Origin of the sequence: Promicromonospora sukumoe (assembly GCF_014137995.1) — a bacterium.
GTDB classification, from domain to species: domain Bacteria; phylum Actinomycetota; class Actinomycetes; order Actinomycetales; family Cellulomonadaceae; genus Promicromonospora; species Promicromonospora sukumoe.
In genome coordinates this window covers 2,505,372-3,428,117 of the sequence record NZ_JACGWV010000001.1, presented here as the reverse complement: position 1 = coordinate 3,428,117, position 922,746 = coordinate 2,505,372, and the positions used below count along the sequence as shown (strand labels likewise).

811 protein-coding genes, 11 tRNA genes, 2 pseudogenes and 1 riboswitch (2 of these 825 running past the window's edge) are annotated in these 922,746 nt (G+C 72.8%); of the genes and pseudogenes, 505 read left to right on the top strand and 319 right to left on the bottom strand.

What is annotated here, in order from left to right; translation table 11 throughout:
- Together ctaD and FHX71_RS15160 are read left to right on the top strand one after the other, a co-directional pair.
- Positions 1-203, top strand: the final stretch of a protein-coding gene (gene ctaD, locus FHX71_RS15165; protein WP_182617698.1) for an aa3-type cytochrome oxidase subunit I. It extends 1,612 nt beyond the left edge of the window; 203 of the gene's 1,815 nt are visible here — the last part of the coding sequence; its start codon lies off the left edge, out of view; its stop codon occupies positions 201-203.
- Positions 200-601, top strand: coding sequence for a cytochrome c oxidase subunit 4 (locus FHX71_RS15160; protein WP_182617696.1), 402 nt, complete (start codon positions 200-202; stop codon positions 599-601). Before ctaD ends, FHX71_RS15160 begins: the two co-directional genes overlap by 4 nt.
- 90 nt (positions 602-691) lie before the next feature.
- Here FHX71_RS15160 and trpD read toward each other — a convergent pair whose 3' ends face one another.
- Positions 692-1,741 (bottom strand): anthranilate phosphoribosyltransferase, encoded by a 1,050-nt coding sequence (gene trpD, locus FHX71_RS15155; RefSeq protein WP_182617693.1) that lies wholly within the window; start codon positions 1,739-1,741, stop codon positions 692-694.
- On the bottom strand, positions 1,738-2,199 hold the full coding sequence (locus tag FHX71_RS15150; RefSeq protein ID WP_182617691.1) for a response regulator: 462 nt from the start codon (positions 2,197-2,199) through the stop codon (positions 1,738-1,740). Before FHX71_RS15150 ends, trpD begins: the two co-directional genes overlap by 4 nt.
- Before the next feature lie 178 nt (positions 2,200-2,377).
- Between FHX71_RS15150 and ctaE the strand changes: the two genes are divergently transcribed.
- The 6 genes from ctaE (at position 2,378) to qcrB (FHX71_RS15120) (ending at position 9,466) form a co-directional block, all read left to right on the top strand.
- Entirely contained in the window at positions 2,378-3,031 is a 654-nt protein-coding gene (gene ctaE / locus FHX71_RS15145) for an aa3-type cytochrome oxidase subunit III (protein WP_182617689.1), read from the top strand.
- Positions 3,032-3,136: 105 nt separating this feature from the next.
- Complete coding sequence (gene qcrC, locus FHX71_RS15140) at positions 3,137-3,916, top strand: cytochrome bc1 complex diheme cytochrome c subunit (RefSeq protein ID WP_182617687.1); 780 nt, start codon at positions 3,137-3,139, stop codon at positions 3,914-3,916.
- Positions 3,913-4,983 carry a cytochrome bc1 complex Rieske iron-sulfur subunit gene (gene qcrA / locus FHX71_RS15135; protein ID WP_182617685.1) on the top strand — a complete coding sequence of 357 codons (1,071 nt, stop codon included), beginning with the start codon at positions 3,913-3,915 and terminating at the stop codon, positions 4,981-4,983. The genes qcrC and qcrA overlap by 4 nt, the downstream gene beginning before the upstream one ends.
- Positions 4,980-6,692: a cytochrome bc1 complex cytochrome b subunit gene (gene qcrB, locus FHX71_RS15130; RefSeq protein ID WP_182617683.1), complete on the top strand. Its 1,713-nt coding sequence runs from the start codon at positions 4,980-4,982 to the stop codon at positions 6,690-6,692. The genes qcrA and qcrB (FHX71_RS15130) overlap by 4 nt, the downstream gene beginning before the upstream one ends.
- Before the next feature lie 165 nt (positions 6,693-6,857).
- A complete protein-coding gene (locus tag FHX71_RS15125; RefSeq protein ID WP_182617681.1) occupies positions 6,858-7,487 on the top strand; it encodes a superoxide dismutase in 630 nt (209 codons plus the stop codon).
- Between the two features lie 191 nt (positions 7,488-7,678).
- A complete protein-coding gene (gene qcrB / locus FHX71_RS15120) occupies positions 7,679-9,466 on the top strand; it encodes a cytochrome bc1 complex cytochrome b subunit (RefSeq protein ID WP_182617678.1) in 1,788 nt (595 codons plus the stop codon).
- A 49-nt stretch (positions 9,467-9,515) separates the two neighbouring features.
- On the opposite strand, the gene FHX71_RS15115 is transcribed toward qcrB (FHX71_RS15120), so the two are convergent.
- Both FHX71_RS15115 and FHX71_RS15110 read right to left on the bottom strand, forming a co-directional pair.
- Positions 9,516-9,797, bottom strand: coding sequence for an Lrp/AsnC family transcriptional regulator (locus tag FHX71_RS15115; protein ID WP_182617676.1), 282 nt, complete (start codon positions 9,795-9,797; stop codon positions 9,516-9,518).
- Positions 9,791-11,674, bottom strand: coding sequence for a DEDD exonuclease domain-containing protein (locus tag FHX71_RS15110; RefSeq protein ID WP_182617674.1), 1,884 nt, complete (start codon positions 11,672-11,674; stop codon positions 9,791-9,793). Before FHX71_RS15110 ends, FHX71_RS15115 begins: the two co-directional genes overlap by 7 nt.
- Positions 11,675-11,769: 95 nt before the next feature.
- Between FHX71_RS15110 and FHX71_RS15105 the strand changes: the two genes are divergently transcribed.
- The gene (locus FHX71_RS15105) at positions 11,770-14,289 is read left to right on the top strand and encodes a hypothetical protein (protein ID WP_182617672.1); all 2,520 of its coding nucleotides are present in this window, start codon (positions 11,770-11,772) and stop codon (positions 14,287-14,289) included.
- A 68-nt stretch (positions 14,290-14,357) separates the two neighbouring features.
- On the opposite strand, the pseudogene FHX71_RS15100 reads toward FHX71_RS15105, so the two are convergent.
- The 7 genes and pseudogenes from FHX71_RS15100 to FHX71_RS15070 form a co-directional block, all read right to left on the bottom strand.
- Positions 14,358-15,194 (bottom strand): annotated as a pseudogene (locus FHX71_RS15100) (phosphoribosylaminoimidazolesuccinocarboxamide synthase); the annotation flags it as partial.
- A gap of 70 nt (positions 15,195-15,264) precedes the next feature.
- Positions 15,265-16,869, bottom strand: a complete 1,605-nt coding sequence (locus FHX71_RS15095; RefSeq protein WP_182617668.1) for an alpha-amylase family glycosyl hydrolase — start codon at positions 16,867-16,869, stop codon at positions 15,265-15,267.
- Between the two features lie 106 nt (positions 16,870-16,975).
- Positions 16,976-18,586 carry a glucoamylase family protein gene (locus FHX71_RS15090; protein WP_182617666.1) on the bottom strand — a complete coding sequence of 537 codons (1,611 nt, stop codon included), beginning with the start codon at positions 18,584-18,586 and terminating at the stop codon, positions 16,976-16,978.
- A gap of 84 nt (positions 18,587-18,670) precedes the next feature.
- The gene (locus FHX71_RS15085) at positions 18,671-19,858 is read right to left on the bottom strand and encodes a glycoside hydrolase family 1 protein (protein WP_182617664.1); all 1,188 of its coding nucleotides are present in this window, start codon (positions 19,856-19,858) and stop codon (positions 18,671-18,673) included.
- A gap of 63 nt (positions 19,859-19,921) precedes the next feature.
- Positions 19,922-20,818 (bottom strand): carbohydrate ABC transporter permease, encoded by an 897-nt coding sequence (locus FHX71_RS15080; RefSeq protein WP_182617662.1) that lies wholly within the window; start codon positions 20,816-20,818, stop codon positions 19,922-19,924.
- Complete coding sequence (locus tag FHX71_RS15075; RefSeq protein ID WP_182617660.1) at positions 20,818-21,708, bottom strand: carbohydrate ABC transporter permease; 891 nt, start codon at positions 21,706-21,708, stop codon at positions 20,818-20,820. Before FHX71_RS15075 ends, FHX71_RS15080 begins: the two co-directional genes overlap by 1 nt.
- A gap of 3 nt (positions 21,709-21,711) precedes the next feature.
- Positions 21,712-22,992, bottom strand: a complete 1,281-nt coding sequence (locus FHX71_RS15070; RefSeq protein ID WP_312877059.1) for an extracellular solute-binding protein — start codon at positions 22,990-22,992, stop codon at positions 21,712-21,714.
- A gap of 261 nt (positions 22,993-23,253) precedes the next feature.
- Here FHX71_RS15070 and FHX71_RS15065 point away from each other — a divergent pair, with 261 nt between their 5' ends.
- Entirely contained in the window at positions 23,254-24,261 is a 1,008-nt protein-coding gene (locus FHX71_RS15065) for a LacI family DNA-binding transcriptional regulator (protein ID WP_182617656.1), read from the top strand.
- 86 nt (positions 24,262-24,347) lie between these two features.
- Here the strand turns inward: FHX71_RS15065 and FHX71_RS15060 are convergent, their stop codons facing one another.
- Entirely contained in the window at positions 24,348-25,112 is a 765-nt protein-coding gene (locus tag FHX71_RS15060; protein ID WP_182617654.1) for a lysophospholipid acyltransferase family protein, read from the bottom strand.
- 55 nt (positions 25,113-25,167) lie between these two features.
- Here FHX71_RS15060 and FHX71_RS15055 point away from each other — a divergent pair, with 55 nt between their 5' ends.
- Positions 25,168-25,944 carry a hypothetical protein gene (locus FHX71_RS15055; RefSeq protein ID WP_182617652.1) on the top strand — a complete coding sequence of 259 codons (777 nt, stop codon included), beginning with the start codon at positions 25,168-25,170 and terminating at the stop codon, positions 25,942-25,944.
- A 177-nt stretch (positions 25,945-26,121) separates the two neighbouring features.
- Here the strand turns inward: FHX71_RS15055 and FHX71_RS15050 are convergent, their stop codons facing one another.
- The gene (locus FHX71_RS15050; protein WP_182617650.1) at positions 26,122-27,066 is read right to left on the bottom strand and encodes an ROK family glucokinase; all 945 of its coding nucleotides are present in this window, start codon (positions 27,064-27,066) and stop codon (positions 26,122-26,124) included.
- 165 nt (positions 27,067-27,231) lie between these two features.
- Between FHX71_RS15050 and FHX71_RS15045 the strand changes: the two genes are divergently transcribed.
- Positions 27,232-29,064, top strand: coding sequence for an AMP-dependent synthetase/ligase (locus FHX71_RS15045; protein ID WP_182617640.1), 1,833 nt, complete (start codon positions 27,232-27,234; stop codon positions 29,062-29,064).
- Positions 29,065-29,133: 69 nt separating this feature from the next.
- Here FHX71_RS15045 and FHX71_RS15040 read toward each other — a convergent pair whose 3' ends face one another.
- A complete protein-coding gene (locus tag FHX71_RS15040) occupies positions 29,134-29,670 on the bottom strand; it encodes a GNAT family N-acetyltransferase (protein ID WP_182617638.1) in 537 nt (178 codons plus the stop codon).
- 251 nt (positions 29,671-29,921) lie between these two features.
- On the opposite strand from FHX71_RS15040, the gene FHX71_RS15035 reads away from it, so the two are divergent.
- Entirely contained in the window at positions 29,922-31,148 is a 1,227-nt protein-coding gene (locus FHX71_RS15035; protein WP_182617636.1) for a pyrophosphate--fructose-6-phosphate 1-phosphotransferase, read from the top strand.
- Between the two features lie 46 nt (positions 31,149-31,194).
- Entirely contained in the window at positions 31,195-32,556 is a 1,362-nt protein-coding gene (locus FHX71_RS15030) for a class II 3-deoxy-7-phosphoheptulonate synthase (RefSeq protein WP_182617634.1), read from the top strand.
- A 74-nt stretch (positions 32,557-32,630) separates the two neighbouring features.
- Here the strand turns inward: FHX71_RS15030 and FHX71_RS30070 are convergent, their stop codons facing one another.
- Positions 32,631-32,996, bottom strand: a complete 366-nt coding sequence (locus FHX71_RS30070; protein ID WP_312877058.1) for an Rv2175c family DNA-binding protein — start codon at positions 32,994-32,996, stop codon at positions 32,631-32,633.
- A 118-nt stretch (positions 32,997-33,114) separates the two neighbouring features.
- On the opposite strand from FHX71_RS30070, the gene pknB reads away from it, so the two are divergent.
- Complete coding sequence (gene pknB, locus FHX71_RS15020) at positions 33,115-35,016, top strand: Stk1 family PASTA domain-containing Ser/Thr kinase (protein ID WP_182617632.1); 1,902 nt, start codon at positions 33,115-33,117, stop codon at positions 35,014-35,016.
- A gap of 81 nt (positions 35,017-35,097) precedes the next feature.
- Here the strand turns inward: pknB and FHX71_RS15015 are convergent, their stop codons facing one another.
- Positions 35,098-36,258 (bottom strand): polyprenyl synthetase family protein, encoded by a 1,161-nt coding sequence (locus FHX71_RS15015; RefSeq protein ID WP_182617629.1) that lies wholly within the window; start codon positions 36,256-36,258, stop codon positions 35,098-35,100.
- A 9-nt stretch (positions 36,259-36,267) separates the two neighbouring features.
- Entirely contained in the window at positions 36,268-36,870 is a 603-nt protein-coding gene (locus tag FHX71_RS15010) for a hypothetical protein (protein ID WP_182617627.1), read from the bottom strand.
- 182 nt (positions 36,871-37,052) lie between these two features.
- Between FHX71_RS15010 and FHX71_RS15005 the strand changes: the two genes are divergently transcribed.
- The 4 genes from FHX71_RS15005 to FHX71_RS14990 all read left to right on the top strand — a co-directional run bounded on the left by FHX71_RS15005 (position 37,053) and on the right by FHX71_RS14990 (position 42,966).
- Complete coding sequence (locus FHX71_RS15005) at positions 37,053-38,582, top strand: DUF4192 domain-containing protein (protein WP_182617625.1); 1,530 nt, start codon at positions 37,053-37,055, stop codon at positions 38,580-38,582.
- Positions 38,583-38,622: 40 nt separating this feature from the next.
- Complete coding sequence (locus FHX71_RS15000; RefSeq protein WP_182617623.1) at positions 38,623-38,988, top strand: universal stress protein; 366 nt, start codon at positions 38,623-38,625, stop codon at positions 38,986-38,988.
- Between the two features lie 551 nt (positions 38,989-39,539).
- Entirely contained in the window at positions 39,540-41,228 is a 1,689-nt protein-coding gene (locus tag FHX71_RS14995) for an RNA polymerase sigma factor (RefSeq protein WP_376770130.1), read from the top strand.
- A 154-nt stretch (positions 41,229-41,382) separates the two neighbouring features.
- Positions 41,383-42,966, top strand: coding sequence for a SpoIID/LytB domain-containing protein (locus FHX71_RS14990; protein ID WP_182617618.1), 1,584 nt, complete (start codon positions 41,383-41,385; stop codon positions 42,964-42,966).
- A 142-nt stretch (positions 42,967-43,108) separates the two neighbouring features.
- On the opposite strand, the gene FHX71_RS14985 is transcribed toward FHX71_RS14990, so the two are convergent.
- A complete protein-coding gene (locus FHX71_RS14985) occupies positions 43,109-43,315 on the bottom strand; it encodes a DUF7455 domain-containing protein (RefSeq protein ID WP_020014335.1) in 207 nt (68 codons plus the stop codon).
- A gap of 231 nt (positions 43,316-43,546) precedes the next feature.
- Between FHX71_RS14985 and FHX71_RS14980 the strand changes: the two genes are divergently transcribed.
- From FHX71_RS14980 to FHX71_RS14865, 24 genes are all read left to right on the top strand, one after another.
- A complete protein-coding gene (locus FHX71_RS14980; RefSeq protein WP_182617616.1) occupies positions 43,547-45,670 on the top strand; it encodes a DNA gyrase/topoisomerase IV subunit B in 2,124 nt (707 codons plus the stop codon).
- A gap of 43 nt (positions 45,671-45,713) precedes the next feature.
- Positions 45,714-46,151, top strand: a complete 438-nt coding sequence (locus FHX71_RS14975; protein ID WP_182617614.1) for a DUF4430 domain-containing protein — start codon at positions 45,714-45,716, stop codon at positions 46,149-46,151.
- Complete coding sequence (locus FHX71_RS14970) at positions 46,130-46,828, top strand: DUF6580 family putative transport protein (protein ID WP_182617612.1); 699 nt, start codon at positions 46,130-46,132, stop codon at positions 46,826-46,828. The genes FHX71_RS14975 and FHX71_RS14970 overlap by 22 nt, the downstream gene beginning before the upstream one ends.
- Before the next feature lie 206 nt (positions 46,829-47,034).
- Positions 47,035-48,447, top strand: a complete 1,413-nt coding sequence (locus FHX71_RS14965; RefSeq protein WP_182617610.1) for a lipase family protein — start codon at positions 47,035-47,037, stop codon at positions 48,445-48,447.
- Between the two features lie 198 nt (positions 48,448-48,645).
- A complete protein-coding gene (locus FHX71_RS14960) occupies positions 48,646-48,942 on the top strand; it encodes a WXG100 family type VII secretion target (RefSeq protein ID WP_182617607.1) in 297 nt (98 codons plus the stop codon).
- 4 nt (positions 48,943-48,946) lie between these two features.
- Complete coding sequence (locus FHX71_RS14955; protein ID WP_121383829.1) at positions 48,947-49,228, top strand: hypothetical protein; 282 nt, start codon at positions 48,947-48,949, stop codon at positions 49,226-49,228.
- A gap of 69 nt (positions 49,229-49,297) precedes the next feature.
- Positions 49,298-50,734 (top strand): hypothetical protein, encoded by a 1,437-nt coding sequence (locus tag FHX71_RS14950; RefSeq protein ID WP_182617605.1) that lies wholly within the window; start codon positions 49,298-49,300, stop codon positions 50,732-50,734.
- Positions 50,731-51,456 (top strand): hypothetical protein, encoded by a 726-nt coding sequence (locus FHX71_RS14945; RefSeq protein WP_182617603.1) that lies wholly within the window; start codon positions 50,731-50,733, stop codon positions 51,454-51,456. The genes FHX71_RS14950 and FHX71_RS14945 overlap by 4 nt, the downstream gene beginning before the upstream one ends.
- Positions 51,453-52,157, top strand: coding sequence for a hypothetical protein (locus tag FHX71_RS14940; RefSeq protein ID WP_182617601.1), 705 nt, complete (start codon positions 51,453-51,455; stop codon positions 52,155-52,157). The genes FHX71_RS14945 and FHX71_RS14940 overlap by 4 nt, the downstream gene beginning before the upstream one ends.
- A gap of 86 nt (positions 52,158-52,243) precedes the next feature.
- Positions 52,244-52,540 (top strand): WXG100 family type VII secretion target, encoded by a 297-nt coding sequence (locus tag FHX71_RS14935; RefSeq protein ID WP_182617598.1) that lies wholly within the window; start codon positions 52,244-52,246, stop codon positions 52,538-52,540.
- Positions 52,541-52,547: 7 nt separating this feature from the next.
- Positions 52,548-52,832: a hypothetical protein gene (locus tag FHX71_RS14930; RefSeq protein WP_182617596.1), complete on the top strand. Its 285-nt coding sequence runs from the start codon at positions 52,548-52,550 to the stop codon at positions 52,830-52,832.
- A gap of 56 nt (positions 52,833-52,888) precedes the next feature.
- Positions 52,889-54,265: a hypothetical protein gene (locus FHX71_RS14925; protein WP_182617594.1), complete on the top strand. Its 1,377-nt coding sequence runs from the start codon at positions 52,889-52,891 to the stop codon at positions 54,263-54,265.
- Positions 54,265-54,966, top strand: coding sequence for a hypothetical protein (locus tag FHX71_RS14920; protein WP_182617592.1), 702 nt, complete (start codon positions 54,265-54,267; stop codon positions 54,964-54,966). Before FHX71_RS14925 ends, FHX71_RS14920 begins: the two co-directional genes overlap by 1 nt.
- Entirely contained in the window at positions 54,963-55,718 is a 756-nt protein-coding gene (locus tag FHX71_RS14915; RefSeq protein WP_246402585.1) for a hypothetical protein, read from the top strand. The genes FHX71_RS14920 and FHX71_RS14915 overlap by 4 nt, the downstream gene beginning before the upstream one ends.
- Positions 55,719-55,809: 91 nt before the next feature.
- Complete coding sequence (locus FHX71_RS14910; protein WP_182617589.1) at positions 55,810-57,510, top strand: LysM peptidoglycan-binding domain-containing protein; 1,701 nt, start codon at positions 55,810-55,812, stop codon at positions 57,508-57,510.
- 28 nt (positions 57,511-57,538) lie between these two features.
- On the top strand, positions 57,539-59,362 hold the full coding sequence (locus FHX71_RS14905) for a discoidin domain-containing protein (protein ID WP_312877057.1): 1,824 nt from the start codon (positions 57,539-57,541) through the stop codon (positions 59,360-59,362).
- 1 nt (position 59,363) lies between these two features.
- Positions 59,364-63,866, top strand: coding sequence for an FtsK/SpoIIIE domain-containing protein (locus FHX71_RS14900; protein ID WP_182617587.1), 4,503 nt, complete (start codon positions 59,364-59,366; stop codon positions 63,864-63,866).
- 169 nt (positions 63,867-64,035) lie between these two features.
- Complete coding sequence (locus FHX71_RS14895) at positions 64,036-65,310, top strand: HupE/UreJ family protein (protein WP_312877056.1); 1,275 nt, start codon at positions 64,036-64,038, stop codon at positions 65,308-65,310.
- A gap of 156 nt (positions 65,311-65,466) precedes the next feature.
- Positions 65,467-67,917, top strand: a complete 2,451-nt coding sequence (locus FHX71_RS14890) for a purple acid phosphatase family protein (protein WP_246402583.1) — start codon at positions 65,467-65,469, stop codon at positions 67,915-67,917.
- A gap of 182 nt (positions 67,918-68,099) precedes the next feature.
- Positions 68,100-69,521 (top strand): COG1361 family protein, encoded by a 1,422-nt coding sequence (locus tag FHX71_RS14885; protein ID WP_182617566.1) that lies wholly within the window; start codon positions 68,100-68,102, stop codon positions 69,519-69,521.
- 131 nt (positions 69,522-69,652) lie between these two features.
- Positions 69,653-70,207: a BMP family ABC transporter substrate-binding protein gene (locus FHX71_RS14880; RefSeq protein WP_246402582.1), complete on the top strand. Its 555-nt coding sequence runs from the start codon at positions 69,653-69,655 to the stop codon at positions 70,205-70,207.
- 42 nt (positions 70,208-70,249) lie between these two features.
- Positions 70,250-70,618 carry a DUF2200 domain-containing protein gene (locus FHX71_RS14875; protein ID WP_182617562.1) on the top strand — a complete coding sequence of 123 codons (369 nt, stop codon included), beginning with the start codon at positions 70,250-70,252 and terminating at the stop codon, positions 70,616-70,618.
- Positions 70,619-70,990: 372 nt separating this feature from the next.
- Entirely contained in the window at positions 70,991-72,952 is a 1,962-nt protein-coding gene (locus tag FHX71_RS14870; protein ID WP_182617559.1) for an HNH endonuclease signature motif containing protein, read from the top strand.
- Between the two features lie 445 nt (positions 72,953-73,397).
- The gene (locus FHX71_RS14865; protein WP_182617556.1) at positions 73,398-74,786 is read left to right on the top strand and encodes a family 43 glycosylhydrolase; all 1,389 of its coding nucleotides are present in this window, start codon (positions 73,398-73,400) and stop codon (positions 74,784-74,786) included.
- Between the two features lie 100 nt (positions 74,787-74,886).
- Here FHX71_RS14865 and FHX71_RS14860 read toward each other — a convergent pair whose 3' ends face one another.
- The 3 genes from FHX71_RS14860 to FHX71_RS14850 form a co-directional block, all read right to left on the bottom strand.
- Complete coding sequence (locus FHX71_RS14860; protein WP_182617554.1) at positions 74,887-76,518, bottom strand: type 2 periplasmic-binding domain-containing protein; 1,632 nt, start codon at positions 76,516-76,518, stop codon at positions 74,887-74,889.
- An 89-nt stretch (positions 76,519-76,607) separates the two neighbouring features.
- Complete coding sequence (locus FHX71_RS14855; protein WP_246402581.1) at positions 76,608-77,564, bottom strand: carbohydrate ABC transporter permease; 957 nt, start codon at positions 77,562-77,564, stop codon at positions 76,608-76,610.
- Positions 77,561-78,595: an ABC transporter permease gene (locus tag FHX71_RS14850; RefSeq protein WP_246402580.1), complete on the bottom strand. Its 1,035-nt coding sequence runs from the start codon at positions 78,593-78,595 to the stop codon at positions 77,561-77,563. Before FHX71_RS14850 ends, FHX71_RS14855 begins: the two co-directional genes overlap by 4 nt.
- A gap of 503 nt (positions 78,596-79,098) precedes the next feature.
- Between FHX71_RS14850 and FHX71_RS14845 the strand changes: the two genes are divergently transcribed.
- From FHX71_RS14845 to FHX71_RS14830, 4 genes are all read left to right on the top strand, one after another.
- The gene (locus FHX71_RS14845) at positions 79,099-80,178 is read left to right on the top strand and encodes a LacI family DNA-binding transcriptional regulator (RefSeq protein ID WP_182617552.1); all 1,080 of its coding nucleotides are present in this window, start codon (positions 79,099-79,101) and stop codon (positions 80,176-80,178) included.
- Between the two features lie 173 nt (positions 80,179-80,351).
- Complete coding sequence (locus FHX71_RS14840) at positions 80,352-83,201, top strand: AAA family ATPase (RefSeq protein WP_182617550.1); 2,850 nt, start codon at positions 80,352-80,354, stop codon at positions 83,199-83,201.
- A gap of 45 nt (positions 83,202-83,246) precedes the next feature.
- The gene (locus FHX71_RS14835) at positions 83,247-84,827 is read left to right on the top strand and encodes a multicopper oxidase family protein (protein ID WP_182617548.1); all 1,581 of its coding nucleotides are present in this window, start codon (positions 83,247-83,249) and stop codon (positions 84,825-84,827) included.
- Positions 84,828-84,915: 88 nt separating this feature from the next.
- Positions 84,916-85,614, top strand: a complete 699-nt coding sequence (locus FHX71_RS14830; protein ID WP_182617546.1) for an SRPBCC family protein — start codon at positions 84,916-84,918, stop codon at positions 85,612-85,614.
- 109 nt (positions 85,615-85,723) lie between these two features.
- Here FHX71_RS14830 and FHX71_RS14825 read toward each other — a convergent pair whose 3' ends face one another.
- Both FHX71_RS14825 and FHX71_RS14820 read right to left on the bottom strand, forming a co-directional pair.
- The gene (locus tag FHX71_RS14825) at positions 85,724-86,932 is read right to left on the bottom strand and encodes a glycosyltransferase (RefSeq protein ID WP_182617544.1); all 1,209 of its coding nucleotides are present in this window, start codon (positions 86,930-86,932) and stop codon (positions 85,724-85,726) included.
- A gap of 64 nt (positions 86,933-86,996) precedes the next feature.
- Entirely contained in the window at positions 86,997-87,611 is a 615-nt protein-coding gene (locus FHX71_RS14820) for a TetR/AcrR family transcriptional regulator (RefSeq protein ID WP_182617542.1), read from the bottom strand.
- Between the two features lie 118 nt (positions 87,612-87,729).
- Between FHX71_RS14820 and FHX71_RS14815 the strand changes: the two genes are divergently transcribed.
- The 4 genes from FHX71_RS14815 (at position 87,730) to FHX71_RS14800 (ending at position 91,369) form a co-directional block, all read left to right on the top strand.
- Positions 87,730-88,431 (top strand): cytochrome b, encoded by a 702-nt coding sequence (locus FHX71_RS14815; RefSeq protein ID WP_182617540.1) that lies wholly within the window; start codon positions 87,730-87,732, stop codon positions 88,429-88,431.
- A gap of 107 nt (positions 88,432-88,538) precedes the next feature.
- Positions 88,539-90,083, top strand: a complete 1,545-nt coding sequence (locus tag FHX71_RS14810) for a peptide MFS transporter (protein WP_182617538.1) — start codon at positions 88,539-88,541, stop codon at positions 90,081-90,083.
- Between the two features lie 51 nt (positions 90,084-90,134).
- Positions 90,135-90,776, top strand: coding sequence for a LysE family translocator (locus FHX71_RS14805; RefSeq protein ID WP_182617536.1), 642 nt, complete (start codon positions 90,135-90,137; stop codon positions 90,774-90,776).
- Positions 90,777-90,790: 14 nt separating this feature from the next.
- Positions 90,791-91,369: an AAA family ATPase gene (locus FHX71_RS14800; RefSeq protein ID WP_312877055.1), complete on the top strand. Its 579-nt coding sequence runs from the start codon at positions 90,791-90,793 to the stop codon at positions 91,367-91,369.
- Between the two features lie 345 nt (positions 91,370-91,714).
- Here the strand turns inward: FHX71_RS14800 and FHX71_RS14795 are convergent, their stop codons facing one another.
- The 4 genes from FHX71_RS14795 to FHX71_RS14780 all read right to left on the bottom strand — a co-directional run bounded on the left by FHX71_RS14795 (position 91,715) and on the right by FHX71_RS14780 (position 96,711).
- Entirely contained in the window at positions 91,715-92,665 is a 951-nt protein-coding gene (locus FHX71_RS14795) for an HlyD family secretion protein (RefSeq protein ID WP_182617534.1), read from the bottom strand.
- Between the two features lie 94 nt (positions 92,666-92,759).
- On the bottom strand, positions 92,760-93,989 hold the full coding sequence (locus FHX71_RS14790) for an MFS transporter (RefSeq protein WP_182617532.1): 1,230 nt from the start codon (positions 93,987-93,989) through the stop codon (positions 92,760-92,762).
- A gap of 61 nt (positions 93,990-94,050) precedes the next feature.
- Entirely contained in the window at positions 94,051-95,760 is a 1,710-nt protein-coding gene (gene ilvD, locus FHX71_RS14785) for a dihydroxy-acid dehydratase (protein WP_182617530.1), read from the bottom strand.
- 150 nt (positions 95,761-95,910) lie between these two features.
- Positions 95,911-96,711, bottom strand: coding sequence for an alpha/beta fold hydrolase (locus tag FHX71_RS14780; RefSeq protein WP_312877054.1), 801 nt, complete (start codon positions 96,709-96,711; stop codon positions 95,911-95,913).
- Positions 96,712-96,869: 158 nt separating this feature from the next.
- Between FHX71_RS14780 and FHX71_RS14775 the strand changes: the two genes are divergently transcribed.
- From FHX71_RS14775 to FHX71_RS14760, 4 genes are all read left to right on the top strand, one after another.
- The gene (locus tag FHX71_RS14775; protein ID WP_182617528.1) at positions 96,870-97,886 is read left to right on the top strand and encodes an aldo/keto reductase; all 1,017 of its coding nucleotides are present in this window, start codon (positions 96,870-96,872) and stop codon (positions 97,884-97,886) included.
- Positions 97,887-98,048: 162 nt separating this feature from the next.
- Positions 98,049-99,587 carry a sugar ABC transporter ATP-binding protein gene (locus FHX71_RS14770; protein ID WP_312877053.1) on the top strand — a complete coding sequence of 513 codons (1,539 nt, stop codon included), beginning with the start codon at positions 98,049-98,051 and terminating at the stop codon, positions 99,585-99,587.
- Positions 99,584-100,573 (top strand): ABC transporter permease, encoded by a 990-nt coding sequence (locus FHX71_RS14765; protein WP_182617524.1) that lies wholly within the window; start codon positions 99,584-99,586, stop codon positions 100,571-100,573. Before FHX71_RS14770 ends, FHX71_RS14765 begins: the two co-directional genes overlap by 4 nt.
- A 69-nt stretch (positions 100,574-100,642) precedes the next feature.
- Positions 100,643-101,647, top strand: coding sequence for an ABC transporter substrate-binding protein (locus tag FHX71_RS14760; RefSeq protein WP_182617522.1), 1,005 nt, complete (start codon positions 100,643-100,645; stop codon positions 101,645-101,647).
- 82 nt (positions 101,648-101,729) lie between these two features.
- Here the strand turns inward: FHX71_RS14760 and FHX71_RS14755 are convergent, their stop codons facing one another.
- From FHX71_RS14755 to FHX71_RS14745, 3 genes are all read right to left on the bottom strand, one after another.
- Positions 101,730-102,428 carry a FadR/GntR family transcriptional regulator gene (locus FHX71_RS14755; protein WP_182617520.1) on the bottom strand — a complete coding sequence of 233 codons (699 nt, stop codon included), beginning with the start codon at positions 102,426-102,428 and terminating at the stop codon, positions 101,730-101,732.
- Positions 102,415-103,806: an enolase C-terminal domain-like protein gene (locus tag FHX71_RS14750; RefSeq protein ID WP_182617518.1), complete on the bottom strand. Its 1,392-nt coding sequence runs from the start codon at positions 103,804-103,806 to the stop codon at positions 102,415-102,417. Before FHX71_RS14750 ends, FHX71_RS14755 begins: the two co-directional genes overlap by 14 nt.
- Positions 103,807-103,930: 124 nt before the next feature.
- On the bottom strand, positions 103,931-105,214 hold the full coding sequence (locus tag FHX71_RS14745; RefSeq protein ID WP_182617516.1) for an amidohydrolase: 1,284 nt from the start codon (positions 105,212-105,214) through the stop codon (positions 103,931-103,933).
- A 42-nt stretch (positions 105,215-105,256) separates the two neighbouring features.
- Here FHX71_RS14745 and FHX71_RS14740 point away from each other — a divergent pair, with 42 nt between their 5' ends.
- The gene (locus tag FHX71_RS14740) at positions 105,257-105,928 is read left to right on the top strand and encodes a GntR family transcriptional regulator (RefSeq protein ID WP_182617513.1); all 672 of its coding nucleotides are present in this window, start codon (positions 105,257-105,259) and stop codon (positions 105,926-105,928) included.
- Between the two features lie 250 nt (positions 105,929-106,178).
- On the top strand, positions 106,179-106,940 hold the full coding sequence (locus tag FHX71_RS14735; protein WP_182617511.1) for a DUF899 family protein: 762 nt from the start codon (positions 106,179-106,181) through the stop codon (positions 106,938-106,940).
- Between the two features lie 18 nt (positions 106,941-106,958).
- Here the strand turns inward: FHX71_RS14735 and FHX71_RS14730 are convergent, their stop codons facing one another.
- Positions 106,959-107,849, bottom strand: a complete 891-nt coding sequence (locus FHX71_RS14730; RefSeq protein WP_182617509.1) for an NAD(P)H-binding protein — start codon at positions 107,847-107,849, stop codon at positions 106,959-106,961.
- A gap of 80 nt (positions 107,850-107,929) precedes the next feature.
- On the opposite strand from FHX71_RS14730, the gene FHX71_RS14725 reads away from it, so the two are divergent.
- The 3 genes from FHX71_RS14725 (at position 107,930) to FHX71_RS14715 (ending at position 109,909) form a co-directional block, all read left to right on the top strand.
- Positions 107,930-108,895 carry an AraC family transcriptional regulator gene (locus FHX71_RS14725; RefSeq protein ID WP_182617507.1) on the top strand — a complete coding sequence of 322 codons (966 nt, stop codon included), beginning with the start codon at positions 107,930-107,932 and terminating at the stop codon, positions 108,893-108,895.
- 74 nt (positions 108,896-108,969) lie between these two features.
- Positions 108,970-109,491, top strand: a complete 522-nt coding sequence (locus tag FHX71_RS14720; RefSeq protein ID WP_182617505.1) for an NUDIX domain-containing protein — start codon at positions 108,970-108,972, stop codon at positions 109,489-109,491.
- Between the two features lie 43 nt (positions 109,492-109,534).
- Positions 109,535-109,909 (top strand): L-rhamnose mutarotase, encoded by a 375-nt coding sequence (locus FHX71_RS14715; protein ID WP_312877052.1) that lies wholly within the window; start codon positions 109,535-109,537, stop codon positions 109,907-109,909.
- Between the two features lie 5 nt (positions 109,910-109,914).
- Here the strand turns inward: FHX71_RS14715 and sigJ are convergent, their stop codons facing one another.
- The gene (gene sigJ, locus FHX71_RS14710) at positions 109,915-110,847 is read right to left on the bottom strand and encodes an RNA polymerase sigma factor SigJ (protein WP_312877051.1); all 933 of its coding nucleotides are present in this window, start codon (positions 110,845-110,847) and stop codon (positions 109,915-109,917) included.
- A gap of 234 nt (positions 110,848-111,081) precedes the next feature.
- On the opposite strand from sigJ, the gene FHX71_RS14705 reads away from it, so the two are divergent.
- Positions 111,082-111,840, top strand: coding sequence for an SDR family oxidoreductase (locus FHX71_RS14705; RefSeq protein ID WP_182617500.1), 759 nt, complete (start codon positions 111,082-111,084; stop codon positions 111,838-111,840).
- 30 nt (positions 111,841-111,870) lie between these two features.
- Here the strand turns inward: FHX71_RS14705 and FHX71_RS14700 are convergent, their stop codons facing one another.
- Complete coding sequence (locus FHX71_RS14700) at positions 111,871-112,398, bottom strand: cold-shock protein (RefSeq protein WP_182617498.1); 528 nt, start codon at positions 112,396-112,398, stop codon at positions 111,871-111,873.
- Between the two features lie 620 nt (positions 112,399-113,018).
- Here FHX71_RS14700 and FHX71_RS14695 point away from each other — a divergent pair.
- The gene (locus tag FHX71_RS14695; RefSeq protein WP_182617496.1) at positions 113,019-113,768 is read left to right on the top strand and encodes a tetratricopeptide repeat protein; all 750 of its coding nucleotides are present in this window, start codon (positions 113,019-113,021) and stop codon (positions 113,766-113,768) included.
- Between the two features lie 79 nt (positions 113,769-113,847).
- Here the strand turns inward: FHX71_RS14695 and FHX71_RS14690 are convergent, their stop codons facing one another.
- Together FHX71_RS14690 and poxB are read right to left on the bottom strand one after the other, a co-directional pair.
- Positions 113,848-114,249, bottom strand: coding sequence for a RidA family protein (locus FHX71_RS14690; RefSeq protein WP_182617494.1), 402 nt, complete (start codon positions 114,247-114,249; stop codon positions 113,848-113,850).
- Positions 114,250-114,330: 81 nt separating this feature from the next.
- Positions 114,331-116,064, bottom strand: a complete 1,734-nt coding sequence (gene poxB, locus FHX71_RS14685; RefSeq protein ID WP_182617492.1) for a ubiquinone-dependent pyruvate dehydrogenase — start codon at positions 116,062-116,064, stop codon at positions 114,331-114,333.
- Positions 116,065-116,186: 122 nt separating this feature from the next.
- Here poxB and FHX71_RS14680 point away from each other — a divergent pair, with 122 nt between their 5' ends.
- Positions 116,187-117,242: a squalene cyclase gene (locus FHX71_RS14680; RefSeq protein ID WP_182617490.1), complete on the top strand. Its 1,056-nt coding sequence runs from the start codon at positions 116,187-116,189 to the stop codon at positions 117,240-117,242.
- A gap of 25 nt (positions 117,243-117,267) precedes the next feature.
- Here FHX71_RS14680 and FHX71_RS14675 read toward each other — a convergent pair whose 3' ends face one another.
- Positions 117,268-118,128, bottom strand: coding sequence for a LysR family transcriptional regulator (locus tag FHX71_RS14675; protein WP_182617489.1), 861 nt, complete (start codon positions 118,126-118,128; stop codon positions 117,268-117,270).
- A gap of 177 nt (positions 118,129-118,305) precedes the next feature.
- On the opposite strand from FHX71_RS14675, the gene FHX71_RS14670 reads away from it, so the two are divergent.
- Positions 118,306-119,169 carry an oxidoreductase gene (locus FHX71_RS14670; protein ID WP_312877094.1) on the top strand — a complete coding sequence of 288 codons (864 nt, stop codon included), beginning with the start codon at positions 118,306-118,308 and terminating at the stop codon, positions 119,167-119,169.
- Positions 119,170-119,277: 108 nt separating this feature from the next.
- Here the strand turns inward: FHX71_RS14670 and FHX71_RS14665 are convergent, their stop codons facing one another.
- The 6 genes from FHX71_RS14665 to FHX71_RS14640 form a co-directional block, all read right to left on the bottom strand.
- Entirely contained in the window at positions 119,278-120,954 is a 1,677-nt protein-coding gene (locus tag FHX71_RS14665; RefSeq protein WP_182617487.1) for a cation:proton antiporter, read from the bottom strand.
- 72 nt (positions 120,955-121,026) lie between these two features.
- A complete protein-coding gene (locus FHX71_RS14660) occupies positions 121,027-121,551 on the bottom strand; it encodes a 2'-5' RNA ligase family protein (protein WP_182617484.1) in 525 nt (174 codons plus the stop codon).
- A gap of 79 nt (positions 121,552-121,630) precedes the next feature.
- The gene (locus FHX71_RS14655; RefSeq protein ID WP_182617482.1) at positions 121,631-122,740 is read right to left on the bottom strand and encodes a class I SAM-dependent methyltransferase; all 1,110 of its coding nucleotides are present in this window, start codon (positions 122,738-122,740) and stop codon (positions 121,631-121,633) included.
- A gap of 81 nt (positions 122,741-122,821) precedes the next feature.
- Positions 122,822-125,011: a hypothetical protein gene (locus FHX71_RS14650; RefSeq protein ID WP_182617479.1), complete on the bottom strand. Its 2,190-nt coding sequence runs from the start codon at positions 125,009-125,011 to the stop codon at positions 122,822-122,824.
- Between the two features lies 1 nt (position 125,012).
- A tRNA-Ser gene (locus FHX71_RS14645) sits at positions 125,013-125,081 on the bottom strand.
- A 4-nt stretch (positions 125,082-125,085) separates the two neighbouring features.
- Positions 125,086-125,155, bottom strand: a tRNA-OTHER gene (locus FHX71_RS14640).
- A gap of 348 nt (positions 125,156-125,503) precedes the next feature.
- On the opposite strand from FHX71_RS14640, the gene FHX71_RS14635 reads away from it, so the two are divergent.
- The 4 genes from FHX71_RS14635 (at position 125,504) to FHX71_RS14620 (ending at position 131,239) form a co-directional block, all read left to right on the top strand.
- On the top strand, positions 125,504-128,905 hold the full coding sequence (locus tag FHX71_RS14635) for a CARDB domain-containing protein (RefSeq protein WP_182617477.1): 3,402 nt from the start codon (positions 125,504-125,506) through the stop codon (positions 128,903-128,905).
- A gap of 96 nt (positions 128,906-129,001) precedes the next feature.
- Complete coding sequence (locus tag FHX71_RS14630) at positions 129,002-129,454, top strand: GNAT family N-acetyltransferase (RefSeq protein ID WP_182617475.1); 453 nt, start codon at positions 129,002-129,004, stop codon at positions 129,452-129,454.
- A gap of 160 nt (positions 129,455-129,614) precedes the next feature.
- Positions 129,615-130,760, top strand: coding sequence for a DUF4190 domain-containing protein (locus FHX71_RS14625; RefSeq protein WP_182617473.1), 1,146 nt, complete (start codon positions 129,615-129,617; stop codon positions 130,758-130,760).
- A gap of 98 nt (positions 130,761-130,858) precedes the next feature.
- Complete coding sequence (locus FHX71_RS14620; protein WP_182617471.1) at positions 130,859-131,239, top strand: hypothetical protein; 381 nt, start codon at positions 130,859-130,861, stop codon at positions 131,237-131,239.
- A gap of 3 nt (positions 131,240-131,242) precedes the next feature.
- Here FHX71_RS14620 and FHX71_RS30065 read toward each other — a convergent pair whose 3' ends face one another.
- Entirely contained in the window at positions 131,243-132,070 is an 828-nt protein-coding gene (locus FHX71_RS30065; protein WP_220489691.1) for a DUF4253 domain-containing protein, read from the bottom strand.
- Positions 132,071-132,181: 111 nt separating this feature from the next.
- The gene (locus tag FHX71_RS14610; protein ID WP_220489690.1) at positions 132,182-132,439 is read right to left on the bottom strand and encodes a hypothetical protein; all 258 of its coding nucleotides are present in this window, start codon (positions 132,437-132,439) and stop codon (positions 132,182-132,184) included.
- Between the two features lie 26 nt (positions 132,440-132,465).
- On the opposite strand from FHX71_RS14610, the gene FHX71_RS14605 reads away from it, so the two are divergent.
- The 4 genes from FHX71_RS14605 to FHX71_RS14590 all read left to right on the top strand — a co-directional run bounded on the left by FHX71_RS14605 (position 132,466) and on the right by FHX71_RS14590 (position 136,140).
- The gene (locus FHX71_RS14605; protein ID WP_182617469.1) at positions 132,466-132,987 is read left to right on the top strand and encodes a CGNR zinc finger domain-containing protein; all 522 of its coding nucleotides are present in this window, start codon (positions 132,466-132,468) and stop codon (positions 132,985-132,987) included.
- Positions 132,988-133,101: 114 nt separating this feature from the next.
- The gene (locus tag FHX71_RS14600; RefSeq protein ID WP_182617467.1) at positions 133,102-134,091 is read left to right on the top strand and encodes a phosphodiester glycosidase family protein; all 990 of its coding nucleotides are present in this window, start codon (positions 133,102-133,104) and stop codon (positions 134,089-134,091) included.
- Positions 134,088-135,254, top strand: coding sequence for a glycosyltransferase (locus tag FHX71_RS30060; protein WP_182617465.1), 1,167 nt, complete (start codon positions 134,088-134,090; stop codon positions 135,252-135,254). Before FHX71_RS14600 ends, FHX71_RS30060 begins: the two co-directional genes overlap by 4 nt.
- Entirely contained in the window at positions 135,247-136,140 is an 894-nt protein-coding gene (locus FHX71_RS14590; protein ID WP_182617462.1) for a VOC family protein, read from the top strand. The genes FHX71_RS30060 and FHX71_RS14590 overlap by 8 nt, the downstream gene beginning before the upstream one ends.
- 20 nt (positions 136,141-136,160) lie before the next feature.
- Here the strand turns inward: FHX71_RS14590 and FHX71_RS14585 are convergent, their stop codons facing one another.
- Positions 136,161-139,421, bottom strand: a complete 3,261-nt coding sequence (locus FHX71_RS14585) for a family 78 glycoside hydrolase catalytic domain (RefSeq protein ID WP_182617459.1) — start codon at positions 139,419-139,421, stop codon at positions 136,161-136,163.
- Positions 139,422-139,681: 260 nt separating this feature from the next.
- Positions 139,682-141,076: an FAD-binding oxidoreductase gene (locus FHX71_RS14580; RefSeq protein WP_182617456.1), complete on the bottom strand. Its 1,395-nt coding sequence runs from the start codon at positions 141,074-141,076 to the stop codon at positions 139,682-139,684.
- Between the two features lie 114 nt (positions 141,077-141,190).
- Here FHX71_RS14580 and FHX71_RS14575 point away from each other — a divergent pair, with 114 nt between their 5' ends.
- The gene (locus FHX71_RS14575; RefSeq protein WP_182617454.1) at positions 141,191-142,171 is read left to right on the top strand and encodes a pyridoxamine 5'-phosphate oxidase family protein; all 981 of its coding nucleotides are present in this window, start codon (positions 141,191-141,193) and stop codon (positions 142,169-142,171) included.
- A gap of 31 nt (positions 142,172-142,202) precedes the next feature.
- On the opposite strand, the gene FHX71_RS14570 is transcribed toward FHX71_RS14575, so the two are convergent.
- From FHX71_RS14570 to FHX71_RS14560, 3 genes are read right to left on the bottom strand one after another with little or no spacing between them, the layout of a single operon-like run.
- On the bottom strand, positions 142,203-143,237 hold the full coding sequence (locus FHX71_RS14570; RefSeq protein ID WP_220489689.1) for an NAD(P)-dependent alcohol dehydrogenase: 1,035 nt from the start codon (positions 143,235-143,237) through the stop codon (positions 142,203-142,205).
- Complete coding sequence (locus FHX71_RS14565) at positions 143,234-143,965, bottom strand: iron-sulfur cluster assembly protein (protein ID WP_182617452.1); 732 nt, start codon at positions 143,963-143,965, stop codon at positions 143,234-143,236. The genes FHX71_RS14570 and FHX71_RS14565 overlap by 4 nt, the downstream gene beginning before the upstream one ends.
- Complete coding sequence (locus tag FHX71_RS14560; protein ID WP_182617450.1) at positions 143,962-145,011, bottom strand: amidohydrolase family protein; 1,050 nt, start codon at positions 145,009-145,011, stop codon at positions 143,962-143,964. The genes FHX71_RS14565 and FHX71_RS14560 overlap by 4 nt, the downstream gene beginning before the upstream one ends.
- A 173-nt stretch (positions 145,012-145,184) precedes the next feature.
- Between FHX71_RS14560 and FHX71_RS14555 the strand changes: the two genes are divergently transcribed.
- Positions 145,185-146,714, top strand: coding sequence for an AAA-type ATPase lid domain-containing protein (locus tag FHX71_RS14555; protein ID WP_182617448.1), 1,530 nt, complete (start codon positions 145,185-145,187; stop codon positions 146,712-146,714).
- Positions 146,715-146,736: 22 nt separating this feature from the next.
- Here the strand turns inward: FHX71_RS14555 and arfB are convergent, their stop codons facing one another.
- From arfB to FHX71_RS14535, 4 genes are all read right to left on the bottom strand, one after another.
- Positions 146,737-147,183, bottom strand: coding sequence for an alternative ribosome rescue aminoacyl-tRNA hydrolase ArfB (arfB, locus tag FHX71_RS14550; protein WP_182617446.1), 447 nt, complete (start codon positions 147,181-147,183; stop codon positions 146,737-146,739).
- A 47-nt stretch (positions 147,184-147,230) separates the two neighbouring features.
- Positions 147,231-148,106: a YwqG family protein gene (locus tag FHX71_RS14545; protein ID WP_182617444.1), complete on the bottom strand. Its 876-nt coding sequence runs from the start codon at positions 148,104-148,106 to the stop codon at positions 147,231-147,233.
- Between the two features lie 73 nt (positions 148,107-148,179).
- Complete coding sequence (locus tag FHX71_RS14540; protein WP_182618725.1) at positions 148,180-149,763, bottom strand: HNH endonuclease; 1,584 nt, start codon at positions 149,761-149,763, stop codon at positions 148,180-148,182.
- Between the two features lie 260 nt (positions 149,764-150,023).
- Positions 150,024-150,563: a DinB family protein gene (locus tag FHX71_RS14535; RefSeq protein WP_182617442.1), complete on the bottom strand. Its 540-nt coding sequence runs from the start codon at positions 150,561-150,563 to the stop codon at positions 150,024-150,026.
- A 59-nt stretch (positions 150,564-150,622) separates the two neighbouring features.
- Between FHX71_RS14535 and FHX71_RS14530 the strand changes: the two genes are divergently transcribed.
- From FHX71_RS14530 to FHX71_RS14520, 4 genes and pseudogenes are all read left to right on the top strand, one after another.
- On the top strand, positions 150,623-151,552 hold the full coding sequence (locus FHX71_RS14530) for an alpha/beta fold hydrolase (protein ID WP_182617439.1): 930 nt from the start codon (positions 150,623-150,625) through the stop codon (positions 151,550-151,552).
- A 65-nt stretch (positions 151,553-151,617) separates the two neighbouring features.
- Positions 151,618-151,758 (top strand): annotated as a pseudogene (locus tag FHX71_RS30300) (NUDIX hydrolase); the annotation flags it as partial.
- Positions 151,759-151,858: 100 nt separating this feature from the next.
- Positions 151,859-152,101, top strand: a complete 243-nt coding sequence (locus FHX71_RS30295) for a hypothetical protein (RefSeq protein ID WP_376770140.1) — start codon at positions 151,859-151,861, stop codon at positions 152,099-152,101.
- Between the two features lie 45 nt (positions 152,102-152,146).
- Positions 152,147-153,388: a hypothetical protein gene (locus FHX71_RS14520; RefSeq protein ID WP_182617437.1), complete on the top strand. Its 1,242-nt coding sequence runs from the start codon at positions 152,147-152,149 to the stop codon at positions 153,386-153,388.
- A gap of 87 nt (positions 153,389-153,475) precedes the next feature.
- Here FHX71_RS14520 and FHX71_RS14515 read toward each other — a convergent pair whose 3' ends face one another.
- Positions 153,476-154,129 carry a hypothetical protein gene (locus FHX71_RS14515; RefSeq protein ID WP_182617434.1) on the bottom strand — a complete coding sequence of 218 codons (654 nt, stop codon included), beginning with the start codon at positions 154,127-154,129 and terminating at the stop codon, positions 153,476-153,478.
- 39 nt (positions 154,130-154,168) lie between these two features.
- Between FHX71_RS14515 and FHX71_RS14510 the strand changes: the two genes are divergently transcribed.
- Positions 154,169-154,597, top strand: coding sequence for a YunG family protein (locus FHX71_RS14510; RefSeq protein WP_312877050.1), 429 nt, complete (start codon positions 154,169-154,171; stop codon positions 154,595-154,597).
- Here the strand turns inward: FHX71_RS14510 and FHX71_RS14505 are convergent.
- The gene (locus FHX71_RS14505; RefSeq protein ID WP_182617432.1) at positions 154,578-156,434 is read right to left on the bottom strand and encodes a LamG-like jellyroll fold domain-containing protein; all 1,857 of its coding nucleotides are present in this window, start codon (positions 156,432-156,434) and stop codon (positions 154,578-154,580) included. The two genes, FHX71_RS14510 and FHX71_RS14505, sit on opposite strands and share 20 nt — an antisense overlap.
- A 188-nt stretch (positions 156,435-156,622) precedes the next feature.
- Here FHX71_RS14505 and FHX71_RS14500 point away from each other — a divergent pair, with 188 nt between their 5' ends.
- The 3 genes from FHX71_RS14500 to FHX71_RS14490 all read left to right on the top strand — a co-directional run bounded on the left by FHX71_RS14500 (position 156,623) and on the right by FHX71_RS14490 (position 159,141).
- The gene (locus FHX71_RS14500; RefSeq protein ID WP_182617430.1) at positions 156,623-157,108 is read left to right on the top strand and encodes a DUF1269 domain-containing protein; all 486 of its coding nucleotides are present in this window, start codon (positions 156,623-156,625) and stop codon (positions 157,106-157,108) included.
- Between the two features lie 64 nt (positions 157,109-157,172).
- Complete coding sequence (locus tag FHX71_RS14495) at positions 157,173-157,670, top strand: YfbM family protein (RefSeq protein ID WP_182617427.1); 498 nt, start codon at positions 157,173-157,175, stop codon at positions 157,668-157,670.
- A gap of 571 nt (positions 157,671-158,241) precedes the next feature.
- Complete coding sequence (locus FHX71_RS14490) at positions 158,242-159,141, top strand: 1-aminocyclopropane-1-carboxylate deaminase/D-cysteine desulfhydrase (protein WP_182617424.1); 900 nt, start codon at positions 158,242-158,244, stop codon at positions 159,139-159,141.
- Here the strand turns inward: FHX71_RS14490 and FHX71_RS14485 are convergent.
- On the bottom strand, positions 159,126-160,169 hold the full coding sequence (locus FHX71_RS14485; protein ID WP_182617422.1) for a hypothetical protein: 1,044 nt from the start codon (positions 160,167-160,169) through the stop codon (positions 159,126-159,128). The genes FHX71_RS14490 and FHX71_RS14485 overlap by 16 nt on opposite strands.
- Positions 160,170-160,368: 199 nt before the next feature.
- Here FHX71_RS14485 and FHX71_RS14480 point away from each other — a divergent pair, with 199 nt between their 5' ends.
- Both FHX71_RS14480 and FHX71_RS14475 read left to right on the top strand, forming a co-directional pair.
- Complete coding sequence (locus FHX71_RS14480; protein WP_246402575.1) at positions 160,369-161,232, top strand: HAD family hydrolase; 864 nt, start codon at positions 160,369-160,371, stop codon at positions 161,230-161,232.
- Positions 161,233-161,253: 21 nt separating this feature from the next.
- A complete protein-coding gene (locus tag FHX71_RS14475) occupies positions 161,254-161,907 on the top strand; it encodes a TetR/AcrR family transcriptional regulator (protein WP_182617420.1) in 654 nt (217 codons plus the stop codon).
- Here the strand turns inward: FHX71_RS14475 and FHX71_RS14470 are convergent.
- On the bottom strand, positions 161,868-162,275 hold the full coding sequence (locus FHX71_RS14470; protein WP_182617418.1) for a RidA family protein: 408 nt from the start codon (positions 162,273-162,275) through the stop codon (positions 161,868-161,870). The genes FHX71_RS14475 and FHX71_RS14470 overlap by 40 nt on opposite strands.
- 140 nt (positions 162,276-162,415) lie before the next feature.
- Between FHX71_RS14470 and FHX71_RS14465 the strand changes: the two genes are divergently transcribed.
- From FHX71_RS14465 to FHX71_RS14450, 4 genes are all read left to right on the top strand, one after another.
- Positions 162,416-164,026, top strand: a complete 1,611-nt coding sequence (locus FHX71_RS14465) for an ABC-F family ATP-binding cassette domain-containing protein (protein WP_312877049.1) — start codon at positions 162,416-162,418, stop codon at positions 164,024-164,026.
- A 169-nt stretch (positions 164,027-164,195) separates the two neighbouring features.
- On the top strand, positions 164,196-165,017 hold the full coding sequence (locus FHX71_RS14460) for an IclR family transcriptional regulator (RefSeq protein WP_182617416.1): 822 nt from the start codon (positions 164,196-164,198) through the stop codon (positions 165,015-165,017).
- Between the two features lie 221 nt (positions 165,018-165,238).
- Positions 165,239-166,315 carry a glycosyltransferase family protein gene (locus FHX71_RS14455; protein ID WP_182617414.1) on the top strand — a complete coding sequence of 359 codons (1,077 nt, stop codon included), beginning with the start codon at positions 165,239-165,241 and terminating at the stop codon, positions 166,313-166,315.
- A 4-nt stretch (positions 166,316-166,319) separates the two neighbouring features.
- Positions 166,320-167,546 (top strand): MFS transporter, encoded by a 1,227-nt coding sequence (locus FHX71_RS14450; protein WP_182617412.1) that lies wholly within the window; start codon positions 166,320-166,322, stop codon positions 167,544-167,546.
- Between the two features lie 19 nt (positions 167,547-167,565).
- On the opposite strand, the gene FHX71_RS14445 is transcribed toward FHX71_RS14450, so the two are convergent.
- Positions 167,566-168,369 carry a helix-turn-helix transcriptional regulator gene (locus tag FHX71_RS14445; RefSeq protein ID WP_182617410.1) on the bottom strand — a complete coding sequence of 268 codons (804 nt, stop codon included), beginning with the start codon at positions 168,367-168,369 and terminating at the stop codon, positions 167,566-167,568.
- Between the two features lie 55 nt (positions 168,370-168,424).
- Between FHX71_RS14445 and FHX71_RS14440 the strand changes: the two genes are divergently transcribed.
- The 4 genes from FHX71_RS14440 (at position 168,425) to FHX71_RS14425 (ending at position 173,299) form a co-directional block, all read left to right on the top strand.
- On the top strand, positions 168,425-170,044 hold the full coding sequence (locus tag FHX71_RS14440; RefSeq protein WP_182617408.1) for an FAD-dependent oxidoreductase: 1,620 nt from the start codon (positions 168,425-168,427) through the stop codon (positions 170,042-170,044).
- 86 nt (positions 170,045-170,130) lie between these two features.
- Positions 170,131-171,456: an ABC transporter substrate-binding protein gene (locus FHX71_RS14435; RefSeq protein ID WP_182617406.1), complete on the top strand. Its 1,326-nt coding sequence runs from the start codon at positions 170,131-170,133 to the stop codon at positions 171,454-171,456.
- Positions 171,457-171,467: 11 nt separating this feature from the next.
- Positions 171,468-172,451: a carbohydrate ABC transporter permease gene (locus tag FHX71_RS14430; RefSeq protein WP_182617404.1), complete on the top strand. Its 984-nt coding sequence runs from the start codon at positions 171,468-171,470 to the stop codon at positions 172,449-172,451.
- On the top strand, positions 172,448-173,299 hold the full coding sequence (locus FHX71_RS14425) for a carbohydrate ABC transporter permease (protein ID WP_182617402.1): 852 nt from the start codon (positions 172,448-172,450) through the stop codon (positions 173,297-173,299). Before FHX71_RS14430 ends, FHX71_RS14425 begins: the two co-directional genes overlap by 4 nt.
- Positions 173,300-173,304: 5 nt before the next feature.
- Here FHX71_RS14425 and FHX71_RS14420 read toward each other — a convergent pair whose 3' ends face one another.
- The 5 genes from FHX71_RS14420 to FHX71_RS14400 form a co-directional block, all read right to left on the bottom strand.
- Positions 173,305-174,369 carry an AraC family transcriptional regulator gene (locus FHX71_RS14420; protein ID WP_182617400.1) on the bottom strand — a complete coding sequence of 355 codons (1,065 nt, stop codon included), beginning with the start codon at positions 174,367-174,369 and terminating at the stop codon, positions 173,305-173,307.
- A 133-nt stretch (positions 174,370-174,502) separates the two neighbouring features.
- Entirely contained in the window at positions 174,503-177,265 is a 2,763-nt protein-coding gene (locus FHX71_RS14415; RefSeq protein ID WP_182617398.1) for a PKD domain-containing protein, read from the bottom strand.
- Between the two features lie 14 nt (positions 177,266-177,279).
- Positions 177,280-178,506: a sugar phosphate isomerase/epimerase family protein gene (locus FHX71_RS14410; RefSeq protein WP_182617396.1), complete on the bottom strand. Its 1,227-nt coding sequence runs from the start codon at positions 178,504-178,506 to the stop codon at positions 177,280-177,282.
- A 77-nt stretch (positions 178,507-178,583) separates the two neighbouring features.
- Entirely contained in the window at positions 178,584-181,907 is a 3,324-nt protein-coding gene (locus FHX71_RS14405; protein ID WP_246402574.1) for a 3-keto-alpha-glucoside-1,2-lyase-like domain-containing protein, read from the bottom strand.
- A gap of 279 nt (positions 181,908-182,186) precedes the next feature.
- Positions 182,187-183,227 (bottom strand): LacI family DNA-binding transcriptional regulator, encoded by a 1,041-nt coding sequence (locus FHX71_RS14400; RefSeq protein ID WP_182617394.1) that lies wholly within the window; start codon positions 183,225-183,227, stop codon positions 182,187-182,189.
- Positions 183,228-183,365: 138 nt separating this feature from the next.
- Between FHX71_RS14400 and FHX71_RS14395 the strand changes: the two genes are divergently transcribed.
- From FHX71_RS14395 to FHX71_RS14365, 7 genes are all read left to right on the top strand, one after another.
- A complete protein-coding gene (locus FHX71_RS14395; RefSeq protein WP_182617391.1) occupies positions 183,366-183,659 on the top strand; it encodes an adenine nucleotide alpha-hydrolase family protein in 294 nt (97 codons plus the stop codon).
- 218 nt (positions 183,660-183,877) lie between these two features.
- The gene (locus FHX71_RS14390; RefSeq protein WP_182617389.1) at positions 183,878-184,756 is read left to right on the top strand and encodes an ABC transporter permease; all 879 of its coding nucleotides are present in this window, start codon (positions 183,878-183,880) and stop codon (positions 184,754-184,756) included.
- A gap of 65 nt (positions 184,757-184,821) precedes the next feature.
- On the top strand, positions 184,822-185,880 hold the full coding sequence (locus FHX71_RS14385) for an ABC transporter substrate-binding protein (RefSeq protein ID WP_182617386.1): 1,059 nt from the start codon (positions 184,822-184,824) through the stop codon (positions 185,878-185,880).
- Positions 185,877-186,707 (top strand): ABC transporter ATP-binding protein, encoded by an 831-nt coding sequence (locus FHX71_RS14380; RefSeq protein ID WP_312877048.1) that lies wholly within the window; start codon positions 185,877-185,879, stop codon positions 186,705-186,707. Before FHX71_RS14385 ends, FHX71_RS14380 begins: the two co-directional genes overlap by 4 nt.
- 16 nt (positions 186,708-186,723) lie before the next feature.
- Positions 186,724-187,800 (top strand): Gfo/Idh/MocA family protein, encoded by a 1,077-nt coding sequence (locus FHX71_RS14375; RefSeq protein ID WP_312877093.1) that lies wholly within the window; start codon positions 186,724-186,726, stop codon positions 187,798-187,800.
- Positions 187,801-187,943: 143 nt separating this feature from the next.
- On the top strand, positions 187,944-190,544 hold the full coding sequence (locus FHX71_RS14370; protein WP_182617381.1) for a hypothetical protein: 2,601 nt from the start codon (positions 187,944-187,946) through the stop codon (positions 190,542-190,544).
- A gap of 81 nt (positions 190,545-190,625) precedes the next feature.
- Positions 190,626-191,507: a hypothetical protein gene (locus FHX71_RS14365; RefSeq protein WP_182617380.1), complete on the top strand. Its 882-nt coding sequence runs from the start codon at positions 190,626-190,628 to the stop codon at positions 191,505-191,507.
- Between the two features lie 42 nt (positions 191,508-191,549).
- On the opposite strand, the gene FHX71_RS14360 is transcribed toward FHX71_RS14365, so the two are convergent.
- Together FHX71_RS14360 and FHX71_RS14355 are read right to left on the bottom strand one after the other, a co-directional pair.
- Positions 191,550-192,089 (bottom strand): flavodoxin domain-containing protein, encoded by a 540-nt coding sequence (locus tag FHX71_RS14360; RefSeq protein WP_182617377.1) that lies wholly within the window; start codon positions 192,087-192,089, stop codon positions 191,550-191,552.
- Between the two features lie 175 nt (positions 192,090-192,264).
- Complete coding sequence (locus FHX71_RS14355; protein ID WP_182617375.1) at positions 192,265-192,510, bottom strand: hypothetical protein; 246 nt, start codon at positions 192,508-192,510, stop codon at positions 192,265-192,267.
- Between the two features lie 80 nt (positions 192,511-192,590).
- Here FHX71_RS14355 and FHX71_RS14350 point away from each other — a divergent pair, with 80 nt between their 5' ends.
- Positions 192,591-192,857: a glycine zipper domain-containing protein gene (locus FHX71_RS14350; protein ID WP_182618782.1), complete on the top strand. Its 267-nt coding sequence runs from the start codon at positions 192,591-192,593 to the stop codon at positions 192,855-192,857.
- Positions 192,858-192,884: 27 nt separating this feature from the next.
- Here FHX71_RS14350 and FHX71_RS14345 read toward each other — a convergent pair whose 3' ends face one another.
- Positions 192,885-194,177, bottom strand: a complete 1,293-nt coding sequence (locus FHX71_RS14345; protein WP_182617373.1) for an exonuclease domain-containing protein — start codon at positions 194,175-194,177, stop codon at positions 192,885-192,887.
- A 145-nt stretch (positions 194,178-194,322) separates the two neighbouring features.
- Here FHX71_RS14345 and FHX71_RS14340 point away from each other — a divergent pair, with 145 nt between their 5' ends.
- Positions 194,323-195,183: a phosphotransferase gene (locus FHX71_RS14340; protein ID WP_182618719.1), complete on the top strand. Its 861-nt coding sequence runs from the start codon at positions 194,323-194,325 to the stop codon at positions 195,181-195,183.
- 53 nt (positions 195,184-195,236) lie between these two features.
- Positions 195,237-195,470 carry a hypothetical protein gene (locus FHX71_RS14335; protein ID WP_182617371.1) on the top strand — a complete coding sequence of 78 codons (234 nt, stop codon included), beginning with the start codon at positions 195,237-195,239 and terminating at the stop codon, positions 195,468-195,470.
- A 43-nt stretch (positions 195,471-195,513) separates the two neighbouring features.
- On the opposite strand, the gene FHX71_RS14330 is transcribed toward FHX71_RS14335, so the two are convergent.
- The 3 genes from FHX71_RS14330 to FHX71_RS14320 all read right to left on the bottom strand — a co-directional run bounded on the left by FHX71_RS14330 (position 195,514) and on the right by FHX71_RS14320 (position 199,051).
- Entirely contained in the window at positions 195,514-196,890 is a 1,377-nt protein-coding gene (locus tag FHX71_RS14330) for an LCP family protein (protein WP_312877047.1), read from the bottom strand.
- Positions 196,891-197,019: 129 nt separating this feature from the next.
- Entirely contained in the window at positions 197,020-198,384 is a 1,365-nt protein-coding gene (locus FHX71_RS14325; protein ID WP_182617369.1) for a sensor histidine kinase, read from the bottom strand.
- Entirely contained in the window at positions 198,374-199,051 is a 678-nt protein-coding gene (locus FHX71_RS14320; RefSeq protein ID WP_182617367.1) for a response regulator transcription factor, read from the bottom strand. Before FHX71_RS14320 ends, FHX71_RS14325 begins: the two co-directional genes overlap by 11 nt.
- Before the next feature lie 264 nt (positions 199,052-199,315).
- Between FHX71_RS14320 and FHX71_RS14315 the strand changes: the two genes are divergently transcribed.
- The 4 genes from FHX71_RS14315 to FHX71_RS14300 all read left to right on the top strand — a co-directional run bounded on the left by FHX71_RS14315 (position 199,316) and on the right by FHX71_RS14300 (position 202,569).
- Positions 199,316-199,975, top strand: coding sequence for a DedA family protein (locus FHX71_RS14315; RefSeq protein WP_182617365.1), 660 nt, complete (start codon positions 199,316-199,318; stop codon positions 199,973-199,975).
- Positions 199,976-200,091: 116 nt separating this feature from the next.
- On the top strand, positions 200,092-200,781 hold the full coding sequence (locus FHX71_RS14310) for a GOLPH3/VPS74 family protein (protein WP_182617363.1): 690 nt from the start codon (positions 200,092-200,094) through the stop codon (positions 200,779-200,781).
- Positions 200,782-200,854: 73 nt separating this feature from the next.
- The gene (locus tag FHX71_RS14305) at positions 200,855-201,775 is read left to right on the top strand and encodes an aminoglycoside phosphotransferase family protein (protein WP_182617360.1); all 921 of its coding nucleotides are present in this window, start codon (positions 200,855-200,857) and stop codon (positions 201,773-201,775) included.
- The gene (locus tag FHX71_RS14300; protein ID WP_182617358.1) at positions 201,772-202,569 is read left to right on the top strand and encodes a YdcF family protein; all 798 of its coding nucleotides are present in this window, start codon (positions 201,772-201,774) and stop codon (positions 202,567-202,569) included. Before FHX71_RS14305 ends, FHX71_RS14300 begins: the two co-directional genes overlap by 4 nt.
- Positions 202,570-202,594: 25 nt before the next feature.
- Here the strand turns inward: FHX71_RS14300 and FHX71_RS14295 are convergent, their stop codons facing one another.
- Positions 202,595-203,464, bottom strand: coding sequence for an SDR family oxidoreductase (locus tag FHX71_RS14295; RefSeq protein ID WP_182617356.1), 870 nt, complete (start codon positions 203,462-203,464; stop codon positions 202,595-202,597).
- Between the two features lie 65 nt (positions 203,465-203,529).
- On the opposite strand from FHX71_RS14295, the gene FHX71_RS14290 reads away from it, so the two are divergent.
- Entirely contained in the window at positions 203,530-203,913 is a 384-nt protein-coding gene (locus tag FHX71_RS14290) for a MerR family transcriptional regulator (RefSeq protein WP_182617354.1), read from the top strand.
- A gap of 10 nt (positions 203,914-203,923) precedes the next feature.
- Here FHX71_RS14290 and metH read toward each other — a convergent pair whose 3' ends face one another.
- The gene (gene metH, locus FHX71_RS14285; RefSeq protein ID WP_246403170.1) at positions 203,924-207,469 is read right to left on the bottom strand and encodes a methionine synthase; all 3,546 of its coding nucleotides are present in this window, start codon (positions 207,467-207,469) and stop codon (positions 203,924-203,926) included.
- A 151-nt stretch (positions 207,470-207,620) separates the two neighbouring features.
- Between metH and FHX71_RS14280 the strand changes: the two genes are divergently transcribed.
- Together FHX71_RS14280 and FHX71_RS14275 are read left to right on the top strand one after the other, a co-directional pair.
- On the top strand, positions 207,621-208,400 hold the full coding sequence (locus tag FHX71_RS14280) for an SDR family NAD(P)-dependent oxidoreductase (protein ID WP_182617350.1): 780 nt from the start codon (positions 207,621-207,623) through the stop codon (positions 208,398-208,400).
- Between the two features lie 398 nt (positions 208,401-208,798).
- Positions 208,799-209,656, top strand: coding sequence for a DUF554 domain-containing protein (locus FHX71_RS14275; RefSeq protein WP_182617347.1), 858 nt, complete (start codon positions 208,799-208,801; stop codon positions 209,654-209,656).
- A 2-nt stretch (positions 209,657-209,658) separates the two neighbouring features.
- On the opposite strand, the gene FHX71_RS14270 is transcribed toward FHX71_RS14275, so the two are convergent.
- Complete coding sequence (locus tag FHX71_RS14270) at positions 209,659-210,600, bottom strand: LacI family DNA-binding transcriptional regulator (RefSeq protein ID WP_182617344.1); 942 nt, start codon at positions 210,598-210,600, stop codon at positions 209,659-209,661.
- 160 nt (positions 210,601-210,760) lie between these two features.
- Between FHX71_RS14270 and FHX71_RS14265 the strand changes: the two genes are divergently transcribed.
- From FHX71_RS14265 to FHX71_RS14245, 5 genes are read left to right on the top strand one after another with little or no spacing between them, the layout of a single operon-like run.
- Positions 210,761-211,582, top strand: a complete 822-nt coding sequence (locus tag FHX71_RS14265) for an ABC transporter permease (RefSeq protein WP_182617342.1) — start codon at positions 210,761-210,763, stop codon at positions 211,580-211,582.
- The gene (locus FHX71_RS14260) at positions 211,579-212,412 is read left to right on the top strand and encodes an ABC transporter permease (RefSeq protein WP_220489688.1); all 834 of its coding nucleotides are present in this window, start codon (positions 211,579-211,581) and stop codon (positions 212,410-212,412) included. The genes FHX71_RS14265 and FHX71_RS14260 overlap by 4 nt, the downstream gene beginning before the upstream one ends.
- A complete protein-coding gene (locus tag FHX71_RS14255; protein WP_182617340.1) occupies positions 212,409-213,473 on the top strand; it encodes an ABC transporter ATP-binding protein in 1,065 nt (354 codons plus the stop codon). Before FHX71_RS14260 ends, FHX71_RS14255 begins: the two co-directional genes overlap by 4 nt.
- The gene (locus FHX71_RS14250; RefSeq protein ID WP_182617338.1) at positions 213,470-214,543 is read left to right on the top strand and encodes an extracellular solute-binding protein; all 1,074 of its coding nucleotides are present in this window, start codon (positions 213,470-213,472) and stop codon (positions 214,541-214,543) included. The genes FHX71_RS14255 and FHX71_RS14250 overlap by 4 nt, the downstream gene beginning before the upstream one ends.
- 29 nt (positions 214,544-214,572) lie before the next feature.
- The gene (locus FHX71_RS14245) at positions 214,573-215,682 is read left to right on the top strand and encodes an adenosine deaminase family protein (protein WP_246402570.1); all 1,110 of its coding nucleotides are present in this window, start codon (positions 214,573-214,575) and stop codon (positions 215,680-215,682) included.
- Between the two features lie 13 nt (positions 215,683-215,695).
- Here the strand turns inward: FHX71_RS14245 and FHX71_RS14240 are convergent, their stop codons facing one another.
- Positions 215,696-216,379: an SDR family NAD(P)-dependent oxidoreductase gene (locus tag FHX71_RS14240; protein ID WP_182617336.1), complete on the bottom strand. Its 684-nt coding sequence runs from the start codon at positions 216,377-216,379 to the stop codon at positions 215,696-215,698.
- A 48-nt stretch (positions 216,380-216,427) separates the two neighbouring features.
- Here FHX71_RS14240 and FHX71_RS14235 point away from each other — a divergent pair, with 48 nt between their 5' ends.
- The 3 genes from FHX71_RS14235 (at position 216,428) to FHX71_RS14225 (ending at position 219,717) form a co-directional block, all read left to right on the top strand.
- A complete protein-coding gene (locus FHX71_RS14235; RefSeq protein WP_182617333.1) occupies positions 216,428-217,315 on the top strand; it encodes a helix-turn-helix domain-containing protein in 888 nt (295 codons plus the stop codon).
- 72 nt (positions 217,316-217,387) lie between these two features.
- Positions 217,388-218,491 (top strand): GNAT family N-acetyltransferase, encoded by a 1,104-nt coding sequence (locus FHX71_RS14230; protein WP_182617331.1) that lies wholly within the window; start codon positions 217,388-217,390, stop codon positions 218,489-218,491.
- Between the two features lie 65 nt (positions 218,492-218,556).
- Positions 218,557-219,717, top strand: a complete 1,161-nt coding sequence (locus FHX71_RS14225) for a GNAT family N-acetyltransferase (protein ID WP_182617329.1) — start codon at positions 218,557-218,559, stop codon at positions 219,715-219,717.
- Positions 219,718-219,817: 100 nt separating this feature from the next.
- Here the strand turns inward: FHX71_RS14225 and FHX71_RS14220 are convergent, their stop codons facing one another.
- Together FHX71_RS14220 and FHX71_RS14215 are read right to left on the bottom strand one after the other, a co-directional pair.
- Positions 219,818-220,630 (bottom strand): TrmH family RNA methyltransferase, encoded by an 813-nt coding sequence (locus FHX71_RS14220; RefSeq protein WP_182617327.1) that lies wholly within the window; start codon positions 220,628-220,630, stop codon positions 219,818-219,820.
- A 186-nt stretch (positions 220,631-220,816) separates the two neighbouring features.
- Positions 220,817-221,611, bottom strand: a complete 795-nt coding sequence (locus FHX71_RS14215) for an enoyl-CoA hydratase-related protein (protein WP_182617325.1) — start codon at positions 221,609-221,611, stop codon at positions 220,817-220,819.
- A 60-nt stretch (positions 221,612-221,671) separates the two neighbouring features.
- On the opposite strand from FHX71_RS14215, the gene FHX71_RS14210 reads away from it, so the two are divergent.
- Positions 221,672-222,847 (top strand): acyl-CoA dehydrogenase family protein, encoded by a 1,176-nt coding sequence (locus FHX71_RS14210; RefSeq protein WP_220489687.1) that lies wholly within the window; start codon positions 221,672-221,674, stop codon positions 222,845-222,847.
- Here the strand turns inward: FHX71_RS14210 and FHX71_RS14205 are convergent.
- Positions 222,813-223,421, bottom strand: coding sequence for a TetR/AcrR family transcriptional regulator (locus FHX71_RS14205; RefSeq protein ID WP_182617323.1), 609 nt, complete (start codon positions 223,419-223,421; stop codon positions 222,813-222,815). The two genes, FHX71_RS14210 and FHX71_RS14205, sit on opposite strands and share 35 nt — an antisense overlap.
- 72 nt (positions 223,422-223,493) lie before the next feature.
- On the opposite strand from FHX71_RS14205, the gene FHX71_RS14200 reads away from it, so the two are divergent.
- The 3 genes from FHX71_RS14200 to FHX71_RS14190 are packed head-to-tail and all read left to right on the top strand — an operon-like array spanning position 223,494 to position 228,014.
- The gene (locus tag FHX71_RS14200; protein ID WP_182617321.1) at positions 223,494-225,053 is read left to right on the top strand and encodes a carboxyl transferase domain-containing protein; all 1,560 of its coding nucleotides are present in this window, start codon (positions 223,494-223,496) and stop codon (positions 225,051-225,053) included.
- Positions 225,053-227,050, top strand: coding sequence for an acetyl/propionyl/methylcrotonyl-CoA carboxylase subunit alpha (locus FHX71_RS14195; RefSeq protein ID WP_182617319.1), 1,998 nt, complete (start codon positions 225,053-225,055; stop codon positions 227,048-227,050). The genes FHX71_RS14200 and FHX71_RS14195 overlap by 1 nt, the downstream gene beginning before the upstream one ends.
- Positions 227,043-228,014 carry a hydroxymethylglutaryl-CoA lyase gene (locus FHX71_RS14190; protein WP_182617317.1) on the top strand — a complete coding sequence of 324 codons (972 nt, stop codon included), beginning with the start codon at positions 227,043-227,045 and terminating at the stop codon, positions 228,012-228,014. Before FHX71_RS14195 ends, FHX71_RS14190 begins: the two co-directional genes overlap by 8 nt.
- Here the strand turns inward: FHX71_RS14190 and FHX71_RS14185 are convergent.
- The 3 genes from FHX71_RS14185 to FHX71_RS14175 all read right to left on the bottom strand — a co-directional run bounded on the left by FHX71_RS14185 (position 228,011) and on the right by FHX71_RS14175 (position 231,148).
- On the bottom strand, positions 228,011-228,607 hold the full coding sequence (locus FHX71_RS14185) for a hypothetical protein (RefSeq protein WP_182617315.1): 597 nt from the start codon (positions 228,605-228,607) through the stop codon (positions 228,011-228,013). The two genes, FHX71_RS14190 and FHX71_RS14185, sit on opposite strands and share 4 nt — an antisense overlap.
- 28 nt (positions 228,608-228,635) lie before the next feature.
- Positions 228,636-230,168: a WXG100 family type VII secretion target gene (locus FHX71_RS14180; protein WP_182617313.1), complete on the bottom strand. Its 1,533-nt coding sequence runs from the start codon at positions 230,166-230,168 to the stop codon at positions 228,636-228,638.
- 89 nt (positions 230,169-230,257) lie between these two features.
- Positions 230,258-231,148 (bottom strand): LysR family transcriptional regulator, encoded by an 891-nt coding sequence (locus tag FHX71_RS14175; RefSeq protein ID WP_182617311.1) that lies wholly within the window; start codon positions 231,146-231,148, stop codon positions 230,258-230,260.
- 92 nt (positions 231,149-231,240) lie between these two features.
- Here FHX71_RS14175 and FHX71_RS14170 point away from each other — a divergent pair, with 92 nt between their 5' ends.
- Positions 231,241-232,464, top strand: a complete 1,224-nt coding sequence (locus tag FHX71_RS14170) for an MFS transporter (RefSeq protein WP_182617308.1) — start codon at positions 231,241-231,243, stop codon at positions 232,462-232,464.
- A gap of 67 nt (positions 232,465-232,531) precedes the next feature.
- Entirely contained in the window at positions 232,532-233,533 is a 1,002-nt protein-coding gene (gene fgd, locus FHX71_RS14165) for a glucose-6-phosphate dehydrogenase (coenzyme-F420) (protein WP_182617306.1), read from the top strand.
- Positions 233,534-233,551: 18 nt separating this feature from the next.
- Here fgd and FHX71_RS14160 read toward each other — a convergent pair whose 3' ends face one another.
- Positions 233,552-234,211 carry a response regulator transcription factor gene (locus tag FHX71_RS14160; RefSeq protein ID WP_182617304.1) on the bottom strand — a complete coding sequence of 220 codons (660 nt, stop codon included), beginning with the start codon at positions 234,209-234,211 and terminating at the stop codon, positions 233,552-233,554.
- A 5-nt stretch (positions 234,212-234,216) separates the two neighbouring features.
- On the bottom strand, positions 234,217-235,377 hold the full coding sequence (locus FHX71_RS14155; RefSeq protein ID WP_182617302.1) for a sensor histidine kinase: 1,161 nt from the start codon (positions 235,375-235,377) through the stop codon (positions 234,217-234,219).
- A 131-nt stretch (positions 235,378-235,508) separates the two neighbouring features.
- On the opposite strand from FHX71_RS14155, the gene FHX71_RS14150 reads away from it, so the two are divergent.
- From FHX71_RS14150 to FHX71_RS14140, 3 genes are read left to right on the top strand one after another with little or no spacing between them, the layout of a single operon-like run.
- Positions 235,509-235,937 carry a hypothetical protein gene (locus tag FHX71_RS14150; RefSeq protein ID WP_182617300.1) on the top strand — a complete coding sequence of 143 codons (429 nt, stop codon included), beginning with the start codon at positions 235,509-235,511 and terminating at the stop codon, positions 235,935-235,937.
- Positions 235,934-237,484 (top strand): multicopper oxidase family protein, encoded by a 1,551-nt coding sequence (locus FHX71_RS14145; protein WP_182617296.1) that lies wholly within the window; start codon positions 235,934-235,936, stop codon positions 237,482-237,484. The genes FHX71_RS14150 and FHX71_RS14145 overlap by 4 nt, the downstream gene beginning before the upstream one ends.
- Before the next feature lie 20 nt (positions 237,485-237,504).
- On the top strand, positions 237,505-238,194 hold the full coding sequence (locus tag FHX71_RS14140) for an HAD hydrolase-like protein (RefSeq protein ID WP_182617287.1): 690 nt from the start codon (positions 237,505-237,507) through the stop codon (positions 238,192-238,194).
- Here FHX71_RS14140 and FHX71_RS14135 read toward each other — a convergent pair.
- Both FHX71_RS14135 and FHX71_RS14130 read right to left on the bottom strand, forming a co-directional pair.
- Positions 238,184-238,708 (bottom strand): O-acetyl-ADP-ribose deacetylase, encoded by a 525-nt coding sequence (locus FHX71_RS14135; RefSeq protein WP_182617285.1) that lies wholly within the window; start codon positions 238,706-238,708, stop codon positions 238,184-238,186. The genes FHX71_RS14140 and FHX71_RS14135 overlap by 11 nt on opposite strands.
- Complete coding sequence (locus tag FHX71_RS14130) at positions 238,705-239,169, bottom strand: GNAT family N-acetyltransferase (protein WP_182617283.1); 465 nt, start codon at positions 239,167-239,169, stop codon at positions 238,705-238,707. The genes FHX71_RS14135 and FHX71_RS14130 overlap by 4 nt, the downstream gene beginning before the upstream one ends.
- A gap of 283 nt (positions 239,170-239,452) precedes the next feature.
- On the opposite strand from FHX71_RS14130, the gene FHX71_RS14125 reads away from it, so the two are divergent.
- Positions 239,453-241,153 (top strand): HNH endonuclease signature motif containing protein, encoded by a 1,701-nt coding sequence (locus FHX71_RS14125; protein ID WP_182617281.1) that lies wholly within the window; start codon positions 239,453-239,455, stop codon positions 241,151-241,153.
- A gap of 18 nt (positions 241,154-241,171) precedes the next feature.
- Here FHX71_RS14125 and FHX71_RS14120 read toward each other — a convergent pair whose 3' ends face one another.
- From FHX71_RS14120 to FHX71_RS14110, 3 genes are all read right to left on the bottom strand, one after another.
- On the bottom strand, positions 241,172-242,410 hold the full coding sequence (locus FHX71_RS14120; protein WP_182617279.1) for a DUF6596 domain-containing protein: 1,239 nt from the start codon (positions 242,408-242,410) through the stop codon (positions 241,172-241,174).
- Positions 242,411-242,788 carry a YciI family protein gene (locus FHX71_RS14115; RefSeq protein ID WP_182617277.1) on the bottom strand — a complete coding sequence of 126 codons (378 nt, stop codon included), beginning with the start codon at positions 242,786-242,788 and terminating at the stop codon, positions 242,411-242,413.
- Between the two features lie 90 nt (positions 242,789-242,878).
- Positions 242,879-245,356 (bottom strand): DNA gyrase/topoisomerase IV subunit A, encoded by a 2,478-nt coding sequence (locus tag FHX71_RS14110; RefSeq protein ID WP_182617275.1) that lies wholly within the window; start codon positions 245,354-245,356, stop codon positions 242,879-242,881.
- Positions 245,357-245,498: 142 nt separating this feature from the next.
- On the opposite strand from FHX71_RS14110, the gene FHX71_RS14105 reads away from it, so the two are divergent.
- From FHX71_RS14105 to FHX71_RS14085, 5 genes are read left to right on the top strand one after another with little or no spacing between them, the layout of a single operon-like run.
- On the top strand, positions 245,499-245,954 hold the full coding sequence (locus FHX71_RS14105; RefSeq protein WP_182617273.1) for a hypothetical protein: 456 nt from the start codon (positions 245,499-245,501) through the stop codon (positions 245,952-245,954).
- A gap of 25 nt (positions 245,955-245,979) precedes the next feature.
- Positions 245,980-248,757, top strand: a complete 2,778-nt coding sequence (locus tag FHX71_RS14100; protein ID WP_182617261.1) for a bifunctional acetate--CoA ligase family protein/GNAT family N-acetyltransferase — start codon at positions 245,980-245,982, stop codon at positions 248,755-248,757.
- Between the two features lie 33 nt (positions 248,758-248,790).
- Positions 248,791-249,369 (top strand): DUF5998 family protein, encoded by a 579-nt coding sequence (locus tag FHX71_RS14095; RefSeq protein ID WP_182617259.1) that lies wholly within the window; start codon positions 248,791-248,793, stop codon positions 249,367-249,369.
- On the top strand, positions 249,366-250,571 hold the full coding sequence (locus FHX71_RS14090) for an alkaline phosphatase family protein (RefSeq protein ID WP_182617257.1): 1,206 nt from the start codon (positions 249,366-249,368) through the stop codon (positions 250,569-250,571). The genes FHX71_RS14095 and FHX71_RS14090 overlap by 4 nt, the downstream gene beginning before the upstream one ends.
- A gap of 8 nt (positions 250,572-250,579) precedes the next feature.
- On the top strand, positions 250,580-251,212 hold the full coding sequence (locus FHX71_RS14085) for a thymidine kinase (protein WP_182617255.1): 633 nt from the start codon (positions 250,580-250,582) through the stop codon (positions 251,210-251,212).
- Positions 251,213-251,237: 25 nt separating this feature from the next.
- On the opposite strand, the gene sepH is transcribed toward FHX71_RS14085, so the two are convergent.
- Positions 251,238-252,407, bottom strand: coding sequence for a septation protein SepH (gene sepH / locus FHX71_RS14080; protein ID WP_182617253.1), 1,170 nt, complete (start codon positions 252,405-252,407; stop codon positions 251,238-251,240).
- Positions 252,408-252,527: 120 nt separating this feature from the next.
- Here sepH and FHX71_RS14075 point away from each other — a divergent pair, with 120 nt between their 5' ends.
- Positions 252,528-253,400, top strand: coding sequence for an inositol monophosphatase family protein (locus FHX71_RS14075; RefSeq protein ID WP_182617251.1), 873 nt, complete (start codon positions 252,528-252,530; stop codon positions 253,398-253,400).
- A 313-nt stretch (positions 253,401-253,713) separates the two neighbouring features.
- Positions 253,714-254,013, top strand: coding sequence for a DUF4193 domain-containing protein (locus tag FHX71_RS14070; RefSeq protein ID WP_020014531.1), 300 nt, complete (start codon positions 253,714-253,716; stop codon positions 254,011-254,013).
- 184 nt (positions 254,014-254,197) lie between these two features.
- Here the strand turns inward: FHX71_RS14070 and FHX71_RS14065 are convergent, their stop codons facing one another.
- Positions 254,198-254,641, bottom strand: a complete 444-nt coding sequence (locus tag FHX71_RS14065; protein WP_182617249.1) for a DUF3093 domain-containing protein — start codon at positions 254,639-254,641, stop codon at positions 254,198-254,200.
- Between the two features lie 77 nt (positions 254,642-254,718).
- On the opposite strand from FHX71_RS14065, the gene dut reads away from it, so the two are divergent.
- The 4 genes from dut (at position 254,719) to FHX71_RS14045 (ending at position 257,232) form a co-directional block, all read left to right on the top strand.
- The gene (gene dut, locus FHX71_RS14060; RefSeq protein WP_182617247.1) at positions 254,719-255,195 is read left to right on the top strand and encodes a dUTP diphosphatase; all 477 of its coding nucleotides are present in this window, start codon (positions 254,719-254,721) and stop codon (positions 255,193-255,195) included.
- Between the two features lie 151 nt (positions 255,196-255,346).
- Positions 255,347-256,072, top strand: coding sequence for a DUF3710 domain-containing protein (locus FHX71_RS14055; protein WP_182617245.1), 726 nt, complete (start codon positions 255,347-255,349; stop codon positions 256,070-256,072).
- 15 nt (positions 256,073-256,087) lie between these two features.
- Positions 256,088-256,474, top strand: coding sequence for an OB-fold nucleic acid binding domain-containing protein (locus FHX71_RS14050; RefSeq protein ID WP_182617243.1), 387 nt, complete (start codon positions 256,088-256,090; stop codon positions 256,472-256,474).
- A gap of 5 nt (positions 256,475-256,479) precedes the next feature.
- The gene (locus FHX71_RS14045) at positions 256,480-257,232 is read left to right on the top strand and encodes a DUF3159 domain-containing protein (protein ID WP_246402568.1); all 753 of its coding nucleotides are present in this window, start codon (positions 256,480-256,482) and stop codon (positions 257,230-257,232) included.
- Between the two features lie 22 nt (positions 257,233-257,254).
- Here the strand turns inward: FHX71_RS14045 and FHX71_RS14040 are convergent, their stop codons facing one another.
- Together FHX71_RS14040 and FHX71_RS14035 are read right to left on the bottom strand one after the other, a co-directional pair.
- A complete protein-coding gene (locus FHX71_RS14040) occupies positions 257,255-257,920 on the bottom strand; it encodes a potassium channel family protein (protein ID WP_182617240.1) in 666 nt (221 codons plus the stop codon).
- Complete coding sequence (locus FHX71_RS14035) at positions 257,920-258,573, bottom strand: potassium channel family protein (RefSeq protein ID WP_182618713.1); 654 nt, start codon at positions 258,571-258,573, stop codon at positions 257,920-257,922. The genes FHX71_RS14040 and FHX71_RS14035 overlap by 1 nt, the downstream gene beginning before the upstream one ends.
- Before the next feature lie 95 nt (positions 258,574-258,668).
- On the opposite strand from FHX71_RS14035, the gene FHX71_RS14030 reads away from it, so the two are divergent.
- The 4 genes from FHX71_RS14030 to acnA all read left to right on the top strand — a co-directional run bounded on the left by FHX71_RS14030 (position 258,669) and on the right by acnA (position 265,918).
- Positions 258,669-260,666, top strand: a complete 1,998-nt coding sequence (locus tag FHX71_RS14030; RefSeq protein WP_182617239.1) for an APC family permease — start codon at positions 258,669-258,671, stop codon at positions 260,664-260,666.
- Positions 260,667-260,752: 86 nt separating this feature from the next.
- Positions 260,753-262,156 (top strand): class I SAM-dependent RNA methyltransferase, encoded by a 1,404-nt coding sequence (locus FHX71_RS14025; protein WP_220489684.1) that lies wholly within the window; start codon positions 260,753-260,755, stop codon positions 262,154-262,156.
- 58 nt (positions 262,157-262,214) lie between these two features.
- Complete coding sequence (locus FHX71_RS14020; RefSeq protein WP_182617237.1) at positions 262,215-263,024, top strand: SGNH/GDSL hydrolase family protein; 810 nt, start codon at positions 262,215-262,217, stop codon at positions 263,022-263,024.
- Positions 263,025-263,155: 131 nt separating this feature from the next.
- Positions 263,156-265,918 carry an aconitate hydratase AcnA gene (acnA, locus tag FHX71_RS14015; protein ID WP_182617235.1) on the top strand — a complete coding sequence of 921 codons (2,763 nt, stop codon included), beginning with the start codon at positions 263,156-263,158 and terminating at the stop codon, positions 265,916-265,918.
- A 91-nt stretch (positions 265,919-266,009) separates the two neighbouring features.
- On the opposite strand, the gene FHX71_RS14010 is transcribed toward acnA, so the two are convergent.
- From FHX71_RS14010 to FHX71_RS13985, 6 genes are all read right to left on the bottom strand, one after another.
- Complete coding sequence (locus tag FHX71_RS14010; RefSeq protein ID WP_182617233.1) at positions 266,010-266,897, bottom strand: arginase family protein; 888 nt, start codon at positions 266,895-266,897, stop codon at positions 266,010-266,012.
- Positions 266,898-267,033: 136 nt separating this feature from the next.
- On the bottom strand, positions 267,034-268,935 hold the full coding sequence (locus FHX71_RS14005; protein WP_182617230.1) for a cupredoxin domain-containing protein: 1,902 nt from the start codon (positions 268,933-268,935) through the stop codon (positions 267,034-267,036).
- Positions 268,936-268,964: 29 nt separating this feature from the next.
- A complete protein-coding gene (locus tag FHX71_RS14000; RefSeq protein WP_220489683.1) occupies positions 268,965-272,939 on the bottom strand; it encodes a ThuA domain-containing protein in 3,975 nt (1,324 codons plus the stop codon).
- Between the two features lie 37 nt (positions 272,940-272,976).
- On the bottom strand, positions 272,977-274,047 hold the full coding sequence (locus FHX71_RS13995; protein ID WP_182617227.1) for a multicopper oxidase domain-containing protein: 1,071 nt from the start codon (positions 274,045-274,047) through the stop codon (positions 272,977-272,979).
- Between the two features lie 354 nt (positions 274,048-274,401).
- On the bottom strand, positions 274,402-275,019 hold the full coding sequence (locus tag FHX71_RS13990) for a hypothetical protein (RefSeq protein ID WP_182617225.1): 618 nt from the start codon (positions 275,017-275,019) through the stop codon (positions 274,402-274,404).
- A 118-nt stretch (positions 275,020-275,137) separates the two neighbouring features.
- Positions 275,138-276,058 carry an alpha/beta fold hydrolase gene (locus FHX71_RS13985; RefSeq protein ID WP_182617223.1) on the bottom strand — a complete coding sequence of 307 codons (921 nt, stop codon included), beginning with the start codon at positions 276,056-276,058 and terminating at the stop codon, positions 275,138-275,140.
- An 80-nt stretch (positions 276,059-276,138) separates the two neighbouring features.
- On the opposite strand from FHX71_RS13985, the gene FHX71_RS13980 reads away from it, so the two are divergent.
- From FHX71_RS13980 to FHX71_RS13965, 4 genes are read left to right on the top strand one after another with little or no spacing between them, the layout of a single operon-like run.
- Positions 276,139-276,771 carry a TetR/AcrR family transcriptional regulator gene (locus tag FHX71_RS13980; protein WP_182617221.1) on the top strand — a complete coding sequence of 211 codons (633 nt, stop codon included), beginning with the start codon at positions 276,139-276,141 and terminating at the stop codon, positions 276,769-276,771.
- Between the two features lie 51 nt (positions 276,772-276,822).
- The gene (locus tag FHX71_RS13975; RefSeq protein ID WP_182617219.1) at positions 276,823-277,605 is read left to right on the top strand and encodes an alpha/beta fold hydrolase; all 783 of its coding nucleotides are present in this window, start codon (positions 276,823-276,825) and stop codon (positions 277,603-277,605) included.
- 56 nt (positions 277,606-277,661) lie between these two features.
- Positions 277,662-278,348 carry an NUDIX hydrolase gene (locus FHX71_RS13970; RefSeq protein ID WP_182617217.1) on the top strand — a complete coding sequence of 229 codons (687 nt, stop codon included), beginning with the start codon at positions 277,662-277,664 and terminating at the stop codon, positions 278,346-278,348.
- Between the two features lie 17 nt (positions 278,349-278,365).
- The gene (locus FHX71_RS13965; protein WP_182617215.1) at positions 278,366-279,298 is read left to right on the top strand and encodes a threonine/serine dehydratase; all 933 of its coding nucleotides are present in this window, start codon (positions 278,366-278,368) and stop codon (positions 279,296-279,298) included.
- Between the two features lie 28 nt (positions 279,299-279,326).
- Here FHX71_RS13965 and FHX71_RS13960 read toward each other — a convergent pair whose 3' ends face one another.
- Positions 279,327-280,025 (bottom strand): DUF4241 domain-containing protein, encoded by a 699-nt coding sequence (locus tag FHX71_RS13960; RefSeq protein ID WP_182617213.1) that lies wholly within the window; start codon positions 280,023-280,025, stop codon positions 279,327-279,329.
- A gap of 61 nt (positions 280,026-280,086) precedes the next feature.
- Positions 280,087-280,983, bottom strand: coding sequence for an aminoglycoside phosphotransferase family protein (locus FHX71_RS13955; protein ID WP_182617211.1), 897 nt, complete (start codon positions 280,981-280,983; stop codon positions 280,087-280,089).
- Positions 280,984-281,240: 257 nt separating this feature from the next.
- Here FHX71_RS13955 and FHX71_RS13950 point away from each other — a divergent pair, with 257 nt between their 5' ends.
- Positions 281,241-281,669: a DUF1801 domain-containing protein gene (locus FHX71_RS13950; protein ID WP_182617209.1), complete on the top strand. Its 429-nt coding sequence runs from the start codon at positions 281,241-281,243 to the stop codon at positions 281,667-281,669.
- A 64-nt stretch (positions 281,670-281,733) separates the two neighbouring features.
- Positions 281,734-283,782 (top strand): HelD family protein, encoded by a 2,049-nt coding sequence (locus FHX71_RS13945; protein WP_182617206.1) that lies wholly within the window; start codon positions 281,734-281,736, stop codon positions 283,780-283,782.
- Positions 283,783-283,803: 21 nt separating this feature from the next.
- Here FHX71_RS13945 and FHX71_RS13940 read toward each other — a convergent pair whose 3' ends face one another.
- Entirely contained in the window at positions 283,804-285,255 is a 1,452-nt protein-coding gene (locus FHX71_RS13940; protein ID WP_182617204.1) for a GuaB1 family IMP dehydrogenase-related protein, read from the bottom strand.
- A 173-nt stretch (positions 285,256-285,428) separates the two neighbouring features.
- On the opposite strand from FHX71_RS13940, the gene dxs reads away from it, so the two are divergent.
- A complete protein-coding gene (dxs, locus tag FHX71_RS13935) occupies positions 285,429-287,324 on the top strand; it encodes a 1-deoxy-D-xylulose-5-phosphate synthase (protein WP_182617202.1) in 1,896 nt (631 codons plus the stop codon).
- An 8-nt stretch (positions 287,325-287,332) separates the two neighbouring features.
- Positions 287,333-288,424 carry a carboxylate-amine ligase gene (locus FHX71_RS13930; RefSeq protein ID WP_182617200.1) on the top strand — a complete coding sequence of 364 codons (1,092 nt, stop codon included), beginning with the start codon at positions 287,333-287,335 and terminating at the stop codon, positions 288,422-288,424.
- A 130-nt stretch (positions 288,425-288,554) separates the two neighbouring features.
- Here the strand turns inward: FHX71_RS13930 and FHX71_RS13925 are convergent, their stop codons facing one another.
- Complete coding sequence (locus FHX71_RS13925; protein WP_182617198.1) at positions 288,555-288,926, bottom strand: helix-turn-helix domain-containing protein; 372 nt, start codon at positions 288,924-288,926, stop codon at positions 288,555-288,557.
- Between the two features lie 356 nt (positions 288,927-289,282).
- Here FHX71_RS13925 and FHX71_RS13920 point away from each other — a divergent pair, with 356 nt between their 5' ends.
- Entirely contained in the window at positions 289,283-289,951 is a 669-nt protein-coding gene (locus FHX71_RS13920) for a GNAT family N-acetyltransferase (protein ID WP_182617195.1), read from the top strand.
- 33 nt (positions 289,952-289,984) lie between these two features.
- On the opposite strand, the gene FHX71_RS13915 is transcribed toward FHX71_RS13920, so the two are convergent.
- The gene (locus FHX71_RS13915) at positions 289,985-290,662 is read right to left on the bottom strand and encodes a hypothetical protein (RefSeq protein ID WP_182617193.1); all 678 of its coding nucleotides are present in this window, start codon (positions 290,660-290,662) and stop codon (positions 289,985-289,987) included.
- Between the two features lie 72 nt (positions 290,663-290,734).
- Positions 290,735-291,379: an MSMEG_1061 family FMN-dependent PPOX-type flavoprotein gene (locus FHX71_RS13910; protein WP_182617190.1), complete on the bottom strand. Its 645-nt coding sequence runs from the start codon at positions 291,377-291,379 to the stop codon at positions 290,735-290,737.
- Positions 291,380-291,442: 63 nt separating this feature from the next.
- Here FHX71_RS13910 and FHX71_RS13905 point away from each other — a divergent pair, with 63 nt between their 5' ends.
- The 4 genes from FHX71_RS13905 to FHX71_RS13890 all read left to right on the top strand — a co-directional run bounded on the left by FHX71_RS13905 (position 291,443) and on the right by FHX71_RS13890 (position 298,030).
- Positions 291,443-293,647 (top strand): DEAD/DEAH box helicase, encoded by a 2,205-nt coding sequence (locus FHX71_RS13905; protein WP_182617188.1) that lies wholly within the window; start codon positions 291,443-291,445, stop codon positions 293,645-293,647.
- A 150-nt stretch (positions 293,648-293,797) separates the two neighbouring features.
- Entirely contained in the window at positions 293,798-296,272 is a 2,475-nt protein-coding gene (locus tag FHX71_RS13900) for a tetratricopeptide repeat protein (protein WP_182617186.1), read from the top strand.
- Between the two features lie 156 nt (positions 296,273-296,428).
- Entirely contained in the window at positions 296,429-297,214 is a 786-nt protein-coding gene (locus tag FHX71_RS13895; protein WP_182617184.1) for a hypothetical protein, read from the top strand.
- Between the two features lie 63 nt (positions 297,215-297,277).
- Positions 297,278-298,030 carry a metallophosphoesterase family protein gene (locus FHX71_RS13890; RefSeq protein ID WP_182617182.1) on the top strand — a complete coding sequence of 251 codons (753 nt, stop codon included), beginning with the start codon at positions 297,278-297,280 and terminating at the stop codon, positions 298,028-298,030.
- Positions 298,031-298,048: 18 nt separating this feature from the next.
- Here the strand turns inward: FHX71_RS13890 and FHX71_RS13885 are convergent, their stop codons facing one another.
- Positions 298,049-298,726 carry a class I SAM-dependent methyltransferase gene (locus FHX71_RS13885; RefSeq protein WP_182617180.1) on the bottom strand — a complete coding sequence of 226 codons (678 nt, stop codon included), beginning with the start codon at positions 298,724-298,726 and terminating at the stop codon, positions 298,049-298,051.
- 639 nt (positions 298,727-299,365) lie between these two features.
- Between FHX71_RS13885 and FHX71_RS28840 the strand changes: the two genes are divergently transcribed.
- Positions 299,366-299,581, top strand: coding sequence for a helix-turn-helix domain-containing protein (locus FHX71_RS28840; protein WP_220489680.1), 216 nt, complete (start codon positions 299,366-299,368; stop codon positions 299,579-299,581).
- Between the two features lie 154 nt (positions 299,582-299,735).
- Here the strand turns inward: FHX71_RS28840 and FHX71_RS13875 are convergent, their stop codons facing one another.
- Together FHX71_RS13875 and FHX71_RS13870 are read right to left on the bottom strand one after the other, a co-directional pair.
- Entirely contained in the window at positions 299,736-300,368 is a 633-nt protein-coding gene (locus FHX71_RS13875; protein ID WP_182617175.1) for a metallophosphoesterase, read from the bottom strand.
- Between the two features lie 76 nt (positions 300,369-300,444).
- Positions 300,445-302,298 (bottom strand): hypothetical protein, encoded by a 1,854-nt coding sequence (locus tag FHX71_RS13870; RefSeq protein ID WP_182617172.1) that lies wholly within the window; start codon positions 302,296-302,298, stop codon positions 300,445-300,447.
- A 122-nt stretch (positions 302,299-302,420) separates the two neighbouring features.
- On the opposite strand from FHX71_RS13870, the gene pdxR reads away from it, so the two are divergent.
- Complete coding sequence (pdxR, locus tag FHX71_RS13865; RefSeq protein ID WP_182617171.1) at positions 302,421-303,872, top strand: MocR-like pyridoxine biosynthesis transcription factor PdxR; 1,452 nt, start codon at positions 302,421-302,423, stop codon at positions 303,870-303,872.
- Here the strand turns inward: pdxR and FHX71_RS13860 are convergent.
- The 7 genes from FHX71_RS13860 to FHX71_RS13830 all read right to left on the bottom strand — a co-directional run bounded on the left by FHX71_RS13860 (position 303,817) and on the right by FHX71_RS13830 (position 313,774).
- Positions 303,817-305,175 carry an APC family permease gene (locus tag FHX71_RS13860; RefSeq protein WP_182617169.1) on the bottom strand — a complete coding sequence of 453 codons (1,359 nt, stop codon included), beginning with the start codon at positions 305,173-305,175 and terminating at the stop codon, positions 303,817-303,819. The two genes, pdxR and FHX71_RS13860, sit on opposite strands and share 56 nt — an antisense overlap.
- Positions 305,176-305,224: 49 nt before the next feature.
- Positions 305,225-307,003, bottom strand: a complete 1,779-nt coding sequence (locus FHX71_RS13855; RefSeq protein ID WP_182617167.1) for a potassium channel family protein — start codon at positions 307,001-307,003, stop codon at positions 305,225-305,227.
- Positions 307,004-307,078: 75 nt separating this feature from the next.
- The gene (locus FHX71_RS13850) at positions 307,079-309,232 is read right to left on the bottom strand and encodes a 3-hydroxyacyl-CoA dehydrogenase NAD-binding domain-containing protein (RefSeq protein ID WP_182617165.1); all 2,154 of its coding nucleotides are present in this window, start codon (positions 309,230-309,232) and stop codon (positions 307,079-307,081) included.
- A gap of 3 nt (positions 309,233-309,235) precedes the next feature.
- The gene (locus FHX71_RS13845) at positions 309,236-310,486 is read right to left on the bottom strand and encodes a thiolase family protein (protein ID WP_182617163.1); all 1,251 of its coding nucleotides are present in this window, start codon (positions 310,484-310,486) and stop codon (positions 309,236-309,238) included.
- 277 nt (positions 310,487-310,763) lie between these two features.
- Positions 310,764-311,816, bottom strand: coding sequence for a lipid II:glycine glycyltransferase FemX (locus FHX71_RS13840; RefSeq protein WP_182617161.1), 1,053 nt, complete (start codon positions 311,814-311,816; stop codon positions 310,764-310,766).
- Positions 311,817-311,849: 33 nt separating this feature from the next.
- Positions 311,850-313,115 carry an HRDC domain-containing protein gene (locus FHX71_RS13835; protein ID WP_182617150.1) on the bottom strand — a complete coding sequence of 422 codons (1,266 nt, stop codon included), beginning with the start codon at positions 313,113-313,115 and terminating at the stop codon, positions 311,850-311,852.
- On the bottom strand, positions 313,112-313,774 hold the full coding sequence (locus FHX71_RS13830; RefSeq protein WP_182617147.1) for a DUF3000 domain-containing protein: 663 nt from the start codon (positions 313,772-313,774) through the stop codon (positions 313,112-313,114). Before FHX71_RS13830 ends, FHX71_RS13835 begins: the two co-directional genes overlap by 4 nt.
- Before the next feature lie 206 nt (positions 313,775-313,980).
- Here FHX71_RS13830 and gnd point away from each other — a divergent pair, with 206 nt between their 5' ends.
- The 5 genes from gnd to zapE all read left to right on the top strand — a co-directional run bounded on the left by gnd (position 313,981) and on the right by zapE (position 319,221).
- Positions 313,981-315,375 (top strand): NADP-dependent phosphogluconate dehydrogenase, encoded by a 1,395-nt coding sequence (gene gnd, locus FHX71_RS13825; protein ID WP_246403161.1) that lies wholly within the window; start codon positions 313,981-313,983, stop codon positions 315,373-315,375.
- Complete coding sequence (locus FHX71_RS13820; protein ID WP_312877046.1) at positions 315,372-316,673, top strand: carboxylate--amine ligase; 1,302 nt, start codon at positions 315,372-315,374, stop codon at positions 316,671-316,673. Before gnd ends, FHX71_RS13820 begins: the two co-directional genes overlap by 4 nt.
- Positions 316,674-316,854: 181 nt before the next feature.
- Entirely contained in the window at positions 316,855-317,343 is a 489-nt protein-coding gene (locus FHX71_RS13815; protein ID WP_220489678.1) for a DUF805 domain-containing protein, read from the top strand.
- Positions 317,344-317,422: 79 nt separating this feature from the next.
- Positions 317,423-318,085 carry an SDR family oxidoreductase gene (locus FHX71_RS13810; RefSeq protein ID WP_182617143.1) on the top strand — a complete coding sequence of 221 codons (663 nt, stop codon included), beginning with the start codon at positions 317,423-317,425 and terminating at the stop codon, positions 318,083-318,085.
- 53 nt (positions 318,086-318,138) lie between these two features.
- Positions 318,139-319,221, top strand: a complete 1,083-nt coding sequence (gene zapE, locus FHX71_RS13805; RefSeq protein WP_182617140.1) for a cell division protein ZapE — start codon at positions 318,139-318,141, stop codon at positions 319,219-319,221.
- A gap of 34 nt (positions 319,222-319,255) precedes the next feature.
- Here the strand turns inward: zapE and FHX71_RS13800 are convergent, their stop codons facing one another.
- From FHX71_RS13800 to glgX, 3 genes are all read right to left on the bottom strand, one after another.
- A complete protein-coding gene (locus tag FHX71_RS13800) occupies positions 319,256-320,203 on the bottom strand; it encodes a PPK2 family polyphosphate kinase (RefSeq protein WP_182617130.1) in 948 nt (315 codons plus the stop codon).
- A 56-nt stretch (positions 320,204-320,259) separates the two neighbouring features.
- The gene (locus FHX71_RS13795; RefSeq protein ID WP_182617128.1) at positions 320,260-322,017 is read right to left on the bottom strand and encodes an alpha-amylase family protein; all 1,758 of its coding nucleotides are present in this window, start codon (positions 322,015-322,017) and stop codon (positions 320,260-320,262) included.
- Positions 322,018-322,087: 70 nt separating this feature from the next.
- Positions 322,088-324,238, bottom strand: a complete 2,151-nt coding sequence (gene glgX, locus FHX71_RS13790) for a glycogen debranching protein GlgX (protein WP_182617127.1) — start codon at positions 324,236-324,238, stop codon at positions 322,088-322,090.
- Between the two features lie 140 nt (positions 324,239-324,378).
- On the opposite strand from glgX, the gene FHX71_RS13785 reads away from it, so the two are divergent.
- Positions 324,379-324,624, top strand: coding sequence for a hypothetical protein (locus tag FHX71_RS13785; protein WP_182617125.1), 246 nt, complete (start codon positions 324,379-324,381; stop codon positions 324,622-324,624).
- Between the two features lie 21 nt (positions 324,625-324,645).
- On the opposite strand, the gene FHX71_RS13780 is transcribed toward FHX71_RS13785, so the two are convergent.
- From FHX71_RS13780 to FHX71_RS13760, 5 genes are all read right to left on the bottom strand, one after another.
- Positions 324,646-324,903 (bottom strand): hypothetical protein, encoded by a 258-nt coding sequence (locus FHX71_RS13780; protein ID WP_182618708.1) that lies wholly within the window; start codon positions 324,901-324,903, stop codon positions 324,646-324,648.
- A 123-nt stretch (positions 324,904-325,026) separates the two neighbouring features.
- Positions 325,027-326,202 carry a cystathionine gamma-synthase gene (locus FHX71_RS13775; protein WP_182617123.1) on the bottom strand — a complete coding sequence of 392 codons (1,176 nt, stop codon included), beginning with the start codon at positions 326,200-326,202 and terminating at the stop codon, positions 325,027-325,029.
- Between the two features lie 37 nt (positions 326,203-326,239).
- The gene (locus FHX71_RS13770) at positions 326,240-327,607 is read right to left on the bottom strand and encodes a cystathionine beta-synthase (protein ID WP_182617121.1); all 1,368 of its coding nucleotides are present in this window, start codon (positions 327,605-327,607) and stop codon (positions 326,240-326,242) included.
- A gap of 123 nt (positions 327,608-327,730) precedes the next feature.
- Positions 327,731-328,054 carry a DUF2277 domain-containing protein gene (locus FHX71_RS13765; RefSeq protein ID WP_182617119.1) on the bottom strand — a complete coding sequence of 108 codons (324 nt, stop codon included), beginning with the start codon at positions 328,052-328,054 and terminating at the stop codon, positions 327,731-327,733.
- A gap of 96 nt (positions 328,055-328,150) precedes the next feature.
- Positions 328,151-329,602 carry an MFS transporter gene (locus tag FHX71_RS13760; RefSeq protein WP_182617118.1) on the bottom strand — a complete coding sequence of 484 codons (1,452 nt, stop codon included), beginning with the start codon at positions 329,600-329,602 and terminating at the stop codon, positions 328,151-328,153.
- Between the two features lie 116 nt (positions 329,603-329,718).
- Between FHX71_RS13760 and FHX71_RS13755 the strand changes: the two genes are divergently transcribed.
- The 3 genes from FHX71_RS13755 to FHX71_RS13745 all read left to right on the top strand — a co-directional run bounded on the left by FHX71_RS13755 (position 329,719) and on the right by FHX71_RS13745 (position 331,807).
- A complete protein-coding gene (locus tag FHX71_RS13755) occupies positions 329,719-330,177 on the top strand; it encodes a MarR family winged helix-turn-helix transcriptional regulator (protein ID WP_182617116.1) in 459 nt (152 codons plus the stop codon).
- A 129-nt stretch (positions 330,178-330,306) separates the two neighbouring features.
- Positions 330,307-330,897 carry a GNAT family N-acetyltransferase gene (locus FHX71_RS13750; protein WP_220489676.1) on the top strand — a complete coding sequence of 197 codons (591 nt, stop codon included), beginning with the start codon at positions 330,307-330,309 and terminating at the stop codon, positions 330,895-330,897.
- 13 nt (positions 330,898-330,910) lie between these two features.
- On the top strand, positions 330,911-331,807 hold the full coding sequence (locus tag FHX71_RS13745) for an LLM class flavin-dependent oxidoreductase (protein WP_312877045.1): 897 nt from the start codon (positions 330,911-330,913) through the stop codon (positions 331,805-331,807).
- Positions 331,808-331,820: 13 nt separating this feature from the next.
- On the opposite strand, the gene FHX71_RS13740 is transcribed toward FHX71_RS13745, so the two are convergent.
- Both FHX71_RS13740 and FHX71_RS13735 read right to left on the bottom strand, forming a co-directional pair.
- The gene (locus tag FHX71_RS13740; RefSeq protein WP_182617111.1) at positions 331,821-332,288 is read right to left on the bottom strand and encodes a VOC family protein; all 468 of its coding nucleotides are present in this window, start codon (positions 332,286-332,288) and stop codon (positions 331,821-331,823) included.
- Between the two features lie 77 nt (positions 332,289-332,365).
- Positions 332,366-332,755: a helix-turn-helix domain-containing protein gene (locus tag FHX71_RS13735; protein ID WP_182618706.1), complete on the bottom strand. Its 390-nt coding sequence runs from the start codon at positions 332,753-332,755 to the stop codon at positions 332,366-332,368.
- A 202-nt stretch (positions 332,756-332,957) separates the two neighbouring features.
- On the opposite strand from FHX71_RS13735, the gene FHX71_RS13730 reads away from it, so the two are divergent.
- The 5 genes from FHX71_RS13730 to FHX71_RS13710 all read left to right on the top strand — a co-directional run bounded on the left by FHX71_RS13730 (position 332,958) and on the right by FHX71_RS13710 (position 337,922).
- Positions 332,958-333,647 carry a FadR/GntR family transcriptional regulator gene (locus FHX71_RS13730; RefSeq protein ID WP_182617109.1) on the top strand — a complete coding sequence of 230 codons (690 nt, stop codon included), beginning with the start codon at positions 332,958-332,960 and terminating at the stop codon, positions 333,645-333,647.
- Positions 333,644-334,411, top strand: a complete 768-nt coding sequence (locus FHX71_RS13725; RefSeq protein ID WP_312877043.1) for a creatininase family protein — start codon at positions 333,644-333,646, stop codon at positions 334,409-334,411. Before FHX71_RS13730 ends, FHX71_RS13725 begins: the two co-directional genes overlap by 4 nt.
- A gap of 107 nt (positions 334,412-334,518) precedes the next feature.
- Positions 334,519-335,580: a CE1 family esterase gene (locus tag FHX71_RS13720; protein ID WP_246402565.1), complete on the top strand. Its 1,062-nt coding sequence runs from the start codon at positions 334,519-334,521 to the stop codon at positions 335,578-335,580.
- A complete protein-coding gene (locus tag FHX71_RS13715; RefSeq protein WP_182617107.1) occupies positions 335,577-337,130 on the top strand; it encodes an AbgT family transporter in 1,554 nt (517 codons plus the stop codon). The genes FHX71_RS13720 and FHX71_RS13715 overlap by 4 nt, the downstream gene beginning before the upstream one ends.
- A gap of 75 nt (positions 337,131-337,205) precedes the next feature.
- Positions 337,206-337,922: a DUF1361 domain-containing protein gene (locus tag FHX71_RS13710; RefSeq protein ID WP_182617105.1), complete on the top strand. Its 717-nt coding sequence runs from the start codon at positions 337,206-337,208 to the stop codon at positions 337,920-337,922.
- Positions 337,923-337,926: 4 nt separating this feature from the next.
- Here FHX71_RS13710 and FHX71_RS13705 read toward each other — a convergent pair whose 3' ends face one another.
- The 4 genes from FHX71_RS13705 to FHX71_RS13690 all read right to left on the bottom strand — a co-directional run bounded on the left by FHX71_RS13705 (position 337,927) and on the right by FHX71_RS13690 (position 342,405).
- Positions 337,927-339,132, bottom strand: a complete 1,206-nt coding sequence (locus tag FHX71_RS13705) for a sialidase family protein (RefSeq protein WP_182617104.1) — start codon at positions 339,130-339,132, stop codon at positions 337,927-337,929.
- Between the two features lie 72 nt (positions 339,133-339,204).
- On the bottom strand, positions 339,205-340,521 hold the full coding sequence (locus tag FHX71_RS13700) for an ABC transporter substrate-binding protein (protein WP_182617102.1): 1,317 nt from the start codon (positions 340,519-340,521) through the stop codon (positions 339,205-339,207).
- A gap of 35 nt (positions 340,522-340,556) precedes the next feature.
- Positions 340,557-341,456, bottom strand: a complete 900-nt coding sequence (locus tag FHX71_RS13695) for a carbohydrate ABC transporter permease (RefSeq protein ID WP_182617100.1) — start codon at positions 341,454-341,456, stop codon at positions 340,557-340,559.
- Positions 341,446-342,405, bottom strand: a complete 960-nt coding sequence (locus FHX71_RS13690) for a carbohydrate ABC transporter permease (RefSeq protein ID WP_182617091.1) — start codon at positions 342,403-342,405, stop codon at positions 341,446-341,448. Before FHX71_RS13690 ends, FHX71_RS13695 begins: the two co-directional genes overlap by 11 nt.
- 238 nt (positions 342,406-342,643) lie before the next feature.
- Between FHX71_RS13690 and FHX71_RS13685 the strand changes: the two genes are divergently transcribed.
- Entirely contained in the window at positions 342,644-343,663 is a 1,020-nt protein-coding gene (locus FHX71_RS13685) for a LacI family DNA-binding transcriptional regulator (protein WP_182617089.1), read from the top strand.
- On the opposite strand, the gene FHX71_RS13680 is transcribed toward FHX71_RS13685, so the two are convergent.
- Positions 343,569-344,642 (bottom strand): AraC family transcriptional regulator, encoded by a 1,074-nt coding sequence (locus FHX71_RS13680; RefSeq protein ID WP_220489675.1) that lies wholly within the window; start codon positions 344,640-344,642, stop codon positions 343,569-343,571. The two genes, FHX71_RS13685 and FHX71_RS13680, sit on opposite strands and share 95 nt — an antisense overlap.
- Positions 344,643-344,718: 76 nt before the next feature.
- Here FHX71_RS13680 and FHX71_RS13675 point away from each other — a divergent pair, with 76 nt between their 5' ends.
- Positions 344,719-345,759, top strand: a complete 1,041-nt coding sequence (locus FHX71_RS13675) for an SDR family NAD(P)-dependent oxidoreductase (RefSeq protein WP_182617085.1) — start codon at positions 344,719-344,721, stop codon at positions 345,757-345,759.
- Here FHX71_RS13675 and FHX71_RS29760 read toward each other — a convergent pair.
- A complete protein-coding gene (locus FHX71_RS29760; RefSeq protein ID WP_182617083.1) occupies positions 345,734-346,228 on the bottom strand; it encodes a GNAT family N-acetyltransferase in 495 nt (164 codons plus the stop codon). The two genes, FHX71_RS13675 and FHX71_RS29760, sit on opposite strands and share 26 nt — an antisense overlap.
- A 52-nt stretch (positions 346,229-346,280) precedes the next feature.
- On the opposite strand from FHX71_RS29760, the gene FHX71_RS13665 reads away from it, so the two are divergent.
- A complete protein-coding gene (locus tag FHX71_RS13665) occupies positions 346,281-347,255 on the top strand; it encodes a GlxA family transcriptional regulator (RefSeq protein ID WP_182617080.1) in 975 nt (324 codons plus the stop codon).
- 215 nt (positions 347,256-347,470) lie between these two features.
- Positions 347,471-348,469, top strand: coding sequence for a type I glyceraldehyde-3-phosphate dehydrogenase (gene gap, locus FHX71_RS13660; protein ID WP_182617078.1), 999 nt, complete (start codon positions 347,471-347,473; stop codon positions 348,467-348,469).
- 159 nt (positions 348,470-348,628) lie between these two features.
- On the opposite strand, the gene FHX71_RS13655 is transcribed toward gap (FHX71_RS13660), so the two are convergent.
- The gene (locus FHX71_RS13655; RefSeq protein WP_182617076.1) at positions 348,629-349,066 is read right to left on the bottom strand and encodes a protein-tyrosine phosphatase family protein; all 438 of its coding nucleotides are present in this window, start codon (positions 349,064-349,066) and stop codon (positions 348,629-348,631) included.
- Between the two features lie 84 nt (positions 349,067-349,150).
- Between FHX71_RS13655 and FHX71_RS13650 the strand changes: the two genes are divergently transcribed.
- Both FHX71_RS13650 and FHX71_RS13645 read left to right on the top strand, forming a co-directional pair.
- A complete protein-coding gene (locus tag FHX71_RS13650; RefSeq protein ID WP_182617073.1) occupies positions 349,151-349,732 on the top strand; it encodes a dihydrofolate reductase family protein in 582 nt (193 codons plus the stop codon).
- A gap of 24 nt (positions 349,733-349,756) precedes the next feature.
- Entirely contained in the window at positions 349,757-350,116 is a 360-nt protein-coding gene (locus FHX71_RS13645; protein WP_182617070.1) for a hypothetical protein, read from the top strand.
- 124 nt (positions 350,117-350,240) lie between these two features.
- Here the strand turns inward: FHX71_RS13645 and FHX71_RS13640 are convergent, their stop codons facing one another.
- The 6 genes from FHX71_RS13640 to FHX71_RS13615 form a co-directional block, all read right to left on the bottom strand.
- Positions 350,241-351,869, bottom strand: a complete 1,629-nt coding sequence (locus tag FHX71_RS13640) for a beta-1,3-glucanase family protein (protein WP_182617068.1) — start codon at positions 351,867-351,869, stop codon at positions 350,241-350,243.
- 190 nt (positions 351,870-352,059) lie between these two features.
- On the bottom strand, positions 352,060-352,314 hold the full coding sequence (locus FHX71_RS13635) for a hypothetical protein (RefSeq protein WP_182617066.1): 255 nt from the start codon (positions 352,312-352,314) through the stop codon (positions 352,060-352,062).
- 212 nt (positions 352,315-352,526) lie between these two features.
- The gene (locus FHX71_RS13630; protein WP_182617064.1) at positions 352,527-353,477 is read right to left on the bottom strand and encodes a heparin lyase I family protein; all 951 of its coding nucleotides are present in this window, start codon (positions 353,475-353,477) and stop codon (positions 352,527-352,529) included.
- Positions 353,478-354,087: 610 nt separating this feature from the next.
- Positions 354,088-356,226: an AAA family ATPase gene (locus FHX71_RS13625; RefSeq protein WP_182617061.1), complete on the bottom strand. Its 2,139-nt coding sequence runs from the start codon at positions 356,224-356,226 to the stop codon at positions 354,088-354,090.
- Between the two features lie 50 nt (positions 356,227-356,276).
- Positions 356,277-359,798: an SIR2 family protein gene (locus FHX71_RS13620; RefSeq protein WP_182617059.1), complete on the bottom strand. Its 3,522-nt coding sequence runs from the start codon at positions 359,796-359,798 to the stop codon at positions 356,277-356,279.
- Positions 359,799-360,218: 420 nt separating this feature from the next.
- Complete coding sequence (locus FHX71_RS13615) at positions 360,219-360,758, bottom strand: hypothetical protein (RefSeq protein WP_182617056.1); 540 nt, start codon at positions 360,756-360,758, stop codon at positions 360,219-360,221.
- Between the two features lie 322 nt (positions 360,759-361,080).
- Between FHX71_RS13615 and FHX71_RS13610 the strand changes: the two genes are divergently transcribed.
- Entirely contained in the window at positions 361,081-362,073 is a 993-nt protein-coding gene (locus FHX71_RS13610) for a hypothetical protein (RefSeq protein ID WP_182617054.1), read from the top strand.
- Between the two features lie 56 nt (positions 362,074-362,129).
- Here the strand turns inward: FHX71_RS13610 and FHX71_RS13605 are convergent, their stop codons facing one another.
- The 5 genes from FHX71_RS13605 to FHX71_RS13585 form a co-directional block, all read right to left on the bottom strand.
- Complete coding sequence (locus FHX71_RS13605; protein ID WP_220489674.1) at positions 362,130-362,678, bottom strand: hypothetical protein; 549 nt, start codon at positions 362,676-362,678, stop codon at positions 362,130-362,132.
- Positions 362,679-363,686: 1,008 nt separating this feature from the next.
- On the bottom strand, positions 363,687-364,601 hold the full coding sequence (locus FHX71_RS13600; RefSeq protein ID WP_182617052.1) for an aminoglycoside phosphotransferase family protein: 915 nt from the start codon (positions 364,599-364,601) through the stop codon (positions 363,687-363,689).
- Positions 364,602-364,630: 29 nt separating this feature from the next.
- Positions 364,631-365,095, bottom strand: coding sequence for a glycine-rich domain-containing protein (locus tag FHX71_RS13595; RefSeq protein ID WP_182617049.1), 465 nt, complete (start codon positions 365,093-365,095; stop codon positions 364,631-364,633).
- 122 nt (positions 365,096-365,217) lie between these two features.
- Positions 365,218-366,339, bottom strand: a complete 1,122-nt coding sequence (locus FHX71_RS13590; protein ID WP_182617047.1) for an HAD family hydrolase — start codon at positions 366,337-366,339, stop codon at positions 365,218-365,220.
- Positions 366,336-366,635 (bottom strand): hypothetical protein, encoded by a 300-nt coding sequence (locus FHX71_RS13585; RefSeq protein ID WP_182617044.1) that lies wholly within the window; start codon positions 366,633-366,635, stop codon positions 366,336-366,338. The genes FHX71_RS13590 and FHX71_RS13585 overlap by 4 nt, the downstream gene beginning before the upstream one ends.
- 162 nt (positions 366,636-366,797) lie before the next feature.
- Between FHX71_RS13585 and FHX71_RS13580 the strand changes: the two genes are divergently transcribed.
- The gene (locus FHX71_RS13580; RefSeq protein WP_182617042.1) at positions 366,798-367,298 is read left to right on the top strand and encodes an NUDIX domain-containing protein; all 501 of its coding nucleotides are present in this window, start codon (positions 366,798-366,800) and stop codon (positions 367,296-367,298) included.
- Positions 367,295-368,506 carry a helix-turn-helix domain-containing protein gene (locus tag FHX71_RS13575; RefSeq protein ID WP_182617040.1) on the top strand — a complete coding sequence of 404 codons (1,212 nt, stop codon included), beginning with the start codon at positions 367,295-367,297 and terminating at the stop codon, positions 368,504-368,506. The genes FHX71_RS13580 and FHX71_RS13575 overlap by 4 nt, the downstream gene beginning before the upstream one ends.
- Positions 368,507-369,586: 1,080 nt before the next feature.
- Here FHX71_RS13575 and FHX71_RS13570 read toward each other — a convergent pair.
- The 5 genes from FHX71_RS13570 to FHX71_RS13550 form a co-directional block, all read right to left on the bottom strand.
- Positions 369,587-370,729 carry a tyrosine-type recombinase/integrase gene (locus FHX71_RS13570; RefSeq protein ID WP_182617038.1) on the bottom strand — a complete coding sequence of 381 codons (1,143 nt, stop codon included), beginning with the start codon at positions 370,727-370,729 and terminating at the stop codon, positions 369,587-369,589.
- A gap of 167 nt (positions 370,730-370,896) precedes the next feature.
- Positions 370,897-370,971: transfer RNA gene (locus tag FHX71_RS13565), tRNA-Val, on the bottom strand.
- A gap of 82 nt (positions 370,972-371,053) precedes the next feature.
- The gene (locus FHX71_RS13560) at positions 371,054-371,902 is read right to left on the bottom strand and encodes an aminotransferase class IV (RefSeq protein ID WP_182617036.1); all 849 of its coding nucleotides are present in this window, start codon (positions 371,900-371,902) and stop codon (positions 371,054-371,056) included.
- Positions 371,903-371,915: 13 nt separating this feature from the next.
- Positions 371,916-372,506 carry a dihydrofolate reductase family protein gene (locus FHX71_RS13555; protein WP_182618702.1) on the bottom strand — a complete coding sequence of 197 codons (591 nt, stop codon included), beginning with the start codon at positions 372,504-372,506 and terminating at the stop codon, positions 371,916-371,918.
- Positions 372,507-372,570: 64 nt separating this feature from the next.
- The gene (locus FHX71_RS13550) at positions 372,571-373,647 is read right to left on the bottom strand and encodes a chorismate-binding protein (protein ID WP_182617034.1); all 1,077 of its coding nucleotides are present in this window, start codon (positions 373,645-373,647) and stop codon (positions 372,571-372,573) included.
- 191 nt (positions 373,648-373,838) lie between these two features.
- Here FHX71_RS13550 and FHX71_RS13545 point away from each other — a divergent pair.
- The 4 genes from FHX71_RS13545 (at position 373,839) to FHX71_RS13530 (ending at position 375,416) form a co-directional block, all read left to right on the top strand.
- Positions 373,839-373,910: transfer RNA gene (locus FHX71_RS13545), tRNA-Gly, on the top strand.
- A 64-nt stretch (positions 373,911-373,974) separates the two neighbouring features.
- Positions 373,975-374,045, top strand: a tRNA-Cys gene (locus FHX71_RS13540).
- Between the two features lie 11 nt (positions 374,046-374,056).
- Positions 374,057-374,128 (top strand) — tRNA-Val (locus FHX71_RS13535).
- A gap of 379 nt (positions 374,129-374,507) precedes the next feature.
- Positions 374,508-375,416, top strand: a complete 909-nt coding sequence (locus FHX71_RS13530) for a S1 family peptidase (RefSeq protein WP_246402559.1) — start codon at positions 374,508-374,510, stop codon at positions 375,414-375,416.
- On the opposite strand, the gene FHX71_RS13525 is transcribed toward FHX71_RS13530, so the two are convergent.
- The 3 genes from FHX71_RS13525 to FHX71_RS13515 form a co-directional block, all read right to left on the bottom strand.
- Positions 375,407-376,234, bottom strand: a complete 828-nt coding sequence (locus FHX71_RS13525) for an MBL fold metallo-hydrolase (RefSeq protein WP_182617032.1) — start codon at positions 376,232-376,234, stop codon at positions 375,407-375,409. The two genes, FHX71_RS13530 and FHX71_RS13525, sit on opposite strands and share 10 nt — an antisense overlap.
- Before the next feature lie 49 nt (positions 376,235-376,283).
- Positions 376,284-376,850, bottom strand: a complete 567-nt coding sequence (locus FHX71_RS13520) for a dihydrofolate reductase family protein (RefSeq protein ID WP_182617029.1) — start codon at positions 376,848-376,850, stop codon at positions 376,284-376,286.
- 116 nt (positions 376,851-376,966) lie between these two features.
- Positions 376,967-377,365, bottom strand: a complete 399-nt coding sequence (locus FHX71_RS13515; RefSeq protein ID WP_246402557.1) for a PPOX class F420-dependent oxidoreductase — start codon at positions 377,363-377,365, stop codon at positions 376,967-376,969.
- 272 nt (positions 377,366-377,637) lie between these two features.
- Here FHX71_RS13515 and FHX71_RS13510 point away from each other — a divergent pair, with 272 nt between their 5' ends.
- The 4 genes from FHX71_RS13510 to FHX71_RS13495 all read left to right on the top strand — a co-directional run bounded on the left by FHX71_RS13510 (position 377,638) and on the right by FHX71_RS13495 (position 378,953).
- Positions 377,638-378,519: a S1 family peptidase gene (locus FHX71_RS13510; RefSeq protein ID WP_182617026.1), complete on the top strand. Its 882-nt coding sequence runs from the start codon at positions 377,638-377,640 to the stop codon at positions 378,517-378,519.
- Positions 378,520-378,709: 190 nt separating this feature from the next.
- A tRNA-Gly gene (locus tag FHX71_RS13505) sits at positions 378,710-378,781 on the top strand.
- 25 nt (positions 378,782-378,806) lie between these two features.
- Positions 378,807-378,877: transfer RNA gene (locus FHX71_RS13500), tRNA-Cys, on the top strand.
- Between the two features lies 1 nt (position 378,878).
- Positions 378,879-378,953, top strand: a tRNA-Val gene (locus FHX71_RS13495).
- Positions 378,954-379,020: 67 nt separating this feature from the next.
- Here FHX71_RS13495 and FHX71_RS13490 read toward each other — a convergent pair.
- Complete coding sequence (locus FHX71_RS13490; protein WP_182617024.1) at positions 379,021-379,731, bottom strand: tyrosine-protein phosphatase; 711 nt, start codon at positions 379,729-379,731, stop codon at positions 379,021-379,023.
- A 9-nt stretch (positions 379,732-379,740) separates the two neighbouring features.
- Positions 379,741-381,510 (bottom strand): cation:proton antiporter, encoded by a 1,770-nt coding sequence (locus FHX71_RS13485; RefSeq protein WP_182617022.1) that lies wholly within the window; start codon positions 381,508-381,510, stop codon positions 379,741-379,743.
- A gap of 189 nt (positions 381,511-381,699) precedes the next feature.
- Here FHX71_RS13485 and FHX71_RS13480 point away from each other — a divergent pair, with 189 nt between their 5' ends.
- The 15 genes from FHX71_RS13480 (at position 381,700) to FHX71_RS13410 (ending at position 402,141) form a co-directional block, all read left to right on the top strand.
- Positions 381,700-381,885 carry a hypothetical protein gene (locus tag FHX71_RS13480; protein ID WP_182617020.1) on the top strand — a complete coding sequence of 62 codons (186 nt, stop codon included), beginning with the start codon at positions 381,700-381,702 and terminating at the stop codon, positions 381,883-381,885.
- 130 nt (positions 381,886-382,015) lie between these two features.
- Positions 382,016-384,046, top strand: a complete 2,031-nt coding sequence (gene thrS, locus FHX71_RS13475) for a threonine--tRNA ligase (RefSeq protein WP_182617018.1) — start codon at positions 382,016-382,018, stop codon at positions 384,044-384,046.
- Between the two features lie 25 nt (positions 384,047-384,071).
- On the top strand, positions 384,072-384,644 hold the full coding sequence (locus tag FHX71_RS13470) for an HIT family protein (protein ID WP_182617016.1): 573 nt from the start codon (positions 384,072-384,074) through the stop codon (positions 384,642-384,644).
- A complete protein-coding gene (gene pgsA, locus FHX71_RS13465) occupies positions 384,644-385,312 on the top strand; it encodes a phosphatidylinositol phosphate synthase (RefSeq protein WP_182617014.1) in 669 nt (222 codons plus the stop codon). Before FHX71_RS13470 ends, pgsA begins: the two co-directional genes overlap by 1 nt.
- Complete coding sequence (locus FHX71_RS13460; RefSeq protein WP_182617012.1) at positions 385,312-386,259, top strand: phosphatidylinositol mannoside acyltransferase; 948 nt, start codon at positions 385,312-385,314, stop codon at positions 386,257-386,259. Before pgsA ends, FHX71_RS13460 begins: the two co-directional genes overlap by 1 nt.
- A 29-nt stretch (positions 386,260-386,288) precedes the next feature.
- Positions 386,289-387,485: a glycosyltransferase family 4 protein gene (locus FHX71_RS13455; protein WP_182618700.1), complete on the top strand. Its 1,197-nt coding sequence runs from the start codon at positions 386,289-386,291 to the stop codon at positions 387,483-387,485.
- Positions 387,482-388,069, top strand: a complete 588-nt coding sequence (locus tag FHX71_RS13450; RefSeq protein WP_182617010.1) for a hypothetical protein — start codon at positions 387,482-387,484, stop codon at positions 388,067-388,069. Before FHX71_RS13455 ends, FHX71_RS13450 begins: the two co-directional genes overlap by 4 nt.
- A 138-nt stretch (positions 388,070-388,207) precedes the next feature.
- Entirely contained in the window at positions 388,208-389,122 is a 915-nt protein-coding gene (gene pdxS, locus FHX71_RS13445) for a pyridoxal 5'-phosphate synthase lyase subunit PdxS (RefSeq protein WP_312877042.1), read from the top strand.
- 156 nt (positions 389,123-389,278) lie between these two features.
- The gene (locus FHX71_RS13440; RefSeq protein WP_182617008.1) at positions 389,279-389,938 is read left to right on the top strand and encodes a hypothetical protein; all 660 of its coding nucleotides are present in this window, start codon (positions 389,279-389,281) and stop codon (positions 389,936-389,938) included.
- A 187-nt stretch (positions 389,939-390,125) separates the two neighbouring features.
- On the top strand, positions 390,126-392,849 hold the full coding sequence (locus FHX71_RS13435; RefSeq protein ID WP_182617005.1) for a fibronectin type III domain-containing protein: 2,724 nt from the start codon (positions 390,126-390,128) through the stop codon (positions 392,847-392,849).
- A 67-nt stretch (positions 392,850-392,916) separates the two neighbouring features.
- Complete coding sequence (locus FHX71_RS13430; protein ID WP_182617003.1) at positions 392,917-393,528, top strand: hypothetical protein; 612 nt, start codon at positions 392,917-392,919, stop codon at positions 393,526-393,528.
- Between the two features lie 87 nt (positions 393,529-393,615).
- Entirely contained in the window at positions 393,616-394,677 is a 1,062-nt protein-coding gene (locus FHX71_RS13425; protein ID WP_182617000.1) for a COG1470 family protein, read from the top strand.
- A gap of 45 nt (positions 394,678-394,722) precedes the next feature.
- Positions 394,723-399,414, top strand: a complete 4,692-nt coding sequence (locus FHX71_RS13420; RefSeq protein WP_182616998.1) for a glycoside hydrolase domain-containing protein — start codon at positions 394,723-394,725, stop codon at positions 399,412-399,414.
- Positions 399,415-399,679: 265 nt separating this feature from the next.
- Complete coding sequence (locus FHX71_RS13415) at positions 399,680-401,605, top strand: polymorphic toxin-type HINT domain-containing protein (RefSeq protein WP_182616995.1); 1,926 nt, start codon at positions 399,680-399,682, stop codon at positions 401,603-401,605.
- A complete protein-coding gene (locus FHX71_RS13410) occupies positions 401,602-402,141 on the top strand; it encodes a hypothetical protein (RefSeq protein WP_182616993.1) in 540 nt (179 codons plus the stop codon). Before FHX71_RS13415 ends, FHX71_RS13410 begins: the two co-directional genes overlap by 4 nt.
- A gap of 217 nt (positions 402,142-402,358) precedes the next feature.
- Here the strand turns inward: FHX71_RS13410 and FHX71_RS13405 are convergent, their stop codons facing one another.
- Positions 402,359-403,858: an SDR family NAD(P)-dependent oxidoreductase gene (locus FHX71_RS13405; RefSeq protein WP_182616991.1), complete on the bottom strand. Its 1,500-nt coding sequence runs from the start codon at positions 403,856-403,858 to the stop codon at positions 402,359-402,361.
- A 150-nt stretch (positions 403,859-404,008) separates the two neighbouring features.
- Here FHX71_RS13405 and FHX71_RS13400 point away from each other — a divergent pair, with 150 nt between their 5' ends.
- The gene (locus FHX71_RS13400) at positions 404,009-405,415 is read left to right on the top strand and encodes an FAD-dependent oxidoreductase (protein ID WP_182616989.1); all 1,407 of its coding nucleotides are present in this window, start codon (positions 404,009-404,011) and stop codon (positions 405,413-405,415) included.
- Positions 405,416-405,483: 68 nt separating this feature from the next.
- On the opposite strand, the gene FHX71_RS13395 is transcribed toward FHX71_RS13400, so the two are convergent.
- Positions 405,484-406,197 carry a hypothetical protein gene (locus FHX71_RS13395; protein ID WP_182616986.1) on the bottom strand — a complete coding sequence of 238 codons (714 nt, stop codon included), beginning with the start codon at positions 406,195-406,197 and terminating at the stop codon, positions 405,484-405,486.
- The gene (locus tag FHX71_RS13390; protein WP_182616984.1) at positions 406,194-407,057 is read right to left on the bottom strand and encodes a hypothetical protein; all 864 of its coding nucleotides are present in this window, start codon (positions 407,055-407,057) and stop codon (positions 406,194-406,196) included. Before FHX71_RS13390 ends, FHX71_RS13395 begins: the two co-directional genes overlap by 4 nt.
- Positions 407,058-407,100: 43 nt before the next feature.
- Between FHX71_RS13390 and hrpB the strand changes: the two genes are divergently transcribed.
- The 13 genes from hrpB (at position 407,101) to FHX71_RS13325 (ending at position 421,611) form a co-directional block, all read left to right on the top strand.
- On the top strand, positions 407,101-409,665 hold the full coding sequence (hrpB, locus tag FHX71_RS13385) for an ATP-dependent helicase HrpB (protein ID WP_312877041.1): 2,565 nt from the start codon (positions 407,101-407,103) through the stop codon (positions 409,663-409,665).
- Entirely contained in the window at positions 409,662-410,246 is a 585-nt protein-coding gene (locus FHX71_RS13380; protein ID WP_182616981.1) for a DUF6000 family protein, read from the top strand. Before hrpB ends, FHX71_RS13380 begins: the two co-directional genes overlap by 4 nt.
- 85 nt (positions 410,247-410,331) lie before the next feature.
- Positions 410,332-410,874: an NUDIX hydrolase gene (locus tag FHX71_RS13375; RefSeq protein WP_182616979.1), complete on the top strand. Its 543-nt coding sequence runs from the start codon at positions 410,332-410,334 to the stop codon at positions 410,872-410,874.
- 215 nt (positions 410,875-411,089) lie between these two features.
- Positions 411,090-411,749 (top strand): pyridoxal 5'-phosphate synthase glutaminase subunit PdxT, encoded by a 660-nt coding sequence (gene pdxT / locus FHX71_RS13370; RefSeq protein WP_182616977.1) that lies wholly within the window; start codon positions 411,090-411,092, stop codon positions 411,747-411,749.
- Between the two features lie 68 nt (positions 411,750-411,817).
- On the top strand, positions 411,818-412,579 hold the full coding sequence (locus tag FHX71_RS13365; protein WP_182616975.1) for a YebC/PmpR family DNA-binding transcriptional regulator: 762 nt from the start codon (positions 411,818-411,820) through the stop codon (positions 412,577-412,579).
- A gap of 69 nt (positions 412,580-412,648) precedes the next feature.
- Positions 412,649-413,215 carry a crossover junction endodeoxyribonuclease RuvC gene (gene ruvC, locus FHX71_RS13360; RefSeq protein ID WP_182616973.1) on the top strand — a complete coding sequence of 189 codons (567 nt, stop codon included), beginning with the start codon at positions 412,649-412,651 and terminating at the stop codon, positions 413,213-413,215.
- Positions 413,216-413,288: 73 nt separating this feature from the next.
- Positions 413,289-413,915, top strand: coding sequence for a Holliday junction branch migration protein RuvA (gene ruvA, locus FHX71_RS13355; protein ID WP_182616971.1), 627 nt, complete (start codon positions 413,289-413,291; stop codon positions 413,913-413,915).
- The gene (gene ruvB / locus FHX71_RS13350) at positions 413,908-414,987 is read left to right on the top strand and encodes a Holliday junction branch migration DNA helicase RuvB (protein WP_182616968.1); all 1,080 of its coding nucleotides are present in this window, start codon (positions 413,908-413,910) and stop codon (positions 414,985-414,987) included. The genes ruvA and ruvB overlap by 8 nt, the downstream gene beginning before the upstream one ends.
- A gap of 145 nt (positions 414,988-415,132) precedes the next feature.
- Positions 415,133-415,564 carry a preprotein translocase subunit YajC gene (gene yajC / locus FHX71_RS13345; RefSeq protein WP_182618697.1) on the top strand — a complete coding sequence of 144 codons (432 nt, stop codon included), beginning with the start codon at positions 415,133-415,135 and terminating at the stop codon, positions 415,562-415,564.
- Between the two features lie 81 nt (positions 415,565-415,645).
- Complete coding sequence (gene secD, locus FHX71_RS13340; protein WP_220489673.1) at positions 415,646-417,514, top strand: protein translocase subunit SecD; 1,869 nt, start codon at positions 415,646-415,648, stop codon at positions 417,512-417,514.
- The gene (secF, locus tag FHX71_RS13335) at positions 417,514-418,602 is read left to right on the top strand and encodes a protein translocase subunit SecF (protein WP_182616966.1); all 1,089 of its coding nucleotides are present in this window, start codon (positions 417,514-417,516) and stop codon (positions 418,600-418,602) included. Before secD ends, secF begins: the two co-directional genes overlap by 1 nt.
- A gap of 23 nt (positions 418,603-418,625) precedes the next feature.
- Positions 418,626-419,198 carry an adenine phosphoribosyltransferase gene (locus FHX71_RS13330; RefSeq protein WP_182618695.1) on the top strand — a complete coding sequence of 191 codons (573 nt, stop codon included), beginning with the start codon at positions 418,626-418,628 and terminating at the stop codon, positions 419,196-419,198.
- A gap of 76 nt (positions 419,199-419,274) precedes the next feature.
- Positions 419,275-421,611 carry a RelA/SpoT family protein gene (locus FHX71_RS13325; protein ID WP_182616963.1) on the top strand — a complete coding sequence of 779 codons (2,337 nt, stop codon included), beginning with the start codon at positions 419,275-419,277 and terminating at the stop codon, positions 421,609-421,611.
- A gap of 51 nt (positions 421,612-421,662) precedes the next feature.
- Here the strand turns inward: FHX71_RS13325 and FHX71_RS13320 are convergent, their stop codons facing one another.
- Together FHX71_RS13320 and FHX71_RS13315 are read right to left on the bottom strand one after the other, a co-directional pair.
- Positions 421,663-422,823: an ATP-dependent DNA ligase gene (locus FHX71_RS13320; protein WP_182616960.1), complete on the bottom strand. Its 1,161-nt coding sequence runs from the start codon at positions 422,821-422,823 to the stop codon at positions 421,663-421,665.
- A gap of 15 nt (positions 422,824-422,838) precedes the next feature.
- Positions 422,839-423,402, bottom strand: coding sequence for a dihydrofolate reductase family protein (locus FHX71_RS13315; protein ID WP_182616958.1), 564 nt, complete (start codon positions 423,400-423,402; stop codon positions 422,839-422,841).
- Between the two features lie 110 nt (positions 423,403-423,512).
- Between FHX71_RS13315 and FHX71_RS13310 the strand changes: the two genes are divergently transcribed.
- Entirely contained in the window at positions 423,513-423,782 is a 270-nt protein-coding gene (locus FHX71_RS13310; protein WP_182616956.1) for a DUF7218 family protein, read from the top strand.
- Positions 423,783-423,791: 9 nt separating this feature from the next.
- Here FHX71_RS13310 and FHX71_RS13305 read toward each other — a convergent pair whose 3' ends face one another.
- From FHX71_RS13305 to FHX71_RS13290, 4 genes are all read right to left on the bottom strand, one after another.
- Positions 423,792-424,895: a DNA polymerase domain-containing protein gene (locus tag FHX71_RS13305; RefSeq protein ID WP_182616954.1), complete on the bottom strand. Its 1,104-nt coding sequence runs from the start codon at positions 424,893-424,895 to the stop codon at positions 423,792-423,794.
- A gap of 9 nt (positions 424,896-424,904) precedes the next feature.
- Positions 424,905-425,519 carry a hypothetical protein gene (locus FHX71_RS13300; protein WP_182616952.1) on the bottom strand — a complete coding sequence of 205 codons (615 nt, stop codon included), beginning with the start codon at positions 425,517-425,519 and terminating at the stop codon, positions 424,905-424,907.
- 65 nt (positions 425,520-425,584) lie between these two features.
- Positions 425,585-427,597: a DUF349 domain-containing protein gene (locus FHX71_RS13295; protein ID WP_182616949.1), complete on the bottom strand. Its 2,013-nt coding sequence runs from the start codon at positions 427,595-427,597 to the stop codon at positions 425,585-425,587.
- Positions 427,594-428,373: a peptidylprolyl isomerase gene (locus FHX71_RS13290; RefSeq protein WP_182616947.1), complete on the bottom strand. Its 780-nt coding sequence runs from the start codon at positions 428,371-428,373 to the stop codon at positions 427,594-427,596. The genes FHX71_RS13295 and FHX71_RS13290 overlap by 4 nt, the downstream gene beginning before the upstream one ends.
- A 204-nt stretch (positions 428,374-428,577) precedes the next feature.
- Here FHX71_RS13290 and FHX71_RS13285 point away from each other — a divergent pair, with 204 nt between their 5' ends.
- The 7 genes from FHX71_RS13285 (at position 428,578) to FHX71_RS13255 (ending at position 435,201) form a co-directional block, all read left to right on the top strand.
- Entirely contained in the window at positions 428,578-429,240 is a 663-nt protein-coding gene (locus tag FHX71_RS13285; RefSeq protein ID WP_312877040.1) for an MBL fold metallo-hydrolase, read from the top strand.
- Positions 429,241-429,344: 104 nt separating this feature from the next.
- Positions 429,345-430,715, top strand: coding sequence for a histidine--tRNA ligase (hisS, locus tag FHX71_RS13280; protein WP_182616943.1), 1,371 nt, complete (start codon positions 429,345-429,347; stop codon positions 430,713-430,715).
- Positions 430,716-430,860: 145 nt separating this feature from the next.
- Complete coding sequence (locus FHX71_RS13275; RefSeq protein WP_182616941.1) at positions 430,861-431,484, top strand: hypothetical protein; 624 nt, start codon at positions 430,861-430,863, stop codon at positions 431,482-431,484.
- Positions 431,485-431,573: 89 nt separating this feature from the next.
- On the top strand, positions 431,574-432,695 hold the full coding sequence (locus tag FHX71_RS13270) for an Rv2578c family radical SAM protein (RefSeq protein WP_182616939.1): 1,122 nt from the start codon (positions 431,574-431,576) through the stop codon (positions 432,693-432,695).
- Positions 432,695-433,726 (top strand): phosphotransferase family protein, encoded by a 1,032-nt coding sequence (locus FHX71_RS13265; RefSeq protein WP_182616936.1) that lies wholly within the window; start codon positions 432,695-432,697, stop codon positions 433,724-433,726. Before FHX71_RS13270 ends, FHX71_RS13265 begins: the two co-directional genes overlap by 1 nt.
- A gap of 103 nt (positions 433,727-433,829) precedes the next feature.
- On the top strand, positions 433,830-434,570 hold the full coding sequence (locus FHX71_RS13260) for an ALF repeat-containing protein (protein ID WP_220489672.1): 741 nt from the start codon (positions 433,830-433,832) through the stop codon (positions 434,568-434,570).
- A 31-nt stretch (positions 434,571-434,601) separates the two neighbouring features.
- Positions 434,602-435,201: a GNAT family N-acetyltransferase gene (locus FHX71_RS13255; RefSeq protein WP_182616934.1), complete on the top strand. Its 600-nt coding sequence runs from the start codon at positions 434,602-434,604 to the stop codon at positions 435,199-435,201.
- 132 nt (positions 435,202-435,333) lie between these two features.
- On the opposite strand, the gene FHX71_RS13250 is transcribed toward FHX71_RS13255, so the two are convergent.
- Both FHX71_RS13250 and FHX71_RS13245 read right to left on the bottom strand, forming a co-directional pair.
- Positions 435,334-436,548 (bottom strand): pyridoxal phosphate-dependent aminotransferase, encoded by a 1,215-nt coding sequence (locus tag FHX71_RS13250; RefSeq protein WP_182616932.1) that lies wholly within the window; start codon positions 436,546-436,548, stop codon positions 435,334-435,336.
- 35 nt (positions 436,549-436,583) lie between these two features.
- Positions 436,584-437,054, bottom strand: a complete 471-nt coding sequence (locus FHX71_RS13245; RefSeq protein WP_182616929.1) for a PPOX class F420-dependent oxidoreductase — start codon at positions 437,052-437,054, stop codon at positions 436,584-436,586.
- A gap of 121 nt (positions 437,055-437,175) precedes the next feature.
- On the opposite strand from FHX71_RS13245, the gene aspS reads away from it, so the two are divergent.
- From aspS to FHX71_RS13220, 5 genes are all read left to right on the top strand, one after another.
- A complete protein-coding gene (gene aspS, locus FHX71_RS13240) occupies positions 437,176-438,963 on the top strand; it encodes an aspartate--tRNA ligase (protein ID WP_182616927.1) in 1,788 nt (595 codons plus the stop codon).
- Between the two features lie 175 nt (positions 438,964-439,138).
- Positions 439,139-439,777 (top strand): DUF4190 domain-containing protein, encoded by a 639-nt coding sequence (locus FHX71_RS13235; RefSeq protein WP_182616925.1) that lies wholly within the window; start codon positions 439,139-439,141, stop codon positions 439,775-439,777.
- 130 nt (positions 439,778-439,907) lie between these two features.
- The gene (locus FHX71_RS13230; RefSeq protein ID WP_182616923.1) at positions 439,908-440,501 is read left to right on the top strand and encodes a DUF4190 domain-containing protein; all 594 of its coding nucleotides are present in this window, start codon (positions 439,908-439,910) and stop codon (positions 440,499-440,501) included.
- A gap of 127 nt (positions 440,502-440,628) precedes the next feature.
- On the top strand, positions 440,629-441,381 hold the full coding sequence (locus tag FHX71_RS29755) for a DUF4190 domain-containing protein (RefSeq protein WP_182616922.1): 753 nt from the start codon (positions 440,629-440,631) through the stop codon (positions 441,379-441,381).
- Positions 441,382-441,478: 97 nt separating this feature from the next.
- Positions 441,479-442,192 (top strand): DUF4190 domain-containing protein, encoded by a 714-nt coding sequence (locus tag FHX71_RS13220; protein WP_182616920.1) that lies wholly within the window; start codon positions 441,479-441,481, stop codon positions 442,190-442,192.
- A gap of 27 nt (positions 442,193-442,219) precedes the next feature.
- On the opposite strand, the gene FHX71_RS13215 is transcribed toward FHX71_RS13220, so the two are convergent.
- Positions 442,220-443,656, bottom strand: coding sequence for an FAD-dependent monooxygenase (locus FHX71_RS13215; RefSeq protein ID WP_182616918.1), 1,437 nt, complete (start codon positions 443,654-443,656; stop codon positions 442,220-442,222).
- 107 nt (positions 443,657-443,763) lie between these two features.
- Here FHX71_RS13215 and FHX71_RS13210 point away from each other — a divergent pair, with 107 nt between their 5' ends.
- The 6 genes from FHX71_RS13210 (at position 443,764) to FHX71_RS13185 (ending at position 450,818) form a co-directional block, all read left to right on the top strand.
- On the top strand, positions 443,764-444,336 hold the full coding sequence (locus FHX71_RS13210) for a TetR/AcrR family transcriptional regulator (protein WP_182616916.1): 573 nt from the start codon (positions 443,764-443,766) through the stop codon (positions 444,334-444,336).
- 114 nt (positions 444,337-444,450) lie between these two features.
- Complete coding sequence (locus tag FHX71_RS13205) at positions 444,451-444,930, top strand: DoxX family protein (protein WP_182616914.1); 480 nt, start codon at positions 444,451-444,453, stop codon at positions 444,928-444,930.
- 269 nt (positions 444,931-445,199) lie between these two features.
- On the top strand, positions 445,200-446,885 hold the full coding sequence (locus FHX71_RS13200; RefSeq protein WP_312877039.1) for an ATP-binding cassette domain-containing protein: 1,686 nt from the start codon (positions 445,200-445,202) through the stop codon (positions 446,883-446,885).
- Between the two features lie 87 nt (positions 446,886-446,972).
- Positions 446,973-447,986, top strand: a complete 1,014-nt coding sequence (locus FHX71_RS13195) for a glycoside hydrolase family 18 protein (RefSeq protein ID WP_182616909.1) — start codon at positions 446,973-446,975, stop codon at positions 447,984-447,986.
- A 226-nt stretch (positions 447,987-448,212) separates the two neighbouring features.
- Positions 448,213-449,559 carry a ricin-type beta-trefoil lectin domain protein gene (locus FHX71_RS13190; protein WP_246402555.1) on the top strand — a complete coding sequence of 449 codons (1,347 nt, stop codon included), beginning with the start codon at positions 448,213-448,215 and terminating at the stop codon, positions 449,557-449,559.
- Positions 449,559-450,818, top strand: a complete 1,260-nt coding sequence (locus FHX71_RS13185; protein ID WP_220489670.1) for an alginate lyase family protein — start codon at positions 449,559-449,561, stop codon at positions 450,816-450,818. Before FHX71_RS13190 ends, FHX71_RS13185 begins: the two co-directional genes overlap by 1 nt.
- A 100-nt stretch (positions 450,819-450,918) precedes the next feature.
- Here FHX71_RS13185 and FHX71_RS13180 read toward each other — a convergent pair whose 3' ends face one another.
- Positions 450,919-451,365 carry a DUF6314 family protein gene (locus FHX71_RS13180; RefSeq protein WP_182616906.1) on the bottom strand — a complete coding sequence of 149 codons (447 nt, stop codon included), beginning with the start codon at positions 451,363-451,365 and terminating at the stop codon, positions 450,919-450,921.
- Positions 451,366-451,444: 79 nt separating this feature from the next.
- Here FHX71_RS13180 and FHX71_RS13175 point away from each other — a divergent pair, with 79 nt between their 5' ends.
- Entirely contained in the window at positions 451,445-453,568 is a 2,124-nt protein-coding gene (locus FHX71_RS13175) for a M3 family metallopeptidase (RefSeq protein ID WP_182616904.1), read from the top strand.
- Between the two features lie 60 nt (positions 453,569-453,628).
- The gene (locus FHX71_RS13170; protein ID WP_312877038.1) at positions 453,629-454,966 is read left to right on the top strand and encodes a M20/M25/M40 family metallo-hydrolase; all 1,338 of its coding nucleotides are present in this window, start codon (positions 453,629-453,631) and stop codon (positions 454,964-454,966) included.
- Positions 454,967-455,063: 97 nt separating this feature from the next.
- Here the strand turns inward: FHX71_RS13170 and FHX71_RS13165 are convergent, their stop codons facing one another.
- Positions 455,064-455,279, bottom strand: a complete 216-nt coding sequence (locus FHX71_RS13165; protein ID WP_020014707.1) for a DUF5703 family protein — start codon at positions 455,277-455,279, stop codon at positions 455,064-455,066.
- Between the two features lie 117 nt (positions 455,280-455,396).
- On the opposite strand from FHX71_RS13165, the gene FHX71_RS13160 reads away from it, so the two are divergent.
- A complete protein-coding gene (locus tag FHX71_RS13160) occupies positions 455,397-455,717 on the top strand; it encodes a primosomal protein (protein WP_182616902.1) in 321 nt (106 codons plus the stop codon).
- A gap of 37 nt (positions 455,718-455,754) precedes the next feature.
- Here FHX71_RS13160 and FHX71_RS13155 read toward each other — a convergent pair whose 3' ends face one another.
- Complete coding sequence (locus FHX71_RS13155) at positions 455,755-456,729, bottom strand: aldo/keto reductase (protein WP_182616900.1); 975 nt, start codon at positions 456,727-456,729, stop codon at positions 455,755-455,757.
- 68 nt (positions 456,730-456,797) lie between these two features.
- On the opposite strand from FHX71_RS13155, the gene FHX71_RS13150 reads away from it, so the two are divergent.
- The 3 genes from FHX71_RS13150 (at position 456,798) to FHX71_RS13140 (ending at position 459,430) form a co-directional block, all read left to right on the top strand.
- Positions 456,798-457,718, top strand: coding sequence for an undecaprenyl-diphosphate phosphatase (locus FHX71_RS13150; RefSeq protein WP_182616898.1), 921 nt, complete (start codon positions 456,798-456,800; stop codon positions 457,716-457,718).
- A 63-nt stretch (positions 457,719-457,781) separates the two neighbouring features.
- Positions 457,782-459,092 (top strand): cysteine--1-D-myo-inosityl 2-amino-2-deoxy-alpha-D-glucopyranoside ligase, encoded by a 1,311-nt coding sequence (gene mshC, locus FHX71_RS13145; protein WP_182616896.1) that lies wholly within the window; start codon positions 457,782-457,784, stop codon positions 459,090-459,092.
- A gap of 122 nt (positions 459,093-459,214) precedes the next feature.
- Positions 459,215-459,430, top strand: a complete 216-nt coding sequence (locus tag FHX71_RS13140; protein WP_182616894.1) for a hypothetical protein — start codon at positions 459,215-459,217, stop codon at positions 459,428-459,430.
- 99 nt (positions 459,431-459,529) lie between these two features.
- Here FHX71_RS13140 and FHX71_RS13135 read toward each other — a convergent pair whose 3' ends face one another.
- A complete protein-coding gene (locus FHX71_RS13135) occupies positions 459,530-460,408 on the bottom strand; it encodes a PAC2 family protein (protein ID WP_182616892.1) in 879 nt (292 codons plus the stop codon).
- 129 nt (positions 460,409-460,537) lie between these two features.
- On the bottom strand, positions 460,538-460,825 hold the full coding sequence (locus tag FHX71_RS13130; protein ID WP_182616890.1) for a hypothetical protein: 288 nt from the start codon (positions 460,823-460,825) through the stop codon (positions 460,538-460,540).
- Positions 460,826-460,951: 126 nt separating this feature from the next.
- On the opposite strand from FHX71_RS13130, the gene FHX71_RS13125 reads away from it, so the two are divergent.
- On the top strand, positions 460,952-461,713 hold the full coding sequence (locus FHX71_RS13125; RefSeq protein WP_182616888.1) for a helix-turn-helix domain-containing protein: 762 nt from the start codon (positions 460,952-460,954) through the stop codon (positions 461,711-461,713).
- Entirely contained in the window at positions 461,713-462,186 is a 474-nt protein-coding gene (locus FHX71_RS13120) for an NUDIX hydrolase (RefSeq protein WP_182616886.1), read from the top strand. Before FHX71_RS13125 ends, FHX71_RS13120 begins: the two co-directional genes overlap by 1 nt.
- Positions 462,187-462,195: 9 nt before the next feature.
- On the opposite strand, the gene FHX71_RS13115 is transcribed toward FHX71_RS13120, so the two are convergent.
- From FHX71_RS13115 to FHX71_RS13105, 3 genes are all read right to left on the bottom strand, one after another.
- Complete coding sequence (locus tag FHX71_RS13115; RefSeq protein ID WP_220489669.1) at positions 462,196-462,855, bottom strand: HD domain-containing protein; 660 nt, start codon at positions 462,853-462,855, stop codon at positions 462,196-462,198.
- Positions 462,856-462,883: 28 nt separating this feature from the next.
- Positions 462,884-463,285 carry a hypothetical protein gene (locus tag FHX71_RS13110; protein WP_182616884.1) on the bottom strand — a complete coding sequence of 134 codons (402 nt, stop codon included), beginning with the start codon at positions 463,283-463,285 and terminating at the stop codon, positions 462,884-462,886.
- A gap of 485 nt (positions 463,286-463,770) precedes the next feature.
- Positions 463,771-463,998: a hypothetical protein gene (locus FHX71_RS13105; RefSeq protein ID WP_182616881.1), complete on the bottom strand. Its 228-nt coding sequence runs from the start codon at positions 463,996-463,998 to the stop codon at positions 463,771-463,773.
- Between the two features lie 116 nt (positions 463,999-464,114).
- Between FHX71_RS13105 and FHX71_RS13100 the strand changes: the two genes are divergently transcribed.
- Together FHX71_RS13100 and FHX71_RS13095 are read left to right on the top strand one after the other, a co-directional pair.
- Positions 464,115-465,806: a serine/threonine-protein kinase gene (locus FHX71_RS13100; protein WP_182616879.1), complete on the top strand. Its 1,692-nt coding sequence runs from the start codon at positions 464,115-464,117 to the stop codon at positions 465,804-465,806.
- A 79-nt stretch (positions 465,807-465,885) separates the two neighbouring features.
- On the top strand, positions 465,886-466,428 hold the full coding sequence (locus FHX71_RS13095; protein WP_182616877.1) for a hypothetical protein: 543 nt from the start codon (positions 465,886-465,888) through the stop codon (positions 466,426-466,428).
- A 47-nt stretch (positions 466,429-466,475) separates the two neighbouring features.
- On the opposite strand, the gene FHX71_RS13090 is transcribed toward FHX71_RS13095, so the two are convergent.
- The gene (locus tag FHX71_RS13090) at positions 466,476-467,036 is read right to left on the bottom strand and encodes an HD domain-containing protein (RefSeq protein ID WP_182616875.1); all 561 of its coding nucleotides are present in this window, start codon (positions 467,034-467,036) and stop codon (positions 466,476-466,478) included.
- A 74-nt stretch (positions 467,037-467,110) separates the two neighbouring features.
- Here FHX71_RS13090 and FHX71_RS13085 point away from each other — a divergent pair, with 74 nt between their 5' ends.
- Positions 467,111-467,797 carry an HAD family hydrolase gene (locus FHX71_RS13085; protein ID WP_312877036.1) on the top strand — a complete coding sequence of 229 codons (687 nt, stop codon included), beginning with the start codon at positions 467,111-467,113 and terminating at the stop codon, positions 467,795-467,797.
- Between the two features lie 63 nt (positions 467,798-467,860).
- Here the strand turns inward: FHX71_RS13085 and FHX71_RS13080 are convergent, their stop codons facing one another.
- Complete coding sequence (locus FHX71_RS13080; RefSeq protein WP_182616871.1) at positions 467,861-468,778, bottom strand: RecB family exonuclease; 918 nt, start codon at positions 468,776-468,778, stop codon at positions 467,861-467,863.
- Between the two features lie 92 nt (positions 468,779-468,870).
- Here FHX71_RS13080 and FHX71_RS30055 point away from each other — a divergent pair, with 92 nt between their 5' ends.
- The 26 genes from FHX71_RS30055 (at position 468,871) to FHX71_RS30050 (ending at position 501,716) form a co-directional block, all read left to right on the top strand.
- A complete protein-coding gene (locus tag FHX71_RS30055; RefSeq protein ID WP_182616869.1) occupies positions 468,871-470,052 on the top strand; it encodes a site-2 protease family protein in 1,182 nt (393 codons plus the stop codon).
- Positions 470,053-470,110: 58 nt separating this feature from the next.
- On the top strand, positions 470,111-471,124 hold the full coding sequence (locus FHX71_RS13070) for a tRNA (adenine-N1)-methyltransferase (protein WP_312877035.1): 1,014 nt from the start codon (positions 470,111-470,113) through the stop codon (positions 471,122-471,124).
- Between the two features lie 141 nt (positions 471,125-471,265).
- Positions 471,266-472,927, top strand: coding sequence for a proteasome ATPase (gene arc, locus FHX71_RS13065; protein ID WP_182616868.1), 1,662 nt, complete (start codon positions 471,266-471,268; stop codon positions 472,925-472,927).
- Positions 472,928-473,029: 102 nt separating this feature from the next.
- A complete protein-coding gene (dop, locus tag FHX71_RS13060; protein ID WP_182618688.1) occupies positions 473,030-474,691 on the top strand; it encodes a depupylase/deamidase Dop in 1,662 nt (553 codons plus the stop codon).
- A 138-nt stretch (positions 474,692-474,829) separates the two neighbouring features.
- Positions 474,830-475,027 (top strand): ubiquitin-like protein Pup, encoded by a 198-nt coding sequence (locus FHX71_RS13055; RefSeq protein WP_121383395.1) that lies wholly within the window; start codon positions 474,830-474,832, stop codon positions 475,025-475,027.
- Positions 475,024-475,863, top strand: coding sequence for a proteasome subunit beta (prcB, locus tag FHX71_RS13050; RefSeq protein ID WP_182616866.1), 840 nt, complete (start codon positions 475,024-475,026; stop codon positions 475,861-475,863). Before FHX71_RS13055 ends, prcB begins: the two co-directional genes overlap by 4 nt.
- Positions 475,860-476,828, top strand: coding sequence for a proteasome subunit alpha (gene prcA, locus FHX71_RS13045; RefSeq protein WP_182616864.1), 969 nt, complete (start codon positions 475,860-475,862; stop codon positions 476,826-476,828). The genes prcB and prcA overlap by 4 nt, the downstream gene beginning before the upstream one ends.
- Positions 476,829-476,859: 31 nt before the next feature.
- On the top strand, positions 476,860-478,221 hold the full coding sequence (gene pafA / locus FHX71_RS13040) for a Pup--protein ligase (protein ID WP_182616863.1): 1,362 nt from the start codon (positions 476,860-476,862) through the stop codon (positions 478,219-478,221).
- A gap of 141 nt (positions 478,222-478,362) precedes the next feature.
- Positions 478,363-479,319, top strand: coding sequence for an FKBP-type peptidyl-prolyl cis-trans isomerase (locus FHX71_RS13035; protein WP_312877034.1), 957 nt, complete (start codon positions 478,363-478,365; stop codon positions 479,317-479,319).
- Entirely contained in the window at positions 479,319-480,089 is a 771-nt protein-coding gene (gene hisF / locus FHX71_RS13030; RefSeq protein ID WP_182616861.1) for an imidazole glycerol phosphate synthase subunit HisF, read from the top strand. The genes FHX71_RS13035 and hisF overlap by 1 nt, the downstream gene beginning before the upstream one ends.
- A 217-nt stretch (positions 480,090-480,306) precedes the next feature.
- On the top strand, positions 480,307-482,169 hold the full coding sequence (locus FHX71_RS13025; RefSeq protein ID WP_246403141.1) for an ABC transporter ATP-binding protein: 1,863 nt from the start codon (positions 480,307-480,309) through the stop codon (positions 482,167-482,169).
- A complete protein-coding gene (locus tag FHX71_RS13020) occupies positions 482,166-484,049 on the top strand; it encodes an ABC transporter ATP-binding protein (RefSeq protein ID WP_246402552.1) in 1,884 nt (627 codons plus the stop codon). The genes FHX71_RS13025 and FHX71_RS13020 overlap by 4 nt, the downstream gene beginning before the upstream one ends.
- Before the next feature lie 82 nt (positions 484,050-484,131).
- Positions 484,132-484,563 (top strand): phosphoribosyl-AMP cyclohydrolase, encoded by a 432-nt coding sequence (gene hisI, locus FHX71_RS13015; protein WP_182616859.1) that lies wholly within the window; start codon positions 484,132-484,134, stop codon positions 484,561-484,563.
- Positions 484,560-486,179: an anthranilate synthase component I gene (locus FHX71_RS13010; RefSeq protein ID WP_182616857.1), complete on the top strand. Its 1,620-nt coding sequence runs from the start codon at positions 484,560-484,562 to the stop codon at positions 486,177-486,179. The genes hisI and FHX71_RS13010 overlap by 4 nt, the downstream gene beginning before the upstream one ends.
- Positions 486,176-486,883, top strand: coding sequence for a Trp biosynthesis-associated membrane protein (locus tag FHX71_RS13005; RefSeq protein ID WP_182616855.1), 708 nt, complete (start codon positions 486,176-486,178; stop codon positions 486,881-486,883). The genes FHX71_RS13010 and FHX71_RS13005 overlap by 4 nt, the downstream gene beginning before the upstream one ends.
- Before the next feature lie 61 nt (positions 486,884-486,944).
- Entirely contained in the window at positions 486,945-487,205 is a 261-nt protein-coding gene (locus FHX71_RS13000; RefSeq protein ID WP_182616853.1) for an HGxxPAAW family protein, read from the top strand.
- A 4-nt stretch (positions 487,206-487,209) separates the two neighbouring features.
- Entirely contained in the window at positions 487,210-487,503 is a 294-nt protein-coding gene (locus tag FHX71_RS12995) for a DUF4190 domain-containing protein (RefSeq protein ID WP_182616851.1), read from the top strand.
- The gene (locus FHX71_RS12990; RefSeq protein WP_182616849.1) at positions 487,487-487,918 is read left to right on the top strand and encodes a DUF2752 domain-containing protein; all 432 of its coding nucleotides are present in this window, start codon (positions 487,487-487,489) and stop codon (positions 487,916-487,918) included. Before FHX71_RS12995 ends, FHX71_RS12990 begins: the two co-directional genes overlap by 17 nt.
- Positions 487,919-488,109: 191 nt before the next feature.
- Positions 488,110-488,925, top strand: coding sequence for an indole-3-glycerol phosphate synthase TrpC (trpC, locus tag FHX71_RS12985; RefSeq protein WP_182616847.1), 816 nt, complete (start codon positions 488,110-488,112; stop codon positions 488,923-488,925).
- Between the two features lie 11 nt (positions 488,926-488,936).
- A complete protein-coding gene (gene trpB, locus FHX71_RS12980) occupies positions 488,937-490,235 on the top strand; it encodes a tryptophan synthase subunit beta (RefSeq protein ID WP_182616845.1) in 1,299 nt (432 codons plus the stop codon).
- Complete coding sequence (gene trpA / locus FHX71_RS12975; protein ID WP_182616843.1) at positions 490,232-491,152, top strand: tryptophan synthase subunit alpha; 921 nt, start codon at positions 490,232-490,234, stop codon at positions 491,150-491,152. Before trpB ends, trpA begins: the two co-directional genes overlap by 4 nt.
- Entirely contained in the window at positions 491,149-492,225 is a 1,077-nt protein-coding gene (lgt, locus tag FHX71_RS12970) for a prolipoprotein diacylglyceryl transferase (RefSeq protein WP_376770129.1), read from the top strand. Before trpA ends, lgt (FHX71_RS12970) begins: the two co-directional genes overlap by 4 nt.
- Before the next feature lie 115 nt (positions 492,226-492,340).
- On the top strand, positions 492,341-496,924 hold the full coding sequence (gene gltB / locus FHX71_RS12965) for a glutamate synthase large subunit (protein WP_182616841.1): 4,584 nt from the start codon (positions 492,341-492,343) through the stop codon (positions 496,922-496,924).
- The gene (locus FHX71_RS12960) at positions 496,917-498,395 is read left to right on the top strand and encodes a glutamate synthase subunit beta (RefSeq protein ID WP_182616838.1); all 1,479 of its coding nucleotides are present in this window, start codon (positions 496,917-496,919) and stop codon (positions 498,393-498,395) included. Before gltB ends, FHX71_RS12960 begins: the two co-directional genes overlap by 8 nt.
- 71 nt (positions 498,396-498,466) lie before the next feature.
- Complete coding sequence (pyk, locus tag FHX71_RS12955) at positions 498,467-499,903, top strand: pyruvate kinase (RefSeq protein ID WP_182616835.1); 1,437 nt, start codon at positions 498,467-498,469, stop codon at positions 499,901-499,903.
- A 136-nt stretch (positions 499,904-500,039) separates the two neighbouring features.
- A complete protein-coding gene (locus tag FHX71_RS30050; RefSeq protein ID WP_182616833.1) occupies positions 500,040-501,716 on the top strand; it encodes a RyR domain-containing protein in 1,677 nt (558 codons plus the stop codon).
- Between the two features lie 8 nt (positions 501,717-501,724).
- Here FHX71_RS30050 and FHX71_RS12945 read toward each other — a convergent pair.
- Positions 501,725-501,808, bottom strand: a tRNA-Leu gene (locus FHX71_RS12945).
- A gap of 81 nt (positions 501,809-501,889) precedes the next feature.
- On the opposite strand from FHX71_RS12945, the gene FHX71_RS12940 reads away from it, so the two are divergent.
- Entirely contained in the window at positions 501,890-502,552 is a 663-nt protein-coding gene (locus tag FHX71_RS12940) for an ANTAR domain-containing response regulator (protein ID WP_020014751.1), read from the top strand.
- Between the two features lie 145 nt (positions 502,553-502,697).
- Positions 502,698-503,354 carry a GNAT family N-acetyltransferase gene (locus FHX71_RS12935; RefSeq protein ID WP_182616832.1) on the top strand — a complete coding sequence of 219 codons (657 nt, stop codon included), beginning with the start codon at positions 502,698-502,700 and terminating at the stop codon, positions 503,352-503,354.
- 172 nt (positions 503,355-503,526) lie between these two features.
- Here FHX71_RS12935 and FHX71_RS12930 read toward each other — a convergent pair whose 3' ends face one another.
- Positions 503,527-503,910: a PaaI family thioesterase gene (locus FHX71_RS12930; protein WP_182618683.1), complete on the bottom strand. Its 384-nt coding sequence runs from the start codon at positions 503,908-503,910 to the stop codon at positions 503,527-503,529.
- Positions 503,911-504,091: 181 nt separating this feature from the next.
- On the opposite strand from FHX71_RS12930, the gene polA reads away from it, so the two are divergent.
- Positions 504,092-506,731: a DNA polymerase I gene (gene polA, locus FHX71_RS12925; protein ID WP_246402549.1), complete on the top strand. Its 2,640-nt coding sequence runs from the start codon at positions 504,092-504,094 to the stop codon at positions 506,729-506,731.
- Between the two features lie 59 nt (positions 506,732-506,790).
- On the opposite strand, the gene FHX71_RS12920 is transcribed toward polA, so the two are convergent.
- The gene (locus FHX71_RS12920; protein ID WP_182616827.1) at positions 506,791-507,588 is read right to left on the bottom strand and encodes a class I SAM-dependent methyltransferase; all 798 of its coding nucleotides are present in this window, start codon (positions 507,586-507,588) and stop codon (positions 506,791-506,793) included.
- A gap of 215 nt (positions 507,589-507,803) precedes the next feature.
- On the opposite strand from FHX71_RS12920, the gene FHX71_RS12915 reads away from it, so the two are divergent.
- The 6 genes from FHX71_RS12915 (at position 507,804) to FHX71_RS12890 (ending at position 518,173) form a co-directional block, all read left to right on the top strand.
- Positions 507,804-509,450, top strand: coding sequence for an ABC transporter substrate-binding protein (locus tag FHX71_RS12915; RefSeq protein ID WP_182616825.1), 1,647 nt, complete (start codon positions 507,804-507,806; stop codon positions 509,448-509,450).
- A 123-nt stretch (positions 509,451-509,573) separates the two neighbouring features.
- A complete protein-coding gene (locus FHX71_RS12910; RefSeq protein ID WP_182616823.1) occupies positions 509,574-510,581 on the top strand; it encodes an ABC transporter permease in 1,008 nt (335 codons plus the stop codon).
- Between the two features lie 56 nt (positions 510,582-510,637).
- A complete protein-coding gene (locus FHX71_RS12905) occupies positions 510,638-511,540 on the top strand; it encodes an ABC transporter permease (RefSeq protein ID WP_312877091.1) in 903 nt (300 codons plus the stop codon).
- Positions 511,537-513,294, top strand: a complete 1,758-nt coding sequence (locus FHX71_RS12900) for a dipeptide ABC transporter ATP-binding protein (RefSeq protein WP_246402547.1) — start codon at positions 511,537-511,539, stop codon at positions 513,292-513,294. The genes FHX71_RS12905 and FHX71_RS12900 overlap by 4 nt, the downstream gene beginning before the upstream one ends.
- Positions 513,295-513,487: 193 nt before the next feature.
- On the top strand, positions 513,488-514,966 hold the full coding sequence (gene rpsA / locus FHX71_RS12895; RefSeq protein ID WP_182616821.1) for a 30S ribosomal protein S1: 1,479 nt from the start codon (positions 513,488-513,490) through the stop codon (positions 514,964-514,966).
- 228 nt (positions 514,967-515,194) lie between these two features.
- On the top strand, positions 515,195-518,173 hold the full coding sequence (locus tag FHX71_RS12890) for a tetratricopeptide repeat protein (protein ID WP_182616819.1): 2,979 nt from the start codon (positions 515,195-515,197) through the stop codon (positions 518,171-518,173).
- 14 nt (positions 518,174-518,187) lie between these two features.
- Here FHX71_RS12890 and FHX71_RS12885 read toward each other — a convergent pair whose 3' ends face one another.
- The gene (locus tag FHX71_RS12885; protein ID WP_182616817.1) at positions 518,188-519,111 is read right to left on the bottom strand and encodes a cation diffusion facilitator family transporter; all 924 of its coding nucleotides are present in this window, start codon (positions 519,109-519,111) and stop codon (positions 518,188-518,190) included.
- Positions 519,112-519,142: 31 nt separating this feature from the next.
- Positions 519,143-521,032: an ABC transporter ATP-binding protein gene (locus tag FHX71_RS12880; RefSeq protein ID WP_182618680.1), complete on the bottom strand. Its 1,890-nt coding sequence runs from the start codon at positions 521,030-521,032 to the stop codon at positions 519,143-519,145.
- Positions 521,033-521,272: 240 nt separating this feature from the next.
- Here FHX71_RS12880 and FHX71_RS12875 point away from each other — a divergent pair, with 240 nt between their 5' ends.
- Positions 521,273-522,505, top strand: a complete 1,233-nt coding sequence (locus tag FHX71_RS12875) for a cytochrome P450 family protein (RefSeq protein ID WP_182616814.1) — start codon at positions 521,273-521,275, stop codon at positions 522,503-522,505.
- A 71-nt stretch (positions 522,506-522,576) separates the two neighbouring features.
- Here FHX71_RS12875 and FHX71_RS30045 read toward each other — a convergent pair whose 3' ends face one another.
- A complete protein-coding gene (locus FHX71_RS30045; RefSeq protein WP_182616811.1) occupies positions 522,577-523,599 on the bottom strand; it encodes an alpha/beta hydrolase in 1,023 nt (340 codons plus the stop codon).
- A 235-nt stretch (positions 523,600-523,834) separates the two neighbouring features.
- On the opposite strand from FHX71_RS30045, the gene coaE reads away from it, so the two are divergent.
- From coaE to FHX71_RS12845, 5 genes are all read left to right on the top strand, one after another.
- Positions 523,835-524,464 carry a dephospho-CoA kinase gene (gene coaE / locus FHX71_RS12865; RefSeq protein WP_182616808.1) on the top strand — a complete coding sequence of 210 codons (630 nt, stop codon included), beginning with the start codon at positions 523,835-523,837 and terminating at the stop codon, positions 524,462-524,464.
- Positions 524,465-524,495: 31 nt separating this feature from the next.
- On the top strand, positions 524,496-525,182 hold the full coding sequence (locus FHX71_RS12860) for a pyroglutamyl-peptidase I (protein WP_182616806.1): 687 nt from the start codon (positions 524,496-524,498) through the stop codon (positions 525,180-525,182).
- Positions 525,183-525,263: 81 nt separating this feature from the next.
- Positions 525,264-527,372, top strand: a complete 2,109-nt coding sequence (gene uvrB, locus FHX71_RS12855) for an excinuclease ABC subunit UvrB (protein ID WP_182616803.1) — start codon at positions 525,264-525,266, stop codon at positions 527,370-527,372.
- A gap of 105 nt (positions 527,373-527,477) precedes the next feature.
- Positions 527,478-528,449: an NAD(P)-dependent alcohol dehydrogenase gene (locus FHX71_RS12850; protein WP_182616801.1), complete on the top strand. Its 972-nt coding sequence runs from the start codon at positions 527,478-527,480 to the stop codon at positions 528,447-528,449.
- Positions 528,450-528,703: 254 nt separating this feature from the next.
- The gene (locus FHX71_RS12845) at positions 528,704-529,738 is read left to right on the top strand and encodes a TerC family protein (RefSeq protein ID WP_182616799.1); all 1,035 of its coding nucleotides are present in this window, start codon (positions 528,704-528,706) and stop codon (positions 529,736-529,738) included.
- A 142-nt stretch (positions 529,739-529,880) separates the two neighbouring features.
- On the opposite strand, the gene FHX71_RS12840 is transcribed toward FHX71_RS12845, so the two are convergent.
- Both FHX71_RS12840 and FHX71_RS12835 read right to left on the bottom strand, forming a co-directional pair.
- Complete coding sequence (locus FHX71_RS12840; protein WP_182616797.1) at positions 529,881-530,747, bottom strand: hypothetical protein; 867 nt, start codon at positions 530,745-530,747, stop codon at positions 529,881-529,883.
- Positions 530,748-530,886: 139 nt separating this feature from the next.
- Entirely contained in the window at positions 530,887-531,168 is a 282-nt protein-coding gene (locus FHX71_RS12835; RefSeq protein ID WP_182616795.1) for a YciI family protein, read from the bottom strand.
- 88 nt (positions 531,169-531,256) lie between these two features.
- On the opposite strand from FHX71_RS12835, the gene sthA reads away from it, so the two are divergent.
- Positions 531,257-532,675 (top strand): Si-specific NAD(P)(+) transhydrogenase, encoded by a 1,419-nt coding sequence (gene sthA, locus FHX71_RS12830; RefSeq protein ID WP_182616793.1) that lies wholly within the window; start codon positions 531,257-531,259, stop codon positions 532,673-532,675.
- 100 nt (positions 532,676-532,775) lie between these two features.
- Here the strand turns inward: sthA and FHX71_RS12825 are convergent, their stop codons facing one another.
- Positions 532,776-533,012, bottom strand: a complete 237-nt coding sequence (locus FHX71_RS12825) for a hypothetical protein (RefSeq protein ID WP_182616791.1) — start codon at positions 533,010-533,012, stop codon at positions 532,776-532,778.
- 219 nt (positions 533,013-533,231) lie between these two features.
- Between FHX71_RS12825 and FHX71_RS30040 the strand changes: the two genes are divergently transcribed.
- From FHX71_RS30040 to FHX71_RS12705, 24 genes are all read left to right on the top strand, one after another.
- Positions 533,232-536,042 (top strand): tetratricopeptide repeat protein, encoded by a 2,811-nt coding sequence (locus FHX71_RS30040; protein WP_182616788.1) that lies wholly within the window; start codon positions 533,232-533,234, stop codon positions 536,040-536,042.
- 81 nt (positions 536,043-536,123) lie between these two features.
- Positions 536,124-539,069, top strand: coding sequence for an excinuclease ABC subunit UvrA (uvrA, locus tag FHX71_RS12815; RefSeq protein ID WP_182616785.1), 2,946 nt, complete (start codon positions 536,124-536,126; stop codon positions 539,067-539,069).
- Between the two features lie 82 nt (positions 539,070-539,151).
- Positions 539,152-539,637 (top strand): OsmC family protein, encoded by a 486-nt coding sequence (locus FHX71_RS12810; protein ID WP_182616783.1) that lies wholly within the window; start codon positions 539,152-539,154, stop codon positions 539,635-539,637.
- 97 nt (positions 539,638-539,734) lie between these two features.
- Complete coding sequence (gene uvrC, locus FHX71_RS12805) at positions 539,735-541,726, top strand: excinuclease ABC subunit UvrC (RefSeq protein WP_182616781.1); 1,992 nt, start codon at positions 539,735-539,737, stop codon at positions 541,724-541,726.
- A gap of 19 nt (positions 541,727-541,745) precedes the next feature.
- On the top strand, positions 541,746-542,684 hold the full coding sequence (rapZ, locus tag FHX71_RS12800; protein WP_182616779.1) for an RNase adapter RapZ: 939 nt from the start codon (positions 541,746-541,748) through the stop codon (positions 542,682-542,684).
- A complete protein-coding gene (locus tag FHX71_RS12795; RefSeq protein ID WP_182616777.1) occupies positions 542,681-543,691 on the top strand; it encodes a gluconeogenesis factor YvcK family protein in 1,011 nt (336 codons plus the stop codon). The genes rapZ and FHX71_RS12795 overlap by 4 nt, the downstream gene beginning before the upstream one ends.
- A 450-nt stretch (positions 543,692-544,141) precedes the next feature.
- A complete protein-coding gene (locus tag FHX71_RS12790) occupies positions 544,142-545,821 on the top strand; it encodes an ABC transporter substrate-binding protein (protein WP_182616775.1) in 1,680 nt (559 codons plus the stop codon).
- On the top strand, positions 545,821-546,786 hold the full coding sequence (locus FHX71_RS12785; protein WP_182616772.1) for an ABC transporter permease: 966 nt from the start codon (positions 545,821-545,823) through the stop codon (positions 546,784-546,786). Before FHX71_RS12790 ends, FHX71_RS12785 begins: the two co-directional genes overlap by 1 nt.
- On the top strand, positions 546,783-547,607 hold the full coding sequence (locus FHX71_RS12780; RefSeq protein WP_182616769.1) for an ABC transporter permease: 825 nt from the start codon (positions 546,783-546,785) through the stop codon (positions 547,605-547,607). Before FHX71_RS12785 ends, FHX71_RS12780 begins: the two co-directional genes overlap by 4 nt.
- Positions 547,604-549,298: a dipeptide ABC transporter ATP-binding protein gene (locus FHX71_RS12775; protein ID WP_182616767.1), complete on the top strand. Its 1,695-nt coding sequence runs from the start codon at positions 547,604-547,606 to the stop codon at positions 549,296-549,298. The genes FHX71_RS12780 and FHX71_RS12775 overlap by 4 nt, the downstream gene beginning before the upstream one ends.
- The gene (locus FHX71_RS12770) at positions 549,295-550,239 is read left to right on the top strand and encodes a DUF1684 domain-containing protein (RefSeq protein WP_182616765.1); all 945 of its coding nucleotides are present in this window, start codon (positions 549,295-549,297) and stop codon (positions 550,237-550,239) included. Before FHX71_RS12775 ends, FHX71_RS12770 begins: the two co-directional genes overlap by 4 nt.
- Complete coding sequence (locus tag FHX71_RS12765; RefSeq protein WP_182616762.1) at positions 550,236-550,862, top strand: GNAT family N-acetyltransferase; 627 nt, start codon at positions 550,236-550,238, stop codon at positions 550,860-550,862. The genes FHX71_RS12770 and FHX71_RS12765 overlap by 4 nt, the downstream gene beginning before the upstream one ends.
- Positions 550,844-551,971: an amino acid ABC transporter permease gene (locus FHX71_RS12760; protein WP_246402546.1), complete on the top strand. Its 1,128-nt coding sequence runs from the start codon at positions 550,844-550,846 to the stop codon at positions 551,969-551,971. The genes FHX71_RS12765 and FHX71_RS12760 overlap by 19 nt, the downstream gene beginning before the upstream one ends.
- A complete protein-coding gene (locus FHX71_RS12755) occupies positions 551,968-552,732 on the top strand; it encodes an amino acid ABC transporter ATP-binding protein (protein ID WP_281383709.1) in 765 nt (254 codons plus the stop codon). The genes FHX71_RS12760 and FHX71_RS12755 overlap by 4 nt, the downstream gene beginning before the upstream one ends.
- A gap of 62 nt (positions 552,733-552,794) precedes the next feature.
- Positions 552,795-553,805 (top strand): ABC transporter substrate-binding protein, encoded by a 1,011-nt coding sequence (locus FHX71_RS12750; RefSeq protein ID WP_182616760.1) that lies wholly within the window; start codon positions 552,795-552,797, stop codon positions 553,803-553,805.
- Between the two features lie 5 nt (positions 553,806-553,810).
- Complete coding sequence (locus FHX71_RS12745) at positions 553,811-555,121, top strand: LLM class flavin-dependent oxidoreductase (RefSeq protein WP_182616757.1); 1,311 nt, start codon at positions 553,811-553,813, stop codon at positions 555,119-555,121.
- On the top strand, positions 555,121-556,251 hold the full coding sequence (locus FHX71_RS12740; protein ID WP_182616755.1) for an LLM class flavin-dependent oxidoreductase: 1,131 nt from the start codon (positions 555,121-555,123) through the stop codon (positions 556,249-556,251). Before FHX71_RS12745 ends, FHX71_RS12740 begins: the two co-directional genes overlap by 1 nt.
- Positions 556,248-557,450: an LLM class flavin-dependent oxidoreductase gene (locus tag FHX71_RS12735; RefSeq protein ID WP_182616753.1), complete on the top strand. Its 1,203-nt coding sequence runs from the start codon at positions 556,248-556,250 to the stop codon at positions 557,448-557,450. Before FHX71_RS12740 ends, FHX71_RS12735 begins: the two co-directional genes overlap by 4 nt.
- 91 nt (positions 557,451-557,541) lie before the next feature.
- Positions 557,542-558,522 carry a DNA-binding protein WhiA gene (gene whiA / locus FHX71_RS12730; protein WP_182616751.1) on the top strand — a complete coding sequence of 327 codons (981 nt, stop codon included), beginning with the start codon at positions 557,542-557,544 and terminating at the stop codon, positions 558,520-558,522.
- A 273-nt stretch (positions 558,523-558,795) separates the two neighbouring features.
- Positions 558,796-559,800 (top strand): type I glyceraldehyde-3-phosphate dehydrogenase, encoded by a 1,005-nt coding sequence (gene gap / locus FHX71_RS12725; RefSeq protein ID WP_182616748.1) that lies wholly within the window; start codon positions 558,796-558,798, stop codon positions 559,798-559,800.
- Positions 559,801-559,927: 127 nt separating this feature from the next.
- On the top strand, positions 559,928-561,127 hold the full coding sequence (locus FHX71_RS12720) for a phosphoglycerate kinase (protein WP_182616745.1): 1,200 nt from the start codon (positions 559,928-559,930) through the stop codon (positions 561,125-561,127).
- Positions 561,128-561,198: 71 nt separating this feature from the next.
- Positions 561,199-561,969, top strand: coding sequence for a triose-phosphate isomerase (tpiA, locus tag FHX71_RS12715; RefSeq protein ID WP_220490040.1), 771 nt, complete (start codon positions 561,199-561,201; stop codon positions 561,967-561,969).
- A gap of 254 nt (positions 561,970-562,223) precedes the next feature.
- Complete coding sequence (gene secG / locus FHX71_RS12710) at positions 562,224-562,466, top strand: preprotein translocase subunit SecG (protein ID WP_020014806.1); 243 nt, start codon at positions 562,224-562,226, stop codon at positions 562,464-562,466.
- A 54-nt stretch (positions 562,467-562,520) separates the two neighbouring features.
- Positions 562,521-562,883, top strand: a complete 363-nt coding sequence (locus FHX71_RS12705; RefSeq protein ID WP_182616741.1) for an RNA polymerase-binding protein RbpA — start codon at positions 562,521-562,523, stop codon at positions 562,881-562,883.
- Positions 562,884-563,010: 127 nt separating this feature from the next.
- Here the strand turns inward: FHX71_RS12705 and pgl are convergent, their stop codons facing one another.
- The 5 genes from pgl to tkt are packed head-to-tail and all read right to left on the bottom strand — an operon-like array spanning position 563,011 to position 569,578.
- Positions 563,011-563,784 carry a 6-phosphogluconolactonase gene (pgl, locus tag FHX71_RS12700; protein ID WP_182616739.1) on the bottom strand — a complete coding sequence of 258 codons (774 nt, stop codon included), beginning with the start codon at positions 563,782-563,784 and terminating at the stop codon, positions 563,011-563,013.
- On the bottom strand, positions 563,784-564,713 hold the full coding sequence (gene opcA / locus FHX71_RS12695; protein WP_182616737.1) for a glucose-6-phosphate dehydrogenase assembly protein OpcA: 930 nt from the start codon (positions 564,711-564,713) through the stop codon (positions 563,784-563,786). Before opcA ends, pgl begins: the two co-directional genes overlap by 1 nt.
- Positions 564,710-566,272 carry a glucose-6-phosphate dehydrogenase gene (gene zwf / locus FHX71_RS12690; protein WP_182616735.1) on the bottom strand — a complete coding sequence of 521 codons (1,563 nt, stop codon included), beginning with the start codon at positions 566,270-566,272 and terminating at the stop codon, positions 564,710-564,712. Before zwf ends, opcA begins: the two co-directional genes overlap by 4 nt.
- A complete protein-coding gene (gene tal / locus FHX71_RS12685; RefSeq protein WP_182616733.1) occupies positions 566,269-567,420 on the bottom strand; it encodes a transaldolase in 1,152 nt (383 codons plus the stop codon). Before tal ends, zwf begins: the two co-directional genes overlap by 4 nt.
- 52 nt (positions 567,421-567,472) lie before the next feature.
- A complete protein-coding gene (tkt, locus tag FHX71_RS12680; RefSeq protein ID WP_182616731.1) occupies positions 567,473-569,578 on the bottom strand; it encodes a transketolase in 2,106 nt (701 codons plus the stop codon).
- A gap of 333 nt (positions 569,579-569,911) precedes the next feature.
- Between tkt and FHX71_RS12675 the strand changes: the two genes are divergently transcribed.
- The 11 genes from FHX71_RS12675 to FHX71_RS12625 all read left to right on the top strand — a co-directional run bounded on the left by FHX71_RS12675 (position 569,912) and on the right by FHX71_RS12625 (position 581,736).
- Positions 569,912-570,892 (top strand): heme o synthase, encoded by a 981-nt coding sequence (locus tag FHX71_RS12675; RefSeq protein ID WP_312877033.1) that lies wholly within the window; start codon positions 569,912-569,914, stop codon positions 570,890-570,892.
- A gap of 209 nt (positions 570,893-571,101) precedes the next feature.
- Positions 571,102-571,953, top strand: coding sequence for an HpcH/HpaI aldolase/citrate lyase family protein (locus tag FHX71_RS12670; protein ID WP_182618676.1), 852 nt, complete (start codon positions 571,102-571,104; stop codon positions 571,951-571,953).
- A 133-nt stretch (positions 571,954-572,086) separates the two neighbouring features.
- Positions 572,087-573,007: a site-specific tyrosine recombinase XerD gene (gene xerD / locus FHX71_RS12665; RefSeq protein ID WP_182618675.1), complete on the top strand. Its 921-nt coding sequence runs from the start codon at positions 572,087-572,089 to the stop codon at positions 573,005-573,007.
- Positions 573,008-573,131: 124 nt separating this feature from the next.
- Positions 573,132-574,031 (top strand): ParA family protein, encoded by a 900-nt coding sequence (locus tag FHX71_RS12660; RefSeq protein WP_182618674.1) that lies wholly within the window; start codon positions 573,132-573,134, stop codon positions 574,029-574,031.
- Positions 574,015-575,040 (top strand): segregation and condensation protein A, encoded by a 1,026-nt coding sequence (locus tag FHX71_RS12655; RefSeq protein WP_376770128.1) that lies wholly within the window; start codon positions 574,015-574,017, stop codon positions 575,038-575,040. Before FHX71_RS12660 ends, FHX71_RS12655 begins: the two co-directional genes overlap by 17 nt.
- A complete protein-coding gene (gene scpB / locus FHX71_RS12650; protein WP_182616729.1) occupies positions 575,037-575,702 on the top strand; it encodes an SMC-Scp complex subunit ScpB in 666 nt (221 codons plus the stop codon). Before FHX71_RS12655 ends, scpB begins: the two co-directional genes overlap by 4 nt.
- A 72-nt stretch (positions 575,703-575,774) precedes the next feature.
- Complete coding sequence (locus FHX71_RS12645; RefSeq protein ID WP_182616727.1) at positions 575,775-576,737, top strand: pseudouridine synthase; 963 nt, start codon at positions 575,775-575,777, stop codon at positions 576,735-576,737.
- Between the two features lie 72 nt (positions 576,738-576,809).
- Positions 576,810-577,544, top strand: a complete 735-nt coding sequence (gene cmk, locus FHX71_RS12640) for a (d)CMP kinase (RefSeq protein ID WP_182616725.1) — start codon at positions 576,810-576,812, stop codon at positions 577,542-577,544.
- Between the two features lie 64 nt (positions 577,545-577,608).
- Complete coding sequence (gene der / locus FHX71_RS12635) at positions 577,609-579,153, top strand: ribosome biogenesis GTPase Der (RefSeq protein ID WP_182616723.1); 1,545 nt, start codon at positions 577,609-577,611, stop codon at positions 579,151-579,153.
- Positions 579,154-579,237: 84 nt separating this feature from the next.
- A complete protein-coding gene (gene lgt / locus FHX71_RS12630) occupies positions 579,238-580,323 on the top strand; it encodes a prolipoprotein diacylglyceryl transferase (protein ID WP_182616721.1) in 1,086 nt (361 codons plus the stop codon).
- A 159-nt stretch (positions 580,324-580,482) separates the two neighbouring features.
- The gene (locus tag FHX71_RS12625) at positions 580,483-581,736 is read left to right on the top strand and encodes an MFS transporter (RefSeq protein WP_182616719.1); all 1,254 of its coding nucleotides are present in this window, start codon (positions 580,483-580,485) and stop codon (positions 581,734-581,736) included.
- A gap of 16 nt (positions 581,737-581,752) precedes the next feature.
- Here the strand turns inward: FHX71_RS12625 and FHX71_RS12620 are convergent, their stop codons facing one another.
- Both FHX71_RS12620 and FHX71_RS12615 read right to left on the bottom strand, forming a co-directional pair.
- Entirely contained in the window at positions 581,753-582,445 is a 693-nt protein-coding gene (locus FHX71_RS12620; protein WP_182616717.1) for a hypothetical protein, read from the bottom strand.
- A gap of 129 nt (positions 582,446-582,574) precedes the next feature.
- Entirely contained in the window at positions 582,575-583,258 is a 684-nt protein-coding gene (locus tag FHX71_RS12615) for a DUF4232 domain-containing protein (RefSeq protein WP_182616715.1), read from the bottom strand.
- A gap of 238 nt (positions 583,259-583,496) precedes the next feature.
- Here FHX71_RS12615 and FHX71_RS12610 point away from each other — a divergent pair, with 238 nt between their 5' ends.
- Positions 583,497-584,411, top strand: coding sequence for a glycoside hydrolase family 43 protein (locus FHX71_RS12610; protein WP_182616713.1), 915 nt, complete (start codon positions 583,497-583,499; stop codon positions 584,409-584,411).
- A 26-nt stretch (positions 584,412-584,437) separates the two neighbouring features.
- Here the strand turns inward: FHX71_RS12610 and FHX71_RS12605 are convergent, their stop codons facing one another.
- Genes FHX71_RS12605 through FHX71_RS12595 form a run of 3 tightly spaced genes read right to left on the bottom strand, consistent with a single transcriptional unit; the run spans position 584,438 to position 589,978 of the window.
- On the bottom strand, positions 584,438-587,812 hold the full coding sequence (locus FHX71_RS12605; protein WP_182616711.1) for an ATP-binding protein: 3,375 nt from the start codon (positions 587,810-587,812) through the stop codon (positions 584,438-584,440).
- On the bottom strand, positions 587,809-588,486 hold the full coding sequence (locus FHX71_RS12600) for a DUF4194 domain-containing protein (RefSeq protein ID WP_182616709.1): 678 nt from the start codon (positions 588,484-588,486) through the stop codon (positions 587,809-587,811). Before FHX71_RS12600 ends, FHX71_RS12605 begins: the two co-directional genes overlap by 4 nt.
- Positions 588,479-589,978 (bottom strand): DUF3375 domain-containing protein, encoded by a 1,500-nt coding sequence (locus FHX71_RS12595; RefSeq protein WP_182616707.1) that lies wholly within the window; start codon positions 589,976-589,978, stop codon positions 588,479-588,481. Before FHX71_RS12595 ends, FHX71_RS12600 begins: the two co-directional genes overlap by 8 nt.
- 109 nt (positions 589,979-590,087) lie before the next feature.
- Between FHX71_RS12595 and FHX71_RS12590 the strand changes: the two genes are divergently transcribed.
- The 3 genes from FHX71_RS12590 to FHX71_RS12580 are packed head-to-tail and all read left to right on the top strand — an operon-like array spanning position 590,088 to position 594,098.
- Positions 590,088-590,909, top strand: coding sequence for an ABC transporter ATP-binding protein (locus FHX71_RS12590; protein ID WP_182616705.1), 822 nt, complete (start codon positions 590,088-590,090; stop codon positions 590,907-590,909).
- A gap of 32 nt (positions 590,910-590,941) precedes the next feature.
- Positions 590,942-591,967 (top strand): ABC transporter substrate-binding protein, encoded by a 1,026-nt coding sequence (locus FHX71_RS12585; RefSeq protein ID WP_182616703.1) that lies wholly within the window; start codon positions 590,942-590,944, stop codon positions 591,965-591,967.
- 4 nt (positions 591,968-591,971) lie between these two features.
- On the top strand, positions 591,972-594,098 hold the full coding sequence (locus FHX71_RS12580) for an iron ABC transporter permease (protein ID WP_182616701.1): 2,127 nt from the start codon (positions 591,972-591,974) through the stop codon (positions 594,096-594,098).
- Positions 594,099-594,102: 4 nt separating this feature from the next.
- On the opposite strand, the gene FHX71_RS12575 is transcribed toward FHX71_RS12580, so the two are convergent.
- The gene (locus FHX71_RS12575; RefSeq protein ID WP_182616699.1) at positions 594,103-594,936 is read right to left on the bottom strand and encodes a class I SAM-dependent methyltransferase; all 834 of its coding nucleotides are present in this window, start codon (positions 594,934-594,936) and stop codon (positions 594,103-594,105) included.
- Positions 594,937-595,116: 180 nt separating this feature from the next.
- Here FHX71_RS12575 and FHX71_RS12570 point away from each other — a divergent pair, with 180 nt between their 5' ends.
- Positions 595,117-595,998, top strand: coding sequence for an LLM class F420-dependent oxidoreductase (locus FHX71_RS12570; RefSeq protein WP_182616697.1), 882 nt, complete (start codon positions 595,117-595,119; stop codon positions 595,996-595,998).
- 54 nt (positions 595,999-596,052) lie between these two features.
- On the opposite strand, the gene FHX71_RS12565 is transcribed toward FHX71_RS12570, so the two are convergent.
- The gene (locus FHX71_RS12565; RefSeq protein WP_182616695.1) at positions 596,053-596,916 is read right to left on the bottom strand and encodes a UbiA family prenyltransferase; all 864 of its coding nucleotides are present in this window, start codon (positions 596,914-596,916) and stop codon (positions 596,053-596,055) included.
- A gap of 67 nt (positions 596,917-596,983) precedes the next feature.
- On the opposite strand from FHX71_RS12565, the gene FHX71_RS12560 reads away from it, so the two are divergent.
- The 7 genes from FHX71_RS12560 to FHX71_RS12530 all read left to right on the top strand — a co-directional run bounded on the left by FHX71_RS12560 (position 596,984) and on the right by FHX71_RS12530 (position 602,919).
- Positions 596,984-598,081 carry a type III polyketide synthase gene (locus FHX71_RS12560; protein WP_182616693.1) on the top strand — a complete coding sequence of 366 codons (1,098 nt, stop codon included), beginning with the start codon at positions 596,984-596,986 and terminating at the stop codon, positions 598,079-598,081.
- A gap of 1 nt (position 598,082) precedes the next feature.
- Positions 598,083-598,610, top strand: coding sequence for an isoprenylcysteine carboxyl methyltransferase family protein (locus FHX71_RS12555; protein ID WP_182616691.1), 528 nt, complete (start codon positions 598,083-598,085; stop codon positions 598,608-598,610).
- A gap of 5 nt (positions 598,611-598,615) precedes the next feature.
- Entirely contained in the window at positions 598,616-599,710 is a 1,095-nt protein-coding gene (locus tag FHX71_RS12550; RefSeq protein WP_182616689.1) for an NAD(P)/FAD-dependent oxidoreductase, read from the top strand.
- A 106-nt stretch (positions 599,711-599,816) separates the two neighbouring features.
- Positions 599,817-600,347, top strand: coding sequence for a YlcI/YnfO family protein (locus tag FHX71_RS12545; RefSeq protein ID WP_182616687.1), 531 nt, complete (start codon positions 599,817-599,819; stop codon positions 600,345-600,347).
- A gap of 107 nt (positions 600,348-600,454) precedes the next feature.
- Positions 600,455-601,294 (top strand): DUF4097 family beta strand repeat-containing protein, encoded by an 840-nt coding sequence (locus FHX71_RS12540; RefSeq protein WP_182616685.1) that lies wholly within the window; start codon positions 600,455-600,457, stop codon positions 601,292-601,294.
- 33 nt (positions 601,295-601,327) lie between these two features.
- Positions 601,328-602,158, top strand: coding sequence for an ABC transporter ATP-binding protein (locus FHX71_RS12535; protein ID WP_182616682.1), 831 nt, complete (start codon positions 601,328-601,330; stop codon positions 602,156-602,158).
- Positions 602,155-602,919, top strand: coding sequence for an ABC transporter permease (locus tag FHX71_RS12530; protein WP_182616680.1), 765 nt, complete (start codon positions 602,155-602,157; stop codon positions 602,917-602,919). Before FHX71_RS12535 ends, FHX71_RS12530 begins: the two co-directional genes overlap by 4 nt.
- Before the next feature lie 117 nt (positions 602,920-603,036).
- On the opposite strand, the gene FHX71_RS12525 is transcribed toward FHX71_RS12530, so the two are convergent.
- Complete coding sequence (locus FHX71_RS12525; RefSeq protein ID WP_182616678.1) at positions 603,037-603,756, bottom strand: ABC transporter permease; 720 nt, start codon at positions 603,754-603,756, stop codon at positions 603,037-603,039.
- 54 nt (positions 603,757-603,810) lie between these two features.
- Positions 603,811-604,710, bottom strand: a complete 900-nt coding sequence (locus FHX71_RS12520) for an ABC transporter ATP-binding protein (protein WP_182616676.1) — start codon at positions 604,708-604,710, stop codon at positions 603,811-603,813.
- Positions 604,711-604,873: 163 nt separating this feature from the next.
- Between FHX71_RS12520 and FHX71_RS12515 the strand changes: the two genes are divergently transcribed.
- On the top strand, positions 604,874-606,055 hold the full coding sequence (locus FHX71_RS12515; RefSeq protein ID WP_182616673.1) for a sensor histidine kinase: 1,182 nt from the start codon (positions 604,874-604,876) through the stop codon (positions 606,053-606,055).
- Here FHX71_RS12515 and FHX71_RS12510 read toward each other — a convergent pair.
- The 3 genes from FHX71_RS12510 to FHX71_RS12500 are packed head-to-tail and all read right to left on the bottom strand — an operon-like array spanning position 606,000 to position 608,879.
- Entirely contained in the window at positions 606,000-607,202 is a 1,203-nt protein-coding gene (locus FHX71_RS12510) for a GDSL-type esterase/lipase family protein (protein ID WP_246402544.1), read from the bottom strand. The genes FHX71_RS12515 and FHX71_RS12510 overlap by 56 nt on opposite strands.
- The gene (locus FHX71_RS12505) at positions 607,199-607,786 is read right to left on the bottom strand and encodes a TetR/AcrR family transcriptional regulator (protein WP_182616671.1); all 588 of its coding nucleotides are present in this window, start codon (positions 607,784-607,786) and stop codon (positions 607,199-607,201) included. The genes FHX71_RS12510 and FHX71_RS12505 overlap by 4 nt, the downstream gene beginning before the upstream one ends.
- A 31-nt stretch (positions 607,787-607,817) precedes the next feature.
- Positions 607,818-608,879: a DUF418 domain-containing protein gene (locus FHX71_RS12500; protein WP_182616669.1), complete on the bottom strand. Its 1,062-nt coding sequence runs from the start codon at positions 608,877-608,879 to the stop codon at positions 607,818-607,820.
- A 257-nt stretch (positions 608,880-609,136) separates the two neighbouring features.
- On the opposite strand from FHX71_RS12500, the gene FHX71_RS12495 reads away from it, so the two are divergent.
- On the top strand, positions 609,137-610,345 hold the full coding sequence (locus tag FHX71_RS12495; RefSeq protein ID WP_182616667.1) for a TerC family protein: 1,209 nt from the start codon (positions 609,137-609,139) through the stop codon (positions 610,343-610,345).
- A gap of 7 nt (positions 610,346-610,352) precedes the next feature.
- Here FHX71_RS12495 and FHX71_RS12490 read toward each other — a convergent pair whose 3' ends face one another.
- Both FHX71_RS12490 and cynS read right to left on the bottom strand, forming a co-directional pair.
- Positions 610,353-611,165, bottom strand: a complete 813-nt coding sequence (locus FHX71_RS12490) for a formate/nitrite transporter family protein (RefSeq protein ID WP_182616665.1) — start codon at positions 611,163-611,165, stop codon at positions 610,353-610,355.
- A 26-nt stretch (positions 611,166-611,191) separates the two neighbouring features.
- Positions 611,192-611,644, bottom strand: a complete 453-nt coding sequence (gene cynS / locus FHX71_RS12485; protein WP_182616663.1) for a cyanase — start codon at positions 611,642-611,644, stop codon at positions 611,192-611,194.
- A gap of 218 nt (positions 611,645-611,862) precedes the next feature.
- On the opposite strand from cynS, the gene FHX71_RS12480 reads away from it, so the two are divergent.
- Entirely contained in the window at positions 611,863-612,654 is a 792-nt protein-coding gene (locus FHX71_RS12480; protein WP_182616661.1) for a helix-turn-helix domain-containing protein, read from the top strand.
- On the opposite strand, the gene FHX71_RS12475 is transcribed toward FHX71_RS12480, so the two are convergent.
- From FHX71_RS12475 to FHX71_RS12440, 8 genes are read right to left on the bottom strand one after another with little or no spacing between them, the layout of a single operon-like run.
- Positions 612,651-614,747 (bottom strand): FAD/NAD(P)-binding protein, encoded by a 2,097-nt coding sequence (locus tag FHX71_RS12475; protein ID WP_182616659.1) that lies wholly within the window; start codon positions 614,745-614,747, stop codon positions 612,651-612,653. The genes FHX71_RS12480 and FHX71_RS12475 overlap by 4 nt on opposite strands.
- Positions 614,744-616,771 (bottom strand): hydantoinase B/oxoprolinase family protein, encoded by a 2,028-nt coding sequence (locus tag FHX71_RS12470; RefSeq protein ID WP_182616657.1) that lies wholly within the window; start codon positions 616,769-616,771, stop codon positions 614,744-614,746. Before FHX71_RS12470 ends, FHX71_RS12475 begins: the two co-directional genes overlap by 4 nt.
- Before the next feature lie 3 nt (positions 616,772-616,774).
- The gene (locus tag FHX71_RS12465) at positions 616,775-618,907 is read right to left on the bottom strand and encodes a hydantoinase/oxoprolinase family protein (RefSeq protein WP_220489667.1); all 2,133 of its coding nucleotides are present in this window, start codon (positions 618,905-618,907) and stop codon (positions 616,775-616,777) included.
- Positions 618,908-618,922: 15 nt separating this feature from the next.
- Positions 618,923-619,747: an ABC transporter permease gene (locus FHX71_RS12460; protein ID WP_312877032.1), complete on the bottom strand. Its 825-nt coding sequence runs from the start codon at positions 619,745-619,747 to the stop codon at positions 618,923-618,925.
- Entirely contained in the window at positions 619,740-620,609 is an 870-nt protein-coding gene (locus FHX71_RS29290) for an ABC transporter permease (RefSeq protein WP_182616653.1), read from the bottom strand. The genes FHX71_RS12460 and FHX71_RS29290 overlap by 8 nt, the downstream gene beginning before the upstream one ends.
- 1 nt (position 620,610) lies before the next feature.
- Positions 620,611-621,648, bottom strand: coding sequence for an ABC transporter ATP-binding protein (locus tag FHX71_RS12450; RefSeq protein WP_182616651.1), 1,038 nt, complete (start codon positions 621,646-621,648; stop codon positions 620,611-620,613).
- Positions 621,648-622,766, bottom strand: a complete 1,119-nt coding sequence (locus FHX71_RS12445) for an ABC transporter substrate-binding protein (protein WP_182616649.1) — start codon at positions 622,764-622,766, stop codon at positions 621,648-621,650. The genes FHX71_RS12450 and FHX71_RS12445 overlap by 1 nt, the downstream gene beginning before the upstream one ends.
- The gene (locus tag FHX71_RS12440; protein ID WP_182616647.1) at positions 622,763-624,175 is read right to left on the bottom strand and encodes an amidase; all 1,413 of its coding nucleotides are present in this window, start codon (positions 624,173-624,175) and stop codon (positions 622,763-622,765) included. The genes FHX71_RS12445 and FHX71_RS12440 overlap by 4 nt, the downstream gene beginning before the upstream one ends.
- Positions 624,176-624,354: 179 nt before the next feature.
- On the opposite strand from FHX71_RS12440, the gene FHX71_RS12435 reads away from it, so the two are divergent.
- From FHX71_RS12435 to FHX71_RS12395, 9 genes are all read left to right on the top strand, one after another.
- Entirely contained in the window at positions 624,355-625,749 is a 1,395-nt protein-coding gene (locus FHX71_RS12435; RefSeq protein WP_182616644.1) for an aminotransferase class I/II-fold pyridoxal phosphate-dependent enzyme, read from the top strand.
- 92 nt (positions 625,750-625,841) lie between these two features.
- Positions 625,842-626,642, top strand: coding sequence for a DeoR/GlpR family DNA-binding transcription regulator (locus FHX71_RS12430; protein ID WP_246402542.1), 801 nt, complete (start codon positions 625,842-625,844; stop codon positions 626,640-626,642).
- 301 nt (positions 626,643-626,943) lie between these two features.
- Complete coding sequence (locus tag FHX71_RS12425; protein WP_182616641.1) at positions 626,944-628,320, top strand: ABC transporter substrate-binding protein; 1,377 nt, start codon at positions 626,944-626,946, stop codon at positions 628,318-628,320.
- Between the two features lie 81 nt (positions 628,321-628,401).
- Positions 628,402-629,346, top strand: a complete 945-nt coding sequence (locus FHX71_RS12420; protein WP_182616639.1) for a carbohydrate ABC transporter permease — start codon at positions 628,402-628,404, stop codon at positions 629,344-629,346.
- Complete coding sequence (locus FHX71_RS12415; RefSeq protein WP_182616637.1) at positions 629,343-630,161, top strand: carbohydrate ABC transporter permease; 819 nt, start codon at positions 629,343-629,345, stop codon at positions 630,159-630,161. Before FHX71_RS12420 ends, FHX71_RS12415 begins: the two co-directional genes overlap by 4 nt.
- A gap of 2 nt (positions 630,162-630,163) precedes the next feature.
- A complete protein-coding gene (locus FHX71_RS12410) occupies positions 630,164-631,594 on the top strand; it encodes a mannitol dehydrogenase family protein (protein WP_182618669.1) in 1,431 nt (476 codons plus the stop codon).
- Between the two features lie 69 nt (positions 631,595-631,663).
- The gene (locus FHX71_RS12405) at positions 631,664-633,121 is read left to right on the top strand and encodes a serine hydrolase domain-containing protein (protein ID WP_182616635.1); all 1,458 of its coding nucleotides are present in this window, start codon (positions 631,664-631,666) and stop codon (positions 633,119-633,121) included.
- Positions 633,118-634,152, top strand: a complete 1,035-nt coding sequence (locus FHX71_RS12400; protein ID WP_182616632.1) for a sensor histidine kinase — start codon at positions 633,118-633,120, stop codon at positions 634,150-634,152. Before FHX71_RS12405 ends, FHX71_RS12400 begins: the two co-directional genes overlap by 4 nt.
- On the top strand, positions 634,149-634,805 hold the full coding sequence (locus tag FHX71_RS12395) for a response regulator (RefSeq protein ID WP_182616630.1): 657 nt from the start codon (positions 634,149-634,151) through the stop codon (positions 634,803-634,805). Before FHX71_RS12400 ends, FHX71_RS12395 begins: the two co-directional genes overlap by 4 nt.
- A 26-nt stretch (positions 634,806-634,831) precedes the next feature.
- On the opposite strand, the gene FHX71_RS12390 is transcribed toward FHX71_RS12395, so the two are convergent.
- Entirely contained in the window at positions 634,832-635,011 is a 180-nt protein-coding gene (locus FHX71_RS12390) for a CsbD family protein (protein WP_182616628.1), read from the bottom strand.
- A gap of 171 nt (positions 635,012-635,182) precedes the next feature.
- On the opposite strand from FHX71_RS12390, the gene FHX71_RS12385 reads away from it, so the two are divergent.
- Both FHX71_RS12385 and FHX71_RS12380 read left to right on the top strand, forming a co-directional pair.
- Positions 635,183-635,620: a DUF4383 domain-containing protein gene (locus FHX71_RS12385; protein ID WP_182616626.1), complete on the top strand. Its 438-nt coding sequence runs from the start codon at positions 635,183-635,185 to the stop codon at positions 635,618-635,620.
- A 121-nt stretch (positions 635,621-635,741) separates the two neighbouring features.
- On the top strand, positions 635,742-636,266 hold the full coding sequence (locus FHX71_RS12380) for a DUF2127 domain-containing protein (RefSeq protein WP_312877031.1): 525 nt from the start codon (positions 635,742-635,744) through the stop codon (positions 636,264-636,266).
- 3 nt (positions 636,267-636,269) lie between these two features.
- Here FHX71_RS12380 and FHX71_RS12375 read toward each other — a convergent pair whose 3' ends face one another.
- Complete coding sequence (locus FHX71_RS12375) at positions 636,270-636,857, bottom strand: TetR/AcrR family transcriptional regulator (protein WP_182616624.1); 588 nt, start codon at positions 636,855-636,857, stop codon at positions 636,270-636,272.
- A 122-nt stretch (positions 636,858-636,979) separates the two neighbouring features.
- Between FHX71_RS12375 and FHX71_RS12370 the strand changes: the two genes are divergently transcribed.
- From FHX71_RS12370 to FHX71_RS12360, 3 genes are read left to right on the top strand one after another with little or no spacing between them, the layout of a single operon-like run.
- Entirely contained in the window at positions 636,980-638,809 is a 1,830-nt protein-coding gene (locus FHX71_RS12370) for a flavin-containing monooxygenase (RefSeq protein ID WP_182616622.1), read from the top strand.
- Positions 638,806-639,825: an SMP-30/gluconolactonase/LRE family protein gene (locus FHX71_RS12365; protein WP_182616619.1), complete on the top strand. Its 1,020-nt coding sequence runs from the start codon at positions 638,806-638,808 to the stop codon at positions 639,823-639,825. The genes FHX71_RS12370 and FHX71_RS12365 overlap by 4 nt, the downstream gene beginning before the upstream one ends.
- A gap of 40 nt (positions 639,826-639,865) precedes the next feature.
- Positions 639,866-642,751 (top strand): cation-translocating P-type ATPase, encoded by a 2,886-nt coding sequence (locus FHX71_RS12360; protein ID WP_312877030.1) that lies wholly within the window; start codon positions 639,866-639,868, stop codon positions 642,749-642,751.
- Here FHX71_RS12360 and FHX71_RS12355 read toward each other — a convergent pair.
- Positions 642,741-643,397: a response regulator gene (locus FHX71_RS12355; protein WP_182616617.1), complete on the bottom strand. Its 657-nt coding sequence runs from the start codon at positions 643,395-643,397 to the stop codon at positions 642,741-642,743. The genes FHX71_RS12360 and FHX71_RS12355 overlap by 11 nt on opposite strands.
- 4 nt (positions 643,398-643,401) lie before the next feature.
- Entirely contained in the window at positions 643,402-644,871 is a 1,470-nt protein-coding gene (locus tag FHX71_RS12350; RefSeq protein ID WP_182616615.1) for a sensor histidine kinase, read from the bottom strand.
- A gap of 113 nt (positions 644,872-644,984) precedes the next feature.
- Between FHX71_RS12350 and pstC the strand changes: the two genes are divergently transcribed.
- The 23 genes from pstC (at position 644,985) to FHX71_RS12235 (ending at position 675,488) form a co-directional block, all read left to right on the top strand.
- Positions 644,985-646,121 (top strand): phosphate ABC transporter permease subunit PstC, encoded by a 1,137-nt coding sequence (gene pstC / locus FHX71_RS12345; RefSeq protein WP_182616613.1) that lies wholly within the window; start codon positions 644,985-644,987, stop codon positions 646,119-646,121.
- A gap of 7 nt (positions 646,122-646,128) precedes the next feature.
- Entirely contained in the window at positions 646,129-647,409 is a 1,281-nt protein-coding gene (gene pstA, locus FHX71_RS12340; RefSeq protein WP_182616611.1) for a phosphate ABC transporter permease PstA, read from the top strand.
- Positions 647,406-649,169 carry a phosphate ABC transporter substrate-binding protein PstS gene (locus FHX71_RS12335; RefSeq protein WP_182616609.1) on the top strand — a complete coding sequence of 588 codons (1,764 nt, stop codon included), beginning with the start codon at positions 647,406-647,408 and terminating at the stop codon, positions 649,167-649,169. The genes pstA and FHX71_RS12335 overlap by 4 nt, the downstream gene beginning before the upstream one ends.
- A gap of 416 nt (positions 649,170-649,585) precedes the next feature.
- Positions 649,586-652,276 (top strand): hypothetical protein, encoded by a 2,691-nt coding sequence (locus FHX71_RS12330; protein WP_182616607.1) that lies wholly within the window; start codon positions 649,586-649,588, stop codon positions 652,274-652,276.
- Positions 652,277-652,440: 164 nt separating this feature from the next.
- A complete protein-coding gene (locus tag FHX71_RS12325; RefSeq protein ID WP_182616604.1) occupies positions 652,441-653,643 on the top strand; it encodes a substrate-binding domain-containing protein in 1,203 nt (400 codons plus the stop codon).
- A gap of 157 nt (positions 653,644-653,800) precedes the next feature.
- Positions 653,801-655,171, top strand: coding sequence for an Ig-like domain-containing protein (locus FHX71_RS12320; RefSeq protein WP_182616602.1), 1,371 nt, complete (start codon positions 653,801-653,803; stop codon positions 655,169-655,171).
- Positions 655,172-655,325: 154 nt separating this feature from the next.
- Positions 655,326-656,189, top strand: a complete 864-nt coding sequence (locus FHX71_RS12315) for an Ig-like domain-containing protein (protein ID WP_182616600.1) — start codon at positions 655,326-655,328, stop codon at positions 656,187-656,189.
- A gap of 166 nt (positions 656,190-656,355) precedes the next feature.
- Complete coding sequence (locus tag FHX71_RS12310) at positions 656,356-656,640, top strand: hypothetical protein (protein ID WP_182616597.1); 285 nt, start codon at positions 656,356-656,358, stop codon at positions 656,638-656,640.
- Between the two features lie 323 nt (positions 656,641-656,963).
- Positions 656,964-658,169 (top strand): DUF916 domain-containing protein, encoded by a 1,206-nt coding sequence (locus FHX71_RS12305; RefSeq protein WP_182616595.1) that lies wholly within the window; start codon positions 656,964-656,966, stop codon positions 658,167-658,169.
- Positions 658,166-659,014: a hypothetical protein gene (locus tag FHX71_RS12300; RefSeq protein ID WP_182616593.1), complete on the top strand. Its 849-nt coding sequence runs from the start codon at positions 658,166-658,168 to the stop codon at positions 659,012-659,014. The genes FHX71_RS12305 and FHX71_RS12300 overlap by 4 nt, the downstream gene beginning before the upstream one ends.
- Complete coding sequence (locus tag FHX71_RS12295) at positions 659,014-660,054, top strand: sortase (protein ID WP_182616591.1); 1,041 nt, start codon at positions 659,014-659,016, stop codon at positions 660,052-660,054. Before FHX71_RS12300 ends, FHX71_RS12295 begins: the two co-directional genes overlap by 1 nt.
- Before the next feature lie 227 nt (positions 660,055-660,281).
- Positions 660,282-661,055, top strand: coding sequence for a phosphate ABC transporter ATP-binding protein PstB (pstB, locus tag FHX71_RS12290; protein WP_182618666.1), 774 nt, complete (start codon positions 660,282-660,284; stop codon positions 661,053-661,055).
- Positions 661,052-663,478, top strand: coding sequence for a serine/threonine protein kinase (locus FHX71_RS12285; RefSeq protein ID WP_182616588.1), 2,427 nt, complete (start codon positions 661,052-661,054; stop codon positions 663,476-663,478). The genes pstB and FHX71_RS12285 overlap by 4 nt, the downstream gene beginning before the upstream one ends.
- Before the next feature lie 346 nt (positions 663,479-663,824).
- Positions 663,825-665,915, top strand: coding sequence for an HNH endonuclease signature motif containing protein (locus FHX71_RS12280; protein ID WP_246402540.1), 2,091 nt, complete (start codon positions 663,825-663,827; stop codon positions 665,913-665,915).
- A gap of 381 nt (positions 665,916-666,296) precedes the next feature.
- Entirely contained in the window at positions 666,297-667,220 is a 924-nt protein-coding gene (gene phnD, locus FHX71_RS12275; RefSeq protein ID WP_182616586.1) for a phosphate/phosphite/phosphonate ABC transporter substrate-binding protein, read from the top strand.
- A 2-nt stretch (positions 667,221-667,222) separates the two neighbouring features.
- Entirely contained in the window at positions 667,223-668,038 is an 816-nt protein-coding gene (locus tag FHX71_RS12270) for a phosphonate ABC transporter ATP-binding protein (protein ID WP_312877029.1), read from the top strand.
- Positions 668,019-668,828, top strand: a complete 810-nt coding sequence (gene phnE, locus FHX71_RS12265; RefSeq protein ID WP_182616584.1) for a phosphonate ABC transporter, permease protein PhnE — start codon at positions 668,019-668,021, stop codon at positions 668,826-668,828. Before FHX71_RS12270 ends, phnE begins: the two co-directional genes overlap by 20 nt.
- A complete protein-coding gene (locus FHX71_RS12260; RefSeq protein ID WP_182616582.1) occupies positions 668,825-669,628 on the top strand; it encodes a tyrosine-protein phosphatase in 804 nt (267 codons plus the stop codon). Before phnE ends, FHX71_RS12260 begins: the two co-directional genes overlap by 4 nt.
- On the top strand, positions 669,625-670,230 hold the full coding sequence (locus tag FHX71_RS12255; protein WP_182616580.1) for a TetR/AcrR family transcriptional regulator: 606 nt from the start codon (positions 669,625-669,627) through the stop codon (positions 670,228-670,230). Before FHX71_RS12260 ends, FHX71_RS12255 begins: the two co-directional genes overlap by 4 nt.
- Positions 670,231-670,241: 11 nt before the next feature.
- Positions 670,242-671,123 carry a helix-turn-helix domain-containing protein gene (locus tag FHX71_RS12250; RefSeq protein ID WP_182616577.1) on the top strand — a complete coding sequence of 294 codons (882 nt, stop codon included), beginning with the start codon at positions 670,242-670,244 and terminating at the stop codon, positions 671,121-671,123.
- Positions 671,124-671,253: 130 nt separating this feature from the next.
- Complete coding sequence (locus FHX71_RS12245) at positions 671,254-672,309, top strand: iron-siderophore ABC transporter substrate-binding protein (RefSeq protein WP_182616575.1); 1,056 nt, start codon at positions 671,254-671,256, stop codon at positions 672,307-672,309.
- Positions 672,302-673,363, top strand: a complete 1,062-nt coding sequence (locus tag FHX71_RS12240; RefSeq protein WP_182616573.1) for a peptidase C39 family protein — start codon at positions 672,302-672,304, stop codon at positions 673,361-673,363. Before FHX71_RS12245 ends, FHX71_RS12240 begins: the two co-directional genes overlap by 8 nt.
- A 112-nt stretch (positions 673,364-673,475) precedes the next feature.
- Positions 673,476-675,488: an MDR family MFS transporter gene (locus FHX71_RS12235; protein ID WP_182616571.1), complete on the top strand. Its 2,013-nt coding sequence runs from the start codon at positions 673,476-673,478 to the stop codon at positions 675,486-675,488.
- On the opposite strand, the gene FHX71_RS12230 is transcribed toward FHX71_RS12235, so the two are convergent.
- From FHX71_RS12230 to FHX71_RS12210, 5 genes are all read right to left on the bottom strand, one after another.
- The gene (locus tag FHX71_RS12230; RefSeq protein WP_220489666.1) at positions 675,439-677,049 is read right to left on the bottom strand and encodes a sensor histidine kinase; all 1,611 of its coding nucleotides are present in this window, start codon (positions 677,047-677,049) and stop codon (positions 675,439-675,441) included. The two genes, FHX71_RS12235 and FHX71_RS12230, sit on opposite strands and share 50 nt — an antisense overlap.
- Positions 677,042-677,803, bottom strand: a complete 762-nt coding sequence (locus tag FHX71_RS12225) for a response regulator transcription factor (protein WP_182616569.1) — start codon at positions 677,801-677,803, stop codon at positions 677,042-677,044. Before FHX71_RS12225 ends, FHX71_RS12230 begins: the two co-directional genes overlap by 8 nt.
- A 69-nt stretch (positions 677,804-677,872) precedes the next feature.
- Positions 677,873-678,169 (bottom strand): hypothetical protein, encoded by a 297-nt coding sequence (locus FHX71_RS12220; RefSeq protein WP_182616567.1) that lies wholly within the window; start codon positions 678,167-678,169, stop codon positions 677,873-677,875.
- The gene (locus tag FHX71_RS12215) at positions 678,169-679,461 is read right to left on the bottom strand and encodes an inorganic phosphate transporter (protein WP_182616565.1); all 1,293 of its coding nucleotides are present in this window, start codon (positions 679,459-679,461) and stop codon (positions 678,169-678,171) included. Before FHX71_RS12215 ends, FHX71_RS12220 begins: the two co-directional genes overlap by 1 nt.
- A gap of 152 nt (positions 679,462-679,613) precedes the next feature.
- The gene (locus FHX71_RS12210; RefSeq protein ID WP_182616563.1) at positions 679,614-680,081 is read right to left on the bottom strand and encodes a VOC family protein; all 468 of its coding nucleotides are present in this window, start codon (positions 680,079-680,081) and stop codon (positions 679,614-679,616) included.
- A gap of 113 nt (positions 680,082-680,194) precedes the next feature.
- Here FHX71_RS12210 and FHX71_RS12205 point away from each other — a divergent pair, with 113 nt between their 5' ends.
- Positions 680,195-681,298 (top strand): helix-turn-helix transcriptional regulator, encoded by a 1,104-nt coding sequence (locus FHX71_RS12205; RefSeq protein ID WP_182616561.1) that lies wholly within the window; start codon positions 680,195-680,197, stop codon positions 681,296-681,298.
- Here the strand turns inward: FHX71_RS12205 and FHX71_RS12200 are convergent.
- Positions 681,222-681,482 carry a zf-HC2 domain-containing protein gene (locus FHX71_RS12200; RefSeq protein WP_182616559.1) on the bottom strand — a complete coding sequence of 87 codons (261 nt, stop codon included), beginning with the start codon at positions 681,480-681,482 and terminating at the stop codon, positions 681,222-681,224. The two genes, FHX71_RS12205 and FHX71_RS12200, sit on opposite strands and share 77 nt — an antisense overlap.
- Positions 681,483-681,682: 200 nt before the next feature.
- Between FHX71_RS12200 and FHX71_RS12195 the strand changes: the two genes are divergently transcribed.
- Positions 681,683-682,648, top strand: a complete 966-nt coding sequence (locus FHX71_RS12195) for an endonuclease/exonuclease/phosphatase family protein (protein WP_182616557.1) — start codon at positions 681,683-681,685, stop codon at positions 682,646-682,648.
- Here the strand turns inward: FHX71_RS12195 and FHX71_RS12190 are convergent.
- The 7 genes from FHX71_RS12190 to FHX71_RS12160 all read right to left on the bottom strand — a co-directional run bounded on the left by FHX71_RS12190 (position 682,618) and on the right by FHX71_RS12160 (position 691,004).
- The gene (locus FHX71_RS12190) at positions 682,618-684,078 is read right to left on the bottom strand and encodes a hypothetical protein (RefSeq protein ID WP_182616555.1); all 1,461 of its coding nucleotides are present in this window, start codon (positions 684,076-684,078) and stop codon (positions 682,618-682,620) included. The two genes, FHX71_RS12195 and FHX71_RS12190, sit on opposite strands and share 31 nt — an antisense overlap.
- Positions 684,075-685,469 (bottom strand): CHAT domain-containing protein, encoded by a 1,395-nt coding sequence (locus FHX71_RS12185; protein WP_182616553.1) that lies wholly within the window; start codon positions 685,467-685,469, stop codon positions 684,075-684,077. The genes FHX71_RS12190 and FHX71_RS12185 overlap by 4 nt, the downstream gene beginning before the upstream one ends.
- Positions 685,466-686,881, bottom strand: a complete 1,416-nt coding sequence (locus FHX71_RS12180; RefSeq protein WP_182616551.1) for a hypothetical protein — start codon at positions 686,879-686,881, stop codon at positions 685,466-685,468. Before FHX71_RS12180 ends, FHX71_RS12185 begins: the two co-directional genes overlap by 4 nt.
- 42 nt (positions 686,882-686,923) lie before the next feature.
- Positions 686,924-688,276, bottom strand: a complete 1,353-nt coding sequence (locus FHX71_RS12175) for a hypothetical protein (RefSeq protein ID WP_182616549.1) — start codon at positions 688,274-688,276, stop codon at positions 686,924-686,926.
- Positions 688,277-688,370: 94 nt separating this feature from the next.
- Positions 688,371-689,795 (bottom strand): copper resistance CopC/CopD family protein, encoded by a 1,425-nt coding sequence (locus FHX71_RS12170; protein ID WP_182616547.1) that lies wholly within the window; start codon positions 689,793-689,795, stop codon positions 688,371-688,373.
- A gap of 61 nt (positions 689,796-689,856) precedes the next feature.
- Positions 689,857-690,411: a DUF305 domain-containing protein gene (locus FHX71_RS12165; RefSeq protein WP_182616546.1), complete on the bottom strand. Its 555-nt coding sequence runs from the start codon at positions 690,409-690,411 to the stop codon at positions 689,857-689,859.
- 104 nt (positions 690,412-690,515) lie between these two features.
- A complete protein-coding gene (locus FHX71_RS12160) occupies positions 690,516-691,004 on the bottom strand; it encodes a hypothetical protein (protein WP_182616544.1) in 489 nt (162 codons plus the stop codon).
- An 84-nt stretch (positions 691,005-691,088) separates the two neighbouring features.
- Here FHX71_RS12160 and FHX71_RS12155 point away from each other — a divergent pair, with 84 nt between their 5' ends.
- Both FHX71_RS12155 and FHX71_RS12150 read left to right on the top strand, forming a co-directional pair.
- On the top strand, positions 691,089-691,475 hold the full coding sequence (locus FHX71_RS12155) for a VOC family protein (RefSeq protein WP_182616542.1): 387 nt from the start codon (positions 691,089-691,091) through the stop codon (positions 691,473-691,475).
- Positions 691,476-691,650: 175 nt separating this feature from the next.
- Entirely contained in the window at positions 691,651-692,475 is an 825-nt protein-coding gene (locus FHX71_RS12150) for an alpha/beta fold hydrolase (protein ID WP_182616540.1), read from the top strand.
- On the opposite strand, the gene FHX71_RS12145 is transcribed toward FHX71_RS12150, so the two are convergent.
- Positions 692,462-693,448 carry an Acg family FMN-binding oxidoreductase gene (locus FHX71_RS12145; RefSeq protein ID WP_182616538.1) on the bottom strand — a complete coding sequence of 329 codons (987 nt, stop codon included), beginning with the start codon at positions 693,446-693,448 and terminating at the stop codon, positions 692,462-692,464. The genes FHX71_RS12150 and FHX71_RS12145 overlap by 14 nt on opposite strands.
- Before the next feature lie 129 nt (positions 693,449-693,577).
- Here FHX71_RS12145 and FHX71_RS12140 point away from each other — a divergent pair, with 129 nt between their 5' ends.
- The 3 genes from FHX71_RS12140 to FHX71_RS12130 all read left to right on the top strand — a co-directional run bounded on the left by FHX71_RS12140 (position 693,578) and on the right by FHX71_RS12130 (position 695,834).
- On the top strand, positions 693,578-694,165 hold the full coding sequence (locus tag FHX71_RS12140) for a flavodoxin family protein (protein ID WP_220489665.1): 588 nt from the start codon (positions 693,578-693,580) through the stop codon (positions 694,163-694,165).
- 2 nt (positions 694,166-694,167) lie between these two features.
- Positions 694,168-695,103, top strand: coding sequence for a universal stress protein (locus FHX71_RS12135; RefSeq protein WP_182616535.1), 936 nt, complete (start codon positions 694,168-694,170; stop codon positions 695,101-695,103).
- A 68-nt stretch (positions 695,104-695,171) separates the two neighbouring features.
- Positions 695,172-695,834 carry a hypothetical protein gene (locus tag FHX71_RS12130; protein ID WP_182616533.1) on the top strand — a complete coding sequence of 221 codons (663 nt, stop codon included), beginning with the start codon at positions 695,172-695,174 and terminating at the stop codon, positions 695,832-695,834.
- A 25-nt stretch (positions 695,835-695,859) separates the two neighbouring features.
- Here the strand turns inward: FHX71_RS12130 and FHX71_RS12125 are convergent, their stop codons facing one another.
- Both FHX71_RS12125 and FHX71_RS12120 read right to left on the bottom strand, forming a co-directional pair.
- The gene (locus tag FHX71_RS12125) at positions 695,860-696,462 is read right to left on the bottom strand and encodes a response regulator transcription factor (protein ID WP_182616531.1); all 603 of its coding nucleotides are present in this window, start codon (positions 696,460-696,462) and stop codon (positions 695,860-695,862) included.
- Positions 696,459-697,700, bottom strand: a complete 1,242-nt coding sequence (locus FHX71_RS12120) for a sensor histidine kinase (RefSeq protein ID WP_182616528.1) — start codon at positions 697,698-697,700, stop codon at positions 696,459-696,461. Before FHX71_RS12120 ends, FHX71_RS12125 begins: the two co-directional genes overlap by 4 nt.
- Positions 697,701-697,856: 156 nt before the next feature.
- On the opposite strand from FHX71_RS12120, the gene FHX71_RS12115 reads away from it, so the two are divergent.
- Together FHX71_RS12115 and FHX71_RS12110 are read left to right on the top strand one after the other, a co-directional pair.
- Positions 697,857-698,405: a small multidrug efflux protein gene (locus FHX71_RS12115; RefSeq protein WP_182616525.1), complete on the top strand. Its 549-nt coding sequence runs from the start codon at positions 697,857-697,859 to the stop codon at positions 698,403-698,405.
- Positions 698,402-699,355, top strand: coding sequence for a CPBP family intramembrane glutamic endopeptidase (locus tag FHX71_RS12110; RefSeq protein WP_182616523.1), 954 nt, complete (start codon positions 698,402-698,404; stop codon positions 699,353-699,355). Before FHX71_RS12115 ends, FHX71_RS12110 begins: the two co-directional genes overlap by 4 nt.
- Positions 699,356-699,382: 27 nt before the next feature.
- On the opposite strand, the gene FHX71_RS12105 is transcribed toward FHX71_RS12110, so the two are convergent.
- Together FHX71_RS12105 and FHX71_RS12100 are read right to left on the bottom strand one after the other, a co-directional pair.
- Positions 699,383-700,045, bottom strand: coding sequence for a GntR family transcriptional regulator (locus tag FHX71_RS12105; protein WP_182616521.1), 663 nt, complete (start codon positions 700,043-700,045; stop codon positions 699,383-699,385).
- 63 nt (positions 700,046-700,108) lie between these two features.
- Positions 700,109-701,110 (bottom strand): ornithine cyclodeaminase family protein, encoded by a 1,002-nt coding sequence (locus tag FHX71_RS12100; protein WP_182616518.1) that lies wholly within the window; start codon positions 701,108-701,110, stop codon positions 700,109-700,111.
- A 276-nt stretch (positions 701,111-701,386) separates the two neighbouring features.
- On the opposite strand from FHX71_RS12100, the gene FHX71_RS12095 reads away from it, so the two are divergent.
- From FHX71_RS12095 to FHX71_RS12060, 8 genes are read left to right on the top strand one after another with little or no spacing between them, the layout of a single operon-like run.
- Complete coding sequence (locus FHX71_RS12095; RefSeq protein ID WP_182616516.1) at positions 701,387-702,307, top strand: ABC transporter permease; 921 nt, start codon at positions 701,387-701,389, stop codon at positions 702,305-702,307.
- Positions 702,304-703,134, top strand: coding sequence for an ABC transporter permease (locus tag FHX71_RS12090; protein WP_182616514.1), 831 nt, complete (start codon positions 702,304-702,306; stop codon positions 703,132-703,134). The genes FHX71_RS12095 and FHX71_RS12090 overlap by 4 nt, the downstream gene beginning before the upstream one ends.
- Positions 703,135-703,141: 7 nt before the next feature.
- The gene (locus FHX71_RS12085; protein ID WP_220489664.1) at positions 703,142-704,173 is read left to right on the top strand and encodes an ABC transporter ATP-binding protein; all 1,032 of its coding nucleotides are present in this window, start codon (positions 703,142-703,144) and stop codon (positions 704,171-704,173) included.
- Positions 704,170-704,973: an ATP-binding cassette domain-containing protein gene (locus FHX71_RS12080; RefSeq protein ID WP_182616512.1), complete on the top strand. Its 804-nt coding sequence runs from the start codon at positions 704,170-704,172 to the stop codon at positions 704,971-704,973. The genes FHX71_RS12085 and FHX71_RS12080 overlap by 4 nt, the downstream gene beginning before the upstream one ends.
- A 38-nt stretch (positions 704,974-705,011) precedes the next feature.
- Complete coding sequence (locus tag FHX71_RS12075; RefSeq protein WP_182616510.1) at positions 705,012-706,238, top strand: ABC transporter substrate-binding protein; 1,227 nt, start codon at positions 705,012-705,014, stop codon at positions 706,236-706,238.
- On the top strand, positions 706,220-706,534 hold the full coding sequence (locus FHX71_RS12070; RefSeq protein ID WP_182616508.1) for a periplasmic substrate-binding domain-containing protein: 315 nt from the start codon (positions 706,220-706,222) through the stop codon (positions 706,532-706,534). Before FHX71_RS12075 ends, FHX71_RS12070 begins: the two co-directional genes overlap by 19 nt.
- A gap of 43 nt (positions 706,535-706,577) precedes the next feature.
- Entirely contained in the window at positions 706,578-707,786 is a 1,209-nt protein-coding gene (locus tag FHX71_RS12065) for an amidohydrolase family protein (RefSeq protein ID WP_182616505.1), read from the top strand.
- The gene (locus tag FHX71_RS12060) at positions 707,783-708,568 is read left to right on the top strand and encodes an aspartate/glutamate racemase family protein (RefSeq protein ID WP_220489663.1); all 786 of its coding nucleotides are present in this window, start codon (positions 707,783-707,785) and stop codon (positions 708,566-708,568) included. Before FHX71_RS12065 ends, FHX71_RS12060 begins: the two co-directional genes overlap by 4 nt.
- Here FHX71_RS12060 and FHX71_RS29285 read toward each other — a convergent pair.
- The gene (locus tag FHX71_RS29285; protein ID WP_182616503.1) at positions 708,555-709,154 is read right to left on the bottom strand and encodes a TetR/AcrR family transcriptional regulator; all 600 of its coding nucleotides are present in this window, start codon (positions 709,152-709,154) and stop codon (positions 708,555-708,557) included. The two genes, FHX71_RS12060 and FHX71_RS29285, sit on opposite strands and share 14 nt — an antisense overlap.
- Positions 709,155-709,229: 75 nt before the next feature.
- Here FHX71_RS29285 and FHX71_RS12050 point away from each other — a divergent pair, with 75 nt between their 5' ends.
- The 10 genes from FHX71_RS12050 (at position 709,230) to FHX71_RS12005 (ending at position 721,759) form a co-directional block, all read left to right on the top strand.
- The gene (locus FHX71_RS12050) at positions 709,230-710,102 is read left to right on the top strand and encodes an SDR family oxidoreductase (RefSeq protein ID WP_182616501.1); all 873 of its coding nucleotides are present in this window, start codon (positions 709,230-709,232) and stop codon (positions 710,100-710,102) included.
- 99 nt (positions 710,103-710,201) lie between these two features.
- Positions 710,202-710,313: riboswitch (SAM riboswitch) on the top strand.
- A 27-nt stretch (positions 710,314-710,340) separates the two neighbouring features.
- Entirely contained in the window at positions 710,341-711,510 is a 1,170-nt protein-coding gene (locus tag FHX71_RS12045) for an LLM class flavin-dependent oxidoreductase (protein WP_182616499.1), read from the top strand.
- 63 nt (positions 711,511-711,573) lie between these two features.
- The gene (locus tag FHX71_RS12040; protein WP_182616497.1) at positions 711,574-713,241 is read left to right on the top strand and encodes an ABC transporter substrate-binding protein; all 1,668 of its coding nucleotides are present in this window, start codon (positions 711,574-711,576) and stop codon (positions 713,239-713,241) included.
- The gene (locus tag FHX71_RS12035) at positions 713,238-714,242 is read left to right on the top strand and encodes an ABC transporter permease (RefSeq protein ID WP_312877027.1); all 1,005 of its coding nucleotides are present in this window, start codon (positions 713,238-713,240) and stop codon (positions 714,240-714,242) included. The genes FHX71_RS12040 and FHX71_RS12035 overlap by 4 nt, the downstream gene beginning before the upstream one ends.
- Complete coding sequence (locus FHX71_RS12030; RefSeq protein ID WP_182616496.1) at positions 714,239-715,144, top strand: ABC transporter permease; 906 nt, start codon at positions 714,239-714,241, stop codon at positions 715,142-715,144. The genes FHX71_RS12035 and FHX71_RS12030 overlap by 4 nt, the downstream gene beginning before the upstream one ends.
- Entirely contained in the window at positions 715,141-716,841 is a 1,701-nt protein-coding gene (locus tag FHX71_RS12025) for a dipeptide ABC transporter ATP-binding protein (RefSeq protein ID WP_182616494.1), read from the top strand. Before FHX71_RS12030 ends, FHX71_RS12025 begins: the two co-directional genes overlap by 4 nt.
- Positions 716,838-717,911: an alpha-hydroxy acid oxidase gene (locus FHX71_RS12020; RefSeq protein WP_182616492.1), complete on the top strand. Its 1,074-nt coding sequence runs from the start codon at positions 716,838-716,840 to the stop codon at positions 717,909-717,911. The genes FHX71_RS12025 and FHX71_RS12020 overlap by 4 nt, the downstream gene beginning before the upstream one ends.
- Entirely contained in the window at positions 717,908-719,398 is a 1,491-nt protein-coding gene (locus FHX71_RS12015) for an LLM class flavin-dependent oxidoreductase (RefSeq protein ID WP_182616490.1), read from the top strand. The genes FHX71_RS12020 and FHX71_RS12015 overlap by 4 nt, the downstream gene beginning before the upstream one ends.
- On the top strand, positions 719,395-720,729 hold the full coding sequence (locus FHX71_RS12010) for an NtaA/DmoA family FMN-dependent monooxygenase (RefSeq protein WP_182616488.1): 1,335 nt from the start codon (positions 719,395-719,397) through the stop codon (positions 720,727-720,729). Before FHX71_RS12015 ends, FHX71_RS12010 begins: the two co-directional genes overlap by 4 nt.
- 4 nt (positions 720,730-720,733) lie before the next feature.
- Positions 720,734-721,759 (top strand): LLM class flavin-dependent oxidoreductase, encoded by a 1,026-nt coding sequence (locus FHX71_RS12005; protein WP_182616486.1) that lies wholly within the window; start codon positions 720,734-720,736, stop codon positions 721,757-721,759.
- Between the two features lie 28 nt (positions 721,760-721,787).
- Here FHX71_RS12005 and FHX71_RS12000 read toward each other — a convergent pair whose 3' ends face one another.
- Positions 721,788-722,474, bottom strand: coding sequence for an ABC transporter ATP-binding protein (locus FHX71_RS12000; RefSeq protein WP_182616484.1), 687 nt, complete (start codon positions 722,472-722,474; stop codon positions 721,788-721,790).
- A 41-nt stretch (positions 722,475-722,515) separates the two neighbouring features.
- Positions 722,516-723,580 carry an ABC transporter permease gene (locus FHX71_RS11995; RefSeq protein ID WP_220489662.1) on the bottom strand — a complete coding sequence of 355 codons (1,065 nt, stop codon included), beginning with the start codon at positions 723,578-723,580 and terminating at the stop codon, positions 722,516-722,518.
- Positions 723,581-723,788: 208 nt separating this feature from the next.
- Between FHX71_RS11995 and FHX71_RS11990 the strand changes: the two genes are divergently transcribed.
- From FHX71_RS11990 to FHX71_RS11975, 4 genes are all read left to right on the top strand, one after another.
- Complete coding sequence (locus FHX71_RS11990; protein WP_312877026.1) at positions 723,789-725,036, top strand: sensor histidine kinase; 1,248 nt, start codon at positions 723,789-723,791, stop codon at positions 725,034-725,036.
- A complete protein-coding gene (locus FHX71_RS11985) occupies positions 725,033-725,653 on the top strand; it encodes a response regulator (RefSeq protein ID WP_182616477.1) in 621 nt (206 codons plus the stop codon). Before FHX71_RS11990 ends, FHX71_RS11985 begins: the two co-directional genes overlap by 4 nt.
- A gap of 57 nt (positions 725,654-725,710) precedes the next feature.
- Positions 725,711-726,031: a hypothetical protein gene (locus FHX71_RS11980; protein ID WP_182616475.1), complete on the top strand. Its 321-nt coding sequence runs from the start codon at positions 725,711-725,713 to the stop codon at positions 726,029-726,031.
- A 108-nt stretch (positions 726,032-726,139) separates the two neighbouring features.
- Entirely contained in the window at positions 726,140-727,411 is a 1,272-nt protein-coding gene (locus FHX71_RS11975; protein WP_182616473.1) for a hemolysin family protein, read from the top strand.
- A gap of 24 nt (positions 727,412-727,435) precedes the next feature.
- On the opposite strand, the gene FHX71_RS11970 is transcribed toward FHX71_RS11975, so the two are convergent.
- The gene (locus tag FHX71_RS11970; RefSeq protein WP_182616471.1) at positions 727,436-729,973 is read right to left on the bottom strand and encodes an MMPL family transporter; all 2,538 of its coding nucleotides are present in this window, start codon (positions 729,971-729,973) and stop codon (positions 727,436-727,438) included.
- Positions 729,974-730,057: 84 nt separating this feature from the next.
- Here FHX71_RS11970 and FHX71_RS11965 point away from each other — a divergent pair, with 84 nt between their 5' ends.
- Entirely contained in the window at positions 730,058-730,636 is a 579-nt protein-coding gene (locus FHX71_RS11965) for a TetR/AcrR family transcriptional regulator (protein WP_182616469.1), read from the top strand.
- A gap of 80 nt (positions 730,637-730,716) precedes the next feature.
- The gene (locus FHX71_RS11960; RefSeq protein WP_182616467.1) at positions 730,717-731,370 is read left to right on the top strand and encodes a PAS and ANTAR domain-containing protein; all 654 of its coding nucleotides are present in this window, start codon (positions 730,717-730,719) and stop codon (positions 731,368-731,370) included.
- A 33-nt stretch (positions 731,371-731,403) separates the two neighbouring features.
- Here the strand turns inward: FHX71_RS11960 and FHX71_RS11955 are convergent, their stop codons facing one another.
- The 9 genes from FHX71_RS11955 to FHX71_RS11915 form a co-directional block, all read right to left on the bottom strand.
- A complete protein-coding gene (locus tag FHX71_RS11955) occupies positions 731,404-732,012 on the bottom strand; it encodes a PAS and ANTAR domain-containing protein (RefSeq protein ID WP_312877025.1) in 609 nt (202 codons plus the stop codon).
- Between the two features lie 657 nt (positions 732,013-732,669).
- The gene (locus tag FHX71_RS11950) at positions 732,670-733,134 is read right to left on the bottom strand and encodes an ANTAR domain-containing protein (protein ID WP_182616464.1); all 465 of its coding nucleotides are present in this window, start codon (positions 733,132-733,134) and stop codon (positions 732,670-732,672) included.
- A gap of 137 nt (positions 733,135-733,271) precedes the next feature.
- Positions 733,272-735,533 (bottom strand): exo-beta-d-1,3/1,6-glucosidase, encoded by a 2,262-nt coding sequence (locus FHX71_RS11945; protein ID WP_312877090.1) that lies wholly within the window; start codon positions 735,531-735,533, stop codon positions 733,272-733,274.
- A 212-nt stretch (positions 735,534-735,745) separates the two neighbouring features.
- Complete coding sequence (locus FHX71_RS11940; RefSeq protein WP_182616462.1) at positions 735,746-736,561, bottom strand: alpha/beta hydrolase; 816 nt, start codon at positions 736,559-736,561, stop codon at positions 735,746-735,748.
- A 75-nt stretch (positions 736,562-736,636) separates the two neighbouring features.
- Positions 736,637-737,431, bottom strand: coding sequence for an oxidoreductase (locus FHX71_RS11935; protein WP_182616460.1), 795 nt, complete (start codon positions 737,429-737,431; stop codon positions 736,637-736,639).
- A gap of 10 nt (positions 737,432-737,441) precedes the next feature.
- Positions 737,442-738,338 carry a helix-turn-helix transcriptional regulator gene (locus tag FHX71_RS11930; protein ID WP_182616458.1) on the bottom strand — a complete coding sequence of 299 codons (897 nt, stop codon included), beginning with the start codon at positions 738,336-738,338 and terminating at the stop codon, positions 737,442-737,444.
- A 3-nt stretch (positions 738,339-738,341) separates the two neighbouring features.
- Positions 738,342-739,169 (bottom strand): cysteate racemase, encoded by an 828-nt coding sequence (cuyB, locus tag FHX71_RS11925; RefSeq protein WP_246402538.1) that lies wholly within the window; start codon positions 739,167-739,169, stop codon positions 738,342-738,344.
- Positions 739,162-740,418, bottom strand: coding sequence for a carboxylate--amine ligase (locus FHX71_RS11920; protein ID WP_182616456.1), 1,257 nt, complete (start codon positions 740,416-740,418; stop codon positions 739,162-739,164). The genes cuyB and FHX71_RS11920 overlap by 8 nt, the downstream gene beginning before the upstream one ends.
- Before the next feature lie 83 nt (positions 740,419-740,501).
- Positions 740,502-742,664, bottom strand: coding sequence for a DEAD/DEAH box helicase (locus FHX71_RS11915; protein ID WP_182616454.1), 2,163 nt, complete (start codon positions 742,662-742,664; stop codon positions 740,502-740,504).
- A 345-nt stretch (positions 742,665-743,009) separates the two neighbouring features.
- Between FHX71_RS11915 and FHX71_RS11910 the strand changes: the two genes are divergently transcribed.
- On the top strand, positions 743,010-744,023 hold the full coding sequence (locus tag FHX71_RS11910; RefSeq protein ID WP_182616452.1) for a LacI family DNA-binding transcriptional regulator: 1,014 nt from the start codon (positions 743,010-743,012) through the stop codon (positions 744,021-744,023).
- Here the strand turns inward: FHX71_RS11910 and FHX71_RS11905 are convergent.
- Positions 743,988-745,502: a glycoside hydrolase family 43 protein gene (locus tag FHX71_RS11905; protein ID WP_182616450.1), complete on the bottom strand. Its 1,515-nt coding sequence runs from the start codon at positions 745,500-745,502 to the stop codon at positions 743,988-743,990. The genes FHX71_RS11910 and FHX71_RS11905 overlap by 36 nt on opposite strands.
- A 129-nt stretch (positions 745,503-745,631) precedes the next feature.
- Between FHX71_RS11905 and FHX71_RS11900 the strand changes: the two genes are divergently transcribed.
- Genes FHX71_RS11900 through FHX71_RS11890 form a run of 3 tightly spaced genes read left to right on the top strand, consistent with a single transcriptional unit; the run spans position 745,632 to position 748,782 of the window.
- The gene (locus FHX71_RS11900) at positions 745,632-746,960 is read left to right on the top strand and encodes an ABC transporter substrate-binding protein (RefSeq protein WP_182616448.1); all 1,329 of its coding nucleotides are present in this window, start codon (positions 745,632-745,634) and stop codon (positions 746,958-746,960) included.
- Positions 746,957-747,895 (top strand): carbohydrate ABC transporter permease, encoded by a 939-nt coding sequence (locus FHX71_RS11895; RefSeq protein WP_182616447.1) that lies wholly within the window; start codon positions 746,957-746,959, stop codon positions 747,893-747,895. Before FHX71_RS11900 ends, FHX71_RS11895 begins: the two co-directional genes overlap by 4 nt.
- A complete protein-coding gene (locus FHX71_RS11890) occupies positions 747,895-748,782 on the top strand; it encodes a carbohydrate ABC transporter permease (protein ID WP_182616446.1) in 888 nt (295 codons plus the stop codon). The genes FHX71_RS11895 and FHX71_RS11890 overlap by 1 nt, the downstream gene beginning before the upstream one ends.
- A gap of 9 nt (positions 748,783-748,791) precedes the next feature.
- Here the strand turns inward: FHX71_RS11890 and FHX71_RS11885 are convergent, their stop codons facing one another.
- The 6 genes from FHX71_RS11885 to FHX71_RS11860 form a co-directional block, all read right to left on the bottom strand.
- Positions 748,792-750,069 carry an alpha/beta hydrolase family protein gene (locus FHX71_RS11885; protein ID WP_182616445.1) on the bottom strand — a complete coding sequence of 426 codons (1,278 nt, stop codon included), beginning with the start codon at positions 750,067-750,069 and terminating at the stop codon, positions 748,792-748,794.
- A 1,346-nt stretch (positions 750,070-751,415) separates the two neighbouring features.
- Entirely contained in the window at positions 751,416-753,341 is a 1,926-nt protein-coding gene (locus FHX71_RS11880; RefSeq protein WP_182616444.1) for a S9 family peptidase, read from the bottom strand.
- Positions 753,342-753,429: 88 nt separating this feature from the next.
- The gene (locus tag FHX71_RS11875) at positions 753,430-754,170 is read right to left on the bottom strand and encodes a MerR family transcriptional regulator (RefSeq protein WP_182616443.1); all 741 of its coding nucleotides are present in this window, start codon (positions 754,168-754,170) and stop codon (positions 753,430-753,432) included.
- A gap of 5 nt (positions 754,171-754,175) precedes the next feature.
- The gene (locus tag FHX71_RS11870; protein WP_182616442.1) at positions 754,176-755,417 is read right to left on the bottom strand and encodes a glutaminase; all 1,242 of its coding nucleotides are present in this window, start codon (positions 755,415-755,417) and stop codon (positions 754,176-754,178) included.
- A gap of 55 nt (positions 755,418-755,472) precedes the next feature.
- Positions 755,473-756,216, bottom strand: coding sequence for a nuclear transport factor 2 family protein (locus tag FHX71_RS28830; RefSeq protein ID WP_220489661.1), 744 nt, complete (start codon positions 756,214-756,216; stop codon positions 755,473-755,475).
- Complete coding sequence (locus tag FHX71_RS11860) at positions 756,213-756,884, bottom strand: hydrolase (protein ID WP_182616441.1); 672 nt, start codon at positions 756,882-756,884, stop codon at positions 756,213-756,215. Before FHX71_RS11860 ends, FHX71_RS28830 begins: the two co-directional genes overlap by 4 nt.
- 127 nt (positions 756,885-757,011) lie before the next feature.
- Between FHX71_RS11860 and FHX71_RS11855 the strand changes: the two genes are divergently transcribed.
- A complete protein-coding gene (locus FHX71_RS11855; RefSeq protein WP_312877089.1) occupies positions 757,012-757,947 on the top strand; it encodes a LysR substrate-binding domain-containing protein in 936 nt (311 codons plus the stop codon).
- A gap of 68 nt (positions 757,948-758,015) precedes the next feature.
- On the opposite strand, the gene FHX71_RS11850 is transcribed toward FHX71_RS11855, so the two are convergent.
- On the bottom strand, positions 758,016-759,551 hold the full coding sequence (locus FHX71_RS11850) for an alpha/beta hydrolase (protein WP_182618656.1): 1,536 nt from the start codon (positions 759,549-759,551) through the stop codon (positions 758,016-758,018).
- A 284-nt stretch (positions 759,552-759,835) separates the two neighbouring features.
- On the opposite strand from FHX71_RS11850, the gene FHX71_RS11845 reads away from it, so the two are divergent.
- Positions 759,836-760,207: a nuclear transport factor 2-like protein gene (locus FHX71_RS11845; protein ID WP_182616439.1), complete on the top strand. Its 372-nt coding sequence runs from the start codon at positions 759,836-759,838 to the stop codon at positions 760,205-760,207.
- A 26-nt stretch (positions 760,208-760,233) separates the two neighbouring features.
- On the opposite strand, the gene FHX71_RS11840 is transcribed toward FHX71_RS11845, so the two are convergent.
- On the bottom strand, positions 760,234-761,181 hold the full coding sequence (locus FHX71_RS11840) for a helix-turn-helix transcriptional regulator (protein WP_246402537.1): 948 nt from the start codon (positions 761,179-761,181) through the stop codon (positions 760,234-760,236).
- A gap of 522 nt (positions 761,182-761,703) precedes the next feature.
- Here FHX71_RS11840 and FHX71_RS11835 point away from each other — a divergent pair.
- From FHX71_RS11835 to FHX71_RS11770, 14 genes are all read left to right on the top strand, one after another.
- The gene (locus FHX71_RS11835; RefSeq protein ID WP_182616438.1) at positions 761,704-761,931 is read left to right on the top strand and encodes a hypothetical protein; all 228 of its coding nucleotides are present in this window, start codon (positions 761,704-761,706) and stop codon (positions 761,929-761,931) included.
- The gene (locus tag FHX71_RS11830) at positions 761,928-762,233 is read left to right on the top strand and encodes a hypothetical protein (RefSeq protein WP_182616437.1); all 306 of its coding nucleotides are present in this window, start codon (positions 761,928-761,930) and stop codon (positions 762,231-762,233) included. The genes FHX71_RS11835 and FHX71_RS11830 overlap by 4 nt, the downstream gene beginning before the upstream one ends.
- Positions 762,234-762,310: 77 nt before the next feature.
- Positions 762,311-763,285, top strand: a complete 975-nt coding sequence (locus tag FHX71_RS11825) for an LLM class flavin-dependent oxidoreductase (RefSeq protein WP_182616436.1) — start codon at positions 762,311-762,313, stop codon at positions 763,283-763,285.
- A 30-nt stretch (positions 763,286-763,315) separates the two neighbouring features.
- Positions 763,316-764,122 (top strand): dTMP kinase, encoded by an 807-nt coding sequence (locus FHX71_RS11820; RefSeq protein ID WP_182616435.1) that lies wholly within the window; start codon positions 763,316-763,318, stop codon positions 764,120-764,122.
- Between the two features lie 67 nt (positions 764,123-764,189).
- Entirely contained in the window at positions 764,190-765,257 is a 1,068-nt protein-coding gene (locus tag FHX71_RS11815) for an MSMEG_0568 family radical SAM protein (protein ID WP_182616434.1), read from the top strand.
- Position 765,258: 1 nt separating this feature from the next.
- On the top strand, positions 765,259-766,677 hold the full coding sequence (locus FHX71_RS11810; protein ID WP_182616433.1) for an MSMEG_0567/sll0787 family protein: 1,419 nt from the start codon (positions 765,259-765,261) through the stop codon (positions 766,675-766,677).
- A gap of 96 nt (positions 766,678-766,773) precedes the next feature.
- The gene (locus FHX71_RS11805) at positions 766,774-767,295 is read left to right on the top strand and encodes an MSMEG_0572/Sll0783 family nitrogen starvation response protein (protein WP_182616432.1); all 522 of its coding nucleotides are present in this window, start codon (positions 766,774-766,776) and stop codon (positions 767,293-767,295) included.
- Positions 767,296-767,317: 22 nt separating this feature from the next.
- Positions 767,318-768,220 (top strand): carbon-nitrogen hydrolase family protein, encoded by a 903-nt coding sequence (locus tag FHX71_RS11800; RefSeq protein ID WP_312877024.1) that lies wholly within the window; start codon positions 767,318-767,320, stop codon positions 768,218-768,220.
- Entirely contained in the window at positions 768,213-768,515 is a 303-nt protein-coding gene (locus FHX71_RS11795; protein WP_182616431.1) for an MSMEG_0570 family nitrogen starvation response protein, read from the top strand. The genes FHX71_RS11800 and FHX71_RS11795 overlap by 8 nt, the downstream gene beginning before the upstream one ends.
- Positions 768,512-769,825 carry an MSMEG_0569 family flavin-dependent oxidoreductase gene (locus tag FHX71_RS11790; RefSeq protein WP_182616430.1) on the top strand — a complete coding sequence of 438 codons (1,314 nt, stop codon included), beginning with the start codon at positions 768,512-768,514 and terminating at the stop codon, positions 769,823-769,825. Before FHX71_RS11795 ends, FHX71_RS11790 begins: the two co-directional genes overlap by 4 nt.
- A 22-nt stretch (positions 769,826-769,847) precedes the next feature.
- The gene (locus tag FHX71_RS11785; protein WP_182616429.1) at positions 769,848-770,732 is read left to right on the top strand and encodes a carbon-nitrogen hydrolase family protein; all 885 of its coding nucleotides are present in this window, start codon (positions 769,848-769,850) and stop codon (positions 770,730-770,732) included.
- Between the two features lie 21 nt (positions 770,733-770,753).
- A complete protein-coding gene (locus FHX71_RS11780) occupies positions 770,754-771,932 on the top strand; it encodes an MSMEG_0565 family glycosyltransferase (protein WP_182616427.1) in 1,179 nt (392 codons plus the stop codon).
- Positions 771,883-773,373: an AMP-binding protein gene (locus FHX71_RS11775; RefSeq protein WP_182616425.1), complete on the top strand. Its 1,491-nt coding sequence runs from the start codon at positions 771,883-771,885 to the stop codon at positions 773,371-773,373. Before FHX71_RS11780 ends, FHX71_RS11775 begins: the two co-directional genes overlap by 50 nt.
- Before the next feature lie 80 nt (positions 773,374-773,453).
- Positions 773,454-774,377, top strand: a complete 924-nt coding sequence (locus FHX71_RS11770; RefSeq protein ID WP_220489659.1) for a universal stress protein — start codon at positions 773,454-773,456, stop codon at positions 774,375-774,377.
- Between the two features lie 16 nt (positions 774,378-774,393).
- On the opposite strand, the gene FHX71_RS11765 is transcribed toward FHX71_RS11770, so the two are convergent.
- Both FHX71_RS11765 and FHX71_RS11760 read right to left on the bottom strand, forming a co-directional pair.
- On the bottom strand, positions 774,394-775,698 hold the full coding sequence (locus FHX71_RS11765) for a sensor histidine kinase (RefSeq protein WP_182616423.1): 1,305 nt from the start codon (positions 775,696-775,698) through the stop codon (positions 774,394-774,396).
- Positions 775,695-776,363 (bottom strand): response regulator transcription factor, encoded by a 669-nt coding sequence (locus FHX71_RS11760; protein WP_182616421.1) that lies wholly within the window; start codon positions 776,361-776,363, stop codon positions 775,695-775,697. Before FHX71_RS11760 ends, FHX71_RS11765 begins: the two co-directional genes overlap by 4 nt.
- A gap of 185 nt (positions 776,364-776,548) precedes the next feature.
- Here FHX71_RS11760 and FHX71_RS11755 point away from each other — a divergent pair, with 185 nt between their 5' ends.
- Both FHX71_RS11755 and FHX71_RS11750 read left to right on the top strand, forming a co-directional pair.
- Positions 776,549-777,142, top strand: coding sequence for a carbonic anhydrase (locus tag FHX71_RS11755; protein WP_182616419.1), 594 nt, complete (start codon positions 776,549-776,551; stop codon positions 777,140-777,142).
- Positions 777,139-778,665 (top strand): SulP family inorganic anion transporter, encoded by a 1,527-nt coding sequence (locus FHX71_RS11750; RefSeq protein WP_312877023.1) that lies wholly within the window; start codon positions 777,139-777,141, stop codon positions 778,663-778,665. The genes FHX71_RS11755 and FHX71_RS11750 overlap by 4 nt, the downstream gene beginning before the upstream one ends.
- A gap of 58 nt (positions 778,666-778,723) precedes the next feature.
- Here the strand turns inward: FHX71_RS11750 and FHX71_RS11745 are convergent, their stop codons facing one another.
- Positions 778,724-779,752, bottom strand: a complete 1,029-nt coding sequence (locus FHX71_RS11745; protein ID WP_182616417.1) for an SDR family oxidoreductase — start codon at positions 779,750-779,752, stop codon at positions 778,724-778,726.
- Positions 779,753-779,902: 150 nt separating this feature from the next.
- On the opposite strand from FHX71_RS11745, the gene FHX71_RS11740 reads away from it, so the two are divergent.
- On the top strand, positions 779,903-780,445 hold the full coding sequence (locus FHX71_RS11740; protein WP_182616415.1) for a TetR/AcrR family transcriptional regulator: 543 nt from the start codon (positions 779,903-779,905) through the stop codon (positions 780,443-780,445).
- A 12-nt stretch (positions 780,446-780,457) separates the two neighbouring features.
- Here FHX71_RS11740 and FHX71_RS11735 read toward each other — a convergent pair whose 3' ends face one another.
- A complete protein-coding gene (locus FHX71_RS11735; RefSeq protein WP_182616413.1) occupies positions 780,458-781,090 on the bottom strand; it encodes a TetR family transcriptional regulator in 633 nt (210 codons plus the stop codon).
- A 73-nt stretch (positions 781,091-781,163) separates the two neighbouring features.
- Between FHX71_RS11735 and FHX71_RS11730 the strand changes: the two genes are divergently transcribed.
- From FHX71_RS11730 to FHX71_RS11705, 6 genes are read left to right on the top strand one after another with little or no spacing between them, the layout of a single operon-like run.
- A complete protein-coding gene (locus tag FHX71_RS11730; RefSeq protein ID WP_182616412.1) occupies positions 781,164-781,838 on the top strand; it encodes a biotin transporter BioY in 675 nt (224 codons plus the stop codon).
- Positions 781,835-782,953 (top strand): AMP-binding enzyme, encoded by a 1,119-nt coding sequence (locus FHX71_RS11725; protein ID WP_182616410.1) that lies wholly within the window; start codon positions 781,835-781,837, stop codon positions 782,951-782,953. Before FHX71_RS11730 ends, FHX71_RS11725 begins: the two co-directional genes overlap by 4 nt.
- Positions 782,946-784,073, top strand: coding sequence for a thiolase family protein (locus FHX71_RS11720; RefSeq protein WP_182616408.1), 1,128 nt, complete (start codon positions 782,946-782,948; stop codon positions 784,071-784,073). The genes FHX71_RS11725 and FHX71_RS11720 overlap by 8 nt, the downstream gene beginning before the upstream one ends.
- The gene (locus tag FHX71_RS11715) at positions 784,070-784,756 is read left to right on the top strand and encodes an energy-coupling factor ABC transporter ATP-binding protein (RefSeq protein WP_182616406.1); all 687 of its coding nucleotides are present in this window, start codon (positions 784,070-784,072) and stop codon (positions 784,754-784,756) included. Before FHX71_RS11720 ends, FHX71_RS11715 begins: the two co-directional genes overlap by 4 nt.
- Positions 784,750-785,346, top strand: coding sequence for an energy-coupling factor transporter transmembrane component T family protein (locus FHX71_RS11710; protein WP_182616405.1), 597 nt, complete (start codon positions 784,750-784,752; stop codon positions 785,344-785,346). Before FHX71_RS11715 ends, FHX71_RS11710 begins: the two co-directional genes overlap by 7 nt.
- A gap of 23 nt (positions 785,347-785,369) precedes the next feature.
- Positions 785,370-785,657, top strand: coding sequence for a CHY zinc finger protein (locus FHX71_RS11705; RefSeq protein ID WP_312877022.1), 288 nt, complete (start codon positions 785,370-785,372; stop codon positions 785,655-785,657).
- On the opposite strand, the gene FHX71_RS11700 is transcribed toward FHX71_RS11705, so the two are convergent.
- Complete coding sequence (locus FHX71_RS11700; protein ID WP_182616401.1) at positions 785,636-786,682, bottom strand: GlxA family transcriptional regulator; 1,047 nt, start codon at positions 786,680-786,682, stop codon at positions 785,636-785,638. The genes FHX71_RS11705 and FHX71_RS11700 overlap by 22 nt on opposite strands.
- A 105-nt stretch (positions 786,683-786,787) precedes the next feature.
- On the opposite strand from FHX71_RS11700, the gene FHX71_RS11695 reads away from it, so the two are divergent.
- The 4 genes from FHX71_RS11695 to FHX71_RS11680 all read left to right on the top strand — a co-directional run bounded on the left by FHX71_RS11695 (position 786,788) and on the right by FHX71_RS11680 (position 791,329).
- Complete coding sequence (locus tag FHX71_RS11695) at positions 786,788-787,417, top strand: HD domain-containing protein (RefSeq protein WP_182616399.1); 630 nt, start codon at positions 786,788-786,790, stop codon at positions 787,415-787,417.
- A complete protein-coding gene (locus tag FHX71_RS11690; protein ID WP_182616397.1) occupies positions 787,414-788,376 on the top strand; it encodes a TIGR03619 family F420-dependent LLM class oxidoreductase in 963 nt (320 codons plus the stop codon). The genes FHX71_RS11695 and FHX71_RS11690 overlap by 4 nt, the downstream gene beginning before the upstream one ends.
- Positions 788,377-788,481: 105 nt before the next feature.
- The gene (locus FHX71_RS11685) at positions 788,482-789,831 is read left to right on the top strand and encodes an NAD(P)/FAD-dependent oxidoreductase (protein WP_182616395.1); all 1,350 of its coding nucleotides are present in this window, start codon (positions 788,482-788,484) and stop codon (positions 789,829-789,831) included.
- Positions 789,832-789,934: 103 nt separating this feature from the next.
- The gene (locus FHX71_RS11680) at positions 789,935-791,329 is read left to right on the top strand and encodes a wax ester/triacylglycerol synthase domain-containing protein (protein ID WP_312877088.1); all 1,395 of its coding nucleotides are present in this window, start codon (positions 789,935-789,937) and stop codon (positions 791,327-791,329) included.
- On the opposite strand, the gene FHX71_RS11675 is transcribed toward FHX71_RS11680, so the two are convergent.
- Positions 791,322-792,014 carry an NADPH-dependent F420 reductase gene (locus FHX71_RS11675; RefSeq protein WP_182616391.1) on the bottom strand — a complete coding sequence of 231 codons (693 nt, stop codon included), beginning with the start codon at positions 792,012-792,014 and terminating at the stop codon, positions 791,322-791,324. The genes FHX71_RS11680 and FHX71_RS11675 overlap by 8 nt on opposite strands.
- 76 nt (positions 792,015-792,090) lie before the next feature.
- Here FHX71_RS11675 and FHX71_RS11670 point away from each other — a divergent pair, with 76 nt between their 5' ends.
- On the top strand, positions 792,091-792,441 hold the full coding sequence (locus tag FHX71_RS11670) for a GNAT family N-acetyltransferase (protein WP_182616389.1): 351 nt from the start codon (positions 792,091-792,093) through the stop codon (positions 792,439-792,441).
- Here the strand turns inward: FHX71_RS11670 and FHX71_RS11665 are convergent.
- Positions 792,438-793,058, bottom strand: a complete 621-nt coding sequence (locus FHX71_RS11665) for a TetR/AcrR family transcriptional regulator (RefSeq protein WP_312877021.1) — start codon at positions 793,056-793,058, stop codon at positions 792,438-792,440. The two genes, FHX71_RS11670 and FHX71_RS11665, sit on opposite strands and share 4 nt — an antisense overlap.
- A 49-nt stretch (positions 793,059-793,107) precedes the next feature.
- Here FHX71_RS11665 and FHX71_RS11660 point away from each other — a divergent pair, with 49 nt between their 5' ends.
- The gene (locus FHX71_RS11660) at positions 793,108-794,058 is read left to right on the top strand and encodes an NmrA/HSCARG family protein (RefSeq protein WP_182616385.1); all 951 of its coding nucleotides are present in this window, start codon (positions 793,108-793,110) and stop codon (positions 794,056-794,058) included.
- Positions 794,059-794,150: 92 nt separating this feature from the next.
- Here the strand turns inward: FHX71_RS11660 and FHX71_RS11655 are convergent, their stop codons facing one another.
- Entirely contained in the window at positions 794,151-795,395 is a 1,245-nt protein-coding gene (locus FHX71_RS11655) for a protoporphyrinogen/coproporphyrinogen oxidase (RefSeq protein WP_220489658.1), read from the bottom strand.
- Between the two features lie 132 nt (positions 795,396-795,527).
- Here FHX71_RS11655 and FHX71_RS29275 point away from each other — a divergent pair, with 132 nt between their 5' ends.
- The gene (locus tag FHX71_RS29275; RefSeq protein WP_182616381.1) at positions 795,528-797,633 is read left to right on the top strand and encodes a SigE family RNA polymerase sigma factor; all 2,106 of its coding nucleotides are present in this window, start codon (positions 795,528-795,530) and stop codon (positions 797,631-797,633) included.
- A 56-nt stretch (positions 797,634-797,689) separates the two neighbouring features.
- Here the strand turns inward: FHX71_RS29275 and FHX71_RS11645 are convergent, their stop codons facing one another.
- A complete protein-coding gene (locus FHX71_RS11645) occupies positions 797,690-798,997 on the bottom strand; it encodes an MFS transporter (RefSeq protein ID WP_182616379.1) in 1,308 nt (435 codons plus the stop codon).
- Between the two features lie 210 nt (positions 798,998-799,207).
- On the opposite strand from FHX71_RS11645, the gene FHX71_RS11640 reads away from it, so the two are divergent.
- The 4 genes from FHX71_RS11640 to FHX71_RS30035 are packed head-to-tail and all read left to right on the top strand — an operon-like array spanning position 799,208 to position 804,388.
- Positions 799,208-800,047, top strand: a complete 840-nt coding sequence (locus tag FHX71_RS11640; protein WP_182616377.1) for a class II fructose-bisphosphate aldolase — start codon at positions 799,208-799,210, stop codon at positions 800,045-800,047.
- Between the two features lie 10 nt (positions 800,048-800,057).
- Positions 800,058-801,503 carry an FGGY-family carbohydrate kinase gene (locus FHX71_RS11635; RefSeq protein WP_182616375.1) on the top strand — a complete coding sequence of 482 codons (1,446 nt, stop codon included), beginning with the start codon at positions 800,058-800,060 and terminating at the stop codon, positions 801,501-801,503.
- A gap of 58 nt (positions 801,504-801,561) precedes the next feature.
- Positions 801,562-803,001, top strand: a complete 1,440-nt coding sequence (locus tag FHX71_RS11630) for an FGGY family carbohydrate kinase (protein WP_182616373.1) — start codon at positions 801,562-801,564, stop codon at positions 802,999-803,001.
- Positions 803,002-803,056: 55 nt separating this feature from the next.
- Positions 803,057-804,388: an FGGY-family carbohydrate kinase gene (locus FHX71_RS30035; RefSeq protein WP_182616371.1), complete on the top strand. Its 1,332-nt coding sequence runs from the start codon at positions 803,057-803,059 to the stop codon at positions 804,386-804,388.
- 13 nt (positions 804,389-804,401) lie between these two features.
- Here the strand turns inward: FHX71_RS30035 and FHX71_RS11620 are convergent, their stop codons facing one another.
- Together FHX71_RS11620 and FHX71_RS11615 are read right to left on the bottom strand one after the other, a co-directional pair.
- Entirely contained in the window at positions 804,402-805,154 is a 753-nt protein-coding gene (locus FHX71_RS11620) for a GntR family transcriptional regulator (RefSeq protein WP_182616369.1), read from the bottom strand.
- An 87-nt stretch (positions 805,155-805,241) separates the two neighbouring features.
- Positions 805,242-806,087, bottom strand: a complete 846-nt coding sequence (locus FHX71_RS11615; protein WP_182616366.1) for an SDR family NAD(P)-dependent oxidoreductase — start codon at positions 806,085-806,087, stop codon at positions 805,242-805,244.
- A 113-nt stretch (positions 806,088-806,200) separates the two neighbouring features.
- Between FHX71_RS11615 and FHX71_RS11610 the strand changes: the two genes are divergently transcribed.
- Together FHX71_RS11610 and FHX71_RS11605 are read left to right on the top strand one after the other, a co-directional pair.
- Entirely contained in the window at positions 806,201-806,800 is a 600-nt protein-coding gene (locus tag FHX71_RS11610) for a TetR/AcrR family transcriptional regulator (RefSeq protein ID WP_182616363.1), read from the top strand.
- 231 nt (positions 806,801-807,031) lie between these two features.
- Positions 807,032-808,762: an alpha/beta hydrolase gene (locus FHX71_RS11605; protein ID WP_246402536.1), complete on the top strand. Its 1,731-nt coding sequence runs from the start codon at positions 807,032-807,034 to the stop codon at positions 808,760-808,762.
- Between the two features lie 87 nt (positions 808,763-808,849).
- Here FHX71_RS11605 and FHX71_RS11600 read toward each other — a convergent pair whose 3' ends face one another.
- Positions 808,850-810,028, bottom strand: a complete 1,179-nt coding sequence (locus FHX71_RS11600) for a hypothetical protein (protein WP_182616361.1) — start codon at positions 810,026-810,028, stop codon at positions 808,850-808,852.
- Positions 810,029-810,144: 116 nt separating this feature from the next.
- Here FHX71_RS11600 and FHX71_RS11595 point away from each other — a divergent pair, with 116 nt between their 5' ends.
- Complete coding sequence (locus FHX71_RS11595; protein WP_182616359.1) at positions 810,145-810,813, top strand: ANTAR domain-containing protein; 669 nt, start codon at positions 810,145-810,147, stop codon at positions 810,811-810,813.
- 10 nt (positions 810,814-810,823) lie between these two features.
- On the opposite strand, the gene FHX71_RS11590 is transcribed toward FHX71_RS11595, so the two are convergent.
- Positions 810,824-811,588, bottom strand: coding sequence for a PAS and ANTAR domain-containing protein (locus FHX71_RS11590; protein WP_182616357.1), 765 nt, complete (start codon positions 811,586-811,588; stop codon positions 810,824-810,826).
- 109 nt (positions 811,589-811,697) lie between these two features.
- A complete protein-coding gene (locus FHX71_RS11585; RefSeq protein WP_182616355.1) occupies positions 811,698-811,892 on the bottom strand; it encodes a hypothetical protein in 195 nt (64 codons plus the stop codon).
- Between the two features lie 63 nt (positions 811,893-811,955).
- On the opposite strand from FHX71_RS11585, the gene FHX71_RS11580 reads away from it, so the two are divergent.
- On the top strand, positions 811,956-812,666 hold the full coding sequence (locus FHX71_RS11580; protein ID WP_182616353.1) for a hypothetical protein: 711 nt from the start codon (positions 811,956-811,958) through the stop codon (positions 812,664-812,666).
- Between the two features lie 36 nt (positions 812,667-812,702).
- On the opposite strand, the gene FHX71_RS11575 is transcribed toward FHX71_RS11580, so the two are convergent.
- The 5 genes from FHX71_RS11575 to FHX71_RS11555 form a co-directional block, all read right to left on the bottom strand.
- Positions 812,703-813,698: an aldo/keto reductase gene (locus FHX71_RS11575; RefSeq protein WP_182616351.1), complete on the bottom strand. Its 996-nt coding sequence runs from the start codon at positions 813,696-813,698 to the stop codon at positions 812,703-812,705.
- The gene (dapA, locus tag FHX71_RS11570; protein ID WP_182616349.1) at positions 813,695-814,594 is read right to left on the bottom strand and encodes a 4-hydroxy-tetrahydrodipicolinate synthase; all 900 of its coding nucleotides are present in this window, start codon (positions 814,592-814,594) and stop codon (positions 813,695-813,697) included. Before dapA ends, FHX71_RS11575 begins: the two co-directional genes overlap by 4 nt.
- Positions 814,595-814,664: 70 nt before the next feature.
- The gene (locus tag FHX71_RS11565) at positions 814,665-815,429 is read right to left on the bottom strand and encodes a DeoR/GlpR family DNA-binding transcription regulator (protein ID WP_182616347.1); all 765 of its coding nucleotides are present in this window, start codon (positions 815,427-815,429) and stop codon (positions 814,665-814,667) included.
- A gap of 106 nt (positions 815,430-815,535) precedes the next feature.
- A complete protein-coding gene (locus FHX71_RS11560; protein WP_182616346.1) occupies positions 815,536-816,921 on the bottom strand; it encodes an SLC13 family permease in 1,386 nt (461 codons plus the stop codon).
- Positions 816,922-817,042: 121 nt separating this feature from the next.
- Complete coding sequence (locus FHX71_RS11555) at positions 817,043-818,278, bottom strand: sialidase family protein (protein ID WP_246402534.1); 1,236 nt, start codon at positions 818,276-818,278, stop codon at positions 817,043-817,045.
- 369 nt (positions 818,279-818,647) lie between these two features.
- Between FHX71_RS11555 and pdxA the strand changes: the two genes are divergently transcribed.
- A complete protein-coding gene (pdxA, locus tag FHX71_RS30030) occupies positions 818,648-820,987 on the top strand; it encodes a 4-hydroxythreonine-4-phosphate dehydrogenase PdxA (protein WP_312877020.1) in 2,340 nt (779 codons plus the stop codon).
- An 81-nt stretch (positions 820,988-821,068) separates the two neighbouring features.
- On the top strand, positions 821,069-822,016 hold the full coding sequence (locus FHX71_RS11545) for a GlxA family transcriptional regulator (RefSeq protein ID WP_182616342.1): 948 nt from the start codon (positions 821,069-821,071) through the stop codon (positions 822,014-822,016).
- Between the two features lie 30 nt (positions 822,017-822,046).
- Here FHX71_RS11545 and FHX71_RS11540 read toward each other — a convergent pair whose 3' ends face one another.
- Complete coding sequence (locus tag FHX71_RS11540) at positions 822,047-823,054, bottom strand: zinc-dependent alcohol dehydrogenase family protein (protein WP_182616340.1); 1,008 nt, start codon at positions 823,052-823,054, stop codon at positions 822,047-822,049.
- 414 nt (positions 823,055-823,468) lie between these two features.
- Here FHX71_RS11540 and FHX71_RS11535 point away from each other — a divergent pair, with 414 nt between their 5' ends.
- From FHX71_RS11535 to FHX71_RS11525, 3 genes are read left to right on the top strand one after another with little or no spacing between them, the layout of a single operon-like run.
- The gene (locus FHX71_RS11535) at positions 823,469-825,229 is read left to right on the top strand and encodes an AMP-binding protein (protein WP_182616339.1); all 1,761 of its coding nucleotides are present in this window, start codon (positions 823,469-823,471) and stop codon (positions 825,227-825,229) included.
- A complete protein-coding gene (locus tag FHX71_RS11530) occupies positions 825,226-826,596 on the top strand; it encodes a condensation domain-containing protein (RefSeq protein WP_182616337.1) in 1,371 nt (456 codons plus the stop codon). Before FHX71_RS11535 ends, FHX71_RS11530 begins: the two co-directional genes overlap by 4 nt.
- Positions 826,593-827,972, top strand: coding sequence for a condensation domain-containing protein (locus FHX71_RS11525; protein WP_182616335.1), 1,380 nt, complete (start codon positions 826,593-826,595; stop codon positions 827,970-827,972). The genes FHX71_RS11530 and FHX71_RS11525 overlap by 4 nt, the downstream gene beginning before the upstream one ends.
- Here the strand turns inward: FHX71_RS11525 and FHX71_RS11520 are convergent.
- The 6 genes from FHX71_RS11520 to FHX71_RS11495 form a co-directional block, all read right to left on the bottom strand.
- Entirely contained in the window at positions 827,969-828,613 is a 645-nt protein-coding gene (locus FHX71_RS11520) for a TetR/AcrR family transcriptional regulator (RefSeq protein WP_182616333.1), read from the bottom strand. The two genes, FHX71_RS11525 and FHX71_RS11520, sit on opposite strands and share 4 nt — an antisense overlap.
- A 17-nt stretch (positions 828,614-828,630) precedes the next feature.
- On the bottom strand, positions 828,631-829,461 hold the full coding sequence (locus FHX71_RS11515) for a carbohydrate ABC transporter permease (protein WP_182616331.1): 831 nt from the start codon (positions 829,459-829,461) through the stop codon (positions 828,631-828,633).
- Positions 829,458-830,432, bottom strand: coding sequence for a carbohydrate ABC transporter permease (locus tag FHX71_RS11510; protein ID WP_182616329.1), 975 nt, complete (start codon positions 830,430-830,432; stop codon positions 829,458-829,460). Before FHX71_RS11510 ends, FHX71_RS11515 begins: the two co-directional genes overlap by 4 nt.
- Positions 830,433-830,450: 18 nt before the next feature.
- Positions 830,451-831,812 carry an ABC transporter substrate-binding protein gene (locus tag FHX71_RS11505; RefSeq protein ID WP_182616327.1) on the bottom strand — a complete coding sequence of 454 codons (1,362 nt, stop codon included), beginning with the start codon at positions 831,810-831,812 and terminating at the stop codon, positions 830,451-830,453.
- 9 nt (positions 831,813-831,821) lie between these two features.
- Positions 831,822-832,814, bottom strand: a complete 993-nt coding sequence (locus FHX71_RS11500; RefSeq protein ID WP_182616325.1) for an alpha/beta hydrolase — start codon at positions 832,812-832,814, stop codon at positions 831,822-831,824.
- A gap of 383 nt (positions 832,815-833,197) precedes the next feature.
- Entirely contained in the window at positions 833,198-833,548 is a 351-nt protein-coding gene (locus FHX71_RS11495) for a carboxymuconolactone decarboxylase family protein (protein ID WP_182616323.1), read from the bottom strand.
- A 131-nt stretch (positions 833,549-833,679) separates the two neighbouring features.
- On the opposite strand from FHX71_RS11495, the gene FHX71_RS11490 reads away from it, so the two are divergent.
- From FHX71_RS11490 to FHX71_RS11480, 3 genes are read left to right on the top strand one after another with little or no spacing between them, the layout of a single operon-like run.
- Positions 833,680-834,567, top strand: a complete 888-nt coding sequence (locus FHX71_RS11490; RefSeq protein WP_182616321.1) for a helix-turn-helix transcriptional regulator — start codon at positions 833,680-833,682, stop codon at positions 834,565-834,567.
- 2 nt (positions 834,568-834,569) lie between these two features.
- Entirely contained in the window at positions 834,570-835,556 is a 987-nt protein-coding gene (locus FHX71_RS11485; RefSeq protein ID WP_182616319.1) for an aldo/keto reductase, read from the top strand.
- 18 nt (positions 835,557-835,574) lie between these two features.
- Positions 835,575-836,012 carry a cupin domain-containing protein gene (locus tag FHX71_RS11480; protein ID WP_182616317.1) on the top strand — a complete coding sequence of 146 codons (438 nt, stop codon included), beginning with the start codon at positions 835,575-835,577 and terminating at the stop codon, positions 836,010-836,012.
- 33 nt (positions 836,013-836,045) lie between these two features.
- Here FHX71_RS11480 and FHX71_RS11475 read toward each other — a convergent pair whose 3' ends face one another.
- Positions 836,046-838,928 carry a DUF8487 domain-containing protein gene (locus FHX71_RS11475; RefSeq protein WP_182616315.1) on the bottom strand — a complete coding sequence of 961 codons (2,883 nt, stop codon included), beginning with the start codon at positions 838,926-838,928 and terminating at the stop codon, positions 836,046-836,048.
- A 140-nt stretch (positions 838,929-839,068) separates the two neighbouring features.
- The gene (locus tag FHX71_RS11470; RefSeq protein ID WP_246402532.1) at positions 839,069-840,013 is read right to left on the bottom strand and encodes a helix-turn-helix domain-containing protein; all 945 of its coding nucleotides are present in this window, start codon (positions 840,011-840,013) and stop codon (positions 839,069-839,071) included.
- Between the two features lie 71 nt (positions 840,014-840,084).
- Between FHX71_RS11470 and FHX71_RS11465 the strand changes: the two genes are divergently transcribed.
- Positions 840,085-840,450, top strand: coding sequence for a nuclear transport factor 2 family protein (locus FHX71_RS11465; RefSeq protein WP_182616313.1), 366 nt, complete (start codon positions 840,085-840,087; stop codon positions 840,448-840,450).
- 42 nt (positions 840,451-840,492) lie between these two features.
- Here the strand turns inward: FHX71_RS11465 and FHX71_RS11460 are convergent, their stop codons facing one another.
- From FHX71_RS11460 to FHX71_RS29735, 3 genes are all read right to left on the bottom strand, one after another.
- A complete protein-coding gene (locus FHX71_RS11460) occupies positions 840,493-841,440 on the bottom strand; it encodes a phosphotransferase family protein (RefSeq protein WP_182616310.1) in 948 nt (315 codons plus the stop codon).
- Between the two features lie 19 nt (positions 841,441-841,459).
- Entirely contained in the window at positions 841,460-841,774 is a 315-nt protein-coding gene (locus tag FHX71_RS11455) for a hypothetical protein (protein ID WP_182616308.1), read from the bottom strand.
- A gap of 111 nt (positions 841,775-841,885) precedes the next feature.
- Positions 841,886-842,815, bottom strand: coding sequence for a cold-shock protein (locus tag FHX71_RS29735; protein ID WP_182616306.1), 930 nt, complete (start codon positions 842,813-842,815; stop codon positions 841,886-841,888).
- 158 nt (positions 842,816-842,973) lie between these two features.
- Here FHX71_RS29735 and FHX71_RS11445 point away from each other — a divergent pair, with 158 nt between their 5' ends.
- On the top strand, positions 842,974-843,255 hold the full coding sequence (locus FHX71_RS11445; protein WP_182616304.1) for a peptide methionine sulfoxide reductase: 282 nt from the start codon (positions 842,974-842,976) through the stop codon (positions 843,253-843,255).
- 51 nt (positions 843,256-843,306) lie between these two features.
- Here FHX71_RS11445 and FHX71_RS11440 read toward each other — a convergent pair whose 3' ends face one another.
- Complete coding sequence (locus FHX71_RS11440) at positions 843,307-844,041, bottom strand: hypothetical protein (protein ID WP_182616302.1); 735 nt, start codon at positions 844,039-844,041, stop codon at positions 843,307-843,309.
- Positions 844,042-844,528: 487 nt separating this feature from the next.
- Between FHX71_RS11440 and FHX71_RS11435 the strand changes: the two genes are divergently transcribed.
- From FHX71_RS11435 to FHX71_RS11405, 7 genes are all read left to right on the top strand, one after another.
- The gene (locus tag FHX71_RS11435; protein WP_182616300.1) at positions 844,529-845,281 is read left to right on the top strand and encodes a GntR family transcriptional regulator; all 753 of its coding nucleotides are present in this window, start codon (positions 844,529-844,531) and stop codon (positions 845,279-845,281) included.
- Between the two features lie 78 nt (positions 845,282-845,359).
- Positions 845,360-846,595, top strand: coding sequence for an ABC transporter substrate-binding protein (locus FHX71_RS11430; protein WP_182616298.1), 1,236 nt, complete (start codon positions 845,360-845,362; stop codon positions 846,593-846,595).
- A gap of 3 nt (positions 846,596-846,598) precedes the next feature.
- Entirely contained in the window at positions 846,599-847,474 is an 876-nt protein-coding gene (locus FHX71_RS11425) for a carbohydrate ABC transporter permease (RefSeq protein ID WP_182616296.1), read from the top strand.
- Positions 847,471-848,313 (top strand): carbohydrate ABC transporter permease, encoded by an 843-nt coding sequence (locus FHX71_RS11420; protein ID WP_182616294.1) that lies wholly within the window; start codon positions 847,471-847,473, stop codon positions 848,311-848,313. The genes FHX71_RS11425 and FHX71_RS11420 overlap by 4 nt, the downstream gene beginning before the upstream one ends.
- Complete coding sequence (locus tag FHX71_RS11415) at positions 848,310-849,524, top strand: mandelate racemase/muconate lactonizing enzyme family protein (protein ID WP_182616293.1); 1,215 nt, start codon at positions 848,310-848,312, stop codon at positions 849,522-849,524. Before FHX71_RS11420 ends, FHX71_RS11415 begins: the two co-directional genes overlap by 4 nt.
- Positions 849,521-850,471, top strand: coding sequence for an aldo/keto reductase (locus FHX71_RS11410; RefSeq protein WP_182616291.1), 951 nt, complete (start codon positions 849,521-849,523; stop codon positions 850,469-850,471). Before FHX71_RS11415 ends, FHX71_RS11410 begins: the two co-directional genes overlap by 4 nt.
- 12 nt (positions 850,472-850,483) lie before the next feature.
- Positions 850,484-851,509, top strand: coding sequence for a Gfo/Idh/MocA family protein (locus FHX71_RS11405; protein WP_182616289.1), 1,026 nt, complete (start codon positions 850,484-850,486; stop codon positions 851,507-851,509).
- Positions 851,510-851,518: 9 nt separating this feature from the next.
- On the opposite strand, the gene FHX71_RS11400 is transcribed toward FHX71_RS11405, so the two are convergent.
- From FHX71_RS11400 to FHX71_RS11380, 5 genes are all read right to left on the bottom strand, one after another.
- A complete protein-coding gene (locus tag FHX71_RS11400) occupies positions 851,519-852,112 on the bottom strand; it encodes a hypothetical protein (protein WP_182616286.1) in 594 nt (197 codons plus the stop codon).
- A 108-nt stretch (positions 852,113-852,220) separates the two neighbouring features.
- Entirely contained in the window at positions 852,221-853,126 is a 906-nt protein-coding gene (locus FHX71_RS11395; RefSeq protein ID WP_182616284.1) for an NADP-dependent oxidoreductase, read from the bottom strand.
- Between the two features lie 138 nt (positions 853,127-853,264).
- Positions 853,265-853,903 carry a helix-turn-helix domain-containing protein gene (locus FHX71_RS11390; RefSeq protein ID WP_182616282.1) on the bottom strand — a complete coding sequence of 213 codons (639 nt, stop codon included), beginning with the start codon at positions 853,901-853,903 and terminating at the stop codon, positions 853,265-853,267.
- Positions 853,904-854,324: 421 nt separating this feature from the next.
- Entirely contained in the window at positions 854,325-854,828 is a 504-nt protein-coding gene (locus tag FHX71_RS11385; RefSeq protein WP_182616280.1) for an SRPBCC family protein, read from the bottom strand.
- 196 nt (positions 854,829-855,024) lie between these two features.
- Complete coding sequence (locus tag FHX71_RS11380) at positions 855,025-855,711, bottom strand: SDR family NAD(P)-dependent oxidoreductase (RefSeq protein WP_182616278.1); 687 nt, start codon at positions 855,709-855,711, stop codon at positions 855,025-855,027.
- 76 nt (positions 855,712-855,787) lie between these two features.
- On the opposite strand from FHX71_RS11380, the gene FHX71_RS11375 reads away from it, so the two are divergent.
- Positions 855,788-856,687, top strand: a complete 900-nt coding sequence (locus FHX71_RS11375; RefSeq protein ID WP_182616276.1) for a helix-turn-helix domain-containing protein — start codon at positions 855,788-855,790, stop codon at positions 856,685-856,687.
- A 27-nt stretch (positions 856,688-856,714) separates the two neighbouring features.
- Here FHX71_RS11375 and FHX71_RS11370 read toward each other — a convergent pair whose 3' ends face one another.
- The gene (locus FHX71_RS11370) at positions 856,715-857,704 is read right to left on the bottom strand and encodes an alpha/beta hydrolase family protein (RefSeq protein WP_182616274.1); all 990 of its coding nucleotides are present in this window, start codon (positions 857,702-857,704) and stop codon (positions 856,715-856,717) included.
- 120 nt (positions 857,705-857,824) lie between these two features.
- Here FHX71_RS11370 and FHX71_RS11365 point away from each other — a divergent pair, with 120 nt between their 5' ends.
- Positions 857,825-858,427 carry a TetR/AcrR family transcriptional regulator gene (locus FHX71_RS11365; protein WP_182616272.1) on the top strand — a complete coding sequence of 201 codons (603 nt, stop codon included), beginning with the start codon at positions 857,825-857,827 and terminating at the stop codon, positions 858,425-858,427.
- A gap of 48 nt (positions 858,428-858,475) precedes the next feature.
- Here FHX71_RS11365 and FHX71_RS11360 read toward each other — a convergent pair whose 3' ends face one another.
- Entirely contained in the window at positions 858,476-859,159 is a 684-nt protein-coding gene (locus FHX71_RS11360; protein ID WP_182616270.1) for a FadR/GntR family transcriptional regulator, read from the bottom strand.
- A 48-nt stretch (positions 859,160-859,207) separates the two neighbouring features.
- On the opposite strand from FHX71_RS11360, the gene FHX71_RS11355 reads away from it, so the two are divergent.
- The 3 genes from FHX71_RS11355 to FHX71_RS11345 all read left to right on the top strand — a co-directional run bounded on the left by FHX71_RS11355 (position 859,208) and on the right by FHX71_RS11345 (position 863,049).
- Complete coding sequence (locus FHX71_RS11355; protein ID WP_182616268.1) at positions 859,208-860,437, top strand: CynX/NimT family MFS transporter; 1,230 nt, start codon at positions 859,208-859,210, stop codon at positions 860,435-860,437.
- A gap of 501 nt (positions 860,438-860,938) precedes the next feature.
- A complete protein-coding gene (locus FHX71_RS11350) occupies positions 860,939-862,132 on the top strand; it encodes an AAA family ATPase (RefSeq protein ID WP_182616266.1) in 1,194 nt (397 codons plus the stop codon).
- The gene (locus FHX71_RS11345) at positions 862,129-863,049 is read left to right on the top strand and encodes a hypothetical protein (RefSeq protein ID WP_182616264.1); all 921 of its coding nucleotides are present in this window, start codon (positions 862,129-862,131) and stop codon (positions 863,047-863,049) included. The genes FHX71_RS11350 and FHX71_RS11345 overlap by 4 nt, the downstream gene beginning before the upstream one ends.
- A gap of 34 nt (positions 863,050-863,083) precedes the next feature.
- Here the strand turns inward: FHX71_RS11345 and FHX71_RS30290 are convergent, their stop codons facing one another.
- The 3 genes from FHX71_RS30290 to FHX71_RS11330 all read right to left on the bottom strand — a co-directional run bounded on the left by FHX71_RS30290 (position 863,084) and on the right by FHX71_RS11330 (position 864,919).
- Complete coding sequence (locus FHX71_RS30290; RefSeq protein ID WP_182616262.1) at positions 863,084-863,587, bottom strand: GNAT family N-acetyltransferase; 504 nt, start codon at positions 863,585-863,587, stop codon at positions 863,084-863,086.
- A 245-nt stretch (positions 863,588-863,832) separates the two neighbouring features.
- Positions 863,833-863,906: transfer RNA gene (locus tag FHX71_RS11335), tRNA-Pro, on the bottom strand.
- Positions 863,907-864,046: 140 nt separating this feature from the next.
- A complete protein-coding gene (locus FHX71_RS11330; RefSeq protein WP_182616260.1) occupies positions 864,047-864,919 on the bottom strand; it encodes a hypothetical protein in 873 nt (290 codons plus the stop codon).
- Between the two features lie 126 nt (positions 864,920-865,045).
- On the opposite strand from FHX71_RS11330, the gene FHX71_RS11325 reads away from it, so the two are divergent.
- Entirely contained in the window at positions 865,046-865,456 is a 411-nt protein-coding gene (locus tag FHX71_RS11325; RefSeq protein ID WP_182616258.1) for a DUF6234 family protein, read from the top strand.
- A gap of 37 nt (positions 865,457-865,493) precedes the next feature.
- Here the strand turns inward: FHX71_RS11325 and FHX71_RS11320 are convergent, their stop codons facing one another.
- Entirely contained in the window at positions 865,494-866,513 is a 1,020-nt protein-coding gene (locus FHX71_RS11320) for a LacI family DNA-binding transcriptional regulator (RefSeq protein ID WP_182616256.1), read from the bottom strand.
- 134 nt (positions 866,514-866,647) lie between these two features.
- On the opposite strand from FHX71_RS11320, the gene FHX71_RS11315 reads away from it, so the two are divergent.
- Complete coding sequence (locus tag FHX71_RS11315; RefSeq protein ID WP_182616253.1) at positions 866,648-867,355, top strand: ThuA domain-containing protein; 708 nt, start codon at positions 866,648-866,650, stop codon at positions 867,353-867,355.
- On the top strand, positions 867,340-868,425 hold the full coding sequence (locus FHX71_RS11310; protein ID WP_182616251.1) for a Gfo/Idh/MocA family protein: 1,086 nt from the start codon (positions 867,340-867,342) through the stop codon (positions 868,423-868,425). Before FHX71_RS11315 ends, FHX71_RS11310 begins: the two co-directional genes overlap by 16 nt.
- Positions 868,426-868,462: 37 nt before the next feature.
- Here the strand turns inward: FHX71_RS11310 and FHX71_RS11305 are convergent, their stop codons facing one another.
- Positions 868,463-869,026: a TetR/AcrR family transcriptional regulator gene (locus FHX71_RS11305; RefSeq protein WP_312877019.1), complete on the bottom strand. Its 564-nt coding sequence runs from the start codon at positions 869,024-869,026 to the stop codon at positions 868,463-868,465.
- Positions 869,027-869,178: 152 nt separating this feature from the next.
- Between FHX71_RS11305 and FHX71_RS11300 the strand changes: the two genes are divergently transcribed.
- Positions 869,179-871,074, top strand: a complete 1,896-nt coding sequence (locus FHX71_RS11300; RefSeq protein ID WP_312877018.1) for an ABC transporter ATP-binding protein — start codon at positions 869,179-869,181, stop codon at positions 871,072-871,074.
- Positions 871,075-871,171: 97 nt separating this feature from the next.
- On the opposite strand, the gene FHX71_RS11295 is transcribed toward FHX71_RS11300, so the two are convergent.
- Positions 871,172-872,167, bottom strand: a complete 996-nt coding sequence (locus FHX71_RS11295) for a LacI family DNA-binding transcriptional regulator (RefSeq protein WP_220489654.1) — start codon at positions 872,165-872,167, stop codon at positions 871,172-871,174.
- A gap of 195 nt (positions 872,168-872,362) precedes the next feature.
- On the opposite strand from FHX71_RS11295, the gene FHX71_RS11290 reads away from it, so the two are divergent.
- The 4 genes from FHX71_RS11290 to FHX71_RS11275 are packed head-to-tail and all read left to right on the top strand — an operon-like array spanning position 872,363 to position 876,933.
- On the top strand, positions 872,363-873,880 hold the full coding sequence (locus FHX71_RS11290; RefSeq protein ID WP_182616247.1) for a sulfatase-like hydrolase/transferase: 1,518 nt from the start codon (positions 872,363-872,365) through the stop codon (positions 873,878-873,880).
- The gene (locus FHX71_RS11285; protein ID WP_182616244.1) at positions 873,877-875,172 is read left to right on the top strand and encodes an ABC transporter substrate-binding protein; all 1,296 of its coding nucleotides are present in this window, start codon (positions 873,877-873,879) and stop codon (positions 875,170-875,172) included. The genes FHX71_RS11290 and FHX71_RS11285 overlap by 4 nt, the downstream gene beginning before the upstream one ends.
- Complete coding sequence (locus FHX71_RS11280; RefSeq protein ID WP_182616242.1) at positions 875,169-876,110, top strand: carbohydrate ABC transporter permease; 942 nt, start codon at positions 875,169-875,171, stop codon at positions 876,108-876,110. Before FHX71_RS11285 ends, FHX71_RS11280 begins: the two co-directional genes overlap by 4 nt.
- Positions 876,100-876,933, top strand: coding sequence for a carbohydrate ABC transporter permease (locus FHX71_RS11275; protein ID WP_182616240.1), 834 nt, complete (start codon positions 876,100-876,102; stop codon positions 876,931-876,933). Before FHX71_RS11280 ends, FHX71_RS11275 begins: the two co-directional genes overlap by 11 nt.
- A 63-nt stretch (positions 876,934-876,996) precedes the next feature.
- Here FHX71_RS11275 and FHX71_RS11270 read toward each other — a convergent pair whose 3' ends face one another.
- The gene (locus tag FHX71_RS11270) at positions 876,997-879,921 is read right to left on the bottom strand and encodes a CBM35 domain-containing protein (protein ID WP_182616238.1); all 2,925 of its coding nucleotides are present in this window, start codon (positions 879,919-879,921) and stop codon (positions 876,997-876,999) included.
- Positions 879,922-880,077: 156 nt separating this feature from the next.
- Here FHX71_RS11270 and FHX71_RS11265 point away from each other — a divergent pair, with 156 nt between their 5' ends.
- Positions 880,078-881,115 carry a LacI family DNA-binding transcriptional regulator gene (locus tag FHX71_RS11265; protein WP_312877017.1) on the top strand — a complete coding sequence of 346 codons (1,038 nt, stop codon included), beginning with the start codon at positions 880,078-880,080 and terminating at the stop codon, positions 881,113-881,115.
- 43 nt (positions 881,116-881,158) lie between these two features.
- Here FHX71_RS11265 and FHX71_RS11260 read toward each other — a convergent pair whose 3' ends face one another.
- From FHX71_RS11260 to FHX71_RS11250, 3 genes are read right to left on the bottom strand one after another with little or no spacing between them, the layout of a single operon-like run.
- Positions 881,159-882,046, bottom strand: a complete 888-nt coding sequence (locus FHX71_RS11260; protein WP_182616234.1) for a carbohydrate ABC transporter permease — start codon at positions 882,044-882,046, stop codon at positions 881,159-881,161.
- Complete coding sequence (locus FHX71_RS11255) at positions 882,043-883,017, bottom strand: carbohydrate ABC transporter permease (RefSeq protein WP_220489652.1); 975 nt, start codon at positions 883,015-883,017, stop codon at positions 882,043-882,045. The genes FHX71_RS11260 and FHX71_RS11255 overlap by 4 nt, the downstream gene beginning before the upstream one ends.
- Entirely contained in the window at positions 883,014-884,399 is a 1,386-nt protein-coding gene (locus FHX71_RS11250; protein WP_246402530.1) for an ABC transporter substrate-binding protein, read from the bottom strand. Before FHX71_RS11250 ends, FHX71_RS11255 begins: the two co-directional genes overlap by 4 nt.
- Positions 884,400-884,624: 225 nt before the next feature.
- On the opposite strand from FHX71_RS11250, the gene FHX71_RS11245 reads away from it, so the two are divergent.
- The 6 genes from FHX71_RS11245 to FHX71_RS28815 all read left to right on the top strand — a co-directional run bounded on the left by FHX71_RS11245 (position 884,625) and on the right by FHX71_RS28815 (position 889,238).
- A complete protein-coding gene (locus FHX71_RS11245) occupies positions 884,625-885,605 on the top strand; it encodes a LacI family DNA-binding transcriptional regulator (RefSeq protein WP_220489650.1) in 981 nt (326 codons plus the stop codon).
- Between the two features lie 45 nt (positions 885,606-885,650).
- Positions 885,651-887,192 (top strand): glycoside hydrolase family 32 protein, encoded by a 1,542-nt coding sequence (locus tag FHX71_RS11240; protein WP_182616230.1) that lies wholly within the window; start codon positions 885,651-885,653, stop codon positions 887,190-887,192.
- A gap of 100 nt (positions 887,193-887,292) precedes the next feature.
- Positions 887,293-887,670, top strand: a complete 378-nt coding sequence (locus FHX71_RS11235; protein WP_182616228.1) for an ArsR/SmtB family transcription factor — start codon at positions 887,293-887,295, stop codon at positions 887,668-887,670.
- Complete coding sequence (locus tag FHX71_RS11230; protein WP_182616226.1) at positions 887,667-888,161, top strand: SRPBCC family protein; 495 nt, start codon at positions 887,667-887,669, stop codon at positions 888,159-888,161. The genes FHX71_RS11235 and FHX71_RS11230 overlap by 4 nt, the downstream gene beginning before the upstream one ends.
- 49 nt (positions 888,162-888,210) lie before the next feature.
- Positions 888,211-888,681, top strand: coding sequence for a hypothetical protein (locus FHX71_RS28820; protein WP_220489648.1), 471 nt, complete (start codon positions 888,211-888,213; stop codon positions 888,679-888,681).
- Positions 888,678-889,238: a protein kinase family protein gene (locus FHX71_RS28815; protein ID WP_220489646.1), complete on the top strand. Its 561-nt coding sequence runs from the start codon at positions 888,678-888,680 to the stop codon at positions 889,236-889,238. Before FHX71_RS28820 ends, FHX71_RS28815 begins: the two co-directional genes overlap by 4 nt.
- Positions 889,239-889,245: 7 nt before the next feature.
- Here the strand turns inward: FHX71_RS28815 and FHX71_RS11220 are convergent, their stop codons facing one another.
- Entirely contained in the window at positions 889,246-889,695 is a 450-nt protein-coding gene (locus FHX71_RS11220; RefSeq protein ID WP_182616224.1) for an SRPBCC family protein, read from the bottom strand.
- Positions 889,696-889,806: 111 nt separating this feature from the next.
- Entirely contained in the window at positions 889,807-890,205 is a 399-nt protein-coding gene (locus FHX71_RS11215; protein ID WP_182616223.1) for a nuclear transport factor 2 family protein, read from the bottom strand.
- 64 nt (positions 890,206-890,269) lie between these two features.
- Here FHX71_RS11215 and FHX71_RS29730 point away from each other — a divergent pair, with 64 nt between their 5' ends.
- On the top strand, positions 890,270-890,704 hold the full coding sequence (locus tag FHX71_RS29730; protein WP_312877016.1) for a winged helix-turn-helix transcriptional regulator: 435 nt from the start codon (positions 890,270-890,272) through the stop codon (positions 890,702-890,704).
- Between the two features lie 43 nt (positions 890,705-890,747).
- On the opposite strand, the gene FHX71_RS11205 is transcribed toward FHX71_RS29730, so the two are convergent.
- The 9 genes from FHX71_RS11205 to FHX71_RS11165 all read right to left on the bottom strand — a co-directional run bounded on the left by FHX71_RS11205 (position 890,748) and on the right by FHX71_RS11165 (position 897,968).
- On the bottom strand, positions 890,748-891,374 hold the full coding sequence (locus FHX71_RS11205) for a hypothetical protein (RefSeq protein WP_182616219.1): 627 nt from the start codon (positions 891,372-891,374) through the stop codon (positions 890,748-890,750).
- 24 nt (positions 891,375-891,398) lie between these two features.
- Positions 891,399-892,496, bottom strand: a complete 1,098-nt coding sequence (locus FHX71_RS11200; RefSeq protein ID WP_182616217.1) for a hypothetical protein — start codon at positions 892,494-892,496, stop codon at positions 891,399-891,401.
- A gap of 127 nt (positions 892,497-892,623) precedes the next feature.
- Positions 892,624-893,274, bottom strand: a complete 651-nt coding sequence (locus tag FHX71_RS11195) for a hypothetical protein (protein WP_182616215.1) — start codon at positions 893,272-893,274, stop codon at positions 892,624-892,626.
- Complete coding sequence (locus tag FHX71_RS11190) at positions 893,271-894,101, bottom strand: TIGR02452 family protein (protein ID WP_312877015.1); 831 nt, start codon at positions 894,099-894,101, stop codon at positions 893,271-893,273. Before FHX71_RS11190 ends, FHX71_RS11195 begins: the two co-directional genes overlap by 4 nt.
- Positions 894,102-894,174: 73 nt before the next feature.
- Positions 894,175-895,353 (bottom strand): HAD family hydrolase, encoded by a 1,179-nt coding sequence (locus tag FHX71_RS11185; RefSeq protein WP_182616213.1) that lies wholly within the window; start codon positions 895,351-895,353, stop codon positions 894,175-894,177.
- A 60-nt stretch (positions 895,354-895,413) separates the two neighbouring features.
- Complete coding sequence (locus tag FHX71_RS11180) at positions 895,414-896,307, bottom strand: helix-turn-helix domain-containing protein (protein ID WP_312877014.1); 894 nt, start codon at positions 896,305-896,307, stop codon at positions 895,414-895,416.
- Positions 896,244-896,753, bottom strand: a complete 510-nt coding sequence (locus FHX71_RS11175; RefSeq protein WP_182616211.1) for a DUF6879 family protein — start codon at positions 896,751-896,753, stop codon at positions 896,244-896,246. Before FHX71_RS11175 ends, FHX71_RS11180 begins: the two co-directional genes overlap by 64 nt.
- Positions 896,740-896,955 (bottom strand): hypothetical protein, encoded by a 216-nt coding sequence (locus FHX71_RS11170; protein ID WP_220489643.1) that lies wholly within the window; start codon positions 896,953-896,955, stop codon positions 896,740-896,742. Before FHX71_RS11170 ends, FHX71_RS11175 begins: the two co-directional genes overlap by 14 nt.
- A gap of 107 nt (positions 896,956-897,062) precedes the next feature.
- Positions 897,063-897,968 (bottom strand): NADP-dependent oxidoreductase, encoded by a 906-nt coding sequence (locus FHX71_RS11165; RefSeq protein ID WP_182616210.1) that lies wholly within the window; start codon positions 897,966-897,968, stop codon positions 897,063-897,065.
- A 313-nt stretch (positions 897,969-898,281) separates the two neighbouring features.
- On the opposite strand from FHX71_RS11165, the gene FHX71_RS11160 reads away from it, so the two are divergent.
- The 8 genes from FHX71_RS11160 to FHX71_RS11125 all read left to right on the top strand — a co-directional run bounded on the left by FHX71_RS11160 (position 898,282) and on the right by FHX71_RS11125 (position 908,709).
- Positions 898,282-899,943: an ABC transporter substrate-binding protein gene (locus FHX71_RS11160; RefSeq protein ID WP_246402526.1), complete on the top strand. Its 1,662-nt coding sequence runs from the start codon at positions 898,282-898,284 to the stop codon at positions 899,941-899,943.
- Positions 899,944-899,945: 2 nt separating this feature from the next.
- A complete protein-coding gene (locus tag FHX71_RS11155; protein ID WP_246402525.1) occupies positions 899,946-901,034 on the top strand; it encodes an ABC transporter permease in 1,089 nt (362 codons plus the stop codon).
- Positions 901,035-901,039: 5 nt separating this feature from the next.
- Positions 901,040-901,963 (top strand): ABC transporter permease, encoded by a 924-nt coding sequence (locus FHX71_RS11150; RefSeq protein WP_182616207.1) that lies wholly within the window; start codon positions 901,040-901,042, stop codon positions 901,961-901,963.
- Positions 901,963-903,072: an ABC transporter ATP-binding protein gene (locus FHX71_RS11145; protein ID WP_182616205.1), complete on the top strand. Its 1,110-nt coding sequence runs from the start codon at positions 901,963-901,965 to the stop codon at positions 903,070-903,072. Before FHX71_RS11150 ends, FHX71_RS11145 begins: the two co-directional genes overlap by 1 nt.
- Positions 903,069-904,127: an ABC transporter ATP-binding protein gene (locus tag FHX71_RS11140; RefSeq protein WP_182616203.1), complete on the top strand. Its 1,059-nt coding sequence runs from the start codon at positions 903,069-903,071 to the stop codon at positions 904,125-904,127. Before FHX71_RS11145 ends, FHX71_RS11140 begins: the two co-directional genes overlap by 4 nt.
- Positions 904,124-905,251, top strand: coding sequence for a LacI family DNA-binding transcriptional regulator (locus FHX71_RS11135; protein ID WP_182616201.1), 1,128 nt, complete (start codon positions 904,124-904,126; stop codon positions 905,249-905,251). Before FHX71_RS11140 ends, FHX71_RS11135 begins: the two co-directional genes overlap by 4 nt.
- Entirely contained in the window at positions 905,248-906,852 is a 1,605-nt protein-coding gene (locus FHX71_RS11130; protein WP_220489642.1) for an FAD-dependent oxidoreductase, read from the top strand. Before FHX71_RS11135 ends, FHX71_RS11130 begins: the two co-directional genes overlap by 4 nt.
- Positions 906,853-907,029: 177 nt before the next feature.
- Positions 907,030-908,709, top strand: coding sequence for a glycoside hydrolase family 5 protein (locus FHX71_RS11125; protein WP_182616199.1), 1,680 nt, complete (start codon positions 907,030-907,032; stop codon positions 908,707-908,709).
- 9 nt (positions 908,710-908,718) lie between these two features.
- Here the strand turns inward: FHX71_RS11125 and FHX71_RS11120 are convergent, their stop codons facing one another.
- Positions 908,719-909,111 (bottom strand): zf-HC2 domain-containing protein, encoded by a 393-nt coding sequence (locus FHX71_RS11120; protein WP_182616197.1) that lies wholly within the window; start codon positions 909,109-909,111, stop codon positions 908,719-908,721.
- A 126-nt stretch (positions 909,112-909,237) separates the two neighbouring features.
- On the bottom strand, positions 909,238-910,422 hold the full coding sequence (locus tag FHX71_RS11115; protein ID WP_182616195.1) for a polysaccharide pyruvyl transferase family protein: 1,185 nt from the start codon (positions 910,420-910,422) through the stop codon (positions 909,238-909,240).
- Positions 910,423-910,534: 112 nt separating this feature from the next.
- Here FHX71_RS11115 and FHX71_RS11110 point away from each other — a divergent pair, with 112 nt between their 5' ends.
- Both FHX71_RS11110 and FHX71_RS11105 read left to right on the top strand, forming a co-directional pair.
- On the top strand, positions 910,535-912,679 hold the full coding sequence (locus FHX71_RS11110) for a glycosyltransferase (protein ID WP_182616193.1): 2,145 nt from the start codon (positions 910,535-910,537) through the stop codon (positions 912,677-912,679).
- Positions 912,676-913,983 carry a nucleotide disphospho-sugar-binding domain-containing protein gene (locus FHX71_RS11105; RefSeq protein ID WP_182616191.1) on the top strand — a complete coding sequence of 436 codons (1,308 nt, stop codon included), beginning with the start codon at positions 912,676-912,678 and terminating at the stop codon, positions 913,981-913,983. Before FHX71_RS11110 ends, FHX71_RS11105 begins: the two co-directional genes overlap by 4 nt.
- Here the strand turns inward: FHX71_RS11105 and FHX71_RS11100 are convergent.
- On the bottom strand, positions 913,947-914,636 hold the full coding sequence (locus tag FHX71_RS11100; protein WP_182616190.1) for a hypothetical protein: 690 nt from the start codon (positions 914,634-914,636) through the stop codon (positions 913,947-913,949). The two genes, FHX71_RS11105 and FHX71_RS11100, sit on opposite strands and share 37 nt — an antisense overlap.
- 164 nt (positions 914,637-914,800) lie before the next feature.
- On the opposite strand from FHX71_RS11100, the gene FHX71_RS11095 reads away from it, so the two are divergent.
- Genes FHX71_RS11095 through FHX71_RS11085 form a run of 3 tightly spaced genes read left to right on the top strand, consistent with a single transcriptional unit; the run spans position 914,801 to position 918,112 of the window.
- Positions 914,801-915,787, top strand: a complete 987-nt coding sequence (locus tag FHX71_RS11095) for a phosphotransferase family protein (RefSeq protein WP_182616188.1) — start codon at positions 914,801-914,803, stop codon at positions 915,785-915,787.
- A 2-nt stretch (positions 915,788-915,789) separates the two neighbouring features.
- Positions 915,790-917,163 carry an MATE family efflux transporter gene (locus FHX71_RS11090; RefSeq protein ID WP_182616186.1) on the top strand — a complete coding sequence of 458 codons (1,374 nt, stop codon included), beginning with the start codon at positions 915,790-915,792 and terminating at the stop codon, positions 917,161-917,163.
- Positions 917,164-917,167: 4 nt separating this feature from the next.
- Positions 917,168-918,112 carry a diacylglycerol/lipid kinase family protein gene (locus FHX71_RS11085; protein WP_182616183.1) on the top strand — a complete coding sequence of 315 codons (945 nt, stop codon included), beginning with the start codon at positions 917,168-917,170 and terminating at the stop codon, positions 918,110-918,112.
- Here FHX71_RS11085 and FHX71_RS11080 read toward each other — a convergent pair.
- The gene (locus tag FHX71_RS11080) at positions 918,099-919,550 is read right to left on the bottom strand and encodes a PH domain-containing protein (protein ID WP_220489640.1); all 1,452 of its coding nucleotides are present in this window, start codon (positions 919,548-919,550) and stop codon (positions 918,099-918,101) included. The two genes, FHX71_RS11085 and FHX71_RS11080, sit on opposite strands and share 14 nt — an antisense overlap.
- A gap of 188 nt (positions 919,551-919,738) precedes the next feature.
- Complete coding sequence (locus FHX71_RS11075; protein WP_312877013.1) at positions 919,739-920,260, bottom strand: PH domain-containing protein; 522 nt, start codon at positions 920,258-920,260, stop codon at positions 919,739-919,741.
- A 131-nt stretch (positions 920,261-920,391) separates the two neighbouring features.
- Here FHX71_RS11075 and FHX71_RS11070 point away from each other — a divergent pair, with 131 nt between their 5' ends.
- The gene (locus FHX71_RS11070) at positions 920,392-921,738 is read left to right on the top strand and encodes an FAD-binding oxidoreductase (protein ID WP_182616181.1); all 1,347 of its coding nucleotides are present in this window, start codon (positions 920,392-920,394) and stop codon (positions 921,736-921,738) included.
- Positions 921,739-921,787: 49 nt separating this feature from the next.
- Here FHX71_RS11070 and FHX71_RS11065 read toward each other — a convergent pair whose 3' ends face one another.
- The gene (locus FHX71_RS11065; RefSeq protein WP_182616179.1) at positions 921,788-922,333 is read right to left on the bottom strand and encodes a ferritin; all 546 of its coding nucleotides are present in this window, start codon (positions 922,331-922,333) and stop codon (positions 921,788-921,790) included.
- Positions 922,334-922,376: 43 nt separating this feature from the next.
- Positions 922,377-922,746: the 3' portion of a hypothetical protein gene (locus FHX71_RS11060; protein WP_182616177.1), read on the bottom strand. 86 nt of this gene lie beyond the right edge of the window; the window shows 370 of its 456 coding nt (coding positions 87-456); the start codon falls outside the window, past its right edge; it ends in the stop codon at positions 922,377-922,379.

Here is a 922,746-nt window from a genome sequence, read left to right as displayed (position 1 = left end):
CGGCGTTCGACCTGCACCACCCTGAGGTCGTCGCGATGGAGCACCCGGAGTACAACCGCGGCGTGCTCGACAACATCTACGGCGAGGCCGACCGCCGCGGTCAGGACAAGCAGGCCCAGCAGCGCGCCGCGAACGGTACGGGCGACTCGGGTCAGAGCAGCACGACCATCGTGGACAAGCCGGACGAGGGGACCAGCAAGTGAAGATCGAGGCACGGCTGTTCCTCTGGGGCACGCCCTTCTTCGTCCTGGCCGGGGTCGTCTACGGCTTCATGACGGACTGGCACGAGCCGGTCGGCTTCCTGGGCATGCCGCTCGTCGGTGGCCTGGTCGCGATGATCGGTGCGTACCTGGCCCTGACGGCCCGGCGCATCGACGCCCGGCCCGAGGACGACCCGAACGGCAACATCGAGGACGCCGCCGGTGACCAGGGTGTGTACGCGCCCTGGAGCTGGTGGCCGCTCGCGATCGCCGGCTCCGCCGCGATCTGCTTCCTCGGCCTGGCCGTGGGCTGGTGGGTGCTCTACATCGGCTTCTGCGTGGCGATCATCGCGCTGGTGGGCTGGGTGTTCGAGTACTCGCGAGGCATCCACTCGCACTGACGCTTCGCCGAGATAGAACTGGGGCCGGACCACCGATCGGTGGTCCGGCCCCAGTTCTATCTCGCCACGGTTCTATCTCGGCGGTGCCGGCTACCGGCTGGCCGCGATCCAGCGGTCCAGGGTGGCCTGGGCGGCCCCGGAGTCCACGGCCTGCGCCGCGAGGCCGATGCCCGCGGTGAGCCGCTCCACGAGCGTCCCGGAGCCCGTGCCGGGCAGCGTGCCGTCGGCGACGAGGCCGGAGGCGGCGTTGAGCAGCACGGTCTCGCGGACCGGGCCGTCCTCGCCCGCGAGCACCGCCCGGGCGACGCCCGCGTTGTAGGCGGCGTCGTGGCCGCGCAGGTCCTCGACCTTGATGCGGGTGAGGCCCAGGTCCTCGGCGGGGTCGATGCGGTGCTCGGTGACCGTGCCCCCGGACACCTCCCAGACGGTGGCGCCCGCGGTCGCGGCGAGCTCGTCCAGGCCCTCGTCCCCGCGGAACACCAGCGCGGACTTGCCCCGCTCGGCGAACACGCCCGCCATCAGCGGCGCCATCCGCGCGTCCGCGCAGCCGACGGCGGCCGCGCGCGGCTGGGCCGGGTTGGTGAGCGGGCCCAGGAAGTTGAAGGCCGTGGGCACGCCCAGCTCCTTGCGGGTCACGCCCGCGTGGCGCATGGACGGGTGGAAGGCCGCGGCGAAGCAGAAGGTGATGCCCGCCTCGCGCGCGATGCGCGCGACGCGCTTCGGCGGGTGGTCCAGGCGGATGCCGAGCTCCTCCAGCACGTCCGCGCTGCCCGACGACGACGACGCCGCCCGGTTGCCGTGCTTCACGACGCGCAGGCCGGCACCCGCGATGACCACGGAGGCCATCGTGGAGATGTTCACCGTGTGCGCACGGTCGCCGCCGGTACCCACGATGTCCACCGAGGGCCCGGGCACCTCGATGCGCACGGCGTGCTCGACCATCGAGTCGGTCAGGCCCGAGAGCTCCTCGACGGTCTCGCCCTTGGCCCGCAGCGCCACCAGGAAGCCGGCGAGCTGGACGGGGGAGACCTCACCGGTCATCACCCGGTCCATCGCCCAGCGGGCCTCCTGCTGGCTCAGGTCGGTGCCGGTCATGAGCCCGGCGAGCAGACCGGACCACGTGGGTGCCTCGAGGTTCACGCGGTACCCGCCGTCGCGGGGGCGAGCAGGTGGGCCACGGCCTCCTGGACCTTGACGGCGTCGAGCGGGCGCGCCACGACGCCGTCGGCCAGCGACCAGGTCGCGAGCCAGGCGTCGGCCGGGCGCCCCGTCAGCACGAGCACCGGAGGGCACTCGTAGATCTCGTTCTTGAGCTGGCGGCACAGGCCCATGCCGCCCGTCTGGTCGGCCTCACCGTCGAGGACGAGCAGGTCCCACTTCTCGTTGTCGGCCTGGTCCACCACGGCGGTCGCGGTGGCGGCCTCGGCCCACTCGATGGTGGGCGCGCCCGCGTGCAGGCGCGGCCCGACGGCGAGGCGTACCTGCTCGCGCACCGTGCGGTCGTCGCTGTACAGGAGGACTCGCGGGCCCGGCGCGGAGCTGCCGGAAGCCGTACCGCTCGAACCTGCGCTGGTCACATCCGTCGTCATGCCGGTCATGCGTCGATCGTGGCACAGAGACTGCCTCGGCGGCAGATATGTCCACTCCCTTTTCATGGCGATCTGCTGGATCACGTCAGCAAGTGAGGGCACCGGTAGGGCGATGAAAGGACTTTGTGAGATTCGACGCGAGTGTCCGCGGCTCTTCGGCGTTCGGGACGCTCCAACGTCGGCCATAATGGCTGTCGTGTCGACCGCAACGGCTGCAGCCACCCCCACGCACCAGCACGTGACAGTCAATCGTCCGAACCCGGTCTCGGTCGGGACGATTGTCTGGCTCGCGAGCGAGCTCATGTTCTTCGCAGCGCTCTTCGCGATGTACTTCACGGTCCGGCAGACGATGCCGGCCGAGGAGTGGGCGCTGCAGGCGGACAAGCTGAACATCACCTTCTCGACGATCAACACGATCGTCCTGGTGCTGTCCTCCTTCACCTGCCAGTGGGCGGTCTTCAAGGCCGAGCAGTTCAAGCCGTCGCGCTCCGGGAAGCTCTACCAGTTCTGGACCTGGGGCATGCACGAGTGGCTGACGATGACCTACCTGATGGGCGCGTTCTTCATCGGTGGTCAGATCTTCGAGTACACCGAGCTGGTGCACCAGGGTCTGACGATCTCGTCCAGCGCGTACGGCTCGGTCTTCTACATGACGACCGGCTTCCACGGTCTGCACGTGACCGGCGGTCTGATCGCCTTCCTCTTCGTGCTCGGCCGCTCGTTCGCCGCCAAGCGCTTCGGTCACCACGAGGCCACCACCACGATCGTCACGTCCTACTACTGGCACTTCGTCGACGTGGTGTGGATCGCGCTGTTCGCGGTGATCTACCTGCTGCGCTGACCGTTCGCACGGTCGCCCCAGGGCGTCCGTGCCACACGGCCACGTGCGGTGGCATAGGTTCATGACAGAGAAGCTCAACACTCACAGCGAGACGAGGAAATTTTCGTGAAGGCACTCGCCGCCCGCAGGCATCACCGGCTGGCGCCGGTCGTCCTCCTGCTGCTGGCGCTGCTGACCACGGGCGGCGTCTACGCCGCCCTGGCTCCGAGCACGGCTAAGGCCGAGACCGTCAGCACCGCGGACATCGAGACCGGTAAGAAGCTGTTCCAGGCCAACTGCGCGACGTGCCACGGCGCGAACGCCGAGGGCACCGCAGGCGTGCCGTCCCTGGTAGGCGTCGGCGCTGCCGCCGTCGACTTCCAGGTGTCGACCGGCCGCATGCCGATGCAGATGAACGGCCCGCAGGCGGAGGCCAAGCCGCCGCAGTTCGACGCCGAGCAGACCGCGGCGCTGGCCGCGTACGTCTCCTCGCTGGGCGCAGGCCCGGCCATCCCGACGGACGAGCAGGTCGACGCCTCGAAGGGCGACGCCTCGAACGGCATGGCCCTGTTCCGCACCAACTGCGCCATGTGCCACAACGCCGTGGGCGCCGGTGGCGCCCTCTCGGAGGGCAAGTTCGCCCCCGCGCTGTGGGAGACGTCGGAGCGGAACATCTACCAGGCGATGCTCACCGGCCCGCAGTCGATGCCGGTGTTCAACGACGCGAACATCACGCCGGACGAGAAGCGCGACATCGTGTCGTTCCTCGTCGAGCAGCGCGAGGGTTCGGCCGGCGGTAACGCGCTCGGCGCCCTCGGCCCGGTGTCCGAAGGCCTCTGGGCCTTCGTGATCGGCCTGGGCCTGCTCATCGGCGCAGCCGTGTGGATCGGAGCGAAGTCCTCGTGAGCGAGAACCAGAACAACCCCGCCGACACCTCGCACGAGGTGGCGGTCACCCCCGAGACGGGCACCGCCGTCGGCCACCCGGAGCGGTTTCCCGACCCGGGCGTCCCGGAGCACAAGCACCGCCTGACGGACACCGACCCGCGCGCCGCCAAGCGCGCCGAGCGGACCGTCACGATCCTGTTCGTCCTGTCCATCCTCGGCACGATCGGCTCGATCGTCGCCTACGTGATGGTCCCGCCGGACGGCACGACGTCGGGCGTCCGCCTGTCGACCCTGCTCATCGGTCTGGGCCTCGCGCTCTCCCTGCTCGGTATCGGCGTCGCCGGCATCCACTGGGCCAAGTCGCTCATGGGCGACAAGGAGATGGTCCAGGAGCGTCACTCGCTCGCGACGAACGAGGAAGACCGCGCCATCGCGGTCCGCGACCTGAACGAGGGGCTGGGCGACTCCGGCGTCGTCGGCCGCCGTGGTGTGCTCAAGGGCGCCTTCTTCGGCGCGCTGGCCCTGTTCCCGCTGGCCATCGCGGTGCCGCTCATCGGCTCGGTGGGTGGCGACTGGAACATCTCCAAGTTCAAGCACACCATGTGGAAGTCGGGCATGCGCCTGGCGATCGACCCCTCGGGCCGGCCCATCAAGGCCGCCGACGTCACCGTGGGCTCCGTCTTCCACGTCGTCCCGGAGACCACCGAGGCGTACCGCGAGACGCACGACTGGATCAACGAGAAGTCCAAGGCCGTCGTCCTCATGGTCCGCCTGAACCCGGAGGACCTCCGGACCGACCAGTCCCCGCCCGGCGAGACCTGGTCGCACGAGGGCATCGTCGCCTACTCGAAGATCTGCACGCACGTGGGCTGCCCGGTGGCGCTCTACGAGCAGCAGACCCACCACCTGCTGTGCCCCTGCCACCAGTCGACGTTCGACATCGCGGACAGCGCGAAGGTCGTCTTCGGCCCGGCTAACCGCCGGCTGCCGCAGCTGCCGATCACGGTCGACGACGAGGGCTACCTCGTGGCGCAGCAAGACTTCGCCGAGCCCATCGGCCCGAGCTTCTGGGAGCGCCTGAAGTGAGCACCGCGACCCACGACACCAAGAACGAGGCACCGGCCAAGCCGACGACGACCGTCGGCAAGGCCGCGGACTACCTCGACCAGCGCACCTCCATCGGCGTCGCCGTCAAGGAGTTCGCGCGCAAGGTCTTCCCGGACCACTGGTCCTTCATGCTCGGCGAGATCGCGCTGTTCTCGTTCGTGGTGCTGATCATCTCGGGCTTCTTCCTGACGATGTTCTTCGAGCCGTCGATGGCGCTGGAGCACTACGAGGGCGAGCACCCGGCGAGCATGCAGGGGCAGCTCATGTCCGTGGCGTTCGCCTCGACCCTCGAGATGTCCTTCGAGGTGCGCGGCGGTCTGCTGATGCGGCAGATCCACCACTGGTCGGCCCTGATCTTCATGGCCTCGATCGTGGTGCACATGATGCGCGTGTTCTTCACCGGCGCGTTCCGCAAGCCGCGTGAGATCAACTGGATCGTCGGCATCCTGCTCATGATCCTGGGCCTGGCGGCCGGCTTCACCGGCTACTCGCTGCCCGACGACGTGCTGTCCGGCAACGGCCTGCGCATCACCGACGGCGTGGTCAAGTCGATCCCGGTGCTCGGCTCGTTCATGTCCTACATGATCTTCGGCGGCGAGTTCCCGGGGCACCACATCGTGCCGCGCCTGTTCACGCTGCACATCTTCGTGGTGCCGGGCATCCTGCTCGCGCTCATCGCGCTGCACCTGTTCCTCATGGTGCTGCAGAAGCACACCCAGTACCCGGGTGGTGGCCGCACCGACAAGAACGTGGTGGGCTACCCGGCGCTGCCGGTGTACGTCGCCAAGATGACCGGCAACTTCTTCATCGTGTTCGGCGTGCTCGTGCTCATGGGCGCGACGATGTCGATCAACAACGTGTGGAACTACGGGCCGTTCGACCCGTCACCGGTCTCCGCCGGCGCCCAGCCGGACTGGTACATGCTGTTCCTGGAGGGATCGCTGCGGCTGATGCCGGGCCAGGGCACGGAGTGGGTCATCCTCGGCTACACGTTGCCGTTGAACGTGCTGATCCCCGCCGTCGTCATCCCGGGTCTCCTGTTCACGTTCCTCATCGTGTACCCGTTCATCGAGGCCAAGGTCTCGGGCGACGACCGCGAGCACCACGTGCTGGACCGCCCGCGCAACAAGCCGGCGCGCACCGGCCTGGGCGTCGCGTTCCTGACGGCGTTCATCATCCTGGCCCTGGCCGGGTCGAACGACCTCATCGCCACGCACTTCGCGCTGTCGATCAACGCGATCACCTGGGTGTTCCGCGTGCTGTTCTTCGTCGGGCCGGTGTTCGCGTACTTCATCACGAAGCGCATCTGCCTCGGCCTGCAGCGCAAGGACCGCGAGCTGGTGCTGCACGGCCACGAGTCGGGCCGCATCGTGCGCTTCGCCACCGGCGAGTACATCGAGGTGCACACCCCGCTGGACGACCAGGAGCGCTGGCTCCGCGTCAACTACGAGGCGCCCGGCCCGCTGGCCATCGCCCCGAAGACCGACGCGCGGGGCGTCAAGCGCAAGGGCTACGGCGCCGACAAGCGCTGGCAGGTCCTGTCCCGGTTCTTCTACGAGGACCGTGTCTCGCCCGTCACCCCGGCAGAGGTGGCCGCCGCGCACTCGCACGGCGAGCACGACGAGCTGCACGGCTCCGAGCGTCAGGCCGTCGAGGCCGGCGCGGGAACCACCTCGCGGGAGCACTGAGCGACCTGCGACACCAAGCGATGGCCTGCGTCTCTCGGTCCGCATCTGCGGCCGGGGACGCGGGCCATTGCCGTCCCGGCGGGCACCACCTCGGCGCACGACCCGGACGGCGTCCCACCCTGCGCACCGTCCGGTGTGCGGACCGATCCTGGAGGTACCTCAGCAATGGCTGTTTACACGCTCCCTGACCTGACCTACGACTACGCCGCGCTCGAGCCCCACATCTCGGGCAAGATCATGGAGCTGCACCACTCCAAGCACCACGCGACGTACGTCAAGGGTGCCAACACTGCCCTGGAGCAGCTCGAGGAGGCCCGGGAGACGGGCAACCTGGCCAACGTCAACAAGATCGAGAAGGACCTCGCGTTCAACCTCGGTGGTCACATCAACCACTCGATCTTCTGGACGAACATGGCGCCCGAGGCCGGCGGCGAGCCGACCGGCGACATCGCCGCGGCGATCGACGAGCACTTCGGCTCGTTCGAGAAGTTCAAGGCGCACTTCACCGCCGTTGCCGCCGGTGTGCAGGGTTCCGGCTGGGCCGTCCTGGCCTGGGACTCGATCGGCCAGAAGCTGGTCGTGGTGCAGCTCTTCGACCAGCAGGGCAACATCCCCTTCGCGCTCACCCCGGTCCTCATGCTGGACTGCTGGGAGCACGCCTACTACATCGACTACCTGAACGTCCGCCCGGACTACATCAAGGCCTGGTGGAACCTGGTGTCGTGGAGCAACGTCTCCGAGCGCCTGGCACGGGCCAAGACGCAGACCGCGGGTCTCGTCGTCCCGTCGGCCTGACGGACCTGACGGCCTGACCAGGCCGTCGACCAGATCCGGCGCACCCCGGGAGCTTTCTCCCAGGGGTGCGCCGGATCTGTCGTTCCCCGACGCAGTGCCCCGGATCGGCGCCGAGGGTGGAAGCAAAGCCCGCTTCGGTGTCTACTGGAGGTCAGGAAGAGGCCCGTGCCGCCTATCTCAGAGGTGATGACGTGGCAACGAAGCAGCGTCCGAGTACCGCGATCGGCAAGACCGCCGACTACCTGGACCAGCGCACCACCATCGGTGCCCTGGTCAAGGAGTTCGCGCGCAAGGTCTTCCCGGACCACTGGTCCTTCATGCTCGGCGAGATCGCGCTGTTCTCCTTCGTGGTGCTGATCCTGTCGGGCTTCTTCCTGACGATGTTCTTCGACCCGTCGATGGGGCTGGTGCACTACGAGGGGCAGTACCCGGACACGCTGCACGGGGAGCTCATGTCGTCGGCGTTCGCCTCGACGGTGCACATGTCGTTCGAGGTGCGTGGTGGCCTGCTCATGCGGCAGATCCACCACTGGGCCGCCCTCATCTTCGTGGCGTCGATCGTGGTGCACATGTTCCGGGTGTTCTTCACCGGAGCGTTCCGCAAGCCGCGCGAGATCAACTGGATCGTCGGCCTCACCATGCTGATCCTGGCCCTGGCCGCGGGGTTCACCGGCTACTCGCTGCCCGACGACGTCCTGTCGGGCAACGGCCTGCGGATCATCGACGGCGTGGTGCTGGCGGTCCCGGTGATCGGTACGGAGCTGTCGAACCTGGTCTTCGGCGGCGCGTTCCCGGGCGACCAGATCATCCCGCGTCTGTTCACCATCCACATCCTGGTGGTGCCTGCGCTGCTGCTCGGCCTCATCGCGCTGCACCTGTTCCTCATGGTGCTCCAGAAGCACACCCAGTACCCCGGCGGCGGGCGCACCGACAAGAACGTGGTCGGCTACCCGGCACTGCCGGTCTACGTGGCCAAGATGACGGGCAACTTCTTCATCATCTTCGGCGTGCTGGCGCTCATGGGCGCCACGATGGCCATCAACAACGTGTGGAACTACGGGCCGTACGATCCGGCGCCCGTCTCGGCGGGCACCCAGCCCGACTGGTACATCCTGTTCGTCGACGGTGCCCTACGCCTCATGCCGGGTCCGGGCTGGGAGTGGGTCATCGCCGGCTACACGCTGCCGATGAACATCCTGATCCCCGCCATGATCGTGCCCGGCATCCTGTTCACCCTGCTGATCGCCTACCCGTTCATCGAGGCGAGGCTCACCGGGGACCACCGGGAGCACCACGTGCTCGACCGGCCCCGCAACAGGCCCGTCCGCACGGGGATCGGCGTCGCGTTGTTCGTCGCGTTCCTGGTGCTGGCCCTCGCCGCGACCAACGACCTCATCGCCACGCACTTCGCCCTCAGCATCTTCGCGATCACCTGGGTGCTGCGCATCCTGCTGATCGTGGGCCCCGTGTTCGCGTTCTTCGTGACCAAACGGGTGTGCCTGGCCCTGCAACGCAAGGACCGCGAGCTGGTGCTGCACGGCCACGAGTCCGGTCGTGTCGTGCGGTTCGCCACCGGCGAGTACGTCGAGGTGCACACCCCTCTGGACGCGCAGGAGGTGTGGCTGCGCACCCAGCACACCTCGCCGCAGCCGCTGGAGATCCAGCCCGCCCAGGACTCCCACGGCGTCAAACGCAAGGGCTACCGGTCCGACCGGCGCTGGCAGCGGATCTCCGAGTTCTTCTACGAGGACCGCGTCGAGCCGGCCACCCCCGCCGAGGTCGCGGCCGCCCACTCGCACGGCAAGCACGACGAGCTCGAGGCGAGGACGCCCGCGGCCGTCGGACCGGGCGGGGCCGGAAGCAGGGCCGGAAGCAGCGCAGGAGGCGGCGGAGGAACAGGCACGGCGGGGCCGAGGGCTGCCGGCCCGGGCGCGACGGAGCCGGGCTCTGCGGGACAGGGAGAGGACAAGCAGCAGTAGCCGCTGCTCGTCGCCCCCCTGCTCGCCGGTTACCTGGGTGGTCGGTTACCTAGTCGTCGAGCCCCAGCGCGAACGCCTGCTCCAGGTCCGCCTTCGAGAAGGCGCGGAACGCGATGAGCGTCTCGGTGTTCAGCACGCCCGGCACCTTGTTCACCGTGTCGGACACGACGCCGGCGAGCTGCTCGTGCTCGGGCACGCGCACGATCGCCACGAGGTCGGTCTTGCCGGTCACGGAGAAGACCTCGCTCACACCGTCGATGTTCGCGACCTCCTGCGCGACCTCGGGGATGCGGGACGTCTCGGCGTCGATGAGGACGATCGCGGTCAGCATGCCGTCATCGTATCCACGTGCCGCGGGTTCTCGGGTTCCGTCGCGGGCGCGGCGGCCTCGACCTCGGCTGCGCCGTCGTCGGGCACAGTGCCGTCGTCGGGCACCGCGCCGTCCCCGGCGATCTCGACCCGCACCCGGTCCGACGCCCACGTCAGGTCGGCGTGCGCGCCGGCAGCGCGCACCGGGCAGGCCCAGGTGTCGCTGACGTGCACCAGCCGGACGCCGGGGGAGTCGAGCCAGGCGAGCAGCAGGTCGGTCTCCTCGGGGTGTGCCGCGGGGGCCGGGGCTACGGGCGGCTCGACGTGCTCCGCCGTCGTACGCAGGGCGTCCACCAGGGGGAGCGGGCTGGCGCCCGGGGCCGACACGTCGGTGCCGGCGAGCCGGCCGTGCTTGATCACCACGATCTCCCAGCCGCCGGGCTTGCCGGGCGCGTCGCCGATGCCGGACGGCCGCGCGGCGACCAGCTCGGCGCACCCGGCCAGGGGGCCGAGGCGCTGCGCCCGGTGCGCGCCCTGGACGAAGGCGCGCAGCCGCCGCGTCACCTCGCCCGCCTCCTCGTAGCGCTCCTGGTGGGCGAGCGCCGCGATGCGGTCGGAGAGGGCGCGCACCACCGGTGCGGGGTCGCCGGTCAGGGCGGCGCGGGCGGCGTCGGCCACGTCCGCGTAGGAGGCGTCGGGCGCCTCCGTGGCCACGCACGGCGCGGAGCATCGGCCCATGCCCGCCAGGGCGCAGGGGCTGCCGGGGCGCTTGGAGACCAGCGGGATGCGGGCGGTGCACTGGCGCAGGTTCAGGGCGTCGTGCAGGGCGTGCACGGCCTCCTGCGCGGTGCGCCGGGACCCGAACGGGCCGATGTGCGCCGCGCCCGCCACGACGCCGCCCACGACCGACAGGCGTGGGTAGGCCTCGTCGGTCAGGCGCACCCACGAGTGCCGCTCCGGGAACTTGGAGCGGCGGTTGTAGCGGGGCGCGTGCTCGGTGATGAGCCGCAGCTCGCGGACCTGTGCCTCCAGCGGCGTCGCGCACGCGACGGGCGTGACCCGCTCCGCGATGCGCACCATCTCCGTGATCCGCTTCCGCTTCTCCGCCGCGGTGAAGTACGAGCGCACGCGCTTGCGGATGTTCACGGACGTGCCGACGTACAGCACCTCGTCGCCCGGGCCGCGGAACAGGTACACCCCCGGGCTGTCCGGCAGGTCGTCGGCGAGGTGCCGCTTGCGGCGCACCTCGGGCGGCACGGGGTCGGCCGCCGTGGCGAGGTCCTCCAGGTGCGTGACGCCCATGGGCGCGAGCCGGTCGAAGAGCGCGTGCAGCACGTCGACGGTCGCGCGCGCGTCGGCCAGCGCGCGGTGCTCCGGGGAGACCGTGGCGTGGAACAGGTTCGCCAGGGTGGACAGCTTGTGGTTGGGCGCCTCGTCCCGCGTCACCAGACGGCGGGCCAGCGGCACCGTGTCCACCACGGTGTACCCGGGCCACGGGTAGTCCAGCCGGGCGCACATCGCCTTGAGGAAGCCGACGTCGAACGGCGCGTTGTGCGCCACCAGCACCGTGTCGCGCGCGAACTCCAGGAAGCTCGGCAGGACGAGCTCGATGTCGGGCGCGGTGGCGACCATGGCGTTCGTGATGCCAGTGAGCCGCGCGACGAACGCCGGGACCGGCTGCCCCGGGTTCACCAGCGACTGGAACTCGCCCAGCACCTCGCCGCCGCGCACCTTCACCGCGCCGATCTCGGTGATGCCGCCCTCCTTGGCGTTGGTCCCCGTGGTCTCCAGGTCGACCACGACGAACGTGACGTCGCGCAGCGGCGTGCCGAGCTCCTCGAAGGTCGCCTGGTACGGGGCCCGGGTTCCGGCGGACGTGGAGGTGCTCACGGCGTGCACGGTATCCCGAGCCACTGACACTGGGCCCCCGGGCCCACCGCGGGCTGGGTCCGGGGCCTCTGGTCCCCGCCCGCGCCGGTTCCTAGAGTCGACGGATGATTCGCCGGCCCGGGAAACCTGACCGACGCACCGCACGCGGCGCCCGGACCCGGAGCCGGTGGCGCCCTGTTCCCGACGAGGCCCCCGACGAGCGGGGCCAGGCCCTCCTGGAGTACGTCGCCGTCGTCGGCGCGCTGCTCCTGGTGGCACTCGTGGTGCTCGCCGCGGCGACGCCCGTGGGCCGGGACCTGAGCGGGCAGCTCGTCTGCGCCGTCCAGTCGATCGGGCAGCCCGGGAGCCCCGAGGACTGCGTCGACGGCCCTGGCGACGGACCGGGCGACGGGCCGGGCGACGGACCCGGCGACGGACCGGGCGACGGGCCGGGGGACGGCGACGGCGACGACCCGGGCGACACCTCGTGCGAGGACGAGCTCACCCTGTCCCGCGTCTCCCAGGAGGACCGCGACACCGCCATGGTCGTGATCCAGATCGACTGCGTCTGGTACCCGATCCCGGTGACGTGCCTGTTCACCGTCTCGGAGACCGAGCTCGACGACGTCTGGAAGACGGTGATCTCGGGCGGCCGGGACGAGAGCCTGGAGCGCGAGGGCAACGACAAGATCGTCGACTGCGTGACCGAGGGCTGGGGCGACGAGAGCGATGACCCGGACGACGAGCAGTGCAACCGCACGATGCCGACCAGCGAGGACGTCAGCCTGGACCCGCCGAAGGTCCGCATCGGCTGCAAGTGGCTCCCGGTCCCCGAGGACGTGTGCGACGCGGAGTGGGAGGCGTACAAGGAGTCGAGGCCCGGCCGGGAGCGTGCCGCGACGTCGGGCTGGCTCTACGAGTGCGTCACGACGGCCTACGACAACATGGAGCCCGACTGCTACGTGCAGGTCAACACCCACATCGAGGACCACACGACGTCGTTCCTGTTCTTCCGGTTCAGCACCACGGAGGCCGTGATGATCGAGCGGCTCGGTGACGGCCGCGTCCGGGTGCACATGCTCAAGGGCAGCGGGTTCGGGGGCGGGGTGTCGGGCGACAACATCTTCGGCTCGCCCATCTCCTTCGGCGTGTCCGCGATCGACGGCGTCACGAGCGACACCGCGTACGAGTTCACGAGCGTCGAGGACGCGCAGGAGTGGATCTCGTGGCAGTCGAAGACGGACGGGCTGAAGTCCGGGATGGAGCACGCCTGCGGGGCCTTCGGCGGCCAGCTCCAGGCCGGCTGCGAGCCCGCGAAGACCCGCTACAACGACCATCTCGAGGACGAGCCGGACCACCACATCGTCAACGACGCCGACACCGAGACCAAGAAGGTCACCGTCAACGTCGGGATCGACGGGCAGAAGGGCGGCAAGAGCAAGGACGGGAAGGGCGTGGGCGCGGGCGGCAGCGCCGAGGGCAGCTACGAGGGCGAGGTCATGGTCGAGGACCGGCTGTGGGACAACGGCCTCTACGAGGTGAGCTACACGTCCACGGACATCGGCGGCTTCCTGGTCTCCGGCGCGCTCGGGCCGGGCGGGCCGTGGGGCAAGAGCGACAAGCTCGGCAAGCTGATGGGCAAGGGCGGGGTCGGCGCCACGTGGAAGGGCTCGACGAAGACCACCGTGTACTTCGACGAGAACGGCGACCTCGTGCAGATGTACATCACCATCGACGACCAGGCGCTCGCGACGCTCTACGAGGCCGGGTTCGAGGTGGAGACGGACCTGCCGTACGGCTTCGAGGCGGGCGGCAGCTACAGCAAGAACAAGCAGGAGGGCACCTCGTCCGTCCAGGAGTTCATCCTCGACTTCAACCAGTACCCGGACCTGCGCGACAAGTTCACGCCGATGGTCGACGAGCTGTTCCCGCGCGACGACGAGGGCAAGCTGAAGAAGGGCGACATCGAGATCGAGCGGGACGACCAGGAGGACGGCGGCGAGCTCCGCGAGGAGCTGGAGGAGCACGGCAACGTGCGCGAGCTGACCTACGACGACACCAAGACCGAGGAGAAGGTCGAGACGGGCGTGAGCTGGCAGGGGATCGACCTGCTCAAGGGCGAGTGGATCACCACCGACGAGGAGCGCGTGCTCAAGGAGTCGTCGTTCGAGGTCACCGACGTCGACGGCAACAAGGTCAAGATCGAGCCCGCCCCCCGCTGCAAGCACGAGAAGTTCGAGCCGGACGACGACTACTACACCAACGGCAAGGTGAAGCAGGGCCTGGGCGGCGACTGGCGCAACCCGATGTACGACCGGGACGAGGGCACCTACCCGGGTACCGACTTCGACGGCGACGTGCCGGGCAGCCGCAGCGAGAAGAGCAAGTCGCTCGCCGACGAGTACGCCAAGGCGTTCCCCGACAAGAACATCATCGTCCGGCACCGGGACATCGGGCTGGAGTTCGGGCCGGACGTCACGGGGAAGGTGCACCTCGCCACGGTGGGGGAGTTCTACGTGGTGGGTCTCGACTCAGGGACGGTCACGCGCCAGGGCGACGGTGGCTACACGAACTGGGCCTTCAAGGGGAACTTCAACCGCCCCGGCGACAACAAGGTGGTCAAGTTCAAGCCGCGGGGCGAGTGAGCCGGGTGGTTGAGGCGGGTGGGTGAGGCGGCTGCCTCACCCACCTGTCGGCTCAGCCCGCGTCCGGCTCAGGACCAGCGTTCGCCGGTGAGCTGCTCGTAGATCTCGACGTACCGGGCGCGGGTCTCCTTGACCACGTCGTCCGGGATCTCGGGGCCCGGGTAGGTGCGGTCCCAGCCGGTCAGCGTCGAGGACCAGTCGCGCACGAACTGCTTGTCGTAGGACCACTGCGAGCGGCCGGGCTCGTACTCGCTCGCCTTCCAGAAGCGCGAGGAGTCCGGGGTGAGCACCTCGTCGGCGAGGGTCAGCACGCCGTCGGCGTCGAACCCGAACTCCAGCTTCGTGTCGGCGATGATGACGCCGCGCTCGCGCGCGATCTCGGCGCCGCGGTCGTAGATGGCCAGCGTCAGCTCGCGCAGCCGGCCCGTGGTCTCCGTGCCCAGGTCCTTGGCGATCTCCTCGACGGAGATGTACTCGTCGTGCCCCTCGTCCGCCTTGGTCGACGGCGTGAACACGGGCTCGGGCAGCCGGTCGGCCTCGACCAGGCCCGGGGGGAACGCGACGCCGGACACGCTGCCGGTCGCGTTGTAGCTGTCCAGGCCGCCGCCCGCGAGGTACCCGCGCGCGATGCACTCGACGGGCACGATGGTCAGCTTCTTGCAGCGGATGGCACGCCCGGCCCACTCGTCCGGGACGTCCTCGCTGATCACGTGGTTGGGCACCAGGTCGGCGAACTGCCGGAACCACCACAGCGAGAGCTGGGTGAGGATCGCGCCCTTGTCGGGTACGGCCGTCGGCAGCACGACGTCGTACACCGACACGCGGTCGGAGGCCACCAGGATCACATCGTCGCCGTCCGCGTAGACCTCGCGAACCTTGCCCTTCCGGATCAGTTCCACGGGGCCAAGGCTAACCCGGCACGCGCGCCGGACCGGTGCGCGTACCGGGTTCGTTCAGCGGGGGCACCCGGGGCGCCTACGCGCCCGCGAGGTCCAGGACGGCGTAGCCGTACCCGTCCAGGTGCACGACGTCGCTGCCCGCCTCGACCCGGAAGCCCCGGGCCAGGACCGGCCGCGCCCTCGCGGCGCCGTCGAGCGGCAACTGCACGGCCGCGCGGCCCGGGTTGAGGACGACGGCGAGCGTGCCGCCGCGCACGAACGCCAGCGGGTAGCCGGTGGCGAGCACCTCGACGGGGGCGGCCACGTCCAGCCGCTCGTCGCCGTGCCGCAGCGCGATCAGGTCGCGGACCAGGCGGAGCAGCGAGCCGTCGTCGTCCACCTGGGCCGCGACCGTCGGACGCCCCGGGTCGGGGTCCTCCGGCAGGTAGGTGGAGTCGGCGGGCTTGCCCGGCCCGTACGGGTCCGCGGGCAGGTCGCCCCACTGCATCGGCGTGCGCGAGCCCGCCCGGTCGTAGTCGGGGCCCAGCCGGGAGCCCTCCAGCGTCGGCGTGCCGGGCACGTACCGCATGCCGATCTCGTCGCCGTAGTAGACCGACGGCATGGCGGGCCACGTCATGGTGAGCACGTGCGCCACGCGCGCCTGCTCGGCGTCGCGCGGGCCCGCGACGAGTCGCGTGAAGTCGTGGTTCGACGTCGGCAGGCCGACGACGCCGCCGTGGCCGGCCGCCGCGATGGCGTCCGTCGCGGCCTGCCAGGCCCGGACGAACGTGGCGGCGTCGCCCGCGCCGTCCGCGCCCGCCCAGGGCGACAGCTCGCCCCAGCCGGGGCTCACCGTGCCCGCGCCGTTGTTCCACAGCGACCGCAGCGGCAGCCCGTCGTCGTCCCCGCCGAACTGGAGGAAGAAGTCGGCGTGGAAGCCCGCGGGGACGGCGACCTTCGGGTCGCCCCACTCGCTGATGATGACGCGGCCCGGCCACTCGCGGTCCAGCCAGGCGCGCATCTCGTGCCACAGCCTCGCCGTCTCGACGTGGCCGGGGTCGTCCTTGACGAGGGACGCCGCCATGTCCACGCGGAACCCCGCCACGCCCAGGCCGAACCAGTGCGCCATGATCTCGCGCAGCGCGGCCCGGTTGGCGAGCGGGCCGGGCGCGTCGACGGGCTGCCGCCACGGCTCGGCCGGGTCCGTGCGGGCGTAGCCGAAGTTCAGCGCCGGCTGCACGGGGAAGAAGTTGGGCTTGTAGTACCCGCCCCGCGCTCCCGGGCCGGGCTGGAAGCCCTCGGCGGGCACGTCGCTCCACACGAATCGGCCGTCGTCCGGGTCATCGGCCGACGCGCGGAACCAGGGGTGCTGGTCCGACGTGTGCCCGGCCACGAGGTCGAGCAGCACCGAGATGCCGCGCCGCCCCGCCTCCTCGGTCAGCCGCGCCATGTCCTCGTTCGTGCCGTAGCGCGGCGCCACCGTCAGGAAGTCGGCGACGTCGTACCCGGCGTCGGCGAAGGGGGAGACGAAGCACGGGCTGAGCCAGATCGCGTCCACCCCCAGCCAGGCGAGGTAGTCCAGGCGCTCCGCGATCCCGGCGAGGTCGCCGATCCCGTCACCGTTCGAGTCCGCGAAGGACTGCGGGTAGATCTGGTAGAGCACGGTGCGCCCGAGGCGCGAGGCGAGGTCGACGGAAGCCAAGGAGCTACTCCTTCGTAGGTGGTGCGGAAGATCCAATGTGTCAGACGCTCAGGTCCCTCGGGGGACCTGAGCGTCTGACACGTCGGGGGTGCTAGTCGTCGGGGTGCTAGTCGCGGCCGACGGCGAAGGTCTCCATCGCCATCAGGGGGCGCACCTCGCGCTCCAGGGCACCGGGCGCGACGTAGCGGCGCATCGCGTCGTCGGCCAGCTCGTTGCCCAGCGCCGCCATGATCATGCCCTGGTCCAGCGCCAGGTAGCGCTCCGATACCTGGCCGCTGCGCACGGCCACGGCGTCGTAGAAGCCGCCCGGGCCGTACGCGTCGAAGTCCGTCGCGATGTTGCGCAGGTTGGTCATCGCCTCGCGGGGCGCGTACCGCAGCGCGAGGAACGACGCGTGCGGCGTCACGACGCCGTCACCGTACTCCGTGGGCTCCGGCGAACCCTCGCGGCAGCCCTCGTACGGCTGGTCGACGGTCGTGCGCTCCTGGTCGGACGTGTAGCCCGGCCCGTCCAGCCCGAGCTGGTCCACGCCGTACTCGCGGTACCCGCCGGCCGGGTCGTTCGACGGCGAGAAGCCCCAGTACCCGTACTCCGCCTCCTGCATGCCGTGCTCGATCTGGCCCTGCACGTACAGCGGGTGGTTACGGCCCCACGAGCGCGGGCCCCACGTCTCCTCGGGCACGAACAGCGGCACCATCAGCGCCTCGAACATGCTGCCGCCCCAGGTCGGCACCACGCGCATGCCGCGGTACGGCAGCGCGCCCTCGAACACCGGCACCCCCAGGTACTCGGCCCACTGCCCGACCGGCCGCGTCTCGGTCCAGGACCAGTCGCAGGTGTCGGGGAACGTGCGGTACGTGCCGAAGTAGTGCTCCGCCGGGATCTGCCCCTCCGCGATGCCGAGGTACGACGCGATGCGCGGCTCCGTGTTGAACGCGCCGTAGTGGTGGCCCGTGTACCAGACGTCGGAACCCATCTCGCAGTAGTCGCCCGCCACGGGCGCCGTCTCCTGCGGGTCGACGTCCCAGAACCCGCCCCGGATCTGGTTCTGCGCCGGGTCGAAGTAGCAGCCGAAGTCCATGTCCTCGCGGACGGCGTCCGCCGCGCGGGCCAGGGACGGCTCCGCGCGCGCCGTCAGCAGCAGGCCCGTCGCCAGCCAGCCGTTGTCCACGCTGGAGAGGAACGGCTTGATCGCGTCACCGCTCGTGGGGAACGTCAGCAGCTTGTCGCCCGTGGCCGGGTCGTACCAGTTGTAGAACATGCCGCTGGGCTCGTGCTTCTCCAGCCCCGCGACCGTGTCCAGCGTGGTCGCCAGGCGCTGGCGCGCCTCCTTGCGCCCGATCAGGCCCGTGTCGCGGGCCACCACGGTGCTCCACAGGTACGCCCCGATATTGGTCGGCGAGGTGTACCCGCCGCGGTCGGCCGGGTCGAGGTCCCCGCCGATGTTGTCGTCCGGCAGGCCCGTCTCCTCGTCGACGAGCGCCTCGAACGAGCGCCACGTGTCGGCGGCCCAGGTGCGGAGCTGACGGCGGTCCTTCGCCGAGGTGTGCTCCTTCGTCTGGTTCTGCGCCTGGCTCGGGCCCTGCGCGCCTTCGGCTTCCGGCGGGGTGGCCGACGGCGCCCCCGTGGCGCTCGCGGACAGTGTGCTCGCCGGCAGTGCGGCGAACGCCAGGGCGGCGACGGCGGCCGTCGCGACCGCGGTGCGGATACTTCTCATGGTGTGTCTCCTACGTCGTCGTAGTGGGGACAGGTGCTGTGCGGTGACAGGTCATACGGGTACTGAGGTGAGGCTTACTGCGGCTCAGGCGGAGAGCTCTCCCGTGCGCGCGACCTTGCCGAGCCACGCGAGGCTCGGCTTGGGCGTGCGCTCGAACGTCGTGCGGTCGACGGCGACCAGGCCGAACGTGGGCCGGAAGCCGCTCATCCACTCGTAGTTGTCGAGCAGCGACCAGTGCAGGTAGCCGTCCACGCGGCAGCCGGCGGACATCGCGCGGGCCATGCCCGCGAGGGCGCCGGTGGTGTAGTCGATGCGACGGGCGTCGTCGGCCGTGGCCATGCCGTTCTCGGTGACGATCATCGGCACGCCGCCGGTGATCTTGTGGGTGTACTCCAGCGCCTCGCCGAGCGCCTGCGGGTAGTACTCCCAGCCGGTCAGGGTCTTCTCGACGTCGTCGCCGAAGGGGATGGGCTCGCCGTCGGCCCCGATGATGGTGCGCAGGTAGCTCTGCACGCCCACGAAGTCGTCGCCGCGGGCGACCTCCAGGAAGAAGTCCTCGCGCGGGTAGGCGTACGCGTCGCGGGCCTCCTGCGCGCCGGGCCCGGCCTGGAACACCTGGTTGGCGATGGTCCACCCGGCCTTGACGTGCCCCAGGCCGTGCAGGATGTCGACGGCGCGGCGGTGGGCGGTCGCCTGGATCTCGGAGGCGGCCTGGTCCGGGGCGGCGAGCCCGGCGGCGTCCAGGTTGGTGCGCCGGCTCGCGCCGAGCATCATCGAGGTGATGTTGGGCTCGTTGATGGTCACCACGTGGCCGACGTCGCCCAGGATCTGGCTGGCCGTCTCGACGTACCGGCTGAACAGGTCCACGGCGTCGGGAGCGAACCAGCCGCCGCGCTCGGCGAACCAGCGCGGCAGCGTGAAGTGCAGGAGCGTGACCATCGGCGTCACGCCCGCCTCCAGGCAGGTGTCGATCATCCGCCGGTAGTGCGCGAGCTGCGCCCGCGAGAACTCGCCCTCGGCGGGCTCGATGCGCGCCCACTCGATCGAGAAGCGGTAGGCGTTCAGGCCCGCGTCCGCCAGCAGCGCGATGTCCTCGCCGTAGCGGTGGTAGCTGTCGACGGCGTCGCCGGAGCTCTCCGCGCACAGCGACCCGGCGACGTGCTCCTTGGCCCACCAGTCGCTGTTGGTGTTGCCGCCCTCGATCTGGTGCGCGGCGGTGGAGGCACCCCACAGGAACGTGGGCGCGGTGGGCAGCGTGATCTGTTCGGTCACGGGAAGACTCCTTGCTGGTACGGCTGGCGGGCTACGGCTGGCCGGCTACGGCGGGCGGTGCGGCTACTTGAGGCCGGTGGTCGCGATGCCCTGCACGATGTGCCGCTGCAGGGCCAGGAAGACGATGAGGATCGGCAGCACGATGACGGTCGCGCCCGCCACGAGCAGGCCGTACTGCACGGTGTTCTGCCCCGTGGAGTACAGGGCGAGGGCCACGGGCAGCGTGTACTTGTCGGCCGACTGCACGGCGACCAGGGGCCACAGGAAGTTGTTCCAGGACCCGAGGAACGTCAGGATGCCGAGCGTCGCCAGCGCGGGCTTGGTCTGCGGCAGGACGACGGCGAAGAACGTGCGGAACTCGCCGGCCCCGTCGACGCGGGCGGCGTCGAGCAGCTCGTCGGGGATGTCGAGCATGAACTGCCGCATGAGGAACACGCCGAACGGCGCGGCCAGGAACGGCAGGATCAGCGCCGCGTAGGTGTTGATCAGGTCCAGGTTGGCCACGAGCACGAACAGCGGCACGAACGTGACCATGCCCGGGACCATCAGCGTGCCCATGACCAGCAGGAACAGGGCCCGGCGGCCGGGGAAGTCGAGCTTCGCCAGCGCGTAGCCGACCATCGCGCTGAACAGGACCGACCCGACGGTCACGACGAGCGCCACCACCACCGAGTTGGCGAAGAACCGCGGGAAGTCGAGCGTCGCGAACAGCTCGGTGTAGTTGGACCAGGTGAACTGCTCGGGCAGCAGGCTGGGCGGGAACTGCCGGATCTCGCCCTCGGGCTTGACCGAGGAGACGATCATCCACAGGAGCGGCCCGAACGAGGCCGCGAGGCCCAGCAGGAGCACGACGTTGAGCAGGATCGCGCGCGGTGTGAAGCGGCGGGTGGCGGGCCGGCGCGGGGCGGACCCCTGCGGGGCGCCGCGCCGCGTGCCGGGCCGCTCGGTGAGGACAGTCATCACTTCTCCGTCCTGAGCAGGCGGAACTGGAGGTAGGACAGGATCACGATGGCGACGAACAGCACGTAGCTCATCGCGGCCGACAGGCCGTAGTTCCCGAACCCGAACTGGTTGAAGATCTCGTAGGCCACGGAGTTGGTGGCCCCCAGCGGCCCGCCCTGCGTCATGACGAACGGCTCCTCGAAGAACTGCAGGTAGCCGATGCCGGTGATGACGGCGCAGAACAGGATGGTGGGCCGCAGCAGCGGGACCGTGATGGACCGGAACTGCCGTACGGCGCCGGCGCCGTCGATGGCGGAGGCCTCGTACAGGTCCTTCGGGATGCCCTGCAGCCCGGCGAGCAGGATCACCATGGAGTACCCGACGTTGCGCCAGGTCGCCATCATGATGAGCGAGGGCATGGCCCAGACCTCGTCGGTGAGCCAGCGCGGCCCCTCGATCCCGAACAGGCCGAGGCCCGAGTTCACGAGCCCGAAGTCGGGCTGCAGGAGGAACCTCCACACCACCGCCACCGCGACGATCGACGTCACGACCGGCGCGTAGAAGCCGACGCGGAACACGGACCGGAACCAGGTCAGGCCCGAGTTCAGCAGGACCGCCAGCAGCAGCGCGATACCGAGCGTGAGCGGCATGGCCACCCCGACGAAGTAGAGCGTGTTGCCGGCGGCCTGCTGGAACTTCGGGTCGGCCAGGACGGCCGCGAAGTTGTCGAACCCCACGAAGTTCACGGCCCAGGGCGTCCTCAGGTCCTTGCCCTGCATGTCGGTGAACGCCATGTACAGCGAGGACGCCACCGGGACCAGCATGAACACGGCGAAGAGGAGCGTGAAGGGCAGCGCGAACCCCCAGGCGGCGAGGCCCGTGCGGCGGCGGCGTGCGGAGACGGCCACGGGTCAGTCCAGACCCGTCCCGATGGAGGTGGCCGCTTCCTGCATCTTGGCGGCGGCCTCCTCCGGCGTCAGGTCGCCCGCGATGGTCTGCTCGATGATCAGGTCGAGCTCGTGCTCGATCTCGGACCACGTCGGGATCGCGGGGGTCGAGCGCGCGGTCTCCAGCACGCCCTGGTAGACGGCCACGGCGTCGTCGTCGGCGAGCGCGGGGTCCTCCCACGAGGACTGGACGGCCGGCAGGTCGCTCGAGATCTCGAACCAGTCCACCTGGGCGGCCGGGTCCGTGGCGAACTGGACGAACTTCCAGGCGGAGTCGGGGTTCTCGGCGTCCGCGAGGACGGCGAGGTTGGAGCCGCCGATGAACGACGCCGTCGTCTCGTCGGCGGGCAGCGGCACCACGCCGAACTTGTCGGCGAAGTCGTCACCCGCGGTGGTCAGCAGGTTCGCGCGCTCCCAGGGGCCCGAGACGAACGATCCGAGCTTGCCGTCGATGAAGTTCTGCACCTTCTCGTCCTCGACGAGCACCGGCGGAGCCAGGCCGTCGCGCATGAACGAGGAGTAGTAGTCCAGGGCCTTGACCTGGGCCTCGTTGTCGAGCGTGAACTCGCCGGCGTCGTCCAGGATCTCGCCGCCCGCCTGCCAGTAGAACGGGAAGTACATCAGCGCGGTCGAGTTGCCGCGCGTCTGCAGGGCGATGCCGTTGTCGGCACCGGCGTCCTGCAGCCCGGCCGCGAAGTCGGTGAGGCCCGCCCAGTCCTCGGGCGCCTCGACGCCGGCGTCCTCGGCGAGGTCGGTGCGGTAGTACAGGACGCGCGACTCGACGTACCACGGCACGCCGTACGAGGTGCCGTCCACCTCGGTGGTCTCCCAGGCGCCCGGGAAGAACGCGTCGGAGTCGATGTCCTCGGGCGTCGGCGCGAGGCCGTCCAGCCCTACGAAGCCGCTCATCAGGGTGGTGCCCACCTGCATGACGTCGGGCACCTCGCCCGTGGCGATCGCCGTGTTGATCTTCTCGGTGGACGACTCCCACGGCACCGGCGTGACGTTCACGGTGACGTCGGGGTTGTCGGCCTCGAACTGCTCGGCGAGCTCGGGGAGCAGCTCGCCCTCCGTGCCCATCGCCCAGACCTCGACGGCGCCGCTGGCGGGGCCCTCGGAGATGCTGTCGGCGCTGTCCGCCGTGGTGGTGCCGGCCTCGTCGCTGCGCCCGCACCCGGTCAGGGCGAGGGCCAGCGTGAGGGTCGACGCCGTCGCCGCGACGGCGAGGCGAGGTGTCCTGTTCACGATCACTCCTTTGTTGATCTCTGTTTCCGAAATTTCGAAGCCGAATCTCGGAAAGACTCCGGGAGGTTAGACGGGGTGCCGGGTGGTGTCAACCAGCGCCTGCCGGGCCTCTGTCTGATTTCCGCGCGCTTCCTGGCGGCTTGCGGGGGTAGTTTCCCGGGGCACCCGGCAGAATGGGCTACCATCCTGATTTCGGAAACCCTGCTCTCGAACGACCCTGCTCTCGAAACGCTTGCGCACACCCTGTCCGACGGAGGACCCATGGCAACCGACCAGCCGCACATCCCGCTCGCCGTCGTCGCGGCCGAGGCCGGCGTCTCGGTCCCGACGGTCTCCAAGGTGCTCAACACCCGCCCCGACGTGTCCGGCAAGACCCGGGCGCGCGTCACCGAGGTGCTGGAGCGGCACGGCTTCGTCGTGCGCCCGCCGTCCGCCAAGCCCACCGGCATGATCGACGTGCGCATCGTCGACTTCGAGGGGACCTGGTCCGAGGCAGTGGTCCGGGGCGCCGTCGCGGGCGCCCGGCGCTTCGGGCTCGACGTCGTCCTGGCGGTCGAGCCCGACCCCGACGACTGCAGCGCCTGGGTGCGGCACGCGCTGGAGCGCGGCACCGACGGCCTGGTCAGCATCGTCGCCGTGCCCGACGCCGAGGCGCGGCGCGCCCTGGAGAAGACGGGCACGCCGCTGGTCGTCGTCGACCCGCGCCAGCGGCCGCCCGAGGGGATGCTCAGCGTCGGCGCCACCAACTTCCAGGGCGGGCTGGAGGCCACGGCCCACCTGCTGTCCCTCGGCCACACCCGGATCGCCACGATCACGGGCGCGCTGGAGCAGGACAACGCCATCGCGCGGCTCGCGGGCTACCGGGCCGCGATGATCCGGGCCGGCCTGACCACCGACGACGACCTCGTGCACGTGGGCGCCTACGGCGTCACCTCGGGCTACGAGGGCGCGCAGCGGCTGCTGGGCCTGGACGACCCGCCCACCGCGATCTTCGCCAGCAGCGACGACACCGCGCTCGGGGCGCTGCGCGCGCTGCGCGAGGCCGGGCTGGTCGTGCCCCGCGACGTCTCGCTCGTCGGCTTCGACGACCTGCCCATCGCGCCGTGGATCGACCCCGCCCTGACCACGGTGCGGCAGCCGCTCGCCGAGATGGGCGCCACCGCCGTCGACCTGGTGCACCGCGCCCGCACGGCCAGCGGTCACACCCTGCGCACCGAGCTCGCGACCAGCCTCGTGGTGCGGGCGTCGAGCGCGGCGCCGCCACGCTAGAGGCCGCAGCGGTAGAGGCTGACGCGTAGAGGCGGGCGCGCCGGTGCGCCCGCCTCGTCACGCCGCCCCGGTGGAGGGCGGGAGCGTCAGCGCTTGGGGCGCTGCGGCTTCTCGACCTCCGGCAGGGGCAGGCCGCCCGGGCCCTCCTCCGACGTCGGGATCGCGGGCTCGCCGCGGGCCGCGCGCTCCTTGGCGCTCGCCGCGTACGCGTCCACGTACTCCTGGCCCGACAGCGCGAGGATCGCGTACTCGATCTCGTCCGCGACGGCGCGCAGCACGAACTTGTCGCTCTCCATGCCCTTGTACCGGCTGAAGTCGAGGGGTTCGCCGATCACGGCGCCGAGCGGCATGAACGTGGGGATCGTCTTGCCCACCGGCTGGGCGACCTCGGTGTCGACCATGGCGACGGGGATGACCGGGGCGCCCGACTCGAGCGCCATCCGCGCCACGCCCGTCTTCGCCTTGTAGAGCCGGCCGTCGGGGCTGCGGGTGCCCTCGGGGTAGATGCCGAACAGGGTGCCCTCGCGCAGCACGCGCAGGCCCGTGCGCAGCGCCGCCTCGCTCGCGGCACCCCCGGAGCGGTCCACGGGGATGACGCCGATACCCGTCATGAACCAGGCCACGATCTTGCCCTTGAGGCCCTTGCCCGTGAAGTAGTCGGACTTGCCGAGGAAGGTCACGCGGCGCGAGATCAGCAGCGGCAGGATGAACGAGTCGATCACCGCCAGGTGGTTGCTGGCCACGATCGCGGCGCCGGTGCGGGGCACGTTCTTGCCGCCGACGACCCATGGCTGGTACGCGAGGCGCAGCAGCGGGCCGACCAGCACGTTCCTCATCACCCAGTAGAACAAGATTCCTCCTCAAGACCCGCCCCCGCGGGCCCCCTGACGACAATAGAGTGTGCCCATGGCCGCATCGAACACCGACGACCGAGACGACGACGTGCCCGGCGACACCCCACGCGAGCTGGGGGACGACGACGTGGCCTCGCGCTGGGCCGACATCGTCGCCACCCTCGGCGACATGGACGTCTCTCGGGCCGACGGGGAGACCGACGGCGCGGAGAAGTCCGCCGCATCCTCTCAGACATCGCGCCCCGGTGACGAGGGCAGCGACGACGGCGGTGACGACGGCGGTGACCTGGGCGGCGACAAGAGCCCTGGTGCCGACGGCGCTCGCGGCGGTGCGGCCGGCGATCGTGACGGCGCCGGGCGCGGCACGGCCGGGCCGCGGGTCAGCGGCTGGAGCGACGGCGGCTGGGCGGGCGGCGACTGGACGGTCGGGGGAGCGGCCTCCGGCTCTGCCGACGCCGGCTCCCGCGACGGCTCCGGCACGGGTCCGGACGCCGGCTCGCGCGCGACCCCGCCGTCGGGCCCCCGCGACTGGCCGCTCTCGCCCGACGCCGAGGCCCTGGAGGAGGCGGACTCGCACTTCACGCCGCCCGAGCCGCCCGCGCTGCTGTCCCGCGACCCGCTGCTGACGATGGCGTGGAGCTTCGTCGTCGGCATCCCGGTGCTCGCGGTGGTCGGGATGATCGTGTCGGCGGCGGTGCCCGCCGTCTCCATCCCGCCGCTGGCGGGCCAGATTGGGCTCGGCCTGTTCGTCGCGGGCCTGGGCGTGCTCATCTGGCGGATGCCGCACCAGCGCGACCCGGACGACGACGGGCCTGGTGCCGTCGTCTGAACCGGAGGCGCAGCGCAGGGTGAGGGCCGAGGAACGAGGCATCTCGCCCGGAGCGGAGCCGCAGGTTCAGACGACAGAAAGCATCGTCTAGTTCGCCCGAAACGTGTCAGACGTACAGATCACCCGGGTGATCTGTACGTCTGACACGTTTGGAGCAGGGGCGGACTCGGGAAGCGCTCAGCGCCGCGCGAGGTCCGCCGCGCCCACGATGCCCGCCTCGTTGCCGTGCTCGGCGAGCTCGATCGCCGCCACGGGCCGGTGCCCCATCGCGGAGAGCTGGGCCTCGAAGCCGCGGCGGACCGGGCCGAGCAGCAGCTCGCCGGCCGCGCCGACGCCGCCGCCGATGACGATGAGCTCGGGGTCGAGCAGGGCCGCGACGGACGCGGAGCCCTCGCCGATCCAGCGCCCGAGGGTCGCGAGCAGCTCGATCGCCAGCTCGTCGCCCTCCTGGGCGGCCTCGGTCACCATCTTGCCGCGGATCTTCTCCGGGCTACCGCCCGCGAGCTCGAGCAGGCGCGCCGCCTGGTCCACCCGGGCGACGGCGGCGTGCTGGGCGTCGCGCTCCAGCGCGCTGCCCGACGCGTACTGCTCCCAGCAGCCCTCGTGGCCGCACCCGCAGTAGTGCCCCTCGGGCACGACGCGCATGTGGCCGACCTCGGCGGCCATGCCCCACTTGCCGCGCACCAGCTCACGCTCGGAGATGACGGCGCCCCCCAGCCCGGTCCCGACCGTGAGCATCAGCATGTCCGTGGCCTCGCGGCCCGCGCCGAACCGGAACTCGGCCCAGCCCGCGGCGTTGGCGTCGTTCTCGACGACGATCGGCAGGTCGGCGTCGACCAGCTCGGCCACCTTCGCGGCCAGCGGGTACTCGCGCCACGCGATGTTGGGCGCGAAGTTCACGGAGGTGCGGTCCGGGCTCACGAAACCGGCCGCGGCCAGACCGATCGCCCCGACCTCGTGCTCCTTGACGAGCTCGTTGCACGCGTCCGCGATGGCCCTGTCGATGTGCGCGACGTCGTCGGCGTCGGTCTCCCGGCGCACCTGGGCGAGGATCTTGCCGTCCTCGTCGACGACTCCCACAGCGATCTTGGTGCCGCCGATGTCCACCCCGATGGCGTGCATTGGTCCTCATGTTCTCTCGTTGCGCGACGGCCGCGAGGACCGTCCAGAAGGGGGCTGCACCACGAAGGTGCGCAGAACCAGGGTAGCGACCGCGCGGAGTGCAACACGCGACGTCCGTTTCCCGGTATCTTTGCAGGCACGGTCAGTACTGCCACTGGAGTCAGAATGGACGAGATCTTCAGCCCGATCCTCATCGAGCTGCCCCCCACCTCCAATCTCAACGATGTCCTTGCCGAGCGGGTCGGCGCCGGTGCCGACAAGCCGATGATGGAGGTTCCTGCGGGGAAGGGCGAACCCTGGCGGGTCGTCACTGCCGGCGAGTTCGACGCCCAGGTGGTCGCTGTGGCGAAGGGCCTCGTGGCCCACGGCATCGAGCCCGGGGACCGCGTCGGCATCATGTGCCGCACGCGGTACGAGTGGGCCGTGCTGGACTTCGCGGCCTGGGCCGCGGGTGCGGTGCCCGTCCCGGTCTACGAGACCTCCTCGGCCGAGCAGGTCGAGTGGATCCTCTCCGACGCCGAGGTGAAGCTGGTCTTCACCGAGACCGCGGCCCACGCCGCCACCGTCGCCGAGGTGCGCGACGCCGTCCCGCTCGTGACCGACGTGCTCGTCATCGACGACGGTGCGCTCGACGCGGTCGCGGCGGACGGCAAGGACGTGCCCGACGCGGAGATCACCCGCCGCCGGGGCCTGTCCGGCCTCGACGACCTCGCCACGATCATCTACACCTCGGGCACCACGGGCCGCCCGAAGGGCGCCGAGCTGACGCACCGCAACTTCGCGTCGCTCGCCGTGAACGCCGTCGAGGCCGTGCCGGAGGTGTTCGCCAAGGAGGGCGGACGCACCCTCCTGTTCATCCCGATGGCGCACGTGTTCGCGCGCTACATCCACGTGCTCGCGGTCGCCGGCGGCGTCGTCACCGGGCACTGGGCCGACACGTCGACCCTGGTCAACGGCCTGGGCGAATTCAAGCCGACCTTCATCCTCGCAGTGCCGCGGGTGTTCGAGAAGGTCTACAACACGGCCGAGCAGACGGCGGCGGCCGGCGGCAAGGCCAAGATCTTCCACTGGGCCACGGCGACGGGCATCGCGTGGTCGCGCGCGCTCGACACGCCGTCGGGCCCGGGGCTGGGCCTGCGGCTGCAGCACGCGGTCGCCAGCGCGCTGGTGTTCTCCAAGCTGCGCGCCAGGCTCGGCGGGCAGGCGGAGTTCGCGGTCTCGGGCGGCGGCCCGCTGGGCGAGCGCCTCGGGCACTTCTACCGCGGCCTGGGCCTGAAGGTGCTGGAGGGCTACGGCCTCACCGAGTCCACGGCCCCCACCAGCGTGAACCGTCCGACGGCGACCAAGATCGGCTCCGTCGGCCTCCAGCTCCCGGGCTGCGGCGCCAAGATCGCCGAGGACGGCGAGATCCTGCTCAAGGGTCACCACATCTTCCGGGCGTACCACAAGAACGAGGCCGCGACGGCGGAGTCGTTCACCGAGGACGGCTGGTTCCGCACCGGCGACCTGGGTGTGCTGGACGACGACGGGTTCCTCACGATCACCGGCCGCAAGAAGGAGATCATCGTCACGGCGGGCGGCAAGAACGTGGCGCCCTCCATGCTGGAGGACCGCATCCGGGCGCACGCGCTGGTCAGCCAGTGCGTCGTCGTCGGCGACGGCAAGCCGTACATCGGCGCGCTCTTCACGCTCGACGCCGAGGGCCTGCCGGGCTGGCTCAAGATGCACGGCAAGCCCGCGATGTCGGTGGACGAGGCCCGCAAGGACCCGGACGTGCTCGCGGCCCTGGACGGCGCCGTCCAGCGGGCGAACAAGTCGGTGTCCAAGGCGGAGTCGATCCGCAAGTACACGGTGCTGGCGGGCGACCTGACGATCGAGAACGGCTACCTCACGCCGAAGCAGAGCGTGAAGCGGGCGGTGTTCCTCAAGGACTACGACGCCGACGTCGAGCGCCTGTACGCGGACAAGAACAAGGACAGCCTGCACCTACTCAACTAGCTCTTCCCGCTCGTTCCCGCGCACATGTCAGACCCACAGGTCACCCGGGTGACCTGTGGGTCTGACACGTCACCCGGTGGTGAACGAGATCCAGGTGTCCGGCGGGAGGTCCGGGCGGCCCGGGACCGCGCGGTGCTCCTCCGTCCAGGCGGTGCCGACGGCGTCCGCGGCCACCGCCCGCCAGAAGCGCACCGCGGGCGGGTTGGCGTCCTGGAACGCGATCTCCCAGCGGCCCGGGAACGCGGCCAGCACGTTGGCCGCGAGCTCCCGGCCGACGCCGATCCGCCGCACGCCGCGCACCACGAAGAACGAGCTGAGCACCCGCGTCGGGCCGTCGAGCCCTCGCACCAGGGCGAACCCGACCGGTGACGGCGGGGCGCCGTCGGGCTCCAGGTGCGCGACGACGCCGCGCCAGCCCGGGTCGGTGAACGCCGCGTCGAGCCGCTCGCGCCGGAACTGGCCGCTCGGGTCCGGCAGCGCCCCCGAGATCTCGGACATGTCGTGCCGGAACAGGAGCCAGAGCCGCTCCAGCACGGGCTGGTCCGCCGGCGTCGTGGGCCGGATCGTCAGGTGTGCGGGCGCGGGCGGAGGAGAAAGGTTCGTCATAAATGGAAAGCCTCCCGGGCCGCTTGGCACCGGGAGGCTCGCTTGCACCATCTCACGCGGCCCGGGGGCCTGTCGAGACCCCTCGTGCCGGATGGATGCCGGGCGAGCGGCGGGTGAAGTGGCGGGTGCTCAGTCACCGGACGTGCCGAGCGGTGTCCCCGGTGCTCAGTAGGATGACGACGAAGGGTGCCGCGCGGGCGATCGCCGGCGGAGGCGCCCCCGAAAGTTCCCTGATGAGAGGTGCTCCTCCGATGGCTGTTCGTCGTGTGGCCCTGCTGACCGCCGGCGGCTTCGCGCCCTGCCTGTCGTCGTCGGTCGGCGGCCTGATCGAGCGTTACACAGAGCTCGACCCCGAGATCGAGATCATTGCCTACCTGCACGGCTACCACGGCCTGCTGACGGGCAACAAGATCGAGATCGACGAGGAGGCCCGCAAGCAGGCCCATGTCCTGCACAAGTTCGGCGGCTCGCCGATCGGCAACTCGCGCGTGAAGCTGACCAACGTCAAGGACGCGGTCAAGCGCGGCCTGGTCCAGGAAGGTCAGGACCCGCTGCACGTCGCCGCCGAGCAGCTCAAGGCCGACGGTGTGGACGTGCTGCACACCATCGGTGGTGACGACACGAACACGACGGCCGCCGACCTGGCCGCGTACCTGCACGAGAACGGCTACGAGCTCACCGTGGTGGGCCTGCCGAAGACGATCGACAACGACGTGGTGCCGATCAAGCAGTCGCTGGGCGCGTGGACCGCCGCCGAGGAGGGCGCGAAGTTCGCCGCCAACGTCATCGGCGAGAACCGCGTGGGCCCGCGCATGCTGATCGTGCACGAGGTCATGGGCCGCCACTGCGGCTGGCTCACGGCCGCTACCGCGCAGTCCTACCGCGGCTGGCTCGACGACCAGGAGTGGGCCCCTGCCCTCGGCCTGACGCGCGAGCGCTGGGACGTGCACGCCGTGTTCCTGCCGGAGCTCGAGATCGACCTCGAGGGCGAGGCCAAGCGCCTGCGCGGCGTGATGGACGAGATCGGCAACGTCAACATCTTCCTGTCGGAGGGTGCGGGCATGCACGAGATCGTGGCCCAGCTCGAGGCGGCCGGCGAGACGGTGGAGCGCGACCCGTTCGGGCACGTGAAGCTCGACACGATCAACCCGGGCCAGTGGTTCGCCAAGCAGTTCGCGGAGAAGCTGGGCGCCGAGAAGGTCATGGTGCAGAAGTCGGGCTACTTCTCGCGCGCCGCGGCCGCCAACGCCGAGGACCTGCGCCTCATCAAGTCGATGACCGACTACGCGGTGGAGTGCGCCCTGCGCGGCGAGTCCGGCGTCATCGGCCACGACGAGGAGGACGGCGACCGGCTCAAGGCCATCGCGTTCCCGCGGATCGCCGGCGGCAAGGCGTTCGACGTCTCGCAGGAGTGGTTCGGCCAGATCCTCGCCGAGATCGGCCAGCCGCTCGTGCCGGCCGCACCCGCGGAGCACTGAGCACCGTGCGGGCACCACTGGTAGCACCAGCACCACGGGCGGGCCGATGAGCACCGTCACCGACCCGGCCGAGCGGGCCACGGGCCCGGCGGGGCTGGACCACTACCGCACGCTGGAGGCGCGGCAGCAGCCGACGTGGCCGGACCCGGCCGCGCTCGCGGCGGCCACCGGCCGCCTGGCCCAGGCCGCGCCCATCGTGGTGCCCGCACAGGCCGACACCCTGACCCAGCGGCTCGCCGCCGCCGGGCGGGGCGAGGCGTTCCTGCTCCAGGGCGGGGACTGCGCGGAGACGTTCGCCGAGGCGAACGCCGACCGCATCCGCAACAAGATCCGGACCATCCTGCAGATGGCGGTGGTGCTCACGCACGGCGCGAGCACCCCGGTCGTCAAGATGGGGCGGATGGCGGGCCAGTACGCCAAGCCGCGCTCCAGCGACACGGAGACGCGCGACGGCGTGACGCTCCCGGCCTACCGCGGCGACATGATCAACGGGTTCCCGTTCACGCCGCAGGACCGCATCCCCGACCCGGAGCGGCTGGAGCAGGCGTACCGCATCTCGTCGGCGACGGCGAACGTCGTGCGGGCCTTCACGCAGGGCGGGTTCGCCGACCTGCGGCAGGTGCACGAGTGGAATCGCGGCTTCATGCGCAACCCCGCCTACGCGCGGTACGAGAAGACGGCGGACGAGATCGACCGCGCCATCCGCTTCATGCACGCGTGCGGCGCCGACTTCGACGCGCTGCGCTCCGTGGAGTTCTTCCTGAGCCACGAGGCCCTGGTGCTCGACTACGAGCGGGCGCTGACCCGCACGGATCAGCGCACCGGCAACGCCTACGACACCAGCGCCCACTTCCTGTGGATCGGCGAGCGCACGCGCCAGCTCGACGGCGCCCACGTGGACTTCATGTCCCGGATCGCCAACCCGATCGGCGTGAAGCTCGGCCCGACGACGACGCCGCACGACGCCCTGGCGCTCACCGAGCGGCTCAACCCGGACAACGTGCCGGGGCGCCTCACGTTCATCACGCGGATGGGCGCGGGCCGGGTGCGCGACGTCCTGCCGTCGCTGGTCGAGGCCGTGACCTGGTCGGGCGCGAACGTCACGTGGGTGACCGACCCGATGCACGGCAACACCATCACGTCGGACAGCGGCTACAAGACCCGCCGGCTGACGGACGTGCTCGACGAGGTGGCCGGGTTCTTCGAGGTGCACAAGGCGCTGGGCACCGTCCCGGGCGGTCTGCACATGGAGCTCACCGGCGACGACGTCACCGAGGTGCTCGGCGGCAGCGAGGAGATCTCCGACGCGGGCCTCGCGCTGCGCTACGAGACGCTCGTCGACCCGCGGCTGAACCACCAGCAGTCGCTGGAGCTGGCGTTCCAGGTCGCGGAGATGCTCCGGCGGTAGGTGTAGGTGTTGCTGCGGCCGCCGCTGAAGGCGGCCGCAGGAACCGTCAGTGCAGCGCTGTCAGAGCAGCGCCGTCAGAGGAGCGTCTGCGCCACCCGGCGAACCGCGGCGCGCTTGCCGCCGATCAGGGAGTCCACGGGCCGCTCGCCGAGCTCGTCGTTCGGCGTGAAGAGCCACTCGAGGATCTCCGCGTCGGTGAACTGGGCGTCGGACAGCACCATGATGGTGCCGCGCAGCGTCGGGATGATGCCGGGGCGACCCTCGACGTCGGGCAGCACGAAGACCGCCGGGACCTGGAAGGTCGTCCGCTCGCCACGCTTGATGCCGACGACGTACCGGTCGCTCACGAGGCCGCGGACCTTGCCGACCTCGATGTCGAGGGACTCGGCGAGGTCGGGGAGGGTCTGCCATTCGCCCACGAGGGCGTCGAGATCTGTCACGGGAGAAGCCTAGGCGACGGGGCGCGGGCCCGGGACACGGCAACGATCCGGCAACGGCCGAGTGTCCGGTATGCGCGTTCCGGCCGGGCCGTGGGTGGTCACCCGTACACTCCCAACCGTGGCTCAGGTGACGGCAGACCCCCTCATCGGCCGTCTGGTCGACGGGCGGTACGAGATTGTCGCGCGCGTGGCGCGCGGAGGAATGGCCACGGTGTACCGGGCGCGTGACACGCGCCTGAACCGTGAGATCGCGCTCAAGGTGATGCACCCGCACCTCGCGGACGGGGAACAGGCGGCGAGCTTCCGGCAGCGCTTCGAGCGCGAGGCCCGTTCGGCCGCCGGCCTGCAGCACCACGGCGTCGTCGCCGTGTACGACCAGGGCACCGACGGCGAGATGCGCTACCTGACGATGGAGTACGTGCCGGGCACCAACCTGCGCCAGCTCATCCGGGACGGCGACATCACGCTGCGCCGCTCGTTCGCGATCCTCGACGTGGTGCTCTCCGCGCTCGCCGCCGCGCACGCCAAGGGCATCGTGCACCGTGACATCAAGCCGGAGAACGTGCTGCTGGAAGAGGGCACCGGCCGGCCCAAGGTGGCGGACTTCGGCCTGGCCCGCGCCATCTCCGAGGTGTCGAACACGACGACGGGCACGGTGCTGGGCACCGTGGCCTACCTCGCGCCCGAGACCATCGCCACGGGGCACGTCGACGCCCGTGCGGACGTGTACGCCGTCGGCATCCTCGCGTTCGAGCTGTTCACGGGCCGGCTGCCGCACGAGGGTGAGGGGCCCATCCAGGTCGCCTACGCGCACGTCAACACCGACGTGCCGCCCGTGAGCGCGTTCGCCGGCCACCTGGGCCGCCCGCTCGACCTGCTGGTCCGGGCCCTGACGGCGCGCGACCCCGACCGCCGTCCGCACGACGCCGCCGTCGCGCTCGACGCGCTGCGCAACACGTTCCGGCAGATCCCCAACGAGGTGCTGGACATCCCCGCCAAGGCGGCGCCCCCGCCGTCGTCCGCCGCGGTGAAGGCCGCGCGCACCGCCGTCGTGGAGCGGCCGCCGGCCGGCGGCTGGACGGCCCAGCAGCAGCCGCCGCAGCCGCCCCCGCCGCAGGCGCCGCCCGAGCGGCAGTCGCGACGCGGCGGCAAGATCCTGCTGGCCGTCGCCCTGGTCGCCGTGCTGTTCAGCGCCTGGTGGTACACGGAGCAGGGTCCGGGTGCCTACGCGGTGGTCCCCAACGGGGTGGTCGGCGTGACCGAGGCGCAGGCCGAGGAGGCGCTGGACGCGGCGGGGCTGACCCCGTCGAGCGTGGGGCAGCACGACTCCGACGTGCCCGAGGGCGAGGTCATCTCGGTGGTGCCCGACGAGGGGCGGCGCTGGCAGCGCGACGAGCCCGTGCGCCTCGTGGTGTCGCTCGGCCCCGAGGTGGCCGAGGTGCCCGCGGGACTGGTGGGCATGTCCGAGGAGGAGGCGCGGGCCGCGCTGCGCGGCGTCGGCCTGGTGGACGTCGAGGTCTCCCGCGAGTACTCCGCGGACGTGGCGCGCGACCAGGTGATCTGGGCCTCCGTCCGCGAGGGCGGCACCGTGCCGACGGACGAGACCGTCCGGCTCACCGTCTCGGACGGGTCGCCGCCGGTCACCGTGCCCGACGTGACCGGCCTGTCGGCGGGCGATGCCACGGACGCCCTGTCCGCGCAGGGGTTCGAGGTCGTGCGGGAGGACAAGTCCGACAAGAAGGTCGAGGCCGGGGCGGTCATCGGCACCAAGCCGGACGCCGGCAAGGGCGCCGAGCAGGGCAGCGCAGTCACGATCGTGGTCAGCAAGGGCGAGAAGGGCACCGTGCCCGACGTCGTCGGCCTGTCGGTCGAGGACGCCCAGGCCGCGCTCGACGAGGCCGGCTACACGTCGGTGGTGCGCGGGTTCGGCGAGCTGTTCGGGGAGGGCGTCTCGGAGACCGATCCCGCGGCGGGGGAGAAGCTGAAGAAGGGCGAAGAGGTCACCATCTGGACCTGGTGAGCCGGGTCTGACTGGTGAGCTGGACCTGGTGAGCCGGGTCTGACTGGTGAGCTGGACCTGGTGAGCTGGACCTGGTGAGCCTCAGGCCGCCCGGTCGACCGCCGCGTGCGCCAGGTCGGTGAGCAGGCCCCGGCCCGGCTCCGTCAGGTCGGCCAGGTCCAGCAGCGCGTGGCCGCGGACGGCGAGGTCGGTGATGAGCTGCTCGACGGCGTCCAGCGCGCCCGAGCCCACGATGACCTCGCGCACGCGCGCCACGTCCTCGTCGGACAGGGCGGGGTCGCCCAGCGCGGACACGAGGACCGCCGCCTCGGGGCCGTCGACGTCGGGCAGCAGCGCCAGGGTGCGGGCCACGACCACCGTGCGCTTGCCCTCGCGCAGGTCGTCGCCGGCGGGCTTGCCCGTGACGGCAGGGTCGCCGAAGACACCGAGCACGTCGTCGCGGAGCTGGAAGGCCTCGCCGAGCGGCTGGCCGGCCGCCTCGATCTCGGCCGCCGCGCGCGGACCCGCGCCCGCCAGCAGCGCGCCCAGCGCGAGCGGCGCGGCCACGGAGTAGCTCGCGGTCTTGGCGCGCAGCACGTTCCGGGCGCGCTCCTCGTCGGCGGCGGGGTCCTGGCCCCACGGCTCCGCCTGGACCAGCACGTCCAGGAACTGGCCGACCACGACCTCGCTCTGCATCGTGTCGAAGCGGGCCCGGGCCGCGTCGGCGACGACTGCGGGCAGCGGCGCGAGCGCCGCCGACAGCTCGCGCTGGGCAGCCAGGAGCACGAGGTCGCCGATCAGGATCGCGGCGGAGTCGCCGAACCGCACCGGCTCGCCGGCCCAGGCCGCGCTCGCGTGCCGCGCGGCGAACGCCCGGTGCGCCGTGGGGCGGCCGCGGCGGGTGTCGGAGTTGTCCATCACGTCGTCGTGCAGCAGGGCCGCGGCCTGGAAGAGCTCCAGGGCGGCGCCCACCCGGACGGCCGCAGTGCGGGCGGGGTCGGCCGGGTCGGCGGAGCCGCCGTGCGCGCGGAAGGACCAGTAGCAGAACGCGGCCCGCAGCCGCTTGCCGCCTGCCAGCAGCCCGACGGCCTCCTCGACCATGGCCTCGGCGCTCGGGCTGATCGACCCGACCTCGGCCGTCAGCCGGGCCAGGTGAGCGGCCACGGCGGCGTCGACGTCGGCACGCAGGTGCTCGGCGTCGACGAGGGCGGCGGGGCTCAGCGGGCTGGTAGGTGCGCTGGTACGGGCGGGGGAGACGGGCACGGCACCAGCCTATGGGGTTCGGACGGTCCCGCTGATCGAGCAGAGGCGGCGGTCGCCGTCGTCGAGCACGCCTACCACAAGCGACTCCTGCACCTCGCCCGACTTCCCCTTCGTGATGCGCAGGAACGCCGTCTGCGCGGTCAGCCCGCTCGAGTCCGGCGCGGAGATCTGCTTGAAGCCCTGCGCGGTCAGGATCTGCTTGGCCTGCTTGATCACCTGGTCGGTCTTGCGGCTCGACGAGAGGTTGAGCGTGACCTGGGTCATCGCGACGGCCTTGGCCTTCTTCGCACCCTCCGAGGTCGGCGCCGGCTGCGCCGACGAGGCGAGCAGCGTGGCGTCCTCGGGCATCGGGAACAGGTCGGCCGGGAAGCCCTGCGCGTACGTCGCCACCGCGGACGACGGGTCGAAGGTCGGCAGCTCCGTCGGACCGCCCGTCACGGCCGCGCTCGGCTCCGGGCTGCCCGACGCCGTGCTACCCGACGCCGTGCTACCCGACGGCGTGCTACCCGACGCGGTCTGCTCGGTCCCCGTCCCGCACCCCGCGGTAGCAAGCGCCAGCCCGACGGCGGCGGCGAGCGCGGCCGTGCGGCGGGTGGTGGCGAGACGTGGCACGTCGCACACGGTAGCCGCACAGGGCCGGGTGGCGACAGCGTGTGGTGATCGGGCCGTGCTCGGACCCCGGGCAGACCGCCCTGACGGAGCCGTGCGGGAACGAACGCGACCACAGGTTTTTCGTTGTCCACACTGCCGCCCTGGGCGCGCTCGGGCCCCGTTCCCCGGCTGGGATCGACGACATGAACCCCGACGAGCGCCGCCCCGACGAGCGCACCCTCAACAGTCCTGTACCCAGTGTTCCCGGCTCAGGTGGCCCTGGCCCTGCTCCCGCGATCTCTGATGCCCGCCGCTCCGTCCCGAACGCCCGGGTGGTGCGCGTGGCCGGGCCGGAGGACCTCCTCGCCTACGTGCCCTACCGGCTCGGCTTCGAGCCGGTCGAGTCCGCCGTGCTGGTGAGCCTCACCGGTCCGCGGCAACGGGTGGGGCTCGTCGCGCGGGTCGACCTGAGCGACCTCCGCCTGCGCCGCCCGGGCGACCCCGACGGGCCCGACGGGGCTGCCACCGCGCGCTGGCTCGCCGACCACGTCGTGGCCGACGGCGCGGACCGGGCCGTCGTGGTGCTGTACACCGGGACCGACCCGACGGCGCCGGCGGGTGCCGCACGGCGGGCCGTGGACCTGATTCGCGCCCGGCTCGACCACAGGCTGCCGGGCACCGAGGTCTGGCACGTGTCGCCGACGGGCTTCCGGGCGCTCGACTGCACCGACCCGCTGTGCTGTCCGCCCGGCGGCAGGCCGCTGGCCGTGCTCAAGGGCAGCCGCGTCGCCGCCCACATGGTGCTGGAGGGCCGCACCGTGGCAGGCACCCGCGAGGAGCGGTACACCCTGCGCGCGGCGCCCGAGGCCGCCCGCACGCAGGCGCGGCGCGCGGCCGCACGCTGGACCGACACGCACCGGCGCCTGCTGCACCGCACCACCTACCCGAACGGCGGACCCATCGACGGCCCGCTGCTCGGGCAGACCGGGGCAGCATCAGTCGATACTGCCGGGCGGCCAGGTCGGTCCGAGCGACCCGGACGGGCCACGAGCGCGGCCGCCCGGGTAGAGCAGGCCGGACGGGAGCTCGCGGACTGGGGAGCCGAGAGCCTGGGCCTGTGGCGCTCCGCGGTGCGCCTGGTGGCGGACGCGCAGCCCGGGCAGCCCGTGACGCTGTCCCCGGTGGACCTCGGCAAGATCGGGGCGGCGCTCGCGGACACGCCCGTCCGGGACGCGGTGCTGCTCACCCTCGTGCCAGGTACCGCGGAGACGGCGCTGCGCACCGCGCGGCGGGAGACGGACGGCGACACGGACCGGTCGACGGGCGCCGTCATGGCGCAGATCGTCGACCCGGACCGGGGCATCCCGCCTGACGAGGACCTCACGCGTCCGGCCCGCGCCGTGCTGGAGGCCGTCGTCACGCACGTGCCACGCAACCGGCGGGCTCCGGCGTACCTGCTGCTGGCGATCCTCGCCTGGTGGCACGGCGACGGCGGGCTGGCGGCCGAGCGCGTGTCGGACGCCCTCGGGGTGGACCCGGACCACAGGCTCGCCCTGGTGCTGCGCAGTGCGATCGCCGGGGGAGTCCCGCCGGGCTGGGTGCGGCGCGAGCAGGCCTTCTTCCACCGGGAGTTCCGCGGGGAGACGGACGGGGAGACAGAACGGGAGACCGAAGGGGCGACGGAAGGGGAGACAGAAGGGGAGGCGGAATCGGACGAGCTGGCCGCCGTGTGAGGCACCGGGTGGGGTGTCGTGTGGGGTAGCGTCGGCTGACATGACGATCGTCGTCGGCCACCTCGCCACGCCCGAGGGCCAAGAGGCTCTCCGTACCGCAGTCTCCGAGTCCCGGGAGCGCAAGGCCCCGCTGGTCGTCGTCACGAGCGGGAAGCGTCCGCTCGACGAGTGCCAGGCGGAGCTGGACGAGCTCCGGAGCGGCCCGGCGGCCGGGCTCGACGTGCGGCTCGAGGAGGGCACCGGCGACCTCGCCGAGGACCTGATCCGCACGGCCACGAGCACTGGCGCCGAGCTGATCGTGATCGGGCTGCGCAAGCGCAGCCCCGTCGGCAAGCTCATCCTCGGCGCCGGCGCGCAGCGGATCCTCGTCGAGGCGCCGTGCCCTGTGCTGGCCGTCAAGGTCTGAACGGCCGGCGGCTGAGCGGCCAGGGCCTGAGCGCTCGAGGTCCGAGCGGTCGAGGTCTTAGCAAGGCCGCAGCGGTCAAGGTCTGAGCAGCGCCTCCCCGGCGGTGCGCCGGGGCCGGCACACCGCCGGCGCCGGGCCGCGCCAGGGGTGATCTCGCGGGTGGTTTCCAGGCCCGTCCAGGGGCCCGCTTCCGGGGTGTTCTCAGCGCTCGGGTCGAGGCGGGTCCGAGGCCGTGCCCAGTGCTCGTCCGGCGTCCGTCCGACGTCTGTCCAGGGGTATCACCCGAGGCGGCGGGCGGTGTCCGGCGCCGTGCCTGGTCCCGCGCATATTCGCCGGATCGGGAATGGTGCGCGCACCTGGTTCGTTGACTCTGGGCACGCGAAATCTGAAACCCCGCGGGGTGGACCCGCCCGACGTGACTTCGCACTGACTTTGCCCATATCACCGCGTTCGTCGCGGGGTACAGGGAGGCCGACGGTACAATATATATGTTCGCCGGCGGAAGAAGAAGGTCCAGTGACGGCCCCGCCGGCGGTACACCGCCCCCTCGAATGCCGAAAGGTCGGTTTGTGGCGCCCACTCCGCTGAAAGCCCCCCAGGACATCGCTCCTGTCCCTGCACGCGACAACCTGCCCCGTGAGTTCGAGCATCCTGCCTTGCAGGAGCTCCTCGCTCGCGGTGCCGCCGACGGCTCGGTCGACGCCGAGAACTTCCGGCGTGCATGCGAGACCGCGGAGGTCGGTGACGCCAAGCGGCTGAAGGCGGTGCTGCGCGCACTGGCCAACGCTGGTGTGCAGGTCGGACTTCCCACCATGACGAAGGTGGCCGCCGCGTCGGCCACCCGTTCCACAGCGGTCGCCGCCAAGGCGCCCGCCGACGAGGCGGAGGCCTCCGCGAAGCCTGCCCGGCGCACCCGGGCCACGGCCGCGAAGACCACGACCGCCAAGAAGTCGACCCCGGCGCGCTCCACCGCGAAGCCGAAGGACGACGACATGCCGGACGACGTCGATCTGAACGACATCGACGACGTCGATGACGATGACGAGGCGACGACGAGCACACGCAAGAAGCCGGCGGCCAAGGCCGGCGCGAAGAAGACCGCAGCTCGGGGCAAGTCGAAGTACGACAACATCGAGCCCGACGGCGTGGCCGTCGAGGACCCCGAGGAAGAGACCGACTCCGGTCCCGAGACCGTCACCAAGACGACTCGTGGCCGCGGCGGCAAGACGGTCAAGGAGGGTGACGAGAGCTCCGGCTTCGTCGTCTCCGACCGTGACGACGACGACCAGCCCGCACAGCAGGTCGTCACCGCCGGTGCCACGGCGGACCCGGTCAAGGACTACCTGAAGCAGATCGGCAAGGTCGCGCTGCTGAACGCGGAGCAGGAGGTCGAGCTCGCGAAGCGCATCGAGGCCGGCCTGTTCGCGGAGGAGCGTCTCGCCACCACGGAGTTCGACCGTGACGACAAGGACCAGCGCCGCTTCGAGCGCGACCTGAAGTGGATCGCGCACGACGGCAAGCGGGCCAAGAACCACCTGCTGGAGGCCAACCTCCGCCTCGTGGTCTCGCTGGCCAAGCGCTACACGGGCCGCGGCATGCTGTTCCTGGACCTGATCCAGGAGGGCAACCTCGGTCTGATCCGTGCGGTCGAGAAGTTCGACTACACCAAGGGCTACAAGTTCTCGACCTACGCGACCTGGTGGATCCGGCAGGCGATCACGCGTGCCATGGCCGACCAGGCCCGCACCATCCGCATCCCGGTGCACATGGTCGAGGTCATCAACAAGCTGGCCCGCGTCCAGCGCCAGATGCTCCAGGACCTGGGCCGCGAGCCCACGCCGGAGGAGCTGGCCAAGGAGCTGGACATGACCCCCGAGAAGGTGGTCGAGGTCCAGAAGTACGGCCGCGAGCCCATCTCGCTGAGCACCCCGCTCGGCGAGGACGGCGACAGCGAGTTCGGTGACCTCATCGAGGACTCCGAGGCCGTCGTCCCGGCGGACGCCGTGTCGTTCACGCTCCTGCAGGAGCAGCTGCACCAGGTCCTCGACACGCTCTCCGAGCGTGAGGCGGGCGTGGTCTCCATGCGGTTCGGCCTGCAGGACGGCCAGCCCAAGACCCTCGACGAGATCGGCAAGGTCTACGGCGTGACGCGCGAGCGCATCCGGCAGATCGAGTCCAAGACGATGTCGAAGCTCCGGCACCCCTCGCGGTCGCAGGTGCTGCGCGACTACCTCGACTGAGACATCGGTCGAGACATCGACTGAGCGGTGACCGATAGGCCGGCTGAGACATCAGCCGGCACGTCGGCCGGTACCTCGGCCGACCTGACGCCGGGCGGGTGAACTTCTTCGGAAGTACACCCGCCCGGCGTCGTCGTATGGGAGCGTGCCCGATGTGTCCACCTTGATCAACGCCGCTCCCGGGGCACGTCTTGCCCGGGTGGTCGCGGCAGTCCTCGTCTCGCTCCTCGCCGTCGGCCTGTCCGCGGTGCCCGCCGCCGCGGCCGGGTACACGCTGACGGCGTCCGGCACGACCACCACGACGGCGACGGTGGCGAAGTCCCTGTCGGTGACGTACAAGTACAACGGCAGGGTGCAGAAGCGGGCCAAGGTGGACCTGCAGCGGTACAGCAACCGCTCGTGGGTCAAGGTCAAGACCCTGACGACGAGCGCGACGGGCAAGGCCTCGTCGTCGGTCAAGCCGTCCGCCACCACCAAGTACCGGTTCAAGACGGCGCGGGCGACGAGCTCGACGCTGACGGTGACGGTCGTGCCGGGCTCGTGGGCGATCGGCGGCTCGGGCTACGGGCACGGCGTGGGGATGGCGCAGTGGGGCGCCTACCAGATGGCGCGCGAGGGCAGCTCCGCCGCGGAGATCCTGCGCCACTACTACCCGGGCGCGACGGTGGGCACCACGGCCAACCCGTGGACGACGGTCGACGTGCAGGTGCTCGGCCGGTCGGACGACCCCGCCACCACCAGCCTGAGCCTGTCCGCCGGGTCGTGGCGCCTGCTCGACGGCGGCGGGGCGCAGCTCGCCACCGGCACGTCGGCGCGCAAGATCTCGATCGCCCGGACGTCGTCCGGCGTCACCGCCCAGATCACCGAGAACGGCACGGTGCGGCAGACGATCAGCGCGCGGCCGACGCTCGGGCTGGAGTGGACGGGCACCCGGTACTGGGAGCCCACCGGCACCGCCGGCACGGTCACGGTGTCCGGCGCGCAGGGCAGCTACCGCCACGGCCGCCTGCGGATCAGCAGCCCCGGCTCCCGGCCCAACGTGGTCAACCAGGTGGTCATCAACGACGAGTACCTCTACGGGCTCGACGAGATGGCCTCGCTGTGGGGCACGAGCGGATACGGCGGGGCCGCGGCCCTCCAGGCGCAGACGATCGTCGCGCGCAACTACGCGATCCTGGCCAAGACCGCGGGCCTGAAGTCCTCGTGCGACTGCCACCTCTACGACGACACCCGCAGCCAGAACTACGTGGGCTGGAAGAAGGAGGGCGGCGAGGCCGGCGCGACCTGGCGTGCGGCCGTGGACGCCACCCGGCAGGACGGCGCCGGGACGGTCACGGTCGTGCGCAACACGTCGGGCGGTATCGCCGAGACGCCGTACTTCGCGGCGTCGGGCCGTGGTGGCAGCTACTCCGGCACCACGAACAACCAGGACGCCTTCGGGACCGCCGCGCAGTCCCACCTGCAACACGTGTCCGACCCGTACTCGAAGCGGGCGCCGGGCAACCCGTACACGACGTGGACCGGGGTGCTGAGCCAGGCCCGGGCGCAGAAGATCTTCGGCCTCAAGTGGGTCGCGTCGGTGAAGATCACCGCGCGCTACTCGAGCGGTCAGATCAAGACGATGCAGGCGGTGTCGACCGGCGGAAGCACCCGCACGGTGACCAAGACCGCGGAGGGCTGGCGCATCGACCTCGGGTTCCGGGGCTCCTGGGGGCACGCGGTGACCGCGCGGAAGTAGAGCGCGCGGAAGTAGGGCGCGCGGGAGCGGGCGGCGTCGGCGGAGGACCGGCGGGTACGACGACGGCGGTGGGTCACCTGGGAAGGTGACCCACCGCCGTGGTCGGTTCTAGGTCTTGGTCCGGTGGGTGTCCGGCCTGGGTTCAGGCCTGGCCGTGCTCCGCATGGAGCCGGTCGGTCTCGTCCTGGACATGGGTGGCGACGTCCGCGTAGGCGGACGCGTGTGCGCGCGCGTGGTGGCCGCAGAAGAGCAGCTCGCCCACGGGCAGAACGACGCGCACGTAAGCCTGCGCGCCGCAGCGGTCGCAGCGGTCGAGGGCGGTGAGCGGTTCGGTCGTCAAGGTCGTCACATCTCCATCCAACCATTCGCTCGCGCGGTTCATGCCGGCCCGGGTGGGCGGTTCGCTGCGAGCATAGCGGCGTGGCTCACAGTTCTGGTGCCGTTCCGCCCCTAATTGCGCTGAAAGGGTAATTTCTGTCATGGGGTGAATCTCGGCGTCACACCCACGTCACACGGTCGTTCGAGGTGCGTAACGGGGCGCCTGACGTGGGTTGTCGGTGACCTCGTCTACGCTGTCGCCGTGACCGCAACGTCCGAGTCGTACACCGCTCGCCACCTGTCCGTCCTCGAAGGCCTCGAGGCGGTTCGTAAGCGTCCCGGGATGTACATCGGGACCACCGACTCCCGTGGCCTGATGCACTGCCTCTGGGAAGTCATCGACAACTCCGTCGACGAGGCCCTGGGAGGCCACGCGACGAAGATCGGCGTCGTGCTGCACGCCGACACCTCGGTGACCGTGTCGGACGACGGCCGCGGCATCCCGGTCGACATCGAGCCCAAGACCGGCCTGAGCGGCGTCGAGGTGGTCTACACCAAGCTGCACGCGGGCGGTAAGTTCGGCGGCGGCTCCTACCAGGCGTCCGGCGGTCTGCACGGCGTCGGCGCCTCCGTGGTGAACGCGCTGTCCTCCCGCCTCGACGTCGAGGTGGACCGTGGCGGCAAGACGCACCGCATGACCTTCCACCGCGGCGAGCCGGGCAACTTCTCCGACCCGGCGTCCGGCCCCAGCCCCGACGCGCAGTTCCAGCCCTTCGTGGACCACTCCGAGCTCGGCGTGGTCGGCAAGGTGCCGCGCGGCCGCACCGGCACGCGCGTGCGCTACTGGGCCGACCGGCAGATCTTCCCCAAGTCCGCGGTGTTCAGCTACGACGAGCTGGTCACCCGCGTCCGGCAGACCACGTTCCTGGTGCCGGGCCTCGAGATCGTGGTGCGGGACGAGCGCGGCGTGCCGGGCACGCCGGGCGAGAACGGGCCGCACGAGGAGTCCTTCAAGCACACCGGCGGCGCGGCCGACTTCGTCGAGTTCCTGGCCCCGGACACGCCCGTCACGGCGACCTGGGTGCTGCAGGGCTCGGGCAACTTCACGGAGACCGTGCCGGTGCTGGACGAGCGCGGCCACATGTCGCCGCGCGAGGTGCAGCGCGAGTGCGAGGTCGACATCGCGCTGCGCTGGGGCACGGGCTACGACACCGAGGTGCGCTCGTTCGTCAACATCATCTCGACCCCCAAGGGCGGCACGCACCTGACGGGCTTCGAGCAGGGGCTGCTCAAGGTGATCCGCAAGGGTGTGGAGACCAACGCGCGCAAGCTCAAGGTCTCCACCAAGGACGGCGCGGAGCGCATCGAGAAGGACGACGTGCTCGCCGGCCTCACGGCCGTGGTCACCGTCCGCCTCTCGGAGCCGCAGTTCGAGGGGCAGACCAAGGAGGTGCTGGGCACCGGCCCGGTGCGCCAGATCGTCTCCCGCGTCGTCGAGAAGGAGATCCAGGCCCGCCTGACCTCCACCACGCGCGACGGCAAGACCCAGGCGTCGCTGCTCCTGGACAAGATCGTCGCCGAGATGCGCGCACGCATCACGGCCCGCAAGCAGAAGGAGATCTCGCGCCGCAAGAACGCGCTGGAGACCTCCTCGCTGCCGGCCAAGCTCGCGGACTGCCGCTCGAACGACGTGGAGCGCTCCGAGCTGTTCATCGTCGAGGGCGACAGCGCGCTCGGCACCGCCAAGCTGGCGCGCTCCAGCGACTTCCAGGCGCTGCTGCCGATCCGCGGCAAGATCCTGAACGTCCAGAAGGCGTCGATCAGCGACATGCTCCGCAACGCTGAGTGCGCGGCCATCATCCAGGTGCTCGGCGCCGGCTCCGGCCGGTCGTTCGACGTCGAGGCTGCGCGCTACGGCAAGATCATCATGATGACCGACGCCGACGTCGACGGCGCCCACATCCGCACCCTGCTGCTGACCCTCTTCTACCGCTACATGAAGCCGATGGTGGAGGCGGGCCGCGTGTTCGCGGCGGTGCCCCCGCTGCACCGCGTCGAGGTGATTGGCAACGGCCGCCGCAAGAACGAGTACATCTACACGTACTCCGAGGCCGAGCTGGGCGTCACGCTCAAGAAGCTCGACCGCGCGGGCCGGCGCTACAAGCCCGACATCCAGCGGTACAAGGGCCTGGGCGAGATGGACGCCGACCAGCTCGCGGAGACCACGATGGACCCGCGGCACCGCACGCTGCGCCGCGTCACCGCGGAGCACGCCGAGGCCGCCGAGCGGGCGTTCGAGCTGCTGATGGGCACCGACGTGGCGCCCCGCAAGGAGTTCCTCATCGCGGGCGCGGCCGAGCTGGACCGGTCCCGGATCGACGTCTGAGACGACGGCGCCCTGCGGCGCGCCCCGACCTAGACTGACCGGCGTGAACACGACCACTCGCCGCCCGCTCCGGGCAGTCGCCTCCGCGGCCACCGCACTCCTCGTCGCCGGCCTGCTCGGCGCCTGCGGCGGTACGACCGCGGAGCCCGAGACCATGGTCTCCGCGACCCTCGGCCAGCAGCAGGACGCCGAGGCGTCGGCGAGCGCGTCCGAGTCGGCGTCTACGTCGGCGGACACCTTCGGCTACGAGGGCCGGACCGGCGCGACCGCGCTGGAGCTGCTCCTGGAGGCGGACCCGTCGGCCGAGGTCACGGGGGAGGGCGAGAACGCCTTCGTCACCGCGATCAACGGCCGGGCCGCCGACGACTCGAAGAACGAGTTCTGGTCGCTGTCCGTGGACGGCGAGCTCGCGCAGGTCGGCGCCGGTTCCCTGGAGACCGAGGACGGTCAGGAGATCACGTGGACGATCGACACGTTCTGACGCCGTCGTCCGACGGACGGGACCAGGCGGCTGACTCGCGCCCCGGGCAGGGTGCGCGTGATCTGACCGGGCGGGACCTGGGCGGGCGGGAGCTGGCTGGGCGGGATCTCTCCGTGCGTGAGCTGGCGCAGCGGTGGTGGCGGCCCGCGACCGTGGTGCTCGTGCTGGCCGCCGCGGTGGTGTGGCGGCTGGTCGCGCCCGGGCTGGGCGCGCCGCCGAACCTCGAGATCGCGACCGCGGCGACCTTCCTCGCCGTGCTCCTGCTCCGCAACCGGTGGGCGGCCGTGGTGCCGTTCGCCGTGGTCGCGGTGAGCGACGCGGTGCTCGGCAACACGCAGATCATGTGGTTCACCTGGTCGGCCTGGGCGGTGATCGGTGTCGGCGCGATCCTGGCGCGGCACCTGCGCGGGCCCAAGCGGTACGCGGCCGCGCTCGGCGTGGGCGTCGTCGGCTCGCTGTGGTTCTTCGCCTGGACCAACTTCGGCGTGTGGCTGCTGGACGGGATGTACCCGTCGACCCTGGACGGGCTGCTCGCGAGCTACGTGGCGGGCCTGCCGTTCCTGCGCACGATGCTGCTCGGCAACCTGGTGCTCGTGCCCCTGGCCGCCGTCGTCGTCGGCCTGGTGGAGCGCGCCGAGACGAGCGCGTCCCCGGCCCCCGCCCCGGCCAAGGGCTAGCGGCCAGGCCAGTACAAGACCGCGACACCGACTTCGGCCGGTTGCGTTGAGATCGGTCGGTCGACCGACCGATCTCAACGCAACCGGCCGAAGTCATGGGGTGAAGGCTGTCGCGCTGCCACTATTGCGGTTACAGTCAGTAGCGGCCCGTGCGCGGGCCCGGGCGCTCAGTGCCGAGCGTCCGTGGACCTCAGCGAGGAGATCCGATGCCGCTCGTCAACCGTTCGCACGCCTCGTCCGCCGTCTCGTCCGCCGTCCCTGAGCCAGGCCGACGCCGCTCGCGGCTCCGCTGGACCGCCGTCGTCGCCGCACTGACCGTGCTGGGGCTGCCCGGCGTCGCCGCCGTCCCGGCCTCGGCCGCCGACCCGTCGGCCACAACCGCACCAGCCGGCTCGTCGCCGGCGCCTTCGTCGGCCGGCGCAGCACAACCGGCCGACCTGTTCGCCCGCGCGGACCAGCGCGCCCAGGTGGGCGAGTCCGCGAAGGTGTCCGGCACCTCCAGCAGTTCCGACGTGCCCGACGTGCCCGTCGTGCCGAACCAGGCCGTCCCGCTCGACGACTTCTACACCCCGCCGACGCCCCTGCCCGACGGCGCGGACGGCGAGATCGTCCGGTGGCGCGAGGAGCCCCGGCAGCTCACCGCCCGCAACTACCTGGTGATGTACCACTCGACCAACGCGACCGGCCAGGACATCCCCGTGACCGGCCGGGTGCTGGTGCCGAACACGCCCTGGCGGGGCGAGGGGCCGCGGCCGATCGTGTCGGTGGCGAGCGGGACGCGCGGCGTCGGCGACACGTGCGCGCCGTCGCGCTGGCTCGACTACGAGCGGCCCTTCATCGAGCCGATGCTGCTGGCGGGCTGGGCCGTCGTCGTCACCGACTACGAGGGGCTCGGGACGCCGGGCGGCCACACGTACGTCGTCGGGCAGTCGGAGGGGCGCACCGTCATCGACATCGTGCGCGCCGCGACGAACCTGCCGGCCACGGGGCTGGAGGCCGGCGGCAAAGTCGCCTTCTCCGGGTACTCGCAGGGCGGTGGGGGAGCGATGTGGGCGGGCGAGCTGCAGCCCGAGTACGCGCCGGAGCTCGACCTGGTCGGCGTCGCCGCGGGCGGCGTGCCCGCCGACCTGTCCGAGGTGGCCGAGGGGCTCGACGGGAAGGTCGGGTTCGGGTTCCTGCTGTTCGCGGCCTACGGGCTCGACGCCGCCTACCCCGAGCTGGACCTGGAGTCGTACCTCAACGAGCGCGGCCGGGAGACGTTCGAGCGGGAGAAGGACGCCTGCGTCGAGGCCACGCTGCCGCACGCGTTCCAGAACATCGGCATGTTCACCTCGACGAACCCGCTGCGGTCGCCGCAGTGGCAGGCGCGGCTGGACGAGAACCGGCTCGGGGCCAACCCGCCCGACGTCCCGATCCGGCTCTTCCACGGGACGCTCGACGAGATCGTCGCGCCGGGTCAGGCGCGGACGCTGCGGGACGAGTACTGCGCGGCCGGGGCCGACGTCCAGTGGGAGTGGCACCTCGGCGAGCACGTCTCGACGATGGTGACGGGCGCGCCCGGCGTCATCACGTTCCTCGACCGGAGGTTCCGGGACCGGCCGTTCCTGGGGCACTGCTGAGACCGCAAAGCCCCAGGTGAGGGGCACATTTTGGCTGAACGGCGACGGGCCCGGGGTGATCCCCGGGCCCGTCGTCGCTGCGCCGCGTGCCGTTCCCCGGCTGTTCACGCGCGCGTCGCCGTCCGGTTAGTCCGATTGATGACGATTACCGCGTACGTGAGTCCGTCCGAGCACGAGCGACACCCAAGGGGTTCTGTCATGGCCAACATCAATGTGACCTTCCAGCAGATGGAGGACGCCTCCCAGCGCATGAAGCAGGAGGCGGACGACATGCAGGCGAAGCTGGACCAGCTGCGCACCATGGTCGACAACCTGGTCCAGGACGGCTACGTCACCGACAAGTCCTCCAAGCGCTTCGACGAGTCCTACAAGGAGCTCGACAAGGGTGGCAAGCAGGTCATGGAGGGTCTGACCGGCATCGGCGAGTACCTCAAGCAGGCCGCCGAGGCGCTCCGGAAGACCGACGAAGAGCTCGCGAACGCCCTGAACAAGTAGTCCCATGGCCGACCTGGTAGTCACGTCGGTCGCCGTCGACGACGCCGCCACGCAGCTGGCGGCGATCGTCGACGAGTTCAAGAACATGGGAAAGCTGTGGGAGGACGGCACCGTCTGGGGTCACGACACCGTCAAGCGGGCCATGGACGACTTCGTCGAGGACTGGTGGGTCAAGCGGGAGAAGCTCACCACCAACCTCTCCGACCTGCAGAAGAAGATGGAGCAGGCCGCGGAGCAGTGGAACAACCTGGAGATCGAGCTCGCGGCGTCGTTCGACGAGCAGTAGTGCCACGAGCGGTAGTGCCACGAGCAGCAGTTCCACTGACAGCGCACACGTAGCAGGAGGACGACGAAGATGGGCGATACCCGGGCCGGGGAATGGCATCTGCTCGACTACGACTCCGACCCCGTCCCGGCCGACGTGGCCGGTCTGGACCCGGTGATCAAGCACTACGAGGACATCGCACTGGCGATGTCCACGCAGGCCAAGCTGCTCAAGAAGATCGGCGACGGCGACGAGACCCTGCTCAAGGGCAAGGCCGCCGACGCGATGCGCAAGCGCTCCCGGGAGAGCGCCGAGGCGCTGAACAAGGCGTCCGGCCGGTACGACGACATCCGGGACGCGCTGAAGACCTTCCGGCCGGAGCTGGAGTACGCGCGCTCCGAGACGGGCCTCGCGCTGACGGCGGCGCAGGACGCGGACACCGCCCAGAGGGGCGCGGAGGGCCTGCCCGACCCGGTGAACGCCGACCGGCCGGACGACGCACCGCCGCTCACGGACAAGGAGAAGCGGGAGTCCGAGAGCCGCACCGGCAAGATCAACGAGGCCAAGGGTGCCCTGGAGGCGGCAAAGGCCAAGGCACGAGCCGCCATGGTCCGGTTCGACGCCGCGGCCACCGCCGCCGCGAACAAGATCCGGGAGAACTGGGCCGACGACGGCCTGCACCACAGCGGCTGGGAAGCGTTCCTGCACAAGCTGAACAAGTTCCTGAAGAAGCTCGTCGAGATCCTGATGTACATCGGGATGGCGCTGGCGATCCTCAGCATCCTCATCCCGGGCCTCGGCATGCTCACCCTGCTGAGCGTGATCGCCACCGTGGTGTCCGTCGCGGCCAGCTTCATCCTGGCGGTCCAGGGCGAGGGCAGCTGGCTGAGCGTCATCATCGGCGTGCTCAGCCTCGGCCTGATCGGCGTGGCGGCCAAGATGGCGGGCAACCTCAAGAACATCCAGGCGTCGCTGCTGACCAAGGGCGCCGGCTCGTTCGGGAGCCAGAACCGGCAGCTCCAGTTCCTGATGAGGGACCGGGAGTGGTTGCGCAGCATGGTCAACATCGGGCGGAACCCGGACCTGACCCGCCGGATCAACGACCTGACGATCACGCTCGGGCCGCTGGGCCGGAACCTGCGCAGCTGGCAGGACTTCGCGGGCAAGACCAGCGTCTCGCCGGGCTGGTGGCAGGTGTTCACCAACCCGAAGTACTTCGCGACCGACCTGAGCCGGCTCATGGACCGGCTGGGTGGTGGCACCTGGCGGTGGGACCGCCTGATCGGCATCAGCGACATCAAGGACGTCCAGAAGATCACGTCCGCGCTCGGTCAGATCGGTGTCACCGGCTTCACGATCAAGCCATGGATGTACATCGGCCCGATCTCGTACACCTTCGGGTGGGCCATGCGTCCGTTCAGCCTGGTCAACCCGTCCAACTTCAACCCGAGCGACCCGCGCTGGAGCCTCGACGGGTGGCGGGACGCCGACTACAGCGGCCTGTACGGGGAGAACCCGGTCCTATGACGACGCCGAACGGCCTGCCCTCCGCCGGTCTGCCCAGTGCCGGACTGCCCGGGTGGACCTGGAACGTGGACCCGGCCCCCCACTGGCTCGTGGTCCCCGCCCTCGCGACCGAGGGTCCCGAGGACGTCGCGACGTGGGAGCGCGAGGCGCTCGTCGCCGTCCGGGACTCGCTCCGGACGCAGTACGACGCCGACACGGAGACCGCCGTCGGGCCCGCGGAGCGGCCCGAGCTCGACGAGGTCGGGCTCGACGAGGCCGGGCGAGCGGAGCTCGACCGGGCGGCCGGCGAGTCGGTCACCAACCTGCGGGCGTTCGCCGACGGCATGGCGGCCGAGGGACATCGGGTCGTCGCGGCGCTCGGCGTGCTGGGCCGTGGCCCGGTGCCCGTGCTGGTCGCCGTCGGGGCGAGCGATCCGGCGGACCCCGACGACGGCATGCTGGCCGCGCTCGGCGCGACCGGCGGCAACCCCGTCGCGCCGCCGAACGTCGAGTACCCCGACCTGCCCGACGGCGACGGCGTGCGGGTGACCCGCCTCGACGTCGGCGAGCTGTCCGGGGGCGGCTGGCTCAGCATCGGGCTCGGCCGGCGCGCCGAGCACGACGACGTCGTGGTGGACACGGTGCTGGTGTGGCGGTCCCAGGACCTCATGCTGGGCGCCGCGATGCTGGAGCTGCTCGACGAGCTCCTGCCCGCGGTGCGGATCACCCGGACCGCGGCATGACCGGCCCGGAGGCGGACCTCGCGGCAGGGTCCCCGACCGACACCTGGGCCTTCCTCCTGCCCCCGGGGTGGGCCAGGTTCCCGACCGGCGCGCTCCGCGAGAAGGAGCTCGACGCCGCCGTCGACGAGGTGGTCGCGCGGGCGCCGTCCGGCGACGACGCGCTCCGGACCGCGCTCCGCGCCGCGTTCGCCGACGCGGGCATCGGGGCCGTGTACCTCCCGACCGCGCCGGTCGCCGGGATGGCGGTCCCGGCGTCGATCACCGAGTCGGAGGTCTTCGGCGAGATCGGGCGCAGCACCGCCGAGGTCGCGGCGCAGGTTCTGGGCGAACCTGACGGGCTGGACCAGACGGCAGATCTGGACCAGACGGCAGGGCAGGACCAGACGGCAGGGCTGGGCGAGCCCGTCGACCTGGACGGTCGTCCGGGTGCGCGGGTGGTACGGACCAGGCACGATGTGCACCGAGAGGGCGGCCGGCCGCTGAGCTCCACACGCGAGGTGACGTACGTCGTCTCCCGGGACGAGGTGGCCGGCGACTGGTTGGTGCTGTCCTTCAGCACCCGCTGGGACAGCCCGGGCACCGAGCGGCTGGCCGCGACCCTGGTCGATTTCTTCGACGCCGTCATGGCCACGTTCCGCTGGACCGGCCCCGGTGCGAGCCCGGTCAGCCTGCCTGAACGGACGGTTCCGGGTTCTGCATAGGGGATTGTCCTAGGATTCACCCCAGGGGTGTCCGGTTCATGTACGATCGCCCTGTTTTCCACGAGGCAACCCGAGAGGACCGAATCATGGCCAACATCAATGTGACCTTCCAGCAGATGGAGGACGCCTCCCAGCGCATGAAGCAGGAGGCCGACGACATGCAGCACAAGCTGGACCAGCTGCGTTCGATGGTGGACAACCTGGTGCAGGACGGCTACGTCACGGACAAGTCGTCCAAGCGTTTCGACGAGTCCTACAAGGAGCTCGACAAGGGTGGCAAGCAGGTCATGGAGGGTCTGACCGGCATCGGCGAGTACCTGAAGCAGGCCGCCGAGGCGCTGCGCAAGACCGACGAAGAGCTCGCGAACGCTCTGAACAAGTAGTCGTCGGATGGCTGACCTCGTCGTCACCTCGGTCGCCGTCGACGATGCTGCCGAGCAGCTGAAGTCGGTGCTCAACGAGCTCGAGAACATGAAGGAGCTCTGGGACGACGGCGACATCTGGGGTCACAAGACGGTGAAGAACGCCATGGGCGACTTCGTCGATAGCTGGTGGGTCAAGCGGGAGAAGCTCCAGGACAACCTCAAGGACCTCCAGGGCAAGATGGAGACGGCCGCCGAGACCTGGAACGACACCGAGATCGAGCTGGAGAAGTCGCTGACGCCCGACAAGTAAGGGCGGACCCGGCACGACCTGCTGACAACGAGTCAGCGCGACCCTGAGGAGACTGGATGAGCGCCGCCCGCGTGGGTGAGTGGCATCTGCTGGACTACGACGACGACCCTGTGCCGGCCGAGGCGTCCGGGCTGGATGCGGTGATCAAGCACTACAAAGAGATCGCCGAGATGATGACCACGCAGGCGGCGCTCCTCAAGAAGATCGGCGATGGCGACGAGACCTTGCTCAAGGGCGAGGCCGCCGACGCGATGCGCAAGCGCGCCCGGGAGAGCCACGAGGCGCTGGGCGCGGCCGCGGGCCGTTACGAGGACGTGCACGCCGCGCTCGTGACGTACCGCCCGGAGCTGGAGACCGCGCGCTCGGAGACGGGCAAGGCGCTGACCCAGGCCCAGGACGCGTCCGCCGCCCGGAAGGGCGCCGAGGGCCTGCCCGACCCGGTGAACGAGGACCGGCCGGACGACGCGCCGGCCCTGACCACCGAGCAGAAGAACGAGTCCCAGAACCGCGCGGACAAGATCTCGACCGCGAACGGCGAGCTCGACGCGGCCAAGACCAAGGCCCGCAACGCCATGACCGCCCTGGACGCGGCGGCCCAGGCCGCCGCGACCAAGATCAAGGAGAACTGGGGCGACGACGGGCTGAACCACAGCTGGCAGGAAGCCCTGCGGCACAACTTCATGAAGTTCCTCAAGGGGCTCGTGGAGATCCTCGGCTGGATCGGCATGGCCCTGGCGGTGCTGGCGATGATCATCCCGGGCCTCGGCGTGCTCGCCTGGGTGGCGCTGGGCGTGGCGGTGGTCGGCCTGCTCGGCTCCATCGTGCTGGCCGCCACCGGCGAGGAGAGCTGGATGGGCGTGGTCTGGGGCGCCATCGGCGTGATCACCGCGGTCGCCGGCCTGGCCGTGGCCAAGGTGATCGGTGCCGCCGTGAAGGCCTCGAAGGCCGCGTCCCAGTCGGCCACGGCGATCCGGCTGAACGACCTGTCGCGTGTCGCGGACCGCCTGGCGGTCTTCCGGAACAACATCGACGGCCCGTTCAGCGCCTTCGCGCTCAACCGGGTGCTGTCGGGCGGGCTCAAGTTCACCGAGAACCTGACGAACCTGTCCAAGCTCCAGAACCTGCTGAAGATCAACCCGGCCGCCTGGAAGATCCCCTCCTTCACCGGGGCCATCGGCATCGGCGGCATCAAGCAGCTCGGCGCGATCAACGCGGCCCTCGACGGCCTGAAGATCACCGGGATCACCGGCGGGTTCGTCAAGCCGTGGGTCTACGTCCTGGGCTCGGGCAGCTGGTTCACCGGCTTCGTCTCCGGGGCGTGGAGCACCGGCGTGCCGGCGTCGTCGTTCGGCGACGACCTCCGGGAGAACTTCACCGGCACGACCGACTGGGAGTACAACCACATCACGACCGGAGCCGGGGAGCCGATCTAGTGAGCGAGAGCAGCGCACTGGGCGCGGCAGGCAGCGCGGCGGAGGGCACGGCGACGGCCGGCGTCCAGGACTGGGCGTGGACCATCGACCAGGTGGACGGCTGGACGGCCGTGCCCTCCAGCGCGGACCCGGCCGACGTCGTCCGCGAGTGGCAGGACGAGGTCGTCGCGGCGGTGCTCGCCTCGGTCGAGCCCACGATGGACCAGATGATCGACCTGGGCGTGCCCGTGTCCGACGCCGACCGCCGGCTGATGCACCAGAACGTCGCCGAGTCGGTGACCAACCTCGTGGCGTTCGCCGACCAGGTCGCGCCCGACGCGCGGGTCGCCGCGCTGGTCGGCCTCCAGGACCGCGGCCCGGTTCCCGTGCTGGTCAGCGTCGCGCTCAGCGAGCCCGGCACGGAGGACGACATCCTCATGCAGGTGCTGGGCGCCACGGGCGGCAACCCCGTGAACGCCCCGAGCATCGAGTACCTCGACCTGCCCGACGGCGACGGCATCCGGGTCACCCGGACGGAGATCGACCCGGACAGCGCCGAGGTCTGGCTGAGCGTCGGCCTGGGCCGGCGCACCGAGCACACGGACGCGGTGGTCGACACCGTGCTCCTGTGGCGTACCCAGGACATCATCATCGCGGAGGCGGTCGGCGCGGCGCTCGACGAGCTGCTGCCCGCCGTACGGATCACCCGGAGCGGACCATGACCGACCAGCAGCCCGCCGTCACGAGCCCGAGCTCGGGCACGACGTCGGACCCGACGCCGGACCCGACCTCCGGCGCGAACCCCGGGCGCGGCGGCAAGCCGACCGATGCCTGGGTGCTCCTGCTCCCGCCCGGCTGGGCACGCTTCCCGACGGGGGAGGGGCAGCAGCGGGCGCTGGACGCCGCGGTCGAGGAGGTCGTCGCGCGCGCCCTGCCCGACTCCCTGCCCCGCGACCGCGCCGAGCCGTACCGGCACATGCTGCGCGACGAGCTGCACAAGAACCTCGCCGCCGCGCGCGACGCCGGCACCGGCGCCGTCTACCTGCCGACCGAGCCGATGGAGGGCGTGCACATCCCCGCCTCGATCGCCGAGATCGAGGTCGTGAGCGACGCCGGAACCAACCCGCTGCAGATCGTGACCAGCATCCTCGGCGACGGCTACGAGGAGAGCGAGCTGGTCGAGCTCGACGGCCGCCCCGGAGTCCGCGTGGTGCACACCGAGCACCAGATGAAGCGCGACGAGGACTGGCCCGAGCTCTCGACCCGTCAGGTCCTCTACGCCGTCTCCCGCGACGAGACCGACGGCGAGTGGCTGGTCCTGTCCTTCAGCACGGTCTGGAACAGCACCGCCACCGAGCGCCTGGCCGAGGCGCTGGTCTTCTTCTTCGACGCGGTGATGACCACCTTCCGTTGGGCCGGTCCCGGCACCAACCTGCTCAACCTGCCGGACCGGAGCGTCCCCGGCTCCGTGTGAGCCCGGGCCCCCCGGACGGCGCACGTCCTCCCGGATCTCCCTCCGGCACGTACATCCCGACTGACGCGACACATCTGAAGACGGAGCAACTGTGCAGCACCCCCACCGCATCGCCGCCGCCATGGCCGCGGCGATACTGTCCACGACTGCGGCCGGGGCTCTCCTCGTCGCGACCGCTCTGCCGTCGACAGCCCTGCCGTCGGCGGCCCAGCCCTCAACAGCCCTGACATCGAACGCCCAGGCGACCACCGTCGTCACAGGCCCTGCCACCGCCCTGGCCACCACCCTCGCCGCCACGAAGGACGGCGAAGAGGTCAAGTACTACGTGGTGCCGGCCAAGCCGGAGGGCGAGCAGGAGTTCCTGTTCGACATCGCCCAGCGCTTCCTCGGTGACGGCGGCCGGTACACGGAGATCTTCGAGCTGAACAAGGGCCGCACGCAGCCCGACGGCGAGGCCCTGACCGACGAGACCGTCCTGCTGCCGGGCTGGGTCCTGCAGATGCCCGACGACGCCGAGGGCGAGGGCCTCGAGGTCGGTGCGCTGCCGACCGGCCCCGCGGAGGGCGAGGGCGCCGGTGAGGCGGGCGCCTCGCCCGAGGCGTCGGCCGCGCCGTCGGTCCCGTACTACGTGATCGCGGAGACGCCCGAGGGCGAGCCCGAGTACCTCTACCTGATCGCCGAGCGGTTCCTGGGCGACGGCGAGCGGAACACGGAGATCTTCGAGCTCAACGAGGGTCGCGTGCAGCCCGACGGCGGCAAGCTCACCGACCCGGCGGTCGTGACCGTCGGCTGGGTGCTCCAGATGCCGGAGGACGCGAAGGGCGAGGGCCTGCAGAACGGCCCGCTCCCGGGCCCGAGCGCGGCGGCCGAGCCGAGCACCCCGGCCGAGGCCACGGACTCGCCCGGTGACGGGACGCAGTCCGGCGGGTCGTTCCTGGAGCCGATCCTGGTCGGCGTGGGCCTCGCCGTGGTGGCGGCGGCCCTCGTGCTCGTCGTCGTCTACCTGGTGCGCCGCTCGCGCTCCGGCCGCGAGGAGCCGTTCGACGACAGCCTGCTGCGCACCGACACGTCGGCGTCGTGGATGGTGGACCGCGCCCTGCGCGTGCTGCTCGCCGCGTGCGAGCGCGACGGCATCGACGTCCCGGGCATCACCGGGGTGTTCATCGAGGGTGGCGCGATGCGGCTGCGGCTGGCCGGCCCGGTCTCCCCGGCGCCCGAGCCGTTCGTCGCCAACGAGGACGGCCAGAGCTGGTCCGCCCCGCTGGCCCGGCTGCAGGCGGCGCCGGCCAGCGAGGCCTCGACCGCGCGGTTCTCCCGGCTCGTCACCATCGGCGTGGCCGAGACCGGCCGCGTCCTGGTCGACTTCGCCCGCGCGCGCGGCGTCATCAGCCTGGACGGCCCCACCCGTGCGCGGCACGAGGTGCTGCGCCGCTGGCTCGGTGAGCTGACCGGCAACCCGTGGTCCAACGACCCCCGCGTCGTCATGGTCGGCAACGGCCTGCCGCAGCCGGAGCAGGTCGAGCACCTGACGGCGATCGAGCAGGTCATCCCGGAGCTGGACGCCACCGGCGGCGGCGTGCTGGTGCTGTCGCAGGCGCCGTCCGTGGCTCAGCAGGACCTGCTGGCCTCCCGGTTCGCCGACCCGCGCTTCGCCTGGGTCGTCATCGTGCTCGGCGAGTCGACGTCGGCCAAGTGGCGGATCACCGCCGCCGACGACGGCTGGCTGCGCAGCGGCTTCCTGCCCGACGTCCGCTACACGGAGCAGACGGCGGTGCGACGGGCCGGTGAGTGAACGACTGACAGGGGTCGCACGCCTTTCCGTGGCGACGACCCTGGTGACAGCGCTGCTCCTGACGTTCGGTGGCACGTTCTTCGGTGGCGCAGCACAGGCGCAGGTACAGCACGCGCCGGTAGTGACGGACAAGCAGGTGGAGCCCGTCCTGCTCTCGCAGGGCAAGCCGGCCGTGGCCTCGTCCCTCGAGAAGCCCGAGTTCCCCGCGCGCCAGGCCGTGGACGGCAACTCGAACACCCGGTGGTCGAGCGCCTTCAGCGACCCGCAGTGGCTGCGGATCGACCTGGGGCGGGTCACGACGGTGCACCGGGTCGAGATCGACTGGGAGGCGTCCTACGCGACCGACTACCGGATCGAGCTGTCGAAGGACGGCGAGTCCTGGGAGACCCACTGGGTGGGTGCAGGCGACGGCGGCAACGACGTGCTGAACATGCTCGGCGAGGGCCGGTACGTGCGGATGTACTCCGGCGCGCGCAGCGGCACGGCGGGCAACTCCATCTGGGAGATGCGCGTCTACGGCGAGCCGCCGCCCAAGCCCACGCCCAAGCCGAGCCCGAAGTCGAGCCCCAAGCCGAGCGCCACGGCGCAGGCGGAGGTCTCGCCGAGCCCGTCCGAGACCCCGCGACCCGTCCCGAGCCGTAGCGGCCCGCCGGGATCGGTCGTGTACTACGTGGTCAAGGCGACGCCCGACGACAACGTCGAGAAGCTCAACGCCATCTCCGAGCGGTTCCTGGGCGACCGGGAGCGCTGGCCGGAGATCGCCGCCCTGACCGAGGGACACCGGCAGCCCGACGGCGAGTACCTGACCGACCCGCGGACGCTGACCCCCGGCTGGGTGCTGCGGATGCCGAAGGACGCGGTGGGCAAGGGCCTGAAGTTCGGCCCGCTGCCGGGCTACGAGGGCCCGTCCCCGTCGCCGTCGGTCGCGCCCTCGCTCTCGCCGACGCCGACGGCGGTGGCCGACGTGGCGGGCGCCGAGGAGACGAGCTTCTCCGTGCCCGTGGTGCCGATCCTGCTGGTCGTCGGCGGCGCGCTGCTGCTCGGCGGCCTGGTGCTCCTGGTGATCTGGCTGGTGCGGCGCCGCAAGCGGGCCGAGCCGTTCGACGACAGCCTGCTGCGCACCGACACGTCGGCGGCGTGGACGGTCGACCGGGCGCTGCGCGTGCTGATGGCGGCCTGCGAGCGCGACGGCCTGGAGATCCCCGGCACGACCGGCGTCTTCATCGAGGGCAGCGCGCTGCGGCTGCGGCTGACCAACCCGGCGTCGCCGGCCCCGTCGCCGTGGCAGGTGAGCGAGGACGGGCAGAGCTGGTCCGCGCCGCTCGCCAAGCTCCAGTCCGGCACGGCGTCGGACAGCCCGACCACCCCGTTCTCCCGGCTGGTCAACCTCGGCATGGGCGAGACGGGCCGCGTGCTCGTGGACTTCTCCGTGGCCCGCGGCGTGATCAGCCTGGACGGCCCCACCCGGGTGCGGCACGAGGTGCTGCGCCGCTGGCTGGGCGAGCTGACGGGCAGCCCGTGGTCCGACGACCCGCGCGTGGTCATGGTCGGCAACGGCCTGCCCCGGCCCGAGCAGGTCGAGCACCTGACCGGGATCGAGCAGGTGCTGCCCGAGCTGGAGGTGGGCGACGGCGGCGTGCTGGTGCTGTCGCAGGCGCCGTCGGCCGCGCAGCAGGACATGCTCGCGGCGCGGTTCGCGAACCCGGAGTTCACCTGGGTGGTGATCGTCCTGGGGCAGTCCCCGTCGGCGAAGTGGCGCTTCACCGCGGGCGACGACGGCTGGCTGCGCAGCGGGTTCCTGCCCGACGTGCGCTTCGACGAGCAGACCGCCGTGCGGCGGGGAGGCGAATGACATGCACGCTCTGATCACCGTGCGCCACGGCGCGCGCGAGACGCTCCTGTCCCTGGACCTGGACGAGCGCACCAAGGCGGCCGACCTGGCCGAGCGGCTGGCCGCCGAGGTGGGCGCGCCGCGCGGCAGCACGATGTACGTGGACGGCCGCGCCGTCCAGGGGTACGGGGTGCAGGACCGGTCGGTCCACGGCACCGGCGGCACCAGCGGCGCCAGCGGCTCCAACGCCGCCGGCGCCGGCGCCGGCAACGGTGTCAGCGGGCAGATCCGGGACGCGCTCGGCCTGGACACCGACGTGCTGGCCGCCGACTCGGGCATCCGGGACGGTGCCGTCGTCACGTTCGCCGACCCCGGGGTCGGGAACGGCGTCGCGGGCGGCCCGGTCGACCTGTGCGTCACCGGCGGCCTCGGCACCGGCGCGGTCGCCCGGCTCGGCGTCGGCGAGTCGATCCTCCAGGTGGGCCCCGACGGCCGTGTGCGCGTCGACGAGCCGCGCGAGGGCGGGCTGCCCGCGATCGCCGTCGTCGTCGGGCTGGACGGCGCGGTGCGGGTGCGGCGCGTGCCGGACCCGCGCTCGTCGGGCCGGCTGGTCCACCTGGACCGGTCGGAGGAGCCGCTCGGCGAGACGGACGAGGCGTGGCCCGCGGGCACGCAGGTCCGGATCGGCCCGAGCGTCCTGACGGTCCAGCCGGCCACGCGGCCCGACGCCGACCTGCGGCCCGCGACCGAGCCCGGGCACCTGGACTACAACCGGCCGCCGCGGCTGCTGCCGCCGATGCCGCCCACGCACTTCCGGCTGCCGAGCGAGCCGGTGGCGCCCGCCCGGAACCCGCTGCCGTGGCTCGGCATGGCGATGCCCGCGGTGCTGGGCATCGTGATGGCGATCGTGTTCCAGTCGCCGTTCTACCTGATGTTCGCCCTGGCCTCGCCGCTGATGGGCTGGGGCAACTGGTGGATGTCCAAGCGCAACGGCACGATCACGCACAAGGAGCGCCTCAAGCAGCACGCCGAGGAGCGGGCCGCGCTGGAGGAGGAGGTCCTGGAGGCCGTGCGGCGCGAGCAGCACCGGCGCCGGGTCTCCAGCCCGGGCGCCGCCGAGCTGCGGCTGATCGCGACCACGCCGACGCGCCGCCTCTGGGAGCGCCGCAGCACCGACGGCGACCACCTCACGGTGCGGCTCGGGCTCGCGGACGCGACCAGCCGCGTCGAGGTCGAGGACAGCGCGGAGCCGGAGCACCGCCGCAAGACCCGCGCGACCGTCCGGTCCGTCCCGGTGACGGTGTCGCTCAAGGAGGCCGGCGTGGTCGGCCTGGCCGGCCCGGGGGACTGGCCGCGACGCCGGGCCCGGTGGATGGTGGGCCAGCTCGGCGTGCTGCAGAGCCCCCGCGACGTGCAGGTCTACCTGCTGACCAGCTCCGAGCACGTCCAGGACTGGTCGTGGGCGGCCTGGCTGCCGCACGCCCGCCCGGCGTTCGGCCAGGAGGCCGTCGCCCTGATCGGCACGACGACGGACACGCTGGCCGCCCGAGTCGCCGAGGTGAACTCGCTGATCACCCAGCGTCGCGCCGCGATGGAGGGGATGAGCGGCAAGGTCATGTCCGGCCCGCAGGTCGTCGTGGTGCTCGACGGCGCCCGCCGCCTGCGCGCGCTGCCCGGCGTCGTCTCCATCCTGCGCGACGGTCCCGGTGTCGGAGTGAGCGTCGTCTGCCTGGACGGCGACGAGCAGATGCTGCCCGAGGAGTGCACGGTCGTGGCGCTCGCCCGCGTGGACGGCGACATGACGCTGCGCCGGCAGGACGCCGACGACCTGCGCACCATCCTGGTCGACGAGGTGAACGACGACTGGTACGAGCCGGTGGCGCGCGCCGTCGCCGCCGTGCATGACGTGACCGCGAGCGAGGGCGAGGGCCTGATCCCCGACTCGGCGCGGCTCGTGGAGGTGCTCGACATCGAGGAGGTCGACGCCGACCAGATGGTCGCCCGGTGGCGGATGATCTCCAGCGGCGGCAAGGGCAGCACGGCGGCCGTCGTCGGCGTGTCCCTGGACGGGCCGTTCGTGCTCGACATGGTCCGCGACGGGCCGCACGCGCTGGTCGGTGGCACCACCGGTTCCGGAAAGTCGGAGTTCCTGCAGACCGTCGTCGCCTCGCTCGCCGTGGTGAACACGCCGGAGACCATGAACTTCGTGCTCGTCGACTACAAGGGCGGCGCGGCGTTCAGCCAGTGTGAGCAGCTTCCGCACACGGTCGGCATGGTCACGGACCTCGACACGCACCTGGTGGAGCGCGCGCTCGACTCGCTCCGCGCTGAGCTCACCTTCCGGGAGCACGTGCTGGCCGACGCCGGCGCGAAGGACCTGGAGGACTACCTCGACGCGCAGGGCCGCGGGTACGTGGGCCCCACGCTGCCGCGCCTGATGATCGTCATCGACGAGTTCGCGTCCATGGTGCGCGAGCTGCCCGACTTCGTCACCGGCCTCGTCAACATCGCCCAGCGAGGGCGGTCGCTCGGCATCCACCTCATCCTCGCCACGCAGCGCCCGTCCGGTGTCATCTCCCCGGAGATCCGCGCCAACACGAACCTGCGGATCGCCCTGCGGATGACGGACAAGAGCGAGTCCAAGGACGTCATCGACGCCAACGAGGCCGCGGAGATCGCGAAGACCCAGCCAGGCCGCGGCTACGCGCGCCTCGGGCACTCGTCGCTGGTCCCGTTCCAGTCGGCGCGCGTGGGCGGACGGCGCCTGTCGCTGTCCGACGTCGGGCAGGTCGAGGTGCCGTTCGTCGCCCGCATCCCCCTGACCGACCTCGGCGCCCCGACGCCCGCCCGGCCGCGGGTCAAGCGCCGCGAGGACGTCGAGACCGACCTCGCCGCGCTGGTCGACACGCTGCGGGAGACCGCGCGCGTCGGCGGCTGGGCGGAACCGCGCCGGCCGTGGCTGCCCGCCCTGCCGGACCTGCTTCCGTTCGGCGGCCTGGTGCAGCCGAGCATCCCGTCGCAGTTCGCCTGGGCGCTGGAGGACTCGCCGTCCGACCAGCGCCAGGGTCCCGCCGTGATCGACCTCGACGACTTCGGGCACCGGTACGTGGTGGGCGCGCCGGGCAGCGGCCGTTCGACGGTGCTGCGCACCAGCGCGTTCGCCGCGGCGAGCCAGATGTCGGTGGCCGACCTGCACCTGTACGCGATCGACTGCGGCAACGGCGCGCTGACGGTGCTCAACGAGCTGCCGCACACGGGCGCCGTCGTGCAGCGCGGGCAGGCCGAGCGCGCCAAGCGCCTGCTCACGCGCCTGCAGGCCGAGCTCGGGCGGCGCCAGCAGGTGCTCGCCGCCGGCAACTTCGCCAGCGTCACCGAGCAGCGCGAGCTCGCCGAGCCGGGCACCCGCCTGCCGCGCGTGCTCGTGCTGGTCGACCGGTGGGAGAGCTTCATGAGCACCTACGGCGAGGTCGACAGCGGCAAGCTCGTCGAGATCGTCCAGGAGCTCCTGCGCGACGGCGCTAGCGCCGGCATCCACCTCCTGGTGTCCGGCGACCGCAGCCTGCTCTCCAGCCGGATGAGCGTGCTGACCGACGACGCGCTCGTGCTGCGGCTCACCGACAAGTTCGACTACGGCATGGTGGGCATCGACCACAAGAAGCTGCCCGAGGAGATCCAGCCGGGACGGGCGTTCCGGTCGGGCAGCGGGCTCGAGGTGCAGGTGGCGATCCTGGGCGACGACCCCTCGGGCCGCGCCCAGACCAGCGCCGCCCGCGTCATGGCCGCCACGGTCCGGGAGCGGGAGGACGTGGTGCCCGGCACCGGCCCGTTCCGCGTGGACGACCTGCCCTCGACGATCACGGTCGACGCCGCCTACCAGTACGTGGGCCCCGAGGCCGCGCAGCCGATGTGGGCACTGCTCGGCGTCGGCGGTGACGACCTGACCGCGTTCGGCATGGACCTCGCCGGGGACGCGCCCGCGTTCCTGGTGGGCGGACCGTCGAAGTCGGGCCGGTCCACGATGCTGGCCGTCATGACGGAGTCGCTGCTGCGCGGCGGCACCCAGGTGGTCATCCTGGCGCCGCGGCCCAGCATCCTGCGCGACCTCGAGGGCCGCGAGGGGGTGCGCGCCGTCCTCACCGGTACGGAGCTCACCGAGGAGGACCTGATCCCGCACCTCGCCCCCGACGGCCAGCCCGTGGTGCTCGTCGTCGACGACGGCGAGCTCGTCGCCGACGTCCCCGCCAAGTCCTGGCTGCGCGGGTACCTGCGCACCGCCGCCGACAACCGGCGCGGGCTCATCCTCGGCGGCGACGCCTCCGAGGTGGCGAGCGGGTTCTCCGGCTGGCAGGTCGACGTCAAGAAGAGCCGCCGCGGTGCGCTGCTCAGCCCGCAGGACCGGTTCGACGGCGACCTCGTGGGCGCCAGCCTGCCGCGGTCGGCGGTCTCGACGCAGGTCACGCCGGGCAAGGCGCTGGTGCACCTGGGCTCGGGCGAGCTGATGACGGTGCTGGTGCCGACGCTGTAACTGCTTTGGGTTGTAGCTGCTTGGCGTGGGCTGATGCGAGCCGGGACCGGGATGCCGGTCCCGGCTCGCTGCTCTTGTTCTCCCGACCCTGTTCTCCCGACCCTGTTCGCCCGGCCCTGTTCGCGGGGCGTTCGTGGACCGTTCATCCCGGTGGTGGAGGGTGCCGCCCGTGCGTCGCTCCCTGACTGTCGCGGCAGCCTCCGCGCTGCTCGCCCTCCTCACCCTTCCCGTGCTCACCACGCTCGCCGCCCCGGCGGGCGCGCACGGCTTCACCTCCACGGTCTACGCGGACGCCGCGACCCCCGAGCCGGGCGTCGTGCGCACCGAGCTCGGCCTCGAGTACGACCTGCTGGTCGTCTCCGCCGCCGAGTACCAGGACGACCGCGCCTTCTTCGACGAGGGCATGGCGCTCTGGGAGACCGGCGAGGAGCCGACGGCGCTCGCCGCCCACGCCGACACCGTGCTCGGCTACGTCACCGACCGCTTCCAGGTCACGGTCGACGACGTCGCGTGCGCGCCCGCGCAGGTCGGCGGTTTCGAGATCACCGAGCGCGAGGGCGTGCCGTACGCCGTCGTCGTGCTCGACCATGACTGTGGTGCTGGTGAGCGGGGCGAGCCGGGCGAGCCCGTCGACTACGAGGTGCGCAGCACCCTCTTCGCCGATGACGAGGGCTACGTGACCGGCACGACGACGATCCTCGACTACGAGCTCGACGGCGCCGCCGGCAGCGCGGCGCTCACCCAGCACACGCCGTCCTTCTCGACCGTCGAGCACTGGTACGAGCGCATGGGTCACTTCTTCGTGCTGGGCGCGGAGCACCTGCTGCTCGGCCCGGACCACCTGCTGTTCCTGCTCGCGCTCATCGTGGGTTCGCGCCGCCTGCGCGACGTCGTGCTCGCCGCGACGTCGTTCACGCTGGCGCACTCGGTGACGTTCCTGCTGGCCGCGCTCGGTGTGGTCAGCGCGCCGGCCGCCGTCGTCGAGCCGGTCATCGCGCTGTCGATCGCCGTGGTGGCGGCCTGGCACGTGTGGGGGATGTGGCGGGGGCGGGGAGCGGCGTCGTACGGGGGCGTGCTGAGGGGTGAGGGCGCGCTGGAGCCGGCGCGTGCCGGACGGCTCGGGCTGGAGCGGGCTGGACCCGACCGGGCCGACTGGTTCCGGCTCGCCGTCGTCTTCGGCTTCGGCCTGGTGCACGGGCTCGGGTTCGCGGGGGCGCTCGGCATCGACGAGCCGTTCTCCTGGACGCTGCTGTGGTCGCTGCTGGTGTTCAACGTGGGCATCGAGGCGGTCCAGCTCGCCATCATCGCGTTCGTCTTCCCGCTGCTGATCCTGCTGCGGCGCAGGGCGCCGCGCGTCGCGCTGTGGACGGGCGTCGTGCTCGCGGCCGGGGTGACGGTCGTCGGCCTGTTCTGGTTCGGGCAGCGGGTGCTCGGGCTGGGCTGACCTGGGACGACGTGGGTGGCGGGGCGGCCGGGCCAAAAGATCACCCGCCGTCGTACCGCATGTTCACCTGCCGCTCATCCCGCCGTCGGCGCCGATTCGTGTCCCGGGGCAAGTGTCTGCTCGGCGCCGCTCGGCGCTCCCTTCACTGGAGGACTCATGCAAGCGAATGACCATCGCCCGGCCGCGCCCTTGCGCGGCTGGGGTCGTTCAGCCGTCGCGGCGGTGGGGCTCGTCTCCGTCGTCGCCGGCGGCCTGACCTACGCCGCGACGTCGGCGGGCGCGGCGGACCTGCCGGAGACGTTCCTGGGTGACACGACCACCTGGACGTACTCGGACGACAACACCGACCCGGCCGCGGGCAACGCGGACCGGCTCACCTGGACCCGGGCCGGGTTCGACGACTCGGGCTGGAAGCACGCCACCGGGCCGTTCGGCGCGAAGAACGGCTCGCCGACGCCGGACCTCGGCTCCGGCTTCCCCGTGACCACGGTGCTCGACCACTACGTGGACCCGACGGCGTCGACCAAGGTCGCGATCCCGACCTACCACCTGCGCACCACGTTCGACCTCACGGCCGACCAGCTCGCCGACATCACGTCGCTGCGCGGCGACGTGACGTTCGACGACGCGGTGCAGGTCTTCGTCAACGGCACCAAGGTGGCCGGCTTCGTCGACGAGCGCGTCGAGGCCGTCCCCGACGCGCAGAAGAACCTGACCTACGCCGGCGCCAGCGCCGGCAACCCGGTCAACCAGAAGTTCAGCGTGCCGGCCGACGTGCTCGAGCCCGGCGTGAACACCCTGGCGATCGGCCTCTACAACGACCGGGCGAGCAGCTCCGACGTGTACCTCGACCTCGCGTCGCTGGTCCCGGTCGAGGTGCCGGAGGAGGAGCCCACCACCACGGTGACCGACCTCGTGCTCGGCATCGGGGCCAACCAGGCCGAGCGCAACCTCGCCTGGTACTCCGACCAGGACACCGAGCAGGTCGCCCAGATCGCGCCCGCGGGCGAGGTCGTGAACGGGGTCTTCCCGGACGACGCCGTCAGCGTGGCCGCCACGGGTGGCCCGTCGTCGAGCGGTGAGTTCTACCGCCACGCGACGTTCACCGGGCTGGAGGAGAACACCGCGTACTCCTATCGGGTCGGTACCGAGGGTGCGGCCGGCGCCGAGGGCGCCTGGTCGGCGGTCTCGACCTTCCGCACGCAGGCGTTCGACGGCGACTTCAACTTCCTGTTCTTCGGCGACCCGCAGCTCGGCTCGTCCGGCAACGTGCCGCGCGACACCGAGGGCTGGGTCGACACGCTCGACGTCGCCACCGCCGCCTACCCGGACGCCGAGATGCTCTTCTCGGCCGGTGACCAGGTCGAGTCGGCGAGCAGCGAGGCGCAGTACGACGCCTTCCTGTCGACCGACCACCTGCGCCAGATCCCGTTCGTGGCGACCAACGGAAACCACGACGTCGGCAACAAGGCGTACCGCCAGCACTTCAACACGCCGAACCTCGACGAAACGGCGGGCCCCGGCTCGGGCAGCAGCTCGGGCGGCGACTACTGGTTCGTCTACAACGACGTGCTGTTCCTCAACCTCAACTCCAACAGCCGCGACTACGCCTCGCACGAGCGGTTCGTGCGCGAGACCGTCGCGGAGCACGGGGACGAGGCCAAGTGGAAGGTCGTGTCGTTCCACCACTCGATCTACTCGGTGGGCCCGCACGCCACCGACAGCGACGTGATCGACCGCCGCAACACGTGGCCCACGCTCTTCTCCGAGCTCGGCATCGACCTGGTGCTGCAGGGCCACGACCACAGCTACGCCCGCTCGTACCTGATCCGCAACGGCGAGAAGGCCGACCCCGCCGAGGAGGCGGGCGCCGACATCCTCACCCCGGGCCCCGGAGGCGTGCTGTACGTGACGGCCAACTCGGCGTCCGGCTCGAAGTACTACTCGGCGAACGCGGCCGGCTCCTGGTGGCTCTCCGCCTTCAACCAGGAGAACGTGCGCAACTACACGGCGGTGGAGGTGGCCGACGACGCCATCTCGGTGCGGACCATCCGCTCCGAGGCCAAGGACGCCGACCGCCCCGTGAACTCGGTCGTGGACCAGGTGACCATCGCCAAGCCGGTCGACCCGAACACCCAGAAGCTCCAGGTCGTGGTGCCCCAGGGCGCCCCAGGCGAGTTCGTCTGGAGCATCGACGGCGCCAACACGCTGGTCGACCTCGGTACCGCCGAGGCCGCCGGCGACCACTACGCCGCCGACGGTTCGATCAACCCGATCCGGGTGACCGACACGCGCCGCGGCGGCCCGCAGTGGTCGCTCTCCGCGCAGGTGGGCGACTTCACCTCCGGTGACCAGTCGTTCTCCGGCAAGTACCTCGGCTGGACCCCCGACGTGATCGAGGCGGGCGGCGGCTCCGTCGCCGGCGCCAAGATCGCGACCGGGTTCGACGGCGGACCGGGTCTGTCCCAGTCCGCGACCCTCGGCCGCGCCGGGGCCGGCCACACCACGGGCTCGGCGCTCTTCGGCGCCGACCTCGACCTGAAGATCCCCGTCGACGTCACCGACGGGACCTACCGGGCGACGCTCACGCTGACCGCGCTGAGCTGATCCTGCGCTGACCGGGTGCTGGGCCGGCCTGCCGGCGGCCCGGCACCTGGTCGGCCAGGCAGGGGTCGGCGTCGGGCGGGCGGCGCTCTCACGAGGAGCGTCGTCTGCCCGGGGCCTGACGCAAGTACCGCGGTCTCTCGCACCCCCCAGTTTTCTCGTACCGCACCATCGAAGGAAGTCCCATGTCCGTGTCCGTCGTCCGCACGACCACGCGCCGTGCCGCTCGCTGCTCAGCCGTGCTCGCAGCTTTGGTCGTCACCCTTGGCACCGCGGTCGCCGGCCCGTCGGCCGCCGCTGCACAGGCTGCCGCACCGATGGTCGTGCCCGCCGCCGTGCCTGCCGCCCCGCCTGCAGCAGTGCCTGCCGCCGTGTCCGCCGCCGCGCCCACCGACGACGTGACCTGGGGCGTACGCACCGCGACCAACGAGCAGGGGACCGAACGGGAGAACTTCCGCTACACCGTGGACCCGGGCGCCAAGGTGTCCGACGAGCTCATCGTCACCAACCACGGCGAAGGCACGCTCATGCTCGACGTCTACGCCGCCGACGGCTACACGACGACCACGGGTCAGCTCGACGTCCTGACGCGTGACGACGGGAACGCCGCCGCTGACGAAGCAGGTTCCGACGATGCGAGTTCCGACGGGGCAGCCTCTGACGAAGCAGCCTCCGACGAGACGGGTTCGGTGAACGTCGGCGCCTGGCTCGACCCCGCCGTCGGCCAGGTGCGCCTCGCACCCGGCAAGAGCGCCGACATCCCCTTCACGCTCCAGGTGCCCGACGACGCCACGCCCGGCGACTACGCCGGAGCCATCCTGACCTCCCGCACCGTGACCGCCGACGAGGCCGGGCTCGACTACGAGACCCGCTCCGGCATCCGCGTGTACCTGCGCGTGGCCGGCGACCTCGAACCGAGCCTCACCGTGACCGACGCCGACGTCGAGTATCACCAGACCCTCAACCCGTTCGGTGCCGGGGACGCGACCGTCACGTACATGGTTCGCAACGACGGCAACGTGCGCCTGGCCGCCGACCAGGAGGTGAGCGTCGCCGGCCCGTTCGGCTGGCTCGCCGCGCAGGGCACCGCCGACGGCCTGCCCGAGCTCCTGCCGGGCGAGTCCTGGCCCGTGTCGGTGCCGGTCGAAGGCGTGGTGCCGCTGTTCTGGCTCGGCGCCGACATCCGGCTCGTCGCGCAGTTACCCGACGTCGCGGGCGCGACTCCCGGCGTCGCTCCCGTCGAGGCCCACACGTCGGGCTGGGCCGTTCCGTGGCTGCTGATCGCCGTCGCGGTGCTGCTGGTCGGCGGCGTCTTCCTCATCGTGCACCGCCGTCGGACGCGCGGGCAGCGCGAGGACGCCCGCGTGCAGGCCGCGGTCGCGAAGGCGCTCGCGGAGCGCGAGGCTGCCGGAACTGGCGCCGGCGCTACCCCGGACGGCGCCGGGGCGGCGGCTGAGTTGGCGCAGGCTGAGCCCAGCAGGGCCGAGTCGAGCGAAGCCGAGCTAAACGAAGCTGAGTCGGGCAAGGCTGGGTTGGCGGAGGCTGAGCCGAACCAGGCCGAGCCGACACAGGCCGGGCCGACGCCGTCCGGGGCGGTCGCACCATGAGGCGCCCGGTGTCGGGCGTCCGCCGCGCTCTGTTCGCAGGCCTGGCCGCAGCCGGCGTCGCCTTCACACTCGCCGCGTGCGGTGCGACGGGGCCGGATGGTTCCCCGGACGGAGCCGCCAGCCCAGAGCCCTTGACCGGTTTCGCCGCGCGGTTCGTCGGGTCCAGTCACCAGCCCGCGCCCGAGGTGACGGTGCGCCCCACGCCAGGCACCTGGGACGACGTCGCTGCGCCCGCCGAGTACTCGATGGTCGTCATCGCTCCGGGCGACGACCCCACGACCGCGACTCTGACGGCCGCGGTGGAGCACTACGCAGCGGAGCACGGGGCGGACCTGACCGTGCTGCCCGCCCGCGACCACGACGAGGTCGAGCAGCGTATCGACGAGGCCGTGGCGGCCGCGCCGGACCTCGTGGTCGGCGTCGGCGACGGCGTCGTGGACGTGTTCTCCCTGATCACCGCCCAGTACCTGGAGACCGACTTCCTGGTGGTCGGCGCGCAGCTCCCGGAGCCGACCCACAACGTGACCGCCGTCGTCTGGCCGGGCGCGGAGTTCCGGGGAACTGCACTGGGCAACGACCCCGCCCACGCGAACGCGGTCACGCCCGGTCGTGCGCGCGAGGCAGTCGCGGCCGGGACGGCGAGCGTGCTGCACGATCTGACGGGGATCGTCATCGAGCTCGGCTAGCGGTCCTGGGGTGATGCCAGAGGCTTCGGCTAAGGTCGGGACATGGCACGCCACCGGATCTTCGCGATGAGCTTCGCCAGCATCTACCCGCTCTACGTGCAGAAGGTGGAGCGAAAGGGCCACACCACGGCCGAGCTGGACCAGGTCATCACCTGGCTCACGGGCTACGACGACGCAGGGCTGCGCCAGGTCATCGACAGCGAGGTCGACCTGGAGACCTTCTTCGCGCAGGCCCCCGCGATGAACCCGAACGTGTCCCTCATCAAGGGCGTCATCTGTGGCTACCGGGTCGAGGACATCGAGGATCCGCTGATGCAGCAGATCCGCTACATGGACAAGCTCGTCGACGAGCTGGCCCGCGGCAAGAAGATGGCGTCGATCCTGCGCGGGAGCGCGACGCCGGCTGTCTGAGCCCGACGGCGCGGCGCTTCGTTCCTGGCCGTGGCAGGCGCTCGCGGCCGATGATCCTCGTCGCCGCAGGTCAACGGGGGCGTCCCGCTGCGCGCGGCGCGTTGACGATCGCGTTGCCCCGGCAACTGCAGTGATCGCGGCGTGCTGCCGTGACGCTGCACGGGGGCAGGCTGAGTCTGAGCGTGTCATCACCGAGACCAACCCCTTCTCTGCTGAGGTGCGACGAGGCCTCTGAGGTGTGCCTCCCGAGCAACCGTAAGCCCTTCTGAGCCTCGCGAAGGGTTATCCACAGATTTCAAATGCGCCTCGCGATGCGTATGAATGTTCGAGACAATGGTGTCAGGCGAACAGTGAGGACAGGGGGTGGCATCGATGGAGTCAAACAACGGGACGGGTCCGGGAGAGGTGCCCCCGACTGGTGCGGGTGGTGCTGGTGCTGGTGCTGGTGCTGGTGCTGGTGCTGGTGGCGGTGCCGTGGGTGTGGGTGTGGGTTCGTTGGAGGGTGTGCTGGCCCGGGTCGAGGCCGTGGTCGGTGAGCTGGCGGGTCTGCTCACCCCGAAGGTGCTGCAGGGGTGGGAGTCCCCGTCGGTGGGCCGGTTGGTGGACGCGCATTCCCGGATTCGTCGGGTGACGGGCCGGCTGGACGGGGTGCGGTTGACGGTGCTGCCGCGGATCGAGGACGACGGTTCCTGGCGCTCCGGCGGCATGACCCGCACCTTCGCGTCCTGGCTCCGGCTGCGCGAGGGCGTCTCGGCGTCCACGGCCCGTAAGGACGTGACCACGGCCCGCCGCCTGGCGACCGCGCTGCCCGCCACACGTGAGCGCCTGGTGAATGGCGCCGTGGGGGTGGATCACGCCCGGGTGATGACGGAGGTCGCGCCCACCAGCGAGACCCGAGAAGACGCCCTGGCGTGGTTGATCGACACCCGCACCGGTGAGCCGACGACCCCGGAGGCGTTCGTGCACACGGTCGCGGTCGACCTGCCGGACCCGCAAGACGACCCGGACGGCACCCTGACCCGCGACCAGATCACGCAGGTCCTGCAGACCGCGATCAGCGAGGGAACCTTGGTCACGGGTGAGGGCCTGGTCCTACACGAGGCGGGGGTGTTGAACGCGGACCAGTTCCGGATCGTGGCCCGCCGGTTCGCGACGGTCACCGACCCCGACACCGACGACCTCGACGACGACAAGGCCGCCGCCGGTGAGTTCCTGGACGTGTCCAAGACGCTGGGCGGCTACCACGTGGCCGGGTTCCTCACCGACGAGCACGGGCTCTTGCTCTCCACGGCGATCACCTCGCTCTTGGGCGCCCCAGCGGCGGGCGACGACCGGTCGGCTGGTCAGCGTCGGGCGCAGGGCCTGGCCGATGTCGCGCGTCTGGTCCTGGACACCAACCAGGCCTCCCCGGGCGCGTCGATCCTCCCGCACCTGAACGTGACGGTGTCCTGGTCGGAGCTGGTCACCCAGGTCACCCGCACCCGCGACGGCTCCTGCCTGACCTGCGGCCAGACCGCCCCCGGACGGCCGGCCCGGGGGAGTAGCCGACGGTCCGGGGCTGCACTGCCTGGCGGCGCGGCAGGTGCGGGCACCCCGACCAACCCAGACGGACCGGCGCAGACCGCAGGATCGTCTGCTGCGGGTGCTGCGGGTGCTGCGGGTGCTGCTGGTGGGTCTAACCTGCCGGGCATGGTGGGTCAGCCCAGCACATTGGCGGCTGGTGGATCCGGTGCCGGTCCCGGTGCAGAGGTCCCGACCGTTCCGGCGGGATCCGCGGGGGCCGCGGGATCATCTGGTGCTGGTGGCGCGGGGTTGTTGTCGTCTGGTGGTGGGGTGTTTTCGGAGTCGGGTGGTCGGGTGCCGCGGGGGTTGTTGCGGCGGTTGGCGTGTGACAGTGCGGTCACCCGGGTGGTGTTCGGGCCGGATGGTGCGGTGGTAGATGTGGGTCGGGCGCAGCGGACGGTCTCGGGGCAGATGCGTCGTGCGGTGATCGCACGGGACGGGCATTGTGTGTTCCCGGGGTGTGATCAGCCGCCGTCGCGGTGCGAGGTGCATCACGCGGTGACGCACTGGGCCCAGGGTGGTGCCACGTCCGTGAGCAACAGTGCGTTGGTGTGCTGGTTCCATCACCAGCTCGTCGATACCCGGGGTATCGCCATGGCCTGGGCCGGTAAACCCACCACGAGCACCACGGCCGGGGCGCTGGTGGAGACGGGGTGGGCGTTCACCGACGCGCGCGGCCACAACATCTGCCTACCGGAAGCGATCGAATCCGCACCGGACAGCGGCGGGTTCGACGACCAGGCCGGCACGCCGCCGGCTGTGGCTGCATGACCGCCACGGCCGGACGGGGGCGTTGCAAGCCGAGCGCGGGTTCGGACGGAACCCTGCTGAGTCCGACGACCAGGCCGGCACACCGCCGGCGGCGGCCGCTGACCATCACCTGCCCGTCGGGTCGCATGATCATCACGGCTGCACGGCTGCACGGCTGCACGGCTGCACGGCTGCACGGCTGCACGGCTGCACGGCTGCACGGCTGCACGGCTGCACGGCTGCACGGCTGCACGGCTGCACGGCTGCACGGCTGCACGGCTGCACGGCTGCACGGCTGCACGGCTGCACGGCTGCACGGCCGGGTGGTGCGGGACCGCGCGGCCCAAGTGACGAATGACGCGCGTGTCGAGCCTTTCTGTCACGTCTTGAGCGGCGGAATTCCGCCGGTTAGCGTCGCGTCCGGACGCGCGGCGACGGCGCCGCACGAGGAACGGAGGGTGTGCCCGTGACAGATCCAGCGAACGGATTTCCTGTCGACCGGCGGTCGCTTCTGGCGGGTGCCGCCGGGGTCGCCGGCTCCCTGGTGGCGGGCCTGGCCCTGCCTGCCACGGCCGCCGCGACACCAGGCCGTGGGCCAGGCGGTCCCGGCGGAGGACCTGGTGGGCCCGGCGGCCCCGGGGGCCGCTACCCCGCGAACTGGCCCGACCCCGAGCCGTATGGCCTCGCGGACACCCGGCAGGATCTCTGGCCGCGCGACGACAACTCGTTCGTCCTGCCGCTTGAGCTCCGCCCCCGGGACGAGGAGCTCGGCCGCGTCTGGATCCGTGACACTTACGTCAACTGCTTCGTCGTGGACGGCAAGCCGGTCTACGTCGCCACGGGCACGACGCGGGTTCCCGGACTCCCGGCGGCCGGTCCGTGGAACGACGGCATCTTCCTGTGGCTGGCCCCGTCGCTGCGCGGCCCCTGGCGCCTCGCGGACACGACGGGCATCCGGCCCGACGCCGAGAAGGGCAAGGTCTGGTCGCCCGAGTTCGTGGGCGAGAACCGGCCGGGCCGTACCGTCGTCGCGCCGTGGCAGGAGTACTGGGACGACCACGGCCAGTTCGGCAAGCGCGGCAACGCCTGGGCGCCGGAGGTGCACTACTTCCGCGGCACCTGGTACATCGTGGCCTGCATGGGCGACCACTCCACGAAGGTCGGCTCGTTCCTGCTGATCAGCGAGGGCGGACCCGAGGGCCCGTACCGGCTCGCCGAGGGCAATGTCGACAAGCCGTTCGGGGACTCGTTCATCGGCGGGCCGTCGTTCATCGCGCCCGGCGCGTACCACCACATCGACGGCAGCATCTACACCGAGGACGACGACGCCTGGCTGGTGCTGCACAACCACCTGTACGCCCCGTTCCGGGACGACATGGAGGACATCGTCCCGACGACGGACCTGCCGCTCTTCCAGCAGACGCCGTACGCGCCCGAGCCGTACCTGGAGGGCGCCTACGTGTTCAAGCACGGCGGCAAGTACTTCCTGCTCCACGCGGCGTGGGACCGCACGTCGACCAACCCGGACGGGACCACGCGGAACGCCTACGACACCCCGGGCGCCGGTCGGGTGCAGTACCAGTACGACGCCGTCGTCGCCGTCGCCGACCGGTTCGAGGGACCGTACTCGGAACGCTGGACGGCGGGGGTGGGTGCGGGGCACAACAACTTCTTCCTCGACCACCACGGCCGGCCGTGGGCCACGTTCTTCCGGAACCCGGCCGCCGGATTCTGGGCCGACCCGTCGCGGGTCGGCGAGGCGGCGTCGGCCGGCGTCGTCCGCCTGGAGTGGACGGGACCGGAGGGCAACCGCCTCTACGCGGCCCGCCGCCCGGGTCACCGACCGCGAGACTGAGATGTTGAGTGCTGGGTATTTGCGGAATCAGGCAGTCTGATTCCGCAAATACCCAGCACTCAACGCTCCAGCCGCCCGGCGGGCGAAGGGTCAGGGCCGCTCAGCCCTGGCGTTCCGCGAGGGCCTTCTGGTACTCGTCCCGGATCGTGTCGCCGCCGCCCTTGGCCCACGCCGAGGCGGCGTCGGCCCAGGCGGTGACCGGCTTGCGGCCGGCCATGATGTCCGACTCCGTGGACACGAGCTTCTCGCCGAGCTGGCCGCCCTTGCGGCTCGCCGTGTCGCTGAACAGGCCCTGCACCGGGTTGGCCACGGCGGTCGGCACGACGGCGGCCTGGGCGTCGTGCTCGGCCTGCGCGACGTCGGGGTCGCCGGCCTGGAAGTTGACCCAGGGGCCCTCGACGACGTACTTGAGCCCGAGCTGGATCTCGGTGCGGCCCTGCTCGGTGAGCACGGGGTCGGTGCCGTCGAGCTCGTGGTGCACGCCCTCGACGCCGTAGGTGCGGAAGAGGTGCTCCTCCGAGCCGAACGGGGCGGCGAGGTAGTTGATCACGTCGAGCAGCGCCTCGACGCGGCCCTCGGACTTCTTGCTGATCGACGTGATGTTCTGGACCGGCGCTCCGAGGTGGATGCCCGCCGTGCCGCCGCCCTCGGCGAGCGGGGGCGCCGCGACGGCGAGCCGGAAGTTCTCGTCGATCGGGTAGTTGGAGAAGTCCGGCCACGCGCTGAACGTGTCGTCAAGCATGCGGATGGTGCCGTTGACCAGCCAGGTCTTGCGCTGCGGCTGGGTGGCGGGGACGCCGTCCGGGTGCACGAAGCCGTCGGCGACGAGGCGCCGCCCGAGCTCCAGGGCCTCCTGCTGGCGCTCGTGCAGGTTCGCGCTGGTGAGCTTGCCGCCGTCCTCGGACCAGCCGTTCGGGATCTCGAACATCTGCCGGAGGTGTCCCAGCGGCACCCGGCCGAGTGCCCAGGTGTTGCCGCCCGAGAGCTCCTTGCACAGGTCGTAGAACTCCTCGGCGGAGGTCACGTTCGGGTCGATGCCCTCGGCCTCGAACCAGTCCTGACGCGCGTAGAACACGTTGCTCTGCGCCGGGCCGCGGGGCACCGGGACGGCGAAGATCTTGCCGTTGTAGACGCAGGACTGCCAGCTCTCCGTGGGGATGTTCGCCAGGAACGGGTACTTCTTCACGGCGTCGCCGGAGAGGTACTCGGTCAGGTCGGTGGCGCGCTCCTCGAGCAGGCTCGGCAGGCCGGGGACGTCGCCGGAGAACATCTCGAAGATGTCCGGCAGTCGGTCGCCGGCCACCGTCGTCTGGAACCGGTCGGAGTAGTCGCCGGCCGGGGTGAGCGCGATCGTCAGCGCGAACCCGAGCCGCTCGTGCAGCTCCTGCCAGTAGGCGTTCTTGTCGGCCCCCGGCGGCACCGGCGTGTTGGTCAGACCGAAGATGCCGACGTCCTCGCCGTCGCCCGGCTGTCCGTTGGTGACCTTCTTGGGGCTGGCGGGGTACTTCAGCATGGTGTCGGGCACGCCGTCGGTGCCCTTGATGTCGATCGGCACGCCGTCGTACGGGATGTACGTGGGTAGCGCGACGGTGGCGTTGCCGGTCAGGGCACCGCCGCCGCGGCCCTCGTTGCTGCAGCCGGCGAGGCCGAGCACGGCGAACGCGCCGAGGCCCATGCCTCCCATCAGCAGGTTGCGGCGGCTGATGTTCGTCTCCGTGAGCAAACGGTTCATGACTACTCCTCATCGAGCGGGGAAAGCGGGGAAAGCAGCTGGGGCGAAACGAGCGGGGAGAAAGCGGGTGCCGGACGGCGCAGTGCGGGTCAGCCCTTCACGGCGCCCGTGAGCATCCCCTTGGCGAAGTGGCGCTGCAGGAACGGGTAGACCAGCAGCACCGGCACGATGGAGACCACGAGGATCGCCATCTGCAGCGACGTCTGGGGCGGCAGGGAGGCGGCGTCGATGCCGAGGTCCTGCGAGCCGAGCTGGGCGCCGTCGACCACGTACGTGCGCAGCACGAGCTGCAGCGGCCACTTGCTCGCGTCCGACATGTAGAGCAGCGCGTTGAAGAACGCGTTCCAGTAGCCGACGCCGTAGAACAGGCCGACGACGGCGAGCACCGGCTTGGACAGCGGCAGGCCGATGCGCCAGAAGAGCTGCCACTCGGTGGCGCCGTCGATGCGCGCGGCGTCGATCACCTCGTTCGGGAGCTGCACGAAGAACGCCCGCACGACCACGACGTTGAACGCGGAGACCGACGTCGGGATGATCAGCGCCCACAGCGTGTCCAGCAGGCCGAGCCGCTGGACCACGAGGTAGCTCGGGATGATGCCGGGGTTGAACAGCAGGCTGATCAGCACCAGGAGCAGCATCGCCCGGACGCCGAACGCGCCCTTGCGGCTCAGCGCCCAGCCGAGCGTCGTCGTCAGGGCGAGGCTCAGGGCGGTGCCGATCGCCGTGACGAGGAAGCTGATCCACAGCGCCTGCGTGACGACGCCGCCGGCGAAGATCATCTGGTAGGCGCTCAGGTCGATCCCGGTGGGCAGGAGCACGAAGCCCCCGGCCTCGGTGACCTGCTCGGGCGTGGCCAGGCTGGTCGAGATGATGCCGACGAACGGCAGGATCACCAGCGCGCAGGCGATGGTCAGCACGACGCCCTTGACCGTGCGCTCCAAGGGGCCGGGCATCGCGACGCCGTCGACCACGGGGCGGGTGCGGGGGCGTCGTCGGTCGTTCGGTCCTGTGGTGCGGGACCTTTCGACGGTGGTGGTCGTGCTCATGCTCGGTACACCCCTTCCTCGCCGAAGGCGTGGGCGGTCTTGTTGGCGACGAGGACCAGGACCAGGCCGATCAGGCCCTTCACGAGGCCGACGGCTGCCGCGACACCCCAGAACCCGCCCAGGACGCCCTGGTTGTAGACGTAGGTGTCCAGGACGTCGGACACGCCGAGGCCCACCGCCTGCTGCTGGAGGATGAGTTGCTCGAAGCCGACGCTCAGGGAGTCGCCGAGCTTGAGGATGAGCAGCATGATGATGATCGGCCGCATGCCCGGGAGCGTGATGTGCCAGGTCTGGCGCCAGCGCGACGCGCCGTCGACGGCCGAGGCCTCGTACAGCGACTTGTCGATCCCGGCGAGCACCGCGAGGAACAGGATGGTCGCCCACCCGGTGTCCTTCCAGATCACCTGCGACGTGAGGAGCGCGTAGAAGGCGTCCGAGTTGCCGATGATGTCCAGCGGCTCCCACCCGTGCGAGCGCAGGAAGTTGTTGATCAGCCCGGCGCCGCCGAGGATCTGCTGGAACACCGCGACGACGATCACCCAGGACAGGAAATGGGGCAGGTACAGGATCGACTGCACCCACTGGCGCACACGGTTGGACACCAGGCTGTGCAGCAGCAGCGCCAGGATGATCGGCGCCGGGAAGACGAAGACCGTCTGCAGCAGCGTGATGATCAGCGTGTTGCGCAGCGCGGCCAGGAACTCCGGGTCGCCGGAGAACAGGATCTGGAAGTTCTCGAACCCGACCCAGAGGCTGCGCTCGACACCGAGGTACGGCTGGTAGTCCTGGAACGCGATGACGTTGCCGCCGAGCGCCAGGTACTGGAAGACGACGATGACCGCCATCCCGGGCAGCGCCAGCAGCAGCACCGCGCGGTCGCGCGCCAGGCGCTTCCACCACGGCAGCGGACGGCGGGTCGACGGCGACCCGCCGTTGTCGCCACCGCCGTCGGAACTGCCGTCGGAACTGCCGCGGGCACTGCCGTCGGAGGCCGCCCGCCGGCTCGCGGCCGACTCCTTGACGGCGGTCATCCGGCGACCTCTGGCGCGCCACAGCTGGTCAGCGCTCTGGTCAGTGCTGTGGGCGGCACTGTCGGCAGCGCTGTGGAAGGCACAGCGGCCGCGTGCTGATGCAGGGGCTCAGGCATGGTGGTGCTCCTCGGTGATCGGGCAGGCGGCCCGGGGCGTTGTCCCGGGCGTGGACGACCTTCCGGACCGGGTCCGGAGGCTGCTGGTCGTCGCGCGCTGCGCTGGTTGTCGCGTGCTGTCGGCCCCGCGCCGCGGACGACGGCACGAGACCTGGTACATCGTTGTTCCACGGCTGCTCCGTTGCAGAGTGATCGATCACCGCTCGCGGGTTAGGCTAGGAGGTGATCGATCACTTCGCAAGGGTCCCTCCAGCGGAGATGCCTCCGTAGGTGCCTCCGGGGAGCCTGCCGAGGTGGTCGGGACGGCGACCGACGGTGCGTGCCAGAATGCTGGGGTGCCACAGGGTGCGGGGGCTGACAAACGGCGCTGACCAGCGAGGACGGGGCATGGTGAACGAGAGCTCGACCGGCACTTCGACGGGCACTTCGACGGGCAGCTCGACAGACACGGCGAAGGGTGGCCGGCGCGCGACCATCTGGGAGGTCGCGAAGGTCGCGGGCGTCTCCCACCAGACCGTCTCGCGCTACCTGCGCAACGACGCGAAGATGCGGCCCGAGACGGTGGCCCGTGTGCGCCAGGCCGTCGAGGAGCTCGACTACCGGCCCAACCTGACCGCGCGGTCCATGCGTACCCGCCGCAGCGGCCGGGTCGCCGTGCTGCTTCCCGCGGTCGCCACCTACGGTCCGCCGCAGATCCTGAGCGGCGTCATGGAGGTGGCCCACGAGCACGGGTACACGGTCGAGGCGTTCAGCGTCGAGGGGTCCCCGGCCGACCGTTTCGAGCGCGTGCGGGAGCTCGCGGACTCGGGTCAGGTCGAGGGGGTCCTCGCGCTCGCGCCGCTGCCGCCCGGTTCCGGCGGACGGTTCCCCGAGCGGGCCGCGATCGTCGTGTCCGCGGACTACGACGACAAGTTCCGCGGCGTCGGCGAGCTCGCCGACGGCTCGCCCGTCGAGGACCTCGTCGTGCGCCTTGCCGAGCTGGGCCACCGCAGGTTCCTGCACGTGACCGGCGCGCTCGACTACGCCTCCGCGCGCGGACGCCGCGACGTCTTCGTGGCGACGGTCGAACGGCTCGGGCTCGGGCCGGCCCAGGTCATCGAGAGCGACTGGTCGGCCGAGGGCGCCCGCGAGGCGGTGCTCGCCCTGCCCGAGCGGGACCACCCGACCGCCGTCGTCGCGGCGAGCGACATCGGCGCGGCCGGCGTCGTCCTGGCCGCACGCGAGCGCGGCTGGACCATCCCGGGGGACCTGAGCGTGACGGGCTGGGACAACAACCTGCTCGGGGCGTACCTGGAGCCGACGCTGACCACGGTCCGGGTCGACCACCGCAAGCTCGGCCGGGCGGCCATGGCCCGGCTGGTCGAGACTCTCCAGCCGGGGACCGCCGCGCGCGGTTCCGACCCGGCGTCGGACGGCCCGCTGAACACGATCATCTGGCGCGGCTCGACGGGCCCGCCGCCGTCGTAACTTCCCCCGCCCGCCCCGCCCCGTACGGGGCTTCGTTGAGTGCTGGATATTTGCCCTGCTGGAGCGCTGAAAAGGGCGAATACCCAGCACTCAACGAAGGCCGGGTGGGCAGGTCGGTGGCAGGAGAGGGGCGGGGGATCGGGGTGCAGCTGGGTCTCGATAACGTACGGCGCATGGGGACGTCGGGTGAGGTGCGTGGGTCGTTCGTCGACGGCGGGCAGGTCGGGGACGCGCTCGTCGGCAGGGCCCGCGAGATCCAGCGCGTCGACGACCTGACGCGGGCCGCGCAGGCGGGCGAGGGCGGCGCGCTCGTCCTGCGCGGCGAGGCCGGTATCGGCAAGAGTGCCTTGCTGGACCGGGCCCGGCGGTCGGCGTCGGGGTTCCGGGTGGTCGCCGTGTCCGGTTCCGAGTACGAGGCGGAGCTGCCGTTCGCCGCCCTGCACCAGCTCTGCCTGCCTGTGCTGGGGCACCTCGACGAGCTGCCGGAGCCGCAGCGCGACGCACTCCGGGTCGCGTTCGGGCTGACGACGGGCACCCCGGACCTGTTCCGCATCGGGCTGGCGGCCCTGGGCCTGTTCGCGGCCGCGGCCCGGGAGCGCCCGCTCCTCTGCCTCGTCGACGACGCCCAGTGGCTCGACGCCGCGTCGTCGCGGGCGCTCGCGTTCGTGGCCCGGCGGGTCGCGGCGGAGCCCGTCGCCCTGGTGCTCGCCGTCCGGCTGCCGTGCGCGGCGGGCGAGCTGGACGACCTGCCGGGCCTCGCCGTCGGCGGGCTGAGCGATGCCGAGGCGCGGTCGCTGCTCGCCGCGCAGAGCCACGAGACCCTCGACGAGCAGGTGCGCGACCGGATCGTGGCCGAGGCGCGGGGCAACCCGCTGGCCCTGCTCGCGCTGCCCCGGGCGGGCGGGTTCGCGCCGCCGGACACGTCGCCGGTGCCGAGCCGCGTCGAGCGCGGGTTCCGCGAGGCCCTGACCGGCCTGCCCGACGACGCCCGGCTGCTGCTGACGGTCGCGAGCGCGGACCCGACCGGCGACCCCGGCCTCCTGTGGCCCGCCGCGCGGCACCTGGGCCTCGACGTCGCGACGGTGTCCGCGGCCGCGGCCGGTACCGGGCTGGTCGAGCTCGGCACCCGCGTCCGCTTCTTCCACCCGCTGGCCCGGGCGGCGGTGTACGAGGCCGCCGGGGCGGACGAGCGCCGCGCCGCGCACCGGGCGCTCGCCGCGGTCACCGACCCGGTCGTGGACCCGGACCGGCGCGCCTGGCACCGCGCCCAGGCGGAGGCGGGGCCCGACGACGACGTCGCCGCCGAGCTGGAACGGTCCGCGTCCCGTGCCCGCTCGCGGGGTGGCGTCGTGGCCGCGGCCGCCTTCCTCGAACGGGCGGCGGAGCTGTCGCTGGACGCCGGCCTGCGGACCGGCCGGACGCTCGCGGCGGTCGGCGCTCTGCTCGACGCCGGCGCGGTCGACCGGGCCGCGGAGCTGCTCGCCGCCGTCGACGGGGCTGGTGGTGACGGGGCTGGCGGTGAAGGAGCTGGCGGTGACGGGGCCGGTTCTGACACGGCCGGTACTGACAACATCCAGCTCGCCGAGGCCGACCTCCTGCGGGGCCGGATCGCCTTCGTGCAGCCGGGCGACTCGAACGGGCCGCTCTTCATGCTGCGCGCCGCCCGGCGCCTCGCGGCGTCGGACCCGGAGCGGTCCCGCGAGAGCTACCTGGAGGCGCTCGAGATGGCGCAGCTCGTGGGCCGGGGGACGGGCATGACGGACCGGGTGCTCGCCGCGGCTCTTGAGGCCGACCAGCTGGAGACCGACCATCTTGAGACCGACCAGCACGCCCCGGCCGGCACCGCTTCCCGCGCCCCCGACGTCCTCGACGCGCTCACCGTGCTCGCGTCGCGGGGCCACCGCGCCGCCGTCCCGCTGATCCGGGACGTCCTGGCCGGCGCCGACGGCGCGACGTGGACCCGGCACCCCGCCCTCGCGATCACGCTCGCCGCCGAGCTGTGGGACCCGCACACCCACGCGACGATCCTCGAGTGGCTGATGAAGACGGGCCGCGAGTCGGGGTCGCCGCTGGTGCTGCGGCTCGGTCTCGCGCAGGCGGCGTCGAACGCCGCCCTGACCGGCGACCTCGACGGCGCGCTGGCCGCCGTCGCGGAGGAGGCCGCCATCGCGGACGCCACCGGCGGCACCTCGGTGATGTACCACCGGCTGCAGCTCGCCGCGATGCGCGGACGGCGGCAGGAGGCGGAGCAACTGTTCGAGGCGGCCGTCGCGACGGCCGCGGCCCAGGGCGAGGGACAGCTCGTCGCCAACGTGCACTGGGCCGAGGCGGTGCTGAACAACGGCCTCGGCGACTACCCGGCGGCGCTCGCGGCGGCCCGGAAGGCAGTCGATCTCGACGACCTCTTCATCGCCGGGTTCTCCCTGCCCGAGCTGGTCGAGGCGGCGGTCCGGTGCGGCGAGCGTGCTGCCGCCGTCGGCGCCCTGGCCGCCCTGACCGAACGGACCGAGGCGAGCGCGACCCCGACGGGCCTGGGGATCGCCGCCTACGCGCGCGGCCTGGTGACCGGGGCCGAGGACGACTACCGGGAGGCCGTCGAGCACCTCGCCGACAGCCCGCTGCTCCCGTACCGCGCCCGGGCGCACCTCCTGTACGGGGAGTGGTTGCGGCGTGCGGGCCGACGTCGGGACTGCCGGCCGCACCTGCGGACCGCGCACGAGCTGCTTTCCGGGGCGGGCATCGAGGCGTTCGCGCGCCGGGCCGCCGACGAGCTCCGTGCGACGGGCGAGACAGCGCGCAGCCGGTCCGGGCACACCCGCGACCAGCTCACGATGCAGGAGCTGCACATCGCCCGGCTGGTCGCCACGGGCGCGACGTCGAACGAGGTGGCGGGCCGGCTGTTCATCAGCCCGCGCACCGTGGACGCCCACCTGCGCAACATCTACCGGAAGCTCGGCATCAGCTCCCGGCGGCAGCTCCGGGACCTGCCGGACCTCCGGCCGGCGGCAGGCGTAATTACGTAGTTCTTGCCGACGCGACGAGGGACCCGCTCGCGGGATCTTCGTCCCATGAAACGCCGTACAGCTCTCAAGATCTTCGGTATCGGCGTCGGGGGTGCGCTGCTCGCCGGTGGTGGTGGCCTCGGCGTGTACTACGCCGCCGCGCGGCGCGACACCGCGGGCAAGATCGACTTCCGCACCGCGCTCGCGATCCCACCGCTCGCCGAGGCGCTCGCCGACGCCGCTTCCGGTGCTGCCGCTTCCGGCGCAGCCTCCACGGTGCGGCGCTTCGCGCTCGGCATCCAGGCCGGCGAGACGCAGCTCAAGGAGGGGACGCCCACCCGCACCTGGGGCATCAACGGCACCTACCTCGCGCCGACGATCCGCGCCCGCCGCGGCGAGACCGTCGAGATCGCCGTGCACAACGGCCTGGACCGGGAGACGTCGCTCCACTGGCACGGCATGCACCTGCCCGCGGCCATGGACGGCGGCCCGCACCAGCCGGTCGCGGCGGGCGAGACCTGGACGCCGCGGTGGACCGTCGACCAGCGGGCGGCCACGCTCTGGTACCACCCGCACGTGCACGGCGCGACGGCCGACCACACCTACCGGGGCCTGACCGGCCTGTTCATCGTCGACGACCCTTCCGGCGACGACCCGGCCGGCGGCCCTGCCGGCGACAACGAAGCCTCCGCCACGCTGAACCTGCCCTCCACGTACGGCGTCGACGACGTGCCGATGATCGTCCAGGACCGCGCCTTCGACGGCGACAACCAGTTCACCGAGCGCATCCCGCTGGCCGGCTCGCTGGGCGTGATCGGCGACGAGATCCTCGTCAACGGCACCCTCGGCCCGTACTTCGACGTCACGACCCGGCTCGTGCGGCTGCGGCTGCTCAACGGCTCCAACGCGCGGCTGTACAACTTCGGTTTCTCCGACGACCGCTCCTTCGCGCTGATCGGCACCGACGGCGGCCTGCTGGCCGAGCCCTGGGAGACGAACCGGCTGTACCTCTCGCCCGGCGAGCGTGCGGAGGTCGTCGTCGCCTTCGAGCCCGGCGAGACCGTGGACCTGCGCTCCTACCCGTCACCGGACTACGGCGGCGCGTCGGGGCGGCTCGACGGCTTCGCGGACCGGCTCGACGTCTGCCGGTTCCGCGCCGGGGACGACCTCGCCGACGACACCGAGCTGCCCGCCGCGCTCGGCGACGCGCCGGACCTGGGCGACGCCGTCGTCGCGGCCGAGCGGTCCTTCGTGCTCGCGTCGGACCAGATCAACGGCCGGTCCATGGCGATGGACCGCATCGACTTCGGCGTCCGGGAGGGCACCGTCGAGGTGTGGGAGGTGACCAACGACAACGGCTACATCCACAACTTCCACGTGCACGACGTCCAGTTCCAGGTGCTCACGGTCGATGGCACCACGCCGCCGCCCCACCTGCGCGGCTGGAAGGACACCGTGCTGCTGGTGCCGGGCAGCCGCTACCGGCTCGCCATGCGGTTCAGCGACCACACCGACCCGAACGCGCCCTACATGTACCACTGCCACCTGCTGCAGCACGAGGACGACGGAATGATGGGCCAGTTCGTCGTCCTGGCCGACGGCGAGCAGGTGGGCGCCGTCGGGGCCGGGCACGACCACCATCCGTGAGCAGCGCTGTCTCCCAGAGAACCCAGCGCTTCCAGAGAACCCAGCGCTTCCAGAAACCCAGCACCCTTCAGAATCCGAGGACCTTGTCATGACCGTTTTCAGCTCGCCCCGCCGTCCCGCGCAGGTCGCCCTGGCGCTCGCCACCGCCGTCGGGATCGCCGTCGCCGCCACGGGGTGCGGCGCCGGGCACGGCACGGAGGACGCCGATGTCGCTGCCTCGCCCGCGGCGTCCACCGAACAGCCCGCTGCCCCGTCACCAGAGGACGCGCAGCCGGGCCAGTGCGGCGGCGCCACCATCGACGACGCGGCGCCCGTCACGCGCTCGACCGAGATCCTGATCGACGCGCCCCTCGACGTCGTCTGGGACGTCCAGACCGACGTCGAGGCGTGGGACGAGTGGCAGGACGCCGTCCTGACCGTGAAGCGGCTCGACGACGGCGACTTCGACGCCGACTCGCGGTTCGAGTGGACCACCCCCGTGCCGGAGTCGGACTTCGCGCCCGCCGACACCCTGGTCATCACCTCCGGCGTCCAGGAGCTGGAGCCCGGGAAGTGCGTGCTCTGGGAGGGGCCCGCGATCGGCGAGGCGATCCAGATCGACCGCGGCGTCCACCTGTGGACCTTCACCGAGACGGACGAGGGGACCCTCGTACACACGGAGGAGTCCTGGGACGCCGACATCCTGGCCGCGCTCGAAGGCCCCGACCACGACGCCGTCGCGGGCATGCTCGGCGGCGGCCTCGACATCTGGCTCGAGGCCCTGAAGACGAAGGCCGAGACGATCTGACCGAACCCGGCCCCAGGCGCTCGTTGAGTGCGGGATATTCGCCCTTCTGAGACGCAGAAAAGGGCGAATATCCCGCACTCAACGAGCGGGCTGGGGTTGGTGGGGCGGGTCAGGCCAGGGATGCGGCCAGGGTGGCGGCGACGTCGGACGGGGTCGGCATGGCGGCGATCTGGGCGGCTACCGTGCGGGCGGCCTCGGTGTAGCCGGGGTCGGTGCGCAGGGTGACGACGGCCTTGGCCACTGTCTCGGCGACGTCGGGCCCGGGCTGCACGGCGATGCCCGTGCCGGACGCGCTGACGACCGCCGCCTGGAGGAACTGGTCGGCGCCCTGCGGGACGACGACGAGCGGGAGCCCGCGCGACAGGACCCCGAGCGTCGTGCCGGCGCCGCCGTGGGTGACCACGAGGTCGACGTCGTGCAGCAGGTCCGCGAGCGGGGTGAAGGCGGCGAACGTGATGTCGCTGCCAGCAGAGACGTCAGCGGAGCCGCTAGCAGCAAGGTCGTAGTCCGCCGCGCTCGCCGTGAGGCCGAGCGTGACGACGAGGTCCACGCCGACGGTGCGCAGCTCGGCGAGGATCGGGGTCAGCGTCGCGGGGTCCGAGAAGTGCGTGCCGAACGTGACGAGCACCCTGGGGCGGTCGCCGGGCGCGCCCGCGGCGTCGTCCGACACCGCGCCCGAGCTGGACTCCGCACCCGTTCCCGCGCCAGCACCTGTGCCCGCGCCGCCCGCGCCCCGGTGCGGCTCCGGCCGGACCGGGACCCGGTTGGCGGGCGCCTGCCAGCCCGGCGGCTGGAGCAGGTCGGGGCAGGGGTCGAGGTGCCACCGGGCGGGGACGGGCGCCAGGCCGCGGTCGGCGTACCGCGAGCCGACGACGGCGGTCATGCCGTCGGTGAACTCGGCGGGGATCGCCGGGCCGAACGCCATCGTGGCGACCGGGACGTCCAGCGCGGCCGCGACCAGGGGGCCGACGAAGTCCAGGGCCTCGGCCACGATCAGGTCCGGCGCGAACTCCCGCGCGGCGGCGAGGGCGTCGTCGGCGGTGAGGTCGACGCGGGTGCCCGCGAAGAAGTCCGCCACGGCCTCCGGGCGGGGGTCCGCGGCGGCGTCGACGCCGGTGCGGCGTGCCGACTCGGCGAACAGGACGTCCGCCGTCGGGCCGGCGGGCAGCAGGGTGATGCCCTCGGCGTCGAGCAGGGGAGCGAACGCGCCCGCGGTCAGGACCGCCACGGCGTCGCCGCGGTCGCGGAACGCGCGGGCGAGGGGGAGCAGGGGCAGCAGGTGCCCGTGGGCAGGAGTGCTTGAGAAGAGTATGCGCACATTGATTAGTGTAGGACTACTCCGGATTCATCCGAAGCCATCTCGGAACGGGTCCTGTCGCAGGTCAAGCCCCCAGCAGCGCGTACCGCACCTGCTCCCGCAGCCAGGCCGTCTGGTTCTCCGGGGTCCACCCGAGCGCGTCCAGCCGCAGCCACGACTCGGGGCTCAGGTAGTAGGCGAGCGCGTCCGTGGCGCGATCCGTGGTCAGTCCCGCGCGCAGCGTGCCCAGCGCCTCCAGCCGGGCCGTGATCAGCCCGAACCGCTCGCGCAGCAGCCGCTCCGTGCCCTGGAACGTCGCGCCGATCTCCGGGTCGGCCGACGCGTTGGCGACCAGCACGGTCATCAGCCGGCTGTGCCGGTGCACGACGTCGCCGGCGCTGCGCACCGCGAGGTCGACGATGCGGTCGGCGTCGTCCGCCTCCGCGATCGTCGCGAGCGTCTCCTGGATGCTGTCCTCGCCCGACGCGCGCTCCGTCAGGCCGCGCACCAGGCCGACCTTGGTGCCGAACGCGACGTACACGGTGTTCGGGGAGACCCCGGCGGCCTGCGCGATGCGGCCGATCGTCACCCGGGCGTAGCCGTCCTGCGCGAACAGCGTCTCCGCCGCGTCCAGGATCGCGGCGCGTGTGGAGGCCGCCGCCTGCTCGCGCACGGCCGACCGGTAGGGGCGAGATGTCATGGGGCCCAGCCTAAGGAGCGCCCGGGTCGCCTCTGAGGTCACGGCCGGGGTGAGACGCAGGGTGAAGACAAGCCACGCGGGCTGGACAGGACCGCCCACCTGCGCTGAGGTTGCCCGCATGAGATGGCGCAACGGTGATCAGGGCTACGGCATCGTCACGAAGGTCCTGCACTGGGCGACGGTCGCGCTGCTCGTGGCCCAGCTCGCCGTGGGTTACGTCATGGACGACGACGCCGACGTGCCCGACGTCGACTGCGACCCGGCGGGGGAGGACCGCAGCGGCGGCGACACGACCGACGCCGAGGAGGACCGGTTCGACCAGCTCGAGGAGGCGTGCGAGCAGGCGCAGGACGTCCGGGAGCAGGACGCCGACGACGCCGTCGGCTCGGCGTGGTCGGATCTCTGGTCGGGCGGCGGGTCCGGCAGCGCGGGTGGGGCCGACGGCGGCGCGTTCGGCCTCCTCGACGCCTCCGGCGGGCTCGGGCTGCCCGCGTGGCACGTGCTGCTGGGGCTGGCGATCGTCGCGATCGGCGTCCTGCGCGTGGTGTGGCGCCGGACGACGCCGCTGCCGCCCTGGGACCCGCGGCTGACGCGCACCGACCGCAAGGTGCTGCACCACGCCGAGCGCACCCTGCTCGCGATGCTCTTCGTGGTCCCGGCGACCGGCATCGCGCTCGTGGTCGGCAGCACCGACCTCCTGCCGCTCCACATCGCCGCGCACCTCTGCTTCTACGTGGCGCTCGTGGCGCACGTCGGTGTCGTGGTCCGACGGCGGACGGTGGGCCGGATGATCTGGGGACGGGCCAGCGCAGTGAGATGAGCACCGCCGTCAGGTGAGCCCCGCCGTCGGACAAGCACCGCCGTCGGACGAGCGCCGTTTTTGTCGTCCGACGTGCGGCGCGCCGCCAACACGCCGACGATCGGGTGATGAGCACAGGCTCGGCGACACCGCCGTCAGGAACCGGACCGGACTCGACACCACCCGCCGCGGTGGCGGGGGACAGGCGGTTCTTCGGGCACCCGCTGGGGCTGATGACCCTGTTCACCACGGAGCTGTGGGAGCGGTTCAGCTACTACGGCATGCGCGCGATCCTGGTCTACTACCTGACCGACACGATCGCGAACGGCGGCCTCGGCCTCGAGCAGACGCTCGGCGAGGCCCTGGTCTCGATCTACGGCACCGGCGTCTACCTGCTGTCCGTCGTCGGCGGCTGGCTCGCGGACCGGGTCATCGGCGCGCGGCGCTCCACGCTCTACGGCGGCGTCATCATCGCCGCCGGGCACGTGTGCCTCTCGATCCCGTCGGCCGGGTTCTCCTACCTGGGCATCGTGCTCGTCGCGCTCGGCACCGGCCTGCTCAAGCCCAACGTGTCCTCCATGGTGGGCGCCCTGTACGAGCGGCAGGACCCGCGGCGGGAGTCGGCGTTCTCGATCTTCTACATGGGCATCAACATCGGCTCGTTCTTCTCGCCGATCATCGTCGGTGCCGTCCGCGCCGTCTGGGGCTACCACGCCGCGTTCTCCGTGGCCGCGATCGGCATGGGTTTCGCGCTCGTGTTCTTCGTGCTGGGCCGCAAGAACCTGCACGGCGCGGGCGACGTCGTCCCCAACCCCGTGCTGCCGGGGGAGCGGCCCGCCGTGGCGCGCATGTTCGCGATCATCCTCGGCGCCGTCGTGCTCGTGTACCTCGTGGCGCGGCTCGTGTCCGGCGACTGGGGGGTGCACGCCCTCATCGACGCCCTCAGCTACATCGCGTTCCTCGCCCCCATCGCGTTCTTCATCACGATGTACCGCTCACCGCGCGTGACCGACGCGGAACGCCCGCGCCTGATCGCCTACATCCCGCTGTTCGTGGCCGCGATGCTCTTCTTCATGATCTTCGAGCAGGCCGCGACCACGCTCGCGACCTTCGCCGCCGACCGGACGTCGCGCGAGGTGCTCGGGTTCACCGTCAGCCCCGAGTTCTTCCAGTCGATCAACCCGGCCTCGATCATCATCCTGGCGCCCGTGTTCGCCTGGCTCTGGGTCCGCACCAAGGACCGCCCGCCGACGCCGTACAAGTTCGCGATCGGCCTGGCGCTCGCGGCCCTGTCGTTCCTGGTGCTGGCCGGCGCCTCGGCCATGGCGGGCGACGGCCTGACGCCGGGCTGGGTGCTCGCGCTCGTGTACGTGATCCAGACGCTCGGCGAGCTCTGCCTCTCGCCGGTGGGCCTCGCCGCGACCACGCTGCTGGCCCCACGTGCCTACCAGGGGCAGGCGATGGCGCTCTGGTTCCTCGCGCCCGCCGCCGGGCAGGCCATCACGGCGCAGCTCGTGCAGGCCACCGCGGGAGCGTCCGACACCGCGTACTTCGGCGGCATCGGCCTGGTCGCCCTCGGCTTCGCGGCCGTGCTCGCGCTGCTCGGCCCGTGGGTCACCCGGCACGTGCGCCGGGCGGACCAGATGGAGGGCGTGCACACGAGCGGGGAATGAGCCGGGAAATTGGGCTTCGAGAGGCCGCCCGCCCGGTCCTAGAGTGGTGCCATGCCGGCTGTCGAGACTCTTGTCGCGTTCACCGTGGCGTCGGTGATCCTCGTCGTGATCCCGGGGCCCAGCGTCCTGTTCGTCGTCGGGCGCTCGCTCGCGCAGGGGCGTGTCAGCGGCCTGCTGAGCGTCGTCGGCAACGAGCTGGGCGGCCTCCCGCTGGTCACGGCCGTCGCCTTCGGCGTCGGCACGATCGTGGCCGAGTCGATCGTGGTGTTCACGGTCATCAAGCTGCTCGGCGCGGCCTACCTGGTCTACCTGGGCGTCCAGACCATCCGGCACCGGCGCGTCGGCGTCGAGGCGCAGGACGCGCCCGGTCGGCGGCCGCCGTCGAACTGGGTGACGCTGCGGCAGGGCTTCGTGGTGGGCGTGACCAACCCGAAGACCATCGTGTTCTTCGTGGCGGCGCTGCCCCAGTTCGTCGACGTGCGCGCCGGGCACCTCCCGCTGCAGATGCTGGCGCTCGGGCTGATCTTCCTGCTCGTGGCGCTGGTCTTCGACAGCATCTGGGCCCTGCTGGCCGGCACGGCCCGTGAGTGGTTCGCGTCGTCGCCGCGGCGCCTGTCCGCCATCCGTGCCACGGGCGGCGGCATGATGATCGGGCTCGGCGGCACGCTTGCGCTCACCGGCAGCAAGGTGTGACCGGGCAGCAGGGTGTGACCGGGCAGCAAGGCGTGGCCGGGTACGGCGGTGGGACGGCGGAGCGTGGCAGGCAGCAGAGCCTGACGGGCAGCGCCGACACCCGGCTCGTCGTCGTGCGGGGACCGTCCGGGTCGGGCAAGTCGACCGTCGCGGCGGCGCTGCGCCGCCGGATGGGCCGGGGAACGGCGCTGGTGCAGCAGGACTACCTGCGCCGCATCCTGCTGTGGGAGAAGGACGTGCCCGGCGGGGTCAACATCGGGCTGATCGACACCGTCGTGCGGCACTCGCTGGACTCCGGCTACTCCGTGGTGCTGGAGGGCATCCTGGCGTTCGACCACTACGGGCCCATGCTCACCGCCCTGGTCGCGGACCACGCCGGCGCGACGGTGTGCGCGTACCTGGACGTCCCGTTCGAGGAGACGCTCCGTCGGCACACGACCCGGCCGCAGTCCGCCGACTTCACGCCCGAGCAGATGGCGGGCTGGTTCACGCTCGACGACCGGCTGGGGGTCGGGCGGGAGATCGTCGTGGGGCAGGAGTCCTCCGCGGACGAGACGGTGGAGCTGCTGGTGGCGGCGCTGCCCCGCGGTTGAGGTGCCCCGCGGTTGGGGTGCCCGATCTCGGGTGAAGCGAGTTCGTGATGTGAAATCAGTACGCCGAAAGACACTAATGTGCGATGACCGAATTGCCCCATACATTGGTGACTTTTCGCGCATTCTCAGTCCGCAGGGCTAATTTCACGCTGATACGGTGCAATTGGTAGTTCTCGTGTCTGGGACGGGCGCTGCCGGGCAATACCCCTCCGCAGCTGGGGCCCCCTGCGGAGGGGCAGCGCTGGATCGAAAATGGGCTGGATCGACAAGGGCTGTATCGAAGAGGGCTGGATCCTGTAGCGGCTGCCGCACGAACTAGTCCCACGTGCACCGCGCCCGCAGTGCTCAGCGCCCGCGCGCCGCGCGTCTCCGGCGTCGGGCCTGCGCCGCCTGGTCCTCCGCCTCGTCGAGCTCCTGCTCGACGGCTGTCAGGTCCGCGCGCGCCTCGTCCGCGGCCGTCCGGGCCTCGTCGAGGGTGGCGCTCGCGGCGTCGCGCTCGGCGGACAACCGCGCGAGCTCCTCGTCCAGGCGCGTCACCTCGTCCTGCGCCTGCCCGACGGCGGAGTCGGCGGCGCGCAGCCGGTCGGCCACGTCGTCGCGCCGGGCCTCCAGGGCGTCCACCGCGGCGGAGGTCTCCTCGACGGCTCGTTCGGCGTCGTCTGCCGTGCTTGGTTCCGCCGCCGGCTCGGGCTCCGGCTCCGCTCCCGCCTCCGCCGCCGTCTCCTGCGCCTCCGGGCGCAGCGCGACGAGGTCGGCCTCCTCGCCCTCCTCGTCCACGACGCCGAAGCCGGCGTGCTGCAGTCCGCGCGACAGGCGTCCGGCCCGCACGGCCGCGCCGGCGTCGGCGTCCATGACGGCGGCCGTCAGCGTCTCGGTGAGGCGGTCGAGCACGGCGGCCGACACGGGCCGGCCGTCCACCTCACCGGCGTCTCGCACCGCGCCGACCAGGGACTCCGTACGCTCGCGGCGCAGGTGGTCCAGCGCCTTGATCCGGGCGCGGTCCCGGTCCTGCGTCGCGGCCCGCAGCTCGTCGCCGACGGCGGTCAGCGCCGCGACGTCGTCGGGCCGCTCGCGCACCACGTGGTTGATCACCCAGGCCGCGACCGAGGGCTTGGGCAGGCGCTTGACCCGCTCGGCGCCGAGCTTGTCGCCGGTGTCGACCGCCTGCCGGGCCGCGGCGTCGCGGGCGGCGATGAACCCGTCGAGCGGCTGCGTGTAGAGCGCGTCGACGACGGCGTCGACGACGGCGTCGAGGTCGGCCGGGTCGGGTGATGCGGGCGGGTCTGGCGCTGTCACGGTCTCACCGTGGCACGCGGCGGCGCCTCGTGCCCGGCAGCGACGTCAGCCCGGCAGCGACGTCACCACGGCACCGACGTCAGCACGGCACCGACTACGCGGGTGCCGCGCCGCCCCGCCGGTCCCGGTCGGCCTTGCCGGTCCAGTGCCCCACCCAGATGGCGCCGAGCAGCGCCAGCACGCCGATCAGCACGGGCGCCGCGGCCAGGGGCGCGATCGCCGCCACGGCGGAGACGAGCAGCGGGCCGCCGGTGTTGCCGATGTCGCCGCAGAGCCGCCAGCCGCCGAGGAACTGCGACCGGCCTTCCTCGGGCGCGACGTCGGCGCCCAGGGTCATCACGATGCCCGAGCCCAGGCCGTTGCCGAGCGCGATGATCGCCATCACCAGGCCGACGGTGAGCGCCGAGTCGGCGAGGGGGAGCAGCAGGCAGCCGACGCCGACCGCGAGCACGACCGGGACGGCCACCACCCGGCGCCCCTTGGTGTCGAGCAGCCAGCCGCCGGGCAGGGTGAGCAGAATGTCGATGGTCGCCGCGACCGCGAAGAGCAGCGAGACCACCGCCGCGGAGATGTGCACGTGGTCGGCCCACAGGGGCAGCAGGCCGGTGCGCACCGACCGCGACGCGCCGATGATGATGACGGCCACGCCCAGGGTCAGCAGCGTGCGGCGGTGCTCCCAGAGCACCGAGTGCACCGGCAGCGGGACGGTGCCGCGGCGCACGCGGCCGAAGTCCGGCATCCGGGTCACGATCAGCGCGGACACGAGAGACGCGCTCGCCGCGAGCAGGAACACGGACCGCACGCCGAACAGGTGGATCAGGAGTGCGCCCAGCAGCGGGCCGACGAGGATGCCCAGGCGCATCGACCCGCCCAGTAGCGCCATCCCGCGCGCCCGGTGGCTGAGCGGCACGGCGTCGATGAGGAACCCCTGCCGGGCCAGCAGGAACGCCGTCCAGCTCATGCCGCTGACGAAGACGCACACGCACAGCAGCCACACCGAGGGCACGAAGAACGCGACCAGCATCGCCACGGCGTCGACCAGCCCGGCGATCACCAGGGTGCGGCGCTCGCCGAGCCGGGCCACGAGCGCGCCCGACGGGAGCGAGTTGGCGAGCTGCCCGATCCCCAGCAGGGCGACGACGAACGCGGCCAGCGCCGTGCCCGCCCCCAGGTCGCCGGCGTGGATCGCCAGCACCGGCATCACCGCGCCGTGGCCCACCGAGCTGACGACCGACGGGAGGTAGGCGACGGCGGCGATGTCGCGGAACCGGAAGTCCCGGTCGTCTCCGGTACCGCTGCCCCCTGAACCGCCGTCGCTCGTCACACCGCCATCGTGCCAGATAGTTACCCTCGGCAACGACCTGGTCCGCAGTGTGGGCGTTCTCCTACTCGAGCACCGCCCCCTTCGACGCCGACTGGACCAGCTTCGTGTACTTGGCGAGCACGCCCCGCTGGTACGAGTGGGGCAGCGGCGCCCAGCCCGTCGTGCGGGTCTCCAGCTCGGCCGGGTCGACGAGCAGGTCGAGCGTCTTGCTCGCCACGTCGAGGCGGATGCGGTCGCCGTCGCGCACGAAGGCGATGGGCCCGGCGTCGACGGCCTCGGGGGCGATGTGCCCCACGCAGAGGCCGGTGGTGCCGCCGGAGAACCGGCCGTCGGTGATGAGCAGCACGTCCTTGCCGAGGCCCGCGCCCTTGATGGCGCCCGTGATGGCGAGCATCTCGCGCATGCCCGGCCCGCCCTTCGGGCCCTCGTAGCGGATGACGACGACGTCGCCGGCCTGGATCGTGCCGTCCTCCAGCGCGTCGAGCGCCGCCCGCTCGCGCTCGAACACGCGCGCCGTGCCCTCGAAGACGTCGGAGTCGAAGCCCGCCGACTTCACGACGGCGCCACCCGGCGCCAGCGACCCGTTCAGGATCGTGATGCCGCCGGTGCGGTGGATCGGGTTGTCCATGGCGCGCAGGATCTTGCCGTCCGGGTCGGGCGGAGCGATGTCGGCGAGGTTCTCGGCCATGGTGCGGCCCGTGACGGTCAGAGCGTCGCCGTGCAGCAGGCCGGCGTCGAGCAGCGCCTTCATCACCACGGGCACGCCGCCGATGCGGTCGACGTCGTTCATCACGTACTGCCCGAAGGGCTTGAGGTCGCCCAGGTGCGGCACGCGGTCGGCGACGCGGGAGAAGTCGTCGAGGGTGAGCTCCACCTCGGCCTCGTGCGCGATGGCGAGCAGGTGCAGCACCGCGTTCGTGGACCCGCCGAACGCCATGACGACGGCGATCGCGTTCTCGAACGCCTCCTTGGTCAGGATGTCGCGCGCCGTGATGCCCTTGCGCAGCAGGTTCACCACGGCCTCGCCGGACCTGTGCGCCCAGGTGTCGCGGCGCCGGTCGGCCGCGGGCGGCGCCGCGGAGCCGGGCAGCGACATGCCGAGCGCCTCGGCGGCCGACGCCATCGTGTTGGCCGTGTACATGCCGCCGCACGCGCCCTCGCCGGGACAGATCGCCCGCTCGATACGGTCGACGTCCTCCTGGCTCATCAGCCCGCGCGAGCACGCGCCGACCGCCTCGAAGGCGTCGATGATCGTGACCTGCTTCTCGGTGCCGTCGGTCAGCTTGACCCAGCCCGGCATGATCGAGCCCGCGTAGAGGAACACGCTGGACAGGTCCAGGCGGGCGGCGGCCATCAGCATGCCCGGCAGCGACTTGTCGCACCCGGCCAGCAGCACCGAGCCGTCCAGGCGCTCGGCCTGCATGACCGTCTCGACGGAGTCGGCGATGACCTCGCGGGACACGAGCGAGAAGTGCATGCCCTCGTGCCCCATCGAGATGCCGTCCGAGACGGAGATGGTGCCGAACTCCAGCGGGTAGCCGCCCGCGGCGTGCACCCCCTCCTTGCTCGCCTTGGCGAGCCGGTCCAGCGAGAGGTTGCAGGGCGTGATCTCGTTCCACGAGCTCGCGACGCCGATCTGCGGTTTGGCGAAGTCGTCGTCGCCCAGCCCGACAGCGCGGAGCATGCCGCGGGACGCGGTGGCCTCGAGGCCGTCGGTCACCTGCCGGGAGCGGGGCTTGACGTCGACCGGGGGGTTCTCGTCAGTGGTCATCCTGCATTGTGCCTCAGCCCCGCGCGGCTTGCGGGGCCAGGGGCTGGCGCCTCCGGCTGACGTTTCTCAGATCGGTCGGGCGCATCTCAGATCGGTCCGTTGTCTTGAGACCGGTCAATCGACCGACCGGTCTCAAGACGACGGACCGAGTCAGTTCTGCTCGTCCAGCCAGCCCAGGAGCCGCTGGTTGAACCATGGGGTGTGCTGGAGCGGGAGGCCGTGGCCGGCGCCTGCCAGGATCTCCAGCTCTGACCCCGGGAGCCGGTCGTGCAGGTCGCGCATGCCGCGCACGAGGGCGCGCGGCTCGGCGCCGCCGGCCAGGAGCAGCGCCCGCCCCGGGAAGTCCGCCCAGGCCTCCGGGATGCGGAAGGCGGCGTTGGCCGTCGTCATCGAGACCAGGTCCGCCGCGGACAGTGACCGGGCGGTGCGCAGGTAGTCGTCGAACATCGCGTCGTCGACGTAGAGGGCCTTGGCCTGGAGCCGCGCGAACCAGCGCTGCCCGCCGAGCGGGGCCGCCGCCCGCACGAGGCTTGCGCTGAGTCCCGCGCTGAGGCCCGGCATGGGCAGGGGCTCCGTCAGGGCGCTGACGACGACGGCGCGCGCGACCAGGTCGGGGTGCGCCGCTGCGAGGGCGACCGTGAGCTGGGCGCCGAACGAGAAGCCGACGACGGTCGCCCCGGTGGTGTCGGACGCTGCGCCTGGCGCGACCTCCCGGAGCAGCTCCGCGAGGTCCGCGACGATCTCGCCCGGGGCCGGGGAGCCGCCGTCGGACGGGAACGGCACCCCGGCGCTGTGGTCGTGGCCGGGCAGGTCGGGCGTGATCACGCGGTATCGGTCGCGGAGTGCCTCGACCTGGTCGCGCCACATCCAGGCGCCGACGCCGCCGCCGTGGAGCAGCAGCACCACGGGCGCGTCGCTCGGTCCGGTCTCCGTCCACCACAGTGCCGTCACGGGCGCGAGCCTATCCAGCGTCATCGACTCCGATCGTCCGTTCCGTGGCCGACGGCGGCGTGCTATACATCTGATGTTTTCGTCGGCAGGGTCCGGCAACGTCCGGCCAGGTCCGGCGACGTCCCGTAGTGCCGCAGTGAGGTCGAGGAGGACCACGCATGCCGACCACCGAGGTGCGCGCCACCGGCGTCCGGCTCACCACGCTCGGGCTGGGCGCCGCCCCGGCCGGCAACCTGTACCGCGCGACCACGGACGACGCGGCGCACGCGACGTTCCGGGCCGCCTGGGACGCCGGCATCCGGTACTTCGACACCGCACCCCACTACGGCCTCGGGCTGTCCGAGCGGCGGCTGGGCGCGTACCTGCGCACCCGGCCACGCGAGGAGGTGGTGGTCTCGACCAAGGTCGGACGACTGCTCGTCCCGTCGCCCGAGACCGCCGGCCGGCGCGACCCCGAGATGTTCGACGTGCCCGCCACAGCGCGCCGCGTCTGGGACTTCTCCCGCGACGGCGTGCTCGCCTCGATCGAGGCCAGCCTGGAGCGCACCGGCCTGGACCGGTTTGACGTCGTCTACCTGCACGACCCCGACGAGCACTGGGCGCAGGCGGCCGGTGAGGCGCTCCCGGCGCTCGTCGAACTGCGCGACCAGGGCGTGGTCGGCGCGATCGGCGCAGGGATGAACCAGTCCGCGATGCTGACCCGGTTCGTGCGCGAGACCGACGTCGACGTCGTCATGTGCGCCGGGCGGTTCACGCTCCTGGAGCAGCCCGCGCTGGCCGACCTGCTGCCTGCCGCGGCCGAGCGCGGCGTCGCCGTCGTCGCGGCCGCCGTCTACAACTCGGGGCTCCTCGCGCACGACCGGCCGCCGTCGGACGCCACCTACGACTACGCGCCCGTCGCGCCCGGGCCGCTGGAGCGCGCCCGCCGCATCGCCGACGTGTGCGCGGAGCACGGCGTCACCCTCCCGCAGGCGGCGCTCGCCTACGTGCGCACGCACCCGGCGGTCGTCAGCACCGTCGTCGGGCTCGGGGAGCCCGGGCACGCGGCCCAGGCCGCGCAGCGGGCGGCGGTCCAGGTGCCGGGGGAGCTGTGGCAGGCGCTCGCCGACGTCGGACTGCTCGCGCCGGAAGCCGTGCCCGGAACCGTGCAGGGAGAGGGGCCGGAAGCGGGCTGACGCCGAGCGCTCGGCAGGGTAAACGTCGGACCTATCTGTCCCGATCGACGCCGGAACGAGGCAGTTTCCCGGGAAATCTGTCACGAACCCTTGAGATGCATCCGATGTCTGCGGTTGAATGCCTGCGGTTGGATGTGTCGCACGTACGGCAAGGGAGCTCACGTGACGGACAGCCCTGCACTGCTGAGCGCCACGGGGATCAGCAAGTCGTTCCCCGGGGTCCGCGCGCTCGACGACGTGCACCTCGACCTGCGGCACGGCGAGGTGCTCGCGCTGGTGGGCGAGAACGGTGCCGGCAAGTCGACCCTGCTCAAGCTGCTCTCCGGCCTGCACCGGCCCGACGCCGGGACCATGGCGCTCGACGGCACGCCGATGAGCCCGTCCGGGCCCCGGCAGGCCAACGAGCTGGGCATCAGCGTGATCCACCAGGAATTCCACCTGATGCCCGACCTGACGGTCGCGCAGAACATCTTCATCGGCCGCGAGCCGCGACGCGCCGGGCTGCTCATCCGGGACGACGAGCTGGAGCGCCGCGCCACCGCACTGTTCGAGCGGCTCGGCATCCCGCTGGACCCGCGGCAGCCCGTCGCGCACCTGAGCGTCGCGGGCCAGCAGATGGTCGAGATCGCCAAGGCCCTCTCGTTCGACGCCCGCGTGCTGATCATGGACGAGCCGACGGCGGCGCTCACCGAGACCGAGGTCGCCACGCTGTTCTGGATCGTGCGGGACTTCGTCTCGCCGCGGACCGGAGTCATCTACGTGTCGCACCGGATGGACGAGATCAAGGAGATCTCCGACCGCATCACGGTGCTGCGGGACGGCCGGTACGTGGACACGCTGCCGACGGCGACCACGGAGACCCGGGAGGTCATCGCCGCCATGGTGGGGCGGCAGCTCGAGACGGGGGTGCGGCCCCATCCCGCACCCGAGGTGGCGGACCGTGAAGTGGCGCTCGCCGTCCGCGGGCTCAGCACGCGCGCGCTGCTCAAGGACGTGTCCTTCGAGCTGCGCCGCGGCGAGATCCTCGGCCTCGCCGGCCTCATGGGCGCCGGCCGCACGGAGGTCGCCCGCGCGATCATCGGGGCCGACCGGTCCACCGGCGTCGTCGAGGTGAACGGGCGTCCGGTCACGATACGTACGCCCGCCGACGCCGTCCGCCACGGCATCGGCTACCTGTCGGAGGACCGCAAGCGCTACGGCCTGCTGCTGGACCAGGACGTGGTGCGCAACGTCATGCTTTCCTCGCTGCCCGGCATGACGCGCGGCGGGTTCGTCCGGGACGCCGACGGGCGCCGGGTCGCCGCCGACATGGTGGACCGGCTCTCGATCCGGACGCCGTCGGTGAACCAGCGGGCCAAGAATCTCTCGGGCGGCAACCAGCAGAAGGTGGTCCTGGCGAAGTGGCTCGTGCGCGACTGCGACGTGCTGATCGTCGACGAGCCGACGCGCGGCATCGACGTCGGCGCCAAGGACGAGATCTACACGCTGCTCACGGGCCTGGCCGCGCAGGGCAAGTCGATCGTCGTCATCTCGTCGGAGCTGCCGGAGGTGATGCGGCTGGCCGACCGGATCGTCGTCATGTGCGAGGGCCGGGTCACCGGGACGCTCGCCAATGCCGACGCGACCCAGCACCACATCATGGAGCTCGCGACGCGGTTCGGTGCGGACCGCTCGCTCGTCACGACCGGAGGCGACGCATGACCACGACCATCCTTGGCAGAGCCGGGCAGGGCAAGAACGGGCTGGGCAACCGCCAGCAGCTCCAGCAGCTCCTCGCCTTCGCCGGGCTGGTGGTCATCTTCGTGTTCTTCTCGGTGGCCAGCCCGTACTTCCTGGACTGGGCGAACGTGAAGGGCATCCTGCTGGCCACGGCCGTCACCGGGATCATGGCGCTGGGTGCCACGCTCGTCATCGCGACGGGCGGCATCGACCTGTCCGTGGGCACCGGCATGACGCTGTGCTCCGTGATGACGGGCGTGTTCCTGGCGAACCTCGGCCTGCCGCTCGTCGTCGGCGTGCTGGGCGGGCTCGCGATCGGGGCGCTGATCGGCCTGCTCAACGGGCTGAACGTCGCCTACCTGCGGCTGCCTCCCTTCATCGCGACGCTCGCGATGATGATGGTGGCGCAGGGCCTCTCGCTGGTCATCTCGGGGACCAAGCCCATCTACTTCTCCGACGTCGCCGGGTTCGGCCAGCTCGCGGGCGGTGAGCTCGTGCCGGGGCTGCCGAACGCCGTCCTCATCTTCTTCGTGGCCGCCGTCCTCGCGGGCGTGACGCTGAGCAAGACGCTCACCGGGCGCTACGCGCTGTCCATCGGCTCCAACGAGGAGGCCACCGCGATCTCCGGCGTCGACGTGCGGCGCTGGAAGGTGGTCATCTACGTCGTCGCGGGGCTGTTCACGGGGCTCGCGGGCGTCGTCATGGCCTCCCGGCTCAACTCCGCGCAGCCTGGCCTCGGGCTCGGGTACGAGCTGGAGGCCATCGCCGCCGTCGTCATCGGCGGCACGTCGCTGCGCGGCGGCAAGGCGACGATCCTCGGCACCGTCATCGGCGCGCTCATCATGGCGACCCTCACCAACGGCCTGCGGATCATGTCGATCCCGCAGGAGTGGCAGAAGGTCGCCGTCGGCATCGTCATCGTGCTCGCCGTGTACGCGGACATGCTGCGGCGCGGCAAAGAGGCATGACCCGAACTGCCTGACCCGACCCGTTCCAACCCAACCGTTCTACCCGACCACCGAAGGAGCTGGACCCGGATGAACAGCAGCAGCACCACGCGCAGGCGCCTCGCGGCGCTGGCCGCGTCCGCCTCCGTGACCGCGCTCGTGCTCGCTCTCGGGGCGTGCGCCTCGGGCGGCTCGGGCTCGGGCGGCGGCGCACCCGGGACGGGGGACAAGCCCTACGTCGCCCTCGTCTCCAAGGGTTTCCAGCACCAGTTCTGGCAGGCGGTCAAGCAGGGTGCCGACGACGCCGCGGCCGAGCTCGACGTCGAGGTCACGTTCGAGGGGCCGGAGACCGAGACGGAGGTCGAGAAGCAGCTCACCATGCTGCAGACCGCCCTGGACAAGAGCCCGGACGCGATCGGCTACGCGGCGCTCGACTCCGAGGCGTCCATCCCGATGATGACCGACGCCGTCTCCCGCGGCATCCCCGTCATCGCGTTCGACTCCGGCGTCGACTCCGACGCCCCGGTGACCACGGTGTCCACCGACAACCTCGCGGCGTCGGCCGAGGCCGCCAAGCACATGGCCGAACTCGTCGGCAGCGGCAAGATCGCGATCGTCGGGCACGACCAGACGTCGCAGACCGGGCAGCAGCGCGTCGAGGGCTTCACGCAGTACATCGAGGAGAACGCGCCGGACATCGAGATCGTCGACACGCAGTACGCCGCGGGCGACCAGCTCAAGTCCGCCGACGCCGCGAAGGCGATCATGCAGGCCCACCCCGACCTCAAGGGCATCTACGGCACCAACGAGGGTTCGGCGATCGGCGTCGTCAAGGCGGTGCAGGAGTCCGGGCGGTCGGGCGAGCTGACCGTGATCGGCTTCGACTCCGGGACGGCGCAGACCGACGCGATCCGCGACGGGCTCATGGCCGGCGCGATCACCCAGGACCCGATCAAGATGGGCTACGAGACGGTCAAGGCCGCCGTCGCCGCGATCAACGGCGAGGAGGTCGAGCCCGTCATCGACTCCGGCTTCTACTGGTACGACGAGACGAACATCGACGACCCGGAGATCGCGGCGGTCCTCTACGAATAGGTGCTGTCAGACCCCATGCACGTGTCAGACGTACAGGTCCCCCGGGGGACCTGTACGTCTGACACGTGGGGGGAGGTCAGGCTCAGTCGTCCAGGTTCTCCGGCTTCGGGAGCCAGTCCTCGACGCCCAGGAGGTGGGCCGCCATCCGGATGCGGGCTGCCTCGGGGTCGCGCGCGGCGAGCGCACGCCAGATGGCCTCGTGCTCGCCGTGCGTGCGTGCCTCGATGCCCTCGGCGTGCAGCACGCGCCACAGCCGGGCCCGCACGGTGCGGCCGGCGAACGACTCGATGAGCGCCTCCAGCACCGGGTTGCCGCTGTGCGCCGCGATCACGCGGTGGAAGGCGATGTCCACCTCGATGAACCGGTCGTGGTCCACCTCCGTGCCGTCCAGCACCTCGGACACCTGGTCGAGGACGGCGCGGGCCTCGGCGAGCGCGTCGTCGGTCATCCGGGTGGCCGCGAGCCCCGCCGCCTCCGTCTCCAGGACGCGGCGGACGCTGTGGAAGGCGGGCAGCGCGCCGTCGTCCTGCAGGTCGAGGACGAGCGCCATGGGGGACAGGAGGCGCGCGGCGTCGAGGCTGGTCACGTACGTGCCGTCGCCCTGCCGCGTGTGCAGGACGCCGAGGATTGACAGTGCGCGCACGCCCTCGCGCAGGGAGCCGCGGGAGACCTGGAGCGCGTCGGCCAGGTCCTTCTCGACCGGCAGGCGGTCGCCGGGACGCAGCGTGCCGTCGAGGATCATCCTGCGGATGCCGTCGACGACCTCGTCAGTGCGGGACATGCTGGGAAGTATCCCGCACAGCGGTATCGCGCACAGTCGTACCGGGCGCCGAAGTGTCGCCCACCCAGTACGCACCGTCCGGGAACCGGAACCGCTCCACCGACTCCTCGTACATCTGCGTGGAGTAGCCCGGGAGGGACGGCAGCACGTATGCCGTGCCCGCACCCCGGTCTGCGACGGTGACCGGGTCGGTGAAGTGCTCGTGCAGGTGGTCCACGTACTCGGTGACCCGGCCGGTCAGGTCGCCGCCGATCGCCACGTAGTCCAGCACGGAGACGTGCTGCACCATCTCGCACAGGCCGACGCCGCCCGCGTGCGGGCAGACCGGCACGCCGAACTTGGCCGCGAGCAGCAGCACGGCGACGATCTCGTTGACGCTCGCCAGCCGCCCCGTGTCGAGCTGGCAGTAGTCGATCGCCTCGGCCTGGAAGAGCTGCTTGAACATCACGCGGTTGTGGCAGTGCTCGCCCGTCGCGACCCCGACCGGCGCGACGGCGCGGCGCACCGCGGCGTGTCCCAGGATGTCGTCGGGGGAGGTGGGCTCCTCGATCCACAGCGGGTCGAACCGGGCCAGCTCGCGCATCCACTCGATGGCCTGCGGCACGTCCCACACCTGGTTGGCGTCGATCATCAGGTTCCGGTCGGGGCCCAGCACCTCGCGCGCGATGGTCAGCCGGCGGACGTCCTCGGCGAGGTCCGCCCCGACCTTCAGCTTCACGTGCTGGTACCCGGCGTCCACGGCCTCCTGGCACAGCCGCCGCAGCTTGTCGTCGCTGTAGCCGAGCCAGCCGGCCGACGTCGTGTACACCGGGTAGCCGGTGCGCTCCAGGTGGGCCAGGCGCTCCTGCCTACCGGGTTCCTGGGCCTTGAGCAGGGCCAGCGCCTCGTCGCGGGTCAGGGCGTCGGAGAGGTAGCGCAGGTCGGCGACGTCGACGAGCTGCTCCGGCGTCAGGTCCACGAGCAGGCGCCACAGCGGCTTGCCCGCGCGGCGGGCCACGAGGTCCCAGACGGCGTTGAGCACGGCCGCGAGCGACAGGTGCACCACGCCCTTCTCTGGCCCGAGCCAGCGGAGCTGGCTGTCGGCGGTCAGGTCCCGGTAGAGCGCGCCCATGTCCGCGGCGAGCTCGTCGACGTCGCGGCCCACGAGGGTCACGGCCTGCTGGCGCGCTGCCTCCGCCACGATGTCGTTGCCGCGCCCGATGGTGAAGGTCAGGCCGTAGCCGCCCAGGGGTGCGCCGTCGGGCCCGGGGGCGTCGGTCTCCAGCACGACATAGGCGGCCGAGTAGTCGGCGTCCTTGTTCATCGCGTCCGAGCCGTCGGCGGTGACCGACGTCGGGAACCGCACGTCCTCGACGCGCACTCCGGTGATCGTGGCCATGCCGCTCCCTCGCAAACATCCGATGAAATGCCTGCAATCTACGGACGAGGGTGCCACGGGTCAAGACACTGCGGGGGATGGCTGCGGTATCGCGGGGCGATTGGTTCGATCAATGCCCCTCACCTCAGACCAGGACCTCGCCGTCCCGGGCGACGACGCGGCCGGCCGCGACCACGAGGGCGCGGCGCGGGGCGCGGACCACGGCGTCGGGCACGTTCTGGGCGTCGACCAGCACGACGTCGGCCGGCGCGCCGACGACGAGGTCGTGCACCTCGCGGCCCACGAACCGGGCGGCGTCCGCCGAGGCGATCCGCGCCGCGGTGACGAGGTCCTCGTCGCGGCGGAAGCCGGACAGCCGCGCGAGCTGCGTGGTCAGCGTGAGCAGATCGCCCGTGCCGTAGGGGGACCACAGGTCGCGGATGCCGTCCGTGCCCAGGCCGACGGGCACCCCGCCGGCGCGCAGCGCGTGCAGTGGCAGGGGAGCGGCGCCGATCGGCGCGACCGTCGTCATGCTGATGCCCGCCTCGCCCATCGCGGCGACCAGGTCGGCCTGGCGGGCGCCCGCGAGCTGCCCGACGGCGAAGCCGTGCGCCACGTTCACCTTGCCCTGGAGCCCGGCCCGCACCGTGCGGTCGATCATCAGCTCGATCTGGAACGCGCCGAGCTCGCCGCCGTCGTGCAGGTGCACGTCGATGCCCACGCCGTGCCGCTCCGCGATCGCGAACAGCCCGTCGAGCTGACCCACGGGGTCGCGGTCGATCGACGCCGGGTCCAGACCGCCGATGTGCTCGGCCCCCGCGGCCGCCGCCTGGTCGAGCAGGTCCAGCACACCGGGCCGGCGCAGCACGCCGTCCTGCGGGAACGCCACGATCTCGACGTGCACGGCGCCGCCCAGCGTTGCCGCGGCCTCGCGCACCACCTCGATGCCGCGCAGCCCGACGCCGAGGTCGACGTCCACGTGGGACCGGACCGCCGTCGTGCCGGTACGGACCGACTCGCGCAGCACGGCGAGCGTCACGTCGACGCCGGGGATGCCGAGCTCGTCGCGGTGCGCGCGCTCGTGCGCGATGCGGCCCTGCGTGCCCGGCTCGCCGCCGTAGCTCACCCACGGCTTGCCCCACCACGACTTGTCGACGTGCGCGTGCGCGTTGACCAGGCCGGGAAGGGCGAGCAGGCCGTTGCCCTCGACGACACCGGCGTCGGGCGCGGTGTCGGCGTCGGTGCTGCCGGGGGTGCCGACTGCCCGCGCCGCCGGGTCGTGCGGGACGACGGCGGTGATCACGCCGTCGGCGACGTGCAGGTCACTGCGCTCGCCGCCCCAGGGGCGGACGTCGCGCAGGACGGTGACGGTGTCGGTCCGGCTGGTCGGCGGGGTGGTGCTGGGGGTGTTGCTCGGGGCGGTGCTCATGGAAAAATGGTATCCCATTTGGGTTCCTGGCAGGATTGCCGCATGAACATGCCGCCGGACGATCCCGGTCCCGAGAGCGACTTCGAGCCCGAGTCGGCGCGGGTCGCCCGCGCGGTCCGCGAGCAGATCGTGGACGGCACGCGCGCGCCGGGCAGCCGCCTCGTCGAGCGCGACCTCGCCGCGGAGCTGGGCGTGAGCCGCATCCCGGTGCGGGACGCGCTGCGCGCCCTCGTCGCGGAGGGGCTGGTCACGCCGCGGCCGCGGACCTGGGCCGTCGTGCGGGAGTTCACCGACGCCGACGTCGCGCACCTGCAGGAGGTGCGCGAGGCGACCGACCCGACGCAGTTCCGACTCGCCGCCGAGCGTCGTACCGCCGAACAGCTCGCGGGCCTGACCGAGGCGTGGGAGCGCGAGGCGGCAGCGGCGGCACGCGGGGACGCCCCGGCGGCGCGGCGCGCGGCGGCGGACTTCCACGAGGCGGTGGTCGCGGCGTCGGGCAACCCGGTGCTGGCCGAGCTGCACGCCGTCACCGCGAGCCGGGTGCGGTGGCTCCTGGCCCAGCACTCCGACCTGACCGGCATCGCCGACGAGCACCGGGCGCTGCTGGACGCCGTCCGCAACCGCGACGCCGACGCCGCCGCGCGGCTCGCCAGCGAGCACCTGCGCACGAGCCGGGCGGCGGCCGCGGATCGCCGGGCGGAGCCGGCGGGCTGAACGCTCCGGGGGAGACAGTACGTCCGGGGAGTGTGTTGCTCTGCGTAGACATTGTCGACCGAGGGCAACACACCCCGGGCGCGAGGACTTGTCCCGGGGTGCCTCGCCTGGCGCGGCCGTCGCATCGCGGGCCGTAGTGGCGATGAGTCCGGGTCCTCGCCGTCGTCGGTAGGGGGAGCGCGCGTTCGAGCGCCCGAGCCGACCTGACGACTCGACCCCTGACGACCTGACGACCCAGCCGGAGGACACCATGACCGAGACGCCCGTGACGACCAGCGCACCCGCCCGTCCGCCCGTCGTCGACCGGGACGCGTGGGAGGCGGCCCGCGCCGAGCTCCTGGCCCAGGAGAAGGCGCACACCCGCGCCGGCGACGCGCTTGCGGCGGCCCGGCGCAGGATGCCGATGGTGGAGGTCGACGGGAGCGTGCTGGTCACCGGCGCCGAGGGTCCGGTGCCGTTCACCGACCTGTTCGAGGGCCGCGACGAGCTCGTGGTCTACCAGCACATGTGGCACGACGGCGACCCGATCAGCGGCCAGTGCCCCGGCTGCACCACGAACGCCTGGCACGTCCAGCGGTCCGCGCCCTACCTCCGGGCGCGCGGTGTCTCGTTCGCGATGCTGACCGAGGGGCCGTGGGGCGAGGTCGTGCCCTTCCTGGAGTTCATGGGCTACACCGAGCCCTGGTACTCGGTGCGCGACCTGCCCGGGCCGATCGGCGTCGACATGGGGCACATCGCCGTCTTCCTGCGCGACGGCGACCAGGTCTACCTCACCTACCGCACCACGGGCCGGGGCAACGAGCCGGCCGCGGGGATCTTCGGCCTGCTCGACATGACGCCGTACGGCCGCGGGGAGTCGTGGGAGGACGTGCCGGACGGCTGGCCCGCGGGGCACACCTCGTGCTGGTACTGGGCCACCGACGCCGAGGGCAACGGCACCTGGGGGCCGACCCGCCGGCCGACCCCGCAGTGGACGCGCCCGGGGGCGACGCCGGTGGTGCCCAGGGCCTGAGCGCGCGCCCCGCGCCCGTCAGATGCCCCGCGTCCAGGCGCCGGCTGCCGCCGCGCGACGGGCGAACGCGTCGAACGGGGTGGCGGGCCGGCCGAGCACCCGCTCGACCGTGTCCGTCGTGGCCGTGTTGCGCCCGTCGAGCACCTCCTGGAACAGCCAGGCGAGGCCGTCGGCCTCCTCGGGGTGGACGCCGGCGGCGGTGAGCTCGTCGACGAAATCGGCCGGGGTGAGCGCGACGTGCTCGACCGAGCGGCCGGTCGCCCCGCTCAGCAGGTGCGCCACCTCGGTGAACGTCAGGGCCTCGGGCCCCGTCAGCTCCAGGACCTCTCCGGCGTGGGCGTCGCTCGTCAGGGCGAGCGTGGCGACGTCGGCCACGTCCTCCAGGCTGACGAACGGCTCGCGTACCTGGTCGGCGGGTACGGCGACGCGGCCGGCGAGCACGCCGTCGAGCAGGAAGTGCCCGCTGAAGTTCTCCTGGAACCAGGAGCAGCGCACCACGGTGGTGGCGGCCGAGGCGGCGAGCGCGATGTCCTCGCAGGCCTTCGCGGCGTCCTCCCCGCGGCCGGAGAGGAGGACGATCCGCTCGACGCCGTGCCGGACGGCCCGCGCGGTGAAGGCGTCGATCACGGCGTCGGCGCCGGGCAGGGCCAGGTCGGGGGAGTAGCAGACGTAGACGGCGGACGTGCCGTCGAGGGCCGCGTCCCAGCCGGCGTCGTCGTGCCAGTCGAAGGGGACGGGGACAGAGGCGGCGGAGGGAACGGGGGCGGGAACGGGGGCCGACGCGGTGCCGGTGCGCGAGGCGATGCGGACCTGGCGGCCCTGGGCCCGGAGCCGGTCGGCGACGCGGCGGCCGGTGCGGCCCGTACCGCCGGTGACGAGGACGGGTGAGGTGTTCGTTGAAGTAGCCATGGGTACATCGAAGCCCGGCCGCCCTGGACTCTGAATAGTTCAGGATCTACATCCCATGTTCCAGCGTCTAGGCTCGACGCATGGACCCGCTGTCCCAGCTCCTCGCGCACCCGCACGCCGAGGGCGCCTTCACGCTCCTGATGTCGATGCGCGCGCCCTGGGCGGTCCGCGTCGAGGACGAGTCGGCGCTCACCGTCGTGATCGTCACCTCGGGCGGCGGCCGGCTGGAGGCCGGCGGCGTCGGGCACGAGCTGGCGACCGGCGACGTCGCCCTGGTCCGCGGCCCCCTGCCCTACCGCGTGTCCGACGCCGCGGGCAGCGCGACCCTCGCGATCATCGAGCCCGGCCAGCGCTGCGTCACGCCCGACGGCGCCCCGCTCGACCTGGCCCTCGCGCACGGGCTGCGGCACTGGGGCAACGACCCCGACGGTCCCGACACGATGATCGTCGCCTCCTACGCCGACGTCGGCAGCGTGGGGCGGTTCGTCACCGACGTCCTGCCCGACGCCGCCGTGCTCCCGGCGGGTGCGCTCGACCCGGCGCTCGTCGCCCACCTGGCGCGGGAGATCGCCCGCGACGACCTGGGCCAGAGCGTGGTGCTCGACCGCCTCGTCGACGTGGTGACCATCGAGTCGATCCGCACCTGGACGGCAGCGCACCCGCCGGCCCGGCCCACCTGGGTGGGCGGCGTCGGCGACCCGGCGGTCAGCGCGGCCCTGCGGGCGATGCACGCCGAGCCCGAGCGCGCCTGGACCCTCGCCGCCCTGGCCCGGCGGGCCGCCGTCTCCCGCGCGACGCTCGCGGCGCGGTTCACGGACCTGGTCGGCACGCCGCCCCTGCGCTACCTCACGAGCTGGCGGCTCGCGCTCGCGCGCGACCTGCTGGTCGACCGCTCGCTCACGCTCGACGCCGTGGCCGGGCGGGTCGGGTACTCCAGCGGCTTCGCGCTGAGCACGGCGTTCACGCGCGCGTTCGGCGTCAGCCCGGCGGCGTACCGGCGTCGGCTCGCGGAAGGGCCGAGGCGGGTCGGGGCCGAGCCGGGCTGACCCTGCCCGCATTGACCCTGACCCTGCCCGCGTTGACCCTGGCCGCGCCGCGCGTCCCGCGATACGTTCCGGAGATGTCGTTGCCTCGTCTGCGCCGCCAGTGCCGTGGTCTCGTCGTCGACGAGCAGGACCGCATCCTGCTCGTCGCGCACGCGCTCGACGAGGTGAGCACCGTCTGGATCGGCCCGGGCGGCGGGGTCGAGCCGGGCGAGACCGTCGAGGAGGCGCTGCGGCGCGAGCTCTTCGAGGAGGTGGGGCTGGTCGTTCCGGACGACCGGCCGCTCTCGCCGGTGTGGACCCGCGAGGTCGAGTACCCGCCCGGGACGCCGCGGCCCGGCTACGCGGGTGTGCACGAGGACTTCTACCTCGTGCGGACGGAAGCCTTCGAGCCGGCGTCGGGCCTCGCGCCGGGCACGCCGGGGCACCCGGACGCCGAGGGCATCGTCGACGTGCGGTGGTGGTCGCGCGCCGACCTGGCGCACCCGGGCGACGGCGTCCTGTTCTGCCCGCGCACCCTGCCGGCGCTGCTGGCCGCCACCCTCGCCGACGACCGGGCGGGCCTGCTGGGGGACGAGCCGGTCCGCATCGGGCTCTGACCAGCAGCGGCCTCTGACCGGGTACCTGATACCGTCCCGACCCGTGGAGCGACAAGCAGAGCAGCCGGTCGAGCAGCGGGTAGGACAACAGGTCGAACGGCACGGTCTCGTGGTCGACGTGGTCCCCGAGAAGCGTGAGGAGTACCTGCGCCTGCACGCCGCCGTCTGGCCGCAGGTCGAGGCGACCCTCCAGGCCTGCAACGTGCACAACTACACGATCTTCGTGCTGGAGAACACGCTCTTCGCCTACTACGAGTACACCGGCGACGACCACGCGGCCGACATGGCGCGGATCGCGCAGGACCCGGTGACCCAGGAGTGGTGGACGCACACCGACCCGTGCCAGACCGCGTTCGGCACGGACGCCGCGCCGGGCGAGGGTTGGCGCGACATGCGGGAGGTCTGGCACCTGTCCTGAGCGACCTACCGCTCGTCCGTCTCCGTGCGGGGCAGGGGGAGCCAGTGGGTGAGCTTGGCGGGGTTGAGCACGATCCACACGTCGGTGACCAGCTCGTTCTCGACGTGCAGCGTCATGACGGCGGTCACGACCTCGCCCGTGCGGAAGACGACGCTCAGCCCGTCGGCCGTGCGCTCCAGCGAAGGAACCAGGTCGGGCATCTTCGCGCCCACACCGAGCACGAGCCGCGCGACCCGGTCGGGGCCCTCGATCACGTTGCGCGCCGCGCTCACGAGCCCGTTGGCGTCGCTGCGGAGCTGGACGTCCGGCGCGAGCACGCGCACGAGCTGCTCGACGTCGCCCGCCTGCGCGGCCCGCAGGAAGGCCCGCACCGCGCGGTCGTGCTCGTCGCGGGGCACCGCGGCGGTCCGGTTCTCGCGGACCTGCCGGCGGCCGGACGCCGCGAGCTGCCGGACGGCGGCCGGCGTCCGCCCCACGATCTGCCCGATCTCGTCGAACGGCACGGCGAACACGTCGTGCAGCACGAACGCCACGCGCTGTGCGGGCGTCATCGCCTCCAGCACCACGAGCAGCGCCGTGCTGACGGCGTCGTCGAGCGTGACCCGCTCCAGCGGGTCGGACGTGCCGGCCGACGGCGCCGTGCCGTCGAACAGGTCGGCCGGCACCGGCTCGGGCAGCCACTGCCCGATGTACCGCTCCCGCCGTCGGCGCGCCGAGGCGAGGAGGTCGAGCGCGATCCGGCTGGCGACGCGCGTCAGCCACCCGGCCGGGTTGAGGATCTCGGCGCGTTCGGCCTCGTCCTGCCGGTACCAGCGCACGTAGGTCTCCTGCACCACGTCCTCGGCGTCGGCCAGGGTGCCGGTCATCCGGTACGCGAGCGACAGGAGCCGACGGCGCTCGGCGAACACGTCGCCGAGATCCTTCACGTCGTCTTCCACGTCGTCTTCCACAGAGCGTCCTCTGGCTTCGGGGTGCGGGTTCTCCCGTTCATCATCAACCTGACTCATCATCAACCTGACGAGACAGCCTCGCGGGGTGTGAGGTCCGGGCGCCACCTCACACTTCTCCGGGCTGTCTCGTCAGGGGGCCGGAAGGTGCGTCCGGCCCGGCCGTCAGGGTGCGCGGTGCCGGCCCTTCCGCGTGACACTGGGGCGAGGACCGGAGGAAGAGCGATGAGGATCGCAGTCGCAGGAGCAACGGGCACGGTCGGCAGGTATGTCGTCGCGTCGGCAGAGGAGCGCGGCCACGACGTCGTGGCCCTGACGCGGGCGCACGGCGTGGACGTCACCAGCGGCCGGGGCGTGATCGAGGCGCTGCGCGACGCGGACGCCGTCGTCGACGTCACCAACACGACGACGTTCTTCGCGCGCACGTCGCGCAGGTTCTTCGAGGCCGCGACGCACCACCTGCTGGCCGCCGAGCAGGAGATCGGGGTGGGGCACCACGTGGCCCTGTCCATCGTGGGGATCGACGGCATCGACGCCTCCTACTACGCGGGCAAGATCGCGCAGGAGCGGGCCGTTCGGGCCGGGCACGTCCCGTACACGATCGTGCGTGCGGCCCAGTTCCACGAGTTCGTCGGGCAGCTCCTGTCCGGCCAGCAGAGGGGGCCCGTCGTCGTCATGCCCACCGCGCCGATCCGCCCCGTGGCCGCGCGCGACGTCGGCGCCTACCTCGTGTCCGTCGCCGAGGACGGGCCAGTGGGCCGCGCGACCGACCTGGTCGGGCCCCGGGACGAGCAGCTCGCCGACGTCGCGCGGCGCCAGCTCGCCGATGAGGGCGTCCGCCGCCGGGTCTGGGAGGTCCGGCTGCCCGGCACCTACACCCGCGGGCTGGCGTCGGGAGCGCTGCGCGGCACCGGGGAGCGCGTCGAGGGCACCATCACCTTCGACGACTGGCTCGCGAGCGAGGACCACAGGCCGGTCGGCTGACGCAGGGTCTCTCCTTGGGCGGACCGGCCATCACCAGCGTTCGTGCGGGATCGACTGCAGGACCGTGAGCACGACGCCGCTGATGATGAGCGGGGCCAGCCACTCGTCGTTCCCGTCGGACACCTGGAACACGCCGATCACGAGGAGGACCAGCGCCGCCGAGCCGAGGAGCGCGATCACGGCGCTCATCCAGGTCGGCAGCTTCTCCGGCTCCTCGGGGCAATCCGCCGCCCGACCAGCAATCGCCGCGCCGTCCGCGTCCGCCGCCGCACCGTCCGCCGCCGCGTCGTTCCCGGCCGGCTCGGGCTCCGGTACCAGCCCGAGCTGCGCCAGCTCCTCCTCGGAGAGAATCGGGCCCAGCGGTGTGACGGTCGTGGCGAACGCGCCGTCGTCGTCCTGCTCGATGCCGAACGCGACCCGCTCGCCGCGCTCCAGGACCTGGTCGCCGTGCGACCGGATCTCGACCTGGTGCACGCGGACGGGCGGACCGCCGTCGTCCGGCACGATCGTGCCCCAGCCGGCCTCGCGGTCGTACGCCGACACGGTCCCTTCGGCCATCACGTGCCCCCTGTGCCCTGCGGTCGTGGTGCCCTGTGGTCCTGGTGCGCTGTGGTTGTCGGCGTTGTGGTTGTGGTGCCCTGTGGTTGCCGGCGTTCCGGTTGTGGAGCGCTGCCTCGTCGTTGAGCGTTGTCGTCCCGGCTGGACGCTAGCGGCGCGGCGGGGCTGCGTCCAGAAGGGGCGCAACCCGCCGGACGTCGGCACACCGCCTGACCCGACTCACTACCGGCTCCCGTCCAACAGCCTGACGCGACTCTCCTTCGAGACCTAGGTTTCTTCGCTTTGGGGCCGTCGAAAGCGAAGAAACTTAGGTCTCAAAGGTGAACTCGTCGTCGGCCGTGCTGCTTGCCTGACCCGGTTCGCTCCCGGGCCTTGGCTCACTGCCTGACGCGACTCTCCTTCGAGACCTAGGTTTCTTCGCTTTGCGGCCGTCGAAAGCGAAGAAACTTAGGTCTCGAAGGTGAATGGGCCGCCGCCGGTTGGCGTAGCCGGGCGTGTTCGGTTGGCGGGGCGAGTCGGCGGCGGGTTTGGCCGGGAGGGTTGGCGACGGTTGGCGGGGGCGGGGCTGGGCGGCGGCGGGGGGCGGTTAGGCTCCGGGGGCCACGAGAAGGGGTACCCGGATGACGTTCAGCGAGACCGCACGGGCGGCGTTCCGGCGCGGGGACGACGACGCCGTCGCGCGCCTGGCGCACGACGAGACCGAGCGCGCCCGTGCCGCCGACGACCTGCCCGCGCTCGTCGAGGCGCTCTACATGCTCTCCCGCCTCGCGATCCGCGGCGGCGACCTCACGGAGGCGGCGCGCATCGCCTCCGAGGCGCTGGACGTCGCCGTCCGGACCGGCGACCGCCGCCTGGAGGAACGCCCCCGGCACGTCCTCGCCGGCGTGACGCGCATGGCCGGCGACCTGACCCGCGCCCGCGTGCTCTACCAGGAGTCCATCGACCTCAACGACGCGCTCGGCAACCACGACACCGTCACCTCCGAGCTGCACAACCTCGCCTTCACCGAGCTACGCCTCGGCGAGACGGCGGCGGCGCGCGAACGGTTCGCGACCAGCCGGGCGCGGATCGTCGGCGCCGGGTACCGCGACTTCGTCCCGTACGCCTACGTCGGGGCCGCCGCGGTCGCCGTGGCCGACGACGACCTCGTCCGCGCCGCACGCCTGCTCGGCCTCGCGCGGCGCGCGTTCGCCGACCTGGGCCAGGTGCCCGACCCGGACGACGCCGAGGAGCTCGCCGCGATCGAGACCGCCGTCCGCGACGTGCTCGGCGACCAGCGGCTCGCGGACGAGCGCGCTACCGGGGCCGCACTGGACCCGTGGGCCACGCTGGCGCTCGCGGTCGAGCACGGCACCGAGCCCGGCGCCTGACGACCGCCCGCCGACAAACCGCCCGCACTCAGCCCGTCCGCACTCAGCCCGTCCGCAATCAGCGCAGCACCGCCCCCGATCAGCGCAGCACCGCCGCGATCACGCTCACCTCGATGAGCGCGCCCGGCACGCCCAGCCCGGCGACACGCGCCCCGAGCACCAGCGGCGGCTCCTCGGCAGCGAGCAACGGGGCGATCGCGCCATAGGCCGCGGCGAGGTCGACGCCGTCGACGAAGAGCACGGTCCACTGGACGACGTCGACGAAGGTCGCCCCGGCCGCGGCGAGCGCGGTGCCCGCGTTCTGGACTGCGCGGCGGGACTGCTCCGCGACGTCGTCCCCGCCGACGAGCGCACCGTCGGAGTCGACGGCGTTCTGCCCGCCGACGTAGATCGTGGTCGCGCCGGGCGGGACGACGGCGACGTGGCTGAAGGCGGGACTCGAGACGAGCCCCTCGGGTCGAAGACGCTGTATCCGTTCCATACCTGATGCTCACACGAGCCACTGACACTGCCCGGACAGGACCCGGGCAGCCCCGGCAAGACCCGGGCAGACACCCCAGCCTCAGTCGAACAGCCGCCGGAACACGTTCGTGTCCGCGAGGTCGACCAGCTCGTCCCCGCGCCCCGACATGATCGTCCGGATCGCGTAGAGCGTGAAGCCCTTGACCTGCTGGGCGTTGATCGCGGGCGGGATCGACAGCTCCTGCTGGGCGGTGACGACGTCGACCAGCGCCGGCCCGTCGTGGTCGAACGCCTCGCGCAGGGCGCCCTCCAGGTCGTCGGGCTGCTCGACCCGGCGGCCGTGGATGCCCATGGCGTTCGCGACGTCGGCGAAGTTCGGGTTGTCGAGGTGGGTCCCGTAGTTCACGAACCCGGCGGCCTTCATCTCGACCTCGACGAAGTTGAGCGACGAGTTGTTGAACACCACGATCTTGACGGGCAGCTTGTTCTGCCGGACGGTCAGCAGCTCGCCGAACAGCATGCCGAGGCCGCCGTCGCCGGCCAGCGCGACCACCTGCCGGTCCGGGAACGCCGACTGGGCGCCGATCGCGTGCGGCAGCGCGTTCGCCATCGTGCCGTGGCTGAACGACCCGATGAGCCGGCGCCGGCCGTTCATCGTCAGGTAGCGGGAGGCCCAGACGACCGGCGAGCCGACGTCCGGGATGAACACGGCGTCGTTGCTCGCCAGCTCGCTGACCAGCCGCGCGACGTACTGCGGGTGGATCGGCTGCCGGTTGTGGTCGTTGTCGGCGAGCTCGTCGAGGCCCTTGCGCGCCTTCGCGTAGTGCTTGAGCGAGGAGTCGAGGTGCCGGCGGTTGCCGCGGTCGTCGAGCCGGGGGAGCAGGGCCTCGATCGTGTCGCCGACGTCGCCCACCAGGCCCAGGTCCACCGGGGTGCGCCGGCCGAGCTGCTCGCCCCGGATGTCGACCTGCACGACCTGCGCCTTGGACGGGTAGAACTGCTGGTACGGGAAGTCGGTGCCGAGCATGAGCAGCGCGTCGCAGCTCTCCATGGCCCGGTACCCGGAGGAGAAACCGAGCAGCCCCGTCATGCCCACGTCGTAGGGGTTGTCGTACTCCAGGAACTCCTTGCCGCGCAGCGCGTGCACGACCGGCGCCTTGAGCTTCTCGGCGATCTGCAGCACCTGCCGGTGGGCGCCCTCCGTGCCGGCGCCGCCCAGGATGGTCACCCGCTTGGCCTCGTTGAGGATCTGCGCGGCGATGCCGAGCTCGTGCTCGCCGGGGCGCACCACGCTCTGCGTGGCCCGGATGGGGGCCGACTTCTTGCGGCCGGCGCTCTCCGCGAGGAACACCTCGCCCGGCACGACGACGACGGCGACGCCGCGCTTCTCGACCGCCGTGCGCATCGCGATCTCCAGCACGCGGGGGAGCTGCTCGGGCACGCTCACCAGCTCGGTGTAGACGCTGCACTCGCGGAACAGGTCCTGCGGGTGCGTCTCCTGGAAGTAGCCGCTGCCGATCTCGCTCGCCGGGATCTGCGCCGCGATCGCGAGCACGGGAACCCGGCTGCGGTTGGCGTCGAACAGCCCGTTGATCAGGTGCAGGTTGCCGGGCCCGCAGCTCCCGGCGCAGACGGTCAGCTCGCCGGTCAGGGTGGCCTCGGCAGCGGCCGCGAAGGCGGCCGCCTCCTCGTGGCGCACGTGCTGCCAGGCGATCTTGTCGGTGCGCCGGATGGCGTCGGTGAAGCCGTTCAGCGAGTCGCCCGGCAGGCCGTAGACCCGCTCCACCCCGGCGTCCTCGATGATCTCGACGATGGTCTCGGCAACGTTGGTCATGGTGCGCGTCCCCTGTCAGCAGGCTCCGTCGAACGTATGCCCCGTGGAATCCGGTCGCAAACGCCGTGACCTCACCCGCACTTGCGTGGAACGGTCGGCCGGTGCGCCCTAGTCTCGGGCGTATGACCTCCTCGCGGGTGTCCGACGACGTGCTGACGTGGCTGCTCGACAGCGACCCGGCGCTGCGCTGGCAGGTCGAGCGCGACCTGCTGCGTGCGCCCGACGACGTCTGGCGGGCCACGCGCGCCCGCATCGCCACGGAGGGCCTCGGGGCCCGCCTGCTGGCGGTGCAGGACGAGGCCGGGACCTGGGCCGGTGGGGCCTTCTTCCCGGCGGGCTTCGACTTCACGGGCCCGGAGGCGCAGCCCGGCGCGGGGCAGCCGTGGACGGCCACCACCTGGTCCCTGAACACGCTGCGCGAGTGGGGCCTGGACCCCGAGGTGCTGCGCGAGCGCGACACCGTGCGCCTGATCGGCGTGAACACGCGCTGGGAGTACGACGACCTGCCCTACTGGGACGGCGAGGTCGACGCCTGCATCAACGGGTTCACGCTCGCCAACGGCGTGTGGCTCGGGGCGGACGTCCGGGGCCTCGCCGACTGGTTCGTGGCGCACCAGATGGACGAGGGCGGCTGGAACTGCGAGTGGGTCGAGGGCTCGACGCGCGCCTCGGTGCGCTCCACGCTCAACTCGCTCAAGGGCCTGCTCGTGTACGAGGAGGCCACGAGTGGCACGAGTGGCACGAGTGGCACGGAAGGCGCGGGCGGCACGGGCAGCACAGCCGGCAGCGACGCCGTCCGCCAGGCGCAGGCCCGGGCCGAGGAGTACCTGCTGGAGCGGCACCTGGTCCGGCGGCTGACGACGGGGGAGCCCGTGGCGGACTGGGTGTTCCGGCTCGCCTACCCGTTCCGCTCGTTCTACGACGTGCTCAGCGCCACCGACTACTTCCGCGCCGCGTCCCTGCTGCGCGACACCCCGCCCGACGCCCGCCTCGCCGAGGCCGTGGAGGCGGTCCGCGCGCAGCGGCAGCCCGACGGCACCTGGCTGCAGGCCCGCCGGCACCCGGGGCGGGTCTGGTTCGAGGTCGACGTCGACGCCGGGCAGCCCTCGAAGTGGCTCACGTTCCACGCCGCGCGGGTGCTGGGCTGGTGGGACGACTCCGTGCACGGGAGCTGCTGAGGCGCGTCAGGCTGGGCCAGGCGGTTCAGGCCGCGGCGACCAGACGCGTCGCGGTCTCGACGAGGTCGTCCAGGGCCGCCGACCGGACGCCCGCCGGCCAGGCGAGCAGCGTCGTCACGTCGGGCGCGTCGGAGACGGGCACCGCCACGTGCTCGGGCCACTGCCAGGCCCGGCTGGAGCCCGGGATGACCAGCAGCGTGCGACCGAGGGCGACGAGCTGCGCGAGCTGGGACTGGCTCCGGACCTCGGGCCCGGGGCCGGGCGGGTAGGTGCCGTCGTGCTGCGGCCAGCGCGCGATCGGCAGGCCGGGCACGTCGCTCACCTCGGCCATGGTCACGCTGGTGCGCTGCGCGAGCGGGTGCACGGCGGGCACGATCGCCACCTGGCCCTCGGTCACGATCTCCACGGTGTCCAGGCCCGTCAGCACGTCGAACGGGGCGTGCACGATCGCGACGTCCGCGCTGCCGTTGCGCAGGAGCTGCCCCTGCCCGCCGATCTCGCAGAGCAGCACGTCGACCTCCACGGCACCGGGCCGGGCCGCGTACGCGTCGAGCAGCCGCTTGAGCAGCTCGTGCGAGGAGCCGGCCTTCGTGGTCAGGACCAGTCCAGGGGTCGGCGCGGCCGCGCGCCGGGTCCGGCGGACGACGGCGTCCACCGCGTCGAGGGCCAGCCGCGCCTCGGCCAGCATCGCCGCACCGGCGGCCGTGAGCGAGACACCCCGGCGGTCCCGGTCCAGGAGGACGACGCCCAGCCGCCGCTCGAGCTGCTGGACGGCCCGCGACAGCGGCGGCTGGGCCATGTTCAGGCGTTCCGCGGCCCGGCCGAAGTGCAGCTCCTCGGCCACGGCGACGAAGTACCTCAGCTCGCGGGTCTCCAGTCCGTCCACGGGGCCAGGGTATCGGGGGCCGGAGCACCGCTGATACCGGTGGGGTATCAGCTTCGATCGAACGGGTCTTGGACGCCGTCGTGGTGGCGGCCGCACGATCGACGTCGGAGGCCGGACGGCCGGGTACCCGCCGTCGTCCGCGACCTCCACGGACGAGAGGCCACGACCTTGAGCACCATCGCTCCCACCCTGCCCGGCGGCACCTGGACCCTGGGCGACCTGACCGTCACCCGCTTCGGCTACGGCGCGATGCAGCTCGCCGGTCCCGGTGTGCTGGGTCCGCCCGCCGACCGCGACGGTGCTCTCGCCGTCCTGCGCGAGGCCGTCGACCTGGGCATCACCCACATCGACACCGCCGGCGCCTACGGGCCGCGGGTCACCAACGAGCTCATCCGCGAGGCGCTGCACCCCTACCCCGACACGCTGCACGTGGTCACGAAGGCCGGTGCCTACCGCGACGAGCAGGGCGGCTGGCCCGTGGAGCGCCGGCCCGACCAGCTCCGGCGGCAGATCGACGGCGACCTGGAGACCCTCGGGCTGGACACGCTGGACCTGGTCCACCTGCGCCTCGGCGACGCCTCGGGCCGGAAGGAGGGCTCGCTCGCGGAGGCCTTCGAGACGATGGCCGCGCTGCAGCAGGAAGGGCTGGTCCGGCACCTGGGCCTGACGAACGTGACCGCCCGTCAGGTCGCGGAGGCCCGGGCCATCGCGCCGGTGGTGAGCGTGCAGAACATGTACAACCTCGCCCACCGCGAGGACGACGAGCTGATCGACCGGCTCGCCGCCGACGGCATCGCCTACGTGCCCTGGTTCCCGCTCGGCGGGTTCAGCCCGCTGCAGTCCGAGGCGCTGTCCGCCGTCGCCGCCCGGCTGGGCACGACGACGATCGTGGTGGCGCTGGCGTGGCTGCTCCGGCGCTCGCCCAACGTGCTGCTGATCCCGGGCACGTCGTCGGTCGCGCACCTCCGGGAGAACGTGGCGGGCGCGGGCCTGGAGCTCGGTGCGGAGGACCTCGCCGAGCTGGACCGGATCGGGCGGTAGCGCGCGGGACGGTCGTGAGCTCGGTCGGTTGCGTCGAGACCGGTCCGTCGATGGACCGGTCTCGACGCAGCCGACCGATCTCAGTTGTGCCGAGCCCAAGGAACATCCTCAGGTGACGGGGCCACCGCGCATCTCGATGTCGATCTGCGACGCGTCGAGGGTCGCCAGGACGTGGGCCAGCACGTCGGCGTCGAAGGTGCCGTTGTCGCGGGCGTCCAGCAGCGCCGACCGCTGCGCGGCGATCACCGTGAGGCGGTGCTTCTTGGACACCCCGAACATCTCGGGAGTGGGGTCGCCGCTGAGCTCCGGCGGTTCGGGGATCGCCTCGGCGCTGGTGCGCAGCAGCTCGAAGATCCGCGTCCGCTCTGCGGCGTCCCGCTCCCGGGCCGCCGCCTCGTCGACCGGCGGCGTGATGCGGCGCAGCAGCGGGCCGACGGTGCCGCCCTGGACCACCAGCGACAGCAGCGCCACCGTGAACGCGACCAGCACGAGGACCGACCGCTGCGGCGTGTCCTCGGGCAGGGTCTGCGCCGCCGCCACGGTCACGGCGCCGCGCATGCCCGCCCAGACGACGGCGGTGCCCTCCCGCCACCCGAGCGGTTCGCGCAGGAAGTAGTCGATGTCGGCCAGCACCCGGGTGATCCGGACGGAGAGCCGGTCGAGGTCCCGTTCGGTGGCGCGGCGGGGCCCGCGCCGTTCCTGCATGCGCTCGAACGTGTCCTGCTTGCCCTCCGGGGTGCTCAGCTCGTCCTGCATGCCGAGCAGCCGGTCCTGCATCCGTTCGCCGCGTCGGACGCGACGGTCCAGGGCCGCGAGCAGGGGCGCGACGTAGGCCGCGCGCACCAGGACGGTCAGGGCCAGGGCGCCGACGGCGACGAGCACCGCGGGCCCGACGCCGGCGTGGTCCCGCTCGACGGCCGTGACCACGGACCGGAGCTGCAGGCCCATGGTCAGGAACACGGCGCCCTCCAGGACCAGCTCGACGGTGCGCCAGTTCTGCGTGTCCGACAGGCGGTTCTGCGGGGACAGCTCGCGGGGCGAGCGGAACCCGGTGACCAGGCCCGCGACGACGGCCGCGACCAGCCCGGACGCGCCGAGGGCCTCGGCCGGCACCGCCGCGACGAACGGGACGGTGAACGAGATGACCGTGTTCACGGTCGGGTCGGTCACGCGCCGTCGGACCGCGAGGTTGACCGCGCCGACGAGCACGCCCACCAGGAGCGCGACCACCACGGACCAGGCGAAGGTGCCGACCGCGCCCCAGAACGAGAACGACGCCGCCGTCGCGACGATCGCGGTGCGCAGCAGCACGAGGGCCGTCGCGTCGTTGAGCAGGCTCTCGCCGTCCAGCAGCGCGACGACGCGCTTGGACACCGGCGTCCGCTTGACGATCGACGTCGCCACGGCGTCGGTCGGGCTGACCACGGCGCCGAGCGCCACGCCCCACGCGAACCCGAGCCCGGGCAGGACCAGCATGAAGAACAGCCCGAGCAGCAGCGACGTCCCCACGACGAGCAGGACGGACAACCCGCTGATCGCCCCGAACTCCCGGCGGAAGTTCATGGCCGGCATCGACACCGCCGCCGAGTAGAGCAACGGCGGCAGCACGCCCGCGAGGATCCACTCGGGATCGATGTCCACCGCGGAGAACATCGGCAGGAAGCTCGCCGCGACGCCCACCGCCACCAGGACGAGCGGGGGCGCGACGCCGACGCGCGGGCCGAGCACGGTCGAGGCGGCGATCACCAGGAGGGCGCACACGATCGCGACGAGGGGTTCGGTCATCAGCCCAGTCTGCGGGCGGACGAGCGGGCCTGCCCGTCCGGCCCCGTGCTCACGGCGCGGTCGTCACTGCCCTCACGGCACGGTCCTGAGCGGGTACGCGGCGCCCGTCCCGGCGTCGATCAGCGCGGCGTGGGTCAGCGTGCCCGTGAGCGGCACGATCTCGTAGACCGCCTCCAGCACCAGCGGGGTCTGGTCGAGCCGGGCGCGGGTCGCGACGGTGACGTGCGGCGTCCAGACGCCGGGGACGTAGTGCTTGTGCAGCTCGTCGTCCGTGGCGCCGAGGGCCTCGACGACCCGCTCCTGCCGCGCCGCGAGCGTGCTGGTCACGGCCGGCACCAGGCTCATCCGGCCGCGCCGGAACGCGGCGACGGCGTCGAACCGGACGGTGGTCGCACCGGCGTCGGGCAGGGCCTCCATCGCGGCGCGCACCTTGTCCAGGTCCCAGGAGCGCAGCACCGCCAGGGAGAGGTGCGGCACGTGCCGCCGGTGGGTGTGGCCGGCGAGCGTGGGCACGCCCTGGTCCTCGAGTCGCTGCCACAGCCGTCGCAGGACCCGCTCGGTGGGCCTGTCGAAGAGCAGGCAGACGGCCAGCGCCACGGGGACAGCCTAGGCCGGGGCCAGGACAGGATCAGGACGGGATAAGGACGGCACGAGAGGGCCGGCGCTGACGGCGCGGTCAGGCGAGCCGGTAGAAGCGGAAGGACGCGAAGTCCTCGACCGGCAGCACCTCGAACTCGCGGAACCCGGCGGCCTCGGCGTACTCCCGCAGCAGGGCCGGGCGCATCACCGTCCCGGTGGCCGCGCTCGGGCTGCTGGAGCGCCCGTCGGGCAGGCAGATGAGGATGCTGTAGCCGTACATGAGGCGCTCGACGTCGTCGCCGTCCGGGGCGAACGTCTCGGCCACCGCCTCGTCCATGACGATCAGCGGGGCGCCCGGCGCGAGCGACCTCCGGACGGCGGCGAGCACCTCGACGGGCCGGGGCATGTCGTGGACGCACTCGAAGGCGAAGGCCGCGTCGTAGCGGCCGGCGGGCAGGTCGGCGGCGTCGCCGTGGGTGAACCGGACCCGGTCGGCGACGCCCGCCGCCAGGGCGTTCTCGGTGGCCATGAGGACCGACGGCGCGTCGATGTCGATCCCGCGCACCCGCGCGGTCGGGTACGCCCGGCCGAGCGCGATGCTCGACCAGCCGCCGCCGGAGCCGACGTCGAGGAACTGGGCGTCGGGCCGCGTGAGCCGCTGGTGCAGGTCGGCGACGCCGGCCAGCGCGCCCGCCAGCCGGTGCTCGAACCACGGCCGGTTCGCGTCCGACTGGCCCTCGCGCGCGTCGTCGCCCAGGTCGTCCCAGCTCACGCCGTCGCCGGTGCGGTAGGCGCCCAGGAGCCGGGGGAGCGCGGCGCCGACCGCGCCGAGCATACGGCCGATCGGCGCGAGCAGGTTCAGGCTGTCGGGGTCGGTCAGGATCTCGGCGGTGCCCGGCGGGATGCTGAAGACGCGCTCGTCGGGGGCGCCGTCGGCGTCCAGGTGCAGCAGGCCCGTGACGGCCTGCTGCTCCAGCCACTCCCGAGCGTAGCGGGCGTCCGTGCCGGTGCGTTCGGCGAGCTGCGGCGGTGTGGCGGGACCGTCGTCGGCCAGCGATCGGTACCAGCCCAGGCGGTCGCCGAGGACCGTCGACAGCAGGTCGACGGTGCCGAGGATCGCGCCGAAGAGGCGGTCGGCCACGGCCTCGGCGGAGGTTGCGTCGGTGGAAACGGCGTCGGTAGGCGCCGTGTCCGTGCCCGTGTCCATCTCTCCACGGTCCGCCTGTGTCGCCTGGCGCACCACCGCGGGAGCGGGGGATCTTTTGCAGCGTCCTCGTCGGCCCGCGGGCTACCGGGCCGAGCGCCCGCCCGACGCCGCAACGAGGAGCGGGTGCGGACCGTTCGACCAGCCGAGCAGTGCCCGGCTCGGCGCGGTTCCGGCGCAGGCGGCGGCCAGGTCGGATAGTGCTGCCATGAGCTGCGGCGACTCGTGACCGGTCAGGGTCTTCAGGTCGTGGACCAGTGCACGGGCCGCCTGCTCGGGGAGCAGCGCGGTGAACCACACGACGTGCCGCCACGCGAGGCCCGCGGCGCGGGCGTCGCTCATGGCGAGGTACCGGTCCGCCCCCGGACGGGAGGCGGACCGCACCAGGCGCAGCACCTCGTCGAACGCCACCCGCGCCGTCGCCTCCGCGTCCGCGGGCACGCCCAGGGCGGCCAGCGACGCCAGGTTGTGGCTCGTCAGGAGCTGGGCCTGCTCGATCACCATGCCGTTGCGCGTGACCGACCAGGAGTCGCCGCTCCCGGCGTCGGCCGCCCGGCGCCGGCAGATCTTCGCGAAGACCTTCTTGTCGTAGCCGTGCCGCGCGAGGTCGTCGAGGTCGTTCCCGAGCCCGTAGTACGTGAGGTACGCGGGGCCGGCGTGCGCCGCCACCAGCGCGGCGGCGGTCGGGAACCGCCCGGAGAACGCGTCCTGGAAGATGTCGGCGGCCAGCTCCGGCACCAGGGGGACGTCGAGTCCGGCCTGGCCCGCGAGGGCTTCGAGCTCGACCAGGAGCGGGTTGGGCAGCGGCGTGCCGCCGAACCACTCCAGGTACAGGCCGCCGATCTGGTGCAGGGCGGCCGCGGCGGCGTCGCGCGCCGCGTCGTCGACGGTCCGGTAGGGGGCGACGGCGACCACCCAGGGCAGCTCGGCGAGCTTCACCTGGGCGCTGAGGTCGGTCAGCAGCAGCGACCGCCGGCGACGGAACGCGCGGTAGGTCCGTGCCATCAGCAGCCCGAGGTCCGGGTCCGGGTAGGTCGCGGCGTGCTGCGCCCCGACGAGCTGCGGGGCGAGCTCGGCCAGGACCTCGGCCGACGGCACGACGCCGCGCTCGTGCAGCTCCTCGACCGTGGCCTGCGCCGCCAGCCCGACGATCCGCACCGCGGACGAGGGGACGGCCGCGCCCGCGGGTACCGCCTCGGTCGCCTCCCCGGCGGCGACCGGAACGAGGACGGCGTCCGGGTCGACCACGCCGCGGCGCGTGGCCTCGTCGTCGAGACGTTCGGCGACCACGTGCGCCACGGCCGCGTACGACGGCGCCCGCACGGCGTCCCGCCGCAGGTCACGAGCCCGTGCGAGGTCGGCCGAGCCGGGCGCGCCACGCTTGGCGGCCATGCTGCGTACCGCGTGGGCGACCCGCGAACGTTCGCCGTCGGGGAGGACGTCGTCGGCCTCGGCCCGGAGCGTCGCCGCCACCAGGACGCCGAGGTTGGTCTTGCTGCTGGTGTGCGCCGTGGTGCGAGTGTGGGTCGCGGCCAGTGCGCGGTACCGGACGGCGGCGTCGGCGAGCGCGGAGCGGTCAGGCAGCGCCGTCCCGCCGTCGGCCAGGGGCCACCACAGCGCCAGGAGCTCGTCCGCGAACGGCGCCCACACCGTCAGCGCCTCGCGCTGCGCCTCCACGCGAGGGTTCGGTGCGCGCGAGGCCAGCACCTCGTGCGTGGTCGCCTCCGACCGCCGGAAGACCTGACCGGCCGGCGCCTCGGACTGCTCCGTCGCGACCGGGTAGAAGCGGATCCGGTCCAGGAACGGGCCCACCTCTTCCAGCAGGGAGACCGCCGCCGGGGTGTCGCCCGCCCGGACCAGCCATGCGACCACGAGCAGCGCTGCGTTTTCCGGGTGCACGACGTCGTAGCGTCCGTCGTCGAGCATCGCCTCGAGGCGCGCGCGACCCTCGTCGGTCAGGAACCAGGAGTTGAGCCCGGCACGCGTGAGCGGCACGCCGACCTCGCGCGCGAGGTCGCGCTCGTCGTCGGCCAACGTGCCGCCCGCGGCGGCGCTGCCGGAGGCGAAGCCGCCGTGCAGCACGTCGAGCGTGACCCAGGCGGGCAGGCCGCGCACCGGTACGCGGGTACCCGTGGTGATCGAGCCGGCCAGCACCCCGGCCAGGTGCTGCACCCAGGCCTGGGCGCGCCGGTGCGCGCGTTCCCGCGTGGCGGCTTCCGGGTGGCCGACGGCGGTCTGCACGGCAGCGAACAGCTGCTGCTCCTCGTAGGACATGCCGACGTGGCAGGCTCCGAACCTGCGCCCTCCGGGATCAGCCCGGTGTTCTTCCCTGAACTACACGTCGTCGGCCGGCGTGGCGGGTGACGAACCCGCGCCCTCCCGGTCCAAGCCGGGTGCTCTTCCCTGAGCTACACGCCGTCGCGGGGATGACCGTAGCGGACGGCGTCCATCGGGGCGACGTGATTTGCCGACGACGCCCCGGCGCGCTCCGGGACGCCCCCGGACCCTTGACGCCCCAGGTTTCGCCCTCGTAATATCCCAACCGCAAGACTGCAAGAATTTGACAGACAACGAGCACAAAGCAGTGCACGTACTGCAACTCTGCACTCTCGCCCCCGGCACGCAGCCCTCCAGCGGGCTGCCTCGGTGGCGCCGACCCGATCCACCCAGGACGTCGACGCACCAGCTCCAGCCGGTCGCGCCGTCGTCGGGCGACGATGCCCGCGGGTGGCCGAGCCCGCCCCCGGCGGGAGAACGAGGACGTTCATGAGAATCCCCTGGAAGCACACGGTCGTGACGGGCGCCGCGCTGGCGCTCGTCGCGCCGCTCGGCCTGGCCGTCGTCGCGCACGCCGCGGACGCCACCAACCTCGCGCTCGGCAAGCCGATCACGGCGTCGTCCGTGACGCAGAACTACGTCGCGGGCAACGCCAACGACGGGAACACCGGGTCCTACTGGGAGGGTGCGGGCGGGCAGTACCCGGCGCACCTCACGGTCGACCTGGGTGCGGAGGCCGACGTCGAGCGCGTCGTCGTCACGCTGCCCCCGCCCGCCGCGTGGTCGCCGCGCACCCAGACGTTCAGCGTGCTCGGCCGCTCCGAGGGCGAGTCGTCGTACCGGACGCTGAAGGCCTCGGCGGCGTACGCCTTCGACCCGGCGAGCGGCAACAAGGTCGAGATCCCGGTGGACGCGGAGGCCGACGAGGTCCGCCTCGCGTTCAGCTCCAACACCGGCGCGGGCAACGGCCAGGTCTCCGAGCTGCAGGTCTGGGGCACGCCCACGGGCGATCCCGACCCGACCGACCCGCCGGACCCGACCGATCCCACCGACCCGACCGGCACCAACTACGCCCTGAACCGGCCGGCCGCCGCGTCGTCGACCGAGTGGACGTACGTCGCCGCGAACGCCGTGGACGGGCAGACGAACACCTACTGGGAGGGCGCCGGCGGGCAGTACCCGTCCACGCTCGACGTCTCGCTGGCCGCGCCCACGCAGGTCAGCAGCGTGCGGGTGCGCGTCAACCCCGACGGCGCATGGGGCCAGCGCACGCAGACCTTCTCCGTCTGGGGCCGCTCCGGCACGGCCGCCTGGCAGGAGATCAAGGCGTCCGCCGCGTACGCGTTCGCGCCGTCGAGCGGCAACCTCGTCGACATCCCCGTGAGCGGCACCGTCACCGACGTCCGGCTGCGGTTCACCGCCAACACGGGCGCGGGCAACGGCCAGGTCGCCGAGCTCGGGGTCTACGGCGCCCCGGCGCCGAACCCGAACCTCACGGTCACGGCCGTGACGGCGTCCCCGGCGTCGCCCACCGCGACCACACCGCTGACGCTCACGGCGACCGTGCGGAACACGGGCGACCGGGCCTCGGCGGCCACGACGCTGGACGGGAAGCTCGGCGGCAGCACGGCGGGCTCGGCGAACGTCGCCGCGCTCCAGCCCGGCGCGACCGCCCAGGTGCAGGTCGCTGCCGGTACGAAGCCCGCCGGTGAGTACACGGTCGGCGCCGTCGTCGACCCCGGCAACACGGTGGCCGAGCAGGACGAGACCGACAACGGGTTCACGGCCACGGCGAAGCTCGTCGTCGGCGAGGCGCCCGGGCCCGACCTGGAGGTCGTCTCGGTCACCTCCAACCCGGCCAGCCCCGCCGTCGGCGCGGCCGTCTCCTTCTCCGTCCAGGTGCGCAACCGCGGCAACCAGGCGGTCCCGGCCGGCTCCGTCACCCGCGTGGTGGCGGGTTCGACCACCCTGAACGGCACGACGCCGGCCGTTCCCGCGGGCGGCACCGTCACCGTCACGCCGTCCGCGACGTGGACGGCGACCAATGGCGGCGTCACGGTCACGGCCACGGCCGACGCGACCGACGTCGTCGACGAGACGAACGAGGACAACAACACCGGCACGCTCGCGGTGACCGTGGGCCGCGGCGCCGCCGTGCCGTACACCACCTACGAGGCCGAGGACGGGCAGCACACGGGCACGCTGCTCCAGACCGACCCGCTGCGCACGTTCGGGCACACCAACTTCGCGACCGAGTCGTCGGGCCGCGAGTCGGTGCGGCTGAACAGCACCGGCCAGTACGTGCAGTTCACGTCGACCAACCCGACCAACTCGATCGTGGTGCGCAACTCGATCCCCGACGCCGCGGGCGGCGGGGGACAGGAGAAGACGATCAGCCTCTACGCGGACGGCCAGTTCGTGCAGAAGCTGACCCTCTCGTCCAAGCACTCGTGGCTGTACGGCACCACCGACCAGCCCGAGGGCCTCGTCAACACCCCGGGCGGCGACGCCCGGCGCCTCTTCGACGAGTCGCACGCCCTGCTGAACCGGTCCTTCCCGGCGGGCACGGTGTTCAAGCTGCAGCGCGACGCCGGCGACGATGCCGCGTTCTACATCATCGACCTGGTCGAGCTCGAGCAGGTCGCGCCGCCCACGTCCAAGCCGGCGCAGTGCACGTCGATCACCGAGTACGGCGCGATCCCGAACGACGGGCTGGAGGACACGGCCGCCATCCAGGCCGCCGTCACCGCCAACCAGGAGGGCGAGATCGACTGCGTGTGGATCCCGGCCGGCCAGTGGCGCCAGGAGAAGAAGATCCTCACCGACGACCCGCTCAACCGCGGCACGCACAACCAGGTGGGCATCAGCGACGTCACGATCCGCGGCGCGGGCATGTGGCACTCGCAGCTCTACAGCCTCATCAAGCCGCACCTCGCCCCGGGCGTCATCAACCACCCGCACGAGGGCAACTTCGGGTTCGACATCGACGACAACGTCCAGATCTCCGACATCGCGATCTTCGGCTCCGGCGACATCCGCGGCAACAACGGCCAGGAGGAGGGCGGCGTCGGCCTGAACGGCCGGTTCGGGCAGAACACCAAGATCACCAACGTGTGGATCGAGCACGCGAACGTCGGCGTGTGGGTGGGGCGCGACTACACCAACATCCCCGAGCTGTGGGGCCCCGGCGACGGCCTGGAGTTCTCCGGCATGCGCATCCGCAACACCTACGCGGACGGCATCAACTTCAGCAACGGCACGCGCAACTCGCTCGTCTTCAACTCGTCGTTCCGCAACACGGGCGACGACGCGCTCGCCGTCTGGGCCAACCCGTACGTCAAGGACCGCAACGTCGACATCGGCCACGACAACGCGTTCCGCAACAACACCGTCCAGCTCCCGTGGCGCGCCAACGGCATCGCGATCTACGGCGGCTACGACAACTCCATCGAGAACAACCTGGTCTACGACACCATGAACTACCCCGGCATCATGCTGGCGACCGACCACGACCCCCTGCCGTTCTCGGGGACGACGCTCATCGCCAACAACGGCCTGTACCGCACGGGCGGGGCGTTCTGGAACGAGGACCAGGAGTTCGGGGCGATCACGATCTTCCCGCAGACCCACGACATCACCGGGGTCACCATCCGCGACACGGACATCGTCGACTCCACGTACGACGGCATCCAGTTCAAGAACGGCGGCGGCAACATGCGCGACGTCCGCATCACCAACGTGCGGATCGACAGGTCGAACAACGGGTCCGGCATCCTCGCGATGGGCGGCGCTCGTGGCAACGCGATCCTGTCGAACGTGACCGTCACCAACTCCGGTGAGGGGGACGTCGAGAAGGAGCCGGGTTCGCAGTTCGTGTTCACCGGGCAGTAGTTCGACGGCGGGGCGTCGGCACGTGGTGCCGGCGCCCCCTTAATACATGTCGGAGTGTGATCTTGAGTGTCAGTGGTGGCGCGTACCTTCGGAGGCATGGTGCTGCGACTCGAGGAACTGAGCGTCGACAATCTCGGCGACGTCCTGCGCCTGCCGCCGCAGGCCGCGGACGACGAGCCGGTCGCGCCCACGGTCTGGTCGGTCGCCGAGGCGTACGTCCATCCGACGGCGTGGCCCCGGGCGGTGACCGACGACGGCGTGGTGGTCGGCTTCGTCATGGCGAACTGGAGTCCCGAGGAGCCGGAGCCGGCCTTCCGCGCGGGCATCTGGCGGCTGAACGTCGCGACGGCGGCGCGGGGGCGCGGGGTGGGGCGGTTCGCCGTCGAGCAGGTCGCCGCCGAGGCCCGACGCCGCGGCGTGGACCGGATCACCGTCCTGTGGGACGCGACCCATGCCCGGAGCCCGGAGCAGTTCTACCTGAGGTGCGGGTTCCGGCCCACGGGCGAGCTGCTGGGCGAGGTGGTCGGGGAGCTCGACGTGCGGGTGTGAGGCGCGCCGCGCGCTTCACCCCGGGGGCCGTGGTGATCCTGCGGGTTTTTCCCACAATTGTCCGATCTTGGCCCGTAGGATTCCTTCTCATGAGAGCGCCCGTGCTCCGGATGAACGCGCTGGTGGCGGGCGTGACGCGACGCGGCGACAGGGGAGCACGGTGGACGAGCGGGAGTCCGAACGGACGCGCGACCTGAGGTTCACCGCGCCGGAGCCGCCGGCGTCGGACACGCTGCCGCTGGCTCCGCCGTCGGCCGGCGGGGCTGGGGCGCCCCCGCCCGGCGCGCCGCCGTCCGTGGTGCCGCACCCGTACGCACCGCACCCGTACGCCCCGGGCCCGACGCCGTACGGTGCGCCGGGCGGGCCGCCGGCTCCGACCAACTCGCAGGCCACCGCGAGCCTCGTGCTCGGTATCGCGTCGCTGTTCCTGGGCCTGCTGTTCGTGCCCTCGATCCTCGGTGTCGTGCTGGGGATCGTCGGTCTCGCGCGCTCGGGCCGCACCTCCCCGCCGACCGGGCGCGGGGCCGCGATCACGGGCATCGTCCTGTCGGTGGTCGGCGCGGCCCTCGGGGTCGTCACCGCGGTGACCGTCTCGAACCTCGTGTCGGACACCGCGCGGACCATCGTCGAGGACGCCGCCTCGGCGGCTCCCGAGGCGTCCGCGGGTCCCGACCTGGACGAGTTCGTCGCGGTCGACGCCGCGGAGTGGGAGTCCGTCGTCAAGCACCCGGGCCGGGCCGAGGGGCGCGCCGTCGTGGTCTACGCCGAGGTCGCGCGGTTCGACGGCACCACCGGCGACGACCGCTTCCTGGGCGGCGTCGGCGTCGACCAGCCTGGGTCCGAGCGCGAGCTGGAGGACCCGGCCGTCGTCGTCGGGGACGTGCCGCTGCTCGACGGCGTGGAGACCGGCGACGTGCTGCGGATCCACGCCGTCGTGACCGGTTCCCTGGAGCTGGATACCCAGCTCGGGGGACTGTCCGAGGTGCCGGTGCTGACGGTCGCGCAGGTGGAGGATGTCGGCTTCGTCGACCTGCGCGAGGACCTCGCGGTCGGCACGCCCGAGGAGGTCCAGCCCGGCTGGTTCTCGCTGCCGGTCACCGTGACGAACACCGGAAGCCGGCCGTTCACCTACAGCGCCACGGTCACCGCCGAGAGCAAGGACGGCGAGGAGACGTACGGCAAGGGCACCGTGTACGTCGAGAAGATCGGCGCCGGCAAGAAGGAGAAGACCACCGTCGACTTCTTCGACGAGGTCCCGGTCGACGCGGTGTTCCGCGTCGAGTCCGTGGAGCGGTACGCCGAGTGACGGCGGACGAGTGGCACCCGGACATGCGCCGTGACGTCCTGCCCGGTCCGTCGGCGCAGCTCTGGGGTCAGGTGTGGCGCGGCGCTGCCCTGGCATGGGTGCCGCTGCTCGTCGTGACCCTCTTCGCCGCGGTGCGTGCCGAGGACGCGGGCACCCCGGTCTATCTCTTCGTCTCGTTCGCGGTGTGGCTGGTGTGCGTGATGCTCGTCGGCGTGCGCGGTCTCAGACCTCTCGTCTGGCTCGAGGAACGCAGGCAGCGGATCGAGGCGGCCGCCGGGTACACCACGACGTTGAGTGATGACATCGCCGACGAGGCGATGGTAGAGCTCGACGTCGTGGACCCGCGGTCCGGGCGGGTGATCCGGCTGGCCGGTGAACGGATGCCCAGGGCGTTCTTCAACGACCGGCAGGCATTCATGAGTGACCGCCGTCGTCGCGCGCGGGAGGCGGCCCGTCAACGGAGCGACGTCGAGCGGTAGCGGTCAGTCCCACCAGAAGGTCCAGCTGTTCGCCCCGACGAGCGCGGCGGCATATGCGTCGAGCGACTCGTAACCGCCCTGCCACAGGTTGTCCGGGCAGAACGCGAAGTGCTCCAGTGCCACGGCACGGGCGTGGTCGAGGTCCTTCGGCGGCCGGGCGACCGACACCCAGAGCCTGTCGGACCCGAGGCCGACGACACGCACCCCGAACCGTTCCTCCCAGGTCCGCAGGGCCGCTGAGATCAGCTCGACCTGGTTGGTGTGGTTGCACGGTCCGTCCCAGCCGACGAGCGTGAGAGCGCCGGCGCCGGTGTCGGCGGGGATCAGGCCGAGGCGCCACCGCGGCGGTCGGCCGTGGAGGTCCGGGTCGTCCTGGAGATGGGCCGCGTACTGTTCGGCCATCGCCCAGGGGCTGTCCTCGCCGGTGCCGGCTGGTGCGAGCCCCGGCCAGGGGCCGGCGGGCCACTCCTCCTCAGGGATCTCGTCCTCGTCGTCCTCCTCCGGCTCCCGGTCCTCCTGGAGCCGGTCCCACAGCGTGCGCAGGGCCGTCTCGGGATCGACGTCGAGGCCGCCAGCCGTCCCGAAGAACGACCAGCGGTCGTTCCTGCTGTCGTCATAGTCGTGCTCCAGCAGCACCGGATAGAGGCCGGACCGCTCGTGGTCGTTCCGGAGCCGTGTCCACGTCACGCCCGCGGCGTCGACCGGTGCGTCCGACATCCACAGGAGGCCCCTCGCCGGCGCGGCGGACGGCGCTCTGTCGTGCTCGGCCGTATCGACAATGCGGCCGGCCGGCAGGGCCTCGGGCAGTGCCGGGAAGTTTGTGTGCGTCACGGCTCGCACGGTATCCGGCACCACTGACACGGGCCGTTGGCCGAGCAGGCGGAGGTCCGTATCCGGGCTGGTGGCACGTGGCGCGGGCCACCGCCGGTATCGACGACGTCGTCAGGGTGCTGACCGTCGCGCCGTCCGCTCCGTAGCGCCGACCGCCCTGCTCAGGGGTGCCGGCGGCGCGTCCGTCCGGGCCTGCAGGTCCACGCGGTGCGCCCCGCACCCCGTGCACCGGACGTAGAGCACGTGACCGGCCGACGTCGGGTGGCGCGATTCCGTGGTCCACGAGTGCTCGTGCCCGGCCTCGCGGGCGGCGTCGGCGGGGGCGCTGGGGCTGGTCAGGGGCGCGCTCATGGTGTCGCTCGTCGTCATGGCACCCACGATGCTGTAATGGCCTTATGCATCTCAACCCTTACGGCGAGTACGCGGTGCTGCTCGCCGCGTCCCTCGCCAACGACTGGCCGGCGGACCGGGCGGGGATCGAGGCCCGCACGCGCGAGTTCGGCATGACGATGGAGTTCCGGGAGGCGCCGGCGGACCATGCGCGCTCGCGCCAGGTGATCGACGACTGGCTCCGCGTCGTCGACGCCGCCGACCCGGGGGAGCGCGCCGCGCTGCTGAACGCCCAGATGGCGGCGGTCGCGGCGTACCCGCGCCTCACCGACCACGACGGCGAGGGCTGGCACCTGCACTACCGCGACGACAACCAGGTGCTGTCCGCGGTGCTGCGCGCCGTGATCGGCGTCGGCACGGCGTTGCACCTGGTCACGCGGGGGATGCACCGGCTCGGGCGGTGCGCGTCGGAGCCCTGCGCCAACGTCGTCGTCGACGTGACCCGCAACGGGCGGCAGCGGTACTGCTCGGTGCGCTGCGCCAACCGCGCTGCCGTGCGGCGGCACCGCGAGCGGGCGGTCCCGTAGGTCCCGCAGGAGCAGGGCGAGGCCCGACGTCGTCCAGGAGACGCCCAGCACTCTCGGAGAACTCCGAGCCGCCCCGGGGCGCAGGCATAGGCCGACCGCGTTCCATCGGTTCGCATGAGCACATCGACCCACCACCCACGCCGCCGGCGCCGGATCGCCCTCGCGATCACCGCCGGCCTCCTCCTGCCCACGGTCGGCGGCGTCGCCTGGGCCGCCGACCGGTACCTCGTCGAGCACGTCGAGATCGCCGACGTCTCCGCCTACGAGGCCGAGCAAGGCGTCACCTCCTCCACAGGCGGCGCCGACGACGACAGCAGCTCCGACAGTGACGCCGACGCAGCCGACGCCGACGCGACGGTCACCGACGACTCCTACACCTCGGACGACACCGGGATCACCGTCAGCCAGGTCAGCACCGGCGAGGGCGACGACACGGTCACCTACTACGTCGCCGACGTCCAGGTCGACGACGCGACGCAGCTCCGCTCCGCGTTCGCCCAGGACCAGTTCGGCACCAACATCACCGACGAGACCAGCGACATCGCCGATGACGTCGGCGCCGTGCTCGCCGTCAACGGCGACTACTACGGGTTCCGCGACACCGGCATCGTGATCCGCAACGGCGTCGTCTACCGGGACGACGGTGCCCGCGAGGGCCTCGCCTTCTACACGGACGGCCACGCCGAGGTCTACGACGAGACCACCACCACGGCCGACGAGCTCGTCGCCGACGGCGTGTGGAACACCGTCTCCTTCGGCCCCGCGCTCGTCGAGGACGGGTCGGTCGTGGACGGGATCGAGGACGTCGAGGTCGACACCAACGTCGGCAACCACTCCATCCAGGGCGAGCAGCCGCGCACCGCCATCGGCGTGATCGACGAGAATCACTACGTCATCGTCGTGGTCGACGGGCGGCAGGAGGGCTACAGCCGCGGCGTCACCCTCACCGAGCTCGCCCAGATCATGACCGACCTCGGCGCCACCACCGCGTACAACCTCGACGGCGGCGGGTCCTCGACGCTCTACTTCGACGGCGAGGTCGTCAACCAGCCGTCCAACGGCGGCGAGCGCGCCACCTCCGACATCCTGTACGTGGCGGGGTGAGGGCGGTGTCCGTCGGCCCGGAGCCCGTGACCCCCGTCGTCGTCGTGCCCGCCTACCGGCCCGACGCGCGGCTGACCAGCCTGCTCGACGGCCTCGCGGCGCGCGGCCTCACCGACGTCCTGGTGGTGGACGACGGCTCCGGTCCCGCCTTCGCCGACGTGTTCGCCGCCGTCGAGGCCCGGGGCGTCCCCGTGCTGCGGCACGACCGCAACCGTGGCAAGGGCGCGGCCCTGCGCACCGCGTTCGCGCGGCTGCTGGCGGGCCCCGGCACCCCCGTTGTCACCGCGGACGCCGACGGGCAGCACACCCCGGACGACGTCCGCGCCGTCGCCGACGCCCTGGTGGCGGGGGCGGGCGACGTCGTGCTCGGCGTCCGATCCTTCTCCGGGCCGGACGTGCCGCTGCGCAGCCGTGTGGGCAACACCGTCAGCGCGCACGCCTTCCGGCTCGCCACCGGCGTCCGCCTGCCCGACACCCAGACCGGGCTGCGCGGCTACGCCCCCGACCTGCTCCCGCGTCTCCTGGCTGTGCCCGGCGACCGGTTCGAGTACGAGCAGCGCGTGCTGCTGCGGGCCACGCGCTGGCCCGTCCGGCTCGCCCAGGTGCCGATCACCACCGTCTACCTGGAACGCAACAGCTCGTCCCACTTCCGGCCGCTGCACGACTCCGCGAGCGTGCTGGGCCCGCTGCTCGCCTTCGCCGCCTCCGGCCTGACGGCGTTCGTCCTCGACGCCGCGCTCCTCCTCGCGCTCCAGGCGCTCACGGGATCGCTCCTCGTGAGCGTCGTCGGCGCCCGCCTCGTCTCGGCCGGCGTCAACTACCTGGTCAACCGCCACCTCGTCTTCCGTGCCGGACGACGCGCCCCCGCCCGGCGGTCCGCCGTGCAGTACGCGACGCTCGCGGGCCTGCTGCTCGCCGCGAGCTACGGCATGCTCGACGCCCTGACCGGCACGCTCGGCGTGCCGCTGTTGGCGGCCAAGGCGGTCACCGACGCGACGCTGTTCCTGGCGGGGTACACGGTGCAGCGGCACGTGGTGTTCGCGGGGGACGAGAGCACGGTCGCGCCGGCTCCGGTGAGCGTCGTCCCGGCCCAGCGGCGGATGTCAGTGGCGGGAGGCAGGATCGTCAGTAGCGCAACCCCATCTGGAGGACGGCATGGCTGACACACCCACCACCCCTCGGACCTACCCGCACGGCGTGCCGAGCTGGGTCGACCTGGAGACGTCGGACGTCGACGCGGCGCTCGGCTTCTACGGCGACCTGTTCCACTGGCGGTTCACCGAACAGCTCCCGCCCGGCGCGCCCGGGCGCTACGTCGTCGCGTCGCTGGACGACTCCGGCGGCACGTCCGTCGCCGCCATCGCCACGCCGTCCGCGGGCCTCGACGGCGAGGTCGCGTGGCACACCTACCTCGCGGTGGACGACGTCGACGCCGCCGTCGCGCGGGTGACCGAGTTGGGCGGCGTCGTCAGCTCGCGGCCGGAGGACGTCGGGCCCCCGGACCACCGCGCCGGGCGCATGGCGCGGATCGTCGACCCGCAGGGCGCGCCCAGCCGGCTCTTCCAGGCGGACGGGCGGCCCGGCGCCCAGGCCGTCAACGCGCCGGACACCTGGAACTTCAGCAACCTGTTCACGCCGGACCTGGACACCGCGCTGCGGTTCTACGGCCCGCTGCTCGGCTGGGAGCGCACCGACGACCTGGGGGCGGGCATGGCGCGCGTCCCCGGGTACGGCGACCACCTGGCCGCCACGGTCGACCCCCGCATCAACGAGCGGCAGGAGGGTGTGCCGCCCGGCTTCTCCGACGTCGTGGCCGGGATGCTGACCGGTGAGGGCCCGGCGCACTGGCAGGTGACGTTCGCCGTCGCCGACCGGGACCGGTCCGCCGCGGACGCCGAGCGGGGCGGAGCGACGGTGCTCCACAAGGAGGACGGCGAGTGGAGCAAGGAGGCGCTGATCCGCGACCCGTTCGGCGCCGAGCTCGTGCTCGCGCAGTTCGACCCGCCCGAGTCGTACCTGGAGGCGGAGCGGCAGGCCCCGAAGGCCTGAGGCCTCCGGGGCGGACGGCGCTACGCGACGAACGTGTACCGGCCGGAACCGACCCGCACCAGGACCGCGCCGTCCTCGGCCGCGACGTCGCGGACCCCCTCGGCGCGCCCCAGCGGGCGGCCCTGCTCGGTGACGGCGTCCGGGTCGTCGACCGGCAGGCGCACCGTCGCGGTCGACCCCACGGGCACGGTCACGCTGAGCCGGAGCCGCCCGCCCGTGCGCCGCCACGCGCTGGACACGGTGCCGTACGGCGTCCGCACGCTCGCGCTCGCCCGGTCCAGGTGCTCCGTGACCGCCGGGGCGATCGTCAGGTCCCGGAACCCGGTCTCGGGCGAGGCCTGGATGCCCGCGACGTGCTGGTAGAACCAGTCGTCCACGGTGCCGAGGAAGTAGTGGCCGTAGGAGCGGGCCTCCCGCGACCAGTGCTCCCACATCGAGGTCGCGCCGCTCTCGATCATGTAGCCCCAGCTCGGGTAGCCGGTCTGCACGGCGAGCTGGTAGGCGACGTCGGCGTGCCCGTGCCGGGTCAGCACCGGCAGCAGCCACTTGGTGCCGAGCACCCCCGTGTTGAGCTTGGTGCCCTTGGCGCGCACGTCGGCCACGATGCTGTCCACGACCCGCGTCGTCGTCGCGGCGTCCGGCACGAGCCCGAACTCCACGGCCAGCACGTTGTGCGTCTGCCGGTAACCCCGGTCCCCGGTGCCGCGGTAGTGCCCGGCGTCGGCGTCGAGGAAGGCGTCGTTGAAGGCGGCCCTGATCGTGGCGGCGTTGCGGGCGAAGTGCTCGACGTCGGCCGCCTTGCCCAGGAAACCGGCGCTGCGCCGCATCGACGTCGTCATCGCGTAGAGGAACGCCGTGGCGGAGACCCGCAGGTCCTCCGGCGCGTTGCCGCCGGCCGGGCTCGCCTCGGGGCTCACCCAGTCGCCGAGCCGCGCGTCGGGCACGATGCCGCCCTGGGAGCGGTCGAACTCCAGGTCGACGTACCGCTTCATGCCGTCGTAGCAGTCGGTCAGCACGCGGGTGTCGCCGCCGTACTGGTAGAGCCACCAGGGGATCATCACGTACGCCGCGTGCCACGGCGGGCACACGCCCCACTCGCCCCAGTCGCCGGAGCTCGGCGCGATGACCAGCGGGCGGCCCGCCTCGTCCCGGGTCTCGTGCACGTCGCGCAGCCACTTGGCGAACAGCTCGTGCACGTCGAGGTTGACCAGGAACATCTCGGCGCCGACGGCGGCGTCGCCGGTCCAGCCGTTCTTCTCGAACATCGGGGTGTCGGTCGGGATGCCGTGGATGTTGTTCTTCAGCGTGTCCACCACGGCCCGGTGCGTGCGGTTCATGATGTCGCTGGAGCTGTCGAACGTCCCGGTCTCGGCGGCGGCCGTGTGCACCACCCGCGCGGTGAAGGCCGACAGCGGCGGCGGCCCGTCCTGCGGCCAGCCCGTGACCTCGATGTACTGGAAGCCCTTGTACGAGAAGCGCGGCTCCCACGTCTCCGGCCGCGCGGTGCCGGCCAGCGTGAACCGGTCGGTCTGGAACCCGGCCTGGAACCCGCCGTTGTTGCTCAGGTTCACGCGCCCGGCCGCGGTCAGCTTCTCGCCGTGGGCGGCCCGGACCGTCGCGCCGGCCGGACCCGTGACGGAGTACCGCACCCAGCCCGCGATCACGCGCGGGAACTTCACCACGTACACGCCCGGCTCGGGCTCGGTCACCTCGACGGCGGGCAGCGACTCCGTGACCTCGATCGGCTGCTGACGCTGGTTGACCAGCACGCCCCGCGGCCCGGGCGCCACGGTGACCGGCGCCCAGCCGGCGTCGTCGAACCCGATCGTGTCCCAGCCGGGCAGCGCCCGCCGCGCGTCGAACCGCTCGCCGCCGTAGAGGTCGTCGAACACCGTCGGACCCGCGTGCAGGCGCCACGTCCCGTCCGTGACGACGCGCTCGACGCGCCCGCCGGCGTACTCCAGGCGCAGCACCGCGCGCGCCACGGGCTCGTCGTGCCACGGCGGCGCCTCCCAGCGCCACACGTTGCCGCCGGTCATCCCGTAGAAGCCGCGGCCCAGCTCGACGCCCAGTGCGTTGCGGCCCCGGCGCAGCCGCCGCGTCACGTCGGTCGCGGTGTACTGCACGGTGTCGTCGTAGTCGGAGAACCCCGGCGCCAGCACGCTGTCGTCGGCGGGCCGCCCGTTCACCGACACGGCGGCGTACCCGCCCGCGGCCAGGTACAGCGTGGCGCTCGCGAGCCCGGCCCCGACCTCGATCTCCGTGCGCAGCAGCGGCGCCGGCTGCGGGTCCGGCGTCGGCAGCCGCACCCCGCTGCCCCACGGGCCCGAACCGTAGGTCGCGATCTCGGCGGCCTGCTCCCAGCCTGCGTCGTCGAGGTCGGGGCGGGCGAAGTCGTCCGCGAAGTCGGTGGCGGCCTTCCACTCGTCCCCGCTGGTCAGGGTCGCGGTGGTCCCGTCCGAGTAGGTCAGGCGGACGACGGCGAGCACCGCGCCCGCGCTGACGGCGTCGTTGGTGCCGCGTACAGCGAGCACCGTGCTGGACGCGCCCCCGGACAGGTCAGTCGCGAAGAAGCGCCCCGCCTGCCAGCCGTTCTCGGCGGGCTCGGTGCCGCCCACCTCGGTGCCGTCGACCCAGAGCGTGAAGGAGTCGTCGGCCGTGATCAGAGCCTCCGCCCGGGTGGCGTGCGCGCCGTCGGGCGCGGGCCGCGTGACCCGGAACGCCCGGTCCTGGCCGGGCAGGTCGCCCTCGGCCGCCCACATCCACGCGGCGCCGTCGAACCGCAGGTCGGTGACCTGGTCCGGGACGCGCTCGTTGCCGATCCAGGCGGCGCCCGCCCAGTCGTCGTCGGCGTACAGCCCGGTGCGGAAGCCCGACGTCGCCGACGCCGCCCCGTGCGTGGTGACGACGTCGACCCGCCAGGTGTGCTCGGTCGCGGCGTCGAGCGAGGGCCCGGCGTACTCGACGTTGGCCGACTCGGGGGAGCGCACGACGCCGCTGTCCCAGACCGTGGTGGGGCGTGGCCCCGTGGTGCTGACCCGCAGGCGGTACGACTTCTGCTCGACGCCGCGCCGCTCGGTCGCGACGGTCCAGGAGAACCGGGGGCGGTCGACGTCGATCCCGAGCGGGCTGGTCTTCTTCTCGACGAGGGGGTCGGTCAGCCGGAGGGCGCCGGGCTGGCCCGGCAACGCGGCGGCGGTGCCGGCTGTGCCGACGGGCAGGGCGGCCGACGTCGACGCGACGCCGGCGGTCTTGAGGAACGTTCTGCGGTCCAGGGCCATGACGCCTCCAGGCGGGTGCGGTGTCGAGAGAACGAGCTCCGTTGCAACGTTTCAAACACGCGGTCGCCAGTGTAGGGGTGCCGGGTCGCCGGGGACCAGGGGGTGAATCAGGCCGTTGAGGCCCGCGGTTCGCCCGGAGGCTGGCCGACCCGCCCGGTGTGCTGGGACGACCGGCGATTACGGACCATGCACCTGCTGCCAGGGAGAGCGCTGTCCTGGCAGCAGCTGCATGGTCCGGTTTGTCCAGCCGGGTCAGCCCGTCAGCCCGCCGCCGGGAACGCCTTCCCCGGGTTCAGCAGCCCCCGCGGGTCCAGCGCGTCCTTGATCGCCCGGTGCATCGCGAGCACCGCCGGGCTCAGCTCGGCCGCCGCGCCCGGCAGCTTCAGCAGCCCGACGCCGTGCTCGCCGGTCACCGTGCCGCCCAGCGCCCGGCACTCGTCGACGATCCGGTCGAACGCCGTCTTGGCGCGGGCCTTGGCGGCGTCGTCGCCGTCGGGCGCGATGATCAGCGGGTGGAGGTTGCCGTCGCCCGCGTGCGCGATGTTCGCGATCACGACGTCGGCCTCCCGGGCGATCCGCTCGATCCGGCTCAGCATCTCGGGTACGGCGCCGCGCGGCACGCAGACGTCCTCGGTGAGCACGGGGCCGAGCCGTTCGAGCGCGGGGTAGGCGAGGCGGCGCGCGAGGAAGAGCCGGTCCACCTCGTCCGCCTCGAAGGCGCGCTCCACCTGGGTGCCGCCCGCCTCCTCGAAGAACGCGGCGACCCGGTCGGCGAGGGCCTCGCCCGCGGCGCCGGGTTCGTCGACCTTCGCGAGCAGCAGCGCGGCCGCGCCCTCGGGGAGCGTCCAGCCCTGCCAGTCGGCGACGGCGCGCAGGCAGGTGCTGTCGATGAGCTCCAGCGCGGCGGGCACGATGCCGGCGGCCGAGACGGCGGCGACGGCGTTCCCGGCGTCGGCCAGCGAGGGGAACCAGCCGACGATCGCCCGGTCCTCGCGCCCGCCGAGCGGGCGGAGCTTGAGCGTCACGTCGACGACGACGCCCAGCGTGCCCTCCGACCCGACCATCAGGCCCGTCAGGTCGTAGCCGGTGACGCCCTTGGCCGTGGTCCGGCCGAGCCGGGCGACGGAGCCGTCGGCGAGCACCACCGTCATGCCGAGCACGTAGTCGCGGGTCACGCCGTACTTGACGCAGCACAGGCCGCCCGCGTTGGTCGCGACGTTGCCGCCGATGGTCGAGATCGCCTGGCTCGCCGGGTCCGGCGGGTACCAGAGCCCGTGCTGCGCGACGTGCCGGCGCAGGTCGTCGTTGAGCACGCCCGCCTCGACCACGGCGTACCGCTCCGCGGCGTTCACCTCGACGATCCGGGTCATCCGCTCCAGCGACAGCACGACGGCGCCGGCCATCGCGTTCGCCCCGCCCGACAGGCCCGTCCCGGCCCCGCGTGGGACCACGGGCGCGCCGTACTCGCCCGCGATCCGCACGGTCGCGACGACGTCGTCCAGGCTCGTGGCGAGCACGACGGCGGCGGGCGTCGCGTGGTCGGCCCACTCGGCGTCGTCGTGGGCGTAGCGCTCGACGTCCTCGGTGAGCACGGCGCCGTCGGGCAGGCTGGTTCGCAGGGCCGCGGCGAGCGCGGGGGAGTCGGTGCGGGTCATCGTCTCGGATCGTAGCCCGCCGCCCAGGGACGGTTGCCCGCGGAAACCTGACCTGCGGAAACGCTGCCATACTTTCCGCGCCCCGCTCCGGAACCCGTACGGAAGAGACTCCTCATGGAACACGACCAGCTGGTCGATCCAGGTGTTGCCCGCATCATGTCGTCCTACCTGACCTGCGAGGTCGCCACCATCTCGCGGTCCGGCACCCCGGTCGCGTGGCCGGTGTCCGGCGTCTGGCGGCCCGCCGACCAGACCTTCGTGCTGTCCACGTCGATCGGGTTCGCCCAGAAGGCGCTCAACGTGCGCCGCGACCCCCGCGTCGCCCTCCTGTTCTCGGACCCGACGGGCAGCGGCCTGGACCTCTCGGTGCCGGACCGGCCGGGCCAGGTGCTGCTCCAGGGCGAGGGCGAGAGCCCGGACGAGATCGTGACCAGCTTCGCGCGCAACGCCGACCTGTGGCAGCGGATCTCGTCGGCGCAGCCGTCGTCGCGCGCCCTGTCGACCGGGGGGCTCGTCCGCCGCCTCCTGGACGTGTACTACATGCGGCTGATCATCAGCGTGACGCCCGTCGTCGTCACGACACGCCCGGCGCTGCCCGCCCCGAGGGGGCCGCTGTCCGTCCCCGCGATGCCCGGCCTGCCGGCCCCGGTCGCCCGGGAGCTCGGCAGCTTCACCAGCGGCGTCCTGGCCCGGCTCGACGACGACGGGCGGCCCACCCTGGAGCGCGTGGTCCCCGTGGCCGCCGACGGCGGCCTGCTGGTCCCCGGCGTCGACGCGAAGCCGGGTCCGGCGAGCCTGCTCTTCCACCGGCACGACGAGCAGCTCGCCGGGAACCGGAGCTTCGTGGTGCTCGGGGAGCTCACGGTGTCTGACGGCGGCGCGTCCGAGGGCGGTGTGTCCGACGGCGGCCTCGTGTTCCGCCCGGAGCGCGTCGTCGAGGGCGTCCGGACCGCGGGCCTGCTGACGCCGTTCCGGTTCGTCCGCGGCCTGCGCGCCCGGGCCCAGGCCTACCTGGACCGGCGGGGCCTGGAGCGCCCGACGGTCGCGTGGGAGGAGCTCGACGCCATCCACGCGGCCGTCGACGCCGCGCGCTGACGCCCCGGGGGCGCGCCTGCTGGACCAGGGCCTACGGGACCAGGATGGCGCGCCCCCGGACCCGCCCGGCGTCGAGGTCGTCGATCGCCGTCTGGAAGTCGTCGAGCGCGTACTTCGCGGTGTGCAGCGTGACCGCGCCCCGGGCGGCGAGCACCATCAGCTCGCACAGGTCGTTGTACGACCCGACGAGGTTGCCGATGATGTTGATCTCGCTGGAGATGACGTCGATGGTCGGCACGTCGATGTTCTCGCCGTACCCGACCACGTGGTAGTCGCCGGCCTCGCGCAGCATCCGCAGGCCCTCCGACGTCGCGCCGCCCTCGCCCACGAAGTCGACCACCACCTCGGCGCCGCTCCCGCCGGTCGCCGCGAGCACCTCCTCGACGTGCGCGCCGTCGGCCACGATCCCGTGGTCGGCCCCGATGTCCAGGGCGAGCTTGAGCGCGTCGGGGTTGCGGTCGACGACGATCAGCTCGGCCGGGGTGAGCGCCTTGAGCACCTGGATGCCGATGTGCCCCAGGCCGCCGGCCCCGATGACGACGCACCGGTCGCGCGCCGTCAGCCGCCGGGCCGCCTTCGCGGCCGCGTGGTACGCCGTCAGACCGGCGTCGGCCAGGGCGGCGACGTCGGACGGCTCCAGCCGGTCGTCGATCCGCACCACGCTGCGCGCGGAGGTACGCAGGTACTCCGCGTACCCGCCGTGGGTGTCGATGCCGGGGAACGCGCTGACCTCGCAGTGCACGTCGTCGCCGGACCTGCACGCGCGGCACAGGCCGCAGGTGATCAGCGGGTGCACGATCACCTTGTCGCCCTCGGCGACGTTGGTCACCGCGCTGCCGACGGCGTGTACCCACCCGGCGTTCTCGTGCCCGATCGTGTACGGCAGGGTCACGCCGGACTTCTGCGCCCACTGCCCCTCGAGGATGTGCAGGTCGGTGCGGCACACCCCGGCCCCGCCGATCTTCACGACGACGTCGAACGGGCCGGTGGGCTCGGGGACGTCGACCTCGGTCAGCTCGAGGTTCTGGTGGTAGCCGACCACCTGGACGGCTCGCATCCTGGTCATGACGTGTGCTCCTTGGTGGGGGACTGGTCCTTCTCGGACCCGGGGTAGCGGGTGCGCAGCAGGCCGCGGCAGAAGTGGGCGTTGCCCTCCACGGAGATGCGGGTGGACCGCGCGCGGCGCAGCGCCATCGGCGCCCGGTCCGGCGCGTAGCCGGTGTTCTCGTGGTCGACCAGCACCAGCGCGTCGGCGTCGTCGGGCAGGCCGATCGCGGCCCGACGGCGCAGCAGGGCCGCCGTCGTCGCGTCGTCCGGGAGGTCCCAGAGGCGGATGGTGCCCAGCTCGGTCACCTGCACGGCAGGCCGGGCCCGAAGCAGCGCGGTCAGGGCGCGCTCCATGGCCGCCGTGTGGGCCTTGCGCCGGAACGTGGTGCGCAGCTCGTCGAGGTCCTGCTCGGCCTCGTGCTTGAACGTGCCCCGGTACCCGGCGTCGGCGGCGAGGCCCGCGTTGATGATCGCCGAGTCGTGGTGGTCGTCGAGCTCGACGACGACGTGCGTCACGCCGGGCAGCGCCGTCAGGGCGTCCTTGCTGTCGGACGCCATGAGGTAGGCGAAGTTCGGCGAGCAGAACGACGTGGGCATCCGCAGGTGCACCTCGACGCGGCCGCCGTCGAGCGCGACCGAGCGCACGAACCCGAGGTCGGTGATCGGCTCGTCCAGCTCCGGGTCGATGACGACGCCGAGCGCGCCGCGCACGTCGGCCTCGGTCGGCACCCGCGTGAGCGTGCTCATCGCGCGCCCGCCAGGTCGGCACGCTCCGGCTCCCGCGGGCCGACGGCGGGCTCGCCGGCGTCGGGCAGCCGCAGCTCCTCCGGCACCTCGATGCCGTACATCTTCGCGGCGTTCAGGCCCAGGATCTTCTTCTTCTGCGCGGTGGTGATGGGGCCGTACTCGGCCGACATGTCGTCCGGGATCTGGAAGTCGACGAACGCCTCGACGAGCCAGCGCGGCGTCCACAGCGCGTAGTCGGAGGAGAACTGGATGCGGTCCTCGCCGACCCAGTACAGGAGCTCGCCCATGATCTGCGCGAAGTAGCGCGGCCGCGTGTGGATGAACGGCATCGCCACGGCCAGGCCGCCGTGCACGTTCGGCTCCTGCGTGGCGATCCAGCAGAAGTCCTCCAGCCGCGGCAGGCCCACGTGCTCCACCACAAAGTTCAGGTCGGTGAAGTCGCTGGCCACGTGGTCGATGTCCGCGACGTCGAACGCGTCCCGGTCCAGGGGCCGGATCGTGGGGCCCTTGTGCACGTGGATGTTGGTGATGCCCAGCTCGCGGCACGCCTCGAAGTACCGGTACGCCCAGGGGTCGCTGAGCTTGTAGCCGCGCGACTCGCCGTGCCACTCCGCGGTGTAGAGCTTCACGCCCTTGAGGTTCATCCGCTCGGCGTCGGCCCGGAGCTGGTCCAGGCCCGCCTCGCCGTTGCGCGGGTCGAAGTGGTGGTTGTACGTGAGGCGGCCGGGGTCGGCCTGCGCGAGGGCGAACGCCTCCTCGGTCTGCCCGAACCCGTTGACGTAGAACTCGCCGAGGTGCGCCGGCTGGAAGATCGCGTGGTCCACGTAGCCGTCCTCGAAGAGGTCTCTCTTCAGGCGCTCGCCGCCCTGGTAGAGGTACTCCTCGTACGACCACTTCTCCGACTCCGGCGACAGGTTCGCGTGGTAGTCGTAGAAGCAGTCGATGAACTGCTTGCCGTGCACGTTGCGCTGGTTCTCCGGCCGCGCGTCCCACAGGGCGATGTGCGCGTCGACGATGAAGTAGCGCTCGCCGTCCTTGGTGTACATGCTGTTCTCCGTCCCTCGGTGACCTCGTCGACACCGACTGCCGCGAACGTATGTCGGCGCGGGACGGCGCAGCAGGGGTCCGGTGTCTCAATCTGAGACGGCGGCCCGACGGCGGCATCGCGGGCCCGGTTGTAGCGTGGGCCGGACGCCAGGACGGACTGACGGAGGCTCCGATGCGCGAAGGGCACCTGCCGGAGCGGGCACGGCTGCATGACGCCTCCGTCGTGCCCGTACCCCAGCGGCTCCTCGACTCCTGGCAGCGCAGCGAGGAGTACGGCGTGCCGCTCGACGACGTCGAGCCGGTGTTCACGGGTACGTACGACGACGAGTCGCTGTTCTTCGAGTGCGGCCGCGAGGTGCTGACCAACCTGCACCGCACGCTCGCGAACGAGCCCGTCAGCCTCATGCTCACCGACGCCGACGGCCTGGTGCTCAACCGGCTGAGCGGGGACCGGTCGCTGCTGCGGGCGCTCGACGCCGTCCACCTCGCGCCCGGGTTCTCGTACGCGGAACGGGAGGCCGGGACCAACGGCCTCGGGCTCGCGCTGGCCGACCGGGCACCGACCGTGGTGCGCGCTGACGAGCACTACGCGCTGAGCCTGTGCACCTACACCTGCGCGGCCGCGCCCGTCCTGGACCCGCTCACCGGGCGGGTCGAGGGCGCCGTGAACCTCACGACCTGGTCGAAGTCGTCGAGCGACCTGCTGCTCGCGCTCGCCCAGTCGGCGGCCGGGACGACGGCGGCGATGATGCTGGCCCGCTCACGCGGCCGGCGGCCCCGGCCCCAGCCGCGCGGCGAGGTCTTCCGCATCGAGAAGCCCCGCCTGGAGCCGGGCGCCGGGACCCTGGACGGGCTGTCCGGGCCGTGGACCGAGGCCGCCGCGCGTGCGAGCGCGGGCGTCGCCGAGGGGCGCGTCGTCGCGGCGGTCGGCGAACCCGGGTCCGGCCGGGCGACGCTGCTGGCCCAGGCGCTGCGGTCGGTCCGACCCCGGGACCGCATCCTGGCGGCGAGCGCTCCGGCGCCGCAGGACATCGAGCCCTGGCTCGGCCTGTGGACCCCCGAGCTCGACAAGCCGCACACCGCCGTCGTCCTGCGCGACGTCGAGGCTCTGCCGTTGTGGGTCGCCGAACGGCTGCGTGACCTGGTGCTCGCGGCGCGGGCCGGTTCCGTTGGCGGTGGTGGTGCCGGCTCGGCTGATGGCGGTGGCGGTGCTGCCGGCGGCGACGCCCCGCGGATCGTCCTCGCGGTCACGGCCGAGCGCCTGGAGGACGTCCCGGCGCCGCTGGCATCCCTGGTCGAGTCCGTGGTCGAGGTGCCCCCGCTGCGCGAGCGGCCCGACGACGTGCTGCCACTGGCCCGGCAGATCGCCCGCCGGCTGCGGGGGCACGAGATCGTGTTCACGCGGACCGCCGAGCGTGCCCTGCACAACCACGCCTGGCCGGGCAACGTGCGGGCGCTCACCGACGCGGTCCGGTTCGCGGCGACGCGCGCCGACGTCGTCGACCTGCGGCACCTGCCGCCCGAGGTGCTGTCCGGCACGTCGCACCGGCTGTCCCGGATCGAGGCGTTCGAGCGCGACGAGATCGTGCGGGTCCTGAGCCGGCACGCGTCGTCGATGAAGGCCGCCGCCGACGAGCTCGGCATGAGCCGGGCGACCCTGTACCGCAAGATCTCGCAGTACGGCATCGACATCCCGCGCTGACCTGACATTCCGCGCTGACCCGTCAGTCCTCGCGTCTCGGCTTCGACGAGCGGAGCTTCTTCGTCGCCGACCGCTGCTTCTTGGCGGTCAGCCGCCGCTCCTTCGAGCCTCGGGTGGCGCGCGTCGCCTTCCGGGTCCGTGGGCCGGGTGCCAGGCCGTCTGCGATGAGCGCGACCAGCCGCGTGGCGGCGGCGTCGCGGTTGCGCCGCTGCTCCCGGTGCTCGGAGGCGACGACGGTGAGCACCCCGTCCACGAGTCGGCTGGACAGCCGCTCCGTGAGGCGCTCGCGCTGGGTGTCGTTCAGCACGGCCGAGCGCGCGACGTCCCAGGACAGCTCGACGCGCGAGTCGGTCGTGTTCACGCCCTGCCCGCCCGGGCCGGAGGAGCGCGAGAACCGCTCGGTGAGCTCGGCGCGGGGGATCGTCAGTGCGCGGCTGACGTCGAGACCGGGGCGGACGGGGGAGGGCATGTGCCCCATGGTCTCGCACCGGATGGAGCACCGACGTCGGGGTCGCCCTACATGACGTACCGCTGGACCGGGTGGTCCCAGGACTCGGTGCAGTAGAAGAGCTGGAGGTTGGTCCAGTTGCCGAGCACCAGCCCGGTGGGCTCGCTGCACTCCCGGCCGCGCGGCTCGGCAGCCGGAGGCACGAGATAGCTCGTGGTGGTCGTCCGGTCCGTGTGGGCGACCTCGGTGCTGGCCAGGCTGAGCAGCGGGCTGAGCGGCGTACCGCAGTCGCAGACGAAGGCGCCGAAGTACGGTCCGCCGACCCCGCAGTCCGCATGCCATCCGCCGACCTTGGACCCGTCGGCGAAGGACCGCACGCGGTTGTAATGGCTGTCCAGCTCGTCGTCGCGGCGTTGCGCATGGTCGTCGAAAGCCTGGCCGAGCACCCAGGCCGGCGGGTACTCGGTGACACGCTCCGGGACGAGCCGGCAGGGGACCGGTACATAACCCTTCGAGATGGTCTGGTCTCCCGCCGGACGCGGTACGTCGGCCAAGACCTCGGTGACGTCTTCCGACCGGCGCCAGACGACCATGAACCCGGCATCGGGTAGCCCAGTACGGAAGTAGTCCATGTCGAAGGCATCGACGTTGTCGTCGGGACACCACAGGATCTGCAGGACGTCCCTGTCCTTGGGGTGTGCCAGCTCCGGGAAGTCGCGGACCCAGAGCTGGAGCACCGCGACCAGGGGGATGGCCTCTTGGTCGTAGGGCACCTGCGCCGTCGGCCACGGCTCGTCGGCCGGCCACAGCAACGGTCCGCCGATCGACGACTCGTGTACCTCGGGTGTGCCCGGGCGCGGATGCAGCAGCGTCGTCGTGCGCTCGTACCCGGCCAGCTCGGGAAAGACGGTGGTGATGTCCGACGGCGGGGGCGGAGTGTTCACGGGACCGCATCCTGCCAGGGGATCTGGACGGGGCGCTTCACGGGGACCGCGGAGGACGCTGCGGTCGTCAGCGTCAGGTGGGGTGGCTCCAGGAGAAGTCGGGTCGACGTCTTCGGGCGCGGGCTCGACCCGGGCGTGATCGGCGGGGTGGCGGGCTCGGTCGGTAGGCGATCGCGCCATGGGCCGTGGTGGTGTGGCAGCCGATCGAGTAGCGGCTGCGCGGGGTGCGGTCGTGTGCGGGGCCGGTCATGCCGACGGCTGGGGTCCATGGGGGTGCCGTGACGCGGTCGGGGGTCGAGTCGAGGTCTCGGCCTGTCTGACCGGTTGCCAGTGAGCCGTCGGGTGCTGCGCCGGTGGAGTTCGTGTCAGGGGCTGCGGTCGCGTCTCGGGTCTTGCTCGGCCTGGGTGGTGTGGGCGCGACCGAGACATAGGTGTGCCCGGTCGGTGTGATGGTCTCGACGGCGTGGAGTCCGTCGAGCTGGGTGGTCTTCTGTGACCAGCCGGGTGCCTGCTTGGCGTGGTTGCATCTGGCGCACAGGCTTTGGCCGTTGTCGAGGCTGGTGGGGCCGCCGTCGGTGTGCGGGGTGATGTGGTCTGTGTGTCGGATGGGGGCGTCGCACCAGGTGGTGGCGCAGATGCCCTGTTCCCTGGCGCGCAAGAGTGCTGCGAGGCCCTGGGGGTGGAACCGGGACGTCGACGTCGTGGCCAGCAGTCGGCCGTGTGGGTTGACGTAGATCGAGCGGAGCCAGGCGGTGTCGGTGTCGATCGCGTGGGCTGCGAGGTGTCGGGCGACCGGGGCCGGAACGACCCCCGCGCCGACGGGGGCGCCCTCGACCACCACGGCCGGCTGGTTGCCGTCGGCCAGCAGGGTCTGGTCGGACACGAGGAGGTTGATCGTGACCGGCACGTCGTCCGCGTGCCCGGGTTCGCGGGCGGTGACACGTTCGATGAGGGTGTCGGCCATGATCTGCCCGGTTCCACGTTCGTCCCCGCCGGCCTTGAGGGCTTCGGCGTGGGTCTTGAGCTGGGCGTAGGCCTGCACACCCTGCGCCATCGGGACCAGGGCGGTCAAGTAGACCATCAGGTCGGGCGCCGGACGCACCGAGACCCGCCGCTCCGAGACGGCCTTGGCGTTGCGCTTCACGCAGGCGTGCACGTCCAACTGTGCGGCAAGTTCCTTGATCCGGGCGATCAGCCGCCGGGTCCCCATCCGCGCCAGTTCGGCCAGATGCGCGGGACCACAGATCTCCTCGTCGACCAGCGCGCGGTGCTCCAGCGACAGGTGCGAGGTCTCCCGCACCAGGAGCGTGGCCCGCCATTCCGACAGCACCCCGGACTGCAGGGCCGCGAACGTGTGCGGCATCTGCGTGACCCAGACCCGGGACGTGCTCACGAACCCGGCACCAGCATGCGGGCTCACCCGCAACGCGGCACCGACCTGGTTCGGCACACCACGACCCTGCCGCTCGGCCCGGATGCTCTGCCGGGCCTCGTCAGCACGAGTGGCTTCGTCCAACACCACAGCCAACCGGGCCTGGGTCGCCGTGATCGCGTTCTTCACGGCCTCCAGCTCGGCGAGCAGGTCCACCCACTCGGCCTGAACAGCACCCGAGACAAGACCACCAGACCCAACATCGGCGGCACCAGGCAGGATCATGCCCGCCAGTGCCTGACGCACCGCCCGCACGCCCGCCAATCCATCGACGGCGTCGGGCGGCGGAGCGCCGTCGGGCAGCACCGATCGAGCAGGCTCCCTGCCCGCCGATCCTGGCACTCCACCCGTCCGCGTCATGCCATCAACGTATGGCACGCACGTTCGCACCGCCCGCCGAGCCGACCCCGATCTGCCCACAGCAGAAACGGCCGCCCGGCTTCCGGACGAGCGGCGGCCGGCGCCCCCGATCCGCCGCTGACGACCTAGATCCCGACCGACCCGTCGATCGCCTCCCGGATCAGGTCCGCGTGCCCGAGGTGCCGGGCGTACTCCTGGATCAGGTGGAGCAGGATCCACCGCAGCGAGGCCTCCTGGCCCTCCCAGAACGGTTCCTGCGCGAGCGTGCCGAGGTCCTCGGTCTCGGCCACGATCTGCTCCGTGCTGCGCTGGGCCTCGTCCAGCCAGGTCAGGAGCTGCTCGGGCGAGTCGTCTGCGGCGGTGGCGAAGGTCCAGTCCTTCCGCCCCTGCTGCGCCTTGTACTGGGCGTACCAGGTCGGCGTCTCGACCGTCCCCGCGAACGTCACGTTCACCCAGGCCTGCTCGATGACGGCGAGGTGCTTCAGCAGACCGCCGAGCGACAGGTCGCTGGGCGCATGTCGGTAGGCGAGCAGGGTGCCGCTCAGCCCCGAGACCTTCCAGCGCAGCGTGTCGCGCTGGAACGCGAGGATCCCCAGGAGGGTCTGCTTCTCGTCGGCGGTGAAGGGGGTGTCGAAGCGCTCTGCGGGGTCGGTGATCGTCCTCATCCTGGAACCGTAGCGACGTCGGCCCGTGGGGTGGGGTGGGCTTCGTCTAGGTTCGGGGGATGACCTCCCCGAACCCGCTGCGTACCGGACACCTGCGCGTCGCCGACGGCAACGAGCTGTACTACGAGGCGTTCGGCAACCCCGACGGCCCGGCCGTGCTCTGGCTGCACGGAGGTCCGGGCAGCGGGTCGATGGCGGGCCACCGCCGCCGCATCGACTCGGATCGTCAGCAGGCGGTCACGTTCGACCAGCGGGGGTGCGGGCGCAGCCGCCCGCTCGTGACGGAGCGGCTGGACCTGCTGGACCAGAACACGACACCGGCCCAGATCGAGGACATCCAGGCCCTGCGCCGCCACCTCGGCATCGAGCGTTGGACCGTGACGGGCGCGTCCTGGGGCAGCACGCTCGCGCTCGCCTACGCGCAGGCCCACCCCGAGCGGGTGAGCGGGATCGCTCTCTTCGCCGTCACCAACACGTCGACCGAGGAGGTCGAGTGGATCACCGAGGCCATGGGCCGCGTCTTCCCCGAGGAGTGGGAGCTGTTCGACGGCGCCGTCGACCGGGAGCCGGGCGAACGCCTCGTCGACGCCTACGCCCGCGCGATGCGCGACCCGTCGCCCGACGTGCGAACGAACGCGGCGGCCGCGTGGGGGCGCTGGGAGGACACCCACGTCTCCCTCGGACCCGGGTGGAGCCCCGACCCGCGCTGGCAGGACCCGCCCGTGCGGGACGTGCTCGCCACGCTCGTGACCCACTACTGGTCGCACTCCGGGTTCGGCGGCGACGAGATCCTGGGCCGCATGGACCGGCTCGCGCAGGTGCCTGGTGTGCTCATCCACGGCCGGCACGACATCTCGGGGCCCGCCGTGACCGCGTGGCGGCTGCACCGCGCCTGGCCGGGGAGCGAGCTCCACGTGCTCGGTGACGGGCACGGCGGGCAGGACTCCGTGGTCGAGCTGACGCGCGCGATCGCGCGCTTCGCGGTCTAGGCCCGCCGTCCAGTTGCGCCGTCCAGGACAAGCCCCGGACGACGCCGCGCCGCAGACTGGGACCCATGGCGACGACGAGCGCGGGCCTCCTGCCCTTCCGGCGATTGCCCGACGGCGGGGTCGAGGTGCTGCTCGGCCACATGGGCGGGCCGTTCTGGGCCCGCAAGGACGCCGGGTCGTGGTCGCTGCTGAAGGGCGAGCTCGAACCCGGCGAGGACGCCCACGCCGCCGCGCTGCGCGAGGCCGCCGAGGAGCTCGGGCTGGAGCTGCCGCCGTCGTCGGGCCCCGGACCTGGTGCTCGGGGAGGTGAAGCAGCGCGCCGGCAAGGTGGTGCACGCCTGGGCGCGCGAGTGGCCGCAGCCCGGACCCGACCTGAGCCGGATCAGCAGCAACACGGTCGAGATCGAGTGGCCGCCCCGGTCCGGCAGGCGCATCGAGATCCCCGAGATCGACCGCGTCGCCTGGTTCGCGCCCGACGAGGCACGGCGCGTCGTCGTCAGCGCGCAGGCCGCGTTCGTGGACCGCCTCGTCGAGGCGCTCGCGGAATGACCGACATTCCTTTTCACCCGACGTCGTGACCCCTACGATCACACGATGGATCCCAGGCCCTCGAGCAGGGCACGACGCGTCATCGCGAGGTTCGGACGATCGACGGCCGGGGCGCTGAGATCCGGTGAGGAGCCGGTCGCGCGGTTCAACAGGAGTGCGTACGTCGCGCTCGGCGTCACGGTCCTGGCAGTCGTGGGGGTCGTCATCGGCTGGTTGCAGCTGCGCCACGACACGACGGCGTCCACGGTCGACGACGTGTCCCTGGTCGCGTCCGTCGACGAGAGCTACCCGTTCCCCCGGTTCGTACTCGACGCCTCGGTGGACCTGACCGACCTGCCGCAGCCGCTGGAGCTCTACTGCCAGCCGGAGCACGTCCGGTGGTTGCAGGACCACGGCACGCGCGTGGCCCCGATCACGATCGAGCTGACCAACACGGGCAGCGGCGGCGAGTACGTGCGCGTCTCCGACCTGCGTTTCCAGCGGGACGAGAACGCGCCGGACGCCAAGCCGTCCTTCGTCTTCGACTGCCGGTCTGCGGGGCTCGCGGAGGGGCTCAGCGCGACGCTGGCCCTGGGGGAGACCCCGGCGGACGACACGCTCACGGCGTTGCGGGAGGCTCAGGACGTGCCGGTCGCGTTCAACCTCGCGGCGGGCGAGTCCGGGTACGTCCAGCTCGGCTTCGGCCCGACGGCGCAGTCGGTCGCCGGCGACGTCGTCTTCGAGGTGGCCGCCGGCCAGGAGGTGAGCGACCGTCCGGTGGTGCGGGAGGGCACCGAGAAGTCGTTCGTCCTCCCCGGTCTGGGCACCCGGGAGGAACTGGTCGTGGCGCCGTCGACCCACCGCCGGGTGTACCAGTGCTCGATCGAGCACGGGCAGACCAACTGGAACTGCACGCCCACCGAGATCCAGGACGCCGTCGCCCAGCTCGCGTCGGACGCCGAGTTCACCGCCCCGGAACGAGCGGTGGAGACGTACGCGGCACCCGAGATCGAGGCGATCGTCGAGGAGTACGCGTGCCAGGACGCTTCCCGGCTCGGGGGTGAGGTCCGGGACTTCGTGAACCTCTATGTCGGGGAGAAGCTCATGGACCCGACCGACCTCGAGGGCGACGAGGTTGGCCCGACCGAGTACTCCCTCCTCAAGTCTTCGATCCCCGCGGTGGTCGAGGCCTGCGGCGCGGAGTACGCCGCCGAGACCGCGCGCGCGATGGTCGACACGACGGGCATGACGGCGGACGCGGGGAGCGCGCTGATCGCCCTGGCCGACGCCGGGGACGGCTCCCGGTAGGTCTCCCGGCGAGCCTCCCGGACCACAGAGGCGGGCCCCGGCGCCGTGCCGGGACCCGCCCCTGTTTACCTCGGATTCAGCCCAGGATCAGGGCTCGATCGTCGGCACGAAGTTGTCCAGCAGGAACTGCCCCTCGTCGCCCGGCGGCAGCTCGCCCATGAACCGGCTGACCACACCGGTCTCCTCCGACTGGACGAAGACCTGGAAGTCGATGGTCTCGACCCCCGGCGCGCCCCAGTGACCGGTCTGCGCGGCCGTGAGCACGGCCTCCGACGCACCGTCGACGTCGATGTACGAGGCGTAGTACCCGAGCTCGTTCAGCACCTCGGGGTCGGGCATCTCCTGGTCGTAGAACGGCGACTGCATGAGCACCCGCCAGTGCAGGTCGCCGAACTCGTCGGAGTAGATGGTCTCCGGCGACTCCCACTCGTGGCCGGGGCCGCCGTCGCCCACGACGGCGCGGCCGGTCCAGTCGGCCGGGAGCTTGTAGCCGACGCCGTCCGTCTCGGTGGACTGCCAGGTGTCCGTCGCGCCGTCGGTGGGCTCGCCCAGCTTGATCGGGATGCCGACCGGGTCGCACCCGGGCGGGTCCGCGACGTGGCTCGGCGCGTGCGCGGCGACGGCGGAGCACGCCACCTGCGACGGCGCGGCGACGGCGGCCGTCGTCGCCCCCGTGGTGAGGCCGACGACGAGGCCGGCCGTCAGGACGATGGAACGTGCCTTCTCGTGTGTGTGTCTCATACCCCCTACGACGCAGCGGGCGGGTGAAAGGTTGTGCGGGTGACCACCATCGACGTGCCGCCGACCCCGGTCGACCTCGTCGCGCTGCGCGAGGCGCTGGAGGCGTCCTGGGACGAGCGGACGTCGTACGGCGGCGTCCGGGAAGAGGGCAACCCGGCCCTCGGCCAGTGCTACCCGACGTCGCGCGTGGTGCAGCACTTCCTCCCGGCGGCCGAGATCGTCAAGGGCGTCGTCCGGACCCGGTACCGCGACGAGGTCCACTTCTGGAACGAGGTGCCGACCGACGTCGGCGTGCTCGCGGTCGACCTGACCTGGCAGCAGTTCCCGCCAGGCTCCGTCGTGACGGAGCGGCGGGTCCTGGACCGGGACGGGCTGGGTGACAGCCCGCCCACGGTCGCCCGGTGCGACCTGCTGCTGGCCCGGGTCCGGACGTACCTCGACGCGCGGGTCAGCGACCCCGCGCCGTGAGGAACTGGTTCGGGCGCAGGGCGCGCGACACGATCCGGGTGTCGCCGATCCAGCCGTAGAAGCCCTGCCCGTACTTCTCGGCGGACTGCGTGCCGCCGATCGCGAACGGCTTGCCGAGCGTGGAGATGCCGCGCGACTCCTCGGCGGCGTTGCGCACGATCTTGGAGCCGTCCACGTACATCACCGTGTGCCGGCCGTCGTTGACGAGCGCGACGTGCATCCAGCGGCCCACCGGGATCGCGTGGCTCCACGACGTCGGGTCGGCGTCGACGGGCACGGGGTAGACGACGAACTGCAGGAACCGCTCGCCCGACAGGTTGAGGCTGCACGTGGGCTCGTCGTCGGACCATCCGCTGTGCTTGCCGGCGTCGCCCGCGCGGCCCTCCCAGCTCAGGATGCCCATCCAGGAGTGGTCGCCCTCGAAGGGCTCGGGCAGCTTGAGGAACGTCTCGATCGTGTAGCCGGACTCGAACGTCGCGCTGTTCACCGGCGCGTCCGGCCCGGTCCGCAGCACGGCGCCGCGGTCGGGGGACTTGCCGCCGTCGAACCGCAGGCTGGCGCGGGCCGGCTGCGCGTCGTGGTGCTCGGCCGACCAGGTCAGCGCGTTCCGGTCGCTGGTGTGCAGCAGCTCGGAGGTCAGGTCGTTGCCGTTCCCGGTGAGGTCGCGGGCCACGGTGCCGGGTGCCACGTGAGCGCCGTCCGACCCCGCCGCGGCCAGTCCGGCCTCGTCGAAGCGCCAGTACGCGACCGTGCCGCGCGGCATCACGGCCGACGGCGGCAGCGGCGCGGGCAGCACCGGCGGCGCGAACGCCGCGAAGCGCTCGTCGAAGTCGATCTCGACGGTGAACCGGTCGACGTCGCCGCTCAGCTCGACGTGCTCCGCCTCCAGCGGCGTCGGCTCGTCCTTGGCGAGCAGCCAGGGCGAGAACGTCTCGACGTCGATCACGCCGCGCGCCAGGTCGAAGCCGTAGTACCGCACCATGCCCGCGCCGCCGTAGTAACGGTCCTGGTAGTTGGTGATGTGCAGGTGCACGGGGTGGCCGGCGTCGTTCGTCAGCGTCGTGCGGCCCGACGGCCAGTAGTGCCCGCCGAGCGCGAGGAAGATCTGGTCGTTGCCCTTGATGAGGCGGTCCCAGAGGCGCTGGCCGTTGTCGGAGAGGTGGGCCGTGCCGTCGTCCTCGGCCCAGACCAGGTCGTGCGTCGTCAGGATCGCGGGCAGCGCGGCGTGCTCGTCGAGCACACCCTGGGTCCAGGCCAGCCCGGCGTCGGACAGGCGCCAGTCCAGCGCCAGGACCAGCCACTCCCGGCCGCCGCCGCGGACCACGTGGTAGCTGTTGTAGCCGTCGGGGGAGGAACCGCCGTAGGTCTCCATCCGGCGGAAACGCTGGGGTCCGAACGTGCGCAGGTACGGCGAGTCGCCGCGCTGGTCGTCGCCGCTGACGTCGTGGTTGCCCGCCAGCACGCTGTACGGGAGGCGGCCGGCGGCGTCGAACGCGCGGCTCGCGGCACGCATCTCGGTCTCGGTGCCGTGCTCGGTCACGTCACCGAGCTGCGTCATGAAGACGATGTTGTCCTGCGCGCGCTCGCGGTCGAGGTGACGCAGCGTGGCACGCACGGGCTCGGCGTCGGAACCGCCGTCGTCCAGCAGGTACTGCGTGTCGGGGAGGACGGCGATGGTGAACCGCTGGGCGGTCGTGTCGGGGCGCCCGCCGTGCGGGGTCGTCGCCGACGGCGCGGCTGCGGCGGTGGCCGGCGTCGTCCCGGCGGCAGCTGCCGACAGGATCGGGACGGCGGCTGCTGCCCGGAACAGGGACCGGCGGGAGAGGCTGTTTTCCACGGGTGAGATCGTGGCGCCGTCGTCTGGCGCCGGGGTGACGCGCGGCCTAACGGAGGCTGACGATCGGGCTCCGTCGCGCCCGGTGCCGGCCCGGCGGCCCCGGATCTGTTCGGCAAGCGCGGCGCGGGAGCCGGTGCGACGATCGAGAGGCGGGGGCGCTCGATCGTGCCAGGAGGATGAGGATCACGATGACCACGTTCACCGTCTGGAAGTTCGACGACCCCGAGGGCGCGCAGGCCGCGGCCTCGAACCTCAAGCAGGCGGCCTCGGAAGGGCTGATCACGGTCGTCGACCACGCCGTGGTGTCCTGGCCCGTCGGGCAGGCGACCCCTACCACCAAGCAGGCCCACGAGGGCGAGTGGCGCGGCACCGGGTGGGGCGCGTTCTGGGGGCTGCTCCTGGGCACCCTGTTCTTCATGCCGCTCATCGGCGCTGCCGCCGGTGCGGCGATCGGAGCCCTGGCCAAACACACGGAGGCCGTCGGCATCGACAAGACGCAGCTGGAGACGATCCGGGAACAGGTCACGGTCGGCACGTCCGCGCTGTTCGCCGTGACCCAGGACGGCGACATCGACCGCGTGGGCGAACGCTTCCACGGCATGCGGGGCAAGCTGATCGCGACCAACCTCACCGACGCGGAGCGGTCGACGCTGCTGGAGACGTTCGGGAGCTGAGGCCCTGGCCCGGCGAGGGTTGTGCCCGCCGGTCGTGTCAGTGGGTGCCCGTACCGTGCGGAGCATGAGCATGATCGGCGAGTACATGCGCCTCGCGCCGCACGACCTTGACCTGGCACTGGCGGACCCGGAGGCGATCCGGGACCTCATCGACGAGCTGTGGGACCTGCAGGATGCGGGCGCGGAACCGGACCAGCGCCTGATGGACATCGACAAGGCGTGGCACGGGCTGGTTTTCGTGCTGCAACGCGCTGGTGTGCCGGCCGCCGTCGTCTACGGGGACCAGCCCGTGCCGGACGCGGACGACTGGGGTTATGGGCCGCCGTCGTGGCTGAGTGTGGAGCGGGTCGCGGAACTGTCGACGGCGCTCGGCGGCCTGGACGCGCAGGCCGCGGTGGACGCGGTGCCGTCCGCCGACCTCGTCGAGGCCGACGTCTACCCGCAGGGTGCGTGGGCCCAGGAGGACGGCAAGGACTACCTCGTCGGACACCTGAAGCGACTCACGGAGTTCTTCGCCGAGGCCTCCGACGCCGGGATGGGCATGCTCGTCTGGATCGACTGAGCGGCTGGCCCCGGCTGGTCGCGTGCGCCGCGGCGAAATGCATTCCCAGGTGCTTATAAGAGGCCCAAGGAATTGTCCACCGGGAGCGGTAAACATTGCGTGAGCGCAACCCGCATTGCGTGAGCGCACAACGAACGAGCTCCCCTCGCGGAATACCCGCGAGGGGAGCTCTTCTGCTGGGGGAGTGATCCAGCGCCGCTATCGGCAGTCCCGGACGGGGCCTACCTGATCAGCGGTATCGCACCAGGTCAGAGACCCAGCAGCTGCAGAACCTGCTCGAGGGTGCAGCCGAGGTTGTCCAGCAGGTGCGAGATGATGTCGACGAGGCTCATTGGAGCTGTGTTCCTTTCACACAATGGGGATCACTGGACGACGTCCAGTGAGTCGAACGGTGTGTTCGCATTCCATACGTTAAGTACGCGACGCGGACACTGCAACGTGAAAGGGATATTGGTGCTTAAAGCGCGAAATGATTCGCGCTGTGATAGCGGAGGGGCGCGTCGATCCGCGGGCATGGACGTGAGGGGGATGCCTCGGATCAGGGCAGCCACCGGCGTGCCAGACTTCCAGCATGTCTGTGCCCGCGCTGCTGCTCCCGTCTCCGGTCGAGGTACTGGACGACGAGCGCCTCGACGCAGCAGGTGTGCGACTTCTGCTCAAGCGGGACGACCTGATCCATCCGGACCTGCCGGGCAACAAATGGCGCAAGCTCAAGTACAACCTCGAAGCTGCTCGCACGGCAGGTGCCTCGAAGCTGCTGACCTTCGGCGGCGCGTACTCCAACCACGTCCGGGCAGTAGCTGCGGCCGGGGCGTTGTTCGGTTTCGAGACGATCGGCGTGATCCGGGGCGAGGCGTACGACCCGCTGAACCCGTCGCTGCAGTTCGCCGTCGACCATGGGATGCGGCTGACCTACCTGGACCGTCAGACCTATCGCCGCAAGACGGACCGAGAGGTGACGGATCGGCTGCACGCTGAGTTCGGCGACTTCTACCTGGTGCCCGAGGGCGGCAGCAATGCGCTGGCGGTTCGTGGGTGCGCCGAAATGGTCGGCGAGATCACGGAGGGTTTCGACGTCGTCTGCTGCGGGGTCGGTACCGGCGGCACTCTGGCCGGCCTCGCGGCCGGGCTCGGGCCTGGGCAGCGTGCCCTCGGCTTCTCGTCGCTGAAGGGCGGGGGCTTTCTCTCCGACGACGTCGCTGCCCTCCAGCGCGACGCGCTTGGTGAGGCGACCGTGAACTGGCAGGTCGAGACCGGCTACCACTTCGGTGGGTACGCGAAGTCCACGCCGGAGCTGGGCGCGTTCGTCGACGATTTCCTTGGTCGCCACGGACTGCGGCTGGACTGGGTCTACGTCGCCAAGATGATGTACGGGATCTACGACCTTGCTGCGAAGGGCGAGTTCCCGGTCGGGACGCGGATCGTCGCGGTGATCACCGGGCCCGACTTCGATACTCAGGCGCGGTCGTAGAAGTCGCGTTGGGCGGCTCTGCTGGTCGATCCTTCCTGCCAGGTCAGGGTCCACTCGCCGGCGTTCACGCTGAATCTGCGTCCGAACCCGAGCCACATGCCGTGCATGCTGCGGCCACTGGGATCTATCACCATCTGGAGCGCACCGTGGTAGCTCGCTCCGCGGTATCGGCCGTCCGGAGCGGTCGTCTCGCGCCACGTGCCCGTCGCGACCGGAGGGTCGAGTGCCAGCTCCAGCCGGATCTGCGAGCCGGTCGAGTGCGGCAGTCCTTGGGCGATCCACCGCGTGCCGTGCTGGCGAGCAACCACGTAGTGCTCGTCGACTTGTTCCTCGTCCTGGCTGGAGCTGCGGTACCGGTACTGCGAGTGCCAGATTCCTTCGACGCCGCTCTCGGTGGTTGACATGCCTGGCGCGGCGGCTGGGTCAGCGCCCGCCAGCGGCGTGGACGCTGCCGCCAGGGACAGGCCGGCCGAGAGCTTGAGCAGGACCGAACGCCGCGTGTCCGGAGCGCCGGAACGGACCGCCCACGCGGTCGTCAGACGCGCCAGCTCGCTCACGTCCATCTGGTCCAGCGAAGCCAGGAGGCCGCTCAGTTCCACCTGGGTCGTGTCCCGGGCATCGTCGTCGGGGGACAAGTCCTGGGAAAGGGTCTGGAGCGCCCGGACGTCGCGGAACGTCGCATCGCGGTGCCGGAAGTCCGCGCAGTCCCTGACCAGGTCCGACAGGGCGCACTCGTAGAGCTCGGCGAGGCGCGCGAGGACGTCGAGCGAGGGAGCGTGACCGGTCGGCGCCGGCCACTGTTCCCAGTACGAGAAGTTCTTGAACGTCTTGGGGTCGTCCGGCCAGCGCTCGTTCCACCTGTCCGCAGCGTCCTGCTGGCTCCAGCCGTGCACCATGCGTAGCGCCGCCCGAAGGTTCACGCCGAAACGTCCGGTGAAGACCATCGCGATCTCGGACCACGTCCGTTGTTCGGCGCGCAGCTGTTCGGCCAGGGCACGCTGCTCGGCTTTCCTGCTGCGCGTCTTCATGGTCGCCCCCTCCACATCTCCCGGTGAGACGGGGAAATCCTGCCACGAGCCTCACGCCTGCGCAGGGTGTTCTGAGCGGCGCATCGGACCTTGGATTGACCTCATGAGAGCCGAAATTCGCGACAGGGCAACGCCAAACCGCAGTCGGCGTCGAACCCCTGGATCGGCTCCCGTCCGTGCGACCCCACCGAAAGCGACCATGACCATGAACGAGCAGGACGACCAACGACGCCAGCCGCTCCTGGCCGCGCTCGACATCGACGGCACGCTGGCGCGGCCGGCCACGATGCAGATCGACCGGTCCGTGCGCGACGCGATCGCCCGGTTCGTCGCCGCCGGCCATCACGTGGTGCTGTCATCGGGGCGATCCCTGGTCGGCGTGCTGCCGATCGCGAGGTCGCTGGGGCTCGCCGAGGGCTGGGCGGTCGCCTCGAACGGTGCGGTCACCGTCCGCCTGGACCCGCGGACCCGGCGTGGCTACGAGCTCGACGACGTGCAGAACTTCGACCCGGGGCCCGTCGTCCGGTCGTCGCGCGCCGAGCTTCCCGGCCTGCAGATCGCCGCGGAGCGGGTGGGCTGGGGCTACGACGTGACGCACCTGTTTCCCACGGGGCAGCTCAACGGCGCGCAGCAGATCGTCTCCGCACGAGACCTGGCGGGGCGGGAGACGACCCGGCTCGTGCTGCGCGGGCCCGGTGCCGGGCGGCTGGCGGAGCCGGTCCGGGCCGCCGGGCTCTCCGCCGTGCTCGCCGAGGAGGACTGGCTGGACGTCACGGGCCCGGGGCTGAGCAAGGCGACGGCGCTGGAGAAGGTGCGGGCCAACCTCGGTGTCGAGCCCTCGCGGACGGTGGCGATCGGCGACGGGCGGAACGACCTGGAGATGTTCCGGTGGGCCGCCCACGCCGTGGCGATGGGGCACGCGCCCGCGGTGGTGCGGGAAGCGGCCGACGCCGTCACCGGAACCTTTGACGAGCACGGGGCCGCCGTCGCCCTCGACGCCCTGCACGCTGACACGCTCCACGCCGACGCCCTGCACTCCGACACCAGGCCAGCCTTTTCATAGTGATGCTATAGAATCACCGGCATGGCGAGGCAAAAGGACCCGGCCGTCCGGACCCTGCTCCTGGAGCGCGCGGCGCGGATGCTGCGCGAGCGGGAGCCCATCACGCTGCGGTCCCTCGTCGACGGCACCGGGGTCTCGACCATGGCGGTCTACACCTACTTCGGCGGGATGGACGGGGTGTGGCGCGCGCTGCGCCAGGAGGGCTTCACGCTGCTGGCGGCCCGGTTCGAGAAGCTCGCCGTCCCTGAGGACCCCGTCGAGGACCTCGTGGCCGGGGTGGCTGCCTACGCGGTCAACGCCCTGGAGCACCCCGACCTGTACCGCGTCATGTTCGACGCGACCGTCGAGCTGGAGGACGTCGAGGCCGCCGAGGCGACCCTCGGGTACCTCGTGCGGGCCGCGCGCCGCTGTCACGACGCCGGCCGGATCGCCGAGGACACGGACCCCGAGCGGCTCGCCACCGAGGTCTGGACCGTCTGCCATGGCATCGTGTCGCTCGTCGTCAGCCGGGTCGCCTCACGGCGCACCCTCGCCTCGGGCATCCCGCTCCTCACCGCGGTGATCGTCGCCGCCGGCGACGATCCCGCGGTGTGCCGGCGCTCGGTCGAGGCCGGCTGGGCCGCGCTACGGCCGCCTCAGGGCAGGACGGCGATGGCGTCGACCTCGACGAGGTAGCCCGGCGCGGCCAGCGCGGTGACGCCGATCCAGGTGCTCGGCTGCTGGAGCTCGACGCCGAGGGTGGCGGCCGCGCGCTCGCGGCCGACGACGAACTGCTCGGCCTTCTCGGCGTCGAGCTCGACGATGTAGACGGTGACCTTGGCGAGGTCGGCCGCCGTCGCCCCGACCGCGTCGAGCGCGGCGGCGATGTTGAGGTACGCCTGCTCGGCCTGTGCGGCCACGTCGCCCGCGCCCACGAGGTTGCCCTCGGTGTCCCAGGACACCTGCCCCGCGAGGTACACGGTGCGCGAGCCCTGCGTCTCGGCGACCTGGTGGTGGACGTCGACCCGGTTGACGCCTTCGGGGTGTACCAGCTTCACGGTCATGGCCTTGCCTCTTCCTGTGTGTCTCTCCCTGCGGACACCGATAACATAACACGGCAATGCTATGTTATCGGGGTGGCGCTGGTCACACGACCTCGGAAAAAGACGTCTCACCGTCGCGCCCCGGACCGTAGGGTCCGCAGGTGAGCGACTCCCTGGCCCTGCACGACGTCACCTACGTCGCCGGCGGGAGGCGCATCCTCGACGGGGTCTCGCTGCGCGTCGGCCCCGGCCGACGCACCGGGATCATCGGCGAGAACGGCACCGGCAAGTCCACCGCCCTGCGGCTCCTCGCCGGGGACCTCCACCCGCACGGCGGGCACGTCGAGCGACCGGCCGACGTCGGCTACCTCGCCCAGGAGCTGCCCTTCGTCCCCGACTCGACCGTCGGCGAGGTCGTCGACGACGCGCTGCGGCCCGTCCGCGACGCGCTCGAACGCCTCGGCGCCTCCGCCGAGCACCTGGCCGGCGTCCCGGCGCACGCGGCGGACCACGAGACGGCGTCCGCGGCCTACGCCGAACGGCTTGCCCAGGCGCAGCGCACCGACGCCTGGGACGCGGACCGCCGCGCGGCGCAGGTGCTGCGCGCGCTCGGGCTCGACACGATCCCCGCCGACCGGACCCTGCGCACCCTCTCCGGCGGGCAGCGTGGCCGGCTGGCGCTCGCGGCCCTGCTCCTGCGGCAGCCCGCCGCGCTCGTGCTCGACGAGCCGACCAACCACCTCGACGAGGCCGCCATCGCGTTCCTCGAGGAGCACCTGCGCGCGTTCCCCGGCGTCGTCGTGCTCGCGAGCCACGACCGCGCCCTGCTGGACGCCGTCTGCACGGGCCTGGTCGACCTCGACCCCGCCGCGTCCGGACCGGTGGTGTTCGGCGGCGGCTACTCCGCGTACGCCGACCACAAGCGGGCGGCGCGGCAGCGGTGGGAGCAGCGCTACCGCGAGGACCAGGAGGAGCTGGAACGGCTGGCCCTCGCCCTCATCGAGGTCGCCCCCGAGCACGCCTCGGACCGGGTCCGGCGCGACTCCGAGAAGATGGGCTACGGGCACCGTGCCGGCCGGGTGCAGAACCAGGTCGCCCGACGCGCGCGCGACGCCCGGCGGCGCCTCGTGGAACGGGCCCGCACCGCGGTGCCCGCCCCACCGCCACCCCTGCGCCTGAGCGCCCCGCACGTCGCGCTGCCCGCGTCCGAGGGCCCGCTCGCCGAGATGACGGACCTCGAGGTGCCGGGCCGGCTCCGGGTCGCGCGCCTCATGGTCGACGCCGGGGACAAGCTGCTGGTCACCGGCCCCAACGGGGCGGGCAAGTCCACGCTGCTCGGCGTCCTCGCCGGCGAGGTCGGCTTCGCCGGAACCCTCCGACGGCGCCCCGACGCCGAGATCGCGTACCTCCGCCAGGACACGGAGCTCGAACGTCCCGAGCGGACCGCCGAGCAGACCTACCGCGACACCCTCGGCGAGGAGGCCGCCGAGCGGACGCCGCTGGCGACGCTCGGGCTGCTCGCCGCGCGCGAGGCCGGCACACCCGTCGGCGACCTGTCCGTCGGGCAGCGGCGCCGGCTGGCGCTCGCGCTCGTCCTCGCCCGCCCGCCGCACCTGCTCCTGCTGGACGAGCCGGCCAACCACCTCTCGCCGACGCTCGTCGACGAGCTGGAGGACGCCTTCGGGCAGGCGCCCGGCGCCGTCGTCGTCGCCGGGCACGACCGGCTGATGCGCTCGCGGTGGCAGGGGCGCCTGTTCTCACTCGACCAGTGAGCATTGCTCGATCACCGGTCATTCATGATTAATCATTTCTCAGGGTGAAAAGCCACCGGGTGAAGAACCTTTGAATTTCTGGGTCCGCCGAACGACCATGAGTGATTCCTGAGTGCGAACGAAGATCGTCCTCGTTGGTGCCGACATCCAGTGATGTGGAGCGATCTCGTTGTCTGCCTCTCGCCCGACCGCCGCCGTCCCCGGGCTCCGTAGCCCGGACCGCACGCTGCGGATCGTGGAGCACCTCAGCCGCAGCCCGCAGGGGCTCACCGCCAAGCAGCTCGCGCGCCGCACCGGCATCCCGGTCAAGACCGTCTACCACCACCTACGGACGATCACCGACCGCCGGTGGGCCTGGCGCGGCGCGGACGGCCGGCACTACTTCCTCCCGGACGTCCTCGGCCCGGCCGTCGACGTGACCGCCCGGCTGGACCGGGTCCGGCCGGTGCTGCGCCGCCTGGCGGCGCAGACCGGGTGCGGCGTGTTCCTGACCTCGCTGCGCGACGGGCAGCTCGTCGTGCTCGCCCACAGCGAGACCACCGGTGCCCCGCGCCTGGACGACATCGCGGACGGCCTGCCGGAGGCCACCCACGCCACGGCCGGGGGACTCGCCCTGCTCGCGGCGCTGCCCGCCGACCGGCGGCACCGCTACCTGAAGGCGGCCGGGCTGCGCCCCTTCACGGGGCAGACCGCCCGCAGCCAGGACGAGGTCGACGACGAGCTCCACCGCGCCGCGGCGTCGGGGGTCTACACGGAGCACGGCCAGTGCCGCAGCGACACGGCGTGCTCGGGGGTGCTCGTGCGGACGGGGCCGCGCACGTCGGACAACCTGGCGCTCGCCACGGCCATGCGCATCGACGTGCCCGACGTCCGGCGGCGCACGGCGGACCGGCTCCTGCGGCTGGCCCTGGCGGACCTGGTGCCGATCCTGGGGCCCGCGCCGACGCCGGACGAGCTGGCCTCCGCCGCCGCCCCGGCGCCGCAGGCCTAGCCCGGGGAAAGGGCACGTTCTCACGGACGTAACACATCCGGTACGGGGAATTCATCAATTCGAATCAGGTGGCTATTCCTGCGATTTTCGGCCGAAAGGTCGGCACGCAGCGTATAGGCCGCCGAGTTTTTCGCCCATAACGTGGTCAGAAGTCGGCCCGAACGGGGCCGGCTTCGCCTGAACACCGGCTGACCGCCGCCCTGGACGAAAGGCTCGAAAACATGGATGTGATGCGTACCGTCAAGGAGTTCGAGGGATTGTCGAGCGGCCTCGACGGCGTCGGGAGGACGACGTTCACCGCCCCGCCCGCGGGGCCGGCGTCGTCCACCAGGAGCCTCCTCGAGCTGACGGAGCTCCTCGCGGACGCCCCCGTCGTCGCGGTGTGCGAGAGCAACAGCATGCGCAACGTCGGCGACCACTGGTCCGCCGTGGGCCGGACGGTCGCGTGGGTCGAGCGGCTCGGCCGCACCATCAGCCTGTACGAGGCGGCGTCGCTCCAGGCGCTCGGCAAGTTCTCGCCCCTGCAGGGCAAGCTCGTGATCGTCGGCGGGAGCGGCCTGGTCGGGCCCGGCCGGTTCGAGACCTGCGTGGAGTCGATCTTCGCCCAGCGGCCCGCCTCGGTGGCGCTGTGGGGCATCGGCCACAACTACCAGGAGGGCGTGCAGCTCGACCCGACCACGGGGTGGCGCCGGCGGGTGCTGAAGGACGGCGTCACCAGGATCTGGCCGGAGTGGCTCGGCAAGGCCGACGTCGTCGGGGTGCGGGACTGGGACGCGGGCATGCCGTGGGTGCCGTGCGCGAGCTGCATGCTGCCCGCCTTCGACCTGCTGCGCGAGCGCGAGCCGGAGCACGAGTTCGTGGTGCTCAACCACTACGAGCGCGGCATCGACACGTCCCGGCCGCTGGCCACGGGGGCCGACTTCGAGCACATCACGAACAACACCGAGGACATCCTGGAGACCCTGACCCGGCTCGCGTCGGCGAAGGTCGTGGTGTCCAACTCGTACCACGCCCTGTACTGGGCGCTGATGCTGGGCCGCGGCGCGGTGTCCGTCGCGCCGAACTCCACGCGGTTCCACGGGTTCCGGTGGCCCGTCTCGTACGCGAGCCAGGCCGACTGGCCGAGCGCCGTCGAGCACGCGCGGCCGGCACCCGAGGCGCTCGGGCAGGCGCGCGCGGCGAACGTCGAGATGTCCCGGCGGGTGCTCCAGATCGGCCGCAGCCTCGGCCTCGTCGACCCCCGGGAGGCGATCGACCCGGCCGAGGGGGCGCGGGTCGACACGCTGACGGCCCGCTGAGCCCGTGCCCGAGTGGGTACGGCTGCTGGGTGACCAGGCGCTGCGGTGGTACTGGCTGGGCCGGGTGCTGTCCCTGGTCGCCGCCTCCGTGGTCCTGGTCGCCACGCCGATCGCCGTCTACCAGCAGACCGGCTCGGCGCTGTGGGTCTCGGCCCTCGTCGCCGTGCACGGCCTGCCCTACCTGGTGCTGGGGCCGGTCGCCGGGGCCGTCGCGGACCGGAACGACCGCACGGTCGTGCTGCGGTCCTGCGAGCTGGTCACCGCCCTGGCGGTCGGCACGCTGCCGGTCGCGGCGGCGTTCGGCGGCCTCACCCCGGTGCACGTCGTCGTCGCGGTGGCCGTCGCGCGCACGGCCTTCGTCTTCGCCGACGCCGCCAACTTCGGGCTGGTCCCCGCGCTGGCACCCCCGGGCCGCCTCGCAGCGGTGACGGCGCTGCTGTTCGCCACGAGCAGCGTCGTGGAGATGGTGGGCCCGGGGATCGTCGGCGCCCTGTCGGCGTTCCTGCCCGCCCCGTCCACGATCGCCGTCGGCGCGTGCGCCTCCGTCCTGGCGGTCCTCTGCTTCCAGCGGGGGCGCCTCCCGCGCGGGGCCGCGGCGGCCTCGGAGGTGCCGGCGGGCATGTACCGGGCGATCCTCGACGGCGCGCGCTGGCTGGTCTCGCACCGGCGGGTGCGGTCGACCATCCTGCTCGGCGTCGCCGTCACGGCCAGCCAGGGGGTGTTCGTGTCCCAGGTGGTGCCCTGGACCGTGCGGCGGCTCGACGTCCCGGCCGGCGGCGGCACCACCGGCATGCTGTTCGCGGCGTGGGCGGTCGGCGGGCTGGTCGCGACCGTCGTTGTGCCGATCGCGACCCGGCGCAGGACCGAGCGGTCCGTCGCGTTCGCGGGCCTGTGGGTCGCGGCGGCCGGGGCGATCGGCTGCGGGTTCGCGACGGTGGTGCCGGTCGCCCTGGCCCTGACCGTGCTGTGGGGCTCCGGCTACCTCTCGGTCGTGCTCGCCACGGTCGTGTGGCGGCAGCTCGCCACCCCCGACCGGCTCCGCTCCCGGGTGAACACCGCGGCCCGCATGGCCGCCTACGGCGTCGGGTACCCGCTGGGCGGCCTGCTCGGCGGGTGGGCGACGACGCTGTCCGGGCCGCACGTCGCGATCGGGGGAGCGGGGATCGTCATCGCGGCCGTGGCCGCGCTCGGCCTGCGCGGGCTCCGCGGGAGCGGGCGCGGGCGCGGGTAGGCCCTGCCCGTCGACGGCCTTAGCCGCGCGCCGTCGACGTCCGCAGCTCCGACGGCGACAGGCCGGTCGTCTCCTTGACCTTCCGCGAGAAGTGGAAGCTGGTCTTGAACCCGCAGCGGACGGCGATCGAGCCGACCGGGAGCCCCGTGGAGGTGAGCAGCTCGACGCCCAGCGAGATGCGGCGGTCCCAGAGGTAGCGGACCGGCGTGGTGTCCATGTGGGTGCGGAACATCCGGACCAGGTGGGCCGGGGTGACGGACGCGGCCTGCGCGATGTCGGTCAGCGTGATCGGCTGTTCGAGGTGCCGGTGGATGAACAGCCGGGCCTCCTCGATCGACCCCGGCAGCGCGGCGGGCAGGTTCCGGAACTCCGCGATGAACCGCCACAGCACCGCCGTCGCGAGCGCGTCCACCAGGGCGCCGTCGGCCGTCAGCCGGGTCTGCTCCGTGGTGACGGCCTCGCGGGCCAGGTAGGTCAGGGCGGACGACAGCGTCCGGGTGGGCCGGAGCGACTCCAGCCAGACGCGCATCTGCGCGGTTGAGTTCTCCATGCGCCCGCGGACCAGCGTCTCGCCCGTGTCGAGGTGCTCGTCGAACCGGATCTCCTCGGTGTGACCGGGCAGGAGGAGGCAGATCTCGCCGGCGGACACGTGGCGGGGAGCGCCCCCGTCGAGCCGCAGCGTCAGGGACCCCGAGTGGATCAGCATGAGCTGGATCTCCTGCTGCCGGCGTGGCCCGATCCGGGACCCCGCGGGCTGCACCAGGTTCCTCGCGGTCGCGTCGGCGATCCGGAGGCGACGCGCGGTGGCATCAAACTGGGACACACAACAGTGTATTGCAGTCATGTAAATAATGGTCAAATCCTGGTCTCATCTTTGTATGCGTGAAAACGAGACACAGCTTCTGGTCGTCGGTGGTGGTGTGGGCGGCGTGATGGCCGCCGTGACCGCCGCCCGTCGCGGTATTCGGGTGGTGCTCACGGAGCCCACGGACTGGCTGGGCGGAGTCCTGACCGCCCAGGGAGTTCCACCGGATGAACACGTCTGGATCGAGCAGTTCGGCAGTACCGCTACATATCGGGAATATCGAAATTCCGTGCGGGAGTACTACCGGCGCAACTACCCGCTGACCGACGACGCCCTGCGCCGTCCGGCGTTCAACCCCGGCGGCGCGAAGGTCTCCGACCTCTGCCACGAGCCCCGGGTCACGCTCGCCGTGCTCGAGAGCCTCGTGGCCCCGCTGCGCGGCTCGGGCCTGCTGCAGGTCCTGATGGAGCACGAGCCGCTCGCCGCCGAGACCGACGGCGACCGGGTCACGGCCGTGACGGTGCGCGGCTCGCGGACGGGGGAGACGACGGTCGTCTCCGCCGACTGGGTGATCGACGCGAGCGAGACCGGCGAGCTGCTGCGGCTGGCCGGCGTCGAGTACGTGACGGGCGCCGAGGCCGAGGTCGACACGGGCGAGCCCCACGCCGCGGCCGTGGCCGACCCGATGAACATGCAGCCGGTGTCGGTGTGCTTCGCGCTGGACCACCGGCCCGAGGAGGACCACACCATCGACCGGCCGGCGGGGTACGACCAGTTCAGGGCGGCCCGCGCCGTCGACTGGCCCGACGGCCAGCTCTCGCTGACCGCGCCGCACCCCAAGACGCGCCTCCCGGTGCGGCACCAGTTCTGGCCCAACCCCGACGACGACCTCGCGAGCATCCGGCCCGACTACGCCGACCAGCGGGTGGGCTCGATGGACCGCAACCTGTGGACCTTCCGCCGGATCGCGGCCAGGGCCAACTTCCGGCCCGAGGCCTACCCGAGCGACCTCACCCTGGTGAACTGGCCGCAGATGGACTACTGGGGCGGGCCCGTCTTCGACCACCCCGACGCCGAGGCGCACGCGCGCGCCGCCCGCGAGCTGAGCCGCTCGTTCCTGTACTGGCTCCAGACCGAGGCGCCCCGGCCCGACGGCGGCACCGGCTGGCCGGGACTGCGCCTGCGCGGCGACGTGCTCGGCGACACCGAGGACGGCCTGGCGAAGACCCCCTACATCCGGGAGTCCCGCCGCATCCGCGCCGAGCACACCATCGTCGAGCAGGAGCTCTCCCTCGCGGTGCGCGGCGACGAGGGTGCCGTCACCTACGACGACAGCGTCGGCGTCGGGATGTACCGCATCGACCTGCACCCCTCGACCGGCGGCGACCCCTATATCGACATCGGCTGCTGCCCGTTCGAGCTGCCGCTGGGCGCCCTGCTGCCCGTCCGCGTCGAGAACCTGCTCCCCGGCGCGAAGAACATCGGCACCACGCACATCACCAACGGTGCCTACCGGATGCCGCTCATGGAATGGAACATCGGCGAGGTCACGGGCCACCTGATCGCGTTCTGCGTGCAGCACAAGGCCACGCCCCGGCAGGTCCGCGAGGACGAGGACCTGCTGGCCGACTTCACGCGCGAGATCGAGACCGCCGGCATCGAACGGCACTGGCCGCGGGTCACGGGCTACTGACCCGGCCGCCCGGGAAGAACAGCGGGCACCACCACGCAGGCACCACCACGCTGGATCAGGCAGGAATCATCAAAGGAGATGACGTCATGGGAACGACCAGGAGAACGGCGGCGGTGACCGCCTCGGCGGCAGCGCTGCTGACCGCGGTCGCGGGATGCGGTTCCGGCACGGACACCTCCGCCACGGGCGAGGTGGTCGTCACCTGCGCCACCTGCCAGGAGAGCCCGACCGACCCGTTCCTGCAGTACAACTACGAGGCCGCGCAACGGTTCAACGAGCAGTTCGCCGGCCAGTACAAGGTCGAGACCATCGAGAACCCGAACGCCGGCTCCGGCGACGACCGGCTGCAGTACTACCAGCGCCTGGCGCTCGCCGACGACCTGCCCGACCTGTTCCAGCTCAACTCGGGCGAGATCAAGGCGATGGAGCAGAACGGCCGGCTGCACGACTTCGCGCCGAGCCTGGAGGCCGACGCCGACTGGGCGGACAGCTTCTACGACCAGGCGTTCGACGCGCTGACCGGACCGGACGGTCAGGTCTGGGCTATCCCGCAGCAGCGCGACGCGATCGGGATCTACTACAACAAGGAGCTGCTGGAGGCCGCCGGGTACGACGAGTTCCCGGCCACCTGGGACGAGTTCGAGGACCTGGCGGCGGAGCTGAAGAGCGAGGGCAAGATCGCGCTCGCGCTCGACGGCGACTGGGCGACGAAGCTCATGTGGGCCAACCTGATCGGCACCCAGCCCGGCGGGGCCGAGTTCCTGGGCGAGGGCATCGTCGACCTGGAGGACTGGGGCGACGACCCCGCCGTCGTGCAGGCGACCGAACGCCTGCGCGACTGGCACACCGAGGGGTACGTGAACGCCGACGCGTTCTCCGGCGACTTCCAGAACGCGGCCGCCCCGTACCTGACCGAGGAGGCGGCGACGGTGCCCAACGGGCCGTGGTTCGTCAAGACCAACCTCACGCCCGAGGCGGCCCCGGGCCTGTACGAGAAGACCGGCTACGCCCCCGCGCCCGGCTGGACCGACGGCGGTCAGGGCACGGTCGTGGTCTCGGGCGCCGGCTGGGTCTCCGGCGCGACGGACGAGGGCGAGCTCGAGGCGGTCGAGGCGTTCGTGAAGTTCATGTCCTCGCAGGACGAGGTGCTCACGCAGGCGCAGGCCACGGGCGCCAACCCGCCGGTGGTCGTCGACGCCGCGGCGGCGAAGGCCGCCGACCTGGAGCCGCTGGCGACCGGGCTGATCGAGCAGGCCACCGACCTGGAGCACGCCTACCCGCACGCCCGCGTGCACGGGCCGGCGGGGCTCGACACGTCGTGGAAGAACCTGTGGCCCGCCTACGTGAAGGGCGACCTGGACACCGACGAGTTCCTGGAGCGTCTGACCGTCGACTCCGCGAGCGGGCAGTGAGGAGGGCGGCCATGAGCGCTTTCACGAAGGACCGACCGCCGGACACCGTCCCGGCGCCCGCCCCCGAACCAGCGGTCGGGCCCCCGCGCCGCCGCCTCGTCACCCGGCGCGCCCGGCCCGTCCCGGGGACTCGGATTCCCCGGGGCATGCGCGGCCCCGTCGCGGTGTCGCTGCTGCCCGGCCTCGTCCTGTTCGGCACGTTCTTCCTGGTGCCGTTCCTCGTGCTGGCGGCCACGGCGTTCGCCCGCTGGAGCGGGCTGGACTTCGCCTGGGCGGGTCTCGACAACTACCGGCAGATGTTCGGCGACCCCGTCTTCCTCAAGGCGCTCGGCAACACGCTGTTCTACGCGGCGGCCTCGGTGTTCATCCAGGTCCCGCTGGGCGTCGGCGTCGGCATGGTGCTCGCGCTGCGGCCCCGCGGGTGGAAGACGCTGCGGACGATCATCTTCGTGCCGTTCGTCATCTCGGGCGCGGCCTACGCCCTGGTCTTCTCCATGTTCTACAACCCGCGGGCCGGGCTGCTGAACAACGCCCTGGGCGCGGTGGGCCTGCCCGGACGGGACTGGCTCTTCGACACGGCGACGGCGCGGTGGGCCGTCGCGGGGACCTTCGTGTTCATCATCGGGTTCGTGGTGATCCTGGTCATGGCCGAGATCGCGGCGATCCCGGGCGAGCTGTACGAGGCGGCCTCGGTCGACGGCGCCTCGACGTGGCAGCAGCTCACCCGCATCACCCTGCCGCTGCTGCGCAACGTCATCGGCACCGCGATCCTCATCCGGCTGCTCGTGGACATCGGCATGTTCGACCTGGTCTTCATCCTCACCGCCGGGGGGCCCGACGACGCGACGGCGACGCTGGCGCTGTACGCGTACCGGTCGTACCTGAACGGCGAGTGGGGCTTCGCCAACGCCGTCGGCTCGGTGATCATCGTCATCGGCCTGGTGCTGATCGTCGCCGTCCGACGCATCTTCCGGATCGGGGAGCGTGCACTGTGAGCGACATCCAGACGACTGCCGCCGGACGCCGGTCCGGCTGGGCGAACGTGCTGATCTACGGTTTCCTGGGCCTCGTCGTGCTGCTGGCGCTCGCGCCGACGGCGTGGGTCATGCTGTCCGCCTTCAAGACCGGGAACCAGATCTTCTCCGGCCAGGGTCTCCTGCCCGCGCCGTTCACCGTGCAGGGCTTCGTCGACGCCTTCACCCAGATCCACCTGCACGAGTACATGCTGAACACGCTCCTGTACGCGGGGCTCGGCACGCTCGGCGCGCTGACGGCGGCGTTCCTGGCGGCCTACCCGCTGGCGCGGTTCTCCTTCCCCGGCCGCAACGCCCTGGTGGCGCTGTTCTCCCTGGCGCTGGCGCTGCCCCTGGTCGGCCTGGCGACGCCGGTGTTCTTCGTGGTGCGGGAGCTGGGGATGTTCGACTCCCGGATCGGCATGGTGATCCTGTACTCGGCGCTGCAGTTCCCGTTCACGTTCGTGGTGCTGCGGGCGTTCATGCTCTCGACGCCGCCCGAGCTGGAGGAGGCCGCGATGATCGACGGCGCCGGGTACTTCACCACGCTGTTCCGGGTGGTGCTGCCGCTGACCCGGCCCGCGCTGGCGACCGTGGCGGTGGTCGCCTTCGTGAACATCTGGAACGAGTTCTTCTTCGCGAACCTGCTGCTGGTCTCGGAGGAGAACCGGAACGTGCAGCTCGTGCTGGCCGGGTTCAAGTCGCAGTTCGGGTTCAACGTCACCGGGGCGGTCGCCGGGGCGACGCTGGTGATGCTGGTCCCGATCTGCTTGTTCCTCATCCTGCAGCGGCAGGTGATCGCCGGGCTCACCGCGGGCGCCGTCAAGTAGGGGGCTCAGTAGCCGTCCCGGCCGCGCTGCAGCGTCGTCGACGGCAGCTCGCCGAACCGGCGTCGGTACCCGGCCGCGAACCGTCCGAGGTTGGTGAACCCCAGCCGGGAGGCGATCTCCGTCACCGTCGCGGTCTCCGCGCCGGGGTCGGCGGTCCGGAGCTCGACCCAGGCGCGGCGCAGCCGGACCTGCCGCTGGTACTCCATGGGGGTGGTGCCCAGCCAGCGGCGGAAGCCGTCGTACAGCGCCCGGGTGCTGGTGTTGGCCGCGCGCGCCAGGTCGGGCACGGTCCAGGTGCGGTGCGGGACGCGCTCGATCAGGTCCGTCGCGCGGCCGAGCCACTCGGGGCCGATCGGCAGCGGCCGCTCCCAGAGCCGGCCCGAGTAGTTGTGGGGCACCGACAGCAGCAGCCCGACCATCAGGCTCCGCTCCGCCGCGGACACCGCGGCGGGGTGGCGCAGCGTCGGTGCCGGCGAGTCGAGGTCCTCGACCAGGTTGTCGACGGCCGACCACCAGCCGGCGGCCGGCATGTCCCAGACACCGACGGCGGGCTCGAAGCGCAGGGGTACCCCGGGCTCGGCGTCCGTCCACGTCTCGAGCTCCTCCGTCAGCGCTGCCCTGTCCACGGTGATCACCAGCAGCACGCTCCCGGCAGACCAGCGGACGCGCAGCGGCTCGCCGGGCGTGGACACCGCGGCGGTCCCGGGCCGGACGGCGACCTGGTGCGCCCCGACGTCGAACGTCGCCCGCCCGACGAGCGGGTGGGCGACGACGTAGGCGGAGTCGGCCCGCTCGGCGACGAGCTCGACGTCGGACCCGTAGGCCAGGACGGTGATGCTCACCGCTCGGAGCCGGGCGCTGCGGACCGACGCCTCGAAGGGGTGCGCGTCGCCGTCGAGGAGCAGGTCGTGCGGAAAGAGGGTCCGGGTCACCTCCTCGCGGGCCGTCCCGGGATCGGCGGTCCGGAAGAGCTGGTGCTCGGCGAGGGGTACCGGGAACTGTGCGAAGACATCTTCCAGGATGCCGTCATCTTTCCGGGACTTGATGCCTGACACCGAATCCGTAGCCACCGATCCAGTCTCTGCCGGGCTCCGACCGGCGGCAATCGTCGCGACGCCGGCAATTCCAAGACTGTGAGAAGTAGCGCCGGCCCGGACCACCGCGGGGTGGTCCGGGCCGGCGCTGTCGGCGGGGTCAGGGGCTTCAGGGCTTGGCGGGCGACACCCTCAGCTCGACCGTCGTCCAGTCGCGAGTGCCCTCGCTGTCGGTCGCGATGAGTCGTGCCGTGTACCGGCCCGGCTGCTCGTAGGCGTGCGCGACGCTCGCGCCGTCCGCGGTGGTCCCGTCACCGAGGTCCCACTGGTAGGAGACGATCTCGCGCCCTTCGGGGGCCACGGCGGACCCGGACAGGTCGACCGGGCTGCCTGCCCGGACGGCCCCGCGGCCGGCCTCGGCCGTCACGACCGGGGCGGTGGCGTCGGCGACGCCGCGCCCGTGGAAGACGAGCCAGTCGAGGCCGACGTTCGCGCCGTCGGCCGGCTCGCGCTTGCTCTTCGCGACGAGGTACAGGGTGGTGGCACCCTGCCGCGCCTTGAGGTCGAGGCTGGGCGAGACGACCTGCCCGGCACCCGTGGCCTTGGGTACCTCGACCTGGCCGAGCTTGCGCCCGGTCGGGCTGCCGGCCCGGACCTCGACGGTCGTGTCGGCGGCGCCGCGGACGGCGCCGACCGTCAGGCCGTCGATGCCGCGCAGGTCCACCGGGCCGAACGCGATCCAGTCGCCGTGGTCGACGTCGGTCACCAGGCGTCCGCCGCGGGCGTCCGCGCCGTCCGCCACGGTGACGCCGGAGCTGTCCGCGTAGAACTCGGCCTCCTTGTCCCGTACCTGCAGGTGGATGACGTCCTGGCCGGCCAGCGCGGGCACGCCGTCGGCGCCGAGGTCCTGGTAGCCCGCCCCGAGCACGGGGTAGACGTTCTGGCCCACGCCGTGGTCCGCCGGGTCGAGGAACACCGACCCGGAGCACCCGGTGTAGTTGTCCAGGGGGTGCGCGTGGGTGTCGTGGCCGAGCTGGGTGTTCACCGTGACCTGCTCGCAGTCGATGGTGCCCGCCTCGGTGGAGCCGTCCTCGACGTCGTCCACGTCCACCGAGTAGTCGACGGTGTCGCCGAGCTCGGCGAAGCCGCCGTGGAACGGCGCCCCGAAGGCGACGTCCGGCCGGGTGTTGCCGACCGTGATCTTCTGCACGGAGACGCCGGTGAACCCCTCGCTGTCCGTGACCGTCAGGCGGGCGCCGAACTGGCCCCGCTCGGTGTACGTGTGCGTCGGGTTGGCCTCGGTGGAGTCGACGACGCCGTCGTTCTCGAAGTCCCACTCGTAGGTGATGTCGAGCCCGTCGGGGCTCTCGCTGGCGCCGCCGTCGAAGGCGACGGTCAGCGGTTCGTGGCCGGAGTCGACGTCGGCGCTGAACTGCGAGATCGGCCGGCGGCCGTCGGCCGCGTAGTCGATGCGGTAGATGCCGGCGTCGGTGTTGGTGCTGCCGCGGCCCGCACCCCGGCCGAGGCCGAAGTCGATGATGTAGAGCGAGCCGTCGGGGCCGAACTCGGCCTCGAACGGGGCGACGAACGTCTCGCCCTCCAGGAACGGGTCGATCGAGGCGAGCTCGCCCGTGGTCTCGTCGAGCGAGAGCACCTTGTAGTAGTTGCGGGCGTACTCGGAGACGAACCAGTGCCCGTCGAAGGTCTCCGGGAACTTCGTCTTGACGTCGAGGTCCGGGTCGAACCGGTAGACCGGGCCGCCCATGGGCGCCGCGCCGCCGGTACCGAGCTCGGGGAACTCCGCCGACTCCCCGTAGCCGTACCAGACCAGCGGCTCCTGCGACGGCGGGAGCTCGCGCAGGCCCGTGTTGTTGGGGGAGTCGTTGACCGGGTTGGCGCAGTCGAACGCCTCGCCGGACGCTCCGGTGGCGAAGTCGTAGTCGATGTACGGCTGGTTGTCGGCGTGGCAGTACGGCCAGCCGTGGTTGCCCGGCTCCGTCATCCGGATGAACTCGACCTGGCCCTCCGGGCCGCGCAGCGGGTCGGCCACGCGGGCGTCGGGCCCGTAGTCCCCGATGAGCACCGCGCCGGTGCCGGGGTCCACGGTGATCCGGAACGGGTTGCGGAAGCCCATGCCGTAGATCTCCGGGCGGGTGTCCTCGGTGCCGGGCGCGAACAGGTTGCCGTCCGGGACCGAGTACGTGCCGTCGTCCTCCGGGGTGATGCGCAGCACCTTGCCGCGCAGGTCGTTCGTGTTGGCGGACGTGCCCTGCGCGTCCCAGCCTCGGCGGCCCTCCCGCTCGTCGATCGGGGTGTAGCCCGCCTGGTCGAACGGGTCGGAGTTGTCACCGGTCGCGACATACAGGTCGCCGTCCGGGCCCATGGCGAGCGAGCCGGCCATGTGCGAGTTCGCGCGGCCCTCGCCGCGCCAGATGGTGAAGTCGAGCAGGCGCTTCTCCGACGTCGGGTCGATCGTGTCGTCCGGCCCCATCGTGAACCGCGAGAGGTTCATCTTGGCGACGTCGGGGTCGCTCCAGAGCAGGTACAGCCACCCGTTCTCGGTGAAGTCGTCGTCCAGGGTCAGGCCCAGCAGGCCGTCGGACTGCTGGAGCAGGTCCAGGGAGTAGTCCAGGTCCAGGGCCGTGGTCTGGCGCAGCGTCTCCTGGTCCAGCACCACCACCTGGCCGGTGCGCTGGATGTAGACGACGCGGCCGTCGTCGGCCACGTCCAGCTCGAACGGGTCGGCGAGACCCTCCGTGACCAGCGGGACCTTGTCGAACTCGGTCGTCTCGGCGTGATCGGACCCGCCGTGGTCCGAGCCCGGATGGGCGGTGGCGGCTGTGGTGGCGGGGACCAGGGCCCCGAGCGCGACGACCAGACCGGTCGTCGCACCCAGGAGCCGTCGGCGTGCCCGGCTGTGCGGTGCGGACATCGGCACTCTCCCTCTCAGTAGCGCAGCTCGGCGAGGTAGCCGAGGCTGGTGCACGCGGACGTCACGCCGTCGGGCGACGGCTGGTCGTTCTCCGTGAAGCCGTACCGGACCCCGGCGAGCGGCGCGGCGGCGAAGATCTCGGCGAAGTCGATGGTCCCCGCGCCGACGTCGGCGAAGGAGCCGTCCTCGGCGATGTCCTTGAGGTGCAGCAGCTCGAACCGGCCCGGGTAGCGCGCGAACAGGTCCGTGGCGGCGGTCTCCGTGCTAGCCGCCCAGTACACGTCGAGCTCCATCGTGACAAAGGCCGGGTTGGTCTCCCGGACCAGCACGTCGTAGCCCGCGACGCCGTCCTCCTCGGTCTCGAACTCGTACCCGTGGTTGTGGTACGCGACCCGGATGCCCTCGGCACTCAGCGCCTCACCCGCCTCGTTGAGGATCGCGGCCGTCCGGGAGTAGTCCGCGAGCGTCCACGAGCCGGAGCCCGAGATGCGCACGTACTTCGCGCCGATCGCGTGCGCCTCGGCCGCCACCAGGTCGACGTCGTTCTGCAGGTTCGACAGGCTCACGCCCAGCGACGGCACCTCGATCCCTGCCTCGTCCGTCAGCGGCGCCAGCTCCGCGGCCGTGTAGCCGTAGAAGTTGCCCGCGCTGCCCGACGGCTCGATGTTCTGGAAGCCGCACCCGGCCAGCGCCGCGAGCGTCCCCTCGGCGTCGGTCGGCATGGTCGCGCGGACCGTGTAGCCCACCAGGCCGATCGCCGACAGGTCGACCGCCCGCTTGCCGGTCACCGGGTGGGGCTTGCCCACCTTCGAGGCGGCCGCCGCGCGCAGGATGTCGCGGCGCTCGCCGCCGGTGAGGACCCGCTCGCGCACCAGGTCCTTGGTCACCGAGGTGACCGTCCGGACGAACTGGCCGTGCGTCCTGAACGGGGCCCCCGCCATGATCTCGTCCATCACGGTGCAGCCGGCCCGGGTCTCGTGGTTGGTCACGCCGGAGTCGGCGCCGGCGCCGAACCAGACCGTGGCGTCGCTGGTGTAGCCGTACGCGCACGCGGTGGTCCCGGCGCCCGGGCCGGGACCGTGGCCCCCGCCGGGCCCGGCCGCACCCGCGGGAGCGGCCAGGACCGGCAGGGACAGCGTGGCGACCACCGCGGCGGCGAGCCACGGCTTCGCGGCGCGCCTCGGGGTGCGGGCTGGGGTGCGGTGGGGGCTGTGTGCGGGCGTGCTGGTGGTGCGTTCCATCGGACGAACCTCTCCTTCGAGGGACAAGATCAGCTGCGGGAGCCTGGTGGGCTTCGGGGGCCGGGTCAGGGGTCAGGTCAGCGGACGGTGAGGTCGACCGTCGTCGTGCTGCGCCCGTACGTCAGGTCGCCGAGGTACTGCACCGTCACCGGGTGCACCCCCTTCGCCAGGCCCGACGTCGGGACGACGACCCGCGCCGGACCGCGGCCCAGCGTGGCCCTGACCGACGTGTCGCCGACCGTGACCCGGACGGTCCCCGTCGGGGCCGGCTTCCCCTTGGCGCCGGGCACCTTGACCTCGGCCCGCACGTCCTGGCCCGCCTTCACCTTCGGCGGGGCGAGCTTCGCCGAGACCTTGGACGCGAGGGCCTGCGAGGTCTCCTCCCCGGTCAGGCGCTCGATCCAGATGTTGCGGAACCGCGGGTTCAGGCCGGCGTCGCCGTGGTCCTGGAGCTTGATGTGGCCCGGCGTCGGCCCCTCGTTCTTGCCGTTGCCGGTCTTGCCGTCGATCGCGACGTCGTCGTGCACGAGCTGCCCGTTCCACCAGAGCGAGAGCCGCGCGTCCTCGGTCTTGGTGCCGTCCGGGGCGAACCGGGCGCCACGGAACTCGATGTCGTACGTCTGCCACGTGCCCATCTCGGTCGCGGCGTTGAGGTCCGGGGCCTTCTTCAGGTAGATCGAGCCGGCGTCGTTGTTCTTCGGCGGGTCGATGCCGAAGGACTCCAGCACCTGCACCTCGTAGCGCTCCTGGATGTAGACGCCGCTGTTGCCGCGGGCCTGCCCGGTCACGTCGTCGGCGTGCTCCGGCTGGAACCACTCGGCGTGCATCCGGAAGTCGCCGAACTTCTCCTTGGTGCGGATGTCGCCGCCGAAGGACTCCACCGAGCCGTCCGCGACGGGCCACGTCGCGGCCCCGCCGCTCGCCTTCTCCCAGGCGTCGAGGTCGCCGCCGTCGAACAGGGCGATGCGCTCGCTGGGCGTGACGGTGAGGCTGTCCAGGTTCACGTGCCCCAGGTCGTCCTCGTCGTGCACGTAGGCGATCGTGTTGGCGCCCTCGCGCAGCTCGACCGTCTCGGTCTGCGTCTGCCAGTTGGCCCAGGTCACGGTGCTGTCGAGCCAGACCTGCTTCTGCTTCTCGCCGTTGACGTACAGGCTCATCGACCGCGGCGTCGGGCTCGGGTCGGAGTTCTGCCCGTTGGCGTAGCGCAGCGCCAGGTCGTGCGGCCCGGCCTCGCCGGCCTCGACTGCGAACGTGGTGCGGGCGCCCGGCTCCCAGTTGCGGTCCACGAACCCGGCGCCCGAGTACCCGGCGTGGTTGGTGTTCCAGCCGGCCCCGCCGGAGATGTCGGCGGCCTCGGCCTCGTAGACGGGCGGCGGGGTGGTGCCGTCCGGCAGGCGGTTCATCGTGTACCAGGCCTCGGTGCTCCACAGCTCCTCGCCGCCCTCGGCCGCGAACGGCCGCGGGGAGTGCACGTTGACCACCCGGCCGGCCTTGAGCCCGTCGACCGCCAGGGTCACCGTCCTACGGTCCGCCGAGAGCGTCGCCGAGGTGACGTCCAGGTCCTCCTCGTCGATCTTGGGCCCGCCGTACTGCGGCGTGGAGACGTAGCGCCACTGCGCCGCCTCGTACTTCTCGGCCAGGTTCTCGGCGGTCTCCGCCGACAGCGGCATCGTGTACTCGATCTCGAATCCGCCCTCGACCGCGCGCATCTCGAGCATGTCGAACGCCCGGCTCTCGTCGAACGTGAGCTTCTGCAGGCCGTAGCCGAGCTTGCCCGCCTGGCCCCAGTTGCCCGACCAGCCGATGCCGCCCACGTAGATCGAGCCGTCCGGTCCCACGCTCGTCCTGCTGACGCCGGACTCCAGGCCCTGCGTCATGCGGAAGACGGCGCCCTGCTCCTGGCCGGCGACGTCCTCCAGGTAGACGCGCTGCAGGCCGCCGTAGGTCACGTCGCCGATCGCCATCTGGCCCTCGAACACGCCCTCGGTGAGGATCACCGGGTTGCTCGGCGAGTTGGAGATCTCGCTGTGCGGCATCCACAGCACGGGCTCGGTGACGGGCTGGTCGTCGTACGGGCCGTCGGGGTTCGTGTAGTGGTTGTAGAATGCGCCCTCCTCGACCCGGACCAGCTTCGACGTCGGCACGTGCATGCCCTGGTTGTCGGTGACGTACATGCCGCCGTCCGCCCCGAAGCCGAGGCCGTTCGGGGTGCGCAGGCCGCCCGCGAGGTACTCGACCTCGCCGGTCTCCTCGTCGATCTTCAGCACCGAGCCGCGGTTCTCGACGAGCTGCGGGTCACGGGTCGCGCCGCCGGGCACCATCGCGATGCCCGTGGAGACGTAGAAGTAGCCGTCCTCGTACAGCAGGCCGAACGCGAACTCGTGGTAGTTGCCGCCGAACGGCCAGGTCGCGACCTCGCGGTACTCGTCGGTGACCTCGTCGCCGTCGGTGTCCACGAGCTCGGTCAGCCCGTGCTTCTCGGAGACGTAGATCCGGTCGTCGACGACCTTCAGGCCCATCGGCTCCTCGAGCTCCTCGGCGATCTTCGTGTACGTCACGTCGTCGGCGCCGCCGTCGCCCGTCACGTTCTCGACCAGGTACACCTCGCCGAGCACGGTCTCGCGGTCGCCGCCCCACGTGGCGATGGCCATGCGGCCGTCCGGCAGCCAGTCCATGCCCGTGACCTGCGGCTCGAAGCCGTCCGGACGCAGGTTCGTCAGCGTGTAGTCGGGGTGCACCTCGGTCAGCGGCAGGCCGTCGCCCGGCGCCTCGTCGACGCCCTCGCAGAGCTTGCGGCCCGGCGAGGTGACGCGGGTGACCTCGGCGTCGGTGCTCAGCACCGAGTTCGGCACCAGCGCGAAGCCGGTCGCGCCCGGCGGGCGCCACTCCAGCGTGAGCTGCTGGCCGAAGTCGCCGTCGAAGTGGTCGATGCGCAGGGCGTGGTACCCGGCCTCCAGCGCGACCGACCCGTCCTTCGGGGTGGCCCCGTGCTTGCCCGGGTGGTCCACCACGACGGTGTCGTCCAGCAGCAGGCGGGCGCCGTCGTCGCTCGTGACCCGGAAGTCGTACGTGCCGGCGTCGGGCACGTTCAGGTAGCCGGTCACCTCGGTGACGAACCGGTCCGTGAGGCCGAAGTCCGCGGCCGTGCGGTAGTCGATCGTCGGCATCAGCTTGTCGATGTTCGGCGTCTGGCCCGGCTTGAGCGTGCAGTAGTCCTCCAGCGGGACCTGGACGTCGAAGACGCGCAGGGTCACGCCGGGCTCCTGCGGCCGGGTGGGGTCGGCCGCGGCTTGCACGGCTGACTGGGCCGAGGCCTGCGCGGCTGCCGGGAGCACCGTGAACGGCAGCACGAGCACGCCGAGCATCGCGGCGAGGGTGCGGTGGGTCGATCTGCGTTCCATGGGCCTTGCCTCTCCATCGAGGACCTGCCTAGCGGGGACCGTGCCCGCCGGGGGCGGCGTCGTTGCGCCGACGGCTGGGTACGCCACGTCACTATGCGGTGAGCGCTGACCCCGGACAACGAGTTGCCACTTGTTGCCCCTCCCAGGGCGCGCGCACCGCCGCGCCGGTCGCTGGTCTGCGCCGAGCAGTTGGACGAGCGTTCACCAGGCGGTCCGGGACCGTGACGGGCCGAGACGCGGCCGCGGACTGCCTGGTGAACGAGCGTCCAACTGCCGGGGTCAGCCGTGGCGGGCGGTCGAGCCGCGTTCGACGAGCTTGGCCGGGAGCAGCGCCGGGGCCGACAGGCCGGACGACGCCGCGGCCGACAGCCCGGCCGACGGCGCCCGGAGCTGGTTCAGCAGGCGCTGGACGGCGAACGTGCCGAAGTGGCGCAGGGGAGAGGCGACCGTCGTCAGCGGAGGGGTGCAGAAGTCGGAGCCGAAGATGTTGTCGAACCCGACGACGCTCAGGTCGCGGGGCACCTCGACCCCCAGCCGGGTCAGCCCGCGCATCGTGCCGATCGCGACGAGGTCGTTGTAGGCGACGGTCGCGGTGGCGGTGTGGGTGGTCAGGGCCTGGGCGGCCGAGAGCCCGCCGGCGAGGGTCGGCGCGAACGGGCCGAGCCGGCGCGCCCGCAGGCCGAGCTCCTGGGTCGCCTCGCGGAAGGCGCGCCAGCGCATGCCGTCGGCCCAGGACGCCTCGGGCCCGGCCAGGTACGTCAGCCGGGAGTGGCCCAGTCCCGCCAGGTGCTCGACGGCGCGCCGCATGCCCTGGGCGTTGTCCGTCACCACGCTCGGCACGTCCGCGACCACGCGGTTCATGACGACGGTCGGCCGCTGCTTGGCGACGGCCCGGATCGCGGCGTCCGACAGCCGCGAGGTCGCGAGGACGACCCCCTCCACCAGGGGCAGCGTGCGCTCCAGGGCCCGGCGCTCGGCCCCGCTCGACTCGTGCGCGTCCACCACCAGGAGCGTGTACCCGGAGTCGATGGCGGTCTTCTCGGCGCTGCGGATGATCTCGAAGAAGAACGGGTTGGTCAGGTCGGCCACGATGATCGCGAGCAGCGCGGTCCGGCCGTCGGGCAGGCCGCGCCCGATGGGGCTGGTGCGGTACCCGAGCTCGTGCGCGACGCGCCGGATGCGGTCCGCGGTGTCGGCGTTCACGCGCCCCGGACGGGAGAACGCGCGTGAGACGGTCGAGGGTGCGACGCCGGCAGCCCTGGCGACGTCGTAGATGGTCGGTCTGTTGCTAGAGCTCCCGGTTTCGCCAGTTTCGCCCATGCGCGGGGAGCGTACGGCGCGCGACCGGCCGACGGCAACCATTTGCCGTGGTCCGGCCCGTGGCGGCAGGTTCTTGCCTGCCCGGCAAGAGGTGGCAACTCCTTGACGGCCCTGGTGCGGCGCCCTCGAATGACAGGCATGACCCTGCCTACCGACCCGCTCGCGGTGCCCGACGACCACGTGAGGGAGGAGGCGGTGGCGGACGACGCCGTGCAGATCGAGGCCGCGGAGAGCGAGCTGCGGCGCCTCGGCCTGGAGGAGATCCGGGTGCGGCACCACGGCGACCTGGCGCGCCTCGAGGCGCCGCACCGCGACCTCGCGAGCATGACGGCGGAGCCGCTGCGCGGTGAGGTGCTGCGGGCCGTGCGGTCCGCGGGCTTCCGGTCGGTCGCCGTCGACCTGGAACCCGTCACCCGCCCGGGTGACGGCTGACCCTGGCCCGGTGGCAACAAGTGGCAACTCGTTGTCGGCCCCCCACGCGCCTCATAGTGTCCCCGGCAAGCAGCTCCACAGGCGGAGCCGCTGACCTGCTCTACCGACCGGCACGCCCCTGACATCGCAGTCCGGTGTGCCCTGACCCGCTGCCCCACGGGTGTCGACGTCGACCCCGTGCGACGAAACGGAAAGAGCGAACTATGGAGGATCACGCCATGGTGACCACCCAGGAGGCCCGCCCCACGACGCCGCCCTCGCGCAGGCCCCGGCCGGCGGCGCAGGCCGACGGCGGGACGCCGCTCGGGACCCGGGCACTGACGCTGCTGGCCGAGTCCTGGCGGCCGGTGGCCGTGCTGCTCGCGCTGTTCGGCGTGTGGTGGTTCGTGGCCTGGCGCGAGCTGGTCCCCGCCTACCTCGTGCCCGCGCCCGGCGCGGTCGCGGAGACGATGATCGCCGAGTGGCCCATGCTCCTGGAGCACACGTGGGTCACGACGCTGGAGACGATCCTCGGGTTCGTGCTCGCGGCCGTGATCGGCGTGGCGACGGCGGTGCTGCTGGTCTACTCCCGGACGGCGGAGAAGTCGCTCTACCCGCTCATCCTGTTCGCCCAGGTCATCCCGAAGATCGCCATCGCGCCGATCCTCGTGGTCTGGTTCGGGTTCGGCATGACGCCGAAGATCGTCCTGGCCGTGCTCATCGCGTTCTTCCCGGTCGTCGTCTCGGCCGTGGCGGGGCTGCGCTCGGTCGACCCCGAGCTGCTGGAGATGTCCGCGACGATGGGCGCGTCGCGGTGGAAGACCTTCCGCAAGATCCGGTTCCCCGGGGCCCTCCCGCAGCTCATGTCCGGCCTCAAGGTCGCGGTCACGCTGGCGGTGGTGGGCGCCGTCGTCGGCGAGTTCGTGGGCGCCGACCGCGGCCTCGGGTACGTGCTGCTGCTCGCCAGCGGCAACCTCGACGCACCACTCCTGTTCGCCGACCTCATCCTCATGTCGCTCATCGGCGTGGTCCTCTTCGTGCTGGTCGAGGTGCTCGAACGCCTCCTCATCCCGTGGCACGCCTCGCGGCGCGGCAACCTCGCGCTCGCGACCGTCTGATCCAGGCCCGCACTCTTCCGCGTTCTCCGCCGTCCCCGGGGCGGCACGACCAGAAAGGCTCTCCCATGCGTGGTGCAACGAAGCAGAAGCGTGGCGGCAGGACGAGCGGCCGCAAGATCGTTCAGTCGCTGGCCGTGGGCGGCGTCGCCCTGGCGACCGTCGCGGCCTGCGGGCAGACCGGCGCCGCCGGGTCGGGCGGGCAGAACGCCGAGGGCCTGACCGAGGTCACGGTGACCCTGAACTGGGTGCCGTACGGCGAGCACGCGCCGTTCTACTACGGCGTCGAGCAGGGGATCTTCGAGGACGAGGGGATCGACCTGACGATCCAGCCGGGCAACGGGTCCGGCAACACGGTGCAGCAGGTCGCGCAGCGCAACACCGACTTCGGCTGGGCGGACACCCCGCCGCTGGCGAACGGCATCAGCTCCGGCATGCCGGTGCGCAGCGTCGGCGTCTTCCTGCAGACCGGCCCCAGCTCGGTCGAGTTCTTCGAGGACCAGGGCATCACCGAGCCCGCCGACCTCGTGGGCAAGACGGTGGGCGGCACGCCGGGCGACGCCATGTACGGCACCTTCCCGGCGTGGCTGGAGATCAACGGCGTGGACCCGGCGGACGTGACCGTGGTCAACGTCGACGCCGCGGGCAAGATCGCCGCGCTGATCGAGGGCAAGGTCGACGCCATCCAGGGCTTCCACCACGACCAGGCGCCGACGATCGAGAACCAGACGGGCAAGGAGGTCTCGGCCCTGCCGTTCTCCGACTTCGGCATGAACATGCTCGGCACCGGCCTGCTGGCGCACGAGGCGACGATCGAGGGCGACCCCGAGCTGGTGCAGGCGATGGTGCGGGCGACGTCGAAGTCGTTCCTCGCGGCGTCGGAGGACCAGGAGGCCGCGGTCGCGGCGATGGCGGAGAACGCCGAGCAGGCGCCCGAGGAGAGCGTGCTCGCGGCCCAGCTCGAGGCGACGATCGGGCTGCTCAACCTGGAGGAGGCGCCCGCGCCCGGCGTCAACACCGAGCAGCAGTGGACCGACACCCTGACGTTCCTCACCGAGAACACCGAGTTCGAGGGCGAGCCGACGCCGGACGCCTACTGGGACGGGACCTTCGGGGAGGACATGTGACCGCCACGACCGGGCCCATTGCCAGCCACGGGAGCCCTGCGCGGAGCGTGGGGACCGACCCGATCATCGAGGTCTCGCACCTCACGCGGCGCTTCACGTCCAAGCGCTCGGAGACCGTCGCGCTCGACGACGTCTCGCTGGCCGTTCAGCCCGGCGAGTTCGTCACGATCGCGGGGCCGTCGGGCTGCGGCAAGTCGACGCTGCTCAAGATCATCGCGGGTCTGACCCTGGCGACGGACGGCGACGTGCGCCTGTACGGGAAGCCCGTCACCGGGCCGCAGCGCGAGATCGGCTTCGCGTTCCAGCGCTCGGCCCTGCTGGAGTGGCGGGGCGTGCGCAAGAACATCCTGCTGCAGGCCGAGATGCGCGGCATGGACCGGCGTCGGGCGGAGGAGCGGGCGGACGACCTCATCGAGCTCACCGGCCTGACCGGGTTCGAGAAGGCCCTGCCGCACGAGCTGTCCGGCGGCATGCAGCAGCGCGTCGCGCTGTGCCGCGCCCTGCTGCACGAGCCCCGGGTGCTGCTCATGGACGAGCCGTTCGGCGCGCTCGACGCGCTGACTCGCGAGCAGATGAACATCGAGATGAACCGGATCTGGCGCGAGACCGGCACCACCGTGGTGCTGGTGACCCACTCCGTGCCGGAGGCGGTGTACCTGGGCAGCCGCATCGTCGTCATGAGCCCGCGGCCCGGCCGGATCGTGGAGACCCTCGAACCGGGGCTCCCGGAGCGCCGCGAGTACGGGCCCACGCTCGCCGACCCGCGGTTCACGGCGGCGGCCGAGCGGCTGCGCGACCTCCTGGGCGCGAGCCATGCCCCGGAGTGACGACGCCCTCCCCGACGTGTCAGACCCACAGGTCACCAGGGGGACCTGGAGGTCTGACACGTCGGGTGGTGCTCCCCTCGGCGTCGGGATCGTCGGGATGGGCGGCATCGGTGCGATGCACGCCCGGGCGCTCGCCGAGCTGAGCGGCCGGGCGCGGCTCGTCGCGTACAGCGGCCGGGCGCGCCCGCCGGCGGGTCCTGGCAAGAGGGACCTGCCGGCGGCGCGCCTCGCCGCGCACGAGGTGATCGCCCACCCCGACGTCGACGTCGTGGCGATCTGCACGCCGAGCGGCACGCACGCGGCGCTCGCGCTGGCGGCGCTGGAGGCGGGGCGGCACGTCGTCGTCGAGAAGCCGCTCGCGCTCGACGCCGGCGACGCGCTGCGGATCGCCCGGGCCGCGCACGAGCGCGGGCTGACGGTCTCGATGATCTCCCAGCGCCGCCTGGAGGCCGAGCACGTCGCGCTCAAGCGGGCGCTCGACGACGGCGCGCTGGGCGAGCTGCGGCTCGCCATGACGCACGTGCACTGGCACCGTGACGACGCCTACTACCGCTCGGCCGGCTGGCGGTCGACGACGGCGCAGGGCGGCGGGTCCCTGATGAACCAGGGCGTGCACAACGTGGACCTGCTGCGCTGGCTGTGCGGCCCGGTCGAGTCGGTGACGGCGCAGTCCGGCACGCTCGCGCACCAGATCGAGGCCGAGGACACCACCGTGGCGACCCTGCGGTTCGCCTCGGGTGCGCTCGGTGTGGTCACGACGACGACGGCGACGCCGCCCGGGTTCCCCGCGACGATCGGGCTGTTCGGGTCGCGGGGCTCGGTCGAGCTCGGACAAGGGGAGGTGCGCCGCTGGGACGTGCCGGGGGTGTCGGCGCCGGGGGCGGGCGGCATCACGAGCGGCGCCGCCGAACCGCTCGCGATCGGGCACGCGGGACACCTGGCCCAGTGGACGGGGATCGTCGACGCGCTGGAGACGTCCGGGCCGGTGCCGGTCGGCGTCGACGACGCGGTCGAGACCGTCCTGCTGCTGTGCGCGATCCAGCAGGCCGCCGCGACCGGTGCTGAGGTGCGGCCGGCGGACCTGGCCGGCTAGCGCCGGTCCGGAGGGCGAAATCGAAGAAACTCACTTTCGTGGCATCCCCGTCATCTCGTCAGTAACTTGACACGCGGCGATGGCGCCTTCGAGGGCACGCACATCGCGCTCCCAGGCGCTGCCCTCGGACAGGGGACGCGATCGTGTGGAGCACAGACCCATCCGCCCGCCGGCCGCACCGGTGGTTCGTCGGCATCCTGGCGGCGCTGCTGGTGCTGTCGCCGGGCCTGGTCTCGGCGTCGGCCGCCGGTGCCGTCCAGGCCGAGGTCTCGGACGCGACGCCGGGCCCGGGAGCCAGCCCGGAACCGAGCCTGGAACCGAGCCCGGCGGGCAGCTCCCCGGTCCCCGAGCCGTCGGTCAGCGGCTCGCCCGACCCGGGCGAGGCAGGCTCGGAGCCCGCTGAGGAGCCGGAGACCGAGCCGTCGACCGAGCCCGACGCCGAGCCCGGCGCGAACCGCCCAGCCGCCGAGGACGACCCGGCCGACGTCGACCCGCTCGCGGCCCCGAAGGTGCCCACGACCTGCGGCAAGACGTACAACATCAAGGGTACGCCGAAGCCCGGCACCCTCCCCGGGGAGCGCCCCGGCGGCGTCTACGAGTTCCGCAGCAAGGGCGACGTCGCGCGGACGTACGACCTCAACTGGCCCCGGCTGTCGCTGTCCGGCCTGAAGGCGCCCACGCCCGCCGAGCTCGCCGCCATCAGCCTGACGAAAAAGTATGCCAACGCGACGCCGGAGCACGCCTACCAGTACTGGGCGAAGCACGTGGCCGCGCACCAGAAGAAGGGCACCGACCCCGGCACGTTCGACGACTACCTGGCGTACCGCTACATCAACGGCGAGGGGAACGGCCGCCGCGGCCCGGCCTACGAGCAGGACGTCGCGGAGTTCATGGAGCTCGGCGGCACCGAGTGGTTCTGCCAGTACTCGATCAAGGAGAACCACCGGGCCCTCTTCAACGAGATCCGCCGGGAGATCCACGCGGAGGAGGTCGCGCGGCACAAGGCCGAGGGCAAGACCGACGCCCAGGCCAAGCGGCTCGCCGACAAGTTCGTGAAGAGCGACCGGGTGGTCGACTTCGCCCGCCGGACCGCGGGCGGCGAGCTCCGGCACGTGATGGACGCGAAGGCCGGCAAGGTGCAGAACGCCTGGCAGGAGCGGTTCGACCAGAAGCTCGCGCAGAAGACCGGCGCGCGGGCGACCGTCGTCGGGCGGAGCATCACGGCCGCCGACATCGACCGGCTCGCGAGCCGGGGCATCGGGCACCACACGTACGCCCCGGTCGAGCGCAGGGTGTACGTGCCGACCAGGTCGACGGCGGTGCCCACGGCGTTCCGGACGACGCGGATTCCCGGGGCGAACCTGCACATGTTCCCGCAGAGCCCCGTCTCGGACCTGGCGCGCCAGTCCGGCCGGACCCCGGAGGACGCCCGGCGCATCGCCGACGCGTTCCGCAGGGCGCCGAGCGCGGGCAACGCCGTCCGCAGCCCGGGCGGCATCGACTGGACCTCGCTGGAGCTGCGGTACATCACCGAGCCCGTCGAGGGCGAGGGCATGGAGTACTCGTTCAAGGCGGGCCTCAACGACGACGAGGCCAACCCGTCCTTCGGCGGCCAGGGCCGGCTCGACCTGGCGTCCGACTCGTTCTTCACGTGGCTCGCCCTGCACCCGAACCGGTTCTGGGTGAACCTGCACCCCGACCAGCCGGACGTGATCGTCGACGACAAGTTCGCGGAGACCGACGCGGGGCGGGTCCTGCTGGAGGCCGACCTGGAGATGAAGCACGACTTCGCGCGGCTGATGGCGCCGGGCAACCCGGTCGGCGACCGCTTCTGGGACTCGCTCGCCCACGTGAACGGGGCGCCGTGCTGGAGCGGCTACCGCATGTGGATCGAGCCGCACCCGGCGCAGGTCCGCGAGGAGGACGGCCGGTTCTACATCATCGACGCCCCGCTGAACGTCAGCGCGGAGCCGTGGGACACCCTCCCCGGCGAGGAGTGCGACCAGCCGCAGTGGGTCCAGGACCACAACGACCGCCAGATCCAGGAGCTGATCGCGCCCGAGGTGGAGCGCATCGTGAACGAGGACGAGCGGTACGCCGAGCTGCGGACCGTCTACACGTCCCGCGTCGCGGCCGAGTGGGTCAAGGAGCGCAACGCGGAGCGCCCCGGCGCCTACGCCTCGATCATCGGGTCCGACGACGCGGCCGCGTGGCCGTCGCGCACCGAGTGGGACCGCGACGCGATCTTCGCCGACTACCGCCGGTCGTACTACGAGGGCGACTTCCACTTCACGCGGGAGTACGAGCAGGACGGCGTGGTGCTCGAGTACGAGTTCTACACCGGCGGGGTGACGTTCGACCGGCAGCCCAAGGAGAACATCGACCGCACCAAGTTCCGCACGGAGCACCCCGAGATGCCCGTCACGACGCGCCAGTCGACGCTGGAGACCGTGCGGTACGGCGACGGCGGCACCGGCTACCTGGGCGGGGACACCGTCGTCGTCAGCGACCCCGGTCCCACACCCGGCCCGACGACGACCCCGCCGCCCGGCCCACCCACCCCGGCGCCGCCGCCCGGCACGGGCGACGGCGGCGACCACGCCGACAGACCCGACGGTCAGCTCGCCGCGACCGGCTCGGCCGGTACCGGCGTCGTGGTGCTCGTCGCGGTCCTGCTGGTGCTCGGGGGCGCCGCGCTCATCGTGTGGTCCCGGTACCGGCGTGCGGGCACAGCAAGCCTCTGATCAGGGATTATGCTGTCCCCGCCGTCGCTGAGCCCTGCTCACGAACCTACGGTCCACCAGGTCTCGACGAGGGGGAGCTCGATGCTGGTCGCGCACGAAGAGGACGCGGCGCGCCTGCCGTCCGCATCCGCGGACCGGGTCCCGTCACCCGAGCACGATCCCCAGGCGCGGCGCGACCGGCGCCTGGGGAACGGGCTCGTGGGCGGCCTCGCCGGGGTCGTGCTGATCGCCGCGGTCGTGGGCGTGCTGGGCCTCCGAGGCGGGGACGACCTCGATCCGGTGTTCGCCCCCACCGACGCCCCGACGACCCTGCCCGTGGGTGAGGCCGCGGAGGACGCCGGGGCGACCGAGGACGTCGCGGGCGTCCCCGCCGGCTTCCCGCAGAGCGTCGACGGCGCGGTCTCGGCCCTGATGACCTACGGCAACGCGGCCGGTGCGGCGCTGTTCCGGACGCCGCAGGAACGGGCGGAGATCGCCGAACGGATTTTCACCGACCAGGGACGTGCCGCCAGCGGCCTGACCGACGAGGCGGCGGCGGACGCCCAGGAACGGCTGGGGGCGAACGCTCTCGCCGGGTGCGCCTACGAGTTCGGCGCCTACAAGGTCGTCTCGACGGGGAGCTACGGCGTCGCCTCGTCCGGCCCGGACGAGCCCGCGCAGCTGCCCTTCGAGGTGGTCGTCTCGACCTGGGCGCCGTGCCTCAGCGGCGTCGGCGGGGCGCAGGACACCTCCGACGTCGACATCCGCTGGACGCACCACGCCGCCACCCTGCGCTGGGACGGCAGGGACTGGCGGGTCGACTCCGTCGTCTCTCCCGGCGGCCGGGTTCCGGCGCCGGACGACCCCGACGACATCGCGATCACGTTCGAGGAGCGGGCTCGGCTCCTCGGGACGGGCTGGATGCTGCCGGCCGACGCCACCGAGGAGATCCCCGCGGACTTCTGGTCGGGAGGCACCCGATGACCCGCACCCGACCTGTCCGGTAGCGGACCTGCGTACCAGCTGTCAGCGGCCGCCGGCCGGTGCCCCCAGCGCGTCGGCGATCGACATCGCCCACGTGTCGATGACGTCCCACTCGCGGAAGTCGCCCTGGGGCATGGCGTCCCGGATCCCCGGCATCCACGCGATGATCCGGTCGGCCCCGTGGACCTTGTCGTGGTCGTACGCGCCGCGGAACACCTGCGTCCCGCGCGGGTGCAGGAGGTCCGCGTACTGCTTGAACTGCTTGGGCTCTGCCCCCTGCAGGACGTCCTTGCCCTCCTTGTCGACCTTCTCGGTGCCGAGCGGTCCGCTGCTGAACAGCCATACCGGGTGCGCGGCGAGCTGGTCGGTGTTGTGCTCCACGAGCTTCCTGGCCTCCTTGCGCCAGTTGAACTCGTACGCAGCCGACCCGACGACATAGGCGTCGTAGCCGGACACCTCAGCCACATCGCCGCACTTCGCGACGTCGACCTCCAGCTCGCGACCGCGCAGGGTCTCTCCGATGCGCTGCGCGATGCCCTCGGTCGCTCCGTACTTGCTCGCGTAGGCCACCAATACCCTCATCGGACTCAGCCTCCTCCGAAACATTGCACGTGTGCCGTTTCATCGTAGGCACGCTCGGCCGACGACGGCGGGCGTGCCGGGCGTGCGTGCGGGCAGCGGTGCGGGGAACGACGAAGGCCCTCGCCACAGGTGCGAGGGCCTTCGTGCGGAAACGAGCTCGAGGCCGAGGCCGCGCTCAGCGCAGCGTCGGCCCCTCCACGGGCACCGGCCCGTGGGCGCCCGAGCGCTTGATCTCCAGGTTGAGCGTGTTGCGCGACGTCGGGATGACGACGACCTGCGCCTCACCGCCGTCGGTGTCGATCGCGCGCACGTGCAGGTGCCCGTCCTTGAGCTTGAGTGCGAACTGGTCGGCCCCGGCGACGAAGCGCACCTCGCTGTCGTCGGTGATCACGGTGGGTCCGGTGGGGAGGGTCTTCGGCATGGGTACAGCATGCCTCGTCCGGCGCAAGATCAGACTCCAGGGGGAGGACTCGCGCACCTGTTCCTGCCTACGTTGGGGACATGGCACACACCGGACCGGACGACCAGAGCGGGGACGACACCACCTCGACCTCGACGTGGGCCTCGACCGGCAGCCGGAACTGGGGCGCCGGCGTCGCCGTCGGCCTGGGCATCGGGGTGGCACTCGGCATCGCGCTGGACAACCTCGCGATCGGCATCGCGCTCGGTGTGGCGTTCTTCCCGGTGTTCGCGATGATGCGGGGCAGCACCGTGCCCGACGACGAGACTCCCGCCGACGAGGTGCCCGGCGACGACGGGAAGCCGTAACGGGTCGACCCGGACCGTTCGGCGCGGCTATCCGCCGGTCCGCACGCCCGCCGTCGTGGAAAGCGCGAGACGGTCCAGGATTCGTGCGAACCCGACTTCGCCGACCACGGGGATGCCGTAGGACGCCGCCTTGCGGGCCTTGCCGGACATCGAGTCCGGGTCGGCCGCGACGACCAGGCGCACCCTCTTGGTGACCGCGGGGTGCGGGACGAGCCCGGCCGCGCCCGCCCGGCGTTCCCACACGTCCCTGGGCTCGTCCATCGCGCCGGTGAACACGACCAGGTCGCCGGGAGCGAGCGTGAACCGGCTCGTCGCGCTGCTCGTACCGGTCCCGGTGGCGGTGCTGCTCGTGATGTCAGGGCTCGTGGGAACGGGCCGTTCGAGGATGCGCTGCGCGTCCGCGGCGGGAACCTCGAGCATGCCGGCCACGGCCAGGAAGTCGGCCACCTCGGCGGGGTCGAGGACGCCGTCGGCCCAGGCCACGGCCGCGAGCCCCGCGAGGTACTCGCGGTGCAGCGCGCCGGCCTCCGCGCGACCGATCTCGAGCTGCACGCAGAGCTCGGCGAGCTGGTCGTGCTCGCGGGCCGAGATGTGCCTGTCGAGCAGCGCCCGGTCGACCAGCTCCAGGTACTCCTCCTTCTCCCACGTGGTGATGGGCAGGGTGCGGGCCGCGGCGAGCCGGGCGAGGAAGTGCGTGTCGCGCTCGGACGAGACGCCCCGCCGGACGGGCGCCGCCCCGGTGGCAGGGATGAGCGGCCAGGGCGTGGTCGCGGCGAGCTCGACGACGTCGTCCCAGCCGGGAACGACGTGGCGGGCGCCGCCGGCCAGGTAGATCCGCAGGAGGCCGGCCGCGGCGCGGGCGTCGGACAGGGCCTCGTGCGCGGAGTCGAGCGTGACGCCGTGGTGGAAGCAGGCTCCGGCCAGGGAGCGCGGGGCGGTGGGGAACAGCTGCGCGCCGGTGCGCATCGTGCACAGGGTGGTCGGCGCGATGAGCGGGACGTCGTACCCGGTGCCGGCGAACGCGTGCCAGACGAACCGGCGGTCGAACTGCGCGTTGTGCGCCACGAACGTGCGTCCTCGCAGCAGCTCGGCCACGAGGCCGGCGACATCGCCGAACGTCGGCGCGTGGCGGGCGTCGGCGGCGCTGATCCCGTGGATCCGCTGCGGGCCGAGGTCCCGGCCCGGATTGACGAGCGTGGCCCAGGTGTCCTCGACCTGGCCGTCCGGGTCGACCTGGACGATCGCGATCTCCGCGATCCGGTCGTGCCCGCCGGGGAACAACCCGGTGGTCTCCACGTCCACGACGGCGTACCCGGTCACCTGCGTCTCCCCTCACCACGGCGTGCAGAACCGGACCATGGTTGCAGCCGACCTGGGGTGACGCAGCGTGGGCGGGGGTGAAGCGAGGGCGATCCTGAGCGATCGAAATCGCCTTGCCCGGCCGTGCCAGGATGCGTGCGTGGAGATGACCGACGTCGCGCGCGCGATCACGGCCGCGACCACGGTCGCCGCATCCCTCGGCCTTCCCGCCGACAATGCCGTCGTGCTGCACAACTCGAACAAGCTGGCGCTGCGGCTCACGCCGTCCGACGTCCTCGCCCGGGTCGCCCCGCTGGGACAGGAGGTCGCGCAGTTCGAGGTCGACCTCGCGCAACGGCTCGTCGCGGCCGGATGCCCCGTGGGCTTGCCTGAGCTCCGGACCGAACCGCGGGTGCACGTCCGCGACGGATTCGCCGTGACGCTGTGGACCTACTACGAGCAGGTGACGCCCCCGGCCGCACCGGCCGACGTCGCCCAGGCACTGAAGCGGCTGCACGAAGGCATGCGCACCGTCGACCTGCCGAGCCCCCTGTTCACCGACCGCATCACGGAGGCGCAGCGGATCGTCGCCGACGCCGACCTCTCGCCGGCGCTCGCGGACGCGGACCGGGCATTCCTCGCCGGGCGGCTGGCAGACCTGCGACGGGCGATCGACGACTGCGGCCCCCTGGAGCAGCTGCTCCACGGTGAGCCCCACCCGGGCAACGTGCTCAGCACCGCGGACGGACCGTTGTTCATCGACCTCGAGACGTGCTGCCGCGGACCCGTCGAGTTCGACCTCGCGCACGTCCCCGAGGCCGTCCGCGAGCACTACCAGGGCGCCGACCAGGAGCTGCTGGACGACTGCCGGCAGCTCGTCCTCGCGATGGTCGCCGCCTGGCGCTGGGACGTCGGCGACCAGTTCCCGCGGGGAAGGGCCTTCGGGGATGAGCTCCTGCGCGTGCTGCGCGCGGGCGCCCCCTGGCCGACGCTCGACACGGTGGTCAGCCGGCTGGACGGTCACTAGCGCGAGCGTGGCGTGCCGGGGTCCTGGGTGCCTGGTCGGATAGCGTGCTCGGCATGACCGAGACGATGGAGTTCACCGCGCAGGAGCAGATCGTCCAGCTCATCCCCGCCGACGGCTGGGTGGCCGTCTACAAGGACGGGGACACCGAGGTGCGCGCGGCGCTGGTGGCCTGGGGGCTGCGGAGCGACGGCGAGGTCGTGCCGCTGGACACCGACCCCTCGGGCACCGTCGGCGACCCCCGGGAGACCGCCGGCTTCGACCGCGTGGAGCGGGCGGTCGGGCGCTAGCCCCGCTGCGCCGGCGGGCCCGCGACGCCGGCCCGCCGCGCCGTCAGGCGCAGATGCCGTCCGGGAGCACCTCGGGGCTCGGGCTGGGCTTCGGCTCGTCGGGCCGCCCCTCGTCGGTCGCGTCGTCCGTCGTGCTGCCCGTCGCGTCGTCCGGCTCCTCCTCCGCGGCGGAACCGCCCGCCTGGTCGGTCGCGCCGCCGTCGTCCGCCCCGTCCCCACCGCCCGACCCGGCCCCGCCGCTCGCGCTCGGCGAGCCTGACGGCTCCGGGGTCTCCAGCACGACGTCCTCCGGCGGCTCGTCGGCCGCCAGCCGGTCGAAGATCTCCGAGGTCTCCGGCGACCAGGACACGGTCGCGCCGTCGGCGTTGTCGTAGACCGGGACCGCCGTCATGACGATGTTGCGCTTCTCCATCTGCCGCAGGGACCACGCCAGCCCGGCCACGTTCCCCGGGTTGGCGATCGCCGGGTCGGCGCTCAGCGAGCCCAGCGCCGCGTTGATCAGCCGGTACGTCTTGGTGGGGTCGGCCAGCGTCTCCGCGGAGAGCATCTGCCGCAGGGTCGCGTTGATGAACATCTGCTGCCGCTCGATCCGCGCCAGGTCGCTCCCCATCTCCAGACCCAGTCCCGTGCCCTTCCGTACCCGCAGGAACTGGATCGCCGTCTTGCCGTCGAGCCGGTTCTCCCCGGCCTCCAGGTCGATCCGCGCGGACCGCGGGTCGCCGTGCAGCGCCTCGGGCAGGCACATCTTGACGCCGCCGAGCGCGTCGACGACGTCGATCACGCCGTTCATCTTGACCACCGCGTGGTTGGACACCGTCACGCCCGTCAGCGAGTTGACCGTGTTGATCGTGCAGGCCGCCGCGTACCGCATGTCAGCGGCAGCGCCGCCGCTGCCCGTCGAGAACGCGGAGTTGAACCTGCCCGTGTACGGCGCGCTCCGCGAGCCGTCCGGCAGCTCGCACGCCGGGATGGCGAGCATCGAGTCGCGGGGGATGGAGACGACCTCGATCCACTGCCGGTCGGCCGAGATGTGCACCAGCATCGTCGTGTCGGAGCGCATGCCGTCGACGACGCCGCCGATGTCCGCGTTGGAGCCGTCGCGGATGTCGGTGCCCATGAGCAGCAGGTTGACCGGCTCGTCCTTGAACGGGTCGGACGGGTCCTTCGGCTTGACCACCTCGGCGACCAGGCCGTCGAGGTCCTGGACGTCGATCTGCGAGATCGCGTTGTGGTACGCCGTCGCGGCGGCCGCAGAGCCGAACGCCAGCGTGCCGATCACGCTCATCGTGACGGTGCGGACCACGAACGCCTTGCGCCAGCTGCGCACGTGGCGCGGCTGGCGCTCACCCGAGCGCGCGTGCCGCGGAACCCCGGGGACGATCTCGCCGACCGGCCGGACCGCCGTCCAGAAGTCGCTCACCGCGCCCGCCGCCCGTCGTCCGGTCGAGAGGTCCGCAGAGGGGGTCGCCCGCAGGTATGCACGCCGACATCCTTGGGTCCGCGGCATGAACCGGGGCTGAACGAACCTGAAGAGACGTTCAGCAACGCCTCAGCGGTCGCGGTGCTCGGGCAGCCGGAGCTCCAGCCGGGCCCCGCCCGTGGGCGCGGCCGACAGGGCCGCGGTCCCGCCGGTGTGCTGGGCCGCCTCGGCCACGATCGCGAGCCCGAGCCCGGACCCACCGCTGTCGCGGCTGCGGGCGTCGTCGCGGCGCTCGAACCGGTGGAAGATCCGCTGGCGGTCCTGCTCCGGGACGCCGTCGCCGTCGTCGTCGACGTACAGCACGACCTGGCCCGCGTCCGTGGTGAGCGTGAGGTCGACGCGCGTGCCGGCGTGGCGCCGCGCGTTCTCCGCGGCGTTGCGGACGGCGCGCACCAGGAGCACCTCGTCGCCGAGCACCCGGGCCGGGCCCACCCGGGTGGTGTCGACGACGATCCCGAGCGTGCGCAGTCGCGCGGCCTCGGCCAGGACCACGTCGTCCAGGTCGATCTCGCGCCGGTTCCGGGTCATGCCCTCGTCGAGCCGGGCCAGGAGCAGCAGGTCGTCGACGAGCTCGTGCAGGCGGGCGGCCTCGACGTCGACGGTGCCCGCCAGGGTCGCCAGGTCGGTCGTGTCGGGGTGCCGGAGCGCTACCTGGGTGTGCTGGCGGATCGCGGCGACCGGCGACCGCAGCTCGTGCGAGGCGTCCGAGACGAACCGCCGCTGGGCGCGCTGCGCGGCCTCCAGCTTGTCGAGCATCTTGTTCATCGTGGAGGTCAGGAGGGACACCTCGTCGGTGCCGCCGGGCGGCGCGATGCGGCGGGTCAGGTCGTCGCCCGCGGACTCGACGTCGCGCCGGATGCGCTCGACGGGCTGCAGCGAGCGTCCGACGACGGTCCAGGTCATCAGCGCGACGAAGGCGCTGACCGCGGGCACCGCGACGGCCATCAGCACGGTCGCGGCGCGCACCGCCTCGTCGGCGGTGTCGAGGGAGCGGCCGACCACCACGTGGTGCACGCGGCTGTCCAGGATGACCGGGGCGGACTGGACCAGGTACCGCTCGTCGAGCACGCGCACGATCCGCTCGCGCTCGGAGACGGGCAGCGGGAGGGTGTCCTTGAGGTCGTCGTCGGCCACGCCGACCACCACGCCGTCGAGCTGGAGCTGGATGATCACCTCGTCGGCGTCGAACTTCGCCAGCTCCCCGGCCGTCGCGCTGTCCAGCGCGAACTGCTGGGCCTGGTCCTCGGCGGTCTGCGCCTCCGACCCGACCAGCGACCGCTCCAGCAGCGCGACGACGGCGAACCCGCCGACCGCGAGCACCGCCAGCACGATCGCGACGGTTGAGGCGGTGATCCGGACGCGCAGCGAGAACCGCCGGCCGCCGGGCATCAGGTCACGCAGCCCGCGGTCACCCGGCTCCTGGTCACGCAGCATGGGGCATCAGCCGGTAGCCGGCGCCGCGCACCGTCTGGATCGTGTCGAGCACGAACGGCTTGTCCAGCTTGGCGCGCAGGTGCCCGATGTAGACCTCGACGATGTTCGAGTCGCCCTCGAACTGGTCCTCCCAGACCGCGGCGAGGATCTCGCTCTTGCTCCGCACGGTGCCGGCATCCCGGGCCAGGAAGACCAGGACGGCGAACTCCCGGGCGGTCAGCTTGACCGGCGCGGCACCACGGTGCACCTCACGCGTGGCGAGGTCGACGCGCAGGTCGCCGACCACGAGCGTCGTCGGGCGTTCCGGGCGCCCCCGGCGGATCAGCGCGCGCAGCCGGGCCAGCAGCACCACGTGCTCGGTGGGCTTGACCACGTAGTCGTCGGCGCCGAGGTCCAGTCCCTCGACCTGGTCCCAGGCGCCGTCCTTGGCCGTGAGCATGAGGATCGGCGTCCAGTTGCCCTCGTCGCGCAGGGTCTGGCAGACGGTGTAGCCGTTCATGCCCGGCATCATCAGGTCCAGGACGATCGCGTCGTAGCTCACCTCGCGGGCGCGCCACAGACCGTCCGTGCCGTTGTGGGCGAGGTCCACGGAGAAGCCCTCCGCCTCCAGACCACGCCGGAGGCCGTCGGCGAACCGGATCTCGTCATCCACCACGAGTACACGCATGGGACAACCCTCTCTCAGACCGTCGTGGTGCGCCGACGTCGACGACGGCCAGGCCGTCATGGTCACCGAAGCTCCATGAACGCGTGCTGAACGAACCTGAAGAGCCCTTCAGGAAGACCTCCGACCACCCGGGGCGGGGGCCCGTCAAGTCGGCGTCTTCAGGTCCGCTTCAGGTTCGTCTCACTACGGTCGAGCCGCTGGCCCGTTCCTCGCCGGCCGGCGCACCCCTCGATCCGCTCGACCCGACGAAAGAAGCCACGACGCATGAGCGCAACCGATCCCGCCCCCGAGCTCGACGGCATCGCCCGGTGGACCGTGGACCTCATGGAGACGCTCGGTGGTCCCGGCGCCGGCCTGGCGATCTTCATCGAGAACATCTTCCCGCCGATCCCCAGCGAGGTCGTGCTCCCCATGGCGGGGTTCGCGGCGCGGCTCGGAGACCTGTCCCTCGCCGGGGCGATCATCTGGACCACCATCGGCTCCGTCGCCGGTGCCTGGGTGCTCTACGGCCTCGGCGCGTGGCTGGGGCACGACCGCATGCGCGCCATCGCCGCCCGGATGCCCCTGGTCGACGTCGAGGACGTCGACCGGACGACCGCCTGGTTCGCCCGGCACGGCACCAAGGCCGTCTTCTTCGGCCGGATGCTGCCGATCTTCCGGAGCTTCATCTCCATCCCCGCGGGCACCGAGCGCATGGGCCTGCTGGTCTTCACGCTCCTGACGGCCGCCGGCAGCCTGATCTGGAACAGCATCTTCGTCGTCGCCGGATACGTGCTCGGGGCCAACTGGCACGCCGTCGACCCGTACGCCTCCGTGCTGCAGTACATCGTCATCGGGGCGGTCCTCGTCGCCGTCGTCTGGTTCCTGGTGGGCCGGGTCCGACGACGTCGCGCGCAGCGGCCCGTCGAGCAGCAGGTGCGCTGACCTGGGGCGACTGGCTCTGCCGGTCGAGCCGGCCGGTTGACCCTGCCCCAGGGGCAGGGGCTCTCATGGTGCGGGCACGACGCCACCCTGCCGCCCGCACCGCCGAGGAGAGACCGATGCGCCGACCGAAGCACCAGCAGCTGCGCCCCGAGCCGCTGATCGTCGAGGACCTGCTGCTGCTCCTGCTCGACGACCGGACGGGGACCGTCCGGGGCGAGGCCAACGTGCACTACACGCTGGGCGGTGCCGTGCTCATCGAGCTCGCGCTGCTGGGCCGGGTCGAGCTCGACGGCAAGCGGGTGCACGCCGTCGCGGGCGAGCCGCTCGGCGACTCGCTGCTGGATGCGGCGGCGGCGCAGGTGGCGAAGCGTCCCAAGCACGTGCACACGGTGCTCCTCGACCTCGGGCTCGACCTGGAGCCGCAGGTGCGCGACCGGCTCGTCGACCGAGGACTGCTGCGCCGGGAACGTTCCAAGGTGCTCGGCCTCATCCCGGTGACCAGGACGCCCGCGCAGGACCTCCCGTACGAGGCGGCGCTGCTGGAGCGGGTGCGCGCCGTCCTGGAGGACGGCGTGCCGCCCGACCCGCGCACCGCCGCCCTGACGGCGGTGCTCTCCGCCGGCGGGACGCTCCGGGAGCTCCACCCGGCGATCCCTCGGTCGCGTGCGGTGACCGAGCGGGCCCGTGAGCTGCGGGAGGGCACCTGGGGTGCGGCGGCGGTCAACCAGGCGATCCTGGTGGCCGCGGTCGCGTCGATCGGCGGCGCCGTCGCGGAGGCCGCGGTGGGCGGGGACTCGTCGTCGTAGGGCGCCGTCATCCCCGGGGCCCGCGCGCGGCGTCGAAGTAGGGGAGCGGACGATCCGCGTCTAGGGTCCAGGCGTGAGCTCAGCACCAGCGATCGAGGTCCCGGCCGCACTCGCCGCGTCGTACGCCCGGAGCTTCGGCGACGAGGGGCAGGCATGGATCGCGGGCCTGCCCGGTCTCGTGGCCGACCTGCTGGAGCGCTGGGACCTGCGGCGGGACGGCGCGACGTCGTCGGGAGAGGCGTCGCTCGTTGTGCCGGTGGTCGGATCGGACGGCGTGCGCGCGGTCCTCAAGCTGCAGCTGCCCCGTGCCGAGACCGCCGCCGCCCTGACCGGGCTGCGCGCGTGGGACGGGCACGGGATGGTGCGGCTCCTCGACCACGATCCCGGCAGCGGCACCATGCTCCTGGAGCGGCTCGACGGCGCCCGCACGCTCGCCGCCGTCGAGGACGACACCCGGGCGACCCAGATCCTGGCCGAGCTGCACGCCCGCCTGCTAGTTGTCCCGCCGCCGCCCGGGCTGCCGCACCTGCGTGACGTCGCCGCCGCGATGCTGGAGCAGGTCCCGCGAGCCGTGAAGCGGCTGGCCGATCCGGCGGACCGGCGCCTTCTGCAAGACTGGGCCGCGGTCGTGGCGGAGCTGGCCGGAGAGCCGGGCGACCGGATGCTGCACTGGGACCTTCACTATGACAACGTGCTCGCGGCCGAGCGCGAGCCCTGGCTCGCGATCGACCCGGAGCCGCTCGTGGGGGACCCGGGTTTCGACCTGTGGCCGGCTCTGGACAGCCGCTGGGACGACGTCGTCGCGGGCGGCGACCCCCGGCGCATGGTGCGCCGGAGGTTCGACGTGCTCACCGAGGTGCTCGGCCTCGACCGCGAGCAGGCCGCCGGCTGGACGCTCGGACGCCTGCTGCAGAACGCGCTGTGGGACATCGAGGACGGCCAACGGGCGCTCGCCCCCGCCGCGGTGGTCGTGGCCGAGGCGGTGCGGAGATGACGCCGGTCGATGCTGCCGGGGGCTCTGATCCGGTAGGCGGAGGTGCTCGCGCGGCCGGGCTCCTCTGGATCGTCGTCGGAGCGGTGCTGATCCTGGACGCCGTGATCGTGCTGTTCACGATCAGTCTCAACTCCGGCGTCGTCGCGACGTTCGTGCTCGGCGCGCTCTACCTGTCCTACGGTCTCTACCGGGACAGGACCCGGGGCCGAGCGCGGAACCTCCTGTCCCGGTGGTTGAAGGTCCTCGTCCCGACCGTCAGCGTTCTGCTGCTTCTCCTCTTCGTGTGCCTCGCGGTCTTCGGCAGGACGGACACCGTCTCGCACCGGGAGGACGCCGTCGTCGTGCTCGGGGCCGGGCTGAAGGGTGAGGAGGTGACGCCGTCGCTCCGCTCTCGGCTGGACGCGGCCGTCGGGTACTCCGTCGCGAACCCGGACGCCGTCGTCGCCGTCTCCGGAGGTCAGGGGCCGGGGGAGACCATCCCCGAAGGGCTCGCGATGGAGCGGTATCTGGTCGCGCACGGGGTCCCGGAGGACCGGATCCTCCGGGAGGACCGGTCGACGAGCACCCATGAGAACTTCGTCCTGACGAAGGGGCTCCTGGACGCCCACTTCGACGCCGACTACACGACGGCCTTCATCACGAACGACTACCACGTGTTCCGGGCAGGAAACATCGCCGAGAACGCCGGGATCGACAGCACCCACGCGCACGCGGACACACCCTGGATCGAGATCCCCGTCGCCTACGTGCGGGAGGCGCTGGCGATCACGAAGTTCGTCCTGACGGGGCGGTGATCAACTCCGGGCCCGGCGTCGAGCCTCAGCGAAAGTCCTCGGCGTGGTCGGCTGCCCACTGCTCGAAGGTGCGGCCGGTCGCGCCGGTCACGGCCGCGAAGTCAGGCGTCGGAGCCTCGGGACGGTCGATGGTGCTCGCCCATGCCTGAAGGACTCCGTCAGCCGTCGCCGCGGACCACCCGGTAGAGATCAGCACCTCGCGAACCTCCTCTGTGGGGAGCTCCTCCCAGGTCACCGTCCTCCCGATGGCGCTCCCGATGGCGCGTGCCTGCTCCTTCTGTGTCAGCACCGAGGGGCCGGTGATCTCCGGTGCGGCGCCCACCAGCCGGTCGGTCAGCAGGGCGATCTCGGCGACCTCGGCAAGGTCGGCCTCGTGCACGAGCGCCCGGCCGCCGTCGCCGTAGATCCAGCTGACTGTCGACCGCTCGCGCACCTGCTGCGCCCAGCCGAGGGTGTTCGTCGCCATTCCTCCCGACCGCAGGAGCGTCCACTCGACGTCGGAGGCGCGGACGGCCTGCTCGATGTCGGTGTGGAACTGGAGGATCGGGTCGGGGGCCGGGGCGCCGTCGTCCCGGACCCCGATCGCCGAGAGGTAGACGATGCGCCGGACGCGTGCCGTGATCAGGTCGACGACCGCTCGCGTCAGCTCGCCACCGCCCAGCGGCCAGACCAGGAAGACGCGATCGACGTCGCGGAGCGCGGCCCGGACGGAGTCGAGGTCGGTCAGGTCCCCGCGCACCACCTCGACGCCGTCGGGCAGGTCCGCGGAGCGCGGGGTACGGACCATCGCCCGGACCCTCACGTCCGCCCCGCCGGCGGCCAGGCGCCTGACGAGCGCACCTCCGACGTTCCCCGTCGCGCCGAAGACCAGGATCCTTGCTGTGCTGGTAGCCATGCCGTGATCGTGCGACTTCGACCTGGGTCGAAGTCAACGCACCGGTCGCTCGATAGGCTCGCGGGGTGACCGAACCTCGCGGACAGCAGCCGGAGATGAGCGTGGGAGAGCTCGCCAGGCGCGCCGGGGTCAAGGCCTCGACCGTGCGTTTCTGGGACGAGCACGGTCTGCTCCGGAGCCGGCGCACACCGGGGAACCAGCGGCGGTTCGACGACGTCTCCCTGGCGCAGGTGCACTTCATCCGGTGGTCGCAGGACGTCGGCGCGTCGCTGGACGCGATCCGCGGCGTCCTGCACAAGCTGCCGGCAGGGGTCGCCCCGAACCGTGAGGTTCAGGTGCGAGCGGCGCGCTGCTGGCGTGAGCACCTGGACCAGGAGTCCCGTGAGCTGCGGGCACGGTACCGGCGGTTGTCGGAGCCGTGGGTGTCGGCCGCTTCGGCCGAGGCTTAGCCGCCCGACGTCACACGGAGAAGTATTTGGCCTCCGGGTGGTGGAACACGAACGCGTCCGTCGACTGCTCCGGGTGCAGCTGCAGCTCGTCCGACAGCGTGACCCCCACCCGCTCCGGCCGTAGCAGCTCCACGACCTTGTGCCGGTCCTCCATGTCGGGGCACGCCGGGTACCCGAGCGACATCCGCGCCCCGCGGTACTCCAGCTTGAACATGCCTTCCACGGTGCCGGGCTCCTCGGACGCGAACCCGAGCTCGGACCGCACCCGCGCGTGCCAGAACTCCGCCAGCGCCTCCGTGAGCTGCACCGACAGGCCGTGCAGCTCCATGTACTCGCGGTACTTGTTCGCCTCGAAGAGCTTCGCGGTGTGCGCGGAAACGAGGTCGCCGACCGTCACGAGCTGCACCGGCAGCACGTCGAACCGCCCCGTCTCCTCGACGTAGGACCGCGGCCGCACGAAGTCGGCCAGGCACAGGTGCCGGTCGCGCCGCTGCCGCGGGAAGTGGAACCGCAGCCGCTCCGTCCCGACGGGACCACCGGAGCCGCCGTCGGGCGCCCCGATGCCGGCGAGGTCGCCGTGGTGCGCGACCACGACGTCGTCGCCCTCCGACCACACCGGGAAGTACCCGTACACGACCGTCGGGTCCATGATTTTGTCGGTCAGGATGCGGTCCATCCACTCCGCGAGCCGCGGCCGCCCCTCGGTCTCGACCAGCTCCTCGTAGGAGGCGCCGTCGTCCGAGCGGCCCGGCTTGAGGCCCCACTGGCCCATGAACGTCGCCCGCTCGTCCAGGAACGCCGCGTACTCGGCGAGCTGCACGCCCTTGACGATCCGCGTGCCCCAGAACGGCGGGTCCGGCACCGGGTTGTCGGCGGCGACGTCGGACCGGGCGGGCAGGTCCTCGGGCGCCGTCTGGGTCACCGTCACCACGCCGTGCCGGCGCTTGCGCAGCGCGGGCAGGGCGACGTCGTCCGGCGACGCGCCCCGCGCGACCCGCACCAGGGGCTCCATGAGCCGGAGACCCTCGAAGGCGTCCTTCGCGTACCGGACGGTGCCGGGGAAGGCGCCGGCGAGGTCGTCCTCGACGTACGTCCTGGTCAGCGCTGCCCCGCCCAGCAGCACCGGCCAGCGCTTCTCGAACCCGCGCGAGGCCAGCTCCTCCAGGTTCTCCTTCATCACCACGGTCGACTTCACGAGCAGCCCCGACATGCCGATGACGTCGGCGTCGTGCTCGATCGCGGCGTCGATCATGGCGCTCACCGGCTGCTTGATGCCGATGTTGACCACCGTGTAGCCGTTGTTCGTCAGGATGATGTCCACGAGGTTCTTGCCGATGTCGTGCACGTCGCCGCGCACCGTCGCCAGCACGATCGTGCCCTTCGACCCGTTGTCGCCCTCGACCCGCTCCATGTGCGGCTCCAGCAGCGCGACGGCGGTCTTCATCACCTCCGCCGACTGCAGCACGAACGGGAGCTGCATCTCGCCCTTGCCGAACAGCTCGCCGACGACCTTCATGCCCTCCAGCAGGTGGTCGTTGACGATGTCCAGGGCCTTCATCCCATCGCCCAGGGCCTCCTCGATGTCCGGCTCCAGGCCCTTGCGGGCGCCGTCGATGATGCGCCGCGCGAGCCGCTCGCCCACGGGCAGCCCCGCGAGCTCCGCGGCGCGCGCGTCGCGGATCGCCCCGGCGTCCACGCCCTCGAACAGGTCCAGCAGCTTGGACAGGGGGTCGTAGGTGAGGTTGCCGTCGGCGTCCCACTCGCGCTTGTCCCACACGAGGTCCAGCGCCGTCTGCCGCTGCTCGTCCGGGATGGAGGACAGCGGCAGGATCTTCGCCGCGTGCACGATCGCCGAGTCCAGCCCCGCCTCGGTCGCCTCGTGCAGGAACACCGAGTTCAGCACCGCGCGGGCGGCCGGGTTGAGACCGAACGACACGTTCGAGACGCCGAGCGTCGTGTGCACCCCGGGGTACTTCCGCGTGATGCGCCGGATCGCCTCGATGGTCTCGATCGCGTCGCGTCGTGTCTCCTCCTGGCCCGTCGCGATGGGGAACGTCAGGGCGTCGACGATGATGTCGTCCACCCGCATGCCCCAGTCGCCCACCAGGGTGTCGATCAGCCGCGACGCGATGTCGACCTTGCCGTCGGCGGTGCGCGCCTGCCCCTCCTCGTCGATCGTCAGGGCGACGACGGCGGCGCCGTGCTCCACGACCGCCGGCATGATCCGCCCGAACCGCGACGTCGGCCCGTCGCCGTCCTCGAAGTTCACCGAGTTGACCACGCCGCGCCCGCCCAGCAGCTCCAGGCCCGCGCGGATGACGGCGGGCTCCGTGGAGTCGATCACCAGCGGCAGCGTGCTCGCGGAGGCCAGGCGGGAGACGACGTCGCGCACGTCCGCGACGCCGTCACGCCCCACGTAGTCCACGCACACGTCCAGCAGGTGCGCGCCGTCGCGGGTCTGCGCGCGGGCGATGTCGACGACGTCGTCCCAGCGGCTCTCCAGCATCGCCTCGCGGAACGCCTTGGAGCCGTTGGCGTTGGTGCGCTCGCCGATCGCGAGGAAGCTCGTCTCCTGGCGCAGGTCCGTCGCCGAGTACAGCGAGGCGACGGCGTTCTCCCGCGCCGGCTCGCGCACGGCCACGGGCTGCCCGCCCACAGCCTCGACCACCAGCCGCATGTGCTCCGGCGTGGTGCCGCAGCAGCCGCCCACCAGGCCCAGCCCGAACTCGCGCGCGAACTGCGTGTGCGCCGCGGCCAGCTCCTGCGGCGTCAGGGGGTAGGACGCGCCGTGCGGGCCCAGCACCGGCAGGCCCGCGTTCGGCATGCACGCCACCGGCATCTGCGCGTGCTGCGACAGGTGCCGCAGGTGCTCGCTCATCTGCTCCGGGCCGGTCGCGCAGTTCATGCCGATCGCGTCGATGTCCAGCGCCTGCAGCGCGACCAGCGCCGCGCCGATCTCCGAGCCCATCAGCATGGTCCCGGTGGTCTCGACGGTCACCGACACGATGATCGCGACCCGCTGCCCGACGCCGCCGTCCGACGCGGCGGCCATCGCCTGCCGGCAGCCCGTCACGGCGGCCTTGGCCTGCAGCAGGTCCTGGCTGGTCTCGATGAGCAGCGCGTCCGCGCCGCCCTCGATGAGGCCCGCCGCCTGCTCCGCGAAGGTGTCCCGCAGGTGGGCGTACGTGGTGTGGCCCAGGGACGGCAGCTTGGTGCCGGGGCCCATCGAGCCCAGCACCCAGCGCGGGCGCTCCGGCGTCGAGAAGGCGTCGGCGCGTCCCCGCGCGATCCGGGCGCCCTCGCGGGCCAGCTCGCGGATGCGGTCGTCGATGCCGTAGTCCGACAGGTTCGACCAGTTCGCCCCGAAGGTGTTCGACTCGATGGCGTCCACGCCCACCGCGAGGAACGCGTCGTGCACGCCCGCGATGAGGTCGGGCCGCGAGACCGTCAGGATCTCGTTGCAGCCCTCCAGGCCCTGGTAGTCGTCCAGGGTCGGGTTCGCCTCCTGGATCATCGTGCCCATCGCGCCGTCGGCCACGACCACGCGCGTGCGCATCGCCTCCAGGAGGGCGGCGGAACGCTCGGCGAGCGCGGGCAGGGCGGTGGGTAGGGCGGTCACTCGGGCAGCGTAAGCCTCTGCCCGACGACGGCGCCGCGCGTGCCCGGCAGGCGGTCTCCTGCTGGGACGCGGCGGTATCGTCCCCGCCATGACGACGCACGACTACCTGGCCTCCCTCTTCTCCCTGGAGGGCCGCACCGCCGTGGTGACCGGCGGCAGCTCTGGCATCGGCCGCGCCATCGCCGAGGCGCTCGCCCAGGCCGGGGCGCGCACCGTGCTCGTGGCCCGCGGCGCCGAGCGCCTGGACGACGTCGCCGCCGGGCTGCGCGAGCGGGGCTGCGCCGTCGAGACGGTCGTCGCCGACCTCTCGACCCGCGACGGCATCCAGGCCGCCGCCGACGGGATCGTCGCGGCCGCCGGTGAGCCCGACATCCTCGTCAACAGCGCCGGCATCAACCTGCGCCCGCACCTCGGCGAGGTCGACCAGGCGACCTGGGACGTCACCATGACGGTCAACCTGGAGGCCCCGTTCCTGCTCGGGCAGCGGTTCGCGCCCGGCATGGCCGACCGCGGCTTCGGCCGGCTCGTGCACATCTCCTCGCAGCAGGCCCACCGCTCGTTCGTCGACAGCGGCGTCTACGGCGTCTCCAAGGGCGGCCTCGAGTCGCTCGCCCGCTCCCAGTCCGAGGCCTGGTCGTCGCGCGGCGTCACCGCGAACACCCTGGTGCCCGGCTTCGTCCTGACGCCCCTGAACCAGCGCCTGCAGGACGACGCCGCCCGCGTCGCAGCCCTCGCCGCCCGCACCACCGTGGGCCGCAACGGCGTGCCCGAGGACTTCGCGGGCGCCGCCGTCTTCCTCGCGAGCGCCGCCTCGGGCTACGTCACGGGCCACTCGCTGTTCGTCGACGGCGGGTTCTCGGTGCACTGAGGACAGGGCGCTGGGCGCTGGGCGCGGCACCGTGGTGCGCGCGGTCCGGCACGTCACCTTGTCGGTCCGAGGGAAGACCTACGCAGCCGAGGGGGTAACGGTGAGGTAGCAGTGCGACGTCTCCGTTACCCCCTCGGCTGCGTAGGTCTTCCCCCGGCTCCGTTGTGCGGTGACGGGCGTCGAGGTTCGCTGCGGTCGAGCGCCGGGGGAAGACGTACGCGATTGAGGTCCGTTGCCGACAGTAGACAATGTCTACCCAGAGCAACGGACCTCGATCGCGTACATCTTCCCCGACACCTCGGGCAGTGCGTCACCGGGGGCGGCCTCCGCGATCAGGGGTGCGGTCTCCCTCCTGGGCACTGCCGTTCGTCGTCGCCGCGCCGCAGTAGGCTCGCGCGGTGAACGTCGACTTCCCGGGCCTGGGCACTCTCGTCAACGTCGGGACGATCGTCGTCGGGTCGCTGCTCGGCATGGCCGTGGGGCACCGGCTGCCGCAGCGCACCCACGCCGTCGTGACCGACATCCTCGGCCTCGTGACCCTGCTGGTCGCCGCGCTGTCCGCGATGGCCGTCACCGACGCCGCCTTCGTCGCCGCGACGGGCTCCGGCGCACCCGTGCTCATCGTGCTCGGCTCGCTGCTGATCGGCGGCATCGCCGGCTCGCTGCTGCGCATCGAGTCCCGGTTGGAGGGGCTCGCCGGCACCATCCAGGGCTGGCTCGCCCGGAAGTCCGGCGGGCAGCGGTCCGACGGGCGCGAGTCCGGCGGGCGACCGACCGACGGGCGGCGCGGCTCCCGGCGCCCCGTGCTGATCGACGACACCGAGCGCGGGCAGGACCCCGCGGCCCGCGAACGCTTCATCGAGGGGTGGCTCACCGCGTCGCTGCTGTTCTGCGTCGGGCCGCTCGCGATCCTCGGGTCGCTGTCCGACGGCCTGGGCCGCGGCATCGACCAGCTCCTGCTCAAGTCCGTGCTCGACGGGTTCGCGGCGCTCGCGTTCGCGTCGTCGTTCGGCGTCGGGGTGCTGCTCTCCGCGGTCTCCGTCGCCGTGGTCCAGGGCCTGGTGACGCTCGCCGGCGTGCTGCTCGGGTCGGTGCTGCCAGACGCGCACATCGCAGCGCTCACGGCGACCGGCGGCCTCATGCTCGTGGGCATCGCGCTGCGGCTGCTGCACCTCAAGCAGATCCCCGTCGGCGACCTGCTGCCGGCCCTTCTCGTGGCGCCACTGCTCACGCAGCTCGTGATCATGCTGCGCTGAGCTCAGCCCCGCACCGGCACCGGCAGCCGCACCTGACGGCCGGGCTCGTCCTGCCCGTCGAGCTGCCGCGCCAGCAGGTCCATCGCGGTGCGGCCCAGCTCTTCGCCGTCCACGTCGATGGCGGGCGTGTGCTCCAGGCCGAGCGCCTCGATGACCGTCGGCTCCGTGCTGACCACCAGGTCGCGCGGCACCTCGACGCCGCGCGTGCCCAGCGCCAGCAGCAGGCCCAGCCCGATCGACGTCGCGTACGGGACGACGGCGGAAGCACCCGTCTCGACCACGGCGGGCGTCACCTCGACGCCCGCGACGAACGTCGGCGGGCGCGGGCCGAGCACGGTCAGCTCCGCACCGGCCCGGTCCGCGGCGTCGCGCACGGCGGCCGTGCGCTGCCGGTCCTGCCACGACCCCTCGGGGCCGCCCACGTAGACGATGCGCCGGTGCCCCTCGTCGGCGAGCCGCGTGGTCAGCGTGCCGAAGGCGGTCGCGGTGTCGGCGACGACCGACGTCATGCCGTCGATCTCGCGGTCCACCAGCACCGCGGGCTTGGCCGCGCCCGTGCTCGCGACCAGGGTGTCGCTGCCGCGCGGCGCGACGACGAGGAACCCGTCGACCTGCCGGGCCAGCCGCTCGACCGCGTCCGCGGAGTCCAGGGCGTGCACGGCGACGGTGAGCTGGAGCCCGGCCTCCTCGGCCCGCGCCTGGGCGCCCGCGATGATCGGCGTGAAGAAGGTGTTGTCCAGCGTCGGCACCACGATGGCGATGATGCCGGTGCGCCCGCGGGCGAGCTCGCGCGCGGCGCGGTTGGGCACGTACCCGAGGCGCGCGGCAGCCGCCGCGACCTTGACGGCGGTCGCCGCGGCCACCAGGCCGCTCCCGTTCAGCGCGCGTGACGCCGTCGCCTTCGAGACGCCGGCCACCGCGGCGACGTCGGACAGATCAGGCACCGTACCTCCTAGGTCGATGGGGACACTCTAGACGGCCGATGCAACCGATTCCGCCCGCTCTGCCCGGCCCTGTTACACGAAGTTAACGAGACAGGGCGGGACCGCGGGCGCGCATGCCTTAGGGTCCGTTGCAACCGGTTCCATCAACGAAAGACGGCTCGTGCGAGCACGTTCCACACTTCTGCTGCTCCTGCCGGGGCTGGCGTTCCTGCTCGTCGGGTTCCTGCTGCCGGCGGTCGCGATGCTCTTCGCCCCACCCGGCGTGACGTTCGCCCAGGTGCTCGAGCGCATGGGCGCGATGCTCACCGACCCCTACGACCTCGGCATCATCTGGCGCACGGTGCGCATCGGCCTGGTCGTCACCGCCATCTGCGTGGTGCTCGGGTTCCCGATCGCCTCGCTGCTGGCCCGTTCGCAGTCCCGGTGGGCGGGCGTGCTGCTCGCGCTGGCGATCTTCCCGCTGCTGCTGAGCAACGTGGTGCGCACCTTCGGCTGGCTCGTGGTGCTCGGCTCCAACGGCGTCATCGGGCAGATCCTGACCGGGCTGGGCATCGTCGAGGAGGCGCCCCAGCTCCTGTACACGGAGCTGGCGATCGTGCTCGGCCTGGTGCAGCTCTTCCTGCCGCTGGCCGTCATCACGTGCTACTCCGCCGTCGCGCAGGTCGATCCCGGCCTCGACGAGGCCGCCCGCGGCCTGGGCGCCAGCCGTACCCGGTCCTTCTGGACCATCCTGGTGCCGCTGTCGCTGCCGGGCATCGTCGTCGCGGCCACGCTCGTCTTCGCAGGCTCCGTGACCGCCTACACCACGCCGTACCTGCTGGGCGGGTCCAGCCAGCGCATGCTGTCCACCCAGCTCTTCTCGTACGCGAGCGTCACCGTCGACTGGGCCGCGGCGTCGGCCACCGCGATCGTCATGACGGTGCTGGTGTTCCTGGTCTCCGGGATCTCCGCGCTGGTCGGGCGGAAGGGGGCCATCTCATGAGCGGGCCGACGATCCAGACCCGGACCCGGAGCCTCAAGCTGCGCCACCCCGTCGCCGGCACGCTCGCCGTCGCGGGCTACGTCGTGATGATCGTGCCCATCCTGTTCGTCGTCGCCACGGCGTTCACCGCGGGCAGCACCCTGCGCTTCCCGCCCGAGGGCCTGTCGCTGAAGTGGTTCGGCGAGGCGCTCGCGTACTCGCCGTTCATGGAGGCCGTGGTCTCCAGCCTGGAGCTCGCGGTGCTCGCCACCGCGCTGGCCCTGGCGCTGGGCGTGCCGGTCACGCTCGCGATCCACCGCGGCCGCATCCCCGGCAAGGGGCTGCTGGAAGGCCTGTTCCTGTCGCCGCTCGTGGTGCCGGAGCTGGTCGTGGGCCTCGCGCTGTACCAGCAGCTCATGATCGGCCTGCACCTGGACAACTTCACCACCCTGCTGCTGGGCCACACCGCCCTGCTGCTGCCGTACGCCGTCCGCGTCACCGGGGCCTCGCTCGCGCTGGCCGACCCGGCGCTGGAGGAGGCGGCCCGCGGCCTGGGCGCCTCGCCGCTGCGGGCGTTCGTCACCGTGACGCTGCCGATGCTGCGTCCCGGCCTCATCTCGGCGGGGCTGCTCGGCTTCGTCACCTCGTTCAACAACGTGCCGCTGTCGCTGCTGCTGCAGACCCGCGACTTCCGGACGCTGCCCGTCACGATGCTCGACTACGTCCAGCAGAGCTACGACCCGATGGTCGCCGCCGCCTCGACGCTCGTGCTCGCCGCGACCGTCGTCGTCGCGATCGTCGCCGAGCGCACGGTCGGCTTCGCCAAGATCTTCGGAGGGATCAACCGATGACCACCCCCGCCGCCGAGCTCGTCGGCGTCTCCCAGCAGTTCGGCAGCTTCACCGCCGTCGACTCGATCGACCTGCGGATTCCCCGCGGCCGCCTGACCACGCTGCTGGGCCCCAGCGGCTGTGGCAAGACGACGACGCTGCGCATGCTCGCCGGGTACGCCTCGCCGACGTCGGGCCGCATCCTGATCGACGGCCAGGACGCGACCCGCACCCCGCCGGAGAAGCGCGACCTGGGCATGGTGTTCCAGTCCTACGCGCTGTTCCCGCACCTGACGGTCGCCGACAACGTGGCCTACGGCCTGACGATGCGCAAGGTCCCGGCGCCCGAGCGGCGCCGTCGGGCCGGGGAGGCCCTGGAGCTCGTGGGCCTGGGGCACCTGGGCGACCGCAAGCCCAAGCAGCTCTCCGGCGGGCAGCAGCAGCGCGTCGCGCTGGCCCGCGCCATCGCGATCCGGCCCCGCCTGCTGCTCCTGGACGAGCCGCTGTCCAACCTGGACGCGCGGCTGCGCGTGCAGATGCGCGCCGAGATCCGCCGCATCCAGTCGGAGACCGGGCTCACGGTCGTGCTGGTCACGCACGACCAGGACGAGGCCCTGGAGATGTCCGACGAGATGGTGCTGATGCGCGCCGGCAAGGTCGTGCAGACGGGCGCGCCCCGCGACGTCTTCCCCGCACCGGCCGACCGGTTCGTCGCCGAGTTCCTCGGCTACGAGAACTTCCTGACCCTGACCGACGGCCGCGCGGCCGCCGTCCGCCCCGAGCACCTGCGGATCGTCCCGGCGAACGCGGCCCTCGACGGCGCGGCGGGCGTGTCCGACGGCGACGTCGTGCTCGACGCCGTCGTGGCCGACGTCGCCTACCGCGGCGTCGACCTGCTCGTGACCCTGGACGCCACCGACCCGGCCGGCGCCCCCGTGCGCCTGCTCGCCGACCACCGGGCCGAGCACGCGAGTGCCGCGACCGGCCCGGCGCCGTCGGCCGGCGACCGCGTCCGCCTCGTCGCGCCCCGGGCGCGCCTCGCCCTGCTGACCGCCGAACCCGCAACCGAAGGACTGTCATGACCCAGCACCACCCCGCCCGCCGCGTCACGGCGGTCGCCGCCGGCCTCGCGGCCACCGCCCTCCTCGCCGCCGGCTGCTCCGCCGGGGACGACACCGCCGCCGAGGACACGATCGTCGTCTCCACGTTCCCGTTCGGCGTCGAGGAGTTCCAGGAGGCGGTGATCGACCCCTTCACCGCCGAGACCGGCATCAAGGTCGAGGTCGAGACCGGCTCGAACGCCGACCGGCTCTCGCAGCTCCAGGTCGCGGGCGACAGCTCCGGCATCGACGTCATGCTGATCTCGGACTACTACGCCGCGCTCGGCCAGGAGAGCGACCTGTTCCAGCAGGTCGACGCCGCCAAGGTGCCCTCCCTGGACGAGGTCGCCGACTTCGCGCTCGAGGACGCCTACCAGGGCCCCGCCTACAGCTACCAGCTCAACGGCACGATCTACTCGACCGAGGACCTGTCGGCCGACGAGGCCGCCGAGTGGGACCTCTACGGCGACGAGGCGCTCGCGGGCCGCCTCGCGCTGCCGGACATCTCGGTCACGGCCGGCCAGCTCATGATCTCGGGCGTGGGGGAGACCTACGGCGACGGGCCCTACGACATCGACACGGCGCTGGAGACCCTGGGCGGCTGGGCCCCCGGCATCCTGCAGTTCTACTCGTCGTCCACCGAGGTGACGAACCTGCTGACGCAGGGCGAGATCGTGGCCGCCGACTCCCTGAGCGGCTTCGCGACCGACCTGGTCGCCTCGGGCGAGCCCTACGCCTGGACGCCGCCCGCCACGGGCCGCTACATGGCGACCAACCGCGCCATGATCCCCGCGGGCGCCCCGAACGTCGACGGCGCGCACCAGTTCATCGACTACCTGCTCTCGGCCGAGGCCCAGACCACGTCCGCCGAGCTCGTCGGCGACCTGCCCGTCAACCCCACCGCCACCGTGCCGGACTCCATCGCGGCGGTCGTGGGCGACATCGCGGCCGACCCGGTCGCCGCCGGCTACGCGACGCTCGACCCGGCGGAGCTCGTGCCCACCCGGGGCGAGTGGGTGGACCGGTTCGCCCGTGAGGTGACGGCCGGCTGACCGGGCCCGACACCATGACGAGCACTGACATGAGCACTGAGACCACCAGCACTGACACGACCGGCACCGCGCTCGACCGCATGCCCAAGGTCGACCTGCACTGCCACCTCATCGGCACCGTCCGGGCCAGCACGTTCGCGGAGCTGGCCCGGCGGGAGGGCCTCGACCTGCCGGCCGAGCCCGAGCGCATCTTCGCCGACATCAACTCCCTGCCGCCGGACCCGGACCTGTACCGCGACACCCGCATCCCGGTGCCGCAGGGCCGCAGCGCGGACGAGCCGGAGGTGTCGTACTCGCTGTTCCAGGCCTCCCGCTGGGTCACGCAGGTGCTGCGCGACGCCGACGACCTGACCCGCATCACGTACGAGGCCTTCGAGGCGGCGCACCGCACCAGTGCGACGCGCCACCTCGAGGTGTCCTTCGACGCCGTGCCCGAGCACCTGGCCTCGCTGGGCTACCTCGGCTCCGTCGAGGCGTACGCCGAGGGCATCCGCATGGCGGAGCGCGACTTCGGCATGTCGGGCCGGCTCATCGCCGCGATCGACCGGTCCGGCTCCGGCGAGGACGCGCTGGAGCGCGTGCGCACCGTCGTCGACCACCCGCACGAGTACGTCGCGGGCATCGGCCTGGACAACCTGGAGACGGCGGGCCCGCCCGAGCGGTTCGCCGCCGCCTACCGGCTCGCCGGGGAGGCGGGCCTGGGCCGCACGGCGCACTCGTCCGAGCACGCCCCGGTCGCGGTCAACACGATCACCTGCCTGGACCTGCTCGGCTGCGACCGCATCGACCACGGCTACTTCGTCCTGCAGGACGACGACGTCGTGGCCCGCGTGCGCGACGAGCAGGTGCCGTTCACGGTCATCTCGACGACGTCGCGCCGCTCCTGGCGGCCGTGGCGGCGTGCCTCCATCGCCGCGATGCTGGACGCGGGGCTCAACGTGATCCCGGCGTCCGACGACCCGGGGATGTTCCCCACCACGCTCGCCGGCGAGTACCGCATCCTCGCCCACGACCTCGCCGTGCCGGACGAGCGGCTGCGCCAGATGGCGCTGGCCGGCGTCGAGGCGGCCTGGCTGCCGCCCGCCGAGAAGGCGGCGCTCCGCACCCGGTTCGAGAAGGAGCTCGCGGACCTGGCCTGAGCGCGGGCCGGCTCTAGAAGGCGAGCGTCCCGTTCTCGTCCTGGAGGGTCCCGGTCGGTCCGTCCGGGCCGAGCGTCGCCAGTCGCCCGACGACGGCGGCGCTCTGCTCGGGCGACCGGCCGATGCCGAACGACGCCGTCATGTCGGTGGCGGTCGTGCCCGGCTCCAGGGCGTTGAACCGGATGCCGGGGTGCGCCTTGGCGTACTGGACGGTCAGCATGGTGGCCGCCGCCTTCGACGCCGCGTACAGCGCGACCGGCAGGCTGAACTCCGGCCGGTCGGGGTTGGTCACGGCCCAGAACGACCCGCCGCTGCTGGACACGGTCACCACGTTGGGGCTGTCCGACCGGCGCAGCAGCGGCAGGGCCGCCTCGGTGACCCGCACGATGCCCACCGCGTTGGTGTCGAACGACCGCAGCGCGGTGGGGCCGTCGAGCCCCGTCTCCAGGATGCCCGCGTTGTGCACGAGTACGTCGAGGCGGCCGGCCGCGGCGTCGATGGTCGCGAGCGCGGCGGCCACGGAGGCGTCGTCGGTCACGTCGAGCTGGACGGACCGCGCGCCCAGCTCGGCGGCGGCCTTCTCCCCGCGCCCGGCGTCGCGGGCGCCGATCCAGACGTCGTGGCCCAGCGCCAGGAGCTGGCGGGCGGTCTCGTAGCCGATGCCCTTGTTGGCCCCGGTGATCAGCGTGACGGTCATGCGGTGTCCTCCCGAAATATGCGGCCCGGTCAGGCCGTTGGACACGCTATGAGCGGCCGAACCGACCAGCCAGGACCCGGACGAGACCAGGGTGCGGCAGGACCCCCTCTGCGGGATGCGACCAACCCCCTGGGCGCCTATCTGCGGGCCCGGCGCGAGCTGGTCACGCCCGGGCAGGCGGGCCTGCCCGGGACCGGCGTGCGCCGCGTGCCCGGGCTGCGCCGCGAGGAGGTCGCGATGCTCGCCGGCATCAGCGCCGACTACTACCTGCGGCTGGAGCGCGGACGCGACCGCAACCCGTCCGTGCAGGTCCTTCAGGCGCTGGCGCGCGTGCTCCACCTCGACGACGCCCACTTCGCCCACCTGCGCACGCTCGTCGCCGACGCCCCCGGACAGCGCGTCCGGCAGCGCGGGCACCGGCCGGGGGAGGAGCCCGTGCCCGACGGCGCGCGCAAGCTCCTGGACTCCCTGGTGCAGCCGGCGTTCATCGAGGGCCGGTACTTCGACGTCGTGGCCTCCAACGCGCTGGCCCGCGCCGTCGACCCGCGCCTGGACGTGGGCGGCAACCAGCTCCGCGACCTGTTCCTCGACCCGGCCGCCCAGGCGCTCTACCCGGAGTGGGCGAGCGTCACGGAGTGCTTCGTGGCCAGCCTGCGGCAGTCCGCGGGCACCGACACCGACGACCCGCGGTTCGTCGAGCTCACCGGCGAGCTCTCGGCCAGCGCCCGGTTCCGCGAGCTCTGGGCGCGCCACGAGGTGCGCGGGCAGCGCGGCACCCCGCTGCGGATCGCCCACCCGCAGGTCGGCGAGCTGACCGTCAACCGGGAGCGGCTCGGAATCGGCGGGGCGGAGCACCTGATGCTCGTCGTCTACCACCCCGACACCGGGTCCGACGACGCCGACAAGCTCGCGCTGCTGGCGTCCGCGAGCGCGTAGCCCCGCGTTCTCACCCGCACCGGGACCGAAAATCCCGTGGAGGACGGCACCCGTCTCGCCTAGCGTGGCGGCATGTCCCCTCCCGTGCGCGCGACCATCGGCGACCGCGCCGCCGCACCGTCCGTCCTGACGCCCCCGACCGCGGGCGGCCTCACGTGGCGCCCGTGGACGCCGGCGGACGTGCCCGCGCTGGCGGCGCTGATGCGCGCCGTCCAGGAGGCCGACGGCCGCGACTGGTTCACGCCCGCCGAGGAGATCGCCGAGACCTTCGGCGCCCCCGCGTACGAGACGGCGGACACGCTGGTCGGCCTCGACGCCGACGGCACGCCGCTCGCGTACGCCCACGCCGAGCAGTTCCCCACCGACGGCGCGGGCCTGCTCCGGGTCTGGCTGCACGGCGGCGTCCACCCCGACCGCCGCGGCGAGGGCATCGGCACCGAGCTGCTCGCCTGGGCGTCCGGCCGCGCGCGGCAGGTGCTCGCGGCGTCGGACGGCGACCCGCGGCTGGCCGGCCTGCCCGCGCGGATCGCCGTGGACCTGCTGGACACGGACCCGCCCGAGCGGCGCGACCTGCTGCGTGCCGGCGGGTTCGAGCCCGTGCGCTACTACGCCAACCTGCTGCGCGACCTCGCCGCGCCCGTCCCCGCCGTCGGCCTGGAGCCGCCGCTGCGCCTGGTCCCGTGGACCGACGCCCTGGAGGACGCCGCCCGCCTGGCCCGCAACGACGCGTTCCGCGACCACTGGGGCAGCCAGCCGCGCACCGCCGAGTCCTGGCGGGCGCACCGCAGCTCGTTCGCGCGGGACTGGTCGTTCGTCGTGGTCGACGAGTCGGTGCGCTACCCGGGCTCCGAGCACGAGGCCCCGGGGGACACGACGGTCGCGCCCGGCACGCCGTACGTCGTCGGCCTGCACCGGGCCGGGCGGTACGAGCACGACTGGGCCACGCAGGGTTACACCGCCGGCTACACCGAGCTGCTCGGCGTGCGCCGCGCCTACCGCGGACGCCGTATCGCCGTCGCGCTCCTGACCCACGCCCTGCGTGTGTTCGCCGACGACGGCATGCAGCACGCCGAGCTCGACGTCGACACCGACAACCCGACCGGCGCGCCCGCCCTCTACACGCGGCTGGGCTACACCAAGAGCGAGGGCTCGACGCTGTACGCCATCGAACTGTGACGGCACCGAGCTGTGAGCCGCACCGGACTTCGCACCACCCGACCTGAACCCCTGAAGGAAGCACCATGAGCACCGAGACCGACGACCCGGCCGCGACCAACCCCGCGGTGACCAACCCTGCCCAGACCGCCCTCGCCCCGATCGCCGAGCGCGCCGCCGCCCCGGCGACCCCGACCGTGCCGACGGCGGGCGGCCTCACCTGGCGCCCCGCCACCCGCGAGGACGTGCCCGTCTGGCTCGCCCTGCGCAACCTCATCGCCCGCGCCGACGCCGAGCCCTACGTCGAGACCGCCGAGGAGATCGAGGAGATCTTCGACGGCACCTGGCGCGACATGACCCGCGACTCCCTGCTCGGCTTCGACGCCGACGGCACCCTCGTGGCCTGGGGATACGTCGCCAGCCCGCCCGGCGACGTCACCACGGTGCGTTCCTTCACCTGGGGCGGCGTGCACCCCGACCGCCGCGGCGAGGGCATCGGCCGCGAGGTGCTGGCCTGGTCGATCGGCCGCGCCCGGCAGCTCCTGGCGGCGTCGGGCAAGGACGTGCCCGCCCGCATCGCGGTGTTCGCCGAGGACGACGGGCCCGCGAGCAAGCAGCGCCTCTACGAGCGGGCCGGCATGGAGGTGCGCCGCTACTACTCCGACCTCGCGCGCCCCCTGACCGGGCCCGACGCCGCTCCCGTGCCCGAGGTGGCCCTCACCGGGTCGCTGCGGCTCGCCTCGTGGTCCGAGGCGCTCGACGAGGCCACGCGCCTCGCGCACAACGACGCGTTCCGCGACCACTGGGGCAGCCAGCCGCAGACCCGCGAGCAGTGGGCCGAGCGCGCCGGCTTCGCACCGCAGTGGTCGTTCGTCGTGCTCGACGACGCCCCCGACGTCGACGCCCTGCTCGCCTCGCCCGACATCGAGCCCGAGACCGCCGCCGCGCTCCGGGCGGGCGAGCCGTTCGTCGTCGGCTACTCGCTCGCCGGCCACTACCCCGAGGACTTCGCGCTGCGCGGGTACTCGTTCGGGTACACCGACATCCTCGGCGCGCGCCGCTCCTACCGGGGCCGCAAGGCCGCGCTCGCGGCGCTCGCGGCGGGCATGCGGGCCTTCGCCGCCGACGGCATGGAGTACGCGGCGCTCGACGTCGACACGGCCAACCCGAGCGGCGCCCACGGCCTGTACGCGAGCCTGGGCTACACCAAGACGACGGGCAGCCGCATGCTCTCGATCGAGCTCTGACCCCACGCTGGTCGAGTGGCTTCGCTGGTCGAGCTTGTCGAGACCTCACCGGGTCTCGACAAGCTCGACCAGCGGTGTAGTGCGCTCGGCCAGCGACGGCCTACTTCGCCAGGCGCTGGCGGCGGGCCTCGTAGAGGACCACCGTGGCCGCGTTCGCGGCGTTGAGCGAGCTCGCCGATCCCGTCATCGGGATGCTCAGCGTCACGTCCGCGGCGTCGCGCCACGACTGGGGCAGCCCCGTGGTCTCGTTGCCCACCAGCAGCAGCACGGGCTGGGTCAGGTCGTAGGCGGAGACGTCGGCGTCGCCGTGCTCGTCCGTAGCCACCACCACTAGGGGCAGCCCGGCGGCCCGACGCGCCGTCACCCACTCCATGACCTCCGCCGTGGAGGGGGAGCGCACCACCGGCGTCGCGAAGAACGACCCCGTGCTGGCCCGCACCGACTTGGGGTCGTAGGCGTCGGCGGCGTGCCCCGTGGTGATCACGCCGTGGGCGCCGAACGCGTCGGCCGACCGCACGACCGCGCCGATGTTGCCCGGCTGCGTGGGCCGGTCGAACACGACGCCGAGGAAGTCGGGCCCCGCCTCGATGCGGTCCAGGTCGTCGGGCCGCATCGCGATGACCGCGAGCAGCTCGGCATCCTCCTTCTCGGCTAGCTCCGCCAGCAGGTCGGGCGCCATCTTGACGTGCTCGGTGTGCGGGTGCGCCGCGAGCAGGTCCCGGGCCCACTGCGAGAGCCGGCGCTCGCCGTCGTACAGCAGGGCGCGCACCTCCCAGCCGTGCTCGACGGCCATCGTGAGGGGCCGCACGCCCTGCACCAGGAACTCGCCCGCGCGGTGCCGCTTGTTGCGGTTCGTCACGAGGGTCTGGAGCTGCTGGAAGCGTGCGTTGCGCTGGGAGATCCGGGTAGCCACGCCCCCATCCAACACCGTCGCGGCCCGCCCCGTCGCAGCCGGCGCCGGGGAATGTGTACGCGATCGAGGTCGGTTGCTCTGCGTAGACATTGTCGACGCAGAGCAACACACCCCGGATTCGCACAGTCACCCCGCGACCGTTCCCGTCCCGACGTCGCCCGCCCCCGGCGCCGGGGAACCCGCGGCTCAGCGCGCCAGCAGCTTCTCCATGGCGGCTCGCGCCTGCGGCGAGGCGAACAGGTCCGCCGACGAAGTCACGACGTCGTCCACCTGCGCGTCGAAGCGGGCCAGCGTGTCCGCGTTGAGCAGCGCCTTGGTCGCGGCCAGGCCCTGTGGGTCGCCGGCGGCCAGGCCGCGCAGGACGGCGTCGACCTCCGTGTCGAGGCCGTCGAGCGGCACGGCCCTGGTCACCAGGCCCCACTCGGCGGCCTCGGCGGCGGTGAACGGGGCCCCTGTGAGGAACGTGCGCGAGGCCGCGCGCGGCGTCATCCGAGGCAGCACCGCGAGTGAGATGACGGCGGGGGCGAGCGCGAGGCGGGCCTCGGTGAACGCGTAGGTGATCTGGTCGGCGCTGACCGCGACGTCGCACGCGGCGACCAGCCCGATCCCGCCCGCCCGGACCGGCCCGTGCACGCGCGCGACCACGGGCTTGGGCAGCGCGAGCAGGTCGCGCAGCACCTCGGCGAGCCGCCGCGCGGAGACGCTCATGCCGTCGGCCAGGGCCTCGGTGAGGTCGGCCCCGGAGCAGAACGCGCTGCCGCTGGCGGCCAGCACGACGGCGCGTACGTCGTCGTGCGCCGCGCGGTCCAGGGCAGCCCGCAGCTCGTCGAGCAGGGCGAGGGACAGGGCGTTGCGGCGCCGGGGCGCGTCGAGCGTGATCCGGGCGTACGCCACGGGCTGGGCGTCGGACGGCGCGTCGGGCGCGGCGTCGGGTCGGTCGAGCGCTACGACGTCGTAGGCGACCTGACTGATGGCGGTCATCGAGAAGTCCTCCGGGTGGGGCCTGGCGCTGTGAGGTTAATGGTGGTTAACCTCTGTGACATGCGCAACATGCATACACCAGAGAACCCGGAGCACACCAAGCTCCGGGACGCGGTACGTGACTACGCCGACCGCGAGATCGCGCCCCACATCGCCCGATGGGACAGGGAATGCCGCCTGCCCGTCGAGGTGGTGCACCAGATGGGGGAGCTGGGCCTGTTCGGCCTGACCGCCCCGGAGGAATACGGAGGGTCCGACCTCGGGCTCACCGGGCTCAGCATCGCCGTCGAGGAGATCGGCCGCGTGGACCAGTCCGTCGGCATCACGCTCGGGGCCGGCGTCGGCCTCGGTGTCGGCAGCCTGCTGGCCTACGGGACCGAGGACCAGAAGCAGACCTGGCTCCCCGACCTGATCGCCGGCCGGACGCTCGGCTCGTTCGGCCTCACCGAACCCGGCGCGGGCAGCGACGCCAACGCCATGTCCACCACCGCCGAGCTCACCGACGGTCACTGGGTGATCAACGGCGCCAAGCAGTTCATCACCAACTCCGGCACGCCGATCACCAGCCTCTGCACCGTCGCGGCGCGTACCGGCACCCGGCCGGACGGCAGCCCGGAGCTCAGCGCGGTCATCGTCCCCAACGACACGCCCGGGTTCGTCGTCGAGCCCCTGCACGACAAGATGAGCTGGCGTGCCTGCGACACCCACCCGCTGCGCTTCGAGAACGTGCGCGTGCCCGAGGTGAACCTGCTGGGGGAGCGGGGCAACGGCTTCAAGCAGCTCATGCTCTGCCTCAACACCGGCCGCGTGGCGGTCGCGGCGCTCGCGACCGGCTGCATCCAGGCCATGCTGGACCTCACCGTGGAGCGCGCCGGCGTGCGCCCCACGTTCGGCGGGCCGATCGGTCGTAAGCAGGGTGTCGCGTTCCAGGTCGCCGACATCGAGGTCATGCTCCAGGCGAGCCGGGCCCTGACCTACCGGGCGGCCGCGCTGAAGGACTCGGGGGCGCCGCTCGACGAGTTCCGGCGGGCTTCCTCGGTCGCCAAGCTCTACGCCACGGAGTCCGCCGTGACGGCCACGCGCATCGCGGCGCAGGTCTTCGGCGGCTACGGCGTCATGGAGGACGGGCCGATCGCCCGCTTCTACCGGGACGCGAAGGTGCTGGAGATCGGCGAGGGGACGTCCGAGCTGCAGCGCATGCTCATCGCGCGGGGGCTCGGCCTGCCGGTGGAGTAGTGCCTGCCGGTGGAGTGAGCTCTGCCGGTGCGAGCAGCGCGGCGTGCGCCATGCGGGTCAGCAGGGCCCGCATGGCGGCACGCCCGATGCGGGCGCTGTGCGGCGTGGAGTTGAGCAGGCCGAAGGCGGCCTGCACGGCGGCCCGCGCCTCCGTGGCGCCGAGGTCGGGGCGCAGGGGTCGCAGGGCGTCGCTCCACACGTCGATGTAGGCGAGCTGGTGCTTGCGTACCTGGGCGCGGGCCTCCGTGCCCAGGGCGCCCCACTCGCGCTCCTGGATCACGATGAGCGCGGGGTTGTCGAGCGCGAAGTCGGCGTGCCGGTCGATCAGCGCCGCCAGCGCGCCGTCGGCCACCGCGGGGTCGGGCAGCAGCTCGCGCGCGCCGGCCAGGAGCTGGTCGGAGGCGTGCAGCAGGCACTGCCCGAGGATGTCCTCCTTGCTGGCGAAGTGCTTGTACAGGGCGGGGCCGGAGATGCCGACGGCCGCGCCGATGTCGCCCATCGAGACGCCGTGGAAACCACGGGCGGCGAAGAGGCCGGCTGCCGTGCTCAGGATCTGCTGCCTGCGCGGGGTCACCGGAGCAGTCTAGGAGCGACCATGCGGATCGAGGGGTTAACGATCGTTAACCAGAAGGATAGGCTGCGGCACATGACCACCGACGTCGGCGTTGGACCGGATCTGCGCACCCTGACCGCGCAGCTGCGCGAGCGGCTGGCGCGCGTGCGCCAAGGCGGCTCGCCCGAGGCGCGCGCCCGCCACACCGGGCGCGGCAAGCTGCTCGCCCGCGACCGGATCGACCGGCTGCTCGACCCCGGCAGCCCCTTCCTGGAGATCGGGGCGCTCGCGGCCTACGACATGTACGGGGGCGAGTGGGCGGTGCCCAGCGCGGGCATCGTCACGGGGATCGGCCGGATCGCGGGGCGGCAGTGCGTCGTCGTCGCCAACGACGCGACCGTCAAGGGCGGCACGTACTACCCGGTCACCGTCAAGAAGCACCTGCGCGCCCAGCAGGTCGCGGCCGAGAACCACCTGCCGTGCGTCTACCTCGTGGACTCCGGCGGCGCGTACCTGCCGATGCAGGACGAGGTGTTTCCCGACCGCGAGCACTTCGGGCGCATCTTCTACAACCAGGCCAACCTGTCGGCCCGGGGCATCCCGCAGGTCGCAGCCGTGATGGGCTCGTGCACCGCGGGCGGCGCGTACGTGCCGGCGATGAGCGACGAGGCCGTCATCGTGCGCGACCAGGGCACCATCTTCCTCGGCGGGCCGCCCCTGGTGCAGGCCGCCACGGGAGAGGTCGTCACGGCCGAGGAGCTGGGCGGCGGCGTCGTGCACACCACCACCTCCGGCGTCGCGGACCACCTGGCCGACGACGACGCCCACGCCCTGCGCATCGTCCGCGAGATCATCGCGACCACACCGGCGCCCGCGCAGGTGCTGGACCGGTTACCGCCCGAGGAGCCCGAGCTCGACCCCGACGGGCTGTACGACGTGCCCGCCGACCCGCGCACCCCGTACGACGTGCGCGACGTCATCCGCCGCATCGTCGACGGCTCCCAGCTCGCCGAGTTCAAGGCTCGCTACGGCGAGACGCTGGTCTGCGGCTTCGCCCGGATCGACGGTTACCAGGTCGGCATCGTCGCCAACAACGGCATCCTGTTCTCGGAGTCCGCGCTGAAGGGCGCGCACTTCGTGCAGCTCTGCGATCAGCGGCGCATCCCGCTGGTCTTCCTGCAGAACATCGCCGGGTTCATGGTCGGCAAGGAGTACGAGCACCGTGGCATCGCCAAGGACGGCGCCAAGCTCGTCACCGCCGTGGCCTGCACGTCCGTGCCCCGGTTCACCGTGGTGCTCGGCGGCTCGTTCGGCGCCGGCAACTACGGCATGAGCGGCCGCGCCTACGACCCCCGGTTCCTGTGGATGTGGCCCGGCGCCCGCATCTCCGTGATGGGCGGCGAGCAGGCCGCGTCCGTCCTGGCCACGGTCCGCAAGGACCTCGCCGACGCCTCGGCCGCCGACGTCGAGGCCTTCAAGGCCCCGATCCGCGCCCAGTACGAGACCCAGGGCAACCCCTACTACGCCACGGCACGCCTGTGGGACGACGGCGTGATCGACCCCGCCGACACCCGCCGCGTGCTGGCCCTCGGGCTGGCCGCCACGGCCGCCGCCCCGATCCCCGAGCCCTCCTACGGCATCTTCCGGATGTGATGACGATGCACACCCTCCTGGTCGCCAACCGCGGCGAGATCGCCCTGCGGATCATCCGCACCGCCCGCCGACTCGGCCTGCGGACCGTCGCCGTGCACTCCGACGCCGACACCGGCGCCCCGCACACCCGCGCCGCCGACGTCGCCGTCCGCATCGGCCCGACGCCGCCCGGCGAGTCCTACCTGTCGATCCCGGCGCTGCTCGCCGCCGCCAAGGAGACCGGCGCCGACGCCGTCCACCCCGGCTACGGGTTCCTGTCCGAGCAGGCCGACTTCGCCCGTGCCGTCGTCGGCGCCGGGCTCACCTGGGTGGGGCCGCCGCCCACCGCGATGGACGCCATGGCGCGCAAGGACACCGCGCGGGAGGTCGCCCGGAAGGCCGGCGTGCCGGTGCTCGAGGGCATCTCGCTGACGGACCTCTCGCTGGTCGAGCCTGTCGAGACCCTGGTTTCGACAAGCTCAACCAGCGAAGCGGGATCGGCCGGCAGATTCCCGCTCCTGGTCAAGGCCGCCGCCGGTGGCGGCGGCAAGGGCATGCGGATCGTGCGTGCCGAGGACGAGCTCGGCCCGGCGATCGCGGCCGCCGCCCGGGAGGCCGCCACCGCGTTCGGCGACGACACCCTGCTGCTGGAGCCCTACGTCGAGCACGGCCGGCACGTCGAGGTGCAGGTCCTCGCCGACGAGCACGGGAACGTCCTGCACCTGCACGAACGCGACTGCTCCGCCCAGCGCCGGCACCAGAAGGTGCTGGAGGAGGCCCCCGCGCCCGACCTCGACCCGGCCGTGCGCGACGCCCTGCACCTGTGGACCGTGAACCTCGCCCGCCAGGTGGGCTACACCGGCGTCGGCACCGCGGAGTTCCTCGTCGACACCCGCCAGGGCATCAAGGGTGCCTGGTTCCTGGAGATGAACACCCGCCTCCAGGTCGAGCACCCCGTCACCGAGGAGGTCGTCCGCGTCCGCGGGCAGCGCATCGACCTCGTCGAGCAGCAGCTCCGCGTCGCCGCCGGCGACCACCTCGGCTTCACGCAGGACGACGTCACCGTCGTCGGGCACGCGATCGAGGCCCGGATCTACGCCGAGGACGCCTTCGGCGGGTTCCTGCCGCAGGCCGGCACCGCGACCCGCGTGCGCTGGCCGGACTCGGCCGGCTCGGCCACCGTGCGGGTCGAGGCCGGGCTGGAGGACGGCACCGTCGTCCCCGCCGCCTACGACCCCATGGTCGGCAAGATCATCGCGCGGGGCCCCGACCGCGAGGCCGCCCGGCACGCCCTCGTCGACGCCCTCGACGACACCGCGATCGGCGGGCTGGTCACCAACACCGGGTTCGTGCGGGCGCTCGCGGACTCGGGCGCCTTCCGGGACGGCGACGTGCACACCGCGTGGCTCGACACCCACGCGCTGCCGGCACCGGACCCGGGGCCCGCGCTCGTGGCGGCCGCCTGGTCGGTGGCCACGGCCGCGGAGCACGACGGCGGCGACGGGTGGCGGCTCGGCGGCCCGCCCGCCGACGCGTGGGTCGAGCTGGACGACGTCGTGCTCCGCGTGTGCACCGCCCGCGGCGAGGTGCGGCGCGACGGCGAGCCGCCGACGTCGTGCCGTGCCGCGGGCCGCCTCGGGGGACAGGCGGGGGGAGCCGACCTGCTGGAGCTCGACGGCGTCACGGCCCGGTTCGTGGTCGACGTGCGGCCGCGCTCGGTGGAGGTGAGCACGCGCGGGCACACGTTCCGCTTCACGCGCCCGGGCGGCACCCGGGCAACGGAGGCTGACCTGTCCGACGGCGTCGTCGTCGCCGCGATGCCCGGCACCGTGACCCGCGTCGAGGTGGGCGACGGCGAGGCCGTGACCGCCGGGCAGGCGCTCGGCGTGCTGGAGGCGATGAAGATGGAGCTGGCCCTGACGGCGCCGTCCGACGGCGTGGTGCGCGTGCGCGCGACGGCGGGGGAGCAGGTGGCCGCGCGGCAGGTGCTGTTCGTGATGGAGGTGCCCGATGTCTGAGCCGATCCCTGACCAGGCGCCCCGGGAGTACCGCCGGCCGCAGGTGGTGCGCGACCCGGCCCTGCCGGAGCGAGTCACGATCTACGAGGTGGGCCCGCGCGACGGGCTGCAGAACGAGAAGGCCGTGGTGCCGACCGCGGTCAAGGTGGACCTCGTCGAGCGGCTGCTCGACGCCGGCCTGCCGTACGTCGAGGCCACCAGCCTGGTGCACCCCCGCTGGGTGCCCCAGCTCGCCGACGCCGCCGACGTGCTCGGCGCGCTGGTGGACCGGCTCGGCGACCGGGCCCGCGACCTGCCGGTGCTGGTGCCCAACGAGCGCGGCCTGGAGCGCGCCTACGACCTGGGCCTGCGGCACATCGCGGTGTTCGCCAGCGCCACCGACTCGTTCGCGCGCCGCAACCTGAACCGGTCCCTGGACGAGCAGTACGCGATGTTCGAGCCGGTCATGACGCGGGCGCGGGCGGCGGGGATGCGCGTGCGGGCGTACGTCTCGATGTGCTTCGGCGACCCGTGGGAGGGCGACGTGCCCGTGTCCCAGGTGGTCACGGCGGGCAAGCGGCTCATGGACCTGGGCGCGGAGCAGCTCTCGCTGGGGGACACGATCGGCGTCGGGACGCCGGGGCACGTCGTCGCGCTGCTGGACGCGCTGAACGCCGCCGGCCTGCCCGACGACGTGCTGGCCCTGCACGCCCACGACACCTACGGGCAGGCGCTGGGCAACGTCGCCGCCGCGCTGCGGCACGGCGTCACCACGTTCGACACGGCGGCGGGCGGGCTGGGCGGATGCCCGTACGCGGAGTCCGCCACGGGCAACCTCGCCACGGAGGACCTGCTCTGGATGCTCGACGGGCTGGGGATCAGCACCGGGGTGTCGCTGCCGCGGGTGGTGGAGACCAGCGCGTGGCTGGAGCCGAACCTGGACCACGAGCTGACGAGCAGGACGTACCGGGCGCTCAGTGGCTAGGCGGCGGTCTCCACCACGTCGCGGACGTAGAACTTGTACCAGAGCCGGACCGGGGTGCCCTCGCCCTCGCCGATGGCCATGCTGGGTCTGACCGAGGTGGAGACCTCGCCGTTCGCGCCGTTGTAGTTGTCCTTGTGGCGGGTGCGGTTGACGTCGGCGGTCTCGGCCCACCGCGCTCGCTCGGCCCACGCGGCGACACGCTCGGCGTCGAGGCCGAGAAGGGCCGAGTCCGCGACCATCCGGTCGGCCGCGGCCTGCCCGTCGGCCTCGGTCCAGAACAGGTCCACCTGGTCCACGAAACCGTGCCGGGTGGTCACCGTCATCTCCTCGGTCCGTCCCGACCAGGTGCCGGTGGGAAGCGTCAGGCTCACGGTGGCGTCATCGGGCACCTTCACGATCACCATCTGGTCGGCCGGGAGTCCCAGGCCTTCCGCCTCGAGCGGCTGTGTCAGGTCCCACTCCATGCTGTTCCCCTCTCCGAAGAGCTCCGCGCCGCCGTCGTCGTCCCCGTCGCCGATGCGGACGGTGCACCCGGCCGTCACCGCGAGGGCGAGGACCGTGCACACCGCGAGGATCGCGTGTCGTACCGACATGGGCCCCACCCTGTCACGTCGCCGCACGTCACTGGTCGACATCGACATCCCAGTTCGTCGCCAGCCGGTCCACGATGCGGCCCAGCCGGTCCGGGTTGGTCAGCCGGTACTCCTCGATGCGGTCCGACACGTCGGTCCGCAGGATGTCCTCGGCACGGCCCGGGTCGTTCTGGAGCAGCTCCTGGTACGCGGGCAGCGTGTCGGCGGTGATGTAGTTCCAGCGCTGGTCGACGTCGGCGATGTTCCCGTCGGGCAGCGGCGTGGTGATCGTGACCGTGCCCTGCAGCGGGTTGTCGGTGGAGATGCCGGTGAACGGGATGCCGACGTTCTCCGGCCCGGGCGTCTCGACGCTCACCTGGAGCGGGTCGTACTCGCCGAACGTGACAGCGCCCGGGATCGACGCCTCCCCGACCACGGTCATCATGTAGGTCATCGCCTCACCGGTCACGGGGCGGTCCCGCATGGCGTCGTAGTCGTCGGCGATGATCTCCTGCTGCTCCCTGCGCAGCATCTCGGTGTTGCCCTCGGCGACACGGTCCGGGTCACCGGACGCGATGTCCTCCCAGGCGTCGTAGGTCGCCTCGTTCATGGCCCCGGACTCGTACATCCGCTGGATCTCCTCCATGCCACCGTGCTCGTAAGCGGCGTGCATGGAGGCCTGGTCATGGAAGATCTCCTGCTGCATCGCCAGGAAGGAGGTCTCGTAGAACCGCAGCTCGTCGTCGGTCATCCCGGCGACCTGCTCGATCAGGGCGCCCTGGGCGAGCCCGCCGGGAAGGTGCTGGAGCACCTCGCCGCCGACCTCGAACCCCTGGGCGATGTCGCGCATCAGGGCGAGGTCCAGGAACCCGGCGGCGAACGACGGCCCGATCATCGCGGCCATCCCGGCCCACTGCAGGTCGGGGTTGTTCAGGTAGAGGTCGGCGTAGTACTCGTAGACGGCCTCGATGTTCGCGCGGTTCGCGTCGGCGCCGAGGGTCGGGTCCCAGGCGAGGTAGTCGATGCCGGCGTCCTGGGCGGCCTGCCGGGTCCAGTGCTCGCTCGCGACGAGCCCGGCGTCCGGCCCGGGGTAGAGCCCTTGCGCCTCCATCGCGGCCAGGAGGGCGGCGACCTGCTCGTCGGTGGCGTTCAGCAGCCACTCGTCGCGCTCGCTCTCCGACAGCTCCAGATACTCGTCGGGGCTCAGCGTCGGGACCGCCGGAACCTGCGGGGCCGCGGGCGCCTGGGCCCCGGCCACCGTCGTGCCGCCCCCGCTACCGCCCGTCCCCGTCCCCGCACCGCCCGCGGTCCCGGCGTCGGCGCTGGTCCGCTCCTGGTCGTCGGCGTTGCGGTCCAGGGCGTTGCCGGCCTGCACCAGGGAGTCGATGGCCGCGGTCAGGCCGCCGCGGTGCGTGTCCGACCACTCGGCGCGGAACCGCTGGCCGCTGGGGCCGAACCAGTCCAGGTCGTCGATCAGGGAGTCCACCAGGGCGCGCGCGGTCTCCAGCGTCTGCGTCCGGTCCCGCATCGTGGTCGCGAGAGTGCGCAGCTGGGCGACGTCGGCGCCCCAGACCTCACCCATCGGTTCCCCCTGCTGTCGGTCGGCCCGCTGTCGGTCGGCACGGCGAACCTAGCCGCACCCGGCCGCCCCGGCCATGGGGAGAACTGCCCTCAGCCGCCGGTGGCGCGGACGGCGACGCCGTGCAGCAGGGCGAGTGCCGCCTCGACGGGGCGCGTCGCGCGGGTCCGGCTGACGGACCGGATCGAGAACGCGAGGGAGACGTCCAGGGGGAGGATGATGGCGCCGGGCGCGGGGCGCAGCACCATGCGGGGCACGGCGGCGACCCCGAGGCCGGCGGCGACGAACGCGGCGACGAGGCTCATGTCGGGGCTCTCGACCACGACGGTGCGGCGCAGCCCGCGCGAGGCGAGCTCGCGCTCGATGATCACCCGGTTGCCGAACCCCGGCGGGCCGTCGACGAACGGCTCGCCGGCGAGCTCGTCGAGGGAGAGCACCGAGCGCCCGGCGAGCGGGTGGTCCTCCGGCAGCACCGCGACGAACTCGCCGGCCAGGAGCTCGTGCGAGCGCAGGCCCGCAAGGTCCCCGCCGGGCAGCCCGGTGATCGCGACGTCGAGGCGGCCCGCCCGGACGTCGTCGACCAGGCCCGTGGACCCGGTGGGGGAGGCGACCACGCTGAGCGCGACCCCCGGGTAGAGCTGGTGGAACCGCCCGGCGAGCGCGGGGATGTCGAGCATGTCGGTGTTGGCGAACACGCCGAGGCGCAGGCGGCCCCGCAGGCCGCTCTCGGCGGCGGCCACGACGTCGTAGACCCGGTCCAGGGACTCGACGGCGGCGCGGGCCTCGGGCAGGAGGGCGCGGCCGGCGTCGGACAGCTCGACCCGGCGCGTGGACCGCACGAACAGCGTGGCGTGCACCTCGCGCTCCAGCGTGCGCACGCCCGCCGAGACGGCCGACTGGACGGTCTGCAGGCGGTGCGCGGCGCGCGTGAAGCTGCTCTCCTCCGCGACGGCGATGAAGTACTCCAGGTGCCGGGTGTCCATGGGGTCATCGTCGCAGAGTTATCGCGAACAGCGATAGACGGAATCGGAATGATTCGCTTGTCCTGATCAATGGGGCGGCGCAGACTGCTGGGGTGACGAACACGCAAGCCCTTCCCGCACCCGCAGCGCCCATCCAGGCAGCCCCGCGCCGCCACGGCGCCGGGTTCTGGGTCACCGGAGCGACCTTCCTGCTGCTGATGGCGTTCTCGACCGTGCCGACCCCGCTGTACCCGCTGTACGTGGCCCGCGACGGGTACGGCCCGTTCACGGTCACCGTCATCTTCGCGGCGTACGCGGTGGGGGTCGTGGCGAGCCTCTTCCTGGTGGGGCACCTGAGCGACCGGGTCGGACGGCGTCCGCTGATCCTGCTCGCCGCCGCGCTGGAGCTCGTGGCCGCGGTGATCTTCCTGCTGCGGGACGACCTGGGCGGGCTGATCGCGGCCCGGCTCGTCTCCGGCATCGGCATCGGCGCGCTGACCGCCACGGCGACCGCCTACCTCGCCGAGCTCGACGGCGGCCGATCCCGCCCGGCGCCCGGCCGCGCCGCGGTGGTCGCCACCGTCGCCAACCTCGGCGGCCTGGGGCTCGGCCCGCTGCTGTCGGGGCTCATCGCGGAGCCGTCGTCGGACCCGCTGGTGCTGCCGTACGCGGTGTTCGCCGTGGTGCTGGTGCTGCTGCTCGCGGTGACTCCGCTGGTGCCCGAGACGGTGCTGCATCGGCCCGGCCTGCGGCCCTACCGCCCGCAGCGGGTGGCGATCGGGCCCGACGCGCGGCGCCGGTTCGCGGCCAACGCCGTCGGCGCGTTCACCGGGTTCGCGGTGTTCGGGCTGTTCAGCTCCGTCGCGGCGTCGTTCGTGCACGACGAGCTGGGGCAGACGTCGCTGGTCGTCACCGGCGTGGTCGCGGCCACGCCGTTCCTGGCCGGGGCGCTCGGCCAGTGCCTCGTCGCCTCCGTCGCGCCGGCCCGCCAGCTCCGGATCGCGACCGTCCTGATGGTCGCGGGCCCCGCGGCGCTGTTCGGCGGCGTCGTGCTGCCGTCGACGGCGCTCTTCCTGACCGGCGGCCTGCTCGCCGGCGGCGGCGCGGGCTTGCTCTTCAAGGCGGCCCTGGGCCGGACGGCGGCGCTCGTCCCGCCCGCGGAACGCGCCGAGGCGCTCGCGCTCGTGTTCCTCGTGGGCTACGCCGGGCTGGTGGTCCCCGTGCTCGCCGTCGGCGTCGGCCTGGTGTACCTGCCGGCCCCTCTGGTCCTCGGGGTCTTCGTGGTGCTCGTCGCGCTCGCCGGCGGGTGGGCCGCGACGGCGATGCGCCGCTCCTGACCAGCGGTTCTGTGATCTGCGCGACGCCTGCCCACGCACCCGGGCGATGAAGCGTAGGGTCGCAACCGTGACTCTGAAGATCGGGTACAAGGCGTCCGCCGAGCAGTTCGGGCCGCGCGAGCTGGTTGAGCTCGCAGTACGCGCCGAGGAGGTGGGACTGGACAGCGCGATGGTCTCCGACCACTTCCTGCCGTGGCGGCACGAGGGGGGTCACGCGCCGTCGGCCCTCGCCTGGCTCGCCGCCGCGGGGGAGCGCACCTCCCGCATCCAGCTCGGCACGAGCGTGCTGACCCCCACGTTCCGGTACAACCCCGCCGTGATCGCGCAGCAGTTCGCCACGCTGGCGCTGCTCACCGAGAACCGGATCATCCTCGGCGTCGGCACGGGCGAGGCCCTCAACGAGACGGCTGTCTCCGGCATGGAGTGGCCCGAGTTCAAGGAGCGGTTCGCGCGCCTGCGCGAGGCGGTGCAGCTCATGCGGGCCCTGTGGACCGAGGACTCGGTTGACTTCAAGGGCGACTACTACGAGCTGGTCGGCGCCAACATCTACGACCGGCCCGAGAACCCCGTGCCCGTCTACATCGCGGCCGGCGGGCCGCTCGTGGCGAAGTACGCGGGACGCGCCGGCGACGGCTTCATCTGCACGTCCGGCAAGGGCATGGAGCTCTACACGGAGAAGCTGCTGCCCGCGGTCGCCGAGGGCGCGGCCAAGGCGGAGCGCGACGTCGCGGACGTCGACAAGATGATCGAGATCAAGATCTCCTACGACCGCGACCCCGCCGCCGCGCTGGAGAACACCCGGTTCTGGGCGCCGCTGTCGCTCACGCCGGAGCAGAAGCACAGCGTCACCTCGGCCACCGAGATGGAAAAGCTCGCGGACGAGCTGCCGATCGAGCAGGTCGCCAAGCGCTGGATCGTCGCCTCCGACCCCGACGAGGCCGTCGCGATGATCAAGCCGTACGTCGACGCCGGGCTCAACCACCTCGTGGTGCACGGCCCCGGCCAGGACCAGGAGCGGTTCCTCACGCAGTTCAGCGAGGACGTGCTGCCGCGGCTGAAGTCGCTCTGACGCTGGGCCCCGGCCTGGTCAGGGCGCCCTGACCAGGCCCGTCTCGTACGCGAGGATCACGAGCGCGGCCCGGTCCCGCGCGCCGAGCTTGGCGAGCAGGCGGCTCACATAGGTGCGTGCCGTGGCCGGGCTGAGGTAGAGCTCGGCGGCGATCTCGTCGTTCGTCAGACCGCGGCCGAGCTGGAGCAGCACCTCGCGCTCGCGGTCGGTGAGCGCGGCCAGCCGGTCGTCGCCGCCGGCCCGGGGCGCAGGGGCCGCCGCGACGGCCCGCAGCACGGTGGCGGTCACGGCCGGGTCGAGCAGCGCGTCGCCCGCAGCGACCACGCGCACGGCGCGCCGCAGCTCGGCGGGCGCGACGTCCTTGAGCAGGTAGCCGGCCGCGCCCGACCGGACGGCCTCGAAGACGTGCTCGTCCTCGTCGAACGTGGTCAGCACCAGCACGCGGGTGCCGGTCAGCGCGGGGTCGGCGACGATCTCCCGGGTCGCGGCCAGGCCGTCCAGGCGGGGCATGCGGATGTCCATCAGCACGACGTCGGGCCGCAGCTCGCGCACCCGGGACACCCCGGCGCGGCCGTCGGCGGCCTCGCCGACCACCGCGATGTCGCCGTCGCTCTCGGCCAGTGCGCGCAGGCCCGCGCGCACCAGCTCCTGGTCGTCCACCAGCACGATCCGGATCACGGTGCTCAGCCTTCCAGACGCAGGGGCAGGTCTGCGGCCACGACGAAGCCGCCGTCCGGGGCGTCGCCCGTGGTCAGGGTGCCGCCGAGCAGGGCGACGCGCTCGCGCATCCCGGAGATCCCCGATCCGGGCACGGGGTGGGGGCCGGCCCCGCGCCCGTCGTCGGACACGCGGATCGCGAGCCGGCCGCCGGTGACCCGCGCGGCCACGCTCACCCGCGAGGCGGCGGCGTGCCGCAGCACGTTGGTCAGGGACTCCTGCGCGATCCGGTAGGCGGCGGCGTCGATCGCGCCGTCGAGGACGCCGTCGGGCACGTCGAGCGTGACGTCGACGACGAGTCCGGTGGCGCGGGCCGACGCCGCCAGGGCGTCGACACCCGCGAGGCTCGTGGGTGCGGGTGCCTCTGCCGTCCCCGGTGCCGGGGAACCGCCGTCCGCCGCGTCCAGCGGCCGCCGCAGCACGCGCACCGTCGAGCGCAGCTCGCGCAGCGTGCCCGACGTCGCCTGCCGCACGTGTTCCAGCGCGCCCCGCGCCGCGTCGTCGTCCCGGCCCACGGCCTCGGACGCGACGCCCGAGTGCAGGGCGATGACCGACAGGTTGTGCCCGACGACGTCGTGCAGGTCCCGGGCGATGCGCAGCCGCTCGGCCTGGAGCCGCTGCTCCGCGGCGTGCGCCTCGTGCACCCGTGCCTCCCGGGAGAGCCGCACCGCGACGCCCAGGGCGATGGCCGCGGCGACCAGCGCGAGGTTCGTGACCAGGTCGTACGGCGTCAGGTACTCCTCCTGGGTGCCCGTCACGCGGTAGTAGGTCGCGACCGCCACCAGGACGGCGCCCCCGCCGACGGCCCAGCCGGTGCGGCGCATCTCCGCCGCCGAGTACAGCGCCGCGACCGCGGGCAGGGCCATACCGATCGGCGCGAACTGGAGCGTGTAGTAGGCGAAGACGCCTAGCACCGTCAGCACCACCATGGTGCGCGGCATCCGGCGCCGCAGCAGGACCAGCGCCCCGAAGCCCGCCGCGAACAGGTACGCGCCCGGCCCGGCGTGCCGCGCGGCGTCGGGGTCGGCGGCGATGACGACGGCGACCACCAGCGCCATGGCGATCGCCAGGGCGACGTCGGTGACGCGCGGGTCGACCGTCCGCGGGACCTCGCTCTGCTCGGGCACACCGACACCCTACGGACGCGCCGCCCCTGAGGCATCAGCCCGTGGGCTCAGGGTCGTGTCGCCCCGGGGCGACACCAGGAGACGATCCCGGACCGATGTGGCGGGTGGGGCCCGGCGGGCACCGTCGGGGCATGACCTCACCACAGCTTCCGGCCCGTCCCTCGCCGGGGCCCGTCCCCGGCCCCGCCGCCGTCTCCTGGACCCTCGTCGCGGGCCTCTCCGCGCTGGCCCTGCTCTGGCCGCTGACCGGCCTGACCGGCGCCCTCGGCACCGGCGCGCCCCGGGCGCTGACGATCATCGGCGTCACGGCCGCCGTCTGGATCGGCGTCGTCGGGCTGGGCCGCGTGCCCCGCCCCGTGCTCACCCTGACCCTGACCGGGCTCGCGTACGGGCTGGTCGCCACCGTGATCGGCACGCTGGTCCCGGTGCTCTCGGGCTTCGGCCCCGGCGGCGGCCCCGCGTGGACCCTGGTCCCGGCGCTGGCCTTCGACACGATGTGGGGCGCCCTGGCGGGCGTCGCGGCCGCGGGCGTACAGCGACTGCGCGGGGGTGCCCGATGAGCCGGCGCGTCGGTCCTGCTCGCGTGGCCGGGTCCGTGGCCGCCGGCGGGCTGGCGCTGCTGCTCGGGCTCGCCGGCTGCGGCCTGGTCCCCGGTTCGGTCACCCCCGTGGACGACGTCGAGTTCACGAACGAGCTCGCCATCCCGCCGCTGGCTCCGTCGCGCATGGTGGACGGCACGCGCGTCTTCTCCCTGACCGCCCAGGAGGGCACCACCGAGCTGCTGCCCGGCATCGAGACCCGCACCTGGGGCTTCGACGGCCCCTATCTGGGGCCGACCCTGCGTGCCGAGCGCGGCGAGCGCGTCGCCGTCGAGGTGGCCAACGACCTGCCCGAGGCGACCAGCGTGCACTGGCACGGCATGCACCTGCCCGCCGCCATGGACGGCGGCCCGCACCAGGAGGTCGAGCCGGGCGAGACGTGGCGGCCCACCTGGGAGATCGACCAGCCCGCCGCCACCCTCTGGTACCACCCGCACCCCCACGGAGCCACGGAGAAGCACGTCTACCGCGGCCTGGCGGGCCTGTTCCTCCTGGACGACGACGCCTCGGCCGCCGCCGACCTGCCGAAGGAGTACGGCGTCGACGACGTCCCCGTCGTCGTGCAGGACAAGATGCTCGACGACGACGGCCAGCTCGAGCTGTCGGACAACGGCAGCGAGCCCGGCACCCTCGGCGGGATCGTCCTGGCCAACGGCACCGTCGGCGCGTACCACGAGGTCACCACCGAACGGGTGCGGCTGCGGCTGCTCAACGGGTCGACCGCACGCACCTACCAGCTCGGCTTCCCCGACCGCGAGATGGACCTCGTCGCCACCGACGGCGGGCTGCTCGACGCCCCCGTCCGCCTGAAGCAGGTGCGCCTCGCACCCGGCGAGCGCGCCGAGGTCGTCGTGCGCATGGAACCCGGCGAGACCACGCGCCTGCACTCCTTCGAGGCCGACCTCGGCGGCGTCGTCGTCCCGTTCGCGATGGGCGGCAACGACGCGTTCGACGTCCTGGAGCTCCGCGCCGCCGACTCGCTCACGCCGTCGCCCGAGCCCGCCTGGACGCCGTCGGCCCACGCGGACCACGACACGCTGCGGGAGTCCGAGGCCGCCGTGACGCGCGAGTTCGAGCTCGACGACCGGCACATCAACGGCCGGACCATGGACATGGGCCGCGTCGACGAGGCCGTCACCGTCGGCGACACAGAGATCTGGGAGGTGCGCAGCATCGTGCCGATGCCCCACACCTTCCACGTGCACGACGTCCAGTTCCGCGTCCTGTCCGTCGACGGCGACCCGCCGTCGCCCGAGCTCGCCGGCCCCAAGGACACCGTCTACCTGGAACCCAACCGCACCTACCGGCTGCTCATGCGGTTCGAGGACTACACCGACGCCGACGTGCCCTACATGTTCCACTGCCACATGCTGCTGCACGAGGACGAGGGGATGATGGGCCAGTTCGTCGTCGTCGAACCGGGCCAGGACGTGGGGACGGTGCCGGAGCACGACGGTGACGCGGGACACGGCGGCTCCGGGCCGGACGCGCACCAGGGGCACCACTGAACGTGTGGCACGCTCGCCTGGTGACTCTCACCCTCCCCACCCGCACCACGCACGTCCTGCTCGACCTCGACGGCACCCTCACCGACTCCGCGCCCGGCATCATCGCCTCCCTGCGCACCGGCTTCACCAACGCGGGCTTCGACGTCCCCTCCGACACGGTCCTGCGGACCTTCGTCGGCCCGCCGCTGGGAGCGAGCATGACCGGCATCGGCCTGTCCGACGCCGACGCCGCCACCGTGATCGCCGCCTACCGGAGCGACTACGAGGTGCACGGCATGTTCGACAACTCCGTGATCCCCGACCTCCCGGAGGCGCTCGCGGACCTGCGCGAGGCAGGGATGACGCTCCTGGTCGCGACGGCCAAGCCCGAGCACTACGCGCGGCAGATCGTGGAGCACTTCGGGCTCGACGGGTACCTGGAGGGCGGGCTCGACGGCGTGCACGGCGCGGTCGCCGAGGGGGTCGGCTTGGTGCAGGGCAAGGAGGTCGTGGTGGAGCGCGCGCTGGCGCACGCGGTGGCCCTCGGGGCCGACGCCGGGCAGGTCGTCATGGTGGGCGACCGCGAGCACGACGTGCACGCGGCCGCCCACCACGGCGTGCCGACCATCGGCGTGACCTGGGGCTACGCCGCCCCGGGCGAGCTGGAGGCGGCGGGCGCGGCGGCGGTCGCCACGACCCCGGAGGAGCTGCGCAAGCTGCTCACGTCGTGAGGGCCGTGCCGAACGCGTGCTCGACACGCTCGTCGACCACGACGAACCGCACGTCCCGCAGCTCCGCCTCGGAGTGCTCGGCGAGCCAGTTCCGGGTCGTGACCACGGCGATGCGGGCGACGTCGGGCACGGGCCAGCCGTAGGCGCCCGCGCTCACCGCGGGGAAGGCGATCGACCGCACGTCGAGCTCGGCGGCGACGTCGAGCGAGCGCGCGAAGCAGGACGCGAGCAGGGCGGGGTCGTCCTGGCCGCGGTGCAGGTTCGGCCCGACCGTGTGGATCACCCAGGACGCGGGCAGGTCGAACGCGGGGGTGGCGACGGCGTCCCCGACGGTGAGGCCGTCGCGGTGCGTCGTGTTCCGCAGGCGCCGGCAGGCCTCCAGGAGGCGGGGTCCGGCGGCGGCGTGGATCGCGCCGTCGACCCCGCCGCCGCCCAGCAGCAGGGAGTTGGCTGCGTTGACCACGGCGTCGGCCTCGACGCGGGTGATGTCACCGATCTCGACGGACAGGCTCATGTGGCTGCTCCTGGTGCTGGTGCTGGCGTTTTTGCTGCGCCGGCGGGGCGTTCCATCCATTTGTACTCCTCGGTGACCGGCGTCCAGCCGAACCGCTCGTACAGCCCGTGCGCGTCGGCGGTCGCGAGGATGGTCCGGCGCAGGCCGAGCTGGTCGAGCTCGGCGACGACGCCCGCGACCAGCAGCTTCCCGATGCCCTGCCCGCGCAGGTCCGGGTCCACGATGACGTCGGCGAGCCACGCGAACGTCGCGCCGTCGGTCACGACGCGCGCGAACCCGACCTGCTCGCCCGAGTCGCGGCGGTAGACGCCGTACGGCCGGGAGCCCGCGATGGCGGCGTCCATCACGTCGCGCGGGCGGTCCTTGGCCCAGTAGGTGTGCCGGGAGACGAGCTCGTGCACACGGTCGGCGTCGATGCGGGCGGGGTCGGTGGAGAACTCGTAGGGCGGGTCGTCGTTCATGCGCAGGAGTCAACCACCGGACACCGACATCGGCTGAGGGGATATCGGGTTCGGGGCGGTCGCGCCGTTACGGGTGGTGTGCTGTCGCGGATGGGCTGTCATCAGGCCTGTGCCCTTGGTCGCCGACCGATCCATGCGTACCTGATACGCGGTGGGCGTGCTCCGCGCAGGTTCTTACGCGGCTGGCAGAAGGCCGGCAGGATGGTGGGTGATTGGCTAATATCGAACAAGTGTCCGAAGAGTTGAGGCGTACAGATAACGTGTGGATCAAGGAGGTGGAGACATGGACGACGGGCAGCATGACGACGACATGGGGCATGTGCTCCTTGAGGACACGTGGTCCGAGGAGACGATTCCGCAGGACCCGTTCCCGGACGACTACTTCCTCGGCATACCGGACCCGCCCGAGGGCGTTCCGGACTGGCCGCCGGACGCCGTGCCGGTCGCGCTCTGGCCGCTGGAGCAGCTCCGGTCCGCGCTGAACAGTGCGTACGGTGCCGGTCTGGCGCGGGTGGTCGCGGAGGCGACCGATCCGGACGCAGAGCTGCTCGCGGACCTCCCGGACGACGTACTGGGCGACCTGGTGGTCGCGTGCGGGCGGCTGCAGTCCTGGGCCGCCGGCCTGCAGGCCAGGACGGTGGGCGAGCGGGCAGGCAGGGAGACCAGCCCGCTGGCGCACAGCTCACTGGTCGCGCAGGTGACGAGTGAGCTGGTGGTCACCGGGACGGAGGCCTCGGAGGTCGTGGTGCGCGGCGAGTCCGGCGTCGACCATCCGACGGTGATCAACGCGCTGACCACCGGGCGGATCGACGTGAAGAAGGCGCACACGCTGCTGCGGTCCGCCGCGCAGCTCACGCGCGAGGAACGAGCCGAGGCGATCGAGCGCTACATGCCGCAGGCGCCCTTCCGGACGTGGCGCTGGCTGCGGTCGAAGCTCCTGGCGTTCGCGAAGTCGCGGCACGGCGCGGACGAGACGGCTCGGATCGCCGCCCAGCACCGCAACGTGCAGCTCGACCGCGCGGAGAACGACATGGGCTGGCTGTCCGGGTACCTGCCGGCCGCCGATGCCACCGCGGTGTGGAACGTCATCGACGACATGGCGCGCCAGTTCCAGCGCACCACGGGTGAGAAGCGTGACCTGGGACAGCTGCGCGCCGACTGCCTGACCGGGATCGTGACAGGGCGCCTGGTGCCCGCCGACCGGTTCGTCGAGGTCGATGAGCAAGCCGGACCGGGCACGGACGACACCGTGGGAGCCGCCGCACCGGTCTGCACGTGCGGTGGACGTGCACCGGTCCAGGTCGTCCGAGTCGCCCCGAGCCGGCCTGTCGTGCGGGTCACGGTGCCCGCCAGCGTGCTGCTTGGCCTCGACGACGCCCCCGGCGACCTGGAGGGCTTCGGGGCGATCCCGGCGGAGACGGCTCGGCTGATCGCGACCGACTCGACGTGGCGGCGTCTGGTGACAGATCCCTTCACAGGGGTGCTTCGCGACTACTCGACCACCACCTACCAGCCAGGCAAGGTCCTCCGAGGTGCGGTCGAAGCCAGGGACGCGACGTGCACGTTCCCGGGCTGCGACACCTCGGCGACGTGGTGCGACCTGGACCACATCGAGCCGTTCGACCGCGACCAGAGGTCCAGCGCCGAAGGTGTTCGTGACGGGCAGACACGAGCTTCCAACCTCCATCCGCTCTGTCGGCGGCACCACCTGCTCAAGACGCACGCCGGCTGGGGCGTGGTGCGCGACGCGACGACCGGCATCACGACCTGGACCACGCCATCGGGCAGAGCCGCTACCCGGCCGGCGACCGTGCTGGACACGCACGTCGAGATCGAGGAGGTAGACCCGGTCGCGAGCAGCGACCTGACGTTGCGATTCCTGACGGGCCGACGCCTACAGCACGAGTCCGCCTCGGCCGAACCCGGAACCACGCCGACGCAGACCACTGGTAGTCCGTCCGGCCCCGACGACCCGCCGTTCTGAGTGCCGACGCTCGCTGACCTACCCCACGTATCGACGGCAGAACTCGCGCAGCGGCCCCTCGGGCACGACATCCAGCAGCTCCCGGTACCGCCCGGCCGCCTCGTCGGTGCGGCCGGTCCGGCGGGCCAGGTCGGCGAGGGCGAGGCTCGCGTCGCGGGCGGCGTACGGCGGACCGTCGGCGACCAGCTCCTCGAGCTCGCGCTCGACCGGCACCAGGTCGCCGCCGTCGCGCAGCGCGAGCCGGCCGAGCACCACGAGCCGGGCGACCCGCGTCGCCGGGGAGGGCCAGGTGTCCTGCAGGGCGTCGTAGAGCTGGGCCAGCCGCGGCCAGTCCGTCTCCGCGGCGTCCGACGCCGTGGCGTGCACCCCCGAGATTGCGGCCTCCAGCACGAAGCGGCCGGGCGAGTCCGACGCGCCGGGCGACGTCGACCACGTGAGCGCGGTCGCCGCGTCGTCGAGGCCGGCGCGCAGCAGGCGCCGGTCCCAGGCCGCGCGGTCCACCTCGTCGAGCGGGAGGGCGACGCCGTCGCGCACCCGGCCGGGCCGCCGGGCCAGGCCGAGCCGGCACACCGCGCGCAGGCCGAGCACCTCGGGGTCGCCGGGGTACTCCGCGACCAGGGCCTCGGCCAGCGTTGCCGCGTCCCGTGCCGGGTCCTGCGTGGCGTCCGCGGGTTCGGGCGTCTCTCGCTGCCCCACGGTGAACAGTCCCGCGACGCAGGACAGCACGACGGGCAGCCGCAAGGCCCGCGCGGGCTCGTCCGGCACGGCGAACTCGCCGCGCGTCCGGGCCAGCGCCGACTTGGCGCGGGTCAGCCGGGCGGCCGCGGTCGCCTCCGCGATGCCGAGGTGCCCCGCGATCTGCCGGATCGTCAGCCCGCAGACCACCCGCATCGCGAGCACGAGCTGGGCCCCGGGGGCGAGGGCGTCGTCGCAGGCGACGAAGAGCAGCGCGAGCCGGTCGTCCAGGTCGTCGCCGGGCGTGTGCGGCACGTCCACGTCGGCCACCTCCGGGCGCGCGAGCTGGGGCTGGAGCCGGTAGAGCACCCGCTGGTGGCGCAGCATGTCGAACCACGTGCGCCGGCCGACCTGCACGCACCAGCCGACGAGGTCGTCGATGGCGCCGTCCGGCTGGGCCGCGGCGCGCGCGAACGCCTCCGCGGCGTACTCCTCACCGCGGTCCAGGCTGCGCGTGGTCACGGCGAGCGTCCGCACCACCTGGGGCCAGGCGGTGCGGAACGCCGCGGGATCGATCGGCACTCAGGAGCCGAACTGCACGACCTTGCGCCACTCGACCGCGTTCGAGCTCGGCACGAGCCCGGCGATCTTGCGTGCGGTGGCCTCGTCGCACTCGATCTCGTAGTAGCCGGTGATCACTTCGTTCGTGTCCGTGAACGGTGCGTCGGTGTACACCGGCTCGCCGCCGTCCGCCCCGGCGGTGACCACCCCGCCGTACTTGGCGTTCTGCAGGGCGTTGCTGCCGGTGATCTTCGCCCCGAGCGCGGCCACGGCCTCGCCGAAGCGCTGGTGCGCGGCCATGTCCTCGTCCTCGGACAGGTCCGCGGACGGACCTCCGGGGAGGTACGCGTCCGAATCCCAGTCGTTCTCGCGGATCAGGAAGACCCAGGTGTCGGTCATGTCGTGCTCCTCGTTCGTGGGATGTTGACACGCCTTGGACGGGCGAGCCGCGCCGGAATCGACACCTCCCACGAAACTACTCTCGCGAGATCAGCCGATCACCGCGACCGGCACCGCGATCGGCGTCCCGGAACCGTCCCGGCGGTCGTCGACCTCGGGCAGGTCCACGGGCTGGCCGCCGGCACCGAGCGCCCGCGGGGGAGTGGCGCCGACCCAGGCGAGGATCAGACCGTCCTCACCCTTCAGGAGCCGCTGCGACCGGACACCGCCGGTCGCCCGGCCCTTGCCCGGGTACAGCGCGAACGGCGTCACCTTGCCCGCGCCCGGCTCGATCCCCGGCAGCGAGTCACCGGCGCCCGCGATGGTCACGACGGTCGCCTCGACCCCGGCGGGGACGGCACCGAAGAACACGGCCCGCTTGTCGGCGGCGAGCTTGATGCCCGCCATGCCGCCGGCCGCGCGGCCCTGCGGCCGCACCGAGGACGCGGGGAAGTGCAGCAGCGACGTGTCGTCGGCGACGAACACCAGCTCGTCGTCCTCGCTCACGACGGCGGCACCCACCACGGTGTCGCCGTCCTTGAGCGCGATGACGGGCCACTCGTCGCCCTTGGCCGGGGCGTCCGACGGCGCGATGCGCTTGACGACGCCCTGCGCGGTCCCGACGGCGATCGTCGGGGCCTCCGCGCCGAGGCCGGTCACGCCCAGGACCGTCTCCTTGTGCTCCAGCTCCACCAGCTCGCTGACCGGGATGCCGCCGGACAGCGACGGCGCGCCGTCGGTCGGCGGGAGCGACGGCAGGTCCAGCACGGAGATGCGCAGCATCCGGCCGGCCGACGTCACGAGGCCCACGTGGCCGCGCGTGGACGCGGCGGCGTCGCCCCGCAGGGCGTCGTGCGCGGCGCGGTTGCCCTCGCGGGGCACCGGGACGTCGTCGGGGAGCCGGGCCAGCAGGCCCGTGGCGGACAGCACGACGCGCGTCGGCATGTCCTTGATCTGCAGGTCGATCGGCTCGACGTTCTTCTTGCGCCCGTTCGCCGGGGTCACGGCCACCGAGCCGACGGACCCGCCGGCGGCGTCGAGCAGCACGGTGCGGCGCGGCGTGCCGTACGTGCGCGCCACCTCGCCCATCTCGGTGCTCACCAGGCGGCGCAGCAGCTTCTCGTCGCCGAGGATCTGCTCCAGCTCCGCGATCTCGCGGCGCAGCTCCTCGGCCTCCTTCTCCAGCTCGATGCGGGAGAACTTGGTCAGCCGGCGCAGCTGCAGGTCCAGGATGTAGGACGCCTGCGGCTCGGACAGCTCGAAGATCTCGCGCAGGCGGTCCCGGGCGATGGCGGCGTCGTCGGACGACCGGATCACCTGGATGACCTCGTCGATGTCGACGATCGCGATGAGCAGGCCGTCGACCAGGTGCAGCCGCTCCAGCCGCTTGTCGAGGCGGTACTGCGAGCGGCGCCGCACCACGGAGATGCGGTGGTCCACCCAGACCCGCAGCATCTCGAGCAGGCCGAGCGTGCGCGGCTGGCCGTCGACCAGGGCCACGTTGTTGATGCCGAACGAGTCCTCGAGCGGCGTGACGCGGTAGAGCTGCTCCAGCACGGCGTCCGGGTCGAAGCCGGTCTTGACCTCGATCACGAGGCGCAGGCCGTGCGTGCGGTCGGTGAGGTCCTGGACGTTGGACACGCCCTGGATGCGCTTGGCCTTGACGCCGTCGGCGATCTTCTCGATCACCTTCTCCGGGCCCACCAGGTACGGCAGCTCGGTGACGACGATGCCCTTGCGGCGCGGGGTCACGTTCTCGATCCGCGCGGTGGCGCGGGTGCGGAAGCTGCCGCGGCCGGTGCGGTAGCCGTCGCGCACGCCGTCGAGCCCCACGATCTTGCCGCCCGTGGGCAGGTCCGGGCCGGGCACGAACCGCTGCAGGTCCTCCAGCGTGGCCTCGGGGTTCTTGATCAGGTGCTGCGCCGCGGACACGACCTCGACCAGGTTGTGCGGCGCCATGTTCGTCGCCATGCCGACGGCGATGCCGGACGCGCCGTTGACCAGCAGGTTCGGGATCGCGGCGGGCAGCACCTCGGGCTGGGTGAGCTTGTTGTCGTAGTTCGGCACGAAGTTGACGACGTTCTCGTCGAGCCCCGTGGTCATCGCCATCGACGGCGCCGCGAGCCGCGCCTCCGTGTACCGGGGGGCCGCGGGGCCGTCGTCGAGCGAGCCGAAGTTGCCGTGCCCGTCCACGAGCGGCAGCCGCAGCGAGAAGTCCTGCGCCAGGCGCACCAGCGCGTCGTAGATGGGGGCGTCACCGTGCGGGTGGAGCTTTCCCATCACCTCGCCGACGACGCGCGACGACTTGACGTGCGCGCGGTCGGGGCGCAGCCCCATGTCCGACATCATGTAGAGGATGCGGCGCTGCACCGGCTTGAGGCCGTCGCGCGCATCGGGGAGCGCCCGCGAGTAGATGACGGAGTAGGCGTACTCGAGGAACGAGGTCTCCATCTCCGAGGCGACGTCGATGTCCACGACCTTCTCGTGGATCTCGCTCTCGTCGAGCGGCTGCGACGGCTTGCGCGCCATGGTTCGTGGGGCTCCTGGACTCTGGGGCTGGACGGGGACAGGCAAACCGTACCCCGCACCACCGACACGCACGCCCACCCCACACCGGAACTGGTTCGCTGGTCATGTGCACATTCCGCACCTCACCTGGCACTATTCAGGTATGCCCGAATTGCCGCTGGTCAGCAGGTCGACGACCGTCCCGGGCTGGCTGGCCCGGATCGGCCTCGCCTACGGCGTGGTCGGGGTCAGCGTGGTCCCCGTCCTGGTCCTCGGCGCCCTGGTGACGTGGTGGATGCAGTCCTGGCGCTGCGCCCAGCAGGAGTGGGGCTGCCTCGAGCAGGGCATCACCATGTGGGCCGGGCTGGCGATCCTCGCCTGCGTGCTGCACATCGTCGTCTCGATGCGGGCCGGGCTCGGCGTGGTGCACGGCCTGGTGGTCGTCGCGGTCGCCGCCGTCTCGGCGAACGTGGCCCCCGCGCTCGGCGCGTGGCTGCTGCTCGCGGCGGGTCCCGCGGTCGCGGCGATCCTGACGGCGTCCGGCCCAAACCGCCGCCAGCGCCTGGTCCTGGTGGGCTTCGCCGTGATGCTGCTCGTGGGCATGGTGCTGGTGGGCTGACGCCCGCAGACTTAGCCTTGGTCCCGTGGACCAGCCAGGACGGGCCGACGGGCGGGAGTACCCGGTCGAGTGGGAGGCCGACGTCGTGCTGCGCGACGGCTCGACCACGCACGTGCGGCCCATCCGCCCCGAGGACGCCGACGCGCTCCAGCGTTTCCAGATGGCCCAGTCGGAGCGCTCCACGTACCTGAGGTTCTTCGCCGCGCTGCAGCGCATCCCGGACCGGCTGCTCACCCAGCTCGTCACCGTTGACCATGTGCGCCGGGTCGCGCTCGTCGCGGTCCGGCCCGGGGCGGACGACGACGGCGCGAGCCGCGAGGACATCGTCGGCGTCACGCGCTACGACGTGACCGACGACGAGCCCGGGCGACGCACCGCCGAGGTCGCCTTCAACATCGCGGACGCCCTGCAGGGCCAGGGCCTCGGCTCGGTGCTGCTGGAGCACATCGCCGCAGCCGCGCGCGAGCGGGGCGTGCACCGGTTCATCGCCGAGGTGCTGCCGCAGAATCGCGCCATGCTGGGCGTGTTCCGGGAGGCGGGCTACGACGTCGAGCAGCACCTGGACGACGGCGTGGTGACCGTCTCGGTCGACCTCGACCCCACCGACCGGTCCCGCGAGGTGATGGCCGACCGCGAGCACCGCACCGAGGCCCGCTCCATGCAGGGCCTGCTCTCGGCGCGCCGCGTGCTCCTGGTCGGGCCCACGGGCGCCGCCGGGCCCGCTTCCGCCGCGGAGGACATCGACCAGCTCCTCGTGTCCCGCGTCCGCGAGGCCTACGCCGCCGACCCCGGCGACACCGAGCTCCTGGTGCTTGGCGACGACGTGACCTGGGCGGACCTCGCCCCGAAGAACAACGACACCGAGAGCACCGTCGACCTCGCCGTCGTCGCCGCCCCGCCCGACGAGGTGATCGACGCCGTCCGCCGCCTGCGCGGCACCGGTGCGCACGGCGTCGTCGTGCTCTCGGCGGGCTGGGCCGAGACCGGGCCCGCCGGCGTCGCCCGCCGCCGCGAGCTGCTGCGCACCGCGCACGCCGAGGGCATGCGCGTGGTGGGCCCGGCGAGCTACGGCCTGCTCACCAACGTCCCGGGCGCGAGCCTGCGCGCGAGCCTGGCGCTCACGGCCCCGCGCCCCGGCCGCGTCGGCCTGTTCAGCCAGAGCGCGCCCACCGCCGTCACCGCGGCCGAGACCGTCAAGCGCCGGGGCCTGGGCCTGTCCACGCTCGTCTCGGCGGGGCACCGGGCGGACGTGTCGGGCAACGACGTCATGCAGTACTGGCAGGACGACCCGCACACCGACGTCGTCTGCCTGTACCTGGAGACGCTCGGCAACCCCCGCAAGTTCTCGCGCATCGCCCGCCGCCTCGCGCTGGTCAAGCCCGTGGTCGTGGTCGTGGCGGGCCGGCACGGCAGCGTGGTGCCGCCCGGGCACACCGTCCGGGCCACGCGCGCCCCGCGCCGCATGCTCGACGAGGTGCTGCGGCAGTCGGGCGTGATCCGCGCGGAGAACACCCACCAGCTCATGGACGTCGCGCAGGTGCTCGCCCACCAGCCGCTCCCGACGGGCGGCCGGGTGGGCATCCTCGCGAGCTCGCCGTCGCTCGCGGCGCTCGTGGCCGACGCCGTCGCCGCGGCGGGCCTGACCGTCGTCGGGCCGCCGGAGCCGCTGTCCGCGGGGGCGCCCGACGACGAGATCGCCGCCGCCGTCGACGCCCTGTACGGGCCGGACGCGTGCGACGCCGTCGTCGTGGTCTCCGTGCCCGTGGTGCTGCCGCGTACCGACGCGATGGCGCGCGCGGTGGCGGAGGCCGCCGCCCGCACCGGCCGCACCACCGTGGTCAGCGCGCTGGGCCTGCACGGCATGCCGGACGAGCTCGCCGCGACCGTGCCCGAGGGCCTGCCGGGCGCGGGCGAGGAGATCCGCATCCCCGCCTTCTCCACGCCCGAGGACGCCGTCTGGGCGCTCGGCGAGGTGGTGCGCTACGCGCGGTGGCGCACCCAGGACCACGGCAGCCCGGTCCGCCCGGCCCTCCGGGAGGGCGTGTCCGACGGCGTGGCCCGCACCCAGGCGCGCACCCTCGTCGGGTCGCTGCTCGCCCGCCACCCCGACGGCACGACCCTGGACCAGGACGCCGCGACCGAGCTGCTCGCCTGCTACGGCCTGCGGCTGTGGGGCTCCCGCAGCGTCCGCGCGCCCCAGGAGGCGGTGGCCGCCGCGGAGGAGCTGGGCTGGCCCGTGGCCCTCAAGATCGCCTCGCCCGCGCTGCGGCACCGCGCCGACCTGGGCGGCGTACGCCTCGACATCGCGGACGCCGAGGACCTCGTCGAGGACGCCGAGCGGATGCTCGCCTCGGCGTCGGCCCTGCTGCCCGCCCCGGACCCGGTGCTGGAGGTGCAGGCCATGGCGCCCACGGGCGTGGCGTGCGTGGTGCGGTCCGTGGAGGACGAGCTGTTCGGTCCCGTGGTCTCCTTCGGCGTGGCGGGCGACGCCGTCGACCTGCTCGACGACGTGACCCACGGCGTGCCGCCGCTGACCGACGTGGACGTGGCCCGGATGGTGCGCGGCGTGCGTGCCGCGCCCCGGCTGTTCGGCTACCAGGGGGCGCCGGCCGCCGACGTCGCCGCCCTGGAGGACGTGCTGGCCCGCGTCTCGGTCATGGCGGAGGACCTGCCGGAGCTCGCGTCGGTGGAGCTGTACCCGGTCGCGGTGGCGGAGCGCGGGGCCTCGGTGCTGCACGCCACGATCCGCCTTCGACCCGCCGAACGGCGCACGGACGCCCTGCGCAGAGCGCTGCCGGGCTAACGGCGGGACCCCCTCTCGTGGGATGATTCGACTGTGCCCCATGCCCCTACCGATGCCCGTGACGACCTGACCGCCCACCTGCACCGGGCCGGCTACTACCCCGAGCTCGTCGCCGACGTGCTCGACGTGGCCCTGGCCGGCGAGGAGGTGGTGGCCCACCTCGTGCAGGCCGAGACCACCTTCGACTCGGAGGTGCGCCGGCACCTGACCGTCCTGGTGCTGACACCGACCCGCCTGGTCACCGCGCACGTGGACGACCACACGGGGGAGGACCCGGCCAGGCCCGGCTCGGCGTCCGCCACCACCGAGGTGGTCCCGGTGCGCGAGATCCGCTCCGTGGCGCTGACCCACGTGATCGCGGACCCGGAGCGCTACCCGCGCCGCGGCGCGACGCGCGAGGTCACGCTCGCGGTGGGCTGGGGCGCCGTCTCCCGCGTCGACCTGGAGCCGGCCTCCTGCGTGGACCCGAACTGCACGGCCGACCACGGTCTGACCGGCCAGGTGACGCCCGACGACGTCGTGGTCCGCGTCTCCGGCGAGGCCGAGGGCGACGCCGCGGTCCGGGCCGCCGTCGACTTCGCCAAGGCCCTGTCCCTGGCCACGTCTGCGTGAGCGCACCGCACCTGCCCGAGCCCCTGGTCGCGCCGTCCTACGACACGGCCAGCCTCGCCGCCGTCCTGCCCGCCGCCGCGGGCGCCCTGGGCCACGACCTCACCACGGCCACGGGCCTGGGCTCGGCCGCGAGCCGCGCCGCCCTCGGCCTGCCCGACGCCGACCGCGTGGTCGTCGTGCTGGTCGACGGGCTCGGCCTGCGCAACCTCGCCGAGCGCGGCGGGCACGCGCCGTTCCTGCGCGGGCTGCTGCGGGACCGGGGCGAGGAGGAGGCGACGCTCACCTCCAGCTTCCCGTCGACGACGGCGTCGGCCCTGAGCATCCTCGGGACGGGCACCGCCCCCGGCCGCACCGGGATGGTCGGCTACACGCAGCGCGACGCCGCCACCGGCAGGCTCGCCTCCGTGGTGCAGTGGCGCGACCTCGGCGACCCCGCCGACGTGCAGCGCGAGCCCACCGTCCTGGAGACGCTCGCCGCCGCCGGCACGCGCGTGGTGGCCCCCGGCCCGCGCAAGTTCGCGGGCTCCGGCATGAGCCAGGCCGCGCTGCGGGGCCCCGCCCACGTCGCCGCCGAGACCTTCGAGCAGCGCGTGGACGCCACCGTCGCGGCGCTGCGGCGGCCGGCCGACCCGCAGGGCACCGGGCAGAGCCTCGTCTACCTGTACCAGGGCGACGTCGACAAGACGGGGCACGGCTTCGGCTGGGACTCCTGGCAGTGGGGCGACGCGCTGGAGTCGACCGACCGGGAGCTGGCCCGTCTGCTGCGGAGCGTCCCGCGCGGCACGCTGGTGCTCGTCACGGCCGACCACGGCCAGATCAAGGCCGACCCCGGCCTCCAGTGGGACGTCGCGACCGACCCCGCGCTGTACCCCGGCGTCGCCATGGTGGGTGGCGAGCCGCGCGCCCTGCACCTCTACACCGAGCCCGGCACCGACCCGGCCGACGTCGCCGCGCGGTGGACCGAGCGGCTGGGCGACCACGCCCTGGTCGTGCTCCGGGACCGGGCCGTCGCGGACGGCTGGTTCGGGCCGGTCGCCGAGCACGTGCTGCCCGCGCTCGGGGACGTGGTGGTGGCGATGACCGGCGCCGCCACCGTCGTCGACTCCCGGGTGCACTCCGCGAACGCCCGGGCCATGCCCGGCGTGCACGGCTCCCTCACCCCGCACGAGATGCTCGTGCCGTTCCTGACCGCGCTCTCCTAGGAACTCCTGTGGCTCAGCTCGTCTTCTTCTCCGGGACCATGGACTCCGGCAAGTCCACCCTCGCCCTGCAGACCGACCACAACTTCCGCGCCCGCGGACGCGCGGGGCTCATCTTCAGCCGCGGCGACCGGGCCGGCGCCGACCGCGTCTCCAGCCGGCTGGGCCTGGAGGTCGCGGCCGTCGAGGTCACCGACGACACCGACTTCTGGGTCGAGATCGGCGCGCGGCGGGCGGGCGGCGAGGCCGTCGACTACCTCGTGTGCGACGAGGCGCAGTTCTACTCGCCCGCGCAGGTGGAGCAGCTCGCCCGGCTGGTGGACGAGACGGAGATCGACATCTTCGCGTTCGGCATCACCACCGACTTCCGCACCCGGCTCTTCCCCGGATCGGCCCGGCTCATCGAGCTCGCCGACCGCGTCGAGCTGCTCCAGGTGCAGTCCCTGTGCTGGTGCGGCGCCCGCGCCACGCACAACGCACGCACCGTCGACGGCATCATGGTCACCGAGGGCGAGCAGGTGGTGATCGGCGACGTCGGCCTCGCCGAGGTCGCGTACGAGGTGCTCTGCCGCCGCCACCACATGCGCCGCATGACCGCCCTGACGGCGCGCCGCCACTCGGTGGACGAGTCCCTCTGGGACTAGACCACCGGGTGGCGGACCGGCTCGGCTAGACCTCCGGGCGCGAGCCGAAGACGATCTCGTCCCAGCTCGGCACCTGGGCGCGCGACTTGCGGCCCCGCTTCGGGGCCGGCCGCTTGGCGACCGCGGGCTCCTTGCCCGGCACGTTCGCCGGCTCCGGCGGCGGGACGGGCTCGGGCTCCGGGGCACGCTCCGGCTCGGGCGCCGGCTGCTGGTCCGACGACGCCGGGCCGGGCGCCGGGATCTCCCACTGGCTCGGCCCCTCCCACTCCAGGTCGGCGGGGGAGTCCGGCACCTTGACCGACGGCATCTTGGGGCGGTTCCCGCCCCGGCGCGCGCCGATGTCGACGACGGCCGCGGCCGGCTCCGGCGCGGACTCGTCGGGCTCGTCCGGGCTGGCCGCCGAGCCCGGTCCGCTGGCGTGGCCGTCGTCCAGGGCGTCGAGCTCCAGCAGGTCGGGCATACCGACGTCGGGCGCGGAACGGCGCGAGGGGCGCTGGCCGCGCCGCTCGGAGAGGTTGTCCAGCAGCAGGTCCGTGTCGTCGGGCTCGGGCGGCGCGGGCCGGGACCCGCGCGCGCCGAGGCGCTGCGGCGGCAGGGCGGACACGCCGGCCAGCACCGGCCCGTCGTCGTCCTCCGGGAGGCCGAGCCAGCGGGCCTCGTCGTCGAGTGCCGTCACGAAGCCGCCCCGCGGCTCGAGGGACCAGCGGGCCAGCCGCGGACGCTCGCCCGCGCTGAACTCGACCTGCACGATCCAGGGGTGGTTGCCCTCGCGGGTGGCGGTCCACCGCGCGTCGTCGGGCCGTACGCCGCGCGAGCGCAGGCGCTCGTCGGCGACCTCGCCGAGCGTGGTCGCGCTGTCGTCGTCGGTCAGGACGGCCTTGGCGCGGACGCGCGAGATCGCGTGCTCGCGCTCGGAGATGACGGGGTACTCGAAGCGCCGCACGTGCTCGACGGGCAGGCCCGACGCCTCGGCCAGCGCCTCGCAGGTCTCGCCCGCGCGCAGGCGCGCCTGGATCTCGCGGGGACGCAGCGTGGACTCCTCCTGGGCCCGGATCGACTCCATGCGCGGACGGTCACCCCGGAGGGCGGCGCGCAGGGCGTCGGTGATCGGCAGGGTGCTCTGGGTGCCGTCGCGCGCGGCGAGGACGAGGCGTTCACCGTCCTCGTGCAGCCTCACCAGCTCCAGCTCGTCCATGCCAGTCCTCCCGGGGTGGTCCTGTGCCCCGAGCCTGCCACCGAGCGGCGGCGGCGTGGCGCAGGCGCGTCGGTGTGCCGCCGGATCGTAGCCCGCCTGCGGGTGCGGCAGGATGGGCGCGTGATCTCACCCGCACCGCACGAGCTGCCCGACGGCGTCACCGTCACCGCCCTCCGCGATCTCGCCGTCCGCCTCGCGACGGCCGCCGGAACCCTGGTGCGGGAGGGCAGACCCGAACGGGTCGAGGTGGCCGCGACCAAGTCGAGCGACGTGGACCCGGTCACGGTCATGGACCGTGCCTCCGAGGAGCTGCTGCGCGAGATGATCGCCGCCGAGCGGCCCGACGACGCGATCCTGGGCGAGGAGGGCGACGACGTCGCCGGCACCAGCGGGCTGACCTGGGTGCTCGACCCGATCGACGGCACCGTGAACTACCTGTACGGGGTGGCGTCCTGGGCGGTGTCGGTGGCGGTCGTGGCCGGCCCGCCGGAGCCCGCCTCGTGGACCGTGCTGGCCGGCTGCGTGCACAGCATCGCCGACGGGCGCACCTGGTCGGCCGGGCTCGGGGAGGGCGCGACCCGCGACGGCGCGCCGATCCGGTCGGGCGCCCCGGCGTCCCTGAGCACCTCGCTGCTGGGCACGGGCTTCGGGTACGACGCCGTGCGCCGGTCCGAGCAGGCCCAGGTCCTGGCGCAGGTGCTGCCGCGGGTCCGGGACATCCGCCGCCTCGGCTCCGCCGCCATCGACCTCTGCCTGCTCGCCGACGGCTCCCTCGACCTGTACTACGAGCGCGGCCTGAACCCGTGGGACATGGCCGCGGGCGTGGTCGTGGCGACCGAGGCGGGCGCCGTGGTGACCGGCCTGCGGGGCCGTCCGGCGGGCAACGCGATGACCGTCGCGGGGCCGCGGGACCTCGTCCCCGAGCTCGTCACGATCCTCGAGGCGGCGGACGCCGACGGCGCGGGCGACACCGCGGGTGACACCCGTGGGTGATCTTTTTTTATGACACACCCCCGCGAACCTGGTCACTGCTGACGGGGCCCAAAAGGCCGATATCGGGCCGTCGTTGCAGGTCAGAGCGTACGTGACCGGGGTTACACGAGCAGATGTAGCGCGCCTGACAGAAATGGTGCACAATCCGTGGGCCGACTCGGGAACAAAACCGGGGCCGTGTGCATTATCTGCGCGTACACCCGCATGCGGTCGCTGTTCGACGGCGCGTGCGGGGGTCCCGGCCGGGGCGGCGTCGAACCCCCGGATGTCCCGAACCCTTCCGGCGCGACCACCTATCGACGGAGAACACCACATGGCAACTGACTACGACGCCCCGCGTAAGAACGACGAGGATGTCGAGCAGGACTCGATCCAGGAGCTGCAGGCACGTCGTTCTGACAAGTCCTCGGGCGTTGTGGACGAGGACGAGACAGAAGCGGCCGAGGGCTTCGAGCTCCCGGGCGCCGATCTGTCGGGCGAGGAGCTTGCAGTGCGCGTGCTGCCGCGTCAGGCGGACGAGTTCACGTGCTCGAGCTGTTTCCTGGTGCACCACCGCAGCCAGCTGGCCTACGAGAAGGCCGGCCAGATGATCTGCACGGAGTGCGCCGCCTGATCTGCCAGGCCTTCGGCACTGACGACACGACCGGGCTGTCATGCGGAGCATGGCAGCCTTCGTCGTACCCGGGGCAGGAAGGGCCCGGGCGACCTAGGCTCTGCTTGTCTGCCGCCTGAGCCTGCGGTTCCGCTCCGGGCGCGTGCCTCGTACCTCGGCCCCCACCCTGCGCTGCACCTCCGGCTCAGTCGGTCAAGGCCTTCACCAGCAGCTCCGGACGCCGCGTCGACACCAGCCAGTAGGGGGTCGGGTCGGCCGGGTCGTCGACCGCCACCCGCACGCCGGTCCGCGCCCACGCGCGCAGGCACACGTAGGCGCGCGCGTTGAGACCCGGGCCCAGCTCGTGCCGCATGGCGGCCACGTCCAGGGCCTGCGCGGCGCCGAGCAGGGCGACCGGGATACGGGCGTTCCCGGCGCGCAGCACGCCGTCGGACACCTCGACGACGGGGGAGGTCACCGCGAGGGCGACCGCCGAGCCGACGCACACCAGCAGCCCCACCGTCACGGCGGCCGCCGCGTGCACCGGCCACAGGGCGATCGCCGCGATGGCGCCCAGACCGACCGTGCCGAGCCAGCCGCCGGGACCGGGCAGGAGACGCTCGTGGAAGGTGAGGGTGGTCGCCGTCATGGACACATCATCCCAGCCCCGGACACTGCCTCGGCACTACTGCGGCGGCGAGGGCCCAGGTGGCGTACTCTTCCGGCGTGCCCACCCCTGAGCCAGCCCACGACGGCAGCACGGTCGACGTGCTCATCCGCCTCCTGGACGACGTTCCCGTCCCGTCCTACGCGCACCCCGGCGACGCCGGCGCCGACCTGGTGACCACGGTCGACGTCGAGATCCCGCCGCAGGGACGGGTGCTGGTGCCCACGGGGGTCTCGATCGCGCTGCCCGACGGCTACGCGGCGTTCGTGCACCCGCGCTCGGGGCTCGCCACGAAGCACGGCCTGACGATCGTGAACGCACCGGGCACGGTGGACGCGGGCTACCGCGGCGAGATCAAGGTCACGCTGCTCAACACCGACGCCACGCAGCCCGTGAAGCTGCTCCGCGGCGACCGGATCGCGCAGCTCGTGATCCAGAAGGTCGAGCGCGCCCGCTTCGTGAGCGCCGAGGTCCTGCCCGGTTCGCACCGGGGCGACGGGGGCTTCGGCTCCAGCGGCGGTTTCGCCGGGCGCTGAACGCGTGTCCAGGTCGGGGCCCGACGGGTCTAGGCTGTAGGTAACGAGCGGATAACGCCGCCCGGCGGAGCAAGTGCGCGGCCGGGTGCGGCGAGCGGTTCGGCGAGCGGCCGGACCGGCGACGGACGAAGAACTACGAAGGAGTGTGGCTGTGGGTCTGTTCAGCCGACGAGGCACGGCGGAGGAGCCCGCTTCGGTCGAGTGGGCGTCGGTGGAGGCCGAGCAGCAGAAGCGGCCGCACGGCCCCTTCGACCGGTCGCAGGTGGACGAGATGGGCCCCCGGGTCGACCTCGGCGCGATCTGGCTGCCGGTGATGCCCGGCCTCGAGCTCCGCATGGAGATCGACAAGAAGACGCAGAAGGTGACCGGGGTGACGGCCGCGCTGGAGGGCTCCAACCTCCAGATCCAGGCGTTCGCCGCGCCGCGCACCGAGGGCATCTGGGACGAGATCCGGCACGAGATCGCCCAGTCCGTGAGCGGGCAGGGCGGCATCGTCGACGACGTGCCCGGCGTGTTCGGGCGCGAGCTGCTGGTCCGCATGCCCGTGACCGGCCCGGACGGGCAGTCCGGCCAGCGCCCGGCGCGGTTCGTCGGCGTCGACGGCCCCCGCTGGTTCATCCGCGGCGTGCTCGCCGGCCGGGCGGCGCTGGACGCCGAGGCCGCCAAGCCGCTGGAGTCCGTCTTCGCGAACATCGTCGTGGTGCGGGACCAGAGCCCGCGCCCGCCGCGCGACCTGCTGCCCCTGGCGCTGCCCAAGTCGGCGCGCAAGGACGGTGCCCAGCCCGAGCCGGAGCCGGCCGGCCCCGAGAACGCGGCACCGCAGATGTCGGACTTCAACCCGTTGCGTCGCGGCCCCGAGATCACCCAGATCGGCTGACGAGGTGAACCACTGATGTCGCTCCGCTCGGCTCTCGCGTCCCGCATCGCGGCGACGCTGGCCTCCAACGAGGAGGTCAGCGACACCGCGGAGCGGGCCGACGCCTCCAAGAACGTCGGCTGCGCCGCGGTCACGTCCGTGCCCACGCGCTCCCGCGGCAAGGTCGCGGGCGTGCTGCGCTCGGTCGTGCTGCGCCCGCGCGAGGGCGTGCCGACCCTGGAGGCGGAGCTGTTCGACGGCTCCGGGGCGCTGGACCTCGTGTGGCTCGGCCGCCGCACCATCGAGGGCATCGAGCCCGGCCGCCGCATCCGGGTCGAGGGCATGGTGTGCGACGTCGACGGGCGGCGCACCATGTTCAACCCGAGGTACGAGCTGAGGCCCCGGCCGGGCGAGGCACAATAGCCCCCATGAGCGATCCAGCACGTCCTGACGTGCCCCAGCAGTCCGAGGAGCACCCCGAGCAGACGCCTGCGCGCGGCATGCGTGCCCTGACCGGCGACGAGTTCTCCGCGGCGCAGGCCGTGGGCGGGGTGCGCGGCCTGGTCGAGGCCGTCCTGCCCGGCCTCGTGTTCGTGGTCGCGTTCGTGATCACCAACGACCTGATGGTCCCGCTGATCGCGTCCGTGGTCGCCGCGCTGGTGCTCGTCGTGGCGCGCCTCGTGCAGCGCACGCCGGTCACGCAGGCGCTCGGCGGGCTGCTCGGCATCGCCGTCGGCGTGGTGTGGGCCTGGACCTCGGGCGACGCGGAGGACTACTACGCGGGCGGCCTGCTGCTCAACGCCGGCTACCTCGTGGTGCTGCTCGGCACGATCCTCGCGCGCCGTCCCGCCGTCGGCTACGTGGTGGAGGCGCTGCGCGCCGGCCTCACGCCGGAGGCCGTCAAGGCCGACGCCGACCGTCCGGACGACCAGCCCTCGGCCTTCGCCGCGCTGACCGCCTGGCGGTCCGACCCGGCCAAGATGCGCATGTACTCGATCGCCACCTGGCTCTGGGTGGGCCTGTTCGCCCTGCGCCTCGCGGTCAAGACGCCGCTCTACTTCGCGGGCGACGTGGCCTGGCTGGGCACGTTCCACCTGCTGCTCGGCGTGCCGCTCTGGGCGCTCGTGCTGTACCTGACCTGGTACGTCGTGCGCCGGCCGAAGGCCCCGGCGGCGGCCTGACGCCGCCGCGCGGACGCGTCCGTCAGCCCTTCGGGACCAGCAGCTTCTGCAGGGAGTCCGTGTCGGCGTCCGCGCCGGCGACCAGCAGCAGCTCGTCGCCGGCCTCCAGGGTGTCGTCCGGGCTCGGCACCAGCGGGCGGCCGTCACGCACGATCGTCGAGAGCGTGACGTCCGCCGGCCACACGACCTGGCCCACGCGTGTCCCGGCGACCCGGGAGTCGGCGGGCAGCGTCAGCTCCAGGATGTCGGCGTGCGACTGGCTGAAGCTGAAGATCTTCACCAGGTCGCCGACGGCCACGGCCTCCTCGACCATCGCCGTCATGATGCGCGGCGTCGAGACCGCGACGTCCACACCCCAGGACTGGTCGAACATCCACTCGTTCTTCGGGTTGTTCACGCGCGCGACCGTGCGCGGCACCCCGAACTCCGTCTTGCCCAGCAGGGAGAACACCAGGTTCACCTTGTCGTCGCCCGTGGCGCCCACGACGACGTCGGCCTGCTCCAGCTCGGAGGCCTCCAGCGCGGGCAGCTCGCACGCGTCCGCGAGCACCCACTCCGCCTCGGGGACCTGCGAGACCCGCATGGCCGCGGGGTTCTTGTCGATCAGGGTGACCTCGTGCTCGTGGCTGAGCAGCTCACGGGCGATGGAGCGGCCCACGGACCCGGCCCCGGCGATGACGACGCGCATCAGTCCTCCTCGGCGGACGGCGCGGCCGTGAGGATGCGCTCGATCTCGGCGGACCTGTCGGCCGCCATCAGCAGGTGCAGCACGTCGTTCTCCTGGAGCACGACGTCGGGCGTGGGCAGGATCGCCGACGAGTAGCGGGTCACGAACGCGACCCGCGCCCCGGTGGCGCGCTCGATGCCCAGCACGGGCCGCCCCACCCAGCGACGGTGGTACTCGATCTGCGCCAAGCGGACGGTGCCCGACGGGTCGCGGTACTCGTCCGTGAAGCCGAGCGGCAGCATGCGCCGCAGCACCTGGTCCGCGGTCCAGCGCACCGTCGCCACCGTGGGGATGCCCAGGCGCTGGTAGATCTCGGCGCGGTGCGGGTCGTAGATGCGGGCGACCACGTTGTCGACCCCGTACGTCTCGCGCACCACGCGCGCCGACAGGATGTTGGAGTTGTCGCCGTCGGACACCGCGGCGAACGCGTACGTGTCCTCGATCCCCGCCTGGACCAGCGTGTCGCGGTCGAAGCCCACCCCGGTCACCTTCTTGCCGGAGAAGTCCGCAGGCAGACGCCGGAACGCGTCCGGGTTCTGGTCGATGACGGCCACGGAGTGCCCGCGGCCCTCTATCTCCTGGGCGAGGCTGGAGCCGACACGGCCGCAGCCCATGATGACGAAGTGCACGGACGGAACGCTACCGCGCCAGGGTGACGATGGGGCGCCGGGTGCGCCGGGTGCCATCGACGGGCATAGAGTCATCCAACGTGTCGGACATCGTCGATGCGGCCAAGCGTCTCCTGGTCGGTCGCCCCATGCGCAGCGAGAGCTTGGGGCACACGCTGCTGCCCAAACGGATCGCGCTCCCGGTGTTCGCGTCGGACGCGCTGTCCTCGGTGGCGTACGCCCCCGACGAGATCCTCCTGACTCTGTCACTGGCGGGTATCGCGGCCCTGGCCTTCTCCCCATGGGTCGGCCTCGTGGTCGTCGTCGTGCTGCTCATCGTGGTGGCGTCCTACCGGCAGAACGTTCGCGCCTACCCGTCCGGCGGCGGCGACTACGAGGTCGCCACCACCAACCTCGGCCCGTCCGCGGGCATCGGCGTCGCCTCCGCGCTGCTGGTCGACTACGTGCTCACCGTGGCCGTGTCGATCTCGTCGGCGGCCCAGTACGCGTCCGCGGCCATCCCCGGTCTGCGCGGGCACGAGGCGCTCGCCGCCGTGATCGCCGTGGTGCTGCTCACCCTGGTCAACCTGCGCGGCGTCAAGGAGTCGGGCACGGCGTTCGCGATCCCGACGTACTGCTACATGGCGATCATCGGCGCCCTGATCGTCACCGGCGCGTTCCGCTTCTTCTCGGGCACGCTGCCGCAGGCGGAGAGCGCCGAGTTCGAGCTGTCCGCCGAGGCAGCGTTCGACCAGGGCCTGGTGGGCATCGCGGGCGCGTTCCTGCTGGCGCGGGCCTTCGCGTCCGGCTGTGCGGCCCTGACCGGCGTCGAGGCCATCAGCAACGGCGTGCCCGCGTTCCGCAAGCCCAAGTCGCGCAACGCCGCCACGACGCTGCTGCTGCTCGGCACCATCTCCGCGACGATGATCATGTCGATCCTCTTCCTGGCCCAGGCCACCGGCGTCCAGTTCGCGGAGGACCCGCACGAGCAGCTCACGCTGAACGGCGCGCCCGTCTCGGACCACTACGTGCAGATCCCCGTGATCGGCCAGCTCGCCGAGGCGGTCTTCTCCGGGTTCCCGCCCGCCTTCTACGCCGTCTCCGCCGTCACCGGCCTCATCCTGGTGCTCGCCGCGAACACCGCGTTCAACGGCTTCCCGGTGCTGGGCTCGATCCTCGGCCGCGACGGCTACCTGCCGCGCCAGCTCCACACCCGCGGCGACCGTCTCGCGTTCTCCAACGGCATCGTCACCCTCGCGGTCGCGGCGATCGTCCTGATCGTGGTGTTCGACGCCGAGGTGACCCGGCTGATCCAGCTCTACATCGTGGGCGTGTTCGTGTCGTTCACGCTGTCCCAGCTCGGCATGCTGCGGCACTGGACGCGCGAGCTGCGCACCGAGCCCAACCCCGCGGTGCGCGGCCGGTACAAGCGCTCGCGCCTGGTCAACGGCGTCGGCTTCGGCCTGACCGGCATCGTGCTGATCATCGTGCTGCTGACCAAGTTCACGCACGGCGCCTGGATCACCCTGCTGGCCATGGGCGTGCTGTTCGTGCTCATGCGGGCCATCCGCAAGCACTACGACCGGGTCAGCGACGAGCTCGCGCTCGACGACGTCTCCGCCGCCCGCGCGCTGCCCAGCCGCGTGCACGCCGTCGTGCTGGTCTCCAAGGTGCACAAGCCGACGATGCGCGCCCTGGCCTACGCGCGCGCCGCGCGGCCGAACGTGCTGGAGGCCGTCAGCGTGGGCGTGGACCGCGAGGACGTCGAGAAGCTCACCGCCGAGTGGGAGGCTCTCGACCTGCCCGTGCCGCTGCGCATCCTGGACTCGCCCTTCCGCGAGATCACCCGGCCCGTGGTCAAGTACGTGCGCTCCGTGCACCGCGAGTCGCCGCGCGACCTCGTGATCGTCTACATCCCCGAGTACGTGGTGGGGCACTGGTGGGAGCAGCTCCTGCACAACCAGTCCGCGCTGCGCCTCAAGGGCAGCCTGCTGTTCACCCCCGGCGTCGTCGTGGCGTCCGTGCCGTGGCAGCTCGCCTCGACGCGCGGGCAGACCGGGCTGGAGGGCGACACCTTCCTGCGCGGCCGCCGGATGTGACCAGGCTGGTGTGACCGGGGCAGTGTGACCAGGCCCGCTGCCCGGACCGGAGCGGCGGGAGCGACCCGTGGGCGATACTTGAGGACATGCCCCGCAACACCGACCGCCGCCGCACCGCGCCCGCCGACCCCGAGCAGGGCGGCCGACCGCGCCGTCGCCCCCAGCGTTCCCCGCGGCCGGGCCGCGCCCGGCGCGTGAGCGACGCCGCCCCCGGGCCGGAGGTGGGCCAGGAGTTCGAGCTGGAGGTCGGCCCCGTCGCGCACGGCGGCCACTGCGTGGCCCGCCTGGACGGCCGCGTCGTCTTCGTGCGGCACACGCTGCCGGGGGAGCGCGTCCGTGCCCGCGTCACCGAGGGCGGGCCGAGCTTCTGGCGGGCCGACGCCGTCGAGATCCTCGAGGCCTCGCCCGACCGCGTCGAGCCGCTGTGGCCCGCGTCCGGCGCCGACGGCGTGGGCGGCGGCGAGCTGTCGCACGTCGCGCTGCCCGCGCAGCGGCGCTGGAAGACTGCCGTGCTCGTGGAGCAGCTCCAGCGCCTGGCGCGCATCGACCCCGACTGGCTCGCCGAGCACGTCACGGTCGAGGCGGCGCCCGGCGACGACGAGCGCCGCGGCCTGCACTACCGCACCCGGATCGACCTGGTGGCCGACGCCGACGGGCACGCCGGCATGCGGGGGCACCGCTCGCACGACGTGCTGGCGCTGAAGAAGATGCCGCTGGCCTCGCCCGAGGTCGAGGCGTTCGCGGTCGCCGAGGACGTGTTCACCCGCACCTGGACGCCGGGGGCGCAGATCGAGCTGGTCGCGCCGTCCGAGGGGGACCCGGTGCTGCTCGTCGACGGCGAGCCGTGGCGCCGCGGGCACGCCGACACCCGGCCCAACGCCCGCCGGGCCGTGGCCGAGACCGTCACGGGGCCGTGGGGCACGCACCGCTACCGCGTGGCCGCCGGCGGGTTCTGGCAGGTGCACCGCGAGGCGCCGGCCGTCCTGACGGGCGCCGTGCTGGACGCGGCCGGCGCGACCGCGGGGGAGCTGGCCGGGGCCACCGTGCTGGACCTGTACTCCGGCGCGGGGCTGTTCACGCTGCCGCTCGCGGACGCCGTCGGGCCGGACGGGCGGGTGGTCGCCGTCGAGGGCGACGAGCGCGCCGTGAAGGACGCCCGCCGCAACGCCCACGCGCACGGGCAGGTGGAGCTGCGGCTCGGCGCCGTGGACCGCGTGCTGGCGGGCGGGCCGGGCGAGGCCGAGGTGCCCGCCGCCGACGTCGTGGTGCTGGACCCGCCCCGGTCGGGTGCGGGCCGCGCCGTGGTGGACGCGATCGCCTCCCGGGAGCCGCGGCGCATCGTCTACGTGGCGTGCGACCCGGCCGCGCTCGCGCGCGACGTCGGCTACCTGGCGGCGCACGGCTACGCGCTGACGGGCGTGCGCGGGTTCGATCTCTTCCCGCACACGCACCACGTCGAGGCCGTCGCGGTCCTGGATCGTCAGGGCTGACGGGGCTGGCGGCACCCGATGGACAAAACCCCAGGTCAGTACGCATAGGATGCGCATCGTGAAGCGCTGGTTGGTGAGCGGCGGCATCGCCGTGTCCGTGGTCGTGGCCTTTGCCTCCGCCGTCGTGGTGGGCATGATCCTGGGGGCCGGCGGCATCGCCGTCGGCGGTACCGGAGGGGCTACGTCGCCCGCTCCGCGGGGGGCACCGTCCCCCTGGGCGGCGGCCGCGTCGCCGTCGCCCTCGGCGTCCCCGGCGGCCGAGGTCGAGCCGGTGGCGCTGTTCGTGGGTGACTCCTACACCGTGGGCCAGGGCGCGTCGTCGCCCGAGGTGCGGTGGAGCACCCTCGTGGCCGAGCAGATGGGCTGGCAGGAGCTCAACGTGGCGGACGGCGGCACGGGCTTCGTGACGCGGCGCCCGGAGCTGCAGCGGCTGAACTACCCGGAGCAGCTCAAGTCGGTGAAGCGCAACAGCGTGGACATCGTCGTGATCGCGGGCGGGCAGAACGACTTCAAGTCGCTACGGAAGGATCCCACGCCGGTGTTCGAGGGGATCGCGAACACCTACGCCCTGGCCGCGCGGCGCTTCCCGGACGCGGAGATCGTCTCCGTCGGGCCGTCGACGCCGTGGGTGGTCGGGCTGGAGGCGCGGGCGCTCGACAGCGCGGTGCGTGCCGCCGCGGCCGAGAACGGGGCGACGTACATCTCGCTCCTGGACCCCAACATCGTCCAGGGCAAGCTGATCAACAAGGACGGCATCCACACGACCGACGCGGGCAACGCGCAGATCGCGGAGCGGGTGCTGGCCACGCTGCAGGCCGACGAGCAGCAGGACGGCGCCCGGCCCGTAGATATCTTGACGTCAAGATAAATGCGTTATGCTGGCTCCAGCAGCCCGGCCTAGGCTGGGTGAAGCCCCCTGGAACCCATGCGGCGGCTCCATCGCGCGACGACCGCGCCTGTGAGAGCCGACGCACCGTCAGCCCCGCAGAAGGAGCCCGTGTGAGCACCGTGGACACGTTCGGATCGAAGGGAACGCTGGAGGTCTCCGGCAAGTCCTACGAGATCTTCCGGCTCAGCGCGGTCGAGGGAGTCGAGCGCCTCCCTTACTCGCTGAAGATCCTCGCCGAGAACCTCCTGCGCACCGAGGACGGCGCGAACATCACCGCCGACCACGTGCGTGCCCTCGCGTCCTGGGACCCGGACGCGCAGCCCGACACCGAGATCCAGTTCACGCCGGCGCGCGTGATCATGCAGGACTTCACCGGCGTGCCCTGCGTCGTGGACCTCGCAACCATGCGTGAGGCCGTGGCCGCTCTCGGCGGCGACGCCACGCGGATCAACCCGCTGGCCCCCGCCGAGATGGTCATCGACCACTCCGTGCAGATCGACGTCGCCGGCCGCGCGGACGCGTTCCAGCGCAACGTCGAGTTCGAGTACCAGCGCAACCACGAGCGCTACCAGTTCCTGCGCTGGGGCCAGACGGCCTTCGACGACTTCAAGGTCGTCCCGCCGGGCACCGGCATCGTGCACCAGGTCAACATCGAGTACCTGGCCCGCACCGTGATGACCCGCGAGGTGGGCGGCGCCCTGCGCGCCTACCCCGACACCTGCGTCGGCACCGACTCGCACACCACGATGGTCAACGGCCTGGGCGTGCTGGGCTGGGGCGTCGGCGGCATCGAGGCCGAGGCCGCGATGCTCGGCCAGCCGGTCTCGATGCTCATCCCGCGCGTCGTCGGCTTCAAGCTGAGCGGCTCGATCCCGGCGGCCGTGACGGCCACCGACGTCGTGCTCACGATCACGCAGATGCTGCGCCAGCACGGCGTGGTCGGCAAGTTCGTCGAGTTCTACGGCGAGGGCGTGGCCCAGGTGCCGCTCGCGAACCGCGCCACCATCGGCAACATGTCGCCGGAGTTCGGCTCCACGGCCGCGATCTTCCCGATCGACTCGGTCACGGTCGACTACCTGCGCCTGACGGGCCGCGCCGAGGAGCAGCTCGCCCTGGTCGAGGCGTACGCCAAGGAGCAGGGCCTCTGGCTCGACGCCGACTCGGCCGAGCCGGTCTTCTCCGAGTACCTCGAGCTCGACCTGTCCACGGTCGTCCCCTCGATCGCCGGGCCGAAGCGCCCGCAGGACCGCATCGAGCTGACGAACGCGAAGTCGGCGTTCCTGCACGACCTGCCGAACTACGCGCCCGAGTTCTCCGCGGGCGCCGACGAGGCCGGTGCCGAGTCCTTCCCGGCCTCCGACGCCCCGGCGCCGGCCACGAACGGCCGCAAGCACGTGCACGTCACGAACAGCGAGGGCAAGGAGTTCGAGCTGTTCCACGGCGCGGTCGCCATCGCGTCGATCACCTCGTGCACCAACACGTCGAACCCGTCGGTCATGCTCGCCGCGGCGCTGCTCGCGAAGAACGCCGTCGAGAAGGGCCTCGTCTCCAAGCCGTGGGTCAAGACCTCCATGGCGCCGGGCTCGCAGGTCGTGACCAACTACTATGAGAAGGCCGGCCTCTGGCCGTACCTCGAGAAGCTGGGCTTCCACCTGGTCGGCTACGGCTGCGCCACCTGCATCGGCAACTCGGGCCCGCTGGACGAGAAGGTCTCCGAGGCCGTCAACGAGCACGACCTGTCGGTCGTCTCGGTGCTGTCGGGCAACCGTAACTTCGAGGGCCGCATCAACCCGGACGTCAAGATGAACTACCTGGCGTCCCCGCCGCTGGTCATCGCGTACGCCCTGGCCGGCACCATGGAGTTCGACTTCGAGCACGACCCGCTGGGCCGCGACGAGGCCGGGCACCCCGTGTTCCTGCGCGACATCTGGCCGTCGCCGGACGAGGTCCAGGCGACCATCGAGTCCTCGATCGACCGCAAGATGTTCGAGTCGGACTACGCCGACGTCTTCAAGGGCGACGAGCGCTGGGCCGCCCTGGAGACCCCCGAGGGCGACACGTTCGCGTGGGACAGCGAGTCCACGTACGTGCGCAAGCCCCCGTACTTCGACGGCATGGGCATGACGCCGGAGCCCGTCACCGACTTCACCGGTGCGCGCGTGCTGGCGAAGCTGGGCGACTCGGTCACGACCGACCACATCAGCCCGGCCGGCTCGATCAAGGCCGACAGCCCGGCGGGCAAGTACCTCGCCGACCACGGTGTGGGCCGCCGCGACTTCAACTCCTACGGCTCGCGCCGCGGCAACCACGAGGTCATGATCCGCGGCACGTTCGCGAACATCCGCCTGCGCAACCAGCTCCTCGCCTCGGAGAACAACGGCGCGGGCGTCGAGGGCGGCTTCACCTTCAACTTCGTCAAGGACGCGCAGGACACGATCTACGACGCCGCGCAGGACTACGCCGCCGCGGGCACCCCGCTGGTGGTGCTCGGCGGCAAGGAGTACGGCTCGGGCTCGTCGCGTGACTGGGCCGCCAAGGGCACCGCGCTCCTGGGCGTCAAGGCCGTCATCACCGAGAGCTTCGAGCGCATCCACCGCTCCAACCTCATCGGCATGGGCGTGCTGCCGCTGCAGTTCCCGGCCGGCCAGAACGCCGACTCGCTGGGCCTGGACGGCACCGAGGTCTTCGACGTCACCGGCGTCACCGCGCTGAACGAGGGCGTCACGCCCGAGACGGTCAAGGTGACGGCCACCAAGGCGGACGGCTCGCAGGTCGAGTTCGACGCCGTGGTGCGCATCGACACCCCGGGCGAGGCGGACTACTACCGCAACGGCGGCATCCTGCAGTACGTGCTCCGCTCGCTCGTCTCCTGACCCTCGCTGGTCGAGCCTGTCGAGACCCGGCGCCCCGTCCCTCCTCGCGGAGGGGCGGGGCGCCGTCGTTCCCGGAGGCGGTCGGCGCGGCTCAGCCGGCGGCGAGCGCTCCCGCCAGCAGCCGGACGACGCCGCGCAGGCCCGCCTCGTCCGCGTGGTCGGGGTTGACCTCCACGCAGGTCATGGCCCGCAGGCTGGGTTCGGCGGCGAGCGCGCGCAGCAGGCGGTCGAGGGTCGCCGGGACCAGTCCGCGGCCGTACGTCGGGACGTCGGCCACCGGCAGGGTCAGGTAGTCCAGCACGTCGACGTCGAGGTGCAGCACGAAAGGGGTGCCGCCCACGGCCATCAGGGCGCGCCGGGCGGCGTCCTCCGGGTCGGCGAGGACCTGCGCGGCGGGTATCCGTACCGCGGGGACGAGCCCGTGGACGTCCTCCTCGTCGTCGCTGTACCCGAGGTAGACGAGCCGGTCGGCCGTCAGCAGGGGGCGCCGGTGGTCGACGGCGGCGAGCGGCCCCCAGGTGCCGGGCAGGTCGAGGAGGTGGGCGACGCCCATCGAGTCGAGGACCGGCTCGTCGGGGTGGTCCGGCGGGAGCTGGAGGTCCTGGCCGCCGTCGACGTACACGAGGGCCACGTCCGGGTGCCGCTCGGCGACGGCGTCGACCACCCCGAGGGCGACCGTGCACTCCCCGCCGAGCACCAGGGCCCGCTCACCCCGGGCCAGGACCGCGCCGACGCGGTGCCGCACCCCGCGCAGGCCGTCGATCACGCGGCCGACGTCGTTGGGCTCGCCCGGGCCGCGGTGTGCCCGCCAGGTCGCGGTCGGCAGGTCGCCGTCGTCCCGGACGTCGACGCCGGCGGCCCGCAGTGCGTCGAGCAGCCCGGCCGCGCGCAGCGCGGCCGGTGCCTTCTCCAGCCCGCGGGAGTGCGCCGCGGCGCTGGACGGCACACCGACAACTGCCCAGCCGGCCGTGGACGCCATCCGCCCAGTGTGCCGACGACGGGCCCGGCACACCAGGGGAGAACGACACCGGGAAGAACAGCGGAGCGGACCGCCTGCCGGGGTGGCAGACGGTCCGCTCCGTCTCAGGGTCGTGCGTGTGCTGCCGTGCCGGTGACTACCGCCCGACGTCGGACTGGCGGGCGGCCCGGATCAGCTTCGTGGCCTCCTGCGGCGTGATGACGTCGACGTCGTCGAGCTGGTCGGCGACCTGCGTCACGTGGCTGACGAACGCGCTGTGGCTGACCCACCCGCCGTCGGCGTCGATCAGGTCGGCGACCGTGCACCCGTTGCCGGTGTCGTAGTTGGTCACCTTGCTGTCCTTGTTCCCGATGACCACCGTGGGGCGCTCGTCGGAGACGGGGCAGGCGTCGATCGCGCCGCGTGCGACGTCGAACCGCAGGGTGCCGGTCCGGGTCACGTTGCCGGCGTTGTCGGTCGCCCGGTACGCGAACGCGTGCGAGCCGGGCTCGGTGATCTCCACGGGGCCGGTGTACTCCCGGAACGCGGTGTCGCCGAGCGCGTACTCGATGAACGCCACCCCCGACTGGTCGTCCCGGGCCGTGATGGTGACCGTGGCGGTGCCGAGGTACGCGCCCTCGTCGTCCTGGTCGCCGTCCACCTGGGCCGACGCGATGGGCTGGGTCGTGTCCGGCGGGTCCTGCCCGTCCACGATCACCAGCTCCACGGAGCCGGGCTCGGACGTGTTGCCCGCGGCGTCGGTGGCCCGGTAGCGCACGGTGTGCGCGCCGGTCACGTCCACGACCACGGCGTCCGTGTAGTCCGTCCAGCCGTCGCCGTCGAGCTCGTACTCGACGGACTCGACGCCCGACCCCTCGTCCTCGGCGAGGATCGCGACGGTCGCCGACGCGATGTACGCGCCGTCGTCGTCCTGCTCGCCGGTGACCTGGGTGGTGACGGTGGGCGCGGTCTCGTCCACCGGGGGAGCCTCGACGACGGTGAACGTCGCCGAGCCCGGTTCCGCCACGTTGCCGGCGTTGTCCGTGGCCCGGTAGGTCACGGTGTGCTCGCCGGGGGCGTCGACGACGACGGGCTCCGTGTAGGCCGCCCAGCCGGCGCCGTCGAGGTCGTACTCGATGCCCGCCACGCCGGAGCCCGGGTCCCTGGCCGTGAGGTTCAGGGTCGCGGACCCGACGTAGGCGCCGTCGGGGTCGAGGTCGCCGGTCACCTCGGCGGTGACCACCGGCGGCGTGGTGTCGTCGCCGTCGGGCTCGACCACCGTGACGTGCAGCATCTCCGGCTCGGAGACGTTGCCCGCCACGTCGGTGGCCCGGTACTCCAGCATGTGCTCGCCGGGCTCGTCCAGCACGATCGGAGCGGTGTACGGGGTGTACCCGGCCCCGTCCAGGTCGTACTCGACGGACTCGACGCCGGAGCCGTCGCCGTCGTCGGCCGCGAGGCTGACGCTGGCCGAGCCGATGTAGGCGCCGTCGTCGTTCTGGTCGCCGGCGACCTGCGCGGTGACGGTGGGCGCGGTGGTGTCCTCGCCGCCGCCGCCCTCGGTGACGACGATCTCGCCGGACATGGTGCCGTGGCCCGGGATCGCGCAGAAGTACCGGTACGTGCCCGGGGTCAGGTCGACCTCGGCCTCGTAGCGGCCGCCGTTGGCGTCCAGGGGGTTGGCCAGGATGTCCAGGGTGACGTCGTCGTTGTACTCCGACGAGCCGGTCTCGAACGTCAGGGTGTGGGACATCCCGATGTTGTTGCCGGTCGCGGTGCTGTTCTCGAACACGATGGTGGTCGGCCCGGCCGCCGCCGTCGTGGGTGCGGACGCGTACGCCGAGACGCTCGCGCTCGCCGTGAACGTCAGGACCTGGTCGGCCGCCTGGGTGGCGGACTCCTTCGGTGACTCCTCCTTCGAGGGGCCGTCGGCCACCGGGGTGGCGGACGCCGGCGTGATCTCACCGGCGTACTCGACGGCGCCGGCCGGCGCCAGCGGGACCGCCACGAGGGCGCTGACCGCTGCCGCCGCCAGGAGGCGGGACAGTTTGTGTCGCATGGGTGTACCTCTCGTCTCCGCGGGCCTGGTCACAGGTCACGCACCCGGATGTTGCGGAACTCCATGGCGTCCGCGTCGCTGTGGTTCTGCAGACCGATGTAGCCCTGCAGGAACTGCCGCAGGTCGGTCGGCGGGTCACCGGCGCGCGAGGACTCCTTGCCGGGCGAGTTCTCGAACTCGTTGATCACCTCGCCGTTGCGGATGATCGTGTACTGCTGGCCGACCACCTGGATCTCGTAGTCGTTCCACTCACCCTTCGGGGTCACCCCGGCGTTCTCCAGCGTGTTGGGGTCGAAGTTGTAGACCGACCCCGTCTTCTGGACCTCGCCCGTCGGACCGTCGTAGAGCTGGATCTCGTGGCCGCAGTAGATCGCCACCCAGGCCTCGTCAGCTGTGCCCTGCCCGCACTCGGGCCGGTCGTCCTGCGCCACCCGCGGGTCGGGGAACCGTGTGAAGACGCCGCTGTTCGCGAACCGTCCCTCGGGCGCCACGTCCTTGAACTGGAGCTTCAGCGAGAAGTCACCGAGCTCCTCGCCCGGGTGCCAGAGCATGCCGAGCCCGCCGGTGGACAGGATCGACCCGTCGTCCAGCAGGTCGAACTTGCCGCCCGGGGCCTGTCGCCAGTCCGCGAGCTGCTCCGCCGTGCCGTCGAACAGCCACCGGTACCCGGAGCTGCCCTCCGCGCCGACGCCGGACACCTTCGCCGCGCTGAGCAGCTTCTTGCGCTCGGCGACCGTGATCACCTTGTCGGCCCGGAGCTGGTCGGCCACGGCCGTGACGTGGTTGACGAACCGGCCGTTCGTGTCCCACTCCCGCTCGTCCTCGACCAGGTCGTTGATCGTGCAGCCGCCCAGGTCGTCGTTGGTGACGCCGCTGTTCGTCTCGCCGAACCACACGGTGCCGCGGTCGTCGGGGATGGTGCAGGTGGTCTCGGCCGGGACCTCGACCGTGGACGTCTCGCCGTCGGCGTAGGTCACCGTCAGCGTGGCGTCGTAGCTGCCCACGCGGGTGTAGGTGTGCCGCGGGTTGGCCTCGGTCGACGTGCTGCCGTCCCCGAAGTCCCAGGCGTACGAGACGCCGCCCGAGCGGTCACCGGTGAAGGCGACGGTCAGCGGGGAGCTCTGCACGCTCGCGCCGGACGCGGCCGGGGCCGGGGTCGGCGCCCCGCCCTTGTAGCTGATCCGGACGAGCTTCTGGTTGGGGTGCAGGGAGAAGAACCCGCCCGCGTAGTCCAGCATGTACAGCGCGCCGTCCGGGCCGAACTTGGCGTCCATCCAGCTCTGCACCTGCGTGTTGCCGGCGCCGCCCTGGATGATCTTGCGCAGGTCCTCGGCGAAGACCGGGGGACCGGCCTCCTCGACCGTGTCCGGGTTCACCGTGACGGCGATCCGGTTGCTGGCGTTCGACTGGTCGCCGATGAACCACTTGTTGTCCCAGTACGCGGGCCAGGCGACGCCGCTGTCGGTGTCCACCTCGGACCGGTGGTACGTGGGACCGTCCATCACGGCCTGACCGCCACCGCGCAGGTACGGCAGGGTGTACGTGGCCTCCTCGTCGACGTACGACGGGATGCCGTTCTCACCCTCCGGGAAGACCGGGCCGCCGCCGCTGGGCGAGTACCAGATCATGTTGTCGCGCACGGGCGGCAGGTCCACCAGGCCGGTGTTGCGCGGCGAGGTGTTCTTCGGGTTGTCGCAGTCGTACCAGCCGGCCAGCACCGACGCGTCCTCGTTGCTGCGGTCACGGTACGGCTGCCCGTTGCCCATGCAGTAGGGCCAGCCCTGGTTGCCCGCCGAGGTGATGATGGTCGCCGTCTCGTACTTCGCCGGCCCGAGCTCCGGGTCCGGCGAGCCCGCGTCCGGTCCCACCCACGCCGCCGTCAGCCAGTCGTTCTTCTTGTCGTAGGCCAGGCGCGAGATGTTGCGCACGCCCATGACGTAGATCTCCGGGCGCGTCTTGTCGCCCGGGTCGTCGGCCTCCGGGAACAGGTTGCCCTCCGGGACCGTGAACGTGCCGTCGTCCTCCGGGTGGATCCGCAGGATCTTGCCGTTCAGGTCGTTCGTGTTGCCGGCCGTACGACGGGCGTCCTGGAACGAGATGCCCGCGAACTCCTGCGTCCAGTTGTTGCCCGAGTAGCCGTCCGAGCCGCCCGAGGAGTTGCTGTCGCCGGACCCGATGTACAGGTTGCCGTCGTTGTCGAAGTCCAGGCCGCCGCCCGCGTGGCAGCAGCTGTGGATCTGCGTCTCCCACTCCAGCAGGTCCTGGCGCGTGGACTGGTCGATCGTGTCGGCCGCCGCGTCATAGGTGAAGCGCGACACCGTGCGCTCGCCGACCCGCCGCTCGACGTCGATCGACTCGTGCGGCATCCAGTAGACGTAGATCCACTGGTTCTCCTCGAAGTCGGGGTCCAGCGTGATGCCGAGCAGCCCCTCCTCGTTCTTGACCAGCTCGCTGCCGCTGCCGCGGTTACCCATCACGTCCAGGGTGGTCAGCAGGTTGGTCTCGCCCGCCTCCGGGTCCCAGCGGTGGATCGTGCCGCAGCCCAGGCCCACGTCCGGGTCGTCCCACGAGACGACCGGGCCGGACGGGCAGGCACCCTTGCCGACGTAGAAGACGCCGCCGTCGGGAGCCACGGTCAGGCCGTGCGGCTCGCCGATCTGGTCGAGCGTGCCCGCGGCGTTCGCCCCGGTCAGGCGCTCCGACTCGTAGTTCGCCGCGATGGTCGCCTGGCAGTCGCCGCGGACCATGCCCGCGGACCAGAGCAGGCCGCCGAGCAGGTGGTCACGGAAACCCTCGTCCGCGTAGCTCTCCGCGGTGCCGCCCATGCCCGTGTAGAACGAGCGGCCGCCCTCGTAGTCACGGCACCACGAGATCGGGTGGAACGGGCCGTTGGCGCCCTCGCCGGGCTCGTAGTCCCACTCCTGGACCTGGGCCACCGTGTGCACGTCACCGACCGGGTTCGGCGACCAGTTCAGCCACCGGTCCTCCCGGGTCCAGTTCAGCGGCAGCCCGGCGTTGGCCGGGTGCGCGCGGTCGACGACGTTCACCGTCGCCTCCTGCACCGGCACCTCCGGGTCCGGCTCCTCCTCGCCCGAGGTGTCGAAGAGCTGGATCTCGGCGAGCTGGGTCAGGTCCTCGCCCGCGTTCGCCGTGATGTCCAGCCGGTAGTGCGCGTACGCGACGTCGTTGTCGAGCTCGTAGTCGTTGGTCGCGAACCGGTCCGCGAAGTCCTGGCCCTCCTGGGTGTCCAGGTCGGTCCAGGTCTCGCCGTCCTCCGAGCCCTGCAGCGTCCAGTCCTGCGGGTCGCGGCCCTCGGAGTCGTTGGCCGACGTGAGCGCGTACCGCGCGGCCGCCTGCGGCTCCTCCAGCTCCAGCTCGATCCACGCCGTCGGCTCGAACGCGAGCCACTTGGTGCGCGAGTCGCCGTCGATCAGCTTGGCGGCCACCTCGTTCGGCGCGTTCTCGGCGCTCGCGGTGGCGCTCGCCACGGGCAGCGGGTCCGGCAGGTTGCCCGCCGGGCGGGTGCCGATCAGGCCCGTGAACCACTGCGAGCGCGCCTGCGCCCGCGCGGCGTCGCGGACGCCGAGGAACCCGCCGCCGGCCTGCATGTAGGCCTTGAGCGCCTCCTCCTGGCCCGTGCTGAGCTCCACGCCCTCCGCGGAGAGGAACACGACGCCGCGGTACTCCGCGAGGTTCTTGGCCGTGAACACCTTCGGGTCGCTGGCCGTGTGCACGGTGAAGCCGTTCGCGGCGCCGAGCTCCCGGATGGTCCGGACCGCGAGCGTGACCGGGTCGGACTGCTGGGCCGGCGCGCCGTAGAAGACCAGCACGGTGGGCTCGGCGGCGGCGTCGGCCTTCGCCGTCACCAGCGGGGCCGCTGCCGTGCCGGCGGCGGTGTCGACGGCCGTGGTGGGCCGCTGGGCCGCTGCCGGCGTCGTCGCCATGGTGACGACGAGCGCGGCGCCGGCCACGGCGGCGAGGATGCCTCTTCCTGTTCGTTCCATCAGTGCTCCTTTGCGCGTGAACGGGATGTCGGGGCGGTCAGTGGCCGGCATGGCCCGCCGCCCCGCTCTCGGACTCGGTGGTGGCGGACGTGCCGCTCATGGTGTGGCCGCCGTGCTCGTGGAACCGGTCGATCGCGTCCTGGGCGCCGGCGGGCATGCTGCCGTCGGCGTTGCGCACCAGGAAGACCCCGGCCATCCCGCCGTCCGAGTGGAACTGGACGTGGCAGTGGTACATCCAGGCACCCGCGCCCACGCCCTCGCCGGCGATGACCTGGAAGCCGAACGAGGAGCCGGGGTTGAGGTCCTTGGTGTCGATCACCCGGGAGGGGTCGTCGGGGCCGGTCAGCCAGCCGGTGCGGTTGTCCGCCCAGCGGTGCGCGTGCACGTGGAACGTGTGCAGCTGGTCGCCGTGGCCGATCGCGATGAACTCGACCTTCTCGCCCTTGTTCGCCTCCAGCATCGGGGTGTCGGGCGCGACCTTGTTGTTGATGGTCATGTCGTTGAACACGACGGTGTGCTGGCGGTCGGGCAGCGGGTCGCCCGCGCGCCGCACCACGAGGGCGCCGTACAGGCCCTTGCGCAGCCCCTCGGTGCCGTGCTCGCCGCCCATCGCGTGGTCGTGGTAGTGCCAGTAGCCGGCGGAGCCTGCCATCCAGGTGCCGTCGGCGCGCTGCTTCGGCTTGTGGCTCTTCCAGACGTAGGTGCGGCTCTCGCCGGGCTCGTTGAACGAGTCGTTGAACGGGCTGCCGTCCGAGTCGGTCGCGTAGTCCACGCCGTGCGGGTGGATCGACAGCCGCTTGTCGGTGTTGTTCACCAGCTCGACCTGGAGGGTGTCGCCCTCCCACATCTCCAGCACGGGGCCGGGGATGGTGGCCTTGCCGGGGGTGAGGCCGTAGCCGTACTGGCCGCCGGGCAGCGCCTCCGCGTAGACGGTGATGTGCCGGGTCGACGCCAGCGGCCGGACGTCCGACGACACGGCCGCGGCCGAGTCGGAACCGAGCGCCAGCGCCGCCGTCGGCGCCATGAGCCCGGCGAGGGTACCGGTCAGGATCGAGCGGCGGGACACGCCGCCGGGCTGGGTTGGGGCGTCAGTGCTGTTCTCGGGCATGAGTCTCCGTTCGACACCGTCGGGCAGGCGGGAGTGCCGTCCCGGCGAGAGAGAAATGCAGGAGGGGAGTGGCTCAGCCGCGCTGCGCCGATGGCGTCGACGCGGTGAGTGACAGCGTTGTCACGCAGGTGGACCTCATCGTCGTTCCCCCCATGGATGCGTCACGTGGTCGTCTGCGACGACGGCCACGCCCCCGTGGCAGACCGTACTCCAGCGGGTGACTTTTCGAACATAGGAGGACTTATGCCGACTGTCAAGCAAAAGATGGACAAACAGCGACAGGCTTCGTCTATACGACCAAGCAAAGATCCTGGTAGGTCACGAGATCCGGGTGGGTAGGGCAAGCTCGGCGGTTCACGCGATCCGCAGGAGCAGCCACACCGCGGTCGCGAGCAGGACGGCGCCGGCCAGGAGGCCGGTCAGCGGGTGGGCGAGCGCCGCCGTCGGGCGGTGGCCGCGCGGCCGGGTGACCAGCCGGAGGAACCCGCCGAGCGGCCAGGCCAGCACGGCGGCCGCGATCCCGGCGGCCGCGCCGAGGTACAGGTCGGGCACGGAGAGCGTGTTCGCGATGACGGCCACCTGGATCGCCGTGGACACCGCCACGACCGTCGGGATGAGGTGCAGCCGGGACTTGCCGGTGGTCACGCCGGCCTTGTCGGCGTCCTTGGCGGCGGCGACCGCCCGGCGGTACTTCCCGGCGAGGAAGCCGGTGCACAGCCGGGTCAGCCCGGCGTGCACCAGGAGCGCCGCGACGTAGATGCTCACGACCCGCCCGGTCACGACGGTGCCGTCGGGCCAGGCGCCGTACGCGGCGACGGCGGCCACGACCGCGGCGACCGCCGCGGCCACGATCCCCGCCACGGGGACCAGCCGGGACCAGGGGCCGGAGTGTCGGACGGTCCAGGCGAACCAGAGGGCCGCCAGGACGCTGACCGCCGCCGCTGCCAGGGCGCCGTCGCTCGTGTGCTCCATCGTCTTTTCCCTCCGGTTGAAAAATAGTACAAACCGGACAACAGGCTAAGACGTCGCCGCAGGTCAGGGAAGGTTTTGCATATCCGATCGGTGATGTCGGCGGGAGTTCACGCGGCGTTCACCGCGCAGCCGGACGGCGGGCGGTCGCGCGGTCGGCGGGCGCCGGCGCCGCGAGGTGGTCGAGGATCCGGGCCCGGACCGCGGGGTCGCCGAGGATCTTGTTGTGCCCCAGCCCGGTCGTCGTGAACAGCTCGCTCGAGTCCGCGTGGGCCTCGTGCAGCCGCACCGAGAGCTGGTGCGGGTTCACGCGGTCCCCGTCGTCGTGCAGCCAGAGGGTGGGCACGGCTGCCGGGACGGTGCGCCGCACCAGGTCGAAGCGCTCGTAGACGTCCGGGTGGCCCGGCAGTCCGTGCCGCTGGACGGCCCGCGCGAAGGCGTCGCGCAGTGCCCAGGGGAGCCCGGCCTGGCGGACGAACCCGTCGGTCGTGACACGGACCGACGTCAGGCCGGAGACCGCGGCGAACCGCTCTGCCTCGACGCCCTCGTGCAGGGCGATCCCGGCCCCGAGCACCCCGAGCGAGTGCCCGACGACCGCGGCCCACGGCGCGTGCTCGGCGTCGGACAGCCGGCGGATGATCGCCAGGTCGTCGAGCCCGGTGCGCCGCCGCCCGCCGGAGGCGCCGTGGCCGGGCGCGTCGTAGGCGACGACGCGGAGCCCCGCTCCGGTGAGGTCCTCGATGATCCGCCCGAACGCCGAGGCGCGGGAGCGCCAGCCGTGGACCAGCAGGACCCCGGGCGCGCCGGGGTCGCCCCAGGAGTAGCTGGCGACGGTGATCGGGCCGCCGGCGCCCCGGAACGTGGGGCGGTGCTCGAGCGGGGTGCGTCGCGCCGAGGCGTGGACGGCCTGGTCGGCGGGCCGGACCGGGGCCGGTGCCCCGACCCGCCAGTAGGTGGCGGCACCCAGCGCCAGGGCGGCGGGCGGCGCGACCCGGCCGAGGGTGCGGAACAGGGCGCGGGCTGCGTGCTGGGTCGTGGGCACGGGGACCTCCGGGGGCGGCGATTTATCTGTACGAACGTTCGCACACTATCGAATGAGCGAACGGTCGTACACTTTCTTCCGTGGACGAGCCGACCGACCTGCGCCGCCTCCGCGGCGACCGCACCCGCCGCGCCGTGCTGGACCGCGCGGTGCAGGAGGCGTCCGTGCGCGGGCTGGACGCGCTGTCCTTCGGCGCGCTGGCGCAGGACGTCCCGGTGAACAAGAGCGGGATCGCCGGCCTGTTCGGCTCCAAGGAGCGGCTCCAGCTCGCCGCCGTGGAGCGGGCGGCCGAGATCTACACCGAGCACGTCGTCGTCCGCGCCAGGGCGGCCGACCGCGGCCTCGCGCGCCTGTGGGCGCTGGTGCTGGCCTGGACCGAGTACTCGCGGTCGCGGGTGTTCGAGGGCGGGTGCTTCTTCCGCACCGTGGAGATCGAGTTCGACATGCGCGACGGCGCCGTGCACGACGCCGTCGTCGCCGCCCAGCAGGCCTGGGAGTCGTACCTGGTGCACCAGGCGCAGGTGGCGGTGGGCGCCGGCGAGCTCGCCCCGGGCACCGACCCCGCCCAGGTCGCCTTCGAGGTCAACGCCCTGCTGAACGCGGCGAACGACCGGTCCCTGCTGCTCCGCGACGACGCGGTCTACGAGCGGGCGATCCAGGCGGCGCGGTCCCTGCTGGCGGCACGGGGCGCTGATCTCGCCGCATTGCGGTAGAAAAGTTCAATTGTTTCAAACCCGTATACATACCCTCGTTACCCTCTGTTCATGGCGACGTGGCAGGAAGTTCCCGGCGGCACCTCCGAACCACCCGCGCCCCTCGAGCTCTCCACGACCAGCTGGGGCACCGGGCCGGGCAGAGCCCTGCTCCTGCACGGGATCGTCTCCGCCGGAGCCACCTGGTGGCGGCTCGCCGAGACTCTCGCCGCCGACGGCTACGAGGTGGTGGCGCCCGACCTGCGCGGGCACGGCACCAGCCCCCGCGCCGGCTCCTACCTGCTGGCCGACCACGTCGCCGACGTCCAGGCGCTCGGCACCGCCTGGGACCTCGTCGTCGGGCACAGCCTCGGCGGCGTGCTCGGCGCGCTGGCCGCCGACGCCGACCGCCGGTTCACGCGCCGCCTCGTTCTCCTCGACCCCGCGCTCGACGTGGAGGAGGACCGGTTCGAGGCCGTCGCCGAGGCCGAGATCCGCGACGCGACCCACCCGCCGTCCGTCCGGAGCGTGCAGGGCGTGCACGCGGCCTGGGACCGCCGGGACGCCGCAGCCGTGGCCGCCGCCGCGAAGGCCGCCGACGCCACCGCCGTGGCCCGCACGCTGCGCGACAACGCGCCCTGGCGGTATACCGCCGTCGTGACCCGCCTGACCGTGCCGACGCTCGTGCTGGGCGCCGACCCCGCCCGCGGCGCCCTGTTCCACCCGCGCACCGGCGTCGAGCTGATGATCCGCAACCCGAGCGTGCGGGCCCGCGTCGTCGTGGGCGCCGGGCACGCTGTGCACCGCGAGCGGCCGTCCGCCGTGGCGACGGCGGTGCGGTCGTTCCTCTGGTGACCCGTGCCCTGACCCGGGCGCACGTGCGGGTCCGCGGCCGGGGTTAAGGTCGGGCGGTGAGCTCCTCCGCATCCGCACGCAAGCAGCTGGTCGCCCTCGCCGAGCGGGGCTTCGAGGGGCCGTGGCGGCACGCACGCGGCGACTTCACCGGCGGGGCGCGCCCCGCGTCGGTCCTCGTGCTGTTCGGCGTGCTGGACGACCTTGCCGCCGACCGCGACGACCACGACCTGGCCGTCCCCGCCGACCTCGACGTCCTGCTGCTGGCGCGCGCCGCCACCCTGCGCAGCCACGCCGGGCAGGTCGCCTTCCCGGGCGGCCGCGCCGACGACGGCGAGGATGCCGTCACCGCCGCCCTGCGCGAGGCCGTCGAGGAGACCGGCCTGGACGCGGACGGCGTCGAGGTGCTCGGCGCGTTCGGCGAGCTGCCCATGCCGGTCAGCAACCACGTGGTCACGCCCGTGCTCGGCTGGTGGGCGCGCCCCACGCCCGTGCGCGTCGTCGACGTCGCCGAGTCCGCGCACGTCTTCCGCGCCCCCGTGGCCGACCTGCTCGACCCCGCCAACCGGTTCACCACCGTGCTGCGCCGCGGCAACCAGACCTGGCGCGGCCCCGGCTTCCACGTGCACGACGGCGACCTGACCCACCTCGTCTGGGGATTCACCGCCGGCATCCTGGACGCCATGTTCGACCAGCTCGGCTGGACCGAGGACTGGGACCACGACCGCGAGCTGGGCATCTCGTGATGCCCGAGGAGAGACCGATGACCGACGTGACCCGTACCGCCATCCGTGCCGCGGAGGCCCTGATCCGCCCGCACGTGCGGCACACGCCCGTGCTGGAGGTGGACCTCGCCGACTTCGGCCGCCCCGCGCGGCCCGTGGCGCTCAAGCTGGAGTCCCTGCAGCACTCCGGCTCGTTCAAGGCGCGCGGCGCGTTCACCAACCTGCTCACCCGGGACGTGCCCGACGCCGGCGTGGTCGCCGCCTCGGGCGGCAACCACGGGGCCGCCGTCGCCTACGCCGCGGCCAGGCTCGGCATCCCCGCGACCATCTTCGTGCCCGCCGTGACCACCCCGGCCAAGGCCGAGCGCATCCGCGGCTACGGCGCCAAGCTCGTCGTGGGCGGCGACCGGTACGCCGACGCCCTGGCCGCGAGCGAGGAGTTCGTCGCCGGCACCGGCGCGATGACCGTGCACGCCTACGACCAGACCGAGACGCTCGTCGGGCAGGGCACCCTCGGCCTCGAGATCGCCCAGGACCTGCCCGACCTCGACACCCTGCTGGTCGCCGTCGGCGGCGGCGGGCTGATCGGCGGCATCGCCGCCTGGTTCCGCGGCGACGTGCGCGTCGTCGCCGTCGAGCCCGAGGGCGCCCCCACCCTGCACCGGGCGCTCGCGGCGGGCGAGCCCGTCGACGCGCCCACGGAGGGCATCGCCGCCGACTCGCTCGCGCCCAAGCAGGTGGGGCGGCTCATGTTCCCGCTGGCCCAGCAGTTCGTCGAGCGGTCCGTGCTGGTCACCGACGAGGCCATCGCCGCGGCCCAGCGCTCCCTCTGGGACGCCGTCCGCGTCGTGGCCGAGCCCGGCGGCGCGACGGCGCTCGCCGCGCTGCTGTCCGGCGCCTACGTGCCCGAGCCGGGGGAGCGCGTCGCGGTGCTCGTGTGCGGCGCGAACACCTCGGCCGTGCAGCTCTGAGCCACCTCGGCCGTCCCCGCCGTCCTACTCAGCCCTCGACCTCCTCGTCGTCGTCCTCGTCCTCGTCGTCGGGGCCGGCGACCAGCAGGTCGATGTGCACGCCGAGCAGGGCGCCGTCGGCGGAGTGGGTCGTGACCACGGGGTAGAAGCCGTCGCCCCACCCGGAGTGGCTGAGCACCACGTTCTCGCCGGCCGTGGCCAGCGGCATCGTGATGTTCGCGCTGCCCTCCCGGTAGTGCTCGGCGCTGTCCATGAGCTCGAACCACGACGTGGGCTCGCCCGAGTCGAACAGCAGGTCGTACCAGTCGGTCCTGTCGTCCTCGCGCGGCATGCACCGGACGATCGCCTCGGCGTCGGCGAACCCGACCGTGCCGGCGTCCACGCCCACGCCGTAGTGCTCGTCGTCGGCCGCCGGCTCGTGGCCCTCCGGCGTGACGCCCCGCACCTCGGCGACCGGTGCGCCGTCGGACACGACGAGCGAGAGGTACGCCTCCCGCAGGTGGCTGCCGTCGCTCTCCTCGGACACGTCGGCGACGGTCACGAACGCGGGGTAGGAGCCCGGCTCGACCCGGACGACGAGCCCCTCGCCGAGCGTGACGTACGGGTCGGACGCCTCGATGCGGCCGGAGGGGACGTGGAGCACACCGAGGTCGTGCACCGTCTGCGGGTACGGCGTGCCGTCGGGCGTGCCGTCGAGCAGGGCGAAGAAGGGCTGCGAGTAGGTCATGCGAGGAAGGTAGCGGCAGCCACCGACACGCGGTGACGGGGCCGCTCAGCCGGACCCGAGATCAGCCGGGGCCGAAGAGCTGGCCCACCGCGTGCTCCCCGACGCCCACCATCACCGGGTGCGTGTCCGGGTAGGCGAAGCAGATCGCCGCGAAGAGCACCGCCCAGCCCTTCGCGCGGCGCCACGTCCCGTCGTCCCAGCCGTGCCCGTCGCGGGCCTGCGCGTCCACGACGGCGCGGAAGCGCTCGCGGCCGGCGGCGTCGAACGTGAGCCAGGCCATGCCGAGGTCCGAGGCCGGGTCGCCGCTGGTCACGTCCCCGAAGTCGATGACGGCGGACAGCCGGCCGGCGTCCGCCACGAGGTTGGCCGGGTGCGGGTCGCCGTGCAGCCACACGGGCACGCCGTCGAACGCGGGCGCGGCCAGGGCGTCGGCCCACAGGGCCCGCGCGCGCTCGTGGACCCCGGCCGGCAGCAGCGGGAGCCAGTCCTGGAAGCTCGCGTCCCGCACCGCGACCGGGACCCCGCGGAAGACGTTCTCGGGGGCGTCGTCCGGGGCCGGCCGGTGCAGCGCGACGAACACACGCGCCAGGTGCTCCGCCCACGGCGTGCGCTCCGTCGCGGGGACGTCCGCGGCGCACACGCCGTCGGCCCACCGGACCACGCCCCAGGGCCACGGGTAGCCCAGCACCGGGCTCGGCGCGCCCACGCGCACCGGGTCGGGGACGGCGACGGGCAGCCGCGGCGCGAGCAGGGGAAGTACCCGGTGCTCGTTGTGCATGAGCTGCGCCCCGAGCTCGCGGCGGGGCAGGCGCAGGGCCAGGTCGTCGCCCAGCCGCAGCATCACGTTGTCCCAGCCGTTCGCGACCAGCCGCAGGGGCCGGTCCGCGAGGTCGGGGTGCTGCTCGCGCAGGAGCGCTCGGGCGAGGTCGACGGTCACGTCGAGGTCGGCGGCGACCACAGGGGCTCCTTGTCTCCGGTCAGGGCTGTCTCCGGTCAGAACTCGTCTCCGGTCAGGAAGGGTTCTCCGGTCCGGAAGCTGTCCGGTCAGTACGGGCCGCCCACCCTATCGGTGCGGCGGGTCGCCGGCCGGGGCCCGCCCGGCGACGTCGGCAGTCTGCCCGGAGTTCCGACATCTCGCCTCGCGAGCGCGACAGTTCGCCCGCAGACCCGGCGGGGAGGCCTGGCGTGACGGGCGGGGAGCGAGATAATTGCGGCATGACCACCACGTGGACCGACGGCGACCCGGCCGCCTACCTCGACGCGGTGCCGTCCGCCGTCCGGCGGCGGGACGCGCACACGCTGCTCGACCTCATGGAACGCGTCACGGGGCAGCAGCCCCGCATGTTCGGCCCGTCGATCGTCGGCTTCGGCGAGTACCACTACGAGTACCCGACCGGCCGGTCCGGCGACGCCCCCGCCACGGGATTCTCGCCCCGCAAGCCGGCCAGCACCGTGTACCTCGCGGACGGCGTCGGCGCGCACGCGGAGCTGCTGGAGCGGCTCGGCCCGCACACCACCGGCGTCGGCTGCCTGTACCTGAAGAACCTCGAGCAGGTCGACCTCGCGGTGCTGGAGGAGATCCTGCGGCGGTCCTGGGCCACGGTCACGTCGGGGACCTTCGGGCAGCGGGCCCGCGAGTCCTGAGCCGGCCGGGAACGTTCCGGCGCGGGATCGCGTTGACACCAGGTTCCGACAACGAGGAGACCCGGTGCAGCCACGCCAGACCGAGCAGTCCGCCGAGCAGCAGTACGTCGACGCCCTGTACGCCCGGCTCGACGGCGAGAGCCGGCGCGTCCGCGCGGACCTCGACGACGCCCGGCGCGCCTCCTCGGCCGACCCGGCCGAGGCGTACACGCGCGAGGTGCGCGTCGCCATGCTCACGCGCCGGGAGCGCACCCTGGACGCGGCCGGGCACCACCTCTGCTTCGGCCGGATCGACGACGCCGGCGGGCGCACGCTGCACATCGGCCGCACCGGGCTGAGCGACGGCGACGACCAGCTCCTCATCGACTGGCGGGCCGAGGCCGCCCGCCCCTTCTACGCCGCCACCGCGGCCCACCCGATGGGCCTGCGCCGCCGCCGGCACCTGGCCCTGGACGGGCGCCGGGTCACCCGCGTGAGCGACGAGATCCTGGACGGCACGGAGCCGGGCCCGGGCGACGTCGTCGGCGACGGCCCGCTCCTGGAGGCCATCAGCGCCCGCCGCACCGGCCGCATGCGCGACGTCGTGTCCACGCTCCAGGCCGAGCAGGACGCCATCATCCGCTCCGCGCACCGCGGCGTCACCGTCGTGGAGGGCGGCCCCGGCACGGGCAAGACCGTGGTCGCGCTGCACCGCGCCGCGTACGTCCTGGCGGGCTTCGAGGAGGCGCGGTCCGACGGCGTGCTCGTGCTCGGCCCGGGCACGCGGTTCCTCGACTACATCGCGGAGGTGCTGCCGTCCCTCGGCGAGAACGACGTCGCCATGAGCACCGCAGACCGCCTGGTCGCAGACGCCCTCGGCCTGCCCGAGGCCCCGGCCGCGGGCCACGAGCTGCGCCGCGCCGCCGGCGAGGCCCGGCTGGCCGACGAGCTGGCCGCGGTCGTGAGGGGGTACCAGGCGCCGTCGGGCAGGCTGACGGTCCTGGTGGACGGCGACCCGGTCACGCTGGACGAGCACGCGCTGGCCGAGGCCCGCGCGACCGCCGGCGGCACCGGCCTGCCGCACAACCAGGCCCGGGAGCTGTTCAAGGACCTCGTCGTGGAGTGGGTGGCCGACGAGGTCCAGGCGCGCGCCCGCGTGTTCCTCGCCAAGCTGGACGAGGACATCGAGGTGCTCACCGGCGGCGTCAACGTCGACAAGGCGGCGGCCGGGGACCTGGCGCGCCTCGGCTTCGCCCCCGACGACGGCGGCAGGTTCGGGCACGCCGCCGCCGTCGCCGAGCTGGACCCGGGCGCGCTGCAGGCGGAGCTCGCCGAGGACGTCGCCCTGGAGCGGGCCGTCGAGGCCGCCTGGCCCTACCTCGTGGCCCAGGACGTGGTGCTGGACCTGCTGGACGCGCGCCCGGAGATCTCGGTGCCCGACGCCGACGCCCCGGCCTGGACCGCCGCGCACCTGCCCCTGCTGGACGAGGCCGAGCACCTGCTCAACGGCCCGCCCGCGCGGATCTACGGGCATGTCGTGGTGGACGAGGCGCAGGAGCTGACGCCAATGCAGTGGCGCTCCGTGCTGCGCCGCTGCCCGGGCCGCTCGATGACCGTCGTCGGCGACCTCGCCCAGGCCGGGCCTGCGACGGGGGCGACCTCCTGGGCCGACGCACTGGGCGCCGACCTGGCCCGGCGCGCCGACGTGCGCACCCTGACCGTCTGCTACCGCACCACCGCCGAGGTGCTGGAGGTCGCGGCGCCGCTGCTCGCCCGCATCGCCCCCGACCAGGCGCCGGCCCGCGCGGTCCGGAACGGCGACGTCCCGCGACGCGTCGCGGCGGCGTCGGACGAGCTGGTCGACGCCGTCGTGCGCGAGACGGGGGCGCTCGCGGCCGCGGGGCCCGACGACCTCGTCGCGGTGGTCGCCGCCGACGCGGCCGTCGAGCAGATCGCCGGGGCCCTGGGGGACACCCGGGTCCGGGTGGTGCCCGTCTCGCAGGTGCGCGGCCTGGAGTTCGACGCCGTGGTGGTCGCCGACCCCGACGGGATCACGGGCGCGCGGCCGGGCGGCGAGCGCGACCTCTACGTCGCGCTCACGCGCCCGACCCGCACCCTGGTTGTCGTCGGCTGAGCCGGAGGCATCGCCCCCGGCTCACCAGCTCGTCGCGACCGGCATGCCCTCCTGGTACCCGGCGGCCGACTGGATGCCGACGACCGCGCGCTCGGAGAACTCGGCGAGCGACCGGGCCCCGGCGTAGGTGCACGAGGACCGCAGGCCGGACGTGATCTCGTCCAGCAGGTCCTCGACGCCGGGCCGGGCCGGGTCGAGGTACATCTTGCCGGTAGAGATGCCCTCCTCGTACAGGGCCTTGCGGGCGCGGGCGAACGCCGTGCCGCTCCCGGCGGTGCGGGCCGCCACGGCGCGCGCGGAGGCCATGCCGAAGGAGTCCTTGTAGAGCCGGCCCGTGCCGTCGTCCTTGAGGTCGCCGGGCGACTCGTACGTGCCGGCGAACCAGGAGCCCACCATGACCTGCGACGCGCCCGCGGCCAGCGCCAGGGCGACGTCGCGGGGGTGGCGCACGCCGCCGTCGGCCCAGACGTGCTTGCCGAGCTCGCGCGCGGCGGCCGCGCACTCCAGGACGGCGGAGAACTGCGGCCGGCCGACGCCCGTCTGCATGCGGGTGGTGCACATGGCGCCCGGCCCGACGCCGACCTTGAGGATGTCGGCGCCGGCGGAGACGAGGTCGCGCACGCCGTCGGCCGTCACCACGTTGCCTGCCACGACGGGCACGTCCGGGTCCACGGACCGCACGGCCTCCAGGGCGGCGAGCATCTTGGTCTGGTGGCCGTGGGCCGTGTCGACGACGAGCACGTCCACGCCCGCGGCCAGCAGGTCCTTCGCCTTGGCGGCGACGTCGCCGTTGATGCCCACTACCGCCCCGACGCGCAGCGAGCCGGCGGCGTCGAGCGCGGGGGAGTAGATCGAGGAGCGCAGGGCGCCCTTGCGGGTCAGCACTCCGGCGAGCCGGCCGTCGCGCACCACGGGCGCGAGGTCCAGGCGGGCGGAGTGCAGCACGTCGAACGCCGCCTCCAGGCCGCCCGGGCCGTCCAGCAGGGCCGCGTCCAGGACCCGGGGCTCGGCGGACATGACCTCCGCCACCCGGGTGAACCGGTCGACGTCGGCGCAGTCCGACTCGGTCACCACGCCCACGGGCCGGCCGTCCTGTACGACGACGGCGGCGCCGTGCGCGCGCTTGCCCAGCAGCGTCAGCACGCTGTGCACCGTGTCCTGCGGCGCGACCACGACCGGCGTCTCGATGACGGGGTCCTTGCCCTTGACGTCCGCGACGACGCCCGCCACGACGTCGGCGGGGACGTCCTGCGGGAGGATCGCGAGGCCGCCGCGCCGCGCGACGGTCTCGGCCATGCGCCGTCCCGCCACCGCGGTCATGTTCGCGACGACGACGGGGATCGTGGTGCCGGTGCCGTCGTCGGACGCGAGGTCGACGTCGAACCGCGACGTGACGTCCGAGCGTGACGGGACGAGGAACACGTCGCCATAGGTGAGGTCTGTTGCCGGAGCCTGCTCGTCGAGGAATCGCACGTTCACCAAGAGTAAAGAGTTTGTCTGCCTGTGCCTATGAGTCCTGCCACATCGTTGTGGAGGTATCGGAGACAGGCACGGGAGGCACCCCCGTCGTGGCACAGTGGAGTGGTCGGCTCCCCTTAGAGTAGGGCCCCGATTCGCCCCTCACCGGGCACGACGAAAGGACGCGCATGGGCTTGCTGAGCGACATCCGTTCGCCCGAGGACGTCCGGGCGCTGACGCCCGGGCAGATGCCGGAGCTGGCCGAGGAGATCCGCCGGTTCCTGGTGGACAGCGTCTCGCGCACCGGCGGGCACCTCGGGCCCAACCTCGGTGTCGTCGAGCTGACCATCGCCCTGCACCGGGTCTTCGACTCGCCGCGTGACAGCCTCGTGTTCGACACGGGCCACCAGTCCTACGTGCACAAGCTCCTGACGGGCCGCCACGACTTCTCCGACCTGCGCAAGCGCGGCGGCATGTCCGGCTACCCGAGCCGCGCCGAGTCCGAGCACGACGTCGTCGAGAACTCCCACGCGTCGACCGCCCTGTCCTGGGCCGACGGCATCGCCAAGGCCAACCAGGTGCGCGGCAAGGACGACCACGTCGTGGCCGTCATCGGCGACGGCGCCCTCACGGGCGGCATGGCCTGGGAGGCGCTGAACAACATCGCCGAGAGCCGCGACCGCAAGCTCGTCATCGTCGTCAACGACAACGGCCGCTCCTACTCGCCGACCATCGGCGGCCTCGCCAACCACCTCGACACGCTGCGCACCACCAGCGGCTACGAGGCGTTCCTCAGCTGGGGCACCCGCGCCCTGCACCGCTCCGGCGCGCCCGGCCGCTTCGCGTGGCGCTGGCTGCACGGCCTGAAGAAGGGCCTCAAGGACGTCGTCGCCCCGCAGGGCCTGTTCGAGGACCTCGGCATCAAGTACATCGGGCCCGTCGACGGGCACGACACCGAGGCGCTCGAGCGCGCGCTCGGCCGCGCCAAGGCGTACGGCCGCCCCGTGATCGTGCACGCCATCACCGAGAAGGGCCGCGGCTACAAGCCCGCCGAGGACGACATCGCCGACCGGTTCCACGCCGTCGGCGTCATCCACCCCGAGACCGGGCTGCCCGTCGCCGCCAGCCGCTTCGGCTGGACCAAGGTCTTCGCCGACGAGATCGTCAAGATCGGCCGCCGCCGGTCCGACGTCGTCGCCATCACCGCCGCCATGCTGCACCCCGTGGGCCTCGCGCCCTTCCAGGAGCAGTTCCCCGAGCGCACCTTCGACGTCGGCATCGCCGAGCAGCACGCCGCGACGTCGGCCGCCGGCATGGCCTACGCCGGGCTGCACCCCGTCGTCGCCGTCTACGCGACGTTCCTGAACCGCGCGTTCGACCAGGTCCTCATGGACGTCGCCCTGCACAAGGCGGGCGTCACCTTCGTGCTGGACCGCGCCGGCATCACCGGCGACGACGGCGCCAGCCACAACGGCATGTGGGACATGGCGATGCTCCGCATCGTGCCCGGCCTGCGCCTGGCCGCACCCCGCGACGAGACGACCCTGCGCGGCGCGCTGCGCGCCGCCGTCGACGTCGACGACGCGCCCACCGTGGTCCGCTACCCCAAGGGCGCCGTCGGCGACGACATCCCGGCGCTCGAGGAGCTCGACGGCGTCGACGTCGTGGGCCGCTTCTCCCCGGACGCGAACCGGCAGCAGGCCCCCGTGACCCGCCGCGTGCTCGTTGTCGGCGTGGGCTCCATGGCGGCCTGCGCCATGGAGACCGGCGCGGCGCTCGCGGCGCACGGCGTCGAGGCCACGGTGGCCTCCCCGACGTGGGTGCTGCCCGTGCCGGAGAACCTGGTCAAGCTCTGCGGCGAGCACGACCTGGTGGTCACGGTGGAGGACGGCGTGGTCGACGGCGGCGTGGGCGACATGCTCGCGCAGCGCGCGGGCGAGCAGGGCATCGGCACGCCCCAGGTGCACATGGGCCTGCCGGTCCAGTTCCTGGACCACGCGAGCCGGGACCACATCGTCCGGGCCCAGCGCATGACCGCGGCGGACGCCACGCGCGACGCCCTCGCGGCCCTCGCACTGCTGTGACGGGAGCTGTGACGACGACCCGGCGGACCGTCGGGGTCGAGGAAGAGCTGATGCTCGTCGGTCACGACGGCGCGCCCATCGCGCGGGCCCAGGACGTGCTCGGCACCGCGGAGCCTGGCGACGGCCCGCTGGAGCACGAGTTCATGGAGGAGCAGATCGAGACGGCCACGCCGCCGCGCTCGACGCTCGAGGACGTCGCGGCCGCGATCCGCGAGGGCCGCGCCGGCGCCCAGGCGGCGGCCGAGCGGCACGACGCGCGCATCGCGGCGCTGGGTACGTCACCCCTGGCGTTCGCCGGCACGACGGTCGGCAAGCTCCGCTACCTCCAGGCGCGCACCGAGTTCGGTCTCACGGCGCGTGAGCAGCTCACCAGCGGCTGCCACGTGCACGTCTCCGTGGCCGACGACGCCGAGGGCGTCGCCGTGCTCGACCGCATCGGCCCGTGGCTCGCGCCCCTGCTGGCGCTGTCCGCGAACTCGCCGTACTGGATGGGCGACGACTCCGGCTACGCGAGCTTCCGCTCCCAGGTCTGGTCGCGCTGGCCCACGGCGGGCCCGACCCGGCACTTCGGCACGCCGGAGGCTTACCACGCCGCCGTCTCGGGCCTCGTCGCGACCGGCACGATCCTCGACCAGGGGATGGTCTACTTCGACGCCCGGCTCTCGGCCAAGTACCCGACCGTCGAGATCCGCGTCGCCGACGTCTGCCTCTCCGCGGACACCGCGACGCTCCTGGCCGCGCTGGCTCGGGGCCTCGTGGAGACGGCGGCGCGTGCCGCGGCGTCCGGCGAACCGGCGCCCGAGCCGCCCGTCGAGATCCTGCGGACGGCGCTCTGGCGGGCGGGGCGGTCCGGCCTCTCCGGCGACCTCCTGGACCCGAGGACCCTCCGGCCGGCCCCGGCGCACGACGTCGTGGGCGCGCTCGTGGGCCACGTCCGCGACGCCCTCGTGGACCTCGGCGACCTCGACACCGTGACCGAGCTGCTGGGCGGGCTCTGGTCCCAGGGCAACGGTGCGATGCGGCAGTACGCCTGGGCGGCCCAGTCGGGCGGCGACCTCGGCGCGGTCGCGCTGCACGCGGCGGACGCCACCCTGGCCTGACCCCTGTGCCGGGTGCGGCGGCCGACCGGACCCCGGCCGGTCGCCGCACTGGTTCGCCGCTCACCGGCTGGTCCCGCTCTTGCTCGCCGCGCTCCAGCCGGACGTGCCTCGATCGGTCGCGTTCTGCTGCTCAGCGGTAGTTGCCGGCCAGCTCCCGGGCCGGCTTGCGCGGCTCGGTGACCAGGACGGCGGGATCGCAGCCGAAGAGCAGGGCGAGCGTTCCGAGCTGGTCCAGCGTCCAGGCCGTCCGGCCGCGGAACCGCTCGGAGACGGCCGCACGTGACAGACCGACCTCGACGGCGATCTGCCGCTGGCTCAGCCCCCGTCGCGCGGCCTCGAACCGGACGGCCGCCGCGCACACGAGCGCCAGCCCGTCGCTGTACAGGGTGGGCGCGGGGCGGGTGCGTACCGGGGGTGTCTCGACGTCGTCGTCGAGGTCCGGGTCGAGCGTGCCGTCGAAGATCGGGTGCCGGTCCAGCGGGTCGTAGTTGGTGCGTGCCATGCGCCCAGCCTGCCCGCCCGGAGGCTTCCGCGACGCCTGTCCACAGGGCCGGTCTCCCGGCGTGAGCGTCCGGGCGCTGGGGCCTCTCGGGCGTGGAACACACCTTTTCGAGAGGTGGCCACCTGCGGTGAATTCCGATCGCCCGGATCTCGGCAAGTTCGGCTGCTCCGGACTGTCCGGCACAGGCGGATCGCCCGGGTCCCAGCCGATCGATATTCAGCCCACGCGGCCACCTCCGTCCGGGTACAGGTCACTCCGGAGCGGCCCGCCGTCGGCCCTCCGGAACGGACCCGGCCGGGCGGTCGCCCCTCGATTTGAGGTTGCCCGGTCCCGGAGGGACCTGGAACGGTCGGGTGATGGATCTTGCCAGTGCCTTCCCGCCCTTCGGTCTGCGTGTCAGCAGCGGCGACCTCGAGCTGCGCCTGCCCGACGACGCCGAGCTCGTCCGCCTCGCCGAGGTCGCCGTGGCGGGCATCCATCCGCCGGAGCGGAGCCCGTTCGTCGTCCCGTGGAACGTCGGTGAGCCGGACGAGGTGCGCCGCGGCTTCCTGCAGTTCCACTGGGCGTCGCGCGGCAAGGTGTCGCCCGAGGCCTGGGCGTTCGAGCTCGGGGTGTTCCGCGACGGCACGCCCGTCGGCGTCCAGGGCGTGGGTGCCAAGGCGTTCGCCGCGACCCGGTCCGCCGGCACGGGCTCTTGGCTGGGCCTGGCGCACCACGGCCAGGGCATCGGCAAGCGGATGCGGCTGATGGCGCTGCACCTGCTGTTCGAGGGGTTCGGCGCCGCCGACGCCACGACCGAGGCCTTCGACGACAACCCCGAGTCCAACGGCGTGACCCGGTCGCTCGGCTACGCGCCGAACGGCGTCGCACTGGTGGACCGGCAGGGCACCCGGGCCGCGGAGAACCGCTACCGGATGACCCGCGAGATGTGGGCGGCCCGCCCGGACCTGCACCGGCCCGACGTCACGCTGAGCGGTGTGCCCCCGGTCCGCGCGATGCTCGGCCTGGACGAGCAGCCCGCGTGACCCCACCCCGGCCGCAGCCGTTCGGGACGAGGCCTACTTCTTGGCGACCGCCCACCAGATGATCCCGGCGACCAGCATCGCGAAGCCCAGCCCGCCGAGCAGGACACCGATCAGGAGGACGATCCCGCTGCCGCCGATCCCGGCCACGCTGTCCGCGTTGTACGGTCCGCTCACGGCGATGCTGACGTCGGCGGCGGCCACCTGCGGGTCGACGACGATCGCGTACGTACCCTGCTCGTCGGGGACCAGCACCCCGACGGGGAACACCGACCAGCCGTTGACCTCCAGCGAGCCGGACTCCTCCGGCCGGCTGATGCGCACCGGGCCGCTCGGCCCCTCGGCGCCCACGGCCGAGGCGGGCAGCCGGGACGACCGGTCCTGTGAGACCTCGAGGACGAGGTAGGCGCCCTTCTCCCGGACGTCGAATGGCACCGGCGTGGTGGACGGCCCCAGGGCGAGCGCGTCGCTGCCGGCCGTGCCCTCGCTGGTGACGAGGTCCGTGGGCACCAGGTCGACGATGCCCCGGGCCGCCCCCACGAACCCGACGACGCCCAGGATCATGCCCACGACCAGGACGGCGATCCCGCCGAACGTGAGCACCTTGGGGCCGGTCCTGCGCGGTCGGGGCGCGGGGTACGGCTGGCCCCCGGCCGGCGTGGGCGGCGGCGCGCCGGTGCCGGGCGCGGGCCGTTCCGGGGGAGGCGCTGACATGCTTGCATCGTCTCCCGGCTCCGGAGGGCTGCCAACCAGAGCCGCGAAGATCACCCCGGCCCCGGCCAACGCTCAGCCGTAGATCGTCTCCGCGTACTTCGGCCCGTAGTACGCGTCGAGCTCGTCGAGGCTGGCGTCCTTGCGCTCCAGGGTCCGCGAGATGACGGCGCGGCGCGGCACGTCCTCCTGCCCCCAGGTCTCCGGGTCCCACGTCTTCGAGCGCAGGAACGCCTTGGAGCAGTGGTGGAAGACCTCCTCCACGTCCACCTCCAGGGCCAGGACCGGCACGTTGCGGCGCACCTGGAGCTCCGCGAGGTACGGGGCGTCGCGCACGAGGCGGGCGCGGCCGTTCACACGCAGGGTGTCGCCCCGGCCGGGGATCACGAAGATCAGGCCCACGTGCGGGTTGGCCAGCACGTTCAGGAAGCCGTCGGTGCGCCGGTTGCCCGGGCGCTCCGGGATCGCGATCGTGGTGTCGTCCAGGACGCGTACCAGCGAGCCGGCCGGGTCACCCTTCGGGGAGACGTCGACGTTGCCGGCGGCGTCCGACGTCGCGACCAGGCACAGCGGTGACGCCGCGAGCCACTGCCGGTCCAATTCGTGCAGGGTGGGGCGGACCTTGCCCGCCGCCGCGCCCAGCGGCGGCGGGATGATCTCGCGGAGCTCCTCGACCGAGGTGACGGGCGTGCCTCCGAACTTGCTCTGCGCGTGGGTCATGCCCTCAACATAGACCTGGCGTAAATGGGGCATGTCAGACCATCCGGGTACGCTCGCAGCGCCATGACCGAGCAGACGACCCTCCCCAGCCCAGCAGCAGCCCCCGCCGCCGGCCCGCCGCGACCGTGGAAGGCCCGTGCCGCGCGGCACGTCCTGGAGCGGGCCGAGTCCCTGCTCGACGACTCGCGGCTGCTCACCACCACGGACCTCGCCCTGCGCGAGCGCGTCCGCGACGCGTACACGGCCACGCGCGAGGTCCGCGTGCACGCCGACCTGCGGTCCGTCCCGGTCGCGGCGCTGGAGGAGCGGCGCAAGAAGCTCCGCGTCGCCGTCCTGGAGAAGGCCGGCTACCACCACGTCACCCAGGTGCTCGTCGCGGGCACCGACCGGCTGGTGGAGGCCGGGATCGGCGCGGGCACCGCGAAGCTCGCCACGTCGGCCGCCCGCGAGCTGGCCGACGAGGTCGACGCCGACCTGCGGTTCCGCATCGACGTCGACCCCGACGACCCCTACGCGACCGTGCTGGTCCAGTCCCTGTACGCGTTCGGCCTGGCCACCGACGCGCGGCACAAGCACCTCGACGAGGCCCGCCGCGTCGCCGACGTCGTGCCCGAGCACCTCGAACCCGCCCGGCTCGCCACGAGCGTCTGGCGCCGGCTCGTCGCGCCCGCCGACCGGAAGGCGGCCGCCCTCGCCTCGGTCACCGTGCTCGCGGACCTGGTGGAGGCCGCGCGCCTGACCGACGACGCGCGGGCGGTGCGCGCCGCCGTCGGGCAGCCGCCCGAGGGGGCCGAGGTGTGGGCCGACTTCGAGGCGCGGTCCGCCGAGTACTACGGCCTGCTGTCGCAGGTCGTGGACCTGGGCGACGACCACGAGGCCGCGGAGGGCGGCCTGCCCGCCGACGTCGTGCGGCGGGTCGAGGCGCAGCCCCTGGACCGGACGCTGCTGCGCGCCAGCCTGCGCGGTTACCAGCAGTTCGGTGCCAAGTACGCGCTGGTGCAGCGGCGCACGATCCTGGGCGACGAGATGGGGCTGGGCAAGACCATGCAGTCCATCGCGGTGGCCGCGCACCTGATGGCCACAGGCGGCACGCACGTGCTGGTGGTGTGCCCGGCGAGCGTCGTGACCAACTGGAAGCGCGAGGTCGAGCAGCACTCCGACCTGGCCGCCGTGGTGCTGCACGGCAACGACCGGGAGCAGGCCGCGGCGACCTGGCTGGCCGACGGCGGCGTCGGGGTCACGACCTTCGAGGTGCTCGGCCGCCTGGACCTGCCCTACGACCTGCGGCCCGCGCTCATGGTCGTCGACGAGGCGCACTACGTGAAGAACCCCGAGACGCTGCGCGGCCGCGAGGTGCGACGGTGGGCCGACCGGTCCGACCGCGTCCTGTTCCTGTCCGGCACCCCGATGGAGAACAAGGTCGCCGAGTTCAAGAACATGGTGGGCTACCTGCAGCCCGAGGTCGCCGGCCAGCTCGACCCCAACGCCGGGCTGTCCGGCGCCAAGGCGTTCCGCCGGATCGTCGCGCCCGCCTACCTGCGCCGCAACCAGGAGGACGTGCTCACCGAGCTGCCCGAGATGGTGCAGGTCGAGGAGTGGGAGCAGTTCGGCCCCGTCGACGGCGCCGCCTACCGAGACGCCGTGCTCGCCGGGAACTTCATGAAGATGCGCCGCGCCGCGTTCGCCGTCTCCGCGGCCGACGACTCCGCCAAGCTGGTCCGCCTGCGCGAGCTCGTGACCGAGGCGGTCGACGCCGGGCGCCGGGTCATCGTCTTCTCGTACTTCCTGTCGGTCCTGGAACAGGTGATGGACCTGCTCGGGGACCTCGCCGTCGGGCCGCTGACCGGGTCCGTGCCCGTGCCGGAGCGGCAGACCATGGTGGACGCCCTGTCGACCCCCGGCGGGCCGTCCGTGCTGGTCAGCCAGATCACCGCCGGGGGAGTCGGCCTCAACGTGCAGGCCGCGAGCGTCGTCATCTTCTGCGAGCCGCAGGTCAAGCCCACCATCGAGGCGCAGGCCGTGGCGCGTGCCCACCGCATGGGCCAGACCCGCACCGTCCAGGTGCACCGGCTCCTGGTCGAGCAGTCCGTGGACCAGCGGATGATGGAGATCCTCGGGTCCAAGTCGGCGCTCTTCGAGGAGTTCGTGCGGCAGTCCGAGATCACCGACGCCTCGCCGTCGGCCGTCGACGTGGCCGCGCAGACGGAGGCCACGCTGTCCCGCACGATCCTCGCCGAGGAGCAGGAGCGGCTCAGCCGCACACCATGAGATGACCCGTGCCCGCCCATTTCGGTGTGATAACCGCTTCGGGAGGGATTGGGGTTCACTGACGGTGTGTCCACGTTGTCGTCACACCCCCGTACGGCTCTCGCGCACACGATGTCCCCCGGGCGGCTGCTTGCCCCCGAACGACGCGTCGTGCCGTTCGTCGGCCGGAGGGCCGAGCACGCGTCGCTCGTCGTGTGGTGCACCAGCCCGGAGCCCGTGGGCGTCCGGCTGGTCACCGGCCCCGGCGGCGTCGGCAAGACCCGGCTCGCCCGCGAGTTCGCGCACCACATGGCCCGCGCCGGATGGACCTGCCTCAGCGTGCCCGACGGCGCCGAGCCCCGCGCCCTGGCCGCCGTCCCCGACGGCGCCCCCGCGCTCCTGCTGGTCGACGACGCCGACGGGCGCGGCCCGGCGCTCGCCCAGCTCCTGGCGGACGCGGCCCGGGGCCGCAACGGCGCCGTGCGCGTGCTGCTGGTCGCGCGAGGTGCCGGCCCCTGGTTCGACCGGCTCACCCGGGCCGACCCGGCGGCCGGCGCGCTGCTGGAGGCGGGGTGGGCCCGCGCCGACCTGCCCGCCGCGGTACTGCCCGGGCAGGTGGACGCGCGGGTCGTGGCGGCCGTCGCCGAGTCGTTCGCGGACGCCCTGGGGCTGCCCGTGCCGCGGGTCTCCGTCGCGGCGGTCCCGGGCGGCGCCCCGATGCTCGACCTGCAGGCCGCCGCGCTCTGCGCCGTCCTGCGGACGCAGTCCCGTGGGGCGCACGGCGTGCTGCCCGTCGACGTGTCCGACGCGCTGGACGAGCTGCTCGAGCACGAGCGCTGGACCTGGTACCGCTCCGCCGAGCAGGCCGGGCTGCTCGGGGACGCGGGCTTCCACCCCGAGGCCGTGGACGGCCTGGTCGCCGCCGCGACGCTCACCGGCGTGCGGACGCCGGACGCGGCCGAGCGGCTCGTGCGCCGCGTCGCGCGCGTCCTGCCGGGCGTGCGGCCGGCCGCGGCGCCCGACGTCGGACGGTGGCTCCTGGACCTGGACCCGCACCGGTCGCTGCCCGCCCGGGTCGTGGACCCCCACCTGCTCGGGGAGCTCACGGACGCCCCCGCGCTGCTCGGCGCCTGCCTGGCCGGGGCGGGCGCGCCGTCGGCCCGGCGCGCGGCGCTGCGCACCGCGGGGATCGTCGCGGACCGGCTCGACGGCCGCACCGGCGACCTGGACGCCGCGCTCGACCAGCTCGGCGCGGCGATCGCCGCGCTCCCGGAGGACGCCGACGCGCTGCGCGCCGTCTCAGGCGTGCTCCCGCGCCCGTCGCTCACGCTCGGCGAGCTGCGCGCGGAGGTCACGCTCCGCACGCTGGCGGCGACGGGGCGGGATTCCGTCGTCGGACCCGCCGACGTCGTCCGCCGGGCGGAGGCCCTGGCCGACGCCGGGGCCGCGCTGGCCGAGGCGGGCCGGGCCGGCGACGCCGAGCCGTACCAGCGCGAGGCGCTCGTGCTGCTCCACGGGCTCGACGAGGCAGAGCCCCCGGGTGAGCCGGGCCGGTTCCGGCCTCAGCTGGCGGCGCTGCTCGCGGGCCTCGGGACCACCCGCGCGGCCCAGGGCCGGCCCGCCGAGGCGCTGCCCTGCCAGGAGGAGGCGGTGCGCCTGCTGCGGCACGCCGCGGCGGACCACCCGGAGGCCGTCGCGTTCGACCTGGCCACGGCGCTGTCGGACCTGGCGGCGACCCGGGCCGAGCTGGGGCAGACGCTGGGCGCGCTCGGGACGAGCCAGGAGGCGGTCGCGCTGTGTCGCGAGCTCGCCGGCCGGCATCCCGACCGGTGCGCCCCCGCGCTGGCGCGGTCGCTGACGGGCCTGGCGCTCCGGCTGCTGGAGCTCGGCCGGCCCGACGCGGCGTCGGCTCCCGCGCGGGAGGCGACGGCGCTCCTGCGCCGTCCGGCCGAGGCCGCGCCGGACGAGCACCTGCCCGCCCTCGGTGACGCGCTGCACGCGCTGGGCACGGTGCTGGCCGGCCAGGGCCGGACCGAGGAGGCGTTGAGGCACCTGGAGGACGCCGTCGCGCTGCGGCGCCGCAGCGCCCAGGAGAACCCGGGGCGGTACCTGGCGGACCTCGCCCGTTCGCTCGGGGCGCTCGGCACCGGGCTCTCCGACGCGGGGCGGTGGGAGGAGGGCCGGGAGCTCCAGCAGGAGGCCGTCGAGGTGCTGCGCCGGCTCGCGGCCCAGGACCCGGGGCGGCACGTGCCGGAGCTCGCCGAGGCGCTGTCCGGCCTCGGCGTCACGCACACGCGCCTGCACCGGTCCCAGGAGGCGCTCGACGCCGAGCACGAGGCGACCAGGACCTGGCGCGACCTCGCGCACGTGGACCCGCACCGGTACCGCCCCCGGCTGGCCGAGTCGCTGAGCAACCTGGGCGCGATCGTCGCCGGCCTCAAGCTGGGCGACGAGGCCGTGGAGCTCGTGCGCGAGGCCGTCGCGCTCCTGCGCGAGCTGCTGGCCGAGAACGCCGCGAAGTACCGGCCGCGGCTCGTCGAGGCGCTGCGGACGCTGGCGCTCACGCTGCACGACCAGGAGCGGTTCGACGAGGCCCGGCGGGCACGAGCGGAGGCGCAGGAGCTCGGAACACTGGCCGCGGCGTGAGGCGTGCGGACACTTACGTCTGCCATGTCCGAAAACTGCTAGACTTTGCTATTTCATTGCTTTATCCTGGCGGCTCGGGCGCCCGGAGATGTGCGGCGCTGGGGGATGCGCGGAGACGCCTGGGGTGGTCCACATGCAGCGCTGGGAGCCCGGACCGTGAGGGTCGAGGGGAGATGGGCCCACGGCGGGCTGATCGTGGTGGCTCTCGGCGTGGCGTCGAACCTCGCGCTGACCTTCGTGCCGGACGTCCTGCCAGAGCCCGCGGCGGAGGTGATCGTCTACTGCATGACCGCCGTCGTCATCGTCGTCGCCCCGCTCTGGGTGTACCGCGAGCTGATCGAGTCCTCGCGCCGGCTCGAGGAGGGCAGGCGGCGGATGCGCGGCATCGAGGCGGTCGGTGGGGACTACAGCCGCGAGTCGGACGTGCACGACGTCTGGAGCGCCGCGAGCGAGCACGTGGTGTGCTTCGGCGTGGGGCTGACGGCGGTCACGAAGGACGTCGACCACATCGTCGAGGCCGCCCGGCGGGGCGTGCGGGTGGACTTCGTGATGGTCGATCCCTACTGGCTTCGTTCCCAGCGGCGGGTGCGTGCGCTCATGGACGTCTTCTACGACGAGCTCGCCTTCGCGGACCGTGTGGAGCGGGCGTACCTGACGATCAGGTCGCTGGAGGAGCGGCTCGGCCGCGAGGGTGCCGAGGGGTCGGTGCGCCTGCACACCTATCGGGCGTGGGTGCAGCACAGCGCGACGATCGCGGACCCGTGGTCGGACGAGCCGAAGGGCTACATGGAGTTCCACGTGTTCCGACGGCGGCCGGCCTGGATCCGTCTGGTCGCGTCAGGGTTCGACGGTCCGCGCGGCAACCGGCCCTACGTGACGCACATCCTGCAGGAGCTGGACCGCCTCCTGGGGTACCAGCTCGCGCGGGCGCGGCCGATGTGAACGTAGTGCGATGTCTCGGCGTCGCCCGGTGCTCCTGACCTGCGGGTGTGGCACGATCCAGTGATGTCTCTGGAACGAGTCGCCCTGATCAGCGACGTCCATGGAAACTTGACCGCTCTCGATGCGGTTCTTGACGACCTCCGGAGGCGTGGCGTCGACCAGATCGTCAATCTCGGCGACTTCGTGGGCAAGGGTCCGCGGGGCCGCCAGGTCGTGGATCGTTGTGCGGAGGTCTGCGACATCAACGTCCGCGGCAACTGGGACGACTTCCTGCCCACGCTCGGGGACGACGCGTCCCCCGGCATGGTCTGGTGGCGCGACGAGCTGCGCCCCGACCAGCACGAGTGGCTGCGTACCCTGCCGCTGAGCCACGACCTGCTGATGAGCGGGCGGCGCATCAGGCTGTTCCACGCCTCGGCGACGAGCCCGCACGTGCGCGTGCGGGCGAGCCACACCGCCGAGGAGTTCGACGGGATGTTCGCCAACACCCCCATGACGGGGGACGGTCCGGTCCCGTCGATGGTCGGCTACGGCGACATCCATGAGACGTTCGTCGAGGTGAACAGGGGCCGGACACTGTTCAACGTGGGTAGCGTCGGCAACCCGCTGGACGAGCCGGAGCCGAGCTATGTCCTGCTCGAAGGCGCGCTCGGTGAGCAGGAACCCGGGCGCTTCAGCATGCAGATCGTCCGGGTCCCGTACGACGTCGAGTCCGAGATCGCTGCCGCTGCCCGGCTCGGCATGCTGGAGCTCGAGCCGTATGCGATCGAGCTCCGGACCGCTGTGTACCGAGGCCTGCAACCGTCCCAGGCGTGACGCCGCGCAACGGCCGGGTCAGCCGATCCGGGTGACCACCATGTCCGACCAGAACTTCTGCGGGCGTCCCGGGTCCCGCGACACGTGCTCCTCGACGGACCAGACCCCACCCGGCCGGCTGACCGAGGCCTCCGTGACCACGTTCTGGAACGACTCCCTCGTGTAGTGGTTCCGCCAGCGCAGGTCGCTGAGCGGCTGCCCAGGGCCGGGGCCCTCCTCGTGCTTGGACCGGAGCGCCTGGGAGTGGTTCGCCTCCACGGTGGTCGAGATGATGGCGGAGCCACCGGGTGCGACGTGCGAGAGGAGCGCGTCGGTGATCGTGCGGTCCAGCGGCTCGGGGAAGAGATGGACGAACGCGGTGGCGAGCACGAGGTCGAACGGTTCCGCCTCGGGCACCCACGAGCAGAAGTCCTGCAGGACGAAGGTCGGCGGGTTGTCGAGCCCGGTCTCCCGGCAGGCCGTGCGTGCCGCGCCGAGCATCCGCCTGCTGAAGTCGAGGCCGGTGACCTCGTACCCCTGCTTGGCGAGGTAGACGGAGTTGGTTCCGACCGCGCACCCGACGTCGAGCGCCCGCGCGCCCGGGCGGCTGCTGAGCGTGGTCAGGATCGGCAGGAGCCACCTGTCGGCGCCGGCCAGGCGCTCCGCGGCGCGATCGCTGTAGTGCCTGGCACTGATCTCGTAGGTGGTCTCGTTCACGGCTTGGACATGGGACTCGTGCTCAGAGAGCTGAATCACTTCGACAGGCATGGGTGCTCCTGACCGTTCTTCCTACTAATGACCCACCGCGAGAGCCAGATTCCAGACTTGTTCATTAAAAACTGCCTGTTTGATGCGATCTGTTCCGAGCGGGGTGGGGTGGATACTGCCACGCGCGATACGAGAAGTGCTAGCCCGGTAAACGGAATGCAAGGGAGGTGATATCGCGCGTCCGGTTCGGGACGCCCTGCCGGGTTGGCCGAATCATGTCCTGACCTGCATGGTTGTTGGTTGGCGCGGACCGTCTCGGCGGTCTGGTGATACTGACGCCTACACAGTGGGCACCGGATCCTCACCTGTCGAGGCGCAAATGGTGGGGATTGTTTCGCGGCGAGATCGGCGGGTGAAAATTCGTTACCTGCATTGCCGGAAAACTGGTGCGACCGAGCTTGCTCGGCCCGCCGGCGCCATCGCGGGAGTCGCCTGACCGATATGTCCCTAATCGGGATGTGGTTCCGATTTACGCCTGCGTTCAAGCCGGCGGAGAAAAGAATCCTCAACAAATATCGAAACTCGCACCGATTCGACTGGACTCCGGGCCCCGGGACGCGCAAGACTGGCTGTGTGAACGAGATCACAATGGAAGCCGAAGCCAACAACCCGCACCAGGACCTCACCACGCTCGAAGCCGCGCGGATGCTGGGTGTCTCGAAGCTGCACGTCATCGACCTCCTCGAGGCCGGTGAGATCGAATATCACATGGTCGGAGCAGACCTGATGTTCGACGCCGCGGAGATCGAGTCGTACAAGTTCGACCGTGAGCACCGCGACACGGAGTCCCTCGTATCCGCATGACCCCCGCGCGGCGGAACACGCCCTGGCGTCTCCGCTGACGTAGTGCACGCGCCGCGCCAACTTGCGACGCACCGCACCCCGACGCCTGAGCGCACGTTCATCACCTGCGAACGTGCGCTCTTGTCATGTCCGGGCCGGCACACTCAGGCCGGCGTCACGCCCAGCCCAGCGGCTCCAGGTCGCGCGGGCCGTCCGCCATGAGGGCCGCCACCGTCGTGGCCGGCACGGGCCGCCCGCCCCACGCGTCGACGCCGACGTTGATCTGCCGCCCCCGCTGCCGCCAGGTGTCGTGCACGTGCCCGTGCACGATCCAGCCGCCCCTGTCGGGCAGCCGGTACTCGACGTAGCGGTCCGCCCCGTGCGAGTCGCCCTCGTAGGGGAAGTGGGACAGGTCGAAGGCGCTGCCGTCCACGGTCACCGGCTCGGGCCGGTCGTGGATCTCGGCGAAGCCGGCGCCCAGGTAGCGCTCGTGCTCCCGGGCCCGACGCCGCTCGCGCGCTTCCGGCTCGCCCTTGCGCAGGGCGCGGTCGCCCTCCCAGCAGCGGTCGTGGTTGCCCGGCACGAGGATCTTGTGCCCGTGCAGGCGCCCGATGTTGGCGAGGGACTCGCCGAGGGTCCCGAGGGCGACGTCGCCCAGCACCCACACGGTGTCGTCCTCGGTGACGGTCTCGTTCCAGAGCTGCACGAGCCGCGCGTCCATGGCGCCGACGCCGGGAAAGGGACGGTCGCAGAACCGGATGATGTTCAGGTGTCCGAAATGCAGGTCGGACGTGTAGTACGTAGTCATGTCGCACCGTATTCAACCGGTCCCGCGCCGTCAGGGGAACTGAATTCCGCGGCGGGGGACCGGTCGAACACGGCCGTCAGAAGCGGCTCGACCAGGTGCAGAGCACGGTGTCGGCTGTGAAGGACTCGTTGTCGACCCCGACGTCCTCCCAGCCGACCACCGTCGACTGGCGGCGGGTGGCCGTCAGGTAGTCGCCGGCCGGGAGGGTGACCGTGGTGCTGGGGACGGTCAGCGAGTAGCCGCTGCACACCGGCTCCTCACCCTTGGCGAGATAGCTGCAGTCGTCGCACTCGTCGATCTCGACGACGCCGGTCGCCGGCCCGGTGTAGACCATCTGGAAGGGGTCGGGGCTGTAGTTGTAGACGGTCAGCGTGAGCGTGCCCTCGGGCTCGTCCCGGACCGGGAGCCGGACGCCGGCCTTCGGGTCCACCAGCGCGATCCCCGCAGCGATCCGCACGCGCTCCGCGTAGTCGGCCTCCTTCGCCCGCGGGTACGACTCCACCAGGCCGTCCAGGGCCTGCACGGCCCCCAGGTACTTCCGGCGCTCGAACTGCTCGACCCCACACTTCAGCAGCCCGGCGGGCACCCGCTCGCGAGCCTCGTCGGCCAGCGCGCTGACCGCGCCGGAGTCGAACTTCGCGAGGAAGCCCGTCGACGCGGTCGCCGCGTCGGTGTCGGCGCAGCCCTTCGCGCCGCCCAGGTCCTTCAGCACGCCGTCGCGCCACTCCTCGAGGTCCCCGGGCACCGCCGAGGCCGGGTCGCTGGCCGGGTGGTCCGCCAGCAGCTCGGTGAGGTAGGTCCGGGACATGTCGAGGTTGCCGGTCTCGGCGGAGCGCATGCCGCAGTCGTGCAGGGCACCCGGGATCTCGCCCTCGGCGACCCCCTGCAGCGGTCCCGGGGTGCCGGGCTCGGCGAAGTGCCGGACGACGACGAGCCCGGTGCACGGGTCGTCGGTCTTGGCCTGCGTGTACAGGTCGTCGACGAGGCCGGGCACCCGGTCGGCGGCGCGCGTCGCCGGGTGGTCCTCGGCGACCCCCACGTACGTCGCGTACGCGTCGTCGTACGTCTTCTTGAACGGGCCGAACGCGGTACCCACCGACTCTAGGCTCGCGCCGGCCTGGTCCAGGTCGTACGCGAGGTGCTGCTCCAGCACCTCGTGCTGCGTCACCGCGTACCCGGCGCCCAGGAGCGGCACGACGGCGAGCGTCGCCCACGCGACGCGGCCGGCGGCGCGGGGCGACCAGACGGTCCGGCGGCCCGACGGCCCGTCCGGACGGCGGGCGCGGCGTCGGGCGAGGAACGCGGCGTCCAGGGCGAACAGGGCGAGCGCGCCCAGGTACCCGACGGCCCACCACACGGCGATCGGCTCGCGCCCGATCGGCAGGGCGACCCAGACGAGGCCCGCGGTCGCCGCCAGCGCCACGGGCAGGCGGACCCACGCCCGCAGGTGCAGGTAGCCCAGCCCGAGGCCGCTCAGGTTCAGCAGCGCGGCCGTGAGCGGACGGGCGGCGGGGTGGACGGCGGCGGGCGTCTCGTCCCGCACCGGGTCGGTCGGCGCGGCCGGGGGCGTCTCGGAGGGTGCGGTGGGCGTGGCGTCGGGCGTCGGCCCAGACGCCGGGTCGGCCACGGTGCCCGTCCCGGCGTCGGACGCCGCGTCTGACGGATCGTCCGACGTCCGGTCGGTCGTCCCGTCGGATCCGGCCGAGCTCGTCGTCTGGGCCGACCCGACGGCCTCCGACCCCGTGGCCGCAGTTCTCGTGGTCTCCGCTCCCGTGGCTGCCGCCCGTGCCGTCGCGGCCCACGCCGCCGCCCGGGCGGCCGCGTCGGACATCAGCTCGGAGACGGTCTCGCCGGTCGTGTCGGGGCGCTCGGACGCCGCGCCGGACGGCTCCTCTGCCGGGGCCGCGTCCGGTGCGGTCTCAGTGCTCATGAGCCGCGATGTTAGGGCCCTGACCAGGGCGAAAAGCCCGAAAAGTGCTGCTCGACCGGGTGATTTATTCGTCGAGTCCGAACTGTGACGAACGGGCCGGCCCGATGCGTCATGATCGGCGGGTGGACCTCGCCGTCGATCTCACCAGCCGCACCGGGCGCACCGACGCGATCTACCGTGCCCTGCACACCGCGCTCACCACGGGCCGCGTGCCGGCGGGGGAGCGGCTGCCCTCGACCCGCGACCTCGCGCAGGACCTCGGCGTCTCGCGCGCCAGCGTCGCCACGGCGTACGAACGGCTCGTCGCGGAGGGCTTCCTGGAGACGCGCACCGGCGCCGGCACGTTCGCCACGACGTCGGCGAGCGACCGGGTGCCCGCCCGGCGGGGGAGCCCGGGTGTGCTGCGCCCGCGCGCCGGGTGGCGCTGGACCCCGCGGCCCGCCAGCGGCGACGCCCCCGCGCCCGCCCACGACTTCCGGGTGGGCATCCCGGACGCGAGCCTGTTCCCCTTCGACACCTGGCGCCGGCTGCTTGCCGCCGAGTCGCGCGCGGGCGGGCCCGCCGCCGGCTCCTACGGCGGCCCGGCGGGCCTGCCCCGGTTCCGCGCGGCGGTGGCCCGGTACGCGGCCGGCTCACGCGGCGTGCGCGCCGGGGCCGACGACGTCATCGCGACCACGGGCGCGCAGCAGGCCCTCGACCTGGTGGCGCGGGTGCTGCTCGAACCCGGGGACGTCGTCGCCGTCGAGGACCCGGGGTATCCCGAGGCCCGGGAGCTCTTCGCCCTGCACGGGGCACGCGTGGTGCCGGTGCCCGTCGACGCCGAGGGCCTGGTCGTGTCCCAGATCCCGAGGAACGCCCGGCTGGTCTATACGACGCCGTCGCACCAGTTCCCGCTCGGGATGCCGCTCTCGCTCGCCCGTCGCCGGGCCCTTCTGGCGCACGCCGCTCGGTACGACGCCGCGGTGGTCGAGGACGACTACGACAGCGAGTTCCGGCGCGCCCGCCGCCCGCTGGAGTCGCTGCAGGCGCTGGACCGGGACGGCCGCGTGGTCTACGTCGGCACCTTCTCGAAGTCGCTGCTGCCCGGCCTGCGCGTCGGGTACCTGGTGGCGCCGCCGTCGCTGCGGGACGCGCTGCTCGCCGCCCGGCAGCTCACCGACGGGCACGGGGCCGTGCACGTGCAGGGCGCCCTGGCCCGCTTCATCGACGACGGCCTGCTCGCCCGGCACGTGCGCAAGGCCTCCGCGGTCTACGCGGAGCGGACCGAGATCCTCCTGGACGCCCTGTCCGGCCTGCCGGTCGAGCCCGTCCCGTCGGCGGCCGGCCTGCACGTGGCGGCCTACCTGGCCGACGACGTCCCGGTGGGCTCGCCGGCCGTCGTCGCCCGCGCCCGACGGCGGTCGGTCGCCCTGGAGTCGCTGACCGCCTTCGCGGCCGGCCCCCGGGACGAGCGGGTGGGGCGCCGGGACGACCCACCGCCCCACCGGGACGGGCTCGTGCTCGGCATCGGTGCCGCGGTCACGAGCTCGATCCGGCCAGGCATCCAGGTTCTGGGTCGCCTGCTGGAGCCGTGACGGGAGTCGTGACAGGAGCCGTGACGGGTGCGGCCGCGGGCGCCAGGACGGGTGCCGGGACCGACGCCGCGACGCTCGCCCGGCGCCGCCGCCAGACCGTCCAGGCGAGCCCGGCCAGCGCGGCGACGACGGGGCCCGCCATGTGCGCGCCCGTCATCACGAGCAGGCCCAGGGCCGCCACGAGGGAGACGGCGGCGCACCACCAGGACGCGCCCCAGCGGGGCAGCAGCCGCAGCGCCGCCGCGGCCCCCACCACGTAGAGCAGCGAGAACGTGGCGGTCGCCATGAGCAGGATCGCGTCGGTGGACAGGCGCAGCACCGCGAGCGTCGCCGTCGTGCCGAGGGCCACGGCCGTGATGAGCAGCAGCGACCGGCGCGGCGTGCGTCCGGGCGTGGCCGCGAGCCAGCCCGGGAGGGCGCCGTCACGGGCGAGGGCCGCGCCCATCCGGCTGCCGCCCGCGAAGTAGACGTTGATGGCGCCCACGGTCAGCAGCACGGCCACCACCGTGGTGACCGGCCGGGCGCCCTCGCCGAACCCGAGCACGAGCAGGTCGGACAGCGGCGCTGGTCCCGGGTTCGGCCCGAGCACCGCGACCGTGGCGAACGCCGTCCCGAGGTACAGCACGCCCACCGCGGTCACCGCGATGGCCGTGGCCCGCGGGATGTCCCGGGCGGGCCGGCGGTACTCCGCGGACAGCGAGCCCAGGATCTCCCACCCCGCGAAGGCCCAGACCAGCAGCGCCGCCGCCGAGCCCACCGCGCCCCAGCCGTGCGGGGCGAACGGCGTGAGGTTGCCGGGCTGCGCGTGCGGCAGCGCCACCACCACGGCCACGGCCAGCAGCAGCGCCACCGACCCCGCGATGACGAGCTGTGCGGTGCCGGAGACGCGCAGGTCGAACCAGTTCATGGCGGCGCACACCGCGATGATCGCGACGGTCGTGACCAGGGCGGTCCCGGCGCCGCCGCCGGTCGCGTCGGCCACGTAGGCGCCCGCGAAGCCGGCCGCGGCGGGCGCGCCCACCGGGATGGTCGCGTAGAACGCCCAGCCGACCATGGTGGCGGCCCGCTCGCCGAACGCGAGCCGGGCGTAGGTGGCCACGCCGCCGCCGTCGGGGTGCCGGGCGCCGAGGGCGGCGAACGTCGTGGCGAGCGGGACCGAGAGGAGCACGAGGGCTCCCCAGGCCACGAGCGAGGCGGGCCCGGCCACGCCCGCGGCCAGCGCCGGGAGCGAGATGACGCCGGTGCCGAGCATGGCGCCGAGGGTGAGTGCCGCGCCCTGGGGGACGCTGAGTCCGTTCTGCATGAGCCCGACACTAGGGGCGCGGTGGACCGGCGAACGGGCCGATTCCGGGTCAGTCGTTCAGGCCGATCGGCTCCCTGGCCAGGGTCGCCGGGGCCGCCGCCAGCGCGCGCAGGCGGAGCAGCCCCGCCGTCGTCGCGATGACGAACGCCCGGTCGCCCGGGTTCAGCGGGCGGCCCTGCGAGGGCTCGAACATGCGGCCGCCCCCGCCGCTCGAGTGCTGCACCGAGTCGAACGCCAGCAGCCGGCTGCGTGCCGCGCCGGGCTCGTCGAAGCCGACGTCGCTGCTGTGCGCGCCGTCGAGCGCGCTGCCGCGCTCGACCCGGATCTCGGCGAGGACCAGCACGCGGTCCCGGTACGGGATCGTGGCCTTGACCTCCTGGCCGATCATCGCGGCGGCGAACGACGGCGCCGCGAGGAACGACGAGCTGAGCCCCACCGAGTCCGGGATCTCGCGCCGGATCCGGCGCGCCAGGTCCCGGTCGAACACCCGCAGCACCGTGCGCAGGCTCGGCGGCGCGTCCTTGGCCCGCGGGATCGAGCGGGCCGCGAAGCTGATCCCGATCGTCGTGGCGCCGCCGCTGGTGACCACGACGATGGCCTGGGCGGCCCCGACGTACGCGGCGCGCAGGGTCGTGGCCCGCCGGGCGTCGCCGATCACCACGGGCACGTCCCGGGCACGCGCGACCGCGATGCCGCGCGCGGACTCGTCGATGTCGACCGCGACGACCGGGACGCCCCGGCGGTCCAGGGACCGCACGATCCGGGTGCCGAGGTCGCCCAGCCCGACGACGACCACGTGGTCCGACAGGGGGCGCAGCGGGGCGCCGGCGTCGAGCAGCTTCTGGGTGCGCACGACGCCGGCGACCACCACACCGGTGACCCAGGGGATGACCGCGACGCTCACGACGGTCAGCGCCACCTGCGTGACCTTGACGACCGGGTGCGCGTCGTGGTCCGGGTCGCTGCCGGCCAGGGACGGCAGCACCGCCTCGTAGAGCGCCCCGAGGAACGAGGCGCCGGTGGCCAGCTTGATGGTCACGGCCCCGACGAGCACCACCACGACCAGCACGGCGGCGGCCAGCAGCAGGTTCCACCCCGACGTGATCGCCAGGGTGCGCAGGTACTCGCCGAACCGGCGCCTGCGGTGCGGGTCCACCTCGTCGTCGTCGGGCTCCAGCTCGGACCGGACCTCCGGCAGCACGTCGCCCTCGCCGGCGTCCGCCAGGAGGACCTTGGGGGTGTGCGTGGCCAGCTCGTGCTCGGTCGGCAGGGCCACCACGTCGTCGCCGCCGTCGGACGCGAACAGGACCATGCGGGCCGGCAGTGCGGGCTCCTCGTCGGAGACCGTGACGAGGCGCCGGTGCCGCACCGGCAGCCGGACCTGGCGGCGCAGCGCCGCGCCCACGATCTCGGGGGCGGCGAACGCGGAGGACGACAGGACCGTGCAGCGGTCGTGCTCCAGGTGCCGGCCGAGCGACTCGTCGAAGATGCGGACCACGACGCGCAGCGCGGGCCACATCTCGCGCAGCAGGAGCGCGAGGGCGACGTTGCCGCCGTCGTCCTGGTCCACGAGCGCGGCCGCCACGGCCCGGTCGGCGCCCGCGTTCTCCAGGGCCTTCTTGTCGACGCGCGCGGCCTCCTGCACGTCCACGTCGCGCAGGCCCAGCTCCAGGATCTCCTGGGCGTACCGGGAGGTGCGGTCGGGCACCAGCACCGTGACCGAGCCGCGGAAGCGGCTGGCCAGGGCCCGGGTGAGGCGGAAGGCGAGGGGGCCGTCGCCGACGACGACGTAGTGCGCGCGCGTGCCCGGACCTGCGGCGGGTGTCATGGTCGCTGAGCGTAGCGGGACCCTCCGACACCGGGCACGAGAGATGCCCGGCGCCGGAGGGTCCCGGAGCTCAGATCAAGAGAGGGGCACGTTGGCCACGCCGTCGGGCAGGAACCGCCGGCCCAGGACCTTCTCGCTGTAGCCGGTGCGGTCCAGGTACGGCGTGATGCCGCCCGTGTGGAAGCCCCAGCCGGCGCCGAGGATCATGGCGAGGTCGATCTGCTGCGGCCCGGGCACCACGCCCTCCTCCAGCATGAGGCCGATCTCGGTGGTCAGGGTGGTGAGCACCGCGTCGAGCACGCCGTCGCCGTCGAGCACGACCTGGCCGTGGTGGCCGGTCTCGCCCGCGACCAGCGCCTGGCCGAACACGGCCTGGATGGCCGGGTCGACAGGCTTGGGCAGGCCCTTGGCTGGCGCGTCGAGCACCACGCGGGTGCTGTCGGCGACGAGCTTCTGCAGGCCGGGGGAGGCCGGGATGCGGTCGCCCAGGTCCTCGCGCAGCGAGGTGAGCACGTGCAGCCCGACGGCGGGGCCGACCAGGTCCAGCAGCTCGAACGTCGGCATCGGGAAGCCGAGCGGGGCCAGCGCGCGGTCCGCGACGTCGACCGGCGTGCCGTTCTCGATGGCGTCCATGACCTTGCCCATGACCAGCAGGAGCAGGCGGTTGACGACGAAGCCCGGGCGGTCGCCCGCCAGCACCGCGGTCTTGCGCAGCTTCTTGGTGACGGCGAATGCCGTGGCCAGGGCCTCCTGCGAGGTCTTCTCGGCGTTGATCACCTCGACCAGCGGCATCTGGGCCACCGGGTTGAAGAAGTGGATGCCGACCACACGCTCGGGGTGGGCCAGGTCGGCCGCCATCTCGGTGACGGACAGCGCCGAGGTGTTGGTCGCCAGGATCGTCTCGGGCGAGATCACGCCCTCCAGCTCCGCGAACACCTTCTTCTTGAGCCCCATGACCTCGGTCACGGCCTCGATCACGAAGTCGCACGAGGCGAACTCGCCGATGTCCGTGGTGCCCGAGACCGAGGCGACGATGCGGGTCGCGGCCTCCGGCGTCAGGCGCCCGCGGCCGGCCAGCTTCTCCGCCGTCTCGCGGACGAAGGCCAGGCCCTTGTCCACGCGCTCCTGGTCGAGGTCACGCATGACGACGGGCACGCCGAGGCGCTGCGCGAACAGGAACGCCATCTGCGCGGCCATCAGGCCGGCGCCCACGACGCCCACCTTCGTGACCGGCCGGGCGACCTTCGGGTCCGGCGCGCCCACGGGCCGCTTGCCGGCGCCCACCAGGTTGAACGCGTAGATGCTGGCGCGCATCTCGTCGGACATGATCAGGTCCGCCAGGGCCTCGTCCTCGGCGGCGAACGCGTCCGTCTTCGAGGCGTTGCGCGCGGCGGCGATCAGCTCCAGCGCGCGGCCCGGGGCGGGGCGCGAGGTGCCGACGACGGCGTCGAGCTGGGCCTTGGCGGCGCCCACGACGGCGTCCCAGACGGGCTGCGGGTCGAGCTCGCGGCGCGGCACCTCGATCTCGCCCGTGACCACCTTGGCGGCCCAGACGATGGACTGCTCCAGGAAGTCGGCGGCGTCGAACTGCGCGTCCACCAGGCCGATCTTGAGGGCCTCGGCGGGCTTGTACGGCTTGTTCGCGGCCGGGCGGGTCAGGATGACCTCGACGGCCTTCTCGACGCCCACCAGGCGCGGCACGAGGTAGGCGCCGCCCCAGCCGGGCACCAGGCCGATGCCGGTCTCGGGCAGGCCGAGCGCGGCGGCGTCGGACGCCACGGTGCGGTAGTCACAGTTCAGGGCGACTTCGAGGCCGCCGCCCAGCGCCAGGCCGTTGACGAACGCGAAGGTTGGCACGCCCGTGGTGGCCTTCAGGTCGCCGAGGATCGTGTACGCGGCGTGGCCCATGCGGCCCAGCTCCACGGCCTCCTCGTGGCCGTTCAGGCTGGTGACGCCCTTGAGGTCGGCGCCCGCGGCGAGGAAGTACGGCTTGCCCGTCACGCCGACGGCGGCGAGCTCGCCGGCCTCGGCGCGGGAGCGCACGGCCTCCAGCGCGGCCCGCAGCTCGGCCATGCCGGCCGGCCCGAGCGTGTTCGGCTTGGTGTGGTCCAGGCCGTTGTCGAGGGTGACCAGGGCCAGCACGCCGGCGCCGCCGGGCAGGGTGACGTCGCGGACCAGCGAGTGGGTGACGCGCTCGGTCGGCGCGCTCGGGGTGGTGGTCTCAGGCACGGGTCAGTTCTCCTCGTCCGTGTGGCCGGAGTAGTCGGCGTGGTGCGGGTTCTCCCAGATGACGCTGCCGCCCTGGCCCAGGCCCACGCACATGGCGGTCAGGCCGTACCGGACCTCGGGGTGCTGCTCGAACTGCCGGGCGAGCTGCGTCATCAGGCGAACGCCCGAGCTGGCCAGCGGGTGCCCCATGGCGATGGCGCCGCCGTACGGGTTCACGCGCGGGTCGTCGTCGGCGATGCCGTAGTGGTCCAGGAAGGACAGCACCTGCACGGCGAACGCCTCGTTCAGCTCGAACAGGCCGATGTCGTCGATGGTCAGGCCCGCGGACTTGAGCGCCTTCTCCGTGGAGGGCACGGGGCCGTAGCCCATGATCTCCGGCGGCACGCCGGCGTAGCCGTAGGACACCAGGCGCATCTTCACGGGCAGGCCCAGCTCGGCGGCGACGTCGCCCGAGGCGAGGACGGCGGCGGTGGCGCCGTCGGTCAGCGGGGACGACGTCGCGGGGGTGACGCGGCCACCTGCGCGGAACGGCGTCTTCAGGCCCTGGATGGACTCGAAGGTGGTCTCCGGGCGGGGCAGCTCGTCGGTGGTGGCCAGGCCCCAGCCCAGCTCGGCCGAGCGGACGGCGACCGGCACGAGGTCCGGGTCGATGTTCCCGTTGGCCAGCGCCTTGGCGTACTTGGCCTGCGACTCGACGGCGAACCTGTCGGCCCGCTCCTTGGTGAGCTGCGGGAACTTGTCGTGCAGGTTCTCCGCCGTGACGCCCATGTTCAGGGACTGCGGGTCCACGAGCTTCTCGGCGACGAACCGGGGGTTGACGTCGGCGTCGAACCCCATCGGGTGGCGGCCCATGTGCTCCACGCCGCCCGCGATCACGACGTCGGCGGCGCCCATGGCGATGCCCGCGGCGGTGGTGGTGGCGGCCGTCATGGCGCCGGCGCACATGCGGTCGATGGCGTAGCCCGGCACGGACTGGGGGAGGCCGGCCAGCATGCCCACGGTGCGGCCCAGGGTGAGCCCCTGGTCGCCCTGCTGCGTGGTGGCGGCGATGGCCACCTCGTCGATCCGCTCCGGGGGGAGCTCGGGGTGCCGCCGCAGCAGCTCGCGCACCACCTTGACGATCAGGTCGTCGGCACGCGTCTCGGCGTACATGCCGTCGGGCTTGGCCTTGCCGAACGGCGTCCGGGCGCCGTCGACGAAGACGACGTCGCGTACGGCACGGCGGGCACGCGGTGTTTCCGGGGCTGCGGTCATCAGCAGAACTCCTGGGGGTTTTCGGGACGGCGGCGTCCATGAGCGACGCCGCTGGATCGAGATACACGCTACCGCGAGTACCGGTAAAAAGCACGCACGAGCTGAGACGGGGTCGCGCCGGATTTTGGAACGGAGTCTCGAAACGCAGAAAGTGCGCTTCTACCCAGCGATTGGGCCCGAAATCAGGGTGATTCCGGGCCCAATCGCTGGGTAGAAGCGCACTTCCGTGGCGCCAGGTGAGCCGCGGGCGGCGGCGCCGGCGGTGCGGCGGCGGCCGCTAGTTGCCGCGGAGCTTGCGCACGACCTTCTTGGCCGTCGGCAGCGCGCTGTTCCAGGTGGTGTACCAGCGCGAGAACGACACGTCGATCGAACCCACGAGCTCGTCGGTGTGCTTGGCGAAGCTCTTCTTGAAGTCGCTGATGCCGTCGTTGAGCAGGCCGTTCATGTCGTACCGCACGAGGCCCTGCTCCCGGGCGATCTCGATGGTGCGCCAGTAGGTCGGCGCGGTGGCCGTGGCCTTGCGGCCGGCGTCGTTGCCGCCGCCGTACAGCAGGAACGACGTGCTGGCCGAGTTGACGCACCACGCGAAGCAGGCGGGCACGTCGTCGATGTACGTCGCCACCAGCACGGACTTGTCGCCGAGCTTCCGGTTCACGTCCAGGTAGTACTCGTCCGAGTGGATGGCGAACCCGGCGCGCTGGGCGGTCTCCTTGTAGACGTCGAGCACGCGCAGCACCTCCGCGTCCTCCGTGACCCGGCGGATGTCCAGCCCGGACCGCGAGCCCTTGCGGATCTCGTACCGCGTGGACTTGCGCATGTCCGCCATCAGCTCGTCGGCGGGCCGGGTCAGGTCCAGGATCAGCGTGCTCGGGATGAGGATCTGGTTCGGCGCGTACCGGCGCCCCGCCAGGTCGAGCTGCGTGCCCGCGGGCCAGTCCGGCTCGATGGTGATGCCGACACCGCCCACGTTCTCGCGAGCCCACTCCACGACCGTGTTGGTCACCGCGTTCCGGGTCGCCGTGTCGCCCACGCCGAAGACCGCCTGGGCGGTCTCGCCGTCGTGGTGCGCGACGACGGGGCCGCGCGGCACGTACGACAGCGCCTTGAACTGGGCCGGCAGCGGCCGCACCAGCAGCTGCGCCAGGCCCACGGTGGCGCCGTCCTCGGTGACCCGCAGCCGGTGCGCGCGCCAGTTCCCGGCGGCCTTGACCTCGCCCCAGCCCCAGAGCTGGAGCGGGTGCCCGCCCAGGGCGAGGACCTCGCGGTCCCAGGTCGAAGGATCGGTGACGACGTCGACGGCGAGCGTGATGGGCTCCGACAGGGCTGGCATGGGGACGACTCTACTGGGGTGGGCGCGTCGCTTTCACACCGGTTCCTGCGCGGCCTGCGCGAACACCCGCTCCAGGCCCGTGCACAGGAGCCCCGTCTGCCACGTACGAGCGCCGCGGCCCCGCAGGAACTCGGCGATCCCCGCGGCGTCGGCGGACGCCGGCGGCGTCCAGCACAGCCGGCGCAGCGCGTCGGGCTGCAGCAGGTTCTCGACCGGGACGCTCAGCTCGGCAGACAGCGCCGTCACGAGCTCCCGGGCGAGGGTGAGGCGGCGCGCCGCGACGGGGTCGCGGTCGCCCCAGGTGCGCGGCGGCGGCGGGCCGTCGGAGCGCGGGCCCCGCACGCTCGGCAGCTCGGCCTCGGGCAGGGCGCGCGCGTCGTCGATCGCCTTCTGCCAGTACGCGGCCCGGCGCTTGGTGCCCTTGCCCGCGAACTCGGGCAGCAGCACGAGCTGGCCGGCGGTCTTGGGCATGGCCTTGGCCGCCGCGACGATCGCGCGGTCGGGCAGCACCCGGCCCGGCGAGATGTCGCGCGCCTGGGCGCTCGCGTCGCGCGCGACCCACATCGCCCGGACGGCGGCGACCTGGCGCGGGTTGCGCAGCACGTGCATGCCGGACGTGCGGCGCCACGGGTCGACGCGCGGCGCCGGCGGGGGCGCGGTGCGCACGGCCTCGAACTCCTGCTCGGCCCACTGCGTCTTGCCGGCGGCCTCCAGGCGCTCGGCGAGGCGGTCGCGCAGCTCGACGAGCACCTCGACGTCGAGGGCGGCGTAGCGCAGCCAGTCCTCCGGCAGCGGCCGGGTGGACCAGTCGACGGCGGAGTGCTCCTTGGCCAGGCCGAGCCCGAGCACCTCGGCCACGACGGCGGCCAGGCCCACGCGCTCCATGCCGAGCAGGCGCGCGGCGAGCTCGGTGTCGAAGACGCGCGCCGGGTGCAGGCCGTGCGCGGCGAGCCCGGGCAGGTCCTGCGAGGCGGCGTGCAGCACGAACTCGGCGTCGCCCACGGCCTCGCCCAGCGGCGCGAGGTCGGGCACGCCGACCGGGTCGATCAGCGCCGTCCCCGCACCCGCGCGCCGCACCTGGACCAGGTACGTGGCCTGCCCGTACCGGTACCCCGAGGCGCGCTCGGCGTCGGCGGCCACGGGGCCCGAACCGGCCGCGAACGCCTCGACGACCCGTGCGAACGCCCCGGGCGTCGCCACGACGTCGGGTAGCCCGTCGGCGGGCTCGGTCAGTGGCGTGACGGGTGGTGGCACGGGCGTCGATGTCTCCGCAGGGACTCCTCGCTCCGTGGTGGTCATGGGCCTACCGTATGGCGTTGCCTGGATCGGTCGGTAAAACGCCTGGTGAGAGCCGCGACCCCTTCGGGCAGCGGAGGCACCCCCGCGGCCATGGTGAGCAGCGCGGCCCAGGCGCGCAGGTGCGTGCCGAGCCGGGTGCCGACGGGCGTCCAGGACGCGCGGATCTCCAGGTCCACGGCGTCCGGCGTGCCGTGCAGGGCGCCGTAGCTCTGCGACAGCACCCGGGTGACGGTGCCGCCGTCGGCCAGCGTGTCCGTGCCCGGGACGAGCCCCGCGGTCTCCAGGGACTCGCCCACCCAGGACCAGGCGACGTCGGCCAGCATGGGGTCGGCGGCCATCTCGGGCTCCAGGGTGGCGCGCACCAGGGTCACCACGCGGAACGTGCCGTGCCACGCCTCCTGGCCCGCCGGGTCGTGCAGCACGACGAAGCGCCCGGTGGCGAGCGGGTCGTCGTCGTGGTCGTGCTCGGCGGACGGGTCGCGCGGGCCCGACGGCGCGCCGGGCAGCACGTCTCCCGCGAGGGCCACGCTGAACGGCGCCACCTTGCGCGGTGCGGGGATCTCGGTGAGACGTACCTCGGAGCGCAGTGCCGCGCCCCGCAGGTCAGCGAGGGCTGCTGCGAAGTCGCCGGGTACACCGGTGGGCGGGCCGCTGGTCACCACTTCACCGTACGTCGGCGGCGGTGCCCGCAGGGGGAGGCGCGCGGCTGACGCCGGATCGTGACCATCGCCGTGGCGAAGTGAGCCAGGGCACTAGGCTGGCAACGGGTCGCGGCGCACGCACGCGGGCGCCGGCCCGTTTCCACTGCAGAAGGAGCAAGAACGTGTCAGGCACAGCACAGATCGGCGTCACCGGGCTGGCGGTGATGGGTCGCAACCTCGCGCGGAACTTCGCACGTCACGGCTACACGGTGGCGGTCCACAACCGTTCCTACGCCAAGACCGAGTCGCTGGTCGCGGAGCACGGTGACGACGGCGACTTCGTCCCCAGCGAGTCCATGGCCGACTTCGTCGCGTCGCTCGAGCGGCCCCGCAAGGTCGTCATCATGGTCAAGGCCGGCGGTCCCACGGACGCCGTCATCGACGAGCTGGTGCCCCTCCTGGAGGAGGGCGACATCGTGGTCGACGCCGGCAACGCCCACTTCCCGGACACGATCCGGCGCGAGGCCGCCCTCAAGGAGCACGGCCTGCACTTCGTCGGCACCGGTGTGTCCGGCGGCGAGGAGGGCGCGCTGAACGGCCCGTCGATCATGCCGGGCGGAACGCCGGAGTCGTACGCGTCGCTCGGGCCCATCCTGGAGGACATCTCCGCGAAGGTGGACGGCACCCCGTGCTGCACCTACGTGGGCTCCGACGGCGCCGGGCACTTCGTCAAGATGGTGCACAACGGCATCGAGTACGCCGACATGCAGCTCATCGCGGAGGCCTACGACCTGCTGCGCCAGGGCCTGGGTGCCTCGGCCGCGGAGATCGGCGAGATCTTCGCGCAGTGGAACACGGGCGACCTGGAGTCGTTCCTCATCGAGATCACCGCGGACGTGCTCCAGCACGTCGACGCCGAGACCGGCAAGGCGTTCGTCGACATCGTGCTGGACCAGGCGGAGCAGAAGGGCACCGGCCGCTGGACGGTGCAGAACGGCCTGGACCTGGGCGTGCCGATCACCGGCATCGCCGAGGCCACGTTCGCCCGCGCCCTGTCCGGCTCCGTGCCGCAGCGCGCCGCCGGCCTGGCGGCGCTGCCCGCGCACGCCGCCGAGTGGGAGGTCAAGGACCGCGACGCGTTCATCGAGGACGTCCGCCAGGCCCTGTACGCCTCCAAGGTCGTCGCCTACTCGCAGGGCTTCGACCAGATCGCCGCTGCCGCCACCGAGTTCGGCTGGGACATCGACCGCGGCGCCATGGCCCGCATCTGGCGCGGTGGCTGCATCATCCGCGCCCGGTTCCTGAACCGGATCACCGAGGCCTACGAGCGCCAGGCGGACCTGCCGCTGCTGCTCGCCGACCCGTACTTCACCGACGCCGTCGCGAGCGGCCTGCCCGCCTGGCGCCGCGTCGTGGCCGGTGCGGCCCAGAACGGCGTGCCCACGCCGGCGTTCTCCTCCTCGCTCGCGTACTACGACGGCGTCCGCGCCGAGCGGCTCCCGGCCGCCCTGGTGCAGGCGCAGCGCGACTTCTTCGGTGCCCACACCTACAAGCGGGTCGACCGCGAGGGCACGTTCCACACCGAGTGGTCCGGCGACCGCACGGAGGCCGAGGCGTGAGGGGTTTCCCCGCGGAGCAGGGGCAGGTAGGCGGCGGGGAGCAGTCCGCTCCCGAGATGCTGGTGGTGGGGATCGGCGGCGACGTCGGGATGTACGCCCTGGTGCGCGCGTTCCACGAGCAGTACCGCACGCACGCCGTCGTGCTGTCGAAGGTGGCCACGCGTGCGATGCAGGACTCGGCGATCGCCGAGAACGTGGTGGTGCCCGGCCTGGACGAGGTGGACGTGTTCCTCTCGACCCTGGAGGGCATCGCCCAGCAGCACCGGGACAAGACCCTCATCCTGCTGACGAACGCCGACTGGCACGTGCGCACCGTCATCCTGAACCGGGAGCGGCTGGAGGCGGCGGGCTACGTGCTGCCGTACCCGTCGCTGCCGGTCCTGGAGCAGGTCAGCAGCAAGGAGGGCTTCGCGCAGGTCTGCGACCAGCTCGGCATCCCGACGCCGCGCACGGTGCCGGTCGACGTCGCCAAGCTGGTGGCCGAGGGCGGCCGCGCCGCGGTGCCGGCGCTCACGGTGGACCTGCAGTACCCGGTGGTCGGCAAGCCGTCCAACAGCGCCGAGTGGTACTACGTGGACTTCCCCGGCAAGGCGAAGATCCACCACATCGACTCCCGCGAGGAGCTCGACGTGATCCTGGGCCACCTGGCGGACGCCAACTACCCGGGCACGTTCCTGGTGCAGGAGTTCATCCCGGGCGACGAGACGCAGATGCGGTCCCTGACCGCCTACCGCGACACGTCGGGCGAGGTGACGCTCCTGGCCACGGGCCGGGTGCTGCTGGAGGAGCACACGCCGGGCACGCTCGGCATCCCGGCCGCGATCCTGGTCGAGTCGTACGACGACGCCATGGACGCGGCCACCCGGTTCCTCGACCTGACCGGCTACGTGGGCTTCGCCAACTTCGACTACAAGCTGGACCCGCGCACGGGCAAGCACGTGTACTTCGAGGTGAACCCGCGGATCGGCCGGAACAACTTCTACGTGACGGCGGGCGGGGCCAACGTGGCCCGCGTGCTGGTCGAGGACTGGGTGCTGCACCGCCCGATCCGCCCCGTGCGGGCGGTGCGCGAGGTGCTGTACACGGTCGTGCCGTTCGGTCTGCTGTCCAAGTACGTGCTCGACCCGGAGCTGAAGTCGCGGCTCAAGGCCCTGCGGGCGAGCGGCGACGTGGTCAACCCGCTGAAGTACGACGCCGACTCCGGTCTCAAGCGCCGGCTCATCGTCGAGGCGATCACGCAGAACTACCGCCGCAAGTACGCGCAGTACTACCCGGAGCCCACCGCGACGGGGTACTGATCCCCGCCGGTTCCGCCCGACGTGTCAGACGCTCAGGTCCCTCCAGGGACCTGAGCGTCTGACACGTCGGGGAGCTTTTCTCACCCATTTCTCACCCATGGGTACTTCTGCCCAGATTTAAGCCTTGCGCCCTTATTGACTGATCGGGACACTGTCTGCGCACTTGCTGGAGATTTCCGGCATGAACCGTGAGAGAGGCTTTTCCCTGATGTCGTTCATCGAGTCCATCCGGACCGTGCTGTCGAAGTACGCGACGTTCGACGGGCGCGCCCGCCGTTCCGAGTTCTGGTGGTACTACCTGGCGGTGGCCATCGTCGAGGGCGTGCTCTACTTCGCGCTCATCGTGCCGGGTCTCACGGCCTACACGACGGCCACCATGGAGTACGCCATGGCCGGCGACCCCGCCGCGCCGATCCCGGCGATGCCCGGCTCCCTGACGGCGGGCTACCTCGTCGTCTCGGTCGTCGCGCTCGCGCTGCTCCTGCCGACCCTCGCGGTGATCGTCCGCCGCCTGCACGACACCGGCAAGTCCGGCGCGCTGGCGTTCCTGCTCCTCATCCCGGTCGTCAACTTCATCCTCATCATCGTGTGGGGCGCCTCGACCGGTACCCCGGGCCCGAACCAGTTCGGCCCGGACCCCAAGGCCGTCGAGCCGGCTCCCGCCGTCTGACCTGGGTCGTGAGACCCGCGTCGCGCCGGCCCGAGGGGCCGCACCGCGACGGAACGCGGCCTGACCTAGTCTGGGCCGCATGACCAGTCCTCGTCCCGTCCTCGTGGTCGGGGCCAGCGGATACGTCGGCAGCCGGGTCGCACACGGCCTGGCTGCCGACGGGCGCACGGTGCTCGCCGCGGCCCGCCGTCCCCTGCCCGACGACGGCGGCGTGCTGCCCGTGCGGTACGACAACGCCGCCCACCTGCCCGACGCCGTCCGCGCCGCCTGCCGAGCGGACGGCGTGCCGCTGCCCGGGGCCGTCGTCGCGTCGATCGGCGGCTGGCAGAAGGGCACGGCTCTCCTGGACGAGGACCCGGAGCGGTGGACGGCGACGCTCGCCTCCCACCTCACCGCGCACCTCGACGCCGTCCGCGCGCTCGTCCCGCTGCTGGAGCCCGGCGACCCGTACGTAGTGCTGAACGGCGCCGCGTCCCGCGAGGCCATGGCCGGGTCCGGCGCGATCAGCGTCACCGGGGCCGGGCTCGCGATGCTGGTGCGGGTGCTGCGCCTGGAGGCGGAGCAGGGCGACCCCGGTGCTGTGCCCGGTGCCGTCCGGTTTCATGAGCTCGTCATCGACCACGCCGTCGCGGGCGACGACCGCAACGAGGACCCCGCCCAGACCAGGACGCCGGCCCAGGTAGTCGCCGCCCTCGGCGAGGTGCTCGACCGGCCCGGCGCGCCCGCCGTCGTGCACGTGTGACGTTGCTCTCCTGGCACGCCCCGTGACCTGACGCGCCGGTAATCTTCTGCTTCGTGACAGCCCCCACCACCGACGCGCAGACCGCCCGGACCACCGAGGCCGCCCGCACCACCCAGGCAGCCCTCAGCGCCGTCCGGCCGCAGGTCCCCGTCGACCGGCTCGTCACCGACCTGGTGCCGCCGCGGCACTTCGCCGCCGCCCGGTTCGCGACCTACCGCGCCAACCCGGCCCACCCCAGCCAGGGCGGGGCGCTGACCCGGCTGCAGGAGATCGCCCAGCAGATCACGGCCCCGCGGCGCGGCCTGTTCGCCCGCCGCCAGCCGGCCCCCGCGGTCTACCTCGACGGCGGCTTCGGCGTCGGCAAGACGCACCTGCTCACCTCGCTCGCCCACGCCGTCGATGAGGCGCTCGGCCCGGACAAGGCCGCGTACGGCACGTTCGTCGAGTACACCAACCTCGTCGGGGCCCTCGGGTTCCTCCCCACGGTCGAGGCGCTGGCCGCGAAGAAGCTGGTCTGCATCGACGAGTTCGAGCTCGACGACGCCGGCGACACCACCCTCATGTCGCGCCTCATGCGCGAGCTCGCCGACCGCGGCGTGGCCCTGGCCGCGACGTCGAACACGCTGCCCGGCGCGCTCGGCGAGGGCAGGTTCGCCGCCCAGGACTTCGCGCGCGAGATCAAGGCGCTGTCCGACCGCTTCGAGACCCTGCGGGTCGACGGCGAGGACTACCGCCACCGCGACGTCGTCACCGACCCGGAGCCGCTGACGGTCGACGAGGTCGCGGCCGCCGCGGCCCGCCCGGGCGCCACGCTGGACGCGTTCGACGACCTGCTGGAGCACCTCGCCACGGTGCACCCCAGCCGTTACGGCGCGCTGCTCGACGGCGTCTCCGTGGTCGCCCTGACCGGTGTGCACCCGGTGACGGCGCAGGCCGTGGCGCTGCGCCTCGTGGTGCTCGTGGACCGGCTCTACGACCGCGACGTGCCCGTGCTGCTGGCCGGCGCGGGGGACACCCGCGGCCTGTTCACCGAGGAGATGCTGGCCGGCGGGTACCGCAAGAAGTACTTCCGGGCGCTGTCGCGGCTCGGTGCGCTGGCCGAGGAGGGGCGTCGGCTCGTCCCGAGCGCGAACTGACGGGTCTCGACAGGCTCGACCAGCGCGCCGTCGCTCACGTCTCCGCGAGCCGCGCCTTCTCCGCCGCCACGTCGAAGTCGGCGGGCGGCCAGCCCAGGTCCAGCGACCGCAGGGCGTCGGTCAGCAGCTCGGTGACGGCCAGGCGGGCGTACCACTTGCGGTCCGCGGGCACCACGTACCAGGGCGCGTCCTTGGTGGACGTGCGGTCCAGCATCTCCTGGTAGGCCGCCAGGTACTCGGGCAGCTTGAGGCGCACGTCGATGTCGCTCGGGTTGTACTTCCAGTGCTTGTCGGGCCGCTCCAGGCGCTTGGACAGGCGCTTCTTCTGCTCGTCGGGCGACACGACGAGCGTCGCCTTCACGATCACCGTGCCCGACGCCGCCACCTCGGACTCGAACGCGTTCAGCTCGCTGAAGTGCTTGCGCCAGACCTTGACGGGCTCCAGCCGGTCCACCCGGACCACCAGGACCTGCTCGTGGTGCGACCGGTCGAAGACGCCGAGGAACCCGGGGCGCGGCAGGGCGTTGCGGATGCGCCACAGGTAGTCGTGCTCCCGCTCCTCCTCGGTCGGCACGCCGAACCCGCGGTGCATCACGCCCTGCGGGTCCACCATGCCCACCACGTGCCGCACGATGCCGCCCTTGCCGGAAGTGTCGATGCCCTGCAGCACGAGCAGCACCGACCGGTCACCGCCGGTGCGGCCGTGCGCGAAGAGGCGCTCCTGCAGGTCGGCGAGCTCCTGCCCGCGGGCGGCCATCAGCGCCTCGCCCTCGGCGCGCCCGCCCGACCAGCCGGGCGTCGCCGCCTGGTCCAGGGCGCTCAGGTCGGTGCCGCGCACCCACCGCAGGGCCTCCTGGGCGGGCGTGCTCCACAGGTCGCCCGGCTCCCGCCCGGCGTCCTTCGGAGCCGCGCCCTTCTTCGAGCTCGTGCCCTTCTTCGAGCCTGCGCTCTTTCCCGTCGACTTTCCCGGCTTCTTCGCCATCGGACGCCTCCTCGGTCGCACCGGTCGACGCCGGTCCCTGGACCCAGGTTCCCAGGTCAGGTGTCCGCGCGCAGCACGGCCGTCATCCGGGGCGGGACCGTCAGCGTGTCGCCCACCAGCCGGGTCGCGCCCGGCTCCCAGGCGGCGGCCAGCCGGAACGCCCCCGGCAGGGGTGCCCGGGAGCCCTCGGCGGGCCGCAGCAGGCTCCCGAGGCGCAGGGCGGCCAGCCCGTGGCCGGTGTTGAGCACGAACGCCAGCTTGCCCCGCAGCACCGCGATGACCGACCGGTCGGCGGTGGAGCGGATCTCCAGGGGGAGGTCCAGCTCCTCGGTGATGGCGTTGCGGATCGTGATCAGGTCGCGCGCCCAGCGCGCCAGGCGCTCGTCGCTGGCGTTGCGCGGCAGCACCGGGACGTGCACGGTGTCGAGGACCAGCGGGTTGCCCGCGAGGATCACGGTCGCCAGCACGCTGGCCCGGATGTCGACGTCGTCCACGCCGAGCAGCGCCGTGGCGGGGCTCTCCTCGCCCGCCCAGGGCACCGTGAGCTGTGCCGCGGGGAGCCGGGTGATGTCCTCGACCACGCTGGCGCCGGACCGCACGCGGCTGCGCCGTCCGCCGTTCTGGCGGGTGGCGCGGCGCACCGACGGGTGCACCAGGTCGGCGAGCATCTGCAGCGCCTGGATGTCCTCGGTCTTGCCGGGGCCCGACAGGATGCGCAGCAGGATCGAGGTGAGCCGGTCGCTGCGGCCGGGGCCGTCCACCAGCAGGCTGAACCGGCGCTCGAGCTGCTCGCCCAGGCCCACCACGTAGTCGGCCAGCTCGCCGAGGAACGGGGTGGGGGAGCGGTCCACGAGCGCGTCGACGTCGAGCACCAGGCCGTCCACGTGGTACTCGCGCAGCCAGTGCCGCGCGTCGTCCACCAGGAAGTCGCGGGGGCCGCGGCTGCCGCTGCCGTCGAGGTTGATGCGGTCGCCCACGTAGTCGGTGCGGACCGTGGGCGAGGAGGGCACCTTGCCGGCCCGGGTGCCGATCGTCGGGACCTGGCCGGTGCGGAGCTGGATGGGGCCGGTGCGCGGCCGGTCCAGGGGCACCTGGCCGGTCCGCGGGCGCATCGCCTGCAGGGCGTGCTCGCCCGCGTCGCCGACGTCGGGCCGCGCGATGCGGGGCCGGCCGCCGCCGCCCGTCAGGTACGGGCCGAAGTGCTCCAGGCCGAGCTCGTCGGCCACGGCCCAGCGGTAGGGGATGTCGAGCACGACGGCGAGGCGCGCGGCGTGCGCGGCGTCGACGAAGCGCTGGAGCGCGCGCGGGCCGCCGTACGGCTCGTGCACCGAGTAGAGGCGCACGCCGCGGGCGGGGCCGGTGGCCGGGTCGAAGGCCGCGACGGGCGCGAGCTCGACCCCCTGCACGCCGAGCCCGGCGATGGTGGGCAGCAGCTCCGCGGCGGCGTCCAGGGTGCCCTCGGGCGTGAAGGTCTCGACGTCCACGTGCATGAGCACGCTGGTGGACAGGTCGGGCGGGGACCAGGTGCCGTCGGTCCACTCGAAGGCGGGGTCGAAGACGCGCGTCGGCCCGTGGATGCCCTGCGGCAGCCACACGCTGCGCGGGTCGGGCAGCAGCGGGCCGCCGTCCACGGAGTAGCCGTAGTCGGTGCCGTGCCCGAGCACGCTGTCGGCGCCCCAGTACCCGGGTTCACCCGCGCCCACGAGGCGCAGCGGCATGTGCTCGGGCTCCTCGTACGGGTCGTACGGCACGAGCACCTCGATGATGCGGGCACGCGGGGCCCACACCACCGGTCTGGGCCCGGGAACGGGCATGTCAGGGCCCGGGCGGGGCGGTGGTGTGCTGCCTCCGGTTCCACTCCTCGGTCCGGTCACGGCCGACAGCCTAGCCCGGTGTTCCGGATGGGCGAGTCAGTACGACCACGCTTCGCCCGGTGACGGACAGACCGGTGCCCGCCTGGAGCGTCGTCCCCGGCTCGGCGCTGCCGTCCGTGTCCAGCACGACGGTCCACGACTCGCCGTAGCCGGCGGGCGGCAGGGTGAAGTCCAGCGCCTCGAAATGGGCGTTGAGCAGCAGCAGGAAGGAGTCGTCGACCACGGCCTCGCCGCGCTGTCCCGTCTCCGTGATCGCGTCGCCGTTGAGGAAGACGGCGACCGTCCGGGCGTAGGCCTGGTGCCAGTCCGTGTCGTCCATCCGGGCGCCGGTGAGGTCGAGCCACTCGATGTCCGCGGGTCCGCCCGCGGCGTTCGGCGACACCTTCCCGTCGAAGAACCGGCGGCGGTGCAGGATCGGGTGGTCGCGGCGCAGTGCCACCGCCTGCCGGGCGAACTCCAGCAGGCCGGCGCTCTCGGCGTCGAGCCCGTCGGGGCCGCCCCAGTCCACCCAGGTGATCTCGTTGTCCTGGCAGTAGGCGTTGTTGTTGCCCTGCTGGGTGCGCCCGAGCTCGTCGCCGTGCGCGATCATCGGCACGCCCTGGCTCAGCATGAGCGTCACCAGCAGGTTGCGGCGCTGCCGGGCGCGCAGCTCCTTGATCTCGGGGTCGTCGGTGGGCCCCTCGACGCCGCAGTTCCAGGACCGGTTGTGGTTCTCGCCGTCCTGGTTGTCCTCGCCGTTGGCGTCGTTGTGCTTCTTGTCGTACGACGTGAGGTCGGCGAGCGTGAAGCCGTCGTGCGCCGTCACGAAGTTGATGGACGCGATGGGCAGCCGGCCGCTGTGCTCGTACAGGTCGCTGGACCCGGTCAGCCGGGAGGCGAACTCCGGCAGCGTGGCGGGCTCGCCGCGCCAGAAGTCGCGCACCGTGTCGCGGTAGCGACCGTTCCACTCCGTCCACAGCGGCGGGAACCCGCCCACCTGGTAGCCGCCGTCGCCCAGGTCCCAGGGCTCGGCGATCAGCTTGACCTGGGAGATCACCGGGTCCTGGTGCACGATGTCGAAGAACGCGCTCAGCCGGTCGACCTCGTGGAACTGGCGGGCCAGCGTGGCCGCCAGGTCGAAGCGGAACCCGTCGACGTGCATCTCCTCGACCCAGTACCGCAGCGAGTCCATGATGAGCTGCAGCACGGCGGGGGAGCGCATCAGCAGCGAGTTGCCGGTGCCGGTGGTGTCGAAGTAGTGCGCCTCGTCGCCGTCGACCAGGCGGTAGTAGGCGGCGTTGTCGATGCCGCGGAAGCCCAGGGTCGGGCCGAGCTGGTTGCCCTCGGCGGTGTGGTTGTAGACGACGTCGAGCAGCACCTCGATGCCGGCCTCGTGCATCGCCTTGACCATGGCCTTGAACTCCATGACCTGCTGGCCGCGGCGGCCGTAGCCCGCGTACCCGTTGTGCGGGGCGAAGAACCCGATCGTGTTGTAGCCCCAGTAGTTGGTCAGGTCCTTGGCGGCCAGCGACGGGTCGGTGACGAACTGGTGCACCGGCATCAGCTCGATCGCGGTGACGCCCAGGCTCGTCAGGTGCTCGATGATCGCGGGGTGGGCCAGCCCGGCGTAGGTGCCGCGCAGCTCCTCCGGCACGCCCGGGTGCCGCATCGTGAGGCCCTTGACGTGCGCCTCGTAGATCACGGTCTCGTGGTACGGCGTGTCCGGCGGGCGGTCGTGGCCCCAGTCGAAGAACGGGTTCACCACCACGGAGACCATCGTGTGGCCCAGGGAGTCGGCGGCGTCGGGCGTGGTGCCCGTGGTGGCCTGCTCGATGTCGGAGAACGGGTACGAGAACAGCGACGGGTCGTCGTCGAGGTCGCCGTCCACCGCCTTGGCGTACGGGTCCAGCAGGAGCTTGGCCGGGTTGCAGCGGTGCCCCGACGCCGGGTCGTACGGCCCGTGCACCCGGTACCCGTACCGCGTGCCGGGGCCGACGCCGGGCAGGTACACGTGCCAGACGTGCGCGTCCGTCTCGGTGACCTCGATCCGGGTCTCGGTGTCGTCGTCCGCGAGAAGACAGAGCTCGACACGCTCTGCCACCGAGGAGAAGAGTGCGAAGTTCGTCCCCGTACCGTCGAACGTCGCCCCGAGGGGGTAGGGGCGGCCTGGCCAGGTTTGCATCGGACGATCATGACACCCCCGCCGGGTGCACGGGGGGAGATCTCGTGGTGGGCGTGCCGTCGGGGTGAAGGCTTGACGAGAATTCAAAATACTGTGCCAAGCGGATGTGCGAGCGGGCCGATTCCTGCGAGTATGGGGCCATGATCACGGCGGAACCCCAGTCCACCAACGACTCTGCCGATCCGGTACCGACGGATCTGATCGACGAGTCGAACGCTTCCTACGCCCACATCGCGCCGCCGGCGGTCCGCCGCGTCGCCACCCGTCGCGGCCTGCTCGGCGGCGGCGACGTCACCAAGGCCCCACGCAACCTCGCCGGATGCGAGCTCGACCCCATCTCGGGAGCGTCGAGCGGCGTGTCCTGGGACGACCCCGACGAGCTCTGACGCGGCCGAGCGCCGCCCGCGTCAGCGGGGCAGGCGCGCCGGGTCCACCGGGATGAGCCGCGGCATGCCCGCGGGCGCCACCTCGCTCAGCGCCAGGTAGCGCGCCTCGGCGCGGTGCAGGCGGATGTGCTCGTCGAGCGACCACTGCGGCCCGTTGGTCAGCGTCATGCCGCAGGAGCAGTCGATCTCCTCGCGGCCGCCGGCCAGGTGCCGCACCTGTCCCACGGTGACGTGGGAGGCCCGGGCGTCCGCCTTGGCCCGGTGCATCACGGCGCTCACGGGGGCATGTTCGGTCACGCCCCCACCCTAAGCGCCCCCGGAACGTCGTTGAGTGCGGGATATTCGCCCTTTCGGAGCCGTCCGAAGGGCGAATATCCCGCACTCAACGAGCAGGGGGGTGGGTCAGTGGGCGGCGTGCGTGCGGTCCAGGGCCTGCAGGACGTCGTCCAGCAGGTCCGTCACGTCCTCCAGGCCCACCGACAGCCGGACGATCGACGGCGGCACCTCGGCCTCCGTGCCCCGCACCGACGCGTGGGTCATCTCACTCGGGTAGTTCACCAGCGACTCGACGCCGCCGAGCGACTCGGCCAGCAGGAACACCTCGGTCGACTCGGCGAACGTGCGCGCGGCCGCCTCGCCGCCGGCGAGGTCCAGCGAGATCATGCCGCCGAACCGCGACATCTGGTGCGCGGCGATCTTGTGGCCGGGGTGGTCGGGCAGGCCCGGGTACAGCACGCGCGCGACGGCGGGGTGGTGCACCAGGCGCTCGGCGAGCGTCTGCGCCGTCTCGGAGTGGCGCTGCATGCGCACGGACAGCGTCTTGATGCCGCGCGTGGTCAGGAACGCGTCGAACGGGCCGGAGACGGCGCCCGCGGCGAACTGCACGTACCGCACCTGCTCCGCGAGCTCGTCGGCCCCCTCCTTGACGACGACGGCGCCGCCCACGACGTCGGAGTGCCCGCCGAGGTACTTGGTCGTGGAGTGCACCACGACGTCGGCGCCCAGGTCGAGCGGGCGCTGCAGCGCGGGGGAGGCGAACGTGTTGTCGACCACCAGCAGCAGGCCGTTCTCGTGCGCCAGCTCGGCCAGCGCGGCGATGTCGCTGATCTTCATCAGCGGGTTCGACGGCGTCTCGACCCACAGCACCTTGGACTCTGGGCGCACGGCGGCGCGCACGGCGTCGAGGTCGGCGGTGTCCACGGTCGTGTGCGCCACGCCGGCCTTGCCGTGCACGGTGCGGATCAGGCGGTGCGTGCCGCCGTAGACGTCGTTCGGCACCAGCACGTGGTCGCCGGGGGCGACGACGGCGCGCAGCAGCGCGTCCTCGGCGGCCAGGCCGGAGGCGAAGGAGATGCCGTGCGCGCCGCCCTCGATCGCGGCGAGCTGCTCCTCCAGGGCCGTGCGCGTGGGGTTGCCGCCGCGCGAGTACTCGTAGCCGCCGCGCAGGTTGCCGATGCCGTCCTGCGCGTAGGTGGAGGTGACGTGGATCGCGGGGATCGCGTCGCCGGTGGTCGGGTCGGTGTGCTGTCCCGCGTGGACGGCGAGCGTGTCGAAACGGCTGGGTCGGGCGTCGGTCATGGGAGTTCAGGTCTCTCTTCGAAGGTGTGCGTGCGGGTCAGACCGCGAGGTAGTCGAGCAGGTCGGAGCGCGAGACCACGCCGAGGGCCTTGCCGCCGTCGGTCACGAGCAGTGCGGTCTCGTCGGCCAGGGCCGCGCGCAGCGTCCCGACCGGCTCGTTGACGCCGATGAGCTGCAGGGGCCGGCCGATCAGGCCGCCCACCTCGTCCGACAGGTTCGCCTTGCCGGCGAACACCCCGTCGAGCAGCTCGTCCTCGTGCACGGCGCCGGCGATCTCGCCGAGCACCACGGGTGGTTCCGCGGTGAGCACGAGCAGCTGGGAGACGCCGGACCGGGTCATGCGGTCGATCGCCTCCCGCACCGTGTCGGTCTGGTGCACGTAGAGCAGGGGCGGGGTGCGGTCGGCCTTGGCGGCCAGCACGTCCGCGACGGTGTGGTCCTCGATGGCCGGCGCGAAGCCGTAGGACCGCATCCAGGTGTCGTTGAAGATCTTGCCGAGGTAGCCGCGGCCGCCGTCGGGCAGCAGGACCACGACGACGTCGTCGGCGCTCAGGTCGCGCGCCGCCCGCAGGGCCGCGACGACGGCCATGCCGCTGGACCCGCCCACGAGGATGCCTTCCTCGCGCGCCAGCCGGCGCGTCATCGCGAACGACTCGGCATCGCTGACCGCGATGATCTCGTGCGGCACGCCCGGGTCGTAGGCGGACGGCCAGAAGTCCTCGCCCACGCCCTCGACCAGGTACGGGCGGCCGGTGCCGCCCGAGTAGACCGAGCCCTCGGGGTCGGCGCCGGCGATGCGCACCGTGTCGCCCGAGACCTCGCGCAGGTAGCGGCCGGTCCCGGTGATGGTGCCGCCCGTGCCGACGCCGGCGACGAAGTGCGTCACGCGCCCGTCGGTGTCGCGCCAGATCTCCGGGCCGGTGGTCTCGTAGTGCGACCGGGGGCCGTTCGGGTTGGAGTACTGGTCGGGCTTGAAGGCGCCGGGGATCTCGCGCACCAGCCGGTCGCTCACCGAGTAGTACGACTCGGGGCTGTCGGGTGCGACCGCCGTCGGCGTGACCACGACCTCCGCGCCGTACGCGGTCAGGACGTTGCGCTTGTCCTCGCCCACCTTGTCGGGGAGCACGAAGACGCAGCGGTAGCCGCGCTGCTGTGCCACCAGGGCGAGGCCCACGCCGGTGTTGCCCGACGTGGGCTCCACGATGGTGCCGCCCGGCAGCAGCTTGCCCTCGCGCTCCGCGGCGTCGATGATGCGGCCCGCGATGCGGTCCTTCGAGGAGCCGCCGGGGTTGAGGTACTCGAGCTTGACCAGCACGGTGGCGCTGGTGACGCCCTCGGTCACGTGGGTGAGCCGGACCAGGGGGGTGTTGCCGACAAGGTCAACGACAGAATTGACGTACTGCACCTGTTTCTCTTCCTGTTCTGCGCGCGCGACGGCGCGCGGGGGACTGACGGACCGGCGTGGGTGGTCAGTGACAGCAACAGGAGAGGTGTGCGAGCACGCCGCAACTGTAGCGGGGCGGGCCGCTCAGTGCGAGTGCGCGATGCCCAGCTCGTGCATCCGCTCGTGCTCCTCACGCTCCTTGATGCGCTGCGCGATCCGCGCCTGCACCTCGGCCCGGCGCAGCGGCGGCACCGTCTTGGGCGGCTGACGGCGCTCGGGGAGCTCGTCGAGCAGGCGCGTCACGATGTCGGCGATCTCCGCCGTGGCGCGCTCCACCGGGTCGCGCGTGGCGTCGCTCACCTTGGTCACGCCCGTGACCTTGCGCACGAACTGCAGCGCGGCGGCGGTGATCTCCTCGTCGGTGGCGGCCGGTTCCAGGCCGCGCAGCGTGGTGATGTTTCGGCACATGCTCCGACCGTACGCCGGACGGCGCCCCCGGGGGAGGGGGCGCCGTCGGGCCTGCGATCTGGTGGGGCCGGGCCGCGAGGCGCGCGGCCGGGCGGCTCAGTGCCCGCCGGCGCTCTCGCCCAGCCCCTTGACGGGAACGGTGGCCGCGATGGCCGACGCCACCACCGCCATGCCGCAGCCGAGCAGCAGGGCGACACGGAAGCCGCTCTCGGTGGGCAGCGTGTGCTCGCCGAACGTGGTGCTCATCCGCGCCAGGACCACGCCGATGACGGCGGCCGACACCGAGGTGCCGATGGAGCGCATCAGCGCGTTGAAGCCGTTCGCGGCGGCCTTCTCGGACGCGGGCACGGAGCCCAGGATGATCGCGGGCAGCGCGCCGTACGCGAAGCCGACGCCGGCCGCCGCGACGAACGCCGTGACCGACAGGCCAACCAGCGTGTCCATGAACAGCGTGGACAGGCCGTAGCCGAGCGCCATCACGAGGCCGCCCAGGACGAGCGTCGTCTTGGGCCCGCGGGCCCGGGTGATCTGCGCGCCCACGGGCGACATGAGGGTCATCGCGATGCCCGACGGCGCCATCCACAGCCCCATCTGCAGCATCGACTGGCCCAGCCCGAAGCCGGTCGCGGACGGCGCCTGCATGAGCTGCGGCAGGATCAGGGACTGCGCGTACATGGCGAACCCGATCATGATCGAGGCCAGGTTGGTGAGCAGCACGGCGGGACGCGCGGTGGTGCGCAGGTCGACCAGCGCGGCGGGCGTGCGCAGCTCCCACCAGCCCCAGGCCAGCAGCACGAGGACGGAGCCGCCGAACAGGCCGAGCACCAGCGGGCTCGCCCAGCCCCACTCGGCGCCCTTGGAGACCGCCAGCAGCAGGGCCACGAGGCCCGCGGCGAGGCCGAGCACGCCCACGTAGTCGAACGGGGCGCGGACCCGCGCGGGTGCGGCCGGGGCCGGGATCGCCCGCCAGACGACGACGCCGACCACGACGGCGCACACGGCGATGAGCCAGAACAGGATGCGCCAGCTCGCGAACTCCGCGACGGCGGCGGCGAACGGCAGGCCGAGGGCACCGCCGATGCCGAGCGACGAGCTCATCAGGGAGATGGCGCCGGCGGTGCGCTCCTTGGGCAGCAGGTCGTGCAGCATGCTGATGCCGAGCGGGATGAACCCGGTGGCCAGGCCCTGCAGGCCGCGGCCGGTGACCATGACGGGCACCGTCGTCGCGACGGCGCAGACCGCGGACCCGAGGGCCAGCGGGATCAGCGAGATCAGGATCATCTTCTTCTTGCCGTACAGGTCGCCCAGCCGCCCCGAGACCGGGGTGCAGATGGCGCCGACGAGCAGCGTGACCGTGATGATCCAGGACGTGTCCGACGCCGGGGCGTCGAAGATGGTGGGCAGCGTCGCGACGATCGGGACCACGAGGGTCTGGGTCATCGCGACCACGATGCCGCCGATCGCCAGGATGGCGACGATGCGGTTCGGGTGGGTCACGGGGGTGGCGCCGTCGGCGGGCGGCGCGGGGCGGGACGCGGTGGTCGTCACGAGTCTCCTCGAAAGTTGTAGCTGTGCATCATGCATATGAGATCGTCATGCTCAGAGTGCCATACGATGTGCACGATGCACAGGCGTTATCGAGCAGGCGAGACCGGAGGTGGACGATGACGTCCTCGATAGATCGGATCGAGTACGAGGGCATGCTGTTCGGGCGACACCTGACGACGCTGCCGGCCGGCCGGTCGCGCCGCCGTGGCGGCCTGCTGGACCCGAGCGCCTACGTGCTGCTGAGCCTGCTGGAGGCCGGAGGGCCCTCCACCATCGCCGAGCTCACCGCCGCCACCGGCCTGGACGCCTCCACGCTCAACCGGCAGACGGCGGCGCTGCGCAAGGCGGAGCTCGCCGAGCGCTTCGACGACCCGGAGGGCGGGCCGGCGCGCAAGCTGCGGCTGTCCGAGCACGGGCAGCAGCAGCTCGACGAGGAGCGACAGGCGAGCCGGGACTCGCTCGCCGACCTCGTGGACGACTGGCCGGAGGAGGACCGGTCGCAGTTCGCCGAGCTGCTCGCCCGCTGCAACCGGGCGCTCGAGGAGCGGTCGGGGCGGTACTGGCCGCGGCCGTGAGGCCGGTCCGGCCCCGGTGTTGAGCACAGCAGCTGCTGCCAGGCGGGCCGGTCTGGTGGCAGCAACTGCTGTGGTCAACGATGAGAATCGTCGTGGCGGGACGGGCCGGTCGTGGGGCAGGGTGGGCGCATGAGCGCACCCAGCGACGCCGCAGCCGGCTCCCGTCCTGACGCCACGTCCGACGTCGGGCCCCGGGCCGTGACCAGCGTGCGGGAGGCCGGCGCCGCGGACTGGCCCGTCATCTGGCCGATCGTCCAGGAGGTCGTGCGCGCCGCCGACACCTTCGCGTACGAGCCCACCATGGGCGAGGCCGACGCCCGCGCGGGGTGGCTGGAGGCGCCGCGGCGCGTCGTCGTCGCCGAGCGTGACGGCGTGGTGGTCGGCACCGCGAACATGTACCCCAACCGGCCGGGTCCGGGCAGCCACATCGCGTCGGGCAGCATCATGGTCGACCGAGCGGTGCGCGGCTCCGGCGCCGGCCGCGCGCTGGTCGAGGACATGATCGCCTGGGCCGCCCGCGAGGGCTTCGCCGCGATCCAGTTCAACGCCGTGGTCGACACGAACGCCGCCGCCGTGCACCTGTACGAGAGCCTCGGCTTCGTCACCCTCGGCATCGCGCCCGGCGCGTTCCGGCACCCCGAGCTGGGCGACGTCGGCCTGCGGATCATGTGGCGCGACCTGAGCGACCTCCGCACGGCCGACGCCGGGGGCGAGGCCTGAGATGCGCTGCTCCGTGAACGTCCCCAACTTCGGCGACTTCGCCGACCCGCGCGCCGTCGCCACCGTGGCGCGCGCCGCCGAGGACGCCGGCTGGGACGGCCTGTTCGTCTGGGACCACGTGGTCCACCGCAAGGAGTCGCGCCGCGGCCAGCCGTTCGGCGACCCGTGGATGCTGCTCACCGCCGCGGCGCTCGCGACGTCGACGATCCGGCTCGGCACGTTGGTCACGCCCGTGGCCCGACGGCGCCCCGAGCAGCTCGCCCGCCAGGTCGCGACCCTCGATGTGCTCAGCGGCGGCCGCGTGGTCTTCGGTGCCGGGCTGGGCGGGCCCGTCGAGGACGAGTTCGGCAGCTTCGGCGACGAGACCGACCCCGTGGTGCTCGCGGAGAAGCTCGACGAGGGCCTCGGCCTGCTCGCCCGGTACTGGGCGGGGGAGCGCGTCGACCACGACGGCCCGCACTACCGGGTGCGCGACGTCGAGATCCTCCCCGCCACGGCCCAGCGCCCCCGGCCCCCGGTGTGGGTCGGCGGCTTCTGGCCGGCCCGCCGGCCGTTCCGGCGGGCGGCGCGGTGGGACGGCGTCGTGCCGCTGTTCGCGTCCGGGCACGGTGTGCCGCCCACGCCCGGCGAGGTCCGCGAGGTCACTGGCTATGTGTCCGAGCACCGGGCGGCGCAGGGCTCGTCCGGCGGCGTCCTCCCGTCCGACGGTGCCCTCCCGTCAGGCGCCGTCGGCCCGTTCGAGGTCGTCGTCGGCGGGCTGACGACGCCGGAGGCGGCGGCCGACGTCGTCGGGCCGCTGGCCGAGGCCGGGGCGACCTGGTGGGACGAGCGCGGCCTGTACGAGTCGCCGGACCTCTACTCCCTGCCGACGGTCCTGCGCCGGGTCGAGGCCGGCCCGCCCCGGCTCTGAGCCCGTCGGGCGCTCAGCTCCGCTGGTCCGCGTTCCAGCGCGCGATGTCCTCGTCGGTGACGTTCACCGGGCCGGTCGCCGGCTGCGTGATGCGGATGTGGTTGCCGAACGGGTCGCGCAGGGCGCAGTCGATGCCGTACGGCTGCTCGACGGGCTCCTCGGTGAACTCGACGCCCTTCGCGCGCAGGTCGGTGTAGGTGCGCCGGCAGTCGTCGGTGGTCAGGATGCACGCGACCCCGAGCGCACCCTTGGTCACCAGGTCCCGGACCTGCGCCGCGACCTCCTCGCTCAGGGACGGCGGGCCCGGCACCTCCAGGAGCAGGTGGCGGTCCGGGTCCGACGGCAGGGAGACGGTCAGCCAGCGCATGAAGCCCATGTCGACGTCGTTGCTGACCTCGAACCCGAGCTTGCCGACGTAGAAGTCGAGGGCCTCGTCCTGGTCGAGCACGGTCACGGCGGTGATGGAGATGTTCTTGAACATGTTTACCACGCTAGGACCGGTCCGGCCGGGTGCGCTTCTCCGAAACTGCTCGGCCGGGATTGCTTGGCCGGGACCGCTCAGCCCGCCGGCCGCATCCAGCTCTTCACGAAGCACACGGGGGCGGCGACCGGCCGGGTCCGCCGCCGGTACTCCGTCGGGGAGACGCCGACGACGTCCCGGAACGTGCGGCTGAACGTGCCCAGGCTGTTGGACCCCACCAGCAGCGCAACCTCCGTCACCGGCGTGGCCGTGTTGCGCAGCAGCGCCATCGCGCGCTCCAGCCGGCGTCGCTGCAGGTAGCGGTGCGGCGTCTCGCCGAACGTCGCCCGGAAGCTGCGGCTGAAGTGGGACGGCGAGACGTGCGCGATCCGGGCCAGGGTCGGCACGTCGAGCGGCGCGGCGTAGTCGCGGTCGATGGCGTCCCGGGCGCGCAGCAGCAGCCGGTTGTCCCGCTCGCGCGTCGACATCCCACGCCGCACCTGCGGCCGTGCAGCCACCCCAAAGCTCACGCCCCCACCCTACGACCGGGAACCGCGCCGGTCGCTGACCTGGATTCAGCAGGCCGCCGGCGACCGTTCCGGCGCCGATGCGGTCGCCCGCGGCCTGCTGAACCCACCTCAGTCCGGGGGAGCCTTGACGACCCCGGTGCTCAAGTGATTTAGTCACTTTATGACTCAAGGTAGAGCCTCCTTCTCCGAGCAGCTCGCGGACGACATCGTCCAGCTGATCCGCTCCGAGAGCCTCGGCCCCGGCGACGTGCTGGAGTCCTCCCGCGACCTGGCCAAGCGGTTCGCCGTCACGACGCCCACGGTCCGGGAGGCCCTGCGGCGGCTGGAGGCGACCGGCGTGGTCGAGCTGCGGCACGGCTCCGGCACCTACATCGGCCCGGGCATCGAGCGGTCGGTGCTGGCCAACCCGCACCGGCCGCACATCACGCGCTCCTCGGTGATCGAGCTGGTCCAGGCCCGCCTGGTGATCGAGCCGGGCATCGCCGCCCTCGCCGCGAGCGCCCGTGACGCCGCCGCCCTGCAGCGGCTGGAGGCCGCGGCGGCGACGGCGCTGCAGCCGCCGGTGCACGGGTTCCGGCCGGCGTTGAACTTCCATGTGGAGCTGGCGGCGGCGTCGGGCAACGGGCTGCTGCGCGAGACGGTGGAGGCGCTGCTGCACGTGCGGGCGTCGGAGCAGACGGAGATCCGGTTCCGGTACGACGACCGGCAGCGGGACCACGCGGAGCACCTGGAGATCCTGGCCGCAGTGCGCGACGGCGACGGCGCGGCCGCCGAGCGGCTGACGCGGGCGCACCTGACCACGATCCGGGAGTCGCTGGAGGCGGCGGACTTCGGGGAGGTGGCCCCGTGAGCGCTCCGTACCTTCTGGCGGAGATGACGACGGCGGAGGCGGCGGACGCCGTCGCGCGCGGCACGGTCGTGGTGATCCCGGCCGGGGCGCTGGAGCAGCACGGCCCGGGCATGGCGCTCGGCACGGACCTGGTGCGGGCCGAGGGTGTGGTGGCGCAGGTCGCCGCGAACCTGCCCGGCCAGGTGGTGGTGGGGCCGTCGATCCCCGTGGGGGTCTCGCCGCACCACATGGCGTTCGCGGGCACGGTCACGCTGACGACGACGACGTTCGCCGCCGTCGTGCGCGAGTACGTGACCAGCCTGCACCGGCACGGCTGGACCCGGTTCCTGGTGGTCACCGGGCACGGGGGCAACAACGCGACGCTGACGACGGTGGCGCAGGACCTGCTCGTGTCCCACCCGGGCGTGCAGCTCGCCTGGTCGCCGCTGACGTCGCTCGCGGGCGACGCCGTGGCCGCCATGGAGCCCAGCGCCGTGCACGGGCACTCCGGCGAGGCCGAGACCGCGCAGATGCTGCACCTCGCGCCCCACCTGGTGCACACCGACCGGCTGGAGCCGGGCACCACCACCCCGGACCAGCTCGACGACGTCTCCCGCACGGCGCGCCGCCACGCGCAGCCCGCCCTGACCCTGCCGTACGACCGGCTCAGCCCCAACGGCGTGCTCGGCGACCCGCGCCGCGCCACCGCCGAGGACGGCGCCGCGATCGTCAAGGCGATCGTCGACCGCATCACGACCTTCCTCACGGAGTGGCCGCCCGCGTAGCGCCGGCACCCCGACAGCACCCACAGCAACCCCACCGCACGCACCTGGCCCGCCAGGTGTCCGCCCCGCCATGCCCGCACGCGGCCTGGCGCCCAGAAAGGACTCGCATGTCAACGACGACAGCATCACCCCGACCCGCGCCCGACGGACGACGAGGGCACGGCCAACGGCGGCCGGGCCGGCGCGCGGCGCTCCTGACCGCGCTGGCGCTCGCCGCCTCCGGCCTGGCCGGCCCGGTCGGCGCCACGACGGCGGCGGCCGCGCCCGCACCGGCCGCGCCATCTGCCCACCCCCTGCGCTCCGCGGGCTGCGGCACCGACCCCGGCCAGGAGCCGGGCAGCAGCGTGCTGCGCACCCTGACCAGCGACGGCCGCGAGCGCACCGTCCAGCTCCACCTGCCGGACGGCTACCGCAGCGACCGGGCATGGCCCGTCGTCCTGGTGTTCCACGGCCGCGGCAACACAGGCGCGGGCACGGAGGCGTTCTCCGGCCTGGACGCGCTGCCCGCGATCGTCGCGTACGGCAACGGCGTGATCGGCACCGGCGACGGCGACCGGCAGGCCTGGGAGGGCGCGCCGTACTCGGCCCCCGGCGTCGACGACATCGCGTACACGAACGACCTGCTGGACACCCTGGAGCGGGACCTGTGCGTGGACCCGCGGCGCGTGTACGCGACCGGCAAGTCCAACGGCGCGGGCTTCACGGGCATCCTGGCGTGCGAGCTGTCCGACCGGATCGCCGCGATCGCCCCGGTGGCCGCCGCGTTCTACGGCACGGGCCACCCGGACTGCGACCCGGCGCGGCCGGTGCCGGTGATCGACTTCCACGGCACGGACGACGTGACCATCCCGTACGCGGGCGACCCGGACCGCGGCCTGCCCGCGATCCCGGACTGGGTGGGCGGCTGGGCCGGGCGCAACGGCTGCGCCACGGGGCCCGACGTCGAGCAGACGGCGTTCGACGTGACCACGTCCCGCTGGACGGACTGCGACCGGGGCGCCGAGGTGACGCACGTGGCGGTGCTCGGCGGCGGGCACACCTGGCCGGGGGAGGACAGCTACTCCGGCGGCGGGTACGCGACGCACAGCATCGAGGCCCACGAGGTGCTCTGGGAGTTCCTGGGCGACGAGCGGCTGCCGGTCCGGTTCCTCACCGGGGCGGCGTCATGAGCGCCCCCTCGAAGCCGGCCACGCCCGGCACCGAGCCGGACCGCCTGCCCCGCGTGCTGCGGGCGCTCGCCGTCGTCGAGCGGCTCGGCAACGCCCTGCCGCACCCGTTCTGGCTGTTCTGGATCCTCGCGGCCATCCTGGGCGTGACGAGCGCCGGGCTGGCGGCGGCGGGCGTGTCCGTGGTCTCGCCCGCCGACGGCGAGACCGTCGTGGTGCAGAACCTGCTCAGCGGCGCGGGCCTGGCGATGGCCGTGTCGACCGCCGTCGACAACTTCGCGACGTTCGGCCCGATGGGCACCATCGTCGTGGTCATCATGGGTGTCGCCATCGCGGAGCGCACGGGCTTCCTGTCGGCGGCGATGAAGGTCTCCGTCTCCCGGGTGCCGGTCGGCTGGGTCGTCTTCGCCGTGGCGTTCGCGGGCACCGTCTCGCACGTGGCGAGCGCCGCCGCGTACATCATCCTGGTGCCGCTGGGCGGGCTGGCGTTCCGGGCGGTGGGCAAGTCGCCGATCCTCGGCGTCGTCGTCGCGTACACGTCGATCGCGTCCGGGTACGACGCGAGCCCCGTCCCGACGCCGAACGACGCGATCTTCGCGGGCATCACCACGGAGGCCGCGCGGATCATCGACCCGAACGCGTACGTCTCGCCGGTGAGCAACTGGTACTTCAACATCGGCTCGTCGCTGCTGCTGGCGATCGTGATCACCCTGGTCACGAACTTGGTCCTGGCCAAGCGGCCGGACCTGGACGCGGACCCGGACGCCGACCTGGACGACGTCGCGGGCCTGGAGCTCTCGCCGCGGGACCGCAAGGCCCTGCGCGCCGCGCTGCTGTCGGGCCTGGCCGCGATCGTGCTGATCGCCGTGGTGGTGCTGCTGCCGTCGTCCCCGCTGCGGGGCGAGGGCGGCAGCCTGACGGAGTCGCCGTTCCTGGACGGCATCGCGGCGATCGTGGCCGTGCTGTTCGCGCTGGTCGGCATCGTGTACGGCTGGCGGTCCGGGGAGATCACGACGGCGGGAGACGTGCCCAAGCTGATGGCCGAGGGCGTGCGGCAGATGGCGCCGGTCCTCGTGCTGTTCTTTGCCATCGCGCAGTTCCTGGCGTACTTCGACTGGACGCACATCGGCGACGTCATCGCCGTGAACTCCGCCGAGGCGCTGGAGACCAGCGGCGTGCCGATCTGGGCGGTGTTCCTGGCGATCCTCGCGCTGCTGTCCGTGGTGAACGTGCTCGTGACCAGCGGCTCGGCGATGTGGGCCATCGCGGCGCCCGTCGTCGTGCCCATGCTGATGCTGCTGGACGTGCCCGCCGAGACCACGCAGGCGCTGTTCCGCATCGCCGACTCGGGGTCGACGGCGATCACGCCGATGAGCCCGTACTTCATCATGGCGCTCGGGTTCCTGCAGCGGTACCGCAAGGACGCCGGCATCGGCACCCTGGCCTCGTACACGCTGCCGCTCGCGGTCTGCATGACGCTCGCCTGGACCGCGCTGTTCTTCGCCTGGTGGGCGCTCGGCATCCCGCTCGGGCCGGGCGCGCCGGTGCGCTGACGCCGCCCGTGCGCTGACGCACACGTGGCCCCGCCGTCGGGCACGACGGCGGGGCCACGGTGATGATGGCCGGTGATGAACGCGATCCTGCTGCTGCCCGCCGGCATCGTCCTGCTCAACGTCTTCGCCCTGGCGCTGGTGCTGCTGCGGGCCCCGTTGTTCAAGCTGCCGGTGTACTGGCCGATGGTGCTGAACGTCGGGCTGTCGGTCGCGCCCGCCGTGGTCCTCGGCGTCGGGGTGCTGCTGGTGCTGGGCATCATCACGTTCGTGCCGAACCAGGTGCTCATGCTCACGGTGATCGCGCTGGTGCTGCTCGTCTGGGTGCTGCTGCTGCCGAACGCGGCCTACCTGGTCACGGAGCTGAACTTCTCCCACCGGCGGCCTGTCGAGGACCCGGCGCCGCTCTGGTACGACATCGTCATGGTGCTCTCGCTCGCGCTGTCGGGCGTGCTGAACATGCTGATGAACGTGCTGCTGGTCCAGTTCGCCTTCGTGCTGATCATGCGGCCCAACGACGACGACCCCTACCGGCAGCCCGACTCGTGGGTGCTGGTAGGGGTCACTCTCGTGCTGGTCAGCGTGGGCATCTACCTGGGGCGGTACATCCGGTTCAACTCCTGGGACCTGCTGCACCCCGGGTCGTTCGTGCGCAAGCTCGCCGAGCACTTCCGGGTGGCGGCCCACTGGCGGACGCTCGCCGGGTTCGTCGTCGTGCACACGCTGTTCTTCGGGCTGGTGTACCTGCTCGTGGTCGCGCCCGTGGTGCTGATGGTGGCCGCCGTGAGCGTCTGAGCGCTCAGTCCGGCAGCGCCCCCACACCGAAGTACGTGGTGCAGGCACCGCCCTCCGACTCGTAGCCCGTGGACAGCTCCAGCACCTCACCCCGCTCCGGCAGCGCCAGCAGCGTGGGGCTGTAGTTGGGGCAGTAGTTGTTCCACGGGTCGAGGATGCTCACCGGCGCCTGCGCCGTGGCCCAGTCGTCCTCCGGCACGCCCTCGTTGGTCATGAGCGTGGACCCGCTGCCGGGTAGCACCGCGCCGTCGGCCCCGTAGAGCATCTGCCCGACGCCGAGCAGCCGCCCGTCCGGCGTGCCGTCGTCGTACCAGGAGATGTTCGGGGTGTGCCGGAAGTGCGTGCCGTCCGCCGTCTCGACCGGCGCGCCGATCTCGGTGACCGGCTGCCAGGCGGTCCCGTCCGCCGAGCGGCGCGTGTAGTGCCGGCAGTCCTGCACCGGGCCGCACACCTCGTAGCTCATCAGGTAGTCGCCCTCCGGCAGCGTCCGCACCACCGGCATCCCCGGGCGCAGCCCGGAGTCCGGCAGCGCGATCACGTCGGTCAGCGGCGACCAGGTCACGCCGTCGGGCGACGTGGCCTGCACGATCACCTGGCTGTGCGTGGGCTGCTGGTTCTCGTCGGAGACGTACAGCACCAGCTCGCCGCCGGGGGAGACGGCGAACTCCGGCTCCCACAGCCCCTTGCCGCCCGACGCCGTCGCCGCCGTCGAGACGTGCTCCCACGTACGGCCCTGGTCCGTGCTGGCCCAGACCGGCAGCGTCATCCGGCGCGTGGACTCGTCCTCCTGCTGGCCCACCGACGCCGACCACAGCAGGGTGCCCTCCGGCAGGTCGCCGACCTGCCGCGGCAGCTCGAACAGCGTGGAGCAGCACAGCCCCTGCGTGGCCCCCGGGTCGGAGACCGTGCCGACGCGCTCGAAGCTGCGGCCGTCGTCCGTGCTGTGGAAGATCGCGCCGTGCCCGGTGTCGCCGTCGAACGTGACGGTGCTGACCACGATGGTGCCGTCCGCCTCGCCGGAGTGCTCCAGCTCGATCGCGCGCGGGTACAGGGAGACGCCCTCCATGAGGCGGGTCCCGTTCTCCGCCCCGCCCGGTGGCGGTTCGGCCCTGCCCGCCCCGCCGGCCCCGGCCGCCGTCGCCGGGGCGACGGCGGTGGACAGGGCGAGCGCGGCGAGCGCCAGGACGGTGAACGTGCGTCGGACAACCATGGGTGGCACCTCTCTGATCGGCGGTGATCTCGGACAGTGGTCTCGCTGGTCGTGCTCGTCGTGCAGGTTACGTCAGCCGGTGGCGTCGATGGCCGACTGGAGCTCCTCGATGAACCGCTGCGCGGCGTCCTGCGGCGTGAGCTGGCCGAACTGCACCTGCTGGTTGTACCGGGACAGGATCGTCTCCACCTCGCTGGCGCCGTTCGGGGTGATGGGCGGTGCGTCGCCCGCCTCCTTCGACACCAGCTCCGTGAACGTCAGGGCCTTGCGGCCGGCCTCGTCCAGCGACGGCTCGACCGCGGCCTGGAACTCCTCGCTGGCGGGGATGCCGCGCTCCGTGCCGAACGCCTCGGCCACCTCGGGGTCGTTGACGAGGAAGTCGATGAGCAGCGCGGCCTCGGCCGGGTGCTCCGACTGCGACGAGCCCGCCCAGTACATCGACGGCTTCGGGTACTGGAAGCCCTCCTGCGTGCCCGGGTCGGCCGGCCAGTCCACGATCTCGAAGTTCGAGTCGGGCGCGGCGGCCGAGATCGCCGTGAACAGCCCGGCCGGCTGGAACTCCATCGCGACGTCGCCCACGACCAGGCTGCCCTGGTCCAGCGGCACGCCCTGCTTCTCGCTCAGGGCGGCGGCCGACGGCGCGGCGCCCGACTCGATCCAGTCGAGCCGCTGCTGCCAGTAGGCCGCGAGAGTGGCGGGGTCGATCGCGACGTCGCCCTCCTCGTTGAACAGCGCCTCGCCGCGCTGGCGGGCGAAGACCTCCAGGGTGAACGAGTCCGCCCCGAACGGGGTCAGGCCGTGCACCTCGCCGCCGGACGCCTCGGTGATCGCCTCGGCGGTGGCGTTGAACTCGTCCCACGTCCACGTGTCCGTGTCGGGGACCGGCACGCCGTACTTCTCGAAGACCGAGGTGTTCAGCACGACGCCGTTCCCGGCCACGCCGATCGGCACGGCGTACAGGCTGCCGTCCACGCGCCCGCCGCCCAGCACGGTCTCGGGCAGCGAGCTCGCGTCCACGAACTCCGGCAGCGCGTCGAGGTCGAGCAGGGCGCCGCGTCCCGCGTACGAGGCGAGGTAGAGCTGGTCGAACTGGACGACGTCGGGCATGTCTCCCGCCGCCGCCGTCGTCGCCAGGCGGTCCCAGTACCCGCCCCAGTCCGCGTACGTGGGCTCCACGGTGATGCGGGGGTTCTTCTCCTCGAACAGCTCGATCGCGTCGAGGGTCGCCTGGTGGCGGGCGTCCGCGCCCCACCAGGTCATCGTCAGGGTCACGTCACCCTCGCTGAGCTCCGCGTCGGCGGGGTCCGGGGCGATGCCGCACCCGGCCACGCCGACGCTCAGGGCGAGGGCCGAGCCGGCCAGCACACCACGTCGCACGCGTCGTTCCATCGTGGGCCGTCCTCCGGTCGAAAGTCGTGGGCTCATCACTTGCCGCCCGTCGTCGCGATGCCGCGCAGCAGGAACCGCTGCCCGAACAGGAACACGAGGAACACGGGGATCAGCGAGACGACGCTCATCGCGAACAGCGCCCCGAAGTCGGACTGCGACTGGGCGTCGATGAACTGCCGCAGCGCGACCGGGACCGTGTAGAGGTCGGGGTCGGTCACGAAGATGAGCTGGGAGAAGAAGTCGTTCCAGGTCCAGATGAACGTGAAGATCGTGGTGGTCGCCAGCGCGGGCACCATGAGCGGCAGGATCACCTGGAGGAAGATCCGGGCGTGCCCGGCGCCGTCGATCCGCGCGGCCTCGTCGAGCTCGCGCGGGATGCCGCGCACGAACTGGACCATGAGGAACACGAAGAACGCGTCCGTGGCCAGCAGCTTGGGCACGATCAGCGGCAGGTAGGTGTTGATCCAGCCGATCTGGGCGAACATCACGTACTGCGGGATGATCAGCACGTGCACCGGCAGCATGATGGTCAGGAGCATCGCGGCGAACGCGACGGTCTTGGCGCGGAACTGCAGCCGGGCGAACGCGTAGGCCGCCATCGAGCAGGACACGAGGTTGCCCACCACGGAGCCCAGCACGACCAGGGCCGAGTTGAGCAGGTAGCTGCCGAACGGCTTGCTCAGGGCGTTCCAGCCGTCGGGGTAGTGGCTCAGGTCGAACGTGTCGATCAGCAGCCCGGGGCTGGTGAAGATCTCGTCGTTCGGCCGCAGCGAGCTGGTCACCATCCACAGCAGCGGGTACAGCATCACGACCGCGACGAGGATCAGGCCCACGTGGGCCAGGACGCGCGGGCGGCGCCGGCGGTGCTTGATGACCAGGGGGGCCTTGCCCGGCTCGGTGGTCGGGTCGGTGGTTGCGAGAGTTTCAGTCGTCATAGAACACCCAGTACTTCGAGGCCCAGAAGTTCAGGGCCGTGAACGCGCCGATGATGATGAGCAGCAGCCACGCGAGCGCCGACGCGTACCCCATGCGGAAGCCGGCGAAGCCTTCCTGGTAGAGGTACAGCGAGAAGAAGAGCGTGGAGTCGGCCGGTCCGCCGCTGCCGTTGGAGACGATGAACGCCTGCGTGAACGACTGGAAGCTGCCGATCAGCCCGAGCACCAGGTTGAAGAAGATGATCGGGCTCAGCAGGGGCAGCGTGATCTTGCGGAGCTGCTGCCACTTGTTCGCGCCGTCGGTCGACGCGGCGTCGTAGTACTGCCGCGGGATCTGCCGCAGGCCGGCGAGGAAGATGACCATCGGCGCGCCGAACGTCCAGACGTGCAGCACGATCAGGGTGCCGAGCGCGGTGTCCGGCTCGGCCACCCAGGCGGGACCCTGGATGCCGAACAGGCCCAGGAACGCGTTGACCAGGCCCTCTCCGCCGAACACGAGGCGCCACAGCACGGCGATGGCCACACTCGCCCCGAGCAGGGAGGGCAGGTAGAGCATCGACCGGTACAGGGCGAGGCCCCGGATGCCGCGGTCCAGCAGGAGCGCGAGACCGAGGGCGACCGCGAGCTGGATCGGCACGGAGACCACCACGTAGGTGAGCGTCGCGGCCAGCGACTTGCCCAGCCGCTCGTCACCGACCATGCGCTGGATGTTCTCCAGCCCCACGAAGTTCGGGTCCTGCAGCAGGTTGTAGTCCGTGAAGGCCAGGTAGAGCGAGGCCAGCATCGGGCCGATCGTGATGCCGACCAGGCCGAGCAGCCAGGGCGCCAGGAAGACCGCCGCGGCCTTCGAGTCCCGGCTTCGTTCCTTCTTCAGCGCCGCCTTCTGGTCGGCGGTCAGGCTGCCCCGGCCGGAACGGCTGAGCGTCCGCAGCTCGCCGATAGCGCTCACGACGCGCGCTCCGGGCTGACCGGACGGGCGCGCCTGGCGGCGCCGGACCCTCCGTGAGGGGTGGTGGGAGCTGAGGACACAGATGCTCCTTCGGATCGTGTCATGCGTCGTCGCAGATGGGGTGCTAGAAAAGTGATCGTTCACTTTTCGATTCCGTCGTCAACATAGTGAACGTTCACTATGCTGTCAACGCAGGTGACGGTGACCGGCCGGCCGCCCGGAGCGAGAGGATGGCGGAATGCCCGACAACGCCGTGCGGCGGCCGACGATCATCCAGGTCGCGCGCCTCGCACAGGTCTCCCACCAGACTGTCTCGCGGTACCTGCGGCACAACGGCGGCCTCAAGCCCGACACCGTGCGGCGGGTCGAGGCGGCCATCGAGGAGCTCGGCTACCGGCCCAACCTGGTGGCCCGCTCCATGCGCACCCGCCGCACGGGCCGCCTCGCGGTGCTGCTGCCCGCCCCGGCGCTCCTGCTGCCGACGCGCCTGCTCAGCGCCGCCGCAGCCGTCGCGCACGAGGCGGGCTTCCTCATGGAGGTCGTCAGCGTCGAGGGCGGGCCCCAGGAGCGCAGCGAGCGCGCCTGGGAGCTGATCTCGTCCGGGCAGGTCGAGGGCGTGCTCTCGCTCAGCTCGCTGCCCGGGCTCAGCGACCAGCCCCGGACCGCCTCCAGCGCGGCGTTCGTCGTGGTGGGGGAGTACGACGACGAGCTGCGCGGCATCGGCGAGCTCGCCGATGCGTCGGTGGTCGGGGAGATCATCGAGCACCTCGCGGGCCTGGGGCACCGGCACTTCCTGCACGTCGCGGGGCCGGACGCCTGGTCCTCGGCCCGGGCCCGGCGGCAGGTCTACCTGGAGGTCATCGAGCGCCTCGGGCTCGTCTCCCACGGCGTGGTCGACGGCGACTGGTCGGCGCAGTGCGCCTACGACGCGGTACGCGCCCTGCCCGACACCAGCCCTGTCACGGCGGTGATCGCGGCGAACGACCCCATGGCGACCGGCGCCGTCCGGGCCGCCCTGGACCGGGGCTGGGGTGTGCCGCAGCGGCTGAGCGTCTCGGGGTGGGACGACCTGGAGCTCGGCCGGTTCGCCACGCCGTCGCTGTCCAGCGTGGTCGTGGACCGCGAGGAGCAGGGGCGGGTCGCCATGGAGCGGCTCATCGCGCTCATCCGCGGGGAGCCCGAGCCGGACGCCGCCCGGCTGCCGCTGAACCGGCTGGTGCTGCGGGAGTCGACGGGGCCGGCGCCGGTGCTGGGCTGACGCTTTCGGAGCCGGCCTGGGCGGGCGTCGGGCCCGGCGTCGTGAGCCGGGCCGCGGCGGAGGCGCGCGCCCGGGCGCGGTAGCGCAGGGGCGACTCGCCGACCTCCCGCTTGAAGGCCGTGCTGAACGCGCTCTCGGACGCGTAGCCCAGCTCGGCCGCCAGCGCGCCGACCCGGGTGTCACCGTCGCGCAGGGCCCGCCGGGCCAGCAGCATCCGCCAGCGGTTCAGGTAGGCGATGGGCGGCACGCCCGCCACGGCGCGGAACCGCTCCGCGAACGACGTCCGGGACATCGCCGCCGCCCGGGACAGCTCGGCCAGCCCCCACGCCCGGGCCGGGTCGGCATGGAACAGCCCGACGGCGGGGCGCAGCCGCTCGTCCGCCAGCAGTCGCAACCAGCCCGGGGGCAGCCCGGCCTGCTCGACGTAGGCGCGCAGCACCTCCAGCAGCAGGAGCTGGCCGTGCTGACGCACCGCGAACGCCGACCCCATCCGGGCTCCGGTCACCTCGACGAACAGCCGGTGCAGGCTGCCGCGCAGGTTGTCCGCCCCGACACCGGACCCCCGCACGTGCGCCACCCGGGGCAGCGCCTGCCGCAGCAGCTCCTGGCCGGCGGGGTCGAGGTCCACGTGGCCCCCGATCACGACGGCGTGCTCCGGCCCGCCCGCGGACAGAGGCAGTGCCGCGGCGAAGGACGAGAAGTCCGCGTCCGGCACGACCTCGCGCGGCGGGCCGTCGCCGGACCCGCCCGTGGCGACGAAGCGGGTGGGGCCGTTCAGCACGACCACCTCGCCCGGGCCGAGATGGACCGGGTCTTCGGTGGTGTCCGTGGTCAGGCGGGCGCTGCCGCTGACCATGGCGACGAACTTGAGCCCCTCGACCGTGGCCCGCGAGACCCACGGGCCCCGCACGGCGAACCCGCCGGAGACGACGCCACGCACCTCGACGAGGTCGAACACCTCGGAGAGCTGATCATCCATCACCTCCGTACTATCGCGCAGAAAATACGGACGGACAACTATTCAGAGTCCGGGCTTCCGGTCGCAGGCTGAAGACATGACACAAAACGCCACGCACCGGCAGCACCCCATCGGCACCGGCTTCACCGCCGCCTCGACCACCGACGACGTCCTGGCCGGCCTCGACCTGACCGGCAGGCACGTGGTGGTCACCGGCGGGCACAACGGGCTGGGCCGCGAGACCACGCGGGCGCTCGCGGCGGCGGGTGCCACCGTCGTCGTCGGCTCGCGCGACCCCGAACGGGCCGCGGCCAGGCTGGCCGGCATCGAGCGCGTCGAGACCAGCAGGCTGGACCTCGTCGACCCGTACTCGGTGGACGCCTTCGCCGCCCGCTACCTCGCCTCCGGGCGGCCCCTGCACGCCCTGATCAACAACGCCGGCCTGATGGGCGGGCCCCTCGTGCGGGACGCACGCGGCTACGAGTCGCAGTTCGCGACCAACCACCTGGGCCACTTCCAGCTCACCCTCGGCCTGCTTCCCGCGCTGCGCGCCGCGGACGGCGCCCGGGTGGTCAACCTGACCTCGGGCGGCCACCGGGTGAGCGACATCCGCTGGGACGACCCGCACTTCGCCACCGACTACGACGAGATGGGCATGCTCGGCTACGGGCAGTCCAAGACGGCCAACGTGCTGTTCGCCGTGGAGCTGGACCGCCGATGGGTCGCCGACGGTGTCCGCGGGTACGCGGTGCACCCCGGGATCGTGGTCACCACGGAGCTGGGCCCGTTCGTCGCCGCGGGGCAGCAGCGTCCCGGCCCGTTGCTCGACGACGAGGCGCTGCGCGCCATGGGGCTGGTCGACGACGCGGGCAGGCCCGTCATCGACCCCGAGCACGAGAAGAAGACCGTGCAGCAGGGCGCCAGCACCAGCGTGTTCGCCGCCACCAGCCCGCTGCTGGCCGACGTCGGCGGCGTCTACCTCAAGGACAACGACGTCTCGCCGCTGGACGAGGACCCGCAGCAGCAGCAGGACTTCACCACCGAGCAGAACCCCTCGGCCACGGTGGTGCCGCACGCGATCGACCCGGTCTCGGCCCGACGGCTCTGGGAGCTCAGCGAGCGCCTGCTGGAACGGTAGGCGCCGTGGAGCGGGTCCTCGTCATCACGGTCCCCTGGGAGCGGAAGCCCAGGCGCTCGTAGAACGGCATCACCGAGTCGCGGGAGTCGAGCGTGAGCTTGCGAATGCCCAGGTCGTCGGCCACGGCGCACAGCGACTCCATCAGCCGCAGGCCGATGCCGCGTCCCTGGTGCTCGGGCACGACGAACACGCTCTGCACGTCACCGGAGCGGCGGACGGCGTCGCCCGGGTTGGGGACGCGCTCGAACACCGCCAGCCAGGCCATCCCGACCAGGGCGCCGTCCAGCTCGGCGACCTGGCACGCGGACCGCTCGCCCTGGGTCTCCATCCACCGGGCCAGCGCGGCGGCGAAGTCCTGGGCCTCGCCTGCGTCGGGCGTGCGGCCGGGCTGGGCCCAGCGCCACCGCAGCGCGGACAGGGCCGGGGCGTCGGCGAGGGTGGCGGATCTGATCACGAGGTCTGACGGCACCGGCCCATGCTGGCACGGGTCCGCGACGGCGGCGCGGCCTAGGATTCCTCGCGTGAGTCCTGCCCGCCGGAAGAACCACCAGGTCGCCGTGCTCGTGCTGGAGGGCGCCAAGCCGCTCGACGTCGGCATCCCCGCGCAGGTGTTCTCGAACCGGCCGAGCATGCCGTACGAGGTGCGCGTCTGCGGCGCCGCCCCCGGCCTCGTGACCGGCGGCGACGGCCTCTCGTACCACGTGGCCGAGGGGCTGGACGCGCTCGAGCGCGCCGACACCGTGTTCGTCCCCGGGTACCGGACGCCCGCCGCCGCCGACCCGCCCGCCGTCGTCGTCGACGCGCTGCGCGCCGCGCACGCGCGCGGGGCACGGCTCGCGGCCATCTCGACCGGCGCGTTCGCGCTCGCGGCGACCGGCCTGCTCGACGGCAAGCGCGCCACGACCCACTGGCACTACACCAGGGCGCTGCGGGAGCGGCACCCCCTGGTGCAGGTCGACGAGAACGTGCTGTTCGTCGACGAGGGCGGCGTGCTCACCTCCGCGGGCGCGGCGTCCGGCATCGACCTGTGCCTGCACCTCGTCCGGCGCGACCACGGCGTCGGCCTGTCCAACCACGTGGCCCGGCGGCTCGTGGCCGCGCCCTACCGCAGCGGGGGACAGGCGCAGTACGTGCCCCGCAGCGTGCCCGAACCGCTCGGCGACCTGTTCGCCGACACCCGCGAGTGGGCCCTGGAGCACCTCGCCGAACAGCTCACCCTGGAGGCGCTCGCGCGCAACGCGCGGGTGTCGGCCCGCACGTTCTCGCGGCGGTTCGTCCAGGACACCGGCTACACGCCCATGCAGTGGGTGCTCCGGGCGCGCGTCGACCTGGCCCGTGAGCTGCTGGAACGCAGCGACCTCAGCGTCGAGCAGATCGCGCACCGCGTCGGGCTCGGCACCGCCGCCAACCTGCGCCTGCACTTCCACCGCATCCTGGGGACGTCGCCGACGGAGTACCGGCACACGTTCTCGTCGGGCCCGGGCGGCGACGCGTAGCCGTCACGGCCCGTGTCAGACGTCGCACGTGTCAGACCTACAGGTCCCTCGGGTGACCTGTGGGTCTGACACGTGCGAGGGGCTCTGACCAGGGCTGGCGAGATCCTTGCGACCGGTGGCGAAGTGTCTGGCGAGATCCTTGCGCACGGTGGCCTTCCAGCCTCTTTCGGACGACGCCGCGCGCGCGGAGCATGGGACCTGACGAAAGGAACCCCATGACCCGCATCGCCATCAACGGTTTCGGCCGCATCGGCCGCAACACCCTCCGCGCCCTGCTGGAGCGTGACAGCACGCTCGAGGTGGTCGCGATCAACGACCTCACCGCCCCGGACTCCCTGGCGCACCTGCTCAAGTACGACAGCGCGCTCGGCCGCCTGGGCCGCCTCGTGGAGGTGGACGGCGACGTGCTCGTCGTCGACGGCCACCGGATCAAGGTGCTCGCCGAGCGCGAGCCCGCCAAGCTTCCGTGGGCGGAGCTGGAGGTCGACCTCGTGCTGGAGTCGACCGGTCGCTTCACCTCGGCCGAGGCCGCCCGCGCGCACATCGACGCCGGGGCCCGGAAGGTGCTGGTCAGCGCCCCCGCCGCCGGGGCCGACGTGACGCTCGCCTACGGCGTGAACACCGACGCCTACGACCCGGAGCGGCACTTCGTCGTCTCCAACGCGTCGTGCACCACGAACGCGCTGGCGCCGCTGGCCTCCGTGCTGGACGACCTGGCCGGCATCGAGCACGGCTTCATGACCACCGTGCACGCGTACACCCAGGAGCAGAACCTCCAGGACGGGCCGCACCGCGACCTGCGCCGTGCCCGGGCCGCCGCCGTGAACATCGCGCCGACGTCGACGGGCGCCGCCAAGGCGATCGGCCTGGTGCTGCCGAACCTCAACGGCAAGCTCTCGGGCGACTCCATCCGCGTGCCGGTGCCCGTGGGCTCCCTCGTGGAGCTGAACACCACGGTCACGCGCGAGGTCACCCGCGAGGACGTGCTGGCGGCCTACCGCACCGCGGCCGACGGCGCCCTCAACGGCATCCTCGATTACTCCGACGAGCCGCTGGTCTCCAGCGACATCACCGGTGAGGCAGCCTCCGCGATCTTCGACGCCGCCCTGGTGCGCGTCGACGGCAACCACGTCAAGGTCGTGGCCTGGTACGACAACGAGTGGGGCTTCTCGAACCGCGTGATCGACACGCTGGAGATGCTCGCCCAGGGCTGACGCGCTCGCCCGGGCTGACCCGGGACGAGCTGCTGCTGCACGGCAGAACGTCAGGTGGTCGGTAGAACGTCAGGTGGTCGGCAGCTCCGAATGCCGATCACCTGACCTTTTGCCGACCACCCGCATGTGCCGACCACCCGCCGCACCCACCAGCGCCGCTCACGCCCGCGCCGACGCCGCCACCTCCGCGATCCAGCGCCGCTGCGCCCGGGTCTCCACCGCGCGCCGGTGGTAGTGCGCGCGGACCCACGCCACGGCGTCGTCGGGCGCCACGCCGCTCATGATCGCCAGCACCGACAGCGCCGTCCCCGTCCTGCCGATGCCGCCGCCGCAGGCGATCTCCACGCGCTCCGACTCGGCCCGGACGTGGGCCTCCCGCAGGGCCGCCAGCGCCTGCTCCGTCGAGTCGGGCAGCCGGAAGTCGCGCCAGCGCACCCAGCGGTACTCCCGGTCGGCGAACCCCGGGTCCCGGCCCTGCAGGTAGACCGCGAGGTCGGGTAGGGGCACGTCCCCGCGCGGACGGCGCAGCCCCGTGCCCCGCACGCGCCGCCCGTCGGGCAGCTCCACGACGCCGTCCGCCGTCTCCCAGTGATCCATCGCTCCAGCGTAGGGAGCCCGGTGCCGATGAGTAATGGGGTCCTCCGCAGTCGGAGGGTGAGGGAAACCGGAAAGGAGAACGCGATGAGCAAGGTGATCACGCACATGACGATGTCCCTGGACGGGTTCATCGCCGCCCCGGACGACCGCATCGACGACCTCTTCGACTGGTACGACGCCGGCGACGTCGCCATGACCACCGCCAACGAGGGTGTCTCGTTCAAGGTCGACGAGGCCGGCGCGGCGATGCTGCGCGACCTGACCGAGCGGACCGGGGCCCTCGTCTCGGGCCGCCGGCTGTTCGACATCACCGAGGGCTGGGGCGACAGCCACCCCGTGGGCGCCCCCGTCGTCGTCGTGACCCACCGCCCGCCGCGGCACGCGGACCGGTGGCCGCGCACGACGTTCGTCAGCGGTGTCGCGGAGGCCGTCGCCCGGGCCCGGGAGATCGCGGGCGACAAGGACGTGACGATCGCCAGCGCCGACGTCATCCAGCAGGCCCTGGCGCTCGGCCTGGTCGACGACGTCTGCGTCAGCCTCGCGCCCGTGCTGCTCGGCGAGGGCATCCCGTACTTCGCGAACCTCGGCCGGCACGTGCTGCTGGAGGACCCGGAGGTCGTGCAGGGGAGCCGCGCCCTGCACCTGCGGTACCCGGTGCGCCGCTGAGCGACGTCGTGCCAGGATGCTGACATGGCGACGAGCTCGCGCATCCCTGGCGGGCGGCCGGACGGCACGTTCCGGACGAGCGTCAGCCGGTCGACGTCGCTCGGCATGGAGGCCCTCATGGGCGCGTGGACCGATTTCGCCGCCGCCAACGAGGACGTGCGGGGCCTGATCGTCGGCGACGTGGGGGTCAGCGGCACCGAGCACCGCATCACCTGGCGGGCGAAGGGGCGCGACGGCGAGTCCGTCGTCGTCATCAGCGAGCCCAAGAGGAACGGGACGGCGGCGCTGGTGGTGCAGCACCTCGGCGCCGAGACGCCCGAGCGCAACGACGAGGTGCGGGAGCTGTGGCGCACGATCCTCGGCGACTTCGCGGGTGGGCTCTGAAGCCTTGCGTTCGTCGTCGGCCAGGAATGACGCCGGCTAGGAAGACGTAGGCCAGGAGAAGGGCACGGCCCCCGGCCGGCGAGGAACGCCGACCGGGGGCCGTGCCGTGCAGGCGTACGCCGGGTCAGAAGGTCCAGCGCTGCGCCGCGGTGCCGGAGCAGGTGCGGATCTCCAGGCGCTGGCCGTCGTGCAGGGGCGCGCCCCCGACCGCCGTCAGGCACTTGCCCGACTGGGGGTTGACGAGGGCCTGGTTCGCGGACTGGTAGGTCCAGCTCTGCGCGCCGGTGCCGTTGCACTCCCAGAGCTGCACCACGGAGCCGTCCGTCGTGCCGCCGGAAGCCACGTCGACGCACCGGCCGAGGGCGCTGAGCGTCGAGCCCGACCGGGTCCAGGACTGGGCGGCGTTGCCGCTGCAGTTCACGATCTGCAGCGGGTTGCCGTTGACCGAGTCGGCCCAGGGGATGTCCACGCACATGCCGTTGGACGCGCGCACCGGGCCCGTGCCGGAGGGCAGCGGCCCGCTGCCGCTGCCGCCGTCGCCCCCACCGCCGTCGCCGCCGCCGGAACCGGCGATCGGGGTCGCGGTGCCGGAGAACGGGTCGAGCTGGATGTAGGCGGCCGACGGGTTGCCGTCGTGCACCAGCGACTCCTGCGCCAGCACGTCGTCGAACGCGAAGCCGTAGGCCTTGCCGTTCGCCATCTGCTGGTGGATGTACTTGGAGTAGTAGTCGGTGACGGACGCCTCGTAGAACCCGGAGGTGCTGGTGCCCGGCTGGGTGGTGCGGGTCAGCAGCGTCGAGCGGTGGAAGCCGGCGCACAGGGTGCGGGCGATGGCGCCGATGTCGTTGTTCGGCGCGGCGAGGTCGTTGTAGCAGCCGAAGATCGAGTCGCTCGACGGCTTGCGGAACTCGGTGACGTACGCGCCCGACGCGTTGGTGAACCGCATGACGCCGTTCTGCACCCGGCCCGTGAAGACCGCGGCGGGGTCGTAGGAGTAGGGCGCGACGGTGAGGTTCTCGTTGGTGTACTTGGACCACACCTGGTCCACGTACGACGACAGGATGTTCGCGTCGATCTGACCCGTCCCGATCGCGTGCCCGGGCGCCAGGACGCGCAGCAGCGAGCCGTCGGGGGCGCGCTGCGCCAGGTTGCTCCAGCCGGGCGTGCCGGCCAGGGCGTTGACGACGTTCTGGTAGCCGTTCGGCTTGAGCATGCCGGTGCTGATCACCGTGCCGTCGGCCTTGCGCAGGCCCGTCTGGTACGGCGCGGAGAGGAAGTCGACCTGGGTGCTGTTGATCCATAGACCCGAGTCGTTGAGCGTGAACTCGGTCCAGCTGAACAGCTTGTTCCGGTTCGGGTCGCTCGGGTTCTGGACGGCGGGCTGGACCAGCCGGCCGTCGTTGACGATCTTGAACGACAGCTTGCTGCCGTACGAGAAGTACACGCGGCCCGACATCTTGGGCAGCTGGATGGTCTTCGACTGCCCGTCCGCCGGGCCGGCGATCGAGGCGTCGGGTGCGTCGACCGGCGTGCCGCCGACGGTGGGCCAGGCGTGGAACGCGCCGGACGCGTCGGCCCAGCCGAGCCGCCCGGTGCCCGGGTCGCCCAGGACGTAGACGAAGACCTGGTCGCCCCGCCCGGAGTCGTTGGTGATGGTCAGGGGGATCGTGGCGGGCACGGCGGCCGCCGGGGTGGGTTGCGCGACGACGAGCGTGGCCGCGACGACGGCGAACGCACCGAACGTGGCGAGCACGTTGCGGAGCCTGCTGCTGCCGCGGGGCCGGGGCCTTCGGGCATGTGACGGGGTTCGTGACATGGGGAGATCTCCTCGTGTATCCGGGTAGCACGCCGTTGTACTTACTGGACTGTCAGGGAATCGGATATTAGTGAGGAACCCTGCCAATGTCACGAGTCGGACACCCTTTTTCACCCTGGTGGGTGATTTAGTGCCGCTGGTCCAGGATCGCCTGGGTGGCGTTGTCGAGGTTCTCGACCAGCTTGTGCACGCCGTCGAGCAGGGCGGAGAGCCCGACCAGAAGGGCCGCGACCCCGATGATCACGGCCACCGTGCCGATGGCGGCGCCGACGGTGATGAGGAACGTTCCGACGATCAGCCCGGCCAGCCCCAGGGTGATCGGGCCGGCGGACCTGTTGGCCGTGGTCGGGGAGTTCTGGACGTTCTCGATCGCATCGGTCATGCGGCACATGGTCCTGGCCGGGCGAGCGCGGTGGCCAGGAAAATCGTGTTCGGCGTGCGAACAGGCGCTGGGCGACCGTATCCGTGGGCGATGCGGCTCGATCCGGCCTGGTGAACGTGAGTCAGCAGTGGGGCAGGCAAGCGAAAGGCCCTCCGGCCTGCGTTTCTGCTGGCCGGAGGGCCTCTGCTGATCACCGCAGACGGATCAGGGGATCAGTCGCGGTAGTAGGGCTGGACCTCCGCCTTGCTGGCGCCGATCCTCACGTTCCGGTAGTCGGCCCGGAACGTCGCGCCCGGCTGGTAGTCCTTGTACATGCCGTACTTGATCCGGAACATGTCGTCGTAGGTACCGTTCTCGCACGCGGAGTTTGGGCCATAGCCGAAGTAGTCCTCCTGCTCGAGGATCTTCGTCTCGACGGTGGTCGCTCCCACTCTCCGGTGCCAGACCTCGATGAGCCCCTTGGCGCCGCCGGCGCTGTAGGGCTTCACGTGGTACTTGATGACGAAGGAGTGCCACTCGTTGGTGCCGACGCTCTTCGTCACCATCGCCGGGTTGTAGTCCACGCCCGGCTCGTCGCCCCGGCGCGTGAACTGGAGGTTGTGCCCGTTGCCGGCGCCGGACTGGATACGGATGCCGCCGATCGGGTTCGCGGCGCACTGCCAGAGCTGCATCACGTACGCCCCGCTGCCGGTCACGCTGTCGACGCCTGCGGGGATGCGGATGTCGAACCCGACCCACACGTTGGTGTCGAACGGAAGGGTTCGCCCCGGCGTCGCCAGCTCCGTGCGGTCCCGGAGCCTGTCGCCGTTGGCGTCCACCCAGGTGTTCGCCTCGGGGTCGTCCAGGATGGCGCCCGGGTACCTGTATTCGTGCTGCGTCCGGAACGTCAGCGCCGGTGCGTCCGAGGTCCCGGTGATGGTGGGTACCTGGCCTGCTCCCTGACACCTGCCCTCGTAGGTGCGCCCGTTCTCCACGAGGTTGCCGCCGTCACCGATCGTCGGACCGCACAGGGTGGGGTTCTGGATCGTCCAGGGCCTACCCACGATGCCCATCGCGTAGCTGGGGACCTCTTCTACCGCTTCTACCGCACTGTCTGCCGCGCTGGCGGGCTGCGTGGTCGCCACCGCGGCGACTCCCAGCGTGGCGGTCAGGGTTGCCGCCATGGCGAGAGCCGTCATTCTTCGAGCAAGCCGACTCGGGGTCGAGATCTGCATCTATGTCATCCCTTGCTTGGAGGGAAGTGCTCCGTGCGACTGAACGTAACGGTGTGAGAGCCCGTACTCAATGAAAGATGCAGGGGTCTTGGCAGCGCTGGCACGGCGCCGGCTCGGCGCTCGCCCTGGCGGCGGTCCACGCCGTCACGCAGCCGGGACTCAGAGCCGGATGCGGGCAAAGCAAAAGGCCCTCCCGCTCAGCGTTTCCGCTGGCCGGAGGGCCTTTCCGCACGGTGGGCGATACTGGGATCGAACCAGTTCCAGTACCGGCTCTCACCTGCAACGACGTGGGTCTCTGAGCCGAGCGTGGGACCCCAGAGGGACTTGGCCCTAGCAGGACGGCGGGCCGCGCAGACAGTGCTGTCACAGGCCGGGAACGACGACGCGGGTGCGACGACGCCCGCTCCTCACTCTACGTCTCCGAGCTCCGGTCCGCGACACTCCGATGTGCGCGAACCTGTAGCGCCGAACGTGACGCTCCAAGCCCAACACATGTGGCACGGTTAGTGAACTCCTCGGGTCGACCCGCGTGCGCACTCCTGAATTGCAGCGCCGAGACTCATGTGCGTTGGGGTACCACATTGAAGGCTACAGTGAACTTTTCGTGAAGCGCGCCAAGGGCACGCCTTCCCTCCCTTGTCAGCCGGGCGTTCTTCCGGAGAAGCGCATAGGCGACCTCGACCTTGCTCGGGATTAAAACCCTGCTCTTCTTGGCCCAGTCGTTCAAAGCCTTGCCGACAGGCACACCGGGTGGGATATCGGACATTCTGAACTGCTTGGTCTGTCCCATCGTGTGGAGGAACTCGTTTACAACGGCGAGATAGTCACTGCGGTTGATAAGGTCCTCGACTGCGTGAGCGTTCGGGAGAGCAAAGATACGAGCGCCGTCGACACCGACTTTCTTGAGGGCAAGTTTGTGGTCCTCGCCACCCTTGTCGCCATCCGTCAGGTAGACGACCCTGGCCGCGACCTCCTCGACACGGATTCCTGAGCCGTGGGCATTGGCGAGCCCCGGCGCGACCTGGTAATCGAGATCGTTTAGCCGCGTTGCCTGTCGAATGAGGCTAGGCAGGAGCACCATGTCAGACGCGCCTTCAGCAAGGACTGCGTTGCGGCACATAGAGAACGCTGCTGCCCCAGCACCCATCGCAAACAACAGCGGCGAGAACCCCGGCCCCTCCCCTTCCCAGAAGTTGTTCTTGAGAATGCTAGCGTCCGCGTACTGCGGATCACGTGCAACAACTCGGATACCAGTGCCGAGGTCACCAGGCAAACAGCCTGGCGAGTGTGTGGTATAGAAGATCTGGGCGGCGTTGACGCTCTTGAGGAGGACTCCGACGAGGTCTGCCTGGGCATCGTAGTGGAGATGAGTCTCGGCTTCGTCGATAAGCAGGACCGGCGGCACCGCGTACCCACCGGATTCGAGAAATGCTACGAGGGCGACGAAAGTCTTGAGTCCGTCGCTGCGCTCGCTGATGTTGGTGACATCGCCGTCGCCGTGAAGCTCCTTGAGCAAGACTTCGAGACGCTTCCCGTTCACGTTGAACCGTACAGTGACCTTGCTCTGATTCCAAGCTTTGTCGAAAATGACCCTCAAGCGATCATTGGCCCGTTCCAGCGCGGTCTCGCGTTTCGTGGAGTCGCCCACCTCGATGTGTGCCCACATGGCTTCAGCGTTCAGCCCCGCAAGCATCAGAAGCCTCTGAACGGCCGGAGGGATATCGCGCTCCCCTGGCTGGAGGGTGTAGGACGTTTCAAGAGTACGGTCCGCGTCCTTGAAAAGCACGAAGGCGGGCACCCTGTCTTCGATCGCTTTCCAGACTGATTCAATCGGGTGGTCGGCAGAGACCAGGCTGTGAACCTCGTTAAGGAAGCCGGCGAGTTTCGCGTCGCGAGGCCGTTTCCGGCCGTCTGGAATATCGTCTAGCCACTTGGACAGTGCCGCAAGATCCTCCATCCAGTCATCCGACCACTCCGCGTCCGGCTCCGTTAGGGCTTCGATCACTACAGCAGCCCAGTCGTTGGGATCACGCTCATCTTGGTCAGCGGCGGCAGCGAACTGCGGCGCAAGTGTGACGATGGCCCTCGCAAGGCGCTCGGACGCCGCAACAAACGGCTTTGCCTGGCGCTGCGGCCGTGGCTCGAGCTCTCGGACCCGGCTGCCATCTCGCATCCGGTAGAGCACCAGCGATGTCGGCGGGTTGTCCAACGGGATGGACGAGAACGCCTTCTTGTCGTCGTCTTCCAACTGGAAAAACACCTTCACGACATCCGTGCCAGAACGTGGTGCTCGACTACGATTGTAGTCTACCGAGGATAGTTCACCGCCTTCAGTGAACCATTCGAGTGCGCTAAGCAGCGAGGTCTTGCCCGCCTCGTTGAACCCGACGAAGGCCGTGATCGGGCCATCGATATTGGTCGCGGTCTCGGCGAGACGGCGGTAACCATTGAAGGCAATCCTGCTTACCCACATCGTCTCTCTCCTGTCGGTCGTCGGGACTATCATCCCGATGGGGTCGTCCTCTTGATGCATGAGGTCGCGGAGTTCGGGATTCGGCAGCGTAGACCGCTTGGGGGTCGGGATGTGGCGACTTGACAGTCGTGTTGCGGCTGCGGCGAGGGTGAACTGAGCGGCAAAGTTTGATTCGTGAGCGATCAGGTCGATGAGCCAAGACGATCTGGTGGCGGCAGTAGGCACGCACGATCCAGGTGGTTATTGCGATCAAAACTGCTCAACACCTCCGATAGTCAACCCGGGCCGCCAGCAGGAAATCCGCTCTGCGCTGCGGCATCCATGAGCGGTAGCGAGGCTGCGTCCCCAAGCTTCGCGCGCACCGCCTCCAGGAGCCTGCGCACCGCGTGCGGGATGAGCCATCCGGTCGGTGATGAGTTGCGGATTCGGTCGGCGAGGTGGTTGACGAGGTCCGGTCCGTGTGATTCGAGGGCACCGACTGGAAAATCCGGGGGCCGGTACTGATCACCTAGCCCGATCCTGTGGCTTCCCAGGAGGCTGATCGCGTCTGGGATGTGGCCGGCCAGGTACGGCACGGCATCGGCCCATCGTGCAAGCTCCTCCTTCCTGGCCGTCCGAGGTATGCCCGCGAGCCGTGCAGCCAGATGGTCCCGTAGCCACAACTCCCAGACTTGTGCGCCGTCCACTCCATCGGCATGGAGAAGCCGAACGACAGTGGCAGCAAACTCTGGTGCATAGGCGCCGTCCGCTGCAAGCACTGATCGATCGAGTAGTTCTTGTCGGTCGCTCTTGCTGATCCCAGCGAACGTCAGGATCCACGCAACAAGGCCGAAGAACTGATCCTTGTGCCCTCGGTTCTCGAACGCATCGAGGCGGTCCCATTCAGCGACAACGCTGTCCAAGAAGCCCACCTTCAGCATCCGATCGTTGCACCGTGGATTATACAGGTACGCGCCCCAAGCCTGTGCTGCTGTTGCCTCCTCCTGGAACAGCGGAAGGACGTTCGCTTCTGTAAATGCTGCGTCGGCAACGAACAGGAAGTAAACCTCGCCTGCCAGTGCTGGACGTGTGGCGTCGAGCGTGGGTTCCGGGCCGCTGAGCAGTTCGAGAAGCGCGCCCCGCTCAGAATCATTGAGTCCTGTCCAGCCGTCCCGATCGCGCCGCCATCGACGATCAATCTCCGTGAGCCAGTAGGAAGTCAACTCGCCCGGCCAGGAGTTTAGAGCCAAGAAGGTTGGGTCGGACTCACCACGGTGGGCGAACGCGCTGTGGTGCGCCAACCAAAGGTCTCGGGCGACGTCGCGCATGGCCGCGATGGTTGGCGACTCTGCGCCCTCAACCTGTTTGCGTATCTGGGCGAGCAAGAATCTGCTTATCGGCCGCGCCGACTCAGCTTCGCTCGTTCGAGCCCTAATCAGCGCAATGACCGCTTCTGCCGTGACTCCGAGATCCGCAACCTCCCATCCACCGATGATCGCGTGCCGCAGGTCGTTGGCCTTCGTTCCGAGTTTGTCTTGTTGTCCGATCCGCCTCCACAGCCGAGCTCCGGCATCAGGGCGGATCTCTGCCGCTCGCCGAACGACCGACAAGGCGTCGTCCCAGCTTGGTTTGCCAAAGTTGCGTTCGGAGTAGTCATGACTGAGGAGCTCATCCATTGCCTCACCCGGGTCAGTGTCAATTAGCTGGACCAACTCTTCGGGTTCAATGGTGAGCGTTCCGCCCCAGACGCCACTCGACACCCACATGTCCATATCAGGGTGCTCGCGGGGCGCGAAGGCCGGATTATTCGCCTGGGCTTCTTGGAGGGCTGTACCGACTTCGCTCCAGTCTGGCGCGGATCGGCTCATCCAAACGAGCAGGTTGTAGGTGGAGTACGAGGCGTGCTTATCCCGATCGGGTGTGCCGTCTGGGAAGTCCGGTCCTGCCAAAGCTGCGGTAAGGAGTGCCTCGCGACTAACCGGGCTTGCCTCCGGAACGACCGTCGCCAGTACTCGGTACGCCTCGTGTTTGACGGTGGCCTCGTACAGCAGGTCGCGGTCGAGGATCCATCGAAGTTTGTCGTCAGCGCTACGTGCTGGCTCTAGATCGATGAGGTGCAAGGCAAGGCGACGGAAGATCGCATGATCGAGGGCCCACCACCGTTCCGGAAGGTCCGGCCTATTTGGCAGTGATCTCTGTCCGTACTCGCGAAGAGCGTCGATCAACGCGTCGACGGGGTTACGGAGGTCGTCCTGGGGATGTGGCTCGATTGCCGAGCGACCGAAGTCAAAGCCATCGAAGAAATCGTCGCCGTGGTAGCCGACGAGGAGGCTGTAGGCGTTATTGAGAGAGTCTTCGAGAAGCAGCCCAATTGACAGATCACCGGGATCAGATGTATTGACTAGTTTCAGCGCATGTGCAGTCAGAGAGTCTGTATCGATCTGCCATTTCACTTCGGCATCCGGTGGTTTAGTACCGTCGTCCTCGCTAACCGCCCAGCGTCGCTTGAGTGCTAGAATAGGTTGCAGAGCAGCGTGTATCACGGCAGGGTGTTCGGCGCTGTCTCCGGGCATATATGGAAGCAACATTTCCAAGTTGGCCGGCGCCGATCTTCCATACACCGACGTGGCGAGGAACGTCTTCCATCGTTGACCGGCTGCGGAGTCGGTCTTGCTGAGTTGCTCGGCAGCCCAGGTCGCCGATTGGAACAGCCCTTCACTGAACCGCTGTCCCAGCCTCTGCACCGTTTGCAGCGCCGCGCCGTGAAGGGCGGGGTTGGCCACGTAAGCCTTCCCGAACCAATTGCCGAGGACCCTCGCGGCGTCCGACTCGGCTTTTCCGGTGAAGAGCGCCTGGAACTCGGGCAGGCTTTCAGCCCACTGGAGCCATTCCGGTCCGTTGGCGAGATCCGTGAAATCGCGAGCCCCATCGACCGTTTGCACCCTGCTCGTGAGGTAGTCGCGGTCGACGGGGGTCAGCGACGGCCCGGCCGCAATGATCTCTTGCATCGATGCGCGATGTTCCAGTCGGCCCATGCGGGCGCGGGAATCCCAGGCTTGTAGAGCTAGTACGAGTGCACTGTGGTCGTTGTTTGGAGCCGGGTATCCGATCGGCCAGATTCCCAGAGGTCCCCATTTCTGCTGGTTGTCGGGTTGGTGCGTCAACACATACCGGCGTGTATTTGACGGCAGCCCGAGGGACAAGTACCGCATGATTGGATCATCGTGGCTGTAGCCGACAAAGAGCACTGTGAAGGAGTCAAACATCTTCTGTAGGAACCGAGTCGCCCACGCGTCAGTGAGGTACGCGCGCCCAAAGTCGCGGTCGATGAGTACGAGTTCCTGCGGTGGTCGAAGGATTGATCCGTGCAGGTGAACGATCCCGTTGAACGTGTCGCCAAGGGGAAGTGCTGGGCCGACCCACTTGTCATCGATCCGGACCGACTCCGCGATGGCCGCCGAGGTGAGGTGGTCGTCGAAGTTTGTCGTTACGACTCGGACAGGGCCGATAGCAGAGGCGAGTCGGATAATTGCGGAATGGGTCGCGTTGTATGTCGAGCCCTCCCGAGCGATGAGCCTACTCGCGTGCACGTGCGTCTCAAAAGACGCAGGCATTGAACCAAGGAACGCATCGATCGCTTGCTTCTCGTCGAATTCCACTCGCGCGGCGTCGGCCAGTTGACGAGCGAGTGACCCAAACAGTGGCAGGCTAGACGGCGGATCTACCGAGGCACCAGCTCCGACGAAGAAGACCAGGCGATGCTCGACGTGCGCATCGAGAATCTCTGCGGGTAGGTCAACGTCACCGGTGATCCACATGGTCGGACTCCATCATGCTCATCGACTCACAATAGGGTCCAAAGCATCTCCTCGTGAGGTGATTGGGCTGGTTCGTCCACAGTTCACCCTCGCCTCGCGAGACTGCTCAGCAGATCGCAGTACGTCAGATGGGTGGCGCTTGTTGCTACCACCCATACAGCGGGTACCACGCTCAGACGCCGGATCTTCGGTCGCTGCGTACCCTGGCTTGATCGTCCCCCGTACGGGAAGCGCCGGGCGCTTCGGCTACCTACCCCGACCGCATGTGGTCCCTGAGCCGAGCGTGGGACCCAGTGGGACCAGGGTCTTAGCAGGACGGCGGGCTGTGCAGAAGGCGCTGCCACAGGCCGGGGACAGCATCGCCGGTGCAAAGGCGTCCGGAAGTCACCTTCCATCTCGGGGCTCAGCTCCACGACACTGCTATCCACGGGGTGCGGTGAGTTCTTCCCCGATGACGAAGGACTCACTGTCTCGGGCTCCGAAGTCCGACCATCGGATCGGGATCTGCTGGGGGCTGAGGCTGTCGTCCGGTCCAACGGCATGCGCCGCGACATCCTTCCGGTATCGCAAGAACGATTCCACTTCCCGCCGAACAGAGTTCGCAGGGATGCCGCGCGCACGCAGGGGACGCTTGTCTTCGCGTTGGTGATCGATCTGCCATGCCCGGATCACAGACTGGCTCTTCGGGACGTTCTCGGCCACGACGATCAGTGTCCGGCCGTGGATGCTGCCGATGTCGATGAAGCCGCGCTTAAGCCAGTACGACTCGATCGTACTGCCATCGTAGTAAAGGGGGATGTACGTGATCTGGTAGCCATCATCGAGGATGTGAACTACCCCGGTGAGCACCCAGACTTCGTGCCGAGAAATTCCCCGCACTCGTTCTCTCTGCTCAAGGGCGCTGAAGAGTGCTTCGCGTAGGTAGTCGGATCGCTTAGGGGTCAGCTCGGACTCTGTCATCGGTTCTCCATGGTGTGTGATCCCGTGCGCCGAGCACCATGTGGCGTGCGACAGTTCCGATGCCCGACCCTTGGTACGAAATCATCCTCGTTACTGAACGCCGATGGCTTCACCGCACGTGATGGACAGTTGCCGACCCTTCGGCCAAGGTGCAGCGATGCGTATCAACCGCCGTCCGGCCCGAGCCCGAGTTCGATCCGCGCCGCGTCGGAGGGCTTCGCCCGAAACTGGTCGAGTGGGACGTGCGCGTTCGACGGCGACAGGGAGTACGGCTCATGCCGAGCTCTGGACGAGCCTCTGGTGGGTCGAGGTACTGCTCCCGGTGCTCCTGGCGCTCGGGCTCCCCATCATCGTGGGCGTCCTGCTCCAGAACCCCGCGACCGATTGGTCGCTATGGGATGCGGTCCGAGATGGATTCGACAGATTCATGCCGATGGGGCCGGGCGGTCAGCTGGGCATGCTCCAGACCCTGGTGGGTATCGCGGTCGCTGCAACGTTCGCCTTGATGGACACCGTCCGCCGTGGGCAGACCGTCGCACGCCTTAACCGTGGTCGGGGCCGCCGCAACGATGCGTTGCTCGTGCGCGAACTGCGCTTGCTCGACCGCATCAACGGTATCGAGTGGCTGGCCTGCCACCTGTTCATCACCGCATGCATCCTCTTGACCGCATCATACTGGCGGTATGGCGGCGACGGCTGGGCCCTGAACGGGCTCACCTCGGCCAGCCTCGGGGCATGGATCTTCATCCAGATGCAGAAGGTCCGGTACTCGACCGCATTCGCTCATGATGTGCGTAAGGCAGACCGGACGCGGATCGAGCATGCTGTAGAACAGGCGGCGTACCCCCTGCCTCTCGACCGCCTGGCATCCGCCCGCTGGACTCTCCTGGCCACGCTCACGCTTGCCTCCGGCGCGTCCGTGATCGCTCTGCTACCTGTGGGGGTAGCCCAGGTCGTCGTCATGGGGCTGGTAGCGCTCATCTGGTTCGGCGCCGCTATTCAGAGTCGCGAGGCCGCAGTCGCCTACGTTTTCCAGCAGCGACTTTGGAGTTGGGTCGGCCATGGCGTTGCCTACACATTCTCGCTCCTGGCTCTACTCATCACAGGTCTTGCGAGCACCAGCCTCAGGATGAACGACGCGACTCCCTACCTGATCTACCTCGGCATCCACACAGCACTGTTCGCGCTACTCACTCTTGGGTTTGCCGGCCGCGGCCTGGTCAAGACCCTGCACGTCATGACGATGCTTGCCGCAGAGAAGCGTCTGGTGGCCTCCCGGCGTTCGCGAAAGCCCGTGGTGGTCTTGCTCGATTGAATTCTCGGTGTCGAACAGCGCCTAGCATTACGCAATCCAACCCGGCGCCCCTGCTACTACGGCCGCATCGGCCGGTAGGGCATCTTCCGCGGACGTCGAGGAGGCTCGACCAGGTCGTCACCGGGCCAAAACAGGCCGTCGAGTAAGAACTCGCGCACATGTGCTGTCAGTACGTTGAGTTCCCGTTCCCGGTCCGCGGGGCCGAGTGTCGCCGGTCCATTTCGCGAATAGACGTCGAGTTGGACACGTGGTCCGTTGGCGAGCAGCGCGCCTACTGGCTGCGGTAGGCCCAGGGGCATCGCATCGCATTCCCCGCTGTGGGAAAGCTTCACGACGGCTTCGACCACGGCTTCCCAATCAGCGACCTCGTACCAGAGTCGGCCGCCGTCTAGCTCGAACGTCAGAGTCGATAAAGGTACGAGACCGCCCTCAACGCGTCCGGGGAACTCGGTCAGGCACCGATACATCCTTCCGCCGTCGGGCTGCGGGACCGCCGGGTGTAAGAGTGTTCGAGCGTGGACGATGGTCGCGTTGATCGGGACTGGATGCGCGGCCGATTGGTACGGCTCGTGCAGTGCCAGTAGGTACACATCCTTGGCTGCCATGGATTCCTCGTCTCCCTCTAGTGCGGGATATCGCCCACCTGTCAGGTGTTCGCTCCGCGCCAGACTTTTCTACGCGAACACCTAGGTGAGCGCGCGCCGGTTCACGACCTGCGAGTCGGCTTCAAACAGTCGGACCCGCACGCAGAACATCGTGGCGCCGATTCGCCCTACCAACTTGGCTTGACGTATCCCGGCGGAGGGAAGTGAACTGAGGTACGGCGGCTAGCGCCGACTGCGCTCGCCAGCAGTACCGCGGCATCTACCGTCGATGTCCACTTCGGGTCACGTAGATCTTCCGTCGCCAGCAGTGTCCTCAGGTGCGTCAGCACTTTGCGTATTGCGACAGGAGAAGACTCCACCCGCCTGACGCACTCATCGAGCCCGTGCTCGGTCGTCGTGACGGTCTCCACGACTTCAACAGCGATAGCCCCGGCGAACGCGGCTCGGCGTTCTTCGTATGCGGCGCGCCGACACCGCTGCGAGCACCACTGCGCGGGCCGTCCTGTGGTCCTTACCGGAATGGGGTCCCCGCATCGGGGGCACAAGCCACGGGTGCCTACGCGATGACCAGCGGAGCGGGGCTCGGTGGGCTTGCGAGACCTGTCGCCTTCCGGCTCACCGGGACTGCTATCGACGCTCATGTGCGCACCTCAAACCTTTCGTACGGACGAAACCGCTCACAGCTTGTGCAGTAGGTGTGTGGCCCTTACCGAAGCGGTCCGCGGGACCCGCTGTCCGTTCGCTCGACTGCCCTCGCCACGCAGCCGCACGCGCGTCGTCACACGTTCGCGCGTCGCTGCCATAGTCCGTCAGCCCTGTCCGTGCTGCCAGTCGCTCGATGACCGCAGCGCTGGGTCTCTCCGGTGCGTCAACCGCTCCGAAGGGGATGTAGGGAGGCCCCCATCGCCGGTACCGGGACGGGGGCCTCATTGCGCTGATGCTTGGCGGCCAAGGTGGGCTCTGTCGAGAGCAACTGCTGGGCCGATGGTGCTGGGTTCTCACCTGAACCTACGACGGCTTCTTGTTGCCGTGGAGTCGGTATCGGGTCCACTGGCACGCACCGCGCAGGGCTGCCTCACGGTGTGGGCTGGGGAACTCAATTGCCAGGCGACGCCATTGGCCGTAGGTGGTCGCGGCGAACGCCGTGAGGGCGTCTGGGGTGGCGCTGGGGTGCTTCATGCCCCAGGTGTCGGACACCAGGCTTTCGGCGTCGGCCGGTTCGTGCCTTTCGCCGATCAGTCGGGGAACGAGTAGCGCGGCGTCGACCCAAGGCGGGCCGATTCGGGACCATGCCCAGTCGATTAGGCGGACCTGGTCGCCGGTGACGAGCAGGTTGAGCTGGTGGATGTCGCCGTGGACCAGGGAATCCCCGAGCAGGCTGCTTGGTACCTCGGCGTCGGACTGGACCAGTAGATCGAGGTGCTGCTGCTCCCAGGCGTCGAGCTGGTCCGGGTGGTGCTCTGCGAGCCACTGCCACCCTGCCAGGCGTGCGTACCGCTTGCGCAGCGGTGCGACGCCAGCGGCAGGGCTCGGAGTGAGTTGCCGTGCGAGCTGGGAGAGGGCATAGACCACGGCCGGGAGGTCCGGTGAGCCGGGTGTGAGGTCGGCGTGCTCGCCGGGCACGGTCTCGTACCCGGCGAGCAGCCATCCCTCGGCACGCACGACCCACAACAGGCGAGGCGCCTCACGCACCGCGTCGCGCAGTCGGGCGTTGACCTGGATCTCGTGTTCGTGCACCGTCACCAGCCGGTCATAGTTAGGAACACCCTTGACGAACACCGACCCGTTTGCCGTGTGCAGGAACGCGGCGAAGGTCGAGTTACGCCCTGCCGATGGCGCCTCGGCACGGACCACGGTCCCGGTCTCGGCTTCGACGGCGCGGCGCAGTGTGCTGGGTAGGTCCTCCCATGAGCGGCGGTGCATCGTGCCTCCTCGTGGCTCCTGGTGGTTGGTCAGGGTGTGGTGGAGCTGGTGCAGCCCTGGTGGCACTGCGAGCAGGCGACCGAGTGCGCGGTGGGCCACAGGTCAGTGTCGACGTAGAACCCGGCCTCGGCGATCGCGTCCACCGTGTACTGGATCGCGTCGTGAGCGGAGTCGCCCCGGGTCGACGGGTCCTGAGGGTCGGTGGGCACGTGGTGCAGGAACCGTCCAGCAATCTGCTCGCAGAACGCGGTGTAGTCAACGGTGTGCAGGATGAACTCGTGCCACCCCGGGTCCACGATGTCGGACGGCGACAAGGGCCGGCCCTGGTGGGTGGCGGTGGTGCCCAGGAACGCCAGAGCCTGGTCCACGATCCGTGCCGCCATGCCCGGGTCGTGGTCGTGCTCCTCGGCGACTCGCCGGACGAGCCGGTGGAACAGCTCCGGCTCGACGAGCGACCGGCCCTCTCGCAGTTCTCGTGCGGTGGTGGTGGTCATGTTGGTTCCTCCTCGTGGTGCGGGGTGGTGCTGGACATGCCCGCCAGAAGCGGGCTTGCGGCTGGGCAGGGGTACAGGGGTCTGGGGCGCCACCCAGCCGCAAGATCAATCGGCGAGCCCTGTTACAGGCCGCTCAGGGGTAGCTCGAACCCAGCCGGGCCATCAGCGGTCACGCTGCGCCACCACGCTCGACGGCGGCCCTCCTCGCCACGCGGGAACGGCATCCCGGCGTCTAGGGCGGCGGTCTCGATGGCCCGCATCGTGACCCCGACTCCGGACGGGATCGGCGCATGCCGCACCCAGTGGCCGTCCTGGAGGGTCCAGGCCTCGCAGCGGGCCAGGTCGGGTCCGCTGCCATGCCACACCCGCAGCACCACCGGCCCCGGCGCGATGCGCTCAGCGGTAGCAATCTGGGCGGCCAGCCGCGACAGCGTGTGGTCCACGGCCGGGATCAGGGAAGCGAGCACGGGGAGCACCCCGGCCTGATCGATGCTGTCGGTGGTCTCTCCGGCTGCGCTGCGCACGATCGCGGGCGCCTGGCCCATCGCGACCGAGCGTGCGGCCCAGGCCAGCATGTCCAGATCGTTGACCCCGTCTCCGACCGCCACCGTCCGATCGGCGGGGATGCCCAGGTGGGCGCGGACGGTGTCGAGTGCGACGGCCTTGTTCACGCCCGCTGCAGTCACGTCGAGCCAATCCGGGCCCTGTGCAGCGACGGTAACCCCGCAAGCGCGTAGGGCGTCGGTGTACCGGCGGATACCGGGCGCGGTGAGCACGACCCGCGTCGCTGGTTCGGCCATCAGATCGGTCAGTAGGACGGTCTTCTGCTGCCCGTTCAGTTCGCCGGGCTCGAAGACGCCGCTGGTGCGCCACCCCCACCCGACCTCTTCGATCGCGATGTGCACGGCCGGGGCAAGGTCCAGGGCACGACGGATCACAGGTGCAGGATCGAAGGTGCGTGCCTCGACCACGTCATACCCGGAAGGCGCAGCCCGGTCGAGACGCACGGTCACGGCTCCGTTGGAGCACACCGCCCACCCGTGTGTCAGACCCAGCCGGGTGACGATCGGCAACAGCCCGGCCAGGGAACGGCCCGAAGCAGGCACGATCTCGTGCCCCGCTGCGCGGACCAGGTCCAGAGCCTCGACCGTGCCCGTAGTTATCCGCTGCTCGCCGTCCACCAAGGTTCCGTCGATGTCGAGAGCGACCAGGGCGCGAGTGCTGGTGGTTGTCGCCGTGCTCATCGGGCCACCGCCTGACGAAGCACCGAGCGCACCTGGACTTCTAGACCGTCGCGCTCTCCGGTCCACAGTGTGTTGCCGGGGACAAACATTCGATGGTCCAGTGGCAGGTCCAGCCCGAGCGAGCGTGCGATGGCTTCGCCCTCGGCGAGGTGGATGGGGTGCAGGCACATGCGGTTCCGGGTGATGGTCACGACCTCGATCCGGTGCGCGCCGACCTCGCTGACGGAGGCCCCGGCGTGCTCGATCGCGCGCAGCAGGCCGTCGTCGTTCTCGGTCAGTAGCGGTGTTGTTCGCATGGTCGGCCCCCTCCTGCGGGTTCCCCGTGAACTCGCAGGACGAGCCTCCGCCGGCACTGCGGCTCGCACCACGGCCGCTCGTGCAGGGTTGGGCCGATCGGGGCTGGTGAACCCTGCCTGGCAGGCATGGTTCTGGCACGGGCGCGCCGCTATGGTCGAACGGTGAAGCTGCTGCCTTTCGACGAGTACGTCGCCTCGCTCCCGCGCAAGCGCATGTCCGCGGGTGTCCTGCTGTATGACGACGCGGGCCGGGTCGTCCTCGTCGAGCCGTCGTACAAGCCGGAGTGGGATATCCCCGGCGGTGTCGTAGACGATGGTGAGGCGCCCTGGCATGCCGCTTCACGTGAGCTGACCGAAGAGCTCGGGCTCGTGCGCCAGCAGATGCGACCTCTGGTCATCGACCACGAGGCCCCTACGGACGACGGGATGCCGGACGGCATCGCCTGGGTCTTCGACGACGGCGCCATCAGCGAACACAAGTTGGCGGCGCTGTCACTTGATGACCCCGAGGTCGTCTCGGTGGGCCTGTACCGGCTGGACGAGGTCACCGGCAAGACGACCGGCCCGCTTGCCCGCAGGTTGTCGACCGCGCTCGCCGCTGTGAAGAGCAGTCTTGCCCCGGTCCTGTGCGACGACGGAGTGCCAATCTCGGGTACGCCATGACGGACCTCGCCGAGAACCTTGCACGACTACGCAAGGCCAAGGACCTGTCACAAGAAGCGCTCGCCGAGCGTGCCGGAGTGGGTGTCGACACGGTGGCGCGCATTGAACGCGGTACCCGTACCACCTGTCGCCCGGCCACGCTTCACCGCCTCGCGGCAGCGCTTTCCGTCCCTGCCCAGGCGCTTCTTACAGGAGACGACCACCGGCAGTCGGCTCTGGCGACCAATGCGGAGATGGTCAGGCTGCGGCAAGCCATCACCAGCGGCGGCCTGGTCCCGGGTCTGTCTGACTTCGCGGAGAACACCGAAACTGTGTCGTTGACCGGCGCGGAGCGTCAGACCACGGCGGTATGGCGGCTCTACGTGGACGGGCGCCACACCGAGCTGCTGGCGTTGCTCCCCGGTGTGCTCGCTGACGCCCGCCGGCTGGTCGAGACAAACCACGGCGATGAAGCCGCTGCCGGACGGCGCCTCCTGGCCACCACGTATCGCATCGCGGCGGGAATCGCCGGCCGCCTGGGCCAGGACGACCTGGCATGGACGGCGGCAGAACGAGCACTCGACGTCGCACGCAGTTCAGATGACCCCGAACTTCAAGAAGCCATCGCGCTGCGCTACCTCGCCTGGACCCTGGTCCGACAAGGCCGGGAGAACGAAGCCGAACAGGTCGCAACGAACGCCGCCGAGGCCATCCAGCCCACGATGCTCGATGCAGAACCGGTGCGTACCGCCGTGTTCGGAAACCTGCTGTTCAACGCGGCCACCGCTGCCGTCAAGGCTGGTGCTGTGCACCGGGCGGCCGATCTGCTGGCCGAGGCGCGGTCGGCCGCCGCTAGGACCATGACCAGCGTCGTGACCGAAGCGGCGATCTTCAGCCCGCGCGCGGTCGCGCTTCAAGAAGTCGACCACTGGTCACGGAGCAACGACCCTGAGACGGCGCTCCACCAGGCGGCCACCTTGCAGTCGGTGCCCGGCCAGCTCCCTGCATTCTGGGAGGCCGGTTCCGCCTTGCACATCGCGTCCGCCTCCCTCAAGACCAGGCGATACGACGAGGCGCTGCACCACCTCGACCAGGCCCATCGCCTCGCCCCAGACTGGGCCACCAGCCAACCCCTGGGCGTCATCACAATGCGCGCGCTGCTCGACCGCGCCACCAGACGACGCGGACCCCGATTCGCCGCACTCGCCGATGCCTTCGGCGCGTCCTGACCGAGTCTCCGTGTGTCCAGCAGGGTCGAAGTGGTGCGCGCACCTGACCTGCACAAACGTGTCTGCACACCTTGGTGTGCGCGCCTCTTGGTGTGCGCAGGGCGCGCGCACTGAAGCCATCCTCGACGCATGAACATGTACGTACACCCGGGCCGCCGGGTGCAGGCCAACAGGTGGAGCCCGCTGGACCGGTCGCTGTGCCGGGCCCGCGAGCGAGCACACAGCAGTTTCGATGTTTGCTCCGTAGGTCATGCCCACGAGTTGGGGGACATGCGTCCGCCCTGGTCGCCGCCATGTCCCCCACCTGAGACATGCCCCGAGATGCTCCATGGGGGACGTCGAGTGGTACATCGACGGGTACAGGCACCGTGCACAATCGCGAGCATGAGGCGCACAGGTGCAGATGCACACGGGCTAATTCGGACATCCGCGGTGGTGGCAAGTTGCCACCACCGCGTGACGAGCAGGTTCGCCCCGGCTCCGCCCAGCACCATCCAAGTCTGGCGCTCACCATCCCTTGGGCTAATTCGGACAGTTGCGGTGGTGCCAATTTGGCACCACCGCATGAACTGGCTTCCCGCCGTAACGGATGAGAGCCAGACCACCGGCCAGGACCCCGGGGACAAAAGGGAAAATAATGGTTCCGCCGATTTGGCAGGACCATATGACCTGCACAAACGCTCGGGCGCCGAGAAGGAGAGTCGAGATGGGTAGCGCACTTCCACACAGTCCGCATGCCGCCCGAGATTCGCGTGCCGGTAACCACCAGCTCGTGCCGCTGTCCGTGGCCGCTGAGGTCTTCTGCGTGTCAGTCAAGACGATCCGTCGTCGGATCGCTGACGGGACGGTCACAGGTTATCGAATCGGGCGGCTCATCCGAGTTGATCTGGATGAGTTGCGTGCAAGGCTGGCGGTACCAGTGGCAAGTGCTCATCGCCGCGACACCGAATGATTGTCTCCGGACACGGGTCCGGGCGACGGCCCGTTGTGGGACCGCCGCCCGGACTTCACAGGCGTCTGTGCAGGTCATGCATGGCTTTCGCGTGACACGCGTGGGAGCGCGTGCTTCTCGCGGTCAGATCAGGCGGTGGTGCCGGCTGACGCGGGAAGCACCACGAGTCCGTCCAGAGCCCCGGCGATCCGAGCATCTGCACCTTGCACTGCCGTCTGGTAGCGCATGGCTGCGTTCGGCGTCGTATGTCCAAGCCGAGCCATGAGTTCGGCGATGGTCGCCCCCGTGCCTGCGGCGAGCGTGGCGGCCGTGGTGCGCAGGTCGTGCAGCCGCAGATCCGGTCGGCCGATTGCTTTGCGCGCCTTGTCCCAGGCTTCCCAGAACGTCGACTGCGAGATTGGTGTCCCCACCGTCGACGGGAACACGAGCCCGTCTGGGCCGGGCTGTGCGGCGCTGCCAAGGTGTTCCTTGAGAACGGACGCCACAGCGGGCGGCAAGGCCACTACACGGCGCGCAGCGGCCGTCTTGACGTCTCGTACGACCTTGCCCTGCCCACGAAGGTTCTGGACCTGGCTGTGCACACTCACGGTCCCGCCTGCCACGCCTACGTCCCTCCGACGGAGGTTACGCAGTTCGCCCGACCGCAGGCCGCTCCAAGCCGCAAGGAGCACCATCACCCGATACCGCTCGGGAAGGTGCCCCAGCAGGGCAGCGACCTCCGCTGGCGTCGCGATGGCCTTGGCCGAGGCTCGCGGTGCGCCGGAGGCTCCGCGGACGGTGCACGGGCTCCGGTCCACCAACCCGTCACGGAGGGCAGCGTTGAAAATCGAGGAGAGGAACCCGTAGACGCGGGCAGCCATCGTCGGGCCCGTAGCGGCCCGTACGTCGGTCAGCCACGCCGTGACGTCCGTCGACGTCACCGACCGAAGCCCGGCACGCCCGATCGGCTTGTCCGTGATGAACCGCTCCCGGTAGCGGTCGTACTCCTCCCGGCTGCGCGGCGACAAGTGCCGCAGGACGAGGTTGCGTTCCGCGTACTGGTCCACCGTGATCGACACGGCAGCGGTTCGCCACCCCGGCGGCGTCCACTCCCCACGAGCGATCAAGCTTTCTTCCCGAGACAGCCATGCCTCGGCGTCGACCTTCGCGGTGAACGTCAGCGAGTGCTTTGCCGTGTCCGGTCCGACGTACCGGGCACGGAAGCCCGTCGTCCTGCCAGTCCGGGCGTTCTTGCGACGCTCGACCATCCCGAAACCACGCTTCTCTGTCATGGCACTACCTCCCACAGTCAGGTGTTCTGCGAACACCGGCCTGTGGGACCGCTGTGGGACCCCGGGAGTCCCGAAGGGGCTCCTGCTGTCCACACCAGTCCATCAGCACCATGCATGCAAAAGGCCCTCTGACCTGCGTTTCCGCTGGCCAGAGGGCCTTGCCTTGCTGGTGGGCGATACTGGGATCGAACCAGTGACCTCTTCGGTGTGAACGAAGCGCGCTACCCCTGCGCCAATCGCCCGTGCTGCCTGCCCGGTAGGGCGTGCGTGGACGATATTAGCCTGGTTCCAGCGCGGATGCGAAATCCGAATCGCCGGGCCGCGTCAGGGGTCGGTTCGCTCGCGCATGTTCCGCTCGAACAGGTCGCGCGCGGCGGCCGAGAGCTCGCCGATCCGCAGGTCGGCGCCGTCGAGCCACACCGTCGGCTGCACGTTGCGGACCGAGCCGGTCAGCAGCATCTGCGCCTCGCCGGCCGAGACCCGGTCGAGCACCGAGAACGGCAGCTCGCCGTCCTTGGCCTCGCGCACGGGCAGCCCCGCCTCGGCGCCCCACTCGAGCAGCAGCTCGCGCGTGATGCCGGCCAGGCAGCCGACGCTCAGCGGGGGAGTGACCAGCTCGCCGTCGAGCTCCAGGAACACGTTCGAGCCGGTGCCCTCGCACAGGTCGCCCGCGGTGTTCGCGAAGACGGACTCGTCGGCGCCCTTGCCGATCGCGTCGGCCAGCGCCACCACGTTCTCGGCGTACGACGTCGTCTTCAGGCCCGCGACGGCACTGTTCTCGTTGCGCGTCCACGGGGAGCGCGCGGCCCGTCCGGTGTGTACGACGACGGCCTCCGTCGCCGCCACCACGACCGTCTGCGGGGTGTCCGAGCGGCCCGAGCCCAGCGGCCCGATGCCGTCGGTCACCGTGATGCGCAGGCGGCCGGCGTCGGGCGACGCGGACAGGACGGCGTCCACGCCGTCGCGCACCTTGCGCAGGTCCAGCGGCGCCATGCCCATGCCGGACGCCGACCGCTCCAGGCGCGCCAGGTGCCGCGTCAGCGCGAACGCCTGCCCGTTCAGGACGGCGCAGGTCTCGAAGACGCCGTCGCCGACCGTGATGCCGTGGTCCACCGCGCTGAGCGCGGCCTCGCCGGGCGCGACCATGCGCCCCTCTGTCCAGATGACCGTCATGCAGCCCAGTCTGTCACCGGCGCAGCGTCACGTGGGTCACCTCCGGGGTGTGCCGCACGCTCGTGGACGAGAACTCGATGGGCGGCACGCCGTCGAACACGCGGGTGCCGGAGCCGAGCGTGAACGGGACCACGTGCAGGCGCAGCTCGTCGATGTGTCCGGCGGCGAGGTACTCGTTCACGGTGGTGGCCCCACCGGTGACGGAGATCTCCCTGTCCCCGGCCGCCTCCCGAGCCTGGGCGAGCGCGCTCTCGATGCCGTCGGTGACGAAGTGGAACGTGGTGCCGCCCTTCATCTCGACCGACTCGCGCGGGTGGTGCGTGAGCACGAAGACCGGCCCGTGGTACGGCGGGTCCTCGCCCCACCAGCCCGTCCAGTCGAGGTCCCACTCACCGCGGCCGGCCGTGAACATGTTGCGGCCCATGATGTACGCGCCCGCGCCGACGATGGCGTCCCTCTCGGCCTGGTGCGCGTCGCCGTGCTCGAACATCCAGGTGTGCAGCCGCTCGCCCGCGAGCGGCCCGAACGGGTGCTCCAGGCTCTGGTCGTGGCCGGCCGAGTAGCCGTCGAGCGAAACTGCCAGGTCTGCTTTGACGATTCCCATGCCCGTCCGACGACGGCGGCCGCCGGAACTCATCGGCGGCCCCTCCGGCAATGTGGGCTCGGCGTCAGGACGACGCCAGCGCGACCAGCCGCTCCGCCTTGAGCTCGGTCTCGTGCCACTCCGCCGTCGGGTCGGAGCCCCAGGTGATGCCGGCGCCCGTGCCGAACCGCAGCACGCCGTCGGCCCACCAGAAGGTCCGGATGCCGACGGCGAGCGACGCCCGGCCGCCGTCGACCCAGCCCACCGCGCCGCAGTAGGGGCCGCGCGGGGCGGTCTCCAGCTCGCGGATGATCCGCAGCGCGCTCGACTTCGGGGCGCCCGAGACCGAGCCGGGCGGGAAGGTGCCGGCCAGCAGCCTGCGCCACAGCTCGCCGGGGCGGACGACGTCGTCGGCCAGGGTGCCGCGCACCCGCGAGACCAGGTGGACCAGGCCGGGGTGCTGCTCGACCGCGAGGAGCGACGTGACCGCGACCGTGCCGGGGCGGCTGACGGTCTGCAGGTCGTTGCGCACCAGGTCCGTGATCATCACGTTCTCGGCGCGGTCCTTCTCCGTGAGGCCGTCGGGCGTGCGGGCGGTGCCCTTGATCGGGCCGGACTCCACGAACGTGCCGTCCGGCCCGTCCGACACGGCCAGGTACAGCTCCGGCGACGCGCTCACCACCCACACGGGGTCCAGCCCGGACGTGGCGGGCACGTGGACGGCCGCGGCGTGCGGTGCCGGGTTGCCGGCGGCCAGCCGCGCGGCGAGCGCCCGGGCGTCGGGCTCGGCGAGCCGGCCGGCCGCGTCGGCCCCGGCGGCAAGGGGAGCGGACAGCACCCGGCAGATGTTGGCCTGGTAGACCTCGCCGTCGCGCACGTACTCGCGGACGCGTTCGACGGCGGCCTCGTAGGCGGCCTGGTCCATCGAGGACGTCCACGTTTCGGACGGCGGTCCGTGCCACCTGGTGGATGCGCCCGCGGGCGCATCCACGGCGTCGTGCACCCGGGCGAAGCGCCATGCGCGCGCCCGTCCCTCGAAGTCGGCGACGACGAACCACGTGCCGGTCTCCAGGCGTTCCGGCTGTTCCAGCACGTCGACGCACTCGACGGCGTCGGTCGCGACGCGTCCGTCGAAGCTCGCCCAGCCGGTGGCGCCCGTCACGTCGGCCGGGGCCGGGGGAGCGCCTCGGCGGGACGGAACCGGTGGGATCGTGCGGTTTGCGGGCAGATGGGCCGGGCGGGGTGACACGGGACAACCGTACGGGCGGCGCGCGCGATTGGACGGTTCGCCCTCCGTTCGATTAATGTTCAGAACGCCGGAACACCGGGGGAAACCCCAGGATGCCCGGCTTCGCGGATGTAGCTCAGTGGTAGAGCATCACCTTGCCAAGGTGAGGGTCGCGGGTTCAAGTCCCGTCATCCGCTCGGAAAGTCGCTCTCGTGATTCTTCGGCTGAAGAGAGCAGCCGTCGGCTGTGGTCTGGCCGAGCGGTGGGTTGGCCGAGAGGCGAGGCAGCGGCCTGCAAAGCCGTACACACGGGTTCGAATCCCGTACCCACCTCGCAGCACGACGGGCGATTGGCGCAGCGGTAGCGCGCTTCCCTGACACGGAAGAGGTCACTGGTTCGATCCCAGTATCGCCCACGCGTAGAACAGGCCCCCGGCCGGCAGAGATGCCGCCCGGGGGCCTTTCGCATGTCCGGTCCCGTCATGCGTCCTCGCGCGGAGCGGGTTAAGTTCGGCAAGGAAGGCAAAGTTTCACCCTCTCGTGGTGTTGCTTGCCGTCACGAGGACGACGCGGTCGGCGCAGTCCGCCGGTACCCCCAGGTCCCGGCCGCCGTATCGCACGCGCTGCAGGTTGCGCCCACCACGCGCGGAGCGGGTGACTCAGAGCTTCGCCGCCGAAGTCGAACCACATCGGGTTGACCAGGACCGTGCCGCCCGGACGGAAGACCGCCGAGGACGCGTGGTCGCGTGCCTCGCGGAACGAGCGGGCGGCTGGCCTCGACCCTGAGAGGTCACCATGAAGACACGCCCCACTGCATCCCGCCCCACTGCATCCCGCCCCACCACGATGCGGCTACGTCTGGCCGTTCTCGCCGTCGTCGCCGTGCTCGTCGCACCGGCCACGGCCGGCCCCGCGCAGGCCAAGGGCTCCGACGAGCCGACCGACGCGGAGCTCGCCGAGCTGCACGAGGCCATCGGGGAGTCCGAGGTCGAGGGTGTCGCCTGGTACACCGACGAGGCCGCCGGCGAGGTGGTGGTGATCGCCGACTCCACGGTCGACGGTGGCGACCGCAACGACGTGCGCCGGGCGGCCGGCGACAAGATCGGCGCGCTGGAGCTCCAGCGGACGGAGGGTGAGTTCAGGACGTTGCAGCGGTCGGCGCCTCCGGGGACAACCATCCTCGGCTCGGGCGTGCGCTGCACCCTCGGCTTCAACGTCCGCAAGGGCAACATGAAGTACCTCATCACCGCCGGACACTGCGCCAACAAGGTGCCCTCCTGGAAGGTCGGGATCAAAAACGCCCAGAAGATCGGCCCCACCGTCCAGTCTCGGTTCCCGGGCGGCGACTACGCGCTGGTTCGGTACGACAACCGGTCGGTCAAGCGGCCCGGCGGCTACACGCCCGGGAACGCCTTCGTGGGCCAGGCCGCGACCCGTGTCGGCTCCACGACCGGACAGCACTCGGGGTTCGTGACCGCTACCGGCGTGACCGTCAGGTTCTCCGGCGGTGACATGGTGCCGAACCTGATCCAGGCCGACATCTGCGCCGAGCCCGGCGACTCCGGGGGGCCGTTGTTCAGCGGCAAGCGCGCCCTGGGCATCCTGTCCGGCGGCACCGGTGACTGCCCCTCCGGCGGGATCTCGTTCTACCAGCCCATCAAGCCGGTGCTCGCGGCGTACGGGGTGCAGCTCTACTACAAGTGACCCTCGTTCCACCGGGCCAGGCCCGCGGCCTGGCCCTCGTGGATGCCGCTCACCCACTCCCAGCCGGGTTCGGGCGCGTCGATGCGCGGGTCGTCGGGCCTGCGCCCGTCCCGCAGGGCGCGCAAATACGCGCGGTCCCGCCCGATCCGGTCACGGACGTTCTCGGTTCCGGCGACGGCGGTGCCGTGCCCCGGCACGAGCACGGCGACGTCGTCCGCGACGTCCTCCAGCACCCGCAGCCCGGCGAGGTATTCCTCGACGGGGTCGCTGGTGTCCGTGAAGTCGTCGAGCATCGGCACGAAGACGTCGGACAGCATGTCGCCGGCGACCAGCACGCCGGAGTCCTCGACCAGCAGCGCCGCGTGGCCGGGGGAGTGGGCCGGGTGCTCGATGACCCAGACGTCGGGGCCGTCCCACGGAATCCGGACGGTCCCGGCGGGCAGGCCCGTGACGAGCCCGAAGAGGTCCAGCGGCACCTCGTCGGCGATCTCGGGCGGCAGCCCCTCGGTCACGCGGGCCCGCCATCCGTCGTCCGACCGCAGGTCCCGCAGGGCGGCCGCGCAGCGGGCCGTGCCGTAGCGGGGCGCGTCGCCGAGCCCGGGGTGCCACAGGACGTGGTCCCAGTCGGGGTGCGTCGAGAAACCCGCCACGACGGGCAGGTCCAGCTCGTCCAGGTCGTTCGCGAGACAGGACATCTCGGCGCCCGTGATCCCGGCGTCGACGAGCAGCACGCCGGTGCGGCCCCGCACGACGACGGTGTTGTTGCGGAGCAGCTCGCTCCGGTGGACCAGAACGCCCTGTGCGACCTGCGTCAGCATGGCTTGTCCCTCCAGTCGTGGTGCGCGGTCCGCTGGGGTGGGCCGGCGCTCAGCTGCCGTCCCCGGGCGGCGCGTCGAGCAGGGTGGGCGTGTACTCCAGGAGCTGGAGTCGGCCGTCGAACATGCGGTGGTCCGTCAGCTCCAGGGCGACGTCGGGGTAGGCGTCGAAGATGCGCTCGCTGCCGGTCGCGCCCGTGATGACCGGGAACAGGACCACCCGGAAGCTGTCCACCAGCCCGGCCGTCAGCAGCGACCGGCTCAGGCTGAGGCTGCCGAGGGTACGCAGCGGGCGTGACGAGGTCTCCTTGAGCGCCCGCACGGCCTCGACGGCGTCTCCGGTGACCAGGTCGCTGTTGGCCCAGGCCAGCGGCGCCTCCAGGCTGGAGGAGAACACGACCTTGGGCATGTCGGCCATCGGGTCCTCGGGGGCGTCGGCCAGCATCCCGTGCATCAGCCGGTACGTCGTCGCGCCCATCAGGGTGGTGTGCTGGTTCTCGCCGTCCTCCCCGAGAAAGGCGAGGTATTCCGGTCCCTCCAGGCCCCAGAAACCGGGCCAGCCCTCCGCGGACGCGTAGCCGTCCAGCGAGATGATGAAGTCCACCATGAGCTTCTGCATTCGTTCCTCCTCGGTGTGGCGTGTGCCCGTGGTGACCGCCCGAGCGGGGAAAACTCATCGGTGGACGGCGGGCCCCCTCGCCCCTGCGCAAGAGAGGCCCGCCGTCCGGCGGCCGACTACTGCGTCGTGTAGTGCTCGATGCTCATCACCAGGATGACGCGGTCGGCGCTGTCCGCGGGCGGCTGCTGCTCGGCGTTGCCGTACCGCTTGCCCAGGTGCACGTAGAAGTCGCCGGTCGGGTCCGGGACCACCTCGACCAGCTTTCCGCGCACCTCGATGTAGTTGAAGGCGTTCTCGTCGTTGAGGATCGCGAGGCTCATCGACGGGTTGTGCTGCAGGTTGCGGTACTTGGCGCGGTACGTGGTGTGCGTGAAGCGGAGGTTCTCGCCGTCGAAGTCGAACCACATCGGGTTGACCTGGACGGTGTCGTCCGGGCGGATCGTGCCGAGGAACGCGTAGTTCGGTGCCTCGAGCAGGTGCATCAGGTGGGCGGGGACGATGTCGGTTGCACTCATGCCGCCGAACATAACCCCTCCGGGCAGTGGTCGGAGTTATGGGATGAAAAGACATCACGGAGCGAGGTTTCACCCGGGAGGTAGATGTATACGCAGGGTGAAATGCCTTCAGATGCGCTGATTTCATTTCCGGGCGGTTACATCTGGTTCGGGGCCTTGTGGGGTGAATTATTCCGGGGCAATACTTCCGGCCAGCGAGACGGCGGGCGACGACGATCCGTCCCTGCCGAGCAGGGCACGCCACCAGCGTGCCCCACACCCAGGAGGTAGCCATGAGGCTCACTCGCACCACGCACCGCCCCGGTTCGGCCAGGAAGTCCCGTCTGATCGCGCTCGCCGCGGGGCTCGGGCTCGCGGCGTCCACGCTCGCCGGACCGGCGGCCGCCGCCGCGCCCGACGACCGGCCGACGAGGGCCGAGCTCGCCACCGCGCACGCCGCCGTCGGACAGGCGGACGTCGTCGGCGTCGCCTGGTACACGGACACGGCCACCGGCAAGGTCGTCGTGACGGCGGACTCGACCGTCTCCGCGGCCGAGCTGGGCACGATCCGCAAGGCGGCCGGCGCCGAGGCCGACGCCCTGACGATCAAGCGGACGTCCGGCACCTTCAAGCCGCTGCTGGGCTCCGGCGACGCGATCTACGGCTCCGGCTACCGCTGCTCCGTGGGCTTCAACGTCCGCAGCGGCAGCACGTACTACCTGATCACCGCGGGCCACTGCGGCAACGGCGTCCCGACCTGGTACACCAACTCGGCGCAGACCACCCTGGTGGGCGCCACCGTGGGCTCCAGCTTCCCCGGCAACGACTACGCGATCGTCCGGTACGACAACACGTCGCTGAGCCACCCGGGCGGCTACACCGCCGGCAACGCCTCCGTGGGCCAGCGCGTCACGCGCGACGGCTCCACGACCGGGGTGCACTCCGGCACCGTCACCGCGCTGAACGTGTCCGTCCGGTACGCGGAGGGCGTGGTGTCGGGCATGATCCAGACCAACGTCTGCGCCGAGCCCGGCGACTCCGGCGGCGCGCTCTACAGCGGGTCGACGGCGCTGGGCATCACGTCCGGCGGCAGTGGTAACTGCTCCTCGGGCGGCACCACGTTCTTCCAGCCGGTCACCGAGGCGCTCAGCGCGTACGGCGTCTCGATCTACTGACGCGCACCCGTTCCTGACCTGCGCGGGCGGCGTCGCCGGACGATTCCGGCGGCGCCGCCCGCGTGCTGTTCGGCGTCGTGGGGCGCGGCGCAGGTGGCGCGGGCTTTTCGATTGGACCGGCACGCCGTTTGTGAACTACTCTTCCGGAGCGTCACCACGCCAGGACCGAAGGGTCCAGGATGGTCATAGCGCGGATGTAGCTCAGTGGTAGAGCATCACCTTGCCAAGGTGAGGGTCGCGGGTTCAAGTCCCGTCATCCGCTCGATACCCGCTTTTGTGGGGAGCACGGTGGGTTGGCCGAGAGGCGAGGCAGCGGCCTGCAAAGCCGTACACACGGGTTCGAATCCCGTACCCACCTCGGGCGATTGGCGCAGCGGTAGCGCGCTTCCCTGACACGGAAGAGGTCACTGGTTCGATCCCAGTATCGCCCACCAGCAAGGCCCCGGACCACGGTCCGGGGCCTTCGTCGTTCCCGACGGCGGCCGACGTCGTCCTACCCGGTCAGCCCTGCCCGACGAGCCGGGCCCGCAGCGCCCGCACGTGCCCCGGCGTGAGCCCGCCCCCGGTCAGGTACGCCTCGACGCCGCCGTGCCGCGCCGACAGGTGCTCCAGCGCGCCGAGGATGACGTGCCGGGTGGGCGGGACCTTGCGTTCGGCGGGCCGGTCGTCGCCCGCCCCGGCCGCCCGCAGCTCGTACCGGGGCGCGAGCCGCGCGTTGGTGACCTCGTAGTCGTCGGCGAGGGCGTCGACGTCGGCTCCGGCCAGGGTGAGCGCGAGCGCCACCACCAGGCCCGTGCGGTCCTTCCCGGCGGCGCAGTGCACCAGCACGGGACCCTCGGGGGCGTCAGCGACGGCGCCGACGGCGCGCGCGAACAGCTCCGGGTGCCGGTCCAGCATGCCCTGGTAGAGGTGCACCCAGGGCCCCTCCTCGGGGTCACCGGGGGCCTGCACCGGCAGGTGCAGGTAGGCGGGCCTGTCCGCGAGCCGGCTCGGCCACTCGGCGAGCTCCTCCGGCCGGCGCAGGTCGATGATCCGCGAGAGGCCGTAGGCGCCGGCGGCGGCGACGCCGTCGTCGGTCAGGTAGCTGGGGGACTCGGAGCGCACCAGGACGCGCTCGCGGACGGTGCCCCCGCCCGTGAGCGGGAGCCCGCCGAGGTCACGGGCGTTGAGGCAGCCCGCCCAGTCCAGGTGGAGCGGCGTGTAAGGCGTCACGCCGCGAACCTAGCGCTCCGGGTCTTCCTCGTGCATCGAAAACTTGCCCTTGCGCATCTCGACGGCGATCTGCTCGGCGTCCAGCAGGTCGAGGGCGTTGCCGAGCTGGGCCGAGTCGAAGGTGCCGTGGGAGCGTGCGGCGAGCAGCTCCTCGCGCTGGGCGGCGATGGTCGCGAGCCGCAGCTCCCGGTACTGGATGAAGCGGTCCTTGGTCAGCACCGCGTCCTCGTCCTGCGACTCGTGCTCGCGGAAGGTGTCCTTGCGCACCCGGGCGACGACCCCGGCGTCGTACGGCGTGCCGTCCGGGCGCTGCGGCTCGGCGAGGAACTGGCGGGCCGCCTGCTCGGTCTCGCGGCGCAGGGCGGGCAGGTCGCCGGTCGTGTCCTGCCCGATCAGCCCGAGGCGCCGGGTCACCCAGGGCAGGGTGCTGCCCTGGAGCAGGAGCGTGCCGAACGCGACGCCGAAGGCGACCAGGATCAGGAAGGACCGGTTCGGCGTGTCGGCCGGCAGCGTCTGCGCCGCCGCCAGCGTCACCACGCCACGCATGCCCGCCCACACCAGGAGCGTGCCCTCGCGCCAGCCGAGGGGCCGGGCCAGGTCGTAGTCGATGTCGGCGGTGCGGCGCCGCAGGGTGCCCTGGATGCGTTCCAGGCGCTGGGCGGTCGAGCGGCGGCCCTTGCGCCGTCCCGTGCCCTCGTCCGTCTCGGTCGGGGGTGGTGCCGCCGCGGCCCGCTGGTCGATGCGGTCCTGGAACGCGGTGAGCGTCTCGCGCACCGCCTCGCCGCGCCGGGCCCGGCGCCCCTGGATGCCGATCAGCGGCGTCACGAAGGCGGCGCGCACCACGAGGATCGCCGCACCGGCGATGGCCGCGACGACGGCCGCCTGCCAGACCGAGCCCGTGCCGGACTCGGCGTCCTCGATGAGGGCGAACAGCTCGATGCCCATGATGAGGAACACGGTGCCCTCGAGCAGCAGCTCGACGGTGTGCCAGTTGGAGCGTTCGGCGATGCGGTCCTGCGGGCGCAGGTAGCGCGGCGAGCCGTTGCCCGTCACCAGGCCCGCCGCGACGACGGCGACCAGGCCGGACGCGCCGAGCTCCTCGGCCGGGATGTAGGCGACGAACGGCACCACGAACGACATGGCGGTGCTCAGGGCGGCGTGACCCAGCCGGCGTCGCACCCGCAGGCCCAGCCAGCCGACGGGCACGCCGATCGCCACGGCGACCAGGGCCGCGTAGGCGAAGTCGCCCACGACCTCCCACAGGCTCACCGAGGCCGCGGTCGCCGCGATGGCGGATCGCAGGAGCACCAGCGCGGAGGCGTCGTTGAGCAGGGACTCGCCCTCCAGCATCGTGACGCTGCGTGGCGACGCCCCGAGCCGTTTCACGATCGACGTCGCGACGGCGTCCGTCGGGCTGACGATGGCGCCCAGCGCGATGGCCGTGGCCAGGTCGATGTCGGGGATCAGCCAGCGGAAGAGCAGGCCGAGCAGCACCGAGCTGATCACCACGAGCGTCACCGACAGGCCGCCGATGGCCGTGAAGTCCCGCCGGAAGTCCATCGACGGCAGGCCGACGGCGGCCGAGTAGAGCAGCGGGGGCAGCACGCCGCCGAGGATCACCTCGGGCGGGATCTCGACCGCGGGCACCCACGGCAGCAGGCTGACCCCCGCGCCCAGCACCACCAGGACCAGCGGGGCCGCGACGCCGGCCTTGGGGGCCAGGGCGGTGACGGCGATGATCAGGACGGCGGCGATGACTGCGACGATCAGGTACTCCACAGGCTGACGTTACGAGACGCCGACGGCGTCCGCCGACTTTTGCGCTCTGCGCGAGACGCCGGAGGGACCCCAGGTGGGGCGCCGTTGCCGCGCGCGTCCGACGCTCTGCGCGTAGTTTCAGGGGTGGCGGCGGGACCCCGTCGCGCGCAGGGGGGCACGTCGTGTGCCCGTGTCGAAGAGGAGTCGGACATGGGGCTTTTTGACAAGGCCAAGGAGTTCGTGACGGACCCGGACAACCTGGCGAAGGCCAAGGAGCAGCTCAGCGACGAGAACGTCGACGCAGCCACGGACAAGCTCAAGGAGCTCGCGCCGGACAAGGCGGACGGGGCGATCGACACCCTGGGCCAGAAGGCCAAGGACTTCGGCAAGAGCTGATCCCGCCGGTCCGCCCGCGGTGCGACCGCGGGCACGGGACCGGCACTGTATCGGTACGATCGAGGGGCACCGTCCGTGCGGACGGTGCCCCTCGATCCATTTCGTCTTCCGTTCCCCAAGGAGCACTCCTGTGTCCGACGTCGCATCGCCGCCCAGCCCCACCGACCTCGCCGGTGGCGAGACCCCGGCTGAGAACACCACGCAGGCGACGACGACCGAGGCGACGACGACCGGCGTCGAGCTGTACGGCGACCGCCGCGACGTCGTCGTCGTGCGGGTGGACGGCGAGCTGTGGGACCTCGACCGCGAGATCCCGGCCGGCCGCGAGGTCGAGCCGGTGACGATCAGCGAGCCCGACGGCCTGGCCGTGCTGCGGCACAGCGCCGCCCACGTGCTGGCGCAGGCCGTGCAGCAGGTCAACCCGGACGCGAAGCTGGGCATCGGCCCGCCCGTCACCGACGGCTTCTACTACGACTTCGACGTCGAGACGCCGTTCACGCCCGAGGACCTCAAGGCCCTCGACAAGACGATGGGCCGCATCATCAAGGAGGGCCAGACCTTCCGCCGCCGCGTCGTCACCGAGGACGAGGCGCGCGCCGAGCTGGCGAACGAGCCGTACAAGCTGGAGCTGATCGGCCTCAAGGGCGGCGCGGCGGCCGACGGCGACAGCGGCGAGTCCGTCGAGGTGGGCGGCGGCGAGCTGACCATCTACGACAACGTGCGTGGCGCCGGCCGTGAGAGCGAGACCGTGGTCTGGTCGGACCTGTGCCGCGGCCCGCACCTGCCGAACACGCGCCTGATCGGCAACGGCGTGCAGCTCATGCGCTCGGCCGCCGCCTACTGGCGCGGCAGCGAGAAGAACCCGATGCTGCAGCGCGTCTACGGCACGGCCTGGCCGTCCAAGGACGAGCTGAAGGCGTACCTGGAGCGGCTGGCCGAGGCCGAGCGCCGCGACCACCGGCGCATCGGCGCCGAGATGGACCTGTTCAGCTTCTCCGACGAGGTCGGCTCCGGCCTGCCGCTGTTCCACCCCAAGGGCGGCGTCATCAAGCGGGTCATGGAGGACTACGTCCGCCAGCGGCACATCGAGGAGGGCTTCTCGTACGTCGGCACCCCGCACATCACCAAGGACGGGCTGTTCCACACCTCGGGCCACCTGCCCTACTACGCGGACACCATGTTCCCGGAGATGGACCTCGAGGGGTCCAAGTACCGGCTCAAGGCCATGAACTGCCCCATGCACAACCTGATCTTCGCCGCGCGCGGGCGCTCCTACCGTGAGCTGCCGCTGCGCCTGTTCGAGTTCGGTTCCGTGTACCGGTACGAGAAGTCCGGCGTGGTGCAGGGCCTGACGCGCGTGCGCGGCCTGACCCAGGACGACTCGCACTCCTACGTGACGCCGGAGCAGGCGCCGGGCGAGGTCAAGCACCTGCTCGACTTCATGCTCAGCGTGCTGCGCGACTTCGGCCTGGACGACTTCTACCTGGAGCTGTCCACGCGTGACGACTCCAAGCCGGACAAGTTCGTGGGCTCGGACGAGGACTGGGCCGCCGCGACCGAGATCCTGGAGCGCGTGGGCCGCGAGACCGGCCTGGAGCTCGTGGCCGACCCGGGCGGCGCCGCGTTCTACGGCCCCAAGATCTCCGTGCAGGCCAAGGACGCCATCGGCCGTACCTGGCAGATGGGCACCGTGCAGTACGACTTCAACCAGCCCAAGGGCTTCGGGCTGGAGTACACCGCCGCGGACGGCACCCGCCAGCAGCCGGTCATGATCCACTCGGCCAAGTTCGGCTCCATCGAGCGGTTCATGGGCGTGCTCATCGAGCACTACGCCGGGCAGTTCCCGGCCTGGCTCGCGCCCGTCCAGGTGCTCGCCGTGCCCGTCGCCGACGCCTTCGACGACTACCTCAAGGACGTCGTCGCCCAGCTCCGGGCCCAGGGCATCCGCGCCGAGCTCGACCTGTCCGACGACCGGTTCGGCAAGAAGATCCGCAACGCGTCCAAGGAGAAGGTCCCGTTCGTGCTCATCGCGGGCGGCGAGGACGTCGAGGCGGGCGCCGTGTCGTTCCGGTTCCGGGACGGCACCCAGGAGAACGGCGTGCCGGTCGCCGAGGCGATCGAGCGGATCGTCAAGGCGGTCAGCGACCGCGTGCAGGTCTGACCGGCTCCGCAGAGGTCGTCCCCGGATGAACAGCGACCCCGCTCCCGAGTCCCCGGCGGCCTTCGGCCCCTCGGACGACGGGCTGCAGCGGCTCTGGACGCCGCACCGCATGGTCTACATCGGCGGGCAGGACAAGCCCGCCGACGGGACCACCCAGCAGTGCCCGTTCTGCCGCATCCCGGCGGGCGACGACGAGCAGGGCCTCGTCGTCGCCCGCGGGGAGCGGTGCTACGTGGTGCTGAACCTCTACCCGTACAACTCGGGGCACATGATGGTGCTCCCGTACCGGCACGTCTCGGACTACACGGACCTGACCGACGCCGAGACGGTCGAGCTGGCACAGATGACTCAGCAGGCCATGCGCGTGTCGCGCGCCGTTCACTCGCCCGCAGGCTTCAATCTTGGTATCAACCAGGGCGAGGTCGCCGGTGCGGGCATCGCGGCGCACCTGCACCAGCACGTCGTGCCGCGCTGGCTGGGCGACGCCAACTTCCTGCCCGTGGTGGGCCAGACCAAGGCGTTGCCGGAGCTGCTGGCGGACACCCGCCGTCGGCTCGCGGACGCGTGGAAGACCGCGGGGGGCAGAGAGGAGAACTGATGTTACGGGGCCTGCGCTCCTTCATGACGACGCTGTTCACACCCCTGGCCCGGCTGCTGCTGGCGCTGCGGGTCTCGCCGGACGCGGTGACGATCGCCGGCACCGTCGTGGTCACCGTGGTGGCCCTGACGCTGCTCCCGATGGGGCACACGCTCGTGGGCGGCCTGCTGATCGGCTTCTTCGTCCTCTTCGACTCCCTCGACGGGGTGATGGCGCGCCAGGCCGGGCGGTCCGGACCGTGGGGCGCGTTCCTTGACTCGACCCTGGACCGCGTGTCCGACGGCGCGGTGTTCGCTGGCATCACGCTCTGGTTCGTGCTGCACCCCGACGAGCACCACGGCCTGTGGGGCACGTCCGCCGCGCTCGCCTGCCTGGTGCTCGGCAGCGTCGTCCCGTACGCCCGGGCCCGCGCCGAGGGCGTCGGCGCCACCGCACAGGTGGGCATCGCCGAGCGCGCCGACCGGCTGCTGCTGGCACTCGTCCCGTTCACGTTCATGCAGGTGGGCCTGCCCGTCGTCGTGCTGGAGGTCGTGCTCACCCTGCTGGCGCTCGCCAGCCTGGTGACCGTGGTCCAGCGCATCGCCACCGTGCACGACCAGCTCGCGCGACGTGCGGTCGAGACCCGGGACGAACCGCACGAGGGTCCCCTGGCCGGACAGGGCGCCTGATGAACGTCGCGGCGGCGTACACCTTCGCGTGGCGCAACGCCACGAAGATCCCCGAGCCCGTGCTGCGGGGCCTGTTCACCGCGGTCGCCGACGTCACCTGGCTGCGCCACGGCAAGGCCGTGCGGCGCATGGAGAGCAACTACGCGCGGGTGCGGCCCGACCTCGACGCCGCGGCCGTGCGCCGGCTGTCCCGGGCGGGCATGCGCAGCTACATGCGCTACTTCCGGGAGGCCTTCACCCTCCAGGGCGTCACCACCGCCAAGCTGCGGGCGCGCGTGCGCCTGGAGGGCTACGACGAGCACGTGCGCCCCGTGATCGACGACGGCGGCGCCGTCTCGCTCGCCCTGGGCCACCTCGGCAACTGGGACCTGGCCGGCGCCTACGGCTCCCAGTACCTCGCGGGCGTGCTCACCGTCGCCGAGCGGCTCAAGCCCGACGAGCTCTTCGAGGAGTTCCTGCGGTTCCGCGGGTCCCTCGGCATCGACGTCCTGGCCCTCGGCAACGGCGACGTGCTGGGTGCCCTGGTCCGCGGCGCCAAGGAGGGCGGGCGGCTCCTGCCGCTGCTCAGCGACCGCGACCTGACCTCCACCGGCATCGAGGTCGACCTCGCCGGGCACCGCGCCCGGGTCGCCGCCGGCCCGGCGCTCGTCGGCCTGGAGGCCGAGGTGCCCGTGCACGCCGTCGGCATCACGTACGAGCGGCTGCGCGGCGCCCGGCGCCGCACCGCGGGCACGCCGTGGGGCATCGTCATCCACTTCTACCCGCCCCTGCCCGTGCCCGACGTCGGGCTGCCGCGCGCCGAGCGGGCTCGCCTGCTCACCCAGGGCTGGGTCGACCAGCTCGCGGGGTCCATCGTCGAGCACACGCACGACTGGCACATGCTGCAGCGGGTGTTCGTCGCCGACCTGGGACCGGCCCGGCAGCGGGCCGCGCGGGAGAACGGATGAGAGGCGCGCGGCGGCGCGGGCACCGCACGCTGCGCGTCGGCATCGTCTGCCCCTACTCCTTCGACGCCCCCGGCGGCGTCCAGTTCCACGTGCGCGACCTCGCGGAGGCGCTCCAGGCCGCCGGGCACGAGGTGTCGGTCCTGGCCCCGTCCAGCGACGACACCGAGTTGCCCGACGTCGTCACGGCCGCCGGCCGGGCGGTACCCGTGCCCTACAACGGGTCGGTCGCGCGCCTCACCTTCGGCCCGCTGACCGCCACGCGGGTGCGCCGCTGGCTGGAGGGCGGCATCGACGGCCGCCCGTTCGACATCGTCCACCTGCACGAGCCCATGGTCCCGTCCCTGTCGATGCTCGCCCTGTGGCAGACCACCGAGCCGGTCGTCGCCACGTTCCACACCTCGCAGGTGCGCTCGCGGGCGCTGCAGGTCGCCTACCCGCTGGTGCGGCAGTCGCTGGAGAAGATCGCGGCCCGGATCGCCGTGTCCGAGGACGCGCGCCGCACCCTGGTGGACCACCTGGGCGGCGACGCCGTCGTCATCCCCAACGGCGTCTACACGCAGGTGTTCGCGAGCAGCCCCCGGCGGCCCGAGTGGACCGGGACGCCCGACGCGCCGACCGTCGCGTTCCTCGGCCGCCTCGACGAGCCGCGCAAGGGGCTCGGCGTGCTGGTGCAGGCCGTCCCGGCGATCCTCGACCGGATGCCCGGCACACGCTTCCTCGTGGCGGGCCGCGGCAACGGCATCGTCGACGAGACGCGCGAGATGCTGGGGGAGCGGGCCGCGTCCGTCGAGTTCCTGGGCGTGGTATCCGACGCCGACAAGGCGGCGCTGCTGGCGTCCGCCGACCTGTACGTCGCGCCGCAGACCGGCGGGGAGAGCTTCGGCATCGTGCTCGTGGAGGCCATGAGCGCCGGGTCCGTGGTCGTGGCCAGCGACCTCGGCGCGTTCGCGCGCGTCCTGGACGACGGCGCGGCCGGCGCGCTGTTCCGCACCGGCGACCCCGGCGACCTCGCCACGACCGTCCTGGCCCTGCTGGCCGACCCGGCGCGGCGGGACGCCTACCGCGCCCACGCCGCGCAGTGGGTCCAGCGGTTCGACTGGTCCGGCGTCACAGAACAGGTCCTCGCGGTCTACGAGATGACGCTCGACGCCGACCACGCCATCGCCGACGACGCCGTCCGCCGCGTCATGGGGCTGTTCCCGCGCCGGGTCGGCGGTGACACGTGACCTGGTCCGAGATGGCGCTCGTCGCGCTGGCGGCCGCCGTCGTCGGCCTCGTGTTCGCCTGGCAGGGCGCCTCCCGGATCGACCGGCTGCACCGCAAGGTCGCGGCGTCCCGGATCGCGCTGGACGCGCAGCTCGTCCGGCGGGCCTCGGCGGCGGTGGAGCTGGCGGCGTCGGGCGCGCTGGACCCGGCCAGCTCGGTGCTGGTGGCGGACGCCGCCTACGCGGCGTCGGACACCGTGCCGGTCACGTCGCCCGCCGCCGCGCTGAAGATGGACGGGCTGGGCCCCGCGCGCGAGCGCGCCGAGTCGGGGCTCACGGCGACGCTGCGGGAGGCGTTCGGCTCGCCCGAGGCCGTCCACGACCTGCGGGAGGGCCCGGGCGGCGAGGTGCTGGAGGCCCTGGCGGCCGCCTGGTACCGGGTGACGCTGGCCCGCCGCTTCCACAACGAGGCCGTCGCCCAGACCCGCCGCGTGCGCCGGCTCTGGTACGTGCGGCTCTTCCACCTGGCCGGCCGCGCGCCGATGCCGCGCACGGTCGAGCTCGACGACGCCCTGCCGCACGGGCTGGAGCCGGCGGGCGGGTGAGCGCTTTGTCCAGCAGGTGACCGTTCTGCGGTCGGCGGCAGGGACGCCGCAGGCCGGGCGATAAGATCGGGACAGGGCGCCGACCGCGCCCGGAACGACCGGCGTCGATCCCACCGGCGAGAACTATGCGAGGTAACCGTGACTGAATCCGTGACCGGCGAGAACACCGTGGGCACGGTCGGCACCGCGCGCGTGAAGCGCGGTATGGCCGAGATGCTCAAGGGCGGCGTCATCATGGACGTCGTCACCGCCGACCAGGCGAAGATCGCCGAGGACGCGGGTGCGGTGGCCGTCATGGCGCTCGAGCGGGTGCCCGCGGACATCCGTGCGCAGGGCGGCGTGTCGCGCATGAGCGACCCCGACATGATCGACGGCATCATCGAGGCCGTCTCGATCCCCGTGATGGCGAAGGCGCGCATCGGGCACTTCGTCGAGGCGCAGGTGCTGCAGTCCCTCGGCGTCGACTACATCGACGAGTCCGAGGTGCTGACCCCCGCGGACTACACGAACCACATCGAGAAGTGGAACTTCACCGTGCCGTTCGTGTGCGGTGCCACCAACCTGGGTGAGGCGCTCCGCCGCATCACCGAGGGCGCCGCGATGATCCGTTCCAAGGGCGAGGCCGGCACCGGCGACGTCTCGAACGCGACCACGCACATGCGGAAGATCCGCCAGGAGATCCGCCGCCTGACCACGCTGCCCGAGGACGAGCTGTACGTGGCCGCCAAGGAGCTCCAGGCGCCGTACGAGCTGGTCAAGGAGATCGCGGCGACCGGCAAGCTGCCGGTCGTGCTGTTCACCGCGGGCGGCATCGCCACTCCGGCGGACGCCGCGATGATGATGCAGCTCGGCGCCGAGGGCGTCTTCGTGGGCTCGGGCATCTTCAAGTCGGGCAACCCGGCGCAGCGCGCCGAGGCCATCGTCAAGGCGACCACGTTCTTCGACGACGCCGACGTGATCGCCAAGGTCTCGCGCGGTCTGGGCGAGGCCATGGTCGGCATCAACGTCGACGAGATCCCGGAGCCGCACCGGCTCGCCGAGCGCGGCTGGTAATTCTCTGACTGACCAGGGCGGATGCCGGGGAGCGAAGGCTCTCCGGCATCCGCCCTCGCCGTGTCGCCGGCGGGTGCGGCACCAGGCCTGGTCCGTTCACCCGGCGGACACCTGACGGCTACCGGTGCCACGTCGGCCTGGGTTTCACTTGCCGCCGTGACACACGGACGAACCCGATACGGCGTGGCGACGCTCCTGGCCGTGGCTCTGCTGTCGTCGGGGTGCTCGGCTCCCGAGGAGGACGGCGCGTTGCCGCCGGCGGGGGCTTCGTACGAGACGCTGCCGCCGTACGAGACCGTGCCTGAGCCGGGAAGGACGATCGAGGCGACGCCGCCCGCGTCCCTCTCCGGTCTGGAGGGGTACCTGATCGCCGTGGTCGTCCCCGACGCGTCGGCGTCGTCCGCGACCTTGCTGTCGGCCTTGAAGGACGTGGTCTCCGCAGGTGGCGGGGACCTCCAGCAGCTCGCAGCCGCCGAGGGCGCCGCGGACCCGGTGGGCGCGGCCCTCGACCGGGCGCTCGACGTGGAGCCGGACCTGGTCGTCGGCCTCGGGGACGGCATCGTGGACATGTTCGGCTTCGAGAGCGCGCAGCGGCTCGGCCAGCAGTTCCTGGTCGTCGGCGCGCAGCTGGCCGAGCCGACCGACAACGTCACCGCCGTGGTCTGGGACGGTGCGACCTCGCGGGGGTCGGCGGCCGGCCCGGACGGTGACCTCGTGGACGCGAGCATCACCGAGCAGCGTGGCGAGGCCGCCTTCCGGGCGGGGCTGGCGAGCATCCAGGACGACACCACCGGCGTTGTCCTCTACCTCGACTGAGCGGCGGAGCGCCACTTTTTCACCCGTGGCGCGATGGTGTTCCGCCACCTTTTGCCCCGGTCGCCCCTGTTGTTCATCCCCGCTCCTCGACCAGGTCATCTGAGGTCAGCACTGTGCCGATCGGGCGTCGTGGATGCGCTCCCATCCCGCAGTACGGAACTCCAGATTGGCGTGTGACCTCTTGGTGATGACCCCAGCGACGCGGACCACGGTCGGCGACTCGCGCAGACACAGGAACGGGTGGCGCGGGCTCGCGGGCGTCGCCCTCCTCTCGCTCGTCGCGGGAGTGTTCGCCCTCCCGGCAACGGCGGCCGGCACGACCCGCACGGCGCCCGCCGCGGCAGCCGCCGTGACGCCGGTCCGCGTCGAGGCCGAGACGTACACCGGTAACAACAACGGTGCGGTGATCGGTGGCCGGGTGATGGACACCGGCGTCGAGTCGGACGGCGGCGCCTCCGGCGGTTCGCGCGTGAAGAACACCTTCAACGGGTCCGAGATCTGGTTCGACGACGTCGACCTCGGTAGCACCCCGCTGTCCACGCTCACGCTGCGCTACGTCATCAACGCCGGCCGCAGCGGGGTGAACCAGTCGATGGACGTCTACCTCGACGAGAAGAGCGACGAGAACAAGGTCGCGACCGTGGCGCTCTCCGCGACGGGCGGCGACTGGTCCACGTACGGCGCGACGACGGCCGACCTGCTCACCGAGGTCTCGGGCCGGCACAAGGTGATCGTGGTCATGCACGTCGACCCGAAGCCGGGCGAGGCCGGCGGCTACCCGAACTACTTCGGCAACATCGACTACCTGGAGCTCGGCCCGGAGTCGCTGCCGGAGGCGTTCCTCACGACGGCCGACGCCTGGAGGTACTCCGACGACGGCACCGACCCGTCCGGCGACGGCTCGCTGTCCTGGACCACCGCCGACTTCGACGACTCCGCGTGGAGCGAGGCCGTCGGGCCCTTCGGGTCGAAGCGGGGCGCCCCGGACCTCGGCGGCGGCTTCGTCGCGAACACGCTGCTGCGGTACACGCCGGACGGCTCGCAGAACACGGTCCCGACCTACCACCTGCGCACCGACTTCGAGGTCTCCGACGGCCAGCTCGCACAGCTCGACTCGCTCGTGGGCGCGATCACCTACGACGACGCCGTGCGGATCTACGTCAACGGCGAGAAGGTCGCCGGTTTCGTCGACGAGCGCGTGAACGGGGCCGCGAACCAGAACCTCACCTATGCGGGCGCGAGCAACGGGGACCCCGTGACCAGCACGTTCACGGTCCCTGCCGACGTGCTGGAGCCCGGGGAGAACACCATCGCCGTCGCGCTCTACCAGGACCGCGAGACCAGCAGCGACATCTACCTCGACCTGAGCTCGCTGGCCCCCGCCGGCCCGGCCCCCGAGCAGGAGATCGCCGACCTCGCCCTGCACGTCGGCGCCACCCAGGCCGAGCGCAACCTCACCTGGTACTCGAACGTCGACGTGCCGCAGGTCGCGCAGCTGGCCGAGGCGGCGGACGTCGTCGACGGCGTCTTCCCCGCCACGGCGCGAACGGTCGAGGCGGCCAAGAGCGGCGAGACCACGAGCGGTGAGTACTTCCGCGACGTGACCTTCGACCAGCTCGAGGAGAACACCGAGTACGCCTACCGCGTCGGCGGCGACGCGACCGGCTGGTCCGACGCCCACACCTTCCGCACGCAGGACTTCACCGGCGACTTCTCCTTCCTGTTCTTCGGCGACCCTCAGGTCGGTGCCTCCGGGAACCTCGCGCGCGACGAAGCAGGCTGGATCGACACGCTGGACGTCGCGACGCGCTCCTACCCGGACGCCGAGATGCTGTTCTCGGCCGGTGACCAGGTCGAGTCCGCCGGCAGCGAGGCCCAGTACGACACCCTGCTGAAGCCGGAGCAGGTCCGCAGCGTCCCGCTGGTGGTGACCAACGGCAACCACGACGTGGGGTCGAAGGCCTACGAGCAGCACTTCAACGTGCCGAACGAGGACCTGGAGTCCGGCGGCGCGTCCAACGGCACGTCGTCGGGCGGCGACTACTGGTTCCTCTACAAGGACGTGCTGTTCCTCAACATCAACTCCAACAGCCGCGACTTCGCCTCCCACAACGCGTTCATGGAGCGGGTCGTCGCGGAGCAGGGCCACCGCGCGAAGTGGAAGGTGCTCGCCTTCCACCACTCGATCTACTCCGTCGCCTCCCACACGGACGACGGCGACATCATCGACCGGCGCGACAAGATGCCGGCGAAGATCTCGGAGCTCGGCTTCGACATGGTGCTCATGGGGCACGACCACAACTACACCCGCAGCTACCTGATCAAGGACGGCGAGCTCGCCGACCCGACCGAGGTCGCGGGCCAGGAGCGGGTCGAGGCCGAGGACGGCGAGGTGCTGTACATCACGGCGAACTCGTCCAGCGGCTCGAAGTACTACGACACCCGGGCACCCGACGCGTGGTTCGCCTCGGTGATCAACCAGGAGCGGGTGCGCAACTACTCGGCCGTCGAGGTCACCGACGAGACGATCACGGTGCGCACCCTGCGCAGCCAGGCCAACGGCGCTGCCCTTCCGGTGAACAGCGTCGTGGACGAGGTCGTGCTCGCCAAGGCGGGCACGACGACGGACCTGGACGTGTCGGTGGACGTCTCGACGCGCACGGTGGCGGGCAAGCAGCACGTCTCGACGGTCGTGACGAACAACGAGGCCGCCCCGGTCGACGTCGTGGTGGAGACCGCCTACGGCTCCAAGTCGTTCGCCGCGGTGCAGCCCGGCCGGTCGGCGAGCGTGGCGATCAGCTCGCGTGCGGCGGCGATCCCCGGCGGCGACGTGACGGTCACCGTCACCGGCCAGCGCGGCGGCGAGACGGTGACGACCTCGAAGACCGCCTCGTACCCGGCCGCCGGCTGACCCGTGGCGCACGGTCGCGGTGTGCCCGCGGCCCGAAAGACAAACCCTTGAACCAGGAGAGAACGACGTGAACAAGAACTCCCTCGCGCTGCGCGGCAGCGCGATCGCCTTCGGCGCCGTGCTGCTGGCGTCGGCAGGCACGGCGGCCATGGCCGACGACGAGCAGGACACCCGCACCGTGGACGTCGACGTCGAGATCGAGCCGCTCACCGGGCCCGGTGCCCTGGCGATGACGGTCGAGAGCGACACGACCTCGCTCACGGAGGGCGGGTCGACCGACCTGGAGCGTGTCTTCACGGGCACGCTGCCGAAGGTCACGGTGACCGACACCCGCACGCCGGACGACATCCCGGCCGGTGCCTTCTGGTACGTCATGGGCACCGCGAGCGACTTCCACGACGAGCAGGGTGAGCACACCATCGAGGCGAGCCGTCTCGGCTGGTCGCCGCAGCTCGTCGAGGGCGAGGGGGAGGGGGAGCCCTTCGTCGAGGTCGGCGGCGACGTGGCGCCGTCGGACCCGGGCCTGGCCGACCAGGAGCTGCTCTACCTCGCGGACTCGGCGGAGGCCAACGCCGGAGGCGGCCGGTTCAGCGCCGTCGCGGACCTGAAGCTCCTCGTCCCGGCGGACGTCGAGGCCGGGAGCTACTCCTCGACGATCACCCTGTCGCTGTTCGAGTGACGTCATCGGGTCGGCGGGGGGACCGGAGCATGGCTCCGGCTCCCCGCCGGCCCTCGTCGCCCCGCCCCCGATCCCAGGAGCCCGCCCGTGAAGAACCCGCTCGCCACGCTCGCCGCGCTGGCGCTCACCGCCGCCTCCGTGCTGGTGGCCGCCCCCGCCGGCGCCGCGGAGGGCGACACCGTGACGTGGTCGGTGCGCCCGGGCGACGAGAACGGCGAGGACGGCCGGGCCTGGGTCGAGTGGGAGGCGGACCCGGGCCAGTCGCGCACCGAGCACCTGGCGGTCACCAACCACGGTGACGACGCGGTGCGGTTCCGGCTGTCCGCCGCCGACGGATACTTCACCGACACGGGTCGCTTCAACATGCTTCCCGCCGACCAGGAGTCGGTCGCGGCCGGAACCTGGGTCGACCTGCCCGCGAGCGTGAGCGTCGCGGCGGGCGCCACCGAGATCGTGCCGTTCACGGTGACCGTCCCGGCCGACGCGGAGCCGGGCGACCACGCCGCGGGCGTCGCGGCGAGCGTGCACTCCACGGGCGGAGGCGAGGTCGGCGTCGAGTCACGGGTGGGCTTCCGGGTCATGACGCGCGTGACGGGAGAGCTCGCGCCGTCCGCCGGGCTCGCGGCGTCGGCGTCCTGGACCGGTTCCGTGAACCCGTTCGAGGCGGGCGACGTCACGGTCGCGTACACGCTCGAGAACACGGGCAACGCCCGCCTGGGCACCCGGCCCGAGATCGTCCTGTCCGGCCCGTTCGGACTCGGGGAGCGCACCCTCCGTGGCGAGGAGATCGCCGAGATCGCGCCGGGCGAGACACGGCGCGGGACCGTCCGCTTCCAGGACGCCTGGCCGCTGCTGACCTACGACGTGCGCGTCGTGGCGCAGCCCCTGCCCGTCTCCGACGACCTGTCGTTCGAGGGCGTCGAGCCCGCGAGCGCGCAGACCACGGTGCTCGCGGTGCCCTGGCCGCAGATCGTCGTGCTGGTCCTGGCCGCGCTGCTGGCGGCCTGGGCCCTCTTCCGCCGTCGTCTGGAGCGGCGGCGCACGGAGGAGCTGGTCGCGCGAGCGCGCGCGGAGGCGTTCGCCGAGGCCGCCGCCCTGCCCGCGCGGGCCGAGCCCGCCCTCATCACCGCAGCCGACACCCACGGCTGACAAACCCCACGGCTGACACCCTCTGATCCGGAGAAACCACTGGTCATGTCCCCCGTATCCCGTTTCCCACGCCTGCTGGCGGCCGTCGCGGCCGTCGCGCTGACCGGGGCCGGCCTGTCCGCCGCCCCGGTCGGCACCGAACCGTCCGCCGCCGCGGCGGACCAGATCGACTACGCCGGTCTCGTCAACCCCTTCGTCTCGACCGAGGACGACTTCGGCCAGGACCTGGTCGGCGCCGAGGCACCGTCCTCGATCGTCAAGATCAACCCGATGACGACCTCCGGCCGCTCCCACTCGGGCTACGACTACGCCGAGGACCAGATCGCGGGCTTCACGCACACCAACCTCAACGGCGTGGGCGGCTCGGGCGGCGGCGGCGACCTCCTCGTCGTGCCGACGTACCAGCAGTACACGAACCGCCCGGGAACCGACACGTACGCGAAGGACTACAGCCACGCGGGCGAAGAGGCCGAGCCGGGGTACTACGCCGTCGACCTCGCGACCGACGAGGGAGCGATCCGCGCCGAGGCGACCACCGACGTGCGCACCGGTCAGGACCGCTTCACCTTCCCGGCGGCCGGGACCGCGTCCCTCGTCGTCGACCTCCGCAACAACTTCACCAGCCGCAAGGGCGCGACGCTCGGCCACGAGACGCTCGACGACGGACGTGTCGCGCTCTCGGGCAGCTTCACCGGGCACTTCAACGGCTACGACTACCAGATGTACTACTACGTCGAGTCGACGGTGCCGGCGTCGGACGTGCGCACCTGGGGCGGGTCCGGCCCGCTGTCCGAGCAGCCGCACCGGGACGGCACCGACATCGGCGCGGTCGTGGACTTCGAGGTGGACGCGGGGGAGCAGGTGGGGCTGCGGGTGGCGGTCTCCCCGATCAGCGTCGACCAGGCCAGGACCGACCTGGCCGCCGAGATGGGGGACCGCACCTTCGAGCAGGTGCGCACGCAGACGAAGGCCGCCTGGAACGAGATCCTCGGCCGGCTGGCCGTGACGGCCTCCGGGACCAGCGACCCGGACGGCGACCTGCAGACGCTGTTCTACACGCACCTCTACCGGATGTTCGGTTCGCCGGTGAACGCGACGAGCACGAGCGGCACGTACCGCGGGCTCGACGGCGAGGTGCACCAGGCCGACGGCTACACGCACTACGACGGCTGGGGATTCTGGGACGACTTCCGCAAGTACGAGATCCTCGCGATCGGGTACCCCGAGGTGTTCCGCGACATGGCCCAGTCGGTGGTCGACCTCTACGGGTCGTTCGCGAGCACCGGCAAGGGCTCCCTGTCGAACGTCACCCACTCGGTGCCGACGGTCCGGTTCGAGCGCGCCGCGGTCGTCGTCGCCGACGCCGTCGCCAAGGGCGCGCAGCTGGACGGCCTCGGCCAGGCCTGGCCCGCCCTGGTCTCGCAGTCGAGGGGTGGCTACGGCGACGAGGAGAACGTGCGCCGCGGCTACATCGCGAACGAGGTCGACGACACGCTCGGCACCTCCTACGACGACTGGGCCATGGCCACGATCGCCGAGTCGCTCGGCAAGACGGACGAGGCGCGGCAGTACCGCCTGCGCTCCGCTAACTGGACGAACCTGTTCAAGCCGAACTCCGTCACCCTGGCCGACGGGACGAAGACCGGACTGATCTTCCCCAGGAACGCGGACGGGGCCTGGAATGACGCGGACCCGGAGCGGTTCGAGGCCGGGAACGTCTACCAGGGCACGCTGTGGCAGTACCACTGGTACGCGGCCGGCGACATGGGTGGGCTGATCGGCAAGATGGGTGGCGAGGAGACCACGCGCAAGGCGCTCGGCTTCATGTTCGGCGAGCAGGCGCCCGACGACGGCAAGCGCATGCTGCACGCCAACGCGAACGAGATCGACCTCCAGGCGCCGTACCTGTTCAACTACGTCGGCGCCCCGGCGCGGACCCAGCACTGGGTGCGGAGCATCTACACGAAGGAGACGTGGAACCGGTACATCGCGACCGGCAGCACCCACGAGCTGCCCTCGGGCGGCGGTGAGCTCACCCCGCCCGTGAAGACGAAGGTCTTCCGCAACGACCCCCAGGGCTTCCTGCCCACGATGGACAACGACACCGGGACGATGTCGTCGACGTTCGTCGCGGCGGCGCTCGGGCTGTTCCCCGTGGCCGCGGGATCCGACCAGTACCAGATCGGCACGCCGTTCTTCGAGAACGTGCGCGTCAGCTACCCGTCCGGCCGGACTCTCGACATCTCCGCGGACGGGGTGTCGCCCGAGTCGTACTACATCCAGTCGGCCACCCTGAACGGCGAGGCGTTCGACCGCACCTGGCTGACGTACGACCAGCTCACCGCGGGCGGTGAGCTGAGCTTCCGGATGGGCGAGGAGGCTTCCGACTGGGCCGCCGGGTCCGTCGCGCCGCCGTCGCTGAGCGACGAGCTGCCGAGCTCGGTCTACGACCCCATCAGCGCCGTCTCCGTGTCGTCGCGAACGTTCGCCGAGGCGGAGGCCGGTGACGGGTCGATCGGCAACAGCGTCGACCTGAACCTCGCCAACGGCAGGTTCGCGGGCGCGAACGGCGACAGCCTCGCGGGCGCCGTCACCGCCGAGAACCTGCCCGCGGGGCTGACGCTGGCGGCGGAGCGCACGGGCGACCGGCGCGTGCGACTGTCGCTCACGGGCTCGGCGGAGCGGTCGGACGCGTTCGACGGCGTCGACGACGTCACCGTGTCGGTCTCCGACGACGCCTTCTCGCGTGCGCCTTCGACCCGCACCCGCCAGTTCACCTTCCGGGTGGACTTCGAGGGCGCGACGCTCCGCGCGGAGGCGACCCGGCTCAAGGCCGCCGCCGACGGCGCCGTCGACGTCTCGACGACGTTCACGCTGAGCGGCGCACGCTTCGCGGGGGCGAACGGGCGTGACCTCGTCGCGGACGGAGACCTCGCGCTGCGGGGCCTGCCCGGGAGCGTCGAGGCCACGGCGGTCCTGGAGGACGCGCGCACGGTGGTGCTCCACCTGACCGGTTCGCTCGGTGACGCGCAGCGCACGGCCTTCGGCCTGGACCTCGCCGACGCGGCTCTCGACGGCGCTCCGGCAGCGAGCGTCCACGGCGACGGGCTCTCCGGCCTGGCGACCGTCGTGATCGAACGGGACCAGCGGTGGCGTGAGAAGCTCGGCGCCCTGCTGACCGAGGCCGACCTCGTCGTCCGCGGGGCGTACTCCACGGCGTCCTTCGCCACGTTCGACGCGGCCCGCGACGGCGCGACGAAGACGCTCGCGGACGAGTCGGCCTCCGACGACGACCTCCGTGCGGCGCTGGACCGGCTCACGAGGGCGGCGGCCGCCCTGCGGATCACGGGGACGCCCTACCGGGTGCTGGAGGCGGAGCAGTTCGACGAGTCCTCGGGCGGCCGGCTGAGCCCGGAGAACGGGAACATCGGTGGCGTCCAGGTCGGTTCCTGGATCGCGTACGACGGGATCGACTTCGGGGACGACCTCCCCAGGCGGGTCACGCTGCGTTATGCCAACAACCCCGCCGACAGCGCCACGGACGAGTACGTCGAGGTGCGCGTCGGCGCGGTGGACGGTCCCGTCGCGGCCAGGGTGGAGCTGGAGCTCACCGCCGGGTGGGACGACTACGTCACCGCCGAGGCCACGATCGACGATCCTGGGACGCTCGCTGGATCGAACCGGATCTACTTCGTGTTCGGCGGCACGCCCGACCCGACCCAGCCGAGCTCGTGGGTCGCGAACGTGGACCGGGCGCAGTTCCTCCGGACGGCCGAGGACGGACCCGAGACGGCCGAACCGGTGCGCATCGAGGCCGAGACCTACGACGCCGACAACGGCAACGGCCTGAAGAAGGAGGGCGGTGAGCCGCCCGCCGGCAACGTCGGCGGGACCTGGGACGGTGGCCGGCTGACCTACGACGCCCGGGACCTCGGTCCGGAACCCCTCACCCAGGTCACGGTGAGCGCGGCGACCCGCGACGACCGGGTCGGCGACAACCGCCGGCTCGAGCTCTACCTCGACGAGGTGGGCGAGGCGACGAAGGTCGCGACCGTCGAGCTGCCGAAGACGGGCGGGTGGGGCAGCTACGTCGAGACGACCGCGGAGCTCGACGAGCCGGTCTCCGGCACGCACACCCTGATCGTCGTCATGCGGGCGGACGCCGTGCCCGGCCAGGAGTTCAACTACGTGGCGAACCTCCAGTGGTACGAGTTCGGCCCGCGGGCGCAGGAGTCCCCCGAGGTGGACCTCACCGGTCTGACCGCGGCGATCGGGGACGCCGAACCCCTGCTCGCCCGCGAGGACCGGTACGTCTCCGTCGACTTCGCCGTCTTCCGCGCCGCGCTCGACGCGGCGAGGGCGACGGTCGCCGCCGCCGACGTCACGCAGGACACGGCCGACGAGGCGCAGCGGGTGCTCGACGCCGCGGCGGGCCAGCTCGAGTGGCGGGTCGTCCGGCAGCTCTCGGTGTCCGCCACGACGAGGACCCTGGCGGGCAAGCAGTACGTGTCCGTCGCCGTGACGAACGGCGCGGACACCTCCCTCGACGTGGAGATCGAGACGCCCTACGGCACGCGGTCGTTCACCGCGGTGCAGCCGGGGGCGTCGGCGAACGTGTCGATCAGCTCGCGGCAGGCCTCGATACCGGCAGGCGAGGTGACGGTCACCGTCACCGGGCAGGTCGGCGACGAGACGGTCGTGGGCCGCAGGACGGCCACCTACCCCGCGGCGAGGTAGTGGGGCATGAAGGGCCCCGCGGACCTGGTGTCCGCGGGGCCCTTCGCATGGCAGGCGGCACTTGCGGCGCGCCCGGCGGGGCCTCAGCAGTCGCGTAGCGCGGCGGCTGGGCCGTTGGCATTGACCAGTGACTTTGGCCCTGTCTACGGTGTGGCGTCCGAACGGGGGAACGGCGCATGGTGCTGCCCTGGACTCTTGCGTCGTGTGGGGAAGGCCGTGGATGTTTGCTCGCGAGGCTCGCGCCTGGTCGGTTCGAGGGGTCGCGATGGTGGTGATCACGGTGAGCGCTGTGGTCATGACAGGTTGCACAAGAGCCACGGACGACCCGCCACCGACGTCGACGAACGGCGCGGACACGCCCGTGGTGGACGCCGGCGCTGAGCTGGAGAAGCTGCCGGATGTCGAACGTTTCCTCGAGCAGGCGATCGCTCAGGTGCGGCAGAAGTATCCGGATCAGGTTCCCGACGACCTCACGGCCGCCGCTGTCATGGGCGAGCTGGACGCGATCGACAGCCATGTGGGCGCCGACGGTGTGCTCGACTACGCCACCGCGAAGAGTGACCCCGTCATCACCACCGACACGCTTGACCCGTACGCGCGAACCTACCGGGCGCTGGGTGGCGAGCTGACCGGTACCGGCGCCACGGACGCCGCCCCGACGGGTGTGGATGACGCGGGCGCGGCATCGACGATGCTGCCGCACGCCTCGGTCGTCCGGTTCGATGCTGCCGCGGGCCAGGACGAGAGCAAGGAGGGCGACCCCCGCGTCCGATACTCGGGGCCTCGGCAGTTTGTCTCAGACCGGCCCGAATGGGTCGAAGAATACAAGGCCGTCGGGGACGAGGTCCTCCAGGGCAAGGTTCTCTACTTCGAATCGGAATACAGCCTGGCGCGCCTCCGCTTCACGTCAGAGCTCGACGGCTACCTGCAGGACCGCATCGGCGATGACCAGACCGTCGTCACCTGGGGCGGGATCATGGACGGCCCTTTCGGAGCATGCATCGTCGACACCGAGGTCTACCACGAGCTGGTGTTCGAGGAGAGCGCCGAGGAATCAGAGGCTTGCCTGACGCGGACGGTCGGCGGTTCCACCGTGCCGCAGCCCCTGCTCCCGCTCGATTCGTCCGTGCCGGATTCCGCTGTTGCCGTCGAGGCAGATGTCGAGCAGCTGATCATTCAGGAGCTCTGGCCGATCGTGAAGGATTTCATCGGCCTGACCGACCTCGAGAAGTGCTTCACCGAGGCGGACATCCTCGCGTGCGTGATGACACTGCTCAATCTGCTCCCGGTCGGGAAGGCGATCAAGGCGCTCAAAGCGATACCGGCGGTCGTCAAGGCCGTCGAGAAGATCGTCACCTTCGTCGCGACGAAGGGCAAGAAGCTGCCGGTCGCGGTACCGGCGGGGTGTTTCGCATCCTTCGCCGGATCGACACCCGTGCTGATGGCCGACGGCACGCGCAAGCCCATCCGGGACGTCCGACCCGGTGACGCCGTCCATGCGACGGATCCGGTATCCGGCGTGAGCGGCCCACGTCGAGTGCTCGACACGTTCGTCCATCGAGACGCGCTCGTAGACCTCAGGCTCGCCGGCGGTGACAGGATCACCACTACCGGCGACCACCCGTTCTGGTCGTCGAGCGACCACACCTTCGAGGACGCGAAGGACCTCGCTCCCGGCGAGAAGGTCCTGTCGGCGAACGGCACGGAACTGGCTGTCGGTGGTATCGACACCGGAGCGACACGTGAAGGAGCGGCCTACAACCTCGCGGTTCTCGGTCTGCACACCTACCACGTGGGCGACGCTGAAGTCCTGGTTCACAATTCCGGCTGCCTCGCGGTGCTCAAGAACTGGAGACCGAAGACATTCAGATACGGCAGTGCCACACTGGTCCTGCAGCGCGGCGATATCCAGCACATCCTCGAGAGGCATCATCCGACGTACTTTGATCCGGCGCAGGCGAGAGCGAGGAACGACTTGTTCCGGGAGTCGCGGACCGTCGACGACATCGTCGGTCTCATCGATGAGGTCGCCAGGAAACGCGCGGACGAGTTGTCAATTATCTCGCGAAGGGCTGATCCCGAAGACCAGACCGGCAGCGTGGATGCCATGATCGATGGCGTCACATACCGGCTGGCTGTGGACCAAGGCGCAATCAAGACTTTCCACCCCGTGGGGATGAGTGAGCCATGAGTGATATCGCAATTCAGACATACCTTTACGATGCTCATGGGTCCGAGAAGTTCAATCCCGTCCAGGAACTTGTTTCATTCACCCAGAAGAAGTACGGGTACATTGAAGGCTTCATCAGCATGGCCATCGACGGAGCCGAGATGTTCGGTCCCGAACTCTGGGACGACGTGGGGTTGCTATGGCGCTGGCTGACCATCATGCTTGACGACTGCCGAGAGAATGGTGCGGCAGAGTCAAGCCTCGTGGAGCGCGCGATTCCGATTCGCTTGGAAGGTGTTCGAGGTTGGGCAGGAAACCTGTTGCTGACCGTCGGACGGCCCGAAGACGATCACTACGGGGTGGAGATGCGCCGCACTTCAGTGGCTGCGGCTGATCTGTACCCTGCCGTTGCGCAGGCCTATCTCGATGCATTCACTCATTTCAGGCGCCTCGAGACCCCCGGCGACACCGGCAGGGTAAGTGAAGCGAAAGAGGCGCGACTACGATCCTGGATCGAGACCCCCCGAGACTCCTGGCTCAGGATCTTCCCTGGATGATCCAGGAGAGGCCCCGCGGACCTGGTGTCCGCGGGGCCTCGTGGTCTGACAGGAAGCGCTGGTGATCCGAACCGGCGATGTTGACTCGCGTTCAGCAGGCGAGGGAGAGCCGTATCTCGTTGGGTGACGGCCGCATTACGCCTGCTGAACCAACGTCAGGAGTCAGCCCTGGGGCGGTCTGACGCATCGTGCACGTCGGCGACACCGGACCATGGCTCTACCAGGGGGACGGCTCGTAGTCCTTGAGGAAGCAGCCGTACAGGTCGGTCCCGGCCTCGCCCTGGACGATCGGGTCGTAGACGCGGGCGGCGCCGTCGACCAGGTCGAGGGGCGCGTGCCAGCCCTCGGCGGCGATCCGCAGCTTCTCCTGGTGCGGGCGCTCGTCCGTGATCCACCCGGTGTCCACCGCGGTCATCAGGACGCGGTCCTTCTCGAACATCTCCCCGGCCGAGGTCCGGGTCAGCATGTTCAGGGCGGCCTTGGCCATGTTGGTGTGCGGGTGCCCCGCGCCCTTGTACCGGCGGGAGAACTGTCCCTCCATCGCCGAGACGTTGACGACGTACCCGCGCCGCGACGTGGCCGTCGCCGCCCGCATCGCCGGCCGCAGCCGGGAGATGAGCAGGAACGGCGCGATCGCGTTGCAGAGCTGGACCTCCAGGAGCTCCAGCGGGTCGACCTCATCCACGACCTGGGTCCACGAGTTGTTCTTCTGCACGTCGGGGAGCAGCCCGCCGGCGTCGACCGCCGTGCCGGCCAGGTGGGCGTCCAGGGAGGCCGAGCCTGCCCGGAGCGCCAGCGCCGTGAGGGACGCCGCGGTGTGCGTCGCGACGGCGTCGTCCTGCGACTCGCCCTCGTGGTGCGCGACCGACAGGGCGGCCAGCGCCCCCGCGATGTTGGCGGGGTGCGCCTCCGAGACGCGGTCGAACGTGACCATCTCCGGCTGCTCGAGCCCGTAGGGGAGCGGCGCGACCGGCGCGGACTCGCCCGTGACGAGCTGCGAGTAGGCCCCCGGGGACCGGCGGACCGTCTGGCAGGCGTTGTTGACCAGGATGTCGAGCGGGCCCGCCGCGGCGACGTCGTCGGCCAGGGCGATCACCTGGGTGGGGTCGCGCAGGTCGATCCCGACGACCTTGAGCCGGTGCAGCCAGTCGGCGGCGTCGGGCATCGCCGAGAAGCGGCGTACCGCGTCCTTCGGGAAGCGCGTGGTGATGGTGAGGTGGGCGCCGTCGCGCAGCAGGCGCAGCGCGATGTACATGCCGATCTTCGCCCGGCCCCCGGTGAGCAGGGCGCGGCGGCCGGTCAGGTCCGTGCGCTGGTCGCGCCGCGCGTGGCTCTTCGCGGCGCAGTCCGGGCACAGCCAGTGGTAGAAGGAGTCGACCAGCAGGTAGTCCGTCTTGCAGATGTAGCAGCCGCGGGCGGTGCGCAGCTCCCCGGCGAACGCCCCCGGCGTGGAGGAGACCAGCGGGATGCCGGCGGTCTCGTCGTCGATCCGCGCCGCCGAGCCGGTCGCCGTCTTCTCGATGATCTCCCGGTCGTGCGTCTGGATCGCCTCGCGGACCGCGGCCTTGCGGGACTTCTTGAGCAGCTTCCACATGTAACCGGTCGCCTGCTTGACCGTCTGGACGTCGGGGTGGTCGGGCTCGAGGTCATGGAGCTGGCTCAGCACCCGCAGGGTGGTGGCGAGCTCGTCCGGGTCGATCCCCGCTTTCGTTGGCACCGCCGAAGGATATCTGGCGCCCTGTGCCGCACGGCGACCCGTTGCTAGGGTGCACCGGACGTTTGGGACAAATAGGTACCCCGGATGTGACGAAGATCCACGAGCTCGCACCTGCCGCGATGCTGCGCTGCCCTCCGAGAGGAACTCTCCATGAACCTGAGCCGCAAAGAGATGCTGAGACTGATCGGGACGGGCGCCGGGGCGGTGGCGCTCGGGTCCGCCGCGACGAGCCCCGCGGCCGGCTCGGAACGGGGCGGCCCGCGCGACATCGTGCGCGACGTCGTCGTGATCGGTGGCGGCGCGGCCGGGACGTACGCGGCCATCCGCCTGAGGGAGCTGGGGCAGAGCGTCGTCGTGGTCGAGCGCGACGGGCGGCTCGGCGGGCACACGCAGACGTACACCGACCCCGCCTCGGGCAGCACCCTCGACATCGGCGTCGTCGTCTGGCACGACCAGCCCCTGGTGCGGAAGTGGTTCGAGCGCTTCGACATCCCGCTGCGGAAGGCGTCGTTCGGCGGCGGGGTGACCCGCTACGCCGACTACCGCACGGGCCGCGAGGTCCAGGGCTACGTGCCGCCGAACCCTGGCGCGGCGCTGGCCCTGTACGGCGAGCAGCTCGCCAGGTTCCCGTACCTGGAGTACGGCTTCGACCTGCCCGACCCGGTGCCGGCGGACCTGCTGCTGCCGTTCGGCGACTTCGTGCGCCGGTACGGCCTCGACGACGTGGTGCCGTCGGTCGTCCAGTTCGGCCAGGGCCTCGGTGACCTGCTGCGCCAGCCGACCCTGTACGTGATGAAGAACTTCGGCTCGGACATCCTGCGCAACCTCCAGACCGGCTTCCTCAGCACCGAGCGCCGGAACAACAGCGAGCTCTACCAGAAGGCGCTCGCCGAGCTGGGCGACGACGTGCTGCTGAACAGCCGGGTCGTCTCCACCGAGCGGGACGGAGGGCGGTACGCCTCGGTCCGCGTCGACACACCCGCCGGACGCCGGACCATCCGCGCACAGAAGGTCCTGGTGACGATCCCGCCCCTGCTCGGCAACCTGGGCGGGTTCGACCTCGACGGGCTGGAGCGCCAGCTCTTCGGCCAGTTCCGGCACAGCGCCTACTACACCGGGATCTTGCGCGACTCCGGCATCCCCGACGACGTGTCGGTGCGCAACATCGGCCTGGACACCCCGTACCACGTGCCCCAGCTCCCGGGCGTCTACGTCATCTCACCGGCCGGCGTCCCCGGCCTGCACAACATCAAGTTCGGCAGTCCCACCGCGCTCTCGGACCGGGCGGTGCAGGACGAGATCCGGGCGAGCATGCGCCGTCTGCGTGATGCCGGCACCATACCGACCGCGCGCACCGACTTCGCCACCTTCGCCAGCCACACCCCGTTCGAGCTGACGGTGCCGGCCGCCGCCGTCCGCGCGGGCTTCTACCGCCGGCTCGCCACGCTCCAGGGCCGCAACCGCACCTTCTACTCGGGGGCTGCCTTCCACACGCACGACTCGTCGCTGATCTGGCAGTTCACCGAGACGCTGCTGCCGCGGGTCGTCGCCTCCTGATCTGACCGGACCTGGCCCGGCCGGCCCCTTGGGTGGGCCGGGCCGGTGCGGGGCGGGCCGGGCCCGGATCAGCGCGTCGGGACGATCCCGGTCCGCCCCTCCCAGGTGCCGTGCTCCGCGAGCGGGCGGAAGCGGAACGTCGCGAACTCGTGGTGGAAGTCCCGACGCCGACGCTCGACCATGGCGTCCGCGTGCCGCCGGTCCGCGGGCGCCTCGCGGGGCGCGTGGGCGGCCCGGCCGTGCACCATCGACTCCATCTCGCGCACGGTGCGCCACACGGAGAACGTGGAGATGGTGCCCGGCGGCCGGAAGGCGGCCAGGGCGAGCGTGGTGCCGGGGTGGTCGCGCACCTGACGTTCGACGGGCCTGCCCCACCGCAGGAACCGGGGCACCTCGGGCAGCCGCATCCGCGCGACCGTCACCCCGACCACGGGTTCCTCCTGGTCCCAGCCGCCGGCCCGGGCGGGTAGGCCGGGCAGGGCCGCCAGCCGGGACCAGCGCCGCAGGTACTCCAGACGGACGTGCCACCCGGACGCCAGGTGGCGGCCGAGGGCGTCGTCGGACAGGAAACGGTCCACGGCGTCCTCGTCGCGCCACTGCGCGAAGACCGCGATCCGCCGGAGCTGCAGCCGGTCCGGGGAGACGACGGGCGCCCCCAGGCGCATGAGGGCCAGGCACTCGGCATGGTCCAGCCCGGGCGTGGTGGTGCCCGACGGCGGTCGCACCAGCGCGCGGGCCGTCACGGCGGCCGGCAGCTCGGCGAGGTGGAAGGTGTGGATCATCGGGCGCGCTCCATCTTGTAGTGCAGGCGCATCATCCAGGTGCGCCACATCCGCAGCTCGTGGTCCGTGCGCAGCACGCCGTACGGGTCGACGTACAGGCGGAAGGTCTCGTGGAGCGGGACGCGCGCCGCGAAGTCTCGTCCGCCGTCGCGCGCGACGACGTACGCGCCGTCCTGCCCGAACCGGCCCGCGGGCGACTCCAGGACGAGCCCGCCGTCGTCACCGACGGCCGGGCGCAGGAACACCTGGAGGTTGCCGGACTCGAGCGGGAACGCCACGTGGACGCTCGGCTGCGCGCTGCCGGGGAGGCGACGCGCCGAGTAGCACCCGCTGAACACGTAGCGGCCCGACGGCCGGAGCGTCCGCAGCCACGCGGCGCCCACCTGCGCGCCGTCGCGGTCGCGGATCACCCGGACCCGGCTGTCCATCCCGTGCGCGACGTCGAGCGGGCGCATCGGGAGGGAGAGCTGCTCCACCCGGCGGGCGAACAACCGCGCGATCAGCTCGCCGGCCGGCCAGAACAGCGGCGACCACCCGCTCCACACCTCCATGTGCCAGGCGGCGGTGTGCTCGTAGAAGTCGCGGATCCGGGGGTCCAGCCGGGACGCGTCGAACCCGGGACCGTCGAGCACCGTCATCGCCGGGAGCAGGCCGGGCGCTGGGTCGGCCGACGCCTCGGTCCCGGCGTCGTCGTCGACCGTGCCGCCGTGGTGCGCGGCCTCGGCGGCGAGCCAGCCGTCCGCGACCGTCGAGGAGTGGCTCACCGGGGCACGCAACCAGGAGTGTTCGCCGGCAAGGTCGACGGGCCTGCCGGCCAGCCGCCAGAACTTCCGGGACCCGAGGTCCAGCCGATGGTTCACGAGAACGCATTGTTGCAGGGTGTCCGTCGGTTACGGTCGGGACGTGCTGCTGCCTGATCTGTCGACGCCGGGGGCGGACCTGCCCGTCCGTGCGGTCCTGCCCGCCACCGTCGACGCCGTGCGGTCGCGCGGCACCGCGGTGCTGGTAGCGCCGCCCGGGTCGGGCAAGACCTCGCTGCTGCCGCTCGCCCTGGCCGACGCGCTCGGGGGCACGATCCTCGTCGCCGAGCCGCGCAGGATGGCGACCCGCGCGGCCGCCACCCGGCTGGCGACCCTCGTCGGCGAACCGCTCGGGCAGCGGATCGGCTACACGATGCGCGGCGAGCGCAGCGGCGGCAAGGGGCTGCGGGTCGAGGTGGTCACGACGGGCCTGCTCGTCCGGCGTCTGCAGCAGGCCCCGGAGCTGCCGGGCGTCTCCGCGATCGTGATCGACGAGTGCCACGAGCGGCACCTCGACGCCGACCTGCTGCTGGCGCTCGCGATCGACGTCCGGGCGAACCTCCGCGAGGACCTGGCGATCGTCGCGACCTCGGCGACGGCGGACACGGTCCGGCTGAGCCGCGCGCTGGGCACGGACGTCCCGGCGCCCGTGGTCACCGCGTCCGCAGCGCTGTTCGACGTCGCGGTCGAGTGGGCCCCGCCGCCGGTCCCCGCACCGCTGCTGCCGGGCGGACGCGTCGACCCGCGCCTGCTGGAGCACGTCGCGGCCGTCGTCCGGCGAGCGCTGGCCGAGAACGAGGGCGACGTCCTCGTCTTCGTGCCGGGCGAGGCCGAGATCAACGGCGTGGCCCGCCGGCTGGCCGACCAGAACGTGCTGCCGTTGTTCGGGCGCCAGTCCCGTGCGGAGCAGGACCGCGCGCTGGCGCCGTCGGCTACCCGGCGGATCGTGGTGACGACGTCGGTCGCGGAGAGCTCGCTGACGGTGCCCGGGGTGCGGGTCGTGGTCGACTCGGGCCTGTCCCGGGAGCCGCGCACCGACCAGTCCCGCGGCCTGGGCACGCTGGTCACCTGCCGGGTCTCGCGGTCGTCGGCCGAGCAGCGGGCGGGGCGCGCCGGGCGGGAGGCGCCGGGCCGGGTCTACCGCTGCTGGTCCGCCACCGACCACGGCCGGCTGGACGACCATCCGGCGCCGGAGATCGCCATCGCCGACCTCGCGTCCTTCGCCCTCGACCTCGCGGCGTGGGGCGCGCCCGCCGGTGCGGGCCTGACCCTGCTCGACGCGCCGCCGGTCCCGGCGATGACGGCGGCCACCGAGCTGCTGGGCCGGATCGGTGCCGTGGACGACGCCGGCCGGATCACCGCGCGCGGGCGGCGGATGGCGGCGGTCGGGGCGCACCCCCGGCTGGCTCGCGCGCTGCTCGACGGGACGCCGCGGGTCGGCGCCGACCGGGCCCGCGAGATCGTCGCGCTGCTCTCGGACGACTCGGGCCGCGGCTCCGGCGACGACCTGCCGGCCCGCTGGCGCGCCCTGCGCCGGGGCGACGACCGCGGCGCCACGGCCCGCTGGCGGGAGGAGGCGAAGCGGCTCGGCCGGGGCGCTCCGTCGTCGGGCGGTGGGTCGGGCGGCGCGGCCGGGTTCGCCGGGCCGGCCGGGGCGGCCGGGCCGTCCGGCCGGGAGACTCAGCGTGTACCGGACGATCTCGCGGCCGGGATCGTCGTGGGGCTCGCGTACCCGGAACGGGTCGCCCGGGTCCGGGGGAGCGACTCGGCGACCTACCAGATGTCCGGCGGCACGGGCGCCGCGCTGGACCCGCAGTCGCCGCTGCGGTCCACGCCGTGGCTGGCGATCGCCGTCGCCGACCGGGCCCCCGGCCGCGCCGACGCGAGGATTCGTTCCGCGGTGCCGATCGACGAGGCCACAGCCCGCGACGTGGCGGGCGACCTCGTGACGACCACCGACCAGATCCGCTGGGACGACGGCCGGGTCGTGACGCGGCGCGTCGAGTCGCTCGGCGCCATCGTGCTGGCCGACGTCCCGCTGGCGAAGCCCGACCCGCTGCTCGTTCAGGCGGCCGTCCGCGACGGCCTCCGGCGCAGCGGCCTGTCCGCGCTGCGCTGGTCCGAGGCGGCGCTCGCCCTGCGGGAGCGGCTCGCGTTCTGCCACGCCCACCTCGGTGACCCGTGGCCCGCCGTCGACGACGACGCCTTGCTGGCCGGCCTGGACGACTGGCTGGGCACCGAGCTCGCCGCGGTGCGCGCCGCACGCGACCTGGCCCGCATCGACGTCGCCTCGGCGCTGCGGCGCCTCCTGCCCTGGCCCGCGGCCGGCCGGCTCGACGAGCTCGCCCCGGAACGGTTCCAGGTCCCGTCGGGCTCGCAGGTGCGGCTCGCGTACGACGGCGTCGAACCGCCCGTCCTCGCCGTGAAGCTGCAGGAGGTCTTCGGCTGGACCACCACCCCGGCGGTCGCGGACGGCCGCGTCCCCGTCGTCCTGCACCTGCTGTCACCCGCGCGGCGCCCGGTCGCGATCACGAGCGACCTCGCGTCGTTCTGGAAGCAGGGCTACCCGCAGGTCCGGGCCGACCTGCGGGCCCGGTACCCGCGGCACCCGTGGCCGGAGGACCCGCTGACCGCGGCGCCGACGGGGAAGGTGAAGCCGCGGCGATGAGCACCTCGTCCTCCGAGGCCGGCTACACCCGCGAGCAGCTCCGGCTGTTCCGGCGGCTGGTCCGGCCGTTCTACCTGCGGATGGGCCACGTGCAGGCGCCGACGGAGTTCGATCCTCGCGCCGTCCGCCGGTACAGCCGCAGGCTGGTCCGAGCGGGCAGCAAGGTGACCGCCAAGCAGGTGGGGCTGATGCTGCGCGGCGGTGGCTGGCGCGAGATGACCATGGGCGCGTGGTTCGCGCTCGCGGTGCCCGCCGATCAGGTGCGCGCGGTGGTTCTCGAGGCGTGGGGCGTGGTCGTACCGGACGCCGCGGGGCCGTTGGCGACCGCCAGCGTCCTCGTCGTCGGGCCGGATGCGATCCCGGCCATGCGGTCGTTCGTCGCGCGGCCCGGGGCGCGCGACGATCTTGGGACGGCGGACTACGTCTCGGCGGCGATCGTGCACCTGGGCGGTAGTCCGCCGTCGGCCCCGAACCCGCTGATGGTCGCCTCGTTCGAGGACTCTCTCAGCATTGCTGCCGAGCTCCGGAGCGACTTCCTCGCACGGCGGCGCACCCGCCGCATCTGGACCATGGGGTCGTGAGCCCCAGGACGCCGACGAACCCCGCGCGGGCCGCCGCACCTTGCCCCCCACCATGACCCAGCCCGCTGCCGATATCCTGGCCCGCATGTCCATCACCTCGGCCCTCGGCGACGACTGGGTTCCGGCGCCGGACGGCGTCCGCGAGCGTTCGGCGGCGCGCGTCCTCCTGATGGACGACGCCGGCCGGGTGCTCGTGATGCGCGGGCACGACGTCAACCAGCCGGAACGGTCCTGGTGGTTCACGGTGGGCGGCGGCATCGACGCGGGGGAGACGCCGGAGCAGGCGGCGCTGCGCGAGACCCGCGAGGAGGTGGGCATCGACCTGCCCGCCGGGACCTTGGTGGGGCCCGTGCTGACGCGGACGGGCATCTTCGACTTCTACGCCGAGACCTGTCGGCAGTACGAGGTCTTCTACCTCGCGCGCATCCCGGACGCCGTCGAGGTGACCGCCGAGGGCTGGACCGACGCCGAGCGCGAGCTGCTCGACGAGATGGCGTGGCTGACGGCGGCCGAGCTGCGCGCCCAGCCGCTGGAGGTGTTCCCGCCGGAGCTGCCGGAGGTCATCGACCACCTGGTGGCCGGCTGGGACGGCGAGGTCCGCCACCTGGGCGAGCAGCACGACGACTGAGCCCGCCGAGGCGCCGTCCGTCGGCGTTGCGTCGCGTCCAAGTCCCCGTAGAGTTCTCGTCAACACGACCGGCCCCTCTGATCGCCCAGCGATCACGGGTCGGTCTTCGTGTGTTCCTCCGACATGGGTTCCCCGCCGACTGGGCGGACCGCATGCCGTAGAGGGGCTCACTGTCCGTTCCGGGCCTGTCGGGTACCGCCGTAAGATGGACGGTTGTGAGCAACCCGACCATCGGCGTCCTGGCCCTGCAGGGTGACGTCCGCGAGCACCTGGCCGCCCTCGAGACCGTCGGCGCGCGCGGCGTGACCGTGCGCCGTCCCGCGGAGCTGGCCGCCGTCGACGGGCTGGTCCTGCCCGGCGGTGAGTCGACGACGATCGACAAGCTGCTGCGCATCTTCGAGCTGCGCGACCTGCTGCAGGCCCGCATCAAGGAGGGCCTGCCGGTGTACGGCTCGTGCGCGGGGATGATCCTGCTCGCCGACCGCATCCTGGACGGGACCGCCGACCAGCAGACCGTCGGCGGCATGGACGTCGTCGTCCGGCGCAACGCGTTCGGGCGGCAGGTCGACTCGTTCGAGACCGACCTCGACTTTGCCGGCATCTCCGACGTCGACGACCCTTCGGCAGGCTCAGGGCGGCGCGGCGGCCCGGTGCGTACCGCGTTCATCCGCGCCCCCTGGATCGAGGAGGCGGGGTCCGAGGTCGAGGTGCTGTCCCGCATCCCGGCTGTGGATACGCAAGGCCGTCCTGTGGCGGCCGCCGGTAGGATTGTGGCAGCACGGCAGGGGTCGCTGCTCGCCACCGCCTTCCACCCCGAGATCACGGGTGACGCGCGCGTGCACGGGTTGTTCGTCAGCATGGTCGCGGGCGGCTGAGCGGTACCCTCGCCGCCGTTCCACAGCATTGATAAGAGCCATCTAAAGGCAAGGAGTCAGGTAGAGGCATGTCAGGTCACTCAAAGTGGGCCACGACCAAGCACAAGAAGGCCGCGATCGACGCCAAGCGCGGCAAGCTCTTCGCGAAGCTGATCAAGAACATCGAGGTCGCGGCGCGGACGGGCGGCGGCGACCTCGCCGGTAACCCGACGCTGTTCGACGCGGTCCAGAAGGCGAAGAAGTCGTCGGTCCCCAACGACAACATCGACCGCGCGCTGAAGCGTGGTTCGGGCGAGGGCGCCGACGCCGTCGACTACCAGACGATCATGTACGAGGGCTACGGCACCAACGGCATCGCCGTCCTGGTCGAGTGCCTCACCGACAACAAGAACCGGGCGGCCTCCGAGGTGCGCCTCGCGTTCTCCCGCAACGGCGGCAACCTCGCCGACCCGGGCTCGGTCTCGTACCTGTTCTCCCGCAAGGGCCTCATCGTGGTGCCGAAGGCCGACGGCGTGGGCGAGGACGAGGTCATGCTCGCCGCGCTCGACGCCGGCGCCGAGGACGTCACCGACCAGGGCGAGGTCGTCGAGGTCCTCACCGAGGCGACCGACCTGGTGTCCGTGCGTACGGCCATCCAGGAGGCGGGCATCGAGTACGACTCCGCCGACGTCATCTTCCACCCGTCCATGCAGGTCGAGGTGGACGTCGAGGGCGCCCGCAAGATCATGCGCCTCATCGACGCGCTCGAGGACAGCGACGACGTGCAGAGCGTCTACGCCAACTTCGACGCGAGCGACGAGGTCATGGCGGCGCTCGACGACGAGGAGTAGGACCGGTAGTAAGCAGGTCCCCGGCCGCGTCCGCGCGGGCAGCGGAACCGCACGTGAGAAGGTTTCTCCGTGCGCGTTCTCGGTGTTGATCCAGGTCTGACCAGGTGCGGCGTGGGCGTCGTCGACTCGCTGCCCGGTCGGCGGGCCCGGATGGTCGCGGTCGGGGTGATCCGCTCGGACGCGGACCTGTCCACCGACCTGCGCCTGCTCAAGATCGCCGAGGGCCTCGACGCGTGGCTGGACGAGCACGTGCCCGACGTCGTCGCCGTGGAGCGGGTCTTCGCGCAGCACAACGTCGGCACGGTGATGGGGACCGCCCAGGCGGCGGGCCTGGCCATGCTGGGCGCGGCCCGCCGCGGCGTCCCCGTCGCGCTGCACACGCCGTCGGAGGTCAAGGCGGCCGTGACCGGGTCGGGACGCGCCGACAAGGCGCAGGTGACGACGATGATCACCCGCATCCTCGACCTCGACGAGCCCCCGCGGCCCGCCGACGCCGCCGACGCGCTCGCGCTCGCCGTCTGCCACCTGTGGCGCCCAGCGGGGGCCCTGCAGGGCGGCGACCGGCACGAGCTCACGCCCGCCCAGCGCGCCTGGGCCGCGGCCGAGCAGGCCGCCAAGCAGCGTCCCCGCCGCTGACGGCGTGCCTCCCCGGAGGGCACCCCGCGCTTGTTAGGCTCCTCGCACGAACGTTCGATAGGAGGGGGAGCCCGTGATCGCCTCGCTGACGGGGACCGTGGCCCATGTGACCCTGGACCGCGCGGTGGTCGACGTCGGCGGCGTCGGCTACCTGGTGCACGCCACGCCCGCCACGCTGGCCGCCCTGCGGGTCGGCGAGACCGCCGGCGTCGCCACGAGCATGGTGGTCCGCGAGGACTCGATGACCCTCTACGGGTTCGCCGACCCCGACGAGCGCGACGTGTTCGAGGCCGTGCAGACCGTCTCCGGCGTCGGGCCGCGCCTGGCCCTCGCGATGCTCGCGGTGCACACCCCGGACGCGCTGCGCCGCGCCGTCGCCGGCGAGGACCTCGCCGCGCTGACTCGCGTGCCCGGCATCGGCCGCAAGGGCGCCCAGCGCATCGTGCTGGAGCTGGGCGACCGGCTCGGGCCCCCGTCCGGGACCGGGGTCGCCGAGGCAGCGCCGAGCGCCGCCGCGGCCTCCGCCGACCACTCCGAGCGCGTCGTGGAGGCCCTCGCGGGCCTCGGCTGGCCCGCCAAGCAGGCCGACGACGCCGTCGCGAAGGTGCTCGCCGAGGCGGGCACCGACGCGGTGGCGGCCGACGAGGTCGCCACCACGCTGCGCGCGGCCCTGCGCGTGCTGGGAGGCCACCGTGGCTGACGTCTCCACCGAGACGGAGGGCGGCAGCCGCATCGTCGCCCCCAGCGCCGACGAGATCGAGCGGGCCGCTGAGGCCGCGCTGCGCCCCAAGCGGCTCGACGACTTCGTGGGCCAGCGCGTGGTGCGCGACCAGCTCTCCCTGGTGCTGCAGGCCGCGATGGCGCGCGGCAACCCGCCCGACCACGTGCTCCTGTCCGGCCCGCCCGGCCTCGGCAAGACGACGCTGGCAATGATCATCTCCGGCGAGCTGCAGTCGCACCTGCGCCTGACCAGCGGCCCCGCCATCCAGCACGCCGGTGACCTCGCCGCCGTCCTGTCCTCCCTGGAGGAGGGCGACGTGCTGTTCATCGACGAGATCCACCGCCTCGCCCGACCCGCCGAGGAGCTGCTCTACGTCGCGATGGAGGACTTCCGGGTCGACGTCGTCGTCGGCAAGGGCGCCGGCGCCTCCGCCATCCCGCTCGCCCTGCCGCGGTTCACCGTCGTCGGCGCCACCACGCGCTCCGGCCTGCTGCCCGCCCCGCTGCGCGACCGCTTCGGGTTCACCGGGCACATGGACTACTACTCGGCCCCCGAGCTGGAGCGCGTCATCCTGCGCTCCTCCGGGCTGCTCGGCGTCCACCTCGACCACGCCGCCGCGCACGAGATCGCCGGCCGCTCCCGCGGCACGCCCCGCATCGCCAACCGGCTGCTGCGCCGCGTGCGGGACTGGGCGCAGGTCCGCGGCGACGGCCGGCTCGACCTGCACGCCGCCAAGTCGGCGCTGGAGGTGTACGAGGTGGACCCGATCGGCCTCGACCGACTCGACCGCGCCGTGCTCACCGCCCTGTGCACCCGGTTCGGCGGCGGACCCGTCGGGCTGTCCACGCTCGCCATGACCGTGGGGGAGGAGGCCGAGACCGTCGAGACCGTCGCGGAGCCCTACCTCGTCCGCGAGGGCCTCGTCGGGCGCACCCCGCGCGGCCGCGTCGCCACCCTCGCCGCCTGGGAGCACCTCGGGCTCACGCCGCCCCCGCAGACCCTCGGAGCCGTGACCGGTACGGCAGACCCGGGAACTTTGCTCGACCCCTGACGTTGTCTGTATGGCAACCCTTATGCGGGAAGCCCGAGGATCCGCGCCCGCGCACTACACTGGGTTGGATCCTCGTCGCACACGTGCGCCATCTCCGTGCGCAGCACATCCGACACAGCAATCGAACAGGGACCTCACCGTGGAAATGTTTATTCTCGTCGCGATCCTTCTCGTGGCGATGTTCTTCATGTCCTCCCGCACCCGCAAGCAGCAGCGCGCGGCGGCGGAGTTCCGGAACAACCTCACGGTCGGCACCAAGGTCATGACGGCCTCCGGGATGATCGGCACCGTCGTCGACGTCGACGAAGCGGCCGACCAGGTGACCATCGAGTCCGTCGCGGGCAGCCAGACCACCTGGCTCCGTGCCGCCATCTCCAAGCAGGTCGAGGAGCCCGTCGCCGACGACGCGGACGACGAGATCACGACGGATGAGTCCGACGTCACAGCAAAGGGCGAAACGGGAAGTACGATCAGCCCGGACGCGACCGACGTTCCCGACGACCTGTCCAGCCTCGACACCGCCCAGAGCGAGTACCGGGAGCAGCAGCGACGGGACGCCGACGCAGACGGCAAGTGACGGCCGCGCCGTCCGGTGACCCCGGGCGGCGCCGAACCCGCGCCGGACGTACCCCGGCGCGCACACGAGAAGAGACAGACGTTGGCGACTGACACCCGGCGCTCGCGGCCGGTTCGCACGATCGTGCTCCTGACGATCCTGACGATCCTGCTGCCCTTCGGCGCCCTCTTGGCTGGTTGGCAGCTCGACGGAAAGTCGAGCGACAATCCGGACGGCGCGAGCCTGGCCCCCGGTCTGGCCCTCGATCTCCAGGGCGGCACCCAGGTCATCCTGAAGGCCGTCACCTCGGACGGTTCCGAGATCACCCCGGAGGCGATGGAAGAGGCCATCGGCGTGATCCGGCAGCGGGTGGACGCCAACGGCGTGACCGAGGCCGAGATCGCGAGCCAGGGCAGCAACCAGATCGTGGTCGAGATCCCGGGTCAGGTCGACGACGAGACCGTCGCGCTGATCTCGAAGGCCGCGCAGATGAAGTTCCGCCCGGTCCTGGTGATCGGGAACCCGACGCCGACGACGCAGCCGTCGGCCAGCCCGTCGGCGTCGGCGGACGGCACGGGCGAGGACGCCCAGGCCGAGGGCGACGCCGCCGCGGCGGACGGGCCGACCAAGAAGGAGATCGCGGAGCAGGAAGACGCGATCAAGGCGGCGACCGACCCGTCCGACCTGGCGCAGATCACGCCGTCGGTCCAGGCCGAGTACGACGCGCTGGACTGCACCGACCCGAAGAACCTCGAGGGCGGCGGCGGTGACCACCCGGACCGGCTGCTCGTGACGTGCGACCAGACCGGCGCGGCCAAGTACATCCTCGGCCCCGTCGAGGTGGACGGCACCAACCTGTCCGGCGCCTCGTCGGGCCTCGTGGCGGGCGCCAACGGCACGGTCACCAACGAGTGGGGCGTCAACCTCGACTTCAACTCCGAGGGCACCCGCGAGTTCCGCACGACCACCGAGCGTCTCGTGAACCTGGAGCCGCCGCGCAACCAGTTCGCCATCGTGCTGGACAGCCTGGTCGTCTCGGCGCCGAGCACCAACGTGGCGATCACCAACGGGCAGGCCCAGATCTCGGGCTCCTTCACGCAGCAGTCGGCCGCCACGCTGGCCAACCAGCTCAGCTTCGGCTCGCTGCCGCTGACCTTCCAGGTCGAGGGGCAGAACCAGATCTCCGCCACGCTCGGCTCCGAGCAGCTCCAGCGTGGTCTGTTCGCCGGTCTGATCGGCCTCGCGCTCGTCGTCGTGTACTCGCTGTTCCAGTACCGCGCGCTCGGCCTGCTCACCGTGGCCTCGCTCGTCGTGGCCGGCGCCATGACCTACGTGGTGATCGCGCTCCTGAGCTGGGGCATGGGCTACCGCCTGTCCCTGCCGGGTGTCGCCGGTCTGATCGTGGCCATCGGCTTCACCGCGGACTCGTTCATCGTGTACTTCGAACGCATCCGTGACGAGCTACGCGACGGCAGATCCCTGCGCCTGGCCGTCCAGCGCGGCTGGGTCCGTGCGCGCCGGACGATCTACGCCGCCAAGGCCGTCAACCTCCTGTCGGCCGTGATCCTGTACTTCATGACCGTCGGCGGCGTGCGCGGCTTCGCGTTCACCCTGGGTCTGACGACGATCATCGACGTCATGGTGGTCATCTGGTTCACGCACCCGGTGATGGAGCTCCTCGCCAAGGTGCCGTTCTTCCGCGACGGGCACAAGGCCTCCGGCCTGTCCGCCGACCGGATCGAGGTGACGCCGCGGTACCGGGGCGCCGGCCGGGTCTCCAGCCCGAAGGTGGACACGGCGGACGTGCCCGACTTCGGCTCGCCCGAGCCCGACCGTGAGCTGGTGACGGCGCAGTCCGTGAACCCGGCTCCGCGCACGGCGGAGGACGGCCGCAGGATGACGATCGCGGAGCGGCGTGCCGCCGAGCGCAAGGCTGCCGCCGAAGCGGCTCAGAACGAGGAGAACAACTGATGGCCGGCGGCTTCTCTCAGTGGGGCAACGACCTCTACACCGGTCGTCGCTCCTACCCGATCGTCCAGAAGCGCCGGGTGTGGTTCTCGGTCGTCGCGCTCTTCTCGGCGGCCTCGATCCTGATCCTCGTGTTCCAGGGCCTCAACCTCGGCATCGACTTCCGCGGCGGCTCGGAGTTCACCGTCTCGGGCACGTCGAGCACCGACGAGGACATCGCCATCGAGGCGGTCGCGTCGGTCGCTCCCGGCGAGGAGCCTCACATCAGCCAGGTCGGCGCCAACGCCGTCCGTGTGCAGGTCTCCCAGCTCGACAACCAGCAGACCGACCAGGTCGGCCAGGCCCTCGCCGACGCCTACGGTGTCAACGTCAGCGAGGTGACGTCGAACTTCATCGGCCCGACCTGGGGCCAGTCCGTGAGCATGCGGGCCCTGTGGGGCACCGTGGCGTTCGTCCTGGCGGCGGCGGTCTTCATGGCCGTGTACTTCCGCGCCTGGCGGATGTCGGTCGCGGCCATCGTCGCGATGCTCACCGACGTGCTGGTCTCGGCCGGCGTGTACGCGGTCATCGGCTGGGAGGTCACGCCGTCGACGATCATCGGCTTCCTGACGATCCTCGGCTTCTCGCTGTACGACAAGATGGTCGTCTTCGACAAGGTGCGTGAGAACACCGCCGCGGTGACCGAGCAGACCCGCAGCACCTACGCCGAGCGGGCCAACCTCGCGGTGAACCAGACGCTGGTCCGGTCCATCAACACCTCCGTGGTGGCGCTGCTGCCGGTGGCGGGCATCCTCTTCGTCGGTGGCTTCCTGCTGGGGGCCGGCACGCTGAAGGACATCTCGCTGTCGCTGTTCGTGGGTATCGCCGCGGGCGCCCTGTCCTCGCTCTTCTTCGCGACGCCGCTCGACGTCTCGCTGCGCGAGCGCGAGCCGAAGATCGCGGAGCACACCAAGAAGGTCATGGACCTGCGTGCGGGCCTCGTGGCCGAGGGCGCGGACGAGGGCCAGCTGGCCGCCGCCGCGTCTGGTTCGGCCCAGCTCGTCCCGGGTCACCACCAGGGGCATTCCGCTCAGCCCAGGCGTCGCCGGTAGGCTCACGCCTCGTGGCAGACGACATGACCGACGTCGCCCTCTCCGGCCTGGTGCCGGAGAGGGCGACGCGCGTTCGCGACCTGATCGCGGACGTCCCGAACTTTCCCTCTCCCGGCGTCCTCTTCAAGGACATCACGCCCCTCCTGGCCGACGCCGAGGGCCTGGCCGACGTCGTGGAGGCCTTCACGCGCCTCGCGCTGGCCGACGGCGTCGACGTCGTGGCCGGCATGGAGGCCCGCGGCTTCCTGCTCGGCGCGCCGGTGGCGCACGCGCTCGGCCTGGGCTTCCTGCCGCTGCGCAAGGCGGGCAAGCTCCCGCCGCCCACGCACAGCGTCTCGTACGACCTGGAGTACGGCTCCGCGGCCATCGAGCTGCGTGCGGGAACATTGACCCCGGGTGCGCGCGTTCTCATCATCGACGACGTTCTCGCCACGGGCGGTACCGCGGCGGCCGCAGCAGAGCTGGTGGAGAAGTGCGGTGGCGTGGTCTCGGGGCTCGCCTTCCTGATCGAGCTCGAGGCACTTCACGGCCGCGACAGGCTCCAGGGCCACAACGTCGATACTCTCCTGCGGGTGGACACCCCGTCCGGTGACTGATCGGTCCGGACGGCGCATAGAGGTCCAGGGCTAGACTGGCGACTCCGGGTTTCGTCCCGGGGAAGGAGGCGCGTACATGGCGGAGAACACGGTGTCACGCGCTCCGGTGCCCGAGAAGAACCCGCCGACCCCTCCGGGCGGCAACCGGATGCGCAACCGGCTGGTGCGGCTGGGCGTGCGCAGCATCGGTGGCGGCACGCCCGCGGCCATCGAGCCGCTGCTGCAGGCGATCCGCAGCAACCACCCCAAGGCCGACGTCGCCCTCATCGAGCGCGCCTACGTCGTGGCCGAGAAGGCCCACCGCGGGCAGATGCGCAAGAGCGGCGACCCCTACATCACGCACCCCGTCGCGGTCTCCACGATCCTGGCGGAGCTCGGGTTCGAGGGCACGACGATCGCGGCCGCGCTGCTGCACGACACGGTGGAGGACACCGACTACTCGCTGGACACGCTGCGCGGCGAGTTCGGCGACGACGTCGCGCTGCTGGTGGACGGCGTCACCAAGCTGGACAAGGTGAAGTACGGCGACGCGGCGCAGGCCGAGACCGTGCGCAAGATGGTCGTGGCGATGGCCAAGGACATCCGCGTGCTGGTCATCAAGCTGGCCGACCGCCTGCACAACGCCCGCACCTGGAAGTACGTGCCGTCCAAGTCGGCCGAGCGCAAGGCGCGCGAGACCGTCGAGATCTACGCGCCCCTGGCCCACCGGCTGGGCATGAACACGATCAAGTGGGAGCTGGAGGACCTGTCCTTCCAGACCCTGTACCCCAAGGTGTACGACGAGATCGTGCACCTGGTGGCCGAGCGCGCCCCCGCCCGCGAGGAGTACCTCGGCGTGGTGCGCGGGCAGATCGAGTCGGACCTGCGCAGCGCGAAGATCAAGGCCACCGTCACCGGCCGGCCCAAGCACTACTACTCGATCTACCAGAAGATGATCGTGCGCGGCCACGACTTCGCGGAGATCTACGACCTCGTCGGCACGCGTGTCCTGGTGGACACGGTGCGTGACTGCTACGCGGCGCTCGGCGCCATGCACGCGCGGTGGAACCCGGTCCCCGGCCGGTTCAAGGACTACATCGCGATGCCGAAGTTCAACATGTACCAGTCGCTGCACACGACGGTGATCGGCCCGGGCGGCAAGCCCGTGGAGATCCAGATCCGGACGCACGACATGCACCGCCGCGCCGAGTACGGCGTCGCCGCGCACTGGAAGTACAAGGAGAAGACGCCGGCCGCGGGGGGCACCGACCCCAAGAACCAGGACATGGCCTGGCTGCGCCAGCTCGTGGACTGGCAGCGCGAGACCGCCGACCCGGCGGAGTTCCTCGACTCGCTGCGGTTCGAGATCGGCGGCGACGAGGTCTACGTCTTCACGCCGAAGGGCTCGGCCATGGCGCTGCCCGGCGGCGCCACGCCGGTCGACTTCGCGTACGCGGTGCACACCGAGGTGGGGCACCGGACCATGGGCGCCCGCGTGAACGGCCGCCTGGTGCCGCTCGACTCGCCGCTGGAGAACGGCGACGTCGTCGACATCCTCACCTCGAAGTCGGAGACGGCGGGGCCGAGCCGCGACTGGCTCGGGTTCGTGAAGTCGCCGCGCGCCCGCAACAAGATCCGGCAGTGGTTCACCAAGGAGCGCCGCGAGGAGGCCGTCGAGACCGGCAAGGACTCGATCGCCAAGGCGATGCGCAAGCAGGGCCTGCCGATCCAGCGCCTCATGTCGCACGAGACCCTGGTCGGGGTCGCGGACGAGATGAACTACCAGGACGTGTCCGCGCTGTACGCGGCGGTCGGCGAGGGCCAGATCTCCTCGGCGCACGTGGTCGAGAAGCTCGTCAAGGCGCTCGGCGGGGCGGACGGCGCGGAGGAGGACGTCGCCGAGGCGGCCCGTCCCGGCGGGCTCACCGCCCGGCGCGTGCGGTCGGGCGACCCGGGCGTCATGCTCAAGGGCTCCGAGTCCGCGGACGTGTGGGTCAAGCTCGCCAAGTGCTGCACCCCGGTGCCGGGCGACGACATCGTGGGCTTCGTGACCCGCGGCCAGGGCGTCAGCGTGCACCGCACCGACTGCGTGAACCTGGACGGCCTGCGCAAGCAGCCGGAGCGCCTGGTCGAGGTCGAGTGGACCCAGGGCGCGAACACGATGTTCCTGGTGCAGATCCAGGTCGAGGCGCTCGACCGGTCCCGGCTCCTCTCGGACGTCACACGCGTGCTGTCCGAGAACCACGTGAACATCCTCTCTGCGTTCGTCTCGACGTCGGACGACCGGCTGGCGGTCTCGAGGTTCATCTTCGAGATGGCCGAGCCCGCGCACCTCGCGACGGTGCTATCGGCCGTGCGGAAGGTCGAGGGCGTGTTCGACGTGCACCGCATCACCGGCACCAAGCCGGTCGAGCGGCCGCAGCTCCCGGTGTGAACCCTCGTGTCAGACGTACAGGTCCCTCGGGTGACCTGTACGTCTGACACGTCAGGAGGTCCCCGGCGCCCCCGGGAGCAGGTCGCCGAGGTCGAAGCTGACCGGCTCCTCGAGCTGCTCGTACGTGCACGACGCCGGCTCGCGGTCCGGGCGCCAGCGCTTGAACTGGGACGTGTGCCGGAACCGGGAGCCCTCCATGTGGTCGTAGCCGACCTCCAGCACGCGCTCGGGGCGCAGGGGCGTGAACGACAGGTCCTTGCCCGAGCTCCAGCGCGACTGCGCGCCCGGCAGCCGGTCGCCCGCCTCGGCCTTCGTCGGGTCGGTCCAGCCCTGCCACGGGTGCTCCTCGGCCGCGGGCGTGCCGGGCTCCACGACCAGCGGCGCCAGCTCCGCGATCAGCTCGGCCCGACGGGTCGCTGAGAACGACGCCGCGACGCCCACGAACTGCAGCCGCGGACCGTCGTCGGTCTCGTCCCACAGCCCCAGCAGCAGCGAGCCCAGCAGCGGCTCCTCCGGCGTCGACGTCTTGTGCAGCCGGTACCCCGCCAGCACGACGTCGGCGGTGCGGGTGTGCTTGATCTTCAGCATGCTGCGCTTGTTGGGCGCGTACGGGCCGTCCGCGGGCTTGGCGACGACGCCGTCCAGGCCCGCGCCCTCGAACGAGCCGAACCACTCCTCGGCCTCCGCGGCGTCCAGGGTGCGGGGCGTGGCGAAGACGAGGGGGCCGGTCAGCCCCAGCCCGTCCAGGGCCTCGATCCGCTCGGTCAGGGGCCGGTCCATCAGGTCGTCGTCGCCGAGCGCGAGCACGTCGAAGACCACGAGCGCCGCCGGCGTCGTCTCGGCCAGCATGTTCACCCGGGACTCCGCGGGGTGGATGCGCTGGGACAGCAGCTCGAAGTCCAGGTGCGCGGCACCGTGCCCGGGTCGCTGCGCGATGACGATCTCGCCGTCGACCACGCACCGCTCCGGCAGGGACTGGCGGACGGCGGCGACGACGTCCGGGAAGTAGCGCTCCATGGGCTTCGCGTTGCGGGAGTCGATGCGTACCTCGTCGCCGTCGCGGTACACGATGGCGCGGAACCCGTCCCACTTGGGCTCGTAGACGTACGCGGGGCCGGCGTCGTCGCCGGCGGGCTGGGCAGGCACCGAGGGCACGCTCTTGGCGAGCATCGGCCGGACCGGGGGCTGCACGGGCAGGTTGAGAGTGGTCACGGGTACGAGCCTGCCTCAGCGCGGCGCATAGCGCAGGTAGACGCAGCCGTCGTCGAACGTCCGCGAGTCCACGAGTCGCAGCCGCAGGCGGGCGTCCCGGGGGAGGGCCGGCAGCCCGCCGCCCACGACCTCGGGGTAGACCACGAAGCGGAAGTCGTCCACGAGACCCTGCCGGATGAACGGCGCGGCGACGGTGGGCCCGCCGATGGAGACGACCCCGGGCGCGCAGCTCACGATGCGTTGCAGCTCGCCGGGCCCCAGGTCACGTACGAGCCGCGTCCGGGCCGACGTCACGGCCTCCGGGGGCAGGGACGACGAGACGACGATCTTGTCCACGCCCTGCCAGATCTCCGCGTACCGGTCCAGGTGCGGGTTCGGGGTGGACCCCGGGTCGTGCGTCTCCCAGTAGACCATCGTCTCGTACATGCGCCGGCCGTGGACGTAGACGGCGGAGTCGGCCTCGGCCTCGTTGATGAACGCCAGCATCTCGTCGGTCGGCTGCGTGAAGTCGAAGCTCCCCTCGGCGTCGACGGTGTACCCGTCGGCGGACATGTTCGCGGTGTAGCGCAGCGTTCCCATGCCCGTCCGACGGCGGAGCGGCGCCGGACTCATCGGTCCACGCCCGTGCGAGCGGGGTGAGATCGGGCGATGGTGGAGGCTGCACGTCCCGCACCGTCGGAGGAGCAACCATGCCCAAGCGTGACCCCGGACCCAGCGTGAAGGACAAGGAGCTGTACGAGAAGCTCCGCGACGAGGGCAGTTCCAAGGAGAAGTCCGCCCGCATCGCGAACGCCGCGGCGAACACGTCGCGCAAGAGCGTCGGCCGCAAGGGCGGCAAGGCCGGCGACTACGACGACTGGACGGTCGAGAAGCTGCGCAAGCGAGCCGCCGAGATCGGCATCGAGGGGCGTTCGTCGATGCGCAAGGGCGAGCTGATCAAGGCGCTGCGGTCGCACTGAGGATCGAGGTCAGTCGCCGACGGCGTCCTTGCTGCGGTCCCGGTCCTTGTCACGGCTGGGCTGGACCCGCTTGGGCTCGCCCGGCATCTTCGGGTACTCCGGCGGGTAGGGCAGGTCCTCCAGGCCGTTCGCCTCGTCGCGGGCCGCCAGGTCCAGGGCCGCGTCCAGCGAGCAGTCCAGCGCGGGGTCGCGGTCGGCGCGCAGCGCGGCGAACAGGTCGCCCCGCTCCGCGAACCGGCCCGGCGCCGTGAGCACGTCGAAGTCGTCGGGGTGCACGTCGGGCACCTCGTCCCAGTCCAGCGGCATCGACACCGTCGCTCGCCCGTTCGCGCGGATGGACCACGCCGACGCGATGGTGCGGTCGCGCGCCATCTGGTTGTAGTCCACGAAGATCGCCTCGCCGCGCTCCTCCTTCCACCACCGCGTGGTGACCTGGCCGGGCAGCCGGCGCTCCAGTTCGCGGCCGATCGCGATGGTCGCCCGCCGGGCCTCGGTGAACGTCCACCGCGGCTCCAGCGGCACGAAGACGTGCAGCCCCCGCCCGCCCGACGTCTTCGGGTAGCCCCGCAGGTCCAGCTCGCCGAGCAGCTCCCGCAGGTGCGGGGCCACGGCCGCGGCGTCGGAGAAGTCCGTGCCGGGCTGGGGGTCCAGGTCGATGCGGAGCTGGTCGACCGCCTCGACGTCGTCGCGCCGCACCGGCCACGGGTGGAAGGTGAGCGTGCCCATGTTGGCCGCCCAGGCGACGACGGCGGGCTCCGTGGGGCACACCTCGTCCGCCGTCCGGCCCGACGGGAACGCGATGGTCGCGGTCTCCACGTAGTCCGGGGCGCCCTTCGGGATGCGCTTCTGGTAGAAGCCGTCACCCTTCGGGTCGTCGGGCTTGGGCATGCGGGTGGCGAGGTGCGCACCCTCGTGCCAGCCCTTGGGCCACCGCTCCAGCGTGGTGGGGCGGTGCAGCAGGGCGCCAGTGATGCCGTCCGCGACGGCCACGAAGTACTCGACGACCTGCAGCTTGGTGATGTCTCGGGGGAAGACCACGCGGTCCGGGCTCGTCACGCGCACGGTACGTCCTGCGACGTCGAGCTCCACAGCGGGTGTCCTGGATCCGGCCATGGACCGAACCTAGCCCGACAGCAGCTCCCGCGCCGCAGAAAGCGCGCGGTGCGCCGCGGGGCGCCCCACCACGCGGGCCCTCCGGTCCAGCAGCCGGGCGGCGTCCCGCAGGTCCACGCCGCCCCGCGCCAGGGCGACCAGCACGGGCACCGCGGCCTCCTGCGGCGCGGTGCAGGCGACGTCGACGGCGGTCCGCACCCGGCTGGTGACGGGTACGCCCGCGAGGCGTTCGGTGTCCCGCGCGAGACCCGGGGCGCGGCGCGTGACCCGCCCGGGCCGCGGGGCGGGACGGTGCGTGTCGGGGGAGTAGGCCAGCTCGACCGGCGCGCCGTCGGGCCAGGCCGGGGCTGGGACGCCGTCGTACAGCCCGGTGTGCACCCACGCCGCGGTGGCGGCGCCCAGGACGCAGCGGGCGGGCACCTCGCGGGCCAGCGCCAGCGCCCGGTGCCGCGGGCCGACCACCGAGCCGACGCCGACCGCCGCGCCGTCGTGCAGCTCGACAAGCGCGCCCGCGCGGCGCAGCTCCGTCCACGCGACCGGTCCGCCCACGTGCTCCGGGGTGACCACGAGGGCCGGCGCCGTCGGCCCGGGGTCGAGGAGGGCGGCGAGGGACGGGAACGGCACCTGCAGAACCTATGCGCAACGGGCCCGGTCGCGCAGCGCGCGACCGGGCCCGTTGTGGACAAGCATCAGCCGCGGGAGTCCTCCGCGGCCTTGACGACCTGCTCCAGCCACGAGCGGCGGGCCGCCACGGCGGCCTCCAGCTCCGAGACCTTGCGCTTGTCGCCCTTGGCCTGGGCGTCCGCGAGGTCCGCCTCAAGACCCGCGATCGCGGACTCGAGCTGCGCCGCCGCACCCTCGGCGCGCGCACGCGTCTCGGGGTTGGTGCGCTTCCACTGCGCCTGGTCGGCGTCGCGGACCGCGGTCTCGACCGCGCGCAGGCGGGCCTCGATGCGCTGGATGTCGCCGCGAGGAACCTTGCCGGCCTCCTCCCAGCGCTCCTGGAGGCCGCGCAGGGCGGCCTTGGCCTTGTTCAGGTCCTTGACCGGGAGCAGCGCCTCGGCCTCCTCCAGCAGGACCTCCTTGACCTTCAGGTTCTCGCCGTACTCCGCGTCGATCACGGCGTTCTCGGCGTCCCGGGCCTGGAAGAACCGGTCCTGCGCGGCCCGGAACCGGGCCCACAGCGCGTCGTCGTCCTTGCGGGACGCACGGCCCGCCGCCTTCCAGCGCGTCATGAGGTCGCGGTACGCGCCCGCGGTGTAACCCCAGTCGGTGCTGTTCGACAGCGCCTCGGCCTCCGAGACCAGCTTCTCCTTCTCGGACTTCGCGGCGCTGTTGCGCTGCTCCAGGTCCGCGAAGAAGTGCCGGCGCTCACGGTCGAACGCGGTGCGGGCGTGGCTGAACCGCTTCCAGAGGGACTCCTCCGTGGGGCGGTCGATGCGCGGCCCGGAACGCTGTGCGTCCTTCCAGCGGTCCAGCAGGGCGCGCAGCTCCTCGCCCGCCGGGCGCCACTGCATCTTGCTCGGGTCGGTCGCCGCGATCTTCTCGGCGGCCTCCACGATCGAGGTGCGGGACGCGACAGCCTCGGCCTTCGCGGCGGAGCGCGCCTGCTCCAGGGCGGCACGCCGCTCCGCGGCGCGACCCCGCAGGGCCTCGACCCGGGTCCGCAGGCCCGCCAGGTCGCCGACGGCGGCGGGCTCCGCGGTCTCCTCGCCGAGCTTTTGCAGCGTCTGGTCGATCTCGCGCACCGACAGGTCCGCGCTGTCCAGCCGGGCCTCGAACAGGCCGACCTTCGCGCTGAGGTCGAGATAGCGGCGCACGTACAGCGCGAGCGCCTCCTCGGTGGTGACGCCGGGGAACTGGCCGACGACGCGCTCGCCGTCGCCGTCGTTCACGTAGACGTTGCCCTCGTCGTCGACGCGGCCGAACTTCTCCGCCTCGGCGTGCGCGACGGCGTCCGCTGCGGCCGGCACCACCGGGGTGGGTGCCGTCGCCGGGGCGGACTGCGCCGCAGCAGGAGCCGACGGCGCGCCCGGCTTGGGCGCACGCGGCCGCGCGAGAGCGGCCGGCGACGGGATCGCCGACGGCTTCGGGGCCGCGGGCGTCGGCGCGGGAGCGGGAGCTGCGGCCTCGGCGGCCGGGGCCTCCGTCGCCGGTGCCTCCTCAGCGGGTGCCTCCTCGGCGGGGGTCTCCGTTGCCGGGGCCTCCTCCGTCGGGGTGTCGGCCTCGGCAGCCGGGGCCTCGGCGGCCGGAGCCTCGGCGGCCGGAGCCTCCGTCGCCGGTGCCTCCTCGACGGGGGCCTCCTCAGCAGGGGTCTCCTCGGCGGGAGCCTCCTCCGTGGGAGCGACGTCGGCAGCAGCCTCGACGGGAGCCTCGGCCTCGGCGGCGGCCTCCTCGGCCGGAGCCTCCTCGGCGGGAGCCTCCTCAGCCGCAGCTTCTTCGGCCGGAGCCTCGTCCGCAGGCGCCTCGTCCGCAGGTGCCTCGGCCTCGGCCGCCGGAGTCTCCTCCGCGGCCGGTTCCGTCTCGGTGGCCTCGGGGGCTGCCTCCGCGGCAGCCTCCGGTGCGTCGGCCTCGACGGCTGCCTCAGGCGCCTCCGCGACCGCCTCGGCGGTCGCCTCGGCTGCGGTCGGAGTCTCGGCCACGGGCTCGGCGGGCGCGTCCTGCTGGACGGGCTCGGTCGAGCGAGAAGTGGGTTCGCTCACTGGGTCTCAACTCCTTCGATGGTGACCGGGTTGGCGGGCTCACCGTCAGGTGCACCGCCCGCCGCTCCCGCGTCAGCGACTGCTTGGACAAAGTCCAGGCCGGATGTGATCGTGCCGAAGACCGTGTACCCACCGGCTGTGTCGGAGGGGATGGTCGAATCCTCGTAGACGAGGAAGAACTGGGAGCCCATGGAGTTGGCGTCGTCGCCGCGCCGCGCCATCGCGACGGTGCCCGCGGGGTAGACGTCGTCCGCCGGGGCGTTCTCGACCGGGCCGAAGTCGTAGCCCGGGCTGCCGGAGCCGGTGTAGGTCGGGTCGCCGCACTGGAGCACGAAGATGCCCTGCGTCGTGAGGCGGTGGCAGCCGGTCCCGTCGAAGTAGCCGCCCTGGGCGAGCGTCACGAAGTTCGCGACGGCCTGCGGCGCTGCCGCGCCATCCAGCTCGAGCTCGATGTCGGCGTTCGTGTCGCCCGAGCAGGCCTGCAGGGAGACGGTCCAGGTGCGGTCCTCGGCGACTGACGGGTCGGCGAGCTCGTACGTGTCCCGCGCCTCCTCGACACCCGCCGGGCAGGCACCCTCGGCGCCGGCCGCGGGATCGGGCTCGGTGGTGTTGATCAGCGCGGCGACCACGAAGGCGCCGACGAGCGCGAGCACGGTGAACAGCGCGACCAGGGACCACAGGCGCTGCTTGCGCGCGCGCTTGGCCGCCTGCCGCTGCGCCCGCTTGTCGGCCTGCCTGGCCTGCTCCGCGCGCTGCCGCTGCTTGGTGGAAGCCACCGCGTTCCCTTCTCCGTGCTCTCTCGTGCTCACCCCGACCCGGGGCGCGGTCACGCTGGACCGATTCACCTGATGGATCCGGGGCGAATCACCCCGTGCGGGGACAGTGTAGGCATCGGATGCCAGGTCATACTGTCTGAGCGGCTCCGGCGAGGGGTGAACAAGCGTCCGACAGGGCCGGCAGGACCGGTTAGCGTGGGTTTCGTGGAGCTTCGAGTCGTGGTCGCGCCGGTCTTCGGCACCAACTGCTGCGTCGTGTCCGTGGGCACCGACTGCGTCGTCGTGGACGCCGGCGCGGGCGTCGCGGACGCCGTCGGCCGGCTGGTCGACGACGCCGGGCTGACCCCGCACGCCGTCCTCGCCACCCACGGCCACGCCGACCACACCTGGGACGCCGGGGCCCTCTGCGCCCGGTACGGCATACCGATGCGGCTGCACGAGGACGACGCCTACCGGCTCGCCGACCCGTTCGGCACGCTCAGCCCCGCGCTGGAGTCCGCGCTCGGGCTGCACCGCGACGACTACCGGGCCCCCGAGGTGATCGAGCCGTTCACGACCCCCGGCGGGTCCGCCACGCTCACCTTCGGCGACGTCACGCTGCACGCCCTGCACGCGCCCGGCCACACCGAGGGGTCCACGCTCTACCGCCTCGACGACGACGTGATCCTGACCGGCGACGTCCTCTTCGCGGGCTCCATCGGCCGCACCGACCTGCCCGGCGGCTCGGACCAGGTGATGGGCGAGACCCTGCGCGACGTCGTCCGCGGGCTCGACCCGGCGCTCGCCGTCGTCCCGGGGCACGGCCCGACCACCACCGTGGGGCACGAGCTGGGGGCGAACCCGTTCCTCGCGCAGGGCCGCGGGTGAGGGCGGACGTCAAGGCGGGCGCACTCGACGTGCTCGCGCGGCTGGACGACCAGGCTGTGGAAAACCCGGGCTGACGGCCCGCCGCTCGTGGGAAGATCTGAGGCATGGCAAAGCCCACTCCTCTCTCCGGTTTCCCCGAATGGCTCCCTGACGGTCGCATCGTCGAGCAGCACGTCCTCGACACCCTGCGGCACACCTTCGAGCTGCACGGGTTCGCCGGGATCGAGACGCGGGCCGTCGAGCCGCTGGACCAGCTCCTGCGCAAGGGGGAGACCTCCAAGGAGGTCTACGTGCTGTCGCGCCTCCAGGAGGAGAACAGCCAGATCCCTGACAGGCAGCTCGGCCTCCACTTCGACCTGACCGTGCCCTTCGCCCGCTACGTGCTGGAGAACGCCGGCCGCATCGCGTTCCCCTTCCGCCGCTACCAGATCCAGAAGGTGTGGCGCGGCGAGCGCCCGCAGGACGGCCGCTTCCGTGAGTTCGTCCAGGCCGACATCGACATCGTCGGCGCAGGCGAGCTGCCGTACCACTTCGAGGTCGAGGCTCCGCTGGTGATGGCGGAGGCGCTCGGCGCGCTGCACGAGATCGGCCTGCCGCCGGTCCGCATCCTGGTGAACAACCGCCGGGTCGCGGAGGGGTTCTACCGCGGCGTCGGGCTGGAGGACGTCGAGGGCGTGCTGCGCCAGATCGACAAGCTGGACAAGATCGGCCCGGAGAAGGTCTCCGAGCTGCTCGTGACCGAGTGCGGCGCCACCGACGACCAGGCGAAGGCCTGCCTGGCGCTCGCGTCGATCTCGGGGTCCGACGTCGGCGTGATCGACGAGGTGCGGTCCCTGGCCGAGTCCTACGGCGCGGTCACGGAGCTCCTGGAGACCGGCCTGGCCGAGCTGGGCGCGCTGATCGCCGCGGCGGCGCAGCGTGCGCCGGGTGTGGTCGTGGCGGACCTGAAGATCGCGCGCGGCCTCGACTACTACACGGGCTCCGTGTACGAGACGGTGCTGGTGGGGCACGAGCAGCTCGGCTCGGTCTGCTCCGGCGGCCGGTACGACACGCTCGCGTCCGACGGCAAGAACACCTACCCGGGTGTCGGCCTGTCGATCGGCGTCTCGCGGCTGGTCTCCCGGCTGCTGTCCGCCGACCTGGTGCAGGCGTCGCGGTCGGTGCCGTCCGCCGTGCTGGTCGCGGTGTCGTCCGAGGAGGAGCGCGCGACGTCCGACACGGTCGCCGCGGCGCTGCGTGCCCGGGACATCCCGGTGGAGGTGGCGCCGAGCGCCGCCCGGTTCGGCAAGCAGATCAAGTACGCCGACCGCCGGGGCATCCCGTTCGTCTGGTTCCCGGGTTCCGCGGGCGAGGACGGCGTCGTAGGCGCGGACCAGGTCAAGGACATCCGTTCCGGCGACCAGGTGGACGCCGATGCCGCGTCGTGGGCGCCGCCGGCCGAGGACCGCTGGCCGCGCGTCGTGCCGCGCGGGTGAGCCGTGGGTGAACTGGAGTTTGTTGTCCGGTTTGCCCGAAGTTCGCTGATCGCGTTCGGCTAGCCTCGCGTCGAGTCGTTGAGACTCGGTACGTAACGACGCCGTAGGCCGGTTCCCGGCCCCTGGCGGGTCGAGGGGACAGGCGATGACAGGTTCGGGACGCGTCGGCGACCAGCTGCTCGGCGAGCACTGGGAGCGGTCGCTCGTCGGGGTGACCGGTACGCCCCAGGCGCTGGTGAGACGGCGTCGCGGTTGGCTCGCCGAGAGGCTGGCCCGGGCGTACCGCCGGCACCTGCACCGGACGGCGGACGGGGGCGCCGGCTCCGCGGACAGCAACCGGCTGCACACGCCGCGTCGGGCGCGCCGCCGGTTCGTCGCGCCCGCGATCGTGCTCGGCGCGGGACTCGCCGGTTCCACCGCGGTCCTCGCGTTCTCCCCGGTCAAGGCCGAGCACGTCCCGCTGGTCTGCCCGGCCGGGGTGACCGTCGGCTGGGTCGACCAGTACCGCGACGTGCTCGGCCTGCGCCTGCCGGACCCCCGGGACCACCTGGAGGTCGTGGCGCCCGCGGGATCGACCGTCGCGGTGACCGTCACCGACGGCACCGGGGCCGCCTACCCGACGGTCCGCGAGACGGTCCCCGCCGCCGGCACCCTCGCCGTGGAGCCGCCGCGGGCGATACCCGCGTCGGAGCGCGGGACGTGGAGCATGACGGCCGTCGTGTCGGCTGACGGTGTCTCCGTGGCGAGGTGCGACGCGCCCCTGCCCTGACACCGTGCGCGTGCGGTGACGCCGAGGGATGCGGTGCCTGCCGCTGTGGACAACTTGACGACTGATCGAACGAGTGTTCGAATCGGATCATGCGTTGGCAAGGGCAGGCGATCTCGAACGACGACGGCGCGCTGCCCGGGCTGGAGCTCCCCGGGTTGCGCGACGCCGGGCTGCTGCGTACCGTCCGGTCGCCCGAGTTCGCGGGCGTGACCTTCCACGAGGTGCTCGCCAAGAGCGCCCTGTCGAAGGTCCCGGCCGCCTCGCAGATGCCGTTCCGCTGGACGGTCAACCCGTACCGCGGATGCAGTCATGCCTGTTATTACTGCTTTGCCCGAAATACTCACGAATATCTCGACCTCGACGCCGGCCACGACTTCGACTCCCAGGTGGTCGTCAAGGTCAACGCCGACCAGGTGCTGCGCGCCGAGCTGGCCAAGCCCTCCTGGAGTCACGAGGCCGTTGCGCTCGGCACCAACACCGACCCCTACCAGCGGGCCGAGGGGCGCTACCGGCTCATGCCCGGCATCATCTCGGCGCTCGCGGACTCGGGCACACCGTTCTCGATCCTGACCAAGGGCACGCTCCTGCGGCGCGATCTGCCGCTGCTCGTCGAGGCGGCGCAGAAGGTGGACATCGGCCTCGGCGTCTCGCTCGCGTTCGCCGACACGCCGTCGGGCAAGGAGCTGCAGCAGGCCGTCGAGCCCGGCACCCCGACGCCCAAGGCCCGTCTAGACCTGATCCGCGCCATCCGGGAGACCGGACTGCCGTGCGGCGTGATGGTTGCCCCGGTGCTGCCATGGCTGACCGACTCGCTCGCGCACCTCGAACGGCTGCTCGACAACCTGGTCGAGGCGGGTGCGACCGGCGTCACCGTGCTGCCGCTGCACCTGCGGCCCGGCGCCCGCGAGTGGTACCTCGGCTGGCTCGGGCGGTCCCACCCGCACCTCGTGGAGGGCTACGGCCGCGTCTACGCGCGCGGCGCCTACGCGCACAAGGGCTACCGCGACTGGCTCTGGGAGCGGGTGCGCCCGCTGATCCGCGAGCGCGGGCTGGGCGGGGCCGCGATGCACCGGACGGGCGCGGCCGCCGAGCAGCACACCGAACAACACGCCGAGGGCGACTACCCGCGCGGAGCGTTCACCGGCGTGCGGTCCGACGGCGCCGGCGCGGCGTCTATCGGCGCGGAGGTCGGGAGCGAGACCCTGTTCTGATGCAGCCCCCGATCCCGCGCGTCGAGCCGCGCCTGCCCGGCTACCTCCTGGTGCCGCTGGCGGGCGGGTGGTCGGCCGAGACGTTCCTCGCGACCCCGGCCGCGGGCGGGGACGGCGCGGACGGAGCGCACGCGGGGGAGCCGCTGGTGGTCCGGTACTTCGCCGGCGCCCGGCACGCCCCGGACGCCGCGGGCATCCAGGCGGCGCTGCTCGGCCGGGTCCGCGACGCTCTGCCGGTCCCGGCGGTGCGCCAAGTGCACAACGCCGACGACGGCTCGCCCGGCCTGCTCGTCATGGAGCTGCTGCCGGGGGAGCTCGGCAGCCTGGTCCTCGCGCGGCTGGTCGAGGACCGTCGGCGCGCGGACCGGCGCCACCGCAGGCGCGAGGCCGACGAGCGCCTGCGGTCGCTGGGACGCTCGCTCGGCCGGGTCGCGGGGACGCTCGCCGCGACGCCGCTGCCCCGGAGCGGGCTGTTCGCCGACGCCGCCCTGCGGATCGAGCCGTTCGACCTCCGGCTGCCCGACTGGGTCGACACCCACGCGGCGGGGCTGGTCGCCAGCGGCTGGTCCGACGGCGAGGTCACCGGTCTGCGGGAGGTCGCGAAGCGCGCCGTCGTCGACCTGGAGGGCGCTCCGGCCTGCCTGGTGCACAGCGACCTGAACCCGAAGAACGTGCTGGTCGACCCGGAAACGCTCCAGGTCACCGGCGTTCTCGACTGGGAGTTCGCCCACGCGGGCCATCCGGCCACGGATCTCGGCAACCTGCTGCGCTTCGACCGGGAGCCGGCGTACGTGGAGGGGCTCCTGGACGGCTGGTTCGCCGGTCAGGGACCGGACGCCGGTTTCGGCATCGCCCCGAACCGGGCGACCGGCTCGGTGGGACGCCGTCGGGCGACGGACCTGGCGCGCGCCGCCGACCTGGTCGCGCTGGTCGAGCTCGCCGCCCGCGCCACGGAGAACCCGGTGGTGCACCAGGCCCGCGCGCACCTGCGCGCCGTCGCCCGCACCGGCGACGTCCACGCCACCCCGTGACCGGACTTTCGTGGCCGCTCACCTGCGCGGACGTTACGTTGCTCGGTGTGCGGCGCGCCGCGCACCATCCCGGTCGCCGGGCGCCGACGAAGAGGAGGCTCACGTGAGGCTTGTTCGCATGACGTCGCTGGCGGTCGTGACGACCGTCGCCGGATCGATGCTCACCCTTGCACCTCTGACGGCCGCCGCAGAGCCCCGGCAGGCCGTGGCGACCGCCGCGATCACGCAGGTCGCCGACGATCCGGTCCCGGGGACGGAGGAAGAGCTCCGGGCCACGATCCAGGCCATCCTGGACGACCCCGAGGTGGGTGTCGGCGTGCGGCGCGAAGCGCTGGAGGCCCTGGAGACCGGCACCGTCGAGGCCATGACGTACTTCCTCGAGACCGGCTGGCAGGTCGCACAGGACGAGGACAACCGGTTCGCGATCTTCGTGATCCTCGCTGATCCGGACACAGGTCGGGCTGTGCGGGACGCGGCGGGCGCGGCTCTGAGGGACGGCAGCTCGGAGGCACTGGTGTACTTCCTGGAGACCGGCCGATGGATCGCGCAGGACGAGGACAACCGGTTCGCGATCTTTGTGATCCTCGCTGATCCGGAGACGGGTCGGGCTGTGCGGGACGCGGCGGGCGTTGCTCTGAGGGACGGGAGCTCGGAGGCCCTGGTGTACTTCCTGGAGACCGGTCGCTGGATCGCGCAGGACGAGGACAACACGTTCGCGATCTTCGTCATCATCGGTACCCCGGGGATCAGCGCCGCGTTGCGGGCCGCCGCCGTGGCTGCGCTGGACGGCACCCCCGAGGACCGCGCCTACTTCATCGAGACCGGGCAGTACGAGGTGGAGTGACGTGCGGCCGGCGCGTGCCTATCGTGTCGGCATGGCTGAGCTCGCCCCGTACACGATCACCCCGGGCACCCTGGCGAGGCTGGCGCAGCCCACGCTGCCCCTGACCGGCGGCGCGACGATGCGTCCCTGGCGGGAGACGGACGCACTTGCGCTCCAGGAGGCCTACGCCGACCCGGACATCCAGCGCTGGCACGTGCGCCGGGTGGACTCGCCGGACGAGGCGCTCGGGATGATCGTCAACTGGCAGCGGGCCTGGGCGCAGGAGCGTCGTCTGGAGTGGGCGGTCGCCGCCGCCGACGGGTCCCTGCTGGGGCGGCTCGCGCTCAAGGACCTCGTCCTGTTCGACGGCATCGCCGAGATCGCCTACTGGACCGTCCCGGCGGCGCGCGGCCGGGGTGTGGCGCCGCAGGCCGTCGTCGCGGCGAGCGCCTGGGCGTTCGAGGCCGGGTTCCGGCGGCTGGAGCTGGAGCACTCGACGCTGAACGCGGCGTCGTGCCGGGTCGCGGAGAAGGCCGGGTTCGCGCTGGAGGGGACGCGTCGGGGCGCCGCCCGGCACGCGGACGGGCACCACGACATGCACGTCCACGCCCGGCTGTCGGACGCCGGGGGCGCGCTCCCTCTCGAGACCTAAGTTTCTTCGCTCTGCGGCCCCGCAAAGCGAAGAAACTTAGGTCTCAAAGGGGAGGTTGGCTGCCGCCCCCTCGAAGGGGCGGTCGCCCGACGGCGTCCAGGGCCGCCGTCACTCGGCCAGCCCGCCCCCCCGTCAGGCCCGGATCTCGTCCAGGTACTCCGCGATGCGGCCGATCGCCTCGCTCAGCACGTCGACGTCGGGCAGCGTGACGAGCCGGAAGTGGTCGGTCTCGGGCCAGTTGAAGCCGGTCCCGTGCGTGACCAGGATCTTCTTGGCGCGCAGCAGGCCGATCACGAACGCCTCGTCGTCCTTGATCGGGTACATCTCAGGGTCCAGCCGCGGGAAGCAGTACAGGGCGCCGCGCGGCCGCACCGAGCTGACGCCGGGGATCTCGTTGAGCAGCTTGTCGGCGAGCATCGCCTGCTCGTAGAACCGGCCGCCGGGCTGGATCAGGTGTTCGATCGACTGGTAGCCGCCGAGCGCCGTCTGGATGGCGTGCTGCGCCGGCACGTTGGCGCACATCCGCATGTTGGAGACGAGGGTGAGGCCTTCGATGAAGTCGGCGGCGCGGTGCTTGGGGCCGGAGATCATGGCCCAGCCCGACCGGTAGCCGCAGATCCGGTATGCCTTGGACAGGCCGCTGAACGTGATGCACAGGACGTCGTCGTCGGCGAACGTCGCGGTGTGGTGGTGGGTGGCGCCGTCGAACAGGATCTTCTCGTAGATCTCGTCGCTCAGGAGCACCAGGTCGTGCTTGCGCGCCAGCTCCGCCAGCCCCTTGACGATCGACTCGCTGTAGACCGCGCCCGTCGGGTTGTTCGGGTTGATGATCACGAGCGCCTTCGTGGCGGGCGTGATGCGCGACTCGATGTCCTCCAGGTCGGGGTTCCACCCGTTGGACTCGTCGCAGCGGTAGTGCACGGGCGTGCCGCCCTGCAGGCTCACGGCGCCGGTCCACAGCGGGTAGTCCGGCGCGGGGACCAGCACCTCGTCGCCGTCGTCGATCAGGGCCTGCAGCACCATGCTGATCATCTCGGAGACGCCGTTGCCGATGTAGACGTCGTCGACGTGCGTGTCGATGCCGTGCGACTGGTAGTAGTGCGCCACGGCGGTGCGCGCCGAGTAGATGCCGCGGCTGTCGCTGTACCCCTGCGCCTGCGGCAGGTGGTGGATCATGTCCGCCAGGATCGCCTCGGGCGCCTCGAACCCGAACGGCGCGGGGTTGCCGATGTTCAGCTTGAGGATCTTGTGACCCTCGGCCTCCAGCCGGTACGCCTCCTCCAGGATCGGACCCCGGACGTCGTACCGGACGGACTTCAGCTTGCGGCTCTGCCTGATCTCTCGCACCCGATCATGGTCGCAGGTCCCGGCGGGTGCCCCCGTCAGCCGTCCGCGAGCCGCGCCGGAAAACCACCCGTCGCCACCGGGCCCCAGCGCTCGATCGTGATCCGCACCAGCGACTTGCCCTGCTCGACCATCGCCGCGCGGTACTCGTCCCAGTCGGGGTGCTCCTTGCCGGCGGCCGCACGGAAGTAGTCGACCAGCGGCTCCACCGACTCGGGGATGTCCAGCACCTCCGCCGTGCCGTCCACCTGCACCCACGCCGCGCCGAAGTCCTCGCCCAGCGCCAGGAACGACGCCGCCGGCCGCTGCCGCAGGTTGCGCGCCTTCGCGCGCTCCGGGTACGTCGAGACGACGACGCGACCCTCCGGGTCCACGCCGTACGTCACGGGGCTGAGCTGCGGGGCGCCGTCGGTCCTGCTGGTCACGAGGATTCCGTTGCTGCGCGAGCGCAGGAACTCCAGCAGCTCGTCCCGGGTCACGGTCGTGTTGGTCGCGATAGTCCTGGCCATGGGCGTCAGGCTACGCGCCGGGCCACGCGCCACGGCGTTGTCCACAGCCGGCGGCGCCAAGGGGCCCCGGCGGTGACTAGAATTCTCGGGACCCTCAACCCACGCTGGAAGGACTTACTCCGTGCTCCGCACCCACACGGCCGGCTCACTGCGGGCCGAGCACATCGGCCAGACCGTCACCCTCACGGGCTGGGTCGATCGCCGCCGTGATCACGGGGGAGTGGCGTTCATCGACCTGCGCGACGCGTCCGGCATCGCCCAGGTCGTCATCCGCGACGAGGAGATCGCCCACCCGCTGCGCGCCGAGTTCGTGCTGCAGGTCACCGGCGAGGTCGGCCGCCGTCCCGAGGGCAACGCCAACGCCAACCTCGCCACCGGCGAGATCGAGCTCGTCGCCACCGAGGTCGTCACCCTCAACGAGTCCGCCCCGCTGCCGTTCCAGGTCTCGACGGCGCTCGCGGACACCGAGGTCATCGGCGAGGAGGCGCGCCTCAAGCACCGCTACCTCGACCTGCGCCGTCCGGCCCCCGCGCACGCCCTGCGCCTGCGCGCCAAGGCCAACCAGGCCGCGCGCCGCGTGCTGGACGAGCAGGACTTCGTCGAGATCGAGACGCCGACCCTGACCCGGTCCACCCCGGAGGGCGCACGCGACTTCCTGGTCCCGGCCCGCCTCGCGCCCGGCTCCTGGTACGCCCTGCCGCAGTCGCCGCAGCTCTTCAAGCAGCTCCTCATGGTGGGCGGCATGGAGCGCTACTACCAGATCGCGCGCTGCTACCGCGACGAGGACTTCCGCGCGGACCGCCAGCCGGAGTTCACGCAGCTCGACGTCGAGATGAGCTTCGTGGACCAGGAGGACGTGATCGCCCTGGGCGAGAAGATCCTCCAGTCGCTGTGGGCGCTGGTCGACGTCGAGATCCCGACGCCCATCCAGCGCATCACGTTCCACGAGGCCATGCGCCTGTACGGCACGGACAAGCCCGACCTGCGCTTCGAGAACCCGATCGTCGAGCTCACCGACTACTTCACGGCCACGCCGTTCCGCGTGTTCCAGGCCGAGTACGTGGGCGCCGTCGTCATGGCCGGCGGGGCGGCCCAGCCGCGCCGCCAGTTCGACGCCTGGCAGGAGTGGGCCAAGCAGCGCGGCGCCCGCGGCCTCGCGTACGTCACGTTCACCGAGGACGGCGAGCTCGGCGGCCCCGTCGCCAAGAACCTGTCCGACGACGAGCGCGCGGGCCTCGCCGCCGCGACCGGCGCGCAGCCGGGCGACGCGGTGTTCTTCGCCGCCGGCAAGACGACGGAGGCGCGCGCCCTGCTCGGTGCGGCCCGGCTCGAGATCGCGCACAAGACCGGTCAGATCGACGAGGACGCCTGGTCCTTCGTCTGGGTCGTGGACGCGCCCCTGTTCAAGCCGGCCGGCGAGGACGACGACGTCGACCTCGGCTCGTCCGCCTGGACCGCCGTGCACCACGCGTTCACGTCGCCCACCCCCGAGTGGATCGACACGTTCGAGAAGGAGCCGGGCGAGGCCCTGGCCTACGCCTACGACATCGTCTGCAACGGCAACGAGATCGGCGGCGGCTCGATCCGTATCCACCGCCGCGACGTGCAGGAGCGCGTCTTCGAGGTGATGGGCATCGGCCAGGAGGAGGCGCAGGAGAAGTTCGGCTTCCTGCTCGACGCCTTCGCGTTCGGCGCCCCGCCGCACGGCGGCATCGCGTTCGGCTGGGACCGCATCGTCTCCCTGCTGACGAAGTCGGCCTCGATCCGCGACGTCATCGCCTTCCCGAAGTCGGGCGGCGGGTTCGACCCGCTGACGGCGGCCCCGGCGCCCATCACGCCGGAGCAGCGCAAGGAGGCGGGCGTCGACTTCACGCCCGAGGCCGCACCCGTGGCGACGCCCACGGCGTGACCCGTGGCCCGAGGCCCTGGCCGGAGACCCGCTCTCCGGCCAGGGCCTCCGGTCTGCCCGACGGCGGCGTCCCCACCGGGGCGTTCGCAGGCAGGTCCGTCCCAACCCTGGTTAGGTAGAGGTGGGACACCGGTCCTGGTGCTCCCAGCCCTGATCTGGAAGGGAAGGCAGCCTCATGACCGAGAACGAGGGCGGTACGCCGCGCGATCCGCGTGATCCGCGCGAGCCCCAGCCGGAGACGCCGCCTACGCAGCCGCTGCCAGGATCCACGCCCCCGGAGCCCGGAGCGTCACCCACGCAGCCACTCCCAGGACAGTACGGCGCTGAGCAGCCGCCCGCCGGACAGCCGCCGGCCCCGCAGGAGCCCGCAGGGCAACAGCCCGCACCGCAGGAGCCGAACCCGGGACCGCCCGCTGGTCCCGACTCTGCCGCCCCCTACGGTCAGCAGAGCGCACAGACGCCCTACGGGCAGCCCGGCGCCCCCGCGCCCCAGTACGGCTACACCTCCGCCACGCCGCCCAAGAACGACCTGGGCGTGTGGGCGCTGGTCACGGGCATCCTGAGCTTCGTGTTCTGCCCGCTCCTGCTCGGGATCGCCGCGATCATCACCGGCACCATGAGCCGCCGGGCGGTCGACGAGGGCCTGGCGAACAACCGAGGGATGGGTACCGCGGGCCTGATCCTGGGCTGGGTCAACGTGGCGCTCGCGTTGCTCGCCATCGTGTTCTTCATCGTCGCGCTGGCGGTCGGGCTGTTCGCCGGCGGCATCAACGGCTGGGACAACATGCAGAACCCGAACGACTGGAACTACTGACCTCTTGCGCGTGCGACACGGGTAGGTCTCCCCGCGCGGTTTTCCTGCCGCGCGGGGCGTCCTACCTGTAGGTTTGGCACCTCCGGACCGGGCCAGTCCCCCGGCCCACCGCAAGCAGAGAGGTAGCACGATGACCCAGCCTGACGGCGGCCAGTCGCCCTACGACCCGCCGCAGCAGCCCGAGCAGGGGCAGCCCGCGAACCCCGCGCCGGGCTCGGTCCCCGGTCAGCCCGCGCCGCACGAGCAGGCGCCCTACGGCCAGGCGCCGTACGGCCAGGCGCCGTACGGACAGCAGCCGTACGGCGAGCAGCAGCAGGTCTACGCGCAGGGCGCGCAGCCCGGCTACGGTGAGCCGCTGCCGAAGAACAGCCTCGGCGTCTGGTCGCTCGTGCTGGGCATCCTGTCCGTGCTGGGCTGCGGCCTGGTCACGGGTATCGCGGCGATCATCACCGGTGCCAAGAGCCGGGCGGCGCAGCGCGAGGGTCTCGCGAACAACGGCGGCATGGGCCTCGCGGGCCTGATCCTGGGCTGGATCGGCACGGTGCTGATCACCCTCGGCGTGATCGGCTTCATCATCTTCTCGGTGGCGCTCGCCAACTCGTCGGAGTTCCAGGAGGGCTTCGAGCAGGAGCTGCAGAACAGCTACGAGCAGGAGCTCGGCGACACCGGCCAGACCATGGACCCGGAGCTCCAGGAGCTCCTGGACGAGCTCGAGAACAGCTGAGCCTCCACCCCAGCGGTCGGTCAGCCCGCCGCGACCCCGAGGTGACGTCTCCCTCCGGGTCGCGGCGGGCTCACCTGTCGTCTCCCGCCCGCGCCACTCGGCGCGACCGAGCACGGAAGGCAGCACGATGACCCAGCCCGACGACGGGCAGTCCCCGCAGGAGCCGGACGACCGGCCGGCCGCACCACCGGCGGGGGAGGAGCCCACGCGCGAGCAGCCGACGGCCCCGGCTCCGGCCCCGGCTCCGACGTCGCCCGAGCACGCGGCGCCGCCCGCCGGTCCGGCGTACGGCCACCCGGTGCCGCCCCCGTCGGGCCCGCAGCACCCGGCCGGCCAGCAGTACCCGCCCGGCCAGTACCCGTCCGGTCAGCAGTACCCGGCGCTCCAGCCGACGCAGGACGCCGTCGACCCCTCGTCCCCGTACGCCTCGGGCCAGCCGGCGCAGTACCCGGGCCAGCACGCATCCGGGCAGTACGCGTCCGGCCAGCAGTACCCCTCCGGTCAGTACCCGTCGGGCCAGTACGCGTCCGGGCAGGTGCAGCCGTACACGCCCCAGGGCCAGTCCCCGTACTACGGCGCCGCGCCGCAGTACGGCTACGTGCCCGCGCCGCCCAAGAACGACCTGGGCGTCTGGTCGCTGGTCACGGGCATCCTGAGCTGGGTCATGTGCCCGCTGGTCCTGGGCGTGGTCGCGATCGTCACCGGCAACGCCAGCAGGAGGGCGGTGCGGGACGGCCTGGCGAACAACCCCGGGTCGGCGACGGCCGGCCTCGTCCTGGGCTGGATCAACGTGGGCCTGGCCGGCCTCGCCATCCTGGTCTGGATCGTCCTCATCGTCTTCGGGCTCCTCGGTGCGGCGTTCTCGGTGACCCAGGCATGAGCAGCGACCCAGCACGCAGCGGCGGCCCAGGCACCCGCACGACCCGGCCGCTCACCCCGGCCCCCGACGTCCCGCGCACCCCGTGGAAGGTGGAAGCATGACCCAGCCCGACGAGTGGCAGTCGCCGTACGAGCCGCCCAAGCAGCCGAACCCCCAGCAGCCCGGCCCCGGTGCGACGCCCGGCCCCGGTGCGACGCCCGGCCCCGGTGCGACGCCCGGCCCCGGCGCGGCGGACGCGCCCGAGCCCGCGCCGGGCCAGGCCGCGCCGACGAACCCCTACCAGCAGCCCTACGGCCAGCCCACGCAGCAGCAGCCGTACGGCCAGCCGCAGCCCTACGGCCAGCCCCCGCAGCCGTACGGTCAGCCGTACCCGCAGGCTCCGGACCAGCAGGGCAACCCCCAGGGGCCTGCTCGGTACTACACCGACCAGCACGGCCAGCCCTACCCGCAGCAGCCGTACCAGGGCCAGCCCTACCAGTACGGCATGACCTACCCCGTCGCGCCCGAGAAGAACGCCCTCGGTGTGTGGTCGCTGGTCCTCGGCATCCTCAGCGTCATCATGCTGTTCAGCTGCTTCGTCGGGTTCCTGGCCGGTATCCCGGCGGTCATCACCGGGCACCTGAGCCGCAAGGCGCAGAAGGAGGGCCTGGCCGACAACGGTGGCATGGCCCTGGCCGGCATCATCACGGGCTGGGTCACGATCGGCCTGACGCTGCTCGCGGCCGTCGGGATCGCCATCGCGTTCAGCATCCCGGAGTTCCGCGAGGGCTTCTTCCAGGAGTCCACCTCGAGCTACAGCTACGAGTACTGAGCCGGCGCGCGGCCGGCCGGCCGCGGGTCACACACCCGCGGCCGCGCCGGCCACGTAGCCGTCGGGGCGCACCAGCAGCGCGGTCGCCCCGCCGTCGGTCCGGCGGACGACGACGCGCCCGGCGGGGTCGACCTCGCCGGGCGCCGCCGGGAGCTCCGGGGCCGCGGCCCCCGCGGCGGCGACCAGGACGAACCGTCCCGCGCGGAGCGCCTCGGCCAGGCGCGAGCCGCCCTCCAGCGGCAGGTCCCGTGCGCGGGTCCCGACCAGCGGGTGCGACCCGCGGGGCGCCGGGACCAGCGGGTGCGACCCGCGGGGCGCCGGGTAGGCGACGCCGAGGGCCGAGACGGTCAGCGCGGCCCGGCGTCGGACCGGCGCCACCCGCGACACCAGGCCGACGACGCCGCGGCGCACCGCCGCCACGGCCGGCCCCGGCAGCGTGGCGGCCCGCAGTATCCCGCCGCTGGTGCGCAGCACCTGCCGTCCGACGGGGTGGCGTTCGGCCTGGTAGGTGTCGAGCACGGCGTCGGCCGCGTCGTCGGGCAGGCGGAGCGCGGCCGCGAGCTTCCAGCCGAGGTTCGCGGCGTCCTGCATCCCGGTGTTCATGCCGAGGCCGCCCGCGGGGCTGTGCACGTGCGCGGCGTCGCCGGCCAGGAACACGCGGCCCGCGCGGTAGGTGGGGGCCTGCCGCTCGTCGGCGTGGAAGCGGGACAGGAAGCGTGTCTCGGACATGCCGAAGTCGTCGTGCAGGGTGGCGCGGGCGATCGCGCGCACCTCGTCGAGGTCCACCGGCTCGTCCTCGCCGACGTCGCGGTTGCCGTGCCAGCCGATGAACCGGTACCAGCCGTCGCCGAACGGGGCGAGGAAGCCGAGCGAGTCGTTCGCGGCGGCGACCGTCAGCAGGTCGGCGGGCTGACGGTCGAGCCGGACGTCGGCCAGGACCATCGAGCGGATCACGGCCCGGCCCGGGAACGGGATGCCGACGGCGCCGCGCACCGTGGACCGGGCGCCGTCGGTGCCGACAAGGTACCGAGCCCGCACGGTGGCGCCGTCGGCCGTGGTGACGGTGACGCCGCCGGCGTCCTGGCTCAGGGCGGTCACCTCGGCCTCGTGCCGGAAGGTCGCGCCCGCCTCGTCGGCCCGACGGCGCAGCAGCCGCTCGACCTCGTACTGGGGCGTGACCAGCACGAAGCGGAACCGGGACGGCAGCTCCGCCAGGTCGACCGTCAGGTGCTGGAAGAGCCGCAGGCTCTCGACCCGCTGCCCCCGGGTCAGCAGCTCGTCGGCCAGGCCGCGCGCGTCGAGCACCTCCAGGCTGCGGGCGTGCACGGCGAACGCCCTGGTCAGGTTGCTCAGCCCCGCCGGACGCTTCTCCAGGACGGTGACCCGCGCCCCGGCCGTGGCCAGGTCCCCGGCGAGCAGCAGGCCGGTCGGCCCGGCCCCGACGACGATGACGTCCGTGTCCATGGTGTCCTCCTGGTGTGCGCGGTCAACGGGTGTTTGCCAACGCTTGTTGACCAACGTAGCGGACGCGCTCGACGGGGGTCAACGGACGTTGGCCTACAGTTGTTGGCATGACCGACACCGATGCCCCGCGGCGCCGCTCCGACGTGACGCGCGCGTCGATCCTGACGGCCGCCCGCGAACGGTTCGCCGCCGACGGCTACGAGCGCGCCACGGTGCGCGCCATCGCCCAGGACGCGGGCATCGACCCCTCGATGGTGATGCGCTACTACGGCTCCAAGGAGGGCCTGTTCGCCGCGGTGATCGACGTCGAGCTGGTGCTGCCCGACCTCGCCTCGATCCCGGTGGACGACGTCGGCGCCGTGCTCGTGGGCCACTTCCTGGACCTGTGGGAGCACGACAGCGTGCTGCAGACCCTGCTGCGCGTCGGGGTGACCAACGAGGCCGGCGCCGCGCGGATGCGCGACGTGTTCACCGGCCAGATCCTGCCGCTCGCCGAGCGGTTCGTCGTCACCCGCGACGACGCCGCACGCCGGGCCGCGCTCGTGGCCTCGCAGGTGCTCGGCATGGCGCTGGTGCGGTACGTGCTGCGCTTCGGCCCGGCCGCGGACCTGACCCGGGCGGACGTCGTCGCCTGGCTGGGGCCCACGGTGCAGCGTTACCTCACGGCGCCGGAGCCGTGATCCGGCGGCTCCGGGTGCTGTCGTTAAACGGTTAGGACCGTGTTCTCCGCGCCGGACGGCGCCGTACGTTCCCGTGACCGCGCCGCCGACGCCGCACGAGACGGAGACCACGACATGTCCATCGATGCTCCTCACCCCGCCACGACCGACGCCATCACGACCGACCCCGTCAAGGCCGACCCCCGCAGGACGGTGCCCGCGTGGCGGGACCTGGCCGTCCGACGGCTCGCGCCCCTTCTCGGCTGGGTCGTCACCCTGGCCGTCGCGGCCCAGCTCGCGCAGGGCGCGTACGGCCAGCTCACCGAGTCCGAGCGGTCGGTGGGCATGTTCGAGGCGATCGGCTTCCCGGCCTCGGTCGTCCTCCTCGTCGGCGTGCTGCAGGCCGTCGCCGTCGTGCTCTACGTGGTGCCGTGGACGGCGTTCCTGGGCGCGCTGCTCCTGACCGCCTACCTGGGCGGCGCCGTCGCCGCGCACGTCCGGCTGGAGGACGCCGTGGCGCACACGCTGACGCCGGTCCTGTTCGCCGTCGGGATCTGGGCCGCGCTGTTCCTGCGCAGCGAGCGCATCCGCTGGGCGGTGCTGACCGGCCGCTGAGCCGATCCGCACGGGCGTGGCGGGGCGCGGCGTGACCTCGGGCGACGGTGCCTGAATTCACGTTGCGCCCCGTCGTCGGGCCGTGTCAGGCTGTGTGCGCTCCTGCGGGTGTGCCGCGCGTGTGAGGGAGCGACTGACAAGGACTGTGATGACGGGCATCTCCCGGTACGAGACCACCTCGCGCTGACGCCTGCCCTCCTCCGAGGGCACCGGGCGTCGGCATCAGCCACCACCCGGGAGTCCTTGCTGTGTTGTCAAACCCTTCTGTCGTGCTGCACGACGTCACTTTCGCCTGGCCCGACGGCGCCGTCGCGCTCGACCACGTCTCCGGCGCCTTCGGCCGCGGCCGCACCGGCCTGACCGGCCTGAACGGCGCCGGGAAGTCCACCCTGCTGCGCGTCGTCGCCGGCCTGCTCCCGCCCACCTCGGGCCGGGTCACCCTGAGCGGCACGGCCGACTACCTGCCCCAGCGCATCACCCTGGACGTCCACGCGACGGTCGCCGACCTGCTCGGCATCACTCCTGTCGTGCGGGCCCTGCGTGCCATCGAGTCGGGGGACGTCGACGAGGCGCACTTCGACGTCGTCGGCGACGACTGGGACGTCGAGGAGCGGGCCGTCGCCCTGCTCTCGGCGACCGGCCTGCCCACCGGGCTCGACCGCTCCGTCGCGACCCTGTCCGGCGGCGAGACCATGCTGACGGCTATCACCGGCGTCCGGCTGCGCCAGTCCAGCGGGAGCGCCGCCGTCGCGCTGCTCGACGAGCCCACGAACAACCTCGACGGCGACGCCCGCGAGCGGCTGTACGAGCTGGTCCAGGGCTGGCGGGGCGCGCTCGTCGTCGTCTCGCACGACCTGGCGCTGCTGGAGCTGATGGACGACACGGCCGAGCTGCGGGCCGGGTCGCTGACGACGTTCGGCGGCCCGTACTCGGAGTACCGGGCGTGGCTGGAGGTGCAGCAGGAGGCCGCGGCGCAGACGCTGCGCGCGGCCGAGCAGACGCTGCGCCGCGAGAAGCGGCAGCGCATCGAGGCGGAGGAGCGGATCGCGCACAGCGAGCGCAAGGGCCGCAAGGACGCCGCGAACAGCAAGTACGTCAAGGCGGTGATCAACGACCGGCGCAACAGCGCGGAGAAGTCGGCCGGGTCGCGGCGCGGGATGCTGGACGACAAGGTGGACGCGGCGCGCGCCGCGGTCGACCTGGCCGAGCGCGCGGTGCGGGACGACGACCGGATCTCCGTGGACCTGCCCGACCCGGGCGTGCCCGCCGGGCGCCGGCTAGCGGTGCTGCGGGGCGCGGACGGCCGCGAGGTGGTCATCCAGGGGCCGGAGCGGATCGCGCTGACGGGCCCGAACGGCGTCGGCAAGACGACCCTCCTGGAACGCCTCCTGACCACCACGAACCCCGCCTCGTTGAGTGCTGGGTATTCGCCCCGTTCGACCCCCTCGGAGGGGCAAATACCCAGCACTCAACGAGAGGGGCGGGACGGGGACGGGAGCGGGGCGGACGGCGCGGCGTCGGGGGAGCTGCTGACCGAGCGTGCCGCGTACCTACCGCAGCGGGTCGACGTGCTCCCGGACGCGTCCTCGGTGCTCGACGCCGTCCGCGAGTCCGCGTCGCACGTCGCGCCGGGGGAGCTGCGCAACCGGCTGGCCCGGTTCCTGGTACGGGGCGCGGCCGTGGACCGGCCGGTCGCGACGCTGTCGGGCGGCGAGCGGTTCCGGGTGGCGCTGGCGCGCCTGCTGCTCGCGGACCCGCCCGCGCAGCTCCTGGTGCTGGACGAGCCGACGAACAACCTGGACATCGCGAGCACGGACCAGCTCGTCGACGCGCTGTCCGCGTACCGGGGCGCGCTGCTGGTGGTGAGCCACGACGGCGCGTTCCTGGAGCGGCTGGGCCTGGACGCGGAGATCCGGCTCGACGCGGAGGGGAACCTGACCGAGCTGCGCCGGTGACGTGTACGGGTTACCACGGATGCGCCGTTTTTCACCCGCTGTGTACGGTCGCCGTACCTGTCCGACCAACCCCTTCGGGAGAAGACGATGCAGACCAACCCGAGGCGTCTCGCCCTGCTCAGCTCCGTGACCGCGATCGTCCTGGCCGCCGGCGGCATGGTCGGGGCGGCCGCCATGGAGATCGCCGGGCCACGGACCGACGCGCAGGCCGAGCCACAGGCCGTGGCCGAGAAGATGCCCGGCGCGCCCTACCTGTACCTGGGCTGGGGTGACCCGCAGAGCGCGACGTCGGTGATGAGCGAGACCGGGGTCTCGGCGTTCACCATGGCGTTCATGCTGTCGTCCGGGGGCTGCACGCCCTCCTGGGACGGCCAGCGGCCGCTGACCGGTGGCACCGACGAGCAGACGATCGACGCGATCAAGGCCGCCGGCGGCCAGGTGCAGATCTCCTTCGGGGGCTACTCGGGCAACAAGCTGGGCCCGAACTGCTCCAGCCCGGAGGCGTTCGCAGGGGCCGTGCAGCAGGTCATCGACGCGCACGGCCCCGACGTCGTCGACTTCGACATCGAGAACACCGACGAGTACGAGGACTACGCCGTGCAGGACCGCATCCTGCAGGGCATCGCGATCGTCAAGGAGAACAACCCCGACGTCAAGGCCGTGGTGACCATCCCGACCACGACGACGGGCCCGGGCGGGGCGGGCTCGCGCCTCATCACGCGCGCCGCCGAGCTGGGCACGCCGATCGACAACTACACGATCATGACGTTCGACTTCGGCGGCTCCGACATGGTGGCCGACACGATCAACGCCGCCGAGGGCCTGAAGGACCAGCTCGCGGCCGCGCACGGCTGGTCCGACGCCGAGGCGTACTCCTACTCCGGGATCTCCGGCATGAACGGGCTGTCCGACGTCGGCGAGACCACCACGCCCGCGCAGTGGACCGAGATCCGGGACTGGGCCAACGCCCAGGGCCTGACCCGGTTCGCGTACTGGGCAGTCAACCGCGACCGCGGCTGCGAGGGCGGCGGTGTGACGTCCAACTGCAGCGGCATCGCGCAGGATGACCTCGCGTTCACGCGGATCACCGCGGGGTTCTGACCTCGCCGCAACGCACTCGGGCACCGGTTCGCACCCCGCGAGCCGGTGCCCGACGTCGTCCGCTCCGGGGCCGGCGCCCGCCCGGCCGCCGTCCGCTCCGGGCCTGGCCGGTTCCTGACCCCGAAATCTGTGTGGTCCCTGTACGTGGTAGCCCCAATGTTGCGGGCGGCAAGGAAGTCGTACGTTCTCCTCACTTACAGCCTTGAAAGTTATGAGGAGGACGACCATGCAAGCACGTCAACGGCGCCATGCTCTTCTACGGCGTGGTCTCGGCGGTCTCGCGACACTGACCCTGGCCCTGGCCACCGTGCTCACGCTCGGCGGGGGCGCCCAGCCCGCGCAGGCGGCCACGGGAGCGATCACCGGGTACGGCGGCAAGTGCGTCGACGTCGCGGCGGCGAGTTCCGCGAACGGCACGCAGATCCAGCTCTACGGCTGCAACGGCACCAACGCCCAGAGCTGGGACGTCCGCACCGACGGCACGGTCCGGGCGCTCGGCAAGTGCCTCGACGTCGCGGACGGGAGCACCGCGAACGGGGCCCGCGTGCAGCTCTGGGACTGCAACGGCAGCGCAGCGCAGCGCTGGACCGCCGGTGCGGACGGCACGCTCCGCGCCCTCGGCAAGTGCCTGGACGCGACCGGCCCGAGCTCCGCGGACGGCACGCCGCTGCAGACCTGGGACTGCTTCGCGGGCGCCAACCAGCGCTGGACGCTCCCGTCCGGCGGCGGCAACCCGCAGCCGAACCCGGCGAAGATGCCGGGCGCGCCCTACCTGTACCTCGGCTGGGGCAACCCGCCGAGCGCCACGTCGGTCATGAGCCAGACGGGTGTGCGCGCGTTCACGATGGCGTTCATCCTCTCGTCCGGGGGCTGCAACCCCGCGTGGGACGGCAGCCGCCCGCTCACCGGCGGGGTCGACCAGCAGACCATCAACGCGATCAAGGCCGCGGGCGGCCAGGTGCAGATCTCGTTCGGCGGCTGGTCCGGCAACAAGCTCGGCCCCAACTGCTCGACGCCGGCCGCGTACGCCGGGGCCGTGCAGCAGGTCATCAACGCGCACCAGCCGAACGTCGTCGACTTCGACATCGAGAACTCCGACGAGTTCGAGAACTACACCGTGCAGGACCGCATCCTGCAGGGCCTGATCATCGTCAAGCAGAACAACCCGAACGTGAAGATCGCCGTCACGATCGGCACGGGCCGCGGCGGCCCCGAGGGTGCGGGCACCCGGCTGATCAACCGGGCCGCGCAGCTCGGTGTCCCGATCGACAACTACACGATCATGCCGTTCAACTTCGGCTCCTCGAACATCGCGCAGGACACGATCAACGCGTCCGAGGGACTGAAGAACCAGCTCAAGTCGGCGAACGGCTGGACCGACGCGCAGGCGTACGCCCACATGGGCATCTCCGGCATGAACGGGAGCTCCGACCAGGGCGAGATCACCACGACCGCGGCCTGGACCCAGATCCGTGACTACGCCCGGAACAACGGGCTGACGCGGCTGGCGTTCTGGTCCGTCAACCGGGACCAGCCCGGGTTCGAGTTCACGCGCATCACGGCGGGCTTCTGATGAGGGCCCGCAGCAGCAAGGCGCCGGTCCGCGCCCTGGTCACGCTCGCGGTCGCCGTCGGGCTGGTCCTGCCCGCGGCGGCGGCCGGGGCGGCCCCCGTGCCCGACGTCGCTCCCGCCGTCGTGCCCGCCACCGCGGAGCAGGCGGCCGCCGACGTGCCGACGACGTTCACCCACCCGGGCGTGCACGTCAGCGCGCCGCAGCTCGACTTCATCCGGGGCCGCGTGCAGGCCGGCGCGCAGCCCTGGCGCGGCGCCTACGACTCGATGATGGGCAGCCGGTACGCGTCGCTGTCCTATACGCCGCACCCGCGGGCCGTCGTCGAGTGCGGCTCGTACTCCAACCCGAACAACGGCTGCACCGACGAGCGCGAGGACGCCATCGCGGCGTACACCCACGCGCTGGCCTGGTCGGTCACGCGGGACACGCGGTACGCGAACAAGGCGATCTCGATCATGAACGCGTGGTCGCCGGTCATCCGGGACCACACCAACTCCAACGCCCCGCTGCAGACGGCGTGGGCCGGCTCGGTGTGGCCGCGGGCCGCGGAGATCATCCGCTACACGGGCGCGGGCTGGGCGGCGGCCGACGTCGACCGGTTCGAGACGATGTTGCGCAACGTCTACCTGCCCGAGGTGATCAACGGCTCCAACAGCAACGGCAACTGGGAGCTGTCGATGATGGAGGCCGCCGTCGGAATCTCGATCTTCCTCGACGACCGCAACGCCTACGTCTCGGCGCGGCAGCGCTTCCTGGTGCGGGTGCCGGCGTTCATCTACCTGACGTCGGACGGGTCGGTGCCACGCACCGTGCCGGGCTCCGGCCGGGACACACCGGACCAGATCTTCTCGTACTGGCACAACCAGCGCACGCTGGTCAACGGCCTGTCGCAGGAGACCTGCCGGGACTTCACGCACACCGGCTACGGCCTCTCGGCGATCTCGCACGTCGCCGAGACCGCCGCCATCCAGGGCGACGACCTGTACCCGCAGGTGGGGGAGCGGCTGCGACACGCGCTCGGCTTCCACTCCACCTACCAGCGGGGGACCGCCGTGCCGTCCTGGCTCTGCGGCGGGTCGGTGCACCTGGGCCTCGGCCCGGTCACCGAGGTCGGGTTCAACGCCCTGCACAACCGCCAGGGGTTCGCGATGAGCAACACCCAGGCCCTCACGGAGTCGTCGCGCCCGGCGGGCACGAACAACCTGTTCGTCGCCTGGGAGACCCTGACCCACGCGGACAACCCGAACGTCCTCCCCTGACCCCTGACCCCTGACCCCTGACCCCTGACCCCTGACCCCTGATCGTTGAGTGCTGGGTATTCGCCCTCCGGCGCCCGCCAGAAGGGCGAATACCCAGCACTCAACGAGGGGGGCGGGTGTAGCGGGTGTGCATCAGGTAGGCCTTCTCCGGGCCGGTCACCCGCCAGCGCAGCTCCCAGTCCTGGGTGGGCACGGCTGCCACGGCCAGGCCGCCCGCGTACAGGTCCCGGCCGCACAGGTGCTCGACGGCGCCCGCGGTCCACGGGTGGAAGTCGCGGCCGTCCTCGAAGGTCACGCGCCAGCCGGTGGCGGCCCCGCCGTCGGGCAGCGCCCCGCCGTCCGGCCCGGGCTCCCGGACCAGGAACAGCGTGCGCGTCACCGGGGTGCTGCCACCCGCCCAGCGCAGCGTGCCCTGCTCCGCCCAGCGCACGCGGCCGTCGTCCTCCACGAGGAACCGGGCCTCCCCGTCGGCGGTGTACGCGGCGCCGTCGTCGTGCCGGATCTCCCGCACGAAGTCCCAGGTGCCTACCAGCCGGAGAGGATCCACGCCCACGACCCTAGACCGCGGCGGAGACCCCCCGGAAAGGACGCGTCGCCGGGGCAACCGATGGGCGAGGATGTTCCCCATGACCTCGACGCACGAGACCACCGCACCCGCGGACCTGGACCCGGCCAACCCGTTCGCCGCGCCGTCCGCCCTGCCGTACGGCCTGCCCGACTTCTCCGTGATCCGCGAGGAGCACTACGAGCCCGCGATCCTGGCCGGCATGACGGCCCACCGCGCCGAGGTCGAGGCGATCGCCACGAACCCGGAGCCCGCGACCGTGGAGAACACCCTGGTGGCGCTGGAGCGTTCCGGCCAGCTCCTGGGCCGGGCCGCCCGCGCGTACTTCAACCAGCTCCCCTCGGACTCGACCCACGGCTTGGAAGACATCCAGGAGCGGCTCGCGCCCCTGTTCTCCGCGCACCGGGACGCGATCAACATGGACGCGCGCCTCCACGAGCGCGTGCGCGCCCTGGCCGACGCCGCCGAGGCGGGCGACCTCGACCTCGAGCCCGACACCGCGTACCTCGTCGAGAAGCTGATGACGCAGTTCAAGCGGTCCGGCATCGCCCTGTCCCTGGGCGACCAGGACACGCTGCGCGAGCTCAACGCGCGCATCACGTCGCTGGAGGCGAGCTTCGGGCGCAAGCTGCTCGCCGGCGCCAACGAGGCGAGCGTGCTCGTCACCGACGAGGCCGAGCTCGCCGGACTGTCCGCGGACGCCAAGGCCGGCGCCCGGGCCGCCGCCGCTGCCCGCGGCCAGGACGGCTGGCTCCTGGAGATGCAGCTCTTCACGCACCAGAACGTGCTCGCCTCGCTCCAGGACGCCGCCACCCGCGAGCGCGTGCAGAGCGCCTCGATGGCGCGCGGCGCCACGGGCGGCGAGAACGACACCCGCGAGGTGCTGCTGGAGCTCGCGCGCCTGCGGGCGCACCACGCCCAGCTCCTCGGCTACGAGCACCACGCCGCCTACACGGTCGCCGACGCTACCGCCGGCACCACGGCCGCGGTCAACGAGATGCTCGGGCGCCTCGCGCCCGCCGCCGTCGCCAACGCGCGGCGCGAGGCAGCCGACCTCGCCACGGTGGGCGGCGCGCCGCGCCGTCCTGAGCCTGTCGAAGGATCCGACGGCGTGGCCGCCGCCGACTGGTCCTTCCTCAACGAGGCGGTGCGCAAGGAGCGCTTCAACCTGGACGACGCCGCCCTGCGCCCCTACCTCGAGCTCGAGCGCGTGCTGCACGACGGCGTCTTCAAGGCGGCCGGCCTGCTGTTCGGCCTCTCCTTCGTCGAGCGCCCCGACCTGCCCGGCTACCACCCGGACGTGCGGGTCTTCGAGGTGTTCGACGCCGTCGAGCCCGGTGAGCCCGGCTCCGGCCTCGGCCTGTTCCTCGCCGACCTCTACACGCGCGAGTCGAAGCGCGGCGGCGCCTGGATGGACAGCCTCGTCGTCCAGAGCACCCTGCTCGGCGAGCAGCCCGTCGTCGTCAACAACCTGAACATCGTCAAGCCGCCGGCCGGCGAGCCGACGCTGCTCGTCTGGGACGAGGTCACCACGCTGTTCCACGAGTTCGGGCACGCGCTGCACGGTCTGCTCAGCGACGTCCGCTACCCGTCGCAGTCGGGCACCTCCGTGCCGCGCGACTTCGTCGAGTACCCGTCGCAGGTCAACGAGATGTGGTCCTGGGAGCCGCAGATCCTGAAGTCGTTCGCGGTGCACCACGTCACCGGCGAGCCGATGCCCGCCGAGTGGGTCGACACCATGCTGGCCTCCCGCATCTGGGGCGAGGGCTTCTCGACCACCGAGTACCTCGCCGCGGCGCTCCTGGACCAGGCATGGCACCAGCTCACCCCGGACCAGGTGCCGACGTCGGTCGAGGACGTGCTGCCCTTCGAGGCGGCGGCGCTCGCCGCCGCGGGCGTCGACTTCGCCTCCGTGCCGCCCCGGTACCGCAGCACCTACTTCAACCACATCTTCGGCGGCGGGTACTCGGCCGGGTACTACTCCTACATCTGGTCGGAGGTGCTCGACGCCGACACCGTGCAGTGGTACGCCGAGAACGGCGGGCTCACGCGCGAGAACGGCGAGGCGTTCCGCCGCAAGCTGCTGGCGCGCGGCGGCTCCCAGGACCCGCTGGTCTCGTTCGCCGACCTGCGGGGGCGCGCGGCCGAGATCACGCCGCTGCTGGAGCGCCGCGGCCTGGTCTGAGGTGTGAGACGCCGGGCCACGGTGGACCGGCCGCCACGTGCGGCCGGTTACCGTGGCCCTGTGACTGAGACTGTTCCGACTTCCGCGCCCGTGCCCACCGCCGCCGACGAGGTCATCCGGATCTGTCAGGAGCTGATCCGGATCGACACGTCGAACTACGGCGACAACGAGGGGCCGGGGGAGCGCGCCGCGGCCGAGTACGTCATGGAGCTGCTGCACGAGGTCGGGCTGGAGCCCGAGCTGTTCGAGTCGAGCCCCGGGCGGGCCTCCGTCGTCGTCCGGCTGGAGGGGCAGGACAGCAGCCGCCCCGCGCTCGTGCTGCACGGCCACCTCGACGTGGTGCCCGCGGCGAAGGACGACTGGAGCGTGGACCCGTTCGGCGCCGAGCTCAAGGACGGTCTGCTCTGGGGCCGCGGGGCCGTCGACATGAAGGACATGGACGCCATGATCCTGGCGGTCGTCCGCCAGATGGTGCGCGAGGGCCGCAAGCCCGCGCGCGACGTCGTGGTCGCGTTCTTCGCGGACGAGGAGGCGGGCGGCGTGTACGGCGCCCGCTGGGCCGTGGACCACCGCCCCGACCTGTTCGAGGGCGCCACCGAGGCGATCTCCGAGGTGGGCGGCTACTCGGTCGAGGTGGGCGGCAAGCGCGCCTACCTGCTCCAGACGGCGGAGAAGGGCATCGCCTGGCTCCGGCTGATCGCCGACGGCCGGGCCGGGCACGGCTCGCAGGTCAACGAGGAGAACGCGGTCACCGAGCTCGCCGCCGCCGTCGCGCGGATCGGCCGGCACGCCTGGCCGACGACGATCACGCCGACGGTGGACGCGCTGCTGCGCGGCGTCGGCGACCTGACGGGCCTGCCCGTGGACTACGACGACCCCGCGACGATCGACGCGCTCGTCGCGGCCCTCGGCCCGGTGGCGAAGTTCGTGGGCGCCACCGTGCGCAACACGTCCAACCCGACCCAGCTCGCCTCCGGGTACAAGGCGAACGTGATCCCGGGCCGCGCCGAGGCGACCGTCGACGTGCGGCTCCTGCCCGGCCACGAGGAGGCCGGGCTCGCCACGCTGCGCGAGCTGGCGGGCCCGAACGTGCGGATCGAGCCGATCCACGTGGACACGGCGCTGGAGGTGCCGTTCTCCGGCTCGCTGGTCGACGCCATGGTGGCCGCCATCGACGCCGAGGACCCGGGCGCCAAGGTGCTGCCGTACACGCTGTCGGGCGGCACGGACAACAAGTCGCTGCACCGCCTGGGCATCACCGGCTACGGCTTCGCGCCCCTGCAGCTCACGAACGACCTCGACTTCGCCGGCATGTTCCACGGCGTGGACGAGCGGGTCCCCACGGAGGCCCTGAAGTTCGGCACGCGCGTGCTGGACCGCCTGCTCGCCACCTGCTGACGTTCGTCGGTCGAGCGTGTCAGACGCTCAGGTCACCCCGGTGACCTGAGCGTCTGACACGTGCTCCGGCGCGAGCCGGGGAGCGTCAGGGGGCGGGTCACAGGGTGGAGGAGACCTTGATGATCTTGCGGCGGAGCCAGACCTTGCGTCTGCCGCCGATGTAGAGAAGGGTCCGTGCCAGTTCCCAACGGCCGTACTCGGCTTCGTCGGTGAGCGCCTTGCGGGCGTCCGGCACGGTGGTGTCCGGCTCAAAGGTCACGACGCGGTACTCGTACTGACTGTTCTTGCGGAACACGGAGCCGTCTCTCGCCATCTGATGCACCGTCCTCGGGTCGCGGGTGAGGTCAGTTTATGCCGGTTTGATTGCAGACCGGTGACAGCAACTCAATTCGTCTGCCCATTGTGGCTCATGGGGCGCTACCTTCAAGGCATGACCGTAGAACCGCGTGCCGCGCTCGACCGCCTCATAGCCGCACTCGAGGCCCACCATCACGCGGTCGCCACTCGCCGGAGTGACGACGACCCTGCTGTCGACGACGCCTACGACGTGCTCGCCGACGCCTACGAGGTGTACGAGGACTCCCTGGCCACGGTGTTCGGTGAGGTGACTCCCTTCTACCTGGCCGACGAGGTGGACGAGGACGACGAGGACGACGACGCGGACGAGGACCTCGACGACATCGACTTCGACGACGACCTCGGGGAGGTCGAGGAGGCGGAGGGCGAGCCGCAGCCGGCGCAGCAGCGCTGACCTGGCACGACCTCAGGCACGGGTCCGGGCGGAACGGTCACCAGCGCTCCGGGTAGCCGATGTCGGGCGCGGAGACGTCGTCGAGCGCGGCGTGCACCTCGTAGGGCAGGTCGAGGGACACGGCCTCCAGCGACGAACGGAGCTGGGCCGGCGTTCGCGCGCCCACGATCGCCGACGCGATGCCCTCGCGCTCCAGGAGCCAGGCCAGCGCCACCTCGCCGGGTGCGCGCCCCAGTCCCTCGGCGGCGGTCGCCACGGCCTCGACGACGTCGGTCGCCGGCCCCTCCAGGTACGGCTGCACGAAGCCCGCCTGCGACCCTGCCGCCCGGGAGTCGGCGGGGATGGCGCGCCGGTACTTGCCCGTGAGCACGCCGCGCCCGAGCGGGGACCAGGCCAGGAGCCCGGCCCCGAGCGCGTCGGCGGCGGGGAGGACGTCGCGCTCCACGCCGCGCTGCAGCAGCGAGTACTCGAGCTCGACGGCGGCCAGGCCGACGTCGGGCTCCAGCAGCGTCGCCGTCCGCGCCGTCGCCCAGCCGGGGTGGTTGCTCAGGCCCACGTACCGGGCGCGCCCGCTGGTCACCGCGATGCGCAGCGCGTTGCACGTCTCCTCCAGGGACGTGTTCGGGTCGGGGCAGGCCACGAGGAACAGGTCCACGTGGTCGGTGCCCATCCGCACCAGCGACTCGTCGAGGCTGTCGAGCAGCGCGCCGCGCGAGGCGTCCACCACCCGGCCCGGCCCGCCGTCGGGCCGTGACTCGGCGCGGATGCCCGCCTTGGTGGCGAGCACGAGCTCGTGCCGCCCCACCTTGCCGGACAGCAGCGTGCCGATCACGCGCTCGGAGTCGCCGTCGGCGTAGCTGGCCGCCGTGTCCACGAGGGTGCCACCGGCGTCCAGGAAGTCTCGTACCTGCTCGGCCGCGTCGATCTCGTCGGTGTCGCGGCCCCATGCCATGGTGCCGAGCCCGAGCTCCGAGACCCGCAGGCCCGACCTGCCCACCCGGCGTCGTTCCATGTGCGGCAGACTAACCGCGGCGCAGGCGCGTGCGTCAGGAGGCGCGCCGTGGGGTAGTGTCACGGCCCGTGACTGCGTGGGAAGCCATCCTTCTGGGCCTGGTCCAGGGCCTGACCGAATTCCTCCCGATCTCTTCGTCGGCGCACCTGCGGATCGTCGGTGAGCTGATCGGGTCGAGCGACCCTGGCGCGGCCTTCACGGCCATCACGCAGATCGGCACCGAGGCCGCGGTGATCATCTACTACCGCCAGAAGATCGGCGTCATCCTCGTCGCCTGGTTCAAGGCCCTGTCGGGCGCCTACGGCAAGGGCTGGCGGGCCCGCGCGGGCCTCGGGCCGCGCCCCGGCTCCGTCGACGTGCGGCACGGCCGCCCCGGCGTGATCGCCAACCCCGACGCCGCGATGGGCTGGTACATCATCTTCGGGTCGATCCCGATCGTGGTGCTGGGCCTGCTGTTCCAGGACTACATCGAGACCACGCTGCGCAACCTGTGGATCACCGTCTTCATGCTGGCGTTCTTCGCGATCCTGCTGCTCCTGGCGGACATCTACGGCCGCCGTGAGCGCGAGCTGACCACGCTGACCGGCCGCAGCGCCATCGGCTTCGGGTTCGCCCAGGCCCTCGCGCTGGTGCCGGGCGTGTCCCGCTCGGGCGGCACCATCACCGCCGGCCTGACCATGGGCTTCACCCGCAAGGCCGCGGCGGACTACTCGTTCCTGCTCGCGATCCCGGCCGTGCTCGGCTCGGGCTTCTACCAGCTCGTCAAGACGCTCGGCGAGCCGATGCCGGCCGGGTCGCCCGGCTGGGGCGCCATCCTGCTGGCGACGGTCGTCGCGTTCGGTGTGGGCTACGCGGTGATCATCGGGTTCCTCAAGATCATCGCCAACTACTCCTACAAGCCGTTCGTGTACTACCGGCTCGTGCTCGCGGCCGTGGTCGTGTACCTGCTCATGTCGGGCACGATCGACGCGCACGGCGGCGTCGCGTAGAACACACGCGTAGTGCCCTGACATGGTCAGGGAGTGTCACAGGCGGCGGTTATCGTTGGTCGCGTGTACGCCTGGCCCACACCCCAAGTCCCGCTGCTCCCCGGCTCTCCCGCACCCGCCCCGGTGCGGGTCCACGACTCGTCGTCGGGTGAGCTCGTGGAGGCGGCGCCGGGTACCCGGGCAGGGCTGTACGCGTGCGGCATCACGCCGTACGACGCCACCCACATCGGGCACGCGAACACCTACGTGACGTTCGACCTGCTGGTGCGCGCCTGGCGCGACGCGGGCAAGGACGTCGTCTACGCCTCGAACGTGACCGACGTCGACGACCCGCTGCTGGAGCGTGCCGAGGCGACCGGGATGGACTGGCGCGAGCTCGCCGCCTCCCAGATCGCCCTGTTCCGCGAGGACATGACGGCGCTCGGCGTCATCCCGCCCGCCACCTGGACGGGCGCCGTGGAGTCGGCCCAGGACGTCGCGCGCGCCGTGGCGGCCATGGTCGAGACCGGCGCCGCCTACCGGGTCTCCCTGGAGCCGGGCGCCGGAGGGTCGACGCCGGAGCTGGGCGACGTCTACGCGGACCTCACCGCCGACCCGCGCTTCGGCCAGGTCGCGCACCTCGACCGGGCCGAGGCGCTGGCCACCTTCGCGGAGCGCGGCGGCGACCCCGACCGCGAGGGCAAGAAGGACCCGCTGGACCCGCTGCTGTGGCGCCGGGAGCGCCCGGGCGAGCCCTCCTGGGACGGCGGCCCGCTCGGCACCGGCCGCCCCGGCTGGCACATCGAGTGCGCCGTGATCGCGCGCGACGGCCTCGACGTCGCCGCGGGGGAGCGGCTCGACGTGCAGGGCGGCGGCTCGGACCTGCTCTTCCCGCACCACGAGATGTCGACGTCGCACCTGCGCGTGCTGTGTCCCGCGCCCGACGGCGGCGAGCCCGCCGGCGCCCGGACGCACGTCCACGCCGGCCTGGTCGCCTACCAGGGCGAGAAGATGAGCAAGTCGCTCGGCAACCTGGTGCTCGTCTCCCGGCTGCGGGACGAGGGCCACGACCCGATGGCGATCCGGCTGGCCCTGCTGGCCCACCACTACCGCACCGAGTGGGAGTGGGACGAGACCACGCTGCCGGCGGGCGAGGCCCGCCTCGTCCGGTGGCGCGACGCGGTCTCGGGCAACGGCGGTCCGTCCGCCGACGCGACCCTCGCCGCGGTCCGCGCGGCGCTCGCCGACGACCTCGACGCACCCGCCGCGCTGGCCGCCGTCGACGCGTGGGCTGAAAGTTCCCTGGACGCGTCCCGGGACACCTCGGCCGACGAGGAGGGCGCGCCCGGGATCATCGCCCGGACGGTAAACGCCCTGCTCGGAGTGCGTCTTTAACCCTTTCCGAGCCTGATTTCGACCCGGTTTTCGTGAGGTAGGCCAGCACCACGCCAAGCGCTTACCGGGTTAGTTTTGGCCCCTGCTTCCGTTTGCATTTAACCCGGGGCAGGATGGGGAACATGACGGAGTACGAGGAAGACTTCACGGGTGAGACCCGGGTCACCGTCACGACGGCGCCCAGGTGCAGCACGCGGTACCGAGTGGTACGGAACGGACCAGGGTTCGCCCCGGTCTACGACCGCGTCGAGGACGCCGCACGGTGTCTCGAGACATGGGTGGGCTTCCACGGGCCGGACGCAGGAGTGCGGATCGAGCCCATCTCCAGCAGCGCGTGATCGCCACGCCCGACAACACGTCAGAGGCCTGAGCCCCACCGGGGGCTCAGGCCTCTGTGCTTTTCATGACTTCGGGGCTCGTCGGAGCCTCGGACCTTGTCAGAGCTTCTCGGGCCCGCTGTCCTTGCCGCCGCCGTCGCGCCGGCGCAGGTAGCGCTCGAACTCGCGGGCGATGGCGTCGCCGGAGGCCTCGGGCAGCTCGGCGGTGTCCTTCGCCTCCTCGAGCTGGGCCACGTACTCGGAGATCTCGGAGTCCTCGGACGCCAGCTCGTCCACGCCGTGCTGCCACGCCGCGGCGTCGTCGGGCAGCTCGCCCATGGGGACGGTCTCGCCGAGGATCTCCTCCACGCGCGTGAGGATCGCGAGGGTCGCCTTCGGGGAGGGCGGGTTGGCGACGTAGTGCGGCACGGCCGCCCACAGGCTGACGGACTGCAGGTTGCGCTCGGCCGCCTCGTGCTGGAGCACCCCGACGATCCCGGTGGGGCCCTGGTACGTGTTGGCCTCGATGTCGAGCACCGACTGCAGGCCCACGCTGTCCGAGGTCGCGGTCATCGGGATGGGCCGCGTGTGCGGGACGTCCGCCAGCAGCGCGCCGAGCGTGATGACGGTGCGGACCCCGAGCTCGTCGGCGACCCGCAGCAGCTCCTCGCAGTACTTGCGCCAGCGCATCGACGGCTCGACGCCGTGCACCAGCACGACCTTGCGTTCGCCCACCTGCGCGACCGAGATGGTCGTCGTCGGCCACGTGATGGAGCGTTTCCCGTCGTCGTCCAACGAGATGTACGGGCGGTTGACCTGGAAGTCGTGGAACTCCTCGGGGTCGAGCTCGGTCACCTTCTCGGCACCCCACACCTCGGCCAGGTGCGTGAGTGCCGTGGTCGCCGCACTCCCCGCGTCGTTCCAACCTTCGAAGGCAGCGAGGAGCACGGTCTGGCGAGGCGAGGCCTGCTCCGGCTGCTCGTGATGCGCGTCGGTCATCCCCCCACCCTAGGGTGTGCGGCGCTCGACGTGACCAGGGGCACGGCCGCGTTCGCGGACGGGCGAATCGGTGGCGCGGCGGTGGCGCCGGACGGGACGTTCAGCTCGGCGGCCGGGTCGCAGGTCGGCTCAGAAGACCGGCACGCCGGCCCGCAGCGCGCCCCTGACCTGCACCTCGACACCCCGCCAGGTGCCCGACCACAGGGTGTACCCGGGGTTCAGCATGCGCTGGTCGATGGCGTGCTCCAGGCCCAGGGCCCGCGCGATGGACTCGCCGTCGTCCAGGTGCCAGGGCTGCAGGCAGACCCGCTCGGGCGTCACCGTCAGGACCTCGATCCAGTCCGCGCGGACGTGCCGCAGCAGGTCGATGACATCGCCGAGACGTTCTGTGACCGACTGCGAGGCAATGGGGTTCACGAGGTTCTCCGGGACATGGGTCGGGCAGGTGGACTGACTGGTACCACCATGCGCCGGGGGTATGGGACGTGCCATCGGCAGCGCCCGGGACGTTTCGGTGATAGATACGTCCCTAAGGGGGTACACGTGAGAAACCAACGACTGGTCGCGGCGATGAGCCAGGCAGGCCTGAGCCAGGTCCGGCTCGCGGCCGCCGTCGGCGTCGACCCGAAGACCGTGGAGCGGTGGGTGGCGCAGGGGCGCACCCCGCACCCGCGGCACCGCGTCGCGGTGTCCGAGGCGCTGGGCTGCGACGTCGCGGCCCTGTGGGGCGACGTCGACCGCGCCGAGGCCGCCGCGCAGGAGATCGTGGGCGTCTACCCGGCGCGCCGCGCGGTGCCGTCCGGGACCTGGCGCGCGTTCCTTGCGGGCGTGGAGCAGCGGTTCGAGCTGCACGCGTTCGCGGCGACGTTCCTGCCGGACCAGACCCTGGACCTGACCACCGAGATCGTCACGATGGCGGCCCGCGGCGTGCGGGTGCGCCTGCTGCTGGGCGACCCGGAGGGCGACGCGGTGACGGTGCGCACCGCGGAGGAGGGCGGCACGGGACTCTCCGGGCGCATCGCCCTGGTGCTGGCCTACCTGGCCCCCGCGCTCGGCACGCCGGGCGTGGAGGTGCGGCTGCACGACAGCACGCTGTACGCGACGACCTTCCGGTTCGACGACGACCTGCTGGTCAACACGCACGTCTGGGGCTCGCCCGCGGGCGCGAACCCGCTGCTGCACCTCAAGGACGGCCCCGAGGCGTCGATGGCGCCCGCCTACCAGGCGGGTTTCGAGCGGGTGTGGAACGCCTCGACGCCGTTGAGGGTCTGGCCGCGGACGGAGGATCCGGACGAGGTGTCGTGATGACGCGGCTCGACTACTTCGACGACCCGGCCGCACCGGCGGTGAACTCGGTGGTGCCGTCGGTCACGGTGGCCGTGCGCGACGACGGCGGGCGCCTGCTGCTCATCCACCGCACGGACAACGACCTGTGGGCGCTGCCCGGCGGAGGCATCGACCCGGGGGAGACCGTGCGGCAGGCGGGCGTCCGGGAGACCGAGGAGGAGACGGGCTACCACGTGCGCATCACGGGCCTGGTCGGGATCTACACCGACCCCCGGCACGTGATCGTCTACTCGGACGGCGAGGTCCGGGCCCAGTTCTCCATCTGCATGCGCGCCACGGTCACCGGGGGGAGCGCGCGCATCTCGGGCGAGTCCAGCGAGGTCGTGTGGCAGCCGGTGGACCGGCTCGGTGAGCTGGAGATCCACCCGTCGATGCGGCTGCGCATCGACCACGCGGTGGACGCCACGCGCACCGAGCCGTTCCTCACCTGAGCCGGGGCGTCACCGCCCCCGGAGGCGCTCCTCGACGGCGGACACCAGGCGCCGCAGCTGCGGCTCCGCGCGGTGGATGCTGCGCGAGACGAGGTGGCCCGGCGCGTAGCGGTCGTAGATGCACTCCAGCCGCTCGTCCACGTCGACGGGCCGGCCGGTGGCCGAGGTGGTCATGTCGCAGTAGGTCAGCAGGTCCAGCAGGTCGGTGTCCGACGGCGGCGGGAACTCGTCGCGCAGCCGCGTGTCGAGGTGGCGCTCGCCCGCCTCGACGAGGGCGGAGGTGTGGTGCGCGACGAGGCTCGTCAGCTCGTCCGGGGCGCCGAGGCGGCGCAGGTAGCGGGCGCCGTCGAGCTGGTGCAGGCCCGTGTCGCGGGCCGCGGCGGCGTACCCGATGTCGTGCAGGTAGGCCGCGGAGACGAGCAGCTCCGGCCGCCCCAGGGCGCGGGCGACCTGCTCCGCGCGCCGGCCGACGCCGAGCGAGTGGGCGAGCCGGTCGGTGCTGGGCTCGAAGACCTCGGCCAGCAGCTCCCGCGCACCCTGCGGACCGAGGTCCCGAGCGGCGGTCCGGTGCACCGGTTCACCGTAGGCCGGTGCGCCGTGCGCGGCGCGTCGGGCGGCGCGCCGGCCGGTGAAGAGGGCGGTCAGAGTAGGCGTCGTGGTCTGCATCATGGCTGTCCCCCTGCGTCGTACGTCGTCGTCAGAGCTCCGGGCGTCCCGTCGCGACCCACCGGCGGACCAGCGCCGTCGCGCGCCGGTGGCCGGCCAGGGCCGCCTCCCGGGTGGCGTGCAGCTCGGCGTGCTGCTCGGTGCAGTCGAGGCGTTCGTCCTCGGGGAGCACACCGTCCGGGTCGAGCCGTTCGACGAACACCATCGTCTCGTAGATGAGCGGGGTGTGGTCGTCGTCGTCCTCGAGCGTCGCGGTGGTGTCGATCCCGGTCCACACCGTGGACACGTGGTAGATCCCGATGTGGTCCCGGGCGAGGTGCGCGGACCCGGCCCCGAGCCGGAGCACCGACCACTGGTCCTGCGTGATCGGGTTGCCGTCGAGGTCGTAGTACATCCGCTGCGAGAGCCGCTCGAAGAAGTCGGGTCCGAACACGTTCTGTCTCCCCCTGGGTCGGTACCGGGACTCGCCGGCCGAAACCGTCGATCGTGTGCCAGCATCGCCCAGGTTGCCCGGTTCCGCTCGGCGGGGAGGTGGTGGCTCCGGCGTCGGGCGCCGTTCCCCGCGGCGCGCGGGACCGGGAGCGTTTTCCCAGCGCACGGGGCTGGAACTCCGTTATCGTCGCGGTCCGTGACCAGCGGGCGGCAGGGGGACGGGGCCATCGGGAGACTCGAGCATCTCACCCGGTTCGTGGGCGAGCTGGCCGGGGGAGGTGCGCCGGGCGGGCGCCGCGGCGGCCTGGACCGCTGGCGCGCGCACGACTGGCACGCCGCCCTCCTGGACGTGCCGCTCGACGACCGGGCGTACGCGGACCGCTTCCAGGTCACCCGGGAGCGGGAGATCGAGCGCCTGTGGGCGTGGTGGCCCGGACGCGCCGACGCGTCCGCCACGACACCCCGCACCGCCGGGTTCCTGGGGTTCTACCTGCTCACGCTCGTGGCCATGCACAGCTCGGACCGGGTGCGGTTCCACGGCGACGCGCCGTGGGACGTCCGCGTCGCCGGCCGGCTCGCGGCCGAGCTGAGCACCGAGCTCGTCGCCGACCCCGACGTGCGGCGCGCCCTGGCCGCGCTGCACGGCCCGGACGCCGGGTGGGCGTCCGGCGCGTCCGGCCCGGCGCGGGCCGAGTGGGCGGCGCTCGACCTCACCAGCCTGGAGTTCTACGCTCGACCTCACCAGCCTGGAGTTCTACCGGCACGGCACGACGTCGCTCATCCTCACCGGGCGGGCCGCGCAGCCGTCCCAGGGGCGCACGGCGACGTTCGTGCTCAAGTGCGTCATCCACCCCTACCTCACGATCCCGGCGATCGTCGACGCCACCCGCGGCTACCTCGACACGCACGGGCGGCAGGGCACCGACGAGCCGTCGCCGGCGGTGCCCGTCTGGGCGAGCCACGACAGCTGGATCCTCATGGACCTCGTGCGCGGCCTGACGATGGGGGAGTACCTGGCCCGCCGTGCCGCCGCGCAACCGCCCCCGCCCGCCCGGGAGATCCAGCGCCCGGTGGACACGCCGGCCCTGCGCGACCTCGGCGGTGCGCTGCTCACCGCGCTCGCGGAGCTCGAGCGCGACCGGCAGCGGCACGACGACCTCACGCCGTCCAACATCATCGTCCAGGACGAGCCGTCCGGGCAGATCCGGCTGCGGTTCGTCGACCTGGGCGTCAACCACCTCCACGCCCGGTCCATCACCGGGCAGGGGCAGGGCGAAGGGGTGTTCGCCGCACCCGAGGTGCGCCGCGACGGCGTCGGGCACCCGCTCGCCGACCTGTACTCCCTGGGCGCCCTGCTCGTCGCGATCGCCGGGGTACCGCACACCACCGACGGCACCGTGCCCGACCAGTTCTACGTGGTGTCCGTCGGGCTGGCCCGCCTGCTGGAGGACCTGACCGACGCCGACCCCGCCCGGCGGCTGCTGGTCACCCCGGTCGACCCGGCGAGACCGACGTTCGAGCAGGTCGGGCGGGTGCTGCGTGACGAGGTGGCGATCCTCGAGCAGGACGGGCGGGAACGTCCCCGAGGCGCGTGGCAGCGGCTGCGCGACCTGTCGCCCGGCGCCGGGACCGTGGCCCGCCAGCACCGCATGGTGCGGACGCGCAGTGCCCAGGTCCGGGACGCCGCGGGCGCCGCGCACCTGCGCCAGGCCCGCCGGCTACGGCGGTGGGCCTGGCTCTTCGCCGTCCTGATCTGGTCCGCGACCGCCCTGGTGATCACGTGGTGGTCGCGCGACCTCGGCCTGTCCTGGCAGGCCAAGTGGTTCGAGATGGCGGACGAGGTGTTCGGCAGGTCCGGGGCCGGCCTGGTGTTCCTCGACGACGTCCGTGCCGCCGACTACCCGGTCCCGGACCCCTGGGGCAACCTCCCCGTGCGCCTGGTGACGCTCACGTTCGCGCTGGTCTCGGCCCGCCTCTACCTGAACGTCTTCGCCGAGCTGAGCACCGTCTGGGCCATGCCCCGGGACAGGCGCGACCGGCTGCGCGCGCTCGCCGCGGAGGTCGGCCTGCGCTCCCTGGCCATCCTGCCGCCCCTCTACGTGGTGCTGCCGACGCTCGTGCAGCGCGACTGGTGGCCCCTGTTCACCCTCGTCGGCCACGTCACCTTCGCCGTGGCGGTCCAGGCCTGCCTCTGGTTCGCCTGGGCCACCAACGCCCGCGCCCGTGCGGCGGGGCTCTCGTCCGTGCCGCGCGGCGAGATCGCCACGCTCGGACGGCTCGCTGCCTGGCAGCCCACCGTGGCGGTCTACCTGGTCCCGATCATCGGCATCGGCACGCTGCTCTCCCTGGGGCTCGTGCAGGACGTGCTGGTCTACGCCTCGTTCGTCAGCCTGATCAACCTGGGCATCTTCTACCCCAAGAGCGCCGGCACCGACGCGCCGTACATCCGCGCCGGGATGAACCGAGCTGCGCTCGCGGCCGAGCGGCTGGAGCACCTGGACCCGAATCAGTGCCGGAAATGAATGCATATGACCGTTTGTTCCGTCACGAATCACACCGGTCGGCGCGCGGAGCGGTCCAGGTTCGGGTGACGATGAACCAATGCTCAACCTGCGAAGTCACCGGGTCATGCTCTCCGCCGTCGGCGCGCTCGTCGTCGCCGGCGCCGGCAGCGGCATCGCCTGGTCCCAGGCCGAGCGCACCAGCGAGCCCGCTGACGTGCTGCTCGACGCCGTGGAGCACAGCGAGTCCACGATGCGTGACTACATCGACGAGGTCAGCGGCCGGTTCGACGAGATCGAGGCCACGTCCGACGTCGACGAGAAGGAGGAGCTCGCCGCCGCGCTCATGACCGACGTGCCCGACCTCGCCGACGAGGCCCGGTCCGGTGTCCTCGGCGCCAAGGAGGACGCCCAGGCGGTCTCGCTGGCCGACGGCGGCCGGCTCGACGCGGCCCGCGACGCCTACGTGGCGCACATGGACGCCTGGATCGCCGAGTACGAGCGGGCCATCGTCGCCCCGGCGAGCGTCGTCGAGATCGAGCCGCGCGTGAACAGCACGTTCGACCAGGCCGTCGCCGCGTTCGAGCGCAGCGACCTGGACTCCGGTCAGGAGCGGCGGGCGGAGGAGCTGCTCGCGGAGTGACCGTCCCGGTCGTGCCGGCTCAGCCGCGCCGGCTCAGTCGTGCCGGCTCAGCCGCGCCAGCTCATCGGTGACTGCGTGAGCGCGGCGTCCGCCACCCGGCGGGCCACGTCCGTGGTCAGCGCCGCGTAGGACGAGTCGATCCACTCCTGAACCCCGTCCTGGCCGGAGTGGCGGTACTCGACCGCCTGGACGAGGCACTCCAGCTTGTCCGCGTCGCGCGCGCACCGCGCCTCGGGCGTCTCCTGCGCCTCGAACTCGGTGACCGCGTCGACGACGGTGGCCGCTGCGGCCTCGGGCAGGGGAGCGACCTGGTCCTTCGTCACCGCCACGTTGTCCGGCTTGGTGAGGTACGGCCGCGCAGTGTGCGGCAGGTCGGTGATGCGGGTCTCCTGCGAGTCGTGCCACAGCGCGAGGTAGGCGGCCCGCGCCGGGTCGGCGCCCTCCTCGGCGGCCAGCAGCGCGGCGAGCTGCGCGACGCGCAGGCTGTGCTCGGCCACGGACTCCGGGTCGCGCACCCCGACCTGCCACCAGCCGGAGCGGCGCAGGCGCTTGAGCACGCCCATCTCGAAGGTGAAGGCGGCGATGCCGGAGGCGGCGGTGTGCGTCATGGCGCTATCGTCCGGCATCCGCCCCGTCGACCGCCCGTTACCAGCCGTTCGACGTCGGCACCTAGCATGTGTCGGTGCCCCGTGAATCGTCAGCCCTGCCCGCCGCCGTCCTGTTCGACATGGACGGCACCCTCGTCGACTCCGAGGCCTACTGGATGCGCGCGGAGCACGAGATCGTCGCCGCGCACGGCGCCACCTGGACGCACGAGGACGCGCTCGGCGCCGTCGGGCAGGCCCTCCTGACCACCGGCGGCATGCTGCGCGACGCCGGCGTGCCGCTCGAGCCGGCCGAGATCGTCGCCTGGCTCGTGGACCGCGTCAACGAGCAGCTCCGCGAGGCCGTGCCGTGGCGCTCCGGCGTCCTGGAGCTGCTGGGCGACCTGCGCGCCGCCGGCGTGCCCTGCGCCATCGTCACCATGTCCTACCGCAGCCAGGCCCAGGTCGTGGCCGACGGCGCCCCCGCGGGCACCTTCGCCCACCTCGTCACCGGCGACGGGGTCACGCACGGCAAGCCGCACCCCGAGCCGTACCTGGTCGCCGCCGACCTGTTCGGCGCGCGGCCCGAGGACTGCGTGGCGATCGAGGACTCCGGCCCCGGCATCACGTCGGCGCTCGCGTCGGGGGCCCGCACCCTCGGCGTGCCCGCCGAGGTGCCCGTGCCGCCGCGTCCCGGCCTGAGCCGGGCGGCGTCGCTCAAGCAGATCGACCTCGACGTGCTCGGCCGCATCGCGTCGGGCGAGGTCATCGACCTGCTCGGCTGAGCGCGCGTCTGCCGCGACCCGTCGGCCGGGCCTGCCCGGGCGGAGGCCCGGCCCACCCGGGCCCTAGTCCGTGATGCCCAGGCGCAGCGCGACCGCGCCCTCCGGGATCTCGGGCGGCGTGCCGCCGAACTCCGGGCACACCGCCTGGTGCGCGCACCAGCCGCACAGCTTGGACCGGCGCGGCTTCCACTCGCCGGTCCGCGCGGCCTCCTCGATGCCCGACCAGATGGCGCGGATCTTCTGCTCCGTGTGCTCCAGGTGGTCGGTCGTCGGCTCGCCGCGCAGCACCTGGCCGTCGCCCAGGTACACGAGCTGCAGCATCTTGGGCAGCACCCCGCGCTCGCGCCACAGCACCAGGCCGTAGAAGCGCATCTGGAAGACGGCCGACGTCTCGTAGCCGGGCCGCGGCGACCTGCCCGTCTTGTAGTCGACCACCCGCAGCGCGCCGTCGGGTGCCACGTCCAGCCGGTCCACGATGCCGCGCAGCAGCGGCCCGCCGTCGAGCTGCGACTCCACCAGGAGCTCCCGCTCGGCGGGCTCCAGCCGGTTCGGGTTCTCCAGCGTGAAGTAAGTGCCCAGCAGCGACCCCGCCCCGGCCAGCCAGCCCGCGCGGTCCTGCCCGTCCGGGCCGATCCCGTCGGTGAACAGCGTCGTGTACCGGTCGTCCGCCTCCAGCAGGCGGTCCCACTCGCCGGGCAGCAGGTCGTGCGCCGCGGCCAGGGTCCGCTCGCCCAGCGGGGCGTCGTAGAGGCGCTCCAGCACGGCGTGCACCAGCGTCCCGCGCGCGGCGGCGGCCGACGGCGGCTCCGGGAGCCGGTCCACCGTCCGGAACCGGAACAGCAGCGGGCACTGCATGAAGTCGTTGGCGCGCGAGGGCGACAGGGCCGGCGGCCGCGAGGGCGCGCGCACGGCGGCAGCGGCGTCCGCCGTCCCCGCGGTCGCGTCCGGCACCAGGCCCTGGGTCAGCTCCGTCGTCGTCATGCCCCAACCCTAGGGGCGGTCACCGACATCCCCCGGGAGCTGTCCACAGCGTGCCGTCACCCGCACGCCCCTCGGCCGGTTAGGTTTGTCCGGTGACCACCTCGGAGCCCGCCTCCACGCCCGCACCCGCCCCACAGCGCTCGAAGGGGATCGTGATCGGCCGCGTCGCCGGCGCGCCCGTCATCGTCACGCGGTCCTGGTTCCTCGCCGCCATCGTGCTGACCATCCTGTTCCTGCCCACCGTGCAGGGGCTCGCGCCCCATCTCGGGGCGGGCGCCTACCTCGTGGCGTTCGTGTTCGTGCTGCTCCTGTTCGGCTCCGTGTTCCTGCACGAGGCCGCGCACGCGCTGGTCGCCCGGGCCCGCGGCCAGAACGTGACCGAGCTCGCGATCACCATCTGGGGCGGCCACACGGCCTACACCGGCGGCCTCGGCCGGCCGCTCGACGGCTTCCTCGTCGCCGTCGTCGGGCCGCTGACCAACCTGGCGCTCGCGGGCGGGTTCTGGATCGCCTTCCAGGCCTCGCCGGTCATGAACGTGCCGACGCTCCTGCTCTGGGCCGGCGCGGTCTCCAACGCCTTCGTCGGCGTGTTCAACCTGCTCCCGGGCCTGCCGCTCGACGGCGGCCAGATCCTCGAGTCCCTGGTCTGGCAGGTCACGGGCAAGCGTTCGACGGGCACCATCGCGGCCGGCTGGGTGGGCCGCGTCGTCGCCGTCGGCGTGCTGCTCTGGGCCCTGGTGGTGCCGCTCCTGCAGGGCGCCACGCCCGTCCTCACCACCGTGCTGTGGTCGGCCCTGATCGGCGCGTTCCTCTGGGCGGGCGCGGGGGCCGCGATCAGCAACGGCCGCCGCCGGGAGGCCATCTCGGCGCTCGCCGCCGGCCGGCTCGCGCACCCGGCGCTCACGGTCGCGTACGGCTCCACGGTCGACGAGGCGCTGTCCGCCCGGGCGGCGGCGGTCGCCTCCGGCGTCCCGGTCGCGGCCGGCTACCGCCTCGTCGTGGTCGGGCAGGGCGGCGAGCCCGTCGCGGTGCTCGACGACGACGCCGTCGCCGCCGTGCCTGCCGCCGCCCGGCAGACGACGCCGGTCGACGCCGTCGCGCTGCCGTTCGTGGAGGGCAGCGCCGTCCACCCGGCGATGTCGGGCACCGACCTGCTGAACCACCTGGCCACCCGCTCCGCCGGCGCGCGCCTGGTCCCGGTGGTCGAGGACGGCCGGGTCACCGGCGTCCTCGACCTCGCCGACGTCGCGCGGGCGGTGCGCGGCACGGCGTGACCGCCGGCACCCGCCCGGCGGACGCGGGCCGGCGGGCCTGCACCTAGACTGGTCGGTCGTGACCACACCCACCGATGCCCCTACCGCCACCGGCGCCGAGCTGCGCCGCGGCCCGTTCCGCGTGGGCGACAAGGTCCAGCTGACCGACCCCAAGGGCCGCCTGCACACCATCACCCTGCAGCCCGGCGGCACCTTCCACACGCACCGGGGCTACTTCAAGCACGAGCAGATCATCGGGCAGCCGGAGGGCTCGGTGGTCGTGAACACGGCCGAGGTCGAGTACCTGGCGCTGCGCCCGCTGCTGGCCGACTACGTCCTGTCGATGCCGCGCGGTGCCGCCGTCGTCTACCCGAAGGATGCCGGGCAGATCATCGCCATGGCCGACATCTACCCGGGTGCCCGGGTCGTCGAGGCGGGCGTCGGCTCCGGCGCGCTGACGATGTCCCTGCTGCGCGCCGTCGGCGACGCCGGGAACGTGCACTCGATCGAGCGCCGCGAGGACTTCGCCGCGATCGCGCAGGGCAACGTCGAGACGTTCTTCGGCGGGCCGCACCCGGCGTGGAACCTGTCCGTGGGCGACCTGGCCGACGTGCTGCCCGAGGTGGCCGAGCCCGGCACCGTGGACCGTGTGGTCCTCGACATGCTCGCGCCGTGGGAGAACGTCGACGCCGTCGCGACCGCGCTCGCCCCCGGCGGGGTCCTTGTCTGCTATGTGGCCACCACGACCCAGCTTTCGCGCACAGCAGAAGATCTCCGTTCGGACGGCCGGTTCGGCGAGCCGGCGGCCTTCGAGACCATGGTCCGGGGGTGGCACCTCGAGGGTCTCGCGGTCCGTCCCGAGCACCGGATGATCGGGCACACCGGATTCCTCATCACGGCCCGCCGGCTGGCCGACGGCGTGATCGCGCCCCTGCGTAAACGGCGTCCTGCCAAGGGTGCGTACCCCGTGACGGCCGAGGCCGACTGGTCCCCCGAGGAGCTCGGCGAGCGCGCCATATCGGACAAGAAGATCCGAAAGGTGCGCCGTGACCTCGGCGTGGCACCTGAGGACGGCAACACCCCGTCTGCGTGAACGGCCTGTAACGATCGGGTACCCCGGACGTCTCAAACGGGTGTTCTTACTCCCGGTGTGTCAGTGACTGTGCTTAGAGTGCTGTTCTCGGAGGCGATTGCGTCATATGGTCGCCTCTCGGGCACTACGAGAGGGGATGTCATGACCGAGAACACGTCAGGATACAACCATCCCGAGCACGAGCCTTTGCCAAGCCGCGACCACGAGCGCCAGATTGCCCTCCTCTCAGCAAAGAACGAGCGCCTAGCGGAAGCGCTCCGCGCGGCGCGTGATCAGATAGTCGAGCTGAAGAAACAGCTCGACGACCTGGCCAAGCCGCCGGGCACGTACGCCGTGTTCCTGGGGGCTCATGCCGACGGCTCGGTGGACATCTCGTCCGCCGGCCGCAAGATGCACGTGTCCGCGAGCCCGAGCCTGGACGTCACGCGGCTGAGTCCGGGCCAGGAGGTCAAGCTCAACGAGGCGATGACCGTCGTCGGCGCGGGCGAGTACGAGCGCACCGGCGAGCTGGTGACCGTCAAGGAGATGCTGGGCGGCGACCGCGTGCTGGTGGTCGGCCGCGCCGACGAGGAGCGCGTGGTGCGCCTCGCCGGCTCGGTGATGGACGCCCCGCTCCGGGTCGGTGACTCGCTCACGGTCGACACCCGTAGCGGGTTCGTGTTCGAGATCGTGCCGAAGTCCGAGGTCGAGGAGCTGGTCCTCGAAGAGGTGCCGGACATCGAGTACGAGGACATCGGCGGTCTCGGGCCCCAGATCGAGGCGATCCGCGACGCGGTGGAGCTGCCGTTCGCGCACCCGGACCTCTTCCGGGAGCACGGGCTGCGCCCGCCGAAGGGCGTGCTGCTGTACGGGCCGCCCGGCTGCGGCAAGACGCTCATCGCCAAGGCCGTCGCCCACTCCCTCGCGGGGATGGTGGCGCGGGCCAACGGGGGCAACCCCGAGGTCAAGAGCTTCTTCCTGAACGTCAAGGGCCCGGAGCTCCTGAACAAGTACGTCGGCGAGACCGAACGGCACATCCGCCTGATCTTCGCCCGTGCCCGGGAGAAGGCCAGCCAGGGCATGCCCGTCGTCGTCTTCTTCGACGAGATGGAGTCGCTGTTCCGCACCCGCGGCACCGGCCTCTCCTCCGACGTGGAGACCACCATCGTGCCGCAGCTCCTCGCCGAGATCGACGGCGTCGAGCGGCTCGACAACGTCATCGTCATCGGCGCCTCGAACCGCGAGGACATGATCGACCCGGCCATCCTGCGCCCGGGACGCCTCGACGTGAAGATCAAGATCGAGCGGCCCGACGCCGAGGGTGCCAAGGAGGTCTTCGGCAAGTACCTCACCAAGGAGCTGCCGATCCACGCGGACGACCTGTCGGAGTACGGCGGCAATGTCAGCGAGGCCCTGGACGGCATGATCACCTCGGTCGTGGAGCGCATGTACTCCGAGGACGAGGAGAACCAGTTCCTCGAGGTCACCTACGCCTCCGGCGACAAGGAGACCCTGTTCTTCAAGGACTTCAACTCCGGCGCCATGATCCAGAACGTGGTCGACCGGGCCAAGAAGAACGCGATCAAGGACTTCCTGGCCTCGGGGCAGAAGGGCATCCGCGTGGAGCACCTCCTGACCGCGTGCGTCGACGAGTTCAAGGAGAACGAGGACCTCCCGAACACGACCAACCCCGACGACTGGGCGCGGATCAGCGGCAAGAAGGGCGAGCGCATCGTCTTCATCCGCACCATCGTGCAGAAGAAGGGCGAGGGCGCCACGCCCCGCACCATCGACACCGTCCAGAACACCGGCCAGTACCTCTGACCGCGCAACCGGGCAGGTCCGCGTCCGTCGACCGGGCGCGGACCTGCCCGACCATCGGGACTACTCCGGCATAGGGTGGTGGACGTGAGCGTGCGTCGTGTGATGGGCATCGAGACCGAGTACGGAGTACTGCAGCCTGGCCGGCCCCTGGCCAACCCCATGCTGCTGTCGAGCCAGGTGGTGACCACCTACCGGGCCATCTCCACCCGCGCCGAGGGGTCGGGGGGCAAGGCCCGCTGGGACTACGACGACGAGGACCCGCTGCAGGACGCGCGCGGGTTCCACCTCGACCGCGCCTCGGCGCAGCCGTCGATGCTGACCGACGACCCGAGCCGGCCCGCGCCGTCCGGTCCCGTGACGGGGCAGGTGCCCGTCGTGGAGCCCGGCCTGCCCGGCCGCGGCCGGCGTCGTCCCGGCTCGACGCAGGAGGTCGAGCGGCCGGCCGCCGAGGAGTACGACGACCCGAGCGCCGCGAACGTGATCCTCACCAACGGCGCGCGCCTGTACGTGGACCACGCCCACCCCGAGTACTCCTCGCCCGAGGTCATGACGCCCGAGGACATCGTGCGCTGGGACGTCGCCGGCGAGCGCGTGATGCTCGCGGCGCTGCGGGAGCTGGCCGGCTTCCCCGGCAGTGAGGTCGTGCTCTACAAGAACAACGTGGACGGCAAGGGCGCCAGCTACGGCACCCACGAGAACTACCTCGTGGACCGCGCGCTGCCGTTCACCACGCTCGCCGAGCTGATCACGCCGTTCCTCGTCACCCGCCAGGTGTTCACCGGCTCCGGCCGCGTGGGCCTGGGGGCGACGAGCGGCACGGCGGGCTTCCAGATCTCGCAGCGGGCCGACTACATCGAGGCCGAGATCGGCCTGGAGACCACGCTGCGCCGCCCGATCGTGAACACCCGGGACGAGCCGCACGCCGACCGCCAGCGCTGGCGCCGGCTGCACCTGATCCTCGGGGACGCCAACCTGATGGAGGTGCCCACCTACCTCAAGACGGGCACGACGTCGCTGGTCCTGTGGGTGCTGGAGCACCTGGACGAGCTCGCCGACGCCGGGGTGGACGCCCGTGCGGAGCTGGGCGCCCTGCGCCTGGCCTCACCGGTGACCGACGTGCAGAAGGTCTCGCGCGACCTCGACCTGACCGCCGCGCTCGAGCTCGCGGACGGCCGCACCATGACGGCGCTGCAGGTCCAGGGCGAGGTGGTCGACGTCGTGCGGCGCTCCCTCAAGGTGCTCGGCACCGACCCCGAGTCGGACGCCGTGCTCGACCGCTGGGCGTCCGTGGTCGAGCGGCTCGGCACCGACCTGGGGGCGTGCGCGCGCGAGGTCGAGTGGGTCGCCAAGCTGCGCCTGCTCGAGCGGCTGCGGTCGCGCGACAACCTGGAGTGGGACCACCCCCGGCTGCACGCGATGGACCTGCAGTGGTCCGACGTGCGCCCCGAGCGCGGCATCTACCACCGGCTGCTGGCCAAGGGCGCGGTGGACCGGATCGTCGACGAGGAGAGCGTCGCGCGGGCGGTGCAGCGCCCGCCGACGGACACCCGGGCCTACTTCCGCGGCGAGGTGATGGCGCGCTACGGCAGCCAGATCTCCGCGGCGAGCTGGGACTCGGTGATCTTCGACGTCGACGGCGCGCAGGCGCTCCAGCGCGTGCCGATGCTCGACCCGACGCGGGGCACGCGGCGTCACATCGGCGCGCTCCTGGACGCGAGCCCGGACGCCGCCGCGCTGCTCGACGGACTCTCCGGGCGAAGGTGACCCTCGATGTCAGTGACACCGCCTAGGGTCGATCTCTAGGACCACTTCCACCGGGGTCCCGGACCACGGGTCAGCACCGAGGTTCAGGGCCTAGGCTTCAAGACCAGCACTACGTCACAGAATCACCAGGAGGCGATCATGGCCGGTCAGGAAAGAATCAACCCGTCACACGAGGACCGCACTCCCGACGACGACGCCGAGACCCCGGCGCCCGCCGCTGCGGCAGCGCAGAAGGACGACGACGAGGTCGACGCCCTGCTCGAGGAGATCGACGAGGTGCTGGAGACCAACGCCGAGTCGTTCGTGCGCGGATTCGTCCAGAAGGGTGGGCAGTGAACCTGAACGCAGACCTCACCGCAGGACGACTCCCGGACGCCTTCCTGCGTCCGGGATCGTCGTCCTTCGTGGACTTCCTGGCCGAGTACGCCCCCGACCGACTGCCCGGGAACCGGACCATGCCCGCAGGCATGACCGACCCGGCGACCCTGTCCCCGCACGCCACCACGATCGTGGCGCTGACCTTCGACGGCGGCGTCCTGCTGGCGGGTGACCGGCGCGCGACCGCAGGCCCCATGATCGCCAGCCGCAGCATCGAGAAGGTGTTCCCGGCCGACGAGTACTCGGCGGTCGGCATCGCCGGCTCGGCGGGCATCGGGCTGGAGCTGATCCGGCTCTTCCAGCTCGAGCTGGAGCACTACGAGAAGATCGAGGGTTCGCTGCTCTCGCTGACGGGCAAGGCGAACCGCCTGGCCACGATGCTGCGCGGCAACCTGCCCATGGCGATGCAGGGGCTGGCCGTCGTGCCCCTGTTCGCCGGCTACGACCTCGACAAGGACACGGGCCGCATCTTCAGCTACGACGCCACCGGCGGCCGGTACGAGGAGCACGAGCACCACGGCGTGGGCTCGGGCTCCCTGTTCGCTCGGGGCGCGCTGAAGAAGCTGTGGCGCCGGGGGATGGACGCCGACGCCGCGGTCGCGGTCGCCGTCGAGGCGCTGTACGACGCGGCGGACGACGACTCGGCGACCGGCGGGCCGGACACCGTGCGCGGCATCTTCCCGGTGGTCGCCACCGTGACCGTGGACGGCTACCAGCGCATCGAGGACGCCGAGATCGCCCGGGTGGCCGAGCAGATCGTGGCGCAGCGCCGCGAGAGAGGGTCGATCGCATGAACATGCCGTTCTACGTCTCGCCCGAGCAGCTGATGAAGGACCGGGCGGACTTCGCCCGCAAGGGCATCGCCCGCGGCCGGTCCGTGGTGGTGCTCGCCTACGAGGGCGGCATCGCCTTCGCGACGGAGAACCCCTCGCGGGCGCTGCACAAGATCTCGGAGATCTACGACCGCATCGCCTTCGCGGCCGTCGGCAAGTACAACGAGTTCGAGAACCTGCGGGTCGCCGGCGTGCGCTACGCCGACATGCGCGGGTACTCCTACGACCGCTCCGACGTGACGGCGCGGGGCCTGGCGAACGCGTACGCGCAGACGCTCGGCACCGTCTTCATCACCGAGTCCAAGCCGCTCGAGGTGGAGATCGTCGTCGCCGAGGTCGGGGCCCAGGCCGCGGACGACCAGATCTACCGGCTCACGTACGACGGCACCGTGGCCGACGAGCACGGCTTCGTCGTCATGGGCGGCCAGGCCGAGCAGCTCGGCCGGCGGGTCAAGGAGGGCTGGCGCGCGGACCTGTCTCTGGGGGAGGCGCTGCGGCTCGCCGTGGCGGCCCTCGGCTCGGGCGACGGCTCGGCGTCGCGCACCATCGAGGCCGCCCAGCTCGAGGTCGCGGTCCTGGAGCGGGACCGGCCGCGCCGCGCGTTCCGGCGGCTGAACCGGCAGGTCCTGGCCGACCTGCTGGCCGAGGACACCGGGACGGCGTCGGGCGAGACGCCCGCGGACGACCTCCCGCCGGCGGGCGACGTCGCCGTGGGTGCGGCGACGCCGGGCCTGGGCACGCCGGACACCGTGCCGCCGGAGGTCCCGGCGGACACCGGGACCGAGAGCCCGGCGGACGAGGCCAAGGCGGGCGAGGCCAAGGCAGACGAGGCCCCGGCCGGCGACAGCACCGAGGAGTCCCCGACGGAGGACAAGCCGGACGAGGGGCCGGACGCTCCCGGCACCACGCCCGGCGCAGACCACTAGCACCAGGTTCCGCGAACAGGGAGGGGAATCCATGGACCGCAGGATCTTCGGTCTCGAGACCGAGTACGGGGTCACGTGCGCGGCCGACGACGGGCGTGGCCTGTCGGCAGACGAGGTCGCCCGCTACCTGTTCCGGAAGGTGGTGGCGTGGGGCCGTTCCTCGAACGTGTTCCTGAGGAACGGCTCCCGCCTCTACCTCGACGTCGGCTCGCACCCCGAGTACGCGACGGCGGAGTGCGACGACGTGCGGCAGCTCGTCTCGTACGACCGGGGCGGGGAACGCATCCTGGAGGGCCTCGTGGCCGACGCGCAGCAGCGTCTTGAGCACGAGGACCTGCCCGGACGCATCCACCTGTTCAAGAACAACACCGACTCGGCGGGCAACTCCTACGGGTGCCACGAGAACTACCTGGTGCGGCGGTCGGGCGACTTCTCTCGCCTGTCCGACGTGCTCGTGCCGTTCCTCATCACCCGGCAGATCCTGGTCGGGGCGGGCAAGGTGCTCTCGACGCCGCGCGGCGCCGTGTTCTGCCTCTCGCAGCGCGCCGACCACATCTGGGAGGCCGTCTCCAGCGCGACCACCCGGTCCCGGCCGATCATCAACACGCGCGACGAGCCACACGCGGACGCGGAGCTGTACCGCAGGCTGCACGTCATCGTGGGCGACTCGTCCATGGCGGAGCCCACCACGATGCTCAAGGTGGGCAGCACCGACCTGGTGCTCCGCCTGGTCGAGGCTGGGGTCCCCATGCGGGACCTCACCCTGGAGAACCCGATCCGGGCCATCCGGGAGATCAGCCACGACCGCACGGGCAAGCACGCCGTGACGCTGGCCAACGGCCGGACCATGACGGCGATCGAGATCCAGTCGGAGTACTACGAGCGCGCCCGTGAGCTCGTGGAGGCCAACCTCGAGGTCACCCCCGTGGTCAAGCAGGTGCTCGACCTGTGGGAGCGCGGGCTGCGTGCCCTGCAGGCGGAGAACCTGTCGCTCGTGGACCGGGAGCTGGACTGGGTCATCAAACTCAAGCTGATCCGGCGCTACCAGGAGAAGCACGACCTGGGGCTCGACGACCCGCGCATCGCCCGGCTCGACCTCGCGTACCACGACATCTCGCGCACCGAGGGGCTCTACAACCTGCTCGCGGCGCGCGGCATGGTCGAGCGGGTCACCACCGACCTGGAGGTCTTCGAGTCGACGGCCCTGCCGCCGCAGACCACCCGGGCCAAGCTGCGCGGCGACTTCGTCCGGGCGGCGCAGGAGGCACGGCGCGACTACACGGTGGACTGGGTGCACCTCAAGCTGAACGACCAGGCGCAGCGCACCGTGCTGTGCAAGGACCCGTTCAAGAGCGTGGACGACCGCGTGGAGCGCCTCATCGAGAGCATGTGACCCGAGCGCACGCGACGCTGCCCCGGGACCCGGCCGCCCGCCGGTTCCCGGGGCACCGTCGTCTCCGGGGCCGTCGTCCCAGGGTGATCAGTCCACGACCGTCGTTCCAGGACCGTCACTGCGGCATGGGAGACTCTGCGGGTGAGTTCCTGGGTACGCGTCCTCGTCGGCGGTCTGGCGGCAGGCGCGGTGGCCGTGACCACGGCGTGCGCGCCGGCCTCGCTGCCGGTCGAGGTGGGCCCGTCGCCGACGTCGTCGGCCTCGCAGGCCCCGCTGCAGGTCACGGGCGGGAGCGACGCCCCGCCGACGCTCGAGTACGAGAAGCCGTTCGAGGTGGTCCGGCCTTCCTCGCGGATGGTCTGGCCCGGTACGGGCGACGTGCTGGAACGGGATGACCCGGTGCTGCTGAACTTGTACGCCCAGGACGGCCGCGACGGCACCGAGCTGCAGAACACGTTCCGCACCGCCCCGGCCGCGTACACGATGACCGAGCAGTCGCTCGGCAACCAGCTGTTCGAGGCGCTGGAGGGCCGCCGGGTCGGTACCCGCGCGACGCTCATGGAGGAGCAGGACGGCGTCCCCGTGCTGCTGGTCGTGGACGTGCTGCCGGCGCGCGCCGCGGGCGCCGAGGGCGTGCCGCCGGGCAAGGACCTGCCGCAGGTGCGGCTCGACGACCTCGGCGCCCCGACCGTGCGCATCCCGCGCGGCGTGGACCCGCCGACCGACCTGGTGGTGCACCCGCTGCTGCGCGGCACGGGCCCGCAGGTGCGGGCCGGCCAGATCCTGACCGTGGAGTTCACCGCCGTGCGCTGGAGCGACGGCGAGGTGGTCGACACGACCTGGACCGAGGACACGCCGCCGCAGTCGGCGGAGATCGGCATCGGCCGCCTCGTCGAAGGCTGGGACCAGGGCCTCCTGGAGCAGACCGTCGGCTCCCAGGTGATGCTGGTGGTGCCGCCCGGCAGCGGCTACGCGAACACCGCCAGCGAGCTGGCCGGCGAGACCGTGGTGTACGTCGTCGACATCCTCGACGCGCACCAGGCGATCGCCGAGGACGACGAAGCAACGAAGCAGGACACGAAGAAGAAGGAGGGCTGATGTCCGTCGCGATCCGCGTGATCCCGTGCCTGGACGTCGACGCGGGCCGAGTGGTCAAGGGCGTCAACTTCGCCGACCTGCGCGACGCCGGGGACCCGGTCGAGCTCGCCGACCGGTACGACGCCGAGGGCGCCGACGAGCTGACGTTCCTGGACGTCTCCGCCTCCTCCGGCGACCGCGAGACCATGGTCGACGTGGTGCGGCGCACCGCCGAGCAGGTGTTCGTGCCGCTGACGGTGGGCGGCGGCGTGCGCTCCACCGACGACGTCGACCGCCTGCTGCGCGCGGGCGCCGACAAGGTGGGTGTGAACACCGCGGCCATCGCGCGCCCGGAGCTGATCGCCGAGATCGCGCAGCGGTTCGGCTCGCAGGTGCTCACCCTCAGCGTCGACGCGCGCCGTGTCACCGGCGACGTCAGCACGCCGTCGGGGTACGAGGTCACCACGCACGGCGGACGGCGCGGCACCGGCATCGACGCCGTCGAGTGGGCCGAGCGCGCCGCGAAGCTGGGCGCCGGCGAGATCCTGCTCAACTCGATGGACGCCGACGGCACCACCGCCGGTTTCGACCTGGAGATGCTGCACGCCGTGCGCGAGCGCGTGCACGTGCCGCTCGTCGCGTCCGGCGGCGCCGGCACGCCCGAGCACTTCGTCGAGGCGGCCCGGGCGGGGGCGGACGCCGTCCTCGCGGCGTCGGTGTTCCACTTCGGCGCGCTCACGGTGGGCCAGGTCAAGGACGCGATGCGCGCCGCGGGCCTCGACGTCCGCTGAGCCGTCACCGCGACACCCCGGAATCACTTGACCTCGACCGAAGTTGAGGTCTTAGCGTCGGTGTCGCCCTCGGCGTAAATCCGTCGAATCGATTCCCGCGCCATGAGAAAATCGTGGGGTCCCCCCAAGGAAGCGAGGTCTTGCCGTGCCCCCAGAAGCCCCGCGACCCACCCCGATGGCCCTCCAGGGCTCGCGTGTGCGCCGCTCGATCTCGGTCATGTGGCGCGGCATGCGCGCCCACCCCGGCATCTACGCGCTGGCCGTGGGCGCCTCCGGCCTCTTCGGCGCCCTCACCGTCGCGGTCAGCCGCGCGGTCGGCTGGGCCACCGACTCCGTGGTCGTCCCGGCCATCGGCGGCGACGACGCCGCCCGCGACCGGGTCTGGCTCGCCGGCCTCGTGCTCGGCGCCGTCGCCCTCTCGCTCGCCCTGTCCGTCGCCGGGCGCCGCATCTGGGCCGGGTACGGCTTCGTGGGCATCCAGGCCGACCACCGCACCACCCTGACGAAGCAGTACCTGCGCCTGCCCGTCTCCTGGCACCGCTCGCACCCCGCCGGCCAGCTCCTGAACCACACAACGTCCGACACCGAGGCCGCCACCGGCGTCTTCAACCCGCTGCCGTTCGCGCTCGGCGTCGTCGTCATGATCGGCGTCTCCGTGGGGCTGCTCGTCGCGATCGACCCCTGGCTGGCGCTCGCGGCCCTCGCGATCATCCCCGTCACGATCGCCGTGAACGCCGTCTACCAGCGGCACATGTCCCCGGCCGTGACCCGGGCGCAGCGCCTGCGGGGCGACGTGGCCGACGTCGCGCACGAGAGCTTCGAGGCCGCCCTGCTCGTCAAGGCACTCGGCACCGAGGACCGCGAGGAGAGCCGGTTCAACACCCGCACGCAGGAGCTGCGCGCCGCGAACGTGCGCGTCGGCATCGTCCGCTCGCTGTTCGACCCCGTGATCCAGACCCTGCCCTCGATCGGCACCCTCCTGGTGCTCGCCGTCGGCACCTGGCGCATCGCCGCGGGCGCCGTCGACCCGGGCGACCTCGTCACCGCCGCCTACCTGCTCACGATGATGACCGTGCCCGTGCAGGCGTTCGGCTGGGTGCTCGGCGAGCTTCCCCGCGCCCTGGTCGGCTACGAGCGCATCGCGCAGGTCGCCGACGCGACCGGCGCCCTGGAGCACGGCGACGCCCGCCTCCCGCGCGACGCCGGCCGTGCCGGCATGTCCGTGCGCCTGGCCGGCGTCGGCGTCGACGTCCCCGCGATCAGCGGGGCCCGGGGCCGCTCGATCACGCTGCTCGACGGCGTCGAGGTCGCGGTCGAGCCGGGCGCCACGGTCGCCGTCGTCGGCACCACCGGGGCCGGCAAGACCACCCTCGTCAGCCTCCTGGCCCGGCTCTCCGACCCCACGCGCGGCCAGGTGCTGCTCGACGGCGTCGACGCCCGCACCCTGGCCGACGGCGAGATCCCGGACCAGGTCGCGCTCGTCACGCAGACCACGTTCATCTTCGAGGACACCGTGCGCGGCAACGTGACGCTCGCCGACCCGGGCACGCCCGGCACGCCGTCCGACGACGAGGTGTGGGACGCCCTCCGCCTCGCCCGCCTGGAGGACACCGTGCGCGAGATGGCCGGCGGCCTCGACGCGCCCCTCGGCGAACGCGGCGCCAACCTCTCCGGCGGCCAGCGCCAGCGCCTCGCCATCGCCCGCGCCCTGGTCCGCGCCCCGCGCCTGCTCGTGCTCGACGACGCGACCAGCGCCGTCGACCCCCGCGTGGAGCAGGAGATCCTGCGCGGCCTCGCGGCCGGGACCGGCGGCGAGGCCGACGGCGAGCCCGCCCCCGGCACCACCGTGATCATGGTCGCCTACCGCATGTCCTCGGTGGCGCTCGCGGACCACGTGGTCCACGTCGACGGCGGCCGCGTGGTCGACGTCGGCACGCACGACGAGCTGATGGCGCGCGACCCCGGCTACCGCGCGCTCGCCACGGCGTACGAGGCCGAGACCGAGCGCCGCGAGCAGGAACGGGCCGACGAGGCCGCCGCCGGAGCGCTGGACGACGAGCTGGAAGAGGTGTCCCGATGACCGCGGTGACGGACGAGCCCGACGTGGCCGACGTGCCCGAGGACCTGCTCGACGCCGACGGCGCGCGCATCGAGTCGGCCAGCGGCCTGGGCGTCTTCGCGACCCTGCGCCGCGGCATCGAGATCAGCCCGGAGATCACCCGGGGCCTCTGGGTCACGCTCCTGCTCGCGTCGCTGGCGGCCGCCGGGCGCGTCGTCGTGCCGCTCGCGGTGCAGCAGACGATCGACGTGGGCGTGCTGGCCGACGGCGGCCCCGACGTCGGCCAGGTGGCGCTGCTCGCCTCGCTCGCGGCGGGGGCGCTGGTGCTCGCCGCGCTGTGCGCCGCGCTCGTCAACGTGCGCCTGTTCCGCTCGGCCGAGGCGGGCCTGGCGACGCTGCGCGTCAAGGCGTTCCGGCACGTGCACGACCTCTCGACGCTCACGCAGAACACCGAGCGCCGCGGCGCCCTGGTCTCGCGCGTGACCAACGACGTCGACACGGTCTCCCTGTTCGTGCAGTGGGGCGGCATCATGCTGCTGGTCAGCGTGCTGCAGGTGCTCGTGGCGACGGGCCTCATGCTCGTCTACTCGCCGATCCTGACGGCCGTGGTCTGGATCGCGTTCATCCCGATGTTCCTGGTGATCCGGTTCGGCCAGAAGTACGTCAACCGCGCGTACACGCTGGTGCGCGAGCGCGTCGGGGCGATGCTCGGCGCGATCTCCGAGTCCGTCGTGGGCGCCGAGACGGTGCGCGCCTACGGCGTGGCCGACCGCACGGGGCGGCGCATCGGCGCCTCCGTCGAGGCGACCCGCAGCGCGCAGGCCCGGTCCCAGATCCTGGTCGCGGCGACGTTCTCGTCGGGCGTGCTGATCTCCAACCTCGTCCTGGCGATCGTCGTGGTCGTGGGCACGTTCCTCGGCGTGGGCGGCGGGCTGAGCGCGGGCGAGCTCGTGGCCTTCCTGTTCCTGGTGCAGCTCTTCACGGGCCCGGTGCAGATGGCCACCGAGATCCTCAACGAGCTGCAGAACGCCGTGGCCGGCTGGCGGCGCGTCATCGCCGTCATCGAGACGCCGATCCAGGTGGCCGAGAAGCCGGGCGCGACGACCCAGGAGCGTGGCCCGGCGCACGTGACCCTGCGCGACGTCCGGTTCGCCTACCCGAGCGGCCCCGAGGTGCTGCACGGGGTGACCCTCGACCTGCCGCCGCGCACCAAGGTGGCCGTCGTCGGGCAGACCGGCTCCGGCAAGACGACCATCGCCAAGCTCGTCACCCGGCTCATGGACCCGACGGCGGGCGCCGTCGAGCTGGACGGCGTCGACCTGCGCGACCTGAGCTTCGCCTCGTTGCGCGAGCGCGTGGTGCTGGTGCCGCAGGAGGGCTTCCTCTTCGACGGCACGGTGCTGGACAACGCGGCCTACGGGCTGCGCGGTGCGGACGCGCCGGGCGCCCAGGACTCCGTGTCCGCGTCGGAGCAGGCCGCCCAGCGCGCCGCCGTCGAGGGGGCCTTCGCCGAGCTCGGGCTGGCCGACTGGGTGGCCGACCTGCCCGACGGGCTGGAGACGGCGGTCGGCCAGCGCGGCGAGGCGCTGTCGGCGGGGGAGCGGCAGCTCGTCGCGATCGCGCGCGCCTACCTCGCGCAGCCGGACCTGCTGGTGCTCGACGAGGCGACGTCCGCCGTCGACCCCGCGACCGAGGTCCGCATCGCGCGCGCCCTGGACTCCCTGACGGCCGGCCGGTCCACGATCACCATCGCGCACCGGCTCTCCACGGCCGAGGCGTCCGACCTGGTGGTCGTGGTGGACCAGGGGCACGTCGCCGAGGTGGGCCCGCACGCCGAGCTGGTCGCGGCGGACGGCATCTACGCGCAGATGCACGCGAGCTGGGTCGCCCAGACCCGCTAGCCCTGCTCACGTTCCGGTACCGGATCGGGGCCGACGGCGGACATCACACCGCCGTCGGCCCGCGACGTGGCAGGATTCTCTGGTGCCCGACGTTCTCGACCCCACGCTCTCCGCCCGACTCAAGCGGGACGACGCCGGCCTGGTCGCCGCCGTCATCCAGCAGCACGACACGGGCGAGGTGCTCATGGTCGGCTGGATGGACGACGATGCCGTGCGCCGCACGCTGACCGAGGGACGCGTGACGTTCTGGTCGCGCAGCCGCAAGGAGTACTGGCGCAAGGGCGACACCTCCGGGCACGCCCAGTACGTCAAGGCCGCGAGCATCGACTGCGACGGCGACGCCCTGCTGGTCCAGGTGGACCAGGTCGGCGCCGCGTGCCACACCGGCGCGCGCACGTGCTTCGTCGCCGGCGGCGACCTGGGCGCCGTGGTCGGCGAGCGCGACCCCCAGGACGACGGCGCCCCGCACGCGACCCCGCAGGACCGCGACCAGCAGGACGAGGAGAACCGGTGACCCAGCTCGACAGCCAGCCCGGCACCCACGAGGCCCGCGCGGCGACCGCGCCCGCCGACCTGCCCTGGGGCCGCACCTGGCCGGGCCTGCCGGAGTTCCGCGAGATGGCCGCCGACCGCCGCGTGATCCCTGTCGTCCGCCCGCTGCTGGCCGACGACACCACGCCCGTGGGCCTCTACCGGACCCTGGCCCAGGGCCGCCCCGGCACGTTCATCCTGGAGTCGGCCGAGTCCGGCGTCTGGGCGCGCTGGTCGTTCGTCGGCGTCGCGTCCCGCGCGACCCTGACCAGCGACGGCGGCCGGGCCGTGTGGACCGGCGACGTGCCCGTCGGCATCCCGACCACCGGCGACGTCGTCGACGTGGTCGAGGCGGCCCTGACCGCGCTGCGCACCCCCGGCGTCGCGAACCTGCCGCCGCTGACCGGCGGCCTGGCGGGCGTGCTGGGCTGGGACATCGTGCGGCACTGGGAGCCCACCCTGCCGTCCACGGCCCCGGACGAGACGGGCGCGCCCGAGCTCGCCCTCTGCCTGGCCACCGACCTCGCGGTCGTGGACCACCGGGAGGGCACCGTCTGGCTGGTGGCGAACGCGATCAACGCGGACGCCACGGACGACCGGGTCGACGAGGCCTACGCCGACGCCGTCGCCCGGCTCGACGCCATGGAGGCGCAGCTCGCGGCGGGGGCGCCGCCCGTCACGTCCGTCGTCGCGCAGGACCTGCCCGAGCCGCAGCTCGAGTTCCGGTCCACGCGCGAGGAGTTCGAGGACGCCGTGCTCGCCGGCAAGGAGGCCATCCGCGACGGCGAGGTGTTCCAGGTGGTGCTGTCCCAGCGCCTGGACCTGGACTGCGCGGCCGACCCGCTGGACGTCTACCGGGCGCTGCGCACCATCAACCCCAGCCCGTACATGTACTACTTCCACCTGGCCAAGCCGGACGGCGGCGAGTTCGCCGTCGTGGGCTCCAGCCCGGAGACCCTGGTCAAGGTGGACGACGGCCACGTCACCACCTACCCGATCGCCGGCTCCCGGCCGCGCGGCGCCCACCCCGAGGAGGACGCCGAGCTCGGCGAGGAGCTGCTGGCCGACCCCAAGGAGCGGGCCGAGCACATCATGCTCGTCGACCTGTCCCGCAACGACATGGTCAAGGTGTGCGAGCCGACCAGCGTCGAGGTGGTCGAGTTCATGAAGGTGCGCCGGTTCAGCCACATCATGCACATGTGCTCCACCGTCGTCGGCCGGCTGCGGGAGGGCTTCGGCGCCCTGGACGCGCTGAGGGCGACCTTCCCGGCGGGCACGCTCTCGGGCGCGCCCAAGCCCCGGGCCATCGCCCTGATCGACGAGCTAGAGCCCGCGTCCCGCGGCATCTACGGCGGGGTGTGCGGCTACTTCGACTTCGGCGGCAACATGGACATGGCCATCGCCATCCGCACCGCGTACATCGCGGACGGCCGCGCCAGCGTGCAGGCGGGCGGCGGCATCGTGGCCGACTCCGTGCCCGCGCTGGAGTACGCGGAGTCGCGCAACAAGGCGGCCGCCGCCGTGCGGGCCGTCCAGCTCGCGTCCCGCCTGACGCCGCTGCGCGCGACCGCGCCGCGGACCACAGGAGCCGACCAGTGACCCGCACCCGCACCGTCCTGGCCCTGCTCGTGCTGGGCGCGCTGACGTTCGGCACCGGCTCGCCCACGTGGATCACCACGACGGTCGCCACGGCGCTGCAGCCCGAGGTCGCGGTCGCGGCGTCGGGCACCTCGGCCGCGCCCGGCGTCGGCGCCGGCGCCCTCGTGCTGCTCGCGGCGGGCATCGCGTGCGCGCTCACCGGCCGCGTGGCCCGGTACGTGGCGCTCGTGGTCGCCGCCGCGGCCGGCGTGCTGGTGGTGGCGAGCACGCTCGTCGTCGTCGCCGACCCGGTGCCCGCCGCCACCAACGCCGCCTCCGCGACGAGCGGCGTCACCGAGCTCACCTCGCCCGTCACCCTGACCGCGTGGCCCTGGGCGGCGCTCGCCACCGGCGTGCTCGCCGTCGTCGTCGCGGTCTGGGCGGGCATCGCGGCGCGCGGCTGGGCGGCGACGTCGGCCCGGCACGAGCGCGCGGGCCAGGGCGCGGGCGCCCCGGGCGCCGCGGCCGCCACCCCGGGCGACGGCGCTGCCGTCCCGGCCGAGGACGGCGCCGCCGCGACCGCCGGCGGTCCCGGCAGTCCGGCGAACGACGACGCCGGGACCGACGGCGACGCCGGGACCGACGGCGACGACCCCGACGACGAGATCGACCCCCACGACGCCTGGGACGCGCTGTCCCGGGGCGACGACCCGACGGGCCGCTGACCCAGCCGTGAACGGCTAGGCTGGGCGCGTACCGCACGACACGAAAGGCATCAAACCTGCGATGACCGAGAACAAGCCTGAGATCGCCTACCTGCCGCCGGGCGTCCCGCCGACCAACCACGGCCACACGGTCGCCGCGTGGGTCACCATGGTCGGGATCACGCTGGGTGTGCTGATCTCCTCGTGGGGCGTCGTGGTGGCACAGACCTGGTCGGCCTGGCTGGTCCTGTTCGTGCTCGGCTTCGTCGTCGTCGGCGCCTCGCTGATCATCGGCCTCGTGCTCCGCAACCTGGGGCTGGGCCAGAAGCCGGTCCGGCGGTAGCCGCATGACCGCCCTGGAGATGGCCGCCGCGCCGTCCGCCGCCTACCCCCGCAACAACCTGGGGGTCTGGTCGCTGGTGCTGGGCATCTCGTCGATCGTGCTCCTGCTGGGTGTCCTCACGGGCATCCCCGCGATCATCGTCGGCAACCAGGGCCGCCGCGCCGTCCGTGACGGCGAGGCCAACAACGAGGGGATGGCACTGACCGGCGTCGTGCTGGGCTGGCTGTCCCTCGCGATCCTCGTGGTCGTGATCGGGCTCGTCATCGCCCGCTTCCTGGCGGGTGGGACGAATTCCTGAGACCGCCGTCCGGCCGGCGGCGCCCGCACTGCGGGCGCCGCTCCTGGCCGGGGCGGCCGTCGGCGCCGCCACCCTGCTGGTGGCGCTGCGCGACCCGCACGTCGCCGGCTCCTACGGGTTCTGCCCGCTGCTGGAGCTGACCGGCCTGGCCTGCCCGCTGTGCGGCGGGCTGCGGGCCACGCACGACCTGGCGCACCTCGACCTCGCGGGCGCCTGGTCGGCCAACGCGCTGTGGACCGTGACCGCCCCGGTGGTCGTGGTCGTGTGGCTCGCCTGGCTGGTGGCGGCGGTCCGCGGCCGGCCGTTCCGCGGCCTGTCGAGCACCGCCGGCTGGGTCACGCTGGGGGTCGCGCTCGCGTTCCTCGTGGCGCGCAACCTGCCCGGGCTGCAGCCGTACCTGACCCCCTGGGTCTGATCCGGCGCCCCGACCAGGGCACCGCCCGGGATCTGACGGACCGTCGTCTCACGGTCCGGGAGTGGTCAGGACCACACCCCTGATCCGCCTACCATGGCCATGGGGCACACGTCCCAGCGGACGCACGGGGCGTGATCAGGCGCACGAGGCCGCATGCCGAGGCAGAGCAAGGGCACGGGGAGGCTCATTACATGTCGGTCCTGGAGGACATCGTCGCGGGGGTTCGTGAGGACCTCGCGGAGCGTGAGGCACGTGTGTCTCTCGACGCGCTCAAGGAGCGCGCCAACGCGGTGCCCGGGGCCCTCGAGTGCCTCGGCCGCCTCAGGCAGGCAGACGCGCTCTCGGTGATCGCCGAGGTCAAGCGCTCGAGCCCCAGCAAGGGCTCGCTGGCACCGATCGCCGACCCGGCGGCGCTCGCCGTCGAGTACGAGACCGGCGGCGCCTCGGCCATCTCGGTGCTCACCGAGCAGCGCCGGTTCAACGGCTCGCTGGCCGACTTCGACGCGGTGCGCGGCCGGGTGGACGTGCCGGTGCTGCGCAAGGACTTCATCGTGACGCCGTACCAGGTCTGGGAGGCGCGGGCGCACGGGGCGGACCTGGTGCTGATCATCGTGGCGGCACTGGAGCAGACGGTGCTCGAGTCGCTGGTCGAGCGGGTGCACTCGCTCGGCATGACCGCGCTGGTGGAGACGCACAACCTCGAGGAGGTGCGCCGGGCGGTCGACGCCGGGGCGCGCGTCGTGGGCGTCAACGCCCGCAACCTGAAGACGCTCGAGCTGGACCGCGGCCTGTTCCGCAGCCTCGCCGAGTACATCCCGGACGACGTGGTCAAGATCGCCGAGTCCGGCATCCGCGGTCCGCACGACGTGATGGAGATGGCCCGGGCCGGGGCGGACGGCGTCCTGGTGGGCGAGGCTCTCGTGACCGACGGCGCCCCGCGCGCCTCGGTGGCCGACCTCGTCGCCGCGGGCTCCCACCCGTCGCTGCGGTCCGTCCGACCCGCCTGAGAGGACCCGAGGTGACCCACGTGAAGCTTTCCGACGTCTCCGGCCCGTACTTCGGTCAGTACGGCGGGCGCTTCGTGCCCGAGGCGCTCATCGCCGCGCTCGACGAGCTGGAGACCGAGTTCCGCAAGGCGGCCGAGGACCCCGCGTTCGCGGCCGAGCTGCAGCGCCTGCACCGGGAGTACACCGGCCGCCCCAGCCCGCTGACCGAGGTGCCGCGCTTCGCCGCGCACGCCGGCGGCGGCGACACGGGCGCGGTGCGCGTGTTCCTGAAGCGCGAGGACCTCAACCACACCGGGTCGCACAAGATCAACAACGTGCTGGGCCAGGCGCTCCTGGTCAAGCGCATGGGCAAGAAGCGCCTCATCGCCGAGACGGGGGCGGGCCAGCACGGCGTCGCCACCGCCACGGCGGCCGCCCTGATGGACCTCGAGTGCGTGGTCTACATGGGCGAGGAGGACACCCGGCGGCAGGCGCTGAACGTGGCGCGCATGCGCCTGCTCGGCGCCGAGGTCGTGCCGGTGAAGATCGGCTCGCGCACCCTCAAGGACGCGATCAACGAGGCCCTGCGCGACTGGGTCGCCAACGTCGAGAGCACGCACTACCTGCTGGGCACCGTCACGGGCCCGCACCCGTTCCCCGAGATGGTGCGCCAGTTCCACCGCATCATCGGCGAGGAGGCGCGCGAGCAGATCCTGGAGCGCGCCGGCCGCCTGCCCGACGTCGTCGCGGCGTGCGTCGGCGGCGGCTCCAACGCGCTCGGCATCTTCAACGCGTTCCTCGACGACGAGGGCGTGGAGCTGCGCGGCTTCGAGGCGGGCGGCGAGGGCATCGAGTCGGGCCGGCACGCGGCCCGGTTCAGCGGCGGCGCGCTGGGCGTGCTGCACGGCGCCAAGTCCTACCTGCTGCAGGACGACGAGGGCCAGACCCTGCCCAGCCACTCGGTGTCGGCGGGCCTGGACTACCCGAGCGTCGGCCCCGCCCACTCCTGGCTGCACGACCTGGGCCGGGCCACCTACGAGCCGGTGACCGACGACGAGGCCATGGAGGCGTTCCGTCTCCTGTGCCGCACCGAGGGCATCATCCCGGCGATCGAGTCGGCGCACGCCCTCGCGGGCGCGCTGCGGGTGGGCCAGGCCGCGGCGGCGCAGGGCCGCACCGGTCCGGACGGCGAGCCGCTCGTGCTCCTCGTGAACCTGTCCGGCCGCGGCGACAAGGACGTGGCGACGGCGGCCCGCTGGTTCGGGCTGCTGGACGGCGCCGAGGGCGGCGCGGCGGCGGAAGAGCTGGAACGGCAGGAGGGCCGGGGATGAGCACCGTGACGGAACAGGCCTCGGGGCCGCACACGCGGTCCGCGACCGCTGACCTGATCGCCCGCCTGCGCGAGCAGGAGAACCGGCCGGCCCTCGTGGGCTACCTGCCGGTGGGCTATCCGAGCGTCGACCGGTCGATCGAGGCGCTGAAGACCCTCGTCGACCACGGCGTGGACATCATCGAGCTCGGCATCCCGTACACCGACCCGGTGCTCGACGGCCCGGTGATCCAGGCCGCGGCGCAGGGCGCGCTCGACGCGGGCGCGCACGTGCGGGACGTGTTCCGGGTGGTGGCGGAGCTGACCGCCTACGCCCCGCACGTGCCCGTGCTGGTGATGACGTACTGGAACCCGGTGCTCAAGTACGGCGCGGACGCGTTCGCGCGCGACCTGGCCGCCGCGGGCGGCGCCGGGCTGATCACGCCCGACCTCATCCCGGACGAGGGCGCCGACTGGATCGCGGCGAGCGAGGCGCACGGGCTGGACCGCGTGTTCCTCGTGGCGCCCAGCTCGACGCCGGAGCGGCTGCGGCTGACCGCGGGCCAGTCGCGCGGGTTCGTCTACGCGGCGTCGCTCATGGGCGTGACCGGGGTGCGCAGCGAGGTGGGCTCGCGCGCCGAGCAGCTCGTGGCCGACACGCGCGCCGCCGGCGCGACGAACGTCTGCGTGGGCCTGGGTGTCGCCACGGGGGCGCAGGCCACCGAGGTCGGCCGCTTCGCCGACGGCGTCATCGTCGGCTCGGCGCTCGTCCGCCCGCTGCTGTCGGACGGCCCGCTGCCGGACGACGAGTGGGCGGTCCGTCTCACGAATCTGGCCGAGGTGACGGAGGACCTCGCGGCCGGGGTACGGTCGGCTCGCGCTCACGCGCCCGCCGACACCCCCGCCGGCGCGACGACCACCTCCGGAGAGGCCCTGTGACGCTGCTGACCGCCCTGCCGGCCGCTCTGACCGTCGAGCTGCCTGCCGCGTTGTCCGCCGCGCTCCCCGAGGCCCCCGCGACCCAGATCCCGAGCCCAGCCGAGCACACCTGGTACCTGGGCATCTTCCCGCTGCGCGCCTACGCGCTGGCGATCCTGGCGGGCATCGTGCTCGCCGTCTGGATGACCGCCCGGCGCTGGAAGGCGCGCGGCGGCAACCCGGAGGACGTCCTGGAGATCGCCTTCTGGGCGGTGCCGTTCGGCATCGTCGGGGGCCGTGTCTACCACGTGCTGTCGTCCCCGGACCGGTACTTCGGCGAGAACTTCTCGGGCGGCGGCGACCCCGTCAAGGCGCTCTACGTCTGGGAGGGCGGCCTCGGCATCTGGGGCGCGGTGGCGCTCGGCGCCGTCGGCGCCTGGATCGGCTGCCGCAGGCTGGGCGTCCGGCTGTCCTCGTTCGCCGACGCCGTGGCGCCGGGCCTCCTGATCGCGCAGGCCGTGGGCCGCCTCGGCAACTGGTTCAACCAGGAGCTGTACGGGCGCCCCACCGAGCTGCCCTGGGGCCTGCACATCGACGCCGAGTACCTCGTGCCCAACCCGGCCACCGGCGTGGCCTACCCGGAGGGCACCCTCTTCCACCCGACGTTCCTGTACGAACTCCTGTGGAACGTCGCGATGGCCGGAGTTCTGCTGTTTCTCGACCGTCGGTTCAGGTTGGGTCATGGGCGGGTATTCTGGGCGTACGTCCTGCTCTACACTCTCGGACGGGTCTGGATCGAGATGCTCCGCATCGACGATGCGGAGCAGGTGCTGGGGCTCCGCCTCAACGTCTGGACCTCGATCCTTCTGGGCCTGGCGGCCCTGGTGGTCTCGATCGTGCTGGCTCGGAGGTTCCCCACCAGGGAAGAGTCGGTACGGCTGCGACCGGAGGACGACGAACCGCCGGCCGGCCCACGGGCCGAGCCGGAGCCTGACCCAGGAGTCGAAGGGACCGGCGAGGCCGCGGCCGAGCCGGAGGAAGAGAAGACAGCAGCACAGGAGGAGTCCGACGCGGACGCCTCCGTGCGCACCTGAGGGGCGCGACCGCCGGGACCACCGGACGACGAGCCCCCTGACCGACCGGGCCGCCGTCGTCCCGGACCACCGCAAGGAACTGCGCTCGGCTGCGGCCGAGTGCCTGTGAGGACCCATGACCAAGCCGTTGCCGTCACAGAGGGTTGGGCTGCCCACGCAGACGTTTGAGGGTGGCCTGTACGACCCGGCCGCCGAGCACGACGCGTGCGGCGTCGCCTTCGTGGCGACCCTGCGCGGAACGCCCGGCCGCGACATCGTCGATGCCGGGCTCACCGCCCTGCTGAACCTCGACCACCGCGGCGCGGTGGGGGCGGAGGAGGACAGCGGCGACGGCGCCGGCATCCTCACCCAGATCCCCGACGCGTTCGTCCGGGACGTCGTGGGGGTGGACCTGCCGCCCGCCGGGATGTACGCGATCGGTACGGCGTTCCTGCCGACCGACGACGACGAGCGCGACGCCATGGTGGCTCGCGTCGAGGCGCTGGCCGCCGAGGAGAAGCTCGACGTGCTCGCGTGGCGCGACGTCCCGGTGGACGCCGGGATCGTCGGCCCCACGGCGCGCGCCTCGATGCCGGTGTTCCGCCAGATCGTCGTGGCCGACCCCTCGCGCAGCCTGTCCGGGATCGACCTGGACCGCCGCTGCTACCGCCTGCGCAAGCGGGCGGAGAACGAGGTCGGTCTGTACTTCGCCTCGCTCAGCGCCCGCACCCTGACGTACAAGGGCATGCTGACGACGGCGCAGCTCGAGCCGTTCTTCCCCGACCTGTCGGACCCGCGGTACGCCACGGAGCTGGCGCTGGTGCACTCGCGGTTCTCCACGAACACGTTCCCGTCGTGGCCCCTGGCCCAGCCGTTCCGCCTGCTCGCACACAACGGCGAGATCAACACCGTGCGCGGCAACCGCAACTGGGTGGCGGCGCGCGAGGGCACCATGGAGTCCGACCTGCTCGGCGACCTCGCGCCGCTGCAGCCGGTCTGCTCGCCCGGCGCGAGCGACTCGGCCAGCTTCGACGAGGTGCTGGAGCTGCTGCACCTGTCGGGACGGTCGCTGCCGCACTCGGTGCTGATGATGGTGCCGGAGGCCTGGGAGAACAACCCCGGCATGGACCCCGCCCTGCGGGCCTTCTACCAGTACAACGCGAACCTCATCGAGCCGTGGGACGGCCCCGCCTCCCTCACGTTCACCGACGGCACCCTGATCGGCGCCGTGCTCGACCGCAACGGCCTGCGCCCCGGGCGCTGGTGGGTCACCGAGGACGGCCTCGTCGTCCTGGCCTCCGAGGCCGGCGTGCTCGACATCGACCCCGCCACCGTGGTCCGCAAGGGCCGCCTGGAGCCCGGCAAGATGTTCCTCGTCGACACCGGCTCGGGCCGCATCGTCGAGGACGAGGAGGTCAAGTCGAGCCTCGCCGCCATGCACCCCTACGGGGACTGGATCCGCGAGCACTCGGTCTACCTCGACGAGCTGCCGGACCGCGAGCACGTGGCGCACAGCCCGGCCTCGGTCCGCCGTCGCCAGCGGGCGTTCGGCTACACCGAGGAAGAGCTCAAGATCATCCTGTCGCCGATGGCGACCACGGGCGGCGAGCCGCTCGGCGCCATGGGCTCGGACACGCCCGTCGCGGTGCTCTCGCAGCGCCCGCGGCTGCTGTTCGACTACTTCACGCAGATGTTCGCGCAGGTGACCAACCCGCCGCTGGACGCGATCCGCGAGGAGCTGGTCACGGCCATCGGCAGCGCCATCGGCCCGGAGCCGAACCTGCTGGCCGACCTGCCGGAGCACGCGCGCAAGCTCGTCCTCGGCTTCCCGGTGCTCGACAACGACCAGCTCGCCAAGGTCGTGCACGTCGAGCGCGACCGCGAGCTGGAGGGCCTGTTCCAGGCCGAGACCATCCAGGGCCTGTACGACGTCTCGGGCGGCGGCGGCGCGCTGCTGGCCCGGCTCGAGGCGATCTTCGCCGACGTCGACCGGTACGTGGAGGAGGGCGCGAGCTTCCTCGTGCTCTCGGACCGCGACGCCAACTCCGAGCTGGCGCCGATCCCGTCGCTGCTCCTGACCAGCGCCGTGCACCACCACCTGGTGCGCAAGCACACCCGCAACCGGGTCTCGCTCGTGGTCGAGGCCGGCGACGTGCGCGAGGTGCACCACGTCGCGCTGCTCATCGGCTACGGCGCGGCCGCCGTGAACCCCTACCTCGCGATGGAGACGGTCGAGGACCTCGCCCACCGCGGGTACCTGGACGTCACGCCGCAGCAGGCCGTCGCGAACCTCATCAAGGCGCTCGGCAAGGGCGTGCTCAAGGTGATGTCCAAGATGGGCATCTCGACGATCATGTCGTACCGCGGCGCCCAGATCTTCGAGGCCGTGGGCCTGTCCCACGACCTGGTCGAGGACTACTTCACGGGCACGACGTCGCGGCTCGGCGGCATCGGCCTGGACGTCATCGCGGCCGAGGTCGCGGCGCGGCACGCCGAGGCGTACCCGCCGTCGGGCAACAAGAAGCCGGGCGAGCGCCTCACCACGGGCGGCGAGTACCAGTGGCGGCGCGACGGCGAGGACCACCTGTTCGACCCCGAGACGGTGTTCCGCCTGCAGCACGCGACGCGCTCGGGCCGGATGGACATCTTCCGGCAGTACACGCGGCGCGTGGACGAGCAGTCCAACCGCCTGATGACGCTGCGCGGCCTGCTGCGCTTCAGCCCGGACCGCGAGCCGGTGCCGATCGACGAGGTCCAGCCGGTCAGCGAGATCGTCAGGCTGTTCAACACGGGCGCCATGTCCTACGGCTCCATCTCGGCCGAGGCGCACGAGACCCTCGCCATCGCGATGAACCGCCTCGGCGGGCGCTCCAACACGGGCGAGGGCGGCGAGGACCCGGAGCGCCTGTACGACGACGAGCGCCGCTCGCGCGTCAAGCAGATCGCGTCGGGCCGCTTCGGCGTGACGTCGGAGTACCTCACGCAGGCCACCGACATCCAGCTCAAGCTCGCCCAGGGCGCCAAGCCCGGCGAGGGCGGCCAGCTCCCCGGGAACAAGGTGTACCCCTGGGTCGCCGCGACCCGGCACTCGACCCCCGGCGTCGGCCTCATCTCGCCGCCGCCGCACCACGACATCTACTCGATCGAGGACCTGGCGCAGCTGATCCACGACGCGAAGAACGCCAACCCATCGGCGCGCGTGCACGTGAAGCTGGTCAGCGAGTTCGGCGTGGGCACCGTGGCCACGGGTGTGTCCAAGGCGCACGCCGACGTCGTCCTCATCTCGGGGCACGACGGCGGCACGGGCGCCTCGCCGCTCACGTCGCTCAAGCACGCCGGCACGCCCTGGGAGATCGGCCTGGCCGAGACCCAGCAGACGCTCGTGCTCAACGACCTGCGCGACCGCATCGTGGTGCAGGTCGACGGCCAGATGAAGACCGGCCGCGACGTGATCGTCGCGGCGCTGCTCGGGGCCGAGGAGTTCGGCTTCGCGACGGCGCCGATGGTGGTCTCGGGCTGCGTCATGATGCGGGTCTGTCACCTGGACACCTGTCCCGTGGGCGTCGCCACGCAGAACCCGGAGCTGCGCAGCCGGTTCACCGGCAAGCCGGAGTTCGTCGTGAACTTCTTCGAGTTCATCGCCCAGGAGGTGCGCGAGCACCTGGCGGCGCTCGGGTTCCGCAGCCTCGAGGAGGCCGTGGGCCAGGTGCAGGTGCTCGACACCCGCAAGGCGGTCGACCACTGGAAGGCGCAGGGTCTCGACCTGACGCCCGTGCTCGCCATGCCGCAGCTCAAGGAGGGCTCGTCCCTGCGCCACACCCGGGTGCAGGACCACGGCCTGGCCCGCGCGCTGGACAACCAGCTCATCGCGGCGGCCGCCCCGGCCCTGGAGCGCGGCGAGCGGGTCGCCATCGAGCTGCCCGTGCGGAACGTGAACCGCACCGTCGGCACGATGCTGGGCCACGAGGTGACCAAGCGGTACCGCGGCCAGGGCCTGCCCGACGACACCATCGAGGTGACGCTGACCGGGTCGGCCGGCCAGTCGCTCGGCGCGTTCCTGCCGCGCGGCATCACGCTGCGCCTGTTCGGCGACGCCAACGACTACGTCGGCAAGGGCCTGTCGGGCGGCCGCGTGGCGGTGCGCCCCGACAAGGCGGCCGTCCTGGGCGGCGCCGACGTCATCGCGGGCAACGTCATCGGCTACGGCGCGACGTCCGGCGAGGTCTACCTGCGCGGACGCGTGGGGGAGCGGTTCGGGGTGCGCAACTCCGGCGCGACCCTGGTCTCCGAGGGCGTGGGCGACCACGCCTGCGAGTACATGACCGGCGGCACCGTGCTGGTGCTCGGGCCCACGGGCCGCAACGTCGGCGCCGGCATGTCCGGCGGTACCGCGTTCTTCCTGGACCTGCGGGTCTCCCGCGTCAACCAGGCGGCGCTGGAGGCGGGCGAGCTCGCCGTCGCCGTCCTGGACGACGCCGACTGGGAGACCGTGCGCGGGCTCCTGGAGCGGCACCTGGCCGAGACGGGCTCGGCCGTCGCGGCCGAGCTGCTCGCGGACCCCGCCGCCGCGCGGGGCCGGTTCAGCCGGCTGCTGCCCCCGGGCTGGGCGCGCGTGCGCCTCGCCCTCGCCGAGGCCGAGGCCGACGGCACCGACATCTCGGGCAAGACCCAGTGGGACCCGTCCGTGTGGAACCAGATCATGGAGGTGGCACGTGGCTGACCCCCGAGGATTTCTGAAGGTCCGGGAGCGGGAGCTCCCGCCGAACCGGCCCGTCGAGGTGCGGCTGCGTGACTGGAAGGACACGCACGCGCACCGCGAGGAGGGCCAGGCGTTCCTGAAGGAGCAGGCCGGCCGCTGCATGGACTGCGGCGTGCCGTTCTGCCACCAGGGCTGCCCGCTGGGCAACCTGATCCCCGACTGGAACGACCTGGTGTGGCGCGGGCAGTGGGGCGACGCGATCGACCGCCTGCACGCCACGAACAACTTCCCGGAGTTCACCGGCCGCGTGTGCCCGGCGCCGTGCGAGTCGTCCTGCGTGCTGAGCATCAACCAGCCCGCGGTGACGATCAAGAACGTCGAGGTCTCGATCATCGACGAGGCGTTCGCGCGTGGCCTGGTCACGCCACACGTCCCGGAGCGCCTCACGGGCTCCACGGTCGCCGTCGTCGGCTCGGGCCCCGCGGGCCTGGCCGCCGCGCAGCAGCTCACGCGCGCCGGCCACACCGTCGTCGTCTACGAGCGGGACGACGCCATCGGCGGCCTCCTGCGCTACGGCATCCCGGACTTCAAGCTCGAGAAGCTGCACATCGACCGCCGGCTGGCGCAGATGGAGGCCGAGGGCACCCGCTTCCGCGCGGGCGTGTCCATCGGCGAGGACATCAGCTGGGACGCCCTGCGTCGCCGGTTCGACGCGGTCGTGGTCGCCACCGGCGCCACCGTGCCGCGCGAGCTGTCCGTGCCCGGGCGGGACCTGGCCGGCGTCCACTTCGCGATGGACTTCCTGACGCCCGCCAACAAGGCGGTCGCCGACGGTACCCCGGACGTGCTGCCCGAGGGCGCGCCGACCGCGGCCGGCAAGCACGTCGTCATCATCGGCGGCGGCGACACCGGCTCCGACTGCCTCGGCACCGCGCTGCGCCAGGGCGCCGCGAGCGTCACCACGCTCGCGATCGGCAAGAAGCCGCCGCTCGAGCGCCTGCCGCACCAGCCGTGGCCCACCGACCCCATCCTGTTCGAGGTCTCGACCTCGCACGAGGAGGGCGGCGAGCGCACGTACCTGGCCTCCACGGTCGAGCTCGTCGCCGACGCGGACGGGAACGTCCGTGCGCTGAAGGTCGCCGAGACCGAGTACCTGCCCGACGGCCGCCGCGCCCCCAAGGCCGGCACCGAGCACGAGATCCCCGCGGACCTGGTGCTCGTGGCCATGGGCTTCACCGGCCCCGAGGTCGGCGTGCTCGAGGAGCAGACCGGCATCGAGATCACGGAGCGTGGCCTGGTTGCCCGCGGCGACGACTACGCTGCAAGCCTCCCGGGTGTGTTCGTCGCCGGCGATGCCGGTCGCGGACAGTCCCTCATCGTGTGGGCCATCGCGGAGGGCCGCGCCGCGGCCGCCGCGGCCGACACCTACCTCCAGGGCAGCACAGAGCTGCCCGCCCCGGTGCGCCCGCGCACGCTCGCTCTGCGATCGTGACCCGAGAACTTCACCGGGAGTTGTACACCCCCACAGGGCGCGTTGGCGCCCACCATGCCTAGGCTGGAGACATGCGCAGAGCCAAGATCGTGTGCACCATCGGACCCGCCACGGAAAGCCCGGAGAAGCTCCGGGAACTCGTTGACGCCGGCATGAACGTGGCGCGGATCAACCGCAGCCACGGCGAGCAGGAGGCGCACGCGGCGGTCTACCGAAACGTGCGAGAGGCCGCCAAGGCGGCAGGTAAGTCGGTCGCCGTACTCGTCGACCTGCAGGGACCCAAGATCCGGCTCGGCCGGTTCGCGGGAGATGAAAAGCACTTCCTGAACAAGGGCGACACGTTCACCATCACGACCGAGGACGTCCTCGGTACCCGGGAGCTCGTGTCCACCACCCACAAGGGCCTGGCGCAGGACGCCCAGGTGGGTGACCCGCTGCTGATCGACGACGGCAAGGTGCGCGTGCGCGTCACCGCCGTCGAGGGCCCGCGGGTCATCACCGAGGTCGAGGTCCCCGGGCCCGTCTCGAACAACAAGGGCATCAACCTGCCCGGCGTCGCCGTGTCGGTGCCGGCCCTGTCCGACAAGGACGAGTCGGACCTGCGCTGGGCGCTGGCCCTGGGTGCCGACTTCATCGCGCTGTCGTTCGTGCGGTCCGCCAAGGACTACGAGGACGTCCGCCGCGTGATGGAGGAGGAGGGCCGCACGGTCCCCGTCATCGCCAAGATCGAGAAGCCGCAGGCCGTGGAGAACCTCGCCGAGGTCATCGCCGCGTTCGACGGCGTCATGGTGGCGCGTGGTGACCTGGCGGTCGAGATGCCGCTGGAGCAGGTGCCGCTCGTGCAGAAGCGCATCGTCGAGATGGCGCGGCGCAACGCCAAGCCGGTCATCGTCGCCACGCAGGTGCTCGAGTCCATGACCACCTCGCCCACGCCGACCCGCGCCGAGGCGTCCGACTGCGCCAACGCGGTGCTCGACGGCGCCGACGCGGTCATGCTGTCCGGCGAGACCTCGGTGGGCGACTACCCGATCGTCACGGTCCAGACCATGGCCCGGATCATCGAGGCCACGGAGGAGGCCGGCCGGGAGCGCATCGCGCCCCTCGGCTCCACGCCGCACACCCGTGGTGGCGCCATCACGCGCGCCGCCGCCGAGATCGGCGAGACGCTCGGGGTCAAGTACCTCGTGACGTTCACGCAGTCCGGTGACTCCGCCCGTCGGATGTCTCGCCTGCGCTCGTCCATCCCGCTGCTCGCGTTCACCCCCGAGCAGGACGTCGCCAACACCCTCGCCCTGACGTGGGGTACCTCCGAGTACCTCGTGCCCAAGGTCGACACGGTCGACGCGATGGTGGCCCAGGTCGACCTGACCCTGCAGGACCAGGGTCTGGCCGAGAAGGGCGACACGGTCGTGGTGGTCTCGGGTGCGCCGGTCGGCGTCCCCGGTACGACCAACTCGATCCTGGTGCACCGCATCGGCTCGCAGGCGGACGGCCGCAGCCAGGTCTGACCTGGCGGCGGTACCTGTCAGACGCCCCCGCAGGTGTCAGACGTACAGGTCACCCGAGTGACCTGTACGTCTGACACCTGCGGGGGCGTCTGACACGTTCGCACCGACCTGTGCGAGATGTCGCTATTGTTCCGGCGTGAACCGCGCCTCCTTTCCCTGGTCCCGCATCGGCTTCGTCGCCCTCGTGGTCGTCTCGCTCGGCCTCGGCTGCTGGGGCCTGATCCTCGACACCACCCACGTGCCGGGCCGCACCTGGTACGACGTCGTCTACCACGACCTCCAGCTCTTCGTGATGGGCGCCGACCCGGCCAGCGACGGCGGCCCCCTGTCCTGGCAGCTCCAGGTCGCGCGGTTCCTCGCGCCCGGCACCGCCGTCTACGCCCTGTTCGAGGCGGCACGAGCCCTGTTCACGGGCGAGATCCGCAGGTTCAGGGAACGACGCGCCCGCGGCCACGCCATCGTCGTCGGGCAGACCGACGCCGCCGACACCGTCACCGCCGCCCTGGAGTCCGCCGGGCACCGCGTCCTGCGCACGCCCGACGCCGCCGGCCTGCCCGCCGTCGGCCTCACCGGCGCCACCGTCCTGTACGCCTGCGGCGACGACACCACCGACGCGACCGCCAACGTGCTCACCGTCGCCGAGGCGGAAGCCGCCGTCCGCCAGGCCGGCAGCGGCCCCGAGCGGCTCTACGCCCACGTCAGCGACCCCGACCTCGGCGTGGCCCTGCAGGCCCGGCACCTGAGCTGCGCCGAGCCCGGCGTCGACTTCTTCACGCTCGACGTGATCGCCGCGCAGGCGCTCGCGGTCCGCGAGGTGCGGCGCCTCCTGGACGCCCCGGGCGGGCCGGTGCCGGTCACGCACCTGGTGGTGGTGGGCTCGGGCGAGTTCGCCAAGGCGCTCGTGGTGGGGCTGGCCCGGGAGTGGGAGCTCGCGGCCGACGGCCTCCGCCTGGTCGTCGACCTGACGGCGGACGACGCCGACCACGTGGCCGGCGAGCTGCGCGCCCGCTGGTCGCCCGTGGCCCAGCGGATCGAGCTGCGCGCCGTGCCCGTGCTCGGCGCGGGCAGCGCCTCCGTCCCCGACACGGTGTACGTGTGCCACGCGTCGGACGGCGCGTCCCTGCGTGTGGCCCTGACGGCGACGAAGCTGTGGCACGGCGGTCCCGGCTCGCTGGTGCTCCTGCTGGACGGTCTGGCGGGCCTGACGGGCGCGTTCGGCACCGACGCGTCCCGGGTGCTCGACAACCTCGACGGGCGGCTGCGCACCGTGACCACGCGCGACCTGCTGGCCGACGTCGAGCGGGTCGAGGCCCGCGCGCACGCCGACATGTACGAGCGGATCGCCCGGTCCGTGCACCACGTCTACCTGCGCAACCAGCTCGAGCGCGGTGTCGGCTGGGGCGAGGTCCCCGCGATGGTGCGCTGGGAGGACCTGCCCGACGACCTGCGGGCCTCCAACCGCGGCTGGGTGGTCGGGCTGCCCGCGCGGCTGTCCCGGATGGGCGCGACGATCGCGCCGCGCGACGGGGCCGCCGAGGTGGTGTTCGAGGGCGCCGAGCTCGACCGGCTCGCCGAGGCCGAGCACGAGCTGTGGGAGTCCGTGCGGGTCGCCCAGGGCTGGCGCACCGGCCAGGTGCGCGACGACGCCGCGCGGGTGCACCCCATGATCGGCATGCCGTGGTCCGAGCTGCCCGAGGCGAACCGGGAGAAGGACCGTGACGTCGTGCGGCTGCTGCCGGAGATCCTGGCGGAGTTCGGCCTGGAGGTCGTCCGGTACGAGACGCGCACGCCCGAGCTCGCACTGGAAGTCTGAGGTTCTTGTGCCGGGTGTGGGACTCGAACCCACACGCCCTCGCGGGCAGCGCTTTTTGAGAGCGCCGCGTCTGCCTGTTCCGCCAACCCGGCCTGCCGAGACACAAAATATGTCCCGGCGCACATCGAACCACACCGCTGGGCTGGGTCCCAAGCCCAGGTGCGCAACGTAGGATGTCCTTCGTGACCGACGAGAACACCGAGAAGCTTTCCCTGGATCTGCCCCCGCTGGTCGATGCCGAGCCGGAGGCCGCTCCCGCACACCCGTCCCGCCGCGCCGTCGTGGCGGAGGACGAGGCGCTCATCCGTATGGACGTGGTGGAGACCCTGCGCGAGGCGGGTTTCGACGTGGTGGGTGAGGCCGGTGACGGCGAGACCGCCGTCAACCTGGCCATCGAGCTGAAGCCCGACGTCGTCGTGATGGACGTCAAGATGCCCGAGCTGGACGGCATCTCCGCCGCCGAGCGCATCGGCAAGGCTCACGCCGCGCCCGTCGTGCTGCTCACGGCGTTCTCGCAGACGGAGCTCGTCGAGCGTGCCCGCGACGCCGGCGCCATGGCGTACGTCGTCAAGCCGTTCACCCCGGCCGACCTGCTGCCCGCCGTGGAGATCGCGATCTCGCGCTACTCGCAGATCGGTGCGCTGGAGGCCGAGGTCGCCGACCTCACCGAGCGCTTCGAGACCCGCAAGCGCGTCGACCGGGCCAAGGGCCTGCTGATGACCAAGATGGGCCTGTCGGAGCCGGAGTCGTTCCGCTGGATCCAGAAGACGTCGATGGACCGCCGCCTCACCATGCGCGAGGTCGCCGACGCCGTCATCGAGCAGGTCGGGGCCTGATCCGACCGAGGAACGCCTGATCCGGGCCCCGGTCCGGAGCGGGTGAAATTGTGAACTGCCTGTTCTCTCCCGGCCGCGTCAGGACTAGTGTCTGCGCGGAGCCGGGCGTGACGTCCGGGCCACAGACACCCGGGAGGAGATGAGCGTGCGCACCGTCCTTGACATCCACCCCGCCTGCGAGGCAGACCTGCCCGCCGTGGCGGCGCTGGCCGTGTCCGCGCGCGACGACTCGCCGACCGGTGCCCAGCTCGGCGCGCAGGAGCTCGACCGGCTGCTGGAGCACCTCAGTGTGCTGCTGGCGGCGGGCGGCCACGTGCTGGTCGCGAAGCTGGACGACCAGGTCGTCGGCGTCGTGCTCGGCCGGGTCGTGGCGGCCTACCTCTTCGCGGAGCGCGCCAGCCTCTACCTGGACATGCTCTACGTGGCGCCGCAGGCGCGGCGCCACGGCGTCGGTCACGCGCTGCTGCGGGCGGCCGCCGACCTGGCCGCCGCGCACGACTGCCACGACATCTACTCCGCGCCCGTCCCCGGCAACCGTGGCGTCCAGCGGTTCCTCGCCCGGCTCGGGTTCGCCCCGGCGGCAGGGCACCGGGTCGCGTCCGTCGCGGCCCTGCAGCGCCGCCTCGCGGCCGAGGCCACCGCCCGCGACGGAGCCCACGGCCGGCGGTTCGCCCGCGGCGGCATCGAGGACCTCATCGCCCGGCGGCGCCGGGCCCGCTCCGTCATGGAGTCCGGGCCCATCGACATGCGTGCGGTGGGTGGCGGCGCCCCGTCGCGCCGCCACCCGGCCAAGGCCGGCTAGCACTCTCCTCGCGGAGAAGGTAGGCGATCGGAGTCCGTTGCTCTGGGTAGACGTTGTCTACTGTCGGCAACCGACCTCGATCGCGTGTTACTTCTCCGCCGGAGGGGTGCGGCGACGGCTGCCGGGGATGCAACCGACCTCCTCGGCCCCCACCCGGCGCTGCACCTCCGGCTCAGCCGAGGATCATGCAGGTCAGGCGCGCCGTGCACACCCGCTTCCCGGCGTCGTCGGTGATCACGATCTCGTAGGACGCCGTCGAGCGGCCCAGGTGGATCGCCGTCGCCGTGCCCGTCACGTAGCCGTCCCGCGCGCCACGGTGGTGCGTGGCGCTCACCTCGATGCCCACCGTCTTCTTGCCGGGCCCGGCGTGCGCCTGCGCGGCCAGCGAGCCCAGGGTCTCGGCGAGCACCACTGAGGCGCCCCCGTGCAGCAGGCCCGCGGGCTGCGTGTTGCCCTTCACCGGGATGCGGCCCACGGCCCGGTCCGGTGCGAGCTCCAGCAGCTCCATCTCCATGCGCTCGAAGAGCGTGCCCGCGGTCTCCGCGCCGGCGTACATGGCCTTCCAGTCGGTCTCGGCCCCGGAACCGGCCCCTGAACCCGGGCCGGGAGGGGTCGCGGAAGCGCTCGTGTCAGTCATGCGAGCTATGTTGTCAGGCGTGACCTCCACCGCGCCAAGCCGTACTCCGGGTACGCCGTCCTCAGGCCGCCCCCGTCTCCTGCTGATCGACGGCCATTCCATGGCCTATCGGGCCTTCTACGCGCTGCCCGACACCCTCGCGACCAGCTCAGGACAGATCACCAACGCCGTCTACGGTTTCACGTCGATGCTGACGAACCTGCTCCGCGACGAGCAGCCCACCCACATGGCGGTGGCGTTCGACGCGGGCCGGGTCACGTTCCGCACGGAGCGGTTCCCGGACTACAAGGGCACGCGCGACGCCACGCCGGACGCGTTCAAGGGGCAGGTGCCCCTGATCAAGGAGGTGCTCGCCACCCTCCGCATCAACTTCCTCGAGCTCGCCGGCATCGAGGCCGACGACATCCTGGCGACCCTGGCCGCGCAGGCCGGTGACGCGGGCATGGAGGTGCTGGTCTGCTCCGGCGACCGCGACACGCTGCAGCTCGTCAACGCCGACGTGACCGTGCTGTACCCCAAGAAGGGCGTCTCCGAGCTGGCCCGGATGGACCCCGAGGCCGTCGAGGCCAAGTACGGCGTGCCCCCCGAGCGGTACCCGGACCTCGCCGCGCTCGTCGGCGAGACCAGCGACAACCTGCCGGGCGTCCCCGGCGTCGGGCCCAAGACCGCCGCCAAGTGGATCACCGCGCACGGCGGCCTCGCCGCCCTGCTCGACGCCGCCGACGAGGTCAAGGGCAAGGCCGGCGAGAGCCTCCGCACCCACATCGAGCAGGTACGGGTCAACCGCGAGCTCAACGCCCTGCTGACCGACGTCGAGCTGCCGCTCGCCGTCACCGACCTCGCCCTGGCGGGCTTCGACCGCGAGGCCGTGCACCTCGTCTCCGACACCCTGCAGTTCGGTCAGCTCCGCGACCGCCTGCTCGCCGTCGACCCCGCGGGCGTCGCCGAGGAGGAGGCCCCCGCCGGCGCGTCCGTCGAGCTCGACCTGGCCGACGTCGCCCCCGGCACCCTCGGGACCTGGCTCGCCGCCCGCAGCGGGCGCGTGGGCGTCGAGGTCTCCGGCAAGACCGCGCTCGGCGGCGGTGGCGACGCCTGGGCCGTGGCCGTGGCGCAGCCCGGGGGAGAGGCCGCCTACCTCGACCTCACCCAGCTCGGGCCCGACGACGAGAAGGCGCTCGCGGCCTGGCTCGCCGACGCCAAGGCCCCCAAGGTGCTGCACGGGGCCAAGGCCGCCGCGCACATGCTCGCCACCCGCGGCATGGAGCTCGACGGCGTCGTCTTCGACACCGAGCTGGCCGCCTACCTCTGCTACCCCGACCAGCGCGGCTACGACCTGGGCGACCTCGCCGTGCGGCACCTGGGCCGGGAGCTCAAGGTCGTCGAGCCCGAGGGCGCGCAGGGCGCGCTCGACCTGTCGCTGGAGGGTGACACCGAGGGGCAGGCGGAGGCCGTGCGCGCCCAGGGCGTCGCCGACCTCGCGACCGCCCTGGAGGGCGAGCTCGCCGACCGCGACGCCACGCACCTGCTGGACGACGTCGAGCTGCCCCTGTCGGGCGTGCTCGCGCGTATGGAGCGCATCGGCATCGCCGCCGACACCGAGTACCTGACCGGCCTGGAGAAGCAGTTCGCGCAGGGGGTGGCCGACGCCGCCGCGGACGCCTACGCCGTGATCGACCGCGAGGTGAACCTGGGCAGCCCCAAGCAGCTGCAGGAGGTCCTGTTCGACCAGCTCGGCATGCCCAAGACCAAGAAGATCAAGACGGGCTACACCACCGACGCGGCGAGCCTGCAGGACCTTTTCGTCAAGACGGAGCACCCGTTCCTGGCACACCTGCTGGCGCACCGCGACGTCTCCCGCCTGCGGGTCACGGTCGAGGGGCTGCTCAAGTCGGTGGCCCCCGACGGCCGCATCCACACCACGTTCCAGCAGACCATCGCCGCGACGGGCCGCCTGAGCTCCACCGACCCGAACCTGCAGAACATCCCGATCCGCACCGAGGCGGGCCGGCAGATCCGCCGGGCGTTCCGGGTGGGCGAGGGCTACGAGTCCCTGCTGACGGCCGACTACAGCCAGATCGAGATGCGGATCATGGCGCACCTGTCGGGTGACGAGGGCCTGATCGCGGCCTTCAACTCGGGGGAGGACCTGCACCGGTACGTGGGCTCGCGCGTGTTCGAGGTGGAGCCCGCCGACGTCACGCCCGAGATGCGCTCCAAGATCAAGGCCATGTCGTACGGCCTGGCCTACGGGCTGAGCGCCTTCGGCCTGTCGCAGCAGCTCAACATCGCCACGGGCGAGGCGCAGACGCTGATGGACGACTACTTCGAGCGGTTCGGCGGCGTGCGCGACTACCTGTCGGGCGTGGTCGAGGAGGCGCGCGCCACGGGCTACACCGCCACGATCCTGGGCCGGCGCCGCTACCTGCCCGACCTCACCAGCGACAACCGGCAGCGCCGGCAGATGGCCGAGCGCATGGCGCTCAACGCGCCCATCCAGGGCAGCGCCGCCGACATCATCAAGCTCGCGATGCTCCGCGTGCAGAGGGCGCTCGACGAGCGGGAGCTCGCGTCCCGCCTGCTGCTCCAGGTGCACGACGAGCTCGTGCTCGAGGTCTCGCCCGGCGAGCGGGAGGCCGCGGAGGAGGTGCTGCGCACCGAGATGGGCGCGGCCTACGAGCTCAACGTGCCGCTCGACGTCTCGGTCGGCACGGGCGCCACCTGGCACGAGGCGGGCCACTGACGCCAGCCCACGACGTGTCAGACGCTCAGGTCCCCCGGGGGACCTGAGCGTCTGACACGTCAGGGGCGGGTCGTCACGAAGATCGCCGTGCCCGGGAGGTAGCGCCCCCGCTCCGGGCCCCAGCCGCCCCAGACCTGGTCGTTCCACTCCGGCCACTCCGGTTCCACCAGGTCGACGAGGGTCAGCCCCGCGGCGGCGACCTCGCGCACGTGGTCGCCCACGGTGCGGTGGTACTCGGCGTACACGACCCGGCCGGCGGCGTCGGACTCCACGTAGGGGCGGCGGTCGAAGTACGAGCGGTTCGCCGTCAGGCCCTGCAGCGACGGGTCGTCGGGGAACGCCCATCGCAGCGGGTGCGTCACCGAGAACACCCAGCGCCCGCCCGGGCGCAGCACGCGGGCGACCTCGCGGTGCACCCGGACGGCGTCGGGCACGAAGGGCAGGGCGCCGAACGACGTGAAGACGGCGTCGAAGCTGCCGTCCGCGAAGGGCAGCGCCCGCGCGTCGGCCTGGACGCGCGGCACGACGACGCCGGTGGCGGCGTCCAGGCGGGCGGCGCCGGCCAGCATCCCGGCGGAGAAGTCGGTGGCGACCACCCGCGCGCCGCGGGAGGCGAGCCAGCGGGAGCAGTGCGCGGCCCCCGCGCCCACCTCCAGCACGTCGCGCCCGGCGACGTCGCCCAGCAGGCCCGCCTCCGCCTCGGTCAGGCCCTCCGGGCCCCACCGGAAGCCGGCGTCGCCGAGGAAGTCGCGGTGCTCGTCGAGGTACTCGCCGGCGTTGGCGTCCCACCAGCCCCGCGCGACGCCGGCGTCGTCGGGGAGGTCGCGGTAGCCGAAGGACACGGCATCGTCTGTCACGCCCCCATCATCCCCGCTCGGACCGGCTCGCACGCACGGGTGAAGGGCGCGCCAATTACCACATACAGACCGGTAACAAAAGGGTCACGATTGGATTGCGAGTGCGGGAGCGAAATACGGAAGCAACGAAAGGGCTCCTAAGGTCAGGCCCAAACGTCTGCGCTCCGCTACGTCCGAACCCGGACACACCGGAGCGCCCGAGGAAGGAGAGTGCCATGCGTCGACGCGCTACGCGCCTTGCGGGCGGCGTCACCTTGGTGACCGCGGCCGCTGTTGCGCTGAGTGGTTGTGTGGCAAGCGAGCGGGATCCTGAGGGCAGCGGCGAGGGCAGCGGCAAGAGCACGTTCGTGTTCGCCGCCTCCGCCGACCCGGGCTCGCTCGACCCGGCGTTCGCCAGTGACGGCGAGTCGTTCCGGGTCGCACGCCAGATCTTCGAGGGCCTCGTCGGGGTCGAGCCGGGCACGGCCGACCCTGCCCCGCTGCTCGCCGAGAGCTGGGACATCAGCGAGGACGGCCTGGAGTACACCTTCCACCTCAAGGAAGGCGTCAAGTTCCACGACGACACCGACTTCGACGCCGAGGCCGTGTGCTTCAACTTCGACCGCTGGGCGAACTGGACCGGCCTGGCCGCGTCCGAGTCGCTGTCCTACTACTACACGCACGTGTTCGGTGGCCAGGGCGACAACGGCAAGTACGACTCGTGCGAGGCCTCGGACGCCGCGACCGCGGTCGTCACGCTGAAGAGCCCGCTGCCCGAGCTGGTCCCGGCCCTGTCGCTGCCGTCGTTCTCCATCCAGTCGCCCACGGCGCTGGAGGAGTTCAAGGCCGACGAGATCGGCGGCGCCGAGGACGCGCCCGAGCTCTCCGAGTACGCCACGGGGCACCCGGTCGGTACCGGCCCGTACGAGTTCGGTGAGTGGAAGGCCGGCGAGTCGGTCACCCTCAGCGCGTTCGACGGCTACTGGGGCGACTTCGGCGACGTCCAGAACATCGTCTTCACCGTCATCGCCGAGGGCACCGCGCGCCGCCAGGCGCTCGAGGCCGGCGACATCGACGGCTACGACCTGGTCGCCCCGGCCGACGTCGACGCCCTGAAGGGTGCCGGCTACCAGGTCCTGGACCGCGACCCGTTCAACATCCTGTACCTGGGCATGAACCAGGCGCAGAAGCCGCTGGACGACCCGAAGGTGCGCCAGGCGATCGCCCACGCGATCGACAAGGAGGCGCTCGTCGCCGCCGCGCTGCCCGAGGGCACCGAGGTCGCCACGCAGTTCGTCCCCTCCACCGTCTCGGGCTACAGCGACGACGTCGCCACGTACGAGTTCGACCAGGAGAAGGCCAAGGAGCTCCTCAAGGAGGCCGGGCAGGAGAACCTCGAGATCGAGTTCAACTACCCGACCGACGTCTCGCGCCCGTACATGCCGGACGCCGCGGCGATCTACGAGGCCATCTCGGCCGACCTCGAGGAGGTCGGCATCACGGTGAAGGCCACGCCGGAGCCGTGGAGCCCCACGTACCTGGACACCATCCAGGGCAGCGACAAGCACGGGCTGCACCTGCTCGGCTGGACGGGTGACTACAACGACACCTACAACTTCATCGGTACCTTCTTCGGCTCGCAGTCGTCCGAGTGGGGCTTCGACGACGAGTCGCTCTTCAAGAGCCTCGGCGACGCCCGCTACGCGCCGGTCGACGAGCAGGAGGCGCAGTACAAGGCCGCGAACGAGGCCGTGATGGAGTTCCTGCCGGGCGTGCCGCTGGCCAGCCCCGTGCCCTCGCTCGCGTTCACCGAGCAGGTCCAGGGCTACCCGGTCTCCCCGGTGCAGGACGAGGTCTACAACGTCATCACGTTCACGGAGTAAGTGACCCTGATGACACACCTAGGGCGCATCACGCCTTAGGGTGAATTGCTCAGGTCGGGGCGCGGCGCCTGCCGCGCCCCGACCGCTGTCCGTGACCTACGAGGAAGACCCACGAGGATAGGTATGCTCCGCCTCATCGTGCAGCGGCTGCTGCTCCTGATACCGCTGCTGCTAGGGCTGTCGGTGCTGTTGTTCGCGTGGGTCCGGGCCCTGCCCGGCGGCCCCGCCACCGCGCTCCTGGGCGAGCGGGCCACGCCGGAGGCCGTCGCCCGGATCAACACGCTGTACGGGTTCGACCAGCCGATCCACATCCAGTACTTCAAGTACCTGGGCCGTCTGCTCACGGGAGACTTCGGCGTCTCCACGCGCACCGGCCGCCCGGTGCTCGACGAGTTCCTGACCCGCTTCCCCGCGACGATCGAGCTCACGATCGTGGCCCTGATCATCGCGATCGGCATCGGCATCCCGCTGGGCTACGTCGCGGCCCGCCGCGCCGGCTCCTTCATCGACCACTCGTCGGTCGTCGTGTCGCTCATCGGCGTCACCGTCCCGGTGTTCTTCCTCGCGTTCATCCTGAAGTACGTCTTCGCCGTGGAGCTGGGCTGGTTCCCCTCCACGGGCAGGCAGGACCCGACGATGATCGCGACGCACCCGACGAACTTCTACGTGCTGGACGGACTGCTCACCGGTGAGTGGGACGCCGCATGGGACGCCCTGGTGCACCTGATCCTGCCGGGCATCGCGCTCGGCACCATCCCGCTCGCGATCGTGGCCCGCATGACGCGCGCCGCCGTGTCCGAGGTGCAGAACGCCGACTACGTCCGCACCGCCCGCGCCAAGGGCATCCGGCCGTCGCGCCTGCGTGGCGAGCACATCCTGCGCAACTCGATGCTGCCGGTCCTGACCACCATCGGCCTGCAGGTCGGCCTGCTGCTCTCGGGCGCGGTGCTGACCGAGACCGTGTTCGCGTTCGCCGGCATCGGCTCGTTCCTGGCCGAGGCCGTGTTCAACGCCGACTACCCGGTCATGCAGGGCTTCGTCCTGATGATCGCCATCGTGTACGCCCTCGTGAACCTGCTCGTCGACGTGTCGTACGGGCTGATCGACCCCCGGCTGAGGAGGCAGCAGTGAGCGCCAACGAGCTTCCTGTGACCGACGGCGCGGCAGCCCAGCCGCTGCGCAAGTCCATCCACGGCGACGGCCCCGGCGGTGCCGACCACGCCGGCGAGGGCGTGTGGGGCCGTGCCTGGCGCACGCTCCGCAAGAACCCCGTCGCGATCGCCGGCTTCGTCATCGTCGCCGCCTTCGTGCTGGTGGCGATCTTCGCGCCGCTGCTCGCCCCGTACGGCCCCAACGAGCTGCCGGGCCGCGCCGAGGTACGCCCGACGATGATCCCGGGGCCGTCGTCCGACTACCTGCTGGGGCTGGACCGCTACGGCGGCGACGTGCTCAGCAAGCTGATCTGGGGCGCGCGCGCCTCGCTGCTCGTGGGCGTGCTGTCCACGCTGTTCGGCCTGGCCGGCGGCATGGCGCTCGGCCTGCTCGCGGGCTGGTTCGGCAAGTGGGTCGACTTCGGCGCGATGCGCCTGGTGGACCTCATGCTGTCCGTCCCGTCGCTGCTGCTGGCGGTGTCGATCGCCGCGATCGCGGGCCAGTCGTCGATGTCGGTGATCGTCGCCATCGGTGTGGTGCAGATCCCGATCTTCGCCCGACTGCTGCGGGGGTCGATGCTCGCGCAGAGGGGCCAGGACTACGTGCTGGCGGCGTCCGCGCTCGGCCTGAGCCGGCGGTCGGTGACCATGAGCCACGTGCTGCCCAACAGCGTGGGCCCCGTCATCGTGCAGGCCACGCTGACCCTCGCCACCGCGGTGATCGAGGCCGCTGCGCTCTCCTTCCTCGGCCTGGGCGGCGGCGAGCCGTCCACCGCGGAGTGGGGGCGCATGCTGACGGCCGCGCAGCAGGAGCTGGCGGTCGCGCCGCGCCTGGCGATCCTGCCCGGTATCTGCATCGCCGTGACGGCCCTCGGCTTCACCCTCGTGGGCGAGAGCCTGCGCGAGGCCCTCGACCCCCGGAACAGGACCCGACGATGACCGACATCACCGAACCCAAGACCTCGGGTGCCCCCGCCGACGCCCAGGCGGACGCCCCGGCCGAGGACGTCGTCCTGCGGGTCGAGGACCTGGCCGTCGACTTCCGGACCGAGAACGGCCCCGCGCGCGCCGTGGCGAACGCGAACCTCACCGTCCGGCGCGGCCAGACCGTCGCGATCGTGGGGGAGTCGGGCTCCGGCAAGACGACCCTCGCGATGGCGGTGCTCGGTCTCCTGGCGAGCAACGGCTCCGTGGCCGAGGGGCACATCTGGTTCAAGGACGAGGACCTGGGCCACGTGTCCGCGCAGCGCATGGCGCAGCTCCGCGGCACCGAGCTCGGCCTCGTGCCGCAGGACCCGATGACCAACCTCGACCCGATCATGCGGATCGGGCAGCAGATCGACGAGGGCCTGATCGACAACGGCCTGCGCTCGCGCCGCGACGCCCGGGCGCGCACGGTCGAGCTGCTCGACGAGGTGGGCCTGCCCGACGCCGCGCGCCGGGCCGGCCAGTACCCGCACGAGTTCTCCGGCGGCATGCGCCAGCGGGCGCTCATCGCCATGGGCCTGTCCGGCCGCCCGGCCCTGCTGGTCGCGGACGAGCCGACGTCGGCCCTGGACGTGACCGTGCAGCGCGGCATCCTGGACCAGCTCGCCGGGCTGACGCAGGAGCTCGGCACCGCGGTGCTGCTCATCACGCACGACCTCGGCCTCGCGGCCGAGCGGGCCGACATCGTGGTGGTCATGTACCACGGCGAGATCGTGGAGCAGGGCCCGGCCCGCCAGGTCCTGACCGCCCCGCAGCACGAGTACACGAAGCGCCTCATGGCGGCGGCCCCGTCGCTCGCGTCGCGCCGCATCGAGATCGCGCGCGAGCGCGGCCTGGACGACGTGCTCGACGACGCCCTCCTCGCGCACGGCGACGAGGCGGCGGCCGAGAACACGGCCGACGCCGACGTCCTGGTCTCCGTCCAGGACGTCAGCAAGGTGTTCACCATCCGCGGCGGTGGCCTGCTGTCCCGCAGCAAGGACTTCACCGCGGTGGACGGCGTGAGCCTCGACATCCCGCGCGGCTCCACCGTGGCCGTGGTGGGGGAGTCGGGCTCGGGCAAGTCGACCCTGGCCCGGATGATCCTCGACATCGAGAAGCCCACGACGGGCTCCATCACGTTCGACGGCGGGCTCGTGGGCGCCGGCGGGCACAAGGAGCAGATCGCCTACCGGCGCCGGGTGCAGCCCGTGTTCCAGGACCCGTACTCCTCGCTGGACCCGCTCTACTCGGTGTTCCGCGCGATCGAGGAGCCGCTGCGCGCGCACGACTACGGCGACGCCGCGGCCCGCCGGGCCCGGGTGGAGGAGCTGGCCGAGCAGGTGGCGCTGAGCAAGAGCCAGCTCCAGCGGTTCCCGGCCGAGCTGTCCGGCGGCCAGCGGCAGCGCGTGGCGATCGCCCGCGCCCTGGCGCTGTCGCCCGAGCTCGTGGTGTGCGACGAGGCGGTCTCGGCGCTCGACGTCGTGGTCCAGGCGCAGATCCTGCAGCTGCTCGCGGGGCTGCAGGAGGAGCTGGGGCTGACCTACCTCTTCATCACGCACGACCTCGCCGTCGTGCGGCAGATCGCTGACCGCGTGCTGGTGATGCAGCAGGGCCGCGTGGTCGAGGAGGGCACCGTGGACACCGTCTTCGACTCGCCGGCCACCGACTACACGCGCGCGCTGCTCGACGCGATCCCGGGCAAGGACCTGGAGCTCGCGCTCTGAGGCCCGGTCCGGGGGCCGGGGTGGCCGGGCCGTGCGGCCCGCGCCACCCTGGCTCGCGTTGACCAGGGTGATGCCGCGCCACTAAGATAACTGGCGGTGCCGTGCGCCTTCCGGCGATCTTCGACACCACACAAGCAGAGCAACACAGACCCTGTCCGTACTACGCCATGTCCGCATCGGAGCATCGAACTCAATGACCATCTCCACCCCTGCGAAGTCCGCCCCCCAGGTTGCCGTCAACGACATCGGCACCGAGGAGGACTTCCTTGCTGCCATCGACGCCACCATCAAGTACTTCAACGATGGTGACATCGTCGAAGGCACGATCGTCAAGGTGGACCGCGACGAGGTCCTTCTCGACATCGGCTACAAGACCGAGGGTGTGATCCCGTCCCGGGAGCTCTCGATCAAGCACGACGTCGACCCTGGCGAGGTTGTCGCCGTCGGCGACGCCGTCGAGGCACTTGTCCTCCAGAAGGAGGACAAGGAAGGCCGTCTGATCCTGTCCAAGAAGCGCGCACAGTACGAGCGCGCCTGGGGCACGATCGAGAAGATCAAGGAGGAGGACGGCGTCGTCACCGGCACCGTCATCGAGGTCGTCAAGGGTGGCCTCATCCTCGACATCGGCCTGCGCGGCTTCCTCCCCGCCTCCCTCGTGGAGATGCGTCGTGTCCGCGACCTCCAGCCGTACGTCGGCAAGGAGATCGAGGCCAAGATCATCGAGCTCGACAAGAACCGGAACAACGTCGTGCTGTCGCGCCGTGCCTGGCTCGAGCAGACGCAGTCCGAGGTTCGCTCGACCTTCCTGCAGACGCTGCAGAAGGGCCAGGTCCGTCCCGGTGTCGTCTCCTCGATCGTCAACTTCGGTGCGTTCGTGGACCTCGGCGGCGTCGACGGTCTGGTGCACGTCTCCGAGCTGTCCTGGAAGCACATCGACCACCCGTCCGAGGTCGTCGAGGTGGGCCAGGAGGTCACCGTCGAGGTGCTCGACGTCGACTTCGACCGCGAGCGTGTCTCCCTGTCGCTGAAGGCGACGCAGGAGGACCCGTGGCAGACCTTCGCCCGCACCCACGCCATCGGGCAGGTCGTGCCGGGTAAGGTCACCAAGCTGGTTCCGTTCGGTGCGTTCGTGCGCGTCGAGGACGGCATCGAGGGCCTGGTGCACATCTCCGAGCTGGCCGTCCGCCACGTGGAGCTGCCGGAGCAGGTCGTCACCGTCGGTGCCGAGGTCTTCGTCAAGGTCATCGACATCGACCTGGAGCGTCGCCGCATCTCGCTGTCGCTCAAGCAGGCCAACGAGGGCGTGGACCCGGAGTCCGAGGACTTCGACCCCGCGCTGTACGGCATGGCCGCCGAGTACGACGAGGCCGGGAACTACAAGTACCCGGAGGGCTTCGACCCGGAGACCAACGAGTGGCTCGAGGGCTTCGAGACCCAGCGCGAGTCGTGGGAGGCGGAGTACGCCAAGGCGCACGAGCGCTGGACCGCGCACCGCAAGCAGGTCGCCGAGGCGCTCACCGCGGACACCGAGGCGTCGTCCGAGGCTCCGGCCGCGCCGGCCGGTGGCGGCGGCAGCACCAGCTACTCCTCGGCTCCGGTCGAGGAGGCCGGTGGCACGCTGGCTTCGGACGAGGCGCTCGCCGCGCTTCGCGAGAAGCTCACGGGCAACTGATCTGAGCTGATCACCGACGGCCCGTCGCCCCTTACGGGGGCGGCGGGCCGTCGCTGTGCCCGCTCCGAGGCGGTTTTCGCTCCGCCCTCTTTTCGGCATGCGGTGCCCGGGGCGGTCCGACGGCGCGCAGCACGCCGCTGACCTGCGACGACGCACCGTGCCGGCCGCCGCCGGAGTATCACAGGGCGCGCTGGTCAGGAACCCGCGAGTGCTGTTGGATGGCTCTTCATGAGCCGACCCGGACCCGACGAGGTGCGGAGCCCGGGAGCGCGCGAGACGAGTCCGGCCGCCCTCCTGGCCCCCGAGCGGGAGGTCGTGCCGTTCACGGGACGGGGGCGGGAGCTCGCCGACCTGCGCGCCTGGCTCCGGTCCCGGGACCCGGTGGCGCTCCGCCTCGTGTGCGGCCTCGGCGGCGTCGGCAAGACGCGCCTGACCCTGGAGCTCGGCCGCCGGCTGCGCCGCACCGGCTGGACCGTGGTGCACGTGCCGCCCGGCGCCGAGGTGGCCGCGGTGGCTGCCGTCGCCACGGCCCGGCGCGCCCTGCTCGTGGTGGACGACGCCGGGCACCGCCTCGGCCTGCCCGCGATGCTCGACGCCGTGGCGGCCACCCGGGGCCGCGGGCGGCTGCGGATCCTGTGCACCGCCCGCACGGGCGGCCTGTGGTGGCGCCGGCTGCGGTGGACCAGCACGCTGTGGGCCGGGCGCACGCCGTCGGTCACCCAGATGGCACTGGACCCGGCCCTCGACCGGACCGTCGGGGTCACGTCCGACCCCGCGCCCGGCCTGGAGCTGGACCGCTCCGAGGACGACCGCGCGCTGCTGGACGCCGCGGCCACCCGCTTCGCCCGCGTGCTCGGCCGGCCCGTGCCCGAGGTCGCGTTCCAGCCCACGCCCGACCACCGGCCGCGGGCCCTGGACCTGCAGGCGACGGCGCTGGCGGCGGTCCTCGGCGGCGACGAGCCGGGCCGTGCCGCCCCGGGCCGCGCCGAGCCGGGCCGTGACCGACCACGACCTGGCGGGCCGCCCTGGCCCGGCTTCGAGAGCCCGGGTGCGGACGGCCCGGGCACCCACGGCCCGGGTGCCGACGACGAGGACACGGACGAGCAGTCGCCCGAGACCACGGACCCGGCCCGGGCGCTCGAGACGGTGCTCGACCACGAGCGGGCCGGCTGGTCGCGGTCGGCCGCGGAGGCCGGGCTGGTCGCGGGCCCCGGCGGGAGTGCCGAGGCCGCACTGGCCACGACGATGCTGGTCGGGGACACCTCGGCCGCCGGCGTGCGCGCCGCGCTGCGTCGCGCCGGCGTGGAGCCGGCCGAGGGACGGGCGGACGCGGCGGTCGCGTGGGTCCGCGCGCACCTGCTGGAGGTACCGCGGCTGGCGGAGCTGCTCGTGTCGCGAGTCCTGGCCGAGCAGGAGGGGCTGATCGCGGCCTGCACCCGCGACCTCAGCACCCAGGAGGCCTTCGGCGTGCTGGCGTTCGCGACGGGCATGGGCCTGGACCGCCCGGCGACGGACCGGTCCGTGACGAACGTCCCCGCGCTGGGCGGCCCGGCCGCGGACCTGCCCCTCGCGGGCCGCGACATCCCGGGGGAGCTGATCGCGGCCGCGGCGTCGGCCCTGCCGGACGACGGGCCGGACGACCTGGCCGGGCTGATGCGGGTGACGCGCCGGCTGCCGCGCTCGGCGGGCGCCCTCGCAGTACCGGTGCTGGACCGTCTCACGCACCGCGTCGCCCAGCTCGCCGCCGTCGTGGGCGACCAGGCCACGCAGGGCGAGGCGATGACCGACCTCGGCCTCGTGCTGATCGCCGAGGGCGAGGCCGACGTCGCGGTGCCGGTGCTGCAGGAGGCCGTGGGGCTCTGGCGCGGCCTCGCCTGGACGGACGAGGAGCGCTACCGCCCGGCGCTCTGCACGGCGCTGAACAACCTCGGCACCGGCTACTGGGCGGTCGGGCGGCACGTCGACGCCCTCGCCGTGCAGGAGGAGGTCATCGCGCTGTGCGGCCGGTTCCCGGCGGGCGACGCCCCCTGGGCCGACGCCGAGCACGCGCTCGCCCTGCAGAACGCCGGGGTGTCCTACACGGAGCTCGGCCGGGTCGGTGACATCGAGGCCGCGCAGCGGGCCGCGCTCGGCATCTACCGCCGGCTCGCGCAGGGCGACCCCGTCCAGTACGAGCCGCGCGTCGCCGCCGTGCTCGGCAACTTCGAGGCGCTCACCGAGAGCGGCCGGCCCGAGGAGGCCCTGCCCGCGAACGCGGAGGCCGTGGCGATCCGGCGCCGGCTGGCGGCGGCCCGGCCCGAGCACCTCGGCGAGCTGGCGTGGTCGCTCGGCCAGCTCGGCACCACGCTGGAGGCGCTGGGCCGGTACGAGGAGGCGGGCTCGGTGCTGGTCGAGGCGCTGCAGATCCAGCGGCGGCTGGCCGCCGAGAACGTGCGCGGGACGCGTGCGGACCTGGCGGGGGCGCTCTCGGCGCTCGGCGCCCTGTACTCCACGACGGGCCGCGCCGACGAGTCGCTCCGGCTGGAGCGGGAGGCGCTGGAGATCCGGCGCGAGCTCGCGCGCGAGCACCCCGAGCGGTACCTGCACTACCTCGCGCACTCGCTCTCCAACCTCGGCGTCACCTACGCGCGGCGCGGCCGGTACGACGAGGCCGTGCTCCTGGAGGAGGAGGCCGTGGGCATCCGGCGCAACCTGGCGCGCCGCAACGCCCGGTCGCTGAAGTACCTGGCCCAGTCGCTGTCCAACCTGGGCGTGCGCTACGCCGACCTGGGCCGGTTCGACGAGGCGCTGCCGCCCACGCAGGAGTCCGTCGACATGCTGCGCCGGCTCGTTCGCGACCAGCCCGAGAAGTACCGGGCCGGCCTCGCCGAGGCGCTCGCGAACCTGGGCGCCACGCTGCTCGACCTGGGCAAGCCCGCCGAGGCGCTGCGCCCCATGCGCGAGGCGGTGGCGATGCGGCGGCAGCTCGCCGTCGAGAACCCGGACAAGCACCGTCCCGACCTGGCGCTCACGGTCTCCAACCTCGCCAGCGCGCTGAGCGCGGCGGGCGACAACGTGGCGGCCCTCGGTCACGCGCGCGAGGCGGTCGAGATGCGCCGTCGGCTCGCCGCGGACCTGCCGGAGCGCTACCGGGCCGAGCTGGAGCGCTCCCGCGGGGTGCTCGCCCGGATCGAGGCCGCGATCCGGAACCCGACGACGGTGCGCTAGCCGGCCCGACGGCGCTACGCGTGCTGCGGGTGCTCGTGCGCCACGTGCGTGCTCGGCTCGACCTGGAACGTGGAGTGCTCCACCGCGATGTCGAAGTGCTCGGCGACGCACTCCTGGAGCTGGTCCAGGATGCGCGCCGCGTGGCCGTCGGTGAAGCAGTCGGTGCGGACCACCACGTGGGCGCTCAGCACGGGCAGGCCCGTGGCGATCAGCGACGCGTGCATGTCGTGCACGTCCTCGACGTGGTCGAGGTCCATCAGGTGCGCGCGGACCTCGTCGAGGTCCAGCCCGGGCGGCGAGGACTCCAGGAGCACGGAGACCGTCTCGCGCAGCAGCCGCAGCGCCCGCGGGAGGATCAGGGCGCCGATCAGCAGCCCCGCCACGACGTCGGCCCGCTGCCAGCCGGTGAACGTGATGACGAGGGCCGCGACCACCACCGCGAGCGAGCCCAGCGCGTCGTTGACCACCTCCAGGAAGGCGGCGCGCAGGTTGAGGTTCGCCGTCCGGCGCCCGGCGAGGACGGCCAGCGCCGCGACGTTGCCGAGCAGCCCGACGACGCCGAACACGACCAGCTCGGGGCCGGGCACCTCGGGCGGCGCGACGAGCCGCAGCAGGCCCTCCACCAGCACGTACACGCCTACGGCCAGCAGCACGCCCGCCTGGGCGAGCGCGGCGATCACCTCGGCCCGCCGGTAGCCCCAGGTGCGCCGGGCCGACGCCGGACGCCGCGCCAGGTGCGCCGCGAACAGGGCCATCGCGAGCCCAGCGGCGTCGGTCAGCAGGTGCACCGTGTCGACGAGCAGCGCGAGGCTGCCCGTCAGGAGCGCGCCGAAGACCTGCGCGACCAGGACCGCCGCGGTGATGCCGAACGCGATCGCCAGGCGGCCGCGGGCGCCGTCGGGCGGGTGGTGGTGGTCGTGGGAGTCCACCCGGCCCATCCTTCCAGCCCGGGTGAGGGTGTGCCCGGGCTCAGCCGGCCTCGGCGAACTGCGTGCGGTACAGGTCGGCGTACAGCCCGCCCGCGGCGAGCAGCTCGGCGTGCGTGCCCGACTGGGCCACGCGGCCGTCGTCGAGCACCACGATGCGGTCCGCGGCGCGCACCGTGGACAGCCGGTGCGCGATGACCAGCGACGTCCGCCCGGCCAGGGCCTGGTCGAGCGCGGCCTGCACGGCCGCCTCGGACTCGGAGTCGAGGTGCGCCGTCGCCTCGTCCAGCACGACGACGTCCGGCGCCCGCAGCAGCAGACGGGCGATCGCCAGACGCTGCCGCTCGCCGCCCGAGAGGCGGTAGCCGCGGTCGCCCACGACGGTCTCCAGCCCCTCGGGCAGCCGGTCGACCAGGCTCCAGATGCGTGCCTGGCGCAGCACGCGCTCCAGGTCGGCGTCTGTGGCCTCCGGGCGGACGAACCGCAGGTTCTCCGCGACCGTGTCGTGGAACAGGTGGGCGTCCTGCGAGACGACGCCGATGGTGTCCCGCAGCGACGCGAACGTCACGTCCCGCAGGTCGGTCCCCGCGATGCGCACCGTGCCGGCCGTCGGGTCGTACATGCGGCTGACGAGCTGCGACACCGTCGTCTTGCCCGCCCCCGACGGGCCGACGAGCGCCACCATCGACCCCGCGGGGACCTCGAAGGAGACGTCGCGCAGGGTGTCCGTCGTCGGGTCCTTGCGCTGCCCGGCCACCGACTCCAGGGACGCGAGCGAGACCTCGTCGGCCCGCGGGTACCGGAACGTGACACCCGTCAGCGACACCGAGGCGCCCCGCGCGGCGACCGCGGCCCGCAGGTCGACGGCGTCCGGCCGCTCCGCCACCGACGGCTCCAGGTCCAGCACCTCCAGCACGCGCTCGAACGAGACCAGCGCCGTCATCACGTCGACCTGCACGTTCGCCATCGCCGTCAGCGGCCCGTACAGGCGCGTCAGGTAGGTCGCCAGGGCCACGAGCGTGCCGACGGTCAGCTCGTCCGCGATCACCTGCAGGCCGCCGAACCCGTAGACGCCCGCCACGGCCAGGGCCGCGATCGTGGACAGCCCCACCCGGAACCACGTGCCGAGCAGCGCCGTGCGCACCCCGAGGTCGCGGCGCTCGCGGGCGGGGCCGGCGAACCGCTCGGACTCGGCGTCCGGGTCGCCGAAGATCTTGACCAGGTGGGCGCCCGACACGTTGAACCGCTCGTTCATCACCTGGCCGAGGTCGGCGTCGACCTCCATGCCCCGGCGGGTCAGGCCCGCGAGCCGGCGGCCGAACCAGCGGGCCGGGAAGACGAACAGCGGCACCAGCACGAGGGCGCCGAGGGTGAGCTGCCACGACATGGTGAACATCGCCGCGAGGGTGAACGCGATGGTCAGCGTGTTGGACACCACGGTCTGCAGGGTCGTCGTGAAGGCGCGCTGCGCCCCGAGCACGTCGCCGTTGAGGCGCTGCACGAGCGCGCCGGTGCGGGCCCGGGAGAAGAAGGCGAGCGGCATGCGCTGGACGTGGTCGAACACCGCGACCCGCAGGTCCAGGATGAGCCCCTCGCCGACCTGGGACGAGACGAGCCGGTCGGCGACGGACAGCCCGGCGGCCAGCACGGCGAGCACGGCCGCGGCGCCCGCCAGCAGCACGACCAGGCGGGTGTCGCCGGCCGTGATCCCGTCGTCGATGATCCGCTGGAACAGCAGCGGCGTGGCCGCGCCCGCGGCGGCCTCCAGGGCCAGGATCAGCACGAACACGGTGAGCCGGCCCCGGTAGGGCCGCGCGAACGAGACGATGCGGCGCAGGGTGGGCCGGCCGAGCCGCTGCCGGGTGACCGAGCCGTCCTGCGTGAACGACCGGAGCGTCCGTCCCCCGCCCAGGCTCCCGCCCCCTCCGTGCATGCTCACCGTCGCATCGTCCCACGCGGCGGGTGCGCCGGCGGCCGGCGTCGGCTGCCAGGGGGCCTCGCGGGCCTGATACGCATAGGTGCCGCGACCGTACCCGGTGCACCGCGGGTGACCCGGACCACACGGGTGTTACGCGTGGGCGTCAGATCGTGATAGAAACCCTCGATCGGGCGTCTATGCAGGTCGCCCCATGAATCGATGGATGAGTCCATGAATATCGACGGGTGGAGTGTCATGTCTGAGCTGGAGCCGCAGAGCAGCGGGAGCCGGCTGGCGCTGGTCGAGCTGACCGGTGCCGAGGACATGACGGCGGCACTGCGCAAGCTGCAGGACCAGTGGGGCCCCGTGGCCCCCGTGGACCTGGAGCCGGGGGTACCCGGCTGGCTCGTGCTCGGGCACGCCGAGGTGATGGAGGTGATGCGCACGGAGAGCGTCTTCGCCAGGGACCCGAGACACTGGAGCGAGCGGCTGCCGCTGAACTCTTCGCTGCACGCGATCCTCTCCCCGGCCGGGCGGCGCGCGCTGTACTACGCCGACGGCGCGGAGCACCGGCGGCTGCGGCTGCCCGTCGACGAGGCGTTCGCCTCCATCGACGAGGCGCTGACCGCGGCCATGGTGCGCGGCGTCTGCGGCAAGCTCATCGACTCGTTCGCCGCGCGCGGCGACGCCGACCTGATCGGCGAGTACGCCGCGGCCGTGTCGTTCCTGGCCGTCTCGGGCATGTTCGGCTTCGACGAGCAGCAGGGGATCGCCCTGCTGCGCTGCGCGCACGGCGTGTTCGGGCACGGCGGCGACGCGGTGGCGGCGCTGACCACCATGGACCAGATCGTGCTGGACCATGTGCTGGCCACGCGGCAGAACCCCGGCCCGAACCTGACCGCCAAGTTCGTCGCGCACCCCAACTTCGAGGATGACACCGAGATCGTGCACTCGATGGTCGTGGCGATCTGCGCAGCCAACGAGATGCTCGTGACCTGGATCGCGGCCACGCTGCGCCGGATGCTGACCGACCCGCGGTACACGGGCCGGGTCACCGGCGTGCGGCGCGGGCTCGACGACGCGATGGACGAGACGCTCTGGGGCGAGCCGCCCGTCGCCAACCTGCCGGCCCGGTACGCCGTCACCGACTGCACGCTGGGCCGGGCGCAGATCCGGGCCGGCGACGCGATCGTCATGGGCCTGGCCGCGGCGAACAACGACCCGCGGGTGCGCACCGAGGACGACATGTTCGAGGCGGGCAACCGGTCACACCTGTCGTTCGGCGTCGGGCCGCACGCGTGCCCCGCCCGCCGGCCGGGCCGGCTCGTGGTCAAGATCGCCGTGGAGAGCCTCATGGAGCGGCTCGACCTGCGGCTGACCGACCCCGACGTCACCTGGGCGCCGTCGCCCTGGTCGCGCTACCCGGCCGTGCTGCCCGTGGCGTTCACGCCCGAGCGGCAGCACGCGCGGACGCCCGCGCGGGTCTGACGCGGTCTGACGCACACCCGGTCTGACCCACACCCGGCGGCCGCTGCTCGGCAGCGGCCGCCGGCCTGCTGTCACCGGCCCAGCGACTCGACGAACTGCGCGCTCACGGACGAGATCGCGGACCGCGCCGCGTCGTGGGTGATCGTCGGCGTCCCGTCGCCCGGCTGCGGGCCGTAATCGCCGAAGAACGCGTGGACGGCGCCGTCCAGCACGGTGAACCTCGTGTCCGCGGGCAGCACCTCGCGTGAGGCCTCGATCTTGGCCGGGGTGGCGAGGCCGTCCCGCGACGCGGAGACGGAGTAGACCGCGACCGGGATGCCGCTGAGGTCCTCGGCCGGGTAGGACGCGTACAGGAGCAGGCCGACGACGGGCGCGGCACCGTCGGCGTCCGGGGCCTCCGCATCCGAAGCCGCCTCCGCCGAGGCGACGACGCCGCCGAGCGAGTGCCCGCCCACGACCCACTGCTCCGCGTCGGGCACGCTCTCGCGCGCGGCGTCGAACGCCCCGCTCGCGAGGAACGCGACGGCGAGCGGCTGCTTGGCGATCACCACCGTGTGCCCTTCCTCGGCCAGCGGGCGCAGGACGGCGGCGTAGGCCCGGGCCTCGACCTTGGCCCCGGGCTGGAAGAACACGGCGGTGGCGTCGGCCTCGCCGGCCGGCGCCAGCGTGACGCTCGTGGCGGACTCGGTGACGGTCACGACCTCGTCCGACAGCATCGCGGTCGGCGCCGGCTCGACGGCGGTGAACGGGCGCAGCCAGGCCACCGCGGCGAGCCAGACGAGCCCGGCCACCACCAGGGCGACGTCGAGCACCAGCGCCAGGACCCGCCGTCGGCGGGCGCGGGCCGGCCGCAGGCTGCGCCACAGCACGAGCGCGGAGCACAGGACGGTCAGGCCCAGCAGCACCGCGTAGGCGGGGTGCCCGTGCACCACCGCGCCCCACGCCGTCAGGCAGGCCCACAGCACGACGACGAGCCCCGCGGCCGCGACCGTGCGGGCCGTCCAGGTGAGCCAGACGGGCCGGGCCGCGCCGCCCGTCCCTCGCCCGGCACCGCCGTCGTCCACGGTGCCTCCACCGTCCTCGGCCTCGCGCACGTCCGTACCTCCTGGTCGCTCTTCTGCTGTGGTCGCTCTGCTGCTGTGGTCATGCTCCGGTCCCGCACCGTCATGCTCCCACCGCGCCGGGCCGCGGCGCGCACGGGAGTGCCCGCTGCGCCTCATGTCACAGCCGGCGCGACTCCAGATGCCACACCCGAGGTCCCGCCGCGAGGTCCCGCCCGGTCCGGAGGTAGCCTGGGCGGACCCACCCGACATCGGCCCTGAGGACCACATGTTCCGCATCGGACTCACCGGAGGGATCGCGGCCGGCAAGTCGGTCGCGACCACGCGCCTGGCCGAGCTCGGCGCCGTCGTGATCGACCACGACCTGCTGGCCCGCGAGGCGGTCGCGCCCGGCTCGGTCGGCCTGGCCGGGATCGTCGAGGCGTTCGGCACGGCCGTGCTCGCGCCCGACGGCAGCCTCGACCGGCCCGCCCTCGGCGCCCTGGTCTTCGCCGACGCCGACGCCCGCGGCCGCCTGAACGGCATCGTGCACCCCGAGGTGCGCCGCCTCTCCGCGGAGCGGGAGGCCATGGCCGGGGCCGCCGACGCCGACGCCGTCGTCGTGCACGACATCCCGCTGCTGGTCGAGACCGGGCAGGCCGAGCACTTCCACCTCGTCGTGGTCGTGCACACCCCCGCCGAGCTCCGGGTGCGCCGCCTGGTGGAGGGGCGCGGGCTCACCGAGGAGGCCGCGCGCGCCCGCATCGCGGCGCAGGCGGGCGACGAGGAGCGGCTCGCCGCCGCGGACGTCACGCTCGACGGATCGGGCGAAGAGGACACTTTGCGCGCTCAGGTCGATACGCTGTGGCAGCGCGTGGCCGGCGAGGTCGCGCAGGAGGCGGAGGCGGACTCCGTGTGAACCGGCGACCCCGGGGTGAGGAGCACGCAGGATGAAGGTTCTGGTCACGGGGTTCGAGCCGTTCGGCGGGGACGCCGTCAACGCCTCCGCCGACGCCGTCGCGGCGCTCGCCGAGGCGTGGGCGGGGCCGGAGGAGCTCGTCACCGCCGTCCTGCCGGTGGAGTTCGACCAGGTCCGCGGCGAGGACGGCCCGCTGCTGCGGCTGCTCGACGAGCACGCGCCCGACGTCGTCGTCTCCGTCGGCCTGGCCGCCGGCGTCACGCAGGTGCGCGTCGAGCGGGTGGCGATCAACCTGATGGACGCGCGCATCCCCGACAACGGCGGCGCCCAGCCCGTCGACGCCCCGGTGGTCGACGGCGGCCCCGACGCCCGGTTCGCCACGCTCCCCGTCAAGGCGGCGGTCGACGCCGTGCGCGCCGCGGGCATCCCGGCCGGCGTCACGTACAGCGCTGGCACCTACGTCTGCAACGCCACCTTCTACGCGCTCCAGCACGCCCTGGCCGAGCGGCCCGGCGTGCTCTCCGGCTTCGTGCACGTGCCGCGCACCACGGAGGAGGTCCGCGCGCAGGCCGCGGCGTCCGCCCCGGCCGACGCCGGCGAGCCGCACCTCCCGGTCGCCGACCTCGCCCGGGCCCTGGAGATCGTGGTGCGCACGGCGCTCGCGGCGGCCCGCGGCGAGGTGGCGGAGCCGGCCTCGTCGGGCGGCACGCTGCACTGACGGGGCGCTGAGGGGGCCCGGAGCGGGCCCGCCCAGCGCCCCGCGCTCCGGAGTGTCAGTGGTCCGCCGTACGGTAGTGACATGCGACCCGTGACCGACCTGCAGCGCACGGTGGCCCCGTTCGAGGTCATCTCCGAGTACCAGCCCGCCGGCGACCAGCCGACGGCGATCGCCGAGCTGACCGAACGCGTCCAGGCGGGCGAGAAGGACGTGGTGCTGCTCGGCGCCACGGGAACCGGCAAGTCCGCGACCACGGCCTGGCTGGTGGAGAAGCTCCAGCGGCCCACCCTGGTCATGGCGCCGAACAAGACGCTCGCCGCGCAGCTCGCCACGGAGTTCCGCGAGCTGCTGCCCAACAACGCGGTCGAGTACTTCGTCTCGTACTACGACTACTACCAGCCCGAGGCGTACATCGCGCAGACGGACACCTACATCGAGAAGGACTCGTCGATCAACGACGAGGTCGAGCGGCTGCGGCACTCGGCCACCTCCTCGCTGCTGACGCGGCGCGACGTCGTCGTGGTCGCCTCGGTGTCCTGCATCTACGGCCTGGGCACGCCGCAGGAGTACGTGGACCGCATGGTCCGGCTCGACGTCGGCGACGTCGTGGACCGGGACGACCTGCTGCGCCAGTTCGTGACCATGCAGTACACGCGCAACGACATGTCGTTCACGCGCGGCACGTTCCGGGTGCGCGGCGACACGGTCGAGATCATCCCGGTGTACGAGGAGCTCGCGATCCGGATCGAGATGTTCGGCGACGAGATCGAGTCGATCCAGACGCTGCACCCGCTCACGGGCGACGTGGTGCGCGAGGAGAAGTCGATCTACGTGTTCCCGGCCACGCACTACGTGGCGGGCCCGGAGCGCATGGAGCGCGCCATCGGCGGCATCGAGAAGGAGCTCGAGGCGCGGCTCGCCGAGCTGGAGAAGCAGGGCAAGCTGCTGGAGGCGCAGCGGCTGCGCATGCGCACCACCTACGACATCGAGATGATGCGCTCGATCGGCACGTGCGCCGGCATCGAGAACTACTCGATGCACATCGACGGCCGCGAGCCGGGCACCGCGCCCAACACGCTGCTCGACTACTTCCCCGAGGACTTCCTGCTCGTCATCGACGAGTCGCACCAGACGGTGCCGCAGATCGGGGCGATGTTCGAGGGCGACGCGTCCCGCAAGCGCGCGCTCGTGGACCACGGCTTCCGCCTGCCGAGCGCCATGGACAACCGCCCGCTGAAGTGGGAGGAGTTCACCGAGCGCATCGGGCAGACGGTGTACCTGTCGGCCACGCCGGGCGACTACGAGCGCTCGCTGTCGGACGGCGTCGTCGAGCAGGTCATCCGCCCCACCGGGCTGGTCGACCCTGAGGTGGTCGTGAAGCCGACGACCGGCCAGATCGACGACCTGCTGGGCGAGATCCGCGACCGCGTGGACCGCGACGAGCGCGTGCTGGTCACCACGCTGACCAAGAAGATGGCCGAGGACCTCACGGACTACTTCCTGGAGCGCAACGTCCGCGTGCGCTACCTGCACTCCGACGTGGACACGCTGCGCCGCGTCGAGCTGCTGCGCGAGCTGCGGCTCGGCGAGTACGACGTGCTCGTGGGCATCAACCTGCTGCGCGAGGGCCTCGACCTGCCGGAGGTGTCGCTGGTCGCGATCCTCGACGCGGACAAGGAGGGCTTCCTGCGGTCCGGTCGCTCGCTGATCCAGACCATCGGCCGCGCGGCCCGTAACGTGTCCGGCCAGGTGCACATGTACGCCGACAAGATCACGCCGGCCATGCGGATGGCCCTGGACGAGACCGACCGGCGCCGCGAGAAGCAGATCGCGTACAACACCGAGCGCGGCCTGGACCCCCAGCCGCTGCGCAAGAAGATCGCGGACGTCACGGACATGCTCGCCCGCGAGGACCTCGACACAGCGGAGCTGCTGGCCGGCGGGTACCGGAACAGCCGCAAGGGGAAGGGCGAGGGCAAGGCGGTGCCGGGCACGCCGAAGGAGGCAGCGACGTCGGGCAACCGGCTCGCCGGTGCCGCCGCGAGCGAGCTGGCGGAGCTCATCCAGGAGCTGGCCGACCAGATGCACGCCGCGGCCGCGGAGCTGCAGTTCGAGGTGGCCGCCCGGCTGCGCGACGAGATCTCCGGCCTGAAGAAGGAGCTGCGCCAGATGCAGGCCGCGACCGCCTGAGCGTGGCCCCACAGTTCATCCTTGACCCCCTCCCGGCGCCCGGTGGACGCTGAACGCGCAGGTGGGGGCACACGTCAGGGAGAACAGTGGGTCCAGGAGGCCGCGATGCGGGCACTGACGCAGGACAGGTACGGCTGGGACGCCCTCGCGGTGCGTGACGTGCCCGACCCGGCACCTGGCAAGGACCAGGTGCTGGTCGAGGTGCACGCCGCCGGCGTGAACCCCTACGACTGGCACTACGCGGCCGGGCAGCCGCTGGTCGCACGGCCGATGCTCGGCGGGCTGAGGGGGCCGACGCCGTCGGTCCGCGGCGCCGACCTCTCGGGCGTCGTGCTCAAGACGGACCCGGGCGTCACGAGGTTCGCGCCCGGCGACGAGGTGTTCGGGTTCGGCAGCGGCGGCACGTTCGCGGAGCTGGCGGTCGCGGACGCCGGCAGCATCGCCCGCCTGCCCGCCGACCTGGGGCACGTCGAGGCCGCGGCGATGCCCATGGCCGCGGTCACGGCGCTGCAGTTCCTGCGCGCCGCCGAGCTGCGGGCCGGGCAGCGCATCGCCATCACGGGCGCGGGCGGCGGAATCGGGCACTTCGCGGTGCAGATCGCCGCGGCCTGGGGCGCCGAGGTGACGGGGGTGTGCGGCCCGCGCAACGCCGCGATGGTGCGCGAGCTCGGCGCGTCCGAGGTCGTCGACCACACCACCGACGACATCACGGCGGGCGAGCCGCGCTTCGACGTCGTCTTCACGAACGCCGGCCGGTACTCGCTGCGGGCGCTCGGCCGCGTGCTGGTGCCCGGTGGCCTGCTCCTGGCCAACGACGGCAGCAGGGACGGCCTGCTGGGCCCCATGCCCGAGCTCGCGGTGGCGCCGCTGCTCTCGCGGACGCGCCCGTACCGGGTCGTCAACGTCGAGGCGACGCGCAGCGGCGAGGACCTGTCCGTCCTGGACGGCATGGTCGCCGACGGCGTGCTGCTGCCGATCGTCAGCGCGACGTACCCGCTCGACCGGGCCGTGGACGCGATCCGGCAGGTCGCCGGGCAGGGGCACGCCCGCGGCAAGCTGGTCGTCACGCTCGTCTGACGTGCCGTAGATCACGTTCGGGGCGTTCTCACCGTCCCGTATGCTTGCCCACCGTTGGAGGGGAGTACCTCGCAACGGCTTGGTCGTCATCACAGCTGCCATCGATGCCAGCTCGGCCTGCCGGCTCGTCGTGCGCCATCGCCCGGACTCGTCCAGGGTGGTGCGGGGGCGAGCGAGGAAGACCTCCGGTGCCCTGCTGTGCTCACCGGAGGCTCGATGCGATCGCGCGTTCCTCCCTTTCCCGGAAGGACGCAATGGTCCACGAACTGCCCGTGACCTTCGAACTCATCTCGCTCGGCGCGATGGTTCTGCTGCTGGTCGCCGACCTCCTCATCGTCGGACGGCGCCCGCACGTCCCGTCCATGAAGGAGAGCGCCATCTGGGTGAGCTTCTACGTGGGCCTCGCCCTGGTCTACGGCGTCATCGTCTGGGCCGTCGGCGGCGTCACCCCGGCGGCTGAGTTCTACGCCGGGTGGCTCATGGAGTACTCCCTGAGCGTCGACAACCTCTTCGTCTTCGTCATCATCATGGCGAGGTTCGCGGTGCCGCGGGACCACCAGCAGCAGGTGCTCATGGTGGGCATCATCATGGCGCTGATCTTCCGGGCCGCGTTCATCCTCGCGGGCGCCGCGCTGCTCGAGCAGTTCACCTGGCTCTTCTACCTGTTCGGCGCGTTCCTCATCTACACGGCGATCCAGCAGGCGATCCCCGAGAAGGAGGAGGAGCAGGACGACTTCAAGGAGAACGCGCTCATCCGGGTGATGCGCCGCGTCCTGCCGCTGCACCACCAGTACAACGGCTCCAGCCTCCGGACCACCGTCGACGGCCGCCGGCTCTTCACGCCGATGATCATCGTGTTCCTGGCGATCGGCTCGACGGACGTGCTGTTCGCGCTCGACTCGATCCCGGCGATCTTCGGCATCACGCGGGACCCGTTCATCGTGTTCGCCACCAACCTGTTCGCCCTGATGGGCCTGCGCCAGCTCTACTTCCTGCTGGGCGGCCTGCTCGACCGGCTGGTGTACCTGCCCTACGCGCTCTCGGCCGTGCTGGGCTTCATCGGCATCAAGCTGGTCCTCGAGGCCCTGCACACCAACTCGCTGTCGTGGATCAACGGCGGCGAGGGCTTCCACTGGGCGCCGGAGATCCCGATCTGGCTGTCGCTCACGGTGATCGTGTCGTCCCTGGCGGTCGGCACGATCGCCAGCCTCATCAAGTCCGCGCACGACGCGCGGGTCGAGGCGGCGCGTCCGGTCGCCGAGCCGGAGTCGGAGGACATCTCCCAGTGACGCCCTGAGGGCGTCCGGCCGTCGCGCGGCGGCGCGACGACAGCACAGCAGCAGGCCGGCGGCCGTGCCCCCGCGAGGGGCGCGGCCGCCGGCCTGTGCGCTGCCGCCGGACGGCCCGGGCCCGAGAGCCCGGGGGACCGGCTCAGACCACCGTGTAGTCCACGTCGATCGAGAAGATCTCCCGGTCCCCGGAGCGGATGGTCCCCGTGAACGCCTGGGCGTGGGCGGCGGGCTCGGCCGGGTCCGAGGGCTCGACCTCCACCGTGCAGTGCTCGCCGGCCGCGGCCAGGTTGTCCGCCCGCAGCCGGAACAGCCCCGGCTGCCAGCGCGCGTCCGGGCCCGCCGCCGCCTCCAGGACGTGGTCGAAGAGCGCGAACGCGGCGTAGCCCGCCACCGACACGGGCAGCGCCGGGTAGCCGTCGAAGTGCCCCCGGCACATGGCCGCCTCGACCGCCAGCTTGGCCGCCGCGCTCCGGGCGTCGGTCGAGACGTCGACGAGCGGGGCGGGCAGGCTGTAGGGGTTGGCGGGTTCCGTCGCGTCGGGTGCCCGGGCAGGCCCCATCATGCGCCGGAAGACCGGCACCGACATCACCAGGTACTCGACGTCGAGCCGCGCCACGAGGTTGCCGTGGGCGTCGCGCAGCTCGGTCTGGGCCTCCGCACGGTTGCGGCCCGTCATCCGGGCGCTCGCGGTACCGGTGAGGGCGGTCAGCGACCCGGTGACCGGGTACATCCGACCGACCCCGCGGTGCGCGAGGTAGTAGTGCCGCTTGGTGCTCGGGTTGGTCGTGGCCGCGGCGCACAGACCGAGGATCGCGAGGTGCCGGCCGGCCTCCGCGATGTTGATGTGCGTGGCGTGCCGTCCGGTCGGTGACTGGACGGGAACCGTCGCGCTGGTCAGCCCGGGCGCGGGGCTGGTCAGCGCGTCGAGCGCGTAGTAGGGCGGCGTCACACAGATGCGCGGGCCGATCTCGTCGTAGCCCACCGATGTACCGTCGACAGAGGTCATGCAGTGCCTCCCCGAACATAGTCAGCAGCTTCCGAACAGGCATCATGCGCACCAAGAAGCGCGCCACGCCATGCTCGAAACGTGACTATTGAGTAAAAACCTCTGTATGGATGGGTATTGGGTGAATTTTGCGGCTGCTCTACTCCGCGAAGCCGCCGATGACGACGTCCCACTGCCGGGCGCTGCGCTCGGCCACGAGCCCGCGGAGCGCGAACGGGTCGGGGTCCAGGACGGCCAGCGCCGCGTCGGCCGACTCCGCCTCGATCACCAGCAGCGCGCCCACTCGGCCGTCGACCGGGCCCGAGGCGCGCAGGACGCCGTCCGCGAGCAGCGCCCGCAGGAAATCGCGGTGGCTGGGGCGGACCTCGTCGCGGGTCGCGACGTCGTCGGTGTAGGTGTAGCTGACGGCGTAGGTGCTCATGGGGGCAGCCTGCCATCCGCCCGGGTCAGCCGGTTAATTCTTGATGAAGATGGTCGTCACCGGCCCGCTCGCCCCCCACACTCTGAGCATGGACGCACGTGAGAACCACTTCGACCTCGTCGTGATCGGCTCGGGCCCCGGCGGCCAGAAGGCCGCCATCGGCGCCGCCAAGCTCGGGAAGCGGGTGGCGGTCGTCGAACGGCGGGACCAGGTCGGCGGCGTCAGCCTGCACACCGGCACCATCCCCTCCAAGACCCTGCGCGAGGCCGTGCTCTACCTGACCGGCCTGCAGATGCGCGACATGTACGGCTCCAGCTACCGGGTCAAGGAACACATCACCGTCCCCGACCTGCTCGCCCGCCTCCAGCACGTCATCGGGCGGGAGATCGAGATCGTGCGCAACCAGCTCGCCCGCAACCACGTCGAGACCGTCGTGGGCAGCGCCCGGTTCACCGGACCGCACGACATCGAGGTGGCCGACGCCGAGGGCGACGTCGTCCGGCGGCTGACCGCCGACAAGATCGTCGTCGCCGTCGGCACCGCGCCCGCACGCCCCGCCAACATCGCGTTCGACGGCGTCCGCGTGGTCGACTCCGACGGCATCCTCGACGTCAGCGAGGTGCCCCGCACCATGGTCGTCGTCGGCGCCGGCGTGATCGGCATCGAGTACGCCTCCCTGTTCGCCGCGCTCGGCACCCGGGTCACCGTCGTCGAGGCGCGCGACAAGATCCTCGACTTCTGCGACTCCGAGGTGGTCGAGGCGCTCAAGTTCCAGCTCCGCGACCTGTCCGTCACGTTCCGGCTGGGGGAGAAGGTCGAGTCGGTCACCGCGGGGGAGAACGGCACCATCACCACCCTGGCCTCCGGCAAGCGGGTCCCCGCCGACTGCGTCCTGTACTCCGCCGGGCGGCAGGGCTGCACCGACGGCCTCGACCTCGCCGCCGCCGGGCTCGAGGCGGACCGGCGCGGGCGCCTGCAGGTCGACAAGCAGTTCCGGACCGACGCCGAGCACATCTACGCCGTCGGCGACGTCATCGGGTTCCCGGCGCTCGCGGCGACGTCGCAGGAGCAGGGGCGGCTCGCGGCGTACCACGCGTTCGGCGAGCCGGTCTCCTCGGTGCTGGAGCTGCAGCCCATCGGGATCTACACGATCCCGGAGATCTCCTACTGCGGGGACACCGAGGACCAGCTCACCACCGCGGGCGTGCCCTACGAGGTCGGGGTGGCGCGCTACCGCGAGCTGGCGCGCGGGCAGATCGTGGGCGACTCCTACGGCATGCTCAAGCTGCTGGTCTCCACGGAGGACCGCAGGGTGCTGGGCGTGCACGTGTTCGGGACGGGCGCCACGGAGATCATCCACATCGGGCAGGCGATCATGACCACGGGCGGCACCGTGGACCACCTGGTCGACACCGTCTTCAACTACCCGACGCTGTCCGAGGCCTACAAGGTCGCGGCCCTGGACGCGACGAACAAGATGCGCGACGTGGAGCGGTTCGGGCTCTGACGTACGCGCGCTCCGGGCGTGCGCGCGACGGCGTACGCGCGAGGGCGCCCGCCCACCGTGCGGTGGACGGGCGCCCTCGCGCGTGACCGGTGCGGCAGGACTACTTGTCGCCGGCGATCGCGGGCACCTCGGCGTCCGCGAGCGTGACGAGCGCCTGGGCGTGCACGGCGTGCTGCCACTTGCCCAGGTCCGCGATCGTCTTGATCTTCAGCTCGGCGAGCATCTCGTCGTGCTTCGGCGTGAGGCCGAGCAGGGCCGACGGCGGCGCGGCGAGGATCGCGGCGATGCTCTGGTCCTTGTAGGCCTTGTCGACGAGCTTGTTCAGGTTCAGGCTCACGTGCCTGCCTTTCGTCCGTGCGGTCGTGGATCGGCCGGATTCTCACCCGGCCGTGGGAAGGATGTCGCGATCGAGGGCGGTATGCAACTTATGCCCCGATTGTCGGACTGGCCCGGATCCGGCGGGTCTCGCTTTGTTACCGGGGTGAATGAGTCGGCGGCTACCTCTTGAGTGTTGGACGATCGTCCGGTTGACTTGGTGATCGTGGTGGTCTCGGACGTGTCGACCAGGCTGGCTGCCGCGGTCCGTGCCGCCCGAACGGCGACAGGCCGCGGCTCGCTCCCTGCTGCGGTACCGGAGCCGCCGCGCGACGACGCCAGGTGGCCCGCCGTGCTGCTCGACCCGGCCCGGGCGCTGGTCCCCTTCATGGGCCGCGAGCGGGAGCTCGGCGAGCTGAGCGCCTGGGCGGAGACCGACGTACCGGTCAGCCTGCGGCTGCTCGTCGCCCCCGCCGGCTTCGGCAAGACCCGCCTCGGGAACGAGCTCGGCAACAGGCTGGGCGAGGCCGGCTGGACCGTCGTCCCGGTGCCGCACGGCCGGGAGGCCGCCACCGTGCGCGGCCGGCCCCCGGGTGACGTGCTGTTCGTGGTCGACGACGCCGCGGCGCGGCCCGGCCTCGCCGCGATGCTCGACGCCCTCGCCCGTTCCGCACGCGGCCGCACGCGGGTGCTGCTGCTCGCCCGGGTCGCGGGGGAGTGGCTGCGCCGGCTGCGCTGGGGCTCGACGCTCTGGGCCCGGCTCGGCCCCGGCGACGCCACGCAGACTGCCCTCGACCTGCCGCTGTCCCACGACCTCACCGACGACGCCGTGCTCCAGGCCGCGGTCACCGCGTTCGCCGGGCACCTCGGCGTCCCGGACCCCGACCTCGGCGACGCGCTCCGGGCCGGGCCGGACCCGGCGGGGCCGGACCTGTCCGGCCGCGCGGCCGGGACCCGCGTGTCGGACCTGCACGCGGCCGCGGCCCTCGTCGCCCTCGCGGCGGCGGGCGTGCCGGTCCCGGCCGACGAGCCGAGCCCGCTGCGCGCGCTCCTCGACGTGGCGGTCGCCTCCTGGGCCGGGTCGGCGCGCGACGCCGGGCTGGAGCTGAGCCTGGAGGAGGTGCAGGACGTCGTCGCGGCGGCCTGCCTGCTCGGGGTGGACGACACCGCGGCGGCCCGCGACGTGCTGCGCCGCGTGGTGCCGGGTCTTCCGGTGCGCGCGGGCGCGCGCTGGCTGCTCGGGCTGCCGGCCGCCGCGGGGGAGCTCGGGTCGGGCCCCGGGGGGTCGGACAGGCTCGGCGACCTGCTCGTCGTGGACCGGCTCGGCCGGTCGGTGTCGATGGTCGGCTCGTGCACGTGGGGGCTGTCCCGGAAGGCCGCGCTGCGCGTGGTGCGGGTCGCGCGGCGGCTGGAGGTCGAGCTGTCCGAGCTGCCGGCCGCGACCGCGCTGGCCGCAGAGCTCCTGCGCCGGGCCGCCGACTCCGCGGGCGACGACCCGCGCACCCTGCGCACCGCCTTCCTGCTCAAGCAGCGCTCCGTCGTCGACGCCTCGGTCGACGACGTGGTGCGCGGCGAGCGGCTGGTCGCGACCGCGAAGGACGCCGTGGGCCGGGCGGAGGCCCTGGTCGACCTCGGCACCGCGCTGCGGGACGTGGCGCGCGTGAGCGAGTCGCTGCAGATCCTGGAGGCCGGCGTCGAGGCGTGGCGGCGCATCGCGGCCGGTGACCCGGACCGCTACCGCACCGCGCTGGTCTCGGCGGTCAACGTGCTGGGCAGCGCGCGCTGGCGCGCCGGCAACGCCCGGGACGCGCTCGTGGCGCACCAGGAGGCGGTCGAGCTGTGCCGGGCGGCCCCCGAGCGCGACCGGGGCTGGTGCGACGCGGAGAAGGCGCGCGTCCTGATCAGCCTGAACGTCGCGCAGAACGACATCGGCACGCCGCAGGACGAGGACGAGTCCTTCGCCGAGATGCTCCCGATCCTGCGCGACCTGGTGGAGCGCGACCCGCGGCAGTGGTCGGTGTTCCTGAGCACGGCGCTGTCCAACCGTTCGGTGACGCTGACCGAGAGCCGCCCGCCGGAGGCCCTGCCGTTCGCCCTGGAGGCCGTGGAGCTCAGCCGCCAGATGGTGCTGCAGGCCCCGAAGCGGCACCGCAACGAGCTCGGGTTCGCGCTCACCAACCTGGCCAACGCCTACGCCGCGCTGGGCCGGGACCACGAGGCGGTCGCGCCGCTGGCCGAGGCCGCCGCCGTGCGGCGCGAGCTGACCCGCGAGAACCCCGCCACGCACACCTGGACGCTCGCCTACACGCTCGCGTCGCTGGGCGCGGTGCGCTCCCGCCTCGGGGACCTCGACGAGGCGATCGCCCTGGAGCGGGAGGCGGTGCTGCTGCGCCGCCGGCTGGCCCGCGAGCAGCCGGCGCGGTACCGCCGGATGCTCGCGGCCTCGCTGTCCAACCTCGCGGTCACGCACTCGCGGGCCGGTGAGCCGGAGGAGGCCCTGCCGCTGGAGCGGGAGGCGGTCGCCATCCGGCGGGGCCTGGCCAAGGACGGCCAGCCCGGCGAGGAGCACCTGGCGCACTCCCTGTCCAACCTCGGGGTGCTCTACGCCGAGCTGGGCCGGGCGGACGACGCCGTGGCGCCCACCAAGGAGGCCGTGGACCTGCTGCGCCTCCTCGCCACCGACGACGCCGGCCGGTTCGAGCCCGCCCTCGCCGACGCGCTGCTGAACCTCGGCGCCGCGCTCATCGACGCGGGCCGTCCCGAGGAGGGCGTCGAGCCGACGACGGAGGCCGTGCGCCTGCGCCGGGAGCTCGCGCGGCACAGCCCCGACGTGCACCTGCCGGGCCTCGCGGCCGCGCTGACGAACCTCGTCTCGGTGCACCTCGACCTCGGCATGTCGGACCCCGCTGCCGAGTACGCGCAGGAGGTCGTGAATGTCCGTCGTCGGCTCGTCGACGGCTCCTACGCCCACGAGCAGGACCTCCTGCGAGCCCTGGACCTGCAGGCTCGCGTGCGCCGCTCCGGCGCCGTCGACGGCCGCGCGATCCGCTGAACGCCGCGGGTGTGACGAGTCTCCCAGACTGATCCGTAGAACACCCGTGCGAATGTCGGTGGTCCGCCCTAGGATGCCTCTGTGAGCAATCGTCTCGTCGTCTCCGGTGCCCGTGAGCACAACCTCAAGAACGTCGATCTGGACCTCCCCCGGGACCGTCTGATCGTCTTCACAGGGCTCTCCGGCTCGGGCAAGTCGTCGCTCGCGTTCGACACGATCTTCGCCGAGGGTCAGCGCCGGTACGTCGAGTCCCTGTCCGCGTACGCGCGGCAGTTCCTGGGCCAGATGGACAAGCCCGACGTCGACTTCATCGAGGGCCTGTCGCCCGCGGTGTCGATCGACCAGAAGTCGACCAACCGCAACCCGCGGTCCACCGTCGGCACCATCACCGAGGTCTACGACTACCTGCGCCTGCTCTACGCGCGCGCCGGCACGCAGTTCTGCCCGGTGTGCGGCGAGAAGGTGCAGTCGCAGACGCCGCAGCAGATCGTGGACCAGATCCTCGAGCTGCCCGAGAACACCCGCTACCAGGTGCTCGCGCCCGTCGTGCGCGGCCGCAAGGGCGAGTACGCGGACCTGTTCAAGGAGCTTCAGGCCAAGGGCTTCTCCCGCGCCCGGGTCGACGGCGAGGTCGTGCAGCTCACCGACCCGCCCACCCTGGAGAAGAAGCTCAAGCACGACATCGAGGTGGTCGTGGACCGCCTCGTCGCGCGCGACGGCGTGCAGCGCCGGCTCACCGACTCGGTGGAGACCGCGCTCGCGCTGGCGGGCGGCCTCGTGATGATCGAGCTGGTCGACGCCGACATCGACGACGTCACGCGCACCCGCAAGTTCTCCGAGAACCGCGCCTGCCCCAACGAGCACCCGCTGGCTCTCGACGAGATCGAGCCGCGGACCTTCTCGTTCAACGCGCCCTACGGCGCGTGCCCCGAGTGCACCGGCATCGGCTTCCGCCTGGAGGTCGACCCGGACCTGATCGTCCCCGACGACGAGCAGACGCTGCGCGGCGGCGCCGTCGCCCCGTGGGCGCAGACGTCGTCGGAGTACTTCGAGCGGGTGCTGTCCGCGCTCGCCGAGGAGATGAAGTTCTCCATGGACGTGCCGTGGCGCGCGCTGCCGGCGCGGGCCCAGCAGGCGATCCTGCACGGGCGCGACCACAAGGTGCACGTCAAGTACAAGAACCGCTGGGGCCGCGAGCGGCAGTACTCGACCGGGTTCGAGGGCGCCGTGACGTTCCTGGAGCGCCGGCACCGCGAGACCGACTCCGACTGGTCGAAGGAGAAGTACGAGGCCTACATGCGTGAGGTCCCGTGCCCGACCTGCGGCGGCGCCCGGCTCAAGCCGGAGGTGCTCGCGGTCAAGGTGGACGGCCTGTCCATCGCCGACGTCTGCCGACTCCCGGTGGGCGAGGCCGCGGAGTTCCTCAAGGGCATCGAGCTCGGCGTCCGCGAGGCGCAGATCGCCACGGAGGTGCTCAAGGAGATCCACGCGCGCCTGGGCTTCCTGCTCGACGTCGGGCTGCACTACCTGACGCTGGAGCGGCCCGCGGGCACGCTGTCGGGCGGCGAGGCGCAGCGCATCCGGCTCGCCACCCAGATCGGCTCCGGCCTGGTCGGCGTCCTGTACGTGCTGGACGAGCCGTCGATCGGCCTGCACCAGCGCGACAACCGCCGGCTCATCGACACGCTCACCCGGCTGCGGGACCTGGGCAACACGCTGATCGTCGTCGAGCACGACGAGGACACGATCCGCGCCGCCGACTGGATCGTCGACATCGGCCCGGGCGCGGGCGAGCACGGCGGCCACGTCATCCACTCGGGCGACTACGCCGGGCTGCTGGAGCAGAAGGACTCGCTCACGGGCGCCTACCTGGCCGGGCGGCGCTCCATCCCGGTCCCGGCGCAGCGGCGGGCGATCGACAAGGACCGCCAGGTCACGGTCGTGGGCGCGCACGAGAACAACCTGCGGGGCGTCGACGTGTCGTTCCCGCTCGGCGTGCTGACCGTCGTGTCGGGCGTCTCGGGATCGGGCAAGTCGACGCTGGTGAACTCGATCCTCTACACGGTCATGGCGAACCAGCTCAACGGTGCCCGCCGGGTGGCCGGACGGCACAAGCGCGTGACCGGCCTGGACAACCTCGACAAGGTGGTCCACGTCGACCAGGGTCCGATCGGCCGCACGCCGCGGTCCAACCCCGCGACGTACACCGGCGTCTGGGACCGCATCCGCAAGATCTTCGCGGAGACCGAGGAGGCCAAGGTGCGCGGCTACGGGCCGGGCCGCTTCTCGTTCAACGTCAAGGGCGGGCGCTGCGAGGCGTGCGCGGGCGACGGCACCATCAAGATCGAGATGAACTTCCTGCCGGACGTCTACGTGCCGTGCGAGGTCTGCCACGGCGCGCGTTACAACCGCGAGACGCTCGAGGTGCACTTCAAGGGCAAGACGGTCGCCGACGTGCTGGACATGCCGATCGAGGAGGCCGCGGAGTTCTTCAAGGCGTTCCCGGCCATCTCGCGGCACCTGTCCACCCTCGTCGACGTCGGCCTCGGGTACGTGCGTCTCGGCCAGCCCGCGCCCACCCTGTCGGGCGGCGAGGCGCAGCGCGTCAAGCTCGCGGCGGAGCTGCAGAAGCGGTCGTCGGGCCGCTCGGCCTACGTGCTGGACGAGCCGACCACGGGCCTGCACTTCGAGGACGTGCGCCGGCTGCTCGGCGTGCTCCAGTCGCTGGCCGACAAGGGCAACACGGTGATCGTCATCGAGCACAACCTCGACGTCATCAAGAACGCCGACTGGGTCATCGACATGGGCCCGGAGGGCGGCAGCGGTGGCGGCAACGTCGTCGCGCAGGGCACGCCCGAGGCCGTCGCGGAGGTTCCGGAGAGCCACACCGGCACGTACCTCGCGGAGATCCTCGACGGACACGCCCGCGCCGGGGAGGTCCCGGTGCTGCCGGCGACGAACGGCGCCGCCAAGCGCAAGGCCCCGGCGAAGAAGACCAGCCGGGCGAAGGCAGCGGCGTCGGCCTGAGGAAGGCTCCGTCCGAAGCACCCGGGAGGCCGTCACGCGTGCGTGATGGCCTCCCGGCCGGGTGACCCCTAGGGTGGGCCACATGAGCGGAGCGACGCATGACTACGCCGTGACGGTGCGGTGGACCGGCGCGGGGGACACGGGTACGTCGTCGTACACCGCGTACTCGCGCGACCACGAGATCGACCTAGCCCACAAGCCGCCCCTCCTGGGCTCGGCGGACCCGGCGTTCCGGGGAGACCCGGGCCGGTACAACCCCGAGGAGCTGTTCGTCGTCAGCCTGAGCCAGTGCCACATGCTGTGGTTCCTGCACCTGGCGGCGGAGTCGGGGCTGGTCGTGCGGGAGTACACGGACGCGGCGACGGGCACCATGCGCGTCGAGTCGCGGGGCGAGGGCGCCTTCTCGGACGTCACGCTGCACCCGAAGGTCGTGGCGGACCCTGGCGAGCTCGCGACGGACGAGCACGTGGCCGCCCTGCACCACAAGGCGCACGCGATGTGCTTCATCTCGCGGTCGGTGAACTTCCCGGTCCACGTCGCCGCCGTGCCGCTCGCCGTCTCCGCCTGACCTGACGTGTCAGACCTACAGGTCCCCCGGGTGACCTGTACGTCTGACACGGTCGCCTCGATCACTGTGTGTCAGTGGTAGCGCATAGGTTGGGGGAATGGCGGATCCAGCGACCTATCGACCCAAGCCGGGAGAGATCCCGACCGCGCCCGGTGTCTACCGGTTCCGCGACGAGCACGGCCGGGTCATCTACGTGGGCAAGGCGAAGAACCTGCGCCAGCGCCTGGCGAACTACTTCCAGGACGTGGCGCACCTGCACGAGCGCACGCAGCGGATGGTGACCACCGCGGCGTCGGTCGAGTGGACGGTGGTGGGCACCGAGGTCGAGGCGCTCGCGCTGGAGTTCACCTGGATCCAGCAGTACGACCCGCGGTTCAACGTGAAGTACCGGGACGACAAGTCCTACCCGTACCTCGCCGTGACCCTCGGCGAGGAGGTGCCGCGCGCCCAGGTCATGCGGGGCGCCAAGCGCAAGGGCACCCGGTACTTCGGGCCCTACGGGCACGCCTGGGCCATCCGGGAGACCCTCGACCTGCTGCTGCGGGTGTTCCCGATCCGCACCTGCTCGGCGGGCGTCTACAAGCGCGCCGGCCAGTCGGGGCGGCCGTGCCTGCTCGGGTACATCGACAAGTGTTCCGCGCCCTGCGTGGGCAAGATCAGCGTGGACGACCACCGCGCCCTGGTCCTGGACTTCTGCGACTTCATGGCGGGCGACACCGCCAAGTTCGAGCGCCGGCTGACCAAGCGCATGCAGGAGGCCGCCGCCGAGATGGAGTACGAGCAGGCCGCCCGCCTGCGCGACGACATCGAGGCGCTGCGCCGCGCGACCGAGAAGAACGCCGTCGTGCTCGGCGACGCCACCGACGCGGACGTGTTCGCGCTGGTCGGCGACGAGCTGGAGGCCGCCGTGCAGGTGTTCCACGTGCGCGGGGGCCGCATCCGCGGCCAGCGCGGCTGGGTGGTCGAGAAGGTCGAGGACATCAGCGACGGCGAGCTCGTGGAGCACCTGCTGCAGCAGGTGTACGGCTCCGCGGAGGAGACCACCGGGCCCGAGGCGCGCGACGCCGTGCCCCGCGAGGTGCTCGTCCCGGTGCTGCCGCCCGACCTCGACCAGGTGGGCGCGTGGCTCACCGGCCTGCGCGGCTCCCGGGTGGACGTGCGCGTGCCGCAGCGCGGCGACAAGAAGGAGCTCGCGGAGACCGTCCGCAAGAACGCCGAGCACGCCCTGGTGCTGCACCGCACCCGCCGCGCCGGCGACCTGACGACCCGCAGCCAGGCGCTGCGCGAGATCCAGGAGGCGCTCGACCTGGAGTCGGCGCCCCTGCGCATCGAGTGCTACGACATCTCGCACACCCAGGGCACGTACCAGTCGGCGTCCATGGTGGTCTTCGAGGACGGCCTGCCCCGCAAGAGCGAGTACCGCTCGTTCAGCATCCGCGGGTCGGACGGCGACGGCGCCCGTGACGACACGCAGGCCATGCACGAGGTCATCACGCGCCGGTTCAAGCGCTACCTCAACGACCGGCTCAAGGCCAACGACGTCGAGATCTCGGCGGGGGAGGAGCGCGACGGGGACGACCCCGCCGGCGCCCTGCCCGGTGGGCTGCCCGGCGGAGAGGTCGCCGCCGACGCCCCCGAGGAGAAGGCCCGGTTCGCCTACCCGCCCAGCCTCGTCGTGGTCGACGGCGGGCCGCCGCAGGTCGCCGCCGCCAAGAAGGCCCTGGAGGAGCTCGGCATCACCGACGTCGCCCTGTGCGGCCTCGCCAAGCGGCTGGAGGAGGTCTGGCTGCCCGGCGAGGACTACCCGGTCATCCTGCAGCGCTCCAGCGAGGGCCTCTACCTGCTGCAGCGCGTCCGCGACGAGGCGCACCGGTTCGCGATCACCCAGCACCGCCGTCGGCGCAGCAAGGGCATGACCGCCTCCGTGCTCGACGACGTCCCGGGGCTCGGCCCCGCCCGCAAGAAGGTGCTGCTGACCCACTTCGGCTCCCTCAAGCGGCTCAAGGCCGCGAGCGTGGAGGAGATCGCCAGCGTCCGGGGCATGGGGACGACGACGGCCGCGGCCGTGGTGGCCGCCCTGAAGGCCTGACGCTGGCATGCTTGGTGCCATGAGCAACACCGAGCCGTCCCCCACCACGGCCCCCGAGGGAATCGCCGCGGTCGAGGCCGCCACGCACACCCCCGAGCGCAGCGACCCGCAGGTCCTGGTGATCACCGGCATGTCCGGCGCCGGCCGCTCCCGGGCCGCCGCCGTGCTGGAGGACCTCGACTGGTACGTGGTCGACAACCTCCCGCCCATGATGCTGGTGCCCCTGGTCGACCTCATGGCCAAGGGGTCCAGCATCGAGCGCGTCGCCGTCGTCGTGGACGTGCGCGGCCGCCAGTTCTTCTCGGAGCTGGACAAGGTGCTCACGCACATGACGGAGGCCAAGGTGGCCTACCGCATCCTGTTCCTGGACGCGAGCGACGAGGTGCTGGTGCGCCGCTTCGAGCAGGTGCGCCGCCCGCACCCGCTGCAGGGCGACGGCCGCATCCTCGACGGCATCGCCGAGGAGCGCTCCGTCGTCGCGACCCTCGCCGAGCGCGCCGACCTGCGCATCGACACCTCCGACCTGTCCGTGCACGACCTCGCCCGCGAGATCCGCGCCTGGCTGGCGCACGACGCGACCGAGCAGCTCCGCATCAACGTGATCTCGTTCGGGTTCAAGTACGGCATCCCCCTGGACGCCGACCACGTGGTGGACGTACGGTTCCTGGCCAACCCCTACTGGATCACCGAGCTGCGGCACCTGACCGGGCGTGACCAGCCAGTTCGCGACTACGTGCTCGCCCGTCCGGGCGCCGTGGAGTTCGCGGACCGGTACGTCGACGCCCTGGCCCCGGTGCTCGCCGGCTATCTCAACGAGGAGAAGCGCTACGTGACCATCGCCGTCGGCTGCACGGGCGGGAAGCACCGGTCCGTCGCCATGTCGGACGCCATCGCCGAGCGCCTGCGCGCCCGGGGCCAGCTCGTCTCCGTCTCGGCGAGGGACCTGGGCCGCGAATGATCCCGCACGCACCGGGAGTGCCCGACGCCTCGGCACCGGAGTGGAGCAAGAACCCGTCGGTCGTCGCCCTCGGCGGCGGCCACGGCCTGTCCGCGAGCCTGTCCGCGCTGCGCCTCATGTCCGACCGCCTGACGGCCGTCGTGACGGTGGCCGACGACGGCGGCTCGTCCGGCCGGCTGCGCGACGAGCTCGACGTGCTGCCCCCGGGCGACCTGCGGATGGCGCTCGCGGCCCTGTGCGACGACTCCGAGTGGGGCCGCACGTGGAGCGCGATGCTGCAGCACCGCTTCTCGTCGAAGGGCGAGCTGGACAACCACGCCATGGGCAACCTGCTCATCGTGGCGCTCTGGGAGCTGCTCGGCAACGAGGTCGAGGGCCTGGACTGGGTGGGCCGGCTGCTCGGCGCCCGCGGGCGGGTGCTGCCGATGGCGTCCGTGCCGCTCGTGGTCGAGGCCGACGTGCGGCACGCCTCGGCGCCCGGCGAGCCCGAGGTGCCGCTGGAGACCGTCGTCGGGCAGAGCAAGGTCGCCGTGACCGAGGGCCGGATCGAGCAGCTCCGCCTGCTGCCCGCCGACCCGCCGGCGTCCCCGGAGGCCGTCCAGGCCGTGCTCGACGCCGACTGGGTGGTCCTGGGCCCCGGCTCCTGGTACTCCTCCGTGCTGGTCCACCTGCTGGTGCCCGCGCTCGCGGACGCCCTGCACACCACCAAGGCGCGGCGCTGCGTCACGCTCAACCTGTCCGCCGAGAACGGCGAGACGGCCGGCCTGACCGCCGTCGACCACCTGGAGGCCCTGCACAAGCACGCACCCGGCCTGCGGATCGACGCCGTGCTGGCCGACCCGTCCGCCGTCGAGGACGTCGCCGCCCTGGAGGCGGCCGCCGCCTCGATGGGGGCGCGCGTGATCATGCGGCAGGTGCGCCGCGGCGACGACACCGCCCGGCACGACGGCCTGCGCCTGGCCGCCGCCTACCGGGACGTGTTCGAGGGCGTCTACGGCGACGTCTGACCCGGCCCGAGCCAGTGCTTGAACCTGCCTGATCCTGCTCTGACCAGGCCTGGCGCGCCCGCGCCCGCACGATGGTGTGCGCGGCGCGGGCGCGCCGTCCGCGATGCGAGACCCTTCGTGGGCACCGTTGACATGCCCTGCGGACGCCCGTAACTTCCCGCATACCGAATTCCTATCAATCCGATAGGGAATTCGAATCGGAGGGAGACCGGCATGGCACGAGCGATGAACGGCACGGTGCAGATCGCGCACGCCCGCTCCCTGTGTCGCGCCCGCGAGTGTTGTCCCGCCGGCCGCTGACCGCACCCAGGTAAGACCTGGCAGCGCCACCCGCCGGCCCGCCGTCCCGCACACCCCGCACCCCGCACCCGCCCCCGCGTCACCTCCGGTGACGGACCTTCGTGCACCCTCGCGCAGGTCCGCCTCGCCGTGCCCCGAGAGGACACCCCCATGGTTCCGAACCCCCCGCGCCGCACCAGCCCGCACCGCACCAGTCCGCAGCGCACGATCAGCCGCCGCTCCCACGCCGCGCCCGCCGCCGTCGCCACGGCCCTGGCCGCGGCGCTCGCCCTGACCGGCTGCTCCGGGCCGGAGAGCGCCTCGGGCGCCGCGCCCGCCGAGCCGACGCCGGGCGGCACGCTCCGGTTCGCGCTCGGGGCCGCGCCGGCGGGCGTGGACCCGCAGCAGGTGGGCTCGAACGTGAGCATCTACGTGGCGCGGCAGCTCGCGGACTCGCTGACAGACCAGGACCCGGAGACCGGCGAGATCCAGCCGTGGCTCGCCGAGAGCTGGGAGGTCAGCGACGACCTGACCCGCTTCACGTTCCACCTGCGCGACGGCGTGACGTTCTCGGACGGCAGCGCGCTCGACGCCGACGACGTCCGGGCCAGCTTCGACGCCATCTCGGGCGACCTGGGCGCGGCCGCGCCGCTCGCGGCGAGCTACCTCGCGGGCTACCAGGAGACCGAGGTACCCGACCCGGGGACCGCGACCGTCGTCTTCGACGAGCCGAACGCGCAGTTCCTGCAGGCCACGTCCACGGTGTCGCTCGCGATCCTCGCCGAGGAGACGGCGGAGGTGGACCCGGCCGAGCGCCTCCAGGGCGACGTGATCGGCTCCGGCCCGTTCGTGCTGGAGAGCTACACGCAGGACCAGGGCGCCGTCGTCACCCGGCGCGAGGGCTACGACTGGGCGCCCGAGGCCGCCGAGCACCAGGGCGACGCCTACCTGGAGCGCATCGAGTTCTCCGTGGTCCCGGAGTCGGGCGTCCGCGCGGGCGGGCTCGCGTCCGACCAGTTCGACGCCGTCGGCGACGTGCTGCCGCAGGACGTGCCACAGGTCGAGGGCTCCGGCGGCGAGGTGCTGACCCGCGCCAACCCCGGCGTGCCGTTCGTGCTCCAGCCCAACCTGACCCGCGCGCCCCTGGACGACGTCGAGGTGCGGCGCGCGCTGCTGGTCGCGATCGACCGCCAGGAGCTGGTCGACACGGTGCTGTCCGACGCGTTCGCGCCGGCCACCGGCATCCTGGCGTCGACGACGCCGGGCTACGCCGACCTGTCCGACCGACTCGCCTTCGACCCCGAGGAGGCCGGACGCATCCTCGACGACGCCGGCTGGACGGAGGGCCCGGACGGCATCCGCGTCAAGGACGGCGAGCCGCTGGAGATCGAGGTCACCTTCACGCCGGTGTTCACCGGCAGCGGCCCCGTGCTGGAGCTGGTCGCCCAGCAGCTCCGCGCCGTCGGCGTGGACCTGAGGCTCCGCCAGCTCACGGCCGCCGAGCAGACCACGGCCCAGGACTCCGGCGACTACGACTTCTACTACTACAACGTCACCCGGGCCGACGCCGACATCCTGCGCACCCAGTTCTCGACGGCGCAGCGCAACCTCAGCCTGCGCGAGCCCGACGACGTCGTGGACCCGCTGCTCGACGAGCAGCTCGGCGAGGCCGACCCGGCCACCCGGGACGCCGTCGTGGCCGAGGCGCAGGAGGCGCTCCTGGACGAGGGCCTGGCGATCCCGCTGTTCGAGCTGTCCCAGTCGATCGGGGTGCGCGGCGACGTGCACGGCGTCACCTTCGACGCCTCGTCCCGCCTGCTGTTCCACGACGCCTGGATCGAGCAGGAGTGATGGCCGCCTACGTGCTGCGCCGCCTCGGCGGCGCCGTCGCGGTCCTGTGGGCTGCGTTCACCGTCTCCTACCTGATCCTGTACCTGCTGCCCAGCGACCCGGTCGCGATCATGCTCGACCAGGGCGCCGGGGGCGAGCGCGTGGACCCGGCCCGCGTGGCCGAGCTGCGCGAGCGCTACGGGTTCGACCAGGGTCCCGTGCAGCAGTATCTGACGCTGCTCGGCCGCACCCTGACGGGCGACCTCGGCACGTCCATCAGCAGCGGCGCCCCCGTGAGCGGCCTCATCGCGGACGCGTTCCCGGAGACGGCGAAGCTCGCCGGCCTCGCGCTCGCCCTCGCCCTGGTCGCCGGCGTGGGGATCGCCCTGCTCGCGTCCTGGACCCGTGCGGCGTGGCTGCGCGACCTGCTGCTCGCGCTGCCGCCGCTCGGCGTCGCCGTGCCCGGGTTCTGGGTCGGCCTCGTGCTGCTCCACCTGTTCTCGTTCACCTGGTTCGTCTTCCCGGCGGTCGGCAACGAGGGGTTCGCCTCCCTGGTGCTGCCCGCGGTGACGCTCGCCGTCGGGCTCGCCGCCGTCGTCGCGCAGGTGCTGTCCCAGGGCCTGCGCGAGGCCTCGCGGGCGCCCTACGTCGAGACCGCGTTCGCCAAGGGCTCCGGCCGTGCCCGGGTGCTCGGCGCGCACGTGGCCCGCAACGGGTCCCTGCCCACCGTCACCGTGCTCGGCGTCCTGGTGGGCAACCTGCTGGGCGGCACCGTCGTGGTCGAGACGGTGTTCTCCCGCCAGGGCTTCGGGCGGCTCGTCGAGAACGCGGTGACCACGCAGGACATCCCCGTCGTCCAGGGACTCGTGGTGGTCGCTGCCGCGGTGTTCGTCGTCACCAGCCTGCTGGTCGACCTCGTGCACCCGCTGCTCGACCCGCGGGTGCTGGCCGGCGGCCACGGACGCTCCGGGGGAGGTGCGCGATGAGCGCCGGTCTCGCTCTGCTCCGCACCCGCCCCGCCGCCCTGGTGGCGCTCGCGGTCGTGACGCTGATCCTGGCCTGGGCGCTCGTGCCCGGCCTGTTCACGGGCCAGGACCCGATCACCGGCGTGCCCGCCGACAAGCTTCAGGCGCCCGACGCCGCCCACTGGTTCGGCACCGACCACCTGGGCCGCGACCTGTTCGCCCGCACCGTGCACGGCACCAGCCTCTCGGTCCGCGCCGCGCTGCTCGCGATCGGCGTCGCCCTCGTGGCCGGGTCCGGCATCGGCCTGCTCGCCGGGTTCCTCGGCGGCCCCGTCGACGACGCCCTCATGCGCGCCACCGACGTGCTGCTCGCCATCCCCGGCCTGCTGCTCTCGCTCGCCGTCGTGACCGCGCTCGGCTTCGGCACCGTCAAGGTCGCGATCGCCGTGGGCATCGCCTCGGTCGCCACGTTCGCCCGCGTCATGCGCAGCCAGGTGCTGCGCGTCCGGCACGCCACCTACGTCGAGGCCGCCCGGCTCGCCGGCGCGACCCGCGGGGCCGTGCTGCTCCGGCACGTGCTGCCCAACGCCGCCGGACCCGTGCTGGCGCTCGCGGCCGTCGAGCTCGGCGCCGTGATCCTCGCGGTCTCGGCCCTCAGCTTCCTCGGGTACGGCGCCACGCCGCCCACGCCCGAGTGGGGCTCCCTGGTGGCCGAGGGCCGCGACTACCTGGCGGTCGCCTGGTGGTACTCGACGCTGCCGGGCCTGGTCATCGCCCTGTTCGTGCTCGCCGTCGGCGTGCTCGGCCGGGCACTCACCCGCGAGACGAGGACGGACCGATGACGCTCACGACCCGGCCCGGTGCGGGCCCGACCACCCCGGCGGCGACCACCCCGGGCGACGCCGCGCCGTCGGGCACGGTGCTGACCGTGCGCGGGCTGCGCGTCGCCTACGGCGAGACCGAGGTGGTGCACGGGGTGGACCTGGACGTGCGGCCGGGGGAGGTGGTCGCGCTGGTCGGGGAGTCGGGCAGCGGCAAGTCCACGACGGCGCACGCCCTGATCGGCCTGCTGCCCGACGGCGGTCACGTGACCGCGGGGGAGGTGACCCTCGGCGCCGGCCCGGGCTCCGTCGGGCTGACCGGGCTGCTCCCGGACGCCTGGCGGCGCGTGCGCGGCGTGCGGGTGGGCCTGGTGCCGCAGGACCCGGGCACCGCGCTCGACCCGGTGGTGCGGGTGGGGGAGCAGGTCGCCGAGGCGCTCGTCGTGCACGGGACGCCGCGCCGGGCCGCGCGCGAGCGGGCCGTCGAGATCCTGGCCGAGGTGGGGATCGACCGGCCGCGCGAGCGCGCCCGGCAGTACCCGCACCAGCTCTCGGGCGGCATGCGGCAGCGCGTGCTCGTGGGGATCGCGATGGCCTGCGAGCCGGAGCTCGTGATCGCGGACGAGCCGACGTCGGCCCTGGACGTGACCGTGCAGCGCCGCGTGCTCGACCTGCTCGCCGACCTCACGGGCCGGGCGGGCACGGCGGTGCTGCTCATCACGCACGACCTCGCCGTCGCCGCCGACCGGGCGGACCGGGTGGTCGTGCTCAAGGACGGCGTCGTGGTCGAGGAGGGGCCCGCGGCCCGCGTGCTGGGCGCGCCCGAGCACCCGTACACGCGGGAGCTGGTCGCGGCCGTACCGGGCAGAAATAATGTGCCAAGCGCGCATGCTCCGGTCGTCGACGCCCCCGACGAGACCCCGCCGCCCGTCCTGCTGGAGGTCCGCGGGCTCGTCAAGGAGTTCCGCCTCGGCCGGCGCGAGCGGCTGCGCGCCGTCGACGACGTGTCGTTCGCCGTGCCGCGCGGCTCGGCGTTCGCGCTGGTGGGGGAGTCGGGGTCGGGCAAGTCGACCACCGCACGCCTGGTGCTGGGCCTGGAGCGGCCCGACGCAGGCGCGGTCGAGCTGGACGGCGTGCCCGTCGGCGACGACCGGGCGACCCGCCGTCGGACCCAGCTCGTGCACCAGGACCCGTACTCGTCCCTCGACCCGCGCTTCACGGTCGCCGCCGTCGTGGAGGAGCCGCTGCACGCCCACCGTGTCGGGGACCGCGCCGAGCGGCGCGACCGGGTGGCGCAGCTCCTGGAGCAGGTGCACCTCTCGCCGGACCTGGCCCGACGGCGGCCCGCCGAGCTGTCGGGCGGGCAGCGGCAGCGGGTCGCCATCGCGCGGGCGCTGGCGCTCGACCCGGAGCTGCTCGTGCTCGACGAGCCCACGTCCGCGCTCGACGTCTCCGTGCAGGCCCGGGTGCTGGAGCTGCTGGCCCGCCTGCGCGCCGAGCGCGGCCTCACCTACCTCTTCATCTCGCACGACCTCGCGGTGGTGCGGCAGGTCGCCGACCATGTCGGCGTGCTGAGCGGCGGCCGGCTGGTCGAGACCGGCCCCGTAGCGCGCGTCTTCGACCACCCCGCCCACGACTACACCGCGGAGCTGATCGCGGCGATCCCCGGTGCCCGCACCCCCGCGCACCCCGACCGGAAGGACCTGACATGACCGAGGCACTGCGCACCGCCACCGACCCGGCGCCGACGCCGGGCACCGCGACCGCCGGCCCGGCGAGCCCCGCCGACGCCGCCCGCGAGGCCGCCGCAGCCCGCGAGCTCGCGGCCTGGCGCGCGGACCGCGAGCGCGACCTGCGGACGCCGCACGGGTGGCTGAGCCTGACGGGGCTCCTGTGGCCGACGTCGGAGCCCCGCCGCCTGCCCGGGCTGCCGGGGGAGTGGTGGGTCGTGGACCGCACGCTCTACACGCGGCCCGCGCCGGACGACACGGCGGTGCTGACGGGCGAGCGGGTCGCGGAGCACGGCCCGACGCTGGTCGCCGTCGACGAGGGGCGCTCGCGCGTCCTGGGCACGTTCCTGCCGGAGGACCGGGCGGGTTCGGCTGCGGCTGCGGGCAAGGGCGCGGACGGCGCCCCGGGCACCGACACCGAGGAGGTCGTCGTCGAGGTGGTGCTGCGCACGGGCCGGTACGGCCTCCGGCCGCGGGACCCGCGTGCGGCGACCCGCACCGGGTTCACGGGCGTCCCGGCGTTCGGGCACGACCCGGAGTGGGTGCTGGACGCCCGCGTGTCCTGGTACGACGAGCCCGAGCGGGTGACGGTCGGCGCCGCCCAGCCGCGCCTGGTGCACCACGTCCAGGTGATCGGCGAGGTCGGGGTCGTGCACGGCGGCACGGTCACGACGCTCGCGCTGACCGGGACGCTCGACGAGCCGACCCTGCTGTTCAGCGACGAGGCCGACGACGTCGCGCCGTGGCGGGTCCTGCGGATCGACCTGGAGGCCGGGGAGGGCGAGCAGGGCACACTGCGCCTGGACCTGAACCGGGCCGTCAACCTGCCGTACGCGTTCACCGAGTTCGGCACGTGCCCGGCCCCGGTGCCGGGCAACCACCTGCCCTTCGCGGTCACCGCGGGCGAGAAGGCCCCGCGATGACCACGCTCTCGGCGGGGACCCCGCCGGCCTCGTTCGCGCCCCTGCCGGTCGAGGTCCGCGACGTGCACCTGTCCGACCCGCTGGTCGAGCCGCTGCTGGCCGGCCTCTCGGCCGAGTACCGCGCCCGGTACCACGACCTGCTGGACGAGGAGCAGCACCGGGCCGAGATGGCGCGCTACGCCGCCGAGGAGTTCGCCCCGCCGGTGGGCGGCCTGGTGCTGCTCCTGGCGGACGGTGAGCCGGTGGCGGGCGGCGCGTTCCGGCGTCGGCTGGAGCCCGAGCTGGGGGAGGCCGCGCGCCTGGCGCGCGCCGACGCCCGGGACGCGGACGGCGTCCCGGCCGTGCCCACGGCCGAGCTCAAGCGCATCTGGACCCACGACGCGCACCGGCGCCAGGGCCTGGCCCGACGGGTGCTCACCGAGCTGGAGGCCCGGGCCCGCGACCTGGGCTACCCGCGCCTCTACCTGACCACGGGCCCGCGCCAGCCGGAGGCGGCGGGGCTGTACCGCTCGGCGGGCTACACGCCCCTGTCGCCGGCCGCCGCGGGCGAGCCCGCCGACCCGGCAGCAGCAGAGCAGCCCTTCGGCCCCCTGCCCTTCGAGAAATGGCTGACCACACCATGAGCGCCGACCTGGCCGAGGGCGAGTCCCGCCTCCTGTACCCGCCGCCCGGGCTGCCGCCGGGCGGGGACGGTCCGGCACAGGCCGGACCGTCCGACGAGGACCTGCGTGTCGTCGGGGCCCGGCACCCGGGGCGCTGGGCCGCGACCGCCGTCGTCGGCGTGCTGCTGTCCATGGTGATCTCCTCCCTGGTCACGAACGACCGCTGGGAGTGGGACATCGTGGCCCAGTACCTCACGTGGCCCTCGATCCTGGAGGGCGCGTGGGCCACGGTGCGGCTCACGGTGGCGGCGTCCATCGTCGGTTTCGCGCTCGGCACGGTGCTGGCCCTGATGCGGCTGTCCCGCTCGCCCCTGCTGCAGGCCGTCTCGTGGGCCTACACGTGGGTGTTCCGGTCGGTGCCGCTGCTGCTCCAGCTCCTGCTCTGGTACAACCTCGCCTACCTGTACCCGGTGCTCAGCCTCGGCATCCCGTTCGGGCCGGAGTTCCTGTTCTTCGACACGCTCGACCTGATCGACAAGTTCTGGGCCGCGATCCTCGGCCTCGGCCTGTCGCAGGCGGCGTACAGCGCGGAGATCGTCCGGGCCGGCATCCTCGGCGTCGACCAGGGGCAGCACGAGGCCGCGGCCTCCCTGGGCATCCCGCGCCACCGCCAGGTGCGGCGCATCATCCTGCCGCAGGCCATGCGGTCCATCGTGCCGACCGCCGTGAACGAGGTGATCGGCCTGCTCAAGGGCACCTCGATCGTCTACGTGCTGGCGTACGGCGAGCTGTTCTACATCGTGAGCGTCATCTACGGGCGCAACGGCCGCGTGGTGCCGCTCCTGATCGTCGCCGCGATCTGGTACCTGGCCCTGACCACCCTCATCACCGTGGTCCAGTACTACGTCGAGCGGCACTACGCCAAGGGCGCGCTGCGCACCCTGCCGCCCACACCCGTCCAGCGGGTGCGGTGGGAGGTCCAGGTCGGCTGGTCGCGCCTCACGGGCGCCCCCGTGCCCGACGGCGTCCCGCCCGCCCTGGCGGCGCGCGTCCGGGTCGGGCGGTGGGTCGCCCCGCGTGGCGGCGCCGGCACGAGTACCGGCACCGGACCGCGAGGAGGTGCCGCATGACCGGCGGGCTGCTGGAGATCCGGGGCGTGCACAAGTCGTACGGCCTGCTGGAGGCGCTGCGCGGCGTGGACCTCACGGTCCAGCCGGGCGAGGTCGCCGCGATCATCGGGCCGTCCGGGTCGGGCAAGTCGACCCTGCTGCGCGCCATCAACCACCTGGAGAAGGTGGACCGCGGGTTCGTGTCCCTGGACGGCGAGCTCATCGGCTACACCCGGCACGGCAACACCCTGCGGGAACTGACCGAGCGCGAGGTCCTGCGCCGGCGCACCCGCATCGGGTTCGTGTTCCAGAACTTCAACCTCTTCCCGCACCTCACCGTGCTGGAGAACATCGTCGAGGCGCCGGTCTTCGCCCAGGGCCGGCCGCGCGCCGAGGCCGAGGCGGAGGCCCGCGAGCTGCTGGCCCGCGTCGGCCTCGCCGACCGGGCCGACGCCCGGCCCCGGCAGCTCTCCGGCGGCCAGCAGCAGCGCGTCGCCATCGCCCGCGCGCTCGCCCTGCGGCCCGCGGTCGTGCTCTTCGACGAGCCGACGTCGGCCCTGGACCCCGAGCTCGTCGGCGAGGTGCTCGGTGTCATCAAGGAGCTCGCCGGCACCGGCACCACGCTCGTCGTCGTCACCCACGAGGTCGGATTCGCCCGCGAGATCGCCGACACCGTCGTCTTCATGGACGAGGGCGTCGTCGTCGAGCAGGGCCCGCCCGACTCCGTCCTCGACCACCCCGTCAACCCCCGCACGAAGGCCTTCCTGGAGAAGGTCCTGTGACGGCCCCGTCCCCGCTCTCCGTGCCCCACCCGCCCCCCGTACCGCACCCGAAGGGAACCACCGTGACCGTCTCCCGACGCGCCACCCGCCGCCTGCTCGCCCTGACCGCCGTGCCGCTGCTCGCCCTCACGGCCGCCTGCTCGGCTGCCAGCACCGAGCGCCCCGAGACCGAGGAGGCCGCCGGCCTCGCCGAGAACGCGCCCGAGTCCGCCGGCCTGCAGGTCAGCACCAGCCCCGACCAGGACCGCGTCCACAGCACCGAGTCCGCCGACGCCGTGGCCCTGCTGCCCGACGAGTGGGCCGACAAGGACGAGATCACCGTCGCCGTCAGCGGCGGCGGCGCCCCGCCGCTCGTGTTCCTGGCCGACGACGACAAGACGCCGATCGGCCACGAGACCGACATCGCGCAGCTCGTCGCCGACGCCCTCGGCAAGGACCTGGACCTGGAGGTCAAGGCCTGGGCCGACTGGCCGCTCGCCCTCCAGTCGGGCGACGTCGACGCCGTCATCTCCAACGTCACCGTCACCGAGGAGCGCAAGGAGACCATCGACTTCTCCAGCTACCGCGTCGACGAGCTCGGCTGGCTCACCGCCGCCGACTCCGACCTGGTCATCGACTCCCGCGAGGACATCGCCGGCAAGATCGTCGGCGTCGGCTCCGGGACCAACCAGGAGAAGATCCTGCTCGAGTGGGACCGCCTCAACCAGGAGGAGGGCCTGGAGCCCATCCAGGGCCCCGAGTACTACGAGCAGCTCTCCGACGTGCTCCTCGCCCTCCAGTCCGGCCGTGTCGAGGCCTACGTGGGCCCCAACGCGTCGCTGGCCTACCAGGCCGCCGTCTCCCCGGAGGACTTCAAGGTGGTCGGCACCCTGAACGGCGGCTGGCCCGACACCGCGCAGATCGCCGTCGCCACCAAGAAGGGCGCCGACGCCGCCGACGCGGTCACCGCCGCCCTCAACCACGCCATCGAGGACGGCTCCTACCAGCAGGTCCTGGAGCGCTGGGGCCTGCAGGTCGAGGCCGTGGACCGCGCCGAGACCAACCCGCCCGGCCTGCCCAAGACCGAGGAGTGAGCCGCATGACCGAACCAGCCACCGACCGCACCACAGGCACCCGCGTCCCCCTGTCCGTCCTCGACCTCGCGCTCGTCGCCGACGGCTCCACCGGCGCCGCGGCCATCCAGCGGGCCGTGGCGCTCGCGATCGACCTCGACGCCCTCGGCTACCGGCGCGTCTGGTACGCCGAGCACCACCTCGCGCCCGGCGTCGCCTCGGCGGCGCCCGCCGTCCTCGCGGCCGCCGTCGCGGCCCGCACCTCGCGCATCCGCGTCGGCTCGGGGGCGGTGCTGCTGTCCACGACGTCACCCCTGATCGCCGCCGAGCAGTTCGGCACCATCGCCGCCCTGCACCCCGGGCGGGTCGACCTGGGCCTGGGCCGCGCGTTCACGGTCCCGCCGTCGGCCGGCGCGCCCCGCGCCACGGACACCGCCGCGCCAGAGGGCGACGAACGTAGGAACGGTCGCGTCAAGGAGGCCCAGAACCCGACCAGGCCTACGTTCGACGGCGGACGGGCCGCGGCCGGGGGCGTGCCGCGGCTGGTGGACGGGCTGTACGTGCCGCCCGCGCCGCCGAACGGGTTCAACGACCCAGCACTCCGCGAGCGCCTCCTCGCCCAGCAGGAGGTGATCGGGGCGCAGCGCACGCCCGCGGACTTCCGCGAGGAGGTCGAGCTCGTGCTCGACGTGCAGCGCGGCACCTACCGGGACCGCAGCGGCGCGGCGTACACGAGCCCGCCGGTCGAGGGGGCGCAGCTCGACCTGTGGCTCCTCGCGTCCAGCGGGGGCGAGAGCGCGCGGGTGGCGGGGGAGCTAGGCCTGCCGCTGGCGGCCAACTTCCACGTCAGCCCCGCCACGGTGCTGGACACGGTGGCGGCGTACCGGGAGGCGTTCCGGCCGGGGGTGCTGGAGGAGCCGTACGTCATCGTGTCGGCCGACGTGCTGGTCGCGCAGACCCTGGAGCGGGCCCGCGTGCTCGCCGAGCCGTTCGCGGACTGGGTGCTGTCCATCCGCCGCGGCGAGCGCGGGGCGATCGCGTACCCGTCGCCGTCGGCGGCCACCGCCTGGACGGACCGGCCGGACGCCGAGCGCGCGCTCGTGGCCGACCGGGTCGACACGCGGATCGTCGGTGACCCGGACACGGTCGTCGAACGTCTGGAGACGCTCGTGCGCGTCACCGGGGCGGACGAGCTGCTGGTCACCACCGCCACCCACGACCCGGCCGAGACGCGCCGCTCCTTCGAGCTGCTGGCCCAGGCCTGGGGCACCGGTGACCCGGTCGGGGACCCCGCCCGTCCCGCCCGCACCGCCGCCGCGCAGGAGGTGGGTGCCTGATGCGCTTCCAGGTCCTGGACATCGCGTTCAACCCGCCGCACCCCGTCACGGGCCGCGAGGTGCCGCCCGCCGACCGGCTGAACCGGATCGTGGACACCGCCGTGCTGGCCGAGGAGCTCGGCTTCGACTCGTTCGCCGTGGGGGAGCGGCACGCCGGCCCGGTGCTGTCCTCGGCGCCGACGGTGCTGCTCGGCGCCATCGCCGCCCGCACGTCCCGCATCCTGCTGTCCACCGGCGTCACGGTGCTGTCCCTGCACGACCCGATCCGGCTCGCCGAGGACCTGGCGACGGTCGACCAGCTCAGCCGCGGCCGGCTGGAGATCGTGATCGGCAAGGGCAACGAGGACCTGCAGTACCCGCTGCTCGGCCTCGACATCGCCAAGCAGTACGAGTACCTGCGGGAGAACTACGAGCTGCTGCGGCTGCTGCTGTCCACGGAGGACGTCACGTGGGAGGGCCGGCACCGGCACCGGCTGGAGCATGCGACCACTCTGCCGCGCCCGTTCGCGGGGCCGTTCCGCATCTGGCATGGCTCGGCGACGTCGCAGTTCGCCGTCGACCTCGCGGCCGAGCACGGCGACCCGATCGTCACCGCCAACGCGCTCCAGCCCCGCGAGAACTACGCGGTGCTGATCGACCGGTACCGCGAGCAGTACGCGGCCGCGGGGCACGACCCGGCCTACGGGTTCGTGGGCGCCGGGTCGGGCGGGCTGTTCCTGGCCGACACCACCGAGGAGGCGATCGAGCAGTACCGGCCGATCTACGAGGGCCAGGTGCGCCAGCAGGACTCGCGCAAGCACGCGCCGGGCGCCATCGGCAAGGTGACCAGCTTCCGCACCGTCGAGGACGCCGTCGAGCGCGGCCCCGCGCTGGTGGGCTCGCCCGAGCGGGTGGCCGAGAAGATCCTGGACTACCACGGCACGTTCGGGCACGTGCTCCAGTCGGTGTCCGTCAACCACCTGCTGGAGCCGGCCCGGCAGCAGGACGTGCTGCGCCGGTTCGCGGCCGAGGTGATCCCGCTGGTCCGGGCCGAGGTCAGCACCGACCTGTGGGGGCCGCGGGACGAGCGGCGGGCGGCCGGGTTCACGGCGGGCGTGCCGGCGGAGCGGTCCGCCGAGGTGCCCGCGTGACGGCGGGGGCGCGCCGTCCCGCCGGCGTCCACTGGTTCCTGCCGACCAACGGTGACGCCCGTGGCATCGTCGGCAGCGCGCACGCCAAGGAGGCCCACGGCGGCACCGGCGTCAGCGGGCTGCGCGCCCCCACCGTCGAGTACCTGGGCGAGGTGGCGCGCGCCGCGGACCGCCTCGGCTACGACGCCGTGCTGACGCCTACCGGCACCTGGTGCGAGGACGCGTGGCTCACCACCGCCGCCCTGGTCCAGCAGACGCGGCGGCTGCGGTTCCTGGTCGCGCTGCGGCCCGGGCTGGTCTCGCCCACGCTGGCCGCGCAGATGGCCGCCACCCTGCAGCGGTTCGCGGGCGCGCGGGTGCTGCTGAACGTCGTCACGGGCGGCGACGAGGTCGAGATGCGCCGGTTCGGCGACCACCTCGACCACGACGAGCGCTACGACCGCACGGCCGAGTTCCTCCGGGTGCTGCGCGGCGTCTGGTCCGTCGGAACGCCCGGCGGCCCGGAGTCGTTCGACCACGCCGGGCGGCACTACCGCATCGAGGGCGCGCGCCAGCTCGCGGCGCCCGACCCGGTGCCGGAGATCTGGTTCGGCGGGTCGTCCGACGCCGCGCTCCCCGTCGCCGCCGAGCACGCCGACGTGTACCTGACCTGGGGCGAGCCCCCGGACCAGGCCCGGCGCAAGATCGAGCGCGTCCGCGAGCTGGCCGCCGAGCGCGGCCGCACCCTGCGGTTCGGCGTCCGGCTGCACGTCCTGACCCGGGACCGGTCCGCGGACGCCTGGGCGGTCGCCCAGCGCTGGCTCGACGAGCTCACGCCGGAGCAGGTCGCCGGCGCCCAGCGCGTCCTGACCACGTCCGGCTCCGTGGGCCAGCGCCGCATGGCCGCGCTGCACGACGGCGGCCGGCTCGCCGCCGGCGGCGACGCCCGGGACCTGGAGGTCCACCCGGGCCTGTGGGCCGGCGTCGGCCTGGTCCGGGGCGGCGCGGGGACCGCGCTCGTGGGCAGCCACGAGGAGATCGCCGACCTGGTGGCCGAGTACCACGACGCCGGCTTCGACGAGTTCGTGCTGTCGGGCTACCCGCACCTGGAGGAGGCCTACTGGTTCGCGGAGGGCGTACGCCCGCTGCTCGACGCGCGAGGCGTCACGGCGCCGGCCGGCCAGGACGCGCGTCCCCAGGCCGCACCGGGCGCGAACTGAGGGACACCTGATGCGACACGCCGGGACAATTCGCCCGAGTTTCCGCGATTCCACCGGGTTACCGTGCGCTTGACCATGGCAGGATGACGCCATGGCGCTCACGGGACAGGTCAAGGAGGAGCTCGCGCGGGTGCGGGTGGCGAAGACGTCGTGCCGTAAGGCCGAGGTCTCCGCGACGCTGCGCTTCTCGGGTGGACTCCACATCATCTCCGGTCGGGTCGTGATCGAGGCGGAGCTCGACACCGAGCTCGCCGCGACCCGGCTGCGGCACGCCATCCACGACCTGTACGGGCACACCAGCGAGCTCATCGTCGTCCAGGCCGGCGGCCTGCGGAAGAGCTCCCGGTTCGTGGTGCGCGTGGTGCGCGAGGGCGAGTCGCTCGCCCGCCAGACCGGCCTGCTCGACGCCCGCGGCCGCCCCGTGCGCGGCCTTGCCCCCGAGGTCGTGTCCGCCGGTGTGCAGGAGGCCGAGGCAGTGTGGCGCGGCGCGTTCCTGGCGCACGGCTCGCTCACCGAGCCCGGCCGGTCCATGGCGCTCGAGGTGACCAGCCCCGGGCCCGAGGCGGCGCTCGCGCTCGTCGGCGCGGCCCGCCGCCTGGGCGTCGCCGCCAAGTCCCGCGAGGTGCGCGGCATCGACCGCGTCGTGATCCGCGACGGCGACTCCATCGGCCGGATGCTGGAGCGGATCGGCGCGCCCGAGACGCTCAAGGTCTGGGAGGAGCGCCGGGAGCGGCGCGAGGTGCGCGGCACCGCCAACCGCCTGGCCAACTTCGACGACGCGAACCTGCGCCGCTCGGCGCGGGCCGCCGTGGCCGCGGGCGCCCGCGTGCAGCGGGCCTTCGAGATCCTCGGCGACGAGCTGCCCGAGCACCTGCGCCAGGCCGGCGAGCTGCGCCTGGCCCACAAGCAGGCGTCGCTGGAGGAGCTGGGCCGCCTGGCCGAGCCGCAGCTCTCCAAGGACGCGGTGGCGGGGCGCATCCGTCGCCTGCTGTCCACGGCGGACAAGCGCGCCCTCGAGCTCGGCATCCCCGACACCGAGGCGGGGCTGTCCGCCGACCTGCTCGATCTGTGACCGGTTTCCGCGGCATCCGTTTTTGTGGGAAAGGACAGAACCTGGAGTTCCAGGCTGTCCGGCTCGGGTCACGGATCGGCACGGTTCGGGTATAGGCTCGAAATCGTCAGGTGACGACGCCGTGACCATCGCGTTTCCCCTTCGGGTCGTCGCGGGGTCGCGGCGCCCGGAAACACCCTGGCAACGCACTGCACCGTCGGGCATCGACGGCAGTGGCGACAGATCCAAGGAAACGTGTGCGCCGGGACGGCCGGCGCCCCTGAGGAGGGCATTGTGACCATCCGCGTCGGCATCAACGGCTTCGGCCGTATCGGCAGGAACTTCTACCGGGCTCTCGTGGAGTCGGGTGCGGACATCGAGGTCGTGGGCGTGAACGACCTCACCGACAACAAGACGCTCGCGCACCTGCTCAAGTACGACACGACGCTGGGCCGCTTCGGCAAGTCGGTCGACTTCGACGAAGACAACATCATCGTGGACGGCAAGAAGATCCGTGCGCTCGCCGAGCGCAACCCCGCCGACCTCCCCTGGGGCGAGCTGGGTGCGGACATCGTCATCGAGTCCACGGGCTTCTTCACCGACGCCACGAAGGCGAAGGCGCACATCGACGCCGGCGCCAAGAAGGTCATCATCTCGGCCCCGGCCAAGAACGAGGACGCGACGTTCGTCATGGGCGTCAACCACGAGCAGTACGACGCCGCGGCGCACCACATCATCTCGAACGCGTCGTGCACCACGAACTGCCTCGCCCCGCTGGCGAAGGCCCTGAACGACTCGATCGGCATCGAGCGTGGCCTCATGACCACGATCCACGCCTACACGGGTGACCAGAACCTGCAGGACGGCCCGCACAGCGACCTCCGTCGCGCCCGCGCCGCCGCGCAGAACATCGTCCCGACCACCACGGGTGCCGCCAAGGCCGTCGCCCTGGTGCTGCCGGAGCTCAAGGGCAAGCTGGACGGCTACGCCCTGCGCGTGCCGGTCATCACCGGCTCGGCCACGGACCTCACCTTCGAGGCCCCGCGCGACGTCACCGTCGAGGAGGTCAACGCAGCGATCAAGGCCGCCGCCGAGGGCCCGCTCAAGGGCATCCTCGAGTACGTGGACGACGAGATCGTGTCCTCGGACATCGTGACCAACCCGCACCAGAGCATCTACGACTCGAAGCTCACCAAGGTGATCGGCAACCAGGTCAAGGTCGTCTCCTGGTACGACAACGAGTGGGGCTACTCGAACAGCCTCGTGAACCTCACCGTGTTCGTCGGCGAGAAGCTCTGACAGCTCTCTCACCAGCGTGAACCACGACGTCCGCGTGCGCATCGGCCAGCCGGCGCACGCGGACGTCGTCATGTGACGGAAACCCCGACCGGCCCTCCTGGCGGCCGGTCCCCGACCTGGAGAGCTCATGAAGACCATCGACTCCCTCGGCGACCTGCGCGGCAAGCGCGTCCTGGTCCGCTCCGACTTCAACGTGCCCCTCGACGGTACGAAGATCACCGACGACGGCCGCATCCGCGCCGCCCTGCCCACGCTGACGCGGCTGACCGACGCCGGTGCGCGCGTCGTCGTCCTGGCCCACCTGGGCCGCCCCAAGGGCACGCCGGACCCGCAGTACTCCCTGGCGCCCGTCGCCGCCCGCCTGGGCGAGCTGCTCGGCCAGGACGTCGCGCTCGCGCAGGACCTCGTCGGCCCGTCCGCGAAGGCCACGGTCGAGGCGCTGGCCGACGGCCAGGTCGCCCTCCTGGAGAACGTGCGGTTCGACGCGCGCGAGACCTCCAAGGTCGACGCCGAGCGCGCCGAGCTCGCCGGTGAGCTCGCGCAGCTCGCGGACGCGTTCGTCTCCGACGGCTTCGGCGTCGTGCACCGCAAGCAGGCCTCCGTGTACGACATCGCGCAGGTGCTGCCCGCAGCGGCCGGCGACCTGGTGCTGAACGAGGTCCAGTCGCTGTCCAAGGCGACCGGCGACCCCGAGCGCCCCTACGCCGTGGTGCTCGGCGGCTCCAAGGTCTCGGACAAGCTGGGCGTCATCGCGAACCTGCTGACCAAGGCGGACCGCCTGCTCATCGGCGGCGGCATGGTCTTCACGTTCCTCGCGGCCAAGGGCCGGCCGGTGGGCAACAGCCTGCTGGAGAACGACCAGATCGAGACAGTCAAGGGCTACCTGGCCACGGCCGAGGCCAACGGCGTCGAGATCGTGCTGCCCACGGACATCGTCGCCGCGGACTCGTTCGCCGCGGACGCGCCGCACCAGGTGGTCGCGGCCGACGCCATCCCGGACGGCACCATGGGCCTCGACATCGGCCCCGAGTCCGGCAAGCTGTTCGCCGCCAAGCTGGCCGACGCGAAGACCATCGCCTGGAACGGCCCCATGGGCGTGTTCGAGTTCGAGGCCTTCGCCGACGGCACCAAGGCCGTGGCGCAGGGCATCATCGACGCGACGGCGGCCGGCGGGTTCTCCATCGTCGGCGGCGGCGACTCGGCCGCGGCCGTGCGCGTGCTCGGCTTCGACAAGGCCGGCTTCAGCCACATCTCGACCGGTGGCGGCGCGAGCCTGGAGCTGCTGGAGGGCAAGGAGCTCCCCGGCCTCACCGTCCTCGCCGACTGATCTCCGCCGGCTGACCTGAACTCTCCCCGAACAGAAAGAAGAAGCACGTGGCTACCACCCGCACGCCGCTGATGGCGGGCAACTGGAAGATGAACCTCGATCACCAGCAGGCGATCAGCACGGTCCAGAAGCTCTCCTGGACCCTGAAGGACGCCAAGCACGACTACGCCGCGGTGGAGGTGGCGGTCGTCCCGCCGTTCACCGACCTGCGTTCCGTGCAGACGCTCGTCGACGCCGACAAGCTGGAGATCGTCTACGGCGCCCAGGACCTGTCCAAGCACGAGTCCGGCGCCTACACGGGCGAGATCTCGGGCACCATGCTGAAGAAGCTCGGCTGCACGTACGTCGTGATCGGGCACTCCGAGCGCCGCGAGTACCACGCCGAGTCGGACGACGTCGTCAACGCCAAGGTGCGCGCCGCGTTCGCGCACGGCCTGACGCCGATCCTGTGCGTCGGCGAGGGCCTGGAGGTCCGCAAGGCCGGCAACCAGGTCTCGCACACCCTCGCGCAGGTCGAGGCCGCGCTGGCCGACGTGCCGGCCGAGCAGATCGCCTCCATCGTCATCGCCTACGAGCCCGTCTGGGCCATCGGCACCGGCGAGGTCGCGACCCCCGAGGACGCGCAGGAGGTCTGCGGCGCGATCCGTCGCGTGCTGGGCGAGCTGTGCGACCAGACGGTCGCCGAGGGCATCCGCGTCCTGTACGGCGGCTCCGTGAAGTCGGGCAACGTCGCGCAGATCATGGCGCAGCCCGACGTCGACGGCGCCCTCGTGGGTGGCGCGAGCCTGGACCCGGAGGAGTTCGCGAAGATCGCCCGCTACCAGTCCCATGTTGTCGCGTAGCGAACCCCTTTCCTGATGTGTCAGACCCACAGGTCACCCCGGTGACCTGTGGGTCTGACACGTCGTTTCCGAGACTCGCCCGCAACCTGCCTGAGGTACCCTCACTCGGGCGCGATGTTCCAGGTGCGACTCGCTTTTCGGGGCTTTTCGGAGTTCTGATCAGGGGGTTCGCAATGTGAGGTACGTCTCGCTTACTCTTGACCGAATCCGCCGCCGGGGAACGCCCGGCACATCTACAACCGAGGACGTGAACCGTGGACGCGCTCCGCATCATCCTGGAAGTTCTGCTGGTGCTCACCAGCGGCTTCCTCACCATGCTCATCCTGCTCCACAAGGGCAAGGGTGGCGGTCTGTCCGACATGTTCGGTGGCGGTATCTCGATGGGCGCCGGTTCCTCCGGCGTGGCCGAGCGGAACCTCAATCGCATCACAATCGCCTTTGCCCTGGTGTGGGCCGTGGTGATCGTCCTGCTCGGACTCATCCAGAAGGTCAGCTGACCCGGTCGCCAAGCGCCTAGCAGCTGACGGCCACACACAGAGGGGACGACAGACGTGGCATCAGGCGGTCATGCGATTCGAGGGAGCCGGGTAGGCGCCGGCCCTCTCGGGGAGACGGAGCGGGGCGACACCGCCCCGCGTATCCGAGTTTCCTACTGGTGTGCCAATGGGCACGAGACGGCACCGAGCTTCTCGGTAGGCGAGGACGTCGAGGCTCCCACGCAGTGGGACTGCCCGCGGTGCGGCTTCCCCGCCGGCATGGACCCGGTGAACCCGCCGAGTCCCGTGCGGAACGAGCCCTACAAGACGCACCTCGCCTACGTGAAGGAGCGCCGGTCCGACGAGGACGGCGCGGCCCTCCTGGAGGAGGCGCTGGAAGCGCTGCGCATCCGCCGTCGCGGACGAGTGGCTGGCTAAGAGTTTTGAGGCCGGTGGTACAGAACGCCGGCGAAGTAGAACGAGGGCGGGACACCTGACCAGGTGTCCCGCCCTCGTTCTGTCTCGCCACGGTTCTACTTCGCCACGGTTCTACTTCGCCCTGGTTCTACTTCGGCGTGGTGGCGCCCGCCGACTCGAGGTCCAGCAGCCACAGCGTGCGTGCCTGCCCGACGGCGCCCGCGGCGGGCACCTCGCTCACCGGGTCGCCGGCCAGCGCCGCCGCGACCCGGTCCGCCTTCTCGGCGCCGGCCGCGACGACCCACACCTCGCGGGCGGCCCGGATGGCGTCGAACGTGAGGGAGACCCGCTCCGGCGGCGGCTTGGGCGAGCCGTGCACGCCCGTCGTCGTGCCCTGCGCGGCCAGACCCTCGTGGCCGGGGAACAGGGACGCGACGTGCCCGTCCGGGCCCATGCCGAGCAGCAGGACGTCGAACGCCGGGACGCCGTCCGCCGCGCCGTCCGCGTGCTCCGCGAGGGTGGCCGCGTAGGCCGCGGCGCCCTCCTCGGGCGTCGCGACCGACGTCGGCCCCGGCATGGCGTGGACGTTGGCGGCGGGGAGCCCGTGCCCGGCGACCAGGCCGTCGAGCAGCGCCTCGCGCGCCTGCGTCTCGTTGCGGTCCGGGTCGCCGTCCGGCAGGAACCGCTCGTCGCCCCACCACAGGTGCACGTTCGACCAGTCCACGGCCGGCACCAGCGGGCTCGCGGCCACGGCCGCGAGCGTCGCGATGCCGACCGTGCCGCCCGTGAGCACGACGTGCACGGGGGAGCGGACCGACTGCACGTCCAGGACGCGCGTCAGCAGCCGCGCGGCGGCCGCCTGCGCGAGCACCTCCTTGTCGGGGTGCACGACGACGAGCCGCACCCCGGACGCGTCGGCCATCAGGCCGCCGTCCGGTTGGTGACGTACCCGAGACCCCGCGTGAGGACCTCCTCGAAGATCTCGTCCGGGTCGAGCCGGCGCAGCTCCTCGATGAGGGCCTCGTTGAGGGCACGGATCGGCAGCGCGATCCGCCGCGCGGGCTTGCCCGGCTGCGTGATCGTGACGGTGCGGCCGTCCGGGCGGTCGAGCACGATGGGGCCGCTCTTGCGCTCCAGCACGACGCGCGTGATGGCGTCGTCGCTGGCGGTGCGCACCACCTCGGCCGGGACGTTCAGCCGTGCCCCGAGCCAGGCCGCGAGCAGGTCGAGGGACGTGTGCTTCTTCTGCCCCTCGACCGTCACCGACAGCACCGGCTCGAACGGCGGCTGCTCCACGGCGGCCGCGATGAGCGCCCGCCACAGGGTCACGCGCGCCCACGCGAGGTCGGTGTCGCCGGGGGCGTACGTGCCCGCGAGCTTGCCGAGCAGCTCCTCCGGGTCCTTCGCCGTGGTGCTGTCGATGATCCGGCGGGTCGCCATGGCGCCCACCGGGTCCTGCGACGGCACCGCCGGCGCCTCCCGCGGCCACCAGGCCACGATCGGCGCGTCGGGCAGCAGGAGCGGCATGACCAGCGTGTCGGTCCGCTCCAGGAGCGGGCCGAAGGCGCGCAGCACCACCACCTCGGAGGCACCGGCGTCACCGCCCACGCGGATCTGCGCGTCGAGCCGGGCGTCCGTCCCGCGCGCCGCCGGGGCGACGACGATGACGCGGCACGGGTGCTCGCGGCTCGCGTCGTTGGCGGCCTCGACCGACTCCTCGACGTCGCGCTCGTCGGCCAGCACCACGAGGGTGAGCACGCGGCCGAGGGCCACCGCACCGCCCTCGTCGCGCAGGCGCACGAGCCGCTTGTTGACGTCGTTGGTCGTCGTGTCCGGCATGTCGATGATCACGGTCGCCTCCAGGTCCGGCCGTCGCGCTCCATCATGGCGTCGGCGGACGCCGGACCCCAGGTGCCGGACGCGTAGGGCTCCGGCTGGCCCTTGCGCGCCCAGTAGGACGTGATCGGGTCGAGGATCTTCCAGGAGAGCTCGACCTCCTCGCGCGTCGGGAAGAGCGGCGGGTCGCCGAGCAGCACGTCGAGGATGAGCCGCTCGTAGGCCTCGGGGGAGGACTCGGTGAACGAGTGCCCGTAGCCGAAGTCCATCGTCACGTCGCGCACCTGCATCGCCGTGCCCGGCACCTTGGCGCCGAACCGCATGGTGACGCCCTCGTCGGGCTGCACGCGGATGACCAGGGCGTTGCTGCCGAGCTCTGACGTCAGCGACGTCTCGAACGGCAGGTGCGGCGCCTTCTTGAACACGACGGCCACCTCGGTGACGCGGCGGCCCAGGCGCTTGCCGTGCCGCAGGTAGAACGGGACGCCCGCCCAGCGGCGGTTGTCGACGTCCACCCGGATCGCGGCGAAGGTCTCCGTGGAGGAGTCCTTCGCGATGCCGTCCTCCTCCAGGAAGCCCGGCACCTCCTCGCCACCCTGCCAGCCGGCCTCGTACTGGCCGCGCGCGGTGTGCTTGCCCAGGTCACGCGGCAGACGCACCGACGAGAGCACCTTGATCTTCTCGGCGCGCAGCTCGGCGGCGTCGAAGTTGCGGGGCTCCTCCATGGCGACCAGGGCCAGGAGCTGGATCAGGTGGTTCTGGATGACGTCGCGCGCGGCGCCGATCCCGTCGTAGTAGCCCGCACGGCCGCCGATGCCGATGTCCTCGGCCATCGTGATCTGCACGTGGTCCACGTAGTTCGAGTTCCACAGGGGCTCGAACATGGTGTTCGCGAAGCGCAGCGCCAGGAGGTTCTGGACCGTCTCCTTGCCCAGGTAGTGGTCGATGCGGAACACCGACTCCGGGTCGAACACCTTGGAGACGACGGCGTCGAGCTCCTTGGCGCTGGCCAGGTCGTGCCCGAACGGCTTCTCGATGACGACGCGCCGCCAGGCGTGCACGCCGTCGCCGTCCGCGTCCTCGTCCGGGTGCGACAGCCCGTGCTTGGAGAGCTGCTCGCACACCACCGGGAACGCCGACGGCGGCACCGACAGGTAGAACGCGTGGTTGCCGCCCGTGCCGCGCTCCTTGTCGAGCGTCTCGACGGTCTCGCGCAGCCGCTCGAACGCGGCGTCGTCGTCGAAGGAGCCCTGGACGAACCGGATGCCCTCGGCGAGCTGGCGCCACGTGGCCTCCCGGAACGGGGTCCGGGCGTGCTCCTTGACGGCGTCGTGCACGACCTGCGCGAAGTCCTGGTCCTCCCAGTCGCGCCGCGCGAAGCCCGTCAGGGCAAAGCCCGGCGGCAGGAGGCCGCGGTTGGCGAGGTCGTAGACGGCGGGCATGAGCTTCTTGCGGGACAGGTCACCCGTCACGCCGAAGATCACGAGGCCGCTGGGGCCCGCGATGCGGGGCAGTCGCAGGTCGAGGGGGTCGCGCAGGGGGTTGACCCCCTGCGCGATCTTCGCGGGCCTCACCGCTCGCCGGCCCCGGCGTCGTCGAGGCCGTTCTTGGTGGTCGTCAGGAGCTCGTCCCAGCTGACCTCGAACTTCTTCACGCCCTCGTCCTCCAGCTGCACCGTCACCTCGTCGATCGAGATGCCCTGCGCCTCGATGGCCGCGATGGTCGCGGCCGCCTGCTCGCCCGAGCCGGTCACGGTGTCCGCGAGGACGATCCCGTGGTCGGCGAACGCGTCGAGCGTCTTCTCCGGCATCGTGTTCACGACGCCGGCCACCACGAGCTCGTCCACGTACATCGTGTCGCGGTAGGACGGGTCCTTGACGCCGGTCGACGCCCACAGGGGCCGCTGCGGCTGCGCGCCGGCGGCCGCGAGGGCGGCCCAGCGCCCTGTGTCATCGGTGGTGAAGACGTCTTCATACGCCGCGTAAGCGAGCCGGGCGTTCGCGATGGCGGCCTGGCCGCGCAGCGCGAGCGCCTCGTCCGTGCCCACGGCGTTCAGGCGCTTGTCGACCTCCGAGTCCACGCGGGACACGAAGAACGACGCGACCGAGCCGATCACGGACAGGTCGTGGCCCGCCTCCCTGGCCTGCTCCAGGCCGGCCAGGAAGGCGTCCATCACGGCGCGGTAGCGCTCGATCGAGAAGATCAGCGTCACGTTGACGCTGATGCCCTGCGCGAGGGTCGACGTGATGGCCGGCAGGCCCTCCGCCGTGGCGGGGATCTTGATCATCACGTTGGGCCGCGCGACGGTCTCCCACAGCCGGACGGCCGTGGTCTGCGTCGCCGCCGTGTCGCGGGCCAGGCGCGGGTCCACCTCGATGGACACGCGGCCGTCCACGGCGCCGGTGGCGTCGTAGACGGGGCGCAGCAGGTCGGCGGCGTCGCGCACGTCGTCCGTGGTGATGCGCTCCACCGCGGTCTCGACGTCGGACCCGGCCAGCTCGCCGAGGATGCCCGCGTAGGCGTCGCCGTGGGCGAGCGCCGCCGCGAAGATCGTCGGGTTGGTGGTCACGCCGACGACGTTCCGGGTGACCATGAGCTCTGCCAGGTTGCCGCTCCGGAGCCGCTCCCGGGACAGGTCGTCGAGCCAGATGGCGACACCCGCCTCGGACAGCCGCTCGGTGGGGCTGACGTTCTCGCCGCTGTCGCTGGTGCTGTCAGTCATCGTGCCCTTCCTCTCTCGGGTCCAGTCTCGTGTCCAGGTGTTCCGACGCGGTTCAGGACGCCGCCTCGATCGACTCCTTGGCGGCCTGGGCGACCGCCTCGGAGGTGATGCCGTACTCGGCGTAGAGCGTCTTGTAGTCCGCCGACGCGCCGTAGTGCTCGAGCGAGACGATGCGGCCGGCGTCGCCGACGACCTCGCGCCAGCCCTGCGCCACGCCCGCCTCGACGGAGACCCGGGCCTTCACACCGGACGGGATGACCGACTCGCGGTAGGCCTCGTCCTGCTTGTCGAACCACTCGCGCGACGGCAGGGAGACCACGCGGGCCTGGATGCCGTCGGCGGCGAGGAGCGCGCGCGCCTCGACGGCGAGCTGCACCTCGGAGCCGGTGCCCACGAGGACGACGTCGGGCGTGCCCTCGGTGTCCAGGAGCACGTAGCCGCCCTTGAGGGTGCCCTCGGCGCCGGCGAAGCCGTCGGTGCCGCGCGGGTAGGTGGGCACGTTCTGCCGGGTCAGCACGATGCCGGCCGGGTTCTTCGTGTTCTCCAGGATGCCGCGCCAGGCCCAGGCGGTCTCGTTCGCGTCCGCCGGGCGGACGACGTCGAGGTTCGGGATGGCCCGCAGCGCCGCGAGGTGCTCGACCGGCTGGTGGGTCGGGCCGTCCTCGCCGAGGCCGATGGAGTCGTGCGTCCACACGAACGTGGTCGGGATGCTCATCAGCGCGGCCAGGCGCACCGAGGCACGCATGTAGTCGGCGAACTGCAGGAACGTGCCGCCGTACGGGCGGGTCAGGCCGTGCAGCACGATGCCGTTCAGGATCGAGCCCATGGCGTGCTCGCGGATGCCGAAGTGCAGGGTGCGGCCGTAGGGGTCGCCCGGGAACTTCTTGGTCGCGTGCTCGGTCGGCACGAACGACGGCACGCCGTCCATGGTCGTGTTGTTCGAGCCGGCGAGGTCGGCGGAGCCGCCCCACAGCTCGGGCAGCACGTCCTTGAGCGCGGTGAGCACCTTGCCCGACGCCGCACGGGTCGCGACGCCCTTCTCGCTCGCCTCGAACTCGGGCAGGGAGTCGGCCCAGCCCTCGGGCAGCTCGTGGGCGCGCAGGCGCTCCAGGAGCGCGGCCTGCTGCGGGTTGGCCTCGGACCAGGCGGCGAAGGCGGCGTCCCAGGCCTCGCGCTGCGTGGCCTGGCGCTCGGCGACGGAGCGCGTGTAGGCGAGCACCTCGTCGTCGATCGCGAAGGTGGCCTCGGGGTCCAGGCCGAGCGCGGTCTTGAGGCCCTTGACCTCGTCGGCGCCCATGGCCGAGCCGTGGATGCCACCGGTGTTCTGCTTGGTGGGCGACGGCCAGCCGATGATGGTGCGCAGCGCGATGATCGACGGCTTGCCGGTCTCGGCCTTGGCGGCGTCGAGGGCGGCGGCCAGCGCGTCGGTGTCCTCGGCGTAGCCCTCGCCGCCCGAGGTCCAGTCCACGCGCTGGGTGTGCCAGCCGTAGGCCTCGTAGCGCTTGAGCACGTCCTCGGTGAACGCGATGTTGGTGTCGTCCTCGATCGAGATCTTGTTGTCGTCCCAGATCACGATCAGGTTGCCGAGCTGCTGGTGGCCGGCGAGCGACGAGGCCTCCGAGGTGACGCCCTCCTGCAGGTCGCCGTCGGAGGCGATGACGTACACGTGGTGGTCGAACGGCGACTCGCCGGGGGCGGCGGACGGGTCGAGCAGACCCCGCTCGCGGCGCGAGGCGAACGCCATGCCGACGGAGGAGGCGAGGCCCTGGCCCAGCGGGCCGGTCGTGATCTCGACGCCGGCGGTGTGGCCGAGCTCCGGGTGGCCCGGGGTCTTGGAGCGCCAGGTGCGCAGCGCGGCGAGGTCGTCCATCTCCAGGCCGTAGCCGGCGAGGAAGAGCTGCAGGTAGATCGTCAGCGACGAGTGGCCGGCGCTCAGTACGAACCGGTCGCGGCCCTGCCAGTGCGGGTCGGACGGGTCGTGGCGCATGGCCTTCTGGAAGAGGAGGTACGCGGCCGGCGCGAGCGAGATCGCGGTTCCGGGGTGTCCGTTGCCCACCTTCTCGACGGCGTCCGCGGCCAGCGCCTTGATGGCCTTGACCGCTCGCTCGTCGAGCTCCGACCACTCCAGGGGCTTCAGCACGGGGTCGAAAGCGTTCACGAGTCCTCTTTCTCTCCGCCGTCGACCCTCGTCCTTGTCCGGAGAGCGGACGCGCCGGAGAGCCGCGCAGCGTGCGTGCGGCGGCGGCGGGATGCCGGCCGCCCTTCAATCGATGGCGTCAACAACCCTATACGCGCGCGTAATCCGTTGCGCAGGGCTGTCCACGGACTGTTCGTCCCAGGATGTGGTGGACAAATCTCACACGCTCGCGGGGGAATGCGGTGCGCGACCCGGTCACCCCGCGACGTACCATGGGCACGCACCCGACCGGCAACAGCGCCGACCAGGTGCGTCATCGACTTCCTGCCCCTCCCGAACGGAACTGCGACGCGCGTGAGAACGAGCCACCTGACGAACGGCCAGACCGCGCGTCCCCAGGAGGACGGCCCCGAGGTCCCGGCCGCCGACGTCGAGCAGCGTCCCGGGGGCTGGTTCATGCGCCGCGCCGGCGCGTATGTCGCGCTGACCAAGCCGCGCGTCATCGAGCTGCTGCTCGTGACGACCGTGCCCACGATGATCCTCGCGGCCGACGGCCTGCCCAGCTTCTGGCTGATCGTCACCACGCTGATCGGTGGCGCCGGCGCCGCGGGCAGCGCGAACGCGTTCAACATGTGGTGGGACCGGGACATCGACCAGGTCATGAACCGCACCAAGAAGCGCCCGCTGGCCACGGGGGAGATCACGCCGCGCGCCGGCCTGGTGTTCGCCTCGATCCTCGGCCTGCTGTCGCTGGCGTGGTTCGCCCTGGTCATCAACTGGGCCGCGATGTGGCTCACCCTGGGCGCCATCGTCATCTACGTCGTCGGCTACACGATGATCCTCAAGCGCCGCACCCCGCAGAACATCGTGTGGGGCGGCATCGCCGGCTGCATGCCGGTGTTCATCGGCTGGGCGTCGGTCACCGGCGGGCTGAGCTGGGCGGCGCTGGCGCTGTTCGGCATCATCTTCTTCTGGACGCCGCCGCACTACTGGCCGCTGTCGATCAAGTTCAAGAAGGACTACGCCGCCGCGAACGTCCCGATGCTGCCGGTGGTCAGCGACGACAAGCGCGTCGCCGCAGAGATGGTGGGCTACACGATCGCGATGATCGCCTGCTCGCTGCTGCTCACCCCGCTCGCGGGCATGTCCTGGGTCTACACCGTGGTGGCCGCCGTGCTGGGCGGCTGGTTCCTCTGGTCGACGATCGCGATGCTGCGCCGGGCGCAGGGCAAGGCCGAGGGCAAGCTGGGCGCCATGAAGGTGTTCCACGGCTCCATCACGTACCTGTCGCTGCTGTTCGTCGCGGTCGCGGTGGACGTCTTCCTGCCCTTCTGATCCCCTTCTGATCGTCCGCCCGGGGCCGCACCAGACCTCGGCATAGCGGGGGTCATGATTCGGCCTGCATGCTGGTGGCCGCCTAGGCTGGGCGCGTGACCGAGACCCCAGCCGACCGAACCACCGAACCTGCCGAACAGCCGGCCGCGCAGTCCGCGGGCTATTCCTCGGGCCTGCCGACGGCGACCGCCGTCGTCCCCGAGAGCGACCTGGCGCCGCGCCGGGCCGCCCGCGAGAAGTCGCGCGTGGCGCCCGACTACGCGCGTGCCTGGCTCCTGCTCTCCGCGATGCGGACCGAGCTCTTCGACAAGGCACAGCTCTCCCGGGCGGACCAGGTGATCCTCGACTGCGAGGACGCCATCGACGACTCGCTCAAGGACGAGGCGCGCGAGAACGTCATCCGGTGGATCAAGAGCGGCGGCAGCGCCTGGGTCCGGATCAACGACCGCACGGCGCCGTCCTGGGCCGACGACGTGGCCTACCTGCGCGGCCTCGAGGGCCTCAACGGCGTGATGCTCGCGAAGACCGAGAGCGCGGACGACGTCATCGACACCGCGCAGCGCCTCGGCGGCGACGTGCCCGTGATCCCGCTCGTGGAGTCAGCCCTCGGCATCGAGGAGGCCGTGCACATCGCGAAGGCCCGCGGCGCGTTCCGCCTCGCGTTCGGCTCGGGCGACTACCGCCGCGACACCGGCGCCGCCAACGAGCCCATGGCCATGGCCTACCCGCGCACGCGCCTCGTGGTCGCCAGCCGCATCGGCGGCCTGCCCGGCCCCGTGGACGGCCCCACGGTCGGCTCGTCGCACGCGCTGCTGCGCGAGCAGTCGACCGACGCGGTCAACCTCGGCATGACCGGCAAGCTCTGCCTGGACTTCGAGCAGTCGAGCGTCATCAACGAGTCCTTCGCGCCGACGTCGTCCGACGTGGCCTGGGCCGTCGACTTCTTCGCCGAGTTCGAGGCCGCCGGCTCCGTGATCCGCGACGGCAGCGACAAGCCGCGCCTCGCCCGCGCCCAGGTGATCCGGTCGCGCGCCGAGCTGTTCGGCATCGACCCGTCCTGACGGCGGGGGGCGCCGTCCCCGGCGCGCCCCGCCCGCTTCACCCGCTCACGCTCGGCATGATGGGCCGGTGTCCACCGCACTGGCCCGTCCGTCGTCCCGGGAGAACCCACCCAGCGCCCCACCGGCCGTCGCCGTGGAGGGTGGGCTCGACCGCGCACTGCGGGACTACCTGGCCCACCTGAGCGTGGAGCGCGGGCTGTCGGCCAACACCGTCGCCGCCTACCGGCGCGACCTCGTGCGGTACGCCGCGTTCCTCGGCACGACGGGCCGGAGCGGCCTGTCCGGGATCACGGAGTCCGACGTCACGGCGTTCGTCGAGGCCGTGCGCCAGGGGGCCGACGGCGGCCGTCCGCTGTCGCCGTCGTCGACCGCCCGCGCCCTGGCCGCCGTGCGCGGCTGGCACCGGTTCGCGCAGGCCGAGGGGCTCGCGGTGGACGACCCGTCCGCCGAGGTGCGCGCCCCCACGCAGCTCCGGCGGCTGCCGCACGCCCTGTCCGTGGACGACGTCGCCGGGCTGCTCGACGCCGCCGGGGCGGGCGACGGGCCGCTGCCGCAGCGCGACCGGGCGCTGCTGGAGCTGCTGTACGCGACGGGCGCCCGGATCTCCGAGATCGTGGGGCTCGACGTCGACGGGGTGGGCGACCGCACCGCCGTCCGGCTGCTCGGCAAGGGCTCCAAGGAGCGCGTGGTGCCCGTGGGGTCGTTCGCGCGCGACGCCGTCGAGGCGTACCTCGTGCGGGCCCGCCCGGCACTGGCCGCCGCGGGCCGCGGCACGCCCGCCCTGTTCCTCAACACGCGCGGGGCGCGGATGTCGCGGCAGACGGCGTGGGCCGCGCTGCAGGCCGCCGCCGCGCGCGCCGGGCTCACGGAGCACGTCTCGCCGCACACCCTGCGGCACTCGTTCGCGACCCACCTGCTCTCGGGCGGGGCCGACGTGCGCGTGGTGCAGGAGCTGCTCGGGCACGCGTCGGTCACGACCACGCAGATCTACACGATGGTCACCCCCGACGCCCTGCGCGAGGTCTACGCCGCGGCCCACCCGCGCGCCCGCTGACGGGGCGGGGGACGGGCGGCGCGGCCGAAGGGCGCCACGCCGGGGCTCGAGCCGGGTCCTGCCCACACTCTGGTATAGCGTGGCGGGCGTGAGCGAGGCACCCAGCCAGGAGGGATCGAGCACGATGACCGACATTCTTCTCGGCAAGACGGTCGTCGGCGGTGCACCCACGGACTCGGAGATCGTGCGCGACGTCGTGGGTCGGGTCATGCCCGACCTGCCCGAGCCGGCGCCCCTGTCGAGCCACGGCCCGGCGCGCATCATCGCGATGTGCAACCAGAAGGGCGGGGTCGGCAAGACGACGACCACGATCAACCTGGGCGCGTGTCTCGCGGAGTACGGCCGCAAGGTGCTCCTGGTCGACTTCGACCCGCAGGGCGCCGCGTCGGTGGGCATCGGCGTGAACCCGCACGAGCTCGACCTCACGATCTACAACCTGCTCATGGAGCGGGGCGTGGACATCAAGGACGTGCTCATCCCGTCCGGCATCGAGAACCTCGACGTGCTCCCCGCGAACATCGACCTGTCGGCGGCGGAGGTACAGCTCGTGGGCGAGGTCGCCCGGGAGTCGGTGCTGGCCCGCGCCCTGCGCCCGGTGATCGACGACTACGACGTGATCCTCATCGACTGCCAGCCGAGCCTCGGCCTGCTCACCGTCAACGCCCTGACGGCGGCGCACGGCGTGCTGATCCCGCTGGAGTGCGAGTTCTTCGCGCTGCGCGGCGTCGCGCTCCTGGTGGAGACCATCGAGAAGGTGCGCGACCGGCTCAACCCCGCGCTGGAGATCGACGGTATCCTCCCCACCATGTACGACTCGCGCACCCTCCACTCCCGGGAGGTCGTGGCCCGGGTGCACGAGGCCTTCGGCGACACGCTGCTGCACTCGATCATCGGGCGCACGGTGAAGTTCCCCGACGCCACGGTGGCCGCCGAGCCCATCACCGCGTACGCCCCGGGGCACCCGGGTGCCGCCGCGTACCGTCAGCTCGCCCGGGAGCTCGTGGCCCGTGGCGACGCTGCCTGACGCGGGGGTGCTCTCGGCCGAGGCGCCCGAGGCAGAGGCCCCCGGGGCGCCGTCGTCCGAGCAGGCACCCGCGACGCCGGGGGAGCAGCCCGCGGAGCGGGCGTCGTCGCGCATGTTCCAGGTGCGGCTGCACAACTTCGAGGGCCCGTTCGACCTGCTCCTGTCGCTGATCGCGAAGCACCAGATGGACGTCACCGAGGTGGCGCTCGCGGTGGTGACCGACGAGTTCGTCGCGCACATCCGCGAGGCCGAGCGGGCCTCGCGGGAGGCCGCCGACCGCGGCGAGGTGCACGAGTCCTGGGACCTCGGCGTGGCCAGCGAGTTCCTGGTGATCGCCGCGACGCTGCTCGACCTCAAGGCCGCGCGCCTGCTGCCCGGCGTCGTCGACGAGGACGCCGAGGACCTGGAGCTGCTGGAGGCCCGCGACCTGCTGTTCGCGCGGCTCCTGCAGTACCGCGCGTACAAGGAGGTCTCGAAGGTCCTCGCGGACCAGATGGCGTCGTCGGGACGCCGCGTGCCCCGCCTGGCGCCGCTGGAGCCGCACCTGGCCGCGATCCTCCCGGAGCTGGTCTGGGACACGACGCCGGAGCGGCTCGCGGAGCTGGCCGCGAAGGTGCTGGCGCCCAAGCCGCCGCCCGTGGTGGGCCTGGCCCACCTGCACGGCTCCGCGGTCAGCGTGCGCGAGGAGGCCGGCGTCATCGTCAAGCGCCTGCGCGCCGAGCACTCCGTGACCTTCCGGTCGCTGACGGCGGGCACGGAGCGGCTCGTGACCGTCGCCCGGTTCCTGGCGCTGCTGGAGCTGTTCCGCGACGCGCTGGTCGGGTTCGAGCAGGTCACCCCGCTGGGCGAGCTGACGGTGCGGTGGACCGCAGGGCCCGGCGACGGCGAGAAGTACCTCGACCCGGCGGCCGGCCCGGGCGAGTTCGACGAGGACGACCTGCCGGCGGCGGCGCCCGAAGGTGCCGAGCAGGCAGACACCGAGCAGCCCGGAACGGAGGCGACAGCATGACCGTCGAGGAACAGGCCCCGCAGGCCCCCGAAGCCCCGCAGGCGGGCGTCCCGGCCGGCCCCGCGCCGGAGGAGCAGGTCCTCGTCGACGTGCACACGCTCCCGGGCGGCGCGCACGCGGCGGTCGAGGCCGTGCTCATGGTGGCCGACGCGCCGATCGGCGCGGACCGCATCGCGGCCGCGCTGAACCTGACGCAGGACGAGACCGACGACATCCTGCACGAGCTGGCCGACGAGTACGCCGGCCACCTCGGGTCCCGCCCGCGCGGCTTCGAGCTGCGCCGGACGGTCGACGGGTGGCGCATCTACTCCTCCACGGCACACGCGGACCCCGTCGGGCGCTTCGTGCTGGACGGCCAGTCGTCGAAGCTGAGCCAGGCCGCGCTGGAGACGCTCGCCGTGATCGCGTACCGTCAGCCGGTGACGCGTGGCCAGATGAGTGCGGTCCGCGGCGTGAGCGTCGACGGCGTCGTGCGGACCCTGCTGACCCGCGGGCTGATCGCCGAGATCGGTCAGGACCCGAGCTCGGGTGCGGTTCTGTTCGGAACCACGGGATACTTCTTGGAGCGGATGGACTTCTCGTCGCTCGACGAGCTGCCCCCGCTGGCGCCGCACCTGCCGGACCTCGACATGATCGACGGTCTCGACGGGCTGGACTCCTAGCCCGGCCCGAGGCCGCGCACACGGGTTCCATCGCGCCCTTCCTTGTTTTTCCGACGTACCGAGAGATGAATCATGAGCAACGAACGCCGCGGCGGGAGCCGCCGCGAGTCCGGTGACGGACAGCAGCCCCGCCGCCCCGCCCGTTCGGGCGGCCAGTCCGGCAACCGGTCCGGAGGCCAGGCCGGCAAGCAGGGCGGCCGGCAGGGCGGGAACTTCCGTGGGGGCAGCTCCGCGAAGAGCCGCGCGCAGGCGAACGCGCCGCGCCGTCGGCCCGCGCAGTCCTCGGAGCCGGCCCGGGACGTGCACGTCGAGGACGGCGTGCGGCTGCAGAAGGTGCTCGCGCAGGCAGGCCTGGGCTCGCGCCGCGCGTCGGAGGAGCTGATCGCGAACGGGCGCGTCGAGGTGGACGGGCAGCTCGTCACCGAGCTGGGCGTGCGCGTCGACCCCGCGACCGCCGTCATCCACGTGGACGGGCTGCGCATCCAGCTCGACCAGGCCAAGGTGACGATCGCGCTGAACAAGCCGCTCGGCGTCGTCTCCACGATGGACGACCCCAAGGGCCGCCCGACCGTCGCGGACCTCATCCGGAACCGTGAGGAGCGCCTGTTCCACGTGGGCCGGCTCGACGCGGACAGCGAGGGCCTGCTGCTCCTGACGAACGACGGCGAGCTCGCCAACCGCCTGTCGCACCCGAAGTACCAGATCGCCAAGACGTACCTGGTGACGGTCGAGGGCGAGGTGTACCCGCGCATCGGCCGCGAGCTGCTGAAGGGTGTGGAGCTCGACGACGGCGTCGCCAAGATGGACGCCGTGCACGTGCTCCAGCAGATCGACGGGTTCGCGATGCTGGAGGTCGTGCTGCACGAGGGCCGCAACCGGATCGTGCGCCGCATGTTCGAGGCCGTCGGGCACCCCGTCACGCGCCTGGTGCGCACCCGGATCGGCCCGATCCCGCTGGGTGACCTCAAGGCCGGCCGCACCCGCGTCCTGGGTCGCACGGAGCTCGGCACCCTGATGAACGCGGTAGACCTGTAATCTCTCCCGCTGAGTGCTGGGTATTCGCCCCTGAGCCCGCACTCGGACGGCAGATATCCAGCACTCAACGAAATGAGCGAACCTGTGACCAGCCCTGTAGTGATCGCCATCGACGGGCCGTCGGGCTCCGGCAAGTCGAGCGTGTCGAAGGCGGTCGCGGCGCGCCTCGGCCTGGCCTACCTGGACACGGGCGCCATGTACCGGGCGGCCACGGTGTGGGGCATGGCGACGGCGGACCTGGCGGACGCCGGGGCCGTCACCACCGCGGTCCGGGCGATGCCGCTGGTCATGGGGCTGGACCCGGTCGCGCCGGGCGTCGAGCTGGACGGGAAGGACGTCGCCGAGACGATCCGCACCACCGAGGTCACGACCAACGTGTCCAAGGTGGCGTCCAACCTCGACGTCCGCGCCGAGCTCAAGCGGCTCCAGCGCGAGATCATCGACCAGGAGTCGGGCGCGCAGGCCGTGCAGTCGGGCGGCCGGGGGATCGTGGCCGAGGGCCGCGACATCACCACGGTCGTGGCGCCCGACGCCGACGTCCGCGTGCTGCTCACCGCCTCGGAGGAGGCGCGCCTGCGCCGCCGTTCCCTGGAGGTGCACGGCGCCGACGACGCGAGCGCCGTCGAGGCCACGAAGGACCAGGTGCTGCGCCGCGACCAGGACGACGCCAAGGTGACGCAGTTCCTCGTCGCCGCCGACGGTGTGGTGACGGTGGACTCCAGCGACCTCGACTTCGAGCAGACGGTCGACGCGGTGCTTGCGGTGGTCACGCAGGTGACGGGGCGCGCGGTCGCGCCGTCCGCGTAGGGAGCGACGCAGGTCATACGTCCGCGGGTCGGCCTGAGCGCGCCGGGCCTGCGACAATGGACGCATGACCCACGACTCCTCTGCATCCGAGGCTGCCCTGAACCCGGCGGCCGGAGACGATGCTGCCCTGGACGACGCCGCCACCGTCGCACCCGACCTCGACCTCACCGAGACCGAGGACGACGTCGCGCGCGAGCGCGCCCTGCGCGTCGGCCTCGAGGAGTTCGAGCTCGACGAGGAGGACCAGGCGCTCCTGGACTCCGAGTGGGCGGACGACGAGGACGAGGCCGAGCAGATCCTGCCGGTGCTCGCGATCATCGGGCGCCCGAACGTCGGCAAGTCGACGCTGGTCAACCGCATCCTCGGCCGCCGCGAGGCCGTCGTGGAGGACAAGCCGGGCGTGACGCGCGACCGCGTGTCCTACCCGGCGGAGTGGGCCGGTCGCCGGTTCATGCTGGTGGACACGGGCGGCTGGGAGGTCGACGTCGCCGGCATCGAGTCCAAGGTGGCGGAGCAGGCCGAGGTCGCGATCTCCCTGGCCGACGCCGTGGTCTTCGTGGTCGACGCCGCCGTGGGCGCCACGGCCACGGACGAGCGGGTCGTGGAGCTGCTGCGCCGCTCCGGCAAGCCGGTCGTGCTGTGCGCCAACAAGGTGGACGGCGCCTCGGGCGAGGCGGACGCCACGTACCTGTGGGCCCTGGGCCTGGGGGAGCCGTTCCCGGTCTCGGCGCTGCACGGCCGTGGCACGGGCGACCTGCTCGACGCCGCGATCAAGGCGCTGCCGTCCAAGTCCGCGCACGGCACGCTGCGGCCCGCGGGCCCGCGCCGCGTGGCGCTCGTCGGGCGGCCGAACGTGGGCAAGTCGTCGCTGCTGAACAAGATCGCCGGCTCCGAGCGGGTCGTGGTCGACGAGGTCGCGGGCACCACGCGTGACCCGGTCGACGAGCTGATCGAGCTGCGCGGCATCCCGTACTGGTTCGTCGACACGGCCGGCATCCGCCGTCGGGTGCACCAGACCAAGGGCGCCGACTTCTACGCGTCGCTGCGTACCGCGGCCGCGATCGACAAGGCCGAGATCGGCGTGGTGCTGGTGGACGCCTCCGCCCCGCTGACGGAGCAGGACATCCGCGTGATCCAGCAGGTCGTGGACTCCGGTCGTGCCCTGACGATCGCGTACAACAAGTGGGACCTCATGGACGAGGACCGCCGCCCCTACCTCGAGCGCGAGATCGAGAAGGAGCTGGTGCAGATCCAGTGGGCGCCGCGCGTGAACCTGTCGGCGCGTACCGGCTGGCACAGCGAGCGCCTGGTCCCGGCGATCGAGCGGTCGCTGGCGTCGTGGGACCGTCGTATCCCGACGGGCAAGCTCAACTCGTTCCTCGGTGAGCTCGTGGCGGCGCACCCGCACCCGCTGCGCGGCGGCAAGCAGTCGCGCATCCTGTTCGCGACGCAGGCCTCGACCCGTCCGCCGCGGTTCGTCATCTTCGCCACGGGGTTCATCGAGGCCGGTTACCGCCGGTTCATCGAGCGCCGTCTGCGCGAGACGTTCGGCTTCGAGGGCACGCCCATCGAGATCTCGGTGCGCGTGCGGGAGAAGCGCCGCCGCTGACTCGGCCGGGCCGGGGAACGCGACGCGGGGTGCGGCACGCCGGTCGATGCCTACATCGGCGCCGGATCGCGGTACCTTCGGGTCGTGCTTCCGGCCAGTATCCCCAGCCCTGACCCGGTGTGGTCCCAGTTCAGCCTGGGCCCCCTCACCATCCACACCTACGCCCTGTGCCTGCTGGCGGGCATCGTCGCCGCCGCCTGGATCACGGACCGGCGGCTCCGTGCCCGCGGGGCCGCCCCCGGCATCGCCGTCGACATCGCCATGTGGGCGGTGCCGATCGGCATCGTCGGCGCCCGGATCTACCACGTGCTCACGCACCTCGACGACTTCACCGGTCCCGGCGTCGACGCCTGGGCCTGGGTGCGGATCTGGGAGGGCGGCAACGCCCTGTTCGGTTCGCTGCTCGGCGGTGCGGTCGGCGTCTGGATCGGCTGCCGCATGTCCGGCCTGCGCTTCTGGTCGTTCGCCGACGCGCTGGCGCCCGGCCTGCTCGTGGCGCAGGCGATCGGCCGGCTCGGCAACTACGTGAACCAGGAGCTGTTCGGCGTGCCGACCACGCTGCCCTGGGGCCTGGAGATCCGCTCCGACGCGCCGATGTTCCCCGCCGGCACGCCCGAGGGCACCCTGTTCCACCCGCTGTTCCTGTACGAGATGATCTGGAACCTCATCGGGGTGGCGGTGCTGCTGCTCATCGAGCGCCGGGTCGTCCGCCGCAACGAGGCCCTGCTGGCCGACGGCGGTAGCCCCGGGGCCGGTCTGCGCTGGGGCCGCCTGTTCGGCCTCTACCTGATCTGGTACGGGCTGGGCCGGAGCTGGCTCGAGTCCATCCGGATCGACCCGACGAGCGACGCGCCGCTCGGTGTCCCCGCGAACATCTGGACGTCGGGGGTCGCGATCCTGCTCGGTATCGCGATCGTCGTGGTGCAGGGCCGGCGGCACCCGGAGCCCGAGCTCTCGGTCTACGTGCCGGGCCGCGAGCCCGAGGACGAGGACGCCGAGGGCGAGACCGCCGGGGACGCCAAGAAGGCGGAGGCGGAGAAGGCCGACGCGAAGAAGGTCGACGCGGAGTCCACGGCCACCAAGGCCGAGGCCAAGTCCACGGCCACCAAGGCAGAGGCGGAGACCGCCGACGCGGACGCGAGCCCCGTGGACCCGGCCGGGAGCAAGTAGCCCGGGAAGTACTGCGCAGCCGAGGCTGTGCCTACGTGTCAGACGCACAGGTCACCCGGGTGACCTGTGCGTCTGACATGTAGGTGAGGTTTTGAGCTGTGCGCACCCTCACAGCCCCTCAGGTTGTTCACTCGGGCATCTATTGCGCAGGATGTGGTCATGCCACACACGCGCCCCGGGGACACGCCTGCCGTCGACGCCCCCGTGGGACCGCGCACCTGGTGGCCCGTCGCCGCCGTCCTGCTGGCCATCGCGTGGGGCGGCAACGAGTTCACGCCGCTGCTGGTCATGTACCGGGAGCAGGGGCACCTGGGCGACGTGACGGTCGACGCGCTGCTGGCCGCGTACGTGTTCGGCATCGTCCCCGCGCTGCTGCTGGGCGGGCCGCTGTCCGACCGGCACGGCCGCCGTCCGCTCCTGCTGCCCGCCGCGCCCGTGGGTGCCCTGGGCTCGCTCGTCCTGGCCCTCGACCCGACCAGCCCCGTGCTGCTCGCGACGGGCCGTGTGCTGTGCGGCGTCGCGCTCGGGCTGGTGATGGCCGTGGGCAGCACCTGGATCACCGAGCTCAGCGCCCGCACGGGCGAGCGCGCCGCCGGCCCGCGGCGCGGCTCCCTGTCGCTCACCGTCGGCTTCCTGCTCGGCGCGGGCGTGGCCGCGGCGCTCGCCCAGTTCGGCCCGTGGCCCACCCACCTGGCCTACGTGCTGCACGCCGCCGGGGCCCTCGCCGCCGGGGTGTGGCTGCTGCGCGTGCCCGAGACCAACCCCGCCCTGCACCGCGACGCCCGCGCGCCGCTGCTCGACGACCTGCGGATCACCGCCGTCGGGCACAAGCGGTTCCTGAGTGTCGTGGTGCCGCTCGCGCCCTGGGTGTTCGGCTGCGGCGGCAGCGCCTACGCGGTGCTGCCCGCGCTGCTCTCCGACCACGCCGGGACGATCCCCATCGCGTTCGCCGGCGGCATGACGGTGCTCTCGCTCGGCTGCGGCATCGGCATGCAGGCCGTGGCCCGGCGGATCGACACCCCGGCGTCGGCCCGCGCGACCGTCACCGCGCTGAGCATCGTCGCCGTCGGGATGGCGCTCGCGGCGTGGGCCGCGGTGTCGCCGTCGCTGCCGCTCGGCGTCCTCGCGGCCGTGGTCCTGGGCACCGGCTACGGGCTCGGCCTCGTCGCGGGCCTCAGCGAGGTGGCGCGCATCGCCGGGCCGGGCCAGCTCGCGGGGCTCACCGCCGTCTTCTACTCGCTGACCTACCTGGGCTTCTTCGCCCCGATGGTGCTCGCGTGGCTGCGGACCACCTGGTCGTACGGGCAGATGTTCGGCTTCGGCGCGGCCGCCGCGGCCCTGTGCCTGGTGATCGTGGCGGTCTCGTCCCGCAAGAACCTCCCGCTGGCGGGCGGCGGGCGCGGGGGTCGGTGACGCCGGGGGACACCGGTCAGTCCGGGAGCACGAGCTCGTACGTCCCGTCCTTGGTGCAGAGAGCGCCGTCGGCGGTGAAGTTCAGAACAGCCCGGCCCTGGGCGTCGGTCGTGAGGGTGTAGTCGCCGCGCGCGAACGGCGTCGAACCCCGGTCGTCGGCACTGAGCTCGTGGCAGTCCGGGTCGGTGAGAAGTGAGTCCGTGATGTCCCGGTAGTGGAACGGGCCGCCCTGGTAGACCCGCCAGTTGATGTGGTGAATGGAAAAGCTCTCCCGGACGACGATCCGCTGGTCGGCGGGGCGGTCGAGCTCGTCGAGCCCGACGTAGCGCGTGTGCGCGGTGAGCATGGTGAAACCGCCTGCGATCAGCGTGGCGACACCCGTGGCCAGGACGAACGCACACAGGAAGAGCGCGGCCATCGCGGCAGTGAACGCCTCGTACCCGACGACGAACAGCCGGAACCCGGTCACGCTCAGCACAAAGCCGGACGCGCACGAGACGGTCCAGAGCAGAAAGGTCAGGGTGTCGCCGCCCAGGCTGGCGACGAGGAAGAGGTCATCTCTGCCGAGTCCGACCGAGACACCCAGGGCTGCGAGCGCGGCGAGAACTCCGACCAGGAGTGATGTCCTGGCGGTACGGATCGCCCGCCGTCGCGCGTCCGTGGCGCGGGTGCTGTCGTCCCGCGCCGGCTGCTCCACCAGGTCCGTCACGCGGGTAGTACAGCACAGCCTGCGGGGCGCCGATCATGAGATCGGTCCGGTGTCTTGAGACCGGTCCATTGACCGACCGATCTCAAGACACCGGACCGAAGTCATTTCTGAGCCCTGCCAGGGAAAGTCCTAGCTCGCCGGCTGGAGGGCCTGGACCTGGAGCAGCGGCTCGTCCGAGTCGGCGCACGCCATGAGCTGGAGCTGGTCGTTCTGCACGAACAGCGAGCGCTTCTCGCCCGGCGGGTAGATCCGCAGCCCGTCGGCGGGCGTCTGGCCGCACTCGTCACCGTAGTTCTCGGCGTTCGAGACCCGGACGAGGGCCTGCGCGGACTCACCCGGCGCGAGCGTCACGGTGTCGTGCGGGCTCGACCGGTCGAACGTGGCGGCCTCGCCGAGCTGCGTGCCGTCGTTGTCGCCGACGAAGGACACGCCCGGCCAGCCCTGCAGCCAGCACTCCTGCGGCGCCTCGTTCTTCAGCACGACCTCGATCTCGTAGTGCCCGGCACCGCCGCCGCCCTCCACGGGGACCAGGCTGCCCGCGAGCTCCGGCGTCTGGCAGCGGCCCTCGGTCGCGCCGGAGTCGTCCGTCGAACCCGTCCCGTCCGTCGCGCTCTCCGAAGAATCGGGCTCCGAGGCCTCCCCGGACGGCGCCGACGACGCGCTCTCCGTGGGGCCGGCCGACGTCGTGGACGCCGTCGGCGTGCCGGACGCCGTGTCGCCGTCGGCGGAGCTCGCCGAACATCCCGCGGTGACGAGCAGTGCGGCAACCCCCGCGGCGCCGCACATCGTCCTGATGGTCCTGTGCTTGGTCATCAAAGTTCCCCTCGTGCAGTGCCAACCTCGTGCAGTTCCAACCAACCGGTGGCCGCGTCCAGCCCTGCGGCCGTTCTCGATCGTGTCAGAGGTTCGATCATCTCGCTAAGTTGCTCTGAGCAACGAATTTCGGACGGCGTGTGGCGAAGCGGGTGAATCTGGACGGCCCGGCGAGCGCCGGAGATCTTTCCTAACGTGGTGCGCTGCTGATGTTCCGAGCGAGAGGGCAGGACAGACGATGGCGACGAACCCTGTGTACGGCTCCAACTTTCCCGACCCCGCGGTCCTGGAGGTCGACGGGACCTACTGGGCCTATGCGACGAAGAACCGGGTCGAGGCCCTGCCGGTGCTGCGCTCGGCGGACCTGGTGCGCTGGGAGCCGTTGGGCGACGGGATGCCCGAGCTGGCCCCCTGGGTCGAGCCCGGCCTGAACTGGGCGCCCGAGGTCGCGGTCGTGGGGGAGCGGTACGTCGCGTACTACACGGCGCACGACCGGGCCACCGACCTCCAGGCCGTCGGGGTGGCCGTGTCGGACACGCCCCACGGCCCGTTCCGGGACGACGCCGAGCGGCCGCTGCTGGTCCAGGACACCGAGGGCGGCTCCATCGACGCCTCGCCGTTCACCGACGCCGACGGCTCGCGCTGGCTGCTGTGGAAGAACGACGGCAACCACGTGGGGGTCGACACCTGGATCTACGTGCAGCGGCTGTCCGACGACGGGCTGCGCCTGGAGGGCGAGCCGAGCCGCATCCTGAAGCAGGACCAGGAGTGGGAGGGCGCGCTCGTGGAGGGCCCGTACGTCTGGCCGCACGACGGCCGGTACTACCTGTTCTACTCGGGCAACGCGTTCGCCTCGGACCGGTACGGCGTGGGCTACGCCGTCGCCGACAGCGCCACCGGGCCGTACGTGAAGCCGCAGGACGGCCCGATCATGGTGTCGAACGACGTGGCCGCCGGCCCGGGCCACGGCATGGTGGTCGAGCGCGACGGCCGCACCTGGTACGTGCACCACGCCTGGCCGCCCGGCGCGGTGGGTGAGCCCGAGCCGGGCCGCCAGATGTGGCTCACGGAGCTGGTCTTCGACCCGGCGCCCGACGGCGGGCCGGACGTCCCGCGGTTCCTCGGCCCCAAGACCGACCTCGACCTGGCCTGACCGGCCCGCCCCGGACGAGGCGCCGGCTACACCGGCGCCCCGTCCGGCACCGGCGCCTCGTCCGGCAACCCCACCGTGAGCTGCGTGAACGACTTGCCGCTCGTGTCCTTGAGCACGATGTACCCCGCGTCGACGTGCGGCTCGATGCCGCTGTGCTTGTCGTTGGGCGCGCCGATGATGAGCTGGAAACCGAGCCCGCGCCAGGCGTTGATCGCCCGCCCCGTGAAGTGGGCGTCAGCCTTGATCAGCGCCTCGTCGAGGAAGACCGGCGCGTACCGGGGCCGCTCGGCCCCGGCGTCGCCGAGCTGGTAGCGCAGCGCCGCGCCGACGATGAACGCCACGAGCTCCTGCGACTCGCCGCCGGACTTCTCGCCGATGTGGTCGTAGACCGCGACGTGCGCGCCGTCCTTGGTGAGCTTCTCGGCGCTGATCCGCACGTGGTTGCGCACGTCGATCAGGTCGTGGAACTCCGGGGCGGTGCGGCGCACGCGGTCGACCACCTTGGCCATGCGGGTGTACGCCCGCTGGCGGTCCGTGTCGCTGACGGCGCTCGCGATCGCCTCGCGTACGCCCCGCAGGTCGGCGCGGAACCGGGACCGCACCGGGGATGCGGTGTCGCGCAGCTCGATGTGCAGCTTGTGCTGCGCGTCGGAGAAGTCGAGGCCGTCGAGGATGCGGTTGACCGGGTCGATGCGGTCGCGGATCTCGCGCACGGCCGTCGAGATGTCGCTGTCGAGCTTGGTCAGGTCCGCCCCGGACAGCCGCAGCAGGCTGTCGCGCCACTCCGACTCCAGCTCGTGCAGCCCGTTCTTCTCCAGGTCGGTCAGGAACCGCTCGTAGTCGTCGTACGACGTGTCCGGGTCGACGCCGAGGTTCGGGTTGGGCCACCGCTCCTTGAACGTCTCGAAGACGGTGTGCAGGGCGTCCCGGCCCCGGCCGACGGCGGCCTGCGCCTCGGCCTGGTCCTCGCGGACCCGGGCCGTGGCCCGTTCCAGCGCGGCGTCGAACCGCTCGACGACCTGGGCGGGGGAGCCCTCCGTGCCCTCCGCGCCCGGGAACAGCGCCCCCAGGTACTCGCGGTGCTCGGGGGCCACCTGCGTGCCGTCGTCCTCGGCCGTGTCCAGCGTGCGCTGCGCGGTGTCGACGGCGTCGGCGGTGCGCTCCCAGGCCGCCTCCAGGTCGCCGGCGCGCGACTTGGCGACGCCGCTCTCCTCGGTCAGCCGCGTGACCCGGTCCTCCAGGGTGCCGAGCTCGCGCCGCAGCCGCCCGATCTCCGGGTTGTCGGAGGTGACCTCCTCGACGATCGCCGTCCAGCGGGCCAGCTCGGTGCGCAGGGCCCCGAGGTCGACCTGCTCCCAGGCCAGGTCGGCGATCTTCTCGTACGCGCCGCGCTGCCTCTCGAACGAGTCGAGGCCCGCCTCCGCCGTCTCCAGCGCGGCCTCGGCCTCGGCGTGCGCCGCCTCGGCGTCGGCGACGGCGGCCTGCAGCTCCCGCAGGCGGCGCGCGTTGGAGAAGCCGAGCACGTTGGTCACGCCGCGCCCGCCGTGGGCGCCGCGTCCGCCGTCCGACGTCTGGCCGGCCAGCGTCACCGCCTTGCGGTGCAGGGCGAACTGCGCGGGGGAGTCGATGCAGACGTAGCCGAAGCGGTCGGCGAGCTCCTGCTTGAGCCAGCCCGTGAACGGCGTCGGCCGGTGGTCCAGGCGCGCGGGCAGGGTGCGGTCCTCGACGGCCACCTCGTCGCGGCGCCCGGTGGGCACGCCCCGGAACCGGATGCGGCGCGCGGTGGGCACGGAGTTGATCGCCGTGCGGAACGCCTTGAGGTGCGCCACGTCGATCAGCATCTCGGTCGCGAAGCCGCCGAGCGCCAGATTGAACGCGTCGCGCCACGGCTCGAACTCGGTGCGCACCTCGATGAGCTCGCCCACGAACGGCAGCTCGTCGGGGGACAGGCCCGCTGCCTCGGCCAGCGCGGTACGCGCGCGGTGCAGGTCGGTCGGGATGTTGTCCTTGCGCGCGGTGACGGTCCGCAGCTCCGCGCGCAGGTTCTCCAAGGCCTCCGTGGCGGCCTTCTCGGCCAGGGTTGCCTCGGTGAACCGGCGCCGCGCGGCCGCGCGGGCGTCCGTGTCGTTCAGGGTGCGGTGCGCCTGCTCGACGACGGCGTCGAAGCCGGCGGCGTCCGACACCTCGGCGCCGACGTCGGACAGCAGGGCGTCGAAGCGGGCGCGGGCCGCGGCGACGGGCTCGACCCGCGCCTCCAGCCGGTCCACCTCCTCCTGCGCCTTCTTCAGCCGGTCGCCGCCGGCCGCGCCGAGCAGGTCGCGGGCGGCGTCCCGCTCCAGCTTGGCCGCCGAGACCCGGGCGGCGAGCTCCGTCGACTCGTCCCGGGCGCGGGCGCGCCGGCGCTGGAGGTCGGCCTCCGAGGCGCGCAGCAGGTCCAGCCGCCGGCCCGCCAGCCACAGCGCGGCCGGGGACGCCGGGTCCGAGAACTGCCCGGCGGCGTCGATCAGGCGCAGCCGTTCGACGGCGCCGTCGACGGCGGCACGGTGCTCGCGGACGGGCCGCAGCGCGCGGACCTGCTGCCGCGCGGTGACCATCCGGTCACGCGTGGCGGACAGCTCGTCGAACTGTTGCACCGCGCCGTCGGCCGTGGCGAACGTCGAGGGCTCCTCCAGCACCATCGTCTTGTAGAGGGCGTCGACGGTGGTGATCTGCTGCCCGGCCTGGATACGGCCGAGCAGGCCCACGGCCTTGTGCCCGTCGCCCCCGGCGCCGATGCCGAGCGCGGTGTGCAGCCGGGCGGTGTAGTCCCGGTCGGTGTCGAAGCAGGTCAGCCCCGTGCGGGTCACGGCCCGGCGGTCGAACCGGTGCCGGGCCGCCTCCTCCAGGCCGGTCAGGTCGAACGGACCGTCGTACGTGCCGCGCACCGCGATCACGTTCTCCAGCGTCCGGGCCGACGACGGCACGTACCAGGCGCGCACGGCCGTGAACGTGGCGCCGCCCTGGTCCACCCAGGTCATCGCGATGGCGGACCAGGTGTCCTCCTTCTCGCCGCGCAGCACCCGGACCCGGGTCTCGCCGTCGACCCGCTTCTCGTCGAGCTTGCCGCGCGCGTAGGACAGGATGTTGCGCTGCTCCTTGCCGCGCGGCTTGCCGGTCACACCGCCGTTGGACGCGCCGTTGAAGGGCGTGGTGTGTGGCATGAGCAGCGCGATGTAGGAGTCCATCAGCGTGGACTTGCCCGACCCGGAGCCGCCGCTGAACAGCGTGGCGCCGGGGGACAGGTGCACGTGGTGGTGCCCGTGGTAGCCGCCCCAGTTCACGAGCTGCAGGGTCCGGGCCACCCACTGCTGCCCGGTCGACGTGGCCGGGACGAGTCCCCAGAGCGTCTCGATCATGCTCACGAACGGGTCTCCTTGCTTCCTGCGAGCTTGTCCCCGGCGAGCCAGCGCGTGAGCTCGGCGAGCCGGTTGTTGTCGAGCACGACCTCCACGAGCGGGGTGATGCGGTAGCGGCCCGTCGACTCCTCGTCGATCAGGCCCTCGGACGCCAGCCGGCCGACGGCGTCGCGGATCTCGCGCTGCGGGCGCGACAGGTTGTTGTCGTCCAGGTCGAAGAACGTCAGCACGCCCTGCTCGATGTCCTCCAGGTCGATCCGCGCGGACGTCTCGCCCGAGCTCGCCTCGTGCTGGTACACGGTGCGCAGGTGGACCAGCACGAGCGTCTCGACCCGGTTGTAGGGGTCGTCGCGCAGGAGGATCGGCACGTCCACCTCGCCCGAGCGCACCTGCTGCTTGTACGCGATGCCGCGGTCGTGGTCCACGACGAGCCGCACGAACAGGTCGTGCAGGCGCGACTCGATCACCGACTGGTGCTCCAGGAGCGTCTTCCACTGCGCGCGGTTCTTCTCCGCCGTCAGGAAGCGGCGCTGCAGCAGGCGGACCAGCACCCGCCGGACCTCCGGGTCGAGCAGCCCGCGGTCGCCCGCGAAGAGCTCGGTCTGGTCGTCCTCCATGGGCGCGGGCTCGATGAAGCCCGCCTCGTCCGTCCCCACCTCGTCAGCCACCGTCTCAGTCATCCGTCGTCCCGCCCTCGTCCTCGTGCTCGTCCCTCATCGCCACCCCGCCGAACGCGAAGCGCCGCCGCGTCCCGTCCGGCCGCACCGCCTCGACGGTCACCACCTCGTCCGTCTCGACCATCCCGTGCCGGTGCGCGATCTCCAGCAGGCCCAGCAGGTCGACGGGCCGCCGCATCCGCTCGGGCGCCGACCGGAACGCCGCGCCGACGTCGACGGTCCCGTCGTCCTCGCGCGGCCTCCCCGCGAGGTGCTTCTCCAGGTCGGCGTAGTGCGGGCCGCCCCAGGCCCGGGAGTCGTCGTCGGGCACCGCGCCCATCTCCCACGCCTCCAGCGGTGTCGGCGGTGCGGGCGGGCGCAGGCCGTCCGCCTTCTGGCGCAGGTGCCCGACGTCGGCCACGGGCAGGCGCCGCATCGGCTCGACCGGCTGCTTGTGCCGCGACGTCGGCATCCACCGCTGGAACCCGGACATCACGTCGCGCAGCAGCCCGTCCACCTCCCGGTCGCGCAGCGGGTCGTGGTTGCGGATCTGCGTGGTGATGACGTGCGAGGCCGTCTGCTGCGCGTGCAGCACCTCCCGCACCCCTCGCTCGATGCGCCGCGCGATCTCGTGCAGCTCGCGGCGCTGGGCCGCGGGGAGCTGCTCGGCGAACGGGTGCCCGAGGATCAGCCGCAGGTTGCCGGCGAGCTGGTCGATGTGCTCGGCGCGGCCGATCAGCGCGAGCGCCCCCGCGAAGGCGCGGCCCTCGCGCGTGGACTCCATGATGTCCTTGCCGCGCGCCAGGTACTCGCGCAGCACCTCGCCCGTGGGGCGCACGTCCTGCCGCAGGTCGGTGACGACGTCGCGCTGGACCTGCTTGATCGACTCGACCACGCGCGCGAAGTCGGCGGGCAGCTCACGCGCCAGGTGCAGCACGTTCTCCGCCTCCTCCAGGAGCTGGTCGTCGCCCACGGGCTCGACGGCGCCGGTGCGCTCCAGCCGATCGACCTCGGCCGTGCGCTCCTTGATCTCGGCGTCGAGCCGCGCGATCCGGGACAGCACGTCGGGGTCGGCGTCCTGCGCGAGCTCCTCGACGGCGTCGAGCAGGGTCCGCACGCGCGACTCGGAGACCCGGGTGCGGGCGCCGCCGACGCGGCCCGCGACCTCCAGGGCGCCGACGCCGTGCGCGGAGACCTGGTAGACCTCGACGCCGTCCTGCACGTGGCGCTTGAGCCAGCCCGACCGCACCCACCCGCGACACAGGTCGCGCGAGCTGCCGACGGGCAGGGGCGCGTTGCCCTCCTCGCCGTACCCGGCCGCGCGCAGGCGGCCGAGCGCCGCGTCGATCTCGGCGTGCGCGTCGGCCACGGGCACCTGCGACCGCTGCGCGGTGAACACCAGGGCCAGCATGGTCACGACGAACGGCGCGTACGTCCCGTGGAGCAGGTCCAGCATCGGGTTCTTGAACGCTCGGAGCGCACCTTCGTACGCTCCCTCCACGGTGGCTGTGCTCATCGCCGACCAGGGTACGTGGACAGTCCGACATCGACCGGCCCGTGGGGCAGCGGGTGAGGAATGAGACAGCCACCGGAGCACTCCGGACATAAGGTTAGGCTTACCTCTCGTGACCGCCCCAACCGCCCTCCGTGGTGACGACCTCGTGCTGGGTTATCAGCGCACCACCGTGGTGCACGGTGTCGCCGTGCACCTGCCGCCGGGCGTCGTGACCGCGCTCGTCGGCCCCAACGGGTCCGGCAAGTCGACCGTGCTGCGCTCGCTGGCACGGCTGCACCCGGTGCAGCAGGGCACCGTCAGCCTCGGGGCCACGCCCGACGACGCCGTCGACGTGGCGCCGCTGTCGGCACGCGAGTTCGCCCGCCAGGTCACGCTGCTCGCCCAGTCCCGCCCGCACCCCGCCGGGCTGGAGGTGCGCGACGTCGTCGCCTTCGGCCGGCACCCGCACCGCCGCCGGTTCGCCCCGCTGACCGACGCCGACCACGCCGCGATCGACCGCGCCATGGACATCACCGGCGTGACCGCCATGGCCCGCCGCGGCGTCGACCAGCTCTCCGGCGGCGAGGTGCAGCGCGTCTCGCTGGCCACCTGCCTGGCGCAGGAGACCGGCGTCGTGCTGCTGGACGAACCCACCAACCACCTCGACCTGCGCTACCAGGTCGAGACGCTCGACCTCGTGCGCGACCTCGCCGAGGAGCACGGCACCGCCGTCGGCATCGTGCTGCACGACCTGGACCACGCCGCGTCGGTCGCCGACGCCGTCGTGCTGCTGCACCAGGGCCGCGTGCTCGCGGCCGGCCCGCCCGCGCAGGTGCTCACCGCCGAGCACCTCTCGCTGGCCTACGGCCTGCCGATCGACGTCAGCACCGACCCCGACACCGGCCGGGTGCGCGTGCACCCGCGCGGCCGTCACCACGGCCGGACCCGCTGACCTCTGAACATGTCACTAACCTGAGGAGACCCATGTCCCCCCGTATCAAGGCGACCCTGGCCGGCGCCGCGCTGATCCTGCCGCTCGCGCTGTCCGCGTGCGGCACCACCGACCCCGGCGCGGCCGCGTCGTCCGCGCCCACCGGCGCCGCCTCGGGCGACTGCGCCGACGTCACGACGTCGACCGAGCCCGTCACGGTGACCGACTCGTTCGACCGCACGGTCGAGCTCGACAAGCCGGCCGAGCGGGTCGCGGTGCTGGAGTGGCAGCAGGTCGAGGACGTGCTCAGCCTGTGCGTCGCCCCGGTCGCCGTGGCCGACGTCGCGGGCTACACCACCTGGAACGACGCCGAGGAGCTGCCTGAGGGCGTGGCCGACGTCGGCACGCGCGGCGAGCCGAACCTCGACGCCCTGTACGCGACGGACCCCGACCTGGTCATCATCGAGGCCTACACGCCCGACGACGAGATCATCGCCAAGCTCGAGGCCTACGACGTGCCGGTGCTCGCCACCAAGGGCGCCGACGCCGCCGACCCGATCGCGACCATGCTCGACACCTTCGACATCATCGCGCAGGCCACCGGCCGCACCGAGCGCGCGGCCGTCGTCACCGACGAGTTCGAGCAGCACCTGGCCGACGCCAGGGCGCAGGTCACCGAGGCCGCCCCGGAGACCACCGACTTCGTGTACTTCGACGGCTGGGTCGACGGCGGCAACGTCTCCATCCGCCCGTTCGGCCAGGGCTCGCTGGTCGGCGAGCTCGGCGAGGAGCTGGGCCTGACCAACGCCTGGACCGGCGAGGTCGACCCCGCCTACGGCCTGGGCCAGTCCGACATCGAGGGCATGACCGACGTCGGCGACGCGACCCTGCTGTACACGGGCACCAAGGAGGGCGAGGACGACTGGACCACCGAGCTCACCAAGAACGACGTCTGGGCCAACCTGCCCGCCGTCACCGAGGACCGCGCGCACGCGTTCCCGGAGCACACCTGGACGTTCGGCGGCCCCCGCTCGGCCGAGAAGATCGTCGACGCGTACGTCGACGTGTTCACGAACTGACGCCATGACCGCCACGCAGTCGCCGGCCACGGCGGACACCCTGCCCCAGGCCCCCGCCTCCCGCCCCGTCACCTGGGCGACCGGCGGGGCCGCCCTGGTGGCGCTCGCTCTGGCCGTGCTCGTCGTCGGTGCCTGGCACCTGACGCAGGGCACGTCCGGCGTCGGGCTCGGCGACCTGCTGCGCCTGCTCACCGGGCAGGACACCGGCGACTCGTCGGCGGTCCGCGACATCCTCGTCGGCTCACGCCTGCCGCGCCTCGCGGCGGGCGTGGCCGTCGGGTTCGCCCTCGGCGTCGCCGGGGCCCTGTTCCAGTCGATCGCCCGCAACGCGCTGGCCTCGCCGGACACGCTCGCCGTGACGGCGGGCTCCTACCTCGCGGTCGTCGTCGTGGCCGCGTTCGGGCTCACCGTGCCCCTGTGGGCCTCCGGCGCCGTGGCCTTCTCGGGCGGCATCGCCGCCGCCGGGCTCGTGCTCGGGCTGGCCGGCGGCGCCGGGTCGTCGTCCACGCGCCTCGTGCTCGCGGGCTCCGCCGTCGCGCTCGCGCTCCAGGCCGCCACCTCGGCGCTGCTCATCCTCTTCCAGACCGAGACCACCGGGCTGTTCGCGTGGGGCAGCGGCTCCCTGAGCCAGCTCAACCTCACGGCGTTCTGGCGGGCGCTGCCCGTCATCCTGCTCGCCACCCTCGGCGGCCTGCTCGTCTCCCGGCGCCTGGACGTGCTCGGCCTCGGCGACGACACCGCCGGGGCGCTCGGCGTACCCGTCCGCTCGACCCGCACCGTCGGCGTGCTGCTCGCGGTGCTGCTCACCGCGGCCGCCGTGACGCTGGCCGGACCCCTCGGGTTCGTCGGCCTCGCCGCGCCCGTCGTCGCCCGGCTCCTGGCCCGCGTGGTCCCCGCGCTGCACCGGCACGCCATCCTGCTGCCCGCCTCCGGCCTGCTCGGCGCGCTCGTCGTGGTGCTCGCCGACGCCGTCATCCGCGCCCTGCTCGGCGCCGAGGAGGCGCTCGCCGTCCCCACCGGCGTCGCGACGACGCTCGCCGGCGCCGTCATCATGGTGCTGCTCGCCCGGCGCCTGCGCGACGCCGGACCGTCCCGCCGGCCCCCGGCCGCGGGCACCGGACCCCGCAGCACGCGCCGCTTCGTCCTGGTGCTCACCGTGTGCGCCGCCCTCGCGGTCGGGGTCGCCCTGCTCGGCCTGCTCGCCGGGTCCACCTGGCTGCGCACCGGCGACATCGCCCTCTGGCTGAACGACCAGGGGCCGGCCATCGTCCGGTTCGCGCTCGACGAGCGCGCGCCACGCGTGCTGGCCGCCGTCGTCGCCGGGGCGGCCCTGGCCCTGGCCGGGACGATGGTGCAGGCCACGGCCCGCAACCCGCTCGCCGAGCCCGCCATCCTCGGCATCACCGGCGGCGCGGGCCTCGGCGCCGTCATCGTCGTCACCGCCGTGGCCGGGACCGCCTGGGGCAACGGGATCGCCGCGAGCAACGGCGCCATGCTCGTCGCCGCCGTCATCGGCGGCCTGCTCGCCTTCGCCGCCGTCTACCTGCTCGCCTGGCGCGGCGGCCTGCACGCCGACCGGCTCGTGCTGATCGGTATCGGCCTCGGCTACCTGACCACCGCCCTGACCACCTTCCTGCTGCTGCGTTCCGACCCCTGGAACACGCCGCGCATCTACACCTGGCTGTCCGGCACCACCTACGGGCGCAGCTTCGAGCAGGTGCTGCCCGTCCTGGTGACGCTGGCGCTCGCGGTGCCGCTCGCCGTCGTCGTGCGGCGCGAGCTGGACCTGCTCGCGCTCGACGACGACACCCCGCGCCTCGTGGGCGTCCGGCTGGAGCGCAGCCGGCTGATCGTGCTCGCCGTGGCGGCCGTGCTCGCGGCCACGAGCGTGACCGCCGTCGGCGTCGTGGGGTTCGTCGGCCTGGTCGCGCCGCACGCCGCGCGCGCCCTGGTGGGCGGCCGGCACGCGCGCGTGCTGCCGGTCGCGATGCTGCTGGGCGCCGTGCTCCTGGGCCTGGCCGACACCCTCGGACGGACCGTCATCGCCCCGGCCCAGCTCCCGGCCGGCCTGGCCGTCGCACTGCTCGGGGCGCCGTACTTCATCTGGCTGCTGTCGCGCTCCCGGGCGTGACGGGTCAGGCCCGCCGCGCCGTGAACAGCAGATACTCCCAGTCCATGGCGCCGTCGACGCGCTGGAACCGCGCGGCCAGGTCCAGGAGGGCGCCGTCGAGCTCCGTGGTGCGGGCGGTGTCGCCCTCGACGTTGCGATAGACCGCGATGGTCGGGCCGTACACGGCCTTGAAGAACTCGCGGAACTCCCGGCCCGTGGCGAACCGGGTCACAGGCAGCCCCCGCACCTCGGCGTGCACGTCGGTGACCTGGTCGCCGAACAGCGCGCGCACGTGCTCCTCGTCGCCCCACAGCGGCGGGGGCTGCGCGCCGGGCGGGGGAGCGGGGGCGTACGGCCTCATCGCGGCGAACATCTGCCCGATGAACCCCGACGGCGTCCAGGAGGCCAGCCCGATCGTGCCGCCGGGGCGCGTCACGCGGACCAGCTCGTCCGCGGCCCGCTGGTGGAACGGCGCGAACATGACGCCGACGCAGGACAGCACGATGTCGAACGCGCCGTCGTCGTAGGGCAGCGCGTGCGCGTCGCCCTCGGCCCACGTGAGGTCGGCGCCGCTGGCCGCCGCGGCGATCCGCCCGGCGTCGAACAGCTCGGGCGTGAGGTCGGACGCGACGACGCGGGCCCCCGCGAGTGCGGCGGGGATGGCGGCGTTGCCGGAGCCCGCCCCGACGTCGAGCACGCGGTCGCCGGGCTCGACGCCTGCGGCCTCGACCAGCGCCGGGCCCAGCTCCGGGATCACCTCCGTGGCGACCGCCGGGTAGTCGCCGAGCGCCCACAGGGCGCGGTGCTTGGCGCCGACGGCGGTCAGGACCTCGGGCGGGACGTCGGCGGTGTCGCTCATTGCTGTGCTCCTCGGCTCGCGCCGTCGCTGGTGCCCCCGCGGCTCCAGTCAACGCCCGGCCCGGGGCGGCCACCACGCGGGGCGCGAACCTCACCCGGTCCCGATCTTGACTGGTCCGGACCCGTCTGTCAGGACCCGACGACCATGTCAGAGCATGACAAGCGATGCTAGTGTCGAGTCATGGATCTTGGGCTGCACTACTTCACGTTCACCCACCCGGAGTGGGAGACCACCCTGGCCGACCGCCTCACCGAGACCGCGCAGGTCGCCGACGAGGGCGGCGTCAACCTCTTCACCGTGATGGACCACTGGTTCCAGATGCTCAACGCCGGCGGGCCGTACGAGCCGATGCTGGAGGGGTACACCTCGCTGGGCTACCTCGCCGGCGTGACCAAGAACGTCCGGCTGAGCCTGCTGGTCACGGGCGTCACCTACCGGCACCCGGGCCTCCTGGCCAAGACCGTCTCCACGCTGGACGTGCTCTCGCGCGGCCGCGGCATGCTCGGCATCGGGGCGGCCTGGTACGACCGCGAGCACGTGGGCCTGGGCGTCCCGTTCCCGCCGACGGCGGAGCGCTTCGAGCGCCTGGAGGAGACGCTCCAGGTCTGCCGCCAGATGTGGTCGGAGAACGACGGCGCCTTCGAGGGCAAGCACTACCAGCTCGCGGAGACGATCAACCTGCCGCAGCCGCCGCGCGGCACCGTGCCCGTGATGATCGGGGGCGGCGGCGAGAAGAAGACGCTGCGGCTCGTGGCGCAGTACGGCCAGGCGTGCAACCTGTTCGGCGCGCCCGGCGACGAGGCGTTGGAGACGGTCGCGCACAAGCTGGACGTGCTGCGCGAGCACTGCGACCGCCTGGGCGCCGACTACGACGCGATCGAGAAGACGATGCTCTACCAGGGCGCCGAGAACACCGACCCCGACGCGTTCCTCAAGGACATGGAGCGGTACGCGAAGTTGGGCATCTCGCTCGTCGCCCTGATGCCGACGCCGTACGAGAACCCGGTCCCGTGGGCGACCAGGCTGGTCGAGGACGTCGTGCCGCGGCTGAGCGAGATCTGAGGATCGGGCTGCACGGGCGGCCCGGGCGCCGAGCGGTCTCGGCGCCCGGGCTTCTCACGCCCCCGGAACGACGGCGAAGTCTCCGGCGGACAGGCCCAGCAGCACCACGCACACCACCGCGACGCCCATGCTCAGGCCGAACGGCGCCCTGCTCCGCGGCCGGGCCACGGACACGACGCCGGCCGCGACAGCCAGGACCACCGCGACGGCGCCGCCGACCCAGGCCGCGGGCGTCGGGGGACCGGCGGGTCCGGCGACGACGACGGCGACCGCGACCGTCAGGAGCGCGGGCGCCAGCACGCCGGACGCCCGGCGGCCGAGCCGGTGGGGCAGGCCCCGGACGCCGGTGGCGGCGTCGTCCTCCAGGTCGGGCAGCGTGTTGGCGACGTGCGCGCCCGTGCCGAGCAGCGCGGCCGCCGCGACCGCCCAGACGGCCGGGACGCGCGGGCCGGGTGCCGCGAGCACGACGAAGACCGCGAGCAGCCCGAACGACAGCGCGTAGGGCAGCCAGGACCAGGCGGTCGACTTGAGCCGCGCGTTGTACGCCCACGCCCCGGCCACCGCGACGAGGTGGGCGGCCCCCGCGACGACGCCGACGGCCAGCGAGGCGACGACGCAGACGGCCAGCGCCCCGAACGCCGCGCCGCGCAGCACCCGCGGGGTGACGAGGCCCGCCACCACGGGTTTGTCGGCACGGTGCACGGCCAGGTCGCGGGGCGCGTCGATCCAGTCGTTGGACCAGCCGACGGAGAGCTGGCCGGTGCCGACGGCCACCGTGACCAGCGTGACGACGGCCGCGCCGGAGCCGAGCGCCGCGGAGAGCGCGCAGGCCAGGGCGGTCACGACGAGGGCCGGGGCGGCGTGGCTCGCGAGCACGAGCCCGCGGGCCAGGCGGCGTGCGTCGGGGCCGGTCGTCATGGGCGGCACGCTAGTCCTGGTGGGTCCTCCCCGCGCGGGTGGGCGTTTCGTGGGTCACGATGCTGACATGTCGCGTGTCCTGTCGGTCGAGGCGGTCCTGCCTCGCCACTCGTACGCCCAGGAGACGATCACCGCGGCCGTGGCGCCGCTGGTCGCACGCGACCCGGCCCGGGCCGCGGTGCTGCGGCGGCTGCACCGGAGCGCCGGGGTGGACGAGCGGCACCTGGTGCTCCCGCTGGAGGAGTACGCGGGCCTGCAGTCGATGGGCGCCACCAACGCCGTCTTCGTGCGGGAGGGCACGCTGCTGGCCGAGGAGGCGTGCCGGCGGGCGCTGGCCGCGGCCGGGGTCGAGCCGGGCGAGGTGGACCACGTGTTCGCGACGTCGGTGACGGGCGTGGCGGCGCCGTCGCTGGACGTGCTGCTGTCCGAGCGGCTCGGCCTGCGCGGGGACGTGCGCCGCACGCCGTCGTTCGGCCTGGGCTGCGCGGGCGGCGCCGGCGGGCTGGGGCGCGTGCACGACCACCTGCTGGGCCACCCGGGCGACGTGTCGCTGCTGGTCGCGGTCGAGCTGTGCTCCCTGACCCTGCAGCACGGCGACGACTCCGCGGCCAACATGGTGGCGTCGGGGCTGTTCGGGGACGGCGCGGCGGCCGTGGTCGTCGCGGGCGCCGACCACCCGCTGGCGCGGGCGGACGCCGCCGGCCCCGGGCGCGCGCGGCGCACCGCCCGGGTGGTCGACACCCGCTCGGCGCTGTACCCCGGCACCACCGACGCGCTGGGCTGGGAGGTGCGCGACACGGGGTTCGCGATCGTGCTCTCCGCCGACCTGCCGGACCTGCTGGGCGCGCACCTGCTCGCGGACGTGAAGGGACTGCTCGCCGAGCACGGCCTGACGCCGGCCGACGTGCCGGCCTGGGTGGTGCACGCGGGCGGGCCGCGCGTGATCGACGCCGTGCGGGACGCCCTCGGCCTGGCCGAGGACGACGTCCGCGAGAGCCGGGCGAGCCTCGCGGGCGCGGGCAACCTGTCGTCGGTGTCCGTGCTCGACGTGCTGGCCCGGACCCTCGACGGCTCCGGCGCCCCGGCCGGTGCGCCGGCCGTGCTCATGGCGTTCGGCCCGGGTGTCTCGTGCGAGCTGGTGCTGTTGCGGCTGGAAGGAAGCTGACGTGCTCGGGTTCTACATCGCCCTCGTGGCCGCCACCGGGGTCGAGCGCCTCGCCGAGCTGGTGGTCTCCGCGCGGAACGCCCGGTGGTCGTTCGAGCGCGGCGGCGTCGAGTCCGGCCGGGGGCACTTCCCGGCGATGGTGGCCCTGCACACCGGGCTGCTGGTGGCGTGCGTCGCCGAGGCGGTGCTCGCCGACCGCCCGTTCCTGCCCTGGCTCGGCTGGCCCATGCTCGCGCTCGTGCTCGCGAGCCAGGCCCTGCGCTGGTGGTGCGTGACCACCCTGGGCCACCGGTGGAACACCCGCATCATCGTGGTGCCGGGGCTGCCGCTGGTCTCCGGCGGCCCCTACCGGTGGTTCCGCCACCCCAACTACGTGGCGGTGGTGGTCGAGGGGATCGCGCTCCCGCTGGTGCACTCCTGCTGGGTGACGGCGCTCGTGTTCACCGTGCTGAACGCGGTCCTTCTGGCGCGGTTCCGCATCCCGGCCGAGGAGCGTGCGCTCCGTCAGGCCGTGCCCGGGACCCGGTGAGCCGGATGGGCGGGCGCGCCACGGACACGGACGTCCTGGTCGTGGGCGCCGGACCGGTGGGCCTGGCGGCGGCGACCCGCGCGCGGGCCGCCGGGCTCGACGTGCTGGTCCTCGACCGGCGGGCGGGCACCCTCGACAAGGCCTGCGGCGAGGGCCTGCTCCCGGGTGCGCTGCGGGCCGTGCGGGACCTCGGCGCCGACCCACCGGGTCAGCCGCTCACGGGGATCAGCTACCGGGCGCCCGGGCGGCACGCCGACCACAGGTTCGTGGCCGGGCCCGGCCGCGGCGTGCGGCGCACCGCGCTGCACGCGGCCCTGCGGGCGCGCGCGGCCGACGTCGGCGCCGACCTCGCCCACGGCCGGGTCACGGCCCTGCGGCAGGACGCCGAAGGGGTCGACGTCGAGCTGGTGCCCGGGAGCCGGGACGCCGCCCGGCACCCCGAGACGCTGCGGGCCCGCTGGGTGCTCGGGTGCGACGGCCTGCACTCCACGGTCCGCCGGCTGGCGGGGCTCGACGTGCGCCCCGGACGGGGCGGCGACCGGCCGTCGCGCAGCCGGTTCGGCCTGCGCCGGCACTTCCTGGTCGCGCCGTGGACCGACCTCGTCGAGGTGCACTGGTCGCCGCACGCCGAGGCCTACGTGACGCCGGTGGCCGCCGACGTCGTCGGGGTGGCGCTGCTCGCGCCCCGCACGGTGTCCGGGGCGGGGTTCGACACCCTGCTGCGCACGCAGTTCCCGGAGCTCGCCGCCCGGCTGGGCGACGCGGAGGCCGGGCCGCTGCTCGGCGCGGGCCCGCTGCGGTGCCGGTCGCTGCGCCGCACGGCCGGCCGGGTGCGGCTCGTGGGCGACGCGTCGGGCTACGTCGACGCCCTCACGGGGGAGGGGGTGCGCGTGGGCCTGGCCCAGGCCGACGCCGCCGTCCGGCACCTGGGCGACGCCGCCGCGTACGAGCGGGCGTGGCGCACCGCGACGCGCGACTACCGCGCGCTCACCACGGGCCTGGTCGCGTGGGCGTCGAGCCCGGCGCGGGGCGCCATCGTGCCCGCCGCCGCGCGGCTGCCGTGGCTCTACGGCGCGGTCGTGGAGCGGCTGGCGCGCTGAGCCGGGGCACCGCCGGGACCTGCGGAGACACCGCGGCGTCAAACTGGTGTCATCTGGTGGCGCCAAACCACTTGCGGTGACACCACAGTGGTGCCATGCTGGTGCCATGGACCTGAACCGATACGCCGAGGAGCTGCAGCGCCAGCTCGCCACGGCCGCAGCCGCCGGCGGTGACGACGCCCGCGAGCTCGCGAGCCGGCTGACCGCCCCGCTCGACGCCGCCGCGCGCCTCGTCCTGCTCAACGCCCTGTCCGACGCGGCGGGGGAGATCTCCGCCGAGCTCGCCCCGGGCTCGGTCGACGTGCGGCTGCGCGGCGGCTCCCCGGAGTTCGTCGTCACCGTCCCCGCCGCTCCCGCCCCGGCGGCGGAACCGGCCGCCGCGGCGTCCGCGCAGGCCACCGCACCGGCGTCGGGCCCCGTGGACGGTGAGGCGAACGCCACCACCCGTACCACGCTCCGCCTGCCGGACCACCTCAAGACGCAGGCCGAGACGGCCGCCGCCCGCGACGGCGTCTCGGTCAACACCTGGCTGGTGCGGGCGGTCGCCGCCGCGATCGAGCGGCCCGCCGGCCGCCCGGCCGCACCGCCCGGCCCCGACCAGCGCGTCAACAGCCGCGTGACGGGCTGGGTGCGCTGACCGCTCGCGCGACCTCGCGCCGCGGCACCACTCGCCCGGACACGTGACACCACACCGACACCACAGACTGCACCAGCAGCGCCCGACCTCATCCTTGGAGCCTTGCCATGCCCACTTTCCCCGCCCCCCACCCCGTTCCCGTCGTCGTCGACGTGCCGTTCGGCAACCTGCACGTCGTCGCGGGCGAGCGGGACGACGTCGTCGTCACCGTGCTGCCCACCGACAAGAAGTCCGGCAGCGTGCGCGCCGCCGAGGAGATCCGCGTCGAGCGTGACGGCGACGCCGTCACGATCACCTACCCGAACTCGTGGAAGCAGTACGTGCTGCCGTTCGCGGCCGGCACCGCCGACATCACGGTCGAGCTGCCCGCCGGGTCCGAGCTGCGCGGCAAGACCGGCTCGCTGTACGCCGAGGGCGCCCTCGCGTCCGTCGACATGACGCTGTCGTCCGGCAACGTGACCCTGGACGACGTCGACCGCGTCAACCTCAAGGTCTCCGCCGGCGCGGTCTCCGTGCGCCGGACCACGGGCCCCGGCGAGATCAAGGTGAGCGCCGGCTCCGTGCGCGTCGACGAGGTCGCGGGCGACATGACGATCCGCGCCAGCAACGGCGCCACCACGGTCGGCTCCGTGACCGGCACCCTCCAGGTGCACGGCGCGCACGCCGACATCACCGTGAGCCGGCTGCACGGCACGCTCACCGCCAAGTCCGCCCACGCGGGCATCCGGGTCAACAACCTGGAGTCCGGCAGCGCCACGCTCACCAACTCTTACGGCGGCATCGAGATCGGTGTGCCCGAGGGCGTCGCCGCGTACCTCGACGTCTCGTCCGAGCACGGCAGCGTCCGCAACCACCTGACCCCCACCGAGGGCCCGGTCGAGAACGAGTCGACCGCCGAGATCCACGCCAGCACCGGCTATGGCGACGTCGTCGTCCGCCGTCCCTGACGCCTACCCGACCCCAGAGAAGGAGAACCGGACATGACCACCGACCAGGCGCTCGCCCCCGCCATCCAGGTGCGCGGCATCGAGAAGTCGTTCAAGGAGCTGCACGTGCTGCGTGGCGTCGACCTCGACGTCGCCGCGGGCAGCATCTTCGCCCTGCTCGGCTCCAACGGCGCGGGCAAGACCACGCTCGTGCGCATCCTGTCGACGCTGCTCCGGGCCGACGCCGGCACCGCCACCGTGCACGGCCACGACGTCGCCGTAAACCCCGGCGACGTGCGCGAGTCCATCAGCCTGACCGGGCAGTTCGCCGCGGTCGACGAGATCCTCACCGGCCGGGAGAACCTCGTGCTCGTGGCGAGGCTGCGGCACCTGCCCGACCCGGGCGCCGTCGCCGACGACCTGCTGGCCCGCTTCTCGCTGACCGACGCCGGCGGACGCCGCGCAGGCACGTACTCCGGCGGCATGCGCCGCCGGCTCGACATCGCGATGAGCCTGATCGGCGACCCGCCGATCATCTTCCTCGACGAGCCCACCACCGGCCTGGACCCCCAGGCCCGGATCGAGGTGTGGCAGACCGTCAAGCAGCTCGCACAGGGCGGCACCACCGTGCTCCTGACCACGCAGTACCTCGACGAGGCCGAGCAGCTCGCCGACCGGATCGCGATCCTGCACCAGGGCACGATCATCCAGAACGGCACGCTGGCCGAGCTCAAGGCGCTCCTGCCGCCCGCGAAGGTCGAGTACGTGGAGAAGCAGCCCTCCCTCGAGGACGTCTTCCTCACCCTCGTCGGCGAGAACGGCACCCCCACGAACGAGACCCCCGGCACGACCAGCGGCGCCGCCGCAGGAAAGGAATCCCGATGACCTCCCACGTCCTGGGCGACACCGGTGTGCTCACCGGGCGCTCCCTGCGCCACATCCTGCGCAGCCCCGACACGATCATCACCACGGCCGTCACGCCGATCGCCCTGATGCTGCTGTTCGTCTACGTGCTGGGCGGCGCCATCAACACCGGCAGCGGCGAGTCGTACGTCAACTACATGCTGCCCGGCATCCTGCTCATCACCATCGCGTCCGGCATCGCCTACACGGCCTACCGGCTGTTCCTGGACATGCAGGGCGGCATCTTCGAGCGCTTCCAGTCCATGCCGATCGCGCGCTCCAGCGTGCTGTGGGCGCACGTGCTCACGTCCGTCGTGGCGAACCTGATCTCGGTGGCGGTCGTCATCGGCGTCGCGCTGCTGATGGGCTTCCGCACCGGCGCCTCGCTGCTCGACTGGCTCGCCGTGGCCGGCATCCTGGCCCTGTTCACCCTCGCCCTGACCTGGCTCGCCGTGATCGCCGGGCTCTCGGCCAAGACGGTCGACGGCGCGAGCGCCTTCAGCTACCCGCTGATCTTCCTGCCGTTCATCAGCTCGGCCTTCGTGCCCACCGAGACGATGCCGGGCCCGGTCGCCTGGTTCGCGGAGAACCAGCCGGTGACGTCGATCGTCGACACCATCCGGGCCCTGTTCGCCCAGCAGCCCGTCGGCAACGACATCTGGGTCGCGCTCGGCTGGCTGGTCGGCATCCTCGTGCTCGCCTACGCCCTGGCGATCGCCCGGTACCGCCGCAAGGTGAGCTGACCGCTGCCGGCGACACGCCGTCGGCAGGAGAAGACAGAGCGCCGCGCCGCCCGCCCCACCCCAGGGAGCGGACGGCGCGGCGCCGTCGTGCGCGGGCGACCGCCCGGAGGCAGGGCCTCAGCGCCGCGGCTCCCAGCGGAACATCCGCAGGGCGAGCGTGACCGCGACGACGACCCAGCCGAGGGTCGGGGCGAGGAGGAACAGCGAGTCGGCCAGCGGCACGCCGCCGTTCCAGGCGTTCACGATCAGCTCCGTGGCCGCGCCGCCGGGCAGCAGCCGCTTGAGCAGCGTGAGCTCCGTGGTGCCGGTGATCCCGACCCAGCTCGTCACGGCGACGACCCCGAGGCTCAGGGGCAGCGAGGTGACCTGGGCGTGCTCCGGGGAGTTGGTGATCCCGGCGGTCGCCAGCCCCAGGGCGAGCATCATGACGAACGTCGCGACGACGCCCAGCATCAGCAGCGGGATGTCGGCGGGGCCGCCGCTCAGCCCGGCGAACACGGCGAGGATCAGGCCCACCTGGGCCGCCGAGATGACGCTGATCGGCAGCACCAGGCCCGTCAGGATGGACGCGTCGGCGGCGGCCGTGGAGCGCAGGCGCTTGAGGAAGAGGTCCTGGCGGCGGGCGGCCAGGGTGGTCACGGTCGTGGCGTAGAGGCTGAACGCCGCGATGGTGAAGACGATGACGGCCCCGATGTAGCCGAGGCTGCCGATCTGCTCGAACGTCTCCCGGAACCGGATGAAGAAGATGCTGGCGGCCACGGGCATGATCAGGCTGGTGATCAGCACGGCACGGTTGCGGAAGATCTGGATCAGCTCGCTGCGTGCGATGGAGAGCATTGCGGTGGTGTCCGTTCTGCGATGCGGGGTGGTGGGGGTTCGGGTGGCCGTGGTTCAGGCGGCCGCGACGGGGTCGGCCTCGATGGCGCGGAACACGTCGTCGAGCCGGGTCGGTGCGGCGGACAGGCCGACCAGGTCGACCGAGTGCGCGTGCGCCCAGTCGAGGAGCTGCTTGAGGTCGGTCTGCAGGTCGAAGGTCTCGATCTGGTAGGACCCGTCGGCCAGCGGCGCGGCCTGCAGCAGCGGCGCGGGGGAGCCCGCCGGGAGCGAGAACCGGATGGCCGCCGGCAGGGTGCGGGTCAGCTCGGCGACCGTGCCCTCGTGGCGGAACGTGCCGTTGTGCATCAGGCCGATGCGGTCGGCGCGCTGCTGCGCCTCCTCCAGGTAGTGCGTGGTCAGCACGACCGTGGACCCGTCCTCGCGGAGCTGGTCGACGGCGTCCCACAGCGCGTCGCGGGACTGGATGTCCAGGCCGGTCGTCGGCTCGTCCAGGAAGACGAGCTCGGGCCGCCCGTACACGGCGGTGGAGAAGTCGAGCCGCCGCTTCTCGCCGCCGGAGAGCTGGGAGACGCGGGTGTCGGCCTTGCGGGTCAGGTCGACGATGCCCAGCACGCGGTCGACCGTGTCGGTGCGTCCGCTGAGCTTGCCGATGAGCCGGACCGACTCGGCGACGGTGAGGTCGGGGGAGAAGCCGCTCTCCTGGAGCATGATCCCCATCCGGGGACGCACGGCGCGGCGGTCGGAGGGGTCCTTGCCGAGCACGCGCACCGTGCCCGACGAGGCCTTGCGGTGTCCCTCGACGACCTCCAGCGTCGAGGTCTTCCCCGCCCCGTTGGTGCCCAGCAGCGCGTACAGCTCGCCCTGCTCCACCTGGAACGAGAGGTCCTTGACGGCGTGGAAGTCACCGTAGGTGACGTTCAGCCGGTCGATGTCGATGGCGGGGGTTGTCGTCATGCCCCCAAGAACACCGTGTTCCGCGGCCGCACAACAGTGTGCTGGCGTCAGGTCCGCGGCATGACATCCCGGGGCGGAACGTATGACGCAGCGTCACTGCTGCGCCGTCGTGCGGCGACCATACTGGGAGGGCCACTGTCGATCGACGAGAAGACCCACCTCCATGAACGCTGGATCTGCTCGCCCGGGGCGGCTCCCGGCGGCCCCCTGGTCGCCCGCCGCCACCCGGGTCTCGCGGCGGCGGTTCCGCGCGCTCAACCTCTCGATGATGCTGCCGCTGCTGATCGCGGTCGGCGTGTTCATGCTGATCCGCCAGGCGCAGACGCCGCTGGACGTCGTCGTCCTGGGGCTCGGGGTCGTCGCGGTGGTCGTGGCCTTCGAGCGATGGACGGTCGGCGAGATCAACCGCGTCGCGCTGCCGTGCCTCCTGGTCGCGGGCGCCGTCTGGCCCTACGGGGTGCTGGTGATCGACGGCGACCCGCAGGCCGCCTACTACGCGCTCGCCGTCGTGGCCGGCCTGAGCGTCGCGCAGCTGCCGCGCCACCGCGCCGTGCTGGCCGTCGGGATCGCCGTCTACGTGGCGGCGGTCGGCGCGCTGGGCATGGCCCGCGCCGCCGATCCCGGCGTGGACGAGCTGCTCGCGAACGTCGTCATCCCCACCGGGATCACCGTGGTGCTGATCGGCCTGATGTTCCCCAACAAGGGGTTCTACGACGTCATGGCCGAGCTGGAGGAGGCCCGCGAGCGCGACGCGGAGCTGGCGGTCGTCCGGGAGCGGATGCGGTTCGCGAGCGACCTGCACGACATCCAGGGCCACACCCTGCACGTGGTCAAGCTGAAGATCGCGCTGGCCCAGAAGCTGGTGCGCACCGACACGGAGCGCGTGGAGCAGGAGCTGCGCGAGATGTACACGCTGGTGGGCGACACCATCGCGCAGACCAAGGAGCTCGCCTACGGGCAGCGCAAGCTCAACCTGTCCGCGGAGCTGGAGAACGCGCGCAACCTCATGGAGGCGGCGGGCATGCGGGTGCGGGTCGACCGCCGCGGCGAGGTCGGCGCCCGGGCGATCGACCTCTCGGCGCAGGTGCTGCGGGAGACGACGACGAACATCCTGCGGCACTCGCGCGCCACGCTGGTGCGCATCGAGCTCGCCGAGGGCGGCATCACGGTCGTCAACGACGGCGCGGCCGACGACGGCCCGCCGGAGCTGCGCGGGCTCGCCGCCCTCGGCCGCCGGGTGGCGGACGACGGCGGCGAGCTGACCGCCCGGGTCGAGGACGGGCGGTTCGTCACCGCCGTGCGGTTCCCCGCGCCGTCGTCCGGCCGAACGGCCCCGTCCCGCTGAAGGCGTGCGCCGCGAACCGCTCGCCGATGATCCGGTGGGTCGCGGTGTCGGGGTGCAGCGCGTCGGGCAGGGGGTGGTCGACGGCGTCGTCCGCCCCGTACAGCGCGGTGCCGTCCAGGTAGTGCAGGTTCACGTCGTCGGCCCGGTGCTCGACGACGGACGCGAGCGCGTCGCGGATGACGCGCAGCGTGAGCTTGCCCTGCTGCTGCTCCTCGCTGCGGCCCGTGGCGACGAACCGCACCTGGTCGGTGCCGAGGCTCTCGGGGTCGACGGCGCCCGGGCCGGGCGTGTCCTCGTGGATGCCGCAGAAGATCGGCGAGACCAGCAGGAGCGGCGTGGTCGGGTGCCCGTCGCGGATGGTGTCGAGGAAGCCGTGCACGGCCGGCACGAAGGTGCGCAGCCGCATCCCGTCGAGGTTGACGACGTTGATGCCGAGCTTGACGCTGATCACGTCGGCGGGGGCGTCCCGGATCGTGCGGGCGACGAACGGGTCGACGAGCGCGTTGCCGCCGAGCCCGAGGTTGCGCAGGCTGACGTCGCCCAGGCGCGCGGCGACCGCGGGCCAGATCTGGGTCGGCGTGCTCGCGTTCGAGCCGTGGCTGATCGAGCTGCCGTGGTGCAGCCACACGGGGCGGTCCTGCTCCACGGGGGCGACCGGCTCGTCGGTGCGCAGCTCGATCAGCTCGACGGACTCGTTGTGCGGCAGCCAGACCTCGACCCGCTTCTCGCCGGCGGGCAGGCCGTCGAACGTCGTCGTGTGCGCGGAGCCCGGCAGGAACTCGGTGGCGCCGGTCTGCAGGTCGGCCAGCACGACGTCGCCGCCGTCGAGCGGGCTGCTCGCCACGGGGACGCCGTCGACCACCAGGTCGACGCTGCCCCGCGGACGGTCCGCGCCGCGGTAGGCGAGCCGCGACGGGTGGGTCACGACCGCGACGGTCCGCGCGGCCGTCGTCAGCTCCAGGCGGACGCCGGAGGGCTGCGCCTCCATCATGAGCAGGTGCGGGTCAGGGAACTGCGTGCGCGCCCACTGCGGCAGGCGGTGCGGGCGCAGGCCGCGCTCCGTGGTCTCGATCTCGGCGGCCCCGTGCACGAAGGCAGGGGTGAGCGGGGTGCTGAGCATGGTGTGCTCCTCGTTCTTGTCGTTCATGTGGTGGGGTTCGCCGGCTCGGTGGGCCAGGCGCGCAGGAGGGTGTCGAGCGCGCCGATCGTCCGGGCCCAGGACACGTCGGGCGCGGGCTCGCTGTGGTCGAAGCTGCCGGTGCGCTCCAGCGCGAGGAACCCGTTGATCGTGCTGCCGAGCAGGCGGGTCACGTGGACGCGTTCGCCCGGCGGGATGTCGTAGCCCCGCAGCACGGCGTCGGTGAGCGCGACGACCGACCGGGCGGCGTCGGACGCGACGACGGCGGGGCCGGCCCGGCGCTGGAGCGCCTGCCACCGGCCGGGCGCCTCGCGGGCGAACGACCGGTGGGCCTCGGCCAGCCCTTCGAGGGCGGGCCGGCCGGACCGGCCGGCTACTGCCTCGGCCACGCGGGCGGCCAGGTCGCCCAGGGCGAGCGCGTGCACGCCGTCCAGGAGGGCGGCGTGGTCGCGGACGTGCGAGTACAGGCTGGGCGTGGCGACGCCGAGACGCCGGGCGACCGCCGAGAGCGTGACCGTGTCCAGTCCGCTCTCGTCGGCCAGCGCCGCCGCCTCGGCGATCACCGAGCCAGGGGTCAGGGTGGTGCGGGCCATGAGGCCCAGCCTACACCCTTTAGGTTTTTGCCTACGAGGCTTCGGTTGCGGGAGCCGGCTCGACGACGCGGGCCCGACGTCGCATCGCCGCCGGACGCAGCCACGTCGCCGTCCGCCACAGCCACTCGACCGGGCCGTACACGAAGTGCTTCAGCCAGAGCCGGCTCAGCACCGACTGCACCACGATGAGCCCCAGGGCGAGGGCCACGACGGGCGCCGCGCTGGTCGTGTGCCCGAAGTCCACGACCTGCGCGACCAGCGCCACCACGACCGCCGCGCCCACGTAGTTGGTCAGCGCCATCCGGCCCAGCGGCTCGAAGAAGGCCGCGATCGCGCGGCGTGCGGGGGTGCGCCACAGCAGCGCCAGGCCCGTGGTGTAGAACACGGCCATGACCAGGCCCGCGACCGAGCCCGCCGTCGAGAACCGAGGGTCGCCGCTCGACGTCGTGAGCTGCCAGAACAGGGCCGGGCCCGTCAGCACGGCGGCGCTCGCGAACACGATCGCGACCGTCCTGCCCGAGGACTCCAGGGCGCGCGGCAGGCCGTACGCCGCCGCGCCCGCGCCGAGCAGGATCAGCCCGGGCACCGACGGCAGCCCGCCGCCGAAGGCCGCGTAGGCCACGACGGTCAGCACCGCGCCGCCGGCCAGCGTCACCCAGCGCGGCAGGAACGCGACGACGGGCAGCATCAGCAGGCCCACGATCCCGTACTCGATGAGCACGTTGCCCGGGTAGACGAGCATCAGCAGCCCGCCGATGACCGACAGCGCGACGAGGCGCCGCACCAGCACGAGCGCCGGCCGGGCCGAGCGGGCCCGGGCGCCGTCGAGCACGATCCAGAGGCTGATGCCGAACAGGAAGACGAAGATCGGCACGAACCGGGTCTGGACGGTGAGGTAGAGCGCGTCGAGCACCGGGTCCTGGATCGGTGCGCCGCCCTCCATCACGCGGGCCATGCCGAGGCGCGTGATGTCCACCGCGTTGACCAGCAGGATGCCGAGCACGGCGAACCCGCGCAGCGAGTCGAGGAACTGCCAGCGCGGCCGGGCGCCGGTCAGGGAGGGGGCCGCGGCTGCGGCGGCAGGAGCACTCATGGCAGCCATCCAAGCAACGGAGGCCCCTCGGCGTCGTCCGACCCCGAGACGATCTTCGGTGCGGGGGAGTAGGGGTGAACCCTGGGTGGGGGCCGGGCACAACCCGGGGTGCCCGGTCCATGCGTTTCGACGAGAACCCAGCGGCGCCGGAGGGGTAATCTCGGAGGCCTCTCGCCTCGTCCGGACATCAGCCACCTCGTTGCCCGAACCTGTCGCGGGCACCGGGTGGCCGGGTCCCTCGACCGAAAGCAGGCCGCATGGACGTCTCGCCCCTCGTCTGGACGCTCACGATCGCCGGGATCGTGCTGCTGCTCCTCTTCGACTACTTCTTCCATGTGCGCAAGGCGCACGTCCCCGAGCTCAGAGAAGCCGCGATCTGGTCCTCGGTCTACGTGGGGATCGCCCTGCTCTTCGGGGTCGGCGTGCTGGTGCTGGGTGGGGGCGCCGCCGGGTCGGAGTACTTCTCCGGCTACATCACCGAGAAGGCGCTGTCGGTCGACAACCTGTTCGTCTTCCTCATCATCATGACGAGCTTCCGCGTGCCGCGGGAGGACCAGCAGAAGGTGCTGCTGTTCGGCATCACGTTCTCCCTGGCGGCGCGCACCGGGTTCATCTTCCTCGGCGCCGCACTGATCAACTCGTTCGCCTGGGTGTTCTACATCTTCGGCCTGATCCTGCTGATCACGGCCGGCAACATGCTCAAGCCGGAGAGCTCGGAGTCGCGGCACGACGAGAACATCGCGGTGCGGGTCGCGCGCCGGCTGTTCCACACCAGCCCGGACTACGACGGCGACAAGCTGTTCACGATCCACGACGGCAAGCGGGCGCTGACCCCGATGCTGCTGGTCATGGTCGCGATCGGCGGCACCGACCTGCTGTTCGCGCTCGACTCGATCCCCGCGATCTTCGGCCTGACGCAGGACGTGTACATCGTGTTCACCGCCACCGCGTTCTCGCTCCTGGGCCTGCGCCAGCTCTACTTCCTGCTGGACGGCCTGCTCGACCGCCTGATCTACCTCTCGTACGGGCTGGCCATCATCCTGGCCTTCATCGGCGTCAAGCTGGTCCTCCACGCGCTGCACGAGAACAACGTGCCGTTCATCAACGGCGGCGAGCACGTGCCGGTCTTCGAGATCAGCACGGGCCTGTCGCTGACCGTCATCATCGGGGTGATCGTCGTGACCGTGGTCGCGTCCCTGTGGAGCAAGGCCGGGCGGGCGCAGACGGCGATCTCCAACGCCCGCCGCCACGCGACGGACTACCTGGACCTCGGCTACACGGCGGACCACAGCGAGCGCATCCGCGTCTACGCGGCGCTGTGCGAGGAGGAGACGACGATCAAGAACCTCGGTGAGAAGTACCGCCAGAAGGCCCGCGACGAGGAGGAGCTGATGGACCTCCTGCACCGGGCGCACGCCGAGCACGACGAGTCGGTGCGGCGTGCGGCCCGGGACGGGACGGCCTAGGAGACGCTCAGCGCAGCGCCCTTTCCGGGGACGTCCTGAGGTGCGTGCGATAGATCACGAGCCCGACGAACAACAGTCCTCCGACGAGATTGCCGAGCACGGTCGGCAGCTCGTTCCAGAGCAGGTAGTCGCCGATCGTGAAATCGCCGCCGAGCATGAGCCCGATCGGGAAGAGGAACATGTTGACGACGGAGTGCTCGAAACCCATGTAGAAGAACACCATGATGGGCATCCACATCGCGATGACCTTGCCCGGGAGGCTGTCGGACATCATGGCGCCGACGACGCCGGTCGAGACCATCCAGTTGCAGAGCACGCCGCGCACGAAAAGGGTGAGCATCCCGGCGGCTCCGTGCTCCGCATAACCCACGGTCCGCCCCTCACCGATCACGCCTATGGCCTGGCCGACCTCGCTCGGCGGGCTGGAGAAGCCATAGGTGAAGACGATTGCCATCAGTAGTGCGGTGGTCAGCGCCCCGGCGAAGTTCCCCAGGAAGACGAGTCCCCAGTTGCGGAGGACCGCCGCGCCCGTCACGCCGGGGCGCTTGTCCAGCCATGCGAGAGGAACGAGCGTGAACACGCCGGTCAGCAGGTCGAAGCCGAGCAGGTACAGCATGCAGAAGCCGACCGGGAAGAGGACGGCACCCACGAGCGGCTGGCCGGTCTGCACGCTGACGGTGACGGCGAAGGCGGCGGCCAGGGCGAGGATCGCGCCCGCCATGTAGGCGCGGATGAAGGTGTCGCGGGTGGACATCAGCGCCTTGGCCTGGCCGGCGTCGACCATCCGGATCGCGAAGTCCTTGGGGGCAACGTAGGACATGAGGGGGCTCCGTATCGGGGTCTGGGTCACCACTGGTACTTCAGGAACTTGCCGTCGATGATCACGCGGACCCGGTCCCCGTCCGGGTCCGCGCGGCGGGAGATCTCGACGTTGCAGTTGATCGCGCTCATGATCCCGTCGCCGAACTCCTCGTGGATGGCCTCCTTGAGGGCCGGGCCGTAGACGTCCAGGAGCTCGTAGAAGCGGTAGATCGTCGGGTCCGCCCGGAGGCTGTCGCCGTTGAGGCGGTACGGCTGTTCCTGGAGGGCGACGACGGTGTCCTCGTCGAGGTCGAGCAGCCGGCCGACCGCCTCGGCGACGTCGGCGGGCACAGGGTGCGAACCCAGCAGTGCGGCGACGGTCCACAGCAGGGGGCGGTCGACGTGCTCGGCGATCTCCGCCCAGGTCGTGCCCGACCTGCGCAGGGATGCGCGGACGTCCTGCGTCGCGGCCTCGCGCGTGCTGTTCCAGGTGGTCATCTGATCTCCGGTCGGAAAGAGGCGGTCGGGTACCGCCCGTCTGCCTCCACCTCACCGAAGAGCGCCGCGATTCCCTAGGCCGTTTGCGAACGGCACTGCGCAGAAAACGAAGCAGGAGCGCCCTTTTACGAGCGGGAAACGTCGGCGCAACGGATGCGGGATCGCCCGGCGCGTACGGTCCCCGGAAGAACGGAGTCCCCGGGAGGACGGAGGAGCCGATGGCCGGAATGACGCACTACCTGACACCCACCGTCGAACCTGCTGCCGACTGGCTTCTCCTCGCGGACGTGGTGAGTGAGGCTCCCGTCCCGTTGTGGGTCATCGGACCGGAAGGGTCCGTGGTCGTCGCCAACAGGGCAGCGGTCTCTTTCCTCGGTTACCGCAATGACGTCGATCTTGTCGGCGGTCCCAGTCATGAGTTGCTGCACCGCAACCGGCTCGACGGGACCTCCTATCCGCCCGATGAATGTCCGATCATCTGCGCGCAGGGAATGGAGCACCAGGGCCAGGAATGGTTCGTCACGCGTGAAGGGGACCCGCGCCCGGTGCACTGGTCGACGCGAAGGCTGAGCGACACGGGCGCGACGGTCCTGAGCTTCACGCCCACCGCCTCCGACGCCGCGCGGCACCGGGCCGAGGAGCGGCTGCGCGACGCGGCGCCGACATCCTCCGCTCGCCACCGGTCGCGGGCGGTGCTGCGCGACGGGCTGTACGCGATCATCCACGAACGGTTCGCGGACCCGCTGTTCTCCGTGGCCGACCTCGCCGCCGAGGCGCACGTCTCGGTGCGCTCGCTGCAGGCCCTGTTCGCCGACGTCGGGCGGTCGCCCGCGTCCGAGGTGCGGCGGATCCGTCTCGAGTTCGCGCACGGCATGCTGGAACGGGGGCACGGCGTGCACTCGGCGTGCCGGCGCTCCGGGTTCCTCGACCCGGGGTCCTTCGGCCGGGCCTTCCGTCGGCGCTTCGGCTACGCTCCGAGCCAGGTGCGTCCGACGGCGGCGAGCACCTAGGCCCGGTTCGTAGGTCCGGCCTCAGGCACGACGCCGAGAATCCGGGCCGCCGCGACGTCGGCCCCCGCGAGCAGCGGGGACGGCACGCCCGGGCTGGCCCCGATCGCGGAGCCGCGCTGCACCGCCTCGGCCGGGATGCCCAGCACGACGACCCGGTCGTCGGCGGTGCCCGCGGCGTCCACGAGCGCGCAGCCGTCCCGGGTCACGTCGAGGCTGTCGGACTCGACCGTGCCGCCCGCGGCCGTCGGCAGCGGGTGCCGGCGGGCCCGGCCCGAGTCGAGCAGCGCGCGCAGCAGCGGGTCGTCGGTGGGGGTCACGGCGCCGCGGTGCATCCGGGTCTCGATCAGCGCCCGGGTGCGGACGGCGTCGCGCACGCGGCTGGTGGCGACGAACGCGTCGTCCTCGACCGCGATCCGGGTGTCCTCGCCCAGCAGCTCGACGACGCCCGCCCGGACGAGAGCGAGGAGCTGGGCCGTGCGGCGCGGGGGAGGTCCCGAGGCGAGCGCCAGCCCGAGCGGGATGAGCACACCCTCGCCGAACGCCTCCAGGGACGCGCCGTCGACCACGCCCGCCCGGGTGAGCCGGGCGACCTCGCCGCGCAGCGTCTCCATGGCCTGGTTGACGCGGGCGCGCGGCGACGTGCCCGGGGACGCGACCGACTCCTGCTCCGCGCGGACCCAGCCCTCGACCCAGGCGGGCCAGTCGGCGGGGGAGACGAGCGGCGGCCGGTCGGCGCGAGCGGGGTCGACGGCGTCGGCCGGGTCGACGACGAGGGCGGCGGCCTCGCGCACGGGGTCCTCGGCCGCGTCGAGCCGCCGGGCGAGCGCGTCGGGCGTCAGGTCCTCGCGCAGGGCGTTCTCGCGAAGCGCGGACGGGCGCTGCTCGGCGAGCGCCGTCAGGTGCGCGAGCACCAGCTCGGCGGCCAGCAGCGGCCAGACGTCGCGCGCCAGGTCGAGCACGGGGCGCCCCTCCGCGCGGGCCGCCAGGGCCGCGAACCGCTCGCGCGTCGCGATCCACGCCACGTAGGGCGCGGGCAGCCCGTCGGCGAGCGCGCCCTTGCCCCGGTACGGCAGCCCGCGCCGCGACCCCGCGAGCAGGTGCGGCTCGGCGCCGCTCGGCACGTAGCGCAGGGGGTCGCCGGCGTGCGGGCCGTCGGCGCCGCCGTCGTCGCAGGGGCGGCCGGCAGCATCGACCGGGGAACCGGTGCCGGCGTCGACGAAGCGACCGCCGCGCCCCACGGTCAGCAGCGCGAGCACGTCGAAGAAGTTGGCGCCGAGCCCCGCGACCAGCACGTCCTCGCCGGCCGGCACGGCGGACCAGTCGCGCTCGGCCGGCATGCCCGGCTCGACGTAGACCAGGCCGTGCACGCGGGCGACGTCGGCGAACCGCTCGGTGCGCGGCGAGCGTCGGGCCTGGATCATGCCCTGCGCGAGCACGACGACGGGTGCGGTCAGGGTTCGTGGTGCGGGGGAGGCGCTCGCGGTGGCGGGGTCCGGGCCGAGCACGACCTCGCGCAGCCCGGGCCGGGGCGTGCGCACGTCGACGACGGTCCCGTGCACCGGCACCACCTCGATGCTCCCGCGGCGCGCGGCCTCGTGGAGCTGGTCCAGGTAGTAGGCGCCCTGGAGCCGCCGGGTCGGGTACGAGCCGGGGCCGAGCCCGCGCGCCTCGTCCCGGGCCCAGGCCGTGTCCGGTCGGGATGCGGTGTCCGACGTCGCTGCCCGCGCCCAGTCGACCAGGTCCGGCCCGGTCACCACGGGCCCGGACATCGGGGTCGAGGTGTCGGCGTGCACTGTCGTGCGCGCCGCCCACGTGTTGTTCAGCAGCAGCGGCGACTGGTCGGTGCGCCAGGTCGCCCCGGCGCCCACCTCCACCCGGTCGACGACGGCGACGCGCAGCACGGCCAGCGCCTCGTCCGGCGGTGCGCCCCAGGGCGCGTCCGGCCGACGCCTGGCGGCGAGCCGTGCGACGACGGCGACGGCCCGCGGGCCCCCGCCGACGATCACGGCATCGAACGCCGCCGGATCGAGCGGCCCAGCGTCATCCGACGACGACGACGCTGCAGCGGCCGGCGTCGCGTGCGTGTCCTTCACGCGACGCCGGACGACGACCCGGGCGCACCTTCCGCACCGACCGTGCCCGTCACGTCCGCCACAGCCTCGGCGAACGCCCGCTCCGCCGCGACGAGCTCCTCCTCGGACGCCGCCACCCCGGGGAACCGCTCGGGCAGCCCGACCAGCACACCGCCGAGGATCTCCCGGCGTCGTCCCGCCCGCGTCGTCGTCGGCAGGGTGCGCAGATACACGTCGAGCCGGTCGGCGAGCGCGGACGGGAAGACCCGCTCCCAGCGCTCCCGCTCGGGACCGAGCGAGTGCGCCCGAGCCACCGAAACGGAACGCCCCGTCCGTTCCGCCGACGTCGCGGCCACGTCCAGCACCCCGTCCCGCACGACCACTCCGTACGCCTCCACCGCTGCCTCGGCCGTCACCAGCCCGGCGGAGACGTCGGCCAGCACGGCCTCCGTGTCCCGCTCCAGGGGGTCGCCGTAGCCGCCCGCGCCGGAGGTGCGCAGCACCACGCGGTCGCCCGCGCGCAGCGGGTGCACGTCGACGACGGACAGCCGCCGCTCGTCGGGCCGGCCCTCGTTGACGACGAGCTCGGTGAGCGCGCCCGGCCGTCCGCCGGCGAAGCCCCAGGGCCGGAACCGCAGCCGCTCCAGGCCGCGGGCCAGCAGGCCGCCGTCGGTCAGGGCCTCGAACTCGAGCTCCAGGCCGGAGCCGCCGCGCCACCGCCCGGCGCCGCCGGAGTCGGTCCGCAGCGCGTACCGCAGCACACGGACGCTGACGTTCGCCTCGACGGTCTCGACGGGGTTGTTCGACAGGTTGGAGATGCCGGAGTCGCGCCCGTCCGCGCCGTCGGCGCCGTGCCGCGCGCCCGTGCCGCCCACCATCGGCTCGACGACGTCCACCCGGGACCCGTCGGCGGCGGCGAACACGACGGGCACGACCAGCCCGCTGGACGCCGCGGGCAGCACCTCGGGCGCGGCCTGGACCAGCGCCCCGGACACCACGTCGTTGACGCGCGACGTCGTCGCGTGCCGCACGCCCGTCGCCGCGGTGCCCGTCGCGTTGAGCAGGGTGCCCTCGGGGGCGGTGAAGCCGATGACGTCCATCAGCCCGCCGTTCAGCGGCACGGCCGGGTCCAGCGTGCCGATCAGCGCGAAGATCCGCGTGACGACCCAGGAGTGCGCACGCCCGAACGTCACCATGTTCAGCGCGGCCTCGACCTGCGGGTCAGTGCCGGTCAGGTCGAGGTGCACGGCGCCGTCGTCGACCGTGGCCGTGACCACGACCCGCAGCGGCACGCCGCTGACGCCGTCGTTGTCGAGGAAGTCCTCGAAGCGGTAGGTGCCGTCCGCCAGGGTGCGCAGGGCGCTGCGGGCGCGGGCCGCGCTCTGCTCGCGCGCGAACTCGCCGACGTCGGCGAACCCGGCCGGGCCCAGGTCGGCGGTGAGCTCGCCGACGCGGCGCCGACCGGTGTCCAGCGCGGCGAGCATGGCGTGCAGGTCGCCCCGGTTGGCCTCGGGCGTGCGGGAGTTGGCGGCGAGGATCGCCTCCACCTCGGGCACCACGGTCCCGGCGCGCACGTACCGCAGGGGCGGGATGCGGAGGCCCTCGGCGAAGACCGAGTCGTTGAGCACGCTCACGGAGGAGGGCACGCGCCCGCCGACGTCGGACACGTGCACGAACGCCCAGCCGTAGCCGACCAGCTCGTCGCCGTCGAAGAACGGCGCGAGGGCGTGCACGTCCGGGAGGTGCGTGGACAGCCCGCCCGAGAGGTACGGGTCGTTCGTCAGCACGACGTCGCCGGGGGCCAGCGGCCCGTCCGCCGTCGCCGCCTCGATCGCGGGCGTCAGGTCGAGGCCCACGAAGCCGGACACGCCGACGTCCTGCGGGTAGGCGACGAACCGGCCCGACAGGTCGGCGACGGCGCACGCGAAGTCGGCGGCGTCGCGCACGTACAGGCTGCGGCTCGCGCGCCGCAGGGTCAGGCACATCTCCTCGACCGCGGCCTGCAGCCGCGTGTGGGCGACGTCCTTCTCGACCGTCGTCAGCACGGCTCAGCCCTCCCCGTTGTCAGTGACGTCCCGCACCAGGTGCAGGTTCCCGCCGTCGTCGCTCGTCGCGGTCCACCCGGCCGGCACGAGCACCGTGGTGTCCGCCTTCTCGATCACGGCGGGGCCGGTCACCGACGCCTCGCCGTCAGCCCCGAGCGTGTGCACGCTCGCCGGACGGGGCGTGCCGTCGTACCGCACGTCGCGCGCGCCCGTCTTCACGAACGCCGCGCCGCCGTGCCCGGACCGCACCTCGCCGAGGCGCACGCTGACACTCGCGCGCAGCGTCTCGGCGCGCACGACGGCGGTCGCGTCGGTGAACCCGTGGACCCGTTCGTGCTGCTCGGCGAAGCGCCGCAGCACCGCCCCGAGGTCCAGCCGCAGGGTCTCGGCCGGGCCGGCCTCGGTCGAACGTTCGGCAAGCACGACCTCCAGCGTCGTCGGCTGGCCCGCGTACCGCAGGTCGGCGCTCAGCGTCACGGTCCCCGTCGCGCCGACGTCCTGCGTGCGCAGCCAGTCCAGCACCTCGCGCTCCAGCCCGGCCGACGCCGTCGTCAGCGCGTCCAGGTTCTCCGGCACGACGGCGGTGCGCACCGTGCGCGCGACGTCACGCCGGACCGGGGCGATGGCCGCGCCCAGGGCGCAGAACGTCCCGGCGGCCGCGGGCACGAGCACACGCCGGACGCCGACCTCGTCGGCCAGCAGCGCGGCATGCGTGCCGCCCGCGCCGCCGAACGCGACGAACGTGTACCGCTCGGGCACCTCGCCGTGCGCGGCCAGCACGGTCCGCAGCCGCGCGGCCATCCCGGCGGACGCGACGCGCAGGGCGGCGTCGGCGACGCCGTCGGCCCCCGTCGTGTCCTCAGCCGAATCCTCGGCGAGGTCCTCCGCGACCCGCGCCAGCGCCCCCGTCGCGAGCTCCGCCCGCAGCGGGAACGTGCCGCCCAGGAACGTCGCCGGGTCGATCACCCCGGCGTGCACGTAGGCGTCGGTCAGCGCGGGCTGCGTGCCGCCCGCGCCGTACGCGGCCGGGCCGGGTACCGCGCCGACGCTCGCCGGGCCGACCCGCAGCACGGGCCGGGCGCCCGAGGTGTCGGCGCCGATCACGGAGCCGCCGCCCGCGCCGATCGCGGACACCTCGACGACGGGCGTCATCAGCGGGTGCGGCCCGACGGTGGCGGTCGTGGTGAGCACGGGGCGGCCGCCGCGCAGCACGCCGATGTCGCTGCTCGTGCCGCCCATGTCCACGGTGACCATGTCCGTGCCGGGCCAGGCGGTCGCGGCGGCGGACACCCCGCCCGCGGGCCCCGACAGCACCGTCTGCACGGGCCGGCGCATCGCCGACTCGATGGACACCGAGCCGCCGTTCGACGTCGTGATGTAGACGCGGGCGTCGACCCGCAGGCGCGCCAGCCGCTCGCGCAGCGCGGTGAAGTAGCCGGTCATCAGCGGCGTGATCTGCGCGTCCAGGAGCGCGAGCGTGGTGCGCTCGTACTCGCCGGCCTCGGGCCACACGGCCGCGGCCGACGTCACCGGGACGTCCAGGGCGGCGGCCAGCCGGTCGGCGAGGTGCTGCTCGGCCTCGCGCGCGGCGTACCCGCCCACCAGGCTCACGGCCACGACCTCGGGCGCCAGCGCGGTCAGGCGCTCCACGAGCCGGGCGAGCTCGGCGTCGTCCACCCCGTCGGCACCCAGCGCGCCGACGGCGGCGCCGTCCGCCGCGAACCGGTGCGCCACCTCCAGCACGTGCTCGCGCGGCACGATGGGCCGCCCGGGCGTGGCGTGCAGGTCGAAGGAGCGCGGCATGCGGGCGCGGGCGATCTGCAGCACGTCCCGGTGCCCCGCGCTGGTCACCAGCGCCGCCCGGGCCACGCGGCCCTGCAGGATCGCGTTCAGCCCGATCGTGGTGCCGTGCGCGACGGCGGCGACGTCCTCCACGTCGATCCCGCGCGCCAGGAGCTGCGCGAGCCCCGTCTCGACCCCCTCGGAGGGGTCGTGCGGCGTGCTCGGCACCTTGTGCGTGATCGCGTCGGCCAGCGACCACGAGGTGCCGTCACCGGGCACGGCGACGAGGTCGGTGAACGTGCCGCCGACGTCGATACCGATGCGCCAGCGGCGGCGGGGTGCGGGGACAGCCACGGGGGACGACATGGTCTACAGGAACCTCGAGACGTGGATGGTGCGGTCGAGCACGGCGATGGTCGCGACGCTGACCAGGAGCAGGAGCGTCGAGACGGCCGCGACGGTGGGTTCGAGCTGGACCTGCACCGCGGAGTAGATGCGCACCGGCACGGTCGCCTCGCCGGCGCCCGCCACCAGCACGGACACCGCGACCTCGCCGAGCGAGATGACGGCGCCCAGGAACGCCCCCGCGACGATCCCCGGCCGCATGAGCGGCACGGTGACGGTCAGGAAGGTGCGCAGCGGCGACGCCCCGAGCGACCGGGCGGCCCGGGGGAGCGCCGGGTCGAGCGCCGCGGCGCTCACCGCGACGACCCGCACGCAGAACGGGAACGTGACGACCAGGTGCGCAAGCCACAGGCCCTGCGCCGAGCCGACCAGCCCGGTGCGCTGGAGCTGGTACAGCAGCGCGAGGCCGACCATCACGCCGGGCACCGCCATGGGGGACAGGAACAGCAGGCCGAGCGCGCGCCGTCCGGGGAAGTTCCCCGCGCCGACGGCGTACCCGCCGAGCGTGCCCAGCACGACGACGACGGGCACCACGAGCAGCGCGACCCGCAGCGAGTACCCCAGGGAGTCGAGCCACTGCGCGGAGCCGAACACCTCGGCGTACCAGCGCAGGCTCAGGCCCTCCGGCGGGAACCGGAAGTTGTTCGCGGCGTTGAAGGAGCTGAGCGCGACCACGAGGAGCGGCAGCAGCAGGAAGGCGCAGACGAGCACCACGGGCACGAGCGTCAGGGCGCGGCGGGCGCGGGCCCGGCCGGCACCGGTGACGCGAAGGACGGGACGGTCAGGCACGACGACCCCTCTCGGCGAGGCGGCCCAGCAGGCCGACGAGGCCGCAGACCGCGAGCGTGACGGCGAGCAGCACGAAGCTCAGGGCGGCGGCGCGCGGCTGGTCGAAGGCGACCATGGCCTCGGTCTGGATGCGGAGCCCGGCCAGCGACTGGTTGGCGCCGCCCACGAGCAGCGGCGTCACGTACACGCCCATGCTCAGGGAGAAGACGATGACCGTGGCCGCGACGATGCCCGGTGTGGCCAGCGGCAGCACCACGGACCGGAAGGTGCGCAGCGCGCCCGCGCCCAGGTCGGCCGACGCCTGCAGCAGCCGGTTGTCGATCGCGCCGAGCGACGCGGACAGGGCCAGCACCGCGAACGGCAGCAGCACGTGCACGACGGCGAGGAACACCGTCCACGGGGAGCGCAGCAGCGGCAGGGACTCGTCGATCAGGCCGAGCGCCTGGAGCGTCACGTTGACCGGGCCCTCGCCCGACATGACCACGCGCCAGCCGAACGACCGCACGACCTCGCTGGTCAGCAGCGGCGAGAGCGTGATGACGAAGACCAGGGACTTGCCCACGGCCGACGTCGACCGCGCGAGGTACCACGCGAGCGGGAACGCCAGGACGAGGCACGTCAGGCTCACCCGGACGGCGAGCCAGAGGCTCTCGACCACCGAGCCCCACAGGTACGACGTGCCGAACACCTCGGCGTACTGCGCGCCGGTGAACCCGGGCAGCACGTTGTTCATCTCGTCGGTGGGCCGCAGGCTCAGCAGGAGCAGCCCGACGAGCGGCAGCAGGAACGCGACCACGACGAACGCCGTGGGCACGATCGCGGCGACGTGCCCGCGCAGGTCACGCGTACGGGTGGCCGCCACGTCAGGCCGCCCCGAGGGGCAGCAGGGCGTCGTCGGACCAGGTCAGGCCGACGCTCTCGTCCTCGGCGAAGCGCCGTCCGCCGTCGGCGGGGCTGGCGAGCAGCTCGGTGCCGTCGGCGGTGCGCAGGCGGTACTCGTAGCGCTCCCCGGCGAAGCCGACGGACAGCACGGTCGCCGGGGCGGCGTCGCCGCCGGCCTCGACGACCCGCACGTGCTCGGGCCGCAGCGCCACCGTGGCCCCCGCGGCACCGGCGAGCCGGACCGGCCGCCCCAGCACGGTGCGCCCGCCGTCGCCGTCGTGCACCGGCAGCAGGTTCGCGGCGCCCACGAAGTCGGCCGCGAACCGGGTGCGCGGCGTGCGGTACAGCTCCTCGGGGGTGCCGAGCTGCTCCAGGTCGCCGTGCGCGAGCAGCGCGACCCGGTCGGACAGCGCGAGCGCCTCCGCCTGGTCGTGGGTGACGAACACCGTGGTGGTGCCGACCTCGCGCTGCAGCTCGCGCAGCTCGTGCCGCATCTGGCGGCGCAGCTTGGCGTCGAGGTTGGACAGCGGCTCGTCGAGCAGCAGCACCCGCGGGCGGGTGACCAGCGCGCGGGCGATGGCGACGCGCTGCTGCTGCCCGCCGGAGAGCTGCTGCGGGTAGCGGTCCGCGAAGTCGACGAGGTCGACCAGCTTCAGGGCGTCGCGCACGCGCTCGGCCCGCTCGTCGCGCGGCACGCGCCGGGTGCGCAGCCCGTACTCCAGGTTGCGCCGCACCGTCATGTGCGGGAACAGGGCGTAGCTCTGGAACACCAGGCCCGTCTCGCGGCGGTTCGGCGCCACGTGGGTGACGTCCTCGCCGTCGATCAGGACGGTCCCCGTGGTGGGCTCGACGAACCCGGCGAGCACGGACAGCAGCGTCGACTTGCCGCAGCCCGACGGGCCGAGGACCGAGAGGAACTCGCCCGCCTCGATCGTCAGCTCGTCGAGCTCCAGCACGGGCGGGCCGCCGTACCCGACGCTCAGCCCGCGGATCTCCACGCGGCCCTGTGTCGCGGTCATCAGCCGAAGATCTCCTGCCAGCGCGCCTGCAGGTCGGGCAGCTGCGGGGTGATCGTCTCGTAGTCGACCCACACGAAGCTGTCGTAGGCGTTCGGGCCGCTGGTGATCTGCCCGTCGAACTGCGCGGGGTACTCGTTCTGGTCGTTGGACGCGGCGTACCAGGTGCCCTCGGAGAAGACGGGCTGGTACTCGCTGGAGGCCACGTAGTCGAGGAACGTGTAGGCGAGCTCCTCCTGCTCGGTGCCCTCGGTGACGAACAGGGAGGTCAGGGCGCCCACGGAGCCGGAGGCGGGGTAGGCGAAGCCGATCGGCTCGCCCGCGTTCTGCTGCACGAACGCGCGGCCGTCCCAGTGCGCCGCGACCCACGCGTCGCCGTTCGAGAGCGCGGTCTCGACGCTGGTGCCGTCGGCGGGGAACGTGGAGGCGCAGTCCTTGAGCGTCTCGAGCTGCTTGAACGCGGCGTCGACGTCGTCCGGGTTCGTGATGCTGCCGCCGGCCTCGTTGATCAGGCCCGCGAGGAACTCGACGCCCGTGTTGAAGGTCAGGGGCGAGACGGCGACGTGCCCGCAGTACGCGGGGTCGAGCAGGTCGGACCAGTCCGTCGGCGGCTCGTCCACCTTGTCGGTGCGGTACGCGATGCCGGTCGAGCCGACGGTCAGGGGCACGCCGTACTGGGTGCCGCCTACGTTGCTCTGCTCGGCGAGCACGGTGTTGAGCTGGTCGAACTGCTCGATCCGGGCGGTGTCGAGCTCGGCGACGACACCGGCGGACACGGCGCTCGGGATCACGTTGGGCGTGAACGCGACGACGTCGTAGGCGGGCGTGCCGCCCTTCGTGGAGCGCAGCGCGGTGAGCCAGTCGGCGGGGCCGCCGGGGACGAGCTCGACGGTCGCGCCGGTCTCCTCCTCGAACGGCTTCACGAACGCCTCGGTGAACGAGTCGCCCCAGGACCCGGCGTAGACCGCGACCTTGAGGGTGCGGCCCGACTGGTCGCCGGACGCGTCGCCGCCGTCGTCCGCCGAGCAGGCGGCGAGCGTGCCGGTCAGGGCGAGCGCCGAGGTCACGGCGAGCGTGCGGGTCAGGGGCCGGGCGGTCCGGCGCGTGGAGCGGGAGGTCATCGTTGTCTCGTTCCTTCGGGGTGGTGGGGCGGGAGGCGGCGGTCCCAGGCGTAGTGCTGTTCCAGGAGGGCGCCGAGCCGGAGCAGGAGGGCCTCGCCGCCCTGCGGGGCGACGAGCTGCGTGCCGAGCGGCAGGCCGTCGTCGTCCAGGTGGGTGGGCAGGGTCAGGGCGGGGGTGCCGAGCACGCTCGGCACGGTGGTGAAGGCGAGCGTGCGCTCGTAGACGACGGCGTCGCGCGACGGCGCCTGCTGGGTCAGCTCCTCCAGGACGACGCCGGTCGCGGGCACCCGGGTGGCCGTCGTCGGCGTCAGGACGACGTCGGCGGCGCCGAACAGGGCCTCGGTGACCGTGCGGGCCAGGGCACGCATCCGGACGGCGCCGCGCACGTAGTCGGCCGCTCCGAGGGCGTCGGCCTGGTCCATCACGCGGTGGATGTACGGCTGGAGCCGCTCGGGGTGGTCCAGCGGGGTCTGCCGCAGCCACGCCGGGATGACGACGCCGGGGTACAGGTCCATGATCTCGGCGCCCTCCTCGGCGGCGTCGAGCGCGACGACCGTGTGCCCGTGGGCGCGCAGCACGTCCGCGACGTCCTCGACGGCGGCGACGCACGCGGCGTCGACCTGGATGCGCGGGTCCCAGGAGCGCGTGAGCAGGCCGACCCGCAGCGGGGCGGGCGCCCGGTCGAGGCCGGCGAGGTAGTCCGGGGCGGCCGGGCCGCGCGACCACGCGAGCGGGTCGGGCGCGGCCAGGTGCGTGACGACGGCGGCGGTGTCGCGCACCGTGCGCGTCATGACGCCCTCGGTGGCGCCGCCCTCCCAGCCCTGCACGCGCTGGGGGAGCAGGCCGCGGCCGGGCTTGAGGCCCACCAGGCCGCAGAACGCGGCCGGGACGCGCAGCGAGCCGCCGCCGTCGCTCGCGAGCGCGACCGGCACGATGCCCGCGGCCACGGCCACGGCGGAGCCGCCGCTCGACCCGCCCGGCGAGCGGGTCAGGTCCCACGGGTTGTGCGTGACGCCGGAGCGCGGGCTCTCGCACGACGTCGTCATCGCGAGCTCCGGCGTGGCCGCGCGCCCGAGCTGCACGAACCCGGCGGCGAACGCCGCCGCGGGCAGCAGGTCGGTGCCCGTCGCGGGCGTGTCGTCGATCGCGAGGGAGCCGCGGGTCCACGGCTGGCCCGCGACGGAGAACGTGTCCTTGACCGTGATCGGCACCCCGGCGAACGGCGGCAGGTCCGCGCCGTCGTCCAGCGCGCGGTCGACGGCGTCCGCGGCCGCCAGGGTCGCGGCGTCGTCGCGCCACACGAGCGACCGCACGGCCGGGTCCACGGCGTCCGCCCGGGCGAGGGCGCGCTCGGCGACGGAGCGCGCGCTCTCGCGACCGGAGCGGACCCGGTCGGCCGTGTCCACCACACCCATATGTGATGGAAGATTCATGATCACGGGTAGACGTTAACCACGGCGAGCCGATCGCTCCAAGCCGATCCGCGCGCAGTCCGCCTGCTGAGACAAGGGTGCGCGGGCCCGATATACATCTGGATGATAAGAGCCCGGGATCTTCCGGGCAGGCCGCGAACGACCAGCGAGGGGCGATGACGACCACCGGACCCGACACCGCGAGAGCCACCCCGGGCACGCCGACCGAACTGATCGCCTCGGTGCGCGGGCTGTCCGGCCCGGCGCTCGCCGAGCAGCTCACCACCTGGATCGAGCAGGGCGTGCTCGCGCCCGGCACCCGGCTGCCCACGATCGAGGAGGTCGCGACGGCGTCCGGCCTCGGCCGCTCGACCATCGCGGGCACCTGGTCGCTCCTGGTGGACCGCGGCCTGGTGACCACCCGCCGCCGCGGCGGCACGATCGTCGCCGGCCCCGTCAGCCCGCCGCTGTGGCCCCGCGCGGGGGAGGCGCCCGTGTTCGCCGGCTGGTCGTCGGTCGACCTCTCGTCCGCGCACCCCACCACCGACCGCCTGCCCGACCTGCTGGAGGCCTTCGCACACAGCCTGCGCGAGCCCCAGACCAACTCGCTGCGCCGCGAGGCGATCACCCCCGCGCTGCTCGACGCCGTCCGCCAGGACTGGCCGTTCGACGCCGCCGAGTGGGTGACCGTCAGCGGCGCGGGCGAGGCCACGCTGCTCACCGCCGAGGCGGCCACCGCGCCGGGCGGCACCATCGCCGTCCAGGAGCCCGCCGTCTCCGGCACGATCGGCAACCTGCGCTCGGTCGGCTTCGAGGTCGTGGGCGTCGCCTCCGACGCCGAGGGCCCGCTCCCGGACGCGCTGGAGCGGGCGCTCGCCGCGGGCGCGCGGACCTTCGTCTACCAGCCCGGCGGGGAGTTCTCGCTCGACGGCGCGGTCACCGCGCGGCGCCTCGGCGAGCTCGCGGCGGTGCTCGCGGAGCACGCGCCGGACGCCTGGGTGCTGGAGGAGGACGTGCTCGGCCCGCTGGCCCCCGTGCGGCCGCCGAGCCTCGGGGAGCTGCTGCCCGGCCGGGTCGTGCGGATCACGTCGTTCTGCCGCGCGTTCGGGCTGGACCTGCGCACCACCGTCGTCGGCGGCGCCCGCGACGTCGTGCTCGGCGTCCGCCGCCTGCGCAGCCACGGCATCCTCGCCCAGAGCCGCATCCTGCAGAACGCGCTCGCCCACCTGCTCGCCACCCCCGGCGTCGCGACGCTCGTGGCGGACTCCGGCCGCTGGTACGCCGACCGCGCCCGGGACCTCGCGCGGGCGCTCGAGGCGCGGGACGTGCGCACCGCGACACCCCCGGGCGGCCTGGTCGTGTGGCTGCGCGCCGAGAACGAGGACGAGGCGCTCGTCGAGCTCGGGGCGCGCGGGATCGTGCTCACGCCGTCGTCGCGCACGTTCGCCACGCCGCCGCGCCCCGCGTGGCTGCGTGTGGCGACGCCGCAGATCCCGGCCGACCCGGAACGGGTCGAGGAGCTGGCCGAGGCGCTGGCGAGCGCGGCGCGGGGTGCGCTGCTCGCGGGCTGACGCCGCACACCTCGGGCGGGTGAAACGGGTTCCGAAATGCGCCGGTACGCGGCAGACTCGGGGGCCCAGGAGCCCGACGACGGGAGCAGGCGATGGTGCTCGACACCCCCGGGACGGCGCCGGCGAGCGCCGTCGGGCAGACCTCGCGGTCCGCGGAGCTGCTCGCGCTGGTGCGCCGGCGCGGCCGCATCGAGGTGAGCGAGTCGGCGCGGATGCTGGGCGTCTCGCAGGAGACGGTGCGCCGCGAGCTGCGCAAGCTGGAGGCGCAGGGCCTGGTGCGGCGCAGCTACGGGCTGGCGTTCCCGGTGGAGACGAGCTCGTTCGAGACGGCGCTCTCGGAGCGGCAGCAGAGCTACCCGGAGGAGAAGTCGCGGATCGCCGCCGAGGTGGCGCGGCGCCTGGGGGAGGCGCGCACGATCTTCGTCGACGAGGGGTTCCAGCCGCTGCTGGCGGCGCGGGCGCTGCCGCACGACCGGGAGCTGACCCTGGTCACCTCCTCGCTGCCGGTCGCGACCGAGCTGTCGGCCCGGCCGAACGTGCAGGTGATCATCATCGGCGGGCGCGTGCGCGGCAAGACGCTGGGCGTCGTCGACGGCACGGCCGTGGACATGCTGCGCACGTTCCGCCTCGACCTCGGCCTGATCGGCGCCAACGGCGTGACCGTCGAGGACGGCCTGACCACGCCGGACCCGGCGGTGGCGCGCGTGAAGGCCGCCGCGATCGAGGTGAGCCGGCGGCGCATCTTCATCGGGGCGCACCACAAGTTCGGCGTCACCAGCTTCGTGCGGTTCGCCGGGCTGGACGACTTCGAGGCGATGATCACCGGCACGCAGCTCGGCCACGCCCGCGCGCGGGCGTTCCACGCGGCCGGGGCGGAGATCGTCCAGGTCTGAGGCGCCTCCGGGCGTGACCGGTCGGCCCTCCGGGCGGAGCAGTTGGTGCCCGGTCCGGGATGCGTTTTCCGACGCGCGGGGGTGGCCCAGAACCGGGCAGATCGGACCCCGGCGTCGGCCATACGCCCGCGCGTGACCCGCGCGCGCCCGGAGCCGGACCCGGCCCGGCCGGGCGCGCCTGTGCGATATCACAGTGCGGCTGACCGTTTCGGTTTCACCCTCGTTGACCCCCCTGGCGGCGCGGCCCACGATGTGCGGCACGACGAGACCTCACGACGACGTGACCAGAAGGGTCGAAGCAATGAAGCTCACGAGAACTGCGCGCCGCCAGGCCGCGCCCGCCGGCATCTCGGCGGTGGCGCTGGCCCTGACGCTGACCGCCTGCGCCGGAGCGGGAGGCGGCGGGAACGGCGACGCCGCCGGACAGGACGGCGGCCCGGTCGAGCTCACGCTCGCGACCGTCAACAACCCGCAGATGAAGGACATGGAGGAGCTGAAGTCCTCCTTCGAGGAGGAGCACCCCGACATCACGGTGAACTTCGTCCAGATGGAGGAGAACGACCTCCGGGACGCCGTCACCAAGGACGTCGCGACCGACGGCGGGCAGTACGACATCGTCACCGTCGGCTCGTACGAGGTGCCGATCTGGGCGGGGAACGGCTGGCTCACCGACCTGACGGGCGACCTGGAGTCCGACGCGGACTACGACGTCGACGACCTGTTCGAGCCCGTCAAGGACGCGCTGACGGTCGAGGACTCCCTGTACGCCGTCCCGTTCTACGGCGAGTCCTCGATGCTGATGTACAACAAGGAGCTGCTCGACGAGGCGGGCGTCACGATGCCCGAGCACCCGACGTGGCAGGAGGTCGCGGACATCGCGCGCCAGGTCGACTCGGACGACGTCGACGGCATCTGCCTGCGCGGCAAGCCCGGCTGGGGCGAGGTCTTCGCGCCCCTGACGACGGTGGTGAACACGTTCGGCGGGAGCTGGTTCGACGCCGAGTGGAACGCCCAGGTGGACCAGCCGAAGTTCGAGGAGGCCGTGCAGTTCTACGTGGACCTCGTCGAGGACGCGGGGCCGGCCGACCCCGTCTCCACCGGGTTCACCGAGTGCCTGAACAACGTGAGCCAGGGCCGCTCCGCGATGTGGGTGGACGCCACGGTCGCCGCCGGCCTGCTGGAGGACCCCGAGTCCTCCGAGGTCGCGGGCAAGATGGGCTACGCCCACGCGCCCGTCGTCGAGACCGAGGAGTCCGGCTGGCTCTGGTCGTGGAACCTCGCCATCCCCGAGACCACGCAGAACCGCGACGCCGCGGTCGAGTTCGTGAAGTGGGCGACGAGCAAGGAGTACCACCAGCTCGTCGGCACGGAGCTCGGCTGGAGCCGCGTGCCCCCGGGCGCGCGCAACTCGACCTACGAGGTCCCCGAGTACGAGGAGGCCGCGGCCTCGTTCGCGCCCATCACCCGGGACATCATGCTCGCCGTGAACCCGGAGCAGCCGGGCGTCGCGCCGCAGTCGTGGACCGGCATCCAGTACGTGACCATCCCGGAGTTCCAGGACCTCGGCAACCAGGTCTCGCAGGACCTGGCCGACGTCTTCGCCGGCCGCAGCGAGCTCGGACCCGTGCTCGACCGCGCCCAGGACCTCGCCCAGGACGCGGGCGACGCCCAGAAATAGCCGGACCCCGGGTGCGGGGAGCCGTACTCCCCGCACCCGGGTTCCTCGTTCCCGAGGAACTTCGTGCCCCAGGAGGGCCACATGACCGCTCTGATGTCCGCCCCGACGCGCCGTCGGCCCGGGCGGGCGCCGCAGACAGGGCAGGCGGGCCACCGGCACCGCCTGGCCGTGTCGCGCGCCCTGCTGTGGCCCGCGCTCGCCACCTCGATCGTCCTGACCCAGATCCCGTTCCTGCTGACCATCTACTACTCGCTGCAGAGCTGGAACATGCTCCGGCCCGGCGACCGGGGGTTCACGGGCCTCGACAACTACGTGAGCGTGCTGCGCGACGGGTCGTTCCTGTCCTCGCTCGGCGCGACCGTCGCCGTCACCGGTACCGCGGTGGTCGTCTCGACGCTGCTCGGCATGCTGTTCGCGGTGCTGCTCGACCGCAAGTTCGTGGGCCGCGGGCTGGCCCGCACCCTGATGATCACGCCGTTCCTCGTCATGCCCGCCGCGGCGGCCCTGGTCTGGAAGTGGTCGATCCTCGACGCGTCCACCGGGATGGCCAACTGGGGCCTCGGGCTGCTCGGCCTGCCGCCCGTGGCGTGGAACACCGAGCTGCCGATGGTCACCATCATCCTGGTGCTGACCTGGCAGTACACGCCGTTCGTCATGCTCATCCTGCTCGCCGGCCTGCAGGCCCAGGACAAGGACGTGCTGGAGGCCGCCGCCGTCGACGGCGCGGGCGCCCTGCGCACCTTCGGCGAGATCACGCTGCCCCACCTGCGGCAGTACGTCGAGATCGCCGTGCTGCTGGCCTCGATCATGCTGCTCCAGGTCTTCGACCCGATCGCGATCATGACGCGCGGAACGGGCGGCACCAAGACCCTGTCCTACCTGCTCTACGAGCGGGCGTTCGTCGGCCTGGAGGTCGGCGAGGCCGCCGCGTACGGCGTGATGACCGTGCTCGTCACGATCGTCGTCGCCTCCGTGGCGCTGCGCACCCTCTTCAAGGTCTTCTCCAAGGAAGGGATCGACCGATGACCACCTCGCGCCTTCGAGGGGCCCTGATCACCGCGGCTACCTGGGTGCTCGTGCTCATGTTCTTCTTCCCCGTGGCGTGGATGGTGTTCACGGCGTTCAAGCCCGAGCACCAGGCCGCCACCATGCCGCCCACCTTCACCCCCGACTTCACGCTCGACCGGTTCGACGCCGTCTTCGCGCGCGACATGCTCCCGTACCTGATCAACTCGTTCAGCGCGAGCCTCGGGTCCACGCTGCTGGTGCTCGCCCTGGCGATCCCCGCCGCCTACGCGCTGAGCATCCGGCCGGTCACCAACGTGCGCGACGCCCTGTTCTTCTTCATCTCGACCCGCTTCATGCCCGTGGCCGCCTCGATCATCCCGGTCTACCTGCTGCTCCAGTCCGTGGGCGGGCTCGACAACATCACCTGGCTGACCATCCTCTACGTGGGCGTCAACCTGCCCATCGCCGTCTGGATGATGCGGTCGTTCCTCGCCGAGGTACCACGCGAGGTCATCGAGGCCGCGCAGCTCGACGGCGCCCGCCTCGGCACCGAGATCTTCCGCGTCGTGCTGCCGATCGTGCTGCCCGGCGTCGCCGCGGCCGGCCTGATCTGCTTCATCTTCGCGTGGAACGAGTTCTTCCTCGCCAACCTCCTCACCGCCCAGGTGGCGCGCCCCACCCCGCCGTTCCTCACCAGCTTCGTCGACGGCCGCGGCCAGTTCCTCGCCGTCCTGTCCGCGGCGGCGACCGTCGCGATCGTGCCGGTGGTGCTCGCCGGGTGGATCGCCCAGAAGCAGCTCGTGCGCGGCCTCGCGATGGGGGCGATCAAGTGACGATGCTCGACCTCGCCGCCCCGCCGTACGACCGCGCGGGCATCCGCACCGGCATCGTGCACCTCGGCGTCGGCGGCTTCCACCGCGCGCACCAGGCGCTCGCGGTCGACGAGCTGCTGCGCCGCGGCGAGGCGCGCGAGTGGGGCATCTGCGGCGTCGGCCTGCTGCCCGGCGACGCCGCGATGCGCGACGCACTGCGGCCCCAGGACGGCCTGTACACGCTGGTGACCAAGCACGCCGACGGCGGGCTCGACGCCCGGGTCGTCGGCAGCATCGTGGAGTACCTGTTCGCGCCGGACGACCCGGAGGCCGTGCTGGAGCGCATGGCCCACCCGGACACCCGCATCGTGTCGCTCACCATCACCGAGGGCGGCTACAACTTCGACCAGGTCACCGGCGCGTTCGACACGAGCGCGCCCGACGTCGTCGCCGACGCCCGGCCCGGGGCGGTACCCACCACCGTGTTCGGGTTCGTCGTCGAGGCCCTGGCCCGACGGCGGACGCGCGGCCTGCCGCCGTTCACCGTCATGTCCTGCGACAACGTGCAGGGCAACGGCGAGATGGCGCGCGCCGTCTTCGCGGCCTTCGCCGGGCTGCGCGACCCGGAGCTGGGCCGGTGGGTGCACGACGCCGTCGCGTTCCCGAGCTCGATGGTCGACCGCATCACGCCCGTCACCACCGAGGCGGACCGGGCCCTGGTGGCCGAGCGCTTCGGTGTCCAGGACCGCTGGCCCGTGGTGGCCGAGCCGTTCTTCCAGTGGGTGCTGGAGGACCGGTTCCCGCTCGGCCGGCCCCCGCTGGAGCACGCGGGCGTCCAGCTCGTGGCCGACGTCGAGCCGTACGAGCTGATGAAGCTGCGGCTCCTGAACGCCAGCCACCAGGCCATGGCCTACCTCGGCCGGCTGGCCGGCCACCGCTATGCGCACGAGGCGATGGCGGACCCCGACCTGGCGCGGTTCGTGCGCGACTTCATGGACCGCGAGGCGACGCCGACCCTGGCGCCGGTGCCCGGCGTCGACCTGGAGGAGTACAAGGCGACCCTGATGGAGCGCTTCGGCAACCCGGAGGTGCGAGACACGCTCGCCCGGCTCGGCTCCGAGACGTCGGACCGCATCCCCAAGTTCCTGGTCCCGCTGGTGCGCGACCAGCTCCGCACGGGCGGCGAGGTCACCCGGTCGGCGGCGGTCGTCGCGAGCTGGGCGCGGTACGCCGAGGGGGTCGACGAGCAGGGCGAGCCGATCGAGGTGGTCGACCGGCTCGCCGACCGGCTGGTCCCGCTCGCCCGCTCGCAGCGCACCGACCCGCTCGCGTTCCTGCGCAGCCCCATGCTGTTCGGGTCGCTCGTGGAGGAGCCGCGCTTCGTCGAGCCCTACCTCGACGCGCTCGACTCCCTGCACCGGGTCGGGGCGCGGGCGACGCTGGCCGCCCTATGACTTTCGTCAGGGGTGGTCCGGACACCTGACCGATGTGCCGGGTCGCCGCCGCTCCATAGCGTGCAGCACATGGAACACACCCGCCTGACCAGGCACATCGCCGCTGTGCTGCTCGTGGTCGCGACGGCGGGCGCCGGCCTGTGCGCCGGGCCCGCCGCCCACGCCGCGGCGGCGTCCCCGCCCGCCCCCACCCCCGAGGCGATCGACACCTATCTCGCCGACCTCCACGAGGCCTCGGGGGTGCCCGGCCTGTCCGCCGTGGTGACGCACGGCGACGAGGTGGTCCACGCCGCCGGGTACGGGCACGACTCGACGGGCGAGCCGGTCACCGCCGGGACCCCCATGCGGATCGCCTCCGTGAGCAAGTCGTTCACCGCCATGGCCGTGACGATCCTGGCCGAGGACGGGCGGATCGACCTCGACGGCACGGTCACCGACCAGCTCCCCGAGCTGCGGATGGCGGACCCCCGGGTCGACCGGATCACCGTCCGCCAGCTCCTCGACCAGACCTCCGGGCTCGCCGACACCACCGTCGACGTCGCCGACCTGGCCGAGGCGACGTCCCGTACCGACTACGTCGCCCGTCTGCACGACGACACCCTCGCCACGGACCCCGGAACGGCGTACCACTACTGCAACGTCAACTTCGACATCGCCGCCCGGCTCGTCGAGGTGGCCTCCGGCCAGGAGTTCGGCGACTTCCTGACCGAGCGTGTGTTCGAGCCGCTCGGGATGTCCGCCAGCGCCACCCGCGACGACGTCGTCCGGCCGGCCGACGGGTACAACTCCCTGTTCGGCTGGTGGGTCCCGCGCGCGGAGCCCCGGTGGTTCGACGACACCGGCAGCGCCGGCGTCATCACCAGCGCCGCCGACATGGGGCGGTGGCTGATCAGCCAGACGGGGAACGGCCACCAGCTCGTCTCGTCCGCGGGCCTCGACGCGATGCACGCGCCGTCGGGCGTCGGGGACTACGGGCTCGGCTGGCAGACCAAGGACGACGGGACCCGCTGGCACTCCGGCTTCGTCATGACCTACCGGGCGGTCGAGTGGATCGATCCCGCGACCGGGTACGGCATCGCCGTGCTGACCAACGGCGGGGGGCTCACCGACGTCACCCGGACCGCGCTGGACGGGCTGGTCGCGCTGACCCGCGGCGAGACCCCCGAGCCCTCGGCCGGGACCCGGACCCTCGACCTCGGGCTCGCGGGCCTGCTGCTCGTCTCCGCCGCGCTCGGTGTCGCCGGCGTGCTGCGGGCTCCGCGCTGGGCCGCCCGCCGGGCGGGGCGAGCACGGTGGCGCACCGGGCTCCGGCTGGTCTGGCTGGTTCTCCCGGCCGTGGTCCTCGCGCTCCTGCCGCAGCTCGGCGCCTTCCTCACCGGCGGCCGCACCTTCCCGTGGCCCTCGCTGACGTACTTCGCGCTGCCCGCGGTGCTGATGCTGCTGGTGGCGGCGCTGGCGGGGCTCGGTGTCCTCGGTGCCCGGCTCCGGGCGCTGCTCCGGCGGGGCCGGGTAGGGTCGGCGACGTGACCGAGCACCGCCCCGACCGCCGAGGGGTCGCCGGCGGCGTCGCCCTGGCGGCCCTCGCGGCGCTGGCGGTGCTGAACAGTATCGGGGCCGACGCGCTCCCGCTCTGGCGGCAGCTCGTCTTCCCCGTGCTCGCGCCGCTCGCCTACCTGCACGGCAGGCATCTGCGGGCACGCGGCGCGGGCAGGCTGCTGGTCGGCGCGGCGGCCCTGGCGGCGGCGCTCGTGCTCGTGGACGTCGGCACGGCCGCCACCGGGGCGATGCTGCTGGCCGTCTTCGTCGTCGCGCCGTGGCTGGCCGGGCGCAACCGTCGTCAGCAGGCCGAGCTGGGCCGGCTCGCGGCCGAGCGGGTGGCCCGGCTCGAGCGCGAGCAGGAGCTGGTCGCCCGCAGCGCCCGGGCCGAGGAACGGGCCCGGATCGCGACCGAGCTGCACGACCTGGTGGGGCACGACCTCGCGCTCATCGCGGTGCGGGCCGGGGCGCTGGAGGTGTCGGCCGGGCTGGCTCCCGACGATCGGCACGCGGACCGTGCCGCGGTCGCCGGGATCCGGGTCACCGCGACGGAGGCCACCGACCGGCTCCGCGCGGCCCTCGGTGCGCTCCGGGACGGGCCTGCTGGTGACGGGTCGCTCGCCCCGCCCCACGAGAGCATCGCGGCGCTGGTCGCGCGGGCGGCGTCGGCCGGGCTGGCCGTGCGGCTGGACGGGGCGCCGGACGAGACGTCCGACCTCGCGGGGAGCCTCGCGGACCAGGCCGCGCACCGCGTGGTGCAGGAGGCGCTCACCAACGCGGCCCGGTACGCGCCGGGAGCCGCCGTCACCGTGCGCGTGCGCCGGGCCGGGGAGGACGTGCTGGTCGAGGTGACGAACACCGGGGCTGCAGTGCGCCCGGGCCCGGAACGGGCGAGCGGCGGCAGCGGCCTGCTCGGCCTCGCCGAGCGGGTCCGGCTCGTGGGCGGGACGTTCGGTGCGGGACCGACGGGCGACGGCTTCGCCGTGCGCGCCCGCATCCCGGCGGCCCGGGAGGTCGCGTGATCCGCGTCCTACTGGCCGACGACGACGCCATGCTCCGGGTCGGTGTCGCGGCCATCCTCGGCAGCGACGCCGGCATCGAGGTCGTCGCGGAGGCCGGGGACGGCACGGAGGCGGTCGAGCTCGCCCGGCGGCACCGCCCCGACGTCGTCCTGCTCGACGTCCGCATGCCGGTCATGGACGGGCTCGAGGCGGCCGCCGAGCTGCGCCGCGCGGTCCCGGAGGTCGCGGTCGTCGTGCTGACCACGTTCGACGAGGACGACTACGTCGCCCGTGCGCTGGACGAGGGCGCCGCCGGGTTCCTGCTGAAGGCCGCCGACCCGCGCGAGCTGATCATCGCCGTGCACGCGGTCGCCGGGGGAGCGGCCTACCTCTCACCGCGGATCGCGCACCGGATGATCACGGGGTTCCGTGGCGGGCGGCCGGCCCGGCGGCGAGCGGCGGGCGACCGGGTGAGCGTGCTGACCCCGCGCGAGACGGAGGTGCTCGGCCTGGTCGGCCAGGGACTGGCCAACCAGGCCGTCGCGGACCGCCTGCACCTCTCCGAGGGCACCGTCAAGGCGCACGTCAGCACGATCCTGTCGCGGCTCGGGGTGCGCAACCGGGTGCAGGCGGCGATCCTCGCGTACGAGGCGGGGCTCGTCGAGGAGGCCTGAGGGCCCCGCCGAGCCGCCGCCCCGGCTCAGTCGTTCTTCTTGAAGACGTCCTTGATGTTCTCGCCGGCCTTCTTCATCGAGGCCTTGGCCTGGTCGGACTTGCCCTCGGCCTCCAGCTCCTCGTTGTCGGTGGCGCGGCCCGCGGCCTCCTTGGCCTTGCCGGTCGCGTCCTCGGCGGCGTTCTTGAGCTTGTCGTCGAGCCCCATGACGTCTCTCCTTCGGTAGGTGACCCTGCGTCCTCACCTTCACCCCGGTGGCGCCGACTCGCCACGGGAGGCCGGACGGTGGTGCGCGAAAGTCGTCGTAAACCACCCCCATCCGGACTTGGTGCGGCTCCGAACTACCTGCGTGAACGCCGAGAAGAACGGAGAAACGCCATGACGCAGTCCACGCAGTCGACGCGCACCCGCGGGGTGTCCCAGTGGCTCGCACTCATCATCGGTGTGGTCTACCTGCTCGTCGGAGCCGTCGGGTTCCTCGTCACGGGGTTCAGCGGCTTCGCCGAGCACGACCACGACCAGACGCTGCTCGGGTTCGCGATCAACCCGCTGCACAACATCGTGCACATCCTGATCGGGATCCTCGGCATCGTCCTGTGGTCCACGATCGGCCACGCACGGACGTTCGGCTGGCTGCTGGTGGCCGGGTACGGCGCGACGTTCGTGTACGGCCTGATCGCGGTCAACAACCCGGACATCAACGTCCTGAACATCAACGCGGCCGACAACGTGCTGCACCTCCTGAGCGTCGGGGCCGGTCTGGCCATCGCGCTCTGGCCGCACCGGAAGCCCGCGGGTCACTCCGCGTCCTTCTAGATCCACGTCCTTCTGGACAGGTCCTTCCGGATACGTCCTTCTGGATGACGGCGCCCGCCCCGGGTACCAGAGTGGTGCACATGGAGTCACCACCGCGGTACCCGGGCGCGGGCGTCTGATCGTGCGGCGCCGTCTGCTGGTCGAGACCGCCTTCGTGCTGGGCGTGCTGGTCAAGGGCCTGGACGGCCTGGTCGAGCTGGTGGCCGGCATCGCGCTGCTCGTGCTGCACCAGCAGGGCATCCTCGCGCTGACCCGGTCCGTCGTCGCGGAGGAGCTGCGGGAGGACCCGCACGACCTCGTCGCCAACCTGCTGCTGCACCAGGCGGCCGCGCTGGACCACGGCGCCGCCGTCGCGGGCGGCCTCTTCCTGCTGCTGCACGGCGTGGTCAAGGTGGTGATCGTCGCCGCGCTCCTCGCGGGCTCGCGCCGGGTCTACCCGTGGGCCGTGGGTGCGCTGAGCGTGCTCCTGGTCGTGCAGCTCGTCCAGATGGTGCTCAGCCCCGGCATCGGCGTCGTGGCGCTGGTCGTCCTGGACGTCCTGATCCTCGCCCTGACCTGGCACGAGTGGCGCGTCGGCCGGTCCTTCCACGACGCGTGGCGCAGCGTGGTGCACGGCTGGTTCCCGCGCGCGTACCCGTCCGGGTGACGCTCACCCCGCCGACGGCGCCGTCGGCGGCTCGGTGGTGAACACACCCCGGTGCAGCAGGGCGCGTGTCGCGCCCACGCGGGACGGCGTGCCGCCGCCCGCGGTGGCCGCCGTGGCCGCCTGGACGGCCATCACCATCGGCAGGGTCAACAGCACGTCGTCGGTGGTGACGCCGGGGTGCACCCGGCCGCGTTCCCGGGCCCGGTCCAGCAGCGGGTCGAGCGCAGCCGCCGTCCGGGTGCCCAGGTCCGCCGTGCCGGGCATGCGGCCGTCCGCCACGACGCGCCCGAGCCACGGGGCCTCGAACTGCACGTCCAGCAGGTAGTGGAACAGCCGCTCGGCGCCGTCGTCGGCGTCGGCCAGGCCGGCGGCCCGGGCCTCGATGTCGGCGACGTTCTGCTCCAGCACGGCCGAGGCGAGCGCCTCCCGGTTGGCGAAGTGGCGGTGCAGCGTGGTGCGGCTGACGCCGGCCTCGCTCGCGATGTCCTCCAGCGGCACGTCGGGCCCGTGGGCGGCGAAGGCGCGGCGGGCCGCGGCCACGAGCAGGTCCCGGTTGCGCGCTGCGTCGCGTCGCGTGCGTTCTGCGGGCATGGGGCGAGGGTAGCGGCCCTCGTGCGGGGCGCCACACGGGCAGGGGTTGAAAACGTACATGGATGTACGTTTTCATGTCCTCGGCGGGGAACACCCGCCGAACCGCTGACGAGAGGTCTGCCTTGTCTCATCTGACCAGCACCGACACGCTCGACCCGGACGCCCTGCGCGAGAGATACCGCCGCGAGCGCGACCGCCGCGTCCGGCCGGACGGCACGGCGCAGTACCGGCGGGCCGCGGGGGAGTTCGGCTACTACGCGACGGACCCGTACACGGAGCGCGTCGAGCGGGAGCCGCTGACGGACCGGGTCGAGGTGCTCGTGGTGGGCGGCGGGTTCGGCGGCCTGCTCACCGGCGCCCGGCTGCGCGAGGCCGGCGTCGAGTCGGTGCGGATGATGGACGAGGCGGGCGACTTCGGCGGCACCTGGTACTGGAACCGGTACCCGGGCATCCACTGCGACATCGAGTCGTACGTCTACATGCCGCTGCTGGAGGAGACCGGCTACGTGCCGCGGTGGCGGTACGCGCCGGGCGAGGAGATCCGGCAGCACGCCGTCCGGATCGCGGAGCACTACGGGCTGTACCGGGACGCCGTCTTCCACACGCGGGTCACCGACCTGACCTGGGACGAGGCCGCCGACGAGTGGCGGGTGACCACGGACCGCGGCGACACGATGCGGGCCCGGTACGTCGTGGTGTCCTCGGGCACGCTCTCGCAGGCCAAGCTGCCCGGCATCCCCGGCATCGAGGACTTCCGCGGCCACACCTTCCACACCAGCCGCTGGGACTACGGGTACACGGGCGGCACGGCGGACGGCGGCCTGACGGGGCTCGCCGACAAGCGCGTGGCCGTCATCGGCACGGGGGCCACCGGGCTGCAGGCGATCCCGCACCTCGCCCGCGACGCCGCGCACCTGTACGTGCTGCAACGCACGCCGTCGTCGGTGGACGTGCGCGACAACCGGCCCACCGACCCGGAGTGGGCGGCGTCGCTGCGGCCCGGCTGGCAGCGCGAGCGGATGGAGAACTTCCTCGCGGTCCTGGCGGGGGAGGACGTCGCCGAGGACCTGACCCAGGACGGCTGGACCGGCACGGCGCGGCTCCAGCGCCAGATGATCACCGGCGCCGTGGACACGACGCTCGACCCGGCCGAGCGGGAGCGGCTCGACGAGCTCGCGGACTTCGTCAAGATGAACCAGATCCGGGCGCGGGTCGACGAGGTGGTCGACGACCCCGCCACGGCCGAGGCGCTCAAGCCCTGGTACCGGTACATGTGCAAGCGGCCGGGCTTCAGCGACCAGTACCTGCAGTCTTTCAACCTGCCGAACGTGACGCTCGTGGACACCGCCGACCACGGCGGCGTGACCCGGATGACGGAGCACGGCGTGGTGGTGGGCGACGACGAGTACGAGGTGGACTGCGTCGTCCTCGCCACGGGCTTCGAGGTCGGGGTCTCGGGCGTGGTGTCCGGCACGCTGCCCGTCCAGGGCCGGGGTGGCACCTCGCTGCTCGGGGCGTGGGCGCGCGGCCCGCGCACGCTGCACGGCTTCTACACCCACGGGTTCCCGAACCTGTTCCACCTGGGCGGCATGCAGAACGCCAACTCGGTGAACTTCGTGCACATCCTGCAGGAGCAGGCGGGGCACATCGCCGCCGTCGTCGAGCGGGCCGGGAAGGCGGGAGCGCGGTACGTCGAGCCGACGGAGGAGGCGCAGGACGCCTGGGCGGCGACCATCGCGACGGTGGGCGAGGGGCAGGACAGCTCGGCGTTCCTCGCGGAGTGCACGCCCGGGTACTACAACGGCGAGGGCACGCGGAAGGGCGGCGCGCCGACGTCGTACAGCCCCGGGCCGGTCGCCTTCCACCGCCTGCTCGCGCAGTGGCGCGAGGGCGACATGAGCGAGGTGCTGGTGCTGCCGGAGGCGGCGCCGGCGGGGGAGGCCGGGCGATGAGCCGCCGGTCCGTGGCCCTGGCGGCCGGGGCGCTCGTGCTCGCGCTCGCGCCGGCCGGGTGCGCGGCCGGCCCGGCGGCGTCGAACGATATGCCCGCCGGCACCGCGCAGCGGGTCACCGCCGAGCGCGTCCTGAAGGTCACCTCCGTGCACGAGGAGACGGGGATGACCCTGCTGGAGGGCCCCGTGTTCCTGGACGACGGCCGGCTCCACCTGGTCGACGTCACCGCGCCCACCGGAGAGCCCAAGGTCCTGGCCGTCGACGTCGGCACGCGCGAGGTCGACGCCGTCTACACGGACGAGGTGGGCGCCTACACGTCCGCCCAGGTCAGCCCCTACGACGGCCGCCTGTACCTCACCGACTACGCCGGCGGCCGCATCGTCTCCATCACCCCGGACGGCACCGACCCGCGCGTTGTCGCCGACGGACAGGTCAAGGGCCGGGCCATGCACCTGGACGACCTGACGTTCGACGACGACGGCCACCTCTACGTGACGGACTCGTCGCCCGTCGCCTACCCCGCGGGCACGGCGGACGGCCGGGTGCTGCGGTTCGACCGCCACACCGGCCGGCCCACCGTGCTGGCCGCGAACCTGCCCAACCCGAACGGCATCTCGTTCGACCTCGACGGCGGCGCGCTCTGGGTCAGCCTGCTCGACGCCAACCGGATCGACCGGCTCGTGCTCGACGAGACGGGCACGGCGGTGACGGCGGGGCACACGGCGATCCAGGTCGACGGCGGCCTCGCGCAGACCGACTCGAACGCCGTCGACGCCGCGGGCAACCTCTACCAGGGGATGCACGGCATACCGGAGATCCGCGTCTACGGCCCCGACGGCACGCACCTGACCACCGTCTCCGTGCCCGACGGGCACCAGGGCCTGCTGTCCGCGACCAACGTCGCGATCCGGCCGGGCACCACCGACGCCTACGTCACCGTCAGCGGTCCGGCGGGCGGGTTCGTCTACCGGTTCGACGCCCTGGCCGAGGGCGTGCGCCAGTCGAACGGCGGGTGACGGGGCGCGCGTCCCGGACACCTTCGGTGGATGATCGACTGTGGCCTCACCGCAGCCGGGCATCCCGTCGTCGTACGTCCCGCTGCCCGCACCGGACCCGTCGGTGCGGGCGGCGGACGACGTCGCCCGCGACCTCGGCGTCGACCCCGCCACCGGGCTGACCGCCGCCGAGGCCGCGCGGCGCCTGGCCGCCGACGGACCCAACGAGCTGCGCTCGCGGCCGCCCGTGCCGCTGTGGCGCAAGGTGCTGGACCAGTTCCAGGACCCGCTCGTCGCGCTGCTGCTGGTGGCGGTCGCCATCTCGCTCGCCGTGTGGTGGGTCGAGGACGCGCACGGCGTGCCCGTGGACGCCGTCGTCATCGCCGCGATCGTGGTCCTCAACGCGGTGCTCGGCCTCGTCCAGGAGAGCAAGGCCGAGAGCGCCGTCGCGGCACTGCGCTCCATGACCGAGGCGATGTCCACCGTGCTGCGCGACGGGCGCCGCGTCACGGTGCGCTCGGCCGAGCTCGTGCGCGGCGACGTGCTCGTGCTGGCCGAGGGGGACGCCGTCGGCGCCGACGCCCGCCTGCTGAGCGCGACCACCCTGCGCGTGCAGGAGTCCTCGCTCACGGGCGAGAGCGAGGCGGTGCTCAAGGACGCCGCCGTGCTCGCGGCCCCCGCGCCGCTCGGCGACCGGTTCGACATGGTGTTCAAGGGCACCGCCGTGGCGCAGGGCGTGGGGCGCGCCGTCGTCGTCGCGACCGGGATGGACACCCAGATGGGCGCCATCGCGCGGCTGCTCGACTCCACGGAGGAGGAGGTCACGCCGCTGCAGCGCGAGATCGCGCACGTCAGCCGCGTGCTCGGGCTGACGGTGATCGGCATCGCCGTGGTCGTGATGGTGCTGGCCGCCGTCGTCAACGAGGTGAGCACCCCGGCCGACCTCGTCACCGTGCTGCTGCTCGGCGTCTCCCTCGCCGTCGCCGCCGTCCCCGAGGGGCTGCCCGCCATCCTGTCGGTGGTCCTCGCCGTCGGCGTGCAGGCCATGGCCCGCCGCAACGCCGTCGTCAAGAAGTTGCACTCCGCCGAGACGCTGGGCTCCGCGTCCGTCATCGCGTCGGACAAGACCGGCACCCTGACCAAGAACGAGATGACCGTCCAGCGGGTCGTCACGGCGTCGGGCGAGGTCACGCTGACCGGCGTGGGGTACCGGCCGGAGGGGGAGGCGTTGCTTGGTGGGGCCGGTGGTGGCGGGGCTGGTGGCGGGGCGCCCCTGGACGACGAGCGGCTGGCCCGGGAGGCGAGCATGGTGCTCGGCGGCGGGTCGCTGGCCAACGACGCCCAGCTCACGCGGGCGGACGGCGGGTCGCCCGACGGGAACGCCGACGGCGGCTGGACCGTCCAGGGCGACCCCACCGAGGCCGCCTTCCTCGTCGCCGCGCACAAGCTCGCCGGCACCGTGGACCGCGTCTCCGGGTTCGAGCGCCGCGGCGAGGTGCCCTTCACCTCCGAGCGCAAGCTCATGTCCGCGCTCGTCGACCCGCCCGGCGAGGGCGCCTGGGCCCTGGTCACCAAGGGCGCCCCCGACGTGCTCCTGCCGCGCTGCACCGACCTCCAGGTCGGCGACGACGTCGTCCCGCTCGACGACGACCGACGGGCGGCGGCGCTCGCCGACGTCGAGCGGCTGTCCCGGCAGGCGTACCGCACGCTCGGCGTGGCGTACCGGCGGGTCCCGGAGGACCTGGGCACCGAGGCCCTGGAGGAGCACGAGTCCGACCTGGTCTACCTGGGCGTGGTCGGCATCATCGACCCGCCCCGGCCCGAGGTCGCCGACGCCGTGGCCGAGGCCCACCGGGCCGGCATCCGCATCATGATGATCACCGGCGACCACCCGATCACGGCCACCCGGATCGCGAGCGACCTGGGCATCGTGGAGCCGGGCGCCCGGGCCGTCACCGGGACGGAGCTGGACCGCCTGGACGCCGCCCGGCTGCGCGAGACCACCCGCACCGTCTCGGTCTACGCGCGCGTCGCGCCGCAGAACAAGCTGCAGATCGTCGACGCGCTCCAGGCCGACGGGCACGTGGTGGCGATGACCGGCGACGGCGTGAACGACGCGCCCGCGCTGAAGACCGCCGACATCGGCGTCGCGATGGGCGTCACGGGGACCGAGGTGACCAAGGAGTCGGCCAAGATGATCCTCGGCGACGACAACTTCGCCACGATCGTCGCGGCGGTCCGCCAGGGCCGGATCATCTTCGACAACATCAAGAAGTTCCTGCGCTACCTGCTCTCCTCGAACATGGGCGAGGTGTGCACGGTGCTGTTCGGCGTCGTGTTCGCCGGGGTCCTGGGCCTGGAGGGCGCGTCCGGCGGGGAGGCCGTCGTCGTCCCGCTGCTGGCCACGCAGATCCTGTGGATCAACCTGGTCACCGACTCCGGGCCGGCCCTGGCGATGGGCGTGGACCCGGAGACCGACGACGTCATGGCCCGGCCCCCGCGCGGCCCGCACGAGCGGATCATCGACGCGCGGATGTGGCGCGGGGTGCTGAGCATCGGCCTGGTCATGGGCGTGGCGACCCTGCTGACCATCGACATCTTCCTGCCGGGCGGCCTGGTCGAGGGCGGCGACGACCTGACCGTGGCCCGCACCGCCGGGTTCACCACGCTCGTGCTGGCCCAGCTCTTCAACGTGCTCAACTCCCGCTCCGAGACCACGAGCGCGTTCCACCGCATGTTCGTGAACCGGTGGCTCTGGGGCGCGATCGTGCTCGGCGTGCTGCTCCAGGTGGCCGTCGTGCAGGTGCCGTTCCTCCAGGTGGCCTTCGGCACCGCGAGCCTCGACCTGGCGCACTGGGCCGTGGCGGTCGGGATGGCGTCGTCGGTGCTGTGGTTCGACGAGCTGCGCAAGCTGGTGTGGCGGGTGCGGCACCCCGTCAGGGGTTGAGCCCGTGCTGGTACGCCCAGATCGCGAGCTGGGTGCGGTCGCGGGTGCCGGTCTTGTCGAGCATGTTGCCGATGTGCCACTTCACGGTGTTCTCGCCGAGGTTGAGGCGGGCCGCGATGAGCTTGTTGCTCAGCCCCTCGGCCAGGGCGGCGACCACCTCCAGCTCCCGGTCGGTGAGCAGCCCGGCGATGCTGTCCGCCGGGGCGGCGCCCGCCGGGCCGCTGCTGCGGGCGTACTCGGCGATCAGCCGCTCGCGCACCGCGGGCGACTGGAGCGCGCTGGCGTTGACCGCGGCGCGGACGGCCGCCGGGATGTCGCCGGGGTTCTTCTTCAGCAGGTAGCCGACGGCGCCGCGCTCGAACGCCCCGTAGATGTACTCGTCCAGGTGGAACGTGGTGAACACCAGGACGGGGACGGGCCGCTCGACGCCGGGACCGCTCAACGCGGCGATGGCGTCCAGCCCGCCGCCGCCCGGCATGCGCAGGTCCATGAGCACGACGTCGGGCCGCAGCGCGCGGGCCAGGCGGACGGCGTCGACGCCGTTGCTCGCCTCGCCGGCCACGCGGATGTCGGGCGTGGTGTCGAGCAGGAGCCGCAGCGACCGGCGGACGCTCCCGGCGTCGTCGACCACCAGCGTCGTGATCACGGGGTCACCCCTCCGTAGCGTGCCTGCCGTCGGTGGTGCCGGTCCGGTGCGGGGGATGGGGCAGGAGAGCCTGCACGGCCCATCCTCCGCCGTGCCGAGGGCCGGTGCGCAGGCTGCCGCCCACGGCGGCGAGCCGGTCACGCATGCCCTCGATCCCGTAACCGAGGCTCAGGCTATGCGGTCCGACCACGGCGCCACCACGGTTCGGCGGCCCCGGCTCGGGTGAACTCTCGTTCTCGACGCGCAGCAGCAGGCTCCTGCCGTCGTCCTCCAGGACGACGGTCACGCCGGTGCCGGCGGCGTGCTTGCGCGCGTTGCTCAGCGCCTCCTGCACCACCCGGTAGGCGGTGTGGCTGCGCAGGGGGCCGAGGCGCTGGTCGATCTCGGCGAGGCCGGGGTCGTGCCGCAGGGTCACGGGCACCTCGGCGACCCGCTGGTGCCCGGCGGCCAACTCGGCGATCTGCGCCACGGTGTGCTGGCCCGCCGCCGGGCCGGGCTGATGGGTCTCCGCCAGGGTGCGGTCGTCGTGCCGCATGCGGGAGACCATCCGCTCGAACCCCTGGTAGAGGTGTTCCCCCTCGTCCCGGATCTGCGCGATCAGCCGCGGGTCGGGCGTGCCGCCCGCCGCCGCGCCGGCCTCGGCCGCGGTGCTCAGCGTGAGGATCGCGGCCAGGTGGGCCGACGACGTGTCGTGCAGCTCCTGCGCCAGCGTGCGCCGCGTGGCGGTGACGGCGTCGGCGGTGCGGTGCGCCTCCCGGCCGGCGATCTCGTGCGCCAGCGCGGCGATGCGTTCGGCGCGGTCGCGCAGCTGCGCGTACCAGGCCCCCAGCAGGGCGGGCACCGCGACGACGCCGACGGCCTCCAGCACGAGGGCCACCACCATGGCCGGGTCCCGCCAGCCCGGCGCGCCGGGCGTCGGGTGCAGCGCCTCGTCCGCCAGCAGCACCCCGGCCGTCGCGACGACGAACAGCACGACGGCGGCACCGCGCCACCGGCCGGGCCGTCCCGCGGCGTAGCAGAACACGGCGAGCAGCACGCCCGGCTGCAGCAGGAGCGGGTCCGCGCCGCCGATCAGCAGCGCGCCGAACCAGAGCACCAGGGAGGCGCACAGCGTGCCGAACGCCTGCCGCTGGACCCAGTGCAGCCACAGCGCCTGGAAGGAGACCAGTAGCACGACGGCGGCCACGCGCCAGTCCTCGGTCTGCGCCGTGTGCACGGCGCCGGTCCCGTCGAGCAGCGCGAGCGCGCCGAGGTAGGCGGCGATGTTGGCGACGAAGGCGACGAGGACGACGTCGCGCCCCACCCAGCGGGTCAGGCGGAGCGTGAGGGCCCCTCCTTTCGGGTGGTCCTTGGCGCCCCGCCGGCCGCGCCGGGCGGCGCGCGCGGCCCGCCGCACCTCGGCCGGGGACGCCGCGAACCGCGGGTTGTCGCCGATGCCGTCCGCCGGCTCCGCCGTCGTCCACCTCGCGTCCATCTCGACCTCGCCGTCCGTCAACCTGTTCGCCGCGTCCGCGTTGTTTGCCCGCCGGACGGGCGCCTGACGATGATGCCACCGTCCGTGCCGGGAGCCCGACAGGAGACCTCACGATGAGCCCCGACCCCGGCGAACCGGTGCCCGAGCACCGCGAACGCCCCCGACCTGAGAGCGACCAGGCCGCCCCGCGGGACGCCGCGGTCGCCGAGCTGGAGCGGCAGCGCACCGAGCTGCGCGAGCTCGGCCTGGAGACGTCGCCCGCCCCGCGCGACGCGCTCGTGGACCCGACCCGCCCGCTGGTCAGCCGGCGCGGCTGGCAGGACCTCACGTTCCGCGCGGCGGCCCACTCCGGCGGCACGCTGGTGCTCCTGATCATGACGCTCGTCGGCGTGTTCCTGCTGTGGCGGGGCGCCCAGGCGATCGACGTCGCCGGCTGGGACTTCGTCACCGAGCAGGACTGGGAGCCGAACTCGGGTCGGTTCGGCATCGCGGCCGTGCTGTTCGGGACCGTCGTCATCGGCCTGACCGCCATCAGCGTGGCCGTGCCGCTCGCGCTCGTCACCGCCACGTACATCACCGAGTACGCGCCCGCGGGGATCAAGCGGTTCCTGATCGGCGTGATCGACCTGATGGCGGCGATCCCGAGCGTCGTCTACGGCCTGTGGGGCGCCTACTGGCTGGAGGGCAACCTGCTGCCCGTCGCCGAGTGGGTCTCCACGTACTTCGGCTGGATTCCGGTCTTCGCGGTGTCCCAGTTCGACCCCGACGACCCGCTCGCCACGCCGACGGTGTTCACGGCGTCGGCGATCCTTGCGGGCCTGATCGTCTCGATGATGGTCGCGCCGATCTCGGCGGCGATCATGCGCGAGGTGTTCGACCAGGCGCCCGTGGGGGAACGCGAGGGGGCGCTCGCGCTGGGCGCCAGCAAGTGGGGCGTGATCCGCAACGTCGTCTACCCGTTCGGGACCGGCGGGATCATCGGCGGCACCATGCTCGGCCTGGGCCGGGCGCTGGGGGAGACCATCGCCGTCTACCTGGTGATCAGCCCGCTGTTCGTCATCAACTGGCAGGTGCTGAGCACGGGGACCAACTCGATCAGCTCGCTGATCGCGCTCAAGCACGGCGAGGCCAACGACTTCGAGGTCTCCGCCCTGATGGCCGCGGGACTGGTCCTGTTCCTGATCACGATGCTGATCAACTTCGCCGCCGGATTCATCATCCAGCGTTCCCGCTCGGGCGCTGCGAGCTGAGGACACCATGACTGTCACCGACACCGCCCACGGCGCCCGCCGCGCCGACCGGCCCGGCCGGTTCACCCGGACCCACCTGCCCGGCCGCGACGGCCGCATCACGCCCGCGGGCCCCGAGGTACGCCGCGAGCTGTCCGGCCTGCGCCGCGAGGACGTGCTGCGGGTGGTCGGCGCGGCCGCGGCCGGCATCGCGGCGACGGCGTGGCTGTTCACCCAGGTGCTGCCGTTCCGGGGCGCCCTGCCGTTCGTGCTGATCGCCTACCTGCTGTTCCTCGGCTTCTTCGTGGTGCTGATCGGCTTCGACGACGACCGCATCACCATCAAGGACCGCGTGGCGGGCGTGATCGTCCACTCGGGCGCCGTCGTGCTGCTGCTCGCGCTGGTGGTGGTCGTGGTCTTCGCCCTGTCGGAGGGCCGGCCGGCGTTCACGCAGGTCAACTTCTGGACGCAGGACCTGTCGATGGCCGGACCCCTGGACCCGCTGACCGTCGGCGGCATGGCGCACGCCGCCGTCGGCACCCTGGTCATGATCTCGTTCGCCCTGCTCATCTCGATCCCGCTGGGCCTGCTGACCGCCGTGTGCCTGGCGGAGTTCCCCAGCCCGTTCACGCGCATCGTGCGCACCGTGACCGAGGCGATGACCGCCCTGCCGTCCATCCTGTGCGGGCTGTTCATCCTCGCCACGTACATCCTGATCCTCGGCGCGCCCAAGTCCGGCTTCGCGGCGTCGCTGGCGATCACGATCATGATCCTGCCGATCATCATCCGGTCGGCCGACGTCGTGCTCCGCCTCGTCCCGGCGACGCTCAAGGAGGCGTCGTTCGCGATGGGCGCCAGCCACTGGAGCACCATCTGGAACGTGGTGCTGCCCACCAGCAAGTCGGGCCTCATGACGGCGATCGTGCTGGGCACCGCGCGCGGCATCGGGGAGACCAGCCCCATCCTGCTCGTCGCCGGGTACACGACCTACTACAACTGGAACCCGTTCGACGGGCCGATGGTCTCGCTGCCGCTGGCCACCTTCACGCTCGTCAAGAGCCCCGAGCCCTCGCAGATCGCCCGCGGGTTCGGCGCGGCGGCGGTGCTCATGGTGCTCGTGTTCGTGCTCTTCCTGCTCGCGCGCCTGATCGGGGGCAAGGGCGCGGGCGTCCTGAGCCCGGCCGGCGCCCGCCGGGCACAGCGTGCCTCGGCCCGGGTCGCTGCCCGGTTCCGGGACGCCGCACCACCACCGTCCGGCGGCTCGCCGGACGACGCCGCAGGGACCGACGAGAAGAAGGCAGAGCGATGACCGCCACCTCCGCGCGCGGCGGGCTGCGCGTCCGCGCCCTGATCGCCGGGCTCGGCGTGCTGCTCGTGGTCGCGGGCGCCGTCGTGCCCGCGCAGGCCGCCCAGCGGGACCTGCCCCGGGACGTGGCCCCCGCCGCCGTCGGCAAGGTGCACGCGCCGATCAACGGCGCGGGCTCCACCTGGTCGGCCAACGCGCTGCAGCAGTGGATCCGCAACGTCTGGTCCAACTACCAGTGGAAGATCACCTACTCCGAGTCGGGCTCCACCCAGGGCCGCAACAGCTTCGCGAACGGGACGGCGGACTTCGGCGTCAGCGAGATCCCGTACGCGATCGCCAACTCCAACGAGGGCGACGCGCGCCCGGCCCGCGCGTTCGCCTACATGCCGATCGTCGCGGGCGGCACGGCGTTCATGTACAACCTGCAGGTCGGCGGCAAGCGCGTCACGAACCTGCGGCTCTCGGGCGCCACGATCGCGGCGATCTTCACCGGGACCGTCACCCGCTGGGACGACCCGAAGATCAAGAAGGACAACCCGCAGCTCGCCCTGCCGGGCATCCCGATCGTGCCGGTCGTGCGCTCCGACGGCTCGGGCGCCACCGCCCAGTTCTCCATCTGGATGCGCCAGGAGCAGAGCCGGGCCTGGGACGCGTACTGCGGCAAGGTGAACCGCCCGCTGATCAACGGGCACTGCGGCGTGACGTCGAACTACCCGGTGGCGCCGGGCTCGGGCTTCGTGTCGCGCGCCGGGTCGAACGGCGTCGCCGGGTACGTGGCGCAGTCGCACGCGGTGGGGGCGATCACGTTCGTGGAGTACTCCTACGCGCTCAACGCCGGCTTCCCGGTGGCCAAGATGCTGAACCGGGCGGGCTACTACACGGAGCCGACGGCGGCGAACGTCGCCGTGGCGCTCCTCAAGGCGCGGATCAACGAGGACCGGAGCTCGCCGGACTACCTCACGCAGAACCTGCGGGACGTCTACTCGTTCTCCGACCGGCGCGTGTACCCGCTGTCCAGCTACTCGTACATCATCCTGCCCACGTCGCAGGACGCCGGGTTCTCCCTGGACAAGGGCCTGACCCTCGCCGACTTCGGCGCGTACTTCCTGTGCGAGGGGCAGCAGCAGGCCGACACGCTGGGCTACTCGCCGCTCCCGATCAACCTGGTCAAGGCCGGGCAGACGCAGATCCAGAAGATCCCCGGCGGCGACCCCGTGATCAAGGGGATCAACGACTGCAACAACCCGACGTTCTCGCCCGACGGCACCAACCGGCTGGCCGAGGAGGCGCCCTACCCGCCCGCCTGCGACAAGCAGGGCCCGACGCAGTGCAGCACGGGAACGGGCGGGTCCAAGGACACGCCGACCGCGCCGTCGGGCGGTGGCGGGGACGGCGAGGACGACGGCGGCGGCCCGGGCGGGCCCGGCGCCGGGGGAGCGGGCGGCGGCGGTCAGGGGGACGCGGGCCCGGGGGACGACGGCGGGTCCGGCGGGCCGGACGACGACGGCGGCCCGGGCGGCGCGACGGAGGGCCCCGCGACGGACGGCGGCGGCGACGCCGAGGTGGTGGCCGACGGCGCGGAGCCCGTGCTGGTGGCGGCGACGCCGCAGTCGCTCCCCGTGGCCGACGGCGGGCTCTGGCCGCGGCTCGTGATGGTCGCCCTGGGCGCCGTGATGGTCCTCGTCGCGGTGCTGCCGCCGCTCGTCGGCCGGCGTGCCCGCAGGGGCCTCCCTGTTCCCGCTCCTGGGGGTGCCGGGTCGTGATCCCGGACGCCTTTTCCCCGCGCATTTGCGGGGCCCGCTGCGGCTGTTCAGGGAATGGTGCGATAAATGCATCCGGCTGTTTCGTGGAAAAGGGTGAAAGTAATTCCTCCCGACGGGTGCCGGGTTGCTCGGCGCGCCGTCGGGACCCCCCTGCGAACGGAGGGGCCCGGCCCCCTCCTTTCGGGTGGTGTGCAGGGCGGATGCTCCGGGGGCCCGGCGTGTCGCCGCGGCCCGGGTCCGCGGGAAAAGACCAGTTGCCGCACCGGTCCCGGTGCCCCTGAAACGTGTCGTTCATCTTCCGTCCGCCGCGGTGTCGGCCTTTCTCCACGGGCCGTCCACCGTTTCGCCGGTTGCCTTTCCCGCGGCGTCCCCGCAATGATTCCGGCGTCAGGGCACGAGTCGAACGGAGAACCTCGATGAAGCTCCGCAGCCGCACGATCAGCGCACTCGGCGCGGTCGTCGCGCTGGCCTCGGCCGGCGGGCTCGTGGCGCTGTACGCGCCGTCGGGCGCCCGCGCGGCGGGCGAGGGGACCGACTCGGCCGTGACGGTGCGGTGGGCCGGCGGCAACGGTGACCTGCAGCGGTTCCAGCCCGACCGCTCGGGCCTGGCCGACGACGCCGACGGGTCCGGGCACTGGGCGGACTTCAAGAACCTCGAGGTCACGGTGTCGCAGACCGAGCACCTGACCGACCAGGCCGTGACGGTCACCGCGTCCGGGATGAGCCCCACCGTGCTGCGCGGGCAGCCGAACGGGGCCAACAACTTCCTGCAGGTGATGCAGTGCTGGGGCGCGGACCCGAACGCCGCGGACTTCGCGGAGACGTGCCAGTGGGGCGGCTACTCCGCCAACGACGTCGGCGGGAGCACGTCCAAGGCGTCCGAGCTGCTCGGGCAGGTCACGAGCTGGACGGCGGGCCGGGACGGCACGGTGTTCCGCAGCGTCGGCGGCGACGTCAGCGCCCCGGTGGTGCCGCCGGACGGCGCGGGCGCGAACGCGGGGGTCGGCGCCTTCTACGTGGCGTCGACGTCGAACGAGCTGCCGATCGTGCCCGTCGCGGCGGACGGGACCGCGAAGGCCAGCTTCGTCGTGCAGACCAGCGCCGCGCAGCCCTACCTCGGGTGCGGCGACCCGGAGGCGGCCGGCGAGCGCTGCTGGCTCGTGGTGGTGCCGCGCGGCACGCACTCGGGCTCGCTCGCCGACGGCACGCCCTGCATGGACGTGCTCTCGCCGGGCGCGTTCGGCGAGGTCTCGTTCGAGCAGAAGGGTTCGCCGGTCGCCGCGCGCTGCACCTTCTGGGCCAACCGGGTGGTCGTGCCCCTGGACTTCGACAACCCGTACCAGTCCTGCCCGCCCGGCTCCGCCGAGCGGCGCGTCGTGGGCAGCGAGCTGTTCGCCGAGGCGTCGTCGTCGTGGCAGCCGGCGCTGTGCGCGGGGGACGACGGCGCGACGTTCAGCCTGACCACGAACTCCGGTGACCTGGCGCGCTCCCAGCTCCTCACGGGTCAGGCCGACCTGGCCGCCGTGTCGGAGCCGCTGACCCCGGACACGATCGGCCCCGCCGACCCGGAGCTGCTGGACGACGCGGACCTGCGGTACGCGCCCCTGGCCAACACGTCGGTCGCGATCGGGTTCGTCGCGGACGGCCCCCGGAACATCGCGGAGAACTCCGCCGGACCGGTGTACACCGACGTCCGGCTGACGCCGCGCCTGGTCGCGAAGCTGCTCACCCAGTCGTTCCGCTATGACGTGCCGCAGGTCGCGGGTGCGTGGGGGTCGTCGATCGTCGGCGAGTCGTACGAGTTCCTCGGCAGCGACACGATCGCCGACGACGAGGAGTGGCAGGCGCTCGGCAACCCCGAGCTCCACCCCGTCAGCGGCCGCGCCGTCTGGCTGGTGGTCGGGCCGCAGGGCGACGACGCCATCCGGCTGCTGTGGGAGTACGTGCTGGCCGACGCCGACGCCGTCGAGTTCCTGCGCGGGACCCCGGACCCCTGGGACAACACCGTGAACCGCTACTACCTGCCGCCGGACCACCCCGACGCGGCCGGCGGCGGCACCGACCTGCTGGGCGCGCCGCTGGACACGTTCCCCAAGGCGGACCGCTCGGTGGCGCCGAGCAAGAGCGTGGCGGACGCCGAGAACCGCGGCCTCCAGCTCGACTCGACGGCCTACTCCCCGTACTCGGGCTCCTTCGACACGAACGCCGCGCGGGTGCTCCGGTCGGACCGCCGGCTGACCTTCTCCTGGGACCCCAACGTGTTCGTCGGGGTGGGCACCACCGGTGTCTGGTCGGTCGGCGCGCCGGACCTGGCCGGGAGCACGCTGGGCCGCCTGGCGCTGGGCCCGGTGACGGCCCCCGCCGCGGAGCTGTACGGCCTGAACACCGCCCGGCTGGCGCTGCCGCTTCCCGAGGTCACCGACGCCGGCAGCGTGGAGTCCGCCCGCGAGTTCGTCGCCTACGACGACACGACGGTCGCGGCGGCGGTCAAGGCCCAGCGGGTCGACCGGCGCACGGGCGTCGCGGTGAACGACCCCGGCGCGCTGCCGGCCGGCGCGTACCCGCTGTCCACCACGCTGTACGGCGTCGTGAACCTGGGGTCGGAGACCCTCACCGCCGACGCGCGGACCGACTACGCCGGACTGCTCGACCACGCCGCGGGCGACGGGAACGTGCACACCGGCGCGCGGGGCGGGCTGCCCGAGGGCTACGTGCCGCTCACCGCGGACCAGGTCGACCGCGCGCACGCGCTCGCCGACCTGCTGCGCAACCCGCCGGAGGAGGACGACGCGCCCCCGGGCGGCGACGACCCGGCCGGCGGGCCCGGCGGCCCGGACGACGACGGCGGGACCGGCGACCCGGACGACACCGGCGCCACCGTGCCGGTCCCCGTCGACGGCGACGACCCCGCGGACGGCGGACCGTCGTCCGACCCCGGAGCGAGCGCCGGGCCGGGCGACGGCTCCACGACCCGGAACGAGGCCGCCGCGACCGAGGACACGGCGCCGCTGTCGGCGTCGGTGGCGCTGGGCGGCACCCTCGTGGCGGGGCTGGCCGGCATGGTCGGCGCGCCGTTCCTCATGCGCCGCCGCGAGCTGACGGGCTGATCCCCGGACCGCTCGACGGCGAGCACAACTCCACACAGGTTTCCGTGCGGGCACCACCCCCGCCCGCACGTGGAAGGCCCCCCACCCGGGGCGCGAAAACCAGGGTGAGGGGCCGTGTCCGCAAGGACACACGGTCGCACGCGACCTTTGGGGGGAGACCCTAGATGGAAAGGCATGCCATGTCCATGCACCACCTGCGAGGGGCCCGTGCGCTGCTCGCCGGCGCGGCGACCGCTGCGCTTCTCCTGGGCGGGGCGCTCGGCGCCTCGGCTGACCCGATCAACCCCGCCACCGGCCAGATCGACCGGGCGCGTCCGGTCGACGGTGTCGGTTCCGACACGACCCAGGACCTGAACAACGGCCTCGCGGCCGTGGTCACCAACGGTGGCCAGCTCGTTCTCGGCTCGTGGGACGCGACGGGTTCCGCGACGATCCAGACCCGCACCGGTGGGGCGACCTTCGTCCGGCCGAACGGTTCCGGCAACGGCGTCAACGCGCTCAAGGCGGCCAAGACGAGCGGTCAGTGGCAGGGTGTCACGCTGAGCCCGAGCGACATCACGTTCGCCCGTTCCTCCAGCGCCCCCTCGACGCCCGCGGCCAACGGGGCCTACTCGTACATCCCGCTCGCCGTGGACGCCGTCACCTACGCCTCGGCCACCGCCGGTGTGCCCGACGGCCTGACCAAGGCCGACCTGACGGCGATCTACAGCGCGTCGAACGGCCAGAACGTGGCGCTCAGCAACGGCCAGACCTACACGATCGGCCTGCAGAGCAACACGAACGCGGACATCGTGCCGTTCCTCCCGCAGACCGGCTCGGGCACGCGCTCGTTCTTCATCGGTCAGCTCGGTCTCAGCGAGACCACGCTCGGCTCGGCCGTGGCGTGGACCTACACCGGCGGCTCCGTCCAGGAGCACGACGGCGCCGCTCTCGCGGCCGTGCCCGGCTCCATCGTGCCGTTCTCGATCGCGCAGCACGTGGCGCAGGGCAACGCCGACGCCCTGACGACCCTCTACGGCGTGGACGTGCAGGACCGCCGCCACGGTGCGGTGCTGCACGCCGTCACCAGCGGCGGCTCCGCCGTCGAGCCGGTCAACACGGACGGGACGCTGAACACCGCGTTCCCGATCGCCCGCCCGGTGTTCACCGTGGTGCAGTTCGCCGAGATCTCCACGAACGCGAACCTCGCGTCCGCGTTCGTCGGTGCCGGCGGCGCCGTCTACTCGGCGGTCTCCGACGAGGACAGCTTCACGATCGAGGACTTCGGCTTCGGTTCGCTCATCAACCGCGAGACCGGCGTCAACGGCGTCCCGATCAACGGCGTGACGTACCGCGCCGGCGACACCACGTCCCTCCGCAGCAACTGACGGAACTCGTCAGCTCCGGCTGACCGGGTCTGCCCGCCGTCGTGCGGACGGACCCGACCGTTCCACGCGTCGCCCCGACGAGCCGGCCTCGTCGGGGCGACGCCCCGGTCGCCGTGCGCACCGGACCAGCCAGCCCGACTGACGACAAGGAATGACGATGCGAGAGAACACGGCCCGCCGCGCGGGCACAGCCCTGGCCACCGCCGTCGCGGTGGTCCTGTCCGGCCTGACGGCCACGACCGCCGAGGCACTGGCCCCGGGCCTGGACCCGGCCGACCGCCTCGGGTCCATCACCTTCGACGTGAGCCAGGGCGAGATCACCTGGCTGGGCGGCCCGCAGCGCCTGACCACCGAGAGCGGCTGCCCTGCGGGGTTCCGTGGATCGTCGCGCGTGCTGTTCGTCTGGTCGGACGGCACCTGGACGACTACGAACGCGTCGCAGTCCCCGGCGTACGCCTACATCGAGGCGGTCGCCGGGAGCGGCCTCGACGGCGCACCGATCGATCGCCGGAACGCGGCACCGAACGAGGCCGAGGGCCGGTTCGCGTCCCGGTGGAACGGGGCCGGCTTCGTCGGCAACAACTTCGACCGGCGCAGCGGCGTCGCGTCGTACGTGATCACCTGCTACCCGGGACAGGCTCCTGACGGCAGCCTCCCGCCCGCCGCCGAGGGCGTCGGCGACGCGAAGTACTTCTCCACCGACGTGCGGATCATCTGGGACGACCAGACCAACGTCGGTACCTGGGAAGTCGTCCCCGACGGCCCCGTCGAGAAGGTGGACACCACCACGACGCTGACCCCGACCGCCGGTAACGACGGCTCGGTGCGGCTCACCGCCGCCGTCGCCCCCGGTGCCGCGACCGGCGAGGTGACCTTCACGGACGTGGGCACGGGCGCGACCGTGGGCACGGACACGCTGGAGGACGGCACGGCGTGGGTGAACGTCTCCGACCTGGAGGCCGACACCAGGTACACGTTCCGCGCGCAGTACGCGGGCGACGCCCTGCACGACGCCTCGACGTCGAACGACGCCGTGGTGACGACGGTCGGCGAGCCCGTCCCGCCGCAGGACACGGAGGTCACGGTGACCATCCCGGCGTCGGCTCAGGGGCTGCGGTTCACGGTCACGCCGGGCGGTGTCGCCCTGGCCGACGCCGCGCTGGAGGGCGAGGAGTTCGTCGCCACCGGCACGCTGTCCGAGGTGCGGGTCACCGACACCCGGTCCGAGCGCGAGCAGTGGACGCTCAACGGCCGCACGTCCGACTTCGACGGCCCCGGCGACGCCATCATCGCCGGGTCGGCGCTCGGCTGGGAGCCGGAGCTGGTCGGGACCGGCAACGCGGGCACGGCGGGCGCCGACGTCGCGCCGGGCACGGGCGGCGGGCTCTCGTCCGACAAGCCGCTCGCCCAGGCGCCCGCGGGCGTGGCGCAGACCGAGACGCGCGTCGGCGCGGGGGTCACGCTCCGGGCACCTGCCAGCACGCCCGCCGGTAACTACGCCGCGACCCTCACGCTGACCCTCATCTGACCGGGCCGCGGGCCCAAGGATTCCCGTGCGGGTACCGTCCCCGCCCGCACGAGGATGCCCCTCACCCGGGGTGCGACCCGGGTGAGGGGCGGTGCCCGTCAGGGCACAGGTCGCTGTGACCTTTGGGGTGAATTCTACGACAAAGGCAGGATTCATGTCTCGCTCCACCGTCAGCCGCGTGGCCGCGGGCCTCGCGGCCGCGCTGACCCTCGTCCTCGGGGCCGCCGTGGCCGCCCCCGCCGCACAGGCCGTGCACCCGGTGCTCGACCCCGACAACCGCCTGGGTGGTATCACCCTCGACACGACCGCCGGCGAGATCTCCGCCGCCGGCGGCCCCCAGTCCCTCGCGACCGAGGCGGGGTGCCCCGAGGGGTACCGCGGCTCGTCCCGCGTGCTCTTCGTCTGGCCGGACGGCACCTGGCCGACGGCCGTGTCCGGCACCAACACCGGCCTGCCCGCCCTGGTCAAGCTGGCCGACTCCACGATCGAGGGCTCCGGCCTCGACGGGGCCCCGATCCTGCGGACCGGCACCTCGGCGTCCCGCTGGGCGGCCTTCGGCTTCCCCGCCGCCCAGTTCGACGGGCACAGCGGCGTCGCCACCTACGTCATCACCTGCGACCCGGGCGACGTGCCGGGCGACACGTTCCCGCCCGCCGGTGACGGCGTGGGGGCCTCGCGGTACTTCTCGGTCGACGTCCGCCTGGCCTGGAACGACGCGACCAACACGGGCACCTGGGAGCACGTGAAGGAGGCCACGACCACCACCCTGGCGGCCAAGGTCCGCGGCACCTCGGCCACGCTGACCGCCGAGGTCGGCCCGGCCTCGGCCACGGGCGCCGTCAAGTTCACCGACGTCGCCACGGGCAAGGTCGTCGGCACCGGCACGGTGTCCGACGGCGTCGCGTCCGTCCGGGTGACCGGCCTCAAGCCGTGGAAGTCGTACACCTTCCGCGCGCAGTACACGGGCGACGCCCAGCACGCGGCCTCCACGTCGAACAAGGTCCGCGTGAGCTGCTGACGGTCTCACCTCGAACGGCTCGCCCCGTGGTCCCGGCCCGCACCCAGCGGGCCGGGACCACGGGGCGGGCCTCCGCCGTCCGGCCCCGAAGGGCCGGGCACTCCGACAAGAGAGAGCAGATCCCGCGATGGACGCACCTGGGCCTTCGGGCGATGCGTCGGCCCACGTGCCCGAGATCATCGACGTCGTCACCTCGCTCGTGGACCTCCTCGGACGGCACGGGAACGCTTCCGGTGCGGCCTGGCTCGAGCAGCGGGCGAGCGTGCTTCGGCACGGCTCCGAGCACGACCGCCTGTCCGCGGTCCGCGACCTGCATCGGATCGTGCTGGGTATGGGAGGGCTGATGGACATCTATCTCAGGGCCGGGTCCGCTGACGAGGATCGCCGGGCGAACGCCGAGCTTGATGCGCTGGCCGGTCGCTTGTACCGCCTGACCGAATCGACGCCGTGATCCGGTCGAGCGCCCCTCCCTTTGGGTGGTTCTTGGGCGGGCCTGCTGCCCGACACCTGCGACGAGCCGCCCGGCGACGGGCCGCCGTTCCCCGTAAAACCGCAGGTCAGAGCGCTGAATCTGCGGCCGGGGGAGCGGCGTCTACCTGGTGTCCACCTCGGCGTCGCCGGGCCGCAACGTGCTCTCCGCCTCCCCGATGTTTGCCCGACCCGAGCGCCCGTCACGATGATTCGGGTGTCGGGACCGGCACCGCGCGGAGCAGCGGCGCCGGCATGCATCCCGCGGTCCGGCAGGGGCCGCGACCGGGTCTGGAGAACCTCACGATGACCGTCCCAAGACCTCTCGCGCGCGGCGTGCTCGCCGCCGGGGTGCTCGCCGCCCTCGCCGGCCCGGTCGCGTCCGCGCACGCGGTGCCGGTGCCCGCGGTGCCGGTCCTCGCCGTCGACGACCGCGAGGTGACGTGGAGCGTCCAGCCCGCCGGCCCGGAGGGGCCGGACGGGCGCACCGAGCTCACCTACGACGTCGAGCCCGGCACGACCGTGAGCGACTGGGTGTCGGTGTCCAACTTCTCGGACCGCCCGGCGACCTTCCGGGTCTACGCCTCGGACGCGACCACGGACTACCGGACCGGCGCGTTCACGCTGGTCGCCGCCGACCAGGCCTCGACCGGCCTCGGGTCCTGGACCGCGGTGGACTCCGGCCCCGCCGTCTGCCCCGACTCGGGGGACGACGCCGAGGCGACCTGCGCGGCCGGTGTCGGCGCCGTCGTCGAGCTGGAGCCCGGCGCCCGCGCCGACGTGCCCTTCACCATCACGGTGCCGCACGACGCGACGCCCGGCGACCACGCCGCCGGCATCGTCGCCTCCTTCCGCTCGCGCGCGGCGGACGGCGACGGCTCGGCCGTGCAGGTGGAGCAGCGCGTCGGCACGCGGATCTACCTGCGCGTCGACGGGCCGGTGCAGCCCGAGCTCACCGTGACCGGGACGGTCGCCGGGTTCGACGGCGTGGCCAACCCCTTCGGGGCCGGCACCGCGACCGCCGGGTTCGACCTGACCAACACCGGCAACACGCGCATCTCCGGCGAGCCCGAGGTCCGGGTGAGCGGGCCGTTCGGCATCGACCTCGGCGCGGTCGACGTCGAGCCGGTGCGGAACCTGGTGCCCGGCGGCACGGCGCACGTCGTCGCCGAGGTGCCCGGGGTGGTGCCCGCGCTGCTCCTCTTCGCCGACGTCACCGTGACGCCCGTCGCCGTCGAGCGCACCGGCTCGGGGCCCGACGACGTGCTGCCCGCCCCGGCGCGCGCGTCGGCGCAGGCCTGGGCCGTGCCGTGGCCGACCGCCGCGATCGTGCTGCTCGTGGCCGGGGGTGTCTGGGCGGTCGTGGTGTGGCGCCGCCGGTCCCGGCGGCTGCTGGCCGAGGACCTCGCCGCGTACACCGAGCGGGTCCGGGCCGAGGCGCTGGCGGGGCCGGCTGCGGGCGCGCCCGGGGCGCCCGGCGACGTACACCGTGAGAGCGAGGCCCTGCGATGAGCGCGGCTCGCGTGCTGCTCGCCGTCGTCCTGCTGGGTGCCGCCGCGCTGGTGCTCGGCCCGGTCAGCGCGGGGTACGCCGACGAGGGCGAGGACACCGGGATCAGCGTGACCATCCCCGACGTCGACCCGACGGAGGAGCCGACCGAGGAGCCGACGGAGGACCCGACCGGGGAGCCGACGGACGACCCGGGCGACCCCTCCGGGGACCCGACCCGGCCCGGTGCGAGCGACGGGAACGGCGCGGGTGGGGGCGGGGGCGCCGGGGGCGGCGTCGGCGGTGGAGGTGGTGCCGGGGGTGCGGGCGGAGGCGGCTCGGGCGGGGGCGGTGGCGATCCCGCGGACGACGACCCGAGCACGCCCGGCCCGTCCGGGAAGTGCGTGCCCGCCGAGCCCGTCGTGCCGACCGAGCCCGCGGCCGACGGCGACCCGGCGACGCTCGACGACGACGTCCGCCTCCCGGGCGAGGAGGTGGTGGTGCGCGCGAAGGGCTTCGAGGACGGCGAGCGGGTGCAGGTCGTGCTGTTCACCGCGCCGCAGCGGGTGGAGTCGACGCGCGCGGACGGCCGCGGCGTGGTCGAGGCCGCCGTCACCCTCCCGGACGAGGTGGCCGCCGGCCCGCGCGCGGTGCAGTTCACGGGCTGGTGCGGGCAGGTCGCGGTGGCCCAGGTACTGGTGGCGGCGCCCGGCTCGCAGGCCGGCGGCGGCATCCCGGCCTGGGCCTGGTGGACCGGCGGCGGCCTCGGGGCGGCCGGCGCCGGGGTGGGCGGCTGGTACGTGGTGCGGCTGATGCGGGCGCCCGGCGCCGGCCTGCCGGTGGCCGGGAGCGCGGGGGTGGCGGCCTGATGAGCAACCCCGTGACCGACACCAAGGACCAGGACGCCCAGGGGCTGCCGGACAACCCGAACCCGGCGCCCGCCGACCCGTCGAACCCCTACGCCGTGCCCAACACCGTCGGGCCCACCACGTGGGGCGCCCGGCGTCGTACCGCCCGCCTCGCGGCGGCCGTGGCCGCGGCGACGCCCCGGCAGCCCGTCCCGCGCGACACCCGCTGGTGGGCGGGGGCCGCGATCCTCACGGTGTCGATGCTGCTGCTCGCGTTCGTGGCGCACGTGGCGCTGTTCTCGGCGGCGCAGCACCACCGGGCCCAGGTGCTGGCGTACGACGAGCTGCGGACGTCGCTGGCCAAGGCCGAGACGCCGGTGGGCCAGCTCGACCTGAACGGGGACCTGGTCCCGGCGGGCACGCCGGTCGCGCTCCTGGAGATCCCTGCGCTGGGCGTCTCCGAGGTGGTGGCGGAGAGCTCCACCTCGCGGGTGCTCCGGTCGGGCCCCGGGCACCGGCGCGACTCCGTGCTGCCGGGACAGGCCGGGACCGCCGTGGTCCTGGGCCGCCAGCTCACCTACGGCGGGCCGTTCGGCGCCCTGGACCGGCTCGTGCCCGGCGACGAGATCCGCGTGACCACCGGCCAGGGCACGCACACCTTCCAGGTCTTCGGCCTGCGCCGCGCGGGCGACCCGCTGCCCGAGCCGCTCGCCGTCGGGCAGGGGCGTCTGGAGCTGATGACCGCCGACGGGCTCGAGCTGTTCCCGTCCGGCGTGCTGCACGTGGACGCGCAGCTCGTCTCCGACGTGCAGGAGACCCCCACGAAGGTGCTCGCCGAGCCCGCGCTGCCCACCGAGGAACGGGAGATGGCGGGCGACGACGGCGCCTGGTTCACCGCGTTCTTCGTGCTCGTGCTCTTCGTGGCCGCGGGCGTCGCCCTGTGGTGGCTGTGGACGTCGTGGGGGCGGTGGCACGCCTGGCTGATCGGCGTCCCCTTGCTGCTCGCGCTCGGTGTGACCTGCGCCGACATCGTCATGGACGCGCTGCCGAACCTGCTCTGAGAGGACCAGTCATGACCACGGAGAACCAGACCGGCGGGACCGGAGGTGCTGCCGGCACCGCGAGTGCCGCCGCCGGTACCGTCACGGACCCCGCGCCCGCCGACGTCGGACGGACCATCACGCTGCCCGCCGTCGGCCCTGGCGTCGGCCCCGGCGTGGGCCCCGCCGTCGGACCCGAGGCCCCGCCCGGGGCGCCGGCCCCCGCCGTCCCGCGGCCGGAGGCCGCCCTGTCGGTGCTCGACGCGCGGAACGTGTCCGCGTGGTTCGGGTCGCACAAGGTGCTGGAGCGCGTGTCGCTGACCATGCCGGCCGGCCAGGTGACGGCGCTCATCGGGCCGTCGGGCTGCGGCAAGTCGACGTTCCTGCGCATCCTCAACCGCATGCACGAGCTCGTGCCGATCGCCGCGCTGGCCGGCGAGGTGCGCCTGGACGGCGAGGACATCTACGACCGCCGGAAGAAGATCCAGGACGCCCGCAAGGACATCGGCATGGTCTTCCAGAAGCCGAACCCGTTCCCCGCGATGTCGATCTACGACAACGTCGTGGCCGGGCTCAAGCTCACCGGTGTGCGCGCGTCGCGGGACGAGAAGGACGAGCTGGTGGAGCGCTCGCTCACCTCGGCCGGCCTCTGGCGGGAGGTCAAGGACCGGCTCGCCCAGCCCGGCGGCGGCCTGTCCGGTGGCCAGCAGCAGCGCCTGTGCATCGCCCGGTCCCTGGCCGTGCGTCCCAAGGTGCTGCTCATGGACGAGCCCTGCTCGGCGCTGGACCCCACCTCCACGCGCGTCATCGAGGAGACCATGGTGGAGCTGCAGAAGGAGGTGACGATCGTGATCGTCACCCACAACATGCAGCAGGCGCAGCGCGTGTCCCAGCAGTGCGCGTTCTTCCTCGCGGCCCAGGGCACGCCCGGCGCGATCGTGGAGCACGGCGACACGGAGGCCATGTTCTCCGAGCCGCAGGACGAGCGCACCTACGACTACGTGAACGGCCGGTTCGGGTGACGGACGGGTCGCCGTCGGGCGTGCCGTTCGGCGGACGGTACGAGCTCGGCGACCTGCTCGGCGTGGGCGGGACGGCGTCGGTGTTCGCGGCGGAGGACCTGGCTGGTGCTGGCGCTGCTGGCGCTGCTGGTGCTGCTGGTGCTGCTGGTGCTGCCGGGGCCCCGGTCGCGGTCAAGATCCTGCACCCGCACCTGAGCGCCGACGCCGCCGCCCGCGACGCGTTCCTGGCCGAGGCCCGGGCCGCCCAGGAGCTGCGCCACCCGAACATCGGGGCGGTGCGGCGCTCCGGCGTCCACGACGACGCCGGGACCGTGCTCGCCTGGATCGCCCTGGACCTGGTGGACGGCGGCAGCGTCGGCGAACGGGTCGCCGACGGCGGCCCGCTGCCCTCGGCCGAGGCCGCCGCGGTGCTCGACGGTGTGCTGGCCGCGCTCGGCGTCGCGCACGCCGCGGGGCTGGTGCACCGCGACGTGTCCCCGGCGAACGTGCTGCTCCACGGTGCGGCCCCCGGCGAGGTGCTGCGGGCGGAGCACGTGCGGCTCGTCGACTTCGGCCTGGCCGACGCCGCGGGGCGGACCGCCGTGGGCCGTGCCGTCGTCGGGAACGGCACCGTTGGGCGTGGCGAAGGGGACGGCACCGTCGGGAACGGCACGGTCGGGAACGGCGCCGTCGGGCGTGGCGTCGTCGGGCACGACGTGCTCCGCGTGGGCGAGAACGTGCTGCGGACCGGACCCGGCTCCGACGGGTCCGCCGTGACGGCCGTGCTCGGCGCGGCGCACGGACCGGGGCGCACCGTCGTCTCCGGCCGGGCGGGGCCCGGCGTCGGCCGGCCGAGCGCACCGGGCGCGGACGGCGCGCGAACCGTCGTGGGCAACCCCCAGTTCATGTCGCCCGAGCAGGCCCAGGGGCGGCCGGTCCGCGTGGCCGGCGACGTCTACCAGGCGGGAGCGCTCCTCTACTACCTGCTCACCGGGCGCCCGCCCTTCCCGCGTGACACCGACGCCCAGGTGCTCAGCGCGCACGTCTCGGCGCCGCCTCCCGTGCCGTCCGCGCTGGCCCCCGCGGCCCGGGCCCTGGACCGCGTCGTGACGCGCGCCATGAACAAGACACCGGTCCGCCGGTTTCGGGACGCCGCCGAGATGCGCACGGCGCTCGCGGAGGCGATCGGCCGGACGGCCTGGACGGCGGGGGCGACCGGGACGGCCGCGATAGCCGGGACGACGGCGGACGCGGGGTCGGTCGGGTTCGCTGGTGCTGGTGCTGGTGCTGGTGCTGGTGCTGGTGCTGGTGTGGGTTTGGGTGTGGCTGCGGGGCCTGGACTGGGTGCGGGTATCGGCGGGGTTGGTGGTGCGGGCGTGGCGACGGCCTCGGGAGTAGGGGCGACCTCGGGTGTGGTGGCGTCGTCGGGAGCCGTCCCGACCTTGGGTGCCGGAGCGGGCGCGGGCGGTATCAACGGGGCCGGGACGTTTCCGGACGAGGAACGTCTGACCACCTCGGCGCGGGGCGCGGGCCCGGGCGAACAGACCGGGCCGGGGGACAGCAACGAGGAGCGCACTGCGGGAGACATCCCGGGCGAGCTGCGCCCCGACGGTGACCCGGGCCCCGGCAGCGGCGACGGACCGCGCCGGACCGCCGACCTCGCGTACCTCGCGCCGGTCGAGGACGGGCCCGGGGCGGCACCGGTCGTCGCGCGCCGGGCCGGCGCCGCCGGCGTCGGCGCGGTGGCGCTCGCCCTGCTCCTGGCGGGGTTGGCGGTGTGGGCGGCAGTCGCGGCCCCCGGTCTGCCGCAGGCCGGAGCGGGGGACTCGCCGAGTGCCGGCGGTTCCGTGTCGCTCACGCCGGCACCGATGTCGACGGCGAGCCCGTCACCTTCGGCGTCGACCGCGTCGCAGTCTGCCTCGCCGTCGGGTTCGCCGAGCAGTGGCGCCGCATCGCAGGCCCCGAGTGCGTCACCGTCGGCGACCTCCTCCGGGACGCCGACGGCGACGGCTCGACCGCCGTCGGCGGACCGTTCCGCGGTGCCCGTGCTGACGGGCACGCTCACGGAGGCGCAGGAGGCGCTGCGCGCCGTCGGGCTGACGCTCGGTGACGTGACCCGCGAGGACTCGGCCGAACTCGCCGGGACGGTGCTCGAACAGCATCCCGCGCCCGGCCGGATCGTGGAGTCCGGCGCCGCGGTGGCGGTCACCGTGGCGAGCGGCCGGAACGCGGTGCCCGCCGTGGCCGACATGACGCTGGGCGCCGCGCTGGCCGAGCTGGAGTCCGCCGGTTTCGAAGTGGTGCCGGACATCGCGGGGACGTCGCCGCGGACCCCGGTCGTCGGCACCGCGCCGCCCGCACGAACCGTGCTGCGCCTGGGCGTCACGGTGACGGTGCTCGTGGGAGAGCCCGACCCTGTGCCGTCGGGGTCGCCGCCGCCCTGACTTGGTCGTCCTGACCCCGCAATATGACTATCGGTCCGACGCTCCCTGTGCGCGCCGAAGGGCGCCGTTTACGCGGCAGGCAGAACAACGAGCGGCCGTCAGTGGCTCCACGTAGGATCGAACAAACGTCCGCAGGAATGATGTGCATGGTTTAATTTTGATTGTTTTCCGGGTATCGGGGGAGGTGGCAGCATGGGCAAGCAGCGGGCCGACGGCGGTGGAGGCTTGGCGACCGTGTCGTTCTTGACCGGTCGAGGGCCGGGCGAGGTGTCCGAGCGGAAGGGCGTTTCCGCCGCGCTGGCCGACGACCCCATGTGCGTGGTGCCTCTCCTGGCGGGAGTGCTCCATGAGGCGTCCCCTCCTGCCGAGGATCCCGCGGCCGGCAGCATGCCCGACGACGCCTGGCTCGCCCGCACTGTTCGCCGAAGGTGAGGCGCTGTTCGCCGAGCGGGACGAGCAGTACCTGCGGAGCGCTCCGTCGCGACCGGAGTCGAGTCGTCTGTCGGACGGTACGGCGTCGTCCGGCCCGGTGGCGCTGTGGCCCGTCGAGGTGCTGCGGGAGGCGCTGGCCGGCGCGCCCGGCGCGGAGCTGGCACGAGTGGTCGCCGAGTACACCGGGCTGGGTGCCGCGCCGTGCGAGGCCGCGGGCACCGGACCTGTTGTCGGGACCGCTGTCGGACTTGCTGTCGGACCCGACGCCGTGCCTGCCGCTGAACCCGCTGCGGTGCCGACGGCCGGTTCGGCAGTCGATCTCCCGGCTGGAGCTGAGGCCGGGTCGGCGGCGCTCGCCGCGTTGTCCGACGACGTACTGGGGGAGCTGGTGGGCGCGTGCGCCCGGCTGCAGTCGTGGGCGGCGGGCGTGCAGGCGCAGGCCGTGGCGGAGCGGGCCGCGCGGGAGACCCACCCGCTGGCCCACGACTCGCTGGTCGGGCAGGTCACGGCCGAGCTCGCGATCACGCAGGCCGAGGGGTCCGAGGTAGTGGTCCGGGCCGAGTCCGGTGCCCAGCACCCCACGGTGATCAGTGCTCTCGTCTCGGGGCGGATCGACGTGCGCAAGGCGCACACCCTGCTGCGCTCCGCCGCGCAGCTCACGGTGGCCGAGCGGGCCGAGGCGATCGCCCGATACCTGCCGCAGGCTCCGTCCCGGACGTGGCGCTGGCTCCGGAGCAAGCTGCTGGCCTTCGCGAAGGCCCGGCACGGCGCCGAGGAGACCGCGCGGGCGGCGGCTCTGGACCGCAACGTCCAGCTCGATCGGGCCGAGAACGACATGGGCTGGCTGTCGGCGTACCTGCCCGCCGTGGACGCGGCGGCCGTGTGGGGCGTCGTCGACGACATGGCGCACCAGCTCCGGTACACCGCCGGCGAGGAGCGCACCCTCGGCCAGCTCCGGGCGGACTGCCTGACCGGCATTGTGACGGGCCGGCTGCTGCCAGCGGACCGCTTCGCGGCCACCGTGACCGAGGGGGCCCCGGGGACAAACGTGCGCGCGGCGAGCTCCGTGGGCACGGGAGCTCCAGGGTCGGCGTCGGCCGACAGCGGCTCGACGTCCGACATGACGGGTACGACGGCGAGCACGCGGGTCGGCACCACCGGCGCGAGCGCCACGGGCACTGACATCGGCACAGGCACTGACATCGGCACGAGCGCCGACATCAGCACTAGCACCGAGAACAGCACGGGCGCTGACACCGCTACCAGCGCTGCGGCCGACGCTGTCTGCGCCTGCGGTGGGCGGGCGCCCGTCGTGCACGAGACGGTCGTGCGGGTGGTGCCCACCCGGCCGGTCGTCCGCGTCACCGTCCCGGCGAGCACGCTTCTGGGTCTGGACGACGCGCCCGCTGAGCTGGACGGGTTCGGACCGGTCCCGGCAGACGTCGCGCGGCTCCTCGCCGAGGACGCCACCTGGCGGCGGCTGCTCACGGACCCGGTCACGGGGGTCCTGGTCGACTACTCGTCCCAGTCGTACACACCGGGCAAGGTGCTCCGGGCGGCGGTGGAGGCCAGGGACGGGACCTGCACGTTCATCGGGTGCGACACCCCGGCGACGACGTGCGACCTGGACCACATCGAACCCTTCGACCACCAGTGGAGAGAGCGGGCCGGGGCCACGGGCAGGAACGTGCCCGGACAGACGAACGCGGGGAACCTGCACGCGCTCTGTCGTCGACACCACCTGTTCAAGACCCATGCTGGCTGGGGCGTCGAACGCGACCCGGTCACCGGGATCACGACCTGGACCACGCCCACGGGCAGGACGCACACCCGGCCGCCGACGGTGCTGGACACCCGGGTCGACCTGGAGCAGGTCGACCCGGGCACGAGCAACGACCTGACGATGCGTGCCCTCACCGGACGCCGCCTGCCCCGCGCCTACGCCCCGGCCACACCGACGGCAGTCGCCCCCGACCCGTCCGACCCGGGGGCACCACCGTTCTGATCGAGGAGAGCACCTGCACCTGCACCGGGGCCGGCACCAGACCGGGACCGGGTCCGGCTCCCGCTCGGCGCTGCGGTCAAGCTGCGGCGCCGCCCTCCGGCATCGGTCCCGATTCAGGCTCCAGCTCCCACGTTCTCCTGAAGGAAGGGTCGAGCGCTCTTCCGGCCGCGGCCCGGCCCCGCTCCGCCTCGCTCCAGGTCCAGGTCCAGGTCCAGGTTCCGGTTCCGGTCCCGGCGCCGCCCGGTCACCCGATCTTCATCCGTGCTTCCGTTACAGGACCGCGGTCTCGTAATTCGCGGCCATCTCCTCGGGGTTCCATATCGATATCGCCAGTCGCGATATCCCGCCGGGCACCGCCCGGCTCTCCCGAAAGGAACGCCGATGCGCCCTCGCGCCCTCCCGGCTCTGGGCCTGCTCGCCCTCGGTACCGTCCTGCTCGCCGGCTGCTCCGCGTCGGCCGGCGCCGCCGACGCCGCGGCGTCGGACCCGGACGCCCCCATCACCTTCGCCACCACCCCGCTCGGCGAGGACCCCGGCGCCGAGAACCCCATCGAGGCCTTTGCCGGCCTGGTCGAGGCCGAGACCGGCCGCGAGGTCGAGATCGTCGACGTGCCCGACTACACGGCGGTCGTCGAGGCCCTGCGCAACCACCACGTCGACATCGGGTTCATGAGCGGGTTCCCGTCCGCGCTCGCGGTCAACACCGGCGAGGTCGACTCCCTGGTCGCCTGGCCGGGCAACGACGACCCGGTCTCGACGTGCCTCGTGCTCGACGGCTCGCCCCTGGAGTCGCTCGACGACGTCACGCCTGAGACCGTCGTCGCCTTCGCGGACCCCGCCTCCAGCTCCGGCTACTTCATGCCGGTCGCCATGCTGCACGACGCCGGCCTGGAGAAGGACGCCGACTACACGCCGATGTTCAGCGGCGGGCACGACATGAGCTTCACCGCCCTCAAGGAGGGCCAGGCCGACGTCGCCTGCACGTCGACGATCTTCCCGTCCATGGCGGGCCTCGGCGACCCGATGTTCCCGTTCGAGAAGGGCGAGACCCGCTCGATCGGCGAGAGCGCCTCGATGCCCGTCGCGGTCACCGTGCTCGCCGACCAGGAGCTCGCCGACGACAAGCGCGAGCTGCTCAAGGAAGCCCTGCCGAAGGTGTTCGTCGAGGAGAACGCCGAGTCCCTCGGCGCGATGTTCGAGGCGATGCAGGGCACCGAGCCGATCGTCGACCCGGACCCGTCGATCTTCCAGCCGTTCGTCGACATCGCGGCGATCGCCGACGTCGACATCTCGGACCTGGGCTGACCGTGACCGGCCCCGCACTCGTCTCGGTGCGCGACCTCCGGGTCGCCTACGGCGACGGCCCGCTCGTGCTCGACGGCGTCGACCTCGACCTGTTCCCGGGCGAGATGGTTGCCCTCCTGGGCTCGTCCGGCTCCGGGAAGTCGACCCTGATGCGCAGCCTCACCGGCTTCGCGCCGATCAACGGCGGTTCCGTGCACGTCGTCGGCCACGACATGACGAACCTCCCGCGGCGCCGGCTGCGCGACGTGCGCGCGTCGGTCGGCCAGGTGTTCCAGCAGTTCAACCTGGTCGGCCGGCTCAGCGTGCTCACCAACGTGCTCACCGGCTCCCTGCACGACGCCGGGCCGATCAACCTGGCCGGCGGCTTCAGCAGCGCCCACCGCCGGCGCGCCATGGAGCTGCTCGACCGGGTCGGCATCGCCCACAAGGCCACCGACCAGGCCCGGTCCCTCTCGGGCGGGCAGCAGCAGCGCGTCGCCATCGCCCGCGCCCTCATGCAGAACCCCCGGATCGTCCTCGCGGACGAGCCCGTCGCGTCGCTCGACCCGAGGATGTCGCACGCCGTCCTGGAGCTCCTGCACGACATCGCCCGCCAGGACGGGATACCGGTGCTCGTGAGCCTGCACGTGCTGCCGCTCGCGCTGGAGCACTCCGACCGCATCGTCGGCCTGCGGCACGGCGAGGTCCTCGTCTCCGCTCCTACGGACCGGCTCGACGCCGCGGCGCTCGACGTGCTCTACGCGCACGACGAGACGCCCGACGGCGCCCACGACGACACCCACCCCCGGAAGGCCGACCGTGTCGACGATCACGCCTGACCCGCGCACCCGCGCCCGTCTCGAGCGCGCCGTCAACGTGCCCCGTGCGCGGTTCCTGCTCGGCCTGCCCGTCGTCGGCGTCCTGCTGGTGTGGTCGTTCGTCGGCGCGGAGTTCGACTTCGCCAAGCTCGGTGAGGGCACCGTCAACATGGGTGACTTCCTGCTGCGGCTGTTCCCGCCCACCTGGGACAAGTTCGGCACCATCGTCGAGCTGCTGGTCGAGACGCTGCAGATGGCGATCGTCGGCACCGTGCTCGGCGCGGTCCTGTCGCTGGTCGCCGCCTTCGGCGCGGCGTCGAACATCGCGCCCCGCTGGCTGTACTACCCGACCCGGTGGGTCATGAACGTCATCCGGTCGCTGCCCGACCTCGTCTTCGCCCTCATGTTCGTCTCCGCCGTGGGGCTGGGCCCGTTCGCCGGCATCCTCGCGATGACGGTCGGCTCGATCGGGTCGATCGGCAAGGTCTTCGCGGAGGCCATGGAGGCGGTCGACGCCGGTCCGGTGACCGCGATGCAGGCCGTCGGCGCCTCCCGCCGCCAGGTGGTCCAGTACGGGGTGCTGCCCCAGGCGGGGCCGCTGCTCGTGTCGTACACGCTGCTGCTCTTCGAGGGCAACGTGCGCGGCGCGACCATCCTGGGCATGGTCGGCGCCGGCGGCATCGGGCTGGAGCTCACCACCGCCATGCGCATGTACGACTACGGTCACCTCAGCGCGATCGTCATCTGCATCATCGTGCTGGTCACGGTCATCGACCAGGCCAGCGCCGTCATCCGAAGGAAGATCACATGACCAGCATCCCCGCGCTCACGCTGAGCGCCCCCGTCAACCTCCGCGACCTGGGCGGCATCCCCGTCGACGGCGGCGTCGTCCGCCCGGGCTTCGCCCTGCGCGCCGATGACCTCGCCCTCGTGACCGACGACGTCGCCCGCGGCCTGGTCGACGGCGGGGTGCGGGCGATCATCGACCTGCGCTCCACCGACGAGCTCGGCGTGACCGGCCGCGGCCCGCTCGGCACGCACTCGAACGTCAGCTACCACCACGTGCCGCTGCTGGCGGACATCGGCCAGGCAGCTGACCAATCAGCCGGCACCGCCGGTGCGCACCCCGCCGCGGTCGCCGAGATGATGGACCAGACCAAGTTCGGCCGCATGTACCTGCGGATGTACGAGGGTGCCGCCCCGCAGATCGTGACGGCGCTGGCGATCATCGCCCACGCGCCGGGCGCCGTCGCGTTCCACTGCGCCGCCGGCCAGGACCGCACGGGCGTGCTCGCCGCGTCCCTGCTGCTCGCGCTCGGCGCCGACCAGGACGACATCGTCACCGACTACGTACGCACCGGCGAGAACTCCGCGGCCATCATGGCGCGCATCTCGCCCGTCATGCGGCCGCTGATGAGCCGGTTCGGCATCGAGCTGGACGAGGCGGCGCTGGCCGCCGTCAGCACGGAGTTCTCGGCGGAGCCGATGCGCGAGCTGTTCGCGGCGCTCACCGAGCGGCACGGCGACCCGCTGGCGCCCCTGCGCGCGGCCGGGCTCACCGACGGGCTGGTCGCCCAGCTCCGCGCCCGCGCCCTGCGCCCGGCCGCGTGACGGACGGCCCGGCGCGCGGCCCCGGCCGCCCACGGGCCCAGGGGCACGACGAGCGGATCGTCGACGCCGCCGTCGAGCTCCTGGACCGCGGCGAGGAGATCACGGTGAGCCGGGTCGTCGAGCTCAGCGGCGTGAGCCGCGCGGCGATCTACCGGCGCTGGCCGAGCATGACCGACCTCGTCGCGACGGCCCTGGACCGGGGCCGCGCGCCGCACACCATCCCGCTCGACGGCGACCTGCTGCAGAACGTGCTCGACGCCTACACCACGGCGCCGGCCACGACGCGGGAGGCGTACTCCGAGGAGCGGTTCCGGCTGCGGATGCGCCTGGCGATGACGGACCGCAAGCTCGCGCAGGCCTACTGGCGGTCGCACGTCTCGCGGCGCCGCGGCGGCATGGTCGCGGTGCTGCGGGCCGGCATCGAGCGGGGCGTGCTGCGGCCCGACCTCGACCTCGACGCCTGCATCGACCTGGTCAACGGCGTCTTCTACTACCAGTTCGTGGTGCGCGGCGTGACCCTCGACGACCCGGAGGCGCTGGCCCGCTGCCGCGAGGGCATCCGCGTCGCCTGGCGGGGCATGGCCGTCGAGCCCGGAACCTAGACTCCGTACGCATGGCCCCCTCCACCCGCGACACCGCCGACACCGGCGACGCGCGCGGCTCCTGGCGCCGCGATCCGGCGGCGTCGGTCGGCCGCACCTACCCGGTCCCGGCGGACGCCCCCGCGGCGTTCACGATCGTGGCCGAGTCGCACGTCGTCGACACGGCCACGGAGTGGGAGCCGCACGTCCACCCCGCGCACGAGCTGGTCTGGGTGCGCCACGGCACCCTGACGGCGCGGGTGGGCGGCCAGGTGTTCACCGTCTCGGAGGGCTTCGGCCTGTGGGTGCCGGCGGGGCAGGAGCACGCCGGCCGGCTGACGGCGGGGGTGGAGCTGTACGACGCGTTCTTCGCGCCCGAGCACACCCCCGAGCACGCCCCGCCCGTCCTCGGCGGCCCGACCGTCGTGGCGATGGGGCCCGTGCTGCAGGCCCTGCTGATCCGCCTGGCGCGCCGGGACCTCGACCCCGCGGCCCGGGCCCGGGCGGAGGCGGTGGTCTTCGACGTGCTGGAGCCGTCCAAGCGGCAGCTCGCCGTGCGGCTGCCCGCCGACGACCGGGTCGACACGATCGTCGAGGCCCTCCTGGCCGACCCCGCGGACGAGCGGTCGCTGGAGGAGTGGGCGCGGGCGTCGGGGACGAGCGCGCGGACGATCACACGAGTGTTCCGGGCGGCGACCGGGCTGTCGTTCGCGCAGTGGCGGCGGGCCGTGCGGGTGCACCGGTCGCTGGAGCTGCTCGGCGCGGGCGGCAGCGTGCAGGACGTGTCCGAGGACCTGGGCTACGCGCATCCGGGCACGTTCATCGACGCCTTCCGGCGCGTCATGGGGACGACGCCGGGCGCCTTCGCCGCCGAACGCGCCTCCTCCTCGGACACTGCTGGCCGGAAACCCTGATCTGCTGTCGGGTCTACGGCATTGCGGACGAAGGTAAGCCTTACTTAGGCTCACCTCAGCGGGCACGCCGGCACAGCCGCGTCGGGCGCCATGCCCCGTCCCGCTCCGCAAGCAGAAAGAGGAAAGTCCCATGGTCGTGCCCAGGAGAAGCCCCGCCGCCGTCGGAGCCGCCGTGTTCGCGCTGGCGCTCGCCGTCACCGGATGCGGGACGACGGCGGTGGACGCGTCCGCCCCCGAGCCCTCGGCGCCCGCCTCCGGGAGCTGCGCCGACGACACGACCGAGACCTCGACCGGGCCGGTGTCCCTCGTGGACGGCGTCGGCCGCACCGTCGAGCTGGACCAGCCCGCCGAGCGCATCGCCGTGCTGGAGTGGCAGGAGGTCGAGGACGCGCTGACGCTGTGCGTCACGCCGGTCGCCGTCGCCGACCCCGCGGGCTACTCGACCTGGGTCTCGGCGGAGAAGCTCCCCGACGGGGTGGCCGACGTCGGTACCCGCGAGGAGCCCGACGCCACCGCCCTGTTCGCCGCCGACCCGGACCTCGTCATCATCGAGGGCTTCAGCGCCGGCGACGAGGCCATCGCGCAGTTCGAGAAGCAGGGCGTCCCCGTGCTGGTCGCGCGCGGCAACGACCCCGAGGACCCGCTGGGCAACATGAAGGACGTCTTCTCGCTGGTCGCGGAGGCGACCGGCCGCACCGAGCGCGCCGAGCAGGTGCTCGCGGAGTTCGACGCCCACCTCGCCGAGCGCAAGGCCGAGGTCGCCGACCTCGACCTGCCGACCACCGACTTCCTGTTCTTCGACGGTTGGCTCCAGGGCGGCAACCTGAGCCTGCGCCCCTACACGGAGGGCGCGCTGTTCACCGAGCTCGGCAAGGAGCTGGGCCTCACCCCGGCCTGGAGCACCGAGGTGAACGACTCCCACGGCACGGGCGGCCTGAACGCCGAGTACGGCCTCGCCCAGACCGACGTCGAGGGGCTCACCGCCGTGGGCGACGCCAACCTCTTCTTCTCCAACGGCGACACCACCGGCTACGTGGACGCGCTCGACGAGAGCGAGCTCTGGACCTCGCTCCCCGCCGTCGAGGAGGGCCGCGCGTACGAGTTCCCGCTGGTCTGGGGCGCGGGCGGGCCCCGCTCCACGCAGCAGGCCGTCGACGCCTTCGCGGACGCGCTCACCGGTGACTGACCGGACGGGCGGGCACGTCGTCGTCCCCTGGGACCCCGCGGCGCTGCCCGCCGGGCCGGCCCGGATCGTGCCGGACGCCGTGCTCGCCCGGTGGCGCTCCGCCGACCGGTCGGTGCAGGACCCGCGGCTCGTCGTGCTCGACGACGGCACGGGCGCCGCCCTCGTGACCGCCCGTCCCGGCACCGCCTACGTCAAGATCGTGGACGCGGTGGGGGACGCCGTCGCGGCGGCGCGCGCCGTCGTCGGCCACGCGCACGGCCGGGGCCTCGCCCAGGTGAAGTGGGAGGGGTGGACGGCGGGGGAGGCCGCCGCGGAGGCGGGCTTCGCCCCGCTCCGCGCGCCCCTCGTGCCCGACGCCGCCCAGCCGGCGACCGGGTACGTGCGCTGGCTGGGCGACGGCGCCGGCGACGACGGCCCCTACCGCGACCAGGTTGGTGAGCCCGCCCATTACCAGCAGAGCACCCACTTCACCTGCGGGGCGGCCGGCGCGGTGATGGCCCAGGCACAGCTCGGCGCCGTCCGCCCGGAGGACGTCGACCGGCGGCTGGAGCTGTCGCTGTGGCGCGAGGCCACGAACTTCCCCGCGTGCGACCCGGTGCGGCTCGGCCTCGCCGTGCACCGGCGCTGGCCGGGGTCGGCCGTCACGGTCTCGCTCGACACCGACGGGCCGGTCATCCTCGACTCCTACCCCGAGGGCGACCGGGACTGGCGCGCCCTGCTCCAGGAGCTCTCCCGCGAGGAGGCGGCCGAGGCGGGCCTGCCGGTCGACGGCCGGCACCTGACCGTGCCCGGCCTGCGCGCCGCCCTGGCCGGCGGCGAGCGCGTGCTGCTCCTCGTCTCCCTGAAGGCGATGCTCGGATTCGACGTGCCGCACTGGGTGCTGTGCCACGCCACGGTGCCCGGCGCCGTCGTGCTGGAGGACCCGTGGGTCGGCACGGCCGCGGGGGAGACCTGGGTCGACGCGCACCTGCTCCCCGTGGCCGACGCCGCCCTCGACGCCATGTCCCGGATGGAGGACGCCGGGTACCGGGCGGCGGTCCGGATCGGGGGCTGAGGCCCGACGGCGCCTGCGCGCGCCGACCCGGACGGGCCATGACAGTCTGCCTCCGGGGGGCACACGCACGGCCGCGCAGGCCTCGCCGTCCACCGGACCCGGGAGGCATCGCATGACCGCACCGAGCGCAGAGGCGGAACCGCAGACCCTGCCGCAGGCCAGGGTCTGGGCGATCTTCGGCGGGCTCATGCTCGCGATGCTGCTCGCCGCCCTGGACCAGACCATCGTCGCCACGGCGCTGCCCACGATCGTCTCCGACCTGGGTGGCGCGGAGCACCTGTCCTGGGTCGTGACGTCCTACATGCTGGCGAGCACCGCCACCACGGTGCTCTGGGGCAAGCTCGGTGACCTCTTCGGGCGCAAGACGCTGTTCATCGCCTGCATCCTGATCTTCCTCGTCGGCTCGATCCTGTCCGGCACGTCGCAGACCATGGGCCAGCTCATCGCCTGGCGCGCCGTGCAGGGCGTGGGCGGCGGCGGGCTCATGGTGCTGTCGCAGGCGATCATCGGCGACGTCGTTCCGCCCCGGGACCGCGGCCGGTACCAGGGCCTGTTCGGCGCCGTCTTCGGTGTCTCGTCGGTCGCCGGGCCGCTGCTCGGCGGGTTCTTCGTCGACAACCTCGACTGGCGCTGGGTCTTCTACGTCAACATCCCCGTCGGGATCATCGCGCTGGTCGTCGTCGCCTCGGTGCTGCCCCGCATCACCACGGCGGCCCGGCCCCGCATCGACTACGCCGGCATCATCCTGCTCGCCACGATCTCCACCGCGATCGTGCTGCTCACCAGCCTGGGCGGCACCACCTGGGAGTGGAGCTCCGCCCCCGTCTACGCCATGATCGCGCTCGCGGTCGGCGGGCTGGTCGCGTTCGTCGCGGTCGAGCGGCGCGCCCCCGAGCCCGTGCTGCCGCTGCACCTGTTCCGCAACCGGGTGTTCTCCGTCTCGGCCGTGATCGGGTTCGCCGTCGGCTTCGCGATGTTCGGCGCCATCACCTACCTGCCGCTCTACCTGCAGACGGTCAAGGGCTCGACACCCACCGAGTCCGGGCTGGAGATGACGCCGATGATGCTCGGCCTGCTCATCACCTCCATCGGCTCCGGGCAGCTCATCTCGCGCACGGGGCGCTACAAGGTCTTCCCGATCGCCGGCACGGCGGTCACCACGGTGGGCCTCTTCCTGCTCTCGCTGATGGACCAGGGCACGACGACGCTCCAGGCCGGCCTGAGCATGTTCGTCTTCGGCGCGGGGCTCGGCATGGTCACGCAGGTGCTCGTCATCGCCGTCCAGAACGCCGTGAGCTACCGCGACCTCGGCACGGCGACGTCGGGCACCACGTACTTCCGCACCATCGGCTCGTCCGTGGGCGTCGCGGTGTTCGGTACGATCTTCGCCAACCGGCTCGCGGCCGAGGCCGCGACCTCCGTGCCCGACGCCGCGCAGGGCGTCTGCGGCCCGGCCGCGCTGACGGCGTCCACGCAGGGGCTCGCGCAGTGCCCGCCCGACGTGCAGACCTGGTTCCTGGACGCCTACACCACCTCCCTGCACCTCGTGTTCCTCGGCGCGGTGCCCGTGGCCGCGCTCGCGTTCCTGCTGACGTGGCTGCTGCCCGAGGTCGAGCTGCGCACCGCGACGCGCGGCGGCGACGCCGAGGCCGGGCACGCGACCGGCGCCACCTTCGCGCTCCCGTCGTCGCGCACCTCGCTGGAGGAGCTGCGCATGATCCTGTGGCGCCGGGTCGGCCGGCGCGACCCGCTGCGGGTCTACGACCTCGTGGCGCAGGACGTCGGCCTGTCGCCCGGCCAGGCGTGGATGCTCACGCGGGTCTCGCTCAAGCGCACCCGGGAGGTGCCCCTCATGGCCGAGCACGCGGGGCGCGCCGAGGGCACCGTGCGCGCCGTCGCGGACTCGCTCGTGACCCGCGGGCTCGTGACGGTCGACGGCGACACGGTCCGGGCGCTGCCCGCCGGGGACGTGGTCGCCGAGCAGATCCGGGAGGCCGAGCGGGAGCGGCTGCGGCGCTACGTGGCCGAGTGGCCCGGCGGCGACGAGCCGGAGGTCACCCAGCTCGTGGACCAGCTCACGCGGCAGATCCTCGCCGACCGGACGACTGGCCCGTCGGGCGGCTGAGGTCCTGCTGCCGGACCTCCGGCACGGCGCGCGGCAGCCGCACGGTGAACGTGGTGCCGGGCGGGCCGTCCTCGTCCGCGGTGGTCGACCGGACGGCGAGCGTGCCGCCGTGCTCGGTGACGATGGCCTCGGCGATCGCCAGGCCCAGGCCGGTCGACCCGCCGTTGCGGTTGCGGGCCGCGTCGCCGCGCGTGAACCGGCGGAACAGCGTGGGGCGCAGCGCCGCGGGGATGCCCGGGCCGTCGTCGGTGACCTCCAGGACGACGGCGTCGCCGTCGGACGCGAGCCGCACGTGCACCCTGGTCCCGGGCGGGGTGTGGGTGCGCGCGTTGGCGAGCAGGTTGGCCACGACCTGCCGCAGGCTGGCCTCGTCGCCGGTCACGACGGGCGCGCCGTCGGGAGCCTCGTCGTCGGCGTCCGGCAGCTCCAGGGTCCAGGTGCGGTCCGGGCCGGCCGCGTGCGCGTCCATCACGCCGTCGACGGCGAGCGCCGCCAGGTCGACGGGTGCCCGGTCGAGCTGCCGTCCGGCGTCGAGCCGCGCCAGGAGCAGCAGGTCCTCGACGAGGCCGGTCATGCGGATGGCCTCGGACTCGATGCGGTCCAGGGAGCGCGCGGTGGTGGGCGGCACGTCCTCGGGGGTGCGGTGCACGAGCTCGGCGTACCCGCGGATCGAGGCCAGGGGCGTGCGGAGCTCGTGGCTGGCGTCGGCGACGAAGCTGCGCACCTGGGTCTCGGAGTCGTGCCGGGCCTGGAGCGAGACCTCGACGTTCTGCAGCATGCGGTTGAGCGCGGCGCCGACCTGGCCGACCTCGGTGCGCTCGTCGGTCAGGTCGGCGGGCACGCGGGGGATGGTGGCGATCGCGCCCTGGGAGAGCTCCAGCTCGGAGACGCGGCTGGCGGCGGCGGTGACGCCGTCGAGCGGGCGCAGGGAGCGGCGCACGAGCCAGGCGCCCACGACGACGGCGGCGAGCAGCGCGGCGCCGCCGAGCGCGATCTCGACCAGGACGTAGCGGTGCACGGTCGCGTCGACGGTCTCCGTGCCGGCCGCCACGACCGTCGGCTGACCGTCGTCGGTGGTCGTGTGCACCGCGCGAAAGGAGCCGAGGCCGGTGAGCCGGACGTCGTGGACCTGGCCGTCGTCGGGCACGGCGAGGAGCTCGGTGACCTGGGTGTCGTCGAGCGCCTCCCGCTCCAGCGACGTGGTGACGTGGTCGGCGAGCACGGGCTCGCCGTCGACGTAGCGCACGACGACGCTGCCGGGGCCCAGGCCGGGCGGGAACGCGGAGCGGATCTCCGTGCCGGTGGCGCCGGCCGGCGCGGGCATGGGGAGGGTGGGGACTTGGGGGCCCTGCGTGAGGCGCTGGCTCGCCTGCTCCAGCTCGTGGTCGGCCTGGCTCAGGAGCTGCGAGCGCAGCACCGCCGTCGACGCGACGCCGAGGCCCACCGTGACCACGAGGACGACCGCGGCGAGCACGAGCACGAGCCGCCGCCGCAGCGCGGTGGGGCGGCGCGCGGCGCGCGCGGGCGGCGTGGGTGCGGTGGGCACGGGGATCTCAGGCACGGGTCTCGCCCGTCCCCTTGGGTGGCCGCAGCACGTAGCCGACGCCGCGCAGCGTGTGGATCATGGGCTCGCGCCCCCGGTCGATCTTGCGGCGCAGGTAGGACACGTACAGCTCGACGATGTTCGCCTGCCCGCCGAAGTCGTAGTTCCAGACGCGGTCGAGGATCTGCGCCTTGGACAGCACGCGCCGCGGGTTGCGCATGAGGTAGCGCAGCAGCTCGAACTCGGTCGCCGTCAGGTGGATCTCCTCGCCCGCGCGCCGGACCTCGTGGGCGTCCTCGTCGAGGCGGAGGTCGCCGACGGCGAGGACGGCGTCCTCGTCCGGGCCTGCCGTGCCGCGGCGCCGGAGCAGGCCGCGCAGCCGGGCCACGACCTCCTCCAGGCTGAACGGCTTGGTCACGTAGTCGTCGCCGCCGGCGGTGAGCCCGGAGACGCGGTCCTCGACGGCGTCGCGCGCGGTCAGGAACAGCACGGGCACCCGGGCCTCGTGCTCGCGCAGGCGGCGCAGCACGGTGAGCCCGTCCATGTCGGGGAGCATGACGTCGAGCACGACGATGTCCGGCGTCGACTCCCGCACCCGGCGGATCGCGGAGGCGCCGTCGGGGGCGGCGGTGACGTCCATGCCCTCCAGCCGCAGCGCGGAGGTGAGCAGCTCGGTGAGGTTGGGCTCGTCGTCGACGACGAGCACCCGGACGGGCGACCCGTCCGACCGGGTCAGGCGCTGCCGGCCGGCGGGCGCGGGTGCTGTGGTCATGCCTCCAGGGTGCCCCCCGTTCCGGGGGGCTCCCTGGGCCGAACCTGTGCGTCGCCTATGTGCCCGGCGTCAGTGCCCGCCGGAGACGACGACGAACAGCCCCGTGGCGACCGCCGCGACGACGAGGGCCAGGCACAGGACCGCTCCGGCCATCCGTGCGGGACCGGGGCGCGGGATGGCGACGGCGACGGGGCGGCCGTCCTCCGTCGTCCGCGCCTGCGCCGCCCTGGCCGCGTCCTCGCGGTCCTGCGCGGAGCCGGCCAGCAGGCGCAGCCCCAGCGCGAACAGCGCGGGGATGCCGGCGCCGACGAGCACGCCGGCCACGAGGACCTGGCCCAGTGCGCCCCACTCGATGAACTCGCTCATCAGTTGTCTCCCTTCGGCGAGGTGCCGGCGCCCGGGGCGCCGACCGTCCCCACGGACTCGATGGCCGGGCCGACGGACGAGGCCGTCGCGAGGGCGGGCACGGGGCCGACGCGCTCGCCGCCCGCCTCGCCGGTGGTGGCGGCGACGGGCTCGATGTTCGCGCCCTTGTCCTCGTCCCACTCCTCGTTGACGTTGGTGTGGTCGACCGGTGTGCGCCGCGACGCGATCCAGATGGCCGCCGACGAGGCCACCAGCACCCCGAAGACGGCGAGGGTGCCCGCGGTGCCGCCGATGGCGGACTCCAGCCAGTGGCACAGCGCGCCGACCAGGCCCGCGGCCGGCAGGGTCAGGCCCCAGGCGACGAACATGCGGCCGGCGACGCTCCAGCGCACCTTCGCGCCCGGCATGCCGACGCCGGAGCCGAGCACCGAGCCGGTGGCGACGTGCGTCGTCGACAGCGAGAACCCGAAGTGGCTGGACAGCAGGATGACGGCGGCCGAGGAGGTCTCGGCGGCCATGCCCTGGCGGGTGTCGATCTCGACGAGGCCCTTGCCGAGCGTTCGGATGACCCGCCAGCCGCCCAGGTAGGTGCCGACGGCCATGGCGATGGCGCAGCTCAGGATCACCCAGAGCGGCACGCCGGAGTCGGCGGGCACGGCGCCGCCCGCGATGAGCGCGAGCAGGATGATGCCCATTGACTTCTGCGCGTCGTTGGTGCCGTGCGCGAGCGAGACGAGCGAGGCGGAGCCGATCTGGCCCCAGCGGAAGCCGCGGTTGGTCAGGTCCTGCGGCACGCCGCGCGTCAGCTTGGCGACGCACCAGGTGCCGAGGCCCGCGACGGCGATCGCGATGAGCGGGGCGAGCAGCGCGGGCACGAGCACCTTGGACACCACGCCGGTCCACAGCACGCCCGACGTGCCGACGGCGGCGAGGACGGCGCCGACCATGCCGCCGACCAGCGCATGCGAGGAGCTGGACGGGATGCCGAGCAACCACGTCAGCAGGTTCCAGACGATGCCGCCCACCAGGCCGGCGAGCACGACGGGAAGGGTGATCACCTCCGCGTCGACGATGCCCTTGGCAATCGTCGCGGCGACGGCGAGCGACAGGAACGCGCCGACGAGGTTGAGGACGGCGGACAGCGCCACGGCTGCCTTGGGCTTGAGGGCGCGCGTGGCGATGGAGGTGGCCATCGCGTTGCCCGTGTCGTGAAAACCGTTCGTGAAGTCGAAGGCGAGCGCGGTCACGACGACGAGCGCGAGCAGGAGCGTTTCGGTCACGGCCTCGATCATGCGAGGCGAACCTGGTCGTGATCTGTGTTTTTGACTGAAATCCAGGCGATGTTCCCTCATAGTTCATCTGGTGTTCATCTTGTCGCAGCATTGATGGTGTGCGTCGGGCCCGGGCTCCGCGTTCTCGCGGAGCCCGGGCCGCGCCGGCGACGTCAGGCAGGGACGTACTCGGCAGCGACGTCGAGCACCCAGGTGACGCCGAAGCGGTCGGTGAGCATCCCGAACGCGGGCGCCCACTGCGCCGGGCCGAACGGCTCGACGACGGTGGCGCCGTCCGCCAGCGCCGCCCAGAGGGCGCCGACCTCCTCGACGGTCTCGCCGCGCACGGACAGGAAGAACGGCTCCGAGGTGATGGTCGTGCCGTTCTCCCGGCGGGTGGTCGGTGCGTCGGCCGCGGGGAGCGGCTCGGCGCCGGGCACGTCGTAGGCCATGACCCGGAAGCCGTTGTCGGCCACGACGTGGCCGAAGACGACCTTGCCGGCGTCGGGCAGCCCGGCCGGCATGCCGAAGTCGCCGTAGGTGGTCACGAGGAGCTGCCCGCCGAAGACCGACTGGTAGAACTCCAGGGCCGCGCGGGCCTGGCCGCGGAAGTTCAGGTGGGCGACGGTGTTGATCGACATGGTGTGGTGGTCCTTCGCGGGTGGGGTCGCCGCCGGAGGTTTCCGGCGACACCCGTCACTCTGCCGGGCGTACCGGACAGGGAACGTCCGGTACTCGTGCCATCGTGGGAGGCATGCCCACCGCCGACGCCGCGACCACGTCCGCCCGCCTGCTGTCCCTGCTCTCGCTGCTCCAGGTCCGGCGCGACTGGCCCGCCGAACAGCTCGCGCGCCGGCTCGGCGTCACCGACCGCACGGTGCGCCGCGACGTCGACCGCCTGCGCGAGCTCGGCTACCCCGTGCGGACGTCCCGCGGGCCCGACGGCGGGTACCGGCTGGAGGCGGGCAGCGACCTGCCGCCCCTGCTGTTCGACGACGAGCAGGCCGTCGCGCTCACCGTGGCGCTGCGGCTCGCCGTCGTGACGGGGGCGGGCATCGAGGAGGCCGCCGCCCGCGCCCTGACGACCGTGCGCCAGGTGCTGCCCTCCCGGCTGCGGCAGCGGGTCGACGCCCTGGAGGTCGCCGCGGCGGAGACCGGGCCGGGTGGCAGCGGCGCCCAGGTCGACACCGACGTGCTGCTCGCGCTGAGCGCAGCCGTCCGCGCGCGCGAGGAGGTGCGGTTCGACTACGCGACGCCCGGGCAGCCTGACACGGGGCCGCGGCCGCCCCGGCGGGTTCAGCCGCACCACCTCGTGGTCCGCGCGCGGCGCTGGTACGTCGTCGGCTGGGCGCCGGAGGCGGGGGAGTGGCGCACCTACCGGGTGGACCGGATGACGCTCCGCGTGCCGAACGGCCCGCGGTTCACGCCCCGGGAGGTGCCGGGCGGCGACGTCGGCGCGTTCCTGGCGGCCCGGTTCCGGGGCGCCGACCCCGGCGCCGACGCCGCGCCCGCCGACCCCTGGCCGTGCACCGGCGAGGTGATCCTGGACGTGCCCCTCGCCCGGGTCGCGCCGTTCGCCGGCGACGGGATCGCCGAGGAGTTCGGCGCCGGCCGCACCCGGCTGCGCACCGGGGCGTGGTCCTGGGCGGCCCTGGCCGCCGACCTGGCCCGGTTCGACGCCGACGTCGAGGTCGTCGGCCCGCCGGACCTGCGCGCCGCGTTCGCCGGCCTCGCCGCCCGCGCGGCGCGCGCCGCCCGTGAAGTCACGGAAGCCACGGACGTCACGGCCAGCGGCGGACGCCCCGCTGCGGGCGGCTCGCGCCCCGCTGCGCCCAGCCGACCTGGCGCACGTCGATGAACGCACGGATGCACCCGGCGCACCGGTCGATGTGCGCCTCGAAGCGGCGCTTGCGGCGCGCGTCGAGGCGGCGGTCGAGGTAGCCGGGGATCGCCGCTCGGGTCGACCCGCACTCCGGCTGCACGGCGGGCACACCCCCGGCGTCGGGTACGGCTACCAGCTCGTCGATACAGATGGCACTCATGGACGTCACGCGAACCTGCCCCCTGCGCACACGTTGCCCGGCGGTCGCCGGCTGACAGCAGTCTCACTCCTGGATGCGGAAGCATGAAAGCGTGGTTGTGATATGACCTGTTTCAGCCGTGCGTGGCGGTATCAACCGAGTCCTGGTGATCCTCTTCCCAGGTATCGGTAGCTCCCGATCCGCTGTGCAGGTGACGTGCCATGACCACGACCATCGCCCCGCCGCCCGGTCCTGTCCCCGGCGCCGTGACCGACGACGTCGAGCGGGTGCGCGCCGCGCTCGCGGACCAGCTCCCCGCCAAGGCGGCCGACAACCTGCTGGTCGGCACGTGGAACCTGCGCGCGTTCGGCGGCCTCACGTACAAGTGGCGGTCCACGCAGCACGACACCCCCCGGCGCGACTGGCACGCGCTCGCCTGCATCGCCGAGGTGGTCGCGCGGTTCGACGTCACGGCCGTCCAGGAGACCCGGCGCGACACCACGGCACTGTTCGCGCTCCTGAGCCTGCTGGGCCCGCGGTACCGGGTGATCGCGTCCGACGTCACCGAGGGCGGGCCCGGCAACGGCGAGCGCCTCGCGTTCGTGTACGACGCCGAGCGGGTGCAGCCGTCCGGGCTGGTCGGCGAGCTGGTGCTGCCCGCGGGTGCGCGGGGCGACGTCGAGCAGTTCGCCCGCACCCCGTACGCCGCGGGCTTCGTGCGCGCCGCGACCGAGCTGATCCTGACCACCGTGCACGTGCTGTGGGGCGAGGCGCCCGCCGACCGGGTCGGCGAGCTGACCGCCTTCGCCACGTGGATGCGGGGCTGGGCCGACCGCCCGGACGACTGGAATCGCAACCTCCTGGTACTGGGCGACTTCAACCTCGACCGGCTCGACGACCTGCTGTTCGAGGCCTTCGTCTCGACGGGCCTGTGGCCGCCCGCGGAGCTGAACGGGGTGCCGCGCACGATCTTCGACGACGACCCGGACCGCCACCACTACGACCAGATCGCGTGGTTCAGCGACGCCGCGCGGCCCGGCGCGCCGTCCCTCCTGGACGGGCTCACGTACACGGGTCGGGGCGGCGGCTTCGACTTCCTGCCGCACGCCCTGCGCGACCTCAGCAAGACCCAGGTGTCGTGGCGGCTCAGCGACCACTACCCGCTGTGGGTGGAGTTCCGGGTCTGAGCTCCGTTCCCGGCCGCTGGCGGCAGGGGGATCGCGACCGTCGGGTCGCCCAGGATCACCGTGCTGGCCCGGTCGTGGGCCGTGACCCGGCTGTAGACCATCAGGTCGAGGGCAGGCTTCGCCCGTTCCCCGAACGTGGTCTGGAACTCCTGCTCGGCGAGCTGGAAGCCCTGGAGCAGCGCGCCGACGGGCCGGTAGTACGGCTCCATCGCGTACCCGACCGGCCGGCCCAGGAACAGCCGCGCGTACAGCGCCTCGCGGAGCTGGGCGGTCAGCGGCTGCGCGTTGGGCGGGAAGGCCAGGGTCCAGTTGAACGTGGGCTCGACGTGCCCGACGAACGCGCGCAGCGGCTTCTGCGCCCCGAGCAGCGCCCGGGGCAGGGGCGAGGTGACGGCGCCCAGGGTCGCGACGCCGTCGAAGGTGCGCGCCAGGTCGCCGTCGAACAGCCCGGCGTACGCCGAGGGGCTGTCCGCCCCGGCGGAGCAGCAGGCCTGCGCGAACCAGACGGCGCCGTCCGGCTGCCAGGTGCTCAGCAGGGCCTCGGGGTCGAGCAGCGTGTGGTCGTGGTCGACGGGCTTGCCGAGGTCCGCGCGCAGGCGCTCCGGGTCGCCGAGCGGCCCGGTCTGGCCGTGGCTCGTCGTGACGACGACGGCGGGGCGGGCCTCGGCCAGCGCCTCGGTCAGCGCGGCGACCGTGGCGGGCGCGGCCCGCCCGTCGACGAACGTCGGCGACAGCTCGGCGTCCGCGCGCAGGTCGGCGTCGAGCGGCGCGGCGACGACATCGCGCATGAGCGTGGTGATCTCGCCCGTCGCGTGGTCCACGGCCCAGACGACGGGCCGCGACCACTGCGCCGCGGAGTCCTGCCACTCGCCGAGCAGGGCGTCGACGTAACGGGTCAGCCCGTCGCCGTCCAGGTCGAGGCGGCCCACGTACCGCACCGGGTTGAGGATGTACTGCACCCGCCACGGCACCTGCGCGGGGCCGCCGTAGATGAGCAGGAAGGCCGGCAGCTCGCCGGCGTCGGCGCCCGCCGGCGCGGCCGGGACGAAGGGCTGCGCGTCGCCCGCGTAGTCGGTCAGGGTCCACAGCGCGTACCCGCTGGCGGGCCGGTAGCGGAACACCCGGCCGTTACGCGCCGCCACGAGCCGGCGGATGTCCGCGGGCAGGTCGGTGAGCGCCACGAGGTCGTCCCGGGAGGCGCCGTCGGGCTCCCGGGCCACCAGCCCCCAGCCGACGTCGGGGTGCCGCCAGTCCCAGGGATCTGCGGGCGCGGGCCGCGCCGTCCGCTCGGCGACCGTGAACTCGTGCGTGAGCCAGGGCCGCACGTCCGCGACGAACCGCCCCGCGACGGGCGCCGCGCCCGACCAGGCGTCGCTGCTCACCTCGAAGCCGGTGCCGACGGCGGGGGCCTGGGCCGGGACGGCGGTCACGGCGCCTCGTCCAGGGCCTCGGGCGTGACGCCGAGCAGCGCGGCCAGCTCCGCGATCCGGGCGGCGGCGCCCACGCGGAAGGCCTCGCCCTGGCCGGGCGGCAGCGCGGCGAGCAGGCTCTGCAGCGCCGCGACCTCCAGGCGCCAGGCCCGTGCCTGCTCCGGGTCGGTCCGGGGCGCGCCGCCCGGGTCGCGCGGGGCGACGAGCTGGAGCTGGAAGTCCTCCCAGCGCAGGTAGAGGGCGGGCAGGGTCCACTCCCGGCTCTGGTCCCTGGCCTCGGCGGGCGTCATCCCGGCGCCGAGCCCGGAGACCAGCCGGTTGCGCGCCGCCACGGTCAGGGCCGCCCAGTCCAGCGGCGCGGACAGCGTCGCGCCCGCCTTGCTCCGGGCGGCCAGCTCGCCCAGCAGGGCGCCGTACAGGCCCTGCGTCAGCGTGCTCGCGACCGCGCTCCGGATCGGCTCGCGCATGCCGACGGCGGCCGGCGCCACCCCCTTGGTGACCAGGTCACGAGCGAGGGACGTCGCCCCGTCCCCCGACGAGGCGGCGCCCTCGCAGCAGTTGAGGACCACGAGCCAGGGCCCGCCGTCCGTGTCCCACGTGAACTTCGCGAACTGCTCCTTCTCCAGGGCCAGGCCGATCCCGGGGTCCGCGGCGGCCCAGTCCTGCTTGAGCGCCAGCCGCACGTGCGGCACGGGCACCGTGGAGCCGTGGCAGAACAGGTGCAGCACGTGCGGCTTGAAGTCGTTCACCAGCTTGACCAGCTCGTGGTGGTCGGGCGGCACCAGGTGCACCCCGGCGACCTCCGGGGCGGTCCCGGCGTCGATCTCCGCCTGCAGCCCGGTCGCGAGCTCCTCCTCGCTGAGGACGACCAGGAGGCGCGCCATGCCGGGTCCGGCGTCGAGCGCGGCGGCCCGGAGCTCGCGCAGCTCGGCGGCCGCCCCCAGCCCCAGGCACGACAGGACCGCCAGGATCTTCAGCGGCGGCTCGAGCTGGTACAGCGGCACCCGGGGCGCCGTCGTGCGGACCACGCGGGCCAGCGCGTACTTGTCCTCCAGCGCCAGGTAGGGCCCGTCGCCGGGGAAGCGGAGGGTCTCCCACGGCAGCGCGTCCGCGCCGCTGCGCGGCAGGATCTCCGCGTAGACGGGGAACCGCCGGTCCGCGCTGTGCAGGGCCACGGCGAGCTGGTCGCCGAGCTGCTCGTGCGCGGCCAGGGCCCGGTACAGCCGGTCGCCCTCGCGGGCGTTGACGGCGGCGGCGTCGGTCCCTGCGTCGTCCGGGCAGTCGAAGGTCCGGTCCAGGGCGAGGTCGTCGACGGGCTCGACCAGCCGCACCAGCGGGGTGGTGGCGCCCTCCTCGCCGAAGGCGGAGAGCTGGAAGACGACGCGGCTCATGACGGACCTTCCTGCGCCGGCGGGGGCTCCTCGGGCTCCGGGTACGCGCGGTGCACGTGCTCCTCCAGCAGCGAGGAGACGTTGCTCAGCGCGTCGACGGCGGCCTTGTCGACGGGGGTGTCGACGGCGTAGGGCAGCCAGCTCATCTGGAGCTGCTCGATGCTGCGCGACGCCGAGGCGACCCACGAGTCGCCGTCCACCTCGACGGCGGCCTTGCGCGTCGCCTCCTGCAGGAACGCCGACCGGCCGTCCTTGCGGAGCATCAGCCCGTCGGTGAGGCGGCGCAGGTCCGAGGTCATGGGCTCGGCGGGCGCCTCGGGGCCGCCGGTGACCTCGACGAACAGCGGGTGCACCCAGGCGGTCATCGCCGGCAGGGGCGCCGTCAGCGGGCCCGACGGCGCGAGCACAGTGTGCAGGCTCCGGCCGAGCTGCTCGGCCTCGGGGTCGGCCTCGATGTCGTGCACCGCGGCCACGCCCGGCCGGGACTGGGCGACGTGGTCGGCGAGGTCGCGCAGCCCGGCCGCGCTGTCGCTGCCGGGCGGGTCCGAGAGCGCCAGGCCCACGGCGCCCACGCGCGCGAGGAGCTCGATCAGCTCGGCCGACTCGACGAACCTGGCGGGGCCGCCGTCGAGCGCCGGCGACCCGGCCAGGGCCAGCGCGCCCCGTCCGTCGGACAGGTAGCCGTGCGCCGCGAAGTGCACGACGTCGAGCCGGCCGCCCCGCATCGCGTCCAGGATCCAGGTCAGCCACGGGTTGGCGGTCGGGTGCGGTCCGAGCGCGCGCCGGGCCGTGACGTCCGGCTCCGGCGGCACGTGCACGACGACGTCGCCGTGGCCCAGCAGCGGCCGGACCGCTTCGCACGTCGCGGCGTACCGGCCGGCGTCGGTGAACAGGTGCACCGTGACGTGCCGGCCGGGGTTGTCGAGGTACCGGTGCGCGAGCTCGGCGACCACCCGCGCCGGGTCGAACCGGACCGCGGGGAAGGGCGAGCTGGAGCAGATCGCGACGTCGAGCTGCAGACCCGGCTTCTGCGGGCGCACGGGGTGGAACGGCAGCCGGAACAGGGGCCGGCCCAGCGCGACGAGCAGCCGCTCCCAGGGGAGCACGTGCACCAGGCCGCGGGGGACCGGGAACTCAAGCCACAGCGCGTTGTGCGGGGGCAGCGGCGACTCTCCGACGTCCGCGACGGCGCGCGACACCCGGGCCACGACGTCCGGCGGGACGGTCAGCGCCCGGTCGTCCACGTGACCGGTGGTGCTGCGCGGCAGGCCCAGGTCACGCAGGGCGCAGCGGGCCGCCTCCGTGGGCCGGTCCCGGCCGCGGACCACCGCGAACACGGCCTCCGACGTGGCCAGGTCCACGCTGATGCGCAGCGTCGGCAGGTCGATCTCCGACCGCAGGGTCTTCGCCATCGGCGGCTCTCCTCCTCGGTTCGCGGGTCATTCGTTCGCTTGTCATCCGTCGGCGTGCGCGGCTGCGTGGACCTGGCTCAGCAGCGCCCAGGCGGTCTGGTCGGACTGGACGTCGCCGTGCCCCGGGATGCACCACGTGCCGTCGACCCCGATCACCTCGTACCTGCCGTCGACGGCGTGCTCGCCGATCGGGTAGTGCTGGCCGACGTCGGGCATCCGGTCGATGGCGAGCGCCTCCGCGCCCACGCCCTGCGGGCCGAAGCCGCCGAGCGCGGCGAAGCGCGACGGCGGGCGCCCGGCGATCTCGGCCTCGCCGAGGTCGGCGCGCCGGCGCAGGGCGAGGTGGAACACACGCGTGAGCGGCAGGTCGTGCGCGGACCAGGTCGTGACGACCGGGCCGCGGACGCGGTCGAAGGCCGGGCGGTAGCCGCCGGGCCGGCCGTCGACGTCGGCCGCGAACGCCCAGGCGGACAGCGCCGGCTGGAGCAGCAGCACCGAGTCGACGGGGCGGCTCGGCCCGGGGCCGGCGCAGACGGCGGACATGACGACCCGGCCGCCGTACGAGTGGCCGACCAGGTGGAGGCGGGCCGGGGTCTCGTCCGCGAGCCTGCGCAGGACGGCGGCGACGCCGGTGGCCCCGACGCGTCCGGCGCGGTCCTTCATCTGGCGCACCGTGGCCAGGCGGATGCCGGAGCGGATCAGCTCCAGCGGGTCGAACCCCGCCACCTGGGGACGAGCCGTCGCCCCGTCGTCGTCGGGGATGATGCCGCCGGGACGGGCCGGGGCCGGCTCGGCCCGCGCGAGCGTGTCGGTCCAGACGGCGCGCAGCGCGGGCCCGTCCAGGCCGGGGTCGGGCGCGCCGGTCTCGTCCGGGTCTGAGGCGGGCAGGTGCGCGAGGATCTCGGCGACCAGGTCGGTCCGGTCCGCGCCGTCCACGGGGCCGGTCAGCGCGGCGCGCAGCTCGGCGTCCAGCTCCGGGCCGAGGTCGTCGCCCAGCACGTCGAGCTCGGCGGCCAGCTCGCCGGCGAGGCCGTCGCCGCCGCCGTCCGCGCTGCCGCCCGCGATGTCCGGGCCGCGCTCCCACGGTAGGACCAGGGCGGCGCTGGGCCAGAAGAGGCCCACGTAGACGGGCCGGAACGGGTGGTCCGGCGGGCGCGCGCCCAGCACGGCGTCGACGTGGTCGAAGAAGTCGGTGTACCGCGAGGTGGCGGCCTGCCAGTCGTTGTTCCAGCCGTGGGAGATCACGACGACGTCGGTGGCGTCGCGCGCGTCCGCGACCAGCGCCGCGAGGGACTCCGGCGAGGTCAGGGTGCCCCGCCGGTCGAGCTGGAGCACGTAGACGGGGACGGGCCCGCGCGGGCCCGTCCGCACGGCCCAGGGGATGTTCGTGGACATGGCAGCATCGCCTCTTCCGCCGCTCTCCCGCTGCGAGAGCTCCTACTGGTGCGGAAGGGGCCGGCGGCCGGGCTGATACGGGCGCCGGGCGAGATCACCCGTTCGGCTGGGTGGACGCCGCCACGAGCCAGGCGGTGAGCAGCACGACCACCACCATCAGGGCGGTCTCGCGGCCGGTGCTGCGCCGCAGCTCACCGCCCGCGGCACGGGACCGGCCGGCGTGCCGCACCACCGCGCGGCGTCGGGCCGTGAGCCTGGGCACGACGCGGAGGTGGTTGTGCGTGCCGATGGCCGCGACCACCACGACCACTCCGGTCTTGGCGAGCAGGAGCAGCCCCCAGGTGCTCTCCCAGAGCTGGGCCGGGCGGTCCAGGATGCCGGCCGCGAGCAGCACCCCGCCCACGCCGACGACCGCGACGGACGCCGCGGCGACCACGGAGAACCGGGCGCCCAGCAGGGCGGCGTCGAGGTCGCGCCCCTCCCTGCGCCGCATCCGCAGCAGGTACGCCAGCGCGACGACGCCGCCCACCCAGGTGGCGGCCGACGCCAGGTGCGCCACGTCCGCCGTCACCACGAGCCAGCGCGGCTCGACGGTGTTGCTGTGGCCGCCCAGCACCTGCCCGGCCCCGGCCAGCGCGGCGCCGAGCCCCGCCGCCCACGAGCCGGGCAGGGTGCGCCAGGCGCCGACGGCGATCGCGACCCCGCCGGCGGCCTGCAGCCCCACGTCCCAGCGCGTCGTGCCGGTCAGCGAGTCGCCGATCGCGGACGGCGAGACGGCCGCGGCGAGGTCGCCGTGCGCCACGAGCACCGCGCCCGCCAGGACCCGCACGAGGAGTCCGCCGAGCAGCAGCACGCCCGACCACCGGACCAGCCGCAGCACGATCGGCACGTCCGCCTCGTCCCGCCCGCGCAGCACCACGCCCGCGAACACCAGCCCACCGGCGGCGACCAGCCCGCCCCAGAGGGCGGCGGCGCTGCCCAGCCGGGTGACGGCGGTCGCCGCGCGGGCCGCGGGGGTGTCCATCGCGGCCGCGTCGTGGCCCATGTCGTGGTCCATGCCGGACATGTCGTGGCCGGTGCCCGTATCGGCGTCAGACTCGCCGGAGGGCTCGTCGCCGGTTGGTTCGTCGTCGGCCTGCCCGCCCGTGCCCGCCACGCGGAAGCCGAAGGTGCCCTCCAGCGGGTGGCCGTCCTGGGCAGCGGCGGTCCAGGTGACGGTGTACCGGCCGGGGGCCAGCGCCTCGGCCGGCGTCGCGACCAGCACGAGGCCGTCCTGGGCGGGGGCGACGTCGGCCGGGACGGCGCCGTCGGGCCCCTCGACCACCACGCCGTCGCCGAGCAGGCTCACGGGCAGCGTGAACCGCAGCCTGACCTCGGTGACCGGGGCCGTCGAGGTGGACCCGGCGGCGGGTGCCGACGACTCCAGGCGGGTGTGCGCGGCGGCCGGCGGCGCGCAGCACAGGGCCAGCACCAGGGTGCTGAACAGCGTGATGACCAGGGCGGCGAACGTTCTGCGCATGTGCGCGCTCCTTCGGAAGGGGGTGGTGCGCCGGCGCGGAGGCCGGCGCACCACCGGTCGGTCACATCGAGGCGAGGAGCTCTTCCATCGTCTCGATCTCGGCCGCCTGCGTGTCGACGATGGTCTGCGCCATCTCGACCGCGCCCGCGTCCTCGCCGGACTCGACCTCGGCCTGCGCCATCTCCACGGCGCCCTCGTGGTGCGCCACCATCTGCTCCAGGAACAGGCGGTCCGCCTCCGCGCCGGCCGCGGCGCCGAGCGCCTCGAGGTCCGCCTCGGACATCATCCCGTCCATCCCGGCATGGCCGTCGTGCTCCGCGGTGCGCTCGGCGCCCCACGTGTCGAGCCAGCCGTCCAGCTCCTCGATCTCGGGGGCCTGCGCCGCCTTGATCTGCGTGGCCAGCTCGGCGACCCGCGGGTCGGCGTCGGGCCGCGCCAGGACGACGTCGGCCATCTCCACCGCCTGCTCGTGGTGCGGGATCATCATCTGCGCGAACATGACGTCCGCGTCGTTGTGCCCGGCGTGCTGCTCGGGTTCCCCGGAACCCGAGCAGGCGGCCAGGGCCAGGGCCCCGGCCAGGGCGAACGCGGACATGAGGGTGCGCTTGAGCTTCATGGGTCTTTCCTCTGCTTCGTCTCGGGACAGCACTCACCGGCACGACCGCGCTGGGGCGCGGCGTGCTCGTCGGGCCGGCGCGCGGTGCGCGCCGGGGCCCGGGTCTACGTCCGGGAGATGCAGAGGTCGTGCAGGCTGGGCGCGGCGAGGTCGCGGACGACGGCGAGCGCCGGTGTCAGGGACATCGCGAGCGCCAGCGGGGCCCGCCACAGGAGCCGCCGCGCGGGCGCGACCAGGGCGAGGAGCGCGACGAGGATCATGAGGCACATCGCCATGGCGGCGTCGTGCCCGCCGCACCCGTCGCAGCAGGAGCCCTCGTCGGCCGCGTGGTCGTCCGAGACGGGGGCCGGGAGCAGGACGTGGGCGGCGGCCGGCGCGGTGCCGGTGTGCCCGGCGTCGGCCTGCGCCGTCGAGACCTGCGCCACCGCGACCCCGGCGGTCTCGTGCGGCACGGCGTGCCCGTGCGAGGTCGGGGACCCGCTCATCGAGTGCATCGTGACCACGCCGACGATCACGGTGAGGATCGCCAGCGCCCCGATCAGGCCTCGCCGAGGGCCGCTGACGGCCGAGCGGAGGAGGGAGATCACGGGCACGGCACGGAGGCTACCGGATCACCGATGAGTTCCACGCCGTACCGGCGTCAGCCGTAGGACAGCACCGAGGAAAAGGAACTCACCATGGTCACCACGCTCCGCACCTTCAGCGGCTTCTCCGTCGACGACCTCGACCCCGCGCTGCGCTTCTACCGGGACACCCTCGGCCTGCCCGTGCGCACCAACGACATGGGCGGTCTCGAGATCGAGCTGAGCGGGGGCGCGTCGGTGTTCGTGTACCCCAAGGGCGAGGCGCACGCCCCGGCGTCGTACACCGTGCTGAACCTGGTCGTACCGGACATCGACGCCGCCATCATGGAGCTCGAGGCTGCGGGCGTGAAGCTGCTCCGCTATCCCGGGTTCGACCAGGACGAACACGGTGTGGCCCGCAGCACCGACCCCGCCCAGGGCCCGACGATCGGCTGGATCACCGACCCGGCGGGCAACGTCGTGGCGCTCATCCAGGACTGACGGCGCCCACCGGCGCCGGCGCGTTTATCACCCGGGAAACTCAGCGAACAGGCCGATCCTGGACTGCGGGTGACGCCGCCCCGATGGATGCTGGCTGAGGGCGGGGCCGGTCCTGGCCCCCACCGGGCTCGCCTCGTCCGAGGCAGCTCCTCGGACGGCGGACGGAGACGGAAACGTGCCGAAGATTGTCACTGATGACGGCGTCGAGATCTATTACAAGGACTGGGGGAGCGGGCAGCCGATCGTGTTCAGCCACGGCTGGCCCCTGTCGGCGGACGACTGGGACGCCCAGATGCTGTTCTTCCTCCACGAGGGCTACCGGGTCATCGCCCACGACCGCCGCGGGCACGGCCGGTCGACCCAGGTGGCCGACGGCCACGACATGGACCACTACGCCGACGACCTGGCCGCGCTGACCGCGCACCTGGACCTGCAGGACGCGATCCACGTGGGCCACTCCACCGGCGGCGGCGAGGTGGTCCACTACATCGCCCGGCACGGCGAGGACCGCGTGGCCAAGGCCGCGATCATCGCCGCCGTGCCGCCGCTCATGCTCCAGACCGACGCCAACCCCGGCGGGCTGCCGAAGAGCGTCTTCGACGACCTGCGGGCCCAGCTCAAGGCGAGCCGCTCGGAGTTCTACACGGCGCTGCCCGCCGGCCCGTTCTACGGGTTCAACCGGCCCGGCGTCGAGACGCGCGAGCCGCTGGTGCGCAACTGGTGGCGCCAGGGCATGCAGGGCGGCGCCAAGGCGCACTACGACGGCATCGCGGCGTTCTCCGAGACGGACTTCACCGAGGACCTGCGCAAGATCACCGTGCCGGTGCTGGTGATGCACGGCGACGACGACCAGATCGTCCCGTACGCCGACGCGGGCCCGCTGTCGGCGGAGCTGCTGCCCAACGGGACGCTGAAGACGTACCCGGGCTTCCCGCACGGCATGCCGACCACGCACGCCGACGTCATCAACGCGGACCTGCTGGAGTTCATCCGCTCCTGACGGTCGCCCCGTCCACCCCGGCCTGCCCGATCCCGGCCTGCTCGGCGGCCAGGCGCGGGGTGTGCGGGGGCAGCGCGCTGTAGCCCAGCCGCATGAGCATCTGCGGCGCCGCGTCCAGTGACAGCACCCGGCGCAGGTCGTGCCGCGTCGTCGGGTTCTCCAGCACCGTCGTCGCGAACGACGCGTGCACGAAGTACGCGGTCGCGACCAGCAGCACGCGCTCGAGCGCCTGGCCCGCGACCACCCAGTCGCGCGGGGAGTCGTCGGCCGTCGTGAGCAGCGCCATCGTCGAGTGCTGCTCGAACTGCGCGCTGCCCGTGCTGCTGAGGAACCGGCGCACCGGCGCGCCGTCGTTCGTGGGGTTCGGCCCGAGAAGGGCCGCGGGGACGCCGTCCGCCCGGTCCGCGTCCGTCGCGGTCCAGGCCAGCTCCTCGCCCCGGGCCGCCGGGTCCTCCGCCGCGAGGGCCTCCGCCCGCCGCACCAGGTCCAGGACCTTCGCACGCACCGGCTCGGACGGCTGGATCGGGCGCAGGTCCGCGCACTCGTCGCGCGCGGCCTGCCGGATGGCCATCAGCACGTCCGTGAACAGGGGCTGGTCGTCGAACGGGACCCGCGACGTCGTGCGGCGCCCGATCGCCACGCACAGCTCCAGCTCGTCGGTGTTCGGCACTGGACCCGGCTCCAGGCGCATCGTCGCCACCAGCAGCTCGTCGGCGGGGTCGGGCAGCACCCGCACGAACGGGGTCAGCGACTCCCGGCGGGCGGCCGTCCGGGCGTTGAACAGGAACGCCCCGCAGCTGATCAGCATCTCCCGCCCGTGCGGGTCGGAGTGGTGCAGCTGCCGCGCCGGGTCCGCGCGGAGGGTCAGGGTGCGGCCCTCGACCTGCGCCTGCCACGGCTGGGTGTTGAACACGCTCGGGGCGCTCGCGGCGGCCCGCAGGATGCGTTCCATGCGTGCGTCGACGACGTCCATCGACCAAGTCTTCGCGGACCGGCAGGTCCGGGCACGGGCCAAAGGTCCCGCGGACGTGGGCCGGACGGCCCTGACGCCCGGCCCGGCGGGCGCGGAGCGTGGAAGAAGAACCTGTTAGGAGGTGCGCTGATGCGTGCACTGGTGGTCTACGAGTCCATGTACGGCAACACGGAGGCGGTCGCGAGGGCGATCGCGGAGGGTATCGAGGGGTCCATGCATGCCGACGTCGTCGAGGTGGGGGCGGCGCCCCGCACCGTGCCGGCGGACGTGACCATGCTGGTCGTGGGCGGACCGACCCACGCCTTCAGCATGTCCTGGCCCTCGACCCGCCGGGACGCCGCCGGACGGGCACCGATCGTCGGCTCGCACGACCGGGGCATCCGGGAGTGGATCGGGGGGCTGCCGGGGGTGACGACGCAGACCGCGGCCGCGGCGTTCGACACGCGGTCGACCTCCCGCCTCTCCGGCTCCGCCGCCCGCGCGGCGAGCCGTCGGCTGGACCGGCTGGGCTTCCCCTTGGTCGCCTCGCCCGCCAGCTTCCGGGTCGGCGACGTGACCGGACCCCTCGCGGACGGTGAGCTCGACCGCGCCTACGGGTGGGGCAAGGCCCTGGGCGCACAGGTCGCCGAGCGGCGCCCGACCCGGCCGGAGGTGCGCTCCGCGCACCAGCACGCCTACCACCGCCCGTACCCGCAGGGCAGACTGGGCGAGGCCTGACCATGACCGCCGACCAGCTGCGCGCCCCCGTCGTCGTCGCCGTGGACGGCAGCGAGCGGAGCGCCGGGGCCGTGCGGTACGCGATCAACGAGGCCCGGCTGCGCCGGACCGGGATACGCATGGTGCACGTGGTGCCGGCGCCCCTGCCCGAGAGCGGGCTGTGGCCCGCGGAGGCAGGCGACGTCGCCTACCTCGAACGGTCCGGCCGCGGCACGGTCACCCGGGTGGCCGCGACCGCCAGCGCCATCGCCCCGGAGCTGCAGATCGAGCCGGTGCTCGCGCTCGGGCCGCGGGTGGCCCAGCTCGTCGAGGCGTCCGCGTCCGGCGGCCTGCTGGTGCTCGGCCGCGAGACCCGGCACGGGGCGGAGCGCCTGGTCGCGCGGGCGACGACCGCCGAGGTCGCGGCGCGGGCCGCGGTGCCCGTGACGGTGGTCCCCGCCCGGTGGCGGGACGGTGGCAACGACCGCATCGTCGTCGGGATCAAGACGTTCACCAGCGCCGGCGAGCTGCTGACCCGCGCGCTCTCGCTGGCGTCCTGTCGGCACGCCGCCGTGCGGGTGGTGCACGCCGTCGAGGTCCCGGACATGGCCGCCGACCTCGGCCTGACCGACTCCCACACCGCCGAGTCGGTCGCTACGGCCACCCGGCTGCTGGAGACGGTCGTGCGGGACTGGGCCGCCGTCTACCCGGGCGTCGCCGTGCAGACCTCGGTGCTCGTGGGCAATCCCGACCAGGTGTTGATCAAGGCCGCGGCCGACGCGGACGTCCTGATGGTCGCGCGGCACCACCGCGGCCGTGGGCACACGGCCCGGCTGGGGCGCACGCCCCGGGCCATCCTGACGGCGTGCGACACCCCCGTCGAGGTGGTCCCGCTGCGCTGGAAGACCGCCGGGGTGCCGATCGTCCTGGAGAGCGACGGCGAGATCCTGAAGAGCTGAGCGCACCCGCCGCGCCGACGCCGGAGATTCGCGGCGCTCGGCAGGGGCCCGTTGCTACGGTGTCCGGTGTGTTCTCGGACTGGAAGCGACGACGTGCCGCCGAGCGGGTCCAGCCGGGCGACGGCAGCCCCCTTCAGCGGTTCCGCTGGTGGCAGCCGTTCACCCGCTCGCTGCTGCACCTGACCCTCCCCGCCGAGGACGGCCGCACGCAGACCTGGTCGGTGGACGTGCGGCACGGCGGCGACGACAACGGCACCGTCTGGGCCCGCCTCTACCTGGACGGCCGGCTCGAGGCCCGGTCCAAGCTCCCGGCCCGGTTCCCGGTGCCGGGCGGCGACATCGAGGTGGTGCACAGCGGCTTCGGGCTCAAGCGCTGCCACTACGTCGCCGCCGACGGCACGGAACGCCAGCTCGTGCCCGACGCCGCCTCCGCCGAGGGGCGCCGGGCCCGCCTGGACCGCTCGCACCCCGTCGCGGGCCGCCTGATCGGCCTCGTCTCGCTCGTCGTCCTGGTGGTCGGGCTGGTGCTCGGCGTGCCGCAGATCGTGGAGGAGGTCACCCAGATCCCGCCGGTCGCCGAGCGCATCGGCACCTTCACGTCCCCGGTCCAGCTCCCGGCCGCGCTCAACATCGGGATCCTGGTCGCTACCCTCGTCGCGAGCACCGAGCGCGCGCTGCGCCTGCGCTACAACTGGCTGCTCGACGGCGGTCTGTTCGACGGCGACGGCTGAGGACGCCGAGGTCGACGTGTCCTGATCAGATCCAGCCGCGTTCCTCCGCGAGGAGCACCGCCTGCTGCCGCGTCTCGACCGCGAGCTTGCCGAGCACGGTCGAGACGTGGTTGCGGACGGTCCCCGGGGCGAGCAGCAGGGTGCGGGCGATCTGGCTCGTGGTCTCGCCGTGGCGGCCTGCCCGCAGCACGTCCAGCTCGCGGTCGGTCAGCGGCGAGCGCTCGTCGCTCAGTGCGTCGGCCGCCACCTCGGGGTCCACGTACCGCCCGCCCGCGGCGACGCGCCGGATCACCGCCGCGACCTCGTCCGCGGACCGCGACTTGGGCAGGAACCCGGCGGCCCCCGAGGCCAGCGCCCGGCGCAGCACCCCGGGGCGGGCGTGGCGGGTGACGATCACGCACCGCGTCGGCAGGGTGCGGTTCAGGCGCTCGGCGACCTGGACGCCGTCGAGCTTCGGCATCTCCAGGTCCAGCAGGCACACATCGGGCTTGAGGCGCTCGGCGGCGGCGACCGCCTCGGCGCCGTCGGCGCACTCCGCCACGACCTCGATGTCGGGTTCCAGGCCCAGCAGCGCGGCCAGCGCCGACCGGATCATGCCCTCGTCGTCGGCGAGCAGCACACGGATCATCCAGCAACCTCTTCTCCAGCGAAACCTTCGTCGGCAGGGACCGTGACGACCACGGTGAACGTCTCGCCCTCGCGGTGCACCTCGAGGGCGCCGCCGGCCTCGGCGGCCCGCCCCGCGAGACCCTTCAGGCCCGAACCGCCGCCCGTGGCGCCCGTGGGCTCCGGCACGTCGGGCGCGGCGTCGTTCGAGATCTCGTACCGCCACGACCCGTTCGCGCGGGTCAGCGACAGACGCGCCCAGCGGCCGCCGCCGTGGCGCAGCACGTTCGTCGTCGTCTCCCGGATCACGGGGCCCAGGGCGGACGCCGGGGCCAGCGACGCGTCGGTCGCCACGGTGGCCTCGGCCTCCGTGCCCGCCGCGCGCAGCAGGTCCACCGCGTTGGCGAGCTCGTCGCGCAGCGGGACCGAGCGGAAGCGCGTGGCCAGGTCGCGGGTGCCCTGCCGGGCGTCGTCGACGCTGGCGCGCGCCGCGCGGAGCTGCTCCATGCCGGCCGCCGCGTCACGCGGCATGAGGCGCTCGGCGAGCTCGAGCTGCAGGGCGACGACCTGGAGGTGGTGTCCCTGCAGGTCGTGCACGTCGTTCGCCAGCCGGAGCCGCTCCTGGGTCGCCGCGAGCCGCGCCTCCGAGGTGCGGGCCCGGTCGAGCGCCGCCAGCACGTCCCACGACCACAGCGAGGAGACGGTGATCATCGGCAGGAAGACGGCGAGGAAGAAGTACTGGGCCCAGATCTCCGCCGGGTCCTCGATGAGGGTGACGCGCATGTCGATCACGGCCAGCGCGACGAGCAGGGCGGTCGCGGCCAGCACCACGCGCAGGCGCACCCCCGGCGGCCAGTTCAGCAGCATGACCATCTGGATCAGGGGCAGCACGCCGATCACCCAGGCGCCCGTGGCCAGCCCGGCCCCGAGCCCGAAGGCCGCCGCGGTGACGAGCGGCACGAGGTGGCGCCGCCAGTTCACGAGCGGCGCGTCGGCAGTGCGGTGCCGGTAGTCGAACAGCGGGACGAGCGTCGCCGCCCACCACAGGAGCCCGCCGACGCCGACGGCAGCGGTCGTCAGCGCGTCGAACCCGACCTCGATCAGCGTGCTCACGAGGAAGCCGACGACCATGAGCTGGAAGACCACGACAGCGATCGAGACGTACCACCAGGTCGCGGTGATGTTCCGGGTCAGCCGCAGGGAGCCGCGGGCCTCCGCCGACGCCGCGGCGGCGCTCACGGGTTCGGGCGGGATGCTCATCGGCACAGGTTACGGGCATGACACTTGTCATGGTCCAGGCATGCGACGGTCCCGATCACGAGTGACAGGACGACACTTCTGGGCGGCGCCGCCGCGAGGTGAACTAGGTGCAGCGCCGGGGAACCACTCCGGCACCCCCACCACAGGAGCCACACCATGGACCTCGTCGAGACCCTGCAGAACCTGCTCGGGCAGGTGCCCGAGCTCCTCCAGCCGCTGATCGTCGCCCTCGCCGGCGCCATCCCCTTCATCGAGGGCGAGGGCGGTGCCGCGATCGGCATCCTCGGCGGCCTCCCGCCGGTCGTCGCCGCGATCGCCGCCATGGTCGGCAACTTCGTGACCGTTGCCGTGCTCGTGCTGCTCAGCACCGGCGCCCGCAACGCCGTCGTGTCCCGCCGCCGCGCCAAGGTCGAGGCCCGCGACGCCGTCCTGGTCGGCGGCTCCTCCGGCTCGGCGCCGGCCGAGCCCGAGAGCGAGCGGAAGGCGGCCCGCCGGGCCAAGTTCCAGCGCGCCTACGAGCGCTACGGCGTGCCCGGCGTGAGCATGCTCGGCCCGCTCCTGCTGCCCACCCACTTCACCGCGACCATGCTCGCCGCCTCCGGCGTGGGCAAGGCCCGCATCCTGATCTGGCAGGCGATCGCGATCATCGCCTGGACCACGCTGACCGCGCTGATCATCAGCGGCGTGCTCCAGGCCGTCCGATGAGCCGCACGGCGGCGGCGCAGCCGGGCTGGCTCCTCAGCCCGGCCGCGCCGGGGAACGACCCGTCGGTCCCCGGCGGGGTGGAGTACCACCGGGTGCTCGCCGGCGAGAAGCGCCGCGTCGGGCGCGGGATCCTCGCGATCCTGCTCCTGGCGGCCGGGTTCGTCTTCTTCCCGACGGCGGTCGGCTGGGCGCTCGCGCCGTTCGACGTCCAGCGGGGCCTCGTCCCGCCGATCATGCAGGGCACCGACTACACGCCGCTCTACCACGCGGGCTCGATGATCTCGCTCGGCCTGCTGATCCCGTGGAGCATGATCATCCAGCGCCTGCTCTACGGCGTGCCGGGGGCGTCGCTGCACTCCGTGACCTCCCGGTTCCGGTTCGACGTGGCCGGCAAGGCACTGCTCGTCCTCGCCCCGGTCTGGGCCCTGGTGATCGTGCTCGGCTTCCTGACGCCCGTCGAGGAGAGCCCCTGGTCGCACACCGACCTCGTCGCCATCCTGCTCGGCACGCTGCTGCTCACGCCGCTGCAGGCCGCGGGCGAGGAGTACGGCGTGCGGGGCCTGATCTTCCGCGTCGTCGGCGGCTGGACCCGCAGCTCGCGGGCCGGCCTGATCGCCGGGACCGTGGTCACCGCCGTGCTGTTCACGCTCGCGCACGGCGCGACCGACCCCTACGTCATCGCCTGGTACCTGGTGCTGTTCGGCTCGCTGGCGATCATCACCTGGCGCACGGGCGGCCTGGAGATCGCGGTCGTGCTGCACGCCGTGCTCAACACCCTCTCCCTGGCCATGGCCCCGTACCTGCGCATAGACCTCGGCGGGGCCCTGTCCAGCCGGGCGGACGTCGACAGCGCGGTCTACCAGCTCGTGCCCACGCTCACCGTCGTGCTGATCACGGCGGTCGTCTGGTGGGCGACCCGCAGGAGCGGGCCCCTGCTGACGCCGGCGTGACCAGGTGGCTCGCCCTCGGCCGGTGCGTCAGTCGGCGCGCAGGAGGATCTCCAGCGACGGCGCCCGGCCCTTCTCGATGTGGGCGAACGCGATCGACTCGGCCAGCCGGTCGTTGCCCGATCCGATGACCTCGACCAGCTCGTCGTGCTCGTGCGACTGGCCGGCGGGGTCGCGCTCCGCGGTGAGGTAGAACAGCCAGGTCATGCGGCCCAGCACGCCGCGCATGATCGAGGCGAGCAGCTCGTTTCCGGCGAGCTCCACGATGCGCTCGTGGTACGTCGTGTGCGCCTCCGCGATGGCGAGGCGCTCGCTGCTCGCGACGGCGGCGTGCGCCAGGTCGAGGGACGCGGTCAGGGCGTCGGTGCTCGCGCCCTCGCGCACCGCGGTCGCGGCCTGCCGGGCGGCCAGCGACTCGATGGAGAGCCGCACGTCGAACAGCTCGTTGACGGCGCGTCCCGTCCAGGTCGTGACGCGGGCGCTGCGCCGGGGCGCCGTCGTCAGGAAGCCCTCGTTCTCCAGGTGCGGGATCGCCGCGCGGATGGGGATGCGCGAGACGGCGAGCTCGTCGGCCAGGCGGGCCTCCTTGAGCGGCGACCCCTGCGGGTACTCGCCCAGGATGATGCCGCGGCGCAGCGTCTGGTACATCTGCGCCGACAGCGGCTCGCCGAGCCCAGGCTGCGGTTCGGTCATCGGGGCGGCTCCTCGGGAACAGTGATGGTGGACGGGCTCTGCTGGTGGACGGGCGCGCCGGGCTCATGCCCGGGTGCGCACCATCGTCCCAGCCTCGGCGTCCGCCGCCCGCCGCAGCACGTGGTCGGCGGCGGCGAGGTCCTGCAGCCCGATCCCCACGGAGTTGAACACCGTGAGGTCGGCCGCGTCCGTGCGCCCCGCGGCGTCGCCGACGAGCACCTCGCCCAGCTCGACGAGGTCGCCCGCCGTCAGGGCGCCCGCGGCGATCGCGTTGCGGACGTTGCCCGAGTCGGCGAGCGCGACGACCCGTGCGTCGACGACGGTGACGGCGGCGCGCGCGAACACCTCGGGCGGCACCTCGGAGAACTCGGGCCGTGGCGGCGAGCCGACCGCGTTGACGTGCGTGCCGGGGGAGAGCCAGTCCGCCCGCAGGACGGGGGCCTCGGCGGGGGTGAGCGTGCAGACGACGTCGGCCCCGGCGACGGCGGCGCGGGCGTCCACGGTCGCGACGGCGGGCAGGCCGGCCGCCGTCAGGGACTCCGCGAGGGCGAGGCCCCGCTCCGGGGAGCGCGACCAGACGCGCACCTCGTCGAGGTCGAGCACGTGGGCCAGCGCGTGGGCGTGCTCCCGGGCGAGCGCGCCCGCCCCGAGCAGGGCGACGCGACGCGCGCCGGGACGCGCCAGGGTGCGGGTGGCGAGCGCGGTGACGGCGGCGGTGCGCAGCCGGGTGACGGCGCGCCCGTCGAGCAGGCCGACGCACTCGCCCGTCTCGGCCGAGTAGACCGAGATGGTCGAGCGCTGGGCCGGCAGCCCCAGGCCGCGGTCGCGGGGACGGTCGGCGAGGACCTTGACCGCGAACAGCCCGAGCCCGGGGGCGAACGACGCCATGGGCACGACGGCCGGCCCGTCCGCGGTGCGGTCGCCCGGCGCGCGGAAGGCGTGCGGGGCGGGCTGGGCCGCCAGGCCCGCCGCGAGCCAGCGGTGCGCCTGGTCGAGCGACGCGAGGAGCCCCTCCGGCTCGACCAGCTCCTCGACCTGCTCCGACGTGAGCACTCGTGTGGGCATCCGACCTCCTGAACTCGTTTCTGTATCCCAGATAGCCGAAAGCTCTGCTGGCGACGATCCGCGCCGGCGCCTTTCCCGGGCCCGCGCAGCCGTCGTCCTCCGCGCCGAAAGGCCGGGAGGTCTCGCATAATTCCAGGGATTCTCGCAGGTCACAAGCCCCCAAAGGTGAGCCCGGAGGTTTCACTCACCCGAAACGGACCGATACGCAGATGAAACAAACTCGGCCCAATCTGTATACAGATCACTTCGGACACCCTCGAAGGAGGTGAGCGCTCCATGGCGAGATTTCTCGTCACCCGTACGCTGCAGGCGCTCGGGACGATCTATGTGGTCGTCACCGTGGCCTTCCTGCTCGGCCGCCTCAGCGGCAGTCCCGCGGCGCTGCTCCTGACCGAGAACGCGACCCGGGAGCAGATCGACGAGCTGAACACCCGGCTCGGCTTCGACCAGCCGCTGCCGGTGCAGTACGTCGAGTACCTGCGGGGCATCCTCGGCGGCGACTTCGGCGACTCGTACCGGCAGGCCGGCGTCTCGTCGATGGACCTCGTGCTGGAGCGGCTGCCGGCGTCGCTCGGCCTGGGCGCGATCGGCCTGGTGCTGGGTCTGGTGCTCGCGTTCGCGGCCACCATCACCACGCACCTCACGCGCAGCCGCACGCTGCGCACCACGTTCCTGGGCCTCGGCTCGGCGCGCCAGGCGGTGCCCGACTTCTTCTTCGGGCTGCTGCTCGTGCTCGTGTTCTCGGTGACGCTCGGCTGGCTGCCGTCGCTCGGCAACCGGGAGCCGCTCGCCGTCGTCATGCCGGCCCTGACGATCGCCACGGGCCAGTTCGTCGTCTACACGCGTCTGCTCGACAACTCCCTGTCCGAGCAGGGGCGGCTCGACTACGCCCGGACCGCGGTGGCCCGCGGCGAGAACCGGTTCCGCGTCGTGGTGGGCGAGCTGCTGCCCAACGCGTCCCTGCCGGTGCTCACGATCGCGGCCATCAACCTCGGGTCGTTCCTCGGCGGCCTCGTGATCGTCGAGAACGTCTTCGCCTGGCCCGGCATGGGCCAGCTCATGCTCAGCGCCGTCTACGCGCGGGACTTCCCGGTCGTGCAGTCGGGGCTGATCGTCGTCGCGGCCCTGTTCATCCTTTCCAACCTGCTGGTCGACGCCGCGAGCGCCGTGATCGACCCGAGAGTGAGGCACGCATGACGACGTCCCTCTCCCCGCTGGAACGGACCGGCGTCGCGCTCGTGGCCGCCGTCGTCCTGTTCTGCGTGGTCACGCCGTTCCTGCCGCTCTACGCGCCGTACGCGCAGGACCTGTCTCGGGCGTTCGTCCCGCCCCTGGCCGACGCCGCCCACCCGCTGGGCACCGACATGCTCGGCCGCGACCTCGCGAGCCGCCTGGCCCTCGGCGGGCTGGTCTCGCTCGGGATCGTGGCCCTGGTGGTCGTGGTGAACAGTGCCATCGGGATGGTGGTCGGGATGCTCGCCGGCTACCACGGCGGCCGCCTCGACAACGTGCTGATGGGCTGGGCGGACGTGCAGCTCGCGATGCCCGTGATCCTCGTGCTCATCGCGCTGTCCGCCGCCGTCGGGCCGAGCGTGTGGCTCATGGTCGGCACCCTCGCGGCCACGTACTGGGTCGGCTACGCCCGGGTGGCGCGCGGCACCGCCATGACCCTGCGCGACCGGGACTTCGTGCTGGTCCCGCGCATCCAGGGCGCGTCGGGCACCTGGACCATCAGCAGGCACATCGCCCCGGGCGTCGCGGTGCAGATGCTCATCCTCGCGTCCAGCGACATCGGGGCGGTGCTGCTGCTGACCAGCTCGTTCGACTACCTCGGCCTCGGGGTGCAGCCGCCCGTGCCGAGCTGGGGGCTGCTGATCAGCGAGGGCCAGAAGTACATCCGGCAGGCGCCCTACCTCTCGGTGGTGCCGGGTATCGCGATCTTCCTGGTCGTGATCGGCACCAACCTGATCAGCCAGCGGTTCACGGCCGAGCGCGACCTGCGCACGGCGCGGCGACGGAAGTGAGGACCAGATGACCACGCCAGTGCTGCTCCGCGTCCACGACCTGTCGGTCGGGTACCGCGACGCCGACGGCGCCGAGGTGCGCCTCGTCGACGGCGTCGGCTTCACCGTGCACGAGGGCCGGGTGCTCTGCCTGGTCGGCGAGTCGGGCTCGGGCAAGAGCCTGACCATGGCCGCCGTGCTGGGCCTGCTGCCCGAGGGGCTGGAGGTGTTCTCCGGCAGCGTGCGGTTCCGGGGCCGCGACCTGCTCACGCTGCCCGAGCGCGAGCTGCGGGCGCTGCGCGGCAACGAGCTCGCCATGGTCTTCCAGGACCCGATGACGGCGCTCAACCCGGTCAAGCGCGTCGGCGCGCAGATCGCGCGCGCCGTCCGCGCCCACCACCCGCGCACGCCGCGCGCCGAGGTGCTGGCCCGGGTCGAGGAGCTGCTGACCGAGGTCGGGGTGGCCGACCCCGCCGAGCGCGCCCGGGGCTACCCGCACCAGTGGTCGGGCGGCATGCGGCAGCGCGCCGTCATCGCGATGGCCATGGCCAACCGGCCCACCCTGCTCGTCGCCGACGAGCCGACGACGGCGCTGGACGTGACCATCCAGGCGCAGATCATGGACGTGCTCGCCGACGCCCGGGCGACGTCGGGCGCCGCGATGGTGCTCATCACGCACGACCTCGGCCTCGTGGCGCAGGTCGCCGACGAGATCTGCATCATGTACGCGGGCCGCATCGTCGAGCGCGGCTCCGTGTGGACCGTCTTCGACGAGGCGCGTCACCCCTACACCGCCGGGCTGCTCGGCAGCCTGCTGTCGGCCGAGCGGGCCGGGTCGCGGGCTTACGCCATCCCCGGGTCGCCGCCCGCGCCGACCCGGCGCCCGCCCGGGTGCGCGTTCGCTACCCGCTGCGAGCTCCCGGCGCGGTCCGAGCTCTGCGGCACGGAGCGGCCCGAGCTGCGGCCGACGGCGGACAGCGGCGCGTCGGACCCGACGCACGAGGCCGCGTGCCACCACGCCGACCGGACCCGCGAGTTCGCCCGGGCGGTGACCGCATGAGCGCCGTGCTGGAGATCGACGACCTGCACGTCCGGTTCACGTCCCGGCGCGGCCTGCGGGCCCGCAGCGTGGTGGACGCCGTCGACGGCGTGAGCCTGACCCTCGGCAAGGGCGAGACGCTCGGCCTGGTGGGGGAGTCGGGCTGCGGCAAGTCCACGCTCGTGCGGACCGTGTTCGGGCTCAACACCCCGGCGTCGGGCTCCGTCTCGATCCTCGGCCAGCGCATGCAGTCGCTCTCGCCCGCGGCTCGCCGCAAGGTGCTCACCCGCATCCAGCTCGTGTTCCAGGACCCGTACTCGTCGCTCGACCCGCGGCTGAGCGTGCACGACATCGTCGCGGAGCCGCTGCGCATCGCGGGGCGGTACGAGCCGGGCCGCGTCGCCGAGCTGCTGGCCGAGGTCGGCCTCGACGCCGACGTGCAGCAGCGCCGTCCCGCGCAGTTCTCCGGCGGCCAGCGGCAGCGCATCGGTATCGCCCGGGCGCTCGCGCTGCGCCCCGAGATCCTCGTGCTCGACGAGCCCGTCTCCGCGCTCGACGTCTCGGTGCAGGCGCAGGTCGTGAACCTGCTCATGGACCTGCAGCAGCGGCTCGGCCTGTCGTACCTGTTCATCGCCCACGACCTCGCCGTCGTCCGGCACCTGTCCGACCGGGTCGCGGTGATGCGGCAGGGCCGCATCGTCGAGACCGGCGACCGCGACCAGATCTTCGACGCGCCCCGGCACCCGTACACCGCGGACCTCCTCGCCTCCATCCCGCACCCCGACCCGTACCTGCGCCCCGGCGCGCCGCCCCGCCCCTGACCGCCCCGCCCCAGACTCCCGAACCTAAGGAACAGACCATGCCCGACAACCGCACCCGACCCGTGGCCGCCGCCGGCCTCGCCCTCGTGGCCGGCCTCGCGCTGAGCGCCTGCTCGGCCGCCAGCGGCAGCACCGCCGTCTCGCACGACCTCGTGATCGGCGCCGTCACCGAGCCCGAGCGGCAGCCCGACCCCCTCGTGGAGGGCTCGCTCGCGGGCTTCAACTACTACTACAACCTCTACGACCAGCTCACCACGCTGAACGCCGACGGCGAGATCGAGCCGTCGGTCGCCACGGAGTGGACCTCGAACGAGGACTTCACCGAGTGGACCTTCACGCTGCGGGACGACGTCGTCTTCCACGACGGCGAGCCCCTGACCGCGGCCGACGTTGCGTTCAGCTACAACCAGGTGCTCGCCACGGAGGACTCCGACATCCGCGGCTACATGGGCATGCTGGAGTCGGCGGAGGCCACGGACGACACGACCGTCGTGTTCACGCTGAGCTCGCCCTTCTCGCCGTGGCCGTCCATCACCACCTCGGTGTCGATCGTGCCCGAGGCCGTGTACACGGAGCTGGGCCCGGACGGCTTCGTCGAGGCGCCGGTGGGCTCGGGGCCGTTCACGTACGTGAGCTGGACGCGCGGCGTCGAGTACGTGCTGGAGGGCAACGACGACTACTGGGGCGGCGCCCCGGAGGTGGACACGCTCACCTTCCAGACCGTCGCGGACGAGGAGGCGCGCCTGAACGGAGTCATCGCGGGCAGCCTCGACGTCGCGCTCGTCTCGCCCAACCAGGTCTCGGCGCTGGACGGCTCGGGCGCCGAGGTCGCGTCGCGGGAGTCGAACGGCGTGATCTTCCTCGGCACCAACTCGACCAAGGGCGCGCTCCAGGACCCGCTGGTGCGCCGCGCGATCTCGCTCGCGATCGACAAGGAGGAGCTGGTAGCGCAGGCGCTGGGCGGCCGGGCGGTCGCGAACGACCAGCCGGTCGCCCCGAACGTCACCGGCTACGCCGACGACGCGCAGGCGCCCGGCTTCGATCCCGCGGCCGCCAAGGAGCTGCTCGCGCAGTCCTCGTACGACGGCGAGGCCATCCCGTTCGAGTACGCGACCGACGGCCGCATCCCGCTCAGCTCCGAGGTGGCGCAGGCCGTCGCCGGCTACCTCGACGCCGTCGGCATCAAGGTCGAGCTCGTCGGCATGGACCAGGCGAGCCTGTCGAACAAGATCTACGGCACCGTGACATGGACGGCCTGTTCCTGAACACCTGGGCGCCCACGACGATGGACGCCGACATGCCCGCCACGAACTTCTTCGCGGGCGGCCAGAACGACTACGCGGCGTCGCCCGAGACGCAGGCGCTCGTCGAGGAGCAGCGCACGGTCGACGGCGCGGAGCGCGAGGCCGTGTTCGCCGAGCTTTCGCAGGTGAACTGGGACAACGCCTACCTGATCCCGCTCTACACGCCGATGGCGGACTACGCGGTGAGCCCCGACATCACCTGGGAGCCGCGCGTGGACGGCGAGTACGTGCTGAAGGACGTCACCTTCGCGCCGTAGCCGTACCTGCCCGTCGCCCGCGTCCCACCTGGAGGAGCCCGCCATGCCCCGTACCGTCATCCGTTCCGTCCGCCCCTGGGGCGGCCCGTCCTCCGACGTCGTGCTCGACGACGCCGTGGTCCGCGAGGTCGTCCCGGCGGGCGAGGCCGCCGCGGGGGAGGTCGAGGTCGCGGGCGACGACGGCATCCTCGTGCCGTCCTTCTCCGACGTGCACGTGCACCTCGACTCCACGCGCCTCGGCCTGCCCTTCCGCCCGCTGACCGCCGGCCCCACGCGGTGGGACCGGATCATGAACGACCGGGCGAGCTGGCGCACGGCCGAGGCGCCCGTGGCCGACCGGGCCACCGAGACGCTCCGCCGGATGATCGCCCTGGGCGCCACCCGCGTGCGCTCGCACGCCCAGGTCGACGCCGACTCGAAGCTGGAGAAGTTCGAGGGCGTGCTCGCCGCGCGCGAGGCGCACCGGGACGCGGCGTCGGTCGAGATCGTCGTCTTCCCGCAGGTTGGCATCCACCTCGAACCGGGCGTGCCGGAGCTGATGGACGAGGCGCTGCGGGCGGGCGGCGACCTGGTGGGCGGCATCGACCCGTGCGAGATCGACCGCGACCCGCGGCGCCACCTCGACACGGTGTTCGGGCTCGCGGAGCGCCACGGCAAGGGCATCGACCTCCACCTGCACGAGCCGGGCGAGCTCGGCCTCTTCTCGATGAGCCTGCTCACCGAGCGGGTGCGCGCCCTCGGCATGCAGGGCCGGGTGTCCATCTCGCACGCGTTCGCGCTGGGCTCCGGGCTGCCGGGCGTCGAGCGGGCGATCGACGGGCTCGCCGAGCTGGACGTCGCCGTCACCACCATCGCGCCCGGCGGGCGGCTGGACCTGCCCCTCGAACGGATGGTCACCGCGGGCGTGCGCGTGGGCCTCGGCATGGACGGCCAGCGCGACTACTGGTCCCCGTGGGGCAACGCCGACATGCTGGAGCGCGCCTGGATGCTCGCGTACACCCAGGGCTGGTCGCGCGACGACCTCATCGAGCTCGGCCTCGCCGTCGCCACCTGGGGCGGGGCATCCGTCATCGACGGCACGACGCCGCGGCTCACCGGCGTCGGGCACCGCCCCGGCCTCGCCCCCGGCGACCCCGCCGAGCTGGTGGTGCTGCGCGGGGAGACCCCGACGTCGGCGGTCATGGACCGCCTGCCCGGGCGCACCGTCATCCACGCGGGCCGGGTCGTGGCCGCCGACGGCGAGCTCGTGTGAGCGCGCCGTCGGCGGGCCCGCCGGGCCCGACGATCCTGGTCGTGAACTGCAACACGACGACCGCCATGACCGACGCCATCGCGGCGGTCGCGGCGGGCGCCGCCTCGCCCGGCACCGCCGTCGTCGGCCTGACGCCGTCCTGGGGCCCGGCGTCCGCCGAGGGCTACTTCGAGAGCTACGTGACGGCGCTCGCGGTGCTGGACGCCGTGCTCGCCCACCCGGACCCGTACGACGCCGTCGTCATGGCCGGGTACGGCGAGCACGGCCGCGAGGGCATGCGGCAGGCGATCGACGTGCCGGTCGTCGACATCACCGAGGCCTCCGCCTTCCTCGCGTGCCTCGTCGCCCACCGGTTCGGCGTCGTGACGACGGTCGCCACCGCCGTGCCCGGCATCGAGGACTCGCTGCGCAACGCCGGGGTGCTCAGCCGGAGCGCGGGAGTGGTCGCCGCCGACGTGCCGGTGCTCGACATCGAGGCCGACGTCGAGCAGACGGCGGCGGCGCTGGAGTCCGCCGGCGCGCGGCTGGTCGCCGGGGGAGCGGACGCCCTGGTGCTGGGCTGCGCGGGCTTCGCCGGCCTCGACGTCGCGCTGGAGCGGCGCCTCGGCGTGCCCGTGCTCGACGGCGTCGCCGGGGCGGTGCGGCTCGCGGAGTCCCTGGTCGCGCTCGGCAAGACGACGAGCACGGCGGGCCCGTACCGCCGTCCGGACCCGGCGAAGGCATGGGCGGGGCGGCGGCCGGGAGGGTCACCGGACCACGAGCCCAGGGTCACCCGGGCCTGAACCCTGCGCCCGCGCGGTCCACGGCGTCCCGGATCGCGCGGGCCCGGTCCTCCGGTCGGACGACGGCGACCGCGGCGGCCGCCGCCGCGCCCATACCGGCCCCGAGGTGCGCCGACATCGTCGGCCACCCGGCGGGGTCAGGGAACCGCTCGCGCAGGGCTCCGACCAGGTCCGTCTGCGCCCGCTGCAGCCGCACGACCAGCGACGCCGGCAGGCCGTGCGACGCGGTGACGAGCTCGGCCCGCAGGCCCGCGAGCTCGTCCGTGCGCGCCTCGGGGTCGTCGAAGAGGTCGACCAGCGTCGCCAGGATGGCGTCGACGCCCTGGGCCGTGCCGGCGCCGTCCGGCAGGTCGTCGAGCGCCCGCACCGCCCGCCGCACGTGGCCCTCCAGGTAGTGGAAGAGCACGTCCTCCTTGGCCGGGAAGTGCAGGAAGAAGGTGCGGCGCGCGACGCCGGCCCGCGCCGCGATGTCGTCGACCGACGTCGCGGCGACCCCGCGGTCGAGGAACAGCTCCGTGGCCGCGCCGACCAGCGCGCGGCGGGTCTCGGCGCGCTTGCGCTCGCGGATGCCGGGCTCCTTGGTCATCGCCCCAGCCTAGCGGAACCGGTGCACTAGTGTATTGATGCACTAGTGCACTTAACCGCGACCGAGGAGAGACCCATGACCCAGCACACCGGCCGCACCTACGTGGTGACCGGCACCGACTCCGGCATCGGCGCCGCGGTCGCCGCCCGGCTCGCGGACGACGGCGCCCGCGTCGTGCGGTGCGGGATCACCGAGGCGGCCGACGTCCGCGCGGACCTGACCACCGCCACCGGCCGCGCCGCCGCGATCGAGCAGGTGAGGGTCCTGGCCCCCGACGGCCTCGACGGCGTCGCGCTCGTCGCCGGCAGCCCGGAGGGCCGCGTCGCCGTCGGCCTCAACTACTTCGGCACCGTCGCCCTGCTCACCGCGCTGCGCGCCGACCTGGCCCGCCGGCCCGCGCCGCGCGCCGTCGTCGTCAGCTCCGCGTCCTCGCTCTCCGCGGGGGAGGCCGACCTGGTCGACGCCTGCCTCGCCGGCGACGAGCCCCGCGCCCTGGCCGTCGCCGACCGGATGGCCGCGCGCGGACGCGGCGGCGTGGTCTACCGCTCGACCAAGATCGCTCTGAACCGGTGGCTGCGCCGCACCGCCGTCCGCGACGAGTGGGCGGGCGCCGGCATCCCGCTGAACGCCGTCGCCCCGGGCATCGTCGAGACCGGGACTGCCCGCCGCACCCTGCTCGCCGACCCCGCGAGCGTCCGCGTGCTGCGCGACGCCCTGCCGCAGCCGCTCGGCCTGCCCGGCCCCGTCGAACCGGTCGCCGCGACCATCGCCTGGCTCCTGACGCCCGACGCCGGTTTCATCACCGGCCAGGTCATCTACGCCGACGGCGGCGCCGAGGTCTCGCTGCGCGGCGAGGCCCCGTTCACGGCCGGCGTCCGCTACGGACCCGTGCGGCTCGCCCGCATGATCGGCTGGACCGTTCTCGGCCGGCTGCGCACCCGCACCTGATCCACCATCCGAGACATCCGCCGGAATCGTTGACGAAGGTCCGTTCCGTCCTTACATTCCCGGCCGTCGACGTGCCACAGCGCACGCCGACGGTCATGTGGTCATGAGTCCCGACGACAAGCCCCGGCTGGTCGGGCAGCAACCCTCCTTCGCGGCGGGGTGCTCCGGGTGACGACCAGGCCGCACGCGCGTCGTGCGGCAAGCGCGGACCGGGCACGTCCCGGAGAACGGAAGAACGATGAGCGACAGCACCCCACGCCTGCACTGGTACCTGCCCACCGCGGGGGAGTCCCGCGACGTCCTGCGCGGCGGCACCAACGTGCACCGCGTCGACGGCGAGGCCCCGCGCTCGCCGTTCCGCCCGCCCACCCTGTCCTACCTCACGCAGGTCGCCCTCGCGGTCGAGGAGGCCGGGTTCGACTCCGTGCTGGTGCCCACCGGCTCCTACTGCGAGGACCCGTGGGTCGTCGCCTCGGCGCTCGCGGCCGTCACCCGGGACCTGCGGTTCCTCGTCGCGCTGCACCCGCGCACGACCACGCCCGCCTACACCGCGCACCGCGCCGCCACCCTCCAGCGGGTCTCGGGCGGGCGGCTGGCGCTCAACGTGGTCACCGGCGAGCCCGGGGCCGAGGCCTGGCTGCACGGCGACCTCGGCGACAAGGCCGACCAGTACGCCCGCACCGACGAGTTCCTCGACATCTACCGGGCGCTGTTCCGCGGCGAGACCGTCGACCGCGCCGGGAAGCACTACACCGTCCGCGAGGGCCGGCTGGAGCGGGCCGGCGGCCGCGGCCTCGGCATCCCGGCCACCCCCGAGGTGTGGTTCGGCGGGTCGTCGTCGTACGCGGGCGACGTCGCCGCGCAGCACGCCGACGTGTACCTGTCCTGGCTCGAACCGCTGGACCAGCTCGCCGAGAAGATCGAGTGGATCCGCGGGCTCGCGGCCGCCCAGGGGCGCACGGCACGGTTCGGCGTCCGCGCCTGGATCCTGGTGCGGGACACGCACGAGGAGGCCGAGCGGGCCGCCCTCGCGCTGCTCGACGGCGTGGACCCGGCCACGCAGGCCCGGCTGCGCGAGTCGCTGCTCGCCCGCCAGTCCGTGGGCCAGCAGCGCGGCCAGGCGCACCTGGCCGCGGCGGACGTCACCCGCCCGGAGAGCTTGTGGGTCGCACCCGGCATCTGGGGCGGCTTCGGCCTCGTGGCCGGCGGCCCCGCGCTCGGCTTCGTCGGCTCCTTCGAGGACGTCGCCGCCCGGTTCGCCGAGTACCGCCGCCTCGGCGTCGAGGAGTTCATCGTCTCCGGCTTCCCCAACCTCGAGGAGACGCGCTGGGTCGCGGACGGGCTCGTGCCCGCGCTGCGCCGGGCCGCCGCCCCGACCGAGCCCGCCGCGCAGCTCACCACCGCCTGACGGCGCCGCGCCGTCCGCCGTCCGACCCCCTCTTTCCCTGCCGTACGAACAGGAAGCACCGCCATGCCCTTTCCCCGCGCCCCGCGCCTGCCCGCCGCCCGCCGCCTCGCCGCTCCCGTCGCCGTCGCCGCCCTCGCCCTGACCCTGGCCGCCTGCTCGACGGGCTCCGCCGCCTCGACCGGCGGAGCGGAGCCGGCCGGCGACCCGGTCGCCGGCGGCTCGCTGACCTGGGGCGTCAGCGTCGAGCCCGTCTGCTACAACCCGCAGCGCTCCGGCCAGCAGAACTCGTACCCGATCATCCGCAACTACGCCGAGTCGCTGGTGGGCAAGGCGGCCGACGGCAGCTACACGCCGTGGCTCGCCGAGGAGTGGGAGATCTCGGACGACGAGACCGTCTACACGTTCACCCTGCGCGACGGCGTCACCTTCTCGGACGGCACGGATCTGACGGCCGACGTCGTCAAGCAGAACTACGACGCCATCACCGCCGAGGACTCCACGCTGAACAGCCGCGCCGCCTTCGCGGCGTACGACAACGCCGAGGCCACCGACGACCACACCCTCGTGGTCACGCTCGCGCAGCCCGACGCCGCGTTCCTCGACTCCGTCGCCTCCATCGGTGCCTCGGTGCTGGCGCCCGCCTCCCTGAAGGCGGACGGCGACCTGTGCCAGCCCACCGACGAGCTGGTCGGCACCGGCCCGTTCACCGTGGCCGACTGGACCGCCGGGCAGGAGATCAGCTTCGACAAGCGCGACGACTACGACTGGGCGCCCGGCTACGCCGAGCACACCGGCGCCGCCTACCTCGACGACGTCACCTACCGGTACCTGCCCGAGGCGACCGTCCGCACCGGCGCCCTGACCGCCGGCCAGGTCGACGTCATCGAGAACGTCCAGGTCACCGACACCACCGTTTTCCAGGACGCGCCCGGCTTCCAGTACCTCACCGGCCCGACGACGGGCACCGCGTTCAGCCTGAACATCAACACCCGCATCGCCCCGGCCGACGACGTGCGCGTGCGCCAGGCCCTGCGCGACGGCTTCGACCTCGACGCCCTGATCGAGAACCAGTACCTCGGCACGGTCGAGCGGGCGTACTCCAGCCTCGGGCCGGACAGCCCGTACTTCGACGAGGACCTCGTGGGCTCGTGGGGCAACGACGTCGACGGCGCCAACGCGCTGCTCGACGAGGCGGGCTGGACCGACCGCGACGACGACGGATACCGCACCAAGGACGGCGAGCGCCTCACCATCGAGGTCGGCTACCCGGAGCCGTACGTGCGCGACGAGCGCGACGTGCTGCTGCAGGCCATCAAGTCCCAGCTCAAGGAGAACATCGGCCTGAACCTGGACGTGCAGATCATCACCGGCGCCTTGTTCAGCGACCAGACGGCCAAGGGCACGTGGACCGTCTACCCGAACACCCTGCCGACGGCGGACCCGTCCAACCTGTTCCGCAGCATCTTCTCCAGCGAGGGCTTCCTCTACACGGCCGCCGAGGCGGACCTGGTGCTCGACGACGAGGTGGCGGCCAGCCGCGCGTCGCTGGACCCGGCATCGCGCAAGGAGGCCCTCGACGAGATCCAGGCGACCGTCGTGGACGACGCGCGGTACGTGCCGCTCTACCACCCGGTCTACACGGTCGCGGCCAAGGACACCGTGCACGGGCTGGCCTTCGAGCCGCAGCTCGACTCCCCGGCCGGCTCCTACGACGTGTGGGTCCAGCCGTGACGAGCGCCGCCGTCGAGGTGCAGGAGGCCGCCGGGCCGGGCGCCGGCCCGACGGCCGCGCCCGCTGCGGGCCGGCACCCGGTGCTGCGGCGCCTCGTCACCCGGGTGGTGACCGGCGTCGTGGTGCTGTGGGCCGCGGCCACCGTCGCGTTCTGGACGCTCCAGCTCGTGCCGGGGTCCGTCGCCGACATCCTGGCGGGCGACCTCGCCGACCCTGAGCTGCGCCAGGCGCTCGTGGCCGAGTGGGGGCTGGACCGGCCCGCGTTCGCGCAGTACCTCGACTTCCTCGGGCGGCTCGCGCAGGGCGACCTCGGCACGTCCTACGTGCAGCGGCAGCCCGTGCTGGACGTCATCGGCGACCAGCTCGGCTCCACCGTGATCCTGACCCTGACCGCGGGCGTGGTCGCCGTGGCGCTCGCTGTGCTGCTGTCCACCGCGACGGTCGGCCGCCCGCGCGTGGTGCGGGGCGTGCTGTCCACGGCGGAGCTCGTGCTCGTCTCCGTGCCCGTGTTCTGGTCCGGCATCCTGCTGCTGATGGTGTTCTCGTTCGGCCTCGGGCTCTTCCCCGTGGCGGGCGGCACCGGCGCGCAGTCGCTCGTGCTGCCCACGGTCGGGCTCGCGCTGCCGACGGCGGGGCTGCTCAGCCAGGTGCTGCGCGAGTCCATGGAGCGCACCGTGCTGGAGCCGTTCGCGATCACGGTGCGCGCCCGCGGCGTGCGCGAGTCGCTGGTGGTGTGGCGGCACGCCCTGAAGCACGCGCTGCTGCCCGGCATGACGGTCGCGGGCAGCCTGGTCGGCGGCCTGCTGGGCGGCGCCGTCATCACCGAGCAGGTGTTCGGCCGCCCCGGCCTGGGCCAGATCACCCTGCTGGCCGTGACCAACAAGGACGTGCCCGTGGTGCTCGGCGTCGTCCTGCTGGCGGCGGCGGTCTACGTCGCCGTGTCCACCCTGCTCGACGTGCTCTACGCCGTCGTCGACCCCCGGCTGCGAGGTGCCCGATGAGCGTCCCCACCCTGCTTCGTCGCCCGCGCGCGGCCACCGCGGAGGGGCCCGTCGTCGTGCGGTCGCGCCGCCGCGTGCCCCCGGCCGCGGTGATCGCGGCGGCCGCCGTCGTCGCCTTCCTCGCCCTCCTGGTGATCGCGCCCGGCCTGTTCACGCGGCTCGACCCGTTCACGGGCGACCCGGCCGCGGGCCTGCGTCCGCCGTCGGCCGAGCACCCGTTCGGCACCGACCGCCTCGGGCGGGACGTGTGGACGCGCGTCGTGCACGGCGCGCGCTACTCCGTGCTGATCGGCCTGGCCGCGACGGCCATCGCCGTCGTCGCCGGCACCGTGGTGGGCGTGGCCGCCGGCCTGTCCGGGGCGTTCCTCCAGGGCCGCGCCGGGCGCGTGCTCGACGAGGGCCTGACCCGGCTGCTCGACGTGCTCTCGTCGTTCCCGGCCATCCTGCTGGCGATGCTCGTGGTCACCTTCACCGGCCCCGGGGTCTGGAACGTCGCCGTCGCGATCGGCATCGCGGGCATCCCGCTGTACGCGCGCGTCGTGCGCAGCCAGACGTTCGTCGTCACGCGCGCCGACTACGTGGCGCACGCCGCCGTGCACGGCCGCGGCCGGTGGGCGGTGCTGCGCGAGCACGTGCTGCCCAACGCGCTGACGGCCGTGCCGGTGCTCGCCGCGATCGACATCGGCACCTCGGTGCTGGCGGTCAGCGGGCTCAGCTTCCTGGGGCTCGGGCCGCAGCCGCCCATCCCCGAGTGGGGCGTCATGCTCGCCGAGGCCCGCGACGTGTTGCGCGTGGCCTGGTGGGCAGGTGTTTTTCCCGGTGTGTTCATCACCGGGACCGTCATCGCGTTCACCGTGCTCGGGCGCTGGCTCCAGGCCCGCACGGACGGGAGGGAGTCATGAGCAACGTCCCGCTGGTCACCGTCGAGGACCTCACCGTCGGCTTCGCCACCGGCCCCGGCCGCCGCGACCCGCGTTCAGCGGCCGTCCGCGGCGTGTCCTTCGTGGTGCGGCCCGGGGAGTGCGTGGCGATCGTCGGCGAGTCCGGCTCGGGCAAGAGTGTCACGGCCCGGGCGCTGCTCGGCCTGGCCGGGCCCCGCTCGCACGTCACGGCGCGCAGCCTGGAGATCGACGGCGAGGACGCGACCGGGTTCTCCGAGCGGCGCTGGCGGCAGGTGCGCGGCGGCCGGATCGGCATGGTGCTGCAGGACGCGCTCGTCTCCCTCGACCCGCTGCGGACCGTCGGCGCGGAGATCGGCGAGGTGCTGCACACCCACCGCGTGGTGCCGCGTGGCGCGGCGCGCGAGCGGGCGGTCGAGCTGCTCGGCTCCGTCGGCGTGCCCCGGCCCGAGGTGCGCGTCGAGCAGTACCCGCACCAGCTTTCCGGCGGCCTGCGGCAGCGCGCGCTCATCGCGTCCGCCATCGCTGCCGACCCGCGGCTGATCATCGCCGACGAGCCCACCACCGCCCTCGACGTCACCGTGCAGGCCCAGGTGCTGGACACCCTGGCCGAGCGGGTGGCGCAGGGCTCGGGGCTGCTGCTCATCTCGCACGACCTCGCCGTCGTCGCCGGGATCGCCGACCACGTGCTCGTGATGCGTGACGGCGTCGTCGTCGAGGCCGGGCCCGCGGGCGACGTGCTGCGTTCCCCGCGCGAGGCGTACACCCGTGCGCTGCTGGACGCCGTCCCGTCGGCGGCCTCGCGGGGGCGGCGGCTGGCGCCGGTTCCCGACGTCGGGCCGGATGCCGGGCCTGACGCCGGTCCGGCTGCTGACGGCGCCGCCGTCGTCGCGCGCGAGGCCCTGCCCGCGCGGACCGCCGACCCGGCGCGCACCGTCCTGGAGGCGCGCGGCCTGACCAAGTCGTTCGGCGGCGGCCGGCACGGCCGCACCCTCGCCGTGGACGACGTGTCGTTCCGCCTCGGCGCGGGGGAGACGCTCGGCATCGTGGGGGAGTCGGGCTCGGGCAAGAGCACCGTGGTCAACCTGGTCCTGGGTTTCCTGGAGCCCGACGCCGGCGAGGTGCGCGTGCTCGACGAGCCGTGGGTGCCGCTCCCCGAACGGGCGCGACGGCCCCGGCGCGGGCACGTGCAGCTCATCTCGCAGGACCCGCTCAGCTCGTTCGACCCGCGCTGGACCGTGGGGCGGGTGATCGGCGAGTCCACGCTGCGGCTCGGCCTGTCCGCCGACGAGGCGCGCGGCCGCGCCGTCGGGCTGCTGCGCCGGGTCGGCCTGGACGAGGCGATCCTCGGCCGACACCCCCGGTCCCTGTCCGGCGGGCAGCGGCAGCGGGTCGCCATCGCCCGCGCACTGGCCCCCGAGCCCGAGGTGCTCGTGTGCGACGAGCCGACCAGCGCGCTGGACGTCTCGGTCCAGGCGCAGGTGCTCGACCTGCTCGCCGAGATCCAGGCCGAGCGCGGCACGTCGCTGGTGTTCGTCTCCCACGACCTCGGCGTGGTGCACCACGTGGCCGACCGCGTGCTTGTGCTCCGCGACGCGCGCGTGGTCGAGGAGGGGGAGGTCGACGACGTCTTCCTGCGGCCCCGGCACGAGTACACGCGGCAGCTCGTCGCGGCGCTGCCCGAGGCGGTGGAGGCATGACGGCCGCGCCCGGGTGGGCCGGGGCCGACCAGATCGCCGTCCGGGAGGCCGTCGAGGCGTACGTCCACGGCGGCCCCGGCGACGGCGCGACCGTGCGCGCCAACGTGGCCGCCTGGGAGTCGCTGCCCCTGCGCCCCAGGGTGCTGCGCGACGTCACGCACGTGGATACCGCGATCGACCTGCTCGGCCTGCGCGCGCCCGTGCCGCTGCTCGCCGCGCCCTGGGCCGGCCACCAGCTCGTCCATCCCGACGGCGAGGTCGCCAGCGCGAAGGGGCTGGCCTCGGCCGGGCTCCCCATGGTGCAGTCCGCCGGCTCGTCCGTGCCGGTCGCCGACGTCGCCGCGCACTCCGGCCCCTTCTGGCAGCAGGTGTACGTGCCCGACGACCGCACGCTGATCCACGGATTCCTCGACCGCGCGGTGGCCGCCGGGGCCACGGCCCTGGTCCTCACCGTCGACCATCCCGCTGTCGGCAACACCCTGCCGTTCCGCGCGGGGCTCGCCCGGCTCGCGCCGTCCGACGGCCGCCCGCGGGTCGCGGCCAACTTCCCCGACGTCGCCCCCGGCACCCCGCTCGGCACCGCCACCGACCTGGGCCCGCGCGACGTCGAGCGCCTCGCGGCGCGCACCGGCCTGCCCGTCGTCGTCAAGGGTGTGCTCCGCGCCGACGACGCCCGCACCGCCGTCGCCGCCGGAGCCGCGGCCGTCGTCGTGTCCAACCACGGCGGCCGCCAGCTCGCCGGCTCCGTCACCACCGCGCACGCCCTGCCCGAGGTGGTCGACGCCGTCGGCGGGCGCGTCCCCGTCCTGGTCGACGGCGGCATCCGCCGCGGCGAGGACGTCGTCCGGGCGCTCGCGCTCGGCGCCCGCGCCGTGCTCGCCGGGCGGCCCGTCGCCCGGGCTCTGGCCGACGGCGGGGCCGACGGCGTAGAGCGCTGGGCCCGGGAGACCATCGAGGACGTGCGCCGGGCGCTCGTGCTGTGCGGGGCGCCCACGCTTGACTCCGTGGGGCGCGACCTCGTCGGCGATTTCCTCGGCAGTCCCGTCACCGCCTACCCGGGAGAGAGATGACCACCTCACCAACTGTCACCCTCGTGCGCGCCGGGTGGAACGACCCGCGCGTCGCCGCTCTGCGCGCCGCCATGGACGCCGAGGTGGCGCCCCGCTACGCGGACGTCCCGCGCGGCGAGGGGCCGCCCCCGGTCGACGTCGCCGACGTCGTCACCACCGTGCTGGCGCTCGCGGGCGACGAGCCCGTGGGCACCGCGGCGCTCAAGCGCACCGGCGCCCACGCCGAGGTCAAGCGCGTCTTCGTGGCGCCCGCCGGCCGCAACCGGCGGCTCGGCGCGCGGCTGCTGGCCGCCGTCGAGCAGGTCGCCCGGGAGGCCGGCTACGCCGAGGTCCACCTGCAGACGGGCTACCTCCAGCCCGACGCCCACCGCCTGTACGAGCGCGAGGGCTGGCGCCCGGTCGCGCCCTTCGGCCCCTACGAGAAGGACACCGTGATCAGCCGCTGCTACGCCAAGTCCCTGACCCCGCTGCTCGTCGCGGCGGCCCTGCCGCCCGTCTCCGACGCGGACGCTGCGATCGCGCTCCTCCGCGCGCTCGACGACGCCGGGGTGGACCTCGCTCTGCTCGACGACGACTACCTGGCCGGCGCCGTCGACGCCCCCACCGTCGCGGCTGCCGCCGCGTCCCGCACCGCCCGGATCGGCCTGGTCCCGCGCGTGCGCGTCACCCACACCGAGCCGTTCCACGTCGCCAAGGTCGTCCAGACCCTCGACTGGACCGGCGCCGGGCGCGCCGGCTGGCTCGTGGGCGTCTCCCTGTCCGACGCCGAGGCCGCCGCGTTCGGCCGCCGCACCGCACCCGACGCCGCGGAGGCATGGGCCGAGGCCCGCGACGTCGTCGAGGTCGCCCGCCGCCTGTGGGACTCGTGGGAGGACGACGCCGAGATCCGCGACGTCGCCACCGGCCGCTTCGTGGACAAGGACAAGATCCACTACGTCGACTTCGAGGGCGAGCGGTTCTCCGTCAAGGGCCCCTCCATCGTGCCGCGCAGCCCGCAGGGCCAGGTGCCGGTCGTGGTCGAGGTCTCCGGCGCCGACGACGACCCGGCGCTCGCCGTCGCGGTCCGGGACGCCGACGTCGTGCGCGTGCACGCTGGTGTCGGGCTCGCCGCTGCCGTCGGCCGGGTGCGCGCCGCCCTGGAGGCGGCCGGCCGCCCGGACGTGCTCGTGCTGGCCGACCTGGACGTCACCGCCCTTGCCGCCGCCGAGCCCACGGCCCCGCACGCCGCCAATCCGGGGGAGCGCCTGGCCGGCGTGCTCGCGGGCTGGCGCACCGCCACGGGCGCCGACGGCGTCGTGCTCACCGGGACGGTCGCCGACGTCGAGGCCGCGGCCCGCGTGGCCGCGGAGGTCCAGCCCGAGCCCGCGGAGCCGAACGAGCCCGCGGACGCCCCGGCCGCCGTCGGACACACCCTCCGGGAGCGGCTCGGCCTGCCCCGCCCCGCCAGCCGCTACGCCACCCAGCCCGAGCAGGAGACCGCACGATGACCGCCACCCGACCCGACGGCACCCGCGCCGACAAGCGCCGCGTGCACCTCGGCGCGCACTTCCCGGGCGTCAACGCCACCACCATCTGGTCCGACCCGCGGTCGGGCAGCCAGATCGACCCCGCCTCGTTCACCTACCTGGCGCGGGCGGCCGAGGCCGCGTTCTTCGACGTCTTCTTCCTCGCCGAGGGCCTGCGCCTGCGTGAGCACGCCGGGGAGATCCACGACCTGGACGTCGTGGGTCGCCCGGACTCCCTGACCCAGCTCGCCGCGCTCGCCGGGGTCACGGAGCACATCGGCCTCGTCGCCACCCTGAACACCACCTACAACGAGCCGTACGAGCTGGCGCGCCAGCTCGCGTCGCTGGACCTGGTCTCGCACGGACGGGCGGGGTGGAACGTGGTGACCAGCCACGACGCCTTCTTCGGCGCCAACTTCCGCCGGGGCGGCTACCTCGCGCACGCCGACCGGTACGCGCGCGCCGAGGACTTCCTGGCCACCGCCGTCGAGCTCTGGGACGCCGCCGCCACGGGCGAGGTCGTGACGCACCGCAGCCGGTTCTTCGACGTCGCGGCCCGCCCCGCGACGCCGCGCGCGCCGCAGGGACGGCCCGTGGTGCTCCAGGCGGGCGTGTCGCCTGAAGGGCGGGAGACCGCCGCGACCTACGCCGACGCGATCTTCTCCCCGTTCGCCGAGCCGAACGCCGGCCGCGACTTCTACGCCGACATCACGGCGCGGCTGGCCGCCCACGGCCGCGCGGAGGACGACCTGAAGATCCTCCCGGCGGCGACGTTCGCGCTGGGGGACACCCACGAGGAGGCGGTCGAGCGCTCCCGGCACGAGCGGCGGGCGCAGGTCAGCCCTGCGACCGCCGTGCGGTACGTCGAGACGGTCTGGGGCCGCCGCTTCGACGGCCTGGACGTCGACGGCGCGCTGCCCCCGCTGTCCGACGTCGTCGAGGGCGTGGAGCTCACCGCCGGCCGGGCCACGGCGCACCGCGACTCGCGCGCGCAGGCCGCCGACCTGCACGAGCGCGCGCAGGCCGGCGGCCTCAGCGTGCGCGACGTCGTCGTGGAGGCCACCACCCGCGGCAGCCAGCTCGTGGGCACGGCCGCCGAGGTGGCCGTGGAGATCGACGAGCACGTGCAGTCGAGGGCCAGCGACGGCTTCATGCTCGTGCCGACCATCACGCCCACGGGCCTGGACGAGGTGTTCACCGACGTGGTCCCGCTGCTCCAGGAGCGGGGCGTGTTCCGCACCCGCTACGCGGGGGAGACCCTGCGGGACACGCTGGGCTCGCGGACGCCCGCCCCCACGGCCATGGTTCACTGACCCCGTGACACGACCGCTGCGCAAGCTGGGCTTCCTGACCATCGGCCTGTTCGACCCGGAGCACCCGCGGGCCGGGCACGAGGCCACCCTGCGGCTCATCGAGCTCGGGGAGCAGCTCGGCCTCGACAGCGCGTGGCTGCGGCACCGCCACCTGCAGCACGGCATCTCCTCGCCGGTGGCGGTGCTCGCCGCCGCGACGCAGCGGACCAGCCGCATCGAGCTGGGCACCGCCGTCACGCCCCTGGGCCTGGAGAACCCGTTCCGCCTGGCGGAGGACCTCGCCACGGTGGACGTGCTGTCCGGCGGCCGCCTCAACCCCGGCGTCAGCGTCGGCCCGCCCATCCACTGGGAGCACCTGCGCGACCACCTCTACCCGACCACGTGGCAGCACGAGGACTTCTCCAAGGCGCGCGTCGAGCGCCTGCTGCACAACCTGTCGGGCGGCGCGGTCTCCACGTTCGAGGGCACCGAGGGCATCGAGACCTACTCGACGCGCATCCAGCCGCACTCGCCCGGGCTGCGGGACCGCGTCTGGTACGGCGCCGCCTCGGCGTCGTCGGCGGCCTGGGCCGGGACGGCGGGCCTGAACCTGCTGACCTCCTCCGTGCTCGACGCCGGGGACGCCGACCACGCGGACTTCGCCGCGCTCCAGCGCGAGCAGATCGACCTGTTCCGCGGCCTGCACCCGGCGGGGGAGGACGCCCGGGTCTCGCAGGGCCTCGTGGTCATCCCCACCGACGGCGCGACCCCGGAGCAGGTCGCCCGGTACGAGGCGTACGCCGCGGCCCGGCTGCCGCGCACCGTGGCGCCCGTCCAGGCGGGGCCGCGCCGCATGCTCTTCGCGCCCGACCTGGTGGGCCCCAGCGAGCAGCTCGCCGAGCGGCTGAGCGCGCACGCCGGGTTCCAGGGGGTCGACGAGGTGGCGTTCGCGCTGCCGTTCACGTTCGACGAGCCGGACTACGCGCAGATCCTCACGGACCTGGCGACCCGCCTCGGGCCGCTGCTGGGCTGGTCGCCGGCCACCACCTGACGCGCGTCGCCAGGCCGCCGCTCGGCGCTCACACCGGCTGGGCCGCCTCGACGCGGGCGTCGAGCATGCGGACGGTGGCGTCGACCGACCCGAGGGTGGCGGCGTCGTGGGAGACCAGCAGGGTCGCCGCCCCGGTCTCGCGCGCCAGGCCCGTGATCAGCTCGACCACCTGGGTGCCGCGCTCGTGGTCGAGGGCCGACGTCGGCTCGTCCACCAGGAGCACCTGCGGCCGGCCGACGAGCGCCCGCGCGATCGCGACCCGCTGCCGCTGCCCGCCGGACAGCCGCGCCGGCCGCCGGTCGTGGAGGCCGGCGAGCCCGACGGCGTCCAGCAGCTCCAGGGAGCGCTCGCGCAGGCTCGCCGGCCGGTGCCCGCGCAGGTGGGCGTGCAGCTCGAGCTGTTCGAGCGCGGTCAGCGAGCCGAGCAGGTTGGGCGACTGGAAGACCATGCCGATCCGTTCGAGCCGCACGCGGGTCGCCTCCGCCACCGTGGTGGTGGGCGTGAAGACCGTCTCGTCGCCGATCGAGACGGTGCCGCGGCTGGGCGGGGTCAGCCCGGCGGCCACGGCCAGCAGGCTGGACTTCCCGGCCCCGGACGGGCCGAGCAGCGCGGTGGTGGTCCCGGCGGGGATCGTGAGGCCGACGTCGTCCACCGCGGTGAGCGTGGTGTCGCCGTCGGGGTAGACGAGGGTGATGCCGTCCAGGCGCAGGTCCATGGGTTTCTCCTTCGTGGGTGTGTGGGGTGGGCTGCGGGCGGTCAGCGGGCGGCGAGGGCGGCGTGCGGGTCGACGCGCGCCACCCGGGCCACGGCGACGCCCGCGCCGACGAGCCCCAGCAGGATCAGGCCGCCGGCGGGCACGAGGGTCGTCGCGGCGGTCAGGACGACCGGGACGGCGTCGGGCAGCAGGGCGGCGCCCGCGGCGGTGAGCGCCGTGCCGATCCCGACCCCGCCGACCAGCAGGACGGCGGCCTGCCCGAGCGCGTCGCGCAGCAGGTAGCCCGTGGAGGCGCCCAGCGCCTTCAGCACTGCGACGTCGCCGGTCCGGCTGATGGTCCAGACCGTGAAGAACGCGCCGACGACGAGGGCCGAGATGACGAGCAGGAAGGCCTGCATCGTCGTCAGCGACGTGTTCTCGCCCACGAAGGAGGACACCGCCGAGCGGGCGTCCGACGTGGTGACCGTGGTGGTTCCGAGGGCGTCGTCCGCGGCGGCGAGCCCGGCGTCGCCGGTGCCGGTCGTGGTCAGGGCGACGACCGTCGCGACGGGGCCGTCCGTCGCGGCCTCGGGCCCGCGGGCGCCGACGGCCTGCCAGTCCTCCAGCGTCGTCCACACCACGGGCGTGTGCGAGAACGACTGGTCCACGTCGACGGTCCGCGCGACCGTCAGCCGTTGCCCGCCGAGCGTGACCGTGTCACCCGCGCCGACGTCGAGCGCGTCGGCGGCGCCCGGGGTGAGCACCACCGTGCCGGGCTCGACGTCGGCCCCGGTATCGGCGCCGCTGTCCCCGGGCACGAGGCCCGTGCCCGGGGCCACACCGAGCGCGGTGACCGCCGCCGTGGTGCTGCCCGACTCCGCGCGGGTGGTCGCCACCCCCAGCGGCTGGGCGGACGCGACGCCCGGCTCCCGTGCCCAGCCCTTCCACTGCTCCTGGGTGACGCGGGACGCGGTGAACTCCGGGGAGTCGCCCGCGGCGGGCATCGAGAACGCGACGTGGTCGGCGGACAGGTCGGTCACGGCCGATGTCGACTCCCGCGCCAGCCCCGCCGTGAGGGAGGCCAGGAAGGTGACGAGAAAGGTGATGAGCACGATCACCACGGACATGAGGACGAAGCGTCCCCGGGCATGCTTGAGATCGCGCAGGGCGACGAACACGAGATTCCTCCGAACGGTTGCCGGTACGGGTACCAGCCTCCGCGCCGGGCGGACGGCGGTCATCGGCGGCGCGTGTGATCGTGCGCCGTCGAACGGTGGACCGGAGGTTCAACCTTTCGGACGATGCGCGGGTCCTTCCGCTGGCTATCGTGGACGGGTGACCCGCCCTTCCTCGTCCGCGGCGACCTCGTCCCCGGCGACGCGCGGCCTGGTCGTCGGGCTCGACCTCCTGCTGGCGGTCCTGGTGGTCGTCGCGGTGGTCCAGGCCCCGCCCGGCGTGGGGTGGCCCGCGGCGCTCGCGGGCGGTGCGCTCCTGGCCGTCTACGTCGCGGGGCGAGCCGTGGTCCGGGTCCACGAGCGGTCCGTGGACACGCCGCGGGGCGCCTGGTGGCCCGACGTCGCGTGGGTCGCCGGCCTGACCGCCCTGTGGCTGGTGCTGCTGTGGCTGTCCCCGGCGGGGCTGTGGGTGGCGTTCCCGCTCATGCTCCTGCAGCTGCACGTCCTCGGGCCGCGCCGCGGCGTCGTCGCGGTCGCCCTGACCGCGGTCGTCGCCGTCGCCGACGGTCTGCTGACCCGGTCCGGGCCGGGGGAACCGTGGACCGGGTACGTCCTGGGGCCCCTGCTCGGGGCGGCCGTCGCCGTGGGCGTGGTGCTCGGCATCGAGGCGTTCGTCCGCGAGGCGCAGAGCCGGCAGCGCACCGTGGACGAGCTGACCCGCGCACGCCGCCACCTCGCCGTGGCGGAGCGCGAGCGGGCGGTCACGGACGAGCGCGCTCGCCTGGCCCGCGACATCCACGACACCCTCGCGCAGTCGCTGTCCGCGATCGAGCTCCTGCTGCGGGCGGCAGAGGACGCCGTGGGCTCCGACGAGGACCGGGCACGCGCGCTCGTCGGCCAGGCCCGGTCCGCCGCGCGCGACGGCCTGGCCGAGGCCCGGCGCGTGGTGCAGGACCTCACGCCCGCCGACCTCGACCGCACCACCCTGCTGGGGGCGCTGCGCCGGGTCGCCGATCGCACCGCGGCCGGCCTCGACGGCACCGGGTCGAGCCCCCTGGCGGTCACCGTGCACACCGTCGGCCCCCCGCGACCCCTGCCCGTGCCGCTTGAGATCGCGCTGCTGCGTATCACGCAGTCCGCGCTCGCCAACGTCGACGAGCACGCCGGCGCGTCCCGGGCGGAGGTCACGCTGACGTACGAGCCCGGCAGCGTCACCCTCCGCGTCGCGGACGACGGCGTGGGCCTCGACCCGGCGCCCGCGGCTGGGTCCGGCGGACGGGGCTTCGGCATCCCCGCCATGCGCTCGCGGGTGCGGGAGCTCGGCGGCGAGCTCACGCTCGAGGGGCAGCCCGGCGCCGGGACCGTCCTCACGGTCACCCTGCCGGTCCGGCCCGGGGAGGACACATGATCGACGTCGTGGTCGCCGACGACCACCCGGTGGTCCGGGCCGGGCTCCGCGCCGTGATCGACGGCCAGCCGGACATGCGCGTCGTCCACGAGGCGTCGACCGCCGAGGACCTGCTGCGCTGGCTCGACGGCGGGGGCCGGGCCGACGTCGTCCTGCTCGACCTGCGCTTCGGCGACACCCGGATGAGCGGCGCGGAAGCCACCGGGAGCATCGTCCGGCGGCACGCGACACCCGTGCTCGTGGTCACGACCTACGGCACCGACGCCGACATCCTGGCGGCCGTGGAGGCGGGCGCCACCGGCTACCTGCTCAAGGACGCGCCGACCGAGGAGCTCGCCCGCGCGATCCGCTCCGCCGCCGCGGGCGAGGTGGCGCTCGGCGCGGACGTGCAGCGGCGGCTGCTGGGGCGCGTGCGCACCCCCGCCGAGACCCTCAGCGCACGCGAGCTCGAGGTGCTGCGCCTGGTCGCCGCGGGGCGGTCCAACGACGCCGTCGCCCGCGAGCTCTTCCTCTCGGTGGCGACGGTGAAGTCGCACCTCGCGCACATCAACACCAAGCTGGGCACCCAGTCGCGGACCGAGGCGGCGGCCACGGCGCGGGAGCGCGGGATGCTCTGACCCGCCTCGCCGGGATCACGCTTGCCCCGGGCACGGCACCCCGGGACGATGTCCCGCATGACCACTCCCACACCCTCCGAGCCCCGCCGGCCGGTCCCCACGCGCGCTGTCCTCGCGGCCCTCGTCGTCGTGGGGCTGGCTCTGCTGGCGGCCGCCGTCTGGTCCGGGACCCGGCCGGTGTCCTACGGCTGGTTCGCGTACGCGCCGCTGTCGGAGACGACCTACGTCCCGAACCCGGGCCTGGCGCCCGGGACCACGGCGCTGCTGGCGGGCCTCGGCGCGCTCCTGCTGGGCGGTGCGGCCGGGTTCGTCGTCGGACGGCGGAGCCTGTCCGCACCCGGCCCGGCCACCGGGAACGGTGAGACGCCCGCCGGCTGAGCACCCCGGTTTGACATGCGGCGTCGCGCCTCATGTACTCGTCGCCATGGATGACGCACACAGTCCCTGCGCCCACCGCCCGAGCCGGACCGGGGAGGTGGGCGGCTGATGGATCAGGACACGATCCTCAACGTCGCACTGGTCCTGGTGTTCATCCTGGTCGGTGGAGTCTTCGCCGGCACGGAGATCGCTCTGGTCTCGTTGCGCGAGAGCCAGATCGGCCGCCTGGAGGCGAAGGGCGGGCGCGGCGCCCGCGTCGCCGCGGTGGCCCGTGACCCCAACCGGTTCCTCGCCGCCGTGCAGATCGGCGTGACCGTCGCGGGGTTCTTCTCCGCGGCCTACGGCGCCTCGACCCTGGCCCCCGACTTCGTGCCCGTGCTGGAGAGCATCGGGCTGCCGGCCGACGTCGCCGGGACGATCTCGCTGATCGCGCTCACGCTCGTCATCGCCTACCTCTCGCTCGTCCTGGGCGAGCTGGTGCCCAAGCGGTTCGCGCTCCAGCGCTCCCAGAGCGTCGCGCTGATCGTGGGGCCGCCGCTGGACCGGTTCGCGACCCTGATGCGCCCGGTGGTGTGGCTGCTGTCGGTGTCCACCGACGCTGTGGTCCGGGTGCTGGGCGGCGACCCGCGGGCCACGTCCGAGGAGATGAGCGAGGAGGAGCTGCGCGACACCGTGGTGGCCCACGAGGGGCTGCCCGAGGAGGAGCGCCGCATCCTGCGGGACGTCTTCGACGCCGCCGACCGGTCGGTCAGCGAGGTGATGCGCCCCCGCGGGGAGGTCACGTTCATCGAGGGCGACCTGACGGTGTCCGAGGTGCTGGAGCTCGTGCAGGTCAGCCCGTACTCGCGCTACCCGGTCACCGGCACCGACTTCGACGACGTGATCGGCGTGCTGCACGTCCGGGACCTGTTCGGCGCGTCCGGGACGACGCCGGTGCGCGAGCTGACGCGCTCGATGCTCTACCTGCCGACCACGGCGCACCTCATCCCCGCGCTGTCGCAGATGCGCCGGGAGCGGCGCCACCTGGCCGTCGTGGTGGACGAGTACGGCGGCACCTACGGGATCGTCACCCTGGAGGACCTCGTGGAGGAGATGGTCGGCGACATCCGTGACGAGCACGACGCGCTCGACGGCGCCCAGCCGCCGTCGGCCGACGGGACGAGCGTCGTGGACGCCGGCATCACCATCGAGGAGTTCGCCGAGCAGACCGGGGTCGAGCTGGCCGACGGCCCCTACGAGACGGTCGCCGGCTACGTCGTCAGCCGCCTGGGCCGCGTGGCCGAGACGGGCGACCAGGTCGGCATCGACGACGTGGACCTGGTGGTCACGGAGGTGCAGGGGCGGCGCCTGGTGCGCCTGGAGGTCGTTCGCCGGGGCTGACCGGCTGTCAGCCCCGGCCGGCGGTCAGCGCCGCACGGGGTGCTGACGCTCCAGGGAGGCGCCCTCGACGTCGACGTCCGGCAGCAGGCGGTCGAGCCACCGGGGCAGCCACCACGCGCTGTTGCCCAGCAGGTGCATGAGCGCGGGCATGAGCAGCATGCGGACGACGAACGCGTCGACCAGCACGCCGAACGCGAGGCCGAAGCCGACCGACCGGATCATCACGGACTCGGCGAACACGAACCCGCCGAAGACGGCGACCATGATGAGGCCCGCGGCGATCACGACCGAGCGGCCCGCCCGGAACCCGCGGGCGACCGCGAGCCGGGCGGGGTCGCCGTGGACGTACGCCTCGCGCATGCCGGTGGCGAGGAAGAGCTGGTAGTCCATGGCGAGCCCGAACAGGATGCCGACCAGGATGATCGGCAGGAACGACAGGATCGGCCCGGTGCTGTCCAGGCCGATCAGGCTCGCGCCGAAGCCCTGCTGGAAGACCGCGGTGATGGCGCCGTAGGTGGCGAACAGGGACAGGACGAACCCGCCGGTCGCGATCAGGGGCACCAGGATCGAGCGGAACACCAGGATCAGGATCAGCAGCGACAGGCCCACCACGACGAGCAGGTAGAGCGGCAGCGCGTCGTTCAGGCTCTCGGAGATGTCGATGTTGATCGCGGCCTGGCCGGCGATGCCCAGCTCGGCCTGACCGCCGCGGTCCAGCGCCACGGGCGGCAGGTCGCGCAGGTCCCGGACCAGGGCCTCCGTGGACTCGCTGTTGGGGCCCTCGGCCGGCACCACCTGGAAGGCGGTGAGCGTGCCGTCGTCCGACGTCGCCGCGGGGGCGACGGCGGCCACGTGCTCGACGTCGGCCAGGGCCGAGCCGATGGCGAGCTGCGCCTCGGTCTGCTCGCCGTCGTCGAGGCTGGCCGGGAGGTCGGCGGAGACGAGGAGGCGGCCGTTGGCGCCCGCCCCGAACTCGTCGGCCGTGATCGTGTACGCGCGCTCGGCCAGCGAGCCCGCGGGCTCGGACGAGCCGTCGGGCAGGCCGACCCGCATCGACAGCGCGGGGATCGCCAGCGCGAGCAGGCCGACCACGGTGAGGACCGTCGTGGCGACCGCCCGGCCGGTGGACATCTCGCGGACGTGCGCCACGGCCTCGTCCTGGCCCGCGGTGGCGCGCCGGGCCCGGCGGCTGAGGATGCGCTCGCCGACCAGGCCCAGCAGGGCCGGGGTCAGCGTGATCGCGATGAGCACGGCGATGGCGACGCAGGCCGCGCCCACGGTGCCCATGAGGCCCAGGAACGGGATGCCCGTGATGTTGAGCGCGAGCAGCGCGACGACGACGGTGCTGCCCGCGAACACGACCGCCGTGCCGGAGGTGCCGTTGGCCAGCCCGATGGACTCGCGCACGTCGGTGCCGTGCAGCATCTGCTTGCGGTGCCGGTTGAGGATGAACAGCGCGTAGTCGATGCCGACCGCGAGGCCGAGCATCAGGCCGAGGACGGGGGTGACCGAGGCCATCTCGACCACGCCGGAGAACGACAGCGCGCCGAGCGCGCCGATGCCCACGCCGGTCAGCGCCGTCACGATCGGGATGCCGGCGCCCACCACGGTGCCGAGCATCACCAGCAGCACGATCGCCGCGACGACCAGGCCGGCGATCTCGCCGGGCCCGACCAGGCTCGGCACGCCCTGCGAGATGTCGGACGAGACCGCGACCTCGACGCCGTCGATGTCCGTGCCGGTGAAGTGGTCGACGACGGCGGTCTTGGACGCGTCCTGCAGCTCCAGCCGCGGCTCGGTGAAGGCGATGTTGACCTGCGCGGCCGCACCGTCCTCGGACACCACCCGGATGTCGCGGGCCAGGTCCAGCAGCGCGGTGCCCGTCGCCAGCTCCTGGGCGTTGCGCTCCAGCTCCGCCAGGCCGTCGTCGAGCTCGTCCTGCCCCTGGGCCAGCTCCTCGCGCCCGACGTCGAGCTGCGCCTGCTGGGCGTCCAGCTGCTCCTGCTGCGCGTCGAGCTGGTCGGTCGGGAAGCCCGCGGCCTCGGCCTGCGCGCGTCCCTCGTCGAGCTGGGCCTGCCCGTCGTCGAGCTGCCGCTGTCCGGCGTCGAGCTCCTCCACGCCCTGGTCCAGCCGCTCCTGCCCGTCCGCCAGCTTCTGGCGGCCGTCCGCGAGCTGCGTCTCGCCGTCCTTGAGCCGGGCGACCTGGTCGGCGCGCTCCGACTCGGCGTCGAAGGGGTCCACGACCTGCGCGACGTCGGGCAGGTCGCCCGCGTCGTCGGCCAGGGCGCTGATCTGCTCCTTCTGCGCGTCGGTGAACGCCGACCCGTCGGTGGTGGCGAACACGATCGTGCCCGAGGCGCCGGCGAGGTCGGGCAGCGCCGCCTCCAGCTCCTCGACCACCTCGGAGGAGGGCAGCCCGGGCACGTCGAAGCTGGTCGCGAGCTCGCCGGACCACGCGGTGAACGCCCCGACCGTGCCGGCGAGCACGAGCACCCAGGCGCAGATCACCGCCCACGCGCGGCGTGCCGCGCCCTTGCCCAGCCGGTACAGCAGTTCCGCCATCGGTCTCTCCTCATGTTCCAGTGGTCGAGCGCGATCAAGAATACGCGACGTTGCGTCTCGTTAATGCGCCCGTAGGATCGGGGGATGACGGAAGCGGGAGCGGTACCTCGACGACGAGGCGCCGCGCGCAGCGAGACGGCCCGGCGGGCCATCCTCAAGGCGGCCTCGTCGCTGTTCGCGACGCGCGGGTACGACCACCTGACGATCGAGGGCATCGCCGCCGAGGCCGGCGTCGCGAAGCAGACGATCTACCGCTGGTGGCCCTCCAAGGGGTCGGTCGTCGCGGAGGCGCTGCTGGAGGGCGAGCTGCTGCCCGGGCACTTCGAGGTGCCGGCCACCGGCGACGTGCGCGCGGACCTCACGGCGTGGCTCGAGGACCTGTCCCGCTTCGTCGACGACCCGGGCAACGCGCCGTTCATCCGGTCGCTGGTCACGGCGGCGGCGGAGAACGCGGACATCGGCGCCCGGCTCGACGAGGCGCTGGGCGGCTCGGAGCTGACGACCCGGGTCGAGGACGCCGTGGCGTCGGGCGAGATCTGGGCGCGGACCCCGGTGCAGGAGGTGGTCGACGCGCTCGTCGGCGCCGTGGTGACCCGCGCGCTGCGCCGCGTGCCGGCCACGCCGGACACCGCGGAAAGGTTCGTCCACCTGCTCCTGCGCTGACGGGCGGGAGCAGGGCCCGCGTGCGAGTGACGCCCGTCCATGGCGACAGTAGGGGCACACGCCGACCGGGGGAGCCGCAGATGGAGAGCAAGATCGAGGAGGCCCTCGACGGCGGCGAGATGCCGCCGGTCGGCCGCTACCGGCTCGACCTGCTCACGGAGACGTGGTCCTGGTCCCGGGAGGTGTACGTCATGCACGGGTTCGAGCCCGGCGAGGTCGTCCCCACCACCGGGCTGATGGTCTCCCACAAGCACCCGGACGACCTGGGCAACATCGACGGCGCGCTGCGGCGGTCGGCCGAGTCGGGCGAGGCGTTCAGCTCCGTGCACCGGATCGTCGACACCCGGGGAGAGACGCGGACCCTCGTGATCACCGGCCAGGGCTACCGCGAGGAGGGCACGGGGGAGGTCACCGTGCTCTCCGGCTACATCATCGACGTGACGGACTCCCACCGCGCGGCCGCCGCGCGCGACGCCACGGCGGCCATCCAGGCATCGGCGGAGCGCAGGGCGGCGATCGAGCAGGCCCGGGGGATGCTGATGATGGTCTACTCCGTGGACCACGACCTGGCGTTCCAGCTGCTGCGGCGAGTGTCCAACGACACGAACGTCCCTCTGCGTGACATCGCCCGCGAGCTGGTCGGCTTCGTGGAGTCCTCCGTGCCGGCGGCGCCGGAGAGCCGCGGCCTGGTCGACGAGTTCCTGCGGTCCGTCAGGTCGTCCGGGCGGGACTGAGGGCGGCGGGAGCCGCCACGTCCCCGCGGCGACTCAGGACGGCGGCTCGGGGGCGCGCGGGCCGGACAGGACGGCGATCACGTCCGCCGCGGCGCTCTGCCTGCTGGTCAGCTCGATGATCCGGCGGGCGACGTCCCGCACCGCGACGTTCGTGTCGTTCGAGGCGCTCCGCATCCGCTCGAAGGCCTCGGCGGAGCTGATGCCCAGGGCGAAGGCGATGATGCCCTTGGCCTGCTCGATGGGGGCGCGCGTGGCGGCGGCGGCCTGGATGGACGAGCTCGCCGCCCGGTTGGCCTGGGCCTTGATCCCGGCGGTCACGTCGATGAAGTACCCCACGAGCTCGACGACGCGGCGGGTGTCCGGGTCGCGCCGGCCCTGGCCGACCACGGCGAGGGTCCGCTCCTGCCCGCGGGCGTCCATGATGCGGTGCACGCTGCTGAAGGGCTGGCCCGTCGCCGCGGCGACCTCGCTCGGCACCTGCCGGGCGGAGGGCAGGTCGTCGGGGTGCTTGTGCGACAGGATCAGGGCCGTGGTCGGCACCACGTCGCCGGGCTCGAAGCCATGGATGCGGTAGATCTCGTCCGACCACCACCACTCGTCGGTGGCCAGGTCATAGCGGTACCGCCCGACGGTCTGGTTCACCCCGAAAGTGAGCGCGTGCTCCACTTCCATCGGTTCTGCGGTCAACGGCAAGCCTCCTCGTGCGCTGTGCGCCGACGAGCCGCGTCCTGACCCGCGGTAACCCTAGCCTGACTGGACCCGTGCTGACACATCGGCAGGAAGCCCGCGGTGGGCACGCGGCCGGCGCGGGCCGGGGGAGCCGGCCCGGGTGATTTCCTGCCGGGTCTGACTGAGGCCGACCGGGTCGGCTCGGGACGCGCCCGGCGCGGCCGGGTGATCGACGGGTGATCAACGGGGTGATCCAGCGGATGATCAACGGGTGAACTCCGGCGGGTGCCGGAATGGCTTTTATGGCCGCACTCTCGGGCGATCGGGAGAGATATTCTCGACGTCGTCGGCCGGACCGGCACCATTGCCAGGTCCGGAGTATTCACTCGGGTGAGAAACGAGTCGTCTCAACGGGTCGGACTGCTTGAAATGCGTACGGGATCGCTGGCCCGAGTGGTTGAAAGGTGTACCGAAATGGCGCGCGCCTGACATTCTCGTGACGGTGGCTGAAATTCTGCCTGATATGTTTGATCTTGGTAGTTCCCGTTCTGGGCGGGAATTGCTGCAGGATGGCCCCGCCCTCCGCTAGCGCCCCGCGAAGAGCCTGGTCATGACCCTCCGCGAGGCGGCTCAGGACGGCGCTCGTGCAGTGCTCGGCGCGATGTTCGCGCCGGGCACTTCGCGTGGCCGCACCGGGTGGGTTGCCTCCACGGCGTGCTCCAGGAGGTCCTGCATGATGTCCGCGTCGTCGTGGTCGCCCTGCAGCGCGGACACGATCTGGTTGGCCGCCAGCCGCACGGGGATGCCGGCGATGTCGGCGGCGTCGACCAGCATCTGCGTGGCCGTCTCCTCGTCGACGCGGTGCGACACGACGACCACGCTCTTGGCGCGCTCGATCATCACCTGCCCGACGAGGCCCGTCGGCACGGTCTCGTCGGGCGGGCGCCGGTCGAGAGCAGCGGCGCGCTCGACCACCTCGGGCTCGCTCAGGATCACGGGCGAGGCCGGCGACGGCGGCGGAGGGCCGGTGGAGAGGACGGGGGAGGCTGGTTCGGCGTCGCCGACCAGCGTCCAGGACTGCCTGTGCGTGGGCATCATGAGGTTCCCGGTTCCGTAGGGAACGGAAAGCCACTTCATGACTCGAACTCCCGAGACTAGATCAGATCGGGTGAATCAGGAAGTCCCCCTGCCCGGGCCGCCCCCGCGGTGTCCCGCGGGGGCGGCGTGCCAGGTCAGGGCGCGGTCACGGTGAACGGCGCGCGCAGCAGGTCGGCGTCGCGCGAGGACGGGCCGACCAGGAGCTCGAAGCCGCCGGGCTCCACGACGCGGCGGCCGGCGGCGTCGACGACGCTGCAGTCGCTCACGGGCAGGTCGAGCTCCACGGCGAGGCGCTCCCCGGGCGCCAGGTCGACCTGCCGGTAGGCCTTGAGCTCCTTGTCGGTCCAGCTCACGGACGTCACGGTGTCGCTGACGTAGACCTGGACCGTCTCCCGTGCCGGGCGCGCGCCGGTGTTGGTCAGCGTCACGGTGGCGTGGACGGTGCCGTCGGGCGCCACGGTCTCGCCGGCGAGCTGCAGGTCCGAGTACTCGACCGTGGTGTAGGACAGGCCCTGGCCGAACACGAACGCGGGCTCCTGCGTCAGGTCGGCGTACCGGACCCCGTGCTGCCCGCGGATCTGGTTGTAGTAGACGGGCTGCTGGCCCACGTGGCGGGCGAACGAGATGGGGAGCCGCCCGGAGGGCTCGATCAGGCCGAGCAGCAGCTCGGCGACCGCCCGGCCACCCTGCATGCCGGGGTTGGCGGCCCAGATCACGGCCGCGGCGCCCAGCGCGGACTCGGGGAGCACCAGCGGCTTGGAGGCCATGACCACGACCGCCAGCGGTGTGCCCGTCGCGGCCAGCGCGTCCAGGAGGGCGACCTGCCCGCCCACCAGCTCCAGCGTCGCGGTGGACTTGTACTCGCCGACCAGCTCGACCTGGTCGCCGACGACGGCCACGACGTAGTCCGCGCCCTCAGCCCGCGCGACGGCCTCGGCGATCAGCTCCGGGTCGGGGTCGCACGGGACGGCGATCTTGGGCCGGGGCTGCCCGTCGGGCAGGGTGTCGCCCTCGGGCGGCGAGACCAGGGTGACGATCTCGGCGCCGAGCGCCGACGAGACCGTCCAGTCCTGGGGGGTCAGGGCCTTCAGGCCGTCCAGGACCGTGGTGATCATCTCGCGCGGGTGCCCGTCGGGCAGCCAGTCGGCCTGCCCGGAGCTGCCGGCCCAGTCGCCGAGCTGCGCCTGCGCGGCGTCCGCCAGCGGCCCGACGACGGCGACGCGGCGGGGTGCGCCGTCGCCCGCGCCCGCACTCCCGCCCGTGGCGCGGCCGCCGTCGTCGAGGGCGCCGAACCCGCCCGCGAGGGGGAGCGCGGCGTCCGTGTTGCGCAGCAGCACCAGGGACCGGCGCGTCAGGTCGAGGTTCACGGCGGCGTGCGCGTCGGAGCCGATCAGCGCGGCGTCGCGCTCCAGCGTGGGGCGCCGCGGGTTCTCGAACAGGCCGAGCTCGAACTTGAGGGTCAGGATGCGGGCGACCGCGCGGTCGAGGTCGGACTCCACCATGAGGCCGCTCTCGATGGCCTCCTGGGCGCCCTCGAAGAACTGCGGGGTGGTCATCACCATGTCGTTGCCGGCCCGGACGGCCGCGGCCGCGGCGTGGGCGTGGTCGGGCTGCACCTTCTGCTCCCAGACCATCCGGCCCACGTTGTCCCAGTCGGTGATGAGGGTGCCGGTGTAGCCCCACTCGCCGCGCAGCACGTCGTTCAGCAGCCAGTCGTTGATGGTGATCGGCACGCCGTCCATGGACTGGTAGCCCAGCATGAACGTGGCGCAGCCCTCCTTGGCGACCCGCTCGAACGGGGGCAGGAACCAGGACCGCAGCTTGCGGCGGGAGATGTCGGCCTCGGAGGCGTCGCGGCCGCCCTGGGTCTCGGAGTACCCGGCGAAGTGCTTGGCGGTGGCCAGGATCGCGGTCGGGTCGGCCAGGCCGTTGCCCTGGTAGCCGCGCACCATCGCGGAGGCGAGCTCGCCGATCAGGTACGGGTCCTCGCCGAACGTCTCGTCCACGCGCCCCCACCGCAGGTCGCGGGCGATGCAGAGCACGGGGCTGAAGGTCCAGTGCACGCCGGTCGCGGCGGCCTCGACCGCCGTGACGCGGGCGGCCTGCTCGACCAGCGCCGGGTCCCAGGACGCGGCCATGCCGAGCTGGGTCGGGAAGATCGTGGCGCCCTCGAAGAACGAGTGCCCGTGGATGCAGTCCTCGCCGACCAGCAGCGGGATGCGCAGCCGGGTCTGCTCCACGAGGTCGTGCGCGAGCCCCACCCGGTACGGCGAGGTGTGCAGGATGGACCCCACGTGCTTGCGCAAGATGTCGCCCTCGTAGTCGCCGCGGGCGTCGAGCTGCAGCATCTGGCCCACCTTCTCGGCCACGGTCATCCGGGCCAGGAGGTCGGCCACCCGCTCGGGGACCGGGCGGCGCGGGTCGAGGTAGGCGGCGTCGGCCCCCGGACCGGAGCCCTCCTGCGGCTCCTGGGCGTCCGTCCCTCGTCGCTCCACCAGCTCGCGCTCGTTCACCACTGCACTCCCTTGCCTCTACGATCGTGTCCGGGAAAACTTACAGGGTGGTAAGCGTCTGTGGGGACACGGTCTCGCCGGCGGAGGCTCCCGTCCTAGTCCGCGGTGACGGGCGCGAGGTTCTTCGCCGCGAGCCAGGCCAGGGTGACGTCGGCGACGTCGCGCCAGCCGGCGTCGATGGTCAGCGAGTGGCCGCGCCCCTCGAACTCGTGGTACTCGGTGACCGAACCCGGGCTGGCCTCGTACATCTTGAGGACCTCGAGGGTGACGGCCTTGGGCACGGTGTGGTCCTCGCTGCCCGAGGTGAGCAGCAGCGGGCCGCGTACGGCCTCGTGGGTCTCGACCGCGGCGGGCGAGTTCCGCGTGAAGTTGGCCGTGGCGTCCTCGAACAGCGGCCGGCCGGGGCCGGGGATGGTCCAGGCCTCGAAGAGCGCGTCCGACTCCTCCTGCGTGAGGGTGTTGCCGAAGCTGTAGCGGAACTGCTTGGCCGTTAGCGCGACGGTGCGCTTCTTGTTCGCCGGGTTGCCGAGCACCGGGAAACCGGAGCGGAGCTGCGAGAAGGGCAGCGTCTTGACGCCCTTGATCGGCGCGGGGTCGATGGCGACGGCGGCGACGGCCAGGTCGTTGGCCAGGAGCTCCTGGGCGATGAGGCCGCCGAAGGAGTGCCCGACCACGATCGGCTTGGTGTCGAGGGTCTCGATGTGGTCCGCGTAGTGGTGGCAGATCTGCTCGATGCCCACGTCGTCGAGCGCGTCGGCGGCGGCGCGCGTCGCGGCCACGGTGTCCGCGTCGCCGGGCCAGCCGGGTGCGCTCGGCGCGTAGCCGCGCTCCGCGAACAGGTCGACCCAGGGGGCCCAGGCGGACGAGTGGATCCAGAGGCCGTGGATGAACACGACGGGTGTCTTCGGCATGCGGGATCTCTTTCCGGGGAGGAACTGCGGGGGAGGAACTTCTGGGGGAACAGCAGGGACTGACGCCCGGGGACGTCAGAGCTCTTTGGTGAGGCCGCCGTCGATGAGGAAGTCCGCGCCCGTGACGTTGCCCGCCCGGCTGGAGGCCAGGAGCAGCACGAGGTCGGCCACCTCCTCCGGCTCGGTGAAGCGTCCGGTCGAGAACCCGCCGCCCGCCTCCACGATGCGGCGCCGGGCCTCCTCCGGCGAGACCCCCATGCTCTTGGCGACGGTCGCCGCCACGCCGTTCTCGCCGAGCCACAGCGGCGTTGAGACCGGGCCCGGGCTGACGGTGTTGAAGCGCAGTCCCTGCGCGCCGAACTCCTTCGACAGCGACTTGGAGAGGTTCCACACCGCGGCCTTGGTCGCCGAGTAGTCGATGACGCCGGGGTCGGGCAGGTAGGCGTTGACGGAGCAGACCGTCACGACGTTGCCGCCGCCGCGCTCGACGAGCAGGGGGATGGCGGCGCGCGTCGTGCGGACCATCGCCATCAGGTTCAGGTTGAGGGTCGTCTGCCAGTCGTCGTCGGTGACGTCCAGAAACCCGGTGGTGCGCGGCTTGAGGGCCCCGACGTTGTTGACGACGACGTCCAGGCCGCCGAAGTGGGCCGCGCGCGACACCAGCTCGGCGGGCGCGTCGGGCTCCGCGAGGTCGATGGCGACGGCGAGCACCTGGCCGGCGTCGGAGAGCGCCACGAGCTCGTCGGTCACCGTCCGCGCGCCGGCGACGACGTTCGCCCCCTCGGCGACCAGCGCCCGGGTGACGGCCAGACCGATGCCCTTGCTCGCGCCGGTGACGACGGCGACCTTTCCGGCCAGTTCGAGATCCATGCCGGTGACGCTAGACCTGCCGGGCGTGCTCCGGACGGTCCGTGGGTGTCCCTGCTGGGCTCACCCTTCCCACTTGTCCGACGTCGCCTCCCGTGCCGTCGCCGGCCAGCAGCCGCATCGCCGCAGCGCTCGGCGTCCCGGGCTCGGCGAAGTAGAGGAACAGCGACTGGCCGTCGGTGCCGATCAGCGGGAGGCGCTGGTAGCCCAGCACGAGATCGCCCACCATCGGGTGCCGCAGCTCGTGCGTGCCGTGGCCGGACACCCACACGTCGCGCCGCGCCCAGAACTGGCGGAACAGCGCGCTGCTCGCGGTGCCCTCGGCGACGAGCTCGGCGAGCCGGGTGTCGCCCGCGCGGGTGTCGGCCATCGTGTGCAGCAGGGCCACCGAGCGGGCGGCCAGGCCCTCCCACTCGACGTGGAACACCTGCTCCGACGGGTGCGTGAAGAGCGAGAGCACGCTGTTGACGCCCGGCCGGTAGTTCGGGTTCAGCGCCCGCGCCATGGCGTTGGACGCGAGGACGTCCATGTACCGGTTGTGCACGACGGCGGACGTGACCGGCCACAGGTCGATCAGCCACCGGGTGCTCTCGTGCACGACGTCGCCCGGGTCGACGACGACGGGCGCCTCACGCAGCCCGGCCAGCCCGTGCAGGTGGGCGGTCGCCGCGGGGTCCAGCCGCAGGGCCCTGGCCAGGGCGTCCAGCACCTGCCCGGACGGGTTGCCGTCCCGGCCCTGCTCGAGACGCAGGTAGTACGCGGTGCTGATGCCCGCGAGCACCGCGACCTCCTCCCGGCGCAAGCCCACGACACGCCGCACGCCCTCGTCGACCGCCAGGCCGACGTCGGCCGGTCGCAGCTGCTCGCGCCGCGCCCTCAGGTACCGGGCCAGCCGGCCGTCCGCGTTCATGCCTCACGATACTGCTGCCCGTTCCCCGGCCAGGGCCGGGGAACGGGTGGTTTCCGGGCCGCGCAGGCGGCGGCCCGCGCACAGCACCGTGGCCCGGGCCAGCTCGTCGAGGGCGTCCACGAGGACGACGTCGGGCAGGAGGCCCGGCGGGGTCGCCCGCGCCGCGACCGGCAGCTCGGTGCAGCCCAGGACGACCGCGCCCGCGCCGCGCGACCGCAGGTCCGCGATCACGCCGTCCAGTGCCCGCAGGTCGCCGCCCGCCCCCGCCTTGACGCCGTCGTAGACCAGGGAGGTGACGGCCGCCTGGCCCACGACGTCGGGCACGAGGGTCTTGACGCCGCGCGCCGCGAAGGCGTCCGCGTAGAGGCCCGAGGCGATCGTGCCCTCCGTCGCGAGGAGGCCGACCGCCTCGGGTGGCGCTCCGCCGTCGTCCACCGCCACGCCCACTGCCGCGTCCACCGCCACCTCGACCGCGGAGAGCAGCGGGACCGGCGTCGCCGCGGCGACCGCGCCCGCGAAGGCGTGCGCCGTGTTGCAGGGCAGCACGAGGAAACCGGCGCCGGCCGCCGCGAGCCGGCGCGCGTCGGCGGCGAGCACCGGCCCGGGGTCGTCGGCAGAGCGTCCCAGCACGAACGCCGTCCGGTCCGGGACGGTCGCGTGCTGCAGCACCACCAGGTCGACGTGGTCCTGGTCGCGCGCCGCGTCGGTCCACCGGATCACGCGCTCCAGGAACAGGACCGTCGCGGCCGGCCCGACGCCGCCCAGCACGCCGACCAGCGTGCGCCCGGCACCGGGTCCGGCATCGGCACCCGGCCCGCCGTCGTCAGGCAACGCCGCGCTCGCCGGACGGGACCGGCTCCCCGGGCCGGCCGTTCGTCTCGTCCGCCGTCGGCGCCGGGTGGAACTGCGCGAACTTGCGCACCTGGTTCAGCTCGGCGAGCCGCACCCAGGCGTCGCGCCGCGGCGACCGGTCCCCGCCGTACTTCAGCGGGTGCACCGCGCGGGCGCGGCGCAGCCCGGCGCGGACCGCCGGGTCCTGCACGTAGCGGTCCAGCAGGAAGCCGGGGACGATCCGGTACAGCACCTCCAGCGGCTCCGCGGCGTCCGGCCACTCGCCCTGCAGGTGGTCCGCCATCCAGAAGTCGGCGGGGTTCAGGCCGCTCGCCGTCAGGTAGTGGTTGGACCGCCCCGTGCGCGGGTTCAGCTCGAAGAAGACCCCCTCGCCGGTGCGGGGGTCCACCTTCACGTTGAAGTTCGCGAACCCCGTCCAGCCCAGGTGCTCCACGAGCCGGCGGGCGTCCGCCTCGACCTGCGGAAGCCGGCCGGTGAGGATCGCCGCCGGGTTGCCCAGGGTGCCGGGCGTGTGCTCCTCCAGCAGCACCCGGCCGCCCCACGCCATGCGCACCGTCCCCGCGCGGTCGGAGTAGGTGGTCATGATCCGCATCTGCGCGTCGTCGCCGGGCACGTACTCCTGCACGATCATCGGACGCCGGTACCCCGCGTCCCCGGCGGCCCGCAGCAGCGCGGCCAGCTCGTCCCGGTCGCGCACCAGGTGCACCTTCGACTTGCCCGGGAACGACACCCGGTGCCACGCCGTGTTGTCTCCCGGCTTGGCGATCAGCGGGTAGAGCAGGTCGAGGTTCCCGACCTGCTGCCCGCCGTCGCGGACCTCCGTGCGCGGGTGCGGCACCCCGAGCTCCTGGCACAGCGCGGAGAACCGCTGCTTGTCCATCACCTCGTCGAGCAGGCCGACCGGCGGGTAGGGGACCACCGCCACGTCCGCCAGGCGCTCGCGGTGCTCGGCGAGCGCCCGGACGTACCAGTCCACGCAGGTCACGACCATGACCGGGGCCTGCGCCGACGCGGCGACCCGCCGGACCAGCTCGACCATGACGTCGGGGTCGTCGAGGCGCGGCTCGACGACGTTGGAGATGATGCCGGAGCGCGCGACGTTCGGCGTCGGGCGCACGGACGCGACGGTCGACCGGACGCCGAGGCTCTCGTGGAAGGCCCGGGCGAGGCTGTAGGCGCCGGCGTCGCCACCGAGGACGACGGGGTGTACCGCTGGGAGGTTCCTCATGCCACCTCACACGTCCGGCAGGCGAGGAAGGTTGTGCCCCGGACCGGGTGAAGTGCGCTTTTCGGGCAGGTGCCGGGGTGGGGTCAGGCGGTGCCCTCGGCGTCCAGCGCGTCCGTGAGCAGCGCCACGAGGGCGTCGAGCTGCACGTCCGTGGACGACGCCTCGTCCTCGTCGTCCGCGCCGTCGAGCGCCCGGCCGGCCAGGCCGGACTTGCTGTCGATGAGCGCGGCGATCGTGGAGTCGATGGTCTGGGCGGCGATGACGCGCCAGGCGGTGACGGGCTCCGACTGGCCGATCCGGTGGATGCGGTCGATGGCCTGCGTCTGCTCGGCGTAGGTCCAGGACAGCTCGGCCAGCACCAGGTTGGAGGCCACCTGGAGGTTCAGGCCCACGCCGGCGGCGGTCAGGGAGCAGACGACGATCGACACGTCCGGGTCCTCGACGAACGCGGTGATGTTCTTCTCGCGCACCTTGGGCGTCTGGTCGCCGCGGATCGAGGCGTAGCCGATGCCGCGGTCGGCGAAGATCTGCTCGGCCTGGTCCATCACGTCGACGTGCTTGGCGAAGAACACCACCTTGCCGACGTTGCGGGCGAGCTGCGCGGCGTAGTCGGCGGCCAGCCCGGCCTTGGCCTGGCCGATCCGGCGGACCATGGTGAACACGTTCTCGCCCTTGGCCTTCGAGCTGGAGTCCTTCAGCTCGGCCGCCGCCACCCGGCGCGCGAGGACGAGGTCCACCCCGTCCGTGACGACGTCGTCCACCACGGAGCTCTCGGCGCGCGCCTGCACGGCGGACCGGTAGCGCTCGACCAGGCGGCGGGCGAGGGCCTCCTCGGAGGCCCGGATCGAGCGGCCCGCCGCGCCGTCGAGCTCGACCGGCATGTCCGCGACCCGGCGGGCGGGGATGTCGGCGACCACGTCGGCCTTGCGGCGGCGCACGATGCCCATGTCGATCACGCTGGTCCGGGCTGCGGCGTAGAACCCGGGGTCGGCGGGCGTGAGCCCGGTGTCCTCCAGGGTGCCCAGGAGCGAGGCGAGCGGCTTGGTGTCGTCGATCCAGCCGAGGAACTGCCAGATCGCGCGGAAGTCCTCGATGTCGTTGATCAGCGGGGTGCCGGTCAGTGCCATCAGGAGCGGCTTGGCGCTCCGGGTACGGATGCGCTCGGAGACGGCGAGCACGTGCTGGGAGCGCTGGGAGCCCTTGTTCTTGATGAAGTGGGCCTCGTCGACGATCATGCCGCGGAAGCCCAGGTCGCCGAGCCAGCCGACGTGCCGGTCCAGGATCTCGTAGTTCACGATCACGACGTCGGCGAAGCCGTCGATCTGGTCGCCGTCGCCGTGGACCACGGTGGCGCTGCGGCGCGGCGTCCACAGCTCGACCTCGTGCGCCCAGTTCGTCTTGACCACGTTGGGGGCCACGACCAGCAGGGGGTAGGCGTCGGCCGCCTGCGCGGCGAGCAGCGCCTGCGCTGTCTTGCCGAGCCCGGGCTCGTCGGCGAGCAGGAAGGTGCGGTGCCCGCGCGCGGTGGCCTCGACCACTTGGGCCTGGTGCGGCATCAGCGTGCGGCCGTGCGGGGCGGACACCGTGCGGGGCTCGGGCAGCGGCATGCAGGCGGGGGCGCCCGCGCCGGCGTACTCGAAGGACCGGAACAGCGGTTCGAGCAGCTCCCAGCCGGCCAGCCGGCGGACCTTCGGGGCCTGCCGCTCGGCCGCGGCCTCGAAGTCCGGGGCGAGGAAGGGGTTCGCGAGCTGGCGGGAGATCACCGAGCGGGGCACCACCTGCTTCTCGGCGCCGGGCGTGGGCGCGGCGGGCGGTGCCGGCGGGGGCTCCTCGGGCGGCTCCAGCCCGCCGGCGCGCATCATCGTCGCCTTGAGCTCGCGCGCCGCGTCGGAGACCCGGGCGTCCTCGGCGAGCAGCTCGAGCAGCGAGGTGTCCCGCGCGGCGATCTTCGCGAGCTGCGTGCCCACGGCGTCGAGCCGCTTGAGCTGCTGGGTCCGCTTCGACTCGCTCAGCTCGGCGTCCTCCCGGACCCGGGTGCGCTCCTCGCGCATGAGCAGTGCCACCACCTGGAACTTCGTGCGCACGGCCGGACGCGTCGGCGGGCGCCGCACCGCGCCCTCGACCTCGTGCGCGGCGTCCGTGAGCACCGGGATCATCCCCTGCTCGGCGGGACGCGGGGAGCGGCGCCGCGGGGCGCCGGACCCGGTCCGCGCGCGACCGGACCGGCGTTGGCCTGCTCGTGCCACATCTGCTCCTTCGTTCCATGCGTACCGCGACAGCGGCGGCACACGACGTGCCGCACCACACGCCGGGGACGTCCGGACGTGCCGGACGACGGGGCAGTCGGCCCCGGCCGGGGTGCTCCGGCCGGCCGCGGGATCACCGCGCGGCGATCGGCCGCGCCACCTGTGTCCCGTACTCGTCCCGTGGTGTTACGCCGATGGTGTCACGTCGCGGGGTGTTTCGGTGAACCGGCGTGTGAGGCCGTCGTGGCTCCCGCTGGATAAGATCCCGGAGCAACAGGTCAGGTCCACGGTCCGGCAGCCCGGTCCACACCTCGGGCGGGCCTCACGGAGAGAGCGAGGTCGAGCATGGCGCAGGGCGGCAAGCGGCCCCCGACCATGGTCGACGTCGCGCGCGCCGCGGGCGTCGCGCACATCACCGTGAGCCGGGTCGTCAACGACGAGCCGACGGTCAGGCCGGAGACCAGGAAGCGCGTCCTGCGGGTCATCGACGAGCTCGGGTACCGGCGCAACGACAGCGCGCGCATGCTCAAGAGCGGCCGGTCCACGATGCTGGGCGTCGTCCTGGCGGGCTCGGAGCTGTTCGAGCTGCCGCGCGTGCTGCTCGGCATCGAACAGGCGGCCAAGGCGGCCGGCCACTGGGTCAGCCTCGCAAGCTGGCAGGGCGGCACCCACGAACAGCTCGAGCAGTGCCTCGGCCGGCTGGTCGGCCAGGGCGCCGCCGGGGTGGCGGTCATCGCCGACCGGCCCGTCGCCCTGGAGGCCCTCGACCGGACCGTGGCCCGCGTGCCCATCTCCGTCGTGATGTCCGGCAACGTCGCCAACCCGGCGATCGGGTCGGTCGAGCTCGACCAGGAGCAGGGCGCCCGCCTCGCCGTCCGCCACCTACTCGACCTCGGCCACCGCTACATCGTCCACCTCAGCGGGCGCATGGAGACCTTCGACGCCCGCGCGCGGGTCGAGGGCTGGCGGGCCGAGCTCCAGCGCGCGGGCATCACCGAGCCGCACCTGCTGCACGGCGACTTCAGCGCGCGGAGCGGGCACGCGCTCGCCACCGAGCTGATCGACGCCGGGCGCCTGCCGACGGCGATCTTCAGCGGGAACGACCAGATGGCGATCGGCGTGCTCTCCGCCCTGGCCGCCCGCGGCGTCTCCGTGCCCGGCGACGTGTCGCTCGTCGGGTTCGACGACATGGCCGGAGCCGACTACCTCGTGCCCGCCCTGACGACCGTCCGGCAGGACTTCGTCACCCTGGGCCGCCTCTCGATCGAGGTGCTCCTCGACCTGATCGGCGGCGGCGAGGCCAAGCACCACCTGCTGCCACCGTCACTCGTGGTGCGTGCCTCCACCCGCGCCCTCTGAGACCTGCTCCGGGACGCCGTACCGGACGCCGCGGAAGACCACCGGCCCGGCGCTTGCGGGCGCCTCGGCGACCAGCCCCAGCAGGACGCCGGTGAAGCCGCCGGCCGTCTCCGTGCTCAGCACGGTGTGCGGGAACGTCGCCAGCAGGTGCTCGCCGGCGTCCGAGGCGCACCGGAACGCGTAGGTCTCGCCGTCCGACCGGACGTCGAGCGTGACCTCACCCGCGACCGGCACCTCGGGGCCTGCGACGTCCTCGCCGTTCAGCCGTCCGGCCACGCGCGCGACGACGCCGCCTGCCCGGCGGACGAGCCGCGCGGCGAGGAACGTGTTCTCGTCCTGGAAGGCGACGACCCCGGCGTCGTGCTCGTCGATCCGGCCCGTGTCGAGCGCGGCGCCGAACTCGAACGCGTGCATGTCCTGGCGCCGGGCCAGGAACGCGGGGACGCCGCGTCCCGAGAGCGGGACGGGGCGCGGGGGCAGGGTGACCACGTCGCCCGCGACGTCGGCGGCCAGCGGGCCGCGCAGGGAGAGCCAGTCCGCCGGGCGGTCCGTCGTGACGGGCAGGCCCGGCTCCACACCCCGCACGCGCCCGGCGCCAGGGGCGAGGACCGGCCCGCCCTCGTCCCACCCGGCGGGCACGAGCAGCACCTCGCGGCCGAGGGTGTGGTGTCCCCGGACGGGGCGGACGCCGAGGACCAGCGCCCAGGTCTCGCCGTCGGGCGTCTCGACGAGGTCGGCGTGGCCCACGTTCTGCACGGGCTCGTCGGCACCCAGGTGCCGGTGCGTCAGCAGCGGGCTGCGCGGGTCGGTCCGGTACGGGCCGGTCACGTGGTCGGCGGTCGCGCCGGTGACGGCGTGGTTCCGTTCCGTGCCGCCCTCCGCGCCCACGAGGTGGTAGCGGCCGTCGCGCTCGTAGAGGTGCGGGGCCTCGACCCACTGCCCGGTCAGGGCCCCGTGCCAGAGCACGTGCTCCGGCCCGACCAGCGTGCGGGTCGGCAGGTCGAGCTCCCGCAGCCAGATCTCGCCCGGCCCGGTGGCGCCGTCCGCCGTCGCGTCCCGGGCGGCGGTGAACCAGGCGCGGCCGTCGCGGTCGAAGAAGAGCGAGGGGTCGATGCCGTCGGCCTCCAGCGGGACGGGGACGCTCCACGGCCCGCGTGGGTCGGTCGTCGTCGTCAGGTAGGTCGCCGCCCCGCGCTTGTCCCGGGCGATCGTGAACACGACGTAGAACACGCCCTCGTGGTGGCGGATCGTGGGCGCCCAGACGCCGTCCGCCACCGCGCTGCCGTCCAGCGGGAGCCAGCTCTCGCCGGCCAGCACGTGTCCTACCAGGTCCCAGGTGACCAGGTCACGGCTGTGGTGCACGGGGATTCCGGGGTGGAAGGCGAAGGTCGAGGTCACCAGGTAGTAGTCCTCGCCGACCCGGCACACCGAGGGGTCGGGGTGGCAGCCGGGCAGCACGGGATTGGGGACCAGACGCATGTGCGCTCCTTTGCGCGAGGGGTCGCGTTTGACGAAATGGCAACGTTGCCATCAGCATAGGGGCACTTCCCGAGGACCCCTGCAACGAAGCCGCCGGGGCCGGCCGGAACACATCGAAGGAGATGTGCGATGAGCACACACAGCAGTGGAGCAGGGCGCCCCCGCCGCGTTCTCGGCACCGCCGCCGCCCTGGTGGCGGTCAGCCTCGGCCTGGCCGGCTGCGCCGGTGAACCGGCCGCGGAGGGACCGGTGACCCTGGAGTTCTGGACCTGGTCGCTCAAGGAGGCGGACCCGGCCGCGCAGGCGATCGTCGACCAGTACGAGGCCGAGAACCCCGGTGTGACGATCAAGCTGTCCGAGGTGGGCGGCACCCCCGAGACGTCGTCCAAGCTGTTGGCGGCCGACCGCGCCGACGAGGTGCCCGACGTCGTGCAGGTCGAGTACCGCGCGCTGCCGTCGCTGGTGACCGCGGGCGTCGTCCGGGACATCACCGAGGACGTCGAGCCGAACCGGGAGGCCGTGGCGGACAACATCTGGGCGCTCAGCACGCTCGGCGGCAGCGTCTACGGGGTGCCGCAGGACATCGGGCCGATGATGCTCACCTACCGCACCGACCTGTTCGAGGAGTACGGCGTCGAGCCCCCGGCCACCTGGGCGGAGTACGCCGAGGCCGCCGAGAAGATCCACGCTGCGGACCCGGACGTGTACCTGGCCAGCTTCTCGGCGACCCAGCTCGAGTTCTTCGCGGCGCAGGCCACCCAGGCGGGTGCCGAGTGGTGGGGGACCGACGGCGAGACGTGGTCCGTCGGCATCGACGGGGACGCCTCCCTGGAGACCGCCGACTACTGGCAGGACCTCGTGGAGCGGGACCTGCTGTCGGTCGAGCCGCTGCTCACGCCGGAGTGGAACGCCAAGGTCAACGACGGCAAGATCCTGAGCTGGGCGGCCGCCGCCTGGGCGCCGAGCGTCATCTACTCGGTCGCGCCCGACACCGCGGGCAAGTGGGCCTCGATCCCGCTGCCGCAGTGGACGCCGGGCGACGCGTCCGTCCCGTTCCTCGGCGGGTCCACGTACCTCGTGCCCGAGAAGTCCGAGCACGCCGAGGAGGCCGCGAAGTTCGCCGCCTGGCTCGGCGCGTCGGACGAAGGGTCCGAGCTGCTGCTCACGCTCGACCTGTACCCGGGCGGCAACGCCGGGCGCGAGGCCACGCTGTCGAACGACCCGCCGCGCCTCATGCCGCAGCAGGAGGACTTCTACGAGGTGGCCGACCAGGTCATCGACGACACGACGATCCCGGTCGTCTGGGGCCCGAACGTCAACGTCGCCACCAACGCGTTCGGCGACGCGCTCAACGAGGCCGCCCTGAACGGCACCCCGTTCCGGGACGTCTACACGACGACCCAGGAGACGGTGGTCGCGGACCTGGAGAAGTCCGGGTTCACCGTCGAGAACCCATGACCGCCGTGGCACCCCCGCGCCGGCGCGCGGGACGGCGCGCGGGCCGGAACCGGGAGCTCACCCCGTGGCTCTTCGCGACGCCGGCGATCGTGCTGTTCGTCTGCTTCCTGCTCGTCCCGATCGGCTACGCGCTCTACCTGAGCTTCCGCGGGTCGCGCATCGAGGGCGGGGGAGCCTTCGGCCGGCGGACCGAGGGGTTCGTCGGGCTCGACAACTACGTCGCGGCGTTCACGAACCCCGAGCTGCTCGCGGGCTTCGGCCGGTCACTCGTCTACGGCGCGATCGCCGTGCCGAGCGTGCTCGGCCTGGCCCTGCTCTTCGCGATCCTGCTCGACACGCCGCGGGCGCGGCTCACGGCCTTCGCGCGGACGGCGATCTTTCTCCCGTACGCCGTGCCGGGCGTGATCGCGAGCCTGCTGTGGGGCTTCCTGTACCTGCCCAGCACCAGCCCGATCAGCTACGTCGCCCGTGAGCTGGGCGGTACCAGCCTCGACTTCTTCGCCTACCCGACCCTGTACTTCGCGCTCGCGAACATCGCCCTGTGGTCGGGGGTCGGCTTCAACATGATCATCATCTACACCTCGCTGCGGGCGATCCCGCAGGAGATCTACGAGGCCGCCCGCATCGACGGCGCGAACGAGTGGGCCATCGCGTGGCGCATCAAGGTCCCGCTGGTCACGCCGGCGCTCGTGCTGACCGGGCTGTTCTCCGTCATCGGCACGGTGCAGCTCTACAGCGAGCCCGCCACGCTTCGTCCGCTCGCGAACACCATCTCGTCGACCTGGGTGCCGCTCATGGCCATCTACCAGGAGGCGTTCGGCAACGACAACCTGGGCGGCGCGGCCGCGGCCTCCGTGCTCCTGGCCGTCGGCACGCTCGTCCTCTCGCTGATCATCCTGCGCTTCTTCCAGCGCCGAGCGTTCGGAGACGCCTGATGACTGTCCTCGCAGCCTCCCGCCGCCCCGCGGCACCGTCCACGGTGCCCCGACGTCGGCCGCGGTTCTCCCCGACCGCCACGATCGTGCTGGTCGTGGGCGCGGTCTACTGCCTGGTCCCCGTGGCCTGGGTGGTGGTCGCCGCCTCCAAGTCGCCCCGCGAGCTGTTCACCAGCTTCTCGTTCCTGCCGGGCTCCGGCCTGGCCGACAACCTCGTGGACCTGGCGACCTACGGCGGCGGCGTGTTCTGGCAGTGGGGTGCCAACAGCATCCTGTACGCGGGGGTCGGCGCGGTCGCCTCGACCGTGGTGTCCGCGATGGCCGGGTACGCGCTGGCCAAGTTCCGGTTCCGGGGGAGCGACACGCTGTTCGCCGCCATCCTCGCCGGCGTCCTGGTGCCGGGCATCGTGCTGGCGATCCCGCAGTACCTGCTGCTCGCGCAGCTCGGCCTGGCCGGGACCACGTGGTCGGTGCTGCTGCCCTCGATCATCAACCCGTTCGGGATCTTCCTGTGCCGGGTGTTCGCGCAGGCCGCCGTCCCCACCGACACGCTCGAGGCGGCCCGGCTCGACGGCGCGAACGAGGCGCGGATCTTCACCACGATCGTGCTGCCGATGATGGCGCAGGGGCTGGTCACGGTGTTCCTGCTGCAGTTCGTCGGCATCTGGAACAACTTCCTGCTGCCGTTCATCATGCTCTCCGACCAGCGGCTGTACCCGATCACCCTCGGGCTGTACACGTTCCTGTCCCGTGGTGCGGGCGACTCCGACCTGTACCCGCTCGTCATCACGGGCTCGGCCGTCTCGGTGATCCCGCTGATCGTGATGGTGCTGCTGCTCCAGCGGTTCTGGCGCGCCGACCTGCTGGCCGGCGGACTGAAGGGCTGAGCAGGGGTCTCAGAGGTCCAGCCGCTCGTCCAGCCAGTCGAACATGCGCTGCTCGGTCAGCTCCCGGGCGAGCGGCTGGCAGTGGGACGCGGCCCCCTCGTCCTGGGTGAAGCGCACGAGCGTGGCGCCCGGCACCAGGCCCGCCAGCTCCGCCGACTGGGGGAAGAACTGGTCGCCGTCGGGGTCGGTGACCAGCAGCGGCGTCCTGATCTGCGCGGCGAGCTCGGGCGTCAGCGCGTACCGGGACACCTCGTCGAGCACGGCGGAGTAGCCCTCGACCCCGTACGGGCGCGCGCGGAAGGCCCAGGTCTCCCGCGCGGCCCGGCCGCCCGGCAGTCGCATGCCCAGGCGCATGTCGCGGTCGAACTTCTCCTGGTGGCCCTTGCGGTACTCGTCGAGCACGGCGTGCGGGATGTTGGTCAGCCACGACCGGCCGACGTCGACGACGCCGCCGTCGGCGACCGCCGCCGCGAACCGGTGCTCGAACGCGAGGGCCCGGGGGACCCAGTACCCGCCCTGGCTGATGCCGTAGACGGCGACCCGGTCGTGGTCCACGTCGTCGCGGGCGGCCAGCCAGTCGACGACGGGGGTGAGCACGTGCTCCCAGTCGGGCCGGAACGGGACGCCGCGCTCGAACAGCATGGACTGCTGGCCCGGCCCGTCGAACAGCAGCACGGCGTACCCGCGCTCCAGGGCGCCCTCCGCACCCTCGCACCACAGGCCGCTGACCGACCCGTCGCTGCCGTTGACCATCACCAGCACCGGTCGCGGTGCCCCGGACGTGTCGGGGCGGAAGAACCAGCCGGGCAGGCTCGACCCGGCGTAGGGGATCGCGACGGCCTGCGCCGGCCACCGGCCCTGCTCCACGAAACCGTCCCAGGCGGCGCGGTGCTCCCGGAAGGTCGGCAGGAGCTCGGAGGTGTCACCGTCGAGCCCGTCGACCGCCTCGACCGCGACGCCCAGGTAGTTCGCCGCCCGGAGGTAGGCGCGCGCCGCGCTGACGGCGTGCCCGGCGTCGGCGCACTGCCGGGCCTGGCGGGCGGTGTCCTGGCCCAGCGTCTGCCACGCGGTGAACCACCCGCGGTGGTCCTTGGGCCTGACCCGGGCGATCGTGGCGAGCACCTCGCCGGGCTCGGAGCCGCCGCGGGCGGCCCTGCCGAGGATCGAGCGGACCTCGTAGTCCCACCCGCCCTCGTAGAAGCCCGCGGTGTAGACCTCGTGCGAGCGGGTGCCGTGCCGGTCCAGCCGGTCGACGGTGAGCGCCGCGGTGGTGTCGGAGACTGCCATGATCTCGACCCCCTTGATGGGTGGGCGGGAGACCGGCGGGGGAGACGGGCTGACGGGCCGGCCTGCTTGCAGACTAGGTCGCGGCCCGGCCGGGCGCGCCCGCTCCGGGCAACCTCACCCGCTCGGCCCGGGGCCTGCGCGGGCGGTCGGCTGCTGGGTGGGATGCCCGGTCGAGCTCGTTCCCGGGAACTTTTCCGCCGCTGTCCAGTTGACCCTGCGTGGACCCGGACGTGGAAGGAACGAGGATGTCGGTACGCGCGCGGCTGCTGCGCCCCAGGACCGGTTCTGTCGCGACGGAGAACCGCGCCCTGCTCCTCGCGCTCGTGGCGCTCACGGTGGGCCTGGCGGTGTCGTTCGCGGTGTTCGTGGGCGGGTCGGTCCCCCTGTTCGGCGGGGAGTCGGCGGGCGTGGTGGCGGCGGGCGCCTCCGGCGTGTCCGGGGCGGCGGCGTTCTGCACCGGGTACCTCCGGTCGTCCCGCGTGCCGCGGGCCGAGGCGCGGGCCGCCCGGCGCACGGGCAGGTGGTCGGCCTGGTGGACCGGCCGGTGGCGGCGCCCGTTCGACGCCGTCGTGCTGACCGCCACCGCGGCCGGGATCGTCATGCTGCTGACGGCCTCGGTCTTCGCCGTGTTCGACCTGGCGTTCCGTGAACTGCGCCTGGACGCCCTGATGGCGGCGGTGCTCGTGGGGCTGTCGGCCGCGGCGTCGGCCTATGCGCTCACGCTGGTCTCCGCCGAGGTGACGTCGGTCGCCATCGCGAACCTGCTCGCCCTGTTCCTGGTCAGCGGGTCGCTGGCGAGCATGCTCTCGGCCAACGACCCGCACTGGTGGCATCTCAACTTCAGCGCGCTCGGCGTGGGCGGCGGGTTCTCCGCTTACGCGTTCAACATCACGCTCGTCTTCGCCGGCCTGGCGATGACGACGCTGACCCACCACGTGATCGGCGACCTGCGCACCCGGGCCTCGGGCGGGGAGCTGCGGCGGCTGGAGATCCTTCGCACGTGGCTCGTCGCCGTCGCCGCGCTGCTCGTGGCGCTCGGCTGGGTGACGGTCGAGGTCGCCAGGGTGCTGCACACCGTCATCGCGTCCGTCATGACGGTGCTGTTCGCCGGTCTCGTCGTCGCCACGCCGTTCCTCGTCCCGCGCCTGCCCCGGACCTTCCTCGTCACGTCGTCGTTGTTCGTCGGCGCGTTCGCGCTCGTCGTCCTGCTGATGTGGCCGGTGGGCTACTTCAACCTCACCGCCGTGGAGTTCCTCGGGTTCTCCCTGCTGCTCACGTGGCTGTTCCTGTTCGTCCGCACGGTCGCGGCCTGGATCCAGGACGACCGTGCGGACGAGGGAACCGGGTCAGCCGTGGGCGTCGGGACCGGTGCGCCCGCCCAGGTGGCGGGCCAGGAAGCGCTCCAGCGTCCGGTAGAGCTCGATGTTGCTGTCCTGGTTGATGAACCAGTGGCCCTCGGTCTCGTTGAGGAGGTACTCGACCTCGGCGCCGCGGGCGCGCAGCGCGTCGACGACCCGGTCGGAGTGGTGCCGCGCGACCCGGACGTCGTTGGCGCCGTGGATCAGCAGCACCGGCGCGGTGATGTCGTCCACCCGGCTGATGGGTGAGCGGGCGAGCATGTCGGCTCGCTGCCGCGGGTCGTCCGGGTCGCCGATGTAGCGTAGGTAGCTGTTCTCGGCGCTGCGCCGCGCGAACGGGACCACCTGCTCGACGAGGTCGACCAGGTCGGACATGCCGGTGTAGCTGACCGCCGCCGCGAACCGGTCCGGCGTGAACGCGGCGCCCACGAGCGCGGCGTAGCCGCCGTACGAGGCTCCGTAGACCGCCACCCGGTCGGGGTCGGCCCAGCCCTGCGCGACCGCGTGGTCGACGGCGTCGACCAGGTCGTCGTGCATGCGCCCCGCGAACTGGCCGATCGCGGCCTGGGTGTGGGCCTTGCCGTAGCCGGTGGAGCCCCGGAAGTTGACCTGCAGCACGGCGTAGCCGCGGTTGGCCAGGAGCTGCACCTCCGGGTCGTAGGTCCAGCTGTCGCGGTACCACGGCCCGCCGTGCACCAGCAGGACGGTCGGCAGGCGGTGCGGCTCGACGCCGACCGGCAGGGTGACGTGGCTGGGCAGGTCGAGGCCGTCGCGGGCGGTGAGGGTGACCGGGGTGACCGGCGCCAGGCGGGCGGGGTCGAGGTGCGGGTACGGCCGGAACAGGAGGTCCGCCTCGCCCGTCGCGTGGTCGTAGTACCAGGTGACGCCGGGGTCGCGGTCGTGGTTGAAGTCCACCACCCAGTGCCGGGCCGTCACGTCGGTGGACACGTGGCCCAGGTCGCCGTCGGACAGCTCCTCCAGGCGGGGGAGCACCTCGGCGAAGTGGGCGTCGAGGGCGTGCACCTCCTGGCGGGCACCGAGGTAGCGGGCGCCGAGCAGCGCCCCGGTGCCGGGGTGCACGATCAGCGACGACGGGTAGCGGGTGTCGGCCTCGGGACGGGGCGTGTCCAGGTCCGACGTCGGGTGGCTGTCGACGCCGGTCTCCTCGCCCGTGTCCAGGTCGACCCGGACCAGCCGGGTGCGGTCCGAGCCGCGCACCGAGCTCGCCCACAGCCCGTTGCCGTCCGGAGTGGGCACGGCCGGCAGGGGCCCGAACGGGTAGTCGGTACCGGGGAACCGGGCGATCGTGCGCCGCTCGTCCCCGGTCCACTGCGAGAGCACGTGGTCGCCGCCGTCCTCCATGCTGAACGCGAGCAGCCGGCCGGTGGTGTGCAGCCAGGTGATGACGTCGCCGGGGTTCTCCGCGACGGGGGTCAGCTCCGCGGTGACCAGGTCGAGCTCGAAGACGTCGATCAGGTCCGGCCGGCGCAGGTTGAGCTGGACGAAGGCCGTGCCCGGCCGCTCCGGGTCGAGCTGCGCGTGGAGCAGGCGCACCCCGTCGTAGGGGGTCAGGTCGGCCGCGGGCTCGTCGGGACGGGCGGGGTCGGCGCGGTGCAGATGCCAGTTCTCGTCGCCGTCGGTGTCCTGGAGGAACAGGAGGTAGCGCCCGTCGGCGGACCAGAAGAACGAGTCGATGTTGCGCCGGGCGTCGGAGGTGACGCGGCGGGCGCCGCCGTCGGGCGTGGTGTCGGGGCTGGTCCAGTCCGAGTCCAGGTCGCGGACGAACACGTTGAGCCGCTCGCGCCACGGGGCGAGGTAGGCGACCTGGGCGCCGTCCGGCGACAGGACGGCGCGGCTGCGGGTGGGCAGGCCGAAGAAGTCCTCGACGGGGATGAGGGGCGACGGGGTGGTCATGGTGGGTCCTCGCTCTCGGTCGGTGCGTGTCCCCCGAGTCCAGACCCTGACGTCGCGTCGTACTCAACCCCGGTGCGAGTGACCCGGGTCACTCCCCGCCGGGCAGGGCCAGCCGCCGCTGGACCCTCCGCAGGACGTCGCGCTGCGCGGGCCGGAGCGTGCGTTCGGTCAGCTCGTCCAGCAGGCCCGCGGCCCGCGCGTCGACCGGCGGCAGGTGCGCCAGCCGTGCCAGCGCCGTCCGGAGCCGCGTCACCAGGTCACCGACCAGCGCCGTGACCTCGTCGTCCGGGGTGTCCTCGTCCAGGGCGTAGAAGCGCGCCGTCAGCGCCGCCGACACGGCCGGCTCCTCGTCCACCTCGCCGAGCAGCGCCGCGAGGACCGCGGGGTCGCCCCGGCCGATCAGGTGCCCGGCCAGCACGAGCTGCTCGTGCTCGTAGCGGACCATGTCCGCGGGCAGCCCGGCCGCCGGGTCGGTCCGCCAGGCCGAGAGCTCCGGGGGGAGGTCGGGCGGCGCGCCGGTGCGACGCAGCGCCGCGATGTCGGCCCGGCGCGCCGCCAGCCGCTCGATGTCGGCGGCGGCCCGGCGGTCCAGCTCGTCGAGCAGCTCCTCGGCGGCCGCCGCGTCGTCGAGCACCTCCGGCAGCGCGGACAGCGGGATGCCGAGCGCCGTCAGCCGCGTGATGCGCAGGAGCCGCACCAGGTGCCCGACGTCGTAGTGCCGGTAGCCGCCGGACGTGCGCGGCGGCTCGGGGAGCACCCCGACCTGGTGGTAGTGCCGCAGCGTCCGGACGGTCACGCCGGCCAAGCGGGCGAGCTCGTTGCTGAGCACGCCGGTCAGACGACGTCCGGGTAGGTGCCGTCGCCCAGGTCGGGGAACGGCAGCACGCCCGACGGGTCGTGGACGCCGACGCGGCGCCCGTCCAGCCGCAGCCGCCGCAGCCCTTCGAGCGTCATCCGGCGGCCGAGGTCGGTGAACAAGTGCACCCGGGTGACGTCGAGCACGACGTCGTCGACGTCGCCCGTGCCGTCCGTGGCGGCCATCAGGTCCAGCAGCTCCGTGGCCGCGGTGACCTGGACGTTGCCCCGCAGCGCGAACGTGACCGTGCCGTCCGACCGGACCACGTCGACGGCGTCGGCCCGGCCCTGGTCGGAGGCGAACAGGTGCATCCCCATGTCGCGGGACAGGCGCTCGAAGGCGAGGCGCCCGCGGTGGCTGTTGCCGTGCTGGTCCAGCCGCGGCGAGAAGGTGCCGATGCCCACCCGGTCGGGCAGCACGCCGACGATGCCCCCGGCGACGCCGCTCTTGGCGGGGATGCCGACGCTGACGAGCCAGTCGCCCGCCCCGTCGTACATCCCGGCCGAGGCCATCACCGCCATGACGTGCCGGGCGACGGCGGGGTCCATGAGGCGCTCGCCGGTGACCGGCTGGATGCCGCCCGTGGCGAGCGTCGCCGACATCACGGACAGGTCCCGGACGGTGACCAGCACCGAGCACTGGCGGGTGTACCCCTCGACGAGCGCGGGGACGTCGCCCTCGACGACGCCGTAGTTGCGCAGCATGTGGGCGATCGAGAGGTTGCGGTGCGCCGTGCCGAGCTCGGAGGTGCACACCCGCTCGTCGATCCGCAGCTCCCGCCCGGCCAGCCGGGAGAAGAACGACACGGCCCGGTCGACGCGCTCCTCCGGGCCGGCCCCCGGACCGGCCAGGAGGGAGTGCGTCGTGATGGCACCGGCGTTGATCATCGCGTTCTTCGGCCGGTGCGTGGCCCCGTCGAGCGAGAGCTCGTCGAAGGCCTCGCCCGACGGCTCGACCCTCACCGACTCCAGCACCCGGTCCAGGCCGCGGTCGATGATCGCGGCCGCGTACGCGAACGGCTTGGAGATGGACTGGATGGAGAACTCCGTGTCGGCGTCGCCGGCGGCGTACGTACGACCGAGGGTGGTGGTCAGCGCGATCCCGAAGCGTTCCGGGTCGGCCTCGGCCAGCTCGGGGATGTACGTCGCGTTGGCGCCGCTGGTGTCGCCGCGCAGGCTGTCCAGCACCTCGTCCAGGTAGTCGGGCACGGGGGTCTTCATGGGGCGTCTTCCTCGGGTCGGGCGGGGGAGGCGTGCGGGGCCGGTGGCCCCGCGATCACACCATAGGGTGACCGCTCACCGTCGACCCTGCCGGGACGAGGTCCTGGACGACGTCCCAGTGCTCGACGATGCGGCCGTCCTCCAGCCGGAAGACGTCCACGATCACCGCCGGCCCGGCCGTCCAGCCGTGCACGATGCTGTGCGTGAACACGAGGTCGCCCTCGGCCGCGGTGCGCTGCGGCTCCCAGGTGAACCCCTCCAGGCCGGGCACGGCCGAGCGCAGCGTCCCCAGCCCGTCGGGCATCTGCGGGCTGTGCTGCACGTACGGCTCGGCCCAGTACCGGTCCAGCGCCGTGACGTCCTTCTCGGCGAAGAGCTCCCGCATCGCGGTGAGCACGGTCTCGGTGTTGCGCCGGGCCCGTTCGGCCTGTTCGGCCCGTTCCGCCCGGCCGGCGCGGTCCGCCGCGTCGGCCTCGGCGACGGCGCCGGTCACCTCGGTGATGGTGCCCACGAAGGTGTAGAGGGTCCCGTCGACGGTGACGTTGGAGTGCAGGGTCGCGTTCGCGAAGTCCTCCACGTGCGTCACCGTCGCGCCGCTCGCCTCGGTCCAGGAGTTCAGGTAGACGCCGTCCCGGATCTCCTTCAGGTCGAGCGTGACCGTCTCCGCGTGGCCGTTCGGCGCGAGCCCGCCGCCCTCCTCGACGACGAAGCTGCCCTGCGACGCCGACTCGAAGGTGAACCGCACCTTCAGCCAGCCCATGTCGAACCGGTAGGTCCTGCCGATCATCCGCACGGTCATCGTCCCTCGGTCGGCGTGGTCGGCGTGGCCGGCGTGGCGAGGAGCTGGAGCTCCCAGGCGAGCGCGACGCCGGTGGCGCCGCCGTGCTCGAACAGGACCGGCCCGAGCTGGTCGGCGGTCTCCGTACGGGCCCAGTCGCGCTGCCACTCGGCGGACACGACCATCCAGGTCAGGGGCACGACGCCGGCCCGCTCCATGCGGCGCACCGCCATGTCGTGCGCCTCGGCGGAGACCCCGCCGCTGGCGTCCGTGACGACGAAGACGTCGTACCCCTCGGCCAGGGCGTGGAGGGCCGGCATCGCGACGCAGATCTCGGTCCAGAGCCCGGCCAGGATCAGCTTCTTGCGGCCGGTCCGCTCCACGGCCTCGACCACCCGGCGGTCCTCCCAGGTGTTGATGGAGGTGCGGTTGATCGGCTCCTGGTCGGGGAAGACGTCCTGGACCGCCTGGATCAGCCGGCCGCCGCGCTCCTCGATGACCGTGGTCAGGATGGTCGGCACGCCGAACACCTTGGCGAGCTTGGCCAGGCCGACGGTGTTGTTCACGACCAGGGTCGGCTCGTGGCTGTGCAGGTTGGCCACCTGGAAGGGCTGGTGGTCGATGAGCACCAGCACGCTCTCCTCGGGGGTGAGCAGGGCGTCGAGGCCGACCTTGGGGGCTTGCGTCACGATGGTTCCTCACGGTGTGTCGGGTCAGGTCCCGGGCAGGGGAACGAGCCCCTCCCGTGGCGTGGACGACGCTAGGCGGACCCTCCGGCGGGCGTCCAAGACTTGTCCCGACGTCGGACGATAGGATCTGCCTATCGATATCAGCCCGCGCGTCCTGCGCTACTTCCTGGCCGTGGCCGAGGAGCTGCACTTCGGCCGTGCGGCCACCCGGCTCTATATCTCGCAGCCGTCCCTGAGCCATCAGATCCGCCGCCTCGAGGAGACCCTGGAGACCCCGCTGTTCGTGCGGTCGAGCCGCCGGGTGCGGCTCACCGCCGCGGGCCGGGCGCTGCTCGAGGAGGCGCCGACGGCGCTGGCCGCCCTGGAGCAGGCCGTGCAGCGCACGCGGCTGGCCGGGTCGGGGACGGCGGCCACCGTCCGGCTCGGCTACACGCCGGTCTCCAGCCTCGACACGCTGACCACGCTGCTGGACGCCCTCCAGGACGACCACCCCGGCCTCACGGTCGAGGCCCGGGAGCTGTTCAGCGCGGAGATCCCCGAACGGATCAGCGCCGGCGAGCTCGACGTCGGCCTCGCCCTCTCGCCGCCGCCCGTCGACGGCGTGGCCGCCGAGGCGTTGCGCCGGGAGCCCGTCGCCGCGCTCCTGAGCACCCGCCACCGCCTCTGCGCCGAGCCCACCATCCCGCTGTCGGCACTCCGCGACGAGACGCTGCTCCTGTTCCCTCGTCGTCTGGCCCCGGCGTACTACGACGGCATCGTGGCGGCGTGCAAGGAGGCCGGCTTCGTGCCCGACATCCGCACGTTCGAGGACCCGCCCGTCAACGGCATGCTCGCCCGGCTCTCCGGCGGGCGCGAGGTCGGCCTGGCCCCGGCGTCGTTCGCGGCGCGGGCCGCGAAGGCCAGCGCGCACGTCACGGTGCGCGAGATCGTCGGCTCGCCCGTCACGGCCGAGCTCTCGGTGCTGTGGCTCGCGGACGACGCGGCGCCCGCCGTCGCCGGCGTGCTCGCGACGGCCCGCCGGACGGCCGGGCGTCTCGGCTGGCTGCCCGCCGTCGTCCCGTAGCGGCGCCGCTACGACGTAGCGGCGCCCGCCCCGGGAACCGGGACGGGCGCCGCGTCGAGCTGACTACCTCAGGAGGCGCGGCAGAACATGTCGCGCCGCGGCAGCTCGCCGTCCACCAGGAACGACGTCGCGGTGTTCAGCGCGCAGGCGTTGTCGTCGAAGACGTAGACGCCGTGCTCACCGGCGTCGACGCTGACCAGGCTCGCCCGGTCGCCGAACGCCTCGCGGACCAGCTCGCCGCCGAGCAGCGGGGTGGCCGGGTCGCGGAGGTTCTGCAGCACCATGACGTTGCGCGGACCCTCCGGGTTGACGTCCAGCGGCGGGTCCACCGGGTCGTTGTGCCAGAAGGCGCACGGGTTGATGTTGGCGGACGCCGCACCGAACAGCGGGTAGCGCTTCCGGTCGGTCTCGACGTCCTTCTGGTAGGTCGAGAGGTCCTCCGGCCACTCGGTGTCGTTGCAGGTGTAGGCCAGGTACGAGGACAGGGCGTTGTCGCTGGGGTTCGGGACCGGCTCCGTCGCCTCAGCCGGCTCGGTCGCCGCCGCCGCCGGGTCGGCGGGCACGCTGGTGTCGAGCTGCTCCGCCTGGCGCAGCGCGGCCTCGGGGTCGCCGACCTTCAGCGACTGCCACATCTGGGCGATCGTCGCGAAGGGAGCGTCCTTGTAGGTGCCGAGGAACGTGTAGAGCCGGAACTCGGTACCGCCGAAGCCGGGGACCGGCTGCTCGTCGTACTGCTTCGCCAGCTCGAAGTACGTCGCACGGACCTCGCGGGGCGTGCTGCCGAGCCCGTAGCTGTCGTCGCGCTTCGCCGCCCACTTCGTGAAGTCGGGGAAACGCTTCTCCAGGCCGAGCCCGAACCGGCGCTGCGTGTCGCGGTCGAGCGAGGTGCCGCCCATGTTGCTGTCCACGAGCACGCGGTCGCTCCGCTCGGGGAACAGCGAGGCGTACGCCGCGCCCAGCCCGCTGCCGTACGACAGGCCGAAGAAGCTCATCTTCTCCTCGCCGAGCGCCGCACGGATCGTGTCCATGTCGCGCGCCGCGTTGGCCGTGGTCATGTGCTGCATGCGGCCCTCGGGGTCGTTCGCCGCGCACTGCGCCGCCACGTCCTTGACGACCTCGGCGTGCGCGGCGACGCCCGCGGCGTCGACGGCGTACGGCGGGATGTTGCTCGTGTACGCCTGCCCCAGGGTGAACCCGCAGCTCACGGGCGAGGACTGGCCCACACCGCGCGGGTCCATGCCGATCACGTCGTAGGCGTTCAGCACGCTGTACGGGATGCCCCGGTCGTAGAGCTCTCCCGGCAGGCTCAGGCCCGAGTAGCCGGGGCCGCCCGGGTTGGTCAGCAGGATGCCCCGCCGCTCCGTGGGGCTGACGCTCGCCATCCGGGAGATGGCGATCTCGATCTGCTCGCCCTCGGGCTCGTCGTAGTCCAGCGGCACCGGGATCGTGGCGCACTCCAGCGGCAGGGTGGTCGCCACGCCGGCCGGACACGCGGCCCACTCCGGCGCCGCCGGCGGGTCGCTGTCGCCGGCGGCCGGCGTGGCCGCCAGCAGCCCTCCGGCGATCCCGGCTGCCGCCGTCAGGGTCAGGCCGTACCTGATCATTCGTCGCACGTGCACACCTCTTCGTCTCGTCCAGAACGGATGGGCCGACGGCGGTGCGTGACGACCGTCGCCCGGGCACCATCCGATCCCGGGCCGGGCGCGCGGGCCAGTGCGCCGATGTCACCCGTCGCGATGACATTCCTGGGTGAAAACAGTGACACCGCGTCATATCGGACGCCGCCGCGTGACCGGCGGGTAAACATTCCTGGCCTGTTCCGGCCAGTGGCCCCCACCGGTCGCCGCGGCCCTTGCCCCGGGTGGGTGCGGGTCGCTAGACAGCCCTCATGCACGCGGGAGGAACCGTCCAGGTCCGGGCGGAGTCAGCGGTCCGGGTCGCCGTCGTCGAGCTGCTCGCGGCGCGGGTCGCCGGGGCGTCGCCCGGCGAGCTGGCGCCGCGGTTCGGTGCGGGCGTGGACCTCGGGCTGGCTGGTGTCGGCCTGCTCGGCGAAGCGCTCGCGGTGGAGCACATCGACCTCGACACCATCCGCGCCGAGGGGGACCGGGCCGTGGCGACGGGCACCGGCCGGGCCCGGGTGCGCGCGACCGGGGTCGCCCTGGTCGGCGAGTTCGCGCTCGACGTCGCCGTCGGGCCCGATGGGCTGATCAACCGCTACGACGTCCTGGAGGACCGCTGGACCGCGGCGGGCCCGGAGTGACGGGCCGCCCGGGCTGGGCCCGGGCGTCAGCGGAGCAGGGTCTCCGTCGGTCGTTCGTCGTAGGCGCCGCGGTACGCGGTCGCGAAGTGGCCGAGGTGGATGAAGCCCCAGCGGCGGGCGACGGCCGCGACGGTGGTGGCGTGCGGGTCGGCCCGCAGGAGGTCGCGGTGGGCCCCGTCGAGGCGGGCTCGCCGCAGGAGCATGCTCGGCGTGGTGTCCAGGTGGCGCCGGAACGCCACCTGCAGCCCGCGCGTGGACAGGCCGACCGCGTTCGCGACGTCGTCGACGGTGACGGGCTCGTGCGCGTGGTCGTCGATGTACGCGACAGCCCGGCGGACGACGGCGGGCACCGCGCGGCGTACGTCGAGGTCGGGAAGGTCGGACAGCACGACGTTCGGGAACGTGTGCAGCAGGGTGAGCGCGAGGTGGTGGAGGAGCGAGCGCTGCAGGATCGGGCCGGACAGCGTCTCGCTGTGGTCCCGCATCGTCCTGCTGACGAACCGGGCGGTGTCCTGCCAGAGGCGGTCGTGCGCGGCGTCGATCGGACCGCCCGCCGTGAACAGGTGGGACGGCTGAGGCCGGCCGGCGAGGCTGGAGGCCACCGAGCGGACGTAGGCGCGGTCCACCGAGAATCCTTCGACATCCAGGTGGTCCCACCGGATGCTGACCGGTGAGGCGTCGTCGAACAGCACCCCGCCGGCGAGCGGTAGCTCGTGCCCGGCGTGCTCCAGCCGGCCGGCTCCGTTCAGGGTGAAGGCGAGCACCTGTTCCGGGGAGGCGAGCTGTCCCTGGCCGGCCCAGTCGATGGTGTGGTCGACCCAGGACAGGTCCGGCATCACCGCGGTGCGCAGCACGAAGTCGCGGAACATCGGCAGGGGGCGAAGCGCCACGCCCGGGAAGAGACCGTCGATGAGCTGCTCCATCGCGGTCGGGTCGTGTGCGTGCAGCACCGCCGTCGTGACCCCGTTGCCCATGGGGCGATCGTGGCCCTGACCTGACTTCAGTCGCATCCCAACGCGCGGGAAAAAGGGGTGAAGTCGTGGCCGTGCGCCCGTGGGCACCACGGGTGCGCCGCCGGGCACCTGGCGGACGGCGGTGGGGGGCGCGTGTCCGGCGCACGTGCGGGCGTGCCGGTCGATCACGCATCGTGGGCCTCTGAACTGGCAAGATGTCGTCGCGCGGCCGACGGCGAGCCGATGCCGGCTCGGTGCGCCCGGGCCCGCTTCGGTGCCTGTCGTATCCGAATGCATCGGCTCCGGGCCGTTCGGGCCGCTCCCGCGTCCGGGTGAGCCGTTTCTCGCGGGCGACGACCCTGGCAGGTTCGTATCGTGGGGGCGCGTGCCCTGGCGTCGCAGGGGGAGATCTCTCAAGGTTGAGACCGCACGCGATCCCGGATGCAGCCGGGGTTTCCAGTACGACGGCAAGGCGCCCCGCCTCCCCAGAGGGCGGGGCGCCTTGTTTCAGCGCAGGTTCAGCTCTGTGACTGGAGGTCCGTCGTGAAACCGCTGTTCGATCCGTCGTCCGGTGATCTTGAGAGGCTGATTCTCAGCTTCGAGCGTCAGGGCTGGCTGGTGCTGCGCAACGAGAAGTACTGGACGGCACGGTGCTCGTGCGAGTCGAAGCACTGGAAGCTGGTCCAGGTCAGCCCGCGCGCTCGGAACTACGGCAACAACGTGCGCAGGAAGCTGCGACGCGACACCTGCTGGATGGGCGCGCTGGTGTGAACCTCGACCTCGTGCTCGAGTTCACGGCCCTCGGCAGGCGCACCGACGACGAGTTCGAGGACTGCCTCGAGCGCACCGTCCGGATGCTCGGCGAGATCGACCGGGACGACATCGACGTCTCCGCGGCCCTGGCGGCGCGCCTCGCCACCTTCACCGTGTTCGACGTCGACGTGCTGCGGCCCGGCATCGGCCCCTTTCTCACCGCGGTGTGGTCCGCGCTGCGCTTCGCGGGGTGCGCGGGCCGCGAGCCGCTGCCCGACGCGCGGTGGGTCGCCCGCGAACGCCAGCTCACGCTCTCCTGAGCGCGGGGTCTCGCTGCCCGTGGTTCCGGCCGGCCGTACCGGGAAGTGCCCAGGTCCCCGCGTGGTTGACGCCTCACGTGAGGCTCTCCCTGCTGGACCGCTCCCGCACCCGTACGGGCTACCCCGACAGCGCTGCGCTGAACCACACGATCGAGCGGGCGGTGTCGGCCGAGCGGCTCGGCTACCACCGGTTCTGGGTGGCCGAGCACCACGCCGTGCCGGGGATCGCCTCGGCGTCGCCGCCCGTCCTGCTCGGCGCGCTCGGGGCCCGCACCACGAGCATCCGGATCGGCTCGGGCGGGGTGATGCTGCCGCACCACCAGCCGCTGGTGGTCGCCGAGCAGTTCCTGATGCTCGACGCCCTCTACCCGGACCGGGCGGACCTCGGCGTGGGGCGCACCCTCGGCTTCACGGCGCCCGTGCGCCGGGCGCTGCGGCACGGGTCGGACGCCCCGGACACCTTCGTGGAGGACGTCGAGGAGCTGCGCTCCTACCTCGACGGCACGGCGGCGGTCACCGCCCGGCCGGTCGCGGACCGCACCGTGCCGGTCTTCGTGCTCGCCACCGGGCGGGGACTCGCCGTCGCCGCGCGGCTGGGGCTGCCCGTCGTCGTCGGCGGGCCGTTGCTCGACCGGCCCGAGCTGACGGACGCGCTCGCGGCCTACCGCAAGGAGTTCCGGCCCTCGCCGCGCGCGCCGGAACCGTCGGTCACGGTCTCGACCGACGTGCTGGTGGCGGACACCGACGCCGACGCCCGCGAGCTGGCGCTGCCGGAGGCGTGGGCGATGGCCCGGTCCCGGCAGACGGGCGAGTTCGGCCCGCTGGAGCCCGTCGCGGCGATCCGTGCCCAGACCTGGACCAGCCAGCTGCGCGAGCGGGTCGAGTCGCAGCTCGCGCAGGGCGCCGTCGGCTCGGCCGCCACGGTGGCGCGCCGGCTCGACCGGCTGGCGGAGGCCACGGGGGCGGAGGAGATCATGGCGTTCAGCTCGACCTACGACCGTGCCGCGCAGGCGGCCTCCGACGTCGCGCTGCGCGAGCTGGTGCACGGCTAGCCTGCCTGGACCCGTCCCAGGAGGAGCAGCATGACGACGACGCAGCCCAGCCCATACCGGATCGTGCTCGAAGGCATCGACGGGGTGGGAAAGTCGACGGTGGTCCGTGCCCTGCGCGACGGCCTGGAGCCGGAGCGGTCCGTGCTGCCGGAGACCATGGCGCCCGTGACGCTCGACCTGTTCAGGGCGTACGGGCGGGATGTGCACGGAGCCCCGCAGGCGTACTGGTCGGCGGTGTCGAGACGCACGAAGACGCAGGTCTTCCTGACCGAGGGCGTCGTGCGCGCCACCTACCTCGCCGACGCGTACGGGGCGTACGAAGTGGTGCTCCACGACCGGTGGTGGCAGACGTTCCAGGCGTACTCGGAGCCCGAGGACTTCGACGACCGGTGCGCGTTCCTGCGCGACGCGCTCCCGGACGTGGACCTGGTCCTGTACCTGCGCGGCGACGTCGAGGCGTGCGCGGCTTGCCTGGTCGCGGACGACGACTGGCTCGTCCGCGAGGTGGGCGCCGACTCGATCGTCGCGTTCCTCCAGCGGCTCCAGGACCGGTACGACGCGCTGTTCGCCGACCATCCGGACACGGTCGTCGTCGACGCCGGGGTTGGTGGGCCGGACGCGGTGGCCGAGGCGGTGCTCGCCGAGATCTGCCGGCGGCTGCCGGCGTCGCGGGGCGCCGCGGAACGGCCCTCGGTACCCACGCGCTTCGCGCACCCCGACCCGCGGGACGTGGTCGCCGTCCTGCTCCAGGATCCCGTCACGAACGACCGTGAGTTCTTCGACTACCTGCGGTCCCGGTTCCCGGATCACCGTCAAGGACCGGTCGCGAAGTTGTAACACCAAGTCACATGTTCGTATTCCGAATGAAACCAAACGGTAAAAACTGGCACCTCTACTGGTTGCCATGTCGCCCACCGATCAGCTCTCCACCCGAGTGAGCCTCGCGCTCCTCGGGGTGCGCAGCGACGCTCCGGTCCGCCGTGCCGGCGGTGCGGGGCCGAGCGACGACGGACACTTCGTCATCGGCGGTGCGGGTGCCGCGATCCCGCTCAACCCCGACAGCCCGTACGTCGTCACGCAGGGTCGCCTGACCCTGGACGGCGCGGACCTCGGGATGGACGTGGAACCCGTCACCCGCCCGCGATTCTATGACCTGGTCACTTCTGACGGGACCCCCTACGACAAGATCGCCAAGCTGCACGGCAAGGACGTGCTCGCCACCACGGTGGTGCAGACGTGCGTGCGCTACGACGAGAGCGAGCGGTGCCGGTTCTGCTCCATCGAGTCCTCGCTGCGGTCGGGCACCACCATCGCGGTCAAGACGCCGGCCATGCTCGCCGAGGTGGCCCGCGCCGCCCACGAGCTGGACGGCGTCTCGCAGATGGTGATGACCACCGGCACCTCCAACGGCTGGGACCGGGGCGCCAAGCACCTGGCCCGCTGCGTGCGCGCCGTCAAGAAGGCGGTGCCCGGGCTCCAGGTCCAGGTGCAGTGCGAGCCCCCGGCCGACCTGCGCGCGATCACCGACCTGTACGAGGCGGGCGCGCGGTCCATCGGCATCCACGTCGAGTCCATGGACGACGACGTGCGCCGCCGCTGGATGCCCGGCAAGGCGACCGTCTCGCTCGACGAGTACCGCGCCGCCTGGCGCGAGGCGGTGCGCGTGTTCGGCCGCAACCAGGTCTCGACCTACCTGCTCGTGGGCCTCGGCGAGGACCCGGACGAGATGGTCGAGGCCGCGGGGGAGCTCATCGAGATGGGCGTCTACCCGTTCGTCGTCCCGTTCCGGCCCCTGGCGGGCACGCTCGCCACCGACGTCGACGGCGTGCCCGCGCCGCACCGCGCCCTGGTCGCCGACATCACGCGCCGCGTCGGCGCGCTGCTGGGCGCCGCCGGGATGCGCGGGGCCGACCAGAAGGCCGGCTGCGCCGCCTGCGGCGCGTGCAGCGCCCTCTCGCAGGTCGGGGGCTGACATGCTCGACGTCCCCACCCTGACCGGCGCGGCGCTGCCGTCGGCCGCACCCTGGACGGTCCGCCCGGCCGAGCCGCGGCACGTCACCGCGTACCGCGCGCTGCGCCGCGACGTGTTCGTTGCGGAGCAGGGCCTGTTCGACGGGCACGACCTCGACCGCACCGACGAGGACGACCGCACCGAGGTGCTGGTCGCCGTGGACGCCGCCGACCGCGTGCTCGGCGGGGTGCGCCTCGCGCCCGCCGTCGAGGCGCTGGAGGCCGCGGGCCGGGACATCGGCTGGTGGACCGGCAGCCGGCTCGTCGTCGCCCGCGGGGCGCGCGGCGCGGCCGGGATCGGCGCCGCCCTGGTCCGGGCCGCCTGCGCCCGGGCGGCCGAGCTCGGCGTGCTGCGCTTCGAGGCCACCGTCCAGGTCCGCAACCGACCGCTGTTCGACCGGCTCGGCTGGCAGGCCTGGGGCACTGCCGACGTGCAGGGCCGGCCGCACGTGCTCATGCGCTGGCCCGTCACCCGCGCGGCGGACCTCGTGGCCGCCACCAAGTCCGCGCTCGCGGCCCTGGTCGAGCCGCTGCGCGAGCACACCGGTCCCGCCGCGCTGGGCGGCGCCGGGTTCGTGGGTGACGACGGCGCCCCCGTGCCCGGCACCGACGTCGTCGCCGCGTGCGACGCGATCCTGCCCGCGATGATCGAGCGCGACCCCGAGTGGGCCGGGTGGTGCGCGGTGCTGGTCAACGTCAACGACCTCACGGCCATGGGCGCGCAGCCCACGGGCCTGATGGACGCGCTCGGCGCGCCGACGCCGTCCTTCGCGCGCCGCGTGCTCAACGGCCTGCACAGCGGCTCCCAGGCCTGGGGCGTGCCGGTGCTCGGCGGGCACACCCAGCTCGGCGTCCCGGCTTCCTTGTCGGTCACCGCGCTGGGCCGCACCGACCGCCCCGTCCCCGGCGGCGGCGGACGCGCGGGGCACGCCCTGTCGCTGACCGCCGACCTGTCGGGCGGCTGGCGCCGGGGCTTCGAGGGCCGGCAGTGGGACTCCACGTCGTCGCGCACCGGGGCCGAGCTGCGGCACCTGGCCGGCACCGTGGGCGCGGCCCGCCCGCACGCCGCCAAGGACGTGAGCATGGCCGGCGTCGTCGGCACCACCGCCATGCTCGCCGAGGCCTCCGGGACGGGAGCCACGATCGACGTCGCCGCCGTGCCCGCGCCCGACGGCGCCGCGGCGGGGGACTGGCTCACCTGCTTCCCCGGCTTCGCGATGCTCACCACCGACCCGCCCGGTACCGGGCGCATGACCTCGCCCCTGGCCACGACCGCCGAGTGCGGCGAGCTGACCGCGGAGCCCGGCGTCCGCCTGCGCTGGCCCGACGGCGAGACCACCGCCGCCGTCGACGGCCCGGCCACGGGCCTGGGCCGCGCCTGACGGCACTACCGGCCGCGCCTGAGACGCGCCCACCTGAACCGCACCACCCACCATCCGCACCACCACCCGGGACCCGTCCCGACCGAAGGAGCACCCATGTCGTACGACGAGCAGATCCAGGCCAACATCGACGCCTCGCTGGCGGAGATCCCGCACCCGTCGCTGCCGAAGGGCAGCAGCCTGTACGGCTCCACCAAGATCTTCCCCGACTACCAGGCGGAGCCCGGCCAGGCCTACTTCACGCTCGTGCACGGCATCGCGCACGAGTCGTCGGTCAGCTTCGTCGCGATCCTCCAGGCCACCCGCGCGCTGCGGAAGGGCTTCGAGTCGGCCATCTACTTCTACGGCCCCGGCGCGATCAACGCCCTGGACACCCGCGGCTTCCCGACCACCGGCGACAGCGCCTTCCCGGGCGAGCAGAACATCAACGACGCCCTGAAGACGTTCATCGGCGAGGGCGGCACCGTCTTCTGCTGCCGCTTCGGCCTGTCCCTGCACGGCGCCCGCGAGGAGGACCTCATCGAGGGCGTGATCCCCGCGCACCCGCTCGACGTGCAGGACGCGGTGATCCACTACGCGCGCAAGGGCGCCATCATCAACTCGACGTACAACCTCTGAGACCGACCGGAGGAGCAGCGCAGTGAGCATCACCGTGGCCGCCGTGTCGGCCAACTTCACGCGGGACCTGGAGCAGAACTACGCCCTGATCGAGCAGCTGCTCGGCGAGGCACGTGCCCAGGGCGCCCAGCTCGTCGTCTTCCCCGAGGCCTCGATCGGCGGGTACCTCTCGTCGCTCGGCAACCACGGGGACACCGTGCGCACCACGGCCCGCTCGCTGCCGCCCGCGATCAGCCTGGACGGGCCGGAGATCCGGCGCGTCCAGGCGCTCGCGGGGCAGACCGTGGTCTGCATCGGGTTCTGCGAGCTCGACGCCGACGGCGAGACCCGGTACAACGCCGCGGTCTGCCTCGACGGGGAGCGCGTGTACGGCTCCTACCGCAAGGTGCACCAGCCGCTGGGCGAGAACATGTCGTACGCGGCGGGCGACACCTACCGGGCGTTCGACACCCCCGTGGGCCGCATCGGGCTGCAGATCTGCTACGACAAGGCCTTCCCGGAGGCCGCCCGGGCACTGGCTCTGGACGGCGCGGAGATCGTGGTCAGCCTTTCGGCGTGGCCCGCGGCCCGCACCGCCACCGCCGAGGACCTGCAGCAGGACCGGTGGACGTACCGGTTCAACCTCTTCGACGCCGCCCGCGCGCTCGACAACCAGGTGTTCTGGATCGCGTCCAACCAGTCGGGCACCTTCGGGTCGCTGCGCTACGTCGGCAACGCCAAGGTGGTCGACCCGGGCGGGAACGTGCTGGCCACGACCCTGCTGGGCGCGGGCCTGGCGGTCGCCGAGGTCGACGTCGAGGGCACGTTCCGCGCCATGCGGGGCGGCATGTTCCACCTGCGCGACCGCCGCCCGGACCTGTACGGCGCGATCACGGCCACGGACGCGCCCGAGGCCACCCGCTGGACGGAGGCGGCCCATGCCTGAGATGACGTTCGACGTGCGCTGGCCCGACGGGACCACGGCGAGCTGCTACTCGCCGAGCCTCGTGATGCACGACCACCTCCAGGCCGGGTCCCGGTACCCGGTGGCCGACTTCGTGGAGCGCTCCAGCAGGGCCCTACAGGAGGCGAGTGACCGGGTGCGCGCCCGCTACGGCATGGGGTGCGCGTCCGCCGCGCAGCAGGAGGCCGAGATCCGGCAGACGGCGTCCGCGTTCGACGACGCCGCCGAGGTCGAGGTGCTGCGGATGGAGCCGCCGCTGCCGGGAGGTGCCGCATGACGCCCGCACGCGTGCGGGACGGCGCCCACCACGACGTGCTCGTCGTCGGCGGTGGGCAGGCCGGCCTGTCGCTGAGCCACCACCTGGTGGGGGCCGGCACCGACCACCTCGTCGTCGAGCGGGACACCGTGGCGCACGAGTGGCGCGACGGCCGCTGGGACGCGTTCACCCTGGTCACGCCCAACTGGCAGTGCCGGCTGCCCGGCTACCCGTACGACGGCCCGGACCCGGACGGCTTCATGCGCCGCGACGAGGTGCACGCCTGGGTGCGCCGCTACGCGGGCACGTTCGACGCGCCCGTCGCCGAGGGCGTCGCCGTCACGCGGCTCGCGCCGCGTCCGGGCGGCGGTTTCGAGGTCACGACGACGGCGGGCACGGTCACGGCCGACGCCGTCGTGGCCGCCGTCGGCGGGTACCACGAGCCCGTGGTGCCGCCGTGGGCGGACCGCCTGCCCGCGCGGGTGGCGCAGGTGCACTCCCACGAGTACCGCTCCGCGGACGCGCTCCCGGACGGGCCCGTGCTCGTGGTCGGCACCGGCCAGTCCGGCACCCAGATCGCCGAGGACCTGCTGCTCGCGGGCCGCGAGGTGCACCTCGCGGCCGGACGCGCGCCCCGCGTCGCGCGCCGGTACCGCGGCAAGGACTGCATGACCTGGCTCGCCGAGATGGGCGTGTACGACGTGCCCGTCGCCGCGCGTGGCCTGGCCAAGCGCGAGTCGACCAACCACTACGTGACGGGGCGCGACGGCGGGCGCGACATCGACCTGCGGGACTTCGCCCGCCGGGGGATGCGCCTGTACGGACGGGCCACGGGCGTGCTCGACGAGGGGGTGGACGGCACTCTCACCTTCGCCCCGACGCTGGCGCACGACCTCGACCACGCCGACTCGGTCGCGGAGTCCATCAAGGACGACATCGACCGCTGGATCGCGGCCCAGGGCATCGACGCGCCCGCCGAGGACCGGTACGTCCCCGTGTGGCGGCCGGAGACGGAGCCCGAACGGCTCGACCTCGCCGGGATCGCGGCCGTCGTGTGGTCCGTCGGGTTCCGGGCGGACTGGTCGTGGCTCGACGAGCTCGCGCCCGAGGTGCTCGACCACGAGGGGCACCCCCGGCACGTCCGCGGCCTGAGCCCCGTGCCCGGCCTGTCCTTCGTGGGCCTGCCGTGGCTGCACACCTGGGGCTCGGGCCGGTTCCTGGGGATCGCGCAGGACACCGAGCACGTGGCCGCCGAGGTGGCCGCCTGGCGCGCCGGCGGGACGTGGGCCGGCCCGGCCGAGCAGGCCCTCGACCTGCCCGCCGCGGGATGACCGAAGACCTACGCTGTCGCACATGCCTACGACGACCATGGGCGCGGTCGCGGCGCACTTCGGCCGCGACATCGACCGCACCCTCGCCAAGCTCCCCGGTATCATCGAGCAGGCCCGCGAGCGCGGCGTCGACCTGCTCGTGCTGCCGGACGCCACGATCGGCGGGTACCTGCACGACATGTACCACCCGGCCGACGAGCCGCTGCCGCCCGCGGTCGACCTCGACGGGCCCGAGGTCGCCGCGGTCCGGCAGATGGCCGGCGACATGGTGGTGTGCTTCGGCATCGCCGAGCGCGCCCGGGCCGACGGCGCCGAGGTGCGCTACAACACCGCCGTCTGCGTGCACGGCGACGGCGTGCTGGGCGTGCACCGCAAGGTGCACCTGCCGCTCGGCGAGTCGGAGGCGTACCGGCCCGGCACCGGCTTCGACGCCTTCGACACCCCCGTGGGCCGCATCGGCATGCTCATCGACTTCGACAAGACCTTCCCGGAGTCGGCCCGCTCGCTCGCGCTCGACGGCGCCCAGGTCATCGCGTGCCTCAGCGCCTGGCCAGCCAGCGTCACCGACCGGTCCGACCGGCTGCGCAACGACCGCCAGGCCCACCTGTTCGACCTCTACGACTGCGCCCGCGCCGCCGAGAACCAGCTCTACCTGGTCTCCGCCAACCAGACCGGGGTGCTCGGCGGGCTCCGGTTCCTCGGCCAGGCCAAGGTCGTCGACCCCGCCGGCGAGATCGTGGCCAAGACCTGGGCCAAGGGCGGGCTCGCCGTCGCCACCGCCGACGTCGAGGCCGACGTCGCCCGCGCCCGCCGCACCATGGACCACCTGCGCGACCGCGTCGAGAGCGCCTACACCCTCACCGCGCGACCCGCCCCGGAGCCGGACCCGAGCCGCACGTCCCCCTGAACCCCGCCCGAACGGAGCACGATGCGCATCGCCCAGACCACGTACTCGACCCGGCCCCGCGGCGGTGTGGTGCACACCCTCGCCCTCGCGGAGGCGCTGGCCGCCCGCGGGCACCAGGTGACGGTGTGGACGCTGGGCCGCGGCGGGGACGACGCCTTCTTCCGGCCCGTCGACCCGTCCGTCGAGGTGCGCGTCGTGCCGTTCGCGCCGCGCGACGACGAGAGCGTGGGCGACCGCATCGAACGCTCGATCCAGGCGATGGCGGCCGCGTTCGACCCCGCGGGGTACGACGTCGTGCACGCCCAGGACTGCATCTCCGCGAACGCGCTGTTCGCCCCTGCGGCTCCCGGGGCTGGTGCGCCCCCGCTGGTGCGCACCGTCCACCACCTGGACGACTTCACCACGCCCCGCCTGGTCGAGTGCCACCAGCAGGCGATCGTGCGGCCGGACGCCCGGCTCTGCGTCTCCCGCGCCGTCGCCGACGAGGTGCACCAGGGCTACGGGCTGGAACCCACCGTCATCCCCAACGGCGTCGACGCCGCCCGGTTCGCCCGCGCCGCCGGGCCCGACGGTGCCGAGGCCCGCGCCCGGTGGCGCGCCGAGCTCGGCCGGTACGTGCTGGCGCTGGGCGGCATCGAGCCCCGCAAGGGCAGCATCGACCTCCTCGACGCCTTCGCCCTCCTGCGCGACGACCACCCCGACCTGAGCCTCGTGCTCGGCGGCGGCGAGACGCTCTTCGACTACCGCCCCTACCGCGCCCGCTTCGACGAACGCTGCGCCGAGCTCGGCATCGAGCCCGTCGTGCTGGGCACCCTCGCCGACGACGACGTCCCCACCCTCGTGGCCGCCGCCGACGCCCTCGGCTTCGTCTCCACCAAGGAGGGCTTCGGCCTCGCCGCCATGGAGGCCCTCGCCGCCGGCGTCCCCGTCGTGGCCCGCGACCTGCCCGTCACCCGCGAGGTGTTCGGCCCCGCCGTCGCCTACGCCGACGACGTGCCCGGGATCGCGGCGGCGCTCGCGGCCGCGGTCGACGGGACGCTGCCCGTGGACGCCGCCGCGGGCCGGGCCCTGGCGGCCCGGCACAGCTGGGCCGGGGCCGCGGCCGCCCACGAGCGCTTCTACGAGCGGGTGGTGCGCGAAGGGGGCGACGGTGGTCACGAGCTCGATCTCACGGATCGTCAGCCGGCTCGCCGAGGCTGACCCGGACCGGGTCGTCGCGGTCGCCGTCGGTGCGGACGCCGATCAGCGCCTCACCGCCGCAGGGCTCGACGCCGCCGGCGACCGGTACGCGCGGGAGCTGCTGCGGCGCGCCGTGCGCCGCGACGACCTCGTCACGGTCGCGCTGCCCAACGGGCTGGAGATGCTCGCGGCGTGCGTCGGCGTGTGGCGGGCGGGCGCGACACCGCAGCCCGTCTCACGCGGGCTGACTCCGGGGGAGCGGGCGGCGGTCGTCGCGGCGGCCCGGCCCACCGCCGTGATCGGGTTCGAGGCGGACGGCGTGCCGAGCCTCCCCGACGGCTTCGGCCTGCGCGGCACCGGCCCCGTGCCCCGGGGCGACGACCAACCGTTGCCGGACGCCTGGGCACGCTCCTGGAAGGCGCCGACGTCGTCGGGCAGCACGGGACGGCCCAAGGTGGTGCTCTCCACGACGCCCGCCCGGATGGACCCGGAGCGCCCCGTCGCGGACTTCCTGCCGCTGGGCGCCACGCAGCTCGTCGCCGGCCCGCTCACGCACTCGGCGACGTTCACCTACGCGTTCCGCGGGCTGCTCACCGGGCACCGGCTGGTGATCCTGCCGCGGTTCGAGGAGCGGGCCGTGCTCGACACGATCGAGCGGCACGGCGTCACCTGGGCGCTGCTGGTGCCCACGATGCTGCACCGCCTGCTGCGGCTGCCCGCCGCCGAGCGCGACCCCGCCCGGCTGCGGACGCTCGAGACCGTGCTGCACCTGGGGTCGCCGTGCGCGCCCGCGCTCAAGCGGGCGGTGCTGGACTGGCTGGGCCCGGAGCGGGTCGTCGAGGTCTACGCCGGCAGCGAGTCCAACGGGCTGACGATGATCCGCGGCGACGAGTGGCTGGAGCGGCCCGGGAGCGTGGGCCGCCCGGTCGGCGGCACCCGGGTGCGGGTGCTGCGCGACGACGGCGCCGACGCCGCTCCCGGCGAGACCGGCCAGGTGTGGCTGCACCGCGGCCCCGACCCGGCCTACCGGTACCTGGGTGCGGCGGGGCGCCGTCGGGCCGACGGGTGGGACACGCTCGGGGACCTGGGCCATCTCGACGCCGACGGGTGGCTCTGGGTCACCGACCGGGCCGACGACGTCATCGTGCGCGGCGGCGAGAAGGTCTACCCCGTCGAGGTCGAGCGCGTGCTGGAGGAGCACCCGGCCGTGCGCGGCGCCCTGGCGTTCGGCGTCCCGGACGACGAGCTGGGCCAGCGGATCGAGGCGGTGGCCGACATCGCCGGGGCCGCCGTCGGGGGCGAGGAGCTGCGCGCCTTCGCCGCCGCGCGGCTGGACCCGGCTCGCAGTCCCGCGCGGGTGCGGGTGACCGACGAGCCGGTGCGCGACGACGCGGGCAAGGCCCGGCGCGGGGACTGGGCGGACCGTTCGGCCCCGCTGGACCTGCCGGACCGTCAGGGCTGAGATCCGGGGGCCGAAGGTCCCGGCGGACGGGTGACCGCCGACCCTGCCGGAGGCGCCGGCGCGCGGAGCAGCCTGAGGGCATGAGGACCGGGCAGCAGCCGGCCCCCGTCCTGGTCGCCGTGGACGGGAGCGGGCGCAGCGCGGGCGCCGTCCGGTACGCCGTCCGGGAGGCCCGGCTGCGCGGCAGCACGGTGCGGCTCGTGCACGTGGCGCCGACCACGCTCCCCGAGGGCGGCCTGTGGCCCTCCGTGGGCCGGGAGGTGGAGGACCTCCGGAGCTCCGGCGAGATGGTCCTGGACCGCGCCGTCTCGCGGACGAGCAGCGCCGCCCCGGACGTCGAGGTGGACTCCCTGCTGTGCCGGGGTCCCCGGGTCGGTGAGCTCGTCCGGGCGTCCGCGACGGGCGCCCTGCTGGTCCTGGGGCGCGAGACGCGGCACGGGCTGGAGCGCCTGGTCGCCGGGGCGACGACAGCGGGCGTCGTGGCGCGCGCCGGCGTGCCCGTGCTCGTCGTCCGCCCCGACTGGCGCGAGGACGACGCGACCGGGCTCGTCGTGGGGGTCAGGTCGTACCCCGGCGACAGCGAGCTGCTGGCGCACGCCTACGCCGCGGCCGCCGTCCGGCACGCCACCCTGCGCCTGGTCCAGGTCGCCGACGTCGGCGACCTCGCCCCGGACGCGGTCGAGGGCGCGGACGTCGACACGGCGGTCGCTGCCGGGAACCGCATGCTGCGGGAGGCCGTGCGCGACTGGTCGGCAGCCTTCCCCGAGATCCCCGTGCAGAGCACCGTGGTGCCGGGCAAGCCCGCCGACGCGCTGGTCGAGGCCGCGGCGGAGGCCGAGCTCCTGCTGGTCGCCCGCCCGCACCGGGACCTGCGGCACCCCGTCCGGCTGGGGCGGACGCTGCGGACCGTCGTGCGGACGTCGGGTACCCCGGTCGAGGTGGTGCCGCTGTCGCGCGACCCGGCCCCGGCGCCGTCGTCGTCCAGTGCCCGGGCGACCTCCTGACGTGCCGGGAGCCGGGCTACCCGGCGTCCGGTCCCCGGTCCGGCCCGTCGTCCTGCCCGGGACCGGCGCCCTGCCCGTTGAGCTGGCCGGACACCGCGAGCGCGGGCACCGGCCGGCGGGCGCGCGGGACGCCCGCGACGGGGAACGAGAGCGTGAAGGTCGCCCCGGCCCCGGGGGCGCCGTCGATCGTCAGCTCGCCGCCGTGGGCGGTGATGATCTCGTCGACGAGCGCGAGCCCGAGGCCGAGCCGCACGCTCACGCTGCCCACCTTGTCCTGCGACCCGCGCCGGAACCGCCGGGTCAGCTCGCGGGCCTGGGCGGGGTCGAGGCCCTCGCCGTCGTCGACCACGGCGAGCGCCATCCCGACGCCGCGCGGCCGCAGGGTGATGACGATGCGGCCGCCGCGGGCCACGTGGGCCAGCGCGTTGTCCACGAGGGACGACACCGCGCGGCGCAGCGCGCTGGTGGTGCCGGTGACGATGTAGTCGGAGCCCGGCCGGGCGTCGACGGTGAGGCTGACGCCGGCGAGCTCCGCGCTGGTGGCGAACGAGGCCCGCACCTCGTGCGCGAGGGCGCCCAGGTCGACGGGCACGCGGGGGAGCGGCCGGTGCTGGATCTCGGCGGCGAGGAGCAGGTCGTCGACCACCGCCGCGGCGACCTTGGCGTCCAGGGTGAGCTGTTCCAGCTCCCGCCGCTGGGCCTCGTCGTACGTCGGTTCGCGCAGCAGGAGCTGGGCGCGGGTCAGCACGATGGCCAGCGGGGTGCGCAGCTCGTGGCTCGCGTCGGAGACGAAGCGCCGCTGCAGGGCCAGGGCCTCGCCCAGGGAGCGGACGGCGCGGCGGCCGAACGCCCAGCCGAGCACCGCGGACGCCAGGACGCCGAGGGCGCCCGCCGTCAGGGAGAGCCGGGCGAGCCGCTCCGTCTCCTCCTGCTGCTCGACGAAGTTCATGATCGCGGTGACGCGCGTGCCGTCGGGCGTCTGGCCGACGTAGGCGAGGAACGGGCTGCCGCAGACGGTCAGGCGCGACTGGCCGTCGGCGAGCTGCGCCGCGGTCTCGCGGACGTGGCGCTCGGGACAGTTCGCGGGCATGCCGTCCAGGACCACGGTGTCGGTGCCGTCGAGCGTGACGTGGTGGTCACCGGCCTCGGCGACCTTGGCCTGCAGCTTGGTCTCGGACGCGTCGCGCCGGGCCTCCAGCCCGACGACGTACACCAGGGCGATCACCGCGGACACGACGATCCCGACGGCCGCGCCGGTCTGGAGGGCGACGGCCAGGGAGGCCCGGCGCAGTAGCCGCCGGTCGCTGATGGCGGCGGTCACGACGGCCCGAGCTGGTAGCCGAGGCCGCGCACCGTGCGGATCATGTCGTGGCCGAGCTTGCGTCTCAGGTAGTAGACGTAGGTGTCGACGGCGTTCGGGCTGTCGGCGTTCTGGAAGACGCGGCGGCGCAGCTCCTCGCGGCTGCGGACCCGGCCGGGGTTGGCGGCGATCACGCGCAGCAGGGCGCACTCCTGGGCGGACAGCTCGACGGGGTCGGCGTCGGGGGACAGCACGCGGCGGGAGGCGACGTCGAGGCGGCGTCCGCCCAGGTCGATCACGGCCGACGTGTCGTTGTGCCGGCGCAGGAGGGCGCGCAGGCGGGCCAGCAGCTCGTCGCTGTCGAACGGCTTGACGACGTAGTCCTCCGCGCCGGAGTCGAGCCCCTCCACGCGGTCCTCGGTGGTGCCGCGGGCCGTCAGCAGCATGGTCGGCGTCGTCACCCCGCGCGAGCGGAGCCGGCGGACCAGGTCGACACCCTCCATCGCGGGCAGCGAGCGGTCGATGACCAGCGCGTCCCAGGTGCCGGTCAGTCCCTGGTGCAGCCCGGCCTGGCCGTCGAAGACGGGGGACACGATGTAGCCCTCCGCCGTCAGCAGGCGAACGAGCAGGTCAGAGAGGCGCCTGTCGTCCTCGACCAGCAGCACACGGCGGGCGTCCAGGTCCATGCGGCGATTCTTTCACCCGCGCTCTGAGGTTGCTCTGAGATTCAGTCCCAAGACTTGGTCTCAGCCGAGTGAGGCCGAATCTCGGCGTCGGCCCGTCCCCGGGCCGCCATGCACCTCACCTACCCGACGTTCTGCACCACCGTTGACGACCGATGTGCCCAGGGGGGCGCACCAGGGGGTATCTGATGCAGCATCTGTTCGACCATGCCCGACTCTTCCAGGACCAGGTCGCGCGGCAGCGCGACCACTTCGACCCTCTTGCCGCGGGGCAGTCCCCGCAGGTCCTGTTCCTGACCTGTTCCGACTCACGGGTCATTCCCTCGCTGATCACCGGCGCCCGTCCCGGCGAGCTCTTCGAGCTGCGGACGGCGGGCAACATCGTGCCCCGCCACGACCGGCGCCACCCGGCCGGCGAGACGGCGACCATCGAGTACGCCGTCGAGGTGCTCGGGGTCTCCGACATCGTGGTGTGCGGGCACTCGCACTGCGGCGCCGTGGGCGCCATGTCCCGCGGCGACGACCTCTCCGCCGTCCCGGCCGTGCGCTCGTGGCTGGAGCACGCGACGCCGCTGCCGGGGGAGACCGCGAGCGACGACCCACGGCTGGCGGGCGCCGTCCAGGCCCACGTCCTGGACCAGCTCGGACGCCTGCTGGAGTACCCGTGCGTCGCGGCGCGCGCCGGCGACGGCCGCCTGAACCTGCACGGCTGGTTCTACGAGGTGGACACCGGCACCGTGCTCGCGCACCGCGGGCACGCCGACGAGTTCCTGCCGCTGTGAGCGCCCCGGACAGTGCGACGGCGAGCCCGCTGTCGTCCGGCCCGCCGCCGTCGAACCAGCCGCTGTCGAGGCGCAGGACGTTCCTGGCCGACCTGACCGCCTCGTTCGTGGTGTTCCTGGTCGCCGTCCCGCTGTGCGTGGGGGTGGCCGTCGCCTCCGGCGTGCCCGCCGAGCTGGGCCTGGTCACCGGGATCGTGGGCGGCCTGGTCACCGGGTTCCTCCCGGGCAGCAGCCTCCAGGTCAGCGGGCCGGCGGCCGGCCTGACCGTGCTCGTCTACCAGGCCGTGCAGCAGTTCGGCCTCTCCGTCCTGGGGGTCCTGGTGCTCGCCACCGGGCTGCTCCAGATCGTCATGGGCGCGCTCCGCCTGGGCCGCTGGTTCCGGGCCATCTCGGTCTCCGTCGTGGAGGGGATGCTCGCGGGCATCGGGTTGGTGCTCATCGCCGGGCAGCTCTACTCGATGGCGGGGCTCGGGGCACCGAGCAGCAGCCTGGCCAAGCTCGCCGGCCTGCCCGGCCTGCTGCTCGACGTCGTCCGCTCGGGAGCCGCGCTGACGTCGTTCGCGCTCGGCCTGGGCACGATCGCCGTCCTCGTCCTGTGGAAGAAGGCGCCGCAGCGGCTGCGGGTCGTCCCCGCGCCGCTGGTTGCGGTCGGGCTGGCAATCGTCGCCGGCGCGCTGCTCGGCCCGTCGGTCGCGAAGGTCGAGGTGCAGGGCCTGCTGGACTCGATCCAGCCGCCCGGGCCCGACGACTTCGCCCGCCTCGCGGAGCTCGGCGTCATCGGCACGATCCTGGCCTTCACGCTGATCGCGTCGGCCGAGAGCCTGTTCAGCGCCGCCGCCGTGGACCGCCTGCACGACGGCCCGCGCACCCGGTACAACCGCGAGCTGATGGCGCAGGGCGCGGGCAACGCCGTGTGCGGGGTGCTCGGCGCCCTGCCGCTCACCGCGGTCATCGTCCGCAGCGCGGCCAACGTCCAGGCCGGGGCCCGGACCAAGGCCTCCCGCGTGCTGCACGGGTTCTGGCTGCTGCTCTTCGCCGCGCTGGTACCCGCGGCGCTCGGCCTGATCCCCGTCGCGGCCCTGGCCGGGGTGCTGGTGCACGCCGGGTTCAAGCTGATCCCGTTCGCGGAGATCCGCCGGCTCTGGCGCGAGCACCGGGGCGAGGCGATCGTCCTCGTGGCGACCGCGCTGGCGATCGTCGCGGTGGGCATGTTCGAGGGGGTGCTCGCCGGCCTGGCCCTGTCGGTCATCAAGACCGCGTGGGACACCTCCCGGGTGCACCTGGAGGTGGTCGACGACGGCAGCGGCCCGCTCGTCGCCCGCCTCAGCGGCAGCGCGACGTTCCTGCGCCTACCCAAGCTGCTTGACCAGCTCGAGGCGCTCCCGCAGGACCGGCCCGTCGAGGTGGACCTGTCCGGGCTGCACCACGTCGACCACGCGTGCCGCACGTCGCTGGAGAACTGGGCGGCCCGGCACAGCACGGAGAACGTGGAGCCGGTGCGGTTCGCGCACGAGCCGCGATAAGAGGCCGGGCCTGCCCGACGGGGACACCCCGCGGGCGGGCCCGGCTCCCGCGCGCGGTCTAGCCGGTCGTGACCGGCGTGTGGGCGAGGAGGCTCTCGGCCGTCTCGGCGATGGTGTCGTCGAGTGGTCGGGGTGCCCAGCCGAGGAGGCGCTGCGCCTTGGCGCCGGACGCGTCGTAGTCGTGCCCGAGCTGCGGCCGGATCGCGGCCATCCGGGGGTTGAACCGGCTGAGGAGCCGGGCGACCGGCAGCGGCAGCTCGCGGGTCGGGACGCGGTCCGCGCGGTCGCCCAGCCGACGGCGCAGGACCGCCGCGACCTCGACGACCCGCAGGCTCGGCCCGGCGGAGGCGAGCCACCGCTCACCGGCCGCCGCCGGGTCGGTCATGGCGCGCAGGTGCAGGTCGGCGACGTCGCGCACGTCGACCCAGCTCGTGCCGAAGGGCGGGCAGGCGGGGAAGCTGCCGTCGAGCATGCCGCGCACGACCCGCAGCGACGGCGGGTCGTCCGGCCCGAGGACCGGGCCGAGCACGGCGGCCGGGTGCACGGCGGCCAGCTCGAGCCCGTCGCCCTCCTCCTCGACGAACTGCCAGGCCGCGCGTTCGGCGAAGGTCTTCGATCGCTGGTACGGCGGGATGTCGGCGTCGACGTCGGTCCAGTCCGCCTCCGTGAACGGCGTCGCCCGCGGCGGGTGCCCGTAGCCGACGGCGCCCAGCGCGCTGGTCAGTACGACGCGGCGCACGTGGGCGTCGCGGGCGGCCCGCAGCACCCGCAGCACGCCGTCCCGGGCGGCGGACACCATCGCCGCCTCGCTCTGCGGGGCGGCGCGCAGCGTCGGCGAGGCGACGTGGAGCACGTAGTTGCACCCGGCGACAGCCTCGGCCCAGCCGTCGTCGGCGACCAGGTCGGCGACCACGACGGTCAGGCGCGCGTCGTCGAACGGCGCCGCGGCCTGGAGCCGGGCGCGCAGCGCGGGCTCGCGACCCAGGTCGCGGACCGTGGTGCGCACGTCGTGCCCGGCCTCCAGCAGCGCCAGGACGCACCAGCTCGCGATGAACCCGGTCCCTCCGGTGACAAGTACCTGTGACATCGAGGTCTCCTCAGTTCGCGGTGTGGGTCGGGTGGACGACGGCGCCGCTCCGGGCCGGTTTGATGTACCGCATGATGCTCCTCTAAGGTATGTGGAGAGTTCTCCGGTAACGTAACGGAGAATTCTCCACTTAGCAAGGAGGGGGCCTCAGTGGTCCGATCGGACGCCCGGGAGAACCGGGCTCGCATCCTCGCGGCCGCGCGGGAGGCCTTCGCCGACGACGGCAGCACGTCGATGAACCAGGTCGCCCAGCGCGCAGGCGTCGGCGCGGGAACCCTGTACCGCAACTTCCCCACCCGGGAGTCGCTGGTCCTGGCCGTCTACCAGGATGAGGTCGAGCGCATCCTCGGTGCGGTGCCCGACCTGCTGGCCGAGCTGACGCCCCTGGAGGCCCTGCGCCGCTGGACGACCGGGCTGGTCGAGGCGATGCGCAAGAAGCACGGTCTGGGCGACGCACTCAGCCCTGACGCCCACCAGGCGATCGCGGAGCAGACCTACGGCCCCGTGGTCGCCGCCATCGGCGAGCTCCTCGACGCCGGCAAGAAGGACGGGAGCATCCGCGAGGACGCCGACCCGGCCGACTTCCTGCAGTTCACCGCCGCGCTCTGGCGCGCCGCGCCCGGCCCCGGCGACCGGTCACCGCGCATGCTGGCACTGCTCCTCGACGGCCTCCGTCCGCAGCCGCAGCGGTAGGGCCGCAGCCTGCTAGTTTCCCCGGCTCCGGTCCTGGGCGATCGACACCTCGAGGCCGTGCGCGATCATCGTCAGCGCCTCGGCGAAGTCGCCGCCGTCGGCGCCGGAGCCCGCGCGCGCCCCGTCGGGACCGGGGGCGACCGGCTCCGCCAGGAGCCCGAGCTGGTCGGCGGCCAGGCGCTGCTGCTCGTGGAACGTGGCGCCGACCACGAAGTGCATGACGGCCTCCGCGGCCACCTCGGCCTGGCCGTCGGGCACCTCGTGGCGGCGGGTGACCTCCAGGAGCTGCGCCCGCACGGGTGAGCTCACGAGCCCGAGGGCGAGCGAGCTGGACACCAGCTCGGAGCCGTCCCGGTAGGCGAGCAGGCACTCCCGTAGCCTGCTGCCCACGAGGCGCACGGCCTCGTGCACGGACAGGTCGTCGGCCGGTGTCTCGCGCATCGGCGCGAGGATCAGCTCGCTGACGGCGGCGAGCAGCGCCTGCTTGTTCGGGAAGTGCCAGTACAACGCGCTGGGCTGCACGCCGAGGGCGGTCGCCAGGTGCCGCATGGTCAGGTCGGGCAGCCCGTACTCGTCCAGCAGGCGCAGGGCCATCTCGGCGACGTCGTCGCGGCTCCGTCGACGCGAGTTCACCGAAGCCACCATGTTGCCACTATATTCATGAACGCCGTTCAGGTGAACACCGTTCAGTGCACCTTGCCACGAGGAGGCCACACGCATGCCCGAAGCACGCAGCCCACGACGTCGGGCGATCGACGCGACCGACATCGCCCGGCTGGCCGTCTTCGTCGCGATCATCGCGGCGCTCGGCCTGCCGGGCAGCTTCAGCGTGCTCGGCGCCGTGCCGATCACCGCGCAGACGTTCGGCATCATGCTCGCGGGCGCGGTCCTCGGGCCGCGGCTGAGCGCGCTGGCCGTCGTCGTGCTGCTCGCCCTCGTCGCCGTGGGCCTCCCGCTGCTCGCCGGAGGGCGCGGCGGTGTCGGCGTCTTCGTCGGGCCGTCCGCGGGCTACCTGGCCGGCTGGGTCGCCGGGGCGTTCGTGACGGGCTGGATCGTGCACGCCTCCGCCCGCAAGCCGGCCGTCTGGCGGACGGCGGTCGCCACGGTCGTGGGCGGCATCGTGGTCGTCTACGCGTTCGGCATCCCCGTGCAGAGCCTGGTCACGCGCCTGTCGCTGGGGGACACCGTGCTCACCAGCCTCGTGTTCCTGCCCGGCGACCTGGTCAAGGCGGTCCTCGCGACCCTGACCGTCACGACCCTGCTGCGCGCGTACCCCCGCGCGTTCCGGCGCACGTGGCTCCCGCCCCGGCGGGAGGGCGCCCCGCTGACGGAGGCGCCGGACGCCCCGGCCCCCGAGACCCCGGACGCTCCCGACCTGGACCCGACGCGATGACCGCACGCATCGTGGTGCTGCGCGGGACGCCCGGCGAGCTCGTCGACAGCATCCGCGCCGTGCGCGACGACGGGGGCGTCCCCCTGGTCGGCGACGACCGGTGGCCCGCGGCGCAGTGGTCCGCCGTGCGCGACCTCACCGCCGACGCCGTGGTCCCGGACGACGCGGCCTGGGCCGCACTGACCTCCGGGACGAGCGGGACCCCGCGCGTCGTGCTGCGGACCGCCGCGTCGTGGGAGCGGTCGTTCGCCGCCGTCTCCGGGCTGCTTGACGCCGAGGGCGCCGTAGAGCAGATCCTGCTGCCCGCCCCGCCGGCGTCGTCCCTGACGCTGTTCTCCCTGGCGCACGCCCTCGGCGGCGGGCCGCGGCCGGTCTTCCCCGGCGGACCGGGCGCCGAGGCGGCCACCCTCTTCCACGGCACGCCCCACGCGCTGCGCCCCCTGCTCGACGCCGGCGCCGCCCCGAGGCTGCGGACGGCCCTGGTCGGCGGCTCCCACCTCGACGCGCGGACGCGCGCGGACGCGGAGTTCCGCGGCATCCGCGTCGTCGCGTACTACGGGGCGGCGGAGCTCTCCTTCGTCGCGCTCGACGAGGGTCGCGGCCTGCGCGCCTTCCCCGGCGTCGAGACCGAGGTGCGCGACGGCGGGCTGTGGGTCCGCTCGCCCTTCGCCGCGCTCGGCTACCTCGGTGAGCCCGGCCCGCTGCGCACCGACGGCGCCTGGAGCACCGTCGGCGACCTCGCCACCGCGCACGACGACGGGACGCTGACCGTGCGCGGGCGGGCGGACGCCGCCATCCTCACCGCGTCCGCCACCGTCGTGCCCGACGAGGTCGAGGCGGGCCTGCGCACGCTCCCGGGCGTCGCCGACGCCGTCGTCTTCGGGATTCCCACGCCCCGGGTCGGCGCGCTCGTCGCCGCGATGGTCGAACCGGCCGACGGCGCCCCGCCGCCCACCGCGGGCCGGCTGCGCTCGCTGGCCGAGACCCGGTTCGCGCCCGCCCACCGGCCCCGCGTGTGGTTCGCGGGGCGGCTGCCGCGCACGGCGTCCGGCAAGCCGGCCCGCGCCGAGGTGCTGCGCCAGGTCGGCACGGGCGAGGTGAGCCGGCTTGTCTGACCTGCCCGTCGTCGTCGCCGCGCGACGCACCCCCATCGGCACCCGCAGCCGGGCCTTCGCCCAGGTCAGGGCCGAGCAGCTCGCGGGCCCCGTCCTGCGCGCCACCCTGGCCGACGCCGGGTCCGCCACCGGCCGGCCGCTCGACGTCGCCGACGTCGTGCTCGGCAACTGCATGGGCCCCGGCGGCAACCCCGCCCGCGTCGCGGCGCTCGCCGCCGGGCTCGGCGTCGGCGTGCCGGGCGTGACCGTGGACCGGCAGTGCGGCAGCGGCCTCGCCGCCGTCCTCGACGCGGTGACGGCGATCCGCGCCGGGGACGACCGCCCGCGCCTCGCCGGTGGCGTGGAGAGCGCGTCGACGGCCCCGACCCGGTCCGTCGACGGCGTGCCCTACGACCGGGCGCCGTTCGCCCCGGCGGGCTGGCCGGACCCCGACATGGTGGAGGCGGCCGAGGACCTCGCCCGCGCCGACGCGATCACCCGGGAGCGGCAGGACGCCCACGCGGCCCGCAGCCACGCGCGGGCCCGCGCGGCCCGCGACGCCGGACGGTTCGACGCCGAGATCGTGCCCGTCGGCGGCGTGCTCGCCGACGACTCGGTCGGCCGGGCCGAGCCCCTGCTGCCCCGCCTGCGACCCCTCTTCCCGGGCGGCACCCTCACCGCGGGGACGGCCACGCGGATCAGCGACGGCGCCGCGGCCGTCGCCGTCGTCCCGCACCGGCTCCGGGGCGGGGCCGCCGGCCTCGTGGTCCGCGGGCACGCCGTCGTCGGGTGCGACCCGGCGCTGCCGGGCATCGGCGCGGCCCCGGCCGTGCTCGCGGCGCTCGACGCCGCCGAGGTCCGCACCGGCGACGTCGCCGCCGTCGAGATCGTCGAGGCGTTCGCCGCCCAGTCGCTGGCGGTGCTCGGCCGCCTCGGGCTGGCGGACGACGACCCGCGGGTCTGCGCCGACGGCGGGGCGCTCGCGCTCGGGCACCCGTGGGGCGCCAGCGGCGCGGTCGCGATGGTGCGGTTGTTCAGCCGCCTGGTCCGGGCCGGAGCGCCCGCGGGGACCCTCGGGGTCGCCGCCGCGTCGGTCGGCGGCGGCATGGGCGTCGCGGCCGTCGTCGAGGTGGTCCGATGAGCTACCTCGACCTGGACGACGTCCACGTGCGGCTGGGGGACACGGACGTGCTGCGCGGCGTGACGTGCTCGCTCGACGCGCGCACGGTCGCCGTCGTCGGCGAGAACGGGTCCGGCAAGTCCACGCTCGCGCGGCTGGCCGGCGGGCTCACCCGCGCCACGGCCGGCACGGTCCGCGTGCTCGGCCTGGACCCGGCCCGGGACGCGGCGCGGCTGCGCCGCCGGGTCGCCGTCGTGTTCAGCAACCCGGACACCCAGATCGTCATGCCGACCGTGGCGGAGGACGTCGCGTTCTCGCTGCGGTCCGACAAGCTGCCCCGGCAGGAGCGGGACCGGCGGGTCGACGAGGCGCTGCGCCGGTTCGGCCTCGCCGACGTCGCCGACCGGGCGTCCCACGACCTGTCCGGCGGGCAGAAGCAGCTCCTCGCGCTGTGCGGCGCGTTCGTGCGCCGCCCCGACCTCGTGATCGCCGACGAGCCGACGGCGTACCTCGACGCGCGCAACGCCCGGCGGGTCGCCGACCACCTCTTCGCCGACGGTGACCACAAGCTGCTCCTGGTGACGCACGACCTGGCGCTGGCCCAGCGCTGCGAGAGCGCCGTGCTCGTCAAGGACGGCACGATCGCCGCCGTCGGGCCGCCCGCCGCGATCGTCGAGGCGTACGAGGAGGAACTCGCGTGCTGACCCTGTACCGGCCGGGCGACGGCCCGTGGCACCGGCTGCCGGCGGGGCCCAAGGCGCTGCTGCTCCTGCTCGTCGTGCTCGGCGTGTGCCTGCTCCCGTCGAGCTGGTGGGGCGCGGGCGTCACCGCGGCGGTCTGCGTCGCCTGCTACGCCGTACCCGGTGCGGGGATGCGCGAGCTGGTGCGGCAGCTCGTCGTCGTGCGCTGGATGATCGTGGTGATCGCCGCCGGGCAGCTCGTGTTCGCCGGCCCCGAGGACGCCGTCGCGAACGTCGCCCGGGTGACCGCAGCCGTGGTGATCAGCGGGCTGCTCACCACGACGACGCCGCTCAGCGAGCTGCTCGAGGTGCTGGAACGGGCGCTGAAACCGCTGGCGCTGCTGCGGATCGACCCCGACCGGGCCGCCCTGACGGTGGCGGTCACGGTGAGCACCCTGCCCGTGCTCGCGCGGATCGAGCGCGAGGTCCGCGAGGCACAGCGGGCCAGGGGCGGCGGGCGGAGCCTGCGCCTCTTCGCGATGCCGTTCCTGGTCGTCGCCCTCAAGCACGCCGACGCGCTCGGTGACGCGATGACCGCCCGGGGTGTCCGATGAGCCCGGTGGTCCACGGGCCGGTCGTGGACGACCAGACACGCTGCGTGCACTACCGCACGGAGCTCGACGTGATCGCGATCCGGTTCGCGTGCTGCGGTCGGTACTACCCCTGCTACTCCTGCCACGACGAGACCGCCGACCACGCCTCGCGCCCGTGGCCCGCGGGATCGGGCGGCGAGCTCGCCGTGCTCTGCGGGGTGTGCCGCACGGAGCTGACCATCGACGGGTACCGCGACGCGCCGTCCTGCCCGCACTGCGACGCCGCGTTCAACCCGCGCTGCGCGCTGCACTATCCGGTGTATTTCGGGTAGCGCGGCCTGGGCGTCGCGTCGCGGTCGTCCGGGTCCGGCGGCGCGGCGTCCGGGTCCGTCCGGGTGGTCGAGAACCGGCGCTGGTAGGCGGCCGGGCTCGTCGGCAGGTTCCTGGCGAAGACCCGGCGCAGGCTCTCGTAGCTCGGGAACCCGGCGAGCGCCGCGGCCCGGGTCGCCGTGTGCCCCTGGTCGAGAAGGGCCCTGGCCAGGTCGAAGCGGATGCTCTCCACGTAGCGGGCCGGGGTCGTGGACAGCTCGTCGCGGAAGAGCCGAGACAGGTGCCGGGTGCTCACGTCGAGGTGCCGGGCGAGGTCCGTGAGCGAGTACCGGCCGCCGGGGTCCGCGACCACCAGGTCGGCGACGGTGCGCAGCGCGGGGGAGCGGGGCGGCGGGGCCTGGAGCGGCGCCGAGAACTGGGACTGGCCCCCGGCGCGCTGCATGTAGACCACGAGGAGGCGGGCGACGTCGCGGGCGACGTCGGCGCCGTGGTCCTCCTCGACCAGAGCGAGCGCCAGGTCGATCCCGGCGGTCACGCCCGCGGAGGTCCAGGTGGTGCCGTCGCGCACGTAGATGGCGTCGGGGTCGACGCGGCAGGTCGGGCAGCGGGCGGCGAGCTCGTGGGTGACCTTCCAGTGGGTCGTGGCGCGCTTGCCGTCGAGCAGGCCGGCTGCCGCGAGGACGAAGGCCCCGGTGCACACGGACGCGACCCGGCCGGCGGTCTCGGCGGGCAGCCGTGCGGCGTCGGCCAGGTCACGGGGCACCCGGGCGCGCGGGTAGATGTCGGCGCCGGGGACCAGGAACGTGTCCGCGGCCTTGGCCCCGGAGACCGCCCCGTCGACCGGGACCCGGACCCCGATGTTCGAGGTGACGTCCCCGCCGTCGGGGGAGACCAGCGTCAGCCGGTAGTCGGCGCCGAGCCGGTTCGCCTCGGCGAACGCCTGCGCGGGGCCGGCGAGGTCCAGCAGCGTCACGCCGTCGTAGACGAGGATCGCGACGTGGTGCGGGGGTGCGGTGGGCGGGGGCACCGTCCATTCGTAGCACAGGGCGGCGCGGCCCCCGTGTCCCGATATCGGGGGTTCCTGGCCGGACGACGGCGGCGCCGGCGGGGGTGCGCGGGACAGTCTGGGGGAATGCAAGAGATCACCGAGATCCCGCGGACGGCGACGGTCGCCGAGGCGACCGAGCGCGTCCGCGCCATGACCAGCCCCGTCCTGTTCCACCACTCCCGGCGGGTCTACCTGTTCGGCCTGCTGCACGCCCGCCGACTCGGCCTGCGGCCCGACCCCGAGCTGCTGTATGTGGCCGCGATGTTCCACGACGTCGGCCTGGCGCACCCGTTCTCCGGGGAGGAGCAGCGCTTCGAGGTCGACGGCGCCGACCACGCTCGCACGTTCCTGGTGGACCGGGGCTTCCCGGCGGCGGCCGCCGAGACGGTCTGGACCGCCGTCGCGCTGCACACCACCCCGGGGGTGCCCGGGCGGATGGCCCCGGAGATCGCGGCGACGCAGCTCGGCGTCCTGACCGACGTGGTGGGGCTCGGCCTCGACGAGCTGGACCCCGGCCAGGTCGAGGAGATCGTCGGGGCGCACCCGCGGGGCGACTTCAAGAACGAGTTCCTGCGCCAGACCGTGGAGGGGCTGAGGCACCGGCCCGAGACGGCGAACGGGACGGTGAACGCCGACATCCTGGAGCACTTCCTTCCGGGCCTGCGGCGCACGACGACGGTCGAGCGGGTCCTCGGCTCGGCGTGGCCGTCATGAGGCTCGGACTGCGCCTGCCCCAGCGCGTGGGCACCGACCTGCGGCACGGCGTCACGGCCGTGGCCCGGGCGGCCGAGCAAGCCGGGTTCGACAGCCTCTGGGCGTGGGAGCGGCTGCTGTTCCCCGTCTCGCCCCGGAGCTCGCTGACGCCGGGGGAGCCCTGGCCGCCCGCGTACCGGCAGGCGGCGGACCCGCTCGTGGTCCTGACGGCGGCGGCCGTGGTGACCGAGCGCGTGCGCCTGGGCACCAGCGTGCTGATCGCCGGCCTGCACCGTCCGCTCCAGCTCGCGAAGAGCATGGCGACTCTCGACCAGGTCAGCGGTGGGCGATTCGTCGCGGGACTGGGTACCGGCTGGGCGGTCGACGAGTTCGACGCCGTCGACGCGGACGTGACCCGCCGTGGCCGGCTGCTCGACGAGACCCTCGACGTGCTGCGGGCCGCCTGGGGGCCGGACCCGGTGAGCTACCGCGGGCCCCACACCCTGATCGACGACGCCTACGTGCTGCCCAAGCCGGCCGGCCGGATTCCCGTGCTCCTTGGCGGCGACGTCGACCCGACCGCCACGTCGGGGCCCCGGGCGCGGGTGCTGGACCGGATCGCGCGGCGCGCCGACGGCTGGCTCCCGATCCCGTCCGCTCCCGGCCGCGCCGGCGCCGAGCGGCTCCGCACCGCCTGGGACGCGATCCACCAGGCCGCCGCGGCCGCGGGACGGGACCCGTCCGCGATGGAGCTGGTCGTGGTGGGCAACGTCGCGTTCTCCGACAGTCCGGCGGGACCGGCCCGGAGCGCGTTCTCGGGCACGCGCGCCCAGGTGCTCGACGACGTCGCCGCGGCGGCCGACGCCGGCGCGGACGAGCTGATCATCGACCTGCACCTGCAGGACTGGTGGCGCGACACCGCCCAGATGCTCGACGAGGCGCTAGAGATCCGGGCGCTCGCCACGGCGGCCGGCGTCTGACGGCGCAACGACGGCGGGGCGCCGGGACCCGTGCCATGGTGGGACGGCGCCTACGACGACGTGGCCGGCACCGCTGACGGGAGGACCCCGGGATGAGGCTGGACGATGAGTGAGGGCCGCACGCGGGTCGTCGTCGTCGGGGGTGGCTTCGCGGGGTACAACGCGGCCCGGGCGCTGCGCCGCGCGCTGCCACGCTCGGCCGACGTCGAGATCGTGCTGGTCAACCGCACCGACTACTTCCTCTACCTGCCGCTCCTGCCGGAGGTTGCGGCCGCGGTGATCGACCCGAGGCGGGTGACCGTCTCGATCCCGGCCACCCTGCGCGGCGTCCGGCTCGCGCTGGGCGACGTGACGGCGATCGACCCCGACCGGAACCGCGTCGAATACACCGACCCGGAGGGCGGGACGCACACCCTGGGCTACGACCGGCTGATCCTCGCCGCGGGCAGCGTCACCCGGCTGCTGCCGGTCCCGGGGGTCGTCGAGCACGCCCACGGCTTCCGCGGGGTCGCCGAGGCCCTGTACCTGCGCGACCACGTCATCCGCCAGGTCGAGCTCGCCGCCGCGAGCGACGACCCGGCCGAGCGGGACGCGCGGTGCACGTTCGTCGTCGTCGGCGCGGGCTACACCGGCACGGAGGTCGCGGCCCAGGGGCCGCTGCTCACCGAGGCGCTCCGGCGACGGCACCCCGTGCTCGCCGACCAGCGGATGCGCTGGATGCTGCTGGACCTCGCGCCCAAGGTGCTGCCCGAGCTCGACCCGCGGCTGTCCCGCTCCGCCGCCCGGGTGCTCCGGGCTCGGCACGTCAAGGTGCTCACCGGCACCTCCGTGGCGGAGGCGATGCCCGACGGCGTGCGGCTCACCTCGGGCGAGACCGTCGCGGCCCGCACCCTGGTCTGGTGCGTCGGCGTCCGGCCGGACCCGCTGGTGAGCGGCACGGGGCTCGAGACGCAGAAGGGCCGTCTGGTCGTCGACACGACGCTCGCCGTGCCCGGGCACCCGCGGATGTTCGCGGCCGGCGACGCCGCGGCCGTGCCGGACGTGACCCGGCCCGGCGAGGTCACGGCGATGACCGCGCAGCACGCCAGCCGCCAGGGCACGCTCGCCGGCCGCAACGTGGCGGCGTCGCTCGGTCACGGCACCACCCGGGGGTACGAGCACCACGACCTCGGGTTCGTCGTCGACCTCGGCGGTCTCCAGGCGGCCGCCAACCCGCTGGGGATCCCGCTGTCCGGGTTCGCGGCCAAGGTCGTGACCCGCGGCTACCACCTGATCTCGATGCCGGGCAACCGGGTTCGGACCGCCGTCGACTGGCTGCTCGACGCCGTGCTGGGCCGCCAGTCCGTCCAGCTCGGGCTGATCCGCTCGGACGCCGTGCCGCTGGACACGACGGCTCCCGGCTCGACCGGCTATCCGTCGGAACGCACCGGTCAGGGCGACGGGCCGACGGCGTGATGCCGTAGCCGGGCGGGGGACCAACGGCCCGGGGACCCGGGACGGAGGGCACACGACTCCCCGCATGCGCGCCGCCTAGCGTGGGGACCGGGAGGCGAGGACCCTGGCAGAGCGGCTGACGACGGCGGACACGTCGAACTGGGTGATGGCCACGCCGGACCACGTCAACGCGTTCCTGATGGCGGGCGTGCTGGCGCCCGGCGGGTGCGTCGGGCCCGACGGCGAGGTCGACCTCGCCGCGCTGCGCCAGGTGCTCGCCGAACGGGTCCGCGCGGTGCCCCGGCTCGCCCAGCGGGTGCGGCCGGCCGGCCGGTCCTTCGTGTGGGAACCGGTGAGCCTCGACCTGGCCCACCATGTGCGCCGGGTCGCCGCGGTCGACGGCCTGGCAGGGTTCGAGGCCCGGTGCGCGCGGCTCGTCGTTACCGCGCTCCCGCTGGACCGGCCGCTCTGGGAGCTGCTGGTCGTCCCGGGGGTCGCCCCGGCGCGCGCCGGGATCGTCCTCCGGGTGCACCACGCGATGGCGGACGGCATCGCGGCGGTCCGGTTCGTGCAAGCCCTGATGGACCCCGACGCCGTGGAACCCACGGAAGCGGCTGCCAGCCTGTCAGCAGTCCCAGCCCCTGCGGACCCGACGGACGCCGGCGGGACCGGCCCAGCACGCCCGGCCCCGCGCGGGCTGCGGTCGCACACTCGCGCGGTCGCGTCTGGGTTCGAGCGCACCACGGCCTTCCTCCGGCGGGCCGTACCGCCGCCGGCGCTGCTCGGCCGCGTCGGTCACCGTCGGCGAGTGGCGTTCGTCGACGTCGGGCTCGACGACCTGGCCGCCGGCGCCGAGGCGGCGGGGGCGACCGTGAACGACGCACTGCTGGTCGCCGCCGCGGCGTCGGCCCGCTCGGCCCTGCTCGCCCGCGGCGAGGAGCCGCCCGACGTCCTGCCCGCGAGCGTGCCGGTCGCGCTGCCGCACCGAGGGCGGTCGGGCAACGCCGTCGGCGTCATGCTCGTGCCGTTGCCTGCGGGCGGCGGGGGCTACGCGGACGACGCGGGCTCGGAGGACGCGGACCTTGCCGGCCGGCTCCGCCGCGTCGCCACGCTGACCCGCGCGGCCAAGGACGAGGCGCGCTCGCGCGGCACGTACGAGCTGACCCGCACGCGCCTCGGCACCTGGCTCTTCACGCGGCTCGCGCGCAGGCAACGGCTCGTCGTCATGTTCGTGACGAACGTGCGCGGCCCGCGGCGTCCGCTCGCGCTGGCGGGGGCACGCGTCGAGCGGATCTGGCCCGTGGCCGCGCTCGGGGGCAACGTGCGATTGGGGTTCGCGGCGATTTCCTACGACGGCGCGCTGCGGTGTGCCGCGCACTGCGACGCCGACGCGCTCGACGCCGCCGTCGTCGGCCGGACCCTGGCGGACGAGCTGAACCGGATCGCGGGCCGCGCGCACCCGCCCGGCGACCCGCTCCGGGCGCCGGGCCAGGCGCGAGGTCCGGCCAGGCCTACCTGACGACCCGCTCCGCGCGCCGCAGGTTCCGGACCAGCTCCTCGCGGCTCTGCCCGTCGACGGCGTGGCGCCACATCGGGGTGCCCGGGCCGCCGCGCCACGACTCGCTCAGCGGGCTGTTGTCCACCGTGTCGAACCCGAGGTCGTCGTAGAGCCGGGTCACCCGCTCGACGGCGTCCGGGTGGTCGCTGGACGTGACCAGCGCCTTCCGGTCCGGCGCCCCCGCCGGCCGGGCGAGCCGGACCAGGCCGGGGAGCGCGTCGCTCGGCACCCGGAGGGGGGAGCGCGCGTGGAACTGGACGTGGCTGAACGCCTGGGCGACCCGAGCGTCCGGCAGCTGTTCCTGGCGCAGCTCGTAGATCGTCGTGGCGCCCGAGTCGACCTCCGGGAAGCTCCCGTCCCGCCAGGCCATGTAGTTGTTGGTGTCGAGGACGACCTTTCCCGCGAGCTCCGCCACCGGCAGCAGGGTGTCGCGGGCGTACGGGAAGGCGACGACCACGAGGTCGCCCGCCGCCGCGGCGTCGGCGGCGGACGCGGCCCGCGCCCTCGGGCCGAGGGCGGCGACCAGGCCCGCCAGGGTCTCGGGCCCGCGCGAGTTCGCGAGGACGACGTCGTAGCCGGCGCCGACCGCCGCGCGCGCGAGGGTGCTTCCCGCCTGGCCGGCGCCGATGATGCCGAGGGTGGTCACGAGTGCTTCTCCTTGTCTGTGACGGTTATCCGGTTCCGTCAGAAATAGCCGGGCCCGACGGGCCGTTGCACACGCTATGAACGCAGACGCCCTCCAGCCAGAGCCCCTGCCGGACGGGGGTCCCGCAGGACCCCCTGAGCCCGAGCCGCGCTTCGCCCACGAGGAGAAGGACTCCCGGTACGCCCTGTATCTCGGCGACGACCTGGTGAGCACGCTCGAGTACCGGGACGACGGCGCCACGGTCGCCTTCACCGCGACGTTCACGGAGCCCGCCTTCCGCGGCAACGGCTACGCGGCCGAGCTGACCGACCGGGCCGTGACCGTGCTGGAGGAGCGGGGCGACCGTTCCGTCCGGGCCGTCTGCCCCTTCGTCGTCGACTGGTTCGAGCTCCACCCGGAGCGCCGCGGGATTCTCGCCTCGGCCTAGCCCTGGGCGGGCGGCAGGCGGACGGCCGGGGGGAGCGGCGTCCGGGCCGGCTCGGCGTGGAACGAGCGCAGCATCAGCGCCGCGAACCGCCGGGACGCCGCCTGCCGGATCTCCGGGGTGTCCGCGCGGATGCCCTCGTTCGCCATCAGCGCGAGGTTGATGTCCTCCACCACGAAGTCCTCGCGCAGCGCGCCGGCCTCCTTCGCCTGCCGCACCAGCTCGAGCAGCGCGGTGAGCGTGCGGTCGCGTTCGACGGCGAACTCCGCCGGCTCGGACATCTGCGAGGTGAAGGCGCGCGCGAACCCGCGGTCCAGGGCGTGCAGCGCCATGAGCTGCTCCACGACCAGGGAGAAGCCGCGCCACGGGTCGGCCTCGGCCAGGCCCCGACGGACGATCGCGGCGCACGAGACCATCTGCTCGGCGAACACCTCGGCCAGCAGCGCCTCCTTGGTCGCGAAGTGCCGGTAGACGGTCGCCGGTCCCACCTCGGCCCGCCGCGCGATCTCCCGCAGCGGCACGTCCAGGCCGCCGACGGCGAAGCTGGCCCGGGCGACGGCGAGGATGCGCTCGCGGTTGTCGCGGGCGTCCGAGCGGCGCGCTCTCACTTCGGTCGTCACCGCTCTCACTTTAGCCAAACGGACGGGGTGTTTCGTTACGGTCCGAGACATGAGCGAATCCCTGATCAACAGCCATGTCGGCGACTCGCGGACCGTCGTCGTGCTCGGCGCCACCGGGCAGCAGGGCGGTGCGGTGGTCGCCGCGCTGCTCGCCGACGGCTGGACCGTGCGCGCCGTCGTCCGCGACCCGACGAGCGACCGGGCCCGCGCCCTCGCCGCCGCCGGCGTCGAGACCGTCCACGCCCGCCTCGACGACGCCGTCGCCCTGCGCGCGGCGTTCGCCGGCGCGCACGGCGTCTTCAGCGTCCAGCCGAGCTCGGGCCAGCCCGGCACCGGCCTGACCGACGACGACGAGGTCAGGTACGGCACCACCGTCGCCGACGCCGCCCGGGACAGCGGCGTCGCCCATCTCGTCTACAGCTCGATGATCGCCGCCGGGCCGACGCCGACCGGCGTCGCTCACTTCGACGTCAAGAGCAGGATCGAGGCACACCTCGCGGGCCTCGACCTCGCGTCCACCGTCGTCCGTCCGGCCACCTTCATGGAGCTCCTGCTCACGCCGGGCGGCGGCCTCGACCGGGGCACCCTGACCTTCTTGATGCGCCCCGACCAGGAGATGCAGCTCATCGCGGTCCGCGACATCGGCCGGGTCGTCGCGGCCGTCTTCGCGGCGCCCGGCCGGTACACCGGCCGCACCCTGGAGATCGCGGGCGACGCCCTCACCGGGAACGACGTCGCCGGGCACCTGACCCGCGAGCTCGGCCGGCCGATCGCCTACGGCTGCCTGCCGCAGACGGCCCTCGACCAGGACGACGTCCTCGCCCGCACCGTCGCCCTCGTCGACGACGGCCGGCTCGCCGGGAAAGCCGACCTCACCGCGCTGCGCGCCGAGTTCCCCTTCCTCCTGCGCTTCGACCGCTGGCTGACGGGCCCCGGCGCGCACCTCCTGGACGCCGTCCGCCCCAGCCCGGCCGACCACAACCGCACCGAGGGAATGTGAACGTAGGTCTGGTCGCATTCTGGGCGCTCAGAGTGCGACCAGACCTACGTTCACTTGCCCGTCGCGGCCCGTCGCGGCCCGTCGCGGCGGCGTCAGCGAGCGGCGGCACTCGTCGCGGCGAGCGCATCCAGCACGGCCCGGGCCGCGCGGGTGCCGCTGGCCATCGCGCCCTGCACCGAGGGCGTGTCGCGGTGGTCGCCCGCGACGAACAGCCCGTCGCCGAGGTCGACCGGCCGGCGCAGGTCGCCCAGCGGCGGCTGCGCCCCGGGCAGGGCGTCCGGCACGCTCACCGTCCGCACGTGCGCCCAGCCGTCGGTCGGCACGCCGTACAGGCGCGCGAGCCGACGGCGGACGGCGGCCTCGTCGACCCCCGCCGCCGCGCCGCCCACCAGTGACGTCGCGACGAGCGCCCGGCCGTCGCCGCTGTACCCCGGGGCGGCGTTCGAGAGCACCACGGAGTTGGCGACCATGCGGTCGTCGTCGCCCTCCAGCAGCAGGATCGGCTCGGTGCCGGGCGGCTCGGGGGCGGCGTGGTAGACGGTCGTGAGCGCCCGCATCGGCGGGACGGCCAGCGTGGGCAGCAGCCGCCCCGCCGTCCGCGGGTCGGTCGCGACGACCACGGCGCGCGCCCCCAGCCGCCCGTCCGCGTGCCGCACCTCGCCGCCGTCGACCGCCTGCACGTCGACGCCGCAGCGCAGCACGCCGTCCGGGAGCTGCCGGGGGATCGCGGACATGCCCGCGGCGGGCACGCCGACGCGTCCGCGCGCGAAGCTGCGCCAGACCAGGTCCACGTAGCGGCTGGAGGTCTCGAGCTCGTCCTCGCCCAGCACGCCCGAGAGGAAGGGCCGCAGGAAGCGCTCGACCCCGGCGTCCCCGATGCCCCGCCGGCGCAGGGCCTGCGCCGCGGTGGTCTCGGGCTCCGCGAGCAGCCGCCCGACGGGCTGGTACCCGGCCCGCGCGGCATAGGCCGCGACAGCGAGCTTGTCCCGCCAGGGCAGCAGGCCCGACCCGAGCGTGCCGACGAGGCCGCCCGGGTGCCGGCGCGGGTCGACGAGCCGGTGCAGCCGGCCGTCGCGGCGCACGAGCGCGCCCGAGGTGAACAGCCGCAGGTCGAGGGCGTCGAGGTCCAGCCGGCGTCGGACCTGGGGGTAGGAGGTGTTCAGCACCTGGAACCCGCGGTCGACGACGAAGCCGTCGACGCGCTCGGTGGCGACCCGCCCGCCGGGCTGCTCGTCCCGTTCGAGGAGCCGCACGTCGAGCCCGGCCCTGGTCAGGTCGAGGGCTGCCACCAGCCCGGCCAGCCCCGCGCCGACGATCACCACGTCGTGGTCCGTCACGAGCATCTCCCCAGGTCGTACCGGCGCCCGCGCCCTCCGGGCCTGGCACGGCCACGCTAGTGCAGACCTCACCGGGTCGCCGGTTACGGCTACGGTCTCAACCTGTGACGGTTCCGGCGCGTGGGTAGGGGCATGGAGACACGTGTGGGAAGACAGGTCGACGTCCGGGTGGGCGGCCGGTCGCGGGACGAGGAGTTCGTCGCGTTCGTGGAGGCAGAGGGTCCGTACCTGTTCCGGACGGCGTTCTTCCTGGTCGGTGAGCGCGCCCCGGCGGAGGACCTGGTGCAGGGCACGTTCGAGCGCGTCTACCGGCGCTGGGACGCGGCCCGGGCGGGGAACCCCCGGGCGTACTCGCGCAAGGTGCTGGTCAACCTCAAGACGGACACGTGGCGCCGGACGCGGCTGACCGACGTCCCGGGCGACGACAACCTGCCGCTGGAGCACGCGGACGACCACGCCGCGCAGGTCGCGCTGCGCGACGAGCTCGCCCGGGCGCTGGGGAGCCTGTCGCCGCAGCAGCGCCGGGTCGTGGTGCTGCGGCACGTCCTCGACCTGCCGGAGGCGCAGGTCGCCCGCGAGATCGGGCGGTCGGTCGGCACCGTCAAGGCGGCGAGCTCCCGGGGCCTCGAACGGCTCCGCTCGCTCCTGACCGACGTCGCCCCGGAGACCTCGGACGAGCCGGTGTTCGACGGCCACGAGACGCTGACCCGCAGCAAGGCCGCGGCGGCGCGCCAGGTCCGCCGGGACGCCGCGCTCACCACGGCGGCGGTCGCGGTGTGCGCGCTCGTCGCGCTCGTCGTGCACGGGCCGGTCGGCGTACCGGTCCTGGACACCGTCACCGGCCCGGCGCACCGCTGGCTGGTGGAGACGTTCCGCCTGCCGGCGGTCGACACCGACGGCGACACCGACACCGCCCCGGTCCGGGACGAGAACGCGGTGACCGGGCAGGACGACGCCGTCGGGCTGGGTGACCTCGACCTCCCCGAGATGCCGGCGCCCGCACCCGACTGCGCCGGGGACCTGCCGACGCCGGACGCGACCAGGACGATCGCGGTCCCCGCGGACGCCCCGACCGGGGACTTCACGATCGTCCGGGCGCTCGACGCCGACGACGCCCGCCCGGCGGTCGAGTGCGTGGACTTCGTCACGGAGCACCGGGTGAGCCTCGGGGATCCCGCCGAGATGATGGTCGGGTCCGCCATCGGGTCGGACCCCAACGTCCCGTTCGCGGTGCGTCGCGACGGGACGGTGCTCGCCGCACTGGCCCGGCCCGACGTCGGGCCGGGTTCGGAGCCGATCACCGCGCTGGCGCGTCCCGCGGCGACCGGGCCGGCCGGCGAGTCCGTGCTGGAGCACTGGCAGCTTTCGGCCGCCTCGGCCGGTTCGCCGGAATCCGGCCGCGAGCACCTCGACTACGCCCGCGTCGGCAGCCCGGTCCTCACCGGCACGCACGTCGCCTGGACCGAGGAGCGCGAGGACGGGACGGTCGTCGTGAAGGCACAGGGGCCGGACGGCGAGGTGCGAACGATCGAGGCCTACGAGCCGGACCCCGCCCGGCAGGTCTGGAAGCTCGCCGCGGGAGGGCAGACCCTGGCGATCGCGCACCTCGACGAAGAGACTCTGAACCAGGCGGGCCGGTGCCCGGGGAGCATCGACCTGGTCGACCTGGACGCGCCCGGCTCCGACGTCGTCCGCGACGTGGCGACGGAGGTCTGCGCGATCTCCGACGGCGAGGACGGCGTCGTCGTGTCCAGCAATCCCGCAGAGGGGCCCGGCACGATCGGGGTGCTCTCGGCGGGTTCCGGCCTGCGTGCCCTCGTGCAGCTCGACCAGGAAACCGTCTGGAACAACTACGCGCACCTGTCCGGGGACATGCTGATGTTCGAGTCGGGACAGTGGATGGTCGCGCTCGACACGGCCTCGCGGGAGGCCACGGTCGTCCGGGAGGACGCCGGGTGGACGGTCGGCGCGTCCGACGACGGCATCCTCTGGGCCGACGGCGAGCACATCTTCTTCCTGCGGCTGGAACCCCGAGAGGGAGTCGCCGTACCCGCCCTGACCACGCTCGGTCCCGGGGCGGACGCGGACCGGACCTCGTGGCTGGACGTCGCCGCCTCCGCCCAGCGGGTGGTCTGGACCGAGTACGACAGCGCCGAGATGGAACGTCTCCAGCGCCAGGACGCGTGGAGCTACTTCGAGCTGGACCAGACCCTGGTCTACGCGCGCACGTCCTGGTGACGGCGAACGGGCTGCCCTCCGCGAGAAGGGCAGCCCGTTCGGCAGGGGAGCGGCCGTTACCGCGCCGCGACGACCTCGGGCGCCGTCGGCTCGACGGCCTGGCCCGGGTCCTCGCTGCTGGTCAGGAACTGGCACAGGACCGCCCCGACCAGGTAGAGGCCCGTGAAGACCCAGACGAGCACCGACATGCTGGCCGCGCCGCCGAGCAGGCCGACGAGGACCGGCCCGAGGAACGCGGAGAGGCCGGCGGCGAGCGTGTAGACCGCCAGGGCGCTGCCCCGGTCGCGGGTGGGCACCATCGAGGGCACGAGCGCGGTCAGCGGCACGAAGCCCGCGAGCCCGATGCCGAAGATCGCCCAGCACAGCACGGTGATGCCGAAGTTCGGGCCGACCACCTGGGGCACGTAGAACAGCAGCAGCAGGCCGACGGCGCAGGTCACGCAGCCGAACCAGGTCACGGTGCGCTTCCAGCCGAACCGGTCGCCGATGATGCCGAAGGCGAGGTTGGCGAAGATGTTCGCGGTGTAGACGATGGTCACGATCTGCAGGTACTGGCTCTGGCTGAAGCCGACCGTCTCGGTGAAGAAGAAGGGCGCCACGACGAAGAGCGCGAAGTTCGGGGTCGTGTTGATGAGCCGCACGACGGCGCCGGCCGTCACCCGGGGGTTGCGCCAGATGATCGTCAGGCCCTTGCTGAGCTCGCCCCACCCGGCGGCGTCCGGCTCCGGGCCGGCGTGCGTGCGGTCGCGCACGCCGAAGAGCGCGATCGCGGCGCCGCACACGACCAGCACGGTGGCCAGCCAGAAGGTGCCGACCTCGCCGATCAGCGGGATGGTCCAGCTCGCCAGGAGCGACCCGAGGGTCGGCAGGCCCGCGCCGAAGACGAACCAGAACCAGCCGACCGAGGTGCCGCGCTGGTGGGGCGGGGTCGCGGTGTTGATCCAGACCAGGAACGCGTAGGCGAAGAACGGGTAGCCGATGCCGCGCAGCGTGTAGGCGACCACGGCGACCCAGTGCACGTCGAGGCCGACGCCGACCAGCAGGAAGACCGCCTCGAAGATCACCCAGTTGACGGCGCCGAGCGCCATCACCTTGCGCGGGCCGAGCACCGCGGACAGGGTGCCCGCGAGCCACGAGCCGATGGCCACGAACACGCCGTAGAGGCTGATGGTGATCGCGGCGGCCTGCTCGCCGAAGCCCTCCTGCTCGACCAGGAACGGCGAGAGGTAGTTCGACTCGACGCCGTCGCCGATCATGAAGACGAGAACGCCGACGAACCCGAGGAAGAGCGGGGCCGGCAGGCCCAGCCTGTCGAGTAGCCGGGCGCCCGCGCCCGGGCTGCTGGTGGTCGGTTGGCTCATCATGCGCATTCTCCTTCGAACTGCGGACGGTCTGGAACTTGTCGCTGCTGCGGCGAAGCGAACGCATCCTGGCACGGCTTGTACGTACTGTCCAGCGCGTCCGAACAGTCTTTGACACGTCCGATACGGCTAGTACAGTCTGTCCGTACCAGCCGGACCAGCGTAGCTCCCTCGTCGTCCTGGCTGCGACACAACCCAGCGAGAGGACAGTTCATGGCTCTGGTCAGCGGCATCGAGGTCATCGAGGCGTGCACGGCGCGCGGCCTCGTGGCGGGTGCGTTCAACACCACCAACATCGAGACGACGATGGGCATCGTCGACGCCGTCGAGCGGGTCGGCGTGCCGACGTTCATCCAGGTCGCGCCCACGAACGTCGCGCTGTCGGGCTACGAGTACATCTACGACATGGTCGCCCGCAGGCTCGCGGACACCGATGTGCCCGTGGCGCTGCACCTGGACCACGGCAAGTCGATCGACGCCGTCGAGGCAGCGCTGGCGTCCCGGTTCACCTCGATCATGATCGACGCCTCCGAGGAGTCGTACGAGGACAACGTCAAGACGTCGGCCCGCGCCCGCGAGCTGTGCCCGCCCGGCATCGCGCTGGAGGCCGAGCTCGGCAGCATCGGCGGCAAGGAGGACGACGTCGAGCCCGAGTACGCCAGCACGACCGACCCGCGCCAGGTCGCGCACTTCGTCGAGGAGGTCGGCTGCGACATGCTCGCCGTCTCGGTCGGCAACGTGCACGGCTACGCGCCGAACGCCCGCATCGACTTCGACCTGCTGGCGCAGGTCCGCGACGCGAGCCCCGTGCCGCTCGTCGTGCACGGCGGCTCCGGCCTGCCCGCCGAGCAGCTCGGGCGGCTCAACGAGTTCGGCGTCGTGAAGGTGAACGTTGCCAGCGACCTGCGCAACGCGATGATCCGCGCCTTCGGCGAGGCCTACGTGGCCAACCGGAACGAGACGTCGCTGATCCGTGTCTCCCAGTCGGCCGTCGTGGCCATCGCCGACGTCGTCGAGCGCCGCATCCGCGTGCTCAACCCCTCGGTCGCGTAACGAGGCCACGATGCTTCCCACCATCACCGTCGACATCGGCACCACCAGCGTCAAGGTGGGCCTGTTCGACGCCGACGGCGAACCGCTCGCCTCCGCGCGGCACGCCACCCCGACCGTGCGGGACCGCTGGGGCGAGGTCTACGACCTGGACGCGCTCACGGGCATGGTCCTGGGCTTCGTCCAGGGTCTCGCGCCCGACCTGCGCGGGGGCGTGCGGCGGGTGGCGATCACCGGCGTCGGCGAGTCCGGCGGGCTCGTCCGGGACGACCTGTCGCTCGCCTCGCCGATGATCCTGTGGCACGACCACCGCGGCGCCGGCCGCCTCGCGCCGCTCGGCGCGGCGGACCGCACGCGGGTCTACGAGGTGACCGGTCTGCCGGTCAACGCCAACTACGGGCTCTCCAAGGTCGCGTGGGCGGCGGAGCACGCCGACGGCGCCCTCGACGGCGCGGTCTGGCTCAACGTCGCGGAGTACCTCGCCGCCTGGATGACCGGGCGCCGCTGGTCGGAGCGCTCGCTCGCGAGCCGCACCATGGCCCTCGACCTCACGGACCGCACCTGGTCCGCCGAGGTGTGCGCGCTCCTCGGGCTCGACACGAGCCTCTTCCCCGAGCTGCGCTCGGCCGCCGAGGGCTCGCCGGTCACCCGGGACTTCGCGGCGAGCACCGGCCTGGCGGCCGACGTCCGCGTCCACGTGGCCGGGCACGACCACATGGTCGGCGCCGTCGGCGCCGGGCTCCGGCCCGGCGAGCTGCTGAACTCCACCGGGACCACCGAGGGCCTGCTCTTCGTGGACGAGAAGCCCAGCCTGGACGCGCACGCCGAGCGGTCCAAGCTGGCCAACGGCCTGGCGTGCGCGGGCGACGACTACACGCTGTTCGCGTCCGTGCCCACCGGGGGCTCGGCGTTCGCGACCCTCCAGCGGATGCTCGGGCTGGACGCCGACCGGCTCACCGCCTGCGTCGACCGGCTGCACGAGCGCTACGTCGCCGGGCAGATCGACCTGTCGGCCGTCCCGCTCGTGCTGCCCCAGTTCCGCGGGAGCCCGCCGCCCACCAAGCGCGCCACCGCGCGCGGCGTGATCGCGGGCCTCGGCACCGACACGAGCCTGGAGGACATCGTCTTCGGCTGCTTCGCCGGCATGGCGCTCCAGTTCCAGGACGTCCTCGCGCTGTTCCCCGCGCAGGCGGAGGTCGTCAAGGTGATCGGCCCCGCGAGCCGGAACAACCTGTGGCTCCAGCTCAAGGCCGACCTGCTCGGCACGCCGCTGAGCGTCTCGGAGGTCCCCGAGGTCGTCTCGCGCGGGGCGCAGGCGCTCGCGTCGGGGGAGGAACCCACGTGGGAGTCGTGCCGCCCCTGGACGGTGCCGGTGCACGACGGGCGCGCGGCGCTGCTGCACGAGTGGTCCGCCGAGAACCGGTCCCGCTGGGACCAGCTGCACGAGGTCGCCGGATGAGCGGCCGACAGAGCATGTCGAGGAAGAAGTGCACGTCGAGGAAGACGGGAGCGAGCGCATGACGCTTGTCGCAGGAATTGACTCATCCACCCAGGCCTGCAAGGTCACGGTGCGCGACCTCGCCACCGGCGCGGTGGTCCGGGAGGGCAAGGCGTCGCACCCGCCCGAGACGGTCGTGGACCCCGAGGTGTGGTGGGACGCCCTGCTCACGGCCGTGCGTCGGGCCGGGGGACTGGACGACGTGGCCGCGGTCTCGGTCAGCGGCCAGCAGCACACGCCGATCTTCCTCGGTGCGGGCGGCGCGGTCGTCGGCCCGTCCCCGCTGTGGAACGACACGGGCTCCCACCCGCACATGGTCGCCCTCAACGAGGAGCTCGGCCGCGACGAGTGGATCCGGCGCACCGGCCTGCCGCTCACGCTCTCGGACACGGTCACCAAGCTGCGCTGGCTGCGCGACGAGCACCCCGACAGCGTCCGGCGCACCGCCGCCGTCGCCGTGGTGCACGACTGGCTGACCTGGCGGCTGATGGGCCACGGCCCGGGTGGCGGCGACCTCGACGAGCTCGTGACCGACCGCTCGGAGGCGAGCGGCACGGCCTACTGGTCGGGGGAGACCGAGGAGTACACCACCGACCTGTTCGAGCACGCCTTCGGGCGCAGCGCCCTGCTCCCGCGGGTCCTCAAGCCCCTGGAGCGCGCCGGGCTCACGGGCGCCGGCATCCCCGGCGTCCCCGCGGGCATCCCGGTCGGCATCGGCAGCGGCGACAACGCCGCGGCGGCGCTCGCGCTGAACCTGGCCGAGGGCGACGCCGTCCTCTCGCTGGGCACGTCCGGCGTCGTCTACGCGCGCTCGGCCCGGCCCGTGCAGGACTACGCGGGCTACGTGTGCAGCTACGCGGACGCGACGGGCGACCACCTGCCGCTCGTCGCGACCCTGAACGCCGCCCGGAACCTCGACCTGGGCGCCGCGCTGCTGGGCTGCACCCACGCCGAGTTGTCCGACCTCGCGCTCCAGGCGCCGGCCGGAGCGGAGGGGCTCACCCTCCTGCCGTACTTCCAGGGCGAGCGGACGCCGGACCTGCCCCACGCGCGGGGGTCACTGCTCGACGCGTCCCTGTCGAACTTCACGCGGCCGAACTTCGCCCGAGCCGTCTTCGAGGGGACGCTGGCCAGCCAGGTCGCCATGCTCGACACGCTCCGCGACTGCGGGGTGCACCCGGGCCGGCTGATCCTGATCGGCGGGGCCGGGCAGAGCCCCGCCGTCCAGCACGTCCTCGCGCAGATGGTGGACATCCCCGTGCTCGTCCCGGAGCTCGACGAGTACGTGACCAAGGGGTCCGCGATGCAGGCGGGCTCCGCGCTCACCGGGGCGTTCCCCGAGTGGTCCGCGGCGATGTCGCCGCTCGCGCCGGTGCCGCTGGAGCCCCGGATCGCCGGGCAGCACGTCGCCGCCCAGGTCACGATGGGGTACCGCGAGGAGGCCCGCACGCGCGCATAGGATGACGGTGCTCCGCGCGGCCGGACCCGGGGCATGATCGAAAGGGGTAGCGCCCGTGCGCAGCCCGGTGCGGCTACCCGTCGCGTGCGGTGTCGACGTCGGGAGCACCAACTCCAAGGTCGTCGCCGTCGACCCGCGGGGACACGTCGTCGCCCGCGCCTCCCGGCCCACGCCGCGGGACGCCCACGGGCTCTCGATCGACGTCGGCGCGCTGCTCGCCGACGTCGATGCGATGGTCCTGGAGGTCTGCGGGGACCGGTACGAGGTGCACGCGCTGTGCGGCGCGGGCATCGGCGAGGACGGCCTGCTCGTCGACGAGACGCTCGCGCCGCTGACCCTCGCGCTGGCCTGGTTCGACCCGCGGCGGCAGGGCGTCTTCGCGGCCCTGCGCCCCTCGCTGTACGACGACGAGACGTTCGACGTCGAGACCGACCCGGCGCGGGCGCTCGTGGGGTGGGCCTGGGCGCGGGGGCAGGTGCCGGCCGCGCAGCGGGAACCGAGCTCCTGGGTCGCCGTCGCCGACCTCGCCGCGGTGCACTGGACCCGCCGCACCTTTATCAGCGACACGCTGGCCTCGCGCACCGGGGCGTGGCGCTCGGGCGACCGGTCGTGGGACACCGGCCGCGTGAAGCTGACCCTGGGGTCGGAGGCCCTGCTCCCACCCGTCGTCCGCGCCGGCGACGTCGTCGGCGAGGCGGACTCGCCCGTGCTGCGCGCCGCCGGTGTCCTCGGCGCGGACGCCGTCGTCGTCGCCGGCGGACACGACCACCCGGTCGGCGGGTGGGGCGTGCAGCGGCTCGTGCCGGACGCCGTGATCGACTCGATGGGCACGGCCGAGGTGGTCGTCGCCCAGTCGCCGCGTCGCGAGCCGGCCGGGCACGGCGAGGTGGAGACCGCGCCCGGCATCCGGTCGGACGGGTCGACGCTGCTGCGCGTGGAGGAGCTGGCGCGCAACGTCGCGTGGGCGTCGCAGAACCCGGCGGTGGCCCGCGCCATCCAGGAGATCCTGTCCGGCGCGCTCGCGCCGCTCCCGGTGCTGGGGGACGGGTTCTTCCTCCCCGGACGGCGCGGCGGGGGCCGGCCCGCGTACGCGCCCGACGCGCCGCGGGACCCGCGCGCCCGCGCGTCCGCGGTGCTGGGCGCGCTGGCGTTGCGCGGGCGCGAGGCGGTCGACGCCGTGCGGGCCCGCGTGCCGGGGCAGACGGAGCTGCGCCTGGTCGGGGGATGGGCGCGCTCGCCGGGCTGGCTCACGATCAAGTCGCAGGTGCACGGCTTCCCCGTGGTGCCGATCATCGAGCCGGAGGTCACCGCGGTGAGCGCGGCGCTCCTGGCCGCCACCGCGCGCGGCTGGTCCCCGGACCCGGGGCACGCGATCGCCGGGGCCTGACGGGCTCCCGTGCTCAGCTCGCGGAGACGTCCACCTCGAGCGGGACGACGTCGGTCAGGACCCACGTCTCGTAGTAGTCGAACCGCGTCCCGGTGTGGTCCCAGGAGTCGGAGCGCACGCGCAGCACGGGCTGGTCGGGCCCGATCTGCAGGTGGGCGGCCACGCCCTCGGGGGCGCGCATGGCGCGGATGACCCGGTGGGCGCCGCTGGTGACGAAGCCGGCCTTGCGCAGCGTGTTGTTCACCGAGCCGGTCCCGGCGAGGACGTCCTCGGCGTCGGCGATGGTGCGACCCACGTCCTTGGGGAACCAGTTGGTGCTGAACATCGCGAGCTTGCCGTCGAGCCACCGGACCCGCTGCAGCGCGAAGACCTCGTCGTTCGCCGCGAGGCGGAGCGCCTCGGCGACGTGCTCCGGAGGGAGGACGAACCGCGCGTCGACCACCTCGGTGGTGATGCCGGTGCGGCCGTGGCTGACCTGGGACTCCAGGAACCCCTGGGTGTCGTGGATGACCCAGCCGGACGCCTCGCCGGGCGCGGAGGCGAAGACACCGCGCCGCGCGACCCGCCGGGCGTAGCCCTCCTGCTCCAGCTTCGAGAGCGTCTGGCGCACCGTGGCGCGGGAGAGACCGAACTCCCGGCACAGCTCCAGCTCGCTGGGGAACCGCTCGTCGGTCGGGATGGTCCCGTCGACCACGCGGTCCCGCAGGATGCCGAACAGCTGCTCGTAGTAGGGGACCGGGGACTCCCGCTCGATGGTCTGCGACACAGGTCACACTCCCTTTCCGTCGCGTCATCGTACAGGCTGGCTGTCCCGTCATGCATGACCGGTGTGTACGTACAGCCGCCCGGTGGGCTAGGCCTGCTCGGCGGGTGCGGGGATCGCCTCCTCGGCGGCCCGGCTCACGTCCTCCCACTGCGCCCAGGTGCGGCGCCGCTCGTCGGTGACGGCGAACGCGAGGTCGTAGACCATGCTGCCGAGCAGGAGCCGGCGCGGGGGCTCCTCGGCCGCGACCAGCCGCAGGATCGCCTCGGCGGCCAGGCGCGGGTCGCTGTCCACGCTGCCCTCCGCGAGCTGCGCCGCCAGCCGTTCGCGCAGCGGGTCGTACTCCGGCAGCGGTGCGGCGGTCTCCATCGCGGTGTAGAGGTCGGTCCAGTAGCCGCCGGGCTGGACCACGGTCACGTGTACACCGAACTCGGCGAGCTCGTGCGCGACCGCCTCGCTCAGCCCCTCCAGTGCGAACTTGCTGGCGCTGTACAGCCCGGTGCCCGCGAAGCCGGCGAGGCCGCCGATGCTCGAGATCTGCACCAGGTGGCCGGAACCCTGCCGCCGCAGCACGGGAGCGACCGCCTGCGTCACCCAGACGGCGCCGAAGAAGTTGGTCTCGAGCTGGGCGCGGACCTGCTCCTCGGTGAACTCCTCGACGAACCCGTAGGAGAGGGTCCCGGCGTTGTTGACGACGACGTCGAGCCGGCCGAAGGCGTCGACCGCCCGGTCGACGGCGGCCCGTACCGACGCCGGGTCTCGCACGTCGGCGGTGATCTGGAGCAGCCCGTCCCGGGTGTCGTCGTCGCGGACCGTGCGGGAGACGGCGGCGACCCGGTCGCCGGCCGCGAGCGCCGCCTCGGTGAAGGCGCGGCCCAGGCCCCGGCTGGCGCCGGTGATGAGCCAGGTGCGGGGTGTGGTCGGTTCGGTGGTCATCCGGGGGCCCTTCGTTGGTTGTCGAGACGGAGCGTCTCGACAACGAGGGTGCCGGACGGCGGATGAGCTTGTCAATACGAGACGTATCGTCTCTTCAACGCTAGGCTGACGCCATGACCACCGAGCAGCGCTCCTCCGGGCGTCGTCGCAACCCCGCGACCCGGGCGGCGATCCTGGCCACCGCCTTCGACGTCGTCGCCGAGCTGGGCTACGCCGGGCTGACCATGGAGAAGGTGGCGAGCCGGGCCGGCGTCGGCAAGCAGACGATCTACCGGTGGTGGCCGAACAAGGGTGTCCTGGTGCTGGACGCCGTGCTCGAACGGACGGCGGGCGGCGGGGAGCCGGTCGAGCTCCCGGACACGGGCGACCTCGAGGCGGACCTGGCCGCCGTCCTGGTCGCCACCGTGGGAGAGCTCGCCGACCCCGGCTTCGACCGCGCCCTGCGCGGCCTGACCGCGGCGATCATCGAGGACGCCGAGCTCGCCCGGGCCTACCACGAACGGCTCGACGCCCCGATGCGCGAGCTCAAGAAGCGCCGCCTCCGGCGTGCGCAGGAGGCCGGGCAGCTCGACGCCGACGTCGACCTGGACCTGGCCGTGGACCTGGTCTTCGCCCCCGTGGCCCAGCGCTGGACGGTCCGCTCGGGCGACCTCACGCCGGAGGGTGCGCGGGCAGTCGTCCGGTCCGCGTTGCGCGGGCTCGCCGCCCGGTGAGCCGCCGCGCCGGGCCGCGCGCCGGCTCGTCCGGCGAGGTCTGCCCCCAGGGGCGCGGCGTGACACATGTCACGAGTCGGTGCGGCGATCCTCCCGCGGGCCGGTGACGGCAGGTCACTGTCCGGCGTCCGTCTTTCACCCGAAGACTGGTCGGACCGACCTCGGGGGCTGGTCGGAACGTGAAATGGCCGGCTCCCGGAGGTGAAGCTCTCTGCTGGAGGAAGGGTCACGATGCCAGACCTCACGACGCAGTCCCACCCCGACGACGGGCCTGCCACCCCTGAACCGAACCAGTCCCCGCTCCTCGGCCTGACGCGGAGGAGACCATCCCGGAACGGAGCGCGCCGCGGGATCGCCGTGGCACTCGCGGCCGGCCTGGTGGCCTCGGTGGGCGCCGCCGCCGGCGCACCCGCGATGGCGGACGACCGGGCCGCGACAGCGACGTCGGCCACGGCGATCACGACGCAGGCGCCCACCCCGGCACCCGCGGAGTTCGGTGAGTGTCCCGCCGACGTCGTCGCGGGGGCCGCTCCGTACGTGCTGGACTGCGCCACGGTGGAGGTGCCGCTGGACTACGCCGAGCCCGAGGGCCGGCAGATCGACCTCACGATCTCCCGGATGGCGAGCGCGAACCCGGAGAAGCGCCGCGGCATCCTGCTGCTGAACCCGGGCGGCCCGTCCGGCACGGGGCTCACGCTGTCCACGCTGCTGGCGTCCAAGGGGCTGCCCAAGAGCGTGCGCGACGCCTACGACATCATCGCGATGGACACCCGCGGCATCGGGCACTCGACGGCCGCACGGTGCGGTTTCACCGCGGAGACCCCGCACTTCGGCAACCTTCCGCCGTTCGCGGTGGACGACGCCGCCGTCGACGCGCAGGCGAAGATCGTCCGGGACGTCGCCGAGCAGTGCGCGTCGTCGTCCGACGCCGAGCTGATCCAGCACCTGAACACGCCGAACACGGCGCGCGACCTGGACCAGATCCGGGCCGCGCTGGGCGAGGAGAAGGCCAGCTACCTGGGCTACTCCTACGGCAGCGGGCTGGGCGCCACCTACGACGCGATGTTCCCCGAGCGGGCCGACCGCGTGGTGCTGGACAGCAACCTCGGTGAGACGCACCTGAGCCAGGACGTCATCCGGCTGTTCGGGCCCGGCATGGAGGAGACCTTCCCCGACTTCGCGAAGTGGGCGGCCAAGCGGCACGGCAGCTACGGTCTGGGCCGCACGCCGGCCCAGGTGCGGGCCACGTTCTTCGAGCTGGCGGAACGGCTCCAGGAGAAGCCGCTGGCCGGGGTGGACGGCACGATCTTCCGGATGGGCACCTTCGGGTACCTCTACAGCCCGGGCCAGTACCCCAAGATCGCCGAGCTCTGGGAGTCGGTCCTGACCGACGACGCCGCGGCCGCGGAGCGGCTCACGGCAGAGGTGCCGGCCGGGCCGCTGGTCGGCGTCCCGGGTGGGCTGACGGCGGAGCCCACCGGTGCCACGTCCGGCGACACGGCCGGTGCGGGCAAGAGCGCCGAGGAGCCCTGGGCGCTCGACAACGCCCTGACGGTGTTCCTCTCGGTGAGCTGCAACGACTCCGAGTGGGCCGAGGACGTGCAGCACTACAAGGACACCACGGCCGCGGATCGCGCGGAGTTCCCGATGTACGGCGCCGCGGGCGCCAACATCACGCCCTGCGCCTACTGGCCGTACGAGCCCGCCGAGCAGGCCGAGATCTCGCAGAAGGGCAAGAAGAACATCCTGATCGTGCAGAACGAGCGCGACCCGGCCACACCGCTGCGCGGTGGTGAGGCCGCCCGGGAGAAGTTCGGCGACCGGGCGCGCCTGGTGACCGTCGACGGCAGCGGGCACGGCGCCTATGTGCTGCACGACAACGCCTGCGGCCTGGAGACCACCACGAAGTTCCTGGTGGACGGCACCCAGCCGAAGCGGGATGTCTCGTGCCGGGCCGGCTGATCCTCTGGCCCCTGGCGGGGATCGCGGTCCTGACCTACAGGTTCCGCTAGCCGCCGTCTGCCTCGTGTCCGCCCGTCTCGCCTCCGGTCAGGAGGCGAGGCGGGCGACCGCGTCGCGGTCGTCGGGCAGCCCGACGCGCATCCGGGCGAGGCTCGCGTTGCCGTCGTGCGGCGCCCAGAGGTCGTCGTTGGCGACGAGCTCCCGCAGCACCGCCTTCTGGGGCTCGTCCAGGTCCCGCGGCGGGTCGGGGCGCACGCCCGGCTGGAAGTCCACGCCCGGGAACGTCCGGAGCAGGATCGGGCCCCAGGTCATGGTCACCCACAGCCCGCCCTTCGCGACCCGGATGGCGGACAGGCACGCGGGCAGAATCTCGGCGAGCCCGGTGTCGCGGGCCAGGAGGTTCGCCACCAGGCCGAAGTGGACCCGCCTGTCGAACCTCGACGGGCGGCGGGTGAACCACTCGTCCGCGGCGAGCGGGTCGCGCAGCGCCTCGACGAGGGCGGCGGTCGCCCCGGCTGACCTGGTCAGCGAGAGGGCGGCGCAGGCGCGGACCGCGGGGTCGTCGTCGGCCAGCCACCGCGTGGTGTCGGCGCCGAGGTCGCCCAGGCCCAGGACGAGCACGGCGCGCTCGTCCCGTCCGGACGCGGAGTCCAGCGCCGCCGTCAGCGGCGCGGTCGACGTCGCCCGGTCCGGCTGGACCGCCGCGAGACGGACGTAGGTGTCGAGGGCTGCCAGGCGGACGGCCTCGTCGTCGTCGGTCAGGAACGCCGAGACCGGAGGCAGCGCCGCGCCGCAGGCCGCCGGCAGCTCGGCGATCGACCGGCCCCATAGGTAATCGTTGAGGTCGGACTCCCACACCGACTCGTCGTCCTCCGCCATCGCGCGGTAGAAGGCGTCGACGTCCTCCTCCGTGGGTTCGACGGCGTCCGGCTCGCGGGTGTCCTCGTGCCAGGACGCGCTGTCGCCCACGGCGTCGACCCAGCCGAGCAGCGCGGCCAGGCGCGAGCGTCCGCGCTCGTCGTGGCGACGCAGCACGGGGTCGTGCAGCATCCCGGCCACGGCCCGCAGCGCGGGCGCCGTCGCCGGGTAGACGGTGCCCTGGTGCAGCACGGCGCCGTAGAGATGGTCGAGGCCCGCGGCGAACGCGGCGTCGTCGTCGGAGACGAGGGCGCCCAGGTGCGCCGACGTGTCCGACGCGACCCCGTAGGCATGGAACAGCCGTGACCAGTCCACCTCGTCGACCAGCGGCGGCGTCGTCGAACTCATGGCCACGGACCCTACCGCGCCCGGAGGGCGGTACCGAGCGGCGGGCGGCGGGCGCCTGTGCGACTGAATTGCCGCGGTGCAAGAGTGGACGTGGGGGCAAGGGAGGTGCGTTGTCGATGAACCCTCCGGAACTCTTGGGTGTGCTGGCAGAGTCCTTCGCCGGGACCGACGCCTGCCGGACGTTGCCGATGCGGCTGTGCGCGGCGTGCGTCGACACCTTCGGGGCGCAGGGCGGGGCGCTGACCGTGCTCGCCGGCCCGGGGGACCAGGTCGCCGTCAGCACGCCGGGCGAGTACGAGCAGCTCGAACCGCTGCAGGAGGTCCTGGGCGAGGGGCCGGTGCCCCGGGCCATCGGCGAGGACCGGCTCGTGGCCCTGTGCCTCGGCGACGTGGTGGACGAGTACCCCGTCTTCTCGCACCTCGCCGGGTCGGTGTCCGGCGACGCGACCGCCGAGGCGACCCTCTACGCGGTACCGATGCGGGTCAGCCCGCGCGTCGTCGGCGCGCTCAGCGTGTACGTGACCGGCGACCTGGCGGCCCGCGCTCCGGACCTGCAGCTCGTGGCCGACGCCGTCGGGACGATCCTGCTGCGCCGGACCACGCTGGGGGACTGGTCGGAGAAGGCGTCGTTCCACCAGGCGACCGGGATGGTCGCCGCCGAGTTCGGCATCCGCCCCGACGACGCTTCCGCGATGATCCGGGCGCACGCCTTCGCGCGGTCGACGAGCCTCCTGGAGGTCGCGGACGACGTCCTGGCGCGACGCCGGTTCCCGGGCGACGGGTAGCGGCGAACCTCTAGGAACGGCGGCGGGGGCGGCGCGTCAGGAGGGCGTCGTGCCCGCGGGGCCGGTCCACGGTGTGGACGGCGGCGAGCGCGCGGTCGAGCGTCGCGGACGACCCGCCGCCCTTTCCGGCCTCGTCGCGCAGGGCGGCGGCGACCTGCCCGGCCGCGAGCCGCAGCGTGATCCCGTGCCGCCGCGCCTCGGCCGCCAGGACCTCGCCGGCGGCGGCCTCGTCGAGGTTGCGTACCGCCATGATGAGGCCCTTGACCTGCTCGATCCCCGCCTGGCCGACGAAGGCCCGCTGCACGGCGCCGTCCGTCGTGCGCCGCACCGCCTCGGACAGGCCCGGCGTGACGTCGATGATGTACCCGGCGAGCTCCGCCGTCCGGTCCCGGGGCCGGAGCGCACGGCGACCGGTGACGAGCACCGACCGGGTCTCGCCCGCGGTGGTCACGATGCGGTGCGCGGTCGCGAACGGCTTGCCGCGGCGGAGCGCGTCACTGGCTGTCCGCACGACGAGGTGGCGGTCGTCGGGATGTTTCCGGGCCCGTAGGGCCTCCAGGCCGGGCTCGACGTCGCTCAGGTCCCAGCCGTGCATCGTGTACACCTCGTCCGACCACCACCAGCTCCCGGACGAGAGGTGGACGCTGTAGCGGCCCACGAGCAGGTCGGTACCCAGGCCGAGGGCACTGAGGATCTGTCCGGCGCTGGTCGGCGGGGTCCCGGGGCCGTGCTCGTCGAAGGATGGCACGGGGCGGGAGGCGGCAGGGGACGACATGATGGTCTCCAGATCGGTGGTGATCGGAGGCCGTTTCTTGACTTCTGTCCGGAGCGTATCGCGCGGCGAGGTGCCCGCGGAAGTTCACCCCGTCGTCGGAGCCGTCGGGCTAGCGGTCCTTGCGGAAGTGGTTGAGCAGCATGATGCCGCCGAACGCGATCCACGCGACCACGACCGTCGTGATCGCCGCCACGAGGAGGCCGCTGCCGGTCGCGTAGGCGATGACACCCGAGACGGCCCCGGCGATGAGCGGCACCAGGGCGCCGCCGGCGGCTGGGCCTCGTCGTTCGGGCGTCTGGTCCATGTCGACGAGGCTACTGCGAACCTGGACCCCGCAAGTTAGCATCGGCGTGCTAAATTAGTTGGCATGAGCGTGCCAAATAGATTCCCGGACGGTTCCGACGGGCTCGACGACCTCGGGCTCGGTGGGCTCGACGGCCTCGGCAGCCTCGACGACGGCGACGCGGGGGAGTGGGGGACGCCCGCTCCCAGGCCCGGCTCACCGCTGCCCCCGTTCCGCCCCTCCCTCTCGCTCGAGCGCACCCGGTTCGCCGCCGCCCTTCCCGACGGGTCGACGGCGACCGTCGACGTCGACCACCTGTCGGGCCGGGCGTCGCTCTACCGGGACGGCCGCCACGTGCGGACCGCCGACATGCCGGCCCGGTTCCCGGTCGGACCAGACCGCATCGAGGTCGCCGCGAGCAGGTACGGCATGCAGCGCATCCACCTGGTCGGCGCGGACGGCGTCGAACGGCGTCTCGATCCCGCGCCCGGGACGCCCGAGCACCGGCGCGCCCAGCTCTCCCGCAGGCACCCCCGGATCGGGCGCGCCGTCGCCGCCTGCGCCGTCGTCGTGCTGGTGGTGAACCTGAGCCTGCTCGCGCCGCAGGTCCTGGAGACGGTCACCCACCTGGTGTTCTGGGCGGACCGCTTCCCGCCGTTCGTCTCGCCCGTCGACCTGCCGTCGTGGGCGAACACGGCGCTGACCCTCGCCGCGGCGCTCGCGGGGATCGAGCGGGCGCTCACCTTCCGGAACCACCGGCTCCTCGACGCGGAGACGGACGGGATGAGCGGTTGACGTCGCTGGTGCCGGTGCCGGTGCCGGTGCCGGCGCTCAGCGGTTGTAGCGCGGCATCGAGCCCATGAGGGGTTCGCTGATCTCCAGGCAGGCGGCGAGCACGTCCTCGGGAAGAGGCCCCTTGGCCAGCGACCGGAGGTTGCCGGCCAGATGCTCGGTGCTGCCGCCGCCGACCAGCACCGCGTCCGCTCCCGGCCGGCTGATCAGCCACCGCAGCGCCAGCTCGGGGAGCGTGAGGCCCGCGTCCGCGGCCACGGCGGCGAGCTCGGTGACCGCCGTCAGCAGCTCGGGCGTCCAGTAGCGCTTCTTGTACATCTCGGCGAGGCTCGAGCCCGTGGAGAAGCGGCTCGGCACCCCGGACTCCTGGGGTGCGCGACCGAGCAGACCGCCGGCGAGCGGATTGTAGCACATGGTAAGCAGGCCGTACGTCTGCGCGAACTCGATCCACTCGTCCTCCACCCGGCGGGCCAGGAGGCTGTAGACGTTCTGGCCGACGACGGGGCGGATGGTGCCGATCTCCTCGGCCGTCCGGATCACCTCGAGGGCCTGCCACGCGGAGTAGTTGGAGATCCCGAGGGCCTTGATCTTGCCGGCCCGGTGCAGGTCGGCGATCGTCGCCAGGGTCTCGGCGACGGGCGTGCGCCGGTCCGGCTGGTGCAGGTAGAACACGTCGATGCTGTCCACGGCCAGCCGCCGCAGCGACCCCTCGACACTGGCGGTGAGGCCGGCCCGGGACAGCGGTGCGTGGTCGCCGGCGTCCGGATGGGGGATGCCCGCCTTGGTCGACAGGACGATGCTGTCCCGGTGCCGCCGGACCCACGGGGCGATCAGGGACTCGGTGGTCCCGCGGGCGTAGCCGTTCGCGCAGTCGATCCCGGTGATCCCGGCGTCGACGGCGGCCTCGAACATCGCCTCGGACGCGGCGGCATCGGCGGTGTCGCCCATGGACATCGTGCCCAGCACGACCCGGGTGAGCGGTGTCGCGACGCCGTCCACGGTCACGGTGGGGATCTGGGTCGGGTGCGCGCTCATCGCAGGCCCCGGGCGTGGTCCGCGGCGACGGTCGCCGCGATGTCGGCGAGGGCCTGCTCGGGCAGCAGGTCGAACGGTGCGCGGCACGGCCCGACCGGCTCGCCGGCGCTGTTCGTGGCCGCCTTGACGATGGTGTTGGGATTGCCGTGGCGGAAGAGGTTGCGCACGGGGCGGATGGCGGCCTGCGCGGCCCGGGCCGCGTCGAGGTCCCCGGCCGACCACCGCTCGAAGATCTCCACCATCGTTCGGGGGTAGATGTTGGCGATGGCGGTGATGCCGCCGGTCCCGCCGGCCTGCAGGCTCGGCAGGATCAGCGAGTCCGTGCCCGAGAGCACGGCGAACGTGTCGCGGTCGGTGAGCTCGAGGTACTGCAGGATGTTGTCGAAGTTTCCCGACGAGTCCTTGATGCCGACGATGTTCTCGATCGCGGCGAGCCGGGCCACCGTCGACGGGGCGAGGCTCACGTTGGTGCGCGCGGGGATGTTGTAGAGCAGGACCGGGGCGTCGACGCTCTCGGCGACGGCCGCGAAGTGCCGGTAGAGCTCCTCCTGCGACGCGGCGGCGAAGTAGGGCGTGATCACGGACAGGACGTCCGCGCCGGCGTCGACGAGCCGCCGCGAGAGCGTGATGGTGTCCCGGGTGCCGACGGTGCCCGCGCCCGCGTAGACGGGGACGCGTCCGTCGGCGGCCTCGGTGACGGCTTCGAGGACGGCGACGCGCTCGTCGGCCGTCAGCTGGAAGAACTCCCCGTTGGTGCCCAGGCAGAAGACACCGTGCGCGCCGGCGTCGATCGCGCGCCGGGTATGGCGTCTCATCTGCTCGAGGTTCAGCGACTCGTCGTCGTGGAACGGGGTCACCAGGGCGGGAATGATGCCTCGGATCGGAACGGTCTTCATCTGTCACCTTCGGTTCTGGGTCTGGTGCGGGGGTCGGCCGCGACGGGTGGGTACATCAGGTTGGGGTGCGTCAGCCCGTCACGACCGTCGTGATGCCGTGCTCCCTGAAGGGAGTGAGCTGCTCCTCGGTCGCCCCGGCGTCCGTGACGAGGGTCCACTTCCCCGGCAGGTGCACCCAGGCGTTGAACGGCGTCGCGCCGAGCTTGCCCGCGTGGGCCAGGACGTAGACCTCGTCGCCGGCCCGCGCCATCAGCTCCTTGAGCCTCGTCTGCGCGGGCGAGGCCTCACAGATCCCGCGCTCGGCGGTCACGGCGTCGGCCCCCAGGAACGCCCGGTCGAACGACCACCGGTCGAGAGCCGCCTCGGTCAGAGGTCCGACGAAGCTCTGGGAGACCTCGCGGTACTCGCCGCCCAGCAGGATGCGCTGCATGGCGGAGTCGTCCGCGAGCTCGAAGAACGGCGTCAGGCCGCTGGTCACCACGGTGAGCGGCGACGTGCCGTGCAGGTGCGCCGCGACCCGCGCGGTGGTCGTCCCGGCGTCCAGCAGCACCGTCTCTCCGGGCTCGACCTGGTCGGCCGCCCAGCGGCCGATCGTGTCCTTGGCGCGATGGCTGTCGGAGGCCCGCTCCTGGAGGCTCGCCTCGTAGTGCGGCGACCGGACGGCGATCACGCCGCCGTAGGTCCGGGCGAGCTGGTTCGACTTGTCGAGCGTGGACAGGTCGCGACGGATCGTCGACTGGGTGACCCCGAACACCTCGGCGAGGTGCTCGACGCTGGCCAGCCCGTTGCTCCTGGCCATCCGTACGATCTCTTCGCGTCGCTGTGGTGCCCTCATTCGGGTCTCCTTCGAGGTGTTCGCGTCATGGAGCGGGAAGCGGCCAGAGTATCGCGCGAAACGCGCAGAATGCTGCGCGCGAGGCGCGAGTCTCCGGCCTCGGGTGCTACACCGGGAAGATCAGGACGGCGCCTGCGGACAGGACGAGGATCCGGATGAGATACATGGGGACCGTGAACTTCCAGAACTCCGTCAGCTTGTACCGGCCCATGCCGAAGATCATCGCGGGCAGGCCGTCGATGGGCATGTAGTGGCCGTTCCAGCCGGCGACGGCCACGGCGCACGCGGCGGCGACGGGGTTGAGCCCCAGGCTCAGGAAGGTCGCGATGGCGATCGGGGCGAAGATCGCCACTGAGCCGAGGTTGGAGCCCGTGAAGGCGGCGGCGGTGCTGGTCAGCAGCGCGAACACCAGGACGAGCACGAACGGTGACACCGACGAGCCGACCATGTCGGCCACGGAGTTGCCGACCAGGCCGGTCAGGCCCGACTTCGCGAGGGCGTCGGCCACCCCGATCACGCCCGCCATCATGAGGATGACGGGGGCGAACAGGCTCTCGCGGAACTCCTTGAAGTCGACCATCCGGATGAAGAGCAGGGCGAAGGCGCAGAGGCCGGGGACGACGTAGGCGAGGTCGCCCAGCACGTTCAGGAGCATCATGGCCACGACGCTCACGACGAACATGGCTCCGGTGGCGTACTCCTTCCAGGCGGGCAGCCCGCCACGGTCGGACTCGCGCAGGGCGAGGTCCCGGTTCGTTCCCGTCGCCAGCGGCAGCGGTCCCGACCCGTTGCCGGGGGCGGGCGTCCCGCCGCCCGGGGCGGACACCACGGCTGCGCCGCCCGGTGCGGACGACTCCGGCGCGGGGTCGGCGATCGGGTGGTCCGGCAGGAGCCGGTACGCCACGAGCGCCCAGGCCAGGAAGCCGACGCTCACGATCAGGTTGACCAGGGCGAAGCTCACCATCGAGACGCCGCCGGTGTAGCCGGAGGCTTCGAGGGCGGTGATCATGACACCGTAGATCAGCGCCACGTTCACGGGGGCGAGCGGGTGGTTGGTCGCGAGGCCCAGCGGCATCATCAGCTTCGACGTGGGCAGCTTCTTCTCGTACGGGATGGTCGACACCAGGGCGACGACCAGCACGTAGTAGCCCGTGGCGCCGGTGCCCGCGAGGCTGGCCCCCAGCATGACGACGACGATCAGCAGGGCGTAGCTCTTGTAGCCGCCCTTCTTGACGAGCTCGCCCATGGATCTCTTGACCCTGCCGATGAGTCGTGTCTTCTGCATGGCCGCCAGTGGGACCATGAAGAACGCGATCATCAGGACGCTCGAGTTCGTGAAGCCCGCGAAGGCCTCCGGGACCGTCGACAGGCCGACGACCACGAGCAGCAGGCAGGCCAGCAGTGGCGGTGCTCCGAAGGGCAGCACGTCCGTCATGATGAGAACGATCATCACGATCAGGACGGCCAGCGCCAGGATCATCGGCAACGTCATCCGAACTCACACTCCTTTCATCCGTTGCCGCCCACCTCGGTGTGGGCGGCGTCGTGGGGGACGGGCGTCAGTGCCCGTCGTGGCGGGGTTCCGGGGGCTGGCCGCGGCGCGGCCGGCCGGATCAGATCCCCGCGTGCTCGCGCAGGTCGGGACCGGCGGAGACGGGACGGGAGGCCCGGATGCGGGCCAGGGTGCCGGCGTCCAGGCGCACGTGCTTGATCGCCTTGCGGTGCCAGGTGTACGCCACGTGGAGGTCGCCGTCGGGGCCGGCGATGACCGACGGGTAGGACATCTCCCGGTTGATCCCGTCGCGGCTGTTGTTCGACATGCAGTACCCGTCGCCGTTCTCGATGTCGTACGCGACCGGCCAGGTGCGGCCGTCGTCGTCCGAGAGGGCCAGGGTCATCGGGGCGCGCGGGGCGCCCCAGAACGCGGTGCGCCCCTCGCCGTCGAACGACGGCTCGGCGAGCACCGGGCCGTCGGTGTCCTTGACGCCGTCGTCGTCGATCTCGTCGTACAGGGAGAGCCTCCGGCCGGTCGCGTCGGCCTGGCTGGCGTAGTTCATGACCATCGCCATCTCGCCGTCGCCCGTCGTGAGCGCCTGGATCGACGAGTTGTTGTTGGGCAGCGTGGTCGGGCGGCACGGCGTCCAGGTCAGGCCGCCGTCGTCGGACGCGGACTCGTAGACGTGGTCGGCCCAGCGTGAGCGGAAGCAGGCCCAGAGCGTGCCGTCGGCGCGGGGCACGATGTTCATGTGGACGCAGCCCTCGGAGTCCGGGACCGGGGTCTCGGTCCAGGTCCGGCCCCCGTCGTCGGAGTACCAGACCGAGGCGGTGTCCTGGTTGCCGACCCACTTCTCGCCCGGGACGGCCACGCAGTTGAAGGTGGGCAGCAGGATGCGGCCGCTGCTGAGCGTGACCGGCACCTGGCGGACGAACACGCCGGTCGGGGCGTCCGCGCCGAGAAGGGCGGTCGGCTCGTCCCAGGTGTCGCCGCCATCGTGCGAGACGCGCCGGCGCACCTCCGCGGTGTCCTGGTTGCCCGCGAGCTGCGCGGTGTAGAGCAGCCAGAGGTCGCCGTCGGGGGCGGTGAACAGGATGGGGTTCTGCTCCGAGCGGGTGGGGTCGAAGCTGACCTGGACGGGCTCGAGCCAGCGGTCCGCGCCGGCGGGGAGCCGGGAGAGGTGGACCGAGATGTCGGAGACGCCCTCCTGGGTTCCGCCGAACCAGACGCAGGCGAGGTCGCCGTCGGGCAGGAAGGCGAGGTTGGCCGCGTGGCACTGCACGGTGGGGGTGGGCAGGAACGCCTCTGTCCCGCCGTCGGTGCGGGGGCGCAGCAGCCCGTCGAACAGAGTCATCTTTTCCTCCGGCGTCATTGGTGGTGGGTGAGCCTGTGGCCCGTGGCGGGCCGGTTGCAGCGCTGCGACGAGCAGTGCTCTCGTGCTCGGCCCACCGGAGGCGTTCTGCCCTCCGAGCTACGGCGCTTGGGGTCGAGGTGTGGCGTAACACTGACAGAGTTGCGCGCTACGCGCAAGCACCCTGCGCATTACGTGCACTATTTCGTGGTTGTACGACGCCGGAGCGCTCGCGGCGCGCGTGCCAGGTCTAGGTTGCGCGAAACGCGCAACCAAAATCGTCAAGTTGCGCACAACGTGCAATACTCTGCTCAGGACCAGCCGGTCCGGTGACGTACAGCGACGTACAGGGAACCTCGGGAGGCGACAGGCGTGCAGGTGGACAACCAGGTCTTCGGGCAGGGCCCGGCCTCGGACAGGCCGGTCGTGCTCGCCGACGACCTCTCGGGCGCCGCGGAGGTGGCCGCCGTCGCGCTGCGCGTCGGCTGGACCGCGGCGCAGGTGCGATCCGACGTCGCGGAGCGGCCGGCCGATGCCGAGGTCCTGCCCGTCGTGGACCTCGACTCCCGCACTCTCGACGCCGCCACCGCGGCGGAGCGCGTGGACACGGTGCTGCGCGCGCTGGTCGGCAGCGGAGCCCGCGTCGCGAAGAAGATCGACTCGCTGCTCCGGGGCAACGTCGAGGCCGAGCTCGCCCCCTTCCTGCGCGGCGGGTCGACGGTCGTGCTCAGCCCCGCGCTGCCGCGGCTGGGACGAACGGTGCTGGACGGCGTGCTCCGGCTGGACGGCGTCGCCCTGCACGACACGGGAGCCTGGTCCGCCGAGGCCCGTCCCGCGCCGAGAACGGTGCGGGACGCCGTCGGGGAGCTCCCGTCCCGCACAGTGCCGCTGGCCGAGCTGCGTGCGGGCGGCCTTGCCGCGGCGCTCGCGGCCGGCGCATCGGGCGTCCTGGTCTGCGACGCCGTCGACGACGACGACCTGAGCACCGTCGCCGACGCCGCGCACCGGCACGGCGCGGTGCTCGCCGGGTCGTCCGACCTGATCGGTCACCTGCTGGCCCGGACCCGCCCGGTGGCACCGGCCGGACGGGCGGCGCAGCGACCGCGCCCGGAGTCCGCGCGCTCGGAGTCCGCGCGCCCCGAACCCGCGCGCCGCGTGCTCGGCGTCGTCGGCACCGCCGCCCCGGTCGCGAACCGGCAGCTCGCCGAGGCCGCCGCGACCGCCGGGGTGCTGGTCCGGCGCCTGGACATCAAGGATCTTCTTGCGGCCGACGGCACTCGCCTGGCCCGCGCCGCGCACGACCTGGCGGAGGCCCTCACCGGCCGCGACGTCTGCGTCGCGCTGGAGGGGGAGGCGCCCGTCGGGCGCGCCGAGCAGCGTCGCGTCACCGCGTCGCTCGCCGAGATCGTCTCCGCCGCCGTCGCGCGTGACCCGCGTACCGCCCTCTTCCTGACCGGAGGCGAGACCGCCCGTGCGGTGCTCGACCGGCTGGGCGAGGCGACCCTGCACGTGTTCGGCGAGGTCCACCACGGTGCCGTGGTGGCCGGCACGGGCGCGGGCCGGCTTGTGTCGGTCCGCCCCGGCAGCTTCGGGGACGACGCGTCCATCACCCAGATCTTCCGAGCGCTCGGACCAGAGCGCACCATCCACGAGAGGACCGACATGACGACGAAGAGCGAACGAGAGACCGCCACGGTCGAGAACGGGACGGACAGCCGCCCCCTCATCGCGGTGACCATGGGCGACGCGGCAGGCGTCGGCCCCGAGGTGACGGTCGGCGCGCTCGCCGACCCCGAGGTGCTCCGCCTGTGCCGGCCCGTGGTGGTGGGCGACCGCGCCCGTCTCCAGGAGGCAGCCCGCATCCTCGGGCTCGCGGTCGACGTCGTCGCCGTGGAAGGAACCGCCGACGCGGTCTTCGAGGACGGTCGCATCAATGTCATCGACCTCGGGCTGATCCCGTCGGACCTGCCCTGGGGCGAGCTGTCCGCGCTCGCGGGCGACGCGGCGTACCAGTACGTCAAGGTCGCGTCCGAGCTCTCGCTCGCGGGTGAGGTGCAGGGGATCTGCACGGCCCCCTTGAACAAGGAGGCCCTCCACCTCGGCGGCCACCGGTACCCCGGCCACACGGAGCTGCTCGCGCACCTCACCGGGACCCCCGAGGTCTCGATGATGCTCAGCTCCCCGCAGCTCAAGGTCATCCACGTCACGACGCACATCGGTCTCGTCGACGCCGTCGCGAAGATCGAGCCGGGCCTCGTCGAGCGCACCGTGCGCCGCGGGAACGAGGCGCTCGTGCGGGCCGGCGTCGCCGCGCCGCGCATCGGGGTGTGCGCGATCAACCCGCACGCGGGCGAGCACGGTCTGTTCGGGCACGGCGAGGAGGAGGAGAAGATCGTGCCGGCGGTCAAGGTCCTGCAGGCCGACGGCCTCGACGTGACCGGCCCGCTCCCCGCGGACACGGCGTTCTTCCTCGCGGGGCGGGGCGACTACGACCTGATCGTCGCGATGTACCACGACCAGGGGCACGGCCCCATCAAGGTCCTGGGCATCGAGGACGGCGTGAACATCACGGTGGGGCTGCCCGTCATCCGGACCTCCGTGGACCACGGCACGGCCTTCGACATCGCCGGCAAGGGCGTGGTGCGGGTGGGCAGCATGATCGAGGCCGTGCGCCAGGCGGCCGCGCTGTCGGTCCGGCACCGCTCGGCCTGAGAGCAGGGCTGTGGCGGCAATGCCCGCACGTGCGAGGATCGTGACAGGGTCGGCACGCGCCGGCCGGATCGGAGCCGGGCCATGCAGCGACCGCACCGGGTGGTGGTCCTCGTGCTCGACGGGGCGCGCCCGCTCGACGTCGGTATCCCGGCGGAGGTGTTCCACCCGGAGACGGGGTTCCCCTACGAGGTGTCGGCCTGCGGGGTGACCGCCGGGACGGTGTCGTCCCACGGGCACTTCGGCTTCACGGTCCCGCGGGGCCTGGATGCCCTGGACGACGCTGACACGGTCATCGTCCCGGGGTACGTCCCGGTCGGCCGGCCGCTCCCGGACGAGGTGCGCGAGGCGCTCCGCGGTGCCGCCTCGCGCGGGGCCCGCGTCGCCTCGATCTGCTACGGAGCGTTCGCCCTCGCGGACGCCGGCCTGCTCGACGGCCTGCGCGCGACGACCCACTGGGACGCCGCAGAGCTGCTCGCGCAGCGGCACCCGCGGGTCACCGTCGAGCCGAACGTGCTCTTCGTCGACGAGGGTGCCGTCCTGACCTCCGCGGGGGCCGCCGCCGGTCTCGACCTGTGCCTGCACATCGTCCGGCGCGACCTCGGCGTGAGCCCGGCGACCGAGATCGCGCGCGGGCTCGTCACCGCGCCCTACCGGACCGGGGGCCAGGCCCAGTACCTGCCGACGGCCAGGGCGGCCGTGCAGGGCGAGACCCTCGCCGCGACGCGCGAGTGGGCCCTGGCGCACCTCGACCAGCCGCTCACCGTCGCCGGGCTCGCCGCGCACGCCCGGCTGTCGTCCCGCACGTTCCTGCGCCGGTTCACCGAGGAGACGGGCAGCACCCCGATGCGGTGGATCCTCCGGGCGCGGGTCGACGCTGCGCGCGAGCTCCTGGAGAGCACGCGGCTGTCCGTCGACCGCATCGCGGAGCGGGTCGGCCTGGGCACCGGCTCGAACCTCCGGCTGCACTTCCGCCGGCTCCTGGACGTGTCGCCCTCGGAGTACCGCGCCACCTTCTCCGGGCGGGACTGACGACGGCGGACGTCGTCCGACCGCGTCCCGCTACGAGGCGCGCGGGGGAAGCGCGACCGTCTCGCCCGCCACGTCGATCGCGACCTTGCCGTGGAGCACGTACGACCGCTTGTTCTCCAGCAGCTCGTGCGCCTCGCCGATCCGCGCCAGCGGAAGGGTCGCCCCGACGACCGGCCGCACCAGACCACGCTCGACCAGCGCGGTGAGCGCGTCGAGCTTCCCCCGGTTCTGTCGCGTGAAGACGAAGTGGTAGGCGGCGTTCCTGTCCCACGCCGCGATGAGGTTCTGCGACTGCGCGATGTCGACGATGCTGACGACGCGGCCGAAGTCGGCGAGTGCCAGCGGGCTGCGGGTCAGCGCATCGCCGCCGATCGTGTCGAGGACGACGTCGACGCCTTTGCCGTGGGTCAGCTCGGCCACGGCGTGGACGTAGTCGGTCGAGGTGAAGTCGATCGCGTCGTCCGCCCCGAGGGAGCGCACGAACTCGTGGTCGACGGCCCGCGCGGTCGTGATCACCCGGGCGCCCATCGCCTTCGCGACCTGGATCGCGATGGTGCCGACGCCGCCCGCGCCGCCGTGGACCAGGATCGTCTCGCCGACGGTGAGCTGGGCCCGCGTCACCAGGGCCTCCCAGACGGTTCCGCCGACGAGCGTCAGGCTCGCGGCCTCCAGGTGACTGATGTTCTCGGGCTTGCGGCCCACGAGGTCGACGTCGGCGACGTGCTGCTCGGCGTAGGAGCCGGGGCCGCCGAAGATCCGGGGCGTGTAGTACACCGCGTCGCCGGCGCGAAACTCGGTGACGTCGGACCCGACCTCCTCGATCACGCCGGAGACGTCGTGCCCGGTGATCGCCGGGAGCGGCACGTGGTCCGCGTAGTCCCCGCGGCGGATCTGGTAGTCGAGCGGGTTGACCGCGGTCGCGTGGACGCGCACCCGCACCTGGCGGGGTCCGACGGGCGGCACGGGGACGTCGCGCAGCTCGAAGGCGTCGGTCCCGCCGAAGCGGGTGAGCACGACGGCCTTCATCAGGTCTGTCATCGGTGTGTCTCTCCTGGGTTCTGAGCGCGGGAGGCGCTGGGGCGAACGGGTCCCTCAGCGTCGCGCGCACGATCCGCGGATACCAGTGGCGGCGATGCCAATAACCGCGAGGAAACTGACACGGCCGTCGCGGGGCGCTCGCGGCGGCCGGAGCCCGGACGAGACAGGTGAATGCCGAACGATTGAAAAGGTGCAAGAAAGGGTGAAAACTGTCGCGGACGGATCACATTCCAATGCGGAATGATTCAATCTTCATGTGGACCGATTGAATCCGTTTCCTGGACGTGACCGGGCTGTGAACAATGGTCGTCCCGCTTGAATATCCCGAATTTGTCTCGGCATGATGAAAGCAATTCACCGCGACAAAAATGAGGGGTCATCGTGAATCATCAGCCCATTCTCACCGTGACAGGCATGCTCGCGGCCCGGGCCGAGGAGAGGCCCGACGCGACCGCGATAGAACGTGTCGGCGCCGGCCGGCTCAGCTATACGGCGTGGAACCAGCGCTCCCGCGCGGTCGGTCACGGCCTCGTCGCCCGGGGCGTCCAGCCCGGCGACCGGGTGGTCGTGCGCGCCTCCGGCGACTGGATCGCCTTCGCGGTCGCCTACGTCGGGGTGCAGGCCGCCGGCGCGATCGCCGTGCCGGTGCTGGCGTCCAGCAGCGACGACCACATCGCTCGCGTCTGCGCGGAGGCCGGGGCGGTCGGTGTCATCGGCGACGTGCCCGTGGCCGGGTGCCCGGGCTGGTCCCAGACGGTGCGCCAGCTCGAGGCGGGCCGGCCGACCGGCTCGACCGGGGTGGCGGTGAGCGGGTCGGACGACGCCGAGATCCTCTTCACCTCCGGGACGACCGGACGGCCGAAGGGCGTCGTCTCCACCCACGACAACCTCACGCACGCGGTCCGGCCGCGCGGCGACCGCACGACGCCGGGGGAGGAGCCGGTGCGCCGGGTCCTGCACGCGCTGCCGCCCGCCACGAACGCCGGCCAGAGCCTCATGATGCAGACGCTGAGCGCGACGCCGCACAGCATGATCGTGCTCGAGAAGTTCGACGCCGACCGTCTCCTCGGCGCCGTGCAGGAGCTCCGGCCCGACGACGTCGTGCTGGTCCCCGCCTACGCGCTCGCGCTCCTGCGGGCCGGGACGGGGTACGACCTGAGCGGGGTGCGGCAGGTGCGGACCACGAGCGCGCCGATCTCGGCCGCCACGCTGGCCCGGCTCGCCGAGCTGTTCCCGACGGCGAGCATCGTGAACATGTACACCTCGACCGAGAGCTGGCCCGCGCGCCTGCGGATGCGCTTCGACCCGGTCCGGCCGTTCTCGCTCGGGAAGGCGCACGGCGCGAGCGAGGTGCGCATCGTCGACGGGTCTGGCGAGCCGCTGGCCGCGGGCGTGTCGGGGTCGGTGCAGCTCCGGATGGACGGCGTGCGCCCGCGTCGGTACTGGAACGACGCGGACGCGAGCGCCCTGGTCTTCCACCCGGACCGGTGGGTGAGCACCGGCGACGTCGGCCGGCTGGACGACGACGGGTACTTCTACCTGGAGGACCGCAGCGCCGACACGGTGAACGTCGGCGGGCGCAACGTGTCCACGCTCGCCGCGGAGGGCGCCCTCGAGGACCACCCCGACGTGGAGGAGGCGGCGGCGTTCGGGCTGCCGCACCCGACGCTCGGGCAGTACCTCGTCGCCACCGTCATCGGTTCCAAGGGCCTCGACCCCGACCAGGTCCGTTCCTTCGCGGCCGCGCGGCTGGGGGAGGCCGACGCGCCCAAGCGGGTCGTCCAGGTCGGGCGCTTCCCGCGCAACGCCCTGGGCAAGGTCGTCAAGCGTGAGCTGGTCGCGAGCGTCGCCGGGCTGATCGCGCGGGACGCCGGGCACGGCGTGGTGGCGAGCGACACCGAACGCGCGGTGGCGGCCATCTGGGGGCGGGCCCTGGACGTGGGTCCCGCCACGATCGGCCCGGACGCCGAGTGGCTGTCGCTCGGCGGGTCCTCGCTGGAGGCGGCCGAGGTCGCGCTGCTCGTCGGCGACGAGCTGGGGCGGGACGTGCCCGAGCGGGTGCTGCACACCAACCCGACCCTGCGCGCCTACGCCGCCGCGGTGGACGAGGCGCCGCGGGCGGAGCAGGTCCGGCTGCGGCCCCTGGGTCGCGCTACCCGGGGGGTGGCCGGATGAGCGCCCAGTACGCCGCGACGCACTATCAGCGCTCCCTCTACGACGCGACCGGCGGGCAGGCATCCGGCGTCAACGTCGGCGCGGCCGTGCGGATGCGTGGCCCGGCCGACCCCGGCCGCGTCCGCGCCGCGCTCGACGCGCTGACGGCCCGCCACGAGGCCCTGCGCACGACCCTCTCCCGCCAGGGCACGAGCGGCGGCACCGGCGGCACCGGCGGCGACGTCGTCGGCCCCGCGCACCAGATCGTCGGTGACCACGCCCCGCCGGACCTGCGCGAGGTCAGCGTCGCCGACGTCGCCGAGGACCAGCGGGAGCCGGCCTGCGCCGCGCTCCTGCAGGAAGAGCTGCGACGGCCGTTCGTGCTGGAGGGCAGCCCCCTTGCCCGGGCCGTGCTCGTGACGCTCGCCGACGACGACCGCGTGTTCGCCGTGATCGCGCACCACGCGATCATGGACGGCTGGTCCGCCGGCGTGATCCGCGACGAGCTCCCGCACCTGTACGAGCACGGCGCGCGCGCCACGCACCCGCCGCCCGCGCTCCACCTCGCCGACTACGCCGTGTGGGAGGCCGAGCTGGCCGACGACCCCGCGACCCGGCGGCACTGGCGCGCCGCCCTGGCCGACGCCCGCCCCCGCCTCACCTTCCCGCAGCCCGTGTCCGACGTCGGGGCCGTCGCCCGCACCACGCCGCGACCGCTCCCGCTCGACCCCGGCCTGACGCTGGGTGCGCTGCACCCGCTCATGGTCGAGGAACGCGCGAGCGCGACCGCCGTCCTGCTGGCCGCCCTCGCGGCGTCCCTGAGCGACCACGCGACGCACGAGCGGATCACGTTCGGCGTCATGCGGTCGAACCGCCAGCAGCGTGACGTCCGCGGCACGGTCGGGTTCCTCGCCGGGCACGTGCCCGTCACGGTGGACCTGTCCGGCGACCCGACGTGCGCGACGCTCGTCGGGCGCACGGCCGACGCCTACGACCGGGCGATCTCCCGCCCGGCACCGGCCGGCGTGCTCCGCGGGGCGCTGCCCGACGCCGGCCGGGGGCCCCTGTTCGACGTGTCGCTGAACTACAGCCACGGACAGCAGGCCGACGTCGTCACCGCCGCGGGGGTCGCCTTCTCGCCCTTCGACCTCGCGCACGAGGAGCCCACCGACCACCCCTGGTGGGACGGCGCCTCCCTGCTGGACTTCCAGGTCGGGTCCGACCCGGCCGGGCGACTCTCGGGTGTCCTCGTGGCGGACGCCAACATGCTGGGCGACCCGGAGGCGGCCGGTTTCGCCGAGCGGTTCGCCGCCGCGCTGCGCAGGTTCGCCGACCGTCCCGGGGACCGCGCCAGTGATCTCGGCACCGCGCTGGAGCCGGCCCGGTGAGCGCGCTCGCCGCCGACGCCGGGACCGTCGTGCTGCCGGCCACCTATCTCCAGCAGGAGTGGGTCGCGGCGGTCGGCGGACGCGAGTCCAACCACAACATCCCGCACGCGATCGAGATCACCGGACCGGTGGACCTCGGCGACCTGGCAGCCGTGCTGGCGGCGCTGGTGGAACGGCACGAGACCATGCGCGCGGCCTTCGTCCGCACCGAGGCCGGGATCGCCCAGCAGGTCGTCGCGCCGTTCCGTCCCGACCTGGGGTTCGAGGACCTCTCGCACCTGCCGCAGACGGCGCGGCGTGCCGCGCTCGAGGAGCTCGCGGTCCAGCGCTGCGAGCAGCCGGTCGACCTGTTCACCGCGCCGCTCTGGTCGGCGGTCGTGGTCCGGATGGCCCCGCGGCACCACGTGCTGCTGACCGTCTGGCACCACGCCGTCTTCGACGGGTGGTCCAACGCGGTGCTGTTCCGTGACTTCCACCAGCTCTACCGTGCTCGGCTCGACCCCGGGTACCCGCCGCCGCCCGCGCCGAAGGTCCAGGCGGGCGACTATGCCGCCCACGAGCGCACCCTCGGGCTCGGGGCGAACGCCGGGTACTGGGGCGAGCAGTTCCCGGCCGACCCGCCGCGCCTGCCCGTGGAACGCACCGGCCCGGACGATCCGCTGTGGCTGGAGGCGCACCCGCTTCCGCTCGTGGCAGCGGCGGCGGCCGGTGCGGTGCTGCGGCTCGGCGCGCAGCACGGCGCCAAGCCGGCCAGTGCCCTGCGCGCCCTGGTCCTGGCGTCGCTCGCGCCCTACCTCGGCGACGACGTGATGATCGGGTGCGTCACGGCCAACCGGGACGCCCCGGGGGTGTCGCAGACCGTCGGTCTCGTCAGCGACCACGTGCCCGTCCGGGTCGACCTGCGGGACAACCCGTCGTTCGGGGAGCTCGCCGGCCGCGTCCACGACGCCACGCGACGCGCGCACCTGCACCGCGTCCCGGTCGGGGTGCTCCGTCAGGAGCTGCCCGGTGCGATCCGGCCGGACGGCTCGTTGTTCGACCTCTCGATCAACTACATGCCGCACGTCCGGGCCAGGGCCGTCACGATCACGGCAGCGGACGGCGGGAGCATCGGCATGCTCCTCCGTCCGCTGCCGACCGACCGGCTCCGGCCGCGGATGGCGTCGTCGTTCAGCGGGGCCGTGCGCCTCGGTTTTCAGCTCCGCCACTCGTACGAGGGCCATGTCTCCGGCGACCTGTGGGCGCACCGCCCCGCGTTCGCCACGAGGACGCTCGACGAGCTGACGGGGAACCTGGGCCGCGCGGCGCACGCGGTGCTCGCCTCGCCCGGGCGAGGGATCAGGGACCTGGCGGTCCGGGGAGGGGGTGCGGGCTAGCCCGGCGACGTCGCCATCGCGAGCCGCTGCTGGGTCGCCCACGCCTTCGCGGTCACGGCCACCGGGATCTCGGGATCGAGCAGCCAGGCGGTCTCCAGGCCGTTGACGAAGGCGATGATCTCGACGGCCTTGAGGCGGGTGTCGACGTCGTCCCGGATCTCGCCGCGGTCCTGTGCGGAGGACAGGACCGCGGCGACCCGGTCGACGGTCGCGTGGTACCGGCCGGCCAGCCGGGGGTGGAGGGCGCCGTCCTCGCCCAGGTTCTCGACGACCAGCACGGTGTGCATGCCGACCGTCTGGGAGTTCTCGGCCCAGCGCGTGACGTTCTGGGCGATGACATCGAGGATGCCGAGGCCTGCGTCGGCGTCCCGCCACAGGATCTCGTCCTCGGTCTCGTCGCGCCGGTCCAGCACGGCGTTGAGCAGCGCCTCCTTGGTCGGGTAGTGATAGAGGAGGCCGCTCTGCGAGACCCCGGCCTCGGTGGCGATCTCGGCGAGATTGGTGCCCCGGGACCCGTTGCGCGCCACGAGACGGGTGGCGGCCTCGACGATCAGCTCCTTTCGAGCCCTGCCCTTCGCCGACTCGGTCTTCTTGATGCCGCCGGTGCCTCGTGTCGCCTCAAGATCGTATTGCCGTCCCATATCCAGATCCTATCTCCCTACTTGACGGCGCCCTGAAGAAGGGCCTTCACGAAATGCCGCTGGAAGAACAGGAAAACCAGCAGCGAGGGGGCGATGATCAGCAATGAACCGGCGCACAACAATGCGATGTTCGTGCCGTGCTCACCCTGGAACGCGCCCAGGCCGCCGGCGACGGTACGCATGGTCGGGTCGTCGATGAGCACGAGCGGCAGCAGGTACTGGTTCCAGGTCGCGAGGAAGAACAGGATCGTGAGTGCCGACAGGGCGGGCACCGCGAGCGGCAGCTGGACCTGGCGGAAGATCTGCCACGGGGTGGCGCCGTCGAGCTCGGCGGCCTCGGTCAGCGCCGTCTCCACCCGGAGGAAGCTCGCCCGCATCCAGAACACCCCGAACGGCATGAGCAGCCCGATGAGCGGCAGGATGACGGCCCACCGCGTCCCGAGCAGCCCCATGTCGCGCAGGTTGTAGTAGAGCGGCGTGATGAGCGCCTCGAACGGCAGGGTCAGCCCGACGAGCAGCAGGGCGTTGACGAACCTGCCGCCGGGTACGTCGAGCTGCGCGAGCCCGTACCCGGCCGCGGCGGCCATGGCGACGGCGGCCGGCACGACGCCCAGCACGATCAGGACGCTCGACTCGAACAGCGCGAGGAAGTTCGCCGCCGTCCAGGCGTCGGCGAAGTTCTGCCACTGCGGGTCCTCCGGCCAGGCGAGCCCGGGTGGTGTGCTGTTCTGCGGTGCGAGCGCGGCCGTGAGCATGCTGAGCAGGGGCAGGACCGCGAACGCCATGAGCGCCACGAGGATGACGACCCGCGAGACGAGGCCGTGGCGGGTCGACGAGACGGTGTTCATTCGTGCCTCCCGAGTCGCTGGATGGGCCAGATGACGAGCAGGACGAGCGCCGCGAGGAAGACGGCGAGGGCCGAGGCCTGGCCGACCTGCTGCTCCAGGAAGGTGAGCCGGTAGATCTCCACGCCGGGCACCATCGTCTGGTAGCCCGGGCCGCCCTGGGTCGCGATCTGGACGACGTCGAAGCTGGCCAGTGCCGCGATCGTGCCGATGGTCGCGCAGACGGCGATCTCCCCGCGGAGCCCGGGAAGCGTGACCGCGAAGAACTCGGCGACGCGGCCCGCCCCGTCCAGGCGGGCCGCCTCGTAGAGCGACGGGTCGATCTTGCCGACGCCGGACAGCAGGAGCACCGTGCAGAAGCCGAACGACAGCCAGAAGCCGATGACCCCGACGGCCGGCAGCGCGAACGTGAAGTCGCCGAGCCACGCACGCGTCAGGGACTCCAGGCCGACCGCGCTCAGCGTCTGGTTGACGAGCCCGTCGGTGGAGAACATCCACGTCCACGCGATGCCGGCCGCCACCGGCGGCAGCACCTGGGGGACGAACAGCACGACCCGCGCCGTGGTGTTGAACGCCCCGATCCGGAGCTCCCGGATGAGGCTCGCGGCGACGAGCCCCAGGCTGACCGGGAGGACGGTGTAGAAGAAGATGAGGACGAACGCGTGGAGCACCGACCCGAGCAGCTCGGGCTCGGTGAAGATCGCCCGCCAGTTGTCCAGGCCCGCCGGCGTCGCCGGCCCGATGCCGTCCCACTCGTAGAACGAGAACTGCACGGACTGGCCCAGCGGGTACAGGACGAACACGCCGTACATGATCATCGCCGGCGCCACCCAGAGCAGGGCGCTCCACCGCCGTGCCGGACGTCGTCGTCGTCGAGCAGGATGCGGACCTGGTGGTGGCCCCGGGTCCGGCGTGCCCACGGTCGGGCGTCGTACCAGGTGGCCCGGCGGTCTGGTGCCTGCGTCGCGTGTCATGGTCTCACCCCCGGACATCTACTTCTCCGCCTCTTCGTAGTCTTTCTGGATCGCCGCGGAGAACTCGGCCGGTGAGGTCTTCCCGGCCACGAGCAGCTGGGTCTGCGGGATCAGGGTGTTCGCGTGCATGGACGCGGTCGAGTTCGACATGAAGTCGACCAGGCCGTCGCTCTCCAGCAGCATCTGGAACGACTCGACGGTGCCGGCGACGAGCGACCCGGGCTCGGAGTCCGGCAGGGACGCGTCCTCCGGCCCGCCGGGCGGCAGACCGAGCAGGTCGAGCGTGCTCTGGCGGGCGCCGTCGTCCGTCTGGATGAAGTCGAGGAACGCGGCCGCGGCGTCGGGCTGGTCCGACTTGGTGGGGATCGCCAGCACGCCGGCGGCGGTCATCGCGGTGAACGGCTCGCCGGCGTCGTCGGGCGGGAAGAGGAAGAAGCCGATCTCGCCCCCGCCCGCCTCCTGGAGGACGGGTGCCTGCCAGTTGCCGCTCGGGAAGAAGACGCCCTCACCCTCGGCGAACCTGGCGGGGGCCTGGGTCTGGTCGATGCTGTTGACGTCGTCCGGCAGGTATCCCTCGTCGCTCCAGCCCTGGAGCGTCGTGGCGGCGTCCACCAGGGCGGGCGTGTCGATGTCGGCGCCCGGCGTGTTGTAGTTCCAGTCCTGGACCACCTGGGTGCCGTCCGCGGCGTTCATCTGGAGGTTTTGCAGCGGGTACGCCAGGCCGCCGTCCTTGCCGTTGACCATCATCGGCAGCAGGCCGGCGTCCTTCGCCTTCCCCATGCTCTCCTCGAGGTCGCCGAGGGTGGCGGGCGGCTCGGACATGCCGATCTGCTCCGCGAGCGACTTGTTGTAGTAGACGCCCGTCAGCCCGAACCCGGGTCCGGCGCCGTACAGGTGCCCGGTGCCGCGCTGCCGCCCGTCGTCGCCCACGCGGGTGGAGGCGAACTGCGACTGCGGCCACGCGGTCCACCCGTACGCCTCGGCGTACGGGTCCAGGTTGGTCAGCAGCTTGTCCTCGACCAGGTTCCCGAAGGAGGCCAGCCGGACCAGGTCGGGCACCTCCGTGCCCGAGATCAGGCGGGGGACGTTCGTCGTCAGGCTGTTGAAGTCCTCGCCGGTCACCTGCACGGTTACGTTGGAGTGCTCGCCCTGGAAGGCTTCGCCGAGCGCCTCGTAGAGCGGCACGTCAGGGGTGGACACGAGCACGTCGAGGGTGACCGGCTCGTCGCCGATGCTCGTGCTCACGTCCGTCGGTGTGTCGGACAGCGGGCTCTGCGCGCCCGGGGCGCCGCAGGAGGCGAGGAGGGCCGTCAGGACGACGGGAAGGGCGATGTTCCGGCCCGGTCGAAGGCTTCGCCGGGGCAGGGTGGTGGTACGCATGACAGCTCCTCACGAATGGATGTCGGACGGTGTGCTGATCGCGAGACCCGCGCGGTCCGGATCGCGGTGGGCGAAGGCCCGGCGCAGCGCCGAGCCGGCCTTGTCCAGGGCGTCCGTCGCGTCCGGCATGACGCCGAGGTACTCGATGAACCCGTGGATCTGGCCCGGGTAGTCGTGGACCTCGACGGGGACGAGGTCCACGCGCAGGCGCGCGGCGTACTCGAGGGACTCGCCGCGCAGGATGTCGTGCTCGGCGGTGATGACGACGGCGGGGGAGACGCCGCGCAACGTCTCGGCGTGCAGCGGCGAGACGACGGGAGAGCGTCGCATCGGCCGGTCGGGGACGTAGGCGTCCCACAGGTAGGCGATCCGCTCGAACGCTGTCCTGCCGTAGTCGACCGTCCCCGCGAAGGTCGAGTACGACGTCACGAACCGGCGTTTGGCCGGGGTATCCATGATGCTGTCCAGGACCGGGTACACCAGCAGCTGCAGCGCCAGGTCGACCTGGGAGTCCCGCGCCCGGAGCGCGGCCGCCGCCGCGAGGTTGCCGCCGGCGCTGTCGCCCCCGACGGCGACCCCGGCGAAGTGTTCTCGTGCCCAGCCGACGGCGGCCCACGTGTCGTCGAACGCGGCGGGGAACGGGTGCTCGGGAGCGAGCCGGTAGTCGACCGTGAGCACGGCGCACCCGGCACGGTTGGCGATCGCTCGCGCGACGCCCTCGCAGCAGTCCAGGTCGCCGAGCATCCAGCCGCCGCCGTGCATCCAGACCAGGACGTCGTCCTCGTCGCCCCGCGGCCGGTAGAGCCTGGAGGGGACGCCGCCGGCCTCGACGGTCTCCACGTGGGCCACGGGCTCCAGCGGACCGCGGAACGCCAGGACGTGGCCCCGGGCCTGTCTCCGCAGCGCGGCGACGTCGCGACCCCAGTAGTTCGCCTGGGGTGTCAGGGAGTCGAGGTACCTCTTCACCTGCGCGCTGGGCACGGGTCTGATGGGTGTGGTCATGGGCTCCTCCTTGAGCTGGGTGGCCTGCGGTGTCGTGTCAGCAGGCAGGCAAGAGTGACCACTGCGGCGTGGTCCGTCGGCAGGGGTGGGGGATCTGCGGTCGGTCACCGCTTGGCCGGGAGGCTCACGGCATGGGGTCGATGGGTGCGGTGACGGTTCCGCCGGGCGAGGGTGACCACTACGCCGTGGTCCTTCCACCCGGCCGGGCGCGTGCTGCCGGGTGCAGCACCGCCCAATACCGACTGACTGGTCAGTCTGTTTTGTGATTATGAATGTAGCTCGCTGCCAGCCGCCTGTCCAAGCGGCCGGCAGCGGTGTAACCGTTTCGTGATCCTCGGGGGCCGGAGGCCCGGCACGGATGTCACCGCCCTGCCGGGACCAGGTCACTGATCCGAGCGGTCCGAGGCCTCCCTGTCGACGATGCTCTTCAGCACGTTCATCGCGCCCATGCCGTTGGGCCATCCGGCGTAGAAGGCGAGCTGCAGGAGGGCTTCCTTCAGCTCGTCGTCGGTGACGCCGTTCTGGCGGGCATAGCCGAGGTGGAACGCGAGCTGGTCGGTCTTGCCCAGCGCGGTCAGTGCCGCCACCGTCACGAGGCTGCGGTCCCGCTTGGAGAGGCCTTCGCGCTCCCAGACCTCGTCGAACAGGACCCTGTCGGTGTAGTGGACCATTCCGGGGGCGAAGTCACCGAAGGCGTTCTGGCCCCCGGTCCAGCCGGTGCTGCTCTCAGTCAAGGTCGTTTCCCCTCGCTCGTCGTTCTCTGGTCAAGCAATTCCAGCGCGGGTCCGGCGCTCGCGGGAGTCTCCGTCGAAGGGGGTACTGGCAGGGAATCCCTCGCGCCGGCTTCCCGCCGTACGTTGGATGCGTGGACAACAGGAACGAGGCACGCGAGTTCCTCATGTCGCGCCGCGCGAAGGTCAGCCCGGAGGAGGCCGGGATGGTCTTCTCGGGGAACCGGCGCGTGACGGGGCTCAGGCGGAGCGAGGTGGCGATGCTCGCGGACGTGAGCCCGGAGTACTACGCCAAGATCGAACGTGGACATCTGGCTGGTGTGTCCGACTCCGTCCTCGAGGCCGTCGCCCGCGCCCTCCAGCTCGACGACGCCGAGCGCGAGCACCTCTTCGACCTTGCCCGTGCCGCACACGGCGGCGTCGACCCGGTCCGCAAGCGGCAACCGAAGAAGTGGGTCGCGCGCGAGAGCCTCACGCGGGCGCTGGACGTCATCGACCGTGGGCCCGCGTTCGTGCGCAACGGCCGGATGGACGTGCTCGCGACCAACCCGCTCGGCCGGGCGTTCTACGACGAGGTCTTCGACGGACCCGGGCAGGGAAACCTCGCGCGGTACTGCTTCCTGGACGAGCGCGCCAAGGAGTTCTACCCGGACTGGGGGCCTGCGGCCGACGTCACGGTGTCGATCCTGCGCACCGAGGCCGGCCGGGACCCTCGGGACAAGCTGCTGCACGACCTGGTCGGGGAGCTGTCCACCCGCTCGGACGCGTTCCGCACCCGGTGGGGCACCCACGACGTCCGCCGCCACGGTTCCGGCACCAAGAACTTCCGCCACCACGAGGTCGGCGAGCTGACGTTGACGTACGAGGGCCTGGAGCTGACGGCTGAGCCGGGCCTGTCGTTCCTGATCTACACCGCCGAGCCCGGCTCGCCCAGCGAGGAGCGTCTGCGGTTGCTGGCCAGCCTCGCAGCCACCTCGACCCCGTCGCCCCTGAGCGGGCGCCCGACGACGACGAAGGACTGACCATGCACACCAGGAATCTCGGACAGGGCCTCGAAGTCTCGGCGATCGGGCTCGGTGCGATGGGCATGTCCCAGAGCTACGGCCCCAACCCCGGCGACCGCGACGACATGATCGCCGTGCTCCGCTCCGCCGTCGAGCTGGGCGTGACCTTCTTCGACACCGCCGAGGTGTACGGCCCCTACGACAACGAGGAGCTCGTCGGCGAGGCCCTCCAGCCGGTCCGCGACCAGGTCGTGATCGCCACCAAGTTCGGCTGGGACATCCGGGACGGCCAGAGCGTCGGGCTGGACAGCCGCCCCGAGCAGATCCGACGCGTTGCCGAGGCCTCCCTGCGCCGGCTCCGCACGGACACGATCGATCTGTTCTACCAGCACCGTGTCGACCCGGACGTGCCGATCGAGGACGTCGCAGGGACCGTCGGCGACCTGGTCGCCGAGGGCAAGGTCAAGCACTTCGGGCTGTCCGAGGCGTCCGCGTCCACGATCCGCGCCGCGCACGCCGTCCACCCCGTCACCGCGGTGCAGAGCGAGTACTCGTTGTGGACCCGGGACCCGGAGGCCGAGGTGCTTCCGACCCTGGCGGAGCTCGGCATCGGGTTCGTGCCGTTCAGCCCCCTCGGCAAGGGGTACCTCACCGGCACCGTCGACACGTCCACCAGCTTCGACGCGGGGGACATCCGTCACCGGGTCCCGCGCTTCGAGGCGGAGAACCTCGCCGCGAACCAGGCGCTCGTCGACCAGGTGAAGGACCTCGCGAAGGAGAAGGGTGCGGCGCCGGGGCAGATCGCCCTGGCCTGGCTGCTCGCGCAGCAGCCGTGGATCGTCCCGATCCCCGGCACCCGACGCGCCGCCCGTGTCCAGGAGAACGCCGCCGCGACGACCGTCGCGCTGTCCGCCGACGAGATCGCCGACCTGGATTCGCTGGCCCGCCGGATCGGCGTGCGTGGCGACCGTTACAACGCCCAGCACATGGGCTACGTCAACCGCTAGGAACAGAGGAAGAACACCATGCCCGACGGCCACTTCGACCAGATCTTCCCGCTCGGCGAGAAGAACGACGCCTACGCGCAGTACTTCATCGGACAGAGCTATCTGGCCCCGCTGGCGGGCGGGAGCGTCCCGGTCAGCAACGTCTCCTTCGAGCCGGGTTGCCGCAACAACTGGCACGTCCACCACGGCGGCGACGGGGGAGGCGACCAGATCCTGCTGTGCACGGCCGGCAGCGGCTGGTACCAGGCCGAGAACGAGGAGCCCGTGAGCCTGGAGCCCGGATCGGTGATCCGTGTCCCGGCGGGCACGAAGCACTGGCACGGGGCGAAGGCCGACTCGTGGTTCTCCCACGTCGCCCTCATCACGCCTGGCCCGGACGTGCGCAACGAATGGCTGGAACCGGTGACCGACGAGGTGTACGGAGAGCTGTCGAAGCGGCACGGACAGAAGGCGTGAGGTGCGCGCCCTCACGGCGCGCACCTCCTTGCCTCACCGCAGCAGGCTGCGCAGGGCGTCCGGCTCCAGGGACTCCTCGGGCGCGAAGTCGTCGCCGGCCAGGTAGCTCAGCAGGCTGTGCCGGAACTGGCGTGCCGCGGCGCGGTCTCCGGCGGGGTCCAGGTTGAGCGAGCTGACCATGACCCGCCCGCTCCCGACCTTCGCCTCCAGCAGGACACCCAGCCGCCTGGCCTCGAACCACGTGTCGATCGGCTGGGCGACGGGCCGGAGCCCGGCAGGGAGCTCGTCGAGCAGCATCGCCTTCGCGCCGTGCAGCACCTCCCACCACTGCCAGTCGGTGGTGCCACCCGTGGGGAAGTGGCGGAAGGCGGGGTGCTGCGGGTCGTGCAGGACGCCGAGGGTGTGCGGCGCCTGGCCCTTGGTCCAGGCGGTGTTCCAGAAGGCGGGCGTGAACCCGAGCGCGACGTCGTTCCCGATGCTGTCCGCCCCGAGCTCCAGCAGGACCGTGGCTCCGCCGGCGGCCCGCTCCGCGGCTTCCTCGACGTCGCTGGTGACGACCACCGACGCCGGGACGTCCACGCTCGCGGCGGCCGGGTAGACCCACAGGTCCCAGTCGTTCTCGTACCGGGCGCCCGCGGCGTCGTGCACCGTGACCGCCAGGGTGACCTGCGCGGGGCCGGCCGTCAGGCCGGCGGGCACGACGACCGGCCCGAGGCGTGTGCCGTTGCCGACGGCGATCGTCACGCCCTGGGCGACCGGGCCGCTCCCGAGCTCGGCGCCGTTCTGGTCGCGCAGGCTCCAGGTCACGTCCGCGTCGAGCGGCGCCGCGCCGAAGTGGGCCACCTGCACGTCGAACTCGATCTCCTGGTCGGCGGTCCACACGCGTCGCGGCAGCCGCGCCAGCGGGACGGTGGGGCCGCAGAACCGGGCGAACTCCTCGGCCGTGGAATAGCCCTTCGACTCCCAGAAGGGGTTGAGCACGCCCACGAGCGCCGTCCCCTGACCCGGGAAGTCGGTGAGCCCCAGCAGGTGGAAGCCACCGAAGCCCTCGGTGCGCAGCGCCGCCTCGATGTCCTCCTTGTAGCAGAGGAGCTGCAGCCGGCCCGAGGCCTGGAGGAACGCCCCGGCCTGGTCGGACATGCCGCCCTGCTCCAGGAAGTCGGCGAAGATGCCGAAGTTCCTGGGCTGCAGCAGCCCCGTGTACCGCGACACCTCGTCGAGGTCGGGGTAGGCGCACCACTGACCGATCTCGTGGCTGACGATCGGGCGCGGCCGGGACTCCACCCACTCCCGGTAGTCGGACCGCGTCTCCGGCGGCCGGCCGTTGAGCCGCGACTCCAGGCCCTCGCCCCAGCGGTGCGCTCGCGGGTCGGGGATGTTGTCGAAGTCGTTCTCGGTGATCGCGGGCCAGCCCGCCCCGCTGGTGTACAGCCGGCGCGGGTCGTAGGTGCGCCAGGCGGTGACCCACGAGGCGAGGAACTCCGCGTCCCGGCCGCCCGGCTCGTTGCCGTGCGCCATCATGACGAACGAGGGGTGGTTGCCGTAGGCGTCCAGGATGCGGCGGGTCTCGTCGAACAGGTACGCGTCCACCGGGCGCCCCTCGCCGAGCGCCGCGCCCTGGTTGGCCCAGACCGGGCCCTCGACCTGGAAGTAGAAGCCGGCCTCGTCCGCCGCGACGAAGGCGGCCTCCGGCGGGCACCAGGAGTGGAACCGCAGCAGGTTCAGGCCGTGCGCCCGGCACACGGCGATGATGCGGCGCCACGCATCGACGTCGGTCGGCGGGTAGCCCGTCAGCGGGAACACGCAGGACTCCAGGGTGCCGCGGACGAACGTGCGACGACCGTTGATCGTCACCTGGGTGCCCTCGACGCCCATCTCCCGGAGGCCGAAGACGGTACCGGCGGTGTCGCGGTGCTCGCGTCCGTCCACCTCGGTGACCAGCTCGACCGTCAGGTCGTAGAGGGCCGGCTGGAACTCGTCCCACGTCAGGGCGTCGTCGCCGAGCGGCAGGTCCACGTCCACGTGCGCGCCGCCCGCCGTCAGACCACGCTCGCCCAGGTCGCGGCTGTACTCGGCCTCGAAGCCGACGCTCACCGGCCCGGCCTCGTGCTCGCCGGGCACGTTGAACCGGCGCGCCGAGACCCGCACGCTGCCCTTCCCCGCGCCGGCGCCGCCGGCCGCGATGTCGACCCGGACCCGCGCGGACCGGGCGGCGACGTCGGGCAGGACGCGGACCCGGCTGATCCGCACCCGCGGCGTCGCCGTCAGGGACAGGGCGCCGATGACGCCGTTCCAGTTGCCCTGCGTGTGGTCGGAGATGCTGTGCGCGTTCGGGCCCACATCGACGACGGTCCGGTTGTCCACCCGGATCGTGAGCCGGTACCGGCCGGGGGAGAGGCGGCCGAGGTCGAAGCGGTGGGCCGTGGTCAGGCTGCGCTCGCTGCCGACCAGACGGTCGTCGAGCCAGACAGTGGACTCCCAGTGGACGCGTTCCAGGTGCAGGACGACGTCGCGCTCCTGCCAGCCGTCCGGGATCTCGACCTCCCGCTGGAACCAGGCGGCGCCGCGGTAGTAGACGCGGGGCTGCAGCCAGAACGGGACTGACACGTTGCCCGGCTCGCGGTAGGGCGCGTACCGGTCCTCGGTGAAGTACGAGCGGTCCACGATGCTGCCGGTCCACGGGGTGTCCACGCTCACCTCGTCGCCGAGGCCCTGGTGCTGGACCGAGCCCGGGAGGGTGAGCTCGGAGGGCTGGCCGGGCCGGCCCGGCTGGCCGGGCAGGCCGTGGCGGAACCACTGGTCGAGCTCGCCCGCGCCCTCCGGGTCGAGGGCGCAGTGCCACCGGCCGGACAGGTCGAGGGACGGGTGCGCGTCATGAGGCGTCTCTGCCTCGGGAGCGTGGGGATCGAGGAGCATGGGCAGGGTCCCTTCCAGGAGTGCGCGCAGCCTGTGGCGGCGCGACGGTGAGCCTGCCTCGACCCTAGGAGCGCCCCCGGGGGACCTGAAGGGACGATGCTCTGCACTACATGGACAGTCCTGTGGTCTGCCCGGCCGGGTCAGCGGCCCTTGCGCGCCCGGTACTCGCTGGGGCTGAGGGAGTGGATCTTCCGGAACTGGCGGGAGAAGTAGAGCGGGTCCGCGAACCCCACCTGCCGCGCGATCGAGCCGACCGTCCGGTCGGTGGTGTCCAGCAGCTCGCGCGCCGATGCCATGCGCAGGCGGGTCTGGTACTCCAGGACGCCGAACCCGGTGGCCCTGCGGAACAGCGCCGCGTAGTGGGACTGGCTCAGGCCGGCCATGGTCGCCAGCTCGGGGACGGAGACGCGCTCCGCGATGTTGGCGCGCAGAAACTCCAGCGTGGTCTCGATCGGCGCCGCCCGGTCCGGGGTGCTCATGCTCCGGTCGGCCGCGATCAGCGCCAGGGTGTGCCAGGCGGCCCCCGCCGCGGCGACCAGGCTCGACGCCGTCTCGTCGCGCTCCATGCGGCGCAGGACCGTGTCGACGAGGGCGACGACGCGCGACGGGTCGCGAAGCCGGACCACCGGCTGACGCGGGGTCGCGTCCATCGCCTCGAACAGCCCGCTCGTGGCGGGACCGGTCACGTGCAACCACCAGATCGTCCAGGGGTCCGACTGGTCGGCCCGGTAGCGGTGAGGAGTTCCGGCGGGGATGATCAGGGCGTCGCCGGCCTCGACCTGGTGGACCTCCTGGTGGACCCCGGACAGCATCGAGCAGGTGCCCGAGCCCGCACCGCAGATCATCACGATGTCCTGGGGCGCGCCCTGCGGCCTGGTCGTGCTGTGCCGTGCGGCACGGGGGAAGAACCCGGCGTCGGTCACGAGCAGCTGCGAGGTCGCCGGCTGGGTCCGCGCGTGGGCCACCAGGGGCTGGGGCAGCACTCGCATGCGCTGCCCGGGGAAGCCCTCGCCGAGCTCCGGCGCCGATCCGTCGTGCGGGTGCCGCATCGTGGTTTCGTCCATACGTCCGGCGGGGTCGAGCATTCTCAGAGCCTAACCACGGCGGGGAGCTGCCGCGGCCCCTGGGGGCAGGTCCGGGTGCATAAACTCGGGCGATGAGCCTTCTTGCCGCGGAGCATGCATTGCAAGCCGCCCAGCGTGCCGGCGACGTCGACGCCCTGGACGCGTTGCTGCACCCTCGGTGCGTCGGCACCGGCCCGGACGGGTCCGTCTTCTCCAAGGAGGACGACCTGGAGAGCTACCGCTCGGGTCTGCTGCGGATCACCCGCCTGGAGGAGGAGTCGCTGGACGTCCAGGAGGACGCGTCCAGCGGGGTGACACGGCTGGTCGCCGCCGTGGAGGCGGTCCAGGGCGGCACCGCGGTCTCCGCGCGGCTGGTCTACACGCGCCTCTGGGTGCGTGCGGACGACGGGTGGCAGGTGCTGGCTGCCACGCTCGCGCCGGTCACTGAGCCTGCCTAGCTGAGTGGCGCGGCGTCGGCCGGCCGCGACCGGGCGTCGCGGTCAGCCGAGGCGCCGTAGTGCTTGTCCGACGGCGACCTCGACGCGAGCCGTCATGCCCGACACGTCGACCGGGCGGCGGCCCGCGACCTGGCGGGAGATCGACCGCGGTCCGTCGTCGTCGTGGTGCAGGAGGCTGTACAGGTCCCACCACGGGTGGAGCGGGACGCCCGCGACCGACTCGTAGAGAGTGCGGAGCTCCTCCGCCCAGTCGGGTGAGCAGAGGGCGGCCAGGTACCGCCGGCACTGCCCGACGTCGATGGCGCGAGACCCCCGGTGGATGCTGTTCCAGTCGGTGAGCCCGGTGATCTGCCTGCGCGACCACAGCAGGTTGACGGGCAGGTAGTCGCAGTGCAGGAAGACGGCGTCGTCATCAGGCGGTGGTGACTCCATGGCGGCGAAGGCGGCCTTCCAGACCGCAGGGTCCTGCGCGCCGGTCGGAACCCGGAACTCGCCGAGAGGCGTGATCCATGAGTCTTCCCAGGCCCGGAAGGTCGGGGCCGGGAGGTCGACGGAATGGAGCCGGGCAGCGAACTCGGCGATCCTCTCGATCCACGGCCGGCGCTCCGCCGGGTCGAGATAAACGTGGCCGGGCAGCCGTGTCATCAGCAACGACGGCGCTCCGCGGGTGGCGGCGCCGTCGACGTCGGCGGCCAGGATCGCCGGGACCGGAAGCCCGCTGCCTGCCACCACCCCGAGGTTGGCGATCTCCTGCTCCAGGGCGGTCCGCAGCGCGATGCTTCTCGCCGGGTACTGCCGCAGCACCACGGGGGTCCGCGTGCCGTGTCGCTCGACCGTCAGGCGGTGGACGGCGGAGTTGACGCCGCCGGTCAGCCGGCGGTGGCCGACGACGCGGCTACCTCGACCCAGGGCGGCGGCCGCCCACTCCAGGGTCTCGGCGGAGGGCCGACGTCGGAAGAACTCGTTCTCGCGCCAGTCGCCGTCGGCCATCAGAGGTCAGGCCGAGGCGTCACGACCTGTTGCCGGGCGCGTGGCCGCTGGCTAGCTCGTGGGCCTCCGCGGCCAGCTCGGACCAGTCCTCGGTGTCGGCGATCGTCACCCAGCGGGCCTTGAGCTCGGGGTCCTGCCGGAGAAGCTCCGCGATGCCGCGCTCGATGAGATCGTCGGCGCGGCCCTCGGGCAGGCGGACGGCGAGCGCGTCGCCCTCGAGGAAAGCGAACCGTGTCAGGCGGACGAAGAGAGCACCTTCGCGGGCGGTGACGTCGAGGTCGGGATCTTGTTCGAGGGCAGTCCTGAGAGCTTCGTACCGGTCGTTCCTGGTCATCGTGCAGCCTCCTGTCGTGCGCCTACGAGTGGGAGCAGGCGTCGCGCACCGTCGATCTCAAGAACGGTAGCCGTTCGTGCGGGTTCGCGCGGCGCTGCTCCCACTCAGGGCTCACAGCAGCTCGACGCCGTCGGCCTGTGGGCCGCGGTCGCTCTGACGCACCTTGTAGCGGACCCGGTCACCCTTCTCCAGGATCTCGTCGCCGCGCACGACCGACACGTGCACGAACAGGTCCTCGCCCCCGGCGTCGGGGGTGATGAAGCCGAAACCGCGGTCCGCGTCGTAACGCGAGACGGTGCCCTGACCGCCGCGTACCGGTCCGCCGGATGCCGCGGGACGGCTCGGCCGGCCGCGGTCCGTGGCCGGGCGCGCACTCCCGGAGCCGCGCACGAGCTGCACGTTGCGGGCGTTCGGACCCTTGTCGCCGTCGACGACGTCGAACGTCACGCGTGCGCCCTCGGCGAGCTCTGTCAGACCCCGGCCGAGCGCGCTGACGTGGACGAAGATGTCCTCGCCGCCCGCGTCGGGGGCGACGAACCCGAAGCCCTTGGTGTCGTCGTACCAGGACACCGTGCCGTCCGCGCCGTCGGATGCCGACGGCGCAGCCGCCGCCCCGAGCGGCAGCAGGTGGTCCGCTTGCGGCCCCTTCTCTCCGTCGACGACGAGGAACGCCACGCGCTGCCCCTCCGAGATCACACCGCCCCCGACGATGGCCGAGCTGTGCACGAAGATCTCGGCGCGGCCGCCCTCGGGCGTGACGAAGCCGTAGCCCTTGGCCGGCTCGTACCAGGTGACGGTGCCGAGCACGCCCATGGGCGCGTCGGCGGCCCGGTCGCCCGTGACGACGACGCGGCGCGCCATCGGGCCACGATCACCCTCGCCCACCTCGAACTCGACGGCCTGCCCCTCGCGGAGCTGCTTCGGTCCGTCGTCGCCGACGATCTCGGACGCGTGCACGAACAGGTCCTCCGCCTCGTTCCCGAGGTCGATGAAACCGAACCCTCGGTCGGCGTCGAACCATCGGACAGTTCCCTGGGGCACCTAAGACTCCTCATGTTGCAGACATTGCTGTGGTCCAGTGTCCCTGACAGAACCCGGACGTGTGGACCAGCCGTCCCGGGAACAAGCCGTCGGCGCGGCCAGGTTGAGGCGGATGTGCCCCGGTTTCGGGGCCGCCACGCTGCGAGAGGGGTGAGCACATGGGCGAGTCACGTGACGACGACGGGCTGGACGTGCTGATCGGGGCGATACCCGAGGGCTGGTCGCGTGCGCGGGTTGCTGGGCAGACGTGGGGAGTGACGCGCACGACACGTGCCGGTGGCAAGGTCGTCTCGTTCGAGGCGGAACGGCTCGGCGACGGCGAGGGGCTTGGCGCGAACATCTGGTTCACGGCGGACGGCGCCGTGCTCAAGCCGTGCGAGGTGCCGGCGGAGAGCGTGATGGAGTTCCTTCGTTCCGCGGTCTCGACCGCGGAACGGTGAGGAACCGCCGCGCCGCCGCGCTCCACGACGCCGCCGTCGGCGTCGGAGGACCTACCTGCCGCGAGCCGGCGTGAGCTGGTCGAGGATGGCGAGTGCGACGGGCTTGTACTGGGCGTAGCGGTAGGGGTACGCCGAGACCTCGACGGCCTGGGCGGCCGCCCCCTTGTGCAGGTTCTTCCACCCGTCGATGTCGAGCAGGCCGCGCGGCGAACCGTTGTTCGGGCCGTTCGGACCGCCGAAGAAGGCGGCAGCCTGGTACTCCGGTTGCATGAGCTCCTTGACGCTTCCCCAGCCGGAGGCCGGGCGCATCTGGAACAGTCCGAGGCTGTCGAAGTCCTGGCCGACGCCGTCGTGGGGGTGCTTGACCGAGGCGGGGTAGGCACCGGGGTTGGCCAGCATCTGCAGGTGCGACTCGGTCAGCGAGGCCATGAGCGCGACGACGATCCCGTCCCGTCCGACGCCCTTGGTGCGAGAGCCCACGGAGATGATGGTGGCGGCGTGGCGCAGCTGGTTCCGGTCCAGGGACACCGGTATGCCGTCGACGGTCTTCGCGGTGAGCCCGGTGGGCAGGTGCTGCACCGTCGCTCGGTTGCTGCTGCGGTCGGCGCGGTCGCGGCCGTGGCCGGCACTGCGGTCGCGGCGGTCACGGTCGCCGTCACGGCTGTCGGCGCGGTCGGGGTCCTGGCCTGTTTCGTCGGCGGCGCCGGTCGAGGGTGCGGAGAGGGCGTAGGTGATCGGGGCGGTGACCGGGCCGAACAGGAGGACTGTGAGGAGGAATGTCGCCACGATGCGCTTCAGGGGGATCGGAGGGAGAGCGGGGAGTCGCAGGAGGTTGAGCTGCTGGGGGATGGGCATGGCTGGGAGCACCGGGCAACGATGCACTGACACATGGAGACAAGTTGTGAGGCGAACGTGTGAGTAGGTGGCCGCTGTGGTGCGATCGCGGCAGGCCGTCCGAAGTCGTACCGACCGGGGCAGTACCGGGCGAGACCGGGCCTCGCGCCAGGGTGCCGGCCGTTCCATCGAGGCCCGATAAGCCCAAGGAGCCGGGACCCCCGATCCCCATGCCGGAGGTCCCAGCTCCTGCCCGAACAAGGGCCCAGACCCCTCGCTCGGGTCCCGGCCCGGGTGTCCCCGGGTCTCTGCCCTGCCGGGAGCCTACGCGGGTGGTGGGGTCCGGGTATGACCGCAGGGCGGGTGAAATGGCCGACCGATGCGCCACGGGCCGCCGCCTGGCCCAACCTGTCACTACAGGTTGGTTAGGGTGCTTCACATGGCCAACCCTGTCGCGATCGACCGCACCTCACCGCTCCCGCTGTACTGGCAGCTCAAGGCCAGGATCGTCCGGGACATCGAGGAGCGTGGACTGGAGCCGGGCGCCCGGCTGCCCGGTGACCACGAGCTGTGCGACCAGTACGGGGTCTCCCGCACCGTCGTCCGGCAGGCGCTGCGCGAGCTCGAGGTCGAGGGCGTGATCCGGCGGGAGAAGGGCCGCGGCACGTTCGTCGCCGACCGGCGCACCGCGCGCGGTTTCGGTCATGCGCTCGTCGGGACGTTCGAGGACATCCAGTCGTCCGGCCGGCAGGAGTCGACGGTCCTGCGCCGCGAGGTCGTGGACGCCACCGCCGTCGTCGCGCGTGACCTGGCGCTGGCGGACGGTGAACGGGTCGTGGAGATCGAGCGGCTGCGCCTGGTCGACGGTGAGCCGTGGGCGCTCACGTCGACGCAGCTTCCGCGCGACGTCGGCGAGCCGCTGCTCGACGTGGACCTGCGGAACGTGTCGATCTACGGGGTGCTCGAGCGGGAGTTCGGCGTCCAGTTCGACCGGGCGGAGCGGACGGTGGAGGCCGAGATCGTCGACGAGGCGGTGGCTGAGGTGCTCGGGATCGCCGCCGGCTCGGCGGTGCTCGTGATGCACAGCGTCTCCTTCGACCCGACGGGGCGGCCCATCGAGCGGTTCACGGGCATCCACCGCGGCGACCGCAACCGGCTGGACATCGAGGTGACCCGCTCGACGGCAGGTTGACATCCTGTAATTACATGTGGACGATGTCGGAGTCCGCCTCGACCGACGAGGCGGGCTTGCCCGACATTGGAGTTGCGCATGGCAATGAAGCCTCGTTCAGCGGCCGTCGCCGGCATCGCGGGGGCGCTGGTGCTCGGCCTGGCCGGGACCGTGGTCCACAGCGTGGTGACCGGATCGCGTGAGTCGACCACCTCGGTCGAGTGGTGGGTGCCGGACTGGGACTACGACGCGGCCGTCGAGATCGTCGCGCAGTTCGAGTCGCGCAACCCCGACGTCCAGGTGGACCTCGTCAAGACCACGGGCGACACCGTGGCCAACCGCACGGCCGTCGCCCTCGACTCGGGGAACGTGCCGGACGTCATCACCGAGTCCATCGCGCGCGTCCCGAACTACGTCGCCAAGGGCCAGCTCGCCGACCTCGGCGGCCTGTACGGCGACGCGCTCCCCGCGGAGGACTTCGCACCCGGCCTGGTCGACTCCCTGACCTTCGACGGGTCCGTCTACGCGGTGCCGTACCGGTGGGGGACCAACGCCCTGATCTACAACCCGGAGCTGTTCGCCGCGGCCGGCATCACGGAGCCGCCCGCCACCTGGGACGAGTTCGTCGCGGACGCGGAGCGGCTCACCTCCGGCGACGTCGTCGCCACGGCCTGGCCCATGTCCGGCGACCCGAGCGACCTCACGCTCCGCTTCCTCGACTTCGCCGTCTCCGACGGCGCGACCATCGACCACGGCACGCCCGAGCTCACCGAGCAGTCCGTCACCTCCGCCCTGGAGCTGATGGGGGAGTCGGTCACCGACGGCTGGGCGAGCCGGAGCTCCTTCGAGCTGGACAACACCGGCATCCGCGAGCTGTTCCTCCAGGGCCGCATCGCGATGTACCCGGGCGGCGTCTTCGACGTGACCGAGGCCCTCGCGCAGGACGCCCCGGTCGCCACGGCCGTGCTCCCGGGCCCGGACGGGCCGGGGACGGCGCAGGGCGTGGGCTGGGCTTACCTCGTCCCGCAGGCCTCGGACAACCAGGAACGCGCCGAGCGGCTGGTGCGGTTCCTGGCCGAGCCGGAGAACATGGCGGCGCTGACCCAGACGTTCCCCGCCCGGCTCAGCGCGTCCGACGACCCCAGGTTCCAGACGCCCGAACGGCTCGCGTACACCGAGCAGCTCGCCGAGCACAGCGTGCCCGCCGCGAACGACCCCGCGTGGAACGCGTCGGTGCAGGCGGTGCACGACCAGATCCAGGAGGTCGCGCTCGGCCGCAAGACGGTCGCCCAGGCGGCCGAACAGATCATGACGCTGGCCGAGGGAGACGAGTAACCCATGACCGCACTGACACCAGCGGTGCCGCGTCGCCGCACCGGCGGGCCGCACCCGGTCGCGCTCATGCTGCCGGCCGCGCTCCTGACGGCCGTCCTCATGGTGATCCCCATCGGCTCGACGCTCGTCCGCGTCGTCGCGGACCGCGGCGAAGGCCTGGCGCGCATGCTCGACATCCCGAACTTCGGGACCGTCATGCTCAACACGCTGGTCTGGACGCTCGCCTCCGTCGTCGGGGCGCTGCTGATCGGCTACGCGGGCGCCGTGCTCTTCCAGTCGAAGTCGCTCCGTCTCACCGGCATGTGGCGCAGCCTCGTCATGGTGCCCTGGATCATCCCGGGCGTCGTCGGCGCCACCGTGTGGCGCTGGACCCTGTCGACCGACTACGGCGTGCTCAACCAGGCGCTGCTCGACCTCGGCGTGATCGCCGAGCCGGTGCGCTGGCTGTCCGACCCCGACGTGGTGCTGATCGCCGTCGCGCTGGTCCAGGTCTGGGTCACGGCACCGTTCGTCGTGCTCATGGTCTCGGCCGCCCTGGCCGGCATCCCCGAGGAACGCTACGAGGCGGCACGGCTCGACGGCGCCGGCTCGTGGCAGGTGTTCTGGTACGTCGTCCTGCCCGCGATCCGGACCACCACCGGGATCGTCGTCCTGACCCTGGCGATCTGGGCCCTGAACTCGTTCACCATCATCTGGGTCATGACCAGCGGCGGGCCCGCCGGCTCCTCGACCATCCTGCCGATCCTGCTCTACCAGGCCTTCCAGAACGGGGACCAGAGCCTCGTGGCGGCCGTCGCCCTGCTGCAGGTCGCCATCGGCGGCGTGTTCGCCTTCTTCTTCGCCCGCACCATGCGCACCGACCTGGAGGACCAGTCATGAGCGCCCGACCGACCCGACGCCTGCTCACCGGAACCGGGACCTGGGTCCTGCTCGCCGTGCTCATGACGTGGACCCTCGCGCCGATCGCGGTGATGGTGTTCACCTCGTTCAAGGCGCGCGAGGACGTGTTCCAGGTCCCGGCCCGGCTGCTGCCGTCGACCTGGACGCTGGAGAACTACGCCACCGTGTTCACCGCGTCCACGATGCCGCAGGCCCTGCTGAACTCGGTCGTCGTCGGCGTGCTGGTGGCGCTGGCCACCCTGGTGTTCTGCTTCTCCGCCGGGTACGCCATGGCCAGGTTCCGCTTCCGCTCGGCGCGTCCGCTGGCGCTGTTCATCCTGCTCGGCCAGGTGGTGCCCCTGACCGTGATCCTGCTTCCGCTCTACCAGATGGTGACGGCGGCCAACCTGCTCGACTCGACGACCGGGGTGGCGTTCGCGCACCTCGCGATCACCGTCCCGCTGGTCACCTGGATGGTCCGCAACCAGGTCGCGGCCATCCCGATCGAGCTGGAGGAGGCCGTGCGGATCGACGGCGGCTCCCGGTTCGACGCCGTCTCGTACGTGACGCTCCCGGTCTGCGCGCCGGGGCTCGTCGCGGCGGGGATGTTCGCGTTCCTCCAGTCGTGGCACGAGTTCCTGTTCGCCTCCGTGCTGACCACGTCGTCCGACGCGCGCACCGCGCCCGTCACCCTCACGGAGTTCGCCACGGAGTTCGACGTCGACTGGGGCGCGACCATGGCCGCGTCGGTGGTGCTCACCGTGCCGATCGTCATCGCGTTCGTCGCGCTGCAGCGCTACTTCGTGGGCGGCCTGACGGGAGGCGCGGTCAAGGGATGAGGATCATCGACATCCGGGCCGCGCGGATCGGCCGCAGCCCCGTCATCCGGGTCCTGACCGACGAGGGGCTCGACGGGCTCGCCGAGATCGAGCACTCCAAGCCGTACGTGACGCAGACCCTCGGTCTCTACCGTGAGCTGCTGGTCGGGCAGGACCCCACCCAGGTCGAGCGCTGCATGATGCGCATCCGCCGCCTGGGCGGGTTCAAGCCGTGGGGCGCCGTCGTCTCCGCGATCGAGATCGCGCTGTGGGACCTCGCGGCCCGCTCCCTCGACGTGCCGGTCCACCGCCTCCTCGGCGGAAAGACCCGCGACCGCATCCGGGTCTACAACGGCGGCATCCGCGTGCCGCTGAACAACCACACGCCCGAGGACTACGCCGCCTCGATGCAGCACATGGTCGACTCGCCCGAGGGCTTCTCGCTGTTCAAGGAGGGCGTGGGCCTGCACGGCTTCATGGCGCCCCACGTGCCCGACTTCATGTACAACGACCTGCGCACGGGCCCGCTGCACCCCAACCGCGGGCCGCTCACCCCGGGCGCCATCAGCCACGTCGTGGACTGCGTGGCCGCCATGAAGGACGTGCTCGGCCCGAACCGCCGCCTGGCCCTGGACATGGGACCCGGGTGGACGGTGCCGGACGCCATCACCACGCTCAACCGGCTCGAACCCTTCGACCTGGCCTGGGCGGAGGACGTGCTCACCGGCGACTTCGTGCCCTGGGTCGACGCCCCCCGCTACCGCGAGCTGACCCAGGCGACCCGCGTGCCCACCCACACGGGCGAGCAGATCTACCTGCGGCACGGCTTCCGGGAGCTCGTCGAGACCAACGCGGTGCGCGTCATCGGGCCGGACCCGGGCGACGTCGGCGGCCTGGCCGAGCTCAAGTGGATCGCCGAGTACGCCGACCTGTACGGGGTGCAGATCGCACCGCACGGCGTCAGCAACGGGCTGCTGGGCCTGGCCGCCCTGATCCAGGTCTCGGCGACCCTGCCCGACAACCTCATCGCCTTCGAGTACCCGACCGCCATGGACCCGTGGTGGTACGACATCGTGCAGGGCCTGCCCGACCCGATCGTCCGCGACGGCTTCGTGACCGTCGGGGACGGGCCGGGGCTCGGCGTCGAGCTGGACCGGGAGGCCGCGCGCCGGCACCTCGAACCCGGCGCCGAGAACTTCTTCGACTGGCCGACAGACAAGGAACTTCGATGACCTGGAACGACCGCCCGCTGGGCACCACCGGACTGCGCGTCACACCGCTGACCGTCGGGGGAGCGCCGCTGGGCTCGATGCCCAAGAACTTCGGCTACGACGTCAGCGAGGACCAGGGCGTCGCCACCGCCCGGGCGGCGCTGGCCGGCCCGATCCGCGCGCTGGACACGTCGTCGGCGTACAGCGCGGGGGAGTCCGAACGACGCATCGGCATCGCCCTGCGCGAGCTCGGCGGCCTCTCGGACGGCTACCTCCTGTCCACGAAGATCTCCCGCGACCTGACCACCGGGGACTTCAGTGGCGCCGAGATGCGCCGGTCCATCGCCGGCAGCCTGGAGCGGCTCGGCCTGGAGCAGGTCCCGCTCGTCTACCTGCACGACCCCGAGAACACCACCTTCGAGGCCGCGACCGCCCCGGGTGGACCCCTCGACGTGCTGCGCGAGCTCAAGGACTCCGGGGTGGCCCGGGCCATCGGCGTCGCGGGCGGCCCCACCGACCTCATGGCGCGCTACCTCGGCACCGGCCACTTCGACGTGCTGCTCACCCACAACCGCTGGACCCTGGTCAACCGCAACGCCGGCCCCCTGATCGACCTCGCCGTCGACCGCGGGGTGGGGGTCGTGAACGCCGCCGTGCTCGGCGGCGGCATCCTCGCCACCGGGACCCAGGGCAGCGACCGGTACGCCTACCGGCCCGCCGCGCCCGAGGTGCTCGACGCCGTCCGCCGGATCGAGGACGTCGCGACCCGGGCCGGCGTACCCCTGTCGACCCTCGCCACGCAGTTCTCCACGCGCGACCCGCGGATCGCCACGACCGTCGTCGGCGTCTCCCGGCCCGAGCGCATCGAGCAGGGCGTCACCGCCGTGACCACGCCCGTCGAACCCGGCGTGTTCGACGAGATCGACGCCATCGCGGCTTCGATCCCGACCGACCTTCTTCCTGCCTGAGAGGCCCGAGACATGACCATCACCACCGCCGTCATCGGCTACGGCGTCGCCGGCAGCATCTTCCACGCGCCGCTCGTGCACGCCGACCCCGCCTACCGGCTCGACGCCGTCGTCACCTCCAGCCCGGCGCGGGTCGCCGCGGCGTCGTCCGCCTACCCGCAGGCGCGGGTCGTGCCCGACGTCGACACGCTCTTGGCCTCAGGCCCAGTGCCGGACCTCGCGATCATCGCCACCCCGCACGCCACGCACGTCCCGCTCGCGAAGCGGTTCCTCGATGCGGGAGCGGACGTCGTCGTCGACAAGCCCGTCGCCCCGCGCGCCGACGACGCCGCGGAGCTCGTCGAGCACGCCGCCCGCCTCGGCCGCACCCTGACGGTGTTCCAGAACCGGCGCTGGGACGGCGACTTCCGCACGGTCCGCGGCCTGATCGAGCGCGGGGAGCTCGGCGAGATCCTGCAGTTCGAGTCCGCGTTCGGCTGGTGGAGCCCCACGCTCGGAGACTCCTGGAAGGACACGCTCGCCGGCGCCGACGGCGGCGGCATGCTCTTCGACCTCGCGCCGCACCTCATCGACCAGGCCGTCGAGCTGTTCGGCCCTGTCGCATCCCTGCACGCCGAGCTCGACCGGCGCAGGCCCGGCGCCGTGAACGACGACGACACGTTCGTCGCCCTCACCCACGACAGCGGCGTGCGCACCCGCCTCTGGATGAGCGTCGTGACCCCCGAGCAGCGCCCGAGGTTCCGCGTCACCGGCACCCGTGCGGTGGCCGAGTCCTGGGGCCTGGACCCACAGGAACCGCAGCTCGCCGACGGCGTCCGCCCGGGCGACGACGCCTACGGCATCCATCCCGAGCACCCGACCGTGCGGGTCGCGACGCCGGTCGGGGCGCACGCGGTGCCGAAGGAGCCCGGTGCGTACCCGGAGTTCTACCGGGGGCTGGTCGGCGCGCTCCAGGGGGACGGGCCGCTGCCGGTCGACCCTGCCAGCAGCATCGACGTGCTTCGCGTGATGGAGGCGGCTCGCCTCGGGAAGCTGTGACGGGCCGGTCTAGGTGTCGTACCCGAGCCCGTCCCAGGGCTCGTAGTAGGCGATGAAGTCGCCCGGCATGACATTGATGAAGTAGGTGCCGTCCTCGTACTGGTCGAGGTTCCAGCCGAAGGTGACGCCGTCGACGTCCTGGGTGAACGGTTCGACCTCGATGGGCTCGAGGACGTACTCGCCGAGCTCGGCCAGTCGGGCCTCGACGAGGTCCTCCGCACTGGAGGGCCCCGCCTGGCCGGGCGGAAGTCCCTCGGCTCGGGGGACGGCGTCGACCTGGACCTCGTCGAACGTGCCGTCGGCGTTCCACAGGAACACCCCGACGTAGGCGGAGTCGCCGTCGAACAGCTCCTCGCTGAGGAAGAACTTGCGGCCGTCCTCGGCGGTGCCCGCGTAGGGCACGTGGTAGTCGTCGGGCGCGATGGTGAAGCGTTCGGGTGCCTGCCCGACGGCGGCGCCGTCCTCGGTGGGAGGTTCTGCCGGCAGGACGACGCATCCGGTCGTCCCCGCGGCCACGGCGAGCGCGAGGACCGCCCGCAGCCCGGTGTTGCGGACGGCGGTGCTCGACGCGAGGAGCACGCCGCGCCAGGGGGATCGACTCATGACGGCGAGCCTATGGTCGGGACGGGCCGTGCCGAGCCGTGTTGCCGCGAACTGCGGGGCCGGCAGGGCTATCTCACCCGCGAGTTCACCCCGGCGATGCGCCCGTGCTCATGGGGTGAGGATGATCTTGCCGGAGGTGTGGCCGGTCTCGAGGATGCGGTGTGCCTCCGACGCCTGCGCGAGCGGCAGGGTGTGGCCGATCCGGGTGACCCATTCGCCGGCGGCGATCCGCTCCAGCGCGTCGTGGACGTATCCGCTGTTGCGGTTGCTGTCGTTGCCGTAGCTGAAGGGGACGCCGTGGCGGCCGGCGTCGGCGTCGGCCAGGGTGACCACGCGCTCGTTCCCGCCGCGCAGCTCGATCGCGGCAGGCAGGAGGCCTCGGCCGGCCGTATCCAGGACGGCGTCGATGCCCTGGGGCGCGGCGGCACGCACCCGCTCGACCAGGCCGTCGCCGTACTCCACCGCGGTCGCGCCGAGGCTCTCGACGAACGGCAGGCTGGACGGGCCCGCGACACCGATCACGGTGACTCCCGCGAGCCTCGCGAACTGGACTGCCGCGCTGCCGAGCGCTCCGCTGGCGCCGGTCACCAGCAGGGTCTCGCCGGCTCGGAGATGCAGCTCCGAGAGGCCTCGCGCTGCGTTGTCGGCGCCGATGACGGTCGCGGCGGCCTGCTCGAACGTGACGCCGTCGGGGATCGAGGTGTAGTTGCTGCTCAGGGTGTACTCCGCGTAGGAGCCTTGGGCGGGGCTGTCAGGCCATCCCGCGACGCGGTCGCCCGGCTGCACGCCGACGACGCCGTCGCCGAGCGCCTCGACGACCCCGGCGAACTCGAACCCGATGACGGCGGGTGCGGGGAGTCCGAAGGCACCGGCCCGGACCTTGGCCTCGATCGGGTTGACGCCGGCGGCGCGCACCCGGACGAGCACCTGCCCGCGACCGGGGCTCGGGGTGTCGACGTCGGCCTCCTTGAGGGCCGACGGGTCGCCGAAGACGGTGATGACTGCTGCTCTCATGATGCGAGTCCCTTTCGTGCGCGAGGACGTGTTTCCCCGACTGGCACTCGGGCAACACCGCCTGGGCCTGGCGCCATCCCTGCACCGGGGTCTCGGCGCGGCAGGTCACGTCGTCACGTCACCACCTGGAAGAACTGATCAGGGGATGTGGGCCGCGAGATCGCTCCGGGTGGTGGAGCGGTAAGCCCCGGGAGTTGCTCCCGTGTGCTTCCGGAACGTCGTCGTCAGGTGGCTCTGGCTGGACAGGCCGCATTCGAAGGCGATGTCGACGAGAGGCATCGTCGTGTGGGCAAGGAGCCACCTCGCGCGCCGCACCCTGCGCTCCAGCACGTACCTGGCAGGTGTCGTTCGCAGCTCATCCCGAAACCCGGCGACGAGCCGCTGCACCGACGTGCCGGCTACCCCGGCCAACGAGGCCAGGGTCAGCTTGTCCTGGAGGTTCTCGGCGATGTGTTCCTGGACCCGGGCGATCGTCACCGCCCCCGGAGAACGGATGGCGTGGCTGCCCGCGGCGTCCGCGGTGTGTGCTCGTTCGAGGTGAAGGCGCAGGGCGAACGCGATGGACTCGGCGAAGAGGACGCTCGTGGGATCGTCCGAGCCCGTCAGCTTCGCGAGCTCGCGCACGGCGCCGAAGATGAACGGGTCGGTGACGCCCAGGCCCGCCCGCAGCCGAGGTGTTCGTGCCGAGGCGTCAGGTCCGACGACGACTGTCGCGTAACGCACGTACTCGCCCGAGTAGACGCCGCCGAAGCGCTCCTGCGGCGGAATGATCGACATCTCACCAAGGGTCGGGGGACCGAGGTAGCGGGTGCCTCGCCCCAGTGCCCCTTCCATCCGGGACGTCGTGCCACCGAGATTGACGACGACCGAGCCGAACTCGAGCTCGGACGACCACTCGACCGGCACACGGATCATCTCGGTTCTCACCGTGACGTTCACTCCGGCCCACTCACCGGACCGGCGGTCGATCACCGCGTCATCGGATGCCGTGAGGGGTGACTGCGGCATGGTCCCCCTTTCAAGGGCTGCATCAGCGTGATGCAGGTCTGGACGACGGCGCTCTTCGAGAGCGTACGTCTCCGTCGGGTACGGCGCGTCAGCCAGCTCAAGGGCTGACCTGCGCCGTCGGCTGGCCGCGCGCCGTACCGCCGGAGGTCAGAACCGGCTGGCGCCGTGTTCTAGCCGTGTTCTACCGGGGTCAGGACCACGGGTCCTTGTCCAGGGCCTTCTTCGTCGCGTCCAGGTACGACGTCATCCAGGCCAGCCAGGTACTCGTCGCGAACTCGTGCAGAGGCTGAACGGCCTCTGCGTTGCGCGCGCGGAACTGGTAGTAGAACTTGACCTGCGTCCGGGGGCCGACCGGTCGGAACAGGAACTGGTTGACGGCCAGGTCGCACAGGTCGCCCAGCTCCCAGGAGAAGTCGGTCAGCTGGTAGTCGAAAACGAAGGGCCGCTGGATGAAGTTGACCTGTTCCCGGGCGCTCTGGTCTCCGAAGTAGACGGTGCGGTAGGACCCCGTCTGACCCCACGGGCCCTGGTGGACGTCGTAGCCGGTGACCGCCGGCTCGCCCTTCAGGAAGTTCGTGACGACGTCCTCGGCGATGGTGAAGTCGAACACGCGCTCGACGTTGTTCTCGACGATGCCACCGACCGCGCAGACCACGTTGCGGTTCGCGCCGGCTTCGACAAGCAGCTCGCTCATCAGGGTGTTCCTCTCGTGCGTATGTCGGGTGGTACGCGACTCAACGTAGGAGCGCGGCGCGGCAGCCGTCTTTCACAATCCGCACCGCGTTTGCAGGATCGGGCGACAGGGGTGTCCAGGCACCCAGGCGATCTGGCCGAGCGTTCCAGCAGCACGATGACCCTGAGGCGTCAGCCGGACGACCTCTCCCCACGACCTACCAGGGCAGGATGCCGTCCTCGTCCTGGAGAGTCCCCGTGGGTCCATCCGGGCCGAGGGTCGCCAGCCGCACCACGACGCGCGCACTCTCTTCCACCGGGCGCCCGATGCCCATCGCCGCCGTCATGTCGGTGGCCGCCGTGCCGGGCTTCAGCGCGTTGAACCGGACGTTCGGCTCCGTCTTCGCGTACTGCACGGTGAGCATGGTCGCCGCCGCCTTAGAAGCGGCATACAGGGCCAACGACACCTGGGACTCGGGCCGGTCGGGGTTGGTCACCACCCAGAACGACCCCAGGCTGCTGGAGACGGTGACGACGTTCGGGCTCGCCGACCGGCGAAGCAAGGGCAGTGCAGCCTCCATGACCCGCACGATGCCCACGGCATTGGTGTCGAACACCCGAAGGGCCTTGGGGCCGTCCACCGGTCCCTCGCCGAGCACCCCCGCGTTGTGTACCAGCACGTCGAGGCGGCCCTCTTCCGCATCGACGGTCGCGAGGGCCTTGGCCACGGACTCGTCGTCGGTCACGTCGAGCTGCACGAACCGGGCGCCGATCCGTGCGGCAGCCTGCCCACCCCGCTCGACGTCGCGCGCCCCGAGATACACCGTGTGCCCCAGCTCCGTGAGCTGGCGCGCGGTCTCGAAGCCGATGCCCTTGTTGGCGCCGGTGATCAGTGTGATGGTCATGCGTCGGTCTCCTTCGCGAGGTGGCCGCTCGGTGCGGCGGTGAAATACGCGGCCCGTGCGGGCCGTTCAGCACGCTATGAGCAGCGCACCGGTTTACCCAGAGCCCCCTGCAGACCGGGGTCCGGCAGGGCCCTCGCTACGAGCGCGGCGCCCGTCGGACAACCCCCTGGGTACCTACCTGCGGGCACGGCGCGAGCTGGTCACGCCCCGGCAGGCGGGGATCCCCGACGTCGGCGTACGACGGACACCCGGGCTGCGGCGCGAGGAGGTCGCGCAGCTGGCCGGCATCAGTGCCGACTACTACCTGCGGCTGGAGCGGGGCCGTGACCGCAACCCGTCGGTACACGTGCTCGACGCGCTGGCCCGCGTGCTGCGGCTGGACGCCGACCACGTGAGGTACCTGCGCTCGCTGGTGGCCGACGCGGCGCTGCCGCATGTACGCCGTCCGCGCACCACGACCCCGCCGGAAGGAGCCCGCAAGTTCCTGGACTCGCTGGCCCAGCCCGCGTTCATCGAGGACGAGCACTTCGACATCGTCGCGGCGAACCCCGTGGCCGGGGCCCTCGACCCGGGCCTGCGGGAGGGCGGCAACCAGCTGCGGGACCTCTTCCTGGACCCCGACGCACGCACCCTGTACCCCGAGTGGCAGCGGGTCACCGAGTGCCTCGTGTTCGGCCTGCGCCAGTCGGCGGGCACCGGCGTCGACAACCCTCGCCTGGGACAGCTCACCGACGAGCTGTCGGCGGCCAGCGGCCAGTTCAGCGAGCTCTGGGAACGTCACGAGGTGCGGGGGCAGTACGGTGCGCCGGTCCGGATCAACCATCCGAAGGTGGGGGAGCTGACCCTCAACCGGGAGCGGATGAGTATCGCGGGCGCGGAGGACCTGGGGCTGGTGGTCTTCCACGCGGACGCCGGCTCGGTCGACGCCGAGAAGCTGGCCCTCCTGGCGTCGGCCGGACAGCCCGCCGACGTCTGAGCCGACGCCCGAGGAGGGGTGGGCCGATCACACCCGGGTGCTGTCGGCGTGCTCCTTGTTGTCGATGCGGCCGAGACTCCCACCGGTCTCCGCCAGCGCCGCGGTGGCCTTCGCCCACCCGGTGTCGGCCGGGTCCAGCGCGCTGCGCAGGTAGGCCGTGGTCAGGCGCTGCAACGCCGCGACCCGCTCCGGGTTCTCGTCGGTGGTCTCGGCGGCCTCCCAGTTCGGGATGCCGCCCAGGGAATGCTCGGCGTCGAACAGGGTCAGCAGGTCCGTGGCGCCTGGGCCGTGGGTGTAGGCATCCGTGAACCAGTCCGGGCCGCGGCTGGACATCTTCGACTGGTCGTTGTCACCGGCCACCACGAGCGTGGGTGTGGTCAGCTCGGCGAACGACGGGTTCATGAACGGGAAGTGCTCCTGGGCGAACGGGTGCGGCTCGTCGCCCCCGATCCCGGTCGCGGCCAGCAGGACGCCGGCCAGCACACGCCGGTCCCCGTAGTCCTGGCCGACCGTGCCGGTGCTGTCGAGGACGCGGGCGCCGAGCAGCATCTGCACGGTCTGGGCGCCCCAGGAGTGTCCGGCCGCGACGATCCTGCTGCGGTCGACCCGCCCGGCAAGGCCCGGCACGACGCGTCCGATCACGTCGAGCTGGTCCATGGCCCGCACGAGATCGCTGCGTCGCTCGGTCCAGACCTGGCCGAAGCCGGGGTGGTCGAACGCGATGCCGTCACGACGGGAATCGAGGTGCGTCGGCTGGACGACGACGAACCCACGAGACGCCCAGAAGGTCGTGAGGGGTGCGTATCCGTCGAGCGACCACCCGTTGCCGTGCGAGAACAACAGCACCGGCAGGTCCTGCCCGGTCACGGGGGCGGAGACGCGGACGTCGAGCGGACGCGCCCGGCCCGGGGCGTCGAGACGTACCGGGGCGACCGAGACGACGGGGTCACCGGCGCCGACGACGTCGTCCAGGGAACGGACGATCGCGGTGTCGGTCGTCGCGGGGGTACCACTCATGGGAATCACAGGTCCTTTGCTCTTGAGGCCTCCGCTGGGCACAATGGGAAGCGGAGCGCCGCTCCGAAACAATACGGAGCGCTGTTCCGTTTTGCAACCCGCACCCGACGAAGGCACCCCATGGCTACTCCCGGCTCGGCCGGCCCGACACCTCGCGCAAAGCGCGCCGACGCCACGCGCAACCAGCAGACCCTGCTCGAGGCCGCCGCGGCCGTGTTCGTGACGGACGGCGTGGACGCGCCCGTGCGGCTGATCGCCGAACGCGCCGGGGTGGGCATGGGGACGATCTACCGGCACTTCCCCACGCGTCCCGAGCTGGTCGCCGCGGTCTACCACCATCAGGTGGAAGCGCTGGCCGAAGCGGGCCCTGCCCTCCTGCGCGAGTCCGGCGACCCCGGAGCCGCCCTCCAGGCCTGGGCGGCCGGCTTCGTCGAGTTCCTCGTGACCAAGCACGGGCTCGCCAGCGCTCTCGGGTCCGACACGGATGGCGTGAACACCCTGCACCAGTACTTCGTCGACCGGCTCGTCCCGGTGTGTGACGCGCTGCTCGACGCCGCACTCGAACCGGAGCGTCGGGGGCTTGTCTCGGGCTACACGCTCATGCGCGGCATCGGCAATCTGTGTATCGGCGGTGGCAGCGACACGGACTACGACGCCGAGCTTCTGGTCGCGCTCCTGGTGGCAGGGGTGCTCACGGCGGAGCGGCCCGGAGGAGCCACGTAGTCGCCGGCCGTGCACGGGCGGCGAACTCGTCACCCACGGCCTGGGCGCTCAGGAGCTCTCGACGCGGGCCAGGAGCTCGTCCAGGAAGCCGCAGGCCTCGGCGACGGCCCGTTCCGGATCTCGCTCGGCGATGGCGTCGGCCAGGTCCTCGTGGCCGATCTCGGGCGCGTGCTCGACGCCGGGCGTGATCGTGGACGTCGCGGCGACGCTCGCGGTGATGACTTCCGTCAGCCCCAGGTAGAGCTCCGTCAGCAGCCCGTTGTGCCCGGCGCGGACGACGGCTCCGTGGAACTCGGCGTCCGTCCGCGCGAAGTCCTCCCAGCGACCCTCGGCCAGCTCGGTCGCGCGGCGGGCGAGCAGGGCGCGCAGCTCGGCGACCTCCTCCTCGGTCCGCTCGGTGGCGGCGAGCCGGGCCCCCTCGACCTCGAGGGTGCGCCGCACCTGCAGCACCTCGCGCAGCTCCGAACCGGCGAGCCGGCGGATCGCGCCGGAGACCTCGCTCGTGGCGCGGACGTAGGTGCCGTCACCCTGGCGGACCTCCAGCAGGCCCGTGTGCGCGAGCGCGCGCACCGCCTCGCGGATCGTGTTGCGGCCGACGCCGAGCTGCTCGCAGAGCGCGGGCTCGGTGGGGATGCGCTCACCGATGGGCCACTCGCCCTCCCGGACGGCGGTCCGGAGCTGCTCGATGACCTGGTCGACGAGGCCGACCCGGTGGGTGGTGGCCAACGGCACAGCGGAATCCTTTCGTCCAATCATCCTACGTATGCCATCGTAGCGGTCATGCGCGCCGAACACACTGCACCTGGCCTGGAGACCGAGCTGGACGGCGCCGTGGAGATCCGGACGCCGGGCGTCATCGCCGCCGGGGCGCTGCTCGCGGTCGCCGTGGTGCTCGTCGCCCTCAACCTGCGCCCGGCCATCACCGGCGTCGGCCCGATGTTGGAGGAGATGCGCCTCGACCTGGGCGTCACCGCGGTCTGGGCGGGCGTGCTCACCACGCTGCCGACGCTGTGCTTCGCCGGCGCGGGCCTCGTCGCGCCGCTGCTGGCCCGCCGCGCCGGGATCGGCGCCGCCATCGCGGTCGCGCTGACCACGCTCGCCGCCGGGCTCGTGCTGCGCGTGCTCGACGGGCCGTTCGTGGTGCTCGGCGGCACGCTCGTCGCCACCGCCGGGATCGCCCTGGTCAACGTGCTGATCCCGGTCGTCATCAAGGACTCCTTCCCGGCCCGCATCGGGCTGATGACCGGCGTCTACACCGCGGCCCTGCAGGGCGGCGGCGCCCTCGGGTCGGCGGTGACGCCGCAGCTCGGCGACGCGTTCGGCGGCTGGCGCCCGGCCCTGGGCTCCTGGACGGTGCTGGCAGTCGTCGCGCTGCTGCTGTGGATCGTCGCGGCCCGCGGCGCCGGCCGGGCGACCCGGGCGGCCGAGGCCGCCGACGGCGGCCGTTCGCTGCTGCGCAACCGCCTGGCCTGGATCGTCACCGCCTTCTTCGGCCTGCAGGCCTTCTACGCGTACGCCGCGATGGGGTGGTTCCCGCAGGTCCTGATGGACGCCGGCGTGCCCCGCTCCGAGGCCGGCCTGCTGATGGGCCTGGTCTCACTGATCGCCGTGCCGATCAGCCTGTTCGTCGCTCCGCTCGCCGCGCGCGGTCGTGGGCAGAGCGGGTGGATCATCGCGCTCAGCGTCGTGGGCATCGCCGGGACGGCCGGGCTGATGCTGGCCCCGGCCTGGTCGCCGCTGCTGTGGAGCCTCCTGGTCGGACTCGGCATGAGTGTGTTCTCGCTGGCCCTGACCGTGATCGCGCTGCGGGCACGCACCGGCGCCGACACCGCGCGGCTGTCCGGGATGGCGCAGGGCTTCGGGTACCTCTTCGCCGCGCTCGGGCCGTTCCTGTTCGGCCTGCTGCACGACGTCACGGGGAGCTGGCTCGTCCCGCTGGCCATGCTCCTGGCGGTTCTGGTGGTTCAGATGGTCTTCGGCGCCCTGGCCGGCCGGCACCGGTTCGTCTGAGGCGGCAGAGATGTCCGGGATCGTTCAGATCCCGGGCCTCTGGAGCCGCCTGTCGGGACTCGGCCAGCCGACCACTAGGACCCGGCGATGACCGCCCGCGATCTACGGGAAGCACGACGACGGGCGCGAGCTGCACGACGAGAGACGGTTTCGGTCACTGGCCGGGGCCCTCTTCGTCATGTGTGGGGGCGCGCCGTGCCGGCGCGACCAGGGTGCGATGGGGGTGCGCGGAGCGAGCGCAGCGAGCCCGCGCGGGGGCCGGCTCCCCTGTCGCGGGCCCCTGGGCGCGCCGGCACGGCGCGCCCCCGCGCGGCGGAGCCGCGCCTTGAGCCAGTATAGAAAGTCCTCACGGTTTCCGACAGCAAGAGATGGTCTGCGGGTGAATGTCGGGCGATAGACGGTAGACCCGATGACGATCGATCCGACCCGCGCTAGGCTCCCTAACCGTGACCAGCGATCAGCTTGTCGCAGAGAGCAGCTTGAGACACCGGAGTCCAATTAATGGCGCACATAGTCAAGGCTCAGATCGATGGCATCGGCGGCCGTGCGGACACTCTGAGGATTAGATTCGATCGGAATCTTAATGTTATCTGGGGCCTTAACGGTTCCGGGAAAACGACGCTTCTACGTGTCCTGAACGCTGCACTTTCAAATGATGTGACCTCCCTTGTGGGTTCTCCGGTTACCGGCGCTTCGATAGAAATCGTCGACAACGAAGGGCGCAGATTGACGCGCCGCTATCAGCGTGAGCAGTCAGGACTGTCGGCACAGCGGCGTGACCAGATCGATCGTGCGTTCCTCGGTCGTGACCCCGAGGTGGAGATGAACTTTGCCACCTATATGGCGCTGGAGGGAATGCTTCGGCCCGAAGAGGAAAGGACTTGGCGCACTACCTATCATGATCCCGACGTGGGCCATGAAGTTGGGGAGTTTGGGCATCAATACCTTTCAATCAACCGTCTCGTGCGCGGCTTGCGGGGCACTAGGCCGTCAAGCGCCGAAGTCGATTACGAAGCATCCTTAGACGAAGCCTTCTCGAAGCGCGTTAACGAGCAATGGATTCATTACCAGGCGTCGTCGCTTTCTGAGATTCGCGTGATTCAGCAGCAAGGTCTAGGTAGGGTATTGTCAGTTCTGTTCGGCGGGCCCGAAGAGAAGAGGCCGCCGACTGACTTTCTCCCGACTGAACCCGATCATGCCTACAAACTGACGAGGGCATTCCTTCAGGATCAGAACATCAAGGTGAACTTTAATCGTCAGTCGTTCATGCAGCGCTATCAGCGTGAGAGACACTACGCAGAAGTTGTCGAACACATAAAGGAAGTAACGGAGAGGGTCGACCGGGCTCTCCTACCGCAGCGGGAACTTGAGCGCCTAGTTGCCGAGTTTTATTCGGGCGACAAGCAATTGTCTCTCGGCCGCCGTGGCATAGAAGTGCGAATGGGTCGAAAGGAGATTCCGCTGCGAGCACTTTCTTCTGGTGAGCGTCAACTTCTTTTTATTCTGCTGCATGTCATGGCCGGAGGTGCTAACAGCGTGATCGTAGACGAGCCAGAGATCTCGCTGCATGTGGACTGGCAGGAGCGTCTTGTCGGAACGATGCTCACCGTAAATCCTGCTTGCCAGTTGATCCTTGCGACTCACAGTCCCGATGTCATGGCACATGTCGACCGGAGGTTCATTCATCGGATATGAGCGAAATCATCGAGAGAAGTCAGGCAGGATTTGCCAAAAGAGTTATGATGGGTGGCCGTCGGATTTGGCTGATTGTTGAAGGAATTGGCCACGATGTGTACTTCTATGAGCGCGTCTTGGATGCCAGCGATCGGATAGTCGCGGCTGGCCACGACGTGCGCGATGCCAGTTCGATCAAGTTCGAAGGGTCAACTGCTGGCGGAAAACAACGACTGCTTGCCATGCATGACTTTTACAAAAAGAGAGGCGAACTTCGGCAGATTGTTGATGGTGAGGAGAAACTGCTCTTTTTTGCGCTCGATAGAGATCTCGACGGAATTACCGGCAATATGCGAAGGTCTCCGCATCTTCTTTACACCGATTATCGGGATGTCGAAGCGGAAATCTTTGCCCGGGGAGATATGGAAGAGGCGCTAGCGGCAACGCTGGGGCTCACGCACAACGAAGCTTGGGAGGCGGCGCAGCATGTGGGGGAGCCGCTGACGAAGTTGGCGAGCGTATGGCTTGAATGGACTATCATTTGTTGCATAGTTACGAGCCTTCGCATAGGCGTCGGGATTAGTTCGGGGAAAATTTCAACCGTTAACGCGGGTGGTTATGGCGCCGTGGTCGACGCTAAGGTGGCCCATATTTCCCAGAGGATGGCTGGCGATCCTAGATTCTCCGACCGCAAGCGGCGTTGGATTGAGGACCGTGTCCGATCCCGCGAGCGTCGAGGGCTATTAGGCCGCGAGGTCAAAGGCAAGCTAGTTGTCGGCTATGTTGAGCTGCTAATTAAAGATCATTTCCAGGAGAAGAGAAAAGTTGCCCTTAATGCTATTAGGCCCTCGCTCGTCAATTCGTTGCTGATGAGCGTGCGTTTCGAGCGTCCGTGGGTGGAGCACTGGACGGTTCGGATTGAGCGACTCTTGTCCTAAGGGTGGGCGGGAGCGTTTCCCGCGGTGGAGTCGATCAGATTGAAAATACTGCAGCGATTTGGCTCTGCCCATCGCCGTACCGATGGGTGATCGTGGATATACGCCTCGCCCCGAGGCGTTCGTACAGCCGGATTGCGCCCCGATCCTTTAGCATCACGTCGAATGCAACGGCGAGCTGTCGGGCCTGCGCGCAACGGATTGTAGTTTCCATGAGAAGTCGGCCGGCTCCGCTGCCTCGGTGATCAGAGTCCACAAACAGCCGAGAGGGAATTGCGAGACCGGCAACCTCACCACCCGTATGGTCGTGCCATGCCCGTGCTGCGTCGTCGCACGCCGTGGCGCGCGTCAACGTGATCTGCCCGATGGGCATGGTGCCTTCGAGTGCTGTCCAACTCTGCAACTCGTGGTCGTGACGTAGCCAACCCTCAGGATGCGCTACGCCTTCTACGGGATAGCCGTCCCGCTCGTACACGCGCACGAGGATGGTAGCGAGAGCTGGAATATCCTCTCCGCGGCGCGGGCGGATCGTCACGGACATGAGCTCAGTACTCCACGGGCATGTCGTAGTCGAGCGCTGAGTAGTCGGCGCGCATGCAGAAGTTCGTGACCTCGAACCCCGCTACCTGCACCTGGATCACCGTGCGCTGACGACGCTGGCGCGATGTTCGGGGCCTGGTGGTCACAAAGTGGCCACACGAACGGGTCGGGAGAGGGTGACGCGGATGTCGCTGGGACGGCATGAAAAACGCCCCTCACCTGCGTGAACAGGTGAGGGGCGATCTGTCGGGCTGACAGGATTTGAACCTGCGACCCCTTGACCCCCAGTCAAGTGCGCTACCAAGCTGCGCCACAGCCCGCGGTGTTCTTGAGCATGCTCAAGGCTACCGGTTTTGGCCCCTTGGGGCCGACGGAAATACTACCCCACCTCGGGGGCTGCGCCTGACCAGAGCGAACGCACGCCGCCACCCGACGTCCGACAAGCACCCGAGACAGGCACTCACTCACTCGGTGTGTACCGCTCCTCCGGCTCGTAGACGGGACGGGCGTCCAGGTCCAGCTCCAGGTGGACGGCGCCCCGCAGGTCGGTGAGCACGATCATGCTGCTGCTGTTGCGGGGGACCCGGTTCGGCGAGGTCCGCATCCGGGCCGCCACCTCGTGCCGCCCGCCCGGCGAGTCGTAGGCGACCGTGACGTCGAGCTCGGGGTCGCTGTGCAGCCAGTGGCTGACCCTGCCGAGCGTGAGTCGGCCGGTGTAGCGCTGGCCCTCGCGCCGGAGCCGGGCGATGGCCTCCTGACGACGTCGGGCCAGGCGCAGAGCGCCCGGCAATCGGACCAGGACGACGACGCCCCAGAGGCCCGCGAGCACCGCCACGACCGTGGACACGAGGACGGCCTCGGTACCCGGGACGCCGTCGAGCACCTGGCGCAGGCGCTGGTCGGCGCCGAGCGCGAGGTCCGCCCCGACGGCCGCGCCCACGGTGATGCCGGTCAGCAGGGGCGCCAGGTAGAACATCGACGCGGCCCGCCGCTGCCCGAGGTGGTCCTGCGCCCGCTCACCCAGATTCACTGTGACCAGGACGGCCAGGTAGCCGAGCACGAGCGCTCCGCCGATCAGCCAGCCCTGGCCGACGGCCACCGTGCACTCCGTCGATGTCGCGGCGCACAACACCGACGAGCCGGCCAGCGTCGCGGCGGCCCAGGCCACGAGGCACAGCAGCGCCGTCGCCCACATGCGGGGCATGACGCGTCCGGGGGAGCGGCCCGGGGCCAGCCACGTGATCCGGGAACCCTTGTCGGTCGCGGAGAACATCGGCCGGTGCTCCCACCCGCCCGTCGAGGCCGCGTCCCGTGGTGCCACAGCGTCCGTCATGACTGCCTCCCGCTCGACACGTCGCTCGGCGACGACCGGGCGGGGCTGCCCTGACCTTCGTTGGTCCGCGAACCGTGCGGCCTCATCCTCGCCCCTCAGGAGGGTGCTGACCAGTACAGTCGGCCCATGCCCGCCGCGAGCACGGACCGCCGGCCCAGGGCTTCGCGCGCGCTGGCGCTCGAGGTGACGGCTGCCGTCCTCATCCCGATCGGCGTACTGGTCCTTGCCGTGAACTGGTTCACGGCCTACGGCTGCTTCATCCACGCCTGCGGCAACCCGCAGCCCGGCAACCAGGCCACCTACGCCGTCGTCGCACCTGTCGTCGTGGCCTCCGTCGTCTGGACGATCATCAGCGCCTGGCGGCGTGAGGCGGGCTGGATCTTTCTCTGGCACGCCGTGATGGCGTTGATCGCACTCGCCGTCGTGATCCTGTGCGCGGTGCCGTCGTTCGAGGTGTCCAGCCCCGAGCCCTCGCACACCCCGTGGTCCGGCTGCGCCGAGTTCTCGGGCGGCGACAGCGACTGCCTGGGCGGCTGACCTCGCCAGGCGTGGGTGATCAGCCCATCACCTGATATCAGCCCACCTTCGCCGTCGACCCCCGCACCACGAGCCTCGTCGCCAGCTCCTCCCGGGGCGCGACCAGCGGCGCGTCACCCGGAACGTCCCCGCCCAGCCGCAGCAGCATGCGCAGCGCCGCCCCGCCCATCTCGGCGATCGGCTGGTGCACCGTGGTCAGCGCGGGGCTGAGCCACCGCGCCTCGGGCAGGTCGTCGAAGCCGACCACGCTCACGTCGTCCGGGATGCGCAGGCCCAGTCGGGCGGCGGCGTCGTACACGCCGAGCGCGATCGTATCCGAGCACGCGAAGACCGCCGTCGGCCCCGTCCGCAGCAGGTTCAGCGCCTGCTCCGTGGCGCCGTCGCGGCGCCAGTCCGTGTGTGCCACGGCGTCGTCGGGCAGGTCGAGGCCCGCCTGCGTGACGGCGGAGCGGAAGCCGTCCACGCGGGCCTGGCTGTAGAGGTGGGTGCGCAGCCCGGCGAGGACGCCGAACCGCCGGTGCCCGAGCGCGAGCAGGTGCTCAGCGGCGGCCCGGCCGCCCGCCCAGTTCGCGGCCCCCACGCTCGCGACGGACGACGGCGGCTGTCGCACCGGGTCCAGCAGCACGACCGGGACCCTTGCGGCGGCGAGTGTCGCGAGCTGTTCGGCGCTCGTGTCGACCAGGGCGAGCACCGCGCCGCGCAGCCGCCGGGCGAGCAGCCGGGTCAGCCAGGCGTCGTCGGGCGGGCGGGCCACCGAGACGACGACGTCGATGCCGGCCTCCTCGGCCGCCTGCTCCACGCCGCTGAGCGCGCGGTTGGCCCACGTGCCCTCGATGCCGCTCAGCACCAGGTCCACGAACGGCGAGCCGGGACCGCGCGCGGGTGCGCCGCGCCCCGCGCGTCCGCGGTACCCGAGCTCAGCGACGACGCTCATGACCCGGGTGCGGGTCTGCTCCGAGACGTCCGAGCGGCCGCCGAGCACCTTCGAGACCGTGGGCACCGTCGTCCCGGCCTCCCGTGCGACGTCCGCGAGCGTCGTCCGACGTGGAGTGACCATGCCGCGACCGTAGCGACGGCGCACGAAGTTGCGCAACTATCTGGGGGTTGATCCGGCAAAAGTCCTCGTGTATCAAAGGTGCGCTGGCACTACACCAGGCCACAAGTTGCGCAACTTATGGAGCGGAGCACCACATGACGACGACGTCGGACAAGCATGCGCTGATCGTGCGAGGAGGCTGGACCGGGCACGAGCCCGTCGAGACCACCGACTCGTTCCTGCCGTTCCTCGCCGAGCACGGCTACGAGGTCGGGGTGGAGGAGACGACGGCGGTCTACGCCGACGCCGACTACCTGGCCGGCGTCGACGTCATCGTGCAGACCGTGACCATGAGCACGATCGAGGCCGAGGAGCTGAGCGGCCTCATCGCGGCGGTGTCGGCGGGTACCGGGCTGGCGGGGTGGCACGGCGGCATCGCCGACTCCTTCCGCAACAGCTCCGACTACCTGCAGCTGATCGGCGGACAGTTCGCCACCCATCCGCCCAAGGCGCCGCGCGCGGAGCTGGCGGGGGAGGCCGCCGACAACTTCCTGCGGCACACCATCGACATCGTGCCCGAGCGGGCCGATCACCCGATCGTCGCCGGGATCTCCGACTTCGAGCTGACGACCGAGCAGTACTGGGTGCTGTCCGACGAGTACAACGACGTGCTCGCCACCACGACGCTGGCCGCGCGCGACTTCGACCCGTGGCACCGCCCGGTCACGTGTCCGGCGGTCTGGACGCGGCAGTGGGGCGAGGGTCGGGTCTTCGTCTCGACGCCGGGGCACGAGCTCGCCGTCGTCGACGACCCGAACGTCCGCACCATCATCGAGAGGGGCATCCTGTGGGCCAGCCGCTGAACGTCGGGATCGTCGGGGTCGGGGCGATCGCCGGCCAGTACCTGTCCACCTTCGAGCGGCTGGAGGCCGTGCGGCTCGTCGCCGTCGCCGACCTCGACGCCGCCCGGGCGTCCGCCGTGGCCGCCGAGCAGGGGGTGCGCGCGCTGACCGTCGACGAGCTGGTCAGCGACCCCGAGGTCGACCTCGTGCTGAACCTGACGATCCCCGCGGCCCACGCCGAGGTCGCGCTGCGGGCCATCGCGGGCGGCAAGGCCGTCTACGGCGAGAAGCCGCTCGCGGCCACGCTGGAGGACGCCCGCGCCGTCCTCGACGCGGGCCGCGCGGCCGGGGTGCGCGTCGGCTGCGCCCCCGACACCGTGCTCGGCACCGGCGTCCAAACGGCGCGCAAGGCCATCGACGACGGCGCGATCGGCCTGCCTGTCGCCGCGACCGCCACCATGACGACGCCGGGCCACGAGCGCTGGCACCCGAACCCCGACTTCTACTACCAGCCCGGCGGCGGCCCCCTGCTCGACATGGGGCCGTACTACGTGACCACGCTGGTCACCCTGCTCGGCCCGGTCGAGTCGGTGGTTGGCGCGGCCAGCCACACCCGCGCGACGCGCACGATCGGCTCCGGCCCGCGGGCGGGGGAGACCGTCCCGGTCGACGTCGACACGCACGTGACCGGGGTGCTGCGGCACGTCTCCGGCGCGCTCTCGACGCTGGTGATGAGCTTCGACTCGGTCGCGACGCGCGCGTCGAACATCGAGGTGCACGGCCAGTCCGGCTCGCTCGTGGTGCCCGACCCCAACCAGTTCGACGGCGACGTCGAGCTGCACGAGCTCGGCGGCTCCTGGGTGACCCTGCCGCCGAGCGCCGGCTACCGCGACGCCGGGCGCGGCTACGGCGTCGCGGACCTCGCGACGACGCCGGACGGCGTGCCCGCGCGGGCCGACGGCGACCTCGCGTACCACGTGCTGGAGATCATGACGGCGCTGCTCGCGTCGGCCGAGTCGGGCACGACGGTTGTTGTTGAGAGCCGGTGCGAGCGGCCCGCGGCGGTGCCGCTGTCGGACGCGCCGCGCTGATCTGCGGCTCGCGCCCTGACCCGGGCCGTGCCTCGGGTCAGGGCGCCACGCCGCGCCGGAACGACTGCACGGCGAGGTCTGCGGCAACGTGCCGGGGCAGGTCCTGGTTGCTGACCTCGGCGGCCGTGTAGAGCAGCGCGTAGAACAGGTTGAGGGCCCACGACGTCGGGATGCCCGTGCCGATCGCGCCCTCGGCGCGGGCGCGGTCGACGAGCGCCCGCATCTCCTCGTCGCCGTCGTCGGCGGACCAGTGGGGGTTGCCCTCGAACCTGTTCGGGTCGGCGAACAGGAAGATGACGCGGTCGCCCATCTCGACCCCGGCGCGCAGGAAGTGCTCCAGGACCTCGATGGCCGGCTGGGCGGCCTCCGCGCCATCGTCCGACGTCTCCAGACGCGCCAGCGAGTCGAGCAGCAGGGCGTCGATGAGCGCCTGGCGGTCCGTGAAGTAGCGGTGCAGGGTCGAGCGGCTGACGTCGGCGCGCAGGGCGATGGCGCTCAGCGAGGCCGAGAAGTCGTGGGCCCACGCGGCCGCGGCCGCGTCCAGCACCGCCGACCTCGTGCGGGCCCGCGCGCCGCGCTCGTTCTGCTCGGTGGTCGTCACAGGCCGAGGTTAGGCCGTCGCCCGGCGCGGCACAATACGGTTGCGAAATGCGACAGTGGTGTCGCAGAATGGATCGCACCTGTAGGACGGCGGCTCGACCGAGCGGCGAGGACCGGCAGTCCGAGCGGACTGCGAGCGGACGGAGCGGTGACGTGTCAGACGGAAGACCACAGACGGGGACGGTCGGCGAGCAGGACGGCGTGCGCCGCCCCGCGGGAGCCGGTGAGCGCAGCACCCGGGACAAGGTCCGGGCGCTGTGGGCCTACGCGCGTCCGCACAAGGCGGTGCTGGTGGTGGCGCTCGTCCTCGGCGCGATCGGCACGGCCACCGAGCTGGCGACGCCGCTCGTGACCAAGGCGGTGCTCGACGGGCTGGAGGCCTCCGCGTCGCTGGCCACCCCGATCACGATCCTCGCGGTCCTGCTCGTGGCCGGCACGGTCGTGGGGCTGGTCCAGGGCATCATGCTCGGCACCCTGGCCGAGCGGATCATCCTGGCGGCCCGCACGGGGCTGGTGCGCCACCTGCTGCACGCCCGCGTGCCGGAGGTGACCGCGCGCCAGCCCGGCGAGCTCGTCACCCGCGTCACCTCGGACACGCTGCTCATCCGCGAGGCGACGACGTCGAGCGTGGTCAACTTCGTCAACGGGATCATCGGCCTGGTCGGCGCGATCGTGCTGATGGCCTACCTCGACGTCGTGCTGCTCGGCGTGACCGTGGCCGTGCTGATCGTGGCCGGCATCAGCGTCGTCGCGCTCATGCCCCGGCTGTCCCGGGCGCAGCAGGAGGCGCAGGAGCACGTCGGTGCCCTCGGCGGCCGCCTCGAAGGCGTGATCCGGGCGCTGCGCACCGTGAAGTCGGCCCGTGCCGAGTCGCGCGAGACCGGCCGGGTCTCCGCGCACGCCGAGGCGTCGGCCCGCAGCGGTATCCGCGCCGTCAAGCTCGAGAACGTGTCCTGGACCATCACCGGCGTGGCGGTCAACCTGGCCGTGATGCTGCTGCTCGGCGTCGGGGCGTGGCGCGTCTCGACCGACGCCATCACGGTCAGCACGCTCGTCGCGTTCCTGCTCTACGTGTTCCAGCTCATGATGCCCGTCATGCTCCTGACGATGTCGCTCACGTCGCTGCAGTCCGGCCTCGCGGCCGCCGCTCGCATCAGCGAGGTCGAGGAGATGCGCCTGGAGGCGGACGACGACGCCGCTGCCGCGGCGGGTGCGTCGGGCGCCGAGCCCGGCAGCGGGGGCGAGTCGTCACTGGTCCGGCTGCGCGAGGTCACCTACCGGTACCCGGGCGAGGGCGGTGTGGACGACGGCCGTCCTCCGGCCCTCGACGGCGTGAGCATCGACGTGCCGCGCCGGGGGCATACCGCGATCGTGGGCCCGTCGGGCGCCGGCAAGACGACGATCATGTCCCTGCTGCTCCGGTTCCTCAGCCCTGAGACCGGCCGGGTCGAGCTCGACGGGCGCCCCTACGCCGACTGGACCACGGACCAGATCCGGTCCCGGATCGCCTACGTGGAGCAGGACACCCCGATCGTGCCGGGCACGCTGCGCGAGAACCTCGCCTACGCCGCCCCGGGCGCCACCGACGCGCAGATCCGGGCCGCGGTCGACGCGCTGCGGCTCACCGACCGGGTCGCGGTGCTGCCGGACGGGCTGGACACCGAGGTGAGCGCGTCGCAGCTCTCGGGCGGCGAGCGTCAGCGGGTCGCGGTGGCCCGCGCGCTGGTGGCCCGGCCGGAGATCCTGCTGCTCGACGAGGCGACGGCGCAGCTCGACGGGCTCACCGAGGCGGCGCTGGCGGAGGCGATCCGGGACGTCGCGAGCACCGGGGCCGTCGTGACGATCGCGCACCGGATCTCGACGGTCATGGACGCCGACCAGATCGTGCTGCTGGAGCGCGGCCGGGTCCGGGCGGTCGGCCGGCACACCGAGCTGCTGGAGACGGACGAGCTCTACCGCGAGCTCGTCGCGGCGCTGCGGCTGGACGCGAGCGTCACGGGCAGCGTCTCTGTCTCGGGTCAGGAGGAGCCCGCACCGGCCGGGGCGTGAGGCGGTCGGCTGCGACGAGCCGGGCGCGACACGTCGGACGGACGAGCCCGGGCACAGAGAGCGGGGCGAGCCGGCCAGGCCGCGCTGCGACCCCGCGCTACGCTCCCGTGCTCTCCCGCTGGACCAGGCGGTGCGGCGCGATGACCCGCACCGCCTCGCGGTCGTCCCCGTCGATCCGCCGAACCAGCGCGTCGATCGCGGCCTCCGAGATCGCCGCCTTGTCCGGCGAGATCGTCGTGAGGCTGGGGTTGCCGTACCGGCCGTCCTCGATGTCGTCGAAGCCGACGACGGCCACCTGTTCGGGCACGGAGACACCGGCGTCGTGCAGGGCGCGCAGGGCGCCGAGCGCGATCAGGTCGGAGAAGCAGAACAGGGCGTCGGGCAGGGTGGCGCCGCGCAGGAGGGCCCGGGTCGCGTCGGCCCCGCCGCGGCGGGTGAACGTGTCCACGTAGGCGACGTCGGCCGAGGCGTGCGGTGCGGCGCTCATCGCGGCCTCGAAGCCGGCCAGCCGCAGCGAGCTGGAGGACTGCGGGGTGCGCTGGGCGCCGACGGCCACGATGTGCTCGCGTCCGGTGGCGAGCAGGTGCTCGACGGCCTCGCGTGCCGCCACGAAGTTGTCGATGTGCACGTGGTCGAAGCCGGGGTGCGGCTCCTCGCCCAGCAGCACCACGGGACGCTGGGTGCGGGACGCCCGGCTCAGGTCGTCGTCGGTCAGGCTGAGCGCGCTGACGATGAGGCCGTCGAAGATCGCCTTGGTGTCGGCGCGGGCGAGCAGCTCGCGCTCCCGCTCCCGGACGCCGTCGGTCTGCTCGATCATGAGCGAGTATCCCTGACGGCGGGCGGCCTCGCTGAGGGTGCGGGCCAGCTCCGCGAAGTAGGGGTTGTCCAGGTCGGGCACCACGAGCGCGGCCATCCCGGTGCGGCCGGACCGCAGCATCCGACCGATCTCGCTCGGCCGGTAGTCGAGCTCCTCGATGGCGGCGAGCACGCGCGCCCGAGTACCGGCGGCGACGTTGACGGTGCCGCTCACCACGTTGGACACCGTGCGTGCCGAGACACCGGCGAGACGCGCGACATCTTCGCGTCGACCCACGGTGGCCTCCTCGCACCTGCACGGACTGGCGGCGCCGGGGCCTCGCGGTGACCGCGTGCGGTGACCGGCCTGCTCAGCGGCGCTGCTATTGCATCGCGGCAAGCCTACTGGATAGTGTGCGGGCCGATCCGCTTGCATCGTGGCAAAGCTCGGGCCGCTCCCACGGTGTCGCACCGCCCACCGTGAGAGGCACCCATGGAACCGCCGGCGACCACGCCGCACATCGTCCTGATCATGACCGACCAGCACCGGGCCGACCTGTCCGCCCGGTCGGGGTTCCCGGTGGACACCACCCCGTTCCTCGACGAGCTCGCCGCCCGCGGCACCGACTTCCAGCGGGGCTACACCAGCTCGCCGCTGTGCGTCCCGGCCCGCGTGAGCCTGCTGACCGGGCGGTACCCGTCGGCGCACGGCGTGACGCAGAACAGCACGCCCGGCTCCGCGCGGTACGACCGGGACCTGCTCGACGTGCTGGGGGAGGCCGGCTACCGCCGCATCTTCGCGGGCAAGCCCCACATGCACCGCGGCCCCGACGACTTCGACGCCTACCGCGGCCCGTACTGGCACACCGGCGGACCGCAGCACACGCCCGGGCACGAGGCCTTCGACCGCTGGCTCGACGAGCTCGACCACGGCGTCGCCCCCGAGCCGACGCCGTTCCCCCTGGAGGACTCCCTCCCGTACCGCATCGTCTCCGACGCGGTCGAGGCCGTCACCGAGGCCGCCGAGCAAGCGGCCCAGCAACCCCAGCCCACCTTCCTCTGGGTCTCCTTCCCCGAGCCGCACAACCCCTACCAGGTGCCCGAGCCGTACTTCAGCCTGTTCTCCGCCGACGAGATCCCCGAGCGCCTGCACGGCCCCGACGTCGCGACCGCCAAGGGCGGGCACTGGGCCTGGCTCCGCGACCTGGTCGAGGAGAAGCGCCCCGGGTACGACGACGAACGCGCCCGCTACCGCGCCAACTACTGCGGCCAGCTCCGCCTGCTCGACGACCAGGTGCGCCGCCTCATGGAGCACGTCTGGGCCACCCTCGGCGACGATGTGCTGGTCGTCATGGTCAGCGACCACGGCGACTACGTGGCCGAGTACGGCCTCCAGCGCAAGGGCGCCGGCCTGCCCGAGGTGCTGATGCGCATCCCGTTCTTCCTCAGCGGGGGACCGGTCGCCGCCCGCACCCGCGGCGAGCTGGTCTCGATCGTGGACATCCTGCCCACGATCGCCGAGCTCGTCGGCTCCGCCATCCCGGACGGCGTCACCGGCCGCAGCCTCGCGCCGCTCCTGCTCGACGGCGACCGCACCTCCCGCGAGTTCGACGACCTCTACGCCGAGCGCGGCTTCGGCGGCCTCACCTACGGCGCCGACGAACGCCCGCCCCTGCACTTCCCGTACGAGGGCCGCACGTTCGACGAGCTCAACACCGTCACCCAGAGCGGGCGCTCGCGGATGCTGCGTCACGGCGACCTCAAGCTCGTCGTGCACAGCGACGGCGGCGGCGAGCTGTACGACCTCGCCGCCGACCCGACCGAGGTGCACGACCTGTTCGACGACCCCGCGTACGCCACCGCCCGCGCCGACCTGCTGTGGCGCCTGACGCAGTGGATGCTGCGCGCGCAGGACGAGCTGCCCACCGGCGCGTACACGGCCAAGCGCGCGCCCCACAACTGGGTCTTCGACCCGCCGGGAGCCGAGCAGGAAGGTGGAGCCCCCGCATGACCCCCGACCTCACCCGCCGCCAGCTCCTCGGCGTGACGCTCGCCGGCCTGGCCGCGGCGTCCCTCGCGGCCTGCGGCCCGAAGGGTTCCCCGCCCGGCAAACCCGGCCTGAGCTGGTACGGGGGCGACCCGGTCCACGAGGCCATGCAGGAGCTGGTCCGGCTCTACGGCACCAAGCACCCGGACGTCGACGTCGTCGCGCAGTTCTCGGCGTTCGACGACTACTGGGACCGCCTCGCCACCCAGACGGCCGGCCGCTCCGCCCCGGACGTGATGCGCATGTCCATGAGCTACCTCGCCGACTACGCCGACCGGGGCGCCCTGACCGACCTGTCGCCCTACCTCGGCAAGACCGGCACGTCCGGCCCGGCGATCCACATCGACGACATGGCCCCCGACATCGCCGACAGCGCCCGCATCGACGGCACCTACTACGGCATCAGCCAGAGCTCCATCGCCAACGCCGCGTTCGTCAACCGCGACCTGGTCGCCGCGCTCGGCGTGCCCGACGTCGACGAGTCGTGGACCTGGGCCGACTTCGGCACCTGGGCCAAGGAGGTCGGCGCCGCGCGCGACGACGTCTACGGGTCCATGGACCAGGGCGGCAGCCTCCAGCTCTTCGAGTCGTACGTGCGCGAGCACGGCACCGAGATGTTCACGCCGGACGGCTCGAACCTCGCGTTCGACCAGGGCGTGCTCGAGGAGTGGTGGGCCTACTGGCACGATCTGCGCGCACACCGCGGCGCGCCCCCGGCGGCCGTGTCGGCCGAGGTCGCGGGCTTCGACACCTGGCCGCTGGCCAAGGGCACCACCCCGGTGGGCTTCGGCTGGGTGCAGCAGGTCGCGTTCGTGCAGCCGTTCCTCGACGGCCCGCTCGACATCCTGACGCCGCCCACCGCCGGCACCGGAACCTCGGGCCTGTTCGTCAAGTGCCTCGACTTCTGGTCCATCGCCTCGACGAGCTCGCAGCCCGACGAGGCGGCCCGGATCATCGACTTCCTCGTGAACGACGACGACGCGATCCGCGCCCTCGGCATCGTGCTCGGGGTGCCGCCGTCGCAGCGCGCGATCGACCTGCTGGACCTGGACGCCGGGTCGGCGGAGCAGCGCGCCGTCGACTACGTGGGCCGTGTCGCCGACGTCGTCCCGCCCGCGCCCCCGGCCTGGCCGCTGGGCTACAACGAGCTGCTCAGCCTGTTCACCAAGCTCGGGCAGGACATCGGCTTCGGCGAGGCGGGCGTGTCCGACGCCGCCACCGAGTTCTTCGAGCAGTCCGCGCGGGTGCTGCGATGAGCGCGCTCGGCGAGCTGCGCACCCTGCGCAAGCAGGAGAAGTCCCAGGTCCTGAGCGAGGCCGCCCGCAAGGAGGAGCGCGCCGCCTACCTCTTCCTGGTGCCGTGGCTCGCGGGCCTCGTGCTCATCACGGCCGGGCCCATGGTCGCCTCGCTCTACGTCTCGCTCACGGACTACAACCTGCTCCAGCCGCCCGAGTTCCTCGGGCTGGACAACTACGTGCAGATGCTCGACGACGAACGCCTGCTCAACTCGCTGGGCGTCACCTTCGCCTACGTGTTCGTCTCCGTGCCGCTGCAGCTCGCCGCCGCCCTGGGCATCGCGGTGGTGCTCAACCGGGGGATGCGCGGCCTGGCCTTCTACCGGTCGGTGTACTACCTGCCCTCGCTGCTGGGCGGGTCCGTGGCCGTTGCCGTGCTGTGGCGGCGCCTGTTCGGCGCGGACGGCCTGGTCAACCAGGGGCTCGCGCTGCTCGGCGTGCACGACGCCCCCGCCTGGGTGGCCGACCCCGACACCGCGCTCGGCACGCTCGTGGTGCTCAACGTCTGGACCTTCGGCGCCCCGATGGTCATCTTCCTGGCCGGCCTGCGGCAGGTGCCGGTCTCGCTCTACGAGGCGGCGGCCGTCGACGGCGCCGGGCGCTGGGCGCGGTTCGCGCGGATCACGCTGCCGATGATCACGCCGATCATCTTCTTCAACGTGGTGCTGCAGATCATCCACGCGTTCCAGGCGTTCACGCAGGCCTTCATCGTGTCCGGGGGCACCGGTGGCCCCTCCGACGCGACCATGTTCTTCACGCTGTACCTCTATCAGACCGGCTTCGGGAACTTCCAGATGGGGTACGCGTCCGCCATGGCCTGGGTGCTGCTGGTGATCGTCGCCGCGTTCACCGCCATCAACTTCTGGGCCTCACGATTCTGGGTGTTCTATGACGACTGACGCGCTCAAGACCGCAAGCAAGCACCTCGTCGTCATCCTGATCGGGCTGGCGATGACCTACCCGCTGGCCTGGATGCTGGTCAGCGCCGTCCGAGACGAGCCGGACATCTTCACGTCGCCCGGCCTGTGGCCCGTGGGCGACGACCTCGCCAACTTCGTCGAGGGCTGGGACAGCGCCGGCCTGCCGTTCAGCCGGTACCTGGTCAACTCCAGCCTCATCGCGCTGGGCGCCATCGTCGGCAACCTGGTCTCCTGCTCGATGGCGGCCTACGCGTTCGCCCGCCTGCGGTTCCGCGGACGGCGCGTGTTCTTCGGCATCATGCTGCTCACGATCATGCTGCCGATCCACGTCGTGATCGTGCCGCAGTACGTGATCTTCTCCCAGCTCGGCTGGGTCAACACGTTCTGGCCGCTCATCGTGCCCAAGCTGCTCGCCACGGACGCGTTCTTCGTGTTCCTCATGGTCCAGTTCATCCGCGGCATCCCGCGCGAGCTCGACGAGGCCGCCCGGATCGACGGCGCCGGGTTCTTCCGGATCTACGCCCAGATCCTGCTGCCGCTCATGCGGCCGGCCCTGGTGACCACCACGATCTTCACGTTCATCTGGACCTGGAACGACTTCTTCACCCAGCTCATCTACCTCACCGACCCGGCGATGTTCAGCACGTCGGTCGCGCTGCGCTCGCTGGTCGACTCCACCAGCGCCAGCAGCTGGGGGCCGCTGTTCGCGATGTCGGTCGTCAGCCTGGTGCCGGTGTTCGTGGTGTTCCTGCTCGGGCAGAAGTACATCGTCCAGGGGATCGCCACGACCGGCGGCAAGTAGCCCGACGTCGGAAAGACGGCCCGGGCCCCGTAGAGGGCCCGGGCCGTCCCGGCGGTCAGCGAGTCAGAACCCCGAGTTCCCGCCCTGCCGGTCCAGCACGAACCCCATGTCGTTCAGCAGCCCCGCCGTCCCCGAGCCGGAGACGGTCGTGTTCGCGAACGACGCCCGCCCGGCGGCGTGCAGCTCGATGCCGTAGGTGCCCGACCCCGTGATCGTGACCCGGTCCAGGCTGACCTGCTGGATCGACTTCTGCCACGACATCAGGACGCCCGCGTAGGTGCTGTCCTGGATGGTCATGTCGCGGATCACGATCGGCGCGTCGACGGCGTGCACGTCGGCGTAGACCCACAGCGCGCCCAGCTCGGCCGGCCAGTTGGGCTCCCGGCTGCCCGTGCGGGTCAGGGTGTTGCGGGCCAGCGTCGTCGTGCCCGTGAACGGGACGCCGAACCGGGTGCTGACCGCGATGCCCGCCGCCGCGTTGACGGTGTCGGCCACGAGGTTGTCCTCGACGCGGTTGCCGCCCCCGCCGCCGTACACGGCCAGGCCGTTGGCCAGCGCCGGGGCCTGCACCGTGTTGAAGGAGAACACGCTGCCGCTGACGGCGGCGCCGTCCGACCACATCGCCAGCGAGTCGTCGCCCGTGTTCCGGAACGTCGACTGGGTCACCTGCGTGTTGGTCACGCCCGAGCGCAGGTTCACGCCGTCGGCGTACGTGTCGCGCACCCGCAGCCCGACGGCGAGCAGGTCGCGCGAGCCCGGCCGCACCCACAGCCCCACCTTGGTGTGCTGCACCCAGATGTTCTGCAGCAGCGACTCGCTCGTGAAGTCACCCTCGATCGCGGCCTGCCCCTCGGCGTCCTCGCGCACGGTGGCCGAGCCGAAGATCGCGACGTCCGCGATGGTCACGCCGCCGCCGGTCGCGTAGAACCCGCCCGCCCGGCCGGTGCCCACGATCACCGAGTGCCACGGGCCCGCGCCGAGCACGGTCACGCCCGCGACCCGGACGGCGTCGTTCACGTGGAAGGTGCCGGCGGGAATCCAGACCGGCACGCCCGCGGCCTTGGCGGCGGCGACCGCCGCGGTGATGGCCGCCGTGTCGTCGCCCCCGCCCGACGTCGCGCCGTGCGCCGTGATCGACACGGCGCCCGACGGCGCGGTCAGCGCGGGCGCCACCCGCTCCGCCTCGACCAGGTCGACGTCGATGTGCGCCACGGCGCCCGAGTCCTTCTGCAGCCGCAGCACCGTGCCGGCCGGCTGCTCCGGGATCTCGAACCGCAGCTCGTCGTAGAACCGGTGCGCCCCGCCGAGCGACGGGTCGTTGTGGAACGGGTACTCGCCGTACTGCCACGAGTGCGCCGACGTCAGCGTGACGTCCTTCAGCTTGGTCCCGTTCGCGTACACCGCCAGCGGCGACGTCTGCCCGGTCCCGGCCGCGTTGTCCGGGATCGAGTAGCGCACCACCAGCCCGCTCGCCGGGGCGGTCAGGGTCAGGTCCACCCGCTCGCCGACGGCGTCCAGCCGGACGGCACTCCGGCCGCTCGACTCCGCCTGCACCGTGCCGTAGGTGCGCGACGGCGCGAGCTTGGTGCCCGTCGTCGCGCCCGCCTCGGCCTCGTACTGCGTGTACGACGTCGACGCGCCGCGCGCCGCCAGGTCCGCCTCACCCGAGACGGCGATGCTGTCGACCAGCACGTCGGCCCCGGCGCTCGCGGCCCGGAGGCCCACCGTGTTCACGCCCGCCCGCACCGGCACGCTCGCCGTGACCGTGCGCCAGCCGCTGCCCGCGGCGAAGGTCACCTGACCGGTGACCCGGCCGTTGACCAGCAGGTCGAGGGTGCGCGCACCCGCGGGCGTCGCGAACCGGAACGTGGCCGTCGCCGTAGCCGCCGAACCCGCCTGGACCGTGCGCAGCACGCGCGCGCCCGCCGTCGTGAAGCCGCCCACGTAGCCCGCGCCCGTGAAGCCGCCGGTGGCGCTCGCCACGGCCGCGTTCCCGGAGCGGTAGGCGTTCTCGGCCTCGCCCGGGCCCGCGGGCTGCGGCGGCACGTTCGCGCCGACGTCGAGCCTGTCGATGTTCGCATTGCCGTTGTCGCCCGAGGCGTAGGCCAGCCGCAGGTCGTGGTTGCCCACGCTCAGCGTCGCGGTGTGGGTCACGGTGCCCCAGGTGTCCCAGCTCGCGGTCGCGGGCAGGGAGAGCTGCGTGAGCTTCGTGCCGCCGTCGTACAGCGACAGCGTGCGCGCCGAGCCGGTGCCGTTGGCGTAGCGGATCGTCAGGTCCTTGGCCCCCGCCGCGGTGACCTGCACCTTGAAGGTGACCGACGCCGATCCGGCGTTGCCGTCCGTGAACCCGCCGACGAACCCGCTGCCGGAGAAGCCGGTGTGGTCCGTGGCGGTCACGGCGCCGCCCGCGAGGGTGGCGGCCTCCGCCTCGAACGTCGGGCCGGGGCCGTAGCCCGCCCCGGTGGAGCCGCCCGAGTCGCTCACGTCGAGGGCGTCGACGTTCACGTTGCCGGAGTCGGCCGAGCCGAACCGGTACGCGACCGAGTGGCTGCCCGCGCTCAGCGTGACGGCCGTGCTCTGGGTCGCCCAGGTGGTCCAGCCCGCCGTGGCCGGCAGCGTGACCTGCTGGGCGGCGCCGTCGACCAGGAGCGTGAGGGTCTTGGCCGTGCCGGTGCCGTTGGCGTAGCGCAGGGCCAGCGTGTGCGGGCCCGACGTCGCCGCGGTGACCGCGAACGTCGTCGTCGCGGAGCCCTTGTTGCCGTCGGTGTAGCCGCCCACGAAGCCGGAGCCGGTGTACCCGGCGTGCTCCGTGGCGACGACGGCGCCGCCGGTCAGGGCGGCCTGCTCGGCCTGGTAGCGGGTGGTCGCGGCGCCCGCCGGGGCCGCGGTCGCGGTCACGAGGGCGGAGCCGGCGACCGCGAGGGCCGCCAGCAGGGCCAGGCGTCTGCGCCAGGCGGGGAGGGTGCGGGACTGGGTGCTGCGTGGCATGGGATCTCCTTCGAACCGGATGCGCACTGTCTAGGTCGTCTTCGAACCAGGAGGTTTAGCGGTAAACTTCCGCTGAGACGGTACGGGCACGCCGACCGCCCGGTCAAGAGCGACCTAGGATGCGGCTGGAGCCGGAAGCCGACGGGGGAGGTGCGCGTGACCACGCGACTGAGCGACATCGCGGACGAGGCCGGCGTCAGCGTCATGACCGTCTCGAACGTCATGAACGGCAAGCGCGCCCGCGTCTCGCCCGCCACCATCGAGCGGGTCCTGGGCATCGCCGCCCGGCTCGGCTACGTGCCGAACATCCCGGCCCGCAGCCTCGCGGCGAACAGCTCGCACATCGTGGCCGCGCTGGTGCCGGTGGGGGAGAACAACAGCCTGCTGGTCAGCCCGCACACCGTCGCCGTCGTCGGCGGCATGGAGACCCACCTGCGCCACCGTGGCTACCACGTGCTGCTGCGCGGCATCGAGCACGAGGACCAGGTGGCGCAGACCGTCCGCGGCTGGTCGCTCGACGGCGTGGTGCTGGTCGAGTTCCCCGACGAGCAGATCGACCGGCTCCGCGTCGACACGGTGCCGCTCGTCGCCATCGACAGCTACTCCGCCAACCCGCGCACCATCGGCGTGCGCAGCGACGACCACGGCGGCGGCCGCCTCGCGGGCGAGCGCCTGGCCGACGCCGGCCACCGGCACGTGCTGTTCGCCGGGCCGCCCTACGCGGGCCTCGGCGTCGTCGGCCAGCGGTGGGCCGGCTTCCGCGAGGCCTGCCTCGCGGCCGGGCTCGACCCGCGGCGCGTCGAGGCCGTGGAGGTGCTCACCTCGTTCGAGGACGGGCGGCGCCTCGGCCTGCGGCTGCGCCGCGACCACCCGGACGTGACCGCCGTGTTCGCCACCGCCGACCACCTCGCCGTCGGCATCATGGCGGGCATCGCGGAGTCGGGCGGGTCGGTGCCCGGCGACGTGTCCGTCATCGGGTTCGACGACCTCGACTTCGCGCGGTACACGACCCCGGGGCTGACCACGGTCGCGCAGAACATGCCGGCGAAGGTCGCCGAGGCCTCGCGCATCGTGCTGGAGGAGATCGAGGGGGCCGCCGGGCGCGGGTCTGACGCGGGCGAGGGTGCCCGGGAGCCCGTCGCGCTCGACGTGCACCTGGTCGAGCGCGGTTCGGTCGGGCCGCCCCGGGAATGACGCCGCCTTCGTCCGACGACGTACCCCGGGGAGACCCGGCCGGTCAGCGGAACGAGCCCGCGGTGATGCCCTCGACGAACCGCCGCTGGGCGATCACGAAGAGGATGACGCTCGGGATCATGGACAGGATCACGCCCGCCAGCACCACCGAGATGCTGCCCGTGCCGAAGGTGCCCTGGAGCGTGACGAGCCCGAGCGGCAGCGTGAAGTTCTCCTGCGACTGCAGGAAGATCAGCGGCCGGTAGAACTCCGCCCAGAACCCGGTGAACGCGAGGATCGCGAGCGTGGCCATGGCCGGCGTCGCCATCGGCGCGTAGATCAGGCGGAACACCTGGAAGCGGGAGGCGCCGTCGACCCGCGCCGCCTCGCCGAGCTCGACGGGCATCTGCAGGAAGTACTGCCGCATCAGGAACGTGCCGAACGCGCTGCCGATGGCCGGGAGGATCAGCGAGGCCAGGCTGTCGGACAGCCCCATGCGGCTGATCAGCACGAACACCGGGATGATCGTGGTCTGGACCGGCACCATCATGGTGGCCAGGAACAGCGCGAAGATCGCGCCGCGCCCCGGGAAGCGCACCATGGCGAACGCATAGCCGCTCAGCGTGCAGGTGATGATCTGCGCGCCGACGATGAGGCCGGTGACGATCACGCTGTTCAGGAAGAACCGCCCGAGCGAGACCTCCGAGAACACCTTCGCGTAGTTCGAGAAGTCAGGCTCCAGCGGCAGCCAGACCGGCGGGTTGGTGAAGGACTCGGCGGGCTCGCGCAACGACGTCGTCAGCGTCCACAGCAGCGGGCCGAAGGCGACCATCGCGGCCAGGACCAGGACGACGAGGCCGACGGCGCGGCCGATCCGGCGGGTGAGGGCCGACCTTGAGAACTGAGCCGACCGGGAGCGCTGGGCGGGCGGGGAGAACGAGGGAGCGGTCACGAGTAGAACACCAGCCTCCGGGAGAGAGTGAACTGCAGTCCGGTCAGCGCGATCAGCGCCGCGAAGAGCACCATGGAGATGGCCGAGCCGTACCCGAACTGCAGGTTCTGGAACGCCGTCTGGTAGATGACCATCGTGATGGTCGTGGTGGCCGTGCCGGGCCCGCCCTTGGTCATGATGAAGGCCTGGTCGAAGAGCTGCATCGCGTTGATCAGGCCGATCACGCAGGCGAAGAAGACCGTCGGGCTGATCAGCGGCAGCTTGATCCGCAGCAGGGAGCGCACCGGCCCGGCGCCGTCGATCTCGGCGGCCTCCATGACGTCGCGCGGCAGCCCGGCGAGGGCGGCCACGAACAGCACGAACGTGAACCCGACCGACTGCCAGACCGCGACGAAGACGATCGTGACCACGGCGCCGGCGTCGCTGGTCAGCCACGGCACGCCGCTGCCGCCCAGCAGGGTCAGGTAGTAGTTCACGACGCCGAACCGCTCGTTGAACATGTACGTCATGAAGATCGACACGGCGGCCGTGGACGCCAGCAGTGGCAGGTAGAACACGGTGCGGAAGATCGCCTTGGTCGAGGCCCGGCGGCGCTGGTCCACGAGGAGCGCGAGGAACAGCCCGATCGCGACCTGGAGGGCCACGATCGAGAACGCCAGCACGGCCGTGACGCCGAACGAGTGCACCACGCGCTGGTCGCTGCCGATCGCCGCGTAGTTGTCCAGGCCGACGAACCGCGGCGGCGTGATGACGTCCCAGGCGAAGAACGACAGGCCGAACGACGCGAGGATCGGGCCGATCGTGAACAGCAGGATCGCCGCGCCGGCCAGGCCGATCATGCCGAAACCGAACGCGGCCTCGGCGCGGCGGCTGCGGCGGGCGGCGGGCGTGCGCCGGACGGTGTCGTCGGGCCGGGTGGGTACTGGGCGCCGGGCGGGCGTCTTACCCCGGGCGGGTGCGGGCGCGCTCATCCGACCGCTCCCGCTGCCGTCTCGAGGTCGATCTGCAGCCCGTCGAGCGCGGCCCGCGCGTCACCGGTGGCGATGGCCTCGGTGGTGCGCTGGTTGAGCGCGGTCGACAGGGCGTTGAAGTAGATCGGGGCGGGGATGGGTGCCGTCTCCGGAAACTCGGTCAGCGTGCTGCTGAACACGTCCCAGTGCTCCGGGCCGGTGGTCTCGTACCGCTGCGCCGTCGACAGGGACTGCCGCGCGGGCGTGGTCACGTTGCCCGGGAACAGCACGTCGAAGGCGTCCGGGAAGGTCAGCCGCTTGACGACCTCCCAGGCCAGGTCCTTCTTGTCGGAGGTCTCCAGGATGGAGTAGCCGGCCGTGCCGAACAGGTGCCGCTGCGACTTCCAGCGCGGGAAGTACTGCACGTCGAAAGTGCCCGGCGCCATGCCCGCGTTGTGCAGGCCGCCGGCCCAGAAGCCGCCGCCCACGCTCATGCCGACGCGGCCCGCGGCGAACAGGGCCTGCGAGGTCTGGCCGCCGCCGACGTCGGGCGAGGGTGCGATGCCCTCCTTGCGCAGCTCGATCATGAATTCGAGCGCCTCGACCGCGGCGGGGGAGTTGGCGACGGGGTCGCCCCAGGCCCAGCCGCCGCCGCGGCCGGCCGCGGCGGGGTTGCCCGCGTACGCGGCGTCCCAGAGCCACTGCCCGCCGGGCGCGCGGCCCTCGGTCAGCAGGTTGCCGTCGTTCGCGTAGAGGAACGAGGTCCAGCTTCCCCACAGCCGCACGACCCAGTCGTAGGCGTTGATGTCGGGGATGCGGGCCATGGCGCGGCCGGCGTCGTAGAAGTCGTCGACGGTCCAGTCCGGCGCGGGCAGGTCGAGGCCCGCCCGCTCGAACAGGACCGGGCTGTAGTACATGTTCCCGGCGTTGTAGTCGAGGGGCAGCAGGAACAGGCTGCCGTCGTACATCATCGCCTCGACCAGCGCGGGGGAGACGTCGTCGAAGTAGTCCTGGAGCTCGGCCAGGTCGCGCGTCACGTACTCGTCCAGCGGCGCGGCCAGGCCGCGGCCGGCCATGAGCTGCACGCCCTCGGTGGCGACGCTCACGATGTCGGGGCGGCTGCCCGCGGCGATCTGCGTGAGCAGCTTGGCGAAGAACTCGTTCCAGTCGGTGCCCGGCGTCGCGTTGATCTCCAGCCGGATGGTCGGGTCGAGCGCGCGGACCGGCTCCTCGAGCCGCGCGCGCAGCTCGTCCGCCCCGCTCTGGTCCCCGAAGAACGCGATCTTCAGGGCCTTCGGGTCCGACGGCGGCGCGCACGACGCCAGGGTTGTCGTCGCCGCGAGCGCGAGTCCGACACCCCCGGCCCGCAGCAGCGACCGTCGGGACAGTGGCGGCAATGGCATCCGTCCCCTCCTCTCTGAGGTGGTCAATTCCTATTGGGCGATGAGTGAAGCAGAGGGGTCGCGGCGTCGTCAATAGGTATTGACTGAATCGCGCGACGGTAGTCTGCGATGCGGGAGGTACCGATGACAGAAGTGCCAGGGGCTGGGGCGAAGGTGGACGGGGCCGGGGCTGTGGGCAGGGTTGTGGGGGCTCGGGCGAAGGTCGGCCGGCCGACGATGAACGACGTGGCGCGTGCCGCAGGCGTCTCGCAGTCGACCGTCTCGTTCGTGCTGAACGACCGCCGCGACATCCCGGTGGCCGCCGAGACGCGCGAGCGCATCCTGGAGGCGGCCCGCTCGCTCGGCTACCGCCTCAACCGGCGCGCGCAGGAGCTGCGGCTCAGCCGCTCGACGACGCTCGGCGTGGTCTCGTACGGCGTCGCGTCCCACCCGTTCGCGGGCGCGATGCTCGCCGGGATGCAGAGCGCGGCGCGCGCCGCGGGGCACGTGTGCATGGTGATCGACGTCGAGGGGCACGACGGCGACGAGGCCGTCGCCGACCTGCTGGACCGCGGCGTGACCGGCGTCGTGCACGCCTCGGCGGGCACCGGCCCGGTCACCGTGAACCGTGAGCTGGGGGAGACCCGGGAGTTGTTCGTCGGGTGCTGGCCCACGGCGGGCGGCACGGGCGAGGGCACCGTCCTGCCCGACGACCGCGAGGGCGGGCGCCGGGCGGCGGCCCACCTGCTCGACCTGGGCCACCGCGACCTCGCGTTCCTGGGCGGGCCCGCGGGCGACTTCGCCGCCGGTGAGCGCGAGGCGGGGCTCGACGACGCTCTCCGGGAGGCGGGCGCGGACCCCTCCCGCGTGGTCCGTCTTCATGGCGACTACGGCTCCCGGTCGGGCTACCGGCTCGCCCAGGAGGTATTCGACGCCGGGCGGCCCACCGCGCTGATCTGCGGCAACGACCAGATGGCGCTCGGCGCGCTGCTCGCCCTGCACGAGCGCGGCCTGCGCGTGCCCGACGACGTGAGCATCGTGGGCTACGACGACCAGGAGGCGCTGGCCGACGCGATCCACCCGGCGCTGACGACGGTGCGGCTGCCGCACCGCGAGATGGGCCTGCGGGCGGCCGAGCTGCTGATGAAGGACCCCGCCGGGGTGCCGCACGCGGAGAGGGTGGACTGCCCCCTGGTGGTCCGCGAGTCGACGGCTAGCCCCCGATAAATACCTATTGACGACCCGCATGGACGCTGATTAGCCTCAGCGTCCATGCCCACGAGCGAACCTGCCGCCACCGAGCCCTACCGCCCGCGCCTGCACTTCTCGCCGGCCCGGAACTGGATGAACGACCCCAACGGCCTGCTGTTCCACGACGGCACGTACCACCTGTTCTTCCAGCACAACCCGGGCGCCCCGGAGTGGGGCGACATCGCCTGGGGGCACGCGACGTCGTCGGACCTGCTCACCTGGACCGAGCACCCGGTGGCGATCCCCGCGACGGAGCACGAGATGATCTTCTCCGGCTCCGCGGTGGTCGACGCCGCGAACACGTCGGGGCTGGGTGCCGCGGGGGTCGCGCCGCTGGTCGCGCTCTACACCAGCGCCTACCGGGACCACCCGGTGCAGGGCGGCAACCAGGCGCAGTCGGTCGCGTTCTCCGCCGACGGCGGGCGCACCTGGGAGAAGTACGCGGGCAACCCGGTGCACGACCGTGGCCGGACCGACTACCGCGACCCCAAGGTCTTCTGGTTCGGTCCGCCGGAGGGTGGGCACTGGGTGATGGTGGCCGTGGACGCCGACGCCTCCCGGTTGGTCGTGAACGTCTCGGACGACCTGCTGCGGTGGCGCACCACGAGCACGTTCGAGAGCGCGCGGCTGCCGGAGATGTGGGAGTGCCCGGACCTGTTTCCGCTGGTCGTGGAGGGTTCTGGGGCCGTGCGGTGGGTGCTGGTGCTCAGCACCGGCGGGCCGGGGCAGCACTACGTGGTCGGCGACTTCGACGGCGAGCGCTTCGTCGAGGACGTCGCCGTGCCGACCGGCCGGGTCGACCATGGCGCCGACCTGTACGCGACGGCGACGTTCAACGGCCTCGCGGGCGAGCCGGGCGGCGTCGGGCTCGGTGTGGACGGGCCGGCCGGACGCCGCGTGCTGATCGGCTGGATGGGGCAGGCGTTCCGGGCGCCGACGTCGCCGTGGCAGGGGATCATGTCGGCGCCGCGGGACCTGGGGCTCAGCGCCGTGGACGGCGTGCCGCGCCTGGTGAGCCGGTTCTCGCGGGAGATCGACGCGGCCGAACGGGAAGTCGTGTCCGTCGAGGGGCTGGTCGTGGACGGTTCTGGTCCGGGCGGCCCGGGCGCCGGTCCGACCGCCGTCGTCGGCCGGGGGGCTGGGTTGCAGCAGCGCGTGCGGGCGCGGATCGTGCCGGGTGCGGCGTCGTTCGTGGGCATCCGGGTGCTGGTGGGGGAGTCGTGCGGCACGAGCATCGGCTACGACCGGGCCGCGGGTGAGCTCGTGCTCGACCGTTCGGCGTCGGGCGTCGTCGCGCACGAGGGGTTCGCGACACCGCGCCGGGTGCCGGTGCGGCTGGTCGACGGCGCGCTCACGCTCGACGTGCTGACCGACGCGATGGGCGTCGAGGTCCTGGCGAACGACGGCGAGGTAGTGGTCAGCGAGCTGGTGTTCCCGGGCCCTGATGCGGTGGGCGTCGAGGTCTTCGCCGAGGGCGGGGATGCCGTGGTGGACGTGCGGGTGGCCGACGCCGTGGTGGACGTGCGGGTGGCCGACGTCGTTCCCGAGGGCGCGAGCGACTGAGCCGTCCTGGGGCAAGTGCCACTCCGCCGAGGGGGTGACGCTGCCGGTCCGGCGCGATGGGTCGCTCGCGAAATGGTAACCGAGCGGTTACCATTGCGCCATGGACGTCTTCGGGGCCATCGCTGATCCGATCCGGCGCGAGCTGCTGCTGCGGCTCGCGGACGGTCCGGCGCGCGTGGTGGACCTCGCGGCGGAGCACGCGGTGTCGCGCCCGGCGATCAGCAAGCACCTGCGGGTGCTCAGCGAGGCAGGGCTGGTGCGGGGGACCGACGAGGGTCGCGAGCGGCGCTACGCGCTCGATCCCGCGCCGCTCGCCGAGGTGCGTGAGCTGCTGGGCGCGCTGACCGCGCGCCGGGCGCCGGTCTCCGTCGCGAACCTCGACGCGTTGGACACCGAGGTGCGCCGGGCCGCACGGGACCGCCGTCGGGGGACGTCCGCCTCAGGCACGACCGCGAACGCGAAGGAGCAGAGCGCATGAACCTGACCGGAACCCTGGAGGACGACGGCCGGACCCTGGTGCTGGTGCGCCGGTTCGGTGTGCCGATCGACGACGTGTGGGCGAGCGTGACCGAGTCGGACCGCCTGGCCCGGTGGTTCGGCACCTGGACCGGTGACCCGTCGAGCGGGCGCGTGATGGTGACGATGAACGCGGAGCCCGAGCCGGGGAAGCCGTCGGAGTTCCGGGTCGACACGTGCGAGCCGCCGCGGCTGCTGGCGGTCAGTGCCGAGGACGAGTTCGGCAACTGGCGGCTCAGCGCCGAGCTCGCTGAGGTGGACGGCGGCACCACGCTGACCTTGCGGCAGCGGGACCTCGACCCGAAGACGCTGCCCGAGACGGGCCCGGGCTGGGAGTGGTACCTGGACCGGCTGGTCGCCGCGGTCGAGGCCGGCGAGCCGCCGTCGCTCGCGGCCTTCGACGCCGACTACATGCCGATGAGTGCGGGGTACGGGGCGCTGGGTGCGTCCTGAGCCGAACCGTGCCGCCCGGCTTTCTGCCCGGCTGGCTGCCCACGCGGCCGTGTCCACGGCGCTGTCGCTGTGCAGCGACCGCAGGCTCCAGGAGCTCGTCGACGCCGGTACCCCTGTGGGCTCCGGGATCGGCGGGCAGACCGTCCTGCTCGACGTCGAGGGGACACCGGTCTTCGTCAAACAGGTGCGCCTGACCGACCTGGAGCGGCGGCCGGAGAACCTCCGCTCCACGGCGAACCTGTTCGGGCTGCCGGCCTACTGCCACTTCGGCGTCGGCACCATCGGCGGCCCGGGCTTCGGGGCCTGGCGAGAGCTCGCCGCCCACGTCATGACGACGGGCTGGGTGATCGCGGGTGACCACGACGGCTTCCCCCTGATGCACCACTGGCGCGTGCTGCCCGACGCCGGCCGGCCGCTCCCCGAGGAGCTGGCCGACGTCGAGCACGCCGTCGCCTACTGGGGCGGCGAGCGGAGATCCGGCACCGGATCGAGGCCCTGGAACAGTCCTCGGCGAGCGTGACGCTGTTCCTGGAGTACTTCCCGCACGACCTGCACGACTGGCTGGGAACCCAGATCGAGGCGGGCGGCGAGGCCGCCGAACGGGCCTGCGCCATGGTCGAGGCGGAGCTGGAGTCGGGCGTCGCGTTCATGAACTTCCGCGGGCTGCTGCATTTCGACGGCCACTTCCAGAACATCCTGACCGACGGCGAGCGGCTCTACTTCGCCGACTACGGCCTCGCGATCTCCTCCCGGTTCGACCTCGACCCGGACGAGGCCGTCTTCCTCGACGACCACCACGGCTACGACCAGGCCTACACCGCCACGCACCTGGTGAACTGGCTGGCCGTCGCCTTGCACGGGTACGACCCGGACAGTCGCAGGGCGTTCGTGCGGGCCTGCGCCCGGGGTGTCGTGCCGGGGAACGTGCCGACGGCGCTCGCGGCGGTGCTGCTCCGGTACGCCCCGGTCGCCGCGGTGGTCGGGGACTTCTATCGGCAGTTCCAGCGGGAGAGCCGGCTGACGCCGTTCCCGCTGGAGGCGGTCCGCGAGGTCGGTCGGGTCGGCCGGCCGGGCTAGGCCCGGCTCACCAGTGGGTCGAACCCGAGCCGTCGTCGCGGTGGGCGAGGGTGGCGAGCGCGTCCTTCCAGTGCCCCGCGGAGGCGGTCGCGTGCTGCGCGGTGTCGATGTTCTCCTGCGTCACGGTGACGCGCGTGCCGGCGTCGTCGGGCGTGAGCTCGATCCGGATCTCGTGGTAGTTCTCGGGGATGTCCGGGAGGCCGCCGAGCGGCGCGAAGTGCGTGAAGTGCAGCAGGCGCGGGCGGTCGACGGCGATGACGGTGCCCTTGTCGGCGAAGACCCGGCCGAAGAAGTGACCCTCGAAGACGATCGGGCTGCCCGGCCGGTAGTCCGTCTCGACGTTCGCGCCCAGCATCCACCGCGCCCCGGGATGCGTGAGCTCGGCCCAGACCCGCTCGGGCGGCTCGGCGATGTGGGTGGTCGCCGTGGCGGTGTGGCGCGGGGTCTCGATGCTCATCGCTGTCCTCCGTGGTGGTTCTCGGATCTGACCGTAGCGTGTCGGTCGGCACCCCTATCGTGCCCGGGAATTCGCGGGGCGCATGCGGCCGAGGGGGATCGACCCGCGAGCCTACGGCTGTCCGGTGCCCCAGAAGTGGTCCTCTGCGGCCTGGTCCTCGCTGACGAGCCAGACCTCGGCGATCTGGTCTCCCGCGACCCGGAAGACGTCGACACCGTGCTGGTCGAGGTCGGGGTGGTCGGCTCGCGAGGCGGTGAACCGTACGGTGGTCGAGACCAGGGCCCCGGCGTCGGCCACGGACTGCGTGGTCAGTGCGAACGTCCCACCGCTGAGCTCCATGAACCGACCCAGGTGGGCGACGATCGCCTCGGGGCCCACGTGGTCGCCGGAGAGCTGGTTGGAACCGGGCTGGTGCCACACCGCGTCGTCGCTCAGCACAGACCGGAGGGCGGCCATGTCGCCTGCCGCCATGGCGGCGCCGTATCGCGCGATCACATCATTTGCCGACATCATTGCTCCCATCCTCGGGTTACCTGGGACCTCAGCATGCGGACGGAGAGGCGGTTACCTCAACGTGACCACGAAGGAGCCCGAGACACGGCAGTGGACCGTCTTCTCGGCCAGCTGTCCGTCCCGCGAGTCCCTCGCACGGATCGCCAACAAGTGGACGGCGATGATCGTCATCCTTCTGCACGGCGCACCGCTCCGCTTCTCGGAGCTGCACGGGCAGGTGGGCGGAATCACCAAGAAGGTGCTGGTCGACACGCTGCGTGCACTCGAACGGGACGGCATGGTCGAGCGCTTCCGTGACGCCGACGACGCGGCGCGCTACCGGCTCACCCGGCTCGGCCGGACCCTCCACGAGCCGCTGCTCGCCCTGGAGGTCTGGGCCGAGGCACACGTCGAGGAGGTGTTGGAGGCCCAGTCCCGGTACGACAGCGTGCTCGACGACCAGATCCTGACGAACCTGGGTCCGGCCGACACCGCTGGGCGGCTGCCTTCGGCCTGAAGTGGCGGCACGGCGCGCCCGAGGGGATGGCGCCGGCCGTCGTTCAGGCGGTCCGCGGATGCGTCCCGCTGTAGCGCTCGAACTCCGCGATGACCTCGTCGGAGGGTGCGTCGAGGTCGTCGGCACCGAACCTGATCGGGGTGCCGAACCGCTTGCCCTGGCCGTAGGCGTCGTTCTCGTACTCGCTACGCACCTCCGGCGCGAGGCGGCGCAGCATCACCTCGGGGTGCTCGACGTGGACGAGGATCAAGAGCTCGTCGACCCGGGACGGGCCGATGTAGTCGGGATGGTCCTCCGGGACGTCGTCGTCATAGACCTCGTCGTGGTGGAAGACCTCCCAGGAGGTGACGTCGTCCCATCTGACCCGCAGGTCGCCCCACGTGGTGAACCCCCGGTCGTCGAGCACGAGCGCGGGAGCCACGTCGGCCGGCCTTCGCCGTTGCCGCCAGGAGGCCACCGGTGCGGCGATGCTGATCGTGATGAGAAGAGCGGCCACGACGTACGCCATGACGCGTTGGACCGGCAGCAGCGACATGGGGCCCGAGGTATCGAGCGAGGCCCAGATGGTGACCCCGACACCGATCACGAGGAAGCCCGAGCAGACGGCGGCAGCGCGCGCGGGGTGGGGCGGTACGGGACGGGCCAGGTAGAACTCGCGGGGTGAGGGCACAGGCCGAAGATAGCGCCCTGACCACTAGTTGTTGAGGGCGCGCTGGCCCTTCGCCGACTCGACCCGGGACTGCTCGACCGCTCCCGTGTTGCGCAGGAAGACGATGATCCAGCTGAAGATGAGCACCGCCGCCACCAGCTCGACCGCCGTCAGGTTGTAGTACCCGGTGACGAAGAAGACCACCAGGACCACGATGACGGCGACGTAGACGTAGCCGAGGAGCACGAACACCCGCGGCATCGACGGGAGCAGCCGGCGCAGGCGCGCGACCATCACCACGTAGACGACCACCATCCCGCTGGCGGCGGTGGTGTGCAGCCAGAAGAAGTCATCGACCGGGAAGATACCCACGCAGGCCAGCAGCACGCCGATGAGCACGAGCGCCGTCCGCACCCGGCGTCGTCCGCGCAGCTCCCGGTGCGTGGAGTGTGGGAGGTACGCCGTCGCGTAGTGCGCGATGGTCGTGACCATGGCGCCGGCGACTATCAACGTCAGGTTGAACGTGAGCGACGAGACGTCGTCGCTCATCCCGAGGGCGCTGAGGTTGTCCTGCCACCAGAGCGGGTCGGTGGCGCTGAGCATGCTGGCGAAGACGCCGACCGCCAGGAACACGGCCAGGACGAGCGACAGCATCATCGGGGTGAGGTTCACGGCCGAGAGGAACGCCAGGTAGGCGGTCACGGCGAGAGCGACCCCGGCGAGCAGGGCGGCCGACGTCGGGTACGCCGTCGCGCCGACGAAGCTCCTGCTCACCACCGAGGCGACGGCGATCCAGCCGAGCAGCGCGATGACGGCGTGGGCCAGGGTCAGCGCCGCGATGTCGAACCAGCGCAGCCGCGGGCGGGCGTCGTCGGCCGGTGGCTTACGCCCGGCCTGCGTGCGCCGCAGGGCGCAACCGAGGAGGAACGCGACGGCGGCAACGAGCGCTCCGCCGAGCGCGGCAAAGTCGCCGACCGAGCCGCGGCCGGAGATCGGGACGGCTCGGCCCTGGAACACGATGAACCCCACCAGCGTCCCGAGCACGAAGGCGCCAGCGCCGGCGAGCAGTGCCGTGGACTCGCGCGACTCGATGCTGTCGACGGGGCGACGGACGATCCGGGGGAGGGGTGTCGGGTCGCTCATGTCGGTTCTCCTTGCGTGCCCGCGCCGGGCTCTCAACCAACATCGTCGAAATCTGAGGCCTCGACGTCACCCGAACAGGATGATTGGCCGGGGAGTGGTCCGGATGAGCGGCTTCCGCCCGCGCGGTTCAGCGAGGGCCGGCGACGAGCGCACCAGCTACGGCGTCGAACAGTGCGCCGGAGTGCTCGGGTGCGTGCGTGCGCGCCCAGACGGCGACCCGCTCGCGGAACCCGTCGAGGTCGGCCTCGGCTCGGGCGAGGGCGCCACGCATCTCCTCCGGGGAGAACCGCAGGACGGCGCTCGCCGGCTCCTCGGCATCCTGGATGATCTCGACGAGGCCGTGGCGCAGGGTGACAGCAGCAACGGGGCTGTGCCCGAGCCAGCACTCGGTGCGGCCGCCGTCGAGCACCTCGAGGATCTCGAAGCGTTCGTCGAGCGAATTGCAGCAGCCAGGGATGACGACATCCCCGGTGCTCGTATCGGTGAACCGCGGGCCGCCCATGGCCATCGGCTGCGTGCCGTCCGGATCGTGCGGTCCGAGGGCCTGACCGAGGTAGACGTCGAGGCTCGGCGCCTCGTCGCCGTTCTCGTCGGTGTGGAACCAGCGCAGGATCTGATGCACGGCTGTGCCGACCTCGGCGTCGGACAGCTCACCGTGCAGAGCGAGGTACCAGTGACCTCCTTGTCCGACGACGGGCCACAGGTCGAACGCGTCTTCGCCCAGGACCTCGATCACTTGGTCGATCCGCAGGGCTGAGATGGTGCGGGTGTCACTCACGCCCGCGCCGTCGGCTTCTCCAGGGACCGCTCGAAAGCACCGAGCACCGGCCGGCCGGGCCGGTGATCCAGGATCGCGAAGGTGACCTGTTCGAACCTCGGCGGACCGGCGAGGGCCTGTGCGAAGGCACTCGCGACGTCGGCCGCGTCGTTGCCGAAGACCCCGCAGCCCCACGCGCCCAGCACGAGGCGGCGGCTGCCGTGGGCGGCAGCGACGTCGAGCACGCGGGCCGCCCTGCGGAACAGGGACGGGACGACGTCGCGGACGGCAGCGGGCTGGTTGCGCTCGACGGCCGATCGGTTCGGGGCCGCGGCCGTCAGGAACGTGACCGGGTAGGGCTCGGCGAGCAGGGCGCCGTCGTCGTCCCGGAAGACGGGGACGTCGGGGGAGACGATGATCCGGTCGCTGTAGACCAGAGACGCCTCGCGGCGGTGGTGCTCGTAGAACTCGGGCACGGTCGTCTGGGCCGCGTACAGCGCCGAGCTGCGCGCGATCGCCTCCTCCTGGGCCTGCGCGCCGTTGAGGAAACCGCCGCCCGGGTTGCGCGCCGACGCGAAGACCAGGCATGCGGTGCCCGGGCCGAGGCGTCGCGCGGCGGCGAGGCTGGACTCGTCGGTCACCTCGACGGTGGTGGGGCCGGACCAGGTGGTGGATTCCGGCAGCGGTGCGTCCGGGAGGATCAGGCGGGTCCCGGCGACGGCGGCGCTCACCTGCGCCGCGATGGTGACGTGCCGTCCGTTGACGTCGTAGCCGCCCGTCTGCACGGCGTCCATGGTCTGGGCTGCCAGGGCGCGGTTTCGGTCCCGGCTGCGGGTGGGCGACGTCACGGCCGCAATATTGGCCTGCGCGCGAGAGAGCGGTCAACAGATATCACCGTGTCTAGCACCTGGTTGGCGCAGGTCAGGGGAGTGGCGGTCGCTCTGGTGGGGTCAAGGGGAGCTCGAACGCGGCCGACGCCTCCGGGCGGTCTATCGGGGCCGTGCGCCAGTGGGCTCGCCGCCGTCCTTCCTCTCCCCGGGGGTATGTCAGCCCGGCCTCCCGGGCCGCGCGTTCGACGTCGCGCATCGTGGTCGAGGTACCCGAAGGGACCGGGGCGTGCCGTTCCCATCGACCTCCCCGCAGCACGTAGATCGCGCAGCCTGCAAGGCCTGGGCCGGAGCCGTGCCAGACCCGCACCACCAACCGACCCGGCGACCGTGTGGGGGCGGTGTGGACGGCCGCGAGAAGCTGTGCAGCCAGCGGTGACAGGTCCGGCCGGAGTGCGTGTCCCGGAACGAGAGACCGCAGGATCGGGACGACACCCTCGACGGAGATGGAACCCGTGACCTCTGCGGCGGCCGTCCGCACGGCATCGGGCGCGTGCCCCATCGCCACACTGCGTGCTGCCCAGCTCAGCATGGGGATGTCGTTGACGCCGTCGCCGACCGCCAAGGTTCGTTCGACCGGGATGCCGAGACGCTGCCGGACGAGTTCGAGCGCGGTCGCCTTGCTCGTGCCGGGTGCGGTGACGTCGAGCCAGTCGGGTCCCGCAGGCGTCACGGTCGCGCCGAGACGGTGCAGACCCTCGCCGCGCGCGGTCATGCGATCGGCGTGAAGCACGACCCGCGATGCCGGCTCGGCCAGCAGCTCATCGAGCCGGGTCAGCTTCTGTGGTCCGTTCAGCAGACCAGGGGCGAGCTGACGACTCACACGCCAGCCCCAACCGATCTCCTCCACCGCGACGTGCAACCCCGGCGCCAGCTTCCAGGCCTGCCGAACCACCGGTCCGGGCGCGAACGTGCGGCACTCGATCACCTCGTGTCCCGACGGCGCAGCGCGGTCGAGCCGAACCGTCACCGCGCCGTTGGAGCAGACCGCCCAGCCCTCGCTCAGGCCAAGCCGGCGTGCGACCGAGACCAGGCCGACGAGTGACCTACCCGTCGCGAGCACGACCTGGTGGCCGCTGGCCCGCACCAGTTCCAGTGCTCGCACCGTCTCGCCGCGGACCTTGTCGTCCCTGCCGACCAGCGTGCCGTCGATGTCGAGTGCGATCAGGTGCTTCGTCGACGTACTGACGCCGTGTGCCGCAGTTGTTTCCATTCCCAGGCCCCCGTAATCATCGGTTCTGGGAACGATCCTGCGGCCGTCGTTTGACGGGGGCTAGGTGCTTTCCTGTTGCGGCAAGAAGTCGTCCCGAATGCTCTCGACCAAGGTGCACATCTCGCTGTCGTAGACCGCCGCCGCGGCGAAACGCGTGAAGGTATCGACATAGGTTTCTATGTCGCGCGGGTCCCGGGTCGTGACCTCCGAGTGGAACGTCTCGACGAGCACCAGCCGGTCGTCGTGAATGCTGAAGCAGGTCATCGGGAAGTCCGGCATCCTGCCCACCAATGGGACGACACCAAGGGTGACGTTGGGCAGTCGCGACAGGGAGACCAGCCGGTCGAGCTGTGTTGCCATGACCGCGGGCTCGCAGACCAACCAGCGCAGTACGTGCTCGCAGACCACGAAATGAAAAGAGCGGTCGGGCTCGTAGAGCGTGGCCTGGCGGGCGAGCCGTGCCGAGACGGTCCGGGCCCTAGTTTCTTCTGGCAGAGCCGGTGGGAGCGAGAACACCGCACTCGCGTACTCCGGCGTCTGAAGCAGCCCGGGGATGAGCTGACCTTGAAACAGGCGAAGTGTTGTGGTGTTCGCCTCGATCGCCTTGATGGTCTTCTGGTGTTTCCAGGGGCCCATTCGGCGCAACAGGCGCCAGGCTGTGGCCTCGGTGACCTCCGCGCGAGCCGTGGCGAGAAACTGCTCCTTCACCTCGGCGGATACGCCGAAGGAAGACAGGATCAGTTCAACATCCTGCACGGTGGGCAGTGTCCGCCCGTTCTCGATCTTCGACAGCTTGCCCGCGGACATCGAAGCCCTGCGGGCCACCACGTCACCGGTCAGTCCTGATGCCTCGCGCAGCGCCCGCAGGGCCCTTCCGATGGATTCCCCGGTCAGGAGCGCCGCTCCCAGTACGCAGCAAACGGCACGGCGTAGGCGAGCGCCAGATCGCGCCACGCCAGGTACTCCCCGAGTCGTTCCTCGGGCAGAAGCTCACCGCCGAGAAACTTGCCTTCTGGCGTGTAGTGCATGCGATAGACCTGCCGGTCGTCGAAGAGCCAGAAGTCGTGGTCAGGCAGGCCCGTCACGTGGGCCTCGGTCAGGTCGATGATCCCGATGGATTCCCCGGCGGCGATGTTCCCGGGGTAGGCAGACAGTTCGTAGCGCAGGTAGTCCGTCAGCGGGGAGCGCAGGACATGCACACGCGAGACCGTCCTACCTGTATCCGTCATCGAGCGAATCCATGGGTTGTCGGACCATTCCGGGCCCATGTCCTCGCCCGCCAGGAACCGCGCGATCTCTTCCTGTTCGTCCTCCACGTCGTACACGGCCAGCGTCTCCAACCTGAAAGCGCTGCGTTCGAACGTCTCGAAGAGGCGGCCGAACTCTTCACCTGCGAGCACGGAAATACTCCTCGAGGACTGCGGCCGGCACCACGACTGCTGTCTCGCCCTCGGGGAGGTCGAGCTGAGTGAGGCGGTCGCGATCGGTGACCACGTAACCCTGCACCACGTAGTCCTTGTTGTCCTCGGTACCCCACAGCGTGGGACACGTGCCGTTCTTGCAGCTCGGATCCCCTGACAGCTTTCGCAGCGGCTTGTCCACGTTTCCCCCTGGTCGACGATCTGTGTCGCATTCAATGCTTCCGGGGTGCTGATCGCAAGGTCAAGAACTTCGGCTTTCCGGAACAGGAAACTACGAACCGGGTTCGATCAGATCACCACCACGACCTTCCCCTGCACGTGCCCTTCCTCGCCGTAGCCGTGCGCCTTGGTGATCTCGTCCAGCGCGAAGGTCCGCTCGACCTGCGGCGTGTACCGCCCCTGCCGGCCCAGCTCGGCGGCCTCGGCGAGCAGTGTCGGGTCGTTCACCGCGTTCGCCACCTGCACGCCCAGCCGCCCGGCGCCCAGGTGGTCGGCGACGGTCGACACCCGGGCCGGGTCGCCCACGATCGCGACGAGGTCGGCCAGGGAGCCCGACGCCGCGGTGTCCAGGGCGAGGTCGACGCCCTGCGGCGCGAGGTCGGCAAGACGCTCGGCCAGGCCCGCGCCGTAGGTCGTCGGCACGGCGCCGAGCGAGGTGAGGAACGCGTGGTTGCGCTCGCTCGCCGTCCCGATCACGGTCGCGCCCTGGGCCACGGCGATCTCGACGGCGGCGCTGCCCACGCCGCCCGCGGCGCCCTCGATCAGCAGCGTGCGTCCGCGCAGGTCACCGAGTGCCCGCAGCCCGCCGAGCGCCGTCACGGAGGCCAGGCCCGCGGCGGCCGCCTGCTCGTCGGACCACGCATCGGGCACGGGGGCCCACGCCGAGAGCAGGGCCAGCTCCGCCGTCGCGCCCGTGACGCCACCCAGCCCGAAGACCCGGTCCCCGATCTGCACACCCGAAACACCGGGCCCGATCTCGTCGACCACACCGGCGGCGTCCCGCCCCGGGATCGCGGGCAGGTCCATGGGGAGCGCCTCGCGCACCGCACCGGACCGCACCTTCCAGTCGACCGGGTTCACGCCGGCCGCGGCCACGCGGATGCGGACCTCGCCGGACCCGGGGTGCGGGTCCGGCGCCTGCTCGACCACGAGGGTCTCGACGTCGCCGTACCGGTGGTAGCGCGCTGCGCGCATGGGGTCCTGCCTTTCCGCGCGGCCGGAACCGGCCGCGGTGCGATCAATAAACGAGAGGGGAGTTCGGCGAAGTGCCGACCCTCAGCACGCTAAGACCTGACGTCGACGTCAGGGGCAAGTGCGGCTGCGTCACACCCAAGCCGGGCCGGCACACAAGAAGCACCGAGGGTGTTGACACCCCGCCCGACCCGCCCCTAGTGTCCTCGCTCATACGTAGAAGCAGCCCTCCGCATCGTCGCGGGACGTTGCTCATACGTATGAGCATCGCCTCACCAGCGATCGATCCACCTCGACGAAGCGGAAGGGATCTGGCATGGGACACGCACGATCGGTCGGACGGCGCGTTTCAGCGCTGGTCGTCTCACTCGTCCTGCTCACCTCGGCCTGTGCGGGCGGCTCGTCGTCCGGCGACGGGACCGCGGGCGGGCGCGACGACACGATGATCTACGGCAAGACGGACGGCGGCACCACGTTCGTCCACAACTACAACGTGGTGGGCCCCGCCATCGACAAGGCGCCCAACATGGAGCTGGTCTACGAGCCGCTCATGCGGATCGACTACAGCAACGGCGCCGTCGTCGAGCCGTGGCTCGCGGAGAGCTGGGAGTTCGACGACGCCGGCACCACCCTGACGGTCCACCTGCGCGACGGCGTCACCTTCTCCGACGGCGAGCCCTTCACGGCCGACGACGCCGTCTTCTCCCTGAACCTGCCGATCGAGCAGCCGGAGTTCTCGATCGCGGGCGTCACCTACGAGAAAGCCGACAAGGTCGACGACCTGACGTTCACCGTCACGTTCGCCGAGCCGTCGTTCGCCACCCTGAAGCAGTTCGCCAACATCCTGCTGCCGATGGTGCCCGAGCACGTCTGGGCCGACCAGGACCTCAACACCTGGACCAACCCCGAGCCGATCGGCACCGGCCCGTTCACCCTCGGCGAGTTCAAGCCGCAGCAGGTCACGCTCGCCGCGCGGGACGACTACTGGGGCGGCGAGCTGCCCATGTCCACCTACAAGATCATCCCCACCAGCGCCGACGCCGCCAAGGCGCAGCTCCTGCGCGGGGACATCGACATCGCGCAGGGCTCGTGGGCCAACGGCGAGCAGGAGTACACGGCCAAGGACCCGGAGCACAACCTGTACCAGCTCTACCCGAACGGCGGCGCGATGTCGGCCATGTTCAACGCCGGCCGGCCCCCGTTCGACGACGTCCACGTGCGCCGCGCCCTGGCGATGACCATGGACCGGTCCGCCATCACGACGACGCTCCAGCGGCCCGGCACCGAAGCCGGCCCCACCGGGCTCAACGCGACGGTGTACGCCGACTGGGTGGACCCGGAGCTCGCCGAGCCGTGGCCGATCGACGCCGAGGCGGCCAAGGCCGAGCTCGCCGACGGCGGCTGGACCGTCGAGGACGGCGCCCTGGTCAAGGACGGCGAGAGCTACCGGCCCTCGATCCTGTTCAACAACGACTGGGACTGGGGCAGCTACGCCGACATCCTCATCAACGGCTGGCGCGACTCGCTCGGCATCGAGGTCAAGCCCGCGGGCCAGCCGACGGCGGGCTTCTACGACGCGATGAACCTCGGCGACTTCGACCTCGCCGCGGCGTCGACGGGCGGGGCCGGTGTCTACGGCGTGTACAGCTTCCTGGACGGCGACTTCGTGGTCCCGGTGGGGGAGTCGGCGACGCTCAACCAGGGTCGCTGGTCGAACCCGGAGGCCGACGAGATCATCGCCGCGATGGAGAGCACCGACGACGAGGCCGAGCTCAAGGAGCTGGGCCTGCGGATGCAGGAGCTCGTGGTCGACGAGGTGCCGTTCAGCCCGCTGTACGACAACTTCTACTTCGTCGAGATCAACGCGAAGCGCTGGTCGGGCTGGCCGACGCCGGACAACTTCGACCACATCCCGTTCGTCGGCATGGGGCCGGACCTCATCCTCACGATGCTCGACCTCGAGCCGGCGGAGGGCTGACCATGACGACGACGGAGGCGCCCGCCCCGGCGTCCGGGCCCGGCCCGGCGCCGTCGGCCGCCACGGACCCGCCCGCCGCGGTGCGGGCCGTGCGCCGCTGGGGGTTCCTGCTGCGCCGGCTCGGCTTCTACGCCGCCGCGGCGGCCGCCGCGATCGTGCTCAACTTCCTGCTGCCGCGCCTCATGCCCGGCGACCCGTCGTCCGCCATCGTGGAGGAGCTGCAGCGGGTCAGCGGGCAGCAGGTGCCGCCGGAGACCCTGGAGAGCATCCGGGCGATCTTCGGCGACCCCGACCAGAACCTCGCCGAGCAGTTCGTGGGGTACCTGGGGCAGCTCGCGCGGTTCGACCTGGGCGTCTCCGTCGTCAACTTTCCCGTCCCCGTGAGCGAGCTCGTGCTCCAGGCGCTCCCGTGGACGCTCCTGCTGGTCGGCACCACGACCGTGCTCGCCTTCGTGCTCGGCACGGGCCTCGGCGTCATCGCCGGGTGGAAGGCCGGCAGCCGGCTCGACTCGATCCTCACGCCGCTGACGGCGTTCCTGTCGTCCGTGCCGTACTTCTGGGTGGCGCTGCTGGCCCTGTGGGTGTTCGGGTTCGTGCTCGGCTGGTTCCCGCTGTCCGGCGGCTACGACGCCAACCTCGCCGAGGGCTTCAACCTGCCCTTCCTCGCCTCGGTCATGCACTACGGGGCGCTGCCGGCCGCGACCATCGTGTTCTCCGCGTTCGGCGGCTGGCTGCTCGGCATGCGGAACATGACCGTGACCACCGTGCGGGAGGACTACGTGCTGCTCGCCCAGGCCAAGGGCCTCTCCCGCGGCCGCGTGATCCTGCGGTACGCCGCGCGCAACGCGATGCTGCCGAGCTTTACCGGGTTCGCGATGGCGCTCGGCGGCGTGATCGGCGGGGCGCTGCTGACCGAGACCGTGTTCAGCTACCCCGGCATCGGCTACCTGCTGTTCGAGTCCCTCAACAAGCGCGACTACCCGATGATGCAGGGGGTCTTCCTCATCGTGACGCTCGCGACCCTGCTCGCCAACCTCCTGGCCGACTCCCTCTACGTGGTGCTCGACCCGCGCATCCGGGAACAGGGGTGAGCGCCGTGCGTCCTTCGTCTCGCGGGTCAGGACTCCTGAAGGGCTGGAAGGTCCGTGTCGGCCTCTCCGTCATCGGCTTCTTCGTGCTCCTCGCGCTGCTCGGGCCTTGGCTGACGTCGAGCATCCCCGGCCTCGACCCCCGCGCCAACGACCTCACGGCCATCGGCCTGCCGCCGAGCGCCGACCACTGGCTCGGCACCACCCAGTTCGGCCAGGACGTGCTGGCCCAGACCATCGAGGGCGCGCGCGGCTCCCTGTTCGTCGGGTTCCTGTCGGCGGTCATCGGCACGTCGCTCGCGATCCTCGTCGGGCTGCCCGCCGGGTACTTCGGCGGCCGCACCGACTCCTGGCTCAACTTCCTGTCCAACCTGTTCATCGTGATGCCGGTGCTACCCCTGATCCTCATCGTCGCCGGGTACATGCAGGGCACGGGGCTGTGGGTCATCGCGCTGATCATCGGCTTCTTCGGCTGGTCGGGCGGCGCCCGGACCATCCGCGCGCAGGCCATGAGCGTGTCCAACCGCGACTTCGTGCTCGCGATGCGCACCCTCGGCGAGCCGCACCACCGGCTCCTGTTCCACGAGGTGCTGCCGCACCTGACCGGCTGGATCGCCGCGATGTTCCTGTCGGGTGTCATCGGCGGCGTCATGGCCGAGGCGGGCCTCGCCTTCCTCGGCATCTCCGACTCCGGCGCGATCAGCTGGGGCACCATGATCCAGGCCGCCCAGCAGCAGAGCGCCGTGCTGCGCGGGATGTGGTGGTGGTTCGTGCCGCCGGGGCTCTGCATCGCCCTGGTCGCGACGGCCGCGACGCTGGTGAACTTCGGCGTCGACGAGCTGGCCAACCCCAAGCTGCGCACGGTGCGGCGCTCCGTGGTGCGCCGGACCCGGGACCGCGCCAACGAGACCGCCGTAGGGAGCGATGCCTGATGGTCACCCAGATCATGTCCGACGCCGAGCAGGGCACCACCGACACCGTCTCCGACGTCCTGCACGTCACCGGCCTGACCGTCGAGTACGTGACCGACGGCGACCCGGTGCGCGCCTGTGCCGACGTCACCTTCACGCTGCGCCGCGGCGAGATCCTCGGCGTCGCGGGCGAGTCCGGCTCCGGCAAGTCCACGCTGATCACCGCCCTCACGCGGCTGCAGCGGCCGCCCGCCGTCACCACCGCGGGCAGCATCGTGTTCCACCCGCGTGACGGCGGACCCGCGATCGACCTGGTCACCGCGAGTCCCCGCGCGCTCCGGGCGCTGCGCTGGACCTCCCTGTCGATCGTGCTGCAGAGCGCCATGGACGCCCTGAACCCCGTGATGCGGCTCGGCGCTCAGTTCGCCGACGCGCTGCGCACCCACGACCGGACCCTGAGCAAGGACGCCGCCTGGGCGCGCGCCGCCGAGCTGCTCGCCACGGTCGGCATCTCGGGGGACCGGGCGCGCAGCTACCCGCACGAGCTGTCCGGCGGCATGCGGCAGCGCGCCAGCATCGCGCTGGCGCTCGCGTGCGGCCCGGAGCTGGTGGTCATGGACGAGCCGACGACGGCGGTCGACGTCGTCATGCAGCGGCAGATCCTGGCCCAGGTGCTGCGGCTGCGCCGGACGCTGGGGTTCGCCGTCGTCTTCGTGACGCACGACCTGTCCCTGCTGCTGGAGCTCGCCGACCGGATCGCCATCATGTACGCCGGCCGGATCGTCGAGCTCGGCACCGCGCGGGAGCTCTATGACGACCCCCGCCACCCCTACACGCGCGGGCTGCGCGACTCGTTCCCGCCGCTGCACGCGCCCCTGACGCGGCTCACCGGGATCCCGGGCACGCCGCCCGACCTGCGCCGTCCGCCGTCGGGGTGCCCGTTCCACCCGCGGTGCGCCGCCCGGTTCGAGGGGTGCGACACGCACCTGCCGGAGCTGATCACCAAGGGCGGGCACGCCGTCGCGTGCCGGCTGCACGAGCCGACGGAGAGACCGGACCCGGCACCTGACTCGGCGTCCGGCCCGGCGTCCGACACGAGGCCCGACCGCACCGAAGGAGGAGCGTCATGACCGCGACCACCCCCGCGCCGTCGGCCCCCGTCGCCGCGCCGGAACCGCCCGTGCTGGCCGCCGTCGACGTGACCAAGCACTTCGCCGTCCGCTCCGCCGTCGGCGCCCGCTCGGTGGTGCGCGCCGTTGAGGGCGCCACGCTCGACCTGCACCGCGGGCGCGTGGTGGCGCTGGTGGGGGAGTCGGGCAGCGGCAAGACGACGCTCGCGCGGCTGCTCGCCGGGTTCTACGCCCCCACCAGCGGCGAGATCGTCCTGGAGGGCGCGCCCGTCCGGCAGCGGCGCGGGCGTGTGGAGCGCGGCTACCACAAGGACGTGCAGCTCATCTTCCAGGACCCGTTCGGGTCGCTGAACCCGCTGCACCGGGTGCGGCACAACCTGGAGCGGCCCCTCAAGCTGCACCACGGGGTGCGCGGCAAGGCGGAGCTGGACCGGCGGGTGCGCGAGCTGCTGGAGCGCGTGGCCCTGTCGCCCGTCGAGCAGTTCGTGGACAAGTTCCCGCACGAGCTGTCCGGCGGGCAGCGGCAGCGCGTCGTCATCGCCCGGGCGCTCGCCGTCGAGCCCAAGGTGCTGCTCGGCGACGAGCCCATCTCGATGCTCGACGTGTCCATCCGCCTGGAGATGCTCAACCTGCTCGACCGGCTGCGCACCGAGGACGGCCTCGCGCTGCTCTACATCACCCACGACATCGCCAGCGCCCGCTACCTCTGCGACGACATCGTGGTGATGTACGCCGGCGAGATGGTCGAGGGCGGACCCAAGGAGCAGGTCATCGCCGACCCGCAGCACCCGTACACGCGGCTGCTCGTGGAGTCGTCGCCCGACCCGGGCCGCGGCGCGCGGGACCGGGAGGCCCTGTTCGACGCCGACGCCGACGGCCTGGGCGAGCCGCCCAGCCTCATCGACCCGCCGCCCGGCTGCCGGTTCCACCCGCGCTGCCCGTTCGCCATGGACGTGTGCCGCACCCAGGCGCCGCCGCGCGCCGACCTCGGCGACGGCCGCTGGGCCCGCTGCTGGCTACACGCCGACCGCACCACCGCACAGGAGAACGAGTGACCACCACCCCGCGCCGCGCCCGGGCGCCCCGCCAGTCCGACGTCGCCCGGCTGGCCGGCGTCTCGCAGTCCGCGGTCTCCCGCGTGATCGGCGGCGACACCGACACCGCCCGCATCCCCGAGGCCACCGTGCGGCGCATCCAGGACGCCATCAAGGAGCTGGGCTACGTGCCCAACCCGACGGCGCGCAAGCTGCGCACCGGCCGCAACCGGATGCTCGGCGTGCACACCTTCGAGGCCGTCTTCCCGCGGGCGCGCGAGGACTTCTACTTCGAGTTCCTGCTCGGCATCGAGGAGCGCGCCGAGGAGATCGACCACGACCTGGTGCTGTTCACCTCCACGGGCGGCAGCGACGGGCGGCGCCGCGTCTACCGCGACGGCGTCAACCGCCTCAACGTGGCCGACGGCGCGGTATTGCTCGGCGTCGCCGCCGACCGGGCCGAGCTGGCCCGGCTGGAGGCCGACGGGTACCCGTTCGTGCACATCGGCCGCCGCGAGGTGCCCGGCACCCGCATCACGTGCGTCGTGCCCGACTACGAGTCGGCGGCCGCCGCCATCGTCGACCGGCTGGCCGACCTCGGGCACGAGCGGATCGCCTACCTGCGCGCCGGGATCGACGAGGAGTCGTACGCGGACCGGCGGCGCGGGTACGAGTCCGCCGTCGAGCGCCGGGGCCTGCGGGATGTCTCGCCGGAGCGGCCGGGCCTGGAGGGCGCCGGGCTCGATGCGGCCGGCTCTGAAACCGCCGGCCCCGCTTCCGCCGGGCCGGGAACGGTCTGGCTCGACGCCGTGGCCGACGGCGCGGTCACCGCCGTCGTCGCCGACGCCGAGTGGCTCGCCAACCCGCTGGCCGAGCGGCTCGCCGAGCGCGGGCTGACCGTGCCGCGCGACGTGTCCGTCGCCGTCCTGGAAGGGGTGGGGCCGGACGCCGCCGTGCACTGGGACTGCCTGCAGATCCCGCGCCGCGAGGTGGGCCGCCTCGCCATCGACACGCTCGTCGGCCTGCTCGACGAGCCTGGCACGCCGGTGGCTGACGTGCTCGTGCCGTGCGTCGTCGTCGAGGGCGAGACCGTGGCCGCGCCGCCTGCTGGATCACCGGCACCGACGAAGGGGAGCAGCGCATGAGCGTGAGCGAGCGCAAGACGGACGTGCTGATCGTGGGCGGCGGCATGGGCGGCGTCGCCGCCGCGCTGACCGCGGCCCGGCTGGGCCGGCGCGTGGTGCTGACCGAGCCCACCGACTGGCTCGGCGGCCAGCTCACCGCGCAGGCCGTGCCGCCCGACGAGCACACCTGGATCGAGGAGCGCTACGCCCCGCCCGGGTACGCCGACCTACGCCGCCGCGTCCGCGACTACTACCGGCGCAACTACCCCCTGACGCCGCGCGCCGCCGCGGACCCGCTGCTCGACCCCGGCGTCGGCATCGTCAGCCACCTCTGCCACGAGCCGCGCGTCGCCGCCGCCGTCCTGGAGGAGATGATCGCGCCCTGGCGCGCCGGCGGGCAGATCGAGCTGCTGCTCGGCCACGAGCCCGTCGCCGCCCACACCTCCGGCGACGAGGTCGACGCCGTCACCCTGCGCGACACCCGCGACGGCCACGAGACCACCGTCCAGGCCGCCTACGTCGTCGACGCCTCCGAGCTCGGCGACCTGCTGGAGCTCGCCGACGTCGAGCACGTCATCGGCGCCGAGGGACAGGACCAGACCGGTGAGCCGCACGCCCCCGCCGTCGCCGACCCGCTCGACCAGCAGGCCATCTCCTGGTGCTTCGCCCTGGAGCACCGCCCCGGCGAGGACCACACCATCGACCGCCCGGCCGGCTACGACCACTGGCGCACCGCCGTCGCCCCCTTCTGGCCCGGCCCGCAGCTCTCCTTCGACGACGTCGTCCCCATCACCCTCGAGCGCCGCACCTGGCAGCTGTTCGACGCCGACCACGCCCGCAACGCCCACTTCCCGCTGTGGACGTTCCGCCGCGTGCTGGCCCGGGAGAACTTCGCCGACGGCGCGATCGGCGACGTCACCATCGTGAACTGGCCCCAGATCGACTACTGGGCCGCGCCCCTGCTCGGCCCCGGCGTCGACGACGCCGCCCACGCGGCGGCGCTCGCGGGATCGCGGGACCTGTCGTTCTCGTTCCTGCACTGGCTCCAGACCGAGGCCCCCCGGCCCGACGGCGGCACCGGCTACCCGGGCCTGCGCCTGCGGCCCGACGTCACCGGCACGCCCGACGGCCTGGCCAAGACCCCGTACATCCGCGAGGCCCGCCGCATCCAGGCGGAGCTGACCGTCACCGAGCAGCACGTGGGCGTCCTCGCCCGGCCCGACGGCGCCGGCAGCGAGGTGTTCCCCGACACCGTGGGCCTCGGCCGGTACCGGATCGACCTGCACCCCAGCACGGCCGGGCGCTCCTACGTGGACATCGAGGCCTACCCGTTCCAGGTGCCGCTCGGCGCCCTGGTCCCGGTGCGCGTGGACAACCTGCTGCCCGCGGGCAAGAACATCGGCACCACGCACATCACCAACGGCTGCTACCGGCTGCACCCCGTGGAGTGGGGCATCGGCGAGGCCGTCGGGGCGCTGGTCGCGTTCTGCCTGGACCGGGGGCTGCCGCCGCGCAAGGTGCGTAACGACCCCGCGCGGCTGGCCGACTACCAGCGGCTGCTGACGGACACGCTCGGCATCACGCTCGCCTGGCCCGACGACATCCGCACCCACCGCGAGTGAGGGGAGGCACCTGACCAGAGGCAACTGACCAGGGGCAACTGACCGAACTCATCGACTTCGGTCCGATGACCTGAGACCGGTCAATCGCCCGACCGGTCTCAATACCGCCGACCGATCTCATTTTCTGCCCTGCACGCACCACCTCGTTCGACGAAGAACGGAGAACGGAGAACCATCGTGCTGCGAAACATCCTGTTCAGGGGCCGCGCGCCCCAGCCCATCAGCCCTGTCCCACCCGTCTCCCGGCCTGCTGACCGGCCCCCGAGGCGGCAGCGGGCCCGGCACGCGGTCGCGGCGTCGGCGCTCGCGGTCGTGGTCGCGGGGCTGGGCCTTGCGGTCCCGGCGTCGGGAGCCGCCGGCGCGGCGCCCACCGACACGACGTCCGCCGGCGTCGAGCGCGCCAAGGCCGCCCCCGCCGCCCTCTCACCCGACGTCGTCTCACCCTCCGCCGGGGCCCCGGCAGCCGACGCCGCTGGGGCAGCCGACACCGCGGCCGACGCCGCCCCCGCCGCCGTCTCGCGACTCGGCACCTCGGGCAACAAGATCGTCAACGCGTCCGGCACCCCGGTGCAGCTCCGCGGCGTGTCCGTGCTGGCGCCCCGGCACAACGCCGAGTGCCCCGAGTGCAACCCGCGGCCGATCTCCGACGTGATCGACATGACCGTGTCCGACGGCTGGCAGTCCGACGTCGTGCGCCTGCCCGTCACGGTCTGGGGGTCGCTCAGCGTCGAGGACAACGTGGCCCAGTACGTGGACCCCTACGTGCAGCAGGCCGTTGACCTGGGCATCTACGTCATCGTGGACCTGCACTACGTGTCCGACTACGGCAGCACCGGCGTGCCCCAGTCCACCGTCTCGGAGTTCTGGGACTACGTGGCGCCCCTGTACGCCGACGTGCCGAACGTGATCTACGAGGTCTTCAACGAGCCCGTCGCCCCGGCGAGCTGGCCCACGTGGAAGGCGTACATCCAGCCGGTCGTCGACGACATCCGGGCGGTCGCGCCCGACACGCTGCTGCTGATGGGCGGCCCGCAGTGGAGCACGTACGTCAACCAGGCGGCGGCCGACCCGATCGCCGGGAACGACATCGCGTACGTCTACCACCTGTACCCCAACCAGGGGGACGCGACGGCGGCGAACCTGGACGTCAAGTTCGGCAACGCGGCCCAGCAGATCCCGGTGATCCTGACCGAGTTCGGCTGGAACCCGCCCGGGGAGTTCTCCGACCCGGTGGTCACGCAGGGCACGACGTCGGGCTGGGGCATCCCGCTGCGCCAGTACCTCGACGCCCGCCCGCACATCAGCTGGACGGCCTGGATCTTCGACAACTACTGGAAGCCGCAGATGTTCGACCACGACTGGAACCTGCTCGGCGGCGAGCACCAGGGCGCGATGATCAAGGCGTGGCTCGCGGACCAGCCGTACGCCTCCCCGTGCGCGTCCCACGCGGCGGTCGGGGCGACGGCGGTCGCGTCGTCGTCCGGGGGTGCCTCCAGCGGCGCGGCCAAGGCCGTGGACGGCGACTGCACCAACGTCGGGCGCTGGCTGTCGGCGGCCGGCGACACCACACCCACCCTGACGATCACGCTCGACGCGCCCACGGTCGTGGACCAGATCGACGTGTACAGCGGGTTCGTCGGCGGGGGATCGGTCAACGTGCTGCGCGACTTCACGGTCGAGGTGCACACGTCGGCCGGGTGGCAGCAGGCGGCCACGTTCCAGGACAACACGCTCGGCCTGGTCAGCGCGCCCGGCCCGGCCGCGGCGGTGGACCAGGTGCGCCTGGAGATCACGGACCCGTCGAACTACGACCCGGACGTCGCGCGCGTGTTCGAGGTGGCGGTGCGCCCGGCCTAGCGCCACGTGTCAGACGTACAGGTCCCCCGGGTGACCTGTACGTCTGACACGGGGGAGGGGCGGACGGCGGTGCCGCCCGCCCCGGTGCTCGCCGGCGACGAGGCGCTGGTCCAGGGCCCTGCGGGTCCACGCCACCTGGCGCACGTCGATGAACGCGCGGATGCACCCGGCGCAGCCGTCGAGGTGGTTCTCGAGCCGGCGCCTGCGGTGGGGGAGCAGCCGGCCGGAGAGGTAGTCGTGGATCGACGCCCGGGTCGAGCGGCACTCGGGGCGGCTCCCGTCCCGGGGAACGGCCCGGGCAGCGTCCCGCGAAGCCTCCCGTGGAGCGGGCACCGCCGGCACCTGGGCCAGCGCGGCGCGGAGCCTGGCGACGTCGGCCCGACGTGCCCCCGTGAGCGTCACGCACTGCCCCCTTGCCTGAGTGTCCTGAGTGCTCTGCCTGAGTTTTCTGCCTGGAGTGTCCGGCCGGAACGGCCGGGCAAATAGTGCCACTGACCACCAGGAGGTACGCAAACGGGCACGTGATACCTACCAGGGCCGGCGGAAGACCGCCGCGACCTCGTCCCACCACGCCGAGAAGTCCCGGCGGTGGCGGGCCAGGCGTCCGGCCGCCTCGTCGGCGACCCGCGACCGGGCGGCGTCGAGCCGCTTGACGAGGTCCGGGGCGCACTCGTCGAGCTCGCCGAGAGGCGCGGTGACCGGCTCGCCCCAGTGCCCGAGCGCACCGCGGAGCTTGATGCCCGTGTAGTCGTCTGTGACCAGGCCGAGGGTGGGGACCCCGGCCGGGGCCGCGAAGACGGCCGGGTGGTAGCGGCTCGTGAGCAGCAGGCCGGCGCCCCGCGCGAGCAGGGCGGAGTGTCGCGGGTCCACCGTCGGCACGACCTCGCTCGGCACCGTGAGCAATTCGCGGACGCGCTCGTGCAGCGCCGCGTCACCGCGGGGCCCGGCGGCGGGGTCGAGGGGGCCGAAGTGGGCGTGGAAGCGGAGCGGACCGCCGACGATCCCGGCGGCGCGCTCGACGAGCCGGGCGAGGGACGCCTCGGTCGCGGCCGGCGGGCAGCCGCCCAGCCAGCCCGAGAGGCTGACGACGATCCCTGCGGGGCCGGCCGGGGGCTCGACGGCGCCGAGGAACGACGCGTCGTCGACACCGCAGCGCACGTCGAGCCCCCACGCGGCGGCGAGCCGGGCGGACGTCGGCTCCCGCACCGCGGCACGCACGGCGCCGCCCAGCAGGCCCGCGACCGCCCCGGCGTCCGGGGCCGCGAGGTCGGGCCCGAGCGTCTGCCCGCTCACGACGACCGGCAGCCCCAGGCCTCTCGCCATCGCGGCCAGCGTGGCGCGCTCGTGGACGTGCACGCGCCAGCGTGAGGCGAGGTTGCCGCCCCCTGCCACCAGCACGCCGTCGGACTCGCGGAGGGCCGCGAGGACGGGCCCCGCGGGGTCGCCGGCCGCCAGCGTCGTCTCCCCGGACGCGGCGGCGGTCAGCAGCGCCGACCGGGCGGCGGCGTCGTCCCGCCCGAGCCCCGCGAACCCGAGCCGCGCCACCGTGCCGATGCCGTACCGGGCGGCGGACTCCTCGGGCGCGGACGAGACGCCGACCGCCGGCACACCCCGGGCGCGCAGCTCGCCGACGGCGGCCTCGAACATGGCCTCGTCACCGACGTGCATCATCCCGTCCACGACGCCGATGTCTCCGATGACGAGCACGGACATGCTGTGGTTCCTCCGGGGTCGCGGCAGGGTGCACGCTACCTGCGCGCACGTCGTGCCCGTTACCATTCCATCGACGGCTTCCTGCGGCCGTTCCTCACAGGAAGCTGGGCACATGGGGATCCAGACCACCTTGGACGCGCTCGCGGGTGCTCCGCGCATCATCGACGCGATGCGGCTCGCCGACGACCTCGCGCTCGAGGCCCGTCGCGACCCCGGACTGCGCACCCTCCGGGTGCTCTCCGCGGCGATCGACAGGGACGACCAGGTCGTCGCGATCGCCGCCGTGCACGCGCTGGCCGGCGTCGTGGACCAGCAGGCCTCGCGGCGGCTCAGCGGGCTGCTGTCCGACGACCGCCCGTTCGTCCGGGAGCACGCCGCCTGGGCGCTGAGCGAGACGCTCCCGCGGATCGACGCGATCGCCCGGCTGCTCGCGCTCGTCGCCGGCGGCGGCTTCACCGGCATGCTCGCGCAGGACACGCTCGAGAAGTGGTCGGGCGCGGTGGGCGACCCGCTCGCCGTCGCGGTCGAGGCCGCTCTCCTGGGCGTCGTCGAGCCGGGCGCCCGCACCCGCCTCGTCGAGACGCTGGGGCTCGTGCGCCAGCCCGTCGCCGACCGGGTCCTGGTCGAGGTGGCCCTCGACGGGCGGGAGCACGAGGACGTCCGGGTCGCGGCGATCGCCGCACTCGGCCAGCGCGCGACCTCCGTCCCGGTCACCGAGGCGCTGGAGCGCCTCGCCGACGGCGACGGACGGCTGTCCGAGGTGGCCCACCTCGCCCTCGTCGACCTCCGGGTCGTCGAGTCCCACCCCGAGGACACCGGCGGCGGGCTGACCGTCGCCCAGCTCTTCCTCCACGCCGACATCGACCCGTCGCTGTCGGCGGCGGGGGCCGGGGACAACGGCGGCATCGCCACGCTCCTCGTGCGGCTCGGCGACGCCCTGGTCGCCGACCCCGGCGCGCACGTCGACCGGGTGCTCACCCTCTCCCGGGGTGATGCGACCCGCGCCGCCGCCGACCTGCTCTCGATCGGGTCCGCGACCGGCCACGTCTACGGGCACGTCCCGCTCTCCCCGGTACCGGTGCCCTCCGCCTCCGCGTGGCCGCTGCGCGTCACGGCGCGGCGCGGCATCCGCCGGCTGCTGCGCGCCGCCGGGCGCGTGGACGTGCTGCACCTGCGCATGGCCGACGTCGGCAGCCTCGCCGCGCGCGACGTCGCCCGCGAGCGCGGGATCCCCGTCGTGTTCACGGTCGCCCCCGACCCGCACTCGATCATCCAGTCGCTGGACCGCTCCGGTGCGCTGACCCGGTCGACCTTCGGCGAGACCGACCTGGCCGAGCACTTCTGGTTCCGCACCCGCATGGTGCAGACCCTGGCGGCCAACGCGGCGCACACGGTCCTGTTCCCCCGGCCCGAGCTCGCCCGCGACATGCGGGAGCTCGTCGGCATCGACGTCGCCGCCTACCCCGAGCGGCACACCATCGTCGCCGAGGGGGTCGACCTCGAGGTCGTCGACCGCGCCGTGGCCGAGGCGTCGGCCGCATCTCCTGTCGACGCCGCTCCCGTCGACGGCCTGGCGGCCCTGCTCGACGACCTGCCCGAGCACCGCCGCGGCCTCCCGCTGGTCGCGACCGTGGGCCGGCTGCACCGGGTGAAGGGCATGGCGACCCTCGTCGAGGCGTGGGCCGCGAGCGACCTGGCCGACCGTGCCAACCTGCTCGTCATCGGCGGCGACCTGGAGCACCCGTCCCTCGACGAGCGGGAACAGCTGGACCGCATCGACGCCGTGGTGCCTGCCGCGTCCCGGGCGCGGGCGGGCCTGCTGCTGCCGGGACACCTGCCGAACGGCGTCGCCGCGCGCTGGCTCGCCGCGGTGCGGTTCGGTGTGCCGGGCCGGGCGGCACCGCGCGGGGTCTACGTCTGCGCCAGCCTCAAGGAGGAGTTCGGCATCGCCCTGCTGGAGGCGATGGCGACCGGGCTCATGGTCGTCGCCCCCGACGCGGGCGGCCCGGCGACCTACGTCGAGGACGGGGTCACCGGCGTGCTCGCCGCGACCTGGGACCCGGTGGCGCTGGCGTCCGCCGTCGGCACCGCCCTCGACCTGGCCGCCCGCGGCGACGAGGGCGCCGCCGCCCGCGCGCACGACATGGTGGCGGCCCGCTTCACGATCCAGGGGATGGCCGCCGCCCTCGGTCCCGTCTACCGCGAGGTCACGGTGCACGAGGCCGAGCTGCTGCGCGCCGCGGGGCCGGTCACGTGACGCTCCTCGTCATCACCCCCGACTACGCCTCGCACGTGCTGCCGCTCGCGACCCTCGCGACGGCGTGGCGCGACGCCGGCTCCGACGTGGTCGTGGCCACCGGCCCGGCCACGGCGGCCGTCGTGGCCGGATTCGGCCTCGACCGCGTCGACCTGCCGCTCGGCCGCGGGTCGAACGCCGGGGTCATGCGCGCCGGGGAGCAGCCGAAGGACGAGGCGGCGTCGCTGGAGGGCTTCTTCGACGCGACCCGGCGGGGCATGGTGCCGACCCTGAGCTATCAGGCCCGCGAGCGGCTGACCGACCTCATGTGGGACCCGGTCGGACGCGCGCGGCGCACGCTGGAGGTGGTCGAGCAGGTCGCGCCCGACGCGATCCTCGTCGACCACCTCGCCTTCAGCGCGCGCCTGGCCCTGCAGACCGCCGGCATCGCCTACGGCGACGTCGTGCTGGGCCACCCGAGCGCCCTGCCCGTCGCCGGCGAGGTCTACGGCTGCCCGCCGGCGTGGCCGGGCGCCTTCACGCCGTCGTCCGGGGAGCTCGACGACCTGCGGCTGCTGTGCGGCGAGGTCGCGCGCCGGTTCACCGCCCAGTGGAACGCCGCCGCGCGTGAGCTCGACCCGGCCGCCGCCGAGACGCCCGACGCCTTCGCCTCCCACGGCGACACCGTGCTGTACAACTATCCCGCCGCCCTGGCCGCCGGTGACGGGCGCGTCCTGCCGCCGCACGCCTTCCTGGGCTCGACCCGGCGCGAGGAGCGCGTCGACGACGACGTCGAACGGTGGCTGGCCGACGGCGAGCCGTACGCCTACGTGAGCTTCGGCAGCTTCCTGTCGGTGCGCGACGACGTGCTCGCCCGGGTCGCCGAGGCGCTCCGCCGCGTCGGCCTGCGCGCCGCCGTCGCGACGGGCGCCGGTGACCCGGCCGCCCTCGGGGAGATACCCGCGACGTGGCTCGTGCGCGACGTCCTGCCGCAGGTGCGCCTGCTGGGCGGCGCGGCCCTCGCCGTCACCCACGGGGGCAACAACTCCGTCACCGAGGCGGTGGGCCAGGGGGTGCCGCTCCTCGTGCTCCCGTTCTCGACCGACCAGTTCGCGGGGGCGGCCGCCGTCGAGCGCCGCGGCATCGGCCGGGTCCTGGACCCGAACCGGGCCGGGGCCGCGGCCCTCGCCGACGCGATCCGCGAGGTGCTGTCCCTCGGCGCCGCGCCGCGCGGCCTGCTCGACGACATCGCCCGGGAGCAGGCGCTCCGGCCCGGCCCGGGCATCGCCTACGACGTGCTGACGGGCGCCTCGGCGACGAGCTGAGCCATCGCCGCCGGGTCGCCGGCCGCCGCGCGGTAGCGCTCCATCCGTGCGGCGTTGGCCTCGTACTGCGTGCCGGCGCGCACCTCGCCGACGTGGTGCAGCGCGTAGACCCGGCCCGGGTGACGCACCGGCTCGCCGCCGAGCAGCACCTGGTGCGCGAGGAACCACGCGGCGTCCTCGAAGCCCCAGCCCCGGAAGTTCTCGTCCTGCCCGCCGTGGGCGGCCCAGGTACGCGGCGTCGCGACGTACACGCCGGAGCACGCGCCGATCACGAGCTCGAACGAGCACTCCGGCAGCGGCACCCCCGCGTCGAACTGTGCCGAGCCGTCCCGGCCGAGCCAGCGGTACTCGTCGTACGGCAGGTGCACGCGGTCGCTCGCCGCGGCCGCCTGGATCGCCGCGCGCAGCGGCTCCGGCTCGGGCAGGGTGTCCGCGTCGCCCACGACGACCACGGTGCCCTCCGGAGCGTCGCGCATGGCCTTGTTGCGACACGCCGCGAGGACGAACGGCTCGTCGTCGGTGTCGACCGTCGCGACCCGCAGCTCGGGAAGACGCTCGGCGTACCAGGCGAGCACCCGCTCGAACGCGGGGACGCGGGACGGCGCGGGACGCCAGGGGAGCACGACGACGGCCGGGACGCGCGGGGGATTCACGGCCTCACCCTAGACGGAGCCGCTCCGCGCCGCGCGTACCTACCAGCGCGCTTACCTACCAGATGGTAGATATCTGTCCCTCGATGGTCCTACACTGCGTTGCGTACGACCGTACGTATCCCGGGCCGCGCCCGGAACTCCCTGAGCATCGAGGACGAGGACCAGTGGACAGCATCACCAAGAACCGCCAGTCGACAACGACGCTGCGGGCCATGATCGAGCGGGCCTACGGCCCGGACCAGGTGCCCGACGGCGAGGACTTCGCCACCGAGCTGTCCTACGGGTTCTTCAACGCCCTGTACCGGGTGCGCCTGCGCGACGGCGCGCAGGCCGTGCTCAAGATCGCCCCGCCCGCGGGAGTGGCCCTCATGGCGCGCGAGCACGGGATGATGCGGAACGAGATCGCGGCGATGGAGCTCGTCCGGCGCGCGTCTGACGTGCCGGTGCCGCGGGTGCACCACAACGACGTGACGGGCGACCTGTGCGGCGCCGACTGGTTCGCCATGGAGTACGTCGACGCCGCGTGCTTCGGCATCGCCGCCGAGGCGGGGGAGCTGACCCCGGAGGTGGTGGACGCCGGGTTCGAGCACCTCGGCGCCCTGAACCGGGACCTCAACCGCATCGTCGGCGAGCGCTTCGGGCCGGTCGACGGCCCCGGGTTCGCGACCTGGCCCGAGGCCGCCACGACGATGTTCGCCGACGTCCTGGCCGACGGCGCCCGGGCCGGCGTCGACCTCGGGTGGGACGCCGACGTCGTCCGCAAGGTCTGGGACGACCACGCCGACGTGCTCGCCGAGGTGACCGTGCCGCGCTTCGTCGAGGTGGACCTGTGGGCCAAGAACTCGATGATCCGCGAGGGGCGGATCGTCGCGATCATCGACCACGAGCGCGCGATGTTCGGCGACCCGCTGATGGAGGCCGGGCTGACCGGCCTGGACCTGCCGTTCTTCCCGGACCCGACGCCGTTCCGGCGGGGCTTCGGCCTGACGGGGCTGACCGACGGCGAGCGCACACGCCGGCACCTCTACACCCTCTGGCTCGCCGTCACCATGCTCGTGGAGACCACGTACCGCGAGCAGACCCCGGAGCAGTACCGCTGGGCCCGCGAGCAGCTCGACATCGTGCTCGGCCTGCTCGGCCGGACGAGGTAACCGTGCGGCGGACAGGGTCCGCCGACGGCGCGGCCGACCTGCTCGGCACCCGCCCCGTCGGCCGGCTGCTGTGGCACACCTCCTCCCAGACCACCCTCTCGGTCGGCGTCTACGGGATCTACGCCCTGACGAACGCCTGGTTCGTGGCCCGCGGCGTCGGGCCGACGGCGATGGCAGCCGTCAACCTCGTCGCCCCGGTGCTGCTGGGCCTGGGCGCCGTCGCGACGACGGTCGGCGTCGGCGGGGCGTCCCTGGTCTCGCGCAGCCTCGGCGCGGGCGACCCCGCCCGGGCCGCCCGCGCCGCCGGCAACGCCTTCGTGCTGTTCTGGGCCGTCGCCGTCACCACGACCGTGCTCGGCCTGACCTTCCTCGGCCCGCTGCTGACCCTGCTCGGCGCCACGGGCGCGACCCGGCAGTACGCGCACGACTACGCCGTCGTCCTCCTGGCCGGGGCGGTCTTCGCCACCGGCTTCTCCAGCCTCATCCGGGCCGAGGGGCGGATGGCGTACTCGACGATGGTCTGGGTCGTGGCCGTCGTCGTGCAGATCGTCCTGGACCCGCTGCTCATCTTCGTGCTCGACCTCGGCGTCCGGGGCGCCGCGCTCGGCACCGTCGGCGGGCAGGCCGTCTCGGCGGCGCTGAGCCTCTGGTTCTTCTTCGGCCGGCGCGACCGGCCCTACCGCATCCGCTGGGCCGACCTGCGGCCCCACCCGCCGACGATCGGCGCGCTGCTGGGCATCGGCGCGCCGTCGTTCCTGGCCGGGCTCGGCACCACCGTGCTCACCGTGCTGGTCAACCTCGCGCTCGCCCGCACCGGGGGCGCCGTCGCCCTGGCCGCGTTCGCCGTCTGCGCGCGTATCCAGACCTTCGCCGCCATGCCCCAGACCGGCATCAGCCAGGGCCTGCAGCCGGTCGTCGGCTACAACGCCGGCGCGCGGCTCACCGGCCGGGTCGACCGCGCACGGGTGCTCAGCCTGCGCGCCACGGTGCTCTACGGCCTCGGCGCGGCGGGCCTCGTCATCGCGTTCGCGGAACCCCTCGTCGGCTTCTTCCTCGACGACGCCGCCACCGCGCGGGCCGGCGCCGAGGCGCTCCGGATCGTCGCCGCGGGCCTCGCCCTCGCCGGGGTCGCGCCGCTCGTCTCCGCTTACTTCCAGGCCCTCGGGCAGGCCCGGCCGTCCTACCTCGTGTCCATCGGGACCCTCGTGGTGCTCAAGATCCCGCTCGTGCTCGCCCTGGGCCACGCCGGCCCGACGTGGACCTTCGTCGCGCTCGCCGCGGGTGAGATCGCCGCGGCGGTCGCGGCGCTGGTCGTGCTCCGTGTCGCGACGCGGGAGGGACGTTTCGGGGGCAGGTGTCGCGGCGTGCGAGCATGACGCCATGACCGCACGCGTCGGGATCATCTGGAACCCCTCGAAGACCACCAAGCAGGCCCTCGACACGGCGCTGGATCGGGCCGTCCACGCCGAGCGCGTCGACGTCGAGAGGGAATGGTTCGAGACGACGAAGGACGACCCCGGCCAGGGTGCCGCCGCCCGCGCGATCGAGGCCGGCGCCGACGTGCTCGTCGTCGCGGGAGGCGACGGCACCGTCCGTGCCGTCGCCGAGCACCTCGCGCAGTCGGGCGCCGACGTCGAGCTGGGCATCGTGCCGCTCGGCACCGGCAACCTGCTCGCCCGCAACCTGCGGGTCCCGCTCCTGAACCCGGCCGCCGCGTTCCGGCGGGCGCTCAGCGGCGAGTCCCGCCTGATCGACGTCGGCTGGCTGGAGATCGACCTCGAGGGCGGCACCGAGCGTCACGGGTTCGCCGTCATGGCCGGGTTCGGCCTCGACGCGCACATGATCACCGAGACCGACGACGACCTCAAGGACAAGGTGGGCTGGCTCGCCTACGTCGAGTCGCTCGGGCGGGCCCTGTCGGCCAGCGGCACCCTCGGCGTCAAGATCACCGCCGACGGCCGCGAGCTCGACCGGGACAGCGCGCACACCCTGCTGGTCGGCAACTGCGGCATGCTCCAGGCGGGCATCACGCTCCTGCCCGACGCCGACCCCGGCGACGGCGAGCTGGACCTGCTGGTCCTGAGCGCCGACGGAGCCGCCGGCTGGGTCGACACGCTGCGCAACATGGTGTGGGACAACGGCATCAAGCGGGTGCTGGCCGGCAGCGCCTCGGCCGAGAGCTCCGAGAGCGCGACCCACGGCCGCGTGCGCAGCCTGCAGGTCGAGCTCACGGAGCCCCGGGTGTTCGAGATCGACGGCGAGGACCTGGGCGAGTCGAGCCGGGTCGAGGTCAGCGTCCAGGAGGGCGCGATCAGGGTGCGCTGACCGGCTCACCCGCGGCGTCGGTCGCGCCGGTCTGGTCGGTCGCGCCGGTCACCAGGAACGGCCGCAGCAGGCCCGGGACGGCGGCGTCGGCCAGCGTGAGGCCATCCGTCTCCCCGGCGTCGCGCACGGCGTACGCGCCGGAACCCGCCGCCGTGGTCGCGAGCACCGTGACCAGCCCGGCGCGCCGCTGGAACACCGACTGCCGCACGGTCCAGCCCACGATGCCGCGCCGCTGGAGCGCCACCGTGGCGCGGTGGACGCTGCCGCTGCGCGCGACCAGGTAGCCGTCCGTCAGGGTGTGCCCGAGCGCGCGGTACGCGTCCAGCGCCAGCAGCACCGCGACCGGCACGAGCACCAGCGCGCTGATCCACGCGACGTGCAGCAGCACGGGCGTGAGCAGCAGCCCGAGCACCACGAGCACGGCCTCCGTGACGAGCACCGCGCTCAGCGCCCAGCGCAGCCGGCGTCCGCGCGCGGCGACCGGGTGCCCGGTGAGCGGCGCCGCCGTCGGCGGGGAGGCCTGCTCACGGAGCACGTCGGCGGCGACCCGGTCGGCCAGCGCCTTGGGCGCCACGGGCAGCAGGATCTGGCTGTCGCTCTTGTCCTCCTCACCGGTCGCGAGGCCGGTCGCGACGGCGTCCACGCGCGCCCCGCCCGCCAGCCGGGCCGCGAGCGGCTCGACCACCTCGACGCCGCGCAGCCGGGACTCCTCCAGGGAGATCGACCGCGTGGTGAGCAGGCCGCGCCGCACCTGCAGCGTGCCGTCGGGCTGCCGGTCCAGGGTGTGGTTCCACCAGGCCTCGACCCACAGCGCGACGGTCGCGACGCCGCCGACGACGAACAGGGCCACGGCCAGCACCGCCGCCACGATCAGGAACGGCCCGAGGCCGAACCAGGACCCGACCGTGCCGAACAGCCGCTCCTGCATGCCGAACCACTCGGCCACCTGGATCAGGCCGCCCGCGGCCGCGGCGCCGAGCGCCGGGGTGAGGAAGGACAGCGGGGCGAACCGGAGCCAGGCGGGGTCGAAGCGGGCGAGGGAGCCGTCGCTGCTGTCTTCCTCGTCGGCGCCCTCGCGGGTGCCGGGCGCGGCGTGCGCGAGCAGCGTGGCGCGCAGGGCGTCGGCGGACGCGCGGCGCAGCGGCCAGAGCGTCACCGTGCCCTCGGTCCCGGCCTGTTCCCCCGTGCCCACCCGGACGGTCGCGGTGCCGAGCACGCGCAGCACCGGGTCGGCAGTCAGGTCGACCGAGCGGATGCGCTCGCGCCGCAGCGCCAGGCGCTTGCGCACGACGACGCCGGTGTGCACGTGGAACCGTTCGGCGTCGACGCGGTAGCGCGTGACGCGCCACATCCACTCGCCGGAGACACCGCCCGCGACCACCACGAGGAGCAGCGGGGGCAGCACCCAGGCCAGCGCGAAGCCGATCCCGCTGCCCACGGCCAGCCAGTACCCCGTGATCAGGGCCGCGCCGCCGGCGGGCAGGATCGTGTAGACGGCGCCCGCGATGAAGGCCCGGCGGTCCAGGCGTTCCCAGGTCTCGTCGGGCTCGGCGGTGTCCGGTTCGACGGCGTCGGGCGTGGTCTCGGGGCCGCCGTCCGCGGCGAGGTCCCCGGGGCCGGCGGCGCTCAGGTCGCGTCCTCGGGCGTGGCCTGCGTGGCGTGCGTCAGGTTCGCGGAGAGCTCGGCGGCCGTCCCGGCGTCGAGCCCCTCGATCTTGACGGCGCCCCGGGCGGACGCCGTCGTCACCGTGAGCGTTGCGAGGCCGAAGCGCTGCTCCAGCGGCCCGCGGGCGGTGTCGACGGTCTGGATGCGGGACAGCGGGGCGACGCGCCACTCCTGGAAGAACCAGCCGGTGCGGGTGTAGACGGCCTCGTCGGTGACCTCCCAGCGGTGGTGGCGGAACCACAGCCGCGGCAGGGCGATCGCGGCGGCCGCGCCCAGCACCACCAGCACCCCCGCGGGCAGGAAAAGCCAGAAGCGCGCGGGCGCGATCAGGATGCCCAGCACCAGCAGGACGACGACGGGGACCGCCGTGAGCAGGACCCACTGCAGGGCCCACCAGCCCACGGCGCGGGGGTCGACGGCATGTCGTGGCGGGCGCAGCCGCACGGGCGCGCTCGGATTCTCGTCGGTCAGCGGCGATATCACGCGGTCATGGTCCCAAGGCCCGCCGCCCGCGGCAACGATTGTCGGGCTGTGTCGGCGGTTCGGTCGATCCTGGCAGACGGCGATCCCGGCCGGCTGCGATGAGTCCTGCGGCGACGGGCCGTCTGCCCTCCATGGACATCACGGAGGACTCGCCCACGACAGGGCTCGACGTACGGCGCCCGGGCGACGCCGGCTTCGACGCGGCCCGCACGATCTGGAACGCGATGGTGGACCGCCGGCCGGCCCTCGTGGTCCGGTGCCGCTCGGCGGCCGACGTCGCCGGGGCCCTGGCGCTGGCCCGCCGCGAGGGCCTGGAGGTGGGCGTCCGGTGCGGCGGCCACAGCGTCGTCGGGCACGGGGTGCCGGACGGCGGCCTGATGATCGACCTCACGCCCATGAGCGAGGTGCGGGTGGACCCGGAGCGGCGGCGGGCGTGGGTGCAGGGCGGGGCCCTGCTCGGCGCGCTCGACGCCGCGACCCAGCCGCACGGCCTGGCCACCACCGCGGGCAACGTGTCGCACACGGGCGTCGGCGGGCTCACCCTGGGCGGTGGCATGGGCTGGCTGGCCCGCCGGTACGGCCTGGCCTGCGACAACGTCGTCGCCTACGAGGTGGTGACGGCGGACGGCGAGGTGCTCCGGGCGTCGGCCGACGAGCGGCCCGAGCTGTTCTGGGCGCTGCGGGGCGGCGGCGGGAACTTCGGCGTCGTGACCGAGTTCGAGTTCCGGCTGCACGACACCGGCACGCGGGCGCTGAGCGTCGAGCTGGACTTCCCGATCGGTCCCGCTGGTGGGTCGGAGGCGGGGCGCTCGTCGGCGTCGTCCGCCGCCTACCGGTGGCGCGACCTGAGCGCCTACGCCCCGCGGGAGGCCACGTACACGGCGGGCGTGCACGACGGCGTCGCGACGCTCGGCTTCGTCTGGGTCGGCGACCCCGACGACGGCCATGCGCACGCGCGGGAGCTCGACGCCCTGGGCACGCCGAGCGCGCGGCGGGTCGACGAGCTGTCCTACGTGGACCTGCAGACGCGGGAGGACAGCGTCGAGGGCCACGCCGTCCGCCGCTACTGGAAGGGCCACTACTTCCGGGACCTGCCCGACGCCGCCCTCGACGCCCTGCTCGCCCACGACCCCGAGGTGCGGGCCGGGCTGCAGGCGTACGGCGGCGCCATCGCCGAGGTGCCCGACGACGAGTCCGCGTTCAGCCAGCGCGACGCCCGCTTCGAGTACGTCGTGGCGACCGGCTGGACCGACCCCGCCGAGGACGAGCGCCGCATGGCCGCCGCCCGGTCGAGCGCGGCCCTGCTGGAGCCGTTCGCCAGCGGTGTCTACGTCAACGTCCTGGGCGACGAGGGCGCCGGCGGCGTCCGCCGGGCCTACCCGCCGGCCAAGCTGGCCCGGCTCGCCGCGGTCAAGCGCACCTACGACCCGGACAACGTCTTCCACCTCAACCAGAACATCCCGCCGGCCCCGGCCTGACGGCGGCCGGGGCCGACCCGGAAGAGTCAGCCCCGGCTCACCGCGAGTCTCAGAGCGACCCGCCCGCAACGCGCGGGGCCGCCGCGGACTCGCCCGCGTCGCCGATGGTCTCGCGGGCCACGTAGTTCTCCAGGTCGAACAGGTTGTCGCCGGCCCGCCTCGCGACGGTGACGAGGGTGGTCGCGGCGGCGACCTCCTCGACCTGCTCCTCCAGGAACCACAGCAGGAACTGCTCGCCGAGCGCGTCGCCCTCGGCGCGGGCCGCGCGGAAGATCGCCTCGATCTGCTTGGTGACCTGCTGCTCCTGGTCGAGCGCGAGCTGCAGGGGCTCCAGCACGTCCTTGAAGTCGTTCTGCACGTCGGGGGTGCCCGGGATGGCCACGGGCAGCGACCGGTCCAGGTGGTACTGCACGATCATCATGCCGTGGTTGCGCTCCTCCAGCGCCTGCCGGTAGAAGTGCGCGGCGAGCTGCGGCAGGTCGTGGCTGTCGAACCAGACGGCGATGGCCACGTACTGCAGGTGCGCCGCGAACTCGTGGCCCACCTGCTCGCCCAGGAGTCGCAGGTACTCGGAGTTCTCCTCGGTGGTCGTCATGGGGCCCACGCTAGGACATCTGCCGGGCGGGCGCGGCGGCAGGTCAGAGGTCGGGCCGGTGCAGGTGCGCCGGGGCCAGGTCGAGGCGCTGGGCGAGGGCGTGGCAGAGGCCTTCGACGTCGGGGCTGGCCGCGCAGCCGACCCAGAGGGCGAAGGGTCCGGCGCACCCGCAGGCGCCGTCGGGCAGCCACTCGCTCGCCCATCCGGAGACCGCCGCGGCCAGGAGCTGCCCGCGCCGCGGCCGGGGTGCGCCGGGGGAGCGCCGCAGGACGGTCAGGCTCATGCCGGGCGGCAGCACCCAGTCCGCCGGGTCGACGTGCCGCTGACCGCCCGTGGCGCCGACCTCCACGAACACCTGGCCGTACGCGTAGACCGGGAGCAGGTCGATCAGCTCCCGCAGTCGCGGCGCGTCG

Bases quoted from the DNA above. Each gene is read 5' to 3' on its own strand.
- FHX71_RS15150 (WP_182617691.1), bottom strand. From the start codon at position 2,199: ATGACCGGCATGACGACGGATGTGACCAGCGCAGGTTCGAGCGGTACG.
- ctaE (WP_182617689.1), top strand. From the start codon at position 2,378: ATGGCTGTCGTGTCGACCGCAACGGCTGCAGCCACCCCCACGCACCAG.
- FHX71_RS15125 (WP_182617681.1), top strand. From the start codon at position 6,858: ATGGCTGTTTACACGCTCCCTGACCTGACCTACGACTACGCCGCGCTC.
- FHX71_RS15115 (WP_182617676.1), bottom strand. From the start codon at position 9,797: ATGCTGACCGCGATCGTCCTCATCGACGCCGAGACGTCCCGCATCCCC.
- FHX71_RS15105 (WP_182617672.1), top strand. From the start codon at position 11,770: ATGATTCGCCGGCCCGGGAAACCTGACCGACGCACCGCACGCGGCGCC.
- FHX71_RS15090 (WP_182617666.1), bottom strand. From the start codon at position 18,586: ATGAGAAGTATCCGCACCGCGGTCGCGACGGCCGCCGTCGCCGCCCTG.
- FHX71_RS15080 (WP_182617662.1), bottom strand. From the start codon at position 20,818: ATGACTGTCCTCACCGAGCGGCCCGGCACGCGGCGCGGCGCCCCGCAG.
- FHX71_RS15065 (WP_182617656.1), top strand. From the start codon at position 23,254: ATGGCAACCGACCAGCCGCACATCCCGCTCGCCGTCGTCGCGGCCGAG.
- FHX71_RS15055 (WP_182617652.1), top strand. From the start codon at position 25,168: ATGGCCGCATCGAACACCGACGACCGAGACGACGACGTGCCCGGCGAC.
- FHX71_RS15050 (WP_182617650.1), bottom strand. From the start codon at position 27,066: ATGCACGCCATCGGGGTGGACATCGGCGGCACCAAGATCGCTGTGGGA.
- FHX71_RS15045 (WP_182617640.1), top strand. From the start codon at position 27,232: ATGGACGAGATCTTCAGCCCGATCCTCATCGAGCTGCCCCCCACCTCC.
- FHX71_RS15040 (WP_182617638.1), bottom strand. From the start codon at position 29,670: ATGACGAACCTTTCTCCTCCGCCCGCGCCCGCACACCTGACGATCCGG.
- FHX71_RS15035 (WP_182617636.1), top strand. From the start codon at position 29,922: ATGGCTGTTCGTCGTGTGGCCCTGCTGACCGCCGGCGGCTTCGCGCCC.
- FHX71_RS15030 (WP_182617634.1), top strand. From the start codon at position 31,195: ATGAGCACCGTCACCGACCCGGCCGAGCGGGCCACGGGCCCGGCGGGG.
- FHX71_RS15005 (WP_182617625.1), top strand. From the start codon at position 37,053: ATGAACCCCGACGAGCGCCGCCCCGACGAGCGCACCCTCAACAGTCCT.
- FHX71_RS15000 (WP_182617623.1), top strand. From the start codon at position 38,623: ATGACGATCGTCGTCGGCCACCTCGCCACGCCCGAGGGCCAAGAGGCT.
- FHX71_RS14995 (WP_376770130.1), top strand. From the start codon at position 39,540: ATGCCGAAAGGTCGGTTTGTGGCGCCCACTCCGCTGAAAGCCCCCCAG.
- FHX71_RS14965 (WP_182617610.1), top strand. From the start codon at position 47,035: ATGCCGCTCGTCAACCGTTCGCACGCCTCGTCCGCCGTCTCGTCCGCC.
- FHX71_RS14960 (WP_182617607.1), top strand. From the start codon at position 48,646: ATGGCCAACATCAATGTGACCTTCCAGCAGATGGAGGACGCCTCCCAG.
- FHX71_RS14955 (WP_121383829.1), top strand. From the start codon at position 48,947: ATGGCCGACCTGGTAGTCACGTCGGTCGCCGTCGACGACGCCGCCACG.
- FHX71_RS14950 (WP_182617605.1), top strand. From the start codon at position 49,298: ATGGGCGATACCCGGGCCGGGGAATGGCATCTGCTCGACTACGACTCC.
- FHX71_RS14945 (WP_182617603.1), top strand. From the start codon at position 50,731: ATGACGACGCCGAACGGCCTGCCCTCCGCCGGTCTGCCCAGTGCCGGA.
- FHX71_RS14940 (WP_182617601.1), top strand. From the start codon at position 51,453: ATGACCGGCCCGGAGGCGGACCTCGCGGCAGGGTCCCCGACCGACACC.
- FHX71_RS14935 (WP_182617598.1), top strand. From the start codon at position 52,244: ATGGCCAACATCAATGTGACCTTCCAGCAGATGGAGGACGCCTCCCAG.
- FHX71_RS14930 (WP_182617596.1), top strand. From the start codon at position 52,548: ATGGCTGACCTCGTCGTCACCTCGGTCGCCGTCGACGATGCTGCCGAG.
- FHX71_RS14925 (WP_182617594.1), top strand. From the start codon at position 52,889: ATGAGCGCCGCCCGCGTGGGTGAGTGGCATCTGCTGGACTACGACGAC.
- FHX71_RS14915 (WP_246402585.1), top strand. From the start codon at position 54,963: ATGACCGACCAGCAGCCCGCCGTCACGAGCCCGAGCTCGGGCACGACG.
- FHX71_RS14900 (WP_182617587.1), top strand. From the start codon at position 59,364: ATGCACGCTCTGATCACCGTGCGCCACGGCGCGCGCGAGACGCTCCTG.
- FHX71_RS14890 (WP_246402583.1), top strand. From the start codon at position 65,467: ATGCAAGCGAATGACCATCGCCCGGCCGCGCCCTTGCGCGGCTGGGGT.
- FHX71_RS14885 (WP_182617566.1), top strand. From the start codon at position 68,100: ATGTCCGTGTCCGTCGTCCGCACGACCACGCGCCGTGCCGCTCGCTGC.
- FHX71_RS14875 (WP_182617562.1), top strand. From the start codon at position 70,250: ATGGCACGCCACCGGATCTTCGCGATGAGCTTCGCCAGCATCTACCCG.
- FHX71_RS14870 (WP_182617559.1), top strand. From the start codon at position 70,991: ATGGAGTCAAACAACGGGACGGGTCCGGGAGAGGTGCCCCCGACTGGT.
- FHX71_RS14860 (WP_182617554.1), bottom strand. From the start codon at position 76,518: ATGAACCGTTTGCTCACGGAGACGAACATCAGCCGCCGCAACCTGCTG.
- FHX71_RS14855 (WP_246402581.1), bottom strand. From the start codon at position 77,564: ATGAGCACGACCACCACCGTCGAAAGGTCCCGCACCACAGGACCGAAC.
- FHX71_RS14850 (WP_246402580.1), bottom strand. From the start codon at position 78,595: ATGACCGCCGTCAAGGAGTCGGCCGCGAGCCGGCGGGCGGCCTCCGAC.
- FHX71_RS14845 (WP_182617552.1), top strand. From the start codon at position 79,099: ATGGTGAACGAGAGCTCGACCGGCACTTCGACGGGCACTTCGACGGGC.
- FHX71_RS14840 (WP_182617550.1), top strand. From the start codon at position 80,352: ATGGGGACGTCGGGTGAGGTGCGTGGGTCGTTCGTCGACGGCGGGCAG.
- FHX71_RS14835 (WP_182617548.1), top strand. From the start codon at position 83,247: ATGAAACGCCGTACAGCTCTCAAGATCTTCGGTATCGGCGTCGGGGGT.
- FHX71_RS14830 (WP_182617546.1), top strand. From the start codon at position 84,916: ATGACCGTTTTCAGCTCGCCCCGCCGTCCCGCGCAGGTCGCCCTGGCG.
- FHX71_RS14820 (WP_182617542.1), bottom strand. From the start codon at position 87,611: ATGACATCTCGCCCCTACCGGTCGGCCGTGCGCGAGCAGGCGGCGGCC.
- FHX71_RS14815 (WP_182617540.1), top strand. From the start codon at position 87,730: ATGAGATGGCGCAACGGTGATCAGGGCTACGGCATCGTCACGAAGGTC.
- FHX71_RS14810 (WP_182617538.1), top strand. From the start codon at position 88,539: ATGAGCACAGGCTCGGCGACACCGCCGTCAGGAACCGGACCGGACTCG.
- FHX71_RS14805 (WP_182617536.1), top strand. From the start codon at position 90,135: ATGCCGGCTGTCGAGACTCTTGTCGCGTTCACCGTGGCGTCGGTGATC.
- ilvD (WP_182617530.1), bottom strand. From the start codon at position 95,760: ATGACCACTGACGAGAACCCCCCGGTCGACGTCAAGCCCCGCTCCCGG.
- FHX71_RS14775 (WP_182617528.1), top strand. From the start codon at position 96,870: ATGCCGACCACCGAGGTGCGCGCCACCGGCGTCCGGCTCACCACGCTC.
- FHX71_RS14765 (WP_182617524.1), top strand. From the start codon at position 99,584: ATGACCACGACCATCCTTGGCAGAGCCGGGCAGGGCAAGAACGGGCTG.
- FHX71_RS14760 (WP_182617522.1), top strand. From the start codon at position 100,643: ATGAACAGCAGCAGCACCACGCGCAGGCGCCTCGCGGCGCTGGCCGCG.
- FHX71_RS14755 (WP_182617520.1), bottom strand. From the start codon at position 102,428: ATGTCCCGCACTGACGAGGTCGTCGACGGCATCCGCAGGATGATCCTC.
- FHX71_RS14750 (WP_182617518.1), bottom strand. From the start codon at position 103,806: ATGGCCACGATCACCGGAGTGCGCGTCGAGGACGTGCGGTTCCCGACG.
- FHX71_RS14745 (WP_182617516.1), bottom strand. From the start codon at position 105,214: ATGAGCACCGCCCCGAGCAACACCCCCAGCACCACCCCGCCGACCAGC.
- FHX71_RS14740 (WP_182617513.1), top strand. From the start codon at position 105,257: ATGAACATGCCGCCGGACGATCCCGGTCCCGAGAGCGACTTCGAGCCC.
- FHX71_RS14735 (WP_182617511.1), top strand. From the start codon at position 106,179: ATGACCGAGACGCCCGTGACGACCAGCGCACCCGCCCGTCCGCCCGTC.
- FHX71_RS14730 (WP_182617509.1), bottom strand. From the start codon at position 107,849: ATGGCTACTTCAACGAACACCTCACCCGTCCTCGTCACCGGCGGTACG.
- FHX71_RS14725 (WP_182617507.1), top strand. From the start codon at position 107,930: ATGGACCCGCTGTCCCAGCTCCTCGCGCACCCGCACGCCGAGGGCGCC.
- FHX71_RS14720 (WP_182617505.1), top strand. From the start codon at position 108,970: ATGTCGTTGCCTCGTCTGCGCCGCCAGTGCCGTGGTCTCGTCGTCGAC.
- FHX71_RS14705 (WP_182617500.1), top strand. From the start codon at position 111,082: ATGAGGATCGCAGTCGCAGGAGCAACGGGCACGGTCGGCAGGTATGTC.
- FHX71_RS14700 (WP_182617498.1), bottom strand. From the start codon at position 112,398: ATGGCCGAAGGGACCGTGTCGGCGTACGACCGCGAGGCCGGCTGGGGC.
- FHX71_RS14695 (WP_182617496.1), top strand. From the start codon at position 113,019: ATGACGTTCAGCGAGACCGCACGGGCGGCGTTCCGGCGCGGGGACGAC.
- FHX71_RS14690 (WP_182617494.1), bottom strand. From the start codon at position 114,249: ATGGAACGGATACAGCGTCTTCGACCCGAGGGGCTCGTCTCGAGTCCC.
- poxB (WP_182617492.1), bottom strand. From the start codon at position 116,064: ATGACCAACGTTGCCGAGACCATCGTCGAGATCATCGAGGACGCCGGG.
- FHX71_RS14680 (WP_182617490.1), top strand. From the start codon at position 116,187: ATGACCTCCTCGCGGGTGTCCGACGACGTGCTGACGTGGCTGCTCGAC.
- FHX71_RS14665 (WP_182617487.1), bottom strand. From the start codon at position 120,954: ATGACCGAACCCCTCGTCGCGATCGTGTGCGCCCTCCTGGTGATCGCC.
- FHX71_RS14655 (WP_182617482.1), bottom strand. From the start codon at position 122,740: ATGGACACGGGCACGGACACGGCGCCTACCGACGCCGTTTCCACCGAC.
- FHX71_RS14650 (WP_182617479.1), bottom strand. From the start codon at position 125,011: ATGTCCTACGAGGAGCAGCAGCTGTTCGCTGCCGTGCAGACCGCCGTC.
- FHX71_RS14635 (WP_182617477.1), top strand. From the start codon at position 125,504: ATGAGAATCCCCTGGAAGCACACGGTCGTGACGGGCGCCGCGCTGGCG.
- FHX71_RS14630 (WP_182617475.1), top strand. From the start codon at position 129,002: ATGGTGCTGCGACTCGAGGAACTGAGCGTCGACAATCTCGGCGACGTC.
- FHX71_RS14610 (WP_220489690.1), bottom strand. From the start codon at position 132,439: ATGACGACGAGCGACACCATGAGCGCGCCCCTGACCAGCCCCAGCGCC.
- FHX71_RS14605 (WP_182617469.1), top strand. From the start codon at position 132,466: ATGCATCTCAACCCTTACGGCGAGTACGCGGTGCTGCTCGCCGCGTCC.
- FHX71_RS14600 (WP_182617467.1), top strand. From the start codon at position 133,102: ATGAGCACATCGACCCACCACCCACGCCGCCGGCGCCGGATCGCCCTC.
- FHX71_RS14590 (WP_182617462.1), top strand. From the start codon at position 135,247: ATGGCTGACACACCCACCACCCCTCGGACCTACCCGCACGGCGTGCCG.
- FHX71_RS14585 (WP_182617459.1), bottom strand. From the start codon at position 139,421: ATGGCCCTGGACCGCAGAACGTTCCTCAAGACCGCCGGCGTCGCGTCG.
- FHX71_RS14580 (WP_182617456.1), bottom strand. From the start codon at position 141,076: ATGACCCGCACCGACTCCCCCGCGCTCGCCGCGGCCCTGCGAACCAGC.
- FHX71_RS14575 (WP_182617454.1), top strand. From the start codon at position 141,191: ATGGAACACGACCAGCTGGTCGATCCAGGTGTTGCCCGCATCATGTCG.
- FHX71_RS14570 (WP_220489689.1), bottom strand. From the start codon at position 143,237: ATGACCAGGATGCGAGCCGTCCAGGTGGTCGGCTACCACCAGAACCTC.
- FHX71_RS14565 (WP_182617452.1), bottom strand. From the start codon at position 143,965: ATGAGCACGCTCACGCGGGTGCCGACCGAGGCCGACGTGCGCGGCGCG.
- FHX71_RS14560 (WP_182617450.1), bottom strand. From the start codon at position 145,011: ATGTACACCAAGGACGGCGAGCGCTACTTCATCGTCGACGCGCACATC.
- FHX71_RS14555 (WP_182617448.1), top strand. From the start codon at position 145,185: ATGCGCGAAGGGCACCTGCCGGAGCGGGCACGGCTGCATGACGCCTCC.
- arfB (WP_182617446.1), bottom strand. From the start codon at position 147,183: ATGCCCTCCCCCGTCCGCCCCGGTCTCGACGTCAGCCGCGCACTGACG.
- FHX71_RS14540 (WP_182618725.1), bottom strand. From the start codon at position 149,763: ATGATCCTGCCTGGTGCCGCCGATGTTGGGTCTGGTGGTCTTGTCTCG.
- FHX71_RS14535 (WP_182617442.1), bottom strand. From the start codon at position 150,563: ATGAGGACGATCACCGACCCCGCAGAGCGCTTCGACACCCCCTTCACC.
- FHX71_RS14530 (WP_182617439.1), top strand. From the start codon at position 150,623: ATGACCTCCCCGAACCCGCTGCGTACCGGACACCTGCGCGTCGCCGAC.
- FHX71_RS14520 (WP_182617437.1), top strand. From the start codon at position 152,147: ATGGATCCCAGGCCCTCGAGCAGGGCACGACGCGTCATCGCGAGGTTC.
- FHX71_RS14515 (WP_182617434.1), bottom strand. From the start codon at position 154,129: ATGAGACACACACACGAGAAGGCACGTTCCATCGTCCTGACGGCCGGC.
- FHX71_RS14500 (WP_182617430.1), top strand. From the start codon at position 156,623: ATGACCACGTTCACCGTCTGGAAGTTCGACGACCCCGAGGGCGCGCAG.
- FHX71_RS14495 (WP_182617427.1), top strand. From the start codon at position 157,173: ATGAGCATGATCGGCGAGTACATGCGCCTCGCGCCGCACGACCTTGAC.
- FHX71_RS14490 (WP_182617424.1), top strand. From the start codon at position 158,242: ATGTCTGTGCCCGCGCTGCTGCTCCCGTCTCCGGTCGAGGTACTGGAC.
- FHX71_RS14485 (WP_182617422.1), bottom strand. From the start codon at position 160,169: ATGAAGACGCGCAGCAGGAAAGCCGAGCAGCGTGCCCTGGCCGAACAG.
- FHX71_RS14480 (WP_246402575.1), top strand. From the start codon at position 160,369: ATGACCATGAACGAGCAGGACGACCAACGACGCCAGCCGCTCCTGGCC.
- FHX71_RS14475 (WP_182617420.1), top strand. From the start codon at position 161,254: ATGGCGAGGCAAAAGGACCCGGCCGTCCGGACCCTGCTCCTGGAGCGC.
- FHX71_RS14470 (WP_182617418.1), bottom strand. From the start codon at position 162,275: ATGACCGTGAAGCTGGTACACCCCGAAGGCGTCAACCGGGTCGACGTC.
- FHX71_RS14455 (WP_182617414.1), top strand. From the start codon at position 165,239: ATGGATGTGATGCGTACCGTCAAGGAGTTCGAGGGATTGTCGAGCGGC.
- FHX71_RS14440 (WP_182617408.1), top strand. From the start codon at position 168,425: ATGCGTGAAAACGAGACACAGCTTCTGGTCGTCGGTGGTGGTGTGGGC.
- FHX71_RS14435 (WP_182617406.1), top strand. From the start codon at position 170,131: ATGGGAACGACCAGGAGAACGGCGGCGGTGACCGCCTCGGCGGCAGCG.
- FHX71_RS14430 (WP_182617404.1), top strand. From the start codon at position 171,468: ATGAGCGCTTTCACGAAGGACCGACCGCCGGACACCGTCCCGGCGCCC.
- FHX71_RS14415 (WP_182617398.1), bottom strand. From the start codon at position 177,265: ATGTCCGCACCGCACAGCCGGGCACGCCGACGGCTCCTGGGTGCGACG.
- FHX71_RS14410 (WP_182617396.1), bottom strand. From the start codon at position 178,506: ATGGAACGCACCACCAGCACGCCCGCACACAGCCCCCACCGCACCCCA.
- FHX71_RS14405 (WP_246402574.1), bottom strand. From the start codon at position 181,907: ATGGAACGCAGATCGACCCACCGCACCCTCGCCGCGATGCTCGGCGTG.
- FHX71_RS14400 (WP_182617394.1), bottom strand. From the start codon at position 183,227: ATGGGCGAAACTGGCGAAACCGGGAGCTCTAGCAACAGACCGACCATC.
- FHX71_RS14395 (WP_182617391.1), top strand. From the start codon at position 183,366: ATGACCCTGCCTACCGACCCGCTCGCGGTGCCCGACGACCACGTGAGG.
- FHX71_RS14390 (WP_182617389.1), top strand. From the start codon at position 183,878: ATGGTGACCACCCAGGAGGCCCGCCCCACGACGCCGCCCTCGCGCAGG.
- FHX71_RS14385 (WP_182617386.1), top strand. From the start codon at position 184,822: ATGCGTGGTGCAACGAAGCAGAAGCGTGGCGGCAGGACGAGCGGCCGC.
- FHX71_RS14365 (WP_182617380.1), top strand. From the start codon at position 190,626: ATGCTGGTCGCGCACGAAGAGGACGCGGCGCGCCTGCCGTCCGCATCC.
- FHX71_RS14360 (WP_182617377.1), bottom strand. From the start codon at position 192,089: ATGAGGGTATTGGTGGCCTACGCGAGCAAGTACGGAGCGACCGAGGGC.
- FHX71_RS14355 (WP_182617375.1), bottom strand. From the start codon at position 192,510: ATGCCGAAGACCCTCCCCACCGGACCCACCGTGATCACCGACGACAGC.
- FHX71_RS14350 (WP_182618782.1), top strand. From the start codon at position 192,591: ATGGCACACACCGGACCGGACGACCAGAGCGGGGACGACACCACCTCG.
- FHX71_RS14340 (WP_182618719.1), top strand. From the start codon at position 194,323: ATGACCGACGTCGCGCGCGCGATCACGGCCGCGACCACGGTCGCCGCA.
- FHX71_RS14335 (WP_182617371.1), top strand. From the start codon at position 195,237: ATGACCGAGACGATGGAGTTCACCGCGCAGGAGCAGATCGTCCAGCTC.
- FHX71_RS14325 (WP_182617369.1), bottom strand. From the start codon at position 198,384: ATGCTGCGTGACCAGGAGCCGGGTGACCGCGGGCTGCGTGACCTGATG.
- FHX71_RS14320 (WP_182617367.1), bottom strand. From the start codon at position 199,051: ATGCGTGTACTCGTGGTGGATGACGAGATCCGGTTCGCCGACGGCCTC.
- FHX71_RS14315 (WP_182617365.1), top strand. From the start codon at position 199,316: ATGAGCGCAACCGATCCCGCCCCCGAGCTCGACGGCATCGCCCGGTGG.
- FHX71_RS14310 (WP_182617363.1), top strand. From the start codon at position 200,092: ATGCGCCGACCGAAGCACCAGCAGCTGCGCCCCGAGCCGCTGATCGTC.
- FHX71_RS14300 (WP_182617358.1), top strand. From the start codon at position 201,772: ATGACGCCGGTCGATGCTGCCGGGGGCTCTGATCCGGTAGGCGGAGGT.
- FHX71_RS14295 (WP_182617356.1), bottom strand. From the start codon at position 203,464: ATGGCTACCAGCACAGCAAGGATCCTGGTCTTCGGCGCGACGGGGAAC.
- metH (WP_246403170.1), bottom strand. From the start codon at position 207,469: ATGCGCACGCGCGTGGTCGTGGCCGACGGCGCGATGGGCACGATGATC.
- FHX71_RS14280 (WP_182617350.1), top strand. From the start codon at position 207,621: ATGACGACGCACGACTACCTGGCCTCCCTCTTCTCCCTGGAGGGCCGC.
- FHX71_RS14260 (WP_220489688.1), top strand. From the start codon at position 211,579: ATGAGCGGGCCGACGATCCAGACCCGGACCCGGAGCCTCAAGCTGCGC.
- FHX71_RS14255 (WP_182617340.1), top strand. From the start codon at position 212,409: ATGACCACCCCCGCCGCCGAGCTCGTCGGCGTCTCCCAGCAGTTCGGC.
- FHX71_RS14250 (WP_182617338.1), top strand. From the start codon at position 213,470: ATGACCCAGCACCACCCCGCCCGCCGCGTCACGGCGGTCGCCGCCGGC.
- FHX71_RS14245 (WP_246402570.1), top strand. From the start codon at position 214,573: ATGAGCACTGAGACCACCAGCACTGACACGACCGGCACCGCGCTCGAC.
- FHX71_RS14240 (WP_182617336.1), bottom strand. From the start codon at position 216,379: ATGACCGTCACGCTGATCACCGGGGCCAACAAGGGCATCGGCTACGAG.
- FHX71_RS14235 (WP_182617333.1), top strand. From the start codon at position 216,428: ATGAGCGGCCGAACCGACCAGCCAGGACCCGGACGAGACCAGGGTGCG.
- FHX71_RS14230 (WP_182617331.1), top strand. From the start codon at position 217,388: ATGTCCCCTCCCGTGCGCGCGACCATCGGCGACCGCGCCGCCGCACCG.
- FHX71_RS14225 (WP_182617329.1), top strand. From the start codon at position 218,557: ATGAGCACCGAGACCGACGACCCGGCCGCGACCAACCCCGCGGTGACC.
- FHX71_RS14215 (WP_182617325.1), bottom strand. From the start codon at position 221,611: ATGACCGCCATCAGTCAGGTCGCCTACGACGTCGTAGCGCTCGACCGA.
- FHX71_RS14210 (WP_220489687.1), top strand. From the start codon at position 221,672: ATGCGCAACATGCATACACCAGAGAACCCGGAGCACACCAAGCTCCGG.
- FHX71_RS14200 (WP_182617321.1), top strand. From the start codon at position 223,494: ATGACCACCGACGTCGGCGTTGGACCGGATCTGCGCACCCTGACCGCG.
- FHX71_RS14195 (WP_182617319.1), top strand. From the start codon at position 225,053: ATGACGATGCACACCCTCCTGGTCGCCAACCGCGGCGAGATCGCCCTG.
- FHX71_RS14190 (WP_182617317.1), top strand. From the start codon at position 227,043: ATGTCTGAGCCGATCCCTGACCAGGCGCCCCGGGAGTACCGCCGGCCG.
- FHX71_RS14185 (WP_182617315.1), bottom strand. From the start codon at position 228,607: ATGTCGGTACGACACGCGATCCTCGCGGTGTGCACGGTCCTCGCCCTC.
- FHX71_RS14180 (WP_182617313.1), bottom strand. From the start codon at position 230,168: ATGGGTGAGGTCTGGGGCGCCGACGTCGCCCAGCTGCGCACTCTCGCG.
- FHX71_RS14175 (WP_182617311.1), bottom strand. From the start codon at position 231,148: ATGGACACCCGGCACCTGGAGTACTTCATCGCCGTCGCGGAGGAGAGC.
- FHX71_RS14150 (WP_182617300.1), top strand. From the start codon at position 235,509: ATGACCTCACCACAGCTTCCGGCCCGTCCCTCGCCGGGGCCCGTCCCC.
- FHX71_RS14145 (WP_182617296.1), top strand. From the start codon at position 235,934: ATGAGCCGGCGCGTCGGTCCTGCTCGCGTGGCCGGGTCCGTGGCCGCC.
- FHX71_RS14135 (WP_182617285.1), bottom strand. From the start codon at position 238,708: ATGAGCCTGTCCGTCGAGATCGGTGACATCACCCGCGTCGAGGCCGAC.
- FHX71_RS14130 (WP_182617283.1), bottom strand. From the start codon at position 239,169: ATGAACGACGACCCGCCCTACGAGTTCTCCACCGACCCCGCCCGCATC.
- FHX71_RS14125 (WP_182617281.1), top strand. From the start codon at position 239,453: ATGGACGACGGGCAGCATGACGACGACATGGGGCATGTGCTCCTTGAG.
- FHX71_RS14115 (WP_182617277.1), bottom strand. From the start codon at position 242,788: ATGACCGACACCTGGGTCTTCCTGATCCGCGAGAACGACTGGGATTCG.
- FHX71_RS14110 (WP_182617275.1), bottom strand. From the start codon at position 245,356: ATGGCGCGCAAGCCGTCGCAGCCGCTCGACGAGAGCGAGATCCACGAG.
- FHX71_RS14105 (WP_182617273.1), top strand. From the start codon at position 245,499: ATGCCCGAATTGCCGCTGGTCAGCAGGTCGACGACCGTCCCGGGCTGG.
- sepH (WP_182617253.1), bottom strand. From the start codon at position 252,407: ATGGACGAGCTGGAGCTGGTGAGGCTGCACGAGGACGGTGAACGCCTC.
- FHX71_RS14070 (WP_020014531.1), top strand. From the start codon at position 253,714: ATGGCAACTGACTACGACGCCCCGCGTAAGAACGACGAGGATGTCGAG.
- FHX71_RS14065 (WP_182617249.1), bottom strand. From the start codon at position 254,641: ATGACGGCGACCACCCTCACCTTCCACGAGCGTCTCCTGCCCGGTCCC.
- FHX71_RS14050 (WP_182617243.1), top strand. From the start codon at position 256,088: ATGTCGCTCCGCTCGGCTCTCGCGTCCCGCATCGCGGCGACGCTGGCC.
- FHX71_RS14045 (WP_246402568.1), top strand. From the start codon at position 256,480: ATGAGCGATCCAGCACGTCCTGACGTGCCCCAGCAGTCCGAGGAGCAC.
- FHX71_RS14040 (WP_182617240.1), bottom strand. From the start codon at position 257,920: ATGCGCGTCGTCATCGCCGGGGCCGGGTCCGTGGGCCGCTCCATCGCC.
- FHX71_RS14035 (WP_182618713.1), bottom strand. From the start codon at position 258,573: ATGGGCTGCGGCCGTGTCGGCTCCAGCCTCGCCCAGGAGATAGAGGGC.
- FHX71_RS14025 (WP_220489684.1), top strand. From the start codon at position 260,753: ATGCCCCGCAACACCGACCGCCGCCGCACCGCGCCCGCCGACCCCGAG.
- FHX71_RS14010 (WP_182617233.1), bottom strand. From the start codon at position 266,897: ATGGCGTCCACGGCCGGCTGGGCAGTTGTCGGTGTGCCGTCCAGCGCC.
- FHX71_RS14005 (WP_182617230.1), bottom strand. From the start codon at position 268,935: ATGCGACACAAACTGTCCCGCCTCCTGGCGGCGGCAGCGGTCAGCGCC.
- FHX71_RS14000 (WP_220489683.1), bottom strand. From the start codon at position 272,939: ATGGAACGAACAGGAAGAGGCATCCTCGCCGCCGTGGCCGGCGCCGCG.
- FHX71_RS13995 (WP_182617227.1), bottom strand. From the start codon at position 274,047: ATGCCCGAGAACAGCACTGACGCCCCAACCCAGCCCGGCGGCGTGTCC.
- FHX71_RS13990 (WP_182617225.1), bottom strand. From the start codon at position 275,019: ATGGAGCACACGAGCGACGGCGCCCTGGCAGCGGCGGCGGTCAGCGTC.
- FHX71_RS13975 (WP_182617219.1), top strand. From the start codon at position 276,823: ATGGCGACGTGGCAGGAAGTTCCCGGCGGCACCTCCGAACCACCCGCG.
- FHX71_RS13965 (WP_182617215.1), top strand. From the start codon at position 278,366: ATGACCGACGTGACCCGTACCGCCATCCGTGCCGCGGAGGCCCTGATC.
- FHX71_RS13960 (WP_182617213.1), bottom strand. From the start codon at position 280,025: ATGACCTACTCGCAGCCCTTCTTCGCCCTGCTCGACGGCACGCCCGAC.
- FHX71_RS13950 (WP_182617209.1), top strand. From the start codon at position 281,241: ATGACCACCACGTGGACCGACGGCGACCCGGCCGCCTACCTCGACGCG.
- dxs (WP_182617202.1), top strand. From the start codon at position 285,429: ATGGGCTTGCTGAGCGACATCCGTTCGCCCGAGGACGTCCGGGCGCTG.
- FHX71_RS13925 (WP_182617198.1), bottom strand. From the start codon at position 288,926: ATGGCACGCACCAACTACGACCCGCTGGACCGGCACCCGATCTTCGAC.
- FHX71_RS13920 (WP_182617195.1), top strand. From the start codon at position 289,283: ATGGATCTTGCCAGTGCCTTCCCGCCCTTCGGTCTGCGTGTCAGCAGC.
- FHX71_RS13915 (WP_182617193.1), bottom strand. From the start codon at position 290,662: ATGTCAGCGCCTCCCCCGGAACGGCCCGCGCCCGGCACCGGCGCGCCG.
- FHX71_RS13910 (WP_182617190.1), bottom strand. From the start codon at position 291,379: ATGACCCACGCGCAGAGCAAGTTCGGAGGCACGCCCGTCACCTCGGTC.
- FHX71_RS13905 (WP_182617188.1), top strand. From the start codon at position 291,443: ATGACCGAGCAGACGACCCTCCCCAGCCCAGCAGCAGCCCCCGCCGCC.
- FHX71_RS13890 (WP_182617182.1), top strand. From the start codon at position 297,278: ATGTCTCTGGAACGAGTCGCCCTGATCAGCGACGTCCATGGAAACTTG.
- FHX71_RS28840 (WP_220489680.1), top strand. From the start codon at position 299,366: ATGGAAGCCGAAGCCAACAACCCGCACCAGGACCTCACCACGCTCGAA.
- FHX71_RS13875 (WP_182617175.1), bottom strand. From the start codon at position 300,368: ATGACTACGTACTACACGTCCGACCTGCATTTCGGACACCTGAACATC.
- FHX71_RS13870 (WP_182617172.1), bottom strand. From the start codon at position 302,298: ATGAGCACTGAGACCGCACCGGACGCGGCCCCGGCAGAGGAGCCGTCC.
- FHX71_RS13860 (WP_182617169.1), bottom strand. From the start codon at position 305,175: ATGCAGAACGGACTCAGCGTCCCCCAGGGCGCGGCACTCACCCTCGGC.
- FHX71_RS13855 (WP_182617167.1), bottom strand. From the start codon at position 307,003: ATGACACCCGCCGCAGGTCCGGGCACGCGCGCGCACTACGTCGTCGTC.
- FHX71_RS13845 (WP_182617163.1), bottom strand. From the start codon at position 310,486: ATGACCGCAGCCCCGGAAACACCGCGTGCCCGCCGTGCCGTACGCGAC.
- FHX71_RS13840 (WP_182617161.1), bottom strand. From the start codon at position 311,816: ATGCCAGCCCTGTCGGAGCCCATCACGCTCGCCGTCGACGTCGTCACC.
- FHX71_RS13835 (WP_182617150.1), bottom strand. From the start codon at position 313,115: ATGACCACCACGGAGCGAGGAGTCCCTGCGGAGACATCGACGCCCGTG.
- gnd (WP_246403161.1), top strand. From the start codon at position 313,981: ATGGGTCGCAACCTCGCGCGGAACTTCGCACGTCACGGCTACACGGTG.
- FHX71_RS13815 (WP_220489678.1), top strand. From the start codon at position 316,855: ATGAACCGTGAGAGAGGCTTTTCCCTGATGTCGTTCATCGAGTCCATC.
- FHX71_RS13810 (WP_182617143.1), top strand. From the start codon at position 317,423: ATGACCAGTCCTCGTCCCGTCCTCGTGGTCGGGGCCAGCGGATACGTC.
- FHX71_RS13800 (WP_182617130.1), bottom strand. From the start codon at position 320,203: ATGGCGAAGAAGCCGGGAAAGTCGACGGGAAAGAGCGCAGGCTCGAAG.
- FHX71_RS13795 (WP_182617128.1), bottom strand. From the start codon at position 322,017: ATGCCCGTTCCCGGGCCCAGACCGGTGGTGTGGGCCCCGCGTGCCCGC.
- glgX (WP_182617127.1), bottom strand. From the start codon at position 324,238: ATGCAAACCTGGCCAGGCCGCCCCTACCCCCTCGGGGCGACGTTCGAC.
- FHX71_RS13785 (WP_182617125.1), top strand. From the start codon at position 324,379: ATGATCACGGCGGAACCCCAGTCCACCAACGACTCTGCCGATCCGGTA.
- FHX71_RS13775 (WP_182617123.1), bottom strand. From the start codon at position 326,202: ATGACCGACGCCCGACCCAGCCGTTTCGACACGCTCGCCGTCCACGCG.
- FHX71_RS13765 (WP_182617119.1), bottom strand. From the start codon at position 328,054: ATGTGCCGAAACATCACCACGCTGCGCGGCCTGGAACCGGCCGCCACC.
- FHX71_RS13755 (WP_182617116.1), top strand. From the start codon at position 329,719: ATGACGTCCTCGATAGATCGGATCGAGTACGAGGGCATGCTGTTCGGG.
- FHX71_RS13750 (WP_220489676.1), top strand. From the start codon at position 330,307: ATGAGCGCACCCAGCGACGCCGCAGCCGGCTCCCGTCCTGACGCCACG.
- FHX71_RS13740 (WP_182617111.1), bottom strand. From the start codon at position 332,288: ATGTTCAAGAACATCTCCATCACCGCCGTGACCGTGCTCGACCAGGAC.
- FHX71_RS13735 (WP_182618706.1), bottom strand. From the start codon at position 332,755: ATGTCGACGCGCGAGCGGGACAACCGGCTGCTGCTGCGCGCCCGGGAC.
- FHX71_RS13730 (WP_182617109.1), top strand. From the start codon at position 332,958: ATGACTCAAGGTAGAGCCTCCTTCTCCGAGCAGCTCGCGGACGACATC.
- FHX71_RS13720 (WP_246402565.1), top strand. From the start codon at position 334,519: ATGTCAACGACGACAGCATCACCCCGACCCGCGCCCGACGGACGACGA.
- FHX71_RS13715 (WP_182617107.1), top strand. From the start codon at position 335,577: ATGAGCGCCCCCTCGAAGCCGGCCACGCCCGGCACCGAGCCGGACCGC.
- FHX71_RS13710 (WP_182617105.1), top strand. From the start codon at position 337,206: ATGAACGCGATCCTGCTGCTGCCCGCCGGCATCGTCCTGCTCAACGTC.
- FHX71_RS13705 (WP_182617104.1), bottom strand. From the start codon at position 339,132: ATGGTTGTCCGACGCACGTTCACCGTCCTGGCGCTCGCCGCGCTCGCC.
- FHX71_RS13700 (WP_182617102.1), bottom strand. From the start codon at position 340,521: ATGGAACGACGCGTGCGACGTGGTGTGCTGGCCGGCTCGGCCCTCGCC.
- FHX71_RS13695 (WP_182617100.1), bottom strand. From the start codon at position 341,456: ATGACGACTGAAACTCTCGCAACCACCGACCCGACCACCGAGCCGGGC.
- FHX71_RS13685 (WP_182617089.1), top strand. From the start codon at position 342,644: ATGCCCGACAACGCCGTGCGGCGGCCGACGATCATCCAGGTCGCGCGC.
- FHX71_RS13680 (WP_220489675.1), bottom strand. From the start codon at position 344,642: ATGGATGATCAGCTCTCCGAGGTGTTCGACCTCGTCGAGGTGCGTGGC.
- FHX71_RS13675 (WP_182617085.1), top strand. From the start codon at position 344,719: ATGACACAAAACGCCACGCACCGGCAGCACCCCATCGGCACCGGCTTC.
- gap (WP_182617078.1), top strand. From the start codon at position 347,471: ATGACCCGCATCGCCATCAACGGTTTCGGCCGCATCGGCCGCAACACC.
- FHX71_RS13655 (WP_182617076.1), bottom strand. From the start codon at position 349,066: ATGGATCACTGGGAGACGGCGGACGGCGTCGTGGAGCTGCCCGACGGG.
- FHX71_RS13650 (WP_182617073.1), top strand. From the start codon at position 349,151: ATGAGCAAGGTGATCACGCACATGACGATGTCCCTGGACGGGTTCATC.
- FHX71_RS13645 (WP_182617070.1), top strand. From the start codon at position 349,757: ATGGCGACGAGCTCGCGCATCCCTGGCGGGCGGCCGGACGGCACGTTC.
- FHX71_RS13635 (WP_182617066.1), bottom strand. From the start codon at position 352,314: ATGACCGATGCGATCGAGAACGTCCAGAACTCCCCGACCACGGCCAAC.
- FHX71_RS13630 (WP_182617064.1), bottom strand. From the start codon at position 353,477: ATGGCGGCAACCCTGACCGCCACGCTGGGAGTCGCCGCGGTGGCGACC.
- FHX71_RS13620 (WP_182617059.1), bottom strand. From the start codon at position 359,798: ATGTGGATCACCGGTGACGTTGACCTACCCGCAGAGATTCTCGATGCG.
- FHX71_RS13615 (WP_182617056.1), bottom strand. From the start codon at position 360,758: ATGACAGAGTCCGAGCTGACCCCTAAGCGATCCGACTACCTACGCGAA.
- FHX71_RS13605 (WP_220489674.1), bottom strand. From the start codon at position 362,678: ATGGCAGCCAAGGATGTGTACCTACTGGCACTGCACGAGCCGTACCAA.
- FHX71_RS13600 (WP_182617052.1), bottom strand. From the start codon at position 364,601: ATGCACCGCCGCTCATGGGAGGACCTACCCAGCACACTGCGCCGCGCC.
- FHX71_RS13595 (WP_182617049.1), bottom strand. From the start codon at position 365,095: ATGACCACCACCACCGCACGAGAACTGCGAGAGGGCCGGTCGCTCGTC.
- FHX71_RS13590 (WP_182617047.1), bottom strand. From the start codon at position 366,339: ATGAGCACGGCGACAACCACCAGCACTCGCGCCCTGGTCGCTCTCGAC.
- FHX71_RS13585 (WP_182617044.1), bottom strand. From the start codon at position 366,635: ATGCGAACAACACCGCTACTGACCGAGAACGACGACGGCCTGCTGCGC.
- FHX71_RS13575 (WP_182617040.1), top strand. From the start codon at position 367,295: ATGACGGACCTCGCCGAGAACCTTGCACGACTACGCAAGGCCAAGGAC.
- FHX71_RS13570 (WP_182617038.1), bottom strand. From the start codon at position 370,729: ATGACAGAGAAGCGTGGTTTCGGGATGGTCGAGCGTCGCAAGAACGCC.
- FHX71_RS13560 (WP_182617036.1), bottom strand. From the start codon at position 371,902: ATGACGGTCATCTGGACAGAGGGGCGCATGGTCGCGCCCGGCGAGGCC.
- FHX71_RS13555 (WP_182618702.1), bottom strand. From the start codon at position 372,506: ATGGGAATCGTCAAAGCAGACCTGGCAGTTTCGCTCGACGGCTACTCG.
- FHX71_RS13530 (WP_246402559.1), top strand. From the start codon at position 374,508: ATGAAGACACGCCCCACTGCATCCCGCCCCACTGCATCCCGCCCCACC.
- FHX71_RS13525 (WP_182617032.1), bottom strand. From the start codon at position 376,234: ATGCTGACGCAGGTCGCACAGGGCGTTCTGGTCCACCGGAGCGAGCTG.
- FHX71_RS13520 (WP_182617029.1), bottom strand. From the start codon at position 376,850: ATGCAGAAGCTCATGGTGGACTTCATCATCTCGCTGGACGGCTACGCG.
- FHX71_RS13515 (WP_246402557.1), bottom strand. From the start codon at position 377,365: ATGAGTGCAACCGACATCGTCCCCGCCCACCTGATGCACCTGCTCGAG.
- FHX71_RS13510 (WP_182617026.1), top strand. From the start codon at position 377,638: ATGAGGCTCACTCGCACCACGCACCGCCCCGGTTCGGCCAGGAAGTCC.
- FHX71_RS13480 (WP_182617020.1), top strand. From the start codon at position 381,700: ATGGGGCTTTTTGACAAGGCCAAGGAGTTCGTGACGGACCCGGACAAC.
- FHX71_RS13470 (WP_182617016.1), top strand. From the start codon at position 384,072: ATGAACAGCGACCCCGCTCCCGAGTCCCCGGCGGCCTTCGGCCCCTCG.
- pgsA (WP_182617014.1), top strand. From the start codon at position 384,644: ATGTTACGGGGCCTGCGCTCCTTCATGACGACGCTGTTCACACCCCTG.
- FHX71_RS13460 (WP_182617012.1), top strand. From the start codon at position 385,312: ATGAACGTCGCGGCGGCGTACACCTTCGCGTGGCGCAACGCCACGAAG.
- FHX71_RS13435 (WP_182617005.1), top strand. From the start codon at position 390,126: ATGACCCCAGCGACGCGGACCACGGTCGGCGACTCGCGCAGACACAGG.
- FHX71_RS13420 (WP_182616998.1), top strand. From the start codon at position 394,723: ATGTCCCCCGTATCCCGTTTCCCACGCCTGCTGGCGGCCGTCGCGGCC.
- FHX71_RS13415 (WP_182616995.1), top strand. From the start codon at position 399,680: ATGGTGGTGATCACGGTGAGCGCTGTGGTCATGACAGGTTGCACAAGA.
- FHX71_RS13410 (WP_182616993.1), top strand. From the start codon at position 401,602: ATGAGTGATATCGCAATTCAGACATACCTTTACGATGCTCATGGGTCC.
- FHX71_RS13400 (WP_182616989.1), top strand. From the start codon at position 404,009: ATGAACCTGAGCCGCAAAGAGATGCTGAGACTGATCGGGACGGGCGCC.
- FHX71_RS13395 (WP_182616986.1), bottom strand. From the start codon at position 406,197: ATGATCCACACCTTCCACCTCGCCGAGCTGCCGGCCGCCGTGACGGCC.
- FHX71_RS13380 (WP_182616981.1), top strand. From the start codon at position 409,662: ATGAGCACCTCGTCCTCCGAGGCCGGCTACACCCGCGAGCAGCTCCGG.
- FHX71_RS13375 (WP_182616979.1), top strand. From the start codon at position 410,332: ATGTCCATCACCTCGGCCCTCGGCGACGACTGGGTTCCGGCGCCGGAC.
- FHX71_RS13365 (WP_182616975.1), top strand. From the start codon at position 411,818: ATGTCAGGTCACTCAAAGTGGGCCACGACCAAGCACAAGAAGGCCGCG.
- yajC (WP_182618697.1), top strand. From the start codon at position 415,133: ATGTTTATTCTCGTCGCGATCCTTCTCGTGGCGATGTTCTTCATGTCC.
- secF (WP_182616966.1), top strand. From the start codon at position 417,514: ATGGCCGGCGGCTTCTCTCAGTGGGGCAACGACCTCTACACCGGTCGT.
- FHX71_RS13330 (WP_182618695.1), top strand. From the start codon at position 418,626: ATGACCGACGTCGCCCTCTCCGGCCTGGTGCCGGAGAGGGCGACGCGC.
- FHX71_RS13325 (WP_182616963.1), top strand. From the start codon at position 419,275: ATGGCGGAGAACACGGTGTCACGCGCTCCGGTGCCCGAGAAGAACCCG.
- FHX71_RS13315 (WP_182616958.1), bottom strand. From the start codon at position 423,402: ATGGGAACGCTGCGCTACACCGCGAACATGTCCGCCGACGGGTACACC.
- FHX71_RS13310 (WP_182616956.1), top strand. From the start codon at position 423,513: ATGCCCAAGCGTGACCCCGGACCCAGCGTGAAGGACAAGGAGCTGTAC.
- FHX71_RS13305 (WP_182616954.1), bottom strand. From the start codon at position 424,895: ATGGCCGGATCCAGGACACCCGCTGTGGAGCTCGACGTCGCAGGACGT.
- hisS (WP_182616943.1), top strand. From the start codon at position 429,345: ATGGCAAAGCCCACTCCTCTCTCCGGTTTCCCCGAATGGCTCCCTGAC.
- FHX71_RS13275 (WP_182616941.1), top strand. From the start codon at position 430,861: ATGACAGGTTCGGGACGCGTCGGCGACCAGCTGCTCGGCGAGCACTGG.
- FHX71_RS13270 (WP_182616939.1), top strand. From the start codon at position 431,574: ATGCGTTGGCAAGGGCAGGCGATCTCGAACGACGACGGCGCGCTGCCC.
- FHX71_RS13265 (WP_182616936.1), top strand. From the start codon at position 432,695: ATGCAGCCCCCGATCCCGCGCGTCGAGCCGCGCCTGCCCGGCTACCTC.
- FHX71_RS13255 (WP_182616934.1), top strand. From the start codon at position 434,602: ATGGCTGAGCTCGCCCCGTACACGATCACCCCGGGCACCCTGGCGAGG.
- FHX71_RS13245 (WP_182616929.1), bottom strand. From the start codon at position 437,054: ATGGCCAGGACTATCGCGACCAACACGACCGTGACCCGGGACGAGCTG.
- FHX71_RS13235 (WP_182616925.1), top strand. From the start codon at position 439,139: ATGACCGAGAACGAGGGCGGTACGCCGCGCGATCCGCGTGATCCGCGC.
- FHX71_RS13230 (WP_182616923.1), top strand. From the start codon at position 439,908: ATGACCCAGCCTGACGGCGGCCAGTCGCCCTACGACCCGCCGCAGCAG.
- FHX71_RS29755 (WP_182616922.1), top strand. From the start codon at position 440,629: ATGACCCAGCCCGACGACGGGCAGTCCCCGCAGGAGCCGGACGACCGG.
- FHX71_RS13220 (WP_182616920.1), top strand. From the start codon at position 441,479: ATGACCCAGCCCGACGAGTGGCAGTCGCCGTACGAGCCGCCCAAGCAG.
- FHX71_RS13215 (WP_182616918.1), bottom strand. From the start codon at position 443,656: ATGGACACGGACGTCATCGTCGTCGGGGCCGGGCCGACCGGCCTGCTG.
- FHX71_RS13210 (WP_182616916.1), top strand. From the start codon at position 443,764: ATGACCGACACCGATGCCCCGCGGCGCCGCTCCGACGTGACGCGCGCG.
- FHX71_RS13205 (WP_182616914.1), top strand. From the start codon at position 444,451: ATGTCCATCGATGCTCCTCACCCCGCCACGACCGACGCCATCACGACC.
- FHX71_RS13195 (WP_182616909.1), top strand. From the start codon at position 446,973: ATGCAGACCAACCCGAGGCGTCTCGCCCTGCTCAGCTCCGTGACCGCG.
- FHX71_RS13190 (WP_246402555.1), top strand. From the start codon at position 448,213: ATGCAAGCACGTCAACGGCGCCATGCTCTTCTACGGCGTGGTCTCGGC.
- FHX71_RS13185 (WP_220489670.1), top strand. From the start codon at position 449,559: ATGAGGGCCCGCAGCAGCAAGGCGCCGGTCCGCGCCCTGGTCACGCTC.
- FHX71_RS13175 (WP_182616904.1), top strand. From the start codon at position 451,445: ATGACCTCGACGCACGAGACCACCGCACCCGCGGACCTGGACCCGGCC.
- FHX71_RS13165 (WP_020014707.1), bottom strand. From the start codon at position 455,279: ATGGCGAGAGACGGCTCCGTGTTCCGCAAGAACAGTCAGTACGAGTAC.
- FHX71_RS13160 (WP_182616902.1), top strand. From the start codon at position 455,397: ATGACCGTAGAACCGCGTGCCGCGCTCGACCGCCTCATAGCCGCACTC.
- FHX71_RS13155 (WP_182616900.1), bottom strand. From the start codon at position 456,729: ATGGAACGACGCCGGGTGGGCAGGTCGGGCCTGCGGGTCTCGGAGCTC.
- FHX71_RS13140 (WP_182616894.1), top strand. From the start codon at position 459,215: ATGACGGAGTACGAGGAAGACTTCACGGGTGAGACCCGGGTCACCGTC.
- FHX71_RS13135 (WP_182616892.1), bottom strand. From the start codon at position 460,408: ATGACCGACGCGCATCACGAGCAGCCGGAGCAGGCCTCGCCTCGCCAG.
- FHX71_RS13120 (WP_182616886.1), top strand. From the start codon at position 461,713: ATGACGCGGCTCGACTACTTCGACGACCCGGCCGCACCGGCGGTGAAC.
- FHX71_RS13115 (WP_220489669.1), bottom strand. From the start codon at position 462,855: ATGATGCAGACCACGACGCCTACTCTGACCGCCCTCTTCACCGGCCGG.
- FHX71_RS13095 (WP_182616877.1), top strand. From the start codon at position 465,886: ATGCTCAACCTGCGAAGTCACCGGGTCATGCTCTCCGCCGTCGGCGCG.
- FHX71_RS13090 (WP_182616875.1), bottom strand. From the start codon at position 467,036: ATGACGCACACCGCCGCCTCCGGCATCGCCGCCTTCACCTTCGAGATG.
- FHX71_RS13080 (WP_182616871.1), bottom strand. From the start codon at position 468,778: ATGACGACGACGGAGCTGACCCAGGGCCTGGTGCCGGACGCGACCGCG.
- arc (WP_182616868.1), top strand. From the start codon at position 471,266: ATGACCGAGAACACGTCAGGATACAACCATCCCGAGCACGAGCCTTTG.
- dop (WP_182618688.1), top strand. From the start codon at position 473,030: ATGGGCATCGAGACCGAGTACGGAGTACTGCAGCCTGGCCGGCCCCTG.
- FHX71_RS13055 (WP_121383395.1), top strand. From the start codon at position 474,830: ATGGCCGGTCAGGAAAGAATCAACCCGTCACACGAGGACCGCACTCCC.
- prcA (WP_182616864.1), top strand. From the start codon at position 475,860: ATGAACATGCCGTTCTACGTCTCGCCCGAGCAGCTGATGAAGGACCGG.
- pafA (WP_182616863.1), top strand. From the start codon at position 476,860: ATGGACCGCAGGATCTTCGGTCTCGAGACCGAGTACGGGGTCACGTGC.
- hisF (WP_182616861.1), top strand. From the start codon at position 479,319: ATGTCCGTCGCGATCCGCGTGATCCCGTGCCTGGACGTCGACGCGGGC.
- FHX71_RS13025 (WP_246403141.1), top strand. From the start codon at position 480,307: ATGTGGCGCGGCATGCGCGCCCACCCCGGCATCTACGCGCTGGCCGTG.
- FHX71_RS13020 (WP_246402552.1), top strand. From the start codon at position 482,166: ATGACCGCGGTGACGGACGAGCCCGACGTGGCCGACGTGCCCGAGGAC.
- FHX71_RS13000 (WP_182616853.1), top strand. From the start codon at position 486,945: ATGACCGAGAACAAGCCTGAGATCGCCTACCTGCCGCCGGGCGTCCCG.
- FHX71_RS12995 (WP_182616851.1), top strand. From the start codon at position 487,210: ATGACCGCCCTGGAGATGGCCGCCGCGCCGTCCGCCGCCTACCCCCGC.
- trpC (WP_182616847.1), top strand. From the start codon at position 488,110: ATGTCGGTCCTGGAGGACATCGTCGCGGGGGTTCGTGAGGACCTCGCG.
- trpA (WP_182616843.1), top strand. From the start codon at position 490,232: ATGAGCACCGTGACGGAACAGGCCTCGGGGCCGCACACGCGGTCCGCG.
- gltB (WP_182616841.1), top strand. From the start codon at position 492,341: ATGACCAAGCCGTTGCCGTCACAGAGGGTTGGGCTGCCCACGCAGACG.
- pyk (WP_182616835.1), top strand. From the start codon at position 498,467: ATGCGCAGAGCCAAGATCGTGTGCACCATCGGACCCGCCACGGAAAGC.
- FHX71_RS12940 (WP_020014751.1), top strand. From the start codon at position 501,890: ATGTCCTTCGTGACCGACGAGAACACCGAGAAGCTTTCCCTGGATCTG.
- FHX71_RS12930 (WP_182618683.1), bottom strand. From the start codon at position 503,910: ATGTACGCCGGCGCGGAGACCGCGGGCACGCTCTTCGAGCGCATGGAG.
- polA (WP_246402549.1), top strand. From the start codon at position 504,092: ATGGCCTATCGGGCCTTCTACGCGCTGCCCGACACCCTCGCGACCAGC.
- FHX71_RS12915 (WP_182616825.1), top strand. From the start codon at position 507,804: ATGCGTCGACGCGCTACGCGCCTTGCGGGCGGCGTCACCTTGGTGACC.
- FHX71_RS12910 (WP_182616823.1), top strand. From the start codon at position 509,574: ATGCTCCGCCTCATCGTGCAGCGGCTGCTGCTCCTGATACCGCTGCTG.
- FHX71_RS12900 (WP_246402547.1), top strand. From the start codon at position 511,537: ATGACCGACATCACCGAACCCAAGACCTCGGGTGCCCCCGCCGACGCC.
- rpsA (WP_182616821.1), top strand. From the start codon at position 513,488: ATGACCATCTCCACCCCTGCGAAGTCCGCCCCCCAGGTTGCCGTCAAC.
- FHX71_RS12890 (WP_182616819.1), top strand. From the start codon at position 515,195: ATGAGCCGACCCGGACCCGACGAGGTGCGGAGCCCGGGAGCGCGCGAG.
- FHX71_RS12885 (WP_182616817.1), bottom strand. From the start codon at position 519,111: ATGGGCCGGGTGGACTCCCACGACCACCACCACCCGCCCGACGGCGCC.
- FHX71_RS12880 (WP_182618680.1), bottom strand. From the start codon at position 521,032: ATGCACGGAGGGGGCGGGAGCCTGGGCGGGGGACGGACGCTCCGGTCG.
- FHX71_RS12875 (WP_182616814.1), top strand. From the start codon at position 521,273: ATGTCTGAGCTGGAGCCGCAGAGCAGCGGGAGCCGGCTGGCGCTGGTC.
- coaE (WP_182616808.1), top strand. From the start codon at position 523,835: ATGTTCCGCATCGGACTCACCGGAGGGATCGCGGCCGGCAAGTCGGTC.
- FHX71_RS12860 (WP_182616806.1), top strand. From the start codon at position 524,496: ATGAAGGTTCTGGTCACGGGGTTCGAGCCGTTCGGCGGGGACGCCGTC.
- uvrB (WP_182616803.1), top strand. From the start codon at position 525,264: ATGCGACCCGTGACCGACCTGCAGCGCACGGTGGCCCCGTTCGAGGTC.
- FHX71_RS12850 (WP_182616801.1), top strand. From the start codon at position 527,478: ATGCGGGCACTGACGCAGGACAGGTACGGCTGGGACGCCCTCGCGGTG.
- FHX71_RS12845 (WP_182616799.1), top strand. From the start codon at position 528,704: ATGGTCCACGAACTGCCCGTGACCTTCGAACTCATCTCGCTCGGCGCG.
- FHX71_RS12840 (WP_182616797.1), bottom strand. From the start codon at position 530,747: ATGACCTCTGTCGACGGTACATCGGTGGGCTACGACGAGATCGGCCCG.
- FHX71_RS12835 (WP_182616795.1), bottom strand. From the start codon at position 531,168: ATGAGCACCTACGCCGTCAGCTACACCTACACCGACGACGTCGCGACC.
- sthA (WP_182616793.1), top strand. From the start codon at position 531,257: ATGGACGCACGTGAGAACCACTTCGACCTCGTCGTGATCGGCTCGGGC.
- FHX71_RS12810 (WP_182616783.1), top strand. From the start codon at position 539,152: ATGAGCGGAGCGACGCATGACTACGCCGTGACGGTGCGGTGGACCGGC.
- uvrC (WP_182616781.1), top strand. From the start codon at position 539,735: ATGGCGGATCCAGCGACCTATCGACCCAAGCCGGGAGAGATCCCGACC.
- rapZ (WP_182616779.1), top strand. From the start codon at position 541,746: ATGAGCAACACCGAGCCGTCCCCCACCACGGCCCCCGAGGGAATCGCC.
- FHX71_RS12795 (WP_182616777.1), top strand. From the start codon at position 542,681: ATGATCCCGCACGCACCGGGAGTGCCCGACGCCTCGGCACCGGAGTGG.
- FHX71_RS12790 (WP_182616775.1), top strand. From the start codon at position 544,142: ATGGTTCCGAACCCCCCGCGCCGCACCAGCCCGCACCGCACCAGTCCG.
- FHX71_RS12785 (WP_182616772.1), top strand. From the start codon at position 545,821: ATGGCCGCCTACGTGCTGCGCCGCCTCGGCGGCGCCGTCGCGGTCCTG.
- FHX71_RS12780 (WP_182616769.1), top strand. From the start codon at position 546,783: ATGAGCGCCGGTCTCGCTCTGCTCCGCACCCGCCCCGCCGCCCTGGTG.
- FHX71_RS12775 (WP_182616767.1), top strand. From the start codon at position 547,604: ATGACGCTCACGACCCGGCCCGGTGCGGGCCCGACCACCCCGGCGGCG.
- FHX71_RS12770 (WP_182616765.1), top strand. From the start codon at position 549,295: ATGACCGAGGCACTGCGCACCGCCACCGACCCGGCGCCGACGCCGGGC.
- FHX71_RS12765 (WP_182616762.1), top strand. From the start codon at position 550,236: ATGACCACGCTCTCGGCGGGGACCCCGCCGGCCTCGTTCGCGCCCCTG.
- FHX71_RS12760 (WP_246402546.1), top strand. From the start codon at position 550,844: ATGGCTGACCACACCATGAGCGCCGACCTGGCCGAGGGCGAGTCCCGC.
- FHX71_RS12755 (WP_281383709.1), top strand. From the start codon at position 551,968: ATGACCGGCGGGCTGCTGGAGATCCGGGGCGTGCACAAGTCGTACGGC.
- FHX71_RS12745 (WP_182616757.1), top strand. From the start codon at position 553,811: ATGACCGAACCAGCCACCGACCGCACCACAGGCACCCGCGTCCCCCTG.
- FHX71_RS12740 (WP_182616755.1), top strand. From the start codon at position 555,121: ATGCGCTTCCAGGTCCTGGACATCGCGTTCAACCCGCCGCACCCCGTC.
- whiA (WP_182616751.1), top strand. From the start codon at position 557,542: ATGGCGCTCACGGGACAGGTCAAGGAGGAGCTCGCGCGGGTGCGGGTG.
- FHX71_RS12720 (WP_182616745.1), top strand. From the start codon at position 559,928: ATGAAGACCATCGACTCCCTCGGCGACCTGCGCGGCAAGCGCGTCCTG.
- tpiA (WP_220490040.1), top strand. From the start codon at position 561,199: ATGGCGGGCAACTGGAAGATGAACCTCGATCACCAGCAGGCGATCAGC.
- pgl (WP_182616739.1), bottom strand. From the start codon at position 563,784: ATGGCCGACGCGTCCGGGGTGCGGCTCGTCGTCGTGCACCCCGACAAG.
- tal (WP_182616733.1), bottom strand. From the start codon at position 567,420: ATGACTGACAGCACCAGCGACAGCGGCGAGAACGTCAGCCCCACCGAG.
- FHX71_RS12660 (WP_182618674.1), top strand. From the start codon at position 573,132: ATGACCGACATTCTTCTCGGCAAGACGGTCGTCGGCGGTGCACCCACG.
- scpB (WP_182616729.1), top strand. From the start codon at position 575,037: ATGACCGTCGAGGAACAGGCCCCGCAGGCCCCCGAAGCCCCGCAGGCG.
- FHX71_RS12645 (WP_182616727.1), top strand. From the start codon at position 575,775: ATGAGCAACGAACGCCGCGGCGGGAGCCGCCGCGAGTCCGGTGACGGA.
- cmk (WP_182616725.1), top strand. From the start codon at position 576,810: ATGAGCGAACCTGTGACCAGCCCTGTAGTGATCGCCATCGACGGGCCG.
- der (WP_182616723.1), top strand. From the start codon at position 577,609: ATGACCCACGACTCCTCTGCATCCGAGGCTGCCCTGAACCCGGCGGCC.
- FHX71_RS12625 (WP_182616719.1), top strand. From the start codon at position 580,483: ATGCCACACACGCGCCCCGGGGACACGCCTGCCGTCGACGCCCCCGTG.
- FHX71_RS12615 (WP_182616715.1), bottom strand. From the start codon at position 583,258: ATGACCAAGCACAGGACCATCAGGACGATGTGCGGCGCCGCGGGGGTT.
- FHX71_RS12610 (WP_182616713.1), top strand. From the start codon at position 583,497: ATGGCGACGAACCCTGTGTACGGCTCCAACTTTCCCGACCCCGCGGTC.
- FHX71_RS12600 (WP_182616709.1), bottom strand. From the start codon at position 588,486: ATGACTGAGACGGTGGCTGACGAGGTGGGGACGGACGAGGCGGGCTTC.
- FHX71_RS12595 (WP_182616707.1), bottom strand. From the start codon at position 589,978: ATGAGCACAGCCACCGTGGAGGGAGCGTACGAAGGTGCGCTCCGAGCG.
- FHX71_RS12585 (WP_182616703.1), top strand. From the start codon at position 590,942: ATGTCCCCCCGTATCAAGGCGACCCTGGCCGGCGCCGCGCTGATCCTG.
- FHX71_RS12580 (WP_182616701.1), top strand. From the start codon at position 591,972: ATGACCGCCACGCAGTCGCCGGCCACGGCGGACACCCTGCCCCAGGCC.
- FHX71_RS12575 (WP_182616699.1), bottom strand. From the start codon at position 594,936: ATGAGCGACACCGCCGACGTCCCGCCCGAGGTCCTGACCGCCGTCGGC.
- FHX71_RS12570 (WP_182616697.1), top strand. From the start codon at position 595,117: ATGGATCTTGGGCTGCACTACTTCACGTTCACCCACCCGGAGTGGGAG.
- FHX71_RS12565 (WP_182616695.1), bottom strand. From the start codon at position 596,916: ATGACGACCGGCCCCGACGCACGCCGCCTGGCCCGCGGGCTCGTGCTC.
- FHX71_RS12560 (WP_182616693.1), top strand. From the start codon at position 596,984: ATGTCGCGTGTCCTGTCGGTCGAGGCGGTCCTGCCTCGCCACTCGTAC.
- FHX71_RS12550 (WP_182616689.1), top strand. From the start codon at position 598,616: ATGGGCGGGCGCGCCACGGACACGGACGTCCTGGTCGTGGGCGCCGGA.
- FHX71_RS12545 (WP_182616687.1), top strand. From the start codon at position 599,817: ATGGACCTGAACCGATACGCCGAGGAGCTGCAGCGCCAGCTCGCCACG.
- FHX71_RS12540 (WP_182616685.1), top strand. From the start codon at position 600,455: ATGCCCACTTTCCCCGCCCCCCACCCCGTTCCCGTCGTCGTCGACGTG.
- FHX71_RS12535 (WP_182616682.1), top strand. From the start codon at position 601,328: ATGACCACCGACCAGGCGCTCGCCCCCGCCATCCAGGTGCGCGGCATC.
- FHX71_RS12530 (WP_182616680.1), top strand. From the start codon at position 602,155: ATGACCTCCCACGTCCTGGGCGACACCGGTGTGCTCACCGGGCGCTCC.
- FHX71_RS12525 (WP_182616678.1), bottom strand. From the start codon at position 603,756: ATGCTCTCCATCGCACGCAGCGAGCTGATCCAGATCTTCCGCAACCGT.
- FHX71_RS12520 (WP_182616676.1), bottom strand. From the start codon at position 604,710: ATGACGACAACCCCCGCCATCGACATCGACCGGCTGAACGTCACCTAC.
- FHX71_RS12515 (WP_182616673.1), top strand. From the start codon at position 604,874: ATGAACGCTGGATCTGCTCGCCCGGGGCGGCTCCCGGCGGCCCCCTGG.
- FHX71_RS12510 (WP_246402544.1), bottom strand. From the start codon at position 607,202: ATGAACGACAAGAACGAGGAGCACACCATGCTCAGCACCCCGCTCACC.
- FHX71_RS12505 (WP_182616671.1), bottom strand. From the start codon at position 607,786: ATGGCCCGCACCACCCTGACCCCTGGCTCGGTGATCGCCGAGGCGGCG.
- FHX71_RS12500 (WP_182616669.1), bottom strand. From the start codon at position 608,879: ATGAGTGCTCCTGCCGCCGCAGCCGCGGCCCCCTCCCTGACCGGCGCC.
- FHX71_RS12495 (WP_182616667.1), top strand. From the start codon at position 609,137: ATGGACGTCTCGCCCCTCGTCTGGACGCTCACGATCGCCGGGATCGTG.
- FHX71_RS12490 (WP_182616665.1), bottom strand. From the start codon at position 611,165: ATGTCCTACGTTGCCCCCAAGGACTTCGCGATCCGGATGGTCGACGCC.
- cynS (WP_182616663.1), bottom strand. From the start codon at position 611,644: ATGACCACCTGGAACAGCACGCGCGAGGCCGCGACGCAGGACGTCCGC.
- FHX71_RS12480 (WP_182616661.1), top strand. From the start codon at position 611,863: ATGGCCGGAATGACGCACTACCTGACACCCACCGTCGAACCTGCTGCC.
- FHX71_RS12450 (WP_182616651.1), bottom strand. From the start codon at position 621,648: ATGACCGCGACACAGGGCCGCGTGGAGATCCGCGGGCTGAGCGTCGGG.
- FHX71_RS12445 (WP_182616649.1), bottom strand. From the start codon at position 622,766: ATGACCTCCCGCTCCACGCGCCGGACCGCCCGGCCCCTGACCCGCACG.
- FHX71_RS12435 (WP_182616644.1), top strand. From the start codon at position 624,355: ATGACGACCACCGGACCCGACACCGCGAGAGCCACCCCGGGCACGCCG.
- FHX71_RS12430 (WP_246402542.1), top strand. From the start codon at position 625,842: ATGGTGCTCGACACCCCCGGGACGGCGCCGGCGAGCGCCGTCGGGCAG.
- FHX71_RS12425 (WP_182616641.1), top strand. From the start codon at position 626,944: ATGAAGCTCACGAGAACTGCGCGCCGCCAGGCCGCGCCCGCCGGCATC.
- FHX71_RS12420 (WP_182616639.1), top strand. From the start codon at position 628,402: ATGACCGCTCTGATGTCCGCCCCGACGCGCCGTCGGCCCGGGCGGGCG.
- FHX71_RS12415 (WP_182616637.1), top strand. From the start codon at position 629,343: ATGACCACCTCGCGCCTTCGAGGGGCCCTGATCACCGCGGCTACCTGG.
- FHX71_RS12410 (WP_182618669.1), top strand. From the start codon at position 630,164: ATGCTCGACCTCGCCGCCCCGCCGTACGACCGCGCGGGCATCCGCACC.
- FHX71_RS12405 (WP_182616635.1), top strand. From the start codon at position 631,664: ATGGAACACACCCGCCTGACCAGGCACATCGCCGCTGTGCTGCTCGTG.
- FHX71_RS12390 (WP_182616628.1), bottom strand. From the start codon at position 635,011: ATGGGGCTCGACGACAAGCTCAAGAACGCCGCCGAGGACGCGACCGGC.
- FHX71_RS12385 (WP_182616626.1), top strand. From the start codon at position 635,183: ATGACGCAGTCCACGCAGTCGACGCGCACCCGCGGGGTGTCCCAGTGG.
- FHX71_RS12375 (WP_182616624.1), bottom strand. From the start codon at position 636,857: ATGCCCGCAGAACGCACGCGACGCGACGCAGCGCGCAACCGGGACCTG.
- FHX71_RS12365 (WP_182616619.1), top strand. From the start codon at position 638,806: ATGAGCCGCCGGTCCGTGGCCCTGGCGGCCGGGGCGCTCGTGCTCGCG.
- FHX71_RS12350 (WP_182616615.1), bottom strand. From the start codon at position 644,871: ATGGACGCGAGGTGGACGACGGCGGAGCCGGCGGACGGCATCGGCGAC.
- pstC (WP_182616613.1), top strand. From the start codon at position 644,985: ATGAGCCCCGACCCCGGCGAACCGGTGCCCGAGCACCGCGAACGCCCC.
- pstA (WP_182616611.1), top strand. From the start codon at position 646,129: ATGACTGTCACCGACACCGCCCACGGCGCCCGCCGCGCCGACCGGCCC.
- FHX71_RS12335 (WP_182616609.1), top strand. From the start codon at position 647,406: ATGACCGCCACCTCCGCGCGCGGCGGGCTGCGCGTCCGCGCCCTGATC.
- FHX71_RS12330 (WP_182616607.1), top strand. From the start codon at position 649,586: ATGAAGCTCCGCAGCCGCACGATCAGCGCACTCGGCGCGGTCGTCGCG.
- FHX71_RS12325 (WP_182616604.1), top strand. From the start codon at position 652,441: ATGGAAAGGCATGCCATGTCCATGCACCACCTGCGAGGGGCCCGTGCG.
- FHX71_RS12320 (WP_182616602.1), top strand. From the start codon at position 653,801: ATGCGAGAGAACACGGCCCGCCGCGCGGGCACAGCCCTGGCCACCGCC.
- FHX71_RS12315 (WP_182616600.1), top strand. From the start codon at position 655,326: ATGTCTCGCTCCACCGTCAGCCGCGTGGCCGCGGGCCTCGCGGCCGCG.
- FHX71_RS12305 (WP_182616595.1), top strand. From the start codon at position 656,964: ATGACCGTCCCAAGACCTCTCGCGCGCGGCGTGCTCGCCGCCGGGGTG.
- FHX71_RS12300 (WP_182616593.1), top strand. From the start codon at position 658,166: ATGAGCGCGGCTCGCGTGCTGCTCGCCGTCGTCCTGCTGGGTGCCGCC.
- FHX71_RS12295 (WP_182616591.1), top strand. From the start codon at position 659,014: ATGAGCAACCCCGTGACCGACACCAAGGACCAGGACGCCCAGGGGCTG.
- FHX71_RS12280 (WP_246402540.1), top strand. From the start codon at position 663,825: ATGAGGCGTCCCCTCCTGCCGAGGATCCCGCGGCCGGCAGCATGCCCG.
- phnD (WP_182616586.1), top strand. From the start codon at position 666,297: ATGCGCCCTCGCGCCCTCCCGGCTCTGGGCCTGCTCGCCCTCGGTACC.
- FHX71_RS12260 (WP_182616582.1), top strand. From the start codon at position 668,825: ATGACCAGCATCCCCGCGCTCACGCTGAGCGCCCCCGTCAACCTCCGC.
- FHX71_RS12250 (WP_182616577.1), top strand. From the start codon at position 670,242: ATGGCCCCCTCCACCCGCGACACCGCCGACACCGGCGACGCGCGCGGC.
- FHX71_RS12245 (WP_182616575.1), top strand. From the start codon at position 671,254: ATGGTCGTGCCCAGGAGAAGCCCCGCCGCCGTCGGAGCCGCCGTGTTC.
- FHX71_RS12235 (WP_182616571.1), top strand. From the start codon at position 673,476: ATGACCGCACCGAGCGCAGAGGCGGAACCGCAGACCCTGCCGCAGGCC.
- FHX71_RS12225 (WP_182616569.1), bottom strand. From the start codon at position 677,803: ATGACCACAGCACCCGCGCCCGCCGGCCGGCAGCGCCTGACCCGGTCG.
- FHX71_RS12220 (WP_182616567.1), bottom strand. From the start codon at position 678,169: ATGAGCGAGTTCATCGAGTGGGGCGCACTGGGCCAGGTCCTCGTGGCC.
- FHX71_RS12215 (WP_182616565.1), bottom strand. From the start codon at position 679,461: ATGATCGAGGCCGTGACCGAAACGCTCCTGCTCGCGCTCGTCGTCGTG.
- FHX71_RS12210 (WP_182616563.1), bottom strand. From the start codon at position 680,081: ATGTCGATCAACACCGTCGCCCACCTGAACTTCCGCGGCCAGGCCCGC.
- FHX71_RS12205 (WP_182616561.1), top strand. From the start codon at position 680,195: ATGCCCACCGCCGACGCCGCGACCACGTCCGCCCGCCTGCTGTCCCTG.
- FHX71_RS12200 (WP_182616559.1), bottom strand. From the start codon at position 681,482: ATGAGTGCCATCTGTATCGACGAGCTGGTAGCCGTACCCGACGCCGGG.
- FHX71_RS12195 (WP_182616557.1), top strand. From the start codon at position 681,683: ATGACCACGACCATCGCCCCGCCGCCCGGTCCTGTCCCCGGCGCCGTG.
- FHX71_RS12185 (WP_182616553.1), bottom strand. From the start codon at position 685,469: ATGAGCCGCGTCGTCTTCCAGCTCTCCGCCTTCGGCGAGGAGGGCGCC.
- FHX71_RS12180 (WP_182616551.1), bottom strand. From the start codon at position 686,881: ATGGCGAAGACCCTGCGGTCGGAGATCGACCTGCCGACGCTGCGCATC.
- FHX71_RS12175 (WP_182616549.1), bottom strand. From the start codon at position 688,276: ATGTCCACGAACATCCCCTGGGCCGTGCGGACGGGCCCGCGCGGGCCC.
- FHX71_RS12170 (WP_182616547.1), bottom strand. From the start codon at position 689,795: ATGCGCAGAACGTTCGCCGCCCTGGTCATCACGCTGTTCAGCACCCTG.
- FHX71_RS12165 (WP_182616546.1), bottom strand. From the start codon at position 690,411: ATGAAGCTCAAGCGCACCCTCATGTCCGCGTTCGCCCTGGCCGGGGCC.
- FHX71_RS12155 (WP_182616542.1), top strand. From the start codon at position 691,089: ATGGTCACCACGCTCCGCACCTTCAGCGGCTTCTCCGTCGACGACCTC.
- FHX71_RS12145 (WP_182616538.1), bottom strand. From the start codon at position 693,448: ATGGACGTCGTCGACGCACGCATGGAACGCATCCTGCGGGCCGCCGCG.
- FHX71_RS12140 (WP_220489665.1), top strand. From the start codon at position 693,578: ATGCGTGCACTGGTGGTCTACGAGTCCATGTACGGCAACACGGAGGCG.
- FHX71_RS12135 (WP_182616535.1), top strand. From the start codon at position 694,168: ATGACCGCCGACCAGCTGCGCGCCCCCGTCGTCGTCGCCGTGGACGGC.
- FHX71_RS12125 (WP_182616531.1), bottom strand. From the start codon at position 696,462: ATGATCCGTGTGCTGCTCGCCGACGACGAGGGCATGATCCGGTCGGCG.
- FHX71_RS12120 (WP_182616528.1), bottom strand. From the start codon at position 697,700: ATGAGCATCCCGCCCGAACCCGTGAGCGCCGCCGCGGCGTCGGCGGAG.
- FHX71_RS12115 (WP_182616525.1), top strand. From the start codon at position 697,857: ATGGACCTCGTCGAGACCCTGCAGAACCTGCTCGGGCAGGTGCCCGAG.
- FHX71_RS12110 (WP_182616523.1), top strand. From the start codon at position 698,402: ATGAGCCGCACGGCGGCGGCGCAGCCGGGCTGGCTCCTCAGCCCGGCC.
- FHX71_RS12105 (WP_182616521.1), bottom strand. From the start codon at position 700,045: ATGACCGAACCGCAGCCTGGGCTCGGCGAGCCGCTGTCGGCGCAGATG.
- FHX71_RS12100 (WP_182616518.1), bottom strand. From the start codon at position 701,110: ATGCCCACACGAGTGCTCACGTCGGAGCAGGTCGAGGAGCTGGTCGAG.
- FHX71_RS12095 (WP_182616516.1), top strand. From the start codon at position 701,387: ATGGCGAGATTTCTCGTCACCCGTACGCTGCAGGCGCTCGGGACGATC.
- FHX71_RS12090 (WP_182616514.1), top strand. From the start codon at position 702,304: ATGACGACGTCCCTCTCCCCGCTGGAACGGACCGGCGTCGCGCTCGTG.
- FHX71_RS12085 (WP_220489664.1), top strand. From the start codon at position 703,142: ATGACCACGCCAGTGCTGCTCCGCGTCCACGACCTGTCGGTCGGGTAC.
- FHX71_RS12080 (WP_182616512.1), top strand. From the start codon at position 704,170: ATGAGCGCCGTGCTGGAGATCGACGACCTGCACGTCCGGTTCACGTCC.
- FHX71_RS12075 (WP_182616510.1), top strand. From the start codon at position 705,012: ATGCCCGACAACCGCACCCGACCCGTGGCCGCCGCCGGCCTCGCCCTC.
- FHX71_RS12070 (WP_182616508.1), top strand. From the start codon at position 706,220: ATGGACGGCCTGTTCCTGAACACCTGGGCGCCCACGACGATGGACGCC.
- FHX71_RS12065 (WP_182616505.1), top strand. From the start codon at position 706,578: ATGCCCCGTACCGTCATCCGTTCCGTCCGCCCCTGGGGCGGCCCGTCC.
- FHX71_RS29285 (WP_182616503.1), bottom strand. From the start codon at position 709,154: ATGACCAAGGAGCCCGGCATCCGCGAGCGCAAGCGCGCCGAGACCCGC.
- FHX71_RS12050 (WP_182616501.1), top strand. From the start codon at position 709,230: ATGACCCAGCACACCGGCCGCACCTACGTGGTGACCGGCACCGACTCC.
- FHX71_RS12045 (WP_182616499.1), top strand. From the start codon at position 710,341: ATGAGCGACAGCACCCCACGCCTGCACTGGTACCTGCCCACCGCGGGG.
- FHX71_RS12040 (WP_182616497.1), top strand. From the start codon at position 711,574: ATGCCCTTTCCCCGCGCCCCGCGCCTGCCCGCCGCCCGCCGCCTCGCC.
- FHX71_RS12030 (WP_182616496.1), top strand. From the start codon at position 714,239: ATGAGCGTCCCCACCCTGCTTCGTCGCCCGCGCGCGGCCACCGCGGAG.
- FHX71_RS12025 (WP_182616494.1), top strand. From the start codon at position 715,141: ATGAGCAACGTCCCGCTGGTCACCGTCGAGGACCTCACCGTCGGCTTC.
- FHX71_RS12020 (WP_182616492.1), top strand. From the start codon at position 716,838: ATGACGGCCGCGCCCGGGTGGGCCGGGGCCGACCAGATCGCCGTCCGG.
- FHX71_RS12015 (WP_182616490.1), top strand. From the start codon at position 717,908: ATGACCACCTCACCAACTGTCACCCTCGTGCGCGCCGGGTGGAACGAC.
- FHX71_RS12010 (WP_182616488.1), top strand. From the start codon at position 719,395: ATGACCGCCACCCGACCCGACGGCACCCGCGCCGACAAGCGCCGCGTG.
- FHX71_RS12000 (WP_182616484.1), bottom strand. From the start codon at position 722,474: ATGGACCTGCGCCTGGACGGCATCACCCTCGTCTACCCCGACGGCGAC.
- FHX71_RS11995 (WP_220489662.1), bottom strand. From the start codon at position 723,580: ATGTCCGTGGTGATCGTGCTCATCACCTTTCTCGTCACCTTCCTGGCC.
- FHX71_RS11985 (WP_182616477.1), top strand. From the start codon at position 725,033: ATGATCGACGTCGTGGTCGCCGACGACCACCCGGTGGTCCGGGCCGGG.
- FHX71_RS11980 (WP_182616475.1), top strand. From the start codon at position 725,711: ATGACCACTCCCACACCCTCCGAGCCCCGCCGGCCGGTCCCCACGCGC.
- FHX71_RS11975 (WP_182616473.1), top strand. From the start codon at position 726,140: ATGGATCAGGACACGATCCTCAACGTCGCACTGGTCCTGGTGTTCATC.
- FHX71_RS11970 (WP_182616471.1), bottom strand. From the start codon at position 729,973: ATGGCGGAACTGCTGTACCGGCTGGGCAAGGGCGCGGCACGCCGCGCG.
- FHX71_RS11965 (WP_182616469.1), top strand. From the start codon at position 730,058: ATGACGGAAGCGGGAGCGGTACCTCGACGACGAGGCGCCGCGCGCAGC.
- FHX71_RS11960 (WP_182616467.1), top strand. From the start codon at position 730,717: ATGGAGAGCAAGATCGAGGAGGCCCTCGACGGCGGCGAGATGCCGCCG.
- FHX71_RS11950 (WP_182616464.1), bottom strand. From the start codon at position 733,134: ATGCCCACGCACAGGCAGTCCTGGACGCTGGTCGGCGACGCCGAACCA.
- FHX71_RS11940 (WP_182616462.1), bottom strand. From the start codon at position 736,561: ATGCCGAAGACACCCGTCGTGTTCATCCACGGCCTCTGGATCCACTCG.
- FHX71_RS11935 (WP_182616460.1), bottom strand. From the start codon at position 737,431: ATGGATCTCGAACTGGCCGGAAAGGTCGCCGTCGTCACCGGCGCGAGC.
- FHX71_RS11930 (WP_182616458.1), bottom strand. From the start codon at position 738,338: ATGAACGCGGACGGCCGGCTGGCCCGGTACCTGAGGGCGCGGCGCGAG.
- FHX71_RS11920 (WP_182616456.1), bottom strand. From the start codon at position 740,418: ATGAGGAACCTCCCAGCGGTACACCCCGTCGTCCTCGGTGGCGACGCC.
- FHX71_RS11910 (WP_182616452.1), top strand. From the start codon at position 743,010: ATGGCGCAGGGCGGCAAGCGGCCCCCGACCATGGTCGACGTCGCGCGC.
- FHX71_RS11905 (WP_182616450.1), bottom strand. From the start codon at position 745,502: ATGCGTCTGGTCCCCAATCCCGTGCTGCCCGGCTGCCACCCCGACCCC.
- FHX71_RS11900 (WP_182616448.1), top strand. From the start codon at position 745,632: ATGAGCACACACAGCAGTGGAGCAGGGCGCCCCCGCCGCGTTCTCGGC.
- FHX71_RS11895 (WP_182616447.1), top strand. From the start codon at position 746,957: ATGACCGCCGTGGCACCCCCGCGCCGGCGCGCGGGACGGCGCGCGGGC.
- FHX71_RS11890 (WP_182616446.1), top strand. From the start codon at position 747,895: ATGACTGTCCTCGCAGCCTCCCGCCGCCCCGCGGCACCGTCCACGGTG.
- FHX71_RS11885 (WP_182616445.1), bottom strand. From the start codon at position 750,069: ATGGCAGTCTCCGACACCACCGCGGCGCTCACCGTCGACCGGCTGGAC.
- FHX71_RS11880 (WP_182616444.1), bottom strand. From the start codon at position 753,341: ATGACCACCCCGTCGCCCCTCATCCCCGTCGAGGACTTCTTCGGCCTG.
- FHX71_RS11870 (WP_182616442.1), bottom strand. From the start codon at position 755,417: ATGAAGACCCCCGTGCCCGACTACCTGGACGAGGTGCTGGACAGCCTG.
- FHX71_RS28830 (WP_220489661.1), bottom strand. From the start codon at position 756,216: ATGACCGTGCGGATGATCGGCAGGACCTACCGGTTCGACATGGGCTGG.
- FHX71_RS11850 (WP_182618656.1), bottom strand. From the start codon at position 759,551: ATGATCAGGTACGGCCTGACCCTGACGGCGGCAGCCGGGATCGCCGGA.
- FHX71_RS11845 (WP_182616439.1), top strand. From the start codon at position 759,836: ATGCACGCGGGAGGAACCGTCCAGGTCCGGGCGGAGTCAGCGGTCCGG.
- FHX71_RS11840 (WP_246402537.1), bottom strand. From the start codon at position 761,181: ATGGGCAACGGGGTCACGACGGCGGTGCTGCACGCACACGACCCGACC.
- FHX71_RS11820 (WP_182616435.1), top strand. From the start codon at position 763,316: ATGACGACGACGCAGCCCAGCCCATACCGGATCGTGCTCGAAGGCATC.
- FHX71_RS11815 (WP_182616434.1), top strand. From the start codon at position 764,190: ATGTCGCCCACCGATCAGCTCTCCACCCGAGTGAGCCTCGCGCTCCTC.
- FHX71_RS11810 (WP_182616433.1), top strand. From the start codon at position 765,259: ATGCTCGACGTCCCCACCCTGACCGGCGCGGCGCTGCCGTCGGCCGCA.
- FHX71_RS11805 (WP_182616432.1), top strand. From the start codon at position 766,774: ATGTCGTACGACGAGCAGATCCAGGCCAACATCGACGCCTCGCTGGCG.
- FHX71_RS11795 (WP_182616431.1), top strand. From the start codon at position 768,213: ATGCCTGAGATGACGTTCGACGTGCGCTGGCCCGACGGGACCACGGCG.
- FHX71_RS11790 (WP_182616430.1), top strand. From the start codon at position 768,512: ATGACGCCCGCACGCGTGCGGGACGGCGCCCACCACGACGTGCTCGTC.
- FHX71_RS11785 (WP_182616429.1), top strand. From the start codon at position 769,848: ATGCCTACGACGACCATGGGCGCGGTCGCGGCGCACTTCGGCCGCGAC.
- FHX71_RS11780 (WP_182616427.1), top strand. From the start codon at position 770,754: ATGCGCATCGCCCAGACCACGTACTCGACCCGGCCCCGCGGCGGTGTG.
- FHX71_RS11770 (WP_220489659.1), top strand. From the start codon at position 773,454: ATGAGGACCGGGCAGCAGCCGGCCCCCGTCCTGGTCGCCGTGGACGGG.
- FHX71_RS11760 (WP_182616421.1), bottom strand. From the start codon at position 776,363: ATGGACCTGGACGCCCGCCGTGTGCTGCTGGTCGAGGACGACAGGCGC.
- FHX71_RS11755 (WP_182616419.1), top strand. From the start codon at position 776,549: ATGCAGCATCTGTTCGACCATGCCCGACTCTTCCAGGACCAGGTCGCG.
- FHX71_RS11745 (WP_182616417.1), bottom strand. From the start codon at position 779,752: ATGTCACAGGTACTTGTCACCGGAGGGACCGGGTTCATCGCGAGCTGG.
- FHX71_RS11735 (WP_182616413.1), bottom strand. From the start codon at position 781,090: ATGGTGGCTTCGGTGAACTCGCGTCGACGGAGCCGCGACGACGTCGCC.
- FHX71_RS11730 (WP_182616412.1), top strand. From the start codon at position 781,164: ATGCCCGAAGCACGCAGCCCACGACGTCGGGCGATCGACGCGACCGAC.
- FHX71_RS11725 (WP_182616410.1), top strand. From the start codon at position 781,835: ATGACCGCACGCATCGTGGTGCTGCGCGGGACGCCCGGCGAGCTCGTC.
- FHX71_RS11715 (WP_182616406.1), top strand. From the start codon at position 784,070: ATGAGCTACCTCGACCTGGACGACGTCCACGTGCGGCTGGGGGACACG.
- FHX71_RS11695 (WP_182616399.1), top strand. From the start codon at position 786,788: ATGCAAGAGATCACCGAGATCCCGCGGACGGCGACGGTCGCCGAGGCG.
- FHX71_RS11690 (WP_182616397.1), top strand. From the start codon at position 787,414: ATGAGGCTCGGACTGCGCCTGCCCCAGCGCGTGGGCACCGACCTGCGG.
- FHX71_RS11685 (WP_182616395.1), top strand. From the start codon at position 788,482: ATGAGTGAGGGCCGCACGCGGGTCGTCGTCGTCGGGGGTGGCTTCGCG.
- FHX71_RS11670 (WP_182616389.1), top strand. From the start codon at position 792,091: ATGAACGCAGACGCCCTCCAGCCAGAGCCCCTGCCGGACGGGGGTCCC.
- FHX71_RS11660 (WP_182616385.1), top strand. From the start codon at position 793,108: ATGAGCGAATCCCTGATCAACAGCCATGTCGGCGACTCGCGGACCGTC.
- FHX71_RS29275 (WP_182616381.1), top strand. From the start codon at position 795,528: ATGGAGACACGTGTGGGAAGACAGGTCGACGTCCGGGTGGGCGGCCGG.
- FHX71_RS11645 (WP_182616379.1), bottom strand. From the start codon at position 798,997: ATGATGAGCCAACCGACCACCAGCAGCCCGGGCGCGGGCGCCCGGCTA.
- FHX71_RS11640 (WP_182616377.1), top strand. From the start codon at position 799,208: ATGGCTCTGGTCAGCGGCATCGAGGTCATCGAGGCGTGCACGGCGCGC.
- FHX71_RS11635 (WP_182616375.1), top strand. From the start codon at position 800,058: ATGCTTCCCACCATCACCGTCGACATCGGCACCACCAGCGTCAAGGTG.
- FHX71_RS11630 (WP_182616373.1), top strand. From the start codon at position 801,562: ATGACGCTTGTCGCAGGAATTGACTCATCCACCCAGGCCTGCAAGGTC.
- FHX71_RS11615 (WP_182616366.1), bottom strand. From the start codon at position 806,087: ATGACCACCGAACCGACCACACCCCGCACCTGGCTCATCACCGGCGCC.
- FHX71_RS11610 (WP_182616363.1), top strand. From the start codon at position 806,201: ATGACCACCGAGCAGCGCTCCTCCGGGCGTCGTCGCAACCCCGCGACC.
- FHX71_RS11605 (WP_246402536.1), top strand. From the start codon at position 807,032: ATGCCAGACCTCACGACGCAGTCCCACCCCGACGACGGGCCTGCCACC.
- FHX71_RS11600 (WP_182616361.1), bottom strand. From the start codon at position 810,028: ATGAGTTCGACGACGCCGCCGCTGGTCGACGAGGTGGACTGGTCACGG.
- FHX71_RS11595 (WP_182616359.1), top strand. From the start codon at position 810,145: ATGAACCCTCCGGAACTCTTGGGTGTGCTGGCAGAGTCCTTCGCCGGG.
- FHX71_RS11590 (WP_182616357.1), bottom strand. From the start codon at position 811,588: ATGTCGTCCCCTGCCGCCTCCCGCCCCGTGCCATCCTTCGACGAGCAC.
- FHX71_RS11585 (WP_182616355.1), bottom strand. From the start codon at position 811,892: ATGGACCAGACGCCCGAACGACGAGGCCCAGCCGCCGGCGGCGCCCTG.
- FHX71_RS11580 (WP_182616353.1), top strand. From the start codon at position 811,956: ATGAGCGTGCCAAATAGATTCCCGGACGGTTCCGACGGGCTCGACGAC.
- FHX71_RS11575 (WP_182616351.1), bottom strand. From the start codon at position 813,698: ATGAGCGCGCACCCGACCCAGATCCCCACCGTGACCGTGGACGGCGTC.
- dapA (WP_182616349.1), bottom strand. From the start codon at position 814,594: ATGAAGACCGTTCCGATCCGAGGCATCATTCCCGCCCTGGTGACCCCG.
- FHX71_RS11565 (WP_182616347.1), bottom strand. From the start codon at position 815,429: ATGAGGGCACCACAGCGACGCGAAGAGATCGTACGGATGGCCAGGAGC.
- FHX71_RS11560 (WP_182616346.1), bottom strand. From the start codon at position 816,921: ATGACGTTGCCGATGATCCTGGCGCTGGCCGTCCTGATCGTGATGATC.
- FHX71_RS11555 (WP_246402534.1), bottom strand. From the start codon at position 818,278: ATGACTCTGTTCGACGGGCTGCTGCGCCCCCGCACCGACGGCGGGACA.
- FHX71_RS11545 (WP_182616342.1), top strand. From the start codon at position 821,069: ATGCAGCGACCGCACCGGGTGGTGGTCCTCGTGCTCGACGGGGCGCGC.
- FHX71_RS11540 (WP_182616340.1), bottom strand. From the start codon at position 823,054: ATGACAGACCTGATGAAGGCCGTCGTGCTCACCCGCTTCGGCGGGACC.
- FHX71_RS11535 (WP_182616339.1), top strand. From the start codon at position 823,469: ATGCTCGCGGCCCGGGCCGAGGAGAGGCCCGACGCGACCGCGATAGAA.
- FHX71_RS11530 (WP_182616337.1), top strand. From the start codon at position 825,226: ATGAGCGCCCAGTACGCCGCGACGCACTATCAGCGCTCCCTCTACGAC.
- FHX71_RS11520 (WP_182616333.1), bottom strand. From the start codon at position 828,613: ATGGGACGGCAATACGATCTTGAGGCGACACGAGGCACCGGCGGCATC.
- FHX71_RS11515 (WP_182616331.1), bottom strand. From the start codon at position 829,461: ATGAACACCGTCTCGTCGACCCGCCACGGCCTCGTCTCGCGGGTCGTC.
- FHX71_RS11510 (WP_182616329.1), bottom strand. From the start codon at position 830,432: ATGACACGCGACGCAGGCACCAGACCGCCGGGCCACCTGGTACGACGC.
- FHX71_RS11505 (WP_182616327.1), bottom strand. From the start codon at position 831,812: ATGCGTACCACCACCCTGCCCCGGCGAAGCCTTCGACCGGGCCGGAAC.
- FHX71_RS11500 (WP_182616325.1), bottom strand. From the start codon at position 832,814: ATGACCACACCCATCAGACCCGTGCCCAGCGCGCAGGTGAAGAGGTAC.
- FHX71_RS11485 (WP_182616319.1), top strand. From the start codon at position 834,570: ATGCACACCAGGAATCTCGGACAGGGCCTCGAAGTCTCGGCGATCGGG.
- FHX71_RS11480 (WP_182616317.1), top strand. From the start codon at position 835,575: ATGCCCGACGGCCACTTCGACCAGATCTTCCCGCTCGGCGAGAAGAAC.
- FHX71_RS11475 (WP_182616315.1), bottom strand. From the start codon at position 838,928: ATGCTCCTCGATCCCCACGCTCCCGAGGCAGAGACGCCTCATGACGCG.
- FHX71_RS11470 (WP_246402532.1), bottom strand. From the start codon at position 840,013: ATGCTCGACCCCGCCGGACGTATGGACGAAACCACGATGCGGCACCCG.
- FHX71_RS11465 (WP_182616313.1), top strand. From the start codon at position 840,085: ATGAGCCTTCTTGCCGCGGAGCATGCATTGCAAGCCGCCCAGCGTGCC.
- FHX71_RS11460 (WP_182616310.1), bottom strand. From the start codon at position 841,440: ATGGCCGACGGCGACTGGCGCGAGAACGAGTTCTTCCGACGTCGGCCC.
- FHX71_RS11455 (WP_182616308.1), bottom strand. From the start codon at position 841,774: ATGACCAGGAACGACCGGTACGAAGCTCTCAGGACTGCCCTCGAACAA.
- FHX71_RS11445 (WP_182616304.1), top strand. From the start codon at position 842,974: ATGGGCGAGTCACGTGACGACGACGGGCTGGACGTGCTGATCGGGGCG.
- FHX71_RS11435 (WP_182616300.1), top strand. From the start codon at position 844,529: ATGGCCAACCCTGTCGCGATCGACCGCACCTCACCGCTCCCGCTGTAC.
- FHX71_RS11430 (WP_182616298.1), top strand. From the start codon at position 845,360: ATGGCAATGAAGCCTCGTTCAGCGGCCGTCGCCGGCATCGCGGGGGCG.
- FHX71_RS11425 (WP_182616296.1), top strand. From the start codon at position 846,599: ATGACCGCACTGACACCAGCGGTGCCGCGTCGCCGCACCGGCGGGCCG.
- FHX71_RS11420 (WP_182616294.1), top strand. From the start codon at position 847,471: ATGAGCGCCCGACCGACCCGACGCCTGCTCACCGGAACCGGGACCTGG.
- FHX71_RS11415 (WP_182616293.1), top strand. From the start codon at position 848,310: ATGAGGATCATCGACATCCGGGCCGCGCGGATCGGCCGCAGCCCCGTC.
- FHX71_RS11410 (WP_182616291.1), top strand. From the start codon at position 849,521: ATGACCTGGAACGACCGCCCGCTGGGCACCACCGGACTGCGCGTCACA.
- FHX71_RS11405 (WP_182616289.1), top strand. From the start codon at position 850,484: ATGACCATCACCACCGCCGTCATCGGCTACGGCGTCGCCGGCAGCATC.
- FHX71_RS11400 (WP_182616286.1), bottom strand. From the start codon at position 852,112: ATGAGTCGATCCCCCTGGCGCGGCGTGCTCCTCGCGTCGAGCACCGCC.
- FHX71_RS11395 (WP_182616284.1), bottom strand. From the start codon at position 853,126: ATGAGAGCAGCAGTCATCACCGTCTTCGGCGACCCGTCGGCCCTCAAG.
- FHX71_RS11390 (WP_182616282.1), bottom strand. From the start codon at position 853,903: ATGTCGATCATTCCGCCGCAGGAGCGCTTCGGCGGCGTCTACTCGGGC.
- FHX71_RS11385 (WP_182616280.1), bottom strand. From the start codon at position 854,828: ATGAGCGAGCTGCTTGTCGAAGCCGGCGCGAACCGCAACGTGGTCTGC.
- FHX71_RS11380 (WP_182616278.1), bottom strand. From the start codon at position 855,711: ATGACCATCACACTGATCACCGGCGCCAACAAGGGCATCGGCTTCGAG.
- FHX71_RS11375 (WP_182616276.1), top strand. From the start codon at position 855,788: ATGAGCAGCGCACCGGTTTACCCAGAGCCCCCTGCAGACCGGGGTCCG.
- FHX71_RS11370 (WP_182616274.1), bottom strand. From the start codon at position 857,704: ATGAGTGGTACCCCCGCGACGACCGACACCGCGATCGTCCGTTCCCTG.
- FHX71_RS11365 (WP_182616272.1), top strand. From the start codon at position 857,825: ATGGCTACTCCCGGCTCGGCCGGCCCGACACCTCGCGCAAAGCGCGCC.
- FHX71_RS11355 (WP_182616268.1), top strand. From the start codon at position 859,208: ATGCGCGCCGAACACACTGCACCTGGCCTGGAGACCGAGCTGGACGGC.
- FHX71_RS11350 (WP_182616266.1), top strand. From the start codon at position 860,939: ATGGCGCACATAGTCAAGGCTCAGATCGATGGCATCGGCGGCCGTGCG.
- FHX71_RS11345 (WP_182616264.1), top strand. From the start codon at position 862,129: ATGAGCGAAATCATCGAGAGAAGTCAGGCAGGATTTGCCAAAAGAGTT.
- FHX71_RS30290 (WP_182616262.1), bottom strand. From the start codon at position 863,587: ATGTCCGTGACGATCCGCCCGCGCCGCGGAGAGGATATTCCAGCTCTC.
- FHX71_RS11330 (WP_182616260.1), bottom strand. From the start codon at position 864,919: ATGACGGACGCTGTGGCACCACGGGACGCGGCCTCGACGGGCGGGTGG.
- FHX71_RS11325 (WP_182616258.1), top strand. From the start codon at position 865,046: ATGCCCGCCGCGAGCACGGACCGCCGGCCCAGGGCTTCGCGCGCGCTG.
- FHX71_RS11320 (WP_182616256.1), bottom strand. From the start codon at position 866,513: ATGGTCACTCCACGTCGGACGACGCTCGCGGACGTCGCACGGGAGGCC.
- FHX71_RS11315 (WP_182616253.1), top strand. From the start codon at position 866,648: ATGACGACGACGTCGGACAAGCATGCGCTGATCGTGCGAGGAGGCTGG.
- FHX71_RS11290 (WP_182616247.1), top strand. From the start codon at position 872,363: ATGGAACCGCCGGCGACCACGCCGCACATCGTCCTGATCATGACCGAC.
- FHX71_RS11285 (WP_182616244.1), top strand. From the start codon at position 873,877: ATGACCCCCGACCTCACCCGCCGCCAGCTCCTCGGCGTGACGCTCGCC.
- FHX71_RS11280 (WP_182616242.1), top strand. From the start codon at position 875,169: ATGAGCGCGCTCGGCGAGCTGCGCACCCTGCGCAAGCAGGAGAAGTCC.
- FHX71_RS11275 (WP_182616240.1), top strand. From the start codon at position 876,100: ATGACGACTGACGCGCTCAAGACCGCAAGCAAGCACCTCGTCGTCATC.
- FHX71_RS11270 (WP_182616238.1), bottom strand. From the start codon at position 879,921: ATGCCACGCAGCACCCAGTCCCGCACCCTCCCCGCCTGGCGCAGACGC.
- FHX71_RS11255 (WP_220489652.1), bottom strand. From the start codon at position 883,017: ATGAGCGCGCCCGCACCCGCCCGGGGTAAGACGCCCGCCCGGCGCCCA.
- FHX71_RS11250 (WP_246402530.1), bottom strand. From the start codon at position 884,399: ATGCCATTGCCGCCACTGTCCCGACGGTCGCTGCTGCGGGCCGGGGGT.
- FHX71_RS11240 (WP_182616230.1), top strand. From the start codon at position 885,651: ATGCCCACGAGCGAACCTGCCGCCACCGAGCCCTACCGCCCGCGCCTG.
- FHX71_RS11235 (WP_182616228.1), top strand. From the start codon at position 887,293: ATGGACGTCTTCGGGGCCATCGCTGATCCGATCCGGCGCGAGCTGCTG.
- FHX71_RS11230 (WP_182616226.1), top strand. From the start codon at position 887,667: ATGAACCTGACCGGAACCCTGGAGGACGACGGCCGGACCCTGGTGCTG.
- FHX71_RS11220 (WP_182616224.1), bottom strand. From the start codon at position 889,695: ATGAGCATCGAGACCCCGCGCCACACCGCCACGGCGACCACCCACATC.
- FHX71_RS11215 (WP_182616223.1), bottom strand. From the start codon at position 890,205: ATGTCGGCAAATGATGTGATCGCGCGATACGGCGCCGCCATGGCGGCA.
- FHX71_RS11200 (WP_182616217.1), bottom strand. From the start codon at position 892,496: ATGAGCGACCCGACACCCCTCCCCCGGATCGTCCGTCGCCCCGTCGAC.
- FHX71_RS11185 (WP_182616213.1), bottom strand. From the start codon at position 895,353: ATGGAAACAACTGCGGCACACGGCGTCAGTACGTCGACGAAGCACCTG.
- FHX71_RS11165 (WP_182616210.1), bottom strand. From the start codon at position 897,968: ATGCGCGCAGCGCGCTACCACCGGTACGGCGACGTCGAGACCCTCGTG.
- FHX71_RS11160 (WP_246402526.1), top strand. From the start codon at position 898,282: ATGGGACACGCACGATCGGTCGGACGGCGCGTTTCAGCGCTGGTCGTC.
- FHX71_RS11155 (WP_246402525.1), top strand. From the start codon at position 899,946: ATGACGACGACGGAGGCGCCCGCCCCGGCGTCCGGGCCCGGCCCGGCG.
- FHX71_RS11145 (WP_182616205.1), top strand. From the start codon at position 901,963: ATGGTCACCCAGATCATGTCCGACGCCGAGCAGGGCACCACCGACACC.
- FHX71_RS11140 (WP_182616203.1), top strand. From the start codon at position 903,069: ATGACCGCGACCACCCCCGCGCCGTCGGCCCCCGTCGCCGCGCCGGAA.
- FHX71_RS11130 (WP_220489642.1), top strand. From the start codon at position 905,248: ATGAGCGTGAGCGAGCGCAAGACGGACGTGCTGATCGTGGGCGGCGGC.
- FHX71_RS11115 (WP_182616195.1), bottom strand. From the start codon at position 910,422: ATGTCCGTGCTCGTCATCGGAGACATCGGCGTCGTGGACGGGATGATG.
- FHX71_RS11110 (WP_182616193.1), top strand. From the start codon at position 910,535: ATGGGGATCCAGACCACCTTGGACGCGCTCGCGGGTGCTCCGCGCATC.
- FHX71_RS11085 (WP_182616183.1), top strand. From the start codon at position 917,168: ATGACCGCACGCGTCGGGATCATCTGGAACCCCTCGAAGACCACCAAG.
- FHX71_RS11070 (WP_182616181.1), top strand. From the start codon at position 920,392: ATGGACATCACGGAGGACTCGCCCACGACAGGGCTCGACGTACGGCGC.
- FHX71_RS11065 (WP_182616179.1), bottom strand. From the start codon at position 922,333: ATGACGACCACCGAGGAGAACTCCGAGTACCTGCGACTCCTGGGCGAG.